Annotated in this window: 802 protein-coding genes, 16 tRNA genes, 3 rRNA genes, 1 other RNA gene and 104 pseudogenes; 415 read left to right on the top strand and 511 right to left on the bottom strand. The window is 68.2% G+C overall.

Features of this window, described 5'->3' with window-relative positions; translation table 11 throughout:
- Positions 1-69: 69 nt before the first annotated feature.
- Both ACODNG_RS11200 and ACODNG_RS11195 read right to left on the bottom strand, forming a co-directional pair.
- Complete coding sequence (locus tag ACODNG_RS11200; RefSeq protein WP_434521370.1) at positions 70-1902, bottom strand: hypothetical protein; 1833 nt, start codon at positions 1900-1902, stop codon at positions 70-72.
- A 90-nt stretch (positions 1903-1992) separates the two neighbouring features.
- Complete coding sequence (locus tag ACODNG_RS11195) at positions 1993-2175, bottom strand: hypothetical protein (protein WP_434521369.1); 183 nt, start codon at positions 2173-2175, stop codon at positions 1993-1995.
- 187 nt (positions 2176-2362) lie between these two features.
- Between ACODNG_RS11195 and ACODNG_RS11190 the strand changes: the two genes are divergently transcribed.
- Positions 2363-3088, top strand: coding sequence for a nucleoside phosphorylase (locus ACODNG_RS11190; RefSeq protein WP_434521368.1), 726 nt, complete (start codon positions 2363-2365; stop codon positions 3086-3088).
- Positions 3089-3115: 27 nt separating this feature from the next.
- On the opposite strand, the gene ACODNG_RS11185 is transcribed toward ACODNG_RS11190, so the two are convergent.
- A complete protein-coding gene (locus tag ACODNG_RS11185; RefSeq protein WP_209545673.1) occupies positions 3116-3562 on the bottom strand; it encodes a UPF0179 family protein in 447 nt (148 codons plus the stop codon).
- Positions 3563-3659: 97 nt separating this feature from the next.
- Here ACODNG_RS11185 and tmcA point away from each other — a divergent pair, with 97 nt between their 5' ends.
- Positions 3660-5954, top strand: a complete 2295-nt coding sequence (gene tmcA, locus ACODNG_RS11180; protein ID WP_434521367.1) for a tRNA(Met) cytidine acetyltransferase TmcA — start codon at positions 3660-3662, stop codon at positions 5952-5954.
- Between the two features lie 418 nt (positions 5955-6372).
- On the opposite strand, the gene ACODNG_RS11175 is transcribed toward tmcA, so the two are convergent.
- Together ACODNG_RS11175 and ACODNG_RS11170 are read right to left on the bottom strand one after the other, a co-directional pair.
- Positions 6373-6702 (bottom strand): 4Fe-4S dicluster domain-containing protein, encoded by a 330-nt coding sequence (locus ACODNG_RS11175; protein WP_053770590.1) that lies wholly within the window; start codon positions 6700-6702, stop codon positions 6373-6375.
- 78 nt (positions 6703-6780) lie between these two features.
- Positions 6781-8553 carry a glutamate--tRNA ligase gene (locus tag ACODNG_RS11170; protein ID WP_434521366.1) on the bottom strand — a complete coding sequence of 591 codons (1773 nt, stop codon included), beginning with the start codon at positions 8551-8553 and terminating at the stop codon, positions 6781-6783.
- Between the two features lie 429 nt (positions 8554-8982).
- On the opposite strand from ACODNG_RS11170, the gene ACODNG_RS11165 reads away from it, so the two are divergent.
- Complete coding sequence (locus ACODNG_RS11165; protein WP_209545667.1) at positions 8983-9222, top strand: hypothetical protein; 240 nt, start codon at positions 8983-8985, stop codon at positions 9220-9222.
- Between the two features lie 27 nt (positions 9223-9249).
- Here the strand turns inward: ACODNG_RS11165 and surE are convergent, their stop codons facing one another.
- Positions 9250-10119: a 5'/3'-nucleotidase SurE gene (gene surE / locus ACODNG_RS11160; protein WP_434521365.1), complete on the bottom strand. Its 870-nt coding sequence runs from the start codon at positions 10117-10119 to the stop codon at positions 9250-9252.
- A gap of 202 nt (positions 10120-10321) precedes the next feature.
- The gene (gene carA / locus ACODNG_RS11155) at positions 10322-11389 is read right to left on the bottom strand and encodes a glutamine-hydrolyzing carbamoyl-phosphate synthase small subunit (protein ID WP_434521364.1); all 1068 of its coding nucleotides are present in this window, start codon (positions 11387-11389) and stop codon (positions 10322-10324) included.
- 97 nt (positions 11390-11486) lie between these two features.
- Between carA and ACODNG_RS11150 the strand changes: the two genes are divergently transcribed.
- Positions 11487-11900: an Lrp/AsnC family transcriptional regulator gene (locus tag ACODNG_RS11150; RefSeq protein ID WP_137687187.1), complete on the top strand. Its 414-nt coding sequence runs from the start codon at positions 11487-11489 to the stop codon at positions 11898-11900.
- A gap of 460 nt (positions 11901-12360) precedes the next feature.
- On the opposite strand, the gene icd is transcribed toward ACODNG_RS11150, so the two are convergent.
- From icd to ACODNG_RS11130, 4 genes and pseudogenes are all read right to left on the bottom strand, one after another.
- Positions 12361-13623, bottom strand: coding sequence for an isocitrate dehydrogenase (NADP(+)) (gene icd / locus ACODNG_RS11145; RefSeq protein ID WP_434521363.1), 1263 nt, complete (start codon positions 13621-13623; stop codon positions 12361-12363).
- Between the two features lie 123 nt (positions 13624-13746).
- Positions 13747-14760, bottom strand: a complete 1014-nt coding sequence (locus ACODNG_RS11140; RefSeq protein ID WP_434523091.1) for a glycosyltransferase — start codon at positions 14758-14760, stop codon at positions 13747-13749.
- A 61-nt stretch (positions 14761-14821) separates the two neighbouring features.
- Positions 14822-15250, bottom strand: coding sequence for a hypothetical protein (locus ACODNG_RS11135; RefSeq protein ID WP_434523114.1), 429 nt, complete (start codon positions 15248-15250; stop codon positions 14822-14824).
- A gap of 254 nt (positions 15251-15504) precedes the next feature.
- Positions 15505-16365, bottom strand: a pseudogene (locus ACODNG_RS11130) (HTTM domain-containing protein); the annotation flags it as partial.
- Between the two features lie 125 nt (positions 16366-16490).
- Here ACODNG_RS11130 and ACODNG_RS11125 point away from each other — a divergent pair.
- Positions 16491-17386: pseudogene (locus tag ACODNG_RS11125) on the top strand (isoaspartyl peptidase/L-asparaginase).
- Between the two features lie 45 nt (positions 17387-17431).
- Here the strand turns inward: ACODNG_RS11125 and ACODNG_RS11120 are convergent.
- Positions 17432-17887 (bottom strand): hypothetical protein, encoded by a 456-nt coding sequence (locus ACODNG_RS11120; protein WP_434521362.1) that lies wholly within the window; start codon positions 17885-17887, stop codon positions 17432-17434.
- Between the two features lie 144 nt (positions 17888-18031).
- Here ACODNG_RS11120 and cofD point away from each other — a divergent pair, with 144 nt between their 5' ends.
- The 8 genes from cofD (at position 18032) to ACODNG_RS11080 (ending at position 23773) form a co-directional block, all read left to right on the top strand.
- Positions 18032-19072 (top strand): 2-phospho-L-lactate transferase, encoded by a 1041-nt coding sequence (cofD, locus tag ACODNG_RS11115; protein ID WP_434521361.1) that lies wholly within the window; start codon positions 18032-18034, stop codon positions 19070-19072.
- The gene (locus ACODNG_RS11110; protein WP_434521360.1) at positions 19069-19932 is read left to right on the top strand and encodes a tRNA-dihydrouridine synthase; all 864 of its coding nucleotides are present in this window, start codon (positions 19069-19071) and stop codon (positions 19930-19932) included. The genes cofD and ACODNG_RS11110 overlap by 4 nt, the downstream gene beginning before the upstream one ends.
- Positions 19929-20951 carry a triphosphoribosyl-dephospho-CoA synthase gene (locus tag ACODNG_RS11105; protein ID WP_434521359.1) on the top strand — a complete coding sequence of 341 codons (1023 nt, stop codon included), beginning with the start codon at positions 19929-19931 and terminating at the stop codon, positions 20949-20951. The genes ACODNG_RS11110 and ACODNG_RS11105 overlap by 4 nt, the downstream gene beginning before the upstream one ends.
- Positions 20948-21577, top strand: a complete 630-nt coding sequence (locus ACODNG_RS11100; protein ID WP_434521358.1) for a DUF447 domain-containing protein — start codon at positions 20948-20950, stop codon at positions 21575-21577. Before ACODNG_RS11105 ends, ACODNG_RS11100 begins: the two co-directional genes overlap by 4 nt.
- 107 nt (positions 21578-21684) lie before the next feature.
- Entirely contained in the window at positions 21685-21879 is a 195-nt protein-coding gene (locus ACODNG_RS11095) for a 30S ribosomal protein S17e (protein WP_209545637.1), read from the top strand.
- Positions 21880-21965: 86 nt separating this feature from the next.
- Positions 21966-23201: a tripartite tricarboxylate transporter permease gene (locus ACODNG_RS11090; protein ID WP_434521357.1), complete on the top strand. Its 1236-nt coding sequence runs from the start codon at positions 21966-21968 to the stop codon at positions 23199-23201.
- A gap of 124 nt (positions 23202-23325) precedes the next feature.
- The gene (locus ACODNG_RS11085; RefSeq protein WP_128909087.1) at positions 23326-23505 is read left to right on the top strand and encodes an HVO_2753 family zinc finger protein; all 180 of its coding nucleotides are present in this window, start codon (positions 23326-23328) and stop codon (positions 23503-23505) included.
- 1 nt (position 23506) lies between these two features.
- Positions 23507-23773: an elongation factor 1-beta gene (locus tag ACODNG_RS11080; protein WP_004597304.1), complete on the top strand. Its 267-nt coding sequence runs from the start codon at positions 23507-23509 to the stop codon at positions 23771-23773.
- 138 nt (positions 23774-23911) lie between these two features.
- On the opposite strand, the gene ACODNG_RS11075 is transcribed toward ACODNG_RS11080, so the two are convergent.
- Positions 23912-24349 (bottom strand): DUF5809 family protein, encoded by a 438-nt coding sequence (locus ACODNG_RS11075; protein WP_434521356.1) that lies wholly within the window; start codon positions 24347-24349, stop codon positions 23912-23914.
- Positions 24350-24385: 36 nt separating this feature from the next.
- The gene (locus ACODNG_RS11070; protein ID WP_434521355.1) at positions 24386-24907 is read right to left on the bottom strand and encodes a DUF5810 domain-containing protein; all 522 of its coding nucleotides are present in this window, start codon (positions 24905-24907) and stop codon (positions 24386-24388) included.
- Positions 24908-25498: 591 nt separating this feature from the next.
- On the opposite strand from ACODNG_RS11070, the gene ACODNG_RS11065 reads away from it, so the two are divergent.
- The 8 genes and pseudogenes from ACODNG_RS11065 (at position 25499) to ACODNG_RS11030 (ending at position 31263) form a co-directional block, all read left to right on the top strand.
- Positions 25499-26743, top strand: coding sequence for a translation initiation factor IF-2 subunit gamma (locus tag ACODNG_RS11065; RefSeq protein WP_434521354.1), 1245 nt, complete (start codon positions 25499-25501; stop codon positions 26741-26743).
- A gap of 1 nt (position 26744) precedes the next feature.
- Complete coding sequence (locus tag ACODNG_RS11060; RefSeq protein ID WP_434521353.1) at positions 26745-27215, top strand: PIN domain-containing protein; 471 nt, start codon at positions 26745-26747, stop codon at positions 27213-27215.
- A 21-nt stretch (positions 27216-27236) separates the two neighbouring features.
- A complete protein-coding gene (locus ACODNG_RS11055; protein WP_434521352.1) occupies positions 27237-27812 on the top strand; it encodes a DNA-directed RNA polymerase in 576 nt (191 codons plus the stop codon).
- Positions 27812-28009, top strand: coding sequence for a transcription elongation factor subunit Spt4 (spt4, locus tag ACODNG_RS11050; protein ID WP_092919942.1), 198 nt, complete (start codon positions 27812-27814; stop codon positions 28007-28009). The genes ACODNG_RS11055 and spt4 overlap by 1 nt, the downstream gene beginning before the upstream one ends.
- A gap of 28 nt (positions 28010-28037) precedes the next feature.
- Positions 28038-28670, top strand: coding sequence for a GTP-dependent dephospho-CoA kinase family protein (locus ACODNG_RS11045; protein ID WP_434521351.1), 633 nt, complete (start codon positions 28038-28040; stop codon positions 28668-28670).
- 145 nt (positions 28671-28815) lie between these two features.
- A complete protein-coding gene (locus ACODNG_RS11040; protein WP_209545616.1) occupies positions 28816-29121 on the top strand; it encodes a 30S ribosomal protein S24e in 306 nt (101 codons plus the stop codon).
- A gap of 10 nt (positions 29122-29131) precedes the next feature.
- Positions 29132-30872 (top strand): annotated as a pseudogene (locus tag ACODNG_RS11035) (bifunctional N(6)-L-threonylcarbamoyladenine synthase/serine/threonine protein kinase).
- A 97-nt stretch (positions 30873-30969) separates the two neighbouring features.
- On the top strand, positions 30970-31263 hold the full coding sequence (locus ACODNG_RS11030) for a DUF5808 domain-containing protein (RefSeq protein WP_434521350.1): 294 nt from the start codon (positions 30970-30972) through the stop codon (positions 31261-31263).
- A gap of 361 nt (positions 31264-31624) precedes the next feature.
- On the opposite strand, the pseudogene ACODNG_RS11025 reads toward ACODNG_RS11030, so the two are convergent.
- From ACODNG_RS11025 to pyrH, 4 genes and pseudogenes are all read right to left on the bottom strand, one after another.
- Positions 31625-32401: pseudogene (locus ACODNG_RS11025) on the bottom strand (sensor histidine kinase); the annotation flags it as partial.
- An 89-nt stretch (positions 32402-32490) separates the two neighbouring features.
- On the bottom strand, positions 32491-32763 hold the full coding sequence (locus ACODNG_RS11020) for a DUF7573 domain-containing protein (protein WP_434521349.1): 273 nt from the start codon (positions 32761-32763) through the stop codon (positions 32491-32493).
- A complete protein-coding gene (gene lysS, locus ACODNG_RS11015; protein ID WP_434521348.1) occupies positions 32764-34518 on the bottom strand; it encodes a lysine--tRNA ligase in 1755 nt (584 codons plus the stop codon).
- Complete coding sequence (pyrH, locus tag ACODNG_RS11010) at positions 34515-35234, bottom strand: UMP kinase (RefSeq protein ID WP_434521347.1); 720 nt, start codon at positions 35232-35234, stop codon at positions 34515-34517. Before pyrH ends, lysS begins: the two co-directional genes overlap by 4 nt.
- A gap of 131 nt (positions 35235-35365) precedes the next feature.
- Here pyrH and ACODNG_RS11005 point away from each other — a divergent pair.
- The 3 genes and pseudogenes from ACODNG_RS11005 (at position 35366) to ACODNG_RS10995 (ending at position 38233) form a co-directional block, all read left to right on the top strand.
- Positions 35366-36253 (top strand): annotated as a pseudogene (locus tag ACODNG_RS11005) (molybdopterin synthase).
- A gap of 368 nt (positions 36254-36621) precedes the next feature.
- On the top strand, positions 36622-36882 hold the full coding sequence (locus ACODNG_RS11000; protein WP_121563028.1) for a DUF7123 family protein: 261 nt from the start codon (positions 36622-36624) through the stop codon (positions 36880-36882).
- A 201-nt stretch (positions 36883-37083) separates the two neighbouring features.
- A pseudogene (locus ACODNG_RS10995) lies at positions 37084-38233 on the top strand (site-2 protease family protein).
- 78 nt (positions 38234-38311) lie between these two features.
- Here ACODNG_RS10995 and ACODNG_RS10990 read toward each other — a convergent pair.
- The 4 genes from ACODNG_RS10990 to ACODNG_RS10975 all read right to left on the bottom strand — a co-directional run bounded on the left by ACODNG_RS10990 (position 38312) and on the right by ACODNG_RS10975 (position 42052).
- A complete protein-coding gene (locus tag ACODNG_RS10990; protein WP_434521346.1) occupies positions 38312-39985 on the bottom strand; it encodes an ABC1 kinase family protein in 1674 nt (557 codons plus the stop codon).
- A gap of 3 nt (positions 39986-39988) precedes the next feature.
- Complete coding sequence (locus ACODNG_RS10985) at positions 39989-40363, bottom strand: Hsp20/alpha crystallin family protein (protein ID WP_434521345.1); 375 nt, start codon at positions 40361-40363, stop codon at positions 39989-39991.
- A gap of 84 nt (positions 40364-40447) precedes the next feature.
- Positions 40448-41152, bottom strand: coding sequence for a DUF2391 family protein (locus ACODNG_RS10980; RefSeq protein WP_434521344.1), 705 nt, complete (start codon positions 41150-41152; stop codon positions 40448-40450).
- Between the two features lie 129 nt (positions 41153-41281).
- Entirely contained in the window at positions 41282-42052 is a 771-nt protein-coding gene (locus ACODNG_RS10975) for an alpha/beta fold hydrolase (RefSeq protein ID WP_434521343.1), read from the bottom strand.
- A gap of 184 nt (positions 42053-42236) precedes the next feature.
- Between ACODNG_RS10975 and ACODNG_RS10970 the strand changes: the two genes are divergently transcribed.
- Together ACODNG_RS10970 and ACODNG_RS10965 are read left to right on the top strand one after the other, a co-directional pair.
- Positions 42237-42488, top strand: a complete 252-nt coding sequence (locus tag ACODNG_RS10970) for an Hsp20/alpha crystallin family protein (RefSeq protein ID WP_434521342.1) — start codon at positions 42237-42239, stop codon at positions 42486-42488.
- Positions 42485-44754, top strand: a pseudogene (locus ACODNG_RS10965) (CDC48 family AAA ATPase). The gene ACODNG_RS10970 and the pseudogene ACODNG_RS10965 overlap by 4 nt, the downstream one beginning before the upstream one ends.
- A gap of 48 nt (positions 44755-44802) precedes the next feature.
- Here the strand turns inward: ACODNG_RS10965 and ACODNG_RS10960 are convergent.
- A complete protein-coding gene (locus ACODNG_RS10960; RefSeq protein ID WP_209545594.1) occupies positions 44803-45045 on the bottom strand; it encodes a hypothetical protein in 243 nt (80 codons plus the stop codon).
- Between the two features lie 421 nt (positions 45046-45466).
- On the opposite strand from ACODNG_RS10960, the pseudogene ACODNG_RS10955 reads away from it, so the two are divergent.
- Positions 45467-48623 (top strand): annotated as a pseudogene (locus tag ACODNG_RS10955) (adenosylcobalamin-dependent ribonucleoside-diphosphate reductase).
- A 25-nt stretch (positions 48624-48648) separates the two neighbouring features.
- Positions 48649-49047 (top strand): DUF7718 family protein, encoded by a 399-nt coding sequence (locus ACODNG_RS10950; protein WP_434521341.1) that lies wholly within the window; start codon positions 48649-48651, stop codon positions 49045-49047.
- A 3-nt stretch (positions 49048-49050) separates the two neighbouring features.
- On the opposite strand, the gene ACODNG_RS10945 is transcribed toward ACODNG_RS10950, so the two are convergent.
- The 5 genes and pseudogenes from ACODNG_RS10945 to ACODNG_RS10925 form a co-directional block, all read right to left on the bottom strand.
- A complete protein-coding gene (locus ACODNG_RS10945) occupies positions 49051-49188 on the bottom strand; it encodes a hypothetical protein (RefSeq protein WP_434521340.1) in 138 nt (45 codons plus the stop codon).
- A gap of 121 nt (positions 49189-49309) precedes the next feature.
- Positions 49310-49753 (bottom strand): hypothetical protein, encoded by a 444-nt coding sequence (locus ACODNG_RS10940; protein ID WP_209545589.1) that lies wholly within the window; start codon positions 49751-49753, stop codon positions 49310-49312.
- Positions 49754-49853: 100 nt separating this feature from the next.
- A pseudogene (locus tag ACODNG_RS10935) lies at positions 49854-50834 on the bottom strand (aldo/keto reductase).
- Positions 50835-50930: 96 nt separating this feature from the next.
- On the bottom strand, positions 50931-51176 hold the full coding sequence (locus ACODNG_RS10930; protein WP_209545585.1) for a hypothetical protein: 246 nt from the start codon (positions 51174-51176) through the stop codon (positions 50931-50933).
- Positions 51177-51240: 64 nt separating this feature from the next.
- Positions 51241-51420 carry a DUF7470 family protein gene (locus ACODNG_RS10925; protein ID WP_434521339.1) on the bottom strand — a complete coding sequence of 60 codons (180 nt, stop codon included), beginning with the start codon at positions 51418-51420 and terminating at the stop codon, positions 51241-51243.
- A 124-nt stretch (positions 51421-51544) separates the two neighbouring features.
- On the opposite strand from ACODNG_RS10925, the gene eif1A reads away from it, so the two are divergent.
- Both eif1A and ACODNG_RS10915 read left to right on the top strand, forming a co-directional pair.
- Entirely contained in the window at positions 51545-51835 is a 291-nt protein-coding gene (gene eif1A, locus ACODNG_RS10920) for a translation initiation factor eIF-1A (protein ID WP_434521338.1), read from the top strand.
- Between the two features lie 374 nt (positions 51836-52209).
- Positions 52210-53124 (top strand): ATP-grasp domain-containing protein, encoded by a 915-nt coding sequence (locus ACODNG_RS10915; protein ID WP_434521337.1) that lies wholly within the window; start codon positions 52210-52212, stop codon positions 53122-53124.
- Between the two features lie 27 nt (positions 53125-53151).
- On the opposite strand, the gene ACODNG_RS10910 is transcribed toward ACODNG_RS10915, so the two are convergent.
- On the bottom strand, positions 53152-53532 hold the full coding sequence (locus ACODNG_RS10910; RefSeq protein ID WP_209545580.1) for an Hsp20/alpha crystallin family protein: 381 nt from the start codon (positions 53530-53532) through the stop codon (positions 53152-53154).
- A 207-nt stretch (positions 53533-53739) separates the two neighbouring features.
- Between ACODNG_RS10910 and gap the strand changes: the two genes are divergently transcribed.
- Positions 53740-54792: a type I glyceraldehyde-3-phosphate dehydrogenase gene (gene gap, locus ACODNG_RS10905; protein WP_434521336.1), complete on the top strand. Its 1053-nt coding sequence runs from the start codon at positions 53740-53742 to the stop codon at positions 54790-54792.
- A gap of 97 nt (positions 54793-54889) precedes the next feature.
- Entirely contained in the window at positions 54890-56119 is a 1230-nt protein-coding gene (locus ACODNG_RS10900; RefSeq protein WP_434521335.1) for a phosphoglycerate kinase, read from the top strand.
- A gap of 23 nt (positions 56120-56142) precedes the next feature.
- Here ACODNG_RS10900 and lrp read toward each other — a convergent pair whose 3' ends face one another.
- Complete coding sequence (lrp, locus tag ACODNG_RS10895) at positions 56143-56601, bottom strand: HTH-type transcriptional regulator Lrp (RefSeq protein ID WP_209545576.1); 459 nt, start codon at positions 56599-56601, stop codon at positions 56143-56145.
- Between the two features lie 126 nt (positions 56602-56727).
- On the opposite strand from lrp, the pseudogene glnA reads away from it, so the two are divergent.
- Positions 56728-58099: pseudogene (glnA, locus tag ACODNG_RS10890) on the top strand (type I glutamate--ammonia ligase).
- A gap of 37 nt (positions 58100-58136) precedes the next feature.
- Here the strand turns inward: glnA and ACODNG_RS10885 are convergent.
- From ACODNG_RS10885 to ACODNG_RS10875, 3 genes are all read right to left on the bottom strand, one after another.
- Complete coding sequence (locus ACODNG_RS10885; protein WP_434521334.1) at positions 58137-59129, bottom strand: phosphatase PAP2 family protein; 993 nt, start codon at positions 59127-59129, stop codon at positions 58137-58139.
- Between the two features lie 15 nt (positions 59130-59144).
- Positions 59145-60470: a YihY/virulence factor BrkB family protein gene (locus ACODNG_RS10880; RefSeq protein WP_434521333.1), complete on the bottom strand. Its 1326-nt coding sequence runs from the start codon at positions 60468-60470 to the stop codon at positions 59145-59147.
- 62 nt (positions 60471-60532) lie between these two features.
- A complete protein-coding gene (locus ACODNG_RS10875; RefSeq protein WP_434521332.1) occupies positions 60533-61663 on the bottom strand; it encodes a tRNA (guanine(26)-N(2))-dimethyltransferase in 1131 nt (376 codons plus the stop codon).
- A 194-nt stretch (positions 61664-61857) separates the two neighbouring features.
- Between ACODNG_RS10875 and ACODNG_RS10870 the strand changes: the two genes are divergently transcribed.
- Positions 61858-62667: a hypothetical protein gene (locus ACODNG_RS10870; RefSeq protein ID WP_434521331.1), complete on the top strand. Its 810-nt coding sequence runs from the start codon at positions 61858-61860 to the stop codon at positions 62665-62667.
- A 497-nt stretch (positions 62668-63164) separates the two neighbouring features.
- A complete protein-coding gene (locus ACODNG_RS10865) occupies positions 63165-64505 on the top strand; it encodes a tyrosine-type recombinase/integrase (protein ID WP_434521330.1) in 1341 nt (446 codons plus the stop codon).
- Between the two features lies 1 nt (position 64506).
- On the opposite strand, the gene ACODNG_RS10860 is transcribed toward ACODNG_RS10865, so the two are convergent.
- The 10 genes from ACODNG_RS10860 to ACODNG_RS10815 form a co-directional block, all read right to left on the bottom strand.
- Positions 64507-64689 carry a hypothetical protein gene (locus tag ACODNG_RS10860; protein WP_434521329.1) on the bottom strand — a complete coding sequence of 61 codons (183 nt, stop codon included), beginning with the start codon at positions 64687-64689 and terminating at the stop codon, positions 64507-64509.
- Positions 64686-65030 (bottom strand): hypothetical protein, encoded by a 345-nt coding sequence (locus tag ACODNG_RS10855; RefSeq protein ID WP_434521328.1) that lies wholly within the window; start codon positions 65028-65030, stop codon positions 64686-64688. Before ACODNG_RS10855 ends, ACODNG_RS10860 begins: the two co-directional genes overlap by 4 nt.
- An 85-nt stretch (positions 65031-65115) precedes the next feature.
- Positions 65116-65868, bottom strand: coding sequence for a hypothetical protein (locus tag ACODNG_RS10850; RefSeq protein ID WP_434521327.1), 753 nt, complete (start codon positions 65866-65868; stop codon positions 65116-65118).
- The gene (locus tag ACODNG_RS10845) at positions 65858-66025 is read right to left on the bottom strand and encodes a hypothetical protein (protein ID WP_434521326.1); all 168 of its coding nucleotides are present in this window, start codon (positions 66023-66025) and stop codon (positions 65858-65860) included. The genes ACODNG_RS10850 and ACODNG_RS10845 overlap by 11 nt, the downstream gene beginning before the upstream one ends.
- A 2-nt stretch (positions 66026-66027) precedes the next feature.
- On the bottom strand, positions 66028-66240 hold the full coding sequence (locus ACODNG_RS10840; RefSeq protein ID WP_434521325.1) for a hypothetical protein: 213 nt from the start codon (positions 66238-66240) through the stop codon (positions 66028-66030).
- Positions 66230-66997, bottom strand: a complete 768-nt coding sequence (locus ACODNG_RS10835; RefSeq protein ID WP_434521324.1) for a hypothetical protein — start codon at positions 66995-66997, stop codon at positions 66230-66232. The genes ACODNG_RS10840 and ACODNG_RS10835 overlap by 11 nt, the downstream gene beginning before the upstream one ends.
- Positions 66997-67227, bottom strand: coding sequence for a hypothetical protein (locus tag ACODNG_RS10830; protein ID WP_434521323.1), 231 nt, complete (start codon positions 67225-67227; stop codon positions 66997-66999). Before ACODNG_RS10830 ends, ACODNG_RS10835 begins: the two co-directional genes overlap by 1 nt.
- Entirely contained in the window at positions 67228-67371 is a 144-nt protein-coding gene (locus ACODNG_RS10825) for a hypothetical protein (RefSeq protein ID WP_434521322.1), read from the bottom strand.
- Entirely contained in the window at positions 67371-67817 is a 447-nt protein-coding gene (locus ACODNG_RS10820; RefSeq protein WP_434521321.1) for an HNH endonuclease, read from the bottom strand. Before ACODNG_RS10820 ends, ACODNG_RS10825 begins: the two co-directional genes overlap by 1 nt.
- A 125-nt stretch (positions 67818-67942) precedes the next feature.
- Positions 67943-68311 (bottom strand): PadR family transcriptional regulator, encoded by a 369-nt coding sequence (locus ACODNG_RS10815; protein WP_434521320.1) that lies wholly within the window; start codon positions 68309-68311, stop codon positions 67943-67945.
- Positions 68312-68550: 239 nt separating this feature from the next.
- Here ACODNG_RS10815 and ACODNG_RS10810 point away from each other — a divergent pair, with 239 nt between their 5' ends.
- A complete protein-coding gene (locus ACODNG_RS10810) occupies positions 68551-68808 on the top strand; it encodes a PhiH1 repressor (protein ID WP_434523090.1) in 258 nt (85 codons plus the stop codon).
- 2 nt (positions 68809-68810) lie between these two features.
- Here the strand turns inward: ACODNG_RS10810 and ACODNG_RS10805 are convergent, their stop codons facing one another.
- Both ACODNG_RS10805 and ACODNG_RS10800 read right to left on the bottom strand, forming a co-directional pair.
- Entirely contained in the window at positions 68811-69017 is a 207-nt protein-coding gene (locus tag ACODNG_RS10805) for a hypothetical protein (protein WP_434521319.1), read from the bottom strand.
- Positions 69018-69272 carry a hypothetical protein gene (locus tag ACODNG_RS10800; RefSeq protein WP_434521318.1) on the bottom strand — a complete coding sequence of 85 codons (255 nt, stop codon included), beginning with the start codon at positions 69270-69272 and terminating at the stop codon, positions 69018-69020. It lies immediately after the preceding gene.
- A gap of 410 nt (positions 69273-69682) precedes the next feature.
- Between ACODNG_RS10800 and ACODNG_RS10795 the strand changes: the two genes are divergently transcribed.
- The gene (locus ACODNG_RS10795) at positions 69683-70714 is read left to right on the top strand and encodes a S8 family serine peptidase (RefSeq protein WP_434521317.1); all 1032 of its coding nucleotides are present in this window, start codon (positions 69683-69685) and stop codon (positions 70712-70714) included.
- Here ACODNG_RS10795 and ACODNG_RS10790 read toward each other — a convergent pair.
- From ACODNG_RS10790 to ACODNG_RS10745, 10 genes are all read right to left on the bottom strand, one after another.
- Positions 70707-71771 carry a Cdc6/Cdc18 family protein gene (locus ACODNG_RS10790; protein WP_434521316.1) on the bottom strand — a complete coding sequence of 355 codons (1065 nt, stop codon included), beginning with the start codon at positions 71769-71771 and terminating at the stop codon, positions 70707-70709. The genes ACODNG_RS10795 and ACODNG_RS10790 overlap by 8 nt on opposite strands.
- 81 nt (positions 71772-71852) lie before the next feature.
- Complete coding sequence (locus tag ACODNG_RS10785; protein ID WP_434521315.1) at positions 71853-72098, bottom strand: hypothetical protein; 246 nt, start codon at positions 72096-72098, stop codon at positions 71853-71855.
- On the bottom strand, positions 72095-72265 hold the full coding sequence (locus ACODNG_RS10780; RefSeq protein WP_434521314.1) for a hypothetical protein: 171 nt from the start codon (positions 72263-72265) through the stop codon (positions 72095-72097). Before ACODNG_RS10780 ends, ACODNG_RS10785 begins: the two co-directional genes overlap by 4 nt.
- Positions 72262-72537, bottom strand: a complete 276-nt coding sequence (locus tag ACODNG_RS10775; RefSeq protein ID WP_434521313.1) for a hypothetical protein — start codon at positions 72535-72537, stop codon at positions 72262-72264. Before ACODNG_RS10775 ends, ACODNG_RS10780 begins: the two co-directional genes overlap by 4 nt.
- On the bottom strand, positions 72530-72868 hold the full coding sequence (locus ACODNG_RS10770) for a hypothetical protein (protein WP_434521312.1): 339 nt from the start codon (positions 72866-72868) through the stop codon (positions 72530-72532). Before ACODNG_RS10770 ends, ACODNG_RS10775 begins: the two co-directional genes overlap by 8 nt.
- Positions 72858-73163: an SNF2/RAD54 family helicase gene (locus ACODNG_RS10765; RefSeq protein ID WP_434521311.1), complete on the bottom strand. Its 306-nt coding sequence runs from the start codon at positions 73161-73163 to the stop codon at positions 72858-72860. Before ACODNG_RS10765 ends, ACODNG_RS10770 begins: the two co-directional genes overlap by 11 nt.
- Positions 73156-73440, bottom strand: coding sequence for a hypothetical protein (locus ACODNG_RS10760; RefSeq protein ID WP_434521310.1), 285 nt, complete (start codon positions 73438-73440; stop codon positions 73156-73158). Before ACODNG_RS10760 ends, ACODNG_RS10765 begins: the two co-directional genes overlap by 8 nt.
- A complete protein-coding gene (locus ACODNG_RS10755; RefSeq protein WP_434521309.1) occupies positions 73437-73682 on the bottom strand; it encodes a hypothetical protein in 246 nt (81 codons plus the stop codon). The genes ACODNG_RS10760 and ACODNG_RS10755 overlap by 4 nt, the downstream gene beginning before the upstream one ends.
- The gene (locus ACODNG_RS10750) at positions 73679-74059 is read right to left on the bottom strand and encodes a hypothetical protein (RefSeq protein WP_434521308.1); all 381 of its coding nucleotides are present in this window, start codon (positions 74057-74059) and stop codon (positions 73679-73681) included. The genes ACODNG_RS10755 and ACODNG_RS10750 overlap by 4 nt, the downstream gene beginning before the upstream one ends.
- Positions 74052-74381 carry a hypothetical protein gene (locus ACODNG_RS10745; RefSeq protein ID WP_434521307.1) on the bottom strand — a complete coding sequence of 110 codons (330 nt, stop codon included), beginning with the start codon at positions 74379-74381 and terminating at the stop codon, positions 74052-74054. Before ACODNG_RS10745 ends, ACODNG_RS10750 begins: the two co-directional genes overlap by 8 nt.
- Positions 74382-74672: 291 nt before the next feature.
- Between ACODNG_RS10745 and ACODNG_RS10740 the strand changes: the two genes are divergently transcribed.
- The 3 genes from ACODNG_RS10740 to ACODNG_RS10730 all read left to right on the top strand — a co-directional run bounded on the left by ACODNG_RS10740 (position 74673) and on the right by ACODNG_RS10730 (position 75734).
- Complete coding sequence (locus ACODNG_RS10740) at positions 74673-74882, top strand: hypothetical protein (protein ID WP_434521306.1); 210 nt, start codon at positions 74673-74675, stop codon at positions 74880-74882.
- Positions 74875-75102 (top strand): hypothetical protein, encoded by a 228-nt coding sequence (locus ACODNG_RS10735; protein WP_434521305.1) that lies wholly within the window; start codon positions 74875-74877, stop codon positions 75100-75102. Before ACODNG_RS10740 ends, ACODNG_RS10735 begins: the two co-directional genes overlap by 8 nt.
- A gap of 497 nt (positions 75103-75599) precedes the next feature.
- A complete protein-coding gene (locus ACODNG_RS10730; RefSeq protein ID WP_434521304.1) occupies positions 75600-75734 on the top strand; it encodes a hypothetical protein in 135 nt (44 codons plus the stop codon).
- Between the two features lie 157 nt (positions 75735-75891).
- On the opposite strand, the gene ACODNG_RS10725 is transcribed toward ACODNG_RS10730, so the two are convergent.
- From ACODNG_RS10725 to ACODNG_RS10375, 71 genes and pseudogenes are all read right to left on the bottom strand, one after another.
- A complete protein-coding gene (locus tag ACODNG_RS10725; RefSeq protein WP_434521303.1) occupies positions 75892-78612 on the bottom strand; it encodes a BGTF surface domain-containing protein in 2721 nt (906 codons plus the stop codon).
- 839 nt (positions 78613-79451) lie between these two features.
- On the bottom strand, positions 79452-80600 hold the full coding sequence (locus ACODNG_RS10720) for a homing endonuclease associated repeat-containing protein (protein WP_434521302.1): 1149 nt from the start codon (positions 80598-80600) through the stop codon (positions 79452-79454).
- Positions 80601-80637: 37 nt separating this feature from the next.
- Positions 80638-80865: a hypothetical protein gene (locus ACODNG_RS10715; RefSeq protein ID WP_434521301.1), complete on the bottom strand. Its 228-nt coding sequence runs from the start codon at positions 80863-80865 to the stop codon at positions 80638-80640.
- Between the two features lie 106 nt (positions 80866-80971).
- Positions 80972-81919, bottom strand: a complete 948-nt coding sequence (locus ACODNG_RS10710) for a hypothetical protein (RefSeq protein WP_434521300.1) — start codon at positions 81917-81919, stop codon at positions 80972-80974.
- Between the two features lie 76 nt (positions 81920-81995).
- Positions 81996-82196 carry a hypothetical protein gene (locus ACODNG_RS10705; protein WP_434521299.1) on the bottom strand — a complete coding sequence of 67 codons (201 nt, stop codon included), beginning with the start codon at positions 82194-82196 and terminating at the stop codon, positions 81996-81998.
- A 103-nt stretch (positions 82197-82299) separates the two neighbouring features.
- Positions 82300-82974, bottom strand: coding sequence for a hypothetical protein (locus ACODNG_RS10700; RefSeq protein ID WP_434521298.1), 675 nt, complete (start codon positions 82972-82974; stop codon positions 82300-82302).
- A 60-nt stretch (positions 82975-83034) separates the two neighbouring features.
- Positions 83035-85845 carry a hypothetical protein gene (locus tag ACODNG_RS10695; RefSeq protein ID WP_434521297.1) on the bottom strand — a complete coding sequence of 937 codons (2811 nt, stop codon included), beginning with the start codon at positions 85843-85845 and terminating at the stop codon, positions 83035-83037.
- A gap of 3 nt (positions 85846-85848) precedes the next feature.
- A complete protein-coding gene (locus ACODNG_RS10690) occupies positions 85849-87291 on the bottom strand; it encodes a CARDB domain-containing protein (protein ID WP_434521296.1) in 1443 nt (480 codons plus the stop codon).
- Positions 87288-88724 (bottom strand): hypothetical protein, encoded by a 1437-nt coding sequence (locus ACODNG_RS10685; RefSeq protein ID WP_434521295.1) that lies wholly within the window; start codon positions 88722-88724, stop codon positions 87288-87290. The genes ACODNG_RS10690 and ACODNG_RS10685 overlap by 4 nt, the downstream gene beginning before the upstream one ends.
- Positions 88725-88787: 63 nt before the next feature.
- Positions 88788-89978 (bottom strand): hypothetical protein, encoded by a 1191-nt coding sequence (locus ACODNG_RS10680; protein WP_434521294.1) that lies wholly within the window; start codon positions 89976-89978, stop codon positions 88788-88790.
- 6 nt (positions 89979-89984) lie between these two features.
- Positions 89985-90653, bottom strand: a complete 669-nt coding sequence (locus tag ACODNG_RS10675; RefSeq protein ID WP_434521293.1) for a hypothetical protein — start codon at positions 90651-90653, stop codon at positions 89985-89987.
- A 977-nt stretch (positions 90654-91630) separates the two neighbouring features.
- Positions 91631-92974, bottom strand: coding sequence for a hypothetical protein (locus tag ACODNG_RS10670; RefSeq protein WP_434521292.1), 1344 nt, complete (start codon positions 92972-92974; stop codon positions 91631-91633).
- Positions 92975-93074: 100 nt separating this feature from the next.
- Entirely contained in the window at positions 93075-93332 is a 258-nt protein-coding gene (locus tag ACODNG_RS10665) for a hypothetical protein (RefSeq protein WP_434521291.1), read from the bottom strand.
- The gene (locus ACODNG_RS10660) at positions 93307-93588 is read right to left on the bottom strand and encodes a hypothetical protein (RefSeq protein WP_434521290.1); all 282 of its coding nucleotides are present in this window, start codon (positions 93586-93588) and stop codon (positions 93307-93309) included. The genes ACODNG_RS10665 and ACODNG_RS10660 overlap by 26 nt, the downstream gene beginning before the upstream one ends.
- A 3-nt stretch (positions 93589-93591) precedes the next feature.
- Positions 93592-94473, bottom strand: a complete 882-nt coding sequence (locus tag ACODNG_RS10655; protein ID WP_434521289.1) for a hypothetical protein — start codon at positions 94471-94473, stop codon at positions 93592-93594.
- Between the two features lie 73 nt (positions 94474-94546).
- Entirely contained in the window at positions 94547-95065 is a 519-nt protein-coding gene (locus tag ACODNG_RS10650) for a hypothetical protein (protein WP_434521288.1), read from the bottom strand.
- A complete protein-coding gene (locus ACODNG_RS10645) occupies positions 95062-95514 on the bottom strand; it encodes a hypothetical protein (protein ID WP_434521287.1) in 453 nt (150 codons plus the stop codon). Before ACODNG_RS10645 ends, ACODNG_RS10650 begins: the two co-directional genes overlap by 4 nt.
- Positions 95514-95810, bottom strand: coding sequence for a hypothetical protein (locus ACODNG_RS10640; RefSeq protein WP_434521286.1), 297 nt, complete (start codon positions 95808-95810; stop codon positions 95514-95516). Before ACODNG_RS10640 ends, ACODNG_RS10645 begins: the two co-directional genes overlap by 1 nt.
- On the bottom strand, positions 95807-96517 hold the full coding sequence (locus ACODNG_RS10635; protein ID WP_434521285.1) for a hypothetical protein: 711 nt from the start codon (positions 96515-96517) through the stop codon (positions 95807-95809). The genes ACODNG_RS10640 and ACODNG_RS10635 overlap by 4 nt, the downstream gene beginning before the upstream one ends.
- Before the next feature lie 6 nt (positions 96518-96523).
- Positions 96524-97435 carry a hypothetical protein gene (locus ACODNG_RS10630; protein ID WP_434521284.1) on the bottom strand — a complete coding sequence of 304 codons (912 nt, stop codon included), beginning with the start codon at positions 97433-97435 and terminating at the stop codon, positions 96524-96526.
- 7 nt (positions 97436-97442) lie between these two features.
- Entirely contained in the window at positions 97443-97658 is a 216-nt protein-coding gene (locus ACODNG_RS10625) for a hypothetical protein (protein ID WP_434521283.1), read from the bottom strand.
- A gap of 6 nt (positions 97659-97664) precedes the next feature.
- A complete protein-coding gene (locus tag ACODNG_RS10620; RefSeq protein WP_434521282.1) occupies positions 97665-98897 on the bottom strand; it encodes a hypothetical protein in 1233 nt (410 codons plus the stop codon).
- Entirely contained in the window at positions 98894-99925 is a 1032-nt protein-coding gene (locus ACODNG_RS10615) for a hypothetical protein (RefSeq protein WP_434521281.1), read from the bottom strand. The genes ACODNG_RS10620 and ACODNG_RS10615 overlap by 4 nt, the downstream gene beginning before the upstream one ends.
- A 95-nt stretch (positions 99926-100020) precedes the next feature.
- A complete protein-coding gene (locus ACODNG_RS10610) occupies positions 100021-100719 on the bottom strand; it encodes a hypothetical protein (protein ID WP_434521280.1) in 699 nt (232 codons plus the stop codon).
- 2 nt (positions 100720-100721) lie between these two features.
- Positions 100722-101138, bottom strand: a complete 417-nt coding sequence (locus tag ACODNG_RS10605) for a hypothetical protein (RefSeq protein ID WP_434521279.1) — start codon at positions 101136-101138, stop codon at positions 100722-100724.
- Positions 101135-102568 carry a hypothetical protein gene (locus ACODNG_RS10600; protein WP_434521278.1) on the bottom strand — a complete coding sequence of 478 codons (1434 nt, stop codon included), beginning with the start codon at positions 102566-102568 and terminating at the stop codon, positions 101135-101137. Before ACODNG_RS10600 ends, ACODNG_RS10605 begins: the two co-directional genes overlap by 4 nt.
- A 43-nt stretch (positions 102569-102611) precedes the next feature.
- Complete coding sequence (locus tag ACODNG_RS10595; protein WP_434521277.1) at positions 102612-102848, bottom strand: hypothetical protein; 237 nt, start codon at positions 102846-102848, stop codon at positions 102612-102614.
- Entirely contained in the window at positions 102841-103089 is a 249-nt protein-coding gene (locus ACODNG_RS10590) for a hypothetical protein (RefSeq protein ID WP_434521276.1), read from the bottom strand. Before ACODNG_RS10590 ends, ACODNG_RS10595 begins: the two co-directional genes overlap by 8 nt.
- A gap of 19 nt (positions 103090-103108) precedes the next feature.
- Positions 103109-104749, bottom strand: a complete 1641-nt coding sequence (locus ACODNG_RS10585; RefSeq protein ID WP_434521275.1) for a hypothetical protein — start codon at positions 104747-104749, stop codon at positions 103109-103111.
- 2 nt (positions 104750-104751) lie between these two features.
- Positions 104752-105375: a hypothetical protein gene (locus ACODNG_RS10580; protein ID WP_434521274.1), complete on the bottom strand. Its 624-nt coding sequence runs from the start codon at positions 105373-105375 to the stop codon at positions 104752-104754.
- Entirely contained in the window at positions 105372-106169 is a 798-nt protein-coding gene (locus ACODNG_RS10575; RefSeq protein WP_434521273.1) for a hypothetical protein, read from the bottom strand. The genes ACODNG_RS10580 and ACODNG_RS10575 overlap by 4 nt, the downstream gene beginning before the upstream one ends.
- 64 nt (positions 106170-106233) lie before the next feature.
- Positions 106234-106788, bottom strand: coding sequence for a hypothetical protein (locus tag ACODNG_RS10570; protein ID WP_434521272.1), 555 nt, complete (start codon positions 106786-106788; stop codon positions 106234-106236).
- 4 nt (positions 106789-106792) lie between these two features.
- Positions 106793-107071 (bottom strand): hypothetical protein, encoded by a 279-nt coding sequence (locus ACODNG_RS10565; protein ID WP_434521271.1) that lies wholly within the window; start codon positions 107069-107071, stop codon positions 106793-106795.
- Entirely contained in the window at positions 107064-107375 is a 312-nt protein-coding gene (locus ACODNG_RS10560) for a hypothetical protein (protein WP_434521270.1), read from the bottom strand. Before ACODNG_RS10560 ends, ACODNG_RS10565 begins: the two co-directional genes overlap by 8 nt.
- Before the next feature lie 479 nt (positions 107376-107854).
- Positions 107855-107928: transfer RNA gene (locus ACODNG_RS10555), tRNA-Phe, on the bottom strand.
- The gene (locus ACODNG_RS10550; RefSeq protein WP_434521269.1) at positions 107919-108098 is read right to left on the bottom strand and encodes a hypothetical protein; all 180 of its coding nucleotides are present in this window, start codon (positions 108096-108098) and stop codon (positions 107919-107921) included. Before ACODNG_RS10550 ends, ACODNG_RS10555 begins: the two co-directional genes overlap by 10 nt.
- Positions 108095-108664 carry a peptide ABC transporter substrate-binding protein gene (locus ACODNG_RS10545; protein WP_434521268.1) on the bottom strand — a complete coding sequence of 190 codons (570 nt, stop codon included), beginning with the start codon at positions 108662-108664 and terminating at the stop codon, positions 108095-108097. The genes ACODNG_RS10550 and ACODNG_RS10545 overlap by 4 nt, the downstream gene beginning before the upstream one ends.
- A gap of 151 nt (positions 108665-108815) precedes the next feature.
- Positions 108816-109073 (bottom strand): MarR family transcriptional regulator, encoded by a 258-nt coding sequence (locus ACODNG_RS10540; RefSeq protein ID WP_434521267.1) that lies wholly within the window; start codon positions 109071-109073, stop codon positions 108816-108818.
- Complete coding sequence (locus ACODNG_RS10535) at positions 109070-109522, bottom strand: hypothetical protein (RefSeq protein WP_434521266.1); 453 nt, start codon at positions 109520-109522, stop codon at positions 109070-109072. Before ACODNG_RS10535 ends, ACODNG_RS10540 begins: the two co-directional genes overlap by 4 nt.
- 2 nt (positions 109523-109524) lie before the next feature.
- On the bottom strand, positions 109525-111645 hold the full coding sequence (locus tag ACODNG_RS10530) for a minichromosome maintenance protein MCM (protein ID WP_434521265.1): 2121 nt from the start codon (positions 111643-111645) through the stop codon (positions 109525-109527).
- 182 nt (positions 111646-111827) lie between these two features.
- Entirely contained in the window at positions 111828-112343 is a 516-nt protein-coding gene (locus tag ACODNG_RS10525; RefSeq protein ID WP_434521264.1) for a hypothetical protein, read from the bottom strand.
- Positions 112336-112461 (bottom strand): hypothetical protein, encoded by a 126-nt coding sequence (locus ACODNG_RS10520; RefSeq protein WP_434521263.1) that lies wholly within the window; start codon positions 112459-112461, stop codon positions 112336-112338. Before ACODNG_RS10520 ends, ACODNG_RS10525 begins: the two co-directional genes overlap by 8 nt.
- 121 nt (positions 112462-112582) lie before the next feature.
- Positions 112583-114068 (bottom strand): annotated as a pseudogene (secY, locus tag ACODNG_RS10515) (preprotein translocase subunit SecY).
- 1 nt (position 114069) lies between these two features.
- Positions 114070-114567, bottom strand: a complete 498-nt coding sequence (locus ACODNG_RS10510; RefSeq protein ID WP_434521262.1) for an uL15m family ribosomal protein — start codon at positions 114565-114567, stop codon at positions 114070-114072.
- Entirely contained in the window at positions 114564-115028 is a 465-nt protein-coding gene (locus ACODNG_RS10505; protein WP_434521261.1) for a 50S ribosomal protein L30, read from the bottom strand. The genes ACODNG_RS10510 and ACODNG_RS10505 overlap by 4 nt, the downstream gene beginning before the upstream one ends.
- Complete coding sequence (locus ACODNG_RS10500) at positions 115028-115675, bottom strand: 30S ribosomal protein S5 (protein WP_209545556.1); 648 nt, start codon at positions 115673-115675, stop codon at positions 115028-115030. The genes ACODNG_RS10505 and ACODNG_RS10500 overlap by 1 nt, the downstream gene beginning before the upstream one ends.
- Complete coding sequence (locus tag ACODNG_RS10495) at positions 115668-116225, bottom strand: 50S ribosomal protein L18 (RefSeq protein WP_121563056.1); 558 nt, start codon at positions 116223-116225, stop codon at positions 115668-115670. The genes ACODNG_RS10500 and ACODNG_RS10495 overlap by 8 nt, the downstream gene beginning before the upstream one ends.
- Positions 116225-116686, bottom strand: coding sequence for a 50S ribosomal protein L19e (locus ACODNG_RS10490; RefSeq protein ID WP_434521260.1), 462 nt, complete (start codon positions 116684-116686; stop codon positions 116225-116227). Before ACODNG_RS10490 ends, ACODNG_RS10495 begins: the two co-directional genes overlap by 1 nt.
- Positions 116679-117390 (bottom strand): annotated as a pseudogene (locus tag ACODNG_RS10485) (50S ribosomal protein L32e). Before ACODNG_RS10485 ends, ACODNG_RS10490 begins: the two are co-directional and overlap by 8 nt.
- Before the next feature lie 3 nt (positions 117391-117393).
- On the bottom strand, positions 117394-117927 hold the full coding sequence (locus ACODNG_RS10480; RefSeq protein ID WP_434521259.1) for a 50S ribosomal protein L6: 534 nt from the start codon (positions 117925-117927) through the stop codon (positions 117394-117396).
- A gap of 2 nt (positions 117928-117929) precedes the next feature.
- Positions 117930-118322 carry a 30S ribosomal protein S8 gene (locus ACODNG_RS10475; protein WP_004597419.1) on the bottom strand — a complete coding sequence of 131 codons (393 nt, stop codon included), beginning with the start codon at positions 118320-118322 and terminating at the stop codon, positions 117930-117932.
- Between the two features lie 2 nt (positions 118323-118324).
- Entirely contained in the window at positions 118325-118498 is a 174-nt protein-coding gene (locus tag ACODNG_RS10470; RefSeq protein WP_004597423.1) for a 30S ribosomal protein S14, read from the bottom strand.
- Positions 118495-119019 (bottom strand): 50S ribosomal protein L5, encoded by a 525-nt coding sequence (locus ACODNG_RS10465; RefSeq protein WP_434521258.1) that lies wholly within the window; start codon positions 119017-119019, stop codon positions 118495-118497. The genes ACODNG_RS10470 and ACODNG_RS10465 overlap by 4 nt, the downstream gene beginning before the upstream one ends.
- On the bottom strand, positions 119012-119737 hold the full coding sequence (locus tag ACODNG_RS10460) for a 30S ribosomal protein S4e (RefSeq protein WP_434521257.1): 726 nt from the start codon (positions 119735-119737) through the stop codon (positions 119012-119014). Before ACODNG_RS10460 ends, ACODNG_RS10465 begins: the two co-directional genes overlap by 8 nt.
- On the bottom strand, positions 119734-120090 hold the full coding sequence (gene rplX, locus ACODNG_RS10455; protein WP_004597427.1) for a 50S ribosomal protein L24: 357 nt from the start codon (positions 120088-120090) through the stop codon (positions 119734-119736). Before rplX ends, ACODNG_RS10460 begins: the two co-directional genes overlap by 4 nt.
- Positions 120091-120092: 2 nt before the next feature.
- Positions 120093-120491, bottom strand: coding sequence for a 50S ribosomal protein L14 (locus ACODNG_RS10450; RefSeq protein ID WP_004597429.1), 399 nt, complete (start codon positions 120489-120491; stop codon positions 120093-120095).
- The gene (locus ACODNG_RS10445; RefSeq protein WP_137687253.1) at positions 120491-120832 is read right to left on the bottom strand and encodes a 30S ribosomal protein S17; all 342 of its coding nucleotides are present in this window, start codon (positions 120830-120832) and stop codon (positions 120491-120493) included. The genes ACODNG_RS10450 and ACODNG_RS10445 overlap by 1 nt, the downstream gene beginning before the upstream one ends.
- The gene (locus ACODNG_RS10440; protein WP_434523089.1) at positions 120823-121278 is read right to left on the bottom strand and encodes a ribonuclease P protein component 1; all 456 of its coding nucleotides are present in this window, start codon (positions 121276-121278) and stop codon (positions 120823-120825) included. The genes ACODNG_RS10445 and ACODNG_RS10440 overlap by 10 nt, the downstream gene beginning before the upstream one ends.
- A 5-nt stretch (positions 121279-121283) precedes the next feature.
- A complete protein-coding gene (rpmC, locus tag ACODNG_RS10435; protein WP_209545541.1) occupies positions 121284-121502 on the bottom strand; it encodes a 50S ribosomal protein L29 in 219 nt (72 codons plus the stop codon).
- Complete coding sequence (locus ACODNG_RS10430) at positions 121503-122444, bottom strand: 30S ribosomal protein S3 (RefSeq protein ID WP_434521256.1); 942 nt, start codon at positions 122442-122444, stop codon at positions 121503-121505.
- Positions 122444-122908: a 50S ribosomal protein L22 gene (locus ACODNG_RS10425; protein ID WP_159358531.1), complete on the bottom strand. Its 465-nt coding sequence runs from the start codon at positions 122906-122908 to the stop codon at positions 122444-122446. Before ACODNG_RS10425 ends, ACODNG_RS10430 begins: the two co-directional genes overlap by 1 nt.
- Positions 122909-122911: 3 nt before the next feature.
- Complete coding sequence (locus ACODNG_RS10420) at positions 122912-123337, bottom strand: 30S ribosomal protein S19 (protein ID WP_008007906.1); 426 nt, start codon at positions 123335-123337, stop codon at positions 122912-122914.
- Positions 123334-124056 (bottom strand): 50S ribosomal protein L2, encoded by a 723-nt coding sequence (locus tag ACODNG_RS10415; RefSeq protein ID WP_209545535.1) that lies wholly within the window; start codon positions 124054-124056, stop codon positions 123334-123336. Before ACODNG_RS10415 ends, ACODNG_RS10420 begins: the two co-directional genes overlap by 4 nt.
- A gap of 1 nt (position 124057) precedes the next feature.
- A complete protein-coding gene (locus tag ACODNG_RS10410) occupies positions 124058-124312 on the bottom strand; it encodes a 50S ribosomal protein L23 (protein ID WP_209545534.1) in 255 nt (84 codons plus the stop codon).
- Positions 124309-125055: a 50S ribosomal protein L4 gene (rpl4p, locus tag ACODNG_RS10405; protein WP_434521255.1), complete on the bottom strand. Its 747-nt coding sequence runs from the start codon at positions 125053-125055 to the stop codon at positions 124309-124311. Before rpl4p ends, ACODNG_RS10410 begins: the two co-directional genes overlap by 4 nt.
- A 3-nt stretch (positions 125056-125058) precedes the next feature.
- Complete coding sequence (locus ACODNG_RS10400) at positions 125059-126075, bottom strand: 50S ribosomal protein L3 (protein WP_209545532.1); 1017 nt, start codon at positions 126073-126075, stop codon at positions 125059-125061.
- 4 nt (positions 126076-126079) lie between these two features.
- A pseudogene (locus ACODNG_RS10395) lies at positions 126080-126945 on the bottom strand (putative RNA uridine N3 methyltransferase).
- Positions 126946-127128: 183 nt separating this feature from the next.
- On the bottom strand, positions 127129-127662 hold the full coding sequence (locus ACODNG_RS10390; protein WP_434521254.1) for a DUF7351 domain-containing protein: 534 nt from the start codon (positions 127660-127662) through the stop codon (positions 127129-127131).
- A gap of 161 nt (positions 127663-127823) precedes the next feature.
- A pseudogene (locus ACODNG_RS10385) lies at positions 127824-128072 on the bottom strand (ArsR/SmtB family transcription factor); the annotation flags it as partial.
- Positions 128073-128127: 55 nt separating this feature from the next.
- Entirely contained in the window at positions 128128-128400 is a 273-nt protein-coding gene (locus tag ACODNG_RS10380; RefSeq protein WP_434521253.1) for a hypothetical protein, read from the bottom strand.
- A gap of 107 nt (positions 128401-128507) precedes the next feature.
- A complete protein-coding gene (locus ACODNG_RS10375; RefSeq protein WP_434521252.1) occupies positions 128508-129767 on the bottom strand; it encodes a PQQ-dependent sugar dehydrogenase in 1260 nt (419 codons plus the stop codon).
- A 97-nt stretch (positions 129768-129864) separates the two neighbouring features.
- Between ACODNG_RS10375 and ACODNG_RS10370 the strand changes: the two genes are divergently transcribed.
- Both ACODNG_RS10370 and ACODNG_RS10365 read left to right on the top strand, forming a co-directional pair.
- Positions 129865-129934, top strand: a tRNA-Gly gene (locus ACODNG_RS10370).
- Positions 129935-130534: 600 nt separating this feature from the next.
- Positions 130535-131378: pseudogene (locus tag ACODNG_RS10365) on the top strand (aldo/keto reductase).
- A gap of 10 nt (positions 131379-131388) precedes the next feature.
- Here the strand turns inward: ACODNG_RS10365 and gfo6 (ACODNG_RS10360) are convergent.
- From gfo6 (ACODNG_RS10360) to ACODNG_RS10340, 5 genes and pseudogenes are all read right to left on the bottom strand, one after another.
- Positions 131389-132502, bottom strand: a pseudogene (gene gfo6, locus ACODNG_RS10360) (D-xylose 1-dehydrogenase Gfo6).
- A 74-nt stretch (positions 132503-132576) separates the two neighbouring features.
- Positions 132577-133131: a redoxin domain-containing protein gene (locus ACODNG_RS10355; protein WP_434521251.1), complete on the bottom strand. Its 555-nt coding sequence runs from the start codon at positions 133129-133131 to the stop codon at positions 132577-132579.
- A gap of 1 nt (position 133132) precedes the next feature.
- Positions 133133-134957: pseudogene (locus ACODNG_RS10350) on the bottom strand (acyl-CoA carboxylase subunit beta).
- A gap of 150 nt (positions 134958-135107) precedes the next feature.
- Entirely contained in the window at positions 135108-136055 is a 948-nt protein-coding gene (locus tag ACODNG_RS10345; protein WP_434521250.1) for a class 1 fructose-bisphosphatase, read from the bottom strand.
- Positions 136055-136858 carry a class I fructose-bisphosphate aldolase gene (locus ACODNG_RS10340; RefSeq protein WP_434521249.1) on the bottom strand — a complete coding sequence of 268 codons (804 nt, stop codon included), beginning with the start codon at positions 136856-136858 and terminating at the stop codon, positions 136055-136057. The genes ACODNG_RS10345 and ACODNG_RS10340 overlap by 1 nt, the downstream gene beginning before the upstream one ends.
- A gap of 213 nt (positions 136859-137071) precedes the next feature.
- On the opposite strand from ACODNG_RS10340, the gene ACODNG_RS10335 reads away from it, so the two are divergent.
- On the top strand, positions 137072-137929 hold the full coding sequence (locus tag ACODNG_RS10335) for a 3-hydroxyacyl-CoA dehydrogenase family protein (protein WP_434521248.1): 858 nt from the start codon (positions 137072-137074) through the stop codon (positions 137927-137929).
- A 49-nt stretch (positions 137930-137978) separates the two neighbouring features.
- On the opposite strand, the gene ACODNG_RS10330 is transcribed toward ACODNG_RS10335, so the two are convergent.
- Positions 137979-138659, bottom strand: coding sequence for a phosphate ABC transporter permease (locus tag ACODNG_RS10330; RefSeq protein WP_434521247.1), 681 nt, complete (start codon positions 138657-138659; stop codon positions 137979-137981).
- Between the two features lie 111 nt (positions 138660-138770).
- Entirely contained in the window at positions 138771-139049 is a 279-nt protein-coding gene (locus ACODNG_RS10325) for a zinc ribbon domain-containing protein (protein WP_434521246.1), read from the bottom strand.
- 118 nt (positions 139050-139167) lie between these two features.
- Here ACODNG_RS10325 and ACODNG_RS10320 point away from each other — a divergent pair, with 118 nt between their 5' ends.
- From ACODNG_RS10320 to ACODNG_RS10310, 3 genes are all read left to right on the top strand, one after another.
- The gene (locus ACODNG_RS10320; RefSeq protein ID WP_434521245.1) at positions 139168-139590 is read left to right on the top strand and encodes a hypothetical protein; all 423 of its coding nucleotides are present in this window, start codon (positions 139168-139170) and stop codon (positions 139588-139590) included.
- Positions 139587-140096 carry a hypothetical protein gene (locus tag ACODNG_RS10315; protein WP_434521244.1) on the top strand — a complete coding sequence of 170 codons (510 nt, stop codon included), beginning with the start codon at positions 139587-139589 and terminating at the stop codon, positions 140094-140096. The genes ACODNG_RS10320 and ACODNG_RS10315 overlap by 4 nt, the downstream gene beginning before the upstream one ends.
- 186 nt (positions 140097-140282) lie before the next feature.
- Positions 140283-140522 (top strand): hypothetical protein, encoded by a 240-nt coding sequence (locus ACODNG_RS10310; protein ID WP_434521243.1) that lies wholly within the window; start codon positions 140283-140285, stop codon positions 140520-140522.
- Positions 140523-140588: 66 nt separating this feature from the next.
- On the opposite strand, the gene ACODNG_RS10305 is transcribed toward ACODNG_RS10310, so the two are convergent.
- The 3 genes from ACODNG_RS10305 to ACODNG_RS10295 all read right to left on the bottom strand — a co-directional run bounded on the left by ACODNG_RS10305 (position 140589) and on the right by ACODNG_RS10295 (position 144081).
- Positions 140589-140792, bottom strand: coding sequence for a hypothetical protein (locus ACODNG_RS10305; protein ID WP_434521242.1), 204 nt, complete (start codon positions 140790-140792; stop codon positions 140589-140591).
- Between the two features lie 89 nt (positions 140793-140881).
- The gene (locus tag ACODNG_RS10300; RefSeq protein WP_434521241.1) at positions 140882-142198 is read right to left on the bottom strand and encodes an MFS transporter; all 1317 of its coding nucleotides are present in this window, start codon (positions 142196-142198) and stop codon (positions 140882-140884) included.
- Positions 142199-142296: 98 nt separating this feature from the next.
- Positions 142297-144081 (bottom strand): PAS domain S-box protein, encoded by a 1785-nt coding sequence (locus ACODNG_RS10295; protein WP_434521240.1) that lies wholly within the window; start codon positions 144079-144081, stop codon positions 142297-142299.
- Between the two features lie 184 nt (positions 144082-144265).
- Here ACODNG_RS10295 and ACODNG_RS10290 point away from each other — a divergent pair, with 184 nt between their 5' ends.
- From ACODNG_RS10290 to ACODNG_RS10275, 4 genes are all read left to right on the top strand, one after another.
- Positions 144266-145729: a DNA polymerase Y family protein gene (locus tag ACODNG_RS10290; RefSeq protein WP_434521239.1), complete on the top strand. Its 1464-nt coding sequence runs from the start codon at positions 144266-144268 to the stop codon at positions 145727-145729.
- Between the two features lie 48 nt (positions 145730-145777).
- Complete coding sequence (locus ACODNG_RS10285) at positions 145778-146233, top strand: hypothetical protein (protein ID WP_434521238.1); 456 nt, start codon at positions 145778-145780, stop codon at positions 146231-146233.
- A gap of 66 nt (positions 146234-146299) precedes the next feature.
- On the top strand, positions 146300-146905 hold the full coding sequence (locus ACODNG_RS10280; RefSeq protein WP_434523088.1) for an NUDIX hydrolase: 606 nt from the start codon (positions 146300-146302) through the stop codon (positions 146903-146905).
- 127 nt (positions 146906-147032) lie between these two features.
- Complete coding sequence (locus tag ACODNG_RS10275) at positions 147033-147887, top strand: lysostaphin resistance A-like protein (protein WP_434523087.1); 855 nt, start codon at positions 147033-147035, stop codon at positions 147885-147887.
- Between the two features lie 43 nt (positions 147888-147930).
- Here ACODNG_RS10275 and panB read toward each other — a convergent pair whose 3' ends face one another.
- Positions 147931-148737 (bottom strand): 3-methyl-2-oxobutanoate hydroxymethyltransferase, encoded by an 807-nt coding sequence (gene panB, locus ACODNG_RS10270; protein ID WP_434521237.1) that lies wholly within the window; start codon positions 148735-148737, stop codon positions 147931-147933.
- A gap of 128 nt (positions 148738-148865) precedes the next feature.
- On the opposite strand from panB, the gene ACODNG_RS10265 reads away from it, so the two are divergent.
- Positions 148866-149174 carry a DUF5822 domain-containing protein gene (locus ACODNG_RS10265; RefSeq protein WP_434521236.1) on the top strand — a complete coding sequence of 103 codons (309 nt, stop codon included), beginning with the start codon at positions 148866-148868 and terminating at the stop codon, positions 149172-149174.
- 33 nt (positions 149175-149207) lie between these two features.
- On the opposite strand, the gene ACODNG_RS10260 is transcribed toward ACODNG_RS10265, so the two are convergent.
- From ACODNG_RS10260 to ACODNG_RS10240, 5 genes are all read right to left on the bottom strand, one after another.
- Positions 149208-149807: an HAD family hydrolase gene (locus ACODNG_RS10260; protein ID WP_434521235.1), complete on the bottom strand. Its 600-nt coding sequence runs from the start codon at positions 149805-149807 to the stop codon at positions 149208-149210.
- Positions 149804-150991 carry an acyl-CoA dehydrogenase family protein gene (locus tag ACODNG_RS10255; RefSeq protein ID WP_434521234.1) on the bottom strand — a complete coding sequence of 396 codons (1188 nt, stop codon included), beginning with the start codon at positions 150989-150991 and terminating at the stop codon, positions 149804-149806. The genes ACODNG_RS10260 and ACODNG_RS10255 overlap by 4 nt, the downstream gene beginning before the upstream one ends.
- A gap of 108 nt (positions 150992-151099) precedes the next feature.
- Positions 151100-152128: an AIR synthase family protein gene (locus tag ACODNG_RS10250; RefSeq protein ID WP_434521233.1), complete on the bottom strand. Its 1029-nt coding sequence runs from the start codon at positions 152126-152128 to the stop codon at positions 151100-151102.
- Entirely contained in the window at positions 152125-153399 is a 1275-nt protein-coding gene (locus ACODNG_RS10245; protein WP_434521232.1) for an alanine--tRNA ligase-related protein, read from the bottom strand. The genes ACODNG_RS10250 and ACODNG_RS10245 overlap by 4 nt, the downstream gene beginning before the upstream one ends.
- 463 nt (positions 153400-153862) lie before the next feature.
- The gene (locus ACODNG_RS10240) at positions 153863-154063 is read right to left on the bottom strand and encodes a dodecin (protein WP_209545491.1); all 201 of its coding nucleotides are present in this window, start codon (positions 154061-154063) and stop codon (positions 153863-153865) included.
- A gap of 314 nt (positions 154064-154377) precedes the next feature.
- Between ACODNG_RS10240 and ACODNG_RS10235 the strand changes: the two genes are divergently transcribed.
- A complete protein-coding gene (locus ACODNG_RS10235) occupies positions 154378-154986 on the top strand; it encodes a hypothetical protein (RefSeq protein ID WP_434521231.1) in 609 nt (202 codons plus the stop codon).
- A 93-nt stretch (positions 154987-155079) separates the two neighbouring features.
- On the opposite strand, the gene ACODNG_RS10230 is transcribed toward ACODNG_RS10235, so the two are convergent.
- From ACODNG_RS10230 to ACODNG_RS10165, 14 genes and pseudogenes are all read right to left on the bottom strand, one after another.
- The gene (locus ACODNG_RS10230; RefSeq protein WP_434521230.1) at positions 155080-155418 is read right to left on the bottom strand and encodes a DUF7116 family protein; all 339 of its coding nucleotides are present in this window, start codon (positions 155416-155418) and stop codon (positions 155080-155082) included.
- A gap of 132 nt (positions 155419-155550) precedes the next feature.
- On the bottom strand, positions 155551-155796 hold the full coding sequence (locus ACODNG_RS10225; RefSeq protein WP_004597528.1) for a DUF5816 domain-containing protein: 246 nt from the start codon (positions 155794-155796) through the stop codon (positions 155551-155553).
- An 82-nt stretch (positions 155797-155878) separates the two neighbouring features.
- Positions 155879-156253, bottom strand: coding sequence for a HesB/IscA family protein (locus ACODNG_RS10220; RefSeq protein ID WP_434521229.1), 375 nt, complete (start codon positions 156251-156253; stop codon positions 155879-155881).
- A gap of 97 nt (positions 156254-156350) precedes the next feature.
- Entirely contained in the window at positions 156351-157058 is a 708-nt protein-coding gene (locus ACODNG_RS10215) for an HAD family hydrolase (protein WP_434521228.1), read from the bottom strand.
- Positions 157055-157855 carry a phosphonate ABC transporter, permease protein PhnE gene (phnE, locus tag ACODNG_RS10210; RefSeq protein ID WP_434521227.1) on the bottom strand — a complete coding sequence of 267 codons (801 nt, stop codon included), beginning with the start codon at positions 157853-157855 and terminating at the stop codon, positions 157055-157057. The genes ACODNG_RS10215 and phnE (ACODNG_RS10210) overlap by 4 nt, the downstream gene beginning before the upstream one ends.
- On the bottom strand, positions 157852-158652 hold the full coding sequence (phnE, locus tag ACODNG_RS10205) for a phosphonate ABC transporter, permease protein PhnE (protein WP_434521226.1): 801 nt from the start codon (positions 158650-158652) through the stop codon (positions 157852-157854). Before phnE (ACODNG_RS10205) ends, phnE (ACODNG_RS10210) begins: the two co-directional genes overlap by 4 nt.
- A 1-nt stretch (position 158653) precedes the next feature.
- Positions 158654-159535, bottom strand: a complete 882-nt coding sequence (gene phnC, locus ACODNG_RS10200; protein ID WP_434521225.1) for a phosphonate ABC transporter ATP-binding protein — start codon at positions 159533-159535, stop codon at positions 158654-158656.
- A gap of 7 nt (positions 159536-159542) precedes the next feature.
- A complete protein-coding gene (gene phnD, locus ACODNG_RS10195; protein WP_434521224.1) occupies positions 159543-160772 on the bottom strand; it encodes a phosphate/phosphite/phosphonate ABC transporter substrate-binding protein in 1230 nt (409 codons plus the stop codon).
- 286 nt (positions 160773-161058) lie between these two features.
- A pseudogene (gene hisD, locus ACODNG_RS10190) lies at positions 161059-162337 on the bottom strand (histidinol dehydrogenase).
- A 99-nt stretch (positions 162338-162436) separates the two neighbouring features.
- Complete coding sequence (locus ACODNG_RS10185) at positions 162437-162646, bottom strand: hypothetical protein (RefSeq protein WP_209545470.1); 210 nt, start codon at positions 162644-162646, stop codon at positions 162437-162439.
- A gap of 9 nt (positions 162647-162655) precedes the next feature.
- Positions 162656-163621: a phytoene/squalene synthase family protein gene (locus ACODNG_RS10180; protein ID WP_434521223.1), complete on the bottom strand. Its 966-nt coding sequence runs from the start codon at positions 163619-163621 to the stop codon at positions 162656-162658.
- 159 nt (positions 163622-163780) lie between these two features.
- Positions 163781-163912, bottom strand: a complete 132-nt coding sequence (locus tag ACODNG_RS10175; RefSeq protein WP_434521222.1) for an HVO_2523 family zinc finger protein — start codon at positions 163910-163912, stop codon at positions 163781-163783.
- A gap of 143 nt (positions 163913-164055) precedes the next feature.
- Positions 164056-164619 carry a hypothetical protein gene (locus ACODNG_RS10170; protein ID WP_434521221.1) on the bottom strand — a complete coding sequence of 188 codons (564 nt, stop codon included), beginning with the start codon at positions 164617-164619 and terminating at the stop codon, positions 164056-164058.
- Between the two features lie 72 nt (positions 164620-164691).
- Positions 164692-165270 (bottom strand): cysteine hydrolase family protein, encoded by a 579-nt coding sequence (locus tag ACODNG_RS10165; protein WP_434521220.1) that lies wholly within the window; start codon positions 165268-165270, stop codon positions 164692-164694.
- Between the two features lie 158 nt (positions 165271-165428).
- Here ACODNG_RS10165 and ACODNG_RS10160 point away from each other — a divergent pair.
- The 3 genes and pseudogenes from ACODNG_RS10160 to dpsA all read left to right on the top strand — a co-directional run bounded on the left by ACODNG_RS10160 (position 165429) and on the right by dpsA (position 169135).
- A pseudogene (locus ACODNG_RS10160) lies at positions 165429-167210 on the top strand (Hvo_1808 family surface protein).
- 81 nt (positions 167211-167291) lie between these two features.
- Positions 167292-168451 (top strand): annotated as a pseudogene (locus tag ACODNG_RS10155) (nicotinate phosphoribosyltransferase).
- 138 nt (positions 168452-168589) lie between these two features.
- A complete protein-coding gene (gene dpsA / locus ACODNG_RS10150) occupies positions 168590-169135 on the top strand; it encodes a DNA starvation/stationary phase protection protein DpsA (protein WP_209545459.1) in 546 nt (181 codons plus the stop codon).
- 64 nt (positions 169136-169199) lie between these two features.
- Here dpsA and ACODNG_RS10145 read toward each other — a convergent pair whose 3' ends face one another.
- From ACODNG_RS10145 to ACODNG_RS10130, 4 genes are all read right to left on the bottom strand, one after another.
- A complete protein-coding gene (locus tag ACODNG_RS10145; protein ID WP_434521219.1) occupies positions 169200-169613 on the bottom strand; it encodes a metal-dependent transcriptional regulator in 414 nt (137 codons plus the stop codon).
- Complete coding sequence (locus ACODNG_RS10140; protein WP_434521218.1) at positions 169610-169759, bottom strand: hypothetical protein; 150 nt, start codon at positions 169757-169759, stop codon at positions 169610-169612. Before ACODNG_RS10140 ends, ACODNG_RS10145 begins: the two co-directional genes overlap by 4 nt.
- Positions 169760-169761: 2 nt before the next feature.
- On the bottom strand, positions 169762-170631 hold the full coding sequence (locus tag ACODNG_RS10135) for a DUF7260 family protein (protein ID WP_434521217.1): 870 nt from the start codon (positions 170629-170631) through the stop codon (positions 169762-169764).
- 232 nt (positions 170632-170863) lie between these two features.
- Complete coding sequence (locus tag ACODNG_RS10130) at positions 170864-171466, bottom strand: TIGR00296 family protein (protein ID WP_434521216.1); 603 nt, start codon at positions 171464-171466, stop codon at positions 170864-170866.
- 120 nt (positions 171467-171586) lie between these two features.
- On the opposite strand from ACODNG_RS10130, the gene rnpB reads away from it, so the two are divergent.
- Positions 171587-171899, top strand: an RNA gene (gene rnpB, locus ACODNG_RS10125) — RNase P RNA component.
- A gap of 581 nt (positions 171900-172480) precedes the next feature.
- Here rnpB and ACODNG_RS10120 read toward each other — a convergent pair.
- The 12 genes and pseudogenes from ACODNG_RS10120 to ACODNG_RS10065 all read right to left on the bottom strand — a co-directional run bounded on the left by ACODNG_RS10120 (position 172481) and on the right by ACODNG_RS10065 (position 184855).
- Entirely contained in the window at positions 172481-172678 is a 198-nt protein-coding gene (locus ACODNG_RS10120) for a DUF4177 domain-containing protein (protein WP_434521215.1), read from the bottom strand.
- A gap of 261 nt (positions 172679-172939) precedes the next feature.
- On the bottom strand, positions 172940-173812 hold the full coding sequence (htpX, locus tag ACODNG_RS10115) for a zinc metalloprotease HtpX (protein WP_434521214.1): 873 nt from the start codon (positions 173810-173812) through the stop codon (positions 172940-172942).
- A gap of 132 nt (positions 173813-173944) precedes the next feature.
- The gene (gene flaJ / locus ACODNG_RS10110) at positions 173945-175681 is read right to left on the bottom strand and encodes an archaellar assembly protein FlaJ (protein WP_434521213.1); all 1737 of its coding nucleotides are present in this window, start codon (positions 175679-175681) and stop codon (positions 173945-173947) included.
- Between the two features lie 58 nt (positions 175682-175739).
- Complete coding sequence (locus ACODNG_RS10105) at positions 175740-177413, bottom strand: type II/IV secretion system ATPase subunit (protein WP_434521212.1); 1674 nt, start codon at positions 177411-177413, stop codon at positions 175740-175742.
- Positions 177414-177484: 71 nt separating this feature from the next.
- A pseudogene (locus tag ACODNG_RS10100) lies at positions 177485-178235 on the bottom strand (ATPase domain-containing protein).
- Positions 178236-178241: 6 nt separating this feature from the next.
- Positions 178242-178730 (bottom strand): annotated as a pseudogene (locus ACODNG_RS10095) (flagellar protein G); the annotation flags it as partial.
- Positions 178731-179198 carry a flagellin gene (locus ACODNG_RS10090; RefSeq protein WP_434521211.1) on the bottom strand — a complete coding sequence of 156 codons (468 nt, stop codon included), beginning with the start codon at positions 179196-179198 and terminating at the stop codon, positions 178731-178733.
- Complete coding sequence (locus ACODNG_RS10085; RefSeq protein ID WP_434521210.1) at positions 179188-181167, bottom strand: FlaD/FlaE family flagellar protein; 1980 nt, start codon at positions 181165-181167, stop codon at positions 179188-179190. Before ACODNG_RS10085 ends, ACODNG_RS10090 begins: the two co-directional genes overlap by 11 nt.
- A gap of 151 nt (positions 181168-181318) precedes the next feature.
- Complete coding sequence (locus tag ACODNG_RS10080; RefSeq protein ID WP_434521209.1) at positions 181319-181906, bottom strand: chemotaxis protein CheD; 588 nt, start codon at positions 181904-181906, stop codon at positions 181319-181321.
- Positions 181903-183093: a chemotaxis protein CheC gene (locus ACODNG_RS10075; RefSeq protein WP_434521208.1), complete on the bottom strand. Its 1191-nt coding sequence runs from the start codon at positions 183091-183093 to the stop codon at positions 181903-181905. Before ACODNG_RS10075 ends, ACODNG_RS10080 begins: the two co-directional genes overlap by 4 nt.
- Positions 183093-183449 carry a chemotaxis protein CheY gene (cheY, locus tag ACODNG_RS10070; RefSeq protein WP_006628944.1) on the bottom strand — a complete coding sequence of 119 codons (357 nt, stop codon included), beginning with the start codon at positions 183447-183449 and terminating at the stop codon, positions 183093-183095. The genes ACODNG_RS10075 and cheY overlap by 1 nt, the downstream gene beginning before the upstream one ends.
- Before the next feature lie 158 nt (positions 183450-183607).
- Positions 183608-184855 (bottom strand): BGTF surface domain-containing protein, encoded by a 1248-nt coding sequence (locus ACODNG_RS10065; RefSeq protein WP_434521207.1) that lies wholly within the window; start codon positions 184853-184855, stop codon positions 183608-183610.
- Between the two features lie 69 nt (positions 184856-184924).
- On the opposite strand from ACODNG_RS10065, the gene ACODNG_RS10060 reads away from it, so the two are divergent.
- Complete coding sequence (locus ACODNG_RS10060; protein WP_434521206.1) at positions 184925-185698, top strand: hypothetical protein; 774 nt, start codon at positions 184925-184927, stop codon at positions 185696-185698.
- 443 nt (positions 185699-186141) lie between these two features.
- On the top strand, positions 186142-186588 hold the full coding sequence (locus ACODNG_RS10055; RefSeq protein ID WP_434521205.1) for a zinc-ribbon domain-containing protein: 447 nt from the start codon (positions 186142-186144) through the stop codon (positions 186586-186588).
- 18 nt (positions 186589-186606) lie between these two features.
- Here the strand turns inward: ACODNG_RS10055 and ACODNG_RS10050 are convergent, their stop codons facing one another.
- The 4 genes from ACODNG_RS10050 to ACODNG_RS10035 all read right to left on the bottom strand — a co-directional run bounded on the left by ACODNG_RS10050 (position 186607) and on the right by ACODNG_RS10035 (position 190002).
- Positions 186607-187350 carry a DUF7500 family protein gene (locus ACODNG_RS10050; protein WP_434521204.1) on the bottom strand — a complete coding sequence of 248 codons (744 nt, stop codon included), beginning with the start codon at positions 187348-187350 and terminating at the stop codon, positions 186607-186609.
- Between the two features lie 99 nt (positions 187351-187449).
- The gene (locus ACODNG_RS10045) at positions 187450-188712 is read right to left on the bottom strand and encodes an archaellin/type IV pilin N-terminal domain-containing protein (protein ID WP_434521203.1); all 1263 of its coding nucleotides are present in this window, start codon (positions 188710-188712) and stop codon (positions 187450-187452) included.
- Between the two features lie 2 nt (positions 188713-188714).
- Entirely contained in the window at positions 188715-189317 is a 603-nt protein-coding gene (locus ACODNG_RS10040) for an archaellin/type IV pilin N-terminal domain-containing protein (protein ID WP_434521202.1), read from the bottom strand.
- 346 nt (positions 189318-189663) lie between these two features.
- Complete coding sequence (locus ACODNG_RS10035; RefSeq protein WP_434521201.1) at positions 189664-190002, bottom strand: hypothetical protein; 339 nt, start codon at positions 190000-190002, stop codon at positions 189664-189666.
- A 198-nt stretch (positions 190003-190200) separates the two neighbouring features.
- Between ACODNG_RS10035 and ACODNG_RS10030 the strand changes: the two genes are divergently transcribed.
- Positions 190201-190539 carry a helix-turn-helix domain-containing protein gene (locus ACODNG_RS10030; protein ID WP_137687311.1) on the top strand — a complete coding sequence of 113 codons (339 nt, stop codon included), beginning with the start codon at positions 190201-190203 and terminating at the stop codon, positions 190537-190539.
- A gap of 27 nt (positions 190540-190566) precedes the next feature.
- Here ACODNG_RS10030 and ACODNG_RS10025 read toward each other — a convergent pair whose 3' ends face one another.
- Positions 190567-191298, bottom strand: a complete 732-nt coding sequence (locus ACODNG_RS10025; protein ID WP_434521200.1) for an RAD55 family ATPase — start codon at positions 191296-191298, stop codon at positions 190567-190569.
- Between the two features lie 144 nt (positions 191299-191442).
- Between ACODNG_RS10025 and ACODNG_RS10020 the strand changes: the two genes are divergently transcribed.
- A complete protein-coding gene (locus ACODNG_RS10020) occupies positions 191443-192006 on the top strand; it encodes a HalX domain-containing protein (protein ID WP_434521199.1) in 564 nt (187 codons plus the stop codon).
- Positions 192007-192093: 87 nt separating this feature from the next.
- Here the strand turns inward: ACODNG_RS10020 and ACODNG_RS10015 are convergent, their stop codons facing one another.
- Positions 192094-193512, bottom strand: coding sequence for a DHHA1 domain-containing protein (locus ACODNG_RS10015; RefSeq protein WP_434521198.1), 1419 nt, complete (start codon positions 193510-193512; stop codon positions 192094-192096).
- Between the two features lie 119 nt (positions 193513-193631).
- Here ACODNG_RS10015 and ACODNG_RS10010 point away from each other — a divergent pair, with 119 nt between their 5' ends.
- The 3 genes from ACODNG_RS10010 (at position 193632) to ACODNG_RS10000 (ending at position 198394) form a co-directional block, all read left to right on the top strand.
- Positions 193632-194960: an O-acetylhomoserine aminocarboxypropyltransferase/cysteine synthase family protein gene (locus ACODNG_RS10010; RefSeq protein ID WP_434521197.1), complete on the top strand. Its 1329-nt coding sequence runs from the start codon at positions 193632-193634 to the stop codon at positions 194958-194960.
- Positions 194961-194964: 4 nt separating this feature from the next.
- Complete coding sequence (gene metX, locus ACODNG_RS10005; protein ID WP_434521196.1) at positions 194965-196263, top strand: homoserine O-acetyltransferase MetX; 1299 nt, start codon at positions 194965-194967, stop codon at positions 196261-196263.
- Positions 196264-196741: 478 nt separating this feature from the next.
- Complete coding sequence (locus ACODNG_RS10000) at positions 196742-198394, top strand: long-chain fatty acid--CoA ligase (protein ID WP_434521195.1); 1653 nt, start codon at positions 196742-196744, stop codon at positions 198392-198394.
- 64 nt (positions 198395-198458) lie between these two features.
- Here ACODNG_RS10000 and ACODNG_RS09995 read toward each other — a convergent pair whose 3' ends face one another.
- Positions 198459-198926 carry a DUF5807 family protein gene (locus ACODNG_RS09995; RefSeq protein ID WP_434521194.1) on the bottom strand — a complete coding sequence of 156 codons (468 nt, stop codon included), beginning with the start codon at positions 198924-198926 and terminating at the stop codon, positions 198459-198461.
- A gap of 392 nt (positions 198927-199318) precedes the next feature.
- Here ACODNG_RS09995 and ACODNG_RS09990 point away from each other — a divergent pair, with 392 nt between their 5' ends.
- Complete coding sequence (locus ACODNG_RS09990) at positions 199319-201781, top strand: DEAD/DEAH box helicase (protein ID WP_434521193.1); 2463 nt, start codon at positions 199319-199321, stop codon at positions 201779-201781.
- A 59-nt stretch (positions 201782-201840) separates the two neighbouring features.
- On the opposite strand, the pseudogene ACODNG_RS09985 reads toward ACODNG_RS09990, so the two are convergent.
- Both ACODNG_RS09985 and ACODNG_RS09980 read right to left on the bottom strand, forming a co-directional pair.
- Positions 201841-201969: pseudogene (locus tag ACODNG_RS09985) on the bottom strand (molybdopterin-dependent oxidoreductase); the annotation flags it as partial.
- 155 nt (positions 201970-202124) lie between these two features.
- Positions 202125-202952, bottom strand: a complete 828-nt coding sequence (locus ACODNG_RS09980; RefSeq protein ID WP_434521192.1) for an MBL fold metallo-hydrolase — start codon at positions 202950-202952, stop codon at positions 202125-202127.
- Positions 202953-203122: 170 nt separating this feature from the next.
- Here ACODNG_RS09980 and ACODNG_RS09975 point away from each other — a divergent pair, with 170 nt between their 5' ends.
- Positions 203123-204115, top strand: a complete 993-nt coding sequence (locus tag ACODNG_RS09975) for a succinylglutamate desuccinylase/aspartoacylase family protein (RefSeq protein ID WP_434521191.1) — start codon at positions 203123-203125, stop codon at positions 204113-204115.
- Positions 204116-204149: 34 nt separating this feature from the next.
- On the opposite strand, the gene ACODNG_RS09970 is transcribed toward ACODNG_RS09975, so the two are convergent.
- From ACODNG_RS09970 to ACODNG_RS09955, 4 genes are all read right to left on the bottom strand, one after another.
- Positions 204150-204635, bottom strand: a complete 486-nt coding sequence (locus tag ACODNG_RS09970) for a Tfx family DNA-binding protein (RefSeq protein WP_209545380.1) — start codon at positions 204633-204635, stop codon at positions 204150-204152.
- Between the two features lie 130 nt (positions 204636-204765).
- On the bottom strand, positions 204766-205239 hold the full coding sequence (locus ACODNG_RS09965) for a TRAM domain-containing protein (RefSeq protein ID WP_434521190.1): 474 nt from the start codon (positions 205237-205239) through the stop codon (positions 204766-204768).
- A gap of 145 nt (positions 205240-205384) precedes the next feature.
- Positions 205385-205732: a hypothetical protein gene (locus ACODNG_RS09960; protein ID WP_434521189.1), complete on the bottom strand. Its 348-nt coding sequence runs from the start codon at positions 205730-205732 to the stop codon at positions 205385-205387.
- Between the two features lie 239 nt (positions 205733-205971).
- Positions 205972-207867 carry a biotin carboxylase N-terminal domain-containing protein gene (locus ACODNG_RS09955; protein ID WP_434521188.1) on the bottom strand — a complete coding sequence of 632 codons (1896 nt, stop codon included), beginning with the start codon at positions 207865-207867 and terminating at the stop codon, positions 205972-205974.
- A 109-nt stretch (positions 207868-207976) separates the two neighbouring features.
- Between ACODNG_RS09955 and ACODNG_RS09950 the strand changes: the two genes are divergently transcribed.
- Entirely contained in the window at positions 207977-208246 is a 270-nt protein-coding gene (locus ACODNG_RS09950) for a hypothetical protein (protein WP_434521187.1), read from the top strand.
- Positions 208247-208473: 227 nt separating this feature from the next.
- On the opposite strand, the gene ACODNG_RS09945 is transcribed toward ACODNG_RS09950, so the two are convergent.
- Both ACODNG_RS09945 and ACODNG_RS09940 read right to left on the bottom strand, forming a co-directional pair.
- Positions 208474-208797 (bottom strand): hypothetical protein, encoded by a 324-nt coding sequence (locus tag ACODNG_RS09945; protein WP_434521186.1) that lies wholly within the window; start codon positions 208795-208797, stop codon positions 208474-208476.
- Positions 208797-210341: an acyl-CoA carboxylase subunit beta gene (locus ACODNG_RS09940; RefSeq protein WP_434521185.1), complete on the bottom strand. Its 1545-nt coding sequence runs from the start codon at positions 210339-210341 to the stop codon at positions 208797-208799. The genes ACODNG_RS09945 and ACODNG_RS09940 overlap by 1 nt, the downstream gene beginning before the upstream one ends.
- Before the next feature lie 293 nt (positions 210342-210634).
- Between ACODNG_RS09940 and ACODNG_RS09935 the strand changes: the two genes are divergently transcribed.
- From ACODNG_RS09935 to ACODNG_RS09915, 5 genes are all read left to right on the top strand, one after another.
- Entirely contained in the window at positions 210635-211273 is a 639-nt protein-coding gene (locus ACODNG_RS09935) for a 50S ribosomal protein L1 (protein ID WP_209545370.1), read from the top strand.
- Positions 211270-212310 carry a 50S ribosomal protein L10 gene (locus ACODNG_RS09930; RefSeq protein ID WP_434521184.1) on the top strand — a complete coding sequence of 347 codons (1041 nt, stop codon included), beginning with the start codon at positions 211270-211272 and terminating at the stop codon, positions 212308-212310. The genes ACODNG_RS09935 and ACODNG_RS09930 overlap by 4 nt, the downstream gene beginning before the upstream one ends.
- 16 nt (positions 212311-212326) lie before the next feature.
- Complete coding sequence (rpl12p, locus tag ACODNG_RS09925; RefSeq protein WP_434521183.1) at positions 212327-212674, top strand: 50S ribosomal protein P1; 348 nt, start codon at positions 212327-212329, stop codon at positions 212672-212674.
- A gap of 128 nt (positions 212675-212802) precedes the next feature.
- On the top strand, positions 212803-212994 hold the full coding sequence (locus ACODNG_RS09920; RefSeq protein WP_434521182.1) for a hypothetical protein: 192 nt from the start codon (positions 212803-212805) through the stop codon (positions 212992-212994).
- Between the two features lie 77 nt (positions 212995-213071).
- Entirely contained in the window at positions 213072-213287 is a 216-nt protein-coding gene (locus ACODNG_RS09915; protein ID WP_209545362.1) for a DUF7472 family protein, read from the top strand.
- 55 nt (positions 213288-213342) lie between these two features.
- Here the strand turns inward: ACODNG_RS09915 and ACODNG_RS09910 are convergent, their stop codons facing one another.
- The 4 genes from ACODNG_RS09910 to ACODNG_RS09895 all read right to left on the bottom strand — a co-directional run bounded on the left by ACODNG_RS09910 (position 213343) and on the right by ACODNG_RS09895 (position 217035).
- Positions 213343-214533, bottom strand: coding sequence for a DNA primase (locus ACODNG_RS09910; RefSeq protein ID WP_434521181.1), 1191 nt, complete (start codon positions 214531-214533; stop codon positions 213343-213345).
- Positions 214534-214621: 88 nt separating this feature from the next.
- Positions 214622-215272, bottom strand: a complete 651-nt coding sequence (locus tag ACODNG_RS09905; protein WP_434521180.1) for an HVO_2922 family protein — start codon at positions 215270-215272, stop codon at positions 214622-214624.
- Between the two features lie 75 nt (positions 215273-215347).
- Positions 215348-215989, bottom strand: a complete 642-nt coding sequence (locus ACODNG_RS09900; RefSeq protein WP_434521179.1) for a protein sorting system archaetidylserine decarboxylase — start codon at positions 215987-215989, stop codon at positions 215348-215350.
- On the bottom strand, positions 215986-217035 hold the full coding sequence (locus tag ACODNG_RS09895) for an AAA family ATPase (protein ID WP_434521178.1): 1050 nt from the start codon (positions 217033-217035) through the stop codon (positions 215986-215988). Before ACODNG_RS09895 ends, ACODNG_RS09900 begins: the two co-directional genes overlap by 4 nt.
- A gap of 443 nt (positions 217036-217478) precedes the next feature.
- On the opposite strand from ACODNG_RS09895, the gene ACODNG_RS09890 reads away from it, so the two are divergent.
- The 4 genes from ACODNG_RS09890 to ACODNG_RS09875 all read left to right on the top strand — a co-directional run bounded on the left by ACODNG_RS09890 (position 217479) and on the right by ACODNG_RS09875 (position 221879).
- Positions 217479-218636, top strand: coding sequence for an ABC transporter substrate-binding protein (locus ACODNG_RS09890; protein WP_434523086.1), 1158 nt, complete (start codon positions 217479-217481; stop codon positions 218634-218636).
- A gap of 10 nt (positions 218637-218646) precedes the next feature.
- Positions 218647-219690 carry a carbohydrate ABC transporter permease gene (locus tag ACODNG_RS09885; protein ID WP_434521177.1) on the top strand — a complete coding sequence of 348 codons (1044 nt, stop codon included), beginning with the start codon at positions 218647-218649 and terminating at the stop codon, positions 219688-219690.
- Positions 219687-220622 carry a carbohydrate ABC transporter permease gene (locus ACODNG_RS09880; RefSeq protein ID WP_209545346.1) on the top strand — a complete coding sequence of 312 codons (936 nt, stop codon included), beginning with the start codon at positions 219687-219689 and terminating at the stop codon, positions 220620-220622. The genes ACODNG_RS09885 and ACODNG_RS09880 overlap by 4 nt, the downstream gene beginning before the upstream one ends.
- Before the next feature lie 111 nt (positions 220623-220733).
- Positions 220734-221879 (top strand): ABC transporter ATP-binding protein, encoded by a 1146-nt coding sequence (locus ACODNG_RS09875; RefSeq protein ID WP_434521176.1) that lies wholly within the window; start codon positions 220734-220736, stop codon positions 221877-221879.
- A 51-nt stretch (positions 221880-221930) separates the two neighbouring features.
- Here the strand turns inward: ACODNG_RS09875 and ACODNG_RS09870 are convergent, their stop codons facing one another.
- The 3 genes from ACODNG_RS09870 to ACODNG_RS09860 all read right to left on the bottom strand — a co-directional run bounded on the left by ACODNG_RS09870 (position 221931) and on the right by ACODNG_RS09860 (position 223725).
- The gene (locus ACODNG_RS09870; protein ID WP_434521175.1) at positions 221931-222611 is read right to left on the bottom strand and encodes a hypothetical protein; all 681 of its coding nucleotides are present in this window, start codon (positions 222609-222611) and stop codon (positions 221931-221933) included.
- A gap of 132 nt (positions 222612-222743) precedes the next feature.
- Positions 222744-223160, bottom strand: a complete 417-nt coding sequence (locus ACODNG_RS09865) for an SHOCT domain-containing protein (protein WP_434521174.1) — start codon at positions 223158-223160, stop codon at positions 222744-222746.
- Positions 223161-223236: 76 nt separating this feature from the next.
- Positions 223237-223725 carry a DUF192 domain-containing protein gene (locus ACODNG_RS09860; RefSeq protein ID WP_434521173.1) on the bottom strand — a complete coding sequence of 163 codons (489 nt, stop codon included), beginning with the start codon at positions 223723-223725 and terminating at the stop codon, positions 223237-223239.
- A gap of 60 nt (positions 223726-223785) precedes the next feature.
- Here ACODNG_RS09860 and ACODNG_RS09855 point away from each other — a divergent pair.
- Positions 223786-223859: transfer RNA gene (locus ACODNG_RS09855), tRNA-Val, on the top strand.
- A 159-nt stretch (positions 223860-224018) separates the two neighbouring features.
- Here the strand turns inward: ACODNG_RS09855 and ACODNG_RS09850 are convergent.
- Positions 224019-224834, bottom strand: a complete 816-nt coding sequence (locus ACODNG_RS09850; protein ID WP_434521172.1) for an ABC transporter permease — start codon at positions 224832-224834, stop codon at positions 224019-224021.
- Positions 224831-225832, bottom strand: coding sequence for an ABC transporter ATP-binding protein (locus ACODNG_RS09845; protein ID WP_434521171.1), 1002 nt, complete (start codon positions 225830-225832; stop codon positions 224831-224833). Before ACODNG_RS09845 ends, ACODNG_RS09850 begins: the two co-directional genes overlap by 4 nt.
- A 282-nt stretch (positions 225833-226114) precedes the next feature.
- Here ACODNG_RS09845 and ACODNG_RS09840 point away from each other — a divergent pair, with 282 nt between their 5' ends.
- Positions 226115-227530 (top strand): GntP family permease, encoded by a 1416-nt coding sequence (locus ACODNG_RS09840; protein ID WP_434521170.1) that lies wholly within the window; start codon positions 226115-226117, stop codon positions 227528-227530.
- A 73-nt stretch (positions 227531-227603) separates the two neighbouring features.
- Here the strand turns inward: ACODNG_RS09840 and ligA are convergent, their stop codons facing one another.
- Positions 227604-229784, bottom strand: a complete 2181-nt coding sequence (ligA, locus tag ACODNG_RS09835) for an NAD-dependent DNA ligase LigA (protein WP_434521169.1) — start codon at positions 229782-229784, stop codon at positions 227604-227606.
- A 647-nt stretch (positions 229785-230431) separates the two neighbouring features.
- A pseudogene (locus ACODNG_RS09830) lies at positions 230432-231617 on the bottom strand (amidohydrolase family protein).
- A 117-nt stretch (positions 231618-231734) separates the two neighbouring features.
- Between ACODNG_RS09830 and ACODNG_RS09825 the strand changes: the two are divergent.
- Positions 231735-233381 carry an HVO_2922 family protein gene (locus tag ACODNG_RS09825; RefSeq protein ID WP_434521168.1) on the top strand — a complete coding sequence of 549 codons (1647 nt, stop codon included), beginning with the start codon at positions 231735-231737 and terminating at the stop codon, positions 233379-233381.
- A gap of 41 nt (positions 233382-233422) precedes the next feature.
- On the opposite strand, the gene ACODNG_RS09820 is transcribed toward ACODNG_RS09825, so the two are convergent.
- The 8 genes and pseudogenes from ACODNG_RS09820 to ACODNG_RS09785 all read right to left on the bottom strand — a co-directional run bounded on the left by ACODNG_RS09820 (position 233423) and on the right by ACODNG_RS09785 (position 239531).
- Entirely contained in the window at positions 233423-233713 is a 291-nt protein-coding gene (locus ACODNG_RS09820; RefSeq protein WP_434521167.1) for a glutaredoxin family protein, read from the bottom strand.
- A complete protein-coding gene (locus ACODNG_RS09815; protein ID WP_434521166.1) occupies positions 233710-234123 on the bottom strand; it encodes a DUF7126 family protein in 414 nt (137 codons plus the stop codon). Before ACODNG_RS09815 ends, ACODNG_RS09820 begins: the two co-directional genes overlap by 4 nt.
- Positions 234123-235040, bottom strand: a complete 918-nt coding sequence (gene guaA, locus ACODNG_RS09810) for a glutamine-hydrolyzing GMP synthase (protein ID WP_434521165.1) — start codon at positions 235038-235040, stop codon at positions 234123-234125. The genes ACODNG_RS09815 and guaA overlap by 1 nt, the downstream gene beginning before the upstream one ends.
- A complete protein-coding gene (locus ACODNG_RS09805; RefSeq protein ID WP_434521164.1) occupies positions 235041-236696 on the bottom strand; it encodes a CTP synthase in 1656 nt (551 codons plus the stop codon).
- Between the two features lie 490 nt (positions 236697-237186).
- Positions 237187-237270, bottom strand: a tRNA-Leu gene (locus ACODNG_RS09800).
- Between the two features lie 160 nt (positions 237271-237430).
- Positions 237431-237676 carry a PadR family transcriptional regulator gene (locus ACODNG_RS09795; RefSeq protein ID WP_434521163.1) on the bottom strand — a complete coding sequence of 82 codons (246 nt, stop codon included), beginning with the start codon at positions 237674-237676 and terminating at the stop codon, positions 237431-237433.
- A 60-nt stretch (positions 237677-237736) separates the two neighbouring features.
- Positions 237737-238561, bottom strand: a pseudogene (locus tag ACODNG_RS09790) (restriction endonuclease, SacI family); the annotation flags it as partial.
- Positions 238562-238649: 88 nt separating this feature from the next.
- Positions 238650-239531 (bottom strand): EamA family transporter, encoded by an 882-nt coding sequence (locus ACODNG_RS09785; protein ID WP_434521162.1) that lies wholly within the window; start codon positions 239529-239531, stop codon positions 238650-238652.
- A 111-nt stretch (positions 239532-239642) separates the two neighbouring features.
- Here ACODNG_RS09785 and ACODNG_RS09780 point away from each other — a divergent pair, with 111 nt between their 5' ends.
- Both ACODNG_RS09780 and ACODNG_RS09775 read left to right on the top strand, forming a co-directional pair.
- On the top strand, positions 239643-240224 hold the full coding sequence (locus ACODNG_RS09780; RefSeq protein ID WP_434521161.1) for a DUF309 domain-containing protein: 582 nt from the start codon (positions 239643-239645) through the stop codon (positions 240222-240224).
- A gap of 82 nt (positions 240225-240306) precedes the next feature.
- Complete coding sequence (locus ACODNG_RS09775) at positions 240307-241110, top strand: succinylglutamate desuccinylase (protein ID WP_434521160.1); 804 nt, start codon at positions 240307-240309, stop codon at positions 241108-241110.
- A gap of 47 nt (positions 241111-241157) precedes the next feature.
- On the opposite strand, the gene ACODNG_RS09770 is transcribed toward ACODNG_RS09775, so the two are convergent.
- Entirely contained in the window at positions 241158-241538 is a 381-nt protein-coding gene (locus ACODNG_RS09770) for a cupin domain-containing protein (RefSeq protein WP_434521159.1), read from the bottom strand.
- A gap of 199 nt (positions 241539-241737) precedes the next feature.
- On the opposite strand from ACODNG_RS09770, the gene ACODNG_RS09765 reads away from it, so the two are divergent.
- From ACODNG_RS09765 to ACODNG_RS09755, 3 genes and pseudogenes are all read left to right on the top strand, one after another.
- Complete coding sequence (locus ACODNG_RS09765; RefSeq protein ID WP_434521158.1) at positions 241738-242922, top strand: CBS domain-containing protein; 1185 nt, start codon at positions 241738-241740, stop codon at positions 242920-242922.
- Between the two features lie 73 nt (positions 242923-242995).
- Positions 242996-245050, top strand: a complete 2055-nt coding sequence (locus ACODNG_RS09760; RefSeq protein ID WP_434521157.1) for a DUF460 domain-containing protein — start codon at positions 242996-242998, stop codon at positions 245048-245050.
- Between the two features lie 121 nt (positions 245051-245171).
- Positions 245172-246159, top strand: a pseudogene (locus ACODNG_RS09755) (tyrosine--tRNA ligase).
- Positions 246160-246176: 17 nt separating this feature from the next.
- Here ACODNG_RS09755 and ACODNG_RS09750 read toward each other — a convergent pair.
- Both ACODNG_RS09750 and ACODNG_RS09745 read right to left on the bottom strand, forming a co-directional pair.
- Positions 246177-246959 carry a topoisomerase DNA-binding C4 zinc finger domain-containing protein gene (locus tag ACODNG_RS09750; RefSeq protein WP_434521156.1) on the bottom strand — a complete coding sequence of 261 codons (783 nt, stop codon included), beginning with the start codon at positions 246957-246959 and terminating at the stop codon, positions 246177-246179.
- A gap of 385 nt (positions 246960-247344) precedes the next feature.
- Positions 247345-249688: pseudogene (locus tag ACODNG_RS09745) on the bottom strand (DEAD/DEAH box helicase).
- A 206-nt stretch (positions 249689-249894) separates the two neighbouring features.
- On the opposite strand from ACODNG_RS09745, the gene ACODNG_RS09740 reads away from it, so the two are divergent.
- From ACODNG_RS09740 to ACODNG_RS09705, 8 genes are all read left to right on the top strand, one after another.
- Complete coding sequence (locus tag ACODNG_RS09740; RefSeq protein ID WP_434521155.1) at positions 249895-250257, top strand: TRAM domain-containing protein; 363 nt, start codon at positions 249895-249897, stop codon at positions 250255-250257.
- A 105-nt stretch (positions 250258-250362) separates the two neighbouring features.
- Entirely contained in the window at positions 250363-253884 is a 3522-nt protein-coding gene (locus ACODNG_RS09735; RefSeq protein WP_434521154.1) for an LAGLIDADG family homing endonuclease, read from the top strand.
- Complete coding sequence (locus tag ACODNG_RS09730; RefSeq protein ID WP_434521153.1) at positions 253885-254178, top strand: hypothetical protein; 294 nt, start codon at positions 253885-253887, stop codon at positions 254176-254178. It begins immediately after the preceding gene.
- A 106-nt stretch (positions 254179-254284) separates the two neighbouring features.
- Positions 254285-254623 carry a hypothetical protein gene (locus ACODNG_RS09725; protein WP_434521152.1) on the top strand — a complete coding sequence of 113 codons (339 nt, stop codon included), beginning with the start codon at positions 254285-254287 and terminating at the stop codon, positions 254621-254623.
- Positions 254620-255513: a hypothetical protein gene (locus tag ACODNG_RS09720; RefSeq protein WP_434521151.1), complete on the top strand. Its 894-nt coding sequence runs from the start codon at positions 254620-254622 to the stop codon at positions 255511-255513. The genes ACODNG_RS09725 and ACODNG_RS09720 overlap by 4 nt, the downstream gene beginning before the upstream one ends.
- A gap of 59 nt (positions 255514-255572) precedes the next feature.
- On the top strand, positions 255573-256391 hold the full coding sequence (locus tag ACODNG_RS09715; protein WP_434521150.1) for a hypothetical protein: 819 nt from the start codon (positions 255573-255575) through the stop codon (positions 256389-256391).
- Positions 256388-257038 carry a chromosome partitioning protein ParA gene (locus ACODNG_RS09710; RefSeq protein WP_434521149.1) on the top strand — a complete coding sequence of 217 codons (651 nt, stop codon included), beginning with the start codon at positions 256388-256390 and terminating at the stop codon, positions 257036-257038. The genes ACODNG_RS09715 and ACODNG_RS09710 overlap by 4 nt, the downstream gene beginning before the upstream one ends.
- 76 nt (positions 257039-257114) lie before the next feature.
- Entirely contained in the window at positions 257115-257819 is a 705-nt protein-coding gene (locus ACODNG_RS09705) for a peptidase (RefSeq protein ID WP_434521148.1), read from the top strand.
- A 32-nt stretch (positions 257820-257851) separates the two neighbouring features.
- Here the strand turns inward: ACODNG_RS09705 and ACODNG_RS09700 are convergent, their stop codons facing one another.
- Complete coding sequence (locus ACODNG_RS09700) at positions 257852-258157, bottom strand: HalOD1 output domain-containing protein (RefSeq protein WP_434521147.1); 306 nt, start codon at positions 258155-258157, stop codon at positions 257852-257854.
- 122 nt (positions 258158-258279) lie between these two features.
- On the opposite strand from ACODNG_RS09700, the gene ACODNG_RS09695 reads away from it, so the two are divergent.
- A complete protein-coding gene (locus ACODNG_RS09695) occupies positions 258280-259809 on the top strand; it encodes a phenylalanine--tRNA ligase subunit alpha (protein ID WP_434521146.1) in 1530 nt (509 codons plus the stop codon).
- Complete coding sequence (gene pheT / locus ACODNG_RS09690; protein ID WP_434521145.1) at positions 259809-261569, top strand: phenylalanine--tRNA ligase subunit beta; 1761 nt, start codon at positions 259809-259811, stop codon at positions 261567-261569. Before ACODNG_RS09695 ends, pheT begins: the two co-directional genes overlap by 1 nt.
- A 60-nt stretch (positions 261570-261629) precedes the next feature.
- Here pheT and ACODNG_RS09685 read toward each other — a convergent pair whose 3' ends face one another.
- Positions 261630-262634, bottom strand: a complete 1005-nt coding sequence (locus ACODNG_RS09685; RefSeq protein ID WP_434521144.1) for a Gfo/Idh/MocA family protein — start codon at positions 262632-262634, stop codon at positions 261630-261632.
- Positions 262635-262789: 155 nt separating this feature from the next.
- Here ACODNG_RS09685 and ACODNG_RS09680 point away from each other — a divergent pair, with 155 nt between their 5' ends.
- On the top strand, positions 262790-263641 hold the full coding sequence (locus tag ACODNG_RS09680; RefSeq protein ID WP_434521143.1) for an SDR family oxidoreductase: 852 nt from the start codon (positions 262790-262792) through the stop codon (positions 263639-263641).
- A gap of 86 nt (positions 263642-263727) precedes the next feature.
- Entirely contained in the window at positions 263728-264069 is a 342-nt protein-coding gene (locus tag ACODNG_RS09675; RefSeq protein ID WP_434521142.1) for a hypothetical protein, read from the top strand.
- A gap of 198 nt (positions 264070-264267) precedes the next feature.
- On the opposite strand, the pseudogene rdfA reads toward ACODNG_RS09675, so the two are convergent.
- Positions 264268-264895: pseudogene (rdfA, locus tag ACODNG_RS09670) on the bottom strand (rod-determining factor RdfA).
- A 419-nt stretch (positions 264896-265314) separates the two neighbouring features.
- Between rdfA and ACODNG_RS09665 the strand changes: the two are divergent.
- Together ACODNG_RS09665 and ACODNG_RS09660 are read left to right on the top strand one after the other, a co-directional pair.
- Positions 265315-266829: a phosphoenolpyruvate carboxykinase (ATP) gene (locus ACODNG_RS09665; protein ID WP_434521141.1), complete on the top strand. Its 1515-nt coding sequence runs from the start codon at positions 265315-265317 to the stop codon at positions 266827-266829.
- A gap of 76 nt (positions 266830-266905) precedes the next feature.
- Entirely contained in the window at positions 266906-267727 is an 822-nt protein-coding gene (locus ACODNG_RS09660) for a polysaccharide deacetylase family protein (protein WP_434521140.1), read from the top strand.
- A 31-nt stretch (positions 267728-267758) separates the two neighbouring features.
- Here ACODNG_RS09660 and ACODNG_RS09655 read toward each other — a convergent pair whose 3' ends face one another.
- Complete coding sequence (locus ACODNG_RS09655; RefSeq protein WP_434521139.1) at positions 267759-268685, bottom strand: NAD-dependent epimerase/dehydratase family protein; 927 nt, start codon at positions 268683-268685, stop codon at positions 267759-267761.
- 505 nt (positions 268686-269190) lie between these two features.
- Between ACODNG_RS09655 and xacR the strand changes: the two genes are divergently transcribed.
- Positions 269191-269946 (top strand): HTH-type transcriptional regulator XacR, encoded by a 756-nt coding sequence (gene xacR, locus ACODNG_RS09650; RefSeq protein ID WP_434521138.1) that lies wholly within the window; start codon positions 269191-269193, stop codon positions 269944-269946.
- A gap of 217 nt (positions 269947-270163) precedes the next feature.
- Here the strand turns inward: xacR and ACODNG_RS09645 are convergent, their stop codons facing one another.
- From ACODNG_RS09645 to ACODNG_RS09635, 3 genes and pseudogenes are all read right to left on the bottom strand, one after another.
- The gene (locus tag ACODNG_RS09645) at positions 270164-270943 is read right to left on the bottom strand and encodes an SDR family NAD(P)-dependent oxidoreductase (protein ID WP_434521137.1); all 780 of its coding nucleotides are present in this window, start codon (positions 270941-270943) and stop codon (positions 270164-270166) included.
- 80 nt (positions 270944-271023) lie between these two features.
- Positions 271024-272391, bottom strand: a complete 1368-nt coding sequence (gene uxaC, locus ACODNG_RS09640) for a glucuronate isomerase (protein ID WP_434521136.1) — start codon at positions 272389-272391, stop codon at positions 271024-271026.
- Between the two features lie 70 nt (positions 272392-272461).
- Positions 272462-273416: pseudogene (locus ACODNG_RS09635) on the bottom strand (mannonate dehydratase).
- A 1177-nt stretch (positions 273417-274593) separates the two neighbouring features.
- Here ACODNG_RS09635 and ACODNG_RS09630 point away from each other — a divergent pair.
- Entirely contained in the window at positions 274594-275574 is a 981-nt protein-coding gene (locus ACODNG_RS09630; RefSeq protein ID WP_434521135.1) for an endo-1,4-beta-xylanase, read from the top strand.
- 108 nt (positions 275575-275682) lie between these two features.
- Here the strand turns inward: ACODNG_RS09630 and ACODNG_RS09625 are convergent, their stop codons facing one another.
- Both ACODNG_RS09625 and ACODNG_RS09620 read right to left on the bottom strand, forming a co-directional pair.
- Complete coding sequence (locus ACODNG_RS09625) at positions 275683-276138, bottom strand: universal stress protein (protein WP_434521134.1); 456 nt, start codon at positions 276136-276138, stop codon at positions 275683-275685.
- A gap of 133 nt (positions 276139-276271) precedes the next feature.
- Positions 276272-277720, bottom strand: a complete 1449-nt coding sequence (locus tag ACODNG_RS09620; protein ID WP_434521133.1) for an aldehyde dehydrogenase family protein — start codon at positions 277718-277720, stop codon at positions 276272-276274.
- 95 nt (positions 277721-277815) lie between these two features.
- On the opposite strand from ACODNG_RS09620, the gene gfo6 (ACODNG_RS09615) reads away from it, so the two are divergent.
- Complete coding sequence (gene gfo6, locus ACODNG_RS09615; RefSeq protein ID WP_434521132.1) at positions 277816-278904, top strand: D-xylose 1-dehydrogenase Gfo6; 1089 nt, start codon at positions 277816-277818, stop codon at positions 278902-278904.
- Positions 278905-278934: 30 nt separating this feature from the next.
- Here the strand turns inward: gfo6 (ACODNG_RS09615) and ACODNG_RS09610 are convergent, their stop codons facing one another.
- From ACODNG_RS09610 to ACODNG_RS09590, 5 genes and pseudogenes are all read right to left on the bottom strand, one after another.
- Positions 278935-279303, bottom strand: coding sequence for a hypothetical protein (locus tag ACODNG_RS09610; protein ID WP_434521131.1), 369 nt, complete (start codon positions 279301-279303; stop codon positions 278935-278937).
- 89 nt (positions 279304-279392) lie between these two features.
- A pseudogene (locus tag ACODNG_RS09605) lies at positions 279393-281592 on the bottom strand (ABC transporter ATP-binding protein).
- Positions 281593-282621, bottom strand: coding sequence for an ABC transporter permease (locus tag ACODNG_RS09600; protein WP_434521130.1), 1029 nt, complete (start codon positions 282619-282621; stop codon positions 281593-281595).
- Entirely contained in the window at positions 282611-283609 is a 999-nt protein-coding gene (locus ACODNG_RS09595) for an ABC transporter permease (protein WP_434521129.1), read from the bottom strand. The genes ACODNG_RS09600 and ACODNG_RS09595 overlap by 11 nt, the downstream gene beginning before the upstream one ends.
- A gap of 33 nt (positions 283610-283642) precedes the next feature.
- Positions 283643-285442 carry an ABC transporter substrate-binding protein gene (locus tag ACODNG_RS09590; protein WP_434521128.1) on the bottom strand — a complete coding sequence of 600 codons (1800 nt, stop codon included), beginning with the start codon at positions 285440-285442 and terminating at the stop codon, positions 283643-283645.
- A gap of 204 nt (positions 285443-285646) precedes the next feature.
- Here ACODNG_RS09590 and ACODNG_RS09585 point away from each other — a divergent pair.
- Both ACODNG_RS09585 and ACODNG_RS09580 read left to right on the top strand, forming a co-directional pair.
- Positions 285647-287717: pseudogene (locus ACODNG_RS09585) on the top strand (alpha-glucuronidase family glycosyl hydrolase).
- A gap of 78 nt (positions 287718-287795) precedes the next feature.
- On the top strand, positions 287796-288029 hold the full coding sequence (locus tag ACODNG_RS09580) for a hypothetical protein (RefSeq protein ID WP_434521127.1): 234 nt from the start codon (positions 287796-287798) through the stop codon (positions 288027-288029).
- 24 nt (positions 288030-288053) lie between these two features.
- Here the strand turns inward: ACODNG_RS09580 and ACODNG_RS09575 are convergent, their stop codons facing one another.
- On the bottom strand, positions 288054-288980 hold the full coding sequence (locus ACODNG_RS09575) for a HEAT repeat domain-containing protein (RefSeq protein ID WP_434521126.1): 927 nt from the start codon (positions 288978-288980) through the stop codon (positions 288054-288056).
- A 149-nt stretch (positions 288981-289129) separates the two neighbouring features.
- On the opposite strand from ACODNG_RS09575, the pseudogene ACODNG_RS09570 reads away from it, so the two are divergent.
- A pseudogene (locus ACODNG_RS09570) lies at positions 289130-290369 on the top strand (mandelate racemase/muconate lactonizing enzyme family protein).
- Positions 290370-290667: 298 nt separating this feature from the next.
- Complete coding sequence (locus ACODNG_RS09565) at positions 290668-291543, top strand: fumarylacetoacetate hydrolase family protein (RefSeq protein ID WP_434521125.1); 876 nt, start codon at positions 290668-290670, stop codon at positions 291541-291543.
- A gap of 78 nt (positions 291544-291621) precedes the next feature.
- On the opposite strand, the gene ACODNG_RS09560 is transcribed toward ACODNG_RS09565, so the two are convergent.
- Entirely contained in the window at positions 291622-293952 is a 2331-nt protein-coding gene (locus ACODNG_RS09560; protein ID WP_434521124.1) for a glycoside hydrolase family 3 N-terminal domain-containing protein, read from the bottom strand.
- A 367-nt stretch (positions 293953-294319) separates the two neighbouring features.
- Between ACODNG_RS09560 and ACODNG_RS09555 the strand changes: the two genes are divergently transcribed.
- On the top strand, positions 294320-296566 hold the full coding sequence (locus ACODNG_RS09555; RefSeq protein ID WP_434521123.1) for a glycoside hydrolase family 3 N-terminal domain-containing protein: 2247 nt from the start codon (positions 294320-294322) through the stop codon (positions 296564-296566).
- 209 nt (positions 296567-296775) lie between these two features.
- On the opposite strand, the gene ACODNG_RS09550 is transcribed toward ACODNG_RS09555, so the two are convergent.
- The 3 genes and pseudogenes from ACODNG_RS09550 to ACODNG_RS09540 form a co-directional block, all read right to left on the bottom strand.
- Positions 296776-298710 (bottom strand): archaea-specific SMC-related protein, encoded by a 1935-nt coding sequence (locus ACODNG_RS09550; RefSeq protein ID WP_434521122.1) that lies wholly within the window; start codon positions 298708-298710, stop codon positions 296776-296778.
- Positions 298711-299388: 678 nt separating this feature from the next.
- Positions 299389-299928 (bottom strand): annotated as a pseudogene (locus tag ACODNG_RS09545) (IS5/IS1182 family transposase); the annotation flags it as partial.
- 44 nt (positions 299929-299972) lie between these two features.
- Positions 299973-300773: an alpha/beta fold hydrolase gene (locus ACODNG_RS09540; protein ID WP_434521121.1), complete on the bottom strand. Its 801-nt coding sequence runs from the start codon at positions 300771-300773 to the stop codon at positions 299973-299975.
- Positions 300774-300945: 172 nt separating this feature from the next.
- Between ACODNG_RS09540 and ACODNG_RS09535 the strand changes: the two genes are divergently transcribed.
- The gene (locus tag ACODNG_RS09535) at positions 300946-301581 is read left to right on the top strand and encodes an SDR family oxidoreductase (RefSeq protein WP_434521120.1); all 636 of its coding nucleotides are present in this window, start codon (positions 300946-300948) and stop codon (positions 301579-301581) included.
- A gap of 66 nt (positions 301582-301647) precedes the next feature.
- Here the strand turns inward: ACODNG_RS09535 and ACODNG_RS09530 are convergent.
- Positions 301648-301757: pseudogene (locus tag ACODNG_RS09530) on the bottom strand (IS6 family transposase); the annotation flags it as partial.
- A 141-nt stretch (positions 301758-301898) separates the two neighbouring features.
- On the opposite strand from ACODNG_RS09530, the gene ACODNG_RS09525 reads away from it, so the two are divergent.
- Positions 301899-302954 (top strand): alpha/beta hydrolase fold domain-containing protein, encoded by a 1056-nt coding sequence (locus tag ACODNG_RS09525; protein WP_434521119.1) that lies wholly within the window; start codon positions 301899-301901, stop codon positions 302952-302954.
- A 297-nt stretch (positions 302955-303251) separates the two neighbouring features.
- On the opposite strand, the gene ACODNG_RS09520 is transcribed toward ACODNG_RS09525, so the two are convergent.
- The 3 genes and pseudogenes from ACODNG_RS09520 to ACODNG_RS09510 all read right to left on the bottom strand — a co-directional run.
- Positions 303252-303458 carry a cold-shock protein gene (locus tag ACODNG_RS09520; protein ID WP_094522207.1) on the bottom strand — a complete coding sequence of 69 codons (207 nt, stop codon included), beginning with the start codon at positions 303456-303458 and terminating at the stop codon, positions 303252-303254.
- A gap of 119 nt (positions 303459-303577) precedes the next feature.
- Positions 303578-303685 (bottom strand): annotated as a pseudogene (locus tag ACODNG_RS09515) (ArsR family transcriptional regulator); the annotation flags it as partial.
- Between the two features lie 90 nt (positions 303686-303775).
- A pseudogene (locus ACODNG_RS09510) lies at positions 303776-303941 on the bottom strand (low molecular weight phosphatase family protein); the annotation flags it as partial.
- A gap of 284 nt (positions 303942-304225) precedes the next feature.
- On the opposite strand from ACODNG_RS09510, the gene ACODNG_RS09505 reads away from it, so the two are divergent.
- Positions 304226-304909: a metallophosphoesterase family protein gene (locus ACODNG_RS09505; RefSeq protein WP_434523085.1), complete on the top strand. Its 684-nt coding sequence runs from the start codon at positions 304226-304228 to the stop codon at positions 304907-304909.
- Between the two features lie 57 nt (positions 304910-304966).
- Here the strand turns inward: ACODNG_RS09505 and ppk1 are convergent.
- The 5 genes and pseudogenes from ppk1 to ACODNG_RS09480 form a co-directional block, all read right to left on the bottom strand.
- Positions 304967-307350 (bottom strand): annotated as a pseudogene (gene ppk1, locus ACODNG_RS09500) (polyphosphate kinase 1).
- Between the two features lie 601 nt (positions 307351-307951).
- Entirely contained in the window at positions 307952-308830 is an 879-nt protein-coding gene (locus ACODNG_RS09495; RefSeq protein ID WP_434521118.1) for a hypothetical protein, read from the bottom strand.
- 160 nt (positions 308831-308990) lie between these two features.
- Positions 308991-309209, bottom strand: a complete 219-nt coding sequence (locus tag ACODNG_RS09490; RefSeq protein ID WP_434521117.1) for a DUF7511 domain-containing protein — start codon at positions 309207-309209, stop codon at positions 308991-308993.
- Positions 309210-309380: 171 nt separating this feature from the next.
- The gene (locus tag ACODNG_RS09485; protein WP_434521116.1) at positions 309381-310244 is read right to left on the bottom strand and encodes a hypothetical protein; all 864 of its coding nucleotides are present in this window, start codon (positions 310242-310244) and stop codon (positions 309381-309383) included.
- Positions 310245-310366: 122 nt separating this feature from the next.
- Complete coding sequence (locus ACODNG_RS09480; protein WP_434521115.1) at positions 310367-311302, bottom strand: halo transducer protein; 936 nt, start codon at positions 311300-311302, stop codon at positions 310367-310369.
- Positions 311303-311509: 207 nt separating this feature from the next.
- Here ACODNG_RS09480 and ACODNG_RS09475 point away from each other — a divergent pair, with 207 nt between their 5' ends.
- The 6 genes from ACODNG_RS09475 to ACODNG_RS09450 all read left to right on the top strand — a co-directional run bounded on the left by ACODNG_RS09475 (position 311510) and on the right by ACODNG_RS09450 (position 318290).
- Positions 311510-312754 (top strand): PstS family phosphate ABC transporter substrate-binding protein, encoded by a 1245-nt coding sequence (locus ACODNG_RS09475; protein ID WP_434521114.1) that lies wholly within the window; start codon positions 311510-311512, stop codon positions 312752-312754.
- Between the two features lie 147 nt (positions 312755-312901).
- Entirely contained in the window at positions 312902-314029 is a 1128-nt protein-coding gene (pstC, locus tag ACODNG_RS09470; RefSeq protein ID WP_434521113.1) for a phosphate ABC transporter permease subunit PstC, read from the top strand.
- 6 nt (positions 314030-314035) lie between these two features.
- Positions 314036-315664 carry a phosphate ABC transporter permease PstA gene (gene pstA / locus ACODNG_RS09465; protein WP_434521112.1) on the top strand — a complete coding sequence of 543 codons (1629 nt, stop codon included), beginning with the start codon at positions 314036-314038 and terminating at the stop codon, positions 315662-315664.
- 6 nt (positions 315665-315670) lie between these two features.
- Complete coding sequence (gene pstB / locus ACODNG_RS09460) at positions 315671-316594, top strand: phosphate ABC transporter ATP-binding protein PstB (protein ID WP_434521111.1); 924 nt, start codon at positions 315671-315673, stop codon at positions 316592-316594.
- Positions 316591-317268 (top strand): phosphate signaling complex protein PhoU, encoded by a 678-nt coding sequence (gene phoU, locus ACODNG_RS09455; protein WP_434521110.1) that lies wholly within the window; start codon positions 316591-316593, stop codon positions 317266-317268. The genes pstB and phoU overlap by 4 nt, the downstream gene beginning before the upstream one ends.
- A 2-nt stretch (positions 317269-317270) precedes the next feature.
- Complete coding sequence (locus ACODNG_RS09450; RefSeq protein WP_434521109.1) at positions 317271-318290, top strand: AbrB/MazE/SpoVT family DNA-binding domain-containing protein; 1020 nt, start codon at positions 317271-317273, stop codon at positions 318288-318290.
- A 362-nt stretch (positions 318291-318652) separates the two neighbouring features.
- On the opposite strand, the gene ACODNG_RS09445 is transcribed toward ACODNG_RS09450, so the two are convergent.
- Complete coding sequence (locus ACODNG_RS09445) at positions 318653-319108, bottom strand: low molecular weight phosphatase family protein (RefSeq protein WP_434521108.1); 456 nt, start codon at positions 319106-319108, stop codon at positions 318653-318655.
- 514 nt (positions 319109-319622) lie between these two features.
- On the opposite strand from ACODNG_RS09445, the gene ACODNG_RS09440 reads away from it, so the two are divergent.
- Complete coding sequence (locus ACODNG_RS09440) at positions 319623-320438, top strand: class I SAM-dependent methyltransferase (RefSeq protein WP_434521107.1); 816 nt, start codon at positions 319623-319625, stop codon at positions 320436-320438.
- 239 nt (positions 320439-320677) lie between these two features.
- Here ACODNG_RS09440 and ACODNG_RS09435 read toward each other — a convergent pair.
- Positions 320678-322874 (bottom strand): annotated as a pseudogene (locus ACODNG_RS09435) (heavy metal translocating P-type ATPase).
- A 333-nt stretch (positions 322875-323207) separates the two neighbouring features.
- Positions 323208-324002, bottom strand: coding sequence for a helix-turn-helix transcriptional regulator (locus ACODNG_RS09430; RefSeq protein ID WP_434521106.1), 795 nt, complete (start codon positions 324000-324002; stop codon positions 323208-323210).
- Between the two features lie 209 nt (positions 324003-324211).
- Between ACODNG_RS09430 and ACODNG_RS09425 the strand changes: the two genes are divergently transcribed.
- Positions 324212-325156 (top strand): DMT family transporter, encoded by a 945-nt coding sequence (locus tag ACODNG_RS09425; protein WP_434521105.1) that lies wholly within the window; start codon positions 324212-324214, stop codon positions 325154-325156.
- 150 nt (positions 325157-325306) lie between these two features.
- Here ACODNG_RS09425 and ACODNG_RS09420 read toward each other — a convergent pair whose 3' ends face one another.
- Entirely contained in the window at positions 325307-325567 is a 261-nt protein-coding gene (locus tag ACODNG_RS09420) for a hypothetical protein (RefSeq protein ID WP_434523113.1), read from the bottom strand.
- Between ACODNG_RS09420 and ACODNG_RS09415 the strand changes: the two genes are divergently transcribed.
- Entirely contained in the window at positions 325503-326393 is an 891-nt protein-coding gene (locus ACODNG_RS09415) for a DMT family transporter (RefSeq protein ID WP_434521104.1), read from the top strand. The genes ACODNG_RS09420 and ACODNG_RS09415 overlap by 65 nt on opposite strands.
- On the opposite strand, the gene ACODNG_RS09410 is transcribed toward ACODNG_RS09415, so the two are convergent.
- Entirely contained in the window at positions 326390-326860 is a 471-nt protein-coding gene (locus ACODNG_RS09410) for an FKBP-type peptidyl-prolyl cis-trans isomerase (RefSeq protein ID WP_434521103.1), read from the bottom strand. The genes ACODNG_RS09415 and ACODNG_RS09410 overlap by 4 nt on opposite strands.
- Before the next feature lie 196 nt (positions 326861-327056).
- Positions 327057-327203 carry a hypothetical protein gene (locus tag ACODNG_RS09405; protein WP_434521102.1) on the bottom strand — a complete coding sequence of 49 codons (147 nt, stop codon included), beginning with the start codon at positions 327201-327203 and terminating at the stop codon, positions 327057-327059.
- A gap of 731 nt (positions 327204-327934) precedes the next feature.
- Here ACODNG_RS09405 and ACODNG_RS09400 point away from each other — a divergent pair.
- The 3 genes from ACODNG_RS09400 (at position 327935) to ACODNG_RS09390 (ending at position 330077) form a co-directional block, all read left to right on the top strand.
- On the top strand, positions 327935-328297 hold the full coding sequence (locus tag ACODNG_RS09400) for a helix-turn-helix domain-containing protein (RefSeq protein WP_434521101.1): 363 nt from the start codon (positions 327935-327937) through the stop codon (positions 328295-328297).
- Between the two features lie 269 nt (positions 328298-328566).
- A complete protein-coding gene (locus ACODNG_RS09395) occupies positions 328567-329307 on the top strand; it encodes a 2-phosphosulfolactate phosphatase (RefSeq protein ID WP_434521100.1) in 741 nt (246 codons plus the stop codon).
- Positions 329307-330077, top strand: a complete 771-nt coding sequence (locus ACODNG_RS09390; protein ID WP_434521099.1) for a PHP domain-containing protein — start codon at positions 329307-329309, stop codon at positions 330075-330077. Before ACODNG_RS09395 ends, ACODNG_RS09390 begins: the two co-directional genes overlap by 1 nt.
- 134 nt (positions 330078-330211) lie before the next feature.
- On the opposite strand, the gene ACODNG_RS09385 is transcribed toward ACODNG_RS09390, so the two are convergent.
- The 6 genes and pseudogenes from ACODNG_RS09385 to ACODNG_RS09360 all read right to left on the bottom strand — a co-directional run bounded on the left by ACODNG_RS09385 (position 330212) and on the right by ACODNG_RS09360 (position 335525).
- The gene (locus ACODNG_RS09385; protein ID WP_434521098.1) at positions 330212-331051 is read right to left on the bottom strand and encodes an energy-coupling factor transporter transmembrane component T family protein; all 840 of its coding nucleotides are present in this window, start codon (positions 331049-331051) and stop codon (positions 330212-330214) included.
- Complete coding sequence (locus ACODNG_RS09380) at positions 331051-332760, bottom strand: ABC transporter ATP-binding protein (protein ID WP_434521097.1); 1710 nt, start codon at positions 332758-332760, stop codon at positions 331051-331053. The genes ACODNG_RS09385 and ACODNG_RS09380 overlap by 1 nt, the downstream gene beginning before the upstream one ends.
- 25 nt (positions 332761-332785) lie before the next feature.
- Positions 332786-333640, bottom strand: a complete 855-nt coding sequence (locus tag ACODNG_RS09375; protein WP_434521096.1) for a hypothetical protein — start codon at positions 333638-333640, stop codon at positions 332786-332788.
- Between the two features lie 106 nt (positions 333641-333746).
- A pseudogene (locus ACODNG_RS09370) lies at positions 333747-334007 on the bottom strand (RNA-guided endonuclease InsQ/TnpB family protein); the annotation flags it as partial.
- Positions 334008-334290: 283 nt separating this feature from the next.
- Positions 334291-335331, bottom strand: a complete 1041-nt coding sequence (locus ACODNG_RS09365) for a tyrosine-type recombinase/integrase (protein WP_434521095.1) — start codon at positions 335329-335331, stop codon at positions 334291-334293.
- Positions 335328-335525, bottom strand: coding sequence for a hypothetical protein (locus ACODNG_RS09360; RefSeq protein ID WP_434521094.1), 198 nt, complete (start codon positions 335523-335525; stop codon positions 335328-335330). The genes ACODNG_RS09365 and ACODNG_RS09360 overlap by 4 nt, the downstream gene beginning before the upstream one ends.
- A gap of 97 nt (positions 335526-335622) precedes the next feature.
- Here ACODNG_RS09360 and ACODNG_RS09355 point away from each other — a divergent pair, with 97 nt between their 5' ends.
- From ACODNG_RS09355 to ACODNG_RS09335, 5 genes are all read left to right on the top strand, one after another.
- Entirely contained in the window at positions 335623-335934 is a 312-nt protein-coding gene (locus ACODNG_RS09355) for a hypothetical protein (protein ID WP_434521093.1), read from the top strand.
- 30 nt (positions 335935-335964) lie between these two features.
- Positions 335965-336231, top strand: a complete 267-nt coding sequence (locus ACODNG_RS09350; protein ID WP_434521092.1) for a hypothetical protein — start codon at positions 335965-335967, stop codon at positions 336229-336231.
- Positions 336232-336371: 140 nt separating this feature from the next.
- On the top strand, positions 336372-337076 hold the full coding sequence (locus ACODNG_RS09345; RefSeq protein WP_434521091.1) for a hypothetical protein: 705 nt from the start codon (positions 336372-336374) through the stop codon (positions 337074-337076).
- 187 nt (positions 337077-337263) lie between these two features.
- Positions 337264-337557, top strand: coding sequence for a hypothetical protein (locus tag ACODNG_RS09340; protein ID WP_434521090.1), 294 nt, complete (start codon positions 337264-337266; stop codon positions 337555-337557).
- A gap of 2 nt (positions 337558-337559) precedes the next feature.
- Entirely contained in the window at positions 337560-337805 is a 246-nt protein-coding gene (locus tag ACODNG_RS09335; protein WP_434521089.1) for a hypothetical protein, read from the top strand.
- Between the two features lie 100 nt (positions 337806-337905).
- Here ACODNG_RS09335 and ACODNG_RS09330 read toward each other — a convergent pair whose 3' ends face one another.
- The 13 genes from ACODNG_RS09330 to ACODNG_RS09270 all read right to left on the bottom strand — a co-directional run bounded on the left by ACODNG_RS09330 (position 337906) and on the right by ACODNG_RS09270 (position 351609).
- Complete coding sequence (locus tag ACODNG_RS09330) at positions 337906-338862, bottom strand: hypothetical protein (RefSeq protein ID WP_434521088.1); 957 nt, start codon at positions 338860-338862, stop codon at positions 337906-337908.
- The gene (locus ACODNG_RS09325) at positions 338855-339694 is read right to left on the bottom strand and encodes a hypothetical protein (RefSeq protein ID WP_434521087.1); all 840 of its coding nucleotides are present in this window, start codon (positions 339692-339694) and stop codon (positions 338855-338857) included. Before ACODNG_RS09325 ends, ACODNG_RS09330 begins: the two co-directional genes overlap by 8 nt.
- Positions 339691-340224, bottom strand: coding sequence for a hypothetical protein (locus ACODNG_RS09320; protein WP_434521086.1), 534 nt, complete (start codon positions 340222-340224; stop codon positions 339691-339693). The genes ACODNG_RS09325 and ACODNG_RS09320 overlap by 4 nt, the downstream gene beginning before the upstream one ends.
- A 5-nt stretch (positions 340225-340229) precedes the next feature.
- Positions 340230-341996 (bottom strand): hypothetical protein, encoded by a 1767-nt coding sequence (locus tag ACODNG_RS09315; RefSeq protein ID WP_434521085.1) that lies wholly within the window; start codon positions 341994-341996, stop codon positions 340230-340232.
- Positions 341997-342082: 86 nt separating this feature from the next.
- Positions 342083-342484 (bottom strand): hypothetical protein, encoded by a 402-nt coding sequence (locus tag ACODNG_RS09310; protein ID WP_434521084.1) that lies wholly within the window; start codon positions 342482-342484, stop codon positions 342083-342085.
- Positions 342484-342846, bottom strand: a complete 363-nt coding sequence (locus ACODNG_RS09305) for a hypothetical protein (protein ID WP_434521083.1) — start codon at positions 342844-342846, stop codon at positions 342484-342486. The genes ACODNG_RS09310 and ACODNG_RS09305 overlap by 1 nt, the downstream gene beginning before the upstream one ends.
- Before the next feature lie 87 nt (positions 342847-342933).
- A complete protein-coding gene (locus tag ACODNG_RS09300; protein WP_434521082.1) occupies positions 342934-343629 on the bottom strand; it encodes a hypothetical protein in 696 nt (231 codons plus the stop codon).
- A complete protein-coding gene (locus ACODNG_RS09295; protein ID WP_434521081.1) occupies positions 343614-344534 on the bottom strand; it encodes a nucleotidyltransferase domain-containing protein in 921 nt (306 codons plus the stop codon). The genes ACODNG_RS09300 and ACODNG_RS09295 overlap by 16 nt, the downstream gene beginning before the upstream one ends.
- Before the next feature lie 60 nt (positions 344535-344594).
- On the bottom strand, positions 344595-346523 hold the full coding sequence (locus tag ACODNG_RS09290; protein WP_434521080.1) for a hypothetical protein: 1929 nt from the start codon (positions 346521-346523) through the stop codon (positions 344595-344597).
- Positions 346524-346752: 229 nt separating this feature from the next.
- A complete protein-coding gene (locus tag ACODNG_RS09285) occupies positions 346753-346929 on the bottom strand; it encodes a hypothetical protein (RefSeq protein WP_434521079.1) in 177 nt (58 codons plus the stop codon).
- 173 nt (positions 346930-347102) lie between these two features.
- Positions 347103-347175, bottom strand: a tRNA-Arg gene (locus ACODNG_RS09280).
- 72 nt (positions 347176-347247) lie between these two features.
- Positions 347248-349806 carry an efflux RND transporter permease subunit gene (locus ACODNG_RS09275; RefSeq protein WP_434521078.1) on the bottom strand — a complete coding sequence of 853 codons (2559 nt, stop codon included), beginning with the start codon at positions 349804-349806 and terminating at the stop codon, positions 347248-347250.
- Complete coding sequence (locus ACODNG_RS09270; protein WP_434521077.1) at positions 349807-351609, bottom strand: COG1361 S-layer family protein; 1803 nt, start codon at positions 351607-351609, stop codon at positions 349807-349809.
- A 284-nt stretch (positions 351610-351893) separates the two neighbouring features.
- Here ACODNG_RS09270 and ACODNG_RS09265 point away from each other — a divergent pair, with 284 nt between their 5' ends.
- The 6 genes and pseudogenes from ACODNG_RS09265 (at position 351894) to ACODNG_RS09240 (ending at position 359417) form a co-directional block, all read left to right on the top strand.
- Entirely contained in the window at positions 351894-352700 is an 807-nt protein-coding gene (locus ACODNG_RS09265; RefSeq protein ID WP_434521076.1) for a TrmB family transcriptional regulator, read from the top strand.
- A 177-nt stretch (positions 352701-352877) separates the two neighbouring features.
- On the top strand, positions 352878-354689 hold the full coding sequence (locus ACODNG_RS09260; RefSeq protein ID WP_434521075.1) for a PAS domain-containing protein: 1812 nt from the start codon (positions 352878-352880) through the stop codon (positions 354687-354689).
- A gap of 72 nt (positions 354690-354761) precedes the next feature.
- Positions 354762-355274, top strand: coding sequence for a ribosomal protein S18-alanine N-acetyltransferase (rimI, locus tag ACODNG_RS09255; RefSeq protein ID WP_434521074.1), 513 nt, complete (start codon positions 354762-354764; stop codon positions 355272-355274).
- Between the two features lie 73 nt (positions 355275-355347).
- Positions 355348-357148: pseudogene (gene pepF / locus ACODNG_RS09250) on the top strand (oligoendopeptidase F).
- Between the two features lie 496 nt (positions 357149-357644).
- Positions 357645-358190 (top strand): GNAT family N-acetyltransferase, encoded by a 546-nt coding sequence (locus ACODNG_RS09245; RefSeq protein WP_434521073.1) that lies wholly within the window; start codon positions 357645-357647, stop codon positions 358188-358190.
- 54 nt (positions 358191-358244) lie between these two features.
- Positions 358245-359417 (top strand): aminopeptidase, encoded by a 1173-nt coding sequence (locus ACODNG_RS09240; protein ID WP_434521072.1) that lies wholly within the window; start codon positions 358245-358247, stop codon positions 359415-359417.
- Positions 359418-359473: 56 nt separating this feature from the next.
- Here the strand turns inward: ACODNG_RS09240 and ACODNG_RS09235 are convergent, their stop codons facing one another.
- Positions 359474-360778, bottom strand: coding sequence for an O-acetylhomoserine aminocarboxypropyltransferase/cysteine synthase family protein (locus tag ACODNG_RS09235; RefSeq protein WP_434521071.1), 1305 nt, complete (start codon positions 360776-360778; stop codon positions 359474-359476).
- A gap of 212 nt (positions 360779-360990) precedes the next feature.
- On the opposite strand from ACODNG_RS09235, the gene ACODNG_RS09230 reads away from it, so the two are divergent.
- Positions 360991-362220, top strand: coding sequence for an SPFH domain-containing protein (locus ACODNG_RS09230; RefSeq protein WP_434521070.1), 1230 nt, complete (start codon positions 360991-360993; stop codon positions 362218-362220).
- Positions 362221-362408: 188 nt separating this feature from the next.
- Here the strand turns inward: ACODNG_RS09230 and ACODNG_RS09225 are convergent, their stop codons facing one another.
- The 6 genes from ACODNG_RS09225 to ACODNG_RS09200 form a co-directional block, all read right to left on the bottom strand.
- The gene (locus ACODNG_RS09225; protein WP_434521069.1) at positions 362409-364097 is read right to left on the bottom strand and encodes a ribonucleoside-diphosphate reductase subunit alpha; all 1689 of its coding nucleotides are present in this window, start codon (positions 364095-364097) and stop codon (positions 362409-362411) included.
- Positions 364098-364099: 2 nt separating this feature from the next.
- Positions 364100-365128, bottom strand: a complete 1029-nt coding sequence (locus tag ACODNG_RS09220) for a ribonucleotide-diphosphate reductase subunit beta (RefSeq protein WP_434521068.1) — start codon at positions 365126-365128, stop codon at positions 364100-364102.
- A gap of 562 nt (positions 365129-365690) precedes the next feature.
- Positions 365691-366281, bottom strand: coding sequence for a hypothetical protein (locus tag ACODNG_RS09215; protein WP_434521067.1), 591 nt, complete (start codon positions 366279-366281; stop codon positions 365691-365693).
- A gap of 89 nt (positions 366282-366370) precedes the next feature.
- Complete coding sequence (locus ACODNG_RS09210) at positions 366371-366901, bottom strand: hypothetical protein (protein WP_434521066.1); 531 nt, start codon at positions 366899-366901, stop codon at positions 366371-366373.
- Positions 366902-367040: 139 nt separating this feature from the next.
- Complete coding sequence (gene uvrB, locus ACODNG_RS09205; protein ID WP_434521065.1) at positions 367041-369095, bottom strand: excinuclease ABC subunit UvrB; 2055 nt, start codon at positions 369093-369095, stop codon at positions 367041-367043.
- Positions 369096-369184: 89 nt separating this feature from the next.
- Positions 369185-369409 (bottom strand): hypothetical protein, encoded by a 225-nt coding sequence (locus ACODNG_RS09200; protein ID WP_434521064.1) that lies wholly within the window; start codon positions 369407-369409, stop codon positions 369185-369187.
- A 125-nt stretch (positions 369410-369534) separates the two neighbouring features.
- On the opposite strand from ACODNG_RS09200, the gene ACODNG_RS09195 reads away from it, so the two are divergent.
- The gene (locus ACODNG_RS09195) at positions 369535-369912 is read left to right on the top strand and encodes a hypothetical protein (protein WP_434521063.1); all 378 of its coding nucleotides are present in this window, start codon (positions 369535-369537) and stop codon (positions 369910-369912) included.
- A 19-nt stretch (positions 369913-369931) separates the two neighbouring features.
- Here the strand turns inward: ACODNG_RS09195 and ACODNG_RS09190 are convergent, their stop codons facing one another.
- The gene (locus ACODNG_RS09190; RefSeq protein WP_434521062.1) at positions 369932-370294 is read right to left on the bottom strand and encodes an SHOCT domain-containing protein; all 363 of its coding nucleotides are present in this window, start codon (positions 370292-370294) and stop codon (positions 369932-369934) included.
- Positions 370295-370354: 60 nt separating this feature from the next.
- Between ACODNG_RS09190 and hisG the strand changes: the two genes are divergently transcribed.
- Positions 370355-371245, top strand: a complete 891-nt coding sequence (gene hisG / locus ACODNG_RS09185; protein WP_434521061.1) for an ATP phosphoribosyltransferase — start codon at positions 370355-370357, stop codon at positions 371243-371245.
- A gap of 13 nt (positions 371246-371258) precedes the next feature.
- On the opposite strand, the gene ACODNG_RS09180 is transcribed toward hisG, so the two are convergent.
- The 3 genes from ACODNG_RS09180 to larB form a co-directional block, all read right to left on the bottom strand.
- Entirely contained in the window at positions 371259-371546 is a 288-nt protein-coding gene (locus ACODNG_RS09180) for a GIY-YIG nuclease family protein (RefSeq protein ID WP_434521060.1), read from the bottom strand.
- Positions 371547-371654: 108 nt separating this feature from the next.
- Positions 371655-371807 (bottom strand): DUF7563 family protein, encoded by a 153-nt coding sequence (locus ACODNG_RS09175; RefSeq protein WP_006629056.1) that lies wholly within the window; start codon positions 371805-371807, stop codon positions 371655-371657.
- A gap of 134 nt (positions 371808-371941) precedes the next feature.
- Positions 371942-372709: a nickel pincer cofactor biosynthesis protein LarB gene (larB, locus tag ACODNG_RS09170; RefSeq protein ID WP_434521059.1), complete on the bottom strand. Its 768-nt coding sequence runs from the start codon at positions 372707-372709 to the stop codon at positions 371942-371944.
- 263 nt (positions 372710-372972) lie between these two features.
- Here larB and ACODNG_RS09165 point away from each other — a divergent pair, with 263 nt between their 5' ends.
- Positions 372973-373140, top strand: coding sequence for a DUF1931 family protein (locus tag ACODNG_RS09165; RefSeq protein ID WP_004047560.1), 168 nt, complete (start codon positions 372973-372975; stop codon positions 373138-373140).
- Between the two features lie 86 nt (positions 373141-373226).
- Here the strand turns inward: ACODNG_RS09165 and rpiA are convergent, their stop codons facing one another.
- The 3 genes from rpiA to ACODNG_RS09150 all read right to left on the bottom strand — a co-directional run bounded on the left by rpiA (position 373227) and on the right by ACODNG_RS09150 (position 376418).
- On the bottom strand, positions 373227-373961 hold the full coding sequence (rpiA, locus tag ACODNG_RS09160) for a ribose-5-phosphate isomerase RpiA (protein ID WP_434521058.1): 735 nt from the start codon (positions 373959-373961) through the stop codon (positions 373227-373229).
- A gap of 87 nt (positions 373962-374048) precedes the next feature.
- Entirely contained in the window at positions 374049-375173 is a 1125-nt protein-coding gene (locus ACODNG_RS09155) for an ORC1-type DNA replication protein (protein ID WP_434521057.1), read from the bottom strand.
- Between the two features lie 105 nt (positions 375174-375278).
- Positions 375279-376418 (bottom strand): TIGR01177 family methyltransferase, encoded by a 1140-nt coding sequence (locus ACODNG_RS09150; RefSeq protein ID WP_434521056.1) that lies wholly within the window; start codon positions 376416-376418, stop codon positions 375279-375281.
- A gap of 84 nt (positions 376419-376502) precedes the next feature.
- Here ACODNG_RS09150 and ACODNG_RS09145 point away from each other — a divergent pair, with 84 nt between their 5' ends.
- Positions 376503-377063, top strand: a complete 561-nt coding sequence (locus tag ACODNG_RS09145; RefSeq protein WP_434521055.1) for a TATA-box-binding protein — start codon at positions 376503-376505, stop codon at positions 377061-377063.
- 118 nt (positions 377064-377181) lie between these two features.
- Positions 377182-377541, top strand: a complete 360-nt coding sequence (locus ACODNG_RS09140; protein WP_209545154.1) for a DUF7473 family protein — start codon at positions 377182-377184, stop codon at positions 377539-377541.
- 30 nt (positions 377542-377571) lie between these two features.
- Here the strand turns inward: ACODNG_RS09140 and ACODNG_RS09135 are convergent, their stop codons facing one another.
- Positions 377572-379800, bottom strand: a complete 2229-nt coding sequence (locus ACODNG_RS09135) for an ATP-dependent DNA helicase (RefSeq protein ID WP_434521054.1) — start codon at positions 379798-379800, stop codon at positions 377572-377574.
- 160 nt (positions 379801-379960) lie between these two features.
- Here ACODNG_RS09135 and ACODNG_RS09130 point away from each other — a divergent pair, with 160 nt between their 5' ends.
- The 4 genes and pseudogenes from ACODNG_RS09130 (at position 379961) to hemL (ending at position 385295) form a co-directional block, all read left to right on the top strand.
- The gene (locus ACODNG_RS09130; protein ID WP_209545150.1) at positions 379961-380461 is read left to right on the top strand and encodes an amino acid-binding protein; all 501 of its coding nucleotides are present in this window, start codon (positions 379961-379963) and stop codon (positions 380459-380461) included.
- Positions 380462-380638: 177 nt separating this feature from the next.
- A complete protein-coding gene (gene radA / locus ACODNG_RS09125) occupies positions 380639-381670 on the top strand; it encodes a DNA repair and recombination protein RadA (protein ID WP_096394319.1) in 1032 nt (343 codons plus the stop codon).
- 495 nt (positions 381671-382165) lie between these two features.
- Positions 382166-383844 (top strand): annotated as a pseudogene (locus ACODNG_RS09120) (ammonium transporter).
- 113 nt (positions 383845-383957) lie between these two features.
- Entirely contained in the window at positions 383958-385295 is a 1338-nt protein-coding gene (gene hemL, locus ACODNG_RS09115; RefSeq protein WP_434521053.1) for a glutamate-1-semialdehyde 2,1-aminomutase, read from the top strand.
- Positions 385296-385397: 102 nt separating this feature from the next.
- On the opposite strand, the gene ACODNG_RS09110 is transcribed toward hemL, so the two are convergent.
- On the bottom strand, positions 385398-385667 hold the full coding sequence (locus ACODNG_RS09110; protein WP_434521052.1) for a hypothetical protein: 270 nt from the start codon (positions 385665-385667) through the stop codon (positions 385398-385400).
- A gap of 491 nt (positions 385668-386158) precedes the next feature.
- Here ACODNG_RS09110 and ACODNG_RS09105 point away from each other — a divergent pair, with 491 nt between their 5' ends.
- From ACODNG_RS09105 to argF, 9 genes and pseudogenes are all read left to right on the top strand, one after another.
- Positions 386159-387406, top strand: a complete 1248-nt coding sequence (locus ACODNG_RS09105; protein WP_434521051.1) for an argininosuccinate synthase — start codon at positions 386159-386161, stop codon at positions 387404-387406.
- Positions 387407-388929: pseudogene (argH, locus tag ACODNG_RS09100) on the top strand (argininosuccinate lyase).
- A 275-nt stretch (positions 388930-389204) separates the two neighbouring features.
- Positions 389205-389393 carry a lysine biosynthesis protein LysW gene (gene lysW / locus ACODNG_RS09095; RefSeq protein WP_434521050.1) on the top strand — a complete coding sequence of 63 codons (189 nt, stop codon included), beginning with the start codon at positions 389205-389207 and terminating at the stop codon, positions 389391-389393.
- A 40-nt stretch (positions 389394-389433) separates the two neighbouring features.
- Positions 389434-390355 (top strand): annotated as a pseudogene (gene lysX / locus ACODNG_RS09090) (lysine biosynthesis protein LysX).
- On the top strand, positions 390352-391428 hold the full coding sequence (gene argC, locus ACODNG_RS09085; protein ID WP_434521049.1) for an N-acetyl-gamma-glutamyl-phosphate reductase: 1077 nt from the start codon (positions 390352-390354) through the stop codon (positions 391426-391428). Before lysX ends, argC begins: the two are co-directional and overlap by 4 nt.
- A pseudogene (locus ACODNG_RS09080) lies at positions 391425-392401 on the top strand (acetylglutamate/acetylaminoadipate kinase). Before argC ends, ACODNG_RS09080 begins: the two are co-directional and overlap by 4 nt.
- Positions 392398-393525, top strand: coding sequence for an aspartate aminotransferase family protein (locus ACODNG_RS09075; RefSeq protein WP_434521048.1), 1128 nt, complete (start codon positions 392398-392400; stop codon positions 393523-393525). Before ACODNG_RS09080 ends, ACODNG_RS09075 begins: the two are co-directional and overlap by 4 nt.
- Positions 393525-394727 (top strand): [LysW]-lysine hydrolase, encoded by a 1203-nt coding sequence (locus tag ACODNG_RS09070; RefSeq protein ID WP_434521047.1) that lies wholly within the window; start codon positions 393525-393527, stop codon positions 394725-394727. Before ACODNG_RS09075 ends, ACODNG_RS09070 begins: the two co-directional genes overlap by 1 nt.
- Positions 394728-394792: 65 nt before the next feature.
- A complete protein-coding gene (gene argF / locus ACODNG_RS09065; RefSeq protein ID WP_434521046.1) occupies positions 394793-395692 on the top strand; it encodes an ornithine carbamoyltransferase in 900 nt (299 codons plus the stop codon).
- A 66-nt stretch (positions 395693-395758) separates the two neighbouring features.
- Here the strand turns inward: argF and ACODNG_RS09060 are convergent, their stop codons facing one another.
- On the bottom strand, positions 395759-395914 hold the full coding sequence (locus ACODNG_RS09060) for a hypothetical protein (protein WP_434521045.1): 156 nt from the start codon (positions 395912-395914) through the stop codon (positions 395759-395761).
- A 160-nt stretch (positions 395915-396074) separates the two neighbouring features.
- Here ACODNG_RS09060 and ACODNG_RS09055 point away from each other — a divergent pair.
- A pseudogene (locus ACODNG_RS09055) lies at positions 396075-398989 on the top strand (hypothetical protein).
- A 49-nt stretch (positions 398990-399038) separates the two neighbouring features.
- Here the strand turns inward: ACODNG_RS09055 and tatC (ACODNG_RS09050) are convergent.
- Positions 399039-400175: a twin-arginine translocase subunit TatC gene (gene tatC, locus ACODNG_RS09050; RefSeq protein ID WP_434521044.1), complete on the bottom strand. Its 1137-nt coding sequence runs from the start codon at positions 400173-400175 to the stop codon at positions 399039-399041.
- A gap of 162 nt (positions 400176-400337) precedes the next feature.
- On the opposite strand from tatC (ACODNG_RS09050), the gene tatC (ACODNG_RS09045) reads away from it, so the two are divergent.
- Both tatC (ACODNG_RS09045) and uvrA read left to right on the top strand, forming a co-directional pair.
- Entirely contained in the window at positions 400338-402548 is a 2211-nt protein-coding gene (gene tatC, locus ACODNG_RS09045) for a twin-arginine translocase subunit TatC (protein ID WP_434521043.1), read from the top strand.
- Between the two features lie 85 nt (positions 402549-402633).
- Positions 402634-405586, top strand: a pseudogene (uvrA, locus tag ACODNG_RS09040) (excinuclease ABC subunit UvrA).
- A gap of 26 nt (positions 405587-405612) precedes the next feature.
- Here the strand turns inward: uvrA and ACODNG_RS09035 are convergent.
- Positions 405613-405861, bottom strand: coding sequence for a hypothetical protein (locus tag ACODNG_RS09035; protein WP_434521042.1), 249 nt, complete (start codon positions 405859-405861; stop codon positions 405613-405615).
- A gap of 128 nt (positions 405862-405989) precedes the next feature.
- Here ACODNG_RS09035 and ACODNG_RS09030 point away from each other — a divergent pair, with 128 nt between their 5' ends.
- Positions 405990-406235, top strand: a complete 246-nt coding sequence (locus ACODNG_RS09030) for an antitoxin VapB family protein (RefSeq protein ID WP_434521041.1) — start codon at positions 405990-405992, stop codon at positions 406233-406235.
- A gap of 67 nt (positions 406236-406302) precedes the next feature.
- On the opposite strand, the gene ACODNG_RS09025 is transcribed toward ACODNG_RS09030, so the two are convergent.
- A complete protein-coding gene (locus tag ACODNG_RS09025) occupies positions 406303-408348 on the bottom strand; it encodes a MutS-related protein (protein WP_434521040.1) in 2046 nt (681 codons plus the stop codon).
- Between the two features lie 134 nt (positions 408349-408482).
- On the opposite strand from ACODNG_RS09025, the gene larE reads away from it, so the two are divergent.
- The 6 genes and pseudogenes from larE (at position 408483) to ACODNG_RS08995 (ending at position 413205) form a co-directional block, all read left to right on the top strand.
- Positions 408483-409421 (top strand): ATP-dependent sacrificial sulfur transferase LarE, encoded by a 939-nt coding sequence (gene larE / locus ACODNG_RS09020; RefSeq protein ID WP_434521039.1) that lies wholly within the window; start codon positions 408483-408485, stop codon positions 409419-409421.
- Between the two features lie 112 nt (positions 409422-409533).
- Complete coding sequence (locus ACODNG_RS09015) at positions 409534-409737, top strand: hypothetical protein (protein WP_434521038.1); 204 nt, start codon at positions 409534-409536, stop codon at positions 409735-409737.
- Positions 409738-409797: 60 nt separating this feature from the next.
- Positions 409798-410448 (top strand): phosphoserine phosphatase SerB, encoded by a 651-nt coding sequence (gene serB / locus ACODNG_RS09010; protein WP_434521037.1) that lies wholly within the window; start codon positions 409798-409800, stop codon positions 410446-410448.
- A 140-nt stretch (positions 410449-410588) separates the two neighbouring features.
- Positions 410589-411422, top strand: a complete 834-nt coding sequence (locus ACODNG_RS09005) for a lycopene cyclase domain-containing protein (RefSeq protein ID WP_434521036.1) — start codon at positions 410589-410591, stop codon at positions 411420-411422.
- Positions 411415-412535 (top strand): annotated as a pseudogene (locus ACODNG_RS09000) (Brp/Blh family beta-carotene 15,15'-dioxygenase). The gene ACODNG_RS09005 and the pseudogene ACODNG_RS09000 overlap by 8 nt, the downstream one beginning before the upstream one ends.
- A 70-nt stretch (positions 412536-412605) precedes the next feature.
- The gene (locus ACODNG_RS08995; protein ID WP_434521035.1) at positions 412606-413205 is read left to right on the top strand and encodes a GNAT family N-acetyltransferase; all 600 of its coding nucleotides are present in this window, start codon (positions 412606-412608) and stop codon (positions 413203-413205) included.
- Positions 413206-413214: 9 nt separating this feature from the next.
- On the opposite strand, the gene ACODNG_RS08990 is transcribed toward ACODNG_RS08995, so the two are convergent.
- From ACODNG_RS08990 to ACODNG_RS08970, 5 genes and pseudogenes are all read right to left on the bottom strand, one after another.
- Positions 413215-414174 (bottom strand): YkgJ family cysteine cluster protein, encoded by a 960-nt coding sequence (locus ACODNG_RS08990; protein WP_434521034.1) that lies wholly within the window; start codon positions 414172-414174, stop codon positions 413215-413217.
- 113 nt (positions 414175-414287) lie between these two features.
- Positions 414288-414875: pseudogene (hisB, locus tag ACODNG_RS08985) on the bottom strand (imidazoleglycerol-phosphate dehydratase HisB); the annotation flags it as partial.
- A gap of 275 nt (positions 414876-415150) precedes the next feature.
- Positions 415151-415792, bottom strand: a complete 642-nt coding sequence (locus ACODNG_RS08980; RefSeq protein WP_434521033.1) for an HU family DNA-binding protein — start codon at positions 415790-415792, stop codon at positions 415151-415153.
- 189 nt (positions 415793-415981) lie between these two features.
- Positions 415982-416722 carry a 1-(5-phosphoribosyl)-5-[(5-phosphoribosylamino)methylideneamino]imidazole-4-carboxamide isomerase gene (hisA, locus tag ACODNG_RS08975; RefSeq protein WP_434521032.1) on the bottom strand — a complete coding sequence of 247 codons (741 nt, stop codon included), beginning with the start codon at positions 416720-416722 and terminating at the stop codon, positions 415982-415984.
- Positions 416723-417164: 442 nt separating this feature from the next.
- Positions 417165-417983: a hypothetical protein gene (locus ACODNG_RS08970; protein WP_434521031.1), complete on the bottom strand. Its 819-nt coding sequence runs from the start codon at positions 417981-417983 to the stop codon at positions 417165-417167.
- 135 nt (positions 417984-418118) lie between these two features.
- Here ACODNG_RS08970 and ACODNG_RS08965 point away from each other — a divergent pair, with 135 nt between their 5' ends.
- The 4 genes and pseudogenes from ACODNG_RS08965 (at position 418119) to ACODNG_RS08950 (ending at position 423057) form a co-directional block, all read left to right on the top strand.
- The gene (locus ACODNG_RS08965) at positions 418119-419357 is read left to right on the top strand and encodes a thiamine ABC transporter substrate-binding protein (protein ID WP_434521030.1); all 1239 of its coding nucleotides are present in this window, start codon (positions 418119-418121) and stop codon (positions 419355-419357) included.
- Positions 419358-419385: 28 nt separating this feature from the next.
- Positions 419386-421194, top strand: coding sequence for an ABC transporter permease (locus tag ACODNG_RS08960; protein WP_434521029.1), 1809 nt, complete (start codon positions 419386-419388; stop codon positions 421192-421194).
- Positions 421184-422361, top strand: a pseudogene (locus tag ACODNG_RS08955) (ABC transporter ATP-binding protein). The gene ACODNG_RS08960 and the pseudogene ACODNG_RS08955 overlap by 11 nt, the downstream one beginning before the upstream one ends.
- A gap of 438 nt (positions 422362-422799) precedes the next feature.
- Positions 422800-423057, top strand: coding sequence for a DUF7561 family protein (locus ACODNG_RS08950; protein ID WP_434521028.1), 258 nt, complete (start codon positions 422800-422802; stop codon positions 423055-423057).
- Between the two features lie 66 nt (positions 423058-423123).
- On the opposite strand, the pseudogene ACODNG_RS08945 reads toward ACODNG_RS08950, so the two are convergent.
- Positions 423124-425542: pseudogene (locus ACODNG_RS08945) on the bottom strand (amino acid permease).
- Between the two features lie 212 nt (positions 425543-425754).
- Here ACODNG_RS08945 and ACODNG_RS08940 point away from each other — a divergent pair.
- Positions 425755-426864, top strand: a complete 1110-nt coding sequence (locus ACODNG_RS08940; RefSeq protein WP_434521027.1) for a pyridoxal-phosphate-dependent aminotransferase family protein — start codon at positions 425755-425757, stop codon at positions 426862-426864.
- A 24-nt stretch (positions 426865-426888) separates the two neighbouring features.
- On the opposite strand, the gene ACODNG_RS08935 is transcribed toward ACODNG_RS08940, so the two are convergent.
- The 3 genes from ACODNG_RS08935 to ACODNG_RS08925 form a co-directional block, all read right to left on the bottom strand.
- Positions 426889-427173, bottom strand: coding sequence for a hypothetical protein (locus ACODNG_RS08935; protein WP_434521026.1), 285 nt, complete (start codon positions 427171-427173; stop codon positions 426889-426891).
- A 73-nt stretch (positions 427174-427246) separates the two neighbouring features.
- Positions 427247-427546 (bottom strand): DUF424 domain-containing protein, encoded by a 300-nt coding sequence (locus ACODNG_RS08930; RefSeq protein WP_209545024.1) that lies wholly within the window; start codon positions 427544-427546, stop codon positions 427247-427249.
- Positions 427547-428500 carry a tetratricopeptide repeat protein gene (locus ACODNG_RS08925; protein ID WP_434521025.1) on the bottom strand — a complete coding sequence of 318 codons (954 nt, stop codon included), beginning with the start codon at positions 428498-428500 and terminating at the stop codon, positions 427547-427549.
- 251 nt (positions 428501-428751) lie between these two features.
- On the opposite strand from ACODNG_RS08925, the gene ACODNG_RS08920 reads away from it, so the two are divergent.
- The 3 genes and pseudogenes from ACODNG_RS08920 (at position 428752) to ACODNG_RS08910 (ending at position 430381) form a co-directional block, all read left to right on the top strand.
- Complete coding sequence (locus tag ACODNG_RS08920) at positions 428752-429447, top strand: SdpI family protein (protein ID WP_434521024.1); 696 nt, start codon at positions 428752-428754, stop codon at positions 429445-429447.
- Between the two features lie 83 nt (positions 429448-429530).
- A pseudogene (locus ACODNG_RS08915) lies at positions 429531-430052 on the top strand (DUF7119 family protein); the annotation flags it as partial.
- 256 nt (positions 430053-430308) lie between these two features.
- Positions 430309-430381 (top strand) — tRNA-Lys (locus ACODNG_RS08910).
- 186 nt (positions 430382-430567) lie between these two features.
- Here ACODNG_RS08910 and ACODNG_RS08905 read toward each other — a convergent pair.
- The 7 genes from ACODNG_RS08905 to ACODNG_RS08875 all read right to left on the bottom strand — a co-directional run bounded on the left by ACODNG_RS08905 (position 430568) and on the right by ACODNG_RS08875 (position 438893).
- Positions 430568-431389: an alpha/beta fold hydrolase gene (locus ACODNG_RS08905; RefSeq protein ID WP_434521023.1), complete on the bottom strand. Its 822-nt coding sequence runs from the start codon at positions 431387-431389 to the stop codon at positions 430568-430570.
- A 169-nt stretch (positions 431390-431558) separates the two neighbouring features.
- Positions 431559-432215 carry a lactate utilization protein gene (locus ACODNG_RS08900; protein WP_434521022.1) on the bottom strand — a complete coding sequence of 219 codons (657 nt, stop codon included), beginning with the start codon at positions 432213-432215 and terminating at the stop codon, positions 431559-431561.
- A 310-nt stretch (positions 432216-432525) separates the two neighbouring features.
- Positions 432526-434178, bottom strand: coding sequence for a thermosome subunit alpha (gene thsA / locus ACODNG_RS08895; protein WP_434523084.1), 1653 nt, complete (start codon positions 434176-434178; stop codon positions 432526-432528).
- A 575-nt stretch (positions 434179-434753) separates the two neighbouring features.
- Positions 434754-435296: a KH domain-containing protein gene (locus tag ACODNG_RS08890; protein ID WP_434521021.1), complete on the bottom strand. Its 543-nt coding sequence runs from the start codon at positions 435294-435296 to the stop codon at positions 434754-434756.
- A 167-nt stretch (positions 435297-435463) separates the two neighbouring features.
- On the bottom strand, positions 435464-436693 hold the full coding sequence (locus ACODNG_RS08885; protein WP_434521020.1) for a serine hydrolase domain-containing protein: 1230 nt from the start codon (positions 436691-436693) through the stop codon (positions 435464-435466).
- A gap of 100 nt (positions 436694-436793) precedes the next feature.
- Positions 436794-438038: an RNA-guided endonuclease InsQ/TnpB family protein gene (locus ACODNG_RS08880; RefSeq protein ID WP_434521019.1), complete on the bottom strand. Its 1245-nt coding sequence runs from the start codon at positions 438036-438038 to the stop codon at positions 436794-436796.
- 48 nt (positions 438039-438086) lie between these two features.
- Positions 438087-438893 carry a serine hydrolase domain-containing protein gene (locus ACODNG_RS08875; RefSeq protein WP_434521018.1) on the bottom strand — a complete coding sequence of 269 codons (807 nt, stop codon included), beginning with the start codon at positions 438891-438893 and terminating at the stop codon, positions 438087-438089.
- Positions 438894-439039: 146 nt separating this feature from the next.
- Here ACODNG_RS08875 and ACODNG_RS08870 point away from each other — a divergent pair, with 146 nt between their 5' ends.
- Entirely contained in the window at positions 439040-439561 is a 522-nt protein-coding gene (locus ACODNG_RS08870) for a small multi-drug export protein (protein WP_434521017.1), read from the top strand.
- Between the two features lie 17 nt (positions 439562-439578).
- On the opposite strand, the gene ACODNG_RS08865 is transcribed toward ACODNG_RS08870, so the two are convergent.
- Complete coding sequence (locus tag ACODNG_RS08865; RefSeq protein WP_434521016.1) at positions 439579-439758, bottom strand: hypothetical protein; 180 nt, start codon at positions 439756-439758, stop codon at positions 439579-439581.
- Between the two features lie 105 nt (positions 439759-439863).
- Here ACODNG_RS08865 and ACODNG_RS08860 point away from each other — a divergent pair, with 105 nt between their 5' ends.
- Positions 439864-440382, top strand: a complete 519-nt coding sequence (locus ACODNG_RS08860; RefSeq protein WP_434521015.1) for a GNAT family N-acetyltransferase — start codon at positions 439864-439866, stop codon at positions 440380-440382.
- 29 nt (positions 440383-440411) lie between these two features.
- Here ACODNG_RS08860 and rio1 read toward each other — a convergent pair whose 3' ends face one another.
- The 3 genes from rio1 to nasA (ACODNG_RS08845) form a co-directional block, all read right to left on the bottom strand.
- Positions 440412-441443 (bottom strand): serine/threonine-protein kinase Rio1, encoded by a 1032-nt coding sequence (gene rio1, locus ACODNG_RS08855; RefSeq protein WP_434521014.1) that lies wholly within the window; start codon positions 441441-441443, stop codon positions 440412-440414.
- Positions 441444-441555: 112 nt separating this feature from the next.
- The gene (locus tag ACODNG_RS08850; protein WP_434523083.1) at positions 441556-442854 is read right to left on the bottom strand and encodes an MFS transporter; all 1299 of its coding nucleotides are present in this window, start codon (positions 442852-442854) and stop codon (positions 441556-441558) included.
- A gap of 457 nt (positions 442855-443311) precedes the next feature.
- Positions 443312-445399 carry an assimilatory nitrate reductase NasA gene (nasA, locus tag ACODNG_RS08845; protein ID WP_434521013.1) on the bottom strand — a complete coding sequence of 696 codons (2088 nt, stop codon included), beginning with the start codon at positions 445397-445399 and terminating at the stop codon, positions 443312-443314.
- Between the two features lie 461 nt (positions 445400-445860).
- On the opposite strand from nasA (ACODNG_RS08845), the gene ACODNG_RS08840 reads away from it, so the two are divergent.
- The 4 genes from ACODNG_RS08840 to ACODNG_RS08825 are packed head-to-tail and all read left to right on the top strand — an operon-like array spanning position 445861 to position 450299.
- Positions 445861-447636 (top strand): nitrite/sulfite reductase, encoded by a 1776-nt coding sequence (locus tag ACODNG_RS08840; protein WP_434521012.1) that lies wholly within the window; start codon positions 445861-445863, stop codon positions 447634-447636.
- Positions 447629-447826, top strand: coding sequence for a hypothetical protein (locus tag ACODNG_RS08835; protein WP_434521011.1), 198 nt, complete (start codon positions 447629-447631; stop codon positions 447824-447826). The genes ACODNG_RS08840 and ACODNG_RS08835 overlap by 8 nt, the downstream gene beginning before the upstream one ends.
- Positions 447823-449994, top strand: a complete 2172-nt coding sequence (gene nasA, locus ACODNG_RS08830) for an assimilatory nitrate reductase NasA (RefSeq protein WP_434521010.1) — start codon at positions 447823-447825, stop codon at positions 449992-449994. Before ACODNG_RS08835 ends, nasA (ACODNG_RS08830) begins: the two co-directional genes overlap by 4 nt.
- 23 nt (positions 449995-450017) lie before the next feature.
- Positions 450018-450299 carry a DUF6360 family protein gene (locus tag ACODNG_RS08825; protein ID WP_434521009.1) on the top strand — a complete coding sequence of 94 codons (282 nt, stop codon included), beginning with the start codon at positions 450018-450020 and terminating at the stop codon, positions 450297-450299.
- Positions 450300-450319: 20 nt separating this feature from the next.
- Here ACODNG_RS08825 and hjc read toward each other — a convergent pair whose 3' ends face one another.
- Both hjc and ACODNG_RS08815 read right to left on the bottom strand, forming a co-directional pair.
- Entirely contained in the window at positions 450320-450865 is a 546-nt protein-coding gene (gene hjc / locus ACODNG_RS08820) for a Holliday junction resolvase Hjc (RefSeq protein ID WP_434521008.1), read from the bottom strand.
- A 129-nt stretch (positions 450866-450994) separates the two neighbouring features.
- Positions 450995-451549, bottom strand: coding sequence for an NADPH-dependent FMN reductase (locus ACODNG_RS08815; RefSeq protein ID WP_434521007.1), 555 nt, complete (start codon positions 451547-451549; stop codon positions 450995-450997).
- Positions 451550-452004: 455 nt separating this feature from the next.
- On the opposite strand from ACODNG_RS08815, the pseudogene ACODNG_RS08810 reads away from it, so the two are divergent.
- From ACODNG_RS08810 to ACODNG_RS08800, 3 genes and pseudogenes are all read left to right on the top strand, one after another.
- Positions 452005-453424: pseudogene (locus tag ACODNG_RS08810) on the top strand (phosphoglucomutase/phosphomannomutase family protein).
- Between the two features lie 143 nt (positions 453425-453567).
- Entirely contained in the window at positions 453568-453930 is a 363-nt protein-coding gene (locus tag ACODNG_RS08805) for a hypothetical protein (protein WP_434521006.1), read from the top strand.
- Positions 453931-453991: 61 nt separating this feature from the next.
- Entirely contained in the window at positions 453992-454735 is a 744-nt protein-coding gene (locus ACODNG_RS08800) for a DNA polymerase sliding clamp (protein WP_434521005.1), read from the top strand.
- Positions 454736-454793: 58 nt separating this feature from the next.
- Here ACODNG_RS08800 and ACODNG_RS08795 read toward each other — a convergent pair whose 3' ends face one another.
- Positions 454794-456623, bottom strand: coding sequence for a histidine kinase N-terminal 7TM domain-containing protein (locus tag ACODNG_RS08795; RefSeq protein ID WP_434521004.1), 1830 nt, complete (start codon positions 456621-456623; stop codon positions 454794-454796).
- A gap of 162 nt (positions 456624-456785) precedes the next feature.
- Complete coding sequence (locus ACODNG_RS08790; RefSeq protein ID WP_434521003.1) at positions 456786-457379, bottom strand: DUF7474 family protein; 594 nt, start codon at positions 457377-457379, stop codon at positions 456786-456788.
- Positions 457380-457508: 129 nt separating this feature from the next.
- Here ACODNG_RS08790 and mdh point away from each other — a divergent pair, with 129 nt between their 5' ends.
- The 3 genes from mdh (at position 457509) to ACODNG_RS08775 (ending at position 459259) form a co-directional block, all read left to right on the top strand.
- Positions 457509-458423, top strand: a complete 915-nt coding sequence (gene mdh, locus ACODNG_RS08785) for a malate dehydrogenase (RefSeq protein WP_434521002.1) — start codon at positions 457509-457511, stop codon at positions 458421-458423.
- Between the two features lie 67 nt (positions 458424-458490).
- The gene (locus ACODNG_RS08780; RefSeq protein ID WP_434521001.1) at positions 458491-458679 is read left to right on the top strand and encodes a DUF7554 family protein; all 189 of its coding nucleotides are present in this window, start codon (positions 458491-458493) and stop codon (positions 458677-458679) included.
- 13 nt (positions 458680-458692) lie between these two features.
- Entirely contained in the window at positions 458693-459259 is a 567-nt protein-coding gene (locus ACODNG_RS08775) for a 2'-5' RNA ligase family protein (RefSeq protein ID WP_434521000.1), read from the top strand.
- Positions 459260-459955: 696 nt separating this feature from the next.
- Here ACODNG_RS08775 and ACODNG_RS08770 read toward each other — a convergent pair.
- The gene (locus tag ACODNG_RS08770) at positions 459956-461578 is read right to left on the bottom strand and encodes a methyl-accepting chemotaxis protein (RefSeq protein ID WP_434520999.1); all 1623 of its coding nucleotides are present in this window, start codon (positions 461576-461578) and stop codon (positions 459956-459958) included.
- A 146-nt stretch (positions 461579-461724) separates the two neighbouring features.
- Between ACODNG_RS08770 and ACODNG_RS08765 the strand changes: the two genes are divergently transcribed.
- The 3 genes from ACODNG_RS08765 to ACODNG_RS08755 all read left to right on the top strand — a co-directional run bounded on the left by ACODNG_RS08765 (position 461725) and on the right by ACODNG_RS08755 (position 466061).
- A complete protein-coding gene (locus ACODNG_RS08765; RefSeq protein WP_434520998.1) occupies positions 461725-463509 on the top strand; it encodes an excinuclease ABC subunit C in 1785 nt (594 codons plus the stop codon).
- A 423-nt stretch (positions 463510-463932) separates the two neighbouring features.
- A complete protein-coding gene (gene thpR / locus ACODNG_RS08760; protein ID WP_434520997.1) occupies positions 463933-464517 on the top strand; it encodes an RNA 2',3'-cyclic phosphodiesterase in 585 nt (194 codons plus the stop codon).
- Positions 464518-464606: 89 nt separating this feature from the next.
- Positions 464607-466061, top strand: coding sequence for a HEAT repeat domain-containing protein (locus ACODNG_RS08755; RefSeq protein WP_434520996.1), 1455 nt, complete (start codon positions 464607-464609; stop codon positions 466059-466061).
- A 37-nt stretch (positions 466062-466098) separates the two neighbouring features.
- Here the strand turns inward: ACODNG_RS08755 and ACODNG_RS08750 are convergent, their stop codons facing one another.
- Positions 466099-466929 carry a DUF7504 family protein gene (locus ACODNG_RS08750; protein WP_434520995.1) on the bottom strand — a complete coding sequence of 277 codons (831 nt, stop codon included), beginning with the start codon at positions 466927-466929 and terminating at the stop codon, positions 466099-466101.
- Positions 466930-467084: 155 nt separating this feature from the next.
- Positions 467085-468389 carry a hemolysin family protein gene (locus ACODNG_RS08745; RefSeq protein ID WP_434520994.1) on the bottom strand — a complete coding sequence of 435 codons (1305 nt, stop codon included), beginning with the start codon at positions 468387-468389 and terminating at the stop codon, positions 467085-467087.
- Between the two features lie 193 nt (positions 468390-468582).
- Here ACODNG_RS08745 and serA point away from each other — a divergent pair, with 193 nt between their 5' ends.
- On the top strand, positions 468583-470187 hold the full coding sequence (gene serA, locus ACODNG_RS08740) for a phosphoglycerate dehydrogenase (RefSeq protein WP_434520993.1): 1605 nt from the start codon (positions 468583-468585) through the stop codon (positions 470185-470187).
- Positions 470188-470499: 312 nt separating this feature from the next.
- On the opposite strand, the gene thrC is transcribed toward serA, so the two are convergent.
- The 3 genes from thrC to upp all read right to left on the bottom strand — a co-directional run bounded on the left by thrC (position 470500) and on the right by upp (position 472863).
- Positions 470500-471783, bottom strand: coding sequence for a threonine synthase (gene thrC, locus ACODNG_RS08735; RefSeq protein WP_434520992.1), 1284 nt, complete (start codon positions 471781-471783; stop codon positions 470500-470502).
- 118 nt (positions 471784-471901) lie between these two features.
- Positions 471902-472117 (bottom strand): DUF7569 family protein, encoded by a 216-nt coding sequence (locus ACODNG_RS08730; protein WP_210113801.1) that lies wholly within the window; start codon positions 472115-472117, stop codon positions 471902-471904.
- A gap of 68 nt (positions 472118-472185) precedes the next feature.
- Positions 472186-472863, bottom strand: a complete 678-nt coding sequence (gene upp, locus ACODNG_RS08725; protein ID WP_434520991.1) for a uracil phosphoribosyltransferase — start codon at positions 472861-472863, stop codon at positions 472186-472188.
- A gap of 127 nt (positions 472864-472990) precedes the next feature.
- Here upp and ACODNG_RS08720 point away from each other — a divergent pair, with 127 nt between their 5' ends.
- Positions 472991-473194 carry a hypothetical protein gene (locus tag ACODNG_RS08720; RefSeq protein ID WP_434520990.1) on the top strand — a complete coding sequence of 68 codons (204 nt, stop codon included), beginning with the start codon at positions 472991-472993 and terminating at the stop codon, positions 473192-473194.
- Between the two features lie 58 nt (positions 473195-473252).
- Here ACODNG_RS08720 and ACODNG_RS08715 read toward each other — a convergent pair whose 3' ends face one another.
- A complete protein-coding gene (locus ACODNG_RS08715) occupies positions 473253-473654 on the bottom strand; it encodes a cupin domain-containing protein (RefSeq protein ID WP_434520989.1) in 402 nt (133 codons plus the stop codon).
- A 114-nt stretch (positions 473655-473768) separates the two neighbouring features.
- Between ACODNG_RS08715 and ACODNG_RS08710 the strand changes: the two genes are divergently transcribed.
- From ACODNG_RS08710 to ACODNG_RS08700, 3 genes are all read left to right on the top strand, one after another.
- Positions 473769-474455 (top strand): DUF5828 family protein, encoded by a 687-nt coding sequence (locus ACODNG_RS08710; protein WP_434520988.1) that lies wholly within the window; start codon positions 473769-473771, stop codon positions 474453-474455.
- Between the two features lie 142 nt (positions 474456-474597).
- Positions 474598-474837, top strand: a complete 240-nt coding sequence (locus tag ACODNG_RS08705; RefSeq protein WP_434520987.1) for a hypothetical protein — start codon at positions 474598-474600, stop codon at positions 474835-474837.
- Between the two features lie 55 nt (positions 474838-474892).
- The gene (locus ACODNG_RS08700; RefSeq protein WP_210113788.1) at positions 474893-475267 is read left to right on the top strand and encodes a helix-turn-helix domain-containing protein; all 375 of its coding nucleotides are present in this window, start codon (positions 474893-474895) and stop codon (positions 475265-475267) included.
- 23 nt (positions 475268-475290) lie between these two features.
- Here the strand turns inward: ACODNG_RS08700 and ACODNG_RS08695 are convergent.
- From ACODNG_RS08695 to ACODNG_RS08660, 8 genes and pseudogenes are all read right to left on the bottom strand, one after another.
- Positions 475291-477442: pseudogene (locus tag ACODNG_RS08695) on the bottom strand (prolyl oligopeptidase family serine peptidase).
- Between the two features lie 103 nt (positions 477443-477545).
- Positions 477546-478139, bottom strand: coding sequence for an IMP cyclohydrolase (locus ACODNG_RS08690; RefSeq protein WP_434520986.1), 594 nt, complete (start codon positions 478137-478139; stop codon positions 477546-477548).
- Between the two features lie 399 nt (positions 478140-478538).
- A complete protein-coding gene (gene cgi121 / locus ACODNG_RS08685) occupies positions 478539-479132 on the bottom strand; it encodes a KEOPS complex subunit Cgi121 (protein WP_434520985.1) in 594 nt (197 codons plus the stop codon).
- Positions 479129-481618 (bottom strand): ATP-dependent DNA helicase, encoded by a 2490-nt coding sequence (locus tag ACODNG_RS08680; RefSeq protein ID WP_434520984.1) that lies wholly within the window; start codon positions 481616-481618, stop codon positions 479129-479131. The genes cgi121 and ACODNG_RS08680 overlap by 4 nt, the downstream gene beginning before the upstream one ends.
- Before the next feature lie 385 nt (positions 481619-482003).
- Positions 482004-482246: a ferredoxin gene (locus ACODNG_RS08675; RefSeq protein WP_434520983.1), complete on the bottom strand. Its 243-nt coding sequence runs from the start codon at positions 482244-482246 to the stop codon at positions 482004-482006.
- Between the two features lie 182 nt (positions 482247-482428).
- Complete coding sequence (gene hemB, locus ACODNG_RS08670; RefSeq protein WP_434520982.1) at positions 482429-483409, bottom strand: porphobilinogen synthase; 981 nt, start codon at positions 483407-483409, stop codon at positions 482429-482431.
- A gap of 102 nt (positions 483410-483511) precedes the next feature.
- Positions 483512-483676 (bottom strand): DUF6757 family protein, encoded by a 165-nt coding sequence (locus ACODNG_RS08665; protein WP_210113781.1) that lies wholly within the window; start codon positions 483674-483676, stop codon positions 483512-483514.
- 25 nt (positions 483677-483701) lie between these two features.
- Positions 483702-484583 (bottom strand): PHP domain-containing protein, encoded by an 882-nt coding sequence (locus ACODNG_RS08660; RefSeq protein WP_434520981.1) that lies wholly within the window; start codon positions 484581-484583, stop codon positions 483702-483704.
- A gap of 144 nt (positions 484584-484727) precedes the next feature.
- On the opposite strand from ACODNG_RS08660, the gene ACODNG_RS08655 reads away from it, so the two are divergent.
- Positions 484728-485012 carry a DUF5789 family protein gene (locus tag ACODNG_RS08655; RefSeq protein WP_008585525.1) on the top strand — a complete coding sequence of 95 codons (285 nt, stop codon included), beginning with the start codon at positions 484728-484730 and terminating at the stop codon, positions 485010-485012.
- A gap of 100 nt (positions 485013-485112) precedes the next feature.
- Here the strand turns inward: ACODNG_RS08655 and ACODNG_RS08650 are convergent, their stop codons facing one another.
- Positions 485113-486162: a DUF5784 family protein gene (locus ACODNG_RS08650; protein ID WP_434520980.1), complete on the bottom strand. Its 1050-nt coding sequence runs from the start codon at positions 486160-486162 to the stop codon at positions 485113-485115.
- Positions 486163-486287: 125 nt separating this feature from the next.
- Between ACODNG_RS08650 and ACODNG_RS08645 the strand changes: the two genes are divergently transcribed.
- Positions 486288-486455, top strand: a complete 168-nt coding sequence (locus tag ACODNG_RS08645; protein ID WP_434523082.1) for a DUF5786 family protein — start codon at positions 486288-486290, stop codon at positions 486453-486455.
- Positions 486456-486530: 75 nt separating this feature from the next.
- Here ACODNG_RS08645 and ACODNG_RS08640 read toward each other — a convergent pair.
- A pseudogene (locus ACODNG_RS08640) lies at positions 486531-487212 on the bottom strand (DUF7530 family protein).
- Entirely contained in the window at positions 487209-488153 is a 945-nt protein-coding gene (locus tag ACODNG_RS08635; RefSeq protein WP_434520979.1) for an NAD(P)H-binding protein, read from the bottom strand. The pseudogene ACODNG_RS08640 and the gene ACODNG_RS08635 overlap by 4 nt, the downstream one beginning before the upstream one ends.
- A 137-nt stretch (positions 488154-488290) precedes the next feature.
- Here ACODNG_RS08635 and ACODNG_RS08630 point away from each other — a divergent pair.
- The 4 genes and pseudogenes from ACODNG_RS08630 (at position 488291) to ACODNG_RS08615 (ending at position 491084) form a co-directional block, all read left to right on the top strand.
- Positions 488291-489206, top strand: a pseudogene (locus tag ACODNG_RS08630) (MBL fold metallo-hydrolase).
- A gap of 97 nt (positions 489207-489303) precedes the next feature.
- Positions 489304-489909: a PspA-associated protein PspAB gene (pspAB, locus tag ACODNG_RS08625; protein ID WP_434520978.1), complete on the top strand. Its 606-nt coding sequence runs from the start codon at positions 489304-489306 to the stop codon at positions 489907-489909.
- A 33-nt stretch (positions 489910-489942) separates the two neighbouring features.
- The gene (locus ACODNG_RS08620) at positions 489943-490455 is read left to right on the top strand and encodes a hypothetical protein (protein ID WP_434520977.1); all 513 of its coding nucleotides are present in this window, start codon (positions 489943-489945) and stop codon (positions 490453-490455) included.
- Positions 490452-491084 carry an IMPACT family protein gene (locus ACODNG_RS08615; RefSeq protein ID WP_434520976.1) on the top strand — a complete coding sequence of 211 codons (633 nt, stop codon included), beginning with the start codon at positions 490452-490454 and terminating at the stop codon, positions 491082-491084. Before ACODNG_RS08620 ends, ACODNG_RS08615 begins: the two co-directional genes overlap by 4 nt.
- Positions 491085-491122: 38 nt before the next feature.
- Here the strand turns inward: ACODNG_RS08615 and ACODNG_RS08610 are convergent, their stop codons facing one another.
- Positions 491123-492790 carry a DNA-directed DNA polymerase II small subunit gene (locus tag ACODNG_RS08610; RefSeq protein WP_434520975.1) on the bottom strand — a complete coding sequence of 556 codons (1668 nt, stop codon included), beginning with the start codon at positions 492788-492790 and terminating at the stop codon, positions 491123-491125.
- A 130-nt stretch (positions 492791-492920) separates the two neighbouring features.
- On the opposite strand from ACODNG_RS08610, the gene ACODNG_RS08605 reads away from it, so the two are divergent.
- The gene (locus ACODNG_RS08605) at positions 492921-494006 is read left to right on the top strand and encodes a S26 family signal peptidase (protein WP_434520974.1); all 1086 of its coding nucleotides are present in this window, start codon (positions 492921-492923) and stop codon (positions 494004-494006) included.
- A gap of 99 nt (positions 494007-494105) precedes the next feature.
- Here the strand turns inward: ACODNG_RS08605 and ACODNG_RS08600 are convergent, their stop codons facing one another.
- Positions 494106-495971 carry an AAA family ATPase gene (locus ACODNG_RS08600; protein ID WP_434520973.1) on the bottom strand — a complete coding sequence of 622 codons (1866 nt, stop codon included), beginning with the start codon at positions 495969-495971 and terminating at the stop codon, positions 494106-494108.
- 1003 nt (positions 495972-496974) lie between these two features.
- Here ACODNG_RS08600 and ACODNG_RS08595 point away from each other — a divergent pair.
- The 3 genes from ACODNG_RS08595 to ACODNG_RS08585 are packed head-to-tail and all read left to right on the top strand — an operon-like array spanning position 496975 to position 499957.
- On the top strand, positions 496975-498339 hold the full coding sequence (locus ACODNG_RS08595; RefSeq protein ID WP_434520972.1) for a CaiB/BaiF CoA transferase family protein: 1365 nt from the start codon (positions 496975-496977) through the stop codon (positions 498337-498339).
- The gene (locus ACODNG_RS08590) at positions 498339-499577 is read left to right on the top strand and encodes a thiolase C-terminal domain-containing protein (RefSeq protein ID WP_434520971.1); all 1239 of its coding nucleotides are present in this window, start codon (positions 498339-498341) and stop codon (positions 499575-499577) included. Before ACODNG_RS08595 ends, ACODNG_RS08590 begins: the two co-directional genes overlap by 1 nt.
- A complete protein-coding gene (locus ACODNG_RS08585) occupies positions 499574-499957 on the top strand; it encodes a hypothetical protein (protein ID WP_434520970.1) in 384 nt (127 codons plus the stop codon). The genes ACODNG_RS08590 and ACODNG_RS08585 overlap by 4 nt, the downstream gene beginning before the upstream one ends.
- Before the next feature lie 83 nt (positions 499958-500040).
- On the opposite strand, the gene ACODNG_RS08580 is transcribed toward ACODNG_RS08585, so the two are convergent.
- Positions 500041-500739, bottom strand: a complete 699-nt coding sequence (locus ACODNG_RS08580) for a TetR/AcrR family transcriptional regulator (RefSeq protein WP_434520969.1) — start codon at positions 500737-500739, stop codon at positions 500041-500043.
- 102 nt (positions 500740-500841) lie between these two features.
- On the opposite strand from ACODNG_RS08580, the gene ACODNG_RS08575 reads away from it, so the two are divergent.
- Positions 500842-502197, top strand: coding sequence for an amidohydrolase family protein (locus tag ACODNG_RS08575; protein WP_434520968.1), 1356 nt, complete (start codon positions 500842-500844; stop codon positions 502195-502197).
- 50 nt (positions 502198-502247) lie between these two features.
- On the top strand, positions 502248-503132 hold the full coding sequence (locus tag ACODNG_RS08570; RefSeq protein WP_434520967.1) for a fumarylacetoacetate hydrolase family protein: 885 nt from the start codon (positions 502248-502250) through the stop codon (positions 503130-503132).
- 411 nt (positions 503133-503543) lie between these two features.
- Here ACODNG_RS08570 and ACODNG_RS08565 read toward each other — a convergent pair whose 3' ends face one another.
- A complete protein-coding gene (locus tag ACODNG_RS08565) occupies positions 503544-504581 on the bottom strand; it encodes a TatD family hydrolase (protein ID WP_434520966.1) in 1038 nt (345 codons plus the stop codon).
- A gap of 79 nt (positions 504582-504660) precedes the next feature.
- Here ACODNG_RS08565 and ACODNG_RS08560 point away from each other — a divergent pair, with 79 nt between their 5' ends.
- The 6 genes and pseudogenes from ACODNG_RS08560 (at position 504661) to ACODNG_RS08535 (ending at position 509669) form a co-directional block, all read left to right on the top strand.
- Complete coding sequence (locus ACODNG_RS08560) at positions 504661-505722, top strand: WD40/YVTN/BNR-like repeat-containing protein (RefSeq protein WP_434520965.1); 1062 nt, start codon at positions 504661-504663, stop codon at positions 505720-505722.
- Entirely contained in the window at positions 505723-506232 is a 510-nt protein-coding gene (locus ACODNG_RS08555) for a DoxX family protein (RefSeq protein WP_434520964.1), read from the top strand.
- Positions 506233-506435: 203 nt separating this feature from the next.
- Positions 506436-507078 (top strand): annotated as a pseudogene (locus ACODNG_RS08550) (Era-like GTP-binding protein).
- Positions 507078-507491: a DUF2073 domain-containing protein gene (locus tag ACODNG_RS08545; protein WP_434520963.1), complete on the top strand. Its 414-nt coding sequence runs from the start codon at positions 507078-507080 to the stop codon at positions 507489-507491. The pseudogene ACODNG_RS08550 and the gene ACODNG_RS08545 overlap by 1 nt, the downstream one beginning before the upstream one ends.
- Entirely contained in the window at positions 507492-508184 is a 693-nt protein-coding gene (locus ACODNG_RS08540) for an OapC/ArvC family zinc-ribbon domain-containing protein (protein ID WP_434520962.1), read from the top strand.
- Between the two features lie 303 nt (positions 508185-508487).
- The gene (locus ACODNG_RS08535; RefSeq protein WP_434520961.1) at positions 508488-509669 is read left to right on the top strand and encodes an aspartate kinase; all 1182 of its coding nucleotides are present in this window, start codon (positions 508488-508490) and stop codon (positions 509667-509669) included.
- Between the two features lie 18 nt (positions 509670-509687).
- On the opposite strand, the pseudogene ACODNG_RS08530 reads toward ACODNG_RS08535, so the two are convergent.
- A pseudogene (locus tag ACODNG_RS08530) lies at positions 509688-510130 on the bottom strand (hypothetical protein).
- A gap of 147 nt (positions 510131-510277) precedes the next feature.
- On the opposite strand from ACODNG_RS08530, the gene ACODNG_RS08525 reads away from it, so the two are divergent.
- Both ACODNG_RS08525 and ACODNG_RS08520 read left to right on the top strand, forming a co-directional pair.
- Positions 510278-510367 (top strand): hypothetical protein, encoded by a 90-nt coding sequence (locus ACODNG_RS08525; RefSeq protein ID WP_425544856.1) that lies wholly within the window; start codon positions 510278-510280, stop codon positions 510365-510367.
- Positions 510367-511251, top strand: a complete 885-nt coding sequence (locus tag ACODNG_RS08520; protein WP_434520960.1) for a DUF7089 family protein — start codon at positions 510367-510369, stop codon at positions 511249-511251. Before ACODNG_RS08525 ends, ACODNG_RS08520 begins: the two co-directional genes overlap by 1 nt.
- 34 nt (positions 511252-511285) lie before the next feature.
- Here ACODNG_RS08520 and ACODNG_RS08515 read toward each other — a convergent pair whose 3' ends face one another.
- Positions 511286-511864 (bottom strand): DUF7090 family protein, encoded by a 579-nt coding sequence (locus ACODNG_RS08515; protein ID WP_434520959.1) that lies wholly within the window; start codon positions 511862-511864, stop codon positions 511286-511288.
- 273 nt (positions 511865-512137) lie between these two features.
- Here ACODNG_RS08515 and ACODNG_RS08510 point away from each other — a divergent pair, with 273 nt between their 5' ends.
- Both ACODNG_RS08510 and ACODNG_RS08505 read left to right on the top strand, forming a co-directional pair.
- On the top strand, positions 512138-512710 hold the full coding sequence (locus ACODNG_RS08510; RefSeq protein ID WP_434520958.1) for a magnesium transporter: 573 nt from the start codon (positions 512138-512140) through the stop codon (positions 512708-512710).
- Positions 512707-513282: a magnesium transporter gene (locus tag ACODNG_RS08505; protein WP_434520957.1), complete on the top strand. Its 576-nt coding sequence runs from the start codon at positions 512707-512709 to the stop codon at positions 513280-513282. The genes ACODNG_RS08510 and ACODNG_RS08505 overlap by 4 nt, the downstream gene beginning before the upstream one ends.
- A 32-nt stretch (positions 513283-513314) precedes the next feature.
- On the opposite strand, the gene ACODNG_RS08500 is transcribed toward ACODNG_RS08505, so the two are convergent.
- Complete coding sequence (locus tag ACODNG_RS08500) at positions 513315-513758, bottom strand: DUF2391 domain-containing protein (RefSeq protein WP_434520956.1); 444 nt, start codon at positions 513756-513758, stop codon at positions 513315-513317.
- A gap of 149 nt (positions 513759-513907) precedes the next feature.
- On the opposite strand from ACODNG_RS08500, the gene ACODNG_RS08495 reads away from it, so the two are divergent.
- From ACODNG_RS08495 to ACODNG_RS08485, 3 genes and pseudogenes are all read left to right on the top strand, one after another.
- Entirely contained in the window at positions 513908-514585 is a 678-nt protein-coding gene (locus tag ACODNG_RS08495; RefSeq protein WP_434520955.1) for a class I SAM-dependent methyltransferase, read from the top strand.
- Positions 514586-514639: 54 nt separating this feature from the next.
- Positions 514640-514895: pseudogene (locus ACODNG_RS08490) on the top strand (hypothetical protein).
- Positions 514896-514977: 82 nt separating this feature from the next.
- A pseudogene (locus ACODNG_RS08485) lies at positions 514978-517672 on the top strand (valine--tRNA ligase).
- Positions 517673-517705: 33 nt separating this feature from the next.
- Here ACODNG_RS08485 and ACODNG_RS08480 read toward each other — a convergent pair.
- Both ACODNG_RS08480 and ACODNG_RS08475 read right to left on the bottom strand, forming a co-directional pair.
- A complete protein-coding gene (locus ACODNG_RS08480) occupies positions 517706-518746 on the bottom strand; it encodes a quinone-dependent dihydroorotate dehydrogenase (RefSeq protein ID WP_434523081.1) in 1041 nt (346 codons plus the stop codon).
- Between the two features lie 113 nt (positions 518747-518859).
- On the bottom strand, positions 518860-519063 hold the full coding sequence (locus tag ACODNG_RS08475; protein ID WP_210113749.1) for a hypothetical protein: 204 nt from the start codon (positions 519061-519063) through the stop codon (positions 518860-518862).
- A gap of 252 nt (positions 519064-519315) precedes the next feature.
- On the opposite strand from ACODNG_RS08475, the gene ACODNG_RS08470 reads away from it, so the two are divergent.
- From ACODNG_RS08470 to ACODNG_RS08415, 12 genes are all read left to right on the top strand, one after another.
- Positions 519316-519645: a non-histone chromosomal MC1 family protein gene (locus tag ACODNG_RS08470; RefSeq protein WP_434520954.1), complete on the top strand. Its 330-nt coding sequence runs from the start codon at positions 519316-519318 to the stop codon at positions 519643-519645.
- Positions 519646-520160: 515 nt separating this feature from the next.
- Positions 520161-521633: ribosomal RNA gene (locus ACODNG_RS08465) — 16S ribosomal RNA — on the top strand.
- Positions 521634-521798: 165 nt separating this feature from the next.
- Positions 521799-521870, top strand: a tRNA-Gly gene (locus ACODNG_RS08460).
- A 273-nt stretch (positions 521871-522143) separates the two neighbouring features.
- A 23S ribosomal RNA gene (locus tag ACODNG_RS08455) occupies positions 522144-525062 on the top strand.
- Positions 525063-525202: 140 nt separating this feature from the next.
- Positions 525203-525324 (top strand): 5S ribosomal RNA (gene rrf / locus ACODNG_RS08450).
- The 16S, 23S and 5S rRNA genes sit together here with 2 tRNA genes alongside, the layout of an rRNA operon.
- Positions 525325-525460: 136 nt before the next feature.
- Positions 525461-525536: transfer RNA gene (locus tag ACODNG_RS08445), tRNA-Cys, on the top strand.
- A gap of 90 nt (positions 525537-525626) precedes the next feature.
- On the top strand, positions 525627-526466 hold the full coding sequence (locus ACODNG_RS08440; RefSeq protein ID WP_434520953.1) for a hypothetical protein: 840 nt from the start codon (positions 525627-525629) through the stop codon (positions 526464-526466).
- Positions 526467-526525: 59 nt separating this feature from the next.
- Entirely contained in the window at positions 526526-526732 is a 207-nt protein-coding gene (locus ACODNG_RS08435; protein WP_434520952.1) for a hypothetical protein, read from the top strand.
- A gap of 16 nt (positions 526733-526748) precedes the next feature.
- Entirely contained in the window at positions 526749-528125 is a 1377-nt protein-coding gene (locus ACODNG_RS08430; RefSeq protein WP_434520951.1) for an HD domain-containing protein, read from the top strand.
- A gap of 96 nt (positions 528126-528221) precedes the next feature.
- Positions 528222-528836, top strand: coding sequence for a VOC family protein (locus ACODNG_RS08425; protein ID WP_434520950.1), 615 nt, complete (start codon positions 528222-528224; stop codon positions 528834-528836).
- Position 528837: 1 nt separating this feature from the next.
- Positions 528838-529554, top strand: a complete 717-nt coding sequence (locus ACODNG_RS08420; RefSeq protein WP_434520949.1) for an alpha/beta hydrolase — start codon at positions 528838-528840, stop codon at positions 529552-529554.
- Between the two features lie 76 nt (positions 529555-529630).
- The gene (locus tag ACODNG_RS08415) at positions 529631-530365 is read left to right on the top strand and encodes a DUF1028 domain-containing protein (RefSeq protein WP_434520948.1); all 735 of its coding nucleotides are present in this window, start codon (positions 529631-529633) and stop codon (positions 530363-530365) included.
- 7 nt (positions 530366-530372) lie between these two features.
- Here the strand turns inward: ACODNG_RS08415 and ACODNG_RS08410 are convergent, their stop codons facing one another.
- Positions 530373-531218, bottom strand: a complete 846-nt coding sequence (locus ACODNG_RS08410) for an endonuclease/exonuclease/phosphatase family protein (protein WP_434520947.1) — start codon at positions 531216-531218, stop codon at positions 530373-530375.
- A gap of 430 nt (positions 531219-531648) precedes the next feature.
- A complete protein-coding gene (locus ACODNG_RS08405) occupies positions 531649-532131 on the bottom strand; it encodes an RNA-binding protein (protein ID WP_210113578.1) in 483 nt (160 codons plus the stop codon).
- Positions 532132-532266: 135 nt separating this feature from the next.
- Between ACODNG_RS08405 and ACODNG_RS08400 the strand changes: the two genes are divergently transcribed.
- From ACODNG_RS08400 to ACODNG_RS08390, 3 genes are all read left to right on the top strand, one after another.
- On the top strand, positions 532267-532869 hold the full coding sequence (locus tag ACODNG_RS08400; protein ID WP_434520946.1) for a 2Fe-2S iron-sulfur cluster-binding protein: 603 nt from the start codon (positions 532267-532269) through the stop codon (positions 532867-532869).
- 100 nt (positions 532870-532969) lie between these two features.
- Positions 532970-533308, top strand: a complete 339-nt coding sequence (locus ACODNG_RS08395) for a hypothetical protein (RefSeq protein WP_434520945.1) — start codon at positions 532970-532972, stop codon at positions 533306-533308.
- A 164-nt stretch (positions 533309-533472) separates the two neighbouring features.
- A complete protein-coding gene (locus ACODNG_RS08390) occupies positions 533473-533808 on the top strand; it encodes a NifU family protein (protein ID WP_149799551.1) in 336 nt (111 codons plus the stop codon).
- Positions 533809-533850: 42 nt separating this feature from the next.
- Here the strand turns inward: ACODNG_RS08390 and ACODNG_RS08385 are convergent, their stop codons facing one another.
- From ACODNG_RS08385 to ACODNG_RS08375, 3 genes and pseudogenes are all read right to left on the bottom strand, one after another.
- Positions 533851-537699 (bottom strand): glycoside hydrolase family 97 catalytic domain-containing protein, encoded by a 3849-nt coding sequence (locus tag ACODNG_RS08385; protein WP_434520944.1) that lies wholly within the window; start codon positions 537697-537699, stop codon positions 533851-533853.
- A 182-nt stretch (positions 537700-537881) separates the two neighbouring features.
- Positions 537882-539376, bottom strand: a pseudogene (locus ACODNG_RS08380) (DUF402 domain-containing protein).
- Between the two features lie 153 nt (positions 539377-539529).
- Positions 539530-539727, bottom strand: a pseudogene (locus tag ACODNG_RS08375) (DUF7532 family protein); the annotation flags it as partial.
- A 173-nt stretch (positions 539728-539900) separates the two neighbouring features.
- Between ACODNG_RS08375 and ACODNG_RS08370 the strand changes: the two are divergent.
- Positions 539901-540911 (top strand): PrsW family intramembrane metalloprotease, encoded by a 1011-nt coding sequence (locus tag ACODNG_RS08370; protein WP_434520943.1) that lies wholly within the window; start codon positions 539901-539903, stop codon positions 540909-540911.
- Positions 540912-540944: 33 nt separating this feature from the next.
- Here the strand turns inward: ACODNG_RS08370 and ACODNG_RS08365 are convergent, their stop codons facing one another.
- From ACODNG_RS08365 to ACODNG_RS08350, 4 genes are all read right to left on the bottom strand, one after another.
- On the bottom strand, positions 540945-541922 hold the full coding sequence (locus ACODNG_RS08365) for an ROK family protein (RefSeq protein ID WP_434520942.1): 978 nt from the start codon (positions 541920-541922) through the stop codon (positions 540945-540947).
- A 90-nt stretch (positions 541923-542012) separates the two neighbouring features.
- On the bottom strand, positions 542013-542471 hold the full coding sequence (locus tag ACODNG_RS08360) for a universal stress protein (RefSeq protein WP_434520941.1): 459 nt from the start codon (positions 542469-542471) through the stop codon (positions 542013-542015).
- 201 nt (positions 542472-542672) lie between these two features.
- Positions 542673-543056 carry a DUF5611 family protein gene (locus ACODNG_RS08355; RefSeq protein ID WP_434520940.1) on the bottom strand — a complete coding sequence of 128 codons (384 nt, stop codon included), beginning with the start codon at positions 543054-543056 and terminating at the stop codon, positions 542673-542675.
- 95 nt (positions 543057-543151) lie between these two features.
- Complete coding sequence (locus tag ACODNG_RS08350) at positions 543152-544309, bottom strand: DUF7093 family protein (RefSeq protein ID WP_434520939.1); 1158 nt, start codon at positions 544307-544309, stop codon at positions 543152-543154.
- 160 nt (positions 544310-544469) lie between these two features.
- On the opposite strand from ACODNG_RS08350, the gene ACODNG_RS08345 reads away from it, so the two are divergent.
- The gene (locus ACODNG_RS08345) at positions 544470-544784 is read left to right on the top strand and encodes a 2Fe-2S iron-sulfur cluster-binding protein (protein ID WP_434520938.1); all 315 of its coding nucleotides are present in this window, start codon (positions 544470-544472) and stop codon (positions 544782-544784) included.
- Positions 544785-544986: 202 nt separating this feature from the next.
- Here ACODNG_RS08345 and ACODNG_RS08340 read toward each other — a convergent pair whose 3' ends face one another.
- Positions 544987-545181, bottom strand: a complete 195-nt coding sequence (locus ACODNG_RS08340; RefSeq protein ID WP_004599158.1) for a cold-shock protein — start codon at positions 545179-545181, stop codon at positions 544987-544989.
- Between the two features lie 197 nt (positions 545182-545378).
- Between ACODNG_RS08340 and ACODNG_RS08335 the strand changes: the two genes are divergently transcribed.
- From ACODNG_RS08335 to ACODNG_RS08320, 4 genes are all read left to right on the top strand, one after another.
- On the top strand, positions 545379-545831 hold the full coding sequence (locus ACODNG_RS08335) for a hypothetical protein (RefSeq protein WP_434523080.1): 453 nt from the start codon (positions 545379-545381) through the stop codon (positions 545829-545831).
- Positions 545828-545995: a hypothetical protein gene (locus tag ACODNG_RS08330; RefSeq protein ID WP_434520937.1), complete on the top strand. Its 168-nt coding sequence runs from the start codon at positions 545828-545830 to the stop codon at positions 545993-545995. Before ACODNG_RS08335 ends, ACODNG_RS08330 begins: the two co-directional genes overlap by 4 nt.
- 84 nt (positions 545996-546079) lie before the next feature.
- Positions 546080-546376, top strand: coding sequence for a DUF7577 domain-containing protein (locus tag ACODNG_RS08325; protein WP_434520936.1), 297 nt, complete (start codon positions 546080-546082; stop codon positions 546374-546376).
- Positions 546377-546402: 26 nt separating this feature from the next.
- Positions 546403-546909, top strand: coding sequence for a metal-dependent hydrolase (locus tag ACODNG_RS08320; protein WP_434520935.1), 507 nt, complete (start codon positions 546403-546405; stop codon positions 546907-546909).
- A gap of 233 nt (positions 546910-547142) precedes the next feature.
- Here ACODNG_RS08320 and ACODNG_RS08315 read toward each other — a convergent pair.
- A tRNA-Phe gene (locus ACODNG_RS08315) sits at positions 547143-547216 on the bottom strand.
- A 303-nt stretch (positions 547217-547519) separates the two neighbouring features.
- Here ACODNG_RS08315 and ACODNG_RS08310 point away from each other — a divergent pair.
- Positions 547520-548704: a DNA cytosine methyltransferase gene (locus ACODNG_RS08310; RefSeq protein WP_434520934.1), complete on the top strand. Its 1185-nt coding sequence runs from the start codon at positions 547520-547522 to the stop codon at positions 548702-548704.
- Positions 548705-549159: 455 nt separating this feature from the next.
- Here the strand turns inward: ACODNG_RS08310 and ACODNG_RS08305 are convergent.
- The 9 genes from ACODNG_RS08305 to ACODNG_RS08265 all read right to left on the bottom strand — a co-directional run bounded on the left by ACODNG_RS08305 (position 549160) and on the right by ACODNG_RS08265 (position 558701).
- Positions 549160-549230: transfer RNA gene (locus ACODNG_RS08305), tRNA-Pro, on the bottom strand.
- 55 nt (positions 549231-549285) lie between these two features.
- Positions 549286-551340, bottom strand: coding sequence for a DEAD/DEAH box helicase (locus ACODNG_RS08300; protein ID WP_434520933.1), 2055 nt, complete (start codon positions 551338-551340; stop codon positions 549286-549288).
- Positions 551341-551482: 142 nt separating this feature from the next.
- Complete coding sequence (locus ACODNG_RS08295; protein ID WP_434520932.1) at positions 551483-552013, bottom strand: 50S ribosomal protein L16; 531 nt, start codon at positions 552011-552013, stop codon at positions 551483-551485.
- Positions 552014-552141: 128 nt separating this feature from the next.
- Positions 552142-552891 carry an endonuclease NucS gene (gene nucS, locus ACODNG_RS08290; RefSeq protein ID WP_434520931.1) on the bottom strand — a complete coding sequence of 250 codons (750 nt, stop codon included), beginning with the start codon at positions 552889-552891 and terminating at the stop codon, positions 552142-552144.
- Positions 552892-553304: 413 nt separating this feature from the next.
- On the bottom strand, positions 553305-553694 hold the full coding sequence (locus tag ACODNG_RS08285; RefSeq protein ID WP_434520930.1) for a type II toxin-antitoxin system VapC family toxin: 390 nt from the start codon (positions 553692-553694) through the stop codon (positions 553305-553307).
- A 1-nt stretch (position 553695) separates the two neighbouring features.
- Entirely contained in the window at positions 553696-553932 is a 237-nt protein-coding gene (locus ACODNG_RS08280; protein WP_434520929.1) for an antitoxin VapB family protein, read from the bottom strand.
- A 58-nt stretch (positions 553933-553990) separates the two neighbouring features.
- Positions 553991-555280: an adenosylhomocysteinase gene (locus ACODNG_RS08275; RefSeq protein WP_434520928.1), complete on the bottom strand. Its 1290-nt coding sequence runs from the start codon at positions 555278-555280 to the stop codon at positions 553991-553993.
- A 115-nt stretch (positions 555281-555395) separates the two neighbouring features.
- A complete protein-coding gene (locus ACODNG_RS08270) occupies positions 555396-556721 on the bottom strand; it encodes a DNA primase (RefSeq protein ID WP_434520927.1) in 1326 nt (441 codons plus the stop codon).
- Between the two features lie 660 nt (positions 556722-557381).
- Positions 557382-558701 carry an amidohydrolase gene (locus ACODNG_RS08265; protein WP_434520926.1) on the bottom strand — a complete coding sequence of 440 codons (1320 nt, stop codon included), beginning with the start codon at positions 558699-558701 and terminating at the stop codon, positions 557382-557384.
- Positions 558702-558792: 91 nt separating this feature from the next.
- Between ACODNG_RS08265 and ACODNG_RS08260 the strand changes: the two genes are divergently transcribed.
- From ACODNG_RS08260 to ACODNG_RS08250, 3 genes are all read left to right on the top strand, one after another.
- Positions 558793-560001 (top strand): LEA type 2 family protein, encoded by a 1209-nt coding sequence (locus ACODNG_RS08260; RefSeq protein WP_434520925.1) that lies wholly within the window; start codon positions 558793-558795, stop codon positions 559999-560001.
- A gap of 82 nt (positions 560002-560083) precedes the next feature.
- On the top strand, positions 560084-560482 hold the full coding sequence (locus tag ACODNG_RS08255; RefSeq protein ID WP_434520924.1) for a dihydroneopterin aldolase family protein: 399 nt from the start codon (positions 560084-560086) through the stop codon (positions 560480-560482).
- A gap of 68 nt (positions 560483-560550) precedes the next feature.
- A complete protein-coding gene (locus ACODNG_RS08250; protein WP_434520923.1) occupies positions 560551-561048 on the top strand; it encodes a hypothetical protein in 498 nt (165 codons plus the stop codon).
- Between the two features lie 65 nt (positions 561049-561113).
- On the opposite strand, the gene ACODNG_RS08245 is transcribed toward ACODNG_RS08250, so the two are convergent.
- The 6 genes and pseudogenes from ACODNG_RS08245 to ACODNG_RS08220 all read right to left on the bottom strand — a co-directional run bounded on the left by ACODNG_RS08245 (position 561114) and on the right by ACODNG_RS08220 (position 569312).
- Positions 561114-562472 carry an ABC transporter ATP-binding protein gene (locus ACODNG_RS08245; RefSeq protein ID WP_434520922.1) on the bottom strand — a complete coding sequence of 453 codons (1359 nt, stop codon included), beginning with the start codon at positions 562470-562472 and terminating at the stop codon, positions 561114-561116.
- Positions 562469-563590 (bottom strand): ABC transporter ATP-binding protein, encoded by a 1122-nt coding sequence (locus tag ACODNG_RS08240; protein ID WP_434520921.1) that lies wholly within the window; start codon positions 563588-563590, stop codon positions 562469-562471. The genes ACODNG_RS08245 and ACODNG_RS08240 overlap by 4 nt, the downstream gene beginning before the upstream one ends.
- A 1-nt stretch (position 563591) precedes the next feature.
- Complete coding sequence (locus tag ACODNG_RS08235) at positions 563592-564578, bottom strand: ABC transporter permease (RefSeq protein WP_434520920.1); 987 nt, start codon at positions 564576-564578, stop codon at positions 563592-563594.
- On the bottom strand, positions 564578-565573 hold the full coding sequence (locus tag ACODNG_RS08230) for an ABC transporter permease (protein ID WP_434520919.1): 996 nt from the start codon (positions 565571-565573) through the stop codon (positions 564578-564580). The genes ACODNG_RS08235 and ACODNG_RS08230 overlap by 1 nt, the downstream gene beginning before the upstream one ends.
- A 207-nt stretch (positions 565574-565780) precedes the next feature.
- Entirely contained in the window at positions 565781-567430 is a 1650-nt protein-coding gene (locus tag ACODNG_RS08225) for an ABC transporter substrate-binding protein (RefSeq protein WP_434520918.1), read from the bottom strand.
- 225 nt (positions 567431-567655) lie between these two features.
- Positions 567656-569312 (bottom strand): annotated as a pseudogene (locus tag ACODNG_RS08220) (GTPBP1 family GTP-binding protein).
- Positions 569313-569430: 118 nt separating this feature from the next.
- On the opposite strand from ACODNG_RS08220, the gene ACODNG_RS08215 reads away from it, so the two are divergent.
- Positions 569431-570279, top strand: coding sequence for an HFX_2341 family transcriptional regulator domain-containing protein (locus ACODNG_RS08215; protein ID WP_434520917.1), 849 nt, complete (start codon positions 569431-569433; stop codon positions 570277-570279).
- A gap of 317 nt (positions 570280-570596) precedes the next feature.
- On the opposite strand, the gene ACODNG_RS08210 is transcribed toward ACODNG_RS08215, so the two are convergent.
- On the bottom strand, positions 570597-571613 hold the full coding sequence (locus ACODNG_RS08210) for a transcription initiation factor IIB (RefSeq protein WP_434520916.1): 1017 nt from the start codon (positions 571611-571613) through the stop codon (positions 570597-570599).
- Positions 571614-571776: 163 nt separating this feature from the next.
- Between ACODNG_RS08210 and ACODNG_RS08205 the strand changes: the two genes are divergently transcribed.
- A complete protein-coding gene (locus ACODNG_RS08205; protein WP_434520915.1) occupies positions 571777-572298 on the top strand; it encodes a hypothetical protein in 522 nt (173 codons plus the stop codon).
- Between the two features lie 13 nt (positions 572299-572311).
- Here ACODNG_RS08205 and ACODNG_RS08200 read toward each other — a convergent pair whose 3' ends face one another.
- Both ACODNG_RS08200 and ACODNG_RS08195 read right to left on the bottom strand, forming a co-directional pair.
- On the bottom strand, positions 572312-573145 hold the full coding sequence (locus tag ACODNG_RS08200; RefSeq protein WP_434523079.1) for a ParA family protein: 834 nt from the start codon (positions 573143-573145) through the stop codon (positions 572312-572314).
- Between the two features lie 76 nt (positions 573146-573221).
- Positions 573222-573653, bottom strand: coding sequence for an HIT family protein (locus ACODNG_RS08195; protein ID WP_434520914.1), 432 nt, complete (start codon positions 573651-573653; stop codon positions 573222-573224).
- A gap of 149 nt (positions 573654-573802) precedes the next feature.
- Between ACODNG_RS08195 and ACODNG_RS08190 the strand changes: the two genes are divergently transcribed.
- The 4 genes from ACODNG_RS08190 (at position 573803) to ACODNG_RS08175 (ending at position 578316) form a co-directional block, all read left to right on the top strand.
- Positions 573803-574105, top strand: a complete 303-nt coding sequence (locus tag ACODNG_RS08190) for a DUF7091 family protein (RefSeq protein WP_434520913.1) — start codon at positions 573803-573805, stop codon at positions 574103-574105.
- A gap of 112 nt (positions 574106-574217) precedes the next feature.
- On the top strand, positions 574218-575408 hold the full coding sequence (locus ACODNG_RS08185) for a hypothetical protein (protein ID WP_434520912.1): 1191 nt from the start codon (positions 574218-574220) through the stop codon (positions 575406-575408).
- An 89-nt stretch (positions 575409-575497) separates the two neighbouring features.
- Positions 575498-577453 carry an ABC transporter substrate-binding protein gene (locus ACODNG_RS08180; RefSeq protein WP_434520911.1) on the top strand — a complete coding sequence of 652 codons (1956 nt, stop codon included), beginning with the start codon at positions 575498-575500 and terminating at the stop codon, positions 577451-577453.
- Positions 577450-578316, top strand: a complete 867-nt coding sequence (locus ACODNG_RS08175) for a phosphatase PAP2 family protein (RefSeq protein WP_434520910.1) — start codon at positions 577450-577452, stop codon at positions 578314-578316. Before ACODNG_RS08180 ends, ACODNG_RS08175 begins: the two co-directional genes overlap by 4 nt.
- A gap of 42 nt (positions 578317-578358) precedes the next feature.
- Here the strand turns inward: ACODNG_RS08175 and ACODNG_RS08170 are convergent, their stop codons facing one another.
- Positions 578359-579018, bottom strand: a complete 660-nt coding sequence (locus ACODNG_RS08170; RefSeq protein ID WP_434520909.1) for a DsbA family oxidoreductase — start codon at positions 579016-579018, stop codon at positions 578359-578361.
- A 146-nt stretch (positions 579019-579164) separates the two neighbouring features.
- On the opposite strand from ACODNG_RS08170, the gene thiD reads away from it, so the two are divergent.
- Positions 579165-580043 (top strand): bifunctional hydroxymethylpyrimidine kinase/phosphomethylpyrimidine kinase, encoded by an 879-nt coding sequence (gene thiD / locus ACODNG_RS08165; protein ID WP_434520908.1) that lies wholly within the window; start codon positions 579165-579167, stop codon positions 580041-580043.
- A 368-nt stretch (positions 580044-580411) separates the two neighbouring features.
- On the opposite strand, the gene ACODNG_RS08160 is transcribed toward thiD, so the two are convergent.
- The gene (locus tag ACODNG_RS08160; RefSeq protein ID WP_434520907.1) at positions 580412-581209 is read right to left on the bottom strand and encodes a ZIP family metal transporter; all 798 of its coding nucleotides are present in this window, start codon (positions 581207-581209) and stop codon (positions 580412-580414) included.
- Between the two features lie 90 nt (positions 581210-581299).
- On the bottom strand, positions 581300-582181 hold the full coding sequence (locus tag ACODNG_RS08155; protein WP_434520906.1) for a methyl-accepting chemotaxis protein: 882 nt from the start codon (positions 582179-582181) through the stop codon (positions 581300-581302).
- Positions 582182-582395: 214 nt separating this feature from the next.
- On the opposite strand from ACODNG_RS08155, the gene ACODNG_RS08150 reads away from it, so the two are divergent.
- A complete protein-coding gene (locus tag ACODNG_RS08150; protein WP_434520905.1) occupies positions 582396-582809 on the top strand; it encodes a hypothetical protein in 414 nt (137 codons plus the stop codon).
- Positions 582810-582930: 121 nt separating this feature from the next.
- Here ACODNG_RS08150 and ACODNG_RS08145 read toward each other — a convergent pair whose 3' ends face one another.
- Positions 582931-583794, bottom strand: a complete 864-nt coding sequence (locus ACODNG_RS08145; protein ID WP_434520904.1) for a hypothetical protein — start codon at positions 583792-583794, stop codon at positions 582931-582933.
- A 131-nt stretch (positions 583795-583925) separates the two neighbouring features.
- Between ACODNG_RS08145 and mutS the strand changes: the two are divergent.
- The 3 genes and pseudogenes from mutS to azf all read left to right on the top strand — a co-directional run bounded on the left by mutS (position 583926) and on the right by azf (position 588179).
- A pseudogene (mutS, locus tag ACODNG_RS08140) lies at positions 583926-586733 on the top strand (DNA mismatch repair protein MutS).
- A gap of 47 nt (positions 586734-586780) precedes the next feature.
- Entirely contained in the window at positions 586781-587131 is a 351-nt protein-coding gene (locus ACODNG_RS08135; protein ID WP_210113627.1) for a cell division protein SepF, read from the top strand.
- 121 nt (positions 587132-587252) lie between these two features.
- A complete protein-coding gene (gene azf / locus ACODNG_RS08130; RefSeq protein WP_434520903.1) occupies positions 587253-588179 on the top strand; it encodes an NAD-dependent glucose-6-phosphate dehydrogenase Azf in 927 nt (308 codons plus the stop codon).
- Positions 588180-588222: 43 nt separating this feature from the next.
- Here the strand turns inward: azf and ACODNG_RS08125 are convergent, their stop codons facing one another.
- Entirely contained in the window at positions 588223-588888 is a 666-nt protein-coding gene (locus ACODNG_RS08125; protein WP_434520902.1) for a hypothetical protein, read from the bottom strand.
- A 129-nt stretch (positions 588889-589017) separates the two neighbouring features.
- The gene (locus ACODNG_RS08120) at positions 589018-589317 is read right to left on the bottom strand and encodes a hypothetical protein (protein ID WP_434520901.1); all 300 of its coding nucleotides are present in this window, start codon (positions 589315-589317) and stop codon (positions 589018-589020) included.
- Positions 589318-589833: 516 nt separating this feature from the next.
- On the opposite strand from ACODNG_RS08120, the gene ACODNG_RS08115 reads away from it, so the two are divergent.
- Positions 589834-591669 carry a cation:proton antiporter domain-containing protein gene (locus ACODNG_RS08115; protein WP_434523078.1) on the top strand — a complete coding sequence of 612 codons (1836 nt, stop codon included), beginning with the start codon at positions 589834-589836 and terminating at the stop codon, positions 591667-591669.
- An 845-nt stretch (positions 591670-592514) separates the two neighbouring features.
- On the opposite strand, the gene ACODNG_RS08110 is transcribed toward ACODNG_RS08115, so the two are convergent.
- A tRNA-Arg gene (locus ACODNG_RS08110) sits at positions 592515-592587 on the bottom strand.
- Between the two features lie 246 nt (positions 592588-592833).
- Between ACODNG_RS08110 and ACODNG_RS08105 the strand changes: the two genes are divergently transcribed.
- The 3 genes from ACODNG_RS08105 to ACODNG_RS08095 all read left to right on the top strand — a co-directional run bounded on the left by ACODNG_RS08105 (position 592834) and on the right by ACODNG_RS08095 (position 595846).
- Positions 592834-594330 carry a single-stranded DNA binding protein gene (locus tag ACODNG_RS08105; RefSeq protein ID WP_434520900.1) on the top strand — a complete coding sequence of 499 codons (1497 nt, stop codon included), beginning with the start codon at positions 592834-592836 and terminating at the stop codon, positions 594328-594330.
- A 79-nt stretch (positions 594331-594409) separates the two neighbouring features.
- A complete protein-coding gene (locus tag ACODNG_RS08100) occupies positions 594410-594841 on the top strand; it encodes a histone family protein (RefSeq protein ID WP_210113632.1) in 432 nt (143 codons plus the stop codon).
- Positions 594842-595846: a histone deacetylase family protein gene (locus ACODNG_RS08095; RefSeq protein WP_434520899.1), complete on the top strand. Its 1005-nt coding sequence runs from the start codon at positions 594842-594844 to the stop codon at positions 595844-595846.
- 221 nt (positions 595847-596067) lie between these two features.
- Here the strand turns inward: ACODNG_RS08095 and ACODNG_RS08090 are convergent.
- Positions 596068-596140, bottom strand: a tRNA-Asp gene (locus ACODNG_RS08090).
- Positions 596141-596168: 28 nt separating this feature from the next.
- A tRNA-Asp gene (locus ACODNG_RS08085) sits at positions 596169-596241 on the bottom strand.
- Positions 596242-596529: 288 nt separating this feature from the next.
- Between ACODNG_RS08085 and ACODNG_RS08080 the strand changes: the two genes are divergently transcribed.
- From ACODNG_RS08080 to ACODNG_RS08040, 9 genes and pseudogenes are all read left to right on the top strand, one after another.
- Positions 596530-596760, top strand: coding sequence for a DNA-directed RNA polymerase subunit H (locus ACODNG_RS08080; protein WP_210113634.1), 231 nt, complete (start codon positions 596530-596532; stop codon positions 596758-596760).
- Positions 596757-598322 carry a DNA-directed RNA polymerase subunit B'' gene (locus ACODNG_RS08075; RefSeq protein WP_008444332.1) on the top strand — a complete coding sequence of 522 codons (1566 nt, stop codon included), beginning with the start codon at positions 596757-596759 and terminating at the stop codon, positions 598320-598322. Before ACODNG_RS08080 ends, ACODNG_RS08075 begins: the two co-directional genes overlap by 4 nt.
- Before the next feature lies 1 nt (position 598323).
- Positions 598324-600153 (top strand): DNA-directed RNA polymerase subunit B, encoded by a 1830-nt coding sequence (gene rpoB / locus ACODNG_RS08070; protein WP_434520898.1) that lies wholly within the window; start codon positions 598324-598326, stop codon positions 600151-600153.
- A pseudogene (locus tag ACODNG_RS08065) lies at positions 600154-603090 on the top strand (DNA-directed RNA polymerase subunit A'). It begins immediately after the preceding gene.
- On the top strand, positions 603083-604297 hold the full coding sequence (rpoA2, locus tag ACODNG_RS08060) for a DNA-directed RNA polymerase subunit A'' (RefSeq protein WP_434520897.1): 1215 nt from the start codon (positions 603083-603085) through the stop codon (positions 604295-604297). Before ACODNG_RS08065 ends, rpoA2 begins: the two are co-directional and overlap by 8 nt.
- Positions 604297-604716: a NusA-like transcription termination signal-binding factor gene (locus tag ACODNG_RS08055; protein ID WP_434520896.1), complete on the top strand. Its 420-nt coding sequence runs from the start codon at positions 604297-604299 to the stop codon at positions 604714-604716. Before rpoA2 ends, ACODNG_RS08055 begins: the two co-directional genes overlap by 1 nt.
- Before the next feature lie 241 nt (positions 604717-604957).
- Positions 604958-605386, top strand: coding sequence for a 30S ribosomal protein S12 (locus ACODNG_RS08050; protein WP_004599087.1), 429 nt, complete (start codon positions 604958-604960; stop codon positions 605384-605386).
- Positions 605383-606036 (top strand): 30S ribosomal protein S7, encoded by a 654-nt coding sequence (locus ACODNG_RS08045; protein WP_210113638.1) that lies wholly within the window; start codon positions 605383-605385, stop codon positions 606034-606036. The genes ACODNG_RS08050 and ACODNG_RS08045 overlap by 4 nt, the downstream gene beginning before the upstream one ends.
- 156 nt (positions 606037-606192) lie before the next feature.
- A complete protein-coding gene (locus ACODNG_RS08040; RefSeq protein WP_434520895.1) occupies positions 606193-607500 on the top strand; it encodes a dicarboxylate/amino acid:cation symporter in 1308 nt (435 codons plus the stop codon).
- A gap of 53 nt (positions 607501-607553) precedes the next feature.
- Here the strand turns inward: ACODNG_RS08040 and ACODNG_RS08035 are convergent.
- A pseudogene (locus ACODNG_RS08035) lies at positions 607554-609540 on the bottom strand (aconitate hydratase).
- 275 nt (positions 609541-609815) lie between these two features.
- On the opposite strand from ACODNG_RS08035, the gene ACODNG_RS08030 reads away from it, so the two are divergent.
- Positions 609816-610289, top strand: coding sequence for a deoxyuridine 5'-triphosphate nucleotidohydrolase (locus ACODNG_RS08030; protein WP_210113640.1), 474 nt, complete (start codon positions 609816-609818; stop codon positions 610287-610289).
- Between the two features lie 314 nt (positions 610290-610603).
- On the opposite strand, the gene ACODNG_RS08025 is transcribed toward ACODNG_RS08030, so the two are convergent.
- The 3 genes from ACODNG_RS08025 to ACODNG_RS08015 all read right to left on the bottom strand — a co-directional run bounded on the left by ACODNG_RS08025 (position 610604) and on the right by ACODNG_RS08015 (position 613490).
- On the bottom strand, positions 610604-611968 hold the full coding sequence (locus ACODNG_RS08025) for an LLM class flavin-dependent oxidoreductase (RefSeq protein WP_434520894.1): 1365 nt from the start codon (positions 611966-611968) through the stop codon (positions 610604-610606).
- Between the two features lie 122 nt (positions 611969-612090).
- The gene (locus tag ACODNG_RS08020; RefSeq protein WP_434520893.1) at positions 612091-612498 is read right to left on the bottom strand and encodes a CBS domain-containing protein; all 408 of its coding nucleotides are present in this window, start codon (positions 612496-612498) and stop codon (positions 612091-612093) included.
- A 35-nt stretch (positions 612499-612533) separates the two neighbouring features.
- The gene (locus ACODNG_RS08015; RefSeq protein WP_434520892.1) at positions 612534-613490 is read right to left on the bottom strand and encodes a DUF5787 family protein; all 957 of its coding nucleotides are present in this window, start codon (positions 613488-613490) and stop codon (positions 612534-612536) included.
- Positions 613491-613567: 77 nt separating this feature from the next.
- Here ACODNG_RS08015 and ACODNG_RS08010 point away from each other — a divergent pair, with 77 nt between their 5' ends.
- From ACODNG_RS08010 to ACODNG_RS07990, 5 genes and pseudogenes are all read left to right on the top strand, one after another.
- Positions 613568-613951 carry a hypothetical protein gene (locus ACODNG_RS08010; protein ID WP_434520891.1) on the top strand — a complete coding sequence of 128 codons (384 nt, stop codon included), beginning with the start codon at positions 613568-613570 and terminating at the stop codon, positions 613949-613951.
- Positions 613948-614568 (top strand): NUDIX hydrolase, encoded by a 621-nt coding sequence (locus tag ACODNG_RS08005; protein WP_434520890.1) that lies wholly within the window; start codon positions 613948-613950, stop codon positions 614566-614568. Before ACODNG_RS08010 ends, ACODNG_RS08005 begins: the two co-directional genes overlap by 4 nt.
- 69 nt (positions 614569-614637) lie before the next feature.
- A pseudogene (locus tag ACODNG_RS08000) lies at positions 614638-615478 on the top strand (NAD+ synthase).
- Between the two features lie 524 nt (positions 615479-616002).
- Positions 616003-616389 (top strand): MarR family transcriptional regulator, encoded by a 387-nt coding sequence (locus tag ACODNG_RS07995; RefSeq protein ID WP_434520889.1) that lies wholly within the window; start codon positions 616003-616005, stop codon positions 616387-616389.
- On the top strand, positions 616390-616743 hold the full coding sequence (locus ACODNG_RS07990; protein ID WP_434520888.1) for a type II toxin-antitoxin system PemK/MazF family toxin: 354 nt from the start codon (positions 616390-616392) through the stop codon (positions 616741-616743).
- A gap of 28 nt (positions 616744-616771) precedes the next feature.
- Here the strand turns inward: ACODNG_RS07990 and ACODNG_RS07985 are convergent, their stop codons facing one another.
- The gene (locus ACODNG_RS07985; RefSeq protein ID WP_434520887.1) at positions 616772-617905 is read right to left on the bottom strand and encodes an anthranilate phosphoribosyltransferase; all 1134 of its coding nucleotides are present in this window, start codon (positions 617903-617905) and stop codon (positions 616772-616774) included.
- Positions 617906-618208: 303 nt separating this feature from the next.
- Here ACODNG_RS07985 and ACODNG_RS07980 point away from each other — a divergent pair, with 303 nt between their 5' ends.
- Both ACODNG_RS07980 and ahbB read left to right on the top strand, forming a co-directional pair.
- Positions 618209-618367: a DUF7317 family protein gene (locus ACODNG_RS07980; protein ID WP_434520886.1), complete on the top strand. Its 159-nt coding sequence runs from the start codon at positions 618209-618211 to the stop codon at positions 618365-618367.
- A gap of 142 nt (positions 618368-618509) precedes the next feature.
- Positions 618510-619637, top strand: a complete 1128-nt coding sequence (gene ahbB, locus ACODNG_RS07975) for a siroheme decarboxylase subunit beta (protein WP_434520885.1) — start codon at positions 618510-618512, stop codon at positions 619635-619637.
- Positions 619638-619663: 26 nt separating this feature from the next.
- Here ahbB and ACODNG_RS07970 read toward each other — a convergent pair whose 3' ends face one another.
- Positions 619664-620419 (bottom strand): bacteriorhodopsin, encoded by a 756-nt coding sequence (locus tag ACODNG_RS07970; RefSeq protein WP_434520884.1) that lies wholly within the window; start codon positions 620417-620419, stop codon positions 619664-619666.
- Positions 620416-622068: a methyl-accepting chemotaxis protein gene (locus ACODNG_RS07965; RefSeq protein ID WP_434520883.1), complete on the bottom strand. Its 1653-nt coding sequence runs from the start codon at positions 622066-622068 to the stop codon at positions 620416-620418. Before ACODNG_RS07965 ends, ACODNG_RS07970 begins: the two co-directional genes overlap by 4 nt.
- Positions 622069-622311: 243 nt before the next feature.
- On the opposite strand from ACODNG_RS07965, the gene ACODNG_RS07960 reads away from it, so the two are divergent.
- The 3 genes from ACODNG_RS07960 to ACODNG_RS07950 all read left to right on the top strand — a co-directional run bounded on the left by ACODNG_RS07960 (position 622312) and on the right by ACODNG_RS07950 (position 624028).
- Positions 622312-623118, top strand: a complete 807-nt coding sequence (locus ACODNG_RS07960) for an aldo/keto reductase (RefSeq protein WP_434520882.1) — start codon at positions 622312-622314, stop codon at positions 623116-623118.
- Between the two features lie 74 nt (positions 623119-623192).
- Positions 623193-623444: a hypothetical protein gene (locus ACODNG_RS07955; protein WP_434520881.1), complete on the top strand. Its 252-nt coding sequence runs from the start codon at positions 623193-623195 to the stop codon at positions 623442-623444.
- A gap of 179 nt (positions 623445-623623) precedes the next feature.
- Positions 623624-624028 (top strand): DUF5790 family protein, encoded by a 405-nt coding sequence (locus ACODNG_RS07950; protein ID WP_210113655.1) that lies wholly within the window; start codon positions 623624-623626, stop codon positions 624026-624028.
- A gap of 17 nt (positions 624029-624045) precedes the next feature.
- On the opposite strand, the pseudogene ACODNG_RS07945 reads toward ACODNG_RS07950, so the two are convergent.
- Positions 624046-624803, bottom strand: a pseudogene (locus tag ACODNG_RS07945) (creatininase family protein).
- Between the two features lie 134 nt (positions 624804-624937).
- On the opposite strand from ACODNG_RS07945, the gene ACODNG_RS07940 reads away from it, so the two are divergent.
- Positions 624938-625249, top strand: coding sequence for a DUF5789 family protein (locus ACODNG_RS07940; RefSeq protein ID WP_434520880.1), 312 nt, complete (start codon positions 624938-624940; stop codon positions 625247-625249).
- 72 nt (positions 625250-625321) lie between these two features.
- On the opposite strand, the gene ACODNG_RS07935 is transcribed toward ACODNG_RS07940, so the two are convergent.
- Entirely contained in the window at positions 625322-627271 is a 1950-nt protein-coding gene (locus tag ACODNG_RS07935) for an ABC transporter ATP-binding protein (RefSeq protein ID WP_434520879.1), read from the bottom strand.
- 194 nt (positions 627272-627465) lie between these two features.
- Positions 627466-627744 (bottom strand): DUF7538 family protein, encoded by a 279-nt coding sequence (locus ACODNG_RS07930; RefSeq protein WP_434520878.1) that lies wholly within the window; start codon positions 627742-627744, stop codon positions 627466-627468.
- A gap of 125 nt (positions 627745-627869) precedes the next feature.
- Here ACODNG_RS07930 and rnz point away from each other — a divergent pair, with 125 nt between their 5' ends.
- From rnz to ACODNG_RS07865, 13 genes and pseudogenes are all read left to right on the top strand, one after another.
- Complete coding sequence (rnz, locus tag ACODNG_RS07925; RefSeq protein ID WP_434520877.1) at positions 627870-628802, top strand: ribonuclease Z; 933 nt, start codon at positions 627870-627872, stop codon at positions 628800-628802.
- Between the two features lie 291 nt (positions 628803-629093).
- Positions 629094-630020: a replication factor A gene (locus ACODNG_RS07920; protein ID WP_434520876.1), complete on the top strand. Its 927-nt coding sequence runs from the start codon at positions 629094-629096 to the stop codon at positions 630018-630020.
- Position 630021: 1 nt separating this feature from the next.
- Entirely contained in the window at positions 630022-630705 is a 684-nt protein-coding gene (locus tag ACODNG_RS07915; protein WP_434520875.1) for an RPA family protein, read from the top strand.
- A 120-nt stretch (positions 630706-630825) separates the two neighbouring features.
- Complete coding sequence (locus tag ACODNG_RS07910; RefSeq protein ID WP_434520874.1) at positions 630826-631230, top strand: CopG family transcriptional regulator; 405 nt, start codon at positions 630826-630828, stop codon at positions 631228-631230.
- A gap of 370 nt (positions 631231-631600) precedes the next feature.
- A complete protein-coding gene (pdhA, locus tag ACODNG_RS07905) occupies positions 631601-632704 on the top strand; it encodes a pyruvate dehydrogenase (acetyl-transferring) E1 component subunit alpha (RefSeq protein ID WP_434520873.1) in 1104 nt (367 codons plus the stop codon).
- Positions 632705-633691, top strand: coding sequence for an alpha-ketoacid dehydrogenase subunit beta (locus ACODNG_RS07900; protein ID WP_434520872.1), 987 nt, complete (start codon positions 632705-632707; stop codon positions 633689-633691).
- Between the two features lie 87 nt (positions 633692-633778).
- A complete protein-coding gene (locus ACODNG_RS07895) occupies positions 633779-635428 on the top strand; it encodes a 2-oxo acid dehydrogenase subunit E2 (RefSeq protein WP_434520871.1) in 1650 nt (549 codons plus the stop codon).
- A pseudogene (gene lpdA / locus ACODNG_RS07890) lies at positions 635428-636857 on the top strand (dihydrolipoyl dehydrogenase). The gene ACODNG_RS07895 and the pseudogene lpdA overlap by 1 nt, the downstream one beginning before the upstream one ends.
- Positions 636858-637185: 328 nt before the next feature.
- Positions 637186-639318 carry a catalase/peroxidase HPI gene (gene katG / locus ACODNG_RS07885; RefSeq protein WP_434520870.1) on the top strand — a complete coding sequence of 711 codons (2133 nt, stop codon included), beginning with the start codon at positions 637186-637188 and terminating at the stop codon, positions 639316-639318.
- Between the two features lie 307 nt (positions 639319-639625).
- Positions 639626-639955 carry a DUF5783 family protein gene (locus ACODNG_RS07880; protein WP_371160970.1) on the top strand — a complete coding sequence of 110 codons (330 nt, stop codon included), beginning with the start codon at positions 639626-639628 and terminating at the stop codon, positions 639953-639955.
- Positions 639956-640033: 78 nt separating this feature from the next.
- Positions 640034-640414: a NifU family protein gene (locus ACODNG_RS07875; protein WP_434520869.1), complete on the top strand. Its 381-nt coding sequence runs from the start codon at positions 640034-640036 to the stop codon at positions 640412-640414.
- Between the two features lie 235 nt (positions 640415-640649).
- On the top strand, positions 640650-641069 hold the full coding sequence (locus ACODNG_RS07870; RefSeq protein WP_424013947.1) for a PPC domain-containing DNA-binding protein: 420 nt from the start codon (positions 640650-640652) through the stop codon (positions 641067-641069).
- Positions 641070-641109: 40 nt separating this feature from the next.
- Positions 641110-644677 (top strand): annotated as a pseudogene (locus ACODNG_RS07865) (DNA polymerase II large subunit).
- Between the two features lie 81 nt (positions 644678-644758).
- On the opposite strand, the gene ACODNG_RS07860 reads toward ACODNG_RS07865, so the two are convergent.
- Together ACODNG_RS07860 and ACODNG_RS07855 are read right to left on the bottom strand one after the other, a co-directional pair.
- Positions 644759-644995, bottom strand: coding sequence for a hypothetical protein (locus tag ACODNG_RS07860; RefSeq protein ID WP_434520868.1), 237 nt, complete (start codon positions 644993-644995; stop codon positions 644759-644761).
- 141 nt (positions 644996-645136) lie between these two features.
- A pseudogene (locus tag ACODNG_RS07855) lies at positions 645137-645782 on the bottom strand (bifunctional 4-hydroxy-2-oxoglutarate aldolase/2-dehydro-3-deoxy-phosphogluconate aldolase).
- Positions 645783-646000: 218 nt separating this feature from the next.
- Here ACODNG_RS07855 and ACODNG_RS07850 point away from each other — a divergent pair.
- A complete protein-coding gene (locus tag ACODNG_RS07850) occupies positions 646001-648190 on the top strand; it encodes an elongation factor EF-2 (protein ID WP_434520867.1) in 2190 nt (729 codons plus the stop codon).
- A 136-nt stretch (positions 648191-648326) separates the two neighbouring features.
- Here ACODNG_RS07850 and ACODNG_RS07845 read toward each other — a convergent pair whose 3' ends face one another.
- Entirely contained in the window at positions 648327-648809 is a 483-nt protein-coding gene (locus tag ACODNG_RS07845; protein WP_434520866.1) for a DUF3592 domain-containing protein, read from the bottom strand.
- Positions 648810-649213: 404 nt separating this feature from the next.
- Between ACODNG_RS07845 and ACODNG_RS07840 the strand changes: the two genes are divergently transcribed.
- From ACODNG_RS07840 to rpsJ, 4 genes and pseudogenes are all read left to right on the top strand, one after another.
- The gene (locus tag ACODNG_RS07840) at positions 649214-649822 is read left to right on the top strand and encodes an amino acid-binding protein (RefSeq protein ID WP_434520865.1); all 609 of its coding nucleotides are present in this window, start codon (positions 649214-649216) and stop codon (positions 649820-649822) included.
- A complete protein-coding gene (locus ACODNG_RS07835) occupies positions 649819-650829 on the top strand; it encodes a homoserine dehydrogenase (RefSeq protein WP_434520864.1) in 1011 nt (336 codons plus the stop codon). Before ACODNG_RS07840 ends, ACODNG_RS07835 begins: the two co-directional genes overlap by 4 nt.
- A 159-nt stretch (positions 650830-650988) precedes the next feature.
- Positions 650989-652256: pseudogene (gene tuf, locus ACODNG_RS07830) on the top strand (translation elongation factor EF-1 subunit alpha).
- A gap of 3 nt (positions 652257-652259) precedes the next feature.
- Positions 652260-652568: a 30S ribosomal protein S10 gene (gene rpsJ / locus ACODNG_RS07825; protein ID WP_004048854.1), complete on the top strand. Its 309-nt coding sequence runs from the start codon at positions 652260-652262 to the stop codon at positions 652566-652568.
- 93 nt (positions 652569-652661) lie between these two features.
- Here rpsJ and ACODNG_RS07820 read toward each other — a convergent pair whose 3' ends face one another.
- Both ACODNG_RS07820 and ACODNG_RS07815 read right to left on the bottom strand, forming a co-directional pair.
- A complete protein-coding gene (locus tag ACODNG_RS07820) occupies positions 652662-653222 on the bottom strand; it encodes a rhomboid family intramembrane serine protease (protein ID WP_434523077.1) in 561 nt (186 codons plus the stop codon).
- 102 nt (positions 653223-653324) lie between these two features.
- Positions 653325-653624, bottom strand: a pseudogene (locus tag ACODNG_RS07815) (hypothetical protein); the annotation flags it as partial.
- A 116-nt stretch (positions 653625-653740) separates the two neighbouring features.
- On the opposite strand from ACODNG_RS07815, the pseudogene ACODNG_RS07810 reads away from it, so the two are divergent.
- The 4 genes and pseudogenes from ACODNG_RS07810 (at position 653741) to ACODNG_RS07795 (ending at position 659597) form a co-directional block, all read left to right on the top strand.
- A pseudogene (locus ACODNG_RS07810) lies at positions 653741-654874 on the top strand (lysylphosphatidylglycerol synthase transmembrane domain-containing protein).
- A 30-nt stretch (positions 654875-654904) separates the two neighbouring features.
- Positions 654905-656140, top strand: a complete 1236-nt coding sequence (locus ACODNG_RS07805; RefSeq protein WP_434520863.1) for an alpha-1 4-glucan-protein synthase — start codon at positions 654905-654907, stop codon at positions 656138-656140.
- A gap of 39 nt (positions 656141-656179) precedes the next feature.
- A complete protein-coding gene (locus ACODNG_RS07800) occupies positions 656180-657307 on the top strand; it encodes a substrate-binding domain-containing protein (protein WP_434520862.1) in 1128 nt (375 codons plus the stop codon).
- Positions 657308-657320: 13 nt separating this feature from the next.
- Entirely contained in the window at positions 657321-659597 is a 2277-nt protein-coding gene (locus tag ACODNG_RS07795) for an ArnT family glycosyltransferase (RefSeq protein WP_434520861.1), read from the top strand.
- A 541-nt stretch (positions 659598-660138) separates the two neighbouring features.
- Here ACODNG_RS07795 and ACODNG_RS07790 read toward each other — a convergent pair.
- The 3 genes and pseudogenes from ACODNG_RS07790 to ACODNG_RS07780 form a co-directional block, all read right to left on the bottom strand.
- The gene (locus tag ACODNG_RS07790) at positions 660139-660792 is read right to left on the bottom strand and encodes a dolichyl-phosphate hexose transferase (RefSeq protein WP_434523076.1); all 654 of its coding nucleotides are present in this window, start codon (positions 660790-660792) and stop codon (positions 660139-660141) included.
- 244 nt (positions 660793-661036) lie between these two features.
- Positions 661037-662681: pseudogene (locus ACODNG_RS07785) on the bottom strand (GMC family oxidoreductase).
- On the bottom strand, positions 662678-663238 hold the full coding sequence (locus ACODNG_RS07780; protein ID WP_434520860.1) for a gluconate 2-dehydrogenase subunit 3 family protein: 561 nt from the start codon (positions 663236-663238) through the stop codon (positions 662678-662680). Before ACODNG_RS07780 ends, ACODNG_RS07785 begins: the two are co-directional and overlap by 4 nt.
- Positions 663239-663415: 177 nt before the next feature.
- On the opposite strand from ACODNG_RS07780, the gene ACODNG_RS07775 reads away from it, so the two are divergent.
- Complete coding sequence (locus tag ACODNG_RS07775) at positions 663416-665026, top strand: ABC transporter permease (RefSeq protein ID WP_434520859.1); 1611 nt, start codon at positions 663416-663418, stop codon at positions 665024-665026.
- Positions 665027-665189: 163 nt separating this feature from the next.
- Here ACODNG_RS07775 and ACODNG_RS07770 read toward each other — a convergent pair whose 3' ends face one another.
- The 6 genes from ACODNG_RS07770 to ACODNG_RS07745 all read right to left on the bottom strand — a co-directional run bounded on the left by ACODNG_RS07770 (position 665190) and on the right by ACODNG_RS07745 (position 670644).
- A complete protein-coding gene (locus ACODNG_RS07770; protein WP_434520858.1) occupies positions 665190-666287 on the bottom strand; it encodes a sulfite exporter TauE/SafE family protein in 1098 nt (365 codons plus the stop codon).
- The gene (locus tag ACODNG_RS07765; RefSeq protein ID WP_434520857.1) at positions 666277-666441 is read right to left on the bottom strand and encodes a DUF7512 family protein; all 165 of its coding nucleotides are present in this window, start codon (positions 666439-666441) and stop codon (positions 666277-666279) included. Before ACODNG_RS07765 ends, ACODNG_RS07770 begins: the two co-directional genes overlap by 11 nt.
- A 664-nt stretch (positions 666442-667105) precedes the next feature.
- Positions 667106-668281 carry an inorganic phosphate transporter gene (locus tag ACODNG_RS07760; RefSeq protein ID WP_434520856.1) on the bottom strand — a complete coding sequence of 392 codons (1176 nt, stop codon included), beginning with the start codon at positions 668279-668281 and terminating at the stop codon, positions 667106-667108.
- Between the two features lie 11 nt (positions 668282-668292).
- Entirely contained in the window at positions 668293-668754 is a 462-nt protein-coding gene (locus tag ACODNG_RS07755; RefSeq protein ID WP_434520855.1) for a YeeE/YedE family protein, read from the bottom strand.
- Between the two features lie 130 nt (positions 668755-668884).
- Positions 668885-669442 (bottom strand): YeeE/YedE family protein, encoded by a 558-nt coding sequence (locus ACODNG_RS07750; RefSeq protein WP_434520854.1) that lies wholly within the window; start codon positions 669440-669442, stop codon positions 668885-668887.
- An 8-nt stretch (positions 669443-669450) separates the two neighbouring features.
- Positions 669451-670644, bottom strand: a complete 1194-nt coding sequence (locus ACODNG_RS07745) for an MBL fold metallo-hydrolase (RefSeq protein WP_434520853.1) — start codon at positions 670642-670644, stop codon at positions 669451-669453.
- Between the two features lie 237 nt (positions 670645-670881).
- Between ACODNG_RS07745 and ACODNG_RS07740 the strand changes: the two genes are divergently transcribed.
- From ACODNG_RS07740 to prf1, 6 genes and pseudogenes are all read left to right on the top strand, one after another.
- Positions 670882-671127: a sulfurtransferase TusA family protein gene (locus ACODNG_RS07740; RefSeq protein WP_434520852.1), complete on the top strand. Its 246-nt coding sequence runs from the start codon at positions 670882-670884 to the stop codon at positions 671125-671127.
- 2 nt (positions 671128-671129) lie between these two features.
- Positions 671130-671744, top strand: a complete 615-nt coding sequence (locus ACODNG_RS07735) for a DsrE/DsrF/DrsH-like family protein (RefSeq protein WP_434520851.1) — start codon at positions 671130-671132, stop codon at positions 671742-671744.
- A gap of 134 nt (positions 671745-671878) precedes the next feature.
- Positions 671879-672815 (top strand): annotated as a pseudogene (locus ACODNG_RS07730) (NAD-dependent epimerase/dehydratase family protein).
- A 454-nt stretch (positions 672816-673269) separates the two neighbouring features.
- Positions 673270-675078: an arginine--tRNA ligase gene (gene argS / locus ACODNG_RS07725; protein WP_434520850.1), complete on the top strand. Its 1809-nt coding sequence runs from the start codon at positions 673270-673272 to the stop codon at positions 675076-675078.
- Between the two features lie 79 nt (positions 675079-675157).
- On the top strand, positions 675158-675418 hold the full coding sequence (locus ACODNG_RS07720; protein WP_434520849.1) for a glutathione S-transferase N-terminal domain-containing protein: 261 nt from the start codon (positions 675158-675160) through the stop codon (positions 675416-675418).
- Between the two features lie 119 nt (positions 675419-675537).
- Positions 675538-676788, top strand: coding sequence for a peptide chain release factor aRF-1 (gene prf1, locus ACODNG_RS07715; RefSeq protein ID WP_434520848.1), 1251 nt, complete (start codon positions 675538-675540; stop codon positions 676786-676788).
- 30 nt (positions 676789-676818) lie between these two features.
- On the opposite strand, the gene ACODNG_RS07710 is transcribed toward prf1, so the two are convergent.
- The 6 genes and pseudogenes from ACODNG_RS07710 to ACODNG_RS07685 form a co-directional block, all read right to left on the bottom strand.
- Positions 676819-677262: a metal-dependent transcriptional regulator gene (locus tag ACODNG_RS07710; protein ID WP_434520847.1), complete on the bottom strand. Its 444-nt coding sequence runs from the start codon at positions 677260-677262 to the stop codon at positions 676819-676821.
- Between the two features lie 43 nt (positions 677263-677305).
- Positions 677306-677791 (bottom strand): ferritin-like domain-containing protein, encoded by a 486-nt coding sequence (locus ACODNG_RS07705; protein ID WP_209545959.1) that lies wholly within the window; start codon positions 677789-677791, stop codon positions 677306-677308.
- Positions 677792-677943: 152 nt separating this feature from the next.
- The gene (gene sufD / locus ACODNG_RS07700; RefSeq protein ID WP_434520846.1) at positions 677944-679158 is read right to left on the bottom strand and encodes a Fe-S cluster assembly protein SufD; all 1215 of its coding nucleotides are present in this window, start codon (positions 679156-679158) and stop codon (positions 677944-677946) included.
- 1 nt (position 679159) lies between these two features.
- Entirely contained in the window at positions 679160-680590 is a 1431-nt protein-coding gene (gene sufB, locus ACODNG_RS07695; RefSeq protein ID WP_434520845.1) for a Fe-S cluster assembly protein SufB, read from the bottom strand.
- A 52-nt stretch (positions 680591-680642) separates the two neighbouring features.
- The gene (locus ACODNG_RS07690; RefSeq protein ID WP_434520844.1) at positions 680643-681563 is read right to left on the bottom strand and encodes an ABC transporter ATP-binding protein; all 921 of its coding nucleotides are present in this window, start codon (positions 681561-681563) and stop codon (positions 680643-680645) included.
- A 133-nt stretch (positions 681564-681696) separates the two neighbouring features.
- Positions 681697-685732 (bottom strand): annotated as a pseudogene (locus ACODNG_RS07685) (DNA polymerase domain-containing protein).
- 102 nt (positions 685733-685834) lie between these two features.
- On the opposite strand from ACODNG_RS07685, the gene ACODNG_RS07680 reads away from it, so the two are divergent.
- From ACODNG_RS07680 to ACODNG_RS07670, 3 genes are all read left to right on the top strand, one after another.
- Positions 685835-686008 (top strand): DUF7331 family protein, encoded by a 174-nt coding sequence (locus ACODNG_RS07680; RefSeq protein ID WP_434520843.1) that lies wholly within the window; start codon positions 685835-685837, stop codon positions 686006-686008.
- A gap of 135 nt (positions 686009-686143) precedes the next feature.
- Entirely contained in the window at positions 686144-686566 is a 423-nt protein-coding gene (locus ACODNG_RS07675) for a DUF7322 domain-containing protein (protein ID WP_434520842.1), read from the top strand.
- 26 nt (positions 686567-686592) lie between these two features.
- Positions 686593-687063, top strand: a complete 471-nt coding sequence (locus ACODNG_RS07670) for a DUF7346 family protein (RefSeq protein ID WP_434520841.1) — start codon at positions 686593-686595, stop codon at positions 687061-687063.
- 344 nt (positions 687064-687407) lie between these two features.
- Here ACODNG_RS07670 and rad50 read toward each other — a convergent pair whose 3' ends face one another.
- The 4 genes from rad50 to ACODNG_RS07650 all read right to left on the bottom strand — a co-directional run bounded on the left by rad50 (position 687408) and on the right by ACODNG_RS07650 (position 692136).
- Complete coding sequence (gene rad50 / locus ACODNG_RS07665) at positions 687408-690101, bottom strand: DNA double-strand break repair ATPase Rad50 (RefSeq protein ID WP_434520840.1); 2694 nt, start codon at positions 690099-690101, stop codon at positions 687408-687410.
- Positions 690098-691426 carry a DNA double-strand break repair protein Mre11 gene (mre11, locus tag ACODNG_RS07660; RefSeq protein WP_434520839.1) on the bottom strand — a complete coding sequence of 443 codons (1329 nt, stop codon included), beginning with the start codon at positions 691424-691426 and terminating at the stop codon, positions 690098-690100. Before mre11 ends, rad50 begins: the two co-directional genes overlap by 4 nt.
- On the bottom strand, positions 691423-691809 hold the full coding sequence (locus tag ACODNG_RS07655) for a hypothetical protein (protein ID WP_434520838.1): 387 nt from the start codon (positions 691807-691809) through the stop codon (positions 691423-691425). Before ACODNG_RS07655 ends, mre11 begins: the two co-directional genes overlap by 4 nt.
- A 63-nt stretch (positions 691810-691872) precedes the next feature.
- Positions 691873-692136, bottom strand: a complete 264-nt coding sequence (locus ACODNG_RS07650; RefSeq protein ID WP_004598708.1) for a helix-turn-helix domain-containing protein — start codon at positions 692134-692136, stop codon at positions 691873-691875.
- 195 nt (positions 692137-692331) lie between these two features.
- Between ACODNG_RS07650 and pan1 the strand changes: the two are divergent.
- Positions 692332-693550 (top strand): annotated as a pseudogene (gene pan1 / locus ACODNG_RS07645) (proteasome-activating nucleotidase Pan1).
- A 68-nt stretch (positions 693551-693618) separates the two neighbouring features.
- Here pan1 and ACODNG_RS07640 read toward each other — a convergent pair.
- The 12 genes and pseudogenes from ACODNG_RS07640 to ACODNG_RS07585 form a co-directional block, all read right to left on the bottom strand.
- Complete coding sequence (locus ACODNG_RS07640) at positions 693619-693750, bottom strand: hypothetical protein (protein ID WP_280921408.1); 132 nt, start codon at positions 693748-693750, stop codon at positions 693619-693621.
- 36 nt (positions 693751-693786) lie between these two features.
- Positions 693787-694963: pseudogene (locus ACODNG_RS07635) on the bottom strand (DHH family phosphoesterase).
- Positions 694964-695086: 123 nt separating this feature from the next.
- Positions 695087-695989 carry an NAD-dependent epimerase/dehydratase family protein gene (locus ACODNG_RS07630; protein ID WP_434520837.1) on the bottom strand — a complete coding sequence of 301 codons (903 nt, stop codon included), beginning with the start codon at positions 695987-695989 and terminating at the stop codon, positions 695087-695089.
- Positions 695986-696438 (bottom strand): DUF5791 family protein, encoded by a 453-nt coding sequence (locus ACODNG_RS07625; RefSeq protein WP_434520836.1) that lies wholly within the window; start codon positions 696436-696438, stop codon positions 695986-695988. The genes ACODNG_RS07630 and ACODNG_RS07625 overlap by 4 nt, the downstream gene beginning before the upstream one ends.
- Positions 696439-696519: 81 nt before the next feature.
- Positions 696520-699744, bottom strand: a complete 3225-nt coding sequence (locus ACODNG_RS07620) for a DUF7286 family protein (RefSeq protein ID WP_434520835.1) — start codon at positions 699742-699744, stop codon at positions 696520-696522.
- Positions 699738-700397 (bottom strand): DUF7284 family protein, encoded by a 660-nt coding sequence (locus ACODNG_RS07615; protein ID WP_434520834.1) that lies wholly within the window; start codon positions 700395-700397, stop codon positions 699738-699740. Before ACODNG_RS07615 ends, ACODNG_RS07620 begins: the two co-directional genes overlap by 7 nt.
- A complete protein-coding gene (locus tag ACODNG_RS07610; protein WP_434520833.1) occupies positions 700388-700834 on the bottom strand; it encodes a DUF7285 family protein in 447 nt (148 codons plus the stop codon). The genes ACODNG_RS07615 and ACODNG_RS07610 overlap by 10 nt, the downstream gene beginning before the upstream one ends.
- Before the next feature lie 24 nt (positions 700835-700858).
- Positions 700859-701353 carry a DUF7283 family protein gene (locus tag ACODNG_RS07605; RefSeq protein WP_434520832.1) on the bottom strand — a complete coding sequence of 165 codons (495 nt, stop codon included), beginning with the start codon at positions 701351-701353 and terminating at the stop codon, positions 700859-700861.
- Between the two features lie 84 nt (positions 701354-701437).
- Entirely contained in the window at positions 701438-703237 is a 1800-nt protein-coding gene (locus ACODNG_RS07600; RefSeq protein ID WP_434520831.1) for a type II secretion system protein, read from the bottom strand.
- Positions 703238-703277: 40 nt separating this feature from the next.
- Positions 703278-705212 (bottom strand): annotated as a pseudogene (locus ACODNG_RS07595) (ATPase, T2SS/T4P/T4SS family); the annotation flags it as partial.
- 74 nt (positions 705213-705286) lie between these two features.
- Positions 705287-705751 (bottom strand): DUF7311 family protein, encoded by a 465-nt coding sequence (locus tag ACODNG_RS07590; protein WP_434520830.1) that lies wholly within the window; start codon positions 705749-705751, stop codon positions 705287-705289.
- 7 nt (positions 705752-705758) lie between these two features.
- The gene (locus tag ACODNG_RS07585; RefSeq protein ID WP_434520829.1) at positions 705759-706313 is read right to left on the bottom strand and encodes a DUF7310 family coiled-coil domain-containing protein; all 555 of its coding nucleotides are present in this window, start codon (positions 706311-706313) and stop codon (positions 705759-705761) included.
- Between the two features lie 74 nt (positions 706314-706387).
- Between ACODNG_RS07585 and ACODNG_RS07580 the strand changes: the two genes are divergently transcribed.
- Together ACODNG_RS07580 and ACODNG_RS07575 are read left to right on the top strand one after the other, a co-directional pair.
- Entirely contained in the window at positions 706388-707467 is a 1080-nt protein-coding gene (locus ACODNG_RS07580; protein ID WP_434520828.1) for a tubulin/FtsZ family protein, read from the top strand.
- Positions 707468-707541: 74 nt separating this feature from the next.
- On the top strand, positions 707542-708249 hold the full coding sequence (locus ACODNG_RS07575; protein ID WP_434520827.1) for a phosphoglycerol geranylgeranyltransferase: 708 nt from the start codon (positions 707542-707544) through the stop codon (positions 708247-708249).
- Positions 708250-708277: 28 nt separating this feature from the next.
- Here the strand turns inward: ACODNG_RS07575 and ACODNG_RS07570 are convergent, their stop codons facing one another.
- On the bottom strand, positions 708278-708964 hold the full coding sequence (locus ACODNG_RS07570) for a riboflavin synthase (RefSeq protein WP_434520826.1): 687 nt from the start codon (positions 708962-708964) through the stop codon (positions 708278-708280).
- A 166-nt stretch (positions 708965-709130) separates the two neighbouring features.
- Between ACODNG_RS07570 and ACODNG_RS07565 the strand changes: the two genes are divergently transcribed.
- Positions 709131-709430, top strand: a complete 300-nt coding sequence (locus ACODNG_RS07565; protein ID WP_434520825.1) for a DUF7533 family protein — start codon at positions 709131-709133, stop codon at positions 709428-709430.
- Between the two features lie 78 nt (positions 709431-709508).
- Here the strand turns inward: ACODNG_RS07565 and ACODNG_RS07560 are convergent, their stop codons facing one another.
- The 6 genes and pseudogenes from ACODNG_RS07560 to ACODNG_RS07535 form a co-directional block, all read right to left on the bottom strand.
- Positions 709509-710492 (bottom strand): BGTF surface domain-containing protein, encoded by a 984-nt coding sequence (locus ACODNG_RS07560; protein ID WP_434520824.1) that lies wholly within the window; start codon positions 710490-710492, stop codon positions 709509-709511.
- A 61-nt stretch (positions 710493-710553) separates the two neighbouring features.
- Positions 710554-711970, bottom strand: a pseudogene (locus tag ACODNG_RS07555) (M24 family metallopeptidase).
- A complete protein-coding gene (locus tag ACODNG_RS07550) occupies positions 711967-713811 on the bottom strand; it encodes a UvrD-helicase domain-containing protein (protein ID WP_434520823.1) in 1845 nt (614 codons plus the stop codon). Before ACODNG_RS07550 ends, ACODNG_RS07555 begins: the two are co-directional and overlap by 4 nt.
- Positions 713812-713918: 107 nt before the next feature.
- The gene (locus tag ACODNG_RS07545) at positions 713919-714077 is read right to left on the bottom strand and encodes a DUF7563 family protein (protein WP_166377302.1); all 159 of its coding nucleotides are present in this window, start codon (positions 714075-714077) and stop codon (positions 713919-713921) included.
- Positions 714078-714163: 86 nt separating this feature from the next.
- Positions 714164-714346 carry an HVO_0416 family zinc finger protein gene (locus tag ACODNG_RS07540; protein ID WP_434520822.1) on the bottom strand — a complete coding sequence of 61 codons (183 nt, stop codon included), beginning with the start codon at positions 714344-714346 and terminating at the stop codon, positions 714164-714166.
- A gap of 151 nt (positions 714347-714497) precedes the next feature.
- A pseudogene (locus ACODNG_RS07535) lies at positions 714498-715039 on the bottom strand (CDP-2,3-bis-(O-geranylgeranyl)-sn-glycerol synthase).
- Between the two features lie 155 nt (positions 715040-715194).
- Between ACODNG_RS07535 and ACODNG_RS07530 the strand changes: the two are divergent.
- A complete protein-coding gene (locus tag ACODNG_RS07530) occupies positions 715195-716034 on the top strand; it encodes a proline dehydrogenase family protein (RefSeq protein ID WP_434520821.1) in 840 nt (279 codons plus the stop codon).
- A gap of 104 nt (positions 716035-716138) precedes the next feature.
- On the top strand, positions 716139-716852 hold the full coding sequence (locus ACODNG_RS07525; RefSeq protein WP_209545896.1) for a DUF502 domain-containing protein: 714 nt from the start codon (positions 716139-716141) through the stop codon (positions 716850-716852).
- Positions 716853-716903: 51 nt separating this feature from the next.
- Here ACODNG_RS07525 and ACODNG_RS07520 read toward each other — a convergent pair whose 3' ends face one another.
- The 3 genes from ACODNG_RS07520 to ACODNG_RS07510 all read right to left on the bottom strand — a co-directional run bounded on the left by ACODNG_RS07520 (position 716904) and on the right by ACODNG_RS07510 (position 719834).
- Positions 716904-717833, bottom strand: a complete 930-nt coding sequence (locus ACODNG_RS07520) for a branched-chain amino acid transaminase (protein ID WP_434520820.1) — start codon at positions 717831-717833, stop codon at positions 716904-716906.
- A gap of 505 nt (positions 717834-718338) precedes the next feature.
- On the bottom strand, positions 718339-719076 hold the full coding sequence (gene ribB, locus ACODNG_RS07515) for a 3,4-dihydroxy-2-butanone-4-phosphate synthase (RefSeq protein WP_434520819.1): 738 nt from the start codon (positions 719074-719076) through the stop codon (positions 718339-718341).
- On the bottom strand, positions 719076-719834 hold the full coding sequence (locus ACODNG_RS07510; protein WP_434520818.1) for a DUF120 domain-containing protein: 759 nt from the start codon (positions 719832-719834) through the stop codon (positions 719076-719078). Before ACODNG_RS07510 ends, ribB begins: the two co-directional genes overlap by 1 nt.
- 257 nt (positions 719835-720091) lie before the next feature.
- On the opposite strand from ACODNG_RS07510, the gene ACODNG_RS07505 reads away from it, so the two are divergent.
- The 7 genes from ACODNG_RS07505 (at position 720092) to ACODNG_RS07475 (ending at position 725364) form a co-directional block, all read left to right on the top strand.
- Positions 720092-720163 (top strand) — tRNA-Ala (locus ACODNG_RS07505).
- 173 nt (positions 720164-720336) lie between these two features.
- A complete protein-coding gene (locus ACODNG_RS07500) occupies positions 720337-720579 on the top strand; it encodes a DUF7563 family protein (protein WP_080505986.1) in 243 nt (80 codons plus the stop codon).
- Positions 720580-720691: 112 nt separating this feature from the next.
- Positions 720692-720997 carry a hypothetical protein gene (locus ACODNG_RS07495; RefSeq protein WP_434520817.1) on the top strand — a complete coding sequence of 102 codons (306 nt, stop codon included), beginning with the start codon at positions 720692-720694 and terminating at the stop codon, positions 720995-720997.
- Positions 720998-721100: 103 nt separating this feature from the next.
- On the top strand, positions 721101-722717 hold the full coding sequence (locus ACODNG_RS07490) for a hypothetical protein (protein ID WP_434520816.1): 1617 nt from the start codon (positions 721101-721103) through the stop codon (positions 722715-722717).
- Between the two features lie 490 nt (positions 722718-723207).
- A complete protein-coding gene (locus ACODNG_RS07485) occupies positions 723208-724173 on the top strand; it encodes a hypothetical protein (protein WP_434520815.1) in 966 nt (321 codons plus the stop codon).
- 79 nt (positions 724174-724252) lie between these two features.
- A complete protein-coding gene (locus ACODNG_RS07480; RefSeq protein ID WP_434520814.1) occupies positions 724253-724747 on the top strand; it encodes a hypothetical protein in 495 nt (164 codons plus the stop codon).
- A gap of 407 nt (positions 724748-725154) precedes the next feature.
- Complete coding sequence (locus tag ACODNG_RS07475) at positions 725155-725364, top strand: hypothetical protein (protein WP_094519378.1); 210 nt, start codon at positions 725155-725157, stop codon at positions 725362-725364.
- 275 nt (positions 725365-725639) lie between these two features.
- Here ACODNG_RS07475 and ACODNG_RS07470 read toward each other — a convergent pair whose 3' ends face one another.
- Both ACODNG_RS07470 and ACODNG_RS07465 read right to left on the bottom strand, forming a co-directional pair.
- The gene (locus ACODNG_RS07470) at positions 725640-726494 is read right to left on the bottom strand and encodes a hypothetical protein (protein ID WP_434520813.1); all 855 of its coding nucleotides are present in this window, start codon (positions 726492-726494) and stop codon (positions 725640-725642) included.
- Positions 726491-726739 carry a winged-helix domain-containing protein gene (locus ACODNG_RS07465; RefSeq protein ID WP_434520812.1) on the bottom strand — a complete coding sequence of 83 codons (249 nt, stop codon included), beginning with the start codon at positions 726737-726739 and terminating at the stop codon, positions 726491-726493. The genes ACODNG_RS07470 and ACODNG_RS07465 overlap by 4 nt, the downstream gene beginning before the upstream one ends.
- A gap of 435 nt (positions 726740-727174) precedes the next feature.
- Between ACODNG_RS07465 and ACODNG_RS07460 the strand changes: the two genes are divergently transcribed.
- Complete coding sequence (locus tag ACODNG_RS07460; RefSeq protein WP_434520811.1) at positions 727175-728185, top strand: tyrosine-type recombinase/integrase; 1011 nt, start codon at positions 727175-727177, stop codon at positions 728183-728185.
- 298 nt (positions 728186-728483) lie between these two features.
- A complete protein-coding gene (locus tag ACODNG_RS07455; protein WP_434520810.1) occupies positions 728484-728612 on the top strand; it encodes a hypothetical protein in 129 nt (42 codons plus the stop codon).
- Positions 728613-728711: 99 nt separating this feature from the next.
- Here ACODNG_RS07455 and ACODNG_RS07450 read toward each other — a convergent pair whose 3' ends face one another.
- From ACODNG_RS07450 to ACODNG_RS07440, 3 genes are all read right to left on the bottom strand, one after another.
- Positions 728712-730013: an RNB domain-containing ribonuclease gene (locus ACODNG_RS07450; protein ID WP_434520809.1), complete on the bottom strand. Its 1302-nt coding sequence runs from the start codon at positions 730011-730013 to the stop codon at positions 728712-728714.
- A gap of 115 nt (positions 730014-730128) precedes the next feature.
- Positions 730129-730962: a hypothetical protein gene (locus tag ACODNG_RS07445; protein ID WP_434520808.1), complete on the bottom strand. Its 834-nt coding sequence runs from the start codon at positions 730960-730962 to the stop codon at positions 730129-730131.
- A gap of 36 nt (positions 730963-730998) precedes the next feature.
- A complete protein-coding gene (locus tag ACODNG_RS07440) occupies positions 730999-731433 on the bottom strand; it encodes a DUF7562 family protein (RefSeq protein WP_434520807.1) in 435 nt (144 codons plus the stop codon).
- Positions 731434-731600: 167 nt separating this feature from the next.
- Between ACODNG_RS07440 and ACODNG_RS07435 the strand changes: the two genes are divergently transcribed.
- From ACODNG_RS07435 to ACODNG_RS07425, 3 genes are read left to right on the top strand one after another with little or no spacing between them, the layout of a single operon-like run.
- Positions 731601-732083 carry a cation:proton antiporter regulatory subunit gene (locus tag ACODNG_RS07435; protein WP_434520806.1) on the top strand — a complete coding sequence of 161 codons (483 nt, stop codon included), beginning with the start codon at positions 731601-731603 and terminating at the stop codon, positions 732081-732083.
- Positions 732080-732226: a hypothetical protein gene (locus ACODNG_RS07430; protein ID WP_434520805.1), complete on the top strand. Its 147-nt coding sequence runs from the start codon at positions 732080-732082 to the stop codon at positions 732224-732226. Before ACODNG_RS07435 ends, ACODNG_RS07430 begins: the two co-directional genes overlap by 4 nt.
- Complete coding sequence (locus ACODNG_RS07425) at positions 732226-733461, top strand: cation:proton antiporter (protein WP_434520804.1); 1236 nt, start codon at positions 732226-732228, stop codon at positions 733459-733461. Before ACODNG_RS07430 ends, ACODNG_RS07425 begins: the two co-directional genes overlap by 1 nt.
- A gap of 436 nt (positions 733462-733897) precedes the next feature.
- Here ACODNG_RS07425 and ACODNG_RS07420 read toward each other — a convergent pair whose 3' ends face one another.
- The 3 genes from ACODNG_RS07420 to ACODNG_RS07410 form a co-directional block, all read right to left on the bottom strand.
- Positions 733898-734344 carry a DUF302 domain-containing protein gene (locus ACODNG_RS07420; RefSeq protein WP_434520803.1) on the bottom strand — a complete coding sequence of 149 codons (447 nt, stop codon included), beginning with the start codon at positions 734342-734344 and terminating at the stop codon, positions 733898-733900.
- Between the two features lie 64 nt (positions 734345-734408).
- Positions 734409-734711 (bottom strand): DUF5789 family protein, encoded by a 303-nt coding sequence (locus ACODNG_RS07415; RefSeq protein WP_434520802.1) that lies wholly within the window; start codon positions 734709-734711, stop codon positions 734409-734411.
- A gap of 308 nt (positions 734712-735019) precedes the next feature.
- Positions 735020-736180 (bottom strand): aminopeptidase P family protein, encoded by a 1161-nt coding sequence (locus ACODNG_RS07410; RefSeq protein ID WP_434520801.1) that lies wholly within the window; start codon positions 736178-736180, stop codon positions 735020-735022.
- A gap of 93 nt (positions 736181-736273) precedes the next feature.
- Here ACODNG_RS07410 and ACODNG_RS07405 point away from each other — a divergent pair, with 93 nt between their 5' ends.
- Positions 736274-736450 carry a hypothetical protein gene (locus tag ACODNG_RS07405; protein ID WP_434520800.1) on the top strand — a complete coding sequence of 59 codons (177 nt, stop codon included), beginning with the start codon at positions 736274-736276 and terminating at the stop codon, positions 736448-736450.
- Between the two features lie 82 nt (positions 736451-736532).
- Positions 736533-736763 (top strand): DUF7543 family protein, encoded by a 231-nt coding sequence (locus tag ACODNG_RS07400; protein WP_434520799.1) that lies wholly within the window; start codon positions 736533-736535, stop codon positions 736761-736763.
- A gap of 38 nt (positions 736764-736801) precedes the next feature.
- Here ACODNG_RS07400 and ACODNG_RS07395 read toward each other — a convergent pair whose 3' ends face one another.
- Positions 736802-737155, bottom strand: coding sequence for a VOC family protein (locus ACODNG_RS07395; RefSeq protein ID WP_434520798.1), 354 nt, complete (start codon positions 737153-737155; stop codon positions 736802-736804).
- Between the two features lie 26 nt (positions 737156-737181).
- Positions 737182-738586: pseudogene (locus ACODNG_RS07390) on the bottom strand (TiaS agmantine-binding domain-containing protein).
- Between the two features lie 198 nt (positions 738587-738784).
- Here ACODNG_RS07390 and ACODNG_RS07385 point away from each other — a divergent pair.
- On the top strand, positions 738785-739756 hold the full coding sequence (locus ACODNG_RS07385) for a transcriptional regulator (protein ID WP_209545869.1): 972 nt from the start codon (positions 738785-738787) through the stop codon (positions 739754-739756).
- Between the two features lie 6 nt (positions 739757-739762).
- Here the strand turns inward: ACODNG_RS07385 and ACODNG_RS07380 are convergent, their stop codons facing one another.
- Positions 739763-741469: a P-loop NTPase gene (locus tag ACODNG_RS07380; RefSeq protein ID WP_434520797.1), complete on the bottom strand. Its 1707-nt coding sequence runs from the start codon at positions 741467-741469 to the stop codon at positions 739763-739765.
- A gap of 176 nt (positions 741470-741645) precedes the next feature.
- Between ACODNG_RS07380 and ahaH the strand changes: the two genes are divergently transcribed.
- From ahaH to ACODNG_RS07340, 8 genes and pseudogenes are all read left to right on the top strand, one after another.
- On the top strand, positions 741646-742002 hold the full coding sequence (gene ahaH, locus ACODNG_RS07375; protein ID WP_209545866.1) for an ATP synthase archaeal subunit H: 357 nt from the start codon (positions 741646-741648) through the stop codon (positions 742000-742002).
- 4 nt (positions 742003-742006) lie between these two features.
- Positions 742007-744232 (top strand): V-type ATP synthase subunit I, encoded by a 2226-nt coding sequence (locus ACODNG_RS07370; RefSeq protein ID WP_434523075.1) that lies wholly within the window; start codon positions 742007-742009, stop codon positions 744230-744232.
- 199 nt (positions 744233-744431) lie between these two features.
- Positions 744432-744686 (top strand): hypothetical protein, encoded by a 255-nt coding sequence (locus ACODNG_RS07365; protein ID WP_209545864.1) that lies wholly within the window; start codon positions 744432-744434, stop codon positions 744684-744686.
- Between the two features lie 18 nt (positions 744687-744704).
- A complete protein-coding gene (locus ACODNG_RS07360; protein ID WP_434520796.1) occupies positions 744705-745283 on the top strand; it encodes a V-type ATP synthase subunit E in 579 nt (192 codons plus the stop codon).
- Positions 745280-746326 (top strand): V-type ATP synthase subunit C, encoded by a 1047-nt coding sequence (locus ACODNG_RS07355; protein ID WP_434520795.1) that lies wholly within the window; start codon positions 745280-745282, stop codon positions 746324-746326. The genes ACODNG_RS07360 and ACODNG_RS07355 overlap by 4 nt, the downstream gene beginning before the upstream one ends.
- On the top strand, positions 746323-746652 hold the full coding sequence (locus ACODNG_RS07350; RefSeq protein WP_209545859.1) for a V-type ATP synthase subunit F: 330 nt from the start codon (positions 746323-746325) through the stop codon (positions 746650-746652). The genes ACODNG_RS07355 and ACODNG_RS07350 overlap by 4 nt, the downstream gene beginning before the upstream one ends.
- A 1-nt stretch (position 746653) precedes the next feature.
- Positions 746654-748415 (top strand): annotated as a pseudogene (locus tag ACODNG_RS07345) (ATP synthase subunit A).
- Between the two features lie 2 nt (positions 748416-748417).
- Positions 748418-749843: pseudogene (locus tag ACODNG_RS07340) on the top strand (V-type ATP synthase subunit B).
- A gap of 51 nt (positions 749844-749894) precedes the next feature.
- On the opposite strand, the gene ACODNG_RS07335 reads toward ACODNG_RS07340, so the two are convergent.
- The gene (locus ACODNG_RS07335) at positions 749895-751064 is read right to left on the bottom strand and encodes a helix-turn-helix transcriptional regulator (RefSeq protein WP_434520794.1); all 1170 of its coding nucleotides are present in this window, start codon (positions 751062-751064) and stop codon (positions 749895-749897) included.
- Between the two features lie 179 nt (positions 751065-751243).
- On the opposite strand from ACODNG_RS07335, the gene ACODNG_RS07330 reads away from it, so the two are divergent.
- The 5 genes from ACODNG_RS07330 to ACODNG_RS07310 all read left to right on the top strand — a co-directional run bounded on the left by ACODNG_RS07330 (position 751244) and on the right by ACODNG_RS07310 (position 755612).
- Positions 751244-751705 carry a DUF7096 domain-containing protein gene (locus tag ACODNG_RS07330; RefSeq protein WP_434520793.1) on the top strand — a complete coding sequence of 154 codons (462 nt, stop codon included), beginning with the start codon at positions 751244-751246 and terminating at the stop codon, positions 751703-751705.
- Positions 751706-751874: 169 nt separating this feature from the next.
- The gene (locus ACODNG_RS07325; protein ID WP_434520792.1) at positions 751875-753362 is read left to right on the top strand and encodes a hypothetical protein; all 1488 of its coding nucleotides are present in this window, start codon (positions 751875-751877) and stop codon (positions 753360-753362) included.
- The gene (locus ACODNG_RS07320; protein WP_434520791.1) at positions 753359-754087 is read left to right on the top strand and encodes a DUF7345 domain-containing protein; all 729 of its coding nucleotides are present in this window, start codon (positions 753359-753361) and stop codon (positions 754085-754087) included. The genes ACODNG_RS07325 and ACODNG_RS07320 overlap by 4 nt, the downstream gene beginning before the upstream one ends.
- Positions 754088-754393: 306 nt before the next feature.
- A complete protein-coding gene (locus ACODNG_RS07315) occupies positions 754394-755095 on the top strand; it encodes a V-type ATP synthase subunit D (protein WP_434520790.1) in 702 nt (233 codons plus the stop codon).
- A 127-nt stretch (positions 755096-755222) separates the two neighbouring features.
- Positions 755223-755612, top strand: coding sequence for a DUF6276 family protein (locus ACODNG_RS07310; RefSeq protein ID WP_434520789.1), 390 nt, complete (start codon positions 755223-755225; stop codon positions 755610-755612).
- A 477-nt stretch (positions 755613-756089) separates the two neighbouring features.
- On the opposite strand, the gene ACODNG_RS07305 is transcribed toward ACODNG_RS07310, so the two are convergent.
- The 7 genes and pseudogenes from ACODNG_RS07305 to ACODNG_RS07275 all read right to left on the bottom strand — a co-directional run bounded on the left by ACODNG_RS07305 (position 756090) and on the right by ACODNG_RS07275 (position 769179).
- Entirely contained in the window at positions 756090-756440 is a 351-nt protein-coding gene (locus ACODNG_RS07305) for a hypothetical protein (RefSeq protein WP_434520788.1), read from the bottom strand.
- 58 nt (positions 756441-756498) lie between these two features.
- Positions 756499-758003: pseudogene (locus tag ACODNG_RS07300) on the bottom strand (stage II sporulation protein M).
- A 92-nt stretch (positions 758004-758095) separates the two neighbouring features.
- Positions 758096-761036: pseudogene (locus ACODNG_RS07295) on the bottom strand (DEAD/DEAH box helicase).
- A 467-nt stretch (positions 761037-761503) separates the two neighbouring features.
- Positions 761504-762898 carry a kynureninase gene (kynU, locus tag ACODNG_RS07290; protein ID WP_434523032.1) on the bottom strand — a complete coding sequence of 465 codons (1395 nt, stop codon included), beginning with the start codon at positions 762896-762898 and terminating at the stop codon, positions 761504-761506.
- 70 nt (positions 762899-762968) lie between these two features.
- A pseudogene (gene leuS / locus ACODNG_RS07285) lies at positions 762969-765716 on the bottom strand (leucine--tRNA ligase).
- A 108-nt stretch (positions 765717-765824) separates the two neighbouring features.
- A complete protein-coding gene (locus ACODNG_RS07280) occupies positions 765825-768152 on the bottom strand; it encodes a hypothetical protein (protein WP_434523031.1) in 2328 nt (775 codons plus the stop codon).
- Positions 768153-768222: 70 nt separating this feature from the next.
- Positions 768223-769179, bottom strand: a complete 957-nt coding sequence (locus ACODNG_RS07275) for a glycerophosphodiester phosphodiesterase (RefSeq protein ID WP_434523030.1) — start codon at positions 769177-769179, stop codon at positions 768223-768225.
- Positions 769180-769300: 121 nt separating this feature from the next.
- Between ACODNG_RS07275 and ACODNG_RS07270 the strand changes: the two genes are divergently transcribed.
- The gene (locus tag ACODNG_RS07270) at positions 769301-769702 is read left to right on the top strand and encodes a hypothetical protein (protein ID WP_434523029.1); all 402 of its coding nucleotides are present in this window, start codon (positions 769301-769303) and stop codon (positions 769700-769702) included.
- Between the two features lie 6 nt (positions 769703-769708).
- Here ACODNG_RS07270 and hisE read toward each other — a convergent pair whose 3' ends face one another.
- The 3 genes from hisE to ACODNG_RS07255 all read right to left on the bottom strand — a co-directional run bounded on the left by hisE (position 769709) and on the right by ACODNG_RS07255 (position 770917).
- On the bottom strand, positions 769709-770068 hold the full coding sequence (gene hisE / locus ACODNG_RS07265) for a phosphoribosyl-ATP diphosphatase (RefSeq protein WP_434523028.1): 360 nt from the start codon (positions 770066-770068) through the stop codon (positions 769709-769711).
- On the bottom strand, positions 770065-770658 hold the full coding sequence (pdxT, locus tag ACODNG_RS07260; RefSeq protein ID WP_434523027.1) for a pyridoxal 5'-phosphate synthase glutaminase subunit PdxT: 594 nt from the start codon (positions 770656-770658) through the stop codon (positions 770065-770067). The genes hisE and pdxT overlap by 4 nt, the downstream gene beginning before the upstream one ends.
- A gap of 97 nt (positions 770659-770755) precedes the next feature.
- Positions 770756-770917, bottom strand: coding sequence for a preprotein translocase subunit Sec61beta (locus tag ACODNG_RS07255; protein ID WP_049910744.1), 162 nt, complete (start codon positions 770915-770917; stop codon positions 770756-770758).
- Between the two features lie 153 nt (positions 770918-771070).
- Here ACODNG_RS07255 and ACODNG_RS07250 point away from each other — a divergent pair, with 153 nt between their 5' ends.
- Positions 771071-771340 (top strand): thioredoxin family protein, encoded by a 270-nt coding sequence (locus ACODNG_RS07250; RefSeq protein WP_006111654.1) that lies wholly within the window; start codon positions 771071-771073, stop codon positions 771338-771340.
- A gap of 85 nt (positions 771341-771425) precedes the next feature.
- Positions 771426-771575: a 50S ribosomal protein L40e gene (locus ACODNG_RS07245; protein WP_048078454.1), complete on the top strand. Its 150-nt coding sequence runs from the start codon at positions 771426-771428 to the stop codon at positions 771573-771575.
- A 242-nt stretch (positions 771576-771817) separates the two neighbouring features.
- Here the strand turns inward: ACODNG_RS07245 and ACODNG_RS07240 are convergent, their stop codons facing one another.
- Positions 771818-772459, bottom strand: a complete 642-nt coding sequence (locus ACODNG_RS07240; RefSeq protein ID WP_434523026.1) for an MBL fold metallo-hydrolase — start codon at positions 772457-772459, stop codon at positions 771818-771820.
- A gap of 139 nt (positions 772460-772598) precedes the next feature.
- Here ACODNG_RS07240 and ACODNG_RS07235 point away from each other — a divergent pair, with 139 nt between their 5' ends.
- The 7 genes and pseudogenes from ACODNG_RS07235 to hisH all read left to right on the top strand — a co-directional run bounded on the left by ACODNG_RS07235 (position 772599) and on the right by hisH (position 777768).
- Positions 772599-772781, top strand: a complete 183-nt coding sequence (locus ACODNG_RS07235; RefSeq protein ID WP_434523025.1) for a DUF5786 family protein — start codon at positions 772599-772601, stop codon at positions 772779-772781.
- Positions 772782-773369 carry a DUF99 family protein gene (locus ACODNG_RS07230; protein ID WP_434523024.1) on the top strand — a complete coding sequence of 196 codons (588 nt, stop codon included), beginning with the start codon at positions 772782-772784 and terminating at the stop codon, positions 773367-773369.
- A gap of 52 nt (positions 773370-773421) precedes the next feature.
- A complete protein-coding gene (locus ACODNG_RS07225) occupies positions 773422-774057 on the top strand; it encodes a uracil-DNA glycosylase (protein WP_434523023.1) in 636 nt (211 codons plus the stop codon).
- A 96-nt stretch (positions 774058-774153) separates the two neighbouring features.
- Positions 774154-775191 (top strand): PhnD/SsuA/transferrin family substrate-binding protein, encoded by a 1038-nt coding sequence (locus tag ACODNG_RS07220; RefSeq protein WP_434523022.1) that lies wholly within the window; start codon positions 774154-774156, stop codon positions 775189-775191.
- Between the two features lie 27 nt (positions 775192-775218).
- Entirely contained in the window at positions 775219-776052 is an 834-nt protein-coding gene (phnC, locus tag ACODNG_RS07215) for a phosphonate ABC transporter ATP-binding protein (RefSeq protein ID WP_434523021.1), read from the top strand.
- Positions 776049-777017, top strand: coding sequence for a phosphonate ABC transporter, permease protein PhnE (gene phnE / locus ACODNG_RS07210; RefSeq protein ID WP_434523020.1), 969 nt, complete (start codon positions 776049-776051; stop codon positions 777015-777017). Before phnC (ACODNG_RS07215) ends, phnE (ACODNG_RS07210) begins: the two co-directional genes overlap by 4 nt.
- A 90-nt stretch (positions 777018-777107) precedes the next feature.
- Positions 777108-777768: pseudogene (hisH, locus tag ACODNG_RS07205) on the top strand (imidazole glycerol phosphate synthase subunit HisH).
- Between the two features lie 22 nt (positions 777769-777790).
- Here hisH and ACODNG_RS07200 read toward each other — a convergent pair.
- The 4 genes from ACODNG_RS07200 to ACODNG_RS07185 form a co-directional block, all read right to left on the bottom strand.
- Positions 777791-778804, bottom strand: a complete 1014-nt coding sequence (locus ACODNG_RS07200) for an aldo/keto reductase (protein ID WP_434523019.1) — start codon at positions 778802-778804, stop codon at positions 777791-777793.
- A gap of 34 nt (positions 778805-778838) precedes the next feature.
- Entirely contained in the window at positions 778839-779048 is a 210-nt protein-coding gene (locus ACODNG_RS07195; RefSeq protein ID WP_434523018.1) for a DUF7560 family zinc ribbon protein, read from the bottom strand.
- 88 nt (positions 779049-779136) lie between these two features.
- Complete coding sequence (locus ACODNG_RS07190) at positions 779137-779892, bottom strand: ABC transporter permease (RefSeq protein WP_434523017.1); 756 nt, start codon at positions 779890-779892, stop codon at positions 779137-779139.
- On the bottom strand, positions 779889-780935 hold the full coding sequence (locus ACODNG_RS07185) for an ABC transporter ATP-binding protein (protein WP_434523016.1): 1047 nt from the start codon (positions 780933-780935) through the stop codon (positions 779889-779891). The genes ACODNG_RS07190 and ACODNG_RS07185 overlap by 4 nt, the downstream gene beginning before the upstream one ends.
- Before the next feature lie 140 nt (positions 780936-781075).
- Between ACODNG_RS07185 and folP the strand changes: the two genes are divergently transcribed.
- From folP to ACODNG_RS07170, 3 genes and pseudogenes are all read left to right on the top strand, one after another.
- The gene (gene folP / locus ACODNG_RS07180; protein ID WP_434523074.1) at positions 781076-783655 is read left to right on the top strand and encodes a dihydropteroate synthase; all 2580 of its coding nucleotides are present in this window, start codon (positions 781076-781078) and stop codon (positions 783653-783655) included.
- An 87-nt stretch (positions 783656-783742) separates the two neighbouring features.
- Positions 783743-785262, top strand: a pseudogene (locus ACODNG_RS07175) (DHH family phosphoesterase).
- A 120-nt stretch (positions 785263-785382) separates the two neighbouring features.
- Positions 785383-786453 carry an NAD(P)/FAD-dependent oxidoreductase gene (locus ACODNG_RS07170; RefSeq protein ID WP_434523015.1) on the top strand — a complete coding sequence of 357 codons (1071 nt, stop codon included), beginning with the start codon at positions 785383-785385 and terminating at the stop codon, positions 786451-786453.
- Between the two features lie 525 nt (positions 786454-786978).
- On the opposite strand, the gene ilvA is transcribed toward ACODNG_RS07170, so the two are convergent.
- A complete protein-coding gene (gene ilvA / locus ACODNG_RS07165; protein ID WP_434523014.1) occupies positions 786979-788190 on the bottom strand; it encodes a threonine ammonia-lyase in 1212 nt (403 codons plus the stop codon).
- Positions 788191-788401: 211 nt separating this feature from the next.
- On the bottom strand, positions 788402-788809 hold the full coding sequence (locus ACODNG_RS07160; protein ID WP_434523013.1) for a gamma-glutamylcyclotransferase family protein: 408 nt from the start codon (positions 788807-788809) through the stop codon (positions 788402-788404).
- Between the two features lie 121 nt (positions 788810-788930).
- Here ACODNG_RS07160 and ACODNG_RS07155 point away from each other — a divergent pair, with 121 nt between their 5' ends.
- Complete coding sequence (locus ACODNG_RS07155) at positions 788931-790376, top strand: MATE family efflux transporter (protein ID WP_434523012.1); 1446 nt, start codon at positions 788931-788933, stop codon at positions 790374-790376.
- 63 nt (positions 790377-790439) lie between these two features.
- On the opposite strand, the gene ACODNG_RS07150 is transcribed toward ACODNG_RS07155, so the two are convergent.
- Complete coding sequence (locus ACODNG_RS07150) at positions 790440-790751, bottom strand: hypothetical protein (protein WP_121595368.1); 312 nt, start codon at positions 790749-790751, stop codon at positions 790440-790442.
- Between the two features lie 50 nt (positions 790752-790801).
- Positions 790802-792358, bottom strand: a complete 1557-nt coding sequence (locus tag ACODNG_RS07145; RefSeq protein ID WP_434523011.1) for an alpha-isopropylmalate synthase regulatory domain-containing protein — start codon at positions 792356-792358, stop codon at positions 790802-790804.
- 325 nt (positions 792359-792683) lie between these two features.
- On the opposite strand from ACODNG_RS07145, the gene ACODNG_RS07140 reads away from it, so the two are divergent.
- The gene (locus tag ACODNG_RS07140) at positions 792684-793172 is read left to right on the top strand and encodes a cupin domain-containing protein (RefSeq protein ID WP_434523010.1); all 489 of its coding nucleotides are present in this window, start codon (positions 792684-792686) and stop codon (positions 793170-793172) included.
- Positions 793173-793221: 49 nt separating this feature from the next.
- Here the strand turns inward: ACODNG_RS07140 and ACODNG_RS07135 are convergent, their stop codons facing one another.
- The 4 genes and pseudogenes from ACODNG_RS07135 to ACODNG_RS07120 all read right to left on the bottom strand — a co-directional run bounded on the left by ACODNG_RS07135 (position 793222) and on the right by ACODNG_RS07120 (position 799471).
- Positions 793222-793917 carry a CRISPR-associated protein Cas4 gene (locus tag ACODNG_RS07135; RefSeq protein ID WP_434523009.1) on the bottom strand — a complete coding sequence of 232 codons (696 nt, stop codon included), beginning with the start codon at positions 793915-793917 and terminating at the stop codon, positions 793222-793224.
- A 374-nt stretch (positions 793918-794291) separates the two neighbouring features.
- On the bottom strand, positions 794292-795002 hold the full coding sequence (locus ACODNG_RS07130) for a hypothetical protein (protein WP_434523008.1): 711 nt from the start codon (positions 795000-795002) through the stop codon (positions 794292-794294).
- Positions 795003-795052: 50 nt separating this feature from the next.
- Positions 795053-797066 (bottom strand): annotated as a pseudogene (locus ACODNG_RS07125) (type II secretion system F family protein).
- Entirely contained in the window at positions 797063-799471 is a 2409-nt protein-coding gene (locus ACODNG_RS07120; RefSeq protein WP_434523007.1) for a type II/IV secretion system ATPase subunit, read from the bottom strand. The pseudogene ACODNG_RS07125 and the gene ACODNG_RS07120 overlap by 4 nt, the downstream one beginning before the upstream one ends.
- A gap of 290 nt (positions 799472-799761) precedes the next feature.
- Here ACODNG_RS07120 and ACODNG_RS07115 point away from each other — a divergent pair, with 290 nt between their 5' ends.
- From ACODNG_RS07115 to ACODNG_RS07090, 6 genes are all read left to right on the top strand, one after another.
- Entirely contained in the window at positions 799762-800940 is a 1179-nt protein-coding gene (locus tag ACODNG_RS07115) for an ATP-binding protein (RefSeq protein WP_434523006.1), read from the top strand.
- 101 nt (positions 800941-801041) lie between these two features.
- The gene (locus ACODNG_RS07110) at positions 801042-802028 is read left to right on the top strand and encodes a bile acid:sodium symporter family protein (RefSeq protein ID WP_434523005.1); all 987 of its coding nucleotides are present in this window, start codon (positions 801042-801044) and stop codon (positions 802026-802028) included.
- Positions 802029-802080: 52 nt separating this feature from the next.
- Entirely contained in the window at positions 802081-803133 is a 1053-nt protein-coding gene (locus ACODNG_RS07105; protein WP_434523004.1) for a zinc-dependent alcohol dehydrogenase family protein, read from the top strand.
- Between the two features lie 537 nt (positions 803134-803670).
- On the top strand, positions 803671-803862 hold the full coding sequence (locus tag ACODNG_RS07100) for a hypothetical protein (RefSeq protein WP_434523003.1): 192 nt from the start codon (positions 803671-803673) through the stop codon (positions 803860-803862).
- Between the two features lie 137 nt (positions 803863-803999).
- Positions 804000-805034, top strand: coding sequence for a hypothetical protein (locus ACODNG_RS07095; protein ID WP_434523002.1), 1035 nt, complete (start codon positions 804000-804002; stop codon positions 805032-805034).
- A 94-nt stretch (positions 805035-805128) separates the two neighbouring features.
- The gene (locus tag ACODNG_RS07090) at positions 805129-806073 is read left to right on the top strand and encodes an ABC transporter substrate-binding protein (protein ID WP_434523001.1); all 945 of its coding nucleotides are present in this window, start codon (positions 805129-805131) and stop codon (positions 806071-806073) included.
- Between the two features lie 306 nt (positions 806074-806379).
- Here the strand turns inward: ACODNG_RS07090 and ACODNG_RS07085 are convergent, their stop codons facing one another.
- Complete coding sequence (locus tag ACODNG_RS07085; protein WP_434523000.1) at positions 806380-806802, bottom strand: hypothetical protein; 423 nt, start codon at positions 806800-806802, stop codon at positions 806380-806382.
- On the bottom strand, positions 806738-807148 hold the full coding sequence (locus tag ACODNG_RS07080; RefSeq protein ID WP_434522999.1) for a hypothetical protein: 411 nt from the start codon (positions 807146-807148) through the stop codon (positions 806738-806740). Before ACODNG_RS07080 ends, ACODNG_RS07085 begins: the two co-directional genes overlap by 65 nt.
- Positions 807149-807218: 70 nt before the next feature.
- Between ACODNG_RS07080 and ACODNG_RS07075 the strand changes: the two genes are divergently transcribed.
- Positions 807219-807392, top strand: a complete 174-nt coding sequence (locus ACODNG_RS07075) for a hypothetical protein (protein ID WP_434522998.1) — start codon at positions 807219-807221, stop codon at positions 807390-807392.
- A 132-nt stretch (positions 807393-807524) separates the two neighbouring features.
- Here the strand turns inward: ACODNG_RS07075 and ACODNG_RS07070 are convergent, their stop codons facing one another.
- Complete coding sequence (locus ACODNG_RS07070; protein WP_434522997.1) at positions 807525-807974, bottom strand: acyl-CoA thioesterase; 450 nt, start codon at positions 807972-807974, stop codon at positions 807525-807527.
- 251 nt (positions 807975-808225) lie between these two features.
- On the opposite strand from ACODNG_RS07070, the gene ACODNG_RS07065 reads away from it, so the two are divergent.
- The 4 genes from ACODNG_RS07065 (at position 808226) to ACODNG_RS07050 (ending at position 811672) form a co-directional block, all read left to right on the top strand.
- Entirely contained in the window at positions 808226-809869 is a 1644-nt protein-coding gene (locus ACODNG_RS07065) for a methyl-accepting chemotaxis protein (RefSeq protein WP_434522996.1), read from the top strand.
- Positions 809862-810599, top strand: coding sequence for a hypothetical protein (locus tag ACODNG_RS07060; protein WP_434522995.1), 738 nt, complete (start codon positions 809862-809864; stop codon positions 810597-810599). The genes ACODNG_RS07065 and ACODNG_RS07060 overlap by 8 nt, the downstream gene beginning before the upstream one ends.
- Positions 810600-810704: 105 nt before the next feature.
- Positions 810705-811238: a DUF7342 family protein gene (locus ACODNG_RS07055; RefSeq protein WP_434522994.1), complete on the top strand. Its 534-nt coding sequence runs from the start codon at positions 810705-810707 to the stop codon at positions 811236-811238.
- The gene (locus ACODNG_RS07050) at positions 811235-811672 is read left to right on the top strand and encodes a hypothetical protein (RefSeq protein ID WP_434522993.1); all 438 of its coding nucleotides are present in this window, start codon (positions 811235-811237) and stop codon (positions 811670-811672) included. The genes ACODNG_RS07055 and ACODNG_RS07050 overlap by 4 nt, the downstream gene beginning before the upstream one ends.
- A gap of 34 nt (positions 811673-811706) precedes the next feature.
- On the opposite strand, the gene ACODNG_RS07045 is transcribed toward ACODNG_RS07050, so the two are convergent.
- Positions 811707-812048, bottom strand: coding sequence for a hypothetical protein (locus ACODNG_RS07045; protein WP_434522992.1), 342 nt, complete (start codon positions 812046-812048; stop codon positions 811707-811709).
- On the bottom strand, positions 812041-812406 hold the full coding sequence (locus ACODNG_RS07040; RefSeq protein WP_434522991.1) for a MarR family transcriptional regulator: 366 nt from the start codon (positions 812404-812406) through the stop codon (positions 812041-812043). The genes ACODNG_RS07045 and ACODNG_RS07040 overlap by 8 nt, the downstream gene beginning before the upstream one ends.
- 153 nt (positions 812407-812559) lie before the next feature.
- Here ACODNG_RS07040 and ACODNG_RS07035 point away from each other — a divergent pair, with 153 nt between their 5' ends.
- Both ACODNG_RS07035 and ACODNG_RS07030 read left to right on the top strand, forming a co-directional pair.
- Positions 812560-813237 carry a winged helix-turn-helix domain-containing protein gene (locus tag ACODNG_RS07035; protein WP_434522990.1) on the top strand — a complete coding sequence of 226 codons (678 nt, stop codon included), beginning with the start codon at positions 812560-812562 and terminating at the stop codon, positions 813235-813237.
- The gene (locus ACODNG_RS07030) at positions 813237-813710 is read left to right on the top strand and encodes a hypothetical protein (RefSeq protein WP_434522989.1); all 474 of its coding nucleotides are present in this window, start codon (positions 813237-813239) and stop codon (positions 813708-813710) included. Before ACODNG_RS07035 ends, ACODNG_RS07030 begins: the two co-directional genes overlap by 1 nt.
- A gap of 34 nt (positions 813711-813744) precedes the next feature.
- On the opposite strand, the gene ACODNG_RS07025 is transcribed toward ACODNG_RS07030, so the two are convergent.
- Both ACODNG_RS07025 and ACODNG_RS07020 read right to left on the bottom strand, forming a co-directional pair.
- Positions 813745-813909, bottom strand: a complete 165-nt coding sequence (locus ACODNG_RS07025) for a DUF433 domain-containing protein (RefSeq protein ID WP_434522988.1) — start codon at positions 813907-813909, stop codon at positions 813745-813747.
- A complete protein-coding gene (locus ACODNG_RS07020) occupies positions 813906-814532 on the bottom strand; it encodes a UPF0175 family protein (protein ID WP_434522987.1) in 627 nt (208 codons plus the stop codon). The genes ACODNG_RS07025 and ACODNG_RS07020 overlap by 4 nt, the downstream gene beginning before the upstream one ends.
- A gap of 9 nt (positions 814533-814541) precedes the next feature.
- On the opposite strand from ACODNG_RS07020, the gene ACODNG_RS07015 reads away from it, so the two are divergent.
- From ACODNG_RS07015 to ACODNG_RS06995, 5 genes and pseudogenes are all read left to right on the top strand, one after another.
- Positions 814542-814772, top strand: coding sequence for a hypothetical protein (locus ACODNG_RS07015; RefSeq protein WP_434522986.1), 231 nt, complete (start codon positions 814542-814544; stop codon positions 814770-814772).
- 9 nt (positions 814773-814781) lie between these two features.
- Complete coding sequence (locus ACODNG_RS07010; protein WP_434522985.1) at positions 814782-815198, top strand: PIN domain-containing protein; 417 nt, start codon at positions 814782-814784, stop codon at positions 815196-815198.
- A 555-nt stretch (positions 815199-815753) separates the two neighbouring features.
- Positions 815754-815930: pseudogene (locus tag ACODNG_RS07005) on the top strand (surface glycoprotein); the annotation flags it as partial.
- Between the two features lie 387 nt (positions 815931-816317).
- A complete protein-coding gene (locus ACODNG_RS07000) occupies positions 816318-819131 on the top strand; it encodes a BGTF surface domain-containing protein (RefSeq protein ID WP_434523073.1) in 2814 nt (937 codons plus the stop codon).
- A gap of 230 nt (positions 819132-819361) precedes the next feature.
- On the top strand, positions 819362-819517 hold the full coding sequence (locus ACODNG_RS06995) for a hypothetical protein (protein WP_434522984.1): 156 nt from the start codon (positions 819362-819364) through the stop codon (positions 819515-819517).
- A gap of 43 nt (positions 819518-819560) precedes the next feature.
- Here the strand turns inward: ACODNG_RS06995 and ACODNG_RS06990 are convergent, their stop codons facing one another.
- The 4 genes from ACODNG_RS06990 to ACODNG_RS06975 all read right to left on the bottom strand — a co-directional run bounded on the left by ACODNG_RS06990 (position 819561) and on the right by ACODNG_RS06975 (position 821344).
- The gene (locus tag ACODNG_RS06990) at positions 819561-819827 is read right to left on the bottom strand and encodes a ribbon-helix-helix domain-containing protein (RefSeq protein WP_434522983.1); all 267 of its coding nucleotides are present in this window, start codon (positions 819825-819827) and stop codon (positions 819561-819563) included.
- A 71-nt stretch (positions 819828-819898) separates the two neighbouring features.
- Positions 819899-820354, bottom strand: a complete 456-nt coding sequence (locus tag ACODNG_RS06985) for a pyridoxamine 5'-phosphate oxidase family protein (protein WP_434522982.1) — start codon at positions 820352-820354, stop codon at positions 819899-819901.
- 134 nt (positions 820355-820488) lie between these two features.
- Complete coding sequence (locus tag ACODNG_RS06980) at positions 820489-820647, bottom strand: DUF7560 family zinc ribbon protein (protein WP_434522981.1); 159 nt, start codon at positions 820645-820647, stop codon at positions 820489-820491.
- 64 nt (positions 820648-820711) lie between these two features.
- Positions 820712-821344, bottom strand: a complete 633-nt coding sequence (locus tag ACODNG_RS06975; protein ID WP_434522980.1) for a helix-turn-helix domain-containing protein — start codon at positions 821342-821344, stop codon at positions 820712-820714.
- Positions 821345-821458: 114 nt separating this feature from the next.
- Between ACODNG_RS06975 and ACODNG_RS06970 the strand changes: the two genes are divergently transcribed.
- From ACODNG_RS06970 to ACODNG_RS06950, 5 genes and pseudogenes are all read left to right on the top strand, one after another.
- Complete coding sequence (locus ACODNG_RS06970; RefSeq protein WP_434522979.1) at positions 821459-821845, top strand: winged helix-turn-helix domain-containing protein; 387 nt, start codon at positions 821459-821461, stop codon at positions 821843-821845.
- A gap of 104 nt (positions 821846-821949) precedes the next feature.
- Positions 821950-823524, top strand: a pseudogene (locus ACODNG_RS06965) (PAS domain-containing sensor histidine kinase); the annotation flags it as partial.
- 196 nt (positions 823525-823720) lie between these two features.
- Positions 823721-825895: an acetate--CoA ligase family protein gene (locus tag ACODNG_RS06960; protein ID WP_434522978.1), complete on the top strand. Its 2175-nt coding sequence runs from the start codon at positions 823721-823723 to the stop codon at positions 825893-825895.
- On the top strand, positions 825888-826949 hold the full coding sequence (locus ACODNG_RS06955) for a phosphotransacetylase family protein (RefSeq protein ID WP_434522977.1): 1062 nt from the start codon (positions 825888-825890) through the stop codon (positions 826947-826949). The genes ACODNG_RS06960 and ACODNG_RS06955 overlap by 8 nt, the downstream gene beginning before the upstream one ends.
- Before the next feature lie 104 nt (positions 826950-827053).
- On the top strand, positions 827054-828106 hold the full coding sequence (locus ACODNG_RS06950; RefSeq protein ID WP_434522976.1) for a DUF7139 domain-containing protein: 1053 nt from the start codon (positions 827054-827056) through the stop codon (positions 828104-828106).
- Between the two features lie 63 nt (positions 828107-828169).
- Here the strand turns inward: ACODNG_RS06950 and ACODNG_RS06945 are convergent, their stop codons facing one another.
- Both ACODNG_RS06945 and ACODNG_RS06940 read right to left on the bottom strand, forming a co-directional pair.
- Positions 828170-829279: a DUF373 family protein gene (locus tag ACODNG_RS06945; protein ID WP_434522975.1), complete on the bottom strand. Its 1110-nt coding sequence runs from the start codon at positions 829277-829279 to the stop codon at positions 828170-828172.
- Positions 829280-829381: 102 nt separating this feature from the next.
- Positions 829382-830104, bottom strand: coding sequence for a DUF6517 family protein (locus ACODNG_RS06940; RefSeq protein ID WP_434522974.1), 723 nt, complete (start codon positions 830102-830104; stop codon positions 829382-829384).
- Between the two features lie 157 nt (positions 830105-830261).
- Here ACODNG_RS06940 and ACODNG_RS06935 point away from each other — a divergent pair, with 157 nt between their 5' ends.
- Positions 830262-831257, top strand: a complete 996-nt coding sequence (locus ACODNG_RS06935) for a radical SAM protein (RefSeq protein ID WP_434522973.1) — start codon at positions 830262-830264, stop codon at positions 831255-831257.
- 581 nt (positions 831258-831838) lie between these two features.
- A complete protein-coding gene (locus ACODNG_RS06930; protein ID WP_434522972.1) occupies positions 831839-832135 on the top strand; it encodes a DUF7130 family rubredoxin-like protein in 297 nt (98 codons plus the stop codon).
- Between the two features lie 392 nt (positions 832136-832527).
- On the opposite strand, the gene nreA is transcribed toward ACODNG_RS06930, so the two are convergent.
- The 8 genes and pseudogenes from nreA to ACODNG_RS06890 all read right to left on the bottom strand — a co-directional run bounded on the left by nreA (position 832528) and on the right by ACODNG_RS06890 (position 844203).
- A complete protein-coding gene (nreA, locus tag ACODNG_RS06925; RefSeq protein ID WP_434522971.1) occupies positions 832528-833856 on the bottom strand; it encodes a DNA repair protein NreA in 1329 nt (442 codons plus the stop codon).
- A gap of 112 nt (positions 833857-833968) precedes the next feature.
- A pseudogene (locus ACODNG_RS06920) lies at positions 833969-834966 on the bottom strand (transcription initiation factor IIB).
- Between the two features lie 78 nt (positions 834967-835044).
- A complete protein-coding gene (locus tag ACODNG_RS06915) occupies positions 835045-836181 on the bottom strand; it encodes a TorD/DmsD family molecular chaperone (protein ID WP_434522970.1) in 1137 nt (378 codons plus the stop codon).
- Positions 836182-836193: 12 nt separating this feature from the next.
- Positions 836194-837385: pseudogene (locus tag ACODNG_RS06910) on the bottom strand (4Fe-4S dicluster domain-containing protein).
- A 66-nt stretch (positions 837386-837451) separates the two neighbouring features.
- A pseudogene (locus ACODNG_RS06905) lies at positions 837452-840977 on the bottom strand (molybdopterin-dependent oxidoreductase).
- Between the two features lie 219 nt (positions 840978-841196).
- A complete protein-coding gene (locus ACODNG_RS06900) occupies positions 841197-842945 on the bottom strand; it encodes a P-loop NTPase (protein ID WP_434522969.1) in 1749 nt (582 codons plus the stop codon).
- Positions 842942-843661, bottom strand: a complete 720-nt coding sequence (locus ACODNG_RS06895; protein ID WP_434522968.1) for a molybdopterin-guanine dinucleotide biosynthesis protein B — start codon at positions 843659-843661, stop codon at positions 842942-842944. The genes ACODNG_RS06900 and ACODNG_RS06895 overlap by 4 nt, the downstream gene beginning before the upstream one ends.
- 44 nt (positions 843662-843705) lie before the next feature.
- A complete protein-coding gene (locus ACODNG_RS06890) occupies positions 843706-844203 on the bottom strand; it encodes a molybdopterin-dependent oxidoreductase (protein ID WP_434522967.1) in 498 nt (165 codons plus the stop codon).
- A gap of 115 nt (positions 844204-844318) precedes the next feature.
- Here ACODNG_RS06890 and rnhA point away from each other — a divergent pair, with 115 nt between their 5' ends.
- Complete coding sequence (gene rnhA / locus ACODNG_RS06885; protein ID WP_434522966.1) at positions 844319-844915, top strand: ribonuclease HI; 597 nt, start codon at positions 844319-844321, stop codon at positions 844913-844915.
- Positions 844902-845678: a DUF7108 domain-containing protein gene (locus tag ACODNG_RS06880; RefSeq protein WP_434522965.1), complete on the top strand. Its 777-nt coding sequence runs from the start codon at positions 844902-844904 to the stop codon at positions 845676-845678. Before rnhA ends, ACODNG_RS06880 begins: the two co-directional genes overlap by 14 nt.
- 103 nt (positions 845679-845781) lie before the next feature.
- Here the strand turns inward: ACODNG_RS06880 and ACODNG_RS06875 are convergent, their stop codons facing one another.
- On the bottom strand, positions 845782-846132 hold the full coding sequence (locus ACODNG_RS06875) for a PadR family transcriptional regulator (RefSeq protein WP_434522964.1): 351 nt from the start codon (positions 846130-846132) through the stop codon (positions 845782-845784).
- 344 nt (positions 846133-846476) lie between these two features.
- On the opposite strand from ACODNG_RS06875, the gene ACODNG_RS06870 reads away from it, so the two are divergent.
- Together ACODNG_RS06870 and ACODNG_RS06865 are read left to right on the top strand one after the other, a co-directional pair.
- A complete protein-coding gene (locus tag ACODNG_RS06870; protein WP_209545744.1) occupies positions 846477-847010 on the top strand; it encodes an inorganic diphosphatase in 534 nt (177 codons plus the stop codon).
- A gap of 97 nt (positions 847011-847107) precedes the next feature.
- The gene (locus ACODNG_RS06865; protein WP_434522963.1) at positions 847108-847254 is read left to right on the top strand and encodes a hypothetical protein; all 147 of its coding nucleotides are present in this window, start codon (positions 847108-847110) and stop codon (positions 847252-847254) included.
- Positions 847255-847272: 18 nt separating this feature from the next.
- Here the strand turns inward: ACODNG_RS06865 and ACODNG_RS06860 are convergent, their stop codons facing one another.
- Both ACODNG_RS06860 and ACODNG_RS06855 read right to left on the bottom strand, forming a co-directional pair.
- Complete coding sequence (locus tag ACODNG_RS06860; RefSeq protein WP_434522962.1) at positions 847273-848070, bottom strand: helix-turn-helix transcriptional regulator; 798 nt, start codon at positions 848068-848070, stop codon at positions 847273-847275.
- Between the two features lie 97 nt (positions 848071-848167).
- Positions 848168-848416, bottom strand: coding sequence for a hypothetical protein (locus tag ACODNG_RS06855; RefSeq protein ID WP_434522961.1), 249 nt, complete (start codon positions 848414-848416; stop codon positions 848168-848170).
- 220 nt (positions 848417-848636) lie between these two features.
- Between ACODNG_RS06855 and ACODNG_RS06850 the strand changes: the two genes are divergently transcribed.
- On the top strand, positions 848637-848771 hold the full coding sequence (locus ACODNG_RS06850; protein WP_434523072.1) for a DUF7503 family protein: 135 nt from the start codon (positions 848637-848639) through the stop codon (positions 848769-848771).
- Here ACODNG_RS06850 and ACODNG_RS06845 read toward each other — a convergent pair.
- Positions 848768-850931 (bottom strand): annotated as a pseudogene (locus tag ACODNG_RS06845) (caspase family protein). The gene ACODNG_RS06850 and the pseudogene ACODNG_RS06845 sit on opposite strands and share 4 nt — an antisense overlap.
- A 151-nt stretch (positions 850932-851082) precedes the next feature.
- Here ACODNG_RS06845 and ACODNG_RS06840 point away from each other — a divergent pair.
- The 3 genes from ACODNG_RS06840 to ACODNG_RS06830 all read left to right on the top strand — a co-directional run bounded on the left by ACODNG_RS06840 (position 851083) and on the right by ACODNG_RS06830 (position 854217).
- Positions 851083-852039 carry a succinylglutamate desuccinylase/aspartoacylase family protein gene (locus tag ACODNG_RS06840; protein WP_434522960.1) on the top strand — a complete coding sequence of 319 codons (957 nt, stop codon included), beginning with the start codon at positions 851083-851085 and terminating at the stop codon, positions 852037-852039.
- Positions 852039-853238, top strand: coding sequence for a threonine synthase (locus ACODNG_RS06835; RefSeq protein WP_434522959.1), 1200 nt, complete (start codon positions 852039-852041; stop codon positions 853236-853238). The genes ACODNG_RS06840 and ACODNG_RS06835 overlap by 1 nt, the downstream gene beginning before the upstream one ends.
- An 82-nt stretch (positions 853239-853320) precedes the next feature.
- Entirely contained in the window at positions 853321-854217 is an 897-nt protein-coding gene (locus ACODNG_RS06830) for a ketopantoate reductase family protein (RefSeq protein ID WP_434522958.1), read from the top strand.
- Positions 854218-854280: 63 nt separating this feature from the next.
- On the opposite strand, the gene ACODNG_RS06825 is transcribed toward ACODNG_RS06830, so the two are convergent.
- Positions 854281-854502: a DUF7556 family protein gene (locus ACODNG_RS06825; RefSeq protein ID WP_434522957.1), complete on the bottom strand. Its 222-nt coding sequence runs from the start codon at positions 854500-854502 to the stop codon at positions 854281-854283.
- Positions 854503-854768: 266 nt separating this feature from the next.
- On the opposite strand from ACODNG_RS06825, the gene ACODNG_RS06820 reads away from it, so the two are divergent.
- The 3 genes from ACODNG_RS06820 to ACODNG_RS06810 are packed head-to-tail and all read left to right on the top strand — an operon-like array spanning position 854769 to position 858048.
- Positions 854769-855617, top strand: a complete 849-nt coding sequence (locus ACODNG_RS06820) for a CBS domain-containing protein (protein WP_209545729.1) — start codon at positions 854769-854771, stop codon at positions 855615-855617.
- A complete protein-coding gene (gene glyS / locus ACODNG_RS06815; protein ID WP_434522956.1) occupies positions 855618-857420 on the top strand; it encodes a glycine--tRNA ligase in 1803 nt (600 codons plus the stop codon).
- A 4-nt stretch (positions 857421-857424) separates the two neighbouring features.
- Positions 857425-858048, top strand: a complete 624-nt coding sequence (locus ACODNG_RS06810) for a dolichol kinase (protein WP_434522955.1) — start codon at positions 857425-857427, stop codon at positions 858046-858048.
- Positions 858049-858117: 69 nt separating this feature from the next.
- Here ACODNG_RS06810 and ACODNG_RS06805 read toward each other — a convergent pair.
- Positions 858118-858202: transfer RNA gene (locus ACODNG_RS06805), tRNA-Ser, on the bottom strand.
- Between the two features lie 163 nt (positions 858203-858365).
- On the opposite strand from ACODNG_RS06805, the pseudogene ACODNG_RS06800 reads away from it, so the two are divergent.
- Positions 858366-859326 (top strand): annotated as a pseudogene (locus tag ACODNG_RS06800) (AAA family ATPase).
- A gap of 27 nt (positions 859327-859353) precedes the next feature.
- On the opposite strand, the gene pyrE reads toward ACODNG_RS06800, so the two are convergent.
- A complete protein-coding gene (gene pyrE / locus ACODNG_RS06795; protein WP_434522954.1) occupies positions 859354-859902 on the bottom strand; it encodes an orotate phosphoribosyltransferase in 549 nt (182 codons plus the stop codon).
- Positions 859903-860051: 149 nt separating this feature from the next.
- On the opposite strand from pyrE, the gene gatB reads away from it, so the two are divergent.
- The 5 genes from gatB to ACODNG_RS06770 all read left to right on the top strand — a co-directional run bounded on the left by gatB (position 860052) and on the right by ACODNG_RS06770 (position 864474).
- A complete protein-coding gene (gatB, locus tag ACODNG_RS06790) occupies positions 860052-861539 on the top strand; it encodes an Asp-tRNA(Asn)/Glu-tRNA(Gln) amidotransferase subunit GatB (protein WP_434522953.1) in 1488 nt (495 codons plus the stop codon).
- Positions 861540-862494: 955 nt separating this feature from the next.
- The gene (locus tag ACODNG_RS06785; protein ID WP_434522952.1) at positions 862495-863205 is read left to right on the top strand and encodes a hypothetical protein; all 711 of its coding nucleotides are present in this window, start codon (positions 862495-862497) and stop codon (positions 863203-863205) included.
- Between the two features lie 203 nt (positions 863206-863408).
- Positions 863409-863723, top strand: coding sequence for a hypothetical protein (locus tag ACODNG_RS06780; protein ID WP_434522951.1), 315 nt, complete (start codon positions 863409-863411; stop codon positions 863721-863723).
- A 53-nt stretch (positions 863724-863776) separates the two neighbouring features.
- Positions 863777-863995, top strand: coding sequence for a ubiquitin-like small modifier protein SAMP2 (samp2, locus tag ACODNG_RS06775; protein ID WP_434522950.1), 219 nt, complete (start codon positions 863777-863779; stop codon positions 863993-863995).
- On the top strand, positions 863992-864474 hold the full coding sequence (locus tag ACODNG_RS06770) for a GNAT family N-acetyltransferase (protein WP_434522949.1): 483 nt from the start codon (positions 863992-863994) through the stop codon (positions 864472-864474). Before samp2 ends, ACODNG_RS06770 begins: the two co-directional genes overlap by 4 nt.
- A 22-nt stretch (positions 864475-864496) precedes the next feature.
- Here the strand turns inward: ACODNG_RS06770 and ACODNG_RS06765 are convergent.
- Together ACODNG_RS06765 and ACODNG_RS06760 are read right to left on the bottom strand one after the other, a co-directional pair.
- Positions 864497-865310: pseudogene (locus ACODNG_RS06765) on the bottom strand (DUF6036 family nucleotidyltransferase).
- Positions 865307-866228 (bottom strand): annotated as a pseudogene (locus ACODNG_RS06760) (helix-turn-helix domain-containing protein). The pseudogenes ACODNG_RS06765 and ACODNG_RS06760 overlap by 4 nt, the downstream one beginning before the upstream one ends.
- A 248-nt stretch (positions 866229-866476) precedes the next feature.
- Between ACODNG_RS06760 and ACODNG_RS06755 the strand changes: the two are divergent.
- Positions 866477-867268, top strand: coding sequence for an SAM-dependent methyltransferase (locus ACODNG_RS06755; RefSeq protein ID WP_434522948.1), 792 nt, complete (start codon positions 866477-866479; stop codon positions 867266-867268).
- A gap of 119 nt (positions 867269-867387) precedes the next feature.
- Entirely contained in the window at positions 867388-869898 is a 2511-nt protein-coding gene (locus ACODNG_RS06750; protein ID WP_434522947.1) for an extracellular solute-binding protein, read from the top strand.
- Positions 869899-869959: 61 nt separating this feature from the next.
- Here ACODNG_RS06750 and ACODNG_RS06745 read toward each other — a convergent pair.
- The 5 genes and pseudogenes from ACODNG_RS06745 to ACODNG_RS06725 all read right to left on the bottom strand — a co-directional run bounded on the left by ACODNG_RS06745 (position 869960) and on the right by ACODNG_RS06725 (position 874553).
- A pseudogene (locus tag ACODNG_RS06745) lies at positions 869960-870455 on the bottom strand (dihydrofolate reductase).
- Positions 870456-870541: 86 nt separating this feature from the next.
- Positions 870542-871600, bottom strand: coding sequence for an ornithine cyclodeaminase family protein (locus ACODNG_RS06740; RefSeq protein WP_434522946.1), 1059 nt, complete (start codon positions 871598-871600; stop codon positions 870542-870544).
- A gap of 203 nt (positions 871601-871803) precedes the next feature.
- Positions 871804-873183, bottom strand: a complete 1380-nt coding sequence (locus tag ACODNG_RS06735; protein WP_434522945.1) for an NCS2 family permease — start codon at positions 873181-873183, stop codon at positions 871804-871806.
- A 126-nt stretch (positions 873184-873309) separates the two neighbouring features.
- Positions 873310-874023, bottom strand: a complete 714-nt coding sequence (locus tag ACODNG_RS06730; RefSeq protein WP_434522944.1) for a phosphoribosyltransferase family protein — start codon at positions 874021-874023, stop codon at positions 873310-873312.
- A gap of 74 nt (positions 874024-874097) precedes the next feature.
- Positions 874098-874553, bottom strand: a complete 456-nt coding sequence (locus tag ACODNG_RS06725; RefSeq protein ID WP_434522943.1) for a DUF7529 family protein — start codon at positions 874551-874553, stop codon at positions 874098-874100.
- Between the two features lie 186 nt (positions 874554-874739).
- Between ACODNG_RS06725 and ACODNG_RS06720 the strand changes: the two are divergent.
- From ACODNG_RS06720 to ACODNG_RS06695, 6 genes and pseudogenes are all read left to right on the top strand, one after another.
- A pseudogene (locus ACODNG_RS06720) lies at positions 874740-876378 on the top strand (ABC transporter substrate-binding protein).
- 30 nt (positions 876379-876408) lie between these two features.
- Positions 876409-877401: an ABC transporter permease gene (locus ACODNG_RS06715; protein WP_434522942.1), complete on the top strand. Its 993-nt coding sequence runs from the start codon at positions 876409-876411 to the stop codon at positions 877399-877401.
- 1 nt (position 877402) lies between these two features.
- Complete coding sequence (locus ACODNG_RS06710; RefSeq protein WP_434522941.1) at positions 877403-878422, top strand: ABC transporter permease; 1020 nt, start codon at positions 877403-877405, stop codon at positions 878420-878422.
- On the top strand, positions 878419-879780 hold the full coding sequence (locus tag ACODNG_RS06705; RefSeq protein WP_434522940.1) for an ABC transporter ATP-binding protein: 1362 nt from the start codon (positions 878419-878421) through the stop codon (positions 879778-879780). The genes ACODNG_RS06710 and ACODNG_RS06705 overlap by 4 nt, the downstream gene beginning before the upstream one ends.
- Positions 879777-881108, top strand: coding sequence for an ABC transporter ATP-binding protein (locus ACODNG_RS06700; RefSeq protein ID WP_434522939.1), 1332 nt, complete (start codon positions 879777-879779; stop codon positions 881106-881108). The genes ACODNG_RS06705 and ACODNG_RS06700 overlap by 4 nt, the downstream gene beginning before the upstream one ends.
- 152 nt (positions 881109-881260) lie before the next feature.
- Positions 881261-882412, top strand: a pseudogene (locus tag ACODNG_RS06695) (multicopper oxidase domain-containing protein).
- A 39-nt stretch (positions 882413-882451) separates the two neighbouring features.
- On the opposite strand, the gene ACODNG_RS06690 reads toward ACODNG_RS06695, so the two are convergent.
- Together ACODNG_RS06690 and npdG are read right to left on the bottom strand one after the other, a co-directional pair.
- A complete protein-coding gene (locus ACODNG_RS06690) occupies positions 882452-883294 on the bottom strand; it encodes a polyprenyl synthetase family protein (RefSeq protein WP_434522938.1) in 843 nt (280 codons plus the stop codon).
- Between the two features lie 588 nt (positions 883295-883882).
- Positions 883883-884551 (bottom strand): NADPH-dependent F420 reductase, encoded by a 669-nt coding sequence (npdG, locus tag ACODNG_RS06685; RefSeq protein WP_434522937.1) that lies wholly within the window; start codon positions 884549-884551, stop codon positions 883883-883885.
- Between the two features lie 149 nt (positions 884552-884700).
- Between npdG and ACODNG_RS06680 the strand changes: the two genes are divergently transcribed.
- Both ACODNG_RS06680 and ACODNG_RS06675 read left to right on the top strand, forming a co-directional pair.
- The gene (locus tag ACODNG_RS06680; protein WP_434522936.1) at positions 884701-885006 is read left to right on the top strand and encodes a MazG-like family protein; all 306 of its coding nucleotides are present in this window, start codon (positions 884701-884703) and stop codon (positions 885004-885006) included.
- Between the two features lie 116 nt (positions 885007-885122).
- Complete coding sequence (locus ACODNG_RS06675) at positions 885123-885782, top strand: helix-turn-helix domain-containing protein (RefSeq protein WP_434522935.1); 660 nt, start codon at positions 885123-885125, stop codon at positions 885780-885782.
- A gap of 32 nt (positions 885783-885814) precedes the next feature.
- Here ACODNG_RS06675 and ACODNG_RS06670 read toward each other — a convergent pair whose 3' ends face one another.
- From ACODNG_RS06670 to ACODNG_RS06630, 9 genes and pseudogenes are all read right to left on the bottom strand, one after another.
- Entirely contained in the window at positions 885815-887377 is a 1563-nt protein-coding gene (locus ACODNG_RS06670) for a cobyric acid synthase (protein WP_434522934.1), read from the bottom strand.
- 16 nt (positions 887378-887393) lie between these two features.
- The gene (locus ACODNG_RS06665) at positions 887394-888161 is read right to left on the bottom strand and encodes a cob(I)yrinic acid a,c-diamide adenosyltransferase (protein ID WP_434523071.1); all 768 of its coding nucleotides are present in this window, start codon (positions 888159-888161) and stop codon (positions 887394-887396) included.
- 3 nt (positions 888162-888164) lie between these two features.
- Positions 888165-888932 (bottom strand): annotated as a pseudogene (locus ACODNG_RS06660) (adenosylcobinamide amidohydrolase); the annotation flags it as partial.
- Positions 888925-889974 carry a threonine-phosphate decarboxylase CobD gene (cobD, locus tag ACODNG_RS06655; RefSeq protein WP_434522933.1) on the bottom strand — a complete coding sequence of 350 codons (1050 nt, stop codon included), beginning with the start codon at positions 889972-889974 and terminating at the stop codon, positions 888925-888927. The pseudogene ACODNG_RS06660 and the gene cobD, both read right to left, overlap by 8 nt.
- Positions 889971-890699, bottom strand: coding sequence for an NTP transferase domain-containing protein (locus tag ACODNG_RS06650; protein WP_434523070.1), 729 nt, complete (start codon positions 890697-890699; stop codon positions 889971-889973). Before ACODNG_RS06650 ends, cobD begins: the two co-directional genes overlap by 4 nt.
- Complete coding sequence (locus ACODNG_RS06645; RefSeq protein WP_434522932.1) at positions 890699-891526, bottom strand: adenosylcobinamide-GDP ribazoletransferase; 828 nt, start codon at positions 891524-891526, stop codon at positions 890699-890701. The genes ACODNG_RS06650 and ACODNG_RS06645 overlap by 1 nt, the downstream gene beginning before the upstream one ends.
- Positions 891523-892680 carry a CobD/CbiB family cobalamin biosynthesis protein gene (locus ACODNG_RS06640; protein ID WP_434522931.1) on the bottom strand — a complete coding sequence of 386 codons (1158 nt, stop codon included), beginning with the start codon at positions 892678-892680 and terminating at the stop codon, positions 891523-891525. Before ACODNG_RS06640 ends, ACODNG_RS06645 begins: the two co-directional genes overlap by 4 nt.
- Positions 892677-894011: a cobyrinic acid a,c-diamide synthase gene (locus tag ACODNG_RS06635; RefSeq protein WP_434522930.1), complete on the bottom strand. Its 1335-nt coding sequence runs from the start codon at positions 894009-894011 to the stop codon at positions 892677-892679. The genes ACODNG_RS06640 and ACODNG_RS06635 overlap by 4 nt, the downstream gene beginning before the upstream one ends.
- On the bottom strand, positions 894008-895129 hold the full coding sequence (locus ACODNG_RS06630) for a nicotinate-nucleotide--dimethylbenzimidazole phosphoribosyltransferase (protein ID WP_434522929.1): 1122 nt from the start codon (positions 895127-895129) through the stop codon (positions 894008-894010). Before ACODNG_RS06630 ends, ACODNG_RS06635 begins: the two co-directional genes overlap by 4 nt.
- Before the next feature lie 336 nt (positions 895130-895465).
- Here ACODNG_RS06630 and ACODNG_RS06625 point away from each other — a divergent pair, with 336 nt between their 5' ends.
- Together ACODNG_RS06625 and ubaA are read left to right on the top strand one after the other, a co-directional pair.
- Complete coding sequence (locus tag ACODNG_RS06625) at positions 895466-896056, top strand: 50S ribosomal protein L15e (protein WP_049931415.1); 591 nt, start codon at positions 895466-895468, stop codon at positions 896054-896056.
- Between the two features lie 286 nt (positions 896057-896342).
- Positions 896343-897155 (top strand): SAMP-activating enzyme E1, encoded by an 813-nt coding sequence (gene ubaA, locus ACODNG_RS06620; RefSeq protein ID WP_434522928.1) that lies wholly within the window; start codon positions 896343-896345, stop codon positions 897153-897155.
- A gap of 39 nt (positions 897156-897194) precedes the next feature.
- Here the strand turns inward: ubaA and ACODNG_RS06615 are convergent, their stop codons facing one another.
- Positions 897195-897596, bottom strand: coding sequence for a DUF7577 domain-containing protein (locus ACODNG_RS06615; RefSeq protein ID WP_434522927.1), 402 nt, complete (start codon positions 897594-897596; stop codon positions 897195-897197).
- A 112-nt stretch (positions 897597-897708) separates the two neighbouring features.
- On the opposite strand from ACODNG_RS06615, the gene ACODNG_RS06610 reads away from it, so the two are divergent.
- The 6 genes and pseudogenes from ACODNG_RS06610 (at position 897709) to ACODNG_RS06585 (ending at position 903615) form a co-directional block, all read left to right on the top strand.
- Positions 897709-898089: a Rid family detoxifying hydrolase gene (locus ACODNG_RS06610; protein WP_434522926.1), complete on the top strand. Its 381-nt coding sequence runs from the start codon at positions 897709-897711 to the stop codon at positions 898087-898089.
- Positions 898090-898350: a hypothetical protein gene (locus tag ACODNG_RS06605; protein ID WP_434522925.1), complete on the top strand. Its 261-nt coding sequence runs from the start codon at positions 898090-898092 to the stop codon at positions 898348-898350. It begins immediately after the preceding gene.
- 27 nt (positions 898351-898377) lie between these two features.
- Positions 898378-898459 (top strand) — tRNA-Ser (locus tag ACODNG_RS06600).
- Positions 898460-899117: 658 nt separating this feature from the next.
- On the top strand, positions 899118-899285 hold the full coding sequence (locus ACODNG_RS06595) for a hypothetical protein (protein WP_006111840.1): 168 nt from the start codon (positions 899118-899120) through the stop codon (positions 899283-899285).
- Positions 899286-899391: 106 nt separating this feature from the next.
- Positions 899392-901989: pseudogene (locus ACODNG_RS06590) on the top strand (DNA topoisomerase I).
- Between the two features lie 84 nt (positions 901990-902073).
- Positions 902074-903615 carry a PAS domain-containing sensor histidine kinase gene (locus ACODNG_RS06585; protein ID WP_434522924.1) on the top strand — a complete coding sequence of 514 codons (1542 nt, stop codon included), beginning with the start codon at positions 902074-902076 and terminating at the stop codon, positions 903613-903615.
- Positions 903616-903635: 20 nt separating this feature from the next.
- Here ACODNG_RS06585 and ACODNG_RS06580 read toward each other — a convergent pair whose 3' ends face one another.
- Entirely contained in the window at positions 903636-903995 is a 360-nt protein-coding gene (locus ACODNG_RS06580; RefSeq protein ID WP_434522923.1) for a DUF192 domain-containing protein, read from the bottom strand.
- 106 nt (positions 903996-904101) lie between these two features.
- Entirely contained in the window at positions 904102-904356 is a 255-nt protein-coding gene (locus ACODNG_RS06575; protein WP_434522922.1) for a glutathione S-transferase N-terminal domain-containing protein, read from the bottom strand.
- Between the last annotated feature and the right edge of the window lie 231 nt (positions 904357-904587).

The following is a 904587-nucleotide window of genomic DNA, read 5'->3' as shown; positions in this document are numbered from 1 at the left end:
TGCTCCGGCGGACACGGCCGACGTGCGTTCGACGCGATCCGTCGACCGCGCCTGACCGACGGCGCCGGGTCAGTTCACGACGAACGTCGTCTCGGTCGCCGCGCCCGAGTCGCTCCGCGTGAATCCCACGGTGTACGGGTCGTTCTGTCCGCCGTTGGAACCGACGTCGACGCCGGACAGCGTGACCGTAACCTCGGTGCCGTCGGCGATGTCGCTCGCCGCGGTGAACTCGGCCGTCGCGGACTCGGCCGAGGCGGTGACCGAGACCGTCCCGTCGCCGGTGGTCGACCCGGTCGCACCCTGATAATCGACCTGGAAGCTGTTCCCGCCGCCGATGCGCGACTGCGGGTCGTCGAGGTCGATCTCGACGGTCTCACCCTCGGCGAGCGATCCGTTCAGCTGGAACTGGAACTCCTGGTCTTGGTTGGCGGTGTTGACAGGAAGCGATTCCGCGCTGACCGGGCCGAAGCTGTTGAATCCGGAGTCGACGACCTGGCCGACGATCCGGTCGACGTCCTCGCCCGCGGTCGCGTACAGGTAGAACTCGTCGCCGGTGTTCGCCTGGCTGGGGTCGAAGAAGGCGGTCGTCCTCCCGTCGTCTCCCGTCTTATCGCTCGTGACGAAGTCGACCGGACCCTGTCCCGTAGCCGATCGCTCGGCGTACGACGCGTCCACGACGGCGTCCTCGACCGGATCGCCGGACTGGCCGTCGGTGAGCAGAATCCGTAGTTCGCGCCCGCTCGGGGGTATCTGGACCGTCTCGTTCTCCAACCACTCGACGTCGAAGCGGTTCCCGGCCGCCGCGCCGCCCTCGGCGACGTCGAAGACCACGGACTCGTAGGCCGGCCCCGCAGTCCCGTTGATCGCCGCGACGAGCGCCCCGGTCTCGTTCGGCTCGAAGAACGCCTGCCCGCCGTCGCCGGTCGTCCGGTTCGCGCCGTCGAACGAGACCGTCGCGTCGGGCACCGGGTTGTTGTAGCGGTCGCGGACCTCGACGCCGACGGGTTCACCGACCGCGGCGGTCCCGGACCCGACAGGCACGACGTAGGCCGGTTCGGTGTCTCCCGACGCGTCGAGCGACACCTCGGAGAGCGCCAGCCGATAAGGGTCCGAGCCGTTCTCCAGCGTCACCCGGATCGTCTCCCCGGTCGCGTTCGGTGTCGCGCTTGCGCCGGCCGGGAGCGCCTCCGTCCAGCGATCTGCGAGCGTCTCCGGATCGTCGACCGCGGTGGGGAGTTCGAGGGTGACGTTTCCGCCCACCGGTTCCAGCGGAACGGTGGTGTCGCTCGCGGACACGGCCCGCGCGTCGACGCTCCGGGAGGCGATACCGCTCTCCGACACCGACCCGGTCAGCGCCGTCAGCGAGATCCGGTCGTCCGAGACGGCCGTCTGTCCCGACCTGAGCAGGACCGAATCGTCGAACTCGGCGGCGACGAGGGAGTGCTCGTAGGTGAGCCGCGGGGCGCCGTCGAACTCGTTGTAGCCCGCCTCGTAGCGGAGCGACCGCGTCGAAAACGCCGGGCTCGTGTTCCAGAACGCGGCGACGTTCGGATGTGAGCCGGCGCCGACGGTGGCGTTTCGGACCCGTATCGCGCCCGTCTCCTCGGTCTCGATCGACCCCGACACGGGCGGCGGGTTCACGAAGAACGTCCGGGCCGGATACCGCGTGCCGAGTCGGATCTGCGTCGACCCCGTCGACCCGGTCGACCCCGATCGGAGGACGTCGTTCCGGAGGTCGACGAAGTCGTCCTCGACGCTCTGGCTGTGTTCGAACTCGACGTCCGCGTTTTCTGTCGGGACGACCTGAACCTGATAGACCCCGAGCGCGACGATCAGGAACCCGAACAGGATCACCGTCCCGACCACGACCGACTGGCCCCGACGGTCGCGACTGAATCGCATTGTGAGAGGTCGACACCGAGCGGGTATAAAATCCTCCGTCCGACCTCTCAGTCGCGATACTCGGGGACGCGCGGTCCGGAAACGAATCGATTAGTCCGCCCGCCGATCCGTCAGCCACGCCGACGCGACGGCCACGACGGCGGCGAATCCGCCGATCAACACCGCCTGCGTCCAGTTGAAGTCGAGCAGCGTCCCCGCGACGAGGGTGACGAGGAGGAAGGAAACCGTGAGGGCACCGAGCGTCGAGCCGAGGTCCGCGGAGGCGTCGGTCATACGCGGACCTCGGGCCTTCGGGCGATAAATCGGCCGATCCGGCCGAAGCCGTCGGCCTCGTCGAGGGGGGATCGACGCCGTCTGGAGTCCGTCGTAAATCACATACCGCGATATCAAATCTCGATCGCGGCGCTACCCCCGCCCGCCGACCGGTCCGCTTTTGCGCGCGGCGGGTGTTGCCGCGCGTATGGCGAAACAGCCGCACCTGCTGGTCGAGGAGGGCGACGTACACGACATCGCGGTCATCCCCGGCGACCCGGGGCGCGTCGACCGGATCGCGGACCTCTGTGACGACAGCGAGGTCGTCGCGCAGAACCGCGAGTACAAGGTCGTCAACGCGAGCTACGATGGCGTCGACCTCACGATCTGCTCGACCGGGATCGGCTGCCCGTCGGCCGCCATCGCCGTCGAGGAGCTCTCGCGGGTCGGCGTCGAGACGTTCGTCCGGTGTGGCACCTGCGGGGCGCTCCAGGCCGACATGGAGGTCGGCGACATGGTCGTCGCGACGGGCGCGGCCAAGGAGGAGGGGACGAGCAAGCGCTACGAGTCCGCGAACTACCCCGCAGTCCCGGACTACGACGTTCTTACCGGACTCGTCGGGGCGGCCGAGGACAACGACGAGGAGATCCACGTCGGGCCGATCGTCTCCGACGACGCGTTCTACAACGAGAGCAACGAGTACGTCGACGACTGGAACGACGCGAACCTGCTCGCGATCGAGATGGAGGCCGCGACCGTCTTCTCGCTCGCGCGCCGCAAGGGGCTGGCCGCGGGCGCCATCTGCACCGTCGACGGCAACCTCGTCGCGGGGTCACAGAAGGGCGCGGACTCCGACGACGAGCTGCCGGAGAAGGCGAAGGACAACGTCGAGCGCGCGATCCGGATCACGCTGAACGCGATCAGCTCGCTGTAGGCGGACCGGACGGCACGGCGGCCGGACTCACTCCTCCGCGCGGAACTCCACGAGCGTCAGGTCGCGGTCGAGCGCACACGTCTCGTGGGGCGGGTCGCCGAGCACCTGATCGATGACGCGCTCCTCGTCGAAGTCGGCGCCGTCGGGGACGCAGTAGCCGTGACTCGGGCACTCGGTGTGCGGGCAGGGACCCGCGAGCGACGCCTTGCTACCGGCGTACGCGCGCTTCGAAGGGACGTTCGCCGGAACGGAGGCGGGTTCGACCTCGACCGCGCGGACGCCCGCGTCGTGGACCGCGCAGTCGAGCGTCTGGGCGTTCTCGCGGATCCCCGTCACTCGATACCGGGTGCCCTCCGAGAGGTTGAGACACTGGCCGCGGTAGGGACACCCCTCGCAGTCGGCGGACTCCCCCTCGTAGACGAACTCGCGGCCCACGTCCGCGAGCCGCGTCCCGATGAGCGTGACCGTAGTCATGTCCGGAGCGACGCGCCGAGCGTCCGTAAGCCTCCCGCCTTGGCGGGCGTCGCGGAGAGTAAGACACATCCCCGCGCCTCGGCAACGACGAGCGGAGATGATCGCGGGAGTCGCACGCGACCTGCGCGCAGAGGCCGAGCGGGCGAACGAGCGTCGCGTCCTCGTGCTCGCGGGCGACCGCGACCGCGCCGTCGACGTCGCCTACGACGCGGTCGAAGCGCTCGGGGTCGCCGACGAGTCGGTCTCTATCGTCTCGACGCGGGAGGGATTCCGGTTCGAGGAGCACCGCCCGCGGAACGCCGACGAACTGCTGGGCCGCACCCGCGATGCGGTCGTGCTCGACTGCCACGAGCAGTTCGTCCCGAACGCGCTCGGCCGGGCGGTCGGCGCGGTCGACGGCGGCGGGCTGCTGATCCTCCTGACGCCCGCGCTCGACGACTGGCCGGCGATTCGCGACCGATTCGACGACTCGCTGGCGGTGCCGCCCTTCGGCATGGACGACGTGACGGGGCGGTTCCGCGAGCGCCTCGTTTCGACGCTCCGGACGCATCCCGGGGTCGGGGTCGTCGCGCTCGGCGACGACGAGGCGGACGACGACGCCCTCGAACGCGACGGACTCACGGGGAACGCGGTCGACGGACGCGACGAGTCCGCCGCGTCCGCCGATCCGCCGAGCGCGCCGCCGGACGCGACATTCCCAGCAACCGCGTACGGAGCGTGCCTCACGGCCGATCAGGCGCGGGCGCTTCGCGCGTTCGAGGCGCTCGCCGATCCCGGCTCCGCCGTCGTCGTCGAGTCGGACCGGGGGCGCGGGAAATCGAGCGCGGCCGGGCTGGCGGCGGGCGCGCTCGCGCTCGCGGGCCGCGACGTGCTCGTCACCGCGCCGGCGTTCCGGAACGCCGCGGAGGTGTTCGCGCGGGCTCGGGAGCTGATCGAGGGCGAGACCGACGGCCGCGAGGGCGAGAACGACGCGAGCGAGCGCGACCTCCGAACGCCGGCCGGCGGTCGCGTCCGCTTCCTGTCGCCCGCGGCTGCGGCGGAAGTCGCGGCCGAGGCGGACGCGGTCGTCGTCGACGAGGCGGCCGCGCTGCCGGTGCGGCTGCTGGAGGGGTTCCTCGACGCGCCGGCGGTCGCGTTCTGTACGACCGTCCACGGCTACGAGGGGGCCGGCCGCGGGTTCGCAGTCCGGTTCCGCGAGCGGCTGCTCGACTCACAGTTCGCGGTCCGCGACGTGCGGCTCGACGAGCCGATCCGGTACGCGCGGAACGACCCGGTCGAGGCGTGGGCGTCGCGCGCGCTCCTGCTCGACGCCCGACCCGCGGTCGACGTGGCGGTCGCGGACGCGGCCGTCGGCGACGCGACCTACCGCGCGCTCGACCCGGACGACCTGCTCGCGGACGAGACGCTGCTCGCGGAGGCGTTTGGGCTGCTCGTCGCCGCGCACTACCGGACCGAGCCGAACGACCTTGCGCGGCTGCTCGACGCGCCGAACCTCGTCGCGCGCGCGCTCGTCGCCGACGGGCGGGTCGTGGCGGTCGCGCTCCTCGCGCGCGAAGGCGGACTCGACGCCGCGACCCGACGCGGGATGTACGAGGGGGAGCGCGTCCGCGGCAACATGGTGCCGGACGTGCTCACGAGCCAGCTGCGCGACGAGGCGGCCGCCGCGCCGCGGGGCCTGCGGACGGTCCGGATCGCGACCCACCACGCGCTCCGGGACGCGGGGTTCGGCTCGCGGCTGCTCGACGAGGTCCACGCGGAGTTCGGCGGCGACCGCCCCGGAGACGAGGAGGGGCTCGACTACTTCTCCGTCGGCTACGGCACGACGCCGCGACTGCTCCGCTTTTGGACGCGGGCGGGCTACCGGATCGTCCACCTCTCGACGACCCGCAACGACGCCTCCGGCGAGTACTCCGCGATCATGCTGCGCCCCGAGACCGACGCCGGCGGCGACCTGCTCGACCGCCACGCAGTCGCCTTCCGGGACCGCGAGCGCGACGGGCTCTCGGACGCGCACCGCGACGTCGACCCGGACGTGGTCCGCGGCGCGCTCCGGGCGTGTTCCGCCCCGGTCTCGGTCGACCTCACCGACACCGAGTGGCGCTCCGTCGTCGGCGCGTCGGTCGGCCCGGGGATGTACGACACCGCGCCCGGGGCGTTCCGCGACCTCGCGCTCGCGGCGCTGATCGAGGGGAGCGAACTGGAGGAGCGACAAGAACGACTGCTCGTCCGGAAGGTGCTTCAGGGCCGGCCGTGGGAGGAAGTCGCCACCGAACTCGATTTCGTCTCGACGAGCGCGTGTATGCGCGCGCTCGGGGACGCCTACGTCCCGATCGTCGAGCGGTACGGGACCGAGTTCGCGCTCGCTGAACGGGAGCGATTTATAAGCGACTGAGCGGAACGGTGACGACTATTTATAAACAGATCTGCGGTGGCGCGTGCCTGCGAGCGGCCGCCTTTGGCGGCCGCGAGGAGCACGCGCGAGGGAGTCAGTCGCCGGAGCGAAGCGGAGGCGACTGACGAGGCTGGGGAGGCGTGAGGTGCCGTGCGGTTGCGGTCGGGCGGGACTCAAAGGGGCAGCCGGGAGGCGGGCGCAGACGACGTAAGCACCGCAGCGAGCGACGCGAGCGAGGAGCGCAACGAGTGTGCGCCCGCCTCCCGGCTGGGGCTTTGGCGGTGGTCTCCTCCGATATACAGTCGACCACGTACAGCCGAGTGGCTGGGGCTTTGGTGTTCACAATCGATCTGCCGCCGACCACTTATAAAATATCGACTCAGACGAGAGAAGTCGGTTCCACGTCGACAACGACTATTTATATGCGATTTTCGCGCCCGGGGTCAACGTCGATCGCGTCCACGGGGCAAACGTCCACACAGAGCATACAGTCGATACACTGGTCCTCGTCGGCGGGGTTCGCCTTCCGCTCGGACTCCGGGTGGCCGGGGGTGTCGACCCACTCGAACACGTCGACCGGGCAGTCCTCCAGGCAGGCGCCGTCGGCGAGGCAGATGTCGAAGTCGACCGCGACGTGGGTGCCGCGGATCCCCTGCTTCTCCGGCGGCTCGACGGGTCCCCACACGGCGACGCCGTCCTCCTCGCCGACCCGCTCGCGGTTCACTTCGAAGTTCGAGTCGATGGCCATCGTTGCCCCCGCTTCGCCGGTCGCGGGTTTAAAGCCCGCGACGAACGGATTCGGTCGGTCGAGTTGACCGAGTTCGGTTCACGGATGCGCGTAGTACGCCAGCAGATCCTCGGAGCCGTTCGGACCGTCCGCCTCGTCGGTCGCATCCGGGTCGAACGCGTCGATGCGGGCGAAGCCGACACGGACGAACTGGACGACTGTGTCGGGGGCGATATCGGCGAGCGCCGGCTCGGCGATACCCCGCACGTCGCCGGAGACGGTTCGGAGGAGAGTTTCGAGACCCTCCTCGGCCGGCGCCCAGTGGACCACGTCCACGTCGCCCTCGCGGACCACCTCGATGTCGGCGTCGACGAAGACCAGCTCGTCGCCCTCGTGGCGGACGCAGCCGTACCCCTTCAGCCAGACGCGCTCGCCCTCGGCCGGGAGGTCGGCGGACTCGACCGCGACGCGGCCGGCGGGCACCTCGCGGTCGCCGCGGTCCGGGTGCTCCGGGTGGAGCGGCGGGTGGCCGGTCTCCGGCGCGGGCGCGTCGCCGTCGACGATCGGTAGCTCTACGGCAGGCGCGTCGTCGCGGTCGCGGACGAAGAAGTAGCGGTTCGCCTCGTCGTCGACCAGGTCTCGGTTGTTCGCGTAGACGGAGGACATCGCGAGATCCACGTCGGAGGTGGACATCCCGAGCTCCGTCATCGAGTCGACGAGCGCCTGCCCCTGGATTCCGCGGCGGCGCATCGACTGGATGGTCGGCGCGCGCGGGTCGTCCCAGCCGGTCAGCTCACCGGTCTCGATCAGCCCCTTGATCGTCGACGTCGAGAGCTTCACGTCGTACTCGTCGACCTGGACGTGGCCCCAGTGGAGCACCTCGGGGTACTCCCAGTCGAAGTAGTCGTAGACGAACCGCTGGCGCTTCGCGGAGTCCTGGAGGTCGATGCCGCGGATGATGTGCGTGACGCCCGTGAGGTGGTCGTCGACGCCGGACTGGAAGTCGAGCATGGGCCAGCAGCGGTACTCCGCCGCCTCCTCGCGCGGGTGCGGCGTGTCGATCATCCGGAACGCGACCCAGTCGCGGAGAGCGGGGTTCTTGTGCTCGATGTCGGTCTTCACCCGCAAAACCATCTCGCCGGAGCCGTACTCGCCGTCGACCATCGCCGCGAACTCCTCGCGAACCGTCTCGCTATCCTTCTCGCGGTGGGGACACGCCTCGCCCGCGTTCTTCAGCTCGGAGAACGCCTCGCCGGAACACGAGCAGGTGTACGCGCCGCCGGCGTCGATCAGCTCCCGGGCGTGGTCGTAGTACGTCTCCAGCCGGTCCGAGGCCCGGAGCACGCGGTCCGGCTCGAAGCCGAGGTACTCGATATCCTCTAAGATGGCGTCGTACGCGTCCAGATCGGGGCGTTTCGTCTCCGGGTCGGTGTCGTCGAACCGGCAGATGAACTCGCCGTCGTAGCGCTCCTTGTACGTCCCGATGACGGCGGGCATCCGGGCGTGGCCGACGTGCCACGGGCCGTTGGGGTTCGGCGCGGCGCGCATCACGACTTCCCCGTCCTCGGCGTTCGGGAGGTCGGGGAGGACGCGGTCGTCGTCCTCGTCGTCGGTCTCCAGCTCCGCGAGCTTGTCGGGCGCGAGCTCGCCGAGTCGCTCCCGGCGCGCCGCCTCGTCCATCTCGCCGACCTCGTTCACTATCGGCGCGAGGACGCCCGGAATCTCGTCGCCGTGCGGGCGGAACTCGGGGTTCTCGCCCATGATCGGACCCATGATCGCGCCCACGTCCGGGTCGCTGCCGTGTTTGAGCGCGTTGAAAAGCGCCGCGGCCTCGCCGGCCGCCGCGACGCGCTCGCGGAGTTCGTCGTCCATGAGCATCGCTTGTCGGGGTCGGGTCAAAAACGCCGCGAAACGGCGGGGAGGGGCGGGGTCCCGGGAGATTGCCGAGTCGGCGAGACGCCGCGGCGGTGGTCCGGGGCGGGTAGGGGCACTCGACACGAGCGGTCGAACGGGCTTAAACGACCCAGACCGTTCACGCCCGTAACGAGTCACTACCGACGTGAACGGTCGAGACGCTTTTGAACGAGCGGAGCCCAGCAGGGCGATCGGTCGTCGCGCCGGGCCGTCACGCCGGGTCGTCACGCCGGGCCGTCACGCCGGGTCGTCGACGCCGAGGTGTTGACGCCGAGGTGTCGACGACGGACGAACCGGTTCGGTTCGTCGCCTTGATGGTCGCCGGGACCGTGGTGGGGGCATGAGCGCCGCGTCGGCCGTCGTCGAAACCGGATCGGGGGGATCGCGGTGGTAGGACCCATCTCCGAGGCGGAGCGGGAGTCCGGAAACCGGAAGATCAAGCTCGCGCTGCTCGCGATCGTCACGGTCTCGCCGCCGCTTATCGCCCTCCAGTTCGACCCGTCGCCGATTCAGCTGCTCGCCGCGCTCGGCGGCGGGTTCGGTCTCGGGCTGGTGGTCGTGTGGTACCTCGGCCGGCTCGCCGCGGAGTTCGCCGGTGGGCAGCGGCGCCCCCGCCGGCGACGCTGAGACCGGCGACCGGCGACGGCGCCGTTCTTAGTCGGCGCCGGTCTCTGCGCCGCGCGCCGGCTCGATGAGGTCGCCGGCCTCCTCGCCCGCGATCGCTCGCGAACTCGACAGCGGCGAGACGCTCACCTCGCCCTCGACGGCGGCGCGCCGGTCCGAGCCGGGGTCGTCCGCGACGTCGCCGCGGAGGAACTCCCGCCAGAAGCGGTCGCGTAGCTCCATCCCCATCTCGCCGCGGCGCTCGCCGAACTCCCAGCCCTCGGCGACGTTCTCCTCGTCCGGCCCTTCCTCGCCCGGCCGGAACTCGATCACGTCGAAGCCGCGCGCGGGTTCGGTGAGTCGGTAGGTCGGGTCGTCGGCCGCCTCGTCGTCGGCCGCGGGGACGTTGACGTTCAACACGTCGGCGCCGAACGGGAGCTTCCCGCCGTCGATCCGGTCGAGCAGGTCGGCGACGACCTCGCCGGCGACCGCGAAGTCGCCGTTGTCGAGCGTCGGCGGCACAGGGAGATTGCCGCGGTCGTACAGCGACACCGCGATCGCGGGCGTGCCGAGGAAGGAGGCCTCCATCGCGGCGCCGACGGTCCCGGACTGCCCGAGGATGTGCGCGCCGATGTTCGGGCCGTGGTTACAGCCGGAGACGACGACGTCGGGGTCGAGTCCGAGCGCCACGTCCGCGACCGCGACGCAGTCCGCGGGGGTTCCCTCGACCGCGTAGCCGCGGTCCGTCTCGGTGTAGTCGACCGTCGTCTCCCACCACGAGCGCGCGCCGCCGACGCCGGACTGGTTCGTCGCGGGCGCGACGACCGTCACGTCGTAGTCGCGCGAGAGCGCGTCCGCGAGCGCCCGGATCCCGACGGCGTCGATCCCGTCGTCGTTGGTGAGCAGGATCTCGGTTGGCATGCGTCACCGTGCGAGACGACGGGAGAAAACGTCGCCGGTCCGTGGCGAACGCGGAACGCGAGAGGCAGAGAGCCGACGGGGGCAGCGAGCGTCGGCCGGGTGGTACTCCGAGTGGTCAGTCGGAGGGCGTCGGGAGCGGTGGAAAGCGGGACCGTCCAGGAGTCGGTCTGCGGGTGCGACCCTCAGTCGGCGGGTGTGACGCTCAGTCGGCGGCGACTCGACGCGACGAGGTCGCCAGGTCCAGCACCTCGTCGAAGAAGCCGAGCGAGTCGTGCGGGCCGGGGTTCGCCTCGGGGTGGTACTGGCGGGTGATCACGTCGAGTTCGTCGCTGTCGAGGCCCTCGACGGTGTCGTCGTTGACGTTCACCTGCGTCACCTCGAGCGGGCCGGTGTCGTCGACCGTGTAGCCGTGGTTCTGGGTGGTCATCACGACCTTGTCTGTGCGGAGGTCCTTGACCGGCTGGTTGACGCCGCGGTGGCCGAACGCCATCTTCTCGGTCGAGCCGCCGAGCGCGCTGGTGATCACCTGCTGGCCGAGACAGATGCCGGCCAGCGGCACCTCGCCCGCGAACTCGTCGACGACCTCCTGGGCGGCGACGAAGTTCTCCGGGTCGCCCGGGCCGTTCGAGACGAAGAGCACGTCGGGGTCGACGGCGGCCACGTCCTCGGGGGTCGCGTCGTACGGGAGGACGTGGACGTCCGCGCCGCGGTCGGTGAGCGAGGAGATGATAGAGCCCTTCGCGCCGCAGTCGAGCAGCGCCACGTCGACGTCGCCGCCGTCGGCGCTCTCGTGGACGGTCGGCTCCGCGACGGACACCTGCGCGCCGATATCGACGTGGTCGCTCATCGGCTTACACGCCTCCATCTCTTCGACCGCGTCCTCAGGGGTCGCGTCCGGGCCGGCGGCGATCCCGCAGGCCATCGCGCCCTCCTCGCGGACGGTGGTGACGATCTCGCGGGTGTCGACGTGGTCGACGGCGGGCACGTCCTCGTCGGCGAGCCACTCGGCGACGTCGTCGGTCAGCTCGCGGGCGACCGCCGCGCGCGGCTGGACCGAGTCGGACTCGAACCGCTCGCTTCGGACGCCGTAGTTCCCGATGAGGGGGTACGAGAAGGTGAGTATCTGTTCGGCGTAGGAGGGGTCGGTGAGCGACTCCTCGTAGCCGGTGTACGCGGTCGTGAACACCAGTTCGCCGCGAGTGCGCCCCGGCGCACGGGCGCGCGCTTCGAGCACGCGACCGTCGGCCAGCGCGATGTAGGCGTCCGACATTACGAGAAACGTACGCGCAAAGCGTAATAAATGCGTCGTTCGAAGGTTCGTTACGATATTCGTAACGGGTAAGGCGCCGGGGGAGAGAGGAACTGGTATGGACGACCTCGACCGACGGATCCTCTCGATCCTGCGACGGGACGCGCGGACCCCGTACACGGAGATCGCGGACCGGGTGGGGACCTCCGAGGGCACCGTGCGCAACCGCGTCGACCGGATGACGGACGAGGGCGTGATCGAGCGGTTCACGGTCACGACCCGCACCGGCAACGTGAAGGCGATGATCGAGATCTCGGTGGAGATGAACGTCAACACCGACGCGGTCGGCCAGCGGATGGTGGAGTGGGAGGAGGTCGACTTCGTCTGGCAGGTCTCCGGCGAGGAGGACATCGTCCTCGTCGTCGACGCAGTCGACACGCGCGCGGTCAACGAACTGATCACGCAGGCGAGAGAGATGGACGAGGTCAAGTCGACGAAGACGCGGCTCATCCTCGACGAGCGGTTGGGGTAGGCGAGCGACGACTATTTATAAATAATTCCGCGGTGGCGCGCGCCTGCGAGCGGCCGCCCCCGGCGGCCGCGAGTCAGCGCGTGCGAGGGAGTCAGTCGCCCGAAGCGGAGCGAGGGCGACTGACGAGGCTGGGGAGGCGTGAGGCGCGGGGCGGTCGCGGGGGGCGGGACTCAAAGGGGCAGCCGGGAGGCCGCCGTAGGCGACGTAAGCACCACAGCGAAGGAGCGGTAGCGACTGAGCGAGGAGCGCAACGAGTGTGCGCCCGCCTCCCGGCTGGGGCTTTGGCGGTGTTCACCGCAGAGTCATCGTTTACGTACAGCCGAGCGGCTGGGGCTTTGGTGGTCTCGTTAACCGATCGGCGGTCAACAGCAAGTCGCGCGTAAAGACGGCTCTCGCGCTCGCGATCGAAGAAAGAATAGGAGAAATCGTCGACCGCGACGTCGACGCCGCCAGCCGAGTCTTACGCCAGTTCGTCGATGTTCTCGACGACGGCGTCCGCGAACTCGCTCGTCGCGAGCTTCTCGCCGCCCTCGATCTGCCGGTGGAGGTCGTAGGTGACCTTGCCCGAGGAGATGGTTTCCTCGACGGCATCGCGCACGAGGTCGGCGGCGTCGTCCCAGCCGAGGTAATCGAGCATCTCGCGGCCGGAGAGGATCATCGCGGTGGGGTTCACCTTGTCCTCGCCGGCGTACTTGGGCGCGGAGCCGTGGACCGGCTCGGCGAGACAGCGACCGTGGCCGCGGTTGATGCCGGGCGCGATGCCGAGACCGCCGATCTGCGCGCCGGCGGCGTCGGACATGTAGTCGCCGTTGAGGTTCATCGTCGCGATGACGGAGTACTCGTCGGTGCGGGTCAGCAGCTGCTGGAGCATGTTGTCCGCGATGCGGTCCTTGACGACGAGGGTGCCCTCGGGGCGCTCGCCGTCGTGCTCCTCCCAGAGCTGGTCCTCGGTGATGACGTCGTCGCCGTACTCCTCCTCGGCGACCTCGTAGCCCCAGTCGCGGAACGCGCCCTCGGTGAACTTCATGATGTTCCCCTTGTGGACGAGCGTGACCGAGTCGCGGTCGTTCGCGAGCGCGTAGTCGACCGCCTCGCGGATGAGGCGCTTCGAACCGAACTCGGAGATGGGCTTGACGCCGATGCCGACCGGGCCGTCGTGGATGACGTCCGGGACGTCCATGTCCTGTTCGAGGAAGTCGCGTACCTGCTCGGACTCGTCGGTGCCGGCCTCCCACTCGATGCCGGCGTAGACGTCCTCGGTGTTCTCCCGGAAGGTGACCATGTCCATCTCCTCGGGGTTCTTCACCGGCGACGGGACGCCGTCGATGTAGTAGGTCGGGCGGACGTTCGCGTAAAGGTCGAGCGTCTTGCGGAGCGCGACGTTGAGCGAGCGGAACCCGGCGCCGACGGGGGTCGTCAGCGGGCCCTCGATCGCGACGCGGTGGTCGCGGATGGCGGAGACGGTGTCCTCGGGGAGGTTCTCGTCGTACATCTCACGGGCGGACGAGCCCGCGTAGACGCGCATCCACGCGATGGAGCGGCCCGTGGCCTCGGCCGCGGCGTCAAGTACCTTCTGTGCGGCCGGTCCGACGTCGGTGCCGATTCCGTCGCCGTGGATGATCGGGATGATCGGGTTGGACGGAACGTTCAGCTCGCCGGTCTCCTCGTCGGCGAGCGTGATGGCTTCGCCGTCGTCGGGGACGTCGACCTTATCGTAGCTCATGAACGTTCGAAGATTTTTGTGGCGGCCTAAAGTGCCTGCCGTTTTCGGCGGGAGCGTCGCGCTCGCAGCGTTTGCCGGTTTTCGACCCGATCTAATTCGGCGACGGCCCGCGGCGTCCCGGACTCAGACCGGTTCGACCGAGACGTCGAACATCGAGCGCCAGCGGTAGCGACGACCGCCCCAGACGAAAGTCCGGCGGGCGAACGCGTACGCCATCAGCGGCGGCGCGATCAGGACGCCGGGCGCCGCGAGCAGGAACGTCGCGCGCCGGATCCCGAAGCGGGCGTAGGCCGCGCCCGCGAGCGCCGTGACGAGCGTCACACCCGCGATCGGCGCCAACAGACAGAGCGTGGCCATGACGACGCCGAAGACGGCGTTGAACGCGGTCGCCCGCGGGGCGTGGTAGCGGGTGATCGTCAGGAAGCGGACGAACCGCTCCAGCGACCCGCGGAGCGAGCCGCCGGCCCGGACGTACCGCGTCCGGTCGACCGCGGTCACGTCGAGGTGCTCGGTGAGCGTTCCGTCGTCGCTGACGGTCCGCCGGAGGTCTCGAAGAAACGCCGCCTCCCCGTCGCGGAGGTCGTCGCGCTCGAATATCACCGCGCCGCCCCACGCGACGCCGGCGGCGAACACCGCGAGCGTCCCGCCGATCACGTACGCCGGCTCGAACAGCCGGGCAAGGGGGTCCTCGCCGACGAACACCGGGACCTCCGTGGTGGGACCCCGGCACTCGTAGTCGGCGTCCAGCGTCGCCAGCCAGTCCGAGGGGTGGTGGAAGTCGTCGTCGGTCCACGCGATCCGGTCGTTCGCGGCGATCTCCATCCCGGCCGCTATCGCGTTCGCTTTCCCGGAACAGCCCTCGGGTTCGCCGGCGACGAGGAGTCGGACGCGCTCCGGAAGGTCGTCCCGTCGGTCAGCGACGGGGTCCTCCGGGGAGTCACAGATCACGAGCAGTTCGTCGGCCGCGGGGTCGGCGCCATCGCCGTCGCCCTCTTCGCCCTCCTCACTGCCGAACACCTCGGGGCCGCGGAGCTGGTCGACCACCTCGTCGCAGGCGTCGGTCCAGCGGACGGTCGGCAGCAGGACCGACACCGGCGTCGGACTCGTCGGCGACGCAGTCTGTTCCGAAGCGGTCACGCCGTGCGCTTCGGGCGGTCGACGGATAAACGCGGCCGTTCCGCCGGCCGAGATTCGGCGGTCACGACCCCGAACACGACCGCGTCCCGAGTTCGTCGACCCGCGTCTCGCCGCGATAGACGTCGACGTCGACCGCGGACAGGGTGACGGACCGGATCGGACCGTCCTCGTCGTCCGCGAACCCCGCCGCGCGCTCGCAGAAGTGCGCGAGCAGCGGGTCGACGCGGTCCGGGTCGGGGTCGTCCGCGAGCAGCGTGAGGAGCTTGCGCCAGCGCGCGGTGGGGTACGCGCGAGCGTCGGAGGGGGGACGGTCGCGCGCGACGCGGTCGCCGTAGAGAGCGTCGATCCGGTCGCCGTCGGCGGTCGTCGCGGTCGCCAGCACGAGCGCGTCGGTCGAGGGTGGGTTCGGCGCGAACATGTCCCAGCCACCCTCGGTCGGGTCCGACACCGACGCGACAGCCTCGGGCGTCTCGACGAACCCGAGCGCCATCGCGTTCCACGCGACGAGTGCGACGAGGAGGCCCGCGGCGACGACCGGGACCGCGGCCGCGCCCCACCGGCGGACGGCCCGGATCGGCTCACGGAGGGTCTCCGACTCCGCGGGGCGAATCGACCGACTGCGGTGCGCCGAAGCCGGCCTGCCGCAGGGGTGACCGCGCGTTCGACTCGATCCCAGACGAACGGGGGGAAGAACGGAAGCAGCGCGGTCGCGGAGATCGCCGAGAAGACGCCGATCTGGAGCGCGAATGCCATCGAGAGGTGCGCCGCGAGGAGCGTCCCCGCGAGCGCCGCGCGGAGCCGACCGGCCGCCGCGATCAGCAGCGGCGAGGCGACGAGCAGCGCGAGCCACCCGTAGGTGGCCGCCGAGAGCAGGGGCGACCACTCGGGGACGAGTCCGCCGAGCGGGCCGTGGAGGTAGGTGAGTCGGAAGACGCGCTCGACCGCCTCGCCCGCGGGCCACGCCGTCCCGCGGAGCTTCTCGACCGCGTTGGAGACGTACACCACGACCACGAGGGTCAAGAGGAGCGCCGAGGCGGGACCGGCGACGCGGTCGGTCGCCCCCACGCTTCGCGAATCCGCTGGTTCGACGCCGCGGCGCCGGACCGCGTCGACCGACCAGCGAGCGCCGAGCGGACACAGCAGGCCGGCGCCGAGCAGGTAGAGGAGGAGGGTGTCCCCGGCGTTGAGGACGAAGGGGTTCCGCGCCTGAAGCGACGCGAGCAGGACGAGGGAGACCGCGGCCGCGACGCGGGTCCGGTAGCCGAGCGCGAGCGCGACGGCAGCGACGGCCACGAGGAGGAACAGCGTCCCGACGACCCACGCGTCGCCGGAAACGGCGTGAAGCGAGAGGCGGGCGCCGAGCGGGTACGCGTCGGCGAGCGTCGAGCGCGGGAGGACGCCCGCATCGGTGTAGAAGGCGACCAGGTACCGGGCGCGGAGCGCGAGGTCGGCGAGGAGGACGACCCCGAGCGAAACCCGGAACGCGGCGAGCGCGCGCGGGTCGATCCCGAGGCGGTGCCGGAGCGCGGCGCGGAGCCGGGAGACGAGGCGCGCGCGGCGCGGCGGATTCCCGTCGCGGGCACCGGCGGAATCGGCGGTCGTCACGGTTGCCCTCGACTCGCCCAGCGTCGGGAATAGGTCTTGCGGCGTCGAGCGCGTGGAAACCGACCGACTCCCCGCGGTCGCCGCGGCTTCCGGGCGCTTATGTGGCCGACGCGGGAGCCTCCGATATGCGAATAATCGTCCACGGCGGCGCCGGCGGCGCCCCCGACGACCCGGAGCCGAGACAGGCGGTCCTCGACGAGGCGGCCGCGCGCGGCGCGGAGGGCACGACGCCGCTCGATGCGGTGGAGTCCGCGGTCGGCGTCCTCGAGTCCGATCCCCGGTTCAACGCGGGCGTCGGCGGGGCGGTCCAGTCCGACGGCGTCGTCCGCACCGACGCGGGCGTGATGACCTCGGACCGCGAGGTCGGCGCGGCCTGCTCGATGCCCGGCGTCGAACACGCGGCGAGCGTCGCCCGCGTCGTCCGCTCGGAGACGCCGCACATTTTCGTCTCGGGCGAGCACGCGGTCGACCTCGCGGCGGAGTTCGGGGTCGAGACGGGCGTCGACCTGCTCACCGACGAGAAGCGGGAACGCTACGAGGCGGAGGACCCGCCGCGGGGCGGTCCCCGCAAGCACCTCGACTGGCTCGCCTCGCGGTTCGGCTCGGGCGAGGATCAGGCCGGCGGGAGGTCGAAGGGGAGGCACCCGACCACGACACGGTCGGCGCGGTGGCGACGGACGGCGAGACGTTCGCGGCGGTGACCTCCACGGGCGGCCGGTCGTTCGCGCTCGCCGGCCGCGTCGGCGACGTGCCGCAGGTCGGTTCGGGGTTCTTCTGTACCGAGGCCGGCGGCGCGAGCGCGACGGGGGCCGGCGAGGACATCGCGCGCGTGACGCTCTCGCGACGGGCCGTGGGGCACCTCGAAGACGGTGTCGGCGCCCAGAAGGCGGCGGACCGCGCGATCGACGAGTTCGCAGAGATCACCGGATCGGGCGCGGGCGTGATCGTCCTCGGCGACGAGGAGGCCGGGAGCGCGTTCAACACGGAGGGGATGGAGACGAGCGTCGCTCGCGGCGAGTGAGTCGGCCGACCCTCCAGAGAGTCTCAGCCGCTCCTCGCGAGGCGCTCAGCCGGCCCTCGGCGCGGTCGTCCCGAGCGTCAGCGCCGCGTCGGCGACGACGATGACGGCGAGGACGGCTCCGGCGGCGAAGGTGACGAGCCCGCCGAGGAGGACGCCCGGATCGCCGACCCATCGGACAGCGACCGTCGCGGCGGCGACGAGCAGGCACGGAACGGCGAAGGTCGCGAGCGCGACGTCGGCCGGAGACGGGTTCGCGACCCCGCGAGCGGCGGTCGCGAGCGCGAGCGCGGAGGGGAGACCGACGAGTAGGAGCGACTCGACTGAGGGCCCGGACTCGGGAATCGCGGCGGCGAGCGGCGCGATCCGGTCCGCGACGGCGACCGCGATCGCGGCGAAAAGGGGTGACACCGCGTCGAGGAGTCCGATCAGCGCGGCGGCGACGACGAGAACTATCGAGGCGAGCGCGACCGAGAGGGCGGCGGTGAGGTCTGCGGGGTCCATGCGAGGAGAACTCGCCCAGAACCCACATTAATCCATCGCGTCTCGGGGACCGACCGCGCGGGGCGAGAGGGGACGGACCGCGGAGTCGAAAGGGAACGGACCGCGGAGGCGAGGATACAAACCCGGCCGCCGCCTTGCGCCGGTATGGTCACGTTCCTCGCCGGCGGCACGGGGACGCCGAAGCTCCTCGACGGGGCGACCCGCGTGTGGGACCCCGCGGAGGTCTCGGTCGTCGCCAACACCGGCGACGACATCGAGCTCGGCGGCCACCTCGTCTGCCCCGACATCGACACCGTGCTGTTCGCGGGCGGCGGCGTCCTCGACCGCGAGACGTGGTGGGGGATCGACGGCGACACGACCGCGACCCACGAGGAGCTGCGCCGGCTCGCCGAGGAGGTCGGACTCGAGACGGGTCCCCGCTACCTCGACGACGACGCGCAGACCGCGGGCCGTGGAATCGCCCGCTGGCGGCGCTTCTCTGGGGTCGGCGAGTTCATGGAGATCGGCGACCGCGACCGAGCGGTCCACCTCACGCGTACGGGCCTGCTCGACGAGGGGCACACGCTGACGGAGGCGATTCGGACCCTCGCGGACGCGTTCGACCTCGACGTCGGCCTCCTCCCGATGTCCGACGACCCGGTCGCGACGCTGATCCACACCGAGGGCGGCGAGACGCTCCACTTCCAGGAGTACTGGGTCGCGCGCCGCGGCGAGCCGGCGGTCGCCGACGTGGAGTTCCGAGGCGCCGCCGACGCCGAGGCGACCGACGCCGTGCTGGCGGCGCTCGCCGACCCGGTCGTGATCGGTCCCTCGAACCCCGTGACGAGCCTCGGGCCGATGCTCGCGCTCCCCGGGTTCGAGCGCGCGCTCCGAGAGACGCCCGTGGTCGCCGTCTCGCCGTTCGTCGGCGACGAGGTGTTCTCCGGGCCGGCCGCGGATCTGATGGAGGGAGTCGGGCGCGACCCCTCCACCGCGGGCGTGGCCGAGTCCTATCCCTTCGCGGACGGGTTCGTCCTCGACGACGCGGACCCGACCGAACTCGACTGCCACGTCGAGCGCACCGACACGCGGATCGACGACGCCGACGACGCGGAGCGCGTCGCTCGCGCCTGCGAGCGCGCACTGGCGTCGGTCGCCGGCGCGGGCGACTCGGTGGACCCGGCGCCGCGGGAGGGCGCGGAGTGAGCCGGAGCGCCGACGGGAGCGAAGCGCCCGCGGGCGACGCTCCGTTCCTCGCCGCCGCGAGCCTCAGCGGCGCCGCGGACGCCGAGTGGGCCCGCGCCGCGGCCGAGCACGTCGACGTCGCCCTCCTCGGGGGCGTCGCGCTCGACCCGGCCAGCCGCGCCGCCGCCCGCGACCTCGTCGCCCGCGGGCGCGAGGAGTTCCTCCCGGCCGATCCGGTCGAATTCGCCGCCGAGCAGCTCGACGCGCTCGCGGACGCGCCGGTCCGACCCGGGATCAACGTCCGGAGCGCGACGCCGGAGGCGATCCGCGAGGTCGCCGAAATCTGCGCCGACCGCGGCGCGGTCTGCGAGGTCAACGCCCACTGCCGGCAGCCGGAACTGCGCGCGGTCGGCTGCGGGGAATCCCTCCTCCGCGATCCGGACCGCCTTGCGAGCTACGTCGCCGCCGCGGCCGAGACGGGCGCGACGACGAGCGTGAAGGGCCGCGCGGAGGTCCCCGGCGTCGACCTCGTCGCGGTCGCGGAGACCGCCGCGGCGGCCGGCGCGGACTGGCTCCACGTCGACGCGATGGACTCGGAGGCAGTGATCGCCGACATCTCGGCGACGGTCGACGCGGCGCGCGAAAGCGGCGACGCGGGCGATCTCGCGGACCTGACGCTCGTCGCCAACAACGGCGTCCGGGGCCGGGAGACGGTCGCCGAGTACGCGGAACACGGCGCGGACGCGGTGAGCGTCGGGCGCCCGACGGAGGACCCGCCGGTCCTCGCGCGCGTCGCGGACGCGATCGAGGAGTGGCGGACGGGAACGCTGAGAGACCGCGACGGCGATGAAGTGGATCCCGAGCCGGAGGCGAAACCGTGAGCCGCGACGAGCGAGGGGAGGCGAACGCGGTCGGCGCGGGCGACGCCGTTGCGACCGATCCGGTCGACGACGCGACGCTCGCGCTCCTTGTGGAGGTCGCCGGCACGCCGAAGCCCGGGAACGTCGACCGCCGCCGCGACCTCGACGACCTGCGGTTCGAGTCGTTCCTCGGCGGGGCCGTGGGCGCTCGACCGGGACTCGAACTGGCGGCGGAGACGGCCGCGGACGGGAACTCTGCGGACGGGAACCCCGCGGTCGGCGAGGCGTTCGAGCGGGCAGTCAGTGGGATGGCCGCGCGCGCCGGCACGAACACGCAGTTCGGCTGTCTGCTGCTGTTGGTCCCGCTGGTGCGGGCGGCCGCCGATCCCGACCGCGAACTCGCTCCCGCCGGCGTCGACGCGGTGTGTCGGGCGACGACGGTCGACGACGCGGTCGCGTTCTACCGCGCGTTCGAGTCCGTCGACGTCGCGGTCGACGACCCGCCGCCGGGCGCGGACGACCTCGACGTGCGCCGCGGGAGCGACGCCGAGCCCGCGCTCCGCGGGCGCGAGACGACCCTGCGCGACGTGCTGGCGCTGTCCGCGGATCCCGCGGACCCGGACCGCGTCCCCGACCGCAACGCGCAGGAGTGGACCAAGGGATTCCCGCGGACGTTCCGCGCGGCCGAGTGGATTCTGACGGACGAGGGACCGCTCTCGGACCGGGCCGCGCGGGCGTTTCTGGGACTGCTCGCGGCGGAGCCGGACACGCTCGTCGCGTCGACGCGGGGGACCGAGACGGCCCGCGAGGCGAGCGCTCGGGCGAGGGAGATTCTGGAACCGGACGAGAAGGACCCGAACGCCCCGATCGGCGACGTTACCGCGGTCGACGCCGACGCCGTCCACGACGCAGACCTCGACGCCGCGGAGTCGCTGGCGGACGCGTTCGTCGCCGAGGGGGTAAACCCCGGGACGACCGCCGACCTCACCTGCGCGGCGCTGTTCGTCGCGCTCCGGCGCGGCGCGGAGGTGGCGCCGTGAGCGACGAGCGAGAGGAGCACCTCGGCGTCGCACCCGACGGCTGGCCGGTACCGCTCCGGGGCGTCACCGAGTCCGTCGTGACGACGCGCGGTCCGAACGACCGGTGGAACGTCGCGGCGCTGGGGCTTCACGCGCCGGACGACCCCGAGGGACCGGTCACCGCGCGCACCTACGGGCGCACCCGCACGTGGCGGAACTTCGCCGAGCGCGCGGGCGGCGTGGTCCAGTTCACCGTCGACCCGCGGACGTTCGTCGACGCGGCGCTCACGGTTCGAGAGGTCGACGAACCGGTCCTGCCGAGCGCCGACGCGTGGGTCGAAGTGTGCGCCGAGGAGGTCGCGGCCGAGACCGAGGGGGACACCACGATTCGGACGTGGGAGCTGTCGCCGGTCGAGTCGGCGGTCGTGAGCGAGCGAGTACCGACGGTGAACCGGGGGTTCGGCGCGGTCGTCGACGCCACGGTGGCCGCCTCGCGGCTGGACGTGCCGGCGTTCGACGCCGGGGAGCTGGTGGAGCGGCTGGAGTACTTCGCCGACGTGGTCGAGCGCTGCGGCGGGCCGGCCGAGCGCGAGGCGTTCACGCGGATCGACGAGGCGACCGGCTGGCGGGAGCGCGACCGGTCCTGAGGGGACACCGGCGGAGTCTCAACCGGGTCCGAGCCGCCGGGACCGCGCCTCGCGGCCGTTCGCGGCGGAACGAACCCTTTTAGTTCGGGCCGCCGGTACCGCTCGGTATGGCCATCAAACCCAAGTACATCAAACAGCTCGGGAACGCCCTGCTGGAGCGGTATCCCGACTCGTTCAACACCGACTTCGAGACGAACAAGGAGAGCGTCACGGCCCTGACGACCGTCGAGTCGAAGGGCGTCCGCAACCGGATCGCCGGCTACGTCACCCAGAAGAAGGCGCAGGCGGCACAGCACGCCTAATCGATCGGATTCGAATCGGCGCTGATTCTGCTGACCGTCGCGACCGCCCGACACGTTAAGTCCGGAGCCGCGGCCATCTCGCTTCGATGGACGCGCTCGTGCGGCCGGTGGTCGACCCGACGTTCGCCGCGGGCGCGCTCGCGTTCCTGCTCGGCGGGATCGCGCTCGGGACCGCGAGCGGGCTGGTCCCCGGACTCCACGCCAACAACTTCGCGCTGCTTCTGGCCGGGTTCGCCCCGTCGGTGCCGGCGGATCCGCTGTTCGTCGGCGTGGCGATGCTCGGCGCCGGCGTCGTCCACTCGTTCCTCGACATCGTCCCCGCGCTCGCGCTCGGCGTGCCGGACGCCGCGACGGCGGTCGCCGCGCTCCCGGGTCATCGGTTGGTGATCGCGGGGCGCGGCCGGGAGGCGGTCCGCCTCTCCGCGGTCGGCTCCGGGCTGGCGGTCGCGCTCGCGGTCCCGCTGGCGGTGCCGATCACCTGGCTCATGGTGCGGTGGTACCCGACGCTGCGCGCGCACCTGCCGCTGCTGCTCGGGGGCGTCGTCGCCCTGCTCGTGCTCACGGAGTCGTCACGGCGGGCCGCCGTCGGCGGGCTGGTCGCGTTCCTCGCGAGCGCCCTGCTCGGGCTGGCGACGCTCGACGCCGACCCCGCGGCGCCGCTGTCGACCGGCGGCGTCCTCGCGCCGCTGTTCGCCGGGCTGTTCGGCGTCCCGGTCCTCGTCGACGCGCTCGGCGGCGAGGGCGTTCCGCCGCAGGCGGATCCCCGGATCGCGATGAACGCGCGCGACCTCGGGACGAGCGCGGGCGCCGGCTCACTCGCCGGCGCGGTGGTCGGGTACGTACCGGGCGTGTCGGCCGCCATCGCCGCCGTGGCCGCGATGCCCGCGGTGCCGCGCGCCTCGGCCGACCGCGGGTTCGTCGTGGCGACGAGCGGCGCGAGCACGGCGAACACGATATTCGCACTGTTCGCGCTGGTCGCGCTCGGGACGCCGCGCACGGGCGTGACCGTCGCGATCGATCGGGCCGGCGTCCCGTTCGCGCTACCGATACTGCTCGTCGCGGCCGCGACCGCCGCGTGCTTCGGGTTCGCGCTGGTCGTGCTGCTCGGCGACCCGTACCTCCGGGTCGTCGGCAACGCCGACTACACCCGACTGTCGCTCGGCGTGTTGGGGCTGCTCGCGCTCCTCTCGTACGCGTTCGCCGGGGCGTTCGGCGTCGGCCTCCTCCTCGTCGCCGGCGCCCTAGGACTCGTCCCGCCGCGGGTCGGCGCGCGGCGCGTCCACCTGATGGGCGTGCTGATCGGGCCGCTGATCGTCGGGTGAACGGAGGCGGCGGTGCCGACGACGACGACCGGCCGCTCGCCCGCCGAGAGGTGCGGTATCGGGGCGCACGGGTCGTCCCGGCGGAAAGAACAACGGTTAAAAGTCGCGGCCGGTGAGTAGATGTATGAGCCAGAGCGACTCTCAAGGTACCCCGCAGTGCGTCTCCTGTGGGATCCAGGTGTCCGGCATGAACGCCGCGCAGTTCTCCTGTCCGGATTGCGGCGCCACTATCTACCGGTGTTCGAAGTGCCGGAAGCAGAGCAACCTCTACGAGTGCCACGACTGCGGCTTCCGGGGGCCGTAAGATGGGCGACGTCGCCGCCAAGATCAAGGTCATGCCGAACAGCCCCGACGTCGACCTCGACGACCTCCAGGACCGCCTCGAAGAGGTCCTCCCCGAGGGCGCCAAGATCCGCGGCTTCGAGCGCGACGACGTCGCGTTCGGGCTGGTCGCGCTCCTCCCGACCGTCATCGTCCCCGACGGGGCGGGCGGCACGGAGGCCGTCGAGGAGGCGTTCTCCCAGGTCGAAGAGGTCGAGTCCGTCGCGGTCGAGAACGTCGGTCGCCTGTAAGGCGTCGAGCTACCCACCGCGTCGCCGACAGCGACGCTCGCGGTCCGATTTTGCGGTTTCGTTCGTCCCGGAGAGCGGCCGCGCTGCGGTCCGCGGTGAGACTGTAAAGGGATCGACCGTGTCGGCTGAACGCGTCGGCTACCGGCCGGACTCGTAGAACTCCTCGCGGTACACGCGCCCGAAGGCGTTTCGTCGGAGGGTGCTGGCGGCCGCGTCCGGTTCGTCCTGGTACGTCGCTGCGATCACGGTGTCCGCGAAGGGGACCGGGTGCCAGACGACGTTGTCGACGTTGTCGGAGCCGATCCGCACCACGTCCTCGTCGTCGAACTCGCTGTCCGCGAGCCACTCGTCGAACTCGCCCGACTCGCCGACGTGGACCGCGAGCAGCTCGGCGAACGTCGCGTCGCGGGCGGTCCGGATCACCTCGGGCGTGACCCGCTCGTCGTACTCGTCGGCGTCGAACGACATCGCCTTGGTCGCCTCGCGGACGACCACCTGCGCGACCGGACCGATCTCCTCGTACCGTTCGAGCGCCTCGGCCCGCGTCTCGGGGGCGAACGTGCCTCTGGTCTCCATACCCGGAGTTGACCGGGGGCGGGCAAGGGCGTTCCGCTACGCGTCGCGGTCGGGATCGTCCGCTTCGGAGTCGGAGTCCTCGTCGCCGTCGGCGTCGTCGTCTTCCGGACCGGCGTCAGCTTCCGGACCGGCGTCGTCCGCGGCCGCCTCTCGGGTCAGCTCTCGCGCCTCGCGGATCGCCTCCGCGACGGCCGGATCGTCGACCGCGTCGGGATCCGGGACGCCGGCTCCGGGGGAGGACTCCGGCCCGTCGCCGCGGGCGTGACCGTGATCGTGATCGTGGTCATGGCCCGGTGACGCCCCTCCCGACCCCATCCCGACGTTCGGGCGCCCGCGGGCGACGGTGTCCTCGAACACCTCGTTGTACTCGGCGTCGTCGGCGTGGGGCGTCACCTCGGCCGCGAGTTCCGCAGGTTCCCGGTCGCTCCAGTCGGGGACGCGGTCGTCGAGCCACGACTCGTGGTCGTCGCCGTGAAGCATCGCCGTGAACGCGAGGTGGTGCGCGAGGTGTTCGCCGTCGCGCTGCGGGGTGTCGCAGACGGGGCACGCGTATCCCATTATAGCTCCGAGTTGACGCGTGAGGCGTAAATCGGCGTCGAACGAAACCGAGGCCGACGATGGTTATTTATAAGCGGTTCTGACGAACCGGCGGCGAACACCGCCAAAGCCCCAGCCGATCGCTTATAAATGGTTGACAGTAGATCGACGGCGAACACCACCAAAGCCCCAGTCGCGAGGCGGGCGCACGCTCGCTGCGCTCCTCGTCACTCGCTTCGCTCGTTCCTGCGGTGTCGCCGGCGGCTCCGCCGCCGGCTTTCCGTGGCGCGTAGTGCCACGCTACTTACGTCGCCTGCGCCCGCCTCGCGACTGCCCCTTTGAGCCCCGCCCCGCACGGCACAGCACCGCACCTCACGCCTCCCCAGCCTCGTCGCTGGCACCCTCCGCTTCGCTCCGGGAGCCAGCGACTCCCTCGCGCGTGCGGTTCGCGCCGCGGTGCGGCGCTCACCGGCACACGCCACCGCACCGCATTGGGGGACCAAATGGTTCCTCGTCGGCTCGCACGCGGGGGTCTCTCGCGGCTATAACAGCAACTTTATCACTCGCACGGGGCGAAATTCGCACAAGACTACTCCGTTAGGAGGTCCAACAGTGACTGAAGCCAACACACAACCGGAGGTGAACATCGGTCTCGTCGGTCACGTCGACCACGGGAAGACCACGCTGGTACAGGCGTTGTCCGGCTCGTGGACCGACCAGCACAGCGAGGAGATGAAACGCGGCATCTCGATACGGCTGGGATATGCGGACGCGACGTTCCGCCGCTGTCCCGGCGTCGACGCGCCCGAGTGTTACACCGTCGACGAGGAGTGCGAGGACGGCTCCGAGAGCGAGCCGGTCCGGACGGTGTCGTTCGTCGACGCGCCGGGCCACGAGACGCTGATGGCGACGATGCTCTCGGGCGCCTCGATCATGGACGGGGCGGTCCTCGTCGTGAGCGCGACCGAGGACGTCCCGCAGGCCCAGACGGAAGAACACCTGATGGCGCTCGATCTCATCGGGATCGAGAACATCGTCATCGCGCAGAACAAGGTCGACCTCGTCGACCGCGACCGCGCCGTCGACAACTACGAGCAGATCCAGGAGTTCGTCGAGGGGACTGTCGCAGAGGACGCGCCGATCGTCCCCGTCTCGGCCCAACAGGAGGTCAACCTCGATCTCCTCATCGACGCCGTCGAGTCCGAGATCCCGACCCCGGAGCGCGACCCGGACGAGAGCGCCCGGATGTACGCGGCCCGCTCGTTCGACATCAACCGCCCGGGCGCGACCGCCGAGGATCTCAAGGGCGGCGTCGTCGGCGGCTCGCTGGTCCGCGGCGAGCTGTCGGTCGGCGACGGCCTGGAGATCCGCCCGGGCCGCGAGGTCGACGAGGGAGGACAGACGGAGTGGCGGCCGCTCGAAACGTCCGTCCGGTCGCTTCAGGCCGGCAGCCACGACGTCGAGACCGCCCGTCCCGGCGGCCTCCTCGGCGTCGGTACGGGACTCGACCCGAGCCTGACGAAGGGCGACGCCCTCGCCGGGCAGGTCGCGGGCGAGCCGGGGACGCTCCCGCCGACCCGCGAGGAGTTCGAGATGAAAGTCGACCTCCTCGACCGCGTCGTCGGCAAGGAGGACGACGAGAGCGGCGAGAGCGATATCGAGGAGATCAGCACCGGCGAGCCGCTGATGCTCACGGTCGGCACGGCGACGACGGTCGGCGCCGTGACGAGCGCGCGCGACGGCGAGTGCGAGGTGAGCCTCAAGCGACCGGTCTGCGCCGAGGAGGGCGCCCAGATCGCGATCAACCGACGCGTCGGCGCGCGCTGGCGCCTCATCGGCGTCGGGACGCTCGCGTAGCGTGGCTGACGACGCCCGCGCGGACGGTCCGGAGTCGACCCCCGCGGGCGACGCCCGCGGCGGAGACCTCGCGGGGGACGGTCCGGACGGAGTCCCGGTCGTCGCGCTCGACGCGAGCGCCCTGATGGCGCCGGTCGAAGCCGACCTCCGGCTGTTCGAGGAGCTGGATCGGCTCCTCGGCGGCTACGAAACCGTGGTGCCGGCGGCGGTGATCGCGGAACTCGACGGCCTCCAAGGCGGAAACGGCGCGGAGGCGACCGCCGCGAGCGTCGGCGCGGACCTCGCGGAGCGGGCGGAGGCGGTGGCAACGGACGAATCGTACGCCGACGACGCGCTCGTCGCCCTGGCCGCGGCCGGCCGGGTCGACGCCGTCGTCACGGTCGACGGACCCCTCGCGAACCGGGTGCTGGACGCGGGCGCACCAGTAATCGGTTTAAGGGGTCGGAACACACTGGCGATAACGGAACCATAGCGGCCGCGGACAACCAACAACATGTACAAACGAGTTCGACTCAAGGACACGGTCGAGGTCCCGCCGAAGCACCTGGCGGACGTCACCGACGAGCGGGTGAAAGCTCTGCTCCAAGACAAACTGGAAGGACGGATGGACGAGGACGTCGGCAGCGTCGTGAGCGTCATCGAGGTTCACGACATCGGCGAGGGAGCGGTGTTACACAACCGACCCGGCGTCTACTACGAGGCAGAGTTCGACGCGCTCACCTACGACCCCGACATGCAGGAGGTCGCCGACGGCACCGTCGTCGAGACGGTGGAGTTCGGCGCGTTCGTCGGGATCGGTCCGGTGGACGGGCTGCTCCACGTCTCGCAGATCACCGACGAGTACCTCACGTTCGACAGCGCGAACCAGCAGCTCGCCTCGTCGGACTCGGACAAGACGCTCGGGGTCGACGACGCCGTGCGAGTCCGCGTCGTCACCAAGAGCATCGACGAGCGCAACCCCCGCGACTCGAAGATCGGACTCACGGCGAAACAGCCCGGTCTCGGCAAACACGAGTGGCTCGAAGGCCAGCGGAAACACCGCGAACAGACCGGTGAGGAGGCCGACTGATGGCCGAGGACCGCCTGGCGTGTCGGGAGTGTCACCACGTCAACGACCCGGACGCCCAGACCTGCGCGCTCTGCGGGTCGTCGTCGCTGACGGAGGACTGGGCGGGCTACGTCATCATCACCAAGCCCGCGGACAGCCAGATCGCCGAGGAGATGAACGTCTCCGAGGCGGGCGCGTACGCGCTCAAGGTCCGGTAACCGTCCGCGTCGACACCGGAGGAGGAAGATGACCGACGCATCCGACCCGCTTCTCACGCTGCCCGAATCGCTGCGTGACGCGTTCAAGGAGCCGCTGGGACCGGTGACGACGGACATCTCCGCGCTTCTGGAGGCCGTCGACGAGACCCGCGAGCGACACGCTTCGCCGGAGGAGCGGTCCCCACGGCTGATCGCCGTCGGCGACGTGGTCACCTATCACCTCCGGGAGGCCGGCCGCGCGCCGGACGCCGCGCTGGTCGACGGGAAGACGGAGCGCGAGGCGGTCCGCGAGGAGATCGAGACCGCGCTCGCGGCGACCGAGGAGCGACGGATCGCGGTCAAGAACCCGGCTGCGGGGCTGTCGCGGGCGCTACTCGACGCGCTCGCCGAGGCGCTCGCGACGGACGAGCCGGTGACGATCGAGGTGGCCGGCGAGGAGGATCTGGCGGCGCTGCCGGCGATGCTCGCGGCGCCGCTCGGGTCGACGGTCGTCTACGGCCAGCCGGGCGAGGGGATGGTCCGCGTCGCGATCACACCCGAGACCCGGCAGCGCGCGCGGGAGCTGTTCGAGGGGTTGGCGGGCGACACGGCGACCGCGTACGAGGCTCTCGGGTTAGGCCCCGACGAGATCGACGGAGACGACTCGGCCGGAGCTGAGTAGAGGTCACCGCGGTCGCGACCGTTACCGCGGTCGACGACGGCTGCTCCGAGGACGCCGAAGCCGACGGTCGACGGGAGTTCGGCGGCGACACCCCCGCTTCGAAATCCTTTTACAGCTTTCGAGGGGATATACGCCCAACTGAACCATGGACGTCGATATCATCTCCGAGGAGGAGAACCCGATGCTGCACCGCACGGACATCCGTTTCGAAACGACTCACGAGGAGGCCACCCCCTCGCGGCTGTCGGTCCGCGACTCGCTCGCGGCCAAGCTCGACAAGGACTCCGAGGAGGTCGTCGTCCACGAGCTGGACACGAAGTTCGGCATGCGCAAGACGGTCGGCTACGCGAAGGTGTACGACTCGGCCGCCGACGCGCTGGACGTCGAGCAGGACCACATGCTCGAACGCAACAAGATCGGCGACGAAGAGGCGGACGCCGAGGAAGCCTAACACCCGCCGGATGCGCGTTCTCGGCATCGAGGGTACCGCGTGGTGCGCGAGCGCCGCGCTGTACGACGCCGAGACCGACTCAGTTCTCATCGAATCCGATCCTTACGAGCCGGACAGCGGCGGCATTCACCCGCGCGAGGCCGCCGAACACATGTCGGAGGCGATCCCCGAGGTCGTCGGCCGAGTGCTGACCGCGGCCGAGGCGGAACACGGCCCGGACGCGATCGACGCGGTCGCCTTCTCTCGCGGGCCGGGACTGGGTCCCTGTCTCCGGATCGTCGGGACCGCCGCGCGGGCGCTCGCCGGGACGCTCTCGGTGCCGCTCGTCGGCGTCAACCACATGGTGGCGCACCTCGAGATCGGTCGCCACCGCTCCGGCTTCGACAACCCGGTGTGTCTGAACGCCTCGGGCGCGAACGCGCACCTGCTCGGCTACCACGACGGACGCTACCGCGTCCTCGGCGAGACGATGGACGCGGGCGTGGGCAACGCCATCGACAAGTTCACGCGCCACGTCGGGTGGAGTCACCCCGGCGGGCCGAAGGTGGAGTCGGCGGCCGCGGAGTTCGCGGCGGCCGGGAACGGGAACGGCAGTGGGGACGGGAGCCGAGAGTCCGGTTCGGTCGCCGACACCGACCTCCTGGATCTCCCCTACGTCGTCAAGGGGATGGATTTCTCGTTTTCCGGGATCAGCTCGGCCGCCAACGACGCTGCGGACGACGGCGTCCCCGTCGAGGAGATCTGCTTTTCGCTTCAGGAGCACGTGTTCGCGATGCTCGCGGAGGTGTCCGAGCGTGCCTTGTCGCTGACCGGCGCCGACGAGCTGGTGTTGGGCGGCGGCGTCGCGCAGAACGACCGCCTGCGCGAGATGTTAGCGACGATGTGCGAGGCCCGCGGCGCCGATTTCCACGCGCCGGAGCCGCGCTTCCTCCGGGACAACGCCGGGATGATCGCTGTGTTGGGCGCGAAGATGGCGGCCGCCGGCGACACCGTCGAGATTTCGGAGTCCGCGGTCGACCCGAACTTCCGGCCGGACCAGGTGCCGGTGACGTGGCGGTCGGGCGAGTCGGTGGCGCGGGGGCGCGCAGGCAGTGGGGGGCGGAGGGACGGAGCGCGACCCTGAGGCGGACCGCCGCGGCGCGGAGGCGACCGTGACGGTCGAGGGGACCGGCGGCGACCGCCGCGTGATCAAGCGGCGCGTGGAGAAGGCGTACCGCCACCCCGAACTCGACCGGACGCTCAGGCGCGACCGGACCGTCGCGGAGGCCCGGCTGACGAGCGAGGCGCGGCGCGCGGGCGTCTCGACCCCCCTCGTGTACGACGTCGACCTCGCGAACGCGACGCTGACGCTCCAGCACGTCGGCGAGCGCGACCTCGCGGCGGCCCTCGACGAGCGCCGGACAGAAGCGGTCGGCCGCCACCTCGCGCGGCTTCACGACGCGGGGATCGTCCACGGCGACCCGACCACGCGGAACGTGCGGGTGTCGCCCGACGGCACCCGAGGGCGGGATTCGAACGGGGAGCCGAACGCGACCCCGGAAGCGTACCTCATCGACTTCGGACTCGGCTACCACACGGGACACGTCGAAGACCACGCGATGGACCTCCACGTGTTCGAGGGGTCGGTCCGGGCGACCGCGACCAATCCGGAGCCGCTGATAGCGGCGTTCGAGTCGGGGTACGAGTCGGTCGGCGACAACGAGGTTCTCGACCGGCTTCGGGACGTGGCGGACCGCGGTCGGTATCGGTGACGGCGGCGGGCGAACGGAGGTCGGGTGGCGCGCCGCACGGCGCGACCACAGGGCGGTTGCGCCACGATTTATGGTGCCGGCCGACAGAGGGACGCGTATGGCAGACAAACAGTCGTCGGGAGAGATTCTCGGCATCCCGTACAACTTCGAGCGTCCGAGCCTCGGACGGCTGCTCTCGTCGTACTGGCAGCCCGGCAAGGGGATGCTCGTCGAGAAGCCGTTCGGCATCGGCTACACGCTGAACCTCGCCAACTGGCGGTCGTGGGTTGTCCTCGCGGTCGCCGGCGGCCTGTACTACCAGCAGAAGCAGTCCGGCGGCTCCGCCGGTTCCGAGGAGGATCCGGTCGAAGACGACGACGGGCCCGTCGAAGTTATCGTCGACGACGACTGACGCCGACGCGGTCCCGACCCGGGACCCCCGCCGCGGCGGCGCGACGCTCGGTTTTGCCGTTGATTCCGTATCGGTTTCTTTTAAATACGAGAAGAACAGAGGAAGGGCAATGAAAGTCCAGTTCGAGTGCTCGTGTTCGGAGGAGATCTCCGAGTTCACCCGCGGCGAGACGAGCCGCGGGGTCCACGTCGAATGCGGGAACTGCGGCGCCGTGTACGCCGTGACGATCACTGAGCTGGAGTAGCGGGCGCGGTCGCCGACTCGAACCGGAGTCGAACCGTCGTGCCGTCACCGTTCGCGTCGAACCGGACGGTTCCGCCCTGCGTCTCGCACATCCACTTGACGAGCCACAGCCCGATGCTGCTTGCGTGCGAGAGCGGCGTCTCCTCTTCGGCCTGTAACACCGCGCGCTCGTCCGGGGGATCCCCGGTCCGTTGTCGGTGACCTCCAGGCAGGTGGTCGTCCCGTTCTCGCGGATCGTCGCCTCCACGCGTCGCGCCGCGCCGTCGTTGTGGGTGACCGCGTTCTCGAACACCTCACGGATGGGGAACTCGACGGAGTCGTCCGCGCGGATCCACGCCTCCGAGGGGGTCTCGACGGTGACCGCGGCGCCGTCGGCGTCGACGACGCCGACCGCCTCGTGGACCGCGTCGACGAGGTCAACGCGACCGTCCGGCGGTTCGGGCGACGCGTCCTCGATCACCCGAAGCTTCTCGCTGATCGCGACGACATCGTCGGTCGTCCGCCGGATCGTCTCCAGACACTCTTGGCTCCGGTCGTCGTCCACCCGGTCGGCCAAGAGGTCGGTGTACCCCTGAATCACGTTGAGGTCGTTGCGCACGTTGTGCCGGAACACCCGACTCAACACCTGTAGCTGCTGGTTGGAGGTTTCGAGGTCTCGGCGGGCGGTCTCCGCTCGTCGGCGGTGGTGCGTGACCGCGCCGTAGAGGATCCCGCCGGACCCGGCGACCAACAGCCAGTCGCCGACGAGGCGGGTCGGCGTCCACCCAACCGCGGAGCCGCCCGCGGACGCAACCGTGAGGTCGACCGCGGCCGCGAACAGTGCCCCGACGCAGAGGTACGCCGCCGTGAGAGCGGTCGCCGACCAGCCGTCAAGTACTTCCGAGAAACCTTTCATTTATATTTAATTTAACACTCAATGGATTTTCTTCGCACGAAACACCTCAACGGCCGACGGCTTAAGCTTTGACCGCCCGGTAAGCCTCGCTACCACGACGCGCAGTCGGCACAGACGAGGGCGTCGCCGTCGCGCCAGCGGCGCTCGACGCCGTCGCCGCACCGGTCGCACGCCGCGCCGTCGGCGTGCCACGTCGAGGTGGCGACCGCGGGTTCGACGTCGGTCGCGCCGTCGGCCTCCCCCTCGCCCGAGCCGGCATCCGCGGTCCCGTCGGCGGTATCGTCCGAACGGGCCTCGACGACCTCGTCGTCGGCGGTATCGTCCGGCGCGGCGAAGTCGTCGAGCGAACGGTCGTCGGCCATCTACGCCTCCCGCCGGAGTCGGCTGACGACGTAGTCGCGCTCCAGTTCGCCGAGGAACTCCCCGAGCCGCGGTCCCTGCGTGTCGTCGAAGAACAGGCGGTAGCCGGCAGCGAAGAAGTCGCTCACCTCGACGTCGTGGTCGCGGGCCGTCTCGTACATCGCCCCCTGAATCTCCTCGCCGTCGTGGCCGGCCGCGACGAAGTCGGCGAGGTCGTCGAGCGCGGCCGCGACATCCTCGTCGAACTCGACCGCCGGGAGGTCGGTCTGGAGCCGGTAGTCGTACTCGTTTTCGGTCCGCTCCGCCCAGTTCCGGGCCTGCTCCACGCGGGCGAGCGCGGCGTCGACCGCGTCGGCGTCGGCGTCGTCCGGGATGTGCCCCTCGTCGCGGGCGAGGCGCTCGCGGAAGTCGGGGTCGTCCACCATCCCGAGGACCGCCGCGAACGTGTACGGGAGCCGGAGCGGCCTCTCCGCGGGCGGGTCGTCGGGCCGGCCGACGACGAACGGGTAGGCGCGCTCGGCGAAGGCGGTGAGGTCCTCGTCGTCGACCTCGCCGAAGTAGGCGCGCTCGAACCGGTCGAAGCGGTCGACCAGCTGGTCGAGCCGCTCGACGTTCAGGTCGCGGGCCTTCTTCGGGTGGAGCGCGAAGAAGTAGCGCAACACCTCCGGTTCGATCAGCTCCAGCAGCTCCTGGACCGTGACGACGTTGCCCTCGGAGGAGGAGAACGCCTCGCCGTTGAGCGTGAACCACTCGTACACCATCGGCACGGGCGGTTCCTCGCCGAAGACGTTCCGCGCAACATCGACGCCGGAGGGCCACGACCCCTCCGCGTGGTCCTTCCCGAACGGCTCGAAGTCGACGCCGAGGACGCCCCACTGGGCGGGCCACTCCAGCCGCCACGGGAGCTTCCCCTCGCGGAACGTCGCGGTGCCCTCGTGGCCGCACCCCTCGATGGTGGTGCCGCCGGCGTCCATGTCGGTGCAGACGTAGTCGACGGTCTCGTTTTCGAGGTCGATCGCCGTCACCGTCTCCGTCACCTTGCCGCACTCCGAACAGACCGGGTTGAAGGGGACGTACTCGTCGTCGACCTTGTCCTGGTACGGCGAGAGCACCTCGCGGACGCGGTCGACGTCGGAGAGGACGGTCCGGAGCGCATCGTCGAACGCGCCGTCGGCGTACAGCTCGGTGTTCGAGAGCATCTCGACGGGGACGTTCAGACGGTCGGCGTCGGCCTTCAGCAGGCCCGCGAAGTGGGCCGCGTACGACTCGCTCTCCCCGAACGGGTCCGGGATAGACGTGTACGGCTTCCCGAGGTTGCGGCCGAGCGCGCCCGCGTCGACCTCGCCCAGCCCGACAATCTCGCCGTCCGCGTTCGCCAGCTTGCGCGGCACCTTCCGCAGGGGGTCCTTGTCGTCGGAGGTGAACACCTGCCGGACCTCGTGGCCGCGGTCGCGCAGTACCTCGGCGACGAAGTAGCCGCGCATGATCTCGTTGAAGTTGCCGAGGTGCGCGACGCCTGACGGCGAGACGCCGCCCTTGATCACGATCGGCTCGTCGGGGTCTCGGGATTCGACCTCGTCGGCGACGACGTCGGCCCAGAAGGCGTGGAACGTCTCGTCCGCCTCGGCGGCGACGCCCTCCTCGTCGTCGAGCGCGGACCCCTCGGAGAGGATGTGCGGGGAGTCGGCGTCGGGAGCGGTGGACGCGTCGTCGCTCGCGGACCCGGTCGCCTCGTCGGGCGCGCCGTCTGCGTTCATCGCTCCTCCGTCCAGTAGCTCGGTTCGTCGCCGCCGACCGGAACCACGTCGGTCCCGGTGTGGTCGCCGCGCAACACGGCGTCGACGACGGCGGTCGGATCGGTCCCGTCGAGCACGACCGACCGGATCCCGGCCCGGTCGATCAGCTTCGCGGCGAGCAGGTCGACGGGCGCGGAGGCGCCCGCGTTCCGGCTCATCGGGAGGACGATATCGACGAGTTCGGCCGGGGACAGCGACGCGAACTGGGTCGCGTCGGGGTCGGCGTTGGGGTCGGCGTCGTACACGCCGTCGGCGCTCGTGGCGTACACGAGCAGGTCGGCGTCGACCGACTCGGCGAACGCGGCGGCGACCGCGTCCGTCGTCTGCCCCGGAGTGACGCCGCCCATCACCGCCACCTCGTTTCGGCGGAGCGCCGCGCCGGCATCCTCGTAGTCGGTCGCGGGCGCGAGGTTGGCGCGGTCGCCGAGGGCGGCGATCAGCAGCCGGGCGTTGAGCCGGGTGGTCCCGATGCCGAGCCGGTCGAGTTCCACCTCGTTGGCCCCGATCTCGCGGGCCGTCTCGATGTACTCGCGGGCGACGCCGCCGCCGCCGACGACGACCCCGACCTCGCAGCCGTCGGTGACCAGCCGTTCGATCGCCTCGGCGTACGCGGCCACGCGCTCGGGGTCGAGATCCGGCGCGAGCACGCTCCCGCCGACAGAAACGACGACTCTCATTGCCGACGAGTACCCCTGTCGCGGTCTTAAGGATTGTCAAGCCCGGACGCGGCAGGACCGCCGCCGTGACGTGACCCCTACCGACGAGGCGGCCGGGAAACGCCTAAGCCGGTCGCGTCCCGCTCTCCGGTATGCGACCGATATCGATCGTCGGTGACGGTGCCCCGGCGCTGGCTCGGCGGCTCGCGGCGCGGCTCGACGGCCGGGTCGCCGTCGTGGAGCGCGACGGCGATTCGGGCGGCGGACACCGGGGCGGGCCGGAGCCGGACGAACCGGAACCGAGCGATCCGGCCGCCGACGGGGGGAGCGTCGACGTCGGGGGCGCCGACGCCGCACGGCGCCCCGCCGCCGACACCGCGGTCGCGTTCGACGCGGCCGGGAACTGGAGCGGACGGGGAGCGTCGACGGGTTCGACGACCTGCTGGACGGACTCGCCCCCGACCACGACTACCTGCTGGCGGTCGGCAAATCGAGACTTCGCGTGCCCGCGGTCCTCCTCGGTCCGGATCCGGACCCCGAGAGCGTGCCGGGGACCGTCCTCGCGACCGCGACGGCTCCCGGCGACGTCGACCTCGACGGACTCGCCGCCGACCTCGACGACGCGGAGCCGTGGATCACCCGCGAGACGCTCGTACGGCGCGTCGAGGCGTCGGCGGACGCGGAGCGGTCCGGCGCGATCGCCACGTTCACCGGCCGCGTGCGCGCCCGCGACGATCCGGACGACGACCGGACGACGCACCTCGCGTTCGAGAAGTACGAGGGGGTCGCCGAAGAGCGGATGGCCGCCATCGCCGAGGAACTCACCGAGCGCGACGGCGTCTTGGACGTGCGGATCGGACCACCGCACCGGCGTGATCGAGGCGGGCGAGGACATCGTGTTCGTCGTCGTGCTCGCCGGCCACCGCCGGGAGGCGTTCCGAACGGTCGAGGACGGGATCGACCGGCTGAAAGACGAGGTGCCGATCTTCAAGAAGGAGGCGACGGAGTCGGAGACGTTCTGGGTCCACCGGCGCGACTGAACGGCGCGTGGGGCGGATCTCGGCCGCCGTTCCGAGAGGGTCCGGCCCCTCGACCGCGGCCGCGGACGGCCCGCGGGACGACCGCTCGAGGAGCGCGCCGGCGCTCCGAGACGGGGGTTAGCGGAGTATTTTGCCGCTAAAACCCGGGCGAACGCGGCGGCGACGGGTGACTCGTTCACCGAGTTGCCAACAGCAAAAACGCCCTCAAAACGGATTATAAAATGTTTAAGCCGTTTTGGAACCATTGTAAAGAGTCCGTCAGACACGTTTTAGCTCGCGGATTCGGATGAAACGCCCTGAAACCCCCTGAACGTCACCCAACGGTGTCGCCTTTATATGACCCTCCGGCGGCAAGCGTGAGGTGTACCATGAGCGCGACTGCGAACCCCTCCACGAACGCGAGCGCGAACGACGACCGCAGCAAGGAAGAGCGGCTGAAGGAGTACCTGCTCGACCGCGCCCAGGACGGCGAGATGTACTTCAAAGGGAAGTTCATCTCGGAGGACGTCGACCTCTCCCCGAAGGAGATCGGCGCCCTGATGGTGAAGCTCCGCGACTCCGCGACGGAGCTAACGGTCGAGAAGTGGTCGTACACGGGCGCGACGACCTGGCGCGTCGAACCCGCCTGAGCGTCTCGCTCCGCCGAGAACACCGCAGCGTCGCCCGCGGCTCACGGCATCGCACCCGGCCGGCGGTTCGGTCCCCGCCCGCGCTTTTCGGACCGCAATGCGCGACCGAGTTCACGTGAATAGCCTCGCGACCGACCCGGTTTTCGACTCCCGCGTCCGCCGACGCGGGGTTTATACTCGCCGACCGGTTACGACGTGGCGATGCCAGAACACGAGGACGCGGCGACGGCCGGCGACGGCGCGCCGCGTCCGGAGCCGCTCCGGACGTTCTTTCGGATCGACGAGGTCCGGCGCGAGGACGGTCGCGTGCGGTACCGCGGCGAGTCGTACGTCCCGGAGCGGACGCTGTTGCGGAAGCTGACCCCGCACTTCCGGGAGGCGGGCTACGAGGTCGACATCGAGATCGTCGACGGCGGCCACGTCGTCGTCGCGACCCCGTTCGACCGCGGGCGCGACGGGATCCCCTGGGTGAACGTCGCCATGTTCGCGGCGACCGTGCTGTCGACGCTGTTCGTCGGCGCGTACGGCTGGTACTACGTCCCGCTCGCGGAGATCGCAGTCGAACCCGCTCTCGCTGCTTCAGGCGTGGCCGTTCACCGCCGCCGTCCTCGGCGTGCTGATGATCCACGAACTCGGGCACTACGCCGCCGGTCGGTACCACGGCGTCCCCGTCTCGCTGCCGTACGTCATCCCCTTCATCTTCCCGTTCGGGACGCTCGGCGCGGTGATCCGCATCCGCGGCCGGATGCCCTCGCGGAAGGTCCTCTTCGACATCGGCGCCGCCGGACCGATCGCGGGGCTGGTCGCGACGGTCGCCGTGACCGCGATCGGGCTCTCGCTCGACCCGATTCAGGTGCCGGCGGAGCTCGCGAGCTCGTCCAGCTCGGTGATCCGCTTCAACAACCCGCCGCTTTTGGACCTCATCGCCGGGGTTCTCGGCCAGCCGACGAGCTACGGCGACCCGCGGCTCACCGCCCATCCGGTGGTGATCGGCGGCTGGGTGGGGATGTTCTTCACCCTCCTGAACCTCCTTCCGGTCGGCCAGCTCGACGGCGGCCACATGGTCCGGGCGATGCTCGGGCCGCGACAGGAAACGGTGGCGGCGCTCGTCCCCGGCGCGCTGTTCGGAATCGCCGCCTACCTCCACTTCTGGCGGGGTCTCGGCCTGAACGAGTCGGTCGGGCTGTGGGCGTTCTGGGGCGTGTTCGCGGCGGTGATCGCGTTCAACGGTCCGGCGGATCCGACCGACGAGGGAGGGCTGGGGCTGCCGCGGCTCGCGGTCGGCGTCGCGACGTTCGCCGTCGGCGCGCTCTGTTTCCTCCTGGTCCCGATCCAGGTCATCGGAGCGTGACACCTCGACGGCCGGCACCGCGCGCGGAGGGCGTACCGGGGATGCCGGGCGACCGGGGGTCGGGCGCGGGGGACGGAGTCAGTCGTCGCGGCGGTTTTTCATGCCCTGTCTGGTGAACTGGGGCGCCGCGCGAAGTCCGCGCTTCTTCCGGAACGACCGGTATAAGGCGATCGCGAGCGGCGCGGCCAACGCGAGGACGATCGCCGCGAGCCGCCAGTTCTCCGCGAACGAGTAGAGGATCGTCGCCGAGAGGACGCCGACCGCGAGCAGCACGGAGTAGGCGATCCGCATCGCCAGCTTCTCTAAGACCTTGGTGTCGTCCTCCAAGACGACGTTGACGGTCAGGTCGTCGCGGTTGGCGCGGTCGAGGAACTCATCGGCCTTCGGCGGGACCGTGAACAGCGCCTCGGTGGTCTTTTGCATCTGCCGGCCGGCGTCCTCGGCGAGGTCGCGGGCGGTCTGCTCGTAGTACCCCTCCTCGCGGAGGTAGTCGGTCGCCGTCGAGATGAAGTCGAACTCGGGGTCGAGCGTGACGCAGACCCCCTCGACGACGGTGGCGACCCGGAGGACCAAGGCGAGGTTCGGCGGGAGCCGCAGCGGGAACTCGTAGATGGTCGACTCCACCTGTTCGATGATCTGGTTCACCTGGTACTGCTCGATGTCCTCGCCGCTGGCGTCGGCGATGGCGAGTTCCATCACGTTGCCCATCACCTCGCGGTCGGCCTCCGGCGAGAGCGTCCCCATCGAGATCAGCGTGTCGAGGATGGCGTCGATGTCCTGTCTGGCGACTGCGACGTAGAACTCGACTATCTTCTCCTGAACGAACGGATCGACCCGGCCCGCCATCCCGAAGTCGTAGAAGATCACGGTCCCGTCGTCCGCGACCGCGAGGTTCCCCGGGTGGGGGTCGGCGTGGAACACGCCGTCCTCGATGATCATCTGGAGGTACACCTCCTGAAGCGTCTCCGCGACCGCCGTCCGGTCGTGGCCAGCCTCGTCGAGGGCGTCGATGTCGCTGATCTTCGTCCCCGGGACGTACTCCATCGTGAGCACGCGCGGCCCGGAGACCGACTCGTACGTCTCCGGGATCCGGATCCGGTCCTCGCCGGCGAAGTTGCCGCGGATCTCTTCGAGCATCGTCCGCTCGCGGTCGTAATCCATCTCCTCGCGGATCGTCTTCGCGAACTCGTCCGCGAGGTTCTCTAAGGAGAACGCCCGACCCGCGCCGGTGAACCGCTTGACGAGCGGGATCGACCAGCGGATCGTCCGGAGGTCGGCCTCGACGAGCGACTCGATCCCCGGACGGCGCACCTTCACCGCGACCGGATTTCCCTCGTACTCCGCGGTGTACACCTGTCCGAGGCTCGCGCCGCTTATCGGGTCGCGGTCGAAGTCGTCGAACGTCTCGTCGACCGGGCCGAACTCCTCTTCGAGGACGACCTTCGACTCCTCCCACGGCGCGGGCGGCACGTCGTCCTGGAGTCCCTCCAACACGTCGATGTACGCGGGCGGCAGGATGTCGGGCCGCGTCGAGAGGATCTGCCCGAGCTTGATGAACGTCGGGCCGAGGGTGAGCAGGATGTCGAGCAGCACCGCGGCGCGCTCGCGCTGGGTCTCGGCGTCGACCTCGCGGCCCCCGCCGAACAGGAAGTAGCGCCGGCTGTCACGCCAGTAGGCGACGATGAGCGGCGAGAACCGCCGCAGGACGACGATGAACCGCCAGTAGGCGCGAAGGTTGACCAGCGTGACCACCCGTCAGGCGTCGCCCTCGTCGTCCGCGTCGTCGACGGGGATACTCCGGGAGACGTCCCGCTCTCGCTTCGGGAGGGCGATCTCGAGGACGCCGCGGTCGATCTCGGCGTCGGCGCCCGCACCGTCGGCGTCGCTCGGGAGGGGGAGTTCCGCGTCGAGGAACAGCGGGCGGTCCTCGCGGACGTACTCGAACCCATCGGGGACGGCCTTCTCGCGGCGCCCCTCGATGTCGATGCGCCCGTCCTCGACGAGCACCTCGGTGGTCTCGGCGGTCGCGCCCGGGAGGTCGACGACGAGAACGTACCCCTCGTCGGACTCGAGTAAGTCCGCAAACACCGCGTCCGGGAGGTCCCGGAGCGCGTCGCGTAGCGCTGACATGACCGTTGATACGGCCGCCGCGGCGAAAAAGCTGTGGAAAGGACGGATCGGCCGCCCGGTCGCCGTCGGCGGTGAACCGACCGCTCAGTCGTCGTCGCCGATGTCGAGGTCGAACTTCCCGAGGTCCTCGCCCTGCGACTCGCCGGGGAGGATGTCGCCGAGTCCGGCGCCGAACGCGGCCGCGGCCCAGACGACCGCGATCCGGCCGACCCGTTCGATCGCGGTGGGGTCCCCCTCGTGGAGCCGTCCCCAGAACAGCAGCATGAGCGACGACGTGACCAGCGACACGAAGAGGACGCCGGCGTACCGACGGGGAATGAACCCGAGGATCGGGTGTCTGATCGTGATCTGTCGGAAGTCGGCGAAGTAGAGCAGTCCGGCGGTCGCGAGGAAGATGAAGCCGACGTGGCCGATCAGGAGGACCGGGACGCCGGCGACTGTCGTGGCTGCGAACCACGCCGCGATCTCGAAAACGCCGCCCTCGACGAGCAGGGGGAGCGCGAACAGCACCGCCCCCACGAACGACTCGGCCAGGTCCCGGGAGGTGTACTTGGTGATCCGCTCGGCGAACGCCGCGCTCCCGGGCATGCGTTCGACGAGCGAGATGGTCTGTCGGACCTTCTCGCGCTCGTGACCCTCGTCGACGGTGTCGCTCAGGGCGTCGAGCTTCGCGAGCAGGTCGTCGAGATCCGGCTCGTCGGGAGCGGAGTCGGCGGGCGCCGGGTCGGCCTCCTCCCCCGAGCCGTCCGCCCGGCCCGTGTCCGGGTCCCGTTCGTCGCTGTCGACCATGTGTCCCCGCGACGCGCGAGCGACCTAAAAGGATACCCTCGCGGGCGCCGCGGCGCGGCGGTGACCGCAGTTGGAGGGCCGTCGCGGTCGGTGGGCCGTCGCGGTCGGTGGGCCGTCTCGGACGGCGGCCTACAGTCGGTCGAGGAACGCCGAGAGCGCCTCGTTGAACGCGGCCGGTCGTTCGAGCATCGCGAGGTGGGCTGCGTCCGGGAGCTCGGTCCACTCCCCGTCCGGGATCCCCTCGGCGAGGTACTCGTGGTAGTTCGGGGGAGTGAGTTCGTCGTGCGCGCCCACGACCGCGAGCGCCGGGACATCGACCGCGTCGAGCCGGTCGCGAACGTCGAACCGGTGGCAGGTCAGGAAGTCGCGTTCGGTGACCTCGCGTCCGCACGCGAGCATGGCCGCCTCCGAGAGTTCGACGTACTCGGCGGGCGCGTCGCGGAACAGCCGATTCGGCTCGTGGAGCAGCGAGACCGCCCGGTCGAAGTCGCTCGCGAGCGCCTCGCGGAGGGGGTCGGCCACGGTGAGCTTCGCGCCCGTGCCCGCGAGGATGAGACCGTCGAGCGCGAGGTCGCGCTCCAGCGCGATCCACAGCGCGACCGCGCCGCCGAGCGAGTTGCCGCAGATCACGGTTGCGTCCGTCGCCTCGGCGACCGCGACGACGTCGTCGGCGTACGCGTCGAGCGTCTCGCGCCCCGCGGGCGTCGCGGCGTCGTCGCTGTCGCCGTGGCCGGAGAGGTCGACCGCGACGCCGGGGAACCGGTCCGCCAGCCGCGCCTGCGACTTCCAGACGTCCTTCGTGCCGCCGCTGCCGTGAACGAAACAGACCGTCGGCCCGTCGCCGCCGCGGTCGGAGCGCCGGTACGCCGTCTCGCGGCCGTCGTGGGTGACCCGTTCCATGTCGGACCGGTTCGACGCCGGGGGACATAAACGCCGGAGGGAACCGGTTCGCGGTCGGAACTGAGAGAGCGAAGGCGGGGGAATTCGACCCGAACCGCTACACTACCGATGCGAGAAAAAATACTCACGTCGTGCGATTTTGAGCGATGAATTTATATGTCTTCGAGACTAACTCGTAGTTAGGATGAATCACATACAGACCCGATCGACCGGCGACGGCGCGCTGCTGCGTCGGTACGAGTACGACGACAGTTGGATCGTCGCCGCCGACTTGGGCGTCGACGACGAGACCGTCAGCGTTGACACCGTCGGCGGGACCGCGATCGTCGTCGTGGAGGGACCGGACGGGCCGGTCGAATCGGAGTTCGAGCTGCCCGGAACGGCCGCCGACGCGGTCGTGAACAACGGCGTGCTCACCGTGGAGGGCGAGCAATGAAGCTCACGGTCAAGCCGCTGAAACAGAAGGACGCCGGCCGCCGCCTCGCGGCGATCGACCGCGTCGCGGCCGACGAGCTGGGGCTTTCCGGCGGGGACATCGTCCGCGTCGAAGGCGCCGACGGGGCGGCGATCGCTCGCGTCTGGCCCGGCTACCCCGAGGACGACGGGACCGGCGTGATCCGCATCGACGGCCGCCTCCGCCAGGAGGCCGACGTGGGGATCGACGACCGCGTGACCGTCGAGGACGTCGACGTCTCGCGGGCGGACGCGGTCACGATCGCCTTCCCGAGCCAGCTGCGGGTGCGGGGACAGATCGCCCCGTTCATCCGCGACAAGCTCTCCGGGCAGCCGGTGACCGAGGGACAGACGATCCGCACGTCGCTCGGCTTCGGGCTGATGGGCGGCCAGTCGCAGGCGGTCCCGATGAAGATCGCCGAGACCAGCCCCGGCGGAACCGTCGTCATCACCGACGAGACGGATATCAGCATCTCCGAGATCTCCGCCGAGGAGATCGCCGACCGCGGCGAGGCCGCGGGCGGGACCGGCGAGGGTCCGGACGTCACCTACGAGGACATCGGCGGTCTCGACGACGAGCTGGAGCAGGTCCGCGAGATGATCGAGCTGCCGATGCGGCACCCGGAGCTGTTCAAGCGCCTCGGCATCGACCCGCCGAAGGGCGTCCTGCTCCACGGCCCGCCGGGCACGGGGAAGACGCTGATCGCGAAGGCGGTCGCCAACGAGATCGACGCCAACTTCCACACGATCTCCGGTCCGGAGATCATGTCGAAGTACTACGGCGAGAGCGAAGAGCAGCTCCGTGAAGTGTTCGAGGAGGCGTCGGAGGAGTCACCCTCGATCATCTTCATGGACGAGCTGGACTCCATCGCGCCCAAGCGCGAGGAGGCCGGCGGCGACGTGGAGCGCCGCGTCGTGGCCCAGCTGCTCTCGCTGATGGACGGGCTGGAGGAGCGCGGCGAGGTCGTCGTCATCGGGGCGACGAACCGCGTCGACGCCATCGACCAGGCGCTCCGCCGGGGCGGCCGCTTCGACCGCGAGATCGAGGTCGGCGTCCCCGACCGCGACGGCCGCAAGGAGATCCTTCAGGTCCACACGCGGAACATGCCGCTGACCGAGGGGATCGACCTCGACGAGTACGCCGAGAACACCCACGGCTTCGTCGGGGCCGACCTCGAGTCGCTCGCGAAGGAGTCGGCGATGCACGCGCTGCGGCGCATCCGCCCGGAGATCGACCTCGAAAGCGACGAGATCGACGCCGACGTGTTGAACAGCATCCAGGTGACCGAGGCGGACTTCAAGGAGGCGATCAAGGGGATCGAACCCTCCGCGCTGCGCGAGGTGTTCGTGGAGGTCCCCGACACCACCTGGGAGGACGTCGGGGGTCTCGAAGGCACCAAAGAGCGGCTCCGCGAGACGATCCAGTGGCCCCTGGAGTACCCCGAGGTGTTCGAGGAGCTGGACATGCAGGCCGCGAAGGGCGTGCTGATGTACGGCCCGCCGGGCACGGGGAAGACCCTGCTCGCGAAGGCGGTCGCCAACGAGAGCGAGTCGAACTTCATCTCGATCAAGGGACCGGAGCTGCTGAACAAGTACGTGGGCGAGTCCGAGAAGGGCGTCCGCGAGGTGTTCAGCAAGGCCCGCGAGAACGCGCCGACGATCGTGTTCTTCGACGAGATCGACTCGATCGCGACCGAGCGCGGCGCGAACTCCGGCGACTCCGGCGTCGGCGAGCGCGTCGTCTCCCAGCTGCTGACGGAGCTCGACGGTCTCGAATCGCTCGAGGACGTGGTCGTCATCGCGACGACGAACCGCCCGGACCTCATCGACTCGGCGCTGCTGCGCCCCGGACGTCTGGACCGGCACGTCCACGTGCCCGTCCCCGACGAGACGGCGCGCCGCCGGATCTTCGAGGTCCACACGCGGAACAAGCCGCTGGCGGACGACGTCGACCTCGACGCCCTCGCCCGGAAGACCGACGGCTACGTGGGCGCAGACATCGAGGCGGTCGCCCGCGAGGCGTCGATGAACGCCTCCCGGGAGTTCATCGGCAGCGTCACGCGCGAGGAGGTCGGCGAGTCCGTGGGCAACGTCCGCGTGACGATCGCGAGCACTTCGAGGACGCGCTGAGCGAGGTGAACCCGAGCGTCACCTCCGAGACGCGCGAGCGCTACGAGGAGATAGAAAAGCAGTTCAAGCGGTCGGAGGTCGACCGCAGCGAGGCCGAGCCGGGCGCCGCGTTCCAGTGAGTCGGGCGCGCGTTCCGGCGGGCGAGTAGTTCTCGCCCGCGGTAGTTTTTATACGACGCCCAGCGTCGACAGCAGGTAGAACGCGGCGACGACGACGATTCCGATCGTGATGAGCCGCCACGCGAGCTTCAACACGAACTTCCCGACGATGATAACGATCGCGACGGCGACGAGCGCGACGAGCAGTTGGCCGACCTGACTGCCGAGCAGTGCGGCCTGAGCCGGCGCGACGAGTCCCGCGAGCGCGAGCGACGTTGCGGTCATGTGCTGGGCCACGGCGACGCCGGGCATAAGCTTGTGGGACGACGCCGGCTCCAGTTATGGATTCTGATAGGTCTGGGGCGAGAACTGCGCCGAATCCGGACGGAACGCCGCCGTGCGGCGGCCGTACCGCCGACAACACGCGTCGTCATCGGCGGAAGCAACGCTGATCGACCCCCCTTCTGTTCCGGTGGGAAACCGCTTCCTTCCTGCGTTTTGTTCGGCCAGTATTCAGTTTCACTCCGGTCTACCTACGCTTATGTGTCCGGAACCCGTTTTCTGCCGACGTACCGTATTTAGCGTCAGACGCGCCGCACGGACGTTACATACAGAACCAGACATGTAGAGCCGACCGGGTCCGGATATCCGAACGTACAAGGGCCCGCCTCACCAGTACACCAACACTACAGATGATCCATATCACACGCCAACCGAGCGGGGTGGCCGCCGAATGAGCGGCGTCACCGCCGACAACCTCGAACTGCCGATCAAACGCACCACGGGCGACACGATGGAGGAGCGCCTCACCGCCAACGCCTACCACAACATCCTGCCCGCGCGGTACCTCCGGAAGAACGCGGACGGGGAGGCGATCGAGAACCCCGAGGAGCTGTTCGACCGCGTCGCGCGCAACGTCGCGCTCGCGGAGGCGGTCTTCGAGGCCGAAAAGCAGGACGTCGAGGTCACGGTCACGCCCGACCAGCTGAAGCCCGACCACCCGCGGCGCGACGAACTCGCCGAAGAGGTGTTCGGTGCCGGAACGACCGCCGAGGACGATGCCGAAACGACGCTCACCGCGCACAACGTCAACAAGTTCGCGTACGACACCGTCGTCCCCGAACTTCCCGAGAGCGTGCGCGACCACGTTGAGGCGACCGCGGACCGGTTCCGCGACGGGATGGAACAGCTCTCCTTCATGCCGAACTCGCCGACCCTGATGAACGCGGGCGACGAGCTCCAGCAGCTCTCCGCCTGCTTCGTCGACTCCCCCGGCGACGACATCACGGACATCCACCAGACCGCCAAGGAGGCGGCCGAGGTGTTCCAGTCCGGCGGCGGCATGGGGTACGCGTTCTGGAAGCTCCGCCCCTACGGCGACTCCGTCGGCTCGACCGGCGGCATCGCCTCCGGGCCGATCACGTTCATGCGGACGTTCGACCAGATGTGCGAGACGATCGCGCAGGGCGGCGCGCGCCGCGGCGCCCAGATGGGCGTCATGCGCGTCTCGCACCCGGACGTCATCCAGTTCATCCACTCGAAGAACAAAGACGTCTCCCTGGCGCACTCGCTGCGCCTGAACGACCCCGACGACTTTACACACAACTCCTTCGCGGAGGCCTTAGAGGAGGCCCGCGACCTCATCGACGAGGACGGGAAGGTTCCGGAACACCTCCGGAACGCCGTCGAGGGGCACCTCTCGAACTTCAACATCAGCGTCGGCGTCACCGACGACTTCATGGAGGCGCTGTACAACGACGAGGAGTTCACCTTCACGAACCCGCGCACGGAGGAGCCGCACGTCGCGACGCCGGAGACGAAGGAGATCTACGACATGTTCGGTCTCGGCGAGTACGTCGAGGTCGGCGAGGAGCTGTCGATCCCCGCACAGGAACTCTGGGACGACATGATCGAGGGCGCCCACGAGAACGGCGAGCCGGGCGTCATCTACCTCGAGCGCGTCAACAAGGAGCACTCCTTCGACGTCGAGGAGAACCCGGACCACCGGATCCTCGCGACGAACCCCTGCGGCGAGCAGCCGCTCGAAGAGTACGAGGCCTGTAACCTCGGACACATCAACCTCTCGACGCTCGCGGCCCGGGACGCGCCGGACTGGCGGGTCTGGTCGGACGAACACGCCGACGAGTACGACTCGCAGGCCGCGGCGATCGACGCCTTCCTCGAGGAGGCGATCGACTTCGAGGAGTTCGACGAGCGGATCGATTACGGCACCCGCTTCCTGGAGAACGTGGTCACGATGTCGGACTTCCCGGTCGAGAAGATCGAGGAGAAGGTCCGCGACATGCGGAAGATCGGGCTGGGGGTCATGGGACTCGCGCAGCTGTACGTTCAGCTCGGGATCCAGTACGGCACCGAGCCGGGCAACGAGGTCGCCCGCCAGCTGATGACCCACATCAACCACGCGTCGAAACAGACTTCCCACGAGCTCGCGACGGAGCGCGGGACGTTCAACGACTGGGAGGACTCGAAGTACGCGAATCCCACCGAGTACCGCGACTGGTTCGAGCACTACACCGGTCTCGACGCCGACGAGTGGGAGGACGGCTTCCCGATCCGCAACCACAACACAACGACGATCGCCCCCACGGGCACGACGTCGATGATCGGCAACACGACGGGCGGCTGCGAGCCGATCTACAACGTCGCCTACTACAAGAACGTCTCCGACGACGTTCAGGGCGACGAGATGCTCGTCGAGTTCGACGACTACTTCCTGCGCACGCTCGAGGAGAACGACGTCGACGTCGACGCCGTCAAGCAGGAAGCCCAAGAGCAGATGGCGACGAACGAGTTCGACGGCGTGGATGGGCTGGAGACGGTTCCGGACGCGATCGGCGAGCTGTTCGTCGTCACCGGCGACCTCTCGGGCAAGCAGCACGCGGCGGTCCAGTGCGCCTGTCAGGAGGGGGTCGACTCCGCCATCTCGAAGACGTGTAACTTCCCGAACGACGCCACCGCCGAGGAGATGGAAGAGGTGTACCGCTACATCTACGACCACGGCGGGAAGGGTGTCACCGTCTACCGCGACGGGACCCGCTCGAAGCAGGTTCTCACCACCCGCGCGAAGAACACGGAGTTCGCCGACGAGAGCGAGGCGGCCGAGGCAATCGTCGAGCAGATCGGCGAGGTGTTCGGCGGGATCGAGGCGTTCCTCGACAACGAGGACGTCCAGGCCGCGATCGACGCGGAGATATCGGACCTGCTCGAAGCCAGCGAGCAGCCCCGGATCGACTACAGCGAGCGCAGCCCCCGTCCCGACTCCCTGAACGGCGTCACCCAGCGGGTCGAGACGGGCTACGGCAAGCTGTACGTCACCATCAACGAGGACGAGAACGGGCTGCCGTTCGAGCTGTTCGCGAACATCGGCCACTCCGGCGGCTACACGAACTCCTTCACGGAGGCGCTCGCGAAGGTCATCTCGACGGCGCTGCGCTCCGGCGTCGACCCCGAGGAGATCGTCGACGAGCTGCAGGGCACCCGGAGCCCGAAGGTCGCGTGGGACAAAGGCGAGCAGATCCAGTCGATCCCGGACGCCATCGGCACCGCGCTGCGGCGCTACCTCGACGACGACGTCGACAAGGGGATTCCCCAACAGCAGAGCCTCGACGACGTCGAGGAGAGCGCGGCGAGCGCGGGCCGCCCGAGCCAGACCGACGGCGGTGCGGTCGACGCCGGCACGGCGACCGACGCCCCGAGTGCGGGCGCTCCTGAACCGGCGGCCGAGGACGACGCCGCCGGCGCCGACGACGCGATCGCAGGAGCTTATCGCGGCGGGCGAGTCGCCCGAGTGTCCCGACTGCGGGAGCATGAACCTCTACTACTCCGAGGGTTGCAAGACGTGCGAGTCGTGCGGCTGGTCGGAGTGTTAGGATAACACCCGCTCTCTCGACTTTTATGACGAATCGGTCTACGCCCGAACATCGGCACAGCCACCCCGATGTCGATTACGCGGTTCCCATCGAGTACGGGCGTTCCCGGGTCAACGTAGAGATGGGTGTCTCCGACGGGGACGTCAATTGGTTCATCGTCCAACTGGAACAGAACGTTGGACAGACGTACGGAGAGCGAGACTGGCGACAAGTGGCTCGGTTCGATCACCATCCAGACGCAGCGTGGGGACACGACGTCGAGTCGGAACGTCTCCATCTCGATCTGTACCAAGACGGACGGAAAGTGGACGTTCAGCGTGGTTTCCCGTCAGTGACTGCGGAGAACGCGCCAGCATACTGCGAGCGGTTCTTAAAGAGCCGTGCCGAAGAACTCCTTGAGAAATACGGTCCGCGAGATCGATAGAGTCTACTGTTCCTCTTCCGGAACCGACTCCAGTTCGTCGAGTTCCGGAATCGGCTTATCATCCGCAGAGAATTTTTCCACGGGTTCGCCTGTCACCTCGGCTAAGACGACATCCGCGGATTTCGTTTCGTGAGTAGGCATGGTCTCGTATCTCGACGTTGTATCCCTCAGACAAATAGCTTGTTACTGAGGTGTGTGAAATTCAAAACGTACACCCTCGATTGTTCGTCCGGGTGGGATCGAAAGAAGCGACGGCCCGCGTTCAGTCGTCTTCGAGCGCCTGCGCGATGCGCTGGAGCTGGCGGGTCGCGTCGCGGACCTCGTCGCGGAGCTGGCGCACCTCGCGGACGAGTTCCTCGTTGCCGCCGTCGTCGCCGCGGCCGCCCTGCTCGCCCTGCGCGCCGGGACCGCCGCCCATGCCGGGCGGGCCGCCAGCGCCGCCGGGACCGCCACCGCCGCCCATCATGCCGGACATCATCTGCGCGAAGGGGTTGCCGCCGCCGCCACCGCCCATCCCCGGCGGGCCGCCGCCGCCCATCATCTCTTCGGGTTCGGGCCGGTCGCCCTCCTCGCGCTCCTGCTCGCGTCGCTCGCGGATCTCCTCGACGCGCTCGCGGAAGGACTTCTCCTCTCCGTCGCCGTCGGCGGCGTCGCCCTGTTCGCCGGTCTCGCCGTTCTCGGGGTCTGTGGCGTCGTCGTCTGCCATGCGCCACGGTTCGGTGGCGCCGCCGAAAAGGGTTGTCGTGGCGTCCGCGACGGTGTCCTTATAAGTCAGCGGCGAGCGCACCGCGGTCTTCCCCGGCGACTCACTCGTGACCGGAGACGCGGACCGGCTCGTAGGGCGCTTCGAGCCACTCGATGTCGGAGTCCGAGAGGTCAATGTCGAGCGCCTCGACCGCGTCTTCGAGGTGTTCGACGCTCGTCGTGCCGACGATGGGCGTGTCGACCGGCTCCTTGTGGAACAGCCACGCCAAGGCGATCTGCGCCATCTTCACGCCCTTCTCGGCGGCGAGCTCCTCGATTCGCTCGTTGATCTCCCGCCCGCCGCCCTCGCGGTACGGGTGCGCGTAGAGGTGCTCTTCGGTCTCGCCGCGGAGCGTCGCGTCCACGTCCTCGTGCGGGCGGGCAAGGTAGCCGCGTGCGAGCGGACTCCACGGCATCACGCCGACGTTCTCTTTCTCACAGAGCGGGAGAATCTCGCGTTCCTCCTCGCGGTACGCGAGGTTGTAGTGGTTCTCGCATCGTGGCGAACCGCTCGTATCCCTCGCGGTCGCTCGCGTGAAGCGCCTCGGCGAACTGGTGGGCCCACATCGAGGAGGCGCCGATATACCGGACATCGCCGCGCCGCACCGCATCGTCAAGCGCGGCGAGCGTCTCCTCGATCGGCGTCTCATAGTCCCACCGGTGGATCTGATAGAGGTCGATCGTGTCGGTGCCGAGCCGGTCGAGCGAGTTTTCGAGCTCCTGTTCGATCGCCTTCCGCGAGAGCCCGCCGGAGTTCGGGTTCGACTCGTCCATCTGGAAGTACCCCTTCGTGGCGACGACGAACTCGTCGCGGTCGTACCCGTCGAGCGCCTCGCCGAGGACGCGCTCGCTCTCGCCGTTCGAGTACATGTTGGCGGTGTCGAAGAAGTTCACGCCGAGTTCGATCGCGCGCTCGATCAGCTCTCTGCCCGCCTCCTCGTCGAGGACCCACTCGCGCCAGTCGGGGTCCCCGAAGCTCATCGGCAGCCGAGACAGATCTTCGAGACGGTCGTGCCGGTGTTCCCGAGCGTCGTGTACTCCATACGCGGCGTAGTTCGAGGCGAGACAAAAAGCTACGCGCGGCGGCGAACGCGGGCTGGCAGCCGACGGGGAGCTGTGACCCCTCGGGGCTTGAGACCCTACTCGCCGCTCGCGAGCCGGCGCAGCCGCGGGATCGCCTGCTCGTAGCCGAGTCCGACGAGACCCACGTACAGCGCGATCAGTCCCATGCCGACGGCCCAAGCGCCGAGCACCAGGTCGCCGCCAGAGACCGCGGAGAGCCCGAACTGTTCGAGCACGACGCCGACCGCGGCGGCCGCGCCGGCGCCGACGGTGACAGCGAGGAGTTCGACGAGCTCGACCGCGACGGCGGGTACTTCGACCATACCCGAGTGGGTCGGTCGGCGATTATGAGTCTTTCGAGAGAACGGTGAACGTCGGGTTCGCGGACTACTTCAGCCCGAACGAGCGCATGGCGGTGTCGACGAGCCCCTTCGCGATCAGCGCGAGGCCGGCGATGAGGAGCATTACGGCGCCAGCGATGACGGGATCACGGACGGCGATGATACCGACGGCGACGAAGACGACGAGGACGCCAGCGATGCCTTCCAGCCCCAATGTGTCACGCATGTCGTCGGGTGGCCGTCGATCGTGCTTAAAAGGAGATGATCTCGCGGCGCCACCGCGGGGCCCGCCTGTCGCCCGCGGAGAGAGCGGCCCTTTTATTTCCGCGAGCGCGTATCACCGCGTACGCATGAGCAACGGAGACGGCGGCGGTCGGAACGACCTCCGGATGCCCGACGACGACGAGGTGTTCGCGGAGGTCGTCGAGATGCTCGGCGCGAACCGCGTCAAAGTACGCTGTGCGGACGGCGAACAGCGAACCGCGCGCATCCCCGGCCGGATGCAGAAACGGGTGTGGATCCGCGAAGACGACATCGTCCTCGTCGAGCCGTGGGACTGGCAGGACGAGAAGGCCGACATCTCGTGGCGCTACGAGAAGAGCGAGGCGGAACAGCTCCGCGAGGAAGGCCACCTCCAATAAGTCGTTTTCGCGTGGATCGACGGCGAGCACCGCCAGAGCCTCGGCCGCTTATTTATAAATAGCTGAATGCGGATCGGCGTCAAACGCCGCCAAAGCCCCAGCCGCGATGCGGGCGCCCCTTTGAGTCCCACCCGACAGCGACCGCACCGCAGCCTCACGCCTCCCCAGCCTCGTCGCTGGCGGCTGGCGCCGCCAGCGACTCCAGCGAGGGACCGGAGGTCCCTCTGGCAGCCGGCGCGTAGCGCCGGCGACCTCGCGCGTGCTGCTCGGCCGCGGGGCGGCCTCGCAGGCACGCGCCACCGCGATATCGTAGAGTGTCGCTCCCGTCGCGCCGCTCTCCCCGTTTTTAAGTCCAAACGGTCCCCAGCGATGTTATGCTCCGGCTCGCGATGACCACTAACGCGGAGACGTTCGAGCGCGTGCGCGGGCCGCTCGCGGATCGCGGCATCGAAGTGGGTCACGTCCGGGCGAAAGAGCGGGCGCTTCGGGTGTCGGGCGGGGAGGGCAGCACCGACGGGGAGACCAGCGACGCCGCGGCCGACCCGGACGAGTTCGACGGCTTCGACGTCGGTCTCGTCTACCCGACCCGACTCATGGAGGGTGCGGTCGTCGACGAGCGCCTCGGCGTCCCGTGGGTGAACGGCCGCGACGCGGTCGTGGCCTCGCGCAACAAGGCGGGCGTGCTGGCGACGCTGTCGGCCGCCGGGCTGCCGACACCCCGGACGACGCTCGTGTCGAACCCGGTAGACGAGTCGGTCGTCGTCGACGCCGTCGAGGGATTCTCCTATCCCGTCGTCGTGAAGCCGAACTCCGCGACCCGCGGGGTCGGCGTCGCGACCGCGACCGACCTCGACTCGCTTCTTGGCGTCGTCGACTACCTGAACCTGATCCACGACTACCGCGCGACCGGCGACAAGTCGTTCCTGATCCAGGAGTTCCTCCCGGACGCGCGCGACTACCGCGCGATGGTCGTCGACGGCGAGTACACCGGTGCGGTGGAACGCGAACTCGACGACGACGCGCTCGCGGCCGGCCGGTGGAAACACAACGTCCACCGCGGCGCGACGGCCCGGGGCGTCGAACTCGACCCGCCCGCCCGCGGTCTCGCCGAGCGCGCGGCCGGGGCGCTCGGGATCGACTACCTCGGCGTCGACCTGCTCGCGACCGACGACCGACTCGTCGTCAACGAGACGAACGCGCGGCCGACCGTCGACGCCGCGACGAAGTACGAGGACGCCTTCTACGACCGGCTCGCGGCGCTGATCCGGCGGACCGCGAACCGGGAGTAAGAGCGGTTTCGAGGGGGGACCGCGGACTCAGACGAGATCGATCGACGCGCTGTCGTCGTCGCGGTCGAACGAGACCTCCAAGACGCCGTTGTTGAACGTCGCGTCCGCGGAGTGTTCGTCGACGGGCGCGGGGAGGTCGACGGTCTCGTCGTATTCGCGCCGGTCGGAGACCGCGGAGATGGTGAGCGCGTCACCGTCACAGCGCAGCGAGAGCTCCTCCTTCGAGACGGCGGGGAGGTCGGCGACGAGACGCACCGACTCCTCGGTGGTGTAGGCGTCGACGTGGGTGTCGGAGCCGAACCCGGCGTCGTCGGCCGACGGGGGACTGCCGTTGGCCATCTCGTTCATCATCCGCTCGATCTCCTCGAAGAAGTCTCCGAACGGATCGTCGCGGTCGTCTCTGTCCATATCTCCCGTGAAGTCGGTGACCCCGATAAGCCTTCTGTCGGTCGCCGTATCGGCCGCTACCCGCCCCACGCGAGGGGGAAGACAACCGGCTGTACTCCCCGTACGGGCGCTCGAACGCGAGCAGCGTTCGTAACAAATTCGAACGATTATGACGATCTCGGGGCGACTGAGCCGGATTTAAGTAGTTGCGCCTCGCCTTTTTCGAACATGAGTAAATCGCAGCTTGCGGCCGGTGACGACGTGACCGACGACGAGGTCGTTCGAGTGGGACTCAACGGCTTCGGTCGCATCGGGCGTAACGTGTTCCGCGCGGCCCTGGAGAGTCCGCGAATCGAACTCGTCGGGATCAACGACGTGATGGACTTCGACGACATGGGGTATCTCGCGAAGTACGACACCGTCATGGGCCGGCTCGACGGCGTCGAGCGTGACGGCGACGAGCTGACGGTCGGCGACACCTCGGTCCCGCTGTTCAACGTTCAGGACCCCGCGGACCTCCCGTGGGACGAGCTCGACGTTGACGTCGCCCTGGAGTGTACAGGTATCTTCCGCACCCGCGACGACGCGAGCGCCCACCTCGACGGCGGCGCCGACACCGTGATCATCTCGGCGCCCCCGAAGGGCGAGAAGCCGGTCAAACAGCTCGTCTACGGCGTTAACCACGACGAGTACGAGGGCGACGACGTGATCTCGAACGCCTCCTGTACCACGAACTCCATCACGCCGGTCGCGAAGGTGCTCGACGCGGAGTTCGGCATCGACGCCGGCACCCTCACCACGGTTCACGCCTACACCGGCTCCCAGAGCCTCATCGACGGCCCGATGAGCAAGCGCCGCCGCGGCCGCGCGGCCGCCGAGAACATCGTCCCCACCTCGACCGGCGCCGCGGGCGCCGCCCAGGAGGTCCTCCCGCAGCTGGAGGGCAAAATCGACGGCATGGCGATGCGCGTCCCGGTCCCAACCGGCTCCATCACCGAGTTCGTCGTCAGCCTCGACGAGGACGTCACCGAGGAGGAGGTCAACGCCGCCTTCCGCGACGCGGCCGACTCCGGCCCGCTCGCGGGCGTGCTCGGCTACACCGACGACGAGGTCGTCTCCTCGGACATCGTCGGGCTGCCGTTCTCCAGCTACGTCGACCTCCAGTCGACGAACGTCATCGCCGGCGGGAAGCTCCTGAAGATTCTCACCTGGTACGACAACGAGTACGGTTTCTCGAACCGGATGCTCGACATGGCCGCGTACGTCCAGGACGAAGCGTAAGCGACCGGCCGCGGCCGACGAGCGAAGCCCCAACCCCCGGCGGCAACGTTCCCCCGGAGAACAACTCCTTAAATATCTCATCGACGACCGATCACGCATGTCCGAGTTCGACACCATCGACGACCTCCCGGCAGACTCGCGCGTCCTCGTTCGGCTCGACCTCAACTCCCCCATCGAGGACGGAACACCGCAGGACAACCGCCGGTTCGATCGCCACGCGGAGACGGTCCGCGAGCTGGCCGACGCCGGTCACCGCGTCGTCCTCATGGCTCATCAGGGCCGCCCCGGCCGCGACGACTTCACGTCGCTTTCGGGCCACGCGGAGATCCTCGCCGACCACGTCGACCGCGAGGTCGGCTTCGTCGCGGACACCTACGGCGACGAGGCGCTGGCGGCCATCGACGCGCTCGGCGCGGGCGAGGTACTCCTCTTGGAGAACACCCGGATGTGCGACGACGAGCTGCCGGAGGAGTCGCCCGAGGAGAAGTCGGAGACGGAGTTCGTTCAGACCTTGGCCCCGCGCTTCGACGCATACGTCAACGACGCCTACTCGGCGGCCCACCGGAAGCACGCCTCGCTGGTCGGCTTCCCGCTCGTCCTCCCCGCGTACGCGGGCCGCGTGATGGAGACGGAGTACGAGGCCAACACCGCCATCGCGACCCGCGAGTTCGACGGACCCGTCACGATGGTCGTCGGCGGCACCAAGGCGACCGACGTGATCGGCGTGATGGACGCCCTCGACGACCGGGTCGACCGCTTCCTGCTCGGCGGCGTCGCGGGCGAGCTGTTCTTGCGCGCCGCGGGCCACCCCGTCGGTCACGACGTGGGCGAGATGGACCTGTTCGACGAGCAGTGGGAGCGGAACCGCGAGCTGATCGAGTCGGTCCTCGACGAGCGCGGCGACGCGATCCGCCTCGCGACCGACCTCGCGTACGAGGGTCCCGACGGCGACCGCGCGGAGGTCGCCGTCGACGACATCGACGAGAAGACGGAGGGGTACCTCGACGTGGGCTCGGAGACGGTCGCCGACTACGAGCCGGCGATCCGCGAGTCCGACGCGGTGTTCGTGAAGGGCGCGCTCGGCGTCTTCGAGGACGAGCGGTTCGCGGACGGCACCGTGGGCGTGCTCGAAGCCATCGCGGAGACCGACTGCTTCTCCGTGGTCGGCGGGGGCGACACCTCGCGCGCCATCGGGATGTACGGCCTGAGCGAGGGGGACTTCTCGCACGTCTCCATCGCGGGCGGCGCGTACATCCGCGCGCTGACCGGCGAGCCGCTCCCGGCGGTGGAGGTGCTGGAGGCGGCGGCGAAGCGGCGAAAGCGATAGGGACGGCGCAGCGAGCGACCGGACTACTCCTCGACGTCGAGGTCGAACTGCTCGTTTTCCGTGACCGCGTTCAGGACGACGCTCGTGTTCGACTCGCGGATGTCCGCGTCGGTGAGGATCGACTTGATCTGGTCGTTCATCCCGTCCGTGTCGGTGAACTTCCCGATGGCGATCACGTCGTAGTCGCCGGTGACCTCGTAGACGCTCACCATCTGTTTCTCCTGGCGCAGCTTCTCGGTGACGTCAGGCAGGGCGCTTCCCTCCACCTTGAGCTGGAGCACGGCCGTCACGTCGTAGCCGAGCTTGTCGTAGTCGACGACGGGTGTGTACCCGTCTATCACGCCCTCTTCTTCAAGATCGCGGAGATGGTTCGAAACGGTCGTCACCGAGACGTCGAGCTCGTCGCCCAGACTCCGAAGGCTCGCACGTCCGTTGCTGAGCAGGGAGTTGATGAGCTTCGCGTCGAGGTTTTCGTACGTCATCACACCTAACCACGCTTCCAGGGGTTTAGAATTTTACGAACGTCCAGCAGTTTTGCCAGTCTGGCGGTTCATGCGCCAAGCGATAAGGCCTTTATACTGGCAGATAACGAATGAAGCGTCCAGAACATGACGGACGAACACGCGAAACCGGACGGCGGCCTCACGGCCGAGGAACAGGCGGTACTCGACGAAATCGAAGAGCAGAACGTCGACTTCCTGCGGCTCCAGTTCACCGACATCCTCGGCGTCGTGAAGAACGTCTCCGTCCCCGCCCACCAGGCGGAGAAGGCGTTCACCGAGGGAATCTACTTCGACGGCTCCTCCATCGAGGGGTTCGTGCGCATCCAGGAGTCGGACATGCGGCTCGTCCCCGACCCCGACACCTTCGCGGTGCTCCCGTGGCGCAGCGACGGCGAGGACGGCTCCGGCGCCGCGCGCCTCATCTGTGACATCGTCGACACCGACGGCGAGCCGTTCGTCGGCGGGCCGCGGCAGGTCCTGAAGTCGGTCCTCGCCGAGGCCGAGGAGATGGGGTATTCGGTCTCTATCGGTCCCGAACCGGAGTTCTTCCTGTTCAAGACCGACGACGAGGGGAACGCGACGACGACCCCCCACGACAACGGCGGCTACTTCGACCTGGCGCCGAAGGACCTCGCCTCGGACGTGCGCAAGGAGATCATCTTCACCCTCGAGGAGATGGGCTTCGAGATCGAGGCCTCCCACCACGAGGTCGCCGAGGGCCAACACGAGATCAACTTCAAGTACGACGACGCGCTCACGACCGCGGACAACATCGCGACGTTCCGCGCCGTCGTCCGCGCGGTCGCCGCACAGCACGACCTCCACGCGACGTTCATGCCCAAGCCGATCGCCGACATCAATGGCTCGGGCATCGCACAGCCACATCTCGCTGTTCGACGAGGACGGCAACGCGTTCGCCGACGACTCGGACGAGTTCAACCTGAGCGAGACGGCCTACCAGTTCATGGGCGGCATCCTGAACCACGCGCCCGCGTTCACGGCCGTCACCAACCCGACCGTGAACTCCTACAAGCGCCTGGTGCCCGGCTACGAGGCGCCCATCTACGTCGCGTGGTCCGACACGAACCGCTCGGCGCTCGTCCGCGTGCCCGACGCCGCGGGCGTCTCCGCGCGCTTCGAGGTCCGCAGCCCCGACCCGTCCTGTAACCCCTACCTCGGCATGGCGTCGCTCATCGCCGCCGGTCTCGACGGGATCAAGACCGGGGCCGACCCCGGCGAACCGGTCCGCGAGGACATCTACGAGTTCGACGACGAGAAGCGCGAGGAGTACGGCATCGAGACGCTGCCGCCGAACCTCGGCGCCGCCGTCGAGGAGCTGGAGGAAGACGAGGTGCTCCAGGAGGCGCTCGGTCCGCACACCTCGGAGAAGTTCGCCGAGGCGAAGTCCCAGGAGTTCAGCGAGTACCTCACCCAGGTGTCGCAGTGGGAGGAGGACCGCTACCTGGAGACGTTCTGAGGCGGACCCGGAACCGACGCCGCGCGTTCGTATTTTTTCACGCCTCGCCCGACCCGCGGAGCGACGGCTCGACCCGTTCGGCCAGCGCCGGCAGCGCGACGACGGCGACCACGGCGGCGGTCGTCGCGACGAGCGTCACCGGCAGCGAGTCGGCGAGCGCGTACGCGCCCACCCAGAGCCCGCCGGTGACGGCGAGCGCTGGCACCGCGACCCGGACCGGGACCGCCGGCTCGTCGCCGTCGACGAACCGCCAGCCGATCGCGCCGCCGGCGCCGGTGGCGATCCCGATCCCCGCCTCGACGACCTCGCCGGTGTGCCCGCCCGCGACGGCGACGGCCAGCGCGCCCGCGGAGACGACGGCGGCGAGCAGGAACGCGGGCGCGGGGTTGAGTCGCGCTGTCGGGCCGGCGGCGGCCGTCGCGCTCGCCGAGCGCCGGACCCGCGGATCGCCGGCGAGCCACAGCGCGACGGCGACGGTCCCCGCGCCGACGGCCAGCCCCGCGAGCACGTCGACGAGGTAGTGGACCTCGATGACGACCCGGGAGACCGCGACGGCGACGGCGACCGCCCCGGCGGCGAGGTAGCGGGCGCGGTCGGTCCAGAACCGATCGTACAGCAGCGCGAGGGCGAGGTACGCGGCCGCGCCGCCGGTGGCGTGGCCACTCGGGAAGCCGAACCCGTCCGAGAGCACCTGCGCCTCGTACCAGCCGGACAGGAGCGCGGGGAGCCACGTCGGGACCTCGGCGGGTCCCATCGCGCCGGGCGGCCGGGGCACCGCGAACCACGCCTTACCGAGCGCCGTCGCGGCGTACGCGCAGGTGACGGCCGCGACCGCCGTCGCGCCGGCGCGGCGCGGCGACCCCGCGACCCCCTCGCTCGCGAACCAGTAACCGACCGCGAGCAGCGCGAAGAGGAACCACGGGTCCGCGAGGTGGGTGACCGCCGCGAAGGCGACGACGACGAACTCCGGGAGCGCGTCGACGAGACCCGTCTCGCCGATCCCGCGCTCGGCCGCGACGAGTCCGGTCACGCGTCGATCACTCGATCAGTCATCGCCGCGGTTACGGGCGTAATCGAGGGCTTTCCCGGGCGTTTCGAGCAGGTTCAGGCCGATGCCGACGACGACGAAGATCGTGTACAGCCCGAGCGTCGACAGTCCGAGGACGACGATGGCGCCGACCGCGTAGATCCCCTGGAGCGACGTCAGCGCCGCGAGCGTCAGCACCATCCCGTACAGCAACACGAGGTACGGACCCCAACCGCGGGCGTGTCCGCGGCGCATCCGCGAGCGGACGTACCGTTTCAGCTCCGACTCGACCTCGGGCTTGTCGACCGTGCGGCGTTCCACGTCGTCTTCGAACTCGTCGAGCTGCGACCGCAGCTCCCGGACCTCCGCTTCGAGGGCGGCGACATCCGGCGCGCCGCGCGGCCGTTCGCCGTCGCCCTCGGAGGCGTCCGACTCGCCGTTCATACCGGTGGGTCGGCCGCGGTCCTGTTGTAACTGCCGGTCCGCGGCGTCGTCCGAGGGACGGGCGGCGCCGGCGAACCCCTCGTACCGGCTGGCGTCGGAGTCGTCGTCGGGACCGCCGACCCGTCCCGCGAGCACCACGTTGACCACGCCGCCGAGCACGACGACGACGGCCGCGAGGTAGAGCCACGTGACCAGAAGCAGGATACCGCCGATAACGCCGTACACCTGGTACTGCGCGGCGCTCGCGGCGTACACCTGAAACCCGGCCTGAAGCAGCGTCCAGCAGACCGCCGCGAACGCCGCCCCGGGAAGCGCCTCGCGGACCGTGAGCGTCGGCTGCGGGAGGAGATAGTACATCGGGAGAAAGACGGCGGCGAGGAAGGCGGGCAACGCGAGGACGCTCGCCGCCTCGACCAGCGGGACCGCGTCCGCGGCCGCGACGAACGCGCCGACGACGACCATCACGCCGATGCCGACGCCGACGGCGACGACGACCGAGGCCGCGTCGACGACCTGCCTGAGGAACCCTGGGGTCCCGTCGCCGCCGTACAGGGAGACGAACGCCGTGTCGAGCCCGCGGAACACCTTGAGCGTCGACCAGAGCAGCACGCCCAGCCCGAGCAGGCTCGCGCCGGTCCGACCGCCGGCGGAGGAGACGGCGACGACGACCGCCTCCTCGCCGGCCGGCGTGAGGAACTCGCCCGTCGACGCGACCAGCTCCGCGGCGATGGTCTCGCCGAAGACGGCGGTGGCGACGACGACGAGCAACAGGAGCGCGGGGACGAGCGAGACGAACGCGTAGTAGGCGATGGCGGCCGCGAGAAACGTCACCTGCCGGTCAATCGCGAGGTCGGCGACGCGCCGAGCCGTGCCGAACGCGGTGCGCGAGTGTCGGAACACGCTCCGCTTTTCGGCCGATGGCGACAAAAGCGAGAGGGTGCCGATCGCCGACGAGTGCCCCGTCAGTCCGTGTCGTCGCCGAGGACCGCCTCGCGCATCTCGGGGATCGACGCCGTGCTCTTCACCGCGGTCCCGCGGTAGTGCGCGCGGCTCGCCTCGTGGCCGGCCCCGCGCAGGCGCTCGACGAACTCTTCCATCCCGATCGCCGGCTCGCCCCACTGCTTGTACAGCCGGTGCTGGTCGTAGTGCGTCGGCGTGTCGAGTTCGCGCGCGACGGTGCCGAGCAGCTTGCGCGCGCGCTTCGCCTCGCCCATGTCGTCGGTCACCTCGCGGCGGACCGCGCGCGCGAAGTCGGCGTCCGCGACCGGACCGAGCCAGATCGGACCGGCCGTGAGGACGCGGTCGCTCCCGCACTCCGGGCACGCGTCGACCGGGTCGGCGATTCGGCCGGGCGTCGCCGACCGCCACAGACAGTCCTCGCAGTGGTCGATGTGCCCGAGCTCTTCGAGGCAGTCGTCGGCCGCGCGGGCGCCCGACTCCAGTTCGAGATAGGTCCGCGCGTAGTGGCGAGAGACGTGCGAGACGATGGGTCGCGCCGCCTTGTCGTAGCGCGCTGCGGTCCGGACGAGCGCCGATATCAGCGTCCGAAGCCCCATCTCCGGGTGGTAGTCGGTGTTGCGCGGGACCGCGCCGTACTTGCGGATCCCGCTCTGGAGGTGGGCGCCACACAGCGGCGCGGTGTCGGTCGCGGTGACGCAGACCAGGTTGCGGCCGTTCGCGAACGCCGCGTCCGCGAAGGGGATCGGCGTGCCGTAGGGATCGAGGTCGACGACGTCGAACGGTCCCTCGTCGTACAGCAGGGCGTTGACGTCGCGGTGGACCGCCTCGCCGTCCAGTCCGTTGGCGTCGAGGTTCGCGGCAGCGAGGTCGACCGCATCCGCGTCGACGTCGGCGCAGGTGACGTCGTACCCCTCGGCGGCGGCGCGGACGCCTCGGATCCCCGAGGCCGCCATCGCGTCGAGGTACGAGGCAACTCGTGGCTCGCGGTCGCGGTAGGCGCGCAGCGTCGCGACCGTTACGTCGCGGTTCAGCTCCTGCGTCGGGTTGAAGAAGACGCCGCCGCCGGTGCCCTCGCTGGCGCCGTCGCGCGCCTCCGGGACGGAAACGGTGAGTCCGCCCTCTTCGATGTCCATACCGTCGGTTCGGTCATCCGGGCTAAAAGGGCCGCGCTCCGTGGCGGGGGCGACCTCGAAAGCGGCGAACGCGACAGGAACCGGACGCGCAACGAGGGAGGCTTTTACGCCGGCGGCTCAGAACATAGACGTATGAACGGAGACGCCACGCGACGGCGGCGGGACGCGGTCGACGGCGAGACGGAGGGGCGAGGATGGTAAGCCCGGCGCGAGTGGATGCGATCACCGACATCGCGTACGGCGCGCTGATCGCTTTGTCGATCGTGCTCATTGCGACGCTTCCGGTGAACCGCGTTGCGATGGCGTTCGGGATCGGGGTGTTCGCCTCGTACGTGATCCACGTCGTCTGGAAGATGGCGCGCTTCGACCCGGACTGGATGACCCGCGAGGTCGCGGACCAGGTCGGCAAACAGGTCGAGGAGAGCGTCGGCGAGACCGTCGACAAGGAGGTCGAGAAAACGGTCGGCGAAACCGTCAACAAGGAGGTCGAAAAGACCGTCGGCGAAACGGTCAGCAAAGAAGTCGAGAAAACCGTCGAGGAGACCGTCGGCGAAAAGGTCGAAGAGACGGTGAGCAAGGAGGTCGAAAAAAGCGTCGGCGAAACCGTCAACAAGGAGGTCAGCGAGGTCGCCGACGACGTCAGCGACACCGTCAGCGAGGAAGTCACGGGGAAAGTCGAGGAGACCGTCGGCGAGACCGTAGAGAAGACCGTCGAGGAGAAAGTCGGCGAAACCGTCGAGGAGAAAGTCGGCGAAACCGTCGAGGAAACGGTCGAGAAAACCGTCGAAGAGACCGTCGAAGAAACTGTCGGCGAAAAGGTCGAGGAAACCGTAGAGAAGACCGTCGAAGAAACCGTCGGCGAAAAGGTCGAGGAAACCGTAGAGAAGACCGTCGAGGAAACCGTCGGCGAAAAGGTCGAAGAAGCCGCCGAGGCGGTAGACGAACCCGCCGAGGAGGGTGACGACGGAGCCGACGAGGCGGCGAAGCGACGCGACGACTCGTAGCCGGCTCCGACGGGATCGATGGACAGGCCGGACGAGCGCGGCTAAAATCGATCGGCTCGGTCGGGAGGCTGTGGATCCGAGTCCCGCTCGTGTTGGTTTCGAGCGAACCACGCTGCGTCCCGGTGACGTGCCGCTCCGCGTCGGCAGAGGGACGCCCGCCACCGCTTCGAGGACCGACAACCGCTCCGTCCCCGGCCTAACCTACTCGAATCGAGAGTAGCGGTGAACACCTCAGTAGACGATTTTAAATTAGCCAATTTTGGATAGGCTATTTTGAGATAGGCAATCCGAGTTATTCTCCGTCACGATGGAGAGAGGTTCGATATCTGACACGCAGAACCGAGCGAGTCGCAGACCCGACTACGTAAGTTCAATAAAATTAGCGTAAGAACGCCTAGAACGCACGGTTACGTTCTAGAACTGTTCTTACTCGTTGCCGAACATCTGGCGCATTTCTTGCTGGGGGTTCCAAATATGTGGGCGTCCTGCGAGTGTGTATGGCCGACGTCAACGACACGAACTCCACCCGCTCGAAGTTCGAGCGCGAGCAGGGACTCCTCGAAGACGCCGACATCGACGAGGACGACCGGCGGGCGATCCGCGAGTTCGTCACGCACCGCCGGCAGATGGAGGACAAGTCGCTCAATACACTGATAAGCGATATAGGAAATCTCCGTCGCGCCGCCGAACGCGCCGAGACCCCGCTCTTGGAAATGGACATCGGCGACGCTCGCGCCTTTGTCGGCCGGCTGGCCGCGCCGAAGAAGAGCGGCGGCTACGGTCTCGACCCCGATGGCTCCGGGATGTTCGGCTACAAGCGCGTCCTCCGCGTCTTCTTCCAGTGGCTCGACGAGGAGCCGCACTACGGCGAGTACGGATTCGGTGAGCGGATCAACCTGCCCGACCGCAACACCAAGGAGGAGACCATCTCGAAGGACGACCTCCTCAGCGAAGACGAGATCGAGCGCCTGAAGCGCGCCTGTATGAACAACCGCGACCCCGTCCTCATCGACTTCCTGGCCGACGTCGGGGCGCGCATCTCGCTGGCGACCTCGCTCCGGGTCGGCGACATCGACGGCCTGGACACACCGCGACCCACCTTCTCGCCGAACACCGACGCGCTCAGCCTGAAAGGCGTCCGCGACGTCTCCTATCCGATCCTCTACTCGCGAGCGGAGCTCAGGGAGTGGGTCAACCGCCACCATCCCGACCACACCGGGCCGAACGGTCGGGCGCACGACGAGGCTCCGCTGTTCCCCGTCGTCGAACACTACGATCCCGACGACCGAGAGATGATGGCAGCTCACACCTCGACCGTTCGGAAGTCGATGAAGCGGGCGGCCGACCGCGCCGACATCGACGTCGAGCGCGTCCATCCCCACCACTTCCGACACGTCTTCATGACGCGGATCAGCGACTCCGAGCTGAACGACCGCGACATCGAGCACATGTCGATGCTCGTCGACGACCGGATGCGGATGCGCGACCGCTACGACCACACCGGTGACGCCGAGCGGAACGACTCCATCTTCCAGAGCCACGGGTTCGTCGACCCCACCGAAGACGACGACTCCGGGGACGCGTCCGAGATCGTCGCCTGCTCGAACTGCCGCGCCGAGGTGAAGTCCACTGCCTACCACTGCCCGCGGTGTGGCTTCCCGGTCCGGGAGGAGGTCCAGAACGCGATCGACGCCGCCCGCGCCGAAATGCGCGAGACGACCGTCGACGCCGACGAGCGCGCCGAACGAGAGGCCGCCGCCGACGCGGTGACCGTCGTCGAAAGCGACGAACGTGTCTCCGAGGCCTTCGCCGTCGAGGACGGCCACCTCGACGAGTGAGTCACTCGGCATCGTCATCACCCTCCCAGTCGTCGCTGCCAACACGGAGGATCGACCGCGCGACGCGTCCGCGCCGGCTGTCTTCGGTCGCCCACTGGCGATAGACATCGCCGTGCCGGGCGACTGCCTCTTCTGCTCTCGTCGCATCTCTCGCCGGCGTTTCGTCGTTTGATGTAGCACTCATCGGTTTATTTCCTCCAGATTCGCGACATCGATTCCGGTCCGATACGCAGTCCCGAACTGTGCGTCGACGGCGGCTGCGACCGCCACACCGTGGATATTGGTGAGATGGTCCGGAGCGAGTCCGTAGACTGTCGTCAGCGTGTCCTCGCGGCGGAAGACGACGACCGCGGACTGCGCGTCGTACCGCGCCTCGTCGTGGCGCGGGACCGGCGCCACGTCCGGAACCTCGACGCGAAGCCCGCGATTCCACGAGCCGATCACACTGGCGGTCGGTCCGGACCCGCGGATCCGCAGCATCCGATCGGCGTGGTCGGTCGAGCCGCTCACGTACCTCGAGCTCACGGCATCACCTCCAGGAAGAGGACCACCGCAAGGGCACCGGCTAGCCCCATCGTGAACCAGCGCGTGACCCACACCAGTGGGTGCCTCATCGCCTGACCTCACTCGGGTCGCGCCCCGCGACGACCACGTCGTGAATCGCGCGGAGCGTCTCCTTGTTCCAGTCGTCACGGGCGCCCGGCGCCTCGATGTCGAGCGCGTGTTCCAAGACGGTCGTCGTCGCCGTCTGCGTGAGCTGGTCGATCCACTCGCGCCGGTCGAGCTCGTCGTCTTCCTGGACGGCCGTCGGCTGGTGGCCGACAGTCTCGCAGACCGCGGCGAGAACGTCACGCATCCAGTCGACGGTCGTGTTCGCGACCTCCCAGCGGACGCCGTCGCGTTCAACCATCTCGCAGCGGGCGCCGTCGGCGTCGGTCGCGGCCGTGATCTCGCGGACGAGCGGCGGCACCTGGAGCTGTCGCGACCGGCGCGTGTCGGCCTCGCCGGCGACGCGCTCAAACACCCACTTCGTCGGCGCCGTGTCGCGCCACTTCGAGACCTCGACGTCGGCGAGCCACCCGTCGGGCGTGTCGCCCCGAAGGTGCGCGCCGAGCGTCTTGCCGATCTCCTGGGTGCGGACGTCGTCGACAGCCTTCGAGATAGAGCGCGACGAGGCGATGCGCTCGTCGGCGACGTTCTCGGCCACGTACCTCTCGATCGCGTCGAGGGCGGCCTCGCTGCCGCCGTACGCCTTGGATGCGTAGTCGTTATCCTGGCCGACACCGTTGTCTTCGAGGACCTTCTCGGTGGTGGTGCCGCCGTCGGCGCGTGCGGCTCCGTCTCCGGATCGATCACTCGGCAAGGGCCGACACCCCCAGTTCAACTGATTCGTACCACGGAATCGACCTCTCGACCGGCTCGCCAGTATCGAGATCCTGAACCGTTTTTGTCCCGCCATCAGTCGCGCCGCAGTACGGGCAAGAGACGCCGGTCGTGGCGTCGAGTTCGTCACTCGGCATCGTCACCACCACTCCTCATCTTCGAGGTGTTTCGTGAACGTGTACACGCCCTCGATGACGTGCGGCGGGTACACTTCGAGCTGATACTGTTCCTTGTAGATCGCCATCACGTGGCCACCAGGCAGGAACTCGACCCGGTCGGCGGAGTGTGGGTCGCGCTCGTCCTCGAAGTGGATCTCCGCACCGTTCGGGAGGATGTGGCTCTCACTCGGCATCCTCGTCACCCCCATCGGTCGCGGCGACCTCGGCGCGGTCCTTCTCGTCTTCGGTCAGCGTCGCCTGCTCGCTGCTCGACTCGTCCTCGCCGCGGTCAACTTCGAGGAACGGGAGGACCTCCTCGCGAACCCACTGCGCGAACCCCTCTTCAAGCAGACCGTTGCTGTAGTTCGCGACGTACCCGCTCTCGTAGATGACGCCATCGACGAACTCGTCGTTCCACATGTACTCGAAGCCGAGGCCGATCGTCCCGTTCTGCGCCGCCTCGATGTCGGCGGCGTCGTGGTACTCGATGCTCGTCTTCTCCTTGCCGCCGCCGAAGTCCCGCGAGTGCGAGACGTTCCAGGCGTCGGCGATCTCCGTCTGGTCGCGGATGTGCGCTGCGAACGCGTCGATGTCGATCCGGGTCTCCTTGACGGAAACCCCTGTCTGGGCGGCGATCCGCTTCACGAACCACTCGCCGTTCGACGCCGAGGAGACCCCGATGAATCCCGGGTTGGCGGAGACGTCGACGTAGAAGTTGATGGCTCGCGGGACGAGGTCCTTCGACCGGCTCGTCGTGATCTCGTCCGTGTCGACGGCGACATCCTCGTTTCGCTCCTCGATGAGGTCCGCGGCCGTCCCGAAGTAGACGGTGTTCCCGTCGAGGTAGTGCGCGCCCTCGGCGTCGACGGCAGGGAACTCGCCGTCGAGTTTCGACGGGACCTCGGGATCGCGCGCTTCCTCGTGCGTGAGGAAGAACGTCGCGTCGTGCATCAGGCGTCACCCCCGATGCCCTCGTTCCACGGAATGTCGACTCCCGCGAACCCCGAGCGCTCTGCGAGTGCCCCGTCGAGTTGATGGAGACTCCTGAGCGCCCGGATCGCATGCTCGCGCTCGGTCTCGTTGAGGTTCGCCAGCCGAAGCTCGTGGAGTCCGGGCGTTCCTCCTTCATCTACGCCCTCCAGGGCGTTCCGGACGATCGCGTGCGCGTCGTCGACGGTCATCTACGCGACCTCCGTGTCGAGCTGGTCGACGGCGAGCATCGGATGCTCGGCCGCGATCCACGCGCCCGGGCTGGCGCCCGAGGAGACGACGTAGTCGCCGCCGAACTGGTACTCGCGGGCGTCGGCGTCGTCGAACGCGGGCATCACCGCTCACCCCGCTCCCACGTCCGCCACTCGTCCAGCAGCTGTGTGTTTGTGAGCCTGCCCTCCTCGTCTCGGCGAATGTAATCGTCACTCAGGTGGCGTTTACTGTGTTCAGAGGGTGTCAGTGGCTCCAGATTCTCATGGCGGTTGTCCCATGGGATACTATTCTTGTGATGAACGTGTTTTCCCTTCACTTGGTCGATGCCGTACTCAGCCACCGCCACGAGGCGGTGGATACTGATTCTGTACGGCCGATTGTCAGCGTGCGCGATTGACTGTTCGTAGCCGTCTTGGTTGGTGTAAAAGCCCGCACGCTCAACACGAAGCGACTCTGAGTAATCTCGACGTTCGACGTCATGAAACTCCATTTGTCGAGAAACGGTTCTCTGGGCTGTCCCGAACCGCTCCGCGATCTCCTCTTGGTTCAGCCCTTCCTCGTGGTACAACCGCTCGAGAACCTCCTTATTCTGCCAAGGTCGGTCTCCGTCGTCATGCCCTCGGGACTCGTGAAGGGAGAGTCCACGCTGAGTGTCGAATTCCCGTTCACATCCGTGTCGCTGGCAAATATGCTTCACGCCGAATCACCTCTCTCCCACGCCTGGCGTGAGTCGAGTAGTTCCCCCGCAGTTGACGTTAACGAGTAGTTGTTCGTCCGCTTGTCGAGTGCGCTCTTCGCGATGAGGTCCGCCTCGACGAGCGTGTCGAGGTTCGGATAGAGGCGACCGTGGTTAACCTCCTCGCCGTACAACGTCTCCAGCTGGCGCTTGATATGAAGTCCGTACGCCTCCTGGTCGTCCTCGTTCGCTAACGTCCGAAGGATATCCCGCTGGAACGCGGTGAGGTTCGCGAACTGCTCCAGTAGGTCGTGATTAACTACCTGTGCGTCTGCGCTATCGCCGTTGGGGTGAGTATTATACCCCTTGTGGTCTGATCTGCTCATGGGTCTCTCGAAAGCCCTCGTCACGAGGGCAGCCTGTTGGGACCCGGCCGTCGGCGTTCCAGCGCCGGCGGGTTTTGCTCCCGCGAAGGCCAGGTCAACTGGTACTTGTGGGCGCCCTTACTAATAACTTACTGACGGTTGTAAAGTGGTAGTCGACACTTGTCAGTAGACTTTTGACCAACCGTCGTGAAATGCTGTACACCGGTGGGAATATGAGTACAGCCCAACGACGCAACGACATGCGACAATCGGCCGACTGGATGGTGCCGTCCGACGATCGGATCCTTGAGTTGATCCGGGAGTACGGCAACCTCACCCCGATCGCCATTGAGGCGAAAGGGGGTCCAGTCCGGCAGTACGCGAGTGAGCGTTGTGGTGTACTCGCTCGACATGGACTTTTGAAGCAGGTCCACCGCGGGCTGTACGGCCTCACCGACGACGGCCGTGCCTACCTCGACGAGGACCTCGACGCGTCCGACCTCGAACCGATCGAGTAGCCTCACGCGACACGCACCTCCTCGACGTCGATCTCCTGACCCGTCCGCTGGTCGATCAGCATATCGTACTCCACCTCACCCGGCAACCTCCAGTGCGGACAGCTCGAACAGGCGATCACGCCGTCGCGAAGTGTCCAATCGGTATGCCCGCGCGGACAGGCGTAGCGGTACTTCTCACCCGCCACCGACCGATCGATCTCGACGGGCATCTACATCACCCGTAGCCCGGGGGCTGCCTTCTTGATCGCCGGGCCGAGCCAGCGCGGCGGCGATCGACTCGGTGTGGCCTGGAGTTCACCGTACTCGTCGAAGGTGAGCGTCCACGCCTCGCTGTCGTGTTCGACCTCGACAACCGTCCCGTCGTCGTTCTCGTCGACCGCGACCGAGACGTCGACGTCGTCAGCGTCGAAGCCGAGTTCGGTGATGTCGACCGTCGTCCGTGTGCGGGTAGCCTGTGAGGGCATACCTCAGCCGACGGGTGGATGAACGGTAAAAGGGGGCCGTACTTCCGGGGTGAGAGACGGTATTGGGGTATCCACATCTAATTATCAACCGTAATGTTGCTGTCGGTACGTTTTTCAACAGTCAATCTAATGTTAACATAATCATGGCTTCCCATCTACACCCTGATGTGGAAGAAATTATGAGTTCACCAACAGTTGGTAACATGGTGGACCTCGCTCTTGTCGTCGAAGAGGGAGCGGAGTCGGGAGTCATTAGTGACATATCTAGGGTGGGCGGGGAAGCCAACGAGCGACTGCCAGGCGGTGTGATTTTGGCGACTGTCCCCGAAGAGAAGATCAGTCGAATCCATCAACTGGATGAAGTCCAGTCGATCTCACCGGATGGGGAACTTCGGGTCCTTCAGTAGACTGTGAAGTCAGATACAATTACGACGGCAACCGAATTTCGCGACCACGTATTTGATTCAATATTTGAGAGTGTATCTCTCAGTCCAGCACCCACAGACGGCGATGGAATTCATATCGGTATTGTTGATTCAGTAAATCAACCTCCACAGTGGGCGTACAATGAACACCACATCTACACGACAGAGTCATTTGTAGACCTTGATATCAAACACTTTGAGATTGAACACGGCATGCTCATATTCGATATTATCCGCCGTATTGCTCCAAAAGCAACATTCAGCTTTTATCAGGTGGTGGGCGAAGAACGAGAAAATATTGGTGTGAGTGAGTATTCACACGCGATAGATCGGGCCATTGAGGATGGTGTTGATCTCTTAAATATCTCCCTTGGAGCACCAAATCAGATTCCTGCGAAGTCGTCTCCCTATTATCCTCCGATAGAACGGGCAGTAGATAGTGGCATACTACCGATTGCGGCAATAGGGAACCTAGAATACGAAGACGGTCCAAAGCAGTACGTATACGGTCCCGCGAACCTCCCTAGCGTCGTTTCTGTTGGAGGATGTGAAACACTCTGTCCAGAACCAAAGAAGGAAGCCAACCGTAAGAGAAGGGGTGGCCCATATAGTTTTGAAGACTCCTCACTAGATCAAGTGTTCTGCGGACAGAATGAGTGTGCGGGTGGTGGAGCATGTATTCGGAATAATTTCACACGTCCATATCCGGATAATACAAAGCCACTTGATGGGGATCCGGAAGTCTTAGCACCGTCTTACGTACCTACAATATCTCACACGAAAGCAATAGAAGACATTGGCGTAAAATACGGCACGAGCTTTGCGACCCCAATTGTAGTTGGGGTCATAGCAAAGACACTGAGTGAGACTGAAGCATCCGTGAACGAGATCATGGATCACGTACATGAGATTCTTGCTTCGTCTGGTGCTCAAGTGGATGACTACCCAGCACCGAAACTTGACGCGTTTAATTTCATGACGAGAATCCGGAGAAAAGTATCTGAACCGATCAGTTAGGGTACAGCCGTTCTGTTTGGGTCAGATCGGACTGGATATTTAGGGTAGCTTCCACCGGTGAATACAACCACCGATGGTCGAGCCGCTCCCGCTCGACGAGGTCGTACGCTCGAAGCTTGTCGAGCTTGTTCCGCCGGTCGCGACGGCTGATGGGAGTCCGCTCTCTGTTCGCGTACACGCGCTCCTCGACCGCCTCGTATCGCTGGTGAAGCTCGCGCCCGGTTATCTCGCCAGCGTCGCGAATCAACTCGTAGAGGACACGATGGTGAAACGGGAGCGACTGGAGGTTCGCCTCTCGGATACTGGAACGGGCACGCTCGTAGGCGTCGTCGACGTCGGCGTCGTGGATACGTCCGTGTTCGCGCTCCTCCGCGATCTCGGCGGCGGCGCGCAGCGTCTGGATGCCCTCGCGGGCGACGCCGGCGACGTCGTCGGCGATCGTCTCGAGCTGCTCGCGTGTGACCACGTCGTCGACGAGGCCGACACGTGACCGGTCGCGAAGGATGTCCGCGAGCTCGTCGACGCCGAACCGGTCGAGTTCGATCCGGCCGCCGTGGAGATACTGCCGGACTCGCGACTCGGCACGAGCGAGCCAGTCGTCTGGCTCGTGGCAGATCACCACGACCTCGACGCCCGGGACGGCAGTCAGCTGGCCGACCGCATCCGTCCCGGCGACGTCGTCGGCCTCGTCGAGCAGGAGGAAGAGCTCATCGCCGTCGAGCGTCTCCCGGAGTCGCTCCGGGAGTTCGTCGTTCGGTGCGTTGTCGGCGACGGTCCCGCCGGCGCCGCGGATGGCCTCACGGAAGAGCTCACCCGTGGTCGTCCCGAGCGCCTGGATCCACGTCCAGCGCGTCCCGAACTCGCGGGCGAACTCCTTGAGGACCGTCCGGCCGAGTGCGGTCTTCCCGACGCCACTCGGACCCGCCAGCAACGCGCCCTGGTCGTGGTCGGAGCGCGCCCGGTGGAGGAGCCGGATCAGCTCCTGGACGTGCGCCTCGCGATGCCGGAGGTCGGGTGGTGGGGTCTCGTCGTCGAAGACTCCCGGACGACGTATCATACTGGTGACTGCTGACGCGGACTGGGGTAATAAAGCGGCCCCTCGCTTCCGGGGTGGTACTAAAAGTGAATTGAGGTGAACCTACCGCACGAACCGATCTCGGTAGTACTGCGAGACAACGTCGCGCTGCGGGCACGTCGTAGCGTGCGGCAGGTCGTCGATCGCGGTCTGGTGGCCGTCCGGCCCGTCGATCTCGATGGTCGCCCCACAGTACACACATCGGATGCCGTACGGCTCGCCGACCTGGTGGCCGTCACCGCGGTCGCCAGCCTCCGAGATCAGCAACTCGAACTCCGTGTCCGGATCGGAGAACGAGCGGAGGCTCATGACGACTCCTCCTCGATGTCCACTCGAATCCATCGAGCGGTCGCCTCGAACGCCTTCGCGACGCCGAAGTGCTTGAGCGTCCGCCCGATGACGGCGCTCGAACGCGAGCTCGCCCGCCGGGAGCGCGCGGTCTCTTCGATGAGGTCCGCGAGCTTGTTGCGGATCATGGACTCTCCGTGACGGTCACCGCAGCGCGGTGCTCGTCGTCGATCACCAGCTGCGAGAGCGCCTCGCCGCCGCAGGGCACCCACTCACTCTCGTCGGCGTCCCACCGGTCGACGCGTCGCTCGACGTTCCAGGGCTCGGTGGCAACGCGCTCGTAGCGGACGCGCCGGCGTTCGCCCGACCGAGTCTGGTAGGCGATCGTCGGGAGATCGCCAGACGACGGCCGATTAGAAGTACTTGTAACGGCTTCCGAGCGCTGGTCCGGATCACTCATCGTCGATCACCTTGACGTCGAGCAGCTCACCGAGGCGCGGCTGCCGCCGGGTACTCCGCCCGCCGGTCGTCTTGACCACGAGTCCGGCGTAGTGTTTCGCTTCGATGTTCCACTCGTCGACGAAGACGTCTCCTTTGAGGTCGTCCGTCCGGGCGCACAGCGTCGCCTCGTCGTGGTCCATGACACGTCCCTCGACTGACTTGTCGTCAGGGCTTCGCGATGAGTCGTAGGTGAGGCGGACACGCTCGCCCGGGTCGATCGCTTCGAGGCGCTCCAGGAGGTCATAGCGCTCGTCGATGTTGAGCCGCGTGAACGTCTCCTCACTTGACATCGGCCACCTCCCCATCCTCGACGAGCGACCATCGAGGATCGCTCGTCAGCGTTGCGACCGTCGACACCATCTCGGCGCCGAAGTCGGGCGTCCGCGGATGGGAGTTCCCGGTCCCGACAGTTAACTCGATGTAGTCCTCTTCGACGCGGTCGACGACAGCTGTGAAGCGCGGCTGCGGTTCCCACAGTGGGGCCTCGTGCGGTTCGGGCACGTCCTCGGGATCGGCCTGGGACTCGTCGCAGCGCCACGTCTGGCCGGTCTCGACAACGCCGGCGCGCTCGACGAGGTCAGGCATCGTCGTCCTCCAGCTGGTCGAGGATCGCTTCCACGTCACGCGAGTCGTAGAAGCTAATTCCGGTTCGGTGGTCTCTCCCGGCGCGAATCATCAGCGCGTCGCGAACCTGCTGGCGCGGCTGGTCGGAGAGGCCCATACCCAACTCCTCGGCCACGAGACGCACCTCCTTGGCGAGCAGGGTCTTGTGCCCGCAGCCCCGACCATACCGCTCTGGATCCGTTCCGATTCTCCGAGCGATCTCGGCCTTCATCTCGTGGAGTTCTCGAACAGCGCTCATCTGTCGGCCTCCGTGGGATCGTCGACGCCCGGCGGGACGGGTCGCACGCCACCGTCGCCGTCGCGACTCTGCCCCTCAACGTCAAACACGTCTCGCGTCGTCTGGTACTCGTCGCGGACGAGCTCGGCGATCGCCTCGGCCTGCTCCTCGTCGCCGTCGATCGGCGTCACCGTCACGAACGTCTCGATGCGTCCCTCGTCGTCGCGAACGGCAACGTCGAACCCGCGCCCGGTCCGCCTCACTGTTCGAACACCTCCGTCCGGCCGTCTGCCGTGGCGATCCGCGGACTCGCTGCAAGGTGCTGGCCAAGTTGCTCGTCGATCGCCGACCGGTCGGCCCAGCCCGGGATCGGTCGCTCACCGCGGGCCAGGGCTACGCGAAGCCGGTGCTTACAGCCCTCGTCGGGCGCCCGGTGGAGCGCGTCCGGACAGTCACAGGTGTCGGCGATCGCGTCGACGCGGTAGCTCCCGGTCGGCGTGACGACGAGGAACTCCTCGTCGCGGAGGTCGCCGAACGTCCGGTTGTCGAGGACGGTCATGCTCTCGGTGAGTGCCTTCGCAGCGCGCTCGTCGAACGTTCCTGCTCCCGTGGTCGCGTCGACGGCGTCGGCCTTAGACATCGACGACACTCTCCTCAGCGTTAGGCTCGTCACTCCGGCCAACGCGGTCGGCCGCATGGGTCCGGCGGACATCCCGTTCGCGGCCCATCTCCATGTCGACGATCGTGTCAAACTCGTCGAGCCGCTGCCGGTAGCTGCCGTCCTCCTGGCGGACAGGCGTCCGGTCGATACGGTGGGTGAGGACGATCGTCGCCGCGTTGGCCCAGTCGCCCTCCAGTTTGACGACCGGTACCTCGATGGTGGCGTCGATCCGCTCGTCGGTGATGGTCCGCACACCGAGGTCGACGACGTCGAGCGGCTTCGAGCGGTCGCCGACGAGCACCTGGTCGCCAACGACGAGTTCTCGGAGGTCTCCGATCTGTGCTGCGTCCGTGTCCGTACGCTTTTCATCGCGTGGGTTGTGGTCTGACATGCTGTCGATAGTGGACAGCACCGGTCGTCGGCGCTGGTACGCCGGCGGCCATCTTCTGACCGCGTCCCGGTGCTTCCTACTTGTTAGTATATTTGCTAACCACTTATAGGTTAGCATTTGCGCTAACTATTAGTAGATTCGCTAAGTAGTACCCTGTAGAGGTTAGCAAATACTACAATGGACACGCACGGAAGATGCGGTATGGCGAAGACTCGCGCGCTTCTCACCGAAACGGAGCGCGAGCAAATCGCGGGTGAGCATGGTGACTCCCGGAAGTACCAGGCAACGTCCCGGGTCCGGGGACGGATTCAGGAAGAGCTCGAAAGTGACGTGGAGGTCCTCAAAGAGCACCACCCGGAGTTGCTCGAGGAACTCCGCGACGTCGTCTGCGAGGAGGGGACAGATGAGTGAACCCGCCGACCGACTCCGGTCCGCAGCTGATGAGCTGGGTGACGCTCGGAGCGAACTCCCCGTCGACGACCTCGACGTTGAGGTGCCGGACGAGGCGCCTGCCCCGGAGGCGATCGTCGAGAAGATCGACGGGCAGCTCGGTGAGCTTCAGGTGGCGCTCCAGGAGCTCGCCGCGAACGTCGACGTGATGGAGGAGATCGAAGCCGATGAACGCGACTGAGCAACGCGCCCCCGAACTCCGGTGGCCAGAGGGCTATCCCCGCACTGCCCCGAGCGAGCGCGACGCCTACCCGGGCGACATCTCCCTCACGCGCAAGGAGTCGTTCCAGTCGATCGTCGACGAGCTCGAACGTTGGGGTGCGACCGACGTCCGCATCTCCACCGCCTCGACCCACTACAAGGACCGACCGAACATCCCACACCAGAACGACAGGCCCGACGTCGTCGGCGTCGTGGCGCGCTTCCGGCGTGAGGATCGCCCCGCCGACGAGGGCTACGCGATCGCGTGTGACCGCTGGACAACGCAGCTGGAGAACGCGCGGGCCATCAGTCTATACGCCCGCCGGAAGCGCCTCGCCGAGCGGTGCGGCGTGACGACTGCGGACTCGGAGTTCGAGACGGCTCGCCTCCCGCCCGGCGACGAGTCGGGCCCGGACGTGATCGCCGTCGAACCCGAACCTGACCGGGAGCCGCACGAGGTGCTCGGCGTCGCGAAGGATGCCACCAGAGCCGACGGTGAAGGGTGCGTTCCGCGAGCTCGTGAAGGACGCGCACGGCGACCAGGGCGGCAACGACGACTACGATGTCGCGGAGTTGAAGCAGGCGCGAGACGCGCTTCTCGACGGCGCGTAGGCCGTCGATCTCTTTTGGGTAGTATTGAGTGTCCGCTCGCGAGCGTCGCAGCTCGCTGTCGCTCACTGGGTGAGCGCGATAAAGAAAAACCGCGTGTGGGTCGACCCGCGAGGGCCGATGGTTCGAAGCTACGAGTCGCGACCGTCAGGCAACGATGTTACTCGTTGCGGCGGGTCGCGAGCAGCGCAGCCGCGATGAGGGCAACGAGCGCGACGAGCGCACCGAAGCCGGGCGTTCCGTCGTCGGTGGAGTCGTCGGTCCCGTTACCGTCACTGGAGTCTCCGCTGGAGTCTCCGCTGGAGTCTCCGCTGGAGTCTCCGCTGGAGTCTCCGTCGCTGGAGTCTCCGTCGCTGGAGTCGCCGCCATCGTCGCCAGAGGTTTCGATGGTCAGCGTGCCAGTGGCCTCATCGTCGTCGGTCGCGACGCCGTGCGTGTAATCGCCGGCTTCGAGACCGGACGTGTCGGCCGAGAACTCGACGGTCGTGCTGTTACCACCCGCGAGGGTGACTTCAGTCGTGTCGAGTTCGTCGCCGTCGAGCGTAAGCGCGACGGTCTGGGTGGCCTCCTCACTGCCGGTGTTCTCGATCGTCGCCGAAACGTCGACCGAGTCACCAGCAGTCGCGGTGGTCTCTTCGGGGTTCAGTTCAGACACTTCGAGGAAGGCGGCCTGGCCGACCTCTTCGACCACGGTGCCGTCTTCCTCAGCGTCGAAGGTGGACTGCTGCGCGGTCACGGTGAACGTATCGTTCACCGAGGCGTCGCTCAGATCGAGACCCGTTGCCTCGAACGTGCCGTCAGCCTGGACGGTCACATCTTCAGCGGACTGGACGAAGCCGGGCGAGACACCAGAGTCGGAGCGCACGCGCACCGTGAACTCCTGGCCGGGCGCGGCGTTGGTCGTGCCCGTGATGCTCTGGTTCTCAGCGGCCTGAACTTCGACCGGCGTGTCGAATTCGCCCGTCGCCTCTTGGTACTCGAACGTCGCCGTGGCGGTCTCGTAGAACTCGGAGAGATCGCCGTCAGCGTCGTCAAGTTCGTCTTCATCCGGATCGAGCAGACGCGCATCCTGAACCTGGACGCGGACCTCGAAGGCGTCCTCGTCAGCGATGTCCTCGCTGCCGAGGTCGAGGTTGTCCTGGTCGAACGCGATGTAGTACGAACCCTCAGTCGAGATGACGCTGATGTCGCCGTCATCGAACATCGACGTGACGTCAGCGGTCTTGCGCTGCGAGTTCGGCGCGGTGGTGTCAGCCGTCTGCCGGATGCGCAGGTCGACAGCACCGTTGTCGACTAGAGTCTCGAGGTCGCCGTTCAGTTCGAGGGCACCCTCGAGTCCGGTCGCAGTAAGCTCCTGGATGAGGACGTCGCTCTCAGCCAGCGAACTCGTCTCGACGACGGTGTCGTTCTCGACACCGTTCGTGATGTCCTCAACGTTCTCGACATCCTCGAAGACGTCATCCGAGGTGGTCCACAGCTGGAAGTCCTCGACAGAGCGCTCTTCGAGTTCGAGGTCGCCCACCGAGTCGGAGTTACCCTTGGCGGTCTGGACGAAGCTCGTGTCGCTGATCTCGAACGGGTACGTACCCGCCGCGAGCATGTTTTCGAGGTTGGTCTCGCTCTCGTTCACGAAGCTGACCGACGCGTCACTGTCCTGGTCGGCCAGGAACACAACGTCGCTGCCGGAGACGTTGGACGAAGTGGTGTTGCCAGCGATGTAGGTGTTGAAGCCAACCGTGACGTTGTCCTCGCCGTCGGCGTCGATGCTGACGTTGGTCTCGTAACCAACCTCGTCGTCGTCACCGATGGTGAGGTACGCAGTGTCCCGGTCGCCCTGGAAGTCGACCGTGATGTTCGCAACGTCACCGCGCTGCTCGGTCACGAAGCTCTCCTCGAAGGAGATGTCACCCTCGGGTGCTTCAACGATGTCGAACTCACCGGACTCGACGCTGACTGCCGAGTTGTCGTCGGTGACTTCGACCGTGTAGGTACCCGTGTCGCTCTGGGTGCCCAGGTCGACTTCGACCTCACCGTCGCTATCGATCGTGGCTTCGGTGTCGTCAACGACGTCACCGTCGCTGTCGAGGAGTTCGGCCGTGATCGGACGGTTAATCGCGTCGGACGTGACCGTCGCGGTCACGTTTTCGTCGGTGGTGAACTCGTCCTCGTCGCTCTCGACGTCGAGGCCGAGGTTACGGATGTCGAGGACAACTTCGTCATCGTTGTTGTTAGTGATGTTGTACTCGCCAGTCTCGAAGTCGTCCGTGTCGAGGACGTAAACGCCGCTGTTCTCGCCCGCACCACGGGTCCGGCTCACGCCGGGGCCGTCGATGTCGAACTCGTCGTCCTCAGCACCTTCGAGAGCGACGTTCTCACCGGCGAACGCCTCGGTGACAGCGTTACTGCCAGCCGTCGTGTCGACCGCGGTCGGCGCGAAGGTGACGTCGATCGGGTCGCTGCTCACGTCGTTCCCGGGGGGACCGGAAACGCCGGAAACAGACACGTTATCGACGTTATTGTAGGTCTGACCGGTGATGACGGTGAGCTGACCGTCAATGTTCTGAACGACATCTCCGCCGCTGTAGGTGTATGTCGTTCCGTTGGCCAGGTTGACGTCAACACTCTGGCTGTTAAGCGAGAGAGGACCGTCATCGTACGGGATGTCGATGACTCCTCCACTCTGAGTGCTGTTGACGTAGTGCGTCGCCTTGCGCGGCGCAGGAGACTCATCGGTGGTGGTGACGGTGCCGACCGTCTGGTCGGCCAGATCGAACGTACTGTTGCCGTTACTGTCAACGCCGGCGGTGATGTCGAATGAACCGGTGCTGTCTAACGTAACCTGGTCAACCTGGACACTGACGGTGAGGTCCTCAGAAGCCACACCACTAGAGTCGTCGAAGGTGACCGAGACGTTGTTCTGGTTCGGGTAATTGGCAGTACCGGCGTTTGTTGTGCTGCCGTTGACACTCTCACTCGTCAGACTGGCCGACGAGAGGTCGAACGCATCGGCGAAATTGAACGTAACGTTCGAACCAGTCGACCCGTCTGACGTGTCAACGTCAGTGAGATCAATGCTTACTGTGTAACTATTCTGGCTTCCGTCTTCCCCGACGGTATCGGGAGAAACGGATCCGTTGGCAGTCGAACTGGCCGCAGCCGCGGGAGCGGCGGCAAATCCAACTGCGACCATGGAGATGACCATGACCGCCGCAAAGAAGACCGCGTTGGCCTTCGTGCGTGTGTTATTGTCGTTTGTCATTGTGTATTGTTGTGTCTGCGTCGCGACACCCGTGCTTTGTCCGCGTCTGGGTCGCCCGCCCGTCGTCCGCACCGACTTCATCATCAAAGCGCGACCGGACTTGACTCGGATTACTCACATTCGGCATCGCATTCTGCATCGGATAGGGGTACTGCGCTTTGAACAACCAGCGTCGTATATAAATACTTTGTGTGACCTCAAGATGTGTGTGAACGGTACACATGGCAGGTAGCAGGCGTCAGACTGCCGTTTCTAAAAGTGAGGGCCTGGGCGATTCTACGTCAAGCGAAGCTTCTTTGATCGGGTGCGTGCGTGTCGTTCGACCGGAACATCTACATATGCCCTGTCGTGTATATCCGATGGGTTCGGACCCTCTCAGGCGACTGGGCGCTGATTTTCTGGATAGGGACCAGCCCAGTCGTCTGCGTCCCCATCGAGTGTCACACCATGAGTACAGCGGTCTACGCGTCCGGCTCGGTGAATGCCGCCTCGACAGCCTCGTCCCACGAGCCGAAGCGCTTCTGATACGTCGAGCGGGAGTACTCGCCGTGCTCGTTCATCTGCGTACCGGTGGGGACCTCACCGAGAGCATCCCGGAGTCGCCGGAGTTCCGCGATCAGGTCCTCCCGGTCGATCGCCGTCAGCGGGTCGTTCGGCTCGAACCCCGCTTTCGCGACGGCAGCGTTCCACGAGTCGAACCGGCGGAGGACGGTCGTGTCGGCGATGTCACTGTGGTTGCGGAAGTCCTGGAGTGAGGGCGCTCCGTCGGCGTCGGCCACATCAGCGACGCGGCGAATCTCCTCGAGGAGGTCGTCATCGCTGTGCGTCTGGGCGGCGCGCCTTCTGTCCTCGGCGGTCCGGTCGTCAGCGGTGTTCTCCGGGACGGTCTCAAACGCCGCGTCGAGCGCGTCGCCCCACGAGTCAAATCGGTTGTAGTAGGTCGCGACCGAGTAGACACCGTGGTCGCGGACGATCGTCGTCGTTGGTTTCGTGTCGAACTCGTCGTGAAGCCGTCGTAACTCAGCGAGCAGCTCGGCAGTCGTCACGCCCTGTGACGTCGATGGCTCGAAGTCGGCCGCTTCAAGGGCTGCTTGCCACGACCCGAACCGGTCGACGTACGTCGAGACCGCGTGGTCGCCCCGTTCTGTGACGTCGCTCGTAGTCGGCGGACTACCATCGTCACTGGAGAGCCGTTGAAGCTCGGCGAGGAGGTCGGCGTCCGAGACGTGCTCCCACTCACGGTCGGGGACCTCGCCAAAGACCTCTTCGAGCGCATCCGCCCACGATCCGAATCGCTCGTAGTACGTGATGTAGGCGTACCCGCCGTGTTCGTCCATCTGGTCGGCGGTCGGGATCTGGCCCACCTCGTCACGAAGCCAGCGAAGTTCAGCGACGAGCTTGTCACGCGGGATTTTGTCGGCCTGTGTGTACGGGCCGAGACCCGCCGCTTCGATCGCAGCTCTCCAGGAGCCAAACCGGCGCCGCACGATCTGTGCCGACACATCCGCCTTGTCGTCGAACGTTTGCTCACTCGGCGGGCCATCGACATGAGGGAGATCGGCAACGCGGCGGATCTCTTCGAGGAAGTCCGCATCGGAGTACCGGGGCATATTCGAGAGAGGGCCGGCAAGATGTATGAGTGTTCGGTCAAGCCGTGAGGACATCCCGATCGACGAGCGCGATCGCGCGGGCACTCGGCTCGAAGCGCTCGTCGGTCGCGAACAACGACGCGACCTCGCGGACGCCCTCATCGGCGTCCCACCCGTCGCCGCGGTAGTGGCGCACAGGCTGTCTCCAAGCCGGCCGCTCGTAATGCGCCCAGACTCTTGTCCGCCTGTCAGCCGTCGGCGTGAGCCGGACGTGGTACTGCCACATGCCAAAGAACCTCTGCGGTCTGTACGCGTACGAGCCGACCTCCCAGACGCGGTCGCCGTCTCCTCATCGATGGTGTACTGTATCGACGCTCACAAACGAGGAGCAACTATGTGTATCCTAAGGCGTGAAGCCGGTTTTCGACTTCTGATTCGTTCATCTGTTTGGTCTCGGCAACTGGCTGGTCGGATGTGGCAGTCCGCCGTCCCTCGTACGGCATCTCTAACCAGGGCACTTCAGTTAGGACCGGATGATCAATTTTCGGGGGGTGGCCCCACATCTTCGCTGGAATTGGATACATCCGTTCGCCCATCATATTTCCATGATCAGCTGAGACAACAACCTTCCCGCTAACAGATCCCCAAATCCGTTCCACGTGAGGGATGGCGAGTTCAAGGTTCTCGACGAACGCTTTCCAGATCTGATCGAGAGGCTCGGTAGCTAACCGATATCGAAGACGCATCCATAATGATAGCTCATCCGAAGCAACTCCAGTGTCCCGATCACCACCCTCTCCTGTGAGTCCCGCGTGCGTTATTTTCTCCCCTCTATCGCCGATAAACGGCGTGTGTGGTTGCATAAAATGGCTAATAATACGCTTGTTCGGATATTTTTGGGCTGTCTCAATAGTTGCGTCTGCCACCGTTTCTGGGAGGACTGTCTGATATTCCTTGTCCCAGCCCCAGTCAAAAACATCAACGATATCGTGGAAAATTTCCCTTCCTTTGATAGACTCAACGTGTGGGTTCGCAGAGACGTACACAGTATCATGATACTGTTCCCCGGCAAAGTTTCGGCGGATAAACTCAGTACTATGGCTCCCCAGAGAGGTAAACCGTGTGAGATTCCCCTCCAGTCGGTTACTCTCTTCGAACATATCAAAACGGCAGCCATCAAGAAGCAAAAGAACATCCCAGTCTTGGTCCATGACAGGCTCGCCCGTGGTGCGTGAAAGGTGCTGATTTGCTGTAAGTGCCAGCATACCGAGTTCACCGAGAAGGACTGAAGGATTCTTTTTCACCCGTCGCAGATTCTCGAGGGTGAATTTTGAGCCCATAGTAGTGAAAAATACGATCGATCTGAGTAGAAAGTGTTTCGATCGTTCGAAGTGCTCTCGTCAGAGCGAATTGCTGTTATAGAGGTCGTCGACGGACTGGCCGGCGTCGCCCTGTGCCGGCATCCATACTGTAGCGCGAGAGCGTCACCCGCGCACGGATCTCCTGACTCGGATTCGCGACCATGCCCTCGACCGACTCGGTGTTCGACGCCTCGATCCACGAGGCGCCGCCTTCGTTACTGATCGCGACCGCTTTGTTGCCGGCGATCGAAGACATGGTCACGTCGAGCGAGCCGCCGATCAACTGTTCGACGTTCTGGATGTCGTCGAGGACAAGGACGTGACAGTGTACAGTATCGATACAGGACAGTAGAAAGAGGCTACTCGGCGCCGATCAGTTTTTTAGTCCGCTCACTCACCCCGAATCGCTCGTCACTCGCGAACATCGACGCGATATTGCGCACACCGCGGTCCGTATCCCACCCCTCGCCGCGGTAATGCCGGACAGGCGCCCGCCACGCACTCCGCTCGTAGTGTGCCCAGAGCCGCGTCTGTCGCCCGCCTGCCGCCGGCGTGGGTCGAACGTGGTACTGCCACATGCCAAAGAACCTCTGCGGTCTGTACGCGTACGAGCCGACCTCCCAGACACGGTCACCATCGGCGACATCGAACTGGATCGACGCGAGCGTGTTTGGCCACACGCGCTCCATCGACCGGACCTCGGCCGGCGGCGCGTCGATCGTCCCGACGAGCGTCCGCGTGTTCAACCGCAGCCCCGTCTTCTCGGGGAGCGCATCCACGGCCTCGTCGAGGTCGGCGCCGACCCGGTCGTCGACGGCGTCGAGTTCCTCGTCGTACTCGCCGTCGGCGAGGCGGTCGATGATCGGGAGGACGGCCTGTCGGAGGCACCACAGGTCGGGCCACCTGCCGAGGTAGTGTCGCGCGACGGAGAAAAGGATGAACGCGCCGAGCGAGGCGACGAACGGCGCCCAAAGATCAGCGGTCTCAAGCGGCTCAATAGCGGTGCGTCTCAGGGTGTCGTGAAGTGTGGTCATGATGAAATGGGCGCAGCGCTGTCACTCCCGTCTGGTCTATCGGACAGTCACACTCGCTGGTCAGAGTCGCTCGGCGAGGCCGCTCAGCCGCCGGTTGATGCTGTCGACAACCTCCCCCGCGGACTGTTGCTCACCTAGGTCTGCCGATACCCGGTCGGTCTGGACATCCACACCAGCGATATGGCGCGGCTCGTCGAGCCAGGGGACGTCGGCCACCGAGAGGGCGTCGACGAGCTGGTAGCCGAGATCGTCGCGGGCGAGTTCAACCGTCGCCTGCCGCTGCGGGCTCGATAGGCGCTTCGCGGTGAACAGCGCGGCCTGCTGGAGCGCCCGTAACGTGACGGCATTCTCGAACGTCTCCCGGATGGTATCACCCGACCCATCCGCACCCGGGAGGGTGTACTCCACGCGTCGGCGCGTCTCGTAGTCGATGTGGACCTCCTCGCCGTCGGCGATCGCCGACCCCTCGCGCCGCGCGATCGACCCCTCGTTGCGGAGGAGCCGGTAGTCCTCGTCCGAGTCGTACACTGTGTCAGCGTCGCCATCTGTTCCGGGCTGGTACACCCGAGTCCTGCCGGGCTGGAGGTAGTCGTCGCCGATCCCGACGAACTGCTCGCCGGTCAACACGACGCGCCCATCCTCGACGCGCCGGCTCGGTCCGTACGCGATGACCGTGTCGACGACGGTGCTGCTGTCCCGCCGCACCTCGTAGTCGAGCACGGGCGCGTCAATGCTGGCCTCGCGCTGGCCGAGCTGCGTGAACACGACCACGCCGGGGTCGTCGCCGGCGGCGTCGAGCGACGGATGCTGGTCGGGACTCTGGACCTCCCACACGAAGCGCTGCCGGTTTGCGAGCGCCGTCAACAACCCGGCGACCGAGTCCTCGAACGACTCGACCTCGAGGAAGGGCGTGTCGTCGAGGTCGGCCGCCAGCTGGAAGTTCGAAACCGTCTGCCCGGTGTCGCCCGACGTCGGCGAGGAGCTCGGGTCGCTGGTGTATCGCGAGAGCGTCACCCGGCCGCGGAGCTGTGTCGACCCGCTCGCGAAGTCGGCGTCGACCGTCTCGCTGTTGGTTGTCTCCTGCCACGTCTCGCCGCCGTCATTGCTCACCGCGAGCGCCTGCCCGTTCGAGGTGTCGTCGAACGACGCGTCGATCGACCCGCCGACCACCTGCTCGATCGTGCCGACGTCCTTCGTCTCCAGGTCGAGGCTGTTCGTGTATTCGGGCGGCCCGCCGATGTTGTTGTTCGCGTCGATCGACGAGGCCCCGTTCGAGCCGAAGCTGATCCCGTCGCTGAACCCGTCGTCGTAGAGGCCAGCCCCGTCGAAGATGACCATCCCGCCCTGCGACCCGGTCGCGACGACCTCGAGCGTGACCGAGTCCGGCGGGGTGAACGTGACGTCGTCGAATCCCGGGCCGGTGAAGAGGTCAATCCACGTCGGCTCGTCACTATCTTGGAGCGAGTTCTTGGGGTAATCGTCGACGACCTGTCCGTCGAGACGCACCTCGAACGAGGGATGCTCGCCGTCGACAGGGTAGCATCGAAGGCCAGGGCGCGCTCGGGAGGCGGGCCACTCGTAGTTGATCTCGAAGTCCCACTCTTTGCTATCCCCCGACTCGACGAGTGCGTGCGAGCGTCCGCCCCAGCGCGTTCCGTCCGGCGGGTCAAGTTCCTCGATCGGCGCGTCGCCACCGTCAGCGAAGCGAGACGCACTAATCCAACAGGACTGAACCAACTCGACCGAGCCGTCTGAGTTAACCCGAGCCGGGACGGGGTTGTTCCGGACCGTGTCGAGATCGACGAAGGTGTCGTACGCCTGCGCCCGACTCGTTGACCCGAGCACGGCGACGTCCGCCCGTGTGTCCGACGCCGGATCGTCGACGACGTGCGGGATGTCCAGCTCCGTGAGCAGTTGGTCGACGAACTCGTGCGTCGGAACGAGGTCGTCGACGTCGCGGGCGACTACCTCGTCGAGCGCGACGCCGCCCCGCCCGACGAGCGTCGACTGACTCGACGAGTCACCCGGTATCTCGACGCGACTGATCGGGAGGCGCTCGCCGTCACGCCACACGCGGAGTGTCGCCCGGTCGAGTGACTCGTCGAGCCACCGATCATCGCTCGGGAGCGCGAGTTCGACTTCGGGTGTGTCGTTGAGCTTCGGCTGGGGCTGACTCTCGGTGAGGATCGTCGGCCGGAGGATGTTACCCGCCGGCGTCTCCACCTCGGCGTACCAGCCGCTCGCTGGGATGCGCCGGCGAGCGAGGCCGATGTCGGCCGTGGAGGCGGTGTCCGTGTTCGAGTCTGCCTCCGTGTCATCGGTGTACGATCGGATCCGGTAGCGGAACTCGTGGTCGGGTTGGGCGGTATCGTCGACGAACGTCTCCGTGTTCGGGCCGGCGTCGTCGACGACGCGCTCTGGCCACCACTCGCCGTCCGGGCCGCGCCGCTCGCGGATGACCTCCTGCCCGAGCTCGTTATCTGCCTGGTCGGTCCACGTGAGCTCGACCTCTGTCGGGGAGAGTGCGGTCGCGGTGAGGCTCACCGCCCCGGGGAACTTCGTCGTGATCGAGACGGGCGACGTCCACACGCCGGTCGCGTCCTGCGTCTCCGAGCGCGCCCGCACCTCGTACTCCTCGCCGTCCTCGCGCCCGGTGAACTGCGTCGTGAGCGTGTCGAACGCGAGCGTTTGCTCCGCGAAGCCGGTTGCGGACGCGTCCCACGCGCCCTCGCCCGTCTCGCGGATCTGGATGCGGATGTCGCCGTTGTTCGTGACGGCGCTCTCGCGGTCGATAGCGACCTCATCCTCGACGCCGTTGCCGAGGACCGGCTGGTCCTCGTCGGGGAGGGCAGTGGTGAACTGGACCGGCATGGCTCAGAGATTCACCCTGATGTCGTCTTGGTAGTGGTCGAACTGACCGTTCATTCCCGGACCGAACGCGCCCCATCGGAGTCTTGCGATGTTACTCGGATTCCCGTCGAAGTTATGGGTGCCCGTGTACGACCCGTTGTTCCAGTCGAGCGAGTATGTTTGGTTGGCCCAGTCGATGTCTATTATCCACTTGTACCACGTCTCGTAGTTGGCGTTCCCGGCCGGCGTGTTAGTGTCGCCGTTCTTGAAGTACACGGGGTCGGGGTTCGTCGTTCCGACGGCGAACACTCGGTTGAAGTTGTCGTCCTCCGCCCAAAGGCCGACACCGCCCTGACCGAAACTATTCTCGTTGTAGTGCCACACCACTCGCGTGTACTGGTTGACAACGCTGAAGTTCCACGTCATCGCGATGCTAAACTCCGAGACGCCCTCGCCGTGACTGATGTCCCCCGAGGCGTACATGGACGTGTCGTTCGTGCTGGCGGGCGCGACCCGCGTGGACGAGATGGAGGCTTCGCTGCTGCTGAGGCCGCTGAAGTCCCATCGGCTGAAGTCGTCGAATTCCTCGTCCAGATTTGCTGGGGCGTCGGTTGTCCACGCCACGATGCCGCCGACATCGCTGGCGGGGTCGTTCACCGCGTCCGCCGTCGCCCGCGCCTCGTAGTCCGTCGCCGCGGACAGCCCCGTGAGGTTGGCGCTGAACGTGCCGGGCGAAGTGAGCGACCCAGCAGCCTCCGAGAGCCACGACGACGCGCCCGTTTGGCGGTACTCGACGCCCACATCGACCTCGTCGACGCCGGGCATCTCGGTCAGTTCTCCGTCGACCGTGGCGCTGTCGTCGCCGACGTTGCTCACCGAGAGCGTGGTCACCGAGACGAACGCGTCGTCCGTCTGGAACGTCATGGGCGAGCCGGCGTCCGAGGCGGGGTACCGCGTGGCGGCTCCGGCAGCGCGCGCCTCGTACTCGGTGCTGGACGAGAGGCCGGACAGCGACGCGCTGAACGGGCCGGGCGAGGCGAGCGTCGCCGCGTCCACGACCACCCACGACGACGCGCCCGTCTCGCGGTACTCGATATCCGCGTCCACCTCGTCGACGCCGGTCACGGAGACGAGGTCGCCGCCGACGGTCGCGCTCTCGGGAGTCACGTCGCTCACGGCGCCGGTCGCCACGTCGACCGCGGGCGCGAGGACGTCGACCGACGCCGATACGCTGTCGTCGTCGCCCTCGACCGTCGCGGTGTGCGATCCAGCGTCACCTGGCGACGCCGTCCACGCGAGCGACAGGTTCGTCTCTATGCCGGGGTCGAGAGCCACGCCGGGCTGCGAGTCGACCTCCGTCCCGTCGACGAGCAGCCGAATTGTCTGCGACCCCGTTTCTCCGCCGAGGTTGTTCACGAGAACCGAAACGTCGAGGGTGTCACCCTCGGTGATAGTGATGTCTGTCATGGTGATGGTCGCACCTGCGTGAGAGAGTCGATAGTGAGGTCGTATTCGGCCGGCCCGCTCTGGTCGAACGCCTCATCGTCCTGCGTGAAAGCGCTCGCGCGGGTGACGTACGCCTCGCCGTTACGGAGGCCCGAGAGGGTGTGGCGGATGGTCGATAGCGGGGGAACCCACGAGGACCCGTTGAGTGTGAAGTCCGCTGAACCTGCTTTGTCGACGACGGTCGTTGAACCCGGCCCCTCGTTGAAGTCCCACCGATGAACCAGACTGTCCGTCGGGATCGTCCCGTCACGTATCTCCGCCTGTTCGTCACCGCCGACGTACCGTTCGTACACGAGTATTTGGTCGACCGTGCCCTTCCACCAGCCGCCGCTGCCTCCTTGTGAAAGCTGTAGATCGTCGTTGTTATCCGCAATAGTGATCTGCCCGACGTTTGGATTCTCTCCCGCCTTCTTCGCGTCAAACCAGTTGGCTATCGTTCCGTTCGGGCGGTCGTAGGTGAACGCGTAAAACTGGTCTTGAGAGTGGTCAAAGGTGGCACTGTCGCGGTAATAGTTCCCGTTTGAATCACCGAACGTGGGGTTGATGGTCCCGCTACCGTTGATTATTGAGAGAGGTGCGTTCCCGAACTGGTTTTTTAAGAAAATCGATGACCAATCGTCAACGTCGAGCTGGTCGGAGTTAAAACGAATTATCAGGGTGAGGCTGGTCGCCTTCCCCTCGGGGCTGAAGTTGTCTCCAGCGCTGGCCGCTTGAGCGTTATCCGTGAATCGGATTCCGTACTGCGGGTCGAGGTCGCCGCCATTCTGCGTGTACGTCGCGATGTGGTCCCACCACATAATGAGTTGACCGCCGCCCCAACCCGGCGCGCCGCTGTAGTTCCACAATTCAACCGTCTCTACGTCAACCCCTTGCTTGAGGTCGAACGTCTTGCTCTCCGTGTATCCGTCGTTCAAGTCCTCGCCTGTGAACGTGAACGTCCCTGCGTCCCAGTCGAACGTGACGAGGAAACGGACCCACTTGTTGTAGTCTTGACTGAAGTCGCCGGAGCCGACAACGTACGTTTTCCCACTCGACGAATCGACGATCCACGCGGGATTGTCCGTCGCGAGTCCCAACTCGTAGTCGCCGTTGCTGTTCTTGAGTCGGATCCCCCCGCCGTACGAGGGGTTCGCCTCCTGCCAGTAATACTCGAACGCGGCAATCTGCTCGCCGCCGTCGTGGTACACGCGGGAGGCGCGCGGGACGGATTCATCGATGGCATTTCCTTCATAGGCGTACGCGCTCCACGAACCCTTGTACGCACGGTTGCTGGCCCGCTGGAGGCCGCTCTGGACGGTCCACGCGTCGAAGTCGCGCTGCGTCTCGAAGGTCGAGACCTCCCCCGCGAACACGCGGTAGCCCTGCTTGTTGGCCGCGTTGTCCGCGAAGCGCACGTCGGCCGCGTCGTCGCGGACATCGGTGACGGTTAAGTCAGTAGGCGCAGGGACTTGGACCATCTACAGTCGCACCCCCTCGCGCGCCACAAGGCCCTGCTCGACGCCCGTGTCCACAACGCTCGTCGACGCGATCGGCTCGAGCAGCGCCTCCAGGTCCTCGGGAATCGGATCGCTCACGCTCTCGGGGATCCACACCTCCAGCGACTCGCGGCCGCGCTCCAGCTCGACGTCGACAGCGTAGACGTCGCCTGCCTGGTCGCCGGCCACGGCCTCGAACTCGATCTGGGCGGCGACGCGTGCCTGGCCGATGTGTGTGAGGTCGACGTCGGCCGGCTGCCAGTCCGTCGCGAGGTCACCGTCGGCGTAGGAGGGCAGATCGACCGCGGTCCAGGTGTCGGCGCCGGCGTCGTACTCCTCGACTTCCAGGGCGGCCGTGGCGTCGGCGTTGGTCGGCTCGTCGATGGTGATCCGGAGCAGGCCGTTCGAGCACACCACGCTGCCGGTGAACTCGTGGTCACGAGCGAACACGGACTGCCACATCCGAACGCGACCGGAATCGTTCTCGATGAACTTCGAGTCGCGACCTAGCGTATCGTAGACGTGGACATCGACGTCGGCCTGCGCGTCCGGCGCCACATCGTACAGCAGCACCGGATCGTCGATCGACAGAGACGTGGCATCGAAGCGATCGATATCGCCGAGCTCGGCTGAGACAGTGTCGACGGGTGTCGGTCGGATCCGCTGGGTCGGGTTCGACGTCGAGTCCACGGCCCGCACCTGTCGGGCGGCCGCCGGCACGCCGACGAGCGCGCTCTTGTCGTTGCCGAACTCGTGGCCGGGAGACGGCTGCGACGGCGCCGTGTCGAGCGACCGAAACTGCGACTTCCGCGTCCCGCTCGCCGTCAGCGAGAGCGTCCACTCCCAGATGTCACGGCCCCTCGCGTGGACGGGTTCGACCTCCGCACTCGCGATCTGGTAGTACCCCGACCGCGAGTCGGCCCCACCGTACAGCGCGACGGCGCCGATAGACGAGTCAGCGAGCTCTTCGAGTTCGGTCGCGACGAGCTCGGAGTGATACGGACCGAGCGCGTATCGCCCAGTCCGCGTGAGGTCGGCCGCCTCGGAGGAGAGCGACTCGACGATCGCGTCGCTCCCGAGGACGCCCTGCTCGGAGAGTTGCGTTCCGAGTGCGTCCTGATCGGTCGGTGTCGTCGCTCCTGGAAGGGGAATCGTGTAGATCCGTTCGGTCATGATGGGTCAGGAATCGCTGATGAGGTCGCCGAGTTCGGAGACGGCCTGCCCAGCGGCCTCGGTGAAGTCCTCGGTCAGTTCGTCGATGTCTGGGACAGGCGCCACCTCCTCGAACTCGAAGGTGTACGGCACGACGGCAGGGTCGTCCTTCGGCTTCTCCGCGCGGATCGAGAGCAGCGCGACGGGCTTCGCCTCACCGAACACGCCGGGCGTGTCCGCGTAGGTCCCGTCCGACCACTCACCGGTGTAGAGAAGCGCTTGGCCACCGGAATCCATCCGGGCCTCAGCCAGCCACCGGAAGAGGACGTCCCGCTTCGCAACGGGGTTGACGTCGCCCGTCGCGTCGTACTGGTTCGCCTCGCCGTCGGCGCTGGAGTCATCCCCCCACTGGAGATTCTCGTCGCCGACGCCGACCTCTGCGGAGATTGTGAACTGGTTGCTCCCCGCCCCGGCGTCGGCAAAGTATCCAGCTCGGCGCGGCGGGTCCGCGTCGGGGAGGATGTCCGTTGGGTCGAGGTCGGTCGCCTGCGCGTACAGCTCCGACAGGACCTGGCCCCGACCACCCACGAGGTGGTTGTGCGTCAGCTCACGATTCGGCTCGTGGTCCCTAACCTCGAAGACGCCGGTGCGGTTGAACGCAGATACCTCTAAGACGGTTCTGTCGTACAGTGGCATGAGTGTGAAAGGGCGCGCTGACCGGCGCGCGGCGGTGATCGGCTAGTCTCTGGTTCGATCTGCGGTCCTCACCTTTTGTGGCATCGGCAGCAGGCGTCAGTCGGTGAGTAACGGTCGCGTCGTCCTCCCTATTTTTACTTTCACCTAGCCGCCGGGACCCTTATCCGTCACCGCGGGGAAGACATGTTCAGCGGTGAACAAAAGCCGCCAGTGGATAGACGATCCGCGAGTTAATCCATGGTTGGATTAATCGAAGTACCAGCTGCTCCGTCGGCTGCCGTCCTGGCTTCCCTCGGAGTGCTGGTCTACGCCGGTCCGATCTGGGCTCTGACGTACGTCATCCTCGCTCTCGGGTCGTACACCTACGTTAATTCGTAGGGACGTAGTGTCTAACAGGCACTGCGAGTCTCGACATTTTATCGCTTCGCAGAAAGCGAGAGTCCATGGTTGGATTATTCCCAGCCCCACGCATCCGATTTTCAGCGCGATACCCTTGAGGTGATATCACGCGGCCGGATACGCGACTTGGGTGTGGTCTACGCAGACTCTCGCCTGATGACTTCGGTGTAGGGTCCGAGCGTGGATGGGTGGACTCCTACATGTGTACATATATGTAGTGTCAGATAAAGGCAACGGTTATGGTAATCGCCGAATAGAGGCCATCAGATGCCAAATAATGGCTGATTTCATTTTCACTTAGCCGATTATAGTTACGCAAAGCGGCATTCCCAGCCACCATGGTTGTCAGCGGTGAGCAGGTCAGTAGCCTTTCTACTCACTGTCGCCCTCATCGTTCCGGGCGATATACTCAAACATTATGAAGGCGAGGACCAAGGTGGCAGGAACACCTATTGTGGATCCATAAGCCCATAAGCCCCAAACCGATAGCAACCGTCACACACAGGATTGCTACCTTTCGGATCAGTTTCATGGGGGAGGTTCATACGGCTAGTGTCTAAGTGTTTGGCCAATCACCGTCAGCGGGTGATCTCGCGTTCGAGATCTTCGAGTTCGCGTTCAAGCTCGTGGAGGTCGTTTTCGAGGGCGTCGATATCGCGTTCGACGCCGTCCTCGACCTCGGAAACGATGCGGTCGGCAAGCGAACCGAGCCGGCGCGGGTCGACGTCGACGTTGTACGTTGGCGAGTGGGTGACGGTCACCTCTCGGCTCGGCGCCGGGGTCGACGTCGACCCGTCCGACCCGGATTGCGTTCCGGTCGGATCACCCGGGTCGCGCCCCAACGTGAGGCCGTCGTCGTCGCCGACCTGGATACCGTCCGGACCGAATGTGAAGCCGTTGTCTCCGCCGAATTGGATGCCGCCCGGCGGCTCGGCGTCCGAACCAGAGCCCGTCGACGCTGGCGGGCGACCAAGAAGCGTTTCGACGGCGACTGTGATCGGGCCGACATCTTCCACGGGGAGCGGGTCGATAGCTTCGACCGGAAGCGGATCTCGCTGAACCGGTAGCGGCTCACGGTTGACTGCCAGCTGATCGGGAATGCCGAGGTTGAGGTCAGGCAGGTCCGGGATGTTGATTTCCGGACCGAGGTCCGGCGCCTCGAACGTCGGTTCGAACGTAGGACTGAACCGAACGGTACGCCCTCCTCCGATCTCGTCGATCCACCCCGGCGGTTCGACCGACAGCGTCGTCTCCTCGACGGCCACCTCCGAGCCCGTGATCGCGGAGCTGATCGTGTTGCCGAGCGCGGACGCCGCGGTCCCAGTGAGGACGTCGGAGATCGCATCGGCAACCGTCCCGCCGCCTTCGACGGCGACGTCGCCCGCCGTCTCGCCGGCCACACCGAGGACCTCAGTGAGCATCCCGCCGCCACCGCCTCCGAGCCCGCCCTCGGAGACGGCGTCCTCGATGTCTTCGAGAAATACAACGGCGTCATCGAGGTGTTCTGTCTGCGCTCGAAGGAGTTTCAGGGCGTGACGACCTTCTTTCGAGATGCTATTCTGCTGGCTCCGCTCGGTCTCACCCCCGGTGCTGCTGTCACCATCCTCCGTGGAGCCGCCACCTCCAGAGGGTATCCCACTGGGCGCACTATCGAGCAGGTCGGTATTAGCGATTGTCGACAGGAGATCATTTCGCCCCGCTGCGAGGGTCTCCAAGGAGTTGAGCTGCGCTGTCGCTACCTCAAGCTCAGCTGTTTGATTCTCGAAACCCCGTGAATTCCCCCCAGTCTGAGCTGACATCGCCCCACCGTCGGTCGCCCCGATCTCGACGGCGCCGAGCTCGGACTCGATCTGCTGTTGGACGTTCCGCAGCGCACGGTCGGAGACGACGAGATCGAGTTCAGCGAGTGTATCGAAGCTCATAGTGGGTTCTGGGCGGCGTAATCAGCGAGCAGTTCGAGATACGGAGTCGGCGTGGCGAGCGCCTCGTCGAACGAAAGTCCGTTCGCGAGGGCGACGACGATCAAGAAGTCGAGTCGGGCCGGGGCGTCGAGGTCGCCTCGCTGTCGGTCGCCGGCGATGACTTGCTGGAGCCGTTTCCCTCGTCGCTCGCCGTGCCGAGACTGTTCGCCTTCGCTTCGAGCCACTTCACGGCCCCTGGCGGGAGGCTCGCAACGTTCGCGAACGTGTCTTCTAGGTCCTCCTCGACGAACGGCCCGGCCTCGACGCTCGCAGCGACGAACCAGAGCCGAAGTTCATCCGGCTCGGCCTGGTTGGGCACCTCGCGATCCGATCATTGCCTCCTCGCCGGCCGTCATCGCGCCGACCGTGATCTCGGTGTTGGCGTCCCACTCGCCCTCGGACATCTGCCAGTCGAGTCCGTTCCGCCAGTAGGAGAGCGTCCCCTTCCGGTCGCGGAGCTCGGCGGCTTGGTCGGTGTCTTCGTCGAGTTCGTCGAGCGCGTCGTCGATGGCGTCGATCCCCTCGGTGAGTTCGGTGCGAGCCTCGTCGATAGTGATGGTCTGCGTCGTGAGCATGGATCAGGCGGTGGTGACCGTCGGCGTGACATCCGTCACGTGGTAGTCGATCGGTTCGGAAAGGTCGGTGTCGGCAGCGACGAGGTCGCTCCAGCTGTAGGACGTCGGCTGGAGGTCGCTCAGCGCGTACTCGATCGTGTCGCCCTGCCCGTTCTCGAAAGTGACCTCGCCCGGGACTTTTCCGATCTGTTCGTAGTCGCTCGTGTCGACGTCGTCGACGGCCGCGGCCAGCTGGTCGCGCTCGGTGAAGATGGCGTCCGTACTGAACGCCGGCTCGATCGCGCCCGTGACGGCGTTGTACGGATGGCGGCCCTGCCCACGGCGGAAGCGTGCCAGCCCCGTCAGCGAGATGGTTGCGCTCTGCATCAGCGGCTGGTTCAGCCCGTCGACGGAGAAGGACGCACCGTGGTAGCTGAACGCGTCCTCGTTGGACGGCTGCTGGATCGCCCCGTCCGCCGGCGCCGTGACGTCATCAGGCTCGAAGCCATAGATGCCCGTCAGGGAAACGCGGATGTCGGAGGCGCGCTCGTAGACGGCCTCGGCGTCGGTGATGATCGTCCCGGTCGGCATCCGTGGCTCGGTTGTCCCGTCCGGAAGCGTGGTCGCGAAGTACCACGACGACGACGGCGCCGTTAGTCCCGCCGCCGGGAGCGCGGTCCCCCCGTCAGCGAACACCAGATCGTGCCAGTTGGCGTCGGTGAGTGTGAACTCGACGCCGATCCCACCCTCGAAGTCCCGTGGTCGGGAGCCGGCGGGGAGCGGGCTGTCCGGATGCCGGCTGCGTTCGAGTGCCTGTTGGACTGAGAGGTCAGTGACGTTGACGTCGATCCCGGGCTGCGTCCACGTTGGATCCGTTCCCGGTCCGGCGCCGAACTCGGGCTCCATCGTGAAGCCCACGTTTGCAGAGCCTGCGCCAGACACTACTGTTCACCTCGATTCGTCGTATGAATGAATTCTGTCATGGAGTGTCGGTGTAACCGCGGAACAGCATGTCGAACTCCGCGCGGTAGAAGTCCGAGTGGTCGGACTGCGAGTCGTCGATGTTCGTGATCGTGAGGTCGAGATAGTTGACGCCCGGGCGACCGACATCGGGATACGACATCGCTCCCTGGGCAGCGTCGAACACGCTTTGGAACAGCGTCTCGAACGGGATAGCGTCGACATCCGGGTGGTCGATATGGCCGCGCTTGGCGGCCGACATCCCCTCCAGCCGGAGCGACGTCGCCATCTGAAGCTCATAGCGCGATCCCGGCCCCGCCGGCGTCGGGTCGGAGGTCTCGCTCGCGACGCCGACGAAGTTGGCGCGCTGGATCTGCTGTTTCCGCGTCTGGATCGGCGTCTGCATGTCGAGTTCGTTGCCTGTCTCGTAGACCGTCGAGTCGTCCCGGTTGACGCGGAACAGTGGGTGGTCCTCCGGCTGGGCGTCGACGACCGAGCCGAGGACGTCCTCGAGGAGGAATTGTATCTCGTGTCTCATGAGAACTGAGCGTGGAGCCAGTTGAGTGTGTCTCGGATAAACCGGGACTCGGGGAGGCCGGCAACCTCTACCTTCGGCAGGTACACACGGTAGCCGTCGCCCTCGGGTTCAAACTCTTCGCGGACCCACTCGGGCGGGTCCTCCCAGATGAACGACAGTACGTCGGCGTTCTTCGCCTCGACGACGTGCTCGACCGTCCCGCGCTCGAAGTAGATCGCCGGCTCGGGCCAGCCGAAGCGGACGACGACACGGTCGCCGCGCCGGATGACCGCCGTCTCGCCGGCCTCGATGATGGGCTTGACGTCGTAGTCGTGTTCCTGGCCGTACTGTCGGAGGATATCGTGAGCGTGGGTTTGGACCTGCGGCGCGATCTCCTCGCGAGCGTAGTCTTCGAGGTTATCGAGGACCGCCTCACGGGCGTCCTCGACGAAGTTCGGGAGAGAGGTCATCACCCGCCTCGCGGATCGGTCTCAGGCGTCTCCGCGACCGTCGACTGCTCATCACCCTCACCGTCGCCCGACCCGTCGGCGAGCTCCTGGGCGTCGTCGACTGCGGCGCTCATCGTCGAGCGGCCGAACACGGAGTAGCCGCCGGCGAGGACGATCGCGAGGACGACGACCTCCCAGAGCGTCCCGAGCTCGTCACCGGTCAGCTGACCGTGCGCCCACAGCGCGACGACCACCGCGATCACGACGGCGCCGACGCCGGCGCGCAGCGCTCGATAGGGGTGGTTGGGTGGCGTCATAACGATGAGAAGCCGCTGTACTCGGCGGCCGTGTCCTCGTAGGCCTCTTTCAGCGCCTCACTCCGCGAGGTCCGACTCGCCAGCTGGCCGTTGTCGGGGATGTCGAGCGCCGTGTTGTCGTTCAGTGCGAGCATCGACGCCGCCTTCGCCGCGACCGCATCGCGGACATCCGGCGGGGCGCTCTCGACGACGTTGTCCTCGTTGATCTGTACGTCCTGGCCGAGCGGGCCGTACCGGTAGGTGATCCGGACGAAGCTGGTGTTCGGATCGTCGCGATGCGAGATGGCGAGCCGGCGCTCGAACACCCGGAGGCGTCGACGCCGGTAGTCCATCGCCCACGCGTTGCCCTCCTCGTCGGTGACGTCGTCCCACTGGCTGCGCCCAGTACGGATCTCGATGGTGTCGCCCTCATCGGGGTCGAGCGGCATCGGCCGGGCGTTGTCGAGGGTGACCGTCGCCGGCGACCACGACCTCGCGTTCTGGACGTCGTGGACTTCCCAGCTGCGCGGCTCGTCGACGGCGCCGACACGGACCGGGTGGAACGCCCGCCCGGTGCGGTTGATCCACTTCTCGGTCGCGCTGGCTGCGCGTGTGATCGCCCGGTTGCGGGTGTGATCCGGCACGGTCTTCGGGTCCGTGTCGCCGTCGAGCGCCAGCAGGACCTCGTCCGCCGTGGCGTATCGAATCGGGTCTCCGGCGGTTGACATCGGGCGTCAGTCCTCGCTGTCGGGGGTGGCCGTGAGGTCGGAGAGCTCGGCGTCGCCATTGACGACGTCGGCCGCCTCTTCAACCACTGCCGGGTCGAATCGGGTGAGGTAGTCGGCCATGTCGGTAAGCCCGGCGCTCTCCAGATCGATTTCGAAGTCGACCGGTTCGAGGCCGTCACCGAGCACGTCCTCGATCACGTTGCGGGCTCCCGTTCGGTCGTCGCCGAGACGCTCAGCCCGGTAGAGGGCGTTGAGCGAGTCGACGTCCCATATCTCGTCCTCGTCCGTGTCGAGCTTCTCCCCGAGCTCGTCGATAGTGTGCTCGCTGGGATCGAACGGCGGCGCCGGCGCCTGTGCCTCGCGAAGGACGGTGATGATCTCCGACGCCTCCGACCGGGAGAACCGGCCGGTGTACTCATCGGAGCGCTGCGTGGAGATGGACACCTCGTCGTCGGCTTCGACGCCGGCGATCGCCCGGAGCTGATCGCGGTAGGGTTCCTCGTCGTCCTTGTCGAACACGCGTCCGGCGTCGTCGAGGTTGAGCTTCTCCATGACCTTCTGACGCTTCCAGCGGTCGAACCCCTCGTAGAACGCCTCGGGCGGGAGGTAGTTCCGTTCGAGCAGCGCCTCCGCGAGTCGCTCGGCGTCGTAGATCACCTCGAAGTCGTTGCGTGCCTCCAGGGCGTGGACGCCGATGTTGCTGTTCTCGACGTGGTCCGAGTCGAGGTAGGTCGGCAGCAGCGCCAGGTAGACGCGGCCGGCCTGGAACTTCGGCGGACCGTTGTACCCGACGCGCTGTCGGAGGTCTCGGTCGGTCTTCGTGGACTGATCGCCAGTGTAGCGGAAGCCGACGAACTCGACTTCGGCGTGATCCTTCTCTTCGAACTCTTCCGCGCTTGCGAGTGTACTGATGGGCATGATGTGGTTACTGAGTGGTGGTAGCGACGGTCTCGACGCGGTCCTCGCGCATCGCCTCGACGAAGTACTCGGCTTCGACCTCGAGCACCGTGGTGTCGTCGTCGTAGACGTACACCGTGCGCTCGTCGTCGCGCCGCCAGTGCGTTCCCTCAACCTGGCGGATGTACTGCGTCCCGTCGATCAGGACAGTAATGGTGATGGTGGTGGTGTCGCGGTCGCTCATGTGTGGTTACTCGGCGATGTCGCGGAGCAGACCACCGGAGGAGAAGTCGCGGTTGACGGCCTCGTGGTCGAGCTTCATGAGCGCCTCGTCGCGGTAGTTGCCGGTCGCGAGGTACCCCTGCGACTGGCCACGGCCGGCGGTCTCGACGTACGGCTCCTGGAACTGCTCGATCGCGAGCCGCGGCTGTCCGCGGATCGTGTCCGTCGGGACGATGAAGATCGACGAGATGTCGCCGTGCTTGATGGCGTGCTGGTTGCCGATGATCGGGATGCCGTCGTAGTCGCGGAACCGGGCCGTCCCCGAGAGCCCGCGGATCGTCTCGGCGTCACCAACTTCCTCGCGCCGGTAGTCCGCCATCGCCGCCTGGTTGCGGACGTTGTTCCGGTCGGCGGCGAGCTCCGACAGGACACCCGCAGTGTCGTGACCCGTCAGGATCGCCGTGTCGTTGTAGACGTCGACGTCGGCGAACTCGTTCATCGAGTTCAGGAACCCGGTGAACAGGTCGTTGTTCAGCTGTCGCGTCTCCGCCGCGTTGAAGTCGACGTAGGAGTCCGCCCAGTCGTCAGCCGACCGGTCGATGTTCCCGTAGTCGAGGTCGCCGTCGTTGTAGGCGGTCCCGTTGGGGTCCTGCGCCTGCCCCTCCTCGTCGCTCGAGGCGATGACGCGGTCGAGGCTGGTGAGCTGGTCGGTGGCACCGTACTGGTCGTCGCCGGCCATGACGGCCTTCGCGAGACCATCGCGGTCGATCGCGAGGTCCAGCTGCTCCTGCTGGGTCTGCCAGAACTCCTCGAACCCGACCGCGTCCTCGATGGCCGCATAGATCTCCTGCAGGTCCGACACCTCGATGACGGTGTCCGAGCGCTTGGGGTCGAACTTGACCTTCTCGACGCCCATCGTCTGGCCGTCCGGGACCGGACCGCCCTCGGTGTGGGTCTGGAGGTCGACCGGGTCCGTGGCCGCGCGGTAGGCCTTCGCAGTGACCGGGCCATCGAGCGAGGCGCTGAAGCGATCGACCTGTGAGAGCGCGTTGTACCACTCGTGTTCCTGGTTGTACTGCGCGTACAGCGTCGCCGTGAAGATGGCGTTGACGTGCGCCTCGGTCGAGGTGTCGTACTGTGCCCGCTGGAGCAGGCCGTCGTCGAAGTCGAGCGGGACGTCGCCGACGACGTTGCTCTCGATGAACCGGCCGGGGCTGTTCCCGCCGGCGTAGCTCATGAAGGGGTGCCCTTCAGCGCTCATGCGTCCTCACCTCCGGTGACCGCGCCGGCTTCACCGACGGTCTGCGAGTCGTCGCCCGGCGCCGTGACGACCGTGTCGTCAGTCTTCGCGAAGTCGCCCTTCTGGTCGACGGTGTCGACGAGTTCGTCAGCGAGATCATCGTCACTGATGAGCTTCTGGGCGACCGCGCCGGACATCTCTTCGAGGACCTCGTCAGAGGTGACCGCGTCGGCCACGCGCTCGTTGAGGTTGAACTCGCCGAGCTTCTGGTCGACCTTCTCCTCGAGCATCTGGTCGACGTCGTCGACGCCGGGGTTGTCGTCCGGGTCGTTGCCCGCGGTGTCGACGTTGCCGCCCTCGGGCGCGTCGCCGGAGGCGTCATCGCCACCGGAGTCGCCGTGTCCCTCGACGCTGACGCCGGGGACGTTCTCGGAGACCCACTCAGCAGCGGCCTCCTGGGTGTCCTTGCCGACCGACTCGGCGTAGTTCTCGACGGTGTCTCGGGCGTCCGAGCCACCGATCTCCTCGACGAGGTCGATCGGATCGATCTGGTCGTCGCCGTTCTGCTTCTGGTCAACGCCCGGATCGTCCGGGGTCGTGTTGTCGTTGTCGTTGTTTCCCATGTCTGATGTGTCGTCGTTGGTCTCTGCGCGCTGGTCGATCTCGGCGCCGTCCAGCTGCTCGTCGGCGGCTCGTGCGTCGAACTCGTCAACGAACAGCATCGGATCGATGCGGTCGGCCGACTCCGCGGCGGCCGACAGCAGGTCCATGGCAGCTGCCTCGGAGAACTTCGTGCGGTCAGCGATGGCACGAGCCACCATCCGCATCTCCTTCTGGTCGACGTCGTCGCCCTCGATACCGCCGAGCTTCTGGTCGACCGACTCGTCGAGCGTGCGCATCTTCGATACAACTTCGTCCGGGTCGACGTCGTCGCCCGCCTTCTGGTCGACCGTCTGGAGGATCTCGAACGGTGAGGGGTCCTCCGGAAGGTCACCCAGGACCGTACGGGCTTTGCCGTCGACGGTCGGGGTTCTCGGGAATAGGCCCATGTGTCGTGTCAGAATCGCTGACCCGTTTCCAGATGGCGGCGGTCGGCCGCTGTCTCACGCCCCGCCGGCGTGACACGTCTTTCTGCAGTCGCTGGTCAGTTCGAGAGACGCTCCTCGATCCGGCCGGCAAGGCTGTTCCGGCGCCGGAGTCGACGCCGAATACACGCCTCGAGCACGCCGCCGTGCTTGAAGTCGACAACGTCGAAGTCGGCCTCGGGGTTCATCACCTGCTCCTCGTGGCCGAGCGTGACGGCGTGGAGGTCACAGTCGACGGTCACTCGCGTCCCGTCGTTGCGCCGGTGCTCCTGGTTGGAGTAGACGGTAACCGAGTAGCCGCCGTAGTCGCCGTTGAGACAGCGGACGCGCGCCATCTTGCTCTTCGTCGTCTCGTTACCGAGGTTCGCGACGAGCGTGAATTCCTCGTCGTCGACGGTCGTCTCGTAGTGGATGCCGTTGTCGGTGGTCCACTCCCACACCGGGACGCCGACGGGGACGTCGTCGTGGCGGGTCGAGATGATCCCCGGCTCGCGGGTGCTTTCGAGGTAGCGGTCGAGGCTGTCGGCGACCGCCTCCATCTGGATTTGCTGGCCGCTCCGGTCGACGATCTCGACCGACGCCGGCCCCTCGATGATGAAGTTCTCGGCCTCGAAGACGGGCTCGATCCACTCGTCGGGGACATCCCCACGAGTGATCCGGCGGTCGTGGATCGGGCCGTCGGGCTCGACGGCCTCGCCGATCGCCGCCTTGCGGTCGACATCGCCGTCGACCGGGTGGTTGAGTACGCGGATGCTCATGGTCAGTACGCGATCGTCGTGCCGGACGTGGTGTCGTCAGCGCCGACCCACTGGTTGTTCGCCGGGTCCGAGGTGTACGTCCCCGCCGGCGGCGTGCCGGTCCCGTCGTGGGTGGCCTGTACGCCGGTCTCGCCCGGTGCCGGCGCGTCATCGGCGGTCAGGTCCTGGGGCGTCGCCCGCAGTACTGTCGCCTCGAGGCCGAGTTCCGAACCAGCGAGGACCCACGCGTCGCCCGTGCCGATGTAGACGTCGAACGGTCGGTCGCCGGAGGCAACCTCAGCGACGCGACCCTCGGTCGGGGAGTGCTGCTGAAGTTCGTCGGTGTTCGCGACCAGCTCGACGTCGTCAGCGACGGCGCGGATGAGCGTGGCTAGTGGAAGCGCGCTGTTCTCGATGGGAGCGAGTGTCGTGTCAGTCATGGCTGAGTGTCAGGAGGATCGGAAGCGGGTTGGTTGGGATCGGGGCTGTTCTCTGCGTCGGCGCCGTCAGGCGGGCCCGCGGCGCCGTCGTCGGGGTCGCCATCCTCGGGAGGTGGCTCGTCTTCCGGCGTCGTAGTCTCGGGATCCATCGGCGTGATCTCCTGATCGGGAATCTGCAGCTGGCCATCCTCGACGGCCACCGCGGTGCCGGTCTGCTGGGCCTTCTCGATCCCCTGGAGGACTTCGAGCGGCGTCAGCGACTCTCCCTCGCTCTCGGGAGCGACGTACGCGAGTTCCCAGTCGCAGTGCCCTTCGACGCGCTCGATGAGCTGGCACAGCGTGTCGAGCGCCTTGTCCTGGGTGTCCTGGTGGGCGCTCGCGACGGCGCCGTTGGTGATCTCGACCTGCGTCCCTTCGGCGTTGAGCCCGCCGGCGTCGGAGAGCTCGTTCTCGAAGGCGTCGGAGACTCCGAACATCGCCCGGATCTGTGACATGAGCCGTTCGACCATCGGCTCGCGGCCGTTGATCCCGGCCGACGTCGACAGGTCGAGGATGTCGATCTCGACGTCGTCGGGCGACCCGTCGTACATGAGTCGCCCCTCCTCCCACGGGTTCTTCTTCTCGTTATCTTCCAGCGAGGCGCGCAGACTCTCCCGGACGTTCTCCCCGTAGGCAACGAGGAACTTGTCGGGGAGCTGCTGGTCGTTCTGTGGGTTGAGGTACTGGAGCTCGTAGTTCCGCGACCACTGGAGGATGGCCTGGAGCTTGATCAGCGGGAGGATCGGCGACCGGCCGTCGAGACCGTTCAGGATCGGGAAGTGCCGCGCCCAGTCGATAACCTCATGTTTGAGGAAGAGCCGCTCGACGTCGTCGCTTCGGTGTTTGACCTCCGCGTAGCCGACTTCCTCGAGACGGGCGTGGCACTCGGGGCAGACCTCGACCGGGTGGTCGGCGCCGCCCTCGAACGTGAGCGCGTCCTGCTCCCAGTACTCCTCGCGGTGGGCGGGGCAGGTCCACCAGCCACCGTGGCGGTTCTGTTCGTCGAGCACCGGGCGGACGCGACTCGGGTCGGCGTGGACGAGCTCGTCGATCGCCGTCGCCTCCCACCGGCCGGCCGACTCGACCGTGCGCCCCGCGACCTGCGTCTCGCTCTCCACGTGCTGGTACTCTAGGCGGGCGAGGATTGTCGAGACGCCGTTGAAGGACTGGTAGTCCTCCTCGTACTTCATCAGCGACGCCAGCGACTGGTCGTCGTCGTTGACGGACGCGAACAGCTTGGAGAGGCGTTCCTTCTGCGCTCGCGACGGCGTCTCGAAGTCGCCCTCGCCGCACACCTCACAGACATCGCGATCCTCGTCGTACTCCGTCCCGCAGTTGGTACAACGGGCGGTGAACGCCGGCGTGAGCACCGGGAACTGGTTCCGGTACATCTCGTCGCGGAACCGTTTAACTGTCGTCGCGAGCTCCGTCGAGTTAAGCGCGAACGACTGGAGATTCTATCCGACTCCAGATTCCGCCGCGGTCCGAGATGCGGGGGACTGGCCCGACGTCGTCGGCGTGACTGTCCGACCGGCCGCCCGAGGCTTGGGGCGTCGCCGAGATCTGTCCGGCGAGCATCTGGTCGACGTCGCCGTCGGGCCAGTCGATCGCGACGAGCTCGCCGTTGTCGTCCTCGCCGAGCGTCGTCGTGCGGGGTTCGTCGTCACTCATAGCGATCGTGCTTGGTGATCTCGACGCTGTCCATCGAGTGCTTGCGCCCGCACTGCGCGCACCGAGCGACCGTCGGCGGATCGCCCGGCTTGCGCACCGGCAGCGTGTAGAACGGCCGGCACGCGGTACACCGGAGCTTGTAGTAGAACCCGCGCGTCGCGATGTGGCCGTCGGTACGCTCGACGTCGTCGGTCTCGGGGTCGAGCGTGCGATGCTCTGGTCGGGGTGGTGTTGTGGACATGGATGGATGAATGAGTGTCTCAGCCCCAGTCGATGTGGTCGAATTCGTCACTCGACGCATGGTCGACCGAGCTGTTGGGGCCACGTGACGCGATTTCGAGGGCGTCGAAGCGGTCGTCGTGAGCGGCGTCGGGGAACGGAAGCCACTCCTCGCGGATGAACGACTCCCAGCGCTCGTTCTCCTCGCTCGCCACCTTCACCTTCCCCTGCTGGAAGCGGTTCGCGAGTCGGGTGAGGCGCTGCTCCTTCTCGCCCTCGGAGTTGCTGGGCGTCACCCGGATGTCGACGTTGTCCTCGATCGTCTCGGCGATCTCCTTGCCGTCGAAGTTGCTCTCGACGAGCAGCTCGCCAACCGGGTAGTCTGAGAGATGAACGCCGACGAAGTCCGTCGCCGCTTCCTCCCACATGTACCCACGGTCGCGCCAGACGTCGACGGCGTACTCCTGGTCGTTGTCTCGGTCGTAGGCGTACACCGCAAGCGCCCAGTAGTCGGTCTCGCCGCGCTCCTCGGCGGCGACGTTGTTCGGGTTCGCGAAGTCGAGCCCCGCGTACCACTCCAGCGCCGACCAGTCGTCTCGGGGATCGGGTCGACGAAGCGCAGCCAGTCGAGATCGAGGACGCGCCCGATGGCCGCCTCGGGGTTCTGCTGGTTCTCCGCGCGCCACAGGCCGGCGCTGCCGTCCTTCGAGACGACCTTCGTGAGCAGCGTCTCGGGCGCCTCGAACTCGGGCCACAGCGTCCGGAACTCCGTGCCGGGCGCCGGCCGGATCCCGTCGTCGATTATCTCGACGTCCGCCGGCACGTCCCGGATCGAGTCGTACACCTCGCCGTCCGTGCCGTGGACGACGTAGGTCTCGTTCTCGATGACGTGCCAGTCCGGCGTCGCCCGCCAGATGCGCGCCGCCCACCCTGGGCGGGAGGTCCCCCGGGCGATACAGCCGTCCCACTCCGGGTTGTTCGTCGCAAGGACGTGCTCGCGGTAGACGTCCTCGGGCGTCTTGCGCGTCCCGATGACGATGTTCAGCGACTTGTGGGGGAGGCAGGTCGCGCCGGCCTTCGCAGCGACGTTGTCGTAGAACTCCTCGAAGTTCTCCGAGATTCTGCGACCGCAGCGCCGTCGTCTGGTTGGTGAGCGTCGCGATGTCGTCGTAGATGATGACGTCATAGTGCGACCCCGTGTCCGACGTCCGGATGGAGAGCGGTTCGAGCGTCGGCTCGATGTTCTGGGTGCCCGCCTCCAGCTGGAGCGTCGTCTTCGACGAGTCGTACACCGGGACGCCGTACCGCTCACACGCCTCCTCGATGGAGGCGACCGCCGTCTTCGCCCGCTTGTCGGCGTGCGTCTTCTTGTGCGAGACGATGGCCATCCGGATCTGCGGGAAGTTGACCGCGAGCCACGCCGGCGCGACGTTGATCGTCGACACCGTCTTCGCGTAGTTGCGTGGGCCCAGCAGCGCGAGGTTCTTCGGCGTGTGGGGTTTGTACACCGCCTCCCAGATGTGCTGGTACCAGTCGCGCAGGTGCCGCGGTGGCGCGAGGATCCCGTCTGTCCCCAAGTGTCGAATCGAGAACGGGAGCGGGTGGGAGGTCGGCCGCTCCTCGACCAGCTTGGCGATCGACGTCGACGTCGTCGACGCGGTCGTGTCTGTTCCGGTCGACATGGTTACTGGACCTCAGCAAGGTGATGCCGGCACCAGTCGTGGACGACGTGCGCGCTCGCCGGCGGGTCCTCGACGAACCGGCGCTTCGCTTCCTGCATCAGCTCAACGACCTCGTGGTACGGCAGCCCCTTCTCGGGTATCTGGTCGCGGATCCACTGACACGCCGGGTGGTCCGCCTCGGGCCCGGACCAGCGGAAGCGCCGACCGGCGAGGCGCTCCTGTCGATAGCCACGCATCCGGGCCTGGAGGACGAGCTGGTTCAGATGCTGGCGGGCGGTCTTGAACGCCCACCCCGGGTTGATGTCGAACCGGGCCGCCATCGCCTCCGAGATGGAGTAGATGTCCCACGGTTCGTCGTCGAGCTCGTCGATCCAGAACTCACGGTAGTCGCTCTGTCGGATCGCCTCCTGGTCGCCCGGCGTCGACGGCGGGTCGAGCGCGAACTCGCGCCGGGCGACGGTGACGATGGTATCCTGGACGAAGTCGGGGACGTCCTTCGAGCGGGCGAAGTCCGGCTGCTGGTTCTCGTACTTGCCGAACCGGCCCTTCTGGTCGACGTGATCGGGGACGTCGACGTGGTCGGCGTCGTGGAGGCGGGCCGCAACGTGGAGGGCGAGCGGCGTCATGCCTTCAGGTCCTCCTCGAGGTCCTCGATCATCTCGCGGGTCTCCTCGTCGACGCCGTGACTGTGGTCGTGGTTGACCTGCCCGTCGACGTTGACGTCGAGTTCGTCGACGCCGAGCAGGCCCATCTCCTTCAGCCACTTCCGGTCCTCCTTCCGGAGTCGCTGCTGCGTCTTCACGACGACCGACTCCTTGTACCGGATCTCCTGATGGGATCCGCGCTGGGACGTCTTCACCCGCGTCTCCCGGTCGACCAGTGCGTTCCCGGAGTCGAGATCGTCGGGGCGGTCGTTTACCCAGTTGTCCGCGTGGATGATCTTGATGTGGTTGACGGCGATCTCCGAGAGCCGCGCTTTCTCGCCGACGATCGGCTCGTCGTTGAGCTTGCGGAACTTCTCGACGTAGCTGTCGTAGATGTCGTCGCAGAGCTTACGGAGCGCGTCGCCGATGACCTCCTGGTAGAAGCGGTTGCTCTCGACGAACAACGCATGGGTGACCGCGTTGGTGTTGTCCTCAGGGGCCGCCCCGCCGTCGTTACCCTCGGCATTGTCGTTCTCCTCGGGAGCGCCGCCGCCGCTGTTGCCCTCGGCGTTGGTGTTCCTCTCCGGCGCACCAGAGCTGGAGCCACCGTGAGAGTGGCACTTCCCGTGGCTGCCCTTCGCCGGCTGGGTACAGCGCTCGCCGGTCGAACTCGCCGGGTCGACGATACACTGCCCCCACTCGCCGTAGTCCCGATCGCCGGTGATCTCGGTGGCTTCAGGATGGGCGTTCTCGTGGAAGTCGTCTCTGTGCGCCATGAGGTTGAGTTTGTGTTTGTTTTACAGACAGGCCGATATCGGCCCAGTGAGGTGCGCTCGCGTGTTATTCCGCGATCCCGAGCCGCTGCTCAGCCTTTTTGATGTAGTGGCTGTTCGGGCCGCGCTCCTCACGGTACTCGAGTGCCGCCCGGCAGATACGCGGCCACTCCGCGCGGTCGACGTCGGGCTCGCCGAGATACGGGATGCGATCATCGTCGATAGCCTCGGGCGGCATCCGGGCGACCGAGAAGATCGAGCAGTACTCCTCGCTCGTTTTCGAGACGTCCTCACCACGCTCGTGTCGAACGCGGATGGCGACGTGTCCAAGCTCGTGCCAGAGAGTGATGTTCGTGATGTAGGATTCAGGCGGGAGACACAGTAGTCGGTTATACCCGAACGCCTGGGCAGCGGCGTCGGCGTTCTCGTAGAGGATACCGATGTTGACCGTCTCGTGAGCGAGCGCAGGGAAATCCGGAAGTGCGATCGGGAGTCGTCGGGTGATCGTCTCGAGGATGTCGTCATCAGCGTGCTCCGCGTAGTTTTCGAGGATACGCCACGCAGCTGTGCCGACGGCATCACGGCCTTCGCACTCGTACTCGACAGCGACTGTGTCCTCCATAGGGTTAGTCCGCACCGATGTCGACGTCGTCGAGGAACCGGATGGTAGTGCGGCCGTCGTGGCCGTGGATTTCCTTCATCGCCGCGAGGCCGTCCGGCGCGGGTTTGAACGCGCAGCCGTTCGAGTTCGACTCGAGGTCGTCGTTCTCGGCGTTGCGCCACTGCATGTGGACGGCACCGTCCGGGTACTCGACGCCGACGGCGACGACGCCCGTTCCCGAAGTCTCAGAGACATCCTCCTCGCGGACGAGCTCGAACCGGCTCAGGACGTTGTCGTCAGTCATCGGTGTCCGACTCGGTCTGGATCTCGTTGTACGCTTGGACGAGTGCGAGGTAGTCGCCGAGTTCGAGGCCGTTGTACGCGCCGGCGACGGCGAGTGTGGAGACTGCGAGCAGCGTCGGGTCGCCGCCGCGGTACATGGCGTAGGCACCGATCCCGAAGATCCCGACGTTGACGATGATCGCACGGAGGATCTTCAGCGTCTTCAGCATCGGTAGCTTCTCATCGTCCTCTCGGAGAGTGCTCTTGTACTCGTCGACGAACCGGTCGCGGCAGTACCACGGCCGAGTGGGTTGCGGTGCGTTCATGACACATCAGCGAGGGGCTGGCAGTCGCAGGGGCTCGCGGAGCTGAACGAGCACCCGCACACAGGGCAGCGATTTGGTCGGTACGTCGACGGTCGGGGTGGGTATGAACTGGGCATGATCAGCGCTAGTCGCGATGGTCGATCGGGTCATCCGTCTGGAGTGGAAACGGAGGGGTATGTCAGTGCGTCTCGTGAATTAATTTCATGAAGGGGATAGCGACGCCGGGAATCGAACCCGGCACGGGGGAGGCCCGTCTCAGGCTTGGGTCTCGCCTGAGCCCATAGGGCCGTCCGTGACCACGCCAGTGGCGTCGCAAGGCGGTCGGACTTGTCGGTTTGCTCGTGACAGTCGGCCTTCTCGAAGCACACACGATCGTCGTCGGGACGATAGTACTGCCGACCGCTCGTGGGACTCAACACTCCCTCGGGCGCGTGACCTGGCCTCGCAGTGAAAAGCTACGATGCCACGCCCTCGGGAGATGGATCGACTCGGGTTCGAACCGAGGCACGCCAGCGCTTCAGGCCGGTGCTCTCCCAGACTGAGCTATCGATCCAGCCGCTCTGCTTCGGACTCCGCCACTCGGTACTCGAGGCCGTCGACGTCGACCGTGAGGAACCCGTCGGGGCCAGAGACGTCGCCGGCGGGCTCGAAGTCGGTCGCCGTGCCTTCGAGTTCGCGACCGGCGAAGTCGAACGCCACGCGACCGTACCCGGTGGTGCTCATGCGGGGACCTCCCGCCGGGCGTCCTGCCGGGCATCGCTCGTGGTGATGGCGCGTCTGATGGCCGCCTCGGTCGCCTCGCCGAGACAGTCGTCGACGTGCTCGCCGTCTCGACGGCGCCGGAGTGCCTCCCGAGCGAGCGTCTTGCGATGGAGGGTGACGCCCTTCTCCTCGAGCGTACGGATCGTCTCTTTGAGCAGCTCGCGGAACTTCAACATGGAGATCTCGCGCTCCTGGCACGGCGTCGTCGCGGGCTCGTCGACGTCGTCGAGCCAGCCGAGCGCCGTCGCGACCTCGTGCGTGTTGGTCCGGTAGTCGTCCCAGTATCGGTCCCACGGCGACTCAGTGCCGCAGCGCTCGCAGAACGTCCCCTGTTGCTCGCCGACGGTCTTGGCGGGGCCGTAGTCGACCACGGTGTGATCACGGTGGCGTTCGTGGTGCGTCTCGTACTCCCGGGTGAGCCCGCCACGCGTCGGGTCCTGCCGCTCGACGCGGATGACTCTGTGACAGGAGTTACACACGTCCGATGCGTCGAGCAGGTGCTCGTGGTAGGCGGGTGACTCAGTCATAATGTACAGAAGGGTCCAGGGCGACCGTCTCTCCGGCCCTGTCGTTCCGACCCCCGCGTGCGAGGCGTGGGGCCGCCCGTCGCTGGGCTGTCGTCACCCGTGTGTTGCTTGCCCCTACGCTTAAGTGGTCCACCGCCGGCCAGATTGGCGATCACTCTGTAACCCTCCATTCGGGCGTCGGCGGATCGTCGTGTCGCGGCGTCGATTCTGCCAGTCCGGCAGTATCGAGTCGGCGGAGCGCTCGCCGTACAGATCGCTGTGGGAGACTCGTCTCTCGGGAGAGCTGCCGTACTGTTCGAGCACCGGTTGTTGCGCGGAGTTCGAGGTAGACCAGTGCCGCCGTCCGTGGGAGGTCGACGACGCGCTCACGGATCTCTGGCGGAAGGTCGCTTAGAACGCCGCTGCTCATCTGCTCGCCCCCACGGTCGCGCCCTCCTGTCTGCTCCACGGGACCTCCTCACCGTCATCGTCGACGAGCACCGCCACCGACTCGGCGTCGCGCTCGGCGGCAGCCTCCCGGCGCTCCGCCGGCGTCATCCCGGCCTGCGGGAGTCCCTCACCGTGGGCCTCAAGAGCGGACTTCCGCTCGCGAATCTCACGCTCCACGCTGTCGCGGGGCTCGCGTCCTTCTTTGTTCGCGAGCGCTCGTTCGACCGCGAGCCAGAATCCGCAGAGCTCGATCGTCTCCAGTCCGCGGATCCGAGCGAGCATCAGCTCACCGCTGGTGCCCTCGCCGTCGTCGACGGTGAGGTCCTCAGCGAGAAACCGAGCGGGGTTCTCGCCGTACTGCTGGGAGGGCTCGGGGAACGGGTTCGGCGTCGTGGCTGCCTGCTCGTTGTGTTGAGCGGTCGCCGGCATGGTCACGCCCTCCCGAGCCACTTGAGCGTCCCGTCCATCGGCTCGTACAGCGACCCGATCTCTTCCTTGATCTTCCGGAGCGTCTTCTCCGCGCGCTTCCGGTCGATCCCCTCCTCCTCGGCCGCGTCGAGGACGGTCTCAACCGGCGTGCCATTGGTCTCGCCGTCGTGGCACTGCTCTTCGACGAGGTCCTCGATCAGCGTGATGCGGTCACGTTGCGTCTTCGAGGTCCCAGACTCCCGGACGTCGGCGTCGAACTCCCCATCCTCATTCATCCCGAAGTCCCGCATCGACCGCATCGTCAACGAGAGGGCCGTCTTGATGTGTCGCTCCTCGATGGTCTCGGAGAACTCCAGCTTCGCGGCCGCCTCGGCAAGCCGCAGCTGCGCTTCCAGGTCGCGCCACGTCGCCGGGACCGGCGCGTCCTCGCCCATGTGCTTGGTCTTGAAGTCGGAGAACTCGTCGGCGATCCGCTGCTCGAGCTCCTCGCTCGCGATGACGGGTGACGGCTGGTCCGCGGCGAGGGCGAGCCACTTCCGGAGGAGTTCGCTGCGGACCGGCGGGTCGTACTTGTCCGTCTCGCCCGACTCGATCGTCTCGGGAGCGACGTCGAGGCGCTTCTTGTGCTCGCGACGCCCGACGATGTCCCGAGCGACCTGTTTGACCGTGTCGACGTCGTCCGTCTCGGTCACCGTGAACCCGAGATCGAACCGCGAAATGAGTGTCGACCCGAGTTCGACCTGTTCGAGGACCGGCTCGTACTCGTCGAACCGGCCGTATTTCGGATTTGCCGCCGCGATGACGCCGACCCGTGTCTGGAGCGTCGCGTTGATCCCGGCCTTCGAGACGTTGATCTTCCCGTTGGCCATCGGCTCCAGCATCGCCGACCGGACGTCCGGCGGCATGTCGTCGAGCTCGTCGATGCGGACGATCCCGCCGTTCGCCTTCACGAACGCGCCCGCCTTCAGCGTCCACTCCCCGTCGGAGAAATCGTCGCGGACAGCCGAGGCTGTGATCCCGGCTTCGCGGGCGCCCTTTCCGGAGACTCCGACCCCGCGGGGTGCGTTCGACTCGGCTTGGTTGATGAGCGCCGACTTCCCCGTCGACGGGTCGCCGACGAGGAGAATGCTGATGGAACCGCGCTCAACGCTGCCGTCCTTGCCCTCGGCCCATTCGCCCTGGACGATCGCGAGGACGATCGCCCGCTTCATGTGGTTGTACTGCTCGCCGAACACGCCGGGCGCGATCGACTCCATAGCGACCTCAAGCGGGTCGCCCTGTTCGCCGTCGACGATCGCATCGATCTCGTCGCGCTCTTCGCGAGAGACCTCGACCGTCGTCTGGTCTGACTCCTGAACCTCAATGGCGTGGCCGGTGAGGTACGGCTCGAACGTCGACTTCTTCTCGTTGCCACTCGTCCGCTGTTCGAGCTGAAGCTTCCCCGTAATCGTGACACGATCCCCTGTGGTCACTCGGCCGGCGAGGTCGTCCTCGACGAAGATATCGATCGTCTGACCCTCGCCGCCGGCGACCTCCGGCGGCTCCGACAGGCGGATCTTCTGGGCGTCGATGAACTCGGACTGGTCGAAGTTGACGCGGAACGGCCCTTGTCGCTCGCATCCCTGACACTCGTGTGGCTCCTGGTAGCCGCGATCCGTCTGTGGGATGTAGCTCATCGTCCCGCAGCGCTTACACTCGAACGCGGTCTCTGTGACCTTCGGGTGGACGTCACTCGCCGCGACGATCTCGCCTTCGACGCCGATGTACGGCCTCGTCGAGTGGACCTTTGTCGGGCTGAAGTGTCCGGGGTAGTGGGTGTACTCGTCCGGAAGGTTCGACACGCGCACGTGAGCGCGGTCGAGAGAGACGTCCGCCGGGAGGTCGTAGTTCCGAAGCGCCTCCTCGGCGTACTCCCGCATCTGATCAGGCTTGGCGAGGTAGTCCTCCGCGGTGTCGCGGTCGAACTCGAAGAGCTCGTCGTAGTCGATGACGAGTGACTTCTGGTCGTTCGGGTAGCGCTGGGCGAGCGTGCCGACCTCCTCTCGGTACCGCTCCCGGAGGAATCGAATCAGCGTCTCGGTCAGCGTCTCGTTCTCCTTTCGTCGGTCGTGGGTGGATGGCATCGTGTGGTCTTTTTCCCGAGAACAAACGCCACCGAGGCGTCGTCCGCGACCGTCGACGTCGGCCAGACGTCGGCCAGAACGACGGCCTCTCGGCTAGCGGACAGTTGCTTACAGACTGCTGTACAACGGTATCTTCACTCAGTGAAACGGAGGTGGGATACCTCGGGAGAACGGCGGCATCCTCAGACCACCCCCTCCCCGCCGGTCTTTGTTCTCGGGAAAAAGACCTCTCCGCGCTTGGCCTCGGCAGCGTTGACGGCGAGGTGGTAGTTGCCGCTCGACGGGTCGCGAGCGGTGAAGCCCGGGATCGTCCCCCCAGTCTTCTCATCGCTATCCGGATCGAGGCCGGCTGCGAGCCGAATGAGCTTGTAGCAGTGTTTCGAACCGGGCTTCCCGTCGAACACCTCGTACATCACGTCGTCGTAGTCCAGCTTCGCCCGGCCGTTCCGGTCGACTGCCTTCCGGAATGCGTGCTCGCGGACCATACCGACCTTCTCGTCGATGGAGAGCGACTTGTACGGCCGCTCGTCGTCGATCTCGGAGAGGCGGAGCTTCACCGCGGTGAGGTCTTCCTGGAGCTCACCACGCTGTACCTCGAGCTGGTCGATGCGGTCCTCGAACTCGTTGACGCGAGCGAGCGCTCGCTGCGCGATGGCGAGGGCGTCCCGGGCGGAGACGTCGTCGTCATCTTCAGACATCGTCGACCACCTCGCCGTCGTCGGCGTCGTCGGGACAGACGGGGCGCTCGCGACCGTCCTCGAGGCGGATGACCACCGCGGCGTCGTCGGTACAACCGAGCGAGGCACAGACCGCCATCTACGCGGTCACCTCCGTCGCAGCCGCTGGCGGTGTGCGAGCAGGATATCCGGATGCCTCTCGGCGGTTGGCTAAGAAAGAAGGAAACGGAGTTAGCGGGTCTAAGACCCGCAGATATCCGCTATTCTGAACCGAACATCTGGCGCATCATCGGGTCGGATCTCCATCAGCTGCTCTTCGGCGATCTCCTCGTACAGCTTGTACGTGATAGAGACCGCGAGCAGCAGCCCGGTCCCGGAGACCTGACCGATGGTGCCGAGCAGGTTCGCCATCACGGCGAGCAGCCCGACGAGGGCACCTCCGATGACGGTTACCTGCGGGATGTACCGCTCCATGACCTTCTCGACGACCTGTGGGTTCCGGCGGAACCCGGGGATCTGCATCCCGGAGTTCTGGATCTGTTTCGCGGTCGCCTCGGGTCCCATACCGGTGGTCTCGACCCAGAATATCGCGAAGATGGCGCCACCGACGATCATGAACGTGAGGTCGACCCCGAGCCGGACCGCGATCATCCACGGCTCGATGGATGCCGCCTCGAGCTCGCCGAGGAACCACATCCACTGGTTGCGGCTCTGGATCGGGTTCAGGTAGTAGAACAGGCCCGCGATGGGCTGCCCTTGGTCGCTGTAAACGCCGAGCGCCGCCGGCATCCCCGCCCACTGCGAGGAGAGCAGCTGGCCGAGGAACTGGATGTTCGCCTGCAGCGCGCGAACGAGGATCATCGGCAGGACGGACGCGTAGATGAGCTTCACCGGGAAGCGTCCGCGGGCGCCTTTCACGCGGGCGTGCGACAGCGGGATCTCGACGCGGACCGACTCCGCGTACACGACGATCCCGAAGATGAACACCGTGGTGAAAAGCGCCAGAATGTTCCCCGGATCGAACAGCAGATTCTGGAGCCCCTCAGCCGTGAACGGCGACAGCGAGGCCGGCACGTCGCCGACGATCACGCCGTACCAGCTCGCGAAGAAGCCGGTGGCGCCGAGCGCGGAGAAGCTGAAGAAGCCGCCGACGATCTGTTGGCTCACCGACGCGATGATGAACAGCCCGACGCCGGAGCCGACGCCCCACTTGCTCACGATCTCGTCCATGAACAGGATGAGGATGCCGCCGACGAAGATCTGCGCGAAGATCAGCGCCTGAACGCCGAACGTGCCGATCCCGAGCGCCTCACCGACGGCGCCGTCGACCGGAAGGAAGCCCCCGGTGAACACCATTGGCGCCGCCGTGAGGGCGGTGACGATGACCACGAGCAGCTTCTGGAGGCCCTGATAGAGGACCTGGTCACGCGGGTCGTTCTCCGTGTCGAGCCCGAGGAGGTTCGCACCGCCCAAAAGCTGGAGGACGATGGACGCCGTGACGATCGGGCCGATACCGACCTGTAACAGTGACCCGGACGAGCCGGCGAGCACCGACCGGAACTGCCCGAAGAAGTCGGAGCTCTGACCAACATCCAAACCGAACGGATTGATATTGGTCAGGAAGAAGTAGACGATCAGGATCCCTGCCGTCCACATGAGCTTCCGTCTGAACGGGACGTGTCCCGCGGGCCGCTCCACGACGGGCATCCGCGAGAGCACCGGTTCGGCGGCCTCCTTCCAGCTCATATTACGCCTCGTCGTTCTCGTCGTCGGAAGTGTTTTCCGGTTCGTCAGCGGCCTCCTCGGCGCGCTCGGAGAGGGTCGCTTCGCCGCCGGCCTCCTCGATGAGCTCGACCGCACCGGCGGTGAACGCGTCCGCCGTGACGTGAAGCTCGCGGCGGACCTGTCCGCCGCCGAGCACTTTCACGACATCCGCCTCGTAGCCGTCCTCGACGACATCGCGCGCGTCGAAGACGTACGCGTCGCCGTCCTCCTCTGCGAGGCCCTCGGCGGCGTACAGCGCCGCGTCCTCGTCGAGCTTCTGGATCTTCACTTCGAGGACCTCCGTCTGAGCGTCCTCGGGCCGCTTGAATCCGTGCTTGCCGAGCGGGCCGTAGTTGTGGTACTCGTGTTTCGAGCGGCCGGCCGCGCCGCGGCCGCCGCGGTGACCGGCGCCGCGCCGGTTCTTGTGCGTGCCGCCGCCGTGCGTCCGAGAGCCGCGCTGTCGTCGTTTCTTACTCGTCATCGCATTGCCTCCAGGAGACTGTCGATCTCCTCGGTAGTGTGTTTCCCGAGTTCGCCGCCCTCGATCACGGGGTGTTTAATTCCCTCGTGACCGCCGCGGGGCGCGTGGAGTCGGAGCGTCGGCGAGAGACCCTGATCGCGCAGGGTCGTCTCCTCGTCGACGAGCGCCTCGGCCAGCGCCTCCAGGTCGGCGTACTCGGTGTTGTCGTCGATCCACTCGTCGTCGACGTCGGCGGAGCCTTCCAGCGGCTCGCCGCGCAACGCGATCGTCCGCGCGACGGCCTCGGCGCTCGGTTCCCCGAACGCGACGACGTCGTTGACCTTCGTGATCATGCCGCGGTACGAGTCCGTCTCGGGAATGAACGTCGCGTGGTTGACGCGCCCGACGTTCAGCATGTCGAGCGTGTCCTCGACGCCGTACTCGAGGTTGACATCGCCGCGGAGCTGTACGATCGCCTGCATCACTCGCTCACCTCGTCGTAGTGGACTTCGCGCGCGTGCTGGGGCGTGCGGGACTGCGCCGCGTTCTCCAGGGCGTTGAACGTCGCCTTCGCGAGGTTCACCGTCGTGCGCGTGTTGCCGTCGGAGTTCGTCCAGGCGTCCTCGACGCCGGCGAGCTCCAGAATGTTGCGGACCGTCTCCGCGGCCGCGAGGCCCAGCCCCTGCGGGGCGGGCTTGATCTCGACGGTGACGGAGCCGGCCTTCCCCTTCGCCGTCCGAGTCAGGGAGTTGGTGCCGCCGGGCTGGTCCTCCCAGGAACCGGAGCCGCGGTCGACCGAGATGATGTTGAGCTTCGCGACGTCGATCGCCTTCTGGATGGCGCCGCCGACCTGGTCGTCTCGGGCCTGCGCGTAACCGAGGTAGCCGTCGCGGTTACCCACGGCGACCACGCAGCGGAACTTCACGCGGCGGCCCGAGTCGGTCATCCGCTGGACCATGTTGATGTCCAGCACCTCGTCTTCCAGCCCCGGAAGGAGCTGGTCGACGATCTCGGCCTCCTTCAGCGGGAGACCGGATTCGAGCGCCTGTTCCATCGACGTAACCTCGCCGTCCTGTACCTTGCGGCCGAGTCGCGTCCGCGGTTCCCAGCCGTCGTTGTGTCTACTCATGGTCCTCCTGGATTGTCGCGAGCACGTCGTCGAAGTGCTCGGGTAGCTCGCTGGCGTCGAACTCGCCGCTGTACAGCGGCTCGTCGAGCTGCTCGGCGTAGTCGGCGATATGCTCGCCGCGCGTGCGCGACCAGTCGGCCAGCACGTCGTCGTTGTGCGGGATCTCGAGGCCCGCGTCGATCGCTCCTTCCTGTACCGCGAACGTCTTGTTGCCGGGCGTCGCCGTGTTGAGCCCGATGTCGAGGACGGCCTCGTCGAGGCCGGCGTCGACGGCGCGGGCGCCCGCGAGGAAGCCGGTGAGGTACGCGCTGGGGAGGTTGCCCGTGGGGGCATCCCAGCCGTACTCGCCGAGCTCCTCGCTGGAGGCGGCCGCGTGGGTCTCGTCGCCGTCGGGTCCGGGGGTCACCAGCTGCGCCCTGACGTGAGCGTTGCTCACCCGAGCGACCAGGCGAGGCTTGCCCGATTTCAGCAGGCGCAACCTCTGATGGTAGTCCGTCCGGACCTCTCGGCGGCGCCGCATCGGCACCTTGTATCGTGGTCCTGTCGCCATTAGTCCGTCACCTCGTAACCGTACTGCGTCCGAATGTACGCCTCGAGACGGGCGACGTCCTCGAAGTCTCCCCCGCTCGCCTTGTTGTAGAGCGTGCGGTACTCGGAGGCGTCGAGCACGTCTTCCTCGTCGCGAAGCTCCTTCAGGCGGGCCCGCTGTGCGCGGATGCGCGCCTTCCAGTCGTCTTTCGTGTCCTGCCGCGCGCCGGAGCGACCCTTCCGGGTGCCGGCGCCCGACTGATGCCCGTAGGAGCGCTTGTCGGCGCGCTCTCGGGCGCGACCGCGCGAGTTCGTCTTTTCGTCCTTCGCGCGGATCGTTCCCTGTTCGATGAGCTCGCGGACGTCCTCTCGCGTGATGGCGTCCTCGATCTCCTCCTGTGCCTCGGGGTCGAGCCAGACGCGGCCCTTGCCGACGTCCAGCTCGTCCGCTGCGAGCCGTTTCTGCGCCTTCAGGTCACTCATCGTCGACCTCCACTTCGACGTAGGTCGGGTTCAGCACGCGGATCTCGCGCTCCTCCGCCTCGTCTTCGATCAGTTCGCGCTTGCGACCGCCGACCTTCGAGGCGATACGCACCGCCTGCGTGTCCCCGTCGACGCCCTCGAGGTCGTCCGTGTTGTGAACGCGGACCTCCTCGAAGCCGCTCGGGCTGCAGGTTGCGCGACGCCTTCGGCGAACGGAAGCCGGCCTCGACGACCGGTCCCTTCGACTTCATGCGGCGGCGCTGCTTGGAGAGCCCGCCGCGCGGCTTGCGCCACGACGTCGGGATCCGCTTTTTCTTGTGGTAGTCCTGCCGGTTGAACTGCGGTTTCCCCTCGCGGTGCTTCTGTGCGAGCGCGCGAGCGGTCTCGTCGTCCAGTTCCGGCGTCTTGTCGGCGTGCCCGCGGGGGCGAAGCTCCGTCTCGACGGAGTCGGTCTCGTCGGTCTCCTCGACCGACTCCTCCTCGTCCGTCTCGTCTTCGATCTCCGCGTCCGCCTCCTCGTCGACCTCCAGCCCGCCGACGTCGGCCTTGATACGCGCTGCGAGCGCGTTGCCGACGCCGTCGACCTCGGAGAGCTCCGACTGGGAGGCTGCCTTCACGTCCTCGACCGTCTCGTAGCCGGCCTCGCGAAGAGCGTCCGCCTTCGAGGGACCGACACCGCTGATGTCTTCCAGTTCGTCTGCCATCGGTTAGGCACCTCCGGTGGGTTTCTCGACGATGTACACGCCGTCTTGGAAGACGCGCGTGTCCTTGTCGGTCACCTTCGTCAGCTGTTCGATGTCGGCGGCGGTCTGCCCGACGGCCTCCTTGTCGGAGCCCGTCAGCGTGACCGTCTCACCGTCGACCTGTACCTCAGTGTCTCCGCGGATCGGCGTGCGCCGCGCGGCGCTCTCTCCGAGGAAGTTCTCGATGACGACCTCGTCGCCCTCCACGGTCACCTGCATCGGGAAGTGGGCGTAGTACACTTCCATCGCGTACTCCCAGCCCTCGGTGACGCCGTGGATCATGTTGGCGACGTGGCTCTCGAAGGTGCCGACCGTGGCGTTGGTCTTCGCGTCCTCGTTCTCGGAGGTGATGACCACCGCGCCGTCCTCGATCGAAACGTCGACGTCGGGGTACCAGAGGCGTCGCGTGACGCTTCCGTTGGGCCCCTCGACGGTGAGTTCGAGGTGATCGGTCTCGGCGGAGACGTCGTCCGGAATCTCGATTTCGACTCTGTTCATTGTTAGTAGACGTATGCGATCACTTGGCCGCCGATGCCCGCTTCGCGGGCCTCGTAGTGGCTCATGACGCCGTGGCTCGTCGTGACGATGAGCGTCCCGTAGTCACGGGCGGGGAGGTATCGCTTCTCCCACTTCTCGAACTCGTCGGCACCCGCGGAGTAGCGGGGCTTGACGGCGCCACACTCGTTGATCGCTCCTTTCAGTTCGACCTCGAACTTCCCGGCCTTCCCGTCGTCGACGTACTCGAAGCCGTCGACGTACCCGCGGTCGTAGAGGACCTCGAGGACGGAGCCGATGATGTTCGAAGCGGGCTCTACCGTGTACGACAGGTGGCCAACGCTCTCGGCGTTGTCCATGCCGGCGAGCGCGTTGGTGAATGGATCGTTTCCCGTCATGATCAGCTGTACTTCTCGAATCCCATGTCTCGGGCGACCTCGCGGAAGCACTGCCGGCAGAGGTTGATGTCGTACTTGCCGACGAGTCCCTGCTCGCGGTCGCACCGCCGGCACGTGTGCCGGGAGTCGGTGCGCTTCGCGGCGTGCTCGCCCGTGTCGTTGTTCGCTTCGCTCATTCGGATACCTCGACGTCGAAGTTCGTTTCGAGGAACGCGGCCGCGTCCTCGGCTGTCATCCGGTGGCGAGCGGGGATGGTCCCCGTCGCCTTGTCGCGTTTCGAGACGCGGTAGCCGGGACGGACGATGGTAGTCGTCACGTCGAGACCGTAGATCCCGGTGTTGGGATCGTACTCCTGGCTCGGGAAGTCGGTGTGGTCCTCGACCCCGAAGCTGAGGTTGCCCGTGTCGTCGAACTGGCTCCGGCCGACCTCGACCAGTTCCAGCGCGGTAGCGAGAAACGCGTGCGCGTCCTCGCCCCGCAGCGTCACCTTGACGCCGATCGGGTCGCCCTTGCGGATCCCGAACTCGGCGATGGTGCGCTTCGAGGTGGTCCGGACCGACTGCTGGCCCGTGATCTCCTCGATGATCTCTTCGGCGTCGGCGAGGGGTTCACCGCCCTGCCCGACGCCCATGTGGACGACGACCTTCTCGAGATACGGCTCGCGCATCTCGTGGTCGGCGCTCTCGGCTTCACTCATCCGAATCACCCGCCTCGTCGGCGTCGTCGCCGGTGAAGTTCTCGTCGATGACGACGACGTACTCCTCGACCGTCTCGTAGCCGCCGTCCTCGCTGGCGACGGTCACGGTGTTGTCTCCGGAGCCGAGCGTCACGTCGATGTCGTCGATATCGCCGATGTGGCCGGCGTGCTGGCCGGCGACGGCGGTGACCAGGGCGCCCTCCTCGTACTCGAAGTGGGCGACGATCTCCTTCGTCTCGTTGTCGACGACGATCGAGTCGTTCGTCTCGTAGTCCGCGTCGTCGTCGACGCGGACGTTCGTCCCATCGTGGAGCGTCAGCTGGACGGCTCCGCCGGGGACGACGGTCTTGTTCGTGATCTTCCCGAGCCGGCTGCCCGCGGCCTCCTCGTCGACGGAAGTCAGCGCGAGCCGACCGCCCTCGTCGGGAAAGACGCGGAAGTACTCCCCGCGCTCGGGGAACGCCAGGATGTCGAACATCCCGATCGGACGCTGCTCGTCCGAGATGGCGTCCCCGTTGACGAGGATCGAGTCGTGGTTCAGCGCGTAGCGCGCCTCCTTCGTCGAGTCGACGTAACCGAGCACGTCCCGCAGCAGGACGACGAGCGGAACGCCCGCCTCACCGTGCGGGCCCGCGCCCGCCTTCACGGTGAACGTGTCCGTCTTGCGCTCGACCGGCCAGGAGTTCGGTACTGACAGTCGCTTCTGGTGTCGCGTCATTCGTTATCCTCCTGGAGCCGCGCCTCGCGGCGCTCGTCTTCGAGGTCCAGTTCGGTCACCCGGACGTTGCTCGCCGGGATGGGACGGGGAACCTCCTCCCCGTCCGCCTTCTCGACGGTGACGTCCTCGACCGTGATCCGCTCGGCGGACAGGTCGACGGAGACGACCTCCGCCTCCGTTCCGGCCGCGTCGCCGCGAAGCACCTCGACGGTGTCGCCGGCGTTGACGCGGACGTTCCGCTGCCCGTACTCCTCGCGGAGATCCTCGGTGAGGGTGGCCCGGACCTGATTCTGCCGCTCGTGGAGCGGCGCGGTCTCCGACCGTTTTCGTTGTTTGCGTGGCTGTTTCGTCATAGTTAGACGATCATCGTCGCGGTCGAGGCGATGCTCCCGAACCGTTCGGCGACCTCGCGGGCGACGGGGCCTTTGATCTCCGTGCCCCGCGGCTCCTCGAGGTCGTCGATGATGACGGCCGCGTTGTCCTCGAACTTCACGCGCGTGCCGTCCGGACGGCGGATCGGCTTGCGCTGGCGGACGACGACCGCCTCCAGCACCTGCCGCCGCATCTCCGGGGTCCCTTTGGTGACCGAGACGGTCACCTTGTCGCCGATCCCCGCCTTCGGGTGGCGGTTCTTCGTGCCGGAGTAGCCCGACACGGAGATGACCTTCAGCTCACGGGCGCCGGTGTTGTCGGCGCACGTGATCAGCGAGCCCTTCGAGAGCCCCTGCGTGACGTCGGCCTTGAGCGCCTCCATCACTGATCACCCAGGATCTCGACGACGACGTGGGACTTCGTCTTCGAGAGCGGTCGCGTCTCCGCGATTGTCACTTCGTCACCGACTTCGAGCGAGTCGAGCACGCCCGGCACGTGGGCCGGGATGCGCGAGCGACGCTTCATGTACCGGTCGTATTTCGGTACGAACACGTCGTACTCTCGCTCGACGATGACGGTCTTTTCCATATCCGTCGACACGACCGTTCCCTCGCGGGTCTGGCCGCGGACGGAGAGCTGCCCGTAGAACGGGCACTTCTCGTAGTCGTAATCCTCCGGGTTGTCTGGCTCCGGAGGCGTGGGTACGTCGATTCCTATCGCCATTGTGTGGCACCTCGTTCGGTGCGTTCGGCGGGTCGATATCGCAACCGATCGCCATCCACCGTCGCGTAGACCGCGTCTTTGCACTCGCCTCGTCGGCTCGCCGGACCCGCGCCGTCACCGTCGACGGCGCTTACGGATCCGGACGGGCCAGACTGACGGGGGCGGACCCCCGTAGTATCCGACCCGAGTTGGGACGCGGACCCCGGCGACTGTCCGTCGCCGGCGGCTTCATCTGTGCGAGCGGTCGGCGTCTCGACGACGCCGAACTCGAACGTCGCGCCCGACTTGGGCACGCGCTTGTCCCCCGACCCCGTTCGGACCACGAGGGTGCCGAACGTCTCGTCGAGCACGCGACCGGCGACGCCAACGTGGGCGTCGCTGTCGGCGTCGACCACCCGAACCGGGAGGCCGACGAGTTCGTGCTTGGCGAGGTTGTCGGGGGAGATCGATCTTACTGTTCGTCCTCGTCGAAGTCGCCTTCTTCCGCCTGGATCGTCTTGATCCGCGCGATCGTCTTCTTCAGTTCGTTGACGCGGCCCGGGCTCTCCGGCATGCCGCCGGCCGCCCGCTGCGCCTTCGAGTTGAGCAGCTCGGTCTCGAGCTCCTCGAGTTCGACCTGCCGCTCCGCCGCGGTCATGTCGCGGATCTCGGCGGTGTAGAGAATCGCCATTTATTCGTCCTCCTCGTCTTCCTCGTCGGCCGCCTCCATCTCCGCGACGAGGTCGGCCGCCTCGGACTCGATCTCTTCGTCGAGCTCGTCCAGCTCGTCGGTCTCGACGTCGTCGCCGACCGGCTCCTCCGCGGCGACGTCGGTCGCCTCGGCCGCCGTCTCCTGCGTCTCCTCGACGACTTCCTCGACGACCTCCTCGTCGATGACCTCGGACGGGTCCTCGTCGGGGACGTCGACGTCCTCGTCGTCGCCCACATCGGGGACCTCCTCCGGCTCCTCTTCGAGGAGGGCCTCGACGCCCTCGTCGTCGCCCGCGGCCGCCGCCTGCTCGACCTCCGGCACGTCGGCGTCCTCGCGGACCTCGAAGTCGTCCGGCAGCGTCGCCCCCGGCGGGATGATCTTCACGTTGACGCCGATCGTCCCGAGCTTCATGACGGCGACGCCCTGGCCGTGGTCGACGACCTCCTCCGCGGGTTCGCCGTTGTGCTTGATGTAGCCGCGGTTGAACTTCTCGACGCGCGAGCGCGCGCCGGTGACCTTCCCGGACAGGACGATCTCGGCGCCCAGCGCGCCCGCGTCCATGATCCGGTCGATCGTCGTGTGACCGGCCTTCCGGAAGTACCAGCCACGCTCGAGGGCGTTCGCGAGACGGTCCGCGACGATCTGGGCGTTCAGGTCAGGCTCGTCGACCTCCTGAACGTCGATCTGCGGGTCGTCCATGTCGAAGCGGTCCTCCAGCTCGGTGGTGATCTTGCGGATGTTCTTCCCGCCCTTCCCGATCACCATGCCGGGCTTTTCGGCCTTCAGGACGATCTGCGTGCCCATCGGCGTCTGGGCGACGTCCATCCCGCCGTAGCCGGCGCGGCCGAGCTCGTCCGCGAAGAACTCGTTGATCTGGGAACGGCGAAGGCCGTCCTCGATGAATTGGTGTTCGTCAGCCATTAGTTGTCAGCCTCCGGCTCCTCGATGATCAGTTCGACGTCCGCGAGAGTGGTGTTCCACTCCGTCGCGCCCGCGGCGCGGGGGTTCCGGCCGGGTCGCTCGCCGACCTTGTGGGGGGCGACGTGTTTGATAATCATCTCCTCGCCGTCGAACCCCTGTTCGTCGGCGTTGTTCTTGACGTTCTCCAAGAGCTTGAGGAAGTCCTTGGCGGCCTTCTCGGGGTACCGTCCCGCGTCCCAGCCGTCGATGTCGGAGCGGTGGCCCGCGCCGGCGTTGTGCTGGCGCATCGGCACCGAAGTCTCCTCGTCGATGACCTCCTGGAGGAACTCCTCCGCGTCGGCGACCGTCTCGCCTTTGATCTCTCGGGAGATTTCCTTGCTGTCCTTCACGCTGATGGGCCGGTCGCGGAGCATCCCCTTGGCGGTGGTCTCCGGGTCGGCCTCGACGCTGTAGTTGATTCCCATGGGTTACTTGAGGGGCACGAACTTCGAGGACCGGGTCGCGCCGATGCCGGCCTGACCGTGTTCGACGGTGCTTCGCGTGAGGTGGAACTCACCGAGGTAGTGCCCGATCATCTCGGGCTCGACCTGAACGCGCTCGAAGCTGTGTCCGTTGTACACGGAGAAGGTGACGCCGACGAACTCCGGCAGGACCGGCATGTCGCGCAGGTGCGTCCGGATCGGGTCGTCCGCCGTCGTCTCCTTGTCGCGGCTCCGGACCGTCTCCAGCAGCTTCTGCTGTTCGGTGCCGAGTCCGCGAACGATGCTTCGCCGCTGGCGTGCGGGGAGCAGTTCCGCGACCTCGTCTACGTCCATCTCCTGCAGCTCGTCGAGCGAGTGACCGCGGTAGGCGAACTCCTTGCCCTCGCGGCCGGTTCGGTAATCTGAACTCATTTGTTGCTACCTCGTCCGGTGCGCTTGGATGCGATGTCACCGACCTTGCGTCCCGGCGGGGCGTCCCGCGAGACGGACTTCGGTTGGCCGGGATGTTGGCGACCACCGCCGCCGAAGGGGTGGTCGACGGCGTTCATCGCGACGCCGCGCACGCGCGGGTATTTGGTCCCGCGCGCTTTCATCTTGTGGTGTTTGTTGCCGGCTTTGACGAAGGGTTTCTCCGTCCGGCCGCCGCCCGCGACCACGCCGATCGTGGCGCGGCACTGCGGGTCGAGGCGCTTCACTTCGCCGCTGGGGAGCTGAACGACCGCGACGTCGCGGTCGTGGGTGAGAAGTGTCGCCGACACGCCGGAGGCGCGCGCGAACTTCCCGCCGTCCCCGCGGTTGCTCTCGACGTTACAGACCGGGACGCCCTCGGGGATCTCCGCCAGCGGGAGCGTGTTCCCGGGCTTGATCTCCGCCGAGACGCCGACCTGAATCGTCTCACCCACGCGCACGCCTTCCGGCGCGAGCACGAGCCGACGGTCGTCGTCCTCAAACTCGACCTCCGCGAGCGGGGCCGAGCGGGCGGGGTCGTGTTCGATCCCGACGATCTCGCCGGTGATCGTGTCCACGTCTTCGAGCTTCTTGTGCGACAGTTCCGCCTTGTAACGGTGGGAGGGGGCCCGGAACGTCGGGCCGCCGCGTCCGCGCCGTTGTCCTTGAATTCGTCGTCCCATCTCAGAACACCCCGATGCGCGAGGCGATTTCGGTCGCGTCGTCGTCTTCGGACAGGGTGACGATCGCCTTCTTCTCGCCCTGCGGTGTCACCTGCGTGTTCACGCCGACGACGCCCACGTCGTAGCGCTCGGCGACCTCGGACTTGATCTCCGGTTTGGTCGCGTCGACGTCGACGAGGAACAGCAGCTTGTTGTTGAAGTCCATCTCGTTCATCGCCTGCTCGGTGACGATCGGATGCTCGATGAGCGAGTTCATCGGTCGGCCACCTCCGAGACGGCGCTTTCGGTCCACAGCGTGAGTCGACCCGGGTGCGCGCCCGGCGCGAGGTCTTCCGCGTTGACCTCGCCCGCGGTCGCGACATCGACGCCCGCGAGGTTGCGGGCGGCGCGGGACGGCTCCTCGCTGGTGACGACGAGGACGGACTTCGGCTGGCGGTACTTGCGGCCGCGGGCCTTCCCCTGTCCGGCGCGGACGGAGCGGCCCTCCTCGGAGCGCTCGATGTCGGCGTCGACGCCGACGGCTTCGAGCACGCCCAGGGCCTCCTGCGTCTTCTCGAGGTCCTCGAACTCGTCGCTCACGACGAGCGGGAGGTCAAGGTCCTCGTCGAACGCGTGACCGCGCTCGGCGACCAGCTCGGCATCGGTCGTGGCCGCGATGGCCGACCGGATGGCGAGCTGTCGCTCCTTGTCGTTCAGTTTCTTCGTCTGGTCCTTCTCGGCCTTCGGCGGGTGCGCGGCGCGGCCCGACACGGCGTGCGGGACGCGACGGGCGACGTTCTCGGAACGCGGCACGTGCGCGAGCCCGCGGCCGGAGCCGAACGACTCGGCGGGCGTCCGCAGCCCGGCGAACTCGTCTGCCCCGTAGGCCTGCTTTCGGTTGGCCTGAGCGGCGCCGACCGCGCGACCGATGAGGTCCGGTCGGAACGCGGTGTCGAAGACGGCCGGCAGCTCGACGCTGCCCGCCTCGTCGCCGTCCAGGTCGTGTACTGTTGCGTTCATTGGTTATCCCTGGTTGGATTCGGTGGAAACGTACCGGACCTCGGGGTCGAGGCGCGGCTGGTCGTTCGGCCGGATGGCCGGGCGGAGTCGCAGCAGGCGCTGGTCCGGTCCGGGCAGCGAGCCCTTGATGAGCGCGTACTCGCCGTCGACCTCGCCGTAGTTGACGAAGCCGCCGTCGACGGAGGCGTCGTCGCCCTCGCCGAAGTCGATGAGGCGCTTGTTGAGCTCGGTGCGCTGGTGGTAGCCGGTCTGCCCCTGCTGGGGCACGGTGGAGCGCACGCGGGAGGGGTTCCACGGACCGAGGTTACCGATCCGGCGCCGCCATCCCTGGCGGGCGTGTTTGCCCTTCCGCTTTTGAACGCCCCAGCGCTTGACGGGACCCTGGGTCCCTTTCCCCTTCGTGATACCGGAGACGTCGGTGTACTGGCCCGCGCGGAAGACGTCGCCGAACTCGTGGGCGCCGCCGTCCGCGACGAGGTCCAGCGCGAAGTCGGCGCGCTCCTCGAGGGAGCCGCCGCCGACGCGCGTTTCCATGACGTCGGGCTTCTTCTTGGGGACGTTCGAGAGGTCCGAGGGGGCCGTGTGCGTGATGACGCGCACGTCGTCGACGACGTCGTCGTCGAGCAGCGCGCGAAGCTCGTCGGCGTCCTCCTCGAAGGTGTCTTCCGCCGGCAGGTCGAGCGCGCGGTCGAGCTCCTCGTGGAACTCGCCGCTCCAGACCTCCGCGACCGGCTTCTGTCCGTACGGCGTCTCTTCGTAGGCACGCAGGGCGACGGCGTACATCTGCGGCGTCTCGACGACGGTGACGGGGACGGCCTCTTCCATCCCTTCACGCGGCGAGTTCGCCTCGTCGTTGACCATCATGACGTGGGTCATCCCGGCTTTGTAGCCGGCGAATCCCTGCAGCGCAGGGGCCCCATCGTCTTCTGGCCACGAACGGATGCGCGGCACCTCGCTGTCAGCGCGGGTGCGCGGGCCGTAGCCCAGCGAGCCTTTTCGTGGTCGGCTTGGTTGTGGCATGTGTTTACTCCGTGAGTGTGAGCGAGCCGAGGGTCGCGAACAGAGCCTCCTCCGTCCGGACGACCTCGCTCGCCTGTGCCGGGATCGTGTTCAGCCAGAGGTCGAACCCCGGATCGGGTTCGACCGAGCGGCCGTCGGCGACGGCCGCCCGAATGCGGTCGGGCGAAAGCCCGAGCATCTCCGGAAGCCCCCGCTCGGGCGCGCCGAAGGCGACGGTGTAACCGCCGGCCTCGCGGGCGTCCGAGACGAGGTCGCCGAGCCGCGAGACGGAGAGTGCTTCTCCGTGTCGCGACGTCGCGACGGACAGTCCGTCGCCGGCGAGCGCTTCCGACAGGTCCGCGGCCACGACCTGGAAACCCTCCTCGGGCTTCCCGGCGATGCGGGCGCGGACCGGTTCTCTCGAAGAGACCCTGATGGTGACGCGCTCCCCCTGCTCGACCTCCATTCCGGAGGGAACGAGCAGGGAGATCGGGTGTTCCCGCAGCGGGGAATTGACCCGGACGCGGCCTTCAGGTCCGACCTCGGTCACGAGTCCCTGTGTTTTCGACTCTTCCCCGCTAGGGGTCGAGCCGGTCCGCCACGGCACGCGGAGCGGGGAAGCACGCCGACGTACCGGAGTTCGTCGCGCTGCCCCCAGAGGTCCTTTCGGAGCTCCGGCGGCGTCGCGGCGTACCCCAGCACGGTTCGGACATACTCCCCGCCCCGTCGACCGTCGCCTTCCCCGTCGGGGAAGACCACCAGCCGATCCGCCCGGAACACCGCCGCCGCACGGGCGACGTAGCCGAGTTTGCGAGTCGCCTCGCGGTCGTCCTCGGCTTCCCGGACGAGCGAAGACGGAACACAGATCGTGAGTCCGTCTTCGGTACGCATCGTGGCGAGACTGTACACCTCGATTTCGGACGGCACCGTAAAAGGATAGCGGTCCCGATTTTGGGCTGTGCCGCGTTCACACGGGGTCTGGCGGGGGATTCGGCGCCGAATATCGAGGGAGTCGATCACACGCACCGGGTCGAACCGACGCGGTGGATCGGACCGACGCGGCGGGCCGCGCAGCTACATCGGTCCGCCGACGACGTCGCCGCTCCCGTCGACACGTATCGCGAGTTCGTCGCCGTCGACGGAGAAGGTCAGCGTCGCTCGGAGGGGGTCGGTCGAGCGGACCTCCTCGTCGTACTCATTGAGGAACCGGTCGAGCCGGAGGACCGACTGCGGCGAGAACGGGTCGAACCCGTGGTCGAGCATGAACGCCAGCAGCTCCGGGGCGGACAGCAGGCCGAGCGCGGCGGCGCCCCCCACCTCGTAGGGACAGTTGGGACACGACGCCTTCAACAGCACCGCGAAGCGGGACCGGCAGTTCGAGCAGACGCCGTCGTCCTCGTGGTCGGCGCAGGCGTCCAGTTCCGTCTCGACCGCCGCCGAGCAGCGCGGACAGATCCCGGCGCCGACGGCGAGCAGTTCGAGGTTCGTCCACGCGTGGGCCGCGCGGAGTACCTCGCCCGGCGTCCGACCGCGGAGCCCGGCCGGGGGAAGGGGAGCCGGCCGAGGTAGCCCGGGTCGGCCTCCTCCGGGCCGCCGACGCGCCCCCACGAGCGGTCCCACCTGCGCTCGCACGCCGAACAGAACACCTCGACGCTGCCGTCGAGCCACTGGATCTCCAGCGGACGCTCGCAGGTCGGACAACGGTCGTCGACGGGCGTCCCTTCGAGTTCCGGATCCTCGGTAACCGCGCCGGAGCGGATCGCCTCCACGACGCGCCGGCCCGGGTGGTCAAGCGCGTAGCCGTCGGCCGTCTTCCGGACGAAGTGGCCGCGGAGCTCGCCGAGGTGGTAGTTGAACCGCGCCGTGTCGTCGATCGGAAGCTGGTCGTACAGATCGGAGAAGGCGAGGGGCTCTGCGGCGTCGGCGAGGGCGCGCAGGATCCGCACCCGGACCTCGTTGCCGAGCGCGGCGAACGCCTCGTCGGGGGAGAGCCGACCGTCCGGGTCCTCGTCGGTCATGGCGACGGTCCGTCGGACCGCCGCACGTAAAGATCCTCGCGTGGGATCCCCCGGGTCACGCGCCGAGACAGACCTCCGTCCCGGGCACGCACACCGGCCCGAGCCCTGAGTCGATCGTCCGCTCCCTGATCCGCCGGGCGAGCGGCCGGACGCCGAACCGCACGGCGAGGATTCCCGTGACCAGGCTGGCGCTCGGAATCGGATACGAGGCGGCGACCGGGAGACCGGCGATTATCAGCACCAGCAGCACTGTCCCGCGGACCGTCGGCGGCGGCCCGAGCGGGGGATTCGATGCGTCGTCTCGCGGCCGCAGTCCGTTCGGTCTCATGCGACCGATCGTTCGCGTCGCTCGGGCATAAGTATAATCTGAACGATGTTTTTGTAGGAGTCACTACGTAAATTCGTTTGAGCGAGCGACGCGGGTCGGCGCCGATCTCACGCCGGAACGATCCGGGCGACCGGCGCGTCGCCGTCGTCGACCGCGACGTAGAGATGGCCGGTGGTCGGCTCGACCGCGACCGCGCGCATCCGCCAGCCGCGGTCGTCGAGCAGCGGGTCGCGCTCGGTCACAGTCGCGTCTCGGCCCGCGCCGTCGACGGTGAACCGACCGAGGTACTGCGCCGCGAGCGTGCCCGCGAGGAGGTCCCCCCGCCACTCGGGGAACGCCTCGCCGTCGTAGAAGACCGCGCCGCTCGGCGGGAAGCCGCCGGAGCCGCAGGGCCAGTAGTGGACCGGCGCGATCACGTCGTCGCGCTCGTCGTGGCCCGGCGCGACGGGGTCGTCGGTCCCGTAGCGGCACGCCTCGCTCGCGATCGGCCAGCCGTAGTTGCCGCCGCGCTCGGTGGCGTTGATCTCGTCACCGTCCTCCTCGCCGTGCTCGCACTGCCAGACCGCGCCCGTCTCGGGGCGCACGGCTATCGCCTGCGGGTTGCGGTGGCCGTAGCTGTAGAGCGCGTCTGCCGCGTCCGGGTTGTCGACGAACGGGTTCTCCGGGTGGGCGTCGCCGTCGGCCGTCAGCCGGAGCGTCGCGCCCAGTTCGTTTGAGCGGTCCTGCGAGACGTGGTCCGGCCCGAAGTCGGTGTCCCGGCGGTCGCCGACGGTGACGAACAGCGCGCCCTCGGGACCGAACGCCGCCCGCGACCCGAAGTGGTTCGCGGAGTCGCGGAACGGCTCCGCGACGCGGATCGGCTCGAATTCGTCGAGCGCCGGCGCATCCCCGCCGTCGAGCGCGAGTCGCCCGCTTCCGACGTGCGTCGCCGCCTCGCCGGCGTCGTTCGCCGCCGCGTAGGTGAGGTAGACGCGCGGGTCGTCGTGGTAGTCGGGGTGGACCGCGACGTCGAGCAGGCCGCCCTGGCCCTCAGCGAACACCTCGGGCGCGCCCGCGACCCCCTCGACGGTCCCGTCCGCGGGGTCGACGAGCGAGAGCCGTCCCGGTCGCTCGGTGACCAGCAGGCGGCCGTCGTCGGGCAGGAACGCGAGACCCCACGGGTTCTCGAACCCCTCCGCGACGGTTTCGATCTCGTAGTCTACGTCGGCGCCGTCGTCGGGCGGAGAGTCCTCACTGGGATCGTCGGTCCCGTCATTCCCATCGCCGCCGAGACAGCCGGAAAGTGCGGGGAGGGCGGTTCCCCCGGCGAGGCCGGCCGTCGCGCGGAGGACGGTTCGTCTGTCGGTGCGTTCGGGGCCGTCGGTCATCGTTCACAGATGCGGACGCGCCACCGATGACCCTTCCGCCGACCGTCGTTCGGAACCCTTATATCTCCGACCCGGGCTACGATCGGATGCGAAGCACGCACCGGTAGTGTAGTGGTATCACGCAACCTTGCCATGGTTGCAACCCGAGTTCAAATCTCGGCCGGTCTGATCTTCTCGCTGCGCTCGAAGATCCACCGGCCTGACTCCCGCTCGCTTCGCTCGCGGGAGTCTCGGCCGGTACATTTTGCGAACGAAGTGAGGAAAAATCTCCCAGAGGGATTTGTACGTGATCAGTAGTTTATAAACTGGCGGCAGAACGGCGGGCTACACCTCCAAAGCCCCAGCCGCGAGGACTCGCGCGGCTTGTTGCGCTCCTCGTCACTCGCTTCGCTCGTTCCTGCGGTGCTTACGTCGCCGTACTTCGTCCTCGCGGCTGCCCCTTTGAGTCCCGCCCCGCACAGCACCGCGACCGCACCTCACGCCTCCCCAGCCTCGTCGGTGGTCCTCCGCTTCGCTCCGGACCACCGACTCCCTCGCGCGTGCTGTCGCCGGCGCGGAGCGCCGGCTGTCAGAGGGACCTCCGGTCCCTCGCTACTCGCGGCCACCAAGGGCGGCCGCTCGCAGGCACGCGCCACCCCCTTGTCATTTATAAGCGGTCGGGAAACGGCGCCTGCGGTTTACATACCGCTACGCGGGCATCGAGAACCGCGACGGTGGTGGGTTCCCCGACCGGTACTTTCAATCGGCGATCCGCCGAACATCGTCGTGTGACCGTACCAACGAAGACGCTCCCGAGCGGCGCCGAGCTGCCGGCGCTCGGACTGGGCACGTACGACCTCAACGACGGCGAGACGGCCGACAGCGTGCGCACGGCGCTCGACGCGGGCTACGCACACATCGACACCGCGGAGGGGTACCACAACGAGGAAGCCGTCGGCGACGCGCTCGCGGCGAGCGACGTCGACCGCGACGACGTGTTCCTCACCTCGAAGGTGCTCGCGAAGAATCTCAACTACGAGTCGGTGATCGAATCGTGCGAGGCGTCGCTCGACCGGCTCGGCACCGACTACCTCGACCTGTACCTCGTCCACTGGCCCAACCCCGCCGTCTCGCTGCGCGAGACGCTCCGGGCGATGACGGAGCTGCGCGAGCGGGGACTGGTCCGCGACGTCGGCGTCTCGAACTTCAGCGCGTACCAGCTGAGCTGCGCCCACCACATTTCGGACGCCCCGATCGCGGTCAACCGAGATCGAGTTCCACCCGTGGCTCCAGCGCCCCGACCTCGTTGACTACTGCCGCGAGTCCGACACCGTGATCGAGGCCGCGGCGCCGCTCGCGCGGACGGACGTGTTCGGCGACGAGGTCGTCGCCGAGCTGGCCGAGAAGTACGACAAGCACCCGGCGCAGGTCGTCGTCCTGTGGGCGATCGACCGCGGCGTCGTCCCCCTCCCGCGGTCGTCGACCCCGGAGCACGTCCGGGCCAACGCCGAGATGGACTGGGAGCTGGACGAGGCCGACCGGCGACGCCTCGACGGGCGCGACCGCGACGAACCGGTGTACGACACACCGGCCCGCGACTGGACGAGCGACGTGTACGGGATCGAGCAGTAGCGGTCCCGTCTCAGGCCGCGTCGTCATCGCGGCCGGCATCGAGAGCCACCGGTCGCCCGGTCTCGACCGACTCGTAGATTCCGTCGAGCGCGCGCACGTCCGTCAGCGCGTGCTCGCCGTCCGGGTGGAACGGCTCGCCCGCCAAGAGCTGATGGCCGAAGTACGCGAACTCCTCTTCGATCTGGTGGACCTGGTCGAAGTCGACGTCGACGCGGGTGCCGTCGCGGACGACGGCGAACCCGCGGTCCTCGCGCTCGTAGAACGCCGGGTCGAGGATTAGTCTGGCCTCTGTCCCGGTGACCTCCAGCCGGCTCGCGTGCTGGGCGTTCTGGCTCACCGAACACAGCGCGTCGACGCCGCCCGGGAACGCCAGCCGGAACGTGGCGTGCTCGTCGACGTCGGCGAACGCCTCGTGCTCCGAGCGGGTCCGCCCGGAGACGCGGACCGGGTCCTCGCCGAGCACGAACCGAGTCGTGTTGAGCGGGTAGACGCCGAGGTCCATGAGCGCGCCGCCGCCCGACAGCGCCGGATCGAGCCGCCACTGGTCCGTGTCGCTGCCGAGCTCGCCGAGCATCGTCTGGGACATCGTCGCGTGGACGCCGACCACGTCACCGGCGACGCCCGCGTCGAGGAGGTCGCGGAGCCGCCGGACGGCGGGGTCGGTCTCCGATCCGGTAGCCGACCATCAGCGGGGCGTCGGCCTCGTCGCACGCGGCCACGAGCCGGCGGGCGCGGTCGAGGGTCGCTTCAAGGGGCTTCTCACAGAGGACCGCCTTCCCCCGCCGCGCGGCGGCCTCGACGTACTCCAGGTGGGTCGCATTCGGCGTCGCGACGTACACGGCGTCGTATTCGTCCGCAACGGCGCCCGATCGGAGCTCGTCGGGCGTGACGCCGGTCAGGTCGCGTCCGGTGGCGACCGCCGCCACCGCGTCGGCGTCGACGTCGGTGACGACGGTCGCCTCGGTGTACGCCGAGCGCTCGATGCCGGGCAGCGCCCACTCGCGGGCGAACCAGCCGAGACCGACGACCGCGATCCGGACGGGATCGGTGACCGCGTCCGGGTCGAGCGTCTCCCAGTCCCGGCGCGTGAACTCGTCGAGGTACTCCGCGAAGGCGGCTTCCATGTCGCCCCCTCGGCGCGGGGGCGTCAAATAACCACGGCGACGGCGGCGCGGGGGCGGGGACGACCGCGGGCCGTTCACCACGCCCCGTCGTACTCCACCCGCGGGCGCTCGGCGTCGACGCCGATCTCGCGCAGGGTCTCGGTCGCGCGCTGGACCGGGGCGGGGTCGGCGCGGTCGAGGGGGTCATCCGCCGCCGCCGCGAACCGGACCGTCCAGTCGCCGTCGATCACGAGCGTCGCCCGGTGCGGGATGTCGGAGTGTCCCTCCCACGAGTCGGCGAGGAGGTCATAGGAGTCGGCGACGCCGCCGTGGAAGTCGGCGACGATCGGGAAGGGGAGGTCGAACCGGTCGGCGTACGCGAACCCCGCGTACAGCGAGTCGCCCGTCAGGGCGACGACGGCGAGGTCGTCGCTGGCGTGCCAGCCCGCGTCGCGGACCGCGACGAACTCAGCCGTACACGTGGGCACGAACGTCGCGGGCGCGGTACAGCAGACGACGGCGTCGTGCGCCTCGACGAGCCGGAACAGTGCCAGTTCGGTCGCGGCTCGGGTGGCGGTTCCGTCGCCGTCGGCCTCCGGGGCGACCGCGGGCGCGATGAAGTCGGGAGCCGTGGCGTCGGTGTCGATCACGTCACAGCACCGTCCCGTGCTTTTTGTCCGGGAGATCCTTCCGAACGTCCTCGTAGAAGTCGAACCGGGCGGCCAGTTCGGCGCGGAGGTCGGAGGGGGAACGATCTCGTCGATGACGACCTCGCTCGCCATCCGGTGAATGTCTATCCCCTCGCGGTACTCCTCGCGGAGCCGCTCCTCCTCGGCCGCGCGCTCCTCGGGGTCGTCGATCTCGGCGAGCTTCCGGGCGTAGACGGCGTTGATCGCGGCTTCCGGTCCCATGATCCCGATCTCCCCCGACGGAAGCCCGATGACGCTTTCGGGGTCGTAGGCGGGGCCGCCCATCGCGTAGATGCCCGCGCCGTACGCCTTCCGGACGACGACGGTCTGTTTGGGGACCGTCGCGGAGGAGGTGGCGTAGATCATCTTCTTCCCCTTCTCTAAGATCGCGTCCTTCTCGACCCCCGAGCCGGCCATGAAGCCGGGCGTGTCACAGAGGTACAGCAGGGGGATCTCGTAGGCGTCGCAGGTCCAGATGAACTCCGCGGCCTTCTCCGCCGCGTCCGGGAAGATCGCGCCCGACCGCTCCGTCGGCTGGTTGGCGACGACGCCGACCGGGCGCCCGTCGATCCGGCAGAACGCCGTGACGATCTCCGGCCCGTACCCCTCCTTCAGCTCGAAGACGGACTCGGCGTCGGCGATACGGTCGAGGAGGTCGCGGGCGTCGTACGCGCGGTTCGGCGACTCCGGGATCAGCTCGTCGATCCCCTCGGGCGAGAACTTCGGCGGCTTCGTCTCGCGTCTCGGCGGCTTCTCGCCCGCCTGATCCGGGAGGTAGCCGATCAGGTCCGCGACCAGCTCGCGGGCGTGTTCCTCGTCGCGCGCGACGAGGTCGGCGGAGCCGGACTCCTCCGCGTGGACTCGCGGGCCGCCCAGCTCGTCCATCTCGATCTCCTCGCCGGTGACCATCTTCACCATCCGCGGGGAGGCGATCGCCATCGCGGACATCCCCTCGACCATCACGGTGAAGTCGGCGAAGACGGGCGTGTAGGCGGCCCCGGCGATACACGGCCCGTAGAGCACGCAGATCTGCGGCACCGCGCCGGAGAGCATCGAGTGGTTGTAGTAGTACTTCCCGATCCCCTCGCGGTTGGCGAAGAAGCCGGTCTGCTGGTCGATCCGCCCGCCCGAGGAGTCCATCAGGTAGAGGACGGGGTCCCCCGTCTTCAGGGCGCGCTGTTGCCGATCCGGAGGAACTTCTCGACGCCCTTCGACGCCATCGACCCCGCCTTCACCGTGAAGTCGTTGGCCATGAAGTGGACGTCGCGCCCCTCGAACTCGGCGGCGCCCGTCAGCAGGCCGTCGCCCGGGAGGCGGTCGCCGTCGCCCTCGTCGGCGGCGTCCTCGTCCGCGTCGCCGCCGCGTCCGGGCGCGTTCGGGTGCCAGTCGTCGAACGCGGCGAACTTCCCGTCCTCGAACTTCACGCCCGCGGGGTCGCCGTCGGCGGCGCTCGCGTCGCCGGCGCCGCGGGTCCCGCCCTCGCCGCCGAACCAGAGGTCGAGACGGTCGCGGACGAACAGCTTCCCCTGCGCTTCGAGCCGGTCGCGGTACTTCTCGGGACCGCCCTCGCGGATGTCGTCGATCTCGGCCTGAAGATCGCGCTCGCGCTCCGTGGGACCGAGGTCGTCGTCGAGCGGGTAGCTCGGCTCGGGCGGCTCGGCGCTCGCGGCCGCCGGCTCCTCGCCCTCGATGTGGACGTCGACGTCGACGCCGAGGTGTTCCGCGAGCGATTTCGCGATCGCCTCGGCCTCCTCGGGGGTCGCCGCCGCGCCGACGTGGACTTTCATGGACGCAAGATTTGCGGTAGATCCTAAACAGTTTTCCATGCGGGATCGACGCCCCCGCGTCGGGCGGCAGGCGAGTCCCGCACCCGATCCGTGGCGCCGCCCGCCCTGATCCGCGGCGCCGCCCGCCCTGATTCGCGACGCCGTTCTCCCTCAGTCCGCGTCGACCGCCGCTTCCAGCCGCTCGATCAGCGCCTCGTTGCCGACGTACAGCGGCGTGCGCTGGTGGAGCGCCTCGGGTTCGACGTCGAGGATCGACCCGGCGCCGTCGGAGGAGGCGCCGCCCGCGCGCTCGACGACGTAGGCGATGGGGTTCGCCTCGAACTGGAGCCGGAGCTTCCCCGCCGGCGCGCTCCGGAGCGAGGGGTACGCGAACACCCCGCCGTAGGTGAGCACCTGGTTCACGTCGCCGACCATCGCGCCGCCGTAGCGGAGCTTCAGCTCGTCTTCGACCGCCCGGGCGTACGCCCGGAAGTCCGTGGGCCAGTCGGGGACGCGACCGCCGAACCCGTAGACGGTCGGGGGGTCCGGGAGCGTCAGGTCGGTCTCGACGACGGACCTGTCCACGCCGCCGTCGCCGTCGCGCGCGATCACCTCCTCGCGGACGCCCGCCTCGTCCGCGACGACCATCGTCGTGATCGGGCCGTAGAGGACGTATCCGGCGGCGACGAGGTCGCGACCGCTCGCGGGCAGCGGGGCGTCGTAGATCCCGACGACGGTCCCCATCGCGTTGTTCGACCGGAGGTTCGAGGAGCCGTCGAGGGGGTCGATCGCAACCGCGTAGGCGTCGTCCGGGCCGCTCCCGACCGCGCCGCCCGCGTCGACCGCCGCCTCGCGCTCCTCGCTGACGAACGAGCCGATGCCGTCGAGCGCGGTGATCGCCTCGCCGAGCAGCTCGTCGGCGTAGAGGTCCCCCGCCAGCACCGACTCGCCGGAGGCGTTCTCCGTTCCGCTCTCGACGCGGCGGCCGGGGAGCGCGGCGCGGATCTCGGGGGCCGTCGCCGCGACCGCGTCGAAGACGGCCGCGACGGTCGGATCGCCCTCGGCGGTGCCGCCGTCCGGGACGGCGCGGGCGTCCGGGGCGGAGTCGGGGTCGGCCATCAGTCCGCGCGCTCCGCGGTCGCGAGCGCCGCCTCGGGGTCCGCCTCCTCGAAGACGACCGCCTCCAGCGCGTCGAGGATGCGCTCGGGGTGGTCCCGCTGGAAGACGTTGCGGCCGACTGCGAGCCCGCGGGCGCCCGCGTCGATGGCGTCGGAGACGGTCCGGAGGAAGGCGACTTCGTCGCGCATCGTTCCCCCGGACATCACCACGTCGGTCGGTCCGGCCATGCGGACGGCCTCGCCCATCGCCTCGGCGGAGCCGGGGTACTTCACCTTCACGAGGTCCGCGCCGAGTTCCAGCCCGAGCCGGGCCGCGTAGGAGATGGTGTTGGGGCTGGTGTCGTTTTTGACCCCCTGACCGCGCGGGTACGACCACATGACGACGCCCATCCCGTGTTCCCGGGCCGTCTCCTGTGCCTTCCGGAACTCCTCGGCCATCTCTACCTCGTGGTTCGACCCGCCGTAGAGGGTGAACCCGACCGCGTCGGCGCCGAGTCCCGCGGCGTACTCGGCCGAGCAGTTGACGGGGCTGTCCGGCTCGCCCATCCAGAGGTTCGAGGTGCCGTTCAGCTTCAACAGCAGGTTCACGTCGTCTTCGTAGTCGGGGTAGTACGCCTCGGCGACTCCCTTCTGGACCGCCAGCGCGGTGACCGCGTCGTGGGTGGCGAGCTCGAACAGCCGCTCGGGGTCGGCGGTGGCCGGGTTCGGCTCGAAGTCGACCGGCCCGTGTTCGAGCCCGTGGTCGTACGCGAGGATGAGCGACTTGCCGTCGCGCGAGATGTCGTCGGCGGCGTGAGGAAGCATCAGTTCGTAGTTCAGTTACATCCGTAAAAAGGACTACGGTGAACGGGGTAGTCGTAAAGAAACGAAACACACGGGAGAAAGTCGTTCGTGGCGAATATCTTGGGATCAGCTTCGACCACTCGTTACTACTCAGATTGTTAATTTCTCAACCAACGGTCGGCGTCGAGCGCGGGTTTCGCAATACTTACCACCCGCGGCGCGGCAGCGGTTCGCATGCGAGCACTCTCCGAGATCGGTGTCGTCGGCGTCGTCGGCGCCGGGACGATGGGCAACGGGATCGCGCAGGTCGCGGCGACGGCGGGCTACGACGTGGTGATGCGCGACGTCGAGACCGAGTACGTCGAGCGCGGCCTCGACAGCGTCGAGGACAGCCTCGACCGGCTGGCCGGGAAGGGCGCGCTCGACGAGGAGCCGGACGCGATCCGCGACCGGATCGCGGGGACGACCGACCTCGACGACCTCGCGGCCGCCGACGTGGTGATCGAGGCCGTGGTCGAGGACCTCGACGTGAAACGCGAGGTGTTCACCGACCTCGACCGCGTCACCGACGACGACGTCGTCCTCGCGACGAACACCTCCACGCTGTCTATCACGAGCGTCGCGAGCGCGACCGACCGCGCGAGCGACGTGGTCGGTCTCCACTTCATGAACCCCGTCCCGATCATGGACGGCGTCGAGGTCGTGGTCGGCGAGCGCACCGACCCCGCGGTCGTCGACTTCGCGCATGCGTTCGCCGAAGATCTGGGCAAGGAGACGTGGGAGGCCGACGACAAGCCCGGTTTCGTCACCAACCGCATTCTGATGCCGTGGATAAACGAGGGGATCCGCGCGTACGACGAGGGGGTCGCAGACAAGGCCGACATTGACCGCGGGATGAAGCTCGGCACGAACGTCCCGATGGGACCGCTCGAACTCGCCGACCACATCGGACTCGACGTGGCGCTCGACGCCAGCGAGACGCTCCACGAGGAGCTGGGCGACCGCTACAAGCCCGCCTACCTCCTCAAGCGCAAGGTGGAGGCGGGCGACCTCGGGAAGAAGACCGGCCGGGGCTTCTACGAGTACGAGTAATCTCCGGGACGACGGCCGCCGACGCGAGGCGACGGCGACGCGGAAGCGATCAGGCCGCGTCCGCGTCGCCGTCGCGGTCGTCGTCGGCCGTCCACCGGCGCGCGCCCGGCAGGAGTCCGACGAGCTTCGTCACGTAGCCGAACCGGAACAGCCCGAGCTGCGAGAGCGCCCCGAGGACGAACACCGCGAGGAACGCGGGCGCGGACAGGTCGAAGAGGAGGGGTTCGACCGTCGTCTCCGCGGCGGCCGCCTCGAAGTTCGCCGGCGTGAGCGACCGCGAGGCGAACGCCGCGCCGATGAGTGCGGTCGAGACCACGAGCGTCGTCCGCGTGAGGACGAACCCGAACAGCGCGCCGGCCGCGACCCCCGCGAGCGTCGCGCCGACGAGCAGTGCCGTCCCCTCGATCCCCGCCGCGTCCGCCGCGTACAGCGGCCCGACCGCGAACCGCCCGGCGAACCCGCCGACGACGCCGCCGATTCCCAGCACGGCGAACGAGAGGCCGGCGTACGCGAGGAAGCCGCCGATCAGGCCGCCGACCGCCACCGCGCCGGCGGTGAGGACGGCCCCGTCGACCGCGACGAGACCAACGACGTTCGGCGCGAACAGGTAGCCGGCGCCGGCGCCGACGAGCAGCCCCGTCAGCGTCACCGCGTAGACGGAGACCGCCGCGCCGACGAACGCGAGCGCCAGCCCCGCGAGGACCAAGCCGCCGTTGAGTGGGGTGAGCATGTCCGTATCGTGGCGGGCGCTCGCACTTAAATTGTCGCAGGCGAGACGACGCGAAAGGCGATCGGCACGGGAGATTGGGGGAGCGGGCGGTCGTGGTCGCGGCGAGCGGTCTCACCGCGCTCGACCGGCCGCCTGTCGGTCGATGTACCGCGTGTAGCCGCCGACGGCCAGCCCGAAGCCGACGACGAGCAGGAGGAACCCGAGGAGGCGGCTCGCCCCGACGGTCATCACCGCGAGGACGACGCCGAAAAGCAGCGCGAACACGCCGGCGACGACGACCCCCACGTCGAGCAGCGGCGAGGGCTGGATGGTCCGACAGTGCGGGCAGATCCGCGCGTCGGCGGGGATCGGCTCACGACAGTCGACGCAGCGGAGGCGGTCGCTCGGCACGCGAGCCGCTTCGACCGCGACCGGTATGGCTCTGTTGACCGCGCAGGAGTCGGGAGGGAACGACCGTTGAACGAGGCCGCCACCTTACTTTTTATATATTGGCTTTCGAAGATAACCCGTGCGTCGACGCGCCCTCCTCACGATGCTCGCGCCCGCTTTCGCCGGCTGTTCGCTGGCGCCGAGCGGACCCTCCACGGAGTCGTATCCGGCGACCAACCCGAACATTTTCGCCTCCTTCGACTGGGACCCCGATCGGTCGACGCTCACGGTCACGTTCGAGCGCGGGAACCGACTCACGGCCGAGAACACGGAACGGCTGGCCGTCGTCACGGAAGACGGAGACGGCGGCGAGACCGTGTGGGTCGGCCCCGAGGGAACGGATCCGGCGGCGGCGTTTCCGCTCTCACCGGGAGCGACGGTGGCCCACGAACTCTCGACCCCGGCGAGGACACATCTCGATTGGACTCCGGCCGGCGAGTCGTCGTGGATGCCGGTCGCAGTATGGAACCCCGAGGAGGAAATGAGAGGGGCAGACGAATGAACCGACGACAGTTTCTCGCCGGGTCCGGCACGGCCGTAGTCGGCACCGCGAGCGGATACGGCGGGCTTCGCGTGACCGATATCCGCCCGTACGACCCGGATCTTCCGACGGGCGACTCGCCGCGTGAGCGCATCGTCGCAGCAGCAAAACATCGCCACGCGGCCGACCACCGGGCGATTACTCGGGTGCGGGTCCTCGATGACTGGACCGGCGAAGCGCCGTACGACCTCGACGTGTTTCGACGGTGGTACCAGCATTCGCGTCGCCGCCAACTCCGAGCGCTAACGACGTACGCGGCACCGCTGGCCCGCAGCCACCCGATTCACGACGAGTTAGGCGTCGAGGAGATGTTCCCCCACGAAACGGTCTTAGAATTGGATCAGTCGGTCCGAGTAGTCAGGCACCCCGAACGTCTCCCGTCGACCACCGTGTACTATTTCACCGACGGCAAAGCGATCTACGACTCTGACGCGCCGACCCCGGAAGATGACACGGTTCGCGTCTGAGACGCGAACGCCTACGTCACCGGTGCCGATAATTATCCCGGCGAATCGACTCGGATCGATTTCATCCGTCCGCACCGGACCGACTGGACGAAAACGGACGAATCGGCCGAGAGCGTCACCTACCGCGTTTCCGGCCCGGACGCGTACGCGCAGGTCGTTCCACTCCGATCTACTCGCAAGTTAGAGATGGACGACTGCTGGATCGAGGTGACGCTTGATCGGGAGACAGGTCGACTTCGGCGGATCGTCGATCATCGCGACTTCGAGATTACTGTAGAGGAAGCGGCCGGTCAATCGCTGACGTTTCGTATTGAGACGGAGTTCGACCGGTACGGGAATACGACGGTCCGCCGGCCGGCCGGGGATGTCGAACAAGACCTCAGGACTCGTCTGAGGGGGCTCGTTTTTGATTTACTGACCTATTGAGCCCTCACAGCAACCATTGTCCGTTCTACATAACACCGAGGAACGCCGCCCCTGTTGTAGCACTTCTCAGTCGACACGTCGAAATATCCGGTCCTCGAAGCGGTAGACGGCGGCGACCGCCCCCGCCGAGAGCGCGACGACGGTGAGGAGCGCCCACGCGAACGTCTCGTCGGGATCGTTCCCCAGCAGAGCGCCTACCACGACCGCAACGAGGAGGATGACCACCGTCGCGAGGCTCCCGACCACGCGAACGAACAGCTCTTCGTCCATGGCTCACCCTCGCCGGCGACCGGTAAAAACGACGGCTCCGATCGATATCGAAGCGCACTCCGGGTACGGATCGGCCTCTCCCGCCCCGCTCAGTCCGCGCCCGCCGCAGTCGCCGGCTCGTCGTCGACGTCCAGCGTCTCCTCGACCTGCGTGAACACGGCGACGAGGGCGAGCGCGGCGGCCGCGGCCCCGACCGCGAAGGGGACGACGAAGCCGAAGCCGTAGAGCCAGCCGGACGCCAGCGGCCCCAAGGCGACGCCGAAGCCGAACCCCATCGTGAGTACCGACAGGGTGGTCCCGGACTCCCCCTCGCGGGCGAGGTCGCCGGCGAGCGCGAGCGATGGCGCGAACACGCACGCGACCGCGACCCCCTGCCCCAGCCGGACGAGCATCATCAGCGCCGGCTCCGTCACGACCCCTTGGAGGAAGGTGGTTGGCACGAGCAGAACGAACCCGGCGAGCAGGAACGGCCGGCGGCCGATCCGGTCGCTGGCGCGTCCCACCGGGACCTGGAAGATCACGTTGGCGATCGTCACGGCCGCGAACTGCGCGCCGAACCACACCGGCGGCTGGTCCAGCCGGACGTTCACCTGGTTCTGGAGCGTCGCGAACAGCGCGATACACGCGCCCATCGCGACGGTGGCGAGTCCCAGCGTGAACACGGGGTCGAGCAGGCGGTCCTCGCCGCGGACCCGGATCGAGACGTCGTCGCCCGCCTCGGCCGTGTCGTCGGCGTCGCGGACGAGCAGGAACACCAGCGCGAAGCTGAGGTACGCGCCCGCGCAGGCCGCGACGAAGGCGGCGTCGAACCCGTCGAGGACCGGGAGTCCGACGGCCGAGAGGTCGTACGGCCCGGCCTCGACGACGGCGCCCGCGACGACCGGCCCGAAGCCGAACCCGATGAGCCTGAACGTGTTGTACACCCCGAAGTTGCCGCCGCGGTCGGTGTCGCTCGCGGCGTACTCGTTGACGAGGGCGACCGTCGCGGGGATGATGAGCGCCGCGCCCAGCCCCTGAATCGCGCGCAGCGCGACCAGCGCCGGGTAGCTCGTCGCGATCGTGTACAGTCCGCTCGCGGTGCCGAGGAGGAGGATTCCGGCGAGAACGAAGGGCCGTCTCGCGCCGACGCGGTCGGACAGTCTCCCCGTAAACGGCTGCGAGAGGCTGTTGAGGAAGCCGAAAAGCGAGAGGACGATCCCGATGAGCAGCGGTTCGGTCAGCGTGACCGCGGCCGCGCCGACCCCGACCTCGGTGCCGAGCAGCCCCTCGATGTCGACCACGTCGCTGGTGATGTACAGCGGGAGGACGACGATGAGAAAGGAGTTCCCGGCCGCGCCGACCATCCGCGCGAGCGCCAACACGATCACGCGCCGGTCGGTTTCGGCGATACCGGAGAGGGATCCCATTCACTCGGGGTTCGGAACGGAGCATAAAGGCGTTTATGAACGGAGGGAGTCCATCCGGTTTCGGGCGGAGACCCCGGTGGTCGGCAGAGTCAGGCCGCTCAGCGGGTCGCCGGCGCGTGCCCATCGACGCCGCGGACCTCGAACCGCGCGCCGCCCTCCTCGCCGGCCGTCGCCTCGACGGTCCAGCCGTGCGCGGTGGCGATCTCCTGGACGATCGCGAGTCCGAATCCGGTGTTGCCCGCGGTACCGCTCTCGCCGGGTTCGAAGAGGGAGTCGGCGACCGCGGGGTCGATCCCGGGGCCGTCGTCCTCGACGAAGAACCCGTCCGGGAGGTCGCCGACGCGGAGCGAGACGTCCTCGCCCGCGTGGTCGACCGCGTTGCGCATCAGGTTCTCGAAGAGGTTCCGGAGGCGGTCCGGGTCGGCGAGCACCTCGCGCTCGGTGTCGACGGAGAGCGTCGCGCTCGCGGTGTCGACGGTCGACCAGCTGTCGGCGACGACCGCCGCGAGGTCGACGGGTTCCGGGTCGCCGACCGTCTCGCCCTCTCGGGCGAGCGCGAGCGTGCGCTCGACGATCGACTCCATCCGGTCGAGCGCGTCGAGGGCGGCGTCGAGGTTCTCCGCGTCGTCCGACGCCTCGCGCGCCAGCTGGACGCGCCCCTGCGCGACGTTGAGGGGGTTCCGCAGGTCGTGCGAGACGATGCTGGCGAAGGAGTCGAGCCGGTCGTTCTGCCGTTCGAGGGCGGTCTCCCGCTGTTTGAACGCCGTGATGTCCTCCTGGAAGCCGACCCAGTGCGTGACGGTGCCGTCCGCGTCGCGGATCGGGGCGACGCTCACCCGGTTCCAGAACTCCGTCCCGTCCTTCCGGTAGTTCAGCAGCTCGACGCTCGTCGGCTCCCACGCGTCGATCGCCTCGCGGAGCTGCTGGACCGACGCCTCCTCGGTATCGGGTCCCTGAAGGAACCGGCAGTTGACGCCGATCGACTCCGCGCGGTCGTACCCCGTCATCTCGACGAACCGGTCGTTGACGTACACCATCGGGTTGTCGTCCTGTTCGGGGTCCGTGATGGTGATCCCGACCGGCGCCTCGTCGAGCGCGCGGGTCTTCGTCTCCAGCTCCTCGCGGCGCTCGCGCTCGTCGGAGACGTCGCGGAGGATGCCGACGCTGCCGCCGAAGGAGTCGCCCTCGTACGGCAGCGCGGCCATGTGGTCCCGACAGGGGATCGGATCGCCCTCCTTCGGGACGATGTCGACCGCGAAGTGCTGGACGTCGGGACCCGAGTCGGAGAGGATGGTGCCGAGCCGCTCCTCGGCCTCCGCGACAGCCACGTCGTCCTTGATGAACGCGGGCGTCCGGCCGACGATCTCCTCGCGGTCGTAGCCGATGAGCTCGGCGAACGGCTCGTTGACGAACCGGAAGGCGCCGGTCTCGTCGACGACGTAGACGGGGTAGCCGAGCGCCTCGATCACCGTCGAGTACCGGTCGGCGATCTCCTTGGTCCGGTACTCCTCGACCGCCTGGTCGACGCGGTTCGCGAGCCGGCGGAGCTGCTCGGGACCGCCCTTCTGGAAGTAGCCGGTGACGCCGGCGTTGAGCGCCTGACTCGCGATCTCCTCGGACCCCTTACCGGTGTACAGCACGAAGGGGATCTTCCGGTGACGCTCGCGAAGGGCGTCGAAGAACTCCAGCCCGTCCGTCGCGGGCATGTCGTAGTCGCTGACGACGCAGTCGAAGGCGCCCCCGTCGAGTCGATCCAGCGCGGTCTCCGGGTCGGTCACGCTCGTCACCGCCACCGAGTCCAGCTCCCGCTCGAAGTACGCCTCCGTGAGATCGAGGACTGACGGGTCGTCGTCGACGTGTAACACGTCGATCGCTGCGGGCATGGGGGAACTGACGGGCGCACCGGATAAACGACTACCGACCCGGCTATCGGATCTGGATCTGAGCTGGCGGCGATCGGCGCCGTCTGCGCCGAAGGCCGCCGAAATCGGGATCTGGGGAGACCCGCGTTCCACTTCCGGCGCGCGTGGCTGATTCTTAAGGCCGCGGAGCGCGGAGCCGAACGCGATGAACGGCGGGACGCCCGTCTCCGGGGAGACGCTCCCCGGCGCCGGCGACGAGGACGCCGACGCCCCCGACCGCGTCGTCTGTCACGTCGATATGGACTGCTTTTACGCCTCCTGCGAGCGGCTGCGTCACCCCGACCTCGCGGGCGAACCCGTCGTGGTCGGGATGGGGTACGAGTCGGGCGAGTCGATCGGCGCGGTCGCGACCGCCAGCTACGAGGCCCGCGAGTTCGGCGTCGACAGCGCGATGCCGATATCGAAGGCGCTGGAGCTGCTCCCCCGCCGCGTCGACGCGGACCCCGACGATCCGGACGCACCGGACCCGGCGGAGACGGGGCGGTACCTCCCCGTCGACCTCGACTTCTACGAGGAGGTGGCGGGCGAGGTGAAGGCGGTCCTGCGCGACTGCGCCGACACCCGCCGCGAGGTGAGTATCGACGAGGCGTACCTCGACGTCACCGACCGGACCTCGTGGGCGGTCGCGGGGAGCGGCGGCGGGACGGCGGACGACGGCCCCGGAGACCCGCCGCCGAGCGGCGCCGCCGGTCCCGCCGAGGCGCGGACGCTCGCCGAGGGGTACGCCCGCCACGTGAAAGACCGGATCGAGCGGGAGGCCGGCGTGCCGGCGAGCGTCGGCGTCGCGCCGAACATGTCGGCCGCGAAGGTCGCCAGCGACGCCGACAAGCCCGACGGGCTGGTCGTCGTGCCGCCGGGGTCGGTCGCGGAGTTCCTCGCGCCGCTGCCGACCGCCGACGTCCACGGGGTCGGTCCCGTGACCGAGGAGACCCTCGCGGAGCTGGGGATCGAGACCGCGGGCGACCTCGCCGCCGCCGACCGCGACCGACTCGCCGAGGAACTGGGCGAGCGCGGCCCGGAACTGTCCCGGCGCGCCGCGGGCGACGACGACCGCGAGGTGACGCCGACCGGCCTCCCGAAGAGCCTCTCGCGGGAGTCGGCGCTGCCGACGACCGCCGACGAGTCGACGAAGCGGGAGACGGTGTCGGCGCTCGCCGCGGACGTGGCCCGCCGTGCCCGTGATCGGGGCTGCCTGTATCAGACCATCGGGATCAAGGCGGTGGAGCCACCGTTCGACGTCAACACCCGCGCCCGGAGCCTCCCCGGTCCCGTCGACGACCCGGACCTCGTCGAGGAGGTGGCGCTGGACCTGCTCGACGAGTTCGACGAGACCCGGGTCAGGAAGCTCGGCGTGCGCGTCTCCAAGCTCGACTTCGCCGAGACCGACCAGGCGACGCTCGGCGGGTTCGACGCCGCCGACGCCGCCGACGCCGACGGCGACCGAGCGCACGGCGGAAACCGAGAGGCACGGAACGAGAGCGGCGACGGCGGCAAGCTCACCGACTGGGTCGACGGGCCGCCGGACCGCGACGGCGACGAGTCCGGGTCGGGGGGGAACCGCGAACACCGGACCGGCGACGGACAGGCGTCGCTCGGCGACTGGTCGTGAGCCGCGCTGACGCGTAGATTCATTACGCAGTCGAAACGATTCGCGGGCATGTCCCTCGCTCGCCGCGTCCTCCTCGGCTCGAACCCGAACGGCTCGCCGCGTCGGCATCGACTCCTCGTCCCGCCGCTGCTCTTTCTCGTCTCCTTCGCCGCCTACGCGCTGGGAGTCTTCGCTCACGCCGGCGGGGTCGTGTTCCTCGCGTTCGACGCCGCGGCCCTCGGCGTCCTCGCGGCCGCGGTCCTCGCCTACCGGCGGGCCGGGATCGCGCTCGCGTGGGTCGCCGTGTACGGGTCGCTGCTCGGGAGTAACGCCGACCACTACCTGCTGGGTCTCCCGGGTCGACCCCTCGGGGAGCGCGTCGCCGCGCTCGTCGCGCCCGACGGACTCGTCTTCGTCGGCGTCGAGGCCCTCGTGTTGGGAACGGTCGCGTGGGTCGCCGGCGCGCTCGCGAGCCGGGCGGTCGCCGAGCTCCGAGACCGACGGCGGGACGCTCCCGCGGGGTAACACCCCCAACGGGTGACGCCCCCGCGGAGTGCGGGGATTTAGGTGCCCGACAACCGACCCGAACGCATGGACAATCTCTCGTGGGAGACGCTCGACTCGGCCGTCGACTACGCCTGCCCCGGCTTCGACGTGCGCCGGGATGAGGTGCGATTTCCGGACGGTGAGACCGACGGGTTCCACTACGTCGACGAGCCGCCGGCGGTCGTGGTGCTCCCGCTGACCCCCGACGGCGACGTCGTCGTCATCGACGAGTGGCGGCAGGCGGTCGGCCGGGTGAACCGCGGGATCCCCGCGGGGACGATGGAGCCGGAGGACGGGGAACCGGAGAACGGGGAACCGAAGGACAGCGACTCGGAGAACGGCAATCCCGAGACCACGGACGCTATCGAGCGCGCCGCGGCCCGCGAGCTCGCCGAGGAGACGGGGTACGAGGCGGCCTCCTTCGAGCGGTTGACGACCGTCGAGCCGACGAACGGGATGGCGGACTCGGTCCACCACCACGTGCTGGCGACCGGCTGCGAGCCGACCGCGGAGCGCGAACTGGACCACAACGAGTCGATCGCGGTCGAGACGGTCCCGTACGACGACCTACTCGCCGCGGTCGTCGACGACGGCCTGCGCGACGGGCGGGCGGTCACCGCGGTGCTGTGGTACGAACTGCTCCACCGGTAGTCGGGCGGTGCGGGTCGCGGCGGCGTCGTCACCGCGGTCCTCGGGGACGCGCCGGCTTCCGACACGGACAACCATTTTGCCGGGCGGGTCCTACCCGAGGCAATGACAGAATCCCTCCAGCGGCGACCTGACCCCGGACGGCGGGGTTCGCGACGAGTTCGACGACGTCGACCCCGACCCCGTCTCCGACGACGCCGACGGTCCGAGACGGGGCGGCGGGTCGCCCGGTATCGCGGTCGCGACCGCGCTGGTCCTCGGCGTGCTCGGACCGCTGATCGCGCTCGCGAGCGGGGTCGCGGTCTTCGCGATCGACGCGCTGACCGGCGGCCTCTCCTTGACCGCGAACGTCGCACTCACGCTGTTTTTCGGCCAGTACGTCGCCTTCGGCGGGCTGGCGGTCGGCTACCTCGCGTGGCGCGGCTTCGACCGCGAGGGGATCGTCTCGTACCTCGGCGTCCGGGTGCCGAGCCTCAAGGAGATCGGGATCGTGCTCGGCAGCTGGGTCGTGATCCTCATCCTGATCCTCGCGGTCTCGACGATCGTTCAGCTGCTCGGCACGGAGACCGCAGCGAACCAGAGCGCGGAGCTGGCGATGGGGAACCCGTCGATCATCCCGCTTCTCATCGCCGCGTCGTTCCTCGTCATCGGTCCCTGCGAGGAGATCCTCTACCGCGGCGTCGTCCAGGGAAGGCTCCGGGAGTCGCTGCCGGCGGCTCCCTCGATCCTGCTTTCAGCCGCCATCTTTGCGACCATCCACGTGATGGCGCTGACCGGCGGTCTCTCCGCGCGGCTGACGACCGTCTCCATCCTGTTCGTGCCGAGCCTCGTGTTCGGCGCGGTGTACGAGTACACCGAGAACCTCGTCGTCCCCGCGCTGCTCCACGGGCTTCACAACGCCGTGCTGTTCACCGCCCTCTACGTCACGGTGACGCGGGTGGATCCGAGCGAACTGCCGGCGATTCTCGGGTTCCTCCCGGTCTGAGTCGCGTCCGAGTCGGCTATCGCGCGTGACGCGATCGCGCGGCTCAGTACAGGTCGTCCAGGTCCTCCTCGACGTGTGAGTGCTCCTCGGCCGGGAACTCGCCGCTCGTCACCGCCTCCCTGTACGCCTCGACGGCGTCGACCATCTCCCCGCGCACGTCGCCGAACCGCCTCGCGAACGGCGGCGACCACTCGCCCAGCCCGACCGCGTCGTTGATCACCAGCACCTGCCCGTCGCAGTCCGGTCCCGCCCCGATGCCGATCGTCGGGATCTCCAGCGCCTCGGTCACCGCGCCCGCGAGGTTCGCCGGGACGTGTTCCAACACGAGCGCAAACGCCCCGGCGTCGGCGTGCGCGCCCGCCAACTCGATTATCTCCTCGGCGGCGTCCTGCTCGGTCCCCTGTCGCGTGTAGCCGCCGAGCCGGTTCACGTGCTGGGGGGTCAAGCCGAGGTGCGCCATCACCGGGATCCCGACTTCCGTCATGCGCCGGGTCGTCTCGACGGTGTGCGGGCCACTCTCGATCTTCACCGCGTCCGCGTTCGCCTCCTTCAGCAGGCGGCCCGCGTTGCGCACGGACTCGGCCTCGTCGATGCCGAACGAGAGGAACGGCATGTCGGCGACGACGAGGGCGTCCTCGGTCGCGCGATCGACCGCCGCGGTCCGGCTCGCGACCTCGTCGAACGTCACGGGGAGGGTGGAGTCGTAGCCGAGGGCGGCGTTGCCCATGCTGTCGCCGACGAGGACCACGTCGATCCCGGCCTCGTCGACGATCGCCGCTGTCGGGGCGTCGTAGGCGGTGAGCATGGTGATCGGATCGTCGCCCTCCCGGAGTCCCCGCGTCGTGGTCATGCCTCGGAGTCACCCCCGCGATGCCGTAAAATCGTCGGGAACCGGAAAGCGAGCGCGGCGACGGCCGAAGCGTCCGCGACGGTGCGGCGACCGCCACCGATTTGCCGCTCGCCCCCCGAGTCCGTCGCGTGCAACCAGTCGAGCGGGCCGAGTACGAGGGGGTCGACTACGCGTGGGTGATGCAAACGACGTTCGTCGTCACCATCCTCGTCGGCGCCCCCGCCGTGGCCCTGCTGTCGACGCTCGTGACGCTGGAGTCGTGGGGCGCGCGCGCCGCGTTCGCGGTCCGGGTCGGCGCCCCGATATGGTTCGTCACCGCGGTCGCCGTCGCGCTGTACGCGAGGCGGACCGAGGCGGGCGACGGCGGAGCGGGCGAGGGCGACTCGGACGAGGTCGACGACGCCGGCGGAGACGACGACGCGGAAAAAGGCGATTGAGCGCGGGCGACGGCTCTCCCGTCTCGGCGCGTGCTACTCGGCGAGGAGCTCCGAGACCCACGCGAAGTCGACGCCCCCGCGCTCGGCGGCGACCGCGTCGCGCCGCGAGTCCCCGACGAACAGCGCGTCCTCGGGCGCGGCGCCGAGCCGATCGATCGCCGCGAGCAGCGACGCCGGGTCCGGCTTGTAGCTCTCGACCGTGTCTCGGCCGACGATCGCGTCCGAGACGACAGCGGCGTCGAGTCCGTGGGTCTCGACCGCGATCCGGCAGGCCTCCTCGCAGTTGAGCGAGCAGACGCCCACGGACGGATTCGAGGCGGAGCGGTCGGCGTCGCCGTCCGCGGTCCCGACCGCGAGTCGGTCGCCGAGCGGGAGCCGCGCTGACTCGCGGGCGCCGGTCCGCTCGCGGTCCGCGATGGCCTCCTCGACTTCCGTCCGGATCCCGTACTCGTCGGCCGCGCCGAGCAGCTTCCACAGTTCCTCAGTCGGCGGGATGAGCGCGCGCTCGGCGTACACGTCGAGGACCGCGTCCGCGACGGCGTCCCAGTCGACCGCGAGTTCGACGAGGGTGCCGTCGAGGTCGTAGACGACCGCGTCGTAGTCTGCGGGGCGAGGGAGACCGGCGTCGGTCACTCGCCGAACACCCCCCGGGCGATGATCGTCTTCTGGATCTCGGTCGTCCCCTCGTAGATCTCCGTGATCTTCGCGTCGCGGTAGAGGCGCTCGACGTCGAACTCGGTCGTGTAGCCGTAGCCGCCGTGGATCTGGACCGCCTCGTTCGTCACCGAGGTGGCGGCCTCGCTGGCTCGGTACTTCGCCTTGGAGGCGGCAACGCGGTAGTCCTCGCCCGCCTCCGCCTGCCGGCAGGCCTCGCGGACGAGCAGCCGCGCCGCCGACACGTCGGTCGACATCTCCGCGACCTTGTGCCGGATCGTCTGGATGTCCGCGATCGGCCGGTCGAACTGCTCGCGCTCCTCGGCGTACGACTTCGCCTCGTCGAGCGCGGCCTGCGCGACGCCGACCGCCTGCGACGCGATGCCGATCCGGCCCTCGGTGAGCGTCCGGAAGGCCGCCGAAAGCCCCTTCCCCGGCTCGGTGAGCCGGTTCTCCGCCGGGACCCGGCAGTCGTCGAACGTGATCCCGGTCGTGTCCGACGCGCGCAGCCCGAGCTTCTCCTCCTTCTTGCCGACTTCGAAGCCGTCCGTGTCTGCCGGGACGAGGAACTGGGTGATCGCGTCGTCGCCGGGGGCGTTCTCCCCGCCGTCGCCGTCCCCGCTCGCGACCTTCGCGAAGACGATCGCCACCCCGCCCCGGTTCCCGTTCGTGATCCACTGCTTCTCGCCGTTCAACACGTACTCGTCCGCCTCGGCGTCGTACGTCGCGGTCGTGGACATCTCCGCGGGGTTCGAGCCGGCGTGCGGCTCGGAGAGACAGAACATCCCGACCGGGCGGCCGGTCTCGGCCATCTCCGGCAGCCACGCTTCGCGCTGGGCCTCCGTGCCGAACTCGGCGAGACAGGAGGTCGCGAGGCAGTGGACGGAGAGGGCGGTCGCGACCGCGAGCGACCCGTGCGCCAGCGCCTCGTTGACGATCGCGTAGGTCGTCTCGTCGGCGCCGAACCCGCCGTACTCTTCGGGGATCGTCAGCCCCGTGAGGCCGAGTTCCGCCAGCCCGTCCCACACGTCCTCCGGGAACGTCTCCGTCTCGTCCGCCGCCGCGGCCGTCGGTCGGACCTCCTCGGCCGCGAACTCCTCGACGAGGTCGCGGACCGCCGCCTGCTCGTCGGTGAGCGCCGACCCGACGCGTGCTCCGGTCATGTCACCGACTTCGCTCCCTCACCGAAAAAGGTGAGCGATCGGCGAGGTGGACCCGACCGACGGGACCCTGACCGGTGTCGGCACGTCCCGCTCGCCGACCGGCGCCCCCTACTCCTCCGCCTCGCGCGCCTCCCAGAGCGGGTACAGTTCGTCCCGGGGCGGCCCCGCGAGCGGCTCCCCGTCGATCCGGACGGTCCCCGGCGCGCCGTCGCCGCCTTCCGTGGCGGCGTCGCCGCCCTCGGCGGCCTCGACGACGCCGATCTCCGCACCCTCGATCCCGGCGGCGTCGAGCGCGTCGAGCGCCTCGTCGACCCGCTCCGGCGGGACCGCCGCCAGCAGCGCGCCGGAGCCGAACGTCGCGAGGGGGTCGACGCCGAGCGCGTCACAGCAGTCCCGGGTCTCGGACCGGACCGGGAGCGCGTCGCGCTCGACGGCGAAGGCGGCTTCGCTGGCGGACGCCATCTCGACGAGCGCGGTCGCCACGCCGCCCTCCGTCGGGTCGTGGAGCGCGGTCGCGGCGTCGCGGACCGCGGCCGCGTCGGGGACGACGCTCACCTCGTCGAGGAACCCGGCGGCGGCGTCGAGCGTCGCGGCCGGGACGCCCGCCTCGCGACACTCCTCGCGGAAGTCGGTCGCGAGGATCGCGGTCGCCTCGATCGCCGCCCCCTTGGTGAGCAGGAGCCGGTCGCCCGGCTCGGCGCCGCCGCTCGACACGAAGCGGTCCGTCGTCCCCAGCGCCGTCATCGAGCAGAGGGGGCGGTCGAGCGCGTCGAGCACCTCGGTGTGGCCCCCGACGACCGCGCAGCCGAGGTCGCGCGCGGTCGCGTCGACCTGATCGGCGACGGTCCGGAGCCGGGCGGGGTCGTCGTCGGGGAGGAACAGGGTGTGCGTGAGCCATCGCGGGTCGGCGCCGCTGGCCGCGACGTCGTTACAGGCGACGTGGACCGCCAGCGTCCCCACCGACTCCGCGGCCAGCGACAGGGGGTCGGCCGCGACGACGAGCGTCTCCCCGGCGCCGGTCAGGTCGATCGCGGCCGCGTCCTCGCCGTAGGCCGGTCCCTGCGTCACCGCGCCGTCGGCCGCGCCGGTCGCCGCGAGCGCCGCCGCGAGCGCGTCGGGACCGAGCTTGCCGGTCATCGCTCGCGGAGCCACGCCGCGACGGCCTCGGGGTCGGCGTCGAGCCCGCCGCCCTGCGCGAACGTCGGGCCGCCGCCACCGCCGCCGCCGAACTCGTCGGTGACCGCGTCCACGGCGTCGCCGGCGTCGACGTCGGCGTCCTCGGCGGACGCAACCACGACGAACGGAGCGTCGCCGGTGCCGACCGCGGCGAGGGCGTCGAGGTCGTCGTCACCCCCGACCGCCGAGGTCGCCGGCTCTCGGAGCTCGTTCGGGTCGGCGTCGTCGACGGTCCCGATCGCCCAGCGCGCGCCGTCGACCTCGACGGTCGGGAACTCGCGCAGGCGGGCGGCGAGCAGCTCCTCGCGGGCGTCTCGCAGGTCCGCCTCAAGTCGGTCGGTCTCCTCGCGGAGCCGAGAAACGGCGTCCGGAAGGTCGCCGACGCGCGCGTCGAGCGTCGTCGCGGCGTCGAGCGCGGCGCCGTGGACCGCGCCGATCTGGTCTATCGCCGTCGGGCCGACCGCGAACTCGACGCGGGTCACGCCCTCGCCGGGGTTCGACCGGTCCAGCACCGTTATCGGGCCGATCTCCGCGGTGTTCTCGACGTGGGTGCCGCCGCAGGCGGCGACGTCCCAGGGGTCGGCGTCCGGGTCCGCCGCCGCGTCGCCCCCGGCGGCCGCGTCGCTCCCGGCGGCCGAGCCACCCCCGACCGTCACGACGCGGACCGCGTCGCCGCTCATCGCGCCCTCCTCGGTCTTGGTGTTGAACGCGATCCCGTCGATGTCTCGGGCCTCGTCGGCCGAGTGGGTCGCCCACGAGACGGGCAGCGAGTCCCAGACGGCGCGGTTGGCGAGCCGCTCTAACTCGATCAGGTCGCCGTCGTCCAGCGGCTCGGCGGTCGTGAGGTCGACGCGGACCTTCGTCTCGGAGATGTCGAAGCCGGCGTAGCCGAGGTCGTCGGCGATCCGGCGCGCGGCGCCGTACAGCACGTGCGAGGCGGTGTGCGCCCGGGCGCAGTAGGTGCGGAACGCGTCGTCGATCAGGCCGGTGACCTCGTCGCCCGGTACGAGATCGATATCGGCGTCGGGGTCGAGGACGTGGACGACCTCCTCCGCCCGCTCGACCACGTCGTCGACGAGGTGGCCGTCGAGCGTCCCTCTGTCGGCCGGCTGGCCGCCGGACTCGGGGTAGAAGTACGTCTCGTCGAGGACGACCTCGCGGCCGTCGACGCGGTCGACCGTCGCTTCGAACTCCCGGACCGTCGGCTCGGCCGGCGCGCGTGAAGCGGTCATTGCCGGGTCGTGGGGGCGGTCGGATAAATAGGTGGCCGCCGAGGAACTCCTTATAAATGAACGAGACGGTGCGGTGGCGCGTGCCTGCGAGGCCGCTCTGCGGCCGAGCAGCACGCGCGAGGGACGCGGTGAGCGCTCGGAGAGCGCGAACCGCGAGGCTGGGGAGGCGTGAGGTGCGGGGCGGTGCTGTGCGGGGCGGGACTCGAAGGGGCAGCCGCGAAGGCGGCGCAGGCGACGCAAGCACCGCAGGAACGAACGGAGTGAGTGACGAGGAGCGCAGCAAGCGTGCGCCGCCTTCGCGGCTGGGGCTTCGGCGGTAGTCGTCACTGATCCGTGCTCAACTCCATCTAAATGAGCGGCTGGGGCTTCGGCGTCGTTCGTCGCCGATCCGTGAACTGGTCCTTATAAACAGACGTCGGCACGGCTCACGACTACTGATAAAAGATCAAAAACTGCGTTCCGCTCAGCCTTCGAGTTCGAACGCGACCTCGACTTCGGCCTGATACTCGCGGTCGGCGTCTCCCTGAAGCTCGACCCCGAACTCCTCGACCTCCGCCCAGTAGACGTTCTCCAGCGTGTCCTCGGCGCGGTCGATGGCCTCATCGGCCGCGGCGTCGAAGCTCTCGTCGCTCGTCCCGATCAGCGTTATCTTCTTGAATACCATGTCGCGTGCTGGTAGGGAACACGGGGGGATAAAAATACGCGTCCGAGGACGAGCCGAGACGCGACATGGACGGTAGCGGACCTGTCAGCGTTAAATACGGAGTACACAGACAGATGAGAAGTATTTGAATACCGACTATTTTTAAAATATATCAGTGTGCGGATCTCAATATTGCGTCCAAACAGCCATCGAATCCACTTCAGGCCCGTTTTAGTTCGAATCGGCATGTATATTTCAGATATATGTAATTATAATTGTAGCAATATATGTGGGCTTACGTAGGCTTAATAACGCACTTCTATCAGATGATCGTGATGTCTGTTGAAGAAGACGTTAACGAGATACAGTGGAAGCTCGGCTGGAATCCCAAGATAACGATCATCGCCGTGACGGTCCTTTTCACGATCGTCGGGGCCGCGATCGACGCCGTCGGGACGTTCTTCGTGCTCGGGATACTGGCCGGCGGCGCAGTCTACGTCTGGGGTACCCGGACGATCAACGACAACTACGACTCGTTCCTGTCGCGGTTCATCTCCGAGTCCGAGCGGAAAGGGGCCCGCGGGATCGAGGTCGACTCCGCGAACACGTACAGCCTCACCTACGGGATGGGCGACTCGCCGCCGCTCGTGGAGCCGTCGAAGACGTACAAGACGAACACGCTCGTCGTCACGGACGCGTCGGTGAACGTCAACAAGGGAGCGGAGTTCGACATGAAATCCCGGGAGAGCGTCGCCGGCGGGAGCAACCGAGAGCTGTACTACGACCAGATCTCGGCGGTGGAGTCCCATCAGGACGGTCGCCGCAGCGTGTTGGAGATCCGGACCTCCGGCGGCGACACGATCGGCGTCGGCTCCACGAACACGGACACGGTCGACGAGGCGCTGAGCGACGTCCGCAAGCGCGTCAGAGAAGCCAAGCGCTGAGCGGCGTCGAGACAGGCGGACTACGCGTCGCACGAGCGCTCGCGAAATCGTTCGGTCGAAAGAGGGGCGGCGACGAGGGGTCGCCGTCCCCGATTACGGACTTCCCGGCGCGCCTTCCATCACGGCGAAATCCTCGCCGTCGCGGTCGATACCGATGACCGCCCAGTCGTAGGGGGGTTTCGCGGAGACGAGCCGTTCCTGGAGGTCGGCCGCGCTGTCGCGCCACGTGACGAAACACCGGAGCCGCGGTGTGTCACTGCCGTCGGCGAGATACGGATCGAGATCGTCGTCGTCCAGACACAGCACCGTCACGAGCACGCGCCGCCACTTGCGTTCCGCGACGAACTCTCGTCCGCCCTCGGAGACGGTGTATCCCAGTTCGCGGAAGACGTCTCTGGCCTCGGTCGTCGGGGGGATGCTCGCAGTGGCCATCTACGCCGAGATTCGGCGGCAACCGTGATAAACTTTCTCACGATTTCGAGCGGGGAGAATCGGACGCGCTGTCGGGAGCGACCGAGAGAATCGACCGCATCGACCGGGGCGGTCCGGAGAACCGAGATTTCCTCACTCGTGGGCCGCGTCCCACTCGTCCGGTTTCCGGAGGTTGCCGCACTCGGTACACTGGATCCGGCCCATCGTGTCCATCGCGGTGTCGAACGACCCGCAGTTGCCACACCGGAACCCCCAACGGGACTCGCCCGCCTCGTCCTCGAACACGAGGTAGAAGGGACCGTCCGCGCCGCGCTCGGTGCGCGACCGGTCGGTGTACACCCGCTCCCCGCTCGGCGTCGTCGACGCTTCCAAGCTCATGGCTACCGCTATCCGACGGAGGGACTTAAGCGGCGGACTCGGAAGTCGGCGAAAGGCAAAAATCCCGAACCGCGAGGCGCCGCTACGTTCGGAAGGACTCGCCGCAGCCGCACTCGGAGACGACGTTCGGGTTCTCGACCTCGAAGCCGGCCGCCTGAAGCCCGTGTTCGTAGTCGAGCGTGCTCCCACCGATGTAGTTCTTGCTCGCGGGGTCGACGAACACCCGAAGCCCGTGGTGTTCCACGACGAGGTCGTCGTCCTCCGGCTCGGTGTCGAATCGCATGCCGTACGACAGCCCCGCGCAGCCGCCCTGCTGGACGAACAGCCGCAGTCCGGCGATGTCGGTGTCGAGGCCCTCGCCCTCCAGGAGCGAGAGCGCCTCCTCGGCGGCGTCCGGGGTCACCTCGATCGCCGGGTCGTTCCCCTCAGTCCCGGTGTCGGCCGGTTCGGTACTCATGCGAACGCGTTCGGCGCGGACACTCAAAACCCTGCCGGCGGGAGCAGTCCGGACGACCGAGACGGTCGGAGGAAACCGGTGAACCGCGGTACCGGTTTCAGGACCTCTCGCTTTCGGGACCTATCGCCCCGGAATCGACGAGATCGACGAGTTCCCGGAGGCTCCCGATCTCCACGGTCGGTTCCACGTCGAGGGCGCGGCCCGCGTTGTGGTCGCGCCTGAGAAACGCGCTGTCGAGTCCCGCGCGCTCGGCGGCGATAACGTCGGTCGCGCGGTCGCCGACGTAGATCCCGCCGGTCGCGTCCAGCGCGTCGAGCGCCTCGTTCAGGTAGTGCGGGTCGGGCTTCCGCCGCCGGAACCCGTCGGGACCGAGGTCGCGGCCGCGGACGAACGCGAACGCGTCGAGCCGGAAGTGGTCGACGACAAACTCGACGGTCGGGTGGTAGTTGTTGCTCACGAGACCGATCGGCGCGCGGTCGGCCAGCGCGTCGAGCGCGTCCGCATCGGAGTGGAGGCGTCGCATCCCGGCCGACAGGCGCTCGACGGCTCGTTTCGCGGTCCGCTCTTCGCGCGCCCGGAAGAACCTCGGAGGGTCGACGCCGAGCTCCTCGCAGGCGGCCCGGAACTCGTCGTCGTAGGCGGCGCGCTCCAAGGGCCGCCGGAGCGACGCCGAGGCGGTCAGCCCGCGGTCGTCGAGCGCGTCGTCGAGCGCGCGCGAGCGGACCGCAGGGTCGGTCTCCCCGCCTTCGAGGACCACGCCGTCCATGTCGAAGAGGACGACCTCCCCGTCGCCGAGCGCGGTCATCGCGTCATCCTCCGTGCGGACGCCGAGAGCCCCTCGCTGGCGAGGACGACGCCGAGGATCACGATCAGGATCATCGAGACGGACTGCCAGGCGAAGGCGTTGACCGCGCGGAACAGCTGGACGCCGATCCCGCCGGCGCCGACGAACCCGAGGATCGTCGAGTCGCGGACGTTGATGTCCCACCGGTAGACGCTGAGACCGACGAGCGCGGGCTTCACCTGCGGGAGGATGCCGTACAGCAGCACCTGCGTCGAGGAGGCGCCGGCGGCGCGGACCGCCTCGACCTGCCCGAAGTCGATCTCCTCTATCTCCTCGCCCAGCAGCTTCCCGAGGAAGCCGACGGACCGGAACGCGATAGCGACCGCGCCCGCGAGGGGACCACTGCCGAACACGACGACGAAGATCAGCGCCCAAACGATCGTGTTCACCGAGCGGCTCACGGTGACGACCAGCTTCCCGAGCCAGTAGGTGACCGCGTTCGGCGTCGTGTTCTCCGCCGCGAGCAGCGCGACCGGGACCGCGATCGCGAGCGCGCCGAGCGTGCCGAGCGCCGCGATGTGGAGCGTCTCGACGAGCGGCTCGACGATCTCCGGCGCGTACGCCACGTCCGGCGGGTACATCCGCGTGAGGAGGTCGCGAATCTCCCGCGGGACGGTCTCGACGTTCGTGATCCCCATGTCGAGGAAGCGCCACGAGGCGACGAAGACTGAGAGCGCGGCGAGCACCCCGACGAACCGGCCGATCCGGCGGCGCCGGTCGAACCGCCGCCACGAGCGCGCGGCGTCGACCTCGCTCATTGGTACCTCCGTCTGACGACCGCGCTGACTCCCTCGGCGACGAGGACGACCGCGATGATCGCCACGAGGATGGCGGAGACGTACTGGAAGGAGTAGCGGTTGAACGCGGTGAGCAGCACGGAGCCGATCCCCCCCGCGCCGACGATGCCAACGACCGTCGAGGTGCGGATGTTGATGTCCCAGCGGTACACCGAGAGTCCCGCAAACCGCGGCACGATCTGCGGGACGACGCCGTACGCCAGCGTCTGGACCGGCGACGCTCCCGTCGCCCGAACGGCGTCGACGCTCCCCATGTCGATGTCTTCGAGGTCCTCCGCGAGCAGCTTCGCGAAGAAGCCGACCGTCTTGAACGTGATCGTGATGATCCCCGCGAGCGGGCCGAGTCCGACCGCCTTCACGACGAGGATGGCGACGATGATCGCGTTGAGCGCGCGCGACAGCGAGATGAACCCGCGGTTGAGGTAGTACAGCGGCCGCGGCGAGAGGTTCTCCGCGGCCATGAACGCGACCGGGACGCTGATCGCGATCCCAGTCACCGTCGAGATCATCGCCATGGCGACGCTCTCGACCATCTTGTCGACGATCCGCCGGGCCTGTCGCGGGGTCGCCTCCGGCGGGAGGAAGTCGCCGAGCAGCGTCGCTCCCCGGCCGATCCCGCGGGCGATCCGCGCCGGGTCGGCGCCGATCCCCCACGCCGACCAGAGGAAGAAGCCGACGACCGCGAGGTACGCCGCCCACTTGAACTCCCGCCGGCCGAACGCGGTCGGTCGACGCCAGGTGCGCCGCTTCGTCGCCATCTCAGGACCCACCCGAGGTCGTTCCGTCCGGGGTACGGCCGTCCGCCGAAACGACGCCCTCCCGGACGACGGCGTCGTTCGCGGCGCCGTCCTCAATCGTCGCCTCGGGCTCGGACGCGGTCGAGTCGCGCGATGCCGGCGGGTCGCCGCCGCGGTACACGCGGTCGAGCGCGTCGTCGCCCAGCTCGTCCGCCGACCCCTCGAAGACGACCTCGCCGTCGTGGAGTCCGACGATCCGGTCGGCGTGTTCGACCGCGAGGTCCACCTCGTGGATGTTGATCAGCACGGGCACCTCCCGCTCGGCGGCTATCTCGGTGAGCAGCCGCATCACCGTGTTCGACGTCTCGGGGTCGAGGCTGGAGGTCGGCTCGTCGACGAGCAGGATCTTCGGCTGCTGGACGACGGCACGGGCGATGCCGACGCGCTGGCGCTGGCCGCCCGACAGCTCGTCGACACGCTTGTTCTCCATCTCGGCGAGACCGACGCGCTCTAAGACCTCGTAGGCGCGCTCGATGTCCTCGGGCGGGAAGTTCCGGCGGAACGCGCGCCACGCGGAGACGTAGCCGAGCCGCCCGGTGAGCACGTTCTCCATCACCGTGAGCCGTTCGACGAGGTTGTACTCCTGAAGAATCATTCCGATGTCGCGGCGCGCCGCGCGGAGGCCGTCGTCGTCGAGCGCGGTGAGGTCGGTTCCGTCGAGTTCGACCGTTCCCGAGGTCGGCTCCGTGAGCCGGTTGACGCACCTGATGAAGGTGCTCTTTCCAGCGCCGCTCGGGCCGATCATCGCGGTCGTCTCGCTGCCGTCGACCGAGAGGTCGACGCCCTTCAGCGCCTCGTCGCCGCTCTCGTAGGTCTTCCGCAGACCGGTGACATCCAGCGTCATCCGCGTCTCACTCGCTCAGCGCGCCCTGCGTGTACTCGACGTCGTTGTACCGCTGGATGACCATGATGTCGTACCAGTGCCGCCGGTACTCGATGGGGACGTACTCCTCGTACCCGGTGCGCTCGGCGTACGCCGTCCCGGCGAAGTCGGAGTCGAGCCAGGCGTTCCGGATCCCCTCCTGGATGTCGGGATGGAGATTGTAGCGGTACGCGACCGGCCCGTTGGGGAACGGGTTCGACGCCCAGACGACCTTGAACTCGTCAAAGCTCAGGTTGCTGTCGGCCTCGACGGTGTCGAGGAAGCAGGTCGAGCAGATCGGCCCGGCGTCGTAGTCGCCGGCGGCGATGCCGCGCGTGGTCTGCGAGTGGCCGCCAGAGAAGTTGATCTCGTAGTCCTCGCCGGCGGTCACGTCGAAGTACTGGTCGAACAGCGCGGAGGGCGCCTGGTGGCCGGAGTTCGAGGCCGGCTCCGCGTGGGCCATCCGCACGTCGTCGTTCGCGAAGTCCTCGACGCTCTGGATCCCGTCGGCGTCGGCCCGCGTCGTCGCGAACAGCCGGTAGCCGAACGAGCCGTTCGGCGCGATTCCGGCCGTGAACGGGACCGCCCCGGCGAGGTTCACCGCGAAGCACGTCGTCCCCGTCGAGAAGTTCGCGATGTGGGCCCGCTCGGAGCGCATCGCCTCCACGGAGGCGGCGTAGCTGTTGACGCGGTTGTACTCGACCGGCAGACCGGTCTCCTCCTCGATGCGATCGAAGACCGCCTGGAAGTCCTCCTCGTAGCGGCCCTGGACGTCCTCGCTCGGGCTCTCGGTGAAGACGAGCGTGTCGGGTTCGAGCCACTCGCTCTCGTCGTCCGGCGTCTCCCGGACCGGCTCGCCGTGCGGGACCTCGTCGACCTCGCGGCTCCCCATGCTCTCTAAGTCGGTGCGGCTCCCGCGCTCGTAGCCCGCGTCGATGAGGGGCGTCGAGCGGTAGTTGTTCTCCTCCCAGTTCGGACTCTCGGGGTCGAACTCGCTCCCCTCCGCCAGCAGCGGGTCGCCGGACTCCCCGGAGCCGCCGTCGCCCGACGCCGAGTTCGTGCCGCTGGAGGCGCCGTCTCCCCCGGAGCCGCCGTCGCCGCCACTGCTCCCGCTTCCCTCGGAACAGCCCGCGAGTCCGGTGATCGCGGCCGCTCCGCCCGCCAGAAGGAACCGCCGCCTGGAACTCGATTCGTGCCGTCTCCCGGTGTGGTCCACCATTACGGGTTGATAGCCCGTTCTTCGGGGCAAGAAGGCTGCTATGAGCCGAATATGGCGGATCGTACCGGTTCGTGACGGTCCAAACCGGAACGTACCGGTCGGACCGCTACGAGTGGAACGGTGACGTATGAGCCGGTATATATCGCTCCGGAGACGAGGCGGCGGGCGAAGACGCGGCTCGGTGGGTGAAGGCGGCTCGGCAGACGAAGAAGACGGCTCGGTAGACGGCGAGCGGCCGGTCGGCAGATGGAGAAACGGCTAGGTAGATGGCAAGCGACCAGCCGACCTACTCGAACCGCTTCCGGACGCTCTCGGCGTGGGCCTCGAGTCCCTCGGCGTCCGCGAGCGACGTGATCGTCTCGGAGAGGTCGTCGAGGGCGTCGCGGTCGAGCCGCTGGACCGTCGACGACCGGAGGAAGGTGTCGACTGAGAGCCCGCCGTACCGCTTCGCGCCGCCGTTCGTCGGCAGCACGTGGTTCGTCCCGGCCGCGTAATCGCCCGCGGCCACGGGCGAGTACGGGCCGAGGAAGACGGAGCCGGCGTTCGTGATCCGGTCTAAGAGCGCCTCGTCGTCGTCGGCCACGATCGAGAGGTGCTCGGCCGCGTACTCCTCGGCGAACAGCACGGCCTCGGGCATCGATCGCGCGTGGAGGACGCCGGAGGCGTCGTTGTCGAGGGCGGCCCGGATCGTCTCCTCGCGTTCGCGCTCGGCGGCCTGCGCGTCGACCGCGTCGGCGACCGCGTCGGCGAGGTCGGCGTCGGCGGTGACCGCGACCACGGAGGCGTTCGGGTCGTGTTCGGCCTGCGCGACCAGATCGGCCGCGACCAGTTCGGGGCCGGCCGTCTCGTCGGCGAGGACGAGCACCTCGCTCGGCCCGGCGAGGAAGTCGATCTCGACGTCGCCCTGCGACGATCGACTTGGCGGCGGTGACCCACTTGTTGCCCGGGCCGACCACCTTCTGTGCCCGCGTCACCGTCTCCGTCCCGTACGCGAGCGCGGCAATGGCCTGCGCGCCGCCGACCTGGTACACCGCGTCCGCGCCCGCCTCGTGGATCGCCGCGAGGGTGACCGGGTTGAGTTCGTCGGCCGGCGGGGTCGCGACCGCGACGTGGTCGACGCCCGCGACGACCGCGGGAATGACGCCCATCAGCGCGCTGGAGGGGTACGCGGCCGCGCCGCCGGGCACGTACACCCCGACGCGGTCGATGGGGCGGAAGCGCCGCCCCAGCTCCCGGCCGCCGAAGTCGTCGCGCCAGTCCTCGGGGCGCTGTCGCTCGTGGAACTCGCGGATGTTCGCGGCCGCCTCCCGGACCGCGTCGAGGATCGGGTCGTCCGCGTCGGCCAGCTCGTCGTGCGCCCGCGCCGCTTCGTCCGTCACGTCGACGTTGCCGACGGCGACGCCGTCGAACTCCTCGGCGAACTCGCGGACCGCGACGTCACCCTCCTCGCGGACCCGCTCGACGATGCCTCGCACGTCCTCGCGGACCCCCTCGACGCCGGCGTCGCGCTGGAAGAAGGCGCGCCGCTCGGCCGGCGAGAGGTCCGCGACGGTTCGTACGTCCATACGAGTACACGGAGTCGGTGGGGCAAGGGCGTTCCGACTCGGTCAAGTCGGTGTCGTCGACCGAGCGGGCGTCGCGCCGGGCGGAATCGGGCCGCCGGGTCACCCCAGCGGGCGGATCCCGGTCACGTCGAGGAGGGCGAGGACGAAGAGACCGGCCAACAGCGCGGCCGCCGCGAGGAAGACGGGCGCCGACACGGCGACGGCGACCTCGTAGGGCGCCACCAGCCTGGTCATACCGCGGAGGAGGAAGGAGACGAACACGAGTCCGAACGCGGCGACCGCGAGGGCGACGAACCGGGATCGGTCCATGTGGGGCGTTCAGTCCGTCTGCGGGACGCCCGCGCCGTGGGGACCGTGGCCGTGGCGGTCCCGGCTGGGCTCGAAATCGGTACACATGTCGTAGAACACCGCCTCGGGGTCCCTGTTCCACTGCCACTTCCAGCGGGTGCGGACGAGCAGCGATAGCTTCCGGGCGAACGACAGCTCCGGGGTGGCCGACACCGTGTCGTAGCCGCGGTTACGGATGAGGCGGTGGTGGTCGACGTACAGCACCGCCGCGAGCAGCACCGCGAGCTGGCAGTCCTCGGGGAGGTACTTGATCCCCGCGACCCCCTCCTCGTAGAGGCGCTCGGTGCGGGTCATCTCCTCGCGGATCGCGGCCGCGACGCCCTCGTCGAACTCCAACTCAAGGAGCTGTCCCTCGCTCACGCCGTGGCGGCGGAGCGTCTCCAGCGGGAGGTAGATCCGGTCGCGCTCGACGACATCCTCGCGCACGTCCCGGAGGAAGTTCGTCATCTGGAACGCCTCGCCGAGCTTCGTGGCGTAGGGGAGCGCCTCGGCTTCGGTCTCCGGGTCGAGGTCCATGATCGCCGTCATCATCCGCCCGACGGCGGCCGCGGAGCCGTCCATGTACGCCTCCAGGTCCGCGTAGGTCTCGTACCGGTCGGTGTCGATGTCGCTTGCCATCGCGTCCACGAACGAGTGGACGTCCTCGTCGCGGATCCCATTGCGGTCGCACACCTCGGCGAACGCCTCCAACACCGGGTCGTCGGTCGGCTCCTCGCCGAGCGCGGCCGCCCGGAGTCGGTCGAGTTCGGCCCGCTGTTCGGCCGGCGGCTCGGTGTCCTCGGCGTCGACGACCTCGTCGGCGATCCGGAAGAACCCGTACAGCACGTACGTCGGATGGCGAATCCGCTGCGGCAGCAGCCGGGTGGCGACGTGGAACGTCTTCCCGGTGCGGCGCTGGATCCGCTTGCTCCGGGCAACCTGCTTTTGCTCTACCATGCTGACCTCGGAAGGTCGGCGTGGTGGGTCGCGTACGGGTCGCCCATCATGAAAGAAAAATCGGCCTCCAAGAACATAACAGTTCGCACGACCCAGCTCGGTTCTCCGTCGAACCTGTTAACTCCGGCGACTGGTGTCGCGCTCGGCCCGACCGGCCGGTCAGTAGAACGTATCGCTACAGTCGTACACGACGCCGTGCGCCGGACAGACGTACTTACAGTGTCGGTGGTACATCGGCGTCTCGCAGATCGGACACGGCCGGCCGCCGCCGTCCGCGGTTCCGCCGGTCATGCCGGGGACACGGGCCGGGGGATCAAAACGCTGTCCAACGACCCACGCCGAACCGGTCCCGTCCGCGCCGCGAAACCTAACCAGTCAGCCGTCGGTCGCTCGGCGGCGTACCAGTCGGTCGCCCAAGTCGCCCCGACAACGAGTCACTCGCCGTCGGCCAGTCGGTCGTACACGGACCGGGCGACCGACTCCTCACCGAACGGGAGCGTCAGCACGCCTTCCCACTCGGAGCCGGTAAGCTCGTCGACCGTCTCCCGGTTGAGTTCGACGCGTCGGACTTCGGTCCCATCGAGCGACATCGACACCACGAACGCCGCCGGGTCGTCGGTCGCGCCCGCGTCTTCGAGACGGCTTCGGAACGACTCGACGCCCGCGTCGGAGAGCACAACCTGAACGAGGTACTCGCCGTCCTGGGAGAAGACGCCCTTGACGCGGTCGAGGTCGCTCGCGTCGAACAGCAGCGTGTCGGTCCCGTCGTCGCCGCTGAGCCGGGCCACGAACGGCGCGTCGGGGGCGACGGCGGCCGACGACGGCCCGTCGTCACCGCTCTCGCCAGCGGCGTTGCCGTCCGCCGGTCCCGGGCCGTCGCCGCCGACGCCGTCGAGCGCCTCGCCGTCCGTCACCTGCGTCGCGCCCGCGAAGCCGACGGCGCCGACCGCACAGACCGCGCCGAGACCGCCGAGTACGCCGCGCCGAGAGATGTCCATGCTTCGCGGTTCCGGCGAGCGGTGAAAAGAGTTACACGCCGGTTGTCGCGCGTGATAATCGAGGTTCGGGTCCTACTCGGAGTCGAACGCGATCTCGTCGCGGGTCGCCGTCTCGCCGAACAGCCAGTCGGCGTGGTCGACGGCGTACTCGCGGTGCTCCTCGGTGATGTAGCCGAGCGCGTCCTCGACGACGACCGGACGGTAGTCGCGGAGTCCCGCGCTGCCCGCGGTGTGGAGGACGCAGACGTTCGCGAGCGTGCCGCAGATCAGGAGATCGCGGATCCCGTGCGCGTCGAGGAACCCCTCCAGATCGGTCCGATAGAAGGCGTCGTAGGTGTGCTTCTCGACGACGCGGTCGTCGTCGCGCACGTCGAGGTCGGCGACGAGTTCGGCGTCCCACGACCCCTCGACGACGTGTTCGCCCCACCGGTCGAACTCGTCGTAGTAGTGGGTGTCGTCGAACTGGTCCGGCGGGTGTACGTCGCGGGTGTAGACGACGGACGCGCCGGCGTCGCGGGCGCGCTCAACGAGCGCCGTCACCGGCTCGATCGCCGCCTCGCTCGCCTCGGCGTAGAGGCTCCCGTCCGGGTGACAGAACCCGTTTTCCATGTCGACGACGACCACCGCGGTCTTGGTCGGATCGAACGCCATACCGGGGGTTAGAGCGCGCTCCTCAAAAACCGTCGTCCCGGTCCCCGATCACGTCGGCGGCGGTCCGTCGCGGAGGGCCGAACCGGACCGAAAAATCCGCCGGCCGCGACGCCGAAGGAACCGACAAACTACTTACCGGGGCGTCCGATACGACTCGTATGCGACGGGTCCTCACCCTCTCGACCGCGGCCGCCGCCGTCGCCGCGGTCGCCGTCCTGTGTGTCGCGTTCACCGCCGGCGCCGCCGCGGCCCCGGATGCCGGCTCGGTCCCCTCCGCGTCCGGCGGCGGGCCGGCAGCGCCGGGCGAAACGCCCTCCGCGTCCGCCGACGAGTGCGGGCCGGGAGACGGCACCGACCTGGTGGGCTGCTGGAACGGGACCCACTACGAGGAGTCGGTCGACTTCGAGGAGACGGACGGCCTCAACGAGACGCAGTTGGAGGCCCTGACGGACCTGACGATGGCGCGCGTCGAACACGTCCGGCAGCGCCCCTTCCGCGAGGACGTGCCGATCGAGACGGTCTCGCGGAGCGAGTACTCCGACGACACCGCGAGCGGGGGGAACAGCTCCGAGGCGTTCCGGCGCTGGAACGACCAGGTGTGGCGGGCGCTGTTCGTCGTCGGCGACGAGACGAACGCCAACGACGAGATAGACTCGGTGTTCGGCGGCGCGGTCTCCGGCTTCTACTCGCCGGCCGAAGACCGGATCGTCATCGTCGTCCCCGACGGCGAGTCTCCGGACATCGACCCCTCGACGCTCGCCCACGAGCTGCTCCACGCGATGCGAAGACCAGTACCACGACCTCACCGACCCGCGCTACGTCGGCGTCACCCAGGACGGGGACCTCGCGGTCGACGGGATCGTCGAGGGGGAGGCGGTCCACGTCGAAGAGCGGTACGCAGCCCGCTGTGCGGACAACTGGACCTGCGCCGAGGCGCCCGAGGGCGGCGGCGGTGGCGGCTCAACGAGCTACAACGTCGGCATCCTCCAGACCGTCCTCCAGCCGTACGGCGACGGCGCGCTCTACGTCCGCGAACTCGTCGACGAGGGCGGGTGGGCGGCCGTCAACGAGACGATGAACGACCCCCGGGGTCGACGGCGGAGGTCATCCACCGGAACCCCGACTACCAGACGAGCAACGTCAGCTTCGAGGACGCCGCGACCGGCGGGTGGGAGACGTACCCGGACCAGGGTGTCGACGGCGCGGAGACCGCGGGCGAGGCGTCGATGTTCGTGATGTTCTGGTACCAGAGCGCTGGAGTACAGTTCGATGGCGGATACGAGTACTCGATTCTCGATCCCGAGCGATCCGTCGCACAGAATTACAACATCCACCTCCAAACTGACGCACAGCTCCAAACCCGGGCGACCTACAACTACGCGCACCCCGTGACCGACGGGTGGGCGGGCGACGAGCTGTACCCCTACCGGAACGGGGACCGCGACGGCTACGTCTGGGCGACGGAGTGGCAGACCGAGGCGGACGCCGCGGCGTTCCGCGACGCCTACGTCCGGATGCTGACGGCCCACGGCGACGGCGACTACGCAGACGGGACCGTGTACACCATCGGCGACGACAGCGACTTCCCCGGCGCGTACGGCGTCGAGCGCGACGGGACGAGCGTGACGATAACCCACGCGCCGTCCCCCGAGGGCGTCCTCGAACTCCGACCGGACGCCGACCTCGCGCTCCCAGCCACCGACGGGGCAGACGGGAGCGACGGCGGTGACGGGGGCGACGACGGCGACGGGAGCAGCGACGGCGGTGACGGGAGCGACGCCGACGGCGGTGAAAACGAAAGCGACGGCGGTGACGGGAGCGACGACGGGGACGACGGCGACGGCAACAGCACCGGCAACAGCGCGCCCGGGTTCGGCGTCGCGGCGGCGCTCGTCGCCCTCGTGGCCGCGCTGGGGCTGTCCGCGCGCAGGGCGACGTAAGCCGCCGGTTCCCGGAGCGGGGTCGTTGCGGGTCCGCCGCGACACGGGTGGCTTTTCGTCCCCGCGGGCGAATCACCGGGCATGAGCGAGTTCGACATCGTCGACGCGGCCGCGGTCCGGGAGGGGCGCGCGACCGACGCGTACTTCGAACGGACCGAGGCGGCGCTGGAGGCGGCGGGCCGGAACCCCCGCGTCATCGCCGAGGTGACCGCGGACCAGTTCCCCGACGGGGAGTTCGAGCTGTTCGCCGGGCTGGGCAACGCCGTCGAGCTGCTGGCCGGCCGCGACGTCGACGTCGACGCGATCCCGGAGGGACGGCTGTTCGACGGCGGCCCGGTGATGCGGATCGAGGGACCGTACCTCGCGTTCGCGCGGCTGGAGACGTCGCTCCTCGGGTTCCTCTCGCACGCGTCCGGGATGGCGACGGCGGCGCTCGACTGCCGGGTTGCCGCACCGGAGTCGCAGATCCTCTCGTTCGGCGCGCGCCACGTCCATCCCGCGATGACCGCGGCTGTCGAGCGGTCGGCGCTCGTCGGCGGGTTCGACGGCTTCTCGCACGTCGCCGCCGGCAACCTGATCGGCCGCGAGGCGTCCGGGACGATGCCGCACGCGCTCGCCATCTGCTTCGGGCGCGGCGCACAGGAGGCCGCGTGGCGCGCCTACGACGAGGGCGTCCCGGAGGACGCGCCCCGGATCGCGCTGTGTGACACCTACTCCGACGAGGTCGACGAGGTGCTCCGTGCGGTCGAGACGCTCGGCGACGACCTCGACGGCGTCCGCCTCGACACGACGGGGTCCCGACGCGGCGACTTCCGCCACATCGTCCGGGAGGTCCAGTGGGAACTCGACGCGCGCGGCCACGAGGACGTCGACGTGTACGTCTCCGGCGGACTCGGTCCCGCGGACCTCCGCGCGCTGCGCGACGTCGTCGACGGGTTCGGCGTGGGCGGCTACGTCTCCAACGCGGACCCCGTCGACTTCGCGCTCGACCTCGTGGCCGTCGACGGCGAGCCGGCGGCCAAGCGGGGAAGCTCTCGGGCGCGAAAGAGGTCTACCGCACCGCCGACGGCGCCCACGCGGTCGGACTCGCGGACCGCTCGGGACCCGAGGACGCGGAGTCGCTCATGGAGCCGGCGATCCGCGACGGCGAGGTCGTCGACGGCGACGCGTTCGACCTGTCGGCGGCGACGGAGCGGGCGCTCGCCGACGCGGAGGCGGTTGGATACGGGAGCGATCGGTAGTTTCAAACAGCATATCTTTTTGACCGGATCGTATCGTATAGCACACAGCACCGCCATACGATCGAGTTTTAGGCGACACGAAAAGTTGTTTGTTTATTGATAAGATATAAGTTGAGGGAGCGCGTGGTTCGAGACGTAATGAGCACCCAGAAGTCCACTCGCCAGCGGGCCGGGACCGTCGACGAGAACGCGCTGCGGCTCGACACCGAGAAGGCGGAACAGATAATCGAGGCGCTGAACGGCGACCTCGCGAACGCGTACGTCCTCTACCACCAGCTCCACAAACACCACTGGAACGTCGAGGGCGCCGAGTTCCTCGAGGTCCACGTGTTCCTCCAAGAGGTGTACGAGGACGTCGAGGCCGCGGCCGACGAGTTGGCGGAGCGGCTCCAGGCGCTCGGCGGCGTGCCGCACGCGAGCATGACGACGCTCGCCGACGAGGCAACCGTGGAGCCGGAAGACGAGGACGTGTACGACGTGCGGACGTCGCTCGCGAACGACCTGGAGATGATGGGCGACATCATCGAGAGCTACCGCGAACACGTCGCGCTCGCCGACGGCCTGGGCGACTACGCGACCAGCGAGATGCTCCGCGAGCAGCTGGAGACGCTCGAAGAGCACGCCCACCACATCGAACACTACCTCGAAGACGACTCGCTCGTCGTCGACTCCGCGACGAACTGAGCGGCGCCGGAAGGTCGTCGCCCGGACGATTCGGCGACCGGCGACCGCACCCCACTCGAACTTTTCAGTCAGCGTCCGACCGCGGGAGCGACAGCGCTCCGGGGTCCGGCGGCTCGCCGGGCACGTCGTCGAGCAGCAGTTCGACGAGCCGGTCGGCGACCGTCGGACTCACCAGTCCCGCCATCTCCATCGCCTCGCGCTCGTGGGCGTCGAGTCCCAGCGCGTCGCGGAAGAACCACGAGAGCGCGACGTACGTCTCGTGGAGGTCGGCGGCGCGCTCTTTCCCAGCGTCGGTGAGCGCCGCGCCGTCGTACGGCTCGCGGGCCACGAGCCCGCGGTCGTCGAGCCGCTGGAGCATCTCCGTCGTCGCCGCCGGCGAGCGCCCGACCGCGTCCGCGATCCGTCCCGGCGAGACCGGCGGCGACGACCGGTGTTCCGCGATGTACAGCGCGAGCAGGTACTCCGTCTCGCGCGTCATTCCGGGACGGTCGAGTCGTCGTCCCGCGCCTCGTCGTCGCTCGCCCCGTCGTTCGGTGAGTCGGGACTCTCGTCGCCGGGACCGAACAGGGCGAGGCAGGCCCACGCCCAGCCGTCCGCTCGGGCGCGGCGCGGCGAGTCGGACACGGTTACGCCCTCCGCGTCAGATGGTCGCGGACCGCTCGCTGGCACTCGGAGAGCGTCTTGACGAGGCGCGCGACCGTCGAGAGGACGGGGTACGATACCGGGAAGTCGGCGTACAGGTACGCGGTCACCGACCGGTGTCGGATCCCGACCGACGCGCCGCGGCTGGCGGTCCGGTCGAGGTCGGCCTGTCGGTCCGCCAGCAGCGACTCGCAGGTCTCGATCCGCTCGGCGAGCGCCCCGTGGCGGCGGCGCAGATCGTCGAACCCGAGCGTCGAGAGGGGCGTTTCGTCCGCGGTCGCCAGCCAGTCGGTGATCTCCCGGATCGCCTCGTGGGCCGACCGGAGCGACGCCGCCTCGCGCTCCAGCGTCCGGTCGAACACCGCGAGCTCCGCGATTCGGTCGTCGACGGCCGAGCCGATCGCGGACGCGACCCGCGGGGTGAACTCGTGGTCGGTCTTCGGCGAGAGCGCGACCGCGACGGCGTCGCCCAGCTCCTCGCGGATCGTGGCCAACAGCGGCTCGTCGGCGTCGAGGTCGGCGACGCTGTGGGACCGCACCGTCTCGGCGAACGCCTCGCGGACCCGGCGACAGCTGTCGGTCGACGAGGCGTTCCGTCCCCCGACGGCCGCGCGAACGCCGCCGGCGCTCGGTCCCGCACCGACGCCGGTTCCCGTGCCGACTCCTGTCCCCGCACCGATTTCTGGTCCCGCGCCGACGCCCGTCTCGTCGTCGGAAGCCGTCGGATCGGATGCCGTGGGAATCGACGCGACGGCCGACCCGAACCGCTCGTAGGCCCGTCGCTCGTCCGTGGCGCCGTCGCGCTCGGCGGCCACCCGATCACGAGCGCGATCGACGTGGGTCTCGACGGTCATCGCGGATCACCGCCGTCGGGGGGCCGAACGTGTGCGTTGACCGGGAGCCTCATACAGATTAGGCTAACCTAAAACATCAAAAAGCCACCGATTTTTAGGATGGCCTAAGAACTCAGGGGTCGCGAGGAGCCGGGTCGGAGGAAGTAAAGCGGGAGCGAATCGGAGGCGCGAGCGGGGGAGAATTCGTGTTCGGGACCGTCGGGACGCGGGACCGGAGAGGACAGCTGGACCGCTACAGCTCCTCGACGGCGCCGCCGTCGGCGCGCTCTCGGAACACCTGCCCCTCGATGAGCGTCACCATCGTGTCCTCCTCCTGCCAGGCGGTGGGCGAGAGCTTCGCCTTCCGGCAGGCGCGCGAGAGGAACTCGGCGCCGGACCAGCCGTTCTCGACGGGGACCGTCGGGTAGAGCCAGCCGTGGGCGTTGCCGCTGTCGACGGCGACGCCGTGGGTACCGATTTTGAGATCCTCGAGTGGGTCGTTCGTGAGGACGGTGTTCGAGACGACGAACACGGAGACGGTGATGTTGTCCAGCTCCTTCGGCTCCACCTCGGAGCCGCAGGAGTCGTCGGACGCCGCCTTGATGGCGGCCTCGACGATGGCGTGGCCGAGCTGGTCGGAGGTCTCCCACGCGCCGGCGCAGCCGCGGAGGCGGCCGCGTCCGCGGGTCGACTGGAGGCGAACGAAGGCGCCGGTGCGGGCGTAGAACGCCTCGCGCATGCTTCCGGGTTGTTCGCGTTGTCCGTGTTGGACGAACGACTCGACCGCCTCCCGCGCGAGTTCGACCGCTCGTGCACCGTCGTCGTACGACAGCTGAACGGTCTGAGCCTCGGACATGGAAGTCTATTACGTTGCTGACGACTTGAACGCTTCCCTTGTGGCACCGCTCTCGCGGCGTCTGCGGAGAAAGTCGACCGACCGAACCGCTTATTCGCCGGCGGGCAAAAGGCCGAAACGGACAGAGGGAGCCCGACTCCCGTGCCTCTGGCATGAGGAAAGTCCCCCCACCGGCCGGACAGGCGACCGGGCACACGCCCGGAGTCGGAGACGGCTGGCTCTGGAACAGCAACGACACCCCCCGCCCCGACCCGTGATTCGCGCGAACCGACCCGTAAGGGAAGGGAGCTAACCCGATGAGGATCGACGGGCGGGAACGGATGGAACGGCGAATCCTCGCCGGTGCAAGTCCGCGCCACAAGGTAGTCCGGCCGCGGCGCGGACGCTCAGCCGAATGTCGGGATGAACCGAAGGGGGCTTACTCCCCTCAGTCCGCTCACACCGACGAGCGGCGCGACCGTGTATAATTCGAACTGCGGTGGCGCGTGCCTGCGAGCGGCCGCCCCCGGCGGCCGCGAGTCGCGAGGGACCGAAGGTCCCTCTGGCAGCCGGCGCGTAGCGCCGGCGACAGCACGCGCGAGGGAGTCGCGGCCGTTTAAAAACGGCCGCGACGAGGCGGGGGAGGCGTGAGGTGCCGTGCGGGGGCGGGACTCGAAGGGGCAGTCGCGAGGGCGGCGCAGGCGACGTAAGTAGCGTGGCACTACGCGCCACGGAAAGCCGGCGGCGGAGCCGCCGGCGACACCGCAGGAACGAGCGAATCGAGTGACGAGGAGCGCAACGAGCGTGCGCCGCCCTCGCGGCTGGGGCTTCGGAGGTGGTTCGTCGTCGATCCCCTCTCAACGATTTGGCTCTGTTAAAACACTCTTCTTCAGACACATTATCGTCTGAAACATCCGGTCGCTGAAGGGTACGAATTGACTGGCGAAGTTATCCCAATTTTTAGAGGCGCGATACCTGTACGAGATCCAGGCACGAATCGTGTACCTCGTGGCCCTACAACGGGAGAGCTACACACTACTTTGGTCGTTTAAATACTAACTTATTGGTACGCCCACTAGGTCGTCCACTGAGTCCAGTTTTTGACTTCGTAAGTGCCGTCGCCAACTCCCACCCCCGTTCGCCCAGCTCATTGAGCTCTGCTTCGGTCGGTTGCGGGCTATCAAACAATCCCTTCTTCGAGAGTTCCACGATTTTGTATTCCCACTCAGCCATACAGCCGCGTGGAGTGGCACACACCAAAAAGGTAACTTCAGGAATGTTCTGCTCAGCATCAGGTATCGTTTTTCAAAAATGCCCCTCCTGTCCGCTATATCCAGCACCACGTTCCTGACAAATCCTCAGCAGATGACAACCCGCTGTGATACACCGTTCGTCTGGATTGACCGGAATCCGGACAGAATCTATCACTACTGAGGATTTCAGCAAAGCCCACTATTATAACCGATTTACTGAATATTTCGACTCAGATCCGTCTCAGGCCGTCTCCATCTCCTTTTCCAGCTCGCGGAGCCGCTCGATGCGGTTCTCCGTCGACGGGTGTGTGGAGGCGATCTTTCCGACGAAGCCGGCCTTGATCGGGATGATGAAGAATGCGTTCATCTCCGCCTCCTCGCGGAGGTCCTCCTTGGGCACCTTGTCCATCCGGCCGTCGATCGTCATCAGCGCCGAGGCGAGCGCGCCGGGCTTTCCGGTGATCAGCGCCGCGCCGCGGTCCGCGGAGTACTCGCGGTAGCGCGAGAGCGCGCGGATGAGCAGGAACGAGATCACCCAGACGACGATCGACACGAGGATCGCGACGATGACGGGCGCACCCTGTCGGTTGTCGCCGCTGAACAGCCAGCCCCACCGCACGATGAAGAAGGCGATAGTCGAGAGGAACGAGGCGATGGTCATCACCATCACGTCGCGGTTCTTGACGTGGGCGAGCTCGTGGGCGAGCACGCCGTCCAGCTCGTCCTCGTCGAGGCTCTCCAGCAGGCCGGTCGTCACCGCGACGGTGGCGTTCTTCTTGTTCCGACCGGTGGCGAACGCGTTCGGCACCTGCGTGTTCGCGACCGCGACCGTCGGCTTCGGCAGGTCGGCCTGCTGGCTCAGCCGTTCGATCCGCCGGTGGAGGTCGGGGTACTCGTCGGGATCGACCTCGCGGGCGCCCATACTCTTCAGCGCGAGCTTGTCGCTGAAGAAGTACTGGGCGAGCGAGAACCCGCCGAGCATGAGTAGGATCGTCATGTTACCCACGTCGAGGAACGTCACGAGGGCGCCGACAAACACGACGTAGAGGGCGAACAGGAGGAACATCGTGAACGCCATCCGTCCACGCAACCCCCAATCTGTCTTCCAGTCCATACCCGGGAATTACCGCTCGGTGCGTTAAAGCCTGCCGGAGCCGCGGACGGTCGATCTGACCCGTCCGCAGCGGTGCGATTTCCGCCACAACGGTGCGCTTTTGCCGCGCAGCGGCGACGCCGACTTCACGCGTTAGATCGACAGGATCGCGTTGACGAGCGTCCGCGTCGCGATGGCTGTGCCCGCGCCGAGCCACGTCAGGAGGACGAAGTGGATGTAGCCGTTCGCGGGGTTGCCGCCGTCGATCCGGCGGATCATCTGCGAGGAGAGCGCCGCGTTGAACAACACGACGGTCAACAGGAGGTACTCGATGAGCGGGATGTCGTAGGCGCCCGGGTAGACGATCTGGGCCATGTCCATCTCCTCGAGTCCGAAGTCGGCGGTGAGGTCCGCTAAGATCGCGACGACCTCCAACCCGATGAAGAAGGCGAACGTCGCCGCCGCCGTGATCCCGTACAGCAGCCCGATAAACGTCATCGCCGCCTGCCGGCGCTGCTCGCGCAGCTGGTTGACGGCGTTCATGTTCTTCGAGATTAGCTCGCCGAGCATCTTCGGGTCCCCGCCCATCCGCCGACCGACGAGGTACATCTCGGAGAACTTCTGGATGAGGTACGAACGCGTGTCACGCGTGAACGCTCGCCACGCACCCTCGGTGCTGATCCGCATGTTGAGCCGGCGATAGAGTCGCTCGATGGAGGCGGAGAGCTCGCCGAAGTTCTTGTCGCGCAGCGTCGTGAGCACGTCGGTGGTCGTCGACTGCTTCGCGCTCTCGGTCGCCCCGAGCGCGCGCACGAACGAGGGGAACTCGCCGTCCCGGGCCGTGATCGCCTGCTCCTCGTTCCGGAGGATCACCCCGGTGATGATGAGCGGCGAGATGGGGACCGCGAGGTACAGCGGCAGCCGGACGTCGTCGAGGAAAAAGAGGAGTCCGGGCAGCCCGGGACCGTGCCCGAACATCCCGGCGGCCGTGATCCCGATGAGCAGGAGCGAGAGGGCGCCGCCGCCGATCAAAGAGCCCCACAGCTTGAGGTCGCCGGGGGCGCGCTCGTCCGGGTGATACCAGATCGGGTCGTACGGCGAGGTCGCGCGGATCATCGCGTAGAAGCCCAGTTGGACGAACACGAACAGCACGATGACGGCCGCGACCGTCGCGGTCGGGTCGTTGCCGGTGAGGATCGGGAGGACGACGGCGAACACCAGCGCGAACGTCATCGAGAGGATCATCGACATGTACAGGTCCTTCATCACCTCCAGGTTCGAGAGCGCGGACTCGTAGCGGGTCTCGTACTGCGCGAGCATCACGTCCTGCTCAGAGACGAGGAACTCCTCCAGCGACTGCCCCGCGCCCATCGTGTAGCCGAGGCGGTCAAAGAAGTCGGCCATCGCGTCGGAGGGGACCTCCTGTGCCCGACGGCGACACGCGTCGTCGAGGCTCTGATTCCACGTGTCGACGAGGTGGACGACGCGGCCGATCTCCTCGGCGGCGACGCCGTACTCCTCCTCTTTCGCCAGCGTCCGGAACACCTCCATCCGGTCGATGTTCGTCGTCGACAGCACCGTCATATGCGTCATCACGAGGTGTAGCTGGTTGTCGATCTTCGTCTCCAAACTGGAGAGATAGATCTTCGGGTAGATGACGGCCGCGAACAGCACGAGCGCGCCGAACATCGGGATCGGCACCCGGGCGGCGATCGGGAGCGGGAGCGCGACCAGCCCGACGACGCTCGCGAGGAAGATGAGTACGGCCGGAATCAGCACCAGCCCGACGTACTTTCGCTTGGAGATGTCGAGCTGGTCGTACGACTCCATGACCTCGGAGGTCAGCTTTGCGGCGGTCGCGAGCCCGTCGCCCATCTCCTTTACCGCCATCGTTAGCGCACCCCCGTCGCTTTGCTCACTTCTGTCGCCTTGCTCGCCCTCATCGTCGCTACCTCGTGTTCCGGTGCATGTCGAAGGGGAGTCCCTCGACGCCGTCGCGCTGGAAGGAGTTGATCGCGTCGTTCACCTCGTGGTAGCCTAAGATTCCCTCCTGGATCATGCGCTCGATCAGCTCCGCCCGGAAGTCCAGGTCGTCGTAGATGTCGCGGGTGTCGGCGTAGCCCAACAGCGTCGCGATCTGCTCTTCGAGCACGTAGGAGTTGTTCATTCCCTGGAAGACGATCTCGTCTTCGACGGGGTCCCAGCTGAACACTTCGCGGGTGACGACCCCCTCCATCTCCTTCGAGTACCCCTCGATCTCCTGAACGCTCGTCACCCGACGCAGAACCTTGTCGCCCTGTTTCACGCGGTTCTGGAACAGCGCCACGTCGGCGTTGTCCATGAACGTCTCCGGGACGTTGATCGGCTCAGAGGTGAACCGCTGGATCATCGAGACGATGTCGGACGCGTGGAACGTCAGCATCACCGGGTGCCCCGTCTGGGCCGCCTGGAACGCCATGCGTCCCTCGGCGCCCCGGACCTCCCCCACGATGATGTAGTCGGGGCGCGACCGCAGCGCGGCGGCGACCAGGTCGAACATGTCGACGTCCGACGATCCCTCGCCGCCACCCTCGCGGGTCAACAGCTGCTGCCAGGTGCTGTGCGGCGGGATGACCTCGGCCGTGTCCTCCGCGGTGTATATCTTCGAGTCGTCCGGGATGTACGAAAGGATGGCGTTCAGTGTCGTCGTCTTCCCGGACGCCGTCTCCCCGACGACGAACACCGTCTGCTCGTTCTCCAGACAGAGCCAGAGGTACGCCGCCAGCTCGGGCGAGAGCGTCCCCCAGTTGGTGATCTGGTTGATCGACAGCGGCACCTCCTCGCCCTGCCGGATCGTGAGCGAGGACCCCTTCAGCGACACGTCGTCGGAGTAGATGATGTTGATACGCGACCCGTCCGGCAGCGTGGAGTCGACGATGGGGTCGGAGTCGGAGAGGGGGTCGCCGATCCGCTCGCCCATGTTGCGCAGCCAGTTGTCGAACTCCTGGGGCGTGCCGAAGTCGACGGTCGTCTCCAGCATCCCGAAGGTGCCGTGGTCGACGTGACACTCCTTGGGACCGATGACGTGAATGTCCTCGTTGGCCGGGTCGCGCATCACCGGTTCGAGGGGACCAAGCCCGACGATGTCCCGGTTGAGCCGGTACCGGATGTTCTCGTAGGTCTCCTCGGTGACCGACAGCTTCCCGAAGTTGCGGATCTTCGAGAGCCCGCGGCGCCAGCCGGAGGCGGTGTCGTCGACGTGGGTCACCTCCTCAAGGAGCTCCTCGATGAGGTCGTCGTACTCCGCCTCGTTGTCGGGGGCGGTGTGCTGGCCGCTGGCCGTGAGCAGCCGGTTTTTCACCTCGTTGAGCACCTCCACCTGCGGGCCGGTGACCTCCGGCTCGATGGCGTAGTACTTCGTGTCCTGACCGAGGTCGCCGTAGATGTGGCTGTAGATGGGACCGCCGACCGGGTAGATGACGTTCGGGCGCGCGGACTCGTACTCGTCTTTCGGCTCCTCGATGAACTGTGGGAACTCCCCGGTGATCTGCTTGAACTCGCGGAGGTGCTCCCGGAGGTGGGGCCGCCGCATGGCGGCCTTTCGGAGCTCTTCGGACGGTTTGGCGGTCCCGTGTTCGGTCATCTCCCACGCCCCGTCGTCGCGGTGGTCGCGGTCCGGTCGCCCGGACCGACTGTGCGTCTCCGGCTCATGTGTTAGGCGACGCTGCGGCTCTCTATCACGATACCGGTTCCGGAACGAACCGAGAACCCGATCGTGTCGCCGACCTGTTCGCCCATGCCCGCGAACCGCTTCACGTTGATCTGTCGCCGGATGTCGTTGCCGACCTCGATCATCTCAAGCTGGAGGAAGACGTCGGCGATAGAGCGGAACGGACCGATCGCGTCGTCGTCGACCGCGGAGGGGTCGACGGTGAGCACGACCACCTTCCCCTGCGAGATGATCTCGCGGAAGAAGGAGATGATCTCCAGGGCCGCCTGTCGCTCCTCGTTTTTCCGGACGAGCGCCTCGAAGGTGGGGTCGTTCCGGAAGATGGCGTCGAACGTGTCGAGGAACACCACGTCGGAGTTCCACATTGCTTCGGCGTCCATCAGCCGCTTGAGCAGCTCCTTGCGCTCGCCGTCGCCGTCGGAGAACGCGCCGCCGGAGTCGAAGTCGGCGTGCAAGAAGAGCAGCTCCTCCTGGAGGAGCGGCTTCACCATGTCGTACTCCAGCGAGTCGCATCTGGTCGATGAAACCGCGGACGGTGAGCTCCGTCGACATCATCGTCACCGAGGCGCCCTCCTGAACCAGCCCGTAGGCGAACCGCTGGGAGATGGCGCTTTTGCCGGCCCCGTAGTCGCCCTCCATGAGGACGATGCTCCCGCGGGGGATGCCGCCGCCCAGCTCCTTGTTGAGTCGGTCACGGTCGCCGAGACCCAGGGAGAGGAGGTTGTCGTGGGGCATCTCAGCTCCCCCCTCCACACGGAACTGGAACAGCTCCTCGTCACCATTCACCGAGAGGAACACCCGGTGGTCGCCGTCGGCGAGCCCGTCCGACCCGTCGATCTGGTTGGTGTCGATCGTGAGCCGGAGCACGTCGCCGCGGCCCCACGCGTTCGCGTTGTCCGCGGAGACCAGCGTCCCGGAGGTCGCGCCCGGCTCGACGTACGCGCCGTCGAAGACGACGTCGAGGTCCGACCCGTCCGGCGCCAACCGATAGGTGCCGGTGTTTTTGATCAGCAGCGTCACGTTGTCGTCACCGCTCGCGTTGTACACCCCCGCGCTGGGGTCCGAGATGACCGTCACGTCGGTCCGGAGCTGTTCGGTCGCGTCGAGACCGGCGTCGTCGACCGCCGCGCTCACGCGGTCGACGCCGGTGGTGATCGTGCCGACGACGCCGGCGGCGATCACCAGGCTCGCAATGAATAAGATGAGGTGCGAGACGGGAACGCTGGCCATCTACGCGCTCACCTCCGTCACGGTCGCGGCGTCGCGGACGCCCGACTCGACGACGAGGACGACGCGCGTGCCGTCTCCGATTTCCGTCGCCGTGTCGTCCTGTGTGACCGTCACCGTGAGCGTCTCGTTACCGAGCCAGAGCGCGGTGTCGCCGTCGCCGTCGACGGTCGTAGAGGCGTTCGGCCCGCCGACGTCGACGTACTCGTTGCCGACGACCAGCGTCGCGTCGTCGGCGACGAGACCGACCGACCCCTCGTTGGTGACGTTGACCGTGAGGGTGTCGCTGTCGAAGGTCGCGTTCGTCACCGCGAAGTCCGTGTTCTGCCGTTCGAGCGCGCGCTCGTTGATGCCGTGTTGGGCGTCGGAGACGCGGTCGAGCCCGTTGGCCGCCACGGGGTAGAACGTCGTGAACGCGAAGAACAGCCCCGCGACGATGATGGCCGTGGACGCGGAGACGCTAACGCCCATCTCCCCACCCTCCGTCGGCCGGATCGGCGCGGTCGGAACGGGGATTCGGGTCGTTCATCGGTCGGGTGGAACCGTTCCGGTCGCGCCGGTCGTCGCGGTGGCCGTCGCGGCGGTCCGCGTCGGTCTCGGGTCGCGCGTCGCCGCGATCCGCCGCGTCGTCGGCGTGGTCCGCGCCGTTCGTGCGTCGCTCGCGGGTGTCGGGCGCGTCTCTACGTCCGGACGCCTCGTGGCCGTTGCGGTCCGCCGGCGGCCGGTCGTTGCGGTCGTTGCGATTGCTTCGGGCGTCGCGACCGTCGCGGCCGGGGTCCGCCCGACCGCCGCGTCGGCTGCCCCGTTGACCGCCGCGACGACCGCCGACGGGGCCGCCGCCGACGAGCGATCCGCCGGCCAGGTCGTCCCAGCGGTCCAGAAGCACCGTGTGGCTGCTGGTACCGTTGAGCTGGGTCACGTACCGGAGGCTGCGGGTGTGGTGCTCGCGGACGAGCCGGTCGGTGCCCGGCCGGTCGACGAGGTTGCGGTCGATCGTGCCGAACCCGGAGAGGAAGTCCCGGAGCCGCGCCGCGGCGTCGGGACCGATCCACTCGATCCGCTCGTAGTAGTTGATCGCGCGCACCGCGTCGGTGACGTCGCTCTCGGAGACGAGGAACTCCAGCCACTCCATCACGAGGAGGTCGCCGACGTAGTCGCCCGGGAGTTCGGTGAGGTACGGCTTGCCGCGGCCGCTTCCCCCCGAGAGGTCGTCCTCGCCGACGTACTCGAAGCCGCCGGAGGCCTCGGCGGGATCCCCGCCGGGCTGCCGGTCGCGTCCGGACTGCCGGTCGGCACCGGCCGCCGGTTCGGGGTCCGGCTCGCCGCCGGCCGGCTCCGGGTCCGCCGGTTCGTCGAAATTGTCGAAGCCGTCGTCCTCGGCGCCGCCCTCGAGGTCGTCGCCCCCGAAGCCGTCGTCGGCGGTCTCGTCGTCGAACGAGTCCGTTTCGTCGCCGGGGTCGGCGAACGAGTCGTCCCCGTCCTCGAACGGGTCGTCGTCCGCGTCGTCGCCCTCCTCGGCCCAGTCGGCCTCCCCGGAGTCGTACTCTTCTTTCAGTTCGCTGAAGCTCTTTCCATCGTCGTTCATGTCGTCTCCGTCGTCCGCCGTTTCGGTCTCGGACGCGGCGTCGTCCGTGCTGTCGTCGTCCAGTTCCTCGAACTCGTCGTCGAGGTCGTCGAACTCGTCGTCGCCGTCGAGATCATCGTCGAGGTCGTCGAGATCATCGTCGAGGTCGTCGAACTCGTCGTCCGCTTCGTCGTCGAAACCGTCCGCCTCCTCCTCCTCCTCGTCGAGGAGGTCGTCGTCGAAGAACCCGTCCGCGTCCGCGTTCGCGACGTCCTCGTCGAGGTCCTTCTCTTCGCCGCCCTCGTCGTCGTCGAAGATGCCGAACGACCCCTCGCCGCCGCCCTCGACGCTGTCGAAGCCGCCGCCGTCGTCGACGAACGGGTTGATGCCGCGGGTGACCATCTCGTAGATGTCGAGGAGGTTACGGACGTCCTCCTCGATGTCGTCGACCGCGGCGGAGATCTCCTCGTTTTCCGACCGGACCGTCGAGACGGTCGAGGAGAGCGAGGCAACCTCGTTTTCCAGCTCGTCGAGCCGGTTTTCGAGCTCGTCGGTAGCGGCACCGCCGCCACCGCCACCACCCTCGTCGAACTCGTCGTCCCACTCGTCCATCCCGTCGAAGTCGTCGAAACCGTCGCCGCCACCACCACCGCCACCGCCGCCACCGCCCATCCCGCCGCCACCGCCACCGCCCATCCCTCCGCCGCCCATGTCGCCGCCGAAGGGGTCGTCGTCGCCACCCATACCACCGGAACCGTCGTCGTCGGATCCGTCGTCGTCGAGGAACCTGTCGAGGACGCTCGCACCGACGAGCCCCAGCGTGGCGACTGCCCAGGCGGCGGTTGGAGCTCCCCACACCGGTAGTTCGAGGCCCATTATCGTCTACGACCCGCAGAAGCTACTTCAATTCACCCCTCAAAATATCAACCGTGAGAAAGCACGTCACGAAGTGAGTATCGCTCGTTGTCCGGCCCGAAACGAGGGATATCTGGAGGAGAGGGGGTCCGGATCGGTGACCGAACCGCGGTCAGATAGCCCGCTCGAACCCGTCCGCGGCCCGAATGACGAGGCGGCCGTTCGGGCCGAATCGGACCGTCCGGCCCACTGCGTCGCCGACGTCGCTGGCGACGATGGGAACGCCCGCCGCGTCGAGCACCTCGCCGACCCGTTCGACGTTCCGCGGGCCGACGGCGTCGGTGAGATCGAGCATCTCGGCGCCGCCGGCGACCCGCGCCTCCAGTCGTCGGGGGTCGGCGCCGGCGTCGTCGAGCGCCGCGATCAGCGAGTCGATCCCGGTGTCGACGTACTTCGCGGGCCGCGAGACCGCGGTGGTCCGCCCGTCGCCCGCGGGCAGCATGGCGTGGAGAAGTCCGCGGACCCCCGCCCGCTCGTCGGCGAGCGCGACCGCGACGCAGGAACCGAGCCCGCTGGTCGTCAGAATCGCATCGTCGCTCGTGACCGCGAGCTCGCCCACGCCGACCTTGATCCGGTCGGGATCATCGGCTGCCGCCCCACCGGTGACGGCGGCGGGCTCCGCGTCGGCAACTGCGTCGCCGTCGCTCCCCGTGTTCCCCGCCGAATCGTCCGGCCGATCGTCGGAGAGCGAGCGGGTCACGACTCCGAGAGCCGGTCGAGCGCCCGGGCCAGTTCGCGCTCGTCGGGGAGCGCGTACACGTCACACCGCGCCTGGATCCCCTCCGTCCGGATCGCGGTGTCGATCACGAACCCGTAGTCCTGTCGCTCGCTCAGCTTCGCGACGAGCGGGCTGATCGTCGACGCGCCGATGTCGTGGACGAACTCCGGCGGTGAGTGGGTGATCGTCGTGCCGAGCACGTTCGCCCACCCGTCAATGAACCCGCTCGTCATCACGTTGCCCAGCTCGCAGAGCGCGTTCTCGGCCATGTCGCCGAGCGGCTCGTCGGGGTCCATCGGGAGCATCGCGTCCGCGACGGCCGCCGCCGAGGACTCCTCGAAGAGGATCGCGAGGTAGCCGCTCGGCTCCCCCTGAAGCTCGAACACCGTGCCCGCGTGCGGCTCGGTACCGACCTCCGCGGGGACGTCCGCGAGCGGGACGAACCGGAGCCGGCTCACGTCGACACTCGTCTCCAGCCCGGTCATCATCGCGATGTTGTCGGCGGCGTTCGCCGACCCCTCCTTCGCCAGCGACGAAAACGTCGACAGCGACTCGTAGGGCACCGCCGTGCTCGTCGTGCCGCCGTTCGCCTCGCCGCCGGCCGTCGCCGCGGGCGCGGTCTTCCCGACGATGAGGTCGCGGAACGGTCCCGAATCGGGCAACATGTAGATGGAGAAGTCGAGGTCGGTCGTCGTCGCGTCCAGACGGCTCTCGAAGAGGAACACGCCGTCGCCCGCGAGCGCGCCGTCCGGCAGCACCGCCGCGCCGTCCGCCTCGAAGTAGCGCGCCGGCGACATGTCGATTGCCTTCCCGAGGTAGTTCGCCCAGCCATCGAGGAAACCACCGAGCGCGATGTTGCCGACCTCCGTCACCGCGCTCCGCTCCATCGACGCCCCGCCGGGCAAAAGCGAGAGCAGGGCGTCGACGTTCGCGGCGTCGAACGCGAGGACCGCCTCGCCGTCCAGCCCGCCGCGGAGACCGACGCTCACGCCGATGGACTCCCGGCCCGCGAACGACTCAGCGAGGTCCTCGCCGCTGGCGACGCTCGCGCCCGTCACCTCCACCGCGAGATCGGTCCCGGTGAGATCCGAGAGCGCGCCGGCGGCCTGCTTCGCCCCCTGCTCCGCGAGGCGGTTACAGGCGCCGAGCGCGCGGACGTCGACCCGCATTATACCGCCGAACCGATGGCGTCGAGCACGTTCGGCTTCTGGAACGGCTTCGTGATGTACCCCTCCGCGCCCGCCTTGATCGCCGCCTTCATCTTCTCCTCCTGCCCGACGCTGGTACACATGATCACCGTCGCATCGGGGTTGTCTTCGAGGATCTCCGTCGTCGCCTCGATCCCGTCGCGGATCGGCATCACGATGTCCATCATCACGAGGTCCGGGCCGTGCTCTTCGTACATGTTGACCGCCTCCACGCCGTTTTCCGCCTCTCCGACGATCTCGAACTCGCCTTCGAGGATCTCCCGGAGGAGGTTCCGCATGAACTCCGAGTCGTCGGCGATGAGTACCCGCGTAGCCATTGTTGTCTGAAGCGGGGCAGGGCGACCACTTAATCGCTCCCCCGCGGTTCTCAGCGATGAGAATAGACAGGAGAGACGGAGAAGCGGTCGAACGGTCGAAGCGGATCCCCGCGGTCGTAGTCGCAGACGAGGACATCAGTAATCAGAGACGTTGGAAGTTACACCCAGTGGCCGAGGATGTGAATCGCACCGACGACGACCGTGCCGACGAACGTCTCCCGGGTGCCGATCCCGAACGGGAGGAAGGTCGTTGACTCGTCCTCGCCGTCGGAACCGCCGGAGTCACCGGCCGGGTCCGATGAGTTCCCGTCGGGGTTTGAGGACCCCGTTGAGTCATCATCAGTAGAGTTCTGGTCGGTGTCTGTGGAGTTCTGGTCAGTATTTGAAGAATCCGCCGAACTGTCGGTGTCGTTTCCGTCGCCCTCGCCATCATCGTCGTCGATCGTCGTCCTCGCTGGGTTCTCCGCGACGATCAACGTTCCGTTCCGACGGTCCTCTTCGAGCGTGACCGTGAAGGGGTACTCACCGAGGTCGAGACGGGTGGTCGTAGACGGGAAGCCGAGGGTGCGCGACTCGTTCGACGACAGCGTCAATTCGCGAGTGGTCGTCAGGTTTCCGTCGTCGACATCGAGCGCGAGCGTTCCCTCTCCTTCCAGTCCGCCGGCGTTGCGGACTTCGATCCCGAGCGCGGAGAGGTTCCCACCCTTCGCGACGGTGACGTTCTCGGGGACACTCTCGATCGCGAGCCGATCCGGGTCGTCGGTGTCGTCAACGACGACCACTGTGCGGCTGTCGCGGAGCGTCGTCCCCTCGTACAGCTCGTAGTTCAGACGAGTTCCCGGATCGGCGTCCCCGAGATCGGCGCCAATAGAGAAGTTACCGTCGGAGACCTCCAACTGCGACTCCGACCGGAACCGCTCATCGCGCTCGTCGTCGACGAAGGTGGCAGACATTTCGATCGGCGGTAGGATCGTTGTCGTCCCGGTCACTTCTCCGCCCGAGGCCTCGACGAGGAGCTCGCCGTCGTCGGTGACGTGGTCGTACTCGAAGTACCGCTCCTGGATCGAAAACGACGCCTCCGCGCTTACGGTCCCGTCGGAGGTCTCCCAGTACGGGAACTGTTCGGGAACTTCCTGTTTCGGTTCGAACGGCGCTGGCGGCTCCCCGCTGTCGTCGGCGAACGCATACCGTTGTCCCTCAGTACCCTCTAAGGCAAACTCGACCGCGTACTCGTCGCCCGGTTCCGGAGCCTCAGTGAACGCCCCTCCGTCGCTCGTGTCCAAGACGAGGTAGAACCGGCCCGGCGCCGAGTCACCGGTATCCAGTTCCTCCGCATCGGCCAAGAGAAGCGTGACGTCCTCGGGGTCGGCGTCGGCGAGATCGAGTTTCGACCGTGGCTCGTTCATGCCCGGGTTCGTCTGTCGAACTCGGAGGGTGACACCTTCTTCAGCATCTAAAATGTTTGTCAGAACGGAGTGGTTGACCTCTTGACCGGCCTGAAGCGTATCCTCGCCTTCTTCGTCGGCGAAGTGCGACAGCGCCCCCCATATGCCGGTCGATTCGAAGCCGAGGACGACGCGGTCTCCTTTCGTCACCGCGCTGCGGTCGAGACCGTTCTGTTCGAGGGCACTAAGGGATTCGCTGTCGCCGCCTCCGTCTTCGATATCATCCGGATCAGCAGTGGTGAACACCTCAATTTCGTCGTGGAACGTCGGTTTCGTCAACAGGAGATCCGACGAGGCCGCAGTCTCGACCGGAGTCACGACTCCCGGATCCTCGACGACGAAGGTTCCGTTGGTGATCGCGAGTCGGTACCGTTGGGGGACGAGCGGACGAGCGAGGCCGCCGGCACTGGTCGCGCTCCGAAGCGAATCGAGATCCTCTCCAAGGAGATTACCGTCCTCATCGCGGAACTCGAGGTCACAGTCGGCCTCGCGGCAACTGGCGGCGGTCCCCTCGTCGGTTCCGAGAAGTCGTGTGTTGATCGTTCCGTCAAAATCTCCGTCCAGTTTCACGACGTCGGTGTACCCGATAGACTCCCTCGTATCGGTAAGTCGATTCCCACCGATCAGCAGGTACGCGCTTCCGTTGGAGTTGCTGGCCGTGTACCTGATATCAACGGGGTCACCCGCGATACCGGTGTACGTCGGACGGGAGAACGAACCGCTGAGTTCGTGACGATCCGCCGGACCGGTCCGATCCGTCAGATCGGCGGTGACGGCGGTGGTGCCTCGGGTGTCGTCCGATGACGCGAAGTCACCCATCGAGAGTCCTGCCACCGGACCCACGGCCGCGACAGCGAACAGGACGAGGAGGACGGAGACGATAGTCAGTCCCACGCGGACGGTTCCGACCTGTCGAGAACGGAAAGACAGGGTTCCGTCGGCACTCTCTGCGGCGGTTTCACCGCTGTCTGCGGCCGCCGTCGGCCGCTCGGACCGATCCGTATCGTCGTCGGATTTAGATATCATCGTGGCGTGGAGGGTGTCCTTGGCTCCGGAGAGGACGGAGCGTGTCAGTTGTTCATCGCTCCGACGTTCACCGACTAAAGCGTACCCACCCGATTATCACATCTGTGAACAGAGCGGGCGGGAAAAGGCCGAACAAACCACAGAACGACCGACTGCGTCGGGGGAGTCGTTCGACCGTTCCCCGAAGAATTAAGCCCGGCCGGCGTACGCTTTCGATCAGGATGCCATCGTGTCCCCGATGTGAGGCGTCGATAGCCGAAGAGGCCCGGTACTGCGCACAGTGTGGCGCCCCGCAGACGGAGGACGCGGCCGAGGAGCTGGACGAGTACGTTCAGCGACAGGCAGAGCAGGTCTCCGGAGGCGGCGGAGGCGGCGGCAATACCGGCGACTCCGACGGGTTCGCGGACATGGCCGACCTCAGCGACCGCGAGCAGCTCTGGCGGCGCGGCTGTTACGTCGTCGGGTACGGGACCGTCGTCGTCGCGCTCACCCTCATCCGAGACGAGGGGGTCACCGCCTTCCCGTTGATCCTCGCCGGGATCGCGATCCTGCCGCCGATCCGACGGCTCACCGCCGAGCCGCTCGGGAGCTCACTAAAACGCGAAGTGATGGTCGGGATATACGCGATATTCGCGCTGATCGGGGCCGCGCTACTGTTCCTGCTGTAGGGCTTCCCGTTCCCCGGATCAGTCGATCCGGAACCCGCCAGCGTCCTCGGCGGCGCGAACCAAGTCGCCGATGCTGTCGCTCGCGGAGAGCCCCTGACTCGCCGCGAACCGCTTTATCATCACCGGCGGAATATCCACCGTCGTCTCGGAGGCCGCGAGCAGCAGGCCAATCGCCTCCGGGGTCGGCGAGCTCGGGCCGGCGTTCGACGCGAACCACGAGATGAGCGTGTCGAACGTCGCCGTCACGTCGTTCGACACCATCCGCTGCCGGGTGGTGTCGCCGTTCGCGTGGAGCGTCGCGTCGATGCCGTACGCGAATCCGTCGCCGTCGAAGGAGTCGGCCAGCCACCGGCTCACCGCCTGCCGGTCGACCGCGTCGCCACCCGCCGCGGACCGGTTTCGGCGCTGCCCCTGCGCGGCGTTCGGCGGCGGCTGTCCATCACCGGGCGGTTGCCCGTCAGCGGGTTGGCCGGAGCCGGGCTGCCCACTGGCGGGTTGGCCCCGCTCGCCGACGCCGGGACCGGCCGCGCTCGCCCGCGGGTCGTCGCCCGCGGGCCGACGTTCGTCGGGGTTCGCCGGATCAGCCGTCGTGAACCCCGAGTCGTCGTCGGGCGGCGCGCGGCGCTGCCCCCGCGACCGGCCGACGTTGGGGCGGCCGTTCGTCCCGACGACGTAGCGGCCCTCCCCGATCTCGACGACGTTCTCGTCGTCGGTGAAGTCGAGTTCGTCCGGGTCGGTCGGGAGCGCCTCGTCGTCACTCATGGGTCGTGGTAGCGCGCGCCGTAAAATAGGTGTTGCGGCAGGTTCCCACGCGGAGCCGGCCTCCACGGTGGGAGCGGTTTGCTGTCAGTACGTCGGCGCTTAGAGGCGAACCGCTTCGCCGTCCTCGCTGAAGAGATCGGGGGCGGTCAGTTCGACCTGCGTCGCCGCGCCAGCTGGCGAGACGATGTCGAGCGTGGCCTCGTCGCTTTCGCCGAACGGCTCCGCGTCGGACGAGTCGTAGAAGGCGCCCGATGCGGGGTTCAGGAGGATCGTGAACTGCTGCTGATCATTAATGACAGCGTCGTTCCGGAACGCTCCGTCAGAACCGACCGCGAACTCACCAGGGTTGAGATTGGCGACTTGGTTGACCCCAAGCCCCGCGGTAACATCTGTACTGGATTCTGCGATGGGATCTGTCCCCGGGTCCTGGTCACCGGTTACCTGAGCGGTAATGGTGTCACCTTGGCTTATATCTACCCCGGTCAGATCGATAGTGGCTGTGTCGTTGACGGCGGTTGTGGAGCCAAAGTTTATCGTTTCGATAACTTCATTTCCGTTATCAGCGTTGTAGACAACCAAGTCACTAGAACCACTAGTGTCGCTAGCCGCGTAAGCGACTTGAATCTCCGTATTGTCCGTACGGATAGCGTCCTGGATCGAGACTCCGTCAGTACCGCTAGAGAGTGAACTCCCATCAGCACCGAAGGGTGGTTCGACATCTTCGACGGTGATCGCACTAGAGTCAGTACTAGTGCCATCGAGTTGTGCCTCAATGTCATTACCAACGATTACTTCGGTCGCCGAGACAGAAATCTCGTTGATTTCGTCTTCGTTGAGAGTACTCACATCAACCACCGCAAGATCCTGACCGGCGGTCGTGTCACGTAGAGTTAGCTGGGTTATATCGTCTTCAGTGAGTTCACCAAGCCGAACCTGAATGCTCTCACTATCGTTAGGAATTGTTTGCTGAATCGTCACCGAATCTTGTCCGGCGTCAGGGACATCGAACGCGCGATTAGTGAACACGAGGTTCTCCTGTCCACCAGGCCCGACGGCCTGAATCGTCGTCTCAGTCAGGTCGATGTCATCGGCACCGGGCGCGCCGGTGACCCTCAGACGGGTTTCATTGAGGGTGCCAGCATTTGCGTCACCGACAATCCCGACAGAACTTGTCAGTTCGATCCGCTCGGACACGAGGTCCGTACTCTCTTCGCCGGTCGATTCCGCCTGCGACTGGAGGAACCCAGCCGTGTTGATCAGGACGCCCGCGGCAATGGCGGCGACCAGCACCATCGCGATGAACACGATGAGCGTGCCGATACCAACCTGACCGCGGTCGTCGTTAGTGATGAACTCGAACATTGTTACAGCCTCACCGAGTCGCCGTCCTCACCGACTAGCGTAGTCGGGACGCGGATTTCGGTCGTCGTCGATGCGCCGGACGCGGTCGTGAACGTCACTGTGATCGAATCACCCTCGGTGAGTTCGTACTGATCGCTCAGCGCTTCAAGGTCGACCGAAACCTCAGCACGGTCGCTATTGTCTGTTAACACGTTGTCGCTTTGTGAACTAGTGAAGATATTCACGTTCGTGACCGGTGGATCGTCCTGAAGCTGGAAAGTCTCCTGTCCGTCCGCTCCGACCAACTCCGCGGTCACCTCATCGAGGTCGACGTTACCAGCACCGGGAGCGGATGCGATAACGAACTCGAGCGATCCGATACCTTTCTCACCGGAACCGGCAGCGTCGGTAGCAACAACTCCCGACTGACTGACGACTTGAACCCGTTCGCTCACCTGTGATGTACTCTCTTCGCCCGTTGCTTCCGCCTGTGTCTGGAGGAATCCGGCCGTGTTGATCAGGACGCCGGCGGCGATCGCCGCCACCAGCACCATCGCGATGAACACGATGAGGGTCCCGATCCCCACTTGACCGCGCTCTTCCTCGTCCAGTATGGTTTCGAACATTGTGTGTTGCGTCGGCCCCCGGCCTGCCCGGCGGGCGTTATCGATAGCGATGAGGATTTCCTACTTAAGATCACGTCCCTGGTTATCCGAGTTGATAAACAACTCCAGTCATGCGGTTTTCGTGTTTATTTGATTTTTATAGTTACAGAATTAAATAACGAAATCGAAGCGGAGTTCTCAGCGCTGGATCTGGCGGGAACGCGGCTGCCACCCAGAATGACGGGCGGAACCACGAGAGCCGGGACACGGTGTCGACGATCGGTGGCAACGAGGAAAGAACCGAAGCAGCAGCCCGACGACCGCGACCGAGGTGTAGAGGCGGCGTCTTGCGCTTCGCGTTTTCTTCTTACCTGTCGCGCAGCCGCGACAGCTCCGATTCGGGGATCACGAACTCCTGGGTTCCCGGCTCGTAGACCGCGAGGCTCCCGGCGACGAGCGCCATCGACGCCGCCAGCAGGCCGGTGTTGACCAAGAGCAGCGCCTCGGGGTTGCCGAATTCCGTGCGAAATGCGGCCGCGGGCGTGCCGACCGCCGCGAGGACGACGAGTCCGAAGCCGACCGCAAGGTACGCCATCGCCGTGCGGCCGGACGACCGGTACGCCGCGACCGCGAACGCGACGAGCGTTGCGCTCGCGCCGGCCAGAACGGTGGTCGTCATCAGATACAACCCCTCAATGAGCTCCATACCGTTCCTGCTCGAACGCCGGTAATAAACCCACGGGAGCGGGTATCAGCGGCGATAACACGGTTCGGCGAGGCGGGTCGTCGAAGCGGGTCGCCGAAGCGGTCGTGGTCCCGCCCCGCACGCCGAAGCCGGAGGTTCGCCGATCTGGGCAATCACCGGTATCCTTATAAGCCATAAAAATCAATCTCGATAACGTGAATGGTGGGGGACGATCTGATCACCGTACTCGGTAACAAATACAACACGGACATCCTGACGGCGACGGGCGACGCGAAGTCGGCGCAGGACCTCAGCGACCAGCTCGACGTGCCGATAGCGACGTGTTACCGACGGATAAACGAGCTGGAGGAGGCGGACCTCCTCGAGCTACACGACCGGCCGCTCTCGGACGAACACCGGCGCGTGAAGGTGTACCGCCGGAAGGTCGACGGGGTCGAGGTGGACTTCCGCGACGGACTCTCCGTCGAGGTCGAGGAGCGGTCGGCGGTGAAGAACCGCCTCGACGACGTCTGGCGCGACCTCTCGTCGAGAGAGTAACAAGGTGGCCGGCCGGCCCCCGAACCGTCAGAACGACGGCTGATTGTCGGAGCCGCCCATCATCGAGAAGCCGCCCGCGCGCTCGTGGACCGTGATCCCTCCTTGTCCGATTTCCATGGGGAAGATGTCGGTGTCGATGTCCTGTTTCCGCATCTTCGCCACCCAGACGTAGCGGTTGACGCCGGAGTCGGTCGGCGTCTGGATGAAGTAGATGTTCCCGTCGGTGAGGAAGTTCTCCAAGCCCACCTCAGTGTCGGGGAAGACCGCGCCCTGCTCGTTGATGAGCAGCGAGGTGAGTCCGTTCGCCTTGAGGATGTCCGAGAACTTCAGCAGGTACGTGCGCTTCTCCTGTTCGGCGTCGAAGAAGAGCTGGAACATCGACAGCGAGTCGAGGACGAGCCGGTCGAAGTCGCCGTCCTCGACGGTGTCGAGCAGGCGGTCGACCGCGGTCGAGAAGTCGGTCTCGCGTAGCATCTCGCGTTTGTCGAGGATGACGATGTCGCCGTCGTCGACCATCTCGTCGAACCCCTCAAAGCCGACGGACTCGGCCGCGCCGCGGATGTCGGCCTCGTCCTCCTCGAAGGAGACGTACACGCCGCGTTCGTCGTGTTCGGAGACGCCGTGATGGAGGTACTGGATTCCGAAGATGCTCTTGCCGGTGCCCGGGTTCCCGGAGACGAGGACCGTCGACCGCTCGGTGATGCCGCCGGTGAGAATGGAGTCGAGCCCCTCGACCCCGGTGGAGACGAGTTCTGACATTCGTCTCCCCTTTGACGGCCGGAGTATATAAAAGACGGTTCAGGACATCGGGCGAACGGACGGCGACAGTTTTATCTCTCGACATGCCGCTCGTTCGTGTATGCCCGGTGAAGCGTGTCCGGTCGCTCCCGGCGGTGATCGACGGTGAGCGACCCGTCGATACTCGTCGTGGAGGACGAGCCAGACATCGCGGCGCTGTACGCCGGCTTCCTCGAAGAGCGGTACGCCGTCGACGTCGCCGAGACCGCCGCCGAGGCGATCGACCGGGTCGACGCCGCCGTCGACGTGGTGCTCCTCGACCGGCGGCTCCCGGACGGGAGCGGCGACGACGTCTTAGACCACATCCGTGAGGAGGGGTACGACTGCCGCGTGGCGATGGTCACCGCGGTCGAACCCGACTTCGACATCATCGACATGGGGTTCGATCTGTACCTCACCAAGCCGGTGAGTCGCTCGAAGCTGCTCACGGCCATCGACACACTCCTGACGCGCAGCGAGTACGACGACCTCGTTCGAGAGGCCGCCGCGCTCGCCAGCAAGCGCGCCGTGTTGAGTTCGCAGAAGCCGGCCGCCCAGCGCGAGGGGAACGAGGCGTACGCCGAACTCGTCGAGCGGCTGGAGGATTTGGACGCCGACATCGACGACCTCGGCGAGTCGCTGTCGACCGACGACTACCGCGCGATGTTCCGCGACCTCGGCGAGGCCTGAGCGCTCCGCTGGTGCCTCAACGCCTCGCCGGTGTCTGACACCGCCGCCCGACGCGCGCTTCGCAAACCGTTCGCCGTTCCGCTTTCGCTATCTCAACTGTTCGCCGACCAGCTCGTCGGCCGCCGCGAGGAACGCGTCGCGCTCGTCGATCGGGATGGTCGCGCCCGCGGCCACGTCGTGTCCCCCGCCGTCGCCGCCGACCGATTGGCTCGCCTCCCGCATCACCGCGGACAGATCGAGTCCCTGGCGGACGAGCGCGTGCGAGCCGCGCGAGGACACCTTCAGTTCCTCGGCGCTCTCCTCGGCGAAGGCGATCACCGGCTTCGAGCGGTCGACCGCGGGCGAGCCGACCGCCATGCCGGCGACAATGCCGACGATGGTCTCGCGGATGCGGGACCCGGCGTCGAACCACTGGAGGTGCTCCTCGTGGGTGACGCCCTCGGTTTTGACCCACTGAAGCCCCTCGGAGAGGTTCTTCCGGTGGGTGCGGAGCAGCCGGCGCGCCTCGGCGAGCGCGTCGCCGCGGTCGCCGAGACACACCGCGAGGCCGACGTCGCCGCGCTCGTAGCGCGCGGTCGCGTTGAGCAGCGTGGAGAACTCGCTGACGTCCCGCAGTTCGGTGCCGGGTTCCTCGTCGACCAGCGTGTAGGCGGTGCCGACGAGCGACTCGATCCGGTCGGACGGGACGCCGGAGGCGACCGCGCGGCGCATGAGCGCGGAGGCGACCCGCTGGCGCTCCGCGGCGTCAAGGTCGACCCAGCGGCGCCACTCGCCGTCGCGTTTCGCGTCCACGTCGAGATCGGTGAGAAAGGAGATGGCCCCCGCCTCGTCGTTGGTGATCCCCGGGATCTTCACGTCGGAAGCGTACTCCAGCAGCTTCGGGAGCGGCCGGGTCTGTCTGCCGTACAGGTCGAGGTCGGTCCTGGCGTCGAGGACGCCGGCGTCGACGCCGTCGGCGACGATGGCCTCGTTGGCGCCGACGAGACCGTCCGCCGAGTCCTGCATGTCGCCGACCGCGCCGACGACCGCCAGTGCGGCGAGGTCGCGGTTGTCGCCGTCGGGTCCCTCCAGCGCGCGGGCGAGGAGGTAGCTCGCGCCGGCGCCCGACAGCTCGCTCGCGCCGTCGATCCCTTCGAGCAGCGGGTTGAGGTGGTACCGCGTGTCGCGGTCGGCGGGCTGGTGGTGGTCGGCGATGACGGGGACGAAGTCGCCGCGCTCCTCGTGGTCGGCGATCACGTCGAGCTGGCCGGAGCCGAAGTCGGTGAAGCAGACGACATCGAACTCGCGGGCGGCGATCCCGGCGATCGAGTCGGCGTCCAGCTGCTTCTCGAAGACGACCTCGTGGTCGATCCCGGCCCGCGCGAGCGCGGTGGACGCGATCGCGGCGCTCGTGATCCCGTCGGCGTCGATGTGCGACGCGAGCAGCACCCGGCCGGCCTCGCGCAGTCGGTCGGCGCAGTCGGTCGCGCGGTCGGCGAGGTCGGGGACTGGGGCGGCGACTGCCATTACCACCGGTTGGCGCCCGATCGGTCATAAACGCACGCTTCGGCGGGACGAATCCGAATGGGGGCATCAATTGCCGTAACTGACGGTTATAGAAGTGCGTAGACGTATGAGCAACAAACATGACACGTGGGTTTTCCACCCGGAGTCTCCACGCCGGCGCCGAGCCCGATCCGACCACCGGCGCCCGCGCCACGCCGATCCACCAGACCACGTCGTACGTCTTCGACGACGCGGACACGGCGGCGGAGATGTACGCGCTCCGGGCGGAGGGTCACATCTACTCTCGGCTCTCGAACCCGACGGTGAACGTCTTGGAGGACCGGCTGGCGGACCTCTCCGGCGGGTCGGACGCGGTCGCGACCGGCTCGGGGATGGCCGCGTTCGACGCGATAACGACCGTACTCGCGAGCGCAGGCGACAACGTCGTCGCCAGCTCCGAGATGTACGGCGGGACCGCCGCGTACCTCACCAGCATCGCGGACCGCCGCGGGATCGAGGCGCGGCTCGTCGACACGCTCGACTACGAGGCCTACGAGGAGGCGATCGACGGCGACACCGCGTTCGTCCACGTCGAGACGATCGCGAACCCCTCGCTCGTCACACCCGACTTCGAGCGGCTCGCGGCGATCGCCCACGAGCACGCGGTGCCGCTCGTCGTCGACAACACGTTCGCGACGCCGTACTGCTGCCGGCCGATCGAACACGGCGCCGACATCACCTGGGAGTCGACGACGAAGTGGATCACGGGCAACGGCACCACCGTCGGCGGGGTCGTCGTCGACGGGGGACAGTTCCCGTGGGACCACCCCGACGCCGACTACGACGAACTGGACGGGGAGTCGCCCGCGTTCCCGATCGACTTCGTCGAGCGGTTCGGCGACGCCGCCTTCGCCAACGTCGTCCGTCAGCGCGGGGTGCGGCCGACCGGCGGCCAGCAGTCGCCCTTCGACGCGTGGCAGACGATCCAGGGGCTGAACACGCTCCCGCTGCGGATGGAGCGCCACTGCGAGAACGCGCGGCGGGTGGCCGAGTTCCTCCGCGAGGACGACCGCGTCGACTGGGTGAGCTACCCCGGGTTCGAGGACCACCAGAGCCACGGCAACGCCGCCGAGTACCTCGACGGCTTCGGCGGGATGGTCACCTTCGGCGTCGACGGCGGCTACGAGGCCGCCAAGACGTTCTGCGAGGCGGTCGAGTTGACGAGCTTCCTCGCGAACATCGGCGACGCGAAGACGCTCGTCATCCACCCGGCCTCCACGACGCACGCGCAGATGGACGCCGAGGAACAGCGGGCCGCCGGCGTCTACCCGGAGATGCTTCGCCTCTCGGTGGGTATCGAGGACCCCGAGGACGTGATCGCCGACCTCGACGCGGGGCTGGCCGCGGGCGAGCGCGCCGCGACGGAGCGAGCCGGAGCCGAGGACTCCGCGAGCGAGGAAGGGGTGTGAACGGATGAGCGCCGTCCCGACCGACCACGGCGTCGCCTCGCTGGGCGAGTTCACCTTCGAGTGCGGGCAGTCCGTCCCCGACTTCGAGGTCGCCTACGAGACCCACGGCGAGTTCGACGGCGACAACGTCGTGTTGATCTGCCACGCGCTCACCGGGAGCCAGAACGTCGCCCGGTCGCCCGAGCCGGAACGGGACGCGGAGACCACGGGAGCCGGACAGGCGGGGCAGGCCCGCGCGTGGTGGGACGACGTCGTCGGGCCGGGGAAGGCGATCGACACGACCGAGCACTACGTCGTCTGCGCGAACGTCCCCGGCTCCTGTTACGGGACGACGGGACCGGCCAGCGAGCGGCCCGCGGACCTCGACCTGCGCGAGGAGCCCGACCACGACCGGTGGGGAACGGCGTTCCCGCCGGTCCAGGTCGAGGACTGGGCGCGCGCGCAGCGGCGGCTGCTCGACCATCTCGGCGTGGGGCGGCTGCGGGCGGTCGTAGGCGGGAGCGTCGGCGGGATGAACGCCTTGGAGTGGGCGAAGCGGTACCCGGACGACGTCGACCGCGTGGTCGCTATCGCGACCGCCGGGCGCCTCGACGCACAGCGTCTCGCGCTCGACGCGGTCGCGCGCCGCGCCATCCGCGCGGACGCGGACTGGAACGAGGGGAACTACTACGGCGACGACCGGCCCGACCCGACCGAAGGGCTCGCCATCGCCCGCCAGATCGGGCACATCATGTACCTCTCGAAGGCGTCGATGGAGCGGAAGTTCGGGCGGCGGTCGGCCGGCCGCGACTCGCTGACGCGCGAGGACGGCGACCTCGGGCTGCCGCCGGAGCCGACGGCCGGCTTCTTCCCGTACCGCGAGGTGGAGTCGTACCTCGACTACCAGGCGGAGGGGTTCGGCGACCGCTTCGACGCGAACAGCTACCTCTACCTCACGCGCGCGATGGACGAGTACGACCTCGCCGCGGGCCACGGCACCGACGCCGACGCGCTCGCCGCCTTCGAGGGCGAGGCCCTGTTGCTGAGCTTCACCGCCGACTGGCACTTCACGGTCGAGCAGTCCGCCTCCCTCGCCGACGCCTTCCGCGAGTCAGGGGTCCCGGTCGCGCACCACGTGGTGGACTCCGACCACGGCCACGACGCGTTCCTCGTCGAACCCGAACACGTCGGCCCGCCGGTCCGCGACTTCCTCGTCGACGGCGTCGACGGCCGGGCCGTCTCCGACGAGGGCGGCGACGACGGCGACGACCCCCGACCGGACTCCGACCACGCGCCCGTCCACGCGAGCCTGTTTCGGGGATAAACTGTCTCTTTTAAATAGCGTCTGTGCGGTGGCGCGTGCCCGTGAGCGGCCGCCCTCGGCGGCTGCGAACGGCACCGCGCGAGGGAGTCGGCCGGTCGGAGCGAAGCGGAGACCGGCCGACGAGGCTGGGGAGGCGTGAGGTGCTGTGCGAGGTGGGACTCGAAGGGGCAGTCGATGAGACGGGCGCAGGCGAAGCAAGGACCGCAAGGAGTGAGCGGAGCGAACGACTGCGGACCGCAGCGAGCGTGCGCCCGTCTCATCGACTGGGGCTTCGGCGGTGTTCGTGTTGATCGTCTATTTATAAGAGCCACCAACGTACGGCCGAGCGGCTGTGGCTTCGGCGGTGTTCGACATCGATCCGCAATCAACCACTTATAAACGAACTGTCGAGGCGGGACAGACGTTCCCGGATTACCCGCGAATAGCCATGATCAATCATGATAACGTTCATAGTTCCCGCCTCCGTGGTGTGTGAGGTATGCCAGGCGGACACGCTCAGACCCTGCGACCGTTCATGTGGCGCGCGGAGCGACTGTACCCGGACATCGAGATCGTCTCGCGCACCCACGAGGGGCGCACGCGACACACGTACGCCGAGTACGCCGACCGGACAGCCCGGCTCGCGAACGCCCTAGACGACCACGGGATCGAGCGCGGCGACCGCGTCGCGACGTTCTGCTGGAACCACACTCGGCACTTCGAGACGTACTTCGGCGTCCCGAACACCGGGGCACAGCTCCACACGATCAACCCGCTGCTGCCCGACGAACACATCCAGTACATCGTCGACGACGCCGCCGACGAGATAATCTTCGTCGACCCCTCGCTCGCCGAGAAGATCGCGGGCGCCGCCGACGGGGCGGAGGAGTTCGAGGGCGTCGACTTCGTCGCGATGGGGTCGGAGGGGATCGACGCGCTCGACGCGCCCGCCTACGAGGAGTTCATCGGCGACTACTCGACCGAGTACGACTGGCCCGACCTCGACGGCGACCAGCCCGCCGGTCTCTGTTACACCTCCGGCACGACGGGGAAGCCGAAGGGCGTCGAGTACACCCAGTCGATGCTGTGGAGCCACACGATGGCCTCCCAGACGCCGCAGGGGATCCCGATGGAGGACTCCGACGTGGTGATGCCCGTCGTCCCCATGTTCCACGTCAACGCGTGGGGGATGCCGTTCACCGCGGCCGCCGCGGGCGCGAAGCACGTCTACCCGGGTCCCTCGCCGGACCCCGCGGACCTCGCGGCGCTGATCGAGGAGGAGGGCGTGACGGTCTCCGCGGGCGTTCCGACGGTGTGGCTCGGCCTGCGCGAGTACGTCGAGGCGGGCAACGACGTCGACCTCTCGACGCTCGACACCGTGATCATCGGCGGCGCGGCCGCGCCGAAGGCGCTGATCGAGTGGTACGACGAGCGCGACGTCGAGGTGCTCCACGCGTGGGGGATGACGGAGCTGTCGCCGATCGGCACCGTCTCGCACCTCAAGAGCGACCTGCGCGACACCGACTACGAGACGCAGGTGAACAAGCGCTCGAAACAGGGCCTCGTCGCGCCCGGTCTGGAGTTCGAGGTGATAGACGAGAACGGCGAGGAGGTGCCGTGGAACGGCGAGGACTTCGGCGAGCTCCGGATCCGCGGCCCGTGGGTGACGAAGGAGTACTTCAAGCGCCCGGAGGCGAGCGAGGAGGAGTTCGTCGACGGCTGGCTGAAGACCGGCGACGTGGTCACCGTCGACGAGGACGGCTACATGCAGCTCGTCGACCGCACGAAGGACGTGATCAAGTCGGGCGGCGAGTGGATCTCAAGCGTCGAGCTGGAGAACGCGATCATGGCCTACGACGGCGTCAGCGAGGCGGCCGTGGTCGGCGTGCCCCACGAGCGCTGGCAGGAGCGTCCCGTCGCCTTCGTCGTCGTGGCCGACGGCGTCGACCGCGAGGAACTCGTCGAGCGGATCGAGACCGGCCTCCGCGAGGAGTACCCCAAGTGGTGGGTGCCGGACGCGGTGGAGTTCATCGACGAGGTGCCGAAGACCGCGACCGGGAAGTTCTCGAAGAAGGACCTCCGCGAGCGGTACGGCGATCAGTCGCTCGTCGAGGGCGCGGTGCCGGAAGACGACGCGCCCGGAGAGGAGTAGCGCCGAACTGAGCGCGGCCGCCGCGCGGTTACTCGTCTTTCAGTCGTCACGCACGCTGCCGATCTTATTCGTCGTCGCGCTCGCCGATGACCCACTTGTGCGAGTAGCTCTCGCCGCAGGTACAGTGAGCGTACGCGTGGACCACGTCGCCCTCGGCGTAGAGACCGCCGACCTCCTCGTTTTGCGCCTCCGCGAACGCGAAGACGAACCGGATCTCGTGGTCGCCGTCGGGACCGTCGCCCGCGTCGTCGCCGTCCCCGTCGTCCGCGAACGGGCACGCCCCGTCGTCGAGCGAGCGCGCGATCTCGCCCTCGGCGTCCATCGCGGTCTTCGCGAACTCCATCGCGCCCATGCCCGTGCCGGCCTGGAACGCGGACCGCCCGGTCTCGCCGTCGAGGATCAGGCGCACGCCGCCGTCCGTCTCAGACCCGACCTCCCGGAGTCGGGAGTCGTCGTCGAGGTACGCGTCGCTCACGTAGAAGACCACGTCGTCGAGCCGCTCGCCTGCGAGGAACTCGTCGAGGTTGCTCATGCCTGTCCGAGACGCGTGAGCGGTAAAAGGCGTGCGAGTCGGTCCGAGCGGAACCAACGCGCGTCGCGGGTAGGACAAACCGGTACGTGTCGCGGGTAGGACAAACCGGTACGTGTCGCGGGTAGGACAAACCGGTACGTGTCGCGGCCGGGCGAGAGGCGGACCCGACCTAACCATGGCAAATCGTGTAGAATCGGAGAAACTGTTAAGGCGTACCACGGAGATCCGTCGCGTGATGAGTACGCAGACCAGATCCGGCGACCGGCTCGCAGAGTGGGCGCAGCTGGTCGACGAGGACGTGCCGGAGGAGCTCCGAGAGGAGCGGTCCGGCGACCGATAACTTTCACCCCGCTTCGCGAAGGCTTTAGGCCGGTGCCGGTCAAGAGCCGTCGATGGCGACCGAGGCCGCCGGCATCGATAGACCCCTGCTCGTCGACGACTTCCTCCAGGAGCGCCGTTACCAGCTCCAGCTGGCGGCGTCCGCCGCCGACGAACACACGCTCGTCTGTCTCCCGACCGGTCTCGGCAAGACGACGGTCAGCCTGCTCGTCACCGCCGAGCGGCTCCACGAAGTGGGTGGGAAAGCCCTCTTTTTAGCCCCCACCAAACCCCTCGTTCAGCAGCACGCGGACTTCTACCGCGAGGCGCTCTCGATTCCGGACGAGGAGATCGTCGTGTTCACCGGCGACGTGAAGCCCGACGACCGCGCCGCGGTCTGGGAGGACGCCCGGATCGTGATCGCGACCCCGCAGGTCGTCGAGAACGACCTCGTCGGCAACCGGATCTCGCTTTCCGACGTGACCCACCTCACCTTCGACGAGTGCCACCGCGCGACCGGCGACTACGCGTACGTCTACATCGCGGAGCGCTACCACGCCGACGCGGCCGACCCCCTCGTCACCGGCATGTCCGCCTCGCCCGGCGGCGACACCGAGGAGATCGAGACGGTCTGTGAGAACCTCGGGCTGGTGAACGTCGAGGTGATGACCGAGGCAGACGCCGACGTCGACGAGTACACCCACGACACCGACGTCCAGTGGGAGCAGGTGACGCTCCCCGACGAGGTGCTCGAGATCCGCGACGCGCTCAACGAGGTGATCACGGACCGGTTGGAGAAGCTGAAACAGCTCGGCGTGACGAACACGACGAACCCCGACCTCTCGCAGAAGGACCTCAACAAGATGCGGGGGAAGCTGAAGCAGATGATGGACAACGACCAGTCGGACGGGTACAAGGGGATGTCCACCCACGCCGAGGTGATGAAGCTCCGGCGCGCGACCGAGCTGGTCGAGACCCAGTCGGTCGAGTCCGTCCGGCGCTACTTCGAGCGCCAGCGCGAGGCCGCGCGCTCGTCGGGCGCCTCGAAGGCGAGCCAGCGCATGGTCGCGGACCCCAAAGTGAGAGAAGCGATGCGGAAGGCGGAGTCGTTCGACGGGCTCCACCCGAAGTTCTCGAAGGCCCGGATCCTCTTGGCCGAGACGCTCGGCATCAACGGCGGCGAGCGCGCCATCCTCTTCACCGAGTCCCGAGACACCGCCGAGGCGCTCGTGGAGTTCCTCTCCGCGAGCTTCGACACCCGCAAGTTCGTCGGCCAGGGCGACAAGGACGGCTCCGACGGGATGAGCCAGAAACAGCAGCAGGAGACGCTCGACGAGTTCAAGGCGGGCGAGTTCGAGGTGCTCGTCTCCACCTCGGTCGCCGAGGAGGGACTCGACGTGCCCGAGGTCGACCTCGTCTGCTTCTACGAGCCGGTCCCGACCGCGATTCGCTCGATCCAGCGCAAGGGGCGGACCGGTCGGCAGGCCGAGGGGAAGGTGGTCGTCCTGATGGCCGAGGACACCCGCGACGAGGCGTTCTTCTGGATCTCGCGGCGGCGCGAGAAGAAGATGGCCAGCCAGCTGGCCGAGCTGAAGGAGGCCACCGACGACATCGAGGAGACCGTCGGCGACGACGGGCAGGCGGGACTCGACGCGTTCTCCGGGGGGTCCGAAGACGGGAGCGACGCGGACGCCGAGGTCGACGAGAGCGCGGGCGGGGGCGACGAGGCGGCCGACGCGGACGGCGGAGACGGTGAGGACGCCGACGCCGGACTCACCGACTTCGCCGAGGAGGCCCGGACCAGCGGAGACGAGATGGACGATGAAGGGACCGAGGGCGACGAGGACGCGGACGAGGACGGCGTCATCGCGACCGCCGGCGTCGACGAGGGCGTCGAGGTCGTCGTCGACCAGCGCGAGCTGGACTCCTCCATCGCGAAGGACCTATCGACGCGCGACGGCCTGGTCACCCGGCTGGAGACGCTCTCCGTCGGCGACTACGTGCTCTCCGACCGCGTCGCCGTTGAGCGCAAGTCGGCGGCCGACTTCGTCGACTCGATGCTCGACTCCGACCGCTCGATGTTCGAGCAGGTGGGCGAGCTCTCGCGGGCGTACGCCCGGCCGGTGATGATCGTCGAGGGGACGAACCTCTACGGCCAGCGCGACATCGACCCCAACGCGATCCGCGGCGCGCTCGCGTCGCTCGCGGTCGACTTCGACGTGAGCGTGCTCCGCACCGAAGGCGAGGAGGACACCACCGAACTGCTCGCGACGGTCGCCAAGCGGGAGCAGGAGACGCGCGACCGCGAGGTGAGCGTCCACGGCGAGAAGACGACGAAGACCCGGGCGGAACAGCAGGAGTACGTCGTCTCCTCCATCGCCGACATCGGCCCGGTCACGGCGCGGACCCTCCTCGAACACTTCGGTACGGTCGAGGGCGTGATGACCGCGCCCGAGGACGACTTACTGGAAGTCGACGGCGTCGGCCCGGTGACCGCGGAGCGCATCCGCGAGGTCGTCGGAAGCGAGTACGAGTAGTCGGGTCGCCGCCCGGACGACGAGCGCGGTCAGTCGAACCCGCTCACCAGCGTGACGACTCACTTCCCGAGGTCGTACTCGGAGCGGACCTCCACGCGCGTCACCCACTTCACCCACTGGAACCCCCGCCGGTCGGGCGCGACCAGCCGCGCGGGCGCGCCGTGGCCGTGGCTCAGGCGCTCGCCGCCTCGGCGACGACGAAGGCGAACAGCGACCAGTCGACCGCGCGCGGCGGCGGCTCCAGGCGGTCGAGCGCGCTTCGGATTCGATCCCTCATGGACACCTCAACTGTGGTACGTGCTACCGAGACAAAAGGCTACAGTTCGGGGGATCCGCGCCCCCGCTACAGCTCGTGGACCTCGCCGTCGACCGCGAGCGGCTCCGCGAACGCCTCGTCGGCGGGGTAGTAGTGCGCGAGGTGGACGAGGCGCGTCCGGTCGGCGTCGAGGTCCTCCGCGAGCGCGAGCGCCCCCTCCCGGGTCATGTGTTTCGTGCCGAACGTCCGCGGGACGCCGTCTGGCCCCTCGTGGCGCCCGCCGATCGGGTGGTGTTCGCACAGCGAGGCCGGGACGATGGCGTCGGCGAGCAGTAGGTCCGGGTCGGCGAGCGCCTCGCGGGAGGCCTCGGGGACGTCGTAGCTGGTGTCGCCGGTGAGCGAGAGCTTCGCGCCCGTCTCCGGGTCCTCGATGACGACCCCGTAACACAGGAGCGGCGGGTGATCGACGGGGACGAACCGCACCTCGAACCCGCAGGTCTCGAACGGCTCGAACGGGTCGCGGGCGTGGACGCCGATCCGGTCTTCGAGGTAGTCGTACTTGTCGCGGATCGTCTCCGCGACGCTCTCGTCGGTAGCCGGGTCGGTCTCCGAGGGCGCGTGGACCGGAAGCCCGTCGACGAGCCGGTAGACGTTCCCCAACCCGTCGAGGTGGTCAAAGTGGATGTGCGTCACGATACCGGCGTCCGGGAGGGGAACGTCGGCCGCGAGGAACTGCTGTCTGAAGTCGGGACTGAAGTCGACGAGCAGCGACTCGCCGGTACGCTCGTTGGCGACGTGGACGGAGAAGCGCGACCGTGACACTCCGCGCTCGCGGGCCGTAACGCAGGTGTCGCAGTCGCAGCCGACGGTCGGCGTCCCCGTCGTGTCGCCCGTCCCGAGGAGGGTGACCCGCATGGATCGCGGTGCGGGGGCCACGGCCTTAGCGTCCGCGGTCGGGACCGCCGGACACCGAGGTCTGAGACGACCATGCCGCGGCCAGACCCCGGACGTATAACTCCGAGCCGCCCCGATCCGGACCATCGGACACCAGTCGCAGCCTCACCCTCGCGCGGCTCCCCTCGGGAGTGCCGATCCGGACGACGGTCCACGCGTACGGCGAGGGGGAACTCGTCGACGGCGACGACGGTCCCGAACTCGACGCGCCCGGAGACGCGCCCGTGGTGTACGCGCAGGCGGCACAGCACGGCCGGGAGGTGAACGGCGCCGCGGTCCTCCGGCGGCTCCACGACCGGCTCGTCGGCGACGAATCGAACGAAGAGAGCGAACCGGCGGCCGTCGACCTCGTCGGGACGCTCGTGACGGTGCCCGTCGCCGATCCGCTCACCTTCGATCGCGTCTCGTACACGACCCCGGAGTCGCTCGACTCGCGACAGCCGAACATGAACCGCTGCTGGCCCGGCGACGCGGAGGGGTCGCTCCACGAGCGGATGGCGGCCCGCCTCTGGGCGTTCGCGAGCGAGGCGGACGCGATCGTCGACCTCCACACCGGCTCGCCGTCGATGGCGACGCATACGGTGTACATGCGCGGCGACGAGGCCTGTCGCGGGCTGGCGGAGGCGTTCGGCACCGACCTCCTGCTCGCGGAGGCGGCCGGGGATGACGCGGACACCGAGTGGGACGAGCGCGGATTCGCGGGGAAGCTCCGGGTCGCCGCCACGCGCGAGGAGATTCCGACGATCACGCCGGAACTCGCCCACAGCAAGGAGGTCGTTCCGGCGGCGGTCGAGACCGGCGTTCGGGGGATGTTCGGCGTCCTCAGGCGCGAAGGGCTGCTCTCCGGCGACCCCGATCCGTGGGACGGTGTCGTCGCGCGCAACCACCTCGGACGGGTCATCGCCGAGGATTCGGGGCTGTTCGTCCCCGAACCAGATCTCGCCGTCGGCGACCGGGTGACGGAGGGAGAGCGCGTCGGCGAGGTGTTCGACCCGACGACGTTCGAGACGCTCCAAGTCGCGCGCGCCGACCGCGACGGGATCGCGTACTCTGTCGCCCACGAAGCGACGGTCACCGCGGGCGCGACGCTCGTCGGCGTCGCGGAGCGGATCGACGAGGAGTGAGTCGGAGCCGTCGAAACGGCCGAGCGGTCGGGGGCTACGGTCGTCGAACCCGGATCTGGCCGTCCGCCGCGACCGTGACGAACAGCCGGCGACGGACCTCGCGGCCGCGGACCGCGTCGCCCGCGCGGTCGCCGATCGCTCTCATCAGTTCGGGCGCCGTCTGGTTCACCTTCACGCCGGCCTCGTCGCAGGCGTCGTACACGCGCTTCGGCGCGTCGTAGAGGTCGGTCCCGGTCTCGATTTCGACGCGGACCGGGGCCGACAGCGCCTCCGCGAACGCGACCGTCTCGCGGGCGCGCTCAACGTTGTCGCGGGCGCTGGCCTCGACGCTGGAGACGTTCGCGCGAGAGGTGCCGAGCCGGTCCGCGATGTCAGACTGGCGAAGCCCGCGCTCGCGGAGCGCCAGCACCTCCGCCTGCCGGCGGGTGAGCACGCTCTCGTCGGCGTCGAACCCGGCCCGCTCCAGGATCGAGTCGGCGTCGACGTCCGCCGGGTCCGGCCGCTCGTCGTCTGCCACCATAGGCTCACCGACGGGCCGGGCGGTCAAAAAACGGCGGTTTCGCGCGGCGGGCGCGGGTGGGGAAAGAGCGGGTCGGGCGGGAATCGACGGCGTCCGGACTGTCCGTGGGGCGGGGCTGCCCCGGGAGCCGTCACTTGCCCCAGAAGTTCTCGCGGCTGCCGAGCCGTTCGCGGTCCGTGCGGTCGCGGCGGCTACGCTCCTCGTCGTCTGTGTCGGCGTCCGCGTCGCCGTCCGCGGTCTCGGCGTCGGACTCCTCCGCGTCCGGGTCGTCGGGGAGGCGCTCGATCACGTTCTCCGCCGTCGCGTGGCTGGATTTCACCCGATGGATCTTGACCTCGGCGCGCGCCGGGGGGAGGAGACCGTCGACGAGGACGATGAACCCGTCGTCGGTGCGCCCGACGCCGGCGCCGCTCTCGTGGATGTCGTCGACCTCGACGACGACCGCCTCGCCGGGTTGGACCGGCTGCTGTTTCAGCTCGTAGATCGGCATGTCGTAGTGGTTACACCACTCCGCGCCGCCTTTGTTGCCGTAGTGTTGGCACCCCATCCCCTCGATCCGTTCGTCGAAGCTGGGGCAGTCGTCGGCGAGTGGACAGTCCGCCATACCGTAGGGGAGACCGGCCGCCGTTGTAAACGTTTTCGACTCTCTGACCGAGATTCGTGAAAACAGGCGATTCACGCGGCCGAGCGGCGGCTGATTCGATAGGGGAGATTCGCGACACCGGCGGCTCACGGGCGGGAGGACAGCGTCACAGGAACTCGCGGACCTCGGAGTACCACATGTCGTGGTGGTCGACGGCGTCGATCGCGTCGGCCACGTCGACCGCGATGGCGTGCCAGCAGCGCTCGTCCGGGTCGTCGGGGTCGAGGTTGTACGTCGCGTCCGCGCAGGTACACTCGCCGTCCTCGATCACGTACTCGTCCTCGTGGCCGACGACGACGGTGAAATCGCGGTACTCCTTCACCCGTCCCTCACCCACGGCCTCGATCGCGCGCTGGCCGCGGTCGCCGTGGGCCTCGACGATGGCCGCGGCGATCGGGCCGGTCAGCTCTCCGGCCTCCGCGATCGCCGCGCGCCAGTCGTCGACCGGCTCCATGCCGATTCCTTCTCGGGCGGTCGGTTAAATCCCGTCGGTCGGATCGAGACGGATGCGTGGTTGGTCGTGAAGCAGAACACCGCCAAAGCCCCAGCCGCGCCGCTCAGTATTTAAATATCACGTCGCTGTCGGCGGTCTAAAGCGGCCACACCCATCGTTTATCAGAAAAGACGGGTCGACGCTACCGTCTCGGCGGTCGAAACCCGTTTATAAACTACTACCGCCGAGTGCGCTCGGCGCTACTCCAAGACGATCAGCACGTCGCCCATGTCGACGCTGTCGCCCTCGCCGACGTGGACGCTCGCGACGGTGCCGCCGCGCTCGGCCACCACGTCGTTCTCCATCTTCATCGCCTCGAGCACGCAGACCACGTCGCCGGCGGCGACCTCGTCGCCCTCGGCCACGTCGACCGAGAGGATCGTCCCTCGGATCTCCGCGTCGATGGCCTCGCCGCCCTCGGCCACGTCGACCGCGTCGTCGCCGCCGTCGTCGGATTTCGCCTGCGGGGGTCGCTGCTGACCTCCCGCGCCGCTTCCCCCGCTCTCGGGGACCGGGATGGCGGGCGCGCCGCGCTCCTCCAGCTCGACGTCGAAGCGCTTGCCGTTCACCTCGACGGTGAACTCGCGTTCGGTCACCTCGTCGTCGTCGCCGTCGCTCGCGGAGACCGACTCCGTGCCCCACTGCTCCTGCGCGTCGGCGACGCGGTCGGCGTCCAGCTCCTCGTCGAGGTACTTCGTCGTGTGCGTGCCGTCGACGAAGCGCCGGTCGTCGAGCATGAGCCGGTGGAAGGGGACGATCGTGACGACGCCCTCCAGGTCGTACTCCGCGAGCGCGCGCTTCGACCGCGCGAGACACTCCTCGCGGTCGCCGCCCCACACGATCAGCTTCGCGATCATCGAGTCGTAGTCGGTGACCAGCTCGTCGCCCTGCCGGAGCGCGTCGTCGACGCGCACGCCGATCCCGCCCGGCGGGTCGTACGTCTCCAGCGACCCCTCGTTGGCGGGCTGGAAGTCGTCCGCGGCGTTCTCGGCGTTGATCCGGAACTCGATCGCGTGGCCCTCCAGCTCCACGTCGTCCTGCGAGACGGAGAGGCCCTCGCCGCTCGCGACCCGGAGCTGCTCTTTGACGATGTCGATCCCCGTCAGCTCCTCCGTGACGGTGTGTTCGACCTGGATTCGGGTGTTCACTTCGAGGAAGTAGAACGGCGTGTCCGGGCCGAGCGGCTCCGACGGGTCGCGCTCGGGGTCCTCCTCGACGAGGAACTCGACCGTCCCGGCGTTGGTGTAGTTCGCGGCGGCGACGCCGCGGCGGGCGGCCTCCCCAATCTTCTCGCGCAGTTCGTCGGAGAGGGCGGGAGAGGGACCCTCCTCGATCACCTTCTGGTGGCGGCGCTGGAGCGAGCAGTCGCGCTCGCCGAGGTGGACCACGTCGGTCTCGGTCACCGAGGCGTCGCCGCTCGCGTCGCCGGACCCCGCGGCCGGGTCGTCCGCGACGACCTGGACCTCCACGTGGCGGGGGGTCTGGAGGTAGCGCTCGAGGTAGACGGAGTCGTTCGAGAAGTACGCCTCGCCCTCGCGTTTGGCGGATTCGAGCGCCTCTGCGGCCTCGTCGGCGCTCTCGACGACCTTCATCCCGCGGCCGCCGCCGCCGCCCTCGGCCTTGATCGCGACGGGGTAGCCGTGCTCGTCGCCGAACTCCGTGACGGCCTCAACCTCGGTGACCGGCTCCGTCGTCCCGGGGACGATCGGCACGTCGGCGTCGTCCATCACGCGGCGGGCGTGGGTCTTCTCGCCGAGCCGCTCCATCGCGTCGCTTTCGGGACCCACCCACGTGATCCCGTCGGCGGCCTCGACGCGCGCGGCGAAGTCGGCGTTCTCCGCGAGGAAGCCGTAGCCGGGGTGGATCGCGTCGGCGCCGGCCGACCGCGCCGCCTCGACGACCGCCTCGCCGTCGAGGTACGAGTCGGCCGCGCGGGCGGGCCCGACATTGTACGCCTCGTCCGCGTACCGGACGTGGCCGCCGTGCTTGTCGGCGTCGCTGTAGACGGCGACGGTGTCGACGCCCAGCTCCTCACAGGCCCGCATCACCCGGACCGCGATCTCGCCGCGGTTCGCCACGAGAACCTTATCGAACATTCCTGTCGGTTCTTCCACGAACTGCTACCAAACTCTGTCGGTCCGTGACGAGACGAGTACTCGGTCCGTGCCGGGACGGTTAAGGGGGTCCCGGGCGCCACAATGAGGTATGCTCGACGCGGGAAACCCGTACGTGTTGCCGTCGGTCCTCGTCGGCGCCGCCGTCTACCTCGGACTCACGGTGGCCACCGACGTATCGCTGCCGATCCGGATCGGCGCGCTCCTCGCCTTCGTGGTCGTCGTCCCGGCCGTACTCAACCGCCTGTTCGGCGGCCGGGGCGGACCGACGAGCCTCGGCGACGAGAGCGAGTCGACCAGCGAGACCGCGGGCGATGAGAGATCTGCTAACGAGTCGGCCGGCAACGAAGGACCCCGCTGAACGACCAACTGCGAGACTCTTTACCACAGATATATATGTCAGCGGACGTATCTGCGAACGCGCCCTGAATCAGGGCCGAGTCGACGGCGCGACGGTCTGACGCCGCGCTGTCGGGGGAATGCGCGCGTCCGGACATCTCTGCCTCCGGCGGTTTCGTTCGATGTATAAGAAACCCAAGTAGTTTTGGTCCTCTCGATCGGGTCCGCAGGAGTAGCGTGACCGACCGCTCAGAACCGGTCGCTCCGGCCGGCCGCCGTCCACGGGTCCGTCGGCGCGTCCGCGGGAACGCGCACCCGGCGCCGGTGAAGCCGATCGATCCGCGCGGCGAGTCCCCACCGGTCCTCGTCGCGGCCGTCGTCCGCGTCGCTCGCGGCGGCCGCGGCGGCGAGTTCGCCGTCTCTGAGGTGCGCCGCGACCGCGGCGGCGATGGCGGCCGCCTCGTCGTCGCCGGCGTCGTCGGGGATCGACAGGCCGGCGAGCGCGGCCGTTTCCGGAGCCGTCCGTTCGCCGACGGCCGCCTCGCCGTCGGCCGCCTCCTCGTCGACCGCCATCAGATCGGGATGTTGCCGTGTTTCTTCGCGGGCTGATCCGAGCTTTTCCCCTTCAGCATCTTCAGGTCCTGGATGAGGCGCGCGCGCGTCTCGGTCGGCTCGATCACGTCGTCGACGAAGCCGCGGTCGGCGGCGGTGTAGGGGTTCGCGAACTCCTCGCGGTACTCGTCGATGAGCTCCTGTCTGCGCGCGTCGGGGTCGTCCGCCTCGGCCAGCTCCTCGCGGTAGAGCACGTTGACGGCTCCCTTCGGTCCCATCACCGCGATCTCCGCGGTGGGCCACGCGTAGTTGACGTCGCCGCCGATGTGTTTCGACGACATCACGCAGTAGGCGCCGCCGTACGCCTTCCGGGTGATGACGGTGAGCAGCGGGACGGTCGCCTCCGAGAAGGCGTACAGCAGCTTCGCGCCGTGACGGATGATCCCGTTGTGCTCCTGGTCGGTGCCGGGCATGAACCCGGGCACGTCCTCGAAGGTGACGATGGGGATGTTAAAGGCGTCACAGAACCGGACGAACCGCGCGCCCTTCTGGCTCGCCTCGATGTCGAGGGTGCCGGCGTTCACGCGGGGATTGTTCGCGACGACGCCGACGGAGTGGCCGTCAAGGCGGGCGAAGCCGACGACGACGTTCTTCGCGAAGTTCTCGTGAACCTCGAAAAAGGAGCCCTCGTCGGTGACGCTGCCGATCACGTCTTTCATGTCGTACGGCTTCCGGGGCGCGTCGGGGACGATTTCCGCGAGCTCGTCGTCCGCGCGCTCGGGGTCGTCCCACGGCTCGACGCGCGGCGGGTCCTCCACGTTGTTCGCGGGGAGGTACGACAGCAGGCGGGCGATGTTATCGAGCGCCTCCTCCTCGCTCTCCTCGGCGAAGTGCGCGACGCCGGAGGTCGACGAGTGGGTGACCGCGCCGCCCAGCTCCTCGAAGCTCACCTCCTCGCCGGTGACCGTCTCGATGACGTCCGGCCCGGTGATGAACATGTGGGAGGTGTCTTTCACCATGAACGTGAAGTCCGTGATGGCGGGCGAGTACACCGCGCCGCCCGCGCACGGTCCCATGATCGCCGATATCTGCGGGATCACGCCCGAGGCCTCCGTGTTGCGCCGGAATATCTCCGCGAAGCCGCCGAGGGAGGCGACCCCCTCCTGAATGCGGGCGCCCGCGGAGTCGTTCAGGCCGACGACGGGCGCGCCCACGTCCATCGCCTTGTCCATCACCTTACACACCTTCTCGGCGAACACCTCGCCGAGCGACCCGCCGAAGACGGTGAAGTCGTGCGCGAACACGAACGTCTTCCGTCCGTTCACCTCGCCGTAGCCGGTTACCACGCCGTCGCCCGGGATCTGCTTTTCCTCCATCCCGAACGTGTGGTTGCGGTGGGTTCGGAACCGGTCGAACTCGTGGAAGGTGCCGTCGTCGAGGAAGTAGTCGATCCGCTCGCGGGCGGTCATCTTCCCTTTGTCGTGTTGGGACTGGATCCGGTCTTCGCCCCCGCCCTTCGCCGCCCGCTCGCGGCGCTCCCGGAGGTCCTCGATACGGTCGTCCATCGTCACGGCGGACCACCCTGCGTCATTACCTCATGGGTCGGCGAGCGCCGTCAAAAGGGTTCCCCTATCCGACGTTTCGCCGTTCGACGCTCGTCGAATCCGCGTCGCGGCGGCGGCGGCGAACGAGGGCACCGGGATCGACCGCGCGACCGCCGCGGAACGGCCCTGTCGCGGGTTCGCACGGGGAGAAGCGGTTCGACGCTTTTAACCCTCCGATGAACCACTCTCCGTTGAGACAGGCTTCGCCTGTTTCACTGACCCGTAGGAGCGACCTGCGTACTACGGAGGTGAAAATGGCAGACACAATACAAGAGGCCGTAACCCTCGCACTCGACGATGCGCCCGAGCGGAACTTCCGCGAGACCGTGGACATCGCGATCAACCTGCGAGACCTCGACCTCAACGATCCGTCGAACCGTATCGACGAGTCCGTCGTGCTGCCGGCTGGAACGGGGCAGGAGACACAGATCGTCGTCTTCGCGGAGGGCGAAACCGCCGTCCGCGCAGAGGAGGTCGCTGACGAAGTGCTCGACAGCGACGACCTCGAAGACCTCGGAGACGACGACGACCGCGCAAAGGATCTGGCCGACGATACCGACTTCTTCGTCGCGGAAGCCAGCCTGATGCAGGACATCGGTCGGTACCTCGGTACCGTCCTCGGTCCGCGCGGGAAGATGCCTACCCCACTGCAGCCGGACGACGACGTCGTCGACACAGTCAACCGGATGAAGAACACGGTGCAGCTCCGGTCGCGCGACCGGCGCACGTTCCACACCCGCGTCGGCGCCGAGGACATGGGCGCCGACGCGATCTCGGACAACATCGATGTCATCATCCGGCGACTCGAAGCAGACCTCGAGAAGGGACCGCTCAACATCGACGGGATCTACGTGAAGACCACGATGGGTCCCGCGAAGGAGGTGCCCGTATGAGCTCGGTCCGCAAGACCGAGACGATCCCCGAGTGGAAACGCGAGGAGGTCGGCGAACTCGTCGAGTTCATCGACTCGTACGCGTCCGTCGGGATCGTCGGCGTGGCCGGCATTCCGAGCCGGCAGCTCCAGGCCATGCGCCGGGAGCTTCACGGCTCGGCGGCCGTCCGCATGAGCCGCAACACGCTCACGAACCGAGCGCTCGAAGAGGTCGACGACGGGGTCGAGGCGCTGACGGAGTACGTCAGCGGCCAGGTGGCGCTCGTCGGCACCAACGACAACCCGTTCGGTCTCTTCAAGCAGCTCGAAGCCTCGAAGACCCCCGCCCCGATCAACGCGGGCGAGGTGGCCCCCAACGACATCGTGATCCCCGAGGGCGACACCGGCGTCGACCCGGGACCGTTCGTCGGCGAGCTCCAGACCGTGGGCGCGGCCGCCCGCATCCAGGACGGCTCGATCAAGGTGACCGAGGACTCGACCGTGCTGGAGGAGGGCGAGGTCGTCGACGACGACCTCGCGAACGTCCTCGTCGAGCTCGGCATCGAGCCGAAGGAGGTCGGTCTCGACCTACGCGCCGTCTACTCCGAGGGCGTGCTGTTCGAGCCGGACGAGCTCGAACTCGACGTCGACGAGTACCGCGCGGACATCGAGTCCGCCGCGGCCGCCGCGCGCAACCTCTCGGTCAACGCCGCGTACCCGACGGCCGCCACCGCCGGCACCCTTCTCGCGAAGGCGTCCGGCGAGGCGAAGTCCGTCGGCCTGTTCGCGGAGATCGAGAGCCCGGACGTCGTGCCCGACCTGATCGGGAAGGCCGACGCCCAGCTGCGCGCGCTCGCGACGCAGATCGACGACGAGGAGGCGCTCCCCGAGGAGCTCCAGGGCGTCGAGACCGCGCCGGCGACGGAGCCGGCCGACGACGACGCCGACGAGGAGGAGGAACAGGCGGACGAAGAGACGGAAGACGCCGAGGAGACCGACGACGACGCCGACGACGACGGCGGCGACGGCGGCGACGGACTCGGCGCGATGTTCGGATAACACGAGGTACACACAAATGGAATACGTTTACGCTGCGCTCATCCTGAACGAGACTGGCGAAGAGATCAACGAAGACAACGTCACCGGCGTGCTCGAAGCCGCCGGCGTCGACGTCGAGGAGTCCCGCGTCAAGGCGCTCGTCGCCGCGCTGGAGGACGTCGACATCGAGGACGCCATCGAGACGGCCGCCGCGGCCCCCGCCGCCGGTGCCGCTTCGGGCGGCTCCGCCGACGCCGACGCGTCCGCCGACGAGGCTGACGACGACGACGAGGCCGACGAGGCCGACGCCGCCGAGGAAGCGGCCGACGACGACGACGAGGAAGACGGCGACGGCGGCGAGGGTCTCGGCGAGCTCTTCGGCTAACGCCGGAGAACCGTCGACCCGCCGACCGCCTCGATCGACTCCCGACCACCCAATTTTTATCGGACCCGCTATCCGGAGTGATAACGCCGTCCGCGAGTTTATATACGGATCTCGGAAACGGAGAGGCGATGAAGATCGTCGACGGCGACAAGGCGGAGTGCGATCGGTGCGAGTCGGTGTTCCCGCTCGCGGACGTCTCCCTGTTGGAAAAGGAGACCAACCGCGACTACGAGCGGGTGTTGTGCGGCGACTGTCTCAAAATCGTCGGCGTGCCGCGCGGGTACAGCCTGCGGCGGGACATCACTCACCTGGCGAAGTGATCGCACCCGGCGCAGTGATCGCACCCGGCGGAGCGCCCATCGAAGTCCTTTTTTAGCGGCGACGGGAAGCCGCAGCCATGGAAATCGACGCGGAGCTCCGTCGGCAGATCACCGTTTCGCTGGCGGCGGCCGCGGTGTTCATCGCCGGGCTGGTCGGTATCGGGGTTACCTTCGGCGGATCGAGCGCTCTCCCGGAGGCGGGAGCGCTCGCGCTCGTCGCGCTTCTGGCCGGGTTCGTCCTGCTGATGGCCGGCGTCGGAACGTACCTGATGCGCACGGGCGACGAGTCGTAGGGACGCCGGGCCGTCGTCCGCTCCTTCTCCGCCCTCCTCGGGCGACGTATCGGATTCACGCCTCGCTCGTTTCGTCCGTCTCGCGACCGGCCCGCCAGTCGGTCACCTCGTCGGTCGCCGCCACCCGTTTCTCGTAGTACGAGAGGGGATCGGCCGCGACCTGCATGTGGTCGTCCTCGTTGTGACAGATCCCGTAGTTCGCGAGCGTCTCGCAGGTCGGCGGCGGGTACTGGGTCCCCCGCTCGTCGGTCAGGTACTCGGTCTGGTAGCGGATCCCCTCGGCGTCGAGGCTCGTGTCCGCGCAGAAGGCGACGACCTCGTCGGGCGTCATCCCGATGCCGACGAGGAACGCCATCAGCGCGAACGACTCGGCCGAAGAGAGCGCGGCGTCCCGCTCCGCCTTCTCGATCAGGTTCGTCATACACGGCGGGAACAGCGCGGGCGCGACGACATCCGGCGGCTCCGCGTACGTCCGCTCGGAGAGCAGCCGGCGGAGGTCGGCGACGCGCGACTCCAGCGCCTCGGCGATCCCCTCGTCGGCCGCCAGCTCGAAGGGCAGCCCATCGGCGACGCGGTCCTCGACGGCCGCTTCCAGCGCCGCGAGCAGCTCGTCGCGGGAGACGCGCACCGCCCCGTCGGCGAGCGCACGGTTGACGAGCCGCCAGGAGTCGCCCCACTCGGGCGAGGTGAGCCGGAGGTACGGACCGACGTCGATCCGGTAGCGGTCCGGGTCGCGGCCGGCGCCGCTCCCGACCGCCGCCGCGCCGCTGCCGGCTCCCGAACCTCCGCCGCCCGCGCTGCCGACGCCGGCCGGGGAGCTCGGGTCGGGCCGCACGGCGGCCGCGAGGTCGAACTCGGCGAGCAGGTCGTCGAGTGCGACCGTCGCGGACGACACCGACCGCAGCTCGTCGTCGGTGTCGAGGTCGCGGCGGATCCGCTCCATCGCGGTCGCCGCCTCCGCGGCGGCGTACTTCTCGATGGCGGGGTCGGAGTCGAGCAGGGAGACGAGGATCCGCGCGATGGGGTACGAGAGCAGCTCCGCCTGCGTGTCGTACGCCGACTCGCCCGGAAACGCGCCGCTCTCGGAGGCGACCGTCCCTTCGAGGAGGGCGCGCTCGACGCGCTCGCGGGCGCGCTCGACAGCCGGCGCGTCGGCCGCGACGAGCTCCGGCAGCGACACCGCGGCCTCCGCGACCGCCTCGCGGGCGCTCGCGAAGAACGGGTACTTGGCGTCGAGCGCGTCCATGTCGGCCCGAGGTAGTGAGGGCCGGCGAATAAGCGGTGCGGTCCGCGGTCGGTCGTGCCGGCACGGGCGGGGAGCCGATTGCCGACGGCTACTCGTCGGTCTCGTCGACGACCGCGCCGGGCGCGTTCGACTTGACGCTTCGAAGCCCCTGTTTCGCCTTCTGTTTGGAGGCGTACCCCTGTCCGCTGTCGGCGATGACGTTGCCGTTGTCGTGGACGAGCCGCCAGCGGTACTCGTCGGCGTTGTCGCGGAACAGCTCGAAGGTGGCGTCGCTGCCGCCCTCGTCCGGCGCCTCCTCGTCGCGCGAGACATCGACGACGTGCGCGCCCGGCGCGTTCCGCTGGACGCTCTCGATCCCCGACCTCGCGTCGCGCTTGTCCGCGTACCCCTCGCCGCCGTCGGCGATGATGTTGCCGTTGTCGTGGCGGAGCCGCCACCGGAACTGGTCGGCGCTGTCGGCGTACAGCTCGAACGTCGCCTTGCTCGCGGCCGCGTCCTCGTCGACGGCGGCCGCCTCGTCGGGCCACTCCATCTCGACCTCGAAGTGAACCGTTCCCTCCTGACGTTCGAGTTCGACCTCGACGTCGCCGGTCGCGGCCGCGTCGACCGTCACCGATCCGGCCTCGTCGACCGGCACCGGATCGCCCCGTCCCAGCGCGCGAGCGATCCGCCGAAGGTACGTGGCCAGCCCCTGTCGCGTCCGCGACCGCCTCGACTCGTGGATGGTCTCGTCTGACATACACGGGAAACGTCACCGCCGCGAAACAAAAGCGTATGCCCGAACCGGGGCGTCGCTCGCGCGCGATACGTTATTCTACGCCGCGCCCGGCCGCTCCGCGATGATCGTCTCGCCCGCGCGGACGCTGTCGCCCTCGGTGACGAGCAGATCCTCGCGGGTCACGTCCGCCGGCAACACCACGTCCGCGCGCGAGCCGAACGAGACGTGGCCGACGCGGTCGCCGCGCTCGACGCGGTCGCCGGGTTCGACCGACGGGTGGATCCGGCGGGCGAACCAGCCCGCGATGACGAGCAGTTCGTACTCCCCGAAGTCGACGGCGACCTGCTCGTTGCGGTCCGACTCCTTGTCGAACGCCGGGCGGTTCGCGCCGGGGCGGTGACGGACCTCGCGGACCTCGCCGGCGAGCGGCGCGCGGTTGACGTGGACGTCGGTGACGTTCATGAACACGCCGACGCGGAGCCGCGAGCCCTCCTCGCGCACCACGGAGACGGTGCCGTCGGCCGGCGAGACGACCGTCTCGTCGCCCGTCGGCTGGTCGCGCTCGGGGTCGCGGTGAAACCAGAGGACCCCGAGCGCGAGCGCGACGAGCGCGGCGCCGACGGGCGGGACGAACGGCAGCGCGACGGCGCCCGCGAGCGCTGGGACGAGCGCCAAGTCCCACGCGGCGTCGACGACCGGGAACGGGAGGAACCGGGCGAGCGGCGGCGTTCGGGTCACGGACCGACCTCCGCGTCCCGCAGCGCGGGCGAGAGCTCGGTCCGCCCCGCGGCCCACGCCGCGAGCAGGTGGACGAGGTGGGTCGTGTCGTCCAGCCCGTCGGACATGTCGAGGTCGGCCTCGCCCGCGAGCGCGTGGAGCCGGGCGAGGTCGTCGCCGCCGTACTCGGAGCCGGCGCGGGCGACGCGGAGCGTCTCGCGGAGCAGCTCCTGCCCGTCGTACCCCTCGTCGAGGAGGTCGTCGAGCGTCGAGCGCGCGTCCTTCAGCTCGCCGGCGCGGGCGTCGGCGAGCGCCTCGCGGAGCGCGTCGTCGTCGCCGACCTCGCCCAGGGTCTCGTAGGCGGTCGACATGGAGATCTCGTCGCCCTCGACCGCGGTCGCCTGCGCCGAGAGGATCGCCTCCCGGAGGTCGCCGCCGGCCGCGCTGGCGACGAACTCCAGTCCGTCGCCGTCGTACTCGACTCCCTCCCGGTCGCAGATCGTCCCGAGGACGTCGATCGTCTCGTCGGTCGTCGGCGACCGGACGCGGACCGGGAAGCAGCGCGACCGGATCGGGGCGATGAGCTTCGAGGGCTGGCGGGTGGCGATCACGAACTGGGTGGTCCGGTGGTGCTTCTCCATCACGCGGCGCAGCGCCTGCTGGAAGTCCTCGCGGATCGCCTCCGCGTTGTCCAACAGGACCGTCTTGTACTCGCCGGACATCGGCGCGTACGACGCGGACTCCTTCAGCACGCGGTTTATCATGTCGCGTTTCGCCATGCTGCTCCGCCCTTCGAGGAACCCCTCGAACCGCGGGTCCGTCCGGATCTCCTTTTTCGTCCGGCCGAAGAAGTCGGCCACGTTGATCTCGATGAGGTCGGCGTCCGGGTCGGCGTGCGACGCGTCGGCGAGCGCCCGCGCCGCCGCCGTCTTCCCGACCCCCGGCGGTCCCTGAACGACGAGGTTCATCGGCTCGTCGACGGCCCGGCGCAGGCGGTCGCGAGCCTCGTCCTGCCGGATCTCGTCGAGGGCGGGCGCGTGCGTGTCTATCCACAGCGGTCCCTGCATTACCGTCGAGTGGGGGCCGCGCGGTCAAGAATCGGTCGGTCGGCGCGCCGAGACGGGGCACTCTCGACGGCAGCGCCGAGAGCGCGCCCCGAACCGGAGTCGGCCGTCAATTCGTTACGATCGCCCCCATACGAATCGTTTAAAATTAGGGTGTCGACGACGGTCCGACAGTCAATTTCACCGCCGCAAGCGGACTTATAGCCTCCTTTCGGCGCTTTGAACCTGTCTGTGTTTTTTAATAATACATCGAGTAAATGAACATCAATCGTTAAGTATGGCCCATCCGAACGAGTGAGTACATGTCACGTGACAACAACGCAGATTCGGAGAACAGACTCACCCGTCGCCACTACGTAGCTGGCGCGGGAAGCCTCGCAACCGTGGGGATCGCCGGCTGTTCCGGCGGCGGCGACGGCGGGGACGGCAGCGGTGACCCGGTCGAGGTGCTTCACGGGTGGACCGGCGGCGACGGGGCCGCGGCGGCCGAGGCGCTCGAGGAGGCGTTCAACGAGGCGCACCCCGACACCGGTCTCGATATGAACCCCATCGGGGGCGGCGGTAACCAGAACCTCGACGCCGTGGTCGCGAACCGGCTCCAGAGCGACGACCCGCCGGGAGCGTTCGCCGGCTGGCCCGGCCCGAACCTGCTCCGTTACCAAGGCGTCCTCGGCAGCGTCGACGACGTCTGGGACGAGAACGACTTCGAGGACGTGATGGTCGAGGAGGCAATGGACCTCCACCAGCAGGACGGCAGCTACCGCGCCGTGCCGCTCGGGTCGCACCGGCTGAACTGCCTCTTCTACAACGTCTCCGTCGTCGAGGACGCGGGGGTCGACATCGACTCGCTCGACAGCCCCTCGGCGCTCATCGACGCGTTGGAGACGGTCTCGAACGAGACCGACGCGATCCCGATGACCCACGCGATGGCGGGCACCTGGACGACTACCCAGCTGTGGGGCGCCGTGTTGCTCGGCGAGAGCGGCTACCAGCCGTACATGGACTTCCTCGAGGGCAACGGCGACGAGGAGGCCGTCCGGTCGGCGTTCGAGACGACGGCAGAGATCCTGGAGAACTACATCAGCGACGACGCGTCCTCGATCGCGTTGACCGAGTCGAACCAGAACATCATCAACGGCGACGCCGCCTTCATCCACCAGGGTAACTGGGCGGCGGGCGCGTTCCGGAACGCCGAGGACTTCGACTACGAGGACGACTGGGGCTTCAAGACGTTCCCCGGCACGGAGGGGATGTACACGCTCCACTTCGACTCGTTCATCTACCCGGCGAACAACCCGACGCCCGAGGCCTCGAAGACCTGGGCGGCGTTCGCCGGCAGTCCGGAGGCCCAGATCGCGTTCAACCAGTACAAGGGTTCGATCCCGACCCGGACCGACGTGAGCATGGACGAGTTCGGTCCGTACCTCCAGGAGACGGCCGAGGACTTCGCGAACGCAGAGTACCGACCGCCGAACCTCCAGCACGGACTCGGCGTCCCCTCCGAGACGATGACGGCGCTCAACGACGTCATCTCCTCGGAGTTCACCGGCCCGTACAACGTTGACGCGGCGACGACCGGCTTCCTGGACGCGGTGTCGAACTGAGCACGACCAGATGCTCGATTTTTACCGTCGACTGTACCGGACGATCAGGCCCTCCTTGGGGGACGACGAGGATGCGGTCCGCACGGACGGCGGCGTCGTGAACGACGGCGCCGCCGGGTCCGCGCCCGAACCAGACCGGGACTTCCGGACTCGTGTCGAAGCGGCGCTGGACCGGCACTTCGGGAGCGACTTCATCGAGTCGTCGGTCTTCTGGCTGCCGCCGTTCCTGCTGATGGGGCTGTTCGTCTACGGTGCGGTCATCTGGAACCTGCTGATCTCGCTGACCGACTACCAGCGCTTCGAGAACGCGCCGGACTACACGGACCTCGACCTCGAGATGTACACCCGGGCGCTCGCGGACTCCGGGTTCGTCGACGCCGCGATCAACACGCTCATTCTGCTCGTCGCGTTCACTGCGGGGACGCTCGTGGTCGGTCTCCTGTTGGCGATCCTGATAGACAGGGGGATCCGATTCGAGAACACGTTCCGGACGATCTACCTCCTGCCGATGAGCCTCTCGTTCGTGGTGACGGCGCAGTTCTGGCTGTGGATATACAACTACAACAACGGGATCGCAAACAGCGTCATCGGCACCGTCGGACTCGGTCCGGTGAGCTGGCTCGGCAACCAGGACATCGTCCTCTACGCGATCATCTTCGCGTTGATGTGGCAGTTCTCGGGGTACGCGATGGTCGTGTACCTCGCCGGGCTTCGAGCCATTCCGAGCGAACACTACGAGGCCGCCAAGGTCGACGGTGCGTCGACCCTGAAGATGTACTGGCGCGTGATCATTCCCCAGCTGAAGGGCGCGACCATCAGCGCCGCCGTGGTGCTGATGGTGTTCGGCATGAAGGCCTTCGACTTCCTCTACTCGCTGTCGGGGGGGTACCGGCCGCCGAACGGCGCCGACATCCTCGCGACGAAGATGGTGCGTGAGGCGTACGCGAACCTCAACTGGGCGTACGGGTCGGCGATCGCCATCGTCCTGTTCGCGATGGCGCTCGGCGTCATCGGCCCCTACCTCGTGTACGAGTACCGGAGGGACAACCTATGAGTGACGGAGAACTTCGAACTGACGGCGGTGCGACGACAGATGTCCGCTGGAATCTCGAGGGAGTGACGATCGAGGACGCCGCGCTGTACATCGTGTTGCTGCTGGCGGCGGCCTTCTACCTCGTCCCCATCGAGTCGGGGCTGGTGACCTCGTTCAAGACCGGCACGGCGATCGTCGAGACGGCGCCGTTCGCTCCACCGGGAGCGTCGGGACTCACCTTCGAGAAGTGGGGGTCGGCGATCGACGCCCTGCTTCGCGGAATGGGGAACAGCCTGCTGTACGCCGTGCCCGCGACGGTTATCTCGGCGTTCGTCGGGAGCATCACCGCGTACGGACTGACGATCCCGACGTGGAAGAAGTCGTACAAGGCGGTGGTGCTGATGTTGATCATCGCCGGGATATTCATCCCGTACCAGGCCGTGCTGGTCCCGCTGACCCAGTTCTGGTCGCAGTGGGTCCAGCTCGGCGAGGCGCTCTCGTTCGTCTGGGCGCTCGGCATTCCGAACGATTACGCCGGCATCATCGAACTGGTGATCACCCACGTCGCCTACGGGATCCCGATCTGTACGCTCCTGTTCCGGACGTACTACAAGACGATGAGCGAGGAGATGATCGAGTCGGCCCGCCTCGACGGGGCGACGCTCCGCCGGGTGTACCGGCGGATCGTCCTCCCGCTGTCGGGACCGATGTTCGCGGTCGTCCTCATCTATCAGTTCACCCAGATCTGGAACGACCTCCTCTTCACGCTGGTGATCGTCTCGACGGAATCGAGCCCCGCGGCGCCCGTCGTGTTGATCCTGGCGGGTCTCGGGACCTCGCTGGAGGGGCAGGACTTCGCGCTCCGGATGGCTGGAGCGTTCTTCGCGGCGCTGCCGACGCTTGCGGTGTACATCCTGTTCGGCGAGGAGTTCGCCGAGGGGGTGGCGGCGTGACCCGCACGCCGAACTCGTCCGGCGACGGGCGTCGCCCGAGACGGGGGCGTGCGGACTGCGGCGCGGCGCGGCGCGAAAACGACTACACGACACCGACCACAACTCAAAGATATGGCAACGCTTGAACTCGACTCGATAACGAAGACGTTCCAGGACGGAGACGAGGAGATCGTCGCGGTCGACGACGTCTCGATGTCGATCGACGACGGCGAGTTCCTCGTCGTCGTCGGTCCGTCCGGCTGCGGGAAGTCCACGACGCTCCGGATGATCGCCGGCTTGGAGACGATCACCGCCGGCACGCTCAGCATCGACGACCGCGTCGTCAACGACGTGAAATCACAGAACCGGAACATCGCGATGGTGTTCCAGTCGTACGCGCTCTACCCGCACATGAGCGTCCGGCAGAACATGTCGTTCGGTCTCGAGGAGTCGACCGACCTCCCGGACGACGAGATCAACCAGATGGTGTCCGAGACGGGCGAGATGCTCGGTATCTCGGAGCTGCTCGACCGAAAGCCGACCGACCTCTCCGGCGGCCAGCAGCAGCGCGTCGCGCTCGGTCGCGCCATCGTCCGCGATCCCGAGGTCTTCCTGATGGACGAGCCGCTCAGCAACCTCGACGCGAAGCTCCGCGCGGAGATGCGGACCGAGCTTCAGCGGCTCCAGAACAACCTCGGCGTGACCACGGTGTACGTCACCCACGACCAGACGGAGGCGATGACGATGGGCGACCGGATCGCCATCCTCGACGCGGGCGAGCTCCAGCAGGTCGCGACGCCGCTGGAGTGTTACCACGAGCCGGCCAACCAGTTCGTCGCGAGCTTCCTCGGCGAGCCGTCGATGAACTTCTTCGACGTGACGCTGGAGGGCGACCGGCTGGTGGCCGACCCCTTCGAGTACCCGATCGACGAGGACATCCGGTCGGATATCGGTGACGTGACCGACCTCGTTTTGGGGATCCGCCCCGAGGCCGTCGAGCTTGTCGACGAGGCGGGCGACCACGAGTTCGAGACCACCGTCGACGTCGTCGAACCGATGGGCGACGAGAACACGGTGTACCTCCACTTCGACCCCGACGCCGACCCCGAGCACGCGGACGCGCTCGTCGCGACGATAGACGGGTTCAACCGCGTCAGTGAGGGGAACACGGTGACCGCGCGGATCCCGGAGGACGCGGTCCACCTCTTCGACCGCGCCACGGGCGAGGCACTCCACAACCGGTCGATGGAGGACGCGGCCGAGCAGATCGATCTCTGACCGGCGTCACGCGTCGACGCGGTTTTTTTGCGAACGGTTCGCTCGTCCCGGTCACCAGTACTTGGTCCGGCCGACGCCCTCGGTGAGCAGCGCCGCGGCGGCGACGTGGGCGTACGCGCTCCACGCGAGCGCGACGAGCGCGGCGACGCTCCGCGTGGCCGTCGTCGCGAGCGCAGTCCACGCGACGACCACGAGGACCGTCGCGCCGACCCACGCGAGGAAGTACGAACTGGAGGCGGTCCCGCGGAGAGCGTCCCGTCGGAGGCCGGCGCGGAGTCCCTCGCGAACGCTCACGGCCGCCGCCGACGGGAAGAGGTACGCGCAGACGACCGTGACGAGGAGCGCGACGGTCGAGAGCGTCGCGAGTCCCACGCCGCTCAGCGCGCTCGGGATCGTTCCGGTCGCGACGACGTAGCCGACGCCGACGACGGTGACGACCGCAGGGGTGAGATAGACGGCGGCGACGCCGAAGAGCCGTCCGGCGAGTCGCGCCGTGGTCCCCGTCGCGACCGACGGGAACCCGTCGCCCGCGAGCACGCCCCCGACGAGACCGAGGAACGCGGCGAGCGGGCTGACGGCCAGCAGCAGCGGCGCCAGCAGCGCCCAGTCCGGCCAGAGGCTCGCCGCAATCCGGAGCAGCGCGCCGCCGAGGAGCAGCGCCGCGAGGCACTTCGCGGTGCCGTCCAGCCGCGCTCGGTCGGCGACCGGGTAGCGGAGGGCTTCGGGGAACATCTCACGCACCTCTCGGCCGCGCTGCGGCGCCGCGTGTCGGCCAACCGTCGGTCGGTTCGAACACGTTCGACCGGGTCGCAGTCGGTCCGCAAAACGGTGTCGGTCGCACCCGCGGCGGGGAACGTCGATCGGTCACTCCCGGATCCGCTCCATCTCCCGGCGGATGCCGCCTCGGACACGGTCGGCGACGTCGCCGTCGGCCGAATCGTCGACCGTCTCGGCGTCCTCGGTCTCCAGCAGGCGGTCGAGTTTGCGCTCAAACTCCCGCTCGTCGATCTCGCCGTTGGCGTACCGCTCGCGGAGCGCGTCGAGTGCGGGGTCGCCGGTCGCGTCCTCGCGGTCGTCGGGGTCGGCGTCCGGGACCGGCTTCGTCAGAGTGTGAAGGACGGGGAGGGCGATGCCGAGACCGAAGAACCACACGAGCGGGAGGGTCCACCAGAGGTTGGTGAGGAGGGGAGCGGCGACACCGACGCCGACGACGCAGAGCGCGAAGATCCGCCGCCAGCGGTGGCGGAGGTTCCACGCGACCCGGCGGGCGAGTCCGGTCATACCCGCAGCGACGCCTGCGAGGCTGAAAGCGGTTTCGTCGGCGGTCCGCGGCGGGTCGCGACGGATCGCGGGGTCGTCACGCGCGCTCGCGGTCCTCGATCACCAGTCGGTCGCCGGGGTCGACCCCGTGGCGGTCGCTCCACCCGCGCGGCACTTCGAGGACGTACCGCCCGGTCCCCTCGTAGCGGGTGAGCGGCCGCGACTCCGGCGCTGCCTCGTGGATCGTCGTGACGGTTCCGTTCGCGTCGGCGAAGACGATGTCGAGCGCGAACGCCATGTCGCGCATCACGTAGGCGCGCTCCGCGGAGTCAGCGTGGACGAACAACATCCCCTCGGCGGCGTCGAGTTCCTCGGTCGCGGAGAGCCCGACGTACCGCTTCACGAAGCCGTCCGCGACTCGGGCGTCGACGGTCGCGAGCGACTCGCCGGTGTCGCCGTCGACGGCCTCGACCGTGGCGGTGTCGTAGCCGGTGATCAGGAGGGCCGGACTCGTCGCGGCGACGGCGGCTCCGGCGAGGGCGATCAGCGCGAGGGCGGCCGCGACCCCGATGAGGCGGCGGTTCACGGTCGAGGTTCGCGTCGCGGAAGGAAATCGTTTTCCGCTCTCGGGGGGTTGTTTCGGTGAGGGCTCGTGGTCTAGCTGGTTATGACGCGGCCTTTACAAGGCTGAGATCGGCGGTTCGAACCCGCCCGAGCCCATTTCTGGGACGAACGAAGTGAGTCACAGGTATGCGAGGGCGGTTCGAACCCTGAAAGACGCAGCGTCGAGCGAAGCGAGACGACCGTCTTTCTCCGGTTCGAACCCGCCCGAGCTACGTTTTCGAGACGAGCAAGCGGGTCAGGAGCGCACACTAACTCTCACAGGTCGTCAGTCTCAAACTTCCAGAGTCCGGCCAGTGGGGGTGCGAGAGTCCAGAAAACCATCATCGCTGCCGCAGATATCTGGATCCGCCGCTGAGTTCCCGTTATCTCGCCGGACTGAAGTAGGATATCAGTGATGACCCCGAACGCACCGGAAGGTCGCCCGACTCTGAGCAGCGTGTACAGTTCCTGGCCGGTGATCGGGAGCCACGATGGGTCCGCGGCAGTCAGCCAGAGTGATAGCGGGACTTCTGCGACGGACCAGACCGGGATGAACAGCACGTATATCGCGAGTCCGCCGATGAGGGCGCGCGTCTGCGTCGACACTGCCGCAGAGAACCCAACGGCGATTCCGATGAACGAGCTTCCGAGCAGACAGGCGAAGAAGACGTATGCTGCGAACTTCACCAAATCAAGCTCAAGCGGGCCGACCGCAAGCAGTAGGGCAGGGAAGACAAACGCGGTGATAACAGACAGAGAGAAGGCGATCGATCGACCTGCGAGCTTTCCGAGAACCACGTCAGCCCGGGAATTCGGCAAAGAGAGCAGAAGCTTGATCGACCCCGACTCGCGTTCGCCGCTGATCGCGTTGTAGCTGATGACTAATGCGGTAAGCGGCACGAGTGTTCCGACCATGAATCCGATGAGCCGCGCGTTCAGGAACGCATTCGAGGAAACAGTTTCGCCGGCCGGCGGTCGTACCTGATACGCGACGAAAGAGACGAGACTGAGGAACAACAGAGTCAAGCCGAGTAGCCAACGGGATCGAACCGCGTCGCGGAAGTCCTTTTTTGCGATCGCAATCACACTCATTGGTCGCTCACCCCCTCACTTACGGCGTCATCTCCCGGTGAATCTCCTGAGGACGGAGTCGACACCTGTTCGTCCCGGACGCGTTCATTCGCCGCGTCGCCCTCCGTGTACGCCAAGAAGAGATCCTCCAGCGACGCCTCGCGGGTGTGGAAGTCGTCGACCGCGACGCCGGCGTCCTCCAAGGCGGCGATCACGTCGGTCTTCGCGTCGCTGGCGCAGTTCACCACTAAGTCGTCGCCGTCGCGGGTGACGCCGGAGACGCCGGCGAGCGCGCGGACCGCCGCGACCGCGTCGTCGTCGGCGCCCGCGGCCGCGACCTCCAGCGTCTCCTCGCCGCCGACTGCCTCGCGGAGGCCCTCGACGGAGTCCTCGGCCACCAGCTCGCCGTCGCGGAGGATGCCGACGCGGTCGCAGACGGCGTCGACCTGTGCGAGGATGTGCGAGGAGAAGAAGACGGTGGCGCCGCGGTCGGCCTCCGTCCGGACGATCTCGCGCATCTCCTTGGCGCCGGCCGGGTCGAGACCGGAGGAGGGCTCGTCGAGGATCAGCAGGTCGGGGTCGCCGACGAGCGCCATCGCGAGGGCGAGCCGCTGGCGCATCCCCTTCGAGTACTCGCCGGCGGAGCGGTCGCCGTCGCCGTCGAGACCGACGCGGTCGAGCAGCGCGTCCGGGTCGTCGCCCGCGCCCTTCGACTCGACGGCGAACTCGACGTGTTTTCGCCCGGAGAGCCGGTCGTACACCGAGAAGCCGTCCGGGAGCACGCCGGTCCGCCGGCGGATCTCGACCCCGTCGGTCGCGACGTCGGCACCGAGGACGCGGACCGTCCCCGCAGTCGGGCGGACGAGGTCGAGGAGCATGTCGATCGTCGTGGACTTACCGGCGCCGTTCGGCCCGAGGAACCCGTACACCTCGCCGTCTTCGACGGTGAGATCGAGGTCGCGAACGGCCGTGACGTCGGCGAACTCCTTCTGGACGCCGCGCAGTTCGATCGCGGTCATGCCTTCCGGTTCCGGCGTGAGTTGATAAAGGGTTGTGGGTCGAGATGCGCGACGCCCGCTCACTCGAAGACTATGTCGGAGAACATACCTGTCTTCCGCCGTCAGAAGTGTTTGCTCAAAAGTAATAAAGATCAATTCGTAGTTCTCTGACTGCTTTTCGCCAAGCGAGACGAACCGGTACGCGGGAGAAAGAGAGCAGTTTTTGGGCGTTTTAACGCCTATAAATGGAGATCTGTCCCCGTGGAAAAATTTAAATGATAATATCATACATACCTCATCGGTATGGTTCCGATACCACTTCAGGCAGCTGTCGAGTTTGCGCACAGTCCGCTACTAACGTTCATAATTGGCCTGATAATTGTGGTGGCCCTACTGGTGTGGCTGGACCTCCCGGCGTTCATCGGGCTGATCATCTCGGCGTTCCTGGTCGGCGTGGTAAACACGATCTTCGTCGCCGACTTCACAGCCGCCGACGCCGGCAGCCAAGTCGCGACGGCGTTCGGCAACGGTATGGCGGGGATCGGGATACCGATCCTGATGGCCGCGATAATCGGGAAAGGGATGTTAGAGAGCGGCGCGGCACAGCGGATCGTCCGCGGGTTCCAAGGCGTACTCGGCGAGAGCAACTCGGACATCGCGCTGCTCGGGAGCAGTTCGGTGCTCGCGATTCCGGTGTTCTTCGACAGCGTGTTCTACCTCATGGCACCGCTCGCCCGGTCGATGCGCGCCCGCGTCGGTCGGGACTACACGCTGTTCATCGTCGTCGTCGGCGCGGGGGCCGCGACGACGCACGTGTTCGTCCCGCCCACGCCCGGCCCGCTCGCGGTCGCCGATCAGGTCGGGAGCAACCTGTTCACGACCATCGTCGTCGGACTGGCGGTCGCCATCCCGGCGGCGATCGTCTCCGGACTCGTCTACGGACGCTGGATCAACAACCGGCTCGACATCCCGCTGCGGGACACGATGTCGACCTCGACGGACGAGCTACAGGAGGTCGCGGACCGACCGACCAGCGAGCTTCCGGGAGTGATCGAGTCGCTGGCACCGATCCTGCTTGCGGTCCTGCTGATCGCGTCCTCGACGTTCGTCAACACGTTCCAAGACCTGTTTCCGGTCCTGGCCTCGGTACAACCGGTCACGGACTTCATCGGGAACAAGAACGTCGCGCTGACGATCGCCGCGCTCGCGGCCGCGTACACGTTCTACCGCTTCGAAGACATGAGCCAGAGCGAGTGGAGCGACGAACTCACCAAAGCGCTCCAGAGCGGCGGGAACATCGCCGCGATCACGGCGGCCGGCGGGGCGTTCGGCGCGCTGCTCGCCGCCTCCGGGATCGGTGACTACCTGGCCAACGCGCTCCAGGAAGTGGGTATCGGCCTGCTGATCACGGCCTGGCTCATCGCCGCGATTGTGCGCGTCGCACAGGGGTCGGCCACGGCCGCGATGCTGACCGCCGCGGGGATCATGGCGCCGCTCACCGGCCAGCTGACCGTCCACCCGGCCTACCTCGTGATGGTCATCGGCGCCGGCGGGAACATCTTCTCGTGGTTCAACGACTCCGGCTTCTGGCTCGTCAGCGAGATCGGAGGGCTCACCAAGCGGGAGACGCTCCAGACGTGGACCGCCCTCACGACGATCATCTCGGTGACCGGGCTCGTGACCGTGCTGATCGTCTCCAGGATCGTTCCGCTCGTCTGACTCCGGTCGGATCGTTTCACCGACTCGTCCGGACAGTTTTTCTCGAACGGCTCCGCCGAGAATCGACTCGCCGCTACTCGTTGCCCTCGGGCGGCCAGTCGACGCCGCGCGCTTCGAGCAGGTCGGCAAATTCGTCCTCGTCGACGACCGGCACGTCCTCGGCGGCCGCGTCGTCGCGCTTCGACCGCCCCGGACTCTCGCCGGCGACGAGGTAGTCGGTGTTCCCGGAGACGCTCGACGTCGCCGACGCGCCGTGCGCCTCGACGTGCGCCTGCGCCTCGCTCCGCGGGACGGAGAGCGAACCGGTGAACACGAAGGTGAGTCCGTCGAGCGCGTCGGTCGGTCCGTCGGCCGCGTCGGTCTCGAACGGCTCGGGGTCGACGCCGCGCTCGCGGAGCCCGTCGATCGCCGCGCGGTTCTCCTCGCGGTCGAGGAAGGTCCGGATCGACGCGGCCACCTCGGGACCGACGTCGTCGACGTCGCGGAGGGCCGCCTCGTCCGCGTCGAGGAGGGCGTCGAGCGTCCCGAAGTGCGCGGCGAGCGCCCGAGCCGTCGTCGCGCCCACGTCGGGGATCCCCAGCCCGGCGAGGAAGTCGTCGAGCGGCGGGTCTCGGGTCGCGTCGAGTTCGGCGATCAGTTTCTCGGCGCTCGTCTCGCCCCACCCCTCCAGCTCGGCGAGCTCCGCGGCGGTCAGGTCGTAGAGGTCCGGCAGCGACTCGACGAGTCCGGTCTCGCGGAGCTGTTCGACCCGCTCCGGACCCAGCCCCTCCACGTCGAGCGCGTCGCGGCGCGCACAGTGTTCGACCGCCCGCTCCAGCTGGGCGGAGCAGCCCAGTCCGCCGGTACAGAACGCGAGCGGACCGTCCCGCTCGACGTCGGCCCCGCAGACGGGACACGCGTCGGGGAACGCGTAGGTCCCCTCGGAGCGCTTTTCGACGACCTCCGGGACGTAGGGAATCACGTCGCCCGCGCGGTAGATCCGGACGCGGTCGCCGACGTTCACGCCGAGCGCCTCGATCTCGGCGGGGTTGTGGAGGGTCGCTCGCGAGACGGTGACGCCGCCGACGTCGACGGGGTCCAGTTCGGCGACGGGCGTGAGCCGCCCGGTGCGGCCCACCTGAACCGTGACTCCCTCGACGGTCGTCGTCGCGGTCCGCGGCGGGAACTTGTGGGCGAACGCCCAGCGCGGCGCGCGCGACGTGGTCCCGAGCGCCTCGCGGTGCGCGAGGGCGTCGACCTTGATCACGACGCCGTCGACCGCGTAGTTCAGGTCCTCGCGGACGGCCAGTATCTCGTCGCGGTAGTCGATCGCGGCCTCGATACTGTCGACGACCGCGACTCGGTCGTTCCGGCGGAGACCGAGCGACTCGAAGGCGTCGAGCGCGTCGCGGTGGCGCGCGGGGCGCTCGGGACCATCATCGTCCGCCTCCCACGCGAGTACGTCGAAGAAGAAGACGTCGAGGGGGCGCTCGGCGACGACCGCGGGGTCGAGCTGGCGGAGCGTGCCGGCCGCGGCGTTGCGAGGGTTCGCGAACGGCTCCTCGCCGCGCTCCATCAGCGCCTCGTTGTACGCCTCGAAGGCGTCGCGGGGCATGTAGACCTCGCCCCGGACCGCGAGCCGGTCGGGATGGTCGTCACCGCGCAGGCGCCCGGGCACCGACCGGATCGTGCGGACCTGCTCGGTGACGTCGTCGCCCTCGCGACCGTCGCCGCGGGTGGCCGCGCGGACGTACTCGCCGTCCTCGTACACCACCTCGATCGAGAGGCCGTCGAACTTCGGCTCGCAGACGTACGCGAGGTCGTCGGGTTCGAACCCGGAGAGGTCGCCGGAGTCGGCCGCGTCGGCCAGCCCCTCGCGGACGCGCTCGTCGAACTCGCGGACCGCAGCGGCGTCGGTCGCGTTGTCGATAGAGAGCATCGGCGCGACGTGCTCGACCGTCTCCAGCGCGTCGAGCGGCTCGCCGCCGATCTGTCCGGTCGGCGAGTTCTCGGTCGGGAGGTCGAACGCGTCTTCGAGGTCCCGCAGCCGGGCGAACAGCGCGTCGTACGCCTCGTCGGAGATCAGGGGGGCGGCCTCGACGTAGTACCGGTGGTCGTGCTCGCGGACCGCCGCCCGGAGCAGTTCGGCCTGCTCGGCGGCCTCGTCTTCGGAGAGGTCGTCGACCGGGTCGAAGTCGGTCGGGGGGTCCTCGACGTAGGGGTTCTCGTCCGGGTCCGCGTGCCGGGCCGACGACCCGGAGTGCGCGCTCGTCATCGACCAATCCTTGCGGCTACTCGGGTTAAAATCGACCGTTCGTGTCGCTCCGCGGGCGGGTACGCAGATCGGCGGAAACAGCTGTTTATAAATGAACGCGCGGTGCGGTCGGCGCGCCGGTGAGCGGCCGCCATCGGCGGCCGCGAACCGCCCGCGAGGGACGCGGTGAGCGCTCGGAGAGCGCGAACCGCGAGGCTGGGGAGGCGTGAGGTGCGGTCCCGCGAGCGACCGAAGGGAGCGAGCGGGAGCACGGAAGTCGCAGCCCGCGCAGCGAACGGTGCGAGGTGCGAGCGGAGCGAGCACCTCGATAAACGAGCGGCGAAGCCGCGAGTAGTGAGCGAGCAGGAACGTCTTCCGGCGGTTGCGGTGCGGTTCGGGGCGGGACTCAAAGGGGCAGTCGCGAGGGCGAAGGCGCGCGACGCAAGCACCGCAGGAGCGAGTGAAACGAGCGACGAGGAGCACAGCGAGCGCACCGAGCCCTCGCGACTGGGGCTTTGGAGGCCTTCACCGACGATCAGCAGTCAGTCATTTATAAACGAGCAGCTGGGGCTTTCGAAGCGTTCGCCGCAGAATCGTCGTTCAGTTATAAACACTCGACTGCGACGCCGCTCGGTTACTTATAAAGGCTGCCACCAGACTGAATTCTCTTATTCCACGCGCTCGCCGCGCGCGAACACGGCCTCGGGGTCCTGCCACGCCGTCACGTCCTCCGTGGGATCGGCGTCGAGGACGACGAGGTCGGCCTGATATCCCTCCTTGACGCGCCCGACGTCGTCGAGTCCGAGCAGGTCGGCGGCGTTGACGGTGGCGGCCTCCAGCGCCCGCTCCGGCGAGAGGCCGTGGTCGACCATGTACGCCAATTCCTGCGGAATCTCCTCGAAGAAGTTGAACGGCGTGCCCGCGTCGGTCCCCATCGCGATGGGGACGCCCGCGTCGAGCGCGTGGTCCCACGCGTCGTCGAAGCGGTTCGCCGCGTCTTCCGCCTTCGCGACGGCGTCCTCGGGGATACCGGCCTCGACGCCGTGCTCGACGATACCGCGGAGCGCGCTCGCGGTCGGCACCCAGTAGGTGCCGCGCTCGGCCATCATCTCGGCGGCCTCCCGGTCCATGAACGTCCCGTGTTCGATGCTGGAGATGCCGGCCTCGACGGCGTTTTTGATCCCCTCCTCGCCGTGGGCGTGGGCCGCGGTGGGGGTGTCGGTCGGCGCGGCCGCGTCGGTGAACGCGGCCAGTTCCTCGGGGGTGAGTTCGGGCGCGCCCGTCACCGCGCCTTCGGTGAGGACGCCGCCGGTGGCCATGCGACTTGAGCACGTCCGCGCCCGCCTTCAGCTGCTCGCGGGCCGCCTTCCGCACCTCCGCGGGACCGTCGGCCTCGCGACCGAACCAGTTGCCGTGGCCGCCGGTCATGATCACGTTGCGGCCGCAGGCGAGCACGCGCGGGCCGTCGATGTCGCCGGCGGCGACCGCCTCCGCGGCGTCGAGCGCGAGCGTCCCGCGGCTCCCGAGGTCGCGAACGGTCGTGACGCCGGCCGAGACCGCGGCGTCGAGGTTGCTCGCGGTCCGGTAGCTCGCGGTGTAGTCGCTGTCGGAGACCGCGGTCGCGACGTCCGGCCGGCCGTCCATCATGGCGTGGACGTGCGCGTCGATCAGTCCGGGCGCGACGACCTGCCCGCCGACGTCGACCTCGGTGGTCTCGCCGTCGTCGAACTCCGCGACCGCGTCGTCGACCGCCGCCGGATCGCCGACCGCGACGACCTCGCCGTCCGCGACCGCCACGTCGGCCTCGCGGGTCCCCGCGGCGTCCGCCACGCGACCGCCTCGAAATAGGTACATACCCTACAAGGGAGCGTCTAGCTGGTAAACGCTCGGGTCGCGGTAGTCGGGGGAGTCCGTCGCCGAATCGCGATATCCGCCCTCACTTATAAACGGGTGGGCGGAGTCGTTTCAGATATGGTAAATAACGATCCAGACCAAACGGGCGGACTGTACGAGCGGCGGATCGGCACGCCGACGACGAACGACGAGGTGAACGGCTACTGGCTGTTCGGGTTCGGGGTGCTGCTCGGGCTGGCCGGCGTCGCGCTGTTCTCCCTCACCGGCTCGGAGTCGACGACGCGGGGGATCGCGTACGCGCTCACGGCGCTGGCGCCGCCCTTCGTCATGCTCGGGGCAGTTATCCGCTTCCCGCTCCGGCGAGCCGGAACCTATCTCGGCTACCTGGGGACGGCCGTCAGCGTCCTCGGCGTCGTGTGGTTCGTGAACATTTTCCCCGACGGGTGGTTCACCGCGACCGGCGACCCGACCGTGATCACGGTGTACGGCGTTGGACTGCTGCTGATCGGTCTCGCCGGGACGGTCGTCCCGCTGCTCTCCGATCCGGTGTACGAAGACTACGAGCGGCTGCGGGGCGAGGCGGCCGCGGCGACCGAGGCGGCCAAGGGGACGACCGCGGAGCTGGACGCGACCGAGTCGGAGTTGGAAACGACCCGCGAGGAGCTGTCGGAGACGGAGTCGGCGCTCGAATCGGCCCGGGCGGAGACCGCGGCGCTGCGCGAGAGCAAGGCCCGGTTCGAGCTGTTCGAGGACGCGGGCGGGAAGCCCCGCTGGCGGCTCCGCCACCGCAACGGTAACGTCATCGCCTCGTCCGGACAGGGGTACAGCAGCCGCGGGAAGGCCCAGCAGGGCCTCCACAGCGTCCGGCGGAACGCGCTCGGCGCCGGCCTCCTCCGGATCGAGACCCCGGTCGCGGAGGCGGAGGCGGTCGCCGCCGACGACGGCCCGGAGCCGGCAGACGCCGCGGAGCCGGACGTCGCCATCCCGGACGAGGACGTGGTCCCGGAGAGTCAGGCGACCTTCGAGCTGTACGGGGACAGCGCCGACGAGTGGCGCTTCCGGCTCCGTCACGACAACGGTAACGTCGTCGGGGACTCCGGCGAAGGGTACGCCTCGGTGTCGAACGCGAAGCGCGCGCTCTCGAAGCTCCGCGACCACGTCGCGGCCGCGGACTACCTCCGGATCGACCCCGCGGCGTTCGAGGTGTACCGCGACGCCGCCGGCGAGTACCGCTGGCGGCTCGTCCACGAGAACGGGAACATCCTCGCCGACTCCGGCGAGGGGTACGCCTCCCGGTCGAAGGCCCAACAGGGTCTCGACAGCGTCAGGTCGAACGCGGGCGGCGCCGGGCTCGAATTCCCCGACTACGAGGACGCGGAGGGGAGAGCGGGCGACGGCGAGAGCAAGGCGACCTTCGAGGCCTACGAGGACAAAGGCGGTTCGTGGCGCTGGCGGCTCGTCCACGACAACGGGAACATCATCGCCGACGGCGGCGAGGGGTACGCCTCGGAGTCGAACGCGACGGACGCGGTCGAGCGCGTGAGCGAGTACGCGCCCGACGCGAGCGCGCTGGCGGCCGGGAGCGCGGCGTTCGAGATCTACGAGGACGCCGCCGAGGAGTGGCGCTGGCGGCTCCGCCACCGCAACGGTAACGTCCTCGCCGACTCCGGCGAGGGGTACGCCTCCCGGTCGAACGCCGTCGAGGCCGTGACGCGCGTGAAGGCGAACGCGCCCGGCGCGGAGACGGTCGAAAAGCAGGAGTAGAAGCAAGCGGTCCGTCGCGGTCGGTCGCGGCTTTTTCCGGGTCAGGTCGCCGCCAAGAGCTTCAGCCGCAGGTCGCGCTCGTCGACCTCGTACTTGAACGCCGGGTGGCCGTCGACCAGCACGTACGGGACGCGCTCGCCGTACTCCTCGGCCAGTTCGGGGTCGGTGTCGACGTCGACCTCGTCGAGTGCGACCGTCACGCCGTCGAGGTCGGCCGCGACCGACTCGATCGTCTCGCGGGCGACGACGCACAGCGAGCAGTCCTCGCGGGTGTAGAGGGTGACCGGGACGGTCGTGGGACCGTCCTCGGTCGACTCGTCGTCCCCGGTCACGGCTCGGTCTGTGGGTCGTCTGCGTCCGCGTCGCTCGCCTCCTCGTCGCCGGTCAGCTCCTCGGCGACCGTCGCGGCGTCCAGCAGGGCGGGGTCGACCGCGAGGTCGGCGACGGTCGCGACGAACTCCGGCAGCGACCGGCTCGCGTACGTCACGACCCGAACGTCGGGGTTCAGCTCCTTCGCGACCGGGATCCCGGTCGCCTCCTCGACGTCGGTGAGGACGAAGTAGGCGGCGTCGGCGATCCCCGCTTCTTCGAGCTTCGTCGCCGTGACGAGCCCGTCGATGCGGCGGATTTCGACGCCGAGCGCGGCCAGTTCCTCGCCGAGACCGTTCTCGTCGGAACCAGCAACGACGGCGAGCGGGCCCGCGGCGCGACCGCCGTCGGGCCGGGCGTGGGTCCCCGCCATCATTCGTACTCGATCGTCGCGGGCGGTTTGTGGGTCACGTCGTAGACGACGCGCGCCACGTTCTCGTTCTCGCCGGTGATCCGGCTCTGGATCCGCTGGAGCGTGCTCCAGTCCAGCTCCTGTGCGCGGGCAGTCATCCCGTCGCGGCTCTCGACGGAGCGCACCGCGACCACCCAGCCGTGGACGCGGTTGTCGCCCTTGACGCCCGTCGCCTTCCCGAGGACCGCGGCGAACGCCTGCCACGGGTCGTACTCCTCCAGCTCCTCCTCGACGACGTGGGTCGCCTCGCGGGCAACGGCCGCCTTCTCCGGGGTCACCTCGCCGACGATCCGGACGGCGAGTCCGGGACCGGGGAACGGCATCCGCTCGGAGATGATCTCTTCGAGACCGAGCGCGCGGGCGACCTCGCGCACCTCGTCTTTGTACAGGTCGCGCACGGGCTCGACGATCCCCTCGAAGTCGACGACCTCCGGGAGTCCGCCGACGTTGTGGTGCGACTTGATGTTCCCCTCCGACTCGATGCGGTCGGGGTAGATCGTCCCCTGAACGAGGTAGTCGGCGCCCACGTCGCGCGCGACCGTCTCGAACTCGTCGATGAACCCCTCGCCGATGACGTGTCGCTTCTCCTCGGGGTCGGTGACGCCGGCGAGGCGGTCGAAGAAGCGCTCTTGCGCCTCGATCACCCGCAGCGACTCCATGAACGAGAAGGTGTCGCGGATCTCCTCGGTCTCCCCCTTCCGCATCAGCCCCGTGTCGACGTAGACGGGAGTGAGCTGGTCGCCGACCGCCTCGTACGCGAGCGTCGCCGCGACCGAGGAGTCGACGCCGCCCGAGAGGGCGATCACGGCGTTCGCGTCGCCGATCGCCTCCCGGATCTCCGCTTTCGCCTCCGCGATGAATTCCTCCGTCTCGACCATCTATAGCCTCACGTCCGCGTTCCGCTCGGTTGTGTCCGTCGATTCCAGCGCCGCCTCGACGAGGGAGACGAACGGCGGACTCGCGCGGTCGGGGCGCGACCGGAACTCGGGGTGCGCCTGCGTGCCGAAGAAGAACGGGTGGTCCGGGCGTTCGAGGATCTCCATCCGGTTGTCCGCGCGCCCGGAGAAGACGAGTCCGTCCGCCTCCAGCGCGTCGATGTACTCGGGGTTCACCTCGTAGCGGTGGCGGTGGCGCTCGGTACAGGCGTCGGCGTCGTACACCCGCGCCGCGAGCGTGCCCGGCTCGATGTCGGTCTCGTGGGCGCCGAGCCGCATCGTCCCGCCCATATCCTCCGTCTCGTACTGGTCGGGGAGCAGGTCGATGACCGGGTGGGGCGTGTCGGGGTCGATCTCCGCGGAGTGGGCGTCAGAGAGACCGAGGACGTTGCGCGCGTGTTCGACGACGGCCATCTGGAAGCCCAGGCAGAGTCCGAGGAAGGGCACGCCGTTCTCGCGGGCGTAGCGGATCGCCTCGATCTTCCCGTCCGTGCCGCGGGAGCCGAACCCGCCGGGGACGACGACGGCGTCCGCCGCGGCGAGGCGCTTCTCGTGTTCCGCGCTGGTCTCGTCGGCGTCGACCCACAGCACGTTCACCTCGGTCCCCGTCTGGATTCCTGCGTGTTTCAGCGCCTCGTGGATCGACATGTACGCGTCTTCGAGGGCGTACTTGCCCACGAGCGCCACGTCGATCTCCCGGTCGCGGTCGCGCGTGACCAGGTCGCGCCACTCGGTCGAGCGGTCCTCCTTCGGGAGCGCCTCGTCGACGAGGCCGAGCCGCTCCATCACGTACTCGTCGAGCCCCTCGTCTTCGACCATCAGCGGGACGTGGTAGATGTCCTCGACGTCCGGGTTCGAGAAGACGGCGTCCGTGGGCACGTCGCAGAATAAGGCGATCTTCTCTTTCGTCTCCGGGTCCAGCCGGTCCTCGGAGCGCCCGACGAGGATGTCCGGCTGAAGCCCGATCGAACGAAGCTCCTTCACGGAGTGCTGGGTAGGCTTCGTCTTCTGCTCGCCGTTCTTCGAGTAGGGGACGAGCGTGACGTGGGTGAAGAGGATGTCCTCGTCGTCCTCCTCGTGGGCGAACTGGCGGAGCGCTTCGAGGAACGGCATGGACTCGATGTCGCCGACCGTCCCGCCGATCTCGACGAGACAGACGTCCGACCCCTCGGCGGCCTCGCGGATCCGCCGCTTGATGTCGTCGGTGACGTGGGGGATGATCTGGACGGTCTTGCCGAGGTAGTCGCCGGCGCGCTCGCGCTCGATGACGTGCTCGTACGTCTTCCCCGTGGTGACGTTGTGGTCGAACGTCATGTCGGTGCCGAGGAAGCGCTCGTAGTTGCCGAGGTCGAGGTCGACCTCGCCGCCGTCCTTTAAGACGTACACCTCGCCGTGCTCGTACGGGTTCATCGTCCCGGCGTCGACGTTGAGGTAGGGGTCCACCTTGACCGCGGTGACGTCGAAGCCCGCGTTGGCGAGAAGGCGCCCGGTGCTGGCGGCGGTGATGCCCTTGCCCAGCCCGGACATCACACCGCCCGTGACGAACACGAACTTCCGACCCAGCGAGGGGTCGTACCCCGTGTCGGGATCTGCTGGCATATCGACCGTCCGGCAGGCCGGGTCAAAACCGTTTCGGACCCCGTATTTTGCTGGACGTTCGTGTCTTTTCTGGACGTGTCAATACGCTGTTGAGAGGTTGGTCGTGGCGGCGTGAGAGATGCCTGCGTCGTGCCGGGGGGTCACCGACAAACCGGTGAATCGGGATCGATCACGGACGCCTCCAAAGCCCGAGCCGCGGCTACACGTGGGTAGCTACTGATCGACGGTGAACACCTCCAAAGCCCCAGCCGCGAGGCCCGCCCCGCACAGCACCTCACGCCTCCCCAGCCTCGTCGGTGGTCCTCCGCTTCGCTCCGGACCACCGACTCCCTCGCACGCGCTCCTCGCGGCCGCCTTCGGCGGCCGCTCTGAGGCGCGCGCCACCGCACCGATCTTTAAATAGCAGTCGCTCGCGGCGTTCGAGTGAAGTTTTGCGAGGGAAGAGCGCTCCGAGAGCGTCTTCCGCATCACGGGGGGTGGACCCCGGCGATGCGAGGGGAGGGATTTGAACCCACGGACCTCTACAGGAGCGGATCTTGAGTCCGCCGCCGTTTCCGGGCTTGGCTACCCTCGCACGCACTCGGGACAAATACCCTGATGAAGGTTTAAGCCTCCGATTCGGGTTCGCAGATGTCGTGTGGGAGTTCCGATGAACGGCCGGAAACCATCATGAGGGTCGCCTGAGCCACAAGCCCCACTCGCGTGATCTCACCCGTGCGTTCCACATCACTCTACTACTCGTCTTGTGAGAGCAGATCGAGCAACTGACGCCCGTCATCGGTGAGGCGGTACTCCGTTCGGCTTCGCGTGTCGCCGTCGACGGAGTGCGGTTCGACCATCCCCGCCGCTTCGAGCTCGTTGAGGTGCTGATAGATAGTCGACGTGGTGACGCCGATCTCCTTGTGTATCTCGTACCCGTGAGACGGGGCGTCATCGAGGAGACGCAGTATTCGAAGTTTGGTTTCGCCGATGAGAGACACGACGTCTGTCCGGTTCGGTTGTATCCGTTATTTACATTATATCGGTTACAGACGACATAATCAGTCGATGGAATCGACTAACTCCGTGAACGCCCTCTTGTTCGACTGGTTCGCTCGCATGTCGTTCAGGAACTCACCGACCGCCTCGAGGAAGGAGAGCCGATCGGCGTCGTCGACGAGCTTCAGCGTCCCCAGAAGCTCTTCGGGAGTAATAAAAATGAGTTCGATGGGCGCGTCTTCGGCCGCTTGCCGCGCGTCACGCTCCTCGCCGGAGCGAAACCCGGCACCCAGAACGAACAGATACTCCCCGAGCTCGTTCAGCCGGCCCTTCTCGACGGCGTGTTGAACGGAGCTTCGAGTGGCCGGCTTGTCTTTGACCTCGATCGCTTTGTGTAACGCGTCACCGCGGAAGATTTCGACGTCGCCCGCCGCGTTCGAGAACTCGTCGGAGACGTTGGCGTGCTCGCAGTCCACCCGCCAGTCCTCCCCTCCCGCGTGGTCGTAGTACGTCCGGACGATGCCCGCGACGACGGCGGGAAGCCGCTCGCCGTTTCCGGATTCGGTTATGTACCGCTCTATTTTGTCCGCGATTAGCTCGTACGGCGCGGCAGACGGGGACTCGAACTCGACCGTCTTCGACTCCAACTCGGAAACCGCTTGTAAGGTCTCTCGGAGGACGTCGGTGGGTTCGAGGGCGCCCTGCGCGACTTTGTCCTCCAGCCGCTGTAAGAGGTTGTAGAGCCGCTCCTGTTTCCGACTGGAGCGGGCGCGGTTGCCGGTGTCGACCTCGGGATGGCGAGCGGGATTGTTCACGAAGGGCTCCGGACTGCCGCCGAGCCGCTCGCCGTGATCTTTTTCCCACGGAACGAGGGCCTTGTGTGCGACGGAGCGCCTCGCCGCGCTCGATGGGACTCAGCCGCGTCTCCTCATCCCGCGTCTCCTCATCCCGCGCCTCCCCACCCTGCGCGCCCACTTATCCCGCGATCATCGCGACGCCGACGACCGCGAGGACGGCCGCGGCGAGCCGGATCCGGAAGTGGCGCTCGCCGAGCAGCACGCCCCCGAGGACGACCGCGACGATCGCCTGCGTGTTGATCACGGGAGAGGCGACGCTCGCGGGCAGCGCCGCGAACGCGACCGTCGTCAGGTGTTCGCCCAGCGCGACGAGCGCGCCGACCGCGAGGAACTTCGGCACGTCTCGCCGAGTCACGTCGATGGGGTTTCGGACCGCCGCGGGGAGCAGCACGACCGCGACGCCGACGAGCAGCAGCGGGACCCACAGCGTCCCGGGGATCGCGAGCTCCTGAAGCGCGACACGCTTGCCCACGTCGGCGACCGCGTAGCAGGCCGCGCTCGCGAGCGCCAGCTGCGCGGGTCGCGAGCGGGTGGCCCGCGCGAGCGGCGCGAAGAAGTCGCCCGGCTCGTAGTTCGCGACGTACACCGCGAGCGTGGTGACGACGACGCCGGCGACCTGGATCGGCGTCAACACCTGTCCGAGCAGCCCGACCTCCAGCGGGAGGACGAACATCGGGACGATCTTGTTGATCGGCGCGACGTACGACACCGCTCCGTCCTCGATGGCGCGCAAGAAGAGGACGAACGCCGCCGCCGTCCCGAGGCTCGTGACGGCGACGACGGCGAACCGTCGGGGGGCGACGAGTCCGGTCAATCCGGCCGCGGCGTCGCTGAATCCGACCGTGATCCCGGTCCCCGCGAGGAACCAGCCGACCGCAGCGACGTTGATCGCCACCGTCAGCGCGGCGGGCGGGTAGCCGGAGAAGGCCCGCTTCAGGGCGAAGAGGTACACGCCCCAGACGACGGCGGCGGCAAGCGCGGAGAGGAGTCCGGCGTCCATTCGGTTGACGTGAGCGCGACCGGAGGAAAGAAGGGTTCGATCCGTCCGCGAACCAGCGCCGTCTTCCGCGCCGCGAAACGGTTAGGTCGCTCCCGCGCGAACGGCGCGCACATGGACGACCACACCCGCGACCCTGGCGTCGCCCCGCCGCTCGGGAACCCGACCGGGTGGCACGCGGGCGACGGTCCCGCCGCGGCGACGGACGAGTCGTCTGCGAGGCCCGACGACGCGGGAGAGTCGTCGGGGGATTCGCCCGACACACACGTGGTCGGCGGCTACTGGGAACACGCGACGCTGCGGCGCGCGACCGAACACGGGGTGCGGCTGTTCAACGACGGCGCCTACCACGAGAGCCACGACTGCTTCGAAAGCGAGTGGTACAACTACGGGAGCGGCACGGCCGAGAGCGCCTTCCTCCACGGGATGGTCCAGGTCGCGGCCGGCGCGTACAAGCGCGTCGACTTCGAGAACGACGCCGGGATGCGGTCGCTGTTCGAGACCGCGCTCCAGTACCTCGACGGCGTCCCGAGCGACTTCTACGGCGTCGACGTCGACGACGTGCGGGCGACGCTCCGGGGCGCGCTCGACGATCCGACCGCGGTCGACGACTGGCGGATCGCCCTCGACGACGCGCGTCCCCCGGCGTACCCCGCCGACTACGAGTACGCGGAGCGGGTCGACGAGGAGCACTGAGGGGATGAGTCGGCGCGGGCAGGACGGAACGGCGACCGTCGCCGACCGAACGCCACTTATCCGCCGCGCACCTGTACCTCGTATGGAAGTCCACGATCTGGGCGACGGGGAGCCGGAGGTCGCCGTCGTCGGCGCGATCCACGGCAACGAGCCCTGCGGCGCCCGCGCCGTCGAGCGCCTGCTCGACGCCGACCTCGACCCCGAGCGGCCGGTGCGGCTGATCGTCGCCAACGAGGCGGCGCTCGACGCCGGGGAGCGGTACCTCGACGCCGACCTCAACCGAGTGTTCCCGGGAAATCCCGACGGAGAGGCCCACGAGGTGCGGCTCGCGGTCGAGCTGCTCGACGCGCTGGCCGGGTGTACGACCCTCGCGATCCACTCGACGCAGTCGTACGCCGAGCCGTTCGCCGTCATCGACTCGATGGACGAGGTGACCCGCGCGGTCGCGCCGCACCTCCCGGTCGACGCCGTGATCCAGACCGACGCGTTCACCGAGGGGCGGCTCATCGAACACCCCCACACGCTCGAAGTCGAGGCCGGTCTCCAAGGCTCTGAGACCGCCGCGGACAACGCCTACTGGCTGGCCCGCGCGTTCCTCGCCGCGACCGGCGCCATCTCCGCGCCCGGCGCCGACGACGTCCTCGACGCCGGCGGCCGCGAGGACGTCTCGGTGTTCCGGCTCCGCGAACGGATCCCGAAGCCGGAGGCGGAGGCGTACGAGGTGTTCGCGCGTAACTTCGAGCGCGTCGAGTCCGGCGAGCGGTTCGCGGCCGCCGACGGCGAGCCGTTGCTCGCCGACGAGCCCTTCTACCCCGTGTTGCTCTCGCCGAACGGCTACCGCGACCAGTTCGGCTACGTCGCCGACCGCGTCGGCACGCTGGAGTAGTCGGCCCCTCTCTCCCTGGCCGCGGCGCGCGGGCGACTGCCCGCCGCCTACTCGACGAGTTCGATACTGTCGTCGCCGTTCGGCACCGCGCAGATGAACGCGCCGGGTTCGTCGCCCTCGTTTCGGTACCAGTGCTCGACGCCGGCGGGGATCAACAGGGCGTCGCCGGGCGAAACCGCGTGTTCCTCCTCACCGATCCCGACGACGTACTCGCCGGCGAGGACGTACTGTTCGTGTTCGACCGCGTTGGTGTGCCGGGGAACCTCGGCGCCCGGCGCGAGTTCGAACCGCCGCATCGCGAAGTTCGGGGCGCCGTCGGACTCGTCGAGGAGGACGCCCTTCGAGAGGCCCTCGGCGGCCTCGACGGGTTCGTACGAGACCTCGTCGCCGTGCTTCACGACCGAGTCGGGATCGCCTGCGTCGCTCATGGCGTCCGTGACGCGAGCCGGGTATTTAACGGCTCACCGAGCGGGCCTCGTGACTTAACCGATCACCGACCGGACCCCGTGACTTAACCGATCACCGACCGGACCCCGTGACTTAACCGATCACCGACCGGACCCCGTGACTTAACCGATCACCGACCGGACCCCGTGACTTAACCGATCACCGACCGAACCCGATGGCATGCGTGGAATCAAGGTCGGGAGCGCGTTCGGGATTCCGATCAGGCTCAACTGGACGTTTCTGCTCGTCTTACCGCTGTTCGCGTACCTCATCGGTGGCGAGGTCGACACCATCGCCGAGGTGATGAACGAGACCGCCGGACTCGGGATCGACACCGCCGCGGTCGCGGCCGGCAACACCCCGTGGATCCTCGGGCTGTCGGCCGCGGTCGGGCTGTTCGTCGGGGTGCTGCTCCACGAGTTCGGCCACTCGCTGGTCGCCATGCGCTACGGCTACGAGATCGAGTCGATCACGCTGTGGCTGCTCGGCGGGCTCGCCAGCTTCGCGGAGTTCCCCGAGGACTGGAGACACGAGTTCTGGATCGCGATCGCCGGCCCGCTGGTCAGCGTCGCGGTTGGGGTCGCCTGCTACGGGGTCGTCCTCGTCGCGCCCGGCGGCGCCGACGCGGTCCTTTTCGTGTTCGGCTACCTCGCGCTGTTGAACGTCGTCCTCGCCGTGTTCAACATGCTCCCCGCGTTCCCGATGGACGGCGGCCGGGTCCTTCGGGCGCTCCTCGCGCGGAACCAACCGCACGCGCAGGCGACCCAGCGGGCCGCCTCCGTGGGGAAGGTGTTCGCGTTCCTGATGGGGATCATCGGGCTGTTCACCTTCCAGCTGCTGCTCATCGTGCTCGCCTTCTTCGTCTACATCGCCGCCTCCGGCGAGGCGCAGCAGACGACCCTGAAGGCCGCCTTCGAGGGCGTCACCGTCACCGACATCATGACGCCCCGCGAGGAGCTCCACACGGTGACGGAGGACACCTCGGTCGCCGACCTGATGAACCGGATGTTCGAGGAGCGTCACACGGGCTACCCCGTCCTCGACGGCGACGAACTCGTCGGGATGGTCACCCTAGAGGACGCCCGGTCGGTCCGCGAGGTGGAGCGCGACGCCTACCGCGTCGACGACGTGATGGCGACGGAGATCGTCGCCGCCGACCCGAACGCCGACGCGCTGACCGCGCTCCAGACGATGCAGGAACACGGCGTCGGGCGGCTTCCCGTCGTCGACGCCGACGGCGAACTCGTCGGTCTCATCTCGCGGTCCGACCTGATGACCGCGTTCAACATCATCCAGACCGGCGGGACGCCGCGGGTCATCGGCGGCCGGCGGCAGCAGGCGGGCGACGAGTCCGGCATTCTCTAATTCTTCCCTCCTCGGCGCGGGAGACCGCGTCCCCGGCGTGGGGTATATACGCGGCAACGACCTACCTCGGTCCGTGACAACCCGGACCATCCGCGCCCGCGACCGGCCGGTGTTCGGCGTCGACGTCCACAGCGGCGACGTCCGCGGCGACAGCCCCTCCTACGCGCTCGTGGTTCTGGACCCCGTCGACGAGGACGACCCGGACGCCCCGGACGCGGACGGCCCGATGGCCCGGATCACCCGCGACGTGGTCTCTTTCCGGAAACTCTGCCGCCTGATCGACGACCGCGAACCCCTCTACGTCGCCACCGACAACGCCTACGAGCTGGCGGCGGACAAGGGTGAGCTGGTGGGGTTCCTCCGGTCGCTTCCGGACGGGACCCGGCTCGTCCAGGTGACCGGCGCGGAGCGCCCGGAACCCCTCTCGCGGGTCGCCTCCCGGCACGGGATCCCCTACGGGAAGGAGCCGATGAAGGAGGCGGAGGCGGCGGCGCGGCTCGCCGCGGCCAACGTCGGCCACGAGGTGACCGCGTTCACCGACGAGACGACCGTGAAGGTGTCCCGCGGGCGCTCCACCGGAAAGGGCGGGTGGAGTCAGGACCGCTACACCCGGCGGATCCACGGCAACGTGAAAAAGCGGACGCGACAGGTCCAGTCGAAGCTGAAGGAGTCGAACCTGTCGTTCGAGCGCGAGGTGACCGAGAAGTACGGCGGCTACGCGAACGCGACGTTCACGGTCGAGGCGCGCCCCGAGGACATCCCCGTCTCGAACTCGCGGGCGGGCGACGTGCGCGTCGAGGTCGAGCGCGAGCGCCGCGACGGCATCGAGTACGAGCCGCTGGTGAAGCGGCGCGACCGCGTCATCGTCGGGATCGACCCCGGAACCACCACGGCTGCCGCGGTCGTCGGACTCGACGGCACCGTCCACGCGTTATACTCCTCGCGGACCGGCGACACCGCCGAGGTGACCGAGTGGATCGTCGAGCAGGGCCGGCCGATCATCGTCGCCGCCGACGTGGAGCCGATGCCGGAGACCGTCGAGAAGTTCCGGCGCTCGTTCGACGCCGCGGGGTGGCAGCCCACGACCGACCTCCCGGTCGACGAGAAGCTCCACCGCACCCGCGAGGCGAGCTACGCGAACGACCACGAGCGGGACGCGCTGGCGGCCGCGCTGTACGCCTTCGACGACCACGAGGACCAGTTCGAGCGGATCGCGGCGAAGACGCCGCCCAGACTCGACCGCGGGGCGGTGATCGCCGGGGTTGTCGCGGGCGGCTCGTCGGTCGAGGCCGTCATCGAGGAGCTGAGCGAGGACGACGGCGGCGGCGGAAACGGCGACGGAGAGGACAACGAAGAGACCGACCCGACGGAGCCGGAACGCACCGAGGAGGAGGAGACGATCCGGCGGCTCCGCGAGCGCGTCGACCGGCTGGAGTCGCACGCCGAGTCGCTGGAGGACGACCTCGACGAGCGTGACGAGCGGATCGCGGAGCTGGAGTCGGAGCTGGAGGAGGCGAAACGCGAAGAGCGGATCGAGGCGCGCACCCGGCGGGCGGTCTCGCGGCTGGAACGCGAGGCGGACCGGCTGGAGCGCGAGCGCGACGAGGCACAGGAGCGCGTCGAGGACCTCGAACGGAAGGTGGAGACGTTGAAGGAGCTGTGGCGGCTCGACCACTCGAACTTCGGCGACGTGGCGGAGGGGCAGGGGCTGGTGAGCGTGAAGGTGGTCGAGCAGTTCACACTCGACGCGCTCGACGACGCCGACGAGGCGTACGGGCTGGTCGACGGCGACGTGGTCTACCTGCGCGACGCGTCCGGGGCGGGCCGCCGGACCGCGGAGCGGCTCGCCGAGACGGAGCCGCGGGCGGTGATCCGCGGCGACGGGAAGATCTCGGACGTGGCCGACGAGGTGCTGTTCGAGCGCGCGGTTCCGGTAGTGCCCGCCGACGTGGTGCCGGTCCGCGAGGTGGACGAGCTGGCGGTCGCGAGCGAGGAGGACCTCGCCGCCGCCGTCGACGACTGGGAGAAGCGCGCCGAGGAGCGACGGCGCGACGAGAAGGCCGAGCGGATCGACCGGATCATCTCCGAACACCGCGCGGGGCGGACGCTGCCAGAGACCGAGGAGTGAGCGCGGGGGGACGCTCCCGGAGACCGAAGAGTGAGCGGCCGACGGCCGCGTTGGCGGCGCTCCGCGCAATCCGTCGACACGCATCCAGAAGTCATATGTCCGGGAACGCACAGTCGGACGTATGGACGCTCACGAGCTGATCACCCGGAACGCGGCCGAGGTGGTCACCGAAGAGGAGATCGAGGCGCTGGCCGACGACCCCGAGGGCAAGCGGGCGTACGTCGGCTACGAGCCCTCGGGCGTGCTCCACATCGGTCACATGCTCACCGCGAACAAGCTCATCGACCTCCAGGAGGCCGGGTTCGAGGTGACCGTGCTGTTGGCCGACGTACACGCATACCTCAACGACAAGGGGTCGTTCGAGGAGATCCGCCACACCGCAGAGCGGATGCGCGACCAGTTCATCGCCTACGGGCTCGACGAGTCTGAACACCCAGTTCGTCCTCGGCTCCGACTTCCAGCTCGACGACGACTACACCCTCGACCTCCACGCCTTGGAGCTTGAGACCACCCTCGCGCGGGCCGAGCGCGCGATGGCCGAGATCACCTCCGGCGACTCCGTGAAGGTGTCCCAGGCCGTCTACCCGCTGATGCAGGCGCTCGACATCCCGTACCTCGGCGTCGACATCGCGGTCGGCGGAATGGAACAGCGGAAGGTCCACATGCTCGCGCGCGACGTGCTGCCGAGCATCGACCGCGAGCCGCCGACGAGCCTCCACACGCCGCTCATCGCCGACCTGGGAACCGGTCGCGGGAAGATGTCCTCCAGCGAGGGCGTCACCATCTCGATGGAGGACTCCCGCGAGGACATCGAGTCGAAGGTGAACGACGCCTACTGCCCGCCGACGGCCAACCCCGAACCGACCGACGACGGCGCCGAGCGCGAGAACCCTGTCCTCCAGGTGTTCGAGTACCACGTGTTCCCGCGGTTCGACGCGGTCACCGTCGAGCGCCCCGAGGAGTACGGCGGGAACCTGGAGTACGACGCCTACGACGACCTGGAGGCCGACCTGGAGTCGGGCGAACTCCACCCCGCGGACGCGAAGGGCGCGCTCGCGGAGTACCTCGACCGCCTCATCGCGCCGGGCCGCCAGCAGCTCGCGGAGTAGACCGGGAGGGGCGCCAGCTACGCGTCGTTCGGCCGCTTATCTTCCGTTTTGCCGCTCGTCGTGTGCCCGCCGACCGCGCAGGTCCCGTCCAAACAGCCGAGTCCGGCCGCCGTCTCGAAGACCGGAAGCCCGCAGTCGCACTCGTCGACGACGACGCCCGCCGGGAACGAGAAGGTGGTCTCGCAGTCGGGGTCGTTCTCGCAGCCGAGGTAGACGCGGCCGGGCGCGAATCGGACCCGCAAGTCGCCCCCGCAGTCGGGGCAGTCCCACGCCCTGTCGAACCGGTCGCTGACGGCGTCCTCCATCGGGTCGCAGGCGGGGTCGAGACAGAGGTGGAACGGCTCGCCGCGCTCGACGCGGATCTTCGGCAGGCCGCAGTCGTCGCAGGTCGCGTCCGTCACGCTCGCGCCCGCCGGCAGCCCCCACCGCGTCTCGCAGTCGAGACAGACCACGTCGCCGCGCGAGCGCACGAGCGGCCCGCCGTCGTCGGGGCAGGTCCCGACCGGAACCCCCGCCTCGGTGACGGGGAGCGCCCGGCACGCGGTCGCTTCCTCGGAGGCCACCCGGAGCCGCCGGGAGCCGTCGCGGGCGGTGACGGTGAACCCGTCGCCGTCGCCCTCGACGACCACGCTCTCGGGCCGAGTGAGCCACGCGACCGGCTGGTAGCCGTCGGCGTCGTGGACGAGCGTCGTGTCGTCCGGTTTGATCAGGACGACGACGCGCCCGCGGTGCGTGCGGGTGCGGTCGCCGCGGTCGGTCACCTGACAGTCGCCTGCGAGCACGCGGAGTCGTTGCGGCATGGGACGGCTGGCCGCGGTATGGGTGAAAAGCGGTCGTTGCGGGGGTTTAAGAGGAATGTGTGGCGCGTGACGACAAACACTGGCGATGCGATGAGGAGATAACTGACAGTAGATCGGCGGCGAACAGCTCCAAAGCCCCAGCCGCGAGGCCGCCGTACGCTCGCTGCGCACCTCACTCGGTCGCTCCGCTCGCTCGTTGCGGTGCTTGCGTCGCCTACGGCGGCCTCGCGCTGCCCCTTTGATTCCCGCCCCGCACCGCACAGCAACCGCACCTCACGCCTCCCCAGCCTCGTCGCTGGCGCCACCGGCGCCAGCGACTCCCTCGCGCGTGCGATTCGCGCCCTTCGGGCGCTCACCGGCACGCGCCACAGCCCCGTAGGTGTCCCTACTCCACCCGAACCGTTCGCGTCGCCGTGACGGGCAACAGTGGAAGGTCCGGGAAGACGACCTCGACGACGAACTCCAGTTCGTCGGCGTCGGGGGGGCCGAACACGCCCACCGGGACCGTCGCCTCCCCGTCGAGGTACGTCGTCGTCGCGGTCATCTCCACGCCGTTGACGGTGACGCGGATCCCCGCGCGTGCGCTCCCGGAGACGGCGGCGACGGAGACCTCGCACATCTCGTTTTCGCCGACCGCGATGGCCTCCGGGAAGTCCCCCCAGTCGACATCGATCCGGGGGCAGTCGCGCGCGGCGTCGATGACCCGCTCCGCGACGGAGTCGCTCATGCCGGCGTTTTCGAGTTCGCTCGCGCCGGCGTCGACTACGTCGGCGGGCGAGGTGAGACCGGCGTCCGCGAGGCGCTCGGCGCGACCGGAGCCGACGCCCTCGACCGCGGTGAGCGCGACGGCCTCGCGGGAGACGCCGTGTTCGACGCGGGCCTCCACGCGGCGCGCGAGGTTGGCGGCGCGGGGACCGGCGAAGCGGTCGAGGAACTCCGCGAGCGCGGCGAGCAGGCGGAGCGCGTTCTGCCGGATCACCCACGCGTCCGACCGGAGGTCCGAGGGGATCGAGTCAGCCATCCCCGCGAGCAGGATCGCGAACACCTTGCGGTGGCCGTCCTCCAGATCCGTGTCGCGGCCGTCGAGGATGCGGTCGATCGCGTCCGACTCGGCCGAGCGCGCCGAGACCGAGTCGAACTCGCCGGCCGACGCGACCGTCTCCAACACCGAGTCGACCGTCAGCGTCTCGCGGTCGGCGAGCCGCCGGAAGCGGCGGGCGGTGTCCAAGCGGAGGTAGTACTTCGAGGCGAGCCGGCCCAGCCCGGTCGGCTCGATCGCGAGGTCGTCGTCGGCCGCGACGAACCCGTCGTCGACGAGCGATTCGAGCGTGTCGCGCACGCGGTCGCGGAGCGTCGGGAAGTCGTACGCGTCCGGCTCTGATTTCGCCCGGACGTAGTAGAAGGTGGTCTCCAGCCACGCCATCACGTCCTCCAGCCCGCGGATCGTCCCCATCGCGATCTCGGCGTTGAGGTGGGATTCAAGGTCGGCCGCGAGCCGCGACTCGATCTCTTTGCCCTCGCGCAGCAGTTTGCGGTACTTGTCGGCGTCGGCACGGTCGCAGACCACCCAGCCGTACCCCACGTCGTCGTACTCCGGCCGGCCGGCGCGCCCGAGCATCTGGAGCACGTCCAGCGGCGAGATGTCGGTCTCCCCCTCCAGCGGGTCGTGGTACTTTGTGTCACGGATGACGACGCAGCGCGCGGGGAGGTTCACCCCCCACGCGAGCGTCGACGTCGAGAAGAGGAACTTGATCTTCCCCTGCTTGAACCACTCCTCGACGCGGTCGCGGTCGTCTTTCCCCAGCCCGGCGTGGTGGAAGCCGACGCCGTCGGTGACCGACTGGCGGAGCGTGTCGTTGGTCAGCTCCTTCGCCTCGTTGTGGAAGTCGTAGTCGTCTCGCGAGTCGATCGGGATGTCCCGCTCGGTGATCTCGTCGCGCGCCTTCTTCGCGGCCTGGACCGTGTCCTGCCGCGAGGAGACGAACACGAGCGCCTGTCCGTCCTCGCGGACGTGCGGCTCGGCCAGGTCGAGCGCGCGGTAGAGCCGGCGGTACTTGTCGGCGAACGCGTTCGAGCCGTGCGAGTACGTCTTCACGCCGGTTTCGAGGTCGACTGGGCGGTACTCGTCGCCGAAGGCGTAGGTCGTCTCCGCGGGCGCGTCCAGCCACTCCGCCACGTCGTCGATGTTCGGCATCGTGGCCGAGAGCGCGACCACGCGGGGGTCCTGGAGCCGGCGGAGCCGCGAGACGGTCACTTCGAGTACGGCACCGCGCTTCTCGGAGTCGAGCAGGTGGACCTCGTCGATGACGACGCAGTCCACGTCGGTGATGAAGGAGTAGCGCGCGGAGTCGTGCTTCCGGGTCGCGCTGTCGGCCTTCTCGGGGGTCGTCACCAGCACGTCGGCGCGCTCCGCGCGGCGCGGGTTCAGGTCGCGCTCGCCGGAGACGACGTACACGGAGTAGCCCAGCTCCTCGAAGCGCTCCCACTCGCTCTCCTTCTCGTTGGTGAGCGCGCGCAGCGGGGCGATAAAGAGGGCGGTGCCGCCCGCCGCGAGGGTCCGGCAGATGGCGAGCTCGGCGAGCGCCGTCTTCCCGGAGGCCGTCGGCGCCGACGCGACCACGTTGTGATCGGTCTCCAGAATGCCCGGGAGCGCCTCCCGTTGCGATCCGGTTGAACTCGTCGAACCCGAAGGCGTCGGCGAACTCCGGCACCGCGTCCGCGACCTTCACGGCACACCACACCCGTGCGCGAGTCGTCGGGAACCGCGGCTGTGTCGCATCGGATCGAGAGGGGGGCTTCGAGGGCAAAGGCGTTTCTCATACGGGCGCGACGGATTGAGTCGCTCCCGAGGTCGCGTTCGCGGTCCCGGTCGGCGGTCGGGGCGTCGCCGCCGTGGACCCACATCGTTTAGGTGACCGCGGCCGACCGCACGGGTATGATCCCCTCGTCGCCGATCGTGATCGGTCTCGCCGTCGCGGTCGCACTGCTCGCGCTGTTCGTGCTCGCCCGCCGCCTCCGCGCTCCGTCCGCCGATGCGCGCGAGTCGAAACGCGCCCACGAGGCGGCCCAAGAGCGCGACGCGCCCGTCGAGATCGGCGAGACCTACGAGTTCGGCGTGACGGAACTGACCGACCACCACTCCGGCTCGGAGGTCGCCGTCGGGAAGGTCGAAGGGTTCGTCGTCTTCACCGAGGACATCCCCGGCGGACTCGAACCGGGCGACGTGATCCGCGCGAAGGTGCTCTCCTTCAACGAGGGGCGCACTTCCGCCGACGCAACCTTCGTCGGACGCGCATAGCCGAGCAGCCGACCCGCCCGCTCTACTCGACCACCCCCTCGCCGAACCGACCACGTCCGCCCCGAACCGGAGGTTCATACGTGATGGCGACGAAGTGGCGTCGCAATGGCACAGGCCGGAACCCAGGACCTCACGGAGCGGTTCATTCAGTTCTATCGCAACTACTACCGCGAGGAGATCGGACAGCTCGCGCAGCGGTACCCCAACGAGCAGCGCTCGCTGTACGTCTCCTACGACGACCTCTTTCAGTTCGACCGCGACCTCGCCGAGGACTTCCTGAACAAGCCCGAGCAGATGCGCGAGTACGCCGAGGAGGCGCTGCGGCTCTACGACCTCCCCGCCGACGTCAGTCTCGGTCGCGCGCACGTCCGGATCGAGGATCTCCCCGAGAGCGTCGACATCCGCGGGATCCGCGTCCACGACGATCATATCGGCAAGCTCGTTTCTATTCAGGGCATCGTCCGGAAGGCGACCGACGTGCGCCCGAAGGTGACCGAGGCCGCCTTCGAGTGCCAGCGCTGCGGCACGATGACGTACATCCCGCAGTCCGACGGCGGCTTCCAGGAACCCCACGAGTGTCAGGGCTGCGAGCGACAGGGGCCGTTCCGCGTCAACTTCGACCAGTCCGAGTTCGTCGACTCCCAGAAGCTCCGCATCCAGGAGTCGCCGGAGGGGCTGCGCGGCGGCGAGACGCCCCAGTCGCTCGACGTCGACATCATCGACGACATCACCGGCGAGGTGAGCCCCGGCGACCACGTCACCTGCGTCGGTGTCCTCCACATCGAACAGGTCGAGCAGGGCAACGAGAAGTCCGCCATCTTCGACCTGTACATGGACGGCGTCTCCATCTCCATCGAGGACGAGGAGTTCGAGGACATGGACATCACCGAGGCGGACAAACGCGACATCATCGAGCTCTCCGAGCGCGACGACATCTACGAGGCGATGGTCGGCTCCATCGCCCCCGCCATCTACGGCTACGAGGAGGAGAAGCTCGCGATGATCCTCCAGCTGTTCTCCGGCGTCACGAAGCACCTGCCCGACGGTTCGCGGATCCGGGGCGACCTCCACATGCTCCTGATCGGGGATCCGGGTACGGGGAAGTGTCTCGATGGCGGCACGAAGGTCGTCCTCAACGATGGACGAGAAGTGCTGATACGCGAGCTGGTCGAGCGAAACCTCGACGATCCGAAGACAGTCGACGACGGCGTCTGGGATAGTGTCGACTTCGAGATTCCCGCACTTCAGGAGAACGGCACTGTCGGGACCTCCCGCGCGACGAAAGTCTGGAAGAGAGAGGCGCCGGCAGAGATGTATCGGGTCGAAACGGCGTCGGGCCGTGAACTCGACGTGACGCCTTCCCACCCGCTGTTCATCCAGCGGGACGGGCAGTTCGCTCCGGTCCGTGCCGAGGAACTGGAAGCAGGCGAGTTCGTGGCGGCACCCGCCCGGCTCGACGTGGACGACGACGACACGCTTGACGTCGATTTTCGAAAGGCACAGTCGCACAACGCCGTCCGTCTTGACGATCCCGAACGATGGACGCCAGCGCTCTCCCGTCTCGTCGGATACATCGTTGCCGAGGGCTACGTCGAGAAACGCGACGATCACTCGGGATTCATTTCGATCACGAACAACGACGAGGAGGTCCTCGAAGACGCCCGCAACACGCTCCGCGACCTTAACCTCGAAACGACCACTAGGAAGCCGCACGATGGCAAGAGTGCGCGGGAGTTACTGTGTTCCGCCGGCGAGTTCGTCAGTTTCCTCAACGAGATCGATGAAGCGCTACTGAAAAGCTCCGCGGAGCAGCGGGTCCCGTCGAGAATCGCAGGCGCCTCTGACGAAATTACCGCGGCTTTCGTTGAGGGAATCATCGAGGGAGAAGGTCACGTCTCTGCGTCGCAACGTGAGATAACCGTCGCGTCGATGAGCGAGGAGCTTCTCGAAGGAGTCCGGTCGCTCTTGCTTCAACATGGGATCACATCCCAGTTACACGAGCGGCACAACGGAAGCAACCGGCTCCGTATCAGCGGTACACAATTCGACCGCTACGTCACTAAGATCGGGTTCGTTACCGAACGAAAACAGTCCGCAGCGGAGGAGCATCTCGAAACGGATCAAAACACGAACGTGGACGTGATCCCGAACGTTGGACCGACGCTTCGTCGGCTGCGTGAGTCGCTGGGATTGACACAGTACGAGTGCGGTGTACCGCGGAGCACGTACCGACACTACGAGGCCGGAAACCGGAATCCGAGTCGGGACGCCCTCAGACGAATTGTCGACGCATTCGAGGACGCGTGTGGGTCCTCCATCGACGGCGATACCGACGCTTTCGCCAAAACAGACGGCGGATCCACCGCACACGACGTTGCCGCGCTCGGCCGACTCGCTGAGAGCGATATTCGCTGGGATCGGATCGAGTCCATCAAGCGAGTCGAACCCGAGGATGAGTGGGTGTACGATCTCGAAGTCGAAGGAGCCCACAACTACGTCTCGAACGGGATCGTCTCACACAACTCGCAGATGATTTCGTACGTAGAAAATATCGCACCTCGCTCGGTGTACACGTCCGGGAAGGGATCGTCCGCGGCGGGTCTCACGGCGGCGGCCGTCCGCGACGACTTCGGCGACGGCCAGCAGTGGTCGCTCGAAGCCGGCGCTCTCGTCCTCGCAGACAAGGGGATAGCCGCTGTCGACGAATTAGATAAGATGGATTCGTCGGATAGGTCGGCAATGCACGAAGGGCTCGAACAACAGAAGATCTCGGTCTCGAAGGCGGGGATCAACGCGACGCTGAAGGCGCGGTGTTCGCTGCTCGGCGCCGCGAACCCCAAGTACGGCCGGTTCGACCAGTACGAGCCGATCGGCGAACAGATCGACCTCGAACCCGCGCTCATCTCGCGGTTCGACCTCATCTTCACCGTGACGGACAGCCCGGACCCGGAACACGACTCCCGGCTGGCGCAACACATCATCAAGACGAACTACGCCGGTGAGCTCAACACCCAGCGCGAGGAGCTGGCCAGCTCGGAGTTCACGTCGGAACAGGTAGCCGAGGTGACCGAGGAGGTCGCGCCGGAGATCGACGCGGAGCTGCTCCGAAAGTACGTCGCCCACGCGAAGCGCTCCTGTTACCCGACGATGACGGAGGAGGCGAAAGAACTCATAGAGGAGTTCTACGTCGACCTCCGCTCGAAGGGCGCCGACGAGGACGCGCCGGTGCCGGTCACCGCCCGGAAGCTGGAGGCGATGGTTCGGCTCTCGGAGGCGAGCGCGCGGGTCCGGCTCTCGGACACCGTCGAGCGCGAGGACGCCGACCGCGCGACTGACATTGTCGAGTCGTGTCTCAAAGACATCGGCGTCGACCCGGAGACGGGGCAGTTCGACGCCGACGTGGTCGAGACGGGCACCTCGAAGAGCCAGCGCGACCGCATCAAGAACATCAAGGGCCTCATCGCCGATATCGAGGAGGAGTACCAGGAGGGCGCGCCCGTCGACGAGGTGCTCGATCGCGCCGGCGAGATCGGGATGGATCCGGGGAAGGCCGAAGGGGAGATCGAGAAGCTCCGGACGAAAGGCGAAGTGTACGAGCCCAAGCAGGGCCACCTGCGGACGACGTAGATGGACCGGATCTCCGCGATACGGAACGTCGAGGACGCGCTCCGCGAGTTCGAGAACGGCGAGACCGACCTCGCGGCCACCGAGCGGCGCGTCGCGGCCGTGCTTCGGACGTACGCCACCGAGTTCGACGGCGACGACGACGTGTTCCGGGCCGTCGGCGACGACCCCGTCGACGGGACCGTGGTCGTCGCGCCATCCGAGCCGGCCGCACGCGAGCGCGTCCTCGCGGTGAGTGACGTCGACGCCGATCCGGACGACGGCGATCGGCCCGCCTTCGAGGTCGAGCGGTTCTAACTTCTGATCGCTGGATCGAGAGAACGCGGCCGGAACGCGGTCGCTGAAGCCGGCTGAAACGTTCCGGTTCGGAACGAATAAATTCCAAAATCGACCAGCGGCGGCCGTGTTGTTGGTCGTGACGTATTCGGCGGCCGCTCGAACCGGTCTCCGAAACCTGTGTCGCCGCCACGAATCGGTCGTCGCCCGCCGGTTCGGGCGGGCCGCGCTGCTCGACGAGACGGTGTACGCCGCGTTCCTCGCGCTGCGGCTGCGGGAGTCACACGGCGGGGACGTCCAGATAGAACGCACCGAGCCGTTCAACGAGTTCGTCGCCGTCGACGATCCGGTGCGGGAGGCCGCCGCGGCCTACGCGGATCGGTCCGCGAAGGCGACGCCGTACGCCGCCTTCGCCGCGGGGACGGAGCATCCGGACCCGGACGCCATGCGCGGCCGAGAGCTGTGACCGGAGCAGGGCCGACACCGTCGGAGCCGGACCGCGAGGACCGCGAAAACGAATCCGTCGGAGCGGACGGGAAAAACGAGTCTGCCACCGTCGAAGCCCGTCCGAAGCCGAGCGCGGTACTCGGACGGGTACCCACTGACGCGGGACTCCGACGCCAGCTCGCGGCGGCCGCGCGTTCGCAGGGGCAGACAGCGTCGCTCGCGGCGGAGATCGACGAGATCGAAGCCGAACTCGCGGCGATAGAGGTCGAACCGGTCGACCTGACCGCGGCGCGGCGACGGGTCGCGGAGACGACCGGTGAGATAGAGCGGCTGAAAGAACGGGTCGCCGCGCTCCGCGGCGACGCTCGGGCGCGCCGCGCGGTCGACGCCGACGCGGACGAGGCGCTCGACGACCTCGAGGCGGCGGCCGCGGAGCTATCGGCCGCACAGACCGAAGCGATCGCGGCCGAGCAGGCGCTCGAACGCGCGCGAGCCGAGGCGACCCGCGCCCGCGACGAGCGACGGCGACGGCTACGGCTCCGCGATCGGCTTCGGAACCGACGGCGCGAAGCCCGTCGCGAGCTCGCCGAGTCAATGTATCCGGAGTTCCGGCGGGCGCTCGCGGTCGTTCCGGCCGGCGACCCGAGCGCGGCCGGTGAGGGACCGGACGCGTACGACGGGGACCCGATAACGGCGTCGCTCGCGGCGGTCAGGATCGCGGCGCTCGACGCCCCGGTCGAACTGCGCGGCGACGCGGCGCGGGCGGTCGCCGCGTCCGAGCGGAGCGCGCGGTCGCTGCTCCGAACCATGGACGTTCGTATGGGAGGAACGTTCGCTGCGTCAGGTACGTCAGGAACGTCCAACGCGTCTGGCAGCCCCTGCGGCTCCGACGGAGCGGACGAACGCTGAACTCGGGCAGCGTCTTGGGCCGCCCCGACGCTTAAATGCGATTCCGCGGGATCCGGCGCATGGAACTCGACTGGTCCGTCGAGCGCGAGGGGGACGCGTCGCTCGTCGGATTCCGGGTGCGCAACGACGGGGCGGTCCCGCGACGGGTCCGGATCGAGAGTCGGCTGAAGGGTCCGGTTCTCCCGCCGCGGCGGGGCGGCGTCGCCGAGGCCGGGTGGGACGCCGCGGGCGTGACGGCGGTCGTCAGCCCGGGCGAGCGCGAGACGTTCGGGTTCGCGGCGCTCGCGGACGCGGTCGAGCCGCCGGTTGAGATCGCGAGCGTCGAATCCGTCGATCCGGGCAAGAAAGACACTCGTGCGGCGGACGAAACCGGATCCGACCTCGCGCGGGCGGCGGTACGGGACCTCGAAACCCATTGCCCGCCGCGGCGAGCGGTCACGGGAGCGATCGACCCCGATGACCGCGGAGAAGCCGGGCGAGGCGCGGGAGAGACCGCCCGGAACGGAAACTCAGTCGATCGGAGAGGGGGCGAAGCCGGCGGCGGCGCAGAGGCGGTCGAGTCGACGGTCGGAAGCGACTCGGGCCGGGCGGCGACCGCGGAATCGACATCACGGACGGCGACGGCCGACGAGATAGACGCGTGGTTCGCGAGCGTCGAGACCCGGATCGATCGGGCGGAGCGGCTGACCGACGCCGACCTCGCGACGGCGACGGCGGTCGTCGAGGAGGCCGGCGGTCTCGACGCGGTCGACGGACTCGACGAGCGCGTCGCGGCCGACGCTGAGCGCCTGAAGGCGATCCGCGACCGCGCAGCGGCGCTGGCGGAGCGCGCCGAGGAGAGCGAGGTGCCGACGGAGGCGCTGGAGGCGCTGGCGTGATCCTCGCGGTGGCCGGCGGGAAGGGAGGAGTCGGGAAGACGACGCTGGCGTACAACGTCGCCGCCGAACTCGACGGGGTCGTCGTCGACGCGGACCTCGGCATGGCGGACCTCCCGGACGGCCGCGGCCCGGACCTCCACGACGTGCTGGCCGGCACGGCCGATCCGATGGAGACGGTCCGCCCCGGGCCGGTGGACATCGTCCCGTGCGGGCGGACGCTGGCCGGCGCGCGCGCCGCGGACCTGACGCGACTGAATGGAGCAGTCGCCGCGGTCGAGCGCGAGTTCGGCACCGTCGTCCTCGACTGTCCCGCGGGGCGCCGCGCCGACGCCGGCGTGCCGCTGGCGGTCGCGGACGCCTGCCTGCTCGTCGTCTCGCCGCGGGCGTTCGCGCTCGCCGACGCGATCCGGACCCGCGAACTCGCGCGCGAGCTCGACGCCGGGCTGGTCGGGTGCGCGGTCAACCGCGTGACCGAGCCGCCGCCGGTCGACCCGATCGGCGACGCGCTCGGCGCGCCGGTCGAGGTGGTCCCGGCCGATCCGCGCGTCGGGCGGTCCGTCGCTGCGGAGCGACCGGTCGCGGACGCCGCACCCGACAGCGAGGCCGCGGCGGCGGTCCGGGCGCTCGCGCGACGCGTCCCGGAGTGAGGAGGGATGAGGGCAAAGCGGGAGATACGCCGCGACACCGGGCCTTTTTACTCCGGCCGCCCCGTCGTCGAGAGCGATGATCAGCGTCGCGCTCCTCGTCGGCGTCGCCGTCGTCGCCGCGCTCGCGGTCTCGGTTGGACCGCTGTACGCGGCAGACCGCTTTCGGGACCTGCGGGAGCCGACCGAGGCGGAGCGTGAACAGATCGCGGCGCTGGCGGAGGCCGGCGGACTCGACGTCGACCGGATCGCGATCGAATCCGTCGACGGGGACGGCGCGAGCGGAGGCGGAGCGGTCGGCGACGACGACTCGGCCGCCGGTCCCGCGGAGGTGGGGGTCCGGGGACCGCCCCGTCGACGGGTGCTGTTCCTCACCGAGGACGTACTGACGGACCTCGACGAGGACGTCGCGGTCGGGCTGTTCGCGGCGGAGGCCGGTCGGGTGACGACGTACTACACCGAGTTCCGCGCCGTCGCCGTCGGGGGCGTGCTGGCGCTGCTGACGGCGGTCGTCACGACGCTCGTCCCGTTCGGGTCCGGCTTCGCTGCCGTCGTCGCCGTCGGACTCGTCTCCTTCTGGGCCGGCCGTCGGGTCCAGTACGCGGCGGACGCCCGCGCCGCGGACGCCGTCGGCGCCGACCGCGTCGCGGACGCGTTCGAGCGCGTCGCGGAGCGTCGCGGGATCGAGCCTGAGACCGGCGACTGGTCGACGTGGTTCGAGGTCCAACCGCCGCTCGGCGACCGGATCGCGCGGCTCCGCGAACGATCGGCCGAATCGGAGTAGCGGGCGGCGGCGAGCCGAGTCGGGTCCGCGCCTCAGTTCCGCGACCGCCGGGCGACGGCGGACTCGGGACCGACGCGCACGTCGTAGCCCGCAACGGTGAGCGAGACGTCGATGTCGTCGCCGGACCCGCCGGAAACGAGCGCGTCCAGCGCGTCGGGGTCGACGTGCTCGTACAGCACGACGCCCTCCTCGTGTAGGTCGACAGAGTCGACGCCGGCGAGGTCGGCAATCGCTTCGACGACGGCGAGGCTGGGACTCGGTCCGTCGCCGCCGTGGGGGACGCGAGTCGTCTCGGGTTCCAAATCGGAATCGCTCGATTCGGTCGTTGCGCTGCTCATACGCGGGTCCTCGTCGAAGCAGTATAAAAATAGGTTGTTCAATTTATCAGAAACGAGGTTGGCGTGGCGTCCCGGTCCCGGAACCGTTACCAACCAGCCGCACGCGTGTAGAGACAACTCGAATGCGACTCCCGGAACGACAGCTCGCGGTCCTCGAGGCCGCGAGCGCGACGGACGAACGAACGGTGGCGGAGATAGCCGCGGAGACCGACCTGAAGCCGGAGACGGTCGCGGGCGCGGCCTTCGACCTGGCGGAGGAGGGCCTCGTCGAGGTCGGGTCGGTGACCGACGAGACGCTCGAACTCACCGACGAGGGACGAGCCTACGTCGATGCGGGGCTGCCCGAGACGCGGCTCTACCGGGCCGGTCTCGACGCCGGCGCCGACGCCGAGCCGGTCTCGATGGGCCCGGTCATCGACGGGGCCGACCTGGACGGACCCGAGGTCGACATCGCCTTGGCGAACTTCGCGCGGAAGGGCTTCGGGAGCGTCGACGGCGGCGAACTTTCGGTTGACCCCGACGCCGACCCCGACGACGATCCGGAGGCGACGGCGCTCGCCGCGCTCACGGACGCCGACGGTGAGAGTCGCAGCGCGGCTGATCTCGCCGTCGACGACGCGGTGATCGACCAGCTCGACTCGCGGGGACTGATCGCGGTCGCGGAGTCGGTCACCCGGACGGTGACGCTCACCGACGACGGCGTCGACGCGCTGATGACGGGCGTCGAAGCGACCGAGACGGTGGGCGCACTCACGCCCGAGCTGCTCGCCAGCGGCGAGTGGCGCGACGCGGAGTTCGCCGAGTACAACGTCGAGGCCGAGGCGGAGACGGCCCGCGGCGGCCGCAAGCACGTCCTCCGGCGGACCGCCGACCGCGTGAAGGACGTGCTCGTCGGCATGGGATTTCAGGAGATGGAGGGTCCCCACGCCGACGCCGACTTCTGGATCAACGACTGCCTGTTCATGCCGCAGGACCACCCGGCGCGGACCCACTGGGACCGGTTCGCGCTCGACGTGGACCCGATGGAAGAGATTCCCAACGAGCTGATGACCCGCGTCGAGTCGGCCCACCGCGACGGCTGGGGCGAGGACGGCGACGGCTACCACTCGCCGTGGTCCGAGGAGTTCGCCCGCGAGGTCGCGCTCCGCGGCCACACCACGTCGCTGTCGATGCGCTACCTCTCCGGGGTCGCGGGCGCGGAGCTTGAGCCGCCGCAGCGCTACTTCTCGGTCGAGAAGGTGTACCGCAACGACACGCTCGACCCGACGCACCTCTTGGAGTTCTTCCAGATCGAGGGGTGGGTGATGGCCGAGGACCTCTCGGTCCGCGACCTGATGGGGACCTTCGAGGAGTTCTATCGCCAGTTCGGAATTACGGACATCCGGTTCAAGCCGCACTACAACCCCTACACTGAGCCGTCCTTCGAGCTGTTCGGCGAGCACCCGGAGACGGGCGAGGAGATCGAGATCGGCAACTCCGGCGTCTTCCGCGAGGAGGTCACCGGCCCGCTCGGCGTCGACTGCGACGTGATGGCGTGGGGTCTCGCCTTGGAGCGACTGGCGATGCTGACGACGGGCGCGGAGGACATCCGCGACCTCCACGGGACGCTCGCCGACATCGACTTCCTGCGGAACGCGGAGGTGAGCTACTGATGCCCGTCGTCGACGTCGACCCCGACGAGCTCCGCGAGCTGACCGGCCACGAGGAGAAAGAGGACGAGGAACTCAAGGCGGACCTGTTCGGTCTCGGCCTGGAGTTCGAGGGCAAGACCGACGACGGCGAGTTCCAGTTCGAGTTCGCGCCCGACCGACTCGACCGGCTCTCCGTCGAGGGGGTCGCCCGATCGCTGCGCTACCACTACGGCGACGCGCGCGGCGTCTACGTCCCGAACACGAACGATCCGGAGTGGACCATCGAGGTCGACGAGTCGGTCCCCGACGAGCGGCCGTACGTCACCGGCGCCGTGGTCCGCGGACTCGACCTCGACGAGGCGGCGCTGGAGTCGTTGATCCAGCTCCAAGAGAAGCTCCACGCGACGATGGGCCGCGGCCGCGCGAAGGGCGCAATCGGGGTCCACGACCTCGCGATGGTGAAGGGCGCGCCGCTCCAGGAGGGCGCGGAGCCGTCGATCACCTACCGCGGCGTCGACCCCGACGGCGAGACGTTCGTCCCGCTCGACGCCAACGACGAGCTGACTCCCGCCGAGGTCTTGGAGGAACACGACACGGGGACGACCTACGCCGACCTCGTTGAGGACCTCGACCGCTATCCCGCTATCTACGACGATCTCGGTCTGTTCTCGTTCCCGCCCGTCATCAACGGGAAGCGCACCGAGGTGACGACCGGCTCCCGCGAGCTGTTCGTCGAGCTGACCGGCACCGACCAGTGGACGATCGACAGGATGTGGAACATCATCTGTTACGCGCTGTCGGCCCGCGGCGCGACGATCGAGGAGGTCGAGGTGAACTACGCCGACGGCGCGACCCACCCGAGCGAGTACGGGGCCGAACTCGTCCGCCCGAACCTCGACGTCGACGAGAAGACCGTCTCGCACGATCGGATCGAGACGCTGCTCGGCGTCGACTTCGAGCCGGAGGAGGTCGTCGACTGCTTCGAGCGCGCCGGACTCGACGCCTCGTACACGCTCGGCGAGGACGTGACCTACGAGGTGTCGATTCCGCCGTACCGCGTCGACGTGCTCCACCCGCTCGACCTCGTCGACGACGTGGGGCGCGCGTACGGCTTCGACAACCTGGAGCCGCGCTACCCGGACGTGGGCACGGTCGGCGGGCGCCACGAGCGCTCGCGGCTGGAGGACGCGGTCCGAACCAGCCTCGTCGGGCTGGGCTTCGAGGACCTGCTGAACTTCCACATGACGAGCGGGACCGAGAACTACGACCGGATGCGGATCGAGCCGGGCACCGGCGGCGCCGCGGCCGACGGCGCGGGCGTCTTCGGGGGCGGCGACCCCGCGGAGATCACGGAGCCGTACAGCGAGGAGTACACCCAGCTCCGCACCTGGGCGCTCCCGTCGCTCGTCATGCTGTTGGAGCGAAATACCCACAACGCCTACCCGCAGGACGTCGCCGAGGTCGGCTTCGTCGCCGAGCGCGACGACGACGCGGACACGGGCGTCACCGAATCCCGACACGTCGCCGGCGCGGTCGCCCGCCGCGACGCCTCCTACGAGGCCGCGAAGGGGCGGCTCCAGGCGCTCTGTGACGACTTCAACGCCGACCTGGCGACGCCGCGGACCGAACACCCCTCGTTCATCGAGGGGCGCGCCGCCGACGTCGTCGTCGACGGCGAGCGCGTCGGCGTGATCGGCGAGCTCCACCCCGCGGTGCTCGTCGAACACGACCTCGAAGTGCCGGTCGCCGCCTTCGAGTTCGACCTCGACGCGCTGCGGTAACGGACGTCGAGCGAGCGGTGGCGTCCAGCGCGGCGGTCGGCGGGCCGAGCGGGGGCGGCGTCAGCAGTCGACGGGACCGCCGTCGGCGGCGCTCTCGGCGAGCGCGTCGATGACTCGCATGTTCGCGATCGCCGCTTCGCCGTCGGTCAGGGGAGCGTGTTCGTCGGCGACGCGGTCCGCGAAGTGCTCGACCTGAAGCCGGTACTGGTCGACGGCGGGGAACGTCTCGACGCCGCGTCGGCCGTCGATCTCGTACTCCAGCTCCACCGCCTCGTCGGTCGGCGCGTCGAACGCCCGCTCGACCTCGACCCAGCCGTTCGTCGCGTCGACGCGGTAGCGCTGGACGAGCTGCGTGTCGAACCCGGCGGCAACTCGGGCGGACCGACCGTCGTCGTACTCCAACACGCCCGCGAGCTCGGTGTCGACGCCGGCGTCCCGGGTGTCGCCGGCGTGGGCGTACGCTCGGTCGGGGGTCCCGAGCACCGTCCGGGCCAGCGAGACGGGGTAGCAGCCGACGTCCATCAGCGACCCGCCCGCGAGGTCGGGGTTGAGGCGCACGTCGTTCGGGCGGTCGTACAGCGGGAAGCGGAACGTCGCCGTCACCGTGCGAACGTCGTCGAGTTCGCTCGTCGCGAGCGCGAGGGCGCGCTCGGTACGGGGGTGGTAGCGGTACATGAACGCCTCCATCAGCGTGACGTCGCGCTCGTCGCAGTGGTCGACGACCCCCCGCGCCTCGTCAGCGTCCGCGGCCAACGGCTTCTCACAGAGGACGTCCAACCCGGCGTCCGCGGCGCGTTTGGTCCACTCCGCGTGGCGGCCGTTGGGGAGCGGGACGTACACCGCATCGAGCGCGTCGTCTCCGAGCAGCGCCTCGTAGGAGCCGTAGCTGCGGGGGATCGAGTTCTCGGCCGCGAACCGCTCCGCGCGGTCGGCGTCCCGGGACGCCACCGCGCCGACCGCGTGGTCGCTCGCGGCGATCGCCGGGATCACCGCCTTGCGGGCGATGCCCGCGGTGCCGAGGACGCCGAATTCGAGTTGGTCCGAGTTGGTCGCCGGAGTGCTCATGTGCTGGGCGACGCGCCCCCCGGTCAAGTGGTTTGTGTCCGGCAGGTGGCGTCGGTCGATTCCGGCCGCTGGGTCGCTCGGTCCCCGCCGAACCGGTCGCCCGGTTTCTCGGCTCGGACACCGGGAATTATAGTTCGGTCGGCCGATCCGAGCGTATGACACTCGCGGCTCCGGACCTCTCGGGTTCGACGGCGTTCATCACGGGAACGACTCGCGGCATCGGCAAGCAGATCGCGCTCGCGCTGGCCGACCAAGGCTGTAACGTCGTCTCGACGGGGAAGACGACGGACGACGACGACTCCGAGCTGGAGGGATCGATCGAGCAGACAGCGCGCGAGGTGCGCGACCGCGGGGCGGAGGCACTCGCGCTCGAACTCAATCTCCGCGACGAGGATCGCGTCGAGGCGGTCGTCGAGGAGGCGATCGATCGCTTCGGCGAGGTCGACATCGTGGTCAACAACGCGAGCGCGATCCAGCTGGCGAACGTGGCCGACCTGCCGGCCGACCGGTTCGACCTCCTGACCGACGTGAACGTCCGCGGCAGCCACCTCGTCGCGCACGCGTTCGCCGACCACCTCGCGGCACAGGACGAGGCGTGGCTGCTGTCGAACTCGCCGCCGGTCGTGACCGACCGCTCGCCCGGGAAGGCGCCGTACGCGTGGTCGAAGCTCGGGATGTCGTTCATCACGCTCTCGCTGGCCGAGGAGCTGGCAAGCGACGACGTCGGCTGTAACACGTTCTGGCCGGTGACGACGATCGACACGCGCGCGACCCGCTACTTCGGACTCGGGACCGAAGACGACTGGCGCACCCCGGAGGTCGTCTCCGACGCGGTCCTCGAGATCCTCTCGCGCGACCCGGCCGAGTGTACGGGCAACAGCTTCTACGACGAGGAGCTGCTCCGCGAGGCGGGCGTCGCCGACTTCTCGGCGTACAACCTCACCGAGGGCGATCCGGCGCCGATGTCGGCGCGGATGTTCGACCCTGAGTTCGAACGCAAGGCGTGACCTCGCCGGTCGGCCGAACCGACCGCGGCGCGTCCCGTTCGCGGCGGCGTGGCCGCGTTCAAGTGGCCGCGGACCGAAACGAAGCCGTGACGGACGACACGTCTCCCGACGGCGAAACCGAGGTACCGACCGTCTCGTGTGCGCGTTGCGACCGCGAGTGGGATCTCGACCGCGAGCTCGACGAACTCCAAGCGGGGGGGCACGCGATAGAGCAGTTCGCGCTCGACCACGAGCGTCACACGGGCCACTACCCGGACGGCGTGACTCCGTGGGTCGTTCGGTGTCGACGCTGTCCGGACGGCGAGCGATTCCTCTCGGAGCGGCCCGCGCGGCGCTGGGCGCGGACCCACGTGCGACACACGCGCCACACCGTCGATATCGAGGCGCCGAGGGGCGACGACGACGTGGTCTCCGCGTCCGACGAGTGACTGCGAGCGGGAACCGGGGTCACCGTCGGAGGTGACGGATAGCGGACCGGGTACGGCGTATGACTGACAGGGTTCGAGACAGTGGGCTGCGACGACGGATTTGTCGTATTATCAGATACTAATGTTACTACGAAATATGATATTATTGGGTGGGAGTCCGGAGGAGGGGTACCCGTCCGGACGTGCCGAGTCCTCGGCTCAGTCGCCGTCGGGCGTCTCGCCGTCGGTCGCGCAGCCGCATCCACCCTGTCGAAGCAGTTCCCCGACCGGCGTGTCGGTCCCGCAGCGCGGGCAGACGGCGCGGACGTCGACGAGCACGTCGTAATCGTCCCGGTCCAGTCGGTCCGCGTTCGCGAGCGAGGAGATGGCCGACTCGGCGACGGCCGAGGTCCGTCCCTGAAGCTTCTCGATCGTCTCGGCCTTCCGGGCGGCCGCGTCCTCGTCCGCCGCCGGAAGGCTCGCCTCACGCGCCTGCGTGAGGTACGTGTGGACTGCCTGGTGCGTGACGAAGTCCTCGCTCAGCTCGTCGGCGTCGATGCCTTCCCGTTCGAGGCGTCGACGGGCCCGAGTTCGCAGCCGAACCGGACTCCCCGCGGAGAGCCTCGTACGCGCTCGATACATCGATAGAGAGCGACGAGGCGTCGGCGTCGCGGAGGGCCGCCCCTAACACGGCCTCGTTGAACTCGTCGGCGAGGTCCCGGAGGCTCGTCCGCTCGCCGTTCTCCCCGGTCCAAGCGGTCTCTAAGGTCGCGCCCATGCTATCGAGATCGTACTTCCGGATCACCCTGGCGACCTTCGTGTTCGTCTCGTTCGCTTCAGTGGTCATATCCGGAGTTACCCCCCGAACGTGACAAAAATATCGATGACACGGCCGGTCGAACGCCCGGAGCGCGGCCGAGCCGAGGCGGTCCCCGGCGAGCCTCAGCCGCCGTCGACGAGGGTCGGAGTCGATTCCGGAGGAGGCGGTCGACTGGGAGACGACGAGGTTTTATAATATTTTGTATGTTTTTGGGAATGTATCAGTTATTATATTAAATAGAGTCGGCGAAGCCGGCCGAGACCGTCCGGTGCGATCCGAAGAACGGTCTCCTCGCACAGAGGGGAAACGAGACCGATCGGGGACCTCCCGGTGCCGCGGCGAGCACGACCCGAGAGTCGGTCGAACCCCGTCGACGAACCGCCGCCGCCGGTGGAAGGTTTCTACCATTCAGTACGCTTATTACTCCACTTGCGAAGGTGTGCCGTATGAGCGTCCACGAGGCGGTCCCGGAGCCTGCGGATTATCCGGACCCGGCGACGGCGAGTCACGTCACGTACAACCCCACGTTCGCGGAGTTACGCGAGTTGGCTGCGGACGATGAGGTGACGACGGAGCACGGGTCTCCGTCGTACGTGAGCGAGTACCGGTCGCGGAGCGCCGACGCGACGGCGAACGCCGTCGACGACGACTTCGGCGACGACGATTACGACGTGTTCGCGCGCGGCGTCGAGTGGGTCAACGACCCGGACAACGACGTCGTTTGCGTCGACCGAGTCGTCGGTCGGCACGCCGAGGCCTCGTACGTGTGCCGGCTGTTCCTCCCCGCGGAGTACGGTCGGATCGCGCTGTCGTGGGCGAAGCTCCTCGAACCGGCCCCAGATCGAACGCCGGAGTTCGTCACGGTACAACTGCCCGACGCGACGGACGATCCCCGGATTCGCGTTCATCCCGAGCGCGGCGTCACGACGGTCCTCGGCAGCGATTACACCGGTGAGGCGAAGAAGTCGTTCCTCCGGCTGTTCATGCACCGAACGAAGCGACAGGGCGGGCTGGGTCTCCACGCCGGGAGCAAGCGCGTCACGCTTGCGGACGGGGACGACACGCGCGAAGTCGGACAGGTGTTCCTCGGTCTCTCCGGCACGGGGAAGTCGACGTTGACCAGCCACGGCCTCTGGCTCGACGACCCGGAGGGCGTCGAGATGATCCAAGACGACGTTTGCGGGCTCCTCCCTTCGGGGACGGTCGCCGGAAGCGAGGGCGGCGGTCTCTACGTGAAGACCAGCGGACTCGAGGCGGAGGAACAGCCTGAGCTACACAGCGCCGCGACGGACGAGAGCGCCGTCTTGGAGAACGTCGCCGTCGACGACGACGGCACCGTCCACTTCGGCGAGCCACGGTACGGGCGGAACGCCCGGGCGACTATCCGACGAGACCGGCTGGAGAGCTCCGCGGACGGCATCGACTTGGACCGCGTCGATCAGGTGTTCTTCATCACCCGGAACCCGCTCATGCCGCCGATCGCCCACCTCGACCACGAGCAGGCCGCGGTCGCGTTCATGCTCGGGGAGTCCGTAGAGACGAGCGCGGGGGACCCTTCGCGGGTGGGCGAGCCGATCCGAGTCGTGGGCACCAACCCGTTCATCGTCGGCTCCGAGGGCGAGGAGGGGAACCGGTTCCGCGACCTCATCGCCGACCTCGACGTCGAGAGCTACGTCATCAACACGGGCGCGGTGGGGACCGACGACCCGCTCGACGTCGGCGTCGAGGAGACCGTCGCCGTGCTGGAAGGAGCGGCCCGGAACCGCATCGAGTGGGAGCGCGACGACGACCTCGGGCTGACCGTCCCGAGCGAGGTACCGGGGATCGACATCGATCGGTTCGCGGTCGCTGACCGCGTCGACGACTTCGAGGCGGCTCGGGACGCGCTCCGCGAGGACCGCCGCGAGTACCTCGACCGGTTCGACGACCTCGACGACGAGATCCGCGAGGCGATGTACTGACGGAACGCTCCGGGGCGACGCGAGCGCGACGACCACGATCCAAACGTTGCGGGAGTCCGGGGGGTCAGTCGGCGCCGTGGCGCAGCGTACGGCCGCAGTTTCGGCAGACGAGCGAGCCGTGGTCTCTCGCGACTGTGTCGCCACACCTGGGGCATGTCGAACGCATACCCGAGTAGTTGTTCGACGGTCACATAACTCTTACTCGTCGATCGTCGATTGGCGCCACCTTACTACGCCCGGGCGCGACGCGTCGGACGGCAAGAGACCGCAGATGACTCTCTACCTCACCGTCGACGACGCGCCCTCGGCGACGCTCGACGAGAAGCTCGACGCGCTGGCGGCCCGCGACGTGCCGGCGCTCCTCTTCTGTGAGGGGCGACGTCTCGACCGTCATCCCGAGCACGCGACGCGGGCCGTCCGAGCAGGCGTCCACCTCGGGAACCACACGTGGTCGCACCCGCACGCGTCCGACCTGTCCGAAGCGGCGTTCGTCCGCGAGACCGAGCGAACGGAGCGCCGCATCGAGAGGGTCTACGACCGCGCCGGGGTGACGCGCCCCGCCAAACTGTTCCGGTTCCCGTACGGCGATGACGGGGGCGACCGCGCCGGCGACTTCCGGCGCGTCCTCCGCGAGCGGGGATTCACCGGGCCGGACCGGATCGACCGCGGTCCGACTCGGGCGGACTGGTCGTGGACGCTCGACGTCGCGGACTGGGAGACGGACGACGTCTCGGAGCTCCGAGCGCGCTTCGAGGCGGCCGTCAGCGACGCCGAGCGGTCGGACGAGGTCGTGTTGTTCCACGACGCCGGGAACTCGCCCGCGCTGTTCGAGGCGTTTGTCGGGTGGCTCGACGATGCCGACCGCGGACTCGCGGACCCCCTCGACCTGCTCCCGTGAGGGTCCGTCGGTCCCGCGAAGCGCCCGGACCCTAACCGAACGCCGGCCCGTCGACCTCCTCGTCGGCCGCCTCGCGCCACGTGTGCTCGGGTGTCCAGCCGAGGTCGCGTTCGGCCTTCGCGACCGTGAACGCGGACTCGTCGCCCTCGGTGTCGCAGGGCGGCGCGTCCGCGAAGAGGGCGTCGAAGAGGTCGGCGGTGTCGACGCCGAGGTAGTTCTCGTCGGCGTGACAGAGGTACGCCTCGTGACCCGAGACATCGGCGTCCAGCGCGGCCTCGACCATCGACGCGACGTCGCGCACGTCGACGTACGACCAGAAGTTCCCGATGCCGCCGTCGGGCGGGTCCGCGGTCGAGCGCGCGGCCAGCTCGTCGAGATCGAACGCCTCGCGGTTCTGCCCCGTAAGGTACTCGCCGGGGTACTGGACCCACGAGGGCCGCACGGAGACGACGGAGACGCCGTGACGGCGCGCGGTCGCCCGCGCGACGGCTTCACCGGCGACCTTCGAGACGCCGTAGGCGTCCTCGGGACGGAGCGGGTGGCTCTCGTCGACGGGGACGTACTCAGGTCTCAGGACGCGGTCCGCGAACGGGAACCCGTACGCGGACTCGGAGCTGGCCCACACGACATCGGCGCCCGCGCGGCCGGCGGCGTCGAGGACGTTGTACGCGCTCTCGGTGTTGTTCGTGAACACGCGCGAGCCGGCGTGTCCGGTCGGGTCCGGTATCGCCGCGAGGTGGACGACCGCGTCCGGATCCGCGCTCGCGATCAGTTCGCTCGTCTCGCCCTGGTCGGTCAGGTCGACCTCGAAGAACGACGCGCCTTCGGGTCCGTCGCCCGGGGGGAGACACCGGTCGAGGCCGACGACCTCGTAGTCGCCGGCGAGCCGGTCGACGACCCACTGTCCGACGCCGCCGAGCGCACCCGTGACGACGACGGTCGGCTGTGCCGTACTCATAGCTGCTCCGACGGCTCCCGCCCTAATGAAACACGGGGACGGGTTCGGGACGCGTACGGAGACCGGGTTCGGGACGCGTACGGGAACCGAGTTCGGGACGCGTACGGGAACCGAGTTCGGGACGCGTACGGGAACCGAGTTCGGGACGCGTCCGCCGCCGCGTCGCACTCCTGGACCCAGTTGCCGAACTCGGCGTTTCGCTCGGCGCTCTCGACGTCACGGTCGTAAAGCCGCACCTCGCCGCCGAACGACGAGAGCGCGAGGTCCTGTACGAGGTTCGGGACCCACTGCCGGCTCCCGCCGCCCACGTAGGCGACGGTCAGGTCGGCGGTGTCGAGTCGGATCCCCGCAGTCGCTCGCGACGCGACAGGGCGCCGCGTCGAACGGTCTCAATCCATGCCGACAACTCCGTCGAAGCGCACAAAACGGTACCGGGCCGGGCAATCCCGGATTTCGTTCTGCCATCCAGAACACTTATGACCGATGTGTGTACTGATCAATCAGTATGGACGCCAAACATCCGGTGCGAACGACCGAGAAGACCCTCGCGCTGGTCGAGGAACTGATGGAGCGCGGACCGTGTGGGGTGACCGAGCTGGCAGACGGGCTGGAGATGGGAAAGAGCGCGGTCCACAATCACCTGACGACGCTTCGAGAGCACGGATACGTGCTGAAGACCGGCGACGAGTATCAGCTCGGCTTGAAGTTCCTCGAGGTCGGCGGCTCCACCCGAAAGTCGATGGAGTTCTATCAGGTGGCAGAGCCCGAGGTGAAGTCGCTCGCAAACGAGACCGGCGAACTCGCAAACCTCCTCGTCGAGGAGCAAGGGATGGGAGTGTACCTGATGCGGTCGAAAGGCGAGGAGGCCGTCGACCTCGACACCTACGCCGGACTCAGGACCCACCTCCACACCACCGCGCTCGGAAAGGCGATCCTCGCGTACCTGCCCGAGTCCCGGGTCGAGGAGATCATCGATCGGCGCGGGTTAGCGCGGAAGACTCCCCGTAGCGTCGGCTCTCGAGAGGAGCTGTTCGAGGCCTTAGAGGGAGTTCGCGACCGCGGGTACGCGATCGACGACGGCGAGCGGCTCGAAGGGTTACGCTGTATCGCGGCCCCGGTCAAGGACTCCTCGGACGAGGTGTTGGGCGCAATCAGCGTGTCGGCACCAGCCAGCCGGGTCAGCGACGAGGATCTCCACGGGAAACTCCCCGAAAGAGTACTCAGCGCCGCTAACGTCGTCGAACTGAACATCAACTACTGAGGTTGTTCTGGTATTCAGAACGGTTAGATGGCGGGGTTCACACGCCGAGATGTGGAGTCTGTGCGCGTGCCGCGCCGTTTTCCGTCGATTTATGCCGATTCTCGCAGAGAGAATTACACTCATACGGTTGTAATGGGAATCGGCCGGACGCCGGTTTTGTCGTTCTGTCTTTCAGAATGTCGGCGCGTCGCCCGGAACACCGACGCGAACGAGACCGTTACTGGTCGCCCGCGCCCCAGCCGTACGCCTGCCAGCCGCCGTCGGCGTACAGCACTTCGCCCGTGACGAAGTTATTCCGGCCCACGAGGAACAGCGCGCACTCGGCCATCTCCTCGACCGATCCGAACCGACCGAGCGGGGTGCGGTCGCGGATGTCGTCGTTCGTGTACCCCGCCGACCCCTGCGTCTGTTCGGTGATCTCGGTCCAGATGAACCCCGGCGCGAGCGCGTTGACGTGGACGTCGTGTTCGGCCCACTCGACGGCGAGCGTCTGCGTGAGGTTGTTCACGCCCGCTTTGGACGCGCAGTACGGCGACCGCAGTTGGAGGCCGCGACCGCCCATCAGCGAGGACATGTTGAGGATCGCGCCGCCCGCCTCCTGTTCGATCATCTGTCGCCCCGCGGCCTGACAGCCCACAAACGTCCCCACGAGGTCGACGTCGATGACCTCGCGCCAGTCGTCGATATCGAACTCCTCTGCGGGGCCGAGCGTCGTGACGCCGGCGTTGTTCACCATCACCTCGAGGCTCCCGAACTCCTCGACGGTCGTCTCCACGAGCGCCGCCATCTCGTCTTCGTCGGTAACGTTCGCCTCGACGCCGATGGCGGTACCGCCGTCCGCTTCGATGGATTCGGCGACTGCGTCGGCGCGCTCCTGCGAGCGCGAGTTCACGACCACGTTCGCCCCTTCGTCGGCGAAGCGCTCGGCGATTCCCTTTCCGATCCCCTGACTGGACCCCGTGATGATCGCGGTGTCGCCGCTGAGTCTGCCCGTCATACGTGTCCACCGACCCGCGAGCGACACTTTACCTTACCGGTGTGATCGGTGGTCCGCGCGTGGTCGACACCGCACAGCTCCTACAGCCCGTACAGCTCCTTCGGGCGGTCGTACGCGACGTGCTCGACGAGCCGCTCGGCGTTGTCGGCGGGAATTCGACCGCGTTCGACCATCCTGCCGACGACGTTCGCGAGCGACCGGCGGAACATCTCGAAGCGCGAGCCGTAGGAGACGAGCTTCCGCGAGTCGCTGACCATCCCGGCGTGGTTCGCGAGTAGGTCCACCGACGCGGCGCGTTCGAGCTGGTTCTCGATTCCCATCGGGCTGTCGTTGAACCACCACGCCGGGCCGACGCTCACGTTCGGATACGCGCGGGAGACGACGGTGAGGCTCGGGTAGTGCGTCGGGTCGAGCGTGTAGACGACAATCTCGGTCTCCCCGTCGAAGCGGTCGAAGAAGTGGTCCAGCCCGTCGACGAGATCGACGTCCGGGGTCGACACGTCTCCGCCCGCGTTCACCCCGAGGTCCTCGTGGAGCGACTCCCGGTAGTCCCGCACGGCGCCGACGTGGAGTTGGGTCGTCCAGCCAGCCTCGGCGTTCAGTTCGCCGACGAACTCCAGCAGATACGCCTTGTAGTCGCGGATCTCCGCGTCCGAGAGGCTCGCGCCCCGGCTCGCCTTCGCGTACACGTCGGCGGCGCGCTCAACGCTTACGGGCCGAGACACCGGGTCGGTGCCGACGCCCACGTCGCAGGCAACGCAACCGCGGTCCGCGAAGTAGTCGTGGGTCTCCGCGAGCGCGTCCAGAAATCCCCCGAAGTCGTCGACGGCGGTCTCCGTGACCGCGTCGAGTTCGGCGACGAACGCCTCCCACGCCGCGGTCTCGACCTTCAGCGCGCGGTCGGGCCGCCACGTCGGTCGGATATCGACCCCCTCGACCTCCGTCTCGGCGCGCTCGTGGTACGCCAGCCGCGAGGTCGGGTCGTCGCTGCTACACAGGACTGCCACGTTCATGTCTCGTAGCACTTGCTGTGGCCGCATCGCGTCGGTCGCGAGCTGTCGTTTCGTCTCGGTCCAGATCTCGTCGGCGGTGTCAGCGTTCAGCGGTCCCTCGATGCCGAACCGGCGCTTCAGATCGAGGTGGATCCAGTCGTACGTGGGGTTGCCGGCGAAATCGGGGATTACCGCCGCGAGGGCGTCCCACTTCTCGCGGTTGCTCGCGTCACCCGTAATCAGCTCCTCGGGAACGCCGCGCTTGCGCATCAGCTGCCAGACGTAGTGGTCGGTCGCCCCCTCAACCGCCCAGATGTCGTCCCACGGCTCGTTCTCGACGACCTCGGCGAGGTCGATGTGGTTGTGCGGGTCGACCACCGGGAGGTCCGCGATCGACTCGTAGAGGTCGACCGCCGCCTCGGACTCCAGCAAGTACTCTTCGTCGAGGAATCCCATACCGGAGTCTGCCGCGAGCGCGACAATAAAAGCTCGGACCGCGGCTGCTCGTCGGGTCCCTCTCAGGTTCCTACCCCTCGGTCTGCTCCAAGAGGCCCTCCATATACCCGATCGCGAACAGCCTCCCCATGTCGGTGTAGCCCGCCTGCGCGTCGTCGCGGTGCCCCTCGTCGAGCATCCGCGGGACGTGGTCGGGGCGGATCGGCCCGTCGAAGCCGACCTCGCGGTACGCCTCCATCGCGGCGAGCATGTCGGTGGGACCGTCGTCCTGCCACGTCTCGACGAACTCCTCGGGAGTTCCGTCGACGTCCCGGAAGTCGGACGAAGTCGGATCCGATCGCCGAACTGCCGGATCGCCTCGGGAACGTCGGCGCCCATCGCGGCGTAGTTGCCCTGACAGAACGTCAGCCCGTGGTTCGGGCTGTCGTGGAGGTCCAGATACGCCCGACGTTCCCCACCGAGTTGACCAGCCGCGGGACGCCCCGCAGGGAGTCGACTGGCGGATCGTCGGGGTGGAGCGCCAGCTTCACGCCCGCCTCCTCGGCCACGGGAACGACCTCGTCGAGGAAGTACTCCAGATTCTCCCAGAGCTCGTCCTCGGTCACGTCGACGGGGTGCTCCGGCGCGCGCTCCGCCTGCTCGTGGTCGTAGGCCGTCGTCCGCGAGTCGCCGCGCAGCGGGACCTCGTCGGCGGTGCGGAGCACTCCGACGGGGTTCTCCGTCCAGACCCAGCAGTAGACGTCGATGCCCGCCCGGCCCATGTTTCGAACCAGCCGCTTGACCGTCTCGATCTCCTCGTCGCGCCCCTCTCGCCCGAGCACGGTGTCCGTCATGGGCGGGCGGTCCTCGACGACGTCCAGCGAGAGCCCGTGGTCCGCGAACCGGTTTTTGGACCGGAGAAGCGAGTCGTACGTCCACCACTCGTCTTCCCCCCAGAACCTGACGACGGCGGTCGAGACGCCGAGCTGCCGGGCGAGCGTCCACCGACGGTCGGGACGCGGCGGCAGCATCACTGTCGTGTCCATACGTCGCGTTCACGGTCCTCCACAATAGTGATTGCGTGAGCGCGTGAGGATCGGCTCCTCCCGAACTGGGAAACGCACTGGGTACGGCTACGCCGGAAGGAGAGATAATCCAACGTACCAAATGATTAAATGATATAAACAACATTGGTGTGAGTGGAGTGAACATACTCCATGTCAAGAGAGTTCAACAGCCACGAGAGCAGGCGGAGGGGGTTCCTCAAAGCGATCGGTGCGCTCGGCGCCGCGACGGCAGCCAGTTCCGGAGTGGCCGGAACGGTGGCCGCCGACCCGGATTCGAGCTACCGAGAGGCGCTACAGGCGGATCTCACAGCATCGAGCAGACAGAACAAACAGCTCCCCGCGGGCGAGTTCGTGTACGGGGACGCGGAGGCGGACGCCGTCGACGCGTTCTCGCTCGTCGGGGACGGCACGGAGACGGCGTTCGACGTCAACGTCGAGGGCGTGCCGCACACGCGAGCGGAGCGACTCGACGTACCGGGCAGCGACGATCCGGCGGCGTCGACGTATCGCGGCGTCGTGAGCGACCACGCCCTCGAAGCGGGCGACCGGCTGCTCGGCGTCGCGTGGGTGCGTAGCGACGACGACGCGGCGGCCGCGAGCGCCCGGTTCGGATACGTCGACGGCGACGGAGCGGCGATCGGCGAGGACTTCGTCGACCGAGGCGCCGAAGTGGATCCCCGCGGGGAGTGGCTGCGCTACTTCTTCCCCGTCGAGGTCGGCGAGGAACCGGCCGGCGGCGACGCGCTCGCCCTAGAACTGCGGGTCGGAGGGGTCGAACAGACGCTGGAGGTGGGCGGCGTCGCGCTCCTCGACTACAGCGGCGCCGACGGCGGGGTCGGTCTCGACACGCTCCCGCCGTATCAGTACGAGGGGCGCGCCGAGGACGCCGAGTGGCGCGCCGACGCCCGCGACCGCATCGAGCAACACCGGAAGGCGGACCTCGAGGTCGAGGTGCTGAACCCGGGCGGTCAGCCGATCCAGGGGGCCGCCGTCGACGTGGAGATGGTCGAACACGAGTTCGACTTCGGGAGCGCGGTCTCCGTCGAACACGTCACCGGCGACACCGAGGACGACGCCATTTACCGCGAGACGTTCTTCAGAGAACTTCAACAAGGCCGTCGTCGAGAACGGGCTGAAGTTCCCCGCGTGGGAGGGCGTGTGGGACACGGACAACGACGACACGCGGGCGACGCTCGACTGGCTCAACGAGCGGGATATCCCGACCCGCGGCCACCACCTCCTCTGGGAGGAGTACGGCACCGACGGCGGCGGCGGGATGAACGTCGATTCGGACCTGCCGGCCGACGAGAAGCGCGAGGCCATCGCCGAGAAGATCGCCGACCACGCCGCTGAGTTCGAGGGCGACGTGGCCGAGTGGGACATCGACAACCATCCGATCTGGCAGTCCAACTTCCGGGACGACCCCGACCTCGGCTGGGACGCCGTCGACGAGTGGTGGGCGGCCGCGGACGAGACCACCGACACCGAGCTGTACACCAACGAGATGGGCGCGCTCGGCGGGCAGTGGCAGCGCGGTCAGTACCTCGACTACGTCGAGCACCTCGTCGAGAACGACTACCCCGTCGACGGCATCGGCTTCATGGGACACCACCAACAGCAGTACGGCCAGATGCTGGACATGGAGAACCTCCTCGGGGGTATCGACCAGTTCGCGGAGTTCGACCTCCCGCTTCTGGTCACCGAGTTCGACATCGAGATCCACGACCGGCGGAACGCGCAGGACGTGGCGGTACAGGTCGACTACACCCGCGACTTCCTGACCGCGCTGTTCAGCAAAGAGCGCGTCGAGGGCGTGGTCTCGTGGGGGTTCTGGGAGGAGGACCACTGGCGGCCGACCGGCGCGTACTTCGACTCCGACTGGACGCTCCGAGAGAACGGCGAGCAGTACCTCGACCTCGTCTTCGGGGAGTGGTGGACAGAGGAGACCGGCGAGACCGACGGCGACGGGACGTACGCCACGCGAGGATTCAAGGGCGACTACCGGATCACCGCCGAGAAGGGCGCCCTCTCCGGAGAGACCACGGTGACGGTCGACGACGACACCGACACCGTCACCGTCGAACTGTCGCCGCCCGGCCGGGGCGGTGACAAGGGGAACGGAAAGGGGAATAACTGAAACAGCGGCAACGGAAACGCCGGAAACGGCCCGGGGCGCGGGAACTGAAACGCCGCGGTCGGCGGAACCCACCCGACCGAGAGACGGACCGCTGGGACCGTTTCTCGGTCAGTCCGTGCGAACCGTGACGAACCCGGAGAAGTTGAGGATGAGCTGTTGGGTGGTGTCGCCGAACATCGCTTTGCCGGTCGGGGACCGCCGCCGTCCCGTGGTGAACACATGGTCGCAGCCGCGCTTCTCCGCGAGCTCGATGATCCGGCTCGCCTCCATCTCCTCGGTCACGTCTGTCACGACCGTGTACTCGACGTCGAAGTCGGCGAGCGCCTCGCGCGCGACGTCGTCGACGAACTGCTTCGCGACGGTCCGAGCGTCCTCGTCGGCGTAGTCTTTGTTCTCCCTGCGACCGATCTCGTCGAGGGCCGTCTGCGACTCCTCGAACTGCTCTGGCGTCAGCGGGTGGTACAACACCAGGTCGGCGCCCGCCCCGGCGGCGTACGCCGCGGCCTCTCGAAGCATGTCGGCGCTCTGGTCTACGTCGTCGATGGCTACGAACGCGTCTTCCATGGGCGTGCCGACGGACCCCGCACGTATAAAACTCGGCTCTCGGAAAGCGGTCGGTTCGGCCGTCAGTGGGACGGAGGCGACCGGTCACGCGGGGCGGGACCGCGAGGCTGGGCCGCGGACCGACGGAAGCGTCTCAGTAGTTGTCGTAGACCGTCTTCTCGATCGTGTAGAACTCCAGTCCCTCGTCGCCCTGTTCGCGCCAGGTCTCCGAGGAGGAGCGCTTGAACCCGCCGAAGGGGACGTGGAGTTCGAGTCCGGTCGTCTTCTCGTTGACCTTCGCGACGCCGGCCTCGATCTCGTCGATGAACCGCTTGGCCTCGGTGTGGTCGTCGGTGACCACGCTGGCCGACAGTCCGTACTCGACATCGTTGGCGACTTCGAGTCCCTCGTCGAAGTCGCTGACCTCGATGACGGCGACGACCGGGCCGAACACCTCTTCGCAGGCGATCGTATCGTCGTTGTCGACGTCGGTCAGGACGGTCGGCTCGACGAAGTGGCCGGTCTCGACCGCGTCGCCGGTCGGTCTCCCGCCGCCCGCCGCGACCGTTGCGCCCTCCTCGCGGGCGATGTCGACGTATTCGAGCGTCGACTCCAGCTCGTCGGCGCTGACCTGTGGTCCCATCTCGTGGTCGAGACCGGGACCGATGTCGATCGCCTCGGCCGCGTCGACGAGCTCGTCGACGAACTCGTCGTACACGTCCTCGTGGACGACGGCGCGGGAACACGCCGTACACGACTGGCCGGTCGTCCCGAAGCCGCCAGTCGCGACTATCTCCGCCGCCTCGGCGGGGTCCGCCGAGTCGGCGACCAGCGTGGGGTTCTTCCCGCCCATCTCGGTCTGGACCCGCTTACCGGCGTCCGTCGCCTGGTCGTAGACCATCTCGCCAACCTCTCCGCTACCGGTGAAGGAGACGGCGTCGGTCCCCTCGTTCGTGATGAACTCGTTGCCGACCGAACTTCCCGGCCCGGTGACGACGTTGAGCACGCCGTCGGGGAGTCCCGCCTCGTCGAGGGCCTCCGTGACCGCGAGGACGACGCCCGGGGCGGCGCTCGCGGGCTTGATCACCACGGAGTTGCCCGCCGCGAGCGCGGGGGCGAGCTTCCACGCCGGGATCGCGATGGGGTAGTTCCACGGCGTGATCAGGGCCGCGACGCCCACCGGCTGTTTGCGCGTGTAGAGGGTCGTGTCGCGGCTGCTGGACCCCTTCACCGTTCCGCCGAGGTCGGAGGCCTTCCCGGCGAAGTAGTGGAAGATGTCGATCGCGCGCTGTACCTCACCGGCCGCCTCGGGACGGGCCTTCCCTTCCTCCTCGACGAGCATCGTCGTTATCTCGTCTTTCCGGTCGGCGAGCGCCGTCCCCGCCCGCCGGAGGATCCGGCCGCGCTCCGGGCCGGGCGTGCTCGCCCAGTCGTCCTGGGCGTCGACCGCCGCGTCGACCGCCTCGACGGCGTCCGCCGCGCCGGACTGCTGGTAACTCGCCACCGTCTCGTCGGGAGCCGCGGGGTTGTGAACCGCGAACGTCTCTCCCGTCTCCGAGGCGACCCACTCTCCGCCGACGTAGTTTCGGTTAGGCTCAGACACGTGTTACACATCGCGATCGACCCATACTACTCTTACGGTTCGTGTGATTCGGTGCCGTCCAATACACTTTTACAGACAGCTACGGAGTTCGATCCATGTCGGCCGCAGAGTACCTCGACAGCGTCAGGGTTCGGGACTGGGAACGGTTGGATTCCGGAACGCTTCGTATCGCGATGATCAGCCTCGGATGGTGGACCCGCGAGCAGGCCATCCCGGCGGTCGCCGACTCGGAGTTCTGTGAGACCACCGTCCTCGTCAGCAGCAGCCGCGACAAGGCGTCCGCGGCCGCGGCGGAGATACCCACCGTCGAGGCCGCGCTCAGCTACGAGGAGTTCACCGACGGGGAGGCGACCGAGGAGTACGACGCGGCCTACGTCTGTACGCCGAACGCGCTCCACTTGCCGTACGCGGAGGCCGCCGCCGAACACGGGAAGGCCGTCCTCTGTGAGAAGCCCGTGGAGTCGACCCGCGAGCGCGCCGAACGCCTCGTCGCGGCCACCGAGGACGTCCCGTTGATGGTCGCATACCGGATGGAGACCGACCCGCAGGTCCGCCGGATGCGCGAGCTGATCGCGGAGGGCGCCATCGGGGACCCCGTGGCCGTCCACGGAAGTATGAGCCAACAGATGCTGGAGACGGTCTCCGGCGACGCCGACCAGTGGCGCCTCGACCCTGACCTCGTCGGGTACGGCGCGAGTGTGATGGACCTGGGGATCTATCCGCTCAACACCGCGCGGTTCGTCCTCGACGCCGACCCCGTCAGCGTGACCGCCCAGATGCGGTCCGCGGACGAGGCGTTCGACGACGTGCCGGACCAACACGCCGCCTTCACGGTCCGGTTCGACGACGGGACGCAGGCGGCCTGTACCGCCGGCCAACACGCCGCGTACACCGGCCACTTCCGCGTCGTCGGCACCGGCGGCGAGTTGACCCTCGAACCGACCTTCCTCGGCCAGCCCGAGCAGACGCTGACGCTCGCCAGCGACGGTCGGGAGTTGGAGGTGGCCGACGGCCGGCGAGACGTAATGCGAGACGAGATGACCGAGGAGTTCGACTACTTCGCCGACCGCGTGCTCCGCGAGGCACCGATCTACCCCGACGGCGACCACGCCCTCGTCGACATGCGCGCCCTCGAAGCGATCTACGAGGCCGCCGAGACGGAGACCACGGTCTCGGTGTCGTAGCTCGGTCGTCGAAGGGGAGCCACGCCGGACCTACTCGGACGCCGCGGACGCGTCTTTCCCCTGCGCGTCGAGGATGTCGAGCACCTCGTTCGCGAACATGACGGTCCGGAGCGGCAGGCCGTACCGCTCCGTGTCCATGTCGTACTCGCGGAGTTCGTCGACCGTTTCCGGAGTGTGTGGGAGCGTCGTCACGGCCTCGGAGACGTCGATCTCCAGCGTTCCGTCGTCCGTGTCCAGCCACGGCTGCGTGCGCTGCTTCTGGTCGTACTCGATCGCGTGCGTCGAGTCACCGATCGCGGCCATCACGTCGTCGACCGCGCCGATGTCGAGGCGGTCGTCTCCCGACTCCGAGACGAGGGCCAGTCGGCCGTCGTCGCAGTTCGGCACGTATCGTGTCATGAGTTACCGTTACAGCGTCCGGGTAATAATCCTGTTGTCGGCCGAAATCAGAAACGAGAGACCGCGCACGGCGCCGGGCGCCCAGACGGCTACTTCATTACCTTCGGGTCCGCTTCGGCGCCGTCGAGCGGCTCGCTGTTCCAGTAGTGATGGTTCGGATCCTCGCGGAAACACGCCGCCTGCCCGTCGCCGTCGTCGACCTCCTGAAGCTCCGGCTTCTCCTCGCGGCACGCCTCGCGGGCGACGGGACAGCGGGTGTGGAACCGGCACCCGGACGGCGGGTCGACCGGATCCGGCACGTCCACCTCGCGGAGCGGCGGTCCGGAACTGTCCATCTCGTCGAGGTCGAGGTTCGGCGTCGCCCACCGCAGCACCTCCGTGTAGGGGTGACGCGGGTCGTGGATGAGCCGTTCGGCCGACGCGATCTCGACGATCTCTCCGAGGTACATCACGGCGATCCGACCGTTGCCGTGCTCGGCGAAGTACCGGGCGTTCGAAAGGTCGTGCGAGATGAACAGGAACGAGGTCTCGAACTCCTCTTGCAGTTCGAGCATGAGGTCCATGATCTCGATGCGCAGCGAAACGTCGACCGCGCTGATGGCCTCGTCGGCGAGGATCGCTTCCGGGTTCATCAGTAGCGCGCGCGCAAGCGCGACGCGCTGTTTCTCGCCGCCCGAGAGCTGGTGCGGATACCGCTCTAAGAAGTCGTCGGCCGGCGTCATCCCGACGCGCTCCAGCAGCGACACCATCCGAGCGCGGCGCTCGGTACGGTCGCTGTCAGGGTGGGTGTGACGGAGCGCCTCGGAGAGGACGTCGACGATGCGTCGGTTCGGGTTGAGCGCGCTGCCCGGGTCCTGATGGATGATCTGGAGCGCGCTCCGGATCTCGTCGTACGGGACGTCGCCGCCGCCGGACTTGGCCTCTTGGATGTCCTGCCCGCGGAACTCGATGGAGCCGCCGGTGGGTTCCTGTAGGCCGATCATCGTCTTGCCGAGCGTCGTCTTCCCGCACCCGCTCTCGCCGAGCAGGCAGACGAGGTCCTGTTCCTCGATGTCGAGGGAGACGCCGTCGACCGCCCGCACGACCTGCGGGTCGCCGAAGAACCCCTCGATGAGTCCCTGCTCCTCCTCGAAGTGGACCTCGACGTCGTCGAGCGACAGCAGCGGCTGCCTGCCGGCGGCCGACCGATCGCGCACCTCGTCGCCGTCGTCGATGTTCGGCGTTTCGATGTCGGGAGCGTCCTCGCCGAAGTTGAGGGGTATCTCCTCGCGGGCCTCTTCCCAGTGGTGGCACGCCGACCGGTGTTCGTTGTCGTCGTGCGAGACCAGCGGCGGGTCGTCGGTCCGGCACTCCGCGGTCGCAAGCGGGCACCGCGGGTGGAACCGACAGCCCGACGGCACGTTGATCGGCGCCGGGCCCTCGCCCTCGATGGGCTGCATCTCGGACAGCGGCGCGTCGAGGTTCGGCGTCGCGTTCAACAGCGCCCGGGTGTACGGGTGGCCGGAGTTCTGGATGATGTCGTCGCGCGGTCCGATCTCGGCGAACTGGAACGCGTAGATGATCGCCATCCGGTCGGCCAGCGACGCGACGAGCGGGAGGTCGTGCGTGATGAAGACGATCGTCAGGTCGTACTCGTCCTGGAGGTCTTCGAGCAGCGTGAGGATGGACCGCTCGCATCAACAGGTCGAGCGCGGCGGTCGGCTCGTCCATCACGAGTACCTCCGGGTCGAGCACCATGCTCAACGCTATCAGCGCGCGCTGTTGCATGCCGCCGGAGAGCTCGTGCGGGTACGATCCGAGGACCCGATCCGGCTCCAGATAGAGGTTCTCCAGAAGCTCTCGGGCAAAGGCCAACCCCTCCGAGACGCTCTTGTCGTGCGCCTTCAGCGTCTCCTCGAAGTGCGCCCCGACCTTCATGGTCGGGTTGAAGGAGCTCATCGCTCCCTGGAACACCATCGAGACCTCCTCCCAGCGGAACTGACGGAGCTCCTCGTCGCTTAGTTCGAGGATGTCGATCGTCTCTCCGCTCTCGGGGTGATAATGGATCTTCCCGCTGAGCACGCCGGGGTCCGGGATGGCGTCCAGCAGCGCGGACGCGAACATCGACTTGCCGCTCCCGCTCTCACCGACGATGCCGAGCACCTCGTGCCGATCGATGCTGACGTTGGCGTCGTCGAGGACGTACGTGTGGCCGTCGTTGAACGTCACGTTCGTGTCCTCTACCTCGATTACCGGATCGGTGGCGGCCTGGTCGACCGCCGTCCGCTGGATTGAGTTACTAGTGTCCATTCAGATCAGCCCCGTGTTCGTCGCGTCGTCGTCTGCCTCCTCGATCGATTCGGATTCCCCGGAGAACCGGGTGCGGACGCGGGGGTTGAAGATCCGGTCCATTCCCTGACTCAGGAGAATGAGCCCGAACGCCAGGCCGACGATGGCGACGATCGGGACCAGCAGCCAGTGGAGCGCTTCCGTCGTGAACAGGCCGCCTTGGTTGTACGCGTTGTTCAGCGTGACGCCCCAGTTCTGGCCGGTGTACGGCAGCACGCCGATGAAGTACAGCCCGACGGACGCGAAGATGGTGTACCGCGCCGCGAGCACGAAGTTGATCATCACGTACGGCATGATGTTCGGGAGGACGTCCTTCCGAATGATCCGGAACGTGCCGGTTCCCATGGTGCGTGACGCCTCGACGTAGCTCTCCTCGCGGATCGAGAGTACCTGCGACCGGATGGAGCGACCGAGTCCCGCCCAGTAGTTGATCGTGAGGATCACCCCGAGCAGGATCGGGTTCTCCGGGCTGAGCGTGATCGCGAGCACGATGACGAGCGGAAGCCCCGGAATGGCCATGAAGAAATCCGAGACGGACGTGATGACGGTGTCGACGCGGCCGCCCTTGTACCCCGAGACGGTCCCGACGATCACGGCGAGGCTGGTCGCCCAGACGCCGCCCGCGAGCACCATCAGCAGGATGAACGGCGTCGAGTCGATGATCAGCGCCAGCAGGTCGACGCCCGACTGCGTCGTGCCGAGCGGGAACTCGAGCGACTGGAACGGCGGGAGCAGCCGGTCGGTCGACTGGTTCGGGCTGGCGTCCCGCCAGAGTCCGAACACGTCGACGAGCGCCATGAGGACGTAGGCGCTCAGGATGACGAGTCCGAGCCGCGTCCGCGAGTCGGCCCACGCCACGAGGGCCGGCTCTTTGATCGAGTGCTGGTAGAACTCCGCGGCGCGGTCGCGGGAACTGATCTCCTCGTCGGACGCGACCGAACGCCAGTCGAGGTCGTTCGACGACGCGTCGGACCCCTCCTCAGTAGGCATTCGAATCACCTGCGCGGATGCGCGGATCGATGAGTCCGTACGTCAGGTCGGCGACGTAGACGGCGACGACGAGCGTCACCGTGATCACGAGGAAACACCCCATCATCAGGGGGTAGTCGTTGGCGTTGACCGCCTGGATCAGGTAGTACCCCAGTCCGGGGTACGAGAATATCTCTTCGAGGACGACGGTCCCGCCCAGCCGGAAGCCGATCTGTAAAAGCAGTCCCGTGTACATCGGCAAGATCGCGTTCTTGGCGACGTAGCTGGTCGCGATGCGGTTGTCCGAGAGCCCGCGCAGGCGGGCGACCTCGACGAACTCCTCGCCCAGTACCTGGATGCTGTTCCCGCGCATGTTCAGCGCCGTCGACCCGATGCCGCCGATGGTGAACGCCGCTATCGGGAGCACCGCGTGGTAGAGGACGGTCCGGAGATACGGGAGCGTGAATCCCGCCTCGACACTCCGAGCGGCCGCGTCCCCGGTCGGGAACCAGCCGAGCTGGAACCCGAGGAAGAACAGGAAAAGCACCGCGAAGATGTAGTACGGGACCGACATCAGGAAGATGGACCCGCCGGACGCCGTCTTGTCGAACCGGGACCCTTCCCAGTACGCCTGTAGCGCGCCGATACCCACGCCGATGACGAACATCAACACCGTCGACGTGACGACGAGAAAGACCGTCCACGGAAGCGCGCGGGCGAGGACCGCCACGACGGGGTCCCCGAGCGATATCGACTGTCCGAGGTCCAGCTGGAACACGCCGACGATGTAGTCGATGTACTGCTGCCACAGCGGTGCGTCAGGCCTGATGTTCTGTAGGGCCTCGATGCGCGCGTCGACCTGTTCCGCCGGAACCCCCTGCTGGAGGAGGTTGATCCGGAGCTGCGTGAACGGGCCGCCGGGAAGCAGGCGTATCAGGCCGAAGGTGAGCGTCGCCACTGCGAGGATGGTCGCAGGGATCCGGAGTGTCCGTCTGAGATAGTATTTCATGATGGGAAACGTGAGAGAGACCGGTCGCGGTTCTCAGCCACGGTACTGGAGGTCGCCCTCGTGGACCCACCAGAACTGCGGCCACTTGACCTGGCGGTTGGGGTTGTCCTCGGACGCGATGGTCCACTCGTCGTCCGTCGTCCAAGACTGCTCGTTTTTCGACACCAAGCCGAGGAACGGCAGCTCGATGTGGTTGTGCCACGCGGCCTGCTGGACGTACGGCCGGGACTCCTCGTCGTTGGGCTGTTGGGCGATCTGATCGACCACGTCGAGCGGCGTGAGGGTCATCTCTCCGCCGTCCCGGCCGGGGATCGTCTGCTCGGACTGCGCCTTCTCGCGGTAGCCGTGCCCGCCGCCGATCTCCTCTTCCCACAGCTGGTACCGCAGCGGGAAGTACGGGAACGACGAGCGCGAGCCGCCCGGCAGCCAGTAGAGGCTCCCCATCGCGAAGTTGCTGTTGGAGTAGCGGCTGAACCAGTCGTTCGTCGGCAGCGTGCTGATGGAGAAGTCGAAGCCGAACTCGTTGAGTTGGCTGACGACCGTCTGGGTCATCGTCGTCCAGTCGGTCCACCCGGCCGGCGAGAGGTAGTCGCCGCCGATGGTGTTCCCGCCCTCGTCGACCCACGTGCCGTCCTCCATGGTGTAGCCGGCGTCTTCGAGGAGCTGGGTCGCCTCCTCCGACTGCGTCTCGCCGGCGCCGTACGTCTCGAAGTCGTCGTACCAGTCGTCCAGCCAGTACTCCTGGTCTTTCGGCGCGATGCCGCACGGCGTCTCGGTCACGAACTTCGAGCGCGGACCGGCGTTCTCGACGATGGCCTCCCGGTCGATGACGTGGGCGACCGCCTGCCGCACCTCGCGCTTTTCGAAGTGCTCGTTGTCGTGGTTGAACACGATCCCGTACCCCCACTTGGCCGGGATGTTCACTTCCTCGATATGGTCGGGGAACTGGTCGACGATCTCGGGCGGCGAGAACAGGCTCGGCGCGCCGTCGACGTCCTGGCCGGAGATCAGCGCCTGGTGTTGGGCGGTGTTCCCGCCGTAGCTCTCGATCATGAAGCGATCGAAGTTGACGTTGTCCGCGTTGTAGAAGTCGGGGTTACGCTCGAACTCGAACGCCTGCTGGTCCTTGCTGACGAACGACCACATGCCGCTGGCGACCGGGTCCTCCCACTCCCACCGGAGGAACTCGTCGATGTCGGTGTCGAGCCACTGCTCGTGGGTGCTCGCCTTCGTGTCCACGAGGTAGTTCGTCAGCTCGAACTTGATGATCTGCGGGTTCGTGGGACTCGACAGGAGGAGCCGCGCCGTCTTGTCGTCGACGATCTCGTAGTCGTCGAGGTATCCCCACAGCGAGCTCCCCGACGCCTCGGCGAGCTGGAGCTGGACGTCGAGGTCGTCGGTCGTCCACTCGTCGCCGTTGTCCCACGTCAGGTCGTCGCGGAACGTGAGCGTGACCTCCTCGCCGTCGACCTCCAGCTCGTCGAGCGCGCCGAGGATGAACTCGCTCTCGTTGAACGAGTACTTCATGAACGGCGCGAACACCGACCGCCCCGCCGGCCACCGGTAGTTCTGTATCCCGGACGTGTTGAAGTGGAGGTCGTTCGGGTTCCCGGTGTACGCGTTGGCGTACGTCGCCTGGTGGACCGTGTCCCCGTTGCTGTCGGTTCCGTCCGAACCGTCGGAACCGTCAGAGCCGTCCGAGCCGTCCGAGCCGTCGCCGGTTTCGCCGCTACATCCGGCGAGCGCCGCCACCCCGGACGCCCCGGCGGCGGAGAGTATTTTTCGTCGACTCACTACCTGATCGTACGTGTCCCCCTCGCTATCGGCTGACATTACGTAGCGCTTGTTATCGTAATAGGACATAAACATTGGGGAAGAACGTGATAGACTCGAAAAGGGGTTCGTCCCGGCCGCCGCGGTGGTCTCCAGTCACACGCACTCGCAGTTCCGCCGTTCCGTGCCGCCACTGGCCGATCGGTACCGCAGTCGCGAGACGACCACTAGCGTTATGTCCGCCGACGCATCACCTCGCTATCGATGGACCACTACGACGACTGCTGGCTTCGATACGACGGCGTCGACGACGGGACCCGCCGCGAGACGTATCGGGACCGAGTGAGTCACGCGTACGTCGCCGAGGAGTCGCCGGAGTCGCAGCGCCGTCCGCGACGAGCTACGCCGGGCGCTCCCGTCGCTGCTCGACCGAGAGCCGCACCTCTGGCAGCACCCGCCGACGACGGTCGACGGGTTCCTCGCCGTCGGCACGCCGGACGACATGGCGGTGGTGGCCGAGAGCGTCCCCCGATCCGAGATCGAGGGGCTGGCGGACGGCGGCTACCTGATCCGGTCGGTCTCGTGGAACGACGCGGACTGTACCGTCGTCACCGCGCCGACCGACCGCGGGCTGGTGTACGGAACCTTCCACCTCCTCCGTCTGTTGAACGCGGGTGAGCCGATCGACGACCTCGCGGTCCGGGAGGAGCCGGACCACGCACACCGCCTGCTCGACCAGTGGGACACGCCGTTCCGCCGCTCGGTCGAACGCGGGTACGGCGGGGAGTCCATCTTCGACTGGGAGCGGCTGCCGGACCTCCGGGAGCGGTACGAGGACTACGCCCGACTGCTGGCGTCGGTCGGGATCAACGGCGTCGTCCTCAACAACGTCAACACGACGAAGCCCCCCCGAGCGAGCGCGAACGAGGCCTTCGACGCGTTCGAGGGATGGCAGCTGCTCGAATCGCGGCGGCTCGAATCGCTCACCGGACTGGCGGCGACGTTCCGCCGCTACGGGATCCGGACGTACCTCTCGGTGAACTTCGCGGCGCCGATGCTCGTGGGCGACCTCGACACCGCAGATCCGCTCGACGAGGGCGTCCGCGAGTGGTGGCGGAAGAAGGCCGACGAGGTGTACGACCTCATCCCCGATTTCGGGGGCTTCCTCGTGAAGGCGGACTCGGAGGGGCAGCCCGGCCCGTACGACTACGACCGCGACCACGTCGACGGCGCGAACGCCATCGCCGAGGCGCTGGCTCCCCACGGCGGCCGCGTCTGGTGGCGGGCGTTCGTCTACGGCTCCCACGAGGACCGCGCGGTACAGGCGTACGAGACCTTCGAGCCGTTGGACGGCGAGTTCGCGGACAACGTCACCGTCCAGGTGAAGAACGGGCCGATCGACTTCCAGCCCCGTGAGCCCGTCTCGTCGCTGTTCGGCGCGATGCCGGAGACCGACCTCGGACTCGAACTACAGGTCACACAGGAGTACACGGGACAGGGCGTCCACGCGACCTCCCACCTCCCGATGTGGCGAGAGATCCTCGACTTCGACACGCACGCGAACGGTCCCGACACGCCGGTAGCCGACCTGTTCCGCGGGTCCGGCGAGGGCGTCGTGGGGGTCGGCAGCGTGGGCGAGGACCACAGTTGGACGGGGCACTACCTCGCGCAGGCGAACCTGTACGCGTTCGGCCGCCTCGCGTGGGACGCGGAGGCGGACGAGGCCGCGGTGACCGAGGAGTGGGCGCGACAGACGTTCGGCGGCGACGGCGAGGTCGTCGCCGCGGTCGCGTCGATCCTCCGAGACTCGTGGGAGGCCTGCGTCGACTACGAGACCGGCGGACTCGGGCTGCTCCACATGATCCACAACGGCGAGGAGTACCTCGAGAACCACTACGAACCCTCCCCCGAGGAGTGGCCGGGATACCACGGCGCCACCGAGGACGGCATCGGCGTCGACCGTACCGCGAGCGGGAGCGGCTACGCCGCGCAGTACCGGGACCCGGTGGCCGAGCGGTTCGCGTCCGTCGAGGAGTGCCCCGAGGAGTTCCTGCTCTTCTTCCACCACGTCCCGTGGGACCACGAGCTAGACGACGGGACGACCGTCGTCCAGCGGCTCTACGACAACTGCTACGCCGGCGCCGAGGCGGTCGAGCGCTTCCGGGATCGGTGGGCGGAACTCGAGGGGCGGGTCGACGAGCGTCGGTTCCGCCACGTCGGCGAGCGGTTCGACGAGCAGGTGGCACAGGCGGAGCGCTGGCGGGACGCGCTCACCGCGTTCTTCCGCGAGCGCTCCGGAATACCCGACGAGCGGGGGCGCGTGCCCGAGCCCTGAGCGTCCGTCTCGGTATCGGACCGATCGGGCCGCGCCGCTCACCGCTGGACTTTTGCCCGTCGTCCGCGATCGGAAACCATGTCGAAGACATCGACGTTGCTCGACCTCGTCTGTGCCCACAGAGCACAGATGAAGGTCGTGCTCGCAGTGCTGATCGCCTGCGGACTGATGCTGGGACTCGCCGCGCTGGTCGTCTCGCCGGGCGACGAGGCGTGGCCCATCCTCGTCATCGACGCCGTTCTCGTCGGCGGCGGATTTGCGGGGTTCGCGGGGATGTACCGGTACTGTACGAAGCGCGCGATGGACGAGTAGGACCGCACCGCTCCCGGAGGAGCGTCACGCCGCTTCGAGGAACGCCGCCGTCTCGGCCGCGATCTCTCGCACGTCTTCGTCCGCGTCCTCCTCGGCGACAGCCGAGAGCCTCGGCGCGGCGTCGGGGTCCCCGAGGCGGCCGAGCGCCTGTACCGCCCGCGCTCGAACGAACGACCGATCGTGGTAGAGCGCCCCGAGCAGCCGGTCCGCGACCAGGTCGACCGCGTCCGAGTCCGTCGCCGCGAGGTGGCCGAGCGCGTCGACGGCGGCGCCGGCGACGCCCGCGTCGGCGTCGTCCGTCAGTGCGCCGAGGTCGGCGACCAACGCGCCGGAGTCGTCGACGGCGTCGAGCGCTTTCTCCGGCGCCGTCTCGGTGACCGCCACCGCGACGTTGGCGAGCGTTCGGCGCGCGGAGACGCGGCGCTCGCGCTCCTCGCGGTCGTGTTCGACGAGCGTCTGCCGCGTCGCCGGGTGGTCGACGAACTCGGCGTACTCCTCGGTGTCCTCGCTCGGTTCGGTCGCGCGGAGCCCCGCGACGAGAGCCCCGACGTGCGGGGCGACGAGGGCCGGGCGCTCGACGACGAGTTTGCCGAGGAGCGTCGCGGCGGTCAGTTGGACGTCGACGATGTTGCTCCCGGCTGCGGCGGCGACCCCGTCAAGGCGGCCGTCGAGGGCGCCGGGTGTGTCTTCCGCGACGGCGTCGAGGACGCTGATCGCGCGCAGCCCGACAGTGGCGTTGTCGTCGTCGGGCAGGGAGGCGACGGCGTCGAGGGGGAGTCCGACTGCGTCGGCGTCAGCCTCGGCGAGCGCCTCGCAGAGTTCGAGCCCGCGCTGTCGGACCATCGGGCTGGACGAGGCGAGGGCCGCACGCACCGCCGATTCGTCGACGTCACCCGGGGCGACTGAGTCGGGGTCGACGTCGCTGAGTGGGGGTTCGGAGTCCGTTGGCATACGCGAACGATGCGCGTCGCCGGGTAAATACGTGGGGGTCGCGGTCGGAGGGGACCTCCATGCGTACCGGGATTCGGGTCCCTGCCCCGCGAACGTGCGCTGAGGCATCCACAACCTTTACTATCAGCTTCAGGAATACGTAGACGCTAATGGTCGATTACGAGAAGCTCCGCGACCCGAACGCGGAGTACACCATGCGGGACCTCTCGGCGGAGACGATGGACATCACGAACTCACGGGGGGGTGTCCGTGACGCTGAGATTACGGACGTACAGACGACGATGGTCGACGGCAACTACCCGTGGATTCTGGTGCGCGTCTACACGGACGCGGGCGTCGTCGGCACCGGCGAGTCCTACTGGGGCGGCGGCGACACCGCGATCATCGAGCGCATGAAGCCGTTCCTCGTCGGGGAGAATCCGCTCGACATCGACCGGCTCTACGAGCACCTCGTCCAGAAGATGTCGGGCGAGGGGTCGATCTCGGGCAAGGTCATCTCGGCTATCTCCGGCATCGAGATCGCGCTCCACGACGCCGCCGGGAAGCTCCTCGACGTGCCGGCCTATCAGCTCGTCGGGGGGAAGTACCGCGACGAGGTCCGCGTGTACTGCGACCTCCACACGGAGAACGAGGCGGACCCGCAGGCCTGCGCCGCCGAGGCCGAGCGCGTCGTCGAGAACTTCGGCTACGACGCCATCAAGTTCGACCTCGACGTGCCGTCCGGCCACGAGAAGGACCGCGCCAACCGCCACCTCCGCAACCCCGAGATCGACCACAAGGTCGAGATCGTCGAGGCGACCACGGAGGCGGTCGGCGACAAGGCCGACGTGGCCTTCGACTGTCACTGGTCGTTCACCGGCGGCTCCGCGAAGCGCCTCGCGGAGGCGCTGGAGGAGTACGACGTGTGGTGGCTCGAAGACCCCGTCCCGCCGGAGAACCACGAGGTCCAGGAGGAAGTCACGAAGTCGACGACGACCCCCATCGCGGTCGGCGAGAACGTCTATCGGAAGCACGGCCAGCGGACCCTCCTCGAACCGCAGGCCGTCGACATCGTCGCGCCGGACCTGCCGCGGGTCGGCGGGATGCGAGAGACCCGCAAGATCGCGGACCTGGCGGACATGTACTACATCCCGGTCGCGATCGCACAACGTCTCCTCTCCCATCGGCACGATGGCGTCCGCGCACGTCGGCGCGGCCATCCCGAACTCGCTCGCGCTCGAGTACCACTCCTACGAGCTCGGCTGGTGGGAGGATCTCGTCGAGGAGGACGACCTCATCGAGGAGGGGCGTATGGAGATCCCGGAGGAACCCGGTCTCGGTCTCACGCTGGATCTCGACGCGGTCGGCGATCACATGGTCGAAGGCGAGACGCTGTTTGACCCGGCGTAGCCGGGGTAGGCTCGCCTGACTCTGTCAGGCGGTGTTCGACTGACCGTGGTTTCGTCGGGCACGCGGATCTCCGATCGACGCTGTTCGACCCGACAGCGGCCGGGTCGAGGACGCCCGGACGCCACTTCCGTACGACACAGTCAGCGGTACGTTCACCGACACAACCGGGAGCTCTCGCCGCCGGCAGTCGCGGTGTGGGGCGCGCGTATCCGGTCGATATCGCCGGAAGGCAAGGGGTCTCTCGGACCGAGAGCGCGCCGGCGGTACTCTTATAACGGCGACCGCGCATCGGTATGGTATGCGGTACTATCGACTCCCCGGCGGAAAGCACAGCGTGGGGTCAGACTCGCTCGTCGTCGTCGACGACGGTGATGCGTACGACCTCTCGACGGCGTCGGACGACCTCGGTTCCTTCACCGAACTCGCTCGGGCCGCGAACGCGTGCGGCGCGGACATCGACACCATCGCTCGGGACCGGATCGCCGACGCGGAGTCGGTAGCCCTCGACACCGACGACGTGCTCCTCCCGGTGGTCCCCGACGAGGTGTGGGCCGCGGGCGTCACGTACCAGATCAGCGAGCAGGCGCGCGAGGCGGAAAGCGGGAAGCCGGAGGTGTACATCGACGTGTACGACAGCGAGCGGCCCGAGCTGTTCCTGAAGGCGACCCCCTCGCGGACGGTCGGTCCCAACGACGCCGTCGGGATCCGCGGCGACTCCACCTGGGACGTGCCGGAACCGGAGCTGGGCGTCGTACTCCACCGCGGAGAGGTCGTCGGGTACACGGCCGGCAACGACGTGTCGAGCCGCTCCATCGAGGGCGAGAACCCGCTGTACCTCCCGCAGGCGAAGGTGTACGACCAGTGTTGCTCGGTCGGCCCGTGCGTGGCGACGCCGGAGACAGTGGACGACCCGCACGACCTCGGGATGACGCTCACGATCGAGCGGGACGGCGAGACCGTCTTCGAGGACTCGACGTCGACGAACGAGATGGCGACCACCTGCGAGAACCTCGTCTCCTACCTCCGTCGACACAACGACCTGCCGGAGACCGTCGTCCTGCTGACCGGGACCGCGCTCGTGCCGCCGGAGTCGTTCACGCTCGCCGAGGGCGACCGGATCGCGATCGACATCGACGAGATCGGACAGCTCGTCAACGACACCGTCGTCGTCTAACGGCCTCGAACGCTCCGCGAAGCGCAAAAGCGGCGATCGCCGGGATTCGGACGAACTCCGTTACTCCCGAGACCGGGACTACTCGTCGTCCGCGACCCGCGTCTCGGCGAAGTACGTCCGCCCGTTCTCCGGAACCTCCTTCGTCCCAGTGACTTCGAACGCCGCGGTGTCTGCGATGTCAGCCGCGGAGTGACCGACGCGGAGCTCGTATGGACCGGCCTCGACGGCGAGATCCATGTCGCGGTCGTGGTACGCGAGCTGGGTGGCGTCGACCTCGAAGGCAACGCGCGCGGTCTCGCCCGGTTCGAGGGAAACGCGCTCGAACCCGACGAGCTCCTGAACGGGGCGGGCCTGATCGGGATTCTCCGCGCTGGCGTACAGCTGGATCACGTCGCGGCCCGCGGCATCGCCGACGTTCTCGACCGTGACCTCGGCGGTGACGGCGCCGGCTGGCGGCAGTTCGGTCGTCGAAAGCGAGAGGTCGCCGTACTCGAAGTCGGTGTAGCTGAGACCGTGTCCGAACGGGAACAGGGGGTCCGTCTCCGTGTAGACGTACTCCTCGTTCGCGGTGTTGGGCTTCCGGCTGTAGTGGACCGGGAGCTGGCCGACAGAACGGGGGATCGAGACCGGGAGGTGCCCGGCCGGGTTGTGCTCGCCGAACAGCACGGAGGCGACCCCCTCGCCGCCGCGTTCGCCCGGGAGCCACGCCTGTACGACCGCGGGAACGGACTCCGCGATCGACTCGATCGAGTGCGGCTTCCCGCTCACGACGACGACCGCGACCGGCGTGTCCGTCTCGTGAACGCGCTCGACGAGGTCGCGCTGGACTCCCGGGAGTCCGAGGTCGACCACGTCACACCCCTCGCCGCTGGTGGCGACGCTGGGCTTGTTGACGCGGTCGCGGTCGGAGTCCGAGAAGTCGACGGCCGAGCGGGCGCCGACGAACGCGAGCGCGACGTCGGCGTCGGCGGCCGCGTCGGCGGCCCGATCGAAGCCGTCCGTCTCGGGACCGGTGGTCGTACAGCCCCGCTCGTAGGTCACGTCGAAGCCGTGTTCGTCCGCGCGCTCGCGGACCGCGTCGAGCGGCGTCGTGGCGTCGAGTTCGACCTCCGCCTCGGGGTAGTGGGCGGGGTAGGCGTAGTCGCCCATGAGCTCCTGTGCGTCGTCGGCCTTCGGCCCGAGGACCGCGACCGAGTCGGTCTCAGCGCCGGCGAGCGGGAGCAGATCGCCCTCGTTTTTCAACAGCGTCATCGACTCGCGGGCGGCGCGCTCGGTCAGCTCGCGGGCCGCGTCGGTGCCGTACGGTTCGTCGGCCGCCGCGGGGTCGACGGTTGCGTCGTCGAGCAGTCCCGCGTCGGCCTTCGCGCGGAGGACCCGGCGGACCGCCGCGTCGAGCGTCGCCTCGGCGAGTTCGCCGGCCTCGACGGCGTCGACGAGGTGCTCGCCGTAGCAGTCGGTGTAGGGGAGCTCGACGTCGACGCCGGCCTCCAGGGCGGTCGTGCCGGCCTCGCGCTCGTCGGCGGCGACGCCGTGTTCGCTCCGCAGGAACTCGACGCTGTAGTAGTCGGAGACGACGGTGCCGTCGAACCCCCACTCGCCGCGGAGCACCTCGGTCAGCAGCCACTCGTCGCTCGCGCAGGGCACGCCGTCGATATCGTGGTACGCGTTCATCACGGACTCCGCGTCCGCGGTGCGGATCGCGGCCTCGAACGGGAACAGGTGCGTCTCGCGCAGCTCGCGGCGGCCGACGTTGACCGAGCTTCGGTTTTTCCCACCCTCGCCGACGCCGTGGCCCGCGAAGTGTTTGAGCGTCGCCGTGACGCCGTCGCCGCCGTCCTGGAGCCCTTCGACGTAGCCGCACGCCATCGACGCAACGAGGTACGGGTCCTCGCCGAACGTCTCCTCCACGCGGCCCCACCGGAGGTCGCGAGCGATGTCGAGGACTGGCGAGAGCGCGTGCGTCGTGCCGATCGCTTCGAGCTGGTCGCGGATCGTGTCCGTGACCGATTCGAGGAGGTCGGGCGACCACGTGCTCGCCATCCCGATCATCTGCGGGAACGTCGTGCCCGCGGGACCCATGTACCCACTCAGACACTCCTCGTGGGGGATCGCCGGAACCCCCAGCCGGGTCTCCTCCCGGAGGTACTCTTGGAGTTCGTTCGTCCGCTCGGCGGCCGCCCTCGGGGGAAGCCCGCCCTCTCCGCCGACCCGCGTGAGGTGGCCGATCCCGTCCGAGAGGTGCTCGTCGACGGCGTCCTCGTCGAGTTCACCCTCCTCGGTTAGAATTCGGTCGGCGTTCACGGAGCCGAGTTGCGCTGCCTTCTCCGCGACCGTCATCCGGTCGAGAAGGTCGTCGACGCGTCGCTCGGTCGATGTCTCGGAGACACCGCCGTCTGGAGTGGTTCCCATCACCGACACCCTCTCGATCCCAGATATTAATGATTCGGGTGTCCGCGCGTCCGTCCCGAGGAGCGCCGTCACAGGGACGCCTCCGCGACTGCGAGAGCGACGACAGTGTTCTCGGTTACAGAACAATATTTTTCATAGACGGGCAGAAACCCGCCCAGATCGGGGTTTTCAAACCGTTTCTGCGGCTTATTTCGGGTACATCGCGGGGACGTTTCAGAGATCCGAGAGAACAACCGGGGTTCTGTAATGGAGAACAGCCGCGGCGCGAGATGGTGCCGCCCGGAGGAGCGGGTCCACCCCGCCCGGCGTCTCGTGCGAGACCGGCCGGCGCAGTACTTTTAAATAGTGCCGCCGGGAGGTGTCGGCCATGGACGATCGAGCCGATCCGCCGACCTACCGGCGGGAGAGCGCATCGACGGACCAGCGGATCGACGACCTTCTCGACCGGATGACGGTCGCGGAGAAGGCCGGGCAGGTGACCGGGACGTGGGCGGGACGGCTCCGAGAGGCCCACGACCTCGACGACGTGAAGGCGGCCGTCGACGACCACCACCTCGGATTTGCGGCCCCGTTCGGCTGGGGCGGGGCGCTCGCGACGACTCCCGAGGAGGCGGCGGCGGCGGTCGAAGAGCTCCAGACGTACGCCCGGGAAGAGACCCGGTTGGGGATACCGCTGCTGTTCAGCGTCGACGCGGTCCACGGGCACGCGTACATCTCCGGTGCGACGGTGTTCCCGAACGCGCTCGGTGCGGCCGCGACGTGGGACCCGGAGGGAGTGGAAGCCGGAGCCGCGGCGACGGCGCGGGAGGTCCGCGCGACGGGCGCACACCAGAACTACGGGCCGACCGTCGACGTCGGACGCGACCCTCGCTGGGGACGCGTCTTCGAGACGTTCGGAGAGAGCCCGCACCTGGTGGGAGCGCTCGCGGCCGCGAAGGTCCGGGGATACCAGCGGGAGGGCCTGGACGACCCCGACGGCGTCGTCGCGACGGCCAAGCACTTCCCGGCGTACGGCGAGCCGGAGCGGGGCGAGGACGCCTCCCCCGTCGACGTCTCCGAGTACAAGCTCCGAAACACGTTCGTGCCCCCGTTCGAGCGGGCGCTCGAAGCGGGCGTGGAGTCGGTGATGCCGTCGTACAACTCGATCAACGGCGAACCCTCGCACGGTTCCGAAGCGCATCTGAACCGACTGCTCCGCGAGGAACTGGGGTTCGAGGGACACGTCGTCTCCGACTGGAACGGGATCCGGCACCTCCACGAGGACCACCGCACCGCGGTCGACCACGCCGACGGCGTCCAACAGGCCCGGGAGGCGGGCGTCGACGTGGCGTCGGTCGGCGGCGTTCCGCACGCCCGGCGGCTCGTGGAACTCGTCGACAGCGGCGACCTCGACGAGGCGACGCTCGACCGAGCGGTGCGGCGCGTCCTCCGACTGAAGTTCGAGTTCGGGCTGTTCGACGAGGCCCCAGAGGACGCCGTCGACGAGGCGGACGCCGTCGAGACGCTGGGCGCGCCCGCCCACCGCGAGCGGGCGCTGGAGACCGCGCGCGACAGTATGACGCTGCTGAAAAACGACGGGATACTGCCCCTTACGGGCGACGAGGACGTGTTCGTCGGCGGCCCGAACGCCGACGACCGCGTCCACCAGCTCGGCGGGTGGAGCGCCGCCCGCGACGACGGCCTCCCGGGGAAGACGATCCGAGAGGCGATCGAAGCGGCGACCGGCGGCGACGTGACCCACGCGCCGGGGACGACGCTCAACGAACCGGTCGACGTCGACGAGGCGGTCGACGCGGCGAGCGAGGCGGACGTGGCCGTCCTCGCGCTCGGCGAGGGATGGTACATCCACGAGTTCGGGCCGGAGGTACTGGCCGGCTCCGAGACCGGTCGCTGGCCCACCCGGCGCGACCTCCGCCTCTCGGCGGCGCAGCGCGACCTCGTTCAACGGGTACACGCCACCGGGACGCCGGTTGTCGGGGTCTTAGTCACCGGCCGGCCGCTGATCGTCGACTGGATGGCCGACCACGTGCCGGCTCTCCTCATGGCGTACTTCCCCGGGACGGAAGGGGGCGTTGCGGTCGCGGAGACGCTGTTCGGCGAGAACGACCCGAGCGGCCGCCTGCCGATATCGGTGCCGCGTGACGAGGGCGACCTCCCGCAACACCACGACGCCCTCGCGCATCCCACTCCAATCGGGGAGGACGAACACCCAGACTCGTACGACCCGCTGTTCCCGTTCGGCCACGGACTCAGTTACACGACGTTCGAGACGCGAGACCTGGAGACGAGGGTGGAACCGGCGGAGACGGACGGGACCGACGCGTCCGCCGAGCGGACGGTTCGGGTTGCGGTCGAGGTGGCGAACGTCGGCGACCGCGCCGGAACGGAAACGGTTCAGGTGTACGCACGTCAGCGGTACGCGTCTCGAGTGCGGCCCGTGCGATCGCTCGTCGGCTTCGATCGCGTCTCCCTCGGTCCGGGCGAGTCGGAAACGGTCGAGATACCGGTCCCCGCGCGGCGCCTCGGGTACTACAAACCCCGAGACGGCCACGTCGTGGAACCCGGGACGTACCTGGTCGAGGTGGCCGAGGAATCGACCGCCCTCGAACTGTAACTGCGGGTCGAGCGTCGCGGGGCACATCGCCTCCGACACGCGTCCGCTCCGGCCGTGGTGTCTCACACCGAGGGTCGCGTCGTCGGCGTGCGTTCTGTCATTGCGAACGGCATGGCGTTACAGTCGTACGTCTGTAATGTCTGTCGGTTTCGACCCGTTCGGAAACCCATAAAAGCCGCTCGCGGCCGGAGGCCCTCCTTCGCGCCCGGTCAGTCGATGCTCTCGATGTAGGCGTACTCGTCGGGGAGCGCGGCGGCGTCCTCCGGCAGGAGCGCGGCGACGAGGTAGTCGGCATGCGTCCGGAAGTAGTCGACGACGCGCGCGATGCGGTCCGAGTCGATGGCCTCGAGCGAGTCGAGCAGGACGAACGGGACCGTCTCGTAGACGTCGTGAACGAGGTAGCCAGCGAGCGCGAACACGAGTCCAGTCACCTCGCGCTCGCTCTCCGAGAGGTGGTCGACCGTGTCCTCGTAGGCCGTGCCGTCCGGCGACGAGCGGACGATGTGTAGGTCGAACTTGGTCCGCGTGACCTTGCGGCGCCCCTCGCGGACCTCCGTCTCCCGGCGCTCGATCCAGATCCGGTCGAGGTTCTCGTACGCCAAGATGTCGAGGACCGTCTCCATGTGCTCGTTGAACTCCTCGACGGCGTTCTCCTCGATGCGGTCGACCCGGGTCCGAAGCTCCGTCAGCCGGTCGGCAAGCTCCTCGCGTTCCGCCCGGAGGTCCTCGCGGCGCTCGATCGCTTCTTCTCGGTCCGCGATCTCGTCGTCGATCTCGTCGATCTCGTCTTCGAGTCGCTCGATCCGGAGCTCGATGCCGTTCGCCTCGCGGTGTCGCTCCAGTGCCTCGTCGTAGCCGTCGACATCGACCGACTCGGCCGCCGCTTCCAGCTCCTCGATCTCCGCTTGCTTCGACTCGATCCGCTCTTCGAGGTCCGCGATCCGCGACTCGGTCGATTCGATCTCCGCCTCGACGTCGTCGAGCTGCTCCTCGGCGCGCTCGACCTCGCGTTGCGCCTCGCGGAGCGACGACTGTCGGTCGGTGAGCTTCTCGATCTCCGCGCGGACCTCGTTGCGCTCGTCGAGCTTCTCGGACCGGCGCTCGCGGAGGCGGTCGAGCGTCGCCTCGATCTGTTCGGTCTCGACCTCAGACCCGCAGGTCCAACACACCGTCCGGTCGCCCGCCGTCAGCGCGTCGGTCGGGTCGTCGCCGGCCGCCTCCTCATCGACATCGATATCGATCCCAGAGTCGTCTACCATGTCCTCGTTGAAGCCGATGACGCTCCCGAGCTCGTTGACGTCGTCGTCGAGGGAGCGCTTCCGGCGGCGCAGTTCGTCGATACGCCCCGCGAGCCGGTCCGGACTCTCCTCCGGCGACTCCGCCTCCTCGACCGTCTCCCGAAGCTCTTCCCGTTCGGAGTTCAGTTCCGCGAGCGTCGAACGCTCCGTTTCGAGGTCGAACTCGAGGTCCTCTAGGTCGGAGCGTGCGTCGCGGACGCGCTGGAACGCCTCCTCCATCTCCCGTTTCCGCGTCCGGCTCTCCTCGACGCCGGTGTCGAGTTCGTCGAGCTCCTCGCGCACCGATTCGAGCTCTTCTTGCGCCGCTTCCAGTTCCTCGACCTTCTCACGGCGGTCCGCTTCGAGATCGGGGAGGTCGCGTTCGAGGCTATCGAGCTTCTCGATTTCGGACTCCAGCTCGTCGCGCTCGCGCTTACACTCGCGGATCTCCGCGTCGATCGCGTCCGTGTCGATCGGACGCATGATGATCTCGCGGAGGTCGTCACCGCGCGCGACCGCCCGTCGCGCCTCGTTGGTCTCCAGCAGGAACGCGAACAGGTCGGCGAGTTCGGGGTCGTCGAGGTACGGATCACCGTCGAAGGCGACGGAGTCGCCGCGGCGCCGTAGCGTCCGCGTATACGTTTCGTCGCCGAGTTCGAGCGTGACTTCGCCTTCCTCGGCGTCGCCTTTCAACGAACTCTGCCGGCTCCCCAACCCGGCCATCAGCGCTTGTAAAAACGACGTCCGGTTCGTCGCGTTGCGCCCCGTCAGGATCGAGACGCCGTCGGGAAGCGTGACCGACGCCTCGTCGATCCCACCGATGTTCCGCACGTCGACGCGGACGACGGATTCCGAGAGTGACTCCATCGATATGCTCGCAAGTCACCGCTCTACGTGTTAAATCTATCTTTCACCGGCCCCGGACCGGTCCACCGCCGAAGTCACGACCGACGGCGGGCCGGGTCGGCCGGTGAGCGACCGCGACGGAGCGTGAGCCGCGTAGGGAGAGGTAGTACTCTTTAAGTTAAAATACCAGTTTGAAAGGATAGTAAGAAAATTTATACTAATGGATATCGATCGAGATTCTACCGGAACTGAAGATCGTCACAGCACACAATCTCAGTGACAGGGTATTCTCAGGTGGTCACCACCACAAATCTCATCCTACCGCATAAGGCCATTGAGGGCGCATATACGTTGAATCCGGGAAATGAGATGAGAATTTTATGCTATCAGAATGTAGTTGTGTTTTTGAGCTATTTTTACTATTAGACCAATATATGTCACTACTACTCTATCTGAAACCCCATTTAGATAGAGTATTAGGCGAGATTGCGTTATAAACCAACAACACTACAAATAGTGGTGACACACGAGTAAATCAGTCGATCACGGCGAATTGACTGACAGACAGTTATTCTAAATACTTGAGTATTATAGAGAAACATACGAATACAGATCATAAATAACGCAGCGTTCGAGACCTCAGATCGTCGCGGACGCAGCATCGTTCTCACGCGACAAGTGCGTCTCAATACGATCGATGACGGTGTCGGCGAGCGAGGGCTTCGCTGTCGAATACGATGTTTCGGCCATCCACCACTGAGAGTAGCCGTTTGTGCGGCTGAGCGTGTTGTTTACGGGTGCTTTTGGCTGACGAGCCGGGGGAATGAACAAGGAATTCCACGTCAGATGCGGCGATTTCGTACTCGAGATGCCAGTCTTGGAAGCCGTTGTCGGCAGCAACGGACTACAGGTCGTCCGCGTTTAGCCGGACGATCTGCGTCCGGTCTTCGTATCATGCTTCCACCGAGCTGTGATGTGAACGTCAAGAACACCAAGCAACCCCATATAAGCCAATATCTCTGCTCTCAGCGTCTTTATCGGCTGTTTTGTCCGCTGTCGGAAGTACGACGACGCACGTCGCCGGTCGAAGAACGTGCTGACGAGAGTGCCGTGACCAGACTGTGGGTACTACAGCGCGTTTCCGCGCAGCAGCACCCGCCACACCCACATTTTGAGCCGATCAAACGATTTGTAGAGCGTGGTGTGATCGGTGAGATCGTCCCGATCAAGATTGAGCGCGGTACTACACTACATGAGATCCGATATGTGTCGTTGCCAGACCCTTATCGACAGTGGGCTTCGATAAATGACGAAACGACCCGATTGAATTGGTCAGGCTCTTCAAGGAATGGGCAGTGTCCGCTCTCAGAGAATCGCTTACTATCGGCGACAGGCGTCTTTTCGGCAACGTATTCGACACCACCGTTCTCTACCATCGTTTCGTCTTCACCAAGACAGACGAGTGTTGGAACATCCACGTCGGGGACCGCCTCTCGGTAGTCGCGTACTGACTGATCGAAGAGGATTGCGCTCGTGATCGGCGGTGGAACTCGGGTAATCTCATCGAAGAGTGTCTGTTCAACTGACTTTGGTTCGTCGACAAGCATCTCATCAATGAAGGACCAAGCCAATTCGTGTGGATTCGTTTGTGCGAGTTCCATGAGACCACGGAGCTCATCGAATCCAAATACACCGTGGTCGTACCCCTGCTGTTCGAGATCAAGCGGTTGCTGTTCGACACTCACAAAGCCGCGGAATCGATCTGTCCCAAACTGGCGCACGTATTCCCACGCCACGAGCGACCCCATCGACCAGCCGACTAAGACGACATCAGAAAGGCCCTGTGCGTCTAGGAACGCCTCCACGTCACGAGCATACTGTGACAGCGTATGTCCGGTTTCGGTCTTTTCGGAGCGACCGTGGCCTCTGAAATCGAGCGTGATCACCTGATACTCGTCGCTGAGAGGCTGCTGCTCGCTGAAGAACCGGCTACTCATCAACACGCCGTGGAGGAAGACAACCGGTACCCCGTCACCATCCGATTCGTAGTACAACTCCGCCCCGTTGACCGATTCAGTTGGCATATCGATAGATATGTATGATAGCTGTTAGTTGTTATGGCGAACTCTGCTGGTATCCAGCTATCCCACCCCAGTATGGCATATTTCGGCTCACAATTCGGAATACTCTATTGGCTCTTCTCAGTCGTTTCCGTTGACGCCACCTTCTTGGCGATACTGACCGAACAGCGAGTGTATGAACGTTCTCGTCGCCGGTTCGCATGGCCAAGTCGGCCAACACGTGACCCGTCTCCTCGCTGCGAGCGACCACAGCGTTCAGGGGATGGTGCGCGTGAAGTCACAAGCACCAGATATCAGGGACTTGGGTGCTGAGCCGGTTGTTGCGGATCTCACCGGTGACGTTTCTCACGCTGTTGAAGAGGTCGACGCGATCATTTTCGCTGCGGGATCGGGTGGTGAAGATGTGTGGGGTGTTGACCGCGACGGCGCGATTGCCCTCATTGATGAGGCGGCATCCGTGGGGGTAGAACGGTTTGTGATGCTCAGTTCGATTAATGCCGATCAGCCTGAGAATAGCCCCGAGGCGTTACGGGAGTATCTCCGCGCAAAGGGAGAGGCCGACGAGTATCTCCGACAGAGCGACCTGACGTACACTATTGTTCGGCCTGGGCCGTTGACAAACGAAGATGGTACCGGCCGAATCAAAACTGGTACTAATCTCGATAGAGACGCGATTGAGATTCCGCGAGAAGATGTCGCCCGGACACTGATCGCGACGCTCGGGGCTGAGAGTACGTACGGTGAGACGTTCGAACTTGCGGCCGGTGAGATGTCGATCGATGAGGCATTAGAAACGCCACTCCGCACGTAGTCTGACGATCGGATCGTGGATGGCTACCCTCTTCTTGGTACTGTTGAGGGAACCTCTGCTGGCTACGAGATGAAGCTGAATACTGAGCTTCATCAACAGTTTCGGTGTGCCTCTCGCTCCACAATGTCTAAGTTGATATCGTCTAAACAGCCGTCGAAGCGGTCGTTTTCGGGCATGGATCTCTTTGAAAACACACTGCCTCACTTTTCAATCCTTATCTGAACACTGCCCCTCAGGAGGGAGAAACGGAACAACACACCCGACTGTCGTTCCAACGGGAAACTATTAGGTCCGGTTCGACCGTTGTCTCGGCCAAGATGGCCGATCAGTCGAACCCGGACAGGGGCGATGGGTGCGACGAGAGTGACGAGAGCAATGGGAACGACAGGGGCATCGCAGTTCCCGCTGTCACCACTCACGAAGACATCACGTACGCCGAGCGCGACACCGGCGATCTGAAACTCGACCTCCACGTTCCTGATGCCGTGGGACCGATACCGCTGCTCGTGTACGTCCACGGAGGCGGTTGGGTGTTCGAGACTCGGAAGAACGCCCCCGATCTCAAGCGGTTCGCGGCCGAGTGGGAGTGTGCGACGGCGAGTGTGAGCTACCGGCTGGCAGAAATTCCGGAGAACACGGACGTGCCCTTCAGTGTCGATCCGGAAAATACGACCCCGAACGGCGTCTTTCCCGATCAGATCGTCGACGTGAAAGCAGCGGTCAGGTGGCTCCGCGCGAACGCCGACGCGTACGGCTTCGAACCGAGCGCCGTCGCGGCGTGGGGCGCCTCGGCCGGGGGACATCTGGCGGCGCTCGCCGGAGTCGTTGACGATATCACGGACCTCGCTGGAGACGTCTACTCGGACCGAGTCGTCGAACCATCCGTCGCACCCGCCGCGTCCGGACACGTCCAGTCCGTCGTGTCCTGGTACGGTATCAGCGACCTCTGTGAACTGTCGGGAGAGGCGGACACCGTCGAGGCGCTCTTACTCGGCGGGCCGGTCGCAGAGAATCCCGACCGCGCCCGGCTGGCCAGCCCGATCGCACATGTCACGGCGGACGCTCCGCCGTTTCTCCTTCTCCACGGTCGCGAAGACGACGTCGTCGCCGTGGGCCAGAGCCAGCGTCTGTTCGACGAACTGGCCGCACAGGGCGTCGACGCATCGTTTTACGAGTTGCTGGACTTCGGCCACGTCTGGGGGGCCGATTCAGAGCGGACGGCGATGAACGTATTGACGTCGGAGCCACGGCCCGAACACCGGTTCACCACGACACCACAGGTCAGCGAGAATGTGGATGCGGACTCGACCCTCGACGGCGATCAGCCGGTTGGACCGGATTTGATCGGAGCGTTTCTCGATCGGACGCTCTAGGCGGACCCAAAGCCGTGATCGAAGTCGCACGGTGAAAGACGATCACGGACTGGAGACGGTACCACACCCCGGGGGGTCGAGTGTAAACTGTCCATGCCCGTGAAGTGGCGGAGTCATGGTTGGAACCTGAAACTCCCACCGCTCGGGATTCCTCCGCCTATAGGCGGAGGAGGATGTCAATCGGGCTCAGTGAACGGGTGTGCTGCGTCCATCACAGGTAGAGAGTACTGACTAGGCGCTAAGAGGCTGAAAGAACAGATTTTCGGCCATCGCTACAAACGAGGGCAGAAGTAGTCGTTAGTTGCGGACGAGGTTCGTCGCGCGGGGTCCCTTGGGGGATGATTCGATATCGAACTCGATCTCCTGACCCTCTTCGAGGTCCGGGCCGCCAACATCCTCCATGTGGAAGAACACGTCCTCATCGTCGTCGAGATCGCCGTCGTCAGTCGAAATGAAACCGTAGCCGCCAGTATCGTTGAAGAAATCAACTTTTCCGTTTGCCATTGCGAATGAACGTACAGGCTTTGAGGGCATAACCCTTCCGAACGTCACGGTACCACGGCTCCTGATTTGAGTTTCACACCATCTTCACTGACTTGCTCTGAGCCGGCGCACTCTCCCTCTTAGAGCGACCGCGAGCCGTCGAGGGCGACGAGGACGGCGTTCGCACGCAGCGTAGCGCGATACATCCGCCACTTCCCCTCTTTTCGGCGTGTGACGAGACCGAGATCGACTACGGCAGCGTCTGCGGTACCGACGACGGCGGCTGCTGTTAGCGGATGTCAAGAGGGTTGTCCCAGCTGACGACCCTGTCAATCGCGTCACTCCGCAGACGGTGTTTCTGACAGGAGTTCGTCAAACAGCGCACCGACTCGGTCTTCGATCTCGTCGCGGATCTCGTGCAGCGTCCCCGATCGAACGGTGGTGAGGATCGTCAAGCTCCCAGTCGCGGTTCTCGCCGTTCCACGTCGCCGGGTAGATATCTGAGACCACAAACACATCTCACTGGTCCGGGATTGGATTGTTCGTGAAGTGGTGCGTTGAATCTATCTGAGGCGAGGTTTCGTTTGAGTCACGAACCTCTCGGGGAAACGTAGTCTCACCGTATTTCCCACCCAAACCGACGCCAGACCGCACTGAAGGGCATGATTTCTCACCGAGAACTACATAGCAGTATGGTCTACTATTACAAACTGATTAATTCGGGAGGAAACTAGATCGGCTTGAAGCCCGACTCCCAGGTAAACTGCTTCGGCTCTAGACCTGACCACATGAACACAGACCCTCAGTTCGGTACCGACGTTGAAGCACAACACGAACGGTTCGAAGCCGACAGCTATGGAGAGATATACATTGTCGGCGATGTTCACGGAAGCCGGAAAATCCTTGAACAACTCCTTTCAAAGCTCGAGTTAGCTGAGGACGATCTTGTCGTCTTTGTTGGTGACCTCGTCCGAAAAGGACCGGACAGTGCTGGTGTTATTGACCTCGTCCGTGAGGATTTGCGTCTCGTCAGCGTCCGCGGAAACAACGAGCAGAAGATAGTGCGCGGCGACAAGAACCCGGACTGGCTCCGCGAGGGCGATCGCGAGTATTTCGAATCACTTCCGGTTGCCATCTCGTTCGACGACGTGCTCGTTGTCCACGGTGGTATCGATCCCCAACGGCCGCTCGCAGACCACACCGTCGAAGAGTTGTTGACGATGCGTTCCCCGCACGGTGATGGGTATGACGGACCGTTCTGGTACGATGATTACGACGGACCCTACCGCGTCTTCTTCGGCCACACCGTTCATGACCATCCGGTAGAGCGGGAACACGCCGTCGGTCTCGATACCGGCTGCGTCTACGGCGGAACGCTCACCGCGTACGACTACCGGAACGACGAATTCCTCACCGTAGAGGCGAAGACGCACCAAGAACGCGCCAACTCGAAAATTGTCGATCCCGCCTGAGAGACTCCACTTAGAACTCCTAATAGATAGAGTGATAACACAGTGTTCTGACCGGAATCACTCGTACTCGGTCTGAAGCCGATTCCGTGCTCCGTCACGCGTTTTGAAGTATCGTCGTTCACCCTCCGCCGTCCGAACAGCCCAGTCGTACGTCTCGCTATCGGGACGATACCAGTGATCGGAGTATGCGTCAAACACAGACACGCTTCCCCCGTCCGAGTGGGTCCGTATTTCATCGGCATCGGGAACGGCCCCGTCCGACGCCTCGGATCTAGCGTCTGTCTCGATTTCCGTGACATCCTCAATGAGAAGCGCTTCCTCGATCAGATCCGTATCGACGATCATTCCCGGACCGTAGCCGCGGTCGAGTGCCGCTTCCGTAGCTGCCATCAGTATCTCTTGGATGTCTCGAACCGGATCGTCGTCGGAAGAGACCGACTCGTAGGTTCCGTCGCTCTCGCATCACCCATCGACGGCGGTTATCCGTTAGCGACGCCTCCAGAATGAACCGGAGCTGTTCGCGCAGTTGCGTGTCTTCGACCGGCGTGACCGCTTCTACTCGATAGTCGAGATTCCGGGTCATCCAGTCGGCGGACCCGATGTACCACTCGGGACTGCCTCCGTTCTCGAAATAGAATATCCGAGCGTGTTCGAGGAATCGGCCGACGATCGAGTGGACGCTGATATTCTCGCTGAGTCCTTCGATACCGGGGCGGAGTCGACAGATGTCTCGAACGATCAAGTCGATCTCGACACCAGCCATCGAGGCACGATAGAGCTCCTCGACCATCGACGGGTCCTCAAGGCCGTTTATTTTGACCACAATCCGTGCCCGTCGGCCGGCACGAGCATGATCGGCCTCTCGTCTGACCATCTCCGTGAACCGCTCACGCATCGTGACGGGTGCGATCAAGAGCTTCCGGAAGCGATCGTCGAGTGTCGGTCCGGTAAAGAAGTTGAAGACCTTCGTGAGATCGAACCCAATGTCTCGATCGGCTGTCAACAACCCCACGTCGGAATACCCTTTCGCGGTCCCGGAATGGTAATTTCCGGTTCCGATGTGAGAGTAGAGCTGAACGCCATCGTCCTCTTGGCGCACGACGAGCGCCGTCTTCGTGTGAGTCTTCAACCCCACAGTCCCGTACGCAACGTGGATGCCCTCCTCTTCTAGTTGCCGAACCCATTCGAGGTTGTTTTTCTCGTCGAACCGGGCCTTGAGTTCGACCATCACCGCGACCTGCTTTCCGTTGTCGGCGGCATTAATGAGGCTTTGAATGACCTTCGAGTCGCTCGCCGTTCGATAGATGGCCGCTTTCACGGCGAGCACGTTTGGATCGGTTGCCGCCGCGTTGAGGAACCGCTGAACCGTCCCCTCGAACGAGTGATACGGGTGATGCGCGAGGATATCCCCGCTCTTAATTTCATCGAAGATACCCGTCCTCTCGTCCCTGGTGTCGCTCGTTAGTGGGCCCAGTCGCGGATGGGGCTTGGGTGACCACGCCGGGGGTTTGAGGTCCGGACGATCGAGGTCGATAAGCTCGAAGAAGTCCTCGAAGTCGATCGGTCCCTCACGGTGGAACACTTCTCGGTCGTCTACCCCGAGCTGATCTTTGAGAATCGCCAGCGACCCGTCGGGCATATCGGCGTCGACCTCTAGCCGAACCACCGTTGCGAAGCGTCGCTGTTCGATAACGTCCTCGACCATATCGACGAGATCTTCGGCGACCTCTTCGTCTCGCCGCACCTCGGCGTTTCGAGTCACCTTAAATTTCGAGACGTCACGAATGTCGAGATCCGGGAGTAATAAATCGAGATTACATTCGATGAGGTCTTCGATGAGAACGTACCTGTCAGCCTCGCCGGAAACGCTGATGAAGCGGGGTTGATTCGGAGGAATCTTGATCCGGGTGAACGTCGGTTCATCACTCCCGTTCGACGAGAGAACAGCGAGGGAAAGAGAGAGATTAGAGATAAACGGGAACGGGTGAGCGGGATCAAAGGCGAGCGGCGTCAACGTCGGAAGAATAGACTCCTCGAAGTATGTCCGTAGCTGTTCTTGATCTTCTCCGGACAGCTCATCGGGTGTCCGATATTTCGATTCCTTCGTCAACAAGCGTCGGTTTGAGAACGGATTGCCAGTATGCTGACTGCTGCCCAAAGAGCGGGCGTACAGTATCAAGTACTTCGACCCACTGCTCTTTTGGCGTCCGGCCGTCCGGCGTCGTCTTGGTCACACCGGCATCGATCTGCTGTTTGAGCCCGCCGACGCGCTTCATGAAGAACTCGTCGGTGTTCTTGGTGAAGAAGGCGAGAAACCGGAGCCGTTCGAGCGGCGGGTTCCGGTCGTCCATTCCCTCTCGGAGGACGCGCTCCTGAAACGCCAGCTCGGAGAGTTCCCTGTTGAGGTAGTACTCTGGGTCCGTGAGGTCTCTCTCGGTCACGGAATCACCCGCATGGACCGATTTCTGAATCTGCGAAATTGGAAGCGTCCTATCATCTCTGAGTCAGTGGAAAAGACACCTTACAAATGAGAGAGCAACACTCATCTTTCGGATACACCTGATTGTAGTTGGCTACTCCTCGACATCGAGTTAGAGAGACGAGATTTCAACTGACGATTCGGGTGCTGACAGAGAGCCTTCACCACCGGACAGGGAACCGTCCGGGAGCCATGTGTCGCCGCGTTCCGTCCACTCTTCGATCGGGAGTTGCTGATGATTCTCTGAGGGAACGACGATTTCAGTAGCGTTAGAAACTATCCCGTACTTTCGAATCGCCATTTTGGGTTCATTGTGATTGTGACCACGTAGATGGGTCTTCACGCGAGAGTACAGGTCCTGTTTTGAGTACTCGCTTCGTCGACCTTCGAGTGCGCGAACAGCGTTACAAATTGGACACCTGAGGAGCACAGCCGATTCCATGAGTAACCGGTGATAGGCTAACCACAAGAACCCCAATTAATAGTGATATATTTTAATATATAGCGGATAAAAAGATGGGTAGCTCTGTTGAAATCGTCTGTATTCAATACGTTTGCCCCGGTCAGCCCGGGGGCTCCGCCGACGCGTCGGCGACCGTCTGAAACTGCGTCGGGTCCCGGAGGAACTCCCTGCCCGCGTCCGCGATTGCCGACCGGTCGACGTACTCGACGCCGTCACCGTACACCGCTAGCACGGGGTCGTCTCGGAAGTCGCCGACCGGGCGGGACGAAACGCACTCTATCGCGACGTACGTCCCTCCCGGGAGGGTCGGCGCGTCGGCGTACGCCGGCGGGAGGTCGTCCCTGTGAACGCCCGCGAGCATGTGACCGGGGAGGATCACCATCGCGGTCCGGTAGCCGAACGCCGGCTGGGAGAGCATCCCGACCAGCAGGTACGTGAGGTCCTCGCAGTCGCCGCAGCCGTCGACGAGCGTCTCCTCGACGGTTCGGATGTAGTCCGACGCTCCCGTCGATTCCACGTCTCTCGCATATTCGAGTGAGTGGACGAGCCCGATCGCCCGTTCGAGACGGACCGACTCGGGAAGCGACCGCCGAGCGTACTCGTCCGTCGCGCTTGCGTCGGAGAGCGCCGCCGTGAGCCGCTCGGCGTGAGCGCTCACCTTCGCCGCTTCGAAGCCGCTCAGGTATCCGTGCGCCTCATCGACCGCCTCTCTGTACGCGGACCGCTCGACCGGAAACTCCAGGCGCCACTCCCGCCCGGGCCGGTCCGTCCACTCGTAGGTCATCGCGTAGCCGTCCGCGGTCCGTTTCCGAGAGACCGCACCCCCCGGGTCGGTAGGCGTCGGCCGCACCGGCTCGCCCGCAGAAAGGGACAGCACCACGGACCATAGGTCGGACGGCTCGACGACCGAGGTAACGACGGCCCCGAGGGCGACTCGGTCCAGCGCGGTGTCGAGGAACTTCCGCCGTTTCACGCCCACCGAGGAACCACCTCGGCCTGGTTCCTCACCGTCGGGGTCCGAGCCGGCGTCGATCGAACCGTCCGAGTCGGCGGTGGACGGGGCGTCGGAATCGAGCCGGGTCGGCAGCGTCGGGCCCCTCGACCGTCTCGCCCGCCGCGGTCGCGGTACATCCGGACAGTTATCGGAAGCATTCGGGCTTGACGATGGAATCGATGTCCACCGTCACCCACGCCGACAGCCGCTCGTCGTCGGTCGCGTCAGCCGGGAACACCGTGACCCGGTCGGGACCCGACGACCGCCTGTCGACCTGATGTACCAGACCGGTGAACGCGGGACCCACCGATTTCCGTCCAGTCGTCTCGTCGTTTGTCGGCGTCCAGTTGGTGTCCGTGGACATCTGTGGCTCGTTCGGACTATTCTGTGACCGCCGCTTGAACGCTTATAATAGGTGAACGGACGCGTCAGAAGCCAACCGGTGGGATACATACTCGTCGTGACCGGTCCGTTGTACCCGTTCTCGCTCGGGGGAGATGAGTCCTCACCGATATTTAAATCGTTGTTTTCTGTATTAAAATAACTCGGGTATGGCGTGCCCCGGACGGGACCCCGGGAGATGGGCGAGCGGAGGTAATTTCGCGTTTGAATCCGTCTCTGAGGTGCGATTCGAATTCGCTGCGGGGAGCCAGGCGGGCGGCACAACCTCACGGTCCGAACGAGACGAGAGGGCGTACTCGAACCGTTTCGGCTCGCCCGCTCGGACGTAGCGGAGTTGGGTCTCCCGAATGACTCCTTCCTCGTCGACGATCAGGTGCCCTTCGACGGCGGTGGCGTTTTGAACCACGACGCCGGTGACCACGTATCGGATCCGACGTTCGCCGTCGGCCCACACGGTTCGGACCGCGCGGAACTCGCCGACGGTCAGCACGTGGGAGACCACCGCCCACATTGAGTCGGCCGCTCGGAGTCTGGTCTCGGCTACCGAGCCGTTCGTCGCGTCGAAAGAGACCTGTCCGTTCCGGCCGCTGCGGCTGTACCGGACGCGTGAGTCGACGTAGATGTCGCTCCGAGTGACGTCCGAATACCCGTTGTGGACATCGAGCCGAAACCGGGTCCGCGTCGCGGTCGCCTCGTACTGGTAGTCGGCGTACGCGCCGGGACGGAACCGTTCGAGAGCGACTCCCGACACCGGCTGCGTCCCAAGGTACGCGACGGAGCGCTCGCGGGCCGTCGTGATGTCGATCTCCGATCGGGAGAACCCCTCGGGGAACTCGTCGTCCGCGAAGGTCTCGTCAGGGGTAACGCTCGAGTTCGACGGGGAATCGGTCGGCGGGGATTCCGCCGGCGAAGCCGGGCCTCCGGGAACGATACCTCCGCATCCCGCGAGAACCACGAGGAGGGCGATCACGGTCGCGGCGGAAACTCTACGAGCCACATCTTCGTGTTGTGGTCTCTCATGATGAAACGACTGACCCCCCGAATTGACGACCCCGACCGCGCCGGTCGTCCGATCCGACCGGTCGCCCGGGACGGGTCGGCGGTCCCGTCGACCGGGCGTCAGTCCCCGCTCGGATCGCCGGAGACGCCTTCGCGCGCCGTCGCGACCGCCTCGTCGACGCGCCCCCACGCGACGGGGGGACTGACGGCCGCCAGCTCCGTTTCGAGCGCTTCGAGCCGGTCGGCGAACCGGGCGTCTAAACTCGGTCGGTCCGCGAGCGCCTCGGCGTTCGCCGCCGCCTCGTGCTCGACCTCGTCGATCCGGGTCTCGATATCGTCCGGGAACGAGACCCCCTCGCCCTCCGCCCACGTGCGGAGGTCGGCCGCTTCCGCCCGGAGGTCGGCGACGGCGACCTCGAGGACGCGCGTCTGGACGGTCGCGTCGAACCAGCGCTCCTGCTCGGGGGCGTCTGCGGCCCGAAGCGCCTCGACGGTCTCGGCGACGGCCGCGGCGGACTCCTCGGCGCTCTCGACTTCGTCGACGAGCGCGTCGTGTCGTCTGTTGGCCGAGCTGAGCCACGCTTCGAACGCTTCGAGCTCGGTTTCGAGGTCGTGAGCGACTCGGACGATCTCCCGTGCGCCGGTCGTGATCTCGTGGAGGTCGACCGCGGCCTCATAGACGTCCGCGGCCGAGTCGAGGTCGTCCGCCGCCGATCCGAGCTCTCCGCCGAGCGCCTCGACGTCCGCCCGGAGGTCGGCGAGCCGCTCCTCGAACGCGCGTCGTCGGACGGCGACGATATCGAGGTCCGGGACGTCGGCGGCGGCGTCGCTCGCGCTCTCGTGGGCGCGCGTCGCGAGGTCCACGCGCGTCTCGGCGGTGGCGAGTACCTGGGAGACGTCGGTAACGGTCGCCTCGACCGCCGCGGGCGTAACCGCCCCGTCGTCGGTGAACGGCTCAAGCCACGTGCGAATCGATTCCGGGTCCTCGCCCGTCTGGTCGACGGCGGTCTCGACCAGTTCGTCGAGTGGGGCCTCTACCGGCGCGGATTCGGTCATACACCGCCGTTTTTCACAGGCTGGTGTATACCTTCCGTCAGAACAGATCATTTGCGGCCGGTACCCAACGGAACGGTACGGAGAGATATGTAGGAGTAACGATTGTACATACCAGACCGGTCCGGTACTGCGTTTCTGTGATTTATACGTACCTCATCATACCAGAAATATAAACCACCTTATTAGATACTCCAGACTCTTCAGGTGATGTCCGACCGGAACTGGGCCGACGGTAGTGTATCGCGGCGGAAAGTCCTCATCACCTCGGGAGCGCTCGGGGCGGCCGGCCTGGCCGGCTGTAGCGGACAGAGCAACGACGGTGGCGACGGTAGTAGCGGCGGCGGCAATAGCGGCGACGGTGGCGACGGCGGCGACGGTGGCGACGGCGGCGACGGCGAGGACAGCAGCTCCAGCGGTGACAGCTCGCTACTCAACGCCGAGGGTTCGTCGACGGTGTACCCGATCTCGAACACCGGCAGCTCGTACTGGAACTCCAACGCCCCGTCGAGCGACGGCGAGTACTGGGGTGCGAACGACGAGGGGTCGGTCCCCGGCTGGGACGAGCTCTCGTCCGACGGCGCCGACGGCATGCTCATCGCCGACTACTTCGCCTCGAAGTTCGGCTTCGAGCCGACGGAGCAGCGCTCCGAACCGCCGTTCCCGACGACGGTCGGTCTGAGTCACTCGGGGACCGGCTGTGAGGCCGTCACCGAGGGGCTCGTCGACATCGGTAACTCCTCGGGCCCGATCACGGCCGAGCTCGGTTGGAGCGAGGAGGAGGCGCAAAACAGGGTCGTCGACAACGTTGTCGGTCGCGACGGCCAGCCGGTCGTCGTCAGTTCCGACGTCTCGGACGCCGGCGTCAGCCAGCTGACCGGCGATCAGATCCGTCAGATCTACCAGGACGAGATCACGAACTGGAACGAGATCGACGGTATCGACTACGACCAGGAGATCTACGCCATCGGCCGCGCCGAAGGATCCGGCACCGACACCTCGTTCCGGCTGAACATGCTCGGCGGCGCCGACGCCGCCATGCCGGGCGTCGACACCCGATTCGGGCAGAACCAGCAGGTCGCGCAGGCGGTCGCCCAGAACGAGGGCGCCATCGCGTACATGGCGCTGGCGTTCACGAGCGACCAGGTCACGCCCATCGCGATCAACTTCGACGGAACGCTGTACGAGACCAGCCGAGACGCAGAGAACACGATTTTCGACAGTAGCTACCCGCTCAACCGCGACCTCCACATGTACACGCTCATCGATGAGAGCAACCCCGACGGCGGCGGGTACGACCGGCGGGAGGCGGCGTTCGTCAACATGTTCCTCAACGAGTTCGGACAGACCGTCTTCGTCGAGGGGAACAACTACATCCCGCTCCCGACGAGCGACCTCGAATCGATGAAAGAACAGGTCTCGTCCGTCGCCACGGAAGACCTCCTCACGCCGTAGCGCGACCCGATCTCCGGTCGCGCACCGCGACACGATCCGTCGCGGTGCGCGCAGACTACCGCCCAGCTGTCGACCGTGCCCCCGGACACCCTGAAACACCAATTTCTACGAGACACCCAAAACGCAAATGCCACTCATCCCAAAGCCATGGCACCAGTAACGGACTCCCAGAGCGGACGAATACACGGCGCTATCAGCGGGCAGATCCGCAAGACGCGAGAGTTCGTCGACCAGACCGAGCCGGCCGCGCTCGCGATCATCTCGGTGATGGCGCTGTCGCTCTTCGGCGCGCTCGTCGGGTTCCTGGCCGTGTCGGACTGGACGATTGTCCCCTTCGTCGCCTTCCTCGCCTCGTCGGCGGTCGGCTGGTTCCGCTACCAAGAGGAAACGGCGTACGTCATCGCATTGATGATGACGGTGTCGACGATCCTCATCCTCGGACTGATCGTCGTCTTCATCTTCCGGGAGTCGATCCCGGTGATCCAGTACGAGAGCGCGACGGTGTACGGGTTCACGGTTCCCGGACTCAGGATGTTCATTGAGTCCAACTGGGACGCCGTCTCCCCGCCGATCCGGTACTCGATGGTGCCGATGATCCACGGAACGGTGATGGTGACGCTCATCGCGTCCGCCGTCGCCGCGCCCTTGGGGGTCTCGGCGGCCCTGTTCCTCTCGGAGATCGCCCCCGCCCCCGTTCGAGAGGTCGTCAAACCGGGCGTCGAGATCCTCGCCGGCATCCCCTCGATCGTCTACGGGTTCATCGGGTTCACCGTGTTGAGTCCCTGGGCCTCCGACCAGTTCCAGACGACCGGACAGGGGTCGTACCTGTTCGTCGGGATCGTCGTCGGACTGATGGCGCTGCCGACCGTCGTCTCCGTCGCCGAGGACGCGCTGAGCAGCATTCCCGAGTCGATGAAGAGCGGGTCGCTGGCGCTGGGGACGACCGACTGGCAGACGATGACCTCGATCACCCTGCCGGCGGCGTTCTCCGGCGTTTCGGCGGCGGTCCTGCTCGGCGTCGGGCGGGCCATCGGCGAGACGATGGCGGCCACGGTGATGCTCCGCGGCGTGCCTCGTCTCACGGAGCCGCTGGCCAACGTCTTCTACGGAATGGAGACGCTGACCTCGATCATCGCTCGGAACTACGGCGAGGCCGACGGTCTCCAGATGGACGCGCTGTTCGTCGCCGGCGTAATCTTGTTCATCACCGTCCTCGTCATCTCCGTGGGCGCTCAGTACATCGAGTGGCGGATGCGACAAGCGACTCGGGGGTGAGATCTGATGGCCGGTGCGAGCCAGACTGGCGGGGAGCTGATCGAAGAGGAGACGACCGAGACGGACGCCGTCGCCGGGGTCGCCGTCGTGATCTCGGCGGTCCTGTTCGTCCTCGCCATCACGGCGATGTTCGGACGGATCAGCCTCAGCGGAACGGTCGCCAGGGTACAGACCCTGACGCTGCTCGGCGGCCTGCTGACCGCGCTGGGCGTCGCGGTGATCGCCTTCGGCGTCGGGTCGCGGTTCGGCTACGTCCAGACGGACCCCGACCCGAGCGCCGGTCTCGTCGCCGGGTTCGGCGCCGCGATCCCGTGGGTCGTAATCGGCGGCGGCGTGGTGAGTGAGACGCTCGACCTCGGCCCGACGATCGGCGTGATCGGCGCCGTCGTCGCCGGCGGCACCGCCTTCGCGGTCACCGTCCTCCCGCGCGAAGACGTCGGGTCGACGCTTCCCCTCGGGAGTCTCCTCGCGCTGATAGGACTGGTCTTCCTGACGGGCGTCATCGGCCCGGAGTGGGTGTGGCGGCTCGACTGGGCGCAGCAGGCGTCGATCACCGCCGGGTTCCTCGTCCCGACGGCGACGCTGTTCAGCGCGCTGTACGGCGGGTGGGCGTCGGCGAAGGCGTACGGCGGCTTCGGCGCTCGCGGCCGTCACATGGGCGCGTACGTGCTCGTCTACCTGAACGCGCTCTCCATCGTCGCCTTCCTCTTCATCCTCGTCGCCTTCGTGGTCGTCCAGGGGGTCCCCGGCCTGCTCAACGGCGCCGAGTTCGGCTTCGGCACCGGACCGCAGGCGACGATCCTCGGCGTGTCGGTCACGCTCCCGGTCTCCGTTCCGTTCGTGATGAACGGGGTCGCCCTCTTCAACGACTTCCAAGGCGTGCTGCCCGCCATCGTCGGCACGATCTGGCTCGTGATCGGGGCCGTCCTGCTGGCGGTTCCGCTCGGGGTCGGCGCGGCGGTCTTCCTCACCGAGTACGCCGAGCGCGGCCGGTTCACGCAGGTCGTCGAGGTCGCCACCAACGGGCTGTGGAGCACCCCGAGCATCGTCTTCGGGCTGTTCGGGTTCGCCTTCCTCATTCCGCGGTTCGGCAACGGGAAGTCGCTGCTCTCCGGGATGATCACGCTCGGCTTCATGCTGCTACCGCTCGTGGTGATCACGTCGCGCGAGGCGATGCTCTCGGTCCCGGACGAATACCGCGACGCCAGCGCCGCGCTCGGCGTCACGAAGTGGCAGACGATCCGGAGCGTCGTCCTGCCGGCGGCGCTCCCGGGCGTCGTCACCGGCGTCATCCTCGGCGTGGGCCGCATCGCGGGCGAGACGGCCCCGATCCTGCTGACGATGGCCGGCGGGACGTTCGTCCCCGGCTCGCAGACGGTCGACGTCCTCGGCAGCTTCCAGTTCACGTCGGCGCCCCCGTTCGTCGCGAACCCGGCGCTCCTGGAGGCGACGTCGGCGCTACCCTACCAACTGTACGCCCTCATTTCGGCCGGCGTGGGCGCCAGCAGCAACGTTGGCAACGCGGACGAGTTTCGGTGGGCGACCGCACTGATCCTCCTGATCATCGTCCTGTCGTTTTACGCGATCGGGATCGCAACGCGCTACTACTTCCGCCGCCGGCTCCGCCACACCTGATCAAAAATGAGCGAGAACCAAAACCCACAGACCCAGACGGACACCGCGACGACAGGCACCGACCAGCCACTCACGACGACCACCGGCGAAAGCGTCGAGCAGACGCGAGACGAGTGGCGAGAGTACGAGTTCGAGGGCGAAGCCAAGATGACCGTCGAGAACCTCGACGTCTACTACGGCGACGACCACGCCCTGAAAGACGTCTCGATGGAGATCCCCGAACAGAGCGTCACCGCGCTGATCGGTCCCTCCGGCTGCGGGAAGTCGACGTACCTCCGGAGCCTCAACCGGATGAACGACCGGATCAGCTCCGCGAAGATCGACGGCACGGTCCGCTTCGACGGCCAGGACATCTACCAGGACGGCGTCAACCTCGTCGAACTCCGGAAGCGGGTCGGAATGGTGTTCCAGTCGCCGAACCCCTTCCCCAAGTCGATCCGACAGAACATCGCGTACGGCCCGGAGAAACACGGGGACATCGACACGGGCCTGCTCGCTCGGCTGTTGAACAGGAGCGACGACGAAGAGCGCGATCGGCTCGTCGAACGCTGTCTCCGCGACGCGGCGCTTTGGGACGAGGTGAACGACCGGCTCGACGACAACGCGCTCGGTCTCTCCGGGGGACAACAGCAGCGGCTCTGCATCGCTCGCTGCCTCTCCGTCGACCCGGAGATCATCCTCATGGACGAGCCCGCGTCGGCGCTCGACCCGATCGCCACCGCGAAGATCGAGGACCTGATAGAGGACCTCTCCGAGGAGTACACGGTCGTCATCGTCACGCACAACATGGAACAGGCCGCGCGCATCTCCGACCAGACCGCGGTCTTCCTCACCGGCGGCGAACTCGTCGAGTACGGCGAAACTGATCAGGTGTTCGAGGACCCGAACAGCGAGCGCGTCGAGGATTACATCAGCGGGAAGTTCGGGTGATCGCCGTGCCCCGCAAAGAGTACCGCGAGTCGCTGGCCGAGCTGCGGTCCGAGGTCGAGTCGATGGGGACGGCGGTGCTCGATCAGCTCTCCCGGGCGCTCGACGCGCTCGAACGCGACGACCACGAACTGGCCCGCGAGGTGATCGACGGCGACGAACGGATCAACCAGCGGTACCTCGACCTCGAAAGCGACTGTATCGACCTGATCGCGCTCCAACAGCCCGTCGCCTCGGACCTCCGATTCGTCGCCGCGTCGTTCAAGATCCTCACGGACTTAGAGCGGATCGGCGACCTCGCGACGAACCTCGCCCGGTACGCGCTCGCCGGTAGCTCGGACGAAATCGTGGAGGTCCAGATTCAGACGATCGGTGAGACGGCCCGCGGACAGGTCCGGGAGGCGCTCGACGCCTACGTCGACGCCGACTCCGCGGCGTGTCGAGCGATCGCCGAGCGCGACGACGAGCTCGACGCCTCGTGTCAGAACGCCAGCGAGGCCGTCGTTCGCGAACTGATCGCCGGCGAGTCCGACCGCTGGGAGATCGAGCGGCTGCTCGACGACGTGTCGCGGCTGCTGCTCACGATCCGCGATCTGGAGCGGGTCGGCGATCACGCCGTCAACATCGCCGCGCGGACGCTGTACATGGACGACGGCGACCCGAAACTGATCTACTGACCATGGAGACGAGGAAACTACAGGAGGTCGGCGGCGGTACCTTCACCGTCTCGATTCCGAAGGAGTGGGCCACGAGCCACGGCTTCGAGGTCGGGATGGAGCTACAGCTGTACACGCATCGTGACGGATCGATCCTCATTCGATCCTCGGACACGGATGTCGACTCGCTGGACGCCGCGACGATCGACATCGGTGACGTTGGTCCCGAGGCGGTCCGGCGCGCGGTTCGAACGGCTCACGCGGTCGGGTTCGAGACAATACGGCTGCGTCGGGCGGGTGCGTTTTCCGACGCGGAGCGCAAGGCCGTCCGGTCAGCGGTTCGGGGTCTGGTCGGGACGAACGTTCTCAGTGAGTCGGACGACGAAATCACGATCAGACATCTCCTAGACGCCTCATCCGTCTCCGTGCGTCAGTCGATCGTACAGCTCCAGTACACGGTCGTCTCGCTCCTCCGCGACGCGACCGAGGCGTTTATCGACGCAGTTGACACAGACGCGAGAATTCGTGACCGTGCTGACGAAGCGCGCCGCTCCGTGCAAATGGTCACGCGGCACTTCTCGCGGTCGCTGATCTCTCACGCCGAGCTCGACGCGCTGGACGTCTCTCGGCCGGAACTGTTCGCCTACTACGAGGCCGGAAACGGTCTCGAAACCGTCATAGACCAGGCGACTCGGATCGCAGACACCGGGGAGAAACTGCCCGAGCCGGTTCCAGATGACGTGGCCAAAGACCTGTGTACCGTGGCCGACGACGTTGCGGGCGCCATCGATGACGCGGTAACCGCTATCCTTGACGGCGACCTGACGACGGCGAGACAGGCGCGGGGCCGACACGAAGATGTCATCAAAGACATCGAGGTGATCGAAGGACGGCTGTACGACGGTACGCTCTCGTGGTCGGTGTCCACGGCGGTCGGACTGTCGACCGCACTCTCTCATCTGCGACGAGCGGCCGATTCCGGTCGATCTGTGGCCGACACCGCCGCGATGGCTGCGATTCGCACCGAAAATATCGATTTCTGACTCTCCAGACTACCCGGACGTTCAGCGGCTGTTCGGGGAGGAACTTGTCGCACGCGGCTGGCGATTCAATCGCGTCGAGCGCCTCATTGGAGCCCACTCGATCATCGGCGATGATGTCGGTCGCCCTCTTGAGGAACACTCCGTGGATATTCGCCGAGCTGTCATTGGACTCCGCTTCGGTCACGATTTTCGCTTCTGATCGGTAGTGATCCGACGTCCGCTCTCTGCCGTGTCCATCGGTCCTCTCCCTGCCACGCTCGCGGCGACGCTGCCACTAGACGGTCGCTGTCGGTGATCGCCGTCGATCGAGCATGATAGCGTCAACCATTAGCCAATCGGCAGCCGATACTCTCCTGCCCGTTTCACTCCACGGACGCCGTCTCCGACAGCAGTTCGTCGAATAGCTCGATGACCCGTCTCTCGATTTCGTCGCAGATCTCGCGGACCTCCTCGATTGGACACTCGTGCGGGTCGTCGAGCCCCCAGTCGCGGCTCTCGCCGTTCCACGTCGCCGGGCAGACGTCCGACGCCGAACAGCCCATCGTGACGACGAGATCGACCGCCTGTAGCTCCTCGGGCGTCACCTCTCGCGGCGTTCGGTCACTGAGGTCGATATCTCGCTCACTCATCGCCTCAACGACGCTGTCGTGAACGCGGTCGGCGGGTCGCGTCCCACCGGTGATGATCTCGATCCGATCGCCCGCCTCGCGGCGGTCTCGTTCGCGCTCCGCGAACGCTGCCGCCATCTGGCTCCGTCCCGCGTTTTGTACACAGACGAACGCGACTCGGTGGGTCGACTTACCGGTGTGGTGGCTCACAGTTCGGGATGCGCGCGGCAGCAGTATAGTCGTTACTCGAAACCGAGATATAACGCTATAGAGCGGTATAGAGCGAAGAAGCGATTCCGGCGAACTAGCCCGATGCCGGGTGTCGTCGCCTGCGTGACATCCCTGTTTGTGGACTCCCGAAGGAATCTGCGCCATACCGACATGGGCACCCTCTCAAACGACCGGTACAGCGTTGAGGGAGCGGGAAATGCTGTCCGAGCCAGCTGTGACATGCTTCCAGCCGGGAAATTCGTGGCCAGTCGGATCACTCACCGCCGTTGGACTGGCGGCACGGCGCTTTTGAGCCAGCGACATGGTTACTTAACGAAGCAGAAGAGTAGGTTGGACACATTCGGCTCTTCCGCTTCGCTTCCTCCTTTCGAGCGACACTATCCCGTCGCACTCTGCGGATTCAGCAGAGCAGTAGATTCCTATCTCGGTTGCTCGGGTGGTGAACCTGAACGGTCAGAAAGTATATCAGGCGGTTCTCACACAGGACGGGCTGATGGCAAACCCGGAGTCCCCGCAGGACGCGTATGTCGCGGCAAATCGCACACACTGGGAGCAGATGGTAGCAGATCACCCAGACATCGAGTCTGCTGACTCCGTTGAGGCGTTCTTGAACGGCGACTCGGCGTTGCTCCCGGTCCAGCGTGACGAGTTGGGCGCCGTGGAGGGAAAATCACTCCTCGATTTACAGTCACATCTCGGCGTCCGAACGCTCTCGTGGGCCCGGGAGGGAGCAACAGTGACCGGCGTCGATATCTCCGCCGAATCCGTCGCTGTCGCACGAGAACTCGCCGCTGAAGCCGGGCTGGCGGACCGCGCGGAGTTCATCCAAGCGAACGTCCTCGATCTGCCGACCGCCCACGACGAGCGCTACGACGTCGTCGTCACGAACTTCGGCGTCCTCTGTTGGCTGCCGGATATCGACGAGTGGGCGTCGGTCGTCGCTGCGCTGTTGAAGCCGGGCGGCGTCTTCTACCTGGCGGAACACCACCCGATCGCGACGGCGCTCTCGGATGATCTTGGTGCTGACGACGACCCGATTACAATCGAGAACCCGTACTTTTCGACTGAGACGCCGGCCACGTCGTCGGATGAGCCACCGCACAAGTGGACGCACGGACTGGGTGAAATCCTGACTGCGCTCATCGAGGCGGGTATCGACCTCGAATTCGTCCACGAGCATCCGTTTTCGGTGATTCAGCGCGCGCCAGAGATGGTTCAAGACGCGGACGGAACCTGGCGATTTGAATCCGATGTCGATCTCCCGCTCCTTGTAACCGTGAAGGGCACACGTCGCTCTGACGACACGTGAACGGACTCGGGAGCCAACTCCGCGACACGCGCCTTGCTTGCCTGGCGAGACAAGCTAAGATCCGATAGTCGAACTCGGCGACGGGCAGTTCCTCGGACACCCGTTCGGGGAGGAGGAAGGTGATATCGGTCCAGCGAACTACCGAGCAGCCTGAGAGCGCCCATTCGAGAGGCGTCCCATCACGACGAACCGAGGAGTGTCATAAAAATTATAGTAGCCAAACGGCCTCAGTCAGCGGGCTATACCTCCGTAGCTGGTGCCCCGCCTGGAAGCTCGGGGATGGACAGGTCCACGCGGCGGAGTAGCTGTGCGTTGATCGCGACGATTACGGTACTCAACGACATCAGAAGCGCACCCACAGCCGGGGACAGCAGAATTCCGATCGGTGCCAACACGCCTGCTGCAAGCGGAATCGCGAAGACGTTGTAGCCGGCCGCCCAGACGATGTTCTCCTGCATCTTCCGGTAGCTCGCCGTGCTGAGCTTCACGAGTCGGGCCACATCCAGCGGGTTGTTCTGGACGAGGATGACGTCGGCCGACTGGACCGCGACGTCGGTGCCGCTTCCGATCGCGATGCCAACGTCAGCCCGGGTCAGCGCCGGTGCGTCGTTGACGCCGTCGCCGACCATCCCCACGAGCTTGCCCTGGTCCTGAAGCTCCTGAACTTTCTCGTCTTTGTCCTCGGGGAGGATCTCCGCGAACACCGTGTCGATGCCCAGTTCGTCCGCGACGGCGTTAGCAACGTCTTGGGAGTCGCCAGTCAGCATTGCCACCTCGATGCCCAGATCGTGGAGGGTGTCGACGACACGGAAACTCTCCGCACGGATTACGTCAGCCATCGCGAACGCGGCGATCAACTCTCCGTCGCGAACGAGATACACCACCGTCTGGGCGTTCTGTCCCGCCTCGTCAGCAAAGCGCTGGAGATGGTCGGGTATCTCGCTATCGAGTTGGGTCAACAGGTTCGGCCCGCCGACGTACACCTCGTTTCCGCCGACGTTCGCGCGAACTCCTCGGCCTTTGATCGCCTCGAAGTCGGTCGCGTCAGGCGCGGTGAGATCCTGCTCGGCGGCGGCCTCGCGGATGGCTCGCGCGATCATGTGTTCGGAGTCGCTCTCGACGGCTGCCGCCAGCGCGAGAGCGTCGACTTCCTCCACGCCCTCGACGGTTGCCATGTCGACGACGCCGTGTTCGCCTTCGGTGAGCGTCCCCGTCTTGTCGAAGATGATGGCGTCCAGATTTCGCGCCTCTTCCATCGCGATGCGGTCGCGGACGAGCATCCCGTTTCGAGCCGCCAGCGACGTGTTGATCGCGACCACGAGGGGGATGGCGAGCCCGAGGGCGTGCGGGCAGGCAATGACGAGGACCGTCACGACGCGCTCGATGACGGTCGCGTCGAACGAGACCGCGAGCGTCCACGCGACGGCTGTCAGGACTGCCGCCCCGAGCGCGACGTAGAACAACCAGCCGGCCGCGCGGTCGGCCAGCACCTGTGTTTTTGATTTGCTCTGCTGGGCCTCCTCGACGAGCCGCATGATGCCCGCGAGCGTCGTCTCCTCGCCCGTCGCCCCGACGCGGACGCGGAGGCTGCCGTCGCCGTTGATGGTCCCGCCGATGACCTCGTCGCCGGGGTCTTTCGAGACCGGTTTCGACTCGCCCGTGATCATCGACTCGTTGACGTCCGAATCACCCTCCTCGACGATGCCGTCGGCGGGCACGCTCGCACCCGGCCGGACGAGTACGAGGTCGCCCTCGGAGAGTTCACTCACCGGAACCTCCTCGGTGTCACCGGACTGCGTCCGGTTGCCCGCGGGACTCCGTCCCGCGCTGTCACCGTCCTCTGTGATGCGCTCGGCGGTATCGGGCATCAGTTTCGCCAGTTCGTCCACCGCGCTCGAGGCCCGGCGTACGGACCGCATCTCGATCCAGTGGCCCAACAGCATGATGTCGATCAGCGTGACGAGCTCCCAGAAGAACGCCGACTGCGTGGGGAAGATCACGCTCGCGAGACTGTAGACGAACGCGACGGAGATTGCCATCGAGATCAGCGTCATCATCCCCGGCGCACGGTCTTTCAGCTCCGGGACCGCCATCTTGAGGAACGGAACCCCACCGTACGCGAAGACGATGACCGCGAAGACGGGGTTGATCCACTCGCTACCCGGGAACGAGGGGACAGAGAACCCGATCCACTCTTGCAGCGTTTCGCTGTACAGGAGGACGGGGATCGACAAAAGGGTCGAGACGAAGAAGCGCCGGCGGAACATCTGCTCGTGGCCCTCGTGGCATCCCGCCATGCCCCTCACCGTGGCCCTCGTGTGAACCGTGGTCGTGTCCTTCGCCCTCGTGTCCAGCGTGCTCGTGCTGGTGGCTGCTGTCGTCCTGCTGGTGTTCCCCTCCCGGGGGATTTTCAGTTGTATCTTTGTGGTCGTCCATAGCTCAGATTCTCTGTAGAGGTGGAGCAGCCGACCCCCTGAATCTTCGCCCCTGAAACTGTACAGCACACTTGCTGTGGGCGAACGTGGCGTCGGCCCTCGTAATCACGGTCTGGGGCGAACGTGGCGTCGGCCCTCGCAATCACGGTCTGGGGCGAACGTGGCGTCGACCCTCGTAATCACGGTCTGGGGTGACCGGTCGCGCTTTGGATGCTCAGCCGGCTACCGTGCGTCACGTCGCTGTGCGCCGGGTTCATGGGTGAACCCGACGGTGACTCGCCGGCCCGTGCTGACCGAGGGTAATCTCTGAGCTGTAGACCGGATCGCCGATAGATCACTCCTCGAAGAGCGTCGGATCAAATGGCGTCGCGTGCTCCCAGTAGTCCGAAAACGTCTCTGCGGCCCAGTCGCGAACCGCCGAGTCGTCGGTGTGGATCGCCGCGCGGAGGATCCCACCCTCGTCGCGAACGAGTAGGTACACCGTGTTGTCGGCGATCGTGACTGAAAGCGGTACGTTCCCGTCGGCGACTCGAATCGCTGCGTCGTCGTGGGCGGCGAGCGCTCGCACCTGCGCCCAAAGCTGATCCTCGGCTGCGAGGGCCTCGAGCGTGCTTGACGAGAGCACGGCCTCGAATGTTTGGTGGCCTCCGGTGACCCCACTATGGGCTGTCGCGAGGCTCTGCTCGTTTAGCGTATGCGAGACCGCACGCACGGTCCTCGCACCGTCCATGCCCTCAAGAACGCGCTGAAGGGGCGCGCTTGGTCGAGTCCGACTCGGTACTGTGACCGTCGCGTCGGCGAGATGACGGAGGTCGAATCCGAATTCTGCCGTGGGAAGATACGCGACCACATCACGGAGTTTGCCCTCAGTCTCCAGTACGGCGACGAGGTCGTCGATCCCGTCTGCCACCAGCTCCCCCGTAGCGGTTGCGACGTGTTTCCCTCCCTCCCGCGTGACCCACGACCGCTCAGCGAAGTCTTCGAGGATGCGACCGAGCGTCGCCTGTGACGCCCCGGTCGTCGCCGCGAGTTCTCCTCGAGTATGGGGCCGGGTCGCCAGCAGCTGGAGTACCTCAACGCGGTTACTCGAGCGGGCGAGAAACTCGATCTCTTCGAGCGGCGCCTCCATACACGGTTCTATCCCCTCGCGGATAAACCGGCTTCGCTCCCCGCGTGAGTTTCACGTCATGAAATGCTGTCACTATGGGCGAACGTTTCTCAACGCCGAATATTTTCTGAGTTTCGTTATATGTCTGGGTGACTTTCGTTGAATTGTGACTGAGATGCTGCCTCCAATTGTCCGTTCGCGTGACAGTAAGACTGAGGTGTTACGGTAACGTGTTCACTCGACGGTCTGCTTTGCTGTTTGTCGTCTCTGCGCTGTTGTTCGGCGGGACGTTCGTTGCGGCGAAGACCGGCCTCGCACACCTGCCACCGCTGTTCTTCGTCGCCGTTCGATTCGATATCGGGGCCGTCGTCCTCGTCGTGTTCGCGATGACGCACCTCTCGCGTGCGGAACTCCGTCCGCGGACCGTCGGCGACGTCGCCGGAATCCTCGCGACCGGCGGGCTGGTGATCGGACTGACGAACGCGCTGCTATTCGTCGGCCAACAGTACGTGACGAGCGGAGTGGCAGCCGTCATCTTCAGCCTGAATCCGATCTTGACACCGGTGTTTGCCGGTCTCCTGCTTACGAATAGTCGACTCTCCCGCCGCGCCGTCGTCGGGATGGGGGTTGGACTGCTCGGTGTCATCCTTGTGGCGAATCCGTCGCCGTCGGCGATACTCGGTGGTGGGTTGGGCGTCCCGCTCCTCTTTGCGGCCGCGGTGACGAGTGCGTTCGGTGCGGTGGCGATTCGCCGTGCCGATGCGACGTTGTCGAGTACCGCCCGCACCGTCTGGGGGGTTCCGCTGGCTGCTGTCCTCTCGCACGTCCTCAGTGTCGGCGCTGGTGAGTCTGTGGCCTCGCTCTCGGTGCCGCCTGTCGCGGTCGCCGCGTTACTGTACGTCGGTGTGTTTTCGGGCGCTATCGCGTACCTCGCGTACTTTGCGTTAATCGACGAGACCGATGCGACCCGAGCGAACCTGTTGTTCTACTTCGTGCCGATCGTATCCGCAGTGGGCGGATGGGCGCTGCTCGGAGAGACCCTCTCCGTGCTGTCGCTCGCAGGATTCGGCGTGATTTTCGTTGGCTTCCTGCTTGTCAGTGGTCTCTCTGTTCGGGTATCGACGATCATCCGCTCGGTGGCCCCGAAACGGTTCGTCGAGGATAGATCCGCTTGACCGGTTTCTCTCATCGATGGCAACAGCTACACGAAGACGACGTCGTCGCGGAGTACCCCGACACTCCCGCCGGTGTTGTCCGGTACGGGCTCGATCAGTTGACCGGCGATTCGACGGACTCGAACGATTACCGGCCTGCGAAGCGTCTGTTCAGGCATAGCCACCGAAGAAGGCGCAGAAACGACCTCCCCGCTTGACGACGAGATGGAGGACATCCGGCGGGAACTGGTTCGGCGGGTCACGGCGGACGACCGCGATACGAACCGGGACATCTACGACGCTCTCGAAGACGCATAGCGAACGCGGTTCGACGCATCTTTCGTCGTTGGCGGCGACCTCCGCGTGAATGAGTCGCTCCCGGACGGCCGGCCGCTTTTTGTTGTTGTGTGCAGTGTGGGGGACGGCGTTCATGGCGACGGACGTCGGGCTCGTAAACCTCCCCGCGGTCCCGTTCGCCGCCGTGCGCTTTGACGTCGCTGCCGCGCTGCTGTTCGCCGCCGTGCTCGTCGCCGGCGTGGACATCCGCCCCCGGACTCGGGATGACTACGTCTACGTGCTCGTCGGTGGCGCGCTCATCATCGGCGCCCATCACGCGTTTCTCTTCGCCGGCCAGCAGTACGTCACGGGCGGTGTCGCCGCAGTGCTGTTGGGTCTCGTTCCCGTGGTGACACCCGCGCTCACGCGGCTCGTCGCCACCGACGAGGAGTTCACCGCCGCCACCGCGCTCGGCGTCTCCCTTGGGTTCGTCGGCGTTGTCATCATCGCCAACCCCGACCCGGCAAACCTCGCGGACAGCGTCTTCGGTGTCGCGCTCGTGCTCGCCGCCGCGCTCGCGTTCGCCGTCGCCGCAGTCGTCACCCACAGCCGCTCGCCGTCGATGCCGTTCCTCTCCACGCAGGCGTGGATGATGGCCGTCGGGGCGGTCGTCCTTCACGCCGCCGTGCTCGTCCTCCCTGGCCAGTCGTTCGCGACCGCCACGTGGACGCCGTCCGCGCTCGGCGCACTCGCGTACCTCTCCGCGGTCGCCGGCGTCGGCGGCTTCCTGCTGTACTTCACGCTCCTCGAGGATCTGGGTCCCATCGAGATGAGCTTCATCGAGTACGTGATTCCCGTGTTCGCGGCGCTGGCGGGCTGGATCGTGCTCGGGCAGGAAGTGACGCCCGCAACTGTCGTCGGATTCGTGTTCATCCTCTCGGGGTTCGTCGCCGCGAAGTGGCGGGCGCTCCGTGGGACTTAGTTGGTCTCGATGATTTCGACATCGAACGTCAGCGTCTCCCCGGCAAGCGGCGGGTTGAAATCCGCGCGGATGACATCCTCGTCGACGTGGATGATTTCGCCTTGGCTGCCGTCTTGGGCTTCAAGATAGGCTCCCTCCTCAGGGAGCTGTCCACCGAGCATCTCTCGGAGCTCTTCAGTCTCAAACTCCTCAATATTCTCCTCGCTGGGCTGCCCGTAGGCCTTCTCCGGCGGGATGGTCAGCGTCTCTGTCTCGCCAGCTTCCAATCCGAGTAGCCCTTCCTCCATCCCCTCGATCACTTGTCCGCCACCGATTTCGACCGTCAGCGGTGTATACTCGCGGTCGGGCTGCGCTTCGGCAAGGCCGGCTTCCTCGGCGACTGACTCCTTGGAGGTGTCGAACACGGTCCCATCGCCTAGTTTGCCAGTGTACTCAAGCGTCACAGAATCGCCAGTAGTTATCGACATACGCACACAAGACGTGCCACACGGAAAGGCTGTGGCATTCAGCATAATACAAGCTGGAGCCTCCGACCTCAAGGAGCGAGCGAGTAGGGTGGGGTAGTTTACTTTCCAGGAAAGGGCTTGAACCCCCGTTCTTTCACAGGTGTCTTGGTTGTCCGAGTTGGGTGACTCGGTGGTCTAGTTTCTGTCGGAAGGCAGTCTAGACATCTGTGTGGGTTATTTTCCGGGGTTCTTCATCTTCTTCATCATCTCCTTCTTGCGTGTGTTTGAACTGCTTCCACACCAGATTTGCGACGAATCCACCGAGTGCGGTTCCAATTGCGGCAGATGCGATGCTTGGAAGCATATCAGCACATTTGCGTATTTTACAGAAACTCTTGGGGCAAGGACTACTCCTTATATGTACACAGAGAGGAGGAATCGGGCTATCATGCTTTCCGGGCGGAATACGAAACTACCCTCTGAGGAACTGTCTACCGGTTCTTCGTAGAGAAGGGGGCCCACATTTCCATCAACCGTTCACAAGTTGAGATTCTCCCCTTTTTATTGGGAGGATGGTGTTGCCCCAATGTTTAAATATCGCTCCGAGTTTCACACATCCTCTCATCACAACCCACTCAGGCGATCCCCAGATGATATGGAGACTAAATCCTCCTGAAATATCCCGTGTATCTCCAGTAGTCAAATAGTATAGGAAACTTCCATCTAGTTATGAGTACAACATACCATATTTGTATTCCTATTCAGTAGGATAATTTATGTGTTGTCTCAAAATAGCTCACGTGCTTAAGTAGGTCATGGGCAAATATGAGACAACACGATAGATGAGATAGAGTTACGGATTCTCTCCGATCTCGATTTACCAAAGACCAGACAAGATCTGTCTGATGAATTGGATTATCTCGAATCAACGGTCTCACGAGCGCTCGGAAGCTTGGAACGGCTCGATCTTGTTTATAAGGAGGAGGTCGGCAACCAGACGATTGCCAAACCAGTGGACGCTCGGTGTGTAGAGGTGTTTCAGTCGCTCACAAAATCGAACCCACACGTTGACTTCCCCATCTGCTTACGTCGTCGATGTTGAACGTGTTGTACTATCTCAGTAGTGAGGAACAGTGGACCGCGGCTGAGCTCACCGAACGCACCGGGCACGCCCGCGCTACGATCTATCGGAATCTTCGAACGCTAACGAATCGAGCGATGGCGACGAAGGAACACAGTCGATACAAACTTCGAGAGGAGTTCAACGGGCTCCATCTCTTCGCATCCAAGCTCCGTCACCACGTTCATCGCGTCCGGATCAAACTAAAGAGTGACGTGCCCGAAACGGGAGTCTGCGACCGGGCGAACGTGACACCGGGCGTTCTCAACGAACACTACGACCGGCGGAGTCAACGTGAGAAAATGGAGCAGCGTCGAGGGTATCTCGACAATATTTGAAGCACACTCGCTGGCTACCAGTAATTACCAATGGTTATTTAATTATCAAAATATGTTATTGATCTGTCTCGGTGAAATCCCCAGCTGTATGTCCTCGCCGGAAAGCGGGACGCTGTCGCCGGTACGTGATACGGTCCCCGGCGTGTGTTAGTCACAGGCAACAGAACTGGCGATCCGGCGTATAGAACCTCCCGCTACTAGGGTGGTCTCCGGAGCGACAAATAGATCTCTTAGTTACACTCAAGCGCTGTGAGGGTCGTTCTGCTAACATGAATCCACTGACGGACGGGGTCGCCGAGTCACTACCTATCGACCGAATGATCCCCGCACGGGCACAGATACCAGAGGACCCGAACCCGGGGAACTACATCGTTGTCGACGTGGCACAGTTCTCAACAACCGTTCCCGAACTGTTCGCCAACGGTGCTGAATACATCCACATAACCGAAGACCGGGGCGATGAACCGGCGTTCAAACGGGACAATCCCCGAGCGAGGATCGGCGGGGGCTCCGGTCCAGAGTATCAGGGTGAACCCGGTTACGATTTCTTCAACTCCCCCAGTTTCGTCCAAGACGTCGACGTAGCGGGACGTCCGACGGCGATGACGTCCACGAACGGCGGCAACGCAGTCACCGATCTCCGACTGGCCGGGAGCGACGACGTCGATATCTACGTCGGCGGGCTGACTAACGGCGTCGCGCTGGCCGACCATCTCCGTGAACGGGACGGGAAGACGTACTTCGTTGCCGCCGGCTCCGGCGGCAAACCGTCACCGGAAGATGTCGCCGGCGCCCTGTTCATCGCCCGGCATCTGTTCGAGGACCCGCCGACTGACCGCGAACTGTCGGTCTACCTCGAGATGGTCGAGTTCTCAAAGGGACCAAAATATGAACGCAGACCCCGAATCAAGCGAACCGACCTCTACGAATACGCGCTGGACGTGGATAGCCGTGACGTCGTACCGAAACTCGACGGACAGAAGCTCTACAACGTGTCCAAGGATAGTTGATGCAGACAGATATCCACACGCATACGACCTTCTCAGACGGCTCCGATCTCTCGACGATGGTCGGGGCGGCCGAGGACGCCGGGCTCAACGGGATCGGATTGACTGACCACTGTATCGTGACCGCCGATGCGTTCGGTCGGCGGAGCAAATACGACCTCGTAGAAACCTACGAGCGTCGACGCGAACTCATCGAGACAGTACGCACGGATGTTGACGTGTCGCTGTACGACGCCACCGAGATGAGCTACGTGGAACGTGATGTCGACGCGATCCGGGAGTTCTTGAGAACCGCCGACTTCGATTACACCGTCGGTAGCGTCCATTTTGCCGGCGAGTACGACTACACCAGCGACGCACCGTACGTCGACGTGAGCGCCGAAGCCCGCCGGGCGGCGGTCGAACGCTACTACGACGCCGTCGTTTCGCTGGTAGAGTCCGAATTGTTCGACGTGCTCGGACATCTCGACCTCCCCGAGCGACTGGAGACGCTGCGCGGCCACTCCCGCCCGAACGATTACGACCGTGTCGCTACAGCGCTGGCCGCCTCGCGGACCGTTCCAGAGGTCAACGCGGGCCGGATCAACCGATCGCTCGGGCGTCTCCACCCGAATCCGTCGATGTTCTCTCGGTTCGAGGACCACGGCGTCGAGTTCGTCCTCGGAAGCGACAGCCACCGCCCCGACGAACTGACCGACCGGGTTCCGGCGCTTCAAGCAAGCATTGACGATGCGACTATCGAACTCGTCGAGATCAACGAGGTGCTTGCGTAGCCCTCTGGATCGGATCTTCGAAGGTGAATTATCGAGCAATGAGACGGACGGGTGGACGGGCACCGATCGATCCGGAACACCTCAAGCGAGCGTCGAACCCGGAGGCCACGACGCGGAAGATCGGTCGGATCTGCTCAGAGGAACACTGCAACGACGACGACAAACAGGAGCGACACCAGCATGAACGTCACGTCACGCGGCATGATCTCGAGGTCGCCAAGTCTGAGTTCCCGACTGACTTCGTCGCCCAGTGAATGGGAGAATCCCTTGGTTTCCATCGCCTCGACGGTGACTCTGGAGCGTTTCGCGACGTTGAACGCCATCGGATAGAACGCCTTGATCGAGAGTTTCAACAGGTACAGGTAGTATCGCCACCGCAGCAGACCGGAACTCTCCGGGGGTTTGTTTCGGAGTCGAAGGGAGTTGACCAAGTCGTGGTACTCCTCGAGCAGAACCGGCATCATTCGGTACCCGTACGCGATCGCGAAGGTGAGTGGCCGAGGAACGCCGAGACTTAACATTCCCTTGGCGAGTTTCTTCGGGCTCATCGCTGAGAAGGCAGCCAGACTCACGACTGAGATGACGGTCAGTTTCATCGTGAACGGGAGGAGCGCGACGCTGTTGTCAACGACCGCGCCTCGGAGGCCTCCCGATCCCCCTTGCCACCAGTAGACGACGGAACTAATGAGCACAATAAACCCGATGTTCGAGAGGCTCCCCCATATCAGGAGGCCGAGAAGGTAGATGCTGGTCTGTGAGAGGTACGCCAAGAGCAACGAGGCCACGAGCATGGCGAACAGCGGCTCTGGTTCGTAGAAGAACCAAGGGACAATGACAAAGACTGCTGACCAGATGATTACGACACGCGGGTCAAACTTGTTTAACAGCGCGTCCTCGTTGTCGTATGCTGTCCGCATGAGGTCGACCTTGATGTCGGCGATTGTGATGTTCCGGATCGCGTCGAGATACCCCATTATCGCACCTCCCCCGTCCGAAGCTGATCGACGATCTCAGATGTCGTCAACGAGAGGGGATCGATCCCGAGCCTGTCGCTAAGTTCGACCACTTGCGGTGGCCGGAGATGTGCCCGATCTAGGAGTTCGGGTCGTTCGAACACCGACTGTGGCGTTTCGTCAGCGAGGATGCCGTCCGGGCCGAGCACGATGACTCGATCGGCCCATTCGGCCACCAGTTGGAGGTCGTGCGTGGCAATAACGACTGTTTCCGTCCTGGACGCTGACCGCGAAAGCATCTGCGTCACCTCGCGACGGCTCTCGAGGTCGAGGCTTCCGGTCGGCTCGTCGAGCAACACGATCGTGGGATCGGTCGCTAAGCCGATGGCGAGCGATGCCCGCCGCTGCTGGCCGATGCTCAAGAGGCGACCGTCCCGGTCGGCAATGGTTTCGAGGTTTAAGAACTCGACTACATCGTCGACTCGCTCGTCGATCTCCGGAACGTCCCGACTTCTCAAGTAGTACGCGATATCCTCGCGGACCGTCTCCTCGACGAACATTTCCTCGGGGTTCTGATGAATGTACACCGTCTCCTCGGCTAGTTCCTCGGGGAGCGTGTCATTCGTATCGTCGCCGAGGACGGTGACTGTCCCGTAGTCGGGGGATTCGAGGCCAGTCAAGAGCCGGAGAAGGGTGGACTTCCCCGTCCCGTTAGCACCGACTAGGGCGACCCGATTCCCGGCATACAACTCCAGATCGAACCCATCGAGGACGGTCTTTCGGCCCTCACGGAGCGTGGGGTAGCCGTGAGTCACGTCGCGGACGTTGATGAGCCTCTTGGCGGAGCCGCGGCCGTCTGGCGTCGCCCGGTGGCTCCGTTCAGGGGTGTCAGTCGGGAAGGTATCGACGGCCTCCTCGACCGTCACCGGATACCGACCGTTCGGCAGGGTTCCGTCTCCGTTCGGGAGGTCCCGGGCGATCTGCGTGACCTGTGGCGGATGGATGTCCGCGTCGAGCAGTTCGCCGACCCGGTTCAGTCCTACATCAACCGGTTCGTTCCACGCCACGCCGCCGTCGGCGACCATGACGAGCCGGTCGCAGTAGTCGGCGATGAACTCCGTATGGTGTTCGATCACGATCACGCCCACATCTGAGTTTCGCTGGATCTCCCGGAGCTGGTCGTAGGTTTTTCGAGCGTTGTGGGGGTCGAGTTGGGCCGCCGGCTCGTCGACGATGATGAAGTCTGGATCCATCGCGAGGACGCCCGCGAGCGCAACCAAGTGTTGCTGGCCGCCACTGAGTTCCCAGATGAACCGATCGGCGGCATCCTCAAGCCCAACCGCCGTGAGCGCCTTCATCGCACGGGTTCGATAGTCTTCCAATCCGTGGTTTTTCGGGGCAAACGCCACGTCATCGAAGACGATCGGCTGAACGAGCTGGTTCTCGAAGTCCTGAAATACGTAGCCGACCATCTGAGAGAGCTCCGAGACATCGCTTTCGGTCGTCACGGTGCCGCCAACGCTGACCGTCCCCTCGAACGTCCCGTTAAAGAAATGCGGGATAAGTCCGTTAAACGCCTTACACAGCGTCGTCTTGCCGCTCCCGTTGCCACCGATGATCGCGGTGAAGGTTCCGGAGTCGATTTCGACGTTCGTGTTCTGTAAGACCGGGTCGTCGCTCCCCGGATATCTGAACGTCAGGTCATCGACGGTGATCGTGATTGGATTCATTGAGTACTAAAAAGAGGCAGTATGATTACGCGGCGGCCCGCTGGCGGCGGTACACCACGGCGTACGCGACGATCGCGGCGGCGAAAATCGGCACTGCGAGGAAGACCTGTCCGTAGGCCTCGACGAACTGCGGTTCGAAGACGAGGAACGCTCCGCTGGTTTCACTGAAGGCCTCGAAGACGAACGCGATCGGCGTCAGGATGACCCACGCGAGGAGTCCCTTGATCGTATCCCCGTTGATCCGCTTGCCACTCGGGTGACCCTCGACCGACTCCATCCCGAGCAGCGGCTCAATCTTCCCGCGCATCCGTGGATAGAAGTACATCATTGGGAGTGCACCGAAGATGAACCCCGCGATGATGACTTGGGTGGTTGCACCCGCGATCTCGACGGCCCAGATTGTCTCCGGGAGCCACTCGATGGCTTCGAGCGACTCGACGCCGACGTAGAACTTCCCGACGTCTATGAACTGTGCGGCGAGTTCCTCCAGTCCTTTAGCCACCACCGCCAACACCGCAAGCCACTTCACGTCTTCCGGGTCGGTGATCATCGTCGTCGCGATGTACAGCGAAATCGTGATCATGAGCAGGCTCTCGACCGCACCGAATGCGCTGAAATCACCGATCAGTATTTCACCGAAGACGATCCCTCCGACCGGGACTGCTAGACACGCCCAGAAGGACCGAAAGAGGAAGACGAGCGTGTAGGATATGAAGAGGAACGGCCCGAGTTCGAGCTCCAAACCACCAAGAGAGAAGGACGGAAGCAGCTCCGCGAACATCATCTGTAACCCGTGGAGAGACATGATCAGTATAAACACCATCATGTCTTGGTTATCGAAGCTAAACAGACTCTCACTCTGCTGGTTTAAGGTCGCCATCCAAGTTTCAGATATCAGCCATATATAAAAACAGTTTATAATTTTGATACTTTCCAATATTCTTCGATACGGACATCTCAATACCGCTCCGGATGAATATCCCATCCTAAGCATCTTCGTCGCTTTGAGGAAAGGCCTCATCCGAGAACTCAGCCAAACCCGTCCGGCTGGGCGGTTGATCCCCCACTCGGCGCCACCGTTCCGGACTTCGGGGCGAATTGACTGTAGTCCGTCCGCTGAGACGACTCTTGGCCCCAACGTACCGCATCCCGATGTGCTTCGCCGCGTTGTGATCTGCGTTCGTTTCCGACTCACACCTCTGACACCGGAAGTCCATGCGGGTTCGGCAACTCTCGTCTGTCGCGAACTCACTCGGCTATTCACACCACCCAGTCGAACACTCGAGACGGCGTTGATGGCAAACAGTCGACGGTCGCGTCCACCAAGTGTCAGTCCCTACCTGTCTCGCCGGACGGAGGCGACCCCCGTGATGTGGCATTACAAACTGGATCCGCGGGATGATGAGTTTCTTTAAAAGGAAGTCTACGCATTCCTGTGTTTCAGGAACGTAATTCAGCGATACGGGCGCGACGGGTCTTCGTTTACTCGGTTTGCGCCGAGTCGAGTTGTGTTTAGTGACATTGTTTTTATCATTCGAGGAACTCCCAGCGGCGTTCCGCCTTTTCGAGGTCCGAGGCGCGATCGTAGTGGAGATCGAGCACGTCCTCGGAGGAATTCAGTCGGTCCGAGACGATCGCCCGCGGAACGTTGTCGTTCCTGTAGCGCGTGACCCGCGCCTTCCGAACGTCGTGCGGTGACCGAGCGGACGGGCAGCCGCTCATCTTCGTGTACTGCGTGTGTTCGCAGGTCTCCGGGTCCTCACCGTGGGGACACTTGACACCGATAGCGCACGGGCGGGTCCATCGGTAGAACGTTATCCGAACAGCACTGGGCGAAAGCCGTCCCTCCCGAGTCGTGTACAGCGGGTTCCGGTCGTGGTCGTCGGTGTTCTCGATGCGGGGACCGTCGATGTAGTCCTGGAGAATCTCAGCGACGCGGTCGCTGATCCGGTTCACCCGCTCGCCGTCCATCTGATTCTTGAGCGGGGTTCCCTTTCCGGGCCGGTGGACCAGCTCGATGTGAGGTTCGTCGACATCGAGGTGAACGTCTCCGAGGTCGAGCGCGCGAAGGCCGCCGAGTCGAATCCCCGTGTGCCAGACGAGCGCCCAGACCGCGTGGTCGCGGGACGCGTACTCGTACTTGGCGAGATACTTCAGGATCTCAGGGACGCGCTCGGGTTGGATCGTCGAATCGCTCACCTGGTCGTCCTTCGTGAGCGACGGAAGATCGACCCGCTCGTAGAAGTCCGGGGGTACAGCCTCGATCTGCCCACAGAACTTCATGAACACTCGAACCACGGTGAGCGCGGACGCGAGAGTACGCGGGGCGATCTCGTCGTCCATCCCCTTCGAGTAGCCACCATTCCGTCGCCAGCGACGGAAGTGGAAGATATCGCGACCGGTGAGCTGGTTCATGTCCTCGATCTCACCTTCCTCCTCGCACCACTCGATGAAGGCGCGGAGGTGGCTCTCATGGGACCGATACGTCCAATCGGCCGCCTCGTCCCGAAGGGCTTCCAGGTGGAGATCGCGAGCGTCCGCGGGCGAGATTGACTGAAGATCGTCGCTCACAGGAATCCCTCCGGGGCGTCGAGGATCGGGTGATCCGGATGGTTCTCGGCGAAGTGGTCGAGGTAGCCCGCGACCTGTCGCGCGTACCTGGTGAACCCGTCCGGTGGGTCGGGGTCGATGGAGGCGCCGCACACCTCGCAGCTGGAGAGATCGCGAGCGTCGGCCGCCGCGATCAGTCGGGGATCATCACTCATTACGACCTGCTATTCTGAGGCTACCAAAATATAGTTTGTCCCTGTAGCGAACGTTTCTTATCTCGGATTATATAATGTCGCGCCCTCGATAGCAGGTATGCGAAAATCCGGGAAGTGGATGGTTCTCCTCGACGAGCGGATTCTAGAGCTGTTCGTCGAGTCCGACGAGGATTACATGTCCGTCTCCGAGATCGCGGAGCATCCCCGGATTCCGTACAGCTCGCAGTACGTAGGCCAGCGGAGCAGGAAGCTCGCGAATCACGGACTACTGTACGCGGTCGGGAACGGGATGTACACGCTGACCGACGAGGGTGAGGCGTATCTCAAGGGGGAGTACAACGCGGCAGAGAACGGGAACGCGGAGGTATCGAGAAGTGAAGGCGCTGGTGAGACTCAGGACGAGGCATAAATGTGTCAGATGCGTCGGATGGGTCGGTGGATGTACACCGTTGACGAGCGGATTCTAGAACATTTAGCGGAGGAATCATGGGCGTCACCCTCTACAATGGCAAAAGAAATGGAGTTCCAGCAACTCAAAATGGATTCTGAATACATAAACCAAAGGTGTGTTTGTTTAGTTGAACGGGAGTTAATTGCTCCAATTATACAAAATGAAAACATGTATGAGATCACACGTTGGGGTCTCGCCTATCTACGCGGTGATCTTGATGCCGGACACTTACAAAAATGGCCTATCGAAGTGTGATCTAAATGAGTAGTAACCATACAGAATTGATTAAATTCGCTATAAGGATCTTTGGAAAGTTCGTGTCATACTTGTACAATAAATTCAAATCTTCAAATAAATTTCTGCTAACAATCAGCTTGTCAACATCCGTTCTCATATTGGACATTCTGCTTTTTGGAGGAGAGTTACGTACAGATATCGCGAATTATATTGGATCAAATGAAGCACTATTTAGTGTGATTCTATCCACTCTTTTGGTTTTATTGTATCTTGAACAATACAAATTACAAGAAACTCAAGAAGAACTAATACAAAGGCAGACGGAGATATCTGAAGCGACCGAAAACCCAATTTTATTCATTAAACGTGTTAGTATTACAAAAAACAATATGTCTCTTTATATGGAGAATATCGGAAATGGACCCGCATTGAATATGCATTTGTTTTTGTATTCGGGAGAATATAAATCGGACAATGAGTTTTTCCAAAAAGAAACAGCTATAGAAAACAAAACACCCGGAGTGAATACAATAAGTGAGTCTGACGGAACTGATCAATACATCACCGAATTATCTTATAGAACTTTTAACACGCCGGTTGGGAAGGCTGGTCAATCAATAAGTATTGAGAATTTAACATCTGAGCAACTCAACGCTACAAGACCAGAAAGAGCAGAAATGAAATTGTGTTTTATGTTCACAGACATTACTGGAAGAAAAAAGTTTGAAGATCTGTTTGAAATCTCTGGAGACCCTGCCGATTGTGAAAATTTTGAAGATTATCTTGGTAATTCAAATATCACAGTAGTGTCGACCAACAGCAGTAATGTCGTAATGTCGGACTATTGGAAAAACAACCTATAATGTAAATGGCGCGACCCCCCACAAGGAGGGGTCGCGCAGGCTCCCGCCCACTGAAATGGGTGAGTGGGTGGAAGGGTGGATCGGCGTTCTATAACTAATCGGTCATTAGAAGTTGTTGGATACCTGAGTAGTGATCAGCGAGGGTACACATCATTATTTATATAATGTGTTACTCCAACATAGAAACATGACTGGTGTCCTACTAGAAAATCTTCCAATAATCGGTATAATAGCATCCGGCTTCTATTTGTTGCTGATTGTATATTATTTTAGTTTTAGAGAGAAATTTTTTAAAAAGAAATCCGCATCAGAGGAAGAGAAAGAGGTTGTCCGAGAAGCACTTACCATGATGGTCAAAGAGGAAGAATTTGATGAAGATGTGGGAGAGGTCTTACAATCTGCGAAGGATCTGGAAGATAGCGGTTATAAAATAACTATTGAAATTGAAAGACATCCGAATAATTCAGAAGAGGAGGAATAGCCATGGGAGACGAAGAGGATACCGAAGAAAGCAGTTCTTCAAGATGGTTCCCACTAGAGAAAAATCTAAGCATTTTTATGATATCTCTATTCGTTTCAGGTGCTGGGTTTGTTGTAGCCGCAACATTATTAGAAGTATTTGTTGAGGGAGAAATAGTGAACGCGATACGATTGTCTCTATATCTTACTGGCGTAGCTTTCGGCGGACTTGTAACATCTATTGAATTTTTAATCAGAATATCAGAATAGCGTCACTAAATTTTGGGACACGACAATGTGTAATTGGAACATTTTAGTGAAATCAAGATTATGAAAGAGGGCGTTAGTAATTCGATAATAATGAGAGCCATTACGACGGCCCACGATTACGCAGCTCGTCGAGGAGATCGGGCCAGTCGAGGTCGAGAGAGAACAAGTCGGGTTCAAGGTTCCAGTTCCACGGAGCGGCATCGTCCGGGTCCGGTTCCGCGATGGCTGGTTCGAGATTTTCGACGGTCCCGCCGAACAGCTGGTTCGTCGGCTTATCAGCGTCAGCGGGCCAGTCGGCGAAGAAATCGACCTCCTTCTTCGAGTGTTTGAAGTACGCCGTCGTGAACAGCCGCTTTAGCTCCGGGTGGCAGTCCTTGCCCGTGTGGAACACCGTTCCGAAGACGTCGACGTTGATCTTCGCCATCCGCTTCGCGAGCGGAGAGAACTGCGCCGCGACCTCGTAGGAGTTGGTCCGCGCGTCGAAGTGCGTCGAGCCCTCGTCGATGAACACGAATTTCGGACGATCGCGATGCTCGATGCACGTGACGGCGAGGTCGTGCGCACTCGTGACCACGAGGTCCGTCCGGGGCCACGTCCGCGAATTCGAGATGACGAGGAGATCGTCGACGGTCGCCGAGCGGAGTTCAGCCAGGAGCGCCATCAGGTTCGTCTTCCCCGTGTTCGGGTTGCCGGCGCCGCCGATGAACGCCGTCGCGTCGTTATTGGTCATCACGTCGTCGAGCCGCAGCGGGAGCCGGAGCGCGGAGCCGTCCAGGTCCTGCTCGGTGACGCCGACGAGGTGCGAGAGCAGCAGCGAGTTCCCCGACCGAATCGCTTCCGACGCCTTCCGCGACTGTTGGGTCCGGTCGACGAGGTCGAGCAGCTGCGAGTCCTGGACAAGCTCCGGGTCGAGGTCGTTGAGGAACACCGACGCCGACACGTCGTCTGGGTCGATCATTCCCGCTCGGGGGTCGAGGTCCCGATCCGTGTCGATGCGGCCGGAGAGCTGTTCCGCGAGCTTCGCCGCGGTCAGCATCCCCTCGTCCGAGTTAGACATCCGCGCTCACCTCGGCGGATTCGGCGTGCCCGTTTCGAGATTCGTCCGGGTCCTCCGGCGTCGAGAAGTCGAAGCCGGATTTGTGTTCCATCTCGTCGATCGCCTCGTCGTCGACGAGGTCCGAGAGGTCTGAGTCCGAGGCGTCGTCGAGGCCGAACTCTTTGAGTTCCTGGTCGACGGCGCGTTCGATCCCTTCGCCGGAGTCGGGAAGCGACCCATCCTCGAACAGTTCAACGATACGCTCGACCGTGTTCCGGGTCGCGCGCCGGACCACGACGAACGCGGAGCTTTCGAGGATGAATCCTCGCTGCGCGTCGTCTTGGAGCTGGCCGCGGCACTCGTGGACGGCGCGGAGCGCGCGGGTGAGGTCGCGGTCGTCGAGCGTTCCGCGCCAGGTGCCGACGACGGTCATGTCTTCGAGGTCGACCTGCTTCCCAACGTAGAGGTTCGGGGACAGCTGCGTGAGGTCGTACGTCGAGTTGACGAACTCATCATCGTCGAGGATTTCGAGCTCGCGGAAGTCCTCCAGGGGGAGACGGTAGATCCCGCCGTCGAGAACGCGGGCGTCGAGGTCGATCAGGTAGACCCACGCGGGATTGTAGAGCCACGAGACGACCTTGTTCCCGGTTAGGAATCCGAGCGGCGAGAGTCCGACCGCGGCGACGCCGAACACGTACCAGAAGCGCGGCACTTCGAGGTCGAACCCGACGATCGCGGACAGGCCGACGAGCGCGATCACACCGACGGCGAGTTCAGGCACGTGGCTGTGGAGCCAGTCGAGTATCTTCACGTGGCGAGGCGGTTCGGGTCGGGGTTCTGGTGCGTCTCTCATGCTAACCTCTCAGGTTCCTCGCTGCGTCCGTAGACGACCTTTGCCACGAGGAAGATGGTCACAACGGCGACACCGACGCCGCCGCCGAGACCGGCGGCCTGCGCGTCGCTGGCCGTGAACGGTCCGGCGACGATGGTCGAGGTCGTTTCGAGCGGGACGCCGAACAGCGTGGAGCCATCGTCGATCGTCACTCCGGCGCGTCCGTTCGACGGTTGGACGGACATCCGAATCTCCGTGCGGCCGTCGACGATGAACGAGTCTCGGCGCAGCTCGCGCGACTCAGTCAGCGCGACCGCTTCGGTCACCGTCACCCGGTCGCGGGTGTCAGAGTCGAGCAGCAGCACGGCTTCGCCGTCGACGTAGTCGGCAGAGCAGAGCCGGAGCGTCGACGTGATTTCCTCAGAGCAGGTGTTCACCTGTTCACCAGCCGTCGCGTTCTCGGCGGTCGCGTTCGGGGCGTCCTGTGCGGCGACAGCGCCGGACAGCGACGCCACTACCACGAGCGCGATAAGGAGAAGTCGGGGGAACATTGTGGTCAGTTACTCAGGACGCCGAGCGCGACGAGCGCGGCTACGACGACGGCGACGATCTCGCCGGGGATACCGAACATGTCGAACTGCCCGAGGTCGATACCACCGCCAGACTGTGCGTTCTCGTACTTCTCGATCAGCTTCTGATTTTGCTCTTCGAGGTCGTCCCACTCCTCCTGAGTGATGTAATTCGAGTCGTCCTGTGGTTCGGAGTTCTCGAACGTCGTCGAGGTCACTTCCTCGCCAGACTGCGTGTTCGTCAGCTTGTTGACGGTAAACGAGCCATCAAGCTGAAGCGTCTCGTACTGCGTCTCAGTCGCAGTCGAGACGAAGCGCGCAGAGTCGACTTCGGTGATGTTGGTTTCGAGGTCGTCCGAGGCGTCGTACGTCCACTCCGTGGCGCCGTCGACCGCAGACCAGTCACCGGCAGGGACGGAGACAGTTTCACCGGCAGTCGTCGTCACCTCGATCGCGGTCGATTCGTACGGCTCCGAGGTGATCGTGATGGTCCCGCCGTCGACGCTCGTGTTGATCGCGGACCAGTCGCCCTCGACGAGACTCATGTCGGTCGTGAAGTACACGTCGCCGGAGAAGCTCGACGGGTCGTACGTCGTGCCCGACTCGATCGGACCGTCCGACGAGTCAGTCAGCGCGAACGTGCCGGTCAGCTTCGCGCCAGAGTTCTCGATGGTGATGGTCGCCTCGCGTTCCGCGTCGACCGGGATGTTGAGAGCAATGAGATCGGCAATCGCTTGGTTCATGCCTTCCTCCTCGGCCATCATCGCCGCGCGTTCCTTCGGCGTCACGAGGTCGGAGATCTCGATATCGCCGCTCTGAACGTCGCCGTAGACGTTCGTTACCCACGTCGAGATGCCGTTCAGCACATCAGATTGGGCAGTTTCGAGAGCAGAATATACCTCATTCCACTTCGGGACACTCTGGTAGGTCACATTATCGCCATTTGGGTTTTTGGCTATAATGGCGATTTGACCGCTGCTAACGTCGATGTTGCCACTCCGGTCTGTATTGACGAGGTCGCCTTTACCGTCGAACGTGCTGTCGTTGCTCGCCTCCATCGCCATGACGAGCGTTTGAACGTCGTAGTTCGTGCCGTCGAACAGCGTTACAGTATTCGTCTCGTTGCTCTTCCAGCTTTGGAAGGACCAATTGTAGGACGAGCTTGTGTTCTGGTCGACCGCGTTGGCTGTGAAGGCGTCCGAGACGGACAGATCAGGGTGACTGCTCAGGGCAGACCGTAGCTGTGAGAACTCGTTCATCCCCTCATTCCAGCTATCCAGCATATTCTTCTGAATAGTCGTGAAGTGAGAGATCGCCGCGTCCTCAGCAGCAGATAGTACCTCGGACTCAGTTGCGCCAGCGTTTAGCTGCTCGATGGCAGCGATTTTTGCTTCCGTGTAGGCCGTATGCCGGATGCCGTCGATGATGTTGTTGTTATCGACTATGGTGCTGGCGTTCGTCGACTTTCGTTTCCGGGCAGCGGAGTAGACATCCTGTTTCAGAACGTCAGCAGTCAGGCCCTCAGCCGGAGCGTCAGCGCCGACCACCTCGAATTCGCGGAGCGCCCAGCCGACACCGACGGAGCCGGCGACGAGGCCAGCGCCGATCAGCGGTGCGATCGCCTTAGCGTCCTGTGCGAAACCGTTGTCGACCGAGAGGCCGATCGTGGCAGCGCCAGCAGCGCCGAGACCTTTTACGAAGGTCCGGCGGCCCAGATGAGCAGGGCGGTCGGAACGATCACCGTCAGCGCCCACATCAGACCCATCAGGAGGGCGATTCGAAGCGGTACAGCTAGTCGGGTCGTCATGATTGGAACTCATAAGTTGAGGGTCGAGGGTGGTTACCGAACAGCGACGCCCCAGGCGACGACCGTCGCGAGGAACGCGAGGATCGGGCCGAGGTTGCTGCTCGTGTTGATGATGTCAGCGATCTGCGGGACGTACTGGTAGGCGACGATGACGAGCGGCCCAGCTGCGATCGCGATCTGTTCCCAGCGCTCGTAGCTCTCGAACTGCTTGGTCTCGCTGCTCGCGAAGGCGATCACGTACGCAGCGAGCGAGATGAACGTGGCGTGTTCGGCGGTCAGCGTGTAGTCGAGCCACGTCAGCATGACCTCGGAAATCCCGCCGAACTGGTAGAGTCCGGCGAGGACGAACACGACCGACAGCAGCGCGGGAAGCGTCCGCAGGTGGGTGTAGTCCGAGAGCGTGTCGGACATCGAGCGCGAGTACGACGACGCCATCAGGAACCACCCGGGAACGCGACCTTCGTCGGGTTGTAGTCGTGGGTCGAGCCGTCGTCGCGTTCCAGCGTCACCTCGTCGGTGGCCATCGCGACCCAGATCTGTTCGCCCACCTCGATGCGGTCCTGCGCAGCTGCGCGCTTCACCTCGTCCTTCGCGAAGTACCGCACGACTCCGCGACTCTCGTCTTTGATCTTGAGCCGGTACCAGGGGCCGTAGTCGCCTTCCCCTTCGGTCAGGTCGAGGACGAGTCCGTCCAGCACCTCACCGGGTTCGAGTTCCACCGTGGGAACATCGCTGTCCGGGTCGTTGCTTTCGAACCGTTCGTAACCGTCAGGCGGCGTCGGGTTTTCAGTCGACATCTCCAACTGTTTGATTCGACAGTTGGAAAATAAAACAGAACAGAAGGCAGAGTGAAAGTATACAGTATGTAAGTGTGATTAAAAATGTTAGAAAAATGTTAGTTCGTCCCGAATGCGATCGTAATCAACTCTCTGAAATTCCACGTGACCGTGATTATTTCGGTTCTCATCAGTATAGTATTTGCCCTCCAAGATATCCCCACTTTCATGTGTTCGGTACCGTAGGTCGTTTGTCCCTTCGTGAATACCTACCCCATCGGGTGAATCTCCTCGTGGATGGTTTCTATAGTTAATCCGGAGTACTGGATCGGTTCTGTCCCGTATAACAGATGCTGTCGTGCTTATTGACTCTGAATGCGGAAAATCAATTGTTACTTTGATATTGGACCAAGTTTGGTCGATTACCATTATGGGAGTTTCCTCAGACGTTTGTTGTTCAACCTCATCGGTATCCATCTCAAATTCACCAAGACGTGTTTGCTCATGTGATGATGTGAGTCCACCCTTCCAGGTCCCGCGAAGATCGGGAGGTGATGTGAAATTGGATACAAGCGGAAAATGCCAGAGGTAGCGATCCCATACAAAGAATATAGCAGTGAATATTGCAAAAGTTGGTAAGCCAGGCGGGACAAGAGACGTTGTAAAGAATGGAAGAATGGCGAATAATTCTATGAGAGTTTCTTGAAGAAAACTGCTCAACAGAACGGCGGTGAACATTAAATACCCGACTTTTCTCCACCTTGCGCCAACTATTGAGTACGGGTGCATCAGTATGCTTCCCAAACTTGCTCAAACATATTCACAGTCGCATTTGCGTTCGATACTGACCATCGCTCTGATTCAAGTGGGTGACACAACGGGTACATCTCAGACTGTTCAGGAAATTCGCCTATGTCAGCGACTTTCAGCCATTCAACAATGTCCTGATATCGATCCTGTAGATCGTTTTGATCGATGAGTTCATCTGGTACATTGTATAATAGACCCTCTAAATAATACGATGAGCAAATATTCTCTGGGGCAATTTCATTCCGTACACTCCATTCTCTAGCATTTTTGAACATCCTGATTGTCGGTTTGTACCTTCCGTTCGTGTCTTTGTTCTTCTTCGTCCCATTTTCCCGATGTACCTTAGAATAGTTGACAATGGAGGGCTGGCCGACTCCAGGTCTGAAAAACATACCAGTCGTATATTCCTCTGTGCCATCAGGACCAAAGTAGGTATAATTCCTGTAATCAGCACAGGCAACTACGTCAGCATCGAGTGGTATCGGAGTGTCATCGTTTGATTTAATCTTTATCGCTTTGCCACTGCTGTCGATATTTTCTCTGCCGAAGTATCCTCTGAGAGACCGTTTTACTCTTTTATAGAAGTTCTCCCACTCGTAATCGAGATCAGTGTACTCATCCCAGAAACGTTCTCGCTCTTCGCGGCTCAAGTCTGAGAGACCCTCTTGAAATGGCATGTTAACTCTTACCACAACATCAACGTCACTTGATGCGTATATATTGGTGTCATTAGCGTAAGATCCCTGTAAATGAATCTCGTATGAGTGTTCGAAATCTTCCCGTCCTAAGCCATACCTGTCCTGTTCAACAGCATTTTGAATGGAAGAATAGGTTCGCTTAGAATTTTGAACCGCCCCTTGGTTAGTCCACGTCTCAAGTTGAGTAGATGAAATAGTCATATAGATTAGTGCTCACGATGCGGTTTTATATTTTCTGCCAACATGAGCCGACCAGAATATTCACTCACATGGAGGAAGCATACATTCTCTCCGTTTATTCCGGCCCATTGTTGGATTTGAAGCATGATAGTCCTCGACGATAAGGAGACTCTCAATAATCTCTGGGTCTGTAATCCCGTCTCCGACGAATTTCGCAGCAATCACCTTCGGATTATGGCTCGCAATTCCTGTCCGAGCATCTCGGAATATTTCGCCCTGTACGAGATCGTGCCGGAGCCGAGTATTCTGGATAACATTCTTTATCGGGAGTTCTAGTGATACCATGTCGACACCGCCGCCGCCGGGCTGGTGTTCGTTGCCGTCGGCGTCGACGATCGCCTTCAGTTCGTAGCCGAACGCGGGTTCCGTCGAGCGACGGTCGAACGCCTCGGAGTCGGGTTCCGTTTCACCATCCAATATCTCACCGACGAACTCCTTGTGAGCCGGGTCGATGTTCAGATGCGCGAGCATCGAGGGTAGAGAGACGTTTCGGCCGTGTACGTCGAGGTAGTCTTGAACACGCTCGCGAATCAGGCTCTTTCGCGGGGATTCTCCGTAGGCCCATGCGCTGTCGGCACTCGGCCACCGTTCGGCAAGTGACCGATCCGGGTCCGGTTCCGGCGCCGGAGCAGCTGCGTCAGCGGCCCAACGGAGATCGTCGTCGAGGGCGGGTTCGGTCTCGGGGGGCCCGTCGAGCTGGTCTTGGTCGACGGTCCACGGAGAACCACAGCAAGAGCAGACGACATCGGCGCCACGGCCGTCGTCCCAGCGGATGCGCTCGCCGTGCGCGTCGACCTGTCCGGACTCTTCGTTTTCCGCACGCTGTTCGCACCGATCGGCGCGGATGGCCTGATTCACGGTCTGCGAGCGGGTAGTCCGCTGGCGAGCAGCCGACCAGTAGACGGCGCCCCACGCGATGTACTCGATCGGCTTGTCCAGCAGGTCCTCAGTGTAGCCGCCCATGTACGCGGCGAGGTACGAGCCGAGGTTACCGACGTCTGCGTTCATCGAGATACAGCCGTCATCATCCTGGAGGTAATCGTCGATCGCGTCGTAGTCGTGAGCTGACCAGCCGGCAGGGTCGCACACTTCGAGGTGTTTGTCGATGACTCGTTCAAACTCGGAAGCGACCGGACGGAGGTCATCGAACCCAGCACCGTCGAAGTAGACACCGACGTGAATATGAGTGTAGCAAGCATTGAGACCGGCGTCTTTGTCGGGGTCCGCGGCGGTACCCATTCCGTGCGGTTCGGCCTGGAGCCAGTAACCCCACTGCTCCGAGTCGAGGTCGAGGTGATACTCCATCACGTTGCGGAGGGTATCGCGGACGCCGCCGTAGCTAAACGCGTCGTGGATCGCGTCCATCTGTTCGACAGGCGGGAGGCGGTCGCCGTCAGGGACTGACGAGGCGGTCAGAGTGAGCATCACGGTTATCGGGTCGTCCCACGCAGGAACGGCTTCACCACCGGACGGGCGTTTGCCACCGGACATCTGTCGCTGGAGCGCGCGAGCGCGAGCATACTGCTTCTTGCTGTAGTCCTTCCCCCACGCGTCGGTGAGCGGAACGTCGAACTCGTCGCCGGTTTCTCGATCCTCGAATCGGGCCATCATACCCTCGTACTCGTGATGTGCGCGGAGGAAGGCGTGAACGGCGTCGAGCCACGTCCCGGCAGAGCGCGAGCGAAGCGATTCGACGGCGAAGGTGTCCTCGAACGGCTGGTCGGGGTCGACGAACTCCTGTTCCCACTCGGCTTCCGTGAGGATACGCCGAAGCTTTCGCCCGTGCGTCTCGGAGAGCGGTTGATCGGCCAGTTGTGGGTACTCGGTCGCGAAATCGCTCACGCGTTCGACGACGGGATCGGCGTCTTCCTCTAATCCGGTGAGAGAAGCCGTTACAGAGTTAGTCTCCTTGGAAGGCCAAGACGCACCCCCTTCGTCAGGGGCGCTCATCGCTCACCTCCAAGCGTGCGCGACCGCTCCGCGACCTCGACAGCACCGCCGCTCGTTTGGCGACCTTCGGTCGCCTGTGCGCGGTCGGCGCCGTTCGGTCCGCATCCGGCGGACCTCACGGACCACAAGGTCGCCGACCGCTTGGAGAGACTGACGAGTGTCAGGTCGAGGGGGCGAACGAGATCGTGCCGGAGCCGTGGGGAGATGGACCGGCGCGCAGCTGGCCGGTTCACTTCTCGTCGGGATTCGAGAGCTCGCTGGGACGCTCCGGGCAGTCCAGGGCGTGCCCGTACTCGAGGTTGCTCGACGAGTTCCGGGTACACCGCTGGTTACAGAACGCGCACCAGAACTCACCCGGACCGTCAGCGGACAGAGTGGTCCCAGTTGAGTCGTCGGAAAGACTCACCGCAGATCACCCCGATTTGCGGAGCAAATCGCAGGACTGCGAGAGGGCAGTTTTGAGAGCGAATTTATCGCAGGTTTTTCTCGGACTCTTTGTGAGTCTAAAACCCGATTTTGTAGGCTATAGGGCGGCCTACTGGCTAGAATTAGATTACACCAGACCGAGTTAATTTCAGACGGGCGCGACGGGATTTGAACCCGCGGCATCTTGGTCCGGAACCAAGTGCTCTGTCCGCTGAGCTACGCGCCCTCACGACCGGGTATCCGCGGCGAGCGTTTAACGCTTCTGACTCAGATCGTCGTCCGGCGGTCGGGGACCCGTCTACCGCTCGAACGCGTCGGCGTCGTCGGCGACATTCGACGCGTCGGTTCCCCCGTCGGTGCGGGCCCGGTCGGTCGCGTCGCCCTCGTCAGTCGAGATCACGTCGGCGGCGTCGAGGAAGCGGCCGACGAACAGCAGTCCGGGGCGGCGCTCGACGACGGCGACCCAGACGACGAGCGCCGGGGGTAAGACGATCAGCGACGCCAGGTACGCGAGCGTGATGCTGGCGGCCGTGAGCAGCCCGAACTGGCCGAGGATCGGGGTGATAGCGAGGACGAGGACGCCCGTGCCGAGCGCGGTCGTCGCCCACGTGCCGGTGAGCGCGCCGCCGGTCCCGCGGAGCGTGGTGACCACCGCGGCGTCGACGTCGCCGCCGTGAGCGTACTCGTCGTGGAAGCGGTGCGCGACGTGGACGGTGTAGTCCACCCCGAGTCCGATGGTGATCGCGAGGATCGTTGCGGTGATCGCGTTGAACGGGATCCCCGCGAGCCGCATCGTGGCGGTGAGCGTCGCGACGGCGACCGTCACCGGGACGAGCGTGACGAGCCCGAGCGTCGGGCTGCCGAGCAGCAGCCAGAACAAGATCACGAGAAACACCGCGGAGAGCCCGAGCGCGGCCGCCAGCGAGACGATCGCGGACTCGAAGATCGTGTCGGCGACCGCCTGGAACACGACGATCTGGCCGGTCGCGGTCGCGTCCCCGCGGTAGCGGTCGGCCACCTGTCGGGCGTCGGCGGTGATCGCGGCGTCGCTGGCGTCGGACTCGACGGCGTACACGACCCGCGTCGAGCGGCTGTCGTCCGCGAGGTACTCGCCGGTGAAGTCGTCGTACGGCGAGTCGCGCAGCTCGGCGTAGATCCGGTCGAGGTTGCGGTTCGGGCGGCCGTCGTCGAGCGCGGACTCGTCGACGAGCTGGGCGAACTCGGGGTCCTCCGCGGCGTAGCCGTCGATCGCACTCTGGACGCTGTCGGTGCTGGCGCGGCCGTCGACGGTGACGAACGTGTCGGGCGGGTCGCGCTCGGCGCGCGCGAGGCTGCGCAGGGCCGCGTCGCTGGTCATGCGCCGCTCGACGTATATCGTGACGGTGTCGTCCTCGCTCGTGGCGAAGTTGTCGGAGAGGAAGTTGATCGTCTCCGTCGCGGTGTACTCGCCGGGCTGGAGCGGCCCGGGGAAGTAGTCGACGTAGTCCGGCTGCTCGCTCGGCGGGAGGAAGTCGTCGTCCTCGAAGGTCGTGTCGACACCCGCGCCGTAGCCCGCGGCGCCCGCGGAGATCAGGAGGACGACGAGGAGGAAGACGGCGGGCGCGGGCCGCGAGATCGCGGACAGTCGGGGGAGGAACCGGCCGAGCGTCGACTCCTCGGAGCCGAGCGGGCGCGAGCCGAACTCGGGCAGCGAGCGCTCGGCGCGCCAGCGGTCGACGACCAGCTTGGCGGCCGGGAGGAAGCCGACGAAGATGACGAGCGTGAAACAGATCCCCAGCCCGGCGACGACGCCGAACTCCCGGAGCGGGGGCAGCGAGCTGGTGAGGTTCGCGAGGAAGCCAATGATCGTCGTCCCGGCGATGATCGAGTACGCCACCACGAGCTGCCCGAGGGCGCCGCGCATGGCCGACTCCGGCGGCGCGCCCGCGGCGCGGTCCTCGCGGTAGCGGTTCACCGTGTGGATCCCGAAGTCGATCCCGATCGCGAGGAGGAGGACGGGCACCGCGATCAGCACCTCCGAGAAGGCGATCCCTGCGTAGCCGGTGAAGCCGAACGTCCACACGACCGTCATCAGCAGCGCGATCCCGCCGAGCACGAAGTCGAAGGGGTCGCGGTAGGCGTACGCCAACAGCCCGAGGATGACGGCGAGCGCCGCGGGCACGACGATGGCAAGCGAGTCGAAGATGACGCGCTCGAACTCGCCGTCGACGATCCCGCCGCCGAACGCGGTGACGTCGCCCGGGGCCTCCTCGGCGATCGTCTGCGCCTCGCGCTGGATCGCCTGCGTGTCGGCCGAGGCCGGGAACGAGTGGCTGACGACGCCGAGCGCAGCCGAGGCGGTCCCGGACTCGCGGTTGAAGTCGTCGGCGAGCAGCGTCGCGAATCCGGGGTCTTCGGCCGCGGCGTCGACCGCGTCGTCGATCTCGCCGTCGCTGGCGCGTTCGATCGCGTCGCGGGCCGCCGCCGGGGTGTCGGCGTCCTCGTCGAGTTCGGCCGCGACGTCCATCGCGGGCGCCGAGACGTCCGTCACCCGCAACCCGTCGCGGTCCGAGAGCCGTTCGGCGGTCGCCAGCATGTCGAGGAGGCCGCGGCGGTCGAGCACGTTGACGTCGCGCTGGATCAGCTGCGTTGTCGGCTCGTCGCCGCCGAACGCCGGCTCGAACCGCTCGTTCACGCGGTCGAGCGCGTCCGCCTCGTCGAGCCCGTCGGTGAACTGGTCGCTGCCCGCGCTCGCCTCCAACAGCGCCATGCCGGGCGCGAACAGGGCGGTGACGACGAGACAGGCGATCACGACCCGGCGCGGCTGCTCGATGACCCGGTCGGTGATCGCGCCGAACAGCCGGGTGACGGGGTCCATCTATCGGTCGCGGAGCCGACGGCGGAAGTCGGATATCGCCCGGCTCACCTGACCGCGCTGCCAGACCAAGGCGCCGCCGACCGCGACGGCGCCGAGCAGGGCGACGATCCCGAGCGGCGACGAGAGCGCCCCGCCCTCGTCGTCTTCGACCACCTCGACCGGCAGCCGGTAGGTGTCCGAGAGCTGTTCGTCGCCGTCCGCGTCGTCGTAGCGGAAGTCGACCGCGGCCGCGTACGTCTTCGGCGTCGCGCCGCCGTCGACCGCGACCTCGAAGCTGACCGTCGTCTCCTCGCCCGGGTCGAGCGAGGTGACGAACGCCTCGTCGTCGGACGAGGAGAGCGGCGAGTCGACGAACAGCTTCGCCTGGACGTCCGTGATCGGCTCGGGACCGGTGTTGCGGACGACCGCGTCGTACCGGACCGTCGACCCCGGCGTGACCGTCGACGGGTCGGTGGCGTTCGGCTCCGCCGGCGACACCGCGAAGGTGTCCGCCTCGGGCGCGACGTCGACGACGACGTCGAGTGTGTCGGAGACGATGACGTCGCCGGCCGACCCCGTCGACACGAGCGAGACGGTGCCGTTGTCGCGCTCGCTCGCGCTCACCCCCTCGTCCGTGCCGAGTCCGCGGTAGCGGACCGCCACGTTGACCGTCCGCTCGCCGGGGTTCGCGTCCGTGCGGAGACCGGCGTCGAACGTGGCGGTGGCCGTCTCGCCGACCGCGAGGTCGCCGACCGTGTCCCGGGTCGAGCGGGGGACGATGTTCTGGTCCGACTGGACCGTCTCCTGCCCGACCCCGTCGGGGGCGGGCGCCTCGTTGCTGAACACGACGACCGCGTTCTCGACGTCGCGGGGACCGCGGTTGCGGACCTCGACGGAGAAGGAGCCGTCCTCGCCGACGCGCAGCGTGCTGTTCAGCCCCTCCGCGGAGAACGCCTGTTGGGAGAGCGGCGTCACGCCCGTCCGGACCGTCCGGGCGGCCGCGTTGGCGCGCTCGGCGTCGCGGTAGTCGACCTCGAACTCCAGCGTCGACGCCCGCGCGGTGGCCTCGCCCGCGGCCGCGAACCGGTAGGTGAACGTGCGGTTCTCGCCCGGCGCCCACGACTCGACGTACGTCTCGGTCGTGCCCGCGTCGGTGGCGAAGGAGAGGTCGGGGTCGACCGGGTTCGCGGCGACGGAGGCCTCACGGGCGGTCTCGTTCTGGACGTTCCGCATCGTCACGTCGACGAGACCGTTGTCGCCGGCCTGAACGACGCCGTCGACGTCGACGACCGCGAACTGCGCGCGGTCGGTGATCTCCACCGAGACCGTCACCGTCTCGGCCGTGATCTCCTCGTCGCGGACGGTGTTGCCGTCGTCGACCTCGGCGCTCTCCACGTTCCGGTACTCCAGCCGGATCGGGACGCGGTAGACGCCCGGCTCGGCGTCCTCGTCGGGGACGACCGTGAACTCGATCGGCCCGGTGACGCCGCGCGCGACGTCGCCGACCGTCTGCTCGCCGGTCCGCACGTCAAAGGGGACCTCCCGATTCGTCGCGTCGCCGGTGAGGATCCGCGCCGTCGTTTCGTGGGCGGTCACCACCTCGCTCTCGAGGTTGTCGGCCCCCTGTTCATCGATGTCGCCGCGGTTGTTCAGGTTCACCTGGAGCGTCGACTCCTCGCCGGGGACGAACGCGGTCTCCGGCGCGAACGCCTCGATGTCGGGGTCGCCGCGCACCGTGTCGTTGGCCTGCTGCGCGACGACCGTTCCGGTCGCGAGAAGGGACGCGACGAGAAGGAGGACAGCGACGGTCCGGATTCGACTCATGTTGGTTGCGTCCGCGTACGGGACTGCGACGTAATACCCTTCGGGAACCCGTGACAACAATGTATCCGTTTTCGGAGAGGATCCGTCGGCGACGGAGACGTGTTCGAGACGGACGAACTCGGATATTCGTCGGATACAGACGGCGTTACCGGAGTTCGAGACGAAAAGCGTCACCGGACGCCGCGAGCGATCGACGAAACGGACGGGCGTTGTCACTCCGTCTTTTTATATAGATCGGCGACGGCGAGCGCCGACGCTTTGTGGGGGCCGCGCCTACGGAGGGCATGGAGTCGCTTCGCGATCTGGGCCTGTCGAGCTACGAGGACCGGGCGTACCGCGCGCTGCTCGCGCTGGGGACCGGGACCGCCGCGGCCGTCGCCGACGAGAGCGAGGTGCCGAAGGGGCGTATCTACGACGCGCTCGGCGGCCTCGAATCGCGCGGACTGGTCCGCGTCCAGACCGACCGCGAGCCAAAGCGGTACGCGCCCGTCGAGCCGGCGGTCGCCGTCGACCGCCTTGTCGAGGCGAAGCGGCGGGAGCTACGGCAGCGGATCGAGACGTACGAGTCGGGCAAGTCGGAGCTGATCGACCGACTGGCCGACGCCGAGACGACCGACGACCAGTTCTGGACCGCTGCGGTCGGCGCCGACGACTCCCTCGACCTGCTCTTCGAGCGGATCGACGCCGCCGAGGAGTCGATCGTCGTCGTCGCCACCGACGTCTCCGCGCAGTTCGACGTCGACCGCGAGGGACCGGAGCTTCTCGACCGGCTCCTCGGCGTCGTCCGGAGCGGCGTCGACGTCTCCGTGCTGCTCTCGCCGGACGTGTTCGACGACGCGCGCGCCGCGGTCGATGAGGACCGCGCGACGCTGACGATCGCGCAGGGACCCTTCGAACTGCGTATCACGGACGACGCGTACGGGAACTTCTACCTCATCGACGGCGAGGAGGTGTGTCTGGAGGTCGCCGACCCGCTTGCGCCCGACCGGCTGTTCGGCATGCTCGACTTGCGCGACCGCGGGTTCGCGACCCGCGTGAGCGACGGGTTCGAGGCCGCGTGGGCCGAGGGAACCGTCGTCGACGAACTGTGAGGTTTCGCGGCGGTCGAGAACCGATCGACGTGCGCGTTCGCGGCACGTGAGAAAGCCGCGGGGAACGACGGCTCTCCCTCACCCGTATCCGCCGGTCGATCCCCTTTAGTTATCAGTTCTGAGACTCGCGGCGCGCAGCTTTATCACCCCGCGTCCGTACCGTCGGTAGAACTGACCGTGACCCTCCGCCCATCCGACACGTCGACGCGCGGCCGCGACGCCGACGAGGGGGAGTCCCCCGACACCGACGACCGATCCGCGGTCGACGCGCCGAGCGGCGCCCGAGACGGAGCGGCCCGCCCGGAGGACCGCGCCGAGTCCGGGCCGCCGTCGGTTCCCCCTGCCGACGGCGACCGGTCCTCGGGGGACGTCGACGTAACGCCCGCGAAAGGCGCGGCGCGTCCCCACGAGGCCGATCGCTTCCTCCTCGCCGTCGCCGTGGACGGCGAGGTGCTGTTCGCCGGGCCGTCGGTGCCGGACGTCGTCGGCGTGGCGCGCGAGGACCTCGTCGGGAGCGACCTCCTCGACCGCGTCCACCCGAGCGACCGCGAGCCGGTGGCGGACGCGCTGTCGGCGGTCGCGACGAGCCGGACGGTCACCCACCGGATCCGGCGTGCGAGCGGCGGCTACGCGTGGGTCGAGTCCGTCGTCGATGAGGAGCTGGCCCCGGAGTTCGGCGGGCGGATCGTCACCGTCCGGCAGGTCGACACGGACCGGACATTCCCGGAGCGCTACCGCGCCTTCTTAGAGTACGGCAGCGATCTGGTCACCGTCGTCGACGACGACGGGCTGGTCGTCTACGAGAGCCCGTCCGTCGAGGAGGTGCTCGGCTACGAGCAGGGGTCGACGGTCGGCCGCTCCCCGCTCGGCTACGTCCACCCGGACGACCGCGAGCGCGTGACGGAGCGGTTCTACCGCGCGCTCAACGAGCCGGACGCCTCCCCCACCCTTGAGTACCGCTACCGCACCGCGGACGGCGACTGGGTCTGGCTGGAGTCGCGGACCCGGTCGCTGCCGGCCGACAGCCCCGTCGGCAAACTGCTCATCAACGCCCGGGACGTCAGCGAGCGGAAGGAGCGCGAACGGCGGCTCACCGACCGAAACGAGCGGCTCGACCGCTTCGCGAGCATCGTCTCGCACGACCTCCGGAACCCGCTGTCCGTGATCCGCGGCTCCATCGAGATGGCGCGGCTGCGCGGCGAGACGGAGCCGCTCGAACGCGGCGAGCGCGCCGTCGACCGGATCGACCAGCTCGTCTCGGAGCTGCTCACCCTCGCGCGACAGGGGACGGGGATGGACGAGCCGACCGAGTTCGCGCTCGCGAGCGTCGCCCGCGACGCCTGGGAGACCGCCGCCGAGGGCGACGACGACGCGGAGCTGGTCGTCGCCCGCGACGCGCAGGTGTGCGGCGACCGCGGCCGGGTGCGACAGGCCCTCGAGAACCTGTTCCGCAACGCGACCGAACACGCGAAGCCGGACGGCTCGGCGGCCGAACTCCCCAACGGCGGCCCGGAAGCGATCGCCGAGTCCGAGACCGACCCGACCGGCGGCGGCGAACCCGACCCGACCGAGGGCGGCGAACCCGACCCGACCGAGGGCGGCGAACCCGACCCGACCGAGGGCGGCGAACCCGACCCGACCGAGGGCAGCGAACCCGACCCGACCGACGACCCGCTCACCGTCCTCGTCACCGCCACCGACAGGGGGTTCCTCGTCGCTGACGACGGCACCGGGGTCGACCCCGGGGACCGGGAGTCGGTGTTCGACTCGGGGTTCACCACCCGGGCGGACGGGACCGGCTACGGACTGGACATCGTCCGCGAGGTGGTCGAGTCGCACGGCTGGAGCGTCGAGCTTCGCTGCGAGTCCGAGGGTCCCGTCGGTCTCCCGGACGGGCGGCGGCTCCGACCGCCCGAGGGCGCGTGCTTCGAGGTGTGCGCCCCCGGTCCGGCGGAGGCCGACCCGGACGAACCCTGGATCGACGGGTGAGAGGCTGGCCGGCGCACCACCGACGCGGTTCCGACCCGGCGCGTTTATTCCCCGCGACCGTCAACCCGGCCCGTGAGCGTCGCCGACGTGACGATCCGACAGGCCGAGCGCGCCGACCTCCTCGCGGTGGTCCGGATCGAGCGCGCCTGCTTTACGGACCCGTGGCCGCACGACGCCTTCGAGCGGCTCTTGGACGAGCCGGCGTTCCTCGTCGCCGAACGGGCGGGCGCGGTCGTCGGGTTCGTCGTCGCCGACCGGACGCCGAACCACGGCCGCGACATCGGCCACGTCAAGGACCTGGCCGTCCACCCCGACACCCGGGGCGAGGGGATCGGGCGGACCCTCCTGCGGTCGGCGCTGGCCCGGCTCCGCGCGACCGGGGTGGCCGTCGCGCGGCTGGAGGTGCGCGAGGGGAACGACCCCGCTCGGTCGCTGTACGCCGACGAGGGGTTCGACCCGATCCGGCGGGTGGGCGGCTACTACCCCGACGGCGAGGACGCGCTCGTGCTCGTCGTCGACCTCGCGGCGTGGGCCGAGGGGGAGGCGTCTGACCGGGGCGCCGACGACGGGTCGGGGGAGCGGTAACGTTCCGCACGCCTATCGGCTCGTTGCGCGGGGTTTGACAAGGCTTAGTGTGCGGGGGACCGACTCGATGGGTATGAGTTCGGTTCCCGAGCGGTCCGAGATCGACGCCGAGTACAAGTGGGACCTCGACGGCATCTACGCCGACGACGAGGCGTGGGAGGCGGCCCGCGAGACGGTCGCCGACCGGATCGACGAGCTGCGCGACTACGAGGGGCGCGTCACCGAGGACGCCGCGACCCTGCTCGAACTGCTCGAACTGCGCGAGGAGATCTTCCGCGAGCTCCAGCAGGTGACCACGTACGCCCGGCTGCGCAGCGCCGAGGACACGCGGAACCAGGAGTACCAGGCGATGTCCGCGCGGGCGTCGTCGCTTGGCTCCGAGGCGTCGAGCACGATCTCCTACCTCGAACCGGAGCTCCAGACGCTCACGGAGTCCGACGTCGAGGCGTTCGTCGACGACGAGCCGGCCCTCGCCGAGTACGAACACTACCTCGACGACGTGCTGCGGAAGAAGCCGCACACGCGGTCGAGCGAGGTCGAGGAGGTGCTGGCGGACCTCTCGGAGGTCACCGACGCGCCGAGCGAGATCTACTCGATGCTGACGAACGCCGACATGACCTACGGCGTCGTCGAGGACCCCGACGGCGAGGACGTCGAGATCACGCAGGCGAACTTCACGAAGCTCCAGACGAACCCGGACCGCGAGTTCCGCGAGCGCGTCCACGAGACGTTCTACGACGAGTGGGAAGGCGTCCGCAACACGGTCGGCACGTCGCTGGAGAAGGCGGTCCGCGAACACGTCACGAGCGCCGAGATCCGCGACTACGACTCCGCGCGCGCCGCCGCGCTCGACGGCTCGAACGTCCCCGTCGAGGTGTACGACACCCTCGTCGACTCCGTCGACGACAACCTCGACGTGCTCCACCGCCACGCGGAGCTGAAAGAGCAGGCGCTCGGCGTCGACCAGCTCCAGAGCCACGACCTCTACATGTCGCTGACGGGCGACCAGGGTCCTGACGTGGAGTACGAGCAGGCCCGCGAGTGGGTGATCGAGGCGGTCGCGCCGCTCGGAGACGCCTATCAGGAGCGGCTGGCCGAGGGGTTAGAGTCGCGGTGGGTCGACGTGTACGAGAACCGTGGGAAGCGCTCGGGCGCGTTCTCCTCGGGCACGTACGACACCCAGCCGTACATCATGATGAACTACCAGGACGACATCGCCTCGATGTACACGCTGGCCCACGAACTCGGCCACTCGATGCGACTCGGAGCTGGCGGGCGACGCCCAGCCGTGGCACGACGCGAGCTACGAGATCTTCGTCGCGGAGATCGCCTCCACCGTCAACGAGACCCTGCTCACCCACCACCTGCTCGACACGGTCGAGGACGAGGAACTGCGGACGCACGTCCTCGACGAGTACCTCGAACGCTTCCGTTCCACCCTCTTCCGCCAGACGATGTTCGCCGCCTTCGAACAGCGGATCCACGAGCGCGTGGAGGCCGGCGACGCGCTCACCCCCGACGCCTTCGACGAGATGTACGCCGACCTCAAGGGCGACTACTACGCGCCCGCCGACCTGACGGGCGGCATCGAGCGAGAGTGGCAGCGCATCCCGCACTTCTACTACAATTTCTACGTCTACCAGTACGCGACCGGCATCTCCGCCGCGGCCGCCATCGTCGAGCGCGTCCTCGACGAGGGCGAGTCCGCGGCCGCCGACTACCGAGAGATGCTGAAGGCGGGCGGCTCCGACTACCCCCTCGACGTGGTCGAACTCGCCGGTATCGACATGGCCTCGCCCGACCCGATCGAGTCCGCGGTCGGGATCTACGACGAGTACCTCGACGAGATCGCGACGCTGCTCGATCTGGAGTAGGTCGCTCGACCGCGGTCTGACGGACTTTTACCTTATAAATAGATCCGCGGTGGCGCGTGCCTGCGAGCGGCCGCCCTCGGCGGCCGCGAGTCGCGAGGGACCGGAGGTCTCTCTGGCAGCCGGCGCTCCGCGCCGGCGACAGCACGCGCGAGGGAGTCGGTGGCCGGAGCAACGCGGAGGACCACCGACGAGGCTGGGGAGGCGTGAGGTGCTGTGCGGTCGGGTGGGACTCAAAGGGGCAGCCGCGAGGACGAAGCACGGCGTAGTAAGCACCGCAGCGAAGGAGCGATAGCGACTGAGCGAGGAGCGCAACAAGCCGCGCGAGTCCTCGCGGCTGGGGCTTTGGGGGTGTTCTCCGCCGATCCGCAGTTGCTCATTTATAAGCAAACGGCTGGGGATTTGGCGGTGTTCCTGACCCCGTTGAAACCGCTGGTCGCTGGAGAGGGCGGGGCGTTCACGCCAGAATATCTTTGTGAGCGGGGACTGAGACCCGCCTGTGCCCCGCGATCTGACGACGCGTCGTGCCAGCCCGTCCGATGCTGCCCAGATCTATCAGGTGATGCGTCGGAGTCGAAACGAAGCGTTTGGCGGAATACTCCCGCCAGCGGCGCTCGATTGGGATGCTGAGAGCTCCGACGGCTTCCGCGAGTTCGTACGGGCGACCGTCGCACACGAGGAGAAAGTCATCGTGGTCGCCGTCAGCGATGCCACGGTCGTCGGCGTCGCCGAACTCTCCTGGGAATCGGAAGACACCGCGGAGTTCGTCGAGGCGTCCGAGGCGGAGCTGAAGGCCATTCACGTTCGGCCCGCCGAGTGGAACGAGGGAATCGGCACGGGACTCATCGAGAAAGCGGTCGCCACGCTCCCGGCAGACGTGAGCGGGGTCGCTTGCTGCGTCCTCGTAGAGAATCAGCGGGCCCGAGCGTTCTACGAGCGCCGAGGCTTCGAGCGAACCGGAACGACCACCACGACGCACGCCGGGGACCGGTTTACCGAAGCCGTGTATCGCCGTCCGCGTGAAACGGATCTCCGAGACGGCTGAACGATGCTCACCGTCCCGGCACCGATTTACCGCCCCCCTGCCACACACCACGTAATGGACGAACGCGTACGCGAGCACGCCGCGGTGCTCGTCGACTGGAGCGCGCGGGTCGAGACCGGCGACGACGTCGTCGTCAGCGTCGCGGAGGACGCCCACGAACTGGGCGTCGCGGTCGCCGAGGCGCTCGGCGAGCGCGGGGCGAACGTCACGACGCTGTACGGTTCCGACGAGGTCTCGCGCGCCTATTTAAAAGGCGTCGAGGCGAGAGTCGCCGGCGAGGGCGACGACGGCGATGGGAACGACGACGCCGCGGTCGACGCCGACGACTTCGACTCGGACCCGGCGGTCGACCGCGCGATCTTCGAGGCCGCCGACGCCTACCTCCGGATCGGCGGCGGGCGCAACACCACCGCGACCGCGGACATCGACCGCCCGACCCGGCAGGCGTACGCGAAAGCCCGAAAAGGGGTCCGCGAGGCGCGGATGGACACCGACTGGGTGTCGACGGTCCACCCCACCCGCTCTCTCGCCCAGCAGGCGGGGATGGCCTACGAGGAGTACCAGGAGTTCGTGTACGAGGCCGTCCTCCGCGACTGGGAGTCGCTCGCCGACGAGATGGCACGGATGAAGGAGATCCTCGACGCGGGCGAGGAGGTCCGGATCGTCACCGAGCGCGACGACGCACCCGACACCGACGTGACGATGTCGATCGCGGGCCGCACCGCCGTCAACTCCGCCGCCTCCGTCGCGTACGACTCCCACAACCTCCCCTCGGGGGAGGTGTTCACCGCCCCCTACGACACCGAGGGCGAGGTCTTCTTCGACGTGCCGATGACCATCGACGCGACCCGGGTCCGGAACGTCCGCCTCTCGTTCGAGGGCGGCGAGGTCGTCGATTTCTCGGCCGAGGCGGGCGAGGACGCACTCGCGGACATCCTCGACACCGACGACGGCGCCCGGCGGCTCGGCGAACTCGGTATCGGGATGAACCGCGGCATCGACCGCTTCACCGACTCGATCCTCTTCGACGAGAAGATGGGCGACACCGTCCACCTCGCGGTCGGCCGCGCCTACGACGCCTGTCTGCCCGACGGCGAGTCCGGCAACGACAGCGCGGTCCACGTCGACATGATCACGGACGTGAGCGCCGACTCCCGGATGGAAGTCGACGGCGAGGTCATCCAGCGGGACGGGACGTTCCGGTGGGAAGAGGGGTTCGAGGGGTAGCGCGAGCGGGGGACTCGGCCGCGTCTCCCGCGCCGTCGCCGCCTACTCGGTCGCGACTACTCCGTCGCCGCCTCGATGGCGGCCTCTAAGTCGGCGACGATGTCCGCGGGATCCTCGATACCGACCGACAGGCGCACCATGTCGTCGGTGACGCCGGCGGCCTCCTTCTCCTCGTCCGTCAGCTGCTGGTGGGTCGTCGACGCCGGGTGGATGATCAGCGTCTTCGAGTCGCCGACGTTCGCGACGAGTGAGGCGAGGTCGGCCTCCTCGACGGTCGCCCGCGCTGCCTCGTAGCCCGCCTCCAGTCCGAAGGTGAGCATCCCGCCGTAGCCGCCCTCCAGGTACTCGCTCGCCTCCTCGTGGGTCTCGTGGCTCTCTAAACCGGGGTAGTTCACCCACGCCACGTCCTCGTGGCCTTCGAGGTACTCCGCGACGACGCCCGCGTTCTCGCAGTGGCGGTCCATCCGCAGCGGGAGCGACTCCGTCTGCTGGAGCGTGTTCCACGCGTCGAACGGCGACTGCTGGTCGCCCAGGTCGCGCAGGCCGCGGGTGACCGCCGCGAACGTGAACGCCGCGTCGCCGAACCGCTCGGCGAAGTTGATCCCGTGGTACGCGGGGTTGTCCTGCGCGATCTCCGGATACTTCTCGGCGTGCTCGGCCCACGGGAACGAGCCGCCGTCGACGACGACCCCGCCCACCGTGGTGCCGTTGCCGGTGAGCCACTTCGTCGTCGACTCCCAGACGAGGTCCGCGCCGTGGTCGAGCGGCCGGCAGAGGTACGGCGTCGCGAACGTGTTGTCGACGAACAACGGGACGCCGTGGTCGTGTGCGATCTCCGCGATCCGCTCGATGTCGGGCGTGACCAGCGCGGGGTTCCCGATGGTTTCGAGGTGGACGTAGGCGGTGTCCTCGTCGATCGCCTCGGCGTACCCCTCGTAGTCGAGCGGGTCGACGAAGCGGGTCGAGATCCCGCGGCGCTCGACAGAGTGGGTGAGGTAGGTGTAGGTGCCGCCGTACAGCGCCGACGACGAGACGATGTTGTCGCCCGCGGACGCAAGCAGGAACGTCGTCACGTCGAGCGCGGCCATGCCTGAGGCGGTCGCGACCGCGCCGACGCCGCCTTCGAGGGAGGCGATCCGCTCTTCGAGGGCGGCGTTAGTCGGGTTCATCAGCCGAGAGTAGACGTTGCCGGCCTCTTCGAGGGCGAAGAGATCGGCGGCGTGGTCGGCGTCGTCGAACTGGTAGGCGGTCGTCTGGTAGATGGGCGTCGCGCGGGCGCCCGTGGTCGGGTCAGCGTCAGACCCGGCATGAACGCTTCGCGTGCTGAACTTTCGGCCGTCGTCCCCGTTGTCGGATGGCATGGACCCGTGTTTCGCCGCTGCGTAGTTAAAGCCGGCCGGCGTCCGCGGGCGTTTCCGGTTCCTCGGATATGCCGAACCGGTTCGGGTGGCGGACGCGGAGGGTCGACGAGAGCGGTGACTCCGGCGTCGCCGGAGGAGAGATCGGCGGGCGCGACGCGGTCGGGAGCCGAACACGTGCCAACCGTTAACAGCGTCGGCCCGTAACTCCGCGTATGGGAACACAAGGTCCGCGCGGCGAGTCCGCCGAGATGGAGGAGCTGTTGGCGGAGATCCCGGACGGGGTCTGGCAGTACCTCGCGCTCGGCGTCGCCCTCCTCGTCGGCGTCGCCCTCCTCGGGCAGAGCCTCGTCTACGGCGTCGCGGCGCTCGCGGTGCTTCTGGCGGCCGTCACGGTCGTCAGCGCCGTCGAAATCGTCGACGCCTACGACAAAGAGGCGCTCACCGTCTTCGGCGAGTTCCGAAAGCTGCTCGAACCGGGCGTCCACCTCATCCCGCCGTTCGTCTCGCGGACGTACGCGTTCGACATGCGGACCCAGACAATCGACGTGCCGAGCCAGTCGGCGATCACGCGGGACAACTCCCCGGTGACCGCCGACGCGGTCGTCTACATCAAGGTGATGGACGCGAAGAAGGCCTTTCTGGAGGTCGACGACTACAAGAACGCCGTCTCGAATCTCGCCCAGACCACCCTCCGCGCCGTCATCGGCGACATGGAGCTCGACGACACGCTCTCGCAGCGGGAGCTCATCAACAACCGGATCAACGAGGAGCTGGACGAACCCACCGACGAGTGGGGGATCCGCGTCGAGGCCGTCGAGGTCCGCGAGGTGAGCCCCTCACAAGAGGTCCAGCGCGCGATGGAGCAACAGACCGGCGCCGAGCGCCGCCGCCGCGCGATGATCCTCGAAGCGCAGGGTGAACGCCGCTCCGCTGTCGAGCAGGCGGAGGGTGACAAGCAGTCCAACATCATCCGCGCGCAGGGGGAAAAACAGAGCCAGATCCTCGAAGCGCAGGGGGACGCCATCTCGACCGTCCTCCGCGCCCGCTCCGCCGAGTCGATGGGCGAGCGCGCCATCATCGAGCGCGGCATGGAGACCCTCGAAGAGATCGGCAAAGGCGAGTCCACCACGTTCGTCCTCCCGCAGGAGCTGACGAGCCTCGTCGGCCGCTACGGCAAGGCACTCTCCGGCTCCGATGTCCAGCAGATGGAGGGGCTGGAGGGCAAGGAGTTCGACGAGGAGACGGAGAAGCTGCTCGGGCTGGAGGACATCGAGAGCGCCCTCGAACAGCTCGACACCGTGGCCGACAGCGACCTCCGGACCGACGAGACCCGGGACGCGGACACGGCCCGCGACGTCGACCTCGACCGGCAGGAGGCGGAGACCCGCGAGGCCGACCGCGACATCGAACTGGAGACCGAAAGCGAGCGACCGGGAACGTGACCCCGACTCACGGCCGTCACACGTCGTCGACGGAGAAGATCAGCGCCACCGCGGTCGCGCCGCCGGCGCCGCACGGATCGCTGACGTTCCCGGGCCCGAAGACGTCGACACCGAGGCGGACCGGGACATCGATCTGGAGTCGGAGACGGAGTGACTGAGACGGGAGGCGGGCCGGCTACGAGTAGCGATCAGCTCTCACAGGCTCTACACTCGAGAATATCTCGACTGAATTTCTGTGCGGCGTTCACGCTGTGTTGATAGTAGAGGCTCTTGACTCCCTTCTTCCAAGCTTCTATGTAGAGCTGATTGATCTCCTTGACGCTCACTTCGCTCGGATCGATCGAGACGTTCACGCTCTGTGCTTGGTCGATGTGTTTCTGTCTCTGTGCTGCCTGGTTGATGATCGCCATCTGCGGTATCTCGGCGAACGTCTTGAACACCTCCTTCTCTTCGTCCGTCAGACACTCGAGATGTTGAACGCTCCCGTCTTTGTTTGCGATGCTGTCCCAGACTTCCCGGGTGTCTTTGCCCTTTTCCGCCAGTATCGCCTGAAGGAACCTGTTTTTCTGCGTCGACTTTAGCTTCGCACCGTCTCGGACGAAGTAGTTCGATTTCAGCGGCTCAATGCTCGGACTGACCTGGCCCAGAATGACGCTGCTCGATTTCGTCGGAGCCACGCTCATCGTCGTCGTGTTCCGCCTGCCGTAGCCCTCGAGAACCTCCGGCTCCCCGAACTCATCGGCAAGCGCTTCGCTCGCCTCGTAACTCCGCTCTTTGATCGTCCGGAACAGCTCCCCGTTCTTCTCCATCGCCTCCATGCTGTCGAAGGGGATCATGTTGCTCTGGAGGTAGCTGTGCCAACCGAGGACGCCGATCCCTATCGCTCTGTGTCGCTTCGCAAACCGCACGGCCCGGTCCATGAACTGTACTCCCTCCGTGCGCTGGATGAACTCCTCCATCACGGCGTCCAGGAACCGCGTCAGTGTCTCCACTGCGTCGGTGTCCTTCCATTCGTCGTAGTGGAGAGCGTTCATACTTGAGAGACAGCAGACGAAGCTCTCGTCCTCCGTGGCCGGGAGCGCTATCTCGGTACACAGGTTGGACGCGTTTATCTGGTACCCCTTGTCCTTGTAGACCTGTGGCTTCCCCTCGTTCATGTTCCCCCGGAAGATGATATACGGAACGCCGATGTTGATCCGGGCCTCGATGATGTCCGCCCAGGTCTCTCGCTTCTCTTCGTCGCCGTCGATCATCGCCTGAAACCAGTCGTCACCGATGATGACGCCGTAGTAGATGTCCTGTACCGGGTCCCCTTCGGTTTTGATATTGAGCCATTCTTCCAGATCATCGTGTTCGACATCGATGTAGCCGGCGAACTGCCCCCGCCGGGTTTCGCCCTGGCTGATGACGTTGATGATCGTATCGAACAGCTCTGTGAAACTGTAACTCCCGTTGCTCTTGCCGTTGTTCGTTATCGGACTGCCCCGCGGCCGCAGATCACCGAAGTACCCGCTCGTGCCTCCGCCCTGCTTGGTCATCTCACCCACCTCAGCTTGGGTGTAGAGAATACTCTCTATGTTATCCTCCATGTAGCTGCCGAAGCAACTGATAGGAAGGCCTCTGTCCAGTCCGAAGTTCGACCATATCGGGCTGGCGAGACTGTAGAAGCCGCGGCTCATGTACTCGTAGAACTTGTCCGCGAAGCCCTCCTCACCCAGGATCTCTTCGGCGCGCTCCGCTATCTGTCTGATTCTCTCTTCCGCTTCGACGCCCTCAAGCAGGTATCCCTCTCTGAGAAACTCCCTACTGTCCTCGTTCAGCCAGTAGAACGGTTCTGTATGTTGTTCCGCAACGCTGTCGAGTGCTGTTTGTGCCATTGTTAGAACATGTCCTCGGCGGTAACGCTCTGCGTGTGTTTGTTGTACGTGGTCGACCGCTTGCTGAAGAAGTCGTTATCCTTCGTCATCATAATGTCCTCATCGAACCAGCGCGTCTCCTCAAGCAGGTCATCGTCCGTCTCGAATATCGGTTCCACGCCGACGTTTTCGAGGCTCTGATTGAATCGGTCTCGCAGAAACGCGTCGACATGCGCTCTGGGAAGGAACTCCAACTCCCCGTCACCGAATATCCAATCCAGGATCTCCACCTCTGCCTCGTAGGCCTGCTGACACGCTTCTTGGACATCTTCCTCGAATTCATCATCGAAGAGGTCCGAGTTCTCCTCTCTGATCGTTTCCACCAACTCGACCCCGAACAGACCGTGAATCTGCTCCTCTTTGCTGGTGGCTTCGACAGCGTTCGCTATCCCCTTGAACTTCTTTTCGTGCTTGTCGAAGCTCGTCATTATGAGGAACTGGCTGAACAGCGATACGTGTTCGACGAACGTACTGAACAGCAGGATGCTCATCACGTACTCCCGTTCGTCGTCACTCTCGCTCTTCTCTAGATACTCATCGAGATACTCGATCCGCTTTTTCATCGCCGGCTCCTCAGTTACCTGCTCGAAATCGTCCGTGATTCCCAAGACATCGAGTAGGTGACTGTAGGCGTCCATGTGCCGCACCTCGCTTTCCGCAAAGGTCATTCCCACATTCCCGACCTCGGCTTTGGGCATCTCCTCGTAGATGTCCGACCAGAACGTCTTCACCTGCACCTCGATCTGCGCGATAGCCAACATCGTCCGCTTGATAACGGTCTGCTCAGCGGGAGACGTGTTGACCTTAAAGTCTTGGACATCTCCGTCGAAATTAAACTCCGTGTGTACCCAGTAGCTGTTCCGGATCGCCTCGACGTAGTCGAGAAACTCGCTGTACTCGTAGGGTTTCAGCTGTGTTCTCTCCGAGAAGATATCCGTCTCTATATCTGTGCCTGTACTGGCGTTCGTGTTTGCGTTTTCGCTTTCACTCATCGTTGGCCATCTCAAACGTGACCGATTGCGTTGGATTGCCGCTGCCACTGTCTACATCAGTCTGGTGAGTCCGACCGCTGTCGCTCGGGAGACGGTCTTACAGCGTAACGTGAGGTTAGCCGTGTGAACCGTATCGGACCACACAGACTCCACTGTTATAAGTATTACCAACAAAATTGTAGTACAACAAGTTCACTTTCATACGAGGGGAGCGGAGCCGCTCCTCCGATCCACGAACGGGCGGTGCCGAGACGGGGACTGAGCGGTGATCCCCAGTTACCGGTGGTCGCTACGGTACCCAACTGGCGGCGTCAAGCCCCACGTTAGTCTAATTGCGAGGGCTCCGCCGAGCAGTTGGGCGAGAAGCGCGAATCCGGAGCCGGGCGCGAGCGAGAGACCGACGAAACGTGAGACTCGGACAACGTCGACCTCGCCAAGCAGGAGGCGGCGACCCGCGAGGCCGACCGCGACATCGAGCTGGAGACCGAACGCGAGCGGCCGGGCGATCGATCGGCTGGCAGCGCGGTCGACGCAGCGGGAGACAAGCGAGGGCAGCCCCGGGTCACGGCCGCCAGCGCTCGGGGTCGACCGCCCAGAGGAGGGCGACGGCGACCGCGCCGCCGACGCCGCCGCCGACCAGCGAGAGGGGGTCCGAGGCCCCCGCCGCGAGCGCCGCGAGCAGCAGGACCGACCCGGCGAGGAGGGCAGCGGTGTCCTCCGTGGTGGTCGCGCGGACGACCGGTGCGACCGTCGCCCCGACGACGGTACCGAGCGCGATCTCGCCGCGCCGCCCGGTGATCGCGGCCGAGAGCGTCTCCAGGTCGACGAGCGCGGGGAGGACCGCCGCGGGCGCGGCGAGGGCGCCGGCGACGACCGCGAAGGCGGCCATCCCGCCGAGGGCGGGCGCGAGAAGCGTCGCGCGTGCCGAGAGGTCGGCACCCGCGAGCGCGGCGACGCCGCCGACCAGAAGCACCGACCCGACCGCGAGGAGGGGCGGCGTGGCGATGAAGGAGTACGGCGTGGGGGCGATGAGCGATACGGAGTCGGTCGCCGATTCGGGAGGAACCGTGGGCGCGACGGAAACGGTAGCCGCGAACACGGCCACGGCGGCGACGAGGAGGGCCGATCCGAGGAGGCGACTGCGGAGTGACATAGACGGTCGGACGCGTTCCGACCACAAAACGATCGCGGGACGGAGTCGCGGCCGGGGTCGCGCTCGGCGCGCTGAAGAAGCCCCGACAGTCACACCGTGACGCCGGCGCGACCGCCGCCGATGGAGACGATCACCCGCTCCGGCGGCCCGCGCTCGTCGGTGAGTCGTATCAGAAGCGTCTTGACGACCGGATCCTCGGTCTCGACCTCGCCGCGGACGCCGCCCTGGTCGACGGCGATCCGGAGAGAGTGGTCGCCCGTGCGACTGATCCCGCCGAGTCGGAGTTTGGCCTCGGGCACCGTGAGCCGCTGGGCGATCACGAGGATCGCGTCGCCGCCGTCGCCGACGAACTCCGTGCGCTCAACGAATCGCCGAGACTCGGTTGCCTCGGGCTTGAGGGCGCCCCGAGCCGCCGAGGCGGACCGGAACGAGGCCGCGTGCGTCAGCAGTTCTTCGGGGCGTGCGAGGACGCTGCGGCTGTCGACCATCGGGTTGCCGTCGACGTACCGGCTCCGCACGCCGAGGTCGCGGGGGGTCGAGGCGGCGACGTCGTGGAGGCGATCGACGCACCCGGCGGTAGCGAGGGAGAGTGCGCCGGCGACGACCGCGCGACGATACATATGCCCGACTGTGACGCAGCGAGGTAAAAACCCCGCCCCCACAGTGACGCGGACTGAGAATCGGATCGGGGTCGGGGCGACGCGGGAGGTCGTCGGTCCGATCTGTCTCGAACGCCGCTCGTGGGGGCGATTTCGACCGTTACTCGTCCATCGCCGGCGCCGGAACACCATCGTCGCCCGCGTCGAGCTCGAAGGCACGCCGTAGCTCCGCGATCCGGTCGCGGATGTCGGCCGCCAGCTCGAACTCCAGGTTGCTCGCGGCCTCATCCATCCGGTCTTCGAGCGCCTCGATCTGTGCTTTCGCCTCCTCGGCGCTCTCCACGTCGCCGACGCTCACGTTCGAGGTGTCAGTCTTCGAGCCGGGGAGGTTCGTCTCGCTGACCGGCTTGTCGATGGTGGTCGCCTCGTAGCCGTGTTCGGCGTTGTACTCCAGTTGGATCTCGCGGCGGCGCTGGGTCTCCTCGATGGCTTCTTCCATCGAGTCGGTCACCTCGTCGGCGTAGAGGACGACCTCGCCGTTGACGTTGCGGGCGGCCCGCCCCATCGTCTGGACGAGCGTCGTGGTGGAGCGTAAGAATCCCTCCTGGTCGGCGTCGAGGATGGCGACGAGGCTCACCTCCGGGATGTCGAGTCCCTCCCGAAGCAGGTTGATACCGACGAGCACGTCGATGTTGCCCAGCCGGAGGTCGCGGATGATCTCGTGGCGTTCGAGGGTGTCCGTCTCGTCGTGCATGTACGCCACGTCGACGCCGGCCTCCTCGAGGTACTCCGTGAGGTCCTCGGCCATCCGCTTGGTGAGCGTGGTGACGAGCACGCGCTCGTCGCGCTCGATCCGCTCGTCGACGCGTTCGAGGAGGTCGTCGACCTGCCCCGTCGCCCCCGTCACCTCCACCTTCGGGTCGACGAGGTGGGTCGGACGGACGATCTGCTCGACGATCCGGTCGGAGGTCTCGCGCTCGTAGTCGCTCGGCGTCGCCGAGACGTAGAGGGTGCGGTCCGTCTTCTCTTCGAACTCCTCGAAGGTGAGCGGGCGGTTGTCGTAGGCGGTCGGGAGCCGGAACCCGTTCTCGACCAGCGAATCCTTCCGCGACTTGTCGCCCTCGTACTGGCCTTTGATCTGGGGGATCGTCTGGTGTGACTCGTCGATCACGGTGAGGAAGTCGTCGGGGAAGTAGTCGAGCAGGGTGTAGGGGGCGTCGCCGGACTCGCGGTCGTCCATGTGGACCGAGTAGTTCTCGATCCCGGAGCAGTAGCCCGCCTCGCGGAGCATCTCCAGGTCGAAGGTGGTGCGCTCCTCGATGCGCTGGGCCGCCACGAGGTCGCCCTGGCGCTCGAAGTAGCTGACCCGTTTCTCCATCAGATCCTCGATCTCCGCGACCGCCTGCTCCAGCTGGTCGTCCGGGATCGAGTAGTGCTCGGCGGGGTGGAGCATGACCGCCGGCTCCTCCGAGACGACCTCGCCGTGCATCGGGTCGACCTTGATCATCCGGTCGATCTCGTCGCCCCACAGCTCCACTCTGACCGCGTACCGCCCGTACATCGGGTAGATCTCGACGGTGTCGCCGCGCACCCGAAACGTGCCCTGCGTGAAGTCCACGTCGTTGCGCTCGTAGTTCAGGTCGACGAGCCGGGCGAGCAGCTCCTCGCGACCGATCTCCTCGCCGACCTCCAGCCGAAGGGCCATGTCGCGGTAGTTCTGCGGGTCACCCAGCCCGTAGATGGCCGAGACCGAGGCGACCACGATCACGTCGTCGCGGGTCAACAGCGAGCGCGTCGCGGAGTGGCGCAGACGGTCGATCTCCTCGTTTATCGACATCTCCTTGTCGATGAACGTGTCCGTCTGCTCGACGTACGCCTCCGGCTGGTAGTAGTCGTAGTACGAGACGAAGTACTCGACGGCGTTGTCCGGGAACAGCTCGCGGAACTCCTCGTACAGCTGGGCCGCGAGCGTCTTGTTGTGGGCTAAGACGAGGGTGGGCTGGTCCAGCTCCTCGGCGACCCACGAGACGGTGTTCGTCTTCCCGGACCCCGTCACGCCGAGCAGCGTCTGCTTTTTCGCGCCCGACTCGAACCCCTCGACCAGCCCCTCGATCGCCTCCGGCTGGTCGCCCGCTGGCTCGAACGGGGCGTCGACGCGGAGGGGGCGGTCGACGGTCGGACGATCCTCGGAGAGGGGGGAGTCGGCGTCGCTCACGATACGCGTCGTTGGGCGGCGAGACACTTGAGCGGCGCGGCGGGCGCTCGGACGCCATCCGGGCGGTCCCCGTCGAGCGAGACCGCCGGTCAGCCGCTCGGTGTCTCCCGTCGCCAGCGGCCGACGAGCACGGCGGCCGAGACCAGGAGCGCGAACGACGTTCCGGCGACGCCGAACGCGTGGTACGGATTCGCGGGGTCGGCGATTGGGGCGAGCATCGCCAGCGTGAACGCGGACCCGAGCAGGCAGACTACCATCGCTCGCGGGTCCGGATCGTAGCGCTCGCCCAGACGGGAGAGGAGGGAGTTCGTCACACCGACCCCTCTCGCGGCGCGCCCGTATGTTTTCGGGTCGACCGCGGCGTCGACGAGACGGACCTCCCTCCGCGCCGATCCCTCACGGGGGAAGACTGACTACCGGCCCGCCGGAACGCCCACCCGTGTCCCTCCAACTCACGCCCGCCGCCGCGGTTGGAGTGCTCCTCCTCCCCGTAGTCTGGGTCGCGCTCGGGATGTGGATCAACTTCGACTCGCACGCCCGCGGAAGCGATCATCCGGGCGTTTGGGGCGTCTTCGCGCCGCTCTCGGGTATCGTACTCGTCTACTACCTCGTGTGGTGGCGTCGCGGGCGGTCCCGCGCGTATCCGCCGTCCCGGTGGGAGCGGTCGTCCGCGACCGTCGCCGTCGCCGGAATCGGCGGGCTGGTCGCCGGGAGCCTCGTCTCGCCGCCCGATCCGGTCTCGCAGTTGATCGTCTGGCCGGTCGCGTTCGCCTGCTGTCTCCCCGTCGCGTACTGGGTAGTGAAACGAGGGGTGTGAGCCGACCGGGTCCTCCGCGTCAGCGCTCGCGGACCGGTTCCGTCTCGACCGCATCGTCGCTCTCGTCCAGGAGGTGGTCGCGGGCCGCGGACCGGTCCTCGGTTTCGAGGAGTCGCTCGACCCGGCGCTCGAACTCGTCTTCCGTCAGCTCGCCGCGCGCGTAGCGGTCTCGAAGCGACTCCAGCGGGTCCGGTTCGGCGTCGGTCGCGGTCTCGTCTTCCTCGTCGTCGATCCGATCGGCGAGGACGAACGACACCGCGATAGTACCGACGATGAGTCCGGTGAGAACCGCGCCGGAGACGGTGCCGGACAGGAGGAGAGCGCCGGCGATCGGGACGCCGATAGCGAGCGAGAGGAGGGCTGCTCCCGTTTCCTCGTCCATGCGTACGGACGGAGCACCGAGGACGAAAACGTTTCCCCCTGTCCCCGCGACGCTACGGGTATGCGCATCGCCGTCCCCAACAAGGGCCGCCTACACGAGCCGACGCTCTCGCTCCTCGAGCGCGCGGGACTCCACGTCGAGGAGACCGCCGACCGTCAGCTGTACGCCGACACCGTCGACGAGGACGTGACGGTGCTGTTCGCGCGGGCGGCCGACATCCCCGAGTACGTCCGCGACGGCGCGGCCGACCTCGGCGTCACGGGTCTCGACCAGGCGGCCGAGTCGGGCGGCGTCGTCGACGACGCGGCCGCGGCGGCCGAGGGCGACCTCGTGGACCTGCTCGACCTGGGGTACGGCTCCTGTCGGCTCGTCCTCGCGGCGCCCGAGGACGGCGACGTGTCGGCCGTCGAGGATCTGGCCGACAGGACGGTCGCCACGGAGTTCCCGAACGTCACCCGCGCGTACCTCGACCGCGTAGGCGTCGACGCCGACGTGGTCACCGTGACGGGCGCGACGGAGCTGACTCCCCACGTCGACATGGCCGACGCCATCGTCGACATCACCTCCACGGGGACGACGCTGAAGGTCAACCGGCTGGCGGTGATCGACGACGTGCTCGACTCCTCCGTCCGGCTGTTCGCCCGGCCGGACGTGGTCGATGACCCGAAGGTCGAGCAGGTGGTGACCGCCTTCGAGTCCGTGCTCGCGGCGGACGGCCGGCGTTACCTGATGATGAACGCCCCGAAAGACCGGCTCGACGAGGTGAAGGAGGTGATCCCCGGGCTGGGCGGCCCGACCGTGATGGACGTGGAGGCCGACGAGAACGGCAACGGGATGGTTGCGGTCCACGCCGTCGTCGACGAGCGCGACGTGTTCGAGACCATCTCGGAGCTGCGGTCCGTCGGCGCGACCGGCATCCTCGTCACCGAGATCGAACGGCTCGTGGAGTGAGACCGGGCGGCGCTCAGTCTCCTTCAGCGGCGCCGCCCTCGCCTCCGTCGTCCCCGTCGCCGTCGATCAGCCGCTCCTTCTCCGCCCGCGACAGCGACTTGATGGCGTACTCCCGCGACATCGCGGCCGACTTCGAGTCGAACGACTCGACGTGGCGCAGGGTGACGGGCGTCCGCCCGCGGGTGTACTTCGCCCCCTCTCCGGCGTCGTGTTCGGCGACGCGGCGCTCGACGTCGGTCGTGTACCCGGTGTAGAGGGTGCCGTCGGCGCACTCGATCACGTACACGTGGTGGTCGGCCACGGGACGCCGTGCGAGCGCGAGCGCAAAGTGTGTGCGGATGTGCCCGAACCGGAGGCAGACGGAGCCGTCGCTCTCGGTGCGCTCGGTCTTCGACCGGCGTCCGACCGGTCAGTCCCCGGTTTGCGTCCGCTCGCGAGACACCTCGGCGATGCCCGCGTTCGCGGAGCACTTCGGGCACGCGTTCAGGTCGCCGTGCTCGTCCGCGAAGACGCGAGCGAAGCGGTCCGAGACGTGCGACCCGCAGTGGTCACAGCGTGGCATGTGATACCGACGTACGTCGGCGCCTACCATACGGACTCGACGAACAAATACCCTTTTTCGACCCCGTCGACTGCCGGTATTCGCCCGGTTTCCGGGATCCGAAGTCCGGCCGGGTCGGCGGAGACCTGATCCGCTCACTCGGCCCGCGCCGCGTCGACCGCGCGAGCGATCAGGCCGGCCTGCGCGCCGGCGACGAACCCGGCGTCGACGTTGACGGTCGTGAGCACGGAACAAGACTGGAGCGCGCCCTCCAAGGCCGCGACCCCCTCGCCGCCGACGCCGTAGCCGGTCGAGACGGGGAGCGCGATCACGGGGGCGTCGACGAGTCCGGCGACGACGGTCGGGAGCGCGCCCTCGCGACCGGCCGCGACGACGACGGCGTCGGCCTCGCGAACCCGATCGATCTGGTCCAAGATCCGGTCGAGGTTGGCGACGCCCACGTCGTCGACCCGGTCGACCGTCGCTCCGATTTCGCGGGCGACGACCGCCGCCTCGCCGGCGACGGGCGCGTCCGCGGTGCCGGCGGCCACGACCGCAACCGCGGCGTCGAGCGACGGCGGCTCGAAGTCGGCGGCGTGCGCGACCACGGTCCCCGTCCGGTCGTCGCGGTCGACCATTGCGTCCGCGTCGCCGTCGCCGACCGTAGACGCGACCGCCGCCGCGGTCGCCTCGTTCGCGCGCGTCACCAGCGCCCGGCCGGTCGTTTCGAGCGCGGTCGTCGCCAACGCGGCGACCTCCGCCGGCGTCTTCCCCTCGGCGAGGATCGCCTCCGGGATCCCGCGCCGTCGCTCGCGGGCGGCGTCGAACCGCCCCGCGTCCGTGGTCGCGTAGCCCGCGAGCTGCGACTCCGCCTCCTCGACGCCGATCTCGCCCGCTTCGAGCGCCGCTAACGTCTCTCGCATGGGCGACCGTGGGAGGCGGACCCGGTCGAACCTGTCGGTTCGGCGTCCGTCGACCGGTCGCGCGACGCGGTCGAGCCGAGTTCGGGGCGGGTTCGGGTCGCGTTCGGATCAGATTCGAATCGGATTCGAATCGGTTCGGAGACAGGAATCTCACAAGATTTATAAGGGTTTGTGTTCGCGCACCCCCGCGAACCGGCGGCACGGCGCCCCTCGCGGTCGAATTCAGGAACTCTTATTAACCATCACCGGGTAGGCCCGGTCGCATGGCAGACCTTATTGTCAAAGCGGCCGTCAAGGAAGCCCTGGACGACAAGAACGTCGCTTCGGACTTCTACGACGCGCTGGACGACGAAGTGGACGAGCTGCTCGAAGACGCCGCGCGCCGCGCCGAGGCCAACGACCGGAAGACGGTCCAGCCGCGCGACCTCTAAGACGGAACTCGTTTCCGTTTCACTTTATTTGAACGCCGACCGCCGAGCGGCCGCGCTATCGGTCGTGTCGTCGTTTTTCGGCAGGGTCATACCTCGTCGACCCGGACGCCGGAGTCCGTGCCGACGTGGATCTCGTCCGCCAGCCCGACGAACAGTCCGTGCTCGACGACGCCCGGAATCGCTGACAGCGTCGTCGACAGGGCGGCCGGGTCGGCGAGCTCGCCGAACGCGCAGTCGAGGACGAGGTTCCCGTTGTCGGTCACCACGGGACCGTCCTTCCGCTCCGCGCGCCGCAGCGTCGGTTCGCCGCCCGTCTCCCGAACCGCGGCGGCGACCGCGGTGCGCCCCGCGGGCAACACCTCGACCGGAACCGAGCGGTCCAGCCGCGGCGACTCCTTCGAGGGGTCGACGACGACCAGAAACCGGTCGGCCGTGGCGTCGACGAGCTTCTCGCGGGCGTGGGCCGCGCCGCCGCCCTTGACGAGCGCTCCGCCGGTCTCGGGGATTTCGGATCCCTCACCGCCGGTCGCCACCTGATCGGCGCCGTCGATCGCGAGGTCGATCCCCGGGCCGTCGGGACCGACCGCCTCGTCGAGGTCGAGAAGGGGAATCCCGCGGTCGGTCGCGAGTTCGCGGCTCGCGAAGGAGGTTGGGACGCCCCGAATATCGAGGCCGGCGTCGACCCGGTCGCCGAGCCGCCGGATCGCGTGGGCCGTCGTCGACCCGGTCCCCAAGCCGACCACGTCGCCGTCGGTCACCCTCTCGGCCGCCGACTCCCCGGCGCGTCGCTTCATCGCGTCGCTCCCGCCGCTCGTCTTCATACGCTCGGGTGCGGGCGGGGTCGTTGAAAAGGCGTCGGCGACGTGCGGACGGGCGGGACGCGGCCCACCGGAACGGGACGAGACCGCTCACTCCAGCCGGTCTAACACCGCCTCCGCGTCGTACGCGAGCGAGAGCTCGCGGGAGCGGCCGCGACCGTCGACGTCGGCGTACTCCGCATCGATCACGCCGAGCTGGTCGAGCTTGTTGATGATCTCGGAGTAGCGGGTGTAGCCGAGGTCGGTCTCGTCGTTGAACGCGTCGTACACCGCGCCAGCGCGCTCGCCGTCGTGTTCGGCGAGGACGCGGACGAGGTCGCGCTCGGACTCCGAGAGCCCGCGGAGGGACCGCGAGAGGTGGACGTGCTTCGACTTGTCGTACGCCTCCTCGACGTCCTCCTCCGAGATGGTCTTCGAGGCGCGCATCTCCGCGTTGAGTCCGGCCCGGCGTAGGAGGTCGATCCCGACCCGGAGGTCGCCGCTGTCGGCGGTGAGGTCGGCGACGCGCTCCAGTTCGGCGTCCCCGATGACGCCCTCGTGGAAGCCGCGCTTGGCGCGCTCGGCGAGGATGTCGTAGATCTCGGTCGCGTCGTAGACGGGGAAGTACACCTCCTCGGGGCGGAAAACCGACTGGACCCGGGTGTCGAGGTCGTCGATCACGTCGAGACCGAGGTCCGAGGAGACGACGATCACGCCGATCTTCGCGCCGGAGTGGGCCTCGTGGGCGCGGAGGAGGGAGTAGAGCGTGTCCGAGGCCTCGTTCTCGTAGAAGAGGTAGTTCACGTCGTCGAGGGCGACGACCAAGACCTCGTCCTCCTCGACGAGGCGGTCGGTGATCTGGCCGAACAGCTTCTTGAAGGAGATGCCAGAGGAGGGAGGTTCGTACTCGAAGATCCCCTCGAACAGCCGGGAGAACACCGCGTAGCGCGTCGAGTCGACCTGGCAGTTGACCCGCACCGTCCGCACCTCGGTCCGGGCGCCCAGCTCGCCGAACAGCTTCTGGACCGCGGTGGTCTTACCGGTCCCGGGCGGGCCGCGGACCATCGTGTTGAGCGGGCGGGAGCCGCGGACGGCGGGGCGGAGCGCGTACTTCAGGTTCTCCAGCTGGCTCTCGCGGTGGCGGAACGTCTCGGGGACGTGGTCGATCTCGAACACCGACTCGTCGCGGAACACCGACTCGTCCCACGAGAGCATGTCCCCGCCGTCCCCGGTCATGCGAGTACCACGAGAGGCCGCGCACTTAACCGTTGCCCGGCGGCGGGGCGAAACTGAAACTTGTCGCGCGAGAGCGCGATCGGAGCGATTCCGCCGATCGAGCGTTCACTCTCGGTCCGCCCGGATCTCGGTTTCCTCCGCCCGGATCGCGGTCTCGGTCGCCGCGATCCCGCTCGCGTCCCCACGGCGTAACACCAGCACGTGGCGCGTCAGCGACCGGTGAACCCGGCGCTCGAACGCCGCGTCGACGGTCCAGCCGGCCTCGCGGGCGGGACCGCGCCAGTCTCGGTCGGCGACGATCACCGCTCGCGGCGCGACCCGAGCGGCCTCGTCGAGCGCGCCCGCGACGAGGTCCGCGAGCTCGTGACGGGCGATCTTCGACTGCCGGCCGTACGGGGCGTCGAACGCGACGCCGTCGACCGCGTCGTCCGGGACGGGGAGCGCGGTCGCGTCGCCGCGCGCGACGTGCCAGTCGGGAGATCGCTCGGCGTCGTCGGTCGCGCCCGCGTCGAGGAGTCCGTCGCCGTCCAAGTACTCCCGGAAGTTCTCCCGCGCGCCGCGGACCATCTTCGACTGCGCGTCGCAGGCGACGGCGTCCGCACCGACGAGGCCGGCCTCCAGCGGGAGACCGCCGGTGCCGCACATCGGGTCGAGCAGGGTCCGCCCGGGGGCGGCGCCCGCGAGGTTGGCGTAGGCGCGGGCGTCCGCCGGGGCCATGCTCCCCGGCTGGAAGAAGGGCCGGTCGGTGGGCTTCGGCGCGAAGTCGCGGGCCGCCTCGACCGCGACCCACCCGAGCGCGCAGAGATCCGCGTCGCCGCCGTCGGCGCCGGCTATCGCGTCGTGTTCGGCGCGCGCACCGGCCGAAAAGAGCGCGCGGAGGACGTGGTCGGGGTCGTCGAGGTCGACGTCGAACCCGCGGTCGACGAGGACGCCGCCGAGTTCGCGCTCGGCCGCCTCGGTCGAAATTCCGGACGTTCCCCGGACGTTCCGGGCGCGGACCGCGACGCTCCCGGACCGGTCGAGCGACGCCGCCCGGAGCGCGGCGGCCGCGGCGTCGACGTCGGCGTCCGTGCGGGCGACCGCCTCGTGCGCGGCGCGGGTGTACGCGAGCCGGCGAGCGTGGGAACGGTCGATACCGCCGGTCCGCGCGATCCCCGGCGCAAGGAGGTCGACGCCGGTCGCGGCGGTCGCGGCCTCGCGGGCGGCGAACGCGTCGGTCTCGCCGGCGAGTTCGAGCCAGTACACGCCGACGGCTCCGCGCGGCGACGCCAATAGCGTGGCGGTTCCGACCAGCCACCTTTTTACGGCGTTCGGGCGAGAAGGGAGGTAATGACGGCCGATCCGAAGGAGACGATCACCGTAGAGAACGTCGTTGCCTCCACGGGGATCGGACAGGAGCTCGATCTCCAGAGCGTCGCGATGGACCTCGAAGGCGCCGACTACGACCCCGAGCAGTTCCCCGGACTCGTCTACCGCACCACCGACCCGAAGTCGGCCGCGCTGATCTTCCGGTCGGGGAAGATCGTCTGTACCGGGGCGAACTCGATCGAGGCGGTCCACGAGAGCCTCGACATCGTGTTCGAAGAGCTTCGCGCCCTTCAGATCCCGATCGAGGACCCGGAGATAACGGTCCAGAACATCGTCACGTCGGCCGATCTGGGCAAGAGCCTGAACCTGAACGCGATCGCGATCGGGCTGGGCTTGGAACACATCGAGTACGAGCCGGAGCAGTTCCCCGGGCTCGTCTACCGGCTCGACGAGCCGGAGGTCGTCGCGCTGCTGTTCGGCAGCGGCAAGGTGGTCGTCACCGGCGGCACCAGCCCGGTCGACGCCGAGGACGCCGTCGACGTGATAGTCGAGGAGCTGAACGGGCTGGGACTGCTGGACTGACGCCGCGAACCCGAAACGACGGCGACGAGAACTCGAAGCGACGGCGACACGGCTTCGAAACGGCGGCGCCGCGGACGCGTTCCGCGACCACTTTTACTCCTCGACCCGTAGACCGGCCATGCTCTTACAGACGGTGACACCGGTCTCCGTGCTCGGGACGACCGTCCTGTTGGCGCTGTTCCTCTCCATCACCGCGCACGTCGCGGCCCGGAACGTCCTCGGCGACGTCGACCCGCGGCGCGCCCTCTACATCGGCCCGCTGCCCGCGGTGATAAGCGTCGTCGGGAACGCGCTCGAACTCCCCGCGGGACTCATCCTCCTCGCCGCGCTCCTCGTCGACGGGACGATGTTCTGGTGGAGCTACGAGCAGCCGCGGCGGCTCGTGGCCGCGATGACCCTGATCCACGCCGTGGTCACGACGCTGCTCATCGGCGTGCTGCTCCTGGTCTCGATCCTGCTCGCGTCGATGCCGGGGTGAGGTCGCGGCGAGTGGTCCCGCGCGACCGCCTCACGGCGACGGGGGCGGCCCGTCGTACGCGTCGTGGTCCTGATAGAAGTTCAGGGTCGCGAACTTCAGCTTCTCGGGGTCGACGTCGAGCAGCTCCTCGCGCTCCTCCGGGGGGAACGCCGACCGGACCGAGTACTTCCCCATGTCGGCGGTCGTGTAGCGGCGGTCCGCGAGGATCCGGACGCCGAAGTCGTCGGGGCCGCGGATCACCCGGCCGAGCGCCTGCCGCGTCTTGCGGATCGTCGGGATCTCGACGGCGTACATCCACCCCGGGTCGCGGGAGCGGTCGCGGTCGGCGAACGCCCGGTCGTAGGCGTCTTGGACCGCCTCGGTGCGGTCCGAGAGGTGCGGGTACGGAACGCCGACCACGACGACCGTGCGGGCGTCGTCGCCGTCGAAGCTCACCCCCTCGCCGAGCGTCCCCCACAGGGAGGTGAACAGCGCGGCGCCGTCGCTCTCGACGAACTCGCTACGGAGCCGCTCCTCGTCCTCGCCGGGACCGTCGAGGTAGATCGGACCGAGGTCGGCGTCTTCGCCCCCGTTCGACCCGCGTCTCGCGTCGCTGCCGCCGCCCGGACCGCTTCCCACACTCCCGCCGGTGAGCCGCTCGTGGTAGCGCTCCGCCTCCGCGTACGACGGGAAGAAGGCGAGCGTGTTGCCGGGCGTGAACCGGATCGCGTCGCGGAGCAGCGACGCCACCGCCTCCTGGGTCTCCGGATCGTTGCGGTCGGAGGCGAAAAGCGGCGGCACGTCGGCGGCGAACGTCCGGCGGTTCTCCTCGGGGTAGCCCATCTCGTAGGCCATCGACGCGACATCTTCCAGCCCCAGCACGTCCTTCGTCACGTCGAACGGGCGCAGCGTCGCGCTCATCAGGACCGAGGCGGCCACCTCGTCGAACAGCTCGCTGGTGACGCTCCGCGGGATACAGGTGTACAGCTCCGCCCGCCCGTAGGCCTCGTCGGTGCCCGCGTCGCGCCGGACGGAGACCACCGGGTACTGCCCGAACTCCGCCCCCTCGTCCATCCACGTCGAGACGAACCGGGCGGCCGCGAGCGTCTGTGACTCCGAACGAGTCGTCGCCTCTCCGTCGCGGTAGCGGCGCTCGTACTCCTCGTCTACCGCCTGTCCGAGCTGGACGGCGAGCTCGGTCTCGGCGTCGATGCCGTTCCCCTCGTAGTTGCGGAGGAACGCCAGCGTGAGGTCGTCGCGGCGGTCGTCGTTGGCGATCGAGACGTCCTCCCAGTTCTCGTCGACCCCGCCGAACCCGAGCGCGTCCTCGTACGTCTCGACGAGGGCGTCGCGGAAGGCCCGGATGACGTTCTCGGCCGGCGCCGCGCGGGAATCGTCGCTGTCGGCCAGCTCGTCGAGCGCGGCGTCGAGGGTGTTCTCCGTCAGCGTCCGGGTGGCGTGGTCGCGGGCGGCGTCCTCGATGTTGTGCGCCTCGTCGAAGACGGTGATTATCTCGCTCGGGTCGCGGTCGATCCAGCGGAAGAACTGCTCGCGGATGTTCGGGTCGAGCAGGTGGTGGTAGTTACAGACGACCAGGTCGACGCCCTCCATTCCCTCCTTCAGCAGCTCGTAGCCGCACAGCTCGCGCTCGTCGGCGTACTCGTACACGTCGTCGGGAGTCCGGACGTCCTCGAAGAGCCAGCCGAAGAACTCCTCGGTGTCGCGGGTGAGGTTGTTGCGGTAGTGTTCACAGACGTTCGCGGCCTCGAACTCGTCGATTTCGCCCTCCAGCTCGTCGAGTTCCTCCATGATCGCCTCGCGGGCCTCGGCGGCGCTCGCGTCGCCCTCGCGGCTCTCGGCCAGCAGCTCTCGCTGCCGCGACTCCAGCTCGCGGACCTCGTTTTCCGTCTCCACCATCTCGCGGGTGGTGTCGCGGAGGGTCTGACACTCCTGGTAGTCGACGTCGATGTGACACATCGAGGACTTCCCCTTGAACACGACCGCGCGGATCGGCTCCTCGCGGGTGATCGCGCGGGCGTCCTCGACGAACTGCCGCATCTGCTGGTGGACGTTGGTCGTGATGACGACCGTGCGGTCGTGCTCGCGGGCGTGTTCGAGCGCGGGCACGAGCGCAGAGAGGGTCTTCCCCGTCCCGGGCGCGCCCTCGAACAGCACGTCCTGTCCGCGGTCCAGCGCGTTGGCGACCCTGTCCATCGCCTCGCGCTGGTTCGGGTACGGCTCCTCGTACGGGAAGAACCGCAGGTGCGGCGACTCTGACACGGGGTGTGGTTCGGCGCCACCGGCCAAAAGGGGTCGGGTGGCGGAGCGGAAGTGGTCGCGTCCCCGCGGTCGATCCGCCGTCGCCCTCGCTTCCCACACCGCCCGACCGCCGGCGACGCACCCGCCAATTTAACAGCGCGCGGCGAGCATCGGGAGACGAATGTTCGACGAGATCCTCGAGAAGTTCGAGGGGTCACCCAGCCAGCAGGCGGTGATCCGGCTGTTCTTGGAGCGCGGCTTCTCGGTCAACGAGGAGGGGCGGGTCGTCTCCGGCGGGATCGAGATCCCGTACACCGGCATCGCGCGCGAACTCGACGTCGACCGGCGCGTCGTGGACTCGACGACCGACGCGATCCTCGCCGACCCCGAACTGAAGCGCATCTTCACCAACATCTCGTCGATCCCGAGTCTGATGGATCTCGCCCCGGTGTTGGATCTCACGGTGCTCACCATCGAGGTCGCGGCCGCCGACGAGGCCGGGATCGTCGCCGAGGTGACCTCGATCCTGGCCGACCGCGACGTCTCGATCCGGCAGGTGTTGAGCGAGGACCCCGAGTTCACCGACGACCCGAAGCTGTACGTGATCACCGACGCCGAGCTGCCGGGCGACCTGCTCGTGGAGATCCGCGACCTCGACTACGTCCGCCGCGTGGGGTTTTGACAGTCGAGGACCGTTTTTGGGACCGCCGACCAGTTTCACCGCCCGGTGGACCGAGTCGCCCCGGCGAGCGCTTTTGAGAGATAGCGAGCCGCAACCGAGGGACGGCGCCTCCCAGACTTCACTTTCACTGGGGTGTAAACCAGCCTTTATACCCGATGGCGAACAAGGGTCGTGTACATGCCTGAAGACGAACTCGAGGACCTCCCCGGCGTCGGCCCGGCGACCGCGGACAAGCTCGTGGACAACGGATTCGAGAGCTACCAGTCGATCGCTGTCGCCAGCCCCGGCGAGATGTCGAACACCGCCGACATCGGCGAGTCGTCCGCCAGCGACATCATCAACGCCGCCCGTGAGGCCGCCGACGTCGGCGGCTTCGAGACGGGCGCGACCGTACTCGAACGCCGTCAGGAGATCGGCAAGCTCTCCTGGCAGATCGACGAGGTCGACGACCTGCTGGGCGGCGGCATCGAGACGCAGTCGATCACGGAAGTGTACGGCGAGTTCGGGTCCGGGAAGTCGCAGGTCACCCACCAGATGGCCGTCAACGTCCAGCTCTCGAAGGAGAACGGCGGGCTGGAGGGCGGCTGTATCTTCGTCGACTCCGAGGACACGTTCCGGCCGGAGCGGATCGACGACATGGTCCGCGGACTCGACGACGAGATCCTCGCCGACGAGATGGAACGCCGCGAGATCGAGGGCACCCCGAGCGACGAGGAAGCGCTGGAAGACCTGGTCGACGCGTTCTTAGACCAGATCCACGTCGCGAAGGCGTTCAACTCCAACCACCAGATCCTGCTGGCCGAGAAGGCGAAGGAGCTGGCCGGCGAACACGAGGAGACGGAGTGGCCGATTCGGATCGTCTGCGTCGACTCGCTCACCGCGCACTTCCGCGCGGAGTACGTCGGGCGAGGCGAACTCGCGGAGCGACAGCAGAAGCTCAACAAACACCTCCACGACCTGATGCGGCTCGGCGACCTGTACAACACCGCCATCCTCGTCACGAACCAGGTCGCGTCGAATCCGGACTCCTACTTCGGCGACCCGACGCAGGCGATCGGCGGCAACATCCTGGGTCACGCCTCCACGTTCCGGATCTACCTCCGGAAGTCGAAGGGCGACAAGCGGATCGTCCGCCTCGTCGACGCGCCGAACCTCGCAGACGGCGAGGCCGTGATGCGCGTCCAGAACGAGGGATTGAAGCCCGAATAGCCGGGTTTCCCCGGAATCAATCGGCGGTGTCGCGTCGAACCCGCCGTCGATCGATCGATCCGATCGGTCGACCGAGATACTGGTTGACAAACGTTAATTTCTGTCGACGAGGTCCGTATCACCCGAATTCGGGACGGACAGTCCGTACCGCGTCCGATCGCGGGACAGCGCGGTGGCAATACTCGCCAGAAGGGGCCGCGCATGGCCCGGAAACGGCCGTCGACGGGGGATCGTAACGAAATGATTGGAAATATTACACAACGATCGTTGTCTTCGAGCGCAACGATTGCCGCGAAACACCCGAGGAAACATCCTTATATTCCATAGCTACATCCTTATATCGGACGACCGCTGTATTATTAAGCAGATTTTTTGTGAAACTCAACTCTAACGTTTATGTATAGCCGTTCCCGGGAGTCGAAACGTGATTCAGCACATGAACACGAGCGAAACGAAGCATGAACCGGACAGTCGTTCAGTAGAGGTGGCGGAGGCGTGACGGGCGGCGTACTCGCCTCGATCGACCCGAGCGTCCTCGCGGAGGGTGTGAACCTGATGTGGGTCGCGGTGGTCTGTTTCCTCATCTTCTTCATGCACGCCGGCTTCGCGATGCTCGAAGCGGGGCAGGTGCGCGCGAAGAACGTCGCGAACCAGCTCACGAAGAACCTCCTCACCTGGGGCGTCGGCGTCTTGGTGTACTTCCTGATCGGGTTCGGAATCGAAAGCGTCGCCGCCGGTGGCGGCTTCTCCCCGGCGACGGCCCTCAATGACGGCGAGTGGGTCAACAGCTGGCTGTTCGGCGCCGTCTTCGCGATGACGGCGGCGACGATCGTCTCCGGCGCGGTCGCCGGGCGGGCGAAGCTCCGGGCGTACGTGGCGTACACGGTCGCCATCTCGGCGGTCATCTACCCGGTCGTGGCGGGCATCACCTGGGGCGGCGGCTTCCTCGGCGGTGCCGGGCTCGGCTTCACCGACTTCGCGGGCGGGATGATCGTCCACGGCGTCGGCGGCATCGCCGGACTCACCGCGGCGTACATGCTCGGACCGCGCATGGACCGCTACGCCGAGGACGGCTCCACGAACGTCATCCCCGGTCACTCGATGACGTTCGCGGTTCTGGGCACCCTCATCCTGGCGTTCGGCTGGTACGGCTTCAACGTCGGGACGACCGCGACCGTCTTCTCGGTCACCGAGTCGGGCGAGCTCGCGCTCGGCGGCTACGCCGCGGTCGGCCGCGTCTCCCTGACGACGACGCTCGGCATGGGCGCCGGGGCGGTCGGTGCGGCGCTCGGCTCGATGTACCTCACGAAGAAGGTCGACACCCTGTACGTCGCCAACGGCGTGCTGGCGGGACTCGTCGCCGTCACCGGGACCGCCAACGCGATCACCTGGTGGGGCGCAATCGCGGTCGCGCTGATCTGCGGCCTCCAGCTCCCGCTGGTCTTCGAGTTCGTCTCGGACAAGATGAAGATCGACGACGTGTGCGCGGTCTTCCCGGTTCACGGCTCCGCGGGGGTCATCGGTGTCCTCGCGCTGCCGTTCATCCACGTCGACGGCTTCTCCGTCGACCTGCTCGTCTCGCAGGTCATCGGCGTCGTCGTCATCACGGCGTGGACGGTCGTCGCGACCGCCGTTGTCTTCGGCGCGTTCAAGGCCGTCGGGCAGGCCCGCGTCACCCCCGACCACGAGCGCGACGGGCTGGACGTCAGCGAGCACGGCGTCGAGACGTACCCCGAGTTCGGCAAGACCAACGTCGCGACCGACGGCGGTCCCTCCGTCGTCGACACGACCGACGAGTCCCCCGCGCCGACGGCGGCGAGGAGACGGGCACGGAGATCAAGATGGTCACCGCGGTCGTCCGTCCCGACAAGCTCGGGGCCATCAAGCAGTCGCTCGCGGAGGTTAACGCCCCCTCGCTCACCGTAACGAACGTCTCCGGCCGCGGCTCTCAGCCCGCGAAGAAGGGCCAGTGGCGCGGCGAGGAGTTCACCGTCGACCTCCACCAGAAGGTGAAAGTGGAGGTCGTCGTCGCCGACATCCCGGCCGACGAGGTCGCGGAGGCGATCGCCGACGCCGCCAAAACCGGCGAGCCCGGCGACGGCAAGGTGTTCATCATGCCGGTCGAGGACGCGCTTCAGGTCCGCACGGGCGCGACCGGTCCGGAGGCGGTGTAAGCGGACAGCGCGCGACCAGCGGAGGCGACACGAACAAGGGAGACGCTTTTTGACGGGCCGAACCGGACGACGGTTCGGCAACTACTTTCAGCCCGACGCTCCAACCGGTCAGTATGAACCACGAGCGCTCGCGCGGGCTGTACGACCGCGCGCTGTCGGTCATGCCGGGCGGGGTCAACTCCTCGGTCCGGGCGACGATGCCGCACCCGTTCTTCATCGAGCGCGGCGACGGCGGCCACGTGATCGACGCCGACGGTAACCGCTACGTCGACTGGGTGATGGGGTACGGCCCGCTGCTGTACGGCCACGACCTGCCGGACCCGGTCGAGGCGGCGATCCAGTCGCACGTCGCGGAAGGACCGATGTACGGTGCGCCGACGGAGATCGAGGTCGAACACGCCGAGTTCGTGGCGCGACACGTCCCGAGCGTGGAGTCGATCCGCTTCGTCAACTCCGGGACGGAGGCGACCGTCTCGGCGGTGCGACTGGCCCGCGGCCACACCGACCGCGACAAGATCGTCGTGATGCAGGGCGGTTACCACGGCGCACAGGAGTCGACGCTGGTGGAGGGGTCGCCGGACGATCACCACCCGTCGACGAAGGGGATCCCGGAGGAGTTCGCGCAGCACACCCTCCCGATCCCGTTCAACGACCCGCAGGCCGCCAAGGAGGTGTTCGCGGAACACGGCGACGAGATCGCGGCTGTCCTCGTCGAGCCGATCTTAGCCAACAAGGGAATCGTCACCCCGATCGACGGCTACCACGAGACGCTGCGGGACCTCTGTGACGACTACGGCTCGCTCCTCGTCTTCGACGAGGTGATCACCGGGTTCCGGGTCGGCGGTCTCGGCTGCGCGCAGTCGAAGTTCGGCGTCACCCCCGACGTGACGACGTTCGGCAAGATCATCGGCGGCGGCTTCCCGGTCGGCGCGATCGGCGGGAAAGCGGAGATCATCGAGGAGTTCACGCCCGCGGGCGACGTGTTCCAGTCCGGAACGTTCTCCGGCCACCCGGTGACGATGGCCGCCGGGAAGGCCACCTTGGAGTACGCCGCCGAGAACGACGTGTACGAACACGTCAACCGACTCGGGCGGAAGCTCCGCGAGGGGATCGCGGAGATTTGCGCGGAGCGCGCCCCCGAGTACACCGTCGTCGGCACCGACTCGATGTTCAAGACGGTGTTCACTCGCGAGGCGCCCGACGACCCGGACGACTGCTGTGCGGGCGGCTGCCGGCAGGACCCCGACTGCGACCGCTACGACTCCTGTCCGAAGAACGGGGCCGACGTGGCCGCGGCCGCGACCGACCGCTGGGAGCGCGTGTTCTGGCAGGAGATGAAAGAGCAGGGGGTGTTCCTCACGGCGAATCAGTTCGAGTGCCAGTTCACCTCCTACGCGCACACGGAGGCGGACGTCGAGAAGACACTGGAGGCGTACCGAGAGGCGATCTGAGTCGGCGCCGTCGCGCGCTCGGAGGCCCGCGAGTTGCGTTCCGAGACGCGCCCGCGACCGCGCCACCGGCGCGGGCACGAGAGACGACGGGGAACGGCGCTGCTACCGCGGACGCGACCGCGTGACGCTGCCGTCGTCCGCGTCCGGCTCCGACCGTCGAGGCGGGGACGCGGACGACGGGGCCTCGCAAATGCGCGCGATCCGCCAGCCGTCACCCCGGCAGCGGACCGGCTCCAAGACGGCCTCGACCACGTCTCCGGAGCGAAGCCCGTCCAGCCGCCCGCGGACGCCTTCGGCCGCGTCGATGACCTGGTATATCCGGCCGCCGGACCCGTACAGCGTGACGCCCCTGTCGCGGCGCGGTTCCGTCACGACTCGACACCGCCGTCTGACCCTGTCGTTTGCCCCCATGAGATCGGGTTATGCCCGAGAGGGACGTAAAACGAACTATGAACCCGGTGTACGGCGACAGAGAGCTATGGACCGGTACCGAGACGGCGGCGAACGCGTGCAGCACGGACGCGGCCGCTGACCACGCGCCGCGTTCTGACGTGAGTTACGGAATTTTTTTATACCCGAATACGCCTATCTCCACGAGATGACCGCAGCGGCTCGTCTCGACGCCGTCCTCTTCCGAGACCGACGAGCCCTGCGACCGCGACGAGGCGTCCGACCGCCGCGACCGGCTTCCGGCGCGGCGCGACGACGGCCCCTCTCGGGCCAGTAATCTCCATCCCTCGTCGCGTTCGCGCCGTTTCGTTCCGGAGAGTCTCGACTCTCGTCGCCGTGAGCGACCGCTCTGCCAATTTCTTCCAGAACTAAAACCGCTGAATTTAAGGGTATAGGTCGGGTGTACACTGGTAATGGCAACCGTTGCACTCGCGTTCAGTGGGGGACTCGACACGACCGTCTGCGTACCGCTGCTGAAAGAGGAGTACGGCTACGACGAGGTCATCGGCGTCAACGTCGACGTCGGCCAGCCGACCGAGGAGTTCGACGAGGCCGAGGAGACCGCCGAGGCGCTCGGACTCGACATTCACGTCGTCGACGCGAAAGAGGAGTTCGCGGATCTCTGTTTCGACGCCGTGAAATCCAACGCCAGCTATCAGGGCTACCCGCTCGGCACCGCCCTCGCGCGCCCCGTCATCGCCGAGGCGATCCTCGGCGTCGCCGAAGAGCAGGGCTGTGACGCCATCGCCCACGGCTGCACGGGGAAGGGGAACGACCAGCTCCGGTTCGAGGCCGTCTGGCGCGGCTCCGACCTCGAAGTGATCGCCCCCGTGCGCGAGCTCGGTCTCACCCGCGAGTGGGAGATCGACTACGCCGCCGAGAAGGACCTGCCCGTCGAGGCCGGCGACGGCGGCGTCTGGTCCATCGACGAGAACATCTGGTCGCGCGCGGTCGAGGGCGGGAAGCTGGAGAACCCGGACTACGAGCCGCCGGAGGACATCTACGAGTGGACCGCAGAGCCGGAAGGGGAGACAACTATCGAGGTGACCTTCGAGGAGGGCGTCCCGGTCGCGGTCGACGGCGAGGCGATGGACCCGGTCCCGCTGATCCAGCATCTCAACGAGTACGCCGGGGGCTACGGCGTCGGCCGCACCGACGTGATGGAGGACCGCATGCTCGGGCTGAAGGTGCGCGAGAACTACGAGCACCCGGCCGCGACCGTGCTTCTGACCGCTCACCAGGCCCTCGAAGACCTCGTCCTCACGAAGAACGAGCGCTCCTTCAAGAAGGGGATCGAACAGGAGTGGTCCGAGAAGGCCTACGAGGGGCTCGTGTTCGCGCCCGTCGTCGACGCGCTGAACGCCTTCGTCGACGAGACGCAGGACGTGGTGACCGGCACGGCGACCGTGAAAGTCTCCGGCGGCGACTGCCGCGTCGTCGCGCGCGACTCCGAGTACGCCGTCTACTCCGAGGAGATGGCCTCGTTCAACACCGAGGACGTGGCCGGCATCGCGCAGTCCGACGCGACGGGCGTCGCGAAGTACCACGGGCTCCAGGAGCGCCTCGCCAACGACGTGAAAGCGAGCGTCTCGAAGCCCGAGCTCGCGACGGACGGTTCCGGCAAGGAAAACGAGACCGACGAGATCGACGATCAGAGCTAAATGACCGACGACGATCCCGACGCCGCGACGGACGCCGATGCGGGAGCGAGCGGCGCCGACGAGGGCGACACCGCCGTCCGCCGCGACCGCTTCAGCGGCGGTCCGGCCCGCGAGTTCCTGTCGAGCCTCGCGGCCGACGAGGCTATCTTCGCGGCGGACCTCGCGGTCGACCGCGCGCACACGGTGATGCTCGCGGAACAGGGGATCGTCGATAGCGCGGTCGCGGGCGAGATACTCGCCGCGCTCGACGACGTGGAGACCGCCGGCCACGGCGCGCTCCCGGACGGAGAGGACGTCCACGAGGCGATCGAGACCGCCGTCATCGACCGGATCGGTCCCGACGGCGGCCGGATCGGACACCGCCCGCTCGCGCAACGACGAGGTGGCGACCTGTATCCGCTACCGCCTGCGCGAGGACCTGCTGGACGCGGTCGAGGCGACCGTCGCCGCCCGCGAGGCGCTCGTCGAGGTCGCGAGCGAACACACGGAGACGGTGATGCCGGGGTACACGCACCTCCAGCCGGCCCAGCCGACGACCGTCGCGCACTACCTGCTGTCGTACGAGGGCGGGCTGGCGCGCGACACCGAACGCCTGCTCGACGCGTACGACCGGGTGAACCGGTCGCCGCTCGGCGGCGCAGCGTTCGCGGGGACGCCGTTCGACGTCGACCGCGACCGCACCACCGAGCTGCTCGGGTTCGACGGGACTGTCCGGAACTCGATGGACGCCGTCTCCGCGCGCGACTTCCTCGCGGAGTCGGCGACCGCGCTCGCGACGCTCGCGACGACGCTGTCGGGGCTGGCGGAGGACCTGATCGTGTTCTCGAACAAAGGGGTCGTCGAGCTGGCGGACGCGTACGCCTCCACCTCCTCGATCATGCCCCAGAAGAAGAACCCCGACACGCTGGAGCTGACCCGCGGCGTCGCGGGCGACGCGATCGGCGAGGCGACCGGTACGCTGAGCCTGCTGAAGGGGCTGCCGCGCGCCTACAACCGCGACCTCCAGCGCGCCCACGCGAGCGTCTTCGAGATCGCCGGCGACGTGCGGGAGGCGACCGAGGTCGCCGCGGGCGCGGTCGCGACAGCCGAGTGGGACGAGGACGCGCTCGCGGCCGCCGCGGGCAAGGGCTTCTCGACGGCCACCGGGGTCGCAGACCTGCTCGCGGCCAGCGGCCTTCCCTTCCGGACGGCCCACGAGATCGTCGCGAGCGCCGCGCCCGAGGTCGAAGACGGGGACGACCCGGCGACGGCCGCCGCAAAAGTTGACGAGGCCGCACGCGCCGTGCTGGGCGAGTCCCTCTTCGAGCGCGTGTCCCGCGAGGAGGTCGAACGCGTCCTCGATCCGGCCGCGAGCGTCGCGAGCCGCGACTCCGCCGGCGGTCCCGCCCCCGCGGCGGTCGCCGAGGATCTCGACGGCCGGGACCGCCGGAATCGACGCGGACGCGACGGCGCTCGACGAGCGTCGCAAGGCGCTCGCGGCGGCGGCCGACGCGCTCGACGCGGAGGTGGAAGCGTATGTCTGACCCGCGGACCGGTCTCAGGAGAACCCGCGGACGGACGCCGAACCGACCGCCGCAGCCCGACCGACGGCGACGACCGTCGCGGTCGGCGGTCGAGCGGCGACCGCCGGTCGCGATTCCGTTCCCGCGAGGGGACGAACAAGTTACCCAGATCTGATACACTCGTTCGGTCGGCCGCTTTCGGCTCGTCTCTCTTCGATAGCCGGCGCTTTAGTTAGTGTAAACTATTTGGTAAGTTCGGAACCTTTATGGGTTCCCGCCGCCGAGAACGAGGCACGATGACGAGCGACACCGACACGCTGACTGCGGAGGACCCGATCACGGGCGAGGAGATCGAGATTCCGGCCGACGTCGAGGTCGGCGAGATCATCGACAGTCCGGTCACCGGGAGCGAGCTGGAGGTCATCTCGCTCGATCCGGTCGTCTTGGAGGAGGCGCCCGAACTGGAGGAGGACTGGGGCGAGTAATGGCGACGACCGCCACGGCCGCGACACGCGAGTGGTCGATATGCGTATAGGGATCCTCTACTCGCGGATCCGGAAGGACGAGAAGCTCCTGCTCGGCGAGCTCCGCGACCGCGGCCACGAGGTCGAGAAGATCGACGTCCGCAAGGAGCGGTTCGGGCTGGAGTCCACGACCGCGGCCGTCGACGACCTCGATATCGTCGTCGACCGGTGCCTGTCGACAAGCCGGTCGCTGTACGCGACCAAGTTCCTCGACAGCTACGGCGTTCCCGTGATCAACTCCCCCGAGACGGGCGACGTCTGCGCCGACAAGGCGAAGAACTCGCTCGCGCTCGCGGAGGCCGATATCCCGACCCCGGCGACGGAGGTGGCGTTCACGAAGGACGCCGCGCTGGAGGCGATCGAGTCGTTCGGCTACCCCTGCGTCCTCAAGCCGGTCACCGGCTCGTGGGGGCGGCTGATGGCGAAGATCGACTCGCGCAACGCCGCCGAGGCGATCTTCAGAGCACAAGGAGACGCTCGGCCACTACGAGCACAAGGTGTTCTACGTCCAGGAGTTCGTCGACAAGCCCGGCCGCGACATCCGCGTGCTGGCGGTCGACGGCGAGCCGATCGCCGCGATGACGCGCTCGTCGGACCACTGGCTCACGAACGCCGCGAAGGGCGGCGAGACGGCGTCGTTCGAACTCGACGAGCGCGCGACCGAACTGGTCGAGCGCGCCTCCGAGGCGGTCGGCGGCGGGATGCTCGGCGTCGACCTGATGGAGGTGGGAGTCGACGCGGACGCCGACCCCGCCGAGACCGGCGGCTCCGGCGAGTACACCGTCCACGAGGTGAACCACACCGTCGAGTTCAAGGCGCTCGACTCGACCACCGAGGTCGACGTCCCCGCGCGGGTCGTCGACTGGCTGGAGGCGAAGGCCGCGGCGCTGGCCGACGGAGAAGTTGCGGGGGTGGACGCGTGACCGCGGACGCCGAGACCGACGAAGCGGCCGCGGAGACGTACACCGCGAGCGTCGTGGGCGGCACCGGGTTCACCGGCGGCGAGCTGCTGCGGCTCCTCGCCGGCCACCCGAACTTCGAGGTCGTTCAGGCGACCTCGCGGTCGGCCGACAACATGACCGTCGGGCGCTCGCACCCGAACCTGCGCGGGCTGGACCTGCGCTTCTCCGATCCCGACGACCTGGAGTCGGTCGACGTGCTGTTCGCGGCGACGCCCCACGGCGTCTCGATGGGCCGGATCGACGAGTTCTTCGACGCGGCCGACACCGTCGTCGACCTCTCGGCCGACTTCCGGCTGCCGGAAACCGACGCCTACGACGAGTGGTACGACGGCCACGAGTCGCCGGAGTACCTGGAGCGCGCCGAGTACGCGCTCCCGGAGATCAACCGCGAGAACCTCCCGGGCGCCGATCTGATCGCCGGCGGCGGCTGCAACGCGACCGCGACGATCCTCGGCCTCAAGCCGCTGGTCGACGCGGGCGCGCTCGGTCCCGACGCGGGCGAGGTCGTCGTCGACGTGAAGGTGGGGTCCTCGGAGGGCGGCGCCGGCGGCGGCGCGGCCTCCTCGCACCCGGAGCGGTCGGGCGTCGTGCGCCCGTACGCGCCGACCGGCCACCGCCACGAGGCGGAGATCGAGGCGTACCTCGGTCTCTCCGTCTCCTTCACCGTCCACGCGGTCGACATGGTCCGCGGCGCGAGCGCGACCTGCCACGTTTTCCCCGACGAGCCGGTCTCGAAGGGGGACCTGTGGGGCGCGTACCGCGACGCCTACGCCGACGAGCCGTTCATGCGGATCGTCTCCGGCGGGGGCGGCGTCTACCGCTACCCCGAGCCGAAGTCGGTCGCCGGGACGAACCACGGCGAGGTCGGCTTCGAGCTGGACCCCGGGAACCGGCGCGTCGTCGTCTTCTCGGCGATCGACAACATGACCAAGGGATCAGCGGGACAGGCGGTCCACGCGGCGAACGTCGCGCTCGAACTGCCCGAGACCGCCGGCCTGGAGTTCGACGGGCTTCACCCGGTGGGATCGCCATGAGCGAAGATGAGGCCGCCGATCAGCCGCCCGTTGTCGTCAAGGTCGGCGGCGCGAAGGCGGTCGACCCGGCCGGTGCGATCGGCGACGTCGCGCACCTGACGGCCAACGGGCGCGCGGTCGTCGTCGTTCACGGCGGCTCGACGGTCGTCGACGAGACGCTCGAACGGCTCGGGATCGAGCCGGAGTACGTCGAGTCCGCCTCGGGCGTCACGGGGCGGTTCACCGACGCGGAGACGATGGAGGCGTTCTCGATGGCGATGGCCGGCAAGCTCAACACCGAACTGACGGCACAGTTCCGCTCGGCCGGGGTCGACGCGGTCGGGCTGAGCGGCGTCGACGGCGGGCTCCTCCGGGCCCGCGCAAGTCGGCCGTCCGCGTCGTCGAGGACGGGAAGAAGAAGATCCGCCGCGGGGACCACTCCGGGAAGATCGAGTCGGTGAACGCCGACCTGCTCACCGGCCTGCTCGCGGACGGCTACACGCCGGTCGTCTCGCCGCCGATGGCGGGCGACGAGGGCGACGGCGAGGTGACCCCGGTCAACGCCGACGCCGACCGCGCGGCCGCGGCGATCGCGGGAGCGCTCGGCGCCGACCTCGTCCTGCTGACCGACGTGTCCGGCGTGTACGCCGATCCGGACGACCCCGAGACGCGCATCGACGCGGCCGCGACGCCCGACGAACTGGCGGCCGTCGAGGAGGCCGCCGAGGGGTTCATGGGCAAGAAGGTGATGGCCGCGACGGAGGCGCTCGAAGGCGGCTCCGGCCGCGTCGTGATCGCGGACGCCAACGTCCGCGACCCGGTCGTCGCCGCGCTCGGCGGCGAGGGGACGGCGCTCGAGCGGTCGGCGCTCGGCGGCGAGGGGACGGCGCTCGAGCGGTCGGCGCTCGGCGGCGTCGACACCGACGGCGACGCCGCGGACAAAGGCGACGCCGAGGGGGACGACGCCGAGGTCGAAGGAGGTGAGACCGCGTGAGCGGCTTCGTCTTCTCCGAGAAGCCTATCGAGATCGCCTCGGGCGACGGGGTCTACCTCACTGACGCGAACGGCACCGAGTACCTCGATTTCGGCGCCAGCTACGCCTGTACGCCGGTCGGGCACTGTCACCCCGAGGTCGTCGACGCCGCGACGGGCCAGCTTGAAGATCTCATGTACGTCCAGGCGTCGTACCCGCACGCGGCGCGGACGGCGTTATACGAGCAGCTGGCCGAGGTCGCGCCCGGCGACCTCGACGACGTCTGGCTCTGTAACTCCGGGACAGAGGCGAACGAGGCCGCGCTGAAGTTCGCCCGGCACGCGACGGGTCGCGAGAAGATAATCGCGACCACGCAGGGGTTCCACGGCCGGACGATGGGGACGCTCGCGACGACGTGGAAAGAGAAGTACAAGGAGGGGTTCGGCCCGCTCGCGGGCGGCGTGGAGTTCGTCGAGTACGGCGACGCCGACGCGATGCGCGAGGCCGTCGACGAGGAGACTGCCGCGGTGATCTTAGAGCCACTTCAGGGCGAGGGCGGGATCAACCCCCCCTCGACCGACTACCTCCGGGCCGTCCGGGACGCGACCGACGCGGCCGGCGCCGCGATGATCCTCGACGAGATCCAGACCGGGCTCGGCCGCACCGGCTCGATGTGGGCGGCGGAGAAGCACGACGTGGTCCCCGATATCCTCACGACTGCGAAGGGACTCGGCAGCGGGCTGCCGGTCGGCGCGACGCTGTGTCGCGACTGGATCGCGGAGGACTCGGGCGACCACGGCTCGACGTTCTCCGGGGGACCGGTGGTGTCGGCCGCGGCGAGCGCCACCCTCGACGTGATCGAGCGCGAGGGGCTGGCCGCGCACGCCGACGAGATGGGGAGCTACCTCCGCGGCGAGCTCCGCGACCGTCTCGGCGACGACGTGCGCGACGTGCGCGGCGACGGACTGATGATCGGCGTCGAGGTCCGCCGCGGGTCGAACCGCCTGCTGCGCGACCTCGCGATCGATCACCAGATCCTCGCGCTCCCGGCGGGGCGCACCGTGTTGCGGCTGCTCCCGCCGCTGACGATAGAGCGCGAGCACGCCGACACCGTCGTCGACGCGATAGCCGAGGTGATCGGCTGATGGCGGCCGGCAAGGAGCGCGACGCAGAGGAGGGCGAGGAGTCAGAGGGGGAGAGATCCGAACGCGAGTCGACCGCGGCCGACGACGCCGATGTCGTCGCCGGCGGCGGCTACCCCGCGGCCTGCGACACGGCGGCCCGGAAGCTGCTGTACGACATGGTCTCGATCCCCTCGCCGTCGGGCGAGGAGGAGCGGGCCGCCGAGCGCCTCGTCGACTTCTTCGAGGCGAACGGGCGGGAGGCGTGGGTCGACGAGGTCGGGAACGTCCGCGCGCCGGCGGACGACGCCGTCCTCCTCACCTCGCACGTCGACACCGTCCCCGGCGACATCCCGGTCGAGGTGCGGCCGGCGCCGCCGGAGGGCGAACTGCCGGAGCCGTCCGACGTCCGCGCCGGCGAGCCGGGCGACCCCGTGCTGTGGGGACGCGGCGCGGTCGACGCGACGGGACCGCTGGTCGCGATGGCGGTCGCGGCGGTGAAGACCGGGGTCTCCTTCGTCGGCGTCGTCCGCGAGGAGGTCGACTCCGGCGGCGCGCGCGCCCTCATCGGCGACCGCGACGCCCCGGAGGCGGTGGTCAACGGCGAGCCGTCGGGCTGGCAGGGGATCACCCTCGGCTACCGCGGCCTGCTGGAGGGGACGTACGTGAACACCAGCGAGTCGGGCCACTCCTCGCGGCCGGAGCCGAACGCGATCCAGCACGCGATCGACTGGTGGCACGGCGTCGAGGAGACGTTCACGCCGGAGGACTCCGAGACCGCCGTCTTCGACCAGGTGACGACCAAGCCCATCTCGATCGACGGCGGGCTGAGCGACGACGGACTCGCCGTGGAGACGACGATGGAGGTTCAGCTGCGGATCCCGCCCTCGCGCCCGGTCGACGAGATCCACGAGCTGTCGGAGGCGGAGCTGTCGACCGGCTCGGTCCAGTGGGGCGAGCCGATGCCGCCCGTGATGGAGAGCCCGCGGACCGACCTCGCGCGGGCGTTCCGCGTCGCGATCCGGTCGACGGGCGGCGACGTGCGCCTGCTCCGGAAGACCGGCACGAGCGACATGAACCTCTTCGCGGCCGCGTGGGACTGCCCGATGGTCACCTACGGCCCGGGCAACTCCGACCTGGACCACGCGCCCGACGAGCGGCTGCCGCTCCCGGACCTCGACCGCGCCGTGCGCGTGTTGACCGAGGTCTGCCGCGAGCGACTCTGACCCCGTAGACGCCCCGACACCCACCGTTTTCGAACGACACCACGTACCACACCCACAATCCAACGATGCCACTCGCCACCGACGACTTCCTCGACATCGACGACGTGACGCCAGCCGAACTGGACGCCCTGCTCGACCGCGCCGCCGCGATGAAGGCGGGCGAGACCGACCCCCGACTGGCGGATGCGACGCTCGGGATGATCTTCGAGAAGCCCTCGACGCGCACCCGCGTCTCCTTCGAGACGGGGATGACCCGTCTGGGCGGCCACGCGATGTTCCTCGGTCCCGACGACATCCAGCTGGGGCACGGCGAGCCGCTGAAGGACACCGCGCGCGTGCTCGGGCGGTACGTCGACGGCGTGATGGCGAGACTGTTCGACCACGAGGACGTCGAAGTGCTCGCCGAGTACGCCGACTGTCCCGTGATCAACGGACTCACCGACGAGGCGCACCCCTGCCAGACGCTGGCCGACCTCCTCACGATCCGGGAGAGGGTCGGCGAGGACGCAACCGTCGCGTGGGTCGGCGACGGAAACAACGTCGGGCAGTCGTTCGTCGTCGGCGCCGCGATGGCCGGGATCGACGTCGAGGTCGCCACGCCCGCCGACTACGGCATGGACCCCGCGGTCTTCGAGCGCGCCGCCACGTTCGGGGCGGACGTGACGCCCACGACGGACCCCGAAGCGGCGGTCGACGGCGCCGACGTGGTGTACACCGACGTGTGGATCTCGATGGGACAGGAGGACGAGCGCGACGAGAAGCTCGCCGCCTTCGACGGGTTCCAGGTGAACGCGGACCTGCTCGCCGGCACCGACGCGAAGGTGATCGACTGCCTGCCCGCGCACCGGGGCGAGGAGGTCACCGACGACGTGCTCGAATCCGACCGCGCCCTCGTCTGGGATCAGGCGGAAAACCGGATGCACGCGCAGAACGCGCTGCTCGTCGAACTGCTCGGCGGGGCGTGAGGACCGGAGCGGCCCGGAGGGAGCGATCCGCCGGGCGGGGTCGTGGCCGCCGCAGCTACCGCGGCGTCACGGACGCTGCGGCGGGTCGCGGTCGTCCATGAGGAAAACGCTGTCCTGGTTCGGATCGAAGTAAACCTCCAGCGCGCGGAGGGCACCCACGTACGCCGCGAGCGCGGCGAACACGAACGCGACCGCGGCTGGAACGACGAGACTGAGGACCATACCGAGGCAATCGCTTCGCCGCGGACAAATGCGTATCGACGGAGCGGCGGCGCGTGCCGACGGCCAGCGGTGGCACAACGGGAGCGGCCGCCACTTGGAGACTACAACGGTGATTTGTATCATCGACCGTTTTTTTATCGCAGCGTTGAAACATCTGCGTATGGTACGTCCCTCCCGTCGGCGCTTCCTCGGAGGAAGCGCCCTGACGCTCGCAGCGCTGACAGGTGTTCTCACCCCCGAAACCGACGCGCGCGTTTCCGGCCGACCGACTGACCTCGACCTCGATATTCGGCCCCGTTCGCCGACGCCTTCCTCCCGGTTCCGGCGGGCGACGCGCTGTCGACGACCTACGCGACGGTCATTGCGGACCGCATCGACGCCGACACGACAGAGGAGCTGAGCTACCGCGCCCGTTCCGCGACCGAGCGGCTCGACGTCGACGCCGACGAGCTGTCTGCGACGGTCGCGGTCACCCCGTCCGACCGTGGGGTTCAGCTGGTGACGGCGGCCGGTGGTTTCGACCGACTCGACCGCGGTGAGACGATCGCGGTCGGCGAGGGGGGCGATGAGACCGGCGAGGAGTCGGGCGACGACGCCCCCGCGGACGTCGAGACGACGGACGAACTCCCTGCCGGCTGGAGACTCACCGATGACGGTGAGACCGCGTTCGTCACCGGCGACGGCGTGGCGGCCGCCGTGACCGACAGTGGGTATTCGCCGAGTCCTCGCGGTCGTTCGGACTCGTCGGAAGACGACGCGAGCGACCGGCGGATCGAAGCCGCTCGCGCCGCCGGCCGCGCGGCCGCCGACGAGGCCGACCGCCTCGCTGAATCGCCGCTGGGCGCGGCCGCCCTCCCTCGGCTTGGTGGATTCGAAATGGTGCTTTTGGTCCCGGACGCCGCCGGCGGTCCATTTCCGCTCGCGGTCCCCGGCGACGTCGACGCGTTCGCCGCTGGCTTCGAGACCGCCCCTGAAGACCTCAGGGACCTCGACGGAACGGCGGAGAACGCATACGTGATCCGTCCGGCTGATGACGTCGACGAGGTCGACGACGAGACCGTCGAGGGACTCGTGCGTACCGTCGATCCCGCCGTCCCGGTCGAGACGGAGATCACCCGAACCGACGGAGTCGTGCTCGTCGACGCCGTCGTCGAGGCCCCGCCGGAACTCGACCGTGAGGCGTCGCCGGACGCCCGCGTCCGGTCGCAGTTCGACCGCGCTGCGGGAACGGTGACCTTCGAGCACGTCGAGGGCGAGTCGGTGCCGGTCGACGAGCTGGAGGTGTGGCACGACGGCGAGGAGGTGAGCGACACGGTCCTCGACGGCGAGGAATTCACGGCGGGCGATGAGATCACTGTCCAGACCGGACTGATCGCAACCGTCACGCTGCGGTGGTTCGACCCGGACGCGAACGTCTACGACACGTACGCCAGCGAACGGGTCGACCGCGAGGCGTTCGCCTTTGACTACGATATGAAGGCCGAGACGGTGGAACTCGCCTACGAGGCCGAGCGCTCCGCCGACGCAGGCAGCCTTCGGCTGGTCCACCGCGGCGGGGACGGCGTCCAAACGGTCGGAGACGAATTCACCGACGGCACGCTCGAACCCGGCGACGCAGTCACCGTCACGGACGTGTCGATCGGCGACAGTGTACAGTTGGAGTTCGACGTTGAGCAACCGTCGGGCGGCGGCTCGCTCGTCTATTACCGCGCCCGCCCCCCGCAAGTGTGGATCCACTCGCACGCCGAGGACGGAACCACGGTCAGGTATGACGGCGAAGAGTCTCGTCCCGCTGACGCGTTCGTGACGCTGATCGACGGCGAGCCAACCGACAAGCAGTTCGCCGACGAACACGACACCCTCTCGAGCGACGAGGAGCTGGTTCTCGGCGAGCTCCCGCTGGGGAGTACGGTCGCAGTCGAGTGGCGCGAACCGGACGATCCGGTCGTCATCGCCGAACACGAGGTCGTTCCGAACACGCGTGCGTCTATCGAGTACGACCCAGACGCCGGCGAGATTACGGTCCAGCACCGAGGCGGCCGGACGCTTCCCGCGTCGGAGTTGGAGCTTCAGGTCGGTCGCACCCCGGCCGACGTCCAGCCCGCGGACAAACTCGACGAGTTCGGTCCCGACGACTCGTTCAGCGCTCCGGTGCCGCCGCTCTCGCGGGTCCGACTCGTGTGGACGGGCGGCGACCGCGAACACCATCTCGGCGGCACGACCACGGCGCGCGAGGCGGTCGCAGCGACCTACGATGCCGACTCCGAGACCATGACGATCGAGTACGTCGGCGAACAGCCTGCCGATCCCGAGCGGCTGCGCGTGTCGGTGAACGGTGCCGGCGAATTGCGGGGACGGGAACGCGATCAGGAGTCGGCGTTTGCGGCTGAACATGACGAGCTAACGGCGGGGGACACGATCACGGTCGACGACGTTGGGTTCGACGACACCGTGGTCGTCAGCGTCCACACCGAGTTCGAGAACGGGTCGGCGACCAGCTCCGTGGGTCACTTCTCGGCGGCACCCCGCCGCGGATTCATCGTCAATGACGGAGGCGGGGGCGACAACGAGGGATCGGAGACGACGCTCCGCTACGTCGGCGAGGTTCGCCGCAGCGCCGATGCCTTCGAGGTGCTGATCGATGGTGAGCCCGCAACAGCCCAGCCCGCCGATGAGACGGACCAACTGACTGGCGGGGAGACGCTGTCGCTCGGCGATCTGTCGGCCGGCACAACGATTACTGTCGAGTGGACTGCCGGCGACGAGACCCGAACCGTGACGGAGCACGTGATCCCCCCGCAGGCGACGTTCGAGGTCGTGTATGAACCGGCTGACGACGATGAGGGGGGCGTCGTGACGTTCACTCACGTCAGCGGTGACGCACTTGACGCCGACCGCGTCGACGTGGTCGTGGAACCCGCGACCGAGGGACTGCGCCCGTGGGATTCCGACGCCGACGAGGTGACCGCCGGCGACGAGACGAGCGTCGCTGTCGACACGGAGCCGAGACTGGCCGCCGTCGTCTTCAGCGAGGGCGAGGTACTCCACCGCGAACCGCTCAACCAGGACAGGTAGAGAAGTGTCGTAACTCGGTCCGACTCTTTCGAAGGAGCGAGTACCGGGGCTAATTCCCGGTCCAGCGTAGGATGGCGAGCGTCCCCTCGAAGAGGGCGATCATGGTGAGCGTCACGATGATCGGCGCCATCCCGGTGAGGTCGGGGTTAAACAGGAAGGCGATCCCGAGGAACGACCCCCAGAAGATCAGCCGCTTCGCCTCCAGCCACTCCCGGGTGACGAGGTTCATCATGATCGCGAGCATGATGAAAAGCGGGATCTGGAAAACGAACGCCATCAGCGCAAGCATCACGACGATCAGGCTGAACGTCTCCGCGAGCCCGAAGGCGATGGTCGCCGCGTCGGAGGTGTAGGTGGTGAAGTACGAGAACATCGCGGGCAACACGAGGAAGTGCGCGAACGCGATCCCGATCCCGCCGAGGACCAGACTGGTCGGCACCGCCGCGAGGTAGTAGCGCCGCTCGTTCTCGTAGAGACCGGGCTTCATGAACCGGTAGGTCTGGTAGACGAACGCCGGAAGCCCGACCACGACGCCCGCGAGTCCGGCCACCTTCAACCGGGTGAGCGGGAGTTCGAGCGGGCCGTACAGCCGGGGTCGGTTCTCCATCGGCGCCGGGATGTGGTAGCTCCAGAAGTAGTTGATGAGCTCCGTCGACTCGGTGACGACGACGAGCGTCGCCAGTCCGCCGACGAGGAACACGACGGCGAGCCGGCGCATCATCTCCTCGATGTGGGCCGCCAGCGGCATCTCCTCGTCCGTCTCCGGTCCCTCGATGCCCTCGAACGGCTCGTCCTCGACGGCCGTCTCGGCGGCGGCCGGTGTGTCTGCGGCCGTCGCCGGCGTGCCGCCGTCGCCGAGACTCTCGGCGTCGTCCGTGGTCTCGGCGGAGTCGGCGTCCGCGTCCGCAGGGTCGGCGGAGTCGGCGTCATCGAGGGCGTCGGACCGTCCCGCGTCCTCGGCTTCGACGACCTCTTCCGAGCCCGAAAACGCGTCCGCCGCCTCGTCGTCGGATGACTCAGTGTCGCTCGCCGCGGGCTCAACCTCGGATTCGATCTCTGACTCGACCTCGGACTCGACGCTCTCGGACCCCCCGTCGACGGCGCCGTCGCTTTCGGGTTTGTCCTCGTCGGCCGACCCGTCAGCGGCGGCCGAGTCGTCGTCGCGCGACCGGTCCGAGTCGTCCATTCAGTTTCCCTACGCGACCGGGCGGTTATCAACCTTTTCGGATGGCGGCGTCCCGCGCGACCGATGGGGTGCCGTGGGGTTCGAAGTGGCGACCGGCGAACCGTCCGCGGGAATCGCCCGCGGTCGAAAAGGTTGATAACGGCGACGGCCTTCGCCCTCCGTATGGCGAGCGCCCTCGACGAGGACACCCAGCGGTCGATCGCGGAGGGCCGCGACACGGCGAAGGCGTTCCTTCGGTCGATTCAGAAGGACCTCCAGAAGGTGTTCCTCGTCTTCTTGGCCGGCTTTATCCTGACGTTCTGGGCGCTCCGCGTGTACATCTGGGACTGGCTCCGCGACGTCACGGAGTCGAACATGAGCCCCGCGGTCGCCGCGGAGGCGGACATCATCGCGACGACGCCGTTCGAGGTGATCCTCCTCCAGGCGAAGATCGGACTGATAGTGGGCGCGATCACCGCGATTCCGCCGCTGATCTACGTCACCCGCGACGAGCTCCGCGCCCGGGGGATGTGGCCCCAATCTCCCGTCGCCCGGTGGAAGCTCGCGGGTCTCGCGCTGCTCGGCGCCGGGCTGTTCACCGCCGGCGTCGCCTACGGCGTCTTCGCGTTCTTCCCGCTGATGTTCGGCTTCCTCGCAGAGTTCGGACTGGAGGCCGACATCCAGCCCACCTACGGGATCGTGATGTGGACGGAGTTCATCGTCTTCCTCTCTCTGTCCTTCGGGCTGGCGGGACAGATGCCGCTCCTCGTCACCGGGCTGTCGTACGCCGAAATCGTCCAGTACGAGACGTTCCGCGACAAGTGGCGCTACGCGGTCGTCGCAATCTTCGTCTTCGGCGCGTTCTTCTCGCCGCCAGACCCGTTCACACAGCTGCTGTGGGCGTTCCCGCTGACAGCGCTGTACGGCTTCAGCCTCTACCTCGCGAAGCTCGTCGTCACGGCCAAGCGGAGCTCCGACCGGGTCGACGTGCTCGGCGCGGTCTGGAACCACTGGAACGTCGTCGGCGGCGTGACCGTCCTCGGCGGCGCGCTCGTGTACGGCTTCTACGAGTACGGCGGCCGGACCGCGGTCAACGACCTCCTCCGGCTCGCGGGGAGCAGTCGGCGGTTCCTCGCCGCGGGCGAGGGACTCGGCGTCGACCCCGGGACCGCCCTTGCGATCTACGCCGTCGCGTGGGCGCTCGCGTTCGCCGTCGTCGCGACGCTGTGGGCGGTGTACACCGACCTCGACACCACGAGCGCGGGCTACCAGTACGGCGACCCGACGGCGATCGACGTGAGCGAACTCGACGCCGCGGGCGTGCGGGCGGCCCCCGTCGACACCTTCACCGAGATGGAAGAAGCGGAGTCGCTCGCGCTCGCGCAGGCCGCGATGGAGGACGACGAACCGGAGAAGGCGCAGGCGATCCTCGACCGCTTCGACGAGGCGAACGACGGCGAAGGCGGCGACGCCGCGGAGGGCGACGCGAGCGCCGCCACCGGCGGCGAGGACGACGGCGGCGGGCTGATGGGATCCGTCCGGAACCGCGGGTCGCGGGCGAGTTCGACGTTCCTCGCCGAACTCACCGACGGCGACGGGGAGCAGGCGGAAGACGACATCGGCGGCTACTACAAAGACCTCAGGTTCATCTTCGACTCGCTGCGCACGCGGTCGTTCCGGATCGTCGGCGTCTTCGGCGCCGTGATGGCGGCCGCGTTCATGTGGCTGTACCTCGGCGGGCTCGGCACGGTTCGGGGCGACCTCGAACGGCGCGTGCCCGCGGAGGTCGAAGGCGGGATCAACATCATCACGCTCCACCCGGTCGAGGCGCTGGTGTTCATGGTGAAGTTCTCGGTGATCCTCGGGATCTTCGCCGCGTTGCCCCTCGTCCTCTACTACGCGTGGCCCGCGCTCCGCGAACGCGGCTTCGTCGCCGGGCGTGTCCACCAGGTGTACCTGTGGGCCGGCGCGCTCGGCGCCGGGATGATCGGCGGCTTCGCGCTCGGCTACGCGTACATCGCGCCGGGACTCATCGGCTGGCTCGTCACCGACGCGCGCCTCGCCGACATGATCATCACCTATCAGGTGAGCGACTTCCTCTGGCTCGTCATCTACACCACGCTCGGGATCGGCTTCCTCGCTGACATCCCGATCGCGATGGTGTTGGCGAACAAGGCGGGCGTCCCCTACCGCGTGTTCCGCGAGCGCTGGCGCGAAGTGACGATCGGGATCATGGTGATCGCGGCGGTGTTCACCCCCGCAGACGTGATCACGATGTTCCTCGCGACGGTCCCGCTGATGGCGGCGTACGGACTCGGCCTCGCCGTCCTCTTCCTCGTCACCTTCGGCGGCCGGCGGAACCTCTCGCCGCCCGCGGAGTTCGTCGGGCGCTGAGGGGGCGCCGCGCGGCGAGTCCCCGGCAGGACCACCCCCGAGACCGACGAGTATTCCCGCGCGCGCCCGCAACAGCGGAGTAGAAATGAGCAAGGACTACATCGAGGTCCGCGGCGCCGAGGAGCACAACCTCGCGGACCTCGACGTCCGGATTCCGCGCGAGGAGTTCACCGTCGTCACCGGGCTCTCCGGGTCGGGGAAGTCGTCGCTCGCGTTCGACACCGTCTACGCCGAGGGGCAGCGCCGCTACATCGAGTCGCTGTCCGCGTACGCCCGCAACTTCCTCGGGCAGATGGACAAGCCGCAGGTGGAGTCCGTCGAGGGGCTGTCGCCGGCGATATCGATCGACCAGAAGAACGCCGCGAACAACCCCCGGTCGACGGTCGGGACCGTCACCGAGCTCCACGACTACCTCCGCCTGCTGTACGCCCGGATCGGTACGCAGTACGACCCCGTCACCGGCGAGGAGGTCGGCGAGCAGTCCGCACAGGACATGGTGAACCAGAATCCTCGACCTCCCCGAGGGCACCCGCGCGAAGGTCGCGGCGCCGGTCGTCCGCGACCAGAAGGGCGCCTTCGAGGACCGCTTCGAGGAGCTGGTGAGCGACGGGTACAGCCGCGTCGAGGTCGACGGCGAACCGGTCGACCTGACCCTCGACGACCCCGATCTCGACGAGAACTACGACCACACGATCGACGTGATCGTCGACCGCGTGACCGTCTCGCCCGACGCGCGCTCGCGGATCACCGACTCCGTCGAGACCGCGCTGGAGGAGGCCGGCGGGTCCCTCAAGCTGATCGTCCCCGACCCGCCCGAGGACGTGCCGTTCGCGTCGAACGCGCGCTCGACGGGGTCGCTCGCGGCCGACGCCGAGGGCGACGACCGGCTCGTGGTGGAGTTCTCCGAGGAGCTGGGCAACCCCAACTCCGACGTGCAGTTCTCCGCGATCGAGACGCGCTCGTTCTCCTTCAACAGCCCGTACGGGGCCTGTCCCGAGTGCGAGGGCATCGGCTCGACGAAGGAGGTCGACGAGGACCTCGTCGTCGAGGACCCCTCGAAGCCGCTCAAACACGTGTTCGAGCCGTGGAGCTACGACCGCACCTACTACTCGCGCCAGCTCGACAACGTCGCCGACCACTTCGGCGTCGACCTCGACGCGCCCTTCGAGGAGCTGGACGAGTCGATTCGGCGGCAGTTCCTCTACGGCACCGACGATATGGTCCACTTCGAGTGGACGACGAAGAACGGCACCCGCGAGAAGACGGAGCGGTTCGAGGGCGTCATCCCGAACTTAGAGCGCCGCCACGTCGAGACCGACTCCGAGCGCGCCCGCGACCACATCGAGGAGTACATGGCCGTGACCACCTGCCCCGAGTGCGAGGGGACGCGCCTCAAGGAGCAGTCGCGGCACGTCCTCGTCGCGGGCACGTCGATCACCGACGTGAACGAGCTGTCGATCGCCGAGGCGCGCGAGCACTTCGAGGGCATGGAGGCGGAGCTGAACGAGCGCGAGACGACGATCGCCGAGGAGATCTTCAAGGAAATCCGCGCGCGGCTCGGCTTCATGGAGGAGGTCGGCCTAGAGTACCTCACGCTCGATCGCGAGGCGTCGACGCTCTCCGGCGGCGAGAGCCAGCGCATCCGGCTCGCCACGCAGGTCGGGTCCGGGCTGGTGGGCGTGCTGTACGTCCTGGACGAGCCGTCGATCGGCCTTCACCAGCGCGACAACGACCGGCTGCTCGACACCCTCGAAGGGCTTCGGGACCTCGGAAATACGCTCATCGTCGTCGAACACGACGAGGAGACGATGCGGCGCGCCGACGAGATCATCGACATGGGTCCCGGCCCGGGGAAGCGCGGCGGGCAGATCGTCGCGCAGGGCGACTTCGACGACGTGGTCGACGCCGACGAGTCGGTGACCGCCGACTACCTCGCGGGCCGCAAGGAGATCCCGGTGCCCGAGGAGCGACGCGACGCCGACGGCGAGCTCGTCGTGCGCGGCGCCCGCCAGCACAACCTGAAGGACCTCGACGTGCCGATCCCGCTCGGCACACTGACGACGGTCACCGGCGTCTCCGGCTCCGGGAAGTCGACGCTCGTCAACGACATCCTCTACAAGGGACTCGCCCGCGAGATGAACGACAACACCTCGGTCGACCCCGGCGAGCACGACGCGATCGAGGGACTCGACGAGGTGGAGACGGTGCGGCTCATCGACCAGTCGCCGATCGGGCGGACGCCGCGCTCGAACCCCGCCACGTACACGGACGTGTTCGACCACGTCCGTGAGCTGTTCGCGGAGACGAAGCTCTCGAAGCGCCGCGGCTACGAGAAGGGCCGGTTCTCCTTCAACGTGAAGGGCGGGCGCTGCGAGGAGTGCGGCGGGCAGGGCACCGTGAAGATCGAGATGAACTTCCTCTCAGACGTGTACGTCCCCTGCGAGGAGTGCGGCGGCTCGCGCTACAACGACGAGACGCTCGACGTGGAGTACAAGGGGGAGACCATCGCCGACGTGCTCGACATGAGCGTCGCGGAGGCCCACGACTTTTTCGAGAGCCACCGCGGTCTCGAACGCCGGCTGAAGCTGCTGAAGGACGTCGGACTCGGCTACATGGAGCTGGGCCAGCCCTCCACCACCCTCTCGGGCGGCGAGGCGCAGCGCGTGAAGCTCGCGGAGGAGCTGGGCAAGCGCGCGACCGGCGACACGCTCTATCTGCTCGACGAGCCGACGACGGGTCTCCACAAGGAGGACGAGCGCAAGCTGATCGACGTGCTCCACCGCCTCGTCGACGCCGGCAACACCGTGGTCGTCATCGAACACGAGCTGGACCTCGTGAAGAACGCCGACCACGTGATAGACCTCGGTCCCGAGGGCGGTGACGGCGGCGGCGAGCTGGTCGCGAGCGGCACCCCCGAGGAGATCGCCCGCGAGGACGACTCGCACACCGGGCGCTACCTCCGGGACATGCTGCCGAAGGTCGACCTCGAAGGCCCGCGCGACGATCGTCGGAAGCCGGCGGTGGCCGACGACGACTGAGAGAGGGAAAGCGACCGACCCCGATTTTACCCTGTCGTCGGCCTGTTACCGGACGGCTCGGAGATCCTCGCCGCGACGAGGAGCGCGATCAGGTCGACGGCGACCGTCGCGAGGACGCCGAATCGGAACAGCACCAAGAGACCGAGCGTCGCGACCGCGAGACCGACGGCCACGCGACGAGCGCGGTCACGGTTGGGGAGCAAGCGAGACACCGGAACGCCGACGCCGACCTGCGCCGCGAAGAGGAGGACGCCGAACGGGGACACGGCTGGCATACGCCACGCTTTCGACGGGATCGACATGAGCGTGGTGGTGACCGATATCGACTCTTGAAATTCGTTCGAACCGACGTACCCTCCTCATCCCAGCGTTCAAATCGCGTCGACGCCACAGTCAAGGTGACATGGCGACGGCGGACGAGCAGATCCGAGTGACCGGTCGGGTGAAACGACACCTCGATCGCCGCCGCCGGAGCGGCGAGAGTTACAACGACGTCCTCGAACGATTGCTGTCGAAGCGGTGCGACGACGGTTTCGATGACGGGTTCGGGCTGCTCTCGGACGAACAGGCCGACCGGATCCGCGAAGCGGGGGAGCGCGCGAAAACGGAGCGGAAGGGTCGAACGCGCTGGCTCGGCGAGGATCGATGAAGGTGCGACCGACACACCTGTGCGTGTCGCCCCGTTGAACGGGGACTCCCAGCCCGCACCCGCCCCCTCAGAACTTCTCCAACAGGTCGCCGTAGAACTCGCCGCCGCGGTCGTCAGCGAGCTTCTCGACGATGAGCTCCGGCGTCGACCGCGCGAGGTGGCCCTTCTTCGGCGAGCGATTCACCCGGAGCTCGCCGTCGACCAGCCCAGCGGCCTCGATGCCGTCGACCGCGACCGCGAAGTCGGCGGCGTCGCGGATCTCGCGGGCGAGGTGCGAGACGAAGACGGCGGTGGCGTCCTGGTCGTCGAGCGCCTCTAGGATGCCGGCGATGATCTTCGCGGAGGCACCGGGTTCGGTGATCGACTCCAGCTCGTCGACGAGGACGAGCCGACCGTCCGCGCCGTCGACGAGGTCGCCGAAGTCCCGCAGCGTCGCCTCGAACGCGCCCGCGTCGAGGGTGCCCTGTGACTTCGCGTAGTAGTGGATCTCCTCGAACCGCTCGACCGTGGCCGACTCGGCGGGCACGGGTAGCCCCATCTGCGCGAGCACGACGACCAGGGCGACCAGATCGAGCGTGGAGGTCTTCCCGCCGGAGTTGACCCCCGACAGGAGGGTCGCGCCCGAGACGGCGTAGTCGACGGGTTCGACCTCCGCGAAGTCGACATCGAGCATCGGGGAGCGGCCGCCCTCGATGCGGAACCCCCTCGTCGCGTCGCCGTCGGCGTCCGCATCCCCCTCGTCCGGACTCACCACTTCCGGAAGCGTACAGTCGAAGTCGTGCGCGAACCGCGAAATCGCGAGCTCCACGTCGAGTTCGAGCGCGTCGCGGACCAGCTCCTCGACCGGCTCGCGGAGGTCGCCGAGGTCGCTCGCGAGGTCGGCCTTCAGCTTCGCCGCGCGGCGGTCCCGCGCCGCGGAGAGCTCGGTTCGGAGCCGCGAGACCGCGCTCTCGTCGTGGTCGACCGGGAAGGAGGGGTCGCCGCCGAAGACGCGCTCGGCCAGCTCCGCCTCTTCGGGCTCGAGTCGGAGCGCGTCCGCGAGATGGTCGCGGGCGGCGTCGACCGCTTCGTCGTACTCGTCGGCCAGCTCACGGTCCAGCAGGGAGTCGACGCGGGCGCCCTGCTCGACGAGGGAGAGGAAGTCGGTCCCCTCGATGGTGACGTCGCGCTCGCGGATCGCCTCGCGCAGCCGGTCGTCGGCCACCGAGGCCGCCGTCGACACCGCGGCGTCGAGGTCGTCGACGGCGGCCGTCAGGCGGTCCAGCTCCGCGTCCCCGGCGATGGTCCCGTCGTCGTCGAGCCGCGAGAGCGCGTCGCGGAGCCGGTCGAGGTCGACCGGGGGTTCGGCGTCGTCGTCGCCGCCCGAGACGGGGTCGCCGGCGGCCGCGGCCGCCTCGTGGACCACCGCGGCCGCCTCCAGCCGCTCGCGGTTCTCCGCGAAGAAGGCGAGCAGCCGCTCGGGCACCGTCTCCGCCGGCGTGTCGAGGGCGTCCGGCCGCACGCTCACGTCGCCCTCCACGTCCAGCCCGGCGAACGACTCGTCTAAGACGATCACGGAGGCGTACGAGCGGCCGAGCTCGGAGACGTCGCGGGCGTCCTCGACGGTCTCGACGGAGAGTTCGGGCATCTCGGTCTCGGCGCGCGCGAGCGTCTCGGCGTCGGCGGTCGCGAGGCAGCGGTCGCGGACGCGGACGGTCGGCGGGTCCGAGAGGGGTGCGCAGTCGGCGAGCGCCTCGCGGACCGCCGGGTCGGGGTCGCGCGCCGTCGCGTCGGCCGCGAACGCCTGCGCCTCCGCGACCCGCGAGGCGGACGCGCTCGGGTAGAAGGTCTCCAAGCGCTTCGCCGCGTAGTCGGTGACGGTGCGCTCGCGAAGCAGGTCGATCGCCTCCCGGTACAGCTCGCGGGCGCGGTCGGTGGCCAGCACGCGCCCGTCGTCGTCGTGTCGCCGTCGGATCGCCCCGCGGGCGATGCGGGCCGCGCGGGCCTCGTTGACGCCCGGCGCTCGGGCGATTGCGGCCACGTCGCCGGACTCGACGGTCGCGGCCGGGTCGTCCAGTTCGCGCAGCGCCGCGGCCGTCTTGGCGCCGACGCCGGGGATCGCCTCCAGCTCCATCTACTCGCCGGTATCGCGGCAACGGTGTAAAGCGTGCGGGTCGCTCCCGGGGATCGGCGGCGTGCGACCGCGGGCCGCCGCCGAGTCGGTTCCGCGTGCGACGGGCTTTTTCGCGCTCACCGCCAACGCCGGCCATGAGCCAGAAGGCGCGAGCCGTCGGCGACGGGTCGCTCGCCCCCGAGACGGCGGAGAAGGCGGCGGGCGCCCGGGACGCGCTCGGCGAGCGAGACGGAGTCCTCGTCGCGTTCTCGGGCGGCGTCGACTCCGCGGTGGTAGCCGCGCTCGCGGCGGACGCGCTCGGCGACGACGCCGTGGCGTGTACCGCCCGAAGCGAGACGCTCCCCGCGGCGGAGCTCGACGACGCGACGCGCGTCGCCGAGGAGATCGGCATCCGCCACGAAACGGTGACGTTCTCCGAGCTGGACGACCCGAACTTCGTCGCCAACGACGGCAACCGCTGTTACCACTGCCGGACGATGCGGCTCGGCCGGATGTACGAGACCGCCAAAGAGCTGGGGATCGAGGTCGTCTGCGACGGGACGAACGCCGACGATCCCGGCGAGGGGCACCGCCCCGGCCTGCGCGCGGTCGAGGAACTGGACGTGTTCTCGCCGCTGCTCGACGCCGGGATTTCGAAGGCGGAAGTCCGCGAAATCGCCGAGTCCTACGACCTCTCCGTGGCCGATAAACCCTCGATGGCGTGTCTCTCCTCGCGGATCCCGACCGGGCTGGAGGTGACCGAGGAGCGGCTGACCCGCGTCGAGAAGGCCGAGCGGGTGCTCCGCGAGTGGGGGTTCGAGGGGTTCCGCGTGCGCGACCACGACGGCCTCGCGCGCGTCGAGATCGCGCCCGACGAGCTGGAGCGCGCGCTCGACCCCGCCTTCGCCGACGCCGTCCACGAGCACCTCACCGACCTCGGCTTCGAGTACGTCACCCTTGACATGGCCGGCTACCGGACGGGGAGCGTGAGTCCGGGCGGCGAGGAGGACGGCTCGGACGAGGCGGACGACGACGCAGAAACGAGCGAATCGGCAGACGATGGCATCGACCTCGGCCGACAGTACCCGCGTTGAGACGGGACCGCGTTGAGACGGGACCCGAACGGGTTCGGAGAGCACACCCGGCGTTATCACCGGAGAGAACCCGGCACGAACGCTTATAAGCCGTGTTACTGAATCGACACCTATGCGAGAGGCGCAAACGCTTGCGGTGATCGCCGGCGGTGTCGGTGGCACCGTCGGGGCGTTCGTCGGCGTCGCGGTCGGCGGGTCCGCGATTTCGGTGACGGTGACCACCCTCGGGGTCGCGGTCCTCGTCGGCGTCGGGGTGATCGCGAGCGCGGTCATCGCCGGCGACGTGGAGTTCCTCGCCGACGCGGACGGCGAGTGACTCCGGTCAAACTCGCGTCCGACCGCGCGCTTCAAGGTCCCGCCGCGACGAGCGAGTGCCATGAGTCTCATCGCGTTCGACTTCGACGGGACGCTCTCCGACTCCGAGATGACGGTTCTCCTCGCCGAGCGGGCGGGCGTCGCCGACGAGGTCGCCGAGATCACCGAGCGGGCGATGAACGACGAGCTCAGCTACGCCGAGAGCCTCTACCGGCGCGCGGAACTGCTGGAGGGCCTCTCGGCGGCGGACGCCGCCGACGCGTTCGACGCGGTCCGGATCCGTCCCGGCGCCGCGCGCCTCATCGAGCGCTTGCGCGAGGAGGGCCACCACGTCGCCGTGCTCACGGGCGGGTTCGAGCGCGGCGTCGAGGCCGCGCTCGCCCGGGAGGACGTCGCGGTCGACACGATCGTCGCCAACCGGCTACCGACCGGGGCGGATGGCGCGCTCACCGGCGAGGCGGAGGGACCGCTCATCGAGGGGACGAAGGACGACGCGCTCGCCGACTTGGCGGCCGAGGTCGGGGTCCCGATGGCCGACACGGTGGCGGTCGGCGACGGCGCGAACGACCTCCCGATGCTGGAGGTCGCGGGGCTGGCGGTCGGGTTCGTTCCCAAGTCCGCGGTGCGACCCGTCTGCGACTCGGTCGTCGCCTCCATGTACCGGCTCGGGAAGGTGCTGGAGGCGCACGGCGTGCTCGCGGACGCGGAGTGAGAACCGGTCGCGAGCCGGGCGGCCGACGGCGTCGACCCCGGCGTCGCGGACCACGGCCGATACCTTATCATGTTTGGCTCAAGGGTTAATCGACGGCGAGGCGAACGAATCGCTATGAGCGTCCTCGCCGGGGTGATCCGATGCTGCCGACGCTGACGTATCTCCAGTTCCACCTCGTCTTCAGCCTTCCCGTGCTGGGGCTGCTGTGGTACCTCGCGCCCCGGTACGAGCCGACGCGGCGGCGACGCGCGACCGTCGGGATCGCGATCCTCGTCGCCATCGCGTACCTCTACACGACGCCGTGGATCAGCTACATGATCCGACGGGGGGCGTGGTCGTACGCCGACGGCGCGGTGCTTGTCCGGGCGCTGTCGATCCCGCTCGGCGAGTACCTCTTCTTCGCGGTCCAGACGGTCGTCACCGCGTTCGCGCTCCACCTGCTCGGGTTCGACCCGACGTTCCGCGAGGGCGACTTCGACCGGAAACCGCGGGTCGCGGGCGTCGTCGCGGGAACTGCGATGGTCGCGGGCGGGCTCTGGCTCGTGACCCTCGGTCCCTCGTACCGCTACCTCGGCGGGCTGATCGCGTGGGTCGGTCCCGTTGTCGCGCTCCAGTGGGCGGTCGGCGGGGGGTACCTCGTCCGGACGCCGCGGATCTGGCTCGCGGCGACGCTGCTGCCGGCCGCGTACTTCTGGATCGCCGACCGGATCGCGATCGCGATGGGGACGTGGCGGCTCTCCGCCGAGTACACGACCGGGGTTGCCGTGCTCGGCCTGCCGATCGAGGAGATGCTGTTCTTCGCCGCCGCCGGGGTGATGACCGTCAACGGTCTCGTCCTCTTCGAGTGGGTGCTCGACTGGAACGACGGACGGGGGCGGGCGGTTGCGGAATCTCCCCGGTCGGGCGACGCGGAGCGTGACGTTCCCGGACCGGAACCCCCGACCGACCCGGACCCCGACGTGGTCGATGACTGAGGCGTCGTCGGCGTCGACGAGGGCAGGCGAGTCCCGGCCCGCGGAAGTGCGCGACCTCGACTCAGAGGGGGAATCCGCCGAGGGTCGCGTCGACCGGTGGTTCGCGCGACGCCCGGCGCTGGCGCTGGCCGCGCTGCTGCCGATCGGCGCCGTGACCCCTCTGTTTCCGGTCGAGTTCGGCGTCGCGACGTTCGCGCTCGGCACCCTCGTCGTCGGGATGGCCCACGGCGCGGTCGACCACCTCGTCCCCCTGCGCGCCGCGCCGGGGGTCTCGTTCCGGCGGTCGATCGCGGTCGTGTCGGTCGTCTACGCGGTCCTCGGCGGCGCGGTCGTCGCGGCGTTCTTCCTCGCGCCCGTCGCGGCGTTCGTCGGGTTCATCGCTCTCACGTGGCTCCACTGGGGACAGGGCGACGTGGCGACGCTCGCGATCGCCGGGGTCGACCACCTGCCCTCGTCGGCGGAGCGGTGGCTGGCGCTCGTCGTCCGCGGCGGCCTCCCGATGGGCGTCCCGCTCTAGCCCACCCCGAGGAGTACCGGCTGGTGGCCGAGTGGATCGTCGGCCTGTTCCTCGTCGGTCCGGGCGCGGCCGCGACCGCGGTCGACCCCCTGTTCGCGCCCGCGGTCCGAATCGCGGTCGGCGCCGGGATGGCGGCCGCGACGCTGGCGTCGGTCGGTCTCGGCTACCGCCGGGTCCAGGCAGGGAGGAATCCGAGGAGCTGGCGCCGCGACGTCGGCGAACTCGCGGTGCTTTGGGCGTGGTTCCTGCTCGCAGCGCCGGTGTTCGCGATCGGGGTGTACTTCGCGCTGTGGCACGCGCTCCGCCACGTCGGCCGGCTCGTCCTCGTCGACCCCGAGGCCGCGAGCGCGGCGTCCGCGGGCGACGCCGTCGGGGCGCTCGCGCGCTTCGGCCGCGACGCGGCGCCGCTCACGCTCGGCGGGTTCCTCGTCGTGGTCGCGGTCGGCGCGAGCGTGCCCGCGGGCGTGGCGGCGCCCGGCGACCTGCTGGCCGTGTCGCTGGTCGCCATCGCCGCACTGACGCTGCCGCACGTCGTCGTCGTCGCGTGGCTCGACCGGCGGCAGGGGGTCTGGCGGCCGGGAATCGGCGGGGCCTGACCGGCTCCGACCGGAGGCGACCGATTCCGACACCACACCGCTCTTGGTCGGCGACGGCGTCCCTCCGGTGATGGACGATATCGCGATCCGCGACCCGGAGCCGGGCGACGCCGAGGCGTTGGAGGCGCTCATCACCTCGCATTTCAGCGAGGGGAGCACCTACGGCGTCGACCTCGGTCTCGACGACCCGACGTACCACGTGCTGGTCGCGGTCGAGGGCGGCGCCGAAGATGGGGAGGAGGCCGGTGGCGAGAGCGATCCCGACGACGCGATCCTCGGCGTGATGGCGCTCCGCGAGTTCGACGAGCCGGCCGCCGTCGCCGACGAGATGTACTTCTTCGACGACCCCGGCCTGCTCCCGTCGGCGGGGCTGTACGGCCACCTCGAGATGGGGTACGTCAGCGAGGAGGCGACCGGTCGAGGGATCGGGAGCCGGCTGCTCGAACGGCTCCACGCAGTCGGCGCGGAGCGCGGCGTCGACCTGTTCCTCGCGGACTCGTGGTACCACGGCGGCGCCGACTCGCCGGAGAAGCTGTTCGACGCGCACGGCTACGAAACGGTCCACCGCGACCCGATCGAGCGCTCGGCCGACGAGTGTCCGAAGTGCGAGGGCGAGTGCGTCTGCGAGGGCGCCCTGGCGGTGCGGCGCGTCGGAGGGGAGGGCGCGTAGCGAGGCGGCTCACTCCCCCCAGCCCGGCGTGCTCGGCGCGCCCGCGTCGTCCTCGACCTCGCGGACGAGTCGGTCGCGGGCGTCGGGGGTGCTCGTGTCGGGACCGTGCGAGTCGGGGGCGATCGCGTCGGAATCGTGCGAGTCGGGGGCAGTCGCGTCGAGCGCGACGCGGTCGCCGTCTTCGCCGGCCCGGTCGGTCCACTCGCGGACCGCTGCCCCGACCCACGAGTCCGCCCCCCTGGCGCGCTCTCGGGCCTCGGCCATGCGGTCGCGAGCGACCGACAGCGACCCGGGGCGGGAGCCGACGGCGGCGCCGGCGAAGCGGGCGCGGTCGTCGGCGGTCGCCACCCCGTCGCGGAGTCGGGCGACGACCCCGTCGAGGTCGTCGGGGTTGGGGTACGCGAACACGGTCGCGCCGAGCGCCTGCGGGCCGAACGCCGGCGCGGGGAGATCCGCGGGCGGGTCGTCGTCGAGGAGGCGGTCGCCGCCGCCGGCGGCCTCGACGCGCTCGCACTCGGTCTCGGCGCCGAGTTCGAGGTTGTGGCCCGGGTAGCTCGAACAGGTGTCGGGGTAGCGGTCGGCGCCGTGGATCCGACACTGGAGCGTCGTCGGGTCGAGGAAGACGCAGGCGTCGAGCCAGCGCGGTTCGTCGGTCCCGATCGGTGCGACCGGCTTGGGGGGTTTCCGGAGGCCGACGACGAAGACGGGACGGTCGTCGACGGCGGCGAGGTCGACCCCGTCGATCCGGACGACCTCGTCGCGGTCGGCCGGCTCGAAGAGCCGGGGAACCAGGGCGTCGCCGAGACCGTCGTCGACGAACCGGGCGACCTCGTCGCGCGTGAGCGGCGCGAGGTCGTAGACGTCGTCGAGCGGGGGGCGGGGTCCGGTGCGGTCGGAGCCGGCGGCGGCCGGGTCGAGCGGCCGCCAGTCGACGCAGCAGCCGGCGCAGCCCTCACAGCGGAGTTCCATACGTCCGTGCCAACAGTTCGCGGGGGGATAAGCGATCGGCGGGACGATCCGATTCGGGCAGCGGGCAGTGCGGCGGCGGACGGCGCCGGACCGCGGGGCGCCGAGCTACAGTTCCCCTTCGTGCTGGGCGTGCCGCTCCGGCGCTCGTCGAGGCGGGTGGCGTCGTCGAGCGCGCGCGCCAGCGCCTTGAACAGCGCCTCGACCTCGTGGTGGGCGTTGTCTCCCTTCTCGACCGTCGCGTGGAGCGTCAGCCCGGCGTTGTGCGCGAGTGAGAGCGCGAAGTGGTCGGCCATGACGCTCGTGAACTCCCCGACCGACTCCTGTGAGAACTCGCCTGTGAACTCGTAGTAGGGGCGCCCGGCGACGTCGACGACGACGCTCGCGACCGCCTCGTCGAGGGGGACCCGCCGGTCGGCGTATCGCCGGATACCGCGCTTGTCGCCGAGTGCCTCGTCGAACGCCTCGCCCAGACAGATCGCCACGTCCTCGACGGAGTGGTGGTCGTCGATCGCGAGGTCGCCGTCACAGCGGACCGTGAGGTCGAAGAGGCCGTGCTTGGCGAACGATTCGAGCATGTGGTCGTAGAAGCCGATCCCCGTGTCGACCTCGCTGTCGCCGTCGCCGTCGACCGCGAGGGTGAGTTCGATCGTCGTCTCGCTCGTCTCGCGGGTGACGGCCGCGGTCCGGTCGTGGTCGCTCATACCGGCCCGTCGCGGGGGATTCGTAAGTCGGTTGCGGGTGTGGCGGGGTTCGAGTTCGCGACAGAGGAGCGGCCGTGATTGGAGAGTCGAGAGATTATTTATAAATGGCCGGTGCGGTGGCGCGTGCCTCTGAGTGGCCGCCGAAGGCGGCCGCGAGGAGCACAGCGAGCGTACGCCGCCCTCCCGGCTGGGGCTTTGGCGGTGTCCACCAACGATTCCCAAGGGTTTGAATTCACCCGATATCCGACGAATCAACCGTCACACGCGCCTGGATTTCAGTTGACGGCCTTCGAGAGTTCGGCACCCGCCTTGAACTTGACTACGTTCTTCCCCGTGCTCTGGATCTCCTTTCCGGTTTGCGGGTTTCGTCCGGTCCGAGCGGACCGCTTCGAGATGCTGAACGTGCCGAACCCGTTATCGTCGTTCCCTCCGCCGCCCAACGACAGCCGATCACCTTTCTTCAGGGCCTTCGTCGCCACGCTGACGAACGCCGTGAGCGCCCGCTCCGCGTCGGCCACCGACAGCCCCTCGCGCGAGTCGGGCCCCGTTTCGCTCGCGATGTACGCCGCGTCGATCACCACGTCGGCGTCTCGGCACTTCGCGCTGGCCGCGTCGCCCTTGCCGGGATTGAGATCGAGGGCGGCCGCGAACTCCGGGCAGACGTCGAACGTCACCGGCGACCCGTCCACGGGCCCGTTTCGGGACCGCGGATTTCGCCCCGTCCGGGCGGAGCGCTTCGAGATGCTGAACGACCCGAATCCGACCAACACCGCGCTGTCACCCTTCTGTAAGGCGTTCGTCGTCGCGACGGTGAACCCCTCGAGCGCCCGCTTCGCGTCGGACGCGCTCAGTCCGGATTCACTCGCCATCGCCTCGATCAGCTCCGCCTTGTTCATCGCCGCGGCCTGACCAGTCATCAGTAACATGCCCAACCCGAGAGATGTCGAGAGGATAGCACCTCTCCGCAGTACGGTCCGTCGCGAGAGATCGTTTTGTGACATAATACCTTTACTCACACCCTCTGAGGGACCGCAACTATATAAATATATTTAAAATTTCAGTTTCGTGTTATTATGGGCAATAACGACAAACGCAGAGTTCACTATTTAAATCTCGTCCGCCGCCTCCTGCGCTTCTCTGAGCGTGAACTCGCCCTCGTACAGCGCGGTGCCGACGACGACCGCGGCCGCGCCGGCCTCCTTCAAGTCAACAACGTCCTCGACGCTCGCCACCCCACCAGATGCGATAACCGGAATATCCACGGCCTCGACGACGCTCGCGACCGCCTCGCGGTCGATCCCTTCCAGTTGCCCCTCCACGTCGACGTTCGTAAAGAGGATCGCCCCGGCGCCCAGTTCCTCGTAGCGCGCCGCGGCCTCGGCGGGATCGAGACCGGTCCCCTCGGTCCAGCCCGAGACGACGACCTCGCCGTCCTTCGCGTCGAGGCTGACGACGACGCTCCCGGGGTGGATCTCGTCGATTTCCGCGACTATCTCGGGCGTCTCGACCGCCGCGGTGCCGAGGATGACGCGGTCGAGTCCCAGATCAAGGAGGTCGCGCGCGCCCTCGGCGGTCCGGATCCCGCCGCCCAGTTGGAGACCGACCGCGTCCGGGACGCTCTCGACGACCGACTCGATCGCCGCCGCGTTGACGCGCTCGCCCTCGAACGCGCCGTCGAGGTCGACGAGGTGGAGCGTCTCGGCGCCCGCCTCGATCCAGCGCTCGGCGGCCGCGACGGGATCGCCGTAGCGCTTGCCCGTCCCGCGCTCGCCGCCGACCAGCTGGACGACCTCGCCGTCCTGTACGTCGACGGCGGGGATCACCTCGAACTCGGGGAAGTGGCTCATACGGAAGGGAAGTCGCGGCCGGCGATTAAACGGGTCGGTTCGAGACGAAACGAGGGGTTACGCGGTGAACGCCTCCAAAGACGCAGTCACTTGTTTATAAATAATCAGCTGTGGATCGGCGGAGAACGCCTCCAAAGCCCCAGTCGGGAGGGCGGCGCACGCTCGCTGCGCTCCTCAGTCGCTCGTTTCACTCGCTCCCTGCGGTGCTTACGTCGCCTGCGCCGCCCTCCCGACTGCCCCTTTGAGTCCCGCCCCGCACAGCACCGCACCGCAGCCTCACGCCTCCCCAGCCTCGTCGGCCTCCCTCCGCTTCGCTCCGGTCGGCCGACTCCCTCGCGCGTGCGACTCGCGCCCTCTGGGCGCTCGTCGGCACGCGCCACCGCACCGTCTATTTATAAATGATAGAGTTCAACGAAACCGAAAAATCCGGACCCCCACCCCCTCACTCCACCGAGATGAGCAGCTGCGAGACGTCCTCGTCGTAGGCGGCGGGGTCGGTCGCGAGCGCCTCCGCGGCCTCCGCGTCGGCGAGCTCCGTCACGGCGGTCTCCGCGTCGACCGAGTCGGGAAGCGCCTCGTCGAAGACCTCGATGAGCGGGTCGGTCGGGTACGCGCCGCCGGCGACGAGCACGTCGGTCCCGTCGTGCCAGACGCCGAGCCGGGCCTCGATTTCGAGAGAGCGGTCGATCTCCGCGGTCGACCCGGTCGGGAGCGGGATGCCACCGTCGATCGGGTACTCGCCCGTCAGCCGCCACGCGGTCGCGGTGTGGCCGGAACGGACGGTGGTGGTCCCCTCCTCGACGATCTCGACGTTCTCGATGCCGGCGTTCCGGAGCTGTGCGCGGAACGCGTCAGTCGCGGCCGTCTCCACCTCGCTCATCACCCGGTCGCGGCCGACGCCGGCCGGGAGCTGGTCGAGCGCGGGCCGGAGGTCGATCCGCGTCGCGAAGAAGACGACGGGCGACCCCGACGCGTCGATCGTCTCGGCGAGCGCGTCCGCGACGGGCGCGTACTCGTAGATCCGCGTGTGCTCGAGCGCTCGCACGGTGACGGGACCGTACGACCCCTCGAACACCGTGCTCTCGGACTCGTCGATCTGTCGCCAGTCGTCGATCCGGTCGCTCGTCACGCCGGGTTCCGGAACCGGGCCGTCGCGACCGCCGAGACAGCCGGCGAGACCGGCGAGTCCGATCGCCGCGCCGCCGGCGAGCAGCCGCCGCCGCGTGGTGCGCGTCGAACGCGCCGCGAAGTTCTCATCCATAGGCCCGAGAGGTCGTCACGGAGTAAATGGGTGTCGACGGTCTGAGCGGCGAAATCGACGAGGAACGGCATTCGGGGACGGAGCCGAGACCGCGGACGGATCCCTTATGTAACCACCGGGTACAACAACCGAGTGATGACCACCGACGAGAGCGAGACGCGGCGGCGACACGCCCGGCCACACACCCGACGGCGGTTCCTCACGGCGGCCGGGGCGGCGGGGGCCGCCGCGCTCGCCGGCTGTAGCGCCGAGCGGGTCGACGACGGGGGCGACGGCGGAGACGGCACCGGGAACGAGACGGGCGACGGCGACGCCGCCGACGGCAGCGACGGAGACGGCGGCGACGAGACTCCGACGCTGACGGTGGCGACCTACACCAACTTCATCGACGCGCCCTCCGTGAGTCCCGGCGAGTGGCTCAAAGAGGAGTTCGAGAGCCGGTACGACGCCGAGCTGGAGTGGGCGACCCCCGACAACGAGGTGAACTACTACGTCGAGCGCGCCGCCTCGGGCGCGGGCATCGACGCCGACCTCTACGTCGGACTCACGACGGAGGATCTCGTGCGCGTCGACGAGGAACTCGACGACGACCTCTTCGCCGAGGCGGGCGAAGTCGAGGGGAGTGACGCGGTCAGGGAGGGACTCCAGTTCGACCCGTTCGACCGGGCGGTCCCGTTCGACACCGGCTACGTGAGCCTCGTGTACGACGGGACGACGATGGAGGCCCCGGAGACGTTCGACGGCCTGCTCGACGACGAGCACGCGGGCGCGCTCATCGCGCAGAACCCCGGCGGCTCCGCGACGGGTCGCGCGTTCCTCCTTCACACGATCAGCCGCTTCGGCGACGGCGGAGTCGCGAGCGACGGCGACGGGGAGACCGTTTCGGGCGAGGACGGCGACCCCGACTACGACTACCTCGACTACTGGGCCGACCTCCAGGAGAACGACGTGCGCGTGCTGGGGACGTGGGACGACGCGTACGCGGCCTGGAGCGAGGGGGAGGCTCCGATGGTCGTCTCCTACTCCACCGACCAGGTGTTCGCGGACATGGAGGGCCAGGACCTCGAGAAACACCAGATCCGCTTCCTGAACGATCAGGCGTACGCGAACCCCGAGGGGATGGCCGTCTTCGCCGACGCCGACAAGCCGGACCTCGCTCGGCAGTTCATGTCGTTCATGCTGGAGCCGGACGTTCAGGGAGAGATCGCCCAGCGCAACGTCGCGTTCCCGGCGACCGACGGCGCCGAGCTGCCGAGCGACTACGCCGAGCTGGCACAGGAGCCGGCCGACCCGGTGACGTTCACCTACGACGAGCTCCAAGGCTCCGTCGACGCGTGGGTCGAGGCCTGGGAGCGGCAGTTCGCCGGGAACTAAGCCGCGTGCGCGACGAGGGGGAGAGCACGTGACGGAAGCCGACGGCGATCACGCGGGTCGGGTGAGCCGCCTCCGCGAGGGCGTCGAGTCCCACGCGCTGACCGCGCTCGCGGTCCTCACCAGCGCCGCGCTCGTCGTCGCCTTCTACTACCCGACCGCGACCGTCCTGATCGAGGCGGTCGTCGTCGACGGCGCACTCACGCTCGGCGTCTTCGGCGAGATCCTCACGGACCCGTTCTACTTCGGCGAGATCGCCCGGCTGTTCGCCGGCGACTCCCCGATCGCGGTCGCGCGGGCGCTGCTCTCGCCCGAGCGCCGGCTGGGGATCGTCGGGTTCACCGCGTATCAGGCGGTCCTCTCGACGGTCGCGAGCGTCGCGCTCGGCCTCCCGGCCGCCTACCTGCTCGCGCGCTTCGAGTTCCCCGGCCGGAAGACGCTGCGCTCGCTCACAATCGTCCCGTTCGTCCTCCCGTCGATCATGGTCGCGGTCGGGTTCGTCGCCACGTTCGGCGAGAACGGCACGTTAAACGCCGCGCTGGGCGCGTTCGGACTCCCGCCGGTCGACCTCATGTTCACTCTCGAAGCGGTGGTGATCGCCCACGCGTTCTACAACGCGCCGCTCGTGGCGCGCGTGACGACCGCGGCGTGGGAGTCGGTGGACGCGAGCGCGGTCGAGACCGCCCGGAGCCTCGGCGCCGGTCCGGTGCGGGCGTTCGTCGACGTGGTCGCGCCGCAGGTGTACCCCGCCGTGCTGACCGGCGCGGCGCTCACGTTCGTGTTCACGTTCGGGACCTTCCCCATCGTCCTCGCGCTCGGCGGGTTCCAGCTGGCGACCGTCGAGGTGTTCGTCTACCGCCTCGTGCGTGACCTGAGCTACGCCGAGGCCGCCGCGCTGGCGGTCGTCGAGCTCGTGATCTCGCTTTCCGTCCTCCTCGCGTACCTCCGGTACGAGGCCCGGAACGCGACGAGCACGCGGGGGGCGCGTCCCCTGCCGCGGCGCTCGCTGGTCCCGTCCGCCCCGACGCTCCGCGAACTGCTGCCGCGGGCCGGGCTGGCCGCCTACGTCGTCGTCGCCGGGGTCATCTTCCTCGCGCCGATCGCGTCGATGGTCCTCGCGTCGATGACCGGCGGTGACGGGGCGCTCACGCTCGACCACTACCGGTTCCTGGTCGAGCGCCAGCAGACGGGGGCGGCGTTTCAGGTGCGGCCGTGGCCCGCGATTCGCAACTCGCTCGCCTTCGCGACGGCCGCGACGCTGCTCGCGCTGCCGATGGGCGTCGTCGTCGCGGTCCTGACCACGCGACGGTACCGCGGGCGGACGCTGGTCGACGCGGCCGCGATGGCCCCGCTCGCGGTGTCGGGAATTATCGTCGGACTCGGACTCCTCCGGGGACTCGTGTTCGGCGTCGAGATCGGGGGGTGGCGGATCGCCGCGAGCGGGGCGGCAGCAATCGTCGTCGCGCACGCGGTCGCGGGCTACCCGTTCGTCGTGCGCATCGTCTCGCCCGGGCTCTCCGGGTTGGACCGCTCTCTCGTCGAGTCCGCGCGGGCGCTGGGCGCCTCGCGGGCGCGGGTGATCCGCGACGTGGAGCTGCCCCTCGTCTGGCCTGCGGTCGTCGCGGGCGCGGCGTTCGCGTTCGCGGTCTCGATCGGCGAGTTCACCTCGACCGTCGTGTTGGCGACCGGCGCCGACGCGTACACGATGCCCGTCGCGATCGAACGGTTCATCGGGCGGCGGCTCGGACCGGCGACCGCCATGGGCGTCGTCCTCCTCGTCGTCACCGGCCTCAGCTTCGTCGTCATCGAGCGGCTCGGAGGTGAGCACCGTGGACTCTGAGCCGCCGGCGGATTCGGCGGGGGACGCGGGCGACGCGGACGCCCCCGTCGCGGTCGAACTCGACGGCGTGACGAAGCGCTACGGGGAGACGGCCGCGGTCGACGACGTGTGCCTCCGAGTGCGCGAGGGGGAGTTCTTCACGCTCGTCGGTCCCTCCGGCTGCGGGAAGACGACGACGCTCCGCCTGATCGCGGGGTTCGAGGAGCCGACCACCGGGGCGGTCAGGTTCGGCGGCGAGTCGGTCGCGGGCGTGCCCCCCGAGGACCGCGACGTGGGCGTCGTGTTCCAGAGCTACGCGCTGTTCCCGCACATGACCGTCGGCGAGAACGTCGCGTACGGGCTGAACTTCGCGGACCCGCCCGAGGGGACGACGCGCGACGAGCGCGTCGCCGAACTGCTCGAACTGGTCGACCTCCCCGACGCGGCCGACCGGGACCCCGAGAGCCTCTCGGGCGGGCAACAGCAGCGGATCGCGATGGCGCGGGCGCTCGCGCCCGGTCCCGACGTGCTCCTCCTCGACGAGCCGATGAGCGCGCTCGACGCGCGGCTCCGCGAGCGGCTCCGCGCGCAGGTGAAGCGGATCCAGTCCGAGTTGGGAATCACCACCGTCTACGTCACCCACGACCAAGAGGAGGCGCTGGCCGTCTCCGACCGCGTCGCGGTGATGAACGACGGGACCCCCGAGCAGGTGGCTCCCCCGCGGACCGTCTACCGCGAGCCCGCCACGCGGTTCGTCGCCGAGTTCGTCGGCGACAACAACGTGTTCGCCGGACGGGTGATCGACGCGCCCGCAGCGGGCGAACTCGCGGTCGACGTCGACGGCGGCGACGAGACGCTCCGCGTCGCGGTCGGGGACGAAACCGGGAGCGACGGGGGCGCCGCAGGACTCCCCGAGGTCGGCGACCGGATCGCGTTCTGCGTCCGCCCGGAACACCTCCGCGTCGCGAGCGCGGACGGGGGGAAAGCCCCGAAAGCGCCAGCCCCGCCGGCGAGAACGCCCTCTGGGCGACCGTCGCCAGCGCGGAGTTCCTCGGCGAGACGACGCGCGTGACGCTCGACTGGGGCGACCGCGAACTGCTCGTCCGGGCCGTCGACCCCCTCGACGGCGCGGTCACGGTCGGATTCGACCCGGCAGACGCGCACGTGATCGAGGTCGAAACGCGGTGAGCGGCGACGTTTGTTTATAAATAGATGCGGTGGCGCGCCTCCGAGCGGCCGCCACTGGCGGCCGCGAACGGCACCGCGCGAGGGAGTCGGTCGCCCGGAGCGAAGCGACGGGCGACCGACGAGGCTGGGGAGGCGTGAGGTGCGGTGCCGTGCGGGGCGGGACTCAAAGGGGCAGCCGGCGAGGCGGGCGCAGGCGACGCAAGCACCACAGGGAGAGAACGGAGTGAGCGACCGAGGAGCGCAGCGAGCGTGCGCCCGCCTCGCCGGCTGGGGCTTTGGAGGTGTCGTCCGTGAGATTGCTGACAGCCATTTATAAGTAAACGACTGGTGCTGAAGAGGCACTCACCGAGTAGCGGCCGGTCACGTCTGCCCAACCAACAACGATGTACACGTATCGAGGCGACACGCCTTACCCCGCGGACCCAGTAGGACACTCATATGGCCTCCGAGGCGTGCGACGTCTGCGAGCGGTCCGTCAGGATCGCCGGCGGGATCGGCGACCTGTGGAACTTCGCGTTCGAGTCGACCCAAGGGTTGATGCTCGAACTCACCGACGGCTCGGAGTTTTTCCTCTGTTTCGACTGTATGGAGAAACTGCCCGACGACCACGAACCGACCGCCGAGGACGTCGCCGACCTCCGGGAGCGCACCGAGCCGGTCGAGGAGGACGGCAACCACTTCTGGCACTGGGGGTAACGCGGAACGGTTCGGCCGGCTTCCGCACCGCTACGCTCTCGACCGGTTAAAAAGAGAACCGCCGCGTCAGTTCGACTTCGACTCCTCACTCGCGTCCGACTTCTCACCCGCATCCGACTCCTCACTCGCGTCCGACTCCTCGTCGATCTCGGGCGTCGTGGGCTCCGGCTCGACGCCGGTCTCGGCGGGCGTCTCGGTCGCGTCGGTGACGTCGTTCGACCGCGAGCCGCTCCCGAACAGCCGGTCGAGGAACCCGCGATCGCTGCGCGGCTCGGCGAGCAGCACGGAACAGTTCACCTCGCCGAGCACGTCCAACACGAGCGAGCCGCGGACCAGCCGCGAGAGCAGCCCCTTCTGGGTCGCGCCGATGATCAGCATCGTCGCGTCGCGGGCGGCGCGCTCGATGCTGGTCTCGACGTTGCCGGTCTCGATCCGCAGCGTCGCATCCGAGAGGTCGTGCGCGTCGGCCCACTCGGAGAGGAACTCTCGGCCCGCTTCCTCGTCGTCCTCGGCGACGTGGAGCAGCGTCACCTCGCCGTCGAACTCGGCCTGAAGCATCTTCGCGACCGCGCCCGAGAGGTCCGAAGCCGGACCGCCGGCGGTCGGCACGAGGATCCGCGAGGGGTCGAACCCGCGGTCGCGGAACACGAGGAAGTCGGAGGGGAGCGAGTACGCCAGCTCGTCGACGGCGGACTCGGCGCGCCCCGGCGCCCCGTGGGAGTCCTCGCCCCAGCCCATCACGGTCATGTCGGCGCCGTAGGTGCGCGCGGCGTCGAACACTTCCTCGAACACGCGGTGCGAGAGGACGACGTGCGTCTCCACGTCGACGCCGAACGTCTCGGCGTCGTCGCGGGCCCGGTCCAACAGGTCGTGTGCCGCCTCGTGGGCGCCGCGGTCGCGGGCCGCCTCGAGCGAGGTCTGGTCGGGGACGTTCGCGATGTTGACCGCGACGACAGTCCCGTTCCGCTGCTTGGCGATGGCGGACGCGAGCGTGATCAGGTGCTCCTCGGTCTTGGGGTTCGCGAGCGGCACCATGACGCGGTAGTCGCCGCCGCTCGGCTGGACCGAGGTCGCGGCCGACACCGCGGGCTTGGGGAGTTCGTCGGACCGGTCGAGGATCCACGTCCCCAACACGCCGCGCGACTCGACCTTCCCGCGGGCGTACAGCAGGTACCACAGCACGGCGAACCCGACGAGTCCGGCCGAGATCGCGATGATCTGCGGTCGGATATAGACGATCAGCGCGAACGACGACACCGCGCCGATGACCGGAACGAACGGGTAGAAGGGGACCTCGAAGTCGGGATCGTACCCCTCGACCTCCGACTCGCGCATCACGATGAGCGCGATGTTGAGCAGGCCGTAGACGATGAGGTGGAGGACGGACCCCATCGTCGACAGCGACTCGACGCCCCCGGCGACGAGGAACACGAGGATGAGCGCGCCGGTGAGCGCGATCGACTTGTACGGGGTGCCGAACCGCTCGTGGATCTCGTTGAGCTTCGGGGTGACGATCTTCTCGCGGCCCATCGCGAAGTTGATCCGCGAAGAGGAGAGGATCGACGCGTTCGCCGAGGAGGCGGTCGCGAGCAGCCCGCCGATCAGGAGCATGCCGGCGCCGACGGCGCCGAGCGAGTAGCCGAACACCTCGTAGTTGCCGAACAGGATCCTGGCGGCGTCGACGACCGCAGTGTCGTTGTTCGCGACCAGCTCGTTCGGCACCGCCGCGAGCAGCACCAGCAGGAACAGCGCGTACACGACCGTGACGATGACGACCGAGCCGAGGACCGCGAGCGGGAGGTTCCGCCCGGGATTCTTCGATCTCCTCGGCGACCGAGGTGATCTGGACGAATCCCAAGTACGAGACGAAGATGATCCCCGTGACCGGGAGCACCTGACTCGTCGTCCCCGGCGGCGCGAGCGGTCGCAGCGACTCCATGTCGGCGTTCAGCAGGCCGACGACGGTGAAGACGGCGAGGATACCCAGAAGCGACATCACGATGACGATCTGGAGACCACCCGTCTCCTTCGCGCCGAAGTAGTTGACCGCGATGAAAAGCAGCGCGCCCGCGAGTCCGATCACCTGCGCCGCCTCAAGCGTCACGAAGCCGATACCGACCGGGCCGAGTCCGACGAGCGCGTTGACGTACTCGCCGAAACCGTACATGTAGAAGGCGGACGCGAAGGCGAGTCCGAGCCAGTTCGCCCACCCCGCGACGGAGCCGAACATGGGACCGAGCGCGCGGTTGACGTAGAAGTACGCCCCGCCGGACTTCGGCATCGCGGTGCCGAGTTCGGAGGCCGACAGCGCGGTGAATAAGGCGATCACGCCGCCGAGGACGAACGTGAACGCCGCGAGCGGCCCGGCGAGCGCGACCGCGGTGCCGGGCAGGACGAAGATCCCCGCGCCGATCATCGTCCCGATCCCGATCGTGAGCGCCGCGAGCGGGCCGAGGTCCTTGGCCAGCTCCTCGTCGCCGCTCACGGAGGACCACCTCGGGCGGTTGTGACTCCTCGGGCGTGTATCATACGCTCTTTCTCTCCTGCGTTCTCATAAACCCGGTTGATCCGGGCGAGAGCGCCGTTTCCGGAAGCCGGTCCGCTCTCGGGCGTCAACGCGGCAACCTCCGCGCCTTTTGAATCTATCACAAGGTCCATACCCCAGCGCGACGCGGTACGATCCAACAGGTGGATCCCGTGACGAAGAAACGAGAATACCGCGACGACTACGACGAGAAGACGCTGTACATCCCCGGCCCGACGGAGGTCCGCGACGACGTCATCGAGGCGATGACAGAGTCGACGTTCGGCCACCGGATGGACCGGATGACCGACCTGTACACCACCATCGTCGAGGACACGAAGGAGTTCCTCGGCACCGACCACGAGGTCGTGATCCTCACCGGCTCCGGCACGGAGTTTTGGGAGGCGACGACGCTCAACCTCGTCGACGAGCGCGTCCTCGTCCCGACCTGCGGCGCGTTCAGCGAGCGCTACGCCAACGTCGCCGAGCGCCTCGGCAAGGACGTCGATCGACTGGAGTACGAGTGGGGCGAGGCCGTCAAGCCCGCGGACGTCCGCGAGGCGATCGAGTCCGCCGACGCGGCGTACGACATGGTCGCGGGCGTGCTGAACGAGTCCTCGACCGGGGTCCGGAACCCGATCGAGGAGATCGGCGACGTCCTCAAGGAGTACCCGGACACCTACTTCGCCGTCGACGCCGTCTCGTCGCTCGGCGGCGACTACGTCGACATCGACGAGCACGGCATCGACGCCATCTTCGCGTCCACCCAGAAGGCGTTCGCGATGCCCCCCGGACTCGCGGTCTGCGTCGTCAGCGACGACGCCTACGACCGTGAGGTCGAGAAGGGCGACTCCTCGTGGTACGGCGGCTTCCGCCGCACCATCGACTACTACGACCGGAAGGGGCAGACCCACTCGACGCCCGCGATCCCGATCATGTTAGCGTATCGCAAACAGATGAAACACATGCTCGACGAGGGGCACCGCGCCCGCGACGAGCGCCACCGCGAGATGATGGAATACGTCCACGACTGGGCGGACGAACACTTCGCGATGTTCCCCGAGGAGGGGTACGAGTCGCAGACGGTCGCCTGCATCGAGAACACCCGAGACATCGACGTGGCCGCGACCATCGAGGAAGTCAGCGAGGAGTACGACATGGCCTTCTCGAACGGCTACGGCGACATCGGCGAGGAGACGTTCCGGATCGGCCACATGGGCGAGCACACCGTCGAGAGTGTGACGGAACTCACCGACGCCATCGAGGACGTCGCAGACCTGTAGTCGGGACTCCGTTCGCTACCGGCGTCAGTCCTCGTCGCGGTCGGCGACCAGCTCGATCCGGTAGATCCGACCTCCCGCGTCCGTCCGGTCGACGTCCACGACGACGAAGGCGTGGTCGTCGACGTCGACGATGTCGCCCGTGTCGAGCGGTTCCGCCGGTCCCTCACCGGTCTCGTTCGCGTCGGCGACGGCGTCCGCGCCGACGCCGAGCGCGGCCTCGCCTCGGTCGATCGCGCGCCGCCAGAAAGCGTCCGAGGGCGGCCGCGGTCCCACCCGCGACGCCAGTTCGCTCCGCGTGAGTCGTCTCATCGGATTCGCCTCGTCGCGCGCGCCCTTAGCCGGTTCGGATCCGGACGATACCCGACCCGACGCCGTACCGCCCTCACAGCCAGAGCAGCTGCGCGTGCCGCGTCTCCTCGAACTCCAAGACGGTCTCCTCGTCGACGAGACCGGCCTCGACGGCGACGCCGACCGACTCGGTGCCGACGATGTTCGCCACCTGCGCGCGCTGAAGCCCCGCGATAACCTCCTCGGCGGTCGCCTCGACGGCGTCGTCGCCGCCGTAGAACTCCTCGCTCACGGTGAGCGTGACCGGACCGTCCTCGTACGTCTCGCCGAGGCAGTCGGGGTCGCAGACGGAGACGAGCCGTCCCTCGGCGGTCTCGCGCTCGCGCAGCAGCATTCAGAAGCCCTCGGGACCCTCGCCTTCAAGCTCTCGCTCCGGACCCTCCGCTTCGCCGTCCTGCCCGCTCCGGCCGCCGCCCTGTCCGCCCCGACCACGGCCGCCCTGACCGCCGGCACCGGGCTGCTCGCCGGGTCGACCGCCCCGACCGCCGGCGCCGGGCTGCTCGCCGGGTCGACCGCCCTGTCCGCCGGGACCGGGCGCCTGACCAGTCTGCTCTTCGATCAGCTGTTCCTCGGTCTCGCGGCGGAGCTCCTCGGCCTGATCGGCGACCTCCTCGGCCTGCTCGTGCTCGCCGGCCTCTTCGAGGGCCCGCGCCTTCTCCTCGAGGACGCCCGCGTCGCGGTATCCCAGCCGGATCGCGTTGTCGAAGCACTTGACCGCGTCCTCGGCGAGTCCGCGCTCGACCAGGAGGAACCCGCGGTTGTACCACGCTTCGGCGAAGCGCGGGTCGGTCTCGACGGCGCGCTCGGCGTGTTCGAGCGCCTGCTCGCCCCGACCGGACTCCCAGAGCGCGTACGCGAGGTTGGTCTCGGCGGTCGCGGCGTGCTCGGACTCCTCGTCGATGCGCAGCGCCTCCTGGTAGGCGCCGACGGCCTGATCGAACTCCTCCAGTTGGGCGTGGGCGGCGCCTTTGTTCACCCGCGCCTCTTGGGCCTCCAGCGAGTCATCCTCGGCGAAGCGAGCGGCGCGCTCGAACGTCTCGGTCGCCTCCTCGAAGCGGTTGATCCCCATGTACGAGAGACCCACGTCGATCAGCTGTTCGACGTCGACGTCCTCGCTACCGATGTTCCGGCGGTCCAGCTCGTCGGTCAGCGCCCGGGAGTCGACCGGATCGACGCGGCTCGGGTCCTCGCCCAGCTCCGGCGGGTCCAGCGTGAACGCGTCGTAGTCGGCGTCGACGCCCTGCCCCGAGGAGAACTCGTGGCCGTCGTCGTCGCGTTCGTCGGTCATACCCCGTGATTGACGGTCACGACGCGTAAGGGTTGCGTCGCATGGACCCTTCGGGGGCGGTTCCCACGGGAGACGGCCCAGAGCGGGAATCGGCTCCGCAAAGGCCGCCCGAGAACAGTTGGCACAGAGGAACACGAGCGGGTCTCGTCGAGGCGTTCGGAGACACGTCGAAGCGGAATCGGGTTCTACAGCCCCCGACGCGCCGGATCGGGGACGTAGTTTTATCAATTTGGCGCGTAGATATTCGGGTGATGATTGGTTCCCGACTCTCCACGCGGCTCCGGTTCGGCGTCGCGGCCCTCCTCGTTGCTGTCGCCGGCGCCGCCAGCCTCGCGGTCGCACCGAACCTCCCCGAACAGATGGTGACGCGATGGAACGGCGCCGGTGAGCCGACCGGAACGCTCTCCCGGACGCTCGGGATGTGGCTCGTCCCGGGGCTTGCGGCCGGACTGATCGGGCTGTTCGCGCTGCTTCCGCGGATCGACCCCCTCCGAGAGAACGTCGCCGCGTTCCGGGTCCACTACGACCGGTTCGTCGTCGTGTTCACCGCGTTCCTCGTCGCCATCCACCTCGCCGTGCTCGCCGTCAACCTCGGCTACGCGGTCGACGTGACGACGCTCGCCGTGGCCGGCGGGGCCGCGCTGTTCTACTACGTCGGAACCGTGTTGCCCCACGTCGAGCCGAACTGGTTCCTCGGGATCCGCACGCCGTGGACGCTCAGCGACGACGCCGTGTGGGACCGGACCCACGCGCTCGGCGCCCGGCTGTTCAAGCTCTCGGCCGCCATCGCGGTCGTCGGTCTCCTCTTCGGGAGGTACGCGGTGTACTTCCTCGTCGGGCCGGTGCTCGCGACCGCCGCGGTCACCGTGGTATACTCGTACGTCCTGTACGCGCGAGGGGCGAACGGGGGAGACGAGGGCGACGCGGCGGCCCGGACCGTGAAGTAAGGTCCGACGACCGTCGCCGAGCGTCCCTCGTTCTGGCGAGTTCCGCCCCGGTGCCCGGCGTTTATATCCGCGGCCCCGAAGGGATGGGTATGACCGAGGAGTCACGCGCGGACCGGCGGTCGCCGGTCGGCGAGCCGGTAGTCCGGTCGGACCCGGCGGTGACGGGCGACCGGGCCGCGGACGCGGTGGGGTTCGACCCGAACGACCCCGACAGCGTCGCTGAGGCCGCGGAGACGGTGGCCCGGTTCGCGGCCGGCGACGTGGGCGACGACGACAACGTCCTAATGTTGCGCGGCGCCGCCGCCTGCGCGGCGCTCGTCCGCGGCGTCGGGTCGTACAAGGAGGCGGCCGAGCGCGCGGGCGGCGAGGTCTCCGTCGCGTTCATCCGCAAGTGGGCGCGGGTCCACGACCTCCCGCAGGCGATCCGCAGACAGGTCGCTAACGGGCGGATCGCGCCGAGCGCCGCGAAGCACGTCGCGCGGCTCGGCGGTCGGGACCGCTACCTGCTTGCGTGGGCGGCGATCGACGGCGACCTCACGGTCCGGGAGGTGCGCGCGATCGCCTCGGCGGTCAACGACGGGACCGACATCGAGACCGCGGTCCGCGACGCGGGCGTCGAACTCGGCCGGCTTCAGCTTCGGCTTCCGGCGGACACCTACGTCGAACTGCGCCGTCGCGCCTCGATGGAGACCGTCGAGCCGGGAGCGATCGTCGCCGACGCGGTCGACGAGTACCTCGCGGACGACGAGTAGTTCCGCCGAGACCCGACGGCGAGCGGCCGTGACGCGTTCGAGTCGGACGACCGACCCCTACCGCGGTTCTAAACGTTTATCCGTCGGCTGACCCTACGCCGATTCGCCTGGGCCGGTAGCTCAGTTAGGGAGAGCGTCCGGCTTTTAACCGGACGGTCGGGGTTCGAATCCCTCCCGGCCCGTTTTCCTGCGACCAACGGGAGCAGTGAAAACGCCGAGGGATTCGAACCAGGGAGCGGGAGGTGAGCGAGCGCAGCGAGCGAACGGGAGCGACTGGGGTTCGAATCCCTCCCGGCCCGCTGTCACCGCCGCGAGCAATTCCGCGAGCGGCGGTGCTGTGCCGAGGGAGGGTTCGAACCAGGGAGCGGTCACTCCGCCCCGCCGGCCCACTCCAAGGCCGCCCGCTGGCAGTCGAGCAGTGTGCCGAGATGATCCGCTTCGACGGTCTCCAGGGCCCCGCCGTGCTCCCGAACGAGCGCCCGAACGGGGGGAAGCGGCGTGTTCTCGTCGCTCGTGCCGTGCCAGGCGCGGATCGGGGTGTCTGGCAGATCCGGGTCGAGCGACGCGCTCGCGAAGGCCCGGTTTTCGCGTTCGACCGCCCGTGCGCCGGGGGCGAGCGCCTCGTGGAAGTCGGCCGCCACCGCGTCGGCGACCGCGTCTGAGACGGATCGGTCGGTGTACTGTGAGACGACCGCACTCGGCCCGGAGACCGACGCGATCGCCTTCGAGACCCGGAACACCGCGCGCAGCGCGAACGGGACCGACGCGAGCGTCGCGAGCGTGTTCTCGGCCGGCGGGACGACGCTGCTCACCAGTCCGACCCGAGCCACTCGGTCGTCGCTCGCGGCAGCGAGCGCGAACGGACCGCCGCCGGAGAACCCCAAGGACCCGCCCCGCTCGACCGACTCCGCGTCGAGGAGTTCGCCGAGGTCGGCCGGCCAGTCCTCCCACGACCACTCCTCCGGGGGCGGCGACGAGCGACCGTATCCCGGGCGGTCGGGGACGATGATCCGAACGCCGACCTCGGCCGCGGGACCCGAAAGCAGCGCCCCGAACAGCCGCGACCCGGGCGTGCCGTGGTGGACGACCACCGGTCGGCCGTCGGGGTCGCCGGCGGTCGCGTACGCGAGGGTGCGTCCGTCTGGGAGGGTGCGCGCGTCCGTCCGAAGGTCTGCGGACTTGGGCGTCATTATGGGACCTACGCGGCGTTTCTCGGAGGGGCCGAAAACGAGTTGCGGTCTCGCGTTCCCGGCGTCAACGGCGGCGTCGCTCGCGGTCGTCGAAGGGGGGAAAGAAGCGTGTGGCGCGTTGACGTGTGGAGCGTCGGCGTGTGACGCGCCTACGTGTAACTGCGGATCCTCAGTAGCCGAGCTGCTCGCGCACGAGGACGACCGTCGTCCGGCCCTCTTCGGTCTCGCGGCGGTAGACGAGCTGCTTGGCGACTGCGGACTCGACGCCGTACGCCTCCTGTGCGCGCTCGTTCTCCAGCGGGTACGCGACCGACTCCAGCCGGTCGAAGGCGTCCGAGAGCGTCGGGACGATTCTGTTGATCCCGGTGACGATGACGACGTTGCCCGCGGCGAACGGATACGCGCCGATACGGCTGCCGGAGAGGTCGGCGGCGACTAGCTCGCCCGTCTGCGCGACCGCGTTGATGCCGCCGAGGAAGTAGTCGGCCGTCTGCGACTCGCGTCGCGCAGTCTGTCGCTCCGCGTCGTCGTCGATGCTCCAGATCTGGTCCGGCAGGCTCTCCCACTCGTGGTCGCCCCCGCTCAGGAACTCGTCGAACCCGATCTCTTCGAGCGTCGTCGAGTGGCCGTTCATCACGGAGACCCCGTCGGGGATCTGCGATTTCACGGTCTCCAGCGCCTCGTCGGCGTCGTCGACGACGATCACGTCGAAGCCGCGCTCCTCGAGGTTCGCGACCGTCTCCTCGACTGTCTCGTCGTCGGGGAGCTGGTCCAGTTCCGCGTCGATCTCCGTGTCGTCTGCGTAGTCGGCTTTCTGCTGTGGCATGGTGAACGTGAGAACCTCGTCGATAGATTGGAGGGGCGGGAGTCACTTAACCGCTCGCGGACACCGCCGTCCCGTGGTTACGCGAGTGTTATCCTCGTGTCGCGCGAGCCGAATGTGGGGGTCGGTAGCGCGGTTCGATGTGGGGCGAACGGGTAACGCGATCGAGCGACAAGCGGGACGCTCGGCGATCGAGTCGTCGATAAAAATCGCGTGTCGTCGAGGCCCGAAAGGGCACGCGACGGTCGGTATGCGGACGGTTCGGCGAAGCGGCTGCGGTCGGCGTGAGTGTGTGGTGTGGCCTACGCGAAGCTCACATCGCACCGCCCATGCCGCCCATGCCACCCATGCCGCCGCCCATTCCGCCGGGCGCGCCGCCGGGGCCGCCGTCGTCGCCGCCGTCGTCGGTGCCGCCGCCCTTGAGGTCGCCGGCCGCGATGACGTCGTCGATGCGGAGGATCATGACGGCCGCCTCGGTGGCGGACTCGATGGCCTGGGTCTTGACGCGGAGCGGCTCCACGACGCCCTCGGCCTCCATGTCGATCACGTCGCCCGTGTAGGCGTCGAGACCGGCGCCGAACTCGCCGCCGTCGTGGCGGGAGCGGAGGTCGACCAGCGAGTCGATGGGGTCGAGACCCGCGTTCTCGGCGAGGGTGCGCGGGATGACTTCCAGCGCGTCGGCGAACGCCTCGACGGCGAGCTGCTCGCGGCCGCCGACGGAGTCGGCGAAGTCGCGGAGCTGCAGCGCCAGCTCGGCCTCGGGGGCGCCGCCGCCGGGCAGCACCTTCCCGTCGAGCAGCGTCGTGCGGACGACGCCGAGCGAGTCGTCGATGGCGCGCTCGACCTCGTCGACGACGTGCTCGGTGCCGCCGCGGAGGATGAGGGTGACGGACTTCGCCTCTTCGACGTCCTCGACGAAGATGCGCTCGTCGCCGCCGATGTCCTTCTGGGCGACGGAGCCGGCGAAGCCGAGGTCGTCCGTCTCGATGTCGTCGAGGTTGGAGACGACGCGGCCGCCGGTCGCGCGGGCGAGGCGCTTGAGGTCGTCGGACTTCGCGCGGCGGACGGCGAGGATGCCCTCCTGCGCGAGGTAGTGCTGGGCCATGTCGTCGATGCCGTCACCGACGAAGACGACGTCGGCGCCGATGTCCTTCAGGTGGTCGACCATCTCGCGGAGCTGCTCCTCTTCCTGGTCGAGGAACTGCTGGAGCTGGTCGGGGTCCGTGACGTTGACCTCGGCGTCGATCTCCGTCTCCTTCACTTCGATGGCGCCGTCGAACAGCGCGACGTCGGCGTCCTCGACCGCGAAGGGCATGTTCTCGTCGACGCGCTCCTTGTCGACGATGACGCCCTCGACGAGCTCGGACTCGTCGATGGAGCTGCCGACGACCTTCTCGACGGAGACGTTCTCCGTGTCGATGCCGTCGTCGTCCTGAACCGCGAGGACGGCGTCGACGACGAGCTCGGCGAGGAGATCCTTGGAGTTCTCCGCGCCCTTGCCCGTCATCGCCGTCTCGGCGATCTCGACGAGCGTGTCGTAGTCGTCCGCGGAGACGTCGATAGCCTCCTCTTCGAGGATCTCCTTGGCCTTCTCGGAGGCCTGTCGGTACCCCTGCGCGAGGGTCGTCGCGTGGATGTCCTGATCGAGGAGCTCCTCGGCCTGATCGAGGAGCTCACCGGCGACCACGACCGCGGAGGTGGTGCCGTCGCCGACCTCCTCCTCCTGCGTCTCGCTGACCTCGACGATCATGTTGGCCGCCGGGTGGTCGATGTCCATCTCCTTCAGGATGGTGACGCCGTCGTTCGTGACGACGACGGACCCGCCGGAGTCGACGAGCATCTTGTCCATCCCTTTCGGGCCGAGCGTGGTGCGGACGGACTCCGCGACCGCCTTGCCGGCCGTGATGTTCATGTTCTGCGCGTCCTTTCCGGAGGTGCGCTGCGACTCTTCAGAAAGTACAATCATGGGCTGGTTGCCCATCCGCTGACGCTGTGACATTACAACCATTGATTGTTTGTGATTCTATATAAACCCTTCGCTCGGTTCGTGCGAAACCGCAACACGGTGGGGGAGTATCGGCCGGTGTGCGGTGCGTTCACACGGCCTTTTTTATAGAACGCCAGATCAAGTACTGGACGTTGGTTGTTTATAAACGACCCCCGGTGGCGCGTGCCTGCGAGCGCCCGCAGGGCGCGAGAAGCACGCGCGAGGGAGTCGCTGGCGGTCGAAGCGAAGCGACGACCGCCAGCGACGAGGCTGGGGAGGAGTGAGGTGCGGTGCGGGGCGGGCGGGACTCAAAGGGGCAGTCGCGAGGACGAAGCACGGCAACGCAAGCACCGCAGCGAAGGAGCGCGAGCGACTGAGCGAGGAGCACAGCGAGCCGCGCGAGTCCTCGCGGCTGGGGCTTTGGAGGTGTTCGCCATCCATCTGCGGTTAGGTATTTATAAGCGAGCGGCTCGGGCTTCGGAGGTGTACACCGCACCGCCAGAAGTAGTTATTTATAAACAACCGACGACGACCACGTCACCACCGAACACCAATTATTGCGGCGCGTTGAAGTTTACGTCGTCGTCGAGTTCGTTCGACATGCGCTCCAAGTACGAGTACACCGCGCCGTGGGGCGCCCCGTCGAGCAGCATCCCGACCGCCCGGCGAACGACCTCAAGCTCCTCGGGCTGGCCCACGGCGCCCACGGTCGACCCGTAAACCACGACGTTCGCGCCCGACAGCTCCTCCATAAGCTCTCGCGTCCGACCGTTCTCGCCGATGATCCGGCCCTTCTTGCGCTGGAGGTCGTTGTCGTTTCGGGTGTGCTCCGACAGGTCGATCAGATCGAGCGTCCGGAGGTCGTGATCGAGGATCGACAGCGCGGTCTCCGGCTTGAAGCCGCGACCGATCGCCTTGATCACGTCCGGGGCCACCATCGCCGCGACGGGGTCGTCGCGCTCCTCGATGGCGACGCTCCCCGACTCCGAGTCGATGTCGAGCCGCACGTTCGCCCGCTCTTCGATCTCCCGCATCGTCTCGCCGCCGGCGCCGATGACGACGCCGATACGGTCCTGCGGAACCGTCACGTGTTGCATACCACGAGTTACCCGGTGGAGCCTTTTAAGCGTGTTCCGCCGCGGGCGGTGTGTGCCGGTATAACGGTTCTCGCCGGCGATTTAGCTCTCGATTCGAACTCCGCCGGGCACGGTTCCTGCGTCATTATCGCGAGGACGAACGGACCGAGTAGACCGCCTTCTCGGAATCAGATCACCCCCGGCGGGAGCAGGAGGTTCCAGTACCAGAGAAGCCAGCAGCCCGCGAGCAGCGAGCCGGCGACGAGCGCGTACTGAATCCGCTCGAACAGGTCCCACCGCTCGCTCGTCCAGCTGTACCCGGCGACGCCGGTACTCGCGATGGTCCCTACCGCACCGAGACCCGTTCCAACGAACAACAGCTGGAACGTGGCCGGCGGGTCCGAAAGCACCATAAGCGGCGTTGCGAGGAAGTGGACGACGATCGACAACACCGAAGCGAACAGGACGCTGAACGAACCCGCCGCAAGGAGTTTCGCTCTCACGACATCGCCCGTAACTGCGGTCCGCCAACCGGAGACCCCGCTGTCGCCGTCCCTCCGAAGCCACCGATACAGCGCAGCGGCCGGCCAGCCGGCGAGCGCCAACATCGCTCCGAGAACGGTTCCGACGGCCAGAACTCCGTGAACTGAGAGCCGATCGAGTCCATCTACTCGGGCCAGCGCCGTCGGACTGCCGCCGTGGAACAGGTATCGAACCTCGCCGCCCTCCTCGCCGAACGCGATCCGGCGGCTTCCGTCAGTTCGCTCGAAGACGAGCGGTTCGATCTCGATCCAGCGATCCGTCGTGGCACCCTGCTCGGTGATGAGCGTGCCGTCCTCGTCGAAGCGAACGTCGATAGTGGCCGCGTTCAGCGCGGACGTCACCCGGTCGTGCCACGTGTGCGAGCGCTGTACCGATCGGTACGTGCCCGCGATCTCGTCGGCGCGGGCCGGCGGTCCGTCGGGCGTAAGCGACGTCGTCTCGGGCGCGGGGAGTACCTCGTCGAGGAGTTCGTCGACCACGTCGGTCGCCGCGGCGCTCCCGGCCGGAGCGTTGAACGAGACGAACAGGCCGAAGTCGTACTCCGGGACGAGCACGAGGTGGCTGTAAAACGAGAGCGTCGCCCCGTTGTGCCAGAGCGTTCGGACGTCTCCGTGGTACTTCTCGATCAACCCGAACGCCATTCCGGGGAGCCGGTCGTGGTGGGTCGCCCACCGCTCGTGCATCGCGTCGATCGCTCCGGGTTCGAGAACCTGCTCGCCGTCTACCTCACCGCCGTTCAGCTGTAGTTCGAGGAACCGCCCCATATCGCTCGCCGTCGCCGACATCGATCCGGCCGGCCGCAGCCCGAGGAGCGGGAACTCGCCCTCTCGATACGTTCCCGTGGAGCCGTACCCGGTCGCGTGCGCGTCCGCCATCGAATCCGGAAGGGGCTGTGTAAACTACCCTACCCTACTTCGCTCACCCCATACGGGGTTCGCTCGCTGAGGGTAGGGCTTTGATGTGGACTCCCAGCAATCAGTCGCCAGCAATGGGCTGGTGACTCTTGCCGTTCAACGTCCCACCATTTACACGCACGTCTACTGGTGCGTCTCCGCTCCCCGACTTGGGCGAGGAACGGAGTCTGTGTTTCCGCTTTCGGGCATAGCGTAGCCCGATATTCTTCGCTGCATTGTAGTCTGCGTTGACCTCGTAGCCACACCTCTGGCACTCGAAGTGTTCGCCGTCACGGTTCGATTCGTGTGTGAACCCACAGTCCGTTCGAGAACAGCGTTGGGACGTGTGGGTCGGCTCAACTTGCTTCACGGAGACGCCCTGTTCGGGCGCTTTGTACTCGACGTACTCGGCGAGCCGTCGGAACGCCCAGATGTGGTGCCACTTCGCCTGTGGAAGTTGCTCTCGGATATCGGTCAAGTCCTCAAACACAATAACACCGCAATCGTGATCAACAGCTTCCGAGACGATTTCGTTGGCAACGGAGTGAATGTACTGTTTCCGCCACGCTTCTTCGCGCTTTCCGAGACGAAGCAGGGCGTTGTGCGCGGCTTGCGTCCCGCGCTGTTGTATCTCACCACGTCGCTTCTCGAATTCACGGCACCAGTGATCGTATTCGTCGCCCTGCCAGAACGTTCCGGTCGAAGCTACTGCGAGGCTGTTGACGCCGAGGTCGATACCAAGAACTGTTTGGTGCTCGGTATCTGCCGAAACCTCGGACTCGTCGGTATCGTACTTTCGCGTCGTGATGTGGAAGTAGAACTCGTCAGTCGCCTTGTCGTATTGCAGTGTGCTCGCCCGGAACTCGTAGTCCTCCGAGAGAACGTACTGTTCGTAGGGAGTCGGGCTGTCCGCCGGAAGTTCAAAGTCGCACTCGACGCGTCCGTTGACAGTCGAAAGAGACACACGGTCGCGGTAGAACGTCGCGCTTCGCTTGTCGTAGACCATGCTCCACGACGTGAACTCCGGCTGGCTCACCCGCTTGCCCTGTTTCCACCGTTCGACGCATCCTTTCGTCGCTTGGACGGCACGACGGATAGCCGCTTGAACGAGGTTCGCAGTAAGATCAGTTTCCTCTCGCAGTTGTTCGTAGAGCGCGTCCCGTGCGGTCGAGTCCGCCGTAACGCAGTTGGCGTAGGAGTCGTCGTCCCAACAGAATTCAGCGGCACGATTCGCACAGTGAAGGAACTGTCGCGCGGATTCGTGGAGGTCGTCGTACCGCTCATCGGGAACAACAAGTTTGACCGGCGCAGTTCGACGCACCTCCATGTTTCAGATTACTATCCAACGGTTCTTATATATTGGGGAATCAGGTAGCTACCGTCGTGCGGTTGCGTCGTGCGTTGTCGGTCCCCTCATCGACCTACTCGCTCGCTGCTCTCGCTCCGTGAGGTCGGAGGCTCCACCTCGAATTATGCTGAAACTGCTGTCGGCCATCCCGGCCGGCCGGAGGAGGGACTCGTCGATCGCCCGGTGGAACGGTTCGTCCGCGTGTGCCGCCAGCACCTGTCCCGCGAGCGCGTAGCCGAAGTTGGAGTACGACCCGATCCGCCCCGGCGCTCGAACGCGCTTCTGGGGATCGTTCCGGAGATACGACTCCAGCGATCGGAGATCGCCTTCGTCCGGGATCCACATCCCGCGGTTCGTCGACTCGAATCCGCCGCGGTGCGTGATGAGATCCGTCAGTGTGACCGGTTCGTCCTCGGACGCGTCTACCGGGACGTCGAGACGGCGGCTGACGTCGGCGTCGGGGTCGATCTCGTCTCGTTCGATACGGTCCATCAGCGCGGTCGCGACGACCGGTTTGGACACGGAGCCGATCCGGAACGCCGTCTCTTCCGGATCGACCGGAGCCTCGGTCTCTCGGTCGGCGACGCCGTACCCCTTGGCCACGGGCGGGGAACCGTCCGAGACGACGGCGACGCTGGCACCGGGAACGTCGTGTTCGGCCAGGCTCGCCTCGACCGCCTCGTCGAGGCGTCGTTCGACGTCGGACCCGAGTTGCTCGTTCGTCGCCGTGGACGGGGACGCGTCCGACGGTGAGACGGGCGGACCGGCGAGTGCGGCGGTACAGGCAGCACCGGTTCCAGCGAGGAACCGGCGCCGGGAGGGCGAACGTCGCATCACTGCGCGTGTCCAGCCGTGAGAACAAAAATGTTGGGCAGCTACCTCCTGAAAACTGTATTTCGTTCGTCGAATCGAGACGCGCGAAGGGACGAGCGCTTTCGGTGACAGAAGGTATTTGACCGGCCCGGACGTCGCGGCAATCGATGGTCCCCCTTCACCAGATCCCCCTCCTCGTCGACGTCGGCGCCGCCATCGCGGACGCCGGCGGCGTGGTCCAGTACGGTCTCGTGTTCCTGTTCGCCGCGTTGCCGTGGGTAGAAATCCTCGTCGTGATACCGGTCGGGATCGGCGTCGGGCTAAATCCCGTCACCACCGGGGTCGTCGCGTTCGCCGGCAACGCCGGGTCCGTCTACGCGCTGTTGCTCTCTCACCGCCGGATCGCTCGGTGGCGCGAGCGGCGACGGCCGGAACCGGCGGCCGACGACGACGACGCGACGAATCGCCGTCGCGAGTGGGCACGCAGGGTCTGGGACCGGTACGGACTCCCCGGGCTCTCGCTCGCGGCGCCCGTGCTGACCGGCGTCCACCTCGCGGCGCTCCTCGCGCTCGCCGCCGGAAGCCGTCGCCGGACGATCGGCGGCTGGATGACCGCGGGAATCGCCGCGTGGACGGTCGCGCTCGTCGCGGGGGCCGCGTTCGGAATCTCACTGCTCGGAATCGCCTGAGCCGGCACGCGAGGGAGTCACTCTCCCGCCTTCGTCGGGGTGATCTCCGCCGAACCGCACTCCGGGCACTGGTCGGCGTCGGCGTCGAACCGCGCGTCACACGACTGACACCGGTACGCTGCGGTTTCGTCGGCCGCTTCCATCGCGGTCTGTTTGAACTTCTCGACCCGTCGGCCGACCGTTTCGAAGAATCCCATCGGTTCGTTCCCAATAGCCGGTGGAACCGGATAAGCGTTCATCGGGGGTGACACGCTCGGCCACACCGGCCCAGTCGTTTTACCACAGCCCGCCGACTCGCGACCATGGAGATCCGCCCTCCCGAGACCGACGCGGAGATGCGGGAACTGATCCGGGCGCACGGCCTGTCGTGGCGGGAGGCGTACGACGGGATCCTCCCCGACGCGGTGCTCGACGCGATGACGGTCGACCCGACGCCGGCGGAGGTCGAGGAGTGGGCGGATGGATTCAGCGACGACGACAGCGCCGTCTTCGTCGCCGTCGTCGACGGAACGGTCAGAGGATTCGTCGACGTGCGCTGGGGCGCGGAAAACACGAAATCGTTCGTCGGTCCCGGGGAAGCCGGCGTGAAGGCGATCTACGTCCACCCGGACCGGTGGGGTGAGGGGGTCGGGACGGCGCTGCTCCAGCGCGGTCTCGACGCGCTGCCGGACCGCGTCGAGACGGTTCGACTCGAAGCCTTCGCCGACAACGACGTCGGTGCGCGATTTTACGAGGCGCGGGGGTTCGAGCAGGTGGACGCAGGCGTGACCGATATCGCCGACGAGGCGTATTTGACCGCGATCTACGCCCGCGACTGCTGAGTCCGAGAGCGGGCCGGAGCGTCGACCGGTTACGTCTCGTCCGCTCCCGCCCCCGACTCCCCCTCAGCCTCCCCGCCCGACTCCGGCTCCCCGCCCGACTCCGGCTCCGCACCCGACTCCGGCTCCGCACCCGACTCCGGCTCCCCGCTCGGGTCCGGCTCCGGCTCCGTCACGTACGCGCGGAGATCGTCGGGGTCGACGTCGATCCCCTGTCGCGTGAAGAAGGCCGCCACGTTCTCGCAGTCGCGCGCTAAGAACTCCCCGGCGTTCGGGTGGTGGACCGTCACGGCCTGTCCGAGATCGATGATCACCAGCTCGCCCTCGTGGATGATCATGTTGTACTCCGAGAGGTCGCCGTGGATCAGTCCGGCGCGGTAGAGCCGACGCATGTACTCGCGGACGACCTCGTAGGCGGTCTCGGGGTTCTCCACATCGACCTCCGAGAGCCGACGGGCGCGCTCCTCGGCGTGGCCGACCAGCTCCATCACGAGGACGTTGCGCTGGACCGCGATCGGTTCGGGCACGCGCACGCCGGCCTTCCGCGCGCGTTCGAGGTTCGCGAACTCCTTGCGCGTCCACGCCAGCACGACCGCCTTCTTGTCGCTCGCGATCCCCTCGAAGCGCGGGTCGCCCTCCAAGTAGTCGCGCATCTGCCGGAAGTTCGAGGAGTTGATCCGGTACACCTTCACCGCGACCTCGCGCTCGGGCGTGACCCCCTCCGGTCCGCCGCCGGCAGCCTCGGAACCGGGTTCCGGCCGCTCGCCCGCCTGCCCGCCGAGCGCCTCGAAGACGCTCGCCTCCTTCCCGGTGGACACCGGCCCGCCGAAGGCGTCGACGTAGCCGTCCTGCACGAGCTTGTACACCGCGGCCAGCGTGGCGTCGTCGAACACCGACTCCTGCAGCTTGAACTGCTCCGTGTCCTTGATCCGCTTGCGGAACTCGTCGAACTCGCGGTCCTGCCGCCGGGCGATCCGGTCGGACTCGGTGTCGGAGACGTCGAGCTGCTCCCACTCGTCGCCGGGCTGGTCCGCGGGTTCGAGCAGGCCGAAGTCCTCGCTCATTCGTGACCGGGTTCGGCGCCGCGAGGGATAAGCGAGGGGGTCCGCGGTCCGGCGGCGGGCAGCTCCGACCGAAAAAGACCCGCCCCCTTAGTCGGCTGCGACCGGCGAACCCTCAGTCGTCGGCGACCGGCGCCCCGTCGCTCTCGCCCACGAACCCGTCGTCGGTCGCCCGCTCGGCGATCCGGGGTTGGAACACCCACGCCGCCAGCAACACGATCGGGATCATCGAAACCCCGACGATCGCGTAGCCAGTGTGGAGGTTCGGCAGGAACGGGGCTGCGTACACCAGCGGGTAGACGATCCCGCCGACCGTGCCGACGCCCCCGACGACGCCGGCCACGGCGCCGGAGCTGTCCGGGAACATGGCGGGTACCTGCGCGAAGATGGCCCCCTCGGAGAACGCACAGCCCATCCCGACGAGGAACCCGGCGCCCACGGCGACGAGCACCCGGCCAGAGAGACCCGCGAGCGTCATCCCGAACATCGCGAGGACGACGAAACACAGCGAGACGAACGTCCACTGCTCGCGGTAGCGACCCGTGAAAAGCGGGATGATGTTCCGCTCGGCCCGGGCCAGCCGGTCGCTGACGTACCCGCCGATCGGGCGCAGCAGTCCGGCGGCGACCGAGAACGTCGCGGCGAACGTCGACGCCAACACGAGGTTCTGCGTGTTGAAGCCCTCGCGGTAGTAGGTGGCCAGCCAGCCGTTCATCGACAGCTCCAGCCCGAACGTCATCACGTACGCGAGCGCGAGGACCACCGTGCCGTACCTGGTCGCGGTGAAGACCCACTCTCGCAGCCCCGCCTTCTCCTTCGTCGACGCGCGCTTCTCGCTGCTCTTCGCGGCCTCGCCGAAGGCGTAGTAGACGCCAGCCAGCAGGATCGACACCACGCCCGTGTAGAAGAACGCGGCGCGCCAGTTCGTATCGAAGATCGGCCCGCTCCACCCCGAGGAGAACACCCGGGGGAGAATTAGCGCGCCCCCGGCCGCGCCGGCGTTGCCGATCCCGGCGTAGATCCCCTCGGCGGTGCCGAGCTCCTCCGCTTCGAACCACTCGGAGACGTGCTGGATCCCGATCACGAACGTGATCCCCGCGGTGGCGACGATCAGCCGCGCGACGAAGAACGTCGCGTACGACTCGGCAAAGGCGCTCCAGATCGAGAAGACGCCGACGTACGCCAGCACGATGGCGAAGATCGTCGGCGCCCCGAACCGGTCCGAGAGCCACCCCGTGAGGATCCGTCCGAACGGCGCGAGCCAGATCGCCGCGCTCGCCAAGACACCGATCTCGGCCAGCGACAGCCCGAACTCCTCGGCCATCGGCCCGGTGAAGGGCGCGAACGAGAACCAGATCAGGAAGGAGAAGTTGAACCCGACGGTCGCGAGCAGCAGCGTCCGGTACTTCGTCATCCGGATCGGACTGTTCACGCACACCACCCCTCGGAAACGCTCGCAGCCCGGCGGCCGGTCGCGGTAGACGGTGAAATCGGCGACGTGAGCCGGAGCGTCGACCGTGCGTGCGGGTATTTCGCTCCGAGTGTCGGTTCCTCGTCTTCTGCCGCATCGATCCTTCTGAACTTACGGTTATTCACGTCAACAAGGCATGAACGCGGGGTTAATAAGATAACTGGTGAACATATATACGAGAATAAGCAAGAGAACGGGTAATAGCAAAAGCGGTGTTTCGACGCACCCTCATTTCGTGTTTTCAAAGAAGAAATTTATTTGTGCGGTGAAATGTCTCGATTAGATTCACAAATCAAAATAATATACCGGGCTATTATTCATTATATGGTCAAAATCCGGATCTGCGGGGATCGGACTCTAATGACGAGACGAGAGGGCTCCGCGGCACAGCGGCGACGGTTTACTCCGAAGCGACAAGTTCGCGGTCGTGTGTCCGGCGTCGGTCCGGTGCCGAGATCCGTACCGCGCACTGCTTGAGGTTCGGTTCGGCTGAGTCCGGGTCGACCGCGGACAGCGTGAGTTCGTTGATCGCACCGTTGTGGATCGGTAGCCAGATCATCCCGGGCGGAATGTCGTCGTTCGGGCTGACCTCGACGCGAACGCTGGACCTGCGGGAGGTGATGACCGTCTCGCCCCGGTCGAACGCCTCCAAGTGCCGAGCGATCGTCTCGGGGTGGACCCGCGCCGTTGGCACGTCGACCCCGTCGTCGTCCCGCGTCCGAACGCCGGTGTTGTAAACGCCGTCGGCCCGGCCCGTCGTCAGCGTGATCGGATACTCGCCGTCGACCGGTTCCGGGACTTCGCTGTGCGCGACCGTCGAGAACTGCGCGCGACCGGAGTCCGTGTCGAACGACCAGTCACCGTCGTCGTAGTACCGGTAGCCGCCTTCCGCCTCTGCGGTCGGGGCGGGCCAGCGAACCGCCAGCTCGTCGGCGAGCCGGTCGTACGAGACCCCGGAGAGGTCGGCCGTCGACCCGACGGTGAGTTCGCGGATCTCGTCGAAGACCGCGGCCGGAGCCAGCGGCGGGTCGTCGAACAGACCGGGGTGGATCCGGTTGCCGATCGCCGCGATGATGTCGATATCTTGGCGGACTCCCTCCGGCGGGTCGGCCGCCGCGGTGACCCGCGAGACGCGGCGTTCCATGTTCGTCGTCGTCCCCTCGGACTCGCCCCACGTCGCCGCCGGTAACACCACGTCGGCGTGCTCGATGGTGTCCGACCGGAACGCGTCTTGGACGATGAGGAACGCGTCGTCGAGCGCGCGCTCGACGTGGCCGGCGTCGGGCATTCCGGCGACGGGGTTCGTCGCGACCGTCCAGCAGACGTCAACGTTGTCGCGAGCGAGCTCGTCGATGATCCGCACGAATCCCGGACCGGGGGAGTCCGGGAGCCGCCCGAGCGGCACGTCCCACGCGTCGGCGACCGCGCGCCGGGCAGCCGAGTCGTCGAACGGGCGGTGGCCGGGCCACGTCCGCTTCGAGGCGCAGACGCGGTTCCCCATCGAGTTCGCCTGCCCGGTCAGCGAGAACGGCCCGGTCCCGGGACCCATGTTCCCCGTCGCCAGACAGAGGTCGATGATCGCTCGGGCCGTCCCGGTTCCCTGAATGCTCTGGTTGACGCCCATTCCCCAGTAGACGAGGGTGTCCGCGACCAGCGCGTCGGCGATGTCGCGGACGCGTTCGACCGGGACGCCCGCGGTCGCCGCCGCGTCGGTCACGCTTGGGAGCGACTCGACGGTCTCGGCGTAGCCGTCGGTGTGGTTGTCGATGAACCGCTCGTCGACGGCGCCGGTGTCGACGACCCGCGCGAGCACCGCCCGCGCCAGCGCGAGGTCGGTGCCGGGGTCCGGCCGGACGTGGACGTCGGCGTCGGCCGCCGTCCGCGTCTCGACGGGGTCGACGACGATCAGTTCGCCGTCGCCCGCGGCGGCGCTGTTCGCGATCCACGAGTACAACACGGGATGCGCGACGGCGGGGTTCGCGCCCCAGACGACGTGGGTGTCGGCCATGGGCACGTCGTCGTACGTCGGCGGCGGCCCGTCGCTCCCGAACGCCTGGGAGTACGCCGCGACCGCCGAGGCCATACACAGCGTCGTGTTCGCGTCGTAGTGCCGGGTCCCGAAGCCGCCCCGGGCCAGCTTCCCCAGCGCGTACGCCGCCTCGTTCGTCTGCTGCCCGCTTCCCAACACCGCGACGTTGTCGGGGCTCTCGCGGATCGCCTCGATGAGCCGCGTCGCGACGACGCCGAGCGCGGTGTCCCAGTCCGTCGGTCGAAGGGATCCGCCGCGGCGAATGAGCGGCTGCGTCAACCGCTCTTCACCCGGGTTCTCGGTCTCGTCGACCCCGCGCTGACAGTTGAGACCGCCGGTCGCCGGATGGTCTGGGTCCCCGGAGACGTCGACGATGCGCCGGTCGTCGGCCGCCGCTTCCTGGAGGTACCCGCAGCCGACCGCGCACCGCATACAGGTGGTCGGTTGCCGTTCCGTCATGTTCGAACCGGTGGCGGTCGAACTGATCGATCGTCGGTTCCGTGCCCGTCGCTATCAAAGGACATTCTAACTGAGTACACAGTGGCCCGTGCGGCAGATAACTGTTGTTTGTAATCAAAGACCATCGTGTATCGGGCGTTGCGGGCGTCTCGCGCGATATCAGTGAAAGGAACATCAATCGATGGAGGATCCTTAATCGATATCGCGCTGAGACCGCTCGGTTTCGATATCCAACCTACGAGCGCGATCGCTTTGCGGAAAATGAATTCTTCGTAGATATGTCGTAATTATCCGCCGCGGGCGAACGGGATACCGCTCTGTCGATCAAAACACCATAATTTCTGTATTTATTAAACGAACAACACTATATGCCACGATACACATTCGAGAGTGAGACAAATGAACCAAATACTCAAAAACTCGGCAATAACACGCCAATTTATCAACTCGGGTGGGGGCGCGTGACGAACAAGAAGGAGACGTGGAAAGACGGGATGTACGGCGACGAGGTCAGAGCAAAGATCCTGGAGTTCGCGGAGACGGGGTGGGAGTCGATCCCGGACGAGGAGCGCGACATGTGGTTCTCGCGGTTCAAGTTCTGGGGCGTCTTCCACCAGCGGTCCGGACAGGAGAGCTACTTCATGCTGCGGCTGGCGAACGCGAACGGCCTCCTCACGGCCGAACAGCTGCGCGCGGTCGGCGAGGTGGCCGCGGAGTACGCCAGGGGACCGGTGTCGAACCCCGAGTTCGGCGACGCGTGGATCGACCTCACCACCCGCCAGTCGATCCAGCTCCACTGGCTCAAGCTCGAAGACATCCCGGCGATCTGGGAGAAGCTCGAAGGCGTCGGTCTCTCGTCGCGCTCGTCGGGCGGCGACACGATGCGGAACATCTCCGGCTGTCCGGTGGCCGGCCGGGATAAACACGAGTTCGTCGACGCGCAGCCGGTGCTCGACGAGATCACGTCGAAGCTCCGGGCCGACGACGACCTCGCGAACATGCCCCGGAAGTTCAACATCAGCGTCACCGGCTGCCGCGAGGGCTGCGCGCAGGACTCGATCAACGGGATCGGTCTCGAACCCGCGGCGAAGACGGTCGACGGCGACGAACTGCGCGGGTTCAACGTCCGCGTCGGCGGCGGTCTCGGCGGGCGCGAACCCCGGAAGGCGCGGAGCCTCGACGTGTTCGTGGCGCCCGAGAACGCGTACGACGTCGCCAGGGGGTTCGTCGAGCTGTACCACGAACACGGGAACCGGGAGAACCGTCAGAAGAATCGGAGCCGCTTCTTCGTCGACGACTGGGGTACGGAGGAGATTCGCGAACTCCTCGGGGAGTCGTACGTCGACTTCGACCTCCGGCGCGAGGGGGAGAACCTCCGCGACCAGTACACGTACAACGCCGGCGAGGCGCCGTCGGAGGGCAAACACGACCACGTCGGCGTCCACGAGCAGACCGACGGCGACTACTACGTCGGTCTCGCGGTGCCGATCGGACGCCTGACCGCCGAGGAGACGGTCCGGCTGGCCGACCTCGCGGCGACACACGGCTCGGGGGAGATGCGGCTCACCCGGCGGCAGAACCCGCTGATTCTGGACGTCCCCGAGTCGGAGCTGGACGACCTGCTCGACGCCGACCTGCTCGACACGCACAGCCCCGAGCCGAACGTGTTCACCCGGGGCGCGATGGCGTGTACCGGGACCGAGTTCTGCTCGCTGGCGCTGACGGAGACGAAGGCGAGGACGGCGGCGATGCTCCGCTGGCTGCGCGCGAACGTGGACCTGCCCGACGACGTCGAGCAGATCAAGATCCACTACTCCGGCTGTACGGCCGACTGCGGCCAGGCGATGACCGCGGACATCGGCTTCCAGGGGATGCGCGCGCGGAAGGACGGCGAGATGGTCGAGGCGATAGACGTCGGCGTCGGCGGCGGGATCGGCGCCGACCCCTCCTTCGTCGAGTGGATCAGACAGCGCGTCCCGGCCGACGAGGTGCCCGGCCTGCTGCGGAACCTCCTGAACGCGTTCGCGGCTGGACGGACCGAGGGACAGACGTTCAGGGAGTGGGTCGAGGAGACCGGCGAGGAGGCGCTCGTCGAGCTCGCCGAACCCGAGGAGACCGACTACGAGGACCCCTGTCTCACCGACGCGAAGCGGTCGTGGTACCCGTTCGCCGACGGCGAGGGTCCCGCGCCGACCGACGTGGACGGGACGCCGCTGGCGACCGAGAGCGATGACTGACCCGACCGCCGAGGCGACTCCCGAGCAGGGCGGTGACCGTGCCGAAGCGGTCGCCCGCGTCGGTACCGGCGAGGAAATCCGCGCGGGCGCCGACGGGGAGTCGACCGCCCCGGTGGCGTCGATGGACGTCGCCCCGGAGCTGTTCCCGGCGGACGCGGCGGACGACGAGACGGAGCGGGGTGCGGAGTGAACGACCCCGTCCCGACCACGTGTATGCGGTGCGCGGTCGGCTGCGGCCACCTCACGGGACGGGTCGACTCCGGGTACGGGATCGACGGCGTCCGCGGCGACGTGGCCCATCCGACGAACCGCGGTCTCGCGTGTTCCCGCGGCATCGGCGAGACCCAGAACCCGGACGGCGAGTGGCTGACGCGGCCGTACGTCCGGCAGGAGGGCGAACTCCGGCGCACCACGTGGGACGTGGCGCTCTCGCGGATTGTCGACGAGTTCAGCGACGTACTCGACCGGAACCGCGACGGGCTGGCGGTCCTCGGGAGCGGGCAGCAGACGAACGAGGCGGCGTACGCGCTGGGGAAACTGGCCCGGGGCGGCTTCGGGACGCGACACTACGACGCGAACACGACCCTGTGGATGGCGAGCGCGGTGACCGCGTATAATGACGCGTTCGGCAGCGACGCGCCCCCGCCGACCTACGACGACATCGAGGACGCGACGACCCACGTCGTCTGGGGGGCCAACCCCGCCGTGGCCCACCCCGTGCTGTTCCGGTGGATAGTCGAGAGCGCGACCGACGGCGAGAGCCGGCTTATCGTCGTCGACCCCGTCGAGACGAAGACCGCGAAGGCGGGCGACCGTCACGTCGCGCCCGACCCGGGGACTGACCTCGCGCTGGCCCGCGCCGTCCTCGCTCGGGTGGTCGAGCGCGGCGAGGTGGACGAAGCGTTCGTCGAGGAGGCGACGACCGGCTTCGAGGCGCTCCGGGAGTCGCTGCCGGATCCGGAGTCGGCCGCGGCGACCGCGGGCGTCTCCCTCGCGACCGTGGACGCGCTCGCCGACGCGCTCCGCGATCCGACGCTCGCCTACTGGGGGATGGGCGTCAACCAGAGCGCGCAGGGGACCGACACCGCTGGCGCGCTGATCGACCTCTGTCTGGCGACCGGCAACATGGGACCCGGGAGCGGGCCGTTCTCGCTGACCGGACAGGCGAACTCGATGGGGACGCGCGTCTGTTCGTCGAAGGGGTCGTGGCCGGGGATGCGCTCGTTCGAGGACCCGGCCGAGCGGCGGACGATTGCAGAGGCGTGGGACGTGCCCGTCGAGCGCCTCCCGGACGACTCCGGTCCGGGACCAGTGGGGATCACGGAAGCGATCGGCGACGGCTCCGTCGAGGCCCTCTGGGCCGTCGCGACGAACCCGGCCGCGGGCCTCCCGGACGCCTCGGCCGCCCGCGAACGCCTCCGGGAGACGTTCCTCGTCGTTCAGGACGCCTTCCACACCGACACCACCGAGTTGGCGGACGTGGTCCTCCCGGCGGCGACATGGGGCGAGTCCGACGGCACGGCGATGAACATGGAGCGGCGGATCTCGCGCGTCCGCCCCGCCTCGGACCTCGCGCCGGCCGTGCGGACGGATCTGGATATCATCACGTCGATCGGAGAGGCGCTCGTCCCCGGGCTGTTCCCGGCGACCGAGCCGGAAGCCGTGTTCGACGAGTTCGCCGCGCTCACCGCGGGGACGGACGCCGACTGCTCCGGCGTCTCGTACGACCGACTCCAGGAGGAGCGGGCCGTCCGCTGGCCCGCGCCGTCCGCGAAGTCGGCGGGCGGGTACCGCTACCACGACGATGGCGACTGGTCGTTCCGGACGCCCTCCGGCCGCGCGCGGTTCTCGACCGGGACGCACGCCGGCGTTCCAGAACCGACCGACGAGTCGTACCCGCTCACCCTGACCACCGGCCGCGAGTCCGACGGGTACAACACCGGGATCCGGTCGCGGGACGGGGACGCGGAGTCCGCAGTCGTCGCGCGGGTGAACCCGGACACCGTCGAGCGCCTGAACGGCGGGGCGGAATCGGCCGGGGAAGCGAGCCCCGCGGACGAGGGGGAAGCGGGCGAGGCGGAAACGGGCGAAAAGGCGGCGATCGCGGCCGACGAGACCGCACGTCTCACCTCTCGCCGCGGGTCGATCTCCGTCCGCGTGACGAGCGATACGGCCGTCCCGGCCGGAACGGTCTGGCTGCCGATCCACCGCGGCGCGACGAACGAGCTGACGTTACCGGTCACCGACCCGCGCTCGGACGAACCGAACTACAAGCAGTGCGCGGTCGCGCTGGAGCCGACAACCGACGGGGTCGCCGCCGAGGAGCAGGCTCGAACCAAACCGACCGCCGACGACTGAGACTCACCCCCGCCACGCAACCCATGTCAAACCGAATCACGACCGTGAACGCGTACACGACGCTCGACCTCGTCGCCGCGGCAGTCGAGACCCACGAGACCGCCCTGTCGCTCGACGGGGTGGTGGACGTCGCGGTCGCGGACGACTCGCCGGACTGCGTCGTGCTGAGCGTCGAACTGGACACGGTCGGCGTCGACGAGATACCGCCCCACGCCGACCGCGTTCGGCTGACTCCCGAGCAGGCGGAGACGCTGGCCGACGACCTGAACGAGTACGCCGAGGACGCGAGGAGCGAGTCCGATTGAGAACCGAGCTCCCCTGGCGGTCACAGCACGTCGAGCGCGTCCTCGACCGGCATGTGGCCGTCGCGGACGGCCTCTAAGATCGCCCGGCGCTCCTCGGTCTCCGGGTCGGTCGCGTTCGCGTCGTCGCCGTCGCCGACCTCCGCGAGCGTCACCTTCTCCGTCTCGCCGACGAACTCGGGGAAGTCGGTGCCGTCGGCGAGCGCCGTCTCCTTTTTGACGCGGTAGGAGCCGGCGTCGGTGGTGTAGAGGTCGCCGGGGTGGAAGAAGTACCAGTCCTCGCGGTCGAACCGCACCGCGATCCGGGCTTTCGCGCCGAAGTTCCGCGCGAAGAACAAAAGCGCCTCCACCTCCTCGCCGGTGAGGTAGATGGGGTCGCCCGCGCTCGACTTCGCCTCGATGGCGTAGAACGTCTCGCCGTCGCCCGCGAGCACGTCCGGCAGCTCGCGCTCCGTGGCGGAGCCGCTGGCCGGCGCGCGCATCACGGCGAACCCCGCCTCGTCGAGGTCGTTCACCAGCTCCCGCTCGCGGCGATCTCCCTTCCGGTTAGCGGACACGGTCGTCGTCACCCGGTTCGGTCATGGGGGTCGTAGACGCGAGCCGGGCAAAAGCCCGACGGGTTGGCGGGGCGTCGGGGGAGAGGGCGCGGGGCGTCGGTGGCGCGACTGCGGGGCGTCGGTGGCGCGACCGTCGCGCCCTCACTCCCGCATCCGTTCGGCGTGTTCGACGACGACCCGACCCAGCCGCTCGGTGCGGCGCCGGAGGTCCTCGTCGGTGATCCGCGGTTCTCCGCCGGGGGCGGCCGCGCCCGTCTCGACCTTGGAAGAGGCCCCCTGGATCCCGACCTCGTGGGGGACGGTCCACGCGTGGACGTTCCGGAACGTCGACCGGAGGTGTTCGAGCGTCCCGCCGTAGGAGCCGCCGCCCGCGGTCGTGAGCAGCCCCACGGCCGTGTCCGCGTACTCGTCGGAGCCGCAGAAGTCGTGGAAGTTCTTGAACGTCGACGAGTAGGAGCCGCGGTAGACGGGCGTGCCCGCGAGGACGCCGTCCGCCTCGCGGACGCGCCGTTTGAGCGCCTCGCTGTCGCCCTGCGCGCCCTCGTCGGGGTGATATAGTGGGAGGTCGACGGCGGCCAAGTCGATCATGTCGGTCTCCGCGCCGGCGTCGGCCGCGGCGTCGAGCGCGACGCGGAGCGCGGCCCGCGTGGTGCTGTCCGCGCTCCGGCTACCGGAGACGGCGACGATTCGGGTCATACGCCGGGTTCGGGACCAGATAATAAAAACGGGGACGATCGACGGGGACCGGATGCGAATTTCTGGGCGGCGGCGGTTCCCACCGACACTCAGGAGCGCTTCGCTCCTCTAAAGTTCTAGCCAATCGTTTATAAACGGCTGACCGCTGACCGGCGGCGAACACCGCCAAAGCCCCAGCCTCGTCAGTCGCCGGAGCGAAGCGGAGGCGACTGACTCCAGCGAGAATCGAAGATTCTCTGGCAGCCGGCGCGTAGCGCCGGCGACCTCGCGCGTGCGGTCACCGGACTACGTCCGGCTGCCAGAGGGACCTTCGGTCCCTCGCTGTTCGCGCCGCGCTGCGGCGCTCACCGGCACGTGCCACCGCGGTTTATTTATAAACAGTCGCTATCGGCTCGCTGGCGCAAGCCTCGCGATTGACACCGGACATTATTGTCCCCGCCGCCGACGTGGTCGACATGGACCAGATTGCCTTCGGCACGGACGGCTGGCGCGCGACGCTCGACACCTTCACCGACGAGCGCGTGCGGATCGTCGGGCAGGCGGTGGCTGACCACCTCGCGGCGGCGGGTCGCGACGAACCGGTCGCCGTGGGGTACGACGCCCGCGAGACCTCGGAGGGGTTCGCGGAGAGCCTCGCGGAGGTACTCGCCGGCAACGGGTTCGACGTAATCCTCCCCGAGCGCGACGCGCCGACGCCCGTCATCGCCCACGCCATCGTCGACCGGGGGTTGGCCGGCGCGTGTATGGTCACCGCCTCGCACAACCCGCCCGAGTACAATGGCGTGAAGTTCATCCCGCACGACGGCGCGCCCGCGCTCCCGGACGTGACCGAGGACATCGTCGACCGGCTCGCGGAGCCGGATCTCCTGCCCGAGGCCGAGCGCGGCGCGGTCGAACGCCTCGACCTCGTGAGCGACCACGCCGACGCGGCCCGAGAGCTGGTGGGGCGCGTTGCCGGAGGCGGGACCGACGGAGGGAGCGGCGCGGTCGACCTCTCCGGACTCACGGTCGCGTACGACGCGATCGCACGGGAGCGGGCGCGGCGTCACGGACGCCCTGCTCGAATCCGCCGGCGCGGAGGTCGTCCGCCTGCGCTGCGAGCGCGACGTGACCTTCGGCGGCGACTCCCCCGAGCCGTCGGCGGAACACCTCGGGGGACTGGCCGAGCGCGTCACCGACCCCGAAAGCGACGTGGACCTCGGAGTCGCCAACGACGGCGACGCCGACCGGATCGCCGTCGTCACGCCCGAGCGCGGCGTCCTCGACGCGAACCTCTTTTATTCCGCCTGCTACGACCGGCTGCTGGAGACCGACTCCGGCCCGGCGGTCCGCACCGTCTCGACGACGTTCCTCGTCGACCGGGTCGCGGAGGCGCACGGCGAGGACGTGTACGAGACCCCGGTCGGCTTCAAGTGGGTCGCCGAGGCGATGGGCGAGCACGACGCGCTGTTCGGCGGCGAAGAGTCGGGCGGGTTCACCCTCCGCGGCCACGTCCGCGAGAAGGACGGCGTGTTGATGGCGCTGCTCGCGGCCGCGACCCACGCCGCCGAGCCGTTCGACGCGCGCGTCGACCGCCTGCTCGACGAACACGGCCACATCGCGGCCGGGAAGGTGTCACTCGACTGCCCCGACGACCGGAAGGCGGGCGTCCTCGACGAGCTGGAAGACCACATCCCGGAGTCCGTCTGCGGCTCCCCCGTTGCGAAGGTCGTCACCCTCGACGGGTTCAAGCTCCTCTTGGAGAACGGCTCGTGGCTGCTCGTCCGCCCCTCGGGCACCGAGCCGAAGCTGCGGGTGTACGCGGAGTCCGACTCGGAGGCCGCCGTCGACGACTTACTCGCCGAGGGGCGCGAGCTCGTCGAGCCACTGATCTGAGACAGGTGAGGGAGCTGGCCGGCGGTGACCATTCGGAGAGCCGCCCGTCCACACGAGTTTCAGTTCCACCTTGCGTTCGGCTCGTTTATTTATAAATTAATCTCGTAGGGTCGCGTACGGCCGGACACCGGCCGACTCGACCGATGATCGACGAGTCACTACCGACGGCGGACAGCACCGACAGCGAACCGAAGCCGAACGACCGCGACGAGACGCCGAACTGCGACGCGACCGATCGCAGCGCGACTGACCGCGACGCGATCGACCCGTCCCGCGAACCGGCGGCGACCGACAGGGAGCCTCGGGAGGAACCGGACCGAGCCACCGACCCGCCGCCCGACCGGATCGACGGCGACGCGGCCTGCGAGTGCGACCCCGAACCGGACGGCGGGGACGACGAGTCCGACGGGACCGACGGGCGCGAATATCGGCTCGAACGGCTCCGACTGTGGCGAACCGTCGTCACGCTCGCGGTCGTCGTCGCCCGCCTCATCCGGTCGCTCTGAGCGGCCGGTCGCCGCTCCGATCGGGTGCCTTTTTAGGTGATACCGCCCAAGTTGAACGTATATGTTCAAGGCCATCGTGGGCGCGTCGACGTTTCAGGACGCGCTCGATTCGGTGAGCGTGTTGGTCGACGAGTGTAAGATCCGCCTGAACGAGGAGGAGCTCTCCATCCGCGCCGTCGACCCCGCCAACGTCGGCATGGTCGACCTCACGCTGGAGGCGGCCGCGTTCGAGTCGTACGACGCCGACGGGGGCGTCATCGGCGTCAACCTCGCCCGCTTGGAGGACATCGCCGGGATGGCGAACTCGGGCGACCTGATCCACCTCGAACTCGACGAGGAGACCCGCAAGCTCCACATCGAGATAGACGGCCTATCCTACACTCTCGCGCTCATCGACCCCGACTCGATCCGCCAGGAGCCGGACATCCCGGACCTCGATCTCGCCTCCGAGATCGTCGTCGAGGGCGCACAGCTCGACCGCGGGATCAAGGCCGCCGACATGGTCTCCGACCACATCCGCCTCCGCGTCGACGAGACCGACGAGGCGTTCTTCATCGAGGCCGAGGGCGACACCGACGACGTCAACCTCAAGCTCGACCGCGAGGACCTCATCGCGCTCAGCGCCGGGGCCGCCGACTCGCTCTTCAGCCTCGATTACCTGAAGGACATGAACAAGGCGATCCCCTCGGACGCCGAGGTCACCGTCGAACTCGGCGAGGAGTTCCCCGTCAAGCTCCACTACGGCTTCGCAGAGGGACTTGGAAATGTGACATTCATGCTAGCCCCCCGCATTCAGAGCGACTGAATCGGCCGAATTCGACGTTTTAGGAAGTCGACCGCGACCGCTCCGTTTTCCGCCCGCGTCACTCCCCTTCGACGACCGGGATCGACACCGTCACCCGCGTCCCGCGCGGCTCCCGGTCGTCGTACGTCACGTCGGCACCGACCGCGGCGGCGCCCCACGCGACGACCCACAGCCCCAGCCCCGACCCGTGTTCGAGGGCGGTCTCCCGCCCCGACTCGACCGCCTCGACCTCGTGATCGGGGATGCCGGGGCCGTCGTCCTCGACCGTGAGGACGAAGCGGTCGTCGCCGGCGGCGTCGCCCTCGTCGTCGGCTTCCTCACGACGGAGCGCGACCCGCACCCACGTCTCGCCGTCGTCTCGTTCGGTGCCCTCACCGTCGTGGTGGTCGATCGCGTTCTCGACGGTGTTCTCGACGACCGCCTGAAGGGCATCGGGTCGCACGCGCGTGGTCCAGTCGACGTCGACCTCTCCGCCGTCCTCGGGGTCGACGGCCAGCTCGACGGCGGCGTCCTCGTCGCGCTCGCGGGCGTCCGCGACGACCGAGTCAAGGAGGTCGCGGACGTCGGTCGGTTCGGGGTCGGTGTCCGCGAGGAGCCGCTCGACGGTGCCGGCCTTCTCGCCGAGCGCGGTCAGCGCGCCCGCGCGGCGCTCGATGGCGTCGGCCATCCGTACCAGTTCCGGCTCCTCGAGGCGGTCCCGGAGGATCTCGCCGTAGCCGTGGACGACGCCGGCGTCGTTGCGGAGGTTGTGGCGGAGGATTCGGTTGAGCACCTCCAGCTGCTGGCGGCGCCGCTCGCGCTCGGTGACGTCCGAGAGGACGACCGTGTACCCGACGTGCGTCCCGTTCGGGTCGGTCAGCCGGGAGACCGATACCGCGTAGGTGCGGCGACCGGTGCCGGCGACGGCGTCGATTTCGACCGTCTCGCGGGAGCCGCCGGCTGCGTCCTCGTCGGCGCCGGACTCGCCGCCGCTCGGCTCGTCTACGCCGCCGTCGCCGATTCGGACCGGCAAGTCGAGGAAGTCGGCGAGCGGGCGGTCGCGGACGGTCTCGGCGTCGACCCCGAGGACCGCCTCGGCGGCGGGGTTGAGCCGGACGACGCGGCTGTCGAGCGCGAGCGCGACGACCGGATCTCGGAGGTCGTCGATCGCCGTGCGCTCGGCGGCGCGGCTGGTCGTCGGGTTCCGGTCGAACATCTCCGCGCGGTCGAACGCGTACGCGTCGAGGATCATATGCGGGACGAACATGATCGGCGCGAGCTGGAGCTGCGGGACCGGACCGAGCCCCAGCGTCCACGCGACCAGGGCGAACCCCGGCGGCAGCGAGCTCAGCGCGACCGCGGCGCTCTCCCGGCGGTAGAGGGGACCGTAGCTGAGCAGCGTGTCGACGAGGAGGAAGACCGCGCTGGCGACGAGGACGGTCTCGACGGCGACCGTCAGGTACGCCCACGGGCCGAACGCGTACGAGACGGTCTCGACGCCGAAGGCGGGGTCGCGCCCGAATTCGGTCCAGAACGCGCCGTGGAGGGGGTTCGTTGCGAGGAGCACAGAGGAGAGGAGACCGAACCCGGCGATCGCCGCGAACAGGCGGCTCCGGACCACGTCGCTCCGGCCCGTGTACTCCAGGGCGAATCCGAGGAAGGCGATCCCGGTCCAGATCACGCCGAGCCACATCGTCGCCTCCAGCGCGGCCCGGAGCGTCGGGTCCGCGACGAGCAGCCCAACCCCGTAGGAGCAGCACCACGTCGCCTGCGCGGCGAACACGCCGAGGAACCAGTCGACGCCGGGGCGACCGCGGTGTTCGCGGATCGCCCACGCGAGCGCGAGCGCCCCCGCCCCGCCCGCGAGCGATCCGACGGCGGGCCACGCCGGGACGAGGTCGAAAGCCATGTGTGGAGTACGACGGCGACGGAGCGCGTAAAACTGTCGTGCGGCGACGGAGCGCCCGTCGCTCGCGCGGTCCGCCGGTCCATCGCCCGGTTCGGCGTCCGAACGCCGCGGCCACGGGGGTGGAGAGCCGGCGCTTAACGCGGGGTCCGGAACCGACCCGCGCTACAGGTGGCGCTCGATAACGCGTTTCGCGGCCTGTCCCTTCTCCTTCCAGCCGTACCCCTCGTCGTACACGTGGCGCTTGGCGTCGACGAGCTCCCCCGGGGTCGACTCCTCGAAGCCGCCGCGGTCCCACGCGCCCGACTCGTGGAGCCACTCGATCACGTTCTCGCGCGTTTCGGGCCACGAGAGACCGACCATCTCGTACCACGCCACCATCGCGAACACGGCGTTGTCGTGACAGCCGGGGACGGAGCCGTGCTCGTAGACGGTCCGCATCGGCTCGCGGGTCGGCTCGGAGACGCGCTCCTTGAACTCGGCGGCGGTGAGCAGGCGGAGCCGGTCGCCGTCCTCGACGACGCGCTGGTCGCGTTGAAGCGCGCCGAGCGCCGCCTTGTGGAGTCCGCCCCAGTCCGCCGGAATCGCGTCCCGCAGTGTCGCCTCCGAGAGACCGTCGGGCTCCGCGGACAGCACCGACAGGAGATCCGTGTACGCCTTCTCGACGGTCGGCCAGCTCACGCCCTCGAACTCGCAGTCGGCGTCGTGAAGGCTGTTCGTCGTCCGACAGCCGGGACACGGGTAGCGGAACGTCGGCACTGGGTGGAAGTGTGCGGCCGCCGGAGTTAGGGTTTTCGCGACGGGCCGGGGGAGAGACGACCCGAGATAAGCACGGACGTTCGTGAGGTTCCGAAACGTTTACTCGCCGCCCGACCCCGAGTTCACGGTATGACAAAGGTCAGCGTCATCGGTGCGGCGGGGACCGTCGGAGCCGCGGCCGGCTACAACCTCGCGTTGCGGGACGTGGTCGACGAGCTGGTGTTCGTCGACATCCCGGACCAGCGCGAGACGACGATCGGACAGGCCGCCGACGCGAACCACGGCGTCGCCTACGACTCGAACACGACCGTCCGGCAGGGGGAGTACGAGGACACCGCCGGCTCGGACGTGGTCGTGATCACGGCCGGCATCCCGCGTAAGGAGGGCCAGACGCGGATCGACCTGGCGGGCGACAACGCGCCGATCATGGAGGACATCGGCTCGTCGCTCGCCGAGCACAACGACGACTTCGTCACCGTCACCACCTCGAACCCGGTCGACCTGCTCAACCGCCACCTGTACGAGGCGGGTGACCGCGACCGCGGCAAGGTGGTCGGCTTCGGCGGGCGGCTCGACTCCGCGCGCTTCCGCTACGTCCTCTCGCAGCGCTTCGACGCGCCCGTGAAGAACGTCGAGGCGACGATCCTCGGCGAGCACGGCGACGCGCAGGCCCCGGTCTTCTCGAAGGTGCGCGTGAACGGCCGCGACCCGTCGTTCGACGCCGACGAGAAGGAGGAGATCCTCGAAGACCTCCAAGAGTCCGCGATGGACGTGATCAGCCGGAAGGGCGCCACGCAGTGGGGGCCCGCGACCGGCGTCGCCCACACCGTCGAGGCCATCCTCAACGACACCGGCGAGGTGCTCCCCTGCTCGGTCGTGCTCGACGGCGAGTACGGCTACGACGACACCGCTCTCGGCGTCCCCGCGAAGCTGGGTTCGAGCGGGGTCGAGGAGGTCGTCGAGTGGGACCTCGACGAATACGAGTCGGAGCTGCTCGACGAGGCCGCCGAGAAGCTCTCCGAGCAGTACGAGAAGATCGCGTAGGGCGTTTCACGGAACTCGCTCGCCGCCAGCCACCGGATTTTTACCGCTGCCGCGCGCTCCTCGGAGCATGAACCGCGCCGAGATCGACACCGACGACCTTCTGAAGGTCGTGCTGCTCCTCGTCGTCGTATGGCTTCTCTTGGAGATCGTCGGGACCGTCCTCGATATCGCCTTCTGGCTGCTCGACGCCCTCCCGACGCTGATCGGGATCGCGCTCGTCGTCGTGATCGCCTTGCACCTCACCGATCGGATCTGAGGCGGACGGCGACGTGTTCAGCCTCAACGTCCCGCTGCCGCCCGCGGTCGAGCGGCTCGCGGCCGATCTCCACCCGAAACTAACGGGGTTCGACCGGGTGCGCGACCGCCACACCCTCGTCTGTAAGCGGTTCGGCGTCGGAGACGTCCGAAGCGGGGACCGCGAGGAAGGCGAGGGAACAGGTGAGCGAGACCCCCCGCCCCGGCAGGAGGCCCTCGACCGCCTTCGCGAGCGCCTCCGCCGTCCGCTCCGCGGGACCGACCCCTTCGAGGTCTCCGTGACCGGAATCGAGGTTTTCGACGCGCCGCAATCGGGGTCGCGGCCGGTCGTTTACTTGGCGGTCGAGAGCGACGAACTGGTCCGGCTCCATCGGCGGCTCTGTGAAGCGTTCGGCGCGGTGGAGGGGATCGAGGGCAACGAGTACGTGCCACATATCACACTGGCGCGTGGCGGTAATCCGGAGCCGGGCGCGGTCGCCGACCTCGTCGACGCCGAGTTCGACCCGATCCGGTGGCGGGTCCACGCGATCGACGTGTGGGACCCGGAGTACCGGGAGGTCGCCGCGAGCGTCGATCTATAAGTGATCAAGTGGGGATCGGCGACGAACACCGCCAAAGCCCCAGCCGCGAGGACTCGCGCGACTCGCTGCGCTCCTCACTCGGTCGCTGACGCTCCCTCGTTCCGGTGCTTGCGTCGTCGAGCTTCGTCCTCGCGGCTGCCCCTTTGAGTCCACCCCGCACCGCACAGCACCGCGCCTCACGCCTCCCCAGCCTCGCCGCTCGCTCCGCTCGCGGCGTCCCTCACGCGTGCGACTCACGCCCTGCGGGCGCTCGTCGGCACGCGCCGACCGTGGGGGTACTAATTCATACGTGGACGACGGTCGAGACCGACTACGCGTCGTCGACCCCGCTCGGCTCGTCGACCGCATGGTGCGGCCCCACCGGCCCGTGCGTCGGGCAGACGCCGGCGATGGGGGTCGCGTTGAGACAGCAGGCGTACTGTGGCTCGCGACCGCGCCGCGAGTGAGGGGTTCGCCAGCGTTCGCTGGCGCTGCCACGTCTCGCCCTCGCTCACGAGGAGGCCGTTCCCGAACAGGGGGTCACCGAGCGGTCCGGGCGGCGTGACAGACAGACAGTTTCTGGGGTCTGAGGAGGTAACGTTCGGCGGGGCGCGAAGCGCGGACGGGAGAAAAGCGGCGGAGTTCGAGACGGGACGGAGTCGGGAAGAGACGGGACCCAAGACGGGGAGGTCGCGAGATCGCGGAGCGGCGGGAGCGTTACCGCGCGTCGAGCTGTTCGACGCGGGCGATCAGCTCGTCGACGGCCGCCTCCTGGTCGTCGGTAGCGTCGACGATGCGGTCGGTCGCCTCCTCGGTGCGGTCGGACCGCTCGCGGACCGCCTCCAGCGATGAGGTGAGCTCCTCGACGGTCGCTGCCTGATCGTCGGTGGTGCGCGCGACCTCGGCGACGCCCGCGGCCGCCTCGTCGACCGCGTCGGCGATCTCTTCGAGGGAGTCGAGCACCGTCTCGATCTCGGTGCCCGCGTCCTCGATGCGGTCGTGGGAGCGCTCGACGGCGGTCGTAGTCTCGGCAGACTGCGCCTGGAGCTTGTCGAGGCTCTCCGTGATCTCCTCGGTGTAGCCGCGGGTCTCGTCGGCGAGCTTCTTCACCTCCTCGGCGACGACCGCGAAACCGTCGCCGCCGTCGCCGGCCCGGGCGGCCTCGATGTTGGCGTTCAGCGCGAGCAGGTTCGTCTGCTCGGCCACGTCGGAGATGACCTCGATGACCTCCTCGATGTCGTCCATGCGCTCGGAGAGCGCGCCGACGCTCTCGACCAGCTCGTCGCCGATCTCGACGACGTCCTCGGTCGCCTGGCGCGCGTCCTCGCTGGCGTCAAGCCCCTCGTCGGCGGCGTCGGCGGCCGCCACCGCGGCGGAGTCGACCTGATCGGCGGTCGCGGCGACCTCCTCCATCCCCGCGGAGAAGGACTGCATCTCGGAGACGCTCTCTTCGAGGAGCTCGTTCTGCTCGTCGACGTTCTCGGCGATGTCGGCGGCCGCGGCGCTCGCCTCGTCGACGGTCGCGTCGAGGTCGCGCGCCTTCTCGTGGACGCCCGAGGAGAGCTGGTCGAGGTTCTCGGCCATCCGGTTGACAACGTCGATGACCCGAACTAGGTCCTCGCCGAGGTGCTCGAACGAGTCACGACGGCTCGCGCGGGCGTCGAGGTCGCCGTCGCCGATCGCCTCCGCGGTCTCGCGGACCTCGGCGACCAGCTCGCCCGTGGCGTCGCGCTCGTTGACGTTCTCCGTGCGGTCGATGACGACCTCCGTCACGCCGACCAGCTCGTCACCGTCGTACATCGGCGTCGCGGTGAACTCGATGTGCTTCTCGTCGCCGTGGCGGTCGACCATCGTGCTCGTGTCGCGGTAGCGGGTCCGCGCCGAGCCGCACCGCTCGACGCCGTGGACCTCGTCCGCGTCCTCGGGCGCGTCGAGCACCTTGTCCGCGAGGGTGTCGGCACGCCGGCCGTCGGGGTAGAACAGCTCCGAGGCGTAGTCGTGGCCGAGGGCGTCCGCGCGCTCGACACCGGTGAGCGCCGCGAGCGACTCGTTCCACTCGGCGACGTTCCCCTCCTCGTCGAGGATGAACGTCGGGACCCCCGTGGCGTTGAACACCTCGGCGAAGCCGGCACGGGCCAAGGCTCCGGTCCGGTCCGCGCCGTCCTCGTCGGTGACCGCGTGGTCACCGTTCTCCTCGCCGGCGGCCGCGTCGCCGGGTGCCTTGTCCGTCGGCCCGTCGGAATCGGGGGCGTCTTCGACGACGACGCCCCCGTCGGGGACCGACCGGGAGTCGCTCCCCCGACCGAATACGTTCCGCAGACGCTCGCGAAGTCCCGTCATGTCTACGTCACCGTCTCACAACCGGCATCATAAACCGCACGCCCCGGTGTTCACGTTTGATAATCCGAGTTCACGACGGAGCGGGAGGAGAACGTCCCGGCCCGCAGCGTTCAAACGCGTTCGGCGGCTACGGCGATCCGAGACCGATGGACGCCGACGCGGTGCGCGAGCGGGCCGGAAACCTCCCGACGGAGCCGGGGGTCTACCAGTTCCGCGAGGGCGAGACGACGCTGTACGTCGGGAAGGCGCTCGACCTCCGCGATCGAGTCCGGTCGTACGCGGACCCGCGCTCGGGCCGGATCCGCGGGATGGTCGAGCGCGCCGACCGGATCGAGTTCGCGGTCACCGACACCGAGACGCAGGCGCTGCTCTTGGAGGCGAACCTGATCAAACGGCTCCGCCCGCGGTACAACGTCCGGCTGAAAGACGACAAGTCGTACCCCTTGGTCGCCTTCTCCGACCACGAGGTCCCCAGAATCGAAGTGACCCGCGACCCCGAGGCGGGCGCGGTCGCGTACGGCCCGTTCACCGACGTGGGCCGCGTCGAGACCGTGGTGAAGGCGGTGCGGGAGGTGTACGGCCTCCGCGGCTGCTCGGACCACAAGTACGAGGGCCGCGACCGGCCCTGCCTCGACTACGAGATGGGGATCTGCTCGGCGCCGTGTACCGGCGAGATATCCCCCGAAGACTACGCCGAGGACGTGGCGGCCGCGCGGCGCTTCTTCGAGGGCGAGACGGGCGTTCTCGCCGATCCCCTGCGGCGCCGGATGGAGACCGCGGCCGAGGCGAACGAGTTCGAGCGCGCCGCGAACCTCCGCGACCGCCTCGAAGCGGTCGAGGCGTTCCACGGCGAGGGCGGCGAGGCCGTCAGCGACCGCACCGACGACCGCACCGTCGACGTGCTGGCGGCCGCGGTGGAGGGCGACACCGCTCGCGTGGCCCGGCTCCACAGCGAGCGCGGCCAGCTGGTCGACCGGACTCGGCACCAACTCGACGCGGCGGCGGTGGAGAACGCGAGCGGGGAGGGAGCGGACGAGGAGGACGAGGCGGACCCCGACGCCAACACCCCCGCGGCCGTCCTCGCGGCGTTCCTCGCGCAGTACTACGCCGAGCGGGAGTTCCCGGACGCGGTCCTCCTCGCCGAGCGGCCCGCCGACCCGGACGTGGTCGACTGGCTGGAGGGTGAGGGCGTGGCGGTCCGGGTCCCCGGCGCCGGCCGCGAGGCGAAGCTCGTCGAACTCGCCCTCAAGAACGCCCGGAAGCGCGGCGGGCGCGACGACCCTGCCGGCGCGCTCGGCGAGCGACTCGGAATCTCCCGCCCCGCCCGGATCGAGGGGTTCGACGTGAGCCACGCGCAGGGCACCGCCGTCGTCGGCTCCGACGTGTGCTTCGTCGACGGGAGCGCGGAGACCGCCGACTACCGGCGGAAGAAGCTCACCGAGCGTAACGACGACTACGCCAACATGCGCGAGCTGATCCGGTGGCGCGCCGAGCGCGCGCTCGACGGCGAGGACGACCGCCCCGACCCCGACCTCCTCCTCATCGACGGTGGCGAGGGGCAGCTCGGGGCCGCCCGCGACGCGCTCGCGGAGACGGGCTGGGACGTGCCCGTCGTCGCACTCGCGAAGGCCGAGGAGCTGGTCGTCACCCCGACGGGCACCCGGCGGTGGGACGACGACGCGCCCGAGCTTCACCTGCTCCAGCGCGTGCGCGACGAGGCGCACCGCTTCGCCGTCTCCTACCACCAGACCGTCCGCGACGAGGTGAAGACGGTCCTCGACGACGTGCCCGGCGTCGGTCCCCAGACCCGCCGCCGGCTCCTCCGGCGGTTCGGCTCGGTCGAGAACGTCCGCGACGCCTCCTGCGACGACCTCACCGACGTCGACGGCGTCGGCGACGCGACCGCCGAGACGCTCCGCGAACGCTTATAAACCGATCCGCGGTGGCGCGTGCCTCCGAGCGTCCGAAGGACGCGAGGAGCACGCGCGAGATCGCCGGCGCTACGCGCCGGCTGCCAGAGGGACCTCCGGTCCCTCGCTGGAGTCAGTCGCCGGAGCGAAGCGGAGGCGACTGACGAGGCTGGGGAGGCGTGAGGTGCGGTCGCGGTGCTGTGCGGGGTGGGACTCAAAGGGGCAGTCGCGAGGACGAAGCACGGCGACGCAAGGACCGCAGGGAAGGAGCGAAGCGACTGACCGAGGACCGCAGCGAGCCGCGCGAGTCGTCGCGACTGGGGCTTTGGAGGTGTTCACCGTCGATCTGCTGATTGGTACTTATAAACAAGCGGCAGGCTTTTCCACCCCGTTCCCCACGTCATCAACGATTTATAAGCAAACGCGATCGATCCATATTCGATAATGCGCGCGTTCTTCGCCGTCGACCTCCCGGAGGCCCTCGCGCCCGCTATCGGTGACGCCCAAGCCCCCTTCGCGGACGCGTCCGGAGTCAACCCGGTCGACCCCGAACAGGCGCACGTGACGCTGAAGTTCCTCGGCGATGTGCCTGAATCCGACGTTGGAAGCGACCCCGACACCCCCACCGTCGAGAACGTGATCGAAGCCGGCGAGCGCGCGGTCGACCGCGCCGCCGTCGCCCCTTTTAAATGTACGATCACCGGCCTCGGCGTCTTCCCGAACCGCGAATATATCTCGGTCGTCTGGACCGGATTCGACCGCGGCGGCGACGACCTGGCCGCGCTCCACGACGCCCTCGAAGCGGAGACGACCGCGCTCGGCGTCGACCCGACCGACCACGACTTCACGCCACATGTCACGCTGGCCCGCGTCGAGAACGCGACCGGCGCCGAGGCGGTCCGCGACGCGCTCGACGACGAGGACCCCAAGGTCGGGTCGTTCTCGGTCGACGAGGTCCGACTGATAAAATCGACGCTGACCGAGTCGGGACCGGAGTACGCCGTCGTCCGAGAGTTCGGTCTCGGATGAGCCGAGGTGACCTTCGTCTCCCGAGTGATTCTCACCGCTGATAGCCGCGGCCGTACGTTTAACGTACCGGATCGGTGAGGGGTTCACAGATGGACGACGGGCCGCGAACGGCGGGAGGCGCGGGGTCGGCGAAGAGCGGCGGCGCCGGACGCGGCCGGAACGACGGTCCCGACCGCGACGACGGCCGCGGTCGCACGGACGGGGGTCGTCCCCCGGCGCTGGCGCGACTCGACCGGCGGTTCGACGCGTCGACGCGGCGCGAGGCGGCCGAGGCGCTCGGTAATCCCTCCAGTTCGATGAGCGCCGACGCGGGTCGGATCGTCGAAGAGCTGTTCGATATCGCGCTCGACGACCCCGACGAGGCCGTCCGCGCGGCGGCGATCGAGTCGCTATACTTCCACGGGGACGACCACGTCGACCGGCTGGCGCGGCGGATCGCCGAACGGCGAGGCTCCGACGACGACGGAGACGGGAAGCAGGAGGCGGGACGCGGCGCCGCCGAGACGTTTTCGCGCTGGCTGGGGCACGACCGGGCCGCGTATCGGATGCTCGGCGCGACCGGGCTGTCGGCCGTCGGCGGTGAGGGCGCCGCACCCAGACTCCGCGAGGCGTTCGACGACGACGACGCGCGGGTCCGCGCCCGGGCCGTCAGGGGATACGCGCGGGTCGGCGGCGAGACGGTCGAGGCGGTCCGGCCGCTGGTGAACGCGCCGAACGACCTCGTGCGCGGCGCCGCGGCCGACGCGCTCGTCGCGATGGACACCGACGACGCGGTCGAACTGCTCGCGCTCGCGGCGCGGCGCGGGAACGAGCGGCTTCGCCTCACCGCCGTCGACCGACTGGGAGAACTCGACCGACGGGACGCGGCCGGGGTACTGATCGGGGCGCTACGGGACCCCTCGGAGGCGGTGCGGCGGACGGCCGCGAGATCCGTCGCCACGGTGATCGCCGAGGCGGGGGCAGTTCCCGCGGGCGACGTGCGCGACCGCCTCCTCACCGAGCGACCCTTCGAGGCCGACGGCCTGCTCGCCGTGTTCCGATCGGTCGCGACGGAGCGAACCGCTGGCGACCGGGCGGGAGGAAACGGGGGTACGACCCCCGGGTCGCGAGAGCGTGTCGACGCCGAGACCAAGCGGTACGCGGCGTGGCTGTACTGCGAACTCCTCGAAGCCGCGGACCCGACCGCCGCCGACCGGTCGACCGCGGTGGAGTGGCTGGTCGACGCGCTCGATCACCGGGACCGACTGGTGGCTGACCTCGCCGCCGCGTACCTGCCGCGGATCGTCTCGGAGGACGCGGTCGGGGAGACTCCGGCCGAGGAGGCCCCACCGGACGGCGCGGCCGAGTCCTCGCTTGGCGTCGACGTCGAGCGAAAGCTCCGGTCGCTCGCGAGCGACGGGACGGTCTCCGAGAGCGCGCGCGAGCGCGCCAGAGCGGTGTTACGACGGTTCAAGCGGGCGGTCGTGGAGGCGGCCGCGGACCGCCACGTCGAGTACGTATACGTTCGCTGGCCCGCGGACTACACGGAGAGCTACGAAGGGTAGGCGGGGGAAGGGCGGCAGAGAGTCCGAGTGGCGGCGTCTACGGCCGACGGACGAACCGACCGTCGTCGACGGCGACCGTCAGGTCGATCGTCTCGTCGAGGAAGTTCAGGACGGTGGCGACGTTGCGGTCCGCGTCAGCGTCGACGTACAGCTGTAACACGCCGCCGGCATCGTCGAGGCGCGCGGCGAGCATGCGGACGAACGCGACCGCGCGCTCGACGTCGAAGGCGGCGACGATCTGGTGGAAGACGCTTACCTCCAGCGAGACGCGCTCGCCGGACTCGTGGTTAGCGTCGAGGATCCGCGAGACGGTCTCGCCGACCTCGTCGGGGGAGAGGCGGGGGTCGAGTTCGACGATCTCGACGTCGAGACCCTCGAAGTCGACGTCGGGGGTCGCCTCGAAGTCGTACTCGCCGGTGCTGACGATCACCGTCCGGCGGGGCCACGACGCGAGGCGCTCGTCGAGCGTACGGACCAGCCGCTCCGGCGTCGGCGTCACGGCGACGACGAGTCCCGCGGCGCCGTGGAAGTGCGCCCGGAGCGCGTCGGCCTCGCCGCCGGTCGGCGGGGCGTCGACGCGGACGACCCCGTCCCACCCCATCTGGTCCGCCACGTGAACCCCGTCGGCGATCCGATCGGCCACGTGGTCGTGGAGGTGCGCCTTGAACTCGGCGACCGCGCCGTCGGTGTCGTAGGCGGTCTTGGCGGTGGCGCAGTACGGGCAGTCCCAGCTCACGCGGAAGTCGGACTTCGAGAGCGCGTCCGAGTGGTGGGCGAGCAGGTGCGACCCCGTCACTTCGGCCATCTCCGAACGGTCCCGCGTCCACGCGACGAAATCGCATCGGCCACACGCCCAACGGCTCACCATGATCGAGAACGTGTCTGTTGGGACCCGTCGGAGGCAGATGTATGTTGTGTTATGTGTGTTCGGTTACCGCGTGCGTCGCTCCTCGCCGACGGCGGCGGGCACGCGGGGCGAAGGCGGGCACGCGGGGCGAAGGCGGGCACGCGAGGCGACGACGGTCACGCGAGGCCGCCAGATCCGTCGGCGGCTCCGTCGACGTCGGCCGCGAACCCGTTCTCGTCGGCGTGTTCGACTCGGACTCGGGTGACCCGGGTCGCGGTGGCGCCGGTGACGGCGAGCGTGACGTCGCCGACCGTGACGCGGTCGCCCTCAGCGGGGAGCCGGCCGAGCTGTCGGGTGACGAGTCCCGCCACGGTCTCGGCGCCCGCGTCCGCGGGCAGCGAGAGGCCGAGCGTCTCGTTGAGGTGCGACACCGTCGTCCAGCCGCGGACGACCGCGGCGTCGGGCGCGACCACGTCGACGGCGTCCGTCTCCCACCGCCCGACCAGCTCGCCGACCACCTCCTCGAAGAGGTCCTCCAGCGTCGCGATTCCGACGACCGCGCCGTGTTCGTCGACGACGATCACCATCCGCGCCTCGCTCGCGCGCATCTCCGCGAACAGCTCGTCGAGGGGTTTCGTCTCGGGGACGAACGTCGGCTCCCGCAGCGCGCTCGCGAGGTCGGCGCCGGTCTCGTCGGCGCGGATCGCGTCGCGCACGTCGACGGTGCCGACCACGTCGTCGCGGTTCTCGCCGTAGACGGGCATCCGCGTGACGCCCTCGCTCGCGGCCCGCGAGAGCGCGTCCGCGGGCGTCGCCGTGTCCGGGAGCGCGACCACGTCGGTCCGGGGGACCATCACCGCGGCGACGGTCGTGGTCTCCAGATCGAGGACGCCGCGGATCATCGCGCCCTCGTCGGGGTCGAGCGCGCCCGCCGCCTCGCCGGAGCGCACGAGCGTCGCGATCTCCTCGCGGGTGAGGTACGACTCGATGTCCGACTCGCCCCCGGTGAAGCGGTTGACGACGCCGGAGAGCGCCTCGAACACGTACAGCACGGGGCGGAGAACGCGCTGGATCGCGACGACGATCCGCGAGACGCGGAGGGCGTGTGTCTCGGCGTTGGCGACCGCGTACGACTTCGGCGCGATCTCGCCGAAGACGATGACGAAAAGCGAGGTGACGAGCGTCGACCCCGTGGCCGCCTCGCCCCCCGAGAAGCCGAACCGGACGAACACCGCGGTCGCGACCGACGCGGCCGCGATGTTGGCGACGTTGTTGCTCACCAGGGCGGTGACGAGGAAGCGGTGCGAGTCGTCGCGCAGCGCCGACAGCGCCCGGGCGCCCGGGACATCGGTCGCGACGAGCGAGTCGATCCGGTGGGTCGGCACGGAGAACACCGCGAGTTCCGAACTGGAGAAGAAGGCGCTCACCGCGGTCAGCGCGAGGATGGCGCCGACGCCGACGAACGCGATCGTGAGGTCCATGTCCCGGACATGCGGCCGCGTATAAAAGGCAGTACCGACGAGGAGGGAACACAGGACCGACGCGGAGAGTGTACACGAACGCGTACTCTCCACCGGAAACAGAGGGGTCTATACCCACGAGCGCGGATCCGTCCGGGCGGCAAAACGGCGCGATTCGGAAAGCGTTAACCCCGCGCCGCGGGTGCGTTTCGGCATGAAGGTACTCGTGACCGACCCCATCGCGGACGCGGGGTTGGACCGACTCCGAGACGCCGGCCACGAGGTCGTCACCGACTACGAAGCCGAAGGCGACGCGCTGCTCGCCGCCGTCGCCGACGCCAACGCGCTGATCGTGCGGTCCGGAACCGACGTGAACGAGGCCGTCTTCGAGGCCGCCTCCGACCTCGTCATCGTCGGCCGCGCCGGCATCGGCGTCGACAACATCGACATCGAAGCCGCCACCGACCACGGCGTCATCGTCGCGAACGCGCCCGAGGGCAACGTCCGCGCCGCCGCCGAACACACCGTCGCGATGACGTTCGCCGTCGCGCGCTCGATCCCGCAGGCGCACGGCCGCCTCGTCGGCGGCGAGTGGGCGAAAGGGGAGTTCCTCGGCACCGAGGTGAACAACAAGACGCTCACCATCGTCGGTCTCGGCCGCGTCGGCCAGGAGGTCGCCAAGCGGCTCGACTCGCTCGGGATGGATCTCGTCGTCTACGACCCGTACATCTCCGAGGAGCGCGCCGAGCGGATGGGCGCCGAGCTGGTCGACGACCTCCACGACGCGCTCGCGGCCGGCGACTTCGCGACGATCCACACCCCGCTCCTCCCGGAGACGGAGGGGATGATCGGGGAGACCGAGCTGGCCCAGCTCGAGGGGGGCTACCTCATCAACTGCGCCCGCGGCGGCATCGTCGACGAGGACGCGCTCGCCGAAGCGGTCGACGACGGCGTCCTCGCGGGCGCCGCGCTCGACTCCTTCGCGGAGGAGCCGCTCCCCGAGGACTCGCCGCTGCTCGACGTCGAGGAGATCGTCTTGACGCCGCACCTCGGCGCCTCGACGGAGGCGGCCCAGGAGAACGTCGCGGTCGACACCGCGGAAGCGGTGCTCGCGGCGTTCGACGACGAGCCGGTCCTGACCGCGCTCAACGCGCCCTCCGTCGACGAGAGCGCGTTCCCGCGGATCGAGCCGTACATCGACGTGGCCGAGACCGCCGGGAAGGTCGCCGCGCAGCTGCTCGACGGCAGGATCACGGAGGTGGAGACGACCTACGAGGGCGACATCGCCGCGGAGGAGGTCGACCTCGTCACGGCGTCGGCCCTCAAAGGCGTCTTCGAACCCCTGGAGTGGCAGGTGAACGCCGTGAACGCGCCGCGGCTCGCCGAGGAGCGCGGCATCGAGGTGACGGAGTCGAAGACCCGACAGACCGACGACTTCCAGAGCCTCGTCCGCGTCACCGTGCGCAACGGCGACGACGAGATCGCGGTCGAGGGGACGCTGTTCGCGGGCGAGGACGCCCGTATCGTCCGTATCGACGGGTTCCGCGTCGACGCGGTCCCGTACGGCCACATGCTCGTCGCGCGCAACACCGACGAGCCGGGCGTCATCGGTCTCATCGGCACCGTCCTCGGCGACCACGACGTGAACATCGCCGGGATGTTCAACGGCCGCGAGACGCAGGGTGGGGAGGCGCTCACCGTCTACAACCTCGACTCGGCCGTCCCCGACGCGGCGCTCGATGAGCTGCTCGCGGACGACCGGATCGTCGAGATCACCGAGATCACGCTAGACGGCGCCGACGGGCGCGCGGACGAGTAGGGCGCGTCGAGCGATACACAAGAACAACCGGCTGTTTGCGAGCGGCTTCCCTCACGATCGGTTCAGTTTATAACTGAAGGTGTCAAGTTGCCGAGCGGCCCGGTCACTCACCGTCCGACTCGTCGTCTCGATCGGGTTCGCTCTGATCGAGTAGCTGTTCGAGAACCGCGTCAACTGGTTCGTCGCCGATCTTCCGTCGGTAGAGCCGATCGTACGTCTCCTCGCTGATCTCGATCTGTTCGCTGGTCCCGGTGTTGGTCGATTGTAAGTCGAGCAGTTGAAATTCGATTCTGACACCCCTCTGGACCGATTTTACTCGCGCAGGTGGTCGACGACAGCGTCCACGTCGTTCGGGACCGGTTCGGGGTCGCCGCCGGCCTCGTAGGCGGCGTCGGGGTCTTTTAACAGGTGCCCGGTCGTCAGGCAGACGACCTGCTCGTCGTCCGCAACGACGCCCTCGCGGCGGAGCTTCCTGAGCCCGGCGAGGCTCGCAGCGGAGGCGGGCTCGACGCCGACGCCCTCCTCGGCGAGGTCGCGCTGGGCGTCGGTGATCGCCTCGTCGCTCACGGCGACGGCGGTGCCGCCGGTGTTGCGGATCCCGGGGATCGCCTTCGGCGCGTTGACGGGGTTGCCGATGCGGATCGCGGTCGCGCGCGTCTCCACCTCCTCCCAGCGCCGGACCTCGTCGTTCCCTTCCTCTATCGCCTCGACCATCGGCGCGGCCCCCTCGGCCTGGACGCCGGTGAGCTTGGGGACCTCGTCGACGTCGAGCGCGCCCGCCTGGACAAGCTCGCGGAACGCCTTATAAAGCGCCGCGGTGTTGCCAGCGTTGCCGACGGGGAGGACGATCCGGTCGGGGAACGCGCCGTAGTCGTCGCGGAACTCCTCTAAGATCTCGAAGCCGATCGTCTTCTGGCCCTCCAGGCGGAACGGGTTCAGGGAGTTGAGCAGGTACGCCTCGCCGCGGGCGGCCAGCTCCTGAACGATGTCGAGGCAGGCGTCGAAGTTGCCGTCGACTTCCAGGATGCGCGCGCCGTGGAGGCTCGCCTGCGCGATCTTCCCGGCGGCGACCTTCCCCTCCGGGAGGAGGACGAGCGTCTCCATGCCGCCGCGGCCGCCGTACGCGGCGAGCGCGGCCGAGGTGTTTCCGGTCGAGGCGCACGCGAGCGCGCCGACGCCCAGCTCCTTCGCGACGCGGACGCCGACCGTCATCCCGCGGTCCTTGAACGAGCCGGTGGGGTTCATCCCCTCGTGTTTGATCCGGAGCGCCTCGACGCCCACCGACTCCTCGATGCGGGGGACGCGGTGGAGCGGCGTGTCGCCCTCGGGGAGCGTGACGCCGAGGTCGAAGGGGAGCGCCTCGCGGTAGCGCCAGACGCCGCGGTCGGGACCCTCGGAGGGCGCGCCCGCGCCGAACTCGTCGAACGTCGGCGGGTCGTCGTACCGCGCTTCGAGCAGGCCGCCGCACTCGTCGCAGGTGTACCGGACCGCCTCGAAGGGCGCGAACGTCTCGTCGCACTCGATACAGGCGAGCCACGTCCCGTCGACGGCGCAGTCGGGCGCCGCCGGGACCGGGGCGTCGATGGCGAGATCCATTACGTCGAGGTCCGTTCCGCCGCGGCTTAAGACGGGCGGTCGGAACGGACGTTGCCGGCCGAAACGAAGGAGTTCGGCCGTCGACGGCGGAAGCGAAGGGACCGGGCGGTCGTCGACCTCAGTCGACGATGATCTCGGAGCTGTCGTCGCCCCCGTCGTCACCGGAGCCGAGGCGGTCCTGGTAGCGCTGGATCCAGTCGGCGAAGCAGTCGGGACAGAGGCGCTGGGTGTCGATGTTCGCCCGGTCGACGCTCAGCCGGACGGTACGCGAGAGCGCGTCCGTCGTCGGCTCGCCGCAGGCGTCGCAGGGCTCGGTCGTCGGCGCGTCGCTCATGTCGTCCCGGTCGCGGCGGCGGCTCTTAAAAGTACGTCGCGGCGAGCGTCGCGGCCGTCGCCTCGCCCTCAGACCGTCCGGAACGCGCGGTCGCCGGCGTCGCCGAGTCCGGGAACGATGAACCCGTCGTCGTCGAGGTGGTCGTCGATGGCGACCGTCAACAGATCCGCCTCCGGAACGGACTCGCTCACGCGGACGAGACCGGCGGGCGCGGAGACCGCGGAGAGCACGAACAGGTCCTCGAAGTCGTCTGCCTCGTCGAGGACGTGGTCGAGGACGGCGACCATCGTCGACCCCGTCGCGAGCATCGGGTCCGCGACGATCACGGTGTCGTCGGGGCTGATCTCGGGGAGCTTCACGTAGTCGATGGTGATCGGGAACTCCCCATCGTCGGTCATCCCCGCCTCCTCGTCGCGGCCGGCGGAGATGACCCCCTGTTTCGCGCGGGGAAACGCCTTCAACAGCCCCTCGACGAACGGGGTCGCGGCGCGGAGGACGTTGATGATAACCACGTCGTCGAGTCCCTTCACGCGCTCGCCGGTCGTCTCCTCTAAGGGGGTCTCGACGGGGACGTACTCCGTCTCCATCGCGCCGTCGATGATCTCGTAGCCGCAGATGCGGCCGAGCTTCACCAGCCCCTTTCGGAACGCGACCTGCTCGGTCTCGACGTCGCGCAGCCGCGAGAGGGTGTCCGTCGCCAGCGCGTGCGTGATGAGGTGCGCGTCGTCGCGGTCTTCGATCGTCATTGTCCGAAATCCAGCCCGGAACGGCCTTAAAACGTGGCGAATCGGGAAGCCGCCACGTGCCCGGCGACCGCCGGAGGACGCGATCCGAGCCGATACGTTGATACATCCCGGCCGTCGACCCCCGGGCATGTTCCAATACGTCTCCGCGGTCAGTATCGTCAGCGTCGCCGTGACGGTGCTGATGGTCGCCACGATGCTGTACCTCGTGTGGGGCGCGCTCGGCAGCGACATTCACAGTCCGAGTCCCGGCGACACCGAGCAGCCGGACCTGGGCGAGGGCGACGAGACCCCGGAGGAGCAGGAGGAACTACCCGAGGGCAACGCCGCGTAACCGATCGCGCCGCCTCCGAACGTCTCGTCGCCGAGTCGAGGAGTTCCGTCCTCGGCGTTTAGCGCTTTTTCGAATCCGAATCCGCGGCCGGCGAGTCGCGGACGACGACGTCATCTGTCGCCGGGGGCGCGCCGACCGCCAGCACGGTCACCGGTCCCGCCGCGTCGGCCGGGTTGTACGCGCGCTGCGGGTGTCCGGGGTCGACGACGAACAGGTCGCCGGTCGGCACCTCGTAGGTCTCGGCGGGCGTTTCGACCGCGAGCGTCCCCTCGATCACGTAGAACGCCTCCTGTTGGGTCTCGTGGGCGTGGTACGCGAGTGGGAGCTGCTCGCCCGGGGCGGCGCGGAAGCGGTTGATCGCGACGGCGTCGAGTCCGCCCGGATCCGACAGCTTCCGGCACTCGCAGGGACGGTCCGGCTCCGGTTCGACGGCGTCGACGTCGACCACGCGGTAGCCCATGCGAACGCCTCCCGCGGCGGCCGCAAAAGGGCGTCGGCCGCGAGAGCGGCGGCGTCTCCGGCCGCGACACGCGAAGAGATTTATACGCGTCCGTATCCTACCCCGGGCCATCCGATGGAAGAGAGCATCTCCGGCTTCAAGGTGCGCGGCGACTGGGGCGACGTCGTCGAGCACGGCGAGCGGATCGCCCTCGCGCTCCGGGAGGTCGGCGTCGACGGCGACGCCTACTACGAGTTCGACGAGTGGCGCCCCAAGACCCACGAGCGCATCGACGAGGACGTCTCGGAGAAGACCGCGGCGCAGGCGTCCGTCGACGAGGGGGAAGGCGAGCGCGCGGGGCAGTCGCCCGGCGACGACCTCCAGACGGCCGGCGAGAAGCTCACGGAGTCCTACGAGAAGGTCGAGGAAAACGACACCGAGAGCGCCCGCGAGAGCTGGGGCGAGTCGATCGAACACGTCGCCCGCGCGGCCGACTCGGCCAGCCGGAAGGCGCTCCGCAAGGTGGAGGACGCCGTCTACCGCAACGTGATGACCCAGATGGCGCCGTACTACTTCGACAACGAGCTCGTCAGCGCCAACATCCAGGAGGTCGCCCGCGCCGAGGACGGCGAGACGTTCGTCTTCGAGGTGAACGTCAACGACGACGAGCTGAAAAGCGAGGTCTCCGAGGTGCTCGGCGACTACGAGTCCGAGATCGACCGCTGGCACGTCGAGACCGAGAAGCGGACCGACGACGTCGCGGCCGCCGAGGGCGTCGAGCCGCCCGCCGAGGAGGGCGGCCCGGACTCTACGACGACGTGACGGGGGCGTGCGCCGGGCAGACGCGACCGCAGCAGGTGAGCGCACCGGGCGGACGCGACCGCAGCGGGCGGGCCGCGATGGCGGTCCGGCCGCGCCGAGACACATCGGTCGGCTTTAACTCGCCGACCGCCGAATCGAACCCATGAACGAGGTACTCCGGGTCGAGGCGGGCGAGCTGTCCGTCGACGAACTCATCGACGAACTCAACGACGGCCGGCGGATCCTCGTCGACGTCGAGGTCGCCGGCGCCACCCACGAGGTCGCCCTGCGGTACGACGGGGAGACGTACCACTGCGACACGCCGACGAACCTCCACCGGCACGCGGACGAGTCGGGGATGCGGGGTTGTATCGACCAGATGGGATACGCGACCGAGGAGTGACGCGGCGGACGGACGGAAACCGACATTTAACCTCGCTGCGGGCGAACCGATCTCCATGAGCGACCCCGAAATCGAGGACCTCGTCGGCGACCGGTCTCCCTCGTTCGAGCACGTCCTCTCCTGTGTCTTCGGCGTGCGCGACCACGAGAGCCGCGCATATCTCGCGCTGTTGGAGTACCCGGGCAGCACCGTCTCCGAGCTCGCCGACGCCCTCGACCGGGACCGGTCGAACGTGAACCGGTCGCTGTCGACGCTCCGCGAGAAGGGACTCGTCGAGCGTCGCCGCCGACTGCTCGACTCCGGCGGGTACGTCTACCAATACACCGCGATCCCGGTTCCCGAGGCGAAGCGCCGCCTCCACGACGCCCTCGACGAGTGGGTCGCGGACGTCCACGACGCCATCGACGCGTTCGACCCCGACGAGCGCTGAGTCCGTTTCAGGGAGGAAGACGCCTATTCCTCCGCCCCGTCCGACTCTTCGCCCGCGGTCAGCCCGTCGTCCTCGGGGCGGTCGAGCGCGTGGTCCGCGTCATGGTGCTCGGAGTAGCCGTCGAACCAGCGGACGATCCGTTCGATGCGATCGACGATATGCGCCGGCTCGCCGGACCGAGACAGCTCGTGACCCTCGCGGGGGTACCGGACGAATCGCGTGTCGACGCCGTTCTTGCGGAGGATCCGGTGGTACAGCTCCGCCGTACAGATCGGGGTCCGCGTGTCGTCCTCGGAGTGGATCAGGAGGGTGGGCGTGTCGACCGCGTCGGCGTGGCCGGTCGGCGACTGCTCCCAGAGCCACGCCGGCTCCTCGGACGGGACCGTGTCGAAGTCGCCCTCGACGAGCTTGTAGGCGGCGTCGGTCGAGCCGTAGAAGCCGGTGAGGTCGTAGACGCCGCGCTGGGAGACGGCCGCGCGGAAGTAGTCGGTCTGGCCGACCGCCCACGCGGTCATGAAGCCGCCGAAGGAGCCGCCGGTGACGAAGGCGTTCGACGCGTCGATCTCGGGGCGGTCGGCGACCGTCTCGACGCCCGCCATCACGTCGCGGAGCGTGACCGCGCCCCAGTCGCGCTCGATGGCTTGCATGAACTCCTCGCCGTAGCCGGTCGAGCCGCGGGGGTTCGACCAGAAGACGGCGTAGCCGCGGGCCGCGAGCGTCTGGAACTCGTGCCACATCGTCCCCGCGGTCGACCACATGGCGTGCGGGCCGCCGTGGATCTCGACCGCGAGCGGGTACCGTTCGTCGGCGTCGCCGGCCTCCGCAGCGTCGGCGTCAGCACCCGCGGAGTCGGCGTCAGCGCCGGATTCCGGCGGTGTCAGCAGCCACCCCTGAATCTCGACGCCGTCGGACTCGAAGCGGAGCGCCTCCGGCTCGCCGATCGCCCGCTCGTCGAGGTAGTCGGCGTTCAGCTCGGTCAGGCGGGTCGTCTCGTCGGCCGCGGCGTCGTAAGCGAACGCGTCACCCGGGTGGTCCCACTCGCTGGCGGCGAAGGCGACGGTCACCGATTCGGGACCGGCGTCGGTCTCGCCGCCGACGGTCGCGGCGGAGACGGTGCCGGGCCGGAGCAGGCGCTCCGGCTCTCGGCTCCCGTCCGCGGGGACGTGCCAGAGGGCCGTCTTCCCCTCGTCCGGCGTCGCGAAGTACAGCGTCTCGTCGTCCGGTCCCCACTGCGGCGCGGTCCCCCGGCCGAGGCCGCGGTCGAGGTCGCCGGTGAGGTCGGTGACCTCCCCCGACTGGGCGTCGAGGACGCGGAGGTCGGTCGGCTGCGATCGACACCTGGTCCGGCTCCGCGTGGGTGAACGCGACGCGGCCGCCCGCGGTCGCCGCGAGGTCGGCTCCCCAGCCGGTCGTGGTGTGGACGCGCTCGGCCTCGTCGGCCGCGAGATCGTGAGCGTGGATCGCGATCTCGACGGAGTCGTCTGGGTCGTCACCGACCGACTCGGTGTAGTACAGCGTGTCGGCGTCGCCCCACGACGGGGCGGCGAAGTCGGCGTCGCGGTCGGTGACCCGCGTGACTGCGCCGGACTCGGCCGGGTCGGGGTCCGTGACGCCCCCGACGGTCGCGTCCGCGTCGACGACGTACACGCCGGGGCGGCGGCCGTCGAAGTAGCGCTCGGCGGCCCGGTAGACCGTCCGGTCGATGACGCGCGGGTCCGGGTGCTCGTCGGGTTCGTAGTCGTCCGGCACGGCGAGGTCGCGGTCGGTCTCCCGGTCGTCGGCGGTCACCGACTGGACGAACGCGATCCGCTCGCCGTCGGGCGACCACGCGATGGAGGAGACGCCGCCGACTACGTCGGTGACGCGGCGGGCCTCGCCCCCGTCGAGCGGGAGGACCCACAGCTGCTGGCGGTCGTCGGCGGCGCCGCGGGTGGAGGTGAACGCGATCCGGTCGCCGGAGGGACTCCAGCGCGGTTCGGCGTCGGACCCCTCTGGAAGGGTGAGTCGGCGCGGGTCGCCGTCGCCCGCAACGTCGACGAGGTACACCGTCGTCTCGTAGCTGTCGTCGTCGTTCGGCTGTCGGCGCACGAAAGCGACGCGGTCGCTGTCCGGCGAAATTCGGGGGTCGGACGGGACCGCGATGTCCTGGTAGTCGGCCGCGGTGACGCGCTCCATGCGCGTCAGTCGGACGGGGGAGGCAAAAGGCGTCGGGAGCCGGAAATGCGGTCGGTCGCGACCGGTCGGCCGCCTCCGGCGCGTCGCCCGCGAGGCCGCTCGGTCAGTCGTCGCCGTTGTCGAACGCGAGCGAGACGCCGTCGGCGTCGACGGTCGCGCCCGCGGCGCAGACCGGGTGTTCGAGGTCGGCCGCCAGCAGTTCGGTCGCGGCCGACGCGGCGTCGGTCGCGGTCAGGTCGTACGGCTCGGGGGAGTCGGTCTCGTAGGTCGCGACCACGGTGGGTTCGTCGACGGTCTCGACGAGCAGCGCGTCGCGGCGGACGGTCCCGATCGTCGCCGTCTCCGCGCCGACGACACCGGCGACCCGGGGCGTGTCGTAGTCGTCCTTCTCGAAGTCGAGCGCGAGCAGCGCCGACGCGAGCGCGTCGCGGGCGGGATAGCCCCGTTCGAGCTTCTCCGCGATCGGGTCGACGTGCGAGCCGTTTCCGAGGACTGCCAGCGGCTCCCCGGTCGGGGTCTCGACCGCTCGCGCGCAGTTGTACGAGACGTAGGGGTTGTCGGTCTCCGGCGCGTCCGGCGTCGGGCCGACGGTGAGCGTCCCGCCGCGGTCGCGGACGCGGCGGTTCGGGAACGAGCGCGAGGAGACGCGGTAGCCGCCGATGCCGGGCGCGACGACGACGAATCGTCCGACGTACATACAGCTTCGTGCGGATTGGGTCGTGTAAAACGCGTCGATGTACGCACGAACGCGATCCCCGAACGGCGAAGATCTGTCTCATCGCGACCGCGACGGCGTCAACACCGCAGGCGGGGAGACACGACCGCGGACCGAAAACGGTCGGACGCGACCGCGGACCGCCGGCGCGGGGCGACACCGTCAACCGATCGCACGGCGGCCGCAACGCGCAACGCTTACAAACACGTACTGGCTATCGGTGAGTACGCAGTCCATTGGGGTAGTGGCCAATCCTGTTGCCTTCTGGGGGCAACGACCCTGGTTCGAATCCAGGATGGACTACTTCTGCCGTCTTCGCTTCGGCTGGAACGCAGAGGTGTCCCCGTCCCGCGGTTTCCAGTTGAAACGAAGGGGTGATCGTCACTTCTCGACGTCCAGCAGCGCGACGCGCTCGCGAACCAGATCGGCGAGGTCGCCGTTCGTCGCGGCGAGTTCGCGATCGGTGACGCCGTAGAACTCGCGGACGCGGGTCTCGTCGAATCCGACTCCGATCGCGTCGCCGTCGGGGTCGTCAGCCGAATCGACGGCGAGCGCGCGGATCGCCTCGCTCGCCGCGTCGAGGTCCGCGGCCGAGCGATCGGAGCCGGACACGTCGCCGAAGTCGGTGAGGAGAACGACCGCGGAGCGCTCGCCCTCCGAGACCCCGAGTTTGAGGGCGCGGTCTATCTGCCGGCTCCCGGCCGCGTACAGCATGATCTCGACGCCGGGGTCGCGCGCGACTGCCTCGCCGCGAGCGATCGCCCGCGCGGCGAGCCGTGCGGCCTCGCGGAGCTGCGTCGCCGAGACGACGAGGTCGGCGTCGAACGCCTGAACGACCGCGCCGGTCTCCGCGGCGATCTCGTCGAGGTCGGCGAGGAACGCGTCGAGGTCGGCGATCGCGAAGGTTCCGGCGACGAGGCGGACCGCGGGGCCCGGCGCCGGCGCCCCGTCGGCGTCGACCGCGGGATCCGTCACCCGAAATCACCCAGACTGGCCTGTCCGTCGCCGTCGCCGTCGGCGTCCGCGCCGGCGGTCGCCGCCGCCGAGGCCGACCGATTGGGGTCGACGCCGTCGAGCGAGGGGTCCTCGCGGCCGGCGTTCTCTAGGATCCGCTCGGCGGTGCGCTCGCGGCCGCGGAGCGCGCCCAGCACAACCGCCTTGTCGGCCTCCCGGAGGTCCGCGCGGCTCTCGATGCCGGCCTCGTAGAGGCGGCGGGCGCGTTTGCGACCGACGTTCCGGACGCCCGCCAGATCGAGCAGCTCCTCGCGGACACCGTACTCCAGCCGCTTGCGGGCCTCGCGCACCTGAACGACCACGTCGCCGTCGATACCCTCCACGTCGCCCGCGAGCGTCTCCGCCGCCCGGAGGAGCCACTCGGCGGTGTCGACCTTCCCGCGGATGTCGCCCGGGCCGACGCCGTAGCGCTCCGCGATCCGGTCTTCGTCCACCTCGTTCGCCCAGTCTTCGAGGAGCCGGGCCGTCTTCAGCGCGGCGAGCCAGTCCTCGAACCGCACGTCCTCGTACTCGGAGGGCACGTCGCCGAGGAACTCCGTCTCGCGCTCGTAGCAGACCTCGGTGTACTCCTCGCGGTCGCCGGACTTGAGGTACAGCTCGTAGGTGTCCGGGGTCCGGCTGACGAGGTGGTAGAGACCGAGGGGGGTGACGGTGGGGGTATCCGCTTCGGTCTCCTCGTTCGACTCCGCGTCGGCCTCGCGCTCTTCGTCGTCGCCCGCCCGCGTGTACGTCGTGAATCCCGGTTCGTCCGCGTCGGCGCTGGGGTCCGCATCGGCGTCCGGGTCGAGACCCGGACCGGCCTCATCCGCCGGAACGAAGTCGCCGTCTCCGGCGTCGGGCGTCGCCTCCGCGCCGTCGACGACGGTTCGGAGACCGTCGAGTATCTCGGCCGCGCTCATCGGGTCGAGGTAAAGCCGCGAGACCGTGTGGCCGATCCCGGTCGCGGCGAGACCCTCGCTCCCGCCGTCGCGGTCGCGCTCGACGAAGCCGTTGACTTCGAGGTAGTCGAGGACGGTGTCGGTGACCGCGGCGAGGCGACCCTCGTCGTCGGTCTGGGTCGCGTAGAGGGTGTTATCGAGGAAGGAGAGCAGCCCCTCGCGGGTGGCGGCGAAGCCGGAGGCGACCGTCGCGAGGACGTGGGTCCGGAGCGCGGGTTCGGCCGCCAGCTTCGATCGGACCGGCTCGGCCTCGGCCCAGACGTACCGCTCGAACAGCTCCTCCTGCGTGTCGGCGTCGTTCGCGAGCAGCACCGCCTCGCCGTAGGGGTCGAGTCCGGGGCGGCCCGCGCGGCCGCACATCTGGTGGACTTCGAGGACGTCGAGCGGCTTCATCCCGCCGAACTCGCCGTCGTAGCGCCGCCAGTCGCGCACGATCACCCGGCGGGCGGGGGTGTTGACGCCGGCGGCGAGCGTCGGCGTCGCGGAGACGCACTTGATCAGGCGGTCGCGGAAGGCGTCCTCGACGAGGCTCCGGTGTTCGCTCGCGAGGCCGGCGTGGTGGAACGCCGACCCCTGCTCGACCGCGTCCGCGAGGTCCTCGGAGGTGTCGGTGTCGGAGACGCCGCGGATCTCTTCGGCGAGGTCGCGGAGGCGGTCACGCTCGTCGCCGGTGAGCCGCGGGGCGGTGACCTCGCCCAGCTTCCGGGCCGACGACTCCGCGTTGCGCCGGGAGTTGACGAAGACGAGCGAGGAGCCGCCCTGCCCGTCCTCCTCGGTGTCGAGGGCGTCGCCGACGAGCTTCGCGGTCTGGTCCGCGCCGCGCTCGACGGGCACCTCGCGCTGGCTCCCGTCGTCGAAGTTGATCGCGTTGCCGAAGTGGACGCCCGTCCGGAGTTCGATGGGGCGCCAGTCGGACTCGACGAGTTCGGCGTCGAGCCACTCGGCGATGACGTCCGCGTTGCCGACGGTCGCGGAGAGCGCGACCGTCTGGAGTCCGGGGTTCACCTTGCGGAGCTTCGCGAGGGTCACTTCGAGGGTGGGACCGCGGTGCGAGTCGTCGACGAGGTGGACCTCGTCGCTGACGACGCAGGTGAGGTCGTCGATCCACGGCGCGCCGTTGCGGATGAGCGAGTCCACCTTCTCGCTCGTGGCGACGATGACGTCGCGGCTCGCGAGCCACTCGCCGTCGGAGTCGTAGTTGCCGGTGGAGACGCCGACCGTGACGCCGAACTCCTCCCAGCGCTCGAACTCGGCCTTCTTCTCGCTGGCGAGCGCGCGCAGCGGGACGATGTAGAGGGCCTTGCCGCCGCGCTCGATGGAGGAGAGCATCGCCAGCTCGGCGATCAGCGTCTTGCCGGAGGCCGTCGGGACCGCCGCGACGAGGCTCTCGCCGTCGGTGACGCCCGCCTCGACGGCCGCCTGCTGGGGCGGGTACAGCTCCGCGACGCCCTCCGCTTCGAGCGCCTCGCCGACGCCCGCGGGGAGCCCGGAGAGCGAACTCGGTTCCATTACCGGAGTCTGGGCGCCGACCCGATTTAAACCGTCGGAAGACCGCGATGACGGGAGACAACGAGCGCGGCCGCGACCGTCGACGGCGACGGACACCTTATAAAACGATCCGCGGTGGCGCGCGCCTGCGAGTGGCCGCCGAAGGCGGCCGCGAGGAGCACGCGCGAGGTCGCCGGCGCGTAGCGCCGGCTGCCAGAGAATCTTTGATTCTCGCTGGACGCGGTGAGCGCTCGGAGAGCGCGAACCGCGAGGCTGGGGAGGCGCGAGGTGCGGTCGCTGTGCGGGGCGGGATTCGAAGGGGCGGCCGAGAGGCGGGCGCAGGCGTTCACCCGGATCGAAACATCAGCACCAGTTTATAAGCAACCAACCGATTGCACGGAACCGTTCACACCACCTGTTCGCCGTCGTCGTCGTACACCTCAATGGCGTCGACCGGGCACGAGCGCGCCGCGAACTTCGCGTCGAGCTCCTCGTCGTCGGGCACCTCAACGACGAACAGGTCATCCTCCTCCTCGGTGCTCCCCGCCAGATCGGCCTTCCCGTCGTTCAGGTTCTTCTCGAAGGCGTCCCACTCGGCGACGCACTGGAACATCCCGACGCAGGTGTCGCGGTCGAACTCGACGTACATGGACTCCGGTTCGGCGAGCCAATACAAAGCGGTGACGACGAGCGGTGCGGAGCCTCAGCCGTGAGGACGACCCGATTCCCGCCCCGAACCGCACCGCGACCGCACCTCACGCCTCCCCAGCCTCGTCGGCACGCGCCACAGTGGATAAGTAAACGAGCCCGTCGACTCCCGCTCGGTTCTATTTATAAGTGTTCGGCCACGTCCTCGGCGAAGTAGGTGACAATCAGGTCCGCGCCCGCGCGCTTGAGCGCGGTGAGCGATTCGAGGGCGGTCGCTTCCAGGTCGAGCCACCCCTTCTCCGCGGCGGCGTGGAGCATCGCGTACTCGCCCGAGACGTTGTACGCGGCGATGGGGCGGTCGAACTCCCGGCGCAGGTCGCCGACGATGTCGAGGTACGGCAGCCCGGGTTTCACCATCAACACGTCCGCGCCCTGCTCGGCGTCGAGCCGCGCCTCCCGGAGCGCCTCGCGGCGGTTCGCGGGGTCCATCTGGTAGTGCCGGCGGTCGCCGAACGCGGGCGCGCCGTCAGCCGCGTCGCGGAACGGCCCGTAGAAGGCGGACTCGTACTTCGCGGCGTAGCTCAGGATGGCCACGTCCTCGTGGCCCGCGTCGTCGAGCGCCTCGCGGATCGCCTTCACCTGTCCGTCGGTCATCGCCGAGGGCGCGACCACGTCGGCGCCCGCGTCGGCCTGCGAGACCGCGGTGCGCGCGAGCAGGTCGAGCGTCTCGTCGTTCTTGACGGTGAGCGTCGGGTCCGACTCGGCGGTCTCCTCGATCACGCCGCAGTGGCCGTGGTCGGTGTACTCGCAGAGGCAGACGTCGCCGATCACCGTTACGTCCGTCTCCGCGTCGATCCGCCGGATCGCGCGCTGAACGACGCCGTCGTCGGCGTACGCGCGGCTCCCGGACGCGTCCTTGGACTCGGGGACGCCGAAGAGGATCACGGACTCGACGCCGGTCTCGCTGATCTCCGCGACGCGGTCGACCGCCTCGTCGACCGGGACGCGCTCGTGGCCGGGCATCGTCTCGATGGGCACGCGTTCGTCGGTCGTCGCGTCGACGAAGACGGGCGCGACCAGGTCGGACGCCGAGAGGTCGGTCTCGGCGACGAGCGGGCGAACGCCGTCGGTCCGGAGTCGGCGCGGCCGGTCGGTGAGGTCCATGCAGAACCGGTTGGTCCCGGGCGGACTTTTAGCGTTCGTCTCGGTCGCGGGCAACTCGGCCCGGCCCGGAGGTCGCTCGGCGGAAAGGAGCCAACCGCCGCGCTACTCCGACGACTCGATGTCGATCCGGTCGCGAAGCTCCGCGAGCTCGTCCGACTCCGCGAGCTCCTCGACCCGCTGTTTGAAGTGGGTCTCGCAGAGCCCGACGACCACGCCGCGCTGCTCCGCCTCGTACGTGGCCTCCCGGTCGCAGTAGTGACACCGCATGCGCGCCACTCCGGCCGGCGCGGGCTTAACGCTGTTCGTCGGGCGCCGCGGCGGGAGCGTCCTCGGCCGCGAACTCCTTGACCGAGACCGGCTCGGGAAGTCGCTCGCGGACGGGTTCGAACGCCGACCGCGTCAGCCCCGCCTCGCCGAGCGTCCGCTCGTGCGCGTCCGTCCCGCCCGTCCTGAGCAGGTCGCTCTCGGCGGCGACGCGGTCGATCCGCGCGTCGTCGACGGCGCGACCGTACGGGTAGAAGCGCTCGACCACGTCGATGGCGGGCGACTCGCGGGCGACGGCGAGTGCCTCGTCGACGCGCTCGTACCGGAACGGGTGGGCGAGTCCGACGAGCGCGCAGGCGTCCGCGAGCAGATCGAGACCCTCGTCGAGCGGCGTCACCTCGCGCGCGACGTAACACGGGCCATCGTTCCCGATCAGCTCGTCGAACGCCCTCGCGTAGTCGTACGGCGCGTCGGACTCGTCGATGGCCCGGGCGATGTGTGGTCGCCCCAGCCCGGCCCGAGGTTCGACGTCGAGGTCGACGCCGAGCCGCTCCTCGACCGCGTCGAGGATGGCGGCGCCGCGCTCTCGGCGGTCGCGCTGGAGGCGGTCGATCTCCGCGGCGAGCGCGTCGGTGTGTTCGACGCCGTAACCGAGGAGGTCGAGGCGCTCGAAGCCGGCGTCGACGCGGAGTTCGATCCCCCGGACGATCCGGACGCCGTCGCGCTCGACGACCGGCGCGTCGAGACCCGGATGGATCCGGTCGTGGTCGGTGACCGCGACCCAGTCGACGTCGGCCTCGTGCGCCGCGGCCGGCACCTCCTCGAGGGTCAGCGTGCCGTCCGAAACGGTCGTGTGCGCGTGGAGGTCGGCGACGACGGGACCGTCGGGAGGGGCGGAATCCGCGGACATAGACGTGAACAGGCGTGCCCGACACTAAGCGGCGGCGGTTCGGAGCGAGCCGCTCGGTTTAATATAAGGCAGTATAAGGTATTCTCTCCGACTAAGGTCGTACATGGACAATCATTAAGAACCATCGGCGATTTCCACTCGTTGATGCGCTTGAACGGCGTCGACGACCGACTCGAACGGCACCAGTACCCGACCACCTCTGAGGAGATCATCGCGGCTCACGGCAACGCGACCGTAGAGCTCGCGAACGGGTCCGAGCGGCTCGGCGACGTCTTAGAGCGGTTCGGCGACCAGACGTTCGAGGACGCGGAGGACGTGTTCACCACGCTCCGGGCCGGCGTCTGTCACCGCGGCGTCGGTCGGCGGTTCTATTCCGACCGCGACCCGACCACCGACGCGGAGGACGGACCCTCGCCGGTCTCGTTCTGACGCGGCGAACCGCGCGGACTCCGTACACCTTTCTTTCGAAGCCCGACCGCGGAGCGCCGCCGATCCGCGGGGGACGGCCGCGCGACAGAGAACCGCGAGGCTACGACACCGGATCGACGACCCCGGAGAGGTCGAGCGGAACCGACCCCTTTTGATACCCCTCGACCGAGCCGTCCGGCTCGGCGCGGTACACGACGGCGGGCTTGTGACGGACCGCGGGCTCGGCCTCGCGCACGGCGGCCCACTCGTCGGCGGGGAACGACGAGCAGTCGACGAACAGGGTGACGCCGCCGGCGTGGGCCGCGAGCTGTCCACTCGTCTTCGTCTCGGCGGTGTCGCGGACGGCCGCGACGGGGTCGTTCGCCGAGCGCCCCGAGGTCGGCTGCGGGCGCGTCACCTCGACGAGCTGGCCGGCGCCCGTCTCGGGGTCCGTCGCGCGGAAGTCGAGGGAGTGACCGGTCGTCACCTCGATTTCGGGGGTGATATCGTACCCCGCCTCCGTGAGGATCCGGGCCGCGGTGAACTCGGCGATGGCCGCACTCATCCGGACGAGATCCGTCGAGGCGGAGGTGCCGAGCTTCCCGGCCATCGTCTCGCGGTAGTCGTCGAGCGTTCCCGGCCGGAGCGTCTCCTCGACGAATCCGGTCCCCGCCTCGCGGGTCGCGTCCGGGAACCCGGCGGCGTGGTCGCGGAAGAACGCCCGGCTCGTCGCCGCGCCGTCCTTCGAGCAGAACACGGGGAGGAAGTACCACGAGACGTGCGGGTAGTCGGCCAGCCACGGCTCGTCGTCGTGGAGTCCGGCGAGCAGCTCCCGCTGCGCCCACCGAGAGACCGGGTACGGCGCCTCGTCGAACCCATACTTCTCCGTCCGCCACAGCTCGCTCGGCGTCTCCGTGTTCCCGAGCCAGTACCCGACCGGCCCGCCGTCGGCGCCGGGCGGCGGATTGGCGTCGTCGTCGGTCCAGCAGAACAGCGCGAACGATCCGTCGTCCATGTCGAACCGGCGCGCCTCGTAGTCCGGCGGGGGAGCGAACCACGGGGCGCCGGCGGCCGCTCCGAGGTTCTCGTCGAGCGGTCGGCCGATCTGCGACCGGACGCGGTCCGGACTCCACCGGCCGGGCGAGCGCCTGAAACGGAGCGGTTGTGCCACGGGCGTACGGTGTCACGCCGCGAGGTTAATCGATCCGGTGAACGGAGGGGGATCGTTCACGGTTTATGATACATTTGCCGACAGGTATATAACAGGAAACGGCCAAGTGTGGGTGTACCATGTCAATGGGTGCCTATGACGAGGCCGAACACGAGCGTCGCGAGAAGAAGACCAGCGAAGTCGACGCCGACTTCGACGCGGAGCGGCCCGAGTACTCCGGTTCCCTGACCTACGACTCGGGCGACTCCACGGAGGCACTCCTCGACAAGTTCGAAGAGGTTCAGGGCAAGTGACGCGGCCGCGGCGACGCCGCGCCTTCTGACTCCGTTCTCAAACGCCGATAGCGACGCTTCTCGCGAGTGACCCGCTTAGGTGAGCCATATCGCCGCCGTACAGACGACCGCGACCGCAAGAACGTGGCCGACCACCGCACCGAGCAGCACGGGTTCGGTGAGCAGGAACGGCACGAGCGCGAGCTGGACCGCCGAGAAGCCGATGTTCTCGGCGTCGAGCCGCCTGACCGTCGCCCGCTCGTCGGGCGGGAGGTCGACGTGGACCGCGCGCCACAGCGCGACGACGGCGCTCCACCACGAGGTGCCGATGCGGTACGTCAGGTCCCAGAGGACGAGCAGGGTGAGGTAGACGACGGGAAGCGGCGGCTCCGGCCCGAACAGCCGGTCGATGAGCGTCGGTCCCGCGGCCCCGTCCCACGCGAACAGGTACGTCACCAGCGCGATGAACGCCAGCACACCCAACACGATCTCGATGCTCGACCCGAACAGCAGCCGCTTGTGCTCCGCCGGCGTCCCGAGCAGCCGGTTTTTGGCTCCGAGCCGGTCGCATCTCGACGCTGCCGACCGCCGCGACGACGACCGCGACCGTCCCGGCCGCCACGGCGTCCCAGGTCCCGTAGTACCAGCCGAGCGCCACCACGCCGACCTCGAAGATCGCGAACTGGAGCGCGACCGCCAAGGTGCGGGAGATATCGAGTCCGGGGATCCCGCCGACGAGGCTCTCGTACACCCACGTCTCGCCGTACTCGCGGCTCACGGCGAGACCCCGGGCAGCGCGCTCAGACGTGACTCCTCGGCGTCGCGCGACTCGGTCAGCGCCCGCGCGACCGCGAGTTCGAACGGAGTGCGGTCGACGGACACGAGCTCCCGAATCCGGTCGTCCTCGACGATCACGGTGTTCCGGAGCCCCTCGACCAGCGACCGGGCGAGGTAGGGGTTCACGTCGGTGACGAGTCGAAGCCACCGAGCGGACAGCTCCGGGCTCAACACTGGCACCCTGACGATCCGGAGGCCACCGCCGAGCTGTCGCCGGGTCCGGCGGAGGATCTCGGCGTAGGTCAACACCTCCGGGCCGCCGATCTCGAAGGTCTCGCCCGCGGTCTCGGGTGTGTCGAGGACGCCCGCGAGGTACGCGACCACGTCGGCTATCGCGATCGGCTGGCACAGCGTGTCGACCCACTTCGGGGTGACCATCACCGGGAGCCGCCGCGCCAGCCCGGCGATCACCTCGAAGCTGGCGCTGCCGGCGCCGATGATGATCGCGGCCCGGAGCGTCGTGAGCGCCGGGGTTCCCTCCCCGAGGATCCGTTCCACCTCGCGTCGCGACCGGAGGTGTTCGGAGAGCTCGTCGCGGTCCTCGCCGAGTCCGCCGAGGTAGACGATCCGGCCGATACCCGCCTCCGACGCGGCCTCGGCGAAGTTTCTCGCGCAGTTTCGGTCGCGCTCCTCGTACCCCGGGCCGCCGTCCATCGAGTGGACGAGGTAGTACGCTGCGTCGACCGGCTCTCCGTCGATCTCGTACGCGGGCGGGAGCGTCTCCGGTTCCAGGAGGTCGCCCTCGACGACGGTGACGCCGTCGGGCGGCGCGTAGCCGTCGGCGTCGCGGACGAGCGCGACCACGTCGTGGCCGCGCGCGAGGAGCGTCGGGACGAGTCGGCTCCCGACGAACCCGGTCGCGCCGGTGACGAGCACTCGCATACCGTTCTCTCGGGCGGCGCGACCATAAGCCCCGGCCCGGACGGACAGAGCTCGTCCGGAGCCGCGGTCGTCGCGAGCGCCCCCCGGATCGCTTCGCGGACCGATCGCTAGAAGTGCCCCCGGGTTCCTCCTCCGGTATGCGCGCAGGCGAGTTCGAACCGGTTCGCGGCGTCGACGACCTGTACGTCCACGACACCGGCATGTTCGACACCGACGAGTACGGCGCGGTCTACGTGTACGACGCCGAGCGACCAATCGTGATCGACACCGGGACGGGGGCGAACCGGGAGGCCCTCTTCGAGACCATCGAGGCGATCGGAATCGGCCGCGAGGAGCTCGCGTGGATCCTCCCGACCCACGCCCACCTCGACCACGCCGGGGGGGCGGGGTACCTTGCGGAGCGCTACCCGAACGCGTCGGTCCGGGTCCCCGAGAAGGGAGTCCGCCACCTCGTCGACCCCGGCGCGCTCGTCGCCGGCACCAAGTCGGCGGTCGAAGAGCAGTGGGAGTACTACGCGGAGCCGAAGCCGGTGCCCGAGGACCGGATCGAGGGGGTGAGCGAGGGGGACCGAATCGACCTCGGCGACCGCGAGCTGGTCGTCCACGAGGCGCCCGGCCACGCCCCTCACCATGCCGTCTACCACGATCCCGACGCGGGAGTCGTGTTCTCAGCCGACGCCGCGGGGATCTACGTCCCCGAGATCGACGCGATGACCCCGACCTCGCCGCCGCCGCAGTTCGACTTCGAGCAGTGTCTCGACGACATCCGGCTGATCGAGGAGCTCGACCCGGACACGATTCTGTTTCGGCCACTTCGGGCCGCGGGACTGCGACGCGGACCTGATCGGCGAGGCGAAGCGCGCGTTCGTCGAGTGGGTCGAGCGGGTCCGAGAGAAGCGCGCCGAACTCGACGACGACGAGGCGGTCGTCGACCACTTCGAGGCGGCGAGCCGCGACATCGACTACTGGAACCCGGAGCGGGCGCGCGCGAACACGAGCCTGAACACGCGCGGCGTGTTGACGTACCTCGACCACGTCGACGACGAGGAGTGACTCGCCGGCGGCGACGCGGCGGTCCGGAGAGACGCGGCGGCAACGCGGACCCGTCGAGAGAAACGCCCTAAACCCCGCCGCCCGTAGCCCCGCCCAGATGGGCATCTTTGACACGATCCGGGCCGTACTCGGAACCAGCGCCGAGACCGACGCGACCCGCGAGGCGGATCCCGAGGACCTCTTCGGGATGTCGACCGCGTACATGACGATGGAGGCGGACCTCGGCTACGACCACTGCGGCGAGGCCGCGCTGTGTTTCTCGGGCGTGGACAGCACCCGCTTCGACGACGCGGTCGAGACCGTCGAGGCGATTCTAGAGGCCGGCGAGATCGACACCGGGACGGGGTTCCACCGCCACGAGGACGACCACGGCTACCAGTGGTTCGTCCTCGAAGACGACGACCCCGAGGATCTGGTGACGAGCGTCCACTTCGCGGCCGACCAGTTCATCGAGGAGGGGTTCGGGTCGCGGCTGCTCGCGGCCGTCTTCGGCTTCGAGCGCGACGGCACGGACGCCTACTGGATCTACTCGTTCCGGCGCGGGGCGTACTACCCGTTCTCCCCGAAGGGGACGAGCGACCGGAACCAGCAGGTCGAGTTCAAGCTCCAGTCGGTCCTCGACGGCGAGCTGGGCCTGGAGGACGACGAGTCCTACTGGTACCCGCTGTGGCCCGACGCGCGCGGTAACCACCCGTGGGAATAAGATGTTGCGGCGCGGGAACGAGGGGTCACAGGAATGACGGGTGAGTCCGCGAGGGAGGCGTCAGAGGGACGGAACACGCCGAGGAAGCGGATCCTCCGCGGGATCGCGGTCCAGACCGCGGTCGTCGCCGCGGCGGTCCACCTGCTGTGGGCGTGGCCGCGGCTCGGATCGCCGCCGGACGCGCGCCCCTACTTCTTCATCGCGGGGAGCGCGCTCGCGGTTGCGGTCGCCGTCGCGACGCTACGCGCGGGCGAGTACCGCCGGCTGTACGCGCTCGGCGCGGGCACGCTCGGGACGTTCCTCGGCGGGTTCCTCGCGTGGCACGGGACCGGAGCACTCGCGGCGCTCGCGGCGGAGCCGCTGGCGGTCGCCGCGGCGATCGTCGAGGTCGTCGGGGTCGGCGCCTACCTCGCGCTGTACCGGCTTGCGCCGCCGACGAGCGTCGTCGCGCGTCGGCGGGAGGGAGAAACGGCGGAGGAAGGAGTAGGGAACGCGGAGAGAGGGAAAGAGGAGAGACGGAACGAGGAGGAGGAGGAGGCGCCGTGACCGACGCGTACCGGACGGTCGCCGAGCGCGCGACCGTGCGGTTCGAGGTCCAGGGATTGGAGTTCCTCGGGCACGTCGCGCCCGTCGACACGGTCGAGGCGGCGGAGTCGTTCGTCGAGGCGGTTCGGGGCGAGTACGCCGACGCGACCCACAACGTGCCCGCGTACCGGGTCCCCGCGGGCGAGCCGTCGGAGCGCGCGCCGGGGTCGGAGCCGATGCTCAGGGAGTACTCGTCGGACGACGGCGAGCCGACCGGCTCGGCGGGGAAGCCGGCGCTGAACGTCCTCCAGCAGCGCGAGATCCGGAACGTCGTCGCGGTCGTGACACGGTACTACGGCGGGACGAACCTCGGGGTCGGCGGACTCGCGCGCGCCTACTCGCGCGCGGTGAAGGAGGTAGTCGACGAGGCCGGCGTGATCGAGGAGCGCCCGCACCGCACCCTCGTCGTCGAGACCAAATACGACGACTCGGGGACGGTCCGGGGCGTGATCGAGTCGACAGGCGTCGAGTTCGACGCCGACTACGGCGAGCGGGTCCGGTTCGACCTCCGGGTTCCGGTCGCGGAGGTCGACGCGCTTCGCGAGCGGCTCAACGACGCGACGAGCGGACGGGTCGAGATCGACCGCTAACGCGTGCGGGCGGCTCAGCGGTCGTCTCGGCGGTCCGGCTACGAGAATTTCCGAACCGTCATTTCGAGGGTGTCCAGATCGAGGATGGGCGCGTAGCCGGCGTCGGGGTCGATGTTGACGGACTTCTGGAAGTCGGTCTGGGCCTGCCAGCAGCCGGAGTTGACCGCGAGCACGTTGTGGTACTTCCCCCAGCCGAGCTTGTGGACGTGGCCGGTGTGGAACACGTCGGGCACGTCCTCCATGACGAGGTAATCGCGCTCCTCCGGCGCGACGCGGGTGTGGCCACCGAACTGCGGCGCGACGTGGCGCTTCTTGAGGAGCTGGTACATCGCCTTGTGCGGCTCGTCGTAGCTCGCCTTCTCCTCGGGCAGCTCCGCGATCACCTCGTCGAGCGAGACGCCGTGGTACATCAGTACCTCGACGCCCTCGACCGAGACGGTGGCGGGGTTCGAGACGATCTGTGCGTCGTGGACATCCATAATCGACCGGATCTCGTCGTTGAACCCGGGCTGCGGCTCAGCGAGCCGGACCGCGTCGTGGTTGCCCGGGATCATCACGATCTCCGTGTCCGCGGGCACCTCCTTGAGGAGTTCCGCGAAGGCCTCGTACTGCTCGTAGATGTCGACGATTTCCAGCTCCTCGTCCTGGTCGGGGTAGACGCCGACGCCCTCGACCATGTCGCCCGCGAGCAGCAGGTACTCGACCGGGTCGGCCTCTGGCGTGTGGAGCCAGTCGGTGAAGCTGTGCCACGCGTCGGCCATGAACTCGTCGCTACCGACGTGGACGTCGGAGATCAGCGCGGCCTGGACGTGGCGGTCCGCCCCGCCGGGGCGGTGGGTTCGGGGGACGTCCGGGAAGTGAAGGGAGTCGGCGAAGAGGATGCCGGCGTCGTCGGCGAGCGTCCCCTCGACCGCGACGCACTCGTCCAGCAGGATCTCGTCGACGACGTCGGCGAGGCCCTTGTCCTTCATCACGAGGGCGGGGAACGTTCCGGTGGTGTCCTCCAGCTCGACGAGCCAGTGGCCGGATTTGGTGGAGCGCACGTCGTTGACCAGCCCGATCATCGCGGCGTCGCTGCCGCCGGGCATGTTCGCGATCGCCTCGGCGGGCCGGTGGTTGACGCGGCCGCGGAGGATCTTCGAGAGCCGCTCGTAGCGGTCGCGGAACGTCGTGACGAAGTCAGAGTACTCGCCGGTTCCCGTGCTGTGCCCGGTCATGTCGTTGCCGACTTCCAGGTCGCGCAGGTCGGGATCGCGGGAGGGTTCGGAGCCGCGAGAGCGTTCGGAGTCGCGGGAGCGTTCGGGATTGGCGGCGAGAGAGTCAGTAGTTTCGGGGTCGGCAGTCGCGGAGGCGTCGGGAGCCGTGGGATCGGGGGATTCGGCGGCCGCAGCGGTTTCGCCGTCCGCCGTCGCGGCCGCGGACGCCGTCTCGGTCCCTCCGACTCCGTGACCCGTAGACCCCTTCGTTTCGACTGGAGATTGTCCGGTTTCCGTGGGTGAAGCCGCGGATCTCTCGGTGTCAACGGTGGCCTCGCGGACGTGGTCGGCGGTGATCCGGAGGGCCTCGTCCGGGGCGTGGTCGACCGCGGCCGCGACGGCGGCGGCCGGGTCGGTCGCGCCCGCGAGCAGGGTGATCGCCTCGCGCTCGGCGTTGTAGCCGCGCTCGGCGAGGGCTTTCGCGATGCGGGCGTTCGACTCCAGCGGCACGCTACTCGAAACGGGGGTCGCAGCCAAAACCGTTCCGGAGGCGTCGGACTGGGTCGCCGGTCGTGATCCGGAATCGAGGTCGGCGTCCGCACCCGGAAGCTTATGAACGAAACCCGCCAATGGCGTCGTAATGGACGAAGGGGATCGGCCGACGGACGCGAACGAGTCGGCCGATCGAGACGAGCGGACGGAAGGCGGGTCCGAGAAGAGTCGCGAGGAATCGAACAGCGAGACGCCAGACGAATCGAACAGCGAGACGCCAGACGAACCTGACGACGGGGTTCCCGACGGTGACCGCGAGGTCGACCCCGCGGCCGAGACCGGGCCGGTCGGCGAGCCGGATGACCCGACCGAGGAGCGAGACGAACCGGACCCCGCGGCGGAGTCCGGATCCGACGCGGAGGAGGTAGAACCTGACGACAGACCCTCCGACGTCGACGACGTTTCCTCGGACATCGGGGGAGAGACCGTTCCCAAGAGGCGATCTCGGGGTTCCGAAGCGCCGGAGAACGGTGCCGACGAGTCGCTGCTGTACCGGTTCCGTCACGACCGCGACGGCGCGTTGATGTGGCTCCGGGAGATGCTCTCGAGCGTCGGCGTCGTCCTGCTGGTCGGGCTGCTGCTGTTCGGCGTCAGCGGCGTCTGGCCGCCGATGGTGGCCGTCGAGTCGGGTAGCATGGAGCCGAACATGCAGGTCGGCGATCTGGTGTTCGTCACCGAACCCGGACGGCTCGCGCCGGACGCTGCCGAAAACGGCGTCGGCGTCGTGACCCACGAGGCCGGGGAGACGGTCGACTACCGGACGTTCGGATCCTACGGCTCCGTCATGATATACACGCCGCCGGGGCGGACCGGGTCGCCGATCATCCACCGGGCCATGTTCCACGTTACCGAAGGAGAGAACTGGTACGACCGCGCCGACGAGGAGTATCACAACGCCGTCGACTGCGAATCCCTCGCCAACTGTCCGGCACCCCACGACGGGTACGTCACGCTCGGGGACAACAACGGGGCCTACGACCAGGCCAGCGGTCTCTCGCCGCCGGTCAAAGCCGAGTGGGTCGACGGGGTGGCCCGCCTCCGGGTCCCGTATCTAGGGTACATCCGCCTGATCGCGACTGGGCAGGTGGAGCTGAACGAGGCGATAACGGGGGCGGTCGGAAGCGGCCTTCCGGCGGCGGAATCGGGACTCGTTTCGTTCGCTCCGGCCGCGTAGCACTCGTCGGGAGGTCGTCAGCGACGTAACGCTCGCGAGAGGTCTCAGCGACGTAACGCTCGCGAGGGGTCGTCAGCGGCGTAACGTGCCAGGGCGGCGTTAGTTGTCGAACCGCGCCTGAACGAACGGCTGCGCGTTCTCGATGTCGCCGAGCCGCGAGTCCGACAGGAGGACCGCCTCGGTCTCCTCGACGGGCACGGAGAGTCCCATCTCCTTCGTCCGCCCGTAGCGGCCCTTCGAGACGACGACGGCGTTGACGATGCCGAGCATGTCGAGTTCGCTGATCAGGTCGGTGACGCGCCGCTGGGTTAAGACATCGGCGTCTATCTCCTCGCAGAGCCGCTTGTAGATGTTGAACACCTCGCCGGTGTTGATGTTGTGGACGCCGTTCTTCTCCAAGAGGATCACGGCGAACAAGACGATCTTGCTCTGGGTGGGGAGGGTCCGGACGACCTCGACGACGCGGTCGAGTTCGATCTTGTCCTGCGCCTGCCGGACGTGCTTCTCCGCGACGATTTCGGCCTGCGAGCGCTCGGCGAGTTCGCCGGCGGTCCGGAGAAGGTCGAGCGCGCGGCGGGCGTCGCCGTGCTCCTGCGCCGCGAACGCCGCGCAAAGCGGGATCACGTCGTCGGTGAGGGCGTCGGGCTTGAACGCGGTGTCGGCGCGGTGCTGGAGGATGTCCCGGAGCTGGTTGGCGTCGTACGGCGGGAAGACGATCTCCTCCTCGCCGAGGCTGGATTTCACGCGGGGGTCGAGGAAGTCGGTGAACTTCAGGTCGTTCGAGATCCCCATGATCGAGATGCGCGAGCGGTCGAGCTCGGAGTTCATCCGAGAGAGGTTATACAGCGTGTCGTCGCCGCTCTTTTCGACGAGCTTGTCGATCTCGTCGAGCATGATCACGACCACGCGCTCGTGGTAGTCGACCGCCTCGAAGAACGTCGAGTAGACGCGGTCGGTGGGCCAGCCGGTCATCGGGACCTCCTCCATCTCGTCGGCGTCCTCCTCCAGCGTCTCGATACGGTCGTCGAGTTCCTCGACCAAGTCGAACTCGGTGCCGGCGAGGGCGGGGGTCGGGTCACCGCTCGGGTCTCCGTCGGTGTCCGTCGCGTCGTCGCGGAGGCCTTCGAGGCGGTCGAGACGGTCGGAGATCACTCTCTGGTTCTCCTCGATGAACGTGTTCGCGAGCTGGGCGAGGACGCGGTACTGGGTGTCGGTCACCTCGCAGTTGATGTACTCGACCTCGCAGGGGACGTCGTACTTCTGGGACGTGGACTCCAGTTCCTGTGAGACGAACTTCGCCGAGGCGGTCTTCCCGGTCCCCGTCTTCCCGTAGATGAGAATGTTCGAAGGGGTCTCACCGCGGAGCGCGGAGACGAGGATCGTCGCCATCCGGTTGATCTGGTCGTTGCGGTGCGGGAGTTCGTGCGGCGTGTAAGAGGGTCGGAGTACCTCCTTGTTCTCGAAGATCGGCTCGCCGGAGAGGAGGTCGTCGAACAGTCCCTGATTCTCGTCGTCGTCGTCGAGAACGACCTCGTCGAGGTCGACGTCGGGAGAAGACCGGTCGCGTCCACCGTTGTCGATCCCCGTCGTTTCGGGTGCGGCGTCGGACGAGGGATCGGATTGCGGAGTCGGATCGGAATCGGGATCGGGATCCGCGTCGAAGCGGTCGTTCGCCCCGGTGGACGACGGCGTGTCGGATCCGACGGATTCGATGTTCGGGGAATCGATATCCGACTCCACATCGACATCGAGGTCGGAGTCGGCGTCGGCGTCAAGGTCGGAGTTGGAGTCGGCGTCGAGGTCAGTGTCGTCACCGCGGTCAAGCTCGGTTTCAGTTGGACCGTCGGAATCACGGTCTCCGACCGTGGCGTCGCTGGTCTCGGAGTCGTTGCTATGATCTGGGCCGTCGCCGTCGTCCGGTTCGGTGCCGTCGTCAGCCCGCGGTGTGTGATCGCCTTCGTCCATGTGAACCCCTCCATTTCAGGTGGAGACAGCCAGATAAGTCGGTTCTCACGCCGTCTCCCGTCGGAAATACGGACCAGTGGTCGAATTGGGGGACCGACCACGTCCAGTTGATACACTCGAACCAGATGAAGAGACGGTACAAAAGTGTTCCTCTCTGGAGTTGAAACCGTCCTCTCTGCCACGGAGTGACGGGTCACCTCGGAGAGAGTTCGAGTCGAATGAGGGGTATTCGACCCTATCGGCGGCGTGTGCGGATCGACAAAAGAGTGGAAAATGTGGGAGAATTTCCGCTGGAACGACGCCGTGTCTCGACCGGTTTCCCGGTACGTGGAGTTCCCCGCGGTATAGAAGTCGCTATCGGCGGTTCCGACGGTCGCATTCGTCGTTTCCCTCGCGTTTATCGCTTCTTCCGCGTTCGGTGTCTCGACTACCTCGTGTCGTCGGTCGTCCCGTCGGTCGCCCCGTCGTTGTTAGTCGTTGGTCGTCCCGTCAGTCGTTGGTCGTCCTCTCAGGTCGTCCATCTCCCGCACCGTTGTTTCCCGTCGTATCGAAAGGCTCGATCCGGTGGACCCCCACACCCCTTTGTTTCGGGTGGAACGGGGAATGGGTGGTGGGGGGCTGTAGGGGTGGCTATTCATACCGGTGGTTTTAATATACACTCCTTCGAATAGTGCCCTCGACAATTTTCTCTAGATTATATTAGTAGTAAAGTTATTATTTTTGTCTGTGGGGACAGAGATATTTACCGCTCCAACACAAATCTCCGTCAGACGATGGCCAACCACCCTCGATATATCCGGGTTCCACCCGAAACGAAGGGGTGGGGGAGGAACCTCGAATCAACGTCGACCCGTTGTAGTCGCTGTCCATCGGAACCGGTAGTTAAGGGACGCCCCTCGACGAACCCGGGAATATCACGGTCGACGCCGATAGTTTTACCATCCGGTAAACAAACTGTACTCACACCTATGCGACGAATGCGCACGTCAGATGGGGTGATTCGGTGACCGACACCGACAGCTCTGACACCGAGAATTCTGACACCGACGATTCCACGAGCGGGGAAATCGGCGACTCCTCGAACGGCGGGAAGATCCTGGAGGGGGTCACCGTCCTCGACCTCTCGACGTTCGTCACCGGCGGCTTCTGCTCGGCGATGCTGGCGAACCAGGGCGCGGAGGTCGTCGAGATCGAACAGCCCGGCTACGGCGACGCGGTCCGTCACTCCGGTCCCCCGTTCATCAAGGGCGAGTCCCCGTACTACTGGACGCTGAGCTACGGGAAGAAGAGCCTCGAACTCGACTTGAAGAACGACGACGCCAAGGAGGCGTTGTACGAGCTGGTCGAGGAGGCGGACATCTTTATCCAGAACTTCCGCCCGGGTACCGCAGAGCGGCTCGACGTCGACTACGAGACGCTCACCGAACACAACGAAGACCTGATCTACCTCGCGATCTCGGCGTTCGGACAGACCGGCCCGTGGCGTGAGCGGTCCGGATACGACCTCCTCATTCAGGGAATGAGCGGGATCATGAGCGTCACGGGGGAAGCGGACCGGCAGCCGGTGAAGGTCGGCCTGCCGATGACGGACCTGATCACGGCGATGTGGGCCGCCTTCGGTGCGACGACCGCGCTGTACCGGCGCGAACTGACCGGCGAGGGCGAGTACATCGACCTCGGGATGCTCGAAGCCACGCTGCCGTGGCTCACCAAGCAGGCCGGGATGGTGTTCGCGGGCGAGGAGACGAAGCGCATGGGGACGAAAGACCCCGTCCTCGCCCCGTACCAGACGTTCGAGACGAAAGACGGGTTCATCAACATCTGTATTCTCAACGAGAAGCTCTGGGGCGAGCTCTGCGAGGCGCTCGACCGCCCGGATCTCCCCGAGGACGACCGGTTCGAGCAGAACGCCGACCGCGTGGAACACCTCGACGAGCTGGAGACCGAAATCGAGACCACCCTCGCGAACAAGACGACCGACGAGTGGATCGAGGTCATCGCCGAGGACGCCGGCGTCCCCGCCGGCCCGGTGTACAGCGTCGAGGAGGCGCTCGACAGTCCGCAGATCGAGGCCCGCGGCACCGTCACCGAGATCGAACACCCCGAGCTCGGCGAGGTGCCGGTGATCGAACACCCGCTCAAGTTCCGCAACGCCGAGAGCGGCTTCGAACTCCCGCCGCCGCTGCTCGGCGAACACAACCGCGAGGTGTTCCGCGAACGCGGCTACTCCGAGGCGGAGATCGACCGCCTCGCGGAACTCGGCGTGTTCGGCGACGACGCGGACGACACGAACGCCGACGGTAACGAAGCGGACGCGGACGACACGAACGCCGACGGTAACGGAGCGGACGCGGACGGCGACAGCTGATGGACCCGAGCGCGACCGGCTCCACCGGCGTCCGCGTCGCCGGCGTCGGGATGACCCCGTTCGAGAGCGACTCCGGGCGCTCGCTCACCGACCTCGCCGCCGCGGCCGCCGAGCGCGCCCTCGCGGACGCCGCGGTCGACCCCGCGGACGTCGACGCGCTCCACTTCGGCAACGCCCTCGCCGAGGCGCTCGACGAGAGCGCGGGCCTCGCGAACGCGCTCGCGGCCGCCCTCGGTCTCGACGGCGCGTCTGCGGACCGGATCGAAAATACGAGCGCGACCGGTGCGAGCGCCTTCCACCGCGGGGTCGAAGGTATCGAAGGCGGCGCCGCGGGAGGCGCGGAGAGCGATCGCACCGACGTCGCGCTCGTCGTCGGCGCAGAGAAGATGTCCGCAGGCGATACGCGCGACGTCACCGAGGCGATCAGTCGACTCGTCCACCGCCGCGAGTACGCGCAGGGGATCACGCTCCCCTCCTTCGGCGGACTCGCCGCGGGCACCTACCTCGATCGTCACGACGCACCCAGAGAAGCCCTCGCCGCGGTCGCGGCGAAGAACCACGGCAACGCGGTCGACAACCCCGTCGCGCAGTTCCGCAAGTCGATCGACGTGGCCGACGCGCTCGACTCCCCGGTCGTCGCCGCGCCGCTTCGGCTGTACGACTGCTGTCCGATGTCCGACGGCGCCGCCGCGGTCGTTCTGACGCGGGGAGGCGATCGGGGTGACGACGAGTCCGTCGCGGACGCGGCCAACCCGGACTCCGAGGTCTCCCGTGCCCCCCGCGTCGCCGGCATCGCGAGCGCGACGGGGACCCACGCCGTCGCCGAGCGACCGGACCCACTCTCTATCGACTCGGTCCGGACCGCGGGCAACCGCGTCTTCGACCGCGCCGGGATCCGCCCGGACGATGTCGACGTCGCCTGTATCCACGACGCGTTCACGGTTCTCGAACTAATCGAACTCGAGGAGCTGGGATTCTACGAGACGGGAACCGCCTGGGAGGCAACGCTCGACGGCGACACCGCGCTCGATGGCGACCTCGCGGTCAACCCCGGCGGCGGACTCAAGGCCCGCGGCCACCCCCTCGGTGCGACCGGACTCTCGCAGATCGTCGAGCTCGTGTGGCAACTGCGCGGCGACCTCCCCGAAACCCGGCGCGTCGACGGCGCGGAAACGGGATTCGCGATCAACGTCGCCGGCTTCGGGAACAACAGCGTCTGTACGGTGTTGCGCGCGTGACGGACTCGAACGAGCGAGTGCGCGGTTCGACCGATGACGACCTCCCTGCCGACCACGCCTTCGTCTGCGTCGACTGCGGTCGGCGCTGGTACTACGACCGGCGCAGCTGCCCGGACTGCGGCCGTTCCTCGACCGAGGACTCGACGGTTCGACTCGAAACGGGGGCGGTCGTCGCGACGACGACCGTCGAGACCACGCCGCCCGACGTCGGCGCGCCGAACCACCTCGCGTTGGTCCGGTTCGGCGAGGTCCGACTGATCGCGCAGGCGGCCGACGGCGACCTCTCTCCCAGCGATCGGGTCCGGTTCGACGGCTCCCACCGACTCCGCGAGGGCCGCGATCGAACCGATCCCCGGCTCGTCGCGGTCGACGACTCGTAGGTCGCAAAAGTGCCGCCGTCGCCTCGGCCCGGCCTGCCGTCGGCCGGTTCGATACTCGGCCGGTTTGCTACATGGCTGGTTCGCTACTCGGTCCGTTCGAGCGACTCGAAGATGAACTCGTCCATCGCCTTCCGGGCCTCCTCGGGCGCGTCCTCGTGTCCGAGCGATATCCGACGACCGCGGGCGGCGTGGATGACGTCGGTCACCAGCTGCCCCATCCGTTCGGCGTCGACGTCGCGGAAGACCCCCTCCTCGATCCCCTCCTCGACGACCTCGACGATGCTGCCGCGGAGCCGCTCGTAGTGCTCGTTGAACACCTCGCGGTGGTCGCCGTCGTTTTGCGCCTGCGTGTACAGCTCGTGGTACACCTTCATCCGGTCCCAGTGGCTGAACTCCTCGAACTCGGGACCGAACAGACACTGGTCGACGCGGGCGCGGAGCTCGGTCCGCGGGTCCGCGTCGCCCTCGACGACCACGCTCCCCTCGTACTGGTCGATGATGTGTTCGAGGAACGAGGACATGAGGTCGTACTTCCCGTCGAAGTGGTAGTGGATCACCTGCCGCGTGAGGTCCATCTCCTCGCCGATGTCGCGCATCCGGAGGTCCTTGTACCCGTGTTTGCTCAGCGCGCGGAACGTCGCCTCCATGATCACCTCCTTCGTGTCCTTGGAGGACACCGTCCCATTGGAGGAGTCCTCGTCGGCGCCGGTCTCGGAGCCCTCCTCGTCGGCGGCGGTATCGTCGACGCCGGCTTCGTCGACGCCGCCCTGTGATTCGCTCATACCGATACTCTACGCCTGAGGTACATAATACGGTTGCTCCGATCGCAGTTTCTTTACCGCCCGGTAAACTTTTAACCTCTTGGTCAAACCCTATTATCGAACATGACACAAACGATCGTGCGAAACGGGACCGTGGTCTCGCTCGACCCGGACGTGGGGGAGTTCGACGAGGCCGACGTCCTGATCGAGGACGGCGAGATAATCGAGGTCGGGACCGGGCTGTCGGCGTCGAACGCCGAGGAGATCGACGCCGCCGGCCAGATCGTCGTCCCCGGGTTCGTCGATTCGCACATCCACCTCGCGCAGACGCAGGTACGCGGGATCGCCGGCGACTGGTCGCTCATGGGCGAGTACTTCGACGACATGCTCGGCAACATCACCGGGCTGTACCGGCCCGAGGACATGTATCTCGGCGGTCTCTACGGCGCGTTCGAGAAGATTTACACGGGAACGACGACGGCCCTCGACTGGTCGTACCCCAACACGCTCGAACACGGCGAGCGCGCCGTCGACGCGCTGAAGGACACCGGGCTGCGCGCGGTGTACACCTACGGCCCGCCGGGCGACGACGCGGCGAAATGGTGGTTCGAGAGCGACGTCGGCCTCCCCGAGGAGAACATCCGAGAGCTTCACGAGGAGAAGATCCGCGACGACGACCTTCTCAGCCTCGCGCTCGGGCTTCGAGGACCGGACTTCTGTACCGACGAGACCGCCCGGGCGGACCTGGAACTGGCGCGCGACCTGGACGCGCTCTCGACGATCCACATGGGCGCCGCACTGTGGCCCTCGTCGGTGTACGGCGACGACTACCAGGGGTTCGGCACCATCGAGGACATGCTCGGGCCGGACGTCAACGTCGCGCACGGGAACCACTTCTCGCAGGAGGACATCGACCACGCCGTCGAGCAGGGCGTCTCCTTCTCGTCGACCCCGGAGGTCGAGATCCAGATGGGCCACGGCATCCCCGTCACCGGGAAGGTGATCGAAGCGGGCGGCCGCCCGGCGTGGGGCGTCGACGTCTGCTCGAACGTGAGCGGCGACATGGGAAGCCAGATGCGGATCGGCATGCAGCTCCAGCGCATGTTCGACAATCAGGCCGTCCTCGAGGGCGACGAGGAGGTCACCGAGGTGAGCATCTCCGCGCGCGACACCCTCGAAATGGCCACCATCGAGGGCGCGAAGGCGCTCGGACTCGACGACGAGATCGGGACGATCACGCCCGGCAAGCGCGCCGACCTCGTCTTGTTCGACGCCGACGACTTCATGACCGCGCCCTGCCACAACCCGGTCCAGACGGTCGTGTTTCAGTCCGACCCCTCGCACATCGACACCGTCCTCGTCGACGGCGAGGTCGTCAAGCGCGACGGCGAGCTGACGAACCCGAAGGTCCACGAGGAGTTCGACCGGTTCGTCGCCTCCGGCGAGCGCCTGCTCGACGAGGCCGGCATCGACGCGTAACGCCGGACCGAACGCTCACATCACCAACCGAACTCACCCTCTCACTTCACATGCGAATCGGCCAATACCGAACGACGGACGAACAGACACCGTGGCCCGGCGTCGCCACCGACGACGGCGTCGTCGACCTCGCCGACGCCGGCGCCGCAGCCGGCGTCCACGTGCCCGACCGAACCAGCGACCTCCTCGCCGACTGGGAGTGGCGCCGCAAGGCCGACCTCGCGGTCGAGTACGCCGAGTCGACCGGCGTCGGTCTCCGCGACCCCGCCGACCTCGACCGCGCCGCCCCCGTCGACGACCCGCAGAAGGTCGTCTGCGTCGGGCTGAACTACCGCGACCACGCCGAGGAGGGCGACAACGAGATTCCGGACGAACCGGTCCTCTTCTCGAAGTTTCCAACGTCGGTCGTCGGCCCGGAGGACGCGGTCCGCTGGGACCCGGAGTACACCGAGAAGGTCGACTACGAGGCCGAGCTGGTCGCCGTCATCGGCGAGCGCGCCCGCCGCGTCGACCCCGACGAGGCGCTCGACCACGTCGCCGGCTTCACCGTCGGCAACGACGTCTCCGCGCGCGACCTCCAGCACGGCGACGGCCAGTGGGTCCGCGGGAAGAGCCTCGACACCTTCGCCCCGACCGGGCCGGACCTCGTCACGACCGACGAGGTGGGCAATCCCCACGACCTCGAGGTCTTCGCCGAGGTCAACGGCGAGCGCCTGCAGGAGTCGTCCACGTCGAACCTCATCTTCGGCGTCGACGACCTGATCTCCTTCTGTAGTCAGGCGTTCACGCTCGAACCCGGAGACCTGGTGTTTACGGGCACGCCACCCGGAGTGGGGGTCTACCGCGAGCCGCCGGTGCTGCTCGGCGACGGCGATTCAGTTACGGTCGGCGTCGAGGGCGTCGGCGAACTGACGACCGAGTTCGAGACGGAGTAGCGGTCGACACGAGATTTATTTTCGCTGACTTAGGATATATTAATACGCGCCCGAGGTTACCGCGGAGAACCCAGTCGAAGCCCCGGCCGCGAGGACTCGGTGCGCTCGCTGTGGTCCTCGCTCGGTCGCTCGCGCTCCCTCGCTGCGGTCCTTGCGTCGCGCGCCGTCGTCCTCGCGGACGCCCCTTCGAGTCCCACCCCGCACCGCTCCGCACAGCACCTCACGCCTCCCCAGCCTCGCGGCTCACGCTTCGCGGCTGCGCCGCTCGCGTTCGCCGCGTCCCTCGCGCGTGCTGGCTCGCGGCCGCCCTTGGCGGCCGCTCGCAGGCACGCAGGGAGGCGCGACGCGCCTCTTGCAGCCGGCGGCGAAGCCGCCGGCGACGCCACCGCACCGCGAACCAATTTAAATCGCCTACTCCGCCAGCCCGAACACGTCCCGCGGGTTCTCGTACACGACGGTCCGGATGTCGTCGACGTCGATGCCGTAGCGGTACAGCTCGAAGATTGCGCGCTTCACCGCGTACGGGTCCGTGCGCAGCACATTCGCGGTGTCGGTGTCGATCATGACTCGCTCGGGTCCGTACTCGTCGATGGCGTCCGCCACGTCGGCGGCGTCGACGCCGACGAGCCACGAGTGGCCAATGGTGTAGCTCAGGTAGCAGTCGGTCTCGTCCATGAGATACGCAGTGTTGTCCGCGTCCGCGTGCGAGGCGACGACGCGCTCCTCGTCGAGCCCGGCGTCGCGCGCGGCCTCGACGTCCCGTTTCACGGCTTCGAGCGCCGGGTTCTCTCCGTCGAGGACCGGCTCAGTTCCGAGTCCGGCGTTCTTCTCGTAGCCGGGGGTGACGCCGAGGTCGTCGCGGTACTCGCGCTTCGCCTCGGGCGTGGTGTTCGGCGTGTGGAGCAGGACGGGGAGGTCGTGGTCGTCGGCCAGTTCCATCTGCGCCTGGACGACCGCCTGCTGTTCGTCGATATCCCAGCGCTCGACGTGCTGGGTCGGGGTCACGCCCGTTTCGCCGACGGCGACGACCTCGTCGAGCGCGCAGTAGTCGTCCATCGCCGCCAGCAGCTCGTCGGGATTCTCTATCCGGACGCCGGTGTGGACGCCGAGCCCCAGCTTCGCCTCGAAGAAGTGGTTGCGCTCGATCGCTTGGCGGCGGTTGATCGCGTCGTCCCACAAAAAGCGGATGTCGCTGGCCTCCACGGGCTTGTAGGGGGTCCAGTGGTACCCCGAGGACACCATCACCATCGAGCGGCAGCCGGAGAGCGCGTAGCGCTCGCGGTCCTCCCACGACAGCGTGTGGGCGTGGTTGTGCGGGTCGATCCACGGGATATTCAGCAGTTCGGTCGGGAGTTCGGGCGGCGACTCGCGGTCGCCGACCTCCCCCGAGGGCGACTCGTCGAGGTACGCGGCGTCGGTCGGGCGGACCGTGGCGTGCGGCGCGGGCATGAACGCCCCGTCGTGGCCCGGCCACTTAGCGTTTTACAGATTGGTAAAACTTTATTATGCGCCCGGCTGACACACGGATATGACACTGTTGATCGGGACAGATTCCGGTCTGTACCGAACCGACGACGTCCCCTTCGAGCGCGACGAACTCGACCCCGTCCTCGACTGCGGGGTCGTCACCGCGGTGAAGTCGTGGGATCACACCGAGGGCGTCTTCGTCGCGTCCTCGACGGGCGCGTACCGCTCGGTCGACGGCGGGGAGACCTGGACCGACCTGGAGGTCCCGCTCGGCGACCGCTTCTGGCACGCCGGGCAGAGCGAGGTGTGGTCGATCCTCGCGACCGCGGACGGCGCGCTGTACGCCGGCACCAACGACCCCTACGTCTTCCGCTCGGTCGACGGCGGGGAGACCTGGACCGAGCAGAAGGGGTTCCGCGAGCTCCCCTCCCGCGGCCACTGGGAGTCGCCGATCGACCCGCACTACGCCCGGCTCCGCGCGCTGGAAGCGGTCCCCGATCGCCCCGAGCACCTGATCGCCGGCGTCGAGGCCGGCGGGATCCACGTGAGCCGCGACGGCGGCCGCACGTGGTCCGACCGCCGGGACGCCATCGTGGACGACGTTCACCAGGTGCTCCCCATCTCGGAGGACGTGTGGCTGGCGGCGACCGGCTACCTCGACCACGACTTAGAGAACCTCGGTCTCGGCCACGCGGTCGGCGAGGGCGGCCTGTGGCGGACGACCGACGCGGGCGAGTCGTGGGACCGTCTCGACGCCGGCAGCGACTTCTCGTACATCCGCCGCGTGTTCGTCCACGACGGCCGGGTGATCTTCTGCGGCGGCGAGGAGGCGCCCCCGGCGTGGGTGAACGACGACCACGAGGTCGCCCTGTTCGAGTCGACGAACTTCGGCCGCGACTTCGAGCGCGTCTCCTTCCCCGGCGAACCCCACGAGATAATCGAGACGTGGGCAGTCCACGACGGCAACGTGGTCTGCGGCTCCGGCCTGTTCGACGTGCCCGACGAGCGCGACGACGTGGAGGGACGGATCATGCGGCGCGTCGACGGCGAGGGCGACGAGGGGTCGACCTACGAGACGGTCGGGCGCGTCGACGCGAACGTCAGCCGGATCGAGGTGGTCTGAATGGCGGACGAATCCGCGTCGGAATCAGATCCGGACCGGAGCAACGACGCCCCGTCCCTGCTCGGCCGATCGCTGTACGGCGGCGTCCTCGCGTACATGGCCGTCGACGGCTTCAAGAACAACGACAAGCGCGTCGCCGTCGCCGAGGAGAAGGGCGTCCCGATGCCCGACCTCCTCGTCCCGTTCGTCACCGGGATGCTGTTCGTCGCCAACCTCGGTATCGTCCTCTGGCGGCTCCCGCGGGCGGCCGCGGGCGCGCTCGTCGTCTTCTTCCTCGGGACGACGCCTGCGATCCACGACTTCTGGACGATGGAGGGGAAACAGCGCCACGGCAACAAGATCAACTTCCTGAAGAACCTCGCGCTGCTCGGCGGCGCGATCGTCTTCCTCGACGCCGCGAGCGGAGACAGCGGGGAGGGCGGGGGAGGCGGGGAGGGTAGGGGAGCCGGGAGCGACGGGGAGAGCGGGGGAGCCGGGAGCGACGGGGAACACGGAAGCGACGAGGAGTAACCCCGACGCCCCGATCCCTTTTTCCCCCGAATTTCGGGTTCGTCTGCCGCCGACACTCCGGATCGGCGGTGTCTGACGCAGTTCTTAAGTGACCACGGCGAGGACCCTACCGTAATTCCCCGAACGGGCGTCGAGCGTCGGATCGAACGGCGTCGCGGAAACGAACGCGGTGTTCGGGAAAACCACACGGACTGGAGGTCAGGATGGGACTGCTCACGAATCTCAGAGACAGCATATCGCGGGTCACAGACGGCCTGTTCGCGGCCGACGAGCCCAAGCGGATCGGGATCTACGGACCGCCGAACGCCGGTAAAACGACCCTCGCAAACCGGATCGCACGCGACTGGACGGGTGACGCCGTCGGCCCAGAGAGCCACATCCCCCACGAGACTCGCCGGGCCCGCCGGAAGGAGGGCGTGGAGATCGAACGCAACGGGCGGACGGTCACCATCGACATCGTCGACACCCCCGGGGTGACGACGAAGGTCGACTACAAGGAGTTCTTAGACCACGACATGGAGAAGGACGACGCCGTCCGCCGGTCGCGCGAGGCGACCGAGGGCGTCGCGGAGGCGATGCGACTGGCTCCGCGAGGACGTCGACGGCGTCATCTACGTGCTCGACTCCACGACGGACCCGTTCACGCAGGTGAACACGATGCTGATCGGGATCATCGAGTCGCAGGACCTGCCCGCGCTCATCCTCGCGAACAAGACGGACCTGCCCGGGTCGGACGTCCAGCAGATCGCGAACGCCTTCCCGCAACACGAGACGATTCCGCTGTCCGCGTTGGAGGGTGACAACATGGACGAAGTGTACACCAAGATAGCGGAGTACTTCGGCTGATGCCCGGCCCGAAAGCCAACGTCGACGCCGCGGACGACCCGGACGACGCCGACGACGGCGTCCGGATCGACATGATAAGCGGCGCGCGGATGGAGGGGCTCACGAGCATGGAGAAGATCCGGCTCATCCTCGACGGCGTCCGCGACGGCAACATCGTCATCCTCGAGGAGGGGCTCTCTCCGGACGAGGAGTCCCGGCTCATCGAGGTGACGATGACCGAGATCAGCCCCGACGACTTCACCGGCATCGAGATAGAGACGTACCCGAAGGCCGAGGCGGGCGATCAGAGCTTCCTCGACAAGCTGATGGGCCGCGAGTCGACCCAGAAGCTCACGGTGATCGGCCCGGCGAACCGCATCGAGACACTCCACAAAGACGAGAACCTCATCAGCACGCTCGTCTCCCGCAAGTAGATGCCCCACCAGTGTACCTCCTGCGGGCGGACGTTCCCCGACGGCTCCAAGGAGATGCTGTCGGGCTGTCCCGACTGCGGCGGGAACAAGTTCCAGTTCAAGCCCGCCGGCGCGACCGAGGACGCCGGCTCCGGCGGCGAGACCGGTCAGGCGTCCGGGTCCGCCGCTGACCCGTCCGGCTCCGCCGCCGACACGTCCGACCGGACGCCGCCGGTTCCGGACGATCAGCCGGCCCCGGACGATCAGCCGGTCCCGGACGACGGCGCCGCCGACCCGACTCCGGGCACTCCCGCGGACGCGACCCCGGCGGACTCGCCGCCGAGCGACGCGCCCGCGAGCGCCGAACCGTCGCCCGAAACCGATGGCACGGAACAGATCGCGGACCGGAGCGACGAGGACACCGCGCAGGCGAGCGCGCGCTCCGAGGTGGTGTCGCCGGACGAGCTCGACCGCGCGAGCCGCGACGTTGACCCCGCCGAGCCGCCGCCGGCCGAGGAGGAGCCCCAGCCGGGCATCGACGCGCTCCGCGACGAGCTCAACGACCAGTTCGAGAGCATCCGCATCGTCAGTCCCGGGCAGTACGAGCTGAACCTGATGGAGCTGTACGACCGACAGGAGTACATCATCTCCCTCCAGGAGGACGGCCGGTACGTCATCGAGATGCCCGACGCGTGGGGCATCCAAGACGAGTAGCGGCCTTCCCGTCCTCCAGCACCCGTCCTCTCCCCCGGCCTGACCGCCGGCTGCTGATCCCGGTGATCGTCCGTTCCGTTTTCGCCGCCGTGCGCCCGTCTCTTCGAGCGGTTCGGCGGTTCGGGCGACCCTTGTCGAAGAAGGTACTGTTATCCGGCTTCCTCCGCTACGGAGTCGCATGTTTACCGATCGCTTCCGCCGACCGGGCCGGGACTCCGGTCTCGGTCCGGGCCGCGCCGTCTCGTTCTCGCCCCGTCGACCGACCGGGGATCGACTTCCCCGGTCCCTTAGCGAGGGATCCGTATGCGCGTAGTCGCGAAGTTCGGCGGCACGAGCCTCGGGAGCGGCGACCGGATCGAGCGCGCCGCCGACTCGGTCGCGAGCGCAGTCGCGGCCGGCCACGAGATAGCCGTCGTCGCGAGCGCGATGGGGTCGACCACCGACGAACTGCTCGACGACATCACCTTCGAGACGGACGACGCCGACCGCGCGGAGATCGTCTCGATGGGCGAGCGCACCAGCGTCCGGATGCTGAAGGCCGCGCTGTCGGTCCGGGACGTCGACGCCGTCTTCCTCGAACCCGGCCACCCGGACTGGCCCGTGGTCACGGACGAGCGCGGCGAGGTCGACGTCGCGGAGACGAAGCGGCGAGCGCGGAAGATCGCGGAGCGACTCGACGGCGTCGTCCCGATCATCACCGGGTTCCTCGCCGAGGATCACGAGGGTAACGTCACCACGCTCGGGCGCGGCGGCTCCGACACGACCGCCGTGATGCTCGGCAACTATATGGACGCCGACGAGGTCGTGATCGTCACCGACGTGGAGGGCGTGATGACCGGCGACCCGCGGGTGGTCGAGGGCGCGCGCAACGTCGGCCAGATCACCGTCGACGAGCTGCGGAACCTATCCTTCCGCGGCGCCGAGGTGGTCGCGCCCTCCGCGCTCTCGTACAAGGACGAGGGACTCGACGTCCGCGTCGTCCACTATCAGCACGGCGACCTCCTCCGGGGGGGCACCCGGATCGAAGGCGAGTTCGAGAGCCTGATCGACATGCGCGAGGAGCCACTCGCGTGTCTCACCATCGCGGGCCGAGCGATCCGCAACCGACCGGGGATCCTCTCGGAGCTGTCGAACGCGCTCCGCGCCGAGGAGATCAACATCGACGCGGTCGCCTCCGGGATGGACTCGGTCACCTTCTACGTCGACGTCGACGTCGCCGAGACCGCCGAGGCGCTGCTCCACGAGTCCGTCGTCACCGACGAGGCGCTCTCCTCCGTCACCGTCGCCGACCCCATCGCCGTGATCCGCGTCACGGGCGGTGAGCTCCCCAACCAGTCGGGCGTCATCCAGGACATCATTGCGCCCATCGCGGACGCCGGCATCAACATCATCGACCTGATCACGAGCGCCACCTCCGTCGCGGTGTTCGTCGACTGGGACGACCGCGAGGAGGCGCTCGAAATCGTTCAGGGCCGCTTCGACTGACCGAAGCGCCCCCGGCTCTCAGTCGCTCTCGTCCGGGTCGAACCGGTACCGCGTCGTCGACGCGCCGTCGATCCGCGGGCCGGAGCCGACCGCCTCGAACCCGACAGTCTCGGCCGCGTCGTCCGCGGTCCCGTCGGTCGGGAGCACGGCCTCGACGCTCATTCCCTCCCGGGCCGCGAACCGTACCGGCTCCTCGAACAGCCGCCGGACCGCGTCTGGGTTCCCCTCGACGTTGGTCACGTGGACGACCCCGTCGCGGGCGTCGAACGCGACGAACCCGCCGACCGCGTCGGCGGGGGTGTCGGCCCCCCGTCGTCGGCACTCTCCGCGGACGCGACTTCGGCAGTCGTTGCGACGCGCACCGACCGGTCGTGGATCATGTCGCGGACCACGCCGCGGGGGCGCCCCGTCATCGACGCCAGGGCCGCGGCGTCGGTCTCGACCGCGTCGCGAACTCGCATACCTCCGCACTCTCGTCCGGCGACATAAAATCGCCGCCGCTCAGTCGCTGCCCAGTCGCCGCACCCGACAGGGTTCCGCGCGCGACCGGCGCCGCACGGTTGGCGCGGACCGGTTGATTTTAACGACCGGCGGACGCAGGGACGACCATGTCCAAATCAACCAAGATCGTGGTCGGCACGGTCGGCGTCTCGGCCGTCCTCTCGGTGCTCATCATCCTCTCGTACGTCCTCGGCTGATGTTCTCGACCCGGTCGCTCGACGACGACCTCGCGGCGGTCCGCGACCGGTACGCGCCGGGGTCGCCCGTCCTCGACGTCGAGTCGGACTTCGAGACGCTCCCCCCGGCCGCCGCGGAGGATCTGGGTCTCTTCGCCGACGCGCTCGATCCCGCGTCGTACCCGGCCGAGTGGCTCCCGGCGGAAGTACCCGATCTGCTCCGAAAGCACGCCGGCCCGGCGTTCACCGTCGGGCTTCCCGGCGACGGGACGGTCGTCCGGACCGCACAGACCGACCCGCCGGCCGTCCTCGTCAAGCGGCGTGCGGAGGGGACCCCCGACGACTTCCTCGCCTTCCTCGTCGCCGAGCGCCTGGTCCAGATCGGCTGCGAGCCGGCTTCAGGGGCCGTCGGTGGCGGTGACGCCGCGAACGGCAACAACTCTCCCGGTCTTCCCGAGTCGTTCCTCCCGTTCTTCGGCGAGCGCTACCGCGACCTCGACGCGGCGATCCGCCGCCCGGACCCGGAGACCGGGGCGTCGACGACCGGGTTCGGTCCCACCGACGTCTTCCAGGTCGCGAACGCGCTGTTCGACGCGTGGGTCGGTCTCCACACCCGCGACGAGTTCGCGTCGTGGGACGGGGAGTTCCCCCGCCTGTTCGACGCGTGGGTCGACGCGGGCGACCGGCTCGCCGGTCGGCTCGGGGATCTCTCCGGCGAGGTCGCGCGCGGCGACAGCGACTTCTCCGACGCGACGGAGTACGCCTGCTCGGCGGTCAAACACGAACTCGACCTCCCGGCGCCGTACGGCGCGCTCGACACGGTCGCGTACCGGGAGCGCGGGGCGCCCTACGCCGTCGCGTGGGCGGAGAAGACGTTCGCGGCGCTCGTCGACGACGAGGAGTAGGGAGCCTCAGGGCGGGCCGCGGCGGGCCCCCGCCTCAGACGTCGACGACGACGTTCCCTTCGCCGTCGAGGTCGATGACGCCGTCGAACAGTTCGCGGAACCGGTCGAGCGTCGCGACCTCGTGGACCTCCTCGGAGAGGTGGAAGATGCCGACCGCGTCGTGCTCGTCCAGGAGGGCGAGGATCTCGGCGGCGGCGTCGTACACCGCGTCGTCGTCGGCGTAGTAGGCCATCTCGGTGAGCGAGTCGACCGAGACGCGTCGCTTCCCCTCGTTCTCGGTGAGGAACCGCTCCACGCGGTCGACGACGCCGTCGAGGTCGTCGGGCGCGGAGACGTAGTAGACGTCGTCGGCGGTGCGCCGCGAGTAGCCGCGCTCGACGGAGAGCGTGTCGAGGATGGTCGCCTTCGTCTCGTCGACGTCGTAGTACTCCAGTTTCTGTTCGACCTCGCGGGCGGTGGTCCGGGTCGAGACGACGAGGAACGCGTCGGTGTCGGTCTTTAAGAAGTCGGTGTCGATCCGGTCGGTCTCGCCGATGCTCGGGTGGACGAGCAGGAGTCCGGTCCCGCCCGGTATCGTTTCCGGCCCGTTCTCGACGGCGAGGGAGTAGTCCATGGGATCGGAACTCGCCGGATCGACTTAACGGTGCGGGCCGGACGCGTCCGAGACCGTCGGACGCGGGCGGGTCGATCGCCCGCGTTCGGTCGCCGCTCGCCCGCGTTCGGTCGCCGCTCGTCCCGTTCGGTCGCTGCTCGCCCGCAGTCGTTCGGAACTCCCCGGCGTTTCGTCTGGAGATTGTGACACGCACGCGACGCCGATCCGCACCCCGGTGACGGCCGTCCCTCGCGGCGGTCGGTTTTTTTGCCCCGCCCGCCGTCGGTGCGTTCGATGCCCGGGCACGACTCCGCGCGCGACATCTACCGGCAGGCGCTCCCGGTGATCGCGGTCAGTCTGATCGCCGGGCTGTTCGCGGGGACGATACTCGCCTCCGAGACCATGCGCGCCAACATCGCGGAGGTCCCCGGACTGCTCCTGTTGTTGCCGGCGTTTCTCGCCACTCGCGGCGGGGTGTACGGCTCGCTCGGCGCGCGGCTCTCGACGGGGCTGCATCAGGGGATCATCGAGCCGCGGTTCCGGCTGGACCGGCGGCTCACGAACGCGATCGTTGCGTCCTTTCTCAACGGAATGACCGTCTCGGTGTTCATCGCAGTCGTCACCTACCTCACGCTCGTCCTGTTCGGCGACGGCGGGAGCCTGTTCCAGCTCGTCGGCGTGATGGCCGTCGCCGGCTTCCTCTCGGCGGTGCTGATGATCACGGTGCTAATCTCAGTCATCTTCGTCGGCTACCGGCGCGGGCTGGACCCCGACAACGTCATCGGGCCGGTCGTCACGACGCTCGGCGACGTGTTCGGCGTGTTCTTCCTCCTCGTCGGGGTCGCCGTCGTGGGGGCGGTGTCGTGACCGACCCCGAATCGACGGTGATCGACGAGTGGTCGATCTGGCGGATCGTCCGCACGATGATCCCGCTTTTGGCCGCGCTGTCGGTGTTACAGCTCGTCTCCGGGACCGTCTTGAAGACGTACGAGGAGATCCTCCTGCGGTACCCGGCGCTTCTCGTCTTAGTCCCGGTCCAGATCGGGACGGCCGGCAACCTCGCGTCGATCACCTGCTCGCGGCTCACGACCCAGCTGTACCTGGGGACCTACGAGTTCAGTCCGTCGAACCCCGCCCTCCGAGCCAACGCGGGCGCGGTGTTCGGACTCGCGGCGACCGTCTTCGGCGCCGTGGGCGTCGCCGCGTGGGCCATCGGACTCGCGCTCGGCGGGTCGCTCGCGCTCGGCCGCGTCCTGCTGATATCGCTCGTCTCCGGGCTGTGTCTCGCGGTCCTCGTGGTCGTCGCCAGCGTCGCCGCGGTCGAGATCTCCTATCGGGTCGGACTCAACCCCGACGACACGACGATCCCCGTGGTGACGAACCTCTGTGACATCGCCGGGGTGTTGATCCTCTTCGCGGTCGTCTCGGTCGTGCTGTGAGGACGGTCCGCGAGAGTCCGGAAACCTCCCGCTCAGAACACGCTGTCGGCGGTCGCCGCGCCGACGACGCTGAACACCGCGCCGACCGTGACCGCCTTGAGCGTCGTCGCCCACAGCTCCCTCCCGACGACCCCCTCCTCGATGAGGAACGTGTCGGGCGCGTCGAACAGCACCGCGAGCAGGAGCACGGAGCCGAACGCGACGATCATCAGCGAGAGGAACCGGGCGGGGACGCCGGCTATCTCCTGTTCGCCGTCCGGGTCGCGGTCGGTGTCGGCGCGGTAGAGCGCGGCGTAGCCGATCAGGGCGACGATCCCGGCGGTCGCAACGCCCTGAATCCAGTGGATGCCGGCCGCCAGCACCCACACCTCCTCGGTGACGACGAACGGTCCCGCGAGCAGGAACCCGCCGACGGCCTGCTGGGCAGAGTCCGCCAGCCGGAACGTCGGACGGCGGAGCGACTTCGGCCGCTTCATACCACGTCCACGCGCCGGCGGCGAATAAAACGTCCCCGCTTCGCGGTCGGCGCGGCGGATTTGGGAACTCGACGCCGCGACGGACTCCCCCTCCGTTCGAGCCGCCCCGCTCCGAACGCATTTTCACCCGTCCGCCCGTCGACTCCCCTATGAGCGTTCGCGAGGAGTTCGACGAGTGGGCGGCGACGGGAAAGGACCGCGGCATGGAAGACCGCCACTGGCACACCGCGAAACACGTCTTAGCGCGGATGCCGGTTGAGGCGGGCGACGCCGTCCTCGATCTGGGCACCGGCTCCGGCTACGCGCTCCGCGCGCTCCGCGAGCGCGGCATCGGGCGCGGCTACGGTCTCGACGGCGCCCCGGAGATGGCCCGCAACGCCCGCGAGTACACCGACGACGACGCGGTCGGCTTCACCGTCGGTGACTTCGACTCTCTCCCCTTCGCCGACGACTCCCTCGACCACGTGTTCTCGATGGAGGCCTTTTATTACGCGAGTGATCCGGTCCACACGCTCGAAGAGGTCCGGCGCGTGCTGCGCCCCGGCGGCACCTTCTACTGCGCCGTCAACTTCTTCGAAGAGAGCGAGACGAGCCACGAGTGGCAAGAGTACATCTCGGTGGACATGACCCTGTGGTCGCGCGCCGAGTACCGCGAGGCGTTCCGCGAGGCCGGGTTGTACGTCGCCGAGCAGGACGCGATTCCGGACCGGGAGGTCGAGATTCCGGACGCCGACGAGTTCCCGACCGAGGACTACGAGACGCGCGAAGCGATGGTCGACCGCTACCGCACGTGGGGAACGCTGTTGACGGTCGGCGTCGCTCCCTGATCTGCCCACGGTCCGACCGTCCTTTTTAAGCGTCGCAGGCACCCATCGCCGCGTATGACCACGGTCTGGCTCGTCGACCGACAGTTCGACTCGAAGGGACTCGTCCGGCTCACCTACGCCACCGAGGACGGCGAGCGGATGCAGCACGAAGGAGTTGGCCGAACAGCGGCTCGTCACCGGCGACGGGATCACCGCCGGCCGCGAGGTGGAGGAGACCGCGCTCGGCGAGAGTCCGGACGACGAAATCGAGCGGTTCGCGGCGGAGGCGTCGAAGATGGCGGCCGAACACGACCTCGACGACCGCGTCTGATCGCGGTCGGCCGCCCCGTCGTGCGCCTCTGCCCCGCACAACCGAGTCCGTTAAGGGGGAACCGGCGGAACGTGTGACCGAAATGCCCAGTGGTGAGTACGACCCCGACGCCGTCGAGCCGCGCTGGCAGCGGCGCTGGGTCGACGAGGAGACGTACGCCTACCCCGACGACGACCCGGTCGACCCGAACACCGTCTTCTCCATCGACACGCCCCCGCCGACGGTGTCGGGGAGCCTCCACATGGGCCACCTGTACGGGTTCACCCTCCAGGACTTCGTCGCGCGCTTCGAGCGGATGAACGGCGGCGAGACGTTCTTCCCGTTCGGCTACGACGACAACGGCATCGCCTCCGAGCGCCTGACGGAGGACGAGCTCGACATCCGCCATCAGGAGTTCGAGCGCCGTGAGTTCCAGGCGAAGTGCCGCGAGGTCTGCGCCGACTACGAGGAGCAGTTCACCGAGAACGTGCAGTCGCTCGGGGTCTCCGTCGACTGGGACCACACCTACCAGACCATCGAGCCGCGGGTCCAGCGCGTCTCGCAGCTTTCGTTCGTCGACCTCTACGACCAGGGCCGCGAGTACCGCGAGAAGGCGCCCGCGATCTGGTGTCCGGAGTGCGAGACCGCCATCTCGCAGGTCGAGACCGAGGACGACGAGCAGGGGAGCCACTTCAACGACATCGCCTTCACCGTCGCCGGGAGCGAGGGCGGTGACGGCGGCGACGCCGAGGAGTTCGTCATCTCGACGACGCGCCCCGAACTCCTCCCGGCCTGCGTCGCCGTCTTCGTCCACCCCGACGACGACGAGAACCAACACTTGGTCGGCGAGTCCGCCGAGGTCCCGCTGTTCGGCCACGAGGTGCCGATCATCGCCGACGAGCGCGTCGACACCGACACCGGCTCCGGCATCGTGATGTGCTGTACGTTCGGCGACCAGAACGACATCGAGTGGTACCAGGTCCATGACTTGGACCTCCGGGTCGCCATCGACGAGTCCGGTCACATGACCGACGTCGCCGAGGAGTACGAGGGGCTACACTCTTCGGAGGCCGGCGAGGCCATCGTCGATGACCTCGACGAGGCGGGCGCGCTGCTCGACCGCCGCGACATCACCCACACGGTCAACGTCCACGAGCGCTGCGGGACGAGCGTCGAGTTCCTCGTCACCGAGCAGTGGTACGTCGAGATGCTCGACAAGACCGACGAGTACCTCGAGGTCGGCCGGGAGATGGAGTGGTCGCCCGAGAAGATGTTCACTCGGTACGAGCACTGGGTCGAGGGACTCCAGTGGGACTGGCTCATCTCCCGCCAGCGCTCCTCCGGCATCCCGTTCCCCGTGTGGTACTGCGACGACTGCGGCGAGGTCGTCGTCGCCGACAAGGCCGACCTGCCCGTCGACCCGCTCTCCGACGATCCGCCGGTCGACGCCTGCCCCGAGTGCGGGCACGAGGAGTTCGAACCGGAGGACGACGTGCTCGACACGTGGGCCACCTCCAGTCTCACCCCCCTCATCAACGCCGGCTGGGACTGGGACGAGGAGGCCGAAGAGTTCACGATGGAGCACCCGGAGCTGTACCGGTTCGATCTCCGCCCGCAGGGCCACGACATCATCAGCTTCTGGCTGTTCCACACGCTCGTCAAGTGCTACGAGCACACCGGCGAGGTCCCGTTCGAGGAGACGATGATCAACGGGCACGTCCTCGACGAGAACCGCGAGAAGATGTCGAAGTCCGTCGGCAACGTCGTCGAGCCGGAGGCCGTCCTCGAGGAGTTCCCGGTCGACGCCACGCGCTACTGGGCCGCCGGCACCGCCGTCGGCGACGACTTCCCGTTCAAGGAGAAGGACCTGCGCGCGGGCGAGAAACTGATCCGGAAGCTGTGGAACGCCTCGAAGCTGGTCGAGTCGCTCGCGCCGGAGCCGTTCCCGACAGAGCCAGAAGACGGACTCCGCGAGCTCGACCGCTGGCTGCTCGCCGAGCTCGACGCCGAGGTCGAGCGGCTCACCGGCCTGCTCGAGGACCGCGCGTTCTCGAAGGCGCGGGACCAGCTCCGGAGCTTCTTCTGGAACACGTTCTGTGACGACTACCTCGAGATCGCCAAACAGCGCGAGGACGACGCGGCGGCGTACACGCTCCGGACCGCGCACCGCCGGTTCCTGAAGCTGTTCGCGCCCCTCCTCGCGCACGTCTCCGAGGAGCTATGGCACGACATGTACGCGGACGCCGTGGCCGACGCACCCGCCGGCACCTCCGACGCCGAGGGGGCCGCCCTCGCCGACGGCGCGGGCGATTCTATCCACCTCGCGGACTGGCCCGAGTCGCTGGGGGTCGAGGCCGACCGCGACGCCGGGACCGCCGCGACGGCCGTCGTCGGCGCGCTCCGGAAGTACAAAAGCGAGAACCAGCTCCCGCTCACCGCCGCGCTCGACGCGGTCGAGGTGTACGCCGACGTGCGCGGCTTCGAGGACGACATCACCGGCGTGATCCAGCGTCGACGACCTCTCGGTCCACCCCGACGGCGACGCGCCCGTCGAAACGGTGATCACGGGTATCGACCTCGATTACGCCACCGTGGGACCGAAGTACGGCGACCAGGTCGGTGACATCGAGGCGGCGCTCGCGCAGGGCGAGTACGAACTCGACGGCGACGAACTCCGCGTCGCGGGCGTCACGCTCGTCGGCGACGAGTTCGCGGTCGAAGAGGAGCGGCAGTATCAGGGCGAGGGCGAGCTGCTTCAGGCGGACGGCGTCGTCGTCATCGTCCGCAACGACGCGTAGGCTTCCCCGCTCTTCCGTCCGGCTCCGGCTCGGTCACAGGTCCGCCCCGATGGCGTCTTCCACCGAGTCGAACCCGTCCCGTTCGAGCAGTTCGAGAACCCCCTCGTTGATGTCGCGCGCGAGTCCCGGCCCCTCGTAGACGAGTCCGGTGTACAGCTGGACCAGCGAGGCGCCCGCCCGTATCTTCTCGTAGGCGCCCGCGGCGTCGGAGACTCCCCCTACGCCGATCACCGGAACGTCGGTGCGTTCCGCGACGAACCGAACCCGCTCCGTCGCGATCGATTCGATCGGCTTCCCGGAGAGACCGCCCCGTTCGGCCCGGTTGTGGCTCCGCAGCGAGTCCGGCCGCGACGTGGTCGTGTTGGTCGCGATGACGCCGTCGAGGTCGAGTTCGTCGACGACCCCGAGCGCGTCCGTGACGGCCGGCTCCGGCAGGTCCGGCGAGAGCTTCACGAGAAGCGGATCAGCGCCGGCGTCGTCGAGCGTTCCGAGGATACGCTCCAGGGCGGCGCGGTCCTGGAGCTCGCGGAGTCCGGGCGTGTTGGGGCTGGAGACGTTGACCACGAAGTAGTCGCCCGCGTCCGCGACGCGCTCGTACGTGTACAGGTAGTCGTCCGGGGCGTCGGCGAGCGGCGTCGACTTCGATTTCCCGATGTTGATCCCGACCGGTACGTCCGGCAGCGGGTCGCGGTCGAGCCGTCTCCCGACCCGGTCCGCGCCCTCGTTGTTGAACCCCATCCGGTTGACGAGCGCCTCGTCCTCCGGGAGTCGGAACAGTCTCGGCCGGGGATTCCCGGGTTGGCGCTCGGCGGTGACCCCACCGATTTCGACGTGCCCGAATCCGAGCGAGGCCAGCGCTCGCGGGACGTGAGCGTTCTTGTCGAAGCCGGCGGCGACGCCCACGGGGTTCGGGAACGCCGATCCGAACGCGTCGACCGCGAGCCGCTCGTCGTCGACGGCGTATCGATCGGCGAGCGCGGCGGCGACCGGCGTTCCTTGGACGCCGCTGAGCAGTCGATGAATCAGTCCGTGTGCGGTCTCCGCCGGAAGCCGGAACAGCGCCGGCTTCAACAGAATCGTACGCGCCCATCGTCTGAGTCTCGTCACGAGCGACAATCAATCCGCCGACCGCGGTCCGCGCCGCGGTCGCTCGGCGGCGAAGCTACGGCGAACTCCCGCGATCCGCGTCAGAAGTCGTGTTCGAGTTGCTCAGGGTTGGCGTCCGCCTTCTGAATGATTATCTTGCCGTCTCGGACCCGGACGAACACCTCGTCGCCGATGTCCATGCCGGCGACGGCGAGCTCGTCTTCGTGGAGGTTCACGTGGACGTTGTGATACTCCCCCTCGTCGTCCTTGGCGCCACTGGGGCTGAGCTTCTTTTTGCGGACCATCGCGGGTGTGCTTGTCGCAGTTCGCCATAGCAGACACATAAGTGTTGTTTACCGATACTACCCCTCACTCGTCGTCTCGCACGCCGTCGACATCCCGCGAACCCGCGCCGGATCCGAACGTCGTTCCTCTCACGTCGGGCCCGAAACCGCTACCAGCGACCGAGGTAGTATATAAATATTGTGCCGGACAGCTTTCATTTTCCCGATATATTTATTACACACTATGTGCTGGAGTCACACGGAGGCAAAACCATGGTACGTGAAGACGGTAAGCGAAACTTTGCCCTTCGAGAGGAAGACGGCTCGGAACCGAGCGAGTTCTCGGGAAATATGCCGCGTCAGGCGGCACTCAAAGCGGCTCGAACGCTTGAGCCGGCTCCTTCGGAGGAGGAGGCGCAGCGAACGACGCTCCGCCTCCGCGAAAAGGGGACCCGAAAGGTCCACGAGTACGAAGGCTGGGCTTGGAAGGACAGTGCCCCGGAAGTCGACGAGGCGGACGACGACTTCTGGCTCAACGACCTCAGCGATATCACGAAAGCCAACGTCTCAAAGCAGGGTATCGAGTACCTCGACGAGGAGTAGTTCCCATCCGAACGCTCCGGTTCCAATCTCTCGTTTTCGGTGCGAGTCGAGCAGAACGTCTCGGGCTTGATCACTGCGTCGGCGCAGAGATGCCATCTCAGACAAACGGTCTCCGATTCGGTTCGATCCGGTCGGTTGTCCGCTTCTTCTCGGCATGAAACCGCATGACGTGGCGGAGATGGTTCGACGGGGTTAAATACAACCGGGGCATTTGAAGAAATGCGAAGAACGCATCGCGGACTCGGGCCGTTCAACCCGGCCCGGTTTCGCTGGACCCGAACTAGTCGATGGGTTTATGACCCGTCGAACAGTACGTTCAGGTCCGCGAAGGATGAGGATCGCGCCCCCTGCGCTCCGGCGTAAGCGGCGATCTGATGTGAGCCGTGGTCGTTCGGTGCCATCCAAGCCGCTGGTTGGACCCGGACACCACACAGACCAATGCAATGGTGTGTCAACACTACGTTGACACCCGCCAACACCCCCTTCGAGCCGGGAATCAGGCTCGAAGGATATTCATTCCGGTTGATCCTGCCGGAGGCCATTGCTATTGGGATCCGATTTAGCCATGCTAGTCGCACGAGTTCAGACTCGTGGCGAATAGCTCAGTAACACGTGGCCAAACTACCCTTCGGAACACAATACCCTCGGGAAACTGAGGCTAATAGTGTATACCATACCACCACTGGAATGAGTGGTATGCCAAACGCTCCGGCGCCGAAGGATGTGGCTGCGGCCGATTAGGTAGACGGTGGGGTAACGGCCCACCGTGCCAATAATCGGTATGGGTCATGAGAGTGAGAACCCAGAGACGGAATCTGAGACAAGATTCCGGGCCCTACGGGGCGCAGCAGGCGCGAAACCTTTACACTCCACGACAGTGCGATAGGGGGATCCCAGAATCCACAGGCATAGCGCCTGTGCTTTTCGGTACCGTAAGGTGGTACCAGAATAAGGGCTGGGCAAGACCGGTGCCAGCCGCCGCGGTAATACCGGCAGCCCAAGTGATGGCCGATCTTATTGGGCCTAAAGCGTCCGTAGCTGGCCGCGCAAGTCCATCGGGAAATCCACCTGCTCAACAGGTGGGCGCCCGGTAGAAACTGCGTGGCTTGGGACCGGAAGGCGCGACGGGTACGTCCGGGGTAGGAGTGAAATCCCGTAATCCTGGACGGACCGCCGATGGCGAAAGCACGTCGCGAGAACGGATCCGACAGTGAGGGACGAAAGCCAGGGTCTCGAACCGGATTAGATACCCGGGTAGTCCTGGCCGTAAACAATGTCTGCTAGGTGTGGCTCCCACTACGAGTGGGTGCTGTGCCGTAGGGAAGCCGCTAAGCAGACCGCCTGGGAAGTACGTCCGCAAGGATGAAACTTAAAGGAATTGGCGGGGGAGCACTACAACCGGAGGAGCCTGCGGTTTAATTGGACTCAACGCCGGACATCTCACCAGCATCGACTGTAATAATGACGACCAGGTTGATGACCTTGTCCGAGTTTCAGAGAGGAGGTCCATGGCCGCCGTCAGCTCGTACCGTGAGGCGTCCTGTTAAGTCAGGCAACGAGCGAGACCCGCATCCTTACTTGCCAGCAGTACCGCGAGGTAGCTGGGGACAGTCGGGAGACCGCCGTGGCTAACACGGAGGAAGGAACGGGCAACGGTAGGTCAGTATGCCCCGAATGTGCTGGGCAACACGCGGGCTACAATGGTCGAGACAAAGGGTTCCAACTCCGAAAGGAGACGGTAATCTCAGAAACTCAATCGTAGTTCGGATTGTGGGCTGCAACTCGCCCACATGAAGCTGGATTCGGTAGTAATCGCGTGTCACAAGCGCGCGGTGAATACGTCCCTGCTCCTTCGCACACACCGCCCGTCAAAGCACCCGAGTGAGGTCCGGATGAGGCGTTCCACGAACGTCGAATCTGGGCTTCGGCAAGGGGGCTTAAGTCGTAACAAGGTAGCCGTAGGGGAATCTGCGGCTCGATCACCTCCACCGACCCGAGACTCGCCCTCTGGGCGAGCTCACCTTACGACCGTCTTTTCAGACGGTCACTACTCATTCGCATTGGCCTGTGTCCGTCCGCCCACCACCGGCTTGGACACCGCAGAACGACCACGGCCCACACAACACATACCAGACCTTCCCACCAGGGAAGGTGGGCTCATAGCTCAGCGGTAGAGTGCCTCCCTTCCAAGGAGGATGCCCTGGGTTCGAATCCCAGTGAGTCCATGTCCGTTCGAAGCGAATCCGTCCCCTTAAGTGGGAGACGCGACTCGATTCGAACACGACGACCGATCCGCCCATCCCGGGAAACCGCGGATGGGAAGGGTTCGACGAACGCCCCGTCACACCCGGGGCGATTCAATGACAACCGTGTATACGTGCAATCCAGACGTCCACTGAACTCATCCGAGTTCGTGGAACGTCAGTGAACCATATACAGTCGGGTGACACTATGTCACTTGACACCGTCAGCACTCTCCTCTGGAGAGTTGGCTGACACGCTACTGGCTACTGTGCCAGCTGGTGAATGGCTCGGCTCGAGAGCCGACGAAGGACGTGCCAAGCTGCGAAAAGCTCATGGGACCCGCATGGAGGGAAAGAACATGGAATCTCCGAATCGGAATCCGTTTTACAATTGCCACGCGCAATAGGGAACTCCCTGAATTGAAACATCTCAGTAAGGGAAGGAAAAGAACGCAACCGCGATGTCGTCAGTAACCGCGAGTAAACGCGACACAGCCCAAACCGAAGGTCTTCGGACCAATGTGGTGTTCGGGTTGACAACCAAGACGCGACACTCTCTCAGAAGTCTCCTGGAACGGAGCGTGAAACAGGGTGACAACCCCGTATGAGAGAACAGTACCGTCGGCGTCAATACCAGAGTAGCAGGGGTCGGATATCCTCTGTGAACAACTCAGGCATCCCCTGAGAAGGCTAAACACTCCTCGAGACCGATAGCGAACAAGTAGCGTGAGCGAACGCTGAAAAGCACCCCGAAAAGGGCGGTGCAATAGGGCCTGAAATCAGCTGGCGATCGAGCGACAGGGCGTACAAGGCGTCTCTCAAAACGACCGAGAAGCGATTCTCTAGTAGGAAGAGAGACGAGCCGGCGTCGTGTCGTGCGTTTTGAAAAACGACCCAGGGAGTGCGCTTGATTGGCGAGTCTAACCCGTGAACCGGGGAAGGCGCAGGGAAACCGATACGGCCGCAGCACATTCGTGTGAGGGCCACCGTGTTCAAGCGCGGGGAGTCAATTGGGTGCGACCCGAAACCAGGCGATCTACGCGCGAGCAAGGTGAAGCGTGGCGAAAGCCACGTGGAGGCCTGTTAGAGTTGGTGTTCTACAATACCCTCTCGTGACTCGTGTGTAGGGGTGAAAGGCCCATCGAGCCTGGCAACAGCTGGTTCCAACCGAAACATGTCGAAGCATGACCTCTTCCGAGGTAGCCCGCGGGGTAGAGCTACCGATTGGATGACCCGCCTCCGAGAGGAGTCGGCCATCCTGTCGAACTCCAAACCCGCAGGCGCTGTAGACGAAGGGAGTCCGGTGCGCGGGGTAAGCCTGTGTACCGTGAGGGGAACAACCCAGAGCCGGGTTAAGGTCCCAAAGTGTAGATTAAGTGCGATTCGAAGGTGGTCTCAAGCCCTAAACAGCCGGGAGGTGAGCTTAGAAGCAGCTACCCGCTAAGAAAAGCGTAACAGCTTACCGGCCGAGGTTTGAGGCGCCCAAAATGATCGGGGCTCAAATCTACCACCGAGACCTGGCCGTGCCCTTGACAGGGGCAACCGCGTAGGTTGGCGTACTGGTCGGACGGAAGCCCGGGCGAGAGCTCGTGTGGACCGTCCAGTAACGACAATCCTGGTCACAGTAGCAGCGATAGTCGGGTGAGAACCTCGACGGCCTGAAGAGCAAGGGTTCCTCGGCACTGCCGTTCAGCCGAGGGTTAGCCGGTCCTAAGGTGTACCACAACTTGACTACACCGACGGGAAGCTGGTTAATATTCCAGCGCCATTATGCAGTAAACGCCGACGCCGTGTGGAACGCTGAGCCGGGCACTCGCCCGGTCAAATCGTGGAAACTCGTGGACGCCGTCACGGCACGAAGCGAGCGAAGCGCGAAATAGCGAAAGTCAGCCGTACATAGGGCCCGTGAAAAGGCAAGCATAATGTCCGTACCGAGATCCGACACAGGTGCTCTGGCAGCGCAAGCCAAGGCCTGTCGGGAGAACCGACGTTAGGGAATTCGGCAAGTTAGTCCCGTACCTTCGGAAGAAGGGATGCCTGCTCTCTGAGGAGCAGGTCGCAGTGACTCGGGCGCTCCGACTGTCTAGTAACAACACAGGTGACCGCAAATCCGCAAGGACTCGTACGGTCACTGAATCCTGCCCAGTGCGGGTATCTGAACACCTCGTACAAGAGGACGAAGGACCCGTCAACGGCGGGGGTAACTATGACCCTCTTAAGGTAGCGTAGTACCTTGCCGCTTCAGTAGCGGCTTGCCATGAATGGATAAACGAGAGCGCCACTGTCCCAACGTTGGACCCGGTGAACTGTACGTTCCAGTGCGGAGTCTGGAGACCCCCAAGGGGAAGCGAAGACCCTATAGAGCTTTACTGCAGGCTGTCGCTGAGACGTGGTCGCCGATGTGCAGCATAGGTAGAAGACATTACACAGGTACGTGCGCTAGCACGCCACCGAGTCAACATTGAAATACTACCCGTCGGTGACTGCGACTCTCACTCCGGGAGGAGTACACCGGTAGCCGGGCAGTTTGACTGGGGCGGTACGCGCTCGAAAAGATATCGAGCGCGCCCGAAGATCATCTCAGCCGGGTCGGGAATCCGGCGAAGAGCGCAAGAGCACAAGATGGTCTGACAGTGTTCTTCCCAACGAGGAACGCTGACGCGAAAGCGTGGTCTAGCGAACCTACGAGGTTCCGGAATGGGACCCGTAGATGACAGAAAAGCTACCTTAGGGATAACAGAGTCGTCACTCGCAAGAGCACATATCGACCGAGTGGCTTGCTACCTCGATGTCGGTTCCCTCCATCCTGCCCGTGCAGACGCGGGCAAGGGTGAGGTTGTTCGCCTATTAAAGGAGGTCGTGAGCTGGGTTTAGACCGTCGTGAGACAGGTCGGCTGCTATCTATTGGGGGTGTGAGGTACCTGACGTGAACGAACGTATAGTACGAGAGGAACTACGTTTGGTCGCCACTGGTGTATCGGTTGTCCGGAAGGGCAGATGCCGAGTAGCCACGCGACACGGGGTAAGAGCTGAACGCATCTAAGCTCGAAACCCACATGGAAAAGAGGTACCACAGAGGTCACTCGTAGAAGACGAGTTCGATAGACTCGGGGTGTACGCACCGAGGCAACGAGGTGTTAAGCCCACGAGAACTAACAGACCGAGCCACATTCATTGGCGCTGACGCGCCACGACTCGCATGAGTTCAGGCGGTAACTGGATCGCACGATATACACGGTTGGTACCGAACCAGACCGACACAGGCGTCTCTCGCCCGGAAGAGAGAGTCTCGGTTCGAATCCGAGAGTCGGCATAAAGGCGGCCAAAGCGGTAGGGAAACACCCGTACCCATTCCGAACACGGAAGTTAAGCCTACCAGCGTATCGTGAAGTACTGGAGTGAGCGATCCTCTGGGAACCACGAGTCGCCGCCTGTCCACTCATACGGGAGGTATCCTCCCAAACACAGCCCACGGACGCTCCGTCCGTGGGCTTTTTTCATGTCCAAAGCGGGCGCGCCGTCCCACACGCGACCGCTAAGCTTAAACGCTCGACAGCGGTACGTCCGATTGCGCCAAGGTGGCAGAGTCCGGTCAGACGCAGCGGCCTGCAGAGCCGCCCAACGCCGGTTCAAATCCGGCCCTTGGCTTTTGTTTCTGCTCGGGATTCGATCCCGGATTGGTCTCGCGAACTGACCCGCTTAGTAACCGTTAAACACCGGGTGACCCATGCGTGAACTATGCAACGACGCGCTGTAGCCGTGTTCGTCGCGCTGTTCCTCGCCATCGCTGGCGTGGCGGGTGCGCTGACCGCGACGGCCGATAGTCCGGAGATAGCGCTGGAGAACCCGGAGGTTGATGTCTCTCAGGGTGACTCAATTCCCGTCGACGACGAATCGTACGTCGTGACCGACATCTCGGAAAGCGAGAACGATGAGGGCCAGATGATCATTTCCGGCACGCTTGAGCGCAACTTCACGGCGGAGGCGTCCGAAACGTGGACGAACGGGTCGACGGTCTCGGTCGGCGACCGTGACTGGCGTGTCGAGATCGCCGGCGAGAACGCCACCGAGTTCACGCTCGTCGAGGTGCTCGACCGGCAGGCGATCCTCGAGGCCGACGACACGGCCGAAAACGAGACGGTGACGCTCGACGACGGTGAGTACGTCGCGGTGACAGATGACTCCGGCGAGCGGACGCTGGTGCCCGTCGACGAGTACTTCCCCGCGCCCGAGGAACGCTCGGTCGCGACGGGTGAGACGCTCGAATACAACGGGCAGACGGTTACGGTCGACGAGGTGACGGCCGACGGCGCCGTGCTCGTGTGGGAGACCACCGAGACGGAGACGATCGAAGTGGCTCAACAGTCGACGGTGACGCTCGGCGACACGGACTACATCGCGCACTTCCCCGACGCCTCGACGCTTCGGATGTCGACGGATATCGAGGCGTACGAGGCACAGGTCGCTGAGATAGACCGGTTTGATCAGTACAACAGCGGTCTCTCGCGCGTGCTCATCCTCTCGGTTCTGTCGTCGATCATGCTCGCCGGAATGGCGTTCATTCCGTCGCGGTACTGATCGGCGGTCGCCCGGCTTTCCACCGACAGCCACTACTCGGCGGGACCACTACTGCGGACATGGCTTCGATGCCGGAGAAGGTGCGACAGCTCGCTCCCCACTGGGCGGTGATGTTCGTCGCCGTGTTCGTCGCGTTGGCGGTCGTCGATAGCGCTCTCGGTGGTCTCGGATTTGTGGCATCGATGGCGCTTGTGCTGGCTATCGCTTTCGGCTACCCGTTCGTCGTTCGGGCGCTCGGCGTCGCACCGCCTATCTGGCGGCAGTGACCGCATCCACCCGCATATGACTACACAGATCAAAGACCCCGTCCACGGATACATCGAACTCGCCGATCCGGTCGTCGATCGCGTGATCGACACGTCGGCGTTTCAGCGGCTTCGGTACGTCAAACAGCTCTCGGCGACGCATCTCGTCTATCCGGCGGCCAATCACACGCGGTTCGAACACAGCCTCGGCGTCTACCACCTCGGTCGTCGCGTCTTCGACAACCTCCGAGAGGAGCCGTACTTCACCCGAGAGACGTCGCCGGAGACGTTAGACGAGATCCAGTCCACGCTGGAGTGTGCGTGTCTGCTCCACGACGTGGGTCATCCCCCGTTTTCGCACGTTTGTGAACGGTTCCTCGATCCGGAGGAGCTTCGGGACCGACTCGCCGCGCGCGGCTTCGTCGCGTCGCTCCGGGAGGCCGGACTTGGCGAAACCCCGATTCGCGAGGCAAGTCCGCACGAACTTCTGGGTTGCGTGTTGATACTCGACCGCTTCGGTGACGCGCTCCGGTCGCTGTCGGTTGACCCGGAGGAGGTGTGCGCGTACGTCCTGGGATACAGTTTGGTGTACGAACGCGGAGGACCGTGGCAGCACGGACTCGGCGCGCAGCTGCTCCACTCGCCGGTCGACGTCGACCGCCTCGACTACATCACCCGGGACAACTGGATGACGGGCGCGAACGTGTTGAACTTCGACACCGACCGCATGGTCGACGCCTACACGGCCCACCCCGACGAGGGGCTCGCACTCTCGGAGAAGGCGCTCTCGACGCTCGGAAACTACCTCGAGGGCCGGATCGCGCTGTACATGTGGGTGACGCAACACCACAAGTCGGTGTACGCGAACGCGCTGCTCCGCAATCTCACCGAGCGGGCGGCCGCGCTGACGGGCGACCCGCCGGTGACGGTGGACGGTATCCTCGACGAGGAGATCGACGACAACACGGTCGCCGAGCGGCTGCGCCGACTCGCGCGGGACCGACCGGACACCACGTTCGCGACGCTGTACGACCGGTACCGCTCGCGGCGGTTCCCGACGACCTGCTGGAAACACCGGATCGCTTACGCGGACCGGATCGATGTCGACCGCGAGGCGTTCGGCGAGTGGCTCGTTTCGGGGGACGACCGCCTCGAACGCGAGCTTGCGGACGAACTGGGCGTTCCGGTTCACGACGTGTGGATCGAGCGGTCGTACGTCCCCGAGTACGAGCCCTCGGAGCTGGCCGACATTCCGATCGCGTACGGCGGGACGACGCGGTCGGCCGGCGACTGGGGGCTGTACGGCGAGCGCGCGTTCGACAGCCCCATCCCCTTCGTCTACGTCCCTGACGGGGAGCGCAAGCGCGCGACCCGGTGGCTCGTCGACCGGTTCCGCGCGGAGTACGGCGGCTGAACGCGCCGACCGAGGTCGGAACCGATAACATCGGTGTCAGCCGGGCACGCTCCCGTCCCGTTCGCTTTTATACGGATCGGTCGCCTCCGTACTGGTATGAGCGACGAGAACCCGGCTCCGGTCACGTCGGAGCGTCCGGACGCACCGTTCCACACCAGCGGCACCGATCACATCACTGTCTGGGGGAGCAACGAGGAGGACACGCTCGCGTTCTACCGCGATCTGCTCGGGATGCCGCTCGTGTTGCGGCAGCCGAACCTCGACGACCCCTCGCAGACGCATCTCTTCTTCGACACCGGCGACGGTCGGATCCTTACCGTGTTCGTGAGCGACGAGCGGGCGTCCGCGCGCGGGCAGCGCGTCAACACGGGCGCCGTCCACCACCTGTGTTTCAGCGTCGAGCCGGACGAGTACGAGGACATCATGGCCGCGCTCGAAGAGGCGGGGAAGGGGTACAACGTGTTCGACCGCGGCATCTTCCACTCGATTTACACCCAGGACAACAACGGACTCGTCATCGAGCTGTCGGCCGACAAGTACGAGATTCCCGACGACCGCAAGGGCGAGGTGCTCGCGACCGCGCAGCGGCTCCGCGAGGAGGATGGGGCCGACTTCGCGCAGGACCGGCACATGGAGGGCGCCCTCGAAGAGCTGGGTCTCCCGGTGAACAAACACGATCTCCCCGACGCCGACGCCGGCGTGGGGGTCTGAGATGGCCGGCCGGTCTCCGGGGTCGCACGCGGGCGACGACCCGCACGGCGACGAGCCGCTGGTCACGGCCGGAACGCCGCTCGACGACGCCGACGCGGCGCTCGTGCTCGTTCACGGCCGCGGCGCGACCGCCCGCAGCGTCGTCGATCTTGGCGAGCAGCTCGCCGGCGACGTCGCGGTCGCCCTGTTGGCACCGGCGGCCGCGGGCAACACCTGGTACCCGAACTCGTTCCTCTCGCCGGTCGCGGACAACGAGCCGGGGCGGACCTCCGGACTCCGGGCGGTCGGCGGTGCGGTCGACCGCGCGGTCGACGCCGGGATCGCTCGCGATCGCGTCCTCGTCGGTGGCTTCTCGCAGGGCGCCTGTCTCGCGAGCGAGTTCGTCGCCCGGAACCCGACCCGGTACGGCGGACTCGCCGTCTTCAGCGGCGGGCTGATCGGGGAGTCGATCGACGTCGACGACTACCTCGCGGACGCGACCGCCGACGAGGGGAAGAGGTCGACGGACGGCGACGCGGGTCCCCTCGCCGGCACGCCCGCGTTCGTCGGCTGTAGCGACGCCGACCCGCACATTCCTGAAGAGCGGGTCCACGAGACGACCGCGGTGCTGGAGGCGCTCGGCGCCGACGTGGACGAGCGGATCTACGACGGGATGGGCCACGGGATCAACGACGACGAGGTCGCGGCGGTGTCGGCGATGGTCGCGGACCTCGCGTAAGCCCTCACGCCGTCGGAAAACCGGAACCATCGGCCCCGGAGCGCACTCTTTTGCGGGACGCGGACGCAGGACCCGTGTGACGTTCAGCATCTGCGTTCGCGAGCGGTACACCGACGAGGACGGCGGCGACCAGACCCGGTTCGGCGTGGCGGTGACCACCCGCCTGCCGGGCGTGGGAACCCTCTGTCCGTTCGCGTCGTCCGACGGTGCGGTGGCGACCCAGTCGCTCGTCAACGTCGAGTTGGGACGGAAGGGGATCGAGTACCTCGGCGACGGGCTGGCGGTCGACGACGCGCTGGAGGCCCTCTTGAACGCCGACGAGGGGAGCGCCCAGCGCCAGCTCCACGGCGTCGACGCCGACGGCACGTTCGCGTTCTCCGGCGACGAGTGTAACGACTGGTACGGCCACCGGGAAGGCCAGAACTACACCGTCGCGGGCAACCTCCTGACCGGCGAGGACGTGATAGAGGCCACCGCAGTCGCCTACGAGTCGGACGCGCACGGCGACGCGCCGCTTGCCGAGCGGCTGATCGACGCGCTCGCGGCGGGCCACGCCGCGGGCGGCGACAAGCGCGAGGACCTGGAAGTCCAGTCCGCGGCGCTGATCGTGTGTAACACCGAGGAGGAGACCGACGACCCGTACTACAACGACCTCCGCGTCGACGCGAGCGAGACGCCCGTGACCGACCTCCGCGAGACGTACGAGACCGCCAAGCGCGGCTACGAGACGATCTTAGAGAAGTACGCCGAGGAGGAAGACGGAGAGGCGGAGCAGGCGACCGAGGACGAGACGGAAGGGGACGGGGAGTAGCGCGCTCCTACAGCGACACCCGCGCGAGGATCGGCAGGTGATCGGACGGGTACCGCCCCCGGTCGTCGCGGTCCGCCAGCGTCGCGAACGCCTCGACGGATAGCTCCGGCGAGACGAGCGCGTGGTCGATCCGACGCCCGTCGATGAGTTGCGAGAAGTCGGTGAGGCTCGTCGCCGGGCCGTGTCGGAGGTCGGCGGCGGTCGCGGCGTCGCGGAGCACGACGCGGTCCTCGGTCGGTATCCCGGCGGTGTTTCCGTCGGTTTCGGGGTCGTCACCGACGAGGATCCGGTGCGGGTCGGAGCCGGGCGTACAGTTGAGGTCGCCGACGAGGACGACCGGCGTCGATCCGTCGGATTCGGTCTCGCTTCCGCCCGCTGTCTCCGGGATCCGCTCGCGGAGCAGGCGGGCCGACTCGCGGCGCGCGTCCGCGCTCACGTGGTCGAAGTGCGTGTTGACGACGCGGAGCGCGGTGTCGCCGTCGACGTCGCGCACCCGTGCCCACGTCGCGATCCGCGGGTGGGCGGCGCCCCAGTCGGTCGAGGGCTCCTCGGGAGTTTCCGAGAGCCAGAACGTGTCGCTGTCGAGGACCTCGAAGCGGTCGCTCCGCACCGCGATCGGGCACCCCTCTCCCTCTCCGCCCTCCTCGCGGCCGCGTCCGACGAACTCGTACTCGGGGAGTCGCTCGCGCAGGTCGCTGCGCTGCTCGGGAAGTGGCTCCTGAAAGGCGGCGACGTCGGGTCGGTGAAATCGGACGAGTCGCCCGACTGCGTCGCGCCGGTCGTGCCAGCCGTCGTGGTGATCGCCGCGGTTGGCGTAGCGGACGTTGTAGCTTACCACCCGGATCGCGGTCATTACGTCGGGACTTGCGGGCGAGGCGATTAAAATGCGCGGAGCAATCGCGGAGACGATCGGGATAGTGTCGACGAGTACAGTGTCGATACCTCGATCGGTCGTTTATAAATAGAAGTTACTGCGTCGACGGTGAACACCGCCAAAGCCCCAGTCGCGAGGACTCGCGCGGCTCGCTGTGCTCCTCGCTCAGTCGCTCGCGCTCCTTCGCTGCGGTGCTTGCGTCGCCGTGCTTCGTCCTCGCGACTGCCCCTTTGAGTCCCACCCCGCACGGCACAGCACCTCACACCTCCCCAGCCTCGTCGCGGCCGCTTAAAAAGCGGCCGCGACTCCCTCGCGCGTGCTCCTCGCGGCCGCCAAGGGCGGCCGCTCGAAGGCACGCGCCACCGCAGAACTATTTATAAATGGCCGTCCGCTGCCGTCCCCGCCGCGCTCACACCGAGAACTCGTAGAGGTCGTCGCCGACGTGGTGGATCGACTCGACGACCTTCCCGCTGTCCCCGACCATCTCGTCGCCGTCGACGAGCGCGCGCCCCACCGCCAGCACCTTCCCGTGAGACTCCTCGGCGATCACGACCAGATCGCTCTCGCGGATCGCCTCGTCGGCCTCGACGATGCCCGGCCGCATCACGTCGGCGCCGTCGGAGACGAACGAGACCGCGCCCGCGTCGACCGTGACGACGCCCGTCTCCGGGTCGAAGTCGTTCGCGCCCCGGACGGTGAGGAACGGCTCGTCGTCGTCGACGTAGAAGACGGCGGGGTCGCCGTCGACCAGGACGAGTTCGTAGCCGGCGTCGACGAACTCCACGAACTCGAACGTGTCGCCGTCGATGTCGACCCCGAGGTGGTCGGCGACCGCCTCGCGGATCGCCGTGATCTCGTCGCTCCGGAGGTGGTGCCGCGATTTCACTTCCATGGGGGTCCCGTCGACCGCTCGGCCGATAAATGGACCGCTCCGCGGCGTGGCGCGTCGTCCGGTCCCCGCCGTCGGGGGTCTCACGCCGTTGGATCGATCAAAACGGCCTTATGCCACCTCTCCATATCGGTTCGTATGCTTAATCCGCTCATTGCGAACGTCGCGAACCCGCCCGCGATCGTGCTCGCGGCGGTCGCGACGCTGCTCGTCGTTCTCGTCACCTCGGTGAGAGGAACGGGGTGGGAACCCACGACCGACATCTCCGAGGAAGTGCTCGAACGCCGCGCGGCCGCGGTCCCGGAGACGGAGTTCCCGGAGCCGGGCAACCGCGCGATCGGCGGCGGTGGCGGCGGTGGCGCCATCCCGGCCGGCGGCGACGGCGAGGAGGGCGAGCTCGAAGAGGGCGGGACCGCCAGCTCCGGTCCCGGCGACATCCCCGAAGACGAGGTGGAGTACTTCGAGATCGAGTTCGTCAAGCAGGGCGAGACGGTCGAACTCTCCAACGACCAGCCCATCCTCGAACAGGGCGAAGACGAGGGATGGGACCTCCCGTACGCCTGCCGGCAGGGCCAGTGCGTCTCCTGTGCCGGCCAGATCACGGACGGTCCCTCCGAGGACTTCGTCGAGCACGACAACCAGCAGATGCTCGAAGAGGCCGAAATCGACGACGGATACACGCTCACCTGCGTTGCCTACCCGCGCGACTCCTTCAGCATCGAGACCGGCGAGGCGCCGTAGTCTCTCCGGGTTTCGCCTCCCCGTCGCGCTCTTCCCCAACCTCTTCTCTCCCCGCAGTCGCTCGCGACACCCTTTTTCGCGTCTCGGCCCAACCGCTCGTATGTCCGTCACCACGGCGCTCGTCGCCGGCGGCGGGGGCGTCGCCGTCGCGCTGATCGCCGCGGCCGTCTACCGCGACGCTCTCCGGGTCGGCGTCGACCTCGGCACGCCGGCGACCTGGGCCGCGCTCGTCGTCCTCACCGGCGGCGCGAGCCTCGTCACCCTGATCCTCGTCCCCGACGCGCCCCTGCCCGGCGTCCTCGTGTTGACCGCGCTCGGTCCCCTCCTCTACCTGCTCGAACGCGACGACTCGATGAACGGCGACGACGCGGCCGACCCCACCCGGCTCCCGAGCCAGTCCGGCGAGTCGACCGACCGGAGCGACGATAGCGACCGATAGCGACCCGGGGACGACCCGACCGATAGCGACCCGGGGACGATAGCGACCGATCGCGGTCCCTCCCGGCTCCGTTTCGTCTCATCGACGATGACACAGTTCCTTTCGCTGCCGAAGCCGACTCCTAAACCGCAACTTTCCATACCGTCGGCGCTGTATGGGAGGTAATGAGCGACGAGAGCGACGAAAGCCTCGCGGACCGGGTCGAGCGGTGGATGGTCGGACAGATGCCGATCATCCAGATGCACGGCGGCACGAGCGTCGTGCGCGAGGCGGACCCCGAGACGGGCGAGGTCGTCGTCGAACTCGGCGGCACCTGCTCCGGCTGCGGCATCTCGAACATCACCGCCGACAACATCCGCCGCGACCTCATCATGGACTTCGACGAGGTCGACAACGTGACGGTGCGGACCGCCTCCTCCGGCGATCAGGGCGCCTCCACGGTCGAGGGCGGCCGCGGCGGCGAACTCAAACACGAGACCGAGTCCGCGAACCACTTCTGAACGCGACGGGGGCGTCCCGCCGCGCGGCTCTCTCCCTCTCTCCTACAGCGACGTGAACGGGAGCGACGCGAGCGAGTCGGCGTCGTAGTCCAGCGCGTCCGCCTGACTGACGCCCTCGGGCGTGATCATGTCGATCACCCGTGGCGCGTTGCCGACCGCGCCCTCGCGGGCGCCGCCGAAGACGTAGCCGCCGGCGTCCTCCGCGACCGATCGAAGGCTTCCGCGGTCCTCCGAACCGACGACCGGTACCACCTCCCATCCCGAGAGGTCGCCGCCGACCGCCGACTTCGGTATCGAGACGACCGCCGTGTTCGCGTCGAAGCTGACGAACACTCCCGGCGTGCCGAGATCTCCGCCGTCGGCGTCGGTGATCGCTCTCCCGAAGCCGCTCGCGTCGATCCGGTACTGCCACGGTTGGGCGAACTCGGCGGTGAGTCCGAGGTCGTCGAGCGCGCTCGTCCGCCCGCTGCTTGCCTCGGGATCGCGCAGATATACGAGGAAGTAGTGCGGCGAGAAGTCGCCGCCGAACGTGTCGTACAGGTTCTCGACCTCGAACGCGAACCGGTACTCCTCGTCGGTCTCCAAGACGCGGAACGAGCGCAGATCGAACGCGCCCTCCTCGAAATCACCGCTCGTGGGATAGGTGTACTCCCCGGGTCCGTCGTCGTCGCCCCGCGGGTCAGTGAACTCGGTGACGACGTCGCCGGGCGCGACCGTCACGCTCCCCGACGCCAGTTCGGCGCCGCCGTCGGCCTCGCGGACGACGACGTCGAAGGTCCCGATCCGCGAGATGCTGAAGCCGAGGGCGACCGTCTCGTCGGTCGCGTTCGGCGGGAGCCGGACGTTGTCGAGCGCGACGGTCTCGCCGTCGACGACGACCTCGACCGTGGTCCCCCCGACGAAGGGCGCGTCGTTGGAGCCGGTCCCGGTGATGAACGACTCCCCGAGATCGGCCTCGTCGGCGATCGACACCGAGATCGTCTGCTCCGGACGCTCGTACTCGGGAAGCCGGTTGATCTCGCGGCCTCGGGCCGGACGCAGTCTGACCGCGGTCCCGCCGCTCGGCGCCAGCGACGCGAGCAGGGTCGTGCTCGGGGTAACGATCGCCTCGTCGATACGAACGCCGGTCGGGTCGGTGTCGACGCCTGTCCCGACCGCGTCCGAGTAGATCTCGGCGACGTACTTCGGGCCGTTTCGGCCGTTGCCGTTGCCATTTCCGTTGCCGTTGCCGCGACCGTTTCCGTTGCCGCGACCCGGTGCGCCACCGGAGTTGCCGGGGGCGAGGAAGTCGAGCGGCACGTCGACCGCGCGTCCGTTCCCGTCGGTCATGGCGCCGACGTACCACTCGTCGCCGTGCCGGCGAGCGATCGCGAGGTAGTCGCCGATCGCGGAGCCGACGACGCGGGTCTCGTCCCAGCCGGCGGCCGGGACGGACTCGATGAAGCCGAACGCCGGCTCGGCGTCGAAGTTCTCGTTTTCTGGCGTGTACCCCTCGTACTCGGCCGGCACCGGTGAGGGCGCCCCCGGCTCGGTAACGGCGACCGTGTTGAGGTTGAACCCCCCGACGTCGCCGGTGAAACCGCTGTCGTCCGCCTCGTAGTCGAGTTCGATCGCGACCTCGTTGTCGCCCGCGTCGAGTTCGACTTCGGTCGTGAACACCTGCCAGTCGTCCCAGTAGTCGGTGAAGGGAGGCTCGATCGTCCGAGTCTCGTCGTTGACGCGGAGCGTCGCCCGGGGGTTCCCGGCGTCGATCACGCGGCCGGCGTTCTCCTCGGCGTCGCTCGCGTACCGGAGGTGGAGTTCGTAGCTCCCGGCGCTCGGCACGTCCTCGACCGCGTAGGAGACCGACGACCCGCTCGGCGCGCGGTTGGGGTCGACGGCGACGAAGTTGGTCCCGAACGCGTCCCGCCACGAGTCGTCGGTGACGAGTCCGTCGCGGTCGCCGGCGGCGGCCTGGAGCGCCTCGCCGACCACGAACGTCTCGTCGACGTACCCCTCGATCCGGTCGGCGGCCATCTGGAGACCGCTGAGGTACGTCGGGTACATCGCGAGCTGTTTCGCCCGGGTCGTCTGGATCTGGTCGCCGCGGTCGTCGCCGAAGGTGATGTCGAAGATGCCCGGCTGGTAGCTCACCGGGCCGGCGAGATTCCGCGTGAACGGGAGCGTGACGTGGTGGTCGCGGCCGACGTTCGACCCCAACTGGGTGAATCCGTCGTACTCCTGGGCCTTCACCACCTCGCGGTTCGCCACGTTCGGGTAGGTGCGGATCTCGCCGGTCGGCTTGATCCCCTCGTGGATCTCCAGCAGCTGGCGGTTCGCGGCGGCCTCGCGGATCACCCGTCGATGGTGGTTCACCGCGAGCTGGTTGTGGTGGTTGTGGGTCGCCTCGGTTCCGTCGCCGTCGATGCCGAGCCCCTCGTCCGCGACGTAGCCGTTCTTGATCGAGCTGATGCCGACCGACTCGTACTCGGCGAACGGGCTTCCGTCGAGGACCGCCTCCTCGTAGTTCGGGATGTTGCCCGCGGTCTCGTTGTGGGCCGTCATCTCGACCGGATCGGGAAGCGACGCCCCGAACTCGGTCACCTCGCGCACGTCGAAGTCGGGGTAAGAGTCGTCGACACCGAACGCGAGCCCGGAGCCGTTCCCGGGATAGGTGTCCCACCCCTGGTTCCACCCCTCGACGAGGACGCTGTCGATGCCGTTCTCGCTCGCGAAGCGCATGTACCGCTTCATCCGCTCGGTCCGGGCGCCGTGGATGTAGGCGGCCGGATTCTGTTCTCCCGCCGCGATCTCGTCGTCGGTCTTGTACTCCCAGTTCGCCTGCCCCGCGATCATCGTCCACCAGATGCCGACGTACTTGCGCGGTTCGATCCAGTCGGTGTCCGGCTCGCCCCCGGCGGTCGGGAGCGCCGACTCGTCGAGCGGGTCGGAGAGCAACGGGACCAGCTGCGACTCGATCAGCTCGCCCGGCCGGTCGACGACCTGAATCGTCCGCCACGGCGTCGCCGCCGGCAGGTCGACCGAGGCCCTCGACCCGTCGGGCAGCGGCGTGAGTTCGGTGGCGAACGCCGTCCCGCCGTCGTCGCTCCGAGGCGCGAGCGTCGCGGCCGCGTAGTCGTCGAGGTTCGCCTCGTGGACGCTCAGGTACGCGTCGCCCGCGTCGACGGTGAGCGGCGTGTGTGCCCCGAGTCTCATCGGCGTGTCGTTCGGTCGCCGGTCCTCGCTCCCGCCGGGGATCTCCGAGAGCGGCGTCTCCGCGTACTCCTGCTCGAACCGCGGGTTCGTGGCCGCGTTCTCGATCCACCAGGCGGTGTAGTCGTCCGCGAAGTCGACGCCGGTGTTCTCCGACGCGATCACCGCCTTCTCCGAGTTGGCCGCGAATCCCTCGCCGAGGACGACCCGGAACCCGACCCCGTCGTCGAAGACGCGAAGCTGGAGGGTCGCGCTCCGGGAACCGTCGCCGTTCTCCGCTGTGCCGGAGTCGTCGGAACCCTCGGACCCGTCTCCCACGGCGTCAGAGAGACCGACGCTCAAGGCGTTGTACTCCGCCGACACCGACTCGTAGGCGCCCCACACCGGCTTCCACTCCTCGGTCGCCGACTCGCGTTCGGTGCCCGTGACGGTCACCGGCCCGTCCGACCCGCCCGCGCTCGCGCCGAACGCCGGCTGATTTTGGAAGTCGAATCCGAGCGTCGACGGCCCGACGTACGTCTCCCCGCCGCGTGCCACCTCGTAGGTCGGGACCCCGTCGGCGACGTCGACCGTGACCGCGATCGACCCGTCGGGCGATTCCACCGTCTGGATCGGGTCGTCCGCGTCGTTGGCTACCCGTGCGGCGGCGTCGGCCCCCACACTCCCCGAGTAGGCCGCCGCGGCCACCAGCGCCCCCACGCTCCCGAGGAATCCCCGCCGCGTCGCTCCGTCAAACGTTTGCTGTGATCGTTTCTCACGCATTCCGTCCGCACCGTGTATACGATGAACAATAATGCTATTGTAACGCATCGAAGTGATTGGATTTCGAAACGACCGAGTCGAGACCGGCTCGGGCGGCATATCTCGGGCCGCCGTCCGCCTCAGAGCGCGTTCTCCAGCGCCGACGCGACGCTCCGCGCCTTCTCCGCCAGCGCCCCGGGGACCGTTCCGGCCGCGACCGCCTCGTCGAGCTCGTCGTCGTCGACGCGCTCGACCCGACCGTCCGGCCGTTTCACCACGTCGACGTGGAGGTCCACGTAGCGCGCCGCGTCCGGGAACACCTCCACCGGCGTGCCAGACGTTGACGTACGTCCCGCGGACGGTCCCGTCGCGGCCGCGGTACGTCGTCGGGTACCACCAGCGGCCCTCCTTCAGGCTCGTCTCGGCGACGTCGCCCGCCTCGCGGGCGACCCCCAGCCCGTCGTAGCTTCCGCCGCCGGTCATCTCGCGCTCGACGGTGACGGTCCCGTCGACGTCGACCGCCGTGACCGTCCCCTCGCCGAGGGTGATCAGCCGCCCGTCCGGCTTCCCGTGGTCGATCCGGAGCGCGTCGCCCTCGCGCGGGCCGAACGCGTCGCTCACGACCGCGAACGGAAACTCCGCGTCGGGGTCGGGATCACAGAGCGCCTCCGCGAGGTCGACCCCGGCCGAGGCGTCGGCCGACCCCGCCTTCACGCGGTGGTGGCCCGGCATCGTCGCGGTCGCGGTCCGGCGCGCGTCGTCGAGTCCGGACCGGCTCTCGCGGCCGAACCAGACCCAGACGCCGGCGTTGGGTGCGGCGACCGGCGCGTCCCGGAGCCGGCCTCTGTCGTCGAGGACGCCGAGGCCCTCGCCCTCGCCGTCGCCGTCGGCGTCGTCTCCGGCCACTCCGCTCCCCTCGCCGGAGTCGGTCGCCGCGCGCAGCTCTTGAGCGGCGTCCACCGCCGCGTCGAGTCCGGCGGTCAACGCCTCCGTGTCGGCGTCGACGGCCGAGGGTTGCCACACCGCTCGCCACCCCGCCGGCGGTTCGAGTTCGAGCAGGTCGAGCATCCCCGACAGTTCTCGCGCGGCCTCGTCGTCCCGGGCGTCGACCCGCGTCCCCGACCCCGGTTCGAGCGCGACGAGGTCGCCGCCGACCCGCAGTTCCCCGGCGAGTTCTGGGCGGCGATCGGTCCACGGCGCCGCCGACTCGCGCACCTGAACCCGGACCGGATCCCCGGACTCTATCCGAGCGTCGACGTCGCCGTACGGGAGGTACCCCTCGGCGGTATCGCCGTCGCCGACGCGAAGCCGCACCACCGCGCCGCCGCCGAGCGTCTCCGTCACCTCGCCGTCGAGAACGGCGCCGGTCGGGGTCGGGTCCGGCCACGCGAGCGCGTCGCGGCCCGCGCCGGTCAGGACCTCGCGGACCGCGTCGACCGCGTCGGGATCGCCGCTCGCGCCGACGCCCTGCCGGTCCGCGCTCGTCCCGATCCGGACGTCCGGCGGCTCGGTTCCGAACGCGGCGTCGAAGCGCCGCCGGATCGGCGGCGAGGCGTCGACGACCTCGTGGCCCGAATCGAGCAGGCGCGCGGTGAGCGCCGTCGCGTAGATGCCGCGAACGCGGGCTCGCGGCATCGTCAGAGATCCTCGCGCTCGCGTGCGAACCGAATCCGGTCGTTCACCGTGTCGCCGAGAGAGTTCGACGACGACCGGCTCGTCGCCGTCCTCGCTCTCTCGGAGGATTCGACCGCCCTCGACGGGGACGCCCCACCCGTCGAGCGAGAGGTAGCCGCGGAGGTCGCTCCCGTGGGTGAACAGGTCGACGTCGGCGGTCGCGTGCTCTTCGATCGCATCCGCGCTGTGCGCCATCTCCATGTCCGAGTAGTAGGCTCCGTCGCCGTCGAAGAACGTCCGGAGGCGGTCCGCGTCGCGGGCGACGAGTTCGGCTGCGCGGTCCGAGGCGTCGGCGACGGCGTCCGCGTCCAGTCCGGCCTCTCGGAGGGCCTGCTGGACCCGTGGATCGAAGTCGATACCCCGCCTTCGGCCGCCGCCGTTTCAATCCTGTCGGCCGCGTCGCGGTCGCGCCGTTCCGCCCCTCACTACGTCCGACTCCCAGATGCCGCCCATCAATTAAGTCACCGGGGGAGCAATCGGCTCGCATGCCATCCGAGGAGGACCCAATCGCGTCCCGGGCCGACGACGACCGCGACCTCTACGATGTCGCGACCTGGGAGGAGCGGACTTCCCTCGACGGGCTGTCGGTCGCGCTGTACTGGCTGCTCACGCGCTCGGCGAAGGCCGGGATCGTCCTCGTCGCGCTCGTCGGGCTTCTCGCGATCCTCGGCTCGTTCGGGTTGGGGCTGCTGTTCGACCCGGCCATCGCGATCCTCCTCGGTCTCTCCGTGATCCCCGCGCTCGGCCTAGCCGCCTACGTGTACGTCTCGGACGTCACGACCGCCGAGCCGCTGTCGCTGCTGGTGGCGACGTTCCTGCTGTCGATCCTCACCGCGACGTTCGCGGCGATACTGAACAGCCTGCTCCAGCCGTACTTCCAGCCGTTTGGCTTCTTCGGGCTCGTCGTCTTCTTCTTCGTCGTCGTCGGTCCGATAGAGGAGTCGGTGAAGCTGCTCGCGGTGCGGCTGTACGCCTACACCGACGCCCGGTTCGACGCGGTCATCGACGGCGCCGTCTACGGCGCCATCGCGGGTCTCGGCTTCGTCGTCATCGAGAACTTCGTGTACATCGCCCAGAACGTCGACCTCGCGGAGCTGACGGTCGGTATCGCGGCGCTCGGCGCCGGCGACGGCATCGCGGCGCTCCGGGCGCTCGCGGGACCGGGTCACGTCATCTACTCGGCGTTCGCGGGCTACTACCTCGGGCTGGCGAAGTTCAACCCGGAGCACCGCGGCCCGATCATCGTCAAGGGGCTCGTCCTCGCGGCGGCGATCCACGCGTTGTACAACACGCTCGTCGGCCCGGTGACAGCCGTCGCCTCGCAGCTGCTCGGTCTCCCGCAGGTCCTCGCGCTGTTCGGGTTCGTCCTCGTCTTCCAGGGCGCGTTCGGCTACGTGCTCCTCCGCAAGATCCGGCGGTACCGCGACACGTACCTCGAGACGCGCGACGCGGTCGATCCCGAGGTCGACCCGGAGCTAACCGAGTTCGAGCAGTAGCCCGCGAAACTCGCCGCTCCGGTCTCCCGCCCGTCAGGGCGGACTCTTGACCCGCGAGCGGTCGCCCGTCCCGCCCGTCAGCGCGCTCGCGAGGGCGCCCTTCACGACCACCTCGTCGCCGAGGTCGGTGAGCCGCACCTCCGGGACGTTGATGAACACCATCTCGGGGAGCTTCTCGCGGATCGGGTCGAGGATGCGCTCGGGGTTGTTGAGCGCGACCGCGCCGCCGACGCTCACGACCAGCGGGGCGTACGCGTGGATGACGTTGGAGATCCCCATGGCGTTCCAGTGGGCGACCTGATCTATCACGTGGTCGGCGAACGTGTCCTCGCCTGCCGCCTCGAACACGTCGACCGCGGAGAAGTCGGGGTCCTTGACCGGGAGGCTCGTCTCTATCGGGTCCTCCTCGTACAGTTCGCGGGCGTACTTCGGGATGTTGTTCCCCGAGCAGTACCCCTCCCAGTGGCCGTCCAGCCCGCAGCCGCAGGTCATGAACCCGTGCGGGTCGACGGTCATGTGGCCGACCTCGCCGGCGTTGCCGTCCCACCCCGAGAGCACGTTGCCGTCGACGGCGACGCCGGCGCCGATCCCCGAGGAGATGGTGAGATACACCATGTCGTCGGGGTTGCGCTCGGAGTGGAACCGCTCCCCGATGACGCCCGCGATGGTGTCGTTGTGGAGGTGTACCTCGTCGGTGTCGAGCAGCCGGCCGACCGGGCCGACGAGCGGGATGCGCTCGACGGTGTCCGGGAGGTTCGCGGGACCCTGGACGATCCCCTCCGCCAGGTCGAGCGGGCCGATAGAGCCGATCCCGGCCGCGACCGCCTCGCTGGGTGCGATCCCCGCGTCCGTGCTGGCCGCTCGAATCACCTCCAAGACGGCCTCCGTGACGGCGATTCCGTTCGGTCCCCGCGGGGTGTCTCGCGACGCGGAGCCGAGGATCGCCGCAGTCTCGTCGCCGACGACCGCCCGGACGTTCGTCGCCCCGAGATCGACGCCCACGTAGTACATCGGGTGTAAGGGCGGACCCGTCTCACTTAAGCGGGACGCTTCGCGCGGTCGAGCGGGAATAAAAAACGAGCCGACTCCAGCGAAATCGCGTTACGAGGCGGTCTCGCGGACGAACGTCACCGGACACGGCGCCGAGAGCATGACCTTCTGCGCCGCGCTGCCGAAGACGGCCTTCCCGGTCGGCGAGCGGCGCCGGCCGCCGACGACGACGCGGTCGGCTCCGAGGCCCTCGGCGGTCTCGACGACCTCGTCCGCGAGGTCGCCGACCGCGCCGCGGACCGAGTGTCGCACGCCGGCCGCGGAGAGGATCTCCGAGAGCTCTCGGGTGGTCCTGTGTCGCTCCGCGACCGCGTCGGGCGTCGAGTTCTCGCCGTCCGCGTCGAAGCCGAGCTTCGCGCGGGTCTCATCGAACTCTTCCTCACCGAACACGTGGGTCAACACGACTTCGGCGTCCGCCGGCTTCGCGAGCGCGATGATCTCCTCTGCGAGCCGCTCGGTGCGTTTCTCGTCTTCGGTGCCGACCGCCAGTACAACCGTTTCGATGCTCATACACGCCTTTCGTCTCCGACCGAGTTAAGTGTAGCGAAGTTTTAACTCAAATCCGAATAAACATTTAACCGATCGATCCTGACACTCTCACGGCCGCGAGGCTCCGGTTCCGACGGCTGCCGGTCGGACGAGCGAGGCGCTACGGACGCTCCGAGAGGCTCTCGACGAGAGAAGGGCGGCTCCGACGGCGGGCGAATCCAATCAGTAGTCGGGCGCGTCGTCCTCGACTTCGCGCTTCAGCGAGTCGCGGCGGGACTTCGCGTCGCGGCCGGTCGCCTCCAGTAAGAACTCGTTTTTCGCGTCGACGGCGTCCGCGGCGGCGTCGGCGTTCCCCTCGGCGATGACCTCCTCGGCGGGCCGCTCCTCGAAGTGGACCGCCAGCTTGTCCTTCTTGCTCCCGTACTCGGCGGCGCCCGCGACGATTCGCTTGAACACCGGGTTGTCGGGGTCCTCGACGACGTACAGCTCGTGGCCGTCGTACTCCTCGGTGTCCGTGACATCGCCGAAGTACTCCTCGATGGAACCTTTCAGGTCCGGCATCCGGTCGTCCAGATGCTCGCCGCGGCGCATCTTGTACTGCTTCATGCCGCGACCGTTCGACAGGCCGGCGTAAACCAGTTTCGTCACGGCCGCTCGGCCGCCGACGCGGCCTTTTACCGGATTACCGGCCGCTCGTCGGACTATCGGGGCCGCTCGTCGACGTACCCGCGCTTACACTCCGGACAGATGTCTCCCGCGCGCATGGAGCTGCCGTCCGCGGCTCGGACCATACCGCACTCCGGACAGTAGTACTCCGACGGCTCGTCTCCGCCCGCCGTCTCCAGGTCGGGACTCTCCCCGCGGGTGATCCCCGTTCCGCCCTCACCGCCCGCGTCGAACGCCACGGCCTCCGCGTCGTCCGGCGCTTCGACGTACTCCGTCTCCGCCGACTCCCCGTCTCGCCCCTCCGCGGCCTCCGGGGTGAGTCCGCCGCCGAACTCCACGTCGGCCTCGCCGCCCTCGCCGACCTCCGCGCTGAACCCCTCGTCTTCGCCCCCGTGGTCGGGCCACGCGGCCCGCTCGTCGGCGTCGGCGTCCGCCTCGTCGACCGACGGCCACGCTCCTCGTTCCCGGTCGCCGGCCGACTCCCCGTCCTCGTCGAGGATCACGCCGTCGTCGCTCTCCGCGTCCGGTTCGTCGCTCGACGCGGACTCCGGTTCGTCGCTCGACGCGGACTCCGGTTCGGCGTCAGTCGCGGGCGACCCGCCGGACGCCGACCCTTCGCCCGCGTCCAAAAGCTCGGTGTCCTCGTCTGCTCGGCTCGGTCCCGTCGACGCCGACTCGCCCGCGGCGTCCGGACCATCTGCCGGTCCCGTCGGGGTCTCGACCTCCCCCGGATCCGGCCCGGCGTCGGCCGTTTCGGTCCCCTCGTCGCCAGACGGTCCGTCGTCGATGATTACCGCGTCGTCGGTCCCGGCTCCCGGCTCCTCGTCGAGCGTCACCCCGTCACCGGCGCCCGCGGCCTCGTCCGCGTCGCCGCGTCCCGGCGCCGCGCCGACGCCCGCGGTCCCATCGGCGTCGACCGTGGCTTCACCCTCGCCCGACGCCGCCGGTCCCCCCGCGGTCCCGCGGTCACCCTCGTCCGCCGCACCTGCCCCGGCGGCGTTCGCGGCGGCCTCGTCGGCCAGTTGCTCCATCGTCGTCACCTCGGTATTCTCGCTGACGATCTGCGTCTCGCCGCAGCGAGCGCAGGTCTTCACCTCCTTGACGGTCGTGACGACCTCGTCGCCGTCCTCCTCGCGTTCCCGCTGGAGTTCGGGTTCGCCGAAGTCGTGTCCGAGCAGACACCTGAGTCCCATTGTGCCACCCTGCGGTTCCGAGGGTAAAAAACGCCCCGTCGGCGTCCGACGCTCGGCACACGGCCGTTATCGCGGGACGGCGCCGGTCAAGCGCCCGGTTCGGTCGTCGCGGCCCGCGGACACAGGCTCTTTGTGGATCGCTCCCGTACCGTGTACACACATGCCTACCGTATCCTATCAGGGCGAGGAAATCGAGTGCGAGAAGGGCGCCGTCTTACGCGACGTGCTCAAGGAGGCCGGTCTCTCCGTCTACAACGGGAAGATGGAGCAGCTCAACTGTCGGGGGAGCGGGTCGTGCGGCTCCTGTGCGGTCCAGGTCGACGGCGAGGTCAGCGAGCCGGGCAAAAAGGAGCGCGCCCGCCTCTGGTTCCCGCCGCACCACCCGAACCACGACGTTCGCCTCGCCTGTCAGACGAAAGTCGAGGGCGACGTCGAGGTGACGAAGGGCCGCGGTCTCTTCGGGCAGCACATCTGAGCGCGGCCGCTCCCGTCGATTTTGTAGGTCCATCGCCAACGCCGTCCACGCGACGGGCGGCACACGCGGCAAGCGGAGCGCTGGTCGGTGATAAAATACGGCCGCGGCGGACGCGAAGCCCGTGACGCGGACGAAAACGTTTGGTACCGTGTGTCAGAGTCGCGTTCGGCGTCAGCCGGACCGACCCACCTTTCGGATCGGCTTACTGCCGAACGACGTTAGTCGCGCGGGGGCCCTTCTCGGAGGACTCGATGTCGAACTCGAGCTCCTGGCCCTCTTCGAGGTCCGGACCGCCGACGTCTTCCATGTGGAAGAACACGTCGTCGTCCGCGTCGTCAGTCTCGATAAATCCGTAGCCGCCAGTGTCGTTGAAGAAATCAACCTTTCCGGTCGCCATTGCGATTACAGTGAGGCGCCGGCCGGGCATAAGGATTGCGAGTGTACAGTTACCACGTCTCTCTGCGGACGTTCTTCTTCAAAAACTTCGGATATGCTGGGTTACATTGACCGTACGATGAATTTCCAATGCTATCTCGACCGATACGTCGTCTTCTCTGACTGCCCCACCGACGGCGTTTTCCGACGCTGACGTTTATCCTTCCGGCCGCGAAAGCGCCGTGCGTGTCTCGCACGTCTCGCGCGGCCGGTCCCGCCCTGACGCTCCGCGAGAACGGTCCCGCGCTGCTGGTCCCGGCGGCGTGGGGCGTCGCTGCGGGGGCGGTCCTCGGCGTCGTCTCCGCGCACGCGCTGTTCGTCGCGCACGTCGTCATGGGTCTCCTGCTCGTCGCCTTCGTCGCCGCCTCGTGGCGCGACATGGCGACGGGCGTCCTCCGCGCGTGGAAGCTGGCCATCCTCGCGGGGACGCTGGTCACGCTCGCGGGCGCCGGGACCGTGCCGGCGCTCGCGGCCGCGTGTTCGGTCGCCGGTGCCGCCGCCGCCGCGCTCGCGGCCTCCGCGACGGGTGTCGTCGCCGGGGTCGCGCTCGTCGGTATCGGCCAGACCGCGGGGATCCTCGCGGCGACCGCCCTGTACCCGCCCCTCGAATGACCGACGCCGACACCTACGACTGCGAGACGTGCGGCGCGAGCGTCGCCGCCGCGGACGCCCGCCGCTCCGAACCGTTCGGCGACCTCGACACCGACACGTGGCAGACGCTGAACTGCCCGCACTGCGGCGACCGGCTCGCGACCGTCTTCGTCGGCGACGAGTGAGTCGGGATCGACGCCCGAACCCACCACTACCACGTTCCGTGCTGACACCCCACACTATCTACGTGTTCGGCCCGTAGCGGTCCCATGGTCGACGTCAGCACGATCTCCCTCGTCGCGACCGGCGCGCTGCTGCTCTTCGCGCTGGCCGTCGGGATTCGGGTCCTCGCCGGGATCTTCCGGGAGGGCCGCGAGCGAAGCCGCAAGCGACGCGAGGGAGAGATCGACCGCTACACCGAGGACCCCGTCTACGACCGCGACCCGCCGGATCCGGACGCCGCCGGAGCGGCGCTCGCTACCTGTCCGCAGTGCGGCGCGGAGAACGCGTCCGAGTTCGCCTACTGCCGCGAGTGCGCGGCGCCGCTGGGTCCGGCGAACAGCTAAGGCCCGGCCGCGGGAAAGCCCGGCCCGTGACGCTCGTCACCGCCGCGTTCCTCGCGACCGCGTTCGCCACCCACGCCCTCGTCGGCGCCGCGCTCGGAGCGATTCTGTTCGACAGACCGGGCGTCGGCGCGGTCGCGGGGCTCGTCGCCGACGTCGACTTCCTCTTCCCGGCCGCGCTCGGCTGGCCCTTCGTCCACCGCGGGATCACCCACTCGCTGCCCGCGCTCCTCGCGCTCGCGGCGGTCGCAGTCGGCGTCTGGTACGCGGTCGACGCCTGCGGGAGCCACCGCGCCGCGGGCGCGGCGGTCGCCGTCGCCTACTGCTCGCACCTCCTCATCGACGTCACCACCCCGAAGGGAATCCCGCCGCTGTCGCCGCTCTCGGACCGGATCGTCGGCGTCGCGCTCCCGACGACGGGCCACTCGCCGGTGCCGACACTGCTCCTGTGGGTCGGCAGTCTGTGGGTGCTCTCGCGGACGGACGCGCTCGACTCCGTCGCGCGGCGGGTCCCCTCGTCGAGGATCGGCGAGTGAGTCGCGAACAGCCCGCTCGCTGTCGCTCGCGGGGACGGGGGACAGCTCGATCTTCAGGCGTGACCAACGAATGCGGATCGCGTTGAAAAGGTATGCCGCCTCCCCGATTTGAACTCGCCGAGACGCTCGCCCTCGCTTCGCTCGGGCTCGCGACTCGTCTGCTCAAATCGGGTCGGGAGCATTTTCGCTGCTCACAACTCGGTCGCTGGCTCCCTCGTAAGTTCGCAGGAAAATGCCGCCTCCCCGATTTGAACGGGGGACAGCTCGATCTTCAGTCGAGTGCTCTCCCAGTCTGAGCTAAGGCGGCTCGCACTCGCACCAACGCCGATTCGAGACAAAAGGATTTCGAAAGGCCGCGGGCGGACGCCGCCGGTCGACGTCTCTCCCCGCTCGCGTCGCTCGAATCTAGGTCGCGCGGTCCGGGACCGCTCCTCGGTGTCGGACGACATCTCCGCCGAGAAGCTCGCCGAGGCGATCCGCGAGCGACGCGCCTGACCGCCCGGCGAGGACGACCCGGCGCTTCACCGCCCGAGGTGTGACGTTTTTATGCGCCCGCGGCGAACCGAGTGGCAAATGGATCGAGTACGCGCGCCCGAGTCCGGGCGAGGTGATGTCGGTGGGTGCTGACGGCGATTCCGTCTCCGAGTCTGACGCCCCGACTGAAGCGAGCGCCGGCGCCCCTGTCGTCGCCGGCTTCTTCTCCGGCTGCGGCGGTCTCGACCTAGGCTTCGAGCGGGCCGGCTTCGACGTGGCTCTCGGGAGCGACCAGTGGGAGCCGGCCGCCGAGACCTACCGCCGCAACTTCTCCGACGTGGAGTTCATCGAGGAGGATGTCCGCGAGCTCGACGCCCCGGCGATCCGCGAGACCGTCGCGGACGCCGGCTACGAACCCGACGGGATCGACGTGGTGATCGGCGGGCCGCCGTGTCAGGGGTTCAGCCGGCTCAACAACGAGCAGATCGAGCTGGACGAGATGGAGAAGGACCGTCGGAACACCCTCTTCGAGGAGTTCCTCCGGGTCGTCTCCGTCCTCGAACCCCGGCTGGTGTTGATGGAGAACGTCCGCGACCTGATCAACCGCCAGACCAGCGACGACCGGTACGTGAAAGACCTCATCGTCGACGAGTTCGCGGCCCACGGCTACAAGTGCGAATACCGGGTGCTGGAGGCCGAACAGTACGGCGTCCCCCAGAAGCGCCGCCGGATCTTCTTCATGGGAACCGACCGCGACGTCCCGATCCGGTTCCCGGAGCCGACGACTCCGGAGGGGAGCTGGCGCACCGCGGGCGAGGCGCTCGCGGACGCGAGCGACGACCTCCCGAACATGACGTACGCGAACACGCAGGAGAAGACGCTCAAACGCATCCGCCACGTCCCGCCGGGCGGCTACTACCGCGACCTCCCCGACCGCCTGAAGACGAAGAAGTATCAGTGCGACTGCGAGGACACCGACACCTGCCCGCACGAGCCGGAGATCGTCAAGCGTTACGGGACGTACCTCCGCCGGCTCCACCCCGACGAGCCGTCGCTGACGGTGAGCACGAACGTCTTCATTCACCCGACCGAGGACCGCTATCTCACCCCCCGCGAGATGGCGCGGCTCCAGACGTTCCCGGACGAGTTCGCGTTCGAAGGGACGAAGACCGACGTGCTGAAACAGATCGGCAACGCGGTCCCCGTCCGCCTCGGTGAGGAGCTGGCCCGGCAGCTTCGGGAGTACTTCCCCGAGGTCCGGGATGCGCCGCCTGCCGACCCAGACGTGTACGAACAGCAGTCGCTGACTGACTTGGCTTGAGATCGTTTTTGAGGAGTGATCGGCGGTGTGGTGAAGGATTCCGAAGTCTCAGCGGCTTGTTATAAATAGTCGGTCGTAGATCGGCGACGAACACCTCCAAATCCCCAGCCGGGAGGCGGGCGCACGCTCGTTGCGCTCCTCGCTCGCGTTGCTCGCTGTGGTGCTTACGTCGCCTGCGCCCGCCTCCCGGCTGCCCCTTTGAGTCCCGCCCCGTCCGGCACCGCACCTCACCCCTCCCCAGCCTCGTCGCTCGCTTCGTCGCCGGCGCGTAGCGCCGGCTGCCAGAGGGACCTTCGGTCCCTCCCTGCTCGCGACTCCCTCGCGCGTGCTGGCTCGCGGCCTGTCGGCCGCTCGCAGGCACGCGCCACCGCCCGTCAGTTTATAAGTAATCGTTGCCGCCGCTCACGGCTATTTATAATTGAACCTACCACGTATGCCCTCGTCGATCGGTAAAATGGGGCCGCTGAGAGTCGAACTCAGGTCCACTGCACCCAAGGCAGCGAGGATACCACTACCCCACGGCCCCGCACTCCTACGTACCCCGAAGAGCCGCTAAAGGGTTTCGTTGCGCTTCGCGCCGGTCACTCCTCGTCGTCGCGCCGTTCGAGGTCGGCGACGATGTCGTACGGGTCGGTGCCCTTCCGGACCGAATCGAGGATGAAGAACGCCTCGTCGGGCGCGAGGAAGTGCCGCGTCACGCCGCGGCCCAGCGGTGTCGGCTCGAAGCCGTCGATGAAGTTCCACTCCAGCAGCTTCCCGAGCGCGTGCTTGGTGGGGACTTCGCCGATCATGCGGTCGTTGAGGCGCTTGGCCTTCTTGCCGGCCACGACGACGTTCGCGAGCGTCTCCTCTGCGGCCGCGGTCTCGTCGTAGTGGGTCGCCACGTCCTCCATCTCGCCTTTTAAGAGGGTGAACGCCACCTCGTCCTCCGTGCGGTCCATCGACCCGTGGTAGACGCCGTCCGGCTCGACGAGGAGGTAGACGCGGCCGCGGTCGTGGTAGTCGGGGCGCCCGGCCCGGCCGAGCATCTGGGAGAACTCCTGGACCGAGAGCCACTCGATCCCCATCGCCAGCGAGTCGAAGATAACCTGCGAGGCGGGGAAGTCGACCCCGGCCGCCAGCGCCGCGGTGGTGACGACCGCCGAGAGGTCCTGATTGCCGAACATGCGCTCGACCTTCTTCCGGCGCCCGTAGTCCAGCCCGGCGTGGTACGGCGCGGAGTCGTACCGCAGCTTCCGGCTGATCTCGTGGCAGCGCCGCCGCGAGTTCGTGAAGATGATCGTCTGCCCGCGGTACCCCTTCGACGATTTCGTGTCGAACTCGCGTTTCACGAGCTTGTCCGCGATCTGCGCCTTCTCGCGGGCGTCCGCGAAGGTGACGTGGCGCTCGATGGGGACGGGGCGCTCCTCGTACTCGATGAGCGTCGCTCGGAGGCGCTCTGCGAGCCACTCCGGGTTTCCGACCGTCGCCGAGAGGTAGACGAACTGGGTGCCGTCGTACCCCGCGTGCGTCTCCACCCGGTTCTCGCTGTAGTACTTCAGCCGCGAGATGAGGCCGTCGAGGCGGTGGCCGCGCTCGCCCTCCTTCAGCGTGTGGACCTCGTCGATGACGACCGTCCCCACGTCGCCCAGGTCCTTGCCCGTCCGCAGCGCGTGGTCGATCCCCTCGTAGGTGCCGACGATCACGTCGGCGTGCGGGTCGAAGCGGTTGCCGTCGTCGTTCACCCGCGAGGAGCCGACGCGGATAGAGACGTCGAGGAGGTCGCCGTAGCGGTCCTCGAAGTCCTCGTGTTTCTGGTTCGCGAGCGCGACGAGCGGGACTAAGAAGAGGAGCTTCCCGTCCCCCTTCAGCGCGCGGTCGATCCCGGTCAGCTCGCCGACGAGCGTCTTCCCGGTCGCGGTCGCGCTCACGACGAGCTGGTCGTTCCCGTCGAGCAGGCCGTTCCGCACGGAGAGGCTCTGGACCGGGAGCAGCTCCTCGAACCTGCCTTGGAGGTGCGAAGAGAGGTCCGGGTGGAGGTCGAGGTCCTCGGTCCGGACCGGCGAGACGTCGTCGACGTTCGCCGACACCTCGTCGTACTTCGTGAGATCCGGATCCAGCCCGCCCTGAAGCAGGCTCACGATCCGGTCGAGGTCTCCCGACTCGTACAGCAGCTCTTCGAGGCGCTCCTCGGCCGCGCCGGTGAACTCGCCTTTGTACGACAGCTCCCGCTCCAGCTCCCGGCGGGCGCAGTCCCGGCAGATCAGCTCGCCGTTGTGTTCGATCGCGTCCTCCGAGGTGATCGGACCGTACCGCCCGTCGCTCGCGCAGCGCCGACAGGTCCGGACCGCCGTCGCCTCCAGCTGGTAGCCGTCGAGCATCTCCTTCAGCCGCGTCCGGTTCTCCGGAGAGGTCTGCTCGGAGATGCGGATGCGGTCGGCCGCCCGCGCGAGGTCGACGAACTCGTCGGGCTGACGGGGGTGGTCCTCGCCGTCGCGGATCACCCGGAACTTCCCCGGGCGCGGACCGGCGGTGGTCTCCTTGAGTTCGAGCCGCCCGCGGAGCACGCGGTTGCCGTCGCGGTTCGCCACGACGGTGTAGTCGCTCCGCGACTCGTGGAGGAACAGCGTCTCGACCTCGGCCAGCTGCTGTGACACTGCCGTCCGGTACGCGAGCGAGGTATTTCAGGAGTTCGGCTCGGGACCCGTACCGGCGCACGTACGCGGGAGCGGCGCTGACGCTACGCGGAGCGGTCGCACGGAAAAGAACCCGCCTCGCGGACGGGGACGCGGTCGGTCGCTACGAGACGAGCAGCTCTTCGCCGCGGTCGACCGTGATCCGGCACGGCGGCGAGAGCTTGTTGTACGCGCGGCGGAACGCCTCCTTCACGACGGACGCCTGCTCGATGTCGCAGTACGCCGTGAAGACCACGTCGTCCTTGTTGAGTCGCGCGGCAGTGCCGACCGGCTTGCCGAACGCCTGCCGCATCCCGTCGGAGACGCGGTCCGCGCCGGCGCCGGTCGCCTGCTTGTTCTCTCGGATGACCTGGTGGGGGAACTTGCGGAGGGTCATCTTGTAGTTGCCCTCGCCCAGCTCCTTGATCAGGTGGCGGTTCGCCGAGAGGCGCGCGCTCTCTAAGGAGCCGTGTCGCACCTGAAGCTCCTCCTCGACGCGGAGGCTGATCTGGACGGGGTAGTCGTCCGGCTCCGCGGTGAGGTCGCCCATGTTGTGCTGGGCGATCTTCGAGCCGGGGATGCCCGTGATGTACTCGCGGCGGGTGTACGACGGCTTGTCGATCGTCCGATACATAGAGGCGGGTTTGTCAGACATGGCTACTTGTCCGATGTAGCCGCCGCTGCGGCGATAAAGCCTTCGATAGCGAGGCGTCTTCGGCGGCTCCTCGGAGGTCAACGGCGGCGTTCAGTCGGATCGCGGCCCGCGTTGACACGCCGCTCGCATCACTCCGCCGGCGTCGGTTCGAGCGCGACGTGGTCGAACCTGCGGTCCGCGAGCCGCTCCGCGGCCCGGTCGGTGACCGACGGCGCGACGAGGATTCCGCGGACTGCCGGGGTGTCGTCGGCATCGCTCTCGGCATCGACTCCCAGCTCCTCCTTGAGCGCCCGTACGTACCGCGCGAGCTGCCCGACTGCGTCCGGGCCAACGCGGCGGCGCTTCAGTTCGACGACGACCGGGGTGTCGTCGGCGTCGACGCCGAAGATGTCCATCGGGCCGGCGCTGGAGGGGCGTTCGGTTTCCCGGGGTTCGAACCCCGGCTCGACGAGGTCCGGACGTTCCAGGATTCGGGTCCGGAGGTCCTCCTCGCTCCCGTGGAGTTCGAGGTCGCGGCCCCCCGTCACGGCCATCGCGGAGAGCTGATGAACTCGCTCGAAGCGGACCGTCAGCGTCTCGTCGGGGTTGTCTCTGGTCGAGCGCACGCGGAGCCGTCCCTCGCGCACCGCGGCGTGATGCTCCGATCCCGGCGGCTGCCAGTTGACCGGCTGGCGCCCCTCGTCGGTGTGGACGAGGGCGGCGCCGTCGGGCTTCAACACGAGCAGCCGGTCGCCGGCGCCGAGGTCGGAGGCCGCGCGCCCCTCGTAGCTGACGGTACAGCGCCCGAACACGCTTATCAGGTCGCCGCGCTCGAAGGCGTCCTCCAGCTCCCAGAGGGCCTCGCGGTGGCTCGGGTTGTGGACGCTCGTGACTGTCACTGATACGTGTAGGGGGTTGTCGCTCAAAAAGGGCGCGAGGACGAAGTCGGTGTCTGTGGTCGGTCGTACGTTGTTGTCGGCGATGGTGGAGTACGCTACTGGACCGAGGCTGCTGTCGATCGCTTATAAATTGTTCCTGCCGACGGCTTGGTGAACTCTTCCAAAGCCCCAGCCGCGAGGACGGCGCACACTCGTTGCGCTCCTCGCTCGCGCTGCTCGCTGCGGTGCTTACGTCGTCTGCGCCGTCCTCGCGGCTGCCCCTTTGAGTCCCGCCCCGCACAGCACCGCACCTCACGCCTCCCCAGCCTCGTCGGTCGCCCGTCGCTTCGCTCGGGCGACCGACTCCCTCGCGCGACGCCGTTCGCGGCTTAACAGCCGCTCACGGGCGCGCGCCATTTTTCAAAAGTCGGGCCTCAGTAGCTTTCGATATCTACGTCCAGTCGTTCGAAATCCTCGACGTTTCGGGTCAGGACCGGTTCGTCGACGACCTCGGCAGTGGCGGCGATGATCACGTCGCCGTCGCCCACAGGCGCCCCTTCGTTCTGTAGCTCACCTGCGAGTCGGCCGGCCTTCCGCATGACGGCGGTGTCGGCCGGATGGATTGGCTTCGAGGCGAGGATGTCTTCGACCTTTTGACGCTCGCTCTCTGACTCGGTCGCTCGGGCGATGCCGTAGTACAGTTCGAACAGCGTCATCGAGGAGATGCGCTGTTGGACCAGTTCCGTCTCCAGTTCCCGAGCCTTCTCGACGGCGTCCTCGTCTCCGTTCATCAAATCGATGAGGAACGACGTGTCAAGCAGCACGCTACGCCTCCCGAAGCCGATCTGCGGTGTCCTCTAGCTCGGCGGCGCGTCGTTCACGTCGCTCCTCGACGGCCTCACGGAGCGCGTCGGCTTCGTCGTCGTTCAGAATACCCGCAAGTTCCAGCAGCGATCGCTCGCCGGCGAGCCGGAGAACGACGTCGGAGAACGTCTCGTCCTCGCGCTTGTGAGCAGCGAGCCGCTCGTAGGCCTCCTCGGAGAGGCGGATGCTCTTCGACATGTGTATACGGTTGTATGCAGACTCACAAAGGCTTTTCTCAGGGCTCGTCGCTGCCCGCCTACGTCCCGTGCTCCCAGCTGCCCATGTACTCGCGCTGCTCGTCGCTGAGCTCGTCGTACTCGACGCCCTCTGCGGCGAGCTTGATGTCCGCGACCTCGCGGTCGAGCTCGTCGGGCACGTCGTGGACGCCGGCGTCGTACGCGTCGCCGTTGTCGGCCAGTTCGCGGACGACGACGGCCTGGACGCCGAAGCTCTGGTCCATCACCTCGACCGGGTGGCCGAGCGAGATGGGCGCCGCGAGGTTGACCAGCCGCCCCTCCGCGATGACGTTCAGCACGCGGCCGTCGGGCATCTCGAACCCCTCGACGCCGTCGCGGACCTCGTAGCGGTCGACCGCGAGGTCGTCGAGGTGATCGAGGTTCACTTCGACGTCGAAGTGGCCGGCGTTCGCGAGCAGCACGCCGTCGTTCATCTCCTCGAAGTGCTCGCGGGTGATCACGTCGCGGTTGCCCGTCGTCGTGATGAACACGTCGCCCTTCTTTGCGGCCTCCGTCATCGGGAGCACCTCGTACCCCTCCATGTGCGCTTCGAGCGCCTTCCGGGGGTCGACCTCGCAGACGATGACGTTCGCGTTCTGGCCGGACGCCTTCTTGGCGACGCCTTTCCCGCACTGGCCGTAGCCGCCGACGACGACGTTCTTGCCGGCCCACGAGAGGTTCGTCGTCATCGCGATGGTCGCGAGCGACGACTCGCCCGTGCCGTGGACGTTGTCGAACAGCTGTTTCATCGGCGTGTCGTTGACGGCGAAGACGGGGTAGTGTAGCTCGCCGTCGGCGTCCATCGCGCGCAGGCGGTCGACGCCGGTGGTCGTCTCCTCGGCGCCGCCGACGATGGAGTCGATCAGCTCCGGGTACTCCTCGTGGACCAGCTTCACCATGTCCATCCCGTCGTCGACGGTGATGGTCGGCCCGTGCGCGATACAGGCGTGCATCGCGTCGTAGTACGCCTCGTCGTCGACGCCGCGGACCGCGTAGGAGGTGATCGACTCGTGGGCGTCGAGCGCGGCCGACACGTCGTCGTGGGTCGAGAGGGGGTTACAGCCGGTGATCGCGACCTCGGCGCCGCCCTCGGCGAGGAGTTCGACGAGGTTCGCCGTCTTCGCCTCGACGTGGATCGCCATCGCGATCGTCTCGCCTTCGAGCGGCTGCTCGTCGACGAACTCCTCGCGGAGCGCGTTCAGTATCGGCATGTGCTGGAGCGCCCAGTCCATCTTCCGGCGCCCCTCCTCTCGGGCCGCTTCGACGTCCGAGAGGTGCTGTGACACCGGCGGATACGCGGTTTCGCTCATACCTCTCGGTTCGCTCACGGCGCACTAAACCCTGCCGACACCGGACCGCGTCCGCAAAAAAGCCCGTCGTCAGCTATCACCGCCCGCGCCGTCCGACGCTCGTTGCGTCGGAACGTCAGTTACCGCCGGGACCGCCCGCGTGGTCCGGCGGGCCGCTCTCGCCGTCGTCCTCGTCGTCTTGGTCCTCGTCGTCGTCCGCGTCGTCATCGCTTTCGTCGTCTTCTTCAGCCTCGTCTTCCTCTGCTTCGTCCTCTTCAGCCTCCTTTTCCTCGTCCGCGTCGTCGCCGGGACCGGCGTGGGCCGGCGGGCCGCGCTCGTCGTCCTCGTCGCCGTCGGGTCCGGCGTGGTCGGGGGCGTTCCCCGGCGCGCTTTCGTTCTCGTCGGTCTCGTTGCCGTCCGCGTCGTCAGGACCGCCGGGACCGCCCGCGTGGTCTGGGGCGTTACCGGGGTTGTTCTCCGTCGCGAAGTCGGAGACTGCGGCGCCGATGCCGCCCTCGCGGTCGCTGATGTTCTCGATGAAGTCGCGCATCAGCTGACCGAACGGCGTCTCCTCGGAGGCGTTTTCCTCCTCCTCGCCGCCCGCCAGCTCGACGGTCGTCGAGGCGGTCCGGTCGTCGTAGCTCGCGGTCACGTCGACCGCGACGTCCTCCTCGGCGGCGGGGAGACCGACGGTGCCGTTCTCGTCGGTCTGGTAGTCGCCCGTCCCCGCGTACGACGCGTTCTCGTCGGCGTCGTCCGCGAGGGCGACGTCGACGGTCGCGTTCGCGACCCCCTCGTCGGCGTCGGTCACCGTCACCGTCGGTTCCTCGTCGGTGTCGTCGACTTCGAGTTCGAGACCGTCGGGCGCTTCGAGTTCGACCGTCTCCGAGACGGACTCGTTCTCGTACTCGGCGGTGACCTCGACGGTCACGTCCTCCTCGGCGGCGGGGAGGTCGACGGTGCCGTTGGCGTCGGTCTCGTAGTCGCCCGCGCCGGCGTAGGTGGCGTTCTCGTCGACGGTCGTGACGTTCACGGAGGCGTTTTCGACCGCCTCGTCGTCGTTCGTGACTGTGACGACGGGTTCGCTCTCGTCGTCGTCGACGTCGAGTTCGAGGCCGTCAGGGGCTTCGAGGTCGGCCGTCGTCGAGGCCGTCTCGTTACCCGAGGTGGCCGTGAGTTCGACCGTCACGTCCTCCTCAGGCGCTTCGAGGCCGGCGGTGCCGTTCGCGTCCGTCTCGTACTCGCCCGCTCCCGCGTACGACTCGTTCTCCGCGTCGACGGCGCTTACGTTGACCGTGGCGTTCTCGACGGCGGTGCCGTTATCGGTCACCGTGACCGTCGACGTCCCGTCCGCGTCTTGCTCGACCGCCACTCCGAGGTGGCCGTCGGCGGCCGCAACACCGGTCATCGCGCCGAGCGCGACGACCGCGATCAGTAGGATGGCTGTCGTGCGTTTGCTCATGTCCACTCGGGTCCAATTCCCCTATCCGTATAAATAGAGACGTCCCTTAACGCGGTTTAATCCGGTTTGTATCCGGGTTAACGGAGCTGAGGCGTCTGTTTTGGCAGATCGGGGTTCGGTGGCGGTTTTGAGGGTGATCGCCCCCCGATTCGCCCCCGGTTTCGGGTCGAACCTCGCTCGCGCGCGATACGTTTACGCAGTTGTATCCGGGGGGAGTCTCGAGATGACCACGACCAAAGCCCCAGCCACTCATTTATAAATAACAGACTGCTGATCGACGGCGAACACCTCCAAAGCCCCAGCCGCGAGGCCGACGTACGCTCGCTGTGCGCTTCACTCGGTCGCTCACTGCGTTCGCTCCCTCGTTCCAGTGCTTGCGTCGCCTACGTCGGCCTCGCGGCTGCCCCTTTGAGTCCACCCGACTGCGACCGCACAGCACCTCACGCCTCCCCAGCCTCGCGGCTCGCTCGGGGCTCCCTTCGGTCGCCCCGTCGCTCGCCGCGTCCCTCGCGCGTGCGACTCGCGGCCTTCGGCCGCTCGTCGACACGCGCCACCGCGCGTTCATTTATAAGCCGCACGTCAGACTCGGATTCTTCATTTAAATACTGCCGACGTGGGTCGGCTTTGCGCGTCGCGTTCGGTCGCGCTTCGCGCTGCGCGCTACGCCGATTCGACGCGGTCAACGAGGTCGCTCGCGGCGGTCGCGGCGCGCTCCTGAACCGCCTCGGCGTCGAGCGTCAGAACCTCGCGGTCGCGCATGAGGACTCGGCCGTCACAGACCGTATGGCGCACGTCGCTCCCGCGGGCCGCGTACGCGAGGTGCGAGACCGGGTCGTGGACCGGCGTCAGGTGCGGCGCGTCGAGGTCGACGACGGCGAGGTCGGCGGCCGCGCCTTCCTCGATCCGGCCGCCGGGGAGGTCGAGGGCGTCGGCGCCGCCCCGCGTCGCCATCTCCACGACGGCCGCCGCGGGGACCGCGCTCGCGTCGTCCGCGGCCAGCTTGCCGAGCATCGCGGCGTCGCGCATCTCGTCGAAGACGTCGAGGTCGTTGTTCGAGGCCGCCCCGTCGGTGCCGAGCGCGACCGTTACGCCCGTCTCGCGCAGGCGCTGGACCGGGGCCATCCCGCTCGCGAGCTTCATGTTCGAGGCCGGGCAGTGGACGACCGCGGTCCCCGCCTCGGCGAGCCGGTCGATCTCCGAGTCGTCGACGTGGACGCCGTGCGCGAAGAAGTCGTCCGGGCCGAGCGCGTCGACCTCGGCGGCGTACGCGATCGGTCGCTCCCCGCGCTCGTCGACGATCGGATCGACCTCGTCGGTCGTCTCGTTCGCGTGGAGGTGGATCGGGACGCCCGCCTCGCGGGCTTCCGCGACGCCCTCGCGGAGGAACTCCTCCCCGACCGTCGTCAGCGAGTGGGGCATGAACGCGGTGCGGATCCGACCGTCCGCGGCGCCGTCGAGGTCGCGCGCGACCGCGAGGCTCTCCTCGACGTCCGCACGGGCGTCCGCGTCGTCTTTCCCGACCGTCACGACGCCGTGACCGAGTCGCGCGCGCAGCCCCGCGCGGTCGACGGCCTCGGCCACGCGGTCCATCGCGAAGTACATGTCCGCGAACGCGGTCGTCCCCGACCGGATCATCTCCAGCGCGCCGAGTTCGGCGCCCGCCTCGATGTCATCGGGCGTCAGTTCGCCCTCCGCCGGCCAGATGTCCTCCCGGAGCCACGGTCCGAGCGGCTTGTCGTCGGCGTAGCCGCGCAGCAGCGTCATCGCGACGTGCGTGTGCGCGTTGACGAGCCCCGGGATCACGAGGCCGCCGTCGGCGTCGAGCGTCTCGGCGGTCGTCCCGCCGACCGCCTCGTCGACCTCGCTCGGCGACCCCACGGCCCGAATCGTTCCCTCGTCGCGGTCGACCGCGACGTCCGCCCGCTCGACGTGACCGTCGGGTCGGAGCACTCGCCCGCCCGTGACGCGGAGGTGGTTCATACCCGCTCGTTCCGCGCGCCGCACCAAACGCCTTCGGTTCGCGGTCACTCCCGAGCGACACGACTTTATCCGGCGCTCGAAACACGCCGATATGGCTCTGACCGGCATCGTCTCGGCGCTCACTGCGGGGAAGCTCCGGATCGCCGTCGTCGGGCTGCTCGTCGTCGCTGCCGCGGTCGGCGGGGCGTTCGCGCTCGGCGCCCTCGGCGTCCCGAGCGTCGCCGCCGTGAACAACTCCTTCGGCGACGTGACGAACGAGACGACGGTCGTCGAGACCGACCTCGTCGTCTCGAACCCGAACCCGATCGGGGTCGGCCTCGACGGCGTCTCGATCAATTACACCGTCTCGATGAACGACGTCGAGATGGCGGCCGGCGGTCGCGAGGGCGTGGGCGTCGCCTCGGGGAACTCCTCGCTCGCGTTCGAGACGGCCTTGGAGAACGACGCGATCCCGCCGTGGTGGACCAGCCACGTCGAGAACGACGAGCGGACGACCGTCGCCATCGACGCGACGGTCACCTCGGACCTCCTCGGTCGGAGCGCGAACCTCACCCGCACCCGCGAAATCGAGACGGACCTCATCGGCGCGTTCACCTCCGACGAGACCCGCCCGGTCAACGCCGACTCGGCGCTGGTCGACGACCCGGTCCTCTACGTCAACGAAACGCGCGGCCGCTGGGGGACCGTGAGCGACGCCGAGACGCCGATCGAGATGGAGTTCGACGTGTACAATCCCAACCTCGAACCGTACGTGGTCTCTGAGATCGGCTACAACGTCACGATGAACGACGTTGAGATGGGTTCCGGGTCGACTGAGGAGGAGTACGTCATCCCCTCGTACGGCTCGGAGACGGTCGAAATCTCCACTGCGCTCCGAAACGACCGCCTCGACGAGTGGTGGGTCACCCACCTCGACGAGTCGGACAACGGCCACCAGGTAAGCGACCTCCGGATCGAGTTCTACGCGGTGGTCGAGTTCCCCTCGGGCGAGGAGCTCACCGTCCCGCTGGACGCGCTGACCTACGAGGAGACGATCGAGACAGACATCTTCGACGAGGGGATCCATCAGGGGAACGGAACGAGCGCCGACGGCTCGACTGACTCCGACGGCTCCGACGACGGGACGAGCGACGGTGAAAACACGAGCGACGACGGGGGTACCAGCGACGACGGCGATAACACGACTGACGACGACTCCGGAGACGACAACACGACTGACGACGACTCCGGAGACGACAACACGAGCGACGACGACTCCGGGGACGACGGCGGGATACTCCCTCTCGTCACCGACCGATAACCGCGGGCCGCCTCCCACATCTCGGCACGCACCCTCCGCTTCCCGTCCGAACCTTCTTGCCCGCTCGCGGCCGCGTTCCGGCATGGCAACCGACGCCCAGCAGGCGTGTTTCGAGGCCGGGATCAAGTTCGGCTCGCTGTACCACCAGTTCGCCGGCACGCCCGTCAGCCCGTCGAGCGCGCGGAGCCTGGAGTCCGCGATGGCGGAGGCAATCGAGAACCAACCGTACTGCGAGGCGGTCGACGTGACCATTCACGACGACCGCGTCGCCGACGCCATCGACCACGAGAACGGTTACACCGAACTCACCGGCTCGCTGATGGACGTCGAGATGCGGATCGACTACGAGGGCGTCGCGGTCCAGACTCGGATGGAGATGGAGGACGGCTACCCCCTGATGAAACTCGTCGCGGTGGCCGACGACGGCCCGTCGCGTTCCGGTGACGCCGCGCCGTCGCCCGACGCTGACCCGAACGCTTAGTACCGCGACACGCGTACGGCGACCCGAACGGCGGCCGACGTTCCGATCTCCCGCTTTCAGAGACTCACATGGTCGACAGACGCCACGACAGTCAGACGGACCGCACCGGCTTCGACGAGACGAAGAACTACCTCTCGACCGCCCTCGGCCGCGTGGTGCCGCGGGCGGTGGCGCGGCGAGCGATCGAGGTGACCGTCAGCACGGACGCCGCCGAGTACGCGCCGGACGAGCCGGTCGCGATCACCGTCGCGATCCGAAACCGCCTGCCGGTCCCAATCGAGGTCCCAACGTCCACCCGCCGCTCGTGGGGGTGGGCGGTCGACGGCGTCACGGAGGCCACCGACGAGCGGCGCTACGTGCGCGCCGACGAGTCCGCGCTGTCGCTCCGGGCCGGCGAGACGAAGCGGGCGACCGCCACGTGGAACGGCCGCTTCCGCCGCACCGACGACGACGGTCTCGATCGCTCGGTCCGGGCCGAGCGCGGGGACCACACGATCACCGCGTTCGTCCCGGTCCCCGACGCCGACGAACGCCACGAGGCCGTCACGCAGATACGGATCCGGTAGCCGTCAGAGAGCGCCGCGCCGCGATCAGCTTCTCCGGGACTCGAACCGCAGAAAAGCGAGCGCGGTCAGTCGTCGGCTTCCGGCCTGCCGGAACGCGCCGCGCCGTCGAGCGAGCGCTCGTCGACGGCGCTCGCGACCGCCTCGTCCCGTCGCAGGTGACACGCTGCGTAGTGGCGGTCGTCGCCCAGCTCCGATTCCAGCTCGTAGGCGGGGTTCGCCGTCGCGCAGACGCTCTCGTCCGCGAACCGTTCGGTGAGAAGTCGCTCGGCGTCCTCGAACTCGTCGCGCTCGATGTGGCCGAGCGCCTCGTCGAGCAGGGTGCCCGCGTCGCCGCTCGGCGTCGCCTCGTCGAAGTACCGGTCTCGGAGTACCTCGGGATCCGTCTCCTCGAACGCCCGGCGCTCGACTGCCCGCTGGAACTCCACGACATTCCGCCAGGCCTCGTCGGTCATGTCGTACGCCTCCGGCTGGATCACCTTCGGGCACCGCGTCCGGAACCGACAGCCCGACGGCGGGTCGATCGGCGACGGCACGTCGCCGGATAAAAGCGCCTTCCGCCCGCCGCTTCGTGGGTCGGGCACCGGGATCGCGTCGAGCAGCGCCTTCGTGTACGGGTGTTTCGGGTTCTCGAACAGCTCCTCTTTGTCGGCCAGTTCGACTATCTCGCCGAGGTACATCACCGCCACGCGGTCGGAGATGTGGCGGATGACGCTCAGGTCGTGCGCGATGAACAGGTAGGTGAGGTCGAACTCTTCCTGTAGCTCCTCCATCGTGTTGAGCACCTGCGCCTGGATCGAGACGTCGAGCGCCGACACCGGCTCGTCGCAGACGATGAAGTCGGGGTTCACCGACAGCGCCCGGGCGAGGTTCACGCGCTGCCGCTGTCCGCCGGAGAACGCGTGGGGGTATCGGTTGTAGTGTTGCGGGTCAAGTCCCACCTTCTCCAGCAGCTCCTTCGCGCGCGCCTCGCGCCCCTCCTCGTCGAGCATATCGTGGGCCTTCATCGGCTCCTCGACGATCGGGCCGACCTTCATCCGCGGGTCGAGCGACGACTGCGGGTCTTGGAAGATCATCTGCATGTCCTTCCGCATCCGCCGCAACGGCTCGCCGGACAGCGACGCGAGGTCTTCGCCCTGGAAGTAGACGCTCCCGTCGGTCGGTTCGAGCAGCCGGAGGACGGTGCGCGCGAGCGTCGACTTCCCGCAGCCGGACTCGCCGACGAGACCGAGGGTCTCCCCCTCCTTGATGTCGAAGCTCACGCCGTCGACGGCGCGGACGTCGGAGGACGACCGGGAGACGTACGGGAACTCGTCGTCGAGCTCGACGCCGGCCAGCAGCCCGCTCTCGTTGTCGAAGTGCTTCTGGAGGTTCCGAACCTGGAGCAGCGCCTCGGGGTCGGACTCGGGCGGACCGACCTCGCTCATTCCGCCTCACCTCCGGTCTCGGTGAACCCGGCGGAGAAGCCGCCGGTCGCCTGCGTGTCGATCGGCGGGCTCTCGTCGTACCCCACGTCGAACGCGTCGTGTTTCACGCACGCGGCCGTGTGGAGCGCCTCGCCCTCCTCGCTCAGGTCTCGCGGCTCGGGGTGGACCTCGCGGCACACTTCCCGGGCCTCGGGGCACCGGGAGTGGAACCGACAGCCGGAGGGCGGGTCGATCGCCTCCGGCATCACCCCCTCGATCGGCCTGAGCTCGTCGACCGTCCGGTCGGGGCGCGGCATCGAGTCGAGCAGCGCCGACGTGTACGGGTGTTTCGTGTCGTAAAACAGGTCGTCCACCTCGGCCTGCTCGATGATCTCGCCGAGGTACATCACGTTGACGCGGTCGCAGATCTCCGCGACGACGCTCATGTCGTGGGTGACCCAGATGAACGACGTGCCGTACTTCTCTTGGAGGTCGGTCACCATCTCGAGGATCTCGCCCTCGACGGTGACGTCGAGCGCGGTCGTCGGCTCGTCGGCGATGATCAGGTCGGGCTGACAGGCGAGCGCCATCGCGATCAGCACGCGCTGTCGCATCCCGCCGGAGAACTGGTGCGGGTACTCGTCGTACCGCGACTCCGGCGCCGGGATCCCGACCTCCCGGAGCATGTCGATCGCCTCCTCCTTTGCCTCGTCCGGGTCGAGGTCGCGGTTGATCTCGATGAACTCCCGGAGCTGTCCCCCGACGGTGAACACGGGGTTCAACGACTCCATCGGGTCCTGGAAGATGATCGCGATCTCCCGGCCGCGGATCTGTTTCCGCATCTCCTCTTCGGTGAGCATCTCGTCGCGGGGTCGTAACTCGCCGTCGTCGTCCTCTTCGAGTCCGAAGATCGTCTCGCCTTTGAACTCGATCTCGCCGCCGACGATCTCGCCGGGACTGTCGACGAGGCGGAGGATACTGGAGGTCGCGACGGACTTTCCGGCGCCCGACTCACCGACGAGCCCGACGATCTCTCCCTCGTGAACGTCGAAGGAGATGCCGTCGACGGCGCGGACCGTCCCGTCCTCGGTGAAGAACTGTGTCTTGAGATCGCGTACGCTGAGTAGTGGTTCGCTCATATCAGTTGTTTATCCGCGGATCGAGGGCGTCCTGGAGACCGTCGCCGAGAATGTTGAAGCCGATGACGGTGATCAGAATGGCGATTCCGGGGAAGATGCTGAACGTCGGCGCGGGGAGCATGTACCCCCGCGAGGCCGACAGCATCTGTCCCCACGACGGCGTCGGCGGCTGCGCGCCGAAGCCGAGGAACGAGAGACCGGCCACGATGAGGATGCTCACCCCGACCTGAAGCGTCGCCTGGACCAACACCGGCGCGAAGCTGTTCGGGATGATGTGCCGGAAGATGATGTTCCGGTCTTTCACCCCGGCGGCCCGGGCGGCCTCGACGTAGTCCTCCTCGCGGATGGACACCACGCGAGACCGGATGAGCCGGTTGAACACGGGGATAGCCGTGATCCCGACGCCGATCATCGCGAACGTGAGGTTCCGGCCGAACGCGGTCATGAACGCGATGACTAAGACGAGGAACGGGATCGCGTAGATCGTCTCCGTGACGCGCTGGAGCACGTCGTCGATCCAGCCGCCGTAGTAGCCGGAGACCGCGCCGATGACGGTGCCGCCGCCCAGTCCGATGGCCGTCGCGAGGAACCCGACGGTCATCGCGATCCGGGTCCCGTAAATGGTCCGGGAGAGCAGGTCGCGGCCGCGGTGGTCGGTGCCGAGCGGGTGTTCGAGCACGCCCTGCCCGAACTGGTTCTCCATGCCGACCGGTGGGAGCAGGCGCCGCACCTGATCCGGGTCGGTCTCCGGGTTGTACAGCACCGCCTCCGCGATCGCGTAGTTGAGGACGTAGTAGTCGAACGCGGCGAACACCGCGACGAACGTCATGAACCCGACGATGTAGGTCCCGATCCGCGCCGTCGTGTCCTGTCGGACCTGTTTCAGGGTGTATCGAAGGCCGACCCGGGCTTCCACCTCGTCGGGTCCGCCGCTCTCGTCGCCTCCGTCCGGCGTGTCGTCGTCCGAAGTTGCGCTGTTGATCGACATCAGTCTTCACCGTAGGTGACCCGCGGGTCGAGGTAGCTGTACGTGATGTCCGTGACGATGACGCCGATCACGTAGACGATCCCGAACACGAGCGTCGTCCCCATGATCAGCTCGTAGTCCTGGTTGTTGATCGCCGTGATGATCAGCCGGCCCATCCCCTGTATCTCGAAGACGGTCTCCGTGAGGACGGCGCCGCCGAGGGCGGTCGACAGCCCGAGACCGATGATGGTGATCACCGGGAGCTGCGCGACCTGGAACGCGTGTTTGCGGACGATCGTCGACTCGGGCACGCCGTACGCCCGGGCGAGCTTGACGTACTCGCCCTGAAGCGAGTCGACCATCGACGAGCGCTCGATCCGCGTGATCTGCGCCATCTGGAGCGTCCCGAGCGCGATCATCGGCAAGAAGAGGTGATGCGCCGACTGCCGAAGCACCTCCAGTTGCGTCGCCGCCCCCCGAACGTCCGCCGGGTTGGCCCACGGGAGGACGAGTCCCCGCGCGGGGAACCACCCGAGGTAGAACGCGAAGACGATGATCAACACCAGCCCGATCCAGAACGACGGGGTCGAGACGCCGATCAGCGAGACGATCCGGGAGACGTGGTCGGCCGGCTCGTTCCGCCGCTTCGCCGAGATGACGCCGAGCGGGATCGCGGTGACGATCGCGAACGCGAACGCGGACAGCATGAGCAGCAGCGTCACCGGGAGCCGGAGCATGATCATCTCGAGGACCGGCCGGTCGTAGTAGATGCTGAGCCCGAGATCCCCAGTCGCGACGCCGCTGAGGTATGTGAAGTACCGCACGTATATCGGGCGGTCGAGACCGTAGCGGGCTCGGATCGCCTCGACCTGCTCCTGTGCCGGCGTCGGTCCCAGCATGATCTCGACCGGGTCGCCGGGGATCTGGTTTGCCAGGAAGAAGGTTATTGTCACGATACCTATCAGTACGGGTATCGCCTGTGCGAACCGCCGGAGTGTGTACCGAAGTAAACTCACTGTCGTGGATCTCTCGTTGCTTCGATTCGGTCTTTGCTGTCGCTTATCCGTTTCGCTCCCGCCGACGCATCAAGACGGTGGCCGCAGCCGGCCGCCGAACGCACCGATGGCCACCCGAAGGGCTGGCGTTCGGCCGTGGACGGCCGTATCCGCGCCGCGATCCGTCGCGTTTCCGTTTCGATTCGTCGCGTTCGTTTTCCGCCCGAATTACCGGGACACGGTAACGTCGTCCACCTGAACCTCCGACGAGATCGGGTGCGAGCTGAAGCCCTCCACGACGTTGCGCACGCCGTAGGAGTTGTTCAGGTTGTACGCCGGGAGGTGGACGCGGCCTTCGAGCAGCGTCGTCGTCGCGTCGATGTACAGCTGCCGGCGCTCCTCGCGGTCGGCGGACTCGCGGGCCTGCGTCAGCATCTCGGACGCCTCATCGTACTCGTGGAACGTCCCGTTGTTGACGCCGTTCGTCTCCTGACTCAGCAGGTTGTACACGAACGCGTCCGGGTCCGGGGAGCCGGACCAGCCCAGCGTGTACATGTTGTAGTCGTCCTCGCTGTTCGGCCCGTCGTCGCTCTGGTACGCCTCGGTGAACGTCCCCCAGTCGAGCCGCTGGACCTGGACGTTCTCGAAACCGGCGTTCTGAAGCCCGTCGCCAATCGAGATGCCGATCTGCTCGCGCATGTCGTCCGGCGGGACGATGATCCGCCAGTCGTAGTCCATCGGAATGCCCGCCTCGTCGAACAGCGCCTGCGCCTCCTCGAGGTCCTGATCGTGGGGGATGTTCGACCACTCGTCGACGGGGAAATCCCACTCCTCGGAGATCGAGGACGGGTACGGCGCGTACTGGCGGACGCCGGACGGCTCGACGAAGTTCGAGACCGCCTGATCCATCGAGAAGCAGTAGTCGACCGCCTCCCGGACGAGCGGATCGCTCGTCGGACCGTCGGCGCAGTTGAACGCGAGGTAGAAGTACCCGACGCCGGGCGACTCCGTGACCGAGGCGTTCTGGTTCCCCTCGACGGTCTCGTACAGCTGCGGCGGGATCGTCTCGATGATGTCGACGTTCCCCGTCTCCAGCTCGGTGACGCGGGTCGTCTGCTCCTCGATCGGGTCGAACTCGATCGTACCGATCTCCGGGAGGTTATCGCTGTCCCAGTAGTCGTCCCACCGCTCGACGGTCGCGTAGTCCTCCGGCTCCCACTCGACGAGCTGGAACGGACCGGAGCCGACGGGGTCCTGGTTGTACGCCTCGGTGTCCTCTTGGCGGACGGAGGCGTTGACGACGCTGCGGACCATGGCGATCGTGAACGCGCCATAGGGGTACGACAGGTCGAACTGCGCGGTGTGTTCGTCGATCGCCTCCGCGGTGTCGACCATGTCGACCTCTGAGGCGTTCTCCGTCTGCTCCTCGACCGGGGCCGTTATCGTGTGGATGACGTCCTCCGCGGTGACGGGGTCGCCGTTCTGGAACTCGGCGTCCTCGCGGATCGGGACGATGTACCGCGTGCCGTCGCGCTCGACCGTCGGCTCTTCGGCCGCGATCTTCGGCTCGATGCCGACGCCGTCGCCGTACTCGTAGAGACCGTCGAATATCTGCCCCGTGATCTGGGCCGACGGCACGTCGTTCATGACGATCGGGTCCATGTCGAGCGGTCCCTTCACCTGCGAGAAGTACAGGGTCGGGGCGCTCCCGCCGTCGGAGCCGTCGGAGCCGTCGGAGCCGTTTCCGCCGTCGCCACCGTCGGAGCCGTCGCCACCGTCTCCGCCACCGGTACATCCGGCAAGCAGGAGGGAGGTGCCAGCTGCCCCGCCGGCGAGGACCTTCCGTCGCGAAATGCGTTGTGTGTGTTGTCGACGCATACAGCCGAACTCTTGTTTCTCTCTAATAAGTATTTTGGGACACTCTGTTCGTATGGTCACCTCTGTTCGCTGTGTTGTCCTTTTGTACATCCCGATGCCCGCAAACGTCGTCCGAATCAGCAACTCGACTGACAGGATTCGGAGTTCGACGGTCGAAGTTCGGTATCCGCTGCTCAAATGTGACTCGCGCGCGTACTCGATGGAAGACCATACTCGGTTCGGGAGTTACCGATCGGCGGGCGACGCTTCCTCTCTTGCCCCGTCGACACCCGTCACGGTTCCGACGCCCTTGCTCGACCCCTCGCGGAAGACGAACCGCTGTCCCTCCTCGATCAGGTACGGCCGGAACTTGAACCGGACGCGCGCTCGGCCCGTGTCGCCCGGGAGCAGCCGTCCGTTCTCCGGGAAGAACGCGGCCGCCTCGGAGACGGTTTCGAGGTGAACCACCGGCTCGTACCCCTCCTGGATCCGGGTCGGGTGGTTCAACACCATCACCTCGGCGTCGAACTCGCGAACCGGTTCCGGCTCGCTGTCCCGGGGCACCAGGGCCATCCCGCGCTCGATCTCAGCCTCGTCGACGCCCTTCAACGCGACGCCGACGATGCGGCCGGCGGTCGCCTTGTCGACCCGGTGGTAGTCGGATCTCGATCGACCGCACCTCCACCTCGCGGAAGGAGCCGTCGGGCATGGGGCCGAGCAGGAGTTCGTCGCCGGTCTCGACGGTCCCGGAGTTCACCGTCCCGGACGCGACCGCCCCCACGCCAGTCACCTTGTAGCTCCGGTCGACGTACATCCGGAAGGTCTCGCGGTCTGGCGTCGCGCGCTTCGGCAGGCGCTCGAACAGGTGATCGAGCGTCTCGATCCCGTCTTTCGTCACCGCGCTGGTCCGCAGCAGGGGGACGACCCCGTCGCCGACCTCCGCGACCGCGGTGTCGACCCCGTGGCGGTCGACGAGCAGCGGGGTCTGTCCGGCGTCTCGGAGCACCGACTCGACCTCGCGCTCGACCGCGGCGAGCCGGTCGTCGCTCACGGCGTCCGCCTTCGTGATCGCGACGATCGTCGGCAGCTCGGTCGCGAGCAGGATCCCGAGGTGTTCGCGGGTCGTCTTCGTCGGGCCGTCGTCGGCCGCGACGACGAGGAGTCCGTAGTCGAGCTTCTGGCCGACCAGTCCCCGGATCGTCGTCCGGAGCCACGGCTCGTGGCCGACGGTGTCGACGAACGAGACGAGCCGGTCCGCCTCCTCGACGATCCCGGCGCGGTCGGCCTTGCGGTGCGGGTTGTCCATGCGGACCGGCTCGTCGGTGTCGTCCGCGAACCCGTACACCGCGTACGAGAGGTCCGCGGAGAGGCCGCGCTCGACCTCGTGGGGCTGGACGTCGAGGAAGCCGCGCGTGCCGCCCTGCCCGTCGTCAGCGCGCCCGGTGACGAGCGTGCCCACGAGCGTCGACTTCCCGTGGTCGACGTGGCCGGCGGTGCCGACCACGAGGTGGTCCTCGTCGGCCTCGAACACGCCGCCGTCGCGGAGCGTGGCCAGCCCGACCAGCCCCGCCTCCTCGGCGTCGCCCCCGTCGCCGGCGCTCCACGTCTCGACGTCGGCGATGTGGGCGTCCGCCTCGTCGGCCAGAAGCGACAACACGTCCATCGTCTCGGAGAAGCTCTGGGGCGTGATCCCGGCCAAACCGCCGTCGTCGGTGACGCCGAGGACGTAGGTCGCCTCGCCGTCGCCGGAGAGCACGCGGTGGCGGAGCTGGGCCACGAGCGACTCCATACGCCCGTCGGCCAGGTGGACCTCCCGCGTCAGCCGCTCTTTGAACTCGATGGCGCCGCCGTCCTGCTCGCCGCGCTCGATGGCCCGCCGGAGGGCGGACCGGTCAGCGCTCATGTCGCCTCGTAAGCGACAGCCGGGCTTAACGGTTTTCGTGGTACGTGACCCCACGGCTCGTGATCGGTCCCGAGCGCTCCGTGGGACTATTCAACCGAGCGCCGCGGACAACGCCGGTATGGACACCTCGGTCCCCAGCGTCGCCGAACGCCGCGTTCACGTGGTCCCGCTCGGCTACGAGCGCGACCGGATCGTCGAACCCCTCCGCCGCCACGGCGCCGACGTCGCGTACCTGCTCGTCGACGCCCCCGACCGCGACGGGGCCCGCGGCGACGTGGACTTCGCGGCGGCCAGCGCCTCGGACCCCGACGCCACCCGCGTCGACCCCGACGAACTCACCGACTACCAGCGCGACGCGTGGACGGCGATCGCTGAGTTCGCCGAGGTCAGACCCATCCCCGTCGCGCTCGCGGACGTGTACGACGCGCTCGGCGTGACGACGACCGTCGCCGCTCGCCACCAAGCGAGCGCGGAGGACGGTGACCGCCTCTTCGGGAACGTCTCGACCGGGCCGCGGATCGCCGCGGTCGGCGTCGCGATGGCCTGTATGATCGTCGGCGCGCGCCCCTACAGCGTCGAGCCCGAACGGCACCGCCACGACCGGCGCGAGGAGCCGCTCACCGAGGGCGTCGAGCGCACCGTCGACCTGCCCATCTATCCGATGGACGCCCCGACGACCGACCAGGTCGCCGTGCTCGGTCGGCTCAACGACCGCGCCGAGGGGAGCCTGACCACGGACAAGTGGAACCTGATCGAGTGGGCACGAGAGCGCGAGCTGTCGTTCCTCCGCGAGGCGGGCGAGAGCCGGACCGCGAAGTACCGCGCCTTAGAGACGCACGTCCTCTCGCCGCTGCGCGAGCGCGGCTACGTCGAACTGGAGGACATCGGGCGCTCCGACACCGTGCGGCTCACTGAGACCGGTCGCCGCGTCTTCTTCGCGTTCAAGCACAAGATCGACGGTCGGTGACGGAGGTCTCCCGGCGTGGGCGGTCGAGGAAACGGTAACCGGTCGACACGTACGCCGCGATTCGTCCGATTCGAACCAATTGTTCGGTCTATCCGTACTGTCGACAGCTAACGTAGAACTATCCCCCGGACTTGGATTTAGATGCGTGACGCCCGCCGGGCGGTCGGGGCGCCCTCCCTGCCCTCCACACCGCCTGTCCGCTATCGGCCGCCGGTCGCCGACGCTCCCTCTCGCGGCGACCGGCCCCCGCTGACGCCGCCGCGTCCGCTCGGCGGATCGTCACGAACCGACGGATCTCCCGTCGGTGTTTCTCCGACTCACTCGTCGGTAAGGTCGACGTACGTCCGCCGGACGGTCACCGGCGTCACGTCGGCCACGTCGGCGGCCTCCTGCTGGGTGTACTCCGCGTCCAGTTCGCGGGCCGCGGTGTAGAGGCAGGCGGCCGCGACGCCGACCGGGTTGCGGCCGTTCGCGATCCCCTCCTCGACGGCGCGCTCGGCGAGTTCGCCGGCGCGGCGCTCGACGGCGGGGTCGCAGCCGAGGTCGCTGGCGAACCGGGGAAGGTACTCCGCGGGACCGCTCGGCGCGATCGGGAGGCCGAGCTCGCGGTTCATCGCGTCGAAGGCGGCCCGATGCTCGTCCTCCGTCGCCTTCGCCTCGGCGCACACCTCGCCGACCGTGCGGGCCACGTCGGCGGTGCGGCAGGCGACGTAGACGCAGGCGGCCGAAAAGCCCTCCAGCGAGCGCCCGCGGAGCAGGCTCTCCTCCTGCGCGGAGTCGAACAGCGCGCAGGCGGCGTCGCGGACGCTGTCTGGCAGTCCCATTACCCCGGTGAGACGCCGTATCTCGGTGTAGGCGTACACCTTGTTGCGGTCGCGCTTCGTCGAGATCTGCGCGCGGTTGTGCTGGGTCCGCATCCGGGCGAGCCGCCGGCGCTTGCGCCCCTTCACCTTCGTCGACCGGCCGATCTCCGTCGAGAGGCCGCGGTCGTGGCGGGAGCGCGTCAGCGGCGCGCCGGTGCGTTTGGGGTTCGCGTCGTCGTCGTCGAACGACCGCCACTCCGGGCCGTGGTCGATCCGGTCGGCATCGACGACCAGCCCGCAGTCGGTACAGACGCGCTCCGCGCCCTCGACGCGCGTGCGGCCGCCGCACTCCGGACACGTCTCGCGGTCGCCGGTCTCGTCGGCGGACGCGGTCTCGCCGCCCGCCGTCTCGTCGCGGGCGGTCTCGTCGGCCGCCCGGGCGCGGTCGGCGGTCGCGGCGCGGTCCGTCGTCGCGACGTCGTCGGTCTCGGTACGGGGCGAACGAACGCGGGTCGAGCGTGCGTCACTCATCACACGTCGAACTCCGGCCCGATCCCTTACTTAAACCCGGGTGGATCGGCGGTCGATCGGCCCGATCGCGACGCTCGAACCGACCGGTTACCGGTCGGTAACCCGACGGTCGACGGCGCCGCAGTACGGTGGTTTTAACCATCCGTGCGGCCCATCGGTTCGCATGACGCTGTCGGATATCGCGGCCGGGGTCGAGGTGACCTCGCGCCAGCGCGATCGGGGGGTCGCGCTCGCGGACGACACGGAGACGCCGCTCGTCGATCGCCTGTCGGACCACGCCGAGTCGCTCCCGTGTACGCCCGCGGCGACCGCCACGCTCGTCGACGCCTACACCGCCGGCCGGAGCGTCGGCGACGCGGCGCGGGAGGCGGGCGTCTCCCCGATGACGGCCGCGAAGGCGCTCCACCGGTGCGGCGTCGCGGGGATCTGTCCGCTCTCACCGACCGGGTGCGACGTCGTCCGCGACTGGCTCGCGGGCCGGACCTCCCGGAGCGAGGCCGTCGAACTCACCGGCGGCGACGAGGCGGACTTCGCGCTGGCAACGTACGTCGAGACGCACGACCCCGTCGACGCCGTCGCGGAGGCGGTCGACGCGCAGGTCGCCGGGTCGGCGCCGCTCGGGGACGGACTCGGCGGCGACGACCCCCTCGGCGACGCGCTCGGCTCCACCGACGGGCTCCGCTGAGGTTCGACTTCTCTCAGGGCGTGAACCGTTCGATCAGCCCTTTCTCCGGGAACTCCACGCCGAGCGAGGTGTCGAACGCGGTCTCGTAGGCGGCCGCGATCGCCCGCGCGTACGCGTCGTCTCCCGTCGCCGCGGTCGGCGCGGCCGCGACCTCGGGGTCGGTGGCCGGCACGCGGACGACCCCGGCGTCGCCGTCGTCGCGCTCTCCGTCGCCTCCGCCGCCGGTTCCGGGTCGTTCCACCGCGAGCGTCGCGTCGAGGCTCCCGCCCACGTCGGCGATTCGCCCGCGGAGCCGCTGTGCCGCGTCGCTGCCGTGGGCCGTCGCCGGCCTGACCGCGACCGCGCGGTCGACGCTCGTCGCGGCCGCGACCGCCTCGTTCGAGCCGGCCGGCGCGGCGTCGACGACCACCGCGTCGTACGTCGTCGCCGCCTCGTCGATGCGGCGCTCCAGCTTCCGGGCGGCCTCCGCGGTCTTCGCCCGCGCGACGCGCTCGAAGGGCGCCCGCGCCGGCACCGCGTCGACGCGTCCCGGGAGGTCCGGCGCGTCGCTCCCGCCGTCCGCCCCGTTTCCGGCGCCGACCCCCGACCGCTTAGCGTCCTCGCGCGTTCCGGCGATCGGGTACGCCGCCGCCGACAGCGCGGCGTCTGGATCGTCGGTGAGGAGCGCGGTGAGGTCCGGGTCGATCCGCCCGGCCACGTACTCGGAGAGCCCCTGCGTCGTGAACGCGGCGTCGACAACCGCGACGTCGTCGCCGTCGCGCGCGCCTGTCGCCGCCAGCTCGACCGCGGTCCGCGTCGTCCCCGCGCCGCCGGTCGCCCCGACCAGCGCGAGCGTCGTCGCCTGGATGCCCCGGTCTCGCCGGAGCCGATTCTTAAAAAGAGCGAAGCCGAGCGGCGGCGCGGTGCGTGACTCGGTCGCGTTCCTACCCGTCTATCGCGGCCGCCACGTCCTCGGCGACGGCGTCGAGTTCGTCGTCCGAGAGGTCGGGCCGGGCGCCCGCGACGGCGTGGATCGGCGCGCCGCCGTCGCCCTCGAACCGCGGAACCACGTGAACGTGGACGTGGGGAACCTCCTGGCCCGCCGCCTCGCCGTCGTTGACACCGACGTTGGCCCCGTCGGCGTCGACCGCGTCCTGGATCTTCGGCGTGAGCGACGCGACCGCTTCGAACAGGTCGCTCGCGAGGGCGGCGTCGAGGTCGCCGACGTGCTGCGCGTGGGACTTGGGAATTACTAGCGTGTGCCCGCGCGCGAGTGGGTTCGCGTCCAGAAACGCCAGCACCGAGTCGGTCTCGTACACGGTTCGCGCCGGGATGTCGCCGGCGACGATCGAACAGAAGATACAGTCGTCGGACATACGCGACCGATCGCTCGGGCGTCCCATCAAGGTTTCCCGGGGGCGCGGTGACGGCGTTCCTCGCGGTGTCGCCGTCGAGGGGCGTCCGGGGACCGTTCCCCGCTCGGCCCGCCAACGGACCTATATCCGGCGCGCCGAAACGGCGGGGTATGGACGACCGGTTCGAACGCGTCATCCGCCAAAAGCTCCGGAAGGCGGGCAAGCAGTTCGAGGAGGCCAAACGCGCCTACGCCGAGGGGCGCGACGACCCCGAGGGCGACGCGGCCGCCGCGGCGCAGTTCGACCTCCCGACCGACGCGGACGGCCGCGCCCGCATCGTCTGCCGCCGCCACGCGGAGCGCCGGACCGTGCCGGTCGACGCCGAGGGGCGCCCGGCCTGCTTCGAGTCGGGTCACCCCGACTGCGAGGGCTGCGCGGAGGACGTTCGCGACGGCGTCGTCGAGACGTGGTGACCGCCCCTCCCGAACTCTCTCGCCGCGGCGTGCCGACTCCACCCGAACTCCCCCGTCGCGGCGCGTGGACGCCACCCGAACAGGTTTGTGTTCCGCGGTTCTCGTGGCCCGCATGAAACGGGCTCGGGTCGTCGTCGCCCTCCTCGTCGTCGTCGGTGTCGGTCTCGTTCTCTCCGGGTTCTTCGCCGGGGCGACCGAGGAGCCGGCCGTCGACGACGTCGCCGACGACCGTCTCATCGAGGTCGACGGCGACTACCGGCTCTGGCCGTACACGAGCCGAAGCACGACGGTCGACGGGCGGACGCTCGCGATCAACGTCGTGTTCCACGCCGACGCCGAGACGACGCGGGCCGCCATCGAGGGCGGCTCGAACGCGACGTGGGAGGAGACGAGGCCGAACGAGAGCGAGGCGACCGCCGACGACGATCAGGTCCGCGAGTTCGTCGGCCGCGACTGGCAGGACGCCCACAGCTCGCTCCGCTACTCGTACGTCGAGGGACCGACCGGCGGCGCGTGGCTCACCGAGACGTTCGAACTCCACGACGGGACGTATCTCGGGGTCCGCGACCACCTCCGCGCCTACGAGTCGCCCGACGGCAGCTACACCGCGGTACAGGCCCACGAAGAGTACTACGACTGGTTCCGGCTCCGTCACACCGTTCCTGACATCGACGCGCCCGCGACGCGGCTGGAGGACGAGTTCATCGAGTCGGACCGCGCGACCGACGTCAGCCGCGAGTACCGCGGTATCGACGGCGGCCGCAGCGACGGCTGGCTCTCCGTGATCGAACTGGCGGCGACGGCGGCGTTCGCCGGGGCGCTGCTCCGTCGGCGGACCCGCGAGGCGGCCGCCGACCTCCTTCGCCGGTTCCGTTCCGACGCGGGGCGACACGCCCCCGCGGCGACGCTGGGTCTCGCGCTCGGCACCGTTCTCGTCGGCGTCCGCGTCGCGGGCGTGACGCTGGAGGCGGCGCTGCCGGGCGCGTCGCCCAAGGCGATCGCGGCGCCGCTGTACCTCGTCCTCGCACTCGGGCTGCCCGCGCTGGTCGTCTGGCGCGCGCCGCGGTCCGACCCGGCTGCCGCCGCGCTGGCCGTCGTCGTCGGCCTCGGCGGCGGCTTCGTCGCCGACTTCGCCGCGCTCGGCGTGGCGGTCCCGCCCGACCTCATCGTCCACCGCGTGGCGCTCCTCGCCGCGCTCGGCGTCGTCGCCATCGGACGGGCGGCCGCCGACCGGCCGGTCGTCGTCGCCGGGCTGGCGGCGTGGGCCGTCGGGCTGGCGCTCCCGCTGATGGACGTGATCTGAAGCGGTCGATCGTGTCGGCGCGCCGTCTGGGGGCGGAAACAGCACAGAAGAGATATACCGGTTGGCTGAAAACAAGGGGAGACGAACGGATGACGCGACCGATCAGCCGACGCGCGGCGCTCGCCGGATTCGGCCTCGCGGCCGCCAGCGCCGGCTGTCTCGGTCGTACTGAGAACATCGCCGGACGGGACCCTCACTCGCAGATGGTCCTCGAGATCAATACCACGCCGGCGGACGGGGACCCCAACGGGATCCGTATCGCGAGACAGCTCGAAGAGCACCTGACCGCGGTCGGTATCGACGTCCGACTCAACACCGTCGGGCAGACCGACCTCTGGCGGAAGGTGCTCATCAACCAGAACTTCGACATCTACGTCGGGCAGTTCGTGGAGACGGAGCCGTTCGACCCGGACGCGCTGTACGGCCTGACCCACTCGAAGTTCATCGCGGAATCCGGGTGGCAGAACCCCTTCGGTCTCACGGAGATCGCGGTCGACGACCTGCTGGACCGACAGCGCCGGGTATCGGGAGACGAACGGGACGACGCCGTCGACGCGCTCCAAGAGACGGTGTGTGACCTCCAACCCTTCTCCGTCGTCGCGTTTCCCGACGCGCTCACCGCCGTCCGGGGGAACCGGTTCGAGGGGTGGACGGAGGGGCGCCAGCCGCTTTCGGTCACCGGACTCCTCGAACTCGACGCGGTCGCTCCCGATGCCGGCTCGGGAGGCGACACCGGTTCGGGAGACGGTGGTTCCGGCGCCGACGGATCGATGGACGGCAACACGACGGGCGGCAACACGACGCCGGGCGACACAGATGACGCGGACGACGGCGACGGAGCCGATGCGGACGACGGCGGCGGAGATGTCCTCCGGCTCGTGACGACCGACGACCGCATCACCGAGAACTGGAACCCGATCGCCGCGGAGTACCGGAAGTACGGTACGTTCACCGGGCTGCTGTACGACCCGCTCGTCCGCGCGGACGGCGAGTCCGTCGTCCCGTGGCTGGCGGCCGACTGGGAGCGGGTCGACGACGACGCCGTCGACGTCTCGCTCCGCGACGCTCGGTGGCACGACGGTGAACCCGTGACCGCGAGCGACGTCGCGTTCACCTACGAGTTCTTCCGGGACACGTCGCTGGGGAACGTCGAGACGCCGGTTCCGACCCCGCGATTCCGCGGTCGGAGCTCCCTCGTCGAAGACGAGCGGGTCCTCGACGACGCGACCGTTCGTCTCACCGTCCCCGACGTCAACGAGACGGCCGTTTCTCGGGCGCTTCAGGCGCCGATACTCCCGGAACACGTCTGGTCGGACCGGACAGACGCGGCGACGATCGCAGGCTTCGAGTTCGACTTCGAGACGACGGAGGCGGTCGTCTCGAACAACCCCGAGCCGGTCGGAAGCGGTCCGCTGCGCTTCGTCGAGGCGACCGCGGGGGAGTCGGTCGTCTTCGAACGGAACCCCGACCACTTCCTCGTCCGCCCGGCGCCCGACGACGCCGAGGCGGCCGAGGAGACGACGGACCCGCGTGCGGGAATCCCGTCCAGATACCACGGGAAGCCCGCCTTCGATCGACTCCGGATCGAGGTGTTGCCGTCGGACATTTCGGCCGTGGAGTCGGTCGCCGAGGGGCTCGCGGACGCGACCGCCTCGAACCTCGGTCCGGCGTCGGTCCCGCGGATCGGCCGCTCGGACGACGCCCGGCTCGTGAGCGGCCGATCGGCGGCGTTCTATCACGTCGGGTACAACGTGCGGCGGAGCCCGCTGTCGAACCCTCGCTTCCGCGCGGTCATCGCGCGGCTGATCGACAAGTCCGCGGTCGTCGAGGACGCGTTCAACGGGTACGCGAAGGCGGCGACCTCCCCGCTCGCGGCGTCGGCGGACGCGGTTCCGGAATCGCTGACGTGGACCGGCGAGACCGACCCCGTTCACCCGTTCTTCGACGACGGGGGATCGCTGGACGTCGCGGCCGCCAGGGCGGAGCTTCGCGACATCGGATATCGCTTCGACGACGAGGGACGGCTGCTCTCGCGGGGGCAATGACGCCGTTTTTGTCCGTCCTCACGTCGGTCGTGGCGTGGGTCGGGACGATGCTGGCGGTTGCGAGCGTCGCGATCGTCGGGCCGGCCCGGCTCCGCGAGGCGTGGAGCGGGCTTCGCGCGAGGCTGTGGGACGCGCGCCGGGCCGTCGCGGTCCTGTGTGCGGTGCTGCTCGCCAGCGCGATCGGCCGGAGCTCGCTTCAGTCGGTCTCGGAGCTGTTCGGTATCCAGGCGACGGCGCTCATCTACGGGCTGGAGGGCGGGTTCGTCGCGTGGGTTCAGGCGACGTTCGCTGTCCCGGCGTTGACCGCGTATTTCTCGTGGGTGTACGTGTACGGCTACGCGTTCCTGCTCGCGTTCCCGGTGGTCGCGTACCTCGCGCTTCCGCGGACGGCGACGCTCAGGCGCGTCCTCGTCGCGTACGCGCTCAACTACGCGATCGGGCTGGCGCTGTACACGGCGGTGTTCGCCTACGGACCGCGGAACGTGATGCCGGACATGGTGACGCCGCTCCTGTTCACCAACCAGCCCGACGTGATGGTCCTCGCGAGCGAGGTGAACGTGAACACGAACGTCTTCCCCTCGCTTCACACTTCGCTCGCGGTCACCGTGGGGACGTTCGCGGTGCTGACCCGCGACGACTACCCGCTGTGGACGCCGGTCGCGGTGTGGCTCTCGCTGTCGGTCGTCGTCGCGACGATGTACCTCGGTATCCACTGGCTCACCGACGTCGTCGCCGGCTTCGCGCTCGCGTTCGGCTCCGTCTCCCTCGCGTATCGCCTCGTGGACCCCCGGGGCGACGCCGCCGAACCGAGCGGCGACGCGGACGGGGAGTGTCCCGGCTCCGGGACCGGTGCGGACGACTGATCCGCAGGGGTTCCGTCGGTGTCGCCGTTCGGCGACCCGCGATCAGACCCCTTCGACGAGCCGTTCGAGCTGCTCCGGCGGGACCGCGCCGCGGGCCGCGTGACCGTCGTACGCGAACGTTGGAACGCCGGTGACGCCCTGCCGCCTCGCGGCGTCGAACAGCTCGGTGACGCGCTCGCGGAGGTCGTCGTCGTCGAGCGCGCGGTTGACGACCTCTGGGTCGAGTCCGTCGATGTCCGCGGCGATATCGCCGAGCACGTCGCGGTCGCCGATGTCGCGGCCCTCCAGCCAGAGCGCGTCGAAGACGGCCTCGTCGAACGCGAGCCACGCGTCCGGCGCGGTCTCGCGCACGCGGACCGAGACGATCTGCGCGGGCAGCGAGTCGACGTCGCTCGCGAGTTCTAGCTCCATCTCCTCGGCGCCGTACTCCTCTTGGAGCCGGCGGACGTTCTCGCGGGCCTGCTCGTAGTACTCCTCATCTTTCCCGGTGTCGGCGTCGTGGTCGATCTCGCCGTCGGGACCGCGCTGGCCCGCCCGGAGGTCGAACGGGTGCCAGTCGATGTCGAGCGGCTCCTCGCGCGTCTCTTGATACTTCGCGAGCGACCGCCGCCCGAGGAAGCAGAACGGGCAGACGTAGTCGGAGTAGACGGTGATCGCCTCGCGCTCGTCGGCGCCGGCCGCGGCGTCGGTGTCGGTTGCCATGCCCCCGCTACGCCGCGGAGCCGAAAAGGTCGTTCGGCGACGGCAGCGTGGGCGCGACGCGCACGGTGGCGATCGCCCGGCGTGCGGACCGTCCGCGTCGATCCCAAACCACTACCAATTAATACAACTAAGTTTTACCACCGCGTATGTCCGAGTACGATCCGGTCGACCCGCCGGTCGCGCTGACGATCGCCGGCAGCGACAGCGGCGGCGGGGCGGGAATCCAGGCGGACCTGACCGCGATGACCGCGCACGGCGTCTTCGGGACCTCGGTCGTGACGGCGACGACCGCACAGAACACGCGGGGCGTCGAGGACGTCCACCCGGTCCCCGCTGATCATGTCGCGAGCCAGTACGCGGCGGTCGCCGACGACTTCGCCGTCGAGGCGGTCAAGACGGGAATGTTGGCGACCGCCGAAATCGTCGAGACGGTGACCGAGGCGGTCGCGGACGCCGACGCCTCGGACGCCGACGCCTCGGACGCCGACGCCCCGGTCGTCGTCGACCCCGTGATGGTCGCGGCGACCGGCGACCGACTGCTCTCGCCCGCCGCCGAGGACGCCTACGAGGACCTGATCGCGGCCGCGACGCTCGTCACGCCCAACGCCGACGAGGCCGCGGTGCTGACCGGCGACCCGGTCGAGACCCCGGCCGACGCCGAGGCGGCCGGGCGCGACCTCGTCGCGCTCGGCGCGGACGCGGCGCTGGTGAAGGGCGGTCACCTCGACGGCGGGTCGGTCGACGGCGACGTCGTCGTCGACACGCTCGTTCAGGCCGACGGCGCGGGCGGTGACGGGACCGACCCGACCGTCGACCGCTTCGAGACGCCCCGGATCGACACTGACGCGACCCATGGCTCCGGCTGCGCGCTGTCGAGTGCGATAGCGGCGCGGCTGGCGAGAGGACAGTCGATTCGTGGAGCGGTCGGCGCCGCGGTCGAGGAGATGACCGAGGCGGTCCGGCGCGGCTACGACGTGGGTGAGGGACCGGGCGCGGTCAACCCGACCGTGTTGGGCGAGGAGTGAGGCGTCGAATCGGGTAGCTATTTATAAACAGTTGCCTGCGGATCGGCGGAGAACACCTCCAAAGCCCCAGTCGCGAGGACGCCGTACGCTCGCTGCGCTCCTCGGTCGCTCGTTTCACTCGCTCCCTGCGGTGCTTACGTCGCCTACGGCGTCCTCGCGACTGCCCCTTTGAGTCCCACCCGATCGCAACCGCACCGCACCTCACACCTCCCCAGCCTCGTCGGCCTCCCTCCGGTCGGCCGACTCCCTCGCGCGTGCTCCTCGCGCCCGATGGGCGCTCGGAGGCGCGCGCCACAGCATTGCTCTTTATAAACAATCGTCGCCGCCGGCGACGCTCATTTAAATATCTCGTCGTCGCCCTCGGTCGCTTATAAATACGCGAGCGGGATCATCAAGGCGGCGCCGAGCGCGATGCCGCCCACGAGGACTCGCCTGCCGCCGTGCGGGAGGTCGGAACCGGTCTCCAGCGCCTCGGGGATGAACTCCGAGAGGACGAGGTAGATCATCGCGCCCGCGGCGAAGCCGAAGCCGTACGGGAGGAACTCGCGGGCGTACCGCACGAACGCGAACGCGATCACGGCCCCGATCGGCTGCGGGAGACTGGAGAACACCGACCACCACACCATCTTCCACTTCGAGACTCCCATCGATCGGAGGGGAATCGAGATGGCCGTCCCCTCCGGGACGTTGTGGATCGAGATGGCGACGGTCATGAACACGGCCAGTAGCGGGACCGTAAAGCCGAACAGCGCGGTGCCCCCCTCCAGCCCGAGGTCTGCGAAGGAGACACCGACCGCGATCCCCTCCGGGAAGCTGTGGACCGTCAGCACGCCGAGGATCAGAATTAGCTTCTTGAAGTCGGCCTCCTCGTACTCCCGCGGGTCGATCTCGGCGTCGGTCAACACGTCGTGCGCGACGACGACGAGGACGACACCCGCGAGCATCCCGATCCCGATCTCCGCGGGGGTTCCCTCCGCGAGTCCCTCCTGTACTAGGCCGAACAGCGACGCCGACAGCATGATTCCCGACGCGAACCCCCACAGCGCCACGTTTCCGCGCTCGCTGATGGCGTCGAAGAAGAAGAACGGTACCGCGCCGATCCCGGTCGCCAGCGCCGTGATCAGCCCGGCGACGAAGACGAACGCGTAGGCGTCGAGCGCGACCATCGGGCGGTGGTACGCCCGTCTCGGTGATAACTCCGGCGAGCGCATCCGCGTCCCGGGAAGGCGACCGAGCTCCGACCGGCGAAACCGCACTTATTCAACGAGTTCGCCCAGCTCGTCGATCTTCTCGGTCTGCTCCTCGTTGGCCGCCCCGATCCGCTCCGCCTCGGCCGCGACGTCGTCGGCGGTGTCGGCCGCCGAGTCGATCATCGACGACACCTCCTCGGTGGAGGCGGCCTGCTGGTCCGTCGCGTCGGCAACCTCGCCGACGCCCTCCGTGGCCTCGGTGACCGCGTCGTCGATATCGTGGAGCACGTCGACCGTCTCGTCGACCCGGTCGAGACCCGTTCGGACCTCGTCGCTCGCGTTCTCGATCCGTTCGCTCGTCTCGTGGGTGTCCGCTTTGATCTCGTCGACCAGTTCCTCGATGTCCTCCGCGTTCCGCTGTGACTCCTCCGCGAGGTTCTTCACCTCCTCGGCGACGACCGCGAAGCCGTCGCCCGCCTCGCCCGCCCGGGCCGCCTCGATGGAGGCGTTCAGCGCGAGCATGTTCGTCTGGTCGGCGATGTCGTCGATCACGTCGACGATCTCGTCGATCCGCCCGATCCGGTCTTCGAGCCGCGAGACGGTCTTGGACACCTCGTCGTTGGCCGACTCGACGGTCTCCATCGCGTCGATCGCGTTCTCGGCGACCGTACACCCCTCCTCAGTCAGCTCCTGGGCGTGGCTACTCACCGTCTCGACCTCCTCGGCGCTGGCGGCGATCTCCTCGACCGTCGCCGACAGGTTCGACACCTCCTCGGAAATTTCCCGCATGGACGCTGACTGCTCTTCGGTCAGCTCGGTCACCTCGTTCGACCCTTTCGAGACGATCTGCGAGATCCGGAGCAGTTGCTCTACGGTCTCGCCGATTTCCGCCTGTACGTCCGATTCAGGAGGGTCATCCGCCTCAGATCCGTTCGATCGGGTTGCCATACGAACCTCTCCCCCGGGGCGGTGGTTAAATTGACGGTGAAATTACCAGAGCGGATAACGCAGCACGAGCGATGTAGAATCGGAAGTAATTCAGGGTTTTGTGGCCGTGTAAGTGGTGGTTTGTGAACACCGTCTCGAACGCAGCTATTCTCAAAATCTCCGGTATGATAATTGCTGGAGAACGCTTTTCAGGAAGTGTTGGCCGATTGTAAGCATGGCAACATCGACGACAGTGATCGAGGAGACCGACATCTACACCGTCGAGTGGGACGCGTCGCTCGACCTCCCCGTGTTCACGTGGGACGAGTACGCCGCCGGCGAGGCGTTCCGCGAGGGCGCTCGGCGCTGGGAGGAGGTCATCGCGGACCGGAACGCGGACAAGTACATCGTGAACACCGCGGGCGTGACCGCACACGACGACGCTGACAAGCAATGGCTCGGCGAGGAGTGGGTCCCCGACCTCATCGACAAGGGAGTGACGCGCGGCGCCGGCGTGTACGCGGACTCCGCGATCGCGAGCATGGAGATGGAGGAGGTCGAGAAACAGCTGAGTTCGATCGCCCCCGAGTTCGAGTTCCGCGCGTTCGCGAGCAACGAGGAAGCGAAGGAGTGGCTGAAAGACCAGTAACGCGGACCGACGACTGACGCTCCGCTCCTTTTCCCCCGTCGGCGCGGCTGCGACGCGGGCGAGTGGCCCGGTACGGTCAACTCGACGGCCCCGGGCGGGACGCCCCGTACCGCGCTAGCCGTCACTCGGCCCCGTCGAGCGCGGCGGGGTCGAGCTCGAAGATCCGGGCCTCGCACCCCTCACAGCGCCCGACAACCACGTCGCGGGCGGTACAACAGGACGCGACGACCTCCTCTCCGACCGTCACCTCGCCCTCGCAGGCCGGACACTCCTCGACGAACAGCCGCAGCCCGCCGAGCACCTCGCTCCGCGCCGGCTGCGGGAGGTCGGTCCACCCGTCGTCGTTCGCGCGCAGCACGCGGTCGGCGGCGGCGTCCGCCAGGAAGGCCGGACGCGACACCCAGTGGCCGATCCGATCGCCGTCGACGGCGGCGAACACCGCGTTCCCCCGCTCCTCGACCGAGAGGTGCGGCTCGTCGGCGGCGTCCACGTTGGCGAGCCGCGTCACCGCCGCGACGTCGCCCGCCTCCCGCGCGTCGTCGAGCGCCGACCGCCACGCCGACGCGAACCACGGCGCGTGCGTGAGGTCGCTCCCGTCGTCGGTCTCGACGAGGGCGCCCGCGGCGAGCAGGTACGACCGCGGGTCCACGGCGGCGTCTTCGGACGGCTCCCCGCCCGACGCGGACGCGCCCGCCGACGCCCGCGCCGCGGCCGGCTCCTTACCGAACAGCGCGAGGGCCCGCTCGGGGAGGTACCGCCTCGTGAGTTCAGGAGTGCCCGGCACGAGGTAGCCGCGCAGCCAGACCGCCGCGAGCGAGACCGTCGTCGCAGCCGCGCCGACGAGCGGGGCGACGGCGACGGCGACCGCCGCGCCGAGCGCGACTCCGATCGCGACGTTGACGACGGTACAGGGGAGACAGCGGTTCTCGCCGGTGTACTCCGGCTGTCGGATCCGGTCGACGAGCGAGCCGCCCGACGCGTCCATACCCTGCCTACGCGCGGTGGGAGCTTGTAACTACGGCCGCCGGGCCCCGCTCCCGCCGACCGTCCGGCGATCGTCGCCGTCCGCTCGCGGACCCGCAGGGTTTTAGCCGCGCACGGCGGGAGTACGGACATATGGCAACGGGGATCGTCGGGGAGTTCCTCGATCTCAAGGCGGAGACGGACGCGGATGTCCTCGCGATGCGAGTGCGGCGACTTCTACGAGTTCTTCGCGGACGACGCCGAGCTGGTCGCCGACGAGCTGGACCTCTCGATCTCACAGAAGTCCTCTCACGGCTCGTCGTACCCGATGGCGGGCGTGCCGCTCTCGGAGCTGACGCCGTACGTGAACGCTCTCGTCGAGCGCGGCTACCGGGTCGCGGTCGCCGACCAATACGACACCGACGACGGGGGCCACGCCCGGGAGATCGTCCGCGTCGTCACTCCCGGGACGGTCCTCGAAACGAGCGACGACGACGCGCGCTACCTCGCGGCGGTGGTCCGCGAGGAGGAGGAGTCCGGCGCGACCGGCGCGACCGGCGGAACCGGAGACGCCGACGCCGACGGCCCGTACGGACTCGCCTTCGCCGACGTGACCACGGGGCGGTTCCTCGCCACGACGGTCGACGACGGGGGCGACCTGCGTGCCGAACTCTACCGGTTCGACCCCGCTGAGGTGCTCCCGGGGCCGCGAGTGCGCAACGACGACGGCCTGCTCGCCGCGGTCCGCGAGGATCTCTCGGGACGCGTCACCGCCTTCGACGCGGAGGCGTTCGCGACGGGGCGCGCGAAGCACGCGGTACGCGAGCAGTTCGGCCGCGAGACGACCGACAGCGTCGGACTGGACTCGGCGCTCGCGGTCCGGGCCGCGGGCGCGGTCCTCTCGTACGTCGAGGAGACGGGCGCGGGCGTGCTGGCCTCGATGACCCGCCTGACCGCCTACGGCGCCGACGACCGGGTCGACGTGGACGCGACCACGCAGCGCAACCTCGAGATCACGGAGACGATGCGGGGCGACGCCGACGGCTCGCTGTTCGACACCGTCGACCACACGGTCACGGCCGCCGGCGGGCGGCTGCTCCGCGAGTGGCTCACCCGCCCGCGACGCGACCGCGAGACGCTCGCGGCCCGGCTCGACGCGGTCGAGGCGCTGGCGTCCGCGGCGCTCGCGCGCGACCGGATCCGGGAGGTCCTCGGCGACGCGTACGACCTCGAACGCCTCGCGGCGCGCACGACCAGCGGGAGCGCGGGCGCGCGCGAACTGCTCTCCGTCCGCGACACGCTCGCGCTGCTCCCGGACCTCGCGGACGCGATCGACGGCACCGCCCTCGCCGACTCCCCGGCGGCCGCCGTCCTCGACCGGGTCGACCGCGGCCTCGCCGCCGGACTCCGCGAGGAGCTCGCCGAGGCGCTCGCCGAGGACCCGCCGAAGGCGAAGACCGGCGGCGGGCTGTTGAAGGAGGGGTACGACGACGAGCTGGACGAGCTGATCGAGCGCCACGAGTCGGTGAACTCGTGGCTCGACGGGCTCGCGGAGCGCGAGAAGCGCGAGCACGGACTCAGCCACGTCACCGTCGACCGAAACAAGACGGACGGCTACTACATCCAGGTCGGCAAGTCGGTCGCGGATCAGGTGCCCGAGCACTACCGCGAGATCAAGACGCTGAAGAACTCGAGGCGGTTCGTCACCGACGAGCTGGCGGAGAAGGAGCGGGAGGTCCTCCGACTGGAGGAGGCCCGCGGCGAGCTGGAGTACGAGCTGTTCGAGGAGCTCCGTGAGCGCGTCGCCGAGCGCGCCGAGCTGCTCCAGGACGCCGGGCGAGCTGTCGCGGAACTCGACGCGCTCGCCTCGCTCGCGACCCACGCCGCCCGCCGGGACTGGACGCGCCCGGAACTGACCGAGGAGCGCCGGCTCGACGTCGAGGCCGGCCGGCACCCCGTCGTCGAGGGGACGACCGACTTCGTGCCGAACGACCTGCGGCTCGACGCGGAGCGCGGCTTCCTCATCGTCACCGGCCCGAACATGAGCGGGAAGTCGACGTACATGCGGCAGGCTGCGCTGATCCAGCTGCTCGCGCAGGCCGGCTCGTTCGTCCCCGCCCGCGCTGCCGAGGTTGGACTCGTCGACGGCATCTACACCCGCGTCGGCGCGCTCGACGAGCTGGCGCAGGGCCGGTCGACGTTCATGGTCGAGATCAGGAGCTGTCGAACATCCTCCACTCGGCGACCGAGGACTCGCTCGTCATCCTCGACGAGGTCGGCCGCGGCACTGCCACCTACGACGGCATCTCCATCGCGTGGGCCGCGACCGAGTACCTCCACAACGAGGTCCGCGCGCGCACCCTCTTCGCCACCCACTACCACGAGCTGACGACGCTCGCGGACCACCTCCCGCGCGTCGCGAACGTCCACGTCGCCGTCGACGAGCGCGACGGCGAGGTGACGTTCCTCCGCACCGTCCGCGACGGGCCGACGAACCGCTCGTACGGGGTCCACGTCGCCGACCTCGCGGGCGTCCCCAACCCCGTCGTTTCCCGTGCGGACGAGGTCCTCGACCGGCTCCGCGAGGAGAAAGCGATCGAGGCTCGCGGCGGGTCGCGCGGGGGTGGGAGCGACGCCGGCGAGGGTCTCGACGGCGAGGCTGGAGGCGGCACGCAGCAGGTCGTGTTCGACCTCTCGTCGGGATCGTTCTCGGGGAGCGACGAGGGCGGAGCGACGGCGGCCGACGCCTCGGCCTCGGAAACGGGTCGAAACGGGACGACTTCCGGGTCGGCCGCGGCCGACGACGTGGGGGGCGCGGAACCCGCGGAGACCGCGGAGACCGACCGCCTCGACCCCGACACCCGCGCCGTGATCGAGGAGCTGAGCGACGTCGACGTCGCGGAGACCCCCCCGGTGGAGCTGCTCTCGCGGGTCCAGGAGTGGCAGGAGCGGCTGGACTGACTGTGTCTGACGTAAGAACTAATGTCCGACCTCGTCGTGTGGTGTGTATGGGCATCATGAGCAAGATCCTCGGCGGGAGTGGGAGCCGCTCCGTCGACGACTACGTCGAGCTCGACACGGACGACTTCGCCGACGCGCACGCGGAGACGGGTACGCAGGTACACTTCGCCGAAATCGGCGATCAGAGTGACATCATCCCGATCAAAGACGCCGTCTACGACGGCGACTTCGTCATCGCCGACATCACCCGCCACTCCACGTCGGACCGGACGATAGAACACGTCTACGACGAGCTTCGGCAGGTGGTCCAGGAGGTCGACGGCGACATCGTCCAGAAGGGCGACGACCAGATCATCGTCACTCCCACCGGCGTGAAGGTCTCGCGACAGAAACTGTAGGCGCCTCGTTCCGGCGGTCTCGCTCCGACTCTCCTCCCGGTATCCCGCATCTGCGACCCGGACCCGGGCGTACCGGTCGAACCGTGTCATATATGCCGTTCTCCCGCCCACGTAGAGTCGAATGGACGAGCCGGTCCTGCTGACGGGCGCCGGCGGACGGGTGGGACAGGCCATCCTCCGCGGTCTCGGCGACGACTACGAGTGGCGACTCCTCGACCGGGAGCCGCTCCCGGCCGCGAAGGTGCCCGAGGGGATCACCGACGCCGACCGGTACGTCGCCGACATCACCGACGAGCGCGCCGTCCGCGAGGCGGTCGCCGACGTCGGTGCGGTGATCCACCTCGCCGGCGACCCCCGGAAGACGGCGCCGTGGGACTCGGTCCTCCGCAACAACATCGACGGGGCGCAGGTCATGATGCGCGCTGCCGCCGAGACCGGCGTCGAGAAGTTCGTGTTCGCCTCCTCGAACCACGCCGTCGGCGGCTACGAGACCGACGAGCGCACGCCGGACCTGTACCGCTCCGACGACGACTACCGGCTCGACGGCACCGAACTCCCCCGCCCCGGCAACCTCTACGGCGTCTCGAAGGCGGCGGGCGAGTCGCTCGGGCGCTTCTACCACGACGAGTTCGGCATGAGCGTCGTCTGCGTCCGCATCGGGAACCTCACCAAGGACCACCCGCCCCGCGAGTACGAGCGCGGGCAGGCGATGTGGCTCTCGCACCGCGACTGCGCGCACCTGTTCGACCGGTGTCTGCGGGCCGACTACGGCTACGAGATCGTCTACGGCATCTCGGACAACGACCGCCGCTACTACTCGATCGAACGCGCCCGCGAGGCGCTCGGCTACGACCCGGCCGACAACTCCGGCGACTACACCTTCGAGGGCGAACCCAAGTCGGACCGCGACGTCGACGCGGCGGAGGACCCCTCCGCCGCCGATTCCGACGCGCCCGCCGCCGATTCCGACGCGCCCGCCGCTGACGACGACGCGCCCACGGAACCCAACTTCCCCGCCGACCCCGACGCGCCGAGCGACGACGCCTGATCGATCCGGTTGGCCGTCGCCCGCGCCGCCGCGATAACGCGCCCTAAAACAGGCCGTCGACGTCGCGTCGCTTCCGCTCCTCGATATCGACGTGATCGCGCAGCCGGGCGGCCACCTGCGGCCGCGCGTCGGGCGTGCGGAGGTACGCGAACAGCAGCTCCGCGAAGCGGGTCCGACCCGTCCCGCGCTCCTTGCGCGCGAGGTCGGCCGCGGTCGCGAGCGCCTCCGCGTCGCCCGGCTCCCCCGTCCTCGCCAGCGCCGGCGCCGCGATCCCCGCCCCGACGAGCGACAGCCCGTCGAAACCCGGCGTCTCGTCGCCGACGCGAATCCGCGGCGCGCTCGCCGACTCCACGTCTCTCGGGGCCGCGGCGAGTCGCTCCGCCCACTCGCGGACGGGTTCGATCACGACCCCCTGCGGGTCGGCGACTCCGTTCAGCGCCGCGACGGCGGCTTGTGCGTGTTCGATCGTCTCGGAGCGGTCGCCGTCGATCGCGCCCTGCGTCGCCGCCGCGGTCGCCGCCAGCCCCCGGAGCAGCCGCTCGGTGCCGTCGTTATCGCCGCCGTCCGGCGGTCGCCGTTCGCCTTCCCAGACGTCGTGGGCCGCGAGGAACCGCTCCTCGTTGAACAGCGCGGCGCCGGCGGTGATCGCGGCTAACGCGGACGGCGTGTCGCGCGCGTTTCCGTTCTGCCCGGAGTCGCGGTCGGTCACGCCTCGCGGTCGGCGGCGACGACTGATAAATGGCGAGTTCCGCGACCGGCGGAGGGCGAGCGGTCAGCGAGGGAGTGGAGGAGAGAGGTCAGCGGGGGAGTGGAGGCGAGCGGTCAGCGGGGGAGGGAATCATCGCCCGCGGCGGGCGGATCTGGTCTCTCGGACGGTGCCTTCGTCGTCCGGCAGGCGGACCGTCCGGTCGACCGCGCTCGGGTACCGCCGGTGAAGCGCCGCGCCGGCGACCGCGCCGCAGAGGGCCGCCAGCGCGACCGCGGCCGCGGTCGGGAACGAGAGGGCCACGACCGTCAACACCGGAAGCGCCGCGAAGGCAATCTCGACGCCGAGTGACGGGAGGGCCGCCGACCGGCGGGGATTCGCGTACAGATCGGGGTGGACGGTGCGTCTGGAGGGGGATCGGTCTGGATTCATCGTCGGATGTGGGTCGCGGCGCGAGGCGTCCGCCTCGCGGTTCGAGTCGGTTCGGTCGCCGAGGACCGCGTCATGCGGTCTGCGGGCGACGGAGCGGTGTCGGGGAACGTCCGAGGGAAGGCGGCGCTCGCTTCGGGCACGAGTCGGCCGTCTCCCGTCGGGGTCACGCGGCGAGGGTGCCGAGGAGAGCGGCGACCGGTCCGCGGACCCGTTTCCGGACGTTCCGGCGGGGGGCGAACGTCGGGATGGGGTCGCGGACGGTCATGGGTAACCACCCGGCGGTGGGGGACCGACCGGGCGCGTTCTCACCGAGCGACGGAACCGAATTAATAGTTCTCTGCGTGTGTGAATCAATATCACGGCCGGGCCGTCGCGTCGAGCCGGCCGGAGGAGTCGAGTCGGTCGAGTCGGTCGAGCCGATCGGGTCGACTATACAGTCCACGCGACCGATCCACCAGTACACTAAGGGGGGCGGAGGGCATACCGCCGGTAGACGTGTCCAGTAGCCTGCTGCCGGTGATCGCGGTGATTCTCGTGTCGGGGCTCGCGGTACAGCTACTCGCTCACCGCCTTCGGGTGCCGAGCGTCATCTTCTACCTCGCGATCGGGGTGGTGCTGGGTCCGGAGGTGCTGGGCCTCGTCACGCTGGAGACGTTCGGCGACGGGCTGGAGATCATCGTCGGACTCAGCGTCGCGATCATCGTCTTCGAGGGGGCGTTCGCGCTCCGGATCGACCGGATCCGGCGCGCGTCGACGGTGTCGCTCCGGCTGGTGACCGTCAGCGCGGTCGTGATGTTCCTCGGCACCGCGGCGGCGGTTCGCGTCTTCACGGACGGCACGTGGGAGGTCGCGCTGCTGATCGGGGCGCTGCTGGTGGCGACCGGCCCGACCGTCATCACCCCGATCCTCAACGTGGTCCGGGTGCGGGACCACGTCGCGACCGCACTGGAGACCGAGGGGATCGTCAACGACGTGACCGCCGCGATCGTCGCGGTCGTGATCTTCGAGACGCTGCTGCTCGACGACCTCGGCGTCCCCTCGACGGTGCTATCCTTCCTCCAGCGGTTCGGTGTCGGGATCGCCGCGGGCCTGCTCGCCACCGTCGTCATCTACGTGTTGCTGGACAGCGACCTCGTCCCCGAACGCGACGTGCAGGCGTCGCAGTTCCTCGTGCTGGCGGCCGCTATCGGGTCGTTCGCGGCTGCCGAGGCCGTCGCCGCGGAGGCGGGCATCGCGGCGGCCGCGACGAGCGGGATCCTCCTCGGCAACCTCGATCTGGACAACCGCGAGGAGATAGAGAAGTTCGCGCAGAACACGACTACGATCGTCCTATCCTTCGTGTTCATCTCGCTCGCCGCGCTGATCGATGTCGAGGCGATCGCCGCGCTCGGCGTCGGCGTGATCGCGATCGTGGCCGTTATCATGCTCGTCCTCCGGCCGCTGGGCGCGTTCATCGCGACCCTCGGCGTCGAGCGGTTCACCCGGCCCGAGCGGCTGTTCATCGCCAGCGTCGGGCCGCGGGGGATCATCCCGGCAAGCGTGGCGACGCTGTTCGCCATCGAGCTGGAGCTCGCCGGTAGCGTCGCGGCCGGCGAGCTGCTCGTCGGCACAGTGTTCGCGGTCATCTTCGCGACCGTCCTCGTCGAAGCGGGGTTCGCGCGACAGATCGGCGAGTTCCTCGGAGTGTCACCAATGCGCACGATAATCATCGGCGGGGGTCGGGTCGGCCAGGCGCTCGCCACACGACTGGAGAACAGGGGCGAGTACGTCGTCGTCGTCGAAGACGACCCGGATGTCGCCGAGCGCGCGCGCTCGGACGGGTTCACCGTCTACGAGGGCGACGGCAGCGACACGGAGGCGCTCCGCGGCGTCAACATCGAGGACGCCAAGCGGTTCATCACGACGACGGGCGACGACGACATCAACCTCCTCGCGTGTCAGCTCGCGATCACCAAGTTCGACGTCGAGTCCGTGTACTCCCGGGTGAATGACCCCGACAACGTCGACGCCTTCGACAGCATCGGCGTCACCGGTATCGACGCGTCGACGGCGACCGCGGTCGCCATCGACGACGAGATCGAGCGCCCAGCGCTCACCCACTGGATGAACGAGCTCGGCGACAGCCACGACGTTCAGGAGGTCGAGGTGACCTCCCAGAAGCTCGCTGGCAAGACGATCCGCGACCTCAACGCGCAGATCCCCGACGGCACCTTCGTCGCTGTCGTCAGCCGCGACGGCGAGAACCACGTCCCTTCGGCGGACAGCGTCCTCGAAATCGGCGACTACGTGACGTTCATCGGTGACACCGACGCGGTCCGCCGGGCGATGGACCGCTTCCACCCGCACGATTAAGAGGTAGAGTGAGTGGTTCGGTTCGTCCGCTGAGCAAGGGTACAGGGCGTCACACGGGCGATCGGAAGTTTATAAATAGTCGATTCTGGTTCGGTGACTTCCGCTCAATCTCCGACTACCCGATTATAAATAGCGAACTGAGGAACGGCGATGACAGCCGCATAACCTCCAGCCGCTCGCTTATAAATAGTTGACCACAAATCGATGGCCTACACAGCTAAATCCCCAGCCACTCGCTTATAAATAATCAACTACCGATCGGCGGCGGGCACCGCCAAAGCCCCAGCCGGCGAGGCGTGCGCAGGCGACGTAAGCACCGAACGAGGGAGCGACAGCGACCGAGTGAGGCGCGCAGCGAGCGTGCGCACGCCTCGCCGGCTGCCCCTTTGAGTCCCGTCCGACTGTAACCGCACCGCAGCCTCACGCCTCCCCAGCCTCGTCAGTCGCCTTCTCTTCGCTCCGGCGACTGACTCCCTCGCGCGTGCTCCTCGCGGCCGCCTTCGGCGGCCACTCGGAGGCACGCGCCACCGCCTTCCGAACCATAACTGACTGAGTATGTCGCGTAGGACCTACACACTGCTCGCAACCGTCGTGAGATTGTAATTATAGAACGTCCTGACGGAGTCTCACGCGAGCGAAGCGAGCGTGAGGCAAGTCAGGACGTGAACGCAGCGGCTGTCGAACGAAGTGAGACAGCCGCAAAGTGAACGTCCTGACGGAGATTTGAACTCGGAAAGACGGTCGGCCTCGCTTCGCTCGGCCGCTGCGACTTTCCTGCTCAAATCTCCGCGGAGTTTTCGAGGCACGCACGGCTCGCTACGCTCGCCGTTTGGTGCCTCGAAAAACGTCCTGACGGAGATTTGAACTCCGGTCCCTGGCTCCGCAAGCCAAGAGGATAGTCCACTACCCTACCAGGACTCATCTCTACGTATCGCGGTAGAACTTAAGACGGTTACGGTCCGGCGGCCGCGTGCCTGCGGTCCGCACGCACTCCGCGCGGGATGAACACCTTTTGTACCGATGGGACCCATGAACGCCTATGAGACGTCTTCGAGCCGCGAGCGCGACCCGGGTCGGTCGCCCGGCCGACCGGTCGGGATCCGGAACGAACTCCGGGCAACGGCAACGCTTATGCGCGAACTCTCCGACCACGGAGGTACGCGTATGGGAGCCATAGAGGAGGTGTACGACGAGCTCGACACCGACGTCGAGTTTGAGGAGTTCGAGGCCGCCGTCGAGGACAAAGTCGAACAGATGGGCGGGCTCGCCGACGAGGAGACCGCCGCGATGCTCATCGCGCACGAGCTGCGCGACGAGGAAGCCGACACCATCGCGGACATCGAACCGGGGATGAACGAGGTGAAGTTCCTCGGAAAGGTGACCGCCATCGGCGAGATTCGGACCTTCGAGCGCGACGACGAGGAGGCCGAGGAGGGCCGCGTCTGTAACGTCGACGTCGCCGACGCCTCCGGCTCCGTCCGGGTCGCGCTCTGGGACGACATGGCCGCGGCCGCCGAGGAGGAACTGGAAGTCGGGCAGGTGCTCCGCGTAATGGGTCGTCCCAAGGAGGGGTACAGCGGGCTGGAGGTGAGCGCGGACAAGGTCGAACCGGACGAGGACGCCGAGGTCGACGTCCAGGTGCTCGACACCTACCGCGTCGAGGATCTCACGCTCGGCGCGTCCGACGTCGACCTCGTCGGACAGGTACTCGACACCGACTCGATCCGGACGTTCGACCGCGACGACGGCAGCGAGGGGCGCGTGGCCAACCTCACGGTCGGCGACGAGACGGGACGCGTGCGGATCACGCTGTGGGACGACAAGGCGGACCTCGCCGAGGAGTTCGACGCCGGCGAGGTCGTCGAGGTCGGCGACGGCTACGTCCGCGAGCGCGACGGCGACCTGGAGCTTCACGTCGGCGACCGCGGCACCGTCGAGCGCGTCGACGACGACGTCGAGTACGTCCCGGAGACGACCGACATCGCCGACCTCGAGATCGGCCAGACCGTCGACATCGGCGGCGGCGTCATCGAAACCGACCCGGTGCGGACGTTCGACCGCGACGACGGCAGCGAGGGACAGGTCCGGAACGTCCGGATCAAAGACGAGACGGGGGAGATCCGTGTCGCGCTGTGGGGCGACAAGGCCGACCGCGAGATCGATCTGGCCGACCGCGTCGTCTTCACCGACGTCGAGATCCAGGACGGGTGGCAGGACGACCTGGAGGCGTCCGCGAACTGGCGCTCGACCGTCTCCGTCCTCGACGGGGAGAGCGAGGCGGCGGCCGGCGCCGCGAACGGGGCGTCGGGATCCGGTGCCGGCGGGAGCGGCGACGCCGATAGCGCCGACCGCGACGCGAGCGAGACCGGACTCGGCGCCTTCGCCGAGGACGGACAGAAGGCCGCCGCCGAGGCCGTCGCCGGCGAGTCCGACGACGACGGAAGCGGCGCGAGCGGCGGCGCCGCGGCCGCGACGACGGAACGGTCGAGCGAGGACGTCGAGTTCACCGGGACGGTGGTCCAGACGGGCGACCCGGTCGTGCTCGACGACGGTCAGCAGACGAGGACCGTCGACACCGACGCGAGCCTCCGGCTCGGCGAGGAGATAACCGTCCGCGGCCCGGAGCGCGACGGCACCATCGACGCGGACGACGTCTTCTGACGCGACCGGTCCTCGTCCGGATCCGGCGGCGGTGCGGGTAACGGAAAGCGTTATACGATACACGGACGCGTCTGTGTGTATGAGTGTCGAGTTGCCGTTCGCGCCGGTCGACGGGATCATCCGGCGGAACGCGGGGGAACTCCGCGTCAGCGCGGACGCCGCCGAGGAGCTGGCCCGACGGATCCAATCGCACGGCGCGGAACTGGCCGTCGACGCGGCCGAGCGGGCGACCGCGGACGGCCGGAAGACGCTGATGGCGGCGGACTTCGGCGTCGAACAGGTCGTCGCCCGGGAGGACCTCACGCTGCCGGTCGCGCCCATCGACCGGATCGCTCGGCTCCGTATCGACGACCGGTATCGCGTCGGCGTCGACGCGCGGATCGCGCTGGCCGATATTCTGGAGGACTACGCCAACAACGTCGCGAGCGCGGCCGCGACGCTGGCCCGCCACGCGGACCGACGAACCGTACAGGCCGAGGACATCGAGACGTACTTCGCGCTGTTCGAGTAGATGCGGTTCGGCTACAGCGAGCGGTGTCTCGAACACGACACCGGCGAGCGACATCCGGAGAACCCGGACCGCCTTCGCGCGATCCGCCGCGGGCTGGCGAAGCGGCACGGCGTCGAGTACGCCGAGGCGGACCCTGCGGTGAAGGCGGCGATCACGGCGGTCCACGACGCCGACTACGTCGACGAACTGGAGTCGTTCGTGGCCGACGGCGGCGGGAGCTGGGACCCCGACACCGTCGCCAGCGAGGGGACGTGGGAGGCGGCGCTCACCTCGGCCGGGCTCGCCCAGTGGGCGGCCCGCGAGGCGGTCAACGGGTTGACCGGGCGGCAGACGCCGTTCGCGATCGGTCGCCCGCCCGGCCACCACGCCGTCACCGGCGACGCGATGGGGTTCTGCTTTTTCAACAACGCCGCGGTCGCGGCCCAGACCGTCCTCGACGAGGACCTCGCGGACCGCGTCGCGGTCTTCGACTGGGACGTCCACCACGGGAACGGAACGCAGGACATCTTCTACGACCGCGACGACGTCCTCTACGCCTCGATCCACGAGGACGGCCTGTACCCGGACACGGGCGCCCTCGACGAGACCGGCGACGGGGACGGCGAGGGGACGACGGTGAACCTCCCGCTGGCGGCCGGCGCCGGAGACGCCGACTACCTGTACGCCGTCGACGAGGCAGTCGCGCCCGCGGTCGAGCGGTTCGATCCTGACCTGTTGCTCGTCTCCGCCGGCTTCGACGCGCACCGCCACGACCCCATTTCGCGGATGCGCGTCTCCTCGGAGGGGTACGCGCTGCTGACCGACCGGATCCGGTCGCTCGCGGACGACGTCGGGGCCGCCGACGCGTACGTCCTCGAAGGCGGCTACGGACTCGACACGCTCGCCGAAGGCGTCTCGATGGTCCACGAGACGTACGACGGCCGGACCCCCGTCGACACCGACGAGGAGCCGGACGAGAAAACGGAGACGCTCGTCGAGGATCTCCGGTCGGAACTGGGTCTGTAGCTCGGCAGGCGGACACCGTTTCTCGACGCCGGACTCACTCGTCGCTACCGCTCCTCGTTCGTTGTTGCGGCAGCGAAAGACGCCCGGAGCGGGATTTGAACCCGGAGGACTTCTCTCACTGCGTTCGCTCGTCCTCAGATTCAAATCCCTTCATCTGGGTTCGTCGACGCCGGACTCGCTCGTTGCTATCGCTCCTCGCTCGTAGTCGGCGTCGACAGGAACGCCCGGAGCGGGATTTGAACCCGCGTCACGACCGTGACAGGGTCGTATGATGGGCCACTACACCATCCGGGCAAACAGCGACTGCCCCCGAAACGGGGGACGCCCGGAGCGGGATTTGAACCCGCGTCACGACCGTGACAGGGTCGTATGATGGGCCACTACACCATCCGGGCTTGTCGCATCAGTTCGTACCCCTGTCTGGCAAATAAGGCTTGTCATCCCCGACGAGGGTGCGGGTCCGTGACAGGAAATTTCGGCTTCTGGGCGGCGCCGACGAGGGGGTCGGCGGGCCGCGTCGCTGGTCTCGTCCGGTATCCTTTTGTGGGAACCTCGCGTGTGTGGGAGTGTCGAACGCCCCCGACTCGTGAGCCGCGCGCGGCGACGCTTGGTAAGTCTTATGCCGCTGGCGTATATACGTATCTGTAGTATCTCGTGATAGCTTCTCCCCACCACCAGCACCCATGGTAGACGTAAGCCAACACGAACTCGTCCCGGACCACGTGCTCCTCGACGACCCCGAGGATGTCGAGTCGGTCCTGGCGGAGTACGACGTGAAGAAGACTGACTTACCGAAGATCAAACGCACGGATCCCGCGCTCCCCGACGAGGCCGAAGTCGGCGACGTGGTGAAGATCGTTCGAAACTCCCGCACGACCGACGAGGCGGTCGTGTACCGACTGGTCGTCTCATGAATAGGCAAGACCGACGCGTGGTTTCACGCGAATACTTCTCAGACGAACGGCTCGCCGAACACCACTTCCGCTCGTTCAACAACTTCCTGGACCGCGGCATGCAGGAGGTCGTCGACGAGAAGGAGACGATCGAGACGGACATCGGCGACAAGGAGGGGCAGGAGCCGGTGTACGTCGAGCTCGGCGACGTGCGGATGGTCACTCCGCGTGTCCGCGAGGCCGACGGCTCCGAGGAGCTGCTGTACCCCCAGGAGGCGCGGCTTCGCAACATCACCTACTCGGCGCCCGTGTTCATGGAGATGTCCATCGTGCGCGGCGGCGAAGACGAGCCGGAGCAGGTCGTCGACACGACCGAGACCAAGGTCGGCCGGATGCCGATCATGGTCGGCTCGAACAAGTGTAACATGGCGGGCTTCTCCGACGAGGAGCTCATCGACATCGGCGAGGACCCCGTCGACCCCGGCGGCTACTTCATCGTCAACGGCTCCGAGCGCGTGCTGATGACCTCGGAAGACCTGGCGCCGAACAAGATTCTCGCCGAGTACGACTCGAAGTACGGCGACGAGATCCAGGTCGCGAAGACGTTCTCTCAGCGCCGCGGCTACCGCGCGCTGGTGCTCTGTGAGCGCAACCGCGAGGGACTGCTCGAAGTGTCGTTCCCTTCGGTTTCGGGTTCGATCGACTTCGTGACGCTGGTCCGCGCGCTCGGGCTGGAGTCGGACGAGGAGATCGTCCACCGCGTCTCGGACGACCCCGAGATAGTGAAGTTCATGCTGGAGAACTTAGAGGAGGCCGACGTCCAGACGACCGAGGGGGCGATCGAGACCCTCGGCGAGCGCGTCGCCTCCGGACAGGGGAAGAACTACCAGCTCAAGCGGGCGAACTACGTCATCGACCGCTACCTCCTCCCGCACCTCCACGAGGAGGGCGTCGACGAGGAGGACGTGCGGATCAACAAGGCGTACTACCTCTGCCGGATGGCCGAGGCGTGCTTCGAGCTCGCCTTGGATCGCCGGGAGGCCGACGACAAGGACCACTACGCGAACAAGCGCCTGAAGGTCTCCGGCGACCTGATGCGCGACCTGTTCCGCACCGCCTTGAACAAGCTGGCGCGCGACGTGAAGTACCAGCTCGAACGCGCCAACATGCGGAACCGGCAGCTCACCGTCAACACGGTCGTCCGCTCGGACGTGCTGACCGAGCGGCTCGAACACCCGATCGCGACCGGGAACTGGGTGGGCGGGCGCTCGGGCGTCTCGCAGCTCGTCGACCGGACGGACTACATGGGCGTGCTCTCGCACCTCCGTCGTCTGCGGTCGCCGCTGTCGCGGTCGCAGCCGCACTTCGAGGCGCGGGACCTTCACGCGACCCAGTGGGGTCGTATCTGTCCCTCCGAGACGCCGGAGGGACCGAACTGTGGGCTCGTGAAGAACTTCGCGCAGGCGATGGAGCTGTCACAGACGGTCGAGGACGAACAGGGGCTGAAACGAGAACTGGCGTCGATGGGTGTCGAGGGGATCCCCGGCATCGAGGGCGTCGAACGACAGACGGCGGACGACTAATATGGCACAAGCAGAACGCGAAGCGAAGGTGTACGTCAACGGGAGCCTCGTGGGTACCCACGAGAACCCCGACGAGCTTGCCGAACAAATCCGCGAGGCGCGCCGCCGCGGCGACGTGAGCGAGATGGTGAACGTCTCGGTGAAAGACCGGACCCGCGAGGTCATCGTCAACGCGGACGCGGGGCGGGCACGGCGCCCGCTCATCGTCGTCGAGAACGGCGAGCCGCTGCTGGGCGACGAGGAGATCGAGGCGCTCGAACGCGGCGATGTCGAGTTCGAAGACCTCGTCGAGCGCGGCTACGTCGAGTTCATCGACGCCGAGGAGGAGGAGGACATCCTCGTCGCCGTCGACGAGGAGGACGTGACCGACGACCACACGCACCTCGAGATCGACCCGCAGCTCGTCTTCGGTATCGGCGCGGGGATGATCCCGTACCCCGAGCACAACGCCAGCCCCCGGATTACGATGGGTGCGGGGATGATGAAGCAGTCGCTCGGACTCCCCTCCGCTAACTACCGCATCCGGCCGGACACGCGTCAGCACCTCCTTCACTACCCGCAGCTTGCGATGGTGAAGACGCAGACCTCCGACCAGATCAGCTTCGACAAGCGGCCGGCGGCGCAGAACTTCGTCGTCGCCGTGATGTCCTACGAGGGGTTCAACATCGAGGACGCGCTGGTGATGAACCAGGGCTCCGTCGACCGCGCGCTCACCCGCTCGCACTTCTTCCGGACGTACGAGGGCGAGGAGCGCCGCTACCCTGGCGGTCAGGAGGACCGCTTCGAGATTCCGGACCAGGATGTGCGCGGCGCGCGCGGTGAGGACGCGTACACGCACCTCGACGAGGACGGACTCGTCAACCCCGAGACGAAGGTGGACGAGTCCTCGGTGCTGCTCGGCAAGACCAGCCCGCCGCGCTTCCTCGAGGAGCCGGACGACATGGGCGGACTCTCCCCGCAGAAGCGCCGGGAGACCTCCGTGACGATGCGCTCGGGCGAGTCGGGCGTCGTCGACACCGTGACGCTGATGGAGGGCGAGGACGGCTCCAAGCTCTCGAAGGTGAAGGTGCGCGACCAGCGCGTCCCCGAACTGGGCGACAAGTTCGCGTCCCGACACGGCCAGAAGGGCGTCGTCGGCCACCTCGCGCCCCAGGAGGACATGCCGTTCACCGAGGAGGGAGTCGTCCCGGACCTCGTGATGAACCCGCACGCGCTGCCGTCCCGGATGACGGTCGGCCACGTGCTGGAGATGCTCGGCGGGAAGGTCGGCTCGCTGCGCGGCTCTCGGGTCGACGGCACGCCGTTCCAGGGCGAAGACGAGGAGGAGCTCCGGGGCGGACTGGAGGACCACGGCTTCAAGTCCTCCGGCAAGGAGGTCATGTACTCCGGCGTCACCGGCGAGAAGATCGACGCCGAGATCTTCGTCGGGACGATCTTCTACCACAAGCTGTACCACATGGTGTCGAACAAGCTCCACGCCCGCTCGCGCGGGCCGGTCCAGGTGCTCACGCGCCAGCCGACCGAGGGGCGCGCCCGCGAGGGCGGGCTGCGCGTCGGAGAGATGGAGCGCGACACGATCATCGGCCACGGCGCGTCGATGGTGCTCAACGAGCGGCTGCTGGAGTCCTCCGACGCCGAGACGGTCCACGTCTCCGCGGAGACCGGGCTGGTCGCCGTCGAGGACCGCGAACAGCGCCGCGTGTATGACCCGGTCACGGGCGACGAGGACGACATCCACGAGCTGGAGGTCAGCTACGCGTTCAAGCTGCTGCTCGACGAGATGATCGCCCTCGGCATCCGACCGAAACTCGAACTGGAGGACGCGATTTAGATGTCAATGCAAACACCGAAAGTGCTCGGCGGGATCGACTTCGGACTCATGGACCCGGAGACGTACCGGGACATGTCCGCGACGAAGGTGATCACGGCCGACACGTACGACGACGACGGCTATCCGATCGACATGGGGCTGATGGACCCGCGACTGGGCGTCATCGACCCCGGCCTGGAGTGTCGGACCTGCGGGTCTCACTCCGGCTCCTGTAACGGCCACTTCGGCCACATCGAGCTGGCGGCGCCCGTCATCCACGTGGGCTTCACGAAGCTCATCCGGCGACTGCTCCGCTCGACGTGCCGCGAGTGCGGGAAGCTCGCCCTCGACGAGGCGCAGCGCGACGAGTTCCGCGACCGCTACGAGCGGGCGAAGGAGCTCGGCGACGACGAGCACGACGTGTTGAAGGCCGCCGTCCGGCAGGCCCGGAAGGCGTCCACCTGCCCGTTCTGCGGCGAGCCGCAGGCGGACATCAAACACGAGAAGCCGACCACCTACTACGAGGTCCAGGACGTGCTCTCGGGCGACTACTCCGAGCGCATCGCGGCCGCGATGCCAGCCCGACGAGGAGGAGGACGACCCGGGCACCTCGCCCCAGGAGCTCGCCGAGGAGACCGACATCGCCCTCGATCGAGTCAACGAGATCATGGCCGGCGAGTTCCGCCCGCGCAAGGAGGACCGCCGTGCCATCGAGACGGCGCTCGACGTCGACCTCACCGAGGAGGACATGAACAAGCTGATGCCCTCGGACATCCGCGACTGGTTCGAGGACATCCCGGACGAGGACCTCGAAGTGCTCGGCATCGACTCCGAGCACTCCCGTCCGGAGTGGATGATCCTGACGGTGCTTCCCGTCCCGCCGGTCACCACGCGCCCCTCCATCACGCTCGACAACGGCCAGCGCTCCGAGGACGACCTCACGCACAAGCTGGTCGACATCATCCGGATCAACCAGCGGTTCATGGAGAACCGCGAGGCGGGCGCCCCGCAGTTGATCATCGAGGACCTCTGGGAGCTGCTCCAGTACCACGTCACCACGTTCGTCGACAACGAGATCAGCGGGACGCCGCCGGCGCGCCACCGCTCCGGCCGCCCCCTCAAGACCCTCAGCCAGCGGCTGAAGGGCAAGGAGGGACGCTTCCGCGGGTCGCTCTCCGGGAAGCGCGTCAACTTCTCCGCCCGGACCGTCATCTCGCCCGACCCGACGCTCTCGCTGAACGAGGTCGGCGTGCCGGACCGGGTCGCAATGGAGATGACCCAGACGCTCAACGTCACCGAGCGCAACGTCGAGGAGGCGCGGCAGTACGTCCGGAACGGGCCGGAGGCCCACCCCGGCGCCAACTACGTGCGCCGCCCCGACGGCCGCCGGCTGAAGGTGACTGAGAAGAACTGCGAGGAGCTCGCCGAGAAGGTTGAGCCGGACTGGGAGGTGAACCGCCACCTCGTGGACGGCGACATCGTGATCTTCAACCGGCAGCCCTCGCTCCACCGGATGTCCATCATGGCCCACGAGGTCGTGGTGATGCCGTACAAGACGTTCCGGCTCAACACCGTCGTCTGTCCGCCGTACAACGCCGACTTCGACGGCGACGAGATGAACATGCGACGCGCTCGCAAAACGAGGAGGCCCGCGCCGAGGCCCGCGTCCTCATGCGCGTCCAAGAGCAGATCCTCTCGCCCCGGTTCGGCGGGAACATCATCGGCGCGATTCAGGACCACATCTCCGGCACCTACCTGCTCACGCACTCGAACCCCGAGTTCACGGAGACGCAGGCGCTGGACCTGCTTCGCGCGACGCGCGTGGACGAGCTGCCAGAGGCCGACGGCGTCGACGACGACGGCCGCGAGTTCTGGACCGGCCGGACGCTGTTCTCGGAGCTGCTCCCCGACGACCTGGACCTCTCTTTCACCTCCTCGGCCGGCGACGACGTCGTCATCGAGGACGGTCAGCTGATCGAGGGAACCATCGACGAGGACGCGGTCGGCGCGTTCGGCGGCGAGGTCGTCGACACGCTCACGAAGGAGTACGGCGAGACGCGCTCGCGCGTGTTCATCAACGAGATCGCGTCGCTGGCGATGCGCGCGATCATGAACTTCGGGTTCTCGATCGGGATCGACGACGAGTCGATCCCGCCAGAGGCCGAAGAGCAGGTCGACGACGCGATCGAGAGCGCCTACGACCGCGTCCAGGAGCTAATTGCGACGTACGAGGCCGGCGAGCTGGAGTCGCTGCCCGGCCGCGGCGTCGACGAGACGCTGGAGATGAAGATCATGCAGACGCTCGGGAAGGCCCGCGACTCGGCCGGTGAGATCGCCGACCAGCACTTCGCCGACGACAACCCGGCGGTCGTGATGGCCCGCTCCGGCGCGCGTGGCTCGATGCTGAACCTGACGCAGATGGCCGGATCGGTCGGCCAGCAGGCGGTCCGCGGCGAGCGGATCAACCGCGGCTACGAGGACCGGACGCTCTCGCACTACCGGCCGAACGACCTCTCCTCGGAGGCGCACGGCTTCGTGGAGAACTCCTACCGCGGCGGGCTCACGCCCGAGGAGTTCTTCTTCCACGCGATGGGCGGCCGCGAGGGGCTGGTCGACACGGCGGTCCGGACCTCCAAGTCCGGCTACCTCCAGCGCCGGCTCATCAACGCGCTCTCCGAGCTGGAGGCGCAGTACGACGGCACGGTCCGGGACACCTCGGGTCGGATCATCCAGTTCGAGTTCGGCGAGGACGGCACCTCGCCGGTGAAGGTTTCCTCCGGCGAGGAGGACGGGATCGACGTCGACAACATCGTCGACCGCGTCGTCGACGCCGAGTTCGCGTCTAGCGAGGAGAAAGAGCGGTTCCTCGGCGAGCGCGAGCCGCCGACGAACCTCTCGGAGCACGCCGGTCCGGGGCTGAACAAGGCCGCCGAACTGGAGGTGGAGTCGGATGACTGAGTACGAGGGCGTCACCGACGACATGGAGGCGGTCGTGGAGGCGACCGAGCTTCCCCGCCGGCTCAAGACGAAGGTGTACGAGGCGCTCGACCGCAAGGCCGACGAGAGCGGTGAGGTCTCCATCGAGCAGGCGACCGACATCGTCGACGGCGTCGTGAACCGCTACGAGAAGACCCGGGTCGACCCCCTCGACCCGGTCGGGACCGTCTCGGCGCAGTCGATCGGCGAGCCGGGGACGCAGATGACGATGAACACGTTCCACTACGCCGGCGTCGCGGAGATCGACGTCACGCAGGGGCTGCCGCGGCTCATCGAGCTGGTGGACGCCCGGAAGACGCCGGACACGCCGATGATGACGGTCCACCTCGACGGAGAGTACGCGACCGACCGCGAGAAGGCCCACGAGGTCGTCTGGTCGATCGAGGCGACGCGCATCCTCGCGCTCGGGGACGTCTCGACCAACGTCGCGGACATGCTGGTCCGGATCGATCTGAACGACGACACCCTCTTGGAGCGGTGGCCGACCCACTCCGACCCGACGGAGGTCGCGGAGATCATCGCCGAGACGATCGAGGACGCGCTGGGCGTCGACGCTCGACAGGCCGGAACCGTAGTCGAGTTCGGGCCGAACGAGCCGAGCTACCGCGAGCTGCTCCAGCTCGTCGAGCGCCTGCGGGAGATCGTCTTCAAGGGGATCGAAGAGATCGAGCGCGTCGTCATCCGCAAAGAGGAGATCGACGGCGACGAGGAGTTCGTCCTCTACACCGAGGGGTCGGCGTTCGGCGACACCCTCGCGATCGAGGGCGTCGACGCCTCGCGGACGACCTGTAACAACATCCACGAGATCTACCGCAACCTCGGGGTCGAGGCGGCTCGCGAGACGATCATCGACGAGACGAAGAACACGCTCGAAGAGCAGGGGCTCGACGACGTGAACGTCCGGCACCTCATGCTCGTCGCCGACATCATGACGAACAACGGCGAGATCGAGTCCATCGGCCGGCACGGCATCTCCGGCAACAAGGACTCGGTGCTCGCACGCGCGGCGTTCGAGGTGACGGTCAACCACCTGCTCGACGCCGCGATCCACGGCGAGTACGACGAGCTGGACGGCGTCATCGAGAACGTCATCGCCGGCAAGCCCATCTCGATGGGGACCGGCGACGTCGATCTCCGGATGGGGTCACGCGTCGTGAGCGACGACTAATGTACGTCGAGCTCTCCGACGAGGCGCGGCGCTACATCGGTCGCTTCGACGAGCTGACCGGCGTCACGCCGACCGACTGCCTCGTGGAGAGCGAGCGACTCGTGTTCGTGGTCCCGGCCGGAGAGATGGCCGCCGCGATCGGTCAGGGCGGAGAGACCGTCGAAGAGGCGGAGCGCCGGCTCGGCAAGTCGGTCGATCTGGTCGAGGACGCGGACACGGCGGCGGGGTTCGTCGCGAGCGCGCTCTCGCCCGCGGCGGTCAACGCCGTGACGATCTCGGAGCAGAACGACCGCGTGGCTTACGTCGAGGTTCCCGAGGCGGACCGCGGCGTCGCCATCGGCGCGGACGGTGCGAACATCGAAACCGCCCGCCGACTCGCGGAGCGGCACTACGACGTCGACGACGTTCAGCTGACGTAGGGCGCGCCGTTCCGGCCTGCCCGCGACGATGCCGGGCGTTTCCGGGATCGAGTTGTCGGTGTGAACCGCGGGAACGACGACATCTCGCGGCGGCTTATCGGCTCAACGTTGTTTTACGCCTGTCGTTTGATCCACCGAAACGCCCTCAGATTCCCCAAGCGGTACCTCTCGACGGATCTGAGGGCGTTTCTCGACGGAGAAAGACGACGCTTAAGTAGCTCCGTTCGGAAGTAAGCGTACGATGGCGAACGGCAAGTACGCGGCCCGTAAGCTCAAAAAGGACCGGCAGAAGCGCCGCTGGTCCGACTCCGAGTACGCTCGGCGCGAGCGCGGGCTCAAAAAGAAGTCCGACCCCCTGGAGGGTGCCCCGCAGGCGCGCGGCATCGTCCTGGAAAAGGTCGGCATCGAGGCAAAGCAGCCGAACTCGGCGATCCGAAAGTGCGTCCGGGTTCAGCTCATCAAAAACGGGAAGCAGGTCACCGCGTTCTGTCCCGGTGACGGCGCGATCTCGTTCATCGACGAGCACGACGAGGTCACGATCGCCGGGATCGGCGGCGCGAAGGGTCGCGCGATGGGCGACCTCTCCGGCGTCAACTACAAGGTCGAGAAGGTCAACGGCGTGTCGATGATCGAACTGGTTCGCGGTAACGCGGAGAAACCGGTCAGATGAGCGGTGAGGAGACCGAGGCGCCGTCCGAGGAGGACGTCGCCGCTGACGAGCCGGACCCGGACGCGCCCGCGTCCAGCGAGGCCGCAAACGAGAACGCCAAGCTGTTCGGCGTCTGGGATGTCACCGAGATCGCCTACGAGGACCCCTCGACGAAGCGATACATGACCGTGACGCCTATCGCGCACACGATGGGCCGCCACGCGTCCAAGCAGTTCAAGAAAAGCGAGATCTCGCTGGTCGAGCGCCTCATCAACCGTCTGATGCAGACGGACGAGAACACGGGCAAGAAACAGCAGGCGACGCGGATCGTCCGCGACGCCTTCGACATCATCCACGAGCGGACCGAGGAGAACCCGGCCCAGATTCTCGTGACGGCAGTCGAGAACGCCGCGCCCCGCGAGGAGACCGTCCGCCTGAAGTACGGCGGCATCTCCGTTCCGAAGGCGGTCGACGTCGCGCCCCAGCGCCGCGTCGATCAGGCGCTGCTTTTCATCTCTGACGGCGTCGCCAACGCGACGTACAAGTCGACGACCGCCGCCGCCGAGGCGCTCGCGAACGAGCTCACCACGGCCGCGGACTACGACGCCGAGCGCTCCTACTCCATCGCCCAGAAGGAGGAGCGCGAGCGCGTCGCCGCCGCCGCCCGCTAACGCCGACTTCGGGGACGGCGTCTTCTCTTTCCCCCGCGTCTCTTCCGACGGTTACCTCCGGGTGTCCTCCGTCCGTACCGACGGCGTCGTCGGTCACGGCGAACGTCGGGTGTGGTCGGTACCTACTTGACGCTCGTCTCCCGATTCCCTCCCGGAATGGCTAACGTAATCACGCGATCGTGGCAGCGGTATCGCGCGGTGCCGATCGTTTATCGGATCGGGGTAGCGTTCGTGCTCGGGTCGCTGTTCGGGCTCGCCGTGGGTCAGCCCGCGACCGCGCTCCAGCCGCTCGGCGACCTGTTTGTGAACCTGTTGAGCATGCTGATCGTGCCGATCGTTGTGTTCACGCTGCTGATGGGGGCGCGCCGGCTCTCGCCGAGTAACCTCGGGAAGATCGGCGGACAGGTGGTCGGGCTGTACGCGCTCACCTCAGCCGCGGCGGTCGGCTTCGGACTGCTGGTCGCGAACCTCATCGACCCGGGGGTCAACCTCGAACTGGGCGACGCAGAGGCGCAGACCGCGGAGGCGCCCGACATTGTCGAAGTCGTCCTGGGGATCGTCCCCGAGAACCCGATCGGTGCGATGGCGTCAGGCGACATCCTCCCGACCATCTTCTTCGTCATCGTGTTCGGCATCGCGTTGGCGCTCGTTGAGCAGTCGACCGACTCGCCCGACATCCGGAACGGCGTCGAGTCGTTCTACAACCTCGCGGAGGCCGGCGCCGAGGCGATGTTCAAGGTCGTCTGGGGCGTGATGGAGTACGGCGTGATCGGCGTGTTCGCGCTGATGGCGGCGGTGTTCGGCGAGGCCGGCGTGGACGCGATCGTCCCGTTCGCGCTGCTCATCGCGACGCTCGTCATCGCCGTCGTCGCACACATCGCGGTTGTCCATCTCGGTATCATCGTGCGCCTGCTCGCCGGACAGTCGCCGACCGCGTTCCTCACCGGCGGCCGCGACGCGCTCATCACCGCGCTGTCGATCCGCTCGTCGAGCGGGACGCTCCCGGTGACGATGGCGAACGCCGACGACAACTTCCACATCGACGAGGGGGTGTACAGCTTCTCGCTGCCGCTCGGCGCGACGATCAACATGGACGGCACCGCGCTGTATCAGGGCGTGGCCGCGGTCTTCGCCGCGAACCTCGTCGGGGTCCAGCTCTCCATCGCCGAACAGGTGACCGTCGTCCTCGTCGCGGTGCTGGCGAGCGTCGGCGCGGCCGGCGTGCCAGGGACCGGACTCATCATGCTGACGCTCGTGTTGACGCAGCTCGGGCTGCCGCTCGAAGTCGTCGGGTTCGTCGCCGGCGTCGACCCGATCTTAGACCGGCTGCGGACCATGACGAACATCAGCGGCGACCTCGCCGTGACGACGATCGTCGCGAAGTGGAACGACGCCGTCGACTTCACGCAGGGGGCGTGGGTCGGCGAGAGCGGTGACTCCGGCGTCGCCGCTGGCGACGATTGAAAAAACGGGAGAATCGGGTTCCGACCGAGCTGTCGGCGTCGTCGGTCGCGGCTTCAGTCGTCGGCCGGCGCCGCGCCGGAGCCGTCGTCCGCGTGCTGCTGTTTGACCCACGAGAGCTTGCCGCCGGCCGCGAGGATGTCGCGCTCGCGCTCGGAGGCGTCGAGGTCGGCGGTGAACTCCCACTCGCCGTTGACGCTCACGGTGAACTCCTCCTGCCCGGAGCGGACGCCCGCAGGCACGTCGTCGACGATTTCGAGGTCGTCGCCCTGGTCGATCTTCTCGTACGTCTCTTCGTCGATCGCCAGCGGGACGATCCCGAAGTTGAAGAGGTTCGCCTTGTGGATGCGGGCGAAGCTCTGCGCGAAGACAGCCTCGATGCCGAGGTACATCGGACAGAGAGCGGCATGCTCGCGCGAGGAGCCCTGGCCGTAGTTCTCGCCGGCCACGAGGACGCCGCCGTCGGCGGCGAGCGCGCGCTCGGCGAACGTGTCGTCGACGCGCGAGAGCGTGAACTCGGAGAGCTTCTCGATGTTCGAGCGGAACTTCAGGATGTCCGCCGTCGCCGGGATGATGTGGTCGGTGGTGATGTTGTCCTCCATCTTGAGGAGCGCCTCACCGCCGTCCACGTCGATGTCGTCTTTCAGCGGCACGTCGCCGATGTTCGGGCCCTTGACGAGACCGTCGTCGATCGCCTCGTCGGGCGAGATGATGTCGGAGTCGTCCTGGCCCATGCCGGGACCGTACTTCGTCCCCATCTCCAGGCCGGGCGCCTCGAGGTCGCCCAGCTCGTCCGCGAGGTCGCGCGGGTCGACGATCTCGCCGGTGATGGCCGCCGCGGTGGCGACCTCGGGCGAGCAGAGGAAGACGGAGTCGTCCTCGATGCCGGAGCGACCCTCGAAGTTGCGGTTGAAGGTGCGCAGCGAGACGGAGTCGGAGGCGGGCACGTGACCGATGCCGATACACGCGCCGCAGGTCGCCTCGGAGAAGTTGACGCCGGCCGCCATCATCTCCGCGGTCCAGCCCTCGCGGGCCAGCATCTCGGAGGCCTGCTTCGAGCCGGGCGCGACGATCATCTCGGTCTGCTTGGCGACCTCGCGGTCCTCAAGCATCTTCGCGCTGGGGAGGATGTCCTCGTAGGCGCCGTTCGTACAGGAGCCGACGATGACCTGCTCGACGTCGGTGCCCTCATACTCGCTGACGGGGGCGACGTTGTCGGGCATCGACGGCGCGGCCACGAGCGGCTCGAGCTCGCCGAGGTCGACCTCGATTGTCTCCGCGTACTCCGCGTCGTCGTCGGGCTGGAGGTCGACGTACTCCTCCTCGCGGTCCTGGCGCGCGAGCCAGTCTTTCGTCTTCTCGTCGGTCGCGAAGATCGAGGAGGTGGCGCCCAGCTCGGTGCCGAGGTTCGTGATCGTGGTGCGCTCGGGGATCGTCGAGCTTCTCGGCGCCGGGACCGGTGTACTCGAAGATCTTGCCGACGCCGCCCTTGACGGTCAGCTCGCCGAGCAGGTGGAGCGCCACGTCCTTCGCGGTCGCCCACTCGGGCAGCTCGCCCTCGAGGTGGACGTTGACGACCTCCGGCATCTCGACGTAGTAGGGACCGCCGCCCATCGCGACGGCGATGTCGAGACCGCCGGCGCCGATCGCGAGCTGGCCGAGTCCGCCGGGAGTCGGTGTGTGCGAGTCGGAGCCGAGCAGCGTCTTGCCGGGCGCTGCGAAGTTCTCCTTGTGGACCTGGTGGCAGATCCCGTTGCCGGGCCGGGAGAAGTACGCGCCGAACGTGCCGGCCGCGGAGCGGAGGAAGCGGTGGTCGTCGGTGTTCTTAAAGTCGAACTGGTACGTCTGGTGGTCGCAGTACTGCGCGGCCAGCTCCGTCTGAACCTCGTCGAGGTCGAGCGCCTCGAACTGGAGCCACACCATCGTCCCCGTCGTGTCCTGCGTCAGCACCTGGTCGATCTCGATGCCGATCTCCTCGCCGGGCGTCAGCTCGCCCTCGACGAGATGGTCATCGAGGATTTTCTCCGTAATCGTTTGTCCCATATCACCCGAAGATGGCTCTCCCGTGGATATAAAACCCGCGAGTTTCCCGAAGATCGACCGTGTTAGATCCCGCGCTCCGGCAACGTTCGCTTCGATCTCCGTGTGGTATCATTCACCGTGAAATACGTAGCCCTGCTGAGTGTTTTAGGTCATTAAATGTCTGAAGCGGTCGAATTCGGGTGTCTCGCCGGTCCCGGCGAGACCCGCCGCTTCGACCGCGATCGGCGCGCGGCGCGGGCGACACCGTTTAGGTTCGCCCGCGGTTCCGAACGCGTATGTTCGATTCCGGAGCCGCAGTCGCGGCGGCGCTCACCGCGGCCGGCGCCGACCTCGACGACGCGCAGCGACAGCCGAACGGCGTCGACCTCACCGTCGACGCGGTGTTCGAAGGGACCGAACCCGGACTCCTCGCGCGCGACGGGAAGCGCGTGGGCGAGCGCCGCGAGCTGGAGCCGGAGGACGGTCGCTACCGGCTCGACCGGGGAACGTACGTCGTGCGGTACGGCGAGCCGGTGCGGATCCCGGAGGGGCGGATCGGCTTCGTCCTCCCGCGCTCGACGCTGCTGCGGAACGCCTGTACCCTCGACACCGCCGTCTGGGACGCGGGCTACGAGGGCGTCGGCGAGGGGAGACTCGACGTGGGGAACGCGATCGAGATCGAACCGGGTGCCCGCATCGCCCAGCTGGTGCTCGCCGAGGCCGATCACGACGGGACGTACGAGGGCGAGTATCAGGGCGAGCGACTCTAATGGCTGACTTCCGCGCGCGACACGTCGACGCGGCGCTGTGCGAGCGAATCGCTCGGTAGGTAAAGGAACGAACGGCACGCCCGTGCCGGGAAAAGGTGGCACGAGCGTGTCGTTCTGTAGGTCCCCGCTGACGCTTCGGCCCTCCAAGCGAAGCGTCACCTGAAACAAACGGCGGTAGACACTTAAGCGTGCCGGGGGCGGCAGCGTTGTCGTATTAGACCGCGGAAATTCGTTCACAACAGTTCGCTAACACGGCCGACGAATCCCCCGACTGCGCCTCGGTCCCGGTCGCCGCGCGGAAGTTCGTCCTCGCGCTACTGCCGGGCGGGGTGATCCGCGCGGAGCCGCGACTGCCCCTCGCCGAGGAGTCGCTCGCGGAGCGTCTCCCCCGCGGGTTCGGCGTCGGTCTCGGGAACGAGGCCCCGTTCGCGCAGCTCCGGGACGACGAGGTCGACGAAGTCGACGAGCGAGTCGGGCCGGACGACCTCCTTGACGTTGAACCCGTGGACCCCGACCTCCTCGTGCCAGCGTTGTAGCTCGTCGGCGACCTGCTCCGGCGTGCCGACGATCTTCGGTGAGGTGGTGCCGAGACCGCAGAACTCCGCGACCTCGCGGACCGTCCACTCGCGGTCGGGCTGGGCCTTCGTGAACGCGTTCATCGTCCCTTGGATCGCGTCCGTCTCGATGTGTTCGACCTTCTGGTCGGGGTCGAGCTCGGAGAGGTCCATGTCGAGGAAGCCGGACAAAAGCGTGAGCGTCGCCTCGACGTCGACGTGGCGCTTGTACTCTTCGTACTTCGCCTCCGCGAGCGCCTCCGTCTCGCCGACGACCGGCACCACGCCGATGAAAAAGCGGAGGCTCTCGGGGTTGCGACCGGCGTCGGCCGCGCGCGACTTCACGTCCTCCATGTACTCGCGGACGCCCGTCTCGGTCGGCTGGCTGGCGAAGACGGCTTCGGCGTTGCGTGCGGCGAACGACCGCCCGTAGTCGGAGGAGCCGGCCTGGTAGACGACGGGGGTGCGCTGGGGCGACGGCTCGCAGCCGTGCGGGCCGGGCACCGAGAAGTGGTCGCCCTCGTGGTCGATCGCCGAGACCTTCTCCGGGTCCGTGTACCGGCCGGACTCGCGGTCGACCTCGACGGCGTCGTCCTCCCAGGAGTCCTCCCACAGCTTGTAACAGACGTCGAGGAACTCGTCGGCGCGCTCGTAGCGCGTCTCCTTGTCCATCTGCTCGTCGAGTCCGAGGTTCGCCGCAGCCGACTCCAGGTAGGAGGTGACCACGTTGATCGCGATCCGGCCGTCGGTGAGGTGATCGAGCGTCGAGAACTCCCGCGCGAGCTGGTAAGGGTGGTTGTACGTCGTCGAGCGCGTCACCGCGAAGCCGAGGTCGTCGGTGACCTCCGCCATCGCGGGGACGACGAGCTGCGGGTCGTTCGCCGGCGTCTGGACCGCCTTCTCGACGGCGACCTCGCGGTCGTCGCCGTACACGTCGTAGATACCGCGTACGTCCGCGAAGAACACGGCGTCGAAGCCGCCCCGCTCCGCCGTGCGCGCGACCTCGGTCCAGTACTCGCGGTCGGCGTAGTCGGCCGACCGGTCGCCGGGATACCGCCACGACCCGGGCGAGACGTGCTCGACCGAGCTCATGGTGAAGAGGTTGAGATGTAGGTGTTCGGACACGCCCCTCGCTACGCGCTCCGGGGTAATACGACCACAGGAAGTGGCGGCACTTGTCGCGGTCGCGGACGGTCGGCGAGCGGTGGCGGACGCGAGCGGCGACCCCGACCGGTCCCGCGAGCGCGCTACGCCGAGACCGACTCCGGCGAGGAGACGTACGCCGCGAAGTCGGAGGTGGTGATGATGCCGATCGGTTCGCCGCCGTCGACGACCGGTACGTGGTGGAAGCCGTGTTCGAGCATCGTCGCGGCGACCGCCGCGACGTCGTCCTGCGCGCTCGCCGTGATCGGGTCGGCGGTCATGTACCGCTCGACGGTCGTCTCGGCCTTCGGCTGGCTCTTCGCGACGATGTCGACGAAGTCGGTCGAGGTTAAGATTCCGACGAGCCTCCCGTCGTCGTCCACGACCAGCACCGAGCTGATGTCGTTCTCCAGCAGGACCGCGGCCGCGTCCTCGACCAGCGTGTCCGGCGTCACCGTGTGGAGGTCCGTCGACATCAGTCGCGCCACGAACACGTCTTCGATCTCGTCCATACCCGAAAACACCCGTCCTCGCCGTATAAGCGTTCTCACAGATACCGTGAGAGCCCGGACTGTCGGCGCGGCCCGCTTCCCTCGGGCGCCGCGACCCACGCCGTCCGCTCGTCTCGAAGTCCCTCTCGGTCCGCCTCCGGCGGGTCGGCCGGGTCGAAGGCGGGACAGCCGCTCCCGCACTCGCGGCCGGGATCGACCACGCGGTCGAACTGCGCGCAGCGGGGCCGCCCGTCGGCGGTCGCCTCCCCGTGCGCGCACGCCGGCGGCTCCGGACGCCACCCCTTCCCGTACGCGCGCTCGGCGATCCGCCGCCGCTTTCGCGCCTTCGACTCCGGGTCGACGAGCGCGACGTTCGTGCGAGAGGGGCGCTCCGCCCTGATCTCGACCCCCGGCGCCTCCGGGTTGAGCGGCGTCGGCTCGCGGACCACCTCGCGCTCGCCCGTCTCGGGATCGAACCGCCAGACGCCGACCGCCTCCGGGATCCGGTTGAGGTGCGCGCGGGTGACGTAGGAGGCGGTCGCGAGGACGACGCGGTCGAAGAGTCCGAGCGCGGCGTCGTACCGCAGCTGCGCCTCCAGATCGCCCGGCGTCCCGAGGTCGGGCTTGTTCTCGACGGCGACGAGGTCGCCGACCCAGTCGTCCGGGTAGCGCGCGGTCGCGCGCACGACCGGCCGCCCGTTCCGGCGCTCGCGTTCGAGGTAGCCGACCTCGACCGCGCGCTCAACGACCGCGGCGGCCCGGTCCGGCGGGAGGTTGAACGCGTCCGCGACGGGGACCGCCTCGCCCGGTCCGACGGCGGCCTCGATGGCCGGGTCGGGGATGCGCTCGGCGCTGATCGCGGCGCGGTCGTCGAAGCCGGGACCCGGAGTGAGCAGACAGACGTCGACGATGCGCGCCCCGGGGGTCTCGACGCCCGCGCCGAGCTGGCGGGCGACGACGCGGTCCGGGGATTCGAGCGCGGCGCAAAGCGCCAGCTCGAACCGGTACTCCATGCGGGAGCAAGGGACGCAGCGGGCTAAAGCGCGTCGGCGGTCGAAACCGGTATTCCCCGCCGCCCCCTACCGCGACCATGCGCCGGGTCACCCGGAATCTCTTCATTGCCATCGCCCTGGTCGTCGTCGCGCTGCTCGCGCTTGGCGCGCTCCCGAGCTATCTCGGGAGTGGCGACCCCTACTACCTCACCGTCGAACCGATCGAGACGAACGGCACCGCCGCCGACGTGAACAACGTCTCCGACCGGCGGTACCCGTATCTCATCGGCGCGATAGAGAGCGACGACGGGCGCTCCGAGGGGTACCAGACCGGCCCGTACGGGATGAAGGAGTGGTTCACGCACACGCCGTTCGACGAAGTCGACGCGCTCACCCAGCAGGTGCCGAACGCCTCGACGGAGACCGGCGTCAGGGTGCGTCGCGACGGCGAGGTGTACCACGCGGAGGTGGTCCGCCCGTGACCGATAAACAATCGGACCCCGACGCCCCGGCGGCCGACCTCCGCGACCTCCCCGCGTTCTCCGACGGCCGCAACCACTCGCTGCCCGGCGAGCCGGAGTGGCCGGTGAAAGAGGTCGTCGTCGAGTACGACGAGGGGTGGTTCGTCGGCGGCTACGACCGCGTCGAGCAGCCCGACGGGACGGAGAAGAAGTACTACTGGGCGGAGCTGTCGCCCGCGACGGTGATCGTCGCGGTCGCAGACGACCGGGTACTGTTCGTCGAGCAGTACCGTCCGACCGTGCGGAACACCCAGCTTGAGCTGCCGGCGGGGATCGTCGAGTCCGGCGAGTCCTACACCGAGGCGGGAGCGCGCGAACTCGCCGAGGAGACCGGCTTCGAGCCGTCCTCGACGTCGCTGCTCCAGGAGGTGTGGTGTTCGACGGGCGTGTTGCGCCACGAGCGCGGCTACGTGTTCGCGGAGGGGCTGGAGCCGGTCGACGTCGACCACGACAGTAACGAGTTCCTCGCTCCCCGGTCGGTCCCGATCGACGAGGCGCTGGAGGTCGCCCGCGAGCCGCCGACGAACGACGCGACGCTGGAGGGGTTGCTGTTGGCCAGAGCGGAAGGACTGCTGTAGAACCCGACGCGCGTCCAGTTCCCCGCGCCGACGGGGAGGTATTAGTCGCCTCGGTCCCTGCGTCACCCTATGAGTCAGACCCCGGAGCAGTCGGTGTTGCTGTCGGACGACCCCCCGCTCGACCTGCGCCTCTCGGACGAGGAGCTGGAGGCGACCCGCGAGCGCATCGTCTCGTTCATCCGCGACGTGGTCGACGACGCGGGCGCCGAGGGGGCGGTCCTCGGTCTCTCGGGCGGTATCGACTCGACGCTCACCGCCCACCTCGCGGTCGAGGCGCTCGGCGAGGAGGGTCTCCACGGGATCACGATGCCCTCGTCGGTGAACGACCCGGACGTGATGAGCGACGCGGAGCGCGTCGCCCACGACCTCGGCATTGAGTACGACGTGGTCGAGATCCAGCCGATCGCGGAGGCGTTCTTCGACGCGTTTCCCGAGGCGGCCGACGACCGCACCGCCGCGGGCAACGTCTACGTCCGCACCCGTGCCGTGTTGAACTACTTCGTCGCCAACGCCGAAAATCGGGTCGTCCTCGGCACCGGCAACCGCGCCGAGGCGATGACGGGCTACTTCACGAAGTACGGCGATCAGGCGGTCGACTGCAACCCCATCGGCAACCTCTACAAACAGCAGGTGCGCCAGCTGGCTGCGCACGTCGGCGTCCCCCGCGAGCTGGTGATCGCAGGAGCCGACCGCGGGGATGTGGGAGGGCCAGACCGACGCCGAGGAGATGGGACTCGACTACGACACCGTCGACGCGATCCTCGCGGTCCACGTCGACGGCGGCCTCTCTCGCGCGGCGACGGTCCGCGAACTCGACGTGCCGGCCGAGGCCGTCGGCCGCGTGGTCGACCTCTACGAGCACAGCGCACACAAGCGGGCGATGCCGCCGGCACCCGAACGAGAGTTATAAACGAGCGGGATCGTCTCGACGGACGCTTATAAAGAACTGATGCGGTGGCGCGTGCCCGTGAGTGGCCGCCACTGGCGGCCGCGAACGGCACCGCGCGAGGGAGTCGGTCGCCCGGAGCGAAGCGACGGGCGACCGACGAGGCTGGGGAGGCGTGAGGTGCGGTGCCGTGCGGGGCGGGACTCAAAGGGGCAGCCGCGAGGCGGGCGCAGGTGAAGTAAGCACCGCAGGGAGTGAGCGAAGCGAACGACCGAGGAGCACAGCGAGCGTGCGCCCGCCTCGCGGCTGGGGCTTTGGCGGTGTTCACCGCCGATCCGCTATCTGATATTTATAAACGAGCGGCTGGGGATTTGGAGGAGTTCGCTGCTGATCCACTATCAGCCATTTATAAGTGAGCGGCTGGGATTTAGAGGGAGTTACTGACTCTTCTCCTGTCGATTCGCACTAACCGCTTCTCACCTGTCGGCGGGTTCGACCACGGTTGGCCGATGAGATTTAATACAACCAGATACAATTTGATACTCAAGATGCCGATCTCGAAGGACGACTTTCAAACGATCGACGAGCAGGAGGGGACGGTGGACCTTGGACCGGATACGACGCAAGGGAAGATACACCGATTCCTGCTCGAAAACGCCGATCAGGCGTTCCGTCAGCGCGAGATCATCGACGGCGTCGACGTCCCGAAGGGAAGCGTCGGACCTACCCTCAAGCGACTCGAACGGCACGGACTCGTCACCCATCGCGGTCAGTACTGGAAAATCGCCGACGCAGAACACGCGACCGCCTCGGCGGCCCGCCTCGGCGCCGCCGCTGTCGACGCGAGAGACGGCGGCTTCTCCGACGAGGAGGTCGACGCGTGGATGGAGGCCGCGGTCGACCCCATCGAGGAGCGCGACGACGGGGACGCGTAGATGGCGTCGCAAGGCGATGTCGTGTGGGCCCCTGACCCGTTCAAATCAGGCGACGCGAACCCTAGACCGTGGCTGGTCGTGTCGGCCGAGCGCCTGCCGTATCGAAACGAGGAGTCGATCGCGATCGCGTTCACCACGCAATCACACCACTCCGATAGCTTCGCGGTACCGAGCGAGGCGTGGATTCGGGGCGAACCGAGTACGCAGAGTCACGTCCTGCCGTGGTCAGTAGCGACGCTGAAAGACGAGATCCACGTTGTCGGAACTCAGGGAACGGTCACGGACGAGTTCACGGAGCGCGTTACAACCGCCCTGATCGCCTACCTCGATCCGTCGGCAGAAGACGGCAGTTAAAAACAGAGATTCGAGGGTACCGTCGCTCTCAGAACTCCCGCAGCGCTTCCAGAACCTCGTGCGCGGAGCCGTCGTCGATGACCTCGCGGGCCGCGTCGAGGCCCTCCTCGATCGAATCCGCGTCCTCGCCCGCGTAGATCCGGAGCGCGGCGTTGACCGCGACCGCGTCCGCGAAGGCGCCGTCGCGCTCGCCGGCTAGCACCTCCTCCGTGATCGCGGCCGAGTCGGCCGCGACGTCGTCGACCGCGAGGTCCTCCTCTTCGAGGTCCATCCCGTACTCGGCGGTCTCGATATCGAAGTCGTCGAAGGAGGCGCCCTCGCTGCCGGCCTCGCCGCCGTCGGCTCCATCCGCGTCGTCGGCTCCATCCGCGTCGCTGTCTTCCGCAGCGTCCCACTCGGCGACCTTCGTGTAGCCGGGGCGCACGTCGTCGTACCCCTCCATGCCCTGGAACATCAGGACGCGGTCGAGGTCGTGGAACTCGCTCTCGACGAACGTGTCGACCACCTTCTTCGCGAACGCGAGGTGGTAGAAGGAGCCGAGGTGGACCGACGCGCCCGCGGGGTTCGCCAGCGTCTCGACGGTGTTGACGAACGACCGGACGCCCATCTGGTCGCGGCGGTCGAACAGGTCGTCGATAGCGGGGTTGAAGGCGGGCTGGTAGTAGAAGCCGAAGCCGGTCTCGTCGACCATGTCGGCGGAGTCCGACGGCGTCAGTTCGGTGTGGACGCCCAGTTCGTCGAGGACGTGCTTGTACGCGTCCTGCTTCTGCGTGGGGACGCGGTCGCCCGAGTGGACGACGACCGGGGTGCCCGCGGCGGCCGCGACCGCCCCGGCCGCGACGCCGAGGATCGCGGTCCGCCCCTTCCCGTCGTAGTTGGCGCCGCAGTCGACGGGGTCGGCGTCGGGTTCGGCGTACTCGACGCGCTCGCACATCACGTCGACGTACGCGCCGAGCTCCTCGGGCGTGTTCCGCTTCCAGCGGTTCGCGAGCCAGAACGCCCCGAGGGTCGTCGGGTCCGGCTCGCCCGCGAGGATGCGCTCGAACGCCTCGGTCGCCTGTGCGCGCGTGAGGTCGTCGGCCGACTTGTGGCCGGAGCCGCAGACCTCGGTCATCAGCCGCTTGAGGGGCCACTCGCCGAACTCCTGGGTCGCCTGAGCCATACGCTTCGTTCGGGACCTCGAACGAAAAGTCTCCCGCTCGCCTCCCGCGCGACGGGAACGCCTCCGACCGACTCCAGCGCCGCCGACACGAGGCCGAGGCGACGCGCGCGAGCGACGAACACCGGTGAGCCGCCGTCCTGCGCCAGTCCCGTGACACACGATCGCACACAATAATCGGACGAACATTCTCTTTTGAGACAGTATAGTCCAAATACACGCAACTATATGCGTATCATATTCTGTAACGCGCCCCAAAAGGCGTTAGAGTTATATGTTCGTCCACCTACTGAACGGTTGTTCCCGATGACGTCCAAATCCGTCGCCACCGCGCTCACGCTGTATCGCTCCCGCACGCTGACGCTCGAACAGGCCGCGACCGTCGGCGGCTGCTCGACGGCGCAGTTCGAGGAGAGCGCCCGGGCGTTCGCGCCCACGCCGGGCGAGGCTCCCGCAGACGACTGACGCGTCCGGCGACGACGGACTCCCCCTGTCCCCACCGATGACTGACTCCATCGCCCCCGCTGACGACCGATCGGTCCGGATCCCCTGAGCCCCTCGAACCGTCTCCGAAACCCGTACGTAGTCGCGACTCCAACTCGACGTAATGAGTCTGGACGCCGACTGGCGGGCCGACCTCGATGCGGTCGACGCGGCCCTCATCGACGAGTACCAGAGCGGCTTCCCCGTCGAGTCGCGCCCGTTCGAGCGGATCGCCCGCGAGATAGCGGCCAAGACGGGCGTCGACATCGACGCCGACGAGGTCCTCGACCGCGTCCGATATCTCCGCGATCGCGGCGTGTTCCGCCGGTTCGGAGCCGTCCTCAACCCCCCGGTCATCGGCTCCTCGACGCTCGCGGCGGTTCGCGCGCCCGAAGACCGGTTCGACGAGGTCGCGGAGGTGATCAACGGCTACCGGCAGGTGAACCACAACTACCGCCGCGACCACGAGTGGAACCAGTGGTTCGTCGTCACCGCCGGCTCCCGGGAGACGCGCGACGCGATCCTCGAGGAGATTGAGGCGCGGACCGGCTGCGAGGTGCTCGCCCTCCCGATGCTCACGGACTACTACATCGACCTGGAGTTCCCCGTCGTCAACGGCGATCGGTTCGCCCGGGAGTCGGGCGAGGCGCGAAGCGCCTCGGACTCCGCGAGCGGGGAGCGAAGCGACCCGCAAACGTCCTCGACCGACGTCTCCGCCACCCGCATCTCCGAGAACGCCCGCGGCGATCTCTCCCCGTTGGAGGCCGACCTCCTCTTAGCGATCCAAGGCGGCTTCCCGCTGTCCGCGACCCCCTACGCCGACGTGGCGAGCGAGGTGGACGCCCGGGTCGACGACGTGCTCGCGGCGGTCGAGCGACTGCTCGCTGACGGCTGTATCAAGCGCATCGGCTGTGTCGTCAACCACGTCGTCACCGGGTTCACGAACAACTGTATGGTGGTCTGGAACGTGCCCGACGAGGAGCTCGACGAGCGCGGCGAGGCGGTCGGGAGCCTCCCGTACGTCACCCTCTGTTACCACCGGCCGCGTCGCCCCGAACAGGAGTGGGAGTACAACCTGTTCACGATGATCCACGGCCGCGAGGCTGAGGCCGTCGACGCGAAGATCGACGAGCTGGCGGCCGACCACCTCCCCTTCTCACACGAGCGGCTCTACTCGACAGAGACGCTGAAACAGACCGGCGCGCGCTACGAGGATCTCGTCACCGATTCGACCGGTTCGGAACCGGAGTAGCTCGAAAAACGGACCGCGATTCCCGCTCAGTCGTCGCTCGGCTCCGCGGTGGCCGCGTCCGGCGACTCGAACGCCGCCGCCAGGTCGCTCGCATCGCCGACCCCGAGTCGGTCGAGCGCGTCCGCGCCCGCGACGGCGACCGCGACGAACCCCACCTTGGAGACGACGTCGAGGTAGACGAACACGAGCATCTCCGTCGCGGGCGTCAATATTCCGAACCCGGTCGGCGCGAGCAGCCACACCACGGGGTACAGCGTCCACAGGACCACCGTGATGTTCCGGAGTGTCCCGAAGACGGCCGTGACCCGGTCCGCCTCCGCCGACGCCGACCGCGGGAGCGTGACGAGCAGGCCGTACACCAGCGCGGCGTAGGCGGCGCCGGCGACGCCGAACGCGACCCACGATGTCGTCCCGGTCGTCGCAGAGGCGAGGACGCCGCCCGCGATGATCACCACGTCGACCCCGATCAGCCCGATGAGCACCCGGCGCGGCGGCCGCGCGAGGAGGCCGAGGAACAGGATGAGAAGCGGCGTCGTCACGAGCCAGTCGAGGTACCGCGCGGCTTCGAGGTTGCCGCCGGGGGTCGACACGACGCCGAACCCGAGCGCCATCGCCAGGTACGCCAGCGCCGCGACGCCGGTGACCCCGGCGAGCGTGGCGTAGTGGAGCGCGTGAGAGTCGCCCTCTCCCGACTTCGCGAACCAGCGCCACAGTGGCGGGACGGTGCCCGCGCCCATCGCGAGGACTCCGAGCCACGCCCAGACGGCCGTGTCGACGATCATCTCGAATCACCTCCCTCGGCGTCGCCCTCGTTCGGCGCGCTGCCGAACTCGAACTCGCCTCCGTCGGAGACGGCGGTCTCGCCCCCCGTCCCGGCGTCGGCGCCGACTGCCCCCGAAATCTCGCTCTCGTCGGCGTCGAACGAGAAGCCGTCGACGGCGCGCCTGAGCGCGCGCGCCCGCTCGGACAGCGACCCGGCGGCGTTCTCGACCGCGCCGAGAGTCTGTTCCTGCTCGTCGACCGCGCCGGTCACGTCGCCGGCCGCGCTCGCGGTCTGTGCGCTGATCGCGGAGACGTCTTCGACGTGGCCGACGACCGCGTCGACGGAGTCCGCCTGCGTCTCGGTCGCGTTCGTGATCTCGGTCATGCTCGTGTCCGTCCGCTCGGAGGCCTCCGCGAGCCGTTCGAGCGCGTCGATCGACGTCTCGACGGTGTCGACGCCGGCGGAGATCCGCTCTTCGGTGCGGGCCATCGCTTCGGCGCCGGTCTCGGCGCGCTCCTGGACCGCGTGGATCCGGGCTTCGATCTCGCCCGCGGACTCCTGGGTCTCCTCCGCGAGCGACTTCACCTCCTCCGCGACGACCGCGAAGCCGGCGCCGTCCGCGCCGGAGCGGGCCGCCTCGATCGACGCGTTCAGCGCCAGCAGGTTCGTCTGCTCGGCGATCTCTGAGATGGTGTCGACCACCTCGCCGATCTCCTCGACCTCCGCGGCGAGCGCCTCGACCTCGGCGGTCGTCTCCGCGGTCGTCTCCTCGACCGCGTCCATCTCGGCGAGCGCCTCCTCGGCCGCCTCGCGGCCCTCCTCGCCGACTTCGGCCGCGTGCTCCGCCGTCTCCGCGACGTCCGTGACGGTCGAGGCGACCTCCTCGGCGGAGGAGGCGAGGTTCTCCGCCTCGTCCGTCGCGGCTTGGAGGTCGTCGCGCTGCGTCCGCGCCCCCTCGGCGATCTCCGAGACCGCCTCGCTCACGGTCCCGGTGGTCGCCCGCAGGCTGTCGGTCCGGTCGTCGACCGTGCCGGCGACGTCGGCGGTGTCCTCCGCGACGGTCGCGACCGAGGCGACGGTTCCCTCCAGCTCCGCGGCCATCTCGTTGAACGCGGCGCCGACCCGCGCCATCGCCTCGTTGTCGCTGTCCGGGTCGACCCGCTGCGTCAGGTCGCCGTCGGCGAGCGCGCGCATGGCGGCCTCGTACTCCGTCGCCTTCCGCTCGACTGTCTCGGCGCGCGCGTCCGCCTCCTGTCGGGCCCGCTCGGCTTCCTCGCGGGCCTGCTCCGCGTCGTCGATCTCCGAGCGCAGCGAGCCGCGCATCTCGTCGAACGCGCCGAACAGGCGGCCGATCTCGTCGGGCCGGCCGGACTCAAGCTCGACCGTGAGGTCGCCCTCGGCCATCCGCTCGGCCTTCCCGGTGAGCTGTCGGAGCGCGATCACCGTGTTCGAGCCGACGGTGACCCCGATGAGCGCGAGTCCGATCACCGTCAGAAGCGACATGCCGACGAGTCCGGAACGGACCTCCGCTCCGGCCCCGCCGAGCTCCGTCGCCCTGAGATACACTATCGCCCCGTACGCCACCGAAACCCCCATGACCGCGACCAGCGACAGCGCGAGCCGTGTGCCGTAGCTGGACCGAACCCTGGCGATCGGTCCCTTGTCCATGATGTACCCGTTCGAAGCATCCCGAACGGTATAATAACTCCTCGCCAGATCTCACTCTCGATAACTCAGCCGGCACAGGGCCGCGCTCGATCCCCACGCGGCGCACAGCGAGACGACTTCCCGTTCGGTCACCCGATCGGTCGGATCCCTGCGACCACCGGAACGGCCGGGTCATCCACCGGAACGGCCGGGTCGTCCACCGGAACGGTCGGGTTTTTCCCGCGACCGCCGGAAGGAGAGGCCATGGCAGACGCCTTCGACCGACTCGGGTACGGGACGTACGAGCTGACGGACGGCGAGGAGTGCGCCTCGGGGGTCGCACACGCGATCGAGACGGGATACCGCCACGTCGACACCGCGCAGGGGTACGACAACGAGGCGTCGGTGTCGGCGGGGATCGACCGCACCGACGTCGACCGCGACGACCTGTTCGTCGCGACGAAGCTCTCGACGGACAACCTCTCGTACGACGACGCCGTCGAGACCGCTCGAGCCAGCCGCGACCGGCTCGGCGTCGACTCGCTCGACCTGCTGTACGTCCACTGGCCGATCAACAGCTACGACCCCGAAGAGACGCTGCCTGCGCTCGACGACCTCGTCGACGACGGCGTGGTAGACCGGATCGGTCTTTCCAACTTCCGGCCCGACCAGCTCGACGAGGCGATCGACGGCCTCTCGCACGACGTGTTCGCCCACCAGGTGGAGTGTCACCCCCTGCTTCAACAGGAGCGGCTCCGTGAGTACGCGGTCGAGCACGACCACTGGCTCGTGGCCTACTCGCCGATCGCGCGCAACCGCGTCGCCGACGTCGACGTGCTTCGGGAAATCGCCGCGGCTCACGACGCGACGCCGGCGCAGGTGAGCCTCGCGTGGCTGCTCTCGAAGGAGCGTGTCGCGCCGATCCCGAAGGCGGCCGACTTCGGCCACGTCGAGGAGAACTGGGCCGCCCGCGGGATCGACCTGACGGACGACCAGATCGCCCGGATCGACGCGCTCGACCGCGGCGAGCGGATCGTCGACTTCGAGGCGGCGCCGTGGAACGGGTCCTGATCTCCGGAGCGCTAAATACCGGTACTGTCCCTTCATAGTCGGTTTTAACGGTCCTCCCGCTCGAACTATCGACCGTGCCGGACCCGAACCCCCAGACCGACGCCGGTCCAGCCTCCGACGCCGCCCCCACCGCCGACCCCGGCACCGCCCCCGACGCGGGCCTCGATTCCGACGCGAAGTCCCCTTCCCGCGACCGCCCGTCCCTCCTCGCGGCGACGCCGGACGCCGAAGCGGTGTTCGAACAGCTCCGGACGCTCGCCGTCCTCGCGGGTGTCCTCGGTCTCCTCGTGACGCTTATCGCGGCGGAGCTGCTCGTCCGCATCTGAGTCGCCGGCCGACTCGGATCTCCGGCCCGCTTTTCGGTCCCGCTCCGCGTTCCGGCCCTCCCGGCGAACCGAAACTGAACGCGATATCCACTCGATCCGGCGACGGACCCGCCCTCACCGCCGGTTTCACTTCCGCTTTCGGGCACGTTTTTAAAAGGTGCGGGCACGACGGTCCGAGTATGAGCCAGTCCACGTTCGACGACGACGACCTGTTCGGCGAGGCGGCCGAGGAGACCCGCGCCGAGGTCGAAGAGCACCTCGCGGCGGCGCGCGATCAGCTCCCCGACCCGGACGCGGTGTGGGAGACGGACGCGGACAACGTGCTCGGCGCGCTCAACGGGCTGAAGTCCGCGCTTGACGCCGGCGACGCGGTCGACAGCGTGCGCTCGGCGAAGAAGGCGTACGTCCTCGGCGAGCGCGCCGACGCCTTCGAGGACGCCGAGGACCTGAAAGACGAAATCGAGGAGCTGGAATCGCTCGTCGGCGACATCGAGGGCGCCGCCGACGAGGTAGCCTCCCTCACCGGCACCGTCCCCGCGATCCGCGGGGCGCTCCAGGACGCGGCGGACGACGACGAGGAGTAGCGACCGCGCCGCGTCTTTTAACTCTCGTTCCGTTCGACGACCGCGGCCGCCAGCTCCGCGAGCGCGTCGCTCGCGCGGTCGAGCAGGATCTCGCCGTGCTCCGCGTCGCCCTCCCGCGGGTCGCCGACGACGCCGTTGTCGGTGAACTCGTCCGAGTCGTGTGCGAGGTTCACGCCGGCGACCCACTCGCCCCACCGGTCGGCGGCGCCCGCGCCCGCCTCGTCGACTCGCTCTTCCCGCACCAGGTCCGGGTTCGTCGCGCGCAGCAGCGCGGTCTCCAGCGGCCCCGCGTGGCCCATGTCGCTCGCGTGGTCGCCGACCGCCTCGAACCACGTGAACGCGACGCCGTACCCCTCGTGGTCCGGGTCGCGCGAGAACCGACGGGCGACCTCCGCGAGCGCCTCGACGTTCCCCCGTGTCCGTTGACGAACACGACGCGATCGACCCCGTGGGCGACGAGCGACTCGGCGGACTCCCGGACGTAGGCGCGGAACGTCTCCGGAGAGACCCACATCGTCCCGTCGAACGCGCGGTGCTCCTCGGCGACGCCGACCGGGATCGGCGGCGTGACCGCGACCTCGCCGCGGTCTGCTCCCGACTCGCCACCCGACCCCTCGTACGCGTCGGCGCCGCTCTCGGCGACCGTGACGGCGTTCAGCGTGTCTGTGCCGAGCGGGGCGTGCGGCCCGTGCTGTTCCGTGCTGCCGACCGGAACGAACGCGACGTCGACGTCGGCGTCGCGGACGTCGGTCCAGGCGACCTCGCTGAGGCGCATACCGACACCTCGACGCGCGGCGTGGTATAGGCGGCGGTCACCGTCGACGCCGCTGCCGCTCGCGGCGCTCGCGTCCGTCATCGTCGAGCGAACGCTCCCGGGGTATTATTGCCTTCCCCGCCGATCGCGACCGCATGAGCGGTGACAACGCGGAACACGAACCGGAGGCGCACGATCCGGCTCCCGCTGTGACGTTCGGCCCGCTGAAGCGGGCGCTCCGCGAACACCGCTACCCGGTCACGGCGGCGGAGCTGATAGAGCAGTACGGCGCGGCGAAGCTGGAGACCCCGACGTCGACGGCGCGGCTCGACAGCCTGCTCGAAGGGTGCGAAGAGACGCAGTTCCGGAACCCGTCTGAGGTCCGCGAGGCGGTCCTCGACGCGCTCGGCCACGGCGAGGCATCCCCGGAGGCATCCGCGGACGAGTGGTCCGAACTCCCGCGGTGACTCGGCCGTCGTCTCCCGCCGTGACGGCTCGCTCCGAGCGGCGCGTCGCCCCGCCTGCTCGCGCGGGCCCGCTCAGTCGTCGTCGCTCTCGGCGTCCTCGACGATCCGCGCGGTGCGCTCCTGCGCGCGGTCGATGAACTCCTGTGGCAGCTCGTCGATCTCGCCGGCCTGAACGCCCCACAGGTGCGCGTACAGCCCGTCGTTGTCGAGCAGTTCGTCGTGGGTGCCCCGCTCGGCGATCTTCCCGCCCTCCAACACGAGGATGGTGTCCGCGTCCTTGATAGTCGAGAGCCGGTGGGCGATCGCGAACGTCGTCCGATCCTTGGTGAGCCGGTCGAGCGAGCGCTGGATCAGCATCTCCGTCTCGGTGTCCACGTCGGAGGTCGCCTCGTCGAGGATGAGGATGTCCGGGTCGGTCAGCACGGCGCGCGCGATGGTGATCCGCTGACGCTGGCCGCCGGAGAGCTTCACGCCGCGCTCGCCGACCATCGTGTCGTAGCCGTCGGGGAGGTTCTCGATGAAGTCGTGGGCCTCGGCGGCCTCCGCGGCCTCCCGGACCTCCTCGTCGGTCGCGTCGAAGGTGCCGTAGGTGATGTTCTCGCGGACGGTGCCGTAGAACAGATACGACGACTGCCCGACGTAACCGATCGAGCGGCGCAGCGACCGCAGCGTCACGTCGCTGACGTTCTGGCCGTCGATCCGGATCTCCCCCTCGTCGACGTCGTACATCCGGAGGAGGAGCTTGAGCACGGTCGACTTGCCGGCCCCGGTGGGACCGACGAGGGCGAGCGTCTCGCCGCCCTCGACCTCGAAGTCGACGTCCTCGACGATGGTCTCGTCGTCGTAGCCGAAGCTCACGTCGTCGTACACCACGTCGCCCTCGTCGACGGCGAGCTCCTCGGCGTCGCGGTCCTCCTCCAGCTTCGAGGGCTCGTCCATCAGCCCGAAGATGCGGGCCGACGAGGCACGGGCGCGCTGGTACATGTTGATGATCTGTCCGAACTGCGCCATCGGCCAGATGAACCGCTGGGTGTAGAGGATGAACACGACGAACATTCCCCTGGAGAGCTCGCCGGTGAACGGGCCGGGCGGTCCCTGAAACACCCAGAGCCCGCCGATGATGAACGTGAGGACGAAGCCGATGCCGGCGAGCACCCGGAGCGCGGGGAAGAACTTGATCCGCGTCTCGATGGCGTCCCAGTTGGCGTCGAAGTAGTCGAACGAGACGTCGTCGACGCGCTCGGACTCGTAGGACTCGGTGTTGGCGGCCTTGATCACCTGAATGCCGCCGAGGTTGTTCTCCAGCCGGGAGTTCATCTTGCCGACTGTCGACCGCACCTCGGCGTACTTCGGCTGGATGATCTTGATGAACAGGTAGGTAAACCCGGCGATGACGGGAACGGGCAACAGCGCGACCAGGGCGAGCTGCCAGTTGATCCAGAAGAGGAGGACGCTGATCCCGACCACCATCACGGACAGGCGGAACACGGAGTTCATCCCGTCGTTGAGGAACCGCTCCAGCCGGTTCACGTCGTTCGACAGGATCGACATCATCTCCCCGGTCTGTTTGTCCGAGAAGAAGTCCATGTTGAGCCGCTGCATCTGGTCGTACGTGTCGGTCCGGACGTCGTGTTGGATGTTCTGCGCGAACGCGTTGAACCCCCAGTTCCGGACCCAGTGGAACCCGGCGCCGAAGAGGAACGCCCCGGCCAGCACCGCGATCGTGAACCAGAACTGGTCGACCTGCGCTGTCGGGAGCCACGCGTCCGGCAGTAACACCAACGGGATCTGTTCGTCGAACTGGGCCTCGCCGCCGCTGCGGAAGATCGTGTCGAGGGCGATACCGAGCATCAGGGGCGGGAGCAGGTCCAGCAGCCGCGCGAAGACGCTGGCGAGGATGCCGACCGTCACCTGCGGGGCGTAGTCGCGGCCGTACTCGACGAACAGCCGCTTCATCGGATTCTCGATCTTGTCCCGCTGCTCCTCGAAGGGATCGTCTTCTTCCCAGTCGACGCCACTCATCACGCACTCGTATCGGGTAGGCGGGCAAATAGGTTTCCTTCGAACCGAAATACGTCGGCAGAAAACGCCGGTAACAGGCGTCCGTTCGGCGTATTTCGTCCGTCGGGTTCGCTGCGGGGTGGCGACTACCCCGTTCGGCCGGGCTTCCGACCGGCGCGCACGTCGGCCGCGGACCCGACGACCGCGAGACGGACTCAGAGCCCGCGCCGCTCGACCGCGGGGTCGATACCGGCTTCGTCGAGGTCCTCGCGGACGCGCCGCCGGAGCGGGTCCGGAACGGCGTCGCGCGGGATCGGGGACGCCGTCCCCTCCTCGTCGTCGTCGGTCGGGACGGTCCAGTAGAGGACGCGGTCGGTCTCGGCGTAGAACTCCACCGCGAACCGGTCGCGGCCGCCCTCGTAGTGGACGCGGGCGGCCGCCCCCTCCGCGCGCCACCCCTCCTGTCGGACCAAGGCGGCTATCGGCTCTCGCATGTCCGCGTTCGGGCGGCCGGACACATGTGGGTGTCGGCCGCGGACGGCGCGGAAGCCGGGGACGCCGCGCGGTTCGTCCCGGCCGCATCGACACCGGTTTACAACCGCCGCCCCGACGAGTTGCCATGTCTCTTCGCGTCACCTTCCTCGGGACGGGCGGTGCCGTCCCGACCGTCGAGCGCGCGGCGAGCGCCGTCTTCGTCAACCGCGAGGGCGATCGCTTCCTCTTCGACTGCGGCGAGGGCACCCAGCGCGAGATGATGCGCAGCGGCACCGGGTTCGCCGTCGACCGCGTGTTCGTCTCGCACCTCCACGGCGACCACGTCCTCGGGATCCCCGGTCTCGTCCAGACGCTCGGCTTCAACGACCGCACCGACCCCCTGACGGTCCACTGTCCCCCGCGGACCGGCGACCACCTCCACGACCTCGTCCACGCTGTCGGCCACGACCCGGCGTTTCCCGTCCGGATCGAGCCGGTCACGCCCGGCGAGGTCGCCTACGAGGCCGACGAGTACGTCGTGCGCGCGTTCGAGACGGAACACCGGACGAAGTCTCAGGGCTACGTCCTGGAGGAAAACGACCGCCCTGGGCGGTTCGACCGCCCGAAGGCGGAGGAGCTGGGGGTCCCCGTCGGGCCGAAGTTCGGCCGCCTCCACGAGGGCGAGTCGGTCGAGACTGAGGACGGCACGGTCGTCGAACCCGAACAGGTCGTCGGCCCGCCGCGTCCGGGTCGCAAACTGGCGTACACCGCGGACACGCGCCCGCGCGAGACGACGGTCGAGGCGGCCGAGAACGCCGACCTGCTGATCCACGACGCGACCTTCGCCGACGACATGGCCGACCGCGCCCGCGACACGGCGCACTCCACCGGCCGCGAGGCGGGATCGATCGCGGCCCGCGCGAACGCGAGGCGGCTCGCCTTGGTTCACATCTCTTCGCGCTACGCGGCCGACGCGCGACCGATCCGCCGGGACGCCCGCGAGGAGTTCGACGGCGAGTGTATCCTGCCCGACGACGGCGACCTGATCGAGGTGCCGTTCCCCGACGCGGACGACTGACGCCGCCGATAGGTTTCCGCTCCGCCGTTCGATGCGATCCCATGCGACTCCGAACCGTGGTACGGTTCCACTCGAAACGAAGCCCGCGCACGGCTGACGGGCGTCTGACGCGCCCGCCGTCAGCGTTGTCTCGTTCTGAAGCCGTGTGAGCATCAATTCGACGGATTGCCGGAAGGATGCCTCTACTTCCCTTTCAGTTCACTTTCACCGCGGTTACGGGCGTTTTAATACGGTGAGGAACCAACCGTCGTACGCCTCCCACCGAAACAAGACCGGAGGCGGAGACACCCCATGAGCGAACTGCGACAGGAAGCGGAAGCGATAGCGGAACAGTTCTCGGACCACACCGACGTCGACCCCGACGACGTCGAGGAGCGGCTGGAGACGCTCGTCGACGAGTACCGCGTCCCCCTCGACGAGGCCAGCCGGAGCGTCACCAACAGCTACCTCGAAGACGCCGGGATGGAGCGCGACGAGCTCGGCCGCGGCGGCAGCGAGGAGGTCCTCGTCAACGACATCGACGAGGACGAGCAGTGGGTCGACTTACGCGTCGAGCTGGTCGACCTGTGGGAGCCGCGCAGCGACTCCATCTCGCAGGTCGGCCTCCTCGGCGACGAGTCGGGCACGATCAAGTTCGTCGCCTTCGAGACCTCCGACCTCCCCGAGCTGGAGGAGGGACAGGCGTACGAGCTCTCCAACGTCGTCACCGACGAGTACGAGGGGAGCTACTCGGTGAAGCTCAACCGGACGACCGGTATCACCGAGATCGACGAGGAGATCGAGGTCGGCGACAACGCCGACACCGTCGAGGGCGCCCTCGTCGACATCCAGTCCGGCTCCGGACTCATCAAGCGCTGCCCCGAGGAGGACTGTACGCGCGTCCTCCAGAACGGGCGCTGCTCCGAGCACGGCCAGGTCGAAGGCGAGTTCGACCTCCGGATCAAGGGCGTCCTCGACGACGGCGAGACCGTCACCGAGGTCATCTTCGACCGCGAGGCCACCGAGGACCTCACCGGGATGACCCTCGAAGCGGCCAAGGACATGGCGATGGACGCGCTCGACACCACCGTCGTCGCCGAGGAGATGGGCGAGGACGTGCTCGGCCGCTACTACCGCGTCACCGGTCCCACCTTCGGCCGGTACGTCCTGGTCGACGAGATGGAGGATCCCGGTACGGTCGACGTTGAAAGCGCGCTGATCGAAGCGAGGTCGATTTAAAATGAGCCAATCCGCACCCACCCGAGAGGTCGCCCGGCGCGTGTTCGCGACCGAGTTCAACGACGCCGGCTTCACGTTCACCGAGTCCGACGACGAGCGCGCCCCCGTCTACGCGCTGCTGCCGACGGGCGAGTCCTCGAACCGCGTGTTCTTCGTCGGCACGCTCACGGAGAAGGAGGACGTCGGCGACGACAGCGAGTACTGGCGCGGCCGCATCGTCGACCCGACGGGCACGTTCTTCGTGTACGCCGGCCAGTACCAGCCCGAGGCCGCTTCCAAACTCCGGGACTTGGAGCCGCCCGCCTACGTCGCAGTCGTGGGGAAGCCCCGGACCTACGAGACGGACGACGGCACGGTCCGGGTCTCCGTCCGCCCCGAGTCGATCACCGAGGTCGACGCCGCCACCCGCGACCGCTGGGTCGCGGAGACCGCCCGTCGCACCGTCGAGCGCGTCGCCGCGTTCGACGACGAGGGTAACGAGTACGCGCGGATGGCCCGCGAGGAGTACGACTACGACCCCGAGACGTACAAGGCCGCCGCGCTGTCGGCGCTCGAGGACCTCGACGAGAGCGGCGACGAACTCGCGGGCGACGAGCCTGCGGACGGCGAGTCCGCGGACGACGACGCCGCGCTCGACGACGCCACCGCAGACGAGACGGATCCGGCCGGCACGCCGGAGCCGTGAGGAGGCCGGCGCGCCGCGGAGATCTGCGGTAGTCGGCGCGACCCGATCGTCGAACACGGATTTCGTTCTTGGCACCGTCTGACAAACGCTTAAGTGAGATGCGGAACGAACGGTCCGGTAATGGGCAACAAGAACAAGACGATCTCGTTCCGCGTCAACGAGGGCGCGTTCGAGGCCCTCCGCGACATCGCCGAGGAGCGGGACATCTCGCTGTCGGCGGTCTTCCGGGACTACGTGGACACGCTCGTTGCCCACGACGGCCAGGTCCGGGTCATCCCGGAGGCGGAACTGGAGAGCACCGGCCAGGGAGGGGAGTCGTTCCCCCCGAAGATCGAGGTCCCGAAGAGCTTCGTCCGCGAACACGAGCGCCTGGAGCTCGAGACCGAACACCTCCGCGAGCAGCTCGAAGAGCACAAGCGGTACGTCAACTACCTCCGCGAGCAGCTGGATGACGGCGACGACGAGGTGATCCAGCTGGAGGACCTTGACGGCGAGCCGGACGAGCCGTCCTTCCGGCTCGGGTAACGCGCCGTTCCGTCCTCGCGTCGCCTCCTCCGCCGATTCTATCGTTCCGTCCTCGCGTCGCCTCCTCCGCCGATTCTACCGTTCTGTCTTCTGTCGCTAAGCCGCGGTGCCGCGACTCGCGACTCGTCGTCTCCGCGGGCGATCCGTTGACGAAAACCTTCCTGTTCGTCCGTTACTGACCCGCGAAACGCACATCTTGGCGAAAATATTGCCGAACTCCTCGTGGTTTGTTCAGGAACGTCCGATTCTCTCCCCGTCTGATGGACGGTTTCTCAGAGCGAAGCCGCTATTTCTGAGTATAATAAATTATTTACGAAAACGATATTACCCGGGCGGTGGACGGATCGCACATGCGAAGGTGGGTTCGACCGTGACCGTGTTCGATAGGGCGTACGACGATACGGTTCGCGTCCTCGACGAGGACGGCGAGGTCGTCGGCGACGTCCCCGACCTCGACGACGACTCGCTCGTCGAGATGTACAGGCACATGCGGCTGGCGCGTCACTTCGACGGCCGCGCGGTGAGCCTCCAGCGGCAGGGCCGGATGGGGACGTACCCCCCGCTCTCCGGCCAGGAGGGCGCCCAGATCGGGTCGGCGTACGCGCTCGACGCGGACGACTGGATGGTCCCGTCGTACCGCGAACACGGCGCCGCCTTAGTCCACGGGCTTCCGCTGAAACAGACGCTGCTCTACTGGATGGGCCACGAGGACGGCAACAACGCGCCGCCGGACGTCAACGTGTTCCCCGTCGCCGTCCCCATCGCGTCGCAGGTGCCCCACGCCACGGGGGCCGCGTGGGCCTCGAAGCTCCGCGGGGAGAACGACGCGTTCATCTGCTACTTCGGCGACGGCGCGACGAGCGAGGGCGACTTCCACGAGGGGGTCAACTTCGCGGGCGTGTTCGACACGCCGACCGTCTTCTTCTGTAACAACAACCAGTGGGCGATCTCCGTGCCCCGCGAGCGGCAGACCCGGAGCGCGACGCTGGCGCAGAAGGCGGAGGCGTACGGCATCGACGGCGTTCAGGTCGACGGGATGGACCCGCTCGCCGTCTACAGCGTCACGACGGCCGCCTTGGAGAAGGCGCGCGACCCCGACGCCGACCGGCCGCGGCCGACGCTCATCGAGGCGGTCCAGTACCGCTTCGGCGCGCACACGACCGCCGACGATCCGACCGTCTACCGCGACGACGACGAGGTCGAGCGCTGGAAGGCGAAGGACCCGATCCCGCGGCTGGAGGCGTACCTCCGCGACGAGGGGGTCCTCGACGACGAGCGCGTCGCGGAGATCGAGTCGTCGGTCGAGGCGCGGGTCGCGGACGCCATCGACGAGGCGGAGTCGATGGCGCGTCCCGACGTGCGGGAGCTGTTCGAGCACGCCTACGCGGAGATGCCGCCCGAACTGCAGCGACAGTACGAGGCGCTCGCCGCGCTGCGCGACGACCGCGGCGACGCGGCGTTCTTGGAGGAGTAAATGACCGACACACAGAACCTCACGCTGGTACAGGCGGTACGAGACGGGTTACACACCGAACTGCGCGAGGACGACGACGTGGTCGTGATGGGGCAAGACGTCGGGAAGAACGGCGGCGTCTTCCGCGCGACGGAGGGCCTGTTCGACGAGTTCGGCGGCGACCGAGTGATCGACACCCCGCTCGCCGAGTCCGGCATCGTCGGCACCGCGGTCGGGATGGCCGCGATGGGGATGCGACCGGTCCCGGAGATCCAGTTCTCCGGGTTCATGTACCCCGGATTCGACCAGATCGTCTCGCACATGTCGCGGTTCCGGGCCCGCAGCCGCGGCCGATTCACGCTCCCGATGACGCTGCGAGCTCCCTACGGCGGCGGCATCCGCGCGCCGGAGCACCACTCCGAGTCGAAGGAGGCGTTCTACGCCCACGAGGCGGGGCTGAAGGTGGTCGTCCCCTCGACCCCCTACGAGGCGAAGGGGCTGCTCGCGGCGTCTATCCGCGACCCCGACCCGGTGATCTTCCTCGAACCGAAGCTGATCTACCGGGCGTTCCGCGAGGAGGTCCCCGAGGAGCCGTACACCGTGCCGATCGGCGAGGCGGCCACCCGGCGCGAGGGCGACGACGTCGCCGTGTTCACTTACGGCGCGATGACGCGCCCCACGCTGGAGGCCGCCGAGACGCTCGGCGAGGAGGGGATCGAGTGCGAGGTGGTCGACCTCCGGACGGTCTCGCCGCTCGACCGCGAGGCGATAGTCGAGGCGTTCGAGAAGACCGGCCGCGCGGTCGTCGTCCACGAGGCGCCCAAGACGGGCGGACTCGGCGGCGAGATAACGGCGATCCTCCAGGAGAAGGCGCTGTTACACCAGGAGGCGCCGATCGGCCGCGTCGCCGGATTCGACGTGCCGTACCCGCTGTACGCGCTGGAGGACTACTACCTCCCGTCCGCGGCGCGCATCGAGGAGGGAATCCTGGAGGCGGTCGAATTTTAAGATGACCGCCGCAGATACACCCATGACAGTCGAGGAGGCTAACACGACCGTCGCGGGGCGACGCGTGACCGCCGAGGAGGGGGACGCATGACAGTCAAGGAGTTCAAGCTGCCGGACGTGGGCGAGGGCGTCGCGGAGGGCGAACTGGTCTCGTGGCTGGTCGCGCCGGGCGACCGCGTCGAGGAGGACCAGCCCGTCGCCGAGGTCGAGACCGACAAGGCGCTCGTCGAGGTGCCGTCGAGCTACGACGGCGTCGTCGAGGAGCTGTTCGTCGAGGAAGGGGAGATGGTCCCCGTCGGTGACGTGATCATCTCGTTCCGCGTCGACGAGGAGGTCGCCGGCGACGACGCGGCCGGCGACGACGCGGAGACCGAGGTCGAACCGGAAGCCGACTCGGCCACGGCCGACGAGACGGAGCCGGAACCGGACGCGGCCGCCGACGAGGCCGAGGCGGACTCCGCCGAGTCCGAAACCGAACCCGACACGCCCTCCGGGCGCACCTTCGCGCCGCCGTCGGCCCGCCGGCTCGCCCGCGAGCTCGGCGTCGACGTCGCGGCCGTCGACGGGAGCGGTCCCGGCGGTCGCGTCACCGAGGCCGACGTGCGAGCGCACGCCGAGGGCGACGCCGGGTCCGCCGATGCGGACGGTCCGGACGACGGTCCCGAACCGCGACCCGCGCCGACGCCGACCGATACCGGATCGGCGGGGCGGAAGTCCGCGGTCAGCAAGCGCGGCGACGACGGCTCCGCCGACGCCTCGGCGACGACTTCTGCCGGGGGTCCCGAGCCGGCGGGCCGCGACACGACGCTCGCGACGCCCGCGACGCGGAAGGTCGCGCGCGACCGCGGCGTCGACCTCGACGACGTGCCGACCGACGAGACCCGCGACGGCGAGGCGTTCGTCACCGCCGAGGCCGTGAACGCGTACGCCGACGCGCTGGAGTCGGCGTCGTCGCCCCCCGAGACGGAACCGGCCGCCGCCGACGTGGGCGCGGAGCCGGTCGCAACGGACGCCGCTTCAGCGAGTTCGGGCGACGAGACCGTCCCCTACCGCGGCGTCAGGCGGACCATCGGGAAGCAGATGGAGCGGTCGAAGTTCACGGCGCCGCACGTCACCCACCACGACACCGCCGAGGTCGACGCACTCGTGGAGGCGCGCGCGGAGCTGAAGCCGAAGGCCGAGGCGGCGGAGGTGAAGCTCACCTACATGCCGTTCGTGATGAAGCCCATCGTCGCCGGCCTGAGGGAACACCCGTACCTCAACAGCGAGCTCCGGGAGGACGACGAGGAGATCGTCTTGAAAGGCGAGTACAACCTCGGGATCGCGGTCGCGACCGACGCCGGGCTGATGGTCCCGGTCGTCGAGGACGTCGACGAGAAGGGACTCTTCGAGCTGGCCGAGGAGGTGAACGACCTCGCTTCCCGCGCCCGCGAGCGCAAGCTCAAGCCCGCGGAGATGAAGGGCGGCACGTTCACCATCACCAACTTCGGCGCCATCGGCGGCGAGTACGCCACGCCGATCATCAACTACCCCGAGACCGCAATCTTAGGCCTGGGTGCCATCGAGGAGCGCCCGGTCGTGCGCGAGCGCGACGGGGAAAGCGAGGTCGTCCCGGCGCCGACGCTCCCGCTCTCCCTGTCGATCGACCACCGGGTCGTCGACGGCGCGGTCGCGGCCGAGTTCGCGAACACCGTCATGGAACACTTAGAAAACCCCCTGCTGCTACTCAACGAATAATGGTCGTCGGAGACGTCACCACGGGAACGGAGGTACTGGTTATCGGTGCGGGACCGGGCGGCTACGTCGCCGCAATCCGCGCCGCACAGGAGGGACTCGACACGACGCTGGTCGAGAAGGACGCCTACGGGGGCGCCTGTCTCAACCGCGGCTGCCGATCCCCTCGAAGGCGCTGATCACCGGCAGCGGGCTCGCCCACGAGGCCGGCAACGCGGAGTTCATGGGCGTCCACGCGGACCCCGCCGTCGACATGGGGAAGATGGTCGAGTGGAAGGACGGCGTCGTCGACCGACTGACGAGTGGCGTCGAGAAGCTCTGTAAGGCCAACGGCGTGAACCTCGTTCCGGGGACCGCCTCGTTCGTCGGCGAAAACACCGTCCGCGTCGCGCACGGCGGCGACGGGCAGGGGTCCGAGACGCTGTCGTTCGAACACGCGGTCGTCGCGACCGGCTCGCGGCCGATCCAGATCCCCGGCTTCGACTTTTCCGAGGACCACGTCTGGAGCTCCGCCGACGCGCTCGACGCCGACACCGTCCCGGACCGGCTCGGGATCGTCGGCGGCGGCTACATCGGAATGGAGCTGGCGACGACGTACGCCAAGCTCGGCGCCGACGTGACCGTCGTCGAGATGCTCGACGACATCCTCGACCCCTACGAGGACGACGTGAAACGGATCGTCCGCAAGCGCGCCGAGGAGCTGGGCGTCGAGTTCCAGTTCGGTGAGGGCGCGAGCGAGTGGTCGGAGGCGCCCGACGGCGGCTACCTCCTCCACACTGAGACGGAGGAGGGGGAAGAGTCGTCGTACGGCGTCGACAAGATCCTCGTCGCGGTCGGCCGCCAGCCGGTCACCGACGGTCTCGACCTGGAGAATGCCGGGATCGAGACGGACGAGAGAGGGTTCATCGACACCGACGACCGCACTCGTACGGCGGTCGAACACATTCACGCCGTCGGCGATGTCGCCGGCGATCCGATGCTCGCGCATGCGGCCTCGAAGGAGGGGATCGTCGCCGCTGAGGTTATCGCGGGCGAGCCGGCCGCGATGGACCAGCAGGCGATCCCCGCGGCCGCCTTCACCGACCCCGAGATCGGTACGGTGGGGATGACCGAGAGCGAGGCCGAAGACGCCGGCTTCGACCCCGCGGTCGGCGAGATGCCGTTCAACGCCTCCGGGCGGGCGATGACGACCGGCCACACCGAGGGGTTCGTCCGGATCGTCGCCGACGACGAGACCGACTTCGTGCTCGGCGCGCAGATCGTCGGGCCGGAGGCCTCGGAGCTGATCGCCGAGGTCGCGCTCGCGATCGAGATGGGCGCGACGTTGGAGGACGTGGCGGCGACCGTCCACACCCACCCGACGCTCGCGGAGGCCGTGATGGAGGCCGCCGAGAACGCGCGCGGGCAGGCGATCCACACGCTGAATCGCTGAGCGGATCGCAGTTGACGTTGAACCGCCGAACGCGTCGCACTCGCGGTCCGACGAGAACGCGTCGCACTCGCCGTGACTGACAGCCCTTCGCGGTCGCGGTTGTGATTCACCCCGTTTCGTCCTGACTTGTCAGGCTCCCGAACAGCCTGCGCTCCGACTGCCGTCCCTTGGTTCCTCGAACCCCGAAGACAGACGCTGCGGTCCACAGCATTGACTTCGCAGATCCACAAATAGAACTTCATTATTTCGATACAATCCCTCCGTTATAACGATGTTTCCCTCTCCGAATTAGACAATATTATGAGCGGCGAGGACCGACCATTTCTTGATGGTTAGTAATACTCAAAACTGGTGGCCGGACCAGTTGGACTTGGAGCTACTCGATCAGAACGCCGCCGACGTCAGTCCGTACGGCGAGGACTTCGACTACGCGGCGGAGTTCGAGGAGCTCGACCTCGAGGCGGTCAAATCCGACCTCGAAGACGTGCTGACCGATTCGAAGGAGTGGTGGCCGGCGGACTACGGGCACTACGGACCGCTGTTCATCCGGATGGCGTGGCACAGCGCCGGGACGTACCGCTCGCTCGACGGGCGCGGCGGCGCCGCCGGCGGTCACCAGCGGCTCCCGCCGATCAGCAGCTGGCCGGACAACGTGAACCTCGACAAGGCCCGGCGGCTGCTGGAGCCGGTCAAGACGAAGTACGGCAGCAAGCTCTCGTGGGCCGACCTCATCGTCCTCACCGGCAACGTCGCGCTCGAGTCGATGGGCTTCGAGACGTTCGGCTTCGCGGGCGGCCGCGAGGACGACTTCCGGGGCGACGACGCCGTCGACTGGGGTCCCGAAAGCGAGTGGGAGGTGACCTCCGAGGAGCGCTTCGACGAGAACGGCGACCTGAAACCCCCGCTCGGCAACACCGTGATGGGCCTCATCTACGTCAACCCCGAGGGTCCCAACGGCGAGCCGGATCTGGAAGGCTCGGCGAAGAACATCCGGCAGTCGTTCAGCCGGATGGCGATGAACGACAAAGAGACCGTCGCCCTCATCGCCGGCGGCCACACGTTCGGGAAGGTCCACGGCGCTGACGACGGCGACAACCTCGGTCCCGAACCCGAGGACGCCCCCATCGACCTCCAGGGTCTCGGCTGGGACAACGAGTTCGGCGAGGGGAAGGGTCCCGACGCGATCACCAGCGGCATCGAGGGACCGTGGAACGCCACCCCGACCGTCTGGGACATGAGCTACGTCAACAACCTGCTCAGCTACGACTGGGAGCCGGAGAAGGGTCCCGGCGGCGCCTGGCAGTGGACGACGAAGAACGACGAGCTCGACGACGCCGCGCCCGGCGTCGCGGACCCCTCCGACAAGGAGGACATCATGATGCTCACGACGGACGTCGCCCTGAAGCACGACGACGACTTCCGGGCCGTCTTAGAGGAGTTCCGCGACGACCCCGACGAGTTCCAGGAGACGTTCGCGAAGGCGTGGTACAAGCTCATCCACCGCGACATGGGTCCGCCGGAGCGGTTCCTCGGTCCCGAGGTCCCGGAGGAGACGATGCTCTGGCAGGACCCCCTGCCGGACGCCGACTACGACGCGATCGGCGACGCGGAGGTCGCGGAGCTGAAGTCCGAGCTCCTCGACTCCGAGCTGTCGGTCGGTGAACTCGTCAAGACCGCGTGGGCGGCGGCGTCCACCTACCGCGACAGCGACAAGCGCGGCGGCGCCAACGGCGCCCGCATCCGCCTCGAACCGCAGCGGAGCTGGGAGGTCAACGAGCCGGAGCAGCTGGCCGACGTCCTCTCGACGCTCGAGGATATCCAGGCGGAGTTCAACGAGTCGCGGTCCGACGATGTCCGCGTCTCGCTCGCCGACCTCATCGTGCTGGGCGGGACCGCGGCCGTCGAGCAGGCCGCGGCCGACGCGGGCTACGACGTCGAGGTACCGTTCGAACCCGGTCGCGTCGACGCGACTCAAGAGCAGACCGACGAGGAGTCGTTCGAGGCGCTCAAGCCGAAGGCCGACGGCTTCCGCAACTACCTCGGCGACGCGGACGAGAACGTCGAGGACCTCATGGTCGACAAGGCGGACCTGCTGAACCTGACCGCCACCGAGATGACCGTGCTCGCCGGCGGCCTGCGCGCGCTCGGCGCGACCTACGGCGACTCCGACCGCGGAATCTTCACTGACCGGGCCGGAACGCTCACCAACGACTTCTTCGCGAACCTGCTCGATATGGAGTACGAGTGGGACGCGGTCACCGAAGACGACGACGTCTTCGAGATCCGCGACCGCGAGACCGGCGAGGTTGAGTGGGAGGCGACGCGCGCCGACCTCATCTTCGGGTCGAACGCGCGGCTCCGCACCATCGCGGACGTGTACGCAAGCGACGAGGAGAAGTTCGTCGAGGACTTTGCCGCGACGTGGAGCGAGGTCATGAAGCTCGACCGCTTCGACCTGTAGTAGCGCGGTCGTCGCCGCGGTCCGGTTTTCTTTTTCGAGCCGTCTCGGATCCGCCCCTCGTTGTCCGGTAGCTCGTTGTTCGGGAGTTCGCCGCCGAATTGCGTCATCGACGGAAGCCTCGCGGTTCGCGATGCGCCCCCCGACCCGCCGGTGAACTGCGACCAGCAGATTCTATATAGCGAAATACAATTTATTATCGCCGCGCCGCTCCAACCTCCTCTCTGACCTACGGCACGAGCTCTCCACCGATTTCGGCGTCTCGGCGGCGATCGACCGCCTTTTTTCCCGCCAGACCCTCGCTCGCGACATGGCCGACGAGTTCGACCCGGAGAAGTTCGAGGACAAGTACGCCAACTACTTCAACGAACTCCAGCGGGCGTACAAGAACGCGTTCAACCAGATGAACGACCGGTACGACTCGGAGCTGATCCACGGTATCGACCAGACCGTGCTCAACGAGTCTGAGCCGTTCTACGAGGACGGCGAGTTCCGCGTCGAACTCCCGGAGAACCCCCGCGAGCGCATCCGCGGCGCCGTCGCGGTCGACGACGAGACGTTCGAGGAGACGCTGGAGGAGTACGTCGAGCGGATCGAGTCCGAGCTGTACCGGACCCTCGGCGTCGATCGTCCGGAGTGAGAGTCGCGACGAGGCGCGTAGCCCGTCCGCATCCGCCCGAACCAAAGGCATAAGCCCGCCGACCGCCAACTCGCAGGCATGAGCACGGACACGACTGACGCGGACAACGACCTCCGCGAGCGGATCACGAACTTCCTGCGGCGCAACTTCCCGCAGATCCAGATCCACGGCGGGAGCGCCGCCATCGCCCACCTCGACCGCGAGAAGGGCGAGGTCACGGTCCAGCTCGGCGGCGCCTGTTCCGGCTGCGGTATCTCCCCGATGACGATCCAGGCGATCAAGTCCCGGATGGTCAAGGAGATTCCCGAGATCGAGACGGTCCACGCGGACACCGGCGCGGCGGCCGGCGCCGACGGCGACCTCGGCGGCACCAGCAGCGGTGGCGGGATGTCTCCCTCCTTCCCCGGCGAGACGACCGACGACGGCGGCGACGACGAAGGCCCGCAGGCCCCGTTCTGAGACGGCTCGAGCTCGACGCTCTTCTCCTCTCTTTCCGTTCCGCGAGTCGCATCGCTGTTCGCCGATAATGGGACGTTTTAGCGGTTCAGACGCGTCATAACGTATCCTCGGTCGATTCTCTCGTGCGTCCCTCTCGACGCTGGTTAAATCTCATACCGCTATACCAAATCATACCTGCCGGTCTCGCTCGGTCCGACTGAAGCCTTTTTGCCCCCGGCACCCGTGGAGCGTCTCTATGTACCATCGTGAGGTCGAACCCACGGCGGAGTACGTCGCGCGGTTCGAGACGGGCGCCGACTGGCGCGAGGAGATAGAGAGCCTCGCCCGCGCGGAGGACGTCGAGGCCGGCTGGTTCACGGCGCTCGGCGCGGTCCAGGACGCGGACGTCTGGTTCTACGACCAGGAGGAGACCGAGTACCGCTCGGTGACGTTCGACGAACCGCTGGAGGTGGCCGCCTGCGTGGGCAACGTCTCGCTGCTGGAAGGGGACGTGTTCGCGCACACCCACGTCGTGCTCTCGCGGCCGAGCGGACAGGCGCTCGCGGGCCACCTCGACTCGGCGACCGTCTGGGCCGGCGAGTGTCACCTGCGCGCGTTCGCGGAGCCGCTGGAGCGCTCGCACGACGAGGCCACGGATCTGGACCTGTGGCTGTGAGCCGACGAGCGCACTCCGCGGCCCCCGCGATCGACGCGCGATGAGACCGGACGACGAACGCTACTTCGCGCGGATCGAGGAGCGGCTTGACGAGGCGTGGGACGTGGCGGAGACGGCCAAAGAGCAGGGCCGCGATCCGGAGCCGGAGATCGAGATCCCGGTCGCCCGCGACATGGCCGACCGCGTCGAGAACATCCTCGGGATCGACGGCGTCGCGGAGCGCGTCCGCGACTTGGAGGGCGAGATGTCCCGCGAGGAGGCGGCCCTGGAGCTGGTCACCGACTTCGTCGACGGCAACGTCGGCGACTACGACTCCCGCGAGGGGAAGATCGAGGGCGCCGTCCGGACCGCCGTCGCGCTGCTCACCGAGGGGGTCGTCGCCGCGCCGATCGAGGGGATCGACCGCGTGGAACTGCTGGAGAACGACGACGGCACCGAGTTCGTCAACGTCTACTACGCCGGCCCGATCCGCTCGGCGGGCGGGACCGCGCAGGCGCTGTCGGTGCTCGTCGCCGACTACGCCCGGTCGCTGCTCGGCGTCGACGAGTACAAGCCCCGGGACGTCGAGGTCGAGCGCTACGCCGAGGAGATCGCCTTATACGACAAAGACACCGGGCTCCAGTACACGCCGAAGGACAAGGAGTCGAAGTTCATCGCCAAGCACATCCCCGTCATGCTCGACGGGGAGGCGACGAGCGACGAGGAGGTCTCGGGGTTCCGCGATCTCGAACGAGTCGACACCAACTCCGCGCGCGGCGGGATGTGCCTCGTCGCCGCCGAGGGGATCGCGCTGAAGGCCCCGAAGATCCAGCGATACACCCGCGATCTGGACGAGGTCGACTGGCCGTGGCTCCAGGACCTGATCGACGGGACGATCGGGAAGGACGGCGCGGGCGACGGGGACGCTGCCGGCGACGGATCGGACTCGGAAGCCGACGACGAAGGTAGCGAAGACGCCGAAAGCGACGCGGAAGCGAACGAGACCGCCGGCGACGACTCGACCGAAGACGGAGCGGCCGGACCGCTCCGGGCCGACTCCTCACAGAAGTTCCTCCGGGACCTCATCGCGGGGCGGCCGGTGTTCACCCACCCGAGCGAAGTGGGTGGGTTCCGGCTCCGGTACGGTCGCGCGCGCAACCACGGCTTCGCGACCGGCGGGGTCCACCCGGCCACGATGCGACATCGTCGACGACTTCCTCGCGGCCGGGACGCAGATCAAGACGGAGCGGCCCGGGAAGGCCCACGGCGTCGTCCCCGTCGACTCTATCGAGGGACCGACGGTCCGGCTCGCGAACGGCGAGGTCCGCCGGATCGACGACCCCGAGGAGGCCAAGGAAATCCGCAACGGGATCGAGAAGGTGCTCGACCTGGGCGAGTACCTCGTCAACTACGGGGAGTTCGTCGAGAACAACCACCCGCTCGCGCCGGCGTCGTACGCGCCCGAGTGGTGGGTCCAGGAGTTCGAGGCGGCCGGCGCCGACGTCCGCGCGCTGCGCGACGACCCGCACGTCGACCTCGAACACCCCGACGTCGACGAGGCGCTCGCGTGGGCGCGCGAGTACGACTGCCCGCTCCACCCCGAGTACACCTACCTCTGGCACGATATCTCTGTCGAGGGGTTCGAGGCGCTCGCCGACGCGGTCGCCGCGGGCGAGGTCGTCGAGGGCGTCCTCGCGGTCGAGCACACCGACGCGGTTCGGGACGCGCTGGAGTCGCTGCTGATCGAACACGCTGCGACGCCGGACGCGCTCCGGATCCCGACGTGGCGCCCGCTCGCCCGCTCGCTCGGGATCGATGACGGACTCCGCAAGAAGTGGGACGCAGACGACTTCTCGGCCGCGGCCCGCGGCTACGCCGACGGCGAGAACGCGGTCCGCGCGGTCAACGAGGTCGCCCCGTTCGAGGTGCGCGAACGCGCGCCGACCCGGATCGGCAACCGGATGGGACGGCCCGAGAAGTCGGAGAGCCGCGATCTGTCCCCCGCGGTCCACACCCTCTTCCCGATCAACGAGGCGGGTGGCCCCCAGCGCGACGTCGCCGAGGCCGCGAACGTGATGGACGACACCGGCCACCGGGGACGGCACGAGCTTCAGGTCTCCGACCGGGTCTGCCCGGACTGCGGCGAGCACACCTACGCCGCGATCTGTCCCGACTGCGAGACGCACACGGAGCCGCACTACGAGTGTAACGACTGCGGCACCGTCTGCGAGCCGGACGAGGCCGGCCGCGTCGAGTGCCCGAACTGCGAGTGGGAGGTGACGGCCGCGAGCTACCAGGAGGTCGACGTCAACGACGCGTACCGCTCTGCGCTGGAGACGGTCGGCGAGCGGGAGTCGGCCTTCGAGATCCTGAAGGGCGTTCAGGGGTTGACCTCGCGGAACAAGACGCCCGAGCCGATCGAGAAGGGCGTCCTCCGCGCGAAGAACGGCGTCACGTCGTTCAAGGACGGCACGGTCCGGTACGACATGACCGATCTCCCGGTCACCGCGGTCCGGCCCGAGGAGCTCGACGTCACCGCGGACCACTTCCGCGAACTGGGGTACGAGACCGACATCGACGACGAGCCGCTGCGCCACGACGACCAGGTGGTCGAACTCCGCGTCCAGGACATCGTCCTCTCGGACGGCGCGGCCGAGCACATGCTCAAGACCGCGGACTTCGTCGACGACCTGCTCGAACAGTTCTACGGGCTCGACCGCTTCTACGAGGTGAACGAGCGCGACGACCTCGTCGGCGAGCTCGTCTTCGGGATGGCGCCGCACACGAGCGCGGCAACTGTCGGGAGAGTAGTAGGTTTCACATCGGCCGCGGTGGGATACGCTCATCCGTACTTTCACGCCGCGAAACGCCGGAATTGCGACGGTGACGAGGATTGTGTAATGCTCTTAATGGACGGGCTTCTCAACTTCTCGAAAGAATTTCTGCCGGACCAGCGGGGCGGCCGAATGGACGCCCCGCTCGTGATGTCCTCGCGGATCGACCCCTCGGAGATCGACGACGAGGCGCACAACGTCGACATCGTGCGGGAGTACCCGCTGGAGCTGTACGAGGCGTCGCGCGAGCTAGCCGACCCGGAGGAAGTCGAGGAGCTGATCCAGATCGGCGAGGACACGCTCGGGACCGACGACGAGTACCACGGGTTCGACCACACCCACGACACGACGGACATCGCGATGGGCCCGGACCTGTCGGCGTACAAGACGCTTGGCGACATGATGGAGAAGATGGACGCGCAGCTGGAGCTGGCCCGGAAGCTGTGCGCGGTCGACGAGACGGACGTGGCCGAGCGCGTGATCGAGTACCACTTCCTGCCCGACATCATCGGGAACCTCCGGGCGTTCTCGCGGCAGGAGACACGCTGTCTCGACTGCGGCGAGAAGTACCGTCGGATGCCCCTGACCGGCGAGTGCCGCGAGTGCGGCGGCCGCGTGAACCTCACGGTCCACGAGGGGTCGGTGAGCAAGTACGTCGACACCGCCATCGAGGTGGCGGAACGATTCGACTGTCGGCCCTACACGAAACAGCGGCTGAAGGTGTTAGACCAGTCGCTGGAGTCGATATTCGAGGACGACACGAACAAGCAGTCCGGAATCGCCGACTTCATGTGACCCAACCTCGCTTGAACCGCTGTTAGATCGCTCTTGAATTGTCCCGTTAACGGCTCTCGAACGGGTCCCGTTCGAAGTCCGTCAGCGTTCCTCTGGCTCCTCCTTATCGCCGTCTGTGAACTTGTCTTTGCCCCATTTCAGGGCGTCGTCGACCTTCGGGAGCAAGTCGCTCGGGGTGATGACCCCGGCCAACTCCGGGTTCTCCGCAATCACTTCCTGATGGATCTCATACGAGAGGTGCGTCTCGTATTTTACCAGGCGCTTCACGTTCTCTTCGTCGTCTTCCGTGAGGAAGTCCGGTCTCTCCTCTGGGTTCATACCACGCGTTAGCGACACGCAAGCACAAGTAAGTTCACTCGATCGACCCGTTCTGGCGGGGCCCTCGGATACCCGTCACGAAACTCCATTCCGACGTAGCGCTTCCCAACTTCTCGGACGGATTCGACTCGGAAGTGCCCGTCAGTCCTCGGCCCGCGCCTCCTCGACGACGCGGGTGAACTCGCGGGCGGTCTCCGTGATCGCCTCGTAGTCGCCGCGCTCGGCGGCGTCGTAGTCGACGAGCGCGCCGCCGGCGCCGACCGCGAACGCGCCCGCGTCGATGTAGTCCGCGGCGTTGTCCGGGCCGACGCCCCCGGTCGGCATCATCGGGATCTGCCCGAGCGGTCCCTTCATCGCGCCGAGGTGGTCCGGGCCGACGGTCTTCGCGGGGAACACCTTCACGAAGTCGGCGCCGGCCTCGTAGCCGCGGATCGCTTCGGTCGGGGTCATCACGCCGGGCGCGGTGACGGCGCCGTACCGGTTGCAGCGTCTCGATGACGTCCTCGTGGAGGCTCGGGGAGACGACGAACTCCGCGCCCGCCATCAGGGTCGTTCTCGCCGTCTCGCTGTCGAGGACCGTCCCGGTGCCGACCACGACCTCGTCGCCGAAGGAGCCGGCAACCTCCCCGAGCTTCTCGGCCACGTCCGGCGTGTCGGCGGTGATCTCCACGGCGGTGACGCCGCCCTCGCGCAGCGCCTCCGCGATCTCGATGAGCTGGTCGGCCGGCACCCCGCGCAGCACCGCGACCACGCCGCTGTCGACGAGCCGTGAGAGCGTCTCGTTCATGCCTCACGTTTCCCGAGTCGGAACTTAAAACCGCGCCGATGCTCGCGGGCGGTTCCGCCGGTCACGGGTCGCGTCGACGACCCCGAGACCGACCGCTTCGCCTCTCGTTCCGTGACACCAGTCGACACGAAATCGCCGGGGATCGGGGGTGATCACCGGCGAAACGGCCGCGACGAAACACTACCCTTTTGACCCTCCTTTCGGTAACACTCGGTATAATGGGCCGACGCAAGAAGATCGTTCAGGAATGTGAGCGGCTGATGGACAACCCGGAGCACATCCGGAACATCGCCATCGCCGCCCACGTCGACCACGGGAAGACGACGCTCTCCGACAACCTGCTGGCGGGCGCCGGCATGATCTCCGAGGACACCGCGGGCGAGCAGCTCGCGATGGACACGAAGGAGGACGAGCAGGAGCGCGGGATCACCATCGACGCGGCGAACGTCTCGATGACCCACGAGTACGAGGACACCAACCACCTCATCAACCTCATCGACACCCCGGGCCACGTGGACTTCGGGGGCGACGTCACCCGCGCGATGCGCGCGGTCGACGGCGCGCTGGTGGTCGTCGACGCCGTCGAGGGCGCGATGCCCCAGACGGAGACGGTGCTCCGGCAGGCGCTCCGCGAGGGTGTGAAGCCGACCCTGTTCATCAACAAGGTCGACCGCCTCATCTCGGAGCTTCAGGAAGGCCCACAGGAGATGCAGGAACGGCTGATGTCCGTCATCGCCGACGTCAACGAGCTCATCCGCGGGATGGCCGAGAACATGGACGACATCCCCGAGGACTGGACCGTCTCCGTCGAGGACGGCACGGTCGGGTTCGGCTCCGCGCTGTACAAGTGGGGCGTCTCGATGCCCTCGATGCAGCGGACCGGCATGGACTTCGCCGACATCATGGAGCTGGAACAGAACGACAAGCGGCAGGAGCTCCACGAGCGGACGCCGCTCTCGGACGTCGTGCTCGACATGGTCTGCGAGCACTTCCCGAACCCGGTAGACGCCCAGCCCCGCCGCGTCCCGCGTATCTGGCGCGGCGACCCCGAGTCCGATCTGGCCGACACGATGCGGCTGGTCGACGAGGACGGCGAGGTCGTCTTCATGGTCACCGACATCTCGATGGACCCGCACGCGGGCGAGATCGCGACGGGCCGCGTCTTCTCCGGAACGCTGGAGAAGGGTCAGGAGCTGTACGTCTCCGGGACTGCCGGGAAGAACCGCATCCAGAGCGTCGGGCTGTTCATGGGGTCCGAGCGCGAGGAGGTGGATCGCGTCCCGGCCGGGAACATCGCGTCGGTCACCGGCCTCCGCGACGCCATCGCCGGCTCCACCGTCTCCTCCGTGGAGATGACGCCGTTCGAGTCGATCGAGCACATCTCCGAGCCGGTCATCACGAAGTCCGTCGAGGCCCAGAACATGGACGACCTGCCGAAGCTCATCGAGACGCTCCAGCAGGTCGCCAAGGAGGACCCGACGATCCAGATCGAGATCAACGAGGACACCGGCGAGCACCTCATCAGCGGACAGGGTGAGCTTCACCTCGAAGTGATCACCCAGCGGATCCGCGACAACCAGGGCATCCCGGTCATCACCGGCGAACCGATCGTCGTGTTCCGCGAGCAGCCCCAGGAGAACTCCCGCGAGGTCGAGGGGCAGTCGCCGAACCGCCACAACAAGTTCTACATCACCGTCGAGCCGATGGACCAGGAGATCGTCGACGCCATCCAGCTCGGCGAGGTCTCGATGGACATGCCCGAACTGGAGCGCCGCGAGGCGCTGCAGGAGGCCGGCATGGACAAGGACACCTCCCAGAACGTCGAGGACATCCACCGGACCAACATCCTCATCGACGACACGAAGGGGATCCAGCACCTCAACGAGACGATGGAGCTGGTCTTGGAGGGGCTTCAGGAAGCGCTCGACGACGGCCCGCTGGCCGCCGAGCCGGTCCAGGGGTCGCTGTTCCGTCTCCACGACGCGAAGCTCCACGAGGACACCATCCACCGCGGTCCCGCGCAGGTCATCCCGGCGGTCCGCGACGCGGTCCACCGCGCGCTGATCGACGGCGAGGTCCGCCTGCTCGAGCCGATTCAGGACGTCCGGATCGACGTGCCCTCGGAGCACATGGGCGCCGCGTCCGGCGAGATCCAGGGTCGCCGCGGCCGCGTTGACGACATGTACCAGGAGGGCGACCTGATGGTCGTCGAGGGCATCGCGCCCGTCGAGGAGATGATCGGCTTCTCCTCCGACATCCGCTCGGCCACCGAGGGCCGCGCCTCGTGGAACACCGAGAACGCGGGCTTCCGCGTGCTCGTCGACAACCTCCAGCGCGAGAAGATCATGGAGATTCGCGAGCGCAAGGGGATGAAGCTCGAACTGCCGCAGTCGATCGACTACTTCTAAGTCGACGACGCGGTCCGCGGTTTGCGATTCGCGGCGGTCTGGGACCTTCTGCGGTCTCTTTCGGTTCTTTTGGCGCGCTCAACCGGCAGCGACGGATCTACCGAATGGTAGCGACGGATCGGATGGTAGGACGGATCTACCGGATCGCCGACCGCCCGCCGACGAGTGCGAAGATCAGTCCGACCGCGACCGCGACGAGCGGGGCGTTCGACGTCTGTGATCTCAGGAACGCCCCGTCCGGGTCGGACGGATCGACGTACGCGGTCGCGGACTCGTCGACGGCGTACTCCTCGATCACCGACCGCGCCGCCGACTCGGTGTCGTAGTTCGACGAGATCGCCGACGGGAAGACGTTCGTGCTCTCGTAGGTCGTTCCGTCGTGCTCGTAGGTGAACCGCACCGTCGGGCGGTAGCTCACGTCGGTACTGCTTCCGGTCGAGGTCGATTCCACGTCCAGTTCGGTTATCGTCGCGTCGACCTCGACGGCGTCGTCCACGGCGTTCGACTGCTGGGTGTAGTCGTACGCGCCGTACCCGGTCGCCGCGAGACCGATGATCAGCATGATGACCGCGCCGCGCATCGTCTTCGGCCCGCTAATGCTCAGTCCGTCGTCCCCCATCGCTACCTCACCTCGGGGCGACGGCGGCCGATCCGGTGCGAGCGATCGCGTCGCGGCTGTCGACGAACGGCGGGGAGGGAGTTCACATCCTCGCGACAGCCTCCCGTCACATAATTGTGACCGTCTCGACGCGCATCTGCCCCCCACGGTCGGCCGATCCTCGCTTCCTCGACCTCGGTCTCCCCCGTCACCGTGTGCCGCGTTGGCAGGCACGAGAGCGAGGCAACGCCTGCCCCCGCCGAAGGCTTATACCGGATCGTCCGACTCCGTTCGGGTATCGCAGACGGGCACGACTCCCCCCGGTGTACCGCGACGGAGCAACCGAACCATCGCTCCACGTCGGGGACAGGTCCGTGCCGGCGCCCGTCCCGCTTCGACGGTCGCGCGCCGCCGGAGGTGGCGGCGTGAGCGATCGTCGGGACGGGGCGCCTGAGAACGCGGTCGACGACTCCGATCCGGCCGACTCGGGACCGTCTCCCGACGGCGGCCGCGCCTCGGCGACGCCCTCGACGCACACGGTGCGGCTGGAACTCGTCGACGAACCGGGACAGCTGCTCGCCGCGCTCCACCCGATCGCGGACAACGGCGGGAACCTCCTGTCGATCTACCACGAGCGCGGGAACAAGACGCCCCGCGGGCGGATCCCGGTCGAGGTCGACTTCGAGGCGACGCCGGACCGGTTCGAGGAGATCGTCGACGCGCTCCGCAGTGAGGGCGTGAACGTGATGCAGGCGGGTACGGAGCGCTACGCCGAGGAGGTGACCATCCTCCTCTTCGGCCACCTCATCGACACCGATCTCTCCGACACGCTCTCGCGGATCGAGACCTGCGAGTCGGCGTCGGTCGCGGACGTGTCGCTCGCGGCCCCGCAGGGGACCGAGGAGGCGTCGAGCGCGCGGCTCCGGCTCGAAGCCCGCGCGGGCGAGACGGACGCGGCGCTCGCGGCGGTCCGCGAGCTGGCCGCCGAGAAGGAGCTCCGCGTCGTCGAGCCGCTCACGGGGGTGGACGCGTGAGACTCGCCGTGATCGGCGCGGGCGCGGTCGGGCGCTCGGTCGTCGAACTGGCGGACGAGTACGGCCACGAGGTCGTCGCGGTCGCGGACTCGTCGAGCGCGGCCGTCGCGGACGGGACGGAGGGCCGGGGCAGTGGCGCCGGCAGAGACGACGCAGTCGGCGTCGACCCCGACGCCGTCGTCGCCCGGAAGGCGGAACGCGGGATCGTCGGCGACGACGACCCCGCGGACGCGCTGGCGGCCGACTACGAGGCCCTCGTGGAGGCGACGCCGACGACGCTGGGCGACGCCGAGCCGGGCTTCTCGCACGTGACCGCCGCCTTGGAGCGCGACCGCCACGCGGTCCTCGCGAACAAGGGACCGGTCGCGGAGCGGTTCGGCGACCTGCGGGCGGCCGTCGACGACAGCGCCGGCGAGATCCGGTTCGAGGCGACGGTGGGCGGCGCGATCCCGGCGGTGTCGACCGTCGAGGACATCGAACCCGGCCACGTCACCGCGGTCCGGGGCGTGCTCAACGGGACGGCGAACTTCATCCTGACGCGGATGGCGGCCGAGGGCCTCGACTACGACCACGTGCTCGCGGAGGCGCAGGACCTCGGCGTCGCGGAGGCGGACCCCTCCTTCGACGTGGACGGGACCGACGCGGCGCTCAAGTGCGTGATCCTCGCGAACGTCCTCTCGTTCGGCGCGGTCGACGACCCGGCGGACGCCCGGGAGTTCACCCTCGACGACGCCGACGTCGAGGGCATCCGCGACGTGCCCGGCTCCGCGCTCCGCCTCGCGGCCGAGGACGGGCGGACGGTGCGGCTGATCGGCGAGGCGACGGGCGAGACGGTCCGGGTCGCGCCGCGGCTCGTGCCCGAGAACGGGACGCTCGCGGTCTCCGGCACGCAGAACATCGTTCAGATCGAGACCTCTCACGCCGGCCGGCTCAACATCTCCGGCCGCGGCGCGGGCGGTCCCGAGACCGCGAGCGCGGTGCTGGGCGACGTTGGGCGACTGGGGTAGTCCGCAGCGCCGGTCGAGACCGCTGTGCGAGGTCGTGGCGTGCCCCGCGTTGTCGAGAATCGCCGGACAGCGGCGCGATACTCTGTATCCCGTATCGAAACCGTTTTAGTGGAATCAACCGAAACTTACTCACAGAGCGCCTTAGCGCGTGATTACCCCATGAGTGACAAACCGCATCAGAATCTGGCCATCATCGGCCACGTCGACCACGGCAAGAGTACGCTCGTGGGTCGCCTCCTCTACGAGACGGGGAGCGTCCCCGAGCACGTAATCGAGCAGCACCGCGAGGAAGCCGAAGAGAAGGGCAAGGGCGGCTTCGAGTTCGCCTACGTGATGGACAACCTCGCCGAGGAGCGCGAGCGCGGCGTCACGATCGACATCGCCCACCAGGAGTTCGACACCGACGAGTACTACTTCACCATCGTCGACTGTCCGGGTCACCGTGACTTCGTGAAGAACATGATCACGGGCGCCTCGCAGGCCGACAACGCGGTGCTCGTCGTCGCGGCCGACGACGGCGTCGCGCCCCAGACCCGCGAGCACGTGTTCCTGGCCCGCACGCTCGGGATCAACGAGCTCATCATCGGCGTCAACAAGATGGACCTGGTCGACTACCAGGAGTCCTCCTACAAGGAGGTCGTCAGCGAGGTCGAGGACCTGCTCAACCAGGTCCGCTTCGCGACCGACAACACCACGTTCGTGCCGATCTCGGCGTTCGAGGGCGACAACGTCGCCGAGACGTCCGAGAACACCGACTGGTTCGACGGGCCGACCCTGCTGGAGTCGCTCAACGACCTGCCGGAGGCCGAGCCGCCGACGGACGCGCCGCTCCGCCTGCCGATCCAGGACGTCTACACCATCTCCGGCATCGGGACCGTCCCCGTGGGACGCGTCGAGACCGGGATCCTCAACACCGGCGACAACGTCTCCTTCCAGCCGTCCGACGTGGGCGGCGAGGTGAAGACGGTCGAGATCCGACCACGAGGAGGTGCCCAAGGCCGAGCCGGGCGACAACGTCGGGTTCAACGTCCGCGGCATCGGCAAGGACGACATCCGCCGCGGTGACGTCTGTGGTCCCGCCGACGACCCGCCGAGCGTCGCCGAGACGTTCCAGGCGCAGGTCGTCGTCATGCGAGCACCCGTCGGTCATCACGGCCGGCTACACCCCGGTCTTCCACGCCCACACGGCGCAGGTCGCCTGTACGATCGAGTCGATCGATCAGAAGATCGACCCGTCCTCGGGCGAGGTCGCCGAGGAGAACCCGGACTTCATCAAGTCCGGCGACGCCGCGGTCGTCACCGTGCGACCCCAGAAACCGCTCAGCATCGAGCCGTCCGGCGAGATCCCGGAGCTCGGCAGCTTCGCCATCCGCGACATGGGGCAGACCATCGCGGCCGGCAAGGTGCTCGAAGTCAACGAGCGATAATCGATGCAGCAGGCACGCGTCCGCCTCGCCGGCACGAGCCCCGAGGACCTCGACGACATCTGCGACGACGTCCGCGAGATCGCGGACTCGACGGGAGTCGCCCTGTCGGGCCCGATCCCGCTGCCGACGAAGACGCTCGAGATCCCGTCGCGCAAGTCCCCGGACGGTGAGGGGACGGCGACGTGGGAGCACTGGGAGATGCGCGTCCACAAGCGTCTGATCGACATCGACGCCGACGAACGCGCGCTCCGTCAGCTCATGCGCGTCCAAGTGCCGAACGACGTCAGCATCGAGATCGTTCTCGAAGACTGAGCGCTAGGGCGTTTCTCTTTCACCCCTTTCGTTTTTCGACGCGGCCAGCGACGGCGCCGTCGATTTCCTCCGTCCGGTGCGTCCGCCTCCCGCTTACCGCGCGTCGAGCAGCCCGACGCGACCGGCCACGAGACCGCAGAACGCGCCGGTGGCGTGCGCGACGAGCGCGACGCCCGGCGCGGCCGTCGTCGCGGTGAGGACGACGGCGACGAGACCGAACAGGAGCAGCTGGAGCCGCGGGGAGAGCCGCAACCGGTCGAACAGCGTCGTGCTCACGGCGTTACCGGCGAGCAGGTAGCCGCCGAGCGCGAACACTGCGCCGCTGATCCCCAACACGGCGGCCGGGGGACCGAGCAGGCTCCCGACGGTCACCTGTGCGACGCCCGCGAGCGCGCCCGTCGCGATCACGAACGCGTGGAACCGCGGGCGGGTCGTTCGACGCTCGACGAGGGGACCGACGAGCAGCAGCGCGAGGGCGTTCGCCAGCAGGTGGCCGACGGATCCGTGCGCGTACACGCTGGTGACGAGCGTCCACGGAGCGACGGAGAGGGGCGCCGACAGCGCGAACAGTCCCGCGAGACCGACGACGCCGAGGACGGCCTGCGCGGCGCCGACGAGGAGGGCGATTCCGAGCGTTTCGAGGGTGGCTCGCATCGGGCAAGCGTTGGGACCGCGCGGTGAAAAGGCTGTGTCGGTGCGACCCGCTCGCGAGTCCGACCCGGACGCGACCCGCGAGGCCGCTCGGGACGCGACTCGAATCACGTCGTCGGGGTCGTGCGCGCGGGCCATCCGCCTCGCCTCGGCGGCGTACCGCTCGCGGTCGGCGGGGTCGTCGACGCTCCCGACGTTCGCCGGGTCGGCGTCGACGGCGGCGGTCGTGTCGCGCACGTCGGAGTAGGAGGTGAGCGCGCGCTCCTTCCGGAAGTAGCGCTCGCCGTCGGGTGTCGCGTACGTGAGGATCACCATATTCTGCTCGTCGTCGGAGTAGGTGCGCTCGACGAGCCACATCCGCACGTCGTCGCCCGCGGCGTCGGCGTCCGCCTCGTTCGCGCTCATGCGTGGTATTTCGCGTTTAACGAACAAACGTGTTGCGCCGGGCTGGGTCCGTACCCCTCCGTTTCGCCTCCGCGAACCGCCAGCGTTTTATTCTTTAGGGCGGCCTAAACGAATGGATGAACCCACGCGTCGCCGTCGCTCGGCTCCGCGAGTGCCTCCGTCGCCTCCGCGAGCGTCTCCCTCGGGGATCGCTCGCGGTCGCGGGGACGGTTCTCGTCCTCGCCGTCGGCGGCGCGGTGCTGACGCGGACCCTCGACGTCGAGGCCGTCGTCGAGGCGGCCGTCGCCGCGGACCCGTCGCTCCTCCTCGCGGCCCTCGCTGTCTACCTCGCCTCGTGGCCGGTCCGCGGGCGGCGGTACGGCGACGTGCTCGCGCCGATGGGGTACCGGTGTCGCACGGCGTTCCTCACGGCGACGGTGTTCGCGAGCCAGACCGCGAACCTGATCGTCCCCGCGCGGGCCGGCGACGGGGTGCGCGCGTACCTGCTGAACGACCGGCGCGCGGTTCCGTATCCGACGGGGGTCGCGTCGCTGGCGGTCGAGCGGGCCTTCGACCTGGTCGCGCTCGGCGCGCTTGGTGGCGCTGCAGCTTGCGGCCCTGCTCGTCGACGGGCGGGCGGTCGCGCCGGACGGGTCGGGGCGGGCGGTCGCGGCCGCCGCGGGGACCGCGCTCGCGGCCGCGCTGTTCTCGGCGGGCGCCGTCGCGGTCGCGAGGAGCGACCGTCGGTTCGGCCCGGCCCTCCGCGACCGCGTCGAGGGGTCTCGGCTCTCGCGGGTCGTCGACGCCGCGGTCCGGTTCGGCGCCGCCGTCCGCGTCGTCGCCGCCGACGGGCGCGCGGTCGTCCGGGTGTTCCTCGCGAGCGGCGTCGTGTGGGGGGCGGATGCCGTGACCGCCGTCCTCGTCCTCGCGGCGCTCGTGGGCGGATTCGGGGGGAGCGTCGCCCCGGAACGCTGCTCGTCGTCGGGACCCTCGCCGTCTCGGCCGGGAACCTCGCGAAGGTGTTGCCGCTCTCGCAGGGCGGGATCGGGCTGTACGAGGCGGCGTTCACCGGTATCGTCGTCGCGACCACGCCGATCCCGGCCGAGACCGCGCTCGCCGCGGCGGCGCTCGACCACGCGCTGAAAAACGCCGTCACGCTCGCGGGCGGCGGCCTCGTCGCGGGCGCGTTCGACTTCTCCGTGACCCGCGCGCCCGACGAGTCGGAGCGAGAGCCGGACGCGGCCGCGACGCGGCCGTCTCCGGACCGCTAATTTTTTAGGTAACCCTAAAAACAACCGAGTATGAACCCGACCGCCTCGGACCGCGACGGTCCGGACATCTGCGTGATCGTCCCGACGATACGGGAGTACGAGTGCGTCCGCGCGTACGTCGAGAACGCCCGCGAACACGGCTTCGACGTCTCGCGGCTCCACTTCGTGCTCGTCACCGAGGACTTCTGTGACGTCTCGGAGATGCGCGCCATGCTCGACGACCTCGGCGTCTCCGGCGAGGTGTTCGACGGCACCCGCCGCGAGGAGTGGTACGAGGCGAACGGGGTCGCGGAGTACGACCACGTCGTCCCGGCCGCGAGCCACGCCGAGACGAGCTTCGGGCTGCTGTACATGTGGGCCGACGACTCCTTCGAGTACGGGATCTTCATCGACGACGACACGCTCCCGCACGACGACGCCGACTACTTCGGCCGTCACATGGAGAACCTCGCGTTCGAGGGGGAGATCGAGCGGGTCAGTTCGGACGAGGACTGGGTGAACGTCCTCTACCGGAACGCCGACGAGCACGAGCTTTACCCGCGCGGCTACCCCTACTCCGCGATGGACGAGACGGTCGAGACGGACGCGGTCGCGGTCGAGTCCGGCGAGGTCGTCGCCTCGCAGGGCCTCTGGACGAACGTCCCCGACCTCGACGCGGTCCGGATCCTGATGGACGGCGACTTGGAAGGGCAGGCCCAGACGCGAACGACCGCCGACGACTTCGGGAACGACTTCGTCGCCGAGCGCGGCAACTACCTCACTGTCTGCTCGATGAACCTCGCGTTCCGCCGCGAGGTGATCCCCGCGTTCTACCAGCTGCCGATGGACGACAACGAGTGGGACGTGGGTCGGTTCGACGACATCTGGTCGGGCCTGTTCCTCAAGCGGGCCTGCGACGTGCTCGGCAAGCGGATCTACAACGGCGACCCGCTGTGTGAGCACAACAAGGCCCCGCGCTCGACGTTCGACGACCTCGCGAACGAGGTCGCCGGGCTGGAGCTGAACGAACACGTCTGGGAGGTGATAGACAGCGTGGAACCGGAGGTTCCACGGGCCGCTCAGACGGCAGAGCCGTCTGAGGACGAGGCGGGTGACGACGCGGACTCGTACGCGGCGGTCTTCGACGCGATGGCCGACGCGCTCGCCGAGGGCGACTTCGCCGAGTGGAACAACGGCGCGTTCCTCAACCACTGCGGCGAGTACATGCGCGACTGGCTCGACTGCCTCGACGCAATCCGCCGGACGCCGGCGGTCGCGGACGACTGAACCGACACGACTAAGAGGATTTAGGGGGACCTAAAACACATGACGACTCACGATCACACCGAGACGAAGGTGAACCGGAGACGGTTCCTCGCGAGCTCCGCCGCGGTCGGCGCGGTCGGACTCGCGGGCTGTACAAGCGAGGAAACGGACGACAGCGGCGCGGAGTCGTCGATCGGCCAGATCGGCTCCGGTCGCGAGGGGCGCGGCCTGCCGGGCGGCACGCCGATCTCCGAGATGCCCGACCTCTCGGGCGAGCTGACGGTGTACTCCGGCCGCAACGAGTTCCTCGTCGGCCCGCTCGTCGAGTACATCGACGAGGAGTATCCCGACCTCGACCTGGAGGTCCGGTACGCCTCCTCCACCGACCACGTGAACGCGATCATCAACGAGGGCGAGGGGTCGCCGGCGGACGTGTTCTACTCGGTGAACTCGGGGTCGCTCGGCGCCCTCGCGAGCGAGGGACGCACGCAGGCGATCCCGAGCGATGTCGGCGACCTGGTCCGCGAGGAGTTCCGGACCGACCAGTGGATCGGCACCTCCGGCCGCGCCCGGACGGTCCCGTACGACAGCAGCGAGTACGACGCCTCGGACGTACCCAGCGACATCATGGCGTTCCCCGAGGAGTTCGACGGCGACCTCGCGTGGGCGCCCTCCTACGGCTCCTGTCAGGCGTTCGTCACCGCGATGCGGATCCTCGAAGGCGACGAGACCACCCGCGAGTGGCTCGAAGCCGTCGTCGACTCGGGGGCGACCACGTACAACAACGAGTTCCGCGTCTGCGAGGAGATCGCGGACGGGACCGTCGACGCCGGATTCACGAACCACTACTACATCCAGCGCGTCCTCGACGGGAGTCCGGAGGCGACCATCGACACCGGCTTCACCGAGGGCGACGCCGGCGCGGTGTTCAACGTCGCGGGCGCCGCGATCGTCGACACCGCCACGGACACCGAGCTCGCCGGGAACTTCGTCCGGCACCTGCTGTCCGCGGAGGCGCAGGACTACTTCGCGCGCTCGACGTTCGAGTACCCGCTCATCCCCGACGTGGACCCGGTCGGCAATCTCCCGACGATCGACGAGCTCGACGTGCCGGACATCGACCTGACGGAGCTGTCCGACTTGGAGGCGACCGTCGACCTCATGCGCGAGGCCGGCGTCAACATCTGACGCGTCTCGTTCCGTGTCGTCCCGCTCCGACTCGTCGCTTTTTGCGCGGTTCGCGGCCCGGTCTCGCCAGCGGCTCGCTCGCGCGGACCGGACGACCGCGGCCGTGGTCTGCGTCTCGCTGACCGCGGGGGTCCTGACGTTCGCGGTCGCCGCGACGCTGTTCTCGCACCACTCCGCGAACCACGACGAGGGCGTCTACCTCACGCAGGCCGCGCTCCTCCTCGGCGGTCAACTGGAGTTCCACGCCGGCGCGCTCGCCGACGCCTTCCACCCGTGGTTCTTCGTCGAGGACGGCGGGCGCCTCTACCCGAAGTACAGCCCCGTTCCGGCGGCGACGTACGCGATATCGATGGCCCTCTTCGACGAACCGCGGGTGACGCTCGCGGTGATCGCCGCGGGCAACGCCGCGCTCGTCTACCTGCTCGGCGCGATGACCGTCGGTCGGCGGGCGGGAGTCGCCGCGGCCGTCCTGTTCGCTGCGTCGCCGATGGCGATCCTCACGGGCGCGACGTTCCTCTCGTACGCGCCCACGACGTTCTTCAACCTCCTGTTCGCGGTCGCGTACCTCCGGAGCGTCCGCGACGGGTCGACCGCGGCCGCCGGAGTCGCGGGCGCCGCGATCGGGATCGCCTTCTTCGCGCGCCCGCTCACCGCGGTGCTTTTCGCGGCGCCGTTCATCTGCCACGCGCTGTGGCGGGTCGGGTCGGCGATTTCGGCCGAGGGGCTGGGAATCTCGTCGCTCCCGGATCCCGTCCGCAGACACGGGCTGACGGCGCTGTTCGGGACGCTGTTCGTGGGCGTGACGCTCGCGTACAACCTCCGGATCACGGGGTCGCCGCTCACCTTCCCGTACCAGGCGTTCGCGCCGATGGACGGTCCCGGTTTCGGCGAGCGGCGCATTCTGGGCCACTCGGTGGAGTACACGCTGCCGCTGGCGCTCGAATCGAACGGCTACGCGCTGCGAGAGCTGGCGACGCGGTGGGTCGCGGCCGGGCCGCTCGGGACGCTGCTCGCGTTCGTCGGCGGCGCGGTCGCGGTCCGGCGGTGGCGCGCGGGTGTCGACCTCGCGGGGGCGGACCCCACGGGTTCGGCCGACTCGGCCGAGCCGAGCGGGGACGGCGAGCGAACCGGCACCCTGTCGTTCCGGCGGACCGCGGCGCTGCTTCTCGCCGGCGTGGCCGTCTCGGTCGTCGTCGGGAACCTCTTTTTCTGGGGGACGCACAACGCGCTCGCGACGCTGTCGGACCCGACCGACGGGCTCGCCGCGCTGTTCGGCCCGTTCTACCACTTCGACCTGCTCGTGCCGCTGTCGGTGTTCGGCGGTCTCGGCGTCGCGGCCGCGGCGCGCGCGCTGCCGCGGCTTCGCGCCGCCATCGCTGCGCGGACCGGCTCCGAACGGAGCGCGCGGGCCGCGGTCGCCGTCCTCGTCGCGGTCGCGCTCGTCGTCGCGTCCGGCGCAGCGGTCACGGCCGCGAGTGACCCGATCGAGCGCAACGCGGCGGTCGACGCCAAACACGAGGCCGCGTACGCGCCGTTCGACGAGACCGAGTTCACCGACGCGCTGGTGTTCGTCCCGACCCCGTACGGCGAGTGGCTCGGCCATCCGTTCCAGGAGCTCCGGAACGGCCCGGGACTCGACGGCGACGCGGTGTACGCGCTCGACCGCGACCCGGAGGAGGACTTCGCGGTCCTCGACGCCTACCCGAACCGAACGATCTACCGGTACGGCTACCGCGGCGTGTGGACCTCGGACCCCGCCGACCGGGTCACGCCGAAGCTGGAGCCGATCGAGGTGCGCTCCGGCTCGCGGGCCGACGCCGAGACGACCGTCGGGGTCCCCGAGCGCGTCGACAGCGCGCGGGTCCGGGTCGAGACGCGTCGCGGCGAGGGGCGGGCGGAGTACACCGTGGCCGACCCCGAGGCCGGCGACCCGCTCTCGGTCGAGTGGTCGATCGGGAGCGACGGGGTTCGGCTGGCCGATGCGCCCAACGAATCGGTCTCGGTCGACCCCGCGGGCGACGTGGCGATCCTCACGGTGACGCTGTTCGCGCCCGACGGCTCGACGTTCACCTACCGGCAGGAGGCGACGGTTCGGACCGACGATGACGAGGTGGTGGGAGGCGAGGCGGTGGGAGGCGGGGAGGGCGACGTCGAGGTCGTCTGGCCCCCGGAGCGATCCGTGTGTCGGTTGGTCACTGACTGCGGGAGCGAGGGGACCTACCTCCCCGACCAGCCCGACGAGCACTCCGAGTGGGTCGTCTTCGAGACGCGGGCCGAGGCGAGCGACTAATACGACGACAGCTTATAAACGGCTACCAGCAGATCGGCTGAGAGCAGTTCTAAATCCGCAACAGCTCGCTTATAAATGATTGACCAGAGAGCAGCGGTGAACTCTGCCAAAGCCCCAGCCGCTCGCTTATAAACAGCCGCCAGCGGACCGGCGGTGAACACCTCCAAAGCCCCAGCCGCGAGGACTCGCGCGGCTCGGTGCGCTCCTCGCTCGTTCGCTCCGCTCACTCGCTGCGGTGCTTCCGTCGCCGTGCTTCGCCCTCACGGCTGCCCCTTTGAATCCCGCCCCGCACCACTCCGCACAGCACCTCACACCTCCCCAGCCTCGTCAGTCGCCGTCGCTTCGCTCCGGCGACTGACTCCCTCGCGCGTGCTCCTCGCGGCCGCCTTCGGCGGCCACTCGGAGGCACGCGCCACCGCCGCGTTCATTTATAAATAGTCGGCGCCGTCGCTCACGAGTTCAAAAACGTCGCCGGCGGCGGCCTACTGTGCCCACAGTAGATGGACCGCCGTCCGACGACCGCGTCGAGAGGGAAGCGCCCTCAGAAGCGCCGCAGCTGCTCTTCGAGGCAGACGGTGACGATCGACTTCGCGATGGCGGCGCCGCCGCCGATCGGGTCGAGCTTCGTCTCGCCGAGGCGCTCGGCGTACCGGATCGGTCGCTCGCGCACGTCGTGGCCGCGCATCAGCGGCCGGATCAGGAGTTCGGCGGAGAGACCGGTGTTCTCGGTCCAGCCGATCTCCTCGACCACGTCGCGGCGGTACGCGCGCATCCCGGTTGTGGTGTCGTGGACGCGCTCGCCCATCAGGAGGGAAGCGAGCGCCGCGAACGCGTGGTTGCCGAAGCGGTTGAACGCGGGCATCGCCTCGGCGCCGTGGTAGAGCCGGTCGCCGCTCACCACGTCGGCGCCGTCGTTGATCTCGGCGAGGAACTCCGGGAGCGCCTCCATCGGGTAGGTGTCGTCGCAGTCGGTCGTGACGACCACGGGGCGGTCCGGGGTCAGTATGGCCTCGCGGACGGCGACGCCGTACCCCTGCGGCTCCTGCTCGATCACGCGCGCGCCGTGTTCGCGGGCGATCTCGGGGGTCCGGTCCGAGGAGCCGTCGACGCAGACGACCTCGGCCTTCCCGTTGGTCACCTCGTCGATGTCCTCCAGCACCGTCGCGATGGCCTCCTCCTCGTTGTACGTCCCCATCACGACGCTGAGGTCGTCGAAGGTGTACGGTTCGCCGCCGTCGGCGGCGGTGTCCGCGTCGTCCGTCGCGTCGCTCCCGCTCGTCGCGGCCGCCTCACTGCCGTTCTCGACCGCGGCCGCGGACCCGTTCGTCGCGTGCGCTGAGTCGCTCATTACCCGACTCTCCGTTCGCACGCACTTGAGTTTTTAGGTTTACCTAAATTCAGTGGTAGCCGGCCGTCACGACCTGTCCGCAAGCCGGCCGTCAAGCGCCGTCGGCGAACCAGCTGGCCACGTCGTCGCCGACGCGAAGCGCGAGCGCGGCGATGGTGAGCGTCGGGTTCATCGCGCCGCTCGTGGGGAAGACGGAGCTGGAGGCAATCCAGCAGTTGTCGAGGTCGTGGGTCCGGCAGTCGGCGTCGACGACGCCCCGATCCGGGTCGTCGCTCATCCGCGTCGTCCCCATGTGGTGGTAGGCGGGACCGGTGGCGTCCGGGCCGGAGACCCACTCGACGTCGGCGCCGAGCTCCTCCAGCACCTCGACTTGGATCTCGTTCGCCCGTTCGATCGTGTCGAGCGCGCGGTCACCGACGGTCCACTCGATCTGCGGGACCGGGTTCCCACGGTCGTCGGTGCGGTCGCCCGCGAGCGTCACGCGGCTGTCGGCGTCGGGGAGCTGCTCGACGAGCGCGCCCATCGCGACGTGGTTCCCGTACTCGTCCCGCAGGCGATCGCGGAGCGGGTCGCCCCAGTCGTCGCCCGTGAGCGCCGATTCCACGGGAGACGGGCCGGCGTAGTTGAAGAACTCCAGCTTGAACGGGGCCTGATGCTCGTCGGCCTCGTCGTAGAACTGGTCGCAGGCGCTGGTGTAGAAGCCGACGTGGTTCTGTCTCGTCTCCTCGTCGAGTGTGCCGCCCGCGCCCGCGAACAGGTGATCCATGAAGAACTCGCCGACGTGGCCGCTCCCGTTCGCCAGCCCGTCGGGGTAGCGGTCGGACGCCGAGAGGAGCAGGAGCCGCGGCGTCTCCACGCCCCCGGCGGCGACGACGAACGCGTCCGCCTCCTGCCGGTGCCGCTCCCCGTCGGGCGTCGCGTAGACGGCCGCGGTCACCCGGTCGTCGCCGTCGTGTTCCAGCCGCTCGACCGGCGCGCGGTCGATCACGGTCGCGCCCGCCGCCTCGGCGCGCTCGACGTGGACCGTCGCGTCGTACTTCGCGCCGCTCGGGCAGACGGGCTGGCAGGTGCCGTAGCCGACGCAGGGCGAGCGGTCGTCGTACGGCTCGGAGTTGCGCGCGTTCGGCACCGAGTCGCATGTCGATCCCCAGCGACTCGCAGGCCTCGGCGAAGAGGGAGTCGCTGTACGACGGCTCGAACGCCGGCATCGGATGCGGCTCCTCGCGGGGCGGCGCGTAGGGGTTGTCCGACGCGCCCGCGACGCCCAGCTCGCGCTCCGCCTCGGCGTAGTACGGCCGCAGGTCCGCGTAGTCGACCGGCCAGTCGGCGCCGACGCCGCGCTCGCTCACGGAGTCGAAGTCGTCCTCGTGGAGCCGCATCACCATCCCCTGCCAGTGGAGCGTCGATCCGCCGACGCCCTTCACGCGGGCGTGGTTCAGGGGGTAGAACCGGTCGCCGGCGTTCTCGTGGGCGTCGCGCTCGCCGCCCACGTCCCAGACGTCCGGGCGGTCGTAGAACGGGCGGATCGCCCGCTCCTGTCTGGCGAGCCGGTCTTCGGGGTCGAACCGCGGCCCGGCGTCGAGCACGACGACTTCGCGCTCGCCCGCGAGCCGGTCGGCGACGAGCGCCCCCGCGGGGCCGGCGCCGACGACGCAGACGTCCGCGTCGGTGACGGGCGTGCGGTCGACCCCGTCGGGCGCCGACCGCTCGTCGCCGACGCTCTCGGCGCCGCTCATTGCGGCCCCCGCTGATAGCTCTCCGCGCCGCCCGGGTGGCCCTGCGGGTTCTCGATACCAACCAGCTCCCCGCCGGTCGGGGAGGCGTACAGCGCCAACAGGAGCTCGTTGACGACGTAGTACCGGACCCGCTCTGCGGTCGTCCCCTCGGGGTCCTCCTCGGCGGTGTCGGCGCCGACCTCCCGGAGGAGCCGGTCGCGGTCCGCGGGGTCGAGGTCGGCGACCGGCGCGCCGTGCCACGAGTTCGCGAGGTGGTTCAGCTCCGCAACGGTCTCGCGGACCCCCGTCGCGTGCGCGGAGCCGTCGAGCCGCCCGGCGAGGAACCCCTCAACGAACTCGCTCACGCCGGCGATCTCGGAGGGGTAGACGACCGACGCGACGGCGGTCAGGGTCTCGCGGACCGCCTCGTCGTCGGCCGGGGCGTCGTCGCCGTCGCGACTCCCGTCTTCCTCAGGGCGCTCTCCGCGGTCCGCGGCGAACCGCGCGCCGAGCGCGACCCCGCCGCTCGCGCCGAGCGCGGCCAGCGCCGCCGCCGCGTCGCGCCGCGTCAGTTCCATGTGGTTTTTAGGCAACCCTAAATTAATATATCCGTCGGAGTGCGGTCGGTTGCGGCGGGCTACAGCCGGACGCGGTCGGTCGCGTTCGGGGGGAGCGCCGCCGCGCCTCCGCGGCGGGATCGGAACCCCTAACGGCGGTTGCGTCCATCTTCCGACCAACCGACCGCTTCCCGGACCATGAGCCCGATAACCCGGATCCGCGACCGGCTGACCGACGGGGAGGACCGACTACCGCTGGGGCTGACGCTGCTTTGCGCCGCCATCGCGGCAACGCTCGTCTTCCCGCTCGCGTGGCTCGTGATCGAGGCGGTCACCGTCGACCCCGCGCGCGCCGTCGAACTCACCCTCAGCGTCCGCACCGCGGACACCGTCCTCAACAGCCTGTTGTTGATGGTCGGCGTGACTGCGTTCTCGATCGCGATCGGCGTTCCGCTCGCGTATCTCACCGCTCGGACCGACCTCCCGTTCCGGCGGTTCTGGGCGGTCGCGGCCGCGCTCCCGCTCGTCGTCCCGAGCTACGTCGGCGCGTTCTCGTTCGTCTCCGCGTTCGGGCCGCGCGGCGAGTTCCACGAGGTCCTCGCGCCGCTCGGGATCGAGCGGATCCCGGAGATATACGGCCTTCACGGGTCCATACTCGTCATCACGCTGTACACGTACCCGTACGTCTACCTGACGACGCGGGCCGCGCTGCTGTCGTTCGACACGACGCTGCTGGAGGCGGCGCGGACGCTGAACCACGGGCGGCTGGCGTCGTTCCGCCGCGTGACGCTGCCCGCGATCCGCCCCGCGGTCGCCGCCGGCTCGCTGCTCGCGGCGCTGTACGCGGTCTCCGACTTCGGGACGCCCTCTATCATGCGGCTGTCGGTGTTCACCCGCCAAATCTACGTCGAGTACAACTCCTTCGGGAGCGACTACGCCGCGCTGCTCTCCTTGCAGCTGCTCGTCGTCGTGCTGTTCGTGCTCGCCTTGGAGTGGCTCGTCCGCTCCGACGCCTCCTCGCACGGGGACGACGCCGGCCGGACGGAGGACCGCGTGTCGCTGGGGCGGCTCCGGTGGCCGGCGACGCTGCTGCCCGCCGGGGTCTCCGCGGTCGCGCTGCTCGTGCCGCTGTGGATCCTCGGGCTGTGGCTGGTCCGGTCGGAGTCGGGCCGCCGACCCTCGATGGCCTTCGACCCGATCCAGGTGCTCAACTCCGTCTCGGTCTCCGCGGCCGCGGCGGTCGTCGCCGCGCTCGCGGCGATCCCCATCGCCTACTTCGCGGCCAACCACGACTCCCGGCTCGCGACGCTGTTCGAGCGCGCGACGTACGTCGGCTTCGCGGTGCCCGGCATCGTGCTCGCGCTCGCGCTCGTCTACTTCGGCTCCGGCTACCTGCCGTGGATCTACCAGACGCTGCCGCTACTGATCTTCGCGTACGTCGTGCGCTTCCTCCCGCAGGCGGTCGGGTCGAGCCGGACGTCGATCCTCCAGGTCGACCCGCGGCTCGTGGAGGCCGGCCGGACCCTCGGTGAGTCCTCGCTGGGCACGTTCCGGCGGGTCACGTTCCCGCTCACGCGGTCGGGGATCGTCGCCGGCGCCGCGCTCGTGTTCCTCACGACGATGAAGGAACTGCCAGTCACGCTCATCCTCCGCCCCTCCGGATTCGAGACGATCGTCACCCAGATCTGGCGCGCGCAGGAGTCGGCGCTGTACCAGTACGCGGTGGTGCCGACGCTCATCCTCCTCCTCATCTCCGGGCTCTCGATGGTCGTCCTCCTCGCACAGGAGGGCGGGCAAGAGGGACTGTGAGCGGGGAGACCGCTCGCCGACTCCCCGCTCGGCTGTACGCGTCGGCGTCGAACGCCGGACTCGATGTCCGCCGTCTCCGTCAGGTCGCAGAGACCGGAGTCACGCGGCGGTTATGACACAAACACACAACACTGGTGCCGCGGATCGACGGCGAAAGCGCGGGTCAGTCCGCGGCGGACGTCCGCTGCTGGCGCGTCACGCGGAGCGAGGTTATCGTCGTGTAGAGGACCGCGAACGCGACGACGACCGCCGCGCCGACCACGAGCACCAGCCCGAGCAGTTCGAGCGTCGGGTTGCGGAGGTAGGAGCCGACCTCGCCGATGCCGACGGCGATGGAGCCGATAAGTAACATTCCGCCGAAGTACACCTTGATACCGTCGGCGTCGACGACGGCGGTCGCGGCGGAGCCGACGCGCGCGCCGAGCGCGCTCCCGAACAGGAGCGGCGCGACGATGCCGAGGTTCACGCCGCCGCCCTGCCCGTAGAGGTAGCTCCCGAGACCGCCGGAGAAGACGATCTCGAAGAGGTCCGTCCCGACCGCGACGGGCACCGGGACGCCGATCGCGTAGATCATCGCAGGCATTCGGATGAAGCCGCCGCCGACGCCGAGGAAGCCGGACAGGACGCCGGTCGCGAACGCGACGGCCGTGATCACCCACGCGGAGACGCGGACGTCGCCGCGGAGCGTCACCATCGGCGGAATCCGAACCGTTCGTTGTATCTTCTTCGCGATCTCGGGTATCTCGTACTCGTCGAGCTCCCTGTCGGCCGCCTCGTGGTCGCCGCCGCCGCCGCCGTCCCCTCGGTCCCCGCCGTCCCCGCCGCCGCCCCGGCCACCGCCCGTCAGGGCGTCGCGGGTGACCATCGCGCCGACGCCGCCGAGCAGGACGACGTACGCGACGCTGATGACCCCGCCCGCGAGGCCCAGCGATTCGAGGTAGTAGACGCTCGCGCGGCCGACCTCGATGCCGACGGTCGTGCCGGTGATCATGATCGCGCCGAGCTTGTAGTCGACCTGCCCCAGGTCGTGGTGTTTCAGGGTCGCGATGACGGCCGTCCCGAAGACGAACGCCATCCCGCTCCCGACCGCGACGGGCGCCGGGTAGTCCAGCATGAGCAGCGCGGGGGTGACGAGGAACGACCCGCCCATGCCGAAGAACCCGAACAGGACGCCGACGACGAGACCGAACCCGACGAAAAGCGCCGCCATCTCCGGACTCGTCCCCAGAATTCCGGGGCCGCCGAGGAAGCTATCGAGCATCGGCCTCACCCCCGACGAGGAGCCGCATCAGCGAGGGGCCGACGAGCCGTTCGAGGCCGCCGTAGCCGACGTACAACACGAACGCTTCCACGAGGATCGCGCCGATAAGCAGGGCAGTCTCCGGGTCCCACGCGGGTATCTCTACTCCTGCCATCGCTTCTCACTTTCACTTCCGAGTTCAGTATTTCGCTTCTGGCACATTTCTGCTCACTCTCCTCTACCTGCCTCGTACCTATAATGGTTTTGGGGTTAGTGTACAATACTATATTCCGGTAACCTCGGTCGGAGTACCGATAACTTATAGAGAGGTTTTCGTGTGGGGAGGGCCGGCGGACCGTCGGTGGGCGCTGCGGTCGACGAACTCAGAAGCTCCAGCCGCTCGTTTATAAATGACTGACTGCGGATCGGTGGCGGACGCCTCCAAAACCCAGCCGCTCGCTTATAAATAACTGACCGTGGATCGGCGGCGAACACCTCCAAAGCCCCAGCCGCTCGCTTATAAATAACTGACCGTGGATCGGCGGCGAACACCTTCAAAGCCCCAGCCGGGAGGACGACGTACGCTCGCTGCGTTCCTCAGTCGGTCGCTACCGCTCCCTCCTTGCGGTACTTGCGTCGCCTACGTCGTCCTCCCGGCTGCCCCTTTGAGTCCCACCCCGCACCGCCCCGCACGGCACCTCACGCCTCCCCAGCCTCGCGGTTCGCGCTCTCCGAGCGCTCACCGCTCCCTCGCGTGTGCGGCTCACGCCCTTCGGGCGTTCGCCGGCACGCGCCACCGCTGTGAATGATTTAATAATCGACGCCGCGGTGTGTTCCATTTATGAGAGGAGCGCCGCGGCGGCGTACGCGAGCGCGAACGAGAGGGCGAACGACCCGGCCCACGCCCCCACCGTCACGAGGATCTTCCGCGCGTCTACCGCGTCGCGGCCGCCGACGGCCGCGCCGCTCCCGATGATCGCGCTGACGACGATCTCGTTGAACGAGACCGGGACGCCGAGGAGGACGGCCAGCTGCGCGATCAGGAACGACGGGACGAGCGCCGAGATGGAACGCCGCGGCCCGAGCGAGGAGTAGTCCTGCGCGAGCGACTTGATCATCCGGGGCGCGCCCGTCCACGAACCGACCAGCATCCCCAGCCCGCCGCCCACGAGGACGGCCGTCGTCGAGATCATCCCCACCTCGTCGAGCAGCGGGAGCAGCGGCCCGACTGCCAGCCCGACCTGACTCCCGCCCGCGGAGAACGCGACCAGCGACCCGAGCGCGAGCAGCACCCGCCGCAGGCCTCCCTCCTCGTCGCGAGCGATGTCCCACCAGACGACGACCCCGACCGCCAGCGCGGCGAGACCGGTAATCGCGCCCGCCGACGCGACGCCGTCGACCGCCAGCGCGCCCTGTGCGAGGCTGCGGACGGTGCCGGACGCGGTCCCTTCGCCCAAGAAGCTGAACTGAACGTTCACGAGTACGGCCCCGACGACTCCGGCGAGGGCCGCAACGCTGTACCGCTCGGGAACGCCGGGCCGCGGGAGGACGCCGGCGATTCCGAACGCGATGCCGCCGCCGACGAGCGGCGTCAGCGCCCAGACGGCGCCGATCTGCTGGTACTTCGACGGGACCGGCGTCCCGCCGAGCGCCAGGCCGACGCCGATGACGGCGCCGGTGACGGTGAACGCGGTCGCGATCGGAATCCCTGTCGCGATACCGAGCGCCATCAGCCCCGCGCCGAGGACGAGGACGAGGATGACGCCGGCGACGGGGAGACCCATCCCGCCGACGAGGCCGCTGCCGACGGCCTCCGAGACGTTGCCGCCCTGGGTGACGGCGCCGGCGAAGCCGAAGACGCCGACCAGGAGGGCGGCGCGCATCGTCCCGACGGCGTTCGCGCCGACGGCAGGGGCGAACGGGGTCGCGCCGCTCGACCCGGCGCCGATCACCCACGCCATGAACAGGCTGGCGAGCGCCGCGCCGACGAAGAGGGCGATGAGTGCGGGGTCCATCGAGCCGGTTGTCAGTCCGCGCCCGCCGCGGCGCCGTCGCGGGCCCCGCTCCGGCTCCGCCAGTAGCCCTGTGCGTACGCCCCGACGAACATCCCGGCGAGTGCCCAGAGGATGGCGACGTTTCCGACGCCGAGGCTGGCGTACGCCGCGCCCGGACAGATCCCGGAGAGCCCCCAGCCGACGCCGAAGACGGCGCCGCCAACGAGGACGTTCCGGTCGAACGGCTTCAGGCGCCGCTCGTAGGGGTCGCCCGTGAGGGGCGCGGCGTCCCGGAGCCGGGGCAGCAGCGCGAACGCGACCCCGGAGACGATCGCGGCCCCGAACATCACGAACGGGAGCCCCAGATCGTCGAACTGGAGGAAGTTCAACACGACCTCCGGCCGCGCCATGTGGCTGAACCCGAGTCCGAACCCGAATATCAGGCCGCCGACGAAGATCAGCGGCTTGAACAGGGGATGGCGGTCGGCGCTCACGTGTCGCTCCCTCCGGTCGCTCCCGTTTGCGCGGTTCGAGACGCTCGCTGCTCACGGCTCACGTCCGTTCGCCGTTCGCCCTGCGAGGCGCTCATTCCGCTCGCGCCTCGCCTCGCTCGCGTCTCGCACATCACGGACTCACCCCCAACGCGGCGACGACCTGCGCGGTCCCGATCGCCACGGTCAGGAACGTCGCGACGCCGATCAGCGACGTCTTCGACGCCGAGCCGACGCCGCAGACGCCGTGTCCGGACGTACACCCTTTGCCGATCCGGGTCCCGATCCCGACCAGGATCCCGCCGAAGAACAGCCGCCACGGCTGGACGTCGGTCGCCCACAGCGTCACGCCGGCGACCTCGTAGAGGCGGCCGGTCGTTCCGGGCTCGTACAGCGAGGTCGTGACTACGCCGGACTGGAACGTCGCGGCGAACGCGAGTCCGCCGAGGACGATCCCGGCCGTGAACACGAGCCGCCAGTCCCGCGAGGCGACGTACCGCCCGAACCGCGACCGGTCTGAGACGTACGACAGCGTCGACTCGAGGAACGTGCTCGCCCCGGCCGGGATACCGGTCCCGACGTAGATGACGACGGTCCCGAGACCGACGAGTAGCCCGCCGACGGCGTACCGGCTGATCCCGTTGGGGAACAGCTCGGCGACAGCCTGAAGGGGTACTGGGTCAACAACCATCGGCGTCGTTAGTCACCCGCGAGCGAGTCCTGGCTGGCGGCGCAGTTGTTCGGGCCGAGTTCGAGGGTGAACGCCTCCTCGTCGTCGACGGCGTTCTGGCCGAGGTTCGTCGCGATGATGTCCTCGTAGTTGGCCGGCCGTGGGGGCATATCCGAGAGGATCAGGTCGACGAAGTCGTCTTCGTCCATCGTGAGTGCGTCCATCTCCGCGACGAGTTCGCCGATCGGCGCCGTGTAGGTACCGTCGTCGGCCGGCTCGGCGGTATCGCTGAAGTGTGCGCCGCCGACGAGCGTGTCGTCGGGCAGCGAGAGGACGCGCTCCTGAAGCGACTCGTAGAGGGTGCGCGCGGCGTCTGGCGCGCCCTCGTCGCCCTCCTCGAGGTCCGGGCGGGCGACGCTCTCGACGAACAGCCCGTCGCCGGTCGCGAGCAGGCTCTCGTCGACGAGGTAAGAGGTCATCCCGGTCGTGTGACCGGGCGTGTGGACGGTCTCGATCGTTCCGTCGCCGACCGCGAAGGTGTCGCCGTCCTCGGCCGTGGTCAGCTCGTCGGCGTACGTGACGCCGCGGTCGACCGCGGCCTCGGGGATGACGCCCTCGACGCCCTCGTCGTCGAGGTCGCGCACTCCGGAGATGTGGTCGGCGTGGACGTGGGTGTCGAGCGCGTACTTCAGGTCGACGCCGAGGTCGTCGGCGTCGTCGAGGTAGCGGTCGGTAAAGGCCCGAAGCGGGTCGATGATCGCGGCTTCCCCGTCGTCGTAGAGGAGGTAGCCGAGACAGCCCGACGAGGGGCGCTGGTACTGGAGGAGCGTGCCGGCGCCGTCGTAGCGCTCGACCTCGACGGTCTCGTAGACCCTCGCCCACCCGTTCATCCCGTCTTCGAGGTGCTCGACGTCGTAGCCGCGCTCGGCGAGCGTGCCCGCAACGTACTCGCTCGCGCCGCCCTTCGCGCAGAGGACGGTCACCTCGCGGTCGTCGGGGATCCGGTCGAGGACGTCGTCGTCGACCTCGTCGTCGAGGAACTCGAAGTACGGGACGTTGATCGAGGTGACGTTCTCGCCGTCGATGCGCCACTCCTCGTAGTCGGCGCTCATTCGCACGTCGAGGAGCGTGACGTCTTCGCCCGCGTCGATTCGATCTTTCAGTTCGTTCGGTGCGACCGTTTCCACTTCGACGTTCGGCGTCGGGAAGTCATCGGCGTCCATCTTGTACACCCCGTCTACCAGTTGGGTGTAAAAAAGCGTTCGGATAGTAGTTCGAACAATATACAATACAGAGTATCGACTCAACGAGGTATACAGGGCTGAACACGCATTTCGGCCGCTAATGGGTGTATTTAGGTAAAGCAGTCGTTCGTAATACACCCAAGAAACAACATTCTTTTAACTGTCGCAATAATATTGTGTGGTAGCTCCAATACAAATCAACGGAGCAGATACCATATGAGTGCCGAATACGACATCGCGGAGACGCTCGACGTGAAAGGCGCATCGTGTCCCATGCCGGTCGTGAAGACGAAGGGGGCGATCGACGACCTGGCCGAAGGAGCGGTCCTCGAAGTGTTGGCGACCGACCCCGGAAGCATGAGCGACATCGACGGCTGGGCCGACGGCACCGAGGGCGTCGAGCTCGTCGACCAGACGGAAGGAGACGACGTGTACAAACACTACGTCCGCAAGACGGAGTAACGATGGGGAGGGACACACCCGACGGGTCGACCGAGGATGTGCCGGCCGACGAGGCGCCGACCGAGGACGTTCCGGCCGGCGAGGCGCCCTCGCGCGCGGAGCTGGCCGCGCGCGTCGACGAGCTCGAGGCCGCGCTCGCCGAGACCACCGACGACGGCGGCAAGAAGATGAGCATCATCGCCACGAAGGGGACGCTGGACATGGCGTACCCGCCGCTTATCCTCGCCAGCACCGCGGCCGCGTTCGGCTACGAGGTGACCGTCTTCCACACGTTCTGGGGGCTCGAGATCCTCCACGAGGAGCGCTCGAAGAACCTCAAGCTCAGCTCCGTCGGCAACCCCAACATGCCCGTCCCGAACGCCGTCGCCGCGCTTCCCGGCATGGACCGCGTGACGACGAAGATGATGGAAAAGAAGATCGCGGACAACGACACCGCCACGATCGAGGAGCTCCTCGAAACGAGCCTCGACATGGGCGTGGAGTTCCAGGCCTGTCAGATGACCATCGATCTGATGGGGTACGACGAGGACGACTTCTACGACGGCGTCACCACGGGCGTCGGCGCCGCGACCGCCCTCCAGGACATGGCCGAGGCGGACATCCAACTCCTCGTCTGACCTCCGACGGCCGAACCTCCCCGCGAACCGTCGAGACCGTCGCCGAGCGAGAGACGCCGAACCCCCGTACCCTCCGCCGAATCTCGCTTCGACCGATCCCGTACGTACTTATCCGCGACGGCCGACAGGCCGGTATGAACCTTGCCGATTCGCGCGTCCTCGTGACCGGGGGCGCCGGTCTCGTCGGGAGCCACCTCGCAGCGAGCCTGCTCGACCGCGGCGCGACAGTCCGCGTCGCCGACGACCTCTCGAAGGGGACCCGCGACCGCGTCCCCGACGGCGCCGAGTTCGTCGAGGCGGACCTCACCGACCCCGACGACGTCGCCCGCGCGGTCACCGACGAACTCGATATCGTCTTCCACTTCGCGGCGTACACCGACACGAACTACGACGACGACCGCGCGCTGTTCGAGGACAACACCGCGATGACGTACAACGTCCTCGAACGCATGCGCGAGGTCGGCGTCACCAACCTCGCCTTCACCTCCTCGTCGACGGTGTACGGCGAGGCGCCGCGCCCGACGCCTGAGGACTACGCCCCGCTCGCGCCCATCTCCGTGTACGGCTCCGCGAAGCTCGCGGACGAGGCGCTGATCTCGACGTTCGCGCACTCCTACGGCGTTCAGTCGTGGGTGTTCCGCTTCGCGAACATCGTCGGCCCGCGCCAGCGCGGCAACGTGATCCCCGACTTCATCGAGAAGCTGGACGCCGACCCGAGCGAACTCGAAATCCTCGGCGACGGCCGCCAGGAGAAGTCGTACATCGGACGTCTCCGAGTGCGTCGACGCCATCCAGCACGTCGTCGAGCACGCGGACGACGACCTGAACGTCTACAACCTCGGGACGCGGACGACGACCTCGGTGACCCGGATCGCTGACATCGTGAGCGAGGAGCTGGGCGTGGAGCCGGCGTACAGCTACACCGGCGGCGACCGCGGCTGGACCGGCGACGTGCCGAAGATGCGGCTGTCGATCGAGAAGCTCTCCGCGCTGGGGTGGGAGCCGTCTATCGAGAGCGATCAGGCGGTCCGGCGGAGCGCGCGCGAGCTTATCGACGAGATCGTCTCATAGGAGTACGCTCACGCTGCCGGCTTTTTCGAGGGAGATTTTTCCGAAGTCTCGATCGCTCATTTATAACTAATTGACCAGAGAGCAGCGGAGAGCACCTCCAAAGCCCCAGGCACGAGGACTCGCGCGGCTTGCTGTGCTCCTCGTTCAGTCGCTCGCGTTGCTCGCTCCTTCGCTGTGGTGCTTACTGCGCCGTGCTTCGTCCTCGCGCCTGCCCCTTTGAGTCCCACCCCGCACCGCACAGCCCCGCGCCTCACACCTCCCCAGCCTCGTCGGTGGTCCTCCGCGTTGCTCCGGACCACCGACTCCCTCGCGCGGTGCTGCTCGGCCGCAATGCGGCCTCGCAGGCACGCGCCACCGCAGTCCTGAGTGTCTTCACTTCTGTCTCGTCGATCCCACGCCTCGCCCGCCGAGCCGCTTCGGAAGGGCCTTTTAACCCGCCCGTCGAACGGACGGTATGTTCAGGCAGTTCCGGTCGGAGGTCGAGGCGGCGCTCGCGGACGCGCTCGCCGAACTCGACCTCCCGACCGACGACCTCGGCATCGAACGCCCGCCCGACGACATGGACGCGACGCTCGCCTCCAGCGTCGCCTTCCGACTCGCGGGCGAGGTGGGCGACGCGCCGCCGAACGTCGCGGCGACGGTCGCCGAGGCGGTGTCGGTCGAGGGCGCCGACTACGTCGCGAGCGTCGACACCGCGGGGCCGTACGTCAACTTCCACGCGAACGAGCGCTACCTCGCGGACACCCTCGACACGGCCGCCGTCGACGCCGACTACGGCGCGCTCCCCGACCGGGACACCTCGGTCGTGGTCGAGCACACCAGCGCGAACCCGACCGGGCCGGTCCACGTCGGCCGCGCGCGCAACCCCATCGTCGGGGACGCCGTCGCGAACCTCATGGAGTACGCGGGCTACGACGTGGACCGCCACTACTACGTCAACGACGCCGGCCGGCAGATGGCGGTGTTCACGTGGGCGTACGAGCGGTTCGACGAGGACGACCTCGACGCCGAGCCCGCGCGCGACCGCGCGGAGTACGACCTCGTGCGCTACTACCGCAAGGGGAACGCCTTCTTGGAGGAGGCCGACGCCGACGCGGTCGAGGCCGCGGAAGCGGAGATCCAGTCAATCCTCCAGGGGCTGGAAGCCGGCGACGAGGAGACGTACGAGCGCGTCGGCGAGGTCGTCGACACCGTCCTCGGCGGGATGAAGGAGTGTCTCGGTCGCCTCCCCGCCGAGTTCGACGAGTTCGTCAAGGAGACGCGGTTCATGCGCGACGGCGCCACCGACGATATCGCTGCGCGGCTCAAGGAGACCGATCAGGCCGTCTACGAGGAGGACGCGTGGCAGCTCGAACTCGACGAGTGGGGGATCGACAAGAACCTCGTCTTCCTGCGCTCGGACGACACCAGCCTCTACACCACCCGCGACCTGGCGCACCACGAGTGGAAGTTCGCCAACTACGACCGCGCCGTCACCGTCCTCGGCGAGGACCACAAGCTGCAGGCCGACCAGCTCGACGCGACCCTCGAACTGCTCGGTAACGACGCCGACCGCCTCGGTCACGTCATCTACTCGTACGTCAACCTCCCCGACGGGAAGATGTCGACCCGGAAGGGAACGGGCGTGATGCTCGACGACCTGCTCGACGAGGCGATCGACCGCGCCCGAGAGGCGGTCGAGTCCCGGATGGACGACCGCATCCGCGACGACGACCTCACCGACGAGGACGTCGAGCGCATCGCCCACCAGGTCGGGATCGGCGCGGTCCGGTACGACATCGTCTCGAAACAGCCCGCGAAGGCGATCACCTTCGAGTGGGAGGACGCGCTCGACTTCGAGGCGCAGTCGGCCCCGTTCGTCCAGTACGTCCACGCGCGCTGCGCCGGCATCCTCGGCGAGGCCGCGGCCGCCGGGATCGACGTGCCGGGCGTGACGGAAGACGCCGACGGCGACGTCGACCTCGACGCGCTCGACGTGGACGCGAGCGCCCTCGAGACCGACGCGGCCCGCGACCTCCTGCGCGAGGTCGCGCGCTTCCCCGCGGCGATCGAGGCCGCCGCGGACGACCTGGAGCCGCACACGATCGCGACGTTCACCCGCGAGTTCGCCGACGCGTACAACGCCTTCTACCGCGAGTGCCCGGTCGTGACCGCCGAGACCGACGAGCTGCGCGACGCCCGCGTCGCGGTCGTCGCGGCCGCGAAACACACGATGGCGAACGCGCTCGACGTGCTGGGCGTCGAGGCGCCGGAGTCGATGTAGGCCGGGTCGGGAGACGCGACTCCGGGACGGCGCGTCGTCCCCGCAAACCGTTTTGCTCCGGCGGCCGTACCGTCGACCGATGCTCGAACTCTACCAGTCGGAAGGCTGTCCGCACTGCGCGAAGGTCCGCGAGACGCTCTCCGAGCTCGGCGTCTCCTACGTCACGCACAACCCGCGGCTCCCGGGCGGCGTCGGCGGCGACGTGACCAACGAGGTGACCCACGACGAGCTCACCGCGGGCGGCGAAGACCAGATCCCGTACCTCGTCGACACCGATCGCGGCGTCACGATGTACGAGAGCGACGACATCGTCGACTACCTCGAAGCGCACTACGCGTAGCGACCCCAGGCGATACGGTCCCCAGCCGACGCGGGTCCTCGCCGCCGACACGGGGCGTCTCGCCGGGTACAGCCCGGAGGTCAAAGCTTACTTACCCGCACGGGGGCGAACTGTAGGTAATGAGCAGCGACGCACAGGAGGCGAACGAGGACCGCCGGAAGTACGAGTTCCGCAAGGTCATCGAGGAGCTCAAAGAGTACGAGGGCTCCGGCACCCAGCTCGTCACCATCTACATCCCCGAAGACAGGCAGATCTCCGACGTGGTGGCCCACGTCACCCAGGAACACAGCGAGGCGTCGAACATCAAGTCGAAGCAGACCCGGACGGCCGTTCAGGACGCGCTGACGTCGATCAAGGACCGTCTGCGCTACTACGACACCTTCCCGCCCGACAACGGGATCGTGATCTTCTCGGGAGCCATCGACGCCGGCGGCGGGCAGACAGACATGGTCACCCGGACGCTGGAGTCGCCCCCGCAGCCGGTGGAGTCGTTCCGCTACCACTGCGACTCCGAGTTCCTCACCGAGCCGCTCGAACACATGCTGGAGGACTCCGGGCTGTTCGGGCTCATCGTCCTCGATCGCCGCGAGGCGAACGTCGGCTGGCTGAAGGGGAAACGCGTCGAGCCGGTCAAGTCCGCCTCCTCGCTCGTCCCCGGCAAACAGCGGAAAGGTGGGCAGTCCGCACAGCGGTTCGCCCGCCTGCGCCTCGAAGCCATCGACAATTTCTATCAGGAGGTCGCGGGGATGGCCGACGACCTGTTCGTCGACAAGCGCCACGAGCTGGACGGGATCTTGGTCGGCGGCCCGTCGCCGACGAAAGACGAGTTCCTCGACGGCGACTACCTCCACCACGAGCTACAGGACAAGGTCCTCGGCAAGTTCGACGTGGCCTACACGGACGAGTCCGGACTGAAGGACCTCGTCGACAACGCCAGCGAGGTGCTCGCCGACCAGGAGATCGTCGAGGACAAACGCAACATGGAGGAGTTCTTCGAGAAGCTCAACACCGGCGAGGAGGCGACGTACGGGTTCGAACAGACCCGCCGGAACCTGATCATGGGGTCGGTCGACCGCCTGCTCATCTCCGAGGACCTCCGCTCCGACGTCGTCGTCTACGAGTGTCCGAACGAGCACGAGGAGTACGAGGTGATCGACTCGCGACACTCGACGCCCGACCACGAGTGTAGCGAGTGCGGCGAGGAGGCCGGGGTCGACGAGCGCGAGGACGTCATCGAACACCTGATGGCCATCGCAGAACAGCGCGGGACGGACACGAAGTTCATCTCGACGGACTTCGAGAAGGGCGAACAGCTGCTCGACGCCTTCGGCGGAATCGCGGGTATTCTGCGCTACTCGACCGGCGTCTAAGGGGAGAGGGACCGAGACCCCCCGTGAGTTCTACTGCTGTTCCGGTTCGACCGGCGTCGGCGCGACCTCCAGACACGCGCAGGCGTCGGTCTCCGGGTCAAAGCAGTCCGGACACTCCGGCTGGCGGTCGATGATCGTGTCGAGCCGCTCCGCGACCGTGTCGTCGATGACGGCCTCCAGCTCGCGGGCCTCGGACTGGAAGTCCTCGACCGCGAGGACGTTCGCGAGGAACCGCTCGATGATACAGTAGGTCTGGAGGGCGTCTCTCGCCCGGACTATCCCGTCGTCGGTGAGCTTGACGCCCTTGTACTTCTCGTGTTCCGCCAGCCCGCGCTCTTCGAGCTTGCCGATCATCTCGTTGGCGCTGGCCGGGCTGACGCCGAGCGCGTCGGCTATCGATCCGGTCGATGCGGGACCGTCTTCGCTGTCCTGTACGACGTATATCGTCTTGAGGTACTGATCTGCGGTGTTCACGGCTGTCCTCCGTCGGCGCTCGTCGGCGACTCGTCTGCCCGGTTCATCGGCGCTCCATGACCTCCGTGACCTCGCGCACTCCCTCGGCCTCCTCGTCGCGGATCGTCGTCAGGGTCGCGAGCAGCTCCTCGCGGTCGATCGAGAACGTCACGTCCGAGTCCTCGATCGCTTCGATGAGGTCGTCGTAGAACTTGTAGGCCGTCTCCTCGTTGCACAGCTGGTCGTACAACACGTCGTCGAAATCCTCGGGTCGCGTCCGCCCGTAGCGGGCGTCGACCAGCGACTCGATCTCGCCGAACGGGACGCTGTCGACGCCCAACCCCTCGATGAGGGCCTCCAGCCGTTCGCGGTGGTCGGCCGACTCCTCGGCCGCGTCCGCGAGCAGTGTCTCCACCTCCTCGTCGAGTTCGGCGTCCAGCTGTTGGTAGTGGCGGTGCGTTCGCGCTTCGACGACCTCTTCGAGCACGATTCCGATCTGGAGCAGCCGCGCGAGTTGGTCGTCGGAGGCGACCCGCTGGCTCACGCTCACCGCGACCACCCGAGACGGCGCGATACACGGGTTCGCATACCTCCGTCTCGGGCGCCGTCGCTCTTAAGCCGTTCCCCTCGCGGACCGGTCGCTACGGGGTGAGGCGGGGTCGAAAAAATCCGCTCGGCGGGCGACCCCCGAGCGCCGACGGCCTACTGGAGGCGCTCCAAGACGAGTTCCTCGACGTCGTCGCGGAACTCGTCGACCGCGATCTCCTCTAAGACGGGCACGAAGAAGCCCTCGACGAGCATGTTCCGGGCCGTCCGCGAGTCGATCGAGCGGCTCTCTAAGTAGAACAGGTCCTCGGCGTCGACCTGTCCGACCGTTGCGGAGTGAGAGGCCTCGGTGTCGTGGTTGTGGATGATCAGCTTCGGCGACGCGTCGGCCTCGGCGTCGTCCGACAGCATCAGCGTGTTCTCGCGCTGGTAGCTGGAGGTGTTCCACGCGTCCTCGCCGACGTCCTGAACCCCCTCGTAAACGGAGCGGGCGACGTCGTCGAGCACGCCGCGCGTGACGAGGTCGGCGGTCGTCTGCTCCGCCTGGTGCCACACGCGAGCGTTGATGTCGAAGTGCTGGTCGTCGGTGCCGAAGAACGTCCCGACGATCTGGCTCTCGGAGCCGTCGCCGTTGAGCTCGGTCTCGATGTCCGAGCGGGTGAGCTTCGAGCCGAAGTTGCTCTCGATCCAGTCGACCGTCGCGTACGTGTCGGTCACGCCGCGCTTCAGCGAGTAGGTGTACGAGTCGTCGTCGAGGTTCTGGAGCGAGCCGAACTGGACGTTCGCGTTCTCGCCCGCGACGACCTCGACGAGGTTCGAGAAGTACCGGTCGTCGGCGACCTCGCCGTCACCCGTCTCGATCGATTCGAGGATCGTCACCGACGACGACTCCTCGGCGACGACGAGCGTCTGGCTGAAAAGCGAGCGGGAGTTCATCTCCGCGCGCACCGTCACGTCCTCGACGTCGACGCCCTCGGGGACGTAGACGAAGGTTCCCGTGGTGAACAGCGCGACCGAAAGCGCCGTGAGGTAGTTGTGCTCGGGGTCGAGGACGGAGCCGAAGTTCGCCTCGATGACGTTCCCGTACTCGTCGAGCGCCTCGGTGAACGGGAGGACGACGACGTCGTCGTCGCCCGCGGTCCGCTCGGTCTCGTCAGCCTGGTTCAGCGGGTCGACGAGCGCCTCGAAGTCCAGCGACTCCAGGTCGGTCCAGCGGCGCCCCGGCGTCTGGATGACGTCGGGAAGCTCTGCCGTCTCCAGCGCCGAAAGCGCGTTCAGGCGGGTCTCCAAGAGCCACTCGGGCTCGTCGCGTTCGTCTGCGATGCGTCGTACCGTGTCCTCCGAGAGGCTCTCGATTGCTTGCGTGCTCATGTTATCCGAGCGAACCCTCCATCTCCAGCTCGACGAGCCGGTTCAGCTCGACGGCGTACTCGATCGGCAGCTCCTCCGTGATCGGCTCGATGAACCCCGAGACGATCATCTGTTTGGCGTCGTCGTCGTCGAGACCGCGCGACTGGAGGTAGAAGATGTCCTCGTCGCCGATCTTGCCGACGGTCGCCTCGTGGGCGACGTCGACCTTCGACTCGTTGATCTCCATGTACGGCATCGTGTCCGACGTCGACTCGTTGTCGAACATCAGCGCGTCGCACTCCACGGCGGTCGAGGAGTTCTCCGCGCCGTCCGCGATGTGGACGAGACCGCGGTAGTTGGTGCGGCCGCCGTCCTTCGCGATCGACTTCGACTCGACGGTGGACTTCGTGTCGGGCGCGTTGTGGTACACCTTCGCGCCCGTGTCGATGTCCTGGCCCTCGCCCGCGAAGGCGATGGTGATGTGGTTGTCGGAGGCGCCGCGGCCCTTCAGGATCGTCGACGGATACAGCATCGTCGCCTTCGATCCCATCGAGCCGGAGATCCACTCCATGCGCCCGCCCTTCTCGGCGATTGCGCGCTTGGTGTTGAGGTTGTACGTGTTCTTCGACCAGTTCTGGACGGTCGAGTACTGAACGTGGGCGTCCTCGCCGACGAACACTTCGACGCCGCCCGAGTGGAGGTTGAACGCCGAGTACTTCGGCGCGGAACAGCCCTCGATGTAGTGGACTTCCGAGCCCTCCTCGGCGATGATGAGCGTGTGCTCGAACTGGCCCATCCCCTCGGAGTTCATCCGGAAGTACGCCTGAATCGGCATCTCCACGGTGGTGTTCTCCGGGATGTAGACGAACGAGCCGCCCGACCAGATGGCGCCGTGAAGCGCCGCGAACTTGTTGTCGCTCGGGGGGACGCACTTCGTCATGAAGTGCTCGCGGACGATCTCCTCGTGCTCTTGGACAGCCTTGTCCATGTCACAGAAGATGACGCCCTTCTCCTCCCACTGCTCTTGCATGTTCTGGTAGACGATCTCGGACTCGTACTGCGCGCCGACGCCCGAGAGCGCGTTCTTCTCGGCCTCCGGAATGCCCAGCTTGTCGAACGTGTCCTGGATCTCTTCGGGGAGATCCTCCCAGTCGTCGGCGCCGCCGCGCTTGTCGATGTCCGGCCGGATGTACGGAACGATTTCGTTGATGTCGATCTCCGAGAGGTCCGGCTGGCCGGGCCAGTCGGTCGGCATCGGCATCTCCTGGAACTGCTCGAGCGCGCGAAGGCGGCGCTCCAGCATCCACTCCGGTTCGTCTTTGTCCTCCGAGATGACGCGGACCGTCTCCTCGGTGAGACCCTTCTCAGTCTGGAAGGCGGACTTCTCCTCCTTCTTGAACTCGAAGCGGGCCTCGGTGTCTGTCTCCTTGAGGTCGTCCTGTTGTGAACTCATAGTGTATTGTTACGGATTCCCGTGTTTACGTGTGTCGCGTGCCCGCATTCGGTTACGCTGCCTCGAAGGCGTCCTCGCGGACCCAGTCGTACCCCTCGTCCTCGAGCTTCTCGGCCAGCTCCGCGCCCCCGCTTTTCACGACCTCGCCGTCTAACATCACGTGAACGTGGTCCGGCTCGACGTAGTCGAGGATGCGCTGGTAGTGGGTGATCTGGAGGATGCCCGTGCCCTGCTCGTCGCGGAGTGCGTTGATCCCCTTCGAGACGTCCTTCAGGCGGTCGATGTCCAGCCCGGAGTCGATCTCGTCGAGTACGGCGACGCTCGGCTCTAACATCGCGGCCTGGAGGACCTCGTTCTGCTTCTTCTCGCCGCCGGAGAAACCGGCGTTGAGGTAGCGCTGCATGAACTTCTCGTCCATGTCGAGCAGCTCCATCTTCTCGGAGAGGATCTCCTGGAACTCGGCGACGCCGATCTCGCCGTCGTCCGCGGGACCCTCCATCGGAGAGGTCTCGTACCCCTCCTCGTCTTCTTCGGCTTCCGCCGCTTCCTCGTCCTCCTCTTCGAACAGCTCCTCGCGCTCGTCCGCCTTCGCGTTGAGGGCCTGTCGGAGGAAGTTCGTCATGGTGACGCCCTCGATCTCGGCGGGGTACTGGAAGCCGAGGAAGATACCGAGCGCGGCGCGCTCGTTCGGCTCCAGCTCGAGGAGTTCCCAGTGGTAGTCCTCGTCGTCCAGATCGGCGTCGACGTCGGCGACGTCCTCCTCGCTGAGGTGGAGCAGGATCTCGCCGTCGGTGACCTCGTAGGCGGGATGGCCGGCGATGACCTTCGCGAGCGTCGACTTCCCCGAGCCGTTGGGACCCATCAGCGCGTGGATGTCGCCGGACTCGACGGTCAGGTCGACCCCGAGAAGGATGCGTTCGCCGCCCTCTTCCGCCACTCGTGCGTGAAGATCGTTGATTTCGAGAGTAGCCATATGTATTCTCGTGCCTCGTACGTTGACGGTAGGGGTTGAGGGGGTTAATGGTTACGCATCTACCCGTCAAAACTCTCGAATCCGTTAAGAATTTTTCCAACGACCGAAAACTGATTTCCAAGACACGACTCTACTACATGAACGAGCCGAGCCCTGTCTGCTCCTGTCCGGTCTTGACCTCCTCCCACGACATCCCGAGCGCCTCGATCACGCGCTCGATGGGGCCTTTCAGGGTCTTGTCCAGCATCTTCTCCCAGTCGACCTCGAACTCATCGGGCACCTGGTCGGCGTACTCGAAACAGATTACGTCCGGGTCGCGTTTGAACTCCCCGTACAGTGCGTCCCGCTGCGGGTCGAGTCCCTTCTCGTCTTCCATCCGCGCCCAGAAGTCGGGGTGGACCTTCTCGATGTACAGCCGCTTCGGCTTCGACCCGCTCCCGAAGTTCGTCCCCAGCATGAGGTTCGCGTACTTCGCGCCGCGGACCTGCGCGGTCGGGGTGTCGTAGGCGTCGAGCTTCTTGCCGATCCCGCCGGGGATCCCGATCTCGTCGAGGTCCATGTCGCCGTCGAGCACGCGCGCGATGACGTCCACGAGGTACTCTTTCACCTCCTCTAAGTCCTCGTCGATGTCGTCGCCCGTGACGATCGTCTCGATGACGTTCTGTTGGACCTCTTTCGTGATGCCGGCGATGTCCGAGCGCTTGTACTCGAAGCCGGTGATGTCGATGTCGTCGACGTCTTTCCCCTCCTTCCAGACGATGTGGCCCGCGTACCGCTTCTTCTTGCCCGCCTGGAAGAACCGCCGATAGAGCTTCTCGAACTCGATCTGGAAGCGGTGGAACTCAGCGTTTAGCTCGTCGCGCGCGAAGTCGTCGTAGCGCTCGTTGATGTGGTCCTCTATCTCGAAGGAGGTCTCGATCGCCTCCTCCTTCGACATATCAGATAACGAAAGCATGACCGAGTCAGTGTCGCCGTATGCGACTTCGTAGTCGAGTTCGTTTGCCGCCTCCTCGGTGAAGTCGATGACCTCCCGACCGGTCGCCGTGACGGCCGCCGCGCCCTCCTTGTCGTAGAGCCGGAACCGGTCCCATCCCGTGACTCCATATAACGACTGGCCGACAAATTGGAACTTCCCGTTCCGCCCTGCGAGGAGCGTGTGATTGTCCTCGACGGTCACGCAGTAGACACCGTCTTCGGCCTCGCTTCGACTTCCGCTCCGGTGCGATTCGAAGCGTGTTCTTCGCGTCTTCCGTGACGTAAATCCGCCAGCTCCCGCTGTCCCGGTTGTAGCTCGCGGTGAGTCCGAGGTGGGCACACAGGCGGAGCACGTCGTCCCGAAGCCGCTCGCTTGACGTCGTGTACCGCCACGACCCGGTCTGTCGGCTACCGTCACCGTCGATCAGGGTCTCCAAGAACGCGCGCTTCTGCGTTCTCGTCGCCTCGAATACGCGGTCCGGAATCCGCTTCTCGAAACTCCCGTCGCCGCAGCGGTCCCGGAGGAGGTCGCCGAGCAGCTCCGAGGTGAACTGATAACTGCGGTCGTCGACGTAGTAGTCCAGCCCCATCCGATCGAGGAGTTGGCCGATCGTCTCGTGGTCGGAGTCGCCGCCGTCGGCCACGGCGTCCTGTGCGATCTGTATCGTAGTCGCGGAGCCGCGAAGGTTGTCGCCGAACCGCTTCTCTTCGGAGGTGTACACGTTCCCTTCCGTGACGTACCACGCGAGCAGTTCGAGGAAGTCGTCTCCGTCGTAGGTCCGCGGAATCCACTTCCGTCCGGACTCGCGGTGAACGTAGCTCGTCTCGCACACCGACTCGACGTACTCGCGGTGTTCCTCGAACTCGGCCGCCGTGAACACGTAGCCGGTCTCGCCGACGTCCGACTTCGGCACGCGCCGCGGCGTCCAGTCAAGCTCAGCGGTGAACGTGTGGCCGTGGACGCTGGGTCGGACCCACACCTCGTACTCGCCGTCGACGAGTTCGGTCAGATCGACCCCGTTGATCCGTTCGCCGTCCGGTCCGTCCCAGTCGTGAGGCAGTTCGTAGTTCGTCGCCCGGTCGAGGTCGCCCGCCTCCACGAAACTGTACCCGTCTTCGGTGATCCCGTTCGTCTCGTTCTTCCGGACGAGCATCCGGTGATTCGGCGTCACCCGGAAGTCGATCTTCGACGTTTCGATGTCGACGAGTTCGTCCCGGTAATCCGGATACGCGTGGGTCTCTTCGACGGTCTTCACCTCCATCTCCTCCGTATCGGGTTCGAGCGAGTACACGGCGTCACCGACCTCCAAGTCCGTAATCGACCGAACGCCGTCGGGAGTCACGACTTCGGTGTCCGGAGTGAAGCAGTTCATAATGACCTTGACAGAGGCCTGCTGTCGGTCGTACTGCTCGTACGGCTCGGTGCCGGGGTCGTGGTCGTTCCGGAGCGCCTTCTTCTCTTCCCGCTCGGAGAGCAGCTCGTCGACCATCTCGCGCATGATCCCGTCCGGCTGCTTCCGGAAGTGAGTCCCGTTGGGCGCGACGTACGTCTCCCCGTCGTACTCTGCGGGATCGACCTTGGTCTCGGGGCCGGCGTTGATCGTCACCATACACATCGGGTAGAGGCTCTTCAGGTCCTGGACCGTCACCATCTCCTTGACGCCCGTGATCGGGTCGAAGACGGCGCCGCCCTCGAAATCTTCCGACTCCTGTTGGCCCTTGGTCGGGAGCGCGAACTTCCCGAACGCCTTGTGGAGGACGTACATGTCGACGGTGTCGCCCGGCGTCGGCGCGTCCTCTATCTTACAGCCGACGAAGGTTCGCACCTCGTCCCAGAAGGCGATCACGTCCTGCTTCCGGTCGATCTCGACGCACAGCTCCACGTCGCGGATGCTGTACTCCAGTAAGCGCTCGGGGTCCTGCTCCCAGAGATCGCCGATGTCGCCCGTGTACCGCTCCTTGCCGACGCCGAGCTCGCGCTCGCCGACCGCGTCGAGCCGATACGACTCCAGCTCCGTGAACATCGTCCGCTTGTAGGCGTACAGCAGGTCGAAGACGACCCGCCCTTTCACGTCGGGACCGCCCCAGCCGGAGCGCCACACCTCCCCGATACGGGAGAGGCGGTCGACGTCGAGGTCGTACTCGCTCCCGTCGTCGAGAACCTCTAGCCGATCGAGGACGTACGGTGCGTCGAAGTCCTCGAAGTTCCACCCGGTCAGCAGGTCCGGGTCGGTGTCGTCGATGTACTCGACGAACGCGTCGAGCATCGCGGCCTCCTCCTCGAAGGTGCGGACCTCGAAGTCGAGCTCCCCGCTCTCATCTCCGACGATCCCCTCGTAGTCGGGGAGATCCTCCGGGGGCGGGATCTCGGTCACCGGCGCGTCGTACAGCCAGACGACGTACTGATCGTCGTAGGAGTCGTGGCTGGTGAGACAGATGATCGGCTCCTCGCCGTCCTCGGGAAAGCCGCGTCGGTCGTCGACCTCGATGTCGAAGGTGTTCACCCGCATCTCCGCGTCGACCTCGGCGGGTTCGAGGTGCCCCTCGTGAACCTGTATCGTTCCCTCCCCGTCATCGAGGCGGCGCTCCTCGACGCGGATCCCGCCGTTGATCCCGTTGTCGATCAGAAAGCGGTTCGGGAAGAGGATGTCCGCCTCGAAGCTCGTAGCGAAGTCGTCGCGGATGTTCCCCACGTCGCGGGGCGTCCGGGTGACGATCCGGGTGAGCGGCTCGCCGCGGATGCTCTCGTACGGCTCTCCCTCCGCGTTCTCCTCGCGCGTTCCGATCACCACGTCGTACTCCTCAACGGGGTCGCGGTCGAGGTCGGCCGTGGGGACGTAGAAGTACGGCTCGACGCCGAGCACGCGGAGGTGTTCGACGGTGTCGTGGTCGACGTCGTCGTCGACGTTCTCGGCCGGTCTCCGACCGAACACGTGGACGACCGGATACTCGTCGCTGCCGTACCCCTCGACGGCGTAGTCGATCTGGGTGATCATCAGCTCGACGGTCCCCGTCGACTCCGGGAACTTCGCCTCGTCGACGTCGACGACGTCGCTGACGCGCCCCCGCCCGCCGCCGGCGACGACGGCCGCCTCCTGTGCGGCCAGAGCCTCTCGCTCGGTTTCCGTGTCGCCGTCGGTCCCCTCGCTCGCGTCTCCGCTCGACGAGAAGTCCGACAGCCCCGACTGAGTCATACCCGTCCTTCGGCGGCACCCGGCTAAAAAACTCGGCTTTCGGGTCCGGCGAGGTCTCCCGCCACGGAAAAGCATTTAATGTGTGATGACTTACCACGGTCTATGTCTTCGGACCCACGTTCCGAACCCCAGGTGGCTCGCCCGGCCGATTCCGACGCGGTCGACGACGAGGTGGAGGTGTACGAGGACGACGGGAACGTGGTGCTTTTCGACGCGACGAACCCCCTCGCGTGGGTCGAAGCGAGCCGAACGGTGCGGCTCGCCGACGCGGTCTGATCGCGGCCCGACCGGGTCCCCACGCTCGCTTTCCGACCCTGCTTCGGACGTGTTCGCAGCGACGGCGGTGAGTACGCGGCCGTACCCGCGCGTTCGGACGGAACCCCTTTGCCCCAGCGCGGCGTACGCCCGGGCGTGTTCAGCCTCGACGAGGACGACGAGGGCGAGGTCTCCTTCGGGGAGAGCTCCGACGCCGAGCGGGAGATGACGCCCGACATCCCCGAGGCCCCCTCGGTGAAGTCGTTCGACGACGACGGCGACGAGGACTTCGAGGGCGGGAGCGAGGTGGACCAGGCGACTCTCCGCGCGTTCGTCGTCGCCGTCGTCTACGCCAACGCCGCCGTCCTCCTCGTCGCGCTCGGGCCGATGGTGTGGTTCTTCGAGGGCCGGTCGCGGATCGGCGTGGCCCTCTTCGTCGCCGGGCTCTTAGCGGGCGTTCGGACCTACCAGACGTACCGAGCGTGGAAGCGCTCGCGAGACGGGATCGACGGGTCGGACTCCGACGAGCAGACGGACGAGCCGGACGCCGATACCGACCCGACGCCCCCGGAAGCGTAATGTCCGACGCCCGCGCTCTTTCACCTATGGAGACGGTTCGCAACGACGAGGGCGAGACGTACCTCCTCGTGAAACGGTCCGCCGAGTCGAGTCGTGTGCGGGACCCCGCCACCGGCGCGGAGCGGTACGTCGACAACGACGACCTCCGGGTCGTGGACGGCGAGTCGGCGCTGGCGACCGCTGCCTCGGGCGTTCCGGAACCCGTCCGTCGGACGCTCGGGGCGGTCCGCGACGACCGGTCGCTCGGCCTGCTCGCGGTGGTCGTCGACGAGGGACCGATCGCCGCGATCGATCTGCTCGACGCGGCCGACATGTGTGAGTCCGATCTCCACGGCGCGATCACGGAGTTCCGTGCGGCCGGGCTGGTCGACGAGGTCGATGTCGCGGGGCGACGCGGCTACGAGGCGACCACGGTCGCGATCGAGGCGATGGGACTGCTGCGGAGTGGGTCGGAGGGCGGCGAGGGCGGTGGGGTTGACGAGCGCGACGGCGACTGATCCTCCACTTATAAGCGCGGTTCGTGGCCGTCCGCGGCTGTTTGCGTCCGTTTCCTCGATCGGCCGAGCGTGAGCCTCACGCTTTCCCAGCCTCGTCGGTGGTCCTCCGCTTCGCTCCGGATCACCGACTCCCTCGCGCGTGCTGTCGCCGGCGCTACGCGCCGGCTGCCAGAGGGACCTCCGGTCCCTCGCGACTCGCGGCCGCCGAGGGCGGCCGCTCGCAGGCACGCGCCGACGCGGGAGGTCGGATGTCGTCGCGGTCCCCGTCGGCGGTGTCGCCGCGGAGTTCTGCCGGTCGCGTTGTCATCGAACGCTTATAAAAAGAACCGGCGCAGCGGGGGCGCTCAGTCGTCGGCGAGTTCGGCGACGTCGAGTTCCGCCGCGTCCTCCCGGCGGACGGTCGACCGGTTCGAGCGCGGGTCCTTCTCGACGGTGACCAGCTCGTCGGCCGCGCCCACCAGCTCGTCGTCGTGGCTCACGATGACGATCTGCGCCACGCCGAACCCGCGCATCTCCTCAACGAGCCGGACGAGCCGCGAGACGTGGCCGGCATCGAGGAAGACGGTCGGCTCGTCGAGGATGAGCGGCGGGGTCGGCGCCGCGCCCTCGATCCCCTCCGAGAGCAGCCGGTAGATCGCACAGCGCAGCGAGAGGTTGAACAGGGCGCGCTCGCCGCCGGAGAGCTGCTCCGGGTCGAGTGGCTCGCCGTTCTTCTGGTAGACCGTGAGGACGTACTCGCCGTCCAGCTCGATGTGCGAGTAGGCGTCGTTGCCGTAGACGAGATCGAACGTCTCGTTCAGCGTGCGTTCCAGCTCGGTAACGTTGCGCTGGCGGAGCTCTGCGCGCAGGTCGCCGTACATCGACTCCAGCTCGCTCGTCTCCTCGTGAAGATTCTCGAGCGACCTGACCCGTTCTCCGAGCGCCTCGCGCTCCTCGCGAAGTTCCTCCAGCTCTCGAATCTCGCCTTTCACCCCGCCGATCGCGTTCTGGAGCTCCGTCCGTCGCTCGTCGAGGCTGTCGAGTTCGCCGGCGACCTCTTCGAGGTACTGCTCGGCGTCCTCTTTCCGCTCTTTCGCCTTCTCGACCGCGTCTTCGTCGACGGCATCCGCGAGCTCGTCGCGTCGCTCGCGCTTGTCCGCGAGGCGGTCGCGCCGCTCGTCGTTCACCTCCGTCAGGCTCTCGCGCTTCTCTCGACGACGTTCGATCTCGTCTTCCGCGTCCGCGATTGCCGACAGATGCTCTTCGATCTCCGTCACCGCCCCGCGAGCGTCGTCGATCGCCGACAGCGACTCCTCCAGTTCGGTCACGCGCTCCGCGGCCCCCTCGGCCTCTTCGCGCTTCTCCGCGGCGACCTCGCGGGTCTCCTCGGCCTCCTCGCGGAGCTCCGCGGCGCGTTCGCGCTTCTCCGCCGCGGCGTCTCGCTTCCGCTCGGCCTCCGCGCGCTTCTCTTCGACCCGCCCTTCGAGCGTTTCGACCCGTTCGTCGATCTCGTCGAGCCGGTCCGCTGCGGCCGCGAGCTCGTTCAGCTCCGCGATCCGATCGTCGAGGTCGCTCTCGCGTTCGCGGGCGCTTTCGAGTTCGGTCTCGAGCTCCGCCACCCGCTCGCGGTCATCGTCGATCCCGCTCGCGTGCGGCGAGTCCTCGACCGGCTGGCCGCACTCCGGACACTTCCCCGCCGCGAGCAGCTCTTCTGCCTCTTCGACGCGTTCGCGTGCGTTCTTTAGCTCCGTCGACAGCTCCGCGATCCGCTCGCGGACCTCGCCCCGTCGCTCTCGGAGCCGCTCGCGCTCGTCGCCGACGCCGTCGCGGTCGACGTCGGCGTCGGCGGCCGCGAACCGCTCGCGCAGCGTCTCCGCCTCCTCGCGGAGTCCCGCGATCGAGGACTCGCGCTCGTCGGCCTCGTCCGCGGCCGCCTCGGCCTCCTCGGCGAGGTCGTCTGCCTCCTCTTCGACCTCTCCGGCCCGCTCGACGCGGTCGTCGGACTTTCCGGCGAGGTTCGTCGCCTGATTGCGGAGCGCCTCGGCGTTCACCCGCTCCTCGTCGAGATCCTCGCGGATCTCCGCCTCTCGGTCGTCGAGTTCCGCGCGACGTTCGGCGATGGCCTCCTCGCTCGCCGCGTCGAGGCCGGCGTCGTCGAGCCGCTCGTCGATCGCCGCTTCGATCTCGTCGATCCGCTCCCGGCTCTCGCGGATCGCGTCGCGGTGGTCGTCGCGCTCGCGCTCGGCGCTCCGGATCGCCGCTTCGATCTCGTCGATCTCGGTCTCGACCGCCTCCAGCTTCTCCCGCTTCTCCGCGTGCGTCGACAGCGTCTCCGCGGCGGTCTCGCGCGTCTCCTTCGCCTGCTCCCGTTGCGTCTCGTACCGGTCGATCTCGTCTGCGACCTCGGCGAGTTCGCTCTCAAGTTCGTTGAGCCGCCCGTGGAGGTCGCGGTCCTCCTTCGCCGCGATCTGCTCGTCGAGCTGATCGAGTCGACCGCGCCGGTTCTCGAGGACGTCCTCGACGCCGAGCCGGGCGTCGCCGGCGCGGTCGCGGTACTCCTCCAGTTTCCCCAGCTGGAGCAGGTCGTCGATCGTGTCCTGTCGCTCTCGCGGGGTGGCGTTGATCAGCTTGTTCACCTCTCCCTGCCGGACGTACGCGCAGTTGACGAACGCCTCGGCGTCCATCCGCAGCAGCTCCGTGACGAACTCGCGAACCGCTCGCGCGCCGTCGCGGGTCACGTCGCTCTCGTCGGTCGATTCGAGGGTACACTGGTGGTCGATCCGGCCGTCGTAGGACTTGAGTCGCCGCTCGACGCGATAGGGGACGCCGTCGTGGGTGAACCACAGTTCGACCTCCGTCTCCTCCTCGCCATTGGTAATGACGTCTTCGAGGGTGCCGTCGAGCGCTTTCGACCCGTATAAGGCGAAGAAACAGGCCTCGAGCAGCGACGACTTCCCGCTGCCGTTGAGACCGTGGATGACCGTCACTCCCTCGGTCAGCCGCAGGTCGGTGTCGCCGTACGGCTTGAAGTTCGCGAGGCGGACGCGGTCGAACTTCACAGGTAGTCCTCCATGGAGACCTGTCCGTCGGTCGCCGCCGGGTCGGGGTCCGCGGTTTCCGCGGGATCGGACTCGGCGTCCGCTTCACCGGGTCCCGCTCTATCGGCGTCCGATTCATCAGCATCCGATCCGTCAGCGTCCGATTCGTCAGCGTCCGGCTGCTCGTCGGAGTCGCTGTCGGCGGAATTGACCGGCTCGAACGCATCGAGGTCCCCCTCCTCGTCAAGCTGCTCCTCGACTCTGCGTTTCACCGTCTCGCGGACGTTAGCGTCGGGGACGGTGTCCGCGCGGACCGCGTTCTCGACGTCGCGCGCGGCGGTCGAGAGCGACATCTCGTCGAGTCGGTCGCGGACGGCGTCCTCCGGGTCGGCGAAGCTCACGTCGACCTCGCCGTCGGTCTCCACCTCGCGCCGGTCCGTGACGCGCGCGATGAGCGCGCCCTCGTCGGTCGCGAACTCCTCGACGGCGGCCGGCGTCACCGGATCCCCCTCGCCGGTGATCTCGACGTGGACGACCGCCTCCACGAGGTCGTACTCGCGCACGCGCTCGCGAACTCGGGACTCGCCTTCCCCCTCGCGCAGTTCGACGGGGACGAAGACGAACGGGCGCGTGTCGAGCGCCCGGCGCCGGATCTCCACGCGGTCGTCGCCGCCCGCCGCGTCGGCGTCGAAGACGACGAGGTTGTAGCCGCGCCCCTCGCGTTCGCTCGCGCTCGCGCGCTCTGTCGATCCCGGATACGTCACCCACGTGTCGGCGACCTGCGCGGTATCGGGGGTGTGGTTGTCGCCGAGCAGCATCGCGTCGAACGCGACGTCGCTCTCGGTCAGCACGGTCTCGGTGTCCCAGTCGGCGTAGCCGAACGGCTCGAAGAGACCGTGCGCGACGAGGGCGGCGTACTCGGCGTCGTGGTCGGCGAACGCGTAGTCGAGGTCGTCGCGCCGCGAGACGGGGACGTGGTCGAGTCCGTAGAAGGCGGTGTCGCCCACCACGACCGGCTCGTCGCCCAGCCGGGTCGCGAGTCCGAGCCGCTCGAAGAGGTCGAGCCACTGGCCGCCCCGCGTCGACTCGTGGTTGCCGACAACGGCGAGAAAGGGAATTCCGGCGTCGTCGAGCCGACGGAGGACGGAGATAGTCCCCATCAGGTCGCGGAGTTCGGGGCGGCGGTCGTGGAAGAGGTCGCCGGCGTGGACGACGGCGTCGACGCCGTCGTCGACCGCGTCGTCGACCACGGTCTCGAACGCGTCGAGGAAGTCCTGGCGTCTGACCGGCGAGTGGTACTGCGAGTACCCGATGTGGGTGTCGCCGGTGTGGATCACCCGTGTCATCTGTCCGTGCCTTGGCCGGTGTCCGGCTTAGGGATTCCGGGGCCGGAGCGGAAGTGGTCGCACCTCCGCTCCGTCTCGGTGTCGCGGTCGGTACGGTCACGGTGGTCTGCCGATCCGTCCGCTGCTGCCCGTCGAAACGCCCGGTACGCCGCGAGCGCGTCGCGTCCGCGCTCGGCGGCGGCCTCGTCGCCCGCGTGATTCGCGGCGTCGACCGCCTCCGCGAGTCGGTCGAGACCGACGGCGTCGATGAACCCGGCGGCGCGGCGCAGATCGGAACGCGCGGCGTCGGCCTCGTCGATCACGGCGACGTAGGGGCGTCTCGCGGTGTCGGTGCGCGTCGCGAGCGCGGACAGCGCGCGCTTGACGGCGGTAGTCGAGACCACGGGCCGACTGGCGCGGCACCGGGTATAAGCGATCGGCCGTCCGCGTTCAGATGCCGAGCGAGCTCAGATCCCCAGCGAGTACAGCCGCTTACGCGCGTCCGTGAAGGAGAACCGAGAGTCGACGACGCCCTCCTCTTCGAGCCGCGACAGCGCGTACCGAACGGTCCGCGGCGGGAGCAGCGTCTCCTCCGCCAGCTCGCTCTGGGTGAGCGTGTCGTTGTAGTCCAGTACCTTCGCGACCAGCTTCGCGCTCGGGGGGAGGTCGCGAACGGCCGCCCAGCGGTCTGCGGTCCCGTCGTCGGCGGTGACGGCATCGGTCGTGCTCATGCGTGTCTCGATCCTTGGCATGCCGAGTGATAATATTTACTATCCATTTTAATTACCATGGGGCATTATACCTCCCGGACTTCCTCGGATTGTCGGCGATGCGCTCCGACGCCGTCCGCCGTCGACGCCGGTGAAACGGGCGGTGTCGTTCCCCCACCCGAAGCCTCTTATCCGCGAGACGCTTTAATAAACACAATGAGCGACACGGTCGACGACGTCGACATGCCTTACGACGAAGGCTCGGCGTCGAAACAGGAGAAGATCGACTCCTTACAGGAGCGGCTCGACGTTCTCGAGTCCCAAAACGAGGAGATGCGCGACAAACTCCTCGACGCCAACGCGGAGAACAACAAGTACCAACAGAAGCTCGAACGGCTCACCCACGAGAACAAGAAGCTGAAGCAGTCCCCGCTGTTCGTGGCGACGGTCCAAGAGATAACGCCCGACGGCGCCGTGATCAAACAGCACGGCAACAACCAGGAGGCGCTCACCGAGATCACCGACGAGCTGCGCGAGAAGCTCGACCCCGACGACCGCGTCGCGGTCAACAACTCGCTGTCGGTGGTCAAGAAGCTGGAGAAGGAGACGGACGTGCGCGCCCGCGTGATGCAGGTCGAACACTCGCCGGATGTCACCTACGCCGACATCGGCGGGCTCGAAGACCAGATGCAGGAGGTCCGCGAGACCGTCGAGATGCCCCTCGAACACCCCGACATGTTCGAAGACGTGGGTATCACTCCCCCGAGCGGCGTCCTGCTGTACGGTCCCCCCGGAACCGGCAAGACGATGCTCGCGAAGGCGGTCGCCAACGAGACGGACGCGACGTTCATCAAGATGGCCGGCTCCGAGCTGGTCCACAAGTTCATCGGCGAGGGCGCGAAGCTCGTCCGCGACCTCTTCGAGGTCGCCCGCGAGAACCAGCCCGCCGTCCTCTTCATCGACGAGATCGACGCGATCGCCTCGAAGCGGACCGACTCGAAGACGTCGGGCGACGCCGAGGTCCAACGGACGATGATCGCAGCTGCTCTCCGAGATGGACGGGTTCGACGAGCGCGGCGACGTCCGTATCATCGCCGCGACGAACCGTTTCGACATGCTCGACCCTGCCATCCTCCGTCCCGGCCGCTTCGACCGGCTCATCGAGGTTCCCAAACCGGAGACCGACGGCCGCGAGATCATCTTCCAGATCCACACCCGAAACATGAACCTCTCCGACGGGGTCGACTTCGCGGAACTGGCCGATCTGACCCCCGAGGCCTCCGGGGCCGACATCAAGGCGATCTGTACGGAGGCCGGGATGTTCGCCATCCGCGACGACCGCACGGAGGTCACGCTCGACGACTTCCTCGAAGCCCACGAGAAGCTCCGGCAGGACGAGGAGACGAGCGCCGACGACTCGCTGGCGTTCGCCTGATTCAGTCCCGGCCGTTCTCCGCCCCCGAGTCGCTTTTTGTCTCTCCGTCCGCGATCGGAACGCTCCCGCTACAGCGCCGCGACCGCCAGATACGGCGCGACGAAGAACAGCAGGAACACCAGACCGACCGCGATCCCGTAGCCGGCACCCACTCCGACGAGCGCCAGCCAGCCGTCGTCGACCCCGTCAGCGATGCTCATATCGGACTCTCCGCGACCCGGAACTTAAATCTGCGTTCACACGTCGCCGGCCATCGCCCGGAACAGTCCGTCCGCGAGCGCGTCACGGTCGACGGTCGATGATTCCTCCTCTCCCGTGGGATCGATCTCCGGTTCGATCGTTCCGCCGCCCATCCGGGAGTGTCCGCCGCCGTTCCCGTTGTCGATGTCGTCCAGCACCGCTGCTATCGCGTTCCCCATGTGAACTCGGTCGTCTCGCGACCGTCCGGAGAGGTGAACCGTCCCCTCCCGTTCGCCGATCACCACGACCGCGCTAACCCCCTCCAGCTGGATCAGCTCGTCCGCGGCCTGCGGGATCGCGTCGACGTTGTTCACCCCGCCGACGTCGGCGACCCCGAACGATCCCTCGACGCGCCGTCCAGCGATCGCTCGGGCTTTCACCTCCAGTACCTCCGCGTCGACAGCGGGGTTCGCGATCCGATCGAGTCGGTCCTGATCGACACCGGGGTAGAGATACGCGGCCGCCGCGAAGTCGGGTTCGCTGGCGCCGACGGTGAGGTGTTTCGTGTCGGCCAGGATCCCGTACAGCAGCCCCGTCGCGGTGTCGGTCGACAGCGTTAGGTCGCTCCCCGTCTCGCTCGCGTGTTTATCGGGCGGAACGGGGACCGCGTCGTTGTCTTGGAAGTACTCGGCGACGACCGACGCGGTCGCGCCGTAGTCGGTCCGCACGTCGGTGAACGACTCCCCTGCGCCGTCGCCGGGGTGGTGGTCGACGACGGCCATCGGCAACACGCCGTCGGCGCCGGCGAACCCCCGTGGCTCGTTGTGATCGACCAGGACGACCGCCTCGGCCGCCAGGTCGCTCACGTGTTCTATCGGCTCCAGTTCGAGGTCGAGGACGGTCCGGAACGCGCGGTTCTCTTGGTGGCGGATCTGCCCGGGGTACTGGACGGTCGCGTCGACGTCGACCTGGTCCGCGAGGGAGGCCACCCCGACGGCCGCCGACATCGCGTCCGGATCCGGATTCGGATGCCATCAGCACCGTGATCTCCTCTTCGTCGGCCAGAAGCCGTCGGAACCTGACGCCCGGCGTGCGTCGGGCGCGGAGCACGACGAGGACGACCGCGACGGTGATCAGGGCGACGAGCGCCACGCCGACGGCGATCTCCGGGTTCTCTCGAAGCACGGCTTCCGCCTGCGAGAATCCGTCACCGGCCGCGCTCATCGCTCGCATACGTTGTGGCCAATCGCTCCCGATACATGAAGCTTCGTTGCCGTTCCGACCGACTGAAACCGACGGAACCGAACGTGATCGGGCGACTCCGTGCCGACGCGGCCGCCGTTCAGACGAGGCGCGCTACTCGGTCCGCGCCCGATACGCGCGCACGGCGTCGCGGTATCCCGATCGAAACGTCGGGTGGGCGAACTCGTAGCCGAGGTCGCGGAGCAGCGCGTTCGAACACCGCTTGCTCGTCCGGATCCGGCGCTCCGCGGCCGAGGACAGGTCGCCCGCCGCGATCCGCTCGTCCTTCGACAGCTTCTCCGGACGCAGGACGCCGCAGGTGTCCGCGAGCCAGTCGGCGAACGCGTGTTTGTCGACCGGCTCGTCGTCCACGACGAGGACGACCCGGTCTCGCGCGCGATCCTCCTCCAGCAGGTGTCGGATCGATCCCGCGGCGTCGTCGCGGTGGACCATGTTCAGATACCCGGCCGTCACCGGTCCCTCTACGTACCGCTCCAGTCGGTACCGACCCGGACCGTACAGTCCAGCGAACCGGACGACGGTCCCGTCGATCCCGGCGTCGGCCGCTCGCGCTGTCGCGATCCGTTCGGCCTCGGCGAGGACGCGGGTCTTCTCCGTGGTGGGTTCGACCGGCGTCTCCTCGTCGACCCAGTCGCCGTCGTGGTCGCCGTACACGCCCGTCGAGGAGGTGTACACCAACCGGTCCGGCGGGGAGGCCCGCGAGCCGTACTCGTCGACGACGTTCGCCAGGCCGTCGACGTACACCTCCCGCGCCGCGTCGGCGCCGCGCCCGCCCGAACTGGCCGCGAAGACGACCGCTTCCGCGTCCGGCAGCGCCGAGAGCGACCCCGGGTCGGTCGCGTCCGCACGGACGGCCTCGACGTCTGGACCGAGGGCGTCGACCGTGTCGAGTCCGGCGTCGGACCGCCGGACGCCGGTCACCGCGTGGCCGCGGGCGTCGAGCTGTTCCGCCAGCGCCAGTCCGACGTAGCCGCAGCCGACGACGACGACCCTCATGGCTTCCGACGCTCAATGACCGCGAGGATCTCGGCGAGCTGTCCGATCGTCATCGTGGTCCGGCCCTCCAACGCCTGCTGGACCTCCTGCCCGGTGAGGTCGGCGTCGATCTTCGCGGCGATCGCGTCGACGTCGAGGACGGCGGTCGCCATCCCCATCAGCAGGTGGTCGCGGACCTCAGCGACCATCGCGTCGGCGTCGCGGTCCGGATTCGCCGCCGCGAGGACGGCCGCGGCGTCCGCGACCGCGATTCCTTCGATCTCGCCGTCGCGGACGGCGGTCGCATCCGCCTCGGCCAGTCCGATCTCACCGACGAGTCGGTCGGTCTCGAAGCCCGACGCCGCCTCTGACACCAATGCCTCGAAGGCGGCGAGCAGGTCCGCCGCCGCCGGCTCGTCGGCGTCGACGGCGGGTCCGGGCTCGCCGCCGTCGACGACCTCGTGGAACATACTCCCACTCGGTCGCCGCGTCTCAAAACGCCTGCGGTCGGACGCGTTCCGGCCGTTCGGCACTTCCGCTTGTCCCGCTCCTCACGTCCCGGCACACTCGTCTTCCGCCGCCGGCGACGCGGTCAGCGGTCCCGGACACGGCCACCCGCCGGACGTCTCGTCGCGCGTCCCGTCGACGTCGCCGACGCCCGGCGGCCCGGCGGGGACGGCTACGACGACGACCGTCCGCGTCTCGAACGCGACCGGTTCCGTGGCGCCGAGCGCGACCGTCTCGCCGTTCACGTCGACGCTGACCTCGCCCTCCGTCCTGACGTACTCGAACGGGCGATCGGGCGTCCCGACGTTCGCCCGAAGAGCGAACCGGGGGTACTCGCCGCGCACCTGGACGTTCCACGCGTTGACCGTCGCCACCCAGTACCCGGGAACGGGCGCGACCGGGAGTCCCGCTCCGACGCTCCAAACGGGCTTCGGAACCCGGTCGTCCGGCACCGATGCGACCGCCTCCTTCGCGCGGCCTTCGATCGCCGACTCGACCTCGTCTCGGCGGATCGTCCGCGACGCGGACGTGGTCGCGTCGACGAAGCGGGCGGGGATCCGGACCGCATCGCGTCCCGCGGCCGTCCGCGTCTCGACCCGGAGATGCGCCGCGAGACCGATCCGTTCGGCTCTCGACAGCGATCCGACTCGGGCCGCCTCGCTCGCGACGCGGTCCGGATACTCGCCCTCGCCGACCGCGGCCGCTCTGTCGCCGAGCGAGTCGTATTCGGCCGCGGCGTTGTCCAGCACCACCCGTCGCTGTTCGCGAGAAAGGTCGGTACGGTCCGCGAGTCGCTCCGCCAGCGCGTCGTCGACGCGCCGCAGCGAGGCGTCGATCCGACCGGCGAGCGCGCGCCGATCGTCGCGCAGATCGTCGTCGTCGGCCGCCGCGAGCGCCTCGTCGGCGGCGAGGAGCGACCGTCCGGCGACGCCGAGACGGACCGTGTCGTCGGTGCCGAGGATCCGATCGGCGATACCGCCGGAGACGTCGCTGTACGGGAGCGTGACGTAGTTCACGTTCCGGGTCGCGAGCGGCCGCGTCGTCGTGCCGTCGACGCCCTCGACGCGCTCGCCGTCGACTGCCGTCCGCGGGAGGTAGCCGGGAGACCCATCCGGCGCGAACGTGACCTCGCCGCCCGGTCCCCCGTCGCCGACGGCGTAGGTCCCCGGATCGCGGGCGGCCTCGCGGCTGGCGATCACCTCGCCCACCGGCGGTCCGCCGAACGCGTCGTTCACTCGGTCCAGTACGCCGTCCGTCGCCGCCTCTTTGTCATCCGCCGCCGATTCCAGTTCCTCGATCACGGCGTCGAGGTACGCGCCGCGAGCGGCGACACGTCCGCGGTCGACCGCGCCGTCGTACCTCGAGGGAGCGTCCCGGAGCGCGTCGCGACGGTCGCGCACGGTCGCCGCGAGGTCCTGGTACGGAGTCGACTCGCCGACCGCGGCGTCGGCCATCGACGCCTCGGTGTTCAGGTCGCGGACGCGCTCCGACAGCGACGACACGTCGGCCGCGATCCGATCGAGGTCCGCGCCCGAGCGGTCGCCGTACACGACGGTCGACCGCGTTTCGTCCCCGTCTTCGACGGCGTCGCGCGCCAGCCGGTCGATGTCGCTGTCCGTCTCGACGTTCAGGTCCGCTCCGGCGGCCGCCGGTGTGTCAGCGAGATCCGGCCCGTCGATGTCGCGGCCGTCCGACGCGCCGAACGTCGCCGTCTGTCTGTCTGGCGCGTCGTCCCGCGGCGCGTACGTTCCGGTCACCGAGACGCGGACGCGGTACCGGTCCGTCGCCTCGTCGCGCGTCACGGTCCGGTCGACACTCACGTCCTGTACCGTTCCGTTCGGTCCCCGTTCGACGATTCGTCGCTCCCACGTCGCCGTCGCCGCGCGCTCGACGACGACCTCCCGGGTCGCGCCGCCGAACGACACCGATTCGCCGGCCGACACCGTCTCGCCGTCGATCCCCAACCTGGGATCGCTCCCGTCCGCGACGCGGATCCGCTCCGTCCGCGACGAGTCGATCCGCCGCCAGGGTTCCGCGAGCAGCGACCGGGGACGATCCGGGTCTACGCGCCCCCCATCGCGGATCCTCGTCGTCTCGGTCTCTGCGGTCGCCTCGACGCGATGGCTCCGTCGCACGATCTCGGCGAGGTCGTCGTGGACGGCGGTCGCGGCGCGGTCGGCCGCCTGCCCGACCTCGACCGACGCGGTCTCGTCCGTCGGATCCGTCGAGGGGTCGAACGCCGCGTCTTCGCTCGCGGTCCGGTCTCCCCCGGACGCCGTATCCCCTCCGTCGCTCCCCCTCGTCGGCGTCGGCGCTCCGAGGACGGCGTCCGTCCAGGAGGCCTCGTGAACGCCCGTCGGCGACAGCAGATCGGTCACGCCCGTCCGGGCGGTCGCGCGGGCGACGCCGCCGCGCGCGTCGGGGTCGCTGGTCCCGAACACGTCTCGTTGGACGCGCACGATTCCGGCGTTCGTCGACAGCTCCACATGGCGGTTCGCGACGACGTTCTCGACGGGCGCGCCGGCGTACTGCCCGTAGCCGCGGGCCCACGCCATCGCGTAGAGACTCGCGGTGATCTGTCGACCGAGTCCCGGTCCCTCGACGGGTCCGCGATCGAGGCGCGTCTCGAACCGCTCGGTGCGCTCGTGGGCGGCCAGCGTCGGTACGGCGACGGTGACGGTCCGCTGTCGCGTCCGGTTCACGACGGTCCGGCCGTTCCGCGTCGCGGTCGTCGCGACGCCTTCGAAGGTCACCCGCGTCGCGGTCCCGTTGGCGGCCGGTTCGACCCGGACTCGATCGCGCGCGGCAGCGAGTTCGTCCGCCGACTCGACGGCCGGGAGCGAGGCGTTCGCCTCGACGCCGCCGATGTCGCTCTCGACCGCGCTCAGCGCCTCGGATCCGGCGATCGCGAGCCGGATCCGGAAGGCGTCCTCGAACGCGGACCCCTCGCGGACTGCGTGCGCCCCCGGTCCAGATCCCTTCGGCGCGCGCGTCACCGGCTCCGCCGCCGCGTCGTGGGCGGCCTCCCGCGCCGCGCTCCTGAGCGCGGCCGTGGCGTCGGCCTCGACTCGTTCGACGGCGCGTTCGACGCGACGGTCCTCACCGACGAGTCCCTGCTCGGCGAGGCCCGCGGCGTACGCCGAACTCGTCACGAGCAACAGTATGCCGACGAGCGCGAAGGGGACTCGCGCTCGCTCGTCGACGACGAACGTCTGCGGGTGCCGCCCCTCTCGCGACCGATCGCGGCGTTTGCTCCCCACGCTCACCACCTCCGGACGACGATCCGGACGACGGTTTCCGACGCTCCGTGCCCGCCATCCTTTCGGTCGACACGCTCCGGGACCGGCTGTCGGACGACCGCGACGCCGACGTTTGCGTTCCGCGGCGGTTCGGGTCCGACGGCGACCGAGTTTCGGGGCCCGCCCGTGTCGTCTCCTCGCTCTCGTCCGTCGACGCCCCACGTTGGGATCGCCTCGCCGACGATCGGGTGCGGATACGACGCCCGCCTGCCCCACGCCGTCGGAGCATCCGAGGAGTTCCACGTTCCCCCGTCTCCCGCCGAATCGTCCGCGTCACCTGCGCCGGACTCGCCGTCGGTCTCTACGGTTACGTCGACCCGCGTCCGCGGCCCGAGACCAGTTCGGACGGACTCGGTGGCCCGGCGGTCGAACGCGCCCTCCACGTCCCGATCGACGAGCAGCGCGAGTAGCTCCGCACGGGTCGCGTGAACCCGTCGCGTTCCGTTCGGCGCGTCGTTGTCGGAGTACGTCACGGTCGCGGTCTCGGTGACGAGCCGGTCCGCCGCGTCGCTCGCGGTCGGGCCGTCGGGACCCCCGGTGTCGCTCGCACCGAGCGCGACGACGCTGGCGGAGACGCAGAGCAGCAGCACGGTCACGTCGAGGACGGTGCTTGTCACCGCCACACCACCGCCCGGAGCGTTCCGCGCACGTTCCTTCCGGGCGCCACCCGGACCGTCACCCGTCGCTCTGAGACCGCGACCGCCTCCGGCGACCGGACCCCCGGCGGTCCCGGTGCGTCCGGACCCGACGCGACCAGCCACCGCTCGCCGTCCGCCTCCAGTTCGACCGCGGTCGCCGCCCCCGGTGCCTCGGCGTTTCGTATCCGACTCGGATCGACGACGCCCCCGACGGCGATCGCCCGCTCGGTGCGATCGAGCGCCGTTTCCGCGGTCTGCCGGGATCGGTCGGGCGCGGCGTCGTCGAGCACGCCGGCGTACAGCCCCAGCGCGAGACCGACGACCATCACCGCGACGAGCGCGGCGATCGGTTCGACGGCCGCGCGGTCGGCAGCGGTGAACGATGCGGTCGGATCCTCGGCAGTCCCAGGTGCGTTCGACATCGAACGGTCTCGTGACACGCGCGATCACCCGACGAGCGTGACCCGGACTTCCCCGTAGTGGACCCGCCGGACCGTGATCCGGTCCGGGGCCGTGATCCACTCTGAGTCGGTCGCTCTCGCGCGTTCGGCCGCCGCCGCGAACGACGCCGGATCGTCGAACGCGGCGCCGGGGGGAACGCCGTCGAGCACGCGTCGAAGCCGCGCGTCAGTCGTCACGTTCGCCGTCGCTCCCGGACGAATCACCGGCGTGATCCGCGGGGCGTCGAGCGCCGCCCGCGCCGTCCCCCGCTCGTCGCCGAGCGAGACGGAACCGTCCGTGAGCCGGATCCGATCCGCGGAGATTCCGTGTTCGGCTGTCGCGGGGTACTCTCCGTCGGCCACAGAGTCGACGGTGTACGCGACGCCGTCGACGTCGGGCGGCGGTGAGGCGGGAAACGACGCGGCCACGCCGGCGGTCGCGACGCTCACGACGGCCAGGCCGAGCCACGCGTACGTGGCGTCGAGGTTCGTCTCGAACATGGGGCGGCTGGCCGCGGCTTCGCATATAAATGATCGCCGGGAACGGTGGCTCTCGATCTCCGTCCCGTTCCCGGCGTCGAACCCTCAAAACAGGAGTCCGGCGCCGGCGAACGCGACGAGGAACGTCGCGGTGGCGGTCGGCAGCGCGATGCCGATACGGTAGGCCACCAGCGTCCGGTCGAATCCGCGTTCCAAGCCGGTCGCTAATCCGGTGAGGAGCGCGGCGAGCAGCAGCACGTACGTTCCCACGATCCGTCCGAGCACCGGGACCGACAGCGCTCCCGCGCCGCCGGCCGCACCGCTTTTCCCGCCGGCCGCACTGCCTCCGCCGGCTGTCATCCCGCCTTCCGCGCCAAGACCGCCCCCGCCGAGCGCGTCCGCACCCGCGGCCGCTCCGGCGCCGAGGCTTCCGACATCGGTGGCGTCGATTCCCGTCGCGAGCGCGACTGTCGCCCCGCCGACGAGCGGCGCGAACACTGCTGCCGTGTTCGAGAGGGTCCCGGTCACGGTCGCCAGCTGGCGGCGAGCGTCGCGTTCGAGATCACGGAGCGACTCCAGCTGGTCCGCGAGTTCCAACAGGACGTCGCCGGCGGGACGGCCTTCTCGCGCGGCGACGGCGAGCAGCGCGATCGCACCGCGGAGTCTGGGAGACGGAATCGTTTCCGCCGGTCCGCCCCGCCCGAGAAACGCCTCGCGGATACCGACCCGCAGCGTGTCGCTGCGGCGTCCGGCGCGCTCGAACACGTCGCCGGTCGCGCCGTCGAGTCGCTCGCCGGCGTTCGCAACCGCGGTTTCGACGGCGACGCCTTCGGCCACGTCGCCGCCGATCACGGTCATCGCGTCCGGAAGTCCCCGCTCGACCTCGCGGACGTCCGACAGCACCGCCCGGCGGGACCGCGCGAGGACGAACAGCGCGCTCCCGACGCCGACGCCGACCCCGGCGACCGGCCACGCCCACGTCGCGACGACCCGCGCGGCGACGACGGCCGCCGCAGCACCGAGGACGCAACCGACGAGGAGCGCTCGCCCGCGCCGATCCGGTACGTCGGGGTGATCGCCGCCGATCTCCGGCGGCGGAAACGCGACCGGCCGACGCGAGAGCAGCCACGCCGAGGCGGCTACCAGTCCGCCGGGGAGCGCGACGAGGTACAGGCCGGCGACGACTCCGGGACCGATCGCGACGCCGGCGGCGGCGCCCGCGGGCAGCAGCGCGATGAGCGCCAGCGGCAGCAACACGCCGAACGCGTACAGCGCGGAGACCGGTCCGCGTACCGCGCCGACGAACGACGCGAGCCGGTCCGTCGTCCCCGAGAGCGTCGCGTCGAGCGCGCGGTCCAGACACCGCCCGCGGCGTTCCGGCGGCGCGGTCGCCGCCGTTCGGACGAGCGCAGCGGCGCGATCGATCGCCGGGAACCAGGGACGCCACTCACGGGCGAACGCCTGAAGTCCGCTCGTCGGGCCGTCCGCGCTCCCGCGCTCGCGGCGGGAGAGCGCCGCGGCCAGCGGCCCGTCGCCCGTCCGGGCGGCGAACTCCACCGCGCGCTCCGTCGAGGGGTCGAGTCGCATCCGCAACACGAGTCTCCCGACGAGTCCCGGCGCCGCGCCGAGGGCCCGCGTCCGCCGGAGCGAGGCGAGCCACACCGGCGCCCGGTGGACCGCGTGTACCCCGCCGACGGCGGCGGCCAACCCCGCCGGAGCGGCGGCGACCGCGCCGGCGACGACTCCCGCGACGACCGTGACGACCGCGCCGACCGCGACGCCGACACGGTACCCGAAGCTGACGACGTACTCCGCAGAGGCGTCCCATCCGAGGAACGCGACCGCACGGCGTAGCTCCTCGGACGCGGTCGACTCGCCCGCGGTCCCCGACGGATTCTCCGTCATCGTTCCCCCTCGAGGGTCCACCGCTCCCATCGCCGGACTCGTTGCCTCCGGCGTACCGCCTCGGCGCGATCCGTCCCGCTCGAACCGCCTCGCGGATTCGGTCACTCCGACGGTGGACGGCATCCCGAACCGCCGCGTACGACTCGTCCGGCTCCGCGAGCCCGTCGATCAGTCGGCTCTCGCCGCGGTCGATCCGCCCGGTTCCGACGAGTCCCCGTTCTGTCCGCTCGAACAGCGGATCGAAGCTCACGCCGCCGTCGTGGTCGCCGACCTCCACGATCGACTCGACGCGGTGATCGTCGAGGACCGCGATCAGATCGGTCGCGGCGAACGACGAGCGGGCGACCCCGAGATCTGTGACGACGCGCTCCTCGACCGCCGCAGGGTCCTCGCCGTGGATCGTCCCGAGCACCGTCTCTCCGGCGGCGCCGACGCGCATCGCCTCGTACAGCGCCTCCGCCTCCTCGCCGCGCACCTCCCCGACGCTGATCGCGCCGCCGCCCATGCGGAGCGCCGTTCGGACCGCGTCAGCCGGCGCGAGTTCCGCGCCGTCCCCGACGCGGAGCCGCTGGACGTCCCGTCCGGCGTCGGCGAGCGCATCCACGGGGAGTTCCGGCGTGTCCTCGATGGCGATCGCTCGCGTCTGGGCGGGCAGTTCCCACAGCAGCGACCCGAGGGCGGTCGTCTTCCCGGCCGCCCGGCCGCCGGCGATCAGCCCGGTCACGCCCCGCTCGACGGCGACCGACAACAGCCCGGCCGCCGTGGGCGTGAGCGTGTCGACGGACACTAGCCGAGCGAGCGTCCACGCCTTCGGGTCGCCGCGCCGAAAGGTGAACGAGAGACCGTCGCTGGCCGGCGCCGTGGCCGCGGCGACTCTGACGCGACCGGTCTCGGACTCGATCGTCGCGTCGAGCGTCGGGGTCGCCCGCGAGAACGCCCGGCCGCTCGACCGCCGGAGCCGCGACGCGAGCGTGGCGGCCCCCTCCGGGGGAAGCCGCACGTTCGTCCGGCACCGCTCCCCGTCGAGGACCACGCGCAGCGGGTTCTCCCCGACCGGCGCCGTCACCGTCGCGTCGCTCACGCTGTCGTCCGCGAAGACGTGCTCGAACGCGCCGTAGCCGTGGGTGTGTCGCCGTAGGATCTCCGTGAGATCCGCGACCGGATCGCCAGGGTCCGCCGCCGCTCGCACCGCCCGCCCCGGTGCCCTGTCGCCGCCGGCCGGGTCGTCGAGCAGCCGTTCCCGGGCGGCGGCCAGCGTCGCCACGCTCTCGGCGTCCATGTCGGCGGTCGGCGGCGTGAGGTGGTACGTCCGGAGCGAGTCGTCGCCCTCGTAAAGCCGGACTGTCGCCCCGGTCGGCACCGTCCAGCGGTCGACCAGCGTCGCGCTCGGCGGCGGTGCGGCCGCGACGCGAGCGGTCGCGGCCGTCGGACCGACGTGCGCCCGCAGGGTCTCCTCCACGTCGGGGTCCTCGTCGGCTTCGACCGTTCCCCCTGTGATCTCCTCGCTCGCAGACAGCAGGCCCGTTTCGGTCGCGATCCGCTTTGCGGCCCCGGCGCGTCCGCTCGCCTCCCTCGCCGCACCGAGCGGATCGCGGGTCACTCGGTCTGCGAGCCGCTCCTCGTGGAACTCGATCCGCTCGCGGAACCGCCCCGCCGCGACCAGAAGGTCGGCCGCGCTGTCGGCGTAGGACCGCTCTCGCCCGCGGTGTCTAGTTCTGATAACGTCGACATCGCGGTCGCTGAGCGCCGCGACGACGGTCGCGAGGCAGTCCGCGCTCGCTGCGAGGTCGCCGCGACCGGGACAGTCGTCCGCGTCGACGGCGAGAACGGCTCGGTCCTCGACGCCCGTCCCCACAGGCTCGCGGAACGTCAGGTCGCACCGACACTCGCCGGGGGCCTCGTCGACCCACGGGAGCGCCCGCAGCGGCGTCTCGCCGACGCCGTCGGCGATTCGCGCGGTGAGATCGAGGTTCATAGCGGGCGTGGCCGCGGTATAGTATATAAAAGATCGCTCGCTCAGGCGCCGATTTCTCCGTTCTCTCCGACGGCTCACCCGATCCGGCTAATCCGGACCGTCGCCCCGCCGTCGTCGACGTATCGGATGCGAACCCGGCTCGCCCCGCCCGGCCGGAGTTCGATCGGAGCGTCGACGAGGTCGACGGCCGTCCGCGTCGGTCCCGTCCCGATCCGGAACTCACGCTCCGGCCGGCCGTCGATCCGATACGCGAGCACGACCTCGCCTGGCCGATCCGGCGATTCGACGAGCGCGACGCGGTCGAGGTCGGCCGCGGTAAAGCCGGTCGGAACCCGGACGGGGACGGTCGTCTGCGCCGCCATCGCTGGATCGCTCACGGGCGTCGATCCGGCGACGACGCCGCCTATCGCGCGTTCCAGCCGATCGGTCTCGGCGCCGATCCGCTCCGCAGTCGTCGCGGCTCGGGCCGTCTCGATCGCCGGCATCGACGCCGTCAGCAGCGCGACCGCCACGAGGACGGTGAGGACCACCCGGATCACGGCCCGGTCACAGCGACTCCCGGAGGCGGTCCAGCGCGTCCGTCGCCCACGCCCCGTCGTCGCCGTCGTTTCTGCCGTCGCCGTCGCTGCCGGTCCCCGGTCCGGACGCCGGTCGGTCGTCGGGGAGGGCGGCGTCGAGTGCGCTCTCCGAGGGCACGGCGCTCTCCCCGTCGCTCACGCTTCGACTGACGCCGTCGATTTCGACGGCTCGGTCGCTCTCTCGCTCGGCCTCGGTCGCCCGCGCCAGCGCGAGGTCGGCCCGGCGCTCGACCTCGCGGTTGACGGCCCTGACCGACCCGGCGTAGCCGCGGATCGCCTGCGTCGCGGCTTCCAGTTCCGCGACGCGGTCTTCGAGGTCCGCGATCCGCGATTCGAGCCGCTCGCGCTCGGCCGTCGCCTCCGCGTCGGCGGCGAGGTCGGCCGGTCGCGCGTCGTTCCCCGCGACCGCGCGTTCGACGGCGCGGAGCCGGGACTCGATCCGACCGTCCGATCCGTTCGCTTCCGCCGAAGCCGACTCCGTTCCCGTCTCCGACGGGTCGGAGTCCCGTACGTGATCGGTCACGCGACCGGTTGGCCGCGCTTTCACTCTTAAACGTCGGGGAAAGGGTATTGTCGCGGGGGCTGGTACGTCCTCGCATGAAGGCAGTCCTCCTCGGCGTCGGACAGGCGGGCGGCAAGCTCACGACCGCCCTCGCGCAGTTCGACGCCGACGCCGGCTACGGTGCGGTCCTCGACGCGCTCGCGGTCAACACGGCCGCGGCCGACCTCGATCCCCTCCCGCTCGAAACGGTCCTCGTCGGGCAGTCGCGCGTCAACGGCCACGGCGTCGGCGGCGACAACGAACTCGGCGCGGAAGTGATGGACGAGGACGCCGTCGAGGTGCTGGACGCGCTCGCGCCGAAGGTCACCGCGGCGGCCGAGGCGGTGTTCGTCGTCGCCGGTCTCGGCGGCGGCACCGGCTCCGGCGGCGCGCCGGTCCTCGTCCGGGAACTGAACCGGGTGTACGACGTCCCCGTCTACGCGGTCGGTATCCTCCCCGGCCGCGACGAGGGGACGATGTACCAGGTGAACGCCGGCCGGTCGCTCAAGACGCTGGTCCGCGAGGCGGACGCGACGATCCTGCTCGACAACGACGCGTGGCGCTCCTCGGGGGAGTCCATGGAGGGCGGCTACGAGGCGATCAACGCCTCGATGGCGAAGCGGATCGGTCTCCTCTTAGCCGCCGGCGAGGCGGTCGAGGGGGTCGGCGAGTCCGTCGTCGACACCAGCGAGGTGATCAACACGCTCCGCGCGGGCGGGATGGCCGCGGTCGGGTTCGCGTCGGCGCCCGCGGCCGAGGACCCGGAAGAGAACGTCACCACTGTCACGAGCGCGGTCCGCAGCGCGGTGATGACCGGTCTCTCGCTGCCGAGCGCCACCGACGCCGACGCCGCCCTCGTCGCGGTCGCGGGCGACCCGGACCGGATCTCGCGGAAGGGTTCGGAGAAGGCCCGCAAGTGGCTCCAGGAGGAGACGGGGTCGATGCAGGTCCGCGGCGGCGACTTCCCGCTCGACTCCGACCGGGTCGCCGCCCTCGTCCTCCTCGCCGGCGTCGAGCGCTCGCAGCGCGTCGAGGCGTTCTTGGAGCGCGCTCGGCAGGCGGTCCGGGACGAGCGCGAGGAGACGCCCGACCCGGCGGCCGCGTTCGAGAACGACGAGATCGACGACCTGCTGTAGCCTCGTCTCTCGCGTCGTTCCCTCGCGGGACAGGTTCCGCACCTTTTTGGTTCCCGCCGGTGGAGTCGCTTCCGATGACCAACCCGTGGGACGACTGGGACCACGTCCTGAAGGTCGACCCCGACAAGGACCTCCGGTCGGGCGAGACCTTCGAGGACGTCTGCCGGACCGGGACGGACGCGATCGAGATCGGCGGGACCCTCGACGTCACCGCGGAGAAGATGACGCGCGTCGTCGACGCCGCCGCGGAGTACGACGTGCCGCTGTACCAGGAGCCGTCGAACCCGGGCGTCGTGATCGACTCGCCCGCGCTCGACGGCTACCTGATCCCGACCGTGTTCAACGCCGGCGGTCCCTTCTGGATCACCGGCGCGCACAAGGAGTGGGTCCGCATCGACGACCTCGACTGGAGCCGGACCCACACCGAGGCGTACATCGTGCTGAACCCCGAGGCGTCGGTCGCCCAACTGACGGAGGCCAACTGCGACCTCAGCGCCGACGACGTGGCGGCGTACGCGAAGGTGGCCGAGCGCATGTTCGGCCAGGAGATCGTCTACGTCGAGTACTCGGGCACCTTCGGCGACACGGAGAAGGTCGCGGCCGCCCACGACGCGCTCGACGACGCTACCCTCTTCTACGGCGGCGGCATCCACGACTACGAGTCGGCCAACGAGATGGCCGCCCACAGCGACGTGATCGTCGTTGGCGATCTGCTCCACGACGAGGGCGTCGACGCGGTCCGCGAGACGGTGAAGGGCGCGAAGGACGCGCACGACGACTGACGGCTCCCCCGCGGGCCGGCTCCTCCCCTCAGTCCGCTCCTGCGTACCCGTCCAGCATGTTCTCGACGTACTTCGCGATCACGTCGACCTCCAGGTGGACCGGGTCGCCGACCGACTTCTCCGAGAGCGTCGTCAGGTCGTACGTCGTCGGGATGATCGCGACGTCGAACTCCCCGTCGCGCTTCTCGGCGACCGTCAGCGAGATCCCGTCGAGCGTCACCGACCCCTTGTCGACGAGGTAGTCGCCGTGCCCCTCGGGGATCGAGAAGGAGAACCGCCAGTCCTCGCCCACGCGCTCGATCCCGGTCACCTCGGCGACGGTGTCGACGTGGCCCTGGACGACGTGGCCGTCGAACCGCCCGTCGGCGGGCATCGCGCGCTCGACGTTGACCGCGTCGCCCTCGCGCACGTCACCGAGGTACGTCTTCGCGACCGTCTCGCTCGCGAGGAACACCTCGAACCAGTCGCCGCCGGCGTCGGTGGCGTCGACTGCGTCGGCGTCGACGTTGTTGGCGGCGTCAGCGTCGACGTTGCTGGCAGCGTCGGCTGCGTCGCTCCCGTACTCCTCGACGGTCAGGCAGACGCCGCTCACGCTTATCGACTGGCCGTGGTGGAGGTCGTCGAACCCGTCGACGCCGATCCGCAGCCGGAGTCCGTCGTCGGTCTCGGTCCGCGAGCGGACCGTGCCGGTGTCCTCGACGATGCCGGTGAACATACCTGAACTGGGCGCGGGCGACGGTTATCGGTTCTGGCTTCGGGCGGTCGGTCCGGCTCCCCGGCTCGTCCGTCCGCCCCGTCTGATCGGTCGCCTGCTTCCCGCCGCGCGGCCGGCCCGACCGCGTCCCGCGCCCTTTTGACCCCCGGGATCCAACGGGGCATCTATGCGACTCGGAGTGCTGGACATGATCGGGCTGGCGGCCTCGCTGATCTTCGCCATCCCGCTCGCGAACTACGCCGTCTTCCGGCTGATCGCTGGCGAGGTCGCGCTCGGCGCCGGCCTGCTGGTCGTCGCGGTCGCGATGGTCGTCCTCCCGCAGTACTTCCTCGACCCCGCCCAGATACTCCGGCGGCTGATATCCGGGCTTCTGCCCCGACAGCTCCGCAGCGACGACGGATCGGCCCCCAAGACGGACGACGACTCCGGTTCCGTCGCGGTCGGGAGCGACTCCGACGAGCGGTGACCGCGGGTCGCGCTCGGCTCTACGGGTCCTCACGGCGAGCGCGTCGAGGCTCGACCCCGACGCGGTTCGCGAGTCCGGTCACTCCCGAACTCGGGCGATGAGCGCGGCGCCGAGAAGCGCCAGAGCGGCGACGAGGGGACCGAATCCGGGAGCGCCGCCGTCGGTGTCCCCGCTTTCGGGGGACTCGACGTCCTCGACCACGAGCACGTCCCGCGTCACCGGGTCGTCGAGCGCCTCGTTCCCGCGAACGGTCAGCGTCGCGCGGTCTCCTGGCTCGGCGACGCTCGCGTTGAACGTCGCCGTCGCTTCTCCGTCGGTCACCGTCGTCTCTTGGGTCTTGATGTAGTTCGTGCTCGCGTTGCCGGCCGACCGAAGCCGCATCTCGACGGCCGCCCCGTCGTCGAGTTCGACGGGCACCGTGACGGCGGTCGCGCGCGGTTCGATGAGGACGTCCGCGTTCTCGACGTCCGCGGCGTCGATGGCTTCGACCGCGTCTCCGTCGCCGGTACCGTCCTCGCCGCTCTCGCCACCGGTCTCGACCATCAGCGTGCCGACGTCGGCAGCCTCGTCGCCGCCGTCGGGGAACAGTTCGATCTCGTAGCCGGCGGGATCGATCGGCTCGTCGAGGGCCGTCTCGTGGTCGATATCGACCGCGGCGTCGCCCTCGGCGGCTAGGGGCGTTCCGTCCCCGCTCGTCTCGGCGTGGTCGAAGACGAGCGTCGTGACGCCGTCGTCGCTCGGCGTCACAGTCGCGCGAAGCGCGTACCCGGCCGCCTCCTCGTCGCCGACGGTGATCTCGAACGCGTCGGCGCCGTCGGTCCGGACGTCGATTTCGGCGGTACCATTCTCGCTCACGGTGACGATGCTCGTTTCCAACTCGGCGGGCCCGTCGGCGGCGGCCGTCTCGGCTCCGACGAGCGAAATCCCGGCGACCGCGACGGCGACGACCGCGACCGCGGTCACGAGGAGCACCGCGACGGCCGGGTGTGTCTTCGTCTCGGTACGCCAGAGCGGCTCGGCCCCGTCGGCCTCACTACTGCCGTTGGAGGGCTCGGATGGCATGCGGATCGGCCTTCGGATGGGACTCAAAAAGGTGCGTCGGAGGCTCAAACGGCCGTCGTAGCTACCCGCCGTTCCCCCGCTCGACCGGCGCGATACCGAACGGGTACTCGACCAGAATCTCGTACCCGTCGTCGGTGACGAGAATTAGGTCTTCCAGCCTGACGCCGCCGATCTCGGGGTCGTACACGCCCGGTTCGACCGTCACGACGTGGCCCGCCCGGAGTTCCCCGGCGCCCGACAGCGACGGCGACTCGTGGAGGCTCACGCCGACGCCGTGGCCGGTGCCATGCGTGAATCCGGTCTCCCCCTCGTCCGCGTTCGGGTCGAAGCCGTACGCGGTTAGCTCCGCGGCCGCCTCGCCATGGACGGTCTTGGCCGGGACGCCCGGTTCGACCTCGGCGAGCGCGGCCTCCCGAGCGGCCTCGACCGCGACGGACGCGCGGCGCTCCCAGCCGCCGTCGCCGTCGACGACGAACGTCCGGGTGGCGTCGCCGTAGTACCCGTCCGGGCCGCGCGGCGAGACGTCGAGCAACACCGTCTCCCCGGGCCGGATCGGGTCGTCGCCGACGTAGTGGAGATCGGCCGCGGACGGGCCGGCGCCGATCACCGTGTTGCCGGCGTCGCGGACCCCGCGACCGGCGAGGACGGCGTTCACCTCGCGGCGGAGCCGCTCGGTCGTCAGCGGTTCGCCCGCCCAGCGGAGCGGGGGTCGCCGGCCGTCGGCGGTCCCGTCGGCTTCCGCCTCCCCGTCGATGTCATCGGTGACCTCGCTCTCGGCGAGGACCGCCTCGGCGCGAGCGAGACCGGCGACCGCCGCGCGCTGGACGCGCCGGATCCGGTCGACCTCCGCCGGCGTCTTGCGCGCCCTGGCGGCCGCGACCGCGTCCGTCGACGCCGAGATCGTTGCCCGCGCGCTCCAGGTACACCGCGGCGTCGTGCGGGACCGACGCGGGGGTGAGGACGGCCCGGTCGGCGGTTCCGGTCTCGGTTCCGTCCCCGCCGCCGGTGAGGTCGTCCACGACCGCGGCCGCGCGCTCGCCGGCGTGGTCCCCGACGTTCTCGGTCCGGACCTCGCGGACGACCCTGTCGTGAAACCGGTTGTCGTCGCTCGCAGGGTCCGCGGCCGCGCCGCGCGCGCTCGCGACGAACTCCCGGTCCGCCTGCTCGCGGAACAGCCCGGGGGCACAGAGGACGGCCCGTCCGGCGAGCGCGTCGGTCTCCGCCGTCGACTCGTCGCTCCCGTCGGTCGCTCCGTTGCCCGGGACGACGACCAGCGCGTACGGTCGGTCCGGTCCGGAAAAGCGCGTGAGGTAGCGCAGGCCGTCGTCGAAGCGGTCGCCGACGGCGACGAACGCGGCCGCGTCGGCCGCGCGGACCGCCTCGACGACCGGGCGGAGGTCGGTCCGCAGGGCGGCGGACGCATCATCGGCGGCGTCCGGCGCCGGGGTATCGCTCGGTTCCGCGTCCTCCCCGGTCACGGCTCCGGTTCGGGCACCGCCAGCTCCGCTTGGACCTCCTCGACGAGGTCCTGTGCCGGCTCCTCGCGGAGCTCGTTGAACAGCAGGACGCTGATCGGGAGCGTCGGCGCGCCGCTGATCAGGCTCTCCATGATCACGAGCCGCTCGCGGGCGCGGGACATCCCGACGTAGAAGACGCGGCGCTCGTTGTCGGTGAGCAGGGGAACGGGGCTGGTCGACTTGGTGAACTCCTCGACGCCGTCGACGTCGGTCGGGTCGTCGATGGAGGCGGCCATCTGCTCGACCACCTTCTCGGTGAGGTCGGTCGCGACGAACACGTGGTCGGCCTCGCGGCCCTTCGCCGAGTGGATGGTGCCGACACGGACGCGGGTCGGGTCGGTTCCCTGATAGTCGCCCTCGAAGTACGCGCCCATCGACTTGCGCTGGAAGCTCGTCACCTTCCGGACCATGTCGTCGGCGCTGGCGGTGTCCGGCATGAAGGGGATGTACTCGTCGAGGGTGTCGGCTTGGACCTCGATCAGCGAGACGTCGTCGGCGTCGGCCGCCTCCTCGCGGTCGTCGAGGAAGTCGTAGAACTCCTCGCGGTCGTGGGTCCCGAACGCCGAGTCCTGGAGCATGTCGGCGAGCCGCCGGGCTTCCAGCCCGTTCACGGGGTCGCCGGCCTCCGCCTTCTCGATGGCGCTGACGTAGTCTTGGACCCGGTCGGTCCACATCCGCCCGTCGGTGAGCATCGAGAAGGGGATCCCGTGGTCGATGAACTCGTCGATGAAGTCGAACATCTGGTAGCGCGCCCGGAACAGGCACATGATGTCGCCCTCGTCGTCCTCGACGGTGTACCGGACGTTCCGGACGAGTTCGAGCATCGAGGGCGACTCGATCGCCTCGACGGTCCCGCCCTCCTTGCGCGGGTGGAGGTCCTTCTCCTGGCGCTTGTCGATGTGGCGGATCTCGGCGTTGACGACGTTGAGGATCTCCGAGGGAAGCCGGTAGGAGTTCGGGAGGACGACGTCCTCGTCGACGTCGGTGTCGAGGAGGAGGTCGGGGTCGGCACCCTGCCACGCGTAGACGACCTGGTCGTCGTCGCCGGCGATCAGCACCTTCCGCATGTGCGGGCGCCACTCCTCGAAGACGTTGTACTGGAGCGTCGTGATGTCCTGGAACTCGTCGATGATCAGGTAGTCGACGCTCGGGACGAGCGAGCGCTGCGCGACCCGTTCGAGCATGTCGGCGAAGCCGACGAGGTCGTTGTCACCCTTGTAGCCGCGCCACGCCCGGATCGTCTCCGGGATGTCGATCCGCTCGTCGTCGGAGGGCCACGTCGGGGTGTACTTGTTGCCCTCCTGAGCGTTCGGGTCCTCCTCGGGGGGAGCCGGACCTCCTCGACGTTCCACTGGAAGGGGACGTCGTACCAGTCGGCCACGTCGCGCTCGGTGCGCTGGAGCCACTGCGAGGTGGCGATGATCTTGTTGCCGATGGTCGTCGACCGCGCGGTCCGGCGGCCGGCGCCGCCGTGCTGGTCCTCGAACTCGATGCCGTACTCCTCGCAGAACGCCTCCTTGTCGTCCTCGCCGACCACGTCGCCCCGCGAGAGGTCGAGCAGCTCGTACGCCTTCGCGCTGCATCGTGCTCACGTTCCCCTGGAGACTGCGCGGCGAGATGTCGAGCCGCTCGGCGAGTCGCTCCCGGATCTCGGCGGCGGCCGCGCGCGTGTACGAGACGACGAGCACGTCGCGGACGTCGGCGTCCTCGGTCTCCAGTATCTCTTCGACGCGGTCCAAGAGCGCGGTCGTCTTCCCGCTCCCCGGCCCCCCGAACAGCCGCGTCGCCGTGGTATCGGTCATTATTACTCCCAGATTCCGGTTCTCCTTAAACGCCGTGGCTCGACCGCCGTCGACGCGAGCCTCGGTTCGACCGCGACGGTCCGGCGCGTCATCGCGCGGCCGGTTCGTCAGGTGCTCCGCGTCGCGCGCGCTTCGCGGACGTCGGCGCCGTCGCGGACCAGATCCTCACAGGCCGGGCAGACGCGGGGCCGATCGACCTCGTTCGGCGTGAACACCCGAACGTAATCGGTCGTGACGAACGAGCCGCAGTTCTGACAGGTCGGCATGCTCTCCACTATCGAGTAATTCCACATAATACTACCGGGGAGTATGACGGAAAGAAAATTTGCGGAACGCGGTGTCGCCGCGGGCGTCAGTTTGGCCGCCAGTCGCAGACCCCACACCGCGCCGTTCCCTCCTCGTGGAGCGCACCGCACTCGGGACACTGGAGCTTGTTATAGGATCGCTCCCAGCCTACGATCTCTGTCTCGTGGCCGTGATCGGATAGGAACTCGTCGAACACGTCGTCGTCCGAGCTGGGTGCACTACTGGACATGCGTGCCATGGTATGACACACCAGCATATATATCTTTCTGCCGTTCTCGTCGCTGGGAATTCTACGGAAGAACGATCAGTTCACGATCAGAGAATCGCGGATACTGAACTTCCAGATGGGTATCAAGTCGAAAACGGAATTCCGACCCCGGTCACCACGGCTCGTTCTTGACGCCGAGCGCGTAGGCCGCGACGTTCGTGACGACGTGGAGGACGGGGGTCATCACGAGGACGACGGCGAGGACGTGCGGCGTGAACACCGCGAGCGCCCAGTCGGTGTCGACGACGAAGGCGAGTCCCAGCGCGCCGACCACGAAGTCGAGCTGGTCGAGTCCCGGGAACGCGGCGCCGCGCTCGCGGCCGGACCGCCGCTTGAGGAAGGAGGCGCCGATGTCGCCGCACATCGCGCCGAACGCGAGCGCGAACGCGGCCGGGAGCGCGAACGTCGGGAGGTCGACGCCGACCGCGGTGCTCGTCGGCTCCGCGAGCGCGTTGAGTCCGAGCGCGAGGCAGACGCCGACCAGGGTCCCCACCGCGGTGCCGCGCCATGTCTTCCCGTCGCCGAGCAGCCGCGCGCCGCGCCACTCGCGGCCGCCGTCTATCGGGCGTCCCCGCCGGCCAGCACCGCGGCGTTGTTCGGGACGTACGCCGGGAGCATCGCCCAGAACGCGGTCGCGACGAGCGCACCGATCATGTCCTCACGGGCGGCGCCCGGAGTGTTATAAACCCCGGATCCGTGTCGACGGTTCCGGATCCGTGCCGACGGTTCGCCGTCGCTCCGGCGACGGTTTCGCGGCCACCGCCGCCGAGTCGCCAAACGTAAAGTTCGCCCCGTCCGCAACTCTCAGTATGATCCCCCCGATCGCCCGGCAGTTCGTCGCCGGCGAGAGCGTTCCGGCGGCCCTCGACCACGCTCGCGCCGCGAACGAGGACGGCGTCGCGGTCATCCTGAACCTGCTCGGCGAACACTACGACGACCCCGCGGACGCCCGCGCGGACGCCGACGCGTACCTCGAACTGCTCGACGAGGTCGCCGACAGCGGTCTCGACGCCTGCGTTTCGGTGAAGCCCTCCCAGATCGGGATGGACGTCTCGGCGGATCTGTTCGAGGAGCATTACCGCGAGATCGTCGCCCGCGCCGACGAGCTCGACGCGTTCGTCTGGTGTGACATGGAGGACGCCGACACCACCGACGCCACCCTCGACGCATTCGAGTCTATCGCCGCCGACTACCCGTGGAGCGTCGGCCAGTGTATCCAGTCGAACCTCCGACGCACCGCCGACGACCTCGACCGCCTCGTCGACGTCCCCGGCAAGATCCGACTGGTGAAAGGCGCCTACGACGAGCCGTCGTCGATCGCGTACACGGACAAGGCGCGCGTCGACGAGGCGTACCGCGACGACCTGACCTCCCTCTTCGAGCGCCGCGACCGCGGGATCGCGGTCGGCAGCCACGACCCCGAGATGATCTCGCTGGCGGACCGCCTCGCGCGCGAGCACGGCGCCGACTACGAGGTCCAGATGCTGATGGGGGTCCGCGAGGACGCGCAGCGGGACCTCGCCGCGCAGGGAGTCGACGTGTACCAGTACGCGCCGTACGGCGACAAGTGGCTCTCGTACTTCTACCGGCGCGTCCGCGAGCGCAAGGAGAACCTGACGTTCGCGCTCCGGGCGGTGTTGGGACGGTAGCTGCGGAAGCGGACCCCGGTCCGTCGTCGCGGAGGGATCCACTCCCGGCATCGTCGCCGCGTGGAAGCCCTCTTAAGGGTCGCCCACGCATACCAATGCGATAGATGTCCACGTGGAAACGCGACTTCGCCAGCGGCCTCATCGTGCTGGCGCCGCTCCTCGTTCTACTGCTCGTCCTCCGCTGGATCTACCAGTACATCGCGTCGATCCCGCTCATCGAGGACCTCCAACCGACGATCATTCCGGGACCCTTAGAACCCGTCTCCCGGGTGGTCATCGCGTTCGCGGTGTTCGCGACGGTCGTGCTCGCGGTCGGGTACTTCATGCGGACCACGCTCGGCCGGCTGGCGGAGGCGGCAGTCGACGACACGATAAACCGAATTCCGGCTCTTCGGGTGGTGTACAACGCCTCGAAGCTCGCCATCGAGACGGCCATCTCCGGCACCGACGAGCTTCAGAGCCCGGTGTACATCGAGACGTGGCCCGGGATCCGGATGACCGCCTTCCGGACCGGGAAGAAGACCCGCGACGGCAAGATCGTCTTATTCATGCCGACCGCGCCGAACATCACCACCGGATTCGTCATCGAGGTCGAGCCGGAGCGCATCGAGGAGACCGGCGAGACCGTCGAGGAGGGGATGACGCGGGTCCTCTCCGCCGGGTTCGCGGAGTCGGCCCATCAGGTCCCCGTTCACGAGGAGGACCCGACGGAGGGCGACGGCACCGGGACCCCCGACGGCTACGGACACGTCCGCACCGACGGGACCCCGGGCGACGCGGAGGGGTCGGCAGCCGAGGGAAGCGGTTCCGGCGAGTAGCGGTTCGAGGGAGAGTCGGCGGCGCGGATCGAGGAAAGCTGGTGACGCGGGCTACAGGTAGGTGAACCACTCGTCGTGGTCGTCCGTGCGGCGCTCGACCAGGTCGAAGAAGGCGCTCTGGAGCTCCTCGGTCACCGGGCCGCGGGTGCCCGCGCCGATCTCGGTGTCGTCGACCGAGCGGATCGGCGTGACCTCCGCGGCGGAGCCGGTGAAAAACAGCTCGTCGGCGGTGTACAGCTGTCCGCGCGAGATGACGGCCTCGTCGTGGACCTCGTAGCCGCGCTCCTCCGCGAGGGTGATCACGGTGTCGCGGGTGATCCCTTCGAGGATGGACTGGGCCGGCCCGGTGGTGTATATCTCGCCGTCGTTGACCATGAAGATGTTCTCGCCGGGCCCCTCCGCGACGTTGCCCTCCTTGTTGAGGACGATGGCCTCGACGTAGCCGTTGCGGCGCGCCTCCTCGCCCGCGAGCATCGAGTTGACGTACAGGCCGGTCGTCTTCACGTTCGTCGGCACCTGCGAGGAGGCGTGTTTCCGCCACGAGGAGACCATCACGTCGACGCCGTCTTCGAGCGCCTCCTCGCCGAGGTACGCGCCCCACGGCCACGCGGCGAGCACGAGGTCGGTCGGGCAGTCCTTCGGCGAGACGCCCAGCGTGTCGTACCCGTAGTAGGCGATCGGCCGGATGTAACAGGACTCGAGGTCCTGCCGGTCGAGGAGTTCGAGCGTGGCCTCGGTGATCTCCTCGCGGGAGTGTTCGATGTCCATGTCGTACATCTTCGCGGAGTCGAACAGCCGGTCGAGGTGCTCCTCCCACCGGAAGACGGCGGGCCCCTGATCCGTGTCGTAGCAGCGAACGCCCTCGAACACGCCGCTCCCGTAGTGGAGCGCGTGGGTCAGAACGTGGGTCGTCGCGTCCTCCCAGTCGAGGAACTCCCCGTTCTTCCAGATCGTGTCGACATCCATCTCGTCGAATCCCATAGTCGAGCGTTGCGGTCGGCGGGCTTAAAACTGTAACAACCAGTCGGGGACTGCCGCGAGGAAACAGAGATCCGAGTCCACTGAGGGATCGACGGCGAACACCGCCAAAGCCCCAGCCGCTCATTTATAAATACTCAACCACTGATCGGCGGAGAACACTTCCAAAGCCCCAGTCGCGAGGACAGCGCACGCTCGCTGCGCGCTTCAGTCGCTCACTTCGTTCGCTCCTTCCAGTGCTTGCGTCGCCTGCGCTGTCCTCGCGACTGGGGCTTTGAGTCCCGCCCCGCACAGCACCGCCGGAAGCCGTTCCTGCTCGCTTCGCTGCGCGGGCTGCGACTTCCGTGCTCCCGCTCGCTCCCTGCGGTCGCTCGCGAGACCGCAGCCTCACGCCTCCCCAGCCTCGTCGCTCACGCCCTGCGGGCGTTCGCGACTCCCTCGCGCATGCTGGCTCGCGGCCGCCGGGGGCGACCGCTCGCAGGCGCGCGCCGACCGCAGCGGCAGTCGATTATTTAAGCGCCTCGACGAGAGCCGCCCCCTCGACGTAGGGGATGTCGCGGCGGGCCGCGTAGGCGGCGGCGTCGGCGGGCGCGAGCGCGTCGCCGGTCTCGTCGTCGAGCATTTCACAGACCACGGCGGCGGGCGCGGCGTCGACCGCCTCGGCCATCGAGAGGCCGAGTTCGGTGTGGCCGGTCCGTCCCGCGAGGCCGTCGCGGTCGCCGCGCAGCACGTGGACGTGACCTGGCGCGCGGAACTCAGCCGCGAAGTCTTCGGGACCGTAGCCGATCGGGTCGTCGCGGACGCGGCCGGCGGCGTTCGCCACCTCGACGATGGTCTTCGCGCGGTCCGCGTCGGTGATCCCGGTGAACGTCTCGCGGTGGTTCACGGGGAGCGAAAAGGAGGAGCGGTCGTCGTAGTCGGGGTCGTCGTCGACCGCGGGGTGGTCGATAGCGTCGGCGAGGAACGGGAGGTCGAACGCGTCGCCGACCGCGTCGCTCACGGCCACGCAGATCAGCCCGCCGGCGTCGTTGCGCATGTGCGCGACCGCGGTCTCGTCGACCGCGCCGGCAGGGTAGACGATATCCGTCTCGCCCTCGCGGTCCGCGAAGTCGTGGACGCAGACGGGGTTGCCGACCCGGAAGGCGTCGAGCGCGCGCTCGACGGAATCGGCGGTTTCGGCGGTTTCGGCCGACTCGGCGTCCTCGCCCGCGCCAGTTTTCGGGTCAGGGTCGATGTCGGCGCGCATCAGGCGACCTCCGTCTCGACAGCGGTCGACTCGGGGTCGTCCGCGCGGGTCGTCGGCTCGACGCGGACCTCCACGCCGTCGCCGTCGTCGAGGTCGAGCGCGTCGCGCAGGCGGTCCGGCGCGATCAGTTCGAGCTGGTCGTCGTCGTGGTGGGTCCGATCGGGGACGATGGCGTGAACCTCCTCGTAGCGCTCGTCGCCCGCGACGAGGGTGACCCCGTAGCAGGTGGCCGCGCCGTAGGTGCGGTCCTCGCCCTCCCACGCGTCGATGGGGACGGCGTCGATACCGGCCATCTCGCCGCGGCGGCGGACGCTCTCCTCGGTGAGGTTCACGTTGAGCGTGCCCGGGAACGGGTCGTAGCCGAGTCGCTCGCGGAACTGCTCGGCGTACCCCGGCAGCGTGATGTAGTGGCGTCCCTCGCCCATCCCGCCGGTGACTGACCCGCGGAGCGCGAGTTCGACATCCGACTCGAACAGCCGGCGGTAGTCGGCGTACACCGCCCGGAGCGCGGCCTCGCCCGCGTCCGTCACCCGAACCCACTGTCCGTCGCTGACCACGTCGCGCTCGACGTAGCCCGCGGATTCGAGCGTCTGGAGGCGTCGGGAGGCGGTCTGCGTGGAGGCGTCGAGCCGGTCGCCGAGCGCCGCGCACGACACCTTCGTCTCGGAGAGACCGCCGACGAGCCCGACGTGTTTGAGGGCCGCGAGCGCGGCCGGGTCCACGTCGGCGTTCGCGTCGGTCGCCGTCGCGTCTGACATACGAGACGCTCGGTCGTCCGCGGGCAAAAGGGTAACGGATATGGAACGCGTCTCAGAAACGTTATTTGGGAGGGGACCGACCGAAGACCGCCTGACCAGAGCGTTCTTTCGCCGGGTACCTAACCCCGTCGGTGCCGGCCGGCTTCGCGGTGTCTCCGGTGATCTACCGAATCGGTTCGGTTAGCGGGTGGGAGCCACTCTCGCACCGGTCGCCGAAAGGTAAGGTACAAATACGAACGGCGATTGCTTCGTGATGCGGGCTCGTAGATCAGCGGCAGATCGCTTCCTTCGCAAGGAAGAGGCCCGGGGTTCAAATCCCCGCGAGTCCATCTGAATTTTACTCAACTCCGCAGGACCAGAGAGTTGGGTCTCGCGCGTTCTCGTGCCGGTTTAGCTCGCTAGTATATGTAGCGTCGCTTCCCATCGCTGAGAGAGTTCACCGCAACTCTCGACGCACCCGGACGCCGTCTGGACTCGTTCGTAGTGAAACGGGGGTGGTGCGGTGAACCGACTCGACCCCGACGGTGGCCGAAGTACCTGTCTGCACTGTGGTGCGCACCTTCCGGCGAACTTCGGTCGGGTCCACGGTGACGGGGAGGATCTCGCGCACCGGTGCCCTGAGTGCGACTCGTGGGTGCGGATCTGCGAGGGGAGCGCGGCCGGGAAAGATGTTGACACGCCGGATCCGCAAACGAGCCCCGCACGCAACGCCGGCGAGCCGTGGGACGGAGGGCTGTCTGGATGAGCCCGTTCGTCCGCGCGAGTTGTCTGTACGACCCGGCTCGCGGGCCCCGGCAGCACGTCCGTGACGCCGCCCGGCTCCGTTGGGAGCGCGACGCCGAACGGGGGCGGTCCGCGTGACCCGGAACCGGCACGGTGAGGCCGCTGCGATCTTCACGTCGCACGGCGTTCTCGACGCGGCGACGACGATCCTCGCGGCCCGAGCGGTCGGGCCGCACGCCGAAGCGAACCCGGTCGTCCGCGAGTTGCTTGCGATGGGCGAGTTGCCCGCGGTGGTTGCGATGCTCGCAGTCGTCGGCTTGTGTTGCGGTGCGTGGCCGACGGCCGCCGCCGCCCTGGAGGCGCCCGGGTGGATTGGGCTTGGGATCGCGACGATCGGCGCCGCGGTCGCCGCGGTGAACCTGGTGGTGGTGTTTGCGTGAGCCGCGCCTGTGAGACGTGCGGGCGCGAGCGCCCGTCCGTCCGCGCTCGCGATCGTCGTGTCGAGTGCGCCGGCTGCTACCTCAACCGCGAGGGCCGCTCGCGATGAAAGCGGTCGAGACGGCCCCACACGAGTACATGGCGAACTACGTGTACTCGGGACTCGGGGCGTGGTTCGGCGCTGCGCGGCTCGTCGACGCGACCGGAAGTCGGCGCGGGAGCTTCACGCTCGACGGCGAAGAGTGGCTGGTCACCCTCTCTTACCAGGAGTCCGGGCTCGCGCCGCCGGACGGTGGCGAGACACCAGACGGGACGCGTGTCGATTTCGACACACTGCGCGAGTTCCGGTTGAACGCAGTCGCGAACGACGAAGTTGGTGAGCGGAAGGTGAAGGCGCTCATCCAGCCGCGGTGGCGCGGACTCGAATCAAAAGAAGGGAATTCGGTCGCGCGGCCGCTGTGGGATCTCGGTGATGCGGTGAACGTCCGGGTGAACGCGTCGAACGTCGAGTTCGACGAGATCGAGACGGTGATTCATCGGGCGGCGGGCGCGGTGACACTCGATCCGATGTACTTCACAGACCGTCGTGAGGAGTACAGCGTCGTGATCGACGCGGCGCGGTACGTCCGACTCGACCGGGACGTATCCGGTGCGATCCACTCTCGCGAGGGGCCGCTCGCGCGGATGGGTCACCTACTCGAAAGCGACCGGTCTGGATACCGGAAGCTCGTACAGGACGACACGGAGCGCGCCGGCTACTACCACACGGTGACGCTCGGGCCCAAGCGGGTCCGCGAGGCGTTTCCCGATCACCGGATTCCGAAGGAGTTCAAGCACTACTACGCGCGAAACGCCGAGTCTCTCCCGGACGATCACCCGCTCGCGCACCCGAAGGTCGAGGCGTCGTATCAGTCGAGCCGGTGGGATGAGACGCTCCGGCCTGTCGATCACGCGGAGATCACCGACGAACTCGAAGAGGCGATCCTCGCAACGCTGAACGAGTCGGGGCTCCCCACACAGCCGCTTGACGACGACGGACCGGGTAGTGGTCGCACGTTCGTCGACGACGCGTACTTCGAGGCGGAGACCGTCGACCGTTCGCGTGTGCTGCCGCTGAACCTCGAACGCGTCGAGAGCGATCAACGGAACGTGGTCGTGCGTCAGCTCGCAGACGGACTCTCGCCGGTCGAGTGGGATTCGCTCAAGACGCTCGTCGCGGACGGCGGCGACGTGTCGCCGGCGGAGATCGCGGACGAACACGATTGGCATCCGGACAGTGTCCGGCGTGGCCTCCGAAGGATCGAGGAGATGGTCGTTCGCGAGCAGGGGTCGGTGGCGTTGCGGTCTCACCACGTTGCGGAGCAGGTTGTTGAGGCGCTCGACGCGGCACGTGAGGGCGTGCGGAAGGCGATGGGGACCGCGGCGAACGCGGTCCAGAACGCCGAGCGTGCGTCCCTCGACGAGCGGACGGACGAACTGATCGCGTTCTGCCAAGCGAACGGGATCCACATCGACGAGCGTGAGGCACACTTCCGCGTGCGGATGGGGAACCTTGCCGACGAGTCCTGGTCGGAGTTAGTGACGCGACTCAAGCGGTACTGGGTCGGTGCGGGTCGTGATCCGGAGCGGCTGAAAGAAGCGGTCTCGCACTACCGCGACGCGTCAGGACCGAAGATCCGGCCGGTGCGGAGTGCGTGGGGGAAAGGCCAGACGCTCCGGTAGCGCGGCCCCTCGTGAGTGGCAACACTATCCAGATCCTCTTTTCGCGGCCGTTTTCGCTTCGATCGACCTTCTCGACCGGTGGGTTCGCGACGATCTCGACCGCAACACAAGCGCGGATCCAGGCTCGACAAGCTGCTCGTCGACGCCGAACCGACACCGGGGGGTCGGTTGGCGGTTAGGGGTGTGGCTAAGGCCACACAGTTAAGGTACCACCTCGGCTTTCGCGAGACCGGCCGCGCGCCGGAGGCGCGCACGAAAATTGTTTGGCTCTGTTGAAATCCTCAACCGGTGATATGTCCTCAGCGTTCTGCTGAATACAGGGCACATATTCAGCAGATCAGCACAAGAATCAATTATTGAACCACGTGACAAAGACCGTCGTAGAAGCGTAGTTTTAACAAGTAGGCTCTATGAGTAGTATACAGCGATCAATATGACTTCGCCTTGGGAAGAGAATCAGATTCTTATTGATATCATGGATGGTCTCGGTGTGGCGATCCATGATGAGGATGCAGACCTCAATAATCTCACCTCTATCAAGCTGAACAAGCTGCTCTATTTAGCCGTCGACAAATTCGATCTCCCAATCACATACAGCTGGTACAAATATGGTGCCAGTCTCAGTGGTGGTCAGAACGATGTCGCCGTCGGTGCTGTTGAACCACAGGCGCTTGCCGATCTGCCTTCACCTGACGAGCCGAGCATTGGGAATTCTTGGGACTACCCATCTCCAGAGGAGTATCGATACTTTTTCAAGAGTGACATAGAGCTCACGAATATTCTCCAAGAGGAAACAAAATCCTATCTACGTGAGTTCTACACCGGCTACGCCCCTGAAGAATATCGGGACCTCTACGTTGCCTCGGCAGTGTTACAGAAATCTCTGGATACAATACTAGACATGGGTGCCGAGGAGTTCAACGAGAACTCTGCTGAGTGCTTGGACACCGTTGAAGAAGAACTGCGGGATTTGGATCTCCAGATTCTCCTAAACAGCCATGTTGAGGATGATGAAGAGAACGCACTCACGGCGTATACAGATCTCCTCCGACAGGTTGTCATCAATCTGGACAGTCAAGCAACTGACCTATCCCAGAAACAGTTTCAAAAATTCAGGCGATTACTCAAGTTCTATTATTCGCACGCGTGGAAGTACGTCTCGCTCGGTATTTCCGAAAAAACTGCGAGCGGTCCCAGTAGGCGTGATCTGATCGGTGGGGCCGTCAATGATTTGGATTCGTTAGAAAAGAACTACACTGGCGAGCTACAAGCGCTCAGAAAAAGTTGCGAAGACGCCGAGTTGGTACCTACAATGCCGGAGCAGTCAATTACGGTTGACGCTGATAGCCCTATTGATCCAGATGCCGAAGCTGTTGACGCGGCACTCGAAAGCATCCGGTCCAATATGCAGTCACGTGAGTATGCGTCGTTAGATCCCGAAGAGTTTACCAAGTGAACGGATGACAGTTCAACCGATTCTCGCGGATTCTTCAGCCTTGATCGGGCTAGCCGCTTGTATTGAGGAGTATGCGGATATGGTATTCTCCGAAATCGCCGTCAGTACAACATGGACGTGTTTCCGTGAAATTCGAGATAAAGCCAGAAACGGCGACTCTCACTGGTTACGAAAATCCGCAGAAAGAATCTTGGATTACGTCCAAGACGGTGAAATCGCCTATCCGAACCGGGTGAACATCCCAGGCGCGCCCAACAGTGGTGTACCCGATGCCGGGGAGAAATCTGTTCGCATCGCTCTTGGGAAATATGAAGAGATCTCAAGCATCTTGTTATTCGATAAAGGTGCTACAGTATTACTAGAGCGAACACGACAGGAGCTTGAAGGGACACCGAATGAGTTCACGATTGAACCACCAAACTTTCCACTGTATCTCTTGACGCGCCGGGATAGTGACGAGCGGAATATGTCAAAAGACAGGTTCTGCGATCAGTCGGAAAAGATCCTACAGCGGATGGATTGGAAGGGGTCTCGGCAAGAAAACCTCTTTTTCGAGTTCCCGATTAACTGCTAAAACTTCCCTGCGATATTCACCCTCTGAATCTCGCACGCCGATCCTATCTGCTGTTAAGGATTTCAACAGAGCCAAGATCTTCGTTTGGGTTGCGGTTGATCGCTGCGCCGACAGGTGCCGACGAACAAACCTCAACCGAATCCCAGCCACGTGGCCCCCACGGATTCAGGCTTGACACCGAGATTACACGCGTATAAACAGAGGTATGCGCCGGGCGGGCGGGTGAATGAATCGGCGAATCGTATTGCGGTCTGTCTATTCACGTGTTCGACTCATTCAGGTAATCTCGACATTTCGGCACCCATATTCACTAATTCAATCTGAAATAGCCTCGCTAATACCATGTTTCGGTCCCCGAGTGTCACTCAGAGATATCTTTAAGTGAACCACCGTGCCTGCGAGGGTCGATGGGCTTCAAAAGTCTCGTTGACCGCGACGGGAGCGGAACTGTGACGATCGACAAGCAGCACCTCAAGCTCGACGGACTTGTCGCCGAGGATGGATCGATCAAAGAAGCCGAGGCGCACGTTCAGCGCGTTGGCGATGGATCGTACCTCGTTCGGTTCCCAGAAGGCGGAGAGGTACAATCGCTGAACGAACTCGTCGGGAGAGCGTGAAACCCGCCGGAAGCTGGTTCTCGACGCGACCCCGTGGGGTCCGACGTGGATGTATTCATGATCCGCGATCTATGTACTTCGCTCGGCGCGATCGGCACTTGAGGTACATAGAAATCGGTTAGGTTGCGGGTGGCAGCCGCGGTGATCGTGGTCGATCCGTCCGTGTCACTTCAACATGGACCGGTTCAGTTACCCTAGAACGACGGAATCGAGGCCCCCGTACATACGATGTGGTATAAATGAGCCGTCGAACCAGTCTCAAGTTGACTATTGAGCTATGAATAACTGGTAAGCCGGATCTCTTTTTCTACAGTCTCCAGCTCTTCTATTAGTTCTCTCATCTCCTCTAAGTCACCGTCAAGTCCTTCGTACGCTATCGTATCTGAGCAAATGTATGCCGCCATCTGTTCAACCGTCTCAAACTCTTCTGGATCGAATTCTATTTTCGGGCCTGATTCAATCGCCTCTGAAAACAAACTCACAGCAATATCGTCCAGAAGGTCTTCAATCTGTTCCGGGGTAATTGATGAAAACTCATTAAAAAGATTCCAATCTTCTTCGGAAATTTTTGCTTTTCTCTGTCTGTATTTTCCCAATCCATCAAGAGATTCGTGTAGGAATGTGAATGATTGCTCTTCGGGCAGATGATCTACATCATCATCAATTTCTAATACGATTGCTGGCATTCTCGGCCTTTGCTGCGTTTGAATAGCCTCCCGGGAATCTTCAACAGGTATCTTTTCACCCATTTCTCCAAAATAGTGTACAGAAAGCGAAAAGGCAGGGAAATAGCCGACAGAATGCCGGTAGGCTAGTGCATCCTTACAAAGTTGGACTGTTCGATTCCACCAGATACGGTCCACTGAGGGATACTGCTCATTCTTTTGGCTGATGAGCGAGAGTGCGTACATCCCGCTTTCAAGCTCAGACAACCAATCAGATACATCTGAGATCTTATCTGCTAATTCCTGAAGTTCTTCTTTACGTTCAATCCTGTCTTCCAGCCGTTCCTGTTTTTGCATTAATTCTTGTTGCCGAGATTCAGACTTGCTCTGTTTATATCGGGAATACCCAGCTAAAAGAAGGGCACCAGCGCCAAAAGCGAGAGACAGGATTTCAACGGTACTCATGGATTATTCTCCAACTCAGTTGCGTTGAGTTCTCCGGCGAGAAAAGCGCTACCACGTTCGGTGATTTCATAGTATCCATCGTTATCCTTATCCAGGACTCCCCGAGCTTTGAGTTCGCGTACCCGTCCACGGATGGTTGAATACCCTATATCGTGGCCATGACGTGTTAGATTACGATACAGCGGCTTCGGAGATAGTTCTAGATCGTGATCGTCGAGAAACTCCAAGATGATCACGTCCGTCATTGTCATCCAGCTTGGAGTTGGTCGCATTGCCAAAATATCTCGTATGCGTTCTGTTAGTTGTGTAGGGTGTGAACGAAATATATCTTGTATAGGCTTAGATACAGCCTATATGGGCTAACTATTAAGTAACGACCGTCTTTCTGTAGCAGATACGGAAGCACTCTCGCGGACCCGTCGCTACCGATGGGTCCCATTGTTCGCAAAAGCGGACCCCGCTGCTGGGACAGCGGGTCCGCGTGGGCTTCCGTGAGCAAGCACGAAAGCCATGTTCGACCACTACGCGCCGGGATTTGAAATCCCCGATCGACTGAGGAACCGCAACACAATCGCCGGACTCGACCACTTTCAGTTTCACTGCCCGCGTCAGGATCTTCTCTTTTTAATACCCGTCCATCGGTCAGAATCGATGGTCTCCAAGAATACGGAGGGGTCAGCGTGAGCGAAGATCTCGAACCCCTCTCGCCGCAGGAAGGCGTTGAGATGTATCTCGAAAGTCGGAGTGAGGAAATCGCGGATCACACCCGGCAGAACCACAAGTATCGGCTGAAACCGTTCGTCGAGTTCTGTGAGGATCGGGAAATCGACAACCTGAACGACTTGACCGGCCGGGAAGTTCTCCGGTTCTTCAACCGGCGGAAGGGATCGGTCAAGAATGTCACTCTGAAGAATCACCTCGCGACGCTCCGGGTCGCACTCGACTTCTGGGCGGGAATCGACGCTGTGAGTGACGGCCTCCGCGAGTCAGTTCCGATGCCGAACCTCAGCGACGGAGACGAGGTCAACGACGAGGTGCTTCGAGACGATCGTGCCCGCGAGATTCTCGATGCGCTCGACACCTTCCGATACGCGAGTCGGGATCACGTGATCTTCCTGTTGCTGTGGGAAACGGGGATGCGCTCGGGCGCAGCGTACGCGCTCGACGTGGAAGATTACGACCGTGACGAACCGGCGATACAGATTCGCCACCGTCCCCCGTCGACACCTCTCAAAAACGGCGAACGTGGCGAGCGCGACGTGTGGCTACGGCCGGAGGTCGCGGCGGTCATCGAGGATTACCTCGCGACGACGCGCGAGGATCAGCTCGACGACGGCGGCCGTCGCCCGATGTTCACTTCCAGGTACGGTCGACTGTCGAAGACCTCGATCCGCGAGACGGTCTACCGAGTGACTCGCCCATGTGTTTGGGGCGAGTGTCCCCACGATCGCGCCGTCGAGGAGTGCGAGGCGACAGATCAGAAGACTGCGAGTAAGTGTCCGTCCTCGGTCTCTCCGCACCCGCTTCGCAAGGGAGCGATTTCGCGGGACCTGAACGGTGGGTACCCGCGCGAGGTGGTGAGTGACCGCATGGATGTGACACAGGACGTGCTTGAGAAGCACTACGACAAGCGGTCGGAGCGCGAACGCATGGAAGTTCGCCGTCGTATCATTCGCGAGGTGAGCCAATGAGGGCCGCGCCGTCGGTGGGTTCTACCGCGCGGGTCGATCGAACCCCCGCGAGTCCACTCTTTCACTCCCTTCGGTCGTTCAGTCGTTCCCTCGCTTGGTCCCACTCGCTCACTCCGTTCGCTCGCGGGACCCCCGCGAGTCCGTGTTTTTGCGCCGCGAGCAACGTCGTGAGCGGCGCAAAGCCGCAATCGATCGCCTTCCGCCCGTGACCGGTATCGGCTCGGCACGGACTTTCCGGTCCCGATCGACCACTCCCGGACCCAGTCCGCTTATATACTCCGAGTAAGTTTGGCGTCGTATGGGCATCTCCGAGATACTCGAGGGAACGAACCTCACGCACCGTCAGATGGGGGCTATCATGGTGGGATGGATCCTACTCGTCTCGATAGTCGCCGTCGGCCTGCTGCTGTACACCTCGTCGCTGTGATCGACGCGATCGAGACCGACGCGGTCGGCGTCGGCGCGAACCGCGCCTACTGAGCGGCCCGGCGAACCGACCCGGCGGGCTGGCTCCGCGGACGGTGCCCTATGCCGTGTGCTTCGCTTCCTCGGGGTTCTCGACGACTTCGACGCCGCGGTTGTTGACCGCGTGCGGGTCGAGACCCTCCTCCTGAAGGAACTGCTTGTAGAGCCGCTCGGCGGTCTCGCCGTCCTTCTGCTTGTCGCTGGCGTGGTCGCAGAGCTCGAGGAGGTTCTCGGGCACGTCGTTCTCGTGGACGATCCAGTGGTTGATCGTGTCGGAGAGCCGTCGGATGGGCGAGGTGAAGTGGCCGTAGATGTCGAAGTTGAGCGCGTGGTGGCCCCCGAACGGGTCGTTCATGTACTTCGCGCGAGGCATCACCTTCAGCACGGCGCGCTGGATCTTGTTGAGCTGGCGCTCGGGCGACTCTTCGAGGGCGGCGTTGACCGCTTTCCGCGGATCGTCGCCCCACGCGTCGCCGGGGATGGAGACGCCGTCCAGCTCCTGGATCTCCTTGAGCGCCTCGTTCCACTGGTCGGGGGTCGGCTGCGGGTGGACGCGGTACATCGCCTCGACGCCGCGGTCCCACATCAGCGTGTGCGTCACCGCCTTGTTCGCCTTCAGCATCGACTCCTCGATGATAGTGTGCGCGCGGTCGCGGCGCGGGTTTAAGACGAGCGAGCCGTCCGCCTTGCGCTGCTCGTGGATGCGGTCCGCGAGCTCGAACGCGAGGGTGTTCTCCTCGCCCAGCGGGAGCGAGGGGTCTTCGAGGCGGTTCTCACACTCCGAGTAGGTGAGCCGCTCGTCCGAGTTGATGACGGATTTGTAGATGTCGATGTCCTCGAACGAGAGGGTCTCCTCGTCGATCTCCATCTCGACGGTGTGCGCCAGCCGGTCTTCGTCGGGGACGAGCGAGCAGACGGTCTCGGCGAGCACCGGCGGGAGCATGTGGATCGTGTAGTCGGGCAGGTAGACGGTGTTGGCGCGCTCGACCGCCTCTTCCCACATCGCGGTGTCCGGGGTGACGTAGTGGGTCACGTCGGCGATGTGGACCCACAGCCGGTAGGCGCCCTCCTCGCGTTTGATCGAGATGGCGTCGTCGAAGTCCTGCGCGTCGACCGGGTCGGTGGTCCACGTCGTGAGGTCGCGGAGGTCCTCGCGCTCGTCGATCTCGGCTTCGATCTCCTCGTAGACGCCCTCGGTCCGCGCCTCCGCCTCGCGGAGGACCTCGCTCGGGAACTCGTCGCGGATCTCGAACTCCTCGAACAGCTCCTCGCGCTTCTCGGCGAGTCGGTCCGCGAGCTCCGGCGTGATCGTCACGGGGCCCTGGTCCTCGGCGGACCCGGGCTTCGGCTCGTCGTCTGACATACCTCCACCAACGCGGGTCCGTTAGAAAGGCCTGTCGGGCGGGGAGACGAGCCTGTCGGGCGGGGAGACGAGCGCTCGGCGCACAGCCGAGTGCGGGGTTCGCGAACACCGAATCTCAGACGAGCGCGGCCACCACGGGCGACAGCGCCAGCCCCGCCACCGCGAGCGCGACCGCGCCGAGGACGACCGGAACCGCCGACCCGCCGACCAGTCGGAGCGCGGTCCGCCGCGCGCTCGCGTCCGAGACGACGAACGGGTCCCCGCCCGCGATCCGCGATTTTACCTCGCCGACGGGCGCGTCCGGGAACGCCTCGCTGTCGCCGACGACCGTCACCTCGTCGCCCGGGCGGAGCGTCCGCTGGACGTACCGGCGCCGCGGATCGTCGCCGATCGTGAGCGGGCCAATCTCGTACCCCGTCTCGGTGGCGTCGACCTCGTCGACCGCGTCGATGAACCCCCGGACGCGCTCCGGCGGCTCCTCGCCGGCGTCGAGCTTGATCTTCTCGTCGACCTCGAACGAGAACGTCGCCGCCGCGGGGTCGACGCGGACCCCGGTCCCGCCGTCGTCGACGCGGAAGGGGACCCCGGCCTCGCCTCCGTCGATCGTGACCCACGACTGCCCCTTCCCCTGGCTGCGGAACTCGGAGACGTCGTAGTCGACGCAGAGACACGCGTCGCCGCCGAACGGCGACGGAAGCGTTTCCTCGTCGACCGCCGCCGCCCGGCCAGTGACCCGAATCCGCCGCTCCGCGCCGTCGAGTCCGGACGGACCGGTCGCGGTCGTTCGGAGGACCCGGACCGCGTCGAGGGCCCCGTTCGCGCCGTACGCGAGGAACACGAGTCCGAGGACCAGCGCGGCGGCACCGATTACGGTCGGAACGGGGTCGGCGGCGCCGACCGCGCTCGAAACGGGAAGGGAAGCCGCGGCTACTTCGTGGAGGGCGTCCATACGTACGGTCGGGATACCGAGCCCCGACAGGTAGAATTATCGGTCGCGGTCGAAGCGGTCGCGGTCGGAGCGATCGCGGTCGGAGCGATCGCGGTCGGAGCGGTCGTGGTCGGAACGGTCGCGGTCGGAACGGTCGCGGCCGAAGCGGTCGCGGTCCGGTCGTTCCCCCGCGCCGTCCGTCCCGGTTCGATCGGCGGCGTCGCTCGCCACGGCGTCGACGTAGCGGTCGAGGAACTCCCCGGTTGACTGCTCGTCCGACTCGATCGAGCAGATCAGCGATTCGAGTCCGTCGCGGGGCTGGTGAGAGATCTCGTCGTCGCAATCGGCACAGAGGTACTCGAACTCCTTGTCGCGTCGGTTCCAGCGGTCGCCCTCCTTGTCGTACTCGCGTGCGTCCTCCCGCAACACCGAGTCTCCGCACGCGATACAGACCACCGTCCGCCGGTCCCGACTCCCTCGGGAGCGCCACATACCGCTTCCCTCGAACCCACCCCACTTAGCGTTTGGTGCGCGGCTGACGCCCGTCGGACGCGGTTTCGGGCTGATCGGGGCCTCGGACTGATCGGGACCTCGGACTGATCCGGGCGCGACTCCCGCCCGACGTACAGACATATTACCGTGGGGTCGCACGTGTCCGTATGACGATCACCGAGTCCGACCTTCCGGGGGTCGGGAAGAAGTTCGAGATCGAACTGGGCGGCGGCGAGGAGATGATCGTCGTCATCCACAACACCGGAAAGCGAGAGGTGTTCCGGCGGAGTGGCCCGGATGCCGACTCCGAGAAGGCGTTCGAGTTCTCCGACGACCTCGCGCGGACGATCGGGTCGATCATCGAGGGGGCGCACTTCCAGCCGTTCGAGCCGGACACCCAAGAGACGACGCTCCCCGGTGGAATCCTCTTGGAGTGGTACGAGCTACCTCCGGGGTCCCCGCTCGTCGGCGAGACGCTGAAGAGCGCCGACATCGGTAACCGGACCGGCCTCGCGATCGTCGCCATCCAGCGCGGGGAGGAGGTGCTCGACAGCCCGGGCGCCGGGACCACCCTCCGCGAGGGCGATACCCTCATCGGGGTCGGCACCCGCGAGAACTGCGCGGCGTTCGAGGAGATCCTCACCGAATGAGCGGCGGCTCCCTCGGAGCCGACTCGCCCGCCCCGCCCGTACCGTCGGACTCGCCCGAATCGTCCGACTCGCTCGCCCCGGTCGTCCCGGTCACCACGGTCGCCTCGACCGACGCGATCGACTGCGTCGGGGGTGATCGGTAGTGGCGCTGCTCGATGTCGGCGTCATGTTCGTCGCGGTCGCGGTCGCCGGCGCGGTCGCGAACCGCCTCGGGCAGTCCGTGATCCCCGCGTACATCCTCGTCGGGATGTTGCTCGGGGAGTTCGTCCTCGGTCGGGTCACGCTCCCGGTCGCGGGAACCGTCTACGTCCCCGAGACGGAGTTCATCTCGCTCGGGGCGGAGCTGGGGATCGTCTTCCTCCTCTTCTTCCTGGGGCTGGAGTTCAACCTTGACCGGCTGTTCGCCCGATGGCGCCCGATCGGGACCGCGGGAACGATCGACCTGGCGAACTTCGGGGCCGGACTCGTCCTCGGCTGGCTCGTCTTCGGCGCGTTCCTCCCGGCGTTCCTGGTCGCGGGGATCGTCTACATCTCCTCGTCGGCGGTGATAACGAAGTCGCTCATCGACCTCGGCTGGATCGCCAACGACGAGGCGGAGCCGATGCTCGGAACCCTGGTGTACGAGGACCTGTTCATCGCCGTTTACCTCTCGGTCGCGTCCGCCTTGGTGCTCGGCGGCGGCGACGTCGCCGCGGCCGCGACCGACGTGGGAATCGCGCTCGGGTTCATCCTCGGACTGCTCGCGGTCGTCCAGTTCGGCACCCCGCTTTTCGACCGGCTGGTCGCGACCGACAACCGGGAGTTCGTGGTGCTGCGCGCCGTGGCGACGGTCGTGTTCGTCGCCGGCGCGGCGCTCGCGCTCGGCGTCAGCGAGGCGGTCGCGGCGTTCTTCGTCGGCATGGCGTTCTCCGCGACCGACCAGGCGCATACGATCGAGACGATTCTGGAGCCGGTCCGGGACGTGTTCGCCGCGGTGTTCTTCTTCTGGATCGGACTCGTCACGAACCCCGCGCTGTTCGCCGACGTCGCGGCCCTCGTTGCGCTCGCGGTCGTCGTGACCACGCCGACGAAGGTCATCACCGGCTACCTCGCCGGACGCGCGTTCGACCTCGACGTGCGGCGGTCGACCCGGGTCGGACTCGGGATGACCACCCGCGGCGAGTTCTCGCTGATCATCGCGACGGTCGCGGTCACCGGCGCGAACGCGGGGACGTTCGACCCGGCGCTCGCGGGGACGATCAACGCGTTCGCGGTCGGCTACGTGCTCGTGATGGCGGTGCTGGGAACGACGCTGATGGGGTACTCCGCGCCGTTCGAGTCGATCGCGACCTCGTGGCTGGAGCGCGACGCGTCGGATGAGGTCGGGGCGGGCGGGTAGGATCTTCGTGGGGTGAGCGCCTGCGCCGCTCTCGATGTTCTTTTATAAGTGATCAATAGCGAATCGACGGTGAACACCTCCAAAGCCCCAGCCGGGAGGGCGCGGTACGCTCGCTGTGCTCCTCGCTCAGTCGCTGACGCTCCTTCGCTGCGGTGCTTACGTCGTCATCAGAACGCAAAGCGTTCTGATTGGCTCACGAGAGCTTGGCTCTCGTGAACGCCTACCGCGCCCTCCCGACTGCCCCTTTGAGTCCCGCCCCGCTCCGCACAGCACCTCACGCCTCCCCAGCCTCGTCGGCCTCCCTTCGGTCGGCCGACTCCCTCGCGCGTGCGACTCGCGCCCTCTGGGCGCTCGTCGGCACGCGCCACCGCCAATTTATATATCACTCTCGTCGTCGCAGCGTTCATTTATAAATAGCGTCGCGGTCGGCAGTCGTCTATTCTTCCAGTTTGACGAAGACCGCGTCGACCATCTCGCCGGTGTCGTCGATGATCGCGTCCATCTCCTCGTCGTCGACCGGGAGACCGAGCAGCCGCGCGATCTTCATGATCGAGACGTGGTACACCTCCTGCGTGCCGGGTTCGACCTCGCGGACGATCATGTTACAGGGGAACAGCCCGCCGATCCGGCCGTCCGTCGCGTCGAGCGCGCGGTTCGCCATCGACGGGTTACAGGCGCCGAGGACGTAGTACGGGTCGCGGTCGGCGTCGACCTTCTCGTTGAGCAGCTCCGAGGGCGAGAACTCGACGGGGATCCCGAACCCCTCGTCGAGGCACACCTCGCGGACGCGCTCGATCGCCGACTCGTGGTCGGTCGAGAGCGTCGCTCGCGTCTCGCCGTACTCCTCGGGGTCCAGCTCGTGCGGGTCGAACGGAATCGTCATGGTCGCCCTCCGCGCCGGCCGAGTAAAAAGTCCGCGCCGGGCGCGGTCGGGGAGGTGCCCCGGCCTACTCGGTCGCGACGGGACCGCGGCCGACGACCTCTTCGACTTCCTGAACGAACTCGCTCCGGCTCTCGAACAGCGGGACCTCGCTCTCCGCGAGCACGTCGTCGAGCGCGCGGGGACCGTTGGGCGTCCGGAGCTCGGCGTCGCCCTCCTGTTCGCGGACGTCGCTGCGCGTCGCGGGCCAGGTGAGCCGCGACGCGACGCGGGCGACCGGCTCGCCGGCCACGTCCGGTCCCTCGCCCAGCTCGACGGCCGGCTCCGCTTCCGCCTCCTCGTCCCCTTCGTCCGCATCGGTGTCGCTCATGCGTCGCGGTTCCGCTCGGGCGACACTAATGGTTTCGATGCCGCTCGCGCCGTCGCCAAGCCCTCGCGTCCCCGCGAGGATGCCCCCAAGTCTCGGTCCGACTGTGCGAACACACCCAAAATAATTCGGTAATACTGTTATATTATCCGGCCGTAATTTCCGGTTGGGGGCGCAGGCACACGACTCCCGTATTCGCGTGTCGACGATCGGCACGCCGGTCTCCGCGCTTTGCGTCGCGTTCTCCGCCGTCCACTCGACGCCGACCCGTCGGTCTCGCGCCCGTCACTCCCAGCCGCGGTCGGTCCGGTTCACTCCCAGCCGCGGTCGGTCCGGTTCAGGCGCTCGCAGCCGTCCTCGGTGACGACGACGAGATCCTCGATCCGACAGCCGAACCGCCCGTCGAGGTAGACTCCCGGCTCGACGGAGCACACCATCCCCGGCTCCAGCGCGCGGTCGTTGCCCGCGACGAGGTACGGCTCCTCGTGGACGTCCAGCCCCACGCCGTGGCCGGTCCGGTGGACGAACGCGTCCCCGTACCCGGCCGCTTCGATCACCGCTCGCGCCGCGCGGTCGACGGCCGACGCGGGGACGCCCGGTTCGACCGCCTCGACCCCGGCCGCCTGCGCCTCGCGCACGACCTCGTGGATCTCCGCGTACTCCTCGGGCGGTGCCCCGTCGAAGACGAGCGTCCGCGTCTGGTCGGAGGGGTAGCCGTCGACGCGCGTCCCGAAGTCGAGGACGACCGGCTCGCCCGCCCGGACCTCTCGGTCGCCGTGGCCGTGGTGGGGCTTCGCGCCGTTCTCGCCCGCCGCGACGACCGTCTCGAAGCTGACGCCGCGCCCGCCGCGCTCGGCCAGTCGGTCCGCGATCCAGTCGGCGAGGGCGGCCTCCGTCATGCCGACCGCGTCCGCCCCCAGTTCGCGGAGGTCGCCGACGACGGCGTCCGCGACCGTGGCCGCCTCGCGTAACGCGGCCAACTCCGCGTCGTCTTTCCGCACTCGGAGGTCGGCGAGCGCCTCGCTCGCCAGCCCCCACGTCGCGTCCGGGGCCGCCGCGCGGAGGTCCTGCGTGAACCGCGCCCACATGGTGTCGTCGACGAGGAGCCGTCCCCCGTCGAGTCCCCGGTCGGCGAGCAGTTCGCGCGTCGCCGCGACGGGGTCGTCGCCGTCGCTCCACGCCCGGATCTCCGCGACGCTCGTCGCCTCTCGGACCTGCGTCTCGTACAGCGCCGGGACGAGCAGCGCCGGCTCCGGGTCGCTCGCGCTTGCGGCCGGGAGCACGAGGAAGAAGTGTCTCTCGCCGGGTTCCTCGGCGAAGCCGGTGAGGTATTCGAGGTTACGGCTCGGGAACGCGACCAGCCCCGCCGCGTCGACCGCGTCGAGCCGCTGCGCGGTTCGCTCGCGTCGTCGCTCGTGCGGTTTGGTCGACGCTCTCTCCGCCGACCCGCCCGCGTGTGCGTCGTCGGTCACGCGCCGGAGTTCGGTCTCGGTATATAAGTAGGATGGCCTTGAGGGGGCCGAAAGCGGCGCATAACTAAGGTTATCAATGTGGTATGTAATACCATGTTGACCGAGAACGCCGCGACGTTCGACTGCCCCGAGTGCGACGTGACCGCCCCCTCGACGTCGGTCCCGTACGACTCGCTCGGCTACGTGGTCTGTCCGGTGTGCGGCTACGCCGCCACGCCGGACGCCGAGCGGTCGTCGAGCGCGGACCGTTCACCGAGTGCGGGCGACTGAACTCGGCGGGCGCGGGCGGCGGGCGCGGATCTGCGCGCCCCGGAACCCCATCGCTTTAGCCGCGGGGCGCGTCCGGCCGGGTATGAGCTGGTCGCTGGAGCGCGAGGACGGCACGGTCACCGAGTGGGAGCGGTCGGACGGGTACGCGACCGTCAGGCTCCGGGAGCGCGCGAGCGGCGGTTTCGTCGTCCGCCTCGACGTGATGGAGCAGGCGGCCGACGAGTCGGCCTACGAGCGGGTGCGGTTCGACGAGCGCGAGGCCGCGGCGGAGCGCGCGGCCGCGTGGCGCGACGAACGCGACCTCGACGAGTAACACTACGACTACTGCGCCCTCGACGAGTAGCACTACGACTACTCGATGTCGACGCCGTCGTCCAGAAAGACCTGACACTCCACGGTCCGGCCCTCCGGGTCCTCGGCGAAACACTGGTAAATGTCATACGTCTCGTTCTCTCGCGGTCCCGTCACGACCGCGTCCCCGAGCCGGTCGCTTGCGGTGTCGACCCCCTCACGGTCCGGGTAGACGAAGGTGAGGATGCCGCAGTCGTCGGCCGCCTCGCGCTCGCAGAACCCGAACAGGAAGTCGTCGAACTCCAGGATCGTACAGTCGGGCTGTTCGAGCCGCACCGTCGCGTTCAGCCGCTCGCGGTAGAACTCGACGACGGCGTCGCGCCGCTCCGTCGCGTGGAAGACGATTCCGGTCACGTCCGTCCGCTCTCGCCCGGAACACTTCACCGCTCCGGGTGGATCGGCGCGTCGAACCCGCCGCGGACGAGGGGTTTCGCGACGTGGCGGCGCGCGCTCGGCGGGACCTCGTACCACCCCGGTTCGAGGTCGCGCTCGATCGGCTCCTCGACCTTCCCCGGCGCGCTCGTCCCGCAGTCGCGACACCGGTATCCCTGATCTCTCCCGGCAGACGACATCGAGCGCCCGCAGTCCGGACAGGTCGGCACCGCGGGCGCGGTCCGGACGAGGTCGCGGACGGCGAACTTCTCCAGTTTCAGGGTGCTTTCGGGTCCGTCCGCGTCCGCTCGCACCTCGTGTTCGCCGCAGAGCGTGACTCGGTCGCCGGGTCGGAGCGCCCGGATCCGGTCCCGGAACCGGCCGGTGGGCGCGAACGCGACCGCGCGGAGCGGGTCTCGGGCGTCGGGTTCGCCGTCCGCGCCGTCGTCGACCAGGTCGGCGTCGCTTGCGACGTTGACGCGGACGTGTCCCCCTGTTTCGTCTCCGGCGCGCTCGCCACCACGCCCGCGACGCGGTAGCCCGCGCCGTCGCGGAGGTCTCCGATCCGCCCGGGGGCGAGGTGGGCGTCGGTGCCCTGGTTCGTCAGGAACGTCGCGGCGCGGTCGACCCGCTCGCCGTCGATCGCGGCCGCGACCGCCCGGCACGCGGCCGCGTCGTCGCCGCGGATCCCGTGGAGGATCGGGCCGGGGGCGTTCGGGACGCAGACGGCGGCGCCCGTCTCCCGGTCGACGGTGTCCCAGACCGCCGGGTACCCCTCGTCGGCGGCGGCGAAGACGCTCTCGGCGTCGACCTCGCGGGGCGTCCCGCAGCGGTCGAGTTCGCGGTAGGAGATGCGCTCGAACGTCCAGTCGTCGAACGCGGCCGGCGCGCCGACCGCCGCGAGCGCGCCGATCCGCCCGCGTCCCGCGACCGCCCCGGCCTCGTCCGCCCCGTCGGCACCGCCGGCCGAGCCGACCGCGGCGTGTCGGAACCCGTGTTCGTCGGCCAACTCGACCGCTTCGGCGACTGAGAGTCGTTCGCGGAGCGCGCGCCGGGCGAACGCGGCGACCGCCTCGGGAATCGGTGCCCCGGTCGGGTCGAACGGGTCGCCGTCGACATCGCGGTCGGCGACGACGACGCCGGGCGAGGTCCGCGGGTCCGACGCCGCGGCGAACGCCTCGACCGCCTCGACGGCGACCGCCTCGGCCCGCTCCGCGTCGACGCCGGAGACGTGGAGCGCGACCGCGGCGTTCCCCGCGTCTTGTGTTTCACGGCCGGGTTCAGGCGGACGAGGAGCCGCCGGCGGACTCGGGCGCCGGCGTCCGCGAGCCGCTCCGCGATCCGCGTCGCCACGTACGTCGTGCACATCCCGCGCTCGCGGGAGTCGGTGTCGTCGACGGCGACGATCGGCATGTGACGGCGTTCGCGGCGGCGGGTCAAGCCCCTTTCGAGGGCGGCCAGGAGGCGCCCGCCGACCGCGGAGGCGCTCGCGGCGCCGGTCGAGTATTTAACCGTTTCCCGCCCCGAACGCGGAAAATCGCAGGCGGGCGGGCGTTTCGTCGGGGGACGGACGACACAACGCATATATGCGGCGAGACGCTAACTTCGGGTATGTCCCGGACTGCGCTCATCGGGAACGTCACCGCGATGCTGGAGGACGCGGGCTTCCTCGTCAGCGACCGGTGTGCGGTCCGGCCCAAGAGCTTCGACGTGGCGGCCCGCCGCGACGAGGACCTCCTCCTCTTAAAGATCCTCGGCAACGTCGACGCGCTCGACGCGGAGACCGGCGCGGAGATGCGCCGGCTCGGCGAGTACCTCAGGGGAACGCCGATGGTGATCGGGATCCGCACCCGCGACGAGGAGCTGAAGCCCGGCGTCGTCTACTTCAGACACGGCGTGCCGGTGATCAACCCCGACACCGCCTACGACCTGTTCGTCGAGGGAATGCCCCCGCTCATCTACGCGGCCCCCGGCGGGCTGTACGTCAGCCTCGACGGCGACCTGCTGGCCGACGAGCGCGAGGAGCGCGGCTGGTCGCTCGGCCGGCTCGCGAACGAACTCGGCGTCTCTCGACGCACCGTCTCGAAGTACGAGGACGGGATGAACGCCTCCATCGAGGTGGCGATCCAGCTGGAGGAGCTGTTCGACCAGCCGTTCTCCAGCCCGGTCGACGTGCTCGACGGCGCGGACGACGTCCGCGACTCGGAGCCGACGCCGTCGGCGCCCGAGGCGGACCCGGACGACGAACACGTCCTCCACGTGCTCACGAGCGCCGGCTTCACCGTCCACCCGACCGCCCGCGCCCCGTTCAAGGCCGTCTCCGAGGACGAGGACAGCCCGGCGACGCGCGTGCTCACCGGCCACTCGGCGTTCACCGCCGCGGCCGAGAAGCGCGCCCGGATCATGTCCTCCATCGGCGAGGTGGCCCAGACCCGCTCGGTGTACTTCACCGAGGAGGACGAGAAGCGCGAGTCGGTCGACGGCACGGCCCTGGTCTCCTGCGAGGAGCTCGCGGCGGTCACGGACCCCGAGGAGATCCGCGAGCTGATCCGCGACCGCGCCCGCGCTCCCTCGGAGGCCTGACGGAGGTCACCGACCGAGTAGCCGGCTGAAGAACCCTCCGTCTTCCTCGTCGTCTGCGTCCGCGGATGACTCCTCAGTGGCTTCGTCGTCCGCGCTCTCGTCGTCGTCCCCGCCGTCTTCCGCGTCTTCCTCCGACAGCACGGTGTTCATCGTCCCGGTGTCGTCGTCGCGGAACGGGATGCTGCCGGCCAGTTCGTCGTCGACATCGTCGCCGGACCCGGTCCGCTCGGTCGCCGTCGTTCGAGCCGTTTCGTCCGCGTCGGGAATCGTGCCCGACTCTGCGTCGGGGATCGCCCCCGAGTCGTCGCCTTCGGTCCCGCCGTCGCGGTCGCCCTCGGCGGGTCCCTCGCCGGCGGCGCGGTCGTCGGTCTCGTCTTCGGCGTCGATTCGGTTCTCCTCGCCGCCGTCGCCCTCGTCGGTATCGGCATCAACCGACTCGCTCGCCGTCTCGTCGCGTTCGGTATCGGTGGCGTCGTCGCCGTCGTCGGCATCTGCCGCGTCGTCGTCGGCCGCGTCGTCGGTACCGGTGGCGTCGTCGGCCGCGTCGTCAGTATCGGCCGCGCCGTCGTCGGCATCGGCCGCGTCGACGTCTCCGTCCGTGGTCTCGCCGCCGGCTTCACTCTCGCTCGCGACGATGATGTCGTCGCCGTCGCCCGGCTCCGCGACCCCGGTCGCGTCGGGGTCGGCGACAATGATGTCATCGTCCTCGGCGGTTTCGCCGTCGTCCGACTCGGACCCCTCCTCGCCGGCTCCTTCCCCCGCTTCTCGGTCGCCGGCGTCGTCCCGCTCATCCGTTTCCTCGCTGTCGTCGGCGTCGTCCTCATCGCCCGCCGCCGTCTCCGGTTCGTCGTCGACGATCACCGCGTCGTCGTCCTCATCGCCCGCCGCCTCCGGCTCGTCGTCGACGATCACCGCGTCGTCGGCTGCCGCCGATTCGCTCTCGCGGTCGTCCTCGTCGTCGCCGTCCCCGCCTCCGCTCACCGCGTCGGCCGCGGGTTCGTCGAGTCCCGCCCCGTCGACGTCGGCGCCGGTCAGCGCTCGGACCAGGTCGCGGTACGCGCGCGTCGCCGGCGCGTCGGGCGCGACGGCCAGCAGGGGACGGTTCGACGCCGCGGCGCGTGCCACGGCCTCGTCGTCCGGGATCCGGCCGAGGACCGGGACGTCGAGCAGGGCCGTGACGACCTCGTCGGTGTCGTCGGTGACCCGGGTGATCGCGGCGCCGGCGACCGTGCCGCCGAGGCGCTCGGTCAGCTGTCGCGTCTTCTCCGTGTCGCCGAGCGCGCTCCGCTCCGGCGTCGAGACGAGCAGCGTCTCGTCGGCGATCGCCAGCGGGAGCGTCGAGTCGTGGGACAGCCCCGCGCCCGCGTCGACGAACACGTAATCCGCGTCGTCGAACGCCTCGACGACTCGCCGAAGTCCCGACGGGTCCGCCGCCGCGTACGCGTCGAGGTCGGTCGCCCCCGGGACGACCCGGAGTCCGGACGGTCCCGCGCGGACCGCCGCTGTCGGCTCCGCCTCGCCGGCGAGGACGTCGTGGAGGGTGGTCTCGCCGGGCGTCACGCCCACGGCGCCCGCGAGGTTCGCCATGCCGAGGTCGGCGTCGATCGCGACGACGTCGGCGCCCGAGTCCGCCAGAATCGTCGCCAACGCGGCGGTCGTGGTGGTCTTCCCGACGCCACCTTTCGCCGACGCGACCGCATACACCGTTGCCATACGGTGAGGGTCCGGCGACTGGTACTTAAATGTAGGCGGCGACGCCCGGAGTCGGCCGACGCACCGGGCGAGTCCCCCCGGAATCTCTCCGGAAACGCCGCCGAATTCCTCCGAACCCCCGCGGGCTTTCGCAAACACCTTATACGTCGCTTGTAGAGTTTCAGGCGATTAGTAGCATGGCGAGACCAGAGGTGCTCAACTCGATCAAGGAGGCCGAACGGGAGGCGGACGAGATCATCGCGGACGCGGAGTCGGACGCCGAGGAGCGCCTCGCCGAGGCTCGAGAGCGCGCGGACGAGATCCGCGCCGAGGCCGAGGAGGAGGCGGAGTCTGAGGCCCAAGAGCGGCTCGAAACGGCCCGCGAGGAGATCGAGGAGCGACGCGAGGAGATCCTCGAATCGGGGCGTGCCGACCGCGACGAGCTCGAACGCGAGGCCCGCGACCGGGTGGAATCGGCCGTCGACTACGCCGTCGAGCGGTTCGAGGCGGCGGTTCACGACCAGGCCGAGGAGGCGGTGGATGCTCAGGCCTGAGCGGATGAGCCGGGTGTCGGTGACGGGCTCGAAGCGCGTCATCGACGATGTCATCGAGGCGGCGTACGCCCACCACTCCCTGCACGTCACCGACTACGACGAGCGGTACGAGGGATTCGAGCCGGGGACCTCCCTCGAGGGCGCCGAGACGGTCAACGAGCGGCTCGTGACGGTCCGGTCGCTCGAAAGTATCCTCGACGTCGACGAGGACGACGCCGACGTCGCCCGGTCGCTGGACGACGACGAGCTCGTCGCCGAGCTGGAGCGCGTCCGCGAGCGGGTCAACGAACTCAACGACCGGCGCGACGAACTTCAGAACGCGATCCGCGACCGGCAGGAGGAGATCGACCGGATGGAGCCGTTCGCCGAGCTGGGTATCGACCTGGAGTACCTGCGCGGCTACGACTCCGTCGAGGTCGTCGTCGGCGAGGCGAAGCCCGACGCCGTCGAGGCGGCGCTCGCGGAGGCCGACTCGGTCGATGTCTTCGACGTGTTCGTCGGCGGCGACGTGCTCGCCATCGTCGCGCGACCGGCCGACCGAGACGCCGAGGGCGTCGTTCAGGACGCGCTCGTCGGCGTCGACATCGCGCTGCTCGACGTGCCGGACGCGGACGCGAGTCCGGAGGAGTACGTCGCGGAGCTGGAGGCCGAGCAGGCCGACCTCCGCGACGAGCTCGACGGCGTCGAAAGCGAGCTGGAGTCGGTGAAAGCGGAGGCGGCCGGCTTCCTGCTTCGCGCCGAAGAGCAGCTCACCATCGAGGCCGAGAAGAAGGAGGCGCCGCTCTCCTTCGCGACCACGGAGAACGCTTTCGTCGCCGAGGGGTGGGTGCCGACCGAGACCTACCCCGACTTCGAGGCGGCGGTCGTCGACGCGGTGGGTGACCACGCCGAGGTCGAGGAGCTTGAACGCGCCTCCTTCACGCCCGACGGCGACCACCACGCCGAGCCTGTCGACGACGGGACCGGCGGCGCGGAGGAGTCCGACGCCCCGACCGCAGCCGGCGACGCGGAGGACGCGACCGCCGAGCGCGAGGCCGCCACCGACGGCGGCCACGCGGCGCACGGCTCCGACGACCCGCCGGTCGTCCAGGACAACGGGAGCGCGGCCGGTCCGTTCGAACTGCTCGTTCAGGCATTCGGGCGGCCGAAGTACTCCGAGTTCGACCCAACGCTTCTCGTCTTCCTGACGTTCCCGGCGATGTTCGGCTTCATGATCGGCGACGTCGGTTACGGGGTCCTCTACACCGCTATCGGGTACTTCATGTACTCCAACTACGAGGGCGCGTTCCGCGAGCTGGGTTCGGTCGCGATGTGGGCCGGCGGATTCACGATACTGTTCGGGATCTACTTCGGCATCGACGTGTTCGGCTATCACGCCTACCAGCTGCTGGGCATCCACTGGCCGGTCGCCGGGAAGGGTCTCTCCCCCGCCGACCTCAACTGGGGACTATCCTTCCTCGTCGCCAGCGTGGTGTTCGGTATCGTCCACCTGAACGCCGGACACGTCCTCTCATTCGTGAGCACGTACCAGCACCACGACTTCAAACACGCCCTGTACGAGGCCGGCTCGTGGCTGCTGATTCTCAACGGGGCGTGGATCTGGGTGTTCAGCCAGCACCTGGCCGGCTTCAAGCCCGACTTCCTGTTCGAGGCGGTGCCCCTCCTCACGTTCGGGATGGTCCCGTTCGCCGGACTTCCGGCCGTCGTCGGCTACGCCGGCGGCGCGGCCGCCGGTCTCGGGCTCGTCTTACTCGGGATCGGTGAGCCGCCGGAGCTGGCCGAGTTCCTCTCGCCGCTCGTCAACGCCATCTCGTACGCCCGGCTCATGGCCGTCCTGCTCGCGAAGGGCGGGATGGCGCTCGCGGTAAACCTGCTCGCGTTCGGCGCGTACATCGACGGTGAGGGCGAAGGGAGCTTCCACTTCATCTTCACGCCGGGACAGCTCTCGTACGTCCAGGGACACACCGTGGCGGAAGGCGGCGAGTACGTGATGGTCTTCTCGGGACTGACGACCGCGTTCGACCCGAGCGCCGTGGGCGTCCTCGCCCTCGTCGGCGGCGTCCTCGTGGCCGTCGTCGGACACTTCGTCGTCCTCCTGCTCGGTATTACGTCCGCCGGTATTCAGGCTGTGCGCCTCGAATACGTGGAGTTCTTCGGAAACTTCTACGAGGGCGGCGGGCGGGCGTACCTCCCGTTCGGTCGCGACCGGAAGTACACCCGCGACGACTGACGACCGGAGTAGTCGGCCGCCGGTCGGTCTCGCCGCTTCGCGTGCGGTCGAACCCGGCAATTCTGTCGGGTATCTGACCGCCGTAGCCGCCGCTTTCCCCGTCGTTCTCCCGGATTCGTTCGGTCGTTTTGGGAAGCTTTATGACTCCTGTAGGGGCAAATAGCAACCGTTCGGAGACGAGCAACAGCAACTACTACCAATGTTTGAAGCTACCAACGAACTCGGGAACCTCGTACTGTCGACCGGTGGAACGCTGAATAACCCCGCCGCCGCCGCCGCTCTCGCCGTCGGGCTGGCCGCGCTCGGTGCGGGATACGCGGAGCGCGGTATCGGGTCGGCCGCCGTCGGAGCGATGGCCGAGGACGATGACCTCTTCGTCAACGGGCTCATCCTGACGGTCCTTCCCGAGACGATCGTCATCCTCGCACTGGTCGTCGTCTTCCTGTTCCTGTAACAACGACCTCATTTTACAATGAGTTTGGAAACTGTCGTTGAGGACGTCGAAGATGAGGCCCGCGCGCGTGCGGAGGAGATCCGCGAACAGGCCGAAGCCGAGGCCGACGAGATCGTCGCCGAGGCGGAGACCGACGCGGAGCGCATCCGCGAGGAGCGGCTCGCCGAGGTCGACGACCAGATCGACCAGGAGCGCGAACAGACGCTCTCCTCGGCGAAGCTCGAGGCCAAACAGGAGCGGCTCGGCGCCCGCCGCGACGTCCTCGAGGACGTTCGCGACGACGTCGAGGCGGCGATAGCCGGTCTCGACGGCGACGACCGCCGCGAGCTCACCGAGGCCCTGCTCGACGCGAGCCTCGCGGAGTTCGACGACGACGAGGACGTCGCCGTCTACACCCGTGCCGAGGACGTCGAGCTGCTCGAGGACCTCGTCGCGGACCGCAACGCCGAGGTCGACGGCGAAGTCGACTGCCTCGGCGGCGTCGTCGCCGAGAGCGACACCTCCCGCGTTCGCGTGAACAACACGTTCGACTCGGTCCTGGAGTCCGTCTGGGACGACGAGTTGAAGAACATCTCGGAGCGACTGTTCGACCAATGAGTGCTGCCGGCAGCTCGAACCCCGAGTACGTCGTCGCGCGGGTTCGTGCCCGCCGCGGCAGCCTCTTCGGGGACGAGGAGTACCGGAAGCTGACCCGGATGGGACCGGCGGAGATCGCCCGGTTCATGGAGGAGTCGAGCTACGGCGCGGAGATCAACGCGCTCGGCAGCCGCCACGGCGGCGTGGACCTGATCGAGTACGCGCTGAACCGGAACCTCGCCGAGCAGTTCGACGCCATCCTCGACTGGAGCGAGGGGTCGCTGTACGACCTGATCGCCCGGTACCTCCGGAAGTTCGACGCTTGGAACGTGAAGACGGTCATTCGCGGCGTCTACACCGACGCGGATCAGTCGGCCGTCGAGGTCGACCTGATCCGCGCCGGCGAGTTCGACGACCGGCGGATCCGCCGGCTGCTGGAGGCGGACTCGGTCGACGGCGTGATCGAGGTCCTCGAAGACACGATCTACGGGGAGCCGCTGCGCGAGGCGTACGCCGAGTACGAGGAGACGGACGTGCTGGTGCCCTTAGAGAACGCGATCGACCGCGCGTTCTACGAGCGGCTCCTCTCGGGGCTCGGCGGCGACGAGCCGACCCGGCAGTACGAGTCGTTCCTCAAGGCGGAGGTCGACTTCCGGAACGCGACGAATGCGCTCCGGCTCGCCCGCTCGGGCGCGGACATCGACCCCGCGGCGTACTTCATCGAGGGGGGCGACCTGTTCACCCGCTCGTCGCTCGCGCGGCTGGCGCAGAACCTCGACGAGCTGGTCGAGTACATCGGCGACAGCCAGTACGGCGAGGAGCTGGGTCCCGCGCTGCGCGACCTCGAGGAGGCGGACAGCCTCATCGCGTTCGAGCACGCGATCGACGCCGCGCTGTTGGCGTACGGCGACCGGCTCGGCACGATCCACCCGGTGTCGGTCACTCCGGTGATCTCCTACATCCTCGCGAAGGAGCGCGAGACGGAGAACATCCGGGCGATCGCCCGCGGGAAGGAGGCCGGTCTCTCGCCCGACGAGATCGAATCGGAGCTGGTGATAACATGAGCCAGGAGATAGCGGTCGTCGGCAGCCCGGAGTTCACGACCGGATTCCGCCTCGCCGGCGTCCGGGCGTTCGAGAACGTCCCGGACGACGAGAAGGACGAGAAGCTCGACGACGCCGTCGAGCGGACGCTCGAGGACGAGGGCGTCGGCATCATCGTGATGCACGACGACGACCTCGACCACCTCTCGCGGGGGACCCGCGAGGCGGTCGAGGGGAGCATCGAGCCGGTCCTCGTGACGCTGGGCGGCTCCGGTGCCGGCAGCGGCGGGCTGCGCGACCAGATCAAACGCGCCATCGGTATCGATCTGATGGAGGAAGACGACTAATATGAGCAAAGCAGACACAACCGACGCCGAGACAGACAACGGCGTCATTCAGAGCGTGAGCGGTCCGGTCGTGACCGCCCGCGATCTCAACGCCCGCATGAACGACGTCGTCTACGTCGGCGACGAAGGGCTCATGGGGGAAGTGATCGAGATCGAGGGCGACCTCACGACCGTTCAGGTGTACGAGGAGACCTCCGGTGTCGGCCCCGGCGAACCCGTCGAGAACACGGGCGAGCCGCTGTCGGTCGACCTCGGCCCGGGGGTGCTGGACGCCATCTACGACGGCGTTCAGCGTCCCCTGGACGTGCTGGAGGGCAAGATGGGCAGTCCGTACCTCGACCGCGGGGTCGACGCGCCCGGTATCGACCTCGAGGAGGAGTGGGAGTTCGAGCCGGAGGTCGAGGCGGGCGATGTCGTCGAACCCGGCGACATCGTCGGCGTCGTCGAGGAGACGGTCACCATCGACCACAAGGTCATGGTGCCGCCGGACTACGAGGGCGGCGAGGTCGTCGCCGCCGAGGCCGGCAGCTTCACCGTCACGGAGACGGTCGTCGAACTCGACAACGGCGAGGAGGTCTCGATGACGCAGGAGTGGCCGGTGCGCGAGGCCCGCCCCGCCAACGACAAGAAGACGCCCCGGACGCCGCTGGTGTCCGGCCAGCGCATCCTCGACGGCCTGTTCCCCATCGCGAAGGGGGACGGCCGCGATCCCCGGGCCGTTCGGCTCCGGGAAGACGGTCACCCAGCACCAGCTCGCGAAGTACGCGGACGCGGACATCATCGTCTACGTCGGCTGCGGCGAGCGCGGCAACGAGATGACCGAGGTCATCGAGGACTTCCCCGAGCTGGAGGACCCGGCCAACGGCAACCCGCTGATGGCCCGCACCTCGCTCATTGCGAACACCTCGAACATGCCCGTCGCGGCGCGTGAGTCCTCCATTTACACCGGGATCACGATCGCCGAGTACTACCGCGACATGGGGTACGACGTGGCGCTGATGGCCGACTCCACCTCGCGGTGGGCGGAGGCGATGCGCGAGATCTCCTCCCGGCTGGAGGAGATGCCCGGCGAGGAGGGGTACCCCGCGTACCTCGCCGCCCGCCTGGCGCAGTTCTACGAGCGAGCCGGCTACTTCGAGAACATCAACGGGACGGAGGGGTCCGTCTCCGCGATCGGCGCGGTGTCGCCGCCCGGCGGCGACTTCTCCGAGCCGGTCACCCAGAACACGCTGCGTATCGTGAAGACGTTCTGGGCGCTCGACGCGGACTTAGCGGAGCGCCGCCACTTCCCGTCGATCAACTGGAACGAGTCCTACTCGCTGTACAAAGACCAGCTCGACCCCTGGTTCGAAGACGAGGTCGCCGACGACTGGGCCGAGCGGCGCCAGTGGGCGGTCGACGTGCTCGACGAGGAGACGGAGCTGCAGGAGATCGTCCAGCTCGTCGGGAAGGACGCCCTGCCCGACGACCAGCAGCTCACCCTGGAGGTCGCGCGCTACCTGCGCGAGGCGTACCTCCAGCAGAACGCGTTCCACCCGGTCGACACGTTCTGTCCGCCGGAGAAGACGTACCTCATGCTGACGACGATCCAGACGTTCAACGACGAGGCGTTCGACGCGCTCGACGCCGGCGTCCCGGTCGAGGAGATCGTCGACATCGAGTCGGCCCCGCGGATTAACCGTATCGGCGTCCAAGAGGACTACGAGGAGTACGTCGAGGATCTCAAAGCGGAGATCACCGAGGAGCTCCGGAGCCTCTACTGACCATGAAAGAGTATCAAACCATCACCGAGATCAGCGGTCCCCTCGTGTACGCCGAGGTCGACGAGGCGATCGGCTACGACGAGATCGTCGAGATCGAGACGGCACAGGGGGAGACGCTGCGCGGACAGGTGCTCGAATCCTCGGAGGACGTGGTCGCGATCCAGGTCTTCGAGGGCACCTCCGGTATCGACAGAGACGCGTCCGTCCGCTTCCTGGGCGAGACGATGAAGATGCCCGTCACCGAGGACCTCCTCGGGCGGGTGCTCGACGGCTCCGGCCGCCCGATCGACGACGGCCCGGAGATCGTCCCCGAGGAGCGACAGGACATCGTCGGCGCGGCGATCAACCCGTACTCCCGGGAGTACCCCGAGGAGTTCATCGAGACGGGCGTCTCAGCCATCGACGGCATGAACACGCTCGTCCGCGGCCAGAAGCTCCCGATCTTCTCCAGCTCCGGCCAGCCGCACAGCGAACTGGCGATGCGAGATCGCCCGGCAGGCCAGCGTGCCCGAAGAGGAGGAGGGTGACGACGACGAGGACGGCTCCGAGTTCGCCGTCATCTTCGGCGCGATGGGGATCACTCAGGAGGAGGCCAACGAGTTCATGGAGGACTTCGAGCGGACCGGCGCGCTGGAGCGTTCGGTCGTCTTCATGAACCTCGCGGACGACCCCGCCGTCGAGCGGACGGTCACGCCGCGGATGGTGCTCACCACGGCCGAGTACCTCGCCTTCGAGAAGGACTACCACGTCCTCGTCATCCTGACGGACATGACCAACTACTGCGAGGCGCTCCGCGAGATCGGCGCGGCCCGCGAGGAGGTGCCCGGCCGACGCGGGTACCCCGGATACATGTACACCGACCTCGCGCAGCTGTACGAGCGCGCGGGCCGGATCAAGGGCCGCGACGGCTCCGTCACGCAGATCCCGATCCTCACGATGCCGGGCGACGACGACACCCACCCGATCCCGGACCTGACCGGGTACATCACGGAGGGGCAGATCTACGTCGACCCCGACCTCAACAGTCAGGGCCTGCAGCCGCCGATCAACGTCCTCCCCAGCCTGTCGCGGCTGATGGACGACGGGATCGGCGAGGGGCTCACCCGCGAGGACCACGCCGACGTGAAAGACCAGATGTTCGCGGCGTACGCGGAGGGCGAGGACCTCCGCGACCTCGTGAACATCGTCGGTCGGGAGGCGCTCTCCGAGCTGGACAACAAGTACCTCGACTTCGCGGACGCGTTCGAGTCGGAGTTCATCGACCAGGGCTTCGAGACGACCCGCGACATCGAGGAGACGCTGTCGATCGGCTGGGACCTCCTCTCGATGCTGCCGAAGGACGCCCTCAACCGGATCGACGAGGAGTTCATCGAGGAGCACTACCGCGAGGACGACGCCGAGCGCGAAGTCGTCGAAGCGGCCGACTGAATCGGCATTTTCTTCAACTTTTCGCCCGCTGGCAGCGGCCGCGCCGGCGGCTTACTCCTCGTCTTCGACCAGATCGATCACGTTCTCGCGGCCGATCCGCAGCTTCTCCACCTCGCCGTTGTCGGCCATCCGCGAGAGCACGCGGGAGGTCTTCGATTTCGACCACCCGAACGCCTCGACCACCTCGGACTGTTTCATCCGTCCGCCGCGCTCGCGGAGCGCGCGCCTGATCCGGTCCTCGTCGGTGAGGAGTTCGGGGTCGACCGCGTTTCGCTCGTCGGTGGAGGCGGCGTCCGCGCTCGAACCGCCGTTCGGCGACGCGTCGTCGTCCGTCCGCCCCGCGTCGCCGCCCGGTCCCGGCTCTCCGGCGAGTGACTCGTCGGCGGCCTTCGGGCCGTCGCGATCGAGTCGACCGCTCCGCACTGCGTAGGCGCCGAGTCCGATCGCTGCGACGAGGAGAGCGCCGAGCGCGGCGAGCGGGACGACGTTTTCGGTCCCGCCCGCGTCGGCTCCGCCGCCTGCCCCCTCACCGCCATCGTCTTCCCCCTCGCCGCCGCCGTCGCCGGTGGTCGTCGGTGCGGCCCGGAGGCTCGGTCGGCCGTCGTCGAAGTCCTCGCGGCCGCGCCACTCGACCGTCCCGTCGCCGGCGTCGTCCGGCTCCGGAGCGACCGACTCGACCGCGTACCCGTCCGGCGCTGAGACGGCCAGCGCGTCGTCGTCGTCGATGAAGAATCCGCCGGCGAAGACGTCGCCGACGACGACCGCGTCCCCGTCGACCGCGGCGAAGCCGGTCCACGTGAACCGGAAGCTGACGACGCCCCAGCGGCGGGGGACCTCCTGGATCCCGGTCTCGGCCTCGAAGTCGGTCGCGCGCATCTCGCGGTCCGACGAGCCGTTCGCGGCCGCGACGACGCCTGACATCCGCTCGGCGAACGGGTCGAGATAGCGGCTCGTGTTCGCGCGGAACCGCTCTTGGAACCGCTCGTACTCCGTGACGTCGGAGTCGTTTTCGAGTCGGGTCCGGAGGGTGATCTCCCACGTCGCCGAGCCGTCGGCGGCGAGATCGATCCGCGTAATCGTGTTGTCCGGGGCGGGCTGGTCGTCGGTCTGCGGGACCGCTGCGGACTGCGCGCCCGCGGGAGCGGCGACCGCAATCGCCGCCAGACAGCAGGCGACGACGAGGACCGCGATCGAGACGGTCGTCCGATCGCGTCGACTCATTGGCGTACGGTTTCCCGCGGTCGGGGTTAAACCCACAGATAGTCTCGCGTCGGGACCGCGAAATCCGACGCAAATCGGCGCAACGGTCGGTTGTCGACGCGAAACGCGGCGAAACAGAGCGCAACCGACCGCCACGGTCTGACCGGTATATGTGGGTGGCGCCCGTCGGCGCATCCGTAATGTACGGCACACGACTCCTGACGGTTCTGGTGGCGCTGGGGCTCCTCGTGGGCTCCGTTCCCGGCGGTGCGCTCGGGGCGACCGCCGCCGCCGACGCGACGGCCGAACGTCTCGACGCGTCGACCGTCTCCGCACAGACGGACGGGAACGCGACGGGCGACGAGAACGCGACGAACGATGGAAACGCGACGGGCGACGAGAACGCGAACGACACCGACGCCGGCGACGGCGCGTCGCGGGCGACGGTCGGACAGCAGCTCGCGACGATCATCGCCGTCACCGACGACGAGGTGTCGGGCGACGTGGCGGCGTCGTCGCTCGACGGGGCGCTCGAGGACGCGAACGAGTCCGAGCGCGCGGCGCTCCTCGCGGAGCGGTCCGCGACGCTCCGCGAGCGCGCCGACGAGATCGTCGCCGACCAGCGCGAGGCCCGCGTCGCCTACGAGGACGGCGAGATCTGATCGCGGCGAGTTCGCACAGCGGATCGCGGTCCTCGCCGGGCAGGCCCGGACGGTCGACCGCGGCTTCGAGCGGGTCGCGGACGGCGCCGACGACACCTCCGACATCGAGCTCCGCGCTGCGGGCTACGACCGGAACGCCAACGCGGACGCCCGCGAGCGACTCACCCGCGTGACGGGAACCGGCGCGAGCGCGCTGCTCGCGCAGTACACCGGGGAGCGCGACGGCGAGTTCTCGCTGGAGGTCGACGGCGGCGTCTCCATCGAGGTCGAGAGCGACGACGGCGAGCGGTCGCGCGAGATAGAGCGCGATCAGCCCGGCAACGGGAGCTTCGACGTGACACAGAGCGAGGCGCTCACGGCCGCCACCGCACAGCTGTCGACCGACGCCGACGGCGAGTGGACCCTTCGGTCCGCCGACCGCGACGAGGACGACGGCTACTACGAGTTCGAGTTCACCTTCTTCGGCCCGGAGACGACCGGCGAGGCCGAGGTGAGCGTCGACGGCCAGACCGGTGAGGTGTTCGAGTTCGAAGAGGAGACGGAACCGCGCGAGCAGGACGACGGCGACGACGCCGACGAGACTCCCCTCTCGATCTCAATCGTCAACGGCACGGCCGAGCCGGGCGCGACGGTGACGCTCCGCGTGACCGCCGCCGGCGAGCCCGTCGAGGGCGCGACGGTCGAACTCGACGACCAGGCCGCCGGGACGACCGACGCGGACGGAAAGATTACGGTGACGCTGCCCGACGACGACGAGGTCGACATCGAGGTCGAGGACGGCGACCGGGAGGGCGAACTGGAGATCACGCTCGGCTCGGACGACGATGACGACCGCGACGACGACTTCGGCGACCGACTCTCCGTGGACGGCTCCGTCGAGAACGGGACCGTCGACGTCTCGGTGACCTACGACGGCGAGGGCGTCGAGGGCGTCTCCGTCTACGTCGACGGTGAGCGAGTCGGGACGACCGACGCGGACGGGACCCTCTCGTTCGACGCGCCGGCCGTCGACGACGGGTTGGAGGTCACGCTCGTGAAGGGCGCGTTCGAGGCGGAGATCGAGTTCGAGGTCGGCGCGGACGGCACGCTCGCGGCCGACGACGTCGATGTCGACGAGCGCGACGCGGACGAGGAGGACGATGACGACGCGGACGGCGAGGACGCAGACGACGACCGCGACGGGGACGACCTCTCCGTCGCCGTCGTCTCCGGCGACCCCGGTCCGGGCGCGACGGTGACGGTCGAAGTGACCGACGCCGACGGCACCCCTGTCGAGGGCGCGAGCGTCGAGGTCGAAGACGAGTCCGTCGGAACGACCGACGCGGCCGGGCAGATCACGGTGACGCTGCCGGCCGACGACGAGGTCGAAATCGAGGTCGAGGACGGCGACCGCGACGGCGAACTCGAGATCGAGTTCGACGCGGCCGACGACGAAGCGGGCGGCGAGGACGCCGACGGAGCGGCGGACGACGAAGACGCTGACGATGACGCGGACGGCGACGATGACGCGGACGGCGACGAAGCGGACGAGGACGGCGATGACGCCGACGAGGAGGGTGACGACGCGGAGGACGACGACGATGACGCGGACGACGACGATGACGCGGAGGACGATGACGAGGAAGACGACGATGACGACGCGGAGGACGACGAGTGATTCGTTCCCGCGGTCGGACCGTCACCGCCGTCGCCGCCGTCGCCTCGATCGCGGTGATCGGCGCGCTCCTCGTTCCGAGCGTCGCGGCGCTCGACGGTCCCGAAACGGGGCCGGCGGTCGAGGAGGGGTCGGCGTTCGTCGTCGCGCTCGACGCCGACGGCGACGCGACGGTCACGCTCGTACTGACGTACGACCTCGCCGACGCCGACGACGAGGCGGCGTTCGAGGAGCTGCGCGAGCGGCCGGAGAACGTCACGGCCCGGTTCGGTGATCGGATGACGCGGATCGCCGAGCGGACCGCGACAGAGACGGAACGTGAGATGAGCGTCTCCGACGTGCGGACCGAGTTCGAATCGGCGAACGGAACCGGCGTCGTCCGGCTCTCTGCGACCTGGACGAGCCTCGCGACCGTCGATGGGGACCGACTGGTCGTGAGCGAGCCGTTCGAAAGCCAGTTCCGCCCGGACCGGCCGTTCGTGCTCGTCGCACCCGACGGATACGCGCTCGCGGACGCGACGGTCGAGGCGGACGCGACGACCCCGGCGTCCGAGACCGGCGCCGCGAGCGCCGAGTGGGAGTCCGGGGCGGACCTGTCGGGCTTTTCGGCCACGCTCGCGCCCGCGGAAGGCAGCGTCACCGACGGCTCGCTGCCGACGCCGCTGGCTCCGACGCTGGCGCTCCTCGTCGCCGGCCTGCTCGGCTACGCCGGCTGGCGACGGGCGTAGCCGGAGCGGGCGGGACGAATCTCGCCGGACGAGTCACGCGATCCGTACCGACGGATCGCCGCGGGTCCCACCGGGTCGCGTCCCCGCCGCTGCCCCACCGGACCCGAGCGGGAGTCGCCGTTCCGAACTCGACCGTCGGAAGCGACCGCCCGCGGCCGTCAGAGGCACACGATCCCTTCCGGGATTCCCTTTTATGTATCATCTATGGCCGACGGCTCCGTCGGCGCGCGGACGCCGATCTCCTCTGCGGGCACGTCACGACTGAAAAGAATTATCCGCTTCGGAGCGGAACCGTACCCCAACAAGATGGCCAAGGACGTCAAACCGACGCGCAAGAACCTGATGGCGATCGAGGACCGCATCGAGCTCTCCGAGCGCGGTCACGACACGCTCGAACAGAAGCGCGACGGACTCATCATGGAGTTCATGGACATCCTCGACCAGGCGCAGGACGTTCGGTCGGAGGTGTCCGCGAACTACGAGACGGCCCAGCGCAAGATCGACATGGCCCGCGCGATGGAGGGCGACGTCGCCGTCCGCGGCGCGGCCGCGGCGCTGAAAGAGCACCCCGAGATCACGACCCAGTCGAAGAACATCATGGGCGTCGTGGTCCCGCAGATCGAGTCCTCGAAGGTGCAAAAGAGCCTCGACGAGCGCGGCTACGGCCTGCTCGGCTCCTCGGCGCGGATCGACGAGGCCGCCGACGCCTACGAGCAGCTGCTCGAATCGATCATCCTCGCCGCCGAGGTCGAGACGGCGATGAAGAAGATGCTCACGGAGATCGAGACCACGAAGCGCCGCGTGAACGCCCTGGAGTTCACGCTGCTCCCGACGCTCTACGAGAACCAGGAGTACATCGAGCAGAAGCTCGAAGAGCAGGAGCGCGAGGAGATATTCCGCATGAAGAAGATCAAGGCGAAAAAGGAGGAAGAGGAGGCCGCCGAGGAGGCCGAGGCGGCCGCGGAGGTCGCGGCCGCGGAGACCGAAGAGCCGGAGCCAGCCGACTGACGGCTCACCGCGCGTCGGCCCTTTTCTCTCTGCGATCTCTTCTCCTTTCTATCCTCGTCCCCGTTCGCGGCCCGTATCGCACTCCCGAGAAGTCGTTTTTAAGTTCCGAGCGGCGCCTCTCCCACATATGTCCTGTCCTCACTGCGACGCCGACGCGGTCGCGTTTGCGGTGCCGCCCGCGCTCCGCGAGTACGCCCCGGCCGACGCGGCCGCGATCTGTACCCGGTGTCTGCGGGTCGTTCCGGCCGCCGAGGCGGGGTTCGAAGGTAGCGCGCCTGCCGACCCGAACCTCTCCGCGGTCGACTCCGCGTTCCCGTCCGGCGAGGCGGGCGTCGCGCTGGCGCTCTGCTGTGGGAAACTGGAGTCGTTCGCGCTGAATCGCGCGTCGATCGAGGCGCTGGTCCGCCACGCGGAGGAAGCGGGCGCGGACGCGTTCGCGTTCTTCGACCGGCTCGACGCGCCCAACGCCGCGTTCGACCTCGACCGCCGTCGAGCGGCGCTCCGCGACGCGATTTAGGACTTTTACGACTGATCGCTTTCGTCGAACGGTAACGCCGACGGCGACCGTTTATAAATGGCTGATTGTGAATCGGCGGCGAACACCTCCAAAGCCCCAGCCGCTCGCTTATAGATAACGAACTACCGGTTGACGGCGAACACCGCCGAAGCCCCGGTCGCGAGGCGGGCGCACGCTCGCTGCGGGCCTCAGTCACTCGCTGCGCTCGTTCCTTGCGGTCCTTGCGTCGCCTGCGCCCGCCTCGCGACCGCCCCTTCGAGTCCCGCCCCGCACAGCACCTCAGACCTCCCCAGCCTCGTCGCTCGCCTGCGGCGAGCGACTCCCTCGCGCGTGCGACTCGCGCCCTGCGGGCGCTCGTCGGCACGCGCCGACCGCACTTTCCCTAATAAATGTCGACGCGATCCGCTCTCCGGTGTTTAAATGTCGTCTCGCCCGCTGCCGCCTCCGTGCTGATCGGAATCTGGTTCGGTCGTCCCGTCAGAGGTCGACGCCGTCCGGGTCGTCCCACTCGTCGTCCGCGTCGTCGTCGTCCGCCTCTGTTCCCGCCAGGCCGAGCCGCTTTTCTCCCTGTCGCGACTCGTGGACGGCGAACCCGCCGGTCCGGCCGTCGTCGCCCCCGGCGTACGGGTCGGTCTCGGGGTCGTAGTCGAGTTCGTCGCGTTCGAAGACGTACGCGAGGAAGCCGAACAGCGGGACGGCGAACGAGATGAGCGCCCACTTTCGCGGATTCATTCCGTGCTTGGGCGCGTCGACGTACGCGTAGGCGGCGAAGCCGACGAGCCACGCGAGCGGGACGCCGACGAGGATGACGGCGACGAGCGGCTCCATACCGTCGCTTCGGGTACGTGGTAATAAGGCTGCGGGCGGGCGACCGCTCGGGTGCGGCCTAGAGGAACAGCTGCCAGTAGTACGGGCTGACGAACCCCTCAATGACGGCGGCGACGCCGATCAGGATCCCGAGCCCGACGGTCACCCAGAAGGCGGTCTCTACGGCGTCGGCGAAACGCTCGCGGCTCGCGCGGCCGCGGAACGCCCGCCACGAGACGACGCCGAGGTGGATCCCGAGCGCGCCAGAGATGACGAGCGCGGGGATCTCGAAGATCCCGTGCGGGACCACGAACGCGACGAGCACCGGGAGGTTCTGCTCCAAGGCGGCGGTGGCGCCGAGCGCGAGACCGTTGAACGCGAGCGACGAGAGCGCAGGGACGACGAGACCGACCCCGGAGAAGGCGGTCGCGATCGCGACCCCCCAGTTGTTTCCGAAGTACGTCAGCGTCGCCACGGGCGGGATCTGTCCCGCGATCCGCCCCTCGATCGAGGCCGGGATCGTCTCGGCGAACGGCGCGGCGGCCAGCCAGCCGACCGCGCCGAACCCGATCGCGACCGCGACCGCGAGGACGTGGTGGCCCGGTGTCGACCGGACGAACCCGCCGAGTTCGCGCCACCCGCGCCGGAGACCGCCGACGAGCTGCGTCCTGACGCCGGTCTCGGGCGGCGAGACGGGGTCGACCGTCCCGCGGTAGTCGCCGTAGAGGACGGTCTTCAACAGGTCGAGCGCGGGCGCGACGACGACCGCGCTCGCGAGCGCGACGACGGCGCCGCCGCCGAGGAACGCGACGCCGGAGGCGACGGACGCGACGGCGACCAGCGCGCCGATCGCGACCACGAGGTACGCGGCGGCGTCGACTGGGTTCGACCGCACGAAGCCGCCCGCGCCCTCGACGGCTCCGACCACGCCGGCGTCGTCGACGACGACGGCCACCGGCGCGAACGCGAAGAGAATTCGAACGAGCACGAGGGCGACGAACCCGACGAGCAGGGCGGCGACCGCGACGGCGGCGCCGAGGAACGGGTTCGCGAGGAACGCCGCGCCGACCGCGATCGACCCGAGCGCGACGACGCCGATCCAGAGGAGCAGCTCGGCGACGTACAGCCCGAGGAACGTGAGCCAGCGGGACCGAGCGCCCGCGATCCCCCCGACGAGTCCGCGCTCGTCACGGAGGCTCGCGATCACCGCCGAGAGCTGGCCGGCCGAGACGACGGCGTACACGAGGATCGAGAGGAGAACCGTGACGAGCACGCCGGCGGTGAACAGGATCCCGACGGTCGGCGTCAGCAGGGGTTCGAACGCGGGTGCTAACCCTTCGGCCCACGCCTGAAGCGCCTCGGGGTCCTGCGTCTCCGGCGGCGGTTCGATCCCGCCCAGCGCGTCGCGGGCGGCCGCGAGCCGCCCGGTGAGTTCGAGGTGGACGTAGATTCCCGCGAGCGCGGCGAACACGCCGAGCCGGGAGATAACCGGTACTGCGGTGCCGAGGAGGTAAAGGGGAGGACGTCTGCGGGGCGTCGACGGAGGGTCGCTGTCGTTGCCGTGACGGCGGCGGAGAGGTCCATGCCGCCCGGTTCGTTCGTCCGGCACTTAAAAACGGGAGTCTCTGCGAGTCGGTCTCGGCCCGGTCGCGAGCCGATTCGACTTGCGGCGCGAGCTAATCCCAGAACGACTGCGTGCGCGCGTACTCGCGCTCCTGCCGGAGCACGTCGCGGTAGAACTCCTCTTCGTCCTCGCGGAGCTTGTTGATGATCCGCGCGGCGTTGTGGGGACCGACGCCGCGGGCGGCCAAGGCGATCACCGCTCGCTTCCCGTGGGTCTGGACGAGGCTCGCGGCGCGGTGGGCGCGCTCGGTGCGACGCTCCTGCTCGTCGTCCTTGTCGGTCGCGCGCACCGCGGCGACCGTCTCGTCGTCCCACGGGTTGAGCGCCGCGATCCGGGTAGAGCCGCACTCGGGGCACTCGGGCTGGTCGCGGACGCGACGAACTTTCGTCGTGTGTTTCCAGTCCGCACAGTGGAGACAGAAGAGTATCACGCGGTCCTCCTGAATCCGCTCTCTGACCGTCTCGATCACGTCCGCGTCGGCGTTGTCGGGCACGAGGAACTCCGTACCGGCCGAGCGACCCGCGGTGCCGAGCGGGGTGCGCTCGCGGGCGATCTCGACCGCGAGGGAGCCGTCCTGTATCTCCGCGAGCAGCTCGGCGGTCTCCGGCACGGCGAGGTCGGCGTGGAACACCTCGCGGAGCGCCTCGTCGTAGACGGGCGTGTCCTCCAGCGCCGCGAGCAGGCGGTCGCCGCCGAACCGGCCCCGCCCCTCCTTGTACCGCTTTACCGCGCCGAACTTCGCGGCGACCTGCGCGAGCGTGAACTTCAGCGCGTCCGATTTCTTCACCGCGAGCTCGAGGTACGCCTCCAGCCGGTCGGGGTCGGTCGTCTCCAGCACCTCCCGGAACGTTCTGGGGTCGACGCCGTGCGGGACCTCGAACTCGATCCGGTACGGGTCGACGTCCATCCCCACCGACGAGCCGGCGCGCTGGCCGACGAGCGCGGCGAGCAGACGCGCGAGCGTCTCGTTGACCTCGTGGCCGAAGGCGGCGTTGACAGCGACGGTGCGCGCGCTCCCCTCGATCACGATCCGGCGGTCCGTGGGGACGGGGTGGCCGGCCTCGACGTGGTCGACGACGGACTTCAGCGCGGCTGCGACCGTCTCTCGGTCGGTCGGGTACCGCTCGGCGAGGTCGCCTGCGACCGCCTCCGGCGTCGAGCCGGCCTCCAAGGCGGCCGCGGCCTCCCCGCGTATTCGGCCTACTTCCTCCGCGACGGGCTTCGGGACGGGGATCTCTTGGCCGACCCACGAGGGAACCTCGCCGGTCGGGTCGGGGATCGGCGTCACGTTCACGCGCTCCTCCTCCTCGTCGATCTCCGTAATCCGCCACATCTCGCCGCGCTGGACGAACGTCTCTCCCGGCCCGGCGAAGTTGACGACGAACTGCTCGTCGAGGGTGCCGATACCGCGCCGCGAGGACATGTCGTACACCTCGTAGGTGGACTCGTCGGGGATCATCGAGAGGTTCGCGTAGAAGTACTGCCAGGTGCCGCCCGACTTCTCGAGGGTGTCGGTCTCCTCGTCGAGCCACAGCAGGCGGTTCCCGTCGAGTTCGCGGACGACCTCTTGGAACCGCGGCTCCGAGAGGTCCCTGAACGGGTAGGCGTTCGTGACCGTCTCGTACGCCTCGCGGGCGTGGACCTCCCCCTCGTCCATCACGATCCCGACGACCTGGTTGGCGACCGTGTCGAGGCTGCCGTGGTGGATGTTCGCCGGCTCGACCAGCTCCTCGCCCGCGCGGCGCGCGATGGCCAGCGCTTCGAGCGTGTCGTCGCCGCCCTGCGCCACGACGGTCCCCTCGGAGACCAGGTCGCGGCGGTGGCCCGCGCGCCCGACGCGCTGCGAGCAGGCGGGCGACCTCGCGGGGGCTTCCGTACTGGACCACGTGGTCGACCCGACCCACGTCGATCCCCAGCTCCATCGAGGAGGTACAGACGAGACCGTCCAGATCGCCCGACTTGAACCGGTCTTCCACGTCGATCCGGACCTCCTTCGACAGCGATCCGTGGTGGAGTTCGATCTCGGTGGGGGCGGCGTCCGCGTCGCTCGCGCCGCCCCCGCTCGCCGCCTCCCGTTCCTTCTCGGCGAGCGTCTTGAACCGCGAGCCGAGCGCCTCCGCGGTCTGCCGCGTGTTGACGAAGATCAGCGTCGACTCGTTCTCGGCGACGATCTCGCGGATCGTCCGCACGTGGCTCGCGGTCGTCTCGTCGACCGCGAGTTCGCCGGCGAGGGTCGTGTCGCGGTCGGTGATTTCCGGATCGAGGACGCGCACGTCCGTTCGCGTCCCGGCCGCGACCTCGACCGTCTCGAACACGCGGTCGCCGGGGTGGTCGAGGTCGCGTTTCCCGGTGCCGACGAGGAACCGCCCGACCTCCTTGGGGTCGCCCACCGTTGCGGAGAGACCGACGCGCTGGAACGGGCCGGCGACGCGGCGGAGTCGCTCCATGCCGACCGTGAGCTGGGCGCCGCGCTTCGCCGAGGCGAGCTCGTGGACCTCGTCGACCACGACGTGTGCGACGTCTTCGAGCGCGGCGCGCATCTTCGAGCCGGTGAGAATCGCCTGGAGGCTCTCCGGCGTCGTGATCAGCACGTCCGGCGGGTCGTCGGCCTGTTTGCTGCGTTCGTACTGGGTGGTGTCGCCGTGACGCACCGCGACCTCCACGTCGAGGCGGTCGCCCCACCACTCCAGCCGGTCCATCATGTCGCGGTTGAGCGCGCGGAGGGGGGTGATGTAGAGGGCGGAAATTCCGTCGCGGGGCTGGTCGCCGGGCGAGTTCCGGGCGTCGACGACCGCGTCGAAGACGGGTAACATTGCGGTCTCCGTCTTCCCGGTACCCGTCGGCGCGAGGACGAGGGCGTTCTTCCCGTCGGCGAGCGGCGGGATCGCTTCGCGCTGGGGTTCCGTGGGCGTGGCAAAGCCCCGGTCCGAGAGCGCCTCGCGGAGCTCGCTCCCGAGGTGCGCGAACGCGTCCATTCCCGACGGTTCCGCCATTATGTGATCGGTGGATCTTGGGCGCTCGGGCGATTAAGCCCGTCGCTATACGTGGTTTGCTTATAAATTTCGCGCGGAGAGGTAGCCGTCTGTTTATAAAATGTCGCCGGTGCGGTGACGACTTCCGAAGTCCCAGCCGATCACTTATAAATAGCTGCTACCAGACTGACGGACGACACCGCCAAAGCCCCAGTCGCGAGGGCGGCGCACGCTCGCTGCGGTCCTCAGTCGCTCGCTTCGCTCGCTCCTTGCGGTCCTTTCTTCGCCTGCGCCGCCCTCGCGACTGCCCCTTTGTGTCCCGCCCGACCGCAACCGCACCGCACCTCACGCCTCCCCAGCCTCGTCAGTCGCCGTCGCTTCGCTCCGGCGACTGACTCCCTCGCGCGTGCTGTCTCGCGGCCGCCGGTGGCGGCCGCTCGCAGGCACGCGCCACCGCAGTTCGGTTTATAAACAATCGCTCGCGCCGATCACGTCACGCCGCCCTCGATCGTCGTGTACGCCTCGTGCGCGCCCGAGTCGAGGATCGCCTCTATCTCGTCGACGACCTCCAGCACGTCGGCGAAGGAGGTGTACGGCGCCGCGGGGCAGACGCGGACCACGTTCGGCGGCCGGAAGTCGACGACGACGCCGCGGTCGGTAAGGGCCTCGCTCAGCCGCTCGGCCTCGGGGTGCTCTAAGGCGACGTGGCCGCCGCGGGACGCGTGGTCGCGAGGCGTGCCGACCGAGACTTTGGGGAGTCGGTCGTCGACGAGGGCGATGAGGAAGTCCGTGAGCGCGAGCGACTTCTCGCGCAGGCGCTCGATACCGGCCTCTCGGAGGAGTTCCGCGGAGCCTTCGAGCGGCGCGGCCGCGAGCAGCGGCGGCGTCCCGATCTGCCACGCGCCCGCCGAGTCGGCCGGGGTGAACTCCGCGTTCATCTCGAACTGCGTTTCCTTCTCGTGGCCCCACCACCCCGCCAGCGCGGGCGTGAGTCCGTGGTGGCGCTCGGGGACGAACAGCGCGCCGATCGAGCCGGGACCCGCGTTGAGGTACTTGTACGTACACCACACCGCGAAGTCGACGCCGGCTTCGTCGAACGCGTGCGGAACGGCGCCAGCGGAGTGCGCCGCGTCGAAGCCGGCGTACGCGCCCGCCTCGTGGGCCGCCGCGGCGATTCGTTCCACGTCGAACAGCTGGCCCGACCGGTACAGCGCGGTCGGCATGAAGACGATCCCCACGTCGTCGTGTTCGGCCAGCGCGGCCTCCACGTCTCGGGGGTCGATCGTTCGCCCGTCGCGGCTCGGAACGACCCGCAGCTTCTCGTCGGGGTCGATCCCGCGTTGCCGCAGTTGCGCCCGGATCGCGTAGTGGTCGGAGGGGAAGTCGAGTTCGTTGACGAGGACGGCGGGGTCGGCGTCGGAGTCCCCGTCCGGCGCCCACTCCCCGTTCGCGGCCCTGAATCCCTCGCGCTCCGGCCCGTTCCCGGCCAGCAGTTCGTCGAGGAAGGTGCCGACCAGCGTGTGGATGTTCACCGTGATCGAGTTGCCGACGACCACCTCCTTCGGGTCCGCCCCCACGAACGGCGCGAGCGCGTCGCCCAGCCGCTCGCCGACCTCGAACCACGGCGGGTTGGCGTCGGTCCAGCCCGAGATCAGCAGGTCGCGCCACTCGTCGATCACGCGGTCGAGGCTCGCGAGGGCGGCGTCGCTCGCGGGACCGAGCGAGTTGCCGTCCATGTAGAGGAAACCGTCCGGAATCCGGTACCGGTCCGCGAACGAAGAGAGCGGATCGTTCTCGTCGAGGCGGGCGGCGAGGACGGCGGGGTCGCCGCCGAGCTCCTCGCCCGCGAGCGCGCCCCGCGCGGGGGCGTACGGATCGTCCATACCGGAGGGCGCCGCCCCGGCGACTAAGCGTTTCCGGGGTCGGGCAGTAATTTCAAAGGTCGACCGAGCGCTACTCGACGATGTCGATTGCGGGACGCCCCGGCTCCGCCTTGCGGACCACGCTCTCGTCGGCGTCCGCGGCGCGCTCGACGCGCACTGGCGCGTCGAACTCCCGTTCGATCAGCCACGCGGCCGCGCGCAAGGCGTCGTACTCGGCGTCGCCGCCGAGCGTCTCCTGTAACGCCTCCCGGTTCGCCTGGAGGTCCTGTCCGTAGGAGGCGGCGTCGTCCCCCTGCTCGCGGATGTGGCTCTCGGCCATTAGCTCGGAGATGAGGTTGTCGGCGTCGCTGTCGATCGCGATCGCCAGCGCGTCGTACTTCCAGTCGGGGGCGACGACGACGTCGATCCGCTCGGGGTCGTCGATGCCGGCGACGTCGATGATGTCGCGCACGTCCTCGCGGGTGTTGGTCACCAGCCGGCGCCGGCGCTCGACGGTGTCGCGGTCGACGGTCGCGGTCGGCCACTCGGCCTCGGCGACGAAGCCGTCGCGGTCGAGCGTCTCCCACAGCTCCTCGGCGAGGTGGGGCGCGACCGGCGCGAGCAGGCGGACCGCGACGTCGACGCCGCGCTCGAAGACGGCCGGATGCGGGTCGGCGTACTCTCGGTAGCTCCGGAGCGTGCGGACCAGCTCCTGCGCCTCGCGGAGCGCGACGTTGAAGGTTAGGTCGTCGTACTCCGCGCCCGCGATGGCGACCGCGGCGTCGGTCTCGTCGGCGACGTAGTCGTCGATGGTGTCGCGGTCGGGGATTTCGGCGTCGTCCTCGGCGTCGCCGTCCCCCGCGAGCGCCACGTCGCCCGCGGCGAACTCCTCGACGAGGTCGTTGAGGCGGGTCAGGAACCGATGGGTGGACCTGACGCCCTCCTCGGACCAGTCGAAGTCGCGTTCGGGCTGGGCGGCCTCCATCATGAACAGCCGCGCGGTGTCGGCGCCGTACTCGTCGACGATCCGCTGGGGCGAGACGGTGTTGCCCACCGACTTCGACATCTTCTCGCCCTCCAGCTGAACCATCCCCTGCGCCAGCAGGTTGGTGAACGGCTCGCGGTGCTCTAACCCCTCCTCGTCGGCCAGCACCTTCGTGAAGAAGCGCGAGTACAGCAGGTCCGATCACAGCGTGTTCGATGCCGCCCACGTACTGGTCGACCGGCATCCAGTCGTTCGCGCGGTCGAGTTCGAAGGGGGCGTCCTCGAGGTCCGGCGAGACGTACCGCAGGAAGTACCACGAGGAGTCGACGAACGTGTCCATCGTGTCCGTTTCGCGGGTCGCCGGCCCGCCGCACTCCGGACAGGTCGTCGCCTGCCACTCGTCGGCGGCGTCCAGCGGGTTGCCTGTCGTGTTGATGAACTCCGGCAGCTCGACGGGCAGATCCTCGTCGGGCACCGGCACCGCGCCGCAGTCGTCGCAGTTCACGATCGGGATCGGGGTCCCCCAGTAGCGCTGGCGGGAGATGCCCCAGTCGCGCAGACGGTACTGGGTCGCCTCGCTCGCGCCGTCGGTGTCGGCCGTGATCTCCTCTCGCGCGGTCTCGCTGTCAAGGCCGGTATACTCGCCGGAGTCGATCACGACCCCGTCGTCGGTGAACGCCGCCTCCTCCACGTCGGGGGCGTCGGGGACCGTCTCGCCGTCCCAGTCGTCCGGTTCCGGCGCGATCACGGGGCGGATCTCGACGCCCTTCTTCGTCGCGAACGCGTGGTCGCGCTCGTCGTGGGCGGGGACCGCCATCAGCGCGCCCGTCCCCACGTCGGAGAGGACGAAGTCCGCGACGTAGACGGGGATCTCCTCGCCCGTGACGGGATTCGTGGCCGTGAGGCCGGTCGCGACGCCGTTCGGCTCGTCGCCGTCGGGGTCGGCCTCCTCCTCGACGAACCGCCGGATGTCGGCGTCCTCCGCGGCCAGCTCCTCGGCGATCGGGTGGTCGGGCGCGATCGCGAAGAACGTCGCGCCGTGGATCGTGTCGATCCGGGTGGTGAAGGCCGTGACTGCGCCGTACTCCCGCGGCTCGGTCCCCTCGTCGCCTCCGTTCGAGGCGCTCCGCGCCTCGCTGACCTCGAAGTCGACTTCGCTCCCGTACTGCCGACCGATCCAGTTGCGCTCGGATCTGGCGGACGGAGTCGGGCCACCCCTCCAGATCGTCTATCGCCTCCAGCAGCTCGTCGGCGTACTCCGTTATCTTCAGGAACCACTGGTCCAGCTCGCGGGTCTCGACGGGGGTATCACAGCGCCAGCACAGCTCGTCGTCGCCCTCGACCTGCTCGTCGGCGAGGACGGTCTCACAGGAGGGACACCAGTTCACCTCGGCGTCGCGGCGCTCGACGAGACCGGCCTCGTGGAAGCGGCGGAATAGCCACTGGTTCCACCGGTAGTAGTCGGGGGTACAGGTGGTGACCTCGCGGTCCCAGTCGTAGCCGAACCCCATCGACTTCATCTGTCCCCGCATCGTGTCGATGCGAGTCGAACGTCCAGTCGCGGGGGTTGGTGTCGCGCTCCTTCGCGGCGTTCTCGGCGGGCAGCCCGAACGCGTCCCACCCCATCGGGTGGAGCACGTCGTCGCCGCGCATCCGGCGGTAGCGGGCGTACGCGTCCGTGATCGTGTAGTTGCGGACGTGGCCCATGTGGAGCTTCCCGGACGGGTACGGGTACATCCCGAGGACGTACGTCGGGTCCTCGGCGTCGTCCGGGACGTGGTACACGTCGGCGTCGTCCCACGCCTCCTGCCAGCGTTCTTCGACCGTCGCGTGGTCGTATCCCTCCTGAGACATCTGCTTATAGGTGCGTGGTCGATTCGGCGCCCTATAGCTTTCCATCCGTTGGTGCGCGGTGACACGGTGGGATACGGACGGCGCCGGCGCCTCGAAGGCGCGGTTCGTCTACAGCTTGTCGGCGTTCTGCGCCTGTTCGACGCGCTTCGTCGCCTGCTCGACCCGCTTCCCGGTCGCGTTCGCGAGTCCGGGCGGAAGCCCCTCTCGCGCAGCGGCGAGCCGCTCTTCGATCCGGGCGATCCGGTCGAGTACATTCGTCAACTGCCGCTCCGTGCCCTCGGCGTCACCCTCCCGGGCGCGCTCCTCGGCCCGCCTCGCTTGGTCGACCGCGGCCGCGAGGGCCCGTTCCAGCCCGTTGACCGCGTTCGACGGGCCGCCGCCGGAGCCGCCTCCGCCGCTGCCACCGCCGCTTCCGGAGTCGTCGTCATCGTCGTCGCCGCCGTCGCCCTCGGCCGCCGCCGCGACCGCGGCCCGAGTCTCCTCGGCCACGTCGGCGACGTAGCCGGCGAGCGGGGCCGCTCCCGTCTCCGGACGTTCGATCCGGATCGGGGCGTTCCCGGGAGTCCCGTCCTCGTTGCCCCCGTCGTTGCCGTCATCGTCCCCGTCGTCCGAGCTGTCGCCGTCGGTTCCCGCCGGGTCCGGGTTGACGCGGTACGCGCCGACCTCGTCGTCGGCGTCGCGGACCTCCGTCGTGTACGCGCCGCCGGCGTGGACGTAGGCGGCGTCGCTCCCGTCGATCGCGGAGTCGTAGATCCGGCCGGCGAAGTCGTCCTCGATCGCCGTCCGGGTCAGGTCGGCGTTGCTCTCCGCGTCCGACAGCTCCACCTTCCGCGCGTTCTCGCGGGCGACGAGCGGGATCTCGCCGTCGACGCCGGCGGTCGTCACCGAGTCGTCCGCCGAGACGGTCAGTTCCTCGCTGTGGGGCGTCCGCCCGGCGCCGTTCACCGTGAGCCGGTGGTCGCCCTCGGGGACGCCGTTCGCGACGGCGACGCCGCCGGCGAACGTCGGGACCGCCTCCGGATCGCTTTCGATCAGCACGAACGACTCGACGCCCGCGTCGGTCGTCGTCAGCCCCTCGCCGTCGGGCGCCTCGTCGCTCTCGGTCGCCTGGGTGACCCGGGCGACGACCGAGTCGAGCGCCCCGGCGGCGGCGTCGCCGAACGACTCCTCGGCGGCGATGGCGTCGTACCGGGCCGCCAGCTCCGACCGGTGGTTCCCGGCGGTGACGTCGAGCGCGGGGTTCTCGTAGCGGGGCTGCTCCCACGGGACGCCGGTGGTCGTGATGTGGCTCGCGACGGCGTCCTCGACGGCCTCGGGGACCGCGAACTCGAAGCTGAGCTGCGGCCCGGTGAACGCGGTGATCTCCTCCAGCTCCGCGCTCTCGACGAGGTCGTACTCGACGACCGACTCGGCGACCTCGTCGGCGAGCGCGGCGTCGTCGCCGTCGGCGGTCCCGTCCTCGACCGAGCGCTCGCGGTGTCGGAAGGCGATCCCCGTCTCGCGGAGCGGGAGGTCGGTCGGCGGCGACCGCAGCGCGTCGAGCGAGCGTATCGTCAGGGCGCCGTCGACCAGCGACTCCTCGGTGACGGCGGGGAGGTCGGGGTGCTCGTAGATCGGTTCGCCCTCGTACTCGGGGACGACGAAGGGGAGCCGCGCCCCCTCGTCGCGCGGGAGTCCGTACGCGATCGGGATCCCCAGGAGGTCCTCGACCGTGTCGATCGTCGTGTTCGTGATGTCGGCGAGGAGCCCCTCCTCGCCGACGCGCCGGAAGCCGTCGGGGATCTCGTTGATCGAGAGCGTGCTGGAGTGGGAGCCGAGTTCGGGTAAGATTCGCGGGACCACGTCCGGGTCCGGATCGAGGAACTCGTTGTTCGGGACGCTCCGCGAGTGCGAGCTGGCGACGTACAGCTGGGGGTCGCCCGTGTCGAGGTCGACGAACACGTGGAGCACCTCCCAGTCGTGCCAGTGGAAGTTCGCGGTGAACTGATCGAACGCCGAGTAGCACCAGAACTGGACGACCGCGAGCGGGGAGTCCTCGTACCGCATCCCGTTGTAGAACACCGTCGGATTCGGCGGCTCGCCCGCCTCGTCGTACCGCTCGTGGTAGCCGTCGAACGCCGCGAACCCGTCGACGACCGTCTCGCCGTCCTCCTCGGTCGCGTACGGGCGGGGGTCGGTCGGGAACCACGGCTCCTCGGCGTCAAAGTACAGCGTCGGCGCGAACCGCGCCGCCAGCTCGTCGAGTCGGTCCGGGTCGAGGGCGGCCGTCGCGGCGTCGTCCGGCTCCGACCCGGAACAGCCCGCGACCCCGGCGCTCCCGGCGCCCGCGAGCGCGCCGAGGACGGTCCGGCGGTCGACCCCCTGCGACGCTCTGCCGGTCGCGCCGACCGACTCGCTCTCGCTCGCGTCCTTGCCCGCGTCGGCGTCCCGATTCATCCTCTCGGGCGACGAGACCCGAACGAATAACACTTCTGCCGCCTCGCGCGCCGACACTCCCGGTCGGCTGTCACGTCTCACGAAGCCCGCGAGTGACATCCGACACGACCGCGTCGACGCCGGCGGCCGCCAGCGCCTCGTACCCCCGGGCCGAGGCGACCGTCCACGGTAGCACCCGAAGACCGGCGTCCGCCGCGCGCGAGACGATGTCCGTCCGGAGACACAGCTCGTACCGCGGCGACACCGCGGCACAGCCCAGTTCTGTCGCCGTCTCGACCATCCCCGCTACGTCCTGCGACGGATACGCCCACCGCGGCAGCTCTGTCCCCTCGGAACGCCCCGGAATCAGGGGTCGCAGGAGCCGCGCCGGGACTGACTCGCGGACGCTGTAGACGGTCGGAACCGCCGGGTCGGCCCTGCGCACTGCCTCGAGCACCGCGGGGTCGTCGGCGGTGACCGCGAGGTCGTGGCCGCGGTCCGCGCCGGTCGCGACCGCGTCCGCCGCGACGCCCCGCGATTTCAGGTCGAGCATGACCCACGCGTCCGCCGGCACTGCGTCGAGCGCCTCGGCGAGCGTCGGCACCGGCTCGCCCGATCCCTCCACGGAGAGGTCGGCGAGCCGCTCGTACGGAGTCCGGTCCACGCGGCCGGTCGCGTCCGTCACCCGCCCGAGCGTCGCGTCGTGGAAGGTGACGAGTTCGCCGCTACCGCAGCGCCGGACGTCGAGTTCGATCCGGTCGACGACGGCGGCCGCCGCCTCGACGGCCGCGACCGTGTTCTCCGGGTACTCGGCCGCGAAGCCGCGGTGCGCGATGACGGGCGGGTCGGCAACATCGCGGTCGACGCGGTTCTCGCTCGCCTCGTCGCCCCCGCGGTCGATACAGCCGGCGGTCGCCGCGACAGCACCGACCGCGATCGGTCCGGTCCGTCGAATCACCGCTCTGCGAGTCGGTTCGGTCCGTCGAAGCATCGCTCTGCGAGTCGGTTCGGTCCCCACGTCGGACCCGGACGAGTCGGTGTCGCTCACGGTGCTGTCCTTCCAGTCAGGTTCGGCCCCGAGAACAAAAGATCGCGGTCGCCGGTTCTCGGGCACCGGGCGCCTCGTCCGCGGGAGAAGGTATTTGCGCCCGGCAGCCCGACCCCGAGGCATGGACGGAACGAAGGCCCTCTACTACGGCGCGATCGCGCTCGTGATCCTGATCGGGATCAGCGTCGTACTGTCCGTGATATCGGCCATCATCGGACTCGTCGGTGCGGTGATCTCCGGAATCGTCTCGCTCGCGGTCCTCGCTGGAATCGTCTACGTCGCGTACAAGGCCGGCTCGTGGCTGCTCGGCGACGACGACTCCGCGTCGCTCGATTCGATCGATTCGATCGGCTCCGGGTCGTCGTCGACGTCGGTCGACGCCGGAAGCAGTCGCCAGGACCGCCTCCGGAAGCAGTACGTCGAGGGGCAGATCAGCGAGGCGGAGTTCGAGCGCCGCATCGGCGAGGAACTGGAGACCGAGGAGGTCGACGACATCGACCGCGAACTCGAACGGGAGCGCTAAGGGGATCTAAAAACGGTCGCGCAGCTCCTCGCGGAGGTCGTCGACGTCGAGGTCCTTCATCGCGAACAGCACGAGCAGGTGGTAGACGAGGTCGGCGCTCTCGTAGGTGAGCTCCTCGCGGTCGTCGTCTTTCGCCGCGAGGATCGCCTCCGTCGTCTCCTCGCCGATCTTCTCGAAGACGGCGTTTTCGCCCTTCTCGTGGGTGAAGAGGGAGGCGGTGTACGACCCCTCGGGCAGCTCCTTCTTCCGCGACTCGATGGTGGCGAACAGCTCGTCGATGACGGCCTCGGACGGGACCTCCGGATCCTCGTCGGTCTCGGGGTCGGTCCCCGCCGCCTCGCTGTCGTCCGCGCTCGGATCGCTCACGCGACCACCTCCCGCTCGGGGTAGAAGGCGAGGTCGTGGATCCGTGGGTCGTCGGTGAGTTCGGGGTGGAACGCGGTGGCGACGACCGGCCCGTCGCGCACCGCGACCGGGCGCCCCTCGACCGTCGCGAGCGTCTCGACGCCCGCGCCCACGTCGTCGATGAGCGGCGCGCGGATGAACACGGCGTGGAAGGGGTCGTCGAGTCCGGTCACCGGGATCTTCGCCTCGAAGGAGTCCTTCTGCCGGCCGAAGGCGTTGCGGTCGACGGAGACGTCGACCAAGCCGAGCGCGTCGACACGGTCGTCTTTCGCGTCGGTCGAGCAGACGATGAGTCCGGCGCAGGTGGCGAGCACGGGCTTGCCGCGTGCGACGTGGTCGCCGATCTCGGCGGCGATCCCCTCGCGGTGGATCAGCCGCGAGATGGTCGTCGACTCCCCGCCCGGCACGAGGAGGACGTCGCAGTCCGGGACGATCCCCGCCTCCCGGATCTCGACGACCTCCGCGGACTCGTCATGGGCGGCCGCGGCGTTACGCACGGCAGCCGCGTGCTCGGCCACGTCGCCCTGAACGGCGATGACGCCTGCTTTCATACGGATCGGTGGGGCGGGCGCGTGGAAAAAGGGCGCGCTACGCGGTCGGTCGGTTCACGGTCGGTTCGGCGGGAAAACGAGGAAACGCGGGGGGACTCTACGCGACCGTCAGCGAGAGGATCTGGACGAACACGCCGAAGAGGACGCAGAACGCGAGGACCGTCTTGGGGTCGATCGCGATGGCGTTCCGGTCCTCGTTCTCGAAGTAGCGGACCAGTCCCGCACTGGACATCAGCCCGCCGGAGTTGGAACCACTCATACCCGTTTCTGTGGGTCGCCGCGTTCTAAACGTTTCGTTCGCTGCTCGGGTCGCGGTGAGCGCCGTCGCCGCGCGGTCGGCCGGTCGCGTGGGTCGCGCGCACGCACGAGTGGGAAACCCTTATGCGCGGGCCGGCGATAGTTGACGCCGACTATGACCGTTCGACTGCTGGATTTCCACGCCGAGTGGTGCGGCCCGTGTAAGACCCAAGACCCCATCCTGGAGGAGATTCAGGAGGACCTCGGCGACGCGTTCGAGCTCCAGAAGGTCGACGTCGACGAGGAGCAGGACGTCGCGAACCAGTACCAGGTCCGCTCGCTCCCGACGCTCATCGTCGAGAACGACGACGGCGTCGTCGACCGCTTCGTCGGCGTCACGCAGCGCGAGGACATCGAGGCCGCCCTCTCCGAAGCGGGCGCCTGACCCCGGTTCTCGCTCGATAGCCGTTCTTTCCGCGGTCGCCGCGGCGTCTCGCAACCTTTTACAGCACCGCACGTCCAGTAGCCGTATGGCCAAATTCGACGCCGCCGAACGCCGCATGCTCGACCGACAGATCTGTATGCGCTGTAACGCCCGCAACGCCTCCGAGGCCGAGCGCTGCCGCAAGTGCGGCTACACCAACCTCCGCCCGAAAGCGACCGAACGCCGCGCGGCGTAATCCGGTCGACTCCGGGCCGGAACCGGCCCTTCTCGCGGACTCTCGTCTCGTTTCGACGGCCAGCCGCGCGTGCGCCTCGTTCCTCCCCAACCTCGGCGGGCGGCCCGGCGCGGGCGGGGCCGCGCCGGACCGCCGCCTCCCTCGCACGCGCTCCTCGCGGCCGCCTTAGGCGCCCGCTCGGAGGCGCGCGCCGACGTTGGCGGTCGGCCTTCTCGTCGCTCGCTTTTACATCCGGGTCCCGGTCACTCGTCGGGGTACTTCGGCTCGCGGCGCTCGGCGCGCTCGGTCGCGCGCTCGATCACCTCGCGGACGGTGTCCGGTCCGTCGGCGGCGCGGTAGACGTCGCCGTGGCCGGGGAACATCGCCGCGGTGGTGTCGGGGAGCCGGTCGAGAATCCCGCGGAGGCTCTCGATCAGGCGCTCGCGCGACTGGCCGGCCATGTCGGTGCGGCCGAACGAGCCGTCCGAGAACGCGCCGTCGTTGTAGACGACGACGTCGCCGGAGTAGAGCCGCTCCTCGCCGACGAGCGAGACGTGGTCGTCGGCGTGGCCCGGCGTGTAGATGACCTCACACGCCTCGTCGCCGACGAGTATCTCGTCGCCGTCCTCGAGCGCGACGTCGCGGTGCGGGTGGTCAGCGTACGCGAACACCCGCGGGTCGAACCGGTCGACCACGGCGTCGAGCTCGCCCACGTGGTCGTGGTGCTGGTGGGTGATCACGACGCGGTCGAGTCCGTCGACGCCGGCGTCGTCGAGCGCGTCAGCGATTACGTCGTCGACGCCGGGCATCGTTCCCGCGTCGACGAGCGTCGTCACGTCCCCGACGACGAGGTACGCGTTACAGGTGAACTCCTCCGCGTCCGCGGTGACGGTGATCGGCTCCATACCCGTACTCGCCCCCCGAGCGACAAAAGGCTACAGTCGCGGCCGCGCGGCCGGCGTTCGGATGCCGCCGCGCGGTCGACGCTCGGATCCCCCCTCGCCCGTGGATTTATGGGTAACCCCCTGTTAGTCTCACACACATATGGGCTTCGGCAGCTACGACGAGTCCGAACAGGAGAATCAGGACCTGGACGCGGACTTCGACGACGACGACGGCGTCCAGGCTGCCCAGGAAACCCATCAGGGGTCCGTCGACTACGAGCCCGGCGCCTCGAACGACGAGCTTCTCGACCGGCTCCAGGAGATCAAGTCCGAGGACGCGTGAGTGGCCCCGCCGAGCCGGACGCTCGGCATTGCCTTCTCTGACGCCCGCGACGCCAGCCACGCGGCCGGCGTCGTCGTCCGCGCCGACGGGACTCCGGACGGTTTCGCGTTCGCGCGGTGTACCGTCGGCGGGACGGACGCCACCGACGCGGTCCTCGACTGCTGGCGCGCGCTCGCCCGCGAGGACGTTCGCCACGTCGCCTGCGCGGGCGTCGCGCCGGCCTGGTTCAACCTCCTCGACCTCGACCGCCTCTCCGAGACGCTCGACCGACCGGTGTACGCCGTGAGCTACGAGGAGAGTCCCGGACTCGAACCGGCGCTCCGCGAGGCGTTCGACGGCGACGCGCTCGCCGACCGTCTCGCGGCGTACCGGTCGCTCCCCGCCCGAGTCGCGGTCGACCCCTCGGACGTGGGCGACGACGCACCGGACACCGACGACCCCCGCTTCGTCCGCGCGGTCGGTATCGACCCCGAGCGCGCCGCCGCGGCTGTCAGGGGACTCACCCGCGACGGCTTCCGGCGCTGCGAGCCGCTCCGAATCGCGTCGCTCGCCGCGAGCGCGCACCGCGAGGCGGCGGCGGGCGAGTGAGCGCTCCGGGTCGACCGACGGGACTTAGACGCCCGCGCCCGGAGCCGTGCGTATGAGCGAACACGGCGGCGACGCCGATTCCCCGCTCGACGAGGACCTCCGGGTGCCGGCCTGCGAGCGGTGCCCGGCGCTGGTCGAGTCCCGGAGCCGGATCGTGGACGGGGTCGGGCCGACGGACGCGGACCTGCTGTTCGTCGGCGAGGGACCGGGCGCGAACGAGGACGAGGAGGGAGAGCCGTTCGTGGGACGGTCGGGCGACGTGCTCGACGACGCGCTGCGGGACGCCGGACTCGCCCGCGCGGACGTGCGGATCACGAACTGCGTGCGGTGCCGGCCGCCCGACAACCGGGACCCGACGACGGAGGAGCTGGCGAACTGCCGCGGCCACCTCGAAAGCGAAATCGACCGGCTGGACCCGGCGCTGATCGTGACGCTCGGGAAGGTGCCGAGCGAACACCTCCTCGACCGCTCGGTGGCGATCACTTCGGAGTCGGGCGAGGTGGTCGACGCGCGGCTCGCCGGCGACTCGCGGCGGGTGCTGCTCTCCGTCCACCCGGCGGCGACGCTGTACGACCGGAGCCAGCGCGACGGCTTCTTCGAGACGATCGCTCGGGCGGCCGAACTGAGCGGCGCCGGGAGCCGAGAGGGGAGCGGAACCGACGGCCAGTCGCGGTTGGGCGAGTTCTGATCGGCCGGTCGGCCGCCGTCCGGCCGTGACGGTCGTTCATGATCTATATAGAAAACATAGAAAACGATTAGTCGTGCGAGCGAAAGTACCGCCTGTATGTCCGACAACAGGTGGTCGGCGAACCGGCGAACGTTTGTCAAAACAGCGGGCGCGGGCGGCGTGGTCGCGCTCGCCGGATGTTCCGGCGGCGGTGACGGCGGCGACGGCAACAGCTCCAACGGCGGCACCTCCGGCAGCACCGACGACGTGCCGACGGCGCAGTTCGTGTTGAACCCGGCGGAGGCGGACGTCGCCATCGAGGAGCAGTACCAGCCGATGTTCGAGTACCTCGAGTCGGAGGTCGAGGTCGAAATCGAGGCGAGCCGCGCGGAGAGCTACACGGCGACGCTTCAGGCCATCCGCAACGATCAGGGCGAAATCGCCGACATCTCCCCGTCCGCGGTCATCGCGGGCGAGGACATCCTCGACATCGTCGGGATCCGGGTCGCGTACGGCGCTGCCCAGTACTTCTCGACGATCACGACGACGCCGGACAGCGGCATCGAGTCGCTCTCCGACCTTGAGGGTGAGCTCATCTACATGGGCGACATCCTCTCGGTGTCCGGGACGCTCGTCCCACTCACGGTACTTCAGGACGCCGGGCTCGAGATCGGAAACGCCCCCGACGGCGACGCGGGCAACTTCGAGGCGGAGTACTCGGACCACACGACCGCACGCGAGCAGATGGTCCAGCGCGACGACGTGATGGCCGCGACGACCGGCGCGTTCTCCTCCGCCCCGTACGTGCCCCAAGGGCAGTTCGAGGAGATGTCGCAGGACTTCGTCGACATCTCCGCGGAGTACGACGGCGCCGGCGACGAGATCGAGTCGTCCGGCACCGAGCTCCAGCTGCTCGCGGTCTCCGACCCGATCCCGCGCGCGCCGCTCGTGACCCGGTCTAACTGGGACAACTCCGTGAAAGGCGAGATCGAAGAGGCGATCTTGAACGCCGGGGAGGACGACCTCTCGCACGGCGACGACTACGACGGCGAGCCGCTCTGGTTCACCGGCGTTCAGGAGGGGACGATAGACGACTACGAGATGATCCGGACCGTGCTCGACGAACTCGGTCTCGAGTTCGAAGACCTTTCGTAAACCCCCCGGAAACATCATTTTGCCCTAATGAGCAGCATCACAGTCGAGGGACTAACGAAACGGTTTGGCGAGACCGTCGCGCTTGACGACGTCTCCTTCGAGGTCCCGGAAGGAGAGTTCGTCATCGTGCTCGGCGTCTCCGGATCGGGGAAATCGACCCTTCTCCGATGTATGAACGGGCTCGAAACCCCCACCGAAGGCGAGATCCGGATCGGCGACACGCCGGTGGACGAGCCCCGCCCCGACATCGCGATGATCTTCCAACAGCACAACATTATCGAGCAGATGAACGCCTACTCGAACGCGCTCACCGGCTCGCTCAACCGCAACACCTTCCTTGACTCGCTCTTCCAGCGACAGAGCGAGGAGGACAAGCTTCAGGCGCTCGACGCGCTCGACACGGTCGGACTCTTAGACGAGGCCCAGCAGAACGCCCAGCAGATGTCCGGCGGGCAACAGCAGCGCGTCGGGATCGCCCGCGCGCTGGTCCAGGACCCGACGATCCTCCTCGCCGACGAGCCGGTCGCGAGCCTCGACCCCGGCTCCTCACAGCAGGTGATGGGATACCTCCGGACGGCCGCCGCCGACCGCGGCCTGACCGCCGTCATCAGCCTCCATCAGGTGAACCTCGCACGGAAGTTCGGCGAGCGGTTCATCGGGCTCCGCGACGGGAAGAAGGTGTTCGACGGCTACCGCGACGAGTTCGACATGGACGTGATAGACAAGATCTACGGTGACATCGACACCGAGGGCATGTTCGCGCCCGATGGCGAGGCCGACGACGGTCCCGACCCGTCGAGCGAATCCGGCGACGACGCGTCCTCGAAGCGCGGCGTCTCCAGCGGGGGGATGGGCCAATGAGCTACGGCGATAGCGTCCGCGACCGCTACGAGGAGATCGTCCTCGCGCGTCGGGTCCGCGCGCTGGTGTTTCTCGCCGGACTCGCGGCCCTCGCCGGCCTGTTCTACTACGCGCTCATCTCCGTCGGCTTCTTCGCGGCGAACATTCCGGACTACCTCCCGAACTTCCTCAACGCGCTGCGTGACTTCTTCCCGTTCTTCACGCCGGCGTTCCCGTTCATCGAGCCGGCCGGGTTCCTCGACTACTGGGCGTTCATCGACGAGCGAAACCTGATCTGGGGCGGCTTCGGCGGCGAGACGCCGCTCTTCGGTGAGGCCGGGATCACCCTCGCGATGGGCTTCGCAGGCACCGTGATGGGGTTCCCGCTCGCGCTGCTTTTCGGCGTGCTCGGCTCCGGCCGCGTGACGCCGTTCCCCTTTAACTTCATCTTCCGCGGTCTCATGTCCTCCATCCGCGCCATCCCGGCGCTGGTGTGGGGGCTCATCTACATCCCGCTCGGCGGGATCGGCCCGGTGACCGCGACGCTCGCGATCGCCACCGACACCGTCGGCAACCTCGGTCGCCTGTTCACGGACGAGCTCGAAGAGATCGAGGACGGGCCGATCGAGGCGATGGAGACGACCGGGGCGAACAAGCCGCAGCTCATCACCTTCGGGATGCTCTCACAGGTGACGACGCCCTTCATCGCGTGGACGCTGTACATCTTCGAGATCAACGTCCGGATCGCCGTCTCGCTCGGCATCATCGGCGGCGGCGGGCTCGGAAACGTGCTCTCCGTCCAGCAGGGGCTGTTCGCGTTCACCAACATGATGGCGACGATCCTCGTCATCCTCGTGTTGATCATCTCCGTGGAGATCGTCTCACAGCGGATCCGCTCGGCGCTCCGCGAGGGCGACGAGGCGCAGGGGATCGTGGCGCTGCTCATGGGCTTCCCGCAGCGGATGGCCGAGGCGGCGCTGAAGTGAGCTGAGCGCGTTCGATCCGCCCGCGTTCCGCCCTCGCGACTCGACTGTCGCAAGGGAAACCGACTTTTCCGTCCCCCTCCGAGAGGAGGTATGAGTACCTTCGAACCGCCCGCGGAGACGCTGGCGGACGTCGTCGTCGTCGACTACGGGCTCGGGAACCTCCGGTCCGCGACCCGCGGGCTGGAGCGCGCGGGCGCGGCCGTCGAGATCACCGACGACCCCGAGGCGTTCGCGGCGGCCGACGGCGTCGTCCTCCCGGGCGTCGGCGCGTTCCGCGAGGGGATGGAGAACGCCGGCCCGCTGCGCGAGGCGCTGACCGACCACGCCGAGGCGGGCCGCCCCCTCTTCGGGATTCGTCTCGGGATCGGAGATGCTCCTCACCTCCAGCGAGGAGGCGGACCACGAGGGCGAAGGCGAGGTGACGGGTCTCGATCTGGTGCCCGGCACCAACGTCCGGTTCGACGTGGACCGGAAGGTGCCGCACATGGGGTGGAACGAACTCGACGTCGCGCGCGACCACCCGATCGTCGAGAGCGTCGAGGGCCAGTACGCCTACTTCGTCCACTCCTACTACGCCGAGCCGGACGACCCGGACGCCGTCGTCGCTACCGCGGACTACGGCGTCGACTTCCCGGCGGTCGTCGCCAACGAGGACGGCAACGTGTTCGGCACGCAGTTCCACCCCGAGAAGAGCGGCGAGACGGGGCTGCGGATCTTACGGAACTTCGTCGAGTACTGCGCGGAGCGGTAGTCGGCGATCGCGGCCGCTCTTTTTACAGCTCGTCGTACGGGCCGGGCTTGGCCGCGGTGAGGCGGTCGACCTGCTCGTCCGAGAGGTCGATCGTCGCGGCCGCGAGGTTCTCGCGGAGCTGGTCGACGGTGCGGGCGCCGACGATGGGCGCGGTGACGCCGTCGCGGTGCGCGAGCCACGCGAGCGCGGTCTGCGCGGGCGAGGCGTCGACCTCGTCGGCGACCGCGTCCAGCTCGTCGTGGACGTCGAAGTTCTCCTCGGTGAGGTACGCCTCCTGGAACCGGCTGGACTCGGCGGCCTTCGAGTCGTCCGGCAGGTCGGCGTCGCGGTCGTACTTCCCGGTCAGGAAGCCCTGCCCGAGCGGACTCCACGGGGAGACGGCGAGGTTCCGCTGGCGCGCGAACTCCAGGTAGTCGCCCTCGACCTCGCGGTCGACGAGGTTGTAGCGCGGCTGGAGCACCTTGAACGGCTCCCACCCCTCGCTGCGGGCGATCTCGTTGGCGCGGGCGACCTTCCACGCGTTCGGGCGGAGCGTGGAGGCGCCGAGGTAGTGGACCTTACCAGACTCGACCAGCCCGTTCAGAGTCTTCATCAGCTCGCGAGCGGGCGTCTCGTCGTCCCACCGGTGGATGTAGAGGACGTCTATGTAGTCGGTGTCGAGGCGGTCGAGGAGGGCGTCGACGCGGTGGCGGACGTTCTTGCGGTTCGTGCCGCGGCTGTTCGGGTCGCCGTCGCGGATCTGCCAGTACACCTTCGAGGCGACCGTGTATCGCTCGCGGTCGCGCTCGGCGAGCCAGTCGCCGATCCAGCGCTCGCAGTCGCCGCCGCCGTACACGTCGGCGGTGTCGATGTAGCGCCCGCCGGTGGTCTCGTAGGCGTCGAGCAGTTCGTGGGCGCGGTCCTCGTCGATCTCCACGTTGCCGGCCTCGGTCACGCGGCCGAACCGCCACGTGCCGAACTGGAGCTCGCTCGTCCGCAGGCCGGTTCGGCCGAGCGGCACGGTTCCCAGATCGATCTCCTCGAGTTCTGGCGTCATCGTCGAACGGTTGTCGCGGTCGACGCAAAAAGCCTCAGCAACCGGATGCGGTGTGCGAACGCGTGGCGGACACGAAGGATTCGGTGATGGCCGCGGCGCTCACTCGCACGTCACGGCGAAGTCCTCCTCCGCCGCGGCCGCGGTGCGACACCGGGCAGCCGGCGTCGAGTATCGTCTCGCGCATCTCATCGTTGACCTCGATGGTCTGCGCGCAGTCCGGACAGGTGAAGTGAACGATGCTCAACGGCGTTACCTCTCAGTTCCTCCGGACGCGGGCTGTGAACATAAATGAACGGTTCCGGGACCGCGGCGGGCCGCCGCCCCCGGCCCGCTCACTCGGTTCGCGGCACCGCGTACGCGCCGACCGCGAGGAAGCCGGCCGCGAGCGCGGTCAACACGATCAGGTCCCCGGCCCACGCGCCGCCCTCGTAGGTGATCGCTCTGGTCCCCCGCGCGAAGTACGTGAGCGGCGAGGCGGCGACCGCGGGCAGGAACCACTCCGGGAGCAGCGACGGGGTGACGAACGTCTCGGAGAGGAACAGCAGGGGGAGCGCCACCGTGTTGCTCGCGGCGATCACGCCGTCCTGCGAGTCGGCGAGCGCGCCGAGGACCGCGCCGAGTCCGCAGAACAGCGCGACCGCGACCGCGACAAAGACGGGGAGGACGGCGAGCGCGGGCGAGACGATCAGGGTCGCGTCCGTCACCGCGAGGACGAGACCGAGGATGAGCAGGCTCGCGGCGCCGATGATCCCGACGTTGACGAGCGTGTGCGCGAGCAGCCACTCGCCGCGCGAGAGGGGGGTCGTCGCCAGCTTCTCAAACCGCCCGCCGTCGCGGTGGCGCGCGATCTCGGAGCCGACCCGCGACAGCGGCGTGAACAGGACGACGACCGCGAGGTAGCCGGGGATGTAGTAGCCCGCCGGCTCCGCGAAGAGGCCGCCCCCGGTCGGTTGGGTCCGCACCAGCGCGCCGAAGATGACGACGAGGATGACGGGGAAGAAGAAGGTGAAGAACACCGCCGTCCGGCGGCGGGTGAACGAGCGCGCCGCCGCGACCGCCTCCGTCCGGATCCGGCCGAGGCGGGTCATCGGTCGCCCTCCTCGTCAGCTCTCTCGACGCTCTCTCCTGCGTCCCCCCGCCGCGCGTACTCCTCGCCGGTGAGCCGCAGGTACACGTCTTCGAGCGACGGCTCGGTCCACGAGAGCGAGTCGAACGCGACCCCGGCGCCGTCGAGCGCGTCGACCGCGTCGCCGATCGCTTCGGGGCGCACGCCCCGCACCCGGAGTCCCGCCTCGGTCCTCTCGACGGTCGGGTCGGTCCCGAGGCGCTCGCGGACCCCGGCCGCGACCGCCTCGACGACGTCCCCGGTCGTCGACTCGGCGGTTGCGGCGTCGAGCCGCGGCGCGCCGCCGTGTTCCGCGACCAGCCGGTCCGGCGCTCCGCTCGCGATCACTTGGCCGTCGCGCAGCAGTGCGACCCGGTCCGCGAGCCGCTCGACCTCGTCCATCGCGTGGCTCGTGAGAAATATCGTCGTCCCCCCGGCCGCGAGCCGCTCGATCAGCCGGTGGATCGCCCGCCGGCCGGCGGGGTCGATCCCGGTCGTCGGCTCGTCGAGGAACAGCAGGTCGGGGTCGTTGACGACGGCGGTCGCGACGCAGGTCCGGCGCTTCTGGCCGCCCGAGAGCGTCTCGTACCAGGCGTCGGCGTCGTCGGCCATCCCAACGTCGTCGAGGACCGACTCGGTGTCGCGGGCCGCGTCGTAGAGCCCGCCGTAGTAGTCGACCAGCTCGCGGGCCGTGAGCCGTGCGGGCGGGTCGAACGACTGCGGGAGCAGCCCGATCCGGGCGGGGTCGACGTCCCGCGGCGGCGCGCCGAAGACGCGCAGATCGCCCTCGGCCTCGGTCGTCCCGGTGAGCGCGCGCACCAGCGTCGTCTTCCCGGCGCCGTTCGGGCCGATGAGTCCGAACACCTCGCCGGCCGCGACATCGAGGTCGACCCCATCGAGCGCGACGACGTCGCCGTACGACTTCCGGATCCCCTCGCCGCTCACGACGGGATCGGCCGCGGGACCGCCCGGACTCGCCCCGTCGGCGGGGGCGTCGCCCGCGGCGTCGGTCGCTGTCTCGTTCATGCGACCGAGTCCGACCGCCGCGCGCGTAAGGGTTGCTCTTCGGTCGACGCGGGGCAGCGCCGTCGACGGAAGCGCCGCCGTGGCGCCCGCCCTCGTCCCGGTCCGTTACCCCTAAGCGACGCGCTCCCGACTCACGGCGTATCCACTACCACGAGGCGGCGGCGTTCCTCTTCGACCTCCGCCGCTTCTCGGTCAAGCCCGGCACGGAGCGGGTAGAGGCGCTGCTGGCGCACCTCGGCGACCCGCAGGAGGACGTCCAGTTCGTTCAGATCGCGGGGTCGAACGGGAAGGGGAGCACGGCGCGGATGACGGAGTCGGTCCTCCGCGAGGCGGGGCTGTCGGTGGGACTGTACACCTCGCCGCACCTCTCCGCGCTCACGGAGCGCGTCCGCGTCGACGGCCGGGAGATGACGGAGACCGCGGTCGCCGACTTCGTCGCGGAGGTGCGCCCGTGGCTGATCGACCGGGCGGCCGCGGGCGAGCCGCTCACCTTCTTCGAGGTCGTGACGGCGATGGCGGTCCGCGAGTTCGCGCGGCGTGAGGTCGACGTGGCCGTGCTGGAGGCCGGTCTCGGCGGCGAGTACGATGCGACGAGCGCGGTCGACCCCGCCGCGACCGCCGTGACGAACGTCTCGCTCGAACACACCGCGGTCCTCGGCGACACAATCGAGGAGATCGCCCGCACGAAGGCCCGGATCGCCCGCCCCGACGCGCCGTTCGTCACCGCCTGCGACGGCGAGGCGCTCGACGTCGTCCGCGAGGTCGCGGGCGAGGCCGGCGCGCCGGTGACGCGGGTGACGGGTGACGGTGCTACCGGCGACGGTCCCACCGGAGACGGCGGCGACTCCGGGTCCGACGACCCGCCCGCGTTCGCGGCGACCTACGAGGGCCGCGTCAGCGCCACCGACGCCGAGATATCCCTCGCCGGCGAGCGCGAAGGGACCTACCGGATCCCGCTTGTCGGCCGCCATCAAGCCGCCAACGCGGCGGTCGCCGTCGCGCTCGCGGACCGGACCGCGGCGGCGCTGGGGACCGACCTCGCGGACCGGGCGATCCGCGACGGCCTCGCGCGGGCGACGTGGCCGGGGCGGTTCGAGGTGGTCGACACCGCGCCGCTGACCGTCCTCGACGGCGCGCACAACCCCGCGGCGGCTCGCACGCTCGCGGCGACGCTCGACGAGTACGACTACGACGACCTCCACCTCGTGTACGCCGCGATGCACGACAAAGAGCACGCGGAGACGGCCGCGGCGCTCCCCGACGCGGCGACGGCGGTCACCTGCCGGCCCGAGATCGACCGCGCCGAGGACCCCGACGTGCTCGCGGCCGCGCTCCGGTCGGCGGGCGTCGACCGCGTGACGTCGGGCGGCGACGTGTCGGACGCGCTCGTCGACGCGGTCGACCGCGCCGACGGAGACGACTGCGTGCTGCTCGTCGGCTCGCTGTTCGCGGTCGCCGAGGCCCGCGCGGCGCGAAATCGGACGGTCCGCCAGCGAACGGTTCGGGACGGCGCCGACGCCGCCCACGCGCTCGACACGGCCGGCGTCCCGCCGGCGGGGGTCGCGGCCCGCCGGGACGGCGTCGACCACCGCGTCCTCACCCTCCGGCTGCGCGGCGACCGCGCCGAGCGCGTCGCGAGCGAGGCCCGGGCGGTCGGCGGCGACGCGGCCCTCGGCGGGCTGGGCGCGGACGAGGACCGCGGCGCCGGCGGCGAGCAGGTGCCCGTCACGGTCGCCGGAACGGTCGCCGAACTCCGCGCGCTCGTCGACCGGCTCGCGGCGACCGGTGGCGACGGACTCGGCGGGGTAGCGGCCGACATCGCCGCGGCGGTCGGCATAGCAGAGCAGGAGGACGACCCCGAGGACCCCGACCTACCGTGGACCGACCGGACCGCCGTGATGGGCGTGCTCAACGTCACGCCCGACTCCTTCCACGACGGCGGACGCCACGCCGACCTCGACGACGCGGTCGCGGGCGTCGAGCGGATGGTCGAGTCCGGGGTCGATATCGTCGACGTCGGCGGGGAGTCGACCCGGCCGGGCGCGGAGCCGGTCCCGGTCGAGGAGGAGATCGATCGGGTCGTGCCGACGGTCGAGGCGATCCAGTCGGTGCCGGCGGTCGACGCGGGCGACGTGCTCGTCTCGGTCGACACGCGGAAGCCTGCGGTCGCCGAGGCGGCGCTCGACGCCGGCGCGGACGTCATCAACGACGTGACGGGGCTGGAGGACCCGGAGATGCGCTCGGTCGTCGCCGACGCGGACTGCCCGGTGATCGTGATCCACAGCCTCGACGCGCCGGTCGACCCGGACGCCGACCCCGAGTACGACGACGTGGTGAGCGAGGTCGTCGACGCGCTGCGCGAGCGGCTCGCGCTTGCGGACACGGCCGGCATCGACCGCGACCGCGTCATCGTCGACCCCGGTCTCGGGTTCGGCAAGTCGCCCGCGGAGGACTTCGAGCTGCTCGCGCGCTGCGGGGAGTTCGCGGCGCTCGGCTGTCCGGTTCTGATCGGCCACTCGCACAAGTCGCTGTACGGCGCGGTGGGCCGCGACGCCGACGACCGCGAGCACGCGACGGTCGCGGGCACCGCGCTCGCCGCCGACCGCGGCGCCGACATCGTCCGGGTCCACGACGTCGCTGAGAACCGCGCGGCGGTCGACGTCGCCGCCGCGGTCGACGGGGCGCTCCGCGAGGGGGACGATCCGGAGGACGCGGCGTAATGTCGGTTCGCCCCCGAGCCCGTGTCCGGGGAGTCACCCCCGCCGTGCCGACGGCAGCGTTTTGCCTCGCGACCTCGTCGCGTCCGTATGACCCGGCGCCTGCTGCTCGGCTGTAGCGCGGTCGGGAACGCCCTCGCCGAGCGCACCCGCGAGGGGCGCGGCGATCTGGTGGCGATCACCGACGACACGGGGTGGGCGTCGACGCTGCGCGACCGCAACGTGGCCACGGTCGAGGCCGACCCGACCGACCCGACGACGTACCCGGACTCGGCGGCGATCGTGCTGGTCGCGAGCGACGACGCCGCGCGCAACGTCGCCGCCGCGCACGCGGCCCGGAACCGCTACCCGGACGCGATGGTGGTCGCGTACCTCGGAACGGCGCCGACCGACGAGCAGCGGGCGGCGATCGAGGCGGTCGCGGACCGCGTGGTCGACCCCGTCGAGGCCGTCACCGACCGCGTCTGCGAGGCGATCGGTCTCGACGGCGACGACGCGGGCGGCGCGGGCGGCTCCGGTGATGCGGGCGACCTCGCCCCGAATCTCGCCGGCGACCGCTCGCAGACGCCGGACGACGAGAAGCCCGCCCGGCTGCTCGCGGCCCTCCGGGCGCTCTCGGGACCGCTCCTGGTCGTCGCGCACGACAACCCTGACCCGGACGCCATCGCGAGCGCACTGGGATTAGCGCGGATCGCGGAGTCGATCGGCGTCGACGCCGACGCGTGTTACGGCGGCGAGATCGCCCACCAGGAGAACCGCGCGATGGTGAACCTCCTCGACATCGGTCTCCGGTCGTTCGACGAGATCGACCTCGACGAGTACGGCGGCGTCGCCCTGGTCGACCACTCTCGCGCGGGGATCAACGACAGCCTCCCCGAGGGCCACCCGGTCGACGTCGTGATCGACCACCACCCGCCGCGGGGACCGGTCGCGGGGTCGTTCGTGGACATCCGCCCCGCGGTCGGCGCGACGAGCACGCTAATCTCTGAGTACCTCTCGCGGTTCGGGATCGTGCCGGATCGGGACCTCGCCACGGCGCTCCTGTACGGGATCCGGATCGACACGAAGGACTTCACGCGGGCGACCGCCATCGACGACTTCGAGGCGGCCGCCGCGCTGCTCGCGCACGCCGACGAGTCGACGCTCGAACGCGTCGAGAGCCCGAGCGTGAGTCCCGAGACGCTGCGCGTGCTCGCGGCCGCCATCGAGAACCGCGATGTCCGCGGGTCGGTGGCCGCCTCCTGCGTCGGCGAGATCGCCGACCGAGACACCCTCGCGCAGGCGGCCGAGCGCCTCCTCGATCTGGAGGACGTGACGGTGACGTTCGTCTACGGCTACATGGACGGGGTGATCTACGGCTCCGCCCGCGCCCGCGGCGCGGACCTCGACGCGGGCGAACTGCTGCGCGACGCGCTCGACCCCGTTGGTTCGGCCGGGGGGCACGCCGCGATGGCCGGCGCACAGGTCCCGCTCGGGATCCTCTCGGAGGTCTCCGAGTCGGAGTCGCTGTCGGACGTAGTCGAGGCGTTCGTCGCCGGACGGTTCTTCGAGGCGCTCGACGACGCCCCCGCGCAGCCCGTCGGGCTTCCCCGGAGTTCCCGACCGACTGACCGGGTTCGAGTCGATCGGGACGCGCCGTCGCCGCTCGCGTCGTCCTCGCCGGTCCCGGTCGTGCGATCGCCGCGCCAACGGTCGCAACGTACATACGGCGCGCCGGCGAACCCTTTCGTATGACCGACGACGTCGTCGAACACCGTCGACTGATCATCGCCGGCACCGGCATCTCGGGCCTCTCCGCGGCGATCTACGCCGCGCGCTCGAACAACGACCCGCTGCTCATCGAGGGTGACGAGCCGGGCGGCCAGCTCACGCTGACGAGCGAAGTGGAGAACTACCCCGGCTTCCCCGAGGGGATCTCCGGGCCGGGCCTGATCAACGACATGAAAGAACAGGCGCAGAAGTTCGGCGCCGAGACCCGCAACGGCGTCATCGAGGACGTCTCGAAGGAGCCGGCGGGACACTTCCGCGTCGCACTTTCGGATGGTGACGTCTACACCGCCGACGCCGTCATCGCCGCGTCGGGGGCCAGCGCCCGCACGCTGGGGGTCCCGGGCGAGGACGACCTGATGGGGTACGGGCTCTCGACCTGTGCCACCTGCGACGGCGCGTTCTTCCGCGACGAGGACATGCTCGTCGTCGGCGGCGGCGACGCCGCGATGGAGGAGGCGAACTTCCTGACGAAGTTCGCGGACACCGTCTACGTCGCCCACCGCCGCGAGGAGTTCCGCGCCGAGGACGTGTGGATCGAGCGCACGATGGACGCGGTCGAGGAGGGCGAGATCGAGCTGCTCTTGAACACCGAACTCACCGAGATCCACGGCTCGCCCGAGGACGGGATCGACCACGTGACCCTCGTCGAACACCCGGACGGCCATCCGAAGGAGAAGCTGGACGACCCGGCGACCGCCGACGAGGTCGACGAGTACGAGTTCGACGTGGGCGCCGTCTTCTACGCCATCGGCCACACGCCGAACACGGACTTCCTCGAAGGGACCGGCATCGAGACCGACGAGGACGGCTACCTGATTACCGAAGGCGGTCGCGGCGGTGGACAGACCCGAACCGGCGTTGAGGGCCTCTTCGGCGCGGGCGACGTGGTCGACTTCCACTACCAGCAGGCGGCCACCGCGAGCGGGATGGGCGTGAAGGCCGCGCTCGACGCCGACGAGTACCTCTCCGAGCGCGAGCGCGCCGGCGAGCTTTATGAAGGTGAGGTCGACGCCGCGGCCGCGGACGACTAATAATCGAGGTGTCCTGCGGTTTCTTATAAAGTAGCGTTCGGTCCCGCGTTCGGAGCGTGAGGACTGATTGACCGCGGGCCGGCCGTTTATTTATAAATAATCGGGTGTAGATCGACGGCGAACACCTCCAAAGCCCCAGCCGCTCGCTTATAAATAATTGACCACGGAGCGGCGACGAATGCCTCCAAAGCCCCAGCCGCTCGCTTATAAATAATTGACCACGGAGCGGCGACGAATGCCTCCAAAGCCCCAGCCGGGAGGCGGACGCACGCTCGCTGCGCTCCGCACTCGGTCGCTCACTCCGTTCGCTCCCTCGTTGCGGTGCTTGCGTCGCCTGCGCCCGCCTCCCGGCTGCCCCTTTGAGTCCCGCCCCGCACAGCACCGCGCCTCACGCCTCCCCAGCCTCGTCAGTCGCCTCCGCTTCGCTCCGGCGACTGACTCCCTCGCACCGGCGGTTCGCGGCCCGAAGGGCCGCTCACCGGGGCGCGCCACCGCAGTTTTATTTATAAATAGTCACTGTGCGCCTCACGACAGAATCTCCACCTCGTACCCGTCGGCTTCGAGCGCGTCGACGATGTCGGCGGCGTGTTCGGCGTCGTCGGTCTCCAGTTCGAGTTCCAGTTCGGCGGCGTTGACGGCCACGTCCCGCGAGGTGCGGTCGTGGTGGACCGCGTACACGTTCGCGCCGGTGCGCGCGACGATGCTGGAGACGCGCTCCAGTTCGCCGGGCCGGTCCTTCAGGTCGATAGTGATCTTGAGGTACCGACCCATCTGGACCAGTCCGCGCCGGATCACGGTGCCGAGGCGGTTGAGGTCGATGTTCCCGCCGCAGAGCGCGGCGACGACCGTCTCGCCGTCGTCGTACTCGAACGCCTCCGAGAGGACGGCGGCGAGCGCGACCGCCCCGGCGCCCTCGACGAGCGTCTTCGCGCGCTCCAAGAGCAGCGTGAGGGCGAGGGCGATCTCGCGGTCGTCGACGGTGACGACCTCGTCGACGTACTCTTCCATCACTTCGAGGGTCTGCTCGCCGACGGATCGGGTCGCGATCCCGTCGGCGATCGTGTCGACGCTGTCGATCTCGCGGAGCTCGCCCGCCTCCAGCGACTTCGCGGCGGAGGCGGCGCCCTCCGCCTGAACGCCGACGACGCGGGCGTCGGGCAGCTGCTCTTTGATCGCGACCGCGACCCCCGAGATCAGCCCGCCGCCGCCGATCGGGACGACCACGGTGTCGAGTTCGGGACAGTCGTCGACGATCTCCAGGCCGAGCGTCCCCTGTCCGGCCATCACGACCGGGTCGTCGAACGCGTGGACGTAGGTCCGGTCCTCCTCGCGCTCCAGCTGGTGGGCGTACGCCTGCGCCTCGTCGTAGTCGACGCCCTCCAAGCGGACGCTCGCGCCGTACCCGCGCGTGGCCTTCACCTTCGAGACGGGCGCGAACTTCGGCATCACGACGGTGGCGTCAACGCCCGCCCGGCTGGCCGCCAGCGCCACGCCCTGCGCGTGGTTGCCCGCGCTCGCGGTGACGACGCCGGCCTCCCGTTCCGCCGCCGAGAGCGTCTCGATCCGGTTCATCGCGCCGCGGATCTTGAACGCGCCGGTCCGCTGGAAGTTCTCCAGCTTCAGGTGGAGGTCGGCACCGCTCATCTCCGAAAAGGAGCGCGACCGCTCCAGCGGCGTGTGCCGGGCGACGCCCGAGACCCGCTCGCGCGCCTCGCGGATGTCGGCAAGACTGAGCATGCCACGTCGTCGCCGCGCCGACCGCTAATCGGTTCCGGTCGACCGCGGTCGCCTCGCCCGTCGTATCGACGAGCGAGCGGCTCGCGGTTCGTGAAAGGGGGGGAATCGCACGCGTGTGACGTGCGAGTGAAGCGAGGCGGCGGGAATACAAAAAGGTGGGGCTACCAGAGTGAAAGTGTAACCGCACGACTGCGGCGCTGTCATCCGCCCGTCAGACGGGATCTCGGGGGGTTAGCCGCACCCGCACGTCGCGGTCGTCGAGGACCGATCGCACCCGGTCGGCGAACGGGCCGTTTCCCGGCCACGTCGCGTCCGCGTCGAGCCGGTCGGGGTCGCCGACGTACACCGCGGCGGTCCCCGGGTGGTCGGCCGGCGCGTCGAGCGGCACGGTCTCGCGGACGTACAGCCCACCGTCGACGTCCTCGTACGCGTCGAGCGCGTCGATCTCCTCCGTCCGGAGCAGTCTGCCCGCCGTCTCGCCGCCCGGCGCGAGCGTCGGGTACCGGCCCTCCACGAGTTGGAGGCCGTCGAGCGTCGCGGAACCGACGAAGACGAACGAGTCGACCACCTCGGCCACCCGATCCGGCTCGGTCAGCGTGCCGTACACGAAGACGTCCATGGGGTGCGTGGGTCGCTCGCGGGTTTCAACGTTCGGGCGGTCGCGGCCCGCGCCCTCGACTCCCGGCGGGAGCGTCCGGGTCCGATATATCAATACCGCGGGCGACCGTCGGGTGCGACACATGGACTTCCCGCGGCTGCGGCGCGTCTGGAAGCGCGTGTTCTCGCTCGCGTGGCCCGTCATGGCCGAGCAGACGTTCCGCACCGCGATGCGGACGACCGACATCCTCGTCACCGCGCTGTTCTCGCCCGCCGCGGTCGTCGCGATCGGACTCGCCGACCTGTATGCCCGGTTCCCGCTGCGGATCGGGCTGGGGCTGGGCGGCGGCGCCATCGCGCTCTCCTCGCAGGACACCGGCGCGGGCGCCGCGGAGAACCGCGACGAGGCGGTGACGCAGGCGATCCTGATCGGCGCGCTCGCCGGGATCCCGTTCGTCCTCTTCGGCTTCCTCTTCGGCGAGCTCGCGATCGACGTGTTCGGCCGGATCGTCGGCGAGGAGACCTCGCCCGCGGTCGTCGACCTCGGTTCGACGTACCTCGCCGTCGTGTTCGCGACCGCCCCGGCGCGCCACGTCGCCCTGGTCGGCGCCCGCGCGCTCCAGGGGACAGGCGACACCCGGACGCCGATGTACGTCAACGTCGCCGCCAACTCCGTCAACATCGCCGGCTCCGTCGTCCTCGGGCTGGGGCTGTTCGGTCTCCCGCGGCTCGAGGTCCTCGGCGTCGGTCTCGCGACCGCGGGCGCGAACGTGCTCACGGCCGGGCTGCTCTGTGCCGCCATCTGGGGGTCGTGGACCGACGCCGAGTTCGCGTGGCCGCGCGATCTCACGATCGCGAAACAGCTCCTCGTCGTGAGCGCGCCTCGCGTCTTGGAGGGGTTCGGCTCCGAGATCGCGGAGTTCCCGTTCAACGCGCTCCTCCTCGGCTTCGGCGAGGCGGTCAACGCCGGCTTCCAGATCGGCCGCCGGGTGTACCAGCAGGTGACCGGCCCGCTCTCGCGCGGCTACAACGTCGCGGCGTCGGTGCTGGTCGGCCAGGCGCTCGGCGAGGGTGACCCGGAGGCCGCGCGCTTCAACGGATGGGCGGTCGCGAGCCTCGGCGTGCTGACGGTCGGAATGATCGGGATCGGACTCGTCGTCGGCGCTCCCCGGCTGGTCCCGATCTTCACCGACGACGCGGCGACGATCGAGTACGCGATCGACTTCGCGCGGGTGTACGGGGTCGCGGGCGCCGCGCTCGCCTGCTTCTCCGCCCTCTCCGGGTCGCTTCAGGGCGCCAGTGAGACGCGGATCCCCCTCGTCGCGCGCGTCTCGGCGATGTTCGGGCTGTTTCTGGGACTCTCGTGGCTGCTCGGGCGCACCGCCGGGTTCGGTCCGATCGGCGCGTACGTCGGCGTGTCCGCCGCCTACGTCTGGATGGCGCTCGTCGTCGCCGCCGGGTTCCGCTACTCCGGCTGGGCGACCCGCGCCGCAGACATGATGGACGCGCGCGGCTCCGGCCCGGACGCCGAGTCGGACGCGGGATCGGAGTCGACGCCGGATCCGGTGCCCGACGAGGAATCGTCGTAGACGCCGCCGCGGTCGACCGCGGCTCTCGCGGCCGACCGCCGCTCCCGTATCGCGGCCTCTCGGCTACGGTTCGCCGCCGAGCGACTCCTGTTCGGACCCTGCGTCGCCCCTGAGCCGCCGGCGGCGCTTGTCGTAGGCGGCCTCCAGCTTCGCGTTCGTCGCCCGCGAGACGAGGTAACAGTCCGCGTCGCCGTCGTCGCGGGGGTGCGCGCTCGCGACCCAGACGTGGCCGTCGCCGGCCGAGAGGTCGTCGGCCCACCGCTCGGCGGCCGCGCGGCTCTCGAACGCGTGGCGGGTCCCGTCCTCGAAGACGAGCCGTCCCACCTTCGCGTTCCGCTTTCGGGCCGAGGGTTTGATCGCGACGACGACGCTCACACCCGCGGATCGGACGCCGTCAGTTAAAAACCTCGTCAGACGCGGCGCGGTCAGTCGTCGGCGACGACGCCCGGCTCGGCGTCCGCCGCGTCCGCCTCCGCCGCCAGCAGGCGGTCGAGACCGTCGACCATCCCGACGACGCTCGCGCGGGTGATGTCCGCGTCCGACGCCGAGACGCTCACGGAGCGGTCGCCCCGCGAGAGGTCGACCTCGACGGTGACGACCGCGTCGGTGCCGCCCGTGATGGCGTCGACGTGGTAGGAGTCGAGCTCGAAGGTGACGCCGTCGCTCCCGCTTTCATGCTCGTCGCCCGCGAGCGCCGTCCGGACCGCCTCCAGTCCGGCGTCGACCGGACCGGCGCCGGTGCCGGAGGCGACGCGCTCGTCGTCGCCGACGCGGAGCCGGACCGAGGCGGTCGGGAGGTTCCCGCCGGAGGTCGCGGAGAGGTCGACCAGCTCGACGTGGCGCTCGCGCTCGCGGCCGCGGACGTCGTCGGCGACCGCGAGCAGGTCCGCGTCGGTGACGCGCTTGCCGCGCTCGCCCAGCTCCTTGACGCGGTCGACGACCTCGCGTAGCTCGTCGTCGTCGACCGCCACGTCGTGTTCGGCGAGGGCGGCCTTCACGCCCGCGCGGCCCGCGTGCTTGCCGAGGACGAGCCGGCGCTCCCGGCCGACCGTCTCCGGCGGGTACGGCTCGTACATCGTCCCGTCCTTGAGGGTGCCGTCGGTGTGGATGCCCGACTCGTGGGCGAAGGCGTTGGCGCCGCAGACTGCCTTGTTCGGCGGGAGCGCGACGCCGGTCGCCTCCGAGACGGTCCGGCAGAGCCGGTAGAGCCGCGAGAGGTCGGCGGTGTCGACGTCGTACGACTCGCCGAGCGCGATCGCGACCTCTTCGAGCGCGACGTTGCCGGCGCGCTCACCGACGCCGAGGACGGTGCCGTGGACGGTGTCCGCGCCGGCCTTCAGCCCCGCGTGGACGTTCGCCAGCCCGAAGCCGAGGTCGTCGTGGGTGTGGAGGCTCGTCGGGCCGAGATCGGCGAGCCGGGAGACGACCGCGGCGGTGCGCTCGGGATCGGCCGCGCCGACCGTGTCGCAGTAGCAGATCCGGTCCGCGCCGGCGTCGAGTCCGGCGCCGAGCAGGCGTTCGAGGTAGTCGAGGTCGGCCCGCGAGCCGTCCTCGCCCAGCACCTCGACCCACAGGCCGTGGTCTTTCGCGTACTCGACGAGTTCGACGGTCGTCTCGACGACCTCGTCGCGGGTCGACCCCACCTTCGTCTCGACGTGTTTGTCGGAGGCGGGGACGACGAGGTTCACGCCGTCGACGCCGCAGTCGAGCGCGCTGTCCACGTCCCGCTTCACGCCGCGGGCGAAGCTCGTCACGGTCGCCGAGAGGCCTTCGTCGGCCACGCGCCGGATCGCCTCGCGCTCGCCTTCCGAGGTACACGCCGAGCCGGCCTCGACGAGGTGGACGCCGGCGGCGTCCAGCTCGCGGGCGATGTCGACCTTCTCGCCGGGCGACAGAGAGACGCCCGGCATCTGTTCGCCGTCGCGCAGGGTGGTGTCCAGCAGCTGTACCTCGTCGAGGTCGGTGAGTGGTGTTCGGGTCAAAAGGGAGTCCGTCGGCTCTGCGGTGGTCTCGGGGTCGGTGCCGCCGCGGGGCGGTCGTGCCCCGGAGTCGTTATCGTCGGAGAATTTCGCGGCCAGCCGCCGCGAGGCGACTTCCTCTATCCTCCGAACGATCGCGAGTGTCTCGCGTCATTCGTACCCGTGCGAACGACGCACACACGTATAAACTGCCGGGTCGCGTCAGGAATGACCGAGCGATCGTCGCCGCGTACCGGGGGATCGCCGAGGATCCCTCGATGTGGTTCGCCAAGGATTCCTCAGTCACGCCCGGCGACAGGATTACGGCGCCGCCCTGCGAGCGATCCGCATGGAGCGAGTCGCGGTCGACGACGTCGACGTCGTCACGAACCCCATGGGCGTCCACGACCTCCGGAAGCCGGTGTCGCGCGCGCTGGGCACCGACCACGTCGCGATGAACTACTTCGAACTCGCGCCCGGAGACGCGTTCTCCGGCGGGCTTCACACCCACGGCGACCAGGAGGAGATCTTCTATATCCTCGCCGGCACCGCCACGTTCGAGGTCGGCCGGGAGCGCGAGCGCGTCGAGGTCGGTCCGGACGAGCTGATCCGCTTTGCGCCCGGCGAGTTCCAGTCCGGGTTCGTGTCCGAGGACGCCGACGAGGAGGTGGTCGCGTGGGCGGTCGGCGCGCCCGGCGCGCACCACGACTGGGACCAGATCGAGTCGATCGTCGAGTGCCGCGACTGCGGCGAAGAACGGATCCACGACACGAAACTCACCGACGAGGGGCGGTTCCGATTCACCTGTACCGAGTGCGGGACATCGTTTTCGCCCTGAAAGCCGTTCACAGCGCCCGGGACGACCACGCCGCGCCACCTCACCCGCCTCACCCCAGCAGCGACCGGAGCGAGCGCCGTCGGGTGCCGCACTCGGCGGCGTAGTCGCAGGCGTCACAGCGGTCGTCGTCGACGCGCGGCGGCGGGCCGTCGATCGACCGCGCCGCGCGGAGCGCCTTCCGGTACGCTGCCTTCTTCCGGAGCGTCAGCCGCACCTCGCGGACAACCCCTACCGCGGGGTACTCCACGAGCGCCCGTGGAATCTCGCGCTCGCGCTCCCACGCCAGCGCCTTCGCGATCCCGACCGCGCGGACCGCCTGCGGCTCCCACACGCCGGTCTCCGGCGGCTCGCCCGACGAGACGAGGGTCGGAACGGGGGAGGACGGCGCGGTGTCGTCATCTCGGTCTCTGGTCGCTTCGTCCGGCTCCAACACCTTGTGAACCGTCCCGTGACAGTCCTTCCCCGAGAGGAATCCGCGCTCGCTCGCGGGGTCGACGAGGCTCTCGTACTCGTCGCGCTCGCGCAACCGCGTCAGATTCCGCCGGTAGGCGGCCGGGGACCGGTGAAGCGGGAGCTGCCGAAGGACTCGATCCGGCGCGTCGACCAACTCGTCGTACCGGAACGCGAGGTCGATGCGCTCGCGCGCCTTCGGCGGGACGCTCCGCTCGTCGTCACGCCGAACGTAGTAGAGTTGGCGGGGGCAGTACGCCGCGCGAGCCAGGTCGCTGAACGGGACGAGGGTCACGCGACGGGCTGGCCGCGGCATTGGTTATAAAAGAACGACGGCGCGTGCCGGTGAGTGGCCCGGAGGGCCACGAACCGCACGCGCGAGGGAGTCAGTCGCCGGAGCGAAGCGGAGGGCGACTGACGAGGCTGGGGAGGCGTGAGGCGCGGTTGCTGTGCGGTGGGGCGGGACTCAAAGGGGCAGCCGCGAGGACGAAGCACACCGACGTAAGCACCACAGCGAGTGAGCGGAGCGAACGAGCGAGGAGCGCAACGAGGTGCGCGAGTCCTCGCGGCTGGGGCTTTGGAGGTGTTCACCGTCGATCCGCAGTCACCGGATTATAGCCGAGCGGGTGGGGCTTTGGAGGAGGTCACCGAGGATCCACAGCCAACTACTTATAAAGAAACGTCGGTCTCGATGTCCTCGGTCGCCTCGCGGAGGCCGTCCTCGCGGGCGTCGCTCGCGAGCGACCCCTCGATGTCGGCGTCGGTGAGCAGATCGCGGAACGTGTCGCGGAACCGGTCGTTCGTCCGCGTGGAGGTGAGGTCGGCGCGCGCGACCGCGGCGTACTTAGCGACCGCATCCGGCTCCGCGTCCAACTGCTCGGCGCACTCGACGATCGAGTTCCCGGCGGCGGTGAGCCGCTTCAGGTCGGCGTACTCGAAGGGCGGATCGGCGGTATCGCCTTCGCTCTCGTCACCGTCCCCCTCGACTTCCCGATCCGACTCCCGCACGAGGTGGAGGTCGAGACGCGCCTTGCGGACCGTTTCGGCGTCGACGTCGACGGGGTCTGCCTCGGCGTCGGTGTCGTCACCCTCGTCGCCCTCCCGCTCCGCGAGCGCGTCCCGAACCGCCGCCGCAATTTCGGCGTCGTCCGCGCCGCCGAACCGGCCGCGGGCGACCAGCGCGTAGGCGTCGTCGTCGAGTGCCGTCGAGAAGCCGTACCGCTCGCGCATCGCGGCGACGAGTTCGCGGAGGCGCTCGTCGGTCGCCCCCTCGTCGCGGTCGGAGAGGGTCCCCCGCGCCGCGTCCTGGCGCTCGGTGACCGTCTCGGCACCGGTGGCGTCGACGAACAGATCGCGGAGGTCGGCGGTCTTCTCGTCCATGGGAGCCGATCTACGCGGGCAGGGTGGAAAAGCCTCGCGTCGAGGCGACCTCACACCAGCCCGCCCACGGTAAAGACCACGTAACAGCACGCGACCAGCGCGCCCGAGTGGAGCAGCGCCGCGTACCGCCCGCGCGCAGCGGTGCCGGCGAACCACCCGGACGCCAACACAGTCGCCTGCGTGACGACGTACAGCCGGAATCGCTCCAGTTCGGGGTACACCCCTTCCGGCTCCGTCACCGCCTCCGACGCGGCCGCGATCTCGGCCAGTCGCGCGGCGTCGACGACCTGCGTGTTCACGACCGCGACGACGCCGGCGACGAGGACCGCCGCGGCCCAGCCGACCGCGATGTACGGCTGCGATCGACGAGCGGAGCGCGCGCTGCTCGCTGTACAGCCGCCCGACCTCGATCCGGAGCGTCTCGAACACGGCGTCGGCGTCGCCGCCGGCGTCGAGGGCGCCCGTGACAAGCCCGAGTGTCCGCGCCGCCAGCGGCGTCCCCACGCGGTCGACGAACCGCTCGATGGCGGCGCCGCGAACGTCGACCGCGGTCGATTCGCCCGGGGACTCAGGCGCCTCCCCGGTCACGCCCTCGGTCGCGGTCGTCGACCGCAGCGCGAACGCCAAATCCGTCACGTCGTCGTCGAGGACGCCGAGGTCGACGTCGCGAGCGACGGCGTCGACCGCCTCCGCGAGCGGGCGCCCCTGCGCGACGTGGCCCGAGACGGCGTGGACGAAGTCGGCCAGCTCGCGGTCCTTCGCGTCGTCGATCCGGGTGCGCCGCGCGGCGACCAACCCGACCGGCACCGCGAACGCGGCATAGCCGAGGAGGGCGACGTTGACGAGCGTGTAGCCCGCGACCGCGAGCCAGGCCGCGAGCGCGACCGCCGGTCCCGCGGCGACGACCGCCGTGCTCGCGGGGTTGCGCCCGGCGGTCGCGAGGACCGCCCGCGGGCTCGCCGGCACCTCGTAGCTCGCGCGCTGGCTCGGCGGCCGGAGCGTGCCGACCGCGACCGCGGCCGCCAGCCCGAACGCGACGAGGAACGCGACCGCGCCGTAGAGGACGACCGCCCGCGTCGGCACCACGCCGACCGGCGTGTCCACGGGCGGGAGCAGCTCGGGGATCACGACCGACAGCGCGGTCGCGCCGATGACGAGCAGCGCCGGCAACACCAGCACGGCGACGAACAACTCCGTGAGCAGTTCGAGGAACCGCCGGGCGCGCTTCCGGGCGCGGTCCTGCCGGTGCGAGAGCATCCGCCGTTCGGTCGCGAGGAACTCCGAGAGCGCCGCGTCGCCGGTCGCCGCGTGCTTCCGGAACTTGAGCAGGAACGGCGCGAGCAGCTCCCGCGAGGGTGTGTCGCGCGCGACCCGCCGCAGCCCCTCGTCGAGGCTGCCGGCGAGCCGGGCGGCGTTAAGCGCCTTCCGCAGCGAGGTGGCGGTGCCGCCGTACGCGTCGCCGTCGGCCGCCTTCCGGAGCATCGCCCGCGGCTCGTCGCTCCCAGAGGAGAGCAGTTCGAGGTACCGCACCGCCCCGGGGAGGGTGCGCTCGATGTCGGTCCGGCGCGTCGCGGCCACCCAGCGGAGGTGAAGCCCGGCGGCCGCGACCGTCGCGCGCTTCGCGAGGAGCGCGACCGCGACCGCGACGAGCAGCGCGGCCCGGTCCGTCCGGAGCGGCCCCACGGAGTCGGGCGTCGGCGCGGGCGTCGCCGTCGGTCCCGACGAGAGCAGCGCCGCGCCGAACCGGGCCTCGACCGCGGCCGCGACCGCGGGCGCCGCGCCGGCCGCGACGACCAGCGCCGGGAAGAAGACCGCGACCGCGACGACCCACGAGAGACCGTACGCCCGGGCGAGGTACGTCTCGAAGCCGGTGTCGAGCGCGGTGCCGCGGTAGCGCTTCCGGTCGGCGTCGTGCCGCCGGTCGCTCGCGTGGCGCGCGAACAGCGCGTAGCAGACGCGGTCGACGACCGCCAGCCGGCCGCCCGTCACGAGCGCCTCGTCCGCGGATCTGTCCTCAGTGTGGCGGTTCCCGGCGGCCGTCTCGGTCGCGCGGCGCCGGCTCACGGCCGCCTCCGGTCCGCGGCTCCGTCCCGATTCCCGTCGCCGCCCCGGTCCATCGTCCGGGCGGCGCGCTCGACGGTCGCGGCCTCGTCGGTGCGCAGGTCGGCGAGGAACTCGAAGAGCGCGTCCGGGTCGTCGACGCCGTCGCGCACGAGATACTCCACGTACCGGCGCTTCGAGGCGAACTCGGCGGCGACGGCCTCCCGGTCGCGGTCGGTCCGGCTCGCAATTCGGTCGAAGACACGGAACCGTGGACCGGTGTCGGTGCCGTCGCCCGGAGCGTCACCCGATCCGGTCGCGCCGGCCGCCGCAACCCCTTCGTCACCGTCGCCGCCCGGCGCGCCGGGGAACCGGAACGCCCCGTCGCCGTCGCGCCACGCGACCGTGTTGTACCGGACGGACTCGGCGCCGGTCTCGACGACGCCGGCGCCGCCCCGTTTCGGGTCGCCGGTCGGGCTTCGCTTCGCCTCCGGATCGAGTCCCTCGTACGCGGTCTCGGAGAGGGGTTCGATCGCCCGAGAGACGTAGCGGTCGCCGCCGACCTGTCGGGGGAAGACGACGAGGTCGACCTCGCGGAGCAGGCGGGCGGGCAGGTCCCGCTCGCGCAGGCGGTTGGCGAGGGCTTCGACGTCCTCCGCGTGCGTCGTGCCGATCACGCCGTGTCCCGTACTCAAACTCTCGGCGAAGGTCTCGAAGCTCTCGGGGGTGTTGATCTCGGCGATGACCTCCACGTCGGGGTTGAGGTAGTTCGCCTCGGTCATCAGCTCCGCCATCCCTACCGACTTGTACGCGTCCTCGTGGTCGCGGGTGGTGAGCGAGACGCCCGTCTCGTGCGGGAGCCGGACCTCGCGGGACCCCTCGTCGACTGAGACCGGACGAGCGTCGAACGGGATGAAGGGCGCGTGGGCGTTGAGCAGCGTCGTCTTCCCCACGCCGGTCGGGCCGGCGAAGAGGACGACCCCGCGGTGTTCGTACAGCAGCCACAAAAGCGTCACCAGGTCGACCGACAGCGTGCCGCGCTCGATCAGGTCGACCGGGGTGAGCGCGTCCGCGCGCTGCTTCCGGATCGAGACGTGCGGGCCGCCCTCGGAGATGACCGGGAGCGCCACCGCACACCGGATCGTCTGCGGCACCCCGTCGAGTTCGAGGTTTACCTTCGCGGAGGGCGTCGAGGCGTTGAGTTCGGTGCCGTCGCGGGCGGCGATCCCCGTGACGACGTTGACGAACGTCGTCTCGTCGTCGAACGTGAGGTTCGTCGGCACGCGCTCGCCGGCTTCGGGGGCGCCCTCGCCGTCGGAAGCTCCGGTCTCGCCCTCCTCGCGGCCCGCCCCCGAGAGGACCGACGCGCGCGGGACGACCTTCACGCGCTCGCCGACGCGGTTCGCCTCCACGTCCTCGAGGTGCGGGTCGCGGATCGGCACCGTCAGGATTCCCTCGCCGACGAAGTCGCGCAGCACGTAGTACGCGAGGTCGTCGAGGCGATCGCGGGCGTACCGCGAGTCGACCGGCGGCGCGGCCAGTCCCCTGTCCGCGAGCGCGGCCTTCGCCCGGTGGACCGCGGCGTCGAGCCACGCGCGGGTGTTGCGCGCGGTGAGCCGCCGCGAGAGGAACCGCCGGGCGCGGGCGGCGACGAACGACTCGCGGTCCTCGATCACGTCGCTCACGGTCGTCTCCCAGATCCGCGACTTGCACTCCTCGATGAGCGCCTCGTCGCCCGGCAACAGATCCGGCTCCAACACGGCGTACTTCGTCTCGAACGCGTCCGACCCGAGCAGGCGCTCGCGGTAGACGACCACCTCGATCGCGAGCCCGGCGAACTCCACCGCGTACTGCGCGAGCCGCTCGGCGGCCACCCGCTCGACGTAGTCGGCGTCGGCGTCGATCCCGGTCTCCAGCGGCGCGAACGTCTCCGTGTGGACCACCAGCTCGCGGTCGTCGCCCACGTCCGCGACCGCGATCCGATCGTCGAGCGCGACCGGCGTTAGCTCGCCCAGCAGCCGGAACTCCCGCAGCGCGTGGTAATCTATCCGGCGGCGCGCGGCCGCGGTCGCGTCGACCAGCCGGTCTATTGCTCCCGCGTACTTCGCCTCGAACCCCCGCTCGGCGCGCTCGACGACGCCGACCCGCGTGAGCGGGCGGCGGTGGCGCACCGCGGAGAAGCGCTCGCGGACGCGGTCGAGCGCGCGCCCGTCGGCGGGCGACAGCGGTGGTTCGCGAACGTCGTAGCCGAACCGGCCGCCGTCGCGCTCGCGGACCGTCGCCACCACGCCGGGCGCGGCCTCGTACTGCGCCCGGACGTCCGGCGCGTACCACGCCTCGGGGTCGTCCGGCGGCACCGGCGCGGGGACCGCGCCGCCCGGGTCGTCGTCCGGCTCGTCGACGATCCGGAGGGTCGCTCCGTCGCTCACGGCTCGGCTCTCCGCCCCGACCAGTCCGTCGCGGCGTCGCCCTCTCGTCTCCGCGTCATCGTTCGATCCGCGGGTGGCCGACCGGTCGATTTAAGGGTTATTTTCTCCCACTCGAGGGTAATTTCAAAGATTAAAAACGTATCCGCGGGCCCGCGACCCGTCGAACGCGGTTCGCGGCGTCTCCCGGCGTTCTCGCCGCCGATCCCGCGTCCCGGCTTGTCGCCCCCGATTCTTCGATTTGATACCGCGTCGCAAACGGTTAACCCCCGGCGACGGAGACCGGGTGATCAATGCGGACGACACGGCTCCGAAACGCCGCCGAACTCGGGCTGCTCGCGGCCGTGGGTCTCGTCCCGCTCGGCTATCACCTGATCTCGCTGTCGACGATGACCGATCCCGTCGCGATCGTGAGCGGCGCAGTGGTCCCCATCGCCTGCAGCGCGCTCGTCGTCGCCGCGACGGTCCCCGTCGCTCGTTCGCCGCTCTCGGCGGCGTACACCCTCCGCGTCACCGGATGGAGCGCGCTGGGAGCGCTGACGCTCGGCGCAGTCGCGCTGCTTTTCGTCACCTACGAGATGAGCCAAGGCCCGCCGCCGGAGGGACCGTTCGTCGTCATCGCCGGCGCGGCGTCGATCGGGTCGGTGTTCGGACTCGCGTTCGGGCTGACCGACGCGCGCCAGCAGCGCGCGCAGGACCAGGTCGAACGGGCGAACGCCCAGCTCACGGTGTTGAACCGTGTGCTCCGTCACAACATCCGGAACGCCATGACGGTCGTCAGCGGGCGGGTCGAACTCCTCGCCGAGCGCGTCAACGGCGGCGAGGAGAGCGCCGCCGTCGTGGAGGAGAATGTCGACCGACTGCTGTCGGTCAGCGAGCACGCCCGCCACATCGGCGCGGTGATCGGCTCCGAGGGTCCCGACGGTCCCGGCGACGTGGAGGCGGTGGTCGACCTCGTCGAGGTCGTCGACGGCGCGATAGAGCGGCTCGGGACCGAACACCCCGACGCCGAGTTCGACGCCCCCGCCGCGGCGACGTGCCGGGTCCGGGCGCACCCCCTCACCGAGGCCGTCGCCTCGGAGGTGATAGAGAACGCGGTGGTCCACGGCGGCGACGACGCGCCGCGGGTCTCGGTGTCGATCCGTCGGGTGGACGACGACGTCGCGCTCCGCGTCGCAGACGACGGGCCGGGGATCCCCGAAGAGACCGTCGAGACGATCCGGCGCGGCTACGAGACCTCGATACGCCACACGGACGGACTCGGACTGTGGCTGGTTCAGTGGGTCGTCGACCGGTCCGAGGCCGACCTCACCTTCGAGTCGAGCGAGGAGGGGCAGGTCGTTCGGATCCGGTTCGAGCGCGTCGAGGAGACGGCGGGAGTCCCCGCGGGTGACGACCCCGTCGGAAGCGGCGACGAAACCGCCGGGGACGGTGACGCGCCGACCACGACCGCGACAGCCGACGACGACTGACCGCCACCGCGCCGCCCGAGAGCGGGGGCGGCACCCGGGACGGACGGAGAACATTGCCCGAACTGTAGTCCCTTTCAGTCGGTCGCGTGAACGCCGACGGGATGACCGCACTGGACCGGCTCGAACGGGTGGGTGAGTTCACGAGCAAGTACTTCGTCCTCTGGGTCCTCGTCGCCTCCGCGGCCGCGCTGTACGCGCCGTCGGCGTTCACGCCCATCGGCGACTACATCACGCCGCTGCTCGGAGTGATCATGCTCGGAATGGGGCTGACGCTCACGCCAGAGGACTTCAAACGCATCGTCGAGCGCCCGCGCGACGTGGCGATCGGCGCTGCGGCGCAGTGGCTCGTGATGCCGACGCTGGCGTACGCGCTCGTCGTCGTCCTCGGACTCCCGTGGGAGGTCGGGATCGGGCTGATCCTCGTCGGCGCGGCGCCGGGCGGGACCGCCTCGAACGTGATGACCTACCTCGGACGCGGCGACGTGGCGCTGTCGGTGACGATCACGACGGTGACGACGATCGCCGCCCCGCTCGTGATGCCGGCGTGGATCGTCGCGCTCGCCGGCGAACAGATATCGGTCACCTTCGCGCAGCTGTCGGAGACCATCATCTGGGTCGTGCTCGTCCCGGTCGTGGCGGGACTCGCGCTCCGGCTCCTCCTCGACCGCTACGCGCCGACCGCGGCGAAGGTCGGGCTCTCGGTGTTCCCCGCGATCAGCGTGATCGCCATCGTCGCCATCGTGGCCGCGGTCGTCGGTCTCAACGTCGAGAACATCCTCACCGCGGGCGGGCTGGTCGCCGTCGCCGTCGTCCTCCACAACGGGCTCGGTCTCGGCGCGGGCTACGGGGTCGGGAAGCTGACCGGGATGGCGGAGGACCGCGCCCGGGCGTGCGCGTTCGAGGTCGGTCTCCAGAACAGCGGGTTGGCCGTCGCGCTCGCGACCTCCTTCTTCGACCCCATCGCGGCGCTGATCCCGGCGCTGTTCAGCGTCTGGCACAACGTGAGCGGCCCGGCGCTGGCGACGCTTTTCACCCGGATCGACGGCGAGCCGATCTCCGAGTACGCGCCGTCGGTCGGCGCGGAGTAACTCCGCGGGTCCGACCCGCGGCCTTTTGTGACGCGCGCCGGTAGCGGATCCCATGCGCGCAGCCGTTTTCAACGGACCCGGCGAGATCGACGTCGAAGAGCGACCCCGCCCCGAGATCGAGTCCCCGACCGACGCGATCGTCCGCGTCACCCACACCGCGATCTGCGGCTCCGACCTCTGGTTCTACCGCGGAGACAGCGACCGCGACGCGGGATCCCCGGTCGGCCACGAGCCGATGGGGATCGTCGAGGAAGTGGGGGACGACGTGACCTCCGTCGACCCGGGCGACCGCGTGCTCGCCCCGTTCGCCATCTCCTGTGGCGAGTGCGAGTTCTGCCGGAAGGGACTCCACACCTCCTGCGAGAACGGCGACTCGTGGGGCGGCGACAACGGCGGCGGGCAGGGCGAGTACGTTCGGTCGACCCACGCCGACGGCACCCTCGTCCGGGTGCCCGACCGTCACGCGGACGACGAGGACACCCTCCGCTCGCTGCTCCCCCTGACCGACGTGCTGGGAACCGGCCACCACGCGGCCGTCAGCGCGGGCGTCGAGGAAGGATCGACCGTGGCCGTCATCGGCGACGGCGCGGTCGGACTCTGCGGCGTCCTCGCGGCCCGCCGGCTCGGCGCCGAGCGGATCATCGCGGTCGGCCACCACGAGGACCGCCTCGAACTCGCCGAGGAGTTCGGCGCCACGGAGACCGTCTCCGAGCGCGGCGAGGCCGCCGTCGAGCGCATCCAAGAGCTGACCTACGGCGGCCCGAACCACGTGATGGAGTGCGTCGGCGCCGCGAGCGCGATGAACACCGCGATCGACGTTGTTCGGCCCGGCGGCACGATCGGGTACGTCGGGGTCCCGTACGGTGTCGAAGACGAGGGACTCGACGTGTTCGGCATGTTCGGTCAAAACGTGACGCTCGCGGGCGGGGTCGCCCCCGTTCGCGCGTACGCAGAGGAACTCATGGACGACGTGCTCCAGGGCACGCTCGACCCCGCGCCCATCTTCACCGAGACGGTCGGTCTCGACGGGGTCGCGGAGGGGTACCGCATGATGGACGAGCGCGAGGCGATCAAGGTGCTGGTGAAGCCGCACGGCGACGCGTAATTGCCCGCGAAAGCCGTCCTCCGCGCTGACTCTACTGAACCGATTTTTAAATGCTGGCGCGTGCCTCCGAGTGGCCGCCGAAGGCGGCCGCGAGGAGCACGCGCGAGGGAGTCGCGAACGCCCGCAGGGCGTGAGCGACGAGGCTGGGGAGGCGTGAGGTGCTGTGCGGTGCGATCGGGGACTCAAAGGGGCAGCCGCGAGGGCGGCGCAGGCGACGTAAGCACTGGAAGGAGCGAACGGAGTGAGCGACTGAAGCGCGCAACGAGCGTGCGCCGCCCTCGCGGCTGGGGCTTTGGCGGTGTCGTCTGCTGACCTGAGTGTAGACATTTATAAATGAGCGGCTGGGGTTTTGGCGGTGTTCGCTGTCGATCTGCTGGAAACTATTTATAAACGAGCGGCCGTGGATTCGGCAGAGATCCCCGGACCGGTAGCCCTCGATTAGCACTCGAACGGACCGAATACAGAACCCCTCAAACGTTCAATTTTGACGGTATCGGCGTAAGCTTTAGTACATTTAACTCCTTGTTATCTGTTGTCATGTGTCACCATTACGACGAGGCGCGCACGTGGACGGAGATTCAGGCGCGTCACCGGCCCGAGGAGGCGGACGAACGCGACGCGGCTCCCGACGTCGACGAACTCCCCGACGTCGACGCGGTCGACAAGCCGGCGGGCGAGACGGAGGAGACCGAGCCGCCGGCCGAACCGCGCGCCCCGGCCGACGACTGACGCGGTCGGGCACGACCCCGCCCCGAACCCCGATTTTCTATCGCGCGCCGCTCCACGATCCGAGAGCGACGGCTCCATCCCGCGCCGCCCGGCGCCCGAACCACAAATTTACAACTGCTTCTCATGTACCTTGGTCCGTGCCTCCCTCCATCCGCACCCTTGCGCTCCTCGCGCTGCTCGTTGTCGGTCTCGGTCTCAGCTTCGCCTTCCACGCCACGGTCAACGAGACCGAGATCACCTACGAGGCCACGGCCGTCGAACCCGGAGACGACCCGGCGCTGGTCGCGGACGCGTCGCGCAACGTCTCCGACCTCGACGAGCACCTCTCGGGCACCGAAGACCAGTACCGGGAGCCGGTCCGGACCGCCGCCGCGACCGGGTCGTTCGAGGGGTCGCTCTCCCCCGAGTTGGACATCGCGCTCGACGGCGTCGACTCCCCGTACGTCGCGTACGACGGAACCTACTACGAGTGGTCGCTGTCGACGCGCGGCGACACGACGAACGCGACGATCGAGATGCGCGAGACCGACCCCGAGACGGTGTTCGACGCGGTTGCGCGCTCCGCGGCCGCGGCGTCGCCCGGCGTCCGGACGGCCATCGACGAGGGGACCGCGACGAACTCCTCCGTCCGGCCGGGGCTGTACCGACAGGACGGTGCGTACTACGCCGTCGCGCTCGAGAACGAGGCCGCCGTCCTCGCCCAGATCGCGGGCGCCGCCCTCGGCTTCGCCCTCACGCCGGTCGGGCGCGGGTACACGGCGGTCGCGCTCGGTCTCCTCGCGTACCGCTACCGGGAGCCGACCCGCGACCGTCTCCTCACCCCGCGCCGGGCCGCCGCGGTCGCCGCGTTCGCGCTCCCGGTCGCGCTCGTCGGCACCGCGCTGTTCGAGAGCGGGTCGCCTTCCCGGTTCGTCACCGGTCCCGCGAGCGCGGCCGTCGTCGCGACCGGCGTCGTCGCCGGCGTGCTCGTCGCCCAACGACGGTGGCTCGCGCTCGCCGGCGTGACGGTCGGTATCGGACTGCTCGCCACGGCGGCGATCGCGGGCGCGCTCGGGGTCGTCGGGCTGGTATTCGGGCCGCTCGCGGTGGTGTTCGGCGTCGTCACCGGTCTCGTGCCGTTTGGCTACGGCTACTGGTTCGCGCGGACCGCACCGGGGGAGTCGCCCGCGTAGTGCCGCCCCTCATCACCGCGCCGGACGCCGTCGCCACGCCTGACCCCGTCGCGCGGGTCCCCTCACTTTAGTCGGCCGAGCGCCTACGCGGCGTATGCGCGTCGCCTCCCTGCTGCCCTCCGCCACGGAAACGCTGTTCGCGCTCGGCGTCGAGCCGGTCGGCGTGTCGCACAGCTGCGACCACCCGCCGGCCGCCCGCGAGCGACCGACGCTGACGAGCACGGTCGTCGACCACGCCGACCGCTCGGCCGCCGACATCGACGAGCAGATGCGCGAGGTCGACGGCGCCGTTTACGAACTTGACGAGGAGCGACTCGCCGCCCTCGAACCCGACCTACTCGTCACGCAGGCGACCTGCGACGTCTGCGCGGTCGACGCGAGCGAGGTCCGCGCGGCCGCCGCGCGACTCGACCCCGAACCGGACGTGCTCGCCTGTGACCCCCACTCCTTCGCTGACGCCCTCGACGACGTGGTGCGGATCGGCGAGGCGGTCGGGGAAGCCGCGGCCGCGAGCGCGCTCCGCGCCGATCTCCGCGAGCGCGTCGACGCGGTCCGCGAGCGAGCGGAGGCGGCGGTCGCCGCCGAGGGTCGCCCCCGAACCGCGGTCCTCGACTGGACCGACCCGCCGATCCGGGCGGGCCACTGGGTGCGCGACATGGTCGACATCGCGGGCGGCGACCCGGCGTTTCAGCCCGACGGTCCCTCCGAGCCGGTGGCGTGGGACGACGTCCGCGCGGCCGACCCCGAGGCGCTTGTCGTCGCGCCCTGCGGGTTCGACCGCGAGCGCGCCCGCGACGCGGTCGACGACCTCGCCGCTCGCCCCGGCTTCGGCGACCTGCGCGCGGTCCGCCGCGACCGCGCCTACGCCGTCGACGGCAACGGGCTGTTCAACCGCCCGAGCCACCGGCTCGTCGACTCGCTGGAGGCGCTGTTCGGCTGTCTCCACCCCGACCACGCCGAGACGCCGCCCGCCGCGCACGACCGGATCGCCCGCGTCGACCGCGCGGCGACGCCGTCCGTCCGGGCTGACGGTGGGTGACATTGACCGCGGGGCGGCAATTTGGCTCCGTTGCGGCCCGCAGAGACTGCTAAGAACTGGTTACCGAATACAGAGATTGCGCCCGTCATTGGGTCGTGAACAAGATGGTCTGGGCAGCGGTCGAAACGACTCCCCCCTCAACGAGAGACGGTCGGTATCGCGACGTGGCTCTCCGTCGTCTGCTCAACTTTTCCTTGGCTCGGCGAAGTATCGACACATCCCGTCCGCGCCGTGAGACTTTCGCAACCAGTTCTCTATGGTTTAAGAGTCGTCTCAGCCGTCTCCCTGAACCCCTTGTAATAGATTCTACCCCACCACGGCGTCGACTCGTAGTAGTCGACGGTACCCTCGAATCGGATCAATGACGACAGGAAACTCGAAGGATGACCAGTGTTTCGGGTCGTACTGTTGAACCCAATCGGCGAGGTCCGTCTCGCTCACAACGACCGGGTAGACGACGAGGTTGCCACCCACCCCCCGCGGGAATCTCGATTTTAGGGAGAGACCGTGCTCGAAGGTAGCCTCGCTGAACGCCCGTGCCTGAGAGGCCGTTTCCGCGGTGCCGACCACGAACACGGTGTCGACTAATCCAAACTTCGAGAGCGACAGCGAACGGTCGTGAAACACCGTCACACGCTGGTTGTCCACCGTCGTCGTCGACTGTTCAAACTCGTCGAGTCTCCCCGCGAGCGTTTCGATATACCTCTCGACAGATTCGTCGTTTTTCATGGATCTGTCGTGTCAGCAGGTGATTAAAAATCCTCTCTGTGAAATCATCACATACGAGTTCCGGCGGCATGGTGAGATCGGCTACGTATCGACGACCGATTCTGCCCATCAGTTTGGAGTGCTGAATATGCGCTCTGTATTCCGCGAGCGCGACGAGACGGACGCGGCACGCGGCGGCGAAACGGAACCCGAACGCGACGACGCATCGACCGAGATCACTTCCGACCCGCCCGCGCTCGCGGTCGAGGGACTCACGAAGCTGTTCGGCGACGGCGACGACGCGGTCGGAGGCGTCCTCGCCGCCGCCGAACTCCGACTCGACGACCCGGTCGACGCCGTCGACCACGCGGGGACGGGACTGACCCGGGGTCGCGCCGTCACAAACCATATGTCGGCTCGGCGCGCAGTTGCCGTCGATGCCCTCCCTGCTGGAACGGCCGATCGTTCACTACGGTGTCCCGCTCATCAACGCCTCGATCATCGCGGCGATCGGGTTCACGGTGTTCTCCGGCACGGAACGCCTGGTGGTGCTCGCGATCGCCCTCGTCGAAGTCCTCGTCGTCCCGCAGGTGCTGAAACGGGCCGGATAGCTCGCTCGGGTCGACCGGTCCGCTCGGTCCCGCCGCCCTCCTCCGACGAAGGGCGCGCTTCCGGACCGCCACGTGTGCGGGCCCCCGCGCTCTCGCGGCGTCCCACCGGACTACGGGCGTCCGGCCTCCCGCTCAGCGGTCCTCCTCCGGCTCCGCGGCGAGCGCCTCGTCGCGGAGTTCGCGGCAGCGCTCGCCCGTGATCTTGAGTTCCGGAACGGGCGTCGGGTCCCCCTCGGCGTCGACGGCGACGAACACGAAGTACGACTCCGTGGTGAGTTCGCGCTCGCCCGTGCGCGGCGACTCGCGGTACGCGCGGATCCGCGTGCGGAGGCTCGTCCGCCCGACCGCGTACACGTACGACTCGATGACGCAGGTGTCGCCCTGCGGCACCGGGCGCTTGAAATCGAGCCCGTTGATCTTGGCCGTGACGCAGGTCTCGCCGGCGGCGCGCATCGCCGACATCGCGCCGATCTCGTCCATCCACTTGACGACGTTCCCCCCGTGGGCCGACGCGTAGTTGTTCGTGTGGGTGGGCTGGACGCGCTGGCGGTTCTCGATGTACGTGTCGCTGACGCTGGGCATACTCGCCGGTGGCGCGGCCGCGGGAAAAACATCGGTCCTCGTTGACCGACGCGCCGCGCTCGGGAAGGTGCGAGGGCCGACCCGCTCACCGTCGGCCATGCCACTCGCCGTTGGCCATGCCACTCGCTGTCGGCCACGTCACTCACGGTCGGTCATGCCGTCCGTCGGCGACCACGCGTCAAATTATCGACGCCTGTAATTTGGCCTTTAATCCTAAATAGGGCATCTGGTTCCCCACGGACGAACTATCTATGCTGAACGCGATTACCACGCGGTACGGCCGACGGGTCGGGGCGGCCGTCCTCCTGACGCTCGCCGTGACCCTCGGATTCATCGCCCTCTTCGCGGGCCACGTCGCGACGGTCGGGACGCCGGCGGCCGCGACGGCGGCGCTGACGTCGATCGGCGTCGTCGTCACGCTGAACCTCGGGCTGTTGGGTATCGTCCTCGTCGGGAACGTCGCGGTCGAACTCCGGCGGCTGACGGAGACGGCCGAGGCGGTCGGGCGCGGCGAGTTCGACGCGAGCGCGACCTCCGACCGGCGCGACGAGATCGGGCGGCTGTTCGACGCCTTCGACGAGACGCGGCGGTCGCTCCGGGATGCGGTCGCCGAGTCCGAGCGGGCGCAGTCCGAGGCTGAGTCGGCCCGCGAGGAGGCCGAGGCGCTGTCGGACACCCTCATCGATCGGGCCGACGAGATCGGCGGCGCCATGGAGGACGCCGCCGAGGGCGACCTCACGCGCCGGCTCGACGAGGACAGCGAGGTCGACGCGATCGAGCGCATCACGGCGGCGTACAACGAGATGACCGGCGGGCTCTCGACGACCGTCGAGGACATCCAGTCGTTCGCGGGCGACGTGGAGGCGACGAGCGAGGAGATGGCCGCGGAGGCCGACGCGGTCGCCGGGATGAACGCGGAGGTGGCCGACGAGATGCGCGAGCTGGCCGACGAGCTGGACGAGCAGACCGACCGGCTGCGCGAGACGGCCGCCGACACCGACGACTTCTCGGCGACCGTCGAGGAGATCGCCTCCACCACCGACGAGGTGGCGGGCGACGCGAGCGCCGCAGCCGAACTCGGCGACGAGGGCGAGCGGCGGGCGGCCGAGGCGGTCGAGGCAATAGTCGAGATCGGCGACCTGCTGGAGGACCTCGACGGACTCGTCGCCGGACTCGACGACCGGATGGACGGCGTCGCGGAGACGACCGACGTGATCGCCGACATCGCCGAGCAGACCAACATCCTCGCGCTCAACGCCTCGATCGAGGCGTCGCGGGCGGGCGGCGACGGCGACGGGTTCGCGGTCGTCGCCGACGAGGTGAAGGGGCTCGCCGAGGAGACGCGCGCGTCGACGACGGAGATCGAGGCGACGATCGGCGAGGTGACCGAGGACGTGTCCGCGGTCGCCGGCGAGATGGACCGGACGATGACGGAGCTCGACGAGACGACCGCGGCGGTGCGCGCGGCGGGCGACGCGATCGAGGAGCTGACCGGCACCGTCGAGGACGTCGACGTGGCGATGGGCGACATCGCCCGCGCGACCGACGAGGGCGCCGAGGGGATCGAGTCGGTCGCGGCGCGCGTCGAGGCCGTCCACGGCTCCGCCACCGACGCCGCGGACCGCGCGCGGTCGCTCGCGGAGACCGCGGACGACACCGCCGAGACCGTCGGCGACCTCGCGGAGACGGCGACGGCGCTCTCCGAGAGGACCGCGTCGCTCACCGAGCGGCTCGCCCAGTTCGAGACGCGGGCGGACGCGGAGGCGGCCGGGGCGGACGCCGAGGCGGGGAACGCTGTCGGGGCGGACGCCGAGACTGCGGACGCCAAGGTGGGGGAGAGCACCCCGCCGGAGTCGATCGGGGGCGGCGACGCGGAGGTGAGCGCCGATGATTGAGCTGTCGACGGTGCGGTTCGCGTCGGCGGGGATCTACGCGGTCTCCGCGGTGGTGTTGTTCGCGCTCGCGCGCCGCAAGCCCGCGAAGCTGCGCCGGTACTGTTATCCGTTCGTCGCGGTCGTGGCGCTCGCAGGCGCCGGGATCGGGACGTGGGGCGCCGGGATCGGGACGTTCAGCGTCGGGAGCGGCACGCTGGAGGCCGGGCAGCTGCTCACCGACTACGTGGCGTACCCGTTCCTGTTCGGGTTCACGGCGTTCGTCGCAGGCGTGAGCCGCAGATACGTCGGGGGTATCGTCGCGATCACCGTCGCGATGCGACTCGGCTACGACTTCGCGGAGGTGTTCGAGGGGACGCTCTCGCTGGCGGGCACCCTCGGCATCGTCGCCGGGTACGTCACGCTGGTCGGGCTGTTCTTCGGGCCGGTGGCGAGCGCGGCCGCGCGCCGGCCCCCCGAACGCGAGCTGTTCTATAAGAAGACGCGGAACCTCGCGCTGTTCGCGTTCGGCGTGCTCATCGCGTGGGCGATGCTCCAGATCGCCGGGCTGTTCGACGCGTTCACCGCGGCGGTGACGCTGGAGTACCTCGACCTCCTGCTTCGGGTCGGGTTCGCGGGCTTCGTCTTCGCGAACGTGGAGACGCTGGCGGCGGAGGCGGAGTCCGGGGGCGACGCCGGTACCGATACGGGCCAGCCCGCGTCTCACACGGCGGCGGGAACAGGCGCCGACTGAGGCGACGGGACTCACATTTCACGCGAATCCGCTGCTTCGTCGGCCGACCAGACTAAATAGTTCGTCGACACCACAATTATATAGTCGCTGCTGCTACTGACGAGTATGCCTGCCGACGAGCCTGGCGAGGAGTTCGAACTCGCCGAGGGCTTCAGCGCGGACCTCGACGCCGAGCCCGCCGACGAGCGGGTGTACCGAGTTGCGCTTCAGCTGTACGATCCGGCAGGGGTGTCGGAAATCGCCGAACGCGCCTCGTGCGCCCCGGACACCGCCCGCCGGCATCTCAAGCGGTTGGCCGACATCGGCGTCGTCGAACTCGTCTCGGCGTCCCCGCTCACGTTCGCCCGCAACGAGTCGTACTTCGAGTGGCGGCTCCGGAACCGGCTCGAAGCCCTGTCACGCGACGAGCTGCACGACAGGCTCGCCGAGCTCACCGAACGCGAGTCCGCGTTTCGAGAGCGCTTCGACGCGGACTCGCCGACCGACGTGGACGCGCTCGACCACGCGGATTACGACGATGTCGAGGCGGTGTGGCTCGCGTTGAGCGAGTGGCACACCGTCAGAGCGCGGATCGACCGGCTGGAGGCCGTCCGGCGCGATCGCGGCTCCGACTCGTCCGTCGAGGAAAACGCCGCGTGACCGGGTTCGACCGCTCGCGGTCCGTCGACGAGGCGACCCTTCGGTATCTCGGTCGCGCGTTCGGTCGACGGGACGAGGTGCGCCAGACGTCGCTGTTCCCGTCGAACAAGCCGGAACGCCTCGTCGTGACGCTCGACGCCGAGTACTACCCCGAGCCAGTCGACGGCGTCTCGCTCGAAGTTCGCGCGTACACGAACGGTGACTTTCACGTATCATACCACGAGACGCGCGCCGGCGATCGGCGACAGTGTCGATGGGACCGCCACGACCAGCCGCACAACACGCGGGACCACTTCCATCCGTTACCGGACGCCGACACGACAGCTGCGGTCGACCGGAGCTACGCGACGGACCTCACCCGCGTCGTCGAACGAACCGTGCTGCCGTGGGTCGACGAGCGGGTCGGCGCGCTGTGGGAGTCGGACGGGAGATAGGTCGGCGTCGATACATTCGAGAAGTTCCGTCCGGTCACGCATCGATGGGACGCGGCGTGTATCGGTGGAGCGCGTCGACGGTCTTCCGAACCACTTCCGGAGCCAGTTCGCCCTGCTGGTCGTCGAAGTCGCGATACTTGATCGTGGTCGCGTACCACGGCGAGACGTACGCCGCCACGTCCGAGCCACCTCGAATCCAGTCCTCCTCGGTGACGGCGATACCGTCCGGGTGTTCGGTCGTGGTCATCCCCACGACAATACACTCGACGGCCGAGAACGGGTGGGCGCCTCCGCTGACGATAAACCATGGTCGGTACGCCGGATCGGACTTGTGCGGCGCCGGTCCCCACCAGACCTCGCCCCGCCGGTCACTCATCGGCCCGCTCGGCGTCGGACTCGACGCCGGGGCCCCACTCGTCGGGGTCCTCGGGACCGAGGCGCTCCGACAGCGCGCGCGACCCGGCGAGCGCGGTGAGCGTCGTCTCGACGTCTTCGGCGTCGCCGACGGCCCAGTACTCGCCGCGGTGGCGGACGAGTTCCCGGTCCTCCAGTCGGGAGAGGACGACGCCGACGCTGCCGCGCGCGACGCCCGTCGCCTCGTGGATCTCCTTCGGCGTGTACGCCTTCTCGGGTGCCCCGGCCAGGAAGGAGAGAATCGTCTCCGCGTTCGTCCGCCCGTCCGCCCGGAGGTCGCGACTCGAACCCTCTTCGAACCGGTCGATGTCGATGGGCACGCGTGTCGGTACGCCCGCGGGTGTAATAGCTGTAACGGCAGTAATTATGTGGGCGATAATATTATCGCGTTCATAACCCTCTCGAACACGATGTCTATAGCACGTATATCTGCGCCAGCAAAATATATGTGTGATTAGGGCGTAGCGTCGCGTATGACAGACGAGCCACCGTCCCCTGACGCCCCCGACGAGTTCCCCACCGAGGAGGAGCTGCCGGATGACCCGGTAACTGCGGCCGACGTCGACCCGTTCGGCGTCGACGACGACTTCGAGAGTGTCGACGACTTCGCGGCCGCAGAGTGGAAGGACGAGACCACTGCGGACGAGCGAATTCGCGCGGTGATCGACGGAACGACGACGCCGAAGTCGGCGGGCGACATCGCAGAGACGGCGCTCGTCTCGGAGACGAAAGCCAGGACGACGCTCAACAAGCTCGCCGAGGAGGGTATCGTCAGCAGTCAGCAGACGGGCTCCGGAAAGCTGTACGGTCGCGACCCGGAGTGGCATCTCCTCAAACAGATCGGGCGACTCGCCGGGAGCGACACGCTCGTCGACCAAATCCAGCGAGTAAAAGGGGAACTCGCGGCGTACGAAGCCGAATACGACGCGTCCGATCCGGAGGAGCTCCTGGTTTCGGACAGGGACCTCGATCAGGACGAACTCGACGACGTCTCTCACTGGCGGACGGCGGAACGAGAACTCAGCCACCTTCGAGCCGCGTACCGCTTCAGAGAAGCGAAGGAGCGGGCGCCCACCGTAACCGAACCGGGAGACGGGCGGACGGGGACGCAGACGACGACCTCCGCCGGCGATCAGCTCCCACTCGAGTAATGGGGATGGGGAACGGCGCGCCGATCGATTCGGACGCGATCGACGAGAGTGTGGAACAGGTACGCCGACAACTCGGTGACGGCGTAGTCGACGTCCGATTCCGGTATGGGAAGGGACAACCGTTCACGCGGCGGGACGGAGCGGACGTCAGAGCGGCACGAGTCACCGTTACCCCCGGTATCCACGAGCGAGGTGGGTACTTCGATATTCAGTGGTGGGAGAACGGCGACTACAAATACCACTATCGGGAGGACGGACTGGAGTTCAGATTCGGGCGCGAGGCGGCGAACGAAGCCACCCCGAAGCCGGTGCGGCATTTTCACCCGCCACGCGATCTCGACGCACATCGGCGATCCTGTATCGGAATCGAACGACCACCCGAACTCGTCACGATCGCCGTGCTGAAGACGTGGTGGACGGCCGTTGAGAACGGTGACGAGACCCTCGTGAACGCGCAGGACGGCTTGCCTTGACAGCCGCCCGCGGCTGAAGCCGTGGGCCCTCTCCTTACGCGGAGGCCGGCTCGGAGGACGACGACCGGAAGTCGTCGATGTGGTCGTAGTAGTACGCGAGCGCTCGGTGAACGTCGCCGAGCGTGAGATCGGGGTACAGCTGCGTTATCTCGTCGGGGCTGTACCCGCTGTGTTCGTACGCCGACGCGACGTCTTTCACGCGGATTCCCGTCTCTCCGACGGTCGGCGCTCCGTCGCTGTGGTCGCTATCCCGAACGATTCCCATACCGGAGAATCGACTCGTACCGACTTGAAACGTATGGTCCAGCGGATCCTCGTCGAGACCTCATCTCGGACCGCTCCGCCGACCACCAAACGGCTTTGTCCCCCGCCACACCGGTCTACGGCACGGCGGGAGCAAACCACGGGGAACCGCCCGTCGAGGGCGTGGACGTGGCGGCGATTCGGCGGTATCTCGCGGAGGCGGACGTCCGCTTCGCGATTCTGCTCGGCCCACGAGTCCGCGGCGACGTGTTCGAAACGACCGTCATTCCCGAGCGTACTCGACGTCGAGCGGCCGGCCAGCTCCCGCGCCTTCCCGAAGGAGCGGTATTCCTCTCGGTACAGCGAGACGGCGAGCTCCCGCCGGATGATGGGCTCGCGGTCCGCCGGCGGTGCCGCGATCGCGTCCAGCACCCCGGACGGCAGATCGATACTGCTCATACCGACCAGTTCGACGCCGCGGAACGTACTATCACCGCTCAGAGGGAACCCCGACAGGAACTGGGTAGAAATCAGGAAACACGAAAACGCACCGAAAAACACAGTATTCTGTGTGAGCATAGATTCTGTATGCCCAGTATCACGGTCAACGTGGACGACGACCTCAAAAGCCGCATGGAGAACCACCCCGAGATCAACTGGAGCGAGGTGACGCGACAGGCCATCCGCGAGAAGATCGAGACGCTGGAAGTGATGGACGAACTCGCTTCCGAGAGCGAGCTCACCGAGAGCGACGTTCGGGAGATCGCCGACAGGATCAACGAGAGCGGGCGCGAGCGCGTGAACGAGGGATCGCTGTAGCCCCGACGAATGAAGCTGGTCGTCGACGCCAACGTCGTTATCTCCGCACTCATCGCCGACTCGAAAACGCGGGAACTCATCGTCACACTCGATCCCGACCTGCTGACGCCCGCGTTCGTCCGCGACGAAGTACGGAACTATGAATCCCTGATCGTCGAGAAGTCCGGGATGGAGCCGGATCGAGTGACACAGTTCGTCGAGCTCCTGTTCAGACACATCGAGGTCGTCCCCGCCAGCGAGTTCCATCCGGCGATCGAGAGTGCGGACGACGCGATCGGTGACACCGACCCCGACGACGTACTGGATCTCGCGTGTGCGATCGCCCGCGACGCGGCCGTCTGGAGCGACGATTCCGATTTCGACGCACAGGACCTCGTCGCGGTCTATACCACGAGCGACGTGATCGACTCGTTCGACACGCTCTGACACACGAACGAGCATCTCGCTCGCACCGAACGGGCCGAGAACCGGTCGAGCGAACCGAGCCACACGCACGCGTCCGAGATCACACATCTCGCTGTTCGACTCGTGGCGCGAGGCAGCCGAGGCGGCGTTCGGGTCGGACGAAGCGCAAAACCGGTGGGGACGCCGGCGGTGGGGGGACGGGTCAGAGGAGACACGCCGACGCCACCGGGTTGGATATCGAATCGCAGACGACGGGGACGGCCCCTACCAAGAACCGGTTCCAAGTCGCCTGAAGGGCGGAAGGCCCGATCAGAACTGATCGCAGTATCCCGTTAGGCGTTTCGGTTCGCTGCCCCCTCGACACCGCTCTCGGACCGCCCGACACTCGTTCACATCAATTTTGAGAATAGCCGTCTCAGGGCGCCTACTGTGTATGAGATGCGTTGTCATACATTTGTGTACCCCACAAAGCATTTATACCGAACGCTAAAAGGATAGGTCGCAGCCCTACCCGCAGGCAGAATGCGATACCATCTGTGAGTAATCCGGGTCAAGTCCGGTCGTACGTTGCTGATCATGTCGGTGCGGGCGATGGACGGGCGACCCAGACGCGGACAAAGCACGGGTGTCGCGACGCAGACAACACAACACACAATGACAAACGACAATAACACACGCTCGAAGGCCAACGCGGTCTTCTTCGCGGCGGTCATGGTCGTCTCCATGTTCGCCGCTGGTTTTGCTGCCGCACCTGCGGCAGCAGAACCGACTAGTGTTGGAACGCCCGGTGATCTCACCGTTGGCGACTCTGACACTGGTCACACACTCAGTGGTATCACAGTAAATGCTACGGGCGATTACAACATTACCGTTAGTTCGCTCGTTAACGACAACGTTGACGTCAGCAACGTCGACACTAGCAATATCTCGGTTTCAGCTAGTGCCGGATCGGCTTCCGTTAGCGACTACGTTGCCTCGGAGGGCAATATTACTGTCAACGTTGACAGCCTAGACGGGAGCACCCCGTCTGTGGCTACCTTCGACCTGACGGTCAATGGGCTAGACACAACAGACGCGTCCCCCACTACGGGCCTGTCGTACACCGTCACAGATACTGACTCTAGTGGATCTCAGGGCGCTATGACCTCTGGGACGTTCGACCTCGTCGGCGTTGAAGACGTGGTTGTTCCGACGCCGGTGACCGAGAGCAGCAACGCCTCGGTCAACGTGTCTGTCGAGCACCCGACGACCAACCCAGCCAACATTACCTGGTTCGCCACGAACGGATCCGCTTCCACTAGTGGAACGTTCTCGGGCGTTTCGGCTGGCGGTCCGACCAACGAAACGATCGACCTGAGCGGGATTGCGCCCGCAGGCGACGAGATTACGCTCCGCGTTGTCGGAGCGCACAGTACAAGCAATGAGATAAGTGCTACCGAATCGGTCTTCCAGTCTGAGACGTCGTTCACCGTCAGCGATGACGGCGACGTCTCAACTACTGATGCCGATGTCGACGGTAGCCTCTTCTGGACCGGCCAGGAGGTCGAAGTCAACCTCACCGGAACTGGCGTTGTCCCCGGTGATACCATCGACATCCGGTCTGTTGAGTCGCGTAACAGCGGGAACCCGTCCACGACGGGTCAGGCCCGCTCGGTGAAGGTCGGTTCCGGTCAAACCATCGTTATTGACACGGACCGCCTCCGTGGAGAGGGCTTCTACGTGCTTCGTGGCCCCACTGGTAGCTTCCTCCAGAGTTCTGGTGGATCGTTCGGTTCGCTGAGTAGTTCCCCGGCTGAGTTCGAGGTTCTGACGCAGGACCTCACCACGGAGTTCGCTGAGGACGAGGCCAACAACAACGAGAACGTTGACGTTGACGTCTCGTCGCTCCGCTCCAGCTTCGACGTTGAGGTCACCGGGACGATTAACGGGAACGACCTCGACGAGGAAGAGCTCAACAACATCTTCGACGACGCTGGTTCGACCACGGTCGACGACGAGACTGTCCTCATCACTGGTTTTGAGGACGGTGACGGCTCGTTCGCCGCGAACTTCACTGATGTCGACGGCGGCGACTACGCCTTCGACTTCGCGGTCGACGACACCAACGCCGAAGACTCCGCCTCGATCAACGTGACCGAGCTCGGTGACGGCGAACTCTCGCTCGACCAGAACGTCTACACCGAACAGCAGGGTGACGTCGCCAACATCACCGTCCAGTTCGAGGGCGACTCCAACGGTGGCACGCTCGTCATCGGTGACGAGGACGACGTTGGCTACCAGGCGAACGTCTCCGTCGACGCCGACGGTGAGGACGAGGTCGCCATCCTGTTCAACTCGTACGCGGCTGGCTCGTCGGGTAACGGCTCGGTTGTTCGCCTCGCGAACCCGAGCCAGACCGACGCGTCGATCAGCCTCGACGACCAGACGAACATCAACGACATCCTCGCTGACGGCGACTACTCGCTGTCGGTGAGCAGTTCCAGCAGCTACTCGGACACGCTGGACAGTCCGGACACGCTCGGGACGCTCGTGATCGAGCAGCGTACCGAGCTCTCCCAGCAGATCTGGACGGCCTCCGACAGCACGGTCGACGACATCGTCTCCGCGGCTGACGACGATGACGAAGACGTGTTCGAGGAGCTGAACGGCCAGATTGAGGATGACAACGTCACCCAGTCCAGCACGATTGCTGAGGGAGACCAGGTCATCCACCAGATTGGCGCGGACGGTCTCTCGGGGCTCCTCGACAAAGAGGACACCGACGACTCGACCGCCGCCCTGAAAGCTGCGCTGGCTAACAACACCGGCATCGGTGGCGGCCTCAGCGGCGACACCTCGCTGAACCTCCGCGTCCGGCAGACTGACGACTCGACGACCGCCAACCAGGACCCCGTTGAGCTGCAGAGCAACATCACGGGCAACATGACGGTCTTCGCGAACGAGACGACGGACAACCTGTACGTCGTCTACGACATCGACGACACCGTCGCTGCTGACGGTGACGAGTTCGATGCGCGGTTCCGGGTTCAGGACCAGCGGCTCCTCAACCCCTCGGACAGCGACCGTGAGGAGCTCTCGACGAACGAGCTCCGGAACGAGTACTACGAGAGCGTGACGTCCACGTTCGACGTGGCGGAGCGTGAGTTCGAGTTCGACCAGGACCCGTTCAACGTCTCGAACGCTGAGGGTCAGGTCATCTCGGGCACGACCAACGTCGCGCCTGGCAGTGAAGTGAACGTCAACATCCGTTCGGACTCGGGCACGAGCCCGTCGTTCGTCAAGACGACCGAGAACGTGCGCGTCTCGGCTGACGGCGAGTGGTCGGCCGAGTTCGACTTCAGCGACACGAACGTCGACGACGAGTACACGGTCACGGTCCGGCAGTCGGGCCTGAGCGAGAACCCGTCCGTCGAGGGTACGGTCGTTGAAGAGGTCGAGACATCGGCGACCTTCACGGTCTCTGAGCTTGACCCGCAGGACGTGACCGCGACGGTCGGCGACACGCTGACTGTCACGGCCAACGTCGAGAACACCGGTGACGCCGAGTCCACCCAGACTGTCGAGTTCCGCGTCGGCGGCGACGCGGTCGCCAGTCAGGACGTGACTCTCGCGCCCGGTAACAACACCACCGTCGAGTTCGCGGACGTCGACACGTCCGGTCTCGAGGCTGGTGAGTACGAGCACGGCGTCTTCACCGACGACGACAGCGCGACCGCGACGCTCACGCTCGAAGCCGCCGACGACGGCGGTGACGACTCCTCTGGTGACGACTCCAGCGGAGACGACTCCAGCGGAGACGACTCCTCTGGTGACGACTCCAGCGGAGACGACTCCAGTGGCGACGGTAACGGTACCGACGACTCCACCGACGACGGAACGCCCGGCTTCGGTGCGCTCGTCGCGCTCGTTGCCCTCATCGCGGCTGCGCTGCTCGCGACCCGCCGCAACGAGTAACATCGTTGCCTGACGGTCGCGACTCGTAGCTTCGAACTATCGGCCCTCGCGGGCCGACCCACACGCGGTCTTTCTTTATCGCGCTCACCCAGTGAGCGACAGCGAGCTGCGACGCTCGCGAGGGTCGGATTCGGGTGTCGTGTTCTGACGCCGAGTTCGCTCGTCGCTTCCGAGAAGAACGACTCCTAACCGGCGGAACGCTCTTTAAAACGCCCGTTCAACTGCGATCCATGACGCGTGGTCCGGATTCCGAGGATATGGCCGGCCTCCTGTCCGAAGCCGAGGCTGAAACTGCCAAAAACGTGGTCGACCGACTCCGGGACCGAGACCGCGACCGCCTCGACGCCGCTCGCGCCGCGTTCGAAGACGTCGAGGGCGGCTCGTGACCCGGCTCGGGGCTATGGCCTCGGTAAGAAGGCTGGATAAGGGTTAGTTCGTCTCGACGCCGAGCCATTCCCGAGCCTCGTCCATGGACATCGTCCGTCCAGCCGCCACGTCCGCGTAGCCCTCGGCGACGGCTTCCTGCGCTCCCGGTGTCAGAATACCCCCCGTGGTATCGCGCAGCACCTCTCGGACGAACTCCGAGCGGCTAGTGTACCCCCGCTTTGCGGCCAGTTTGTCGATGTCCTCCACTAACCGCTTTGGGACTTTCACGTCGAGTTCCGCCATGTCGCCGTCGTCCGAGTCCGGGTTCATGCTGCGAAGTATGAGAAAACGAAAAGAAACTGCTGCGCAGCTATCCCGCAGTCGGCTGCTGACGTGACTCTCTACTCCTCGTCGCGCTCGACGACGACCGTCCGCCCGGTCAGCGTCTCGGGCGTGAGACGGTAGAGACTGATGTCGAGGTCCGGCTTGTCGTCGGCCCAGATCTCGAAGAGGGGGCGCTGCGCCTCGCCGTACTGCGCGATCGTCTCCGGGGTGAGCTCGTCGAGGTCGACCTGTTCGAGGGCACCGACGCCGACGACGCTCGCGTACTCGTCTTCTTCGTCCTCGTACACCACGATCCGGGCCTGCGGCGTCGACGCGAGGAACTCGCGCTTCTCGCTGTCGGGCGTCGACACCAGCCGGAGGTACAGGGCGCGGTCGTCCGCGTCGTATCCGTAGGAGATCGGGATGGCGTACGGCGCGTCGTCGCGAGCGAGCGCGAGCACGCCCGTCTCGTGGCGAGAGAGGAGCGCGTCCACCTCGGCCGGCGACATCTCGACCTCGCTGTTCGTCGGCATACCCGAATTTCTTCGCACGGCGGCATAAAGGGCACGAGACGACGCGGGACCGGACGCGAGAAGACGGGGACGCGACGAGTCGAGACGCGACGGACGCGACACGCGGCGGTTCGGAGCGGGGACCGCGAGGGACCTCACCCGATCGCCGGCGCGCCGCCGATGTCCTCCTCGGTGACCGGCGCGCCGCAGACGACGCAGCCCGTTTCGAGCAGCGTCGCTCGCATCGCGTTGTCCACCTCGATCGAGCGCCGACACTCCGGGCAGACGAAGGTGTGCGTCGGTGGGGGCGTCATGGCTGTGTGTACGATCCCCACGCTCATCAAACGGGACTCGGATTCTCGGGGCGTCGGAACGCGATCAGTCGAGCAGCGACCCGAACAGCTTCCGCTGGGCGGCCGCGAGGTGTTCCGTGAACGTCGACCGACCGATGCCCAGCGACTCGGCCACCTCGCCGGCGTTGGCCCGTTTCGGGTGGTCGAAGTACCCCGCCTCGTAGGCTGCCGCGAGCACCTCGCGCTGGCGCTCCGTCAGCTCGCTCCGGTCGACGGTGACTAGGTCCGACTCCGTCGGCGTCGTCGTCGACTGGAGCAAGCGCAACACCTCCATCTCCGGACACCCCTCGCGGAACGCCTCCAACACCGACCGCAGCGTCGGTAGGTCGCTCGCGTGGAAGGTGAGCCGGAGCCGCCCGTCGCGGATCACCGCCTCCGAGACGGGGGTCTCGTGGCGGTCGAGGACGGCGAACGGCGAGTCGGGGTCGACCGCCGTCTCGAACCGGTAGGCCGCGCGCCCGCCGTAGTCGAAGACGACCTCGACCCCCTCGGGGACCGACAGGTCGGCGTCCGCGATGAACTCCACGACCACGCGCTCGCGGTCGTCCGCGGGCGTGCAAAGCGAGACGCCGGTGACCGGTGTCGCTCCGTCGACGACGCCGTCGAACGGGGACAGCGCGGTCGGCAGCGAGACCTCCGCCCGGATTCCCGATCCCATCTCGTTCGTCCGTACCCGTCCCGGGCAAAAACGTTGGCGGGCGCGGCGCTCGGTATAAAACTCCCAGCATATGATGGGTCACCGTTCGGGGGGATGGAGCCGGTATATACAGATATGAAACGACCCCCGCACGCGACCGACGGCACGACGACGACCGAGGAGGACGCGGCGCTCGACGCGACGTTCGAGGCGCTCGCCGACGCCGACTGCCGGGCGATCCTCGCGGCCGCGGCGACGCCGAAGACGACGAGCGAGCTGGCCGAGGACTGCGACATCGCGCTTTCGACCGCCTACCGGAAGGTCGAGCTGCTGAGCGAGACGCCGCTGCTCGCCGAGGGGGTCAGGTTCGACCCGGACGGCGACCACGCCGCCGAGTACGTCCGCGACGCCGCGAACGCCGCCGTCGAACTCGGCGACGACGGCGTCACGCTCGCGGTCGACGGCGACGGGACCGACCCGCTCGCCGTCGCGCTCGACGCCCCCGGCGTCTCGGCCGACTGACCGCCGACCGCGGAGACCACCGGCGTCACGCCGTATGCCGCCTCCTTTTCGAACATGATAATCACACAATCAACGTTATAGGTCCGTTTGCGAACCTACACCGTATGTCTCGCTTGCCGGAGCCAGAGACCCTCATCGATCTCGCGCAAGACAAGATTGCGGTGATCGACGAGGCGGGACGGTTCCGGTACCTCAACGCGGCCACGCGCGACCTGCTCGGGTTCGACCCCGACGACCTGGTCGGGACGGACGCGTTCGATCTGGTTCACCCGGACGACGTCGACCGCGTTCGCGCGGCGTTCGACGCCCTCGTCGCCGACGGCACGCTGCCGGACGCCTCGCTGGAGTACCGCTACCAGACCGCCGACGGCGACTGGGTGTGGTTCCGCAGCCGGGTGTTCCCGCCCGCGGAGACCGGGCTGGACGGCTACGCGCTGAGCTCTCGCGACGTCACCCTCGAAGTCGAGTCCCGCCGGCGCCTGGAGACCATCGCCTCGACTTCGCCGGACGTGCTGTGGATGTTCAGCGCCGACTGGAGCGAACTGCTGTTCGTCAACGGCGCGGTCGAGTCCGTGTTCGGAATCGACCCCGAAACGCTCGAACGCCGACCGCAGTCGTTCCTGGAGACCGTCCACCCGGACGACCGACCGGACGTCGAGCGCGCGATGGAGCGGCTCTCCGCCGGCGAGCCGACGAACATCGACTACCGGCTCGGGTCACAGGAGGGGCGGACCACCTGGGTCCGGGTGCCCGCGCGCCCCGTGACGGAGGACGGCGCGGTCGTCGCGGTCACCGGCTTCGCCCGCGACGTCACCGACGAGTACCGTCGGGAGCGCCAGCTCACGGTGATGGACAACCTGCTCCGGCACACGATCCGCAACGACATGAACATCGTCGACGGCACCGCGGAGCGGATCGTCGACCGAGTCACCGAGTCCGTCGCCGCGGCGTCGACGGAGCCGACGGGGACGACCACCCCTCCGACGCCGACCTGGCCGAGCTCGCCGCCGACCTGATCGACCACGCGGAGACGGTCCGCCGGGTCGCCAACGACCTGTTGACCACCGCCGAAAAGCAGCGCGGCGTGATCGACCTCCTCCGGCAGCACGAGCCGCCCCAGTCGCTCCGCGTCGCCCCGGTCGTCGAGAGCGCGGTGGCGGACGCCGTCGGGGACGCGAGCGAGGCAGCCGCCGACGTCTCCGTCTCCTGTCCCCCCGACGTGCGCGCGTTCACGCACTCCGAGCTCGACTACGCGATCGCCGAGCTGATCGAGAACGCGATCGAGCACGCGGAGGCGACGCCGACGGTCGAGATCGAGGTCACCGCCCCCGCCGACCGCGTCGAGATCACGGTCCGGGACAACGCGCCGCCGATCCCGCCGGCCGAGCGGGACCCCATCACCGACCGGTGGAAGATGGACGACCTCAGACACACCGGCGGGATGGGGCTGTGGCTCGTCTACTGGATCGCGGACCGCTCCGGCGGCGACCTCGCGTTCGACGCCGGCCCCGACGGCAACGAGGTGACGATCAGCGTCCCCGACGCCGACTGCGACCCCTCCTTCTCGGTGGCGGACCGAGGTCGCTCGGCGACCTCGGGGGTCAGCCCGCCGTCGGTCGAACCGGACGGCGGGCCGACGGCGACGGCCGCCGGCTCCGAAGTCGTCGGCTCCGAGTCCGACGCGGTAGACGCTGCCGACGGGACGGTCGCTGAGTCCGCCTCGGTCCCCGAGTCCGAGGACGCCGACGCCGCCCCCGACCCGCCGTCGGGATCGACGGACCGCTGACCGAAACCCGATCGATCGTTCACCGTTGACTCCAATTTCGAAGAACCTCCCACCGATCTTAAGCCGACGCTTCACGTACTCCCGCGTTGATGGGTACGCTCAACGAGCTGTTCGACCCGGACCGGGTCGCCGTCGTCGGCGCCACCGCCCGCGAGGGCGCCGTCGGGCGCGCCGTCACGTCGAATCTCCTCGACGACTTCGACGGCGACACGGTCCCCGTCAACCCGAACTACGACGAGGTGCTCGACACGCCCTGTGTCGACGACGTCGCCGACGCGGACGCCGACGTCGCGGTCGTCGTCGTCCCCCCGTCTATCGTGTTGGACGCCATCGAGGCGTGCGGCGAGGCCGGGGTCCGCAACGTCGTCGTGATCACCGCCGGGTTCGGCGAGACGGGGGAGGACGGAGCGGCGAGGGAGCGTCGCCTCGCGGAGATAGCCGACGAGTACGACCTGAACCTCGTCGGTCCCAACAGTCTGGGGATCATGTCGACCCCCTCGGGGATGAACGCGACGTTCGGCCCGGAGAACGCGCTCCCGGGCGGGCTCTCCTTTATGAGCCAGTCCGGCGCGTTCGTCACCGCGGTCCTCGACTGGGCCAACGACAACGGGATCGGGTTCAAAGACGTGGTCTCGCTCGGGAACAAGGCGGTCCTCGACGAGACCGACTTCGTCGACCACTGGGGAGCCGACGAGGAGACCGACGTGATCATCGGCTACTTGGAGGGGATCGAGGACGGCCGCGAGTTCATCGAGACCGCCCGCGAGACGACCCAAGACACCCCGATCGTCGCGGTGAAGTCGGGGCGGACGAGCGCGGGCGCGCAGGCCGCCTCCTCGCACACCGGCACGCTCGCCGGCTCCGACAAGGCGTACGAGGCCGGTCTCGACCAGGCCGGGGTGATCCGCGCGGAGTCGGTCGACGAGCTGTTCGACGCCGCGGGCATCCTCGGGAGCCAGCCGCTCCCCGACACCGACAGCGTCGCGATCGTCACGAACGCCGGCGGCCCGGGCGTGATGGCGACGGACGCGGTCGGCGACGCCGACCTCGACATGGCGTCGTTCACCGCCGGGACGACCGATCGGCTCGCCGACTCGATGCCCGGCGAGGCGAACATCCACAACCCGGTCGACGTGATCGGCGACGCCGACGTCGACCGGTTCCGCGAGGCGCTCGAGATCACCGTCGCCGACGACAACGTCGGCGCCGCCCTCGTGTTGGCCGCGCCGACGGCGACGATCGACTTCGACGAGCTGGCCGACGCGATCACCGAGGTGAGCGCGGAGATGGACGCGCCCGTCGCCGCCTGTCTGATGGGCGGCGACCGGACCCGCGAGCCGAAACAGCAGCTCCAGGCGCAGGGGATCCCCTGTTACTTCGACCCCGCGCGCGCCATCGACAGCCTCGCGACGCTCGCGACCTACCGCGACATCAAGGCGCGCGAGTACGCCGAGCCGATGTCGTTCGACGTCGACCGCGAGCGCGCCCGCGAGATCCTCGGCACGGTCCGCGACCGCGACGACAACCGGTTGGGCGTCGAGGCGATGGAGCTGCTCGACGCGTACGGCATCCCGACGCCGGACGGCGAGATCGTCGACTCGCCGGAGCGCGCCCGCGAGGTCGCCGAAGGCGTCGACGGTGACGTGGTGATGAAGATCGTCTCGCCGGACATCCTGCATAAGTCCGACATCGGCGGCGTCGCCGTCGGCGTCGCGGACGACGACGTGGCCGACACCTACGAGGACCTGATCACTCGCGCGCGCAACTACCAACCGGACGCGACCGTGCTCGGCGTCCAGGTTCAGGAGATGGTCGACCTCGACGACGGCGTCGAGACCATCGTCGGCATGAACCGGGACCCGCAGTTCGGCCCGCTGCTGATGTTCGGGCTGGGCGGTATCTTCGTGGAGGTGATGGAGGACACCACCTTCCGCGTCGCGCCCGTCTCGGAGCCGGAGGCCCGCGAGATGACCGAGGAGATCCAGTCGGCGCCGCTGCTGCGGGGCGCCCGCGGTCGCGACCCGGTCGACGTCGACGCCGTGATCGAGACGATCGGCCGGCTCTCGCAGCTGGTCACCGACTTCCCGGCCATCCTCGAACTCGACATCAACCCCCTCGTCGCACTGCCCGACGACGACGGCGGCACGAACGCCGCCGCCGTCGACGTGAGACTCACCGTCGACCCGGAGGCGCTCGACGCGCCGGAGTCCGACGCGGAGACCGACCCGAAGCCGCTCGACGCGGAGGAACCCACCGATGACTGACACACCCACCACACTCGTCACCGCGACCGGAGACAGCACCGGAAAGACCGCGATCACCGTCGCCCTCGCGCGGCTCGCCGCCGACCGCGACCGCAGCGTCGGCTACATGAAACCGAAGGGCACCCGGCTCCAGTCGAACGTCGGCAAGACGCTCGACCAGGACCCCATGCTCGCCCGCGAGGTGCTCGGCTTAGACGCCGAGATGCACCAGATGGAGCCGGTCGTCTACTCGCCGACGTTTGTCGAGGGCGCGATCCGCGGCACCGAGGACCCGGACGCCTTACGCGACCGGATCCGCGAGGAGTACGACGCCATCGCGGCCGACCACGACCGGGTGTTCGTCGAGGGCGGCGGCCGCTGGACCACCGGCGGCGTCGTCGACCTGACCGACGTCGACGTCGCGGAGCTGCTCGACGCGCGGGTCGTCCTCGTCGCCGAGTACGGCTCGCCGAACGACCTCGACGAGGTGCTGGCGGCCGCCGACGCGTTCGGCGACCGCCTCGCCGGCGTCGTGTTCAACAAGGTGTCCGACGACGCCTTCGAGTCGCTCGACCAGGACGGGATCCCGTTCCTCGAATCGAAGGGGATCACGGTGTTCGGCGCGCTCCCGTACGAGAAGGAGCTGGCGGGCGTCACGGTCGGCGAGCTTGCGGACGAGCTGGGCGCCGAGCTGCTCACCGACGCGCCCACCGACGCGTTCGTCGAGCGCTTCCTCGTCGGTGCGATGGGCGGCGACGAGGCGCTCCGCTACTTCCGCCGCGCCCGCGACGCGGCCGTCATCACCGGCGGCGACCGCGCGGACGTCCAGACCGCGGCGCTCGACGCCTCCGGGGTGGCCTGTCTCGTCCTCACCGGCGGCCACCGCCCCTCGGGCGCGGTGCTCGGCAAGGCGGCGGACGCCGGCAAGCCCGTGCTGGCGGTGAACACCGACACCGTCACCGCCATCGACCGCGCCGAGGAGGTCGTCCGCGGCGGCCGCACGCGCGACGTGCGGACGGTCGACCGGATGGCCGAGCTGCTCGGCGACCACGTCGACGTGGACGCCCTCGTCTGAACCGGGCGTCGTCCCACCCGTTCGCCCGCAGTCCGCGGTCGCGGTCGCCCGCGATCCGTGATCGTCTGACGTACTGTTTTCACGGTGGACGACGTACCCCGCCTATGACCAGTCTCTCGGAGGCGTACGGCGGACGGAGACGCTCCGGGGTCGACCCGCGTCGGCTCTATCTCGGTGTGGGTTCGTTCGTCGCGGGCGCGTTGCTCGTCGTCGCGGGCATCCTCGTGGCGGCCGAGGTGGTGCTGCCGGCGGGCTACTCCGCGGGCACGGCCCGAGAGGTCGGTGGAGTCCTCGGCGGCGTCGGCGTCCCGCTCGTGTTGCTCGGCGTGATGGCCGTCCTCCCGGCCGACCGCAGCACCTACGCCGCGGCGGTCGTCGGCGCGGCCGTCATGTGTCTCGGCGTCGCGCTGTTCGCGCACGCGTACCCCCAGCAGTGGGTGGGCGGGCCGCGCCCGGAGCTGACCGACCTCACCCTCCCGACCGCGGGCGTCTACTTCCTCGGCGCCGCGACGACGCTGTGGAGCGTGTTTGTCGGCGTCGCGAACTTCAAGACCCGCAACGACCCCGGCGGCACCGTCACGATGGAGGTGACCCACAAGGGGGAGACGAGGGTCGTCGAAGTCTCCCGCGACCAGTTGGGCAGCCGCGGCGGCGTCGGGCTCCTCGGCGGGACCCCGGACGGCGACGTCGAGACCCAGACGAACCGTCCCGCGGGCGACTCCGGGAGCGCCCCGTCGCGAGGTGGACCCGGCTCCCCGTCGGAGGATCGACCCGGCTCCTCGTCGGACGGTTCGTCCGCAACGCCGGCCGACTCCGGACCGTCGAACGCCGCGGCAGGGCGATCGAGCGGGACGACCCGCTCCGGAACAAGCGGTCCCGGCTCGCCGGGCGTGAGCGACGGCGGCAGCGCCGACACCGACATCACCTCGCCGCTCGACGACGCGAGCCCGACGGACGGGCCGTCGTCGCCGGCGGCGCCGGAGTCCGCGCCCTCCCCCGGATCCCCGGCCGCGCGGGACGGCCCGGGCGACGCCTACTGCGGGAACTGCGCGAAGTTCGACTACGTCCGGACCGACGACGGGATGCGCCCCTACTGCGCGCACTACGACGAGCTGATGGACGACATGGAAGCCTGCGACTCCTGGACGCCGCGGTAGCGTCGTCTCCGTCTCTCGTCGCCTCTTCTCTCGCTGGCTCGTCTCTCGCCGCCTCTCCTCACCTCACACCGGTTCCGCCGACGGAAGCTGCGACTCCGCGACCGCGAACGCGAGCGTGCTCAACACGCCGATGAGCGTCCCGGCCGCGAGCGCCATCGCCAGCTCCGAGAGGCCGAGCGCCGTCACTCCGGGCGCGTCGGGGAGGAAGAACCCGGAGACCGCGAACAACACGACGGCGATGGACACCACGTAGAACGGCGCGTTGAGGTAGCGCCACCGGAACCGGCCGGCGAGGTACTCGTCGGTGATCTGGCCGAGACTGGAGGTGACGCCCGCGACGCTGAGCCACTGGACGAACCCGTGGACGAACGCCGCGAGCGCGGTGCCGGCCGCGAGGGAGCCGCCCTGAACGCCGCGGACGGCGTCGACCGTGTCGACCCCCTGAACGCCGCCGACGACGACCAAGGCGAGCGCGACGACGTAGGTGACGAGCGTCACGCGGCCGGTGTAGAGGACGTTGCGGACGCTCTCCGCGGCGCCGTCGACACTCTCTTCGAGTCCCAGCCCGCGGAACAGCGAGTAGAGACCCACCGCGCCCGAGAGGATCCCCAGTACGGCCGCGCCGGCGACGTCGAACAGGTTCGCGACGACGACGAGCGGGTAGATTAAGAGGAGGACGCCGAGCGGGATGAGGATCGTCCCGCGGGTCTCCGGATCGGCGAGAACCTGCTTGATCGTGTAGTAGAGCGATTCGAGGTCTTGCGCCTGCCGGACAACGACCCGGCGCATCCCGTCGATCGGCATCCGCGACCGGATCACGGGGAGGACGGACTCGTCTTGGGCGCCGTCGGTGATCACGACCGCGGACACCTCCTCGCCGGTCGACAGCTCGGCGAGCACGCGGTCGACCTCCTGGCCGACCGCGCGGTTCGCCTTCACGTCGGGACCGTCGACGCCCGTGACGGCCGCGACCTCGACGGCCTCGCCCTCGGCGGCCAGCTCGTCGTGGACGTTGACGCCCTGGAAGAGGACGTTGACGTCGGAGTCCTCGGGATCGGCGGTCGCGAGCGCGACCGCGGCCTCGGTGACGTCCTCGGCGCCGATGACGGGCGTGGGGATCCCCGTCTTCCGACCGAGGTCGTCGTCGAGGTCGACGCAGAGGACGAGCAGCATCGTTCGAGGCTACGCGGGGGGACGGCATATGTTTTCGGTCGGTCGCGCGCGGCGAACCCGGCGACCGCGCCGGCGCGGGTGGGCCGGCGTCGGCGACCGCCCTTAGTTCTCTTCGTTCTGCTCGTGTTCGAGGCCGTTCATCATCCGGCGGACGTTCTCGCCGTCGCTGAACGTCGCGGGATACGCCGCCAGCGGGAGGACGAAGTCGTCCGCGGCCTCGACCGGCTCGCCGATGTGAAGCTCCAGTTCGGTGGTTGCGCCCGTCCCCTCGATCTCGCCGTCGGCCGTGTACACGACGACCGTGGCGTCGGAGCCGAGGACCTCGGTCGAGTACTCCGACCCGCGTTCGAGGTCGCCGACCCCCTCGTACCGGCTCAGGATGAGATCGGCGCGCTCGCGGGTACCCATCTCGGCGATCGGGTTGAGCGCCCGGCCGAGCACCTCGATCTGCGGCGTCGTCACCGCGGCGAAGACGGCGGCCTGGTAGCGCTCGCCGAACAGCTCGACGGCCTTGTCGTACTCGGCGACGGTGTTCGTCACGCGCACCTCGCGTGTCTGTCCGCCGACCTCGAACTCCCGGCTGACGGTCTCGTCGGAGACCTCGTTGAGCTGGTACCCCGTCTCGGAGAGCGTCTCGTCGGCGACGGTCGCGGTGCCCGCCGCGAACTCCGCGGGTCCGTCGCCGGTGGCGACGTCGAGCGCGGTACAGCCGGCGAGGCCCGCGAGCCCGACGGCGCCCGCGAGTCCGAGCGCCCCCCGACGGGTGGTCGCGTCGGTCGTCGAGCGGTTCTCGTCGACGGAGTCGAGTGTCTCACCGGATTTCATGGCTCCCTCTCGCGGCGGCGGGGGTACATACTTTGTGTTCGGCCCGGTCGCCGCTCGGCGGGCGGTCGAATCGCCGAATCCGCCCCCGTGCCAACGGCTCTCCCGGGAGCGCGCGGTTCGGACGCTTTTTGGGGCCGCGGCCGGTAGAAGGGGGTAGATGATCTCCAAGGGCTGTGAACAGTGCGCCAAGGGCGGGAAGATGGTGCTTTTCGTCTACGGGTACTGCGACCAGCGGGACTGCTTCTACTGCCCCCTCGGAGAGAACCGGAAGAACGTCACCGACGTGTACGCCAACGAGCGGAAAGTCGAGTCCGACGCGGACGTGATCGAGGAGGCCAAGCGCATGAGCGCGCTCGGCACCTCGATCACGGGCGGCGAGCCGCAGGAGGCGATGGCGAAGACGACCCGGTATCTCGAACTGCTGAAAGACGAGTTCGGCGAGGACCACCACACGCACCTCTACACCGGGATCACGGGCGGCCGCGAGAACATGCGCCGCCTCTCGGAGGCCGGACTCGACGAGATCCGCTTCCACCCGCCGGTGGAGCTGTGGGGCGACATGGACGGCACCGAGTGGGAGGAGATCCTCCACATCGCCCGCGAGGAGGGTCTCACGCCCGCCTTCGAGATCCCCGGCATCCGCGCGGAGCCGGAGTTCCTGGAGTTCCTCGACGAGGGCGCTGCCGAGTTCTGTAACATCAACGAGTTCGAGATGTCCGACGGCAACTACCGCCGGATGCAAGAGGAGGGGTTCGAGCTACAGGAGGGTCACATGTCCGCGGTCGAGGGGTCGAAGGACGCCATCCTCGAGGAGATGGCGAGCCACGAGAAGGTGTACTTCTGTACCTCCGTGTTCAAAGACGCCGCCCAACACCGCAACCGCCTCAAGCGGATGGCGAAGAACATCCGCCGCGAGTTCGACGAGGTGACCGACGACGGCACGCTCGTCTACGGGAAGGCGTTCGCCGACGCCGACCGGTTCGAGTCGCTCGGCGTCCCCGAGGAGTTCTACACCGTCAAATCCGACCACGTCGAGGTCGCGTGGTGGCTCCTCGAGGAGATGGTCGAGGACGGCGACTTGGCGGAGGGCGAAATCGTCGAGCAGTACCCGACCGTCGACGGCACCGTCGTCGAGCGCACGCCGGTCGCTTGAAGCGGTCGTTTTCGGGCTTCTGCGTCGATTTTTGGTTCATCGTCTGATTAAATCGCCAGCTCGGAGCCACCGGTCTGCTGTGCGGTGGCGCGCGCCTGCGAGCGCCCGGCAGGGCGCTCGTCGGCACGCGCGAGGTCGCCGGCGCTACGCGCCGGCTGCCAGAGGGACCTCCGGTCCCTCGCTGGAGTCGGCCGACCGGAGGGAGGCCGACGAGGCTGGGGAGGTGTGAGGTGCTGTGCGGGGCGGGATTCGAAGGGGCAGTGGCCGGCGGCGAAGCCGCCGGCTGCCAGAGACGCGTAGCGTCTCGCTGCCGCGAGGACGAAGACGCGCGACGCAAGGACCGCAGGCGCGAACGGAGTGAGCGCCGAGGACCGTGGTTCGAGAGAGCAAAGCTCTCTCGTCATCACGAGACGCCTTCGGCGTCTCGAACGACAGCGAGCGCATCGAGTCCTCGCGGCTGGGGCTTCGGAGATGTCCACACCCGATCAGTCGTCGGCACGATCAGTCGCTGCCATCGCTCTCCGGTGTGTGTCGCGCCACCAACTATCACAATTATAAGTGATAAACACGTACTGTCGCGCATGGCCTCCGAAGAACCCGTATTCGCCGACGTGAGCATCGGCCAATCGGTGTACGACGAGGACGGCGAGAAGCTCGGGTCGGTCCGCGGCGTCGACGACGACGGCTTCTACGTCTCCTCGCCGTCCGGCTCAGATCCGCTGGCGCTGACCGACGCCCGGGACGTGTTCGGCACCGCCTACGTGATGTGGCGCTGTTGGGAGTGCGGCGAGATGGGCGAGATCGGCGAGGAGCTTCCCGAGAGCTGCCCCAACTGCGACGCGCCCCGCGAGGACCTGTACTACTGGGCCGAGGACTGATACGACGACGGCGCGAGCTGCGATCGCATCCTCGTCGTTTATTTATTGCTGGTCGACTGTGGATCGACGGCGAACACTACCGAAGCCCCAGCCGGGAGGACCGCGCACGCTCGCTGTGCTCCTCACTCGGTCGCTCACTCCGCTCGCTCCCTCGTTCCGGTGCTTGCGTCGCCTGCGCGGTCCTCCCGGCTGCCCCTTCGAGTCCCACCCGACCGCCCCGCATCGCAGCCTCACACCTCCCCAGCCTCGCGGCTCCCTCCGCTTTGCTCCGGTCGCCGCGTCCCTCGCGCGTGCTGCTCGGCCGCGAGGCGGCCTCGCAGGCACGCGCCACCGCACGTCTCTTTATAAATAGACGCCACCGACTCCACAGTCGCTTATAAATGTTGCCGCGCTCACTCCGCGTCGACGAAATCGCCGAGGTTCGCCTGAAGCCCGGCCGCCATCGTCGATTTCCGCCGGAGCCGACCGAGCGAGACGGGGAGCTGCTCGGCGACGCCGCGGACCGCCTCGCCGAACGTCTCCGCGGTCCCGAGTTCGCCGTCGAAGGCGTTCCGGACCGCCTCGCGCACCTGCCACACGCCGACCGGTCCCCAGTAGTCGTCGGAGACGTGGCGCAAGACGAGCGCCTTCGCCTGCCGCCCGCGGTCGTCGAGGTGTTCGAGGACGCCCAGCCGAGACGCGTAGTAGGCGCCCGCCGTCTCCTCGACGTAGCCGGTCCGACCCTCGCGGCCCTCGCTGGCGGCCGCGAGGTACACCCCGGCCTCGGGGTCGGGGTTCCAGATCGAGCCGGGCGATTTCATCTCGACCAGCTCGTACTCCCACTGGCCCGGCACAAGGATCACCCAGAAGGCGTTTCCGAGGTACTCGTTCCGGTGGACCTCGATCCGGTCGACCGTCGGGTTGTCGCGGATCGAGCCGCGGAGGAACTGCCCGACCGTGTCGTCGACGGCAGTGATCGACCAGCGCGTCGGAACGAGTCGGCGGTTCTCTCCCTGTCCGAGCGCGCCCGCCGAGAGGATCGTGTTGATCTCGTACACGTCGAACCCGCGGCGGTAGAGGTACGTCATCGCCCCCTCGGCGCGCCAGTCGTCGTCTTCGAGCGTCTTCTTCACCGGTCGCGGGACGTGCGGGTTCTCGCCGAGGTCGGCGGTCCGGGCCGCCGCGCGCGGGCCGGTCGGCGTCTTGATGTCCTCCGTCCCGATATCGAAGTCGAGGTCCGGGGTCCCGTCGAGTCCGATCTCCACGTCGACCGGGCGGTCCGCGATGGCGACCTCGCGTTGAACGCCCAGCCAGCCGTTCCACGCGTCGTGGACGCTCTCTGCCGGGCCGTCCCCGCCGCTGACCGCCTTCACCCCGCCCGTCGCGCCCGCGTCCGCCACGTCGACCCCGCGCGTCGAGTTGAGCAGGCTGGTCCGCCGGTCGAACACGTCCGCGATGGAGACGCCCTCGTCGTACCACGCCGCGGAGGTCTCGAAGCTCGCGGCCCGCTCCTCGCGGCCGACCGGCGAGAGCAGCCCGGTCGAGACGTTCGGGTAGTCCGCGCGGCCGACGAAGATGGAGGGGGAGACGCTGCCGACGACCGCGTCGTCGGAGACGTGCTCGTCGAAGCGCCGCTCGAAGGAGTCGAGGTGATCGAGGATGCCGTAGTCCTTCTCCGCGGCGAGGCGCCGCCGCTCGGCGCGCTCGTTCGCCTCGAACTCGATGAACTCGTCGAGCCGCATTCAGATCGGCGTTGGCGGCGCACCGGCTTGAACGTTTCCGGCGAACGGAGGAGAGTAGACGAGGAGAGTAGACGAGAAGGGAGACGCGAGGAAACCGCCCGCTTCGGCGTCCCTAACTGTGGATCCCCATCGCTTCGATCTGCTCTTGGTACCGGTTCCGGATGGTGACCTCGGTGACCTGCGCCACGTCGGCGACCTCGCGCTGGGTCTTCTTCTCGTTACACAGCAGCGAGGCCGCGTAGATCGCGGCGGCGGCGTAGCCGGTTGGGGATTTCCCGGAGAGCAGTCCCTGCTCGGCGGTCGTCTCGATGATCTCGTTGGCCTTCGACTGGACCTCCTCGCTCAGCTCCAGCTCCGAGGAGAACCGGGGGACGTACTTCTTCGGGTCGACCGGTCGCATCTCCAGGCCCAGCTCCTGGGAGATGTACCGGTAGGTCCGGCCGATCTCCTTGCGGTCGACCCGCGAGACCTCCGAGATCTCCTCGAGGCTCCGGGGGATCCCCTCCTTGCGGCAGGCGGCGTACAGCGCGGCGGTGGAGACGCCCTCGATGGAGCGCCCCCGGATCAGGTCCTCGTTCAAGGCCCGTCGGTAGATGACCGAGGCGACCTCGCGCACCGAGCGCGGGACGCCCAGCGCCGAGGCCATGCGGTCGATCTCCGAGAGCGCGAACTGGAGGTTGCGCTCGCCGGCGTCCTTCGTCCGAATACGCTCCTGCCACTTCCGCAGGCGGTGCGATCTGCGACCGCTTCTTCGAGGAGATGGAGCGCCCGTAGGCGTCCTTATCCTTCCAGTCGATCGTCGTCGTCAACCCCTTGTCGTCGGATCGTCTTCGTCGTCGGGGCGCCGACGCGCGACTTCTCCTGTCGCTCCGAGTGGTTGAACGCGCGCCACTCCGGGCCGGGATCGATCTGCTCGTCTTCGACGATGAGTCCCGTCTCCTCGTGTATCAGCTCCCCGTCGGCCGTCCGGGTGAGATCCTCCGGATCGAAGTCCTCGGGGTCCAGTTCGTCGACGTCCTCGACCTCCTCGACGTCGATCTCGTCTTCCTCGGCGTCCTCGTCCCCCACGCGCTGCCGGTCGTGATCCCGTTGCCGGGTGGGCCGTGTCATCGCATTTATATGCTATCGAAATGGTTTGACTTAAAAGTTCGTTACTATGTGAGGGTGTGACAACCCCCGGTGCCGCGGTCAGTTCGACGGCGGCTCGCTCGGTAGCCCCTCGGACGCCCGTGTCTCGTCCTCGGCGACGTCAGCGGCACTCCCGGCGTCTGAGTCGGGCGTTTCGCTCGGCGGCTCCGGCGTCTCTTCCGGCGTCGCGGCGCGCTGGCCGGGCGAGCCGGTGAAGTTCTCGCGGCCGGCGGCGCCGCAGCCGGTCGCGGCCGGGTGGCCGTTCGGCTCGCTCGCGCTCGACCCGTTGCCGCCGGTGCCGCAGCGCAGGTCGAGCCGGCCGTCGGCGTCGGTGTCGACGCCCGTTAGGCTCTCGACGGGACCGTCGGGCTGCTCCTCGAAGACCTCGGGTTCGACGCCGAACCGCTCGGTCTCTAGGTCGACGAACGCCCCCAGCACGTCCGCGAGCGCGGGGAACGGTCCCCCGTCGGCCGCCTCGCTGACATCGGCCGCGAACCGCGGCACCCACCGGCCGACGTGGTCCTCGAGGAACGCGGCCGTCGCCTCGGTGACGCGCTCGACGCCCGTCTCGTCGCCGGTCTCGCGGAGGTACGCGCGCTGGGCCGCGAGGTGCGAGCAGAACTCCAGCTGGACGGAGACCGCGTCGGCGCGGTCGCGCGCCCCGCCGGCGTTCTCCAGGCCGAACGCCCGGTAGAAGCCGGCCGCGTCGGCCATCCGGTCCGTGTTGACGGTGACGCCGCCGGGCGCGTACGCGACCTCGTAGCGGTCGACCGCGCCGTCGGTCTCGACCCCGAACGTCCGGGCGAACGTGCGTTCGAGTTCGGTCGGGTCGTTCGGAAGGCGGTCGGTGACCGCGGCGGCGGCGTCGAGCAGCTCCCGCCGGCTATCGGCCCGCTCGGCGTCGCCCTCATCGGCGCGGTCGTCGGCGATTTCCGCGGCCGCCTCCACGATGACCTCGCCCAGCACGGTCGGGTCCGGATCGCGCTCCGCGTCGGCGGCGGTCCCACGCGGGCGGTCGAGCGCGGTCGCGAGCGCCTCGTAGAGTCGCCCCCGGTGAACGTCCCGCTCGGCGGCGGGCGAGAGGTCCTCGTCCCAGCCGCCCCCGCTCTTGTCGCCGACCGCGGACTCGTCGTCGACCGCGGCTCCGTCGCCGGGCCGTCCGTCCGTTTCGGTCTCGTCGTCGGTGTGATCGCTCATCGGTCTGGGTGGTTATGTCACGTCGAGCCGGTAGGCGTCGACGCCCTGTTCGAACTTGGGTCGCTCGGCGCGCGGTTCCTCCATCGGCACCTTCGCGACGGTGCGGCCGTTCTCGTCGTAGCCGATCGCCCGGTCTTCGGTCACCTCGAACTCCTCGATGCGCCACTCCGTGCTGCCCATCAGGTGGAGCAGGCCGCGGAGCTTCCGCTCCTCGGCGCGGCCGTCGCGGGCGCGGCGGTACGTCGCCTTCGCCTCCTCGACGCCCGGCCCGAACATCTGGTAGAGGTAGTCGTCCGGGACGTTGATCGGCGGGATGTAGTAGACGTTCGGCTCCAAGCCGAGCTGGGGGTACAGCGGCAGCGCCACCTCGGCCTCGTGGACGAGGTAGTCGATCGGGTTCGTCGGGTCCGCCTCTTCCGGCGGATTCACCCAGCCGTGCTGGCGAATCTTCCCGAGGCAGTTCTCGAAGCACTGCGGGACGCGCCCCTGCTCGACCTTGGGGTAACAGCCGACGCACTTCTGGGAGTTCCCCTTCGCCTGGTTGAACACAGACTTCTTGTACGGGCACGCCTGGACGCACTGGAGCTGCGCCTGACAGCTCTCCTCGTCGATGAGGACGATCCCGTCCTCCTGTCGCTTGTAGATCGCCTGAACGGGACAGGAGCCGGCACAGCCGGCGTACGTACAGTGGTTGGACACCCGCGGGAGGTAGAAGAACCACATCGGGTGCTCTTCGCCCTCGATGTGGGTGTCGCCCGCGAACGCCTCGCCCGCCGGCTCGTCCTCGCCGAGGTTCGGGTGCGCCCAGTCCTGGTCTTCCGGCATGTATCCCTCGACGTACCCCTCGTTGGCGATGTGTTCCTCGGTCGGGCTGGTCTCCTCCCAGTCGACGTCGTTGGCCTCCCAGATGGTGTCGCCGTCGTAGACGCCGTCCGAGCCCCACTCCTGGACGCCGAGCCGGTCTAAGATTTCCTGGTCCCAGCCGAGCGGGTGGGCGCCGTACGGCTTCGACTCGACGTTGTTCCAGAACATGTGCTCTTGCCCCTCGCCGTGGGTCCAGGTGGTCTTACACGAGAGCGTACACGTCTGGCACGCGATGCGACTTGTTGAGGTCGAAGACGGCCCCCCACTGTCGGTCCGGGCGGTTCTCGGCGTAGGGGTACTCCATCTCGCGGCCGATCTGCCAGTTGTAGACGGTTGCCATTGGTCTGAGTTGGTGTGGTGGTGTCGTTCTGTGGTCGCGGTTCCGTAGCGTCGCGGCTCGCGGGCGTCAGTCGGACTCGGAGCGGCCGACGAAGCCGCCGTCGAGGTAGTTCTCCATCCGCTCGTCCTCGTTCGTCGGGCGGACGCCCTCCTCGACGGGACGCCAGTCGCCCTCGCCGTCGACGCCGCCGTCCTCGGCCTTCTCGACCTTCACGAACGCCTCCTTGGGGGCGCCGTTGGCGGCGTGGACGTCCGGCTCGAACCCGTGATCGAGGTTGAGTCCGGCGAGGTTCTTCCGCGGCATCGTGTCGGTGAGCCACGTGCGGCGGAGCCACGTCGTCGTCGCCGACTGGTGGCCCCCCTGCCGGTACATCCCGACGTAGTTGGTGTCCTCGGCCTTCGCCATCCCGTCGTCGCGGCTCTCGGTCGCCTCGACCGACTTGTGGGAGGCGTTGGTCACGTTCATCCAGCTCCGGGTGACCCCCTGCGGGAGGCTCGGCTGGAACCGGACGCGCATCATCGCGCGGGCGACGTCGTAGGAGTCGTCGCTCTCCTCCCAGTCGGGGTACGGTCGGTCCTGCGGGTCGGCGTCGACCCACACGTAGTCGCCGTCGGTAAGCCCCTCCGCGATCGCGTCGGCGGGGTTCATCTCGATGTACCCCTCGCCGAAGTACGGCTGCCGTTGGTCGTTCCGGTTCATGTCGCCGAAGTTCGACCACCACACCGCGATGTTCGGCAGATCGCTGCCGAACGAGTGGGTACCGTGGCGGTACTTCGGCGTCATGTACACGTACTCGTACCCCTCGTTGAGGTCGTTGAGCGGGTGGCTGCTGTCTGTCAGCTCGTCGGGCGAGCGGACCACGTTCCGGACCTGCCGGTCGTTGCTGTCCTCCACTTCGTCGCCGTCCCACCCGCGGTCCTCGGGCGTCTCGGGGTCTATCACCGGGCTGTCGCTGTCGTCGACGATGACGTTCGGCTCGTACGGCGTCGCGTCCATCGGCTCCCGGTGGAGCGGGATGTTCTCGCCGGCCTCGGTGAACTCCGTCTCCTCGCGGAAGAACTCCAGCCGGCCGGTCTTGGTGTACCACGGGTCGTCGTCGAGCGTCTGCTCGTTGCCGACGTGTTTCGGGTACGACCGCGTCATGATGATCGCGGGCGTCCCCTCGCGCGCGTCTTCGAGCAGGTTCTCGACGTCGTACCCCTTCACCGTGTTCGAGTGGTCGACGATCCGCTGGAGGTACGGCTTCGCGCGGTGCTCTTCCTCGTCGATGAACTGCCAGTACCCCTCGAACCGGTCGTCGCCGGTGATCTCCGAGAGCTTCTCGGCGACGCCCTGGTAGTGCTGGGCGTCGTTGCGGGTGTCGTAGATCCGGTCGATCCCCGTCTCGGGCATCGTCGTGATAAAGGGGTTGGTGACCGAGGCGGTCATGTCGTGGACGTGGTGTTCCGCCCACGAGTCGGCGGGGAAGACGATGTCCGAGTACTCGCAGGTCATCGTCCACCACCACTCGTTGGTGAAGAACGCCTCTATCTTCCCGTTCCGGAGCATCCGCTCGATGATCTTGTACGCCCCCTTCGCGTTGCCGAGGATGGAGTTCGACCCGGACACCCAGATCGACTTCGTGGGCGTGTGCCATGTGCGAGTCGCCCTGGAAGTACTCGCCGTCGACCTTCAGCGGCTTGTCGAGGTTGGTGTAGAAGTGTGCCGAGTGGATGCCGTACCGCTGGTCGACGGTCGCGTCGGCCTCGGGGTCGGACTCGATGTCGAACGGGCTCTCCTTCGTGTACTGTTCGAGCCCGTTGAAGTAGGCGGCGCGGTAGTTCCCGGAGTAGGAGCCGACGTTGCCGGTCTGGTAGCCGACGTTGCGGGTGAGCGACGCCACGAGGAACACGGCCCGGTCTTTCAGGTCTGCGTTCGCGTAGTGGTTCGGTCCCATCCCCGTGAGGATCAGCGTCTCCTCTTTGTTGTCGGCGATGTCGTTCGCGAGGTTCTCGACCGCCTTGGGCTGGGTCCCGGTCACCTCGGCGGTGCCCTCGGGGTCCCACGTCTCCGCGAGATGCTCGCGGATGAGGTCGAAGACGGTCCGCACCTCGACCGTCTCGCCGTCGGCCAGCTCGACCTCGAAGCTCCCCTCGATCGTCGCGGACACGTCGAAGTCGTCGCCGACGTCGTCGCGGGTCACCGGCTCCAGCTCGCCGGTCTCCTCGTCGCGGACGACGAAGTCGCCCCACTCGTCGCGGAGCTGCTCGTCTATCACCTGCTCGGCGATGTCGGTCCGGCCGGCGGTCGGCCGGTCGCCGTCGTCGCCGACCGTCTCGGTCTTCTCCAGATCGGCCGGCTCGTAGTCTGCGAAGACGTCGCTCGCGCGCAGCAGGCGCGTGTCGTCCATCCGGACCAACAGCGGCAGATCGGTGTTCGCCCGGACGAACTCGGGGTCGTAGAGGTCGTTTTCGATCAGCTCGCGGGCGACGCCGAGGAAGAGCGCCGAGTCGGTGGCAGGGCGGACCGTGACGACCTCGTCGCACTTCGAGGCCGTCGCGTTGTAGTCGGTGAAGATGCCGGTGAGCTTCGTTCCCTTCACCTTGGCCTCGGTGAGCCAGTGGCAGTCCGCCATCTTCGAGGTGAGGTAGTTCATCCCCGCGACGACCAGCTGGTCGGCGTGCTCGACGTTCGCGAGGTCGAAGTCGACCGTCTGCTGGCCCGTGACCATCGTGTGGCCCGGCGGCAGGTCGGTGTGGAACGAGTAGTTGTCCAGCCCCATCGCGCCGACCGCCTCCTCTTCGTCGACGTCGCGGACGTAGTTGTCCAGAAGCGCCATCGAGTTGGCGTTCCGGTACTGGCCGAACAGCTTGATCAGGCCGAGCAGCGGCATCCCGCCGCGGAACTTCATCGACCGGACGCCGGCGCCGTCCATCTCCTCGACGATGCGCTCGTCGTACCCCTGTTCGAGCAGGCTGTTCGCGCCCGACTCGCCGGAGTAGTGGGTCGCCAGCTCGACGAGCGTCTTCGCCGCCAGCTCGTACGCCTCGTCGAAGTCGACCTCGACGAAGGCGTCCTCGCCGCGGTTCGCGTACTCCTCGGGCATGGAGCCGTCCGGATTTCGCGGGAAGCCCTCTTCGACCCACTCGCGGAAGCCCTCGCGGACCATCGGGGCCTGGACGCGCCGGTCGCTGTAGAACCGCTCGACCATCGCCAGCCCCTTGTTACAGACGCGGGGGTCCCAGCGCTGGGAGGCCTGGTTCCCCTGGAGGTCGGTCGCCTCGCCGTAGTTCATCGAGGGACCGAGCCGCGTGATCTGCCCGTTCTTCACGCTGGCTTCGAGGTAGCAGTTGTGCGTGTCGTTGGGCGTACAGGTGAGCATGAAGGAGTCGTCCCGGCTCCACACTTCCCGGTACTGCGACTCCCACTCCTCGTTCGGGTACGCCTCGAAGGGACTCCGCCGGCCCGGGAACGGCCCGGGATCGTCACCCATCGTGAGACGGGTGCTGCCGAGGTAGCCCGCGGCGCCGATGCCGGCGACGGCGCCCGCCGCGGTCAACACGTCGCGCCGGCTGACCTCGCCGTTGCTCTCCTCGTCGTCGGCACGACTCATCCGGACCACCCCCACCGAACCGCCGGGGCGTCGGGTCCTCTTCCCCCGTACCGGACCGATCGGTTCCAGATCATCGCATCCGTGACGGAGGACCGCCCGGCGATTATAACGGCCCTTCAGTTCCTGTGCCGTGACAGGTCTGGTGAACGTCTTCGGGGTGAATCACTTAAACGATTGACGGAGTCCCGAACGACGGCGCCGGCCGCGGCGGGCCGCCCGTCAGGCCGAACCGGCGTCGCCCTCGACGCGCACCACCGACCGGTCGTCGTCGACCGGTTCGACGTCGACCGCGAACTCGTCGTCGAGCGCCTCGCCGACCCGGTCGTCGCCCCGGTCGACGAGGAGCGGCCGCGGGCCGTCCGGGGCCGCCCCGGCCTCGATGAGCGCCTGCTGCTCGCGGAGCCGGTCCGGGAGCCCGCTGATGTCGACGGCGTCCTCGGGCACGTCCGGCCCGGCGTCGTCGAGGAACCCGGTCACCGCGGCCCGGATGTCCGAGAGACCGGTCGCGGTCGCGTCCGCGAGCTCGTCGAACTCGAACCCCGCGGGGTCGCGGAGGCTCGCGTCGAACGGGAGCGAGACGAGCGCCGGGTCGCCGTTCGCCTCGGCGACGAGGTCGGTCGGGTCGCGGTCGCCCGCTGTTTCTGCCTCCGGCTCGCCGTCACCGACTGCGTCGCCCTCGCGCACCTTGTTCGCGACCACGGCGGCGACGGGGACGTCGCGGGCGTCGAGCAGGCCTATCGTCCGGGTGACGTTCCGGACGCTCACGTCCGAGGGGGTCGTCACGACCACCGCGCCGTCGACGGGGACCCGCGAGAAGACGGTGTGGGCCACGTCGCCGACGCCCGGCGGGAGGTCGACGAGGAGCACGTCGAGGTCGCCCCAGACGGCCTCGCCCAGCAGGTCCGCGAGCGCGTCGTGGGTCATCGCGCCGCGCCACGCGGTCGGGCGATCGCCGGAGACGAGATCGATGCTCACGATCCGCATCCCGTCCGCGTACGCGGGCGAGGGGCGCCCCGTGGGCGTCGAGACCACCGGGTCGCTCGCGCCGAGGTACTCGGTGAGGTCGGGCGCCTGGAAGTCGGCATCGAACACCCCCACGTCGAGTCCGGCCTCACGGAGTTCGCGGGCGAGCGCGATCGTCACCGTGCTCTTGCCTGCGCCGCCCTTCGCGCCCGCGACCGCGAGGACGTGGTCGACGCCCTCGGGGCTGAGTTCACCCTCGACGCGGCTCCGCTCCGGGCTCTCGATCCGGACGTGGTCGACGCCGTCGATCGCCAGCCCCGCCCCGCGGACCTGCTCGCCGACCGCGGTCGCGACCGCGGGGGCGAGTCCGCCCGCGTCGAGCGTCGCCGTCACCACGCCGTCCCCGACGGTCAGGTCCGCGAGCACCTCGGCGGAGACGGGGTCGCCACGCGGCGTGTCGATCGACCGGATCTCGCGGACCATCCGGTTCTGGATCCGCTCGGCGTCCGGGAGGTCGCCCCCGCCGGCACCACTGGGCGGGGAACCCCCGCCCTGCGGGCCGCCAGCGCCACCGGGTGGTCCCCCGCCACCGCTTCCCGGCGGCTCGCCAGCGCCTCCCGGCGCTCCACCGGTTCCACCCTGTGGCCCTCCGGTCCCGCCTGGCGGAGAACCGCCGCCTTGGGGTCCGCCGCCGTTCTCCAGCGCCGGGTGGTTCCGTGGCAGGGCGCCCTTCCCGGTCTCCTCTAAGTCGATCGGTCGGTAGTTCCGGTTCGGGTCGTCCGTCGGCGGCGCCTCGCGGGTCTCGACGCCCGGCGGTCCGCCGTCGTCGCCGTCGCCGTGAGCGTGGCCGTCACTGTGGCCGTGGCCGTCGTCGTCGTGAGCGCGGCCGTCGCCGTGGGCGTGGCCGCCATCGCCCTCGCCGTCGTCGCCGGCGGCCGCCCGCTGCGACTCCTCGTCGATCGTCGCGTCCGATTCCTCCGTCTCGTCGCGCGTGTCGTCGCTCATTTGTCGTGGGTGTCGGTCGCGTTCGGTTCGGCCGCGTCCGGCTGGCCGAGCGATTCCGGCGGATCGACGGCGCGGACCGCCTCGCGGACCGCGTCGAACGGCTCGTCGCCCTCGGCGACGATCTCGCCGGCGACGCTCTCCGGGTCGGCGTCGCCCGCGAGGACGGTCGGGATCGGTGCCTCGGCGAACCCCTCGACGACCACGAGGTCGTGTCCCGCCGCCGCGAACCGGTCGATCGCCTCGCGGAGCGCGGCCCGCTTCCGCGCGTCGGCGCCGCCGATCTCTTCGGTGCCGTCATCCTCCTCGGTGCCGTCATCCACCTCGGAGCCGCCCTCCTCGTCGGAGTCGACATCGCCGACATCGCCGTCAGGGTCGGTCCCGTCGGGGTCGTGCGGACTGATCTCGAAGGCGTGTTGCGGCGTGATACCGACCGTCGCCGCCGCGCCCGCGGTCCGGTGGCGGTGCGTGTCGGTCCCCGGCTCGTCCGGCTCGATCGCGTGGTGGATCGACTTCACCGTCGCCACGCGCTCCCCTTCCGCGGCGAACGCGTCGACCAGCCGCTCGACGAGCGTCGTCTTCCCCGCGCCGCTCGGTCCCGCGACGCCGACGACGACCGGCAGCGGGTCGGCGTCGGCTGGTCGGTCGGCGGCCGCTCGCGAGTCGTCGGTCGGCGCTCCGTCCTCAGTCGCGGTTCGGTCGCGGCCCGTGGGGTTCATGGGTCGTTCTCCGTGGGGTTCGTTGGTCTCTCACTCGTCGCGTCTCACTCGTCGCCCGTCCCTGCTTGGTCGTCGCGGACCGCGGCCGTCCCCGCTTGGTCGTCGCGGACCGCCGCGGTCTCCGGGTCGGCGTCGGCCGGAAGCGCGACGGGGACGAGCGCCGAGAGATCCCGCACCGTTCGCGAACTGTCGAAATCGGGTCCGACGAGCCGGGGCAGCCCGTCAGCCGGCCCGTCGAGGCGCTCCGTCGCGACGACGGCGTCCAGCGCCTTCCGCACCGCGACGTGCGCCCGGTACCCGTCCGCCGACTCGGCGCGGACGTGGGTCGTCTCCGGCGGCGCGTCGTCGAGGAGCGGTCCCACCGGAACGCCCCGCCACTCGCCGCCGAACGCCCTCCCGGTCGCGCACCGGTAGCGGCAGGCGACGGTGACCGTGCCGCGTCGCTCTCGGACGGCGGCGAGACCGGTCAACAGGTCCGACTCGGCCCGCTCGGCGGTCGACGCGGCGTCCGCTCGGGTCGGATCGGCGTTCGACGTGGTCACTGCGCGTCGATCGAGGGACGCGCCGCCCCTGTCGCCTGTGCCTCATATATTCGGCCTTTTTTATCTCGACGGCGGACGGACAGCCCTTTGTCCGCCGGGCGCAGAACCCGGACGAATGCCGACGATCGACTGCGACCCGGCCGCTGCGCGCGAGCGCCTCGCGGACGCGGGCGTCCGGATCGACGAGGGGAACACGCCCCACGAGCGGTGGCGCGCCGAGCGCGAGGGGGCCGTCGCGGTCGCGTACGACGACAAGGTCGTCGTTCAGGGGAGCGACCCGACGCGGCTCACCGCTCTGCTCCGCGACGGCGGCGGCCGCGCGCACGTCTACTTCGACGGCGCCTCCCGCGGGAACCCCGGCCCGGCTGCGGTCGGCTGGTGTCTGGTCACCTCCGACGGGGTCGTTGCCGAGGGCGGCGAGCGGATCGGGCGGGCGACGAACAACCAGGCGGAGTACGCCGCGCTGATCCGCGCGCTGGAGGCGGCCGACGAGTACGGCTTCGACGCGGTCGACGTCCGCGGCGACTCCCAGCTCACCGTCAAGCAGGTCCGCGGCGAGTGGGACGCCAACGACCCGGAGCTCCGCGAGCGGCGGGTCCGCGCTCGGGAGCTGTTGGAGCGGTTCGACCGCTGGTCGATCGCGCACGTACCGCGGGAGATAAACGAACGCGCCGACGATCTGGCGAACGAGGCACTCGATGACGCGAACTGACGACGACCCGCCGGAGTGGGCGAAGGAACGGGCGCGGGAGATGATGGCGGTGGAAGGGGACGACGAGGAGACGGGCGACTCCGCCGACGCCGAGACTCCCGACCGCGACGACGACCGGGTCCCGGACGTGCCGGTCGAGGCCGTCGACGAGGCGGAGCGGCTCACGCGGCTCGCCCGCGAGGCGGAGTCCGCGGAGGCGACGCCGCAGATCGAGGAGGCTGCCGACCAGTACCGCGAGCGGCGCGACGCGCTCGCGGCCGAGTACGGCTACACCGCGCGCGTCCGCGACGAGGACGACGCGCTCGTGTTGTACCCCGACGAGTGGATGGACGACGGGACGGTCCAACTCGACCGCGTCGAGGACACCGACCGCGCCGTCGAGGTGTCGCTCTCCGGCCCGGGCGACACCGACCGCTACCGCGAGGTGGCCGCGTACAACGAGATCGTCGCCGAGGAGGTCGCCGAGCGGGAGGCCGAGGTCCACGCGCGGACCGCGGAGACGTTCGCGGCGTTCATGAGCAACCACTACGTCCGCCCGGTCGACGACGCCACCCCCGAGATGCGCGCCGAGTTCCGCGAGGAGTACCTGGTTCGGAACGGCTGGCCGACCGACGAGCAGCTCGACGCCGTCGACGAGTCGCTGTCCGTGATTGAGTCGGTCGCCGCCGGCGTCGACGAGCCCGCCGAGATAGAAGACTCGGCCGATGTCGACGATTCGGGCGACGTCGACGGCGATAGTCCCGACGGCGACGGTCCGGCGTAGCGGCGGCTCGGAGAACGAGGAAACGCGGCTTTCGCCGCGCCGTGTGCCAAAAGTGTTCTGTCGTGTTCGGTGCGGTCCAGCCGCGCGGGATCGGGGTCTCCCCTTACTCCAGCAGCTCGCGGACCTCGTCGGCGCGCGTCTCGTCAGTGACGAACCGGTCGAGGACCCACTCGATCTGGCCGAGGACGACGTCGTGGCCCTCGTCGGTCAGCTCGTACTGGTTCGTCCGCTTGTCCAGTTCGCTCTTCTCCACCAGCCCGAGGTCGACGAGGTCGTCGAGGTTGGGGTACAGGCGGCCGTGGTTCACCTCGGAGCCGTAGTACGCCTCCAGCTCCCGTTTGATGGCGAGACCGTACATCGGTTCCTCGGCGAGGATCGTGAGGATGTTCTGTTGGAACGCCGTGAGATCGCTTGCGGCCGTCGATTCATCAGTGACTGTTTGTGCCTCTGACATGGGTGGTAAGAGGGCATCCGAACTTATAGTCTTTCTCAACATTCACGATCGTTGCGATGCCTCATCCCGAACGAACGACCGGATCCACCGGCATCAACGGGCGTGTCGGCGGACGCCCGTACGCTCAGGCGACACAGTGCGTTCGACCGATCGATTCCGTTCCCGCCGGATACGCCGACGATCTGTCGGCGTGGTCCCGGATTCGACTCGCGATCGAAACCGGCCGATCGGTCGTTCGAGGGGTTTCGGACGGCTGACGCGGTCTCGCGCGGTTCGACCTCGGCCGCGTCCGAATCGCTGGATCCCGAAAGGACTTTGCCCGTCATCGACGCATTAACGGACACATGGTCAACCTCTGGGAAGATCTCGAGACGGGACCGAACGCGCCGGACGAGATCTACGCCGTCGTCGAGTGTCTCAAAGGCGAGCGGAACAAGTACGAGTACGATAAGGACGTCCCCGGCGTCGTCCTCGACCGGGTGCTCCACTCGAACGTCCACTACCCGTACGACTACGGGTTCATCCCGCAGTCGTACTACGACGACGAGGACCCCTTCGACGTGATGGTGCTCGTCGAGGACCAGACGTTCCCCGGCTGCGTCGTCGAGGCCCGCCCCGTCGCGCTGATGAAGATGGACGACGACGGCGAGCAGGACGACAAGGTGATCGCGGTGCCGACCGAGGACCCCCGGTTCGATCACATCGAGGACCTCGAGGACATCCCCCAGCAGATCCTCGACGAGATAGACGAGTTCTTCGCGACCTACAAGAACCTCGAGGCCGGCAAGGAGGTCGAAACGCTCGGTTGGGAGGACAAGGCGGCGGCCAAGGACGCGATCGAGCACGCGCAGGACCTCTACGACGAACAGGTCGCGTAGCGGCGGTATAACCCGAGCGCATCCACTGCCCGTGGCCGGATGCGTTATGCCTATGGGTAATTTTTAGGGTCGGCGTCGCGTATCGTCTCTTAGAGCCATGAGCGCCACAACGCCCTCCGTCGGCATCGACCACCCGACGGTCGTGCCCGCCAACTTCGATCCGGACGACGACGCGAATCCGGACGACGACGCGACGGCCGATGCGGCTACCGACGACGAGAGCGCCGCGAGCAACGACGCGTAGGGAGCGCAGGCACCCTTCTCAGGCGCGTTCGACGACCGAGGAGAGCTTCGACGCGTCGTCTCGAAGCGCCGCGAACGTCTCGTCGACCCAGTCGACGGCCGTCGGATGGGTCGATTCGAGCACGCACCGGGGGTTGTTCCGCTCGTCGTGCGCGGTCACACAGGCCATGTTGCCGCGCCGAAACAGCCCGTACTCGATCGGCTCGGCGCTCACGTACACCTCGGCGGCGTCGTCGTCCAGCGCGCGGTCGGTCGCCGGTTCGAACTCCGCGACCGAGGCGTCGACCACGTCGCGATCGATGACCAGTTCGACGCTCGCGCCGTCGTCCAGCGCCGCGGCCGCGGCGTCGTTGAACGGCTGGATGACGACGGGAGAGACGGCCCGAATCTCGCTGCCGCAGCTCTCGTGGAGCAGCTCAGTGAGCCGGTCGACGGCCGCCAGCGGATTCTGCTCGGACGCGACGGTGAGATCGCTGTCGGGGAGTCCCGCCGCGGGGAAGTCGGCGCCGACGCGCTCGACGGTCGCGGCGAACCGCCCGTAGCGGTCGCCGCGTTCGACCTCCGTCAGGAGCGTCTCGTACGCGTCGTGGACGCGCTCTCCGGTCGGCGTCACCCGGTAGGCGGCGTCCCGTTTCACCACCCAGTCCCGCTCGCGGAACCCCGCGAGGATCCGCTGGACCGTCGTTCGGGTCGCGTCGACCGCGCCGGTCAACTCTGCCGGGCGTTGCGGGTTCTCGCGTAGCGCCCTGAGTATCGCGACCCGAACGGGCGAGCCGGCGAGGTACTGTGCGCCGTCGTGTCCGTCCTCGGCCGTCATCGTGTGATCCCAGTGTACGGGTACCGACCTGTTAACCGTACCGCGTCGCGGTGGGGCCGGTGTCGCAGCGCCGACCCGGAACCCCTCGACGTCCGCGTCAGTCCCGGTACCGGAACGACACAACGGTCCCGACGGTGTCCTCGCCGGCGATGCGCTCCGTGGTCACGGTCACGGCGGCGAGCGCGTCCGCGCCGAGCGCCTCCTGTATCACCGCTCGGAGCGCGTCGGGGTCGGCGCCCTCCTGTATCACCGGCACGCGGACCTGTCGGCGGTTGACCGCGACGTCGCCGAGGTCGTACTCCGTGTGCTCGAACGCCGCTCGGATCGTGGACTCGATGTCGGTCATGGCGATCCGAACTCCGCGCTCGGCGGTGAAAAAACGGGGTCCTTGACCGAGCAAGCGCGACAGTTCGCGATGACTCACGGGCTTTCGGGCCTATCCGGTGTGGCCGATATCCGGCTTTTTTGCCGCTGACTCTATTTAATACGTATTTATTTTATTTTAAATATCTCTATCGTTCCACCGCAGAACAATCTTAATATTTATTTATCCTGATACTTTTCGAATATCGGACGAAAGTGTGGCAGATTACGTGGCAGAGCACCCGAAGATGGCCGGCGTCCTGTTCACCGCCCTCCTGCTATTGACGCAGGCGGCGCCCGCGGCGGCGAATATGGCCACTACTAACCCCGGTCCTTAATCGATTACCGCTTCGTCGCTCCAGTTCAGCCCGCCATCAATAAAGATAGGTGCCGTTTCTAGACTTAGAAAGTCGATTAGTTCGTGCTGTGGAATATCTTGGACGTTGATAGTAGCCGGGATGTAGTGGTTGTGTGTAGATTCTGATAGATTTATCCCCGTTAATGATCCTTTTCCATATGGTCCGTTTGGGAGTATCCTCGCGTCTAGGTCCCACGAACCTGCGGACGATTCTGAGGTATCGAGTACTGAAACAGACCCACTTCGACTCTGACACACCGTCGTCCCCCCGTCGCCAACCACAATGTATTGATTACCCGTGATCAGCTCCCGCTTCGCGACGTGAAGCGCGGTCCGGAGGTTGAACCCGCTGTTCATCAGGCGGGCGATGATCCGGCCGAGCGTCGTCGCGGGCGAGTTCGCCACGTCGGAGAGGGTGACGATGCCGCCGCGCGAGCCGCGGTGGACGAGCGCCTCGCCCTGCCGGTAGGACTGGCAGGCGTTGAGCAGGAAGGCGCTGACCCCGATTTCGAGCTCCTCGTCGGTCAGATCGAGGTAGCTCTCGGCGCACTGCATCCCGCGGTCGTCGACGTGGCCGATGTAGTGGAGGAAGTCGACGTCGGACGCGAGGGCGTCGCGCATCTCCTCGCGCGAGAGGTCGTGGCGCACCTCGATGTCGAACTGGACCATGTCGCGGAGTCCGTAGAGATCGGCGACGTCGCCCTCCTCGCGCATCTGCTCGTCGTTACAGACCACGAGGACCGAGATCCGCGACTGCTCGACCTGCCCCGCTTCGAGCCGGCGGTGGTACGCGTCGAGCGTCGCCTTGTTCGCGTCGAGCGGGACGCCGTCGCCGACCCACGCGTGCTCGACGGTGTCGACCGGCTCCGGCCGAACGAACTCGGTCTGAGCCGAGACGGCGCCGCGGTCCGCGGGAGCGCCCGCGCCGCGGGTGGTCCCCGCGCTCGCGGCGCCCGCGCTCGTGCCGCCCCGAACGAACTCGCCGCCATCGAGTTCGACGCCGTCGGCCGGGATCTCCCGTCTCGTCGCCTGCGGAGAGCTCCGGTCCGCGCCGCCGAAGAAGCCGGCACCGACGCCCTCATCGTCGTCCACCGGCGTGACCGTCTCCGGCGAGCGAACGACCGACAGCTCCCCGGCGACGAAGGGGAGCATCTCCACGTTCTCCGGGTCGGGACGGACGTCCGTCGTCAGCGTCCACTGCGGTAACTCCGGCTCGACCGCCTCGAACGGCACGTCGAGGTACTCGCCGAGCCGTTCGGCGAGCGGGAGGTCGTACAGCCGCCCCCAGTCGAGGTCGAGGTCGGTCGTCTCGCGCTCGTGGAGGTCGACCGGGTAGAACCCCTCCGTGCGGGCGAGACAGTCCATGTGGAACGACTGCCTGAGCACCTCCGCGGTCCGCGCCTCGAACCCCGGTTCGAGCGGGTAGGTCCAGCCGTCCCCCTCGATCCGCGGGGCGTCGCCCGCCACGACGTCGGCCGCGAAGTAGTAGGCCAGCGAGACCACCGGGTAGAGGTAGCGGTACTCTGGCGGGACGACGATCCGGACCCCGCTCCCGACCGGCTCCACCCGCTCTGGGACGCGGAACTCCTCGCCCGGTTCGATGAGCGGCGGGTGCCCCGCAGGGTCGGGAACGACCGCTCCGGGCTGGTGGTCTGGAGCGCGGAGCCGAGCAGCGAGACGGCGTCCATCAGCGACTCCGGGTCCGTGGGTGTGGTGATCGTCCCCGCCGGGGTCTGGTGGAGTGACCGGAACCCGAGAGCGACGCTACCGGGCGTATCGAGGTCGATTCGGGTGGTCCGGTCGGTCGTCGAGACAGAGAATCCGGACTCGAACGAGAGGTACAGCTTCGTCGGTGCCGGGTTGATACCGACGTGGTACGTCCCGTCCGGCATCGTGTAACAGTCCCCGTGAGTGAGGAGCGTCCCGTCGCCGGCCCGCGTCTCGACGACCGCGACGCGGGGATCTCGATCGATCCGGTCTCGACCGCGACGCTGGCGTCGACCGGGAAGTAGTGGTCCGACTCGGGGCGCGAGCGCGGGTCGACCGGGCGGTCGGTGTACACCTCGAACTGCGTGTTCTCGATGTGGTCGGTGACGGTTATCCCGTTGGCCTCACGCAGCGGGTCGATGTCGATGCTCATTGGAAATCGCCGCGGCGGTCGTCGGGGAATGCGGGGACCGGCGCCGCGACAGTGCGTGCCACTCCGTAGTGCGATAGCGGCGATAAAGCTTGTGTCGGTCGGATCGCCGCGGACCGAACCGATAAAGTCCCGGCCGTCCCACCTCCGCGTAATGATAACGCTGGGAACGGCCCGCGCCTCCCCGGGCGAGACGGACACGGGCCGTCTCGAGGTGGGGGAGATGCGGGACGGGAGTCCCGTCCGGCTGCCGGTCGCCGCGATCAACGGCGCCGCCGACGGGCCGACGCTGTACGTCCAGGCGGTGAGCGACGGCGACGAACTGAACGGGCTGGGCGTCGTCAACCGCGTCGTCCCGCGGATCGATCCGGCCGAGCTGTCCGGCTCCGTTCTCGTTGTCGGCATCGTGAACCACTTCGCGTTCCAGGCCGCAGAACACCGGAACCCGGTCGACGACCGGAAGATGAACCGCGGCTACCCGGGCGACGCCGACGGGACGACCAGCGAGCGGATCGCCCACGAGACGTTCCAGATCGCCACCCGCGCCGACTACATCCTCGACCTCCACCAGGGGTCGACGAGCCGGATGATAAACGAGACCCGCGTGCGCTGTGGCGTCCGCCACCGCCTCCACGGGGAGTGCCTGGAGCTGGCGAAGGTTTTCGGCTGCGGCCACGTCCTCGACATCAAGGGACCGGACGGACAGCTCGCCCGGGCCGGTCCCGAACACGGTATCCCGACCGTCGACCCCGAGCTGGGTGGCTGCGTCGGCTGGGACGAGGAGTCAATCCGGTACGGCGTCGAGGGCGTGTTCAACGTGCTCCGCCACTACGGGTTCCTCGACGGCGACACCGACCTCGAATCGCAGACGCGCGCCCGCGGCTTCGACCAGTACGGCTCGCCAGCGGGCGGGCTGGTCCGCTTCGAGCGCGAACTGGGCGAGCGCGTCTCGGCCGGCGACGTGCTGTTCGAGGTGACCGACACCTTCGGCGCCCTGGAGGGCCGCGTGACCGCCGACGCGGACGGCGTCTTCTGGCGCACGCGACGGCTCCCGCAGGTGGCCGCCGGCGAGTACGTCTGCTCGATCGGGACCAACGTCGACGAGTACTGATGGGGGGCGCCGACCCTCCGGAGCGGAGGACGAGAGCTTCCCGCCGACTCCGCTGTCCCGAGTGCGGCGAGACGTACCGCGACCGCTGGCGCTGCCGGTGCGGCGCTCCCCTCGACTTCGCCGACCCGCCCATCCCCGAGGGCGCCGCACCCGACCCCGCCTCGTTCGACGCGCGCGACGGCCTGTGGGCGTTCGACGACCTGCTCGCGGTCGGCGACGACCCCCGCGACCGCGTGACGCTCGGCGAGGGGATGACGCCGCTGGTCGACGCGGACGGGAGGCGGGACGGCGCCGCCCGAGACAACGACGCTCCCCCGTGGAACGCGTCGTTCAAGCTGGAGTACGTCTTCCCGACCGGCTCGTTTAAGGACCGCGGCGCGACCGCGACGCTGACTCGGGCCCGCGAGCTGGGCGTCGAGCGCGTCGTCGAGGACTCCTCGGGCAACGCGGGCGCCGCGATCGCGACCTACGCCGGCCGCGCCGGGATCGCGGCCGAGATCTACGTCCCGGCCGACGCGAAGGAGTCGAAGCTCCGCGCGATTCGCCGCGCCGGCGCCGACCCGGTCCGGATCGAGGGAAGTCGACAGGACGTGACGGACGCGTGCGTCGCAGCGCTCGGCGCTGATGAGAAGGATCCGTCGCGGACCGACGCCTGGTACGCCAGCCACGCCTGGAACCCGGCGTTCTTCGAGGGAACCGCCACGGTCGCGTACGAGACCGCGCTCCAGCGCGGCTTCGAGGCCCCCGACGCCGTCGTGACGCCGCTCGGCCACGGAACGCTCTTTCTCGGCGCCTACCGCGGGTTCCGCCGGCTCGAACGCGCCGGGTGGATCGACTCGGTCCCCCGGCTCTACGGCGCGCAGGCGGCCGGCGTCGCGCCGATAGTGCGGGCGCTTCACGGCCCGGAGGCGGCCGATCCGACGGGAACGGTCAACGACGCGGCCGACGGGATCCAGATCGCCGAACCGGTCCGCGAGCGCGAGATCCGGGAGGCGATCGACGCGACCGGCGGCGACGCGCTCGCGGTCACCGAGGCGGCCGCGACGCGCGAACTCGACCGCCTCCACGCCGCCGGCTTCGACACGGAACCGACCTGCGCGGTCGCGCCCGCGGCGCTGCGGACCCTCCGCGAGCGCGGCGAGATCGGTCCCGACGAGGACGTGGTCGTGCCCCTGACCGGGAGCGGACTGAAAGGCTGACCCGCCCGGAGTCGTCGGCATCCGAGACGGCGGACCGCACTCCACCGGCACCCCTTTTCTGTCGGCGACCGTTCGTCCCCGTATGGAGGTGCTCGTCTACGGCGCCGGCGCGCTCGGGAGCCTTGCCGGCGGGCTACTTGCGCGCGAACACGACGTGACGCTCGTCGGTCGCGACCCGCACATGCGGCGGATTCGCGAGGACGGGCTCCGGATCGACGGCGAGGTAGACGTCCGGGTCACGCCGCGCGCGCTCACCGACGGGACGCACCGCGCGGCCGACCTCGCGCTGGTCACGACCAAGGCGTACGACACCGACGCGGCCGCCCGAGCGCTCGCGACCGGCGAGTACGAGGCGGTCTGCTCGCTCCAGAACGGACTCACCGAGGAGCGGCTGGTCGCCGCGCTCGACGCGACGGTGCTCGCCGGCACCGCCAGCTACGGCGCCCGGTTCGCCGAGCCGGGGCGCGTCACCTGTACCGGCGTCGGCGAGGTGGTCGTCGGGGCGCTCTCGGGCGGCACGAGCCCGCCGGCCGCGCGGATCGGGGCCGCCTTCGAAGCGGCCGGTATCGAGACGGTCGTGGCTGAGGACATGCCGGTGCGCCGCTTCGAGAAGCTCGCGGTCAACGCCGGGATCAACGGTCCCTCCGCGCTGGCGCGGACCGAGAACGGCCCGACGCTCGACGGCCCCGTGGGCGAGATATCCCGCGAAGCCGCCCGCGAGACGGCCCGAGTCGCTCGCGCGGGGGGGATAGGCTTGACCGACGACCGCGCGGTCGCCGCCGTCGAGCGCGTCGCCGCCGACACCGCCGCCAACCGGTCGTCCATGTACGAGGATGTCGCGAACGAGCGCCGCACCGAGGTCGACGCCGTCTACGGCGCGGTCGTCGACCGGGCAGACCGACACGGCGTGTCGGTGCCGACCTGCCGGACGGTCGGATCGCTGATCCGCGGCTGGGAGGCGGCGCGCGGGCTTCGGTGAACCGGGAGCGCGGCGGCGCTACGGCGGGAAAAGAAAATTCGGTCCGTCAGCGACCGGCGCGGCTCAACACCACTCCTCGAGGACGGTCGCGTTGGTCTCGTCGACCGACACCCACGCGTCCTCCCGCGAGACGTCCGCGATGACGAACTCCGGTCGCGACGACGAGGAGTCGATGGACGCCATCACATCCGGCGCGTCGCCGGCGTCGAGCGCCGGGTCCGTCGGCAGCGCCGTCCGGCGGCGGTCGGGGTCCGGGTCGTCCCAAGGAGTGGAACTCCGTGACATGGTTGTGAATAGTTCACAGTACGTATAAGAGTTGCGAACCCCGACGGAACTGGCCGTCATATCGGTGATTCCGGGGACTGCCGACCGACGTATCTCCTGAAAACCCGCCTCGTGGGCGACGATCCGCCGAAACGTGTCGGGTTTCTCATCGGCTCGCGGTCCGGCGCGACGCGACCGATCCGGCGCCGCGCGTGGATGTCCGTGACACGCCATCGCTCTCCGCACACCTTCGCAGTATACAAGAGGTGTCACGCTGAAAGACGGGCATGAACGTCGCAGACGCCATGACGCCGCGCTCGGAGCTCGTCGTCGTCGAGATTCCCGGGAGCCGGAACGACGTGTTGGAGTACATCCAAGAGTACGGGTTCTCCTCGGTGCCGGTCGTGAAAGACGTCGACGGCGACGAGGTGTACCGCGGGTTGGTCACGCGCGACGACCTGATCGACCAGCCGGACGAGGACCAGCTCGCGCTGCTGATGCGCGAGGTGCCGACCGTGGGGACCGACGACGACATCGTCGACGCCGCCCGGACGATGGCCGCCGAGGAGTCGCGTCGACTCCCCGTGGTCGACGGCGACGAGCTCGTCGGCATCCTCACGGTCACGGACGTGGTTCGGGCCATCGCTCGCGGCGAGGTCGACGGCGAGACGCCCGTGGGCGAGTTGGCGACCAGCGCGGTCAACGCGACCCACACGGGGACGCCGCTGCCGGTCGCCGAGCGGGAGATCGGTCTCTCGGGGGTCCCGTACGCGGTCGTCCTCGACGACGACGCCGCGGTCGCGGGGATGCTCACCGAGGTCGACATCCTCGAGGTCGCCCGCGTCGTCGAGGGCGAGGCGAGCACCGGCGACTCGATCGCCGAGGAGGACTCGGAGTGGTCCTGGGAGGGGATCAAGGCGACCGGCGCGCGCTACCTCCCCACCCGGAACGTCGAGCTCCCCGCGGAGGCGGTCCGCCACTTCATGACCGAGGACCTGGTCACCGTCAACGCCACGCGGACGGCCAAGGAGGTCGCCCAGGAGCTGATCAGCAACGACATCGAGCAGGTCCCGCTCGTCTCGGGCACGGACTTGGACGGGATCGTCCGGGACGTCGACCTGCTGGAGGGGCTGTAGATGGCCGCAGACGCGCTCGCCGAGCTCGCGAAGCGCCGCGGGTTCTTCTTCGGGTCGAACGGCGCGTACGGCGGCACCGCCGGCTTCTACACCTTCGGCCCGCAGGGCGCCGCCCTCAAGCGGAACGTCGAGGACGCGTGGCGCGACCGGTTCACCATCCGCGAGGGGAACCGCGAGATCGAGGCGCCGACGGTGATGCCCGAGGCCGTCTTCGAGGCCTCCGGCCACCTGGAGGGGTTCGACGATATGCTCGTCGAGTGCCCCGAGTGCGGCGAGTCCCACCGCGCCGACCACCTCGTCGAGGACGCCACCGAGATCGAGGACGCCGAGGCGCTCCCGGGCGAGGAGGTCGAGAACCTCATCGCCGACAACGAGATCGCCTGCCCCGCCTGCGGCACGCCGCTCGCCGGCGAGCCGGTGGAGGCGTTTAACCTCATGTTCGCGACCGACATTGGTCCCGGCGACGCCCAGCCGGGCTACCTCCGCCCGGAGACGGCGCAGGGGATCTTCGTCGAGTTCCCGCGCTTGAAGGAGTACGCCCGCGGGAACCTCCCGTTCGGGATCACCCAGATCGGGCCGGCCTACCGCAACGAGATCTCGCCGCGCGGCGGTCTCCTCCGGCTCCGCGAGTTCACGCAGGCCGAGCTTGAGCAGTTCATCGACCCCGAGGAAGACGAGCCGCCGCTCGACCGCGTCCGCGACGTCGAGGTCCGGCTGTACCCCGCGACCGAGCAGGAGGCCGACGACGGCGACTACCTGAACACGACGGTCGGCGAGGCGGTCGACGAGGGCGTCATCGGCTCCCCGTGGGTCGGCTACTACCTCGGCGTCGCGCAGGAGTGGTACGAGCGCGTCGGCGTCGACCTCGACCGGTTCCGGTTCCGCCAGCACCTCGCGGGCGAGCGCGCCCACTACGCGGCCGACTGCTGGGACGCCGAGAGCGAGGTCGGCGGCGACTGGATCGAGATCGCCGGCTTCGCCTACCGCGGCGACTACGACCTCTCGAAACACGACGAATACGGCGACGACGCGTTCACGGTGTTCAAACGCTACGACGAGCCGAAGACGGTCGAGAGCGCGACCGTCGACCCCGACATGTCCGTCCTCGGGCCGAAGTTCGGCGGCGACGCCGCCGCGGTCGCCGAGGCCCTCGAAACGCTCGCCGAGCGCGACCCGGACGCCTTCGACGGCGAGACGGTCGAGGTGACGGTCGGCGAGGGCGACGGCGCGGAGACCCACGAAGTCGACGCCGGCGTCGCGAACTTCTCGGTCGAGGAGGTGACGGAGAGCGGCGAACACATCACCCCGCACGTCGTCGAACCCTCCTTCGGCGTCGGCCGCACCGTCCAGACGCTGCTCGCGCACGCCTACAGCGAGGACGAGGTCGACGGCGAGGAGCGCACCTACCTCTCGCTCGAACCCGAGGTCGCGCCGCAGGACGCCGCCGTCTTCCCCCTCGTCACGAACGACGACCGCCTCACCGCGCTCGCCGACGAGGTCGCCGCCGACCTGCGGGCAGCGGGGCTGGCGGTCGCGTACGACGACTCCGGCTCGATCGGCCGCCGCTACCGCCGGCAGGACGAGGTCGGCACGCCGTTCTGCGTCACCGTCGACCGCGACGGCATCGAGGGCGACGGTCCCGACACGGTGACGCTCCGCGAGCGCGACTCCGCGGCGCAGGTCCGGATCCCGGTCGCGGAGCTGGCCGACGAGTTGACCGCGCTGCGAGGGGGCGAGCCGTTCGCGTCCGTCGCCGACCGGTACGACGCGGTCGACACGGACGTCGACACCGCGGGGAACTGAGGGCGTGACGCTCCCGGCCGCGGCGTGGCGCGAGCGCGTGGAGTTCGAGCGGCGGCTGGTCCACGCGAGCGGCACGCTGTACCCGGTCCCGTTCCTGCTGGGGTGGATCTCGTGGGAGACGACCGGGCGGCTGCTAATCGCCAGCGTCGCGGTCGCGGCCGTGCTCGAAGCGCTGCGCCTCTCCGGCTCCGCGGGACCGCTCGACCCGCTGTACGACGCGCTCGTCCGCGAGTACGAGGCGGACGGGATCGCGGGCTACGCGCTGTATCAGGTGAGCATGGCCGCCACCGCGCTGGTCTTCGCGCCGGTGTTCGCCGTGCCCGCGATGTGGATGCTCTCGATCGGCGACCCGATAAGCGGCGGCCTCGGCGAGAACGCGGCGACGGAGCCGAAGCGGCTCTCCGTGGTTGCGGCGATGGTGTTCGTCTGCTTCGGGATCGCCGTCCCGTACGCGATCCCCGAGTTCGGTCCCGACCCGGGCGTGATCGTCGCGCTCGCGGGTGCGATTCCCGCCGCGGTCGCCGACGGGCTACCACCGATCATCCGCGGCGTCGCCGTCGACGACAATCTCACCATTCCGCCCGCGGCCGCGAGCGGGATGTTCCTCGCGGCGTCGCTGATCGGATAGCGGGTCGGGCACGCGGCGGCGTCGAACGCAACGATAGCGCCGCCGCTCGCCGAACGAGACTGTGAGAAGCGCCGAGGCGGAGATTTGAACTCCGGTGTCCGAATGGACAGTAGATTTCGAATCTACCGCCTTGGCCAGGCTAGGCTACCTCGGCTCGCTTCGACGTTGGCCGGTTCCGCTGTTATGCGTTTCGATCGCGCTCGCGGCGCGGTCCCGGAATCTCCGACCGACCGTCGCGCGGTCCCGGATTCCAGGCCCGCGGTCTCGAGCTCCCCGGTTCCGGTAACGCTTTTCGGCCCGGCTCCCGTGCGGTCGGTATGGACGTCCCCGAAGCGGCCGACACCTGCGCCCGCGTCGTCGACGAGGTCGGCGGCGCGGTCGTCGCCGACCGCGAGTTCCTCGACCGCGTCACCCTCGGCATCCTCGCCCGCGGTCACGTCCTCTTGGAGGACGTGCCCGGCACCGGAAAGACCCTCTCCGCGCGCTCGTTCGCGACCGCGCTCGGCTTGGAGTTCTCGCGGATCCAGTTCACGCCCGACCTCCTGCCCGCCGACGTCACCGGGACCAACGTGTTCGACGAGCGCGACGGCTCCTTCTCGTTTTCGCCCGGCCCGATCTTCGCGAATGTCGTGCTGGCCGACGAGATCAACCGCGCGCCGCCGAAGACGCAGGCGGCGCTGTTGGAGGCGATGGAGGAGGGACAGGTGACCGTCGACGGCGAGACCCACGACCTCCCCAGCCCCTTCTACGTGATCGCGACGCAGAACCCCGTCGAGAGCGAGGGCGCGTTCCCGCTGCCGGAGGCCCAGCTCGACCGGTTCACGATCAAGACCTCCATCGGCTACCCCGATGAGGAGGGCGAGCTGGAGCTGCTCCGGCGCCGCGCCGGGCGCGTCGAGCAGTCGCCGACGGTCGACCGCGTCCTCGACCCCGACGCCGTGGCGACGCTGCGGGAGGTGCCCGAGTCGGTCCGCGTCGACGACGACCTGCTTCGTTACGCCGCGGCGCTCGCGCGGGCGACCCGCGAGGACCGCCGCGTCGAGGCCGGCGTCTCCCCGCGGCACCCAGCGCCTCTTCGAGACCGCGCGGGCGGCGGCGGTGATCGCCGGGCGGGAGTTCGTCACGCCGGACGACGTGAAGCGCGTCGCGGAGCCGACGCTCGCCCACCGGCTCGTGTTGACGCCGGACGCGGCCGTCAACGACGTCGACGAGCGCGACGTGATCGCCGACGTGCTCGACCGGATCGCGGTGCCGACGGTGGACGCGCCCGAGGCGTGAGTCGTCGTCGGAGGAGTATCGGCCCTACTACTCTTCGTCTCGCTCCGCGAGCAGCTCCGTCGCCGTGAGCAGCGACTCCAGCTCGACGCCGTGGTCGGCGAGCAGCTCCGCCGCCCCCTCCTCGCGGTCGACGACGACCAGCACGCGGTCCACGGTCGCGCCCGCCTCGCGGAGCGCCTCGACCGCGTCGACCGCGGACTGACCCGTCGTGGCGATGTCCTCGATCACGACGACCTCCTCGCCGTCGTCGAGCCGCCCCTCGATCCGGTTGCCCGTGCCGTACTCCTTCGCCTGCTTGCGCGCGATGACGTACGGGCGCCCCAGCTCCGCGGCCGTCACCGCCACCAGCGGGACCGCGCCCAGCGCGACCCCCGCCAGCTTCGTATCCGTGTCGGCGAGCCGGTCGGCGAACGCCTCGCTCACGAGCGTCAGCGCCTCCGGGTCGGTCTCGAACAGGTACTTGTCGACGTAGTAGTCGCTCGTACCGCCGTGGGACAGCTCGAACTCGCCGAACTGGACGGCGTCGGCCGCGGTGAGCGCCGCGATCAGCTCGCGTCGTCGGTCGTCGTCGGTCATACGCCGAGAAGGGCCGCCGCCGACAATAAACGGGTCGGAACGCGGCAGCGGACCGGCGGCGCCCCCGCGGACCGTGGGGGTGCTTCCCCGGATCCGTCGCGCCGGTCGTCCCGACACGATTTAGGCGGCCCGCTCACAACGAGCCGGTAATGAGCACGCAGGCCGCGACGGCGGACCGGACAGTCGTGATCGGGCTGGAGGTCCACGTCCAGCTCGAGACCGACACGAAGATCTTCTGCGGCTGCTCGACGGAGCCGGCCGAGGGCGAGGAGCCGAACACGCGCACCTGCCCGACCTGCCTCGGGCTGCCGGGCGCGCTCCCCGTCCTCAACGAGGGCGCCGTCGAGGCCGCCGTGAAGATCGGGAAGGCGATCGACGCCGACATTCCCGAGACGACCACGTTCCACCGGAAGAACTACTACTACCCCGACCTCCCGAAGAACTTCCAGCTCACCCAGTACGACGCGCCGATCTGCCAGTCGGGAGAGCTGGAGGTCCGCGTCGACGGCGACCCACGGACCATCGGGATCACCCGCGCGCACCTCGAAGAGGACCCCGGGAGCCTCCAGCACGCCGGCGGCTCCATCGAGTCGGCGACCCACACGCTGGTGAACTACAACCGCGCGGGCACCCCCCTCATGGAGATCGTCACGGAGCCGGACTTCCGCTCGCCGGCCGAGACGCGCGCGTTCCTCGCGAAGCTGGAGGAGGTCCTGGAGTACCTCGGCGTGTTCGACCCCGGCCGCGACGGGAGCCTGCGCGTCGACGCCAACGTCTCGCTCGTCCCCGCCGAGCACGTCGCCGACGACGGGGCGATCGACGACGAGGCCCTCGACGAGGTGAACCGCGCGGAGGTGAAGAACATTTCCAGTCACAAGGGCGCCGAGCAGGCGCTCGCCTACGAGATCACCAGACAGGAGAACGTCCTCCGGCGCGGCCGCGAGATCGAACAGGAGACCCGCCACTGGGACGAGTCGCGCGGCGTCACCGTCGGGATGCGCTCGAAGGAGGCCGAGAAGGACTACCGCTACTTCCGCGAGGGCGACCTCCCCGCCCTGGAGGTGGCCGACTGGAAGGAACAGATCCCGATCCCGGAGCTGCCCGACGCCCGCCGCGAGCGCTTCCGCGAGGAGTACGGACTCGACCGCGAGGCCGCCTCGAAGCTCACCTCCACGAAGGCGGTCGCGGACTTCTTCGAGGACGTGGCGAGCGAGTTCGACCCCGACCTCGCAGCCACGTGGGTCGCCGACAACCTGCTCGGCGAGCTCAACTACCGCGAGATACAGATTACGGACGTCGAGGGCCGGCTCGACGAGTTCACCCGGCTGATCGAGCTGGTCGCGGCCGACGAACTGACCGTGAAGAACGCCGAGGAGGTTGTCCTCCGCGAGATGCTCGACGAGGGCGACGACCCCGAGACGGTCATCGAGCGCGAGGGACTCGGGAAGGCCGAGAGCGGCGAGGTCGAGGCCGCGGTCGCGGCCGCCATCGACGAGAACCCCGACGCCGTGAGCGACTACCACGACGGCGACGAGGGCGCGATCAACTTCCTCGTCGGGCAGGTGATGCAGGAAACCGGCGGCAGCGCCGACCCCGGACAGGTGAACGGCCTGCTCCGCGAGGAGCTGGACGGCTGAGACGGTCGGTTACTGATATGGTATTTAAATTCTCGTGAGCGGCGGCGACGAACGCTTATAAATGACGATGCGGTCGGCGCGTGCCCGTGAGCGGCCGCCATCGGCGGCCGCGAACGGCACCGCGCGAGGGAGTCGGCGGTCCGGAGCGAAGCGGAGGACCGCCGACGAGGCTGGGGAGGCGTGAGGTGCTGTGCGGTGCGGGGCGGGACTCGAAGGGGCAGCCGCGAGGCGGACGCAGACGACGTAAGCACCGCAACGAGGGAGCGTAAGCGACCGAGTGAGGAGCGCAGCGAGTGTGCGTCCGCCTCGCGGCTGGGGCTTCGGTGGTAATCGTGTCGATCAGTTATTTATAAGAATCACTGTCGTACGGCCGAGCGGCTGGGGCTTTGGAGATGTTCGCCGCCGACCCGTTGTCGACTATTCATATATGAGCGGCTGGGGCTTTGGCGGTGTTCTCCGTCGATCCGGATTTGAGGCTCTGTTGAAATCCTCTTCTTTAGATAGGTTCTTGTCTGAAACAACTGGTTACTGAAAGGTGCGAAGTACTCAATTTTCTCTCATCTGTAGGGTTTCGTAGATCGCTCCTATGACGGAGATACTCAAGAGGACGAACAATGAAACATCCACGAGCGTGTTGAATGCCGTTGGCCCGTTGGAAATGAGGTCCTGTAGAGTATTCCACTGAAGTGATGTAAAGAGAAAACTCAGTAAAATAAGCATCATCAGCTCACGCCATTGCGGTATGTCACTGGTGGAGGGCATTGTCCTGATTGTCCACCTCAGAAATCAAAATATCTTCTGATGGGTGTGTCTCCTGTACTGACCACATCCGGTCAGAATATATCATTTCCTGAGTATTTCAACAGAGCCGCCACGGATGGTCATGTCGTGTTGTATCTGAAGGAGAAGGTTCAACAGAGACAAATAAACAGCTGCCGAAGGAATGTGTAGATAGATGGGAACGAGTAGTCAGACGGGGGGTAGCAAAACAATACCCGGAATGCTCAGAGAGTCCCACGATTTCGTTTTGGCGTGTATTCTGAACTCTGCACTCATTCTTGGAGTGGTCGTATTTGAGTGGAGTCTTCTTGAAATCGCTGTCATCTATCTCATCGAGATAGCGATCATCAACCTCCTGTTCTTTTCTGTCGCGTTGTTCACGCCACAGTCCGTGGATGATCTCGGTGGGGATTCTTGGGGTGAAGAGCCCACTTCAATTCAGCCGATTGGTCTAATACCGCCGGTATACCGGCGGAATATCAACTACGTTTTGCGAAAGGCGGTTATCCCAGCTTTCATTCTTACAGTAATCATGACTCCTTTCCTTTCCGGTTCTGATTTGGATTCAGGACTTCCCCTCTCAGTCGGGCTCACAATTGCTGGCATTGTTTTCTTTCAGCTATCGCGCGTCTGGCGCTATTTCATCGTCAACCGGTCATATCAAGATAAATCGCCGGCAGACGCGATGGCCTTCGCGTTTGCCCCCGTCTTTGAGTTGTTTCTGATGTTGGTCTTTGTGGTTGTTCCCGTCAGCTTTGTGATTATCGGGACGGGTACCGATCTGGATTCACGGGCCGTGTGGTTGCTCTATTTAGTTCCGATGGGGGCGATCAGGGCATGGATAGGGAGTTTAGACCCTCAGACAGACGATTTTAGTGTCAAGTAGGATTAATATATGTGTAAATCTCTGAGGATTTCAACAGAGCCGGATTTGACTATTTATAAGTAACCGGCTGGAGGTTTGGCGGTGTTCGTCGCAGCGTCGTCGTTCGTTTATAAATAACCGCAAGCGATGTCACTCGGTCGATCCGATTCACCTGCGTCAACGACCGACTGTCTTTATCCTGCTCGCGTGACGTATCGCCGCGCATGGCCCTCCCTTCCACCTTCCTGTCCGCCGTCCCGGCCGCCCTGCTCCTCCTGCTCGCGTGGGAGATCCGCGTCCGCGGGAAGGTCGGCCTGATCGCGGGCTACGACGGCGGCCTCCCACCCGAGCGCGAGGCGGAACTCGCCCGCGACGCGGCGGCGGTCCTCGTCGTCGCGGCGGCCGCGACGAGCCTCCTCGTCGTCGACGCGTGGATCGGCGCAGTCCCTCGACCCGGACTGCTGGTGACGGTCGCGATCGCCGCCGCCGTCGCGTGGTTCCTCTGGAAGTGGAACGTCAGCGAGCCGGACGGCGACTGAGTCGAGCGTGCCGAAACCGTACGATTGACGCCCGCCCGCCCGCTACCGCGCCCATGGACGTGACCGTCGAGGTCGTCGGCGAGGGGACCGAGGAGTACAGCCTCGCCGCCGACGCGACGTACGACGACCTGATCCGCGCCGCGGGCTACCACCCGCAGGAGGCGTCCGCGCTGGTGGACGGCTCGCCGGTCCCGGGCGACCGCGTCGTAGACGCCGCGGAGGTGCGTGTCCTCCGACTGATAAAGGGCGGCGCGACGGACGACGACACGTGACCGAAGAACACGACTGCCCGGCCCCGCCCAAGGACGTGACCGTCGAGCAGGCCATCCCCGACGACCGCCTCGACGTCCTGCGAATCCTCGACGCCGCGATGCTGGAGACCGACGCGGAGGCCGTCGACGACCGGATCGCGGCCGAGGACGTTCTCGTCGCGCGCTCGACGCGGACCGGCGGGGTCGTCGGCGCGCTGGTCGCCGTGCGACCCGAACCGAGCCGCCTCCACGTCGATGCCGTCGCGGTCAGGCGAGCGCGACGCGGCCGGGGGATCGGCTCCGCGCTCGTCGCGGCCGCGGTCGACCGCGGCGAGTCGGACCCAGTGGTCGAGACCGTCTCCGCTCAGTTCGACGCCGAACTGACCGCGTTCTACGAGGCGCTGGGGTTCGCGGTCGACGCCGAGGGCGCAGACGAGGGGCGACAGAATCGGTCGTCATGCGGCATGACGCCCCCGCGGCCTCGGCGAGCGACGGTCTGAAGAAGGGAACCGAATTCGGGGTTCAAAGGTTGATCGACCCCCTCGATATCTGATCGCCCTCGATATTCACGACACCCTTGCTCTCGAGACTGCGGATGGCTCCGTCTACTTCGGTCGACGAGAGACCGACTCGCTCGTACAACTGCGACCGAGAGATCGCGTCGTCGAACGCCTGTACCACTTCGAGTTCCCGGTACACGCGTTCCGTGATTTCGCTCACCACCTCGGAGAGCGGCGTCGTGACGTTGTGCCGCTCCTCGAGCGCGACCAGCGCCTCGTTCACGTGCGAGACGAACAGCTCCTGTCCCAGGAGGTCGATCTGCCGCTGGAGTTCCGCCTCGATGATGCCGAAGTCCAGCCCCGTCTGTACCAGTGCGAACATGTCGTCGACGTCGTCAGTGCGCCCGGCGACCGACTTGAACAGGAAGATGTCCTCGGCGCTGACGAGCGCAACGGTCAATCGCCCGGCGTTCAGATACGCCTCGCTTCGCTCGCGCATCCCCTCGGAGAGAATGAACTTGTCGACCACCTGCCGGTTGAAGATGTCGATACGACAGCCGTCGTCGTTCTCGAGGATGCGTTGTGCGCCGAGTTCGTCGTACTCCTCGCCCGGATCTCTGACGACCTCGTAGCCACAGGCGAGCAAGGCACCTTGCAACTGTCGGAGTCGCATCTCCGTCGGTGACGACGAGATCGATGTCTTTCGTCGTCTCCTTGAGGTCGCGGAACGCCATCGATCCGCCACCGATCAGGTAGACCGTCAGCGGCGCTTCGATCCGGTCGCCGAGCCGCTCCAGCTCCGAGCGGATGTACTCGCTATCGAATCGCTCTCTCATACTGCCACCCCGTACTCGTCGGCGAGGTCGCTGAACTCGTCCCACGTCGGGAGTGTCTCCGTTCGAGTCTTCCCGTCGGTGTCGAGGTACTCCAGCAGCGCCCGCACGTCGTCCTTGACGCCGTACGTCGTCGCGATGTCGAGCAGTTCGTCTCGATCAATGTCCACCTCGCCGAGCAACAGGAGACAGTACGACCGCGAACGCGTGTCGTTACCGATGATCAGCACGTGACAGCACAGCTCCTCGGGGGAGATTTCGTCCGTGGACTCGGAGTACAGGTAGTACCGACGCTCGCGGGCCAGCAGTGGTAGGCCGTAGGCTTGGAACTTCTCAGCCCCGGTCAGGTGGAACGCAGTCGTCCCGATCAGCTCGTCGGTCTGGACGAGGAACTCGTCGAGTGACTCCCAGAGGATCGTGTAGGTATCGGTGTATCCCTCGATCCGGTTCCGGTTCCGGTGGTGGGCGAATTCGCGGGCCAGCCTTGCCAGGTCCTCGAATTCGTCGTTGAGCGCGAACCGCCCGTCGTCGCGGTAGACGAGACCCCGATGCTGGAGCGGCGAGAGCGACCGATAGACCGTGCTGCGATGGACGCCGGCCTGTTCCGCGAGGTCGGTCGGCGACGCCGGGGCGTCGAGGTGGTACAGCACCCGGAGGGTTGCGACCCCCGAGCAGTTCCGCGAAGGGAATGTGGGGGTACCGCTGAACGAACTGGTCGTACAGCTCGATGGCTCTCGCGCTCGACCGGTGGACGTGCTTGGTCTTCCCCGACCGGGTGGTGTGAACGAGTCCCTTCTCCTCCATTCGGTCGAGGAGTTCGGAGACGTAGTTCACGCTCCGGTCGAGTTCCTCGGCGAGGGCCGAGACCGTCGGCTCACCCCGGACGGCAGCCAGCACGCGGAGTTCGGCCTCGGTGTACATATGTCGCAATAAGACGATCTAATTATAAAAGAGTTCGTAATATAGCAACACATTTGGTTCCGCTACTGTATCGGAGTGTGTTCAGTACGCACTCGCTGTTTCTCGTCGAACCCCTCGTGTAAGGCCACACCGAGACAACCGGTGCTATTCGATGTCCCTTTCCGCGTTGACGCCGTTTCTCCCCGTATGAACGCAGATTCGCCCACAATTCTCACGCGGAACGCGTCAAAGGAACTGGTGGCATAGCCATGTCTGGGAAAGACGACTACTACAACCGGTCCAAACAACAGGGGTACCGCGCCCGGTCCGCCTACAAGCTGAAACAGCTCGACGAGGAGGCCGACCTCCTCGAGCCCGGCGACACCGTGGTCGACCTCGGCGCCGCGCCCGGCGGGTGGCTCCAGGTTGCCGCCGAGGAGGTCGGCGAGGGCGGCACCGTCGTCGGCGTCGACCTCCAGCGTATCGACGAGTTCGACGACCACGATATCGAGACGCTCCGCGGCGACATGACCGAGGAGCGCACCCGCCACTACCTTCGGGAGGCGGTCGGCGAGGGTGGCGCGGACGTCGTCGCGAGCGACATGGCGCCGAACATGACCGGCGAGTACAACCTCGATCACGCCCGGTCGGTCCACCTCGCGCGGCAGGCGTTCGACACCGCCGAGGAGCTGCTCGCGTCCGGCGGCGACTTCGTCGTGAAGGTGTTCCAGGGCGAGGACCTCGATCCCTTCCGCGACGACGTGGCGGAGTCGTTCCAGTACGTCCGGACCGTCTCGCCGCCCGCCTCGCGCGACGCCTCCTCGGAGGTGTACCTCGTCGCGAAGGGGTACACCGAGTCGCCGGTCGCCGAGGGCGACCGCGTCGAGGTGACGATCGAAGAGGAGGGCGACGAGGGCGATGGCATCGCCTACGTCGACGGCTACACCCTCTTCGTCGACGGCGACGTGGGCGAGACGCTCACCGTCGAAGTCACAGATGTCAAGCCACGGTTCGGCTTCGCGGAGCGGGTCGACGGCGGCGGGTCGGATTCGCCGGCCTGAGTCGGGCGTTCGATCGATCCGTCTGTTCCTCGGCCGCGATCCGCACACCTTCGCGGCCGCTATCAACAGAGATAATTCGACTCTAGATCTTATGTACCCCCGTGGGCGAGTTGCGACAAATGGACGGCGATGACGCGAGAAACCGGTCCGATCGAGGTCCCGTCGACGGGGACCGTTCGGCGGCATCGACCGACGCGGACGCGACCACCGACGGCGGCGTCGCGTCCGACGAGACGACGGCGGCCTCCCGCGCCAGCGCGGGCGACGACGTTCCCGTCTCGGCGTTCCGCGAGGTCGCGGAACAGTTGGCCGACGGTGACCTCGGGGCGCGGTTCCCGGCCGAGGAGACCGACGGCGAGGCGGCGGCGCTCGCGGCGACGCTCAACGAGTTCGTCGACGGGGTCGCGGAGACGGTGTCCGCGGTCGACGGCTTCGGCGACGAGGTCGCGGGCGCGACCGAACACGTCCGGTCGAACGTCGACCGCGCGAAGGCACAGAGCGACGAGGTGTACGCCGCGGTCGACGACATCGAGGACGCCGCGACCCGCCAGCGCGACGACATCGCGGCCGCGACGAGCGAGCTTCAGACCGTCTCGGCGGCCACCGAGGAGGTCGCCGCCTCCGCGGATCAGGTGGCCGAGACCGCGGCCGGCGTCGCCGAGCGGACCGACGAGGGGACCGACGCCGCGACCGCCGCCATCGAGGAGCTCCGCGTCGTCGACGAACGGACAGCGGAGGCGCTCGACCGCGTCGAGACGCTCGAATCGGAGGTCGCGGCGATCGAGGACGTCACCGACCTGATCCAGGACATCGCCGACGAGACGAACATCCTCGCGCTCAACGCCTCGATCGAGGCGGCCCGCGCGGGCGAGGCCGGCGCCGGCTTCGAGGTGGTCGCGGAGGAGGTCAAGAGCCTCGCGGAGGAAGCCCGGGACGCGACCAGCGAGATCGAGTCGTCGATCCGGTCGGTCCGCGCGGAGACGGACGCGACCGTCGACGAGATGGCCGAGATGCGCGAGCGCGCCGACGAGGGGATAACCACCGCCGAGGAGGCGCTGGAGGCGTTCACCGACCTCGCCGCCGACGTCGAGGAGACGACCAGCGGTGTCGCCGAGATCCGCGACGCCACCGACGACCAGGCGACCTCGATCGAGGCGGTGGTCGACGCGGTCGAGTCGGTCGGCGACCTCGCCGAGGAGACGGCCGCGGACGCGGGCGACGCCACTGCGGTCGCGCACGCCCAGAAGACGTCGCTCGCGGAGGTGGCCGCCGGCGCGTCGACGCTCTCCGACCGGACGGGCACCCTCGACGACGCGCTCGACACGTACGACGCCGACGGCACCGAGGACGACGACGCCGTCGTCCTCGACTTCTGGCACGCGCTCGGCGGGCGCAAGGCGCGGCTCCTCGACGAGTTCGCCGCCGAGTTCGCCGCCGAGACGGACGGGATCGCCGTCCGCCCCGCGTCGAAGGGGAGCTACCGCGGCGTGTTCGAGGCGACGCTCGCGGCGGCGGACCGGGGCGACCCGCCGGCGATCTCCCACCTCTACGAGATCGGGACCCAGCGCGCGCTCGACAGCGGGGCGTTCACGCCCGTCGAGCGCCTCCTCGACGCGGACGCGGGCGGCGTCGCCGGCACCGACGCCGCGAACGGCCCGGGTTCGGACTTCTCCCCGGACGACCTGCTCACGCCCGTCGCCAACTACTACCGGACCGACGGGGTCCTCCACTCGATGCCGTTCAACGCGTCGACGCCCGTGCTGTACTACGACCGCGCGGCGTTCGAGCGCGCCGGGCTGGACCCCGACGACCCGCCGGAGACGTTCGACGAGGTCCGTCGGTGCGCCGAGCAGCTGGTCGAGAGCGGCGCGACCGAGACGGGGATCACGTTCGCGACGTACTCGTGGTTCGTCGAGCAGTGGTTCGCCGAGGCCGGCGAGCCGCTCGTCGACGCCGACAACGGGCGGGGCGGCACGCCGACCGAGAGTCGGTTCGACGGGCCGGTCGGCGAGCGGGTCTACCGCTGGATCGCCGACATGGCGGCCGACGACCTCTACCACGACCCCGGCATCGAGGCCCGCGGGCAGGCCCGCGAGGCGTTCCACGAGGGGCGCGCCGGGATGCTCATCGGCTCCACCTCCGCGATGGTCGACGTCCGGGAGGGCGCCTCCTTCCCGGTCGGGGTCGGCTACTTCCCGGTCGCCGACGAGCGGCACGGCGTCGTCGTCGGCGGCGGGTCGCTGTGGGTCGCGGACGGGGCGTCGACTGCCGAGCAGCGCGCCGCCGCGGCGTTCCTCGGCTGGCTCGCGGCGCCGGAGCAGCAGGCGCGCTGGCACCGCGAGACCGGCTACTTCCCGGTCCACGAGGGCGCGGTCGACCGCCTCGACCGGGACGGCTGGTTCGACGAGAACCCCGGCTACCGCACCGCCGTGAACCAGCTGCTCGACGCCGAGGACACCGTCGCCACGACCGGCGCCCGGATCGGCCCGTTCGACACGGTTCGGACGCTCGTCGCCGAGGCGTCCGTCGACGCCCGCGAACACGGGGTCGACTCCGCGGTCGAACGGCTCGCCGACAGCACCGCCCTCCAGCTCGAACGGTACGCGGAAGAGCGCGCCGACCACTCGTAGGCGTCGCCTCCGATACCGGCGCCGGCCGGGACTCCGGGCGCCGCACCGACTTTCCGGCGGTTCAGCGCTCCCGACGAACCCACTCGCGCAGCGTGAACCGGTCGTACTCCGTCTCAGCCGCGACCTCCCACTCGCTCTCGTCCCACTCGGGGTAGCGCGTGTCGCCCTCGTAGGCGCCGTCGACGTGGCTGAGGACCATCCCGTCGAGGTGCGGCTGGAACAGCTCGTAGATACCGCCGCCGCCGAGGACGTAGACCGTGTCGACGCCGACCTCGTCGGCGGTCTCGCGGGCCAGTTCGATCGCTTCCTCGTCGCCGTTCGCGACCGTCGCGGTCGGCACGTCGACGCCGTCGACGCTCCGGCTCACGACGATCTCGGCGGCTCCCCGGGAGGTTGTCGCGCATCGAGTCGAACGTGCGGCGGCCGAGGATTACCGGCGACCCCGCGACGCGCTCCCGGTACTGCCTGACGTCCGCCTCGATGTGCGGCCACGGCACCTCTCCGTCTCTCCCGATCACCCGATCTTCCGCCACGGCGGCGACGCTGACGAGTTTCACGGTCGGAGTAGGGCGGCGCCGGTGAAAAGTCCGCGCGTCGGGCACCGAACGGAGTCGTCGAGACCGAGCGGACTCGACCCCCGGCTTCAGCCGTCCAGCCCGAGCAGGTCGAACGGGTAGCCGTTGTCGAGCTCGTCGGCGCGCTCGTAGACGACCCGCGCGGCCGCCACGTCCTGGATCGCGAGGCCGGTCGAGTCGAAGACGCTGACGCCGCTCACGCCGTCGGCGTCGGCCGGGGTGCCCGGCGTGCCGGGACGGCCCGCGCGGCGGCCGACGACGATCTCGCCGATCTCGCCGTAGATGTCGTCGTCGGTGAGCGTCCCGGCGGCGTAGGGGACGTTGATCTCGCCGGAGTGGGTGCACTGCTCGTGGTCGTCGATGACGACGGTGGCGTCGAGCAGGAGGTCGTCCGCCAGCTCGTGTTTGCCCGCCGCGTCCGCGCCCATCGCGTTAATGTGCGTGTGCTCGCCCACGTCGTCGGGACCGACGATCGGGGTCTCGACGGGGGTCACCGTCGAGAGCACGTCGCAGTGGCCGGCCTCCGAAATCGAGCCGGCGCGCACGTCGAACCGGCCCTCGAAGGCGTCGACGAAGTCGGCGACGCGCTCCTCGTCGAGGTCGCTCACGACGACCTCCTCGATGTCGCGCACCGCGGCGATGGCTTCGAGCTGCGTGTACGACTGGACGCCGGCGCCGACGATCCCGAGCGAACTCGCGTCGGGGACGGCGAGGTGGTCGGTCGCGACCGCGGCGGCGGCGCCCGTTCGCTTCATCGTCAGCGTCGTCCCGTCGAGGACCGCCAGCGGGAACGCCGTCTCCGGGTCCGAGTAGATCATCGTCCCCATCACGGTCGGCAGGTCGTGGTCGTCGGGGTTGTCGGTGTGGACGTTCACCCACTTGATCCCGGCGGCGTCCCACCCCTCGCCGGTCGCGGTCTCCTCGGCGACATCCTCCTCGCGCACGTCGAGGTAGGCGGGCATCGATCGGAAGTCGCCGTTGTACTCGGGGAGGTCGATGTACGACTTCGCCGGCATCTTCGCGTCGCCGCGCTCGTAGGCCGTGAACGCGCCGCGGACCGCGTCGATCACGCGGTCCATCTCGGCGTTCTCGTCGACGTCGTCCGCGTTGAGGAGCAGCGTCTGCATGCCGCAAAATTCGCCGGCCGTCACTTAGTCCCTTCCGAACTCGCGTCGCGCTCGGCGGTCAACCACCGCGCGAGGTCGAACCACCGCGCCCGGCGATCAACCGCCGCGCGAAGGTCGCCGAGCGTCACCCCGTCGGGCAGTCGGGCGTGATTCGGATTCTTGGTCTGCGTCCCGACGCCTCACGAGCGGCCGTCGCGGCCGCCTCAGAGGATGTAGCCGGCGGTCGAGAGCACGTAGTAGGCCGCGAGCAGCGCCGCGATGAGGTACTGGCCGAGCGCGACCTCGTCACCCTCGCCGACCGCGAGCTTGATGATCGGGTACGCGACGATGCCGGCCGCCAGTCCGTCCGCGATGGAGTAGGCGAACGGCATCAGCGTAACGGTAAGCCCGGCCGAGACGGCCCACGCGGGGTCCTGCCAGTCGACCTCGACGAGCCCCTGAAGCATCATCACGCCGACGACGATCAGCGCGATGAAGGAGGCGTACTCGGGGATCGCGGCGACGACCGGGATCAGGACGAGCGACGCGAGGAAGAGGGCGGCGACGACGAAGGCCGTGAGTCCGGTGCGGCCGCCCTCCTCGACGCCCGCGGACGACTCGATGAACGTCGTCACCGTGGAGGTGCCGACGACGGCGCCGAAGGTGGTGCCGACCGCGTCGGCCATCAGCGGCCTGTCCATGTCGGGGAGGTCGCCGTCTTCGTCGAGGAAGTCGCCGAACTGCGAGACGCCGATGAGCGTCCCGGCGGTGTCGAAGAAGTCGACGAAGAAGAACGTGAACACGATCAGCACGAAGGTGAGCGGGTCGATGTCCGCCAGCCCCTCGACGAACGCGCCCGCCAGCGGCGTGATGTCGTACTGGGCGGTCGGTATCTGGCCCGGGGTGACCGTCCCGCGGGCGAAGACCCCGCCGAAGGTGAGTGCCCACCCGGCGATCGAGGTGGTCGCGATGCCGAGGACGATGGCGCCGGTGACGTTGCGGGCCCACAGCACGAACGTCAACACCAGGCCGAGGACGCCGAGGATCGCCGGCGGGTTCGCGAAGACGTTACCGAGCGTGACGAGCGTGTCGCCGTGGGCGACGACGATCTGAAGCTCCTGAAGCCCGATGAAAAGCAGGAACAGTCCGATGCCGGCGCCGACGGAGCGTTTTACCGGCTCCGGGAACAGCCGGATGACGTACTCGCGCGCGCCGACCGCGGTCAGGATCATGAAGAGGACCCCCTCGACGAAGACGGCGGCGAGCGCCGTCTCCCACGCGACGCCGAGTCCCTCGACGACCGTGTACGCGAAGAAGGCGTTGAGACCGAGTCCGGGCGCCAGCCCGAACGGTCGGTTCGCGTACAGCGCCATCACCGCCGTCGCCACCGCGGCCGAGAGCACGGTCGCGATGGCGATCATCTGGACGACCTCGAAGAACTCGTAACCCGGGATGTCGATGGCCTCGGCCAGGATGAACGGGTTCACGACGATGATGTACGACATCGCGAGGAACGTCGTGAGCCCGGCTATCAGTTCGGTCCGGACGTCCGACCCGTGCGACTCCACGTCGAACCGCGCCGCCAGCGTGTCTGAAAGCCCCATTGAACGCGTGAGTGTTCCCCGGGATCGACTGATAAGCTTTGCTGAACGAGACGAATGATGATCCGTATATGTGGATCGAAACGCCGGATTAATCGGTTTCTCTCCGGAGAGTATGCGCGAACGTGGCTACTCGAACGTCGTCAGCGCGCCGACCGGCGCGTCGGTGATCGCTCGCGCGCGGTCCATCCCCTCGTCGCCGATCGCGATGAGCGTGAACACACCGGTGATGTCGGCGTCGCCCTGGAGGGCGATGTCGAGGAGTAGCTCCTGGGTCTCGCCCGAGCGGATCAGGTCGTCGACGACGAGGACGGTGTCGCCGGCGTCGATCGCGCTCGCGGGGAGGTAGTAGGTGAGTTCGATGCCGGAGGCGAGCCGCTGGCGCGACTCGATGAACTCCTCGACGGCGGTCTCCTTCGACTTCTTGGCGTACGCGAGCCGCGCGTCGAAGAAGGAGGCCATCGCCGCGCCCAGCGTGATCCCGTCGGTCGCGGCCGTCAGGACCACGTCCGGCGACTCGAACTCGAACGTCTCCGCCGCGACCGGCGCCACCAGGTCGAGGAACGACTGGTCGAAGACGACGCCGGAGTTGTCGACGTACCCCTCGTCGTCGAACTCGACGCGCGCGACCAGCTCGTCGGCGAGCGCCTCGCGTCCGACCGACTCGACGACCTCGCTCGCGCGGTCGGTGCCGGGCAGCACGTGGCCGTTCACGTATCGGTTCAGGTCGCCCGCGGGCAGTCCGGTCACCTCCGACAGCTCCTCGTACGTTCGCGTCTCCTTCAGCATCCGCAACACGGCGACCGCCTGTAGCTGGAGGGCCGCCTTCTCTGCGCGATTCATATAGATGATCGCGATCGCACAACTATGAATACGTCGAAGTCACGCGCCGGGAGAAGACCCCACGTGTATGCGTCTCACTCCTCCGGCGCGTCGAAGAACACCGCGGGGTCGTCGATCGCGATCTCGACGCTGTCGCGGTCGTCGAGAGGGCGCAGCCGAACGGTGAGCGACCCCGCCGCCTCGGCGGCCGCGCGCAGCGTGGCGAGGTCGTCGCGCTCGAGGTACGTCGGCACGCAGATCGCCACCTGCGCCGCCTCGTCGGTCGCGACCACCAGCCGGTACGCGACCCCGTCGGCGGCGCCCGCGTACACGTCGACGCCGTCGATCGCGGCCTCGTCGACCGCCGAAAGCGCGGCGTCGAACTCCGACTCCGGCAGCAACACGTCGATCCGGGCGGCGTCCGCGACGGGGTTCACCTGCCCGGGGTGTCCCGCGATAGCGGTCCAGCCGCGCTCTCGGTACGCCGCCGCCGTCGACTCCGCGTCCTCCTCGACCGCTCCCCACCGCGGTCCGGGATCGGGTCCGTTCATGTCGCCCGGCTATCGTCCACGCGCCCGTACATAGGCGTCGGTTTTCGCTCGCGTCGAGCTCTCGTGTCTCTCCGTCGTACACCGAGGATTCGGGGGATTCTCCTGTCAACGCATCGCCAGCAGGCGGTAGCGACAGACCCTGTGTCCGCCGGTAGGTTCATAACGCTCTGTCGTATGGGATCGTCTATGCCTACTGACAACGACGATCACGTCGACAGGCGGACGGTGCTCAAGTACGCTGGAACGGCCGGTGCGGTCGGTCTCGCCGGTTGTTCCGGAAACGGCGGGGACGGCGAGGACGGCGGGAACGGCTCCGACGGCGGGGACGGGTCGGACGGTTCCGACGGCGGAGACGGCGAGGACGGCTCCGACGGGGGCGACGACACCTTCGAACTCGGCGTCACCATGGGTCAGATGGACTCGGGACTCGACCCGCAGGACCACGCCGAGACGAACACGGAGATCATCGTCGGCCAGCTGTACGAGGGCCTGCTCGACCGCGACAAGCAGGGCGGCATCATCGCCGGCCTCGCGAACGAGTGGGAGCGCACCGACGACGGCAGCGTCCGGTTCCTGCTGCGCGACGGTCTCACCTTCCACAACGGCGACGAGGTCACGCCGGAGGACGTCCGGTACAGCATCCGCCGGATCGTCTTCGAGGACGTCGGCATCGCCAGCCCGCAGTCCAACGACCTCGGCTCGGTCTCGGAGGTCACGACCGGCGACGGGCAGGTGACGGTCTCCTTCGAGGGGTACAACCCGATCGCCTTCCAGCTGTTCGCGACGAACGGTCCCGTCATGCAGCAGTCGTGGGTCGAGGAGAACGGCAGCGACTACATCAACCGCAACGCCAACGGCACGGGACCGTTCCGCCTCAGCGAGTACGACTCGGGCAACGAGGTCGTTTACGAGCCGAACGAGGAGTACTGGGACGGCGCGCCCGCGGCCGACGAGCTCACGATGAGCGCCTCCAGCGAGTCGAGCACGCGGGTCAACCAGCTGCTCGCCGAGGAGACCGACATTGTGACGAACGTCCCGCCGAACGAGGTCTCCCGGGTGAACGGCTCCGATGTCGCGACGATCAACTCCGTGGCGAGCGCGCGGATCATCTTCCTTCAGATGCGCTACGACGTGGAGCCGTTCTCCAGCCAGCAGTTCCGGCAGGCCCTGAACCACGCGGTCGACGTCGAGAGCATCATCGAGAACGTGCTCAACGGCTTCGGAAACATCACCGGGCAGCCGACGCTCGAAGGCCACGTCGGCTACAACCCCGACATCGACCCGTACCCGTACGACCCCGACGAGGCCGAGCGACTCGTCGAGGAGTCCGGCCACGCCGGCGTCGAGATCACGCTCGAGACCCCGATCGGACGGTACCTCCGCGACGTCGATATCGCGCAGGCGGCGGCCAGCCAGATCGACTCGCTGTCGAACGTCTCCTGTGAGGTCGAGCAACGCGAGTTCTCCTCGCTCGTTCAGGAGGTCACCGCGCCGGACATCGAGGACCGCCCGCACTTCAACCTCCTCGGCTGGGGGAACGCGGAGTTCGACGGCAGCCAGACCCTGACGCCGCTGCTCTCCTCCGAGGGCGCGCTCACGGTCTTAGAGAACGACGAGATGGACGGACTCCTCGAAGACGCCGAGGCGACCGAGGACTCCGACGAGCGCGTCGACATCCTTCAGGAGGCGAACCAGCTCGCCCACGACCTCGCGCCGTGGGTGTTCATGCGACCAGCAGTTCAGCGTCTACGGCGTCTCGAGCGACATCTCCTGGGAGCCGCGGGCCGACGAGTTCATCGACCCTGACACGGCCACCCAGCAGTAACGCGACCGCCATCTCCCCACACCGTTATTAATGTCATTCGGAAGATTCGCACTCAAAAGAAGCCTCCAAGGAATCGGCGTCGTCTGGGGCGTCGTCACCGTCGTGTTCGCGCTCCGGTTCGTCACGCCCGGCAGCCCGATCAACGCGGTCGCGCCGCTCGACGCGTCACAGGAGACGCGGCAGGCGATCGCCGCCGAGCTGGGACTCGATCAGCCGCTGTACGTCCAGTACGGCCAGTACGTCTTCGACCTGCTGCGGGGCGACATGGGCCAGTCGTACATCAAGGGACAGGAGGTCACGGCGCTCGTGTTCAGCCGCCTGCCCGCGACGGTCGAACTGGCCGTCGCCGCCAGCGTCGTTGCGATCGTCCTCGCGATCCCGCTCGGCGTGATCAGCGCGACCCGCCGCAACGAGCCGGTCGACTACGGCGCGACGCTGCTGTCGCTCGGCGGCATCTCGACGCCGAACTTCTGGCTTGGGATCATGCTCATCCTGATCTTCGCCGTGGAGTTCAACATCTTCAACACCAGCGGCCGCGGGGTCGACGTCGGCGACGTCGCCCTGTCGGTCGTCAACGCCGAGCCGTTCGTCGGGACGCTGTTGACGTGGCTCGCGTACATCACGCTGCCGGCGATCGCCCTCGGTACGTACTTCATGGCGCTTATCACCCGACTGACGCGGTCGGGAATGCTGGACGAACTCAGCAAAGGCTACGTTCAGGCCGCGCGGGCCAAGGGGCTTCCTCGGACCCTGATCCGGTACAAACACGCGCTCCGGAACACGCTCATCCCCGTGATCACCGTCCTCGGTCTCCAGCTCGGGACGCTGATCGGCGGCGCCGTCATCACCGAGGCGGTGTTCTCGTGGCCCGGACTCGGCACGCTGGTCATCGAGAGCATCAACCAGCGCGACTGGCCGGCGCTTCAGGGGAGCCTCATCGTCATCGGGACGAGCTTCGTGCTCGTCAACATCCTCGTCGACGTGGTGTACGCCTACCTCGACCCGGAGGTGGTGAACGACTAACATGGTTTCTTCACGTGTCATACGCAATCTCAAAAAGGAGTTCAGACAGAGTGGGCTCGCGAAGCTCGGGCTGGCGCTGGTGGTCCTCATCACCTTGACTGCCGTGTTCGCCCCCTTCGTCGCGCCCCACAATCCGACCGACCAACAGCTCGATCAGAGCGAGCTGCCGCCGATCGGCTTCTCGGAGACGACAGAGCGGACCTCCTCGCAGATGGTCGACGGCGAGATCCAGACGGTCACCGAGGAGGTCGAGATCACGGCGGATCCCGACCACGTCTTCGGCACCGACGGACTCGGCCGCGACATGTTCTCGCGGGTGGTGTACGGCGCCCGAACGTCGCTGGTGGTCGGCGTGCTCGGCACCGTCTTGGCGGCATCGATCGGCGTGCCGGTCGGCCTGCTCGCCGGCTACCACCGCGGGCGCGTCGACGACGCCCTGATGCGGATCGCGGACGTGAGCCTCGCGTTCCCCTCGCTCGTGTTAGCGGTCGCGCTGATCGGGCTGTGGGGTCGCGCGGCGGTCGACGTCCCCGACCCATTCGTCGTCGCCGGGCTGGCTTCGGAGATGCCGGAGAGCTTCGTGTTGCCGATAACGGTGGTGATCGTCGTCGGTCTCGTCAACTGGGTGTGGTTCGCTCGCGTCGCCCGCGGGGAGGCGCTCTCTTTGCGCGGGCAGGAGTACGTGAAGGCGTCGCGCGCGCTCGGCGCCGACGACAACACGATCATCCTCCGGCATATCCTCCCGAACGCGATCACTCCGATCATCGTCCTCGGGACGGTGCAGGTGGCGGCGATCATCCTCCTCGAGAGCTCGCTGTCGTTCCTCGGCTTCTCGGGGACGACGCTGTCGTGGGGCTTCGACATCGCGCAGGGGCGCGACTACGTCTCCTCCGGCCAGTGGTGGATCGCCTCGATCCCCGGTCTCGCGATCATGCTGTCGGTGATCGGGATCAACCTGCTCGGCGACTGGCTACGCGACGCCTTGGACCCCGGCATCGAGGGTGAAGGGGGTGCCGCATGAGCGACGCCGAGCGGACGGTCGCCGGCGAGTCGGCGGAGAGCGAATCCGCCGCGGCGACCGACGGCGGCGCGAGCGACGCCGCCGCGACCGATACCCGCGCGGCCGGCGACGCGGCCCCGAGCGGGACGCCCGCGGTCGACGACGTGCTGTCGGTTCGCGACCTCTCGACTCGGTTCTTTACCGAGGAGGGGCAGATCAACGCGGTGGAGTCGGTGTCGTTCGACCTCCGGGAAGACGAGATCCTCGGCGTCGTCGGCGAGTCCGGCTCCGGCAAGTCGGTGACGGCGCTGTCGCTCGTCGACCTCGTCGAGACGCCCGGCCGGATCACCGCCGGCGAGGTGTGGTACCGCGACGCCGACCTCGCCGACGAGTTCCGCGACACGGACGCGGTGCGGGTCGACGGCGACCACGTCGACCTCCGGACCGTGCCGCCGAGCGTCCGCCGGTCGCTGCGCGGTCCCTCGTTCAGCGTCATCTTCCAGGACCCGATGAGCAGCTTCAACCCCTCGATCACGGTCGGCGAGCAGATCGCCGAGGCGGTCGAGGTGCAGCGCCGGGCGCGGGCGAACCCCCGTTCGACGCGCTCGCGGACGCAGGGGTACGGGCTGGGGCAGTACCTGCTCGACGGGATCGTTCCCGGCCGCGACTACACCAGCGAGGAGAGCATGGAACGGGCCGTCGAACTGCTCGGACAGGTCGGGATCCCCGACCCCGAGGAGCGCGTCGACGAGTACCCCGGTCAGTTCTCCGGCGGGATGCTCCAGCGCGCGATGATCGCACAGGCGCTCGCCGGCGAGCCGGACGTGTTGATCGCCGACGAGCCGACGACCGCGCTCGACGTGACGATTCAGGCGCAGATCCTGAGCCTGCTGAAGGAGATCCAAGCCGAGCGCGGCATGAGCATCGTGCTCATCACCCACGATCTCGGCGTGATCGCGGAGATGTGCAACCGCGTCTGCGTGATGTACGCGGGCGAAATCGTCGAGCGCGGCACGCTCGAATCGGTGTTCGAGGACACCGTCCACCCGTACACGCGGGGGTTACTCGGCTCGATCCCCGACGTGGACGACCCGCGGGCGCGGCTCGAACCGATCGCGGGCAACGTCCCGAGCTTGATCGACGCCGAGATGGGCGACCGGTGTTACTTCGCGGACCGGTGTCCGAAGGCGATGGAGACGTGTCTCGACAAACCCGCGGAGCTGACGGTCGACGCCGATTCCGACCACGGCGCCAAGTGCGTCCTCGCGGCCCGCGAGTACGACCCGGCCGACGCGCTCTCGGACGACCACTTCGGCGAGGGCGGCGACGCCGCCGACCCCGACAACGCGGCCGCGGCCGACGGGGGTGACGGCGAGTGAGCGACCCGCTGCTCTCCGTCGACGGGCTGAAGAAGTACTACGCGGACGACCAGTCGCTTGTCGACCGCCTGCTCGGACAGGAGTCGGAGAGCGTGAAGGCAGTCGACGGCGTCTCCTTCGACGTGCGAGAGGGCGAGACGCTGGGGCTGGTCGGCGAGTCGGGCTGCGGGAAGTCGACGACGGGCGAGACGGTGTTGCGACTGCGGGAACCGACCGCCGGCGAGGTCACCTTCGACGGGACGGATGTCCGCGCGATGACCGACCGCGATCTGACGGAGTTCCGGCAGCGCGCCCAGATCGTGTTCCAAGACCCGTTCTCCAGTCTCGACCCGCGGATGACAACCGGCGACATCGTCGCCGAGGGGCTTCGGATCCACGACCTCCCTCGGAGCGACCCGAACGTCGAGACGGTCGCCGACGTGACCGTCGAGGACCCCTCCCTCGACGCCGGAAACGTCGAGGTTCGCGTCGACGACGACGTCGATCGCGTCGTCGACCCAGAGCAGGGTGTCGCGCGGGTCGCCGTCACCGTCCGCGAGGGCGAGGAGGGCGTCGTCGCCGCCCTCGACCGTCAGGGCGATCTGCTCGCAACGACCGTCGAGACGACCGGAGACGGCGTCGTCGTGAGGGTCTCCGTCGACGCCTCCGACCGGGAGATCCGCCGGGATCGCGCCGGGAGACTGCTGGAGCGAGTCGGACTCTCGGCCGACCAGCTCGACCGGTACCCCCACGAGTTCTCGGGCGGGCAGCGCCAGCGGATCGGGATCGCCCGGGCGCTCGCCTTGGACCCCGACTTCGTCGTCCTCGACGAGCCGGTGTCCGCGCTCGACGTGAGCGTTCAGGCGCAGATCCTCAACCTGCTCGAAGACCTCCAGGAGGAGTTCGGGCTGACGTTCCTCTTCATCGCGCACAACCTCGGCGTGGTCCGGCACGTCTGCGACCGCGTCGCGGTGATGTACCTCGGTGAGATCGTCGAGATCGGCCCGGTCGAGGAGATCTTCGACGACCCCGCGCACCCGTACACGAAGGCGCTGTTATCGAGCGTCCCGCGGGCGACCACGGAGGCGCGCGACGAGGAGTTCGAGACGCTCCGCGGCGACGTGCCCTCGCCGCGGAACCCGCCCGCCGGCTGTCGGTTCCACACCCGCTGTCCGGAGGCGCGCGCGGCCTGCCGGGAGTCGGCGCCGCCGGCGTACGATGTCGGCGACGGTCGGACGGCGACCTGCTTCCGGTCGGACGACGACCACGCGTACTGGGACAGCGAGCCGATCGGCGAGAACGCGGCCGCGGAGGAAACGGCCGATATCGGCGAGCCGGCGGACGACTGAGCGAACCCCGGTCGACCGCGCTGACCGGTCACCGAGACCGTCTCCGCGACCGCTGATTCTTTTATATACTGCCACCCGAACTGGTTCGTCAGTCGTACCTTGAACCGAGAAGCCGCGCCCCGGTTATTCCTCCCCGTCTCCTCGCTTGAGACATGACGCACGGTGACTCCGGTTCCGACGGCGGGTTCGCGCGACGATCGATCCTTCAGGCCGCGGGCCTCTCGGGCGTCGCCGGGCTGGCGGGCTGTCTGAGCGAGGCGGCCACCACCGCCTCGGCCGGCGACGGCGCGGCGCAGACCGGCGACGACGAGCCCGCGCTCCCCGAGACGGGGTCGCCGGAGGTCGTCGACCTCGACGAGCGCGGCCGCGAGGTGACGCTGCGGTCGGTCCACGCCCGGCACGCGGCCCACCCCGAGAGCTCGCTGGGCGGGCCGGTCGAGATGCCGGTGACGTGGGCGTTCCAGGCGGACGACGGGACGCCGAGCGTGCCCGGGCCGGTTCTCCGGGCGACCGAGGGCGACGACCTGTCGATCACCCTCGACAACACCGACGGGGAGATGCCCCACACGCTCCACTTCCACGGCGTCTCGAAGTCGTGGAAGGACGACGGCGTCCCGTCGACGACGGGGGTCACCGTGATGCCCGGCGAGACGCACACCTATCGAGATCGGCGCCGACGTGCCCGGCACCCACCTCTACCACTGCCACTTCAACACCCCGATGCACATGGACATGGGGATGTACGGGATCCTCCGTATCGACCCCGAGGGGTACGAGGAGGCCGACGTCGAGCAGTTCATGACGCTGAAGGACTGGGACACGCGGCTCTCCCGGTCGTACGGCGGCGAGGACGCGACCTACGACGTTCAGAACCGCCGCCCGGACGCGTTCACTATCAACGGGCGGGTCGCGCCGTACACGTTCAACCCGGACCACGGCTCGCCGATCGTCGTTAGTCAGGGCGACACGGTGCGGCTCCACCTGGTCAACGCCGGGTTCATGTCGCACCCGATCGCACACGCACAACCACCGGTTCCGCACGGTCGAGAAGGACGGCGCCGAGTACCCCGAGGTGATCGCAGCTCCCGGAAGACGTGGTGAACGTCGCGCCCGCGGAGCGGTACACCGTGGAGTTCGAGGCGGACGCCGACCCCGGCATCTACCCGCTACACTGCCACAAGGTCGACCACGTCCAGAACGGCGGCGTCTACCCCGGCGGCATGCTCTCCGCCATCGTCTACGAGGGGGCGATGGGAACGGACGTATTCGCGGACCTCATGGAGAAGGCGGGCTACGAACTCTGAGGCCCGAATAAAACGGACTGCGGAACTCCTTCTCTCCGCTTACCGCTCGCGCACGACGACGAACTCCGCGAGGTCGCGGAGGTACTCGATCGCCTCGGTCTCCGGGGGGTCGGCGTCGTCGAGGGCGGCCAGCGCGCGATCGGACTCCGCCCGGGCGCGCTCGTTGATCTCCTCGGGCGACAGCGACGTGACTTGGAGGACCGAGGGGCGGTCCATCTCGGCGTCCTGCCCGGTCGGCTTGCCGAGGTCGTCGGCGTCGGCGGTGGCGTCCAGCACGTCGTCGCGCATCTGGAAGGCGACGCCGACGCGCTCGGCGTACTCGCCGAACGAGTCGATCGCGTGCGGTTCCGCCCCGCCCGCGACCGCGCCCAGCTCGGCGGCGGCGCGGAACAGCGCGCCCGTCTTCCGGCGCGCCAGCTCCATGTACTCCGCCTCGTTGGTCGGCCGCGCCGCGAGTTCCGTCGCCTCGCCCTCGCCGAGCTCGACCATCGCCTCGGCGACGGTGCGCATCGCGCGGGGGTCCGTCGAGAACAGCGCGAACGCCTCGCCCAGCAGGCCGTCGCTGGCGATGATCGCCGGGCCGTAGCCGAACTCCGCCCAGGCGGCGGCGGTGCCGCGGCGGACCTCGGAGCGGTCGATGATGTCGTCGATCACGAGCGAGGCGTTGTGGACGAACTCGATGCCGGCCGCGAAGTCGACCGCTGCCTCGGGGTCGCCGTCGAACGCCTCGCAGGCGAGGACGGTCACCGCGGGGCGGACGCGCTTGCCGCCCGCGAGGACGACGTGACCGACCTCGTCGGACAGCTCGTCGGGCTCGACGTCGTCGATGACCGACTCGATGCGGTCTTCGACCAGCCCGACCCGACGCTCCAGGTACTCCATCTACCGCACGGAGGGTCCCGGCGCGCAAAGGCCTAACGGAACGCCCTGCGAACGCCGGATTCGACGGACGGCGACGACGCCACTCTCCTCTCATTACTGCGGCGGCGCGTGCCGACGAGCGCCCGACAGGGCGCGAGTCGCACGCGCGAGGGAGTCGCGGCCGCTTAAAAGCGGCCGCGACGAGGCTGGGGAGGCGCGAGGTGCGGTTGCTGTGCGGTCCGGGGCGGGGACTCAAAGGGGCAGTCGGCTCCGGGAAGACGGCCGAAGTAAGCAGCGTGGCGCTACGCGCCACGGGTAGCCGGCGGCTCTGCCGCCGGCGACACCGCAGCGAACGGAGTGAGCGAGGAGCACAACGAGGCCCCCGACCGGAGCCGACTGGGGCTTTGGCGGTGTTCGCCGTCGATCCGTCGTCATCTATTTATAAGCGAGCGGCTGGAACTTTGGCGGTGTTCGCCGCGGATCCGCAGCCAGTCATTTATAAGCGATCGACCACCGGAGCGGCGACCGTCCCCGCCGCTCGGTCCTATTTATAAGCCATACTGAACGCCCAGCTGTTCCTTTATAAGCAACCCCCGCCCAGAACGACTTCTACTGGAACCGCACGCCGAGGTCGTGGAGGCCGTCGTTGTTCGAGGCGACGTTGATGAGCAGCGGCGTCAACCCCTCTATTTCGGGTGCGTTGGCGATCCCGCCGGCGTCGAGCGCGCGCAGTCCCTCGATCCCCTCGGCGACGTCCGCGACCGTCCGCTTCGCGTCCGCGTCGTCGCCGATGACGAGCGTGTCGACCCCGAGGTCGGCGTCGAGGTTCGCCAGCCGCGCGGCCGCAAGGTTGTGGAACGCGCCGACGACGGCGACGCCCTCCGGCGCCGCGTCGGCGACGATTTTCGTCACCGAGCCGGCCCCCGGCTTGTGGTAGTGGAACCCCTCGTCGTCGCGTTTTATCCCGGTGGCGGGCGAGACCAGCACGTCGCCGTCGTCGAGCGCCCCCGCGACCGCCTCGACGGTGTCCCCGACGTGGTACGGCGGGACCGCGAGGACGACGATCCGGGCGTCGGCGGCGACCGCGGCGTTCTCGCCGCCGGTCACCGCGGCGTCGAGGCCGCGGCTCTCCAGTTCGGTCGTGTACTCTGCGGCCTTGTTCTCGGCCTTCTCGGCCTCCCGCGAGCCGACCGCGACCCGGTGGGGCGTGTCCGCCGCGAGCCGGAGCGCGAGCCCCTCGCCGATGTCGCCGGTGCCGCCCAAGATGGCGATTCTCATACGATCCGTGCGGTCGCTCTCGTCTTAGGGGTTGCGCGACCGGCCGTCCTCGCCACGGTCGAAGCCGACGCTCTCGCCACGGTCGATGCCGACGCCCTCGCCGCGGTCGAAGCCGGGAGTTTCTTGGCCGAACGCGCGGAGCGACGCCCATGGACGAGCAGGACCGCGTCGCCGCGTTCGTCGATGAGTACGGACTGGAGACCGACCTCGCGTACCACGCCCTCGACTTAGAGAGCGAGGTCGGCGAGATCGCGAAGGAGGTAACGACCTCGACCGACTACGGGCGCAACCCGAACGCCGCCGCGATCGCGACCGACGAGATCGGGGACGCGCTGTTCGCGCTGCTCGCGCTCGCCGAGTCGGCCGACATCGACGCCGACGCGGCGCTCGACGAGGCGCTGGCGAAGTACGAGGCGCGGATCGAGTCGTCCGGGGACCCCGGCTCCGGGCAATAGCGGCTCCGAGACCGGACCGGAATCGATTTGGATCGATTGGCCGGGGACGCTTCCGAATTCCCGCGCGCTGAGACCGAGGAACGGCCCTTTTGCCGTCCCGTTCGACGTTTTAACCGATGCCCGACGGAATTCGCGTCGGACTCGCGGTCCACGGCGCCGCGGGGTGTCCGGTGGCCGCGCTCTCGGCGCGCCGGGACGAACCCGTCACCGACGTGGCGTGGACGCGCAGCGACGGCTCGATCACCGAGGAGTTCCGGGTGCGCGACCCGGACGCCGTCGAAGAGACGGATCTCCTCCCTGACGCCGCGTCGGTCGTCGACCTCGGCGACGAGCGCGTCTACCGATACCGGACCGGGGGCGGCACGGCGGAGGCGGGCTGCGCCTGCGCGGCCATCGAGTCGCTCGGCGTGCCCGTCGCCGACGCGCGCGCCGAGGACGGCGCGCTGCTGCTCACGCTCCACCTCCCCGACCTCGACCGACTGCGCGAGGCGGTCGCGGCGCTCGACGACGTCGCCGACCGCGTCGCCGTGCGGTACCTGATCGAGGGCACCGCCGACGAGGCGACGACGGACCGGACCGTGGTCGACCGCGGCCGGCTCACGACCCGCCAGCGCGAGGTGCTCGCGACCGCTCACCGGATGGGGTACTTCGAGCGGCCGCGCGGGGCCAACGCCGAGGCGGTTGCGGCCGAACTCGACATCGCGCCGGCGACGTTCGCCGAACACCTCGCGACCGCCCAGCGGAAGCTGCTCGACGAGGCGCTACCGGAGGGGTGAGTCGGTCCCGCGGCCGCCCGCGGATCGCGTTTTTACGTCCCGTACTCGTCGAGACCGACCGCGGCCAGATCCACGTGGTCCGCGACGAGGTCGGCCGCGCGCTCGTACGGGGACCGGTCGCCGATCGCCGCGTCCGGGCGCGTCCGACCCGCACTCGCGAACGCCGTCTCGACGAACGCGTCGCGCACGGTCTCCGTCTCGAAGAGGCCGTGGAGGTAGGTTCCGAGGACGCGCTCGGTGGCGACGCTCGCCGCGCCGAGCGGCTCTGTCGCGAGCGGCGGCTCTCCCTTCTCCTCGTCGAGAAGCCGCGTCCGGCCGGCGTGGATCTCGTAGCCGGTCGCGCGCCCCTCGGCGCCCGCGATCGGGCCGACGCCGTCGACGGCGCAGGTGACGCGCTCGACGCGCTTCTCCGCCGAGAACTCGGTTTCGATGGGAAGGAGTCCGACCCCCGGGACCGTCTCGCGGTCGCCGACCCCCTCGACGCCCGCGTCGACGAGGCGCTCGCCGAGGAGCTGGTAGCCGCCGCAGACGCCGACCACGGGTCCCTCGAACGCCCGCAGCACCTCGTCGAACCCCGCCTCGCGGAGCGCGAGCAGGTCGTCGACGGTGTTCTTCGACCCCGGAAGGACCACCGCGTCGACCTCGTCGAGCGCGGCGTCGAGCGGCAGGTAGACGACCCGGACCCCCGGCTCGCGCGCCAGCGGCTCTAAGTCGGTGAAGTTCGAGATGCGCGGGAGTCGCGGGACGCCGACCCGGACGGTCTCCTCCTCGGGAACGCCGTCGTCGGCGCCGAGGACCCCCTCGTCGCCCCCGACGTCGTCGCTCCGGCTCTCGCCTCCCGTCGCCGCTGCGTCCGGCAGCGAGAGGCTGTCCTCCGCCGGAAGCCCCGGATCGTCGTGCGGGACGACGCCGACGACCGGGACCCCGGTCCGCTCCTCGATCTCGGCGATCCCGGGTTCGAGGATCTCCGGGTCGCCGCGGAACTTCGTAATGACTGCGCCGGCGACGCGCTCGCGGAGGTCGTCGGGGAGCAGTTCGAGGGTTCCGTAGAGGCTCGCGAACGCCCCGCCGCGCTCGATGTCGACCGCGATCAGGATCCGCGCGTCAGCGAACCGGGCGCACTCGACGTTCGCGAGGTCGCGGTCGCGGAGGTTGATCTCGGCGATGCTCCCCGCGCCCTCGGCGACGATCACGTCGTGGTCCGCCGCCAGTCGCTCGTGGGCCGCGACGGCGGCCGCGCGAGCGTCGTCCCAGTGCTCGTCGTAGTACGCCGACGCCGGGGCGTTCGCGACCGCCTCCCCGTCGACGATCACCTGGCTCTCGCCGCCGCCGCGGGGTTTGAGCAGGACGGGGTTCGCGTCCGTCGTCGGCACCGTCTCCGCCGCCCGCGCCTGGACGTGCTGGGAGACGCCGATTTCGCCCCACTCGCCGTCCGGCGCGAGCGCGACGCGGGCGTTGTTGCTCATGTTCTGAGCCTTGTACGGCGCGACCGAGACGCCCCGTCGGGCGAGCAGCCGACAGAGTCCGGCCGCCAGCGTGCTCTTTCCGACGTGGCTCGCGGTGCCCGCGATAAGGACGGTGTCGGCGTCGGTCATGTGTCCGCCGTCTCGCTCACGGTCTCGAGTACTCCGTCCCCCGGCGGGCGCGCTGTCCGTCTTCGAACGGGTGCGCGACCTTCCGGACGTTCGAGATTAGATCCGCGACGCCGTCGAGGTAGTCGGGCTCCGCGTGGCTCCCGGTGAAGACGAGTTCGAGACCGTCCGGCTTCGATTCCGCCAACTCGACGATAGCCTCGGCGTCGACCAGGCCGCGATCGACGGCGTACAGCAGCTCGTCGAAGATCAGCATGTGGACGCCGGCCTCCGGGTCGCCGTCGAGCGGGAGCGGCTCGGTCAGGTCGGCGTCGGCCGCGCCCGCGACGAGCGCCTCCGCGCGCTCGAAGGCGGCCGTCGCCTTCGCCTCGTGTTCGCCGTCGGCCGAGCCGTCGAGCAGGCCGTGCCAGCCGTAGTGGCCGGCGTTCTCGTAGGAGAACCCCGGCACGGCCGAAATCGCGTTGTACTCGCCTCGGACGCCCTCGACGCTGTCCGCGCCCCCCTTCATGAACTGGAGCATGTGGACGCGGTAGCCGTGCCCCGCGGCCCGGAACCCCATCCCCATCGCCGCGGTGGTCTTCCCCTTGCCGCCGCCCCAGAACGCCTGAACCAGCCCGAACTCCTCGGGCGCGGCCGGCTCGATCGGCTCCGGCTCGGGGGCCGCGCCGCCGCCCGGAGTTCGGGCGGCGGGATCGTCGATCGTCGGTGTCCCGTCGTCGGTGGGCGTCCCGTCGTCGGTCGATGCCTCCGCTCCTTCCGCGTTCGAGTTGTTGTGGTTCGTTGTCATGGATTCGAAAACCTCCGCCCGCTCGTCGGTGACGACGCCGTGTTCGGCGTCGCCCGCCGACGCGGGCACGTCGCCGTCCGGGTACCGCGACCGCAGGCTCGCGCGGACCGCGTCCCGGACGCAGGCGCGGGCCGCTCCGCCGACCGCCGTGGCGCTGCCGGAGAACTGGGTCGGCTCGCCGTCCGGATCGTCGGCCACGACGACCGCGTCGCTCGTCGTCCCCGGTACCCCGGCCGTCGCGAGCAGCGTCGCCGCCTTCGCCTCGGCCGCGACCGCGACGAGGTTCGCCGCGGCGCCCGGCGCGAGCCACCGCGTCGTCCCGACGATCAGGTTTACCGTTCCGGGGTCCGGCCGCCCCTCGGTACGCCCCGTCGCCTCGCGCGACTCGGCCGCGTCCGTCGGCTCCACCGGCAACGTCGCGGGGTTCGACAGCCCGACAGTCGCGTACACGACGACGGGACCGAGCCGCGCCCCTCGGGCGTGAGCCATCGAGACGCCCGTGAACAGCGTCGGCGGGGCGTCGCGGTCGACTGCCGCCGTCTCGGCCGGGCGGCTGCTTCCGGCCTCCGCGTCGCCGTTCGCGGCGAACCCCGCCCGCGCCAGCCGCTCGTCGCGGTAGGCCGCGAGGTCGGTCCGGTCGAACTCCTCGGGAACGCTGACGTTGTACGCGGCCGCCCCCCGCGACCGTCCGCCGTCCCAGCCGGTCGAGAGCCAGCGCGTCCCCGGCCGTCGGAGCCGTAGGACGCCCTCGCTGACGGTCGCGTCAAACATCGGCGCCATCACCCCGATTCCCGCCTTCGTCGGCATCGACGCCCAGCGCCGCGAGGAGTCGGTCGTTCTCCGCCGGGCGGCGGACGGCGACCCGCACATGCGAGTCGAGTCCGCGGAAGGACCGCGCGTCCCGGACCGCGACGCCCCGGTCGCGGGCGCGTTCGACGACGCGGTCGACGTCGCGGTCGCCGACGTCGACGAGGAGGAACGGCGCCTCGGAGGGCGACACCTCGTAGCGCTCGGCGAGCGCGGCCCGCATCCGTTCTCGCTCCCGCCGGACGCGGTCGCGGGTCTCGCTGACGAACTCCTCTTGCCGGAGGCAGTACTCGCCGGTCGCGAGCGCCGGGGCGCTCACGTTCCACGCGCGGCGGGCGCCCCGCAGCGCCGCGCCGAGGTCGCCCGTCGCGACCGCGAAGCCGGCCCGAATCCCGGGCAGCCCGAACAGCTTGGTGAGCGCCCGCGCGACAACGACCCCGTCGGTCCCCGCGAGCGACTCGCGTTCGGTGAACCCGAGGAACGCCTCGTCGACGAGCAGGACGGTCCCGGCCGCGCGACAGCGCGCCGCGAACGCGAGCAGAGCCTCCCGGTCGTAGCCGGTTCCGGTCGGGTTGTTCGGCGTGCAGACGACCGCCAGCGCGTGGCCGCTCGGGTCGGCGTCGAGGACGCGGTCGGCCTCGACGAACGCCGGATCGCCCCCCTGAAGCCGGACCTCGCGGGCGTACTCGCCGAAGCTCGGCGCCGGGAGCAGGGCGGTGTCGCCCGGGTCGACCGCGAGCGCGACCGCGGCCCGGATCGCCGCCAGCCCGCCCGGCGTCGGCACGACCTGCTCCGGGTCGCAGTCGACGTAGTCGGCGGCGGCCGCCCGGAACGCGGCCGGCGGCTCCGGCGGGTACGTCCGCGCCGTCTCGAACGCAGCCCGGTACACGCGCTCGACCCCGTCGGGGACCTCGGGGTTCGTGTTCGCGCTGAAATCCAGCAGGTCGGGGTCGTCGCTGCTCCCGTGCGGCTCGCGACCCAACGCCGCCGCGCGCTCCCGGTTCACGGCGACGCACCCCCTTCGGAGGCCGCGTCCTCGTCACGCGGACCGAGCCAGTCGATCCCGCCGCTCGGGAGTTCCGGGGCGTCTCCGTCGCCCGCGAGGATCCGCTCGGCCAGCCGGCGGTCCCCGGGACGGTTCACGTTGACGGCGAGGCGCGCGTCGCGCGTCGCGCGGACGGCCTCGTCGCCCGTGCCGTCGAGCGCGCCGACGACGTTGATCCCGGCGGGGACGCGGTCAGCGCCCGAATCGTCGCTGTCCACCTCGTCGCCATACCGGGTCGCGGTGTCGGCGCTCGCGCCCAGTTCCCGCTTTCGCGCCGCGGGCACCCGAACCGCCAGCGCGTCGGCGTCGGCCGCGGCGTGGGCGTCGAGCACCGCGTCGACGGCCGCGCCGTCGAGCAGCGGGAGGTCGGCCGCGAGGGTGAGCGTCGGCGCCGTCGGTCCCGCGGCCAGCGCCGCCCGGAGGTCCGCGACGTACCCCTCGCCCGGCGTGTCGACGACGACGAGTTCGAGCGACTCCTCCGCCGGCCCGTCCCCGCCGTCGCCGTCCCGCCGCGCGATCAGTCGCTTGCGCGTCCGCGGTGTGTGTGGTGAGACCGCCGCGTACGCGGTTTCGACCCGGCTCGCGGCGAGGGCGTCGAGCGCGCGCTCGACCATCGACCGCCCGGCGACCGGCGCGAGCGGCTTCTCGCCATCGCCGCCCAGCCGCGTGCCGCGGCCGCCGCACATCACGAGAGCGTCCACGCGATCACCCCCGCGTGGAGCGCGGCCACCCGCGCGATCTCGGTCGTCGCGCCGAGCACGTCGCCGCTGATCCCGCCGAGGCGCGCACGCGACCATCGACGGACCGCGACGCCGACCGCCGCGGCGGTCAGCAGGGCGACCGCGCCGGGAAGGAGCCGGGACCACGCTCCGAGCGCGGCCGGCGCGGCGAGCGCGACGACCGGGAGCAGCGCCGACGGACCGACTCGCCCGGTCAGCGAGGAACCGAGTCCCTCGTGGGCGGCGTCGCCGACGCAGACGAGCGCGGCGGTCGCCGTCCGAGCGCCGACCTCCGCAGCGACGACGAGTCCGACCGCCGCTCGGACCCCGTCGGTCGGAGCGACGCCGGCCGCTCCGCCAGTCGGACTGAGGCCGCCCGTTCCGCCGGAGCCGGCCGCCGAGACGAGTGCGAGCGCGCCGGTCGCGAGTCCGAGGAGGGCGAGGGCGAGCGCGGCCGTCCCGCCGACGCCGAGCGCCGAGTCCCGGAGGACCGCGCGCCGGTCGTCGGGACCGCCGTGGACGACTGCCGCGTCGCCGAGGTCGGCGACGCCGTCGAGGTGGGTAATGCCGGTCGCGCCGTACACGACGCAGACGGTCGCGAGCGCCGTCGTCGGCGCCGGTATCACCCCGGTTGCGCCGGCCGCGATCGGGAGAGAGACGACCCCGCCGACGAGGTAGCCGACGACCGGGAACGTCCAGGGGGCGCCCGCGAACGCCTCGAACGCGTCCTCGTCGCGGCCGACCGGGAGCCGCGTGAGGAACCCCAGCGCGCCCCGCAGCGCGGCGACGGTCACGGTACCACCCCGAGCGCGGCGGTCGCGCTCCCGGCGTCTCCGACGACCGTGGCGAGCGCGAGCAGCCAGCCGGCGCCGGCCGCGGCCGCGACCCCGCCCGCGGCCCGGACGAGTCGAACCCCGGCGCGGGCTGTCGCGGGCGTCGGCGGTTCGGCTCCGCCGTCGAGGACGTACGCGCCGGGCTTCTCCAGGCGGACGCCGAGCGCGACCGCCGCGGTCGCCATCGGCCAGCCGGAGTTCGGCGACGACGGCTCGCGGGCCAGCGGTCGCGCGCGGCGAAGGATCCGGGGCGACCGCGCCGCGACCGCGAGACAGACGGCGCTGGCGCGCGCCGGCAGGTACATGACGGCGTCGTCGAGGCGGGCGCTCGCGCGGCCCGCGGGCTTCGAGCGATAGCCGAGCATCGAGTCGAGCGTGTTCACGGCCTTCGACCACCCCGCTGCGGCGACGCCGAGCGACAGCGTAAACGCGGTCTCCGCGGTCGACCCCCCGACGCCGCCGGCGCTCCCGGCCGCGAGCGCGTCGCCCCCTGCTCCCCACAGCTCGGGCCGCGCGAGGAGCGCGACGCCGACCGTCGCGCCCGCGACGAACCAGCACAGCGGGGCGACCACGCCGTCCGCGAGGTTCTCGGCGGCGCTCTCGACCGCGGCGCTCCGAATCTCGGCCGGTGACAGGGAGTCGGTGTCGCGGCCGACGAGCGCGACGGCGGTCTCGCGGGCGGCCTCGGGATCGGTCTCGGTGAGTTCGACGGTCTCTCCGGCGACCGCGGCGAGCATCCGGGGGCTGACCGTCAGCGACAGCGCCGCGCCGGCGACGAGAATGGTCGCGACCGTCGCGGCGGCGGGACCGAGTCCGACAGCAGCCGCAGCGACCCCTGCGACCGCGACGACTCCGCCGAGCGCGACCGCCGCCGCGAGCGGGAGGACGGCGGCGATCGCGACGCCAGCCGCCTCCGGGCGGTTCCAGTCGCGGTCGAGCGGGGCGACCGCCGCCCCGAACAGCGCGACGGGGTGGACCCGGCGCGGCGGCTCGCCGACGGCCAGGTCGAGAGCGAGGGCGACGACGAGCACGGCCGACGCGGCGAGGGCCGCGACGACCGGGGGAACCAGGGCGGCGGCCGCGGTCGGTGCGACCGCGAGAACCGACGCGATCACGACCGGATCCCGTCGAGGAACGCGTCGAACGCCCCGCTCTCGGCGTGGACGTGACAGTACGTTCCGAGGGTGCGGTGTTCGGTCAGTCCCTCCCGGTCGCCGTCGATCCCGGTCCCGCGCTCCACGTCGAAGGCGAACCGGGCGTCGGACGCGACGTCGGCCGCGGAGTAGTGGAACTCGTGGCCGCGGAGCCGGTCGCCGCTCCCCGCCGTGAGCGTGTCCCGTCGGGCGCGGAGTTCGACGTGGTCGAGCGCCTGATACCGGTCGCGGCGCTCGACGCTCGCGGGGAGGGCGCCCGCCATCTCGTAGGTGTCGCCGTCGGCGGTCGTCAGCGTCTCCGCGAGCGCCATCAGCCCGCCGCACTCGCCGAGGACCGGGGTTCCCTCGGCCGCGGCGGCCGCGATCGACCCGAGCGCCGGTCCGTCCTCCAGCGCCTCGGCGTGTAGCTCCGGGTAGCCGCCGGGGAGGTAGACGCCGTCGCAGGGCGGGAGGTCGTCGCCGGCCGCGGGCGCGAAGGGGACCACGGTCGCGCGCTCGCGGAGGCGTTCGCGGGTCGCCGGGTAGACGAACCGGAAGGCGGCGTCGTCGGCGACGGCGATCCGCGGGCGGTCGTCACGGTCGTCGCGACCCTCACGGCCCCCAGTCTCTGCGGGCGACTCCGTCGCTCCCGCGGTCGGCTCGCGCGCGATATCGAGCAACCGATCCGTTCGGAGGGTCTCGGCGGCGTCGTCGAGCACCGCCTCGTCGATCGGGGCCTCCTCGCCCATCCGGAGTCCGAGGTGTCGGTCGGGAATCTCCAGCCCCTCGCGGGGCGGGATCCGCCCGCAGTAGTCGAGCGAGTCGGGGAGCGCCTCGCGGATCCCCGACTCGTGGCGGCCGCCGTGCGCCCGCTGGGCGATCACGCCCGCCACGTCGAGGTCGTGTTCGGTCCGGTCGGCGTAGGTCGCGAAGCCGAGCGCGGTCGCCGCGACGCTCTCCATCCCGGCGCTCGCGTCGACGACGAGGACGACCGGGAGGTCGAGCGCGGCGGCGACGCCGGCCGTGCTGGCGGCGCTGCCGTCGTACAGCCCCATCATCCCCTCGATCACGCAAACGTCGCCGTCGCCGCGGGCGTAGTTGCGCCGGAGGCCGTCGGTCCCCTGAAGCCAGGGGTCGAGCGTCCGCGACGGGCGACCGGTGACCCGGGCGTGGTGGCTCGGGTCGATGAAGTCCGGTCCCGCCTTCGCCGGCTGGACGGTCTGCCCCGCGTTCTCGAACGCGCGCAGCGTCGCGAGCGCCGCGACCGTCTTGCCGACGCCGGAGGCCGTCCCGGCGAGGACGACGCCCTTCACCGCGCGTCCCCTCCGTTGTGCGGCGCCGAACCCCCCGCGTTCCCCTCGCCTTCCGGGCACTCGGCGAGCAGGCGGTCGGTCACGGCGGCGATCCGCTCGCGGACGGTGGCGTCGGCGACGCCCGCCCGCTCCGCGAGCGCGAGCGCGCCGCCCATGCCGACGCCCTCCTTCGCCTCGCCGCGAGCATACGCCGCCATCGCCGGGTTGTCGCTCTCGTCGAACCCGGGATCGGCCGCCGCCAGCCGCAGGTCGAGGTCGGCGGCGAGCGCGGGGAGGTCGGCGGTGGGGTCGTCCGCGACCAGCGACGTGGTCGCCAGCGGGAACGGGCGGTCGACGCCGGCGTGTCGGGCGAGCGCCGCCGCGGCCGCGAGCTGGGTACCGCCCGCGAGCGTGACGTCGATGTCGGCGTCCGCGCAGCCGGCGATCAGCCCGGCGACCGCCGCGAGGACGGGGTCGCCGGCCAGCCGGACCGCCTCGGTCGGGTCGCCCGCGGCGTCGCCCGGTTCGAGACCGCTCGCGTCCAGCGCCTCGGCGACGACGCGGCGCTTGCGCTCGATCGGGTTCGCCGGCAGCGACGAGGAGACCGCGGCGCGCTCGCCGAGCGCGGTCAACACGCCGAGCGCGGTCGTCGTCCCGCCGGGGATCGTCTCGGCGACGAGCAGCTCGGCGTCGCCTCCCGCTTCACCCTCGCCGTCGCCGTCCGGACCGCTGTCGCCGTCGACTGCGGCGAGTTCGGGCGCCATCGCGCGGGCGCGCTCGAAGACGGCCGCCGCCTCCGGGACCGGCTCCGGGTCACGGATGTCGCCGCCCGGAGCCGCACCGACGTCGCGGACGGCGGCCGCGGTCGGCGCTCCGAGTCCGGCGTCGAGGAACTCGACCGGGAGCGACCCGGGACCGAGCAGCTCGCGGACCGCGCGGGTGACGACCGCGGGCGTCGGACAGCCGGTCGGACTCACCGGCACGGGCGAGTCCGGCGCGGGGCGCCCCGACTCGACGATCTCGAGGTCGGCGCTCGGCGTGTGGACCCGGAGGTCCGGATCGGCGCCCGCGGCGCTGATCCCGTCGATCGCGGCCGTCGCGGTCGTCCCCCCGACGACGATCAGTTTCACGTCTCCCACCGGGCACCCCCTCCGTCGAGTCCGCGTCCCTCCGGCGCGGCGTCGGTGTGTACCACTGGGGGTTCATCGATACAAGTGGACTTTAATCGATCGACGCGCGGCGGCGAGGGCGGCGACCGCGACCTCCGTCTCGCGGGCCGTCGCGTGATACGCCTTCGCAGGCGGCCCGCGGAACGAAGCGATTAAGGGCGAACCGCGGGTAGTTCGGGCAACTCGCTGGTGCGGACACAGCGGGCACTCGCCGCCGGGACCGCGGTCGGGCCGACCGCCGCGCGCCCCGGGACGAGACGACATGTGGCCCCTCGCGGCTGAATCGCAACCGTCCGCGGACACACAATGGCACGAAGCTTCTACTCGCACATCAAGGAGGCGTGGCGGTCCCCCAAGGAGGGGAAACTGGCCGAGCTGCAGTGGCAGCGCAAACAGGAGTGGCGCGACCAGGGCGCCATCGAGCGCATCGAGCGCCCCACCCGGCTGGACAAGGCCCGCGAACTGGGCTACAAGGCAAAACAGGGCGTTATCGTCGCCCGCGTGAGCGTCCGGAAGGGCGGCTCTCGCAAGCAGCGCTTCAAGGCGGGCCGCCGCTCGAAGCGGCAGGGCGTCAACCGCGTCTCGCGCCGCAAGTCGATCCAGCGCATCGCCGAGGAGCGCGCCTCGCGGAAGTACCGCAACCTGCGCGTGCTCAACTCCTACTGGGTCGGTGAGGACGGCTCCCAGAAGTGGCACGAGGTCATCCTCGTGGACCCCGCTCACCCCGCGATCGAGAACGACGACGATCTGAACTGGATCTGCTCGGACGACCACAAGGGCCGCGCGTACCGCGGACTCACCTCCGCCGGCACCAAGGGCCGCGGCCAGCGCAAGCGCGGCAAGGGCACCGAGAAGACGCGCCCGAGCGTCACCTCGAACGACCGCCAGGGCAAGTAGCGCCCTCGACCGTTCCGACGTTTTTCTCGTGGTCCGTTCTCACGGTGAGCGACCGCTCTGTCTCTCCTCGACGCAAGAGCAATGAGACCGAGTCACGTACTAACAGTCTACGTGGCGATCCACCGGTGACCGCGAGCAACCCCGTCCGCGACGGACGCGGACGGCTCCCTCGGCGACGTCGACGGCTGCTGGATGACCGACGCGGTGGGGGCGTCGACGGAGTGAGTCGCCCGCGACGCTGTCGCTCCGGGAACACGATTATATCCGCGCCGGCACAGGTATCGGTATGAGTCTCTCCCTCGACGCGACCCAACTCGACCGCTACTCCAGACACGTCATCCTGGACGACGTCGGTCCCGAGGGGCAGAAGCGACTGCTCGACGGCCGCGTCCTCGTCGTGGGCGCGGGCGGACTCGGGTCGCCCGCGATCCAGTACCTCGCGGCCGCGGGCGTCGGGACGATCGGGATCGTCGACGACGACGTCGTCGAGCGCTCGAACCTCCAGCGACAGGTAATCCACGGCGACGACGACGTGGGGCGCAAGAAGGTCGACTCGGCCGCCGAGTTCGTCGCCGAACTCAACCCCGACGTCGACGTCGAGCGACACGAGGTCCGGCTCGACGCGGGCAACGCCCGCGAACTAATCTCGGACTACGACGTGGTCGTCGACTGCTCGGACAACTTCGCCACCCGGTACGTGGTGAACGACGCGGCTCGAATCGAGGAGGTTCCCGTCTCGCACGGTGCCATCTACAAGTTCGAGGGACAGGTGACGACGCTCTCGCCCGACGGTCCCTGCTACCGCTGTCTGTTCCCGGAGCCGCCGGAGCCGGGGACGGTGCCGGACTGCGCCAGCACGGGCGTCCTCGGCGTCCTCCCGGGAACGGTCGGCTGCCTTCAGGCGACGGAGGCGGTGAAGCTGCTCATCGACGCCGGCGAACCGCTGGTCGGTCGCATGCTGTTTTACGACGCGATGGACCTCTCCTTCGAGACGGTGCCGTACGCGCGCAACCCGGACTGTCCGGTGTGCGGCGACGACGGCATCGACACCATCGACGGGATCGACTACGCGGCCGGCTGTCAGATCGACGCGGCCTGAATTTCTCCGTCTGCGGCCTCGTCTCTCCGCCCCGAACGCTCACAGCGAGCGGTCGGCCATCGCGGTGCCCGCGGTGACCCCGGCGTCCTCGTCGACGAACCCCGACCGCACGCACCACCGGCAGTACTGGTAGCCCGCCCGGTTCTCGGCGCCGCAGTGTCGGCAGACGACGGTCTCACCGTCGGCGTCGAGCGGCGGCGGATCGCGCCGGTCGCCGGTCTCGCCCACCGGATCCGCGTCCGCGTCGCGGTCGAACGGGACCGTCGACCCGGCACCGGTCGCCTCCCCGTCGCGGTCCGCGTCCGACGACCGGGTCGCGACCGAGCCGAACAGCTCCGCGGGGTCGCGGCGCTGTCGGACGAGCAGCCACACCACCGCGAGGTTGATCGCCGCCACGCCGACGAAGATCGCCGCGAGCGGTACGAGCTGATCTCCCGTCATACGTGTCATGTTACCATTCCAAAGTCTTGTGTCTAACGGTGGTCGCGGTCGCCCGAGCGTAGCGGCTCCGCTCCAGAGTACTCTTGAGGCCGCCGGGCGAAGGCGCATCCGCATGAAAGAGACCATCCACACGGACGACGCCCCGGCGGCGGTGGGCGCGTACAGCCAGGCGACGACCGACGGCGACCTCGTGTTCACGGCCGGGCAGATCCCGCTGACCCCCGACGGCGACCTGCTGGACGACGCGCCGATCGCGGTCCAGACCGAGCAGGCGCTCGACAACCTCCTCGCGGTGCTGGAGGAGGCGGGCGCCGGCCCCGAGGACGTGCTCAAGACGACGGTGTTCCTCGCCGACATCGACGACTTCGACGAGATGAACGAGACGTACGCCGGCTACTTCGACGAGTCCCCGCCGGCGCGCTCCGCGGTTCAGGCGGGCGCGCTCCCGAAGGGCGTCGGCGTCGAGATCGAGGCGGTTGCCGTCGTCGAGTAGATGGCCGATAGCGGAGCGGAATCGGCGGAGGCCCCCGGTGCTCCCGCGACCCCGCGCGCCAGAGCGCGCTCCGCGGCGCTGTGGGGGATCGTCGGCGGGTTCGCCTTCCTCGCGCTCGCGCAGGGGTACCGGCTCCTCGGTCCCGGATCGCTGCCGGTCGGTCTCGGGGGACTGGTGCTCGTCGCGCTCGGCGTCGCCGTCGCCTCGGGCGGTCTTACGTACCTCGCCGAGGTCCGGGTGCGTGCGAAAAGAAGGACTTAACAGTCGCACCGGATTATCTCCGCGTGAGCCAGGATGGCCGAGTGGTAAGGCGCACGCCTGGAAAGCGTGTTCCCATCCGGGATCGGGGGTTCAAATCCCTCTCCTGGCGTTTTCGACGAACAACACGGCGAGCGGAGCGACAGCGACGAGCGAGTCCGGCGTCGACGACGTTCACTGAATCGGGTATTTATAAGTAACCGAGTAGTGCGCTGTTGGTCGTCTATAAATAGACGACTCCGGATCGACGACGAGCACCTCCAAAGCCCCAGCCGCGAGGCGGGCGCACGCTCGCTGCGCTCCTCGTCACTCGCTTCGCTCGTTCCTGCGGTGCTTACGTCGCCTGCGCCCGCCTCGCGGCTGCCCCTTTGAGTCCCACCCCGGCCGCACAGCACCGCAGCCTCACGCCTCCCCAGCCTCGTCAGACGCCGTCGCTTCGCTCCGGCGACTGACTCCAGCGAGGGACCGAAGGTCCCTCTGGCAGCCGGCGCGTAGCGCCGGCGACCTCGCGCGTGCTCCTCGCGCCCGCTGGGCGCTCGGAGGCACGCAGGGAGGCGCGACGCGCCTCTTGCAGCCGGCGGCTCTGCCGCCGCCGACGCCACCGCATCGTTTATTTATAAGTGATCGTCGCTGCTGTCAGTCGACAGTTAAATATCCAGCCGCCGTCGACGGGCTGCGCTGCTTCGACTGCGTCTGCTCCCGGCGCTCGCGGATACGTCCCCACACCGACACAAGATTCATATGTGTGGGTATTGTTGACACGGGTGACGATGCCAGACACGAAATCGGGTCGCGAGCGGAAAGGGAGGAACAAGCGCCGCCAACTCGAGAACCACCTCGCACGGCGCGAACTCGACGCGGACGACGAACCGCCGGAACCGTACCGCGAGGCCACAGACGCGGAGTTCCTCGCCGAGTCCGACGACGCGGCCCGGTGACCGGTCGCGCTCGGAGCGCCCCTTTTCGGTATCCGTTCGACCCGTCGCCTGCCGGTAATCTCGCGTCGCGAAAGCTTTAGACCCGGGAGCGGCGTATCTCGGCGCAATGAGTCGCGGCCCCGAGCTGATAATCACGGAGAAGGACAACGCTGCGCGGCGCATCGCCGACATCCTGAGCGGCGAGTCCGCGACCGCGGAGCGGATGAACGACGTCAACGTCTACGAGTGGGGCGGCAAGCGGTGCGATCGGTCTCTCCGGCCACGTCGTCGGCGTCGACTTCCCCGCCGAGTACAACGACTGGCGCGACGTCGAGCCGGTCGAGCTTATCGACGCGCCAGTCACCAAGACGCCGACGCAGGAGGGAATCGTCGCCGCGCTCCGGCGACTCGCCCGCAACGCCTCCCGGGTCGTCATCGCGACCGACTACGACCGCGAGGGCGAACTGATCGGGAAGGAGGCGTACGAGCTGGTGCGCGAGGTGAACGAGGACGTCCCCGTCGACCGCGTGCGCTTCTCCTCGATCACCGAAAACGAGGTCAGGAGGCGTTCGCGAACCCCGACGACCTCGACTTCGAGCTGGCGGCCGCGGGCGAGGCCCGACAGACCATCGACCTCACGTGGGGCGCGGCGCTCACCCGGTTTCTCTCGCTTTCGGCGCGCCAGCTCGGCGACGACTTCATCTCCGTCGGCCGGGTCCAGGGACCGACGCTCAAGCTCATCGTCGACCGCGAGCGCGAGATCCAGGCGTTCGACCCCGAGTCCTACTGGGAGCTGACGGGCGAGCTGGCGAAGTCCGGCGGCGACCCCTTCGAGGCGCGCTACTTCTACCTGAACGACGAGGGCAACGAGCGCGAGCGCGTCTGGGACGAGTCGGTCGCGGAGACGCTCACGGAGGCGCTCGACGCGGCCGAGGGGGCCACCGTCGACGACGTGACGCGACGGACCCAGACCGACGACCCGCCGACGCCGTTCAACACCACCGCGTTCATCCGCGCGGCGGGCTCGCTCGGCCACTCGGCGCAGCGCGCCATGTCGCTCGCGGAGGACCTGTACACCGCCGGCTACGTCACCTACCCGCGGACCGACAACACGGTGTACCCGGACGACTTGGAGCCGGAGGAGCTGATCGACGACCTCGCCGAGTCGCCGACGTTCGGCGAGGACGCCGCGAGCCTGCTCGACGAGGACCGCGAGGTCGAGCCGACCGAGGGCGACGAGGAGACGACGGACCACCCGCCGATCCACCCCACCGGCGAGCTGCCGTCCGGCGACGACCTCTCCGACGACGAGTGGAAGGTGTACGAGCTTATCGTCCGCCGCTTCCTCGCCACCTGCGCCGACCCGGCCACCTGGGAGCGCCTGCGCGTGGTCGCGCTCGCGAACGGCGACGCGACGCCGATCGCCGAGGGCGCCGACGGACTCGCCGCCCTCCGGAATCCGGACGATGCGGCGAAGCCCGCCGACCTCGTCGCGGACGGCGGCCTGCGGCTGAAGGCCAACGGCAAGCGGCTGCTGGAGGCCGGCTACCACGAGGTGTACCCCTACCGCTCCAGCGACGAGCGGATCGTCCCGGACGTCGAGGTCGGCGAGACGCTGTCGCTGTCGGACCGGGTTACCGAGGGGAAGGAGACCCAACCGCCCCGCCGCTACGGCCAGTCGCGGCTCATCGAGGAGATGGAGAAGCGCCAGCTGGGGACGAAGGCGACCCGCCACCGCACGATCGAGAAGCTGTACGACCGCAACTACGTCGAGAGCGACCCGCCGCGACCGACGCGGCTCGCGGAGGCGGTCGTCGAGGCCGCCGAGGAGTTCGCCGACCGGATCGTGAGCGAGGAGATGACCGCCCAGCTCGAACAGGACATGGCGGCCATCGCGGCCGGTGAGAAGGAGTACGAGGACGTGACCGAGGCCTCCCGCGAGCTGCTCTCGCGCGTGTTCGACGACCTCACGGAGTCGCGCGAGGCGGTCGGCGACCACCTCCAGAACTCGCTGAAGGCGGACAAGACGCTCGGCCCGTGCCCGGAGTGCGGCTCGGACCTCCTCGTCCGGAAGTCGCGGCAGGGGTCGTACTTCGTCGGCTGCGACGGGTATCCCGACTGCGAGTACACCCTGCCGCTCCCCTCGACCGGGAAGCCGCTCATCCTCGACGAGACCTGCGAGGACCACGGGCTCCGCCACGTGAAGATGCTCGCCGGCCGGAAGACGTTCGTCCACGGCTGCCCGCAGTGTAAGGCCGACGAGGCCGACGAGCAGGAGGACGAGGTGATCGGCGTCTGTCCGGAGTGCGGAGAGGAACACGGGGGAGAGCTGGCGATCAAGCGGCTCCGCTCCGGCTCCCGGCTCGTCGGCTGTACGCGCTACCCCGACTGCGACTACTCGCTGCCGCTCCCTCGCCGCGGCGAGATCGAGATCACCGACGAGACCTGCGAGGAACACGAACTCCCGCACCTCCGCGTCCACTCCGGCGACGACCCGTGGGAGCTGGGCTGTCCGATCTGTAACTACCGCGAGTTCACGGCCCGGCAGGAGGGATCGGAGCTTCAGGCGGTCGAGGGGATCGGCGAGAAGACCGCCGCGAAGCTGAAGGACGCGGGCGTCGACGGCGTCGACGAGCTCAAGTCGGCTGACCCGGACGACCTCGCCGCCGACGTCGACGGCGTCGGCGCCGACACGGTCCGCGACTGGCAGGCGAAGGCGGACTGACGGCTCCCGGTCGTCTCCTCCCGCGGTCGGTGCGACCCATAAAACCATAAACACATATGGACGGAGTGTCTCGATTGCCGACAGATGGGGGACCGCGACGCGGATCCGCCGACCGACGATCGGCCGTCGTCGAGCGGCGCCGCCGGCGCGACCGGGATCCTCCGCGCGTTCGTCGAGGCGGTGCCGACCGCGACGCTCGTCTGTGACCCCGACACGCTGGCGATCCGCGCTGCGAACGATCCCGCCGCCGACCTCCTCGGCTACGACCGCGGCACGCTGACGCTGATGGGTCTCCCGAACGTCGGCGAGACCGATGTCACGGTCGACGGCGAGCCAATCGCCGACGTCGTCGCCACCGCGGCGCCGGACGCCGATTCCACCGTTTCCGACGGCTCCGCCTCTCGGACCACGCGGTTCGAGTGGGAGGTCCGGCTCGGTGACCCGGGACTGCGAGTCGACGCCGCACTCCACGCGGCGACGATCGCCGGCGACGAATGGCTCGTCGCCGGGTTCTCGGACGCCACCGCGCGCGTCGCGGCCGAGACCGAGCGCGATGCGGAGCGCCGGGTCGTCGACGCGCTCGCCGAGACCGTCCCGCTCGCGCTGTTCCGCTGTACCGAGGAGGGGACGCTCTCCCGGTGGAACGACCGGTTGGCGGCCGACTCCGGCTACGAGTCCGAAGCGCTGTCCGGGACGGCGCTCACGTCGCTGTTCGACGACACCGCCGGTAGCGCCGTCGGCGAGGCGCTCTCCCGGGTGTACCGCGACGGCGAGGTCGTTACCTGCGAGACGAGGCTGCTCACGCGCTCCGGCGAGCGCGTCCCGTACCGGCTCTCGATGGGTCCGATACTCGACGCCGGCCGCGTCGTGGGGGCGGTCGGCGTCGGCGAGGATCTCACCGAGGCGTCGCTCAGGGAGGAGCGGCTCGCGGTGTTGACGCGCGTGTTGCGTCACAACTTTCGGAACGACCTCAACGTGGTCACGGGGTTCACGGGCCGGGCCATCGAAGCGATCGACGACCCGGACCTGACCGCGGAGCTCGAACGGGTCGTCGACACCGCGGAGCGGCTGTTGCGCCTCGGCGAGACCTCGCGGAAGGTGGAACGCCTGCTCTCCCACCGCCCGTCGCCGCAGCCGGTGGCGCTCGCGCCCGCGGTCGACGCGGCGCTCGAATCGCTCGACCCGGCGGTCCGCGCCCGGGGAGCGATCGGGGTCGACGTCCCCGAGGGGCTCGTCGTCTCCGCGGTCGCGTTCCTCCCCGAGGCGATCACAGAACTCGTCGACAACGCGGTCCGACACAACGACGCCGACGATCCGCAGGTCCGGATCTCGGCCGCGGAGCTACCCAGCGAGTCGTGGGTTTCGCTCGTCGTCGCCGACGACGGCCCCGGAATCCCCCCGGCCGAGCGCGCCGTCCTCACCGGCGAGGAGACGCCGCTCGAACACGCCAGCGGGCTCGGTCTCTGGTACGTGAACTGGATCGTCACCGCCGGCGGCGGGAGCCTCGACATCGCCGAGAGCAAGGCCGGCGGCAGCCGGATCGAGCTGTCGCTGCGCGCCGAGGAGGGACAGCCGCCCGACGACGCGGAGCTTTTCACCCCGGACGATGTCGAGGACGCGACGTAAGTCGACCGCGGCGCCCCCGATCACTCCACGAGCCGCAGTTCGTCGCCGACAGCGACCGACTCGGCCGCGTCCGCCGGGAGTTCGACGACGGTGTCGGCGCGGCCGCGACCCAGTCCGACGAACGCCGAAAGCCGCTTTTTCGCCGTCACCTCGCCGTCGACGAGCCACACCGCGTCGATCGCGAACGGCACGAAAAGCATGTGGAGCCACTGCGTGTCGGGCTCGTCGAACGGGAACACGAGCGCGTAGTCGTCCGGGATCGACCGCCGGAACATCAGCCCGCGCGCCTGTTCGAGCGTCGAGCGCGCGACGTCGACGTCGCTCGCGAGGACGGTTTCGGACCCGGAATCGGGACGGTGAACGAGTCGCACGCCCGCCACGTCGCCGCCGCCGAATAAATAGCCTCTCGTTCGCTCGGCGTCGCCTCCCGCGACCGCGATTCCCGCAGCCGCGCCTCCCGCGGTCGCGGCGCCCGGGACCGCCGCCTTAGCTCGCGTTCCCGTACGTCTCTTCGAGGTACTCGACGATGTCGTCGCTCTCGGGCATCCCCTCGACCCCGTGTTCCTCGTCGACGAGAACGGGGACGCCGGTCTGTCCGGAGACCTCCTCGACCTCCGTGCGCTCGCCGTGCGAGCGCGAAACCATCACCGAGTCGTACTCCAGCTCGAGGTCCGCCAGCTTCGTCTTCACCTTCGCGCAGTACGGGCAGCCTTCGAGTTCGTAGAGAGTCAGGTTTGCCATCACCGACCCATACGGTCCGGATCGGTAAAGAGGTGCGGCCGCGGATGCGTCCGACGCGCACGGGCGGCGAGCGCGGTCGAGCCGCGCCGCTCCGACCTGGCGGACACTCGTCGACTGTCGCGCAAAAACGGGGAAAACGGAGCGTGTGAACGCGGGAATCGTCCGGAAATCGTCGCTACGGCGCTCGCCGTTCGAGGTTCCGAAGGAACCTCGCTTACATCGACTTCGTCA

Origin of the sequence: Halorubrum sp. AS12, assembly GCF_051122765.1 — an archaeon.
Lineage (GTDB): Archaea > Halobacteriota > Halobacteria > Halobacteriales > Haloferacaceae > Halorubrum > Halorubrum trapanicum.
The sequence above is the reverse complement of the archived record's forward strand: the minus strand, read 5'-3'. Positions and strand labels throughout refer to the sequence as shown.

Excerpts from the sequence above, each read along its gene's own strand:
- ACODNG_RS11200 (WP_434521370.1), bottom strand. The coding sequence starts at position 1,902 with ATGCGATTCAGTCGCGACCGTCGGGGCCAGTCGGTCGTGGTCGGGACG.
- ACODNG_RS11195 (WP_434521369.1), bottom strand. The coding sequence starts at position 2,175 with ATGACCGACGCCTCCGCGGACCTCGGCTCGACGCTCGGTGCCCTCACG.
- ACODNG_RS11190 (WP_434521368.1), top strand. The coding sequence starts at position 2,363 with ATGGCGAAACAGCCGCACCTGCTGGTCGAGGAGGGCGACGTACACGAC.
- ACODNG_RS11185 (WP_209545673.1), bottom strand. The coding sequence starts at position 3,562 with ATGACTACGGTCACGCTCATCGGGACGCGGCTCGCGGACGTGGGCCGC.
- tmcA (WP_434521367.1), top strand. The coding sequence starts at position 3,660 with ATGATCGCGGGAGTCGCACGCGACCTGCGCGCAGAGGCCGAGCGGGCG.
- ACODNG_RS11175 (WP_053770590.1), bottom strand. The coding sequence starts at position 6,702 with ATGGCCATCGACTCGAACTTCGAAGTGAACCGCGAGCGGGTCGGCGAG.
- ACODNG_RS11170 (WP_434521366.1), bottom strand. The coding sequence starts at position 8,553 with ATGGACGACGAACTCCGCGAGCGCGTCGCGGCGGCCGGCGAGGCCGCG.
- surE (WP_434521365.1), bottom strand. The coding sequence starts at position 10,119 with ATGCCAACCGAGATCCTGCTCACCAACGACGACGGGATCGACGCCGTC.
- carA (WP_434521364.1), bottom strand. The coding sequence starts at position 11,389 with ATGTCGGACGCCTACATCGCGCTGGCCGACGGTCGCGTGCTCGAAGCG.
- ACODNG_RS11150 (WP_137687187.1), top strand. The coding sequence starts at position 11,487 with ATGGACGACCTCGACCGACGGATCCTCTCGATCCTGCGACGGGACGCG.
- icd (WP_434521363.1), bottom strand. The coding sequence starts at position 13,623 with ATGAGCTACGATAAGGTCGACGTCCCCGACGACGGCGAAGCCATCACG.
- ACODNG_RS11135 (WP_434523114.1), bottom strand. The coding sequence starts at position 15,250 with ATGGCGCTCGGGTTCGTCGAGACGCCCGAGGCTGTCGCGTCGGTGTCG.
- ACODNG_RS11120 (WP_434521362.1), bottom strand. The coding sequence starts at position 17,887 with ATGGACCCCGCAGACCTCACCGCCGCCCTCTCGGTCGCGCTCGCCTCG.
- cofD (WP_434521361.1), top strand. The coding sequence starts at position 18,032 with ATGGTCACGTTCCTCGCCGGCGGCACGGGGACGCCGAAGCTCCTCGAC.
- ACODNG_RS11095 (WP_209545637.1), top strand. The coding sequence starts at position 21,685 with ATGGCCATCAAACCCAAGTACATCAAACAGCTCGGGAACGCCCTGCTG.
- ACODNG_RS11090 (WP_434521357.1), top strand. The coding sequence starts at position 21,966 with ATGGACGCGCTCGTGCGGCCGGTGGTCGACCCGACGTTCGCCGCGGGC.
- ACODNG_RS11085 (WP_128909087.1), top strand. The coding sequence starts at position 23,326 with ATGAGCCAGAGCGACTCTCAAGGTACCCCGCAGTGCGTCTCCTGTGGG.
- ACODNG_RS11080 (WP_004597304.1), top strand. The coding sequence starts at position 23,507 with ATGGGCGACGTCGCCGCCAAGATCAAGGTCATGCCGAACAGCCCCGAC.
- ACODNG_RS11075 (WP_434521356.1), bottom strand. The coding sequence starts at position 24,349 with ATGGAGACCAGAGGCACGTTCGCCCCCGAGACGCGGGCCGAGGCGCTC.
- ACODNG_RS11070 (WP_434521355.1), bottom strand. The coding sequence starts at position 24,907 with ATGGGATACGCGTGCCCCGTCTGCGACACCCCGCAGCGCGACGGCGAA.
- ACODNG_RS11055 (WP_434521352.1), top strand. The coding sequence starts at position 27,237 with ATGTACAAACGAGTTCGACTCAAGGACACGGTCGAGGTCCCGCCGAAG.
- spt4 (WP_092919942.1), top strand. The coding sequence starts at position 27,812 with ATGGCCGAGGACCGCCTGGCGTGTCGGGAGTGTCACCACGTCAACGAC.
- ACODNG_RS11045 (WP_434521351.1), top strand. The coding sequence starts at position 28,038 with ATGACCGACGCATCCGACCCGCTTCTCACGCTGCCCGAATCGCTGCGT.
- ACODNG_RS11040 (WP_209545616.1), top strand. The coding sequence starts at position 28,816 with ATGGACGTCGATATCATCTCCGAGGAGGAGAACCCGATGCTGCACCGC.
- ACODNG_RS11030 (WP_434521350.1), top strand. The coding sequence starts at position 30,970 with ATGGCAGACAAACAGTCGTCGGGAGAGATTCTCGGCATCCCGTACAAC.
- ACODNG_RS11020 (WP_434521349.1), bottom strand. The coding sequence starts at position 32,763 with ATGGCCGACGACCGTTCGCTCGACGACTTCGCCGCGCCGGACGATACC.
- lysS (WP_434521348.1), bottom strand. The coding sequence starts at position 34,518 with ATGAACGCAGACGGCGCGCCCGACGAGGCGACCGGGTCCGCGAGCGAC.
- pyrH (WP_434521347.1), bottom strand. The coding sequence starts at position 35,234 with ATGAGAGTCGTCGTTTCTGTCGGCGGGAGCGTGCTCGCGCCGGATCTC.
- ACODNG_RS11000 (WP_121563028.1), top strand. The coding sequence starts at position 36,622 with ATGAGCGCGACTGCGAACCCCTCCACGAACGCGAGCGCGAACGACGAC.
- ACODNG_RS10985 (WP_434521345.1), bottom strand. The coding sequence starts at position 40,363 with ATGTCAGCGCTACGCGACGCGCTCCGGGACCTCCCGGACGCGGTGTTT.
- ACODNG_RS10980 (WP_434521344.1), bottom strand. The coding sequence starts at position 41,152 with ATGGTCGACAGCGACGAACGGGACCCGGACACGGGCCGGGCGGACGGC.
- ACODNG_RS10975 (WP_434521343.1), bottom strand. The coding sequence starts at position 42,052 with ATGGAACGGGTCACCCACGACGGCCGCGAGACGGCGTACCGGCGCTCC.
- ACODNG_RS10970 (WP_434521342.1), top strand. The coding sequence starts at position 42,237 with ATGAATCACATACAGACCCGATCGACCGGCGACGGCGCGCTGCTGCGT.
- ACODNG_RS10960 (WP_209545594.1), bottom strand. The coding sequence starts at position 45,045 with ATGCCCGGCGTCGCCGTGGCCCAGCACATGACCGCAACGTCGCTCGCG.
- ACODNG_RS10950 (WP_434521341.1), top strand. The coding sequence starts at position 48,649 with ATGACGAATCGGTCTACGCCCGAACATCGGCACAGCCACCCCGATGTC.
- ACODNG_RS10945 (WP_434521340.1), bottom strand. The coding sequence starts at position 49,188 with ATGCCTACTCACGAAACGAAATCCGCGGATGTCGTCTTAGCCGAGGTG.
- ACODNG_RS10940 (WP_209545589.1), bottom strand. The coding sequence starts at position 49,753 with ATGGCAGACGACGACGCCACAGACCCCGAGAACGGCGAGACCGGCGAA.
- ACODNG_RS10930 (WP_209545585.1), bottom strand. The coding sequence starts at position 51,176 with ATGGTCGAAGTACCCGCCGTCGCGGTCGAGCTCGTCGAACTCCTCGCT.
- ACODNG_RS10925 (WP_434521339.1), bottom strand. The coding sequence starts at position 51,420 with ATGCGTGACACATTGGGGCTGGAAGGCATCGCTGGCGTCCTCGTCGTC.
- eif1A (WP_434521338.1), top strand. The coding sequence starts at position 51,545 with ATGAGCAACGGAGACGGCGGCGGTCGGAACGACCTCCGGATGCCCGAC.
- ACODNG_RS10915 (WP_434521337.1), top strand. The coding sequence starts at position 52,210 with ATGCTCCGGCTCGCGATGACCACTAACGCGGAGACGTTCGAGCGCGTG.
- ACODNG_RS10910 (WP_209545580.1), bottom strand. The coding sequence starts at position 53,532 with ATGGACAGAGACGACCGCGACGATCCGTTCGGAGACTTCTTCGAGGAG.
- gap (WP_434521336.1), top strand. The coding sequence starts at position 53,740 with ATGAGTAAATCGCAGCTTGCGGCCGGTGACGACGTGACCGACGACGAG.
- ACODNG_RS10900 (WP_434521335.1), top strand. The coding sequence starts at position 54,890 with ATGTCCGAGTTCGACACCATCGACGACCTCCCGGCAGACTCGCGCGTC.
- lrp (WP_209545576.1), bottom strand. The coding sequence starts at position 56,601 with ATGACGTACGAAAACCTCGACGCGAAGCTCATCAACTCCCTGCTCAGC.
- ACODNG_RS10875 (WP_434521332.1), bottom strand. The coding sequence starts at position 61,663 with ATGGACATCGAAGAGGGCGGACTCACCGTTTCCGTCCCGGAGGCGCGC.
- ACODNG_RS10870 (WP_434521331.1), top strand. The coding sequence starts at position 61,858 with ATGGTAAGCCCGGCGCGAGTGGATGCGATCACCGACATCGCGTACGGC.
- ACODNG_RS10865 (WP_434521330.1), top strand. The coding sequence starts at position 63,165 with ATGGCCGACGTCAACGACACGAACTCCACCCGCTCGAAGTTCGAGCGC.
- ACODNG_RS10860 (WP_434521329.1), bottom strand. The coding sequence starts at position 64,689 with ATGAGTGCTACATCAAACGACGAAACGCCGGCGAGAGATGCGACGAGA.
- ACODNG_RS10845 (WP_434521326.1), bottom strand. The coding sequence starts at position 66,025 with ATGCCGAGTGACGAACTCGACGCCACGACCGGCGTCTCTTGCCCGTAC.
- ACODNG_RS10840 (WP_434521325.1), bottom strand. The coding sequence starts at position 66,240 with ATGCCGAGTGAGAGCCACATCCTCCCGAACGGTGCGGAGATCCACTTC.
- ACODNG_RS10835 (WP_434521324.1), bottom strand. The coding sequence starts at position 66,997 with ATGCACGACGCGACGTTCTTCCTCACGCACGAGGAAGCGCGCGATCCC.
- ACODNG_RS10830 (WP_434521323.1), bottom strand. The coding sequence starts at position 67,227 with ATGACCGTCGACGACGCGCACGCGATCGTCCGGAACGCCCTGGAGGGC.
- ACODNG_RS10825 (WP_434521322.1), bottom strand. The coding sequence starts at position 67,371 with ATGCCCGCGTTCGACGACGCCGACGCCCGCGAGTACCAGTTCGGCGGC.
- ACODNG_RS10815 (WP_434521320.1), bottom strand. The coding sequence starts at position 68,311 with ATGAGCAGATCAGACCACAAGGGGTATAATACTCACCCCAACGGCGAT.
- ACODNG_RS10810 (WP_434523090.1), top strand. The coding sequence starts at position 68,551 with ATGCGACAATCGGCCGACTGGATGGTGCCGTCCGACGATCGGATCCTT.
- ACODNG_RS10805 (WP_434521319.1), bottom strand. The coding sequence starts at position 69,017 with ATGCCCGTCGAGATCGATCGGTCGGTGGCGGGTGAGAAGTACCGCTAC.
- ACODNG_RS10800 (WP_434521318.1), bottom strand. The coding sequence starts at position 69,272 with ATGCCCTCACAGGCTACCCGCACACGGACGACGGTCGACATCACCGAA.
- ACODNG_RS10790 (WP_434521316.1), bottom strand. The coding sequence starts at position 71,771 with ATGATACGTCGTCCGGGAGTCTTCGACGACGAGACCCCACCACCCGAC.
- ACODNG_RS10785 (WP_434521315.1), bottom strand. The coding sequence starts at position 72,098 with ATGAGCCTCCGCTCGTTCTCCGATCCGGACACGGAGTTCGAGTTGCTG.
- ACODNG_RS10780 (WP_434521314.1), bottom strand. The coding sequence starts at position 72,265 with ATGATCCGCAACAAGCTCGCGGACCTCATCGAAGAGACCGCGCGCTCC.
- ACODNG_RS10775 (WP_434521313.1), bottom strand. The coding sequence starts at position 72,537 with ATGAGTGATCCGGACCAGCGCTCGGAAGCCGTTACAAGTACTTCTAAT.
- ACODNG_RS10770 (WP_434521312.1), bottom strand. The coding sequence starts at position 72,868 with ATGTCAAGTGAGGAGACGTTCACGCGGCTCAACATCGACGAGCGCTAT.
- ACODNG_RS10765 (WP_434521311.1), bottom strand. The coding sequence starts at position 73,163 with ATGCCTGACCTCGTCGAGCGCGCCGGCGTTGTCGAGACCGGCCAGACG.
- ACODNG_RS10760 (WP_434521310.1), bottom strand. The coding sequence starts at position 73,440 with ATGAGCGCTGTTCGAGAACTCCACGAGATGAAGGCCGAGATCGCTCGG.
- ACODNG_RS10750 (WP_434521308.1), bottom strand. The coding sequence starts at position 74,059 with ATGTCTAAGGCCGACGCCGTCGACGCGACCACGGGAGCAGGAACGTTC.
- ACODNG_RS10740 (WP_434521306.1), top strand. The coding sequence starts at position 74,673 with ATGGCGAAGACTCGCGCGCTTCTCACCGAAACGGAGCGCGAGCAAATC.
- ACODNG_RS10735 (WP_434521305.1), top strand. The coding sequence starts at position 74,875 with ATGAGTGAACCCGCCGACCGACTCCGGTCCGCAGCTGATGAGCTGGGT.
- ACODNG_RS10730 (WP_434521304.1), top strand. The coding sequence starts at position 75,600 with ATGCCACCAGAGCCGACGGTGAAGGGTGCGTTCCGCGAGCTCGTGAAG.
- ACODNG_RS10720 (WP_434521302.1), bottom strand. The coding sequence starts at position 80,600 with ATGCCCCGGTACTCCGATGCGGACTTCCTCGAAGAGATCCGCCGCGTT.
- ACODNG_RS10715 (WP_434521301.1), bottom strand. The coding sequence starts at position 80,865 with ATGTGGCAGTACCACGTCCGGCTCACGCCGACGGCTGACAGGCGGACA.
- ACODNG_RS10710 (WP_434521300.1), bottom strand. The coding sequence starts at position 81,919 with ATGGGCTCAAAATTCACCCTCGAGAATCTGCGACGGGTGAAAAAGAAT.
- ACODNG_RS10705 (WP_434521299.1), bottom strand. The coding sequence starts at position 82,196 with ATGTCTTCGATCGCCGGCAACAAAGCGGTCGCGATCAGTAACGAAGGC.
- ACODNG_RS10700 (WP_434521298.1), bottom strand. The coding sequence starts at position 82,974 with ATGACCACACTTCACGACACCCTGAGACGCACCGCTATTGAGCCGCTT.
- ACODNG_RS10695 (WP_434521297.1), bottom strand. The coding sequence starts at position 85,845 with ATGCCGGTCCAGTTCACCACTGCCCTCCCCGACGAGGACCAGCCGGTC.
- ACODNG_RS10690 (WP_434521296.1), bottom strand. The coding sequence starts at position 87,291 with ATGACAGACATCACTATCACCGAGGGTGACACCCTCGACGTTTCGGTT.
- ACODNG_RS10680 (WP_434521294.1), bottom strand. The coding sequence starts at position 89,978 with ATGACCGAACGGATCTACACGATTCCCCTTCCAGGAGCGACGACACCG.
- ACODNG_RS10675 (WP_434521293.1), bottom strand. The coding sequence starts at position 90,653 with ATGCCACTGTACGACAGAACCGTCTTAGAGGTATCTGCGTTCAACCGC.
- ACODNG_RS10670 (WP_434521292.1), bottom strand. The coding sequence starts at position 92,974 with ATGAGCTTCGATACACTCGCTGAACTCGATCTCGTCGTCTCCGACCGT.
- ACODNG_RS10660 (WP_434521290.1), bottom strand. The coding sequence starts at position 93,588 with ATGCTCACGACGCAGACCATCACTATCGACGAGGCTCGCACCGAACTC.
- ACODNG_RS10655 (WP_434521289.1), bottom strand. The coding sequence starts at position 94,473 with ATGGAGCCCGAGTTCGGCGCCGGACCGGGAACGGATCCAACGTGGACG.
- ACODNG_RS10650 (WP_434521288.1), bottom strand. The coding sequence starts at position 95,065 with ATGAGACACGAGATACAATTCCTCCTCGAGGACGTCCTCGGCTCGGTC.
- ACODNG_RS10645 (WP_434521287.1), bottom strand. The coding sequence starts at position 95,514 with ATGACCTCTCTCCCGAACTTCGTCGAGGACGCCCGTGAGGCGGTCCTC.
- ACODNG_RS10640 (WP_434521286.1), bottom strand. The coding sequence starts at position 95,810 with ATGACGCCACCCAACCACCCCTATCGAGCGCTGCGCGCCGGCGTCGGC.
- ACODNG_RS10635 (WP_434521285.1), bottom strand. The coding sequence starts at position 96,517 with ATGTCAACCGCCGGAGACCCGATTCGATACGCCACGGCGGACGAGGTC.
- ACODNG_RS10630 (WP_434521284.1), bottom strand. The coding sequence starts at position 97,435 with ATGCCCATCAGTACACTCGCAAGCGCGGAAGAGTTCGAAGAGAAGGAT.
- ACODNG_RS10625 (WP_434521283.1), bottom strand. The coding sequence starts at position 97,658 with ATGAGCGACCGCGACACCACCACCATCACCATTACTGTCCTGATCGAC.
- ACODNG_RS10620 (WP_434521282.1), bottom strand. The coding sequence starts at position 98,897 with ATGAGCGCTGAAGGGCACCCCTTCATGAGCTACGCCGGCGGGAACAGC.
- ACODNG_RS10615 (WP_434521281.1), bottom strand. The coding sequence starts at position 99,925 with ATGGGCCTATTCCCGAGAACCCCGACCGTCGACGGCAAAGCCCGTACG.
- ACODNG_RS10610 (WP_434521280.1), bottom strand. The coding sequence starts at position 100,719 with ATGAGCATCCGCGTACTCAACCACCCGGTCGACGGCGATGTCGACCGC.
- ACODNG_RS10605 (WP_434521279.1), bottom strand. The coding sequence starts at position 101,138 with ATGACTGACACGACACTCGCTCCCATCGAGAACAGCGCGCTTCCACTA.
- ACODNG_RS10600 (WP_434521278.1), bottom strand. The coding sequence starts at position 102,568 with ATGTACCGGAACCAGTTCCCGGTGCTCACGCCGGCGTTCACCGCCCGT.
- ACODNG_RS10595 (WP_434521277.1), bottom strand. The coding sequence starts at position 102,848 with ATGAGTGACGACGAACCCCGCACGACGACGCTCGGCGAGGACGACAAC.
- ACODNG_RS10590 (WP_434521276.1), bottom strand. The coding sequence starts at position 103,089 with ATGTCCACAACACCACCCCGACCAGAGCATCGCACGCTCGACCCCGAG.
- ACODNG_RS10585 (WP_434521275.1), bottom strand. The coding sequence starts at position 104,749 with ATGTCGACCGGAACAGACACGACCGCGTCGACGACGTCGACGTCGATC.
- ACODNG_RS10580 (WP_434521274.1), bottom strand. The coding sequence starts at position 105,375 with ATGACGCCGCTCGCCCTCCACGTTGCGGCCCGCCTCCACGACGCCGAC.
- ACODNG_RS10575 (WP_434521273.1), bottom strand. The coding sequence starts at position 106,169 with ATGGCGCACAGAGACGACTTCCACGAGAACGCCCATCCTGAAGCCACC.
- ACODNG_RS10570 (WP_434521272.1), bottom strand. The coding sequence starts at position 106,788 with ATGGAGGACACAGTCGCTGTCGAGTACGAGTGCGAAGGCCGTGATGCC.
- ACODNG_RS10565 (WP_434521271.1), bottom strand. The coding sequence starts at position 107,071 with ATGACTGACGACAACGTCCTGAGCCGGTTCGAGCTCGTCCGCGAGGAG.
- ACODNG_RS10560 (WP_434521270.1), bottom strand. The coding sequence starts at position 107,375 with ATGAACGCACCGCAACCCACTCGGCCGTGGTACTGCCGCGACCGGTTC.
- ACODNG_RS10550 (WP_434521269.1), bottom strand. The coding sequence starts at position 108,098 with ATGAGCACCACCGGGTACGGTCGCGTGGCGTTCGACTTCGCCGGTCGC.
- ACODNG_RS10545 (WP_434521268.1), bottom strand. The coding sequence starts at position 108,664 with ATGACTGAGTCACCCGCCTACCACGAGCACCTGCTCGACGCATCGGAC.
- ACODNG_RS10540 (WP_434521267.1), bottom strand. The coding sequence starts at position 109,073 with ATGAGCAGCGGCGTTCTAAGCGACCTTCCGCCAGAGATCCGTGAGCGC.
- ACODNG_RS10535 (WP_434521266.1), bottom strand. The coding sequence starts at position 109,522 with ATGCCGGCGACCGCTCAACACAACGAGCAGGCAGCCACGACGCCGAAC.
- ACODNG_RS10530 (WP_434521265.1), bottom strand. The coding sequence starts at position 111,645 with ATGCCATCCACCCACGACCGACGAAAGGAGAACGAGACGCTGACCGAG.
- ACODNG_RS10525 (WP_434521264.1), bottom strand. The coding sequence starts at position 112,343 with ATGTCTGAAGATGACGACGACGTCTCCGCCCGGGACGCCCTCGCCATC.
- ACODNG_RS10520 (WP_434521263.1), bottom strand. The coding sequence starts at position 112,461 with ATGGCGGTCTGTGCCTCGCTCGGTTGTACCGACGACGCCGCGGTGGTC.
- ACODNG_RS10510 (WP_434521262.1), bottom strand. The coding sequence starts at position 114,567 with ATGACGAGTAAGAAACGACGACAGCGCGGCTCTCGGACGCACGGCGGC.
- ACODNG_RS10505 (WP_434521261.1), bottom strand. The coding sequence starts at position 115,028 with ATGCAGGCGATCGTACAGCTCCGCGGCGATGTCAACCTCGAGTACGGC.
- ACODNG_RS10500 (WP_209545556.1), bottom strand. The coding sequence starts at position 115,675 with ATGAGTAGACACAACGACGGCTGGGAACCGCGGACGCGACTCGGCCGC.
- ACODNG_RS10495 (WP_121563056.1), bottom strand. The coding sequence starts at position 116,225 with ATGGCGACAGGACCACGATACAAGGTGCCGATGCGGCGCCGCCGAGAG.
- ACODNG_RS10490 (WP_434521260.1), bottom strand. The coding sequence starts at position 116,686 with ATGAGTGACCTGAAGGCGCAGAAACGGCTCGCAGCGGACGAGCTGGAC.
- ACODNG_RS10480 (WP_434521259.1), bottom strand. The coding sequence starts at position 117,927 with ATGAACAGAGTCGAAATCGAGATTCCGGACGACGTCTCCGCCGAGACC.
- ACODNG_RS10475 (WP_004597419.1), bottom strand. The coding sequence starts at position 118,322 with ATGACGGGAAACGATCCATTCACCAACGCGCTCGCCGGCATGGACAAC.
- ACODNG_RS10470 (WP_004597423.1), bottom strand. The coding sequence starts at position 118,498 with ATGAGCGAAGCGAACAACGACACGGGCGAGCACGCCGCGAAGCGCACC.
- ACODNG_RS10465 (WP_434521258.1), bottom strand. The coding sequence starts at position 119,019 with ATGAGTGAAGCCGAGAGCGCCGACCACGAGATGCGCGAGCCGTATCTC.
- ACODNG_RS10460 (WP_434521257.1), bottom strand. The coding sequence starts at position 119,737 with ATGACGCGACACCAGAAGCGACTGTCAGTACCGAACTCCTGGCCGGTC.
- rplX (WP_004597427.1), bottom strand. The coding sequence starts at position 120,090 with ATGACGAAACAGCCACGCAAACAACGAAAACGGTCGGAGACCGCGCCG.
- ACODNG_RS10450 (WP_004597429.1), bottom strand. The coding sequence starts at position 120,491 with ATGGAGGCGCTCAAGGCCGACGTCACGCAGGGGCTCTCGAAGGGCTCG.
- ACODNG_RS10445 (WP_137687253.1), bottom strand. The coding sequence starts at position 120,832 with ATGGCGATAGGAATCGACGTACCCACGCCTCCGGAGCCAGACAACCCG.
- rpmC (WP_209545541.1), bottom strand. The coding sequence starts at position 121,502 with ATGGCGATTCTCTACACCGCCGAGATCCGCGACATGACCGCGGCGGAG.
- ACODNG_RS10430 (WP_434521256.1), bottom strand. The coding sequence starts at position 122,444 with ATGGCTGACGAACACCAATTCATCGAGGACGGCCTTCGCCGTTCCCAG.
- ACODNG_RS10425 (WP_159358531.1), bottom strand. The coding sequence starts at position 122,908 with ATGGGAATCAACTACAGCGTCGAGGCCGACCCGGAGACCACCGCCAAG.
- ACODNG_RS10420 (WP_008007906.1), bottom strand. The coding sequence starts at position 123,337 with ATGAGTTCAGATTACCGAACCGGCCGCGAGGGCAAGGAGTTCGCCTAC.
- ACODNG_RS10415 (WP_209545535.1), bottom strand. The coding sequence starts at position 124,056 with ATGGGACGACGAATTCAAGGACAACGGCGCGGACGCGGCGGCCCGACG.
- ACODNG_RS10410 (WP_209545534.1), bottom strand. The coding sequence starts at position 124,312 with ATGAACTCGCTCATCGAGCATCCGATCGTCACCGAGCAGGCGATGAAC.
- rpl4p (WP_434521255.1), bottom strand. The coding sequence starts at position 125,055 with ATGAACGCAACAGTACACGACCTGGACGGCGACGAGGCGGGCAGCGTC.
- ACODNG_RS10400 (WP_209545532.1), bottom strand. The coding sequence starts at position 126,075 with ATGCCACAACCAAGCCGACCACGAAAAGGCTCGCTGGGCTACGGCCCG.
- ACODNG_RS10380 (WP_434521253.1), bottom strand. The coding sequence starts at position 128,400 with ATGAGACCGAACGGACTGCGGCCGCGAGACGACGCATCGAATCCCCCG.
- ACODNG_RS10375 (WP_434521252.1), bottom strand. The coding sequence starts at position 129,767 with ATGACCGACGGCCCCGAACGCACCGACAGACGAACCGTCCTCCGCGCG.
- ACODNG_RS10345 (WP_434521250.1), bottom strand. The coding sequence starts at position 136,055 with ATGGCCGACCCCGACTCCGCCCCGGACGCCCGCGCCGTCCCGGACGGC.
- ACODNG_RS10340 (WP_434521249.1), bottom strand. The coding sequence starts at position 136,858 with ATGCTTCCTCACGCCGCCGACGACATCTCGCGCGACGGCAAGTCGCTC.
- ACODNG_RS10335 (WP_434521248.1), top strand. The coding sequence starts at position 137,072 with ATGCGAGCACTCTCCGAGATCGGTGTCGTCGGCGTCGTCGGCGCCGGG.
- ACODNG_RS10330 (WP_434521247.1), bottom strand. The coding sequence starts at position 138,659 with ATGCTCACCCCACTCAACGGCGGCTTGGTCCTCGCGGGGCTGGCGCTC.
- ACODNG_RS10315 (WP_434521244.1), top strand. The coding sequence starts at position 139,587 with ATGAACCGACGACAGTTTCTCGCCGGGTCCGGCACGGCCGTAGTCGGC.
- ACODNG_RS10310 (WP_434521243.1), top strand. The coding sequence starts at position 140,283 with ATGGACGACTGCTGGATCGAGGTGACGCTTGATCGGGAGACAGGTCGA.
- ACODNG_RS10305 (WP_434521242.1), bottom strand. The coding sequence starts at position 140,792 with ATGGACGAAGAGCTGTTCGTTCGCGTGGTCGGGAGCCTCGCGACGGTG.
- ACODNG_RS10300 (WP_434521241.1), bottom strand. The coding sequence starts at position 142,198 with ATGGGATCCCTCTCCGGTATCGCCGAAACCGACCGGCGCGTGATCGTG.
- ACODNG_RS10295 (WP_434521240.1), bottom strand. The coding sequence starts at position 144,081 with ATGCCCGCAGCGATCGACGTGTTACACGTCGACGACGACCCGTCAGTC.
- ACODNG_RS10290 (WP_434521239.1), top strand. The coding sequence starts at position 144,266 with ATGAACGGCGGGACGCCCGTCTCCGGGGAGACGCTCCCCGGCGCCGGC.
- ACODNG_RS10285 (WP_434521238.1), top strand. The coding sequence starts at position 145,778 with ATGTCCCTCGCTCGCCGCGTCCTCCTCGGCTCGAACCCGAACGGCTCG.
- ACODNG_RS10280 (WP_434523088.1), top strand. The coding sequence starts at position 146,300 with ATGGACAATCTCTCGTGGGAGACGCTCGACTCGGCCGTCGACTACGCC.
- panB (WP_434521237.1), bottom strand. The coding sequence starts at position 148,737 with ATGACCACGACGCGGGGACTCCGGGAGGGCGACGATCCGATCACCATG.
- ACODNG_RS10255 (WP_434521234.1), bottom strand. The coding sequence starts at position 150,991 with ATGACCGGAGCACGCGTCGGGTCGGCGCTCACCGACGAGCAGGCGGCG.
- ACODNG_RS10250 (WP_434521233.1), bottom strand. The coding sequence starts at position 152,128 with ATGACCGGCAAGCTCGGTCCCGACGCGCTCGCGGCGGCGCTCGCGGCG.
- ACODNG_RS10245 (WP_434521232.1), bottom strand. The coding sequence starts at position 153,399 with ATGACCGCTTCACGCGCGCCGGCCGAGCCGACGGTCCGGGAGTTCGAA.
- ACODNG_RS10240 (WP_209545491.1), bottom strand. The coding sequence starts at position 154,063 with ATGGTATTCAAGAAGATAACGCTGATCGGGACGAGCGACGAGAGCTTC.
- ACODNG_RS10235 (WP_434521231.1), top strand. The coding sequence starts at position 154,378 with ATGTCTGTTGAAGAAGACGTTAACGAGATACAGTGGAAGCTCGGCTGG.
- ACODNG_RS10230 (WP_434521230.1), bottom strand. The coding sequence starts at position 155,418 with ATGGCCACTGCGAGCATCCCCCCGACGACCGAGGCCAGAGACGTCTTC.
- ACODNG_RS10225 (WP_004597528.1), bottom strand. The coding sequence starts at position 155,796 with ATGAGCTTGGAAGCGTCGACGACGCCGAGCGGGGAGCGGGTGTACACC.
- ACODNG_RS10220 (WP_434521229.1), bottom strand. The coding sequence starts at position 156,253 with ATGAGTACCGAACCGGCCGACACCGGGACTGAGGGGAACGACCCGGCG.
- ACODNG_RS10215 (WP_434521228.1), bottom strand. The coding sequence starts at position 157,058 with ATGACCGCGCTCGGCGACGGGGAGGTCGTCCTCTTCGACATGGACGGC.
- phnE (WP_434521227.1), bottom strand. The coding sequence starts at position 157,855 with ATGAGCGAGGTCGACGCCGCGCGCTCGTGGCGGCGGTTCGACCGGCGC.
- phnE (WP_434521226.1), bottom strand. The coding sequence starts at position 158,652 with ATGGCGACGAAGCGGCGCACCTGGCGTCGACCGACCGCGTTCGGCCGG.
- phnC (WP_434521225.1), bottom strand. The coding sequence starts at position 159,535 with ATGACGCTGGATGTCACCGGTCTGCGGAAGACCTACGAGAGCGGCGAC.
- phnD (WP_434521224.1), bottom strand. The coding sequence starts at position 160,772 with ATGGTGGACCACACCGGGAGACGGCACGAATCGAGTTCCAGGCGGCGG.
- ACODNG_RS10185 (WP_209545470.1), bottom strand. The coding sequence starts at position 162,646 with ATGGACCGATCCCGGTTCGTCGCCCTCGCGGTCGCCGCGTTCGGACTC.
- ACODNG_RS10180 (WP_434521223.1), bottom strand. The coding sequence starts at position 163,621 with ATGGTAGAGCAAAAGCAGGTTGCCCGGAGCAAGCGGATCCAGCGCCGC.
- ACODNG_RS10175 (WP_434521222.1), bottom strand. The coding sequence starts at position 163,912 with ATGACCGGCGGAACCGCGGACGGCGGCGGCCGGCCGTGTCCGATCTGC.
- ACODNG_RS10170 (WP_434521221.1), bottom strand. The coding sequence starts at position 164,619 with ATGGACATCTCTCGGCGCGGCGTACTCGGCGGTCTCGGCGCGGTCTGT.
- ACODNG_RS10165 (WP_434521220.1), bottom strand. The coding sequence starts at position 165,270 with ATGGCGTTCGATCCGACCAAGACCGCGGTGGTCGTCGTCGACATGGAA.
- dpsA (WP_209545459.1), top strand. The coding sequence starts at position 168,590 with ATGAGCACCCAGAAGTCCACTCGCCAGCGGGCCGGGACCGTCGACGAG.
- ACODNG_RS10145 (WP_434521219.1), bottom strand. The coding sequence starts at position 169,613 with ATGACGCGCGAGACGGAGTACCTGCTCGCGCTGTACATCGCGGAACAC.
- ACODNG_RS10135 (WP_434521217.1), bottom strand. The coding sequence starts at position 170,631 with ATGACCGTCGAGACCCACGTCGATCGCGCTCGTGATCGGGTGGCCGCC.
- ACODNG_RS10130 (WP_434521216.1), bottom strand. The coding sequence starts at position 171,466 with ATGTCCGAGGCTCAGACCGTTCAGCTGTCGTACGACGACGGTGCACGA.
- ACODNG_RS10120 (WP_434521215.1), bottom strand. The coding sequence starts at position 172,678 with ATGGCTGAGTGGGAATACAAAATCGTGGAACTCTCGAAGAAGGGATTG.
- htpX (WP_434521214.1), bottom strand. The coding sequence starts at position 173,812 with ATGGACTGGAAGACAGATTGGGGGTTGCGTGGACGGATGGCGTTCACG.
- flaJ (WP_434521213.1), bottom strand. The coding sequence starts at position 175,681 with ATGGCGGTAAAGGAGATGGGCGACGGGCTCGCGACCGCCGCAAAGCTG.
- ACODNG_RS10105 (WP_434521212.1), bottom strand. The coding sequence starts at position 177,413 with ATGACCGAACACGGGACCGCCAAACCGTCCGAAGAGCTCCGAAAGGCC.
- ACODNG_RS10090 (WP_434521211.1), bottom strand. The coding sequence starts at position 179,198 with ATGGGCGTTAGCGTCTCCGCGTCCACGGCCATCATCGTCGCGGGGCTG.
- ACODNG_RS10085 (WP_434521210.1), bottom strand. The coding sequence starts at position 181,167 with ATGGGCCTCGAACTACCGGTGTGGGGAGCTCCAACCGCCGCCTGGGCA.
- ACODNG_RS10075 (WP_434521208.1), bottom strand. The coding sequence starts at position 183,093 with ATGCGGGTCGACGTCCGCGCGCTCGGCGCCTGTAACCGCCTCGCGGAG.
- cheY (WP_006628944.1), bottom strand. The coding sequence starts at position 183,449 with ATGGCTACGCGGGTACTCATCGCCGACGACTCGGAGTTCATGCGGAAC.
- ACODNG_RS10065 (WP_434521207.1), bottom strand. The coding sequence starts at position 184,855 with ATGAACGAGCCACGGTCGAAACTCGATCTCGCCGACGCCGACCCCGAG.
- ACODNG_RS10055 (WP_434521205.1), top strand. The coding sequence starts at position 186,142 with ATGCCATCGTGTCCCCGATGTGAGGCGTCGATAGCCGAAGAGGCCCGG.
- ACODNG_RS10050 (WP_434521204.1), bottom strand. The coding sequence starts at position 187,350 with ATGAGTGACGACGAGGCGCTCCCGACCGACCCGGACGAACTCGACTTC.
- ACODNG_RS10045 (WP_434521203.1), bottom strand. The coding sequence starts at position 188,712 with ATGTTCGAGTTCATCACTAACGACGACCGCGGTCAGGTTGGTATCGGC.
- ACODNG_RS10040 (WP_434521202.1), bottom strand. The coding sequence starts at position 189,317 with ATGTTCGAAACCATACTGGACGAGGAAGAGCGCGGTCAAGTGGGGATC.
- ACODNG_RS10035 (WP_434521201.1), bottom strand. The coding sequence starts at position 190,002 with ATGGAGCTCATTGAGGGGTTGTATCTGATGACGACCACCGTTCTGGCC.
- ACODNG_RS10030 (WP_137687311.1), top strand. The coding sequence starts at position 190,201 with ATGGTGGGGGACGATCTGATCACCGTACTCGGTAACAAATACAACACG.
- ACODNG_RS10025 (WP_434521200.1), bottom strand. The coding sequence starts at position 191,298 with ATGTCAGAACTCGTCTCCACCGGGGTCGAGGGGCTCGACTCCATTCTC.
- ACODNG_RS10015 (WP_434521198.1), bottom strand. The coding sequence starts at position 193,512 with ATGGCAGTCGCCGCCCCAGTCCCCGACCTCGCCGACCGCGCGACCGAC.
- ACODNG_RS10010 (WP_434521197.1), top strand. The coding sequence starts at position 193,632 with ATGACACGTGGGTTTTCCACCCGGAGTCTCCACGCCGGCGCCGAGCCC.
- metX (WP_434521196.1), top strand. The coding sequence starts at position 194,965 with ATGAGCGCCGTCCCGACCGACCACGGCGTCGCCTCGCTGGGCGAGTTC.
- ACODNG_RS10000 (WP_434521195.1), top strand. The coding sequence starts at position 196,742 with ATGCCAGGCGGACACGCTCAGACCCTGCGACCGTTCATGTGGCGCGCG.
- ACODNG_RS09995 (WP_434521194.1), bottom strand. The coding sequence starts at position 198,926 with ATGAGCAACCTCGACGAGTTCCTCGCAGGCGAGCGGCTCGACGACGTG.
- ACODNG_RS09990 (WP_434521193.1), top strand. The coding sequence starts at position 199,319 with ATGGCGACCGAGGCCGCCGGCATCGATAGACCCCTGCTCGTCGACGAC.
- ACODNG_RS09980 (WP_434521192.1), bottom strand. The coding sequence starts at position 202,952 with ATGCGGGTCACCCTCCTCGGGACGGGCGACACGACGGGGACGCCGACC.
- ACODNG_RS09970 (WP_209545380.1), bottom strand. The coding sequence starts at position 204,635 with ATGGTGGCAGACGACGAGCGGCCGGACCCGGCGGACGTCGACGCCGAC.
- ACODNG_RS09965 (WP_434521190.1), bottom strand. The coding sequence starts at position 205,239 with ATGGCGGACTGTCCACTCGCCGACGACTGCCCCAGCTTCGACGAACGG.
- ACODNG_RS09960 (WP_434521189.1), bottom strand. The coding sequence starts at position 205,732 with ATGGAGCCGGTCGACGACTGGCGCGCGGCGATCGCGGAGGCCGGAGAG.
- ACODNG_RS09955 (WP_434521188.1), bottom strand. The coding sequence starts at position 207,867 with ATGTTCGATAAGGTTCTCGTGGCGAACCGCGGCGAGATCGCGGTCCGG.
- ACODNG_RS09950 (WP_434521187.1), top strand. The coding sequence starts at position 207,977 with ATGCTCGACGCGGGAAACCCGTACGTGTTGCCGTCGGTCCTCGTCGGC.
- ACODNG_RS09945 (WP_434521186.1), bottom strand. The coding sequence starts at position 208,797 with ATGGCGGTCGACGAGGAGGCGGCCGACGGCGAGGCGGCCGTCGGCGAA.
- ACODNG_RS09940 (WP_434521185.1), bottom strand. The coding sequence starts at position 210,341 with ATGGACGACCGTATCGAGGACCTCCGGGAGCGCCGCGAGCGGGCGGCG.
- ACODNG_RS09935 (WP_209545370.1), top strand. The coding sequence starts at position 210,635 with ATGGCAGACACAATACAAGAGGCCGTAACCCTCGCACTCGACGATGCG.
- ACODNG_RS09930 (WP_434521184.1), top strand. The coding sequence starts at position 211,270 with ATGAGCTCGGTCCGCAAGACCGAGACGATCCCCGAGTGGAAACGCGAG.
- rpl12p (WP_434521183.1), top strand. The coding sequence starts at position 212,327 with ATGGAATACGTTTACGCTGCGCTCATCCTGAACGAGACTGGCGAAGAG.
- ACODNG_RS09920 (WP_434521182.1), top strand. The coding sequence starts at position 212,803 with ATGAAGATCGTCGACGGCGACAAGGCGGAGTGCGATCGGTGCGAGTCG.
- ACODNG_RS09915 (WP_209545362.1), top strand. The coding sequence starts at position 213,072 with ATGGAAATCGACGCGGAGCTCCGTCGGCAGATCACCGTTTCGCTGGCG.
- ACODNG_RS09910 (WP_434521181.1), bottom strand. The coding sequence starts at position 214,533 with ATGGACGCGCTCGACGCCAAGTACCCGTTCTTCGCGAGCGCCCGCGAG.
- ACODNG_RS09905 (WP_434521180.1), bottom strand. The coding sequence starts at position 215,272 with ATGTCAGACGAGACCATCCACGAGTCGAGGCGGTCGCGGACGCGACAG.
- ACODNG_RS09895 (WP_434521178.1), bottom strand. The coding sequence starts at position 217,035 with ATGCAGGGACCGCTGTGGATAGACACGCACGCGCCCGCCCTCGACGAG.
- ACODNG_RS09885 (WP_434521177.1), top strand. The coding sequence starts at position 218,647 with ATGCTCGATTTTTACCGTCGACTGTACCGGACGATCAGGCCCTCCTTG.
- ACODNG_RS09880 (WP_209545346.1), top strand. The coding sequence starts at position 219,687 with ATGAGTGACGGAGAACTTCGAACTGACGGCGGTGCGACGACAGATGTC.
- ACODNG_RS09875 (WP_434521176.1), top strand. The coding sequence starts at position 220,734 with ATGGCAACGCTTGAACTCGACTCGATAACGAAGACGTTCCAGGACGGA.
- ACODNG_RS09870 (WP_434521175.1), bottom strand. The coding sequence starts at position 222,611 with ATGTTCCCCGAAGCCCTCCGCTACCCGGTCGCCGACCGAGCGCGGCTG.
- ACODNG_RS09865 (WP_434521174.1), bottom strand. The coding sequence starts at position 223,160 with ATGACCGGACTCGCCCGCCGGGTCGCGTGGAACCTCCGCCACCGCTGG.
- ACODNG_RS09850 (WP_434521172.1), bottom strand. The coding sequence starts at position 224,834 with ATGAGTGTGATTGCGATCGCAAAAAAGGACTTCCGCGACGCGGTTCGA.
- ACODNG_RS09845 (WP_434521171.1), bottom strand. The coding sequence starts at position 225,832 with ATGACCGCGATCGAACTGCGCGGCGTCCAGAAGGAGTTCGCCGACGTC.
- ACODNG_RS09840 (WP_434521170.1), top strand. The coding sequence starts at position 226,115 with ATGGTTCCGATACCACTTCAGGCAGCTGTCGAGTTTGCGCACAGTCCG.
- ligA (WP_434521169.1), bottom strand. The coding sequence starts at position 229,784 with ATGACGAGCGCGCACTCCGGGTCGTCGGCCCGGCACGCGGACCCGGAC.
- ACODNG_RS09825 (WP_434521168.1), top strand. The coding sequence starts at position 231,735 with ATGGTAAATAACGATCCAGACCAAACGGGCGGACTGTACGAGCGGCGG.
- ACODNG_RS09815 (WP_434521166.1), bottom strand. The coding sequence starts at position 234,123 with ATGGCGGGGACCCACGCCCGGCCCGACGGCGGTCGCGCCGCGGGCCCG.
- guaA (WP_434521165.1), bottom strand. The coding sequence starts at position 235,040 with ATGGTCGAGACGGAGGAATTCATCGCGGAGGCGAAAGCGGAGATCCGG.
- ACODNG_RS09805 (WP_434521164.1), bottom strand. The coding sequence starts at position 236,696 with ATGCCAGCAGATCCCGACACGGGGTACGACCCCTCGCTGGGTCGGAAG.
- ACODNG_RS09785 (WP_434521162.1), bottom strand. The coding sequence starts at position 239,531 with ATGGACGCCGGACTCCTCTCCGCGCTTGCCGCCGCCGTCGTCTGGGGC.
- ACODNG_RS09780 (WP_434521161.1), top strand. The coding sequence starts at position 239,643 with ATGGACGACCACACCCGCGACCCTGGCGTCGCCCCGCCGCTCGGGAAC.
- ACODNG_RS09775 (WP_434521160.1), top strand. The coding sequence starts at position 240,307 with ATGGAAGTCCACGATCTGGGCGACGGGGAGCCGGAGGTCGCCGTCGTC.
- ACODNG_RS09770 (WP_434521159.1), bottom strand. The coding sequence starts at position 241,538 with ATGAGCGACGCAGGCGATCCCGACTCGGTCGTGAAGCACGGCGACGAG.
- ACODNG_RS09765 (WP_434521158.1), top strand. The coding sequence starts at position 241,738 with ATGCGTGGAATCAAGGTCGGGAGCGCGTTCGGGATTCCGATCAGGCTC.
- ACODNG_RS09750 (WP_434521156.1), bottom strand. The coding sequence starts at position 246,959 with ATGCCGCAACGACTCCGCGTGCTCGCAGGCGACTGTCAGGTGACCGAC.
- ACODNG_RS09740 (WP_434521155.1), top strand. The coding sequence starts at position 249,895 with ATGATCCCCTCGTCGCCGATCGTGATCGGTCTCGCCGTCGCGGTCGCA.
- ACODNG_RS09735 (WP_434521154.1), top strand. The coding sequence starts at position 250,363 with ATGGCACAGGCCGGAACCCAGGACCTCACGGAGCGGTTCATTCAGTTC.
- ACODNG_RS09730 (WP_434521153.1), top strand. The coding sequence starts at position 253,885 with ATGGACCGGATCTCCGCGATACGGAACGTCGAGGACGCGCTCCGCGAG.
- ACODNG_RS09715 (WP_434521150.1), top strand. The coding sequence starts at position 255,573 with ATGGAACTCGACTGGTCCGTCGAGCGCGAGGGGGACGCGTCGCTCGTC.
- ACODNG_RS09705 (WP_434521148.1), top strand. The coding sequence starts at position 257,115 with ATGATCAGCGTCGCGCTCCTCGTCGGCGTCGCCGTCGTCGCCGCGCTC.
- ACODNG_RS09700 (WP_434521147.1), bottom strand. The coding sequence starts at position 258,157 with ATGAGCAGCGCAACGACCGAATCGAGCGATTCCGATTTGGAACCCGAG.
- ACODNG_RS09695 (WP_434521146.1), top strand. The coding sequence starts at position 258,280 with ATGCGACTCCCGGAACGACAGCTCGCGGTCCTCGAGGCCGCGAGCGCG.
- pheT (WP_434521145.1), top strand. The coding sequence starts at position 259,809 with ATGCCCGTCGTCGACGTCGACCCCGACGAGCTCCGCGAGCTGACCGGC.
- ACODNG_RS09685 (WP_434521144.1), bottom strand. The coding sequence starts at position 262,634 with ATGAGCACTCCGGCGACCAACTCGGACCAACTCGAATTCGGCGTCCTC.
- ACODNG_RS09680 (WP_434521143.1), top strand. The coding sequence starts at position 262,790 with ATGACACTCGCGGCTCCGGACCTCTCGGGTTCGACGGCGTTCATCACG.
- ACODNG_RS09665 (WP_434521141.1), top strand. The coding sequence starts at position 265,315 with ATGAGCGTCCACGAGGCGGTCCCGGAGCCTGCGGATTATCCGGACCCG.
- ACODNG_RS09655 (WP_434521139.1), bottom strand. The coding sequence starts at position 268,685 with ATGAGTACGGCACAGCCGACCGTCGTCGTCACGGGTGCGCTCGGCGGC.
- xacR (WP_434521138.1), top strand. The coding sequence starts at position 269,191 with ATGGACGCCAAACATCCGGTGCGAACGACCGAGAAGACCCTCGCGCTG.
- ACODNG_RS09645 (WP_434521137.1), bottom strand. The coding sequence starts at position 270,943 with ATGACGGGCAGACTCAGCGGCGACACCGCGATCATCACGGGGTCCAGT.
- uxaC (WP_434521136.1), bottom strand. The coding sequence starts at position 272,391 with ATGGGATTCCTCGACGAAGAGTACTTGCTGGAGTCCGAGGCGGCGGTC.
- ACODNG_RS09625 (WP_434521134.1), bottom strand. The coding sequence starts at position 276,138 with ATGGAAGACGCGTTCGTAGCCATCGACGACGTAGACCAGAGCGCCGAC.
- gfo6 (WP_434521132.1), top strand. The coding sequence starts at position 277,816 with ATGTCGGCCGCAGAGTACCTCGACAGCGTCAGGGTTCGGGACTGGGAA.
- ACODNG_RS09610 (WP_434521131.1), bottom strand. The coding sequence starts at position 279,303 with ATGACACGATACGTGCCGAACTGCGACGACGGCCGACTGGCCCTCGTC.
- ACODNG_RS09600 (WP_434521130.1), bottom strand. The coding sequence starts at position 282,621 with ATGCCTACTGAGGAGGGGTCCGACGCGTCGTCGAACGACCTCGACTGG.
- ACODNG_RS09595 (WP_434521129.1), bottom strand. The coding sequence starts at position 283,609 with ATGAAATACTATCTCAGACGGACACTCCGGATCCCTGCGACCATCCTC.
- ACODNG_RS09590 (WP_434521128.1), bottom strand. The coding sequence starts at position 285,442 with ATGTCAGCCGATAGCGAGGGGGACACGTACGATCAGGTAGTGAGTCGA.
- ACODNG_RS09580 (WP_434521127.1), top strand. The coding sequence starts at position 287,796 with ATGTCGAAGACATCGACGTTGCTCGACCTCGTCTGTGCCCACAGAGCA.
- ACODNG_RS09575 (WP_434521126.1), bottom strand. The coding sequence starts at position 288,980 with ATGCCAACGGACTCCGAACCCCCACTCAGCGACGTCGACCCCGACTCA.
- ACODNG_RS09565 (WP_434521125.1), top strand. The coding sequence starts at position 290,668 with ATGCGGTACTATCGACTCCCCGGCGGAAAGCACAGCGTGGGGTCAGAC.
- ACODNG_RS09560 (WP_434521124.1), bottom strand. The coding sequence starts at position 293,952 with ATGGGAACCACTCCAGACGGCGGTGTCTCCGAGACATCGACCGAGCGA.
- ACODNG_RS09555 (WP_434521123.1), top strand. The coding sequence starts at position 294,320 with ATGGACGATCGAGCCGATCCGCCGACCTACCGGCGGGAGAGCGCATCG.
- ACODNG_RS09550 (WP_434521122.1), bottom strand. The coding sequence starts at position 298,710 with ATGGAGTCACTCTCGGAATCCGTCGTCCGCGTCGACGTGCGGAACATC.
- ACODNG_RS09540 (WP_434521121.1), bottom strand. The coding sequence starts at position 300,773 with ATGCCAACTGAATCGGTCAACGGGGCGGAGTTGTACTACGAATCGGAT.
- ACODNG_RS09535 (WP_434521120.1), top strand. The coding sequence starts at position 300,946 with ATGAACGTTCTCGTCGCCGGTTCGCATGGCCAAGTCGGCCAACACGTG.
- ACODNG_RS09525 (WP_434521119.1), top strand. The coding sequence starts at position 301,899 with ATGGCCGATCAGTCGAACCCGGACAGGGGCGATGGGTGCGACGAGAGT.
- ACODNG_RS09520 (WP_094522207.1), bottom strand. The coding sequence starts at position 303,458 with ATGGCAAACGGAAAAGTTGATTTCTTCAACGATACTGGCGGCTACGGT.
- ACODNG_RS09505 (WP_434523085.1), top strand. The coding sequence starts at position 304,226 with ATGAACACAGACCCTCAGTTCGGTACCGACGTTGAAGCACAACACGAA.
- ACODNG_RS09490 (WP_434521117.1), bottom strand. The coding sequence starts at position 309,209 with ATGTCCACGGACACCAACTGGACGCCGACAAACGACGAGACGACTGGA.
- ACODNG_RS09480 (WP_434521115.1), bottom strand. The coding sequence starts at position 311,302 with ATGACCGAATCCGCGCCGGTAGAGGCCCCACTCGACGAACTGGTCGAG.
- ACODNG_RS09475 (WP_434521114.1), top strand. The coding sequence starts at position 311,510 with ATGTCCGACCGGAACTGGGCCGACGGTAGTGTATCGCGGCGGAAAGTC.
- pstC (WP_434521113.1), top strand. The coding sequence starts at position 312,902 with ATGGCACCAGTAACGGACTCCCAGAGCGGACGAATACACGGCGCTATC.
- pstA (WP_434521112.1), top strand. The coding sequence starts at position 314,036 with ATGGCCGGTGCGAGCCAGACTGGCGGGGAGCTGATCGAAGAGGAGACG.
- pstB (WP_434521111.1), top strand. The coding sequence starts at position 315,671 with ATGAGCGAGAACCAAAACCCACAGACCCAGACGGACACCGCGACGACA.
- ACODNG_RS09450 (WP_434521109.1), top strand. The coding sequence starts at position 317,271 with ATGGAGACGAGGAAACTACAGGAGGTCGGCGGCGGTACCTTCACCGTC.
- ACODNG_RS09440 (WP_434521107.1), top strand. The coding sequence starts at position 319,623 with ATGGCAAACCCGGAGTCCCCGCAGGACGCGTATGTCGCGGCAAATCGC.
- ACODNG_RS09430 (WP_434521106.1), bottom strand. The coding sequence starts at position 324,002 with ATGGAGGCGCCGCTCGAAGAGATCGAGTTTCTCGCCCGCTCGAGTAAC.
- ACODNG_RS09415 (WP_434521104.1), top strand. The coding sequence starts at position 325,503 with ATGAGTCGCTCCCGGACGGCCGGCCGCTTTTTGTTGTTGTGTGCAGTG.
- ACODNG_RS09420 (WP_434523113.1), bottom strand. The coding sequence starts at position 325,567 with ATGAACGCCGTCCCCCACACTGCACACAACAACAAAAAGCGGCCGGCC.
- ACODNG_RS09410 (WP_434521103.1), bottom strand. The coding sequence starts at position 326,860 with ATGTCGATAACTACTGGCGATTCTGTGACGCTTGAGTACACTGGCAAA.
- ACODNG_RS09405 (WP_434521102.1), bottom strand. The coding sequence starts at position 327,203 with ATGCTTCCAAGCATCGCATCTGCCGCAATTGGAACCGCACTCGGTGGA.
- ACODNG_RS09400 (WP_434521101.1), top strand. The coding sequence starts at position 327,935 with ATGTTGAACGTGTTGTACTATCTCAGTAGTGAGGAACAGTGGACCGCG.
- ACODNG_RS09395 (WP_434521100.1), top strand. The coding sequence starts at position 328,567 with ATGAATCCACTGACGGACGGGGTCGCCGAGTCACTACCTATCGACCGA.
- ACODNG_RS09390 (WP_434521099.1), top strand. The coding sequence starts at position 329,307 with ATGCAGACAGATATCCACACGCATACGACCTTCTCAGACGGCTCCGAT.
- ACODNG_RS09385 (WP_434521098.1), bottom strand. The coding sequence starts at position 331,051 with ATGGGGTATCTCGACGCGATCCGGAACATCACAATCGCCGACATCAAG.
- ACODNG_RS09380 (WP_434521097.1), bottom strand. The coding sequence starts at position 332,760 with ATGAATCCAATCACGATCACCGTCGATGACCTGACGTTCAGATATCCG.
- ACODNG_RS09375 (WP_434521096.1), bottom strand. The coding sequence starts at position 333,640 with ATGGCGACCTTAAACCAGCAGAGTGAGAGTCTGTTTAGCTTCGATAAC.
- ACODNG_RS09360 (WP_434521094.1), bottom strand. The coding sequence starts at position 335,525 with ATGAGTGATGATCCCCGACTGATCGCGGCGGCCGACGCTCGCGATCTC.
- ACODNG_RS09355 (WP_434521093.1), top strand. The coding sequence starts at position 335,623 with ATGCGAAAATCCGGGAAGTGGATGGTTCTCCTCGACGAGCGGATTCTA.
- ACODNG_RS09350 (WP_434521092.1), top strand. The coding sequence starts at position 335,965 with ATGTACACCGTTGACGAGCGGATTCTAGAACATTTAGCGGAGGAATCA.
- ACODNG_RS09340 (WP_434521090.1), top strand. The coding sequence starts at position 337,264 with ATGACTGGTGTCCTACTAGAAAATCTTCCAATAATCGGTATAATAGCA.
- ACODNG_RS09335 (WP_434521089.1), top strand. The coding sequence starts at position 337,560 with ATGGGAGACGAAGAGGATACCGAAGAAAGCAGTTCTTCAAGATGGTTC.
- ACODNG_RS09330 (WP_434521088.1), bottom strand. The coding sequence starts at position 338,862 with ATGTCTAACTCGGACGAGGGGATGCTGACCGCGGCGAAGCTCGCGGAA.
- ACODNG_RS09325 (WP_434521087.1), bottom strand. The coding sequence starts at position 339,694 with ATGAGAGACGCACCAGAACCCCGACCCGAACCGCCTCGCCACGTGAAG.
- ACODNG_RS09320 (WP_434521086.1), bottom strand. The coding sequence starts at position 340,224 with ATGTTCCCCCGACTTCTCCTTATCGCGCTCGTGGTAGTGGCGTCGCTG.
- ACODNG_RS09310 (WP_434521084.1), bottom strand. The coding sequence starts at position 342,484 with ATGGCGTCGTCGTACTCGCGCTCGATGTCCGACACGCTCTCGGACTAC.
- ACODNG_RS09305 (WP_434521083.1), bottom strand. The coding sequence starts at position 342,846 with ATGTCGACTGAAAACCCGACGCCGCCTGACGGTTACGAACGGTTCGAA.
- ACODNG_RS09295 (WP_434521081.1), bottom strand. The coding sequence starts at position 344,534 with ATGACTATTTCATCTACTCAACTTGAGACGTGGACTAACCAAGGGGCG.
- ACODNG_RS09290 (WP_434521080.1), bottom strand. The coding sequence starts at position 346,523 with ATGAGCGCCCCTGACGAAGGGGGTGCGTCTTGGCCTTCCAAGGAGACT.
- ACODNG_RS09275 (WP_434521078.1), bottom strand. The coding sequence starts at position 349,806 with ATGGACCCCGTCACCCGGCTGTTCGGCGCGATCACCGACCGGGTCATC.
- ACODNG_RS09270 (WP_434521077.1), bottom strand. The coding sequence starts at position 351,609 with ATGAGTCGAATCCGGACCGTCGCTGTCCTCCTTCTCGTCGCGTCCCTT.
- ACODNG_RS09265 (WP_434521076.1), top strand. The coding sequence starts at position 351,894 with ATGGAGTCGCTTCGCGATCTGGGCCTGTCGAGCTACGAGGACCGGGCG.
- ACODNG_RS09240 (WP_434521072.1), top strand. The coding sequence starts at position 358,245 with ATGGACGAACGCGTACGCGAGCACGCCGCGGTGCTCGTCGACTGGAGC.
- ACODNG_RS09235 (WP_434521071.1), bottom strand. The coding sequence starts at position 360,778 with ATGCCATCCGACAACGGGGACGACGGCCGAAAGTTCAGCACGCGAAGC.
- ACODNG_RS09230 (WP_434521070.1), top strand. The coding sequence starts at position 360,991 with ATGGGAACACAAGGTCCGCGCGGCGAGTCCGCCGAGATGGAGGAGCTG.
- ACODNG_RS09225 (WP_434521069.1), bottom strand. The coding sequence starts at position 364,097 with ATGGCACAAACAGCACTCGACAGCGTTGCGGAACAACATACAGAACCG.
- ACODNG_RS09220 (WP_434521068.1), bottom strand. The coding sequence starts at position 365,128 with ATGAGTGAAAGCGAAAACGCAAACACGAACGCCAGTACAGGCACAGAT.
- ACODNG_RS09215 (WP_434521067.1), bottom strand. The coding sequence starts at position 366,281 with ATGTCACTCCGCAGTCGCCTCCTCGGATCGGCCCTCCTCGTCGCCGCC.
- ACODNG_RS09210 (WP_434521066.1), bottom strand. The coding sequence starts at position 366,901 with ATGTATCGTCGCGCGGTCGTCGCCGGCGCACTCTCCCTCGCTACCGCC.
- ACODNG_RS09190 (WP_434521062.1), bottom strand. The coding sequence starts at position 370,294 with ATGGACGAGGAAACGGGAGCAGCCCTCCTCTCGCTCGCTATCGGCGTC.
- hisG (WP_434521061.1), top strand. The coding sequence starts at position 370,355 with ATGCGCATCGCCGTCCCCAACAAGGGCCGCCTACACGAGCCGACGCTC.
- ACODNG_RS09175 (WP_006629056.1), bottom strand. The coding sequence starts at position 371,807 with ATGCCACGCTGTGACCACTGCGGGTCGCACGTCTCGGACCGCTTCGCT.
- larB (WP_434521059.1), bottom strand. The coding sequence starts at position 372,709 with ATGCGAGAGACGTTAGCGGCGCTCGAAGCGGGCGAGATCGGCGTCGAG.
- ACODNG_RS09165 (WP_004047560.1), top strand. The coding sequence starts at position 372,973 with ATGGCAGACCTTATTGTCAAAGCGGCCGTCAAGGAAGCCCTGGACGAC.
- rpiA (WP_434521058.1), bottom strand. The coding sequence starts at position 373,961 with ATGAAGACGAGCGGCGGGAGCGACGCGATGAAGCGACGCGCCGGGGAG.
- ACODNG_RS09155 (WP_434521057.1), bottom strand. The coding sequence starts at position 375,173 with ATGACCGGGGACGGCGGGGACATGCTCTCGTGGGACGAGTCGGTGTTC.
- ACODNG_RS09145 (WP_434521055.1), top strand. The coding sequence starts at position 376,503 with ATGACGGCCGATCCGAAGGAGACGATCACCGTAGAGAACGTCGTTGCC.
- ACODNG_RS09140 (WP_209545154.1), top strand. The coding sequence starts at position 377,182 with ATGCTCTTACAGACGGTGACACCGGTCTCCGTGCTCGGGACGACCGTC.
- ACODNG_RS09130 (WP_209545150.1), top strand. The coding sequence starts at position 379,961 with ATGTTCGACGAGATCCTCGAGAAGTTCGAGGGGTCACCCAGCCAGCAG.
- radA (WP_096394319.1), top strand. The coding sequence starts at position 380,639 with ATGCCTGAAGACGAACTCGAGGACCTCCCCGGCGTCGGCCCGGCGACC.
- hemL (WP_434521053.1), top strand. The coding sequence starts at position 383,958 with ATGAACCACGAGCGCTCGCGCGGGCTGTACGACCGCGCGCTGTCGGTC.
- ACODNG_RS09105 (WP_434521051.1), top strand. The coding sequence starts at position 386,159 with ATGGCAACCGTTGCACTCGCGTTCAGTGGGGGACTCGACACGACCGTC.
- lysW (WP_434521050.1), top strand. The coding sequence starts at position 389,205 with ATGACGAGCGACACCGACACGCTGACTGCGGAGGACCCGATCACGGGC.
- ACODNG_RS09070 (WP_434521047.1), top strand. The coding sequence starts at position 393,525 with ATGGCGGCCGGCAAGGAGCGCGACGCAGAGGAGGGCGAGGAGTCAGAG.
- argF (WP_434521046.1), top strand. The coding sequence starts at position 394,793 with ATGCCACTCGCCACCGACGACTTCCTCGACATCGACGACGTGACGCCA.
- ACODNG_RS09060 (WP_434521045.1), bottom strand. The coding sequence starts at position 395,914 with ATGGTCCTCAGTCTCGTCGTTCCAGCCGCGGTCGCGTTCGTGTTCGCC.
- tatC (WP_434521044.1), bottom strand. The coding sequence starts at position 400,175 with ATGGACGACTCGGACCGGTCGCGCGACGACGACTCGGCCGCCGCTGAC.
- tatC (WP_434521043.1), top strand. The coding sequence starts at position 400,338 with ATGGCGAGCGCCCTCGACGAGGACACCCAGCGGTCGATCGCGGAGGGC.
- ACODNG_RS09035 (WP_434521042.1), bottom strand. The coding sequence starts at position 405,861 with ATGCCAGCCGTGTCCCCGTTCGGCGTCCTCCTCTTCGCGGCGCAGGTC.
- ACODNG_RS09030 (WP_434521041.1), top strand. The coding sequence starts at position 405,990 with ATGGCGACGGCGGACGAGCAGATCCGAGTGACCGGTCGGGTGAAACGA.
- ACODNG_RS09025 (WP_434521040.1), bottom strand. The coding sequence starts at position 408,348 with ATGGAGCTGGAGGCGATCCCCGGCGTCGGCGCCAAGACGGCCGCGGCG.
- larE (WP_434521039.1), top strand. The coding sequence starts at position 408,483 with ATGAGCCAGAAGGCGCGAGCCGTCGGCGACGGGTCGCTCGCCCCCGAG.
- ACODNG_RS09015 (WP_434521038.1), top strand. The coding sequence starts at position 409,534 with ATGCGAGAGGCGCAAACGCTTGCGGTGATCGCCGGCGGTGTCGGTGGC.
- serB (WP_434521037.1), top strand. The coding sequence starts at position 409,798 with ATGAGTCTCATCGCGTTCGACTTCGACGGGACGCTCTCCGACTCCGAG.
- ACODNG_RS09005 (WP_434521036.1), top strand. The coding sequence starts at position 410,589 with ATGCTGCCGACGCTGACGTATCTCCAGTTCCACCTCGTCTTCAGCCTT.
- ACODNG_RS08995 (WP_434521035.1), top strand. The coding sequence starts at position 412,606 with ATGGACGATATCGCGATCCGCGACCCGGAGCCGGGCGACGCCGAGGCG.
- ACODNG_RS08990 (WP_434521034.1), bottom strand. The coding sequence starts at position 414,174 with ATGGAACTCCGCTGTGAGGGCTGCGCCGGCTGCTGCGTCGACTGGCGG.
- ACODNG_RS08980 (WP_434521033.1), bottom strand. The coding sequence starts at position 415,792 with ATGACTGGTCAGGCCGCGGCGATGAACAAGGCGGAGCTGATCGAGGCG.
- hisA (WP_434521032.1), bottom strand. The coding sequence starts at position 416,722 with ATGAGCCACTTCCCCGAGTTCGAGGTGATCCCCGCCGTCGACGTACAG.
- ACODNG_RS08970 (WP_434521031.1), bottom strand. The coding sequence starts at position 417,983 with ATGGATGAGAACTTCGCGGCGCGTTCGACGCGCACCACGCGGCGGCGG.
- ACODNG_RS08965 (WP_434521030.1), top strand. The coding sequence starts at position 418,119 with ATGACCACCGACGAGAGCGAGACGCGGCGGCGACACGCCCGGCCACAC.
- ACODNG_RS08950 (WP_434521028.1), top strand. The coding sequence starts at position 422,800 with ATGGCCTCCGAGGCGTGCGACGTCTGCGAGCGGTCCGTCAGGATCGCC.
- ACODNG_RS08935 (WP_434521026.1), bottom strand. The coding sequence starts at position 427,173 with ATGAGACGACTCACGCGGAGCGAACTGGCGTCGCGGGTGGGACCGCGG.
- ACODNG_RS08930 (WP_209545024.1), bottom strand. The coding sequence starts at position 427,546 with ATGCTGCTGCGCGAGCGCGAGACCGCCGAGGGACGGCTCGTCTCCGTC.
- ACODNG_RS08925 (WP_434521025.1), bottom strand. The coding sequence starts at position 428,500 with ATGACCGACGAACGCGACGACGACGGCCACGAGTTCTCCTCGGGGCAG.
- ACODNG_RS08920 (WP_434521024.1), top strand. The coding sequence starts at position 428,752 with ATGATTGGTTCCCGACTCTCCACGCGGCTCCGGTTCGGCGTCGCGGCC.
- ACODNG_RS08905 (WP_434521023.1), bottom strand. The coding sequence starts at position 431,389 with ATGACGCCCAAGTCCGCAGACCTTCGGACGGACGCGCGCACCCTCCCA.
- ACODNG_RS08900 (WP_434521022.1), bottom strand. The coding sequence starts at position 432,215 with ATGCCACAGCAGAAAGCCGACTACGCAGACGACACGGAGATCGACGCG.
- thsA (WP_434523084.1), bottom strand. The coding sequence starts at position 434,178 with ATGATTGTACTTTCTGAAGAGTCGCAGCGCACCTCCGGAAAGGACGCG.
- ACODNG_RS08890 (WP_434521021.1), bottom strand. The coding sequence starts at position 435,296 with ATGCAACACGTGACGGTTCCGCAGGACCGTATCGGCGTCGTCATCGGC.
- ACODNG_RS08885 (WP_434521020.1), bottom strand. The coding sequence starts at position 436,693 with ATGGCGGACGCGCACGCGACCGGGTACGGCTCCACGGGAACGTATCGA.
- ACODNG_RS08880 (WP_434521019.1), bottom strand. The coding sequence starts at position 438,038 with ATGGAGGTGCGTCGAACTGCGCCGGTCAAACTTGTTGTTCCCGATGAG.
- ACODNG_RS08875 (WP_434521018.1), bottom strand. The coding sequence starts at position 438,893 with ATGCGACGTTCGCCCTCCCGGCGCCGGTTCCTCGCTGGAACCGGTGCT.
- ACODNG_RS08870 (WP_434521017.1), top strand. The coding sequence starts at position 439,040 with ATGGTCCCCCTTCACCAGATCCCCCTCCTCGTCGACGTCGGCGCCGCC.
- ACODNG_RS08865 (WP_434521016.1), bottom strand. The coding sequence starts at position 439,758 with ATGGGATTCTTCGAAACGGTCGGCCGACGGGTCGAGAAGTTCAAACAG.
- ACODNG_RS08860 (WP_434521015.1), top strand. The coding sequence starts at position 439,864 with ATGGAGATCCGCCCTCCCGAGACCGACGCGGAGATGCGGGAACTGATC.
- rio1 (WP_434521014.1), bottom strand. The coding sequence starts at position 441,443 with ATGAGCGAGGACTTCGGCCTGCTCGAACCCGCGGACCAGCCCGGCGAC.
- ACODNG_RS08850 (WP_434523083.1), bottom strand. The coding sequence starts at position 442,854 with ATGACGAAGTACCGGACGCTGCTGCTCGCGACCGTCGGGTTCAACTTC.
- nasA (WP_434521013.1), bottom strand. The coding sequence starts at position 445,399 with ATGACGGAACGGCAACCGACCACCTGTATGCGGTGCGCGGTCGGCTGC.
- ACODNG_RS08835 (WP_434521011.1), top strand. The coding sequence starts at position 447,629 with ATGACTGACCCGACCGCCGAGGCGACTCCCGAGCAGGGCGGTGACCGT.
- ACODNG_RS08825 (WP_434521009.1), top strand. The coding sequence starts at position 450,018 with ATGTCAAACCGAATCACGACCGTGAACGCGTACACGACGCTCGACCTC.
- ACODNG_RS08815 (WP_434521007.1), bottom strand. The coding sequence starts at position 451,549 with ATGACCCGAATCGTCGCCGTCTCCGGTAGCCGGAGCGCGGACAGCACC.
- ACODNG_RS08805 (WP_434521006.1), top strand. The coding sequence starts at position 453,568 with ATGATCGACGAGTCACTACCGACGGCGGACAGCACCGACAGCGAACCG.
- ACODNG_RS08800 (WP_434521005.1), top strand. The coding sequence starts at position 453,992 with ATGTTCAAGGCCATCGTGGGCGCGTCGACGTTTCAGGACGCGCTCGAT.
- ACODNG_RS08795 (WP_434521004.1), bottom strand. The coding sequence starts at position 456,623 with ATGGCTTTCGACCTCGTCCCGGCGTGGCCCGCCGTCGGATCGCTCGCG.
- mdh (WP_434521002.1), top strand. The coding sequence starts at position 457,509 with ATGACAAAGGTCAGCGTCATCGGTGCGGCGGGGACCGTCGGAGCCGCG.
- ACODNG_RS08780 (WP_434521001.1), top strand. The coding sequence starts at position 458,491 with ATGAACCGCGCCGAGATCGACACCGACGACCTTCTGAAGGTCGTGCTG.
- ACODNG_RS08770 (WP_434520999.1), bottom strand. The coding sequence starts at position 461,578 with ATGACGGGACTTCGCGAGCGTCTGCGGAACGTATTCGGTCGGGGGAGC.
- ACODNG_RS08765 (WP_434520998.1), top strand. The coding sequence starts at position 461,725 with ATGGACGCCGACGCGGTGCGCGAGCGGGCCGGAAACCTCCCGACGGAG.
- thpR (WP_434520997.1), top strand. The coding sequence starts at position 463,933 with ATGCGCGCGTTCTTCGCCGTCGACCTCCCGGAGGCCCTCGCGCCCGCT.
- ACODNG_RS08755 (WP_434520996.1), top strand. The coding sequence starts at position 464,607 with ATGGACGACGGGCCGCGAACGGCGGGAGGCGCGGGGTCGGCGAAGAGC.
- ACODNG_RS08750 (WP_434520995.1), bottom strand. The coding sequence starts at position 466,929 with ATGGTGAGCCGTTGGGCGTGTGGCCGATGCGATTTCGTCGCGTGGACG.
- ACODNG_RS08745 (WP_434520994.1), bottom strand. The coding sequence starts at position 468,389 with ATGGACCTCACGATCGCGTTCGTCGGCGTCGGCGCCATCCTCGCGCTG.
- serA (WP_434520993.1), top strand. The coding sequence starts at position 468,583 with ATGAAGGTACTCGTGACCGACCCCATCGCGGACGCGGGGTTGGACCGA.
- thrC (WP_434520992.1), bottom strand. The coding sequence starts at position 471,783 with ATGGATCTCGCCATCGACGCCCCGGTCCCGGCGGCGCCCGACTGCGCC.
- ACODNG_RS08730 (WP_210113801.1), bottom strand. The coding sequence starts at position 472,117 with ATGAGCGACGCGCCGACGACCGAGCCCTGCGACGCCTGCGGCGAGCCG.
- upp (WP_434520991.1), bottom strand. The coding sequence starts at position 472,863 with ATGACGATCGAAGACCGCGACGACGCGCACCTCATCACGCACGCGCTG.
- ACODNG_RS08720 (WP_434520990.1), top strand. The coding sequence starts at position 472,991 with ATGTTCCAATACGTCTCCGCGGTCAGTATCGTCAGCGTCGCCGTGACG.
- ACODNG_RS08715 (WP_434520989.1), bottom strand. The coding sequence starts at position 473,654 with ATGGGCTACCGCGTGGTCGACGTCGACGCCGTCGAACCGGAGCCGGAC.
- ACODNG_RS08710 (WP_434520988.1), top strand. The coding sequence starts at position 473,769 with ATGGAAGAGAGCATCTCCGGCTTCAAGGTGCGCGGCGACTGGGGCGAC.
- ACODNG_RS08705 (WP_434520987.1), top strand. The coding sequence starts at position 474,598 with ATGAACGAGGTACTCCGGGTCGAGGCGGGCGAGCTGTCCGTCGACGAA.
- ACODNG_RS08700 (WP_210113788.1), top strand. The coding sequence starts at position 474,893 with ATGAGCGACCCCGAAATCGAGGACCTCGTCGGCGACCGGTCTCCCTCG.
- ACODNG_RS08690 (WP_434520986.1), bottom strand. The coding sequence starts at position 478,139 with ATGTACGTCGGACGATTCGTCGTCGTCGCGCCCGGCATCGGCGGCTAC.
- ACODNG_RS08680 (WP_434520984.1), bottom strand. The coding sequence starts at position 481,618 with ATGGAACCGAGTTCGCTCTCCGGGCTCCCCGCGGGCGTCGGCGAGGCG.
- ACODNG_RS08675 (WP_434520983.1), bottom strand. The coding sequence starts at position 482,246 with ATGTACGTCGAGTTCGACCGCGACACCTGCGTCGGGATGTTCCAGTGC.
- hemB (WP_434520982.1), bottom strand. The coding sequence starts at position 483,409 with ATGGACCTCACCGACCGGCCGCGCCGACTCCGGACCGACGGCGTTCGC.
- ACODNG_RS08665 (WP_210113781.1), bottom strand. The coding sequence starts at position 483,676 with ATGCGGTGTCACTACTGCGACCGGGAGGCCACGTACGAGGCGGAGCAG.
- ACODNG_RS08660 (WP_434520981.1), bottom strand. The coding sequence starts at position 484,583 with ATGTCCGCGGATTCCGCCCCTCCCGACGGTCCCGTCGTCGCCGACCTC.
- ACODNG_RS08655 (WP_008585525.1), top strand. The coding sequence starts at position 484,728 with ATGCGCTTGAACGGCGTCGACGACCGACTCGAACGGCACCAGTACCCG.
- ACODNG_RS08645 (WP_434523082.1), top strand. The coding sequence starts at position 486,288 with ATGGGTGCCTATGACGAGGCCGAACACGAGCGTCGCGAGAAGAAGACC.
- ACODNG_RS08635 (WP_434520979.1), bottom strand. The coding sequence starts at position 488,153 with ATGCGAGTGCTCGTCACCGGCGCGACCGGGTTCGTCGGGAGCCGACTC.
- pspAB (WP_434520978.1), top strand. The coding sequence starts at position 489,304 with ATGGGCATCTTTGACACGATCCGGGCCGTACTCGGAACCAGCGCCGAG.
- ACODNG_RS08620 (WP_434520977.1), top strand. The coding sequence starts at position 489,943 with ATGACGGGTGAGTCCGCGAGGGAGGCGTCAGAGGGACGGAACACGCCG.
- ACODNG_RS08605 (WP_434520974.1), top strand. The coding sequence starts at position 492,921 with ATGGACGAAGGGGATCGGCCGACGGACGCGAACGAGTCGGCCGATCGA.
- ACODNG_RS08600 (WP_434520973.1), bottom strand. The coding sequence starts at position 495,971 with ATGGACGAAGGCGATCACACACCGCGGGCTGACGACGGCACCGAACCG.
- ACODNG_RS08590 (WP_434520971.1), top strand. The coding sequence starts at position 498,339 with ATGGACCCGAGCGCGACCGGCTCCACCGGCGTCCGCGTCGCCGGCGTC.
- ACODNG_RS08580 (WP_434520969.1), bottom strand. The coding sequence starts at position 500,739 with ATGAGCGAATCACAGGGCGGCGTCGACGAAGCCGGCGTCGACGATACC.
- ACODNG_RS08575 (WP_434520968.1), top strand. The coding sequence starts at position 500,842 with ATGACACAAACGATCGTGCGAAACGGGACCGTGGTCTCGCTCGACCCG.
- ACODNG_RS08570 (WP_434520967.1), top strand. The coding sequence starts at position 502,248 with ATGCGAATCGGCCAATACCGAACGACGGACGAACAGACACCGTGGCCC.
- ACODNG_RS08565 (WP_434520966.1), bottom strand. The coding sequence starts at position 504,581 with ATGCCCGCGCCGCACGCCACGGTCCGCCCGACCGACGCCGCGTACCTC.
- ACODNG_RS08560 (WP_434520965.1), top strand. The coding sequence starts at position 504,661 with ATGACACTGTTGATCGGGACAGATTCCGGTCTGTACCGAACCGACGAC.
- ACODNG_RS08555 (WP_434520964.1), top strand. The coding sequence starts at position 505,723 with ATGGCGGACGAATCCGCGTCGGAATCAGATCCGGACCGGAGCAACGAC.
- ACODNG_RS08545 (WP_434520963.1), top strand. The coding sequence starts at position 507,078 with ATGCCCGGCCCGAAAGCCAACGTCGACGCCGCGGACGACCCGGACGAC.
- ACODNG_RS08540 (WP_434520962.1), top strand. The coding sequence starts at position 507,492 with ATGCCCCACCAGTGTACCTCCTGCGGGCGGACGTTCCCCGACGGCTCC.
- ACODNG_RS08535 (WP_434520961.1), top strand. The coding sequence starts at position 508,488 with ATGCGCGTAGTCGCGAAGTTCGGCGGCACGAGCCTCGGGAGCGGCGAC.
- ACODNG_RS08525 (WP_425544856.1), top strand. The coding sequence starts at position 510,278 with ATGTCCAAATCAACCAAGATCGTGGTCGGCACGGTCGGCGTCTCGGCC.
- ACODNG_RS08520 (WP_434520960.1), top strand. The coding sequence starts at position 510,367 with ATGTTCTCGACCCGGTCGCTCGACGACGACCTCGCGGCGGTCCGCGAC.
- ACODNG_RS08515 (WP_434520959.1), bottom strand. The coding sequence starts at position 511,864 with ATGGACTACTCCCTCGCCGTCGAGAACGGGCCGGAAACGATACCGGGC.
- ACODNG_RS08510 (WP_434520958.1), top strand. The coding sequence starts at position 512,138 with ATGCCCGGGCACGACTCCGCGCGCGACATCTACCGGCAGGCGCTCCCG.
- ACODNG_RS08500 (WP_434520956.1), bottom strand. The coding sequence starts at position 513,758 with ATGAAGCGGCCGAAGTCGCTCCGCCGTCCGACGTTCCGGCTGGCGGAC.
- ACODNG_RS08495 (WP_434520955.1), top strand. The coding sequence starts at position 513,908 with ATGAGCGTTCGCGAGGAGTTCGACGAGTGGGCGGCGACGGGAAAGGAC.
- ACODNG_RS08475 (WP_210113749.1), bottom strand. The coding sequence starts at position 519,063 with ATGGTCCGCAAAAAGAAGCTCAGCCCCAGTGGCGCCAAGGACGACGAG.
- ACODNG_RS08470 (WP_434520954.1), top strand. The coding sequence starts at position 519,316 with ATGGTACGTGAAGACGGTAAGCGAAACTTTGCCCTTCGAGAGGAAGAC.
- ACODNG_RS08440 (WP_434520953.1), top strand. The coding sequence starts at position 525,627 with ATGCAACGACGCGCTGTAGCCGTGTTCGTCGCGCTGTTCCTCGCCATC.
- ACODNG_RS08435 (WP_434520952.1), top strand. The coding sequence starts at position 526,526 with ATGGCTTCGATGCCGGAGAAGGTGCGACAGCTCGCTCCCCACTGGGCG.
- ACODNG_RS08430 (WP_434520951.1), top strand. The coding sequence starts at position 526,749 with ATGACTACACAGATCAAAGACCCCGTCCACGGATACATCGAACTCGCC.
- ACODNG_RS08425 (WP_434520950.1), top strand. The coding sequence starts at position 528,222 with ATGAGCGACGAGAACCCGGCTCCGGTCACGTCGGAGCGTCCGGACGCA.
- ACODNG_RS08420 (WP_434520949.1), top strand. The coding sequence starts at position 528,838 with ATGGCCGGCCGGTCTCCGGGGTCGCACGCGGGCGACGACCCGCACGGC.
- ACODNG_RS08410 (WP_434520947.1), bottom strand. The coding sequence starts at position 531,218 with ATGACCGCGATCCGGGTGGTAAGCTACAACGTCCGCTACGCCAACCGC.
- ACODNG_RS08405 (WP_210113578.1), bottom strand. The coding sequence starts at position 532,131 with ATGGAAGTGAAATCGCGGCACCACCTCCGGAGCGACGAGATCACGGCG.
- ACODNG_RS08400 (WP_434520946.1), top strand. The coding sequence starts at position 532,267 with ATGCTTAATCCGCTCATTGCGAACGTCGCGAACCCGCCCGCGATCGTG.
- ACODNG_RS08395 (WP_434520945.1), top strand. The coding sequence starts at position 532,970 with ATGTCCGTCACCACGGCGCTCGTCGCCGGCGGCGGGGGCGTCGCCGTC.
- ACODNG_RS08390 (WP_149799551.1), top strand. The coding sequence starts at position 533,473 with ATGAGCGACGAGAGCGACGAAAGCCTCGCGGACCGGGTCGAGCGGTGG.
- ACODNG_RS08370 (WP_434520943.1), top strand. The coding sequence starts at position 539,901 with ATGCCATCCGAGGAGGACCCAATCGCGTCCCGGGCCGACGACGACCGC.
- ACODNG_RS08365 (WP_434520942.1), bottom strand. The coding sequence starts at position 541,922 with ATGTACTACGTGGGCGTCGATCTCGGGGCGACGAACGTCCGGGCGGTC.
- ACODNG_RS08360 (WP_434520941.1), bottom strand. The coding sequence starts at position 542,471 with ATGAGCATCGAAACGGTTGTACTGGCGGTCGGCACCGAAGACGAGAAA.
- ACODNG_RS08355 (WP_434520940.1), bottom strand. The coding sequence starts at position 543,056 with ATGAAGCAGTACAAGATGCGCCGCGGCGAGCATCTGGACGACCGGATG.
- ACODNG_RS08350 (WP_434520939.1), bottom strand. The coding sequence starts at position 544,309 with ATGGGACTCAGGTGTCTGCTCGGACACGACTTCGGCGAACCCGAACTC.
- ACODNG_RS08345 (WP_434520938.1), top strand. The coding sequence starts at position 544,470 with ATGCCTACCGTATCCTATCAGGGCGAGGAAATCGAGTGCGAGAAGGGC.
- ACODNG_RS08340 (WP_004599158.1), bottom strand. The coding sequence starts at position 545,181 with ATGGCGACCGGAAAGGTTGATTTCTTCAACGACACTGGCGGCTACGGA.
- ACODNG_RS08330 (WP_434520937.1), top strand. The coding sequence starts at position 545,828 with ATGACCGACGCCGACACCTACGACTGCGAGACGTGCGGCGCGAGCGTC.
- ACODNG_RS08325 (WP_434520936.1), top strand. The coding sequence starts at position 546,080 with ATGGTCGACGTCAGCACGATCTCCCTCGTCGCGACCGGCGCGCTGCTG.
- ACODNG_RS08310 (WP_434520934.1), top strand. The coding sequence starts at position 547,520 with ATGTCGGTGGGTGCTGACGGCGATTCCGTCTCCGAGTCTGACGCCCCG.
- ACODNG_RS08295 (WP_434520932.1), bottom strand. The coding sequence starts at position 552,013 with ATGTCTGACAAACCCGCCTCTATGTATCGGACGATCGACAAGCCGTCG.
- ACODNG_RS08280 (WP_434520929.1), bottom strand. The coding sequence starts at position 553,932 with ATGTCGAAGAGCATCCGCCTCTCCGAGGAGGCCTACGAGCGGCTCGCT.
- ACODNG_RS08275 (WP_434520928.1), bottom strand. The coding sequence starts at position 555,280 with ATGAGCGAAACCGCGTATCCGCCGGTGTCACAGCACCTCTCGGACGTC.
- ACODNG_RS08270 (WP_434520927.1), bottom strand. The coding sequence starts at position 556,721 with ATGAGCAAACGCACGACAGCCATCCTACTGATCGCGGTCGTCGCGCTC.
- ACODNG_RS08265 (WP_434520926.1), bottom strand. The coding sequence starts at position 558,701 with ATGAACCACCTCCGCGTCACGGGCGGGCGAGTGCTCCGACCCGACGGT.
- ACODNG_RS08260 (WP_434520925.1), top strand. The coding sequence starts at position 558,793 with ATGGCTCTGACCGGCATCGTCTCGGCGCTCACTGCGGGGAAGCTCCGG.
- ACODNG_RS08255 (WP_434520924.1), top strand. The coding sequence starts at position 560,084 with ATGGCAACCGACGCCCAGCAGGCGTGTTTCGAGGCCGGGATCAAGTTC.
- ACODNG_RS08250 (WP_434520923.1), top strand. The coding sequence starts at position 560,551 with ATGGTCGACAGACGCCACGACAGTCAGACGGACCGCACCGGCTTCGAC.
- ACODNG_RS08245 (WP_434520922.1), bottom strand. The coding sequence starts at position 562,472 with ATGAGCGAGGTCGGTCCGCCCGAGTCCGACCCCGAGGCGCTGCTCCAG.
- ACODNG_RS08240 (WP_434520921.1), bottom strand. The coding sequence starts at position 563,590 with ATGAGCGAACCACTACTCAGCGTACGCGATCTCAAGACACAGTTCTTC.
- ACODNG_RS08235 (WP_434520920.1), bottom strand. The coding sequence starts at position 564,578 with ATGTCGATCAACAGCGCAACTTCGGACGACGACACGCCGGACGGAGGC.
- ACODNG_RS08225 (WP_434520918.1), bottom strand. The coding sequence starts at position 567,430 with ATGCGTCGACAACACACACAACGCATTTCGCGACGGAAGGTCCTCGCC.
- ACODNG_RS08215 (WP_434520917.1), top strand. The coding sequence starts at position 569,431 with ATGGACACCTCGGTCCCCAGCGTCGCCGAACGCCGCGTTCACGTGGTC.
- ACODNG_RS08210 (WP_434520916.1), bottom strand. The coding sequence starts at position 571,613 with ATGAGTGACGCACGCTCGACCCGCGTTCGTTCGCCCCGTACCGAGACC.
- ACODNG_RS08205 (WP_434520915.1), top strand. The coding sequence starts at position 571,777 with ATGACGCTGTCGGATATCGCGGCCGGGGTCGAGGTGACCTCGCGCCAG.
- ACODNG_RS08195 (WP_434520914.1), bottom strand. The coding sequence starts at position 573,653 with ATGTCCGACGACTGTATCTTCTGTTCGATCGTCGCCGGCGACATCCCG.
- ACODNG_RS08190 (WP_434520913.1), top strand. The coding sequence starts at position 573,803 with ATGGACGACCGGTTCGAACGCGTCATCCGCCAAAAGCTCCGGAAGGCG.
- ACODNG_RS08185 (WP_434520912.1), top strand. The coding sequence starts at position 574,218 with ATGAAACGGGCTCGGGTCGTCGTCGCCCTCCTCGTCGTCGTCGGTGTC.
- ACODNG_RS08180 (WP_434520911.1), top strand. The coding sequence starts at position 575,498 with ATGACGCGACCGATCAGCCGACGCGCGGCGCTCGCCGGATTCGGCCTC.
- ACODNG_RS08175 (WP_434520910.1), top strand. The coding sequence starts at position 577,450 with ATGACGCCGTTTTTGTCCGTCCTCACGTCGGTCGTGGCGTGGGTCGGG.
- ACODNG_RS08170 (WP_434520909.1), bottom strand. The coding sequence starts at position 579,018 with ATGGCAACCGACACCGACGCCGCGGCCGGCGCCGACGAGCGCGAGGCG.
- thiD (WP_434520908.1), top strand. The coding sequence starts at position 579,165 with ATGTCCGAGTACGATCCGGTCGACCCGCCGGTCGCGCTGACGATCGCC.
- ACODNG_RS08160 (WP_434520907.1), bottom strand. The coding sequence starts at position 581,209 with ATGGTCGCGCTCGACGCCTACGCGTTCGTCTTCGTCGCCGGGCTGATC.
- ACODNG_RS08155 (WP_434520906.1), bottom strand. The coding sequence starts at position 582,181 with ATGGCAACCCGATCGAACGGATCTGAGGCGGATGACCCTCCTGAATCG.
- ACODNG_RS08150 (WP_434520905.1), top strand. The coding sequence starts at position 582,396 with ATGGCAACATCGACGACAGTGATCGAGGAGACCGACATCTACACCGTC.
- ACODNG_RS08145 (WP_434520904.1), bottom strand. The coding sequence starts at position 583,794 with ATGGACGCGTCGGGCGGCTCGCTCGTCGACCGGATCCGACAGCCGGAG.
- ACODNG_RS08135 (WP_210113627.1), top strand. The coding sequence starts at position 586,781 with ATGGGCATCATGAGCAAGATCCTCGGCGGGAGTGGGAGCCGCTCCGTC.
- azf (WP_434520903.1), top strand. The coding sequence starts at position 587,253 with ATGGACGAGCCGGTCCTGCTGACGGGCGCCGGCGGACGGGTGGGACAG.
- ACODNG_RS08120 (WP_434520901.1), bottom strand. The coding sequence starts at position 589,317 with ATGAATCCAGACCGATCCCCCTCCAGACGCACCGTCCACCCCGATCTG.
- ACODNG_RS08105 (WP_434520900.1), top strand. The coding sequence starts at position 592,834 with ATGGGAGCCATAGAGGAGGTGTACGACGAGCTCGACACCGACGTCGAG.
- ACODNG_RS08100 (WP_210113632.1), top strand. The coding sequence starts at position 594,410 with ATGAGTGTCGAGTTGCCGTTCGCGCCGGTCGACGGGATCATCCGGCGG.
- ACODNG_RS08095 (WP_434520899.1), top strand. The coding sequence starts at position 594,842 with ATGCGGTTCGGCTACAGCGAGCGGTGTCTCGAACACGACACCGGCGAG.
- ACODNG_RS08080 (WP_210113634.1), top strand. The coding sequence starts at position 596,530 with ATGGTAGACGTAAGCCAACACGAACTCGTCCCGGACCACGTGCTCCTC.
- ACODNG_RS08075 (WP_008444332.1), top strand. The coding sequence starts at position 596,757 with ATGAATAGGCAAGACCGACGCGTGGTTTCACGCGAATACTTCTCAGAC.
- rpoB (WP_434520898.1), top strand. The coding sequence starts at position 598,324 with ATGGCACAAGCAGAACGCGAAGCGAAGGTGTACGTCAACGGGAGCCTC.
- rpoA2 (WP_434520897.1), top strand. The coding sequence starts at position 603,083 with ATGACTGAGTACGAGGGCGTCACCGACGACATGGAGGCGGTCGTGGAG.
- ACODNG_RS08055 (WP_434520896.1), top strand. The coding sequence starts at position 604,297 with ATGTACGTCGAGCTCTCCGACGAGGCGCGGCGCTACATCGGTCGCTTC.
- ACODNG_RS08050 (WP_004599087.1), top strand. The coding sequence starts at position 604,958 with ATGGCGAACGGCAAGTACGCGGCCCGTAAGCTCAAAAAGGACCGGCAG.
- ACODNG_RS08045 (WP_210113638.1), top strand. The coding sequence starts at position 605,383 with ATGAGCGGTGAGGAGACCGAGGCGCCGTCCGAGGAGGACGTCGCCGCT.
- ACODNG_RS08040 (WP_434520895.1), top strand. The coding sequence starts at position 606,193 with ATGGCTAACGTAATCACGCGATCGTGGCAGCGGTATCGCGCGGTGCCG.
- ACODNG_RS08030 (WP_210113640.1), top strand. The coding sequence starts at position 609,816 with ATGTTCGATTCCGGAGCCGCAGTCGCGGCGGCGCTCACCGCGGCCGGC.
- ACODNG_RS08020 (WP_434520893.1), bottom strand. The coding sequence starts at position 612,498 with ATGGACGAGATCGAAGACGTGTTCGTGGCGCGACTGATGTCGACGGAC.
- ACODNG_RS08015 (WP_434520892.1), bottom strand. The coding sequence starts at position 613,490 with ATGGAGTACCGGTTCGAGCTGGCGCTTTGCGCCGCGCTCGAATCCCCG.
- ACODNG_RS08010 (WP_434520891.1), top strand. The coding sequence starts at position 613,568 with ATGCGCCGGGTCACCCGGAATCTCTTCATTGCCATCGCCCTGGTCGTC.
- ACODNG_RS07995 (WP_434520889.1), top strand. The coding sequence starts at position 616,003 with ATGCCGATCTCGAAGGACGACTTTCAAACGATCGACGAGCAGGAGGGG.
- ACODNG_RS07990 (WP_434520888.1), top strand. The coding sequence starts at position 616,390 with ATGGCGTCGCAAGGCGATGTCGTGTGGGCCCCTGACCCGTTCAAATCA.
- ACODNG_RS07985 (WP_434520887.1), bottom strand. The coding sequence starts at position 617,905 with ATGGCTCAGGCGACCCAGGAGTTCGGCGAGTGGCCCCTCAAGCGGCTG.
- ACODNG_RS07980 (WP_434520886.1), top strand. The coding sequence starts at position 618,209 with ATGACGTCCAAATCCGTCGCCACCGCGCTCACGCTGTATCGCTCCCGC.
- ahbB (WP_434520885.1), top strand. The coding sequence starts at position 618,510 with ATGAGTCTGGACGCCGACTGGCGGGCCGACCTCGATGCGGTCGACGCG.
- ACODNG_RS07970 (WP_434520884.1), bottom strand. The coding sequence starts at position 620,419 with ATGATCGTCGACACGGCCGTCTGGGCGTGGCTCGGAGTCCTCGCGATG.
- ACODNG_RS07965 (WP_434520883.1), bottom strand. The coding sequence starts at position 622,068 with ATGGACAAGGGACCGATCGCCAGGGTTCGGTCCAGCTACGGCACACGG.
- ACODNG_RS07960 (WP_434520882.1), top strand. The coding sequence starts at position 622,312 with ATGGCAGACGCCTTCGACCGACTCGGGTACGGGACGTACGAGCTGACG.
- ACODNG_RS07950 (WP_210113655.1), top strand. The coding sequence starts at position 623,624 with ATGAGCCAGTCCACGTTCGACGACGACGACCTGTTCGGCGAGGCGGCC.
- ACODNG_RS07940 (WP_434520880.1), top strand. The coding sequence starts at position 624,938 with ATGAGCGGTGACAACGCGGAACACGAACCGGAGGCGCACGATCCGGCT.
- ACODNG_RS07935 (WP_434520879.1), bottom strand. The coding sequence starts at position 627,271 with ATGAGTGGCGTCGACTGGGAAGAAGACGATCCCTTCGAGGAGCAGCGG.
- ACODNG_RS07930 (WP_434520878.1), bottom strand. The coding sequence starts at position 627,744 with ATGCGAGAGCCGATAGCCGCCTTGGTCCGACAGGAGGGGTGGCGCGCG.
- rnz (WP_434520877.1), top strand. The coding sequence starts at position 627,870 with ATGTCTCTTCGCGTCACCTTCCTCGGGACGGGCGGTGCCGTCCCGACC.
- ACODNG_RS07920 (WP_434520876.1), top strand. The coding sequence starts at position 629,094 with ATGAGCGAACTGCGACAGGAAGCGGAAGCGATAGCGGAACAGTTCTCG.
- ACODNG_RS07915 (WP_434520875.1), top strand. The coding sequence starts at position 630,022 with ATGAGCCAATCCGCACCCACCCGAGAGGTCGCCCGGCGCGTGTTCGCG.
- ACODNG_RS07910 (WP_434520874.1), top strand. The coding sequence starts at position 630,826 with ATGGGCAACAAGAACAAGACGATCTCGTTCCGCGTCAACGAGGGCGCG.
- ACODNG_RS07900 (WP_434520872.1), top strand. The coding sequence starts at position 632,705 with ATGACCGACACACAGAACCTCACGCTGGTACAGGCGGTACGAGACGGG.
- ACODNG_RS07895 (WP_434520871.1), top strand. The coding sequence starts at position 633,779 with ATGACAGTCAAGGAGTTCAAGCTGCCGGACGTGGGCGAGGGCGTCGCG.
- katG (WP_434520870.1), top strand. The coding sequence starts at position 637,186 with ATGGTTAGTAATACTCAAAACTGGTGGCCGGACCAGTTGGACTTGGAG.
- ACODNG_RS07880 (WP_371160970.1), top strand. The coding sequence starts at position 639,626 with ATGGCCGACGAGTTCGACCCGGAGAAGTTCGAGGACAAGTACGCCAAC.
- ACODNG_RS07875 (WP_434520869.1), top strand. The coding sequence starts at position 640,034 with ATGAGCACGGACACGACTGACGCGGACAACGACCTCCGCGAGCGGATC.
- ACODNG_RS07870 (WP_424013947.1), top strand. The coding sequence starts at position 640,650 with ATGTACCATCGTGAGGTCGAACCCACGGCGGAGTACGTCGCGCGGTTC.
- ACODNG_RS07860 (WP_434520868.1), bottom strand. The coding sequence starts at position 644,995 with ATGAACCCAGAGGAGAGACCGGACTTCCTCACGGAAGACGACGAAGAG.
- ACODNG_RS07850 (WP_434520867.1), top strand. The coding sequence starts at position 646,001 with ATGGGCCGACGCAAGAAGATCGTTCAGGAATGTGAGCGGCTGATGGAC.
- ACODNG_RS07845 (WP_434520866.1), bottom strand. The coding sequence starts at position 648,809 with ATGGGGGACGACGGACTGAGCATTAGCGGGCCGAAGACGATGCGCGGC.
- rpsJ (WP_004048854.1), top strand. The coding sequence starts at position 652,260 with ATGCAGCAGGCACGCGTCCGCCTCGCCGGCACGAGCCCCGAGGACCTC.
- ACODNG_RS07820 (WP_434523077.1), bottom strand. The coding sequence starts at position 653,222 with ATGCGAGCCACCCTCGAAACGCTCGGAATCGCCCTCCTCGTCGGCGCC.
- ACODNG_RS07805 (WP_434520863.1), top strand. The coding sequence starts at position 654,905 with ATGAACCCGACCGCCTCGGACCGCGACGGTCCGGACATCTGCGTGATC.
- ACODNG_RS07800 (WP_434520862.1), top strand. The coding sequence starts at position 656,180 with ATGACGACTCACGATCACACCGAGACGAAGGTGAACCGGAGACGGTTC.
- ACODNG_RS07790 (WP_434523076.1), bottom strand. The coding sequence starts at position 660,792 with ATGGGGACGTACAACGAGGAGGAGGCCATCGCGACGGTGCTGGAGGAC.
- ACODNG_RS07780 (WP_434520860.1), bottom strand. The coding sequence starts at position 663,238 with ATGGAACTGACGCGGCGCGACGCGGCGGCGGCGCTGGCCGCGCTCGGC.
- ACODNG_RS07775 (WP_434520859.1), top strand. The coding sequence starts at position 663,416 with ATGAGCCCGATAACCCGGATCCGCGACCGGCTGACCGACGGGGAGGAC.
- ACODNG_RS07770 (WP_434520858.1), bottom strand. The coding sequence starts at position 666,287 with ATGCTCGATAGCTTCCTCGGCGGCCCCGGAATTCTGGGGACGAGTCCG.
- ACODNG_RS07765 (WP_434520857.1), bottom strand. The coding sequence starts at position 666,441 with ATGGCAGGAGTAGAGATACCCGCGTGGGACCCGGAGACTGCCCTGCTT.
- ACODNG_RS07760 (WP_434520856.1), bottom strand. The coding sequence starts at position 668,281 with ATGGACCCCGCACTCATCGCCCTCTTCGTCGGCGCGGCGCTCGCCAGC.
- ACODNG_RS07750 (WP_434520854.1), bottom strand. The coding sequence starts at position 669,442 with ATGGTTGTTGACCCAGTACCCCTTCAGGCTGTCGCCGAGCTGTTCCCC.
- ACODNG_RS07745 (WP_434520853.1), bottom strand. The coding sequence starts at position 670,644 with ATGGACGCCGATGACTTCCCGACGCCGAACGTCGAAGTGGAAACGGTC.
- ACODNG_RS07740 (WP_434520852.1), top strand. The coding sequence starts at position 670,882 with ATGAGTGCCGAATACGACATCGCGGAGACGCTCGACGTGAAAGGCGCA.
- ACODNG_RS07735 (WP_434520851.1), top strand. The coding sequence starts at position 671,130 with ATGGGGAGGGACACACCCGACGGGTCGACCGAGGATGTGCCGGCCGAC.
- argS (WP_434520850.1), top strand. The coding sequence starts at position 673,270 with ATGTTCAGGCAGTTCCGGTCGGAGGTCGAGGCGGCGCTCGCGGACGCG.
- ACODNG_RS07720 (WP_434520849.1), top strand. The coding sequence starts at position 675,158 with ATGCTCGAACTCTACCAGTCGGAAGGCTGTCCGCACTGCGCGAAGGTC.
- prf1 (WP_434520848.1), top strand. The coding sequence starts at position 675,538 with ATGAGCAGCGACGCACAGGAGGCGAACGAGGACCGCCGGAAGTACGAG.
- sufD (WP_434520846.1), bottom strand. The coding sequence starts at position 679,158 with ATGAGCACGCAAGCAATCGAGAGCCTCTCGGAGGACACGGTACGACGC.
- sufB (WP_434520845.1), bottom strand. The coding sequence starts at position 680,590 with ATGAGTTCACAACAGGACGACCTCAAGGAGACAGACACCGAGGCCCGC.
- ACODNG_RS07690 (WP_434520844.1), bottom strand. The coding sequence starts at position 681,563 with ATGGCTACTCTCGAAATCAACGATCTTCACGCACGAGTGGCGGAAGAG.
- ACODNG_RS07680 (WP_434520843.1), top strand. The coding sequence starts at position 685,835 with ATGTCTTCGGACCCACGTTCCGAACCCCAGGTGGCTCGCCCGGCCGAT.
- ACODNG_RS07670 (WP_434520841.1), top strand. The coding sequence starts at position 686,593 with ATGGAGACGGTTCGCAACGACGAGGGCGAGACGTACCTCCTCGTGAAA.
- mre11 (WP_434520839.1), bottom strand. The coding sequence starts at position 691,426 with ATGACACGGGTGATCCACACCGGCGACACCCACATCGGGTACTCGCAG.
- ACODNG_RS07650 (WP_004598708.1), bottom strand. The coding sequence starts at position 692,136 with ATGAGCACGACCGATGCCGTCACCGCCGACGACGGGACCGCAGACCGC.
- ACODNG_RS07640 (WP_280921408.1), bottom strand. The coding sequence starts at position 693,750 with ATGAGCATCGCTGACGGGGTCGACGACGGCTGGCTGGCGCTCGTCGGA.
- ACODNG_RS07630 (WP_434520837.1), bottom strand. The coding sequence starts at position 695,989 with ATGAGGGTCGTCGTCGTCGGCTGCGGCTACGTCGGACTGGCGCTGGCG.
- ACODNG_RS07625 (WP_434520836.1), bottom strand. The coding sequence starts at position 696,438 with ATGTTCCACGAGGTCGTCGACGGCGGCGAGCCCGGACCCGCCGTCGAC.
- ACODNG_RS07610 (WP_434520833.1), bottom strand. The coding sequence starts at position 700,834 with ATGTCGAACGCACCTGGGACTGCCGAGGATCCGACCGCATCGTTCACC.
- ACODNG_RS07605 (WP_434520832.1), bottom strand. The coding sequence starts at position 701,353 with ATGTTCGAGACGAACCTCGACGCCACGTACGCGTGGCTCGGCCTGGCC.
- ACODNG_RS07600 (WP_434520831.1), bottom strand. The coding sequence starts at position 703,237 with ATGACGGAGAATCCGTCGGGGACCGCGGGCGAGTCGACCGCGTCCGAG.
- ACODNG_RS07580 (WP_434520828.1), top strand. The coding sequence starts at position 706,388 with ATGAAGGCAGTCCTCCTCGGCGTCGGACAGGCGGGCGGCAAGCTCACG.
- ACODNG_RS07575 (WP_434520827.1), top strand. The coding sequence starts at position 707,542 with ATGACCAACCCGTGGGACGACTGGGACCACGTCCTGAAGGTCGACCCC.
- ACODNG_RS07570 (WP_434520826.1), bottom strand. The coding sequence starts at position 708,964 with ATGTTCACCGGCATCGTCGAGGACACCGGCACGGTCCGCTCGCGGACC.
- ACODNG_RS07565 (WP_434520825.1), top strand. The coding sequence starts at position 709,131 with ATGCGACTCGGAGTGCTGGACATGATCGGGCTGGCGGCCTCGCTGATC.
- ACODNG_RS07560 (WP_434520824.1), bottom strand. The coding sequence starts at position 710,492 with ATGCCATCCGAGCCCTCCAACGGCAGTAGTGAGGCCGACGGGGCCGAG.
- ACODNG_RS07550 (WP_434520823.1), bottom strand. The coding sequence starts at position 713,811 with ATGACCGATACCACGGCGACGCGGCTGTTCGGGGGGCCGGGGAGCGGG.
- ACODNG_RS07545 (WP_166377302.1), bottom strand. The coding sequence starts at position 714,077 with ATGCCGACCTGTCAGAACTGCGGCTCGTTCGTCACGACCGATTACGTT.
- ACODNG_RS07540 (WP_434520822.1), bottom strand. The coding sequence starts at position 714,346 with ATGTCCAGTAGTGCACCCAGCTCGGACGACGACGTGTTCGACGAGTTC.
- ACODNG_RS07530 (WP_434520821.1), top strand. The coding sequence starts at position 715,195 with ATGATCCCCCCGATCGCCCGGCAGTTCGTCGCCGGCGAGAGCGTTCCG.
- ACODNG_RS07525 (WP_209545896.1), top strand. The coding sequence starts at position 716,139 with ATGTCCACGTGGAAACGCGACTTCGCCAGCGGCCTCATCGTGCTGGCG.
- ACODNG_RS07520 (WP_434520820.1), bottom strand. The coding sequence starts at position 717,833 with ATGGGATTCGACGAGATGGATGTCGACACGATCTGGAAGAACGGGGAG.
- ribB (WP_434520819.1), bottom strand. The coding sequence starts at position 719,076 with ATGCGCGCCGACATCGACCCTGACCCGAAAACTGGCGCGGGCGAGGAC.
- ACODNG_RS07510 (WP_434520818.1), bottom strand. The coding sequence starts at position 719,834 with ATGTCAGACGCGACGGCGACCGACGCGAACGCCGACGTGGACCCGGCC.
- ACODNG_RS07490 (WP_434520816.1), top strand. The coding sequence starts at position 721,101 with ATGAAAGCGGTCGAGACGGCCCCACACGAGTACATGGCGAACTACGTG.
- ACODNG_RS07480 (WP_434520814.1), top strand. The coding sequence starts at position 724,253 with ATGGTATTCTCCGAAATCGCCGTCAGTACAACATGGACGTGTTTCCGT.
- ACODNG_RS07475 (WP_094519378.1), top strand. The coding sequence starts at position 725,155 with ATGGGCTTCAAAAGTCTCGTTGACCGCGACGGGAGCGGAACTGTGACG.
- ACODNG_RS07470 (WP_434520813.1), bottom strand. The coding sequence starts at position 726,494 with ATGAGTACCGTTGAAATCCTGTCTCTCGCTTTTGGCGCTGGTGCCCTT.
- ACODNG_RS07465 (WP_434520812.1), bottom strand. The coding sequence starts at position 726,739 with ATGACGGACGTGATCATCTTGGAGTTTCTCGACGATCACGATCTAGAA.
- ACODNG_RS07455 (WP_434520810.1), top strand. The coding sequence starts at position 728,484 with ATGGGCATCTCCGAGATACTCGAGGGAACGAACCTCACGCACCGTCAG.
- ACODNG_RS07450 (WP_434520809.1), bottom strand. The coding sequence starts at position 730,013 with ATGTCAGACGACGAGCCGAAGCCCGGGTCCGCCGAGGACCAGGGCCCC.
- ACODNG_RS07445 (WP_434520808.1), bottom strand. The coding sequence starts at position 730,962 with ATGGACGCCCTCCACGAAGTAGCCGCGGCTTCCCTTCCCGTTTCGAGC.
- ACODNG_RS07440 (WP_434520807.1), bottom strand. The coding sequence starts at position 731,433 with ATGTGGCGCTCCCGAGGGAGTCGGGACCGGCGGACGGTGGTCTGTATC.
- ACODNG_RS07435 (WP_434520806.1), top strand. The coding sequence starts at position 731,601 with ATGACGATCACCGAGTCCGACCTTCCGGGGGTCGGGAAGAAGTTCGAG.
- ACODNG_RS07430 (WP_434520805.1), top strand. The coding sequence starts at position 732,080 with ATGAGCGGCGGCTCCCTCGGAGCCGACTCGCCCGCCCCGCCCGTACCG.
- ACODNG_RS07420 (WP_434520803.1), bottom strand. The coding sequence starts at position 734,344 with ATGACGATTCCGTTCGACCCGCACGAGCTGGACCCCGAGGAGTACGGC.
- ACODNG_RS07415 (WP_434520802.1), bottom strand. The coding sequence starts at position 734,711 with ATGAGCGACACCGATGCGGACGAAGGGGACGAGGAGGCGGAAGCGGAG.
- ACODNG_RS07405 (WP_434520800.1), top strand. The coding sequence starts at position 736,274 with ATGTTGACCGAGAACGCCGCGACGTTCGACTGCCCCGAGTGCGACGTG.
- ACODNG_RS07400 (WP_434520799.1), top strand. The coding sequence starts at position 736,533 with ATGAGCTGGTCGCTGGAGCGCGAGGACGGCACGGTCACCGAGTGGGAG.
- ACODNG_RS07385 (WP_209545869.1), top strand. The coding sequence starts at position 738,785 with ATGTCCCGGACTGCGCTCATCGGGAACGTCACCGCGATGCTGGAGGAC.
- ACODNG_RS07380 (WP_434520797.1), bottom strand. The coding sequence starts at position 741,469 with ATGGCAACGGTGTATGCGGTCGCGTCGGCGAAAGGTGGCGTCGGGAAG.
- ahaH (WP_209545866.1), top strand. The coding sequence starts at position 741,646 with ATGGCGAGACCAGAGGTGCTCAACTCGATCAAGGAGGCCGAACGGGAG.
- ACODNG_RS07370 (WP_434523075.1), top strand. The coding sequence starts at position 742,007 with ATGAGCCGGGTGTCGGTGACGGGCTCGAAGCGCGTCATCGACGATGTC.
- ACODNG_RS07365 (WP_209545864.1), top strand. The coding sequence starts at position 744,432 with ATGTTTGAAGCTACCAACGAACTCGGGAACCTCGTACTGTCGACCGGT.
- ACODNG_RS07360 (WP_434520796.1), top strand. The coding sequence starts at position 744,705 with ATGAGTTTGGAAACTGTCGTTGAGGACGTCGAAGATGAGGCCCGCGCG.
- ACODNG_RS07355 (WP_434520795.1), top strand. The coding sequence starts at position 745,280 with ATGAGTGCTGCCGGCAGCTCGAACCCCGAGTACGTCGTCGCGCGGGTT.
- ACODNG_RS07350 (WP_209545859.1), top strand. The coding sequence starts at position 746,323 with ATGAGCCAGGAGATAGCGGTCGTCGGCAGCCCGGAGTTCACGACCGGA.
- ACODNG_RS07335 (WP_434520794.1), bottom strand. The coding sequence starts at position 751,064 with ATGAGTCGACGCGATCGGACGACCGTCTCGATCGCGGTCCTCGTCGTC.
- ACODNG_RS07330 (WP_434520793.1), top strand. The coding sequence starts at position 751,244 with ATGTACGGCACACGACTCCTGACGGTTCTGGTGGCGCTGGGGCTCCTC.
- ACODNG_RS07315 (WP_434520790.1), top strand. The coding sequence starts at position 754,394 with ATGGCCAAGGACGTCAAACCGACGCGCAAGAACCTGATGGCGATCGAG.
- ACODNG_RS07310 (WP_434520789.1), top strand. The coding sequence starts at position 755,223 with ATGTCCTGTCCTCACTGCGACGCCGACGCGGTCGCGTTTGCGGTGCCG.
- ACODNG_RS07305 (WP_434520788.1), bottom strand. The coding sequence starts at position 756,440 with ATGGAGCCGCTCGTCGCCGTCATCCTCGTCGGCGTCCCGCTCGCGTGG.
- kynU (WP_434523032.1), bottom strand. The coding sequence starts at position 762,898 with ATGGACGATCCGTACGCCCCCGCGCGGGGCGCGCTCGCGGGCGAGGAG.
- ACODNG_RS07280 (WP_434523031.1), bottom strand. The coding sequence starts at position 768,152 with ATGAATCGGGACGCCGACGCGGGCAAGGACGCGAGCGAGAGCGAGTCG.
- ACODNG_RS07270 (WP_434523029.1), top strand. The coding sequence starts at position 769,301 with ATGGACGGAACGAAGGCCCTCTACTACGGCGCGATCGCGCTCGTGATC.
- pdxT (WP_434523027.1), bottom strand. The coding sequence starts at position 770,658 with ATGAAAGCAGGCGTCATCGCCGTTCAGGGCGACGTGGCCGAGCACGCG.
- ACODNG_RS07255 (WP_049910744.1), bottom strand. The coding sequence starts at position 770,917 with ATGAGTGGTTCCAACTCCGGCGGGCTGATGTCCAGTGCGGGACTGGTC.
- ACODNG_RS07250 (WP_006111654.1), top strand. The coding sequence starts at position 771,071 with ATGACCGTTCGACTGCTGGATTTCCACGCCGAGTGGTGCGGCCCGTGT.
- ACODNG_RS07245 (WP_048078454.1), top strand. The coding sequence starts at position 771,426 with ATGGCCAAATTCGACGCCGCCGAACGCCGCATGCTCGACCGACAGATC.
- ACODNG_RS07240 (WP_434523026.1), bottom strand. The coding sequence starts at position 772,459 with ATGGAGCCGATCACCGTCACCGCGGACGCGGAGGAGTTCACCTGTAAC.
- ACODNG_RS07235 (WP_434523025.1), top strand. The coding sequence starts at position 772,599 with ATGGGCTTCGGCAGCTACGACGAGTCCGAACAGGAGAATCAGGACCTG.
- ACODNG_RS07225 (WP_434523023.1), top strand. The coding sequence starts at position 773,422 with ATGAGCGAACACGGCGGCGACGCCGATTCCCCGCTCGACGAGGACCTC.
- ACODNG_RS07220 (WP_434523022.1), top strand. The coding sequence starts at position 774,154 with ATGTCCGACAACAGGTGGTCGGCGAACCGGCGAACGTTTGTCAAAACA.
- phnC (WP_434523021.1), top strand. The coding sequence starts at position 775,219 with ATGAGCAGCATCACAGTCGAGGGACTAACGAAACGGTTTGGCGAGACC.
- phnE (WP_434523020.1), top strand. The coding sequence starts at position 776,049 with ATGAGCTACGGCGATAGCGTCCGCGACCGCTACGAGGAGATCGTCCTC.
- ACODNG_RS07200 (WP_434523019.1), bottom strand. The coding sequence starts at position 778,804 with ATGACGCCAGAACTCGAGGAGATCGATCTGGGAACCGTGCCGCTCGGC.
- ACODNG_RS07190 (WP_434523017.1), bottom strand. The coding sequence starts at position 779,892 with ATGACCCGCCTCGGCCGGATCCGGACGGAGGCGGTCGCGGCGGCGCGC.
- ACODNG_RS07185 (WP_434523016.1), bottom strand. The coding sequence starts at position 780,935 with ATGAACGAGACAGCGACCGACGCCGCGGGCGACGCCCCCGCCGACGGG.
- ACODNG_RS07170 (WP_434523015.1), top strand. The coding sequence starts at position 785,383 with ATGACCGACGACGTCGTCGAACACCGTCGACTGATCATCGCCGGCACC.
- ilvA (WP_434523014.1), bottom strand. The coding sequence starts at position 788,190 with ATGCTCAGTCTTGCCGACATCCGCGAGGCGCGCGAGCGGGTCTCGGGC.
- ACODNG_RS07160 (WP_434523013.1), bottom strand. The coding sequence starts at position 788,809 with ATGGACGTCTTCGTGTACGGCACGCTGACCGAGCCGGATCGGGTGGCC.
- ACODNG_RS07155 (WP_434523012.1), top strand. The coding sequence starts at position 788,931 with ATGGACTTCCCGCGGCTGCGGCGCGTCTGGAAGCGCGTGTTCTCGCTC.
- ACODNG_RS07140 (WP_434523010.1), top strand. The coding sequence starts at position 792,684 with ATGGAGCGAGTCGCGGTCGACGACGTCGACGTCGTCACGAACCCCATG.
- ACODNG_RS07130 (WP_434523008.1), bottom strand. The coding sequence starts at position 795,002 with ATGGACGAGAAGACCGCCGACCTCCGCGATCTGTTCGTCGACGCCACC.
- ACODNG_RS07115 (WP_434523006.1), top strand. The coding sequence starts at position 799,762 with ATGCGGACGACACGGCTCCGAAACGCCGCCGAACTCGGGCTGCTCGCG.
- ACODNG_RS07110 (WP_434523005.1), top strand. The coding sequence starts at position 801,042 with ATGACCGCACTGGACCGGCTCGAACGGGTGGGTGAGTTCACGAGCAAG.
- ACODNG_RS07105 (WP_434523004.1), top strand. The coding sequence starts at position 802,081 with ATGCGCGCAGCCGTTTTCAACGGACCCGGCGAGATCGACGTCGAAGAG.
- ACODNG_RS07100 (WP_434523003.1), top strand. The coding sequence starts at position 803,671 with ATGTGTCACCATTACGACGAGGCGCGCACGTGGACGGAGATTCAGGCG.
- ACODNG_RS07090 (WP_434523001.1), top strand. The coding sequence starts at position 805,129 with ATGCGCGTCGCCTCCCTGCTGCCCTCCGCCACGGAAACGCTGTTCGCG.
- ACODNG_RS07085 (WP_434523000.1), bottom strand. The coding sequence starts at position 806,802 with ATGAAAAACGACGAATCTGTCGAGAGGTATATCGAAACGCTCGCGGGG.
- ACODNG_RS07075 (WP_434522998.1), top strand. The coding sequence starts at position 807,219 with ATGCCCTCCCTGCTGGAACGGCCGATCGTTCACTACGGTGTCCCGCTC.
- ACODNG_RS07070 (WP_434522997.1), bottom strand. The coding sequence starts at position 807,974 with ATGCCCAGCGTCAGCGACACGTACATCGAGAACCGCCAGCGCGTCCAG.
- ACODNG_RS07065 (WP_434522996.1), top strand. The coding sequence starts at position 808,226 with ATGCTGAACGCGATTACCACGCGGTACGGCCGACGGGTCGGGGCGGCC.
- ACODNG_RS07060 (WP_434522995.1), top strand. The coding sequence starts at position 809,862 with ATGATTGAGCTGTCGACGGTGCGGTTCGCGTCGGCGGGGATCTACGCG.
- ACODNG_RS07055 (WP_434522994.1), top strand. The coding sequence starts at position 810,705 with ATGCCTGCCGACGAGCCTGGCGAGGAGTTCGAACTCGCCGAGGGCTTC.
- ACODNG_RS07045 (WP_434522992.1), bottom strand. The coding sequence starts at position 812,048 with ATGAGTGACCGGCGGGGCGAGGTCTGGTGGGGACCGGCGCCGCACAAG.
- ACODNG_RS07035 (WP_434522990.1), top strand. The coding sequence starts at position 812,560 with ATGACAGACGAGCCACCGTCCCCTGACGCCCCCGACGAGTTCCCCACC.
- ACODNG_RS07030 (WP_434522989.1), top strand. The coding sequence starts at position 813,237 with ATGGGGATGGGGAACGGCGCGCCGATCGATTCGGACGCGATCGACGAG.
- ACODNG_RS07020 (WP_434522987.1), bottom strand. The coding sequence starts at position 814,532 with ATGCTCACACAGAATACTGTGTTTTTCGGTGCGTTTTCGTGTTTCCTG.
- ACODNG_RS07015 (WP_434522986.1), top strand. The coding sequence starts at position 814,542 with ATGCCCAGTATCACGGTCAACGTGGACGACGACCTCAAAAGCCGCATG.
- ACODNG_RS07010 (WP_434522985.1), top strand. The coding sequence starts at position 814,782 with ATGAAGCTGGTCGTCGACGCCAACGTCGTTATCTCCGCACTCATCGCC.
- ACODNG_RS07000 (WP_434523073.1), top strand. The coding sequence starts at position 816,318 with ATGACCTCTGGGACGTTCGACCTCGTCGGCGTTGAAGACGTGGTTGTT.
- ACODNG_RS06995 (WP_434522984.1), top strand. The coding sequence starts at position 819,362 with ATGACGCGTGGTCCGGATTCCGAGGATATGGCCGGCCTCCTGTCCGAA.
- ACODNG_RS06990 (WP_434522983.1), bottom strand. The coding sequence starts at position 819,827 with ATGAACCCGGACTCGGACGACGGCGACATGGCGGAACTCGACGTGAAA.
- ACODNG_RS06985 (WP_434522982.1), bottom strand. The coding sequence starts at position 820,354 with ATGCCGACGAACAGCGAGGTCGAGATGTCGCCGGCCGAGGTGGACGCG.
- ACODNG_RS06980 (WP_434522981.1), bottom strand. The coding sequence starts at position 820,647 with ATGACGCCCCCACCGACGCACACCTTCGTCTGCCCGGAGTGTCGGCGC.
- ACODNG_RS06975 (WP_434522980.1), bottom strand. The coding sequence starts at position 821,344 with ATGGGATCGGGAATCCGGGCGGAGGTCTCGCTGCCGACCGCGCTGTCC.
- ACODNG_RS06970 (WP_434522979.1), top strand. The coding sequence starts at position 821,459 with ATGAAACGACCCCCGCACGCGACCGACGGCACGACGACGACCGAGGAG.
- ACODNG_RS06960 (WP_434522978.1), top strand. The coding sequence starts at position 823,721 with ATGGGTACGCTCAACGAGCTGTTCGACCCGGACCGGGTCGCCGTCGTC.
- ACODNG_RS06955 (WP_434522977.1), top strand. The coding sequence starts at position 825,888 with ATGACTGACACACCCACCACACTCGTCACCGCGACCGGAGACAGCACC.
- ACODNG_RS06950 (WP_434522976.1), top strand. The coding sequence starts at position 827,054 with ATGACCAGTCTCTCGGAGGCGTACGGCGGACGGAGACGCTCCGGGGTC.
- ACODNG_RS06945 (WP_434522975.1), bottom strand. The coding sequence starts at position 829,279 with ATGCTGCTCGTCCTCTGCGTCGACCTCGACGACGACCTCGGTCGGAAG.
- ACODNG_RS06940 (WP_434522974.1), bottom strand. The coding sequence starts at position 830,104 with ATGAAATCCGGTGAGACACTCGACTCCGTCGACGAGAACCGCTCGACG.
- ACODNG_RS06935 (WP_434522973.1), top strand. The coding sequence starts at position 830,262 with ATGATCTCCAAGGGCTGTGAACAGTGCGCCAAGGGCGGGAAGATGGTG.
- ACODNG_RS06930 (WP_434522972.1), top strand. The coding sequence starts at position 831,839 with ATGGCCTCCGAAGAACCCGTATTCGCCGACGTGAGCATCGGCCAATCG.
- nreA (WP_434522971.1), bottom strand. The coding sequence starts at position 833,856 with ATGCGGCTCGACGAGTTCATCGAGTTCGAGGCGAACGAGCGCGCCGAG.
- ACODNG_RS06915 (WP_434522970.1), bottom strand. The coding sequence starts at position 836,181 with ATGAGCGATCACACCGACGACGAGACCGAAACGGACGGACGGCCCGGC.
- ACODNG_RS06900 (WP_434522969.1), bottom strand. The coding sequence starts at position 842,945 with ATGAGCGACGACACGCGCGACGAGACGGAGGAATCGGACGCGACGATC.
- ACODNG_RS06895 (WP_434522968.1), bottom strand. The coding sequence starts at position 843,661 with ATGAACCCCACGGGCCGCGACCGAACCGCGACTGAGGACGGAGCGCCG.
- rnhA (WP_434522966.1), top strand. The coding sequence starts at position 844,319 with ATGCCGACGATCGACTGCGACCCGGCCGCTGCGCGCGAGCGCCTCGCG.
- ACODNG_RS06880 (WP_434522965.1), top strand. The coding sequence starts at position 844,902 with ATGACGCGAACTGACGACGACCCGCCGGAGTGGGCGAAGGAACGGGCG.
- ACODNG_RS06875 (WP_434522964.1), bottom strand. The coding sequence starts at position 846,132 with ATGTCAGAGGCACAAACAGTCACTGATGAATCGACGGCCGCAAGCGAT.
- ACODNG_RS06870 (WP_209545744.1), top strand. The coding sequence starts at position 846,477 with ATGGTCAACCTCTGGGAAGATCTCGAGACGGGACCGAACGCGCCGGAC.
- ACODNG_RS06865 (WP_434522963.1), top strand. The coding sequence starts at position 847,108 with ATGAGCGCCACAACGCCCTCCGTCGGCATCGACCACCCGACGGTCGTG.
- ACODNG_RS06860 (WP_434522962.1), bottom strand. The coding sequence starts at position 848,070 with ATGACGGCCGAGGACGGACACGACGGCGCACAGTACCTCGCCGGCTCG.
- ACODNG_RS06855 (WP_434522961.1), bottom strand. The coding sequence starts at position 848,416 with ATGACCGACATCGAGTCCACGATCCGAGCGGCGTTCGAGCACACGGAG.
- ACODNG_RS06840 (WP_434522960.1), top strand. The coding sequence starts at position 851,083 with ATGATAACGCTGGGAACGGCCCGCGCCTCCCCGGGCGAGACGGACACG.
- ACODNG_RS06835 (WP_434522959.1), top strand. The coding sequence starts at position 852,039 with ATGGGGGGCGCCGACCCTCCGGAGCGGAGGACGAGAGCTTCCCGCCGA.
- ACODNG_RS06830 (WP_434522958.1), top strand. The coding sequence starts at position 853,321 with ATGGAGGTGCTCGTCTACGGCGCCGGCGCGCTCGGGAGCCTTGCCGGC.
- ACODNG_RS06825 (WP_434522957.1), bottom strand. The coding sequence starts at position 854,502 with ATGTCACGGAGTTCCACTCCTTGGGACGACCCGGACCCCGACCGCCGC.
- ACODNG_RS06820 (WP_209545729.1), top strand. The coding sequence starts at position 854,769 with ATGAACGTCGCAGACGCCATGACGCCGCGCTCGGAGCTCGTCGTCGTC.
- glyS (WP_434522956.1), top strand. The coding sequence starts at position 855,618 with ATGGCCGCAGACGCGCTCGCCGAGCTCGCGAAGCGCCGCGGGTTCTTC.
- pyrE (WP_434522954.1), bottom strand. The coding sequence starts at position 859,902 with ATGACCGACGACGACCGACGACGCGAGCTGATCGCGGCGCTCACCGCG.
- gatB (WP_434522953.1), top strand. The coding sequence starts at position 860,052 with ATGAGCACGCAGGCCGCGACGGCGGACCGGACAGTCGTGATCGGGCTG.
- ACODNG_RS06785 (WP_434522952.1), top strand. The coding sequence starts at position 862,495 with ATGGGAACGAGTAGTCAGACGGGGGGTAGCAAAACAATACCCGGAATG.
- ACODNG_RS06780 (WP_434522951.1), top strand. The coding sequence starts at position 863,409 with ATGGCCCTCCCTTCCACCTTCCTGTCCGCCGTCCCGGCCGCCCTGCTC.
- samp2 (WP_434522950.1), top strand. The coding sequence starts at position 863,777 with ATGGACGTGACCGTCGAGGTCGTCGGCGAGGGGACCGAGGAGTACAGC.
- ACODNG_RS06755 (WP_434522948.1), top strand. The coding sequence starts at position 866,477 with ATGTCTGGGAAAGACGACTACTACAACCGGTCCAAACAACAGGGGTAC.
- ACODNG_RS06750 (WP_434522947.1), top strand. The coding sequence starts at position 867,388 with ATGGACGGCGATGACGCGAGAAACCGGTCCGATCGAGGTCCCGTCGAC.
- ACODNG_RS06740 (WP_434522946.1), bottom strand. The coding sequence starts at position 871,600 with ATGCAGACGCTGCTCCTCAACGCGGACGACGTCGACGAGAACGCCGAG.
- ACODNG_RS06735 (WP_434522945.1), bottom strand. The coding sequence starts at position 873,183 with ATGGGGCTTTCAGACACGCTGGCGGCGCGGTTCGACGTGGAGTCGCAC.
- ACODNG_RS06730 (WP_434522944.1), bottom strand. The coding sequence starts at position 874,023 with ATGAATCGCGCAGAGAAGGCGGCCCTCCAGCTACAGGCGGTCGCCGTG.
- ACODNG_RS06725 (WP_434522943.1), bottom strand. The coding sequence starts at position 874,553 with ATGAACGGACCCGATCCCGGACCGCGGTGGGGAGCGGTCGAGGAGGAC.
- ACODNG_RS06715 (WP_434522942.1), top strand. The coding sequence starts at position 876,409 with ATGTCATTCGGAAGATTCGCACTCAAAAGAAGCCTCCAAGGAATCGGC.
- ACODNG_RS06710 (WP_434522941.1), top strand. The coding sequence starts at position 877,403 with ATGGTTTCTTCACGTGTCATACGCAATCTCAAAAAGGAGTTCAGACAG.
- ACODNG_RS06705 (WP_434522940.1), top strand. The coding sequence starts at position 878,419 with ATGAGCGACGCCGAGCGGACGGTCGCCGGCGAGTCGGCGGAGAGCGAA.
- ACODNG_RS06690 (WP_434522938.1), bottom strand. The coding sequence starts at position 883,294 with ATGGAGTACCTGGAGCGTCGGGTCGGGCTGGTCGAAGACCGCATCGAG.
- npdG (WP_434522937.1), bottom strand. The coding sequence starts at position 884,551 with ATGAGAATCGCCATCTTGGGCGGCACCGGCGACATCGGCGAGGGGCTC.
- ACODNG_RS06680 (WP_434522936.1), top strand. The coding sequence starts at position 884,701 with ATGGACGAGCAGGACCGCGTCGCCGCGTTCGTCGATGAGTACGGACTG.
- ACODNG_RS06675 (WP_434522935.1), top strand. The coding sequence starts at position 885,123 with ATGCCCGACGGAATTCGCGTCGGACTCGCGGTCCACGGCGCCGCGGGG.
- ACODNG_RS06670 (WP_434522934.1), bottom strand. The coding sequence starts at position 887,377 with ATGACCGACGCCGACACCGTCCTTATCGCGGGCACCGCGAGCCACGTC.
- ACODNG_RS06665 (WP_434523071.1), bottom strand. The coding sequence starts at position 888,161 with ATGACAACGAACCACAACAACTCGAACGCGGAAGGAGCGGAGGCATCG.
- ACODNG_RS06650 (WP_434523070.1), bottom strand. The coding sequence starts at position 890,699 with ATGTGCGGCGGCCGCGGCACGCGGCTGGGCGGCGATGGCGAGAAGCCG.
- ACODNG_RS06625 (WP_049931415.1), top strand. The coding sequence starts at position 895,466 with ATGGCACGAAGCTTCTACTCGCACATCAAGGAGGCGTGGCGGTCCCCC.
- ubaA (WP_434522928.1), top strand. The coding sequence starts at position 896,343 with ATGAGTCTCTCCCTCGACGCGACCCAACTCGACCGCTACTCCAGACAC.
- ACODNG_RS06615 (WP_434522927.1), bottom strand. The coding sequence starts at position 897,596 with ATGACGGGAGATCAGCTCGTACCGCTCGCGGCGATCTTCGTCGGCGTG.
- ACODNG_RS06610 (WP_434522926.1), top strand. The coding sequence starts at position 897,709 with ATGAAAGAGACCATCCACACGGACGACGCCCCGGCGGCGGTGGGCGCG.
- ACODNG_RS06605 (WP_434522925.1), top strand. The coding sequence starts at position 898,090 with ATGGCCGATAGCGGAGCGGAATCGGCGGAGGCCCCCGGTGCTCCCGCG.
- ACODNG_RS06595 (WP_006111840.1), top strand. The coding sequence starts at position 899,118 with ATGCCAGACACGAAATCGGGTCGCGAGCGGAAAGGGAGGAACAAGCGC.
- ACODNG_RS06585 (WP_434522924.1), top strand. The coding sequence starts at position 902,074 with ATGGGGGACCGCGACGCGGATCCGCCGACCGACGATCGGCCGTCGTCG.
- ACODNG_RS06575 (WP_434522922.1), bottom strand. The coding sequence starts at position 904,356 with ATGGCAAACCTGACTCTCTACGAACTCGAAGGCTGCCCGTACTGCGCG.